Genomic DNA, 922,746 nt, shown 5'->3' with positions numbered 1-922,746 from the left:
CGAGCGAGGAGGAGCAGGCGGTGTCCACGGTCACCGCGGGGCCCTCCAGGCCGAGGGTGTAGGCGACCCGGCCGGAGACGACGCTCGCCAGGCCGCCGTTGCCCAGGTACCCGGCGACGTCCTCGGGCACGTCGCCCATCCGGGCCGCCCAGTCGTGGTACATGACGCCGGCGAAGACCCCGGTCGGCGTGCCGTGCGCGGCGTGCGGGTCGATGCCGGCCCGCTCGAACGCCTCCCAGGACAGCTCCAGCAGCAGCCGCTGCTGCGGGTCCATCGCCTGCGCCTCGCGCGGGCTGACGCCGAAGAAGTCCGGGTCGAAGTCGGCGGCGTCGTAGAGGAACCCGCCCTCGCGGGTGGAGGTCCTGCCGGGCTTGCCCGGCTCGGGGTCGTAGAGCGCGTCGACGTCCCAGCCGCGGTCGTCGGGGAAGGACGACACGGCGTCGGCCCCGTCGGCCACCAGCCGCCACAGGTCCTCCGGGGAGCGGACGCCGCCGGGGTAGCGGCAGCTCATGGCGATGATGGCGATCGGCTCTTCGGGGTCGGCGGGGGCGCCGGGCAGGACGGTGGCCGCGGTGGCGGCGCCGTCGAAGAGCTTGGCCACCATGTGCTCGGCGACGGCCCGCGGTGTCGGGTGGTCGAAGACGAGCGTGGCGGTCAGCCGCAGCCCGGTCGCCGCGTTGAGCCGGTTGCGCAGTTCGACCGCGGCCAGCGAGTCGAAGCCGATCTCGTTGAAGGCCCGCTTGGCGTCGATGTCCTGCGGCCCGCTGTGCCCCAGGACGTCGGCCGCCTGGGCGCGCACCAGGTCCAGCAGGGCGGCGACCCGGTCGGCCTCGGGCAGGGCGGCGATCTGGCGGGCCAGTGACCGCTCGGCGGCGACCGCCCCGCCCTCGCCCGTCCCGCTCTCGCCCGCCGCGGTGCGCCGGGCCGGTGCCCGTACCAGGCCGCGCAGCACGTGCGGCACGCCGTCCGGCCGCTCGCGCAGCGCGCGGGAGTTCACCCGCAGCGGCACGGCGTACGGCTCGCCGGTGCGGACCGCGGTGTCGAGCCGGGCCAGGTTCTCCGCCACCGTCAGGGGTTCGACGCCGAGCCGGGCGATGCGCCGCAGGGCGGCGGCGTCCAGCGCGGCGCCCATGCCGGCGTCGCCGGGCCACAGGCCCCAGGCGATGGCGGTGGCGGGCAGGCCGGCTGCCTGGCGGTGGGCGGCCAGGGCGTCGAGGAAGACGTTGGCGGCCGCGTAGTTGGCCTGTCCGGCGCCGTCGAGGAAACCGGCCGCCGAGGAGTAGAGCACGAAGGCGGACAGGTCGAGGTCACGGGTGAGTTCGTGCAGGTGCCAGGCCGCGTCCGCTTTGGGGTGCAGCACGGTGTCGACGCGCTCGGGGGTCATGGCGGCGAACAGGCCGTCGTCGATGACGCCCGCGGTGTGCAGCACGGCCTTGAGCGGACGGTCCGCCGGGATGGCGGCCAGCAGGTCGGCGAGGGCCTGCCGGTCGCCCACGTCGCAGGCGCGGATCGTGACGGTCGCGCCGGCCGCGGTCAGTTCCTCGCGCAACTCCCGGGCACCGGGGGCCTGTTCGCCGCGGCGGCCGGCGAGCAGCAGGTGGTGCACGCCGTGCTCGGTGACCAGGCTGCGGGCGGCCAGCGCGCCGAGCCCGCCGGTGCCGCCGGTGATGAGCACGGTGCCGTCGGCCGGCCAGGGCGAGGGTGCGTCCGGGTCGGGCCGCGGCCCGGCGGCGAGCCGCGGCGCCAGCAGGAGGTCGCCGCGCAGGGCGAGTTCGGGTTCGCCGGTGGCGACGGCGCCGGGTAGGGCCTCGGGACCGGTGTCCTCGCCGAGGTCGAGCAGCACGATCCGGCCGGGGTGTTCGGCCTGCGCGGAGCGCAGCAGCCCCCACAGCGACGCCTGGGCGAGGTCGGCCTCCTCCCCCGGGATGGCGGCGGTCGCGCCGCGGGTGACCACCACCAGGCGGGACGCGGCGGGGTGATCGGCCGCCAGCCACGGGCCGATCCGCTCCAACGCCCAGGAGGTGACCGCCCGTACGGCCTGCGGGACCGGGCCCTGCGGCGTCGCGGGGGCCGCGAACACCACCGCCCCGGGCACCGCCCCGGCCGCCTCACCGGACAGCACGTCCGGGCCGTCGGCGGGTCGCGCGCCGAGCGCGGCGGCCAGCCCGAGCGGGTCGGGCCCGGCGCACACCCACCCGGTGGTCGCCTGCGACGGGCCGGCGGGCACGGCGGTCCACTCGACGCGCAGCGGCACGTCGGCGCCCGCCCCGGCCAACTGCGCGGAGTCGGCGGACCGTTGGGCGAAGCCCTCGACGGTGGCGACGGGCCGCCCCTGCGCGTCGGAGAGCCGCAGCGACAGCGTGTCGGTGCCGGCGGGCGTGATCCGCACCCGCAGGAAGGACGCGCCAGCGGCGTGCAGCGTCACGCCGGACCAGGCGAACGGCAGCCGGAGCCGCGCCTTCTCCTCCTCCGGCGCGAGCAGGTCGGCGGTGTGCAGGGCCGCGTCGAGCAGGGCCGGGTGCAGCCCGAACACCGCCGCGTCGCCTGCGGCTTCGGGGAGTACTACCTCGGCGAGGATCTCCGCGCCGTGCTGCCAGGCGGCGCGCACCGCCTGGAACGCGGGCCCGTAGGCGTACCCGTGGTCGGCCAGGTCGTCGTAGAGGCCGCTCACGTCGAGCGGTCGCGCGCCCTCGGGGGGCCATGGCGCCGCGGCAGGTGCTCCGGCGGGCGATGCTCCGGCGGGTGCCGGGGAGTTGGGTGCCGGGGAGTCGTTCGCCGGGGAGTCGTTCGCCGACGACCCGGGGGCCAGGACGCCTTCGGCGTGCCGGACCCATGGGGCGTCCGGCGGGGCCTGCTCCGGGCGCGAGTGGACCGCGACCGCGCGGCGGCCGGCCGCGTCGGGTTCGCCGACCACGACCTGCAGCGCGGCGGCGCCGCTGTCGGGCAGCACCAGCGGGCTGTGCAGCGTCAGTTCCTCGACCGTCCCGCAGCCGGCCTCGTCGCCGGCCCGGACGGCGAGCTCCACGAAGGCCGTGCCGGGGACGAGGCGGACACCGCCGATCACGTGGTCGGCGAGCCAGGGGTGGGAGTGCGGGGACACCCGTCCGGTCAGCACGGTGCCCGTGCCGCCGGCCAGCCGCAGCACCGCGCCGAGCAGCGGGTGCCCGGCGGGGATCTGGCCGAGGCCCGAGGCGTCGGTGCCGTGCCGGGCGGCATCGGTCAGCCAGTACGGGCGGGTCTGGAACGGGTAGGTCGGCAGGTCCACCCGCCGCGCCTCGCGCCCGGCGTAGCAGGCGGCCCAGTCCACCGGGACGCCGCGGGTGTGGGCCAGCGCGACCGCCGACAGCACCTCGCGCGCCTCGTCGCGGTCGCGCCGCAGCACCGGCGCGAAGACCGGCGCGCCACCGTCGCCGTCGGCGTCGTCGTCGGCGTCCGCCGCGCGGTCCCGTGCCATCGCCGACAGCACGCCGTCCGGGCCGAGTTCGAGGCAGGTGCGCACCCCGGCACCGTCGAGGGAGCCGAGCACGTCGTCGAAGCGGACCGTGCGCCGGACGTGCTCGACCCAGTACTCCGGGTCGCACAGCTCCTCAGGAGTGGCCAGGCGGCCGTGGACCGCGGAGACGACGGGCGTGGCCGGCGGGTGGTAGGACAGGACGCCGGCGACGCGCCGGAACTCCGCGAGCACGGGCGCCATGAGCGGCGAGTGGAAGGCGTGGCTGACCCGCAGCCGCCGGGTGCGCCGGCCCTGGTCGGCGAGTTGCCGCACGAGGGCCTGGACGGTGTCCTCCTCGCCGGAAACCACCACCGCCCGCGGGCCGTTGACGGCGGCCACGCCCACCCGGTCGGCGGCGCCGGGCAGTTCGGCGATCAGCCGCAGCGCCTCCTCCTCGGTGGCCTCCACCGCGGCCATCGCGCCGCCCGCGGGCAGCGCGCCCATCAGCCGTCCACGCGCGGCCACCAGGGTGGCGGCGTCCTCCAGCGACAGCACGCCCGCCACGTGGGCGGCGGCCAGTTCGCCGACGGAGTGCCCGGCCAGGTAGTCCGGGCGCACTCCCCAGGACTCCAGCAGCCGGAAGAGCGCCACCTCGACGGCGAACAGGGCCGCCTGGGCGTAGGAGGTGTGGTCGAGGAGCGCGGCGTGCGCGGAGTCCGGCGCGGCGAACAGGACGTCCCACAGCGAGTGTTCGAGCTGGAGGTCGAGGTGGCCGATGGCGTCGGCCAGCGCGTCGGCGAAGACCGGGTACTCCTCGTAGAGCGTGCGGCCCATGGCCGGCCGCTGGCTGCCCTGTCCGGTGAACAGGAAGGCGAGCCGTCCGTGTTGCGGCTGCGCGCGCACCGTGCCGGGCGCGTCCTCGCCGGCGGCGAGCGCCCGCAGGGCGTCGGCCAGGGCGTCGCGGTCCTCGGCGACGACGACCGACCGGTGGGAGAGCGCGGCGCGGCCGGCGGCGAGGGAGAGCCCGATGTCGGCGAGGGTGTCCGCGGGTTGCCGCGCGAGGTGCTCCAGCAGCCGGCCGGCGTGCTCCCGCAGGGCCGGCGTGCTCTTGGCGGACAGCACCACCGGCAGCGGCGGCCGCACCGCGGCGGGCGGTACGAGCGGCGCGTCCGCGCGGGCGCTGTCGGACCCGGTCCGCCCGGGGGCGGTGGGCCGTTCCTCCTCCGTGCCGGAGGTCCCGGCGGGCGGCTGCTCGAGGATGACGTGGGCGTTGGTGCCGCTGACGCCGAACGCGGAGACCGCGGCCCGGCGCGGGGCGTCGCCGGTGTCCCACGGCCGGGCCTCGGTGAGCAGGCGGACGCCTCCGGCGGACCAGTCGACGTGCGGGCTGGGCCGGTCCACGTGCAGGGTGGCGGGCAGCCGCCCGTGCCGCATGGCCATCACCATCTTGATGACGCCGGCGGTGCCCGCGGCCGCCTGGGTGTGGCCGAAGTTGGACTTGATCGAGCCGAGCCACGCCGGGCGGTCGGCGGCGCGGTCCCGGCCGTAGGCGGCCAGCAGCGCGTGCGCCTCGATGGGGTCGCCGAGCGTGGTGCCGGTGCCGTGCGCCTCCACGGCGTCGACCTGGCCGGCGTCGAGCCCGGCGGCGGCCAGCGCCTGCCGGATGACGCGCTGCTGCGCCAGGCCGTTGGGGGCGGTCAGGCCGTTGCTCGCGCCGTCCTGGTTGACGGCCGAGCCGCGGATCACGGCACGGACCGGGTGGCCGAGGCGGACGGCGTCGGAAAGCCGCTCCAGCACCAGGATGCCGACGCCCTCGGCCCAGGCGGTGCCGTCGGCCGCGGCGGCGAAGGGCTTGCACACGCCGTCGGGCGCCAGGCCGCGCTGCCGGCTGAAGGCGGTGAAGACGCCGGGGCTGCCCATGACGGCCACCCCGCCGCTCAGCGCCATCGAGCACTCGCCGCGTTGCAGCGCGGACAGTGCGAGGTGGAGGGCGACCAGGGAGCCGGAGCAGGCGGTGTCGACGGTGAGGGTGGGCCCTTGCAGGCCGAGCGCGTAGGCGACCCGGCCGGACACGACGCTGGGCGAGTTGCCGGTCAGCAGGTATCCGTCGAGCCCGTCGGGCGCTTCGTGCAGCCGCGTGCCGTACTCCTGCGGTTCGGCCGCGACGAAGACGCCGCAGTCGTCGCCGCGCAGTCCCAGCGCGTCGATGCCGGCGTGCTCCAGCGCCTCCCACGCGGTCTGGAGCACCAGCCGCTGCTGCGGGTCCATCGCCGACGCCTCGCGCGGCCCGATCCCGAAGAACTCCGCGTCGAAGTGGGCGGCGTCGGTGAGGAATCCGCCGTGCCGGACGTAGGTGGTGCCGGGGGCGTCGGGGTCCGGGTCGTACAGGGCCGCCAGGTCCCAGCCGCGGTCCTCGGGGAACGGGGTCAGCACGTGCCGGCCGTCGTCCACCAGCCGCCACAGGTCCTCCGGGGAGCGCACCCCGCCCGGGAAGCGGCAGCCGATGCCGACGATGGCGACGGCCTCCTCCGGCCCCGACGTGACCGGCCCGGTCGCGGCCGAACGGGCCGCAGCCGACGGGCTCGTGGCGGCGGCCGGGTCGTCGCCGAGCCCGAGGAGTTCGCGGCGCAGGTGCGCGGCGAGGGCGTCCGGCGTCGGATGGTCGAAGACGGCGGTCGGCGGCAGGGAGAGACCGGTGGCCGTGTTGACCAGCAGATGGAGTGCGACCAGGCCGAGCGAGTCCAGGCCCTGCTCGCGGAACGGGCGTTGCGCCGCCACGGTGGCCGGCGCCTCGGCGTCGGACCGCCGCAGCACCGTCAGCATCTGCTCGGACACCACGTCGAGCAGCATCCTGGTCTGCTCCGTCGCGGGCAGCCCCTCCAGCGCGCGGGCGAACGCCATTCGTTTCCCCTCACCCAATATGTGCAATGCGGCCGTATTCATGAGCACGGTGGGACCCAAAACGCGCTTGAGCGTACTGCGCCGACCATTGCCGTCCCCACCCCTATTCGGTCCCCCTAGCCGCCCGCCGGGTTCGGCGGACCGCCCGGACGCACCCCTAGCTTTCCGCCGGGCCGGGACGGCTCGGAACCGCCCTGGCCTACGCTGCGGCAATGCTGCTTCATGAATTCATGTTGAGCGCCGCGCGGTCGACTCCGGACCGACCCGCCGTCATGGAATTCGACGGGCCGGACGGCGCGGTTACCACCTCATTTCGCCGACTGGAGTCCCTGGTAAGGGAATACGCGAATTCCCTGGCTGATCTGTCCATCGGTGTCGGGGACCGGGTGGTGCTGGAGTCCGACACCTCCGCCGCGGCCATCGCGGCCTTCCTCGCCTGCTCGACGGTGGGCGCCGCGTTCATCCCGGTGAGCCCGCAGACCCCGCCGGCGCGGCTCGCCGCCATCATCGACACCGCGCGGCCCGCCCTGCACCTGCGGGCGGCGCCGGCTCCGCGGGAGGGGCTGCCGGCCGATCTCGGCACCGCCAGGTTCGGGCCGGGCGGGCTGGTCGTCGAGCGGATGCCGGCCCGGCGCCCGCGCCGGCGCCAGGTGGCGGTGGAGACCGACACCGCGTACATGATCTTCACGTCGGGCACCACCGGGCGCCCGAAGGGCGTGGTGATGAGCCACCGCGGCGTCACCTCCTTCTACCGCGGCATGCTGGCGGAGCGGCTGATCACCGCTGACGACCGCGTGGCCACCACCTCGCCGCTGCAGTTCGACTTCTCGCTGCTGGACATCGGTCTGGCGCTCGGCACCGGGGCGACCCTGGTGCCGGTGCCGCGGGCGGTGCTGCACTTCCCCCGGCGGTTCCTGGGGCTGCTGCGGGAGGCCGAGGTCACCCACGTCGACGGCGTGCCGTCGATCTGGCGGCCCGTGCTCACCCACGAGCCCGAGGAACTGGCCGCGTTGGAGCACCTGGCGAGCATCCTGTTCTGCGGTGAGATGTTCCCGCTGCCCGAGCTGCGCGCGCTCCAGCGGCTGCGGCCCACCATCCGGATCATCAACTGCTACGGCGCCACCGAGTCGATGGCGTCGTCCTTCGCCGACGTGCCCAACCCGCTCCCGGAGGACATGCGGGAGCTGTCGATCGGATTCGCCCACCCCGGTGCCGAGATGCTCGTCCTCGACGAGTCGGGGCAGCCGGTGGACGGGCCCGGCGTGCTGGGCGAGATCCACCTCTACAGCCCGGCGCTGTTCACCGGCTACTGGGATGATCCGCAGGCCACCCGCGCCGCGCTCGTGCCCGACCCGCTCGAACCGGCCTCCGGCAGGCTCGTGTTGCGCACCGGCGACCTGGGCTATCTCGGGCCCGGGGGCGAGGTGCACTTCTGCGGGCGCAAGGACTCGCAGGTGCAGATCCGCGGCAACCGGGTCGAGCTGGACGAGGTCGAGCGCCGGATTCTGGAGTTCCCCGGCATCACCGCGGCCACGGTGCTGGCGCGTCCGCTGGACGGCGGGGAACTCGCGCTGCACGCGTTCGTGGTCGCCGCCTCGGACGCGGCGCCGTTCGGCGAGACGGAGGTGGCGGTCTTCTGCAAGCAGGCCCTGCCCGCCTACATGGCCCCCGCGCGCATCCGGATCGTGGACCGGCTGCCGGTCACCGCCAACGGCAAGGTCGACAAGGCGGCGCTGGCCGAGCGGTACGCGGCGGCGCCGGTCCGCTGAGGAGAAGACACAGCAACGCGCCCGGCCCGCCCGATGCGAACATCGGGCGGGCCGGGCTTGTCGGCGAGGGTGTGGGCGGGCCTGTCAGGGGGCCTGTCGGGGCCTGCCGGCCGGGGCCCCGCGGGGCGTCAGACCGGGCGTACGGCCTGACCCGCCAGGTGCCTGCGGTCGATCTTCCGGTTGGCGTTGAGCGGGAACTCCGCCAGGTGGTGGTACTCCCGGGGCAGCATCCCCTTCGGCAGCACCTCCCGCATCCGGCGCGCCAACGCGGCCGGCGCGGTGGGCACTCCGGTGTAGAAAACGACCAGTTCGGTGCCGTCCTCGGTGCTCCTCGGCACCACGACCGCGTCCTCCACGCCGTCGCAGGTGCGCGCCGCGGCCTCCACCTCGGCCAGCTCCACCCGCCAGCCCTGCACCTGCACCTGGGCGTCCAGCCTGCCGAGGTACGCCAGTTCGCCGCCGGCCAGCCGCCGTACCCGGTCGCCGGTGCGGTACCAGACGGCTCCGGCGCGTTCCAGGAACCGCCCCTCGCCGTCCCGCGGATCGAGGTAGCCGGGGGTGGTCTGCGGCCCGGAGACGCACAGTTCGCCCTCGGTCGGGTCGACGCCGCCGTCGGACCCGAGCAGCAGGTGGTCGTGGCCGGCGTGCACCGCTCCGATCGGCACCAGGCCGTTGACGCAGCGGGCCGGCGAGCGCTCGGGGTCCCAGCGGTGGCCGGCGATGGTGATGGTCAGTTCGGTCGGTCCGTAGATGTTCTCCAGCGTCGAACGGGAGGCGGCCCGCTGCCACTCCTCGGCGTCCGCCTGGCGCAGGGCCTCGCCCGCGAACAGGCTCCAGCGCAGCGTCGGCATCGAGTCCGCGACGAGGCCGCTCAGCCGCCGGCTGAGGGCGACCACGCTCGGTGTGGAGAACCAGACGGTCATCCCGCACTCCGTGAAGAAGTCCGGCAGGTCGCGGTAGGCGAGCGGCGGGATGGCCTGCACCCGGGCCCCGGCTCCCCAGGCGCAGAACAGGTCGAACATCGCGCAGTCGAAGTTGAGGTCGAAGGTCTGCGAGAAGACGTCGGTCTCGGTGAAGTCGTAGCGATGGTCCATCAGCCCGAAGTAGTGGGCGGTGTTGGCGTGGGTGATCGGCACGCCCTTGGGCCGGCCCGTCGACCCCGAGGTGAACAGCACGTACGCGGTGTCGTCCGGGGCGACCGGGCGCGGCGCGTCCAGGCCCGCCGCGCGGCCGGCCGGCCCGCGGGCCGCGGCGGCCGGCACCGCCGGCAGGTCCAGGCCGGTGGCGGCCAGGGTCGCCAGGCCCTGCTCGTCGGCCAGGACCACCGACACCCCGGCGGCGCGCAGCATCTCGCGGGTGCGCTCCACCGGGAACTCCGCGTGCAGCGGTACGACCGCGGCGCCGGTGTAGAGCGCGGCCAGGACGGCGAGGTAGGCGTCGGTGCTGCGGCCGGTCAGCACGCCGACGGCGCGCGGCGGCCGCGCGGCGGCGGCCAGCGCGGCGCCGGACCACCGCAGCGCCGTCTCGTGGGCCTCCTCGTAGCTGACGGTCCGGGTGCCGACCCGCAGCGCGGGGCGCCGCGGAAATGCGCGCAGCCCGCGGAGGAATCGCGCGTACAGGGCGTGCTCGGCGATGGAGTCCATTCTCGCTCCCGGTCACAGGGAATAGGGGGTGGCAAGGGTTGCCCGCAGTCGTCCCGGGCTTTGCATCATGGAACAGGAGAGCCATCGCCCGGTGGCTCGGGTCCACGACAATTCGGAGTCGTCATGTGGGACGATCGGTTCGAGAAAATTCTGCGCACCTATCTTCCGTTCCTCTCGCCGGAGCAGCCGATCGAGAAGAACAGCGATCTGCGCGACCTCGGTCTCGACTCGTTGAGTATGGTCGGCCTGATGGCCGCACTGGAGAACACGTATAACGTGCGGTTCGTGAACGACATGATGCGGGTCGAGACCTTCGCCACGCCGGACGTCCTGTGGTCCGGGCTCTGCGAGCTGACCCGGTCCACCGCCGGCTGACCTCTCCGACCCCGGCGGCCACCGCCGACGACCGACGTCCGTCCCCGCCGCCCGGCTCACCGGGGGGCGGGGACGGACCGTCGTACCGGCCACTGCCATCAGGCGGCCGGCCGTCCTCCGCGCGGCCGCATGACGTTCCTCGGCAGCACGTTGACCACCTCGAAGGCGGCGACGGTGCAGCCGACCCGGCCGAAGAGCGCGTCCGGGCCGCACACGTGCAGCCGGCCCACCCCCAGCCCGCGCAGGCCCTCGATGACGGCCGGCCAGCGCACCGGCCGCACGTAGCCGTCCAGCAGGGTCGCGCGCACCTGCGCGGCCGTGGTCAGCACCGAGCCGTCCTGGTCGGCGACGAAAGGCAGTTCGGGGTCGCGGAACTCCAGTCGCCCGACGACCTCCTCCTCGACCCGGTCGCGCAGCGGGGCGAACACGGCGCAGTGCATGGGCGGGCGCATGGTGTAGATGGGCAGCCCGGAGGCGGCGCGCAGCCGCTCCTCCAGCCAGGCGACCTTCTCCTCGCGCAGCGAGACCATGTAGAAGTCGGCGTCGATGTAGCAGGAGATGTCGTACCACTCCCCCTGCTCCGCCAGGTCCCGCAGGATCGGATCGAGCGTCTCCCACGGGGTGCGGGCGAAGGAGTGGGTGACCACGTCCTGGTGGTGCTCGGCGAAGTACTCGGTCTCGCACCGGGCCATGCGGGCGGTCATCCACACCGCGTCCTCGAAGGCGAGGGCGCCCGCGTGGACGGCGGCGGCCTTCCCGCCGAAGCTCGCCCCGGCGCAGGCGACGGGCGGCGCGTCCATGGTCCGCTCCGACCACTGGGCCAGCGCGAGGCAGTTGACGAGGAAGGCGACCTGGGCGTACTCGGAGTAGTCGTCGTCGGCGTCGCGGTAGCGCTGGAGCAGGTCGTAGTCGAGGACCTTCTCCGCGCGCCCGAGCAGGTCCCTGGCGCAGGGGTTGACCAGCATGAACTTCGCCACGTCGGCGTAGCGCGAGGGCCCCATGCCGGGGAACGCCACGGCGTTCGCGGTCCGTTCGTCGGTTCCCGACACGGCTCGTCCTCCTGACGGTTGGGGGTGTCTGCCGGGGTGTGCGGGCGGGTGCCGGCGTGCGGTTCACGCGGTGAGTTTCGCGAAGCTCTCGGCCAGCCGGGTCAGTACCGAGTCCACGTGGGGCAGCCGCAGCGGGTCTTCCGCGTCGAGGGCCGCCTGCTGCTCCTCGCGGGTCGGCCCGTACAGCAGGCTGGTCGCCGCCTTGAAACGCAACGCCCCTTCGTCGTCGCCGAGTTGGTGACCGGCCAGCACGGCGATGCCGTACTCGTCGAGCAGGTGCGCGAAGAGCGAGGGCGAGTCGGTCACGCCCCGCCGGGCCAGTGCGTCCCGGACCGGCTCGAAGTCGGGGTAGACGTAGAACGCGCCGGTCGGCGGCCGGCAGGAGGCGCCGGCGTCGGTGAGCAGGGCGTGCACCGCCCGGGCCACCGTCCCGTGCAGACGGGCGGCGCGGCCCAGCCAGGCCCGCAGCTCCGGCGGTTCGGAGAAGGCGTACTCGGCGACCTCCTGCATGGGGGCGGCCAGCGTCGACCACACCTCGCTGCCGACGGCGACCACGTCGTCGCGCAGCCGCCGGCCGAGCGGGTTGTCCGGGAAGCGGGCGCAGCCGATCCGCCACCCGCCCAGGGCGAGGCTCTTGCTCAGGCCGGTGGTCACCACGGTCCGGTGCGGCACCACGTCGGCGGGGCTGAGGAACTCGGTGGCCGGGTCGTGGATCACGTCGCGGTAGACCTCGTCGGAGACCACGAGCAGGTCGTACTCCTCCGCCAGGGCGCACACCTCCCGGACCAGCCGGGCGGGGGCGATGGTCCCCGTGGGGTTGTCGGGCAGCGTGAGGATCACCATCCCGGGCGTCGCGCCGCGCGTGCGGGCGGCGCGCAACTCCTCCCGCAGGACGGCCGGGTCCGGTACGCCGCCGCTCTCCGGCGGGATGGGGACCCCGATCGCCCGCTTGCCGGCGAGCGCGGCCTGCGGGGCGTAGGTGTTCCAGGCCGGCTTGGGGAGGTACACCTCGCCGCCGGTCACGTGCTGCAGGCCCATCAGCAGCGGCTTGCTGCCGGGGGCCACCAGTACCTGGTCCGGCCCGGTGGGCAGGCGGCGCCGGGTGAAGTAGCCCGCCACCGCCTCCCGTACCGGCAGGCCGCCCGCCACCGGGCCGTACGCGTTGTACGCCGCCCCGGCGGCGAGCTGCCGCGCGAGGGGGGCGAAGACGGGCAGGCGGGCCTCTCCGAACCCCAGGTGCACGAGTGACTCGCCGACGGCACGGCGCTCGTCCACGATGCGGTTGAGCTCCAGGTTGGGCGAGACTTTCCGACCGGCCATGCTCCGGGCTCCTTAGTCTGTTCGGGGCGGGCCGCCCGCGGCCCGTCGGGGCTCGCGCCTAGCGGCGCACCCGGCCCGCGACGGCGGCGACGATGTCTTCCGGGGTCGAGGGGTCGCACTCCAACTCGTCGATCCAGCAGGCGGTCGGCGAGTACAGGGCCCGGAACGGCCGCCCGACCAGCTGGGGATCGCGGGCCTGCACCAGGCGCAGGGCGAAGTACCGCCCCTCGGGGGTGTCCTGGACGCCGTCGACGAGGACCTTCCCCGGGGTCGCCGACATCACCGGGCCGCGCACGGTGCGGGCGAGGCCGGGCAGGGTCCGGTACGCCTCGCGGAAGATGGTGGCGGCACGGGCCAGCGGGACCTTGAAGTAGTCGTGCGGGCCGGTGTCGCGCTCGACGAACATGTAGTACGGCACCGCGTCGGCGGCCAGTTCCCGGCGCCACAGCTCCGCCCAGGTCCGCGGGTCGTCGTTGACGTGCGCGATGAGCGGTGCCTGGCAGTACACCAGGGCCCCGGTGGACCGGATGCGCGACACCGCGCGCCGCGCGATGTCGGTCTCCAGCTCGCGGGGGTGGCTGAAGTGCGCCATCACCGCGAGGTTGCGGCCCGAGGCGACGACCTGCTCGAAGAGCCGGAGCAGGTCGTCCGCGTCCTGGTCGGTGACGAAGCGCTGCGGCCAGTAGGCCACGGCCTTGGTGCCGATCCGGATGGTGCGCAGCGTGTCCACCGTCAGCAGCGGTTCGAGGTGGCTGCGCAGCCGGTCGGTGGACATGATCGCGGGGTCGCCGCCGGTGACCAGCACGTCGCTGACGTCCGGGTGGTCGCCGAGGTACGCCAGCAGGTGCCCGGGGTCGGGCGCGGCGAAGCGCAGGTCGCTCTCGCCGACGAACTGCGCCCAGCGGAAGCAGTACGTGCAGTAGGCGTGGCAGCTCTGGCCGTGGCCGGGGAAGTACAGCACGGTCTCGCGGTACTTGTGCTGCATGCCCTTGAGTTCGACGCCGTCCTGCCGTGGCACGTTGAGCTGCATCTGCCCCGACGGGTGCGGGTTGAGCCGCGCGCGGATCGAGTTCACCGTCTCGGTCAGCTCGCGGCGCGAGACGGTGTCGTCGGCGTCCAGCAGCACCGACAGCCGTTTCTCGTCCTCGCTGGAGAGCATCCCCTGCTGGGGAAAGACGAGCTGGTAGATCGGGTCGTCCGGGAGGTTCTGCCAGTCGATGAGGTTCGACAGGACGTACTCGTTCACCCGGAAGGGGAGCACCTGGGAGACCAGCCGCACCGTCTTCCTGAGCTCGTCGGGCAGGCCGTACCGCGCCGCGATCGTGTCGATCTGGCGCGGGCCGTACGCACGGAATCGGGACACCCCCGCGTCCGGCAAGGCCGCGGACACGGTCACCGGCCCTGCTTGACCAGCGCGCCGGCGTCGATCCGCAGATGCAGCCCGGTCACGTACCGCGACTCGTCCGAGGCGAGGTACACCACGGCGTTGGAGACGTCCTCGGCGTGCACGTACGGGACCGGCATGGCCTGGATGGTGGTGAAGATCGGCTCGGCGTCGGCCCGGCCGGGGTTCTCCATGTCGGGCCGGAACGCCTGGTAGACGGCGTCGTTGAGGAGCATGGAGGTGTCCACGTTGGTCGGGTGGACGGCGTTGACCCGGCGGCCGGAGGCGGCGAGCTGGTTGGCGAGCGCGTTCGCGTAGTCCACCATGACGTGCTTGGCGAACTTGTAGCCGCCCATGCCGGGGCCGGCCATGGCGTCCTCGGGGCCGGGCGGCAGGAAGCCCATGATGGAGCCGACGAGGATGATCGAGCCGCCCTCTCCCAGGTGCGGGAGCGCGGCGTGCACGGTGTTGATGGAGCCGACGAGGTTGACGTCGATGGTGCCGGTGAACGACCCGACCGGAAGCTGGGCGCCCATCGGCAGGATGCCCGCGTTGGGGACGACCACGTCGAGCCGGCCGAGTTCGGCCACTCCCGCGTCGATCGCGGCGCGCAGCGCGGCCGCGTCCCGCACGTCGGCGCGCCTGGCGAAGACGCGGCGGCCGGCCTTCTCGACCAGCCGCGCGGTCTCGTCCAAGTCGGCCTGCGTGGCCATTGGATACGTCGCCGCGTCGTTGTCCTCGCACGCGTCGATCGCGATGATGTCCGCGCCCTCCTCGGCCAGTCGCACTGCGTGACTGCGCCCCTGCCCGCGCGCGGCGCCCGTCACCACGGCGACTTTGCCTTCCACCCGGCCCATCGAGGCCCTCCTTGATGCGTTGTGGACGTGCTTCAACTCCTGGACGTACCAGGGAAGTCGAACCGCGCCCGCCGGCAGGCGGGGCGGCAGCGGCGATCCCGCAGCTTTTCTACCGCCCGGGCCCGGGCGGAACGGCCGGCGATGACCCCTAGCCCACGCCGTCACCGCACCTCAGGGGTCCCCCTATCCTCCGTGGATCGCGGGAAGGGACGGTTTTAGGGGGGTGAGCCGACCGGCACCGGTCCGGCTCCCCTGACGGCGGCCGGCCGCCGCGCCCGCACGCCGCTCCCGGCCCTGGTCCGGTGCCCTGCGGGCGGCCGCGGGGGGCTCGCGCGGTGTTCGCGGGAGGTGGCCCCAGGCGCTGCCGGCCCGGGTCCGGCGGGCCCTGGCGCCTCTTCCGCCCCAGCCGGACCGCGCCATATCATCCGTGCGTCCGGTGCCCACGACGTGGTGCCGTCGGCGCCGGTTCGCGGCTCCCTCCGCGCTCCCGGCGATCCTTCCGCGCACCGCCTGTGCCCCATGAAGGAGCGTCATATGAGCGATCTCGCCACCACCGATCCCGCCACCGCCGATTCGACCGCCGCTTCCACCGCCGCTTCCACCGCCGCCGATTCCACGGCGCCCGGCGGCGCCGAGCAGCCGGTCGAGGAGGACCTGCTCGTCGAGGACGTGTCGATCGACGGCATGTGCGGCGTGTACTGACCGGCGACGAGGAGTGAGGACCGTATGCCCGTGGAGTTCGACATCGAGCGCGCCTGGACGCTGCATCCGCAGGTCTCGGTACGCCCCGAGCCGTTCGGCGCGCTGCTGTACCACTTCGGCACGCGGCGGCTGTCATTCCTCAAGGACCCCGAACTTCTGAGCGTGGTGCGGGAGTTGGATGCGCAGCCCAGTGCCCGCCGGGCGTGCGAGGCGGTCGCGGGCGAGCGGCTGCCCGCCTTCACGGCCGCGCTGTCCACGCTCGCCCGCACCCGGATGATCGTCGAGCGGCACGCCGCGAGCACCGAAACCACCGGAGACGCGCCGAGGGTGCCCCCCGCCGCGCCCGGCCGAGAGGACAGGAGGCTTCCGTGACCCGCCTGGTGGAACACTTCCAGCGGGGGCTGGACGCCCCCATCTGCCTGACGTGGGAGCTGACGTACGCCTGCAATCTCGCCTGCGTGCACTGCCTGTCCAGCTCCGGCCGGCGCGACCCGCGCGAGCTGTCCACCGCCGAATGCCGTTCGGTCATCGACGAGTTGCAGCGCATGCAGGTCTTCTACGTGAACATCGGCGGCGGCGAGCCCACCGTGCGCCCGGACTTCTGGGAACTCGTCGACTACGCCACCGCGCACCAGGTCGGCGTCAAGTTCTCGACCAACGGGGTACGCATCACCGAGGAGGTCGCGGCCCGGCTCGCCGGGAGCGACTACGTGGACGTGCAGATCTCGCTGGACGGCGCCACCGCCGAGGTCAACGACCGGGTGCGCGGGCCGGGTTCGTACGACACGGCGGTCCGGGCGATGCGCAACCTGGCGGCGGCCGGGTTCCGCGGCTTCAAACTCTCGGTCGTCGCGACCCGGCACAACATCGGCCAGCTCGACGACTTCGCGGCGCTCGCCGACCGCTACGGCGCCCAACTGCGGCTGACCCGGCTGCGCCCCTCCGGGCGCGGAGCCGACACCTGGGACGAGCTGCACCCGCGGCCCGAACAGCAACGCGAGCTGTACGACTGGCTGGTGGCGCACGGGGAGAAGGTGCTCACCGGCGACTCGTTCTTCCACCTGTCGGCCTTCGGGCAGTCGATGCCGGGGCTCAACCTGTGCGGAGCGGGCAGGGTGGTGTGCCTGATCGACCCGGTCGGCGACGTCTACGCGTGCCCGTTCGCGATCCACGACGCCTTCCGGGCCGGGAACGTCCGCGAGCCGGGCGGCTTCACCTCGGTGTGGCGGTCCTCCGAGCTGTTCGAGCAGTTGCGTGAACCGCAGTCCGCGGGCGCCTGCGCGTCCTGCGGCCACTTCGACGCCTGCCAGGGCGGTTGCATGGCGGCCAAGTTCTTCACCGGGCTGCCGCTCGACGGCCCCGATCCCGAGTGCGTGCGGGGGTTCGGCGAACGCGCCTTGGAGGGGGTGGCGGCGGGACACGCGCCGCGCCCCTCGCAGGACCACTCGCGGCCCGTACGCGCGGGCGTCGGGCCGGTCCCGGTGACCATCGGGCGGCGGATGCCGGCCAAGCCCTGCGACGAGAGCCCGTTGTGAACCCGGAGGGCGCCGGCGTCCGTTCGGGCGCCGGCGCCCTCGGATCTCGGGTGGCCCGGGGGGATCGCGGCGGGCGTCGCGGTCCCCTCGGGGCGTTCACGGTGCGGGGCGCGGGAACGGCCGGTCGCCCCGGGTCCCCGCCCCAGCCCGCGCAGCAGCAGCGGCCGAAGCACCCGCAGCACCCGCAGCACCCGCAGCACCCGCAGCCGAACGCGCACGCGCACCCGCCCCCGCCCCCGCCCCCGCCCCTGAGCGGCGGATCTCGGGAAGCAGGCAGCGGATCGACCGCCCCCTGACCGCCCCCGCCCACAGCCCCGAGCCGTAGGCGAGGTCGTCCAGCCGGCGGGCCAGCGCGAAACGCACCGGGTCCAGGTCCGGGGAGCGCAGGCGGTACTCCAGCAACCCGTCGGCCACCGCGGCCAGCGCCACCGCCCGGCGGGCCCGGGACGACACCACGCAGCCGGCGAGGCTCAGCGGCCACCAGTGCCGCAGCAGCAGCGCGGCCGCCTGCTCGGCGGTGGCCGCCACCCCGAGGCCGGTCAGGGAAACGGCGATCCGGTGCCGTCCGGCGCTCCCGGCCGGCACCTTGCGCAGGTTCCGGCGGGTCACCGCGGTGAGCACCACCGCGGCCGCCGGCAGCGACCAGCGCCGCTGCGCCAGCGCCGCTACGCCGACGGCCGCGGCCCACGGCGTGAGGACCGCCGGGGCCACCGCCGGCCCGTGCCGCGCGGAGAGCGTGTGCGCCCCCGTGCCGTAGTACGCCTTGCGGCCCAGCCAGTCGGCGAGGCCGCTGCGGTGGTCGTGCCGGACCGCGACGGACGGCTCGTAGCGGACCCGGTGCCCCTCGGCGGCCAGCCGCCAGACCAGGTCGACGTCCTCGCCGACCCGCATGGACTCGGTGAACCCCGGCCCGAGCGCGTCGACGCGCGCCACCAGGCAGGCGCTGGGCACCCACGACACGCGCGAGCGCGGATGGACCAGGGCCGGGTGCGCCTGCAGGTCGAGCGAGGAGCGGGCCCCCTCGTAGCGGACGATCCAGTTGCCCCGCTCCCGCGTGCCCGGCCCGTGCAGGCCCAGGACCCGGGGCGCGACGACGGCGAGTTCAGGGTCGTGGAAGTGGCGCAGCAGCATCGGCAGGGTGTCGGGCTCGACGGTGATGTCGCTGTCGATGAACGCCACGAAGGGGGTGCGGACCTGCCGCAGCCCGGTGTTGCGGGCGGCGGCCGGCCCGCGGTTGCCGGGGTGGCGGATCAGGCGAGCGCCGTGCCGGTGAGCGACGCGGGCCACCGGGTCCGGGTCGGGGGAGGCGTCGTCCACGACGATCACCTCGACCCGTCCGGCCACGCCGGCCAGCAGCCGCTCCAGCGCGTCGGGCCGGCCGTGGGCCGGCACGACCACGGTGAGCTGTGCGAGGTCGGCCGGCGGGAGCGCGGCGACGACCGGGTGCGCCATCCCCAGCGCCACCAGCCGGGTCGCGAGCCGGAGCGAGGCCGGACCGCCGATCCGTATCCGCCGGCCCGCCAGGAGCGCCACGGCGGGCGCGGACAGGCGCAGCAGGCGGGGCGGCGCTCCCCCGACGAGGACGCGTCCGCGGTCGTACTGCCTGACCCTGGAGCCGAGTTCCACCACGGAACCGACCGGAAGCGTCATCCGCGGAACCCGCCCTCGGCGCTGACGACCGTCCCGTTGGCGACGCCGCCGGGCCGGGAGCAGCAGAAGGCGACGACGTCCGCGACCTCCTCGGGCTCGATCAGCCGGCCGTCGAGCTGCGAGCCGGCGAACGTCTCGGTGCCGACGTCGTAGAGCGCGGCGGTGGCGTCCAGCATGGCGGTCCGGGTCGAGCCGGGGGAGACCGCGACGGCGGTCACCCCGGTGTTCACGAGGTCGGCGGCCAGCCCGCGGACCAGGCCGACGACGGCGTGCTTGGCGGCGCCGTACCCGGCCAGGTGGAACAGGCCGCGGGTGCCCGCGGCGGAGGCCACGGCGACGAACCGGCAGCCGGCCGGGTCGGGCCCGCTCAGCATGTGCGGCACGCAGGCCGCCGCGGTGTTCCACACCCCCATGACGTCGACCTCCCACAGGGTCCGCACCTGCTCCGGCGGGGTCTCCCACACCGGCAGGCCGCCGCAGATGACGGCCGCGGCCGCCACCGCCGCATCGAGCCGGCCGAACTCCTCGACCGCGGCGGCCGCGGCGGCCCGCAGCGCGTCGGCGTCGCGGACGTCGGCGACCCGGGTGACGACCTGGCCGGGGTACCGCGCGCCGAGCGCCTCCAACTCCGCACGGCTCGCCAGCGGGTAGTCCACGCCGGGGCCGCGCCCGGGACCGTCGCCCGCGCAGCCGTCGAGGGCGACGACCGCGTACCCGTCCGCGCACAGCGCCCGTACGGTCGCGGCGCCGATGCCGCGCGCGGCGCCGGTGACCAGCGCGACCCGCCGGGTGCCGGTCATGCCCGGGCCCCGGCGCGGCTCAGCCGGCCGCGGGCGTCAGGGCTGCCGCCGATCCGCTCGGCCGCGTCCGCCACCAGGGCGTCGAGGAGGCGGGCACCCTCCTGGGCGGTCGCGCCGGTCGGGTCGCCGAGCACGCCGGACGGCGAGACCGCGGCCACGCCCCCGGCGATGATCGTCGGCAGCAACTCCGCGAGCGGCGCGGGGTTTCCGGGCTCGGCCCGGAGCATGTCGACCCGCTCCGGGGCCAGATGGAGCATCAGCGAGGTCTCGCAGCGGCCGGCGTGCGCGTCGCCGCCTTCCGGTACGCAGGCCACCCAGCCCACGTCATGCCCCTCGTCGACCAGCTGGCCGACCGCGCCGGTCAGGCAGGCGAGGTTGCCGCCGTGGCCGTTGACGAACACGACCCGGCCGGACCACAGGGACAGGGAGCGGACGAGTTCGACGAGCATGAACCGCAGCGCCTCGTTGCCGATCGACATCGTGCCCGGGAAGGACTGGTGCTCGCCGCTGGCCGCGTACACGATCGGCGGCGCCAGCAGTATCCGGTCCGCGGGACCGGTGCCGGCCAGGCGCCGGGCCGCACCCTCGGCCACGGCGGTGGCGACCGTGGTGTCGGTGTCGAGCGGCAGGTGCGGGCCGTGCTGCTCGATCGAGCCGAGCGGCACCAGGACCACCGGGCGGTGCGGCAGCGAGGTCCAGGTGCGGTGGGCCAGGTTCGCGGGCTGCGCGCCCGGCTTCACTTCCGCCCCGCGCGGTCGGTGTCGCCGAGCGTGCGGGTGAAGCCGGCCGGCACGATCACGTCGTCGGGCACCAACTCGCCGACGCCGGCCCGGCCGAGGCCGAGCAGCGCGGAGCGGATGCCGCCGGCCATGACGTCCAGGACGTTCTCCACGCCGCCCTGTCCCGCGGCGGCGAGCCCCCACAGGTAGGCGCGGCCGATCATCACGGCGCGCGCGCCGAGGGCGAGGGCCTTGACGACGTCGCTGCCGCGCCGGATGCCCCCGTCCATCAGCACCTCCACCTCGCCTCCCACCGCCTCGGCCACCGCGGGCAGCATGCGGATGGGGGCGGGGGTGCCGTCGAGGTTGTTGCCGCCGTGGTTGGAGACGGAGATCGCGGTGACACCGCAGTCCACGGCCCGGCGGGCGTCGTCCAGCCGCGAGACTCCCTTGAGCATGAAGGGGCCGCGCCATTCGTCCCGCAGCCAGCGGATGTCGTCCCAACTGGGCGGCGGGGTCTGCATCCACGCGCCGTAGGCGCCGAAGAACGTCGGCGTGACGCCGTCCGGGCCGGTGAGGTTGGGAGTCGTGAGGTCGGGGAGCTTGCCGGAGCGGGCGTAGTCCAGCAGCCAGGAGGGCCGGGTCAGCGCCTGCGGGGCGAGCTTCGCCATGGCCCGCAGGTCCAGCCGCTCCGGTATCCAGGGGCTGCCCCAGTCGCGGCCGTGCGAGAAGGACCAGTCGAGGGTGACGATCAGGCCCACCGCCCCGGCGGTACGGGCCCGGTCCATCATGCGGACCATCGCGTCCTTCGACCCCATCCAGTACATCTGGAAGAAAGTCTTCGGGTTGGCCGCCACCACCTCCTCGACCGGCTTGCTCGCGAAGGAGCTGAGCCCCATCGCGGTGCCCCGCGCCGCGGCGGCGCGGGCGACGGCCACCTCGCCGTCGGGGTGGACGGCCTGGACCCCGGTCGGGGAGATGACCACCGGCAGCTCGATCGGCTGCCCCATGACCGTGGTCGCCAGGTCCTGTTCCGGGGGCTGGCCGGCCACGTGCGGGGCCATTCCCAACTCCTGGAACGCCGCGGTGTTGTCCCGGTAGGACACCCCCGCCTCGGACCCGGCGAGCAGCGCGCCGTAGACGGATTTCGGAAGGCGCTTCTCGGCTCGTCGCTGGGCGTGTGCGACGGTCTCGAACCAATTGCTGCCCACGACATACCCCTTCACTCGGTGGAGGCCGCGCTCGCCGCCGATGGGGACTCGGGCACGGGAGCTCACGGCGTGTGGCCCATGAGAGGCTGCCCCCACGGCTCCGGGGGGAGGCGGTCGTCCGCCGTGCATCTGGACGATAGTGGCGCCGGGTGGGGAAAAGAAGGGCACATGCCGAAGTCGCCGATCACTGCCCCGGCTCGCCGGGCCGGCCCAACTCCCTTGCCTGCGGCCGCACTCAGCTCGTACGGCCGGGCCGGCGCGGTTCGGAGCCGACACGGCTCCGCCGGGGCCGCGGCTCCGTGGGGGCCGCGGATTCGTCGGGCCCCCGGCTGCGTCCGGACCGCGGCCTCGTCCGGACCGCGGTTCGCTCAGCCCAGGAAGCTCAGGCGGACCTGGCGGTCGGTGTTGGAGACGTTGGTGTCCACCAGCACGACGGACTGCCAGGTGCCCAGCGCCAGCCGGCCGCCGATCACCGGAAGCGTCGCGTGCGGCGGCACCAGCGCGGGCAGCACGTGGTCGCGGCCGTGGCCGCGCGGGCCGTGCCGGTGCCGCCACCGGTCGTCGGCCGGCAGCAGATCGCCGAGCAGGGCGAGCAGGTCCTCGTCGCTGCCCGCGCCGGTCTCGATGACCGCGATGCCCGCGGTGGCGTGCGGTACGAAGACGTTGAGCAGCCCGTCCCGCCCCTGCGCCGTCCCCCGCAGGAAGCCGGTGCAGGCATCGGTCAGGTCGTGGACGATCTCACGGTCGCCGGTGCGGATGTCGAGGACACGGGTTCCAAAACGTTCGGCCATGCCTTCCATGGTGGCGCATGGTGGCCCGCCCGTCCGGGTGCCGCGTCCGGCGTCAGGAGCGACCGGCGGTCCGCGGCCCGGGGCGGAACGTCGCGGGTGAACGTCGCGGGTGAACGTCGCGGGTGAGTGTCATGGGTAAACGTCGCGGGTGATGGGGATCATTGCCCCGGCCACAGATTGGTCTGTACCATTCGGGGGGTTCGCCGACTGCCGCGCCCCGAAGGGGGACCCCAGACGTGAAGACGCTGCACCGGCTCGCCGTGCTGGTCGACTCCTGCCTGCTGCCGTCCGTGAACGGCGGCGGCTCCCCTCTGCCGGAGTGGATTCTGCGCGGGCTGGAACGGGGCACGCCGGGCGCCGCCGTCCACGCGTACGAGCCCGCCGCCGCCCGGGCCGCCGCCGACGCGGTACGGGCCGCCCTGCCGGACGCACTGACCGCCCACTGCGGGCCGGTCGGCGCCGCCGCGGGAGGTGGCGCCGCCGCCGCGGCGTCGATGGCCGCCGGGGCGAATCTCCACCTCGGGGTGCGGCCGGGCGCGCGGCCCGGCGAGACCCGAACGTTCGTGACGGACCTTCAGTCCCACGGCGTGGCGGCGGCGTTGGGGCCCTTCACCGGCGCCGGGAACCTGCTTCCCTTCGCGGAGGGCACGGCCGCGGGGGTACGCGCGATCTCGGCCGCCGTGCCCGCGGCGCTCCACAGCCACGCGATCACCGGGGTGCTGCGCGGCGAACTCGGCTACACCGGCGTCGTACTGAGCGACACCCTCGACGCGCCGACCATCGTCGACGGGTGGGGGGTGCCGGGCGCCGCCGTCCTCGCCTGGATCGCCGGGGTCGACCTCATCCGGCTCGGCCCGGCCAGCGGGCCCGGGGTGCGCGACGCGATCCACGCGGCCACAGCCCGCGCGGTCTCCGACGGCGACCTCCCGCTTTCCCGCCTGGAAGAAGCGGCGGAACGCGTCGCCCGCTTGCGGCGGTGGGCCTCCAACCCGCTCCCCCAGCCCTGCGGGGCCTGAGCAACCCCCGCCGACCCGGCCGACACGACCCAGGGCCCAGGGCACCCCGCATCCGCCGCCGGCCTCTACGCGTGCCGTCACGGCGGCCCCGCCCCTTCGCCGCCGGGCGCGACGGGGGAAACGAGGGCGGCGGGGGAAGCAATGGGCGGCGGCGCTGGTTGGCAGAGGCATGAAGGACACGGGTGCGGGGCGACGGCCGGAAGCAGGTGAGTCCGCGGTGGTGGACGCGGACGTCGCCGTGGTGGGTGCGGGGCAGGCGGGGCTGTCGGCGGCGTATTTCCTGGGCCGGGCGGGGCTGCGGGCCGGCACGGACTTCGTGGTGCTCGACCACTCCCCCGGACCCGGGGGCGCCTGGCAGTTCAGGTGGCCCTCGCTGACGTACGGGAAGGCGCACCGGGTGCACGCGCTGCCGGGGATGGAGCTGGAGGGCGGCGACCCGGAGCAGCCGTCGTCGCAGGTCGTCGGGGAGTACTTCCGCCGGTACGAGGAGGCGTTCGACCTGCGGGTGCTGCGCCCGGTGGACGTGTCGGCGGTACGCGAGGGGGCCGGCGGGCGGCTGCGGGTGGAGACGGACCGGGGCACGTGGTCGGTGCGGGCGCTGCTGAACGCGACGGGCACGTGGGACCGGCCGTTCCTGCCGTACTACCCGGGCCAGGAGAGCTTCCTGGGGCGGCAACTGCACACCGCGGGCTACCGGGGGGCGGCGGAGTTCGCGGGGCTGCACGTCGTGGTGGTGGGCGGTGGTACGTCGGCGGTGCAGTTGCTGATGGAGCTGCACGAGGCGGGCGGCGCGGCGCGCACCACGTGGGTGACCCGGCGGCCGCCGGTCTTCCGCGACATGGCGTTCGACGAGGAGTGGGGCCGTTCGGTGGTGGCCCGGGTGGAGGACAGGGTACGGCGGGGGCTGCCGCCGCAGAGCGTGGTGAGCGTGACCGGTCTCGCGGCGACCGAGGCGGTCCGGGACGCGCGGGCCCGCGGCATCCTGCGGCGCGAGCCGATGTTCGACCGGATCACTCCGCACGGCGTCGCCTGGGCTGACGGCCGCACGCTGGACGCCGACGTCATCCTGTGGGCGACCGGTTTCCGGGCGGCCCTGGACCACCTCGCCCCGCTGCGGCTGCGCGAACCGGGCGGCGGGGTCCGGCTGGAGGGCACCCGCGTGGTGAAGGACCCGCGGGTGCACCTGCTCGGCTACGGGCCCTCGGCGAGCACGATCGGCGCGAACCGGGCCGGGCGCAGCGCGGTCCGCGAGATCCGCGCGCTGCTCGCGGGCACCGGCGCCGCGCCCGACGCCGAGTCCTCCGACGGCACGCCATCCGGAGCCGAGTCCTCCGACGCCAGGTCGCCCGGAGCTACCTCGCCCGCCCCCGCGCGGATGCCCGTAGCCGCCCGCTGACGCGACCCGTCGGCGTCACCCTCAACCGCGTCCGGGCGCAGCTCACAGGCCAGTTCGGCGCCAACTCGCCCAACAGACATCGGATGTATACTTCCCCTGCTGTGCACGCTTGGGGCAGTATGAGCGCATGCGTGATCGACAGCCGAGCGGCGGCGGGGTGCGGCACGAAGGCGCCCTGCGGGTCGCCCTCTTCGTGACCTGTGTCAACGACCTCCTTTACCCGGACACCGGCCGGGCCGTGGTGACCCTGCTGGAGCGGTTGGGCGTGGAGGTGGACTTCCCCGCGGCCCAGACCTGTTGCGGGCAGCCCCAGTTCAACACCGGCTACCGCCACGAGACCGAACCCCTGGTCCGCCGGTACGCCGACGCCTTCGACGGCTACGACTACGTGGTCACCCCCTCGGGCTCGTGCGCGGCGATGGTCCGCGACAACTACCCGCGGATCGCGGAGCGGGCCGCCGCCGAGGGCCGGGACGACGGGCTGGCCGCCGCGGCGGCCGCGGCCGTGCCGAAGACCTACGAACTGACCGAGTTCCTGGTGGACGTGCTCGAAGTGACCGACGTGGGCGCCTACTTCCCCCACACCGTCACCTACCACCCCTCCTGCCACGGCCTGCGCATGCTCGGCCTCGGCGAACGCCCCCGCAAACTCCTCCAAGCCGTCAAAGGCCTGGAACTCCGCGAGTTGGACGGCGCCGAGGAATGCTGCGGCTTCGGCGGCACCTTCGCCGTCAAAAACCCCGACGTCTCCCTCGCCATGGGCCACGACAAAGTCCGCCACGCCCTCGACACCGGCGCCACCATCCTCTGCGGCGCCGACAACTCCTGCCTCGTCCACCTCGACGGCATCCTCCGCCGCAACCACGCCCCCCTCCACACCCTCCACCTCGCCGAAATCCTCGCCTCCACCGAACAACACCCCTACCAACCCACCACCACAGGAGCCACCCGATGAGCGGCACCTACCTAGGACTCCCCTCCTTCCCCGACGCCGCCCACACCTCCACCCACGACACCCAACTCCGCGCCAACCTCACCCACGCCACCCACACCATCCGCACCAAACGCGCCACCGCCATCAACGAACTCCCCGACTGGCCCCAACTCCGCACCGCCGGCGCCGCCATCAAAGACCACACCCTCCACCACCTCGACCACTACCTCCTCCAACTCGAAACCGCCGTCACCAACGCCGGCGGCACCGTCCACTGGGCCACCGACGCCGACGAAGCCAACCGCATCACCACCCACATCATCCACACCACCGGCGAAACCGAAGTCGTCAAAGTCAAATCCATGGCCACCCAGGAAACCGGCCTCAACGAAGCCCTCCACACCGCCGGCATCCACGCCTACGAAACCGACCTCGCCGAACTCATCGTCCAACTCGCCCACGACAAGCCCTCCCACATCCTCGTCCCCGCCATCCACAAAAACCGCACCGAAATCCGCGACATCTTCCACAACGAAATGGCCCACTGGGGCCGCCCCGCCCCCGACCACCTCACCGACAACCCCACCGACCTCGCCGAAGCCGCCCGCCTCCACCTCCGCGAAAAATTCCTCCGCACCAAAATCGGCATCTCCGGCGCCAACTTCATGATCGCCGAAACCGGCACCCTCGTCGTCGTCGAATCCGAAGGCAACGGCCGCATGTGCCTCACCCTCCCCGACACCCTCATCTCCATCGTCGGCATCGAAAAAATCATCCCCACCTTCCAAGACCTCGAAGTCTTCCTCCAAACACTCCCCCGCTCCTCCACCGCCGAACGCATGAACCCCTACACCACCATGTGGACCGGCACCACCACCCACGACGGCCCCAAAAACTTCCACCTCATCCTCCTCGACAACGGCCGCACCGACACCCTCGCCGACACCACCGGCCGCCAAGCCCTCCGCTGCATCCGCTGCTCCGCCTGCCTCAACGTCTGCCCCGTCTACGAACGCGCCGGCGGCCACGCCTACGGCTCCCCCTACCCCGGCCCCATCGGCGCCATCCTCACCCCCCAACTCCGCGGCACCACCACCCCCCTCGACGCCTCCCTCCCCTACGCCTCCACCCTCTGCGGCGCCTGCTACGACGTCTGCCCCGTCGCCATCAACATCCCCGAAATCCTCGTCCACCTCCGCGAACGCGTCGTCCAAGGCGGCCCGGTCACCGTGCGCGGCACCCGCACCACCATCAAACCCGCCAAGGGCCACGCCGCCGAGCGAGCCGCGATGCGCGCCGGCCGATGGACGCTGGACCACCCCACGGCATGGAGCGCGACCCAGCGGATGGCCGGCGCCACCCGGCGCCTGCACCCCAGGCGCCTCCCCCTGCCCGGCCCCGCGAAGGCATGGAGCGACGCCCGCGACCTGCCCGAAGTGCCCGCGCAGGGGTTCCGCGCGTGGTGGCAGCAGCGGGAGAAGGACACGCAACGCGGAAAGGGCGAGCAGAAGTGACCGAGGACAACAGCAGCCGTACCGAGATCCTGCGCCGTATCCGCGCCGCGCTGACCGACGTGCCCGACGCTCCCGACGAGCGGCCGATCCTCCGGGACTACGCCGTCGTCCACGCCGAGCGCACCCCGGAGCAGAGCACCGACCTGCTCGCCGAGCACCTGTCGGACTACCGCGCCCACGTTCACCGCTGCACCGCCGCCGACCTGCCCCGTACGATCGCGGAGCTGCTCACCGCACACGGCAGCCGCAGCGCCGTGGTGCCACCCGCGCTGCCCAACGGATGGCTGCGGGACGCCGCGGACATCGAGATCACCGTCGGCGGTGACGACCTCGGCACGCACGAACTCGACCGCATCGACAGCGTCGTCACCGGCTGCGCGCTCGCCATCGCCGAGACAGGCACCATCGTCCTGGACGCGAGCCCCGACCAGGGCCGGCGCCGGATCACGCTGGTGCCGGACCACCACGTGTGCGTCGTACGGGTACCGGAGCAGGTGGTGGACTCGGTGCCGCAGGCACTGCCCAGGCTCGACCCGGTCCGCCCGCTGACCTGGATCTCCGGCCCCTCGGCCACCAGCGACATCGAACTCGACCGCGTGGAAGGCGTACACGGCCCGCGCACCCTGGACGTCGTCCTGGTGTCGGGGGCCGAACCGCCGGTGTCCGGGTCCGCGCCGGACTCGGTGCCGGACTCAGTGCCGGGTTCCGTGTGAGCCGGACGCCGCCGAGCGGCTGACCTTCACGGCCCATATGACCAGCGGCACTTGGAGCGGCAGCCGGGCGTAGGCGGCGGCCCTGAGCGGGGCGGGGCGGTGCCGCCAGTCGTAGGCCATCTTGACGTTGGCCGGGAAGACCGCGGCGAAGAGGCCGGCGGCGAGCAGGCCGCCGGTCCTGCGGGTGGCCGGCAGCGCGACGGCGGCCGCGAGCGCGACCTCGGCGACGCCGCTGGCCCGGGTCCAGTCGCGGGGGCTGCCCGGCAGGGCGGTGGGCACGATGGCGTCGAAGGGCTCGGGCCGCAGGAAGTGCAGGGCGCCGGCGGTCGCGAGCAGTCCGGCGAGCAGCGGTGCGGGGCGTATGAGCACGTGGACGGCCTCCTCGAACGGGCGGGCGATTCCCGCCGGAAGCCCACCTTACCCACGGGTAATGTCGTGTCGGCAAGCCCGCGCACCGGATTCTCAGGGCGCGATGACCGCCGGTTCGAGCGCGGCCGGGGCTCCGGCGGACTCGTCGGCGTGCTGCTCGCCGCGCCGGCTGAGGGCCGCGTACCGTCCGTCGAGGGCGAGGAGTTCGTCGTGGGTGCCGCGTTCGACGATGCGTCCGGCGTCGAGGACGGCGATCTGGTCCGCGTCGCGGATCGTGGACAGCCGGTGGGCGATCGTGATGGTGGTGCGGCCCGCCGAGAGGGCGTCGATCGCGTCCTGGACGGCGGCCTCGGTGCGGGTGTCGAGCGCGCTGGTGGCCTCGTCCAGGATCAGCACCGGCGGGTCCCGCAGGATCGTGCGGGCGATGGCCAGGCGCTGCTTCTCGCCGCCGGAGAAGCGGTAGCCGCGCTCGCCGACGAGGGTGTCGTAGCCGTCGGGCAGGCCCGCGATGTGGTCGTGGATCTGCGCGGCTCTGGCGGCGGCCTCGATCTCGGCGTCGGTGGCCTCGGGCTTGGCGAAGCGCAGGTTGTCGGCGACGGAGGCGTGGAAGAGGTAGGTCTCCTGGGAGACGACGCCGACGGCTGCCGCGAGCGTGTCGAAGCTGAGGTCGCGCACGTCGGTGCCGTCGAGGGTGACCCGGCCGCCGGTCACGTCGTACAGGCGCGGCACGAGGTAGCTGAGGGTGCTCTTGCCGGAGCCGGTCGCGCCGACCACGGCCAGGCTGCCGCCCGCGGGCAGGGTGAGGTCGATGCCGCGCAGGGTGGGCGCGGCGTGCTCGCCGCCCTCCGCCTCGTAGGCGAAGTCGACGTCCTCGAAGCGGATGTCGCCGCGGACCCGGTCGATGCGCACCGGGTCGGGGCGCTCGGTGATGTCCACCGGCAGGTCGAGGTACTCGAAGATGCGCTGGAAGAGCGCGAGCGAGGTCTGCACCTCCACGCCGGTGGCGAGCAACTGGACGGTCGGCCGGAACAGGCCCTGCTGGAGGGTGACGAACGCGACCAGGGTGCCGATGGAGATCGCCGAGCCGCGACCGCCGCCGCCGGTGAGGCCGGCCGCCCAGTACAGCAGCGCGGGCATCGCGGACATCACGATGCCGATCACGGCCATCCGCCAGCGGCCCTGCATGTTCGAGCGGACTTCGAGGTCGACCAGGCTCTCGGACTCGGCCGAGAAGTCGCGGGTCAGGGAGTCGGCCCGGCCCATGGTGCGGCCGAGCAGGATGCCGCTGACCGACAGCGACTCGGTGACGATCGCGGACAGCGTGGCCATCTGCTTCTGCCGCTTGGTGGCGATCTTCTTGCGCTCGCGGCCGACCTTGCGGGCGATCCAGACGAACACCGGCAGCAGGAGGAGCGAGACGATGGTCAACTCCCAGTCCAGGGCGACCATGGCCACCACCGCGGCGACCACCGAGGTGAGGTTCGAGACCAGGGAGGTGGCGGTGGACGTGACGGTGGCCTGCATGCCGCCGATGTCGTTGGCGATCCTGGACTGCACCTCGCCGGTGCGGGTGCGGGTGAAGAAGGCGAGCGACATCCGCTGGAGCCGCTCGTAGACGGACGTGCGCAGGTCGTGCATGACGCGCTGGCCGACGGTGGTGGAGATCAGGGTCTGCATCACGCCGAACACGCCGTTGGCGACGGCGGTGGCGATCATGCCCAGGGCCAGCACGGCGAGCAGGCCGGTGCGGCCCTGCGGGATGGCGGTGTCGAGGATCGCGCGCAGCAGGAACGGCGAGGCGACCGACACCAGCGAGGACAGGGCGACCAGCAGGCCGACGAAGACCAGCCGGGCGCGGTAGGGGCGGAACAGGCGCATGATGCGGCGGACGTCGACGTCCGCACGGGTGCCGGGTGCGCTCTTCGGTGGCGTCCACCGGCTGACGAGGTCGTTCTCGGGGCGCAAAAGGCTCCTCCGGGTTCGGGTACGGATACGGGCCGGGGTCCGCGTTGAGGACTGCGGACATAGGGAGTATAGGTCATTGTTACCTATACTCACAATGGAGTGTGTCCTGATAGCCTGAGGGCATGGACCCCCGCACCACCGCGACCGCCGAGGAGAGCGCGGCCGGACAGGCTTCGCGTCCGGCGGACAGCGAGGCAGCAGCTCCGGATTCCGGCCCGGTCGCCGCGGCCGGCCAGGCACGCGACGAAGCCGCCGCCCAGGCGCTCGCGTCCGGCGCCGACGAGGTCACCGGCCGGCTCGCCGACCAGTTGCTGACGCTGAGCCGGCGGCTGCACCGCTCGCAGCGCCGGCTGATGGAGCCGCTGGGCATCACACCCGCCCAGTCCCGGCTGCTGCGCACCCTCGCGCACTGCGAGGCGCCGCCGCGGATGGCCGACCTCGCACAGCGCCTCGACGTGGTGCCGCGCGCTGTCACCACGCTCGTGGACGCGCTGGAGGAGCTGGAACTGGTCCGCAGGGTCCCCGATCCGCACAACCGGCGGGTGATCAGGATCGAGCTGCGGGAGGACGGCGCGCGGGCGCTGTCCGCGCTGCGCGGGGCACGCCGGGCCGCCGCGGCCGAACTGCTGGCGCCGCTGGACGGCGAGCAGCGCGCCGCGCTGTCGGCGCTGCTGGACGTGCTCGGCGAGGGCGAGCCGTCAGGACACGGACGCGGGCACGGACACGGGCACGGTCGCTAGCAGGGAGAAGCGGGGGACGGCGAACGGCGCGCCGCGGTGGAGACGGCGCGCCGTTTCGTCGGCAGCGCGTGGCTGCCCGTGCCGCTACTTCGTGATGTCGACCCCGGCGGCGTCGCTCACGCCGGCGCCGTCCTTCTCACCACCCTGGGCCGGCACCGTCGGCGTGAGCACCGCGGTGCAGGCGCTGCACCGCTTGGCCGCGGCGGGGATCGCGCTCAGGCACTCCGGGCACTCGCGGGTCGGGGTGCTCGCGGCCTTCGGGAAGAACTTCTCCTGCATGCGGTTCATCGGCAGCACAACCAGGAAGTAGATCACCGCCGCCACGATGACGAAGCTGATCGCCGCGTTGATGAACACGCCGTACGGGAAGGTGACACCCGAGGCGTGGAAGTTCCGGTGGCTGAAATCTCCGGTGGCACCGCTCACCAGGCCGACGATCGGTGTCAGGAACGCCCCGACGAAACCGTTCACCAGCGCGGTGAAGGCCGCACCGACGACGATGCCGACCGCGAGGTCGACGACGTTGCCGCGCAGCAGAAATGCCCGAAAGCCCTTCATGTGGGGGGTCTCCTCTGGTGACCATGATGTGGAGCCACACAGTGTGCCGTTTCCGGCCGCGGACCTGCAAAGTCGGTGTGGTTCAGGTCACTCGCACGAGTGGCCACGAAGTTCGAAAACCGTTTGACCCGACGGCCGGGGCGCGGCGAGTCTTGCACGGCTCACGGTTGTTTCCGGCCCGATTGCGGGGGATCGCCCGGAAGACCCGGAGCGCCGTACCTCGTCCGCCGCCGCCCGGGCCGCAGTTCCGTCCGGGCTCCGACTCCTGCCCGCACGCACGCATCCACCTCAGGACATCATGCCGTCCCTCAGCAGCATCCCCTTCGCCGACCCGGGTCGGCCCGACACCCGTTCCGGCCGACGGCTCCTGATCTGGCTGGAGTTGGGCCAGTGGCGCGGTCAGGTGGCCGCGGCCGCGTGGGGCACCCTCCACATGGCCTCGCTGGCGTGTTTCCCCGCGGTGGTCGGGGTGGCCGTGCAGGCCGTCGTGGACCGCTCGGGCACCCGGTTGGTGCTGGCCGGTGTCGTGCTGCTCGTGCTCGGCCTGCTCACCGCGCTCGGCGACACCATGCTGCACCGCACCGCGGTCACCAACTGGATCAGCGCCGCCACCAGGGTGCAGCAGCTCCTCGCCGCCAAGGCGGTCGAGCTGGGCGCGATCCTGACCCGGCGGGTGGCGGCAGGAGAAGTCGTGGCGGTGAGTACCGGCGACGTCGAGAAGATCGGCTGGTTCGTCGAGGCGCTGGCCCGCTTCACCTCGGCGCTGCTGGCCACCTTGGGCGTGGCCGTGGCGCTGCTGGTGTACGAACCGAAGCTCGGTGTCATGGTCGCCGCGGCCGTACCGGTGCTGGCGCTGTCCGTGCTGCCGCTGCTGCCCGCGGCCACCCGCCGCGCCGACCTCCAGCGGGAGAAGGGCGGCCGGGCCACGGAGCTGGCCGCCGACACGGTGGCGGGGCTGCGGGTGCTGCGCGGGATCGGCGGCGAGCAGCTCTTCCTCGACCGCTACCGCCGCGTGTCGCAGGAGGTGCGCCGGGCCGCCGTGCACAGCGCCCGGATGTGGGCCACCATCGCGGCCGTCCAGGTCGCGCTGCCGGGCCTGCTGCTGGTCGGCGTGGCCTGGTACGGGGCGCGGCTGGCGCTGGACGGGCAGATCTCGGTCGGCCAACTGGTCACGGTCTACGGCTCGGTGTCGTTCCTGATGTTCCCGCTGCAGAACTTCGAGGAGATCGCCATGGCCTGGTCGTTCTCCAGGCCGTCGGCGAAGCGGGCAGCGCGGGTGCTGGCGCTGCGGCGGAGCGACGTCGACGGGGCGGCCGGCGAGGTGGGCGGAGAGGTGGCCGACGGGGCGCTCGACGGCGCCGCCGGCGACTCGCTCGTGCTCACCGGCGAGCTGTACGACCCCGCGACGGGGCTGCGCGCGCCGTCCGGGCTGCTCACGGCCGTGGTGTGCGGGGACCCGGACGCCGCGGGCCGGCTCGCCGACCGGCTGGGCGGGCACAGCCCGGTCGCCGTCGAGGGCGAGCCGTCGGCGCTGCTCGGCGGCAGGGCGCTGGACACCGTACCCCTGGCGGTGGCCCGCTCCGCCGTACTCGTGCACGACAAGGACCCGGTGCTGCTGTCCGGCACCCTGGCCGACCTGCTCGACGTGCCCGCGTCCGGGCGCGTCACCGCCCCGGCGGCGCTGGCCGCCGCGCAGTGCACCGACGTGCTCGACGCGCTGGTGCGGTCCCTGGAAGGTGCTGACGCGGACTCCGGCGACGCGATGCGGGCCCGGATCATCGAGCGCGGCCGGTCGCTGTCCGGCGGGCAGCGGCAGCGGCTCGCGCTGGCCCGTTCGCTGGTGGCCGACCCCGAGGTGCTGGTGCTCGACGAGCCGACGTCGGCGGTCGACGCCCACACCGAGGCGCGGATCGCGCACGGTCTGCGGGAGATCCGCGCCGGCCGTACCACCGTGGTGTTCACGTCGAGCCCGCTGGTGCTCGACCGCGCCGACCGGGTGGTGTTCGTCCACGACGGCACCGCGGTGGCCGCCGGTGTCCACCACGAACTGCTGCGCGGCACCCCGCTGTACCGGGCCGTGGTCACCCGTGAGGACGAGGCGCAGGGGGACGGCGCGACCGCGACCGTAGCTGCGGCACGCGCGGCGAGCGGAACCGGAACAGACGGAACAGCCGGAACAGCCGATGTCCGTGACGACGACATGTCGATGGAGGAGTCCGCATGATCGGCGTACGACCGCCGGAGCACGACCCCTCGATGCCGACCCGGAACAGCACCACGCTGCCGGTCGGTTCGTCCGCCACGGTGCGCGGTTACGTCCGCGAACTGGCCCGGCGGCACCGGGGCGCGTTCGCCGTGCTGCTCGGTGTCAACACGGTCGCGGTCGTCGCGTCGATGGTCGGGCCGTTCCTGCTGGGCGACCTGGTGCAGGACCTGGCCGACGGCCACCGCGACATCCACCTGACCCGTACCGTCTGCCTGTTCCTGGCCGCGCTGGCGGTGCAGGCGTGCTTCGTGCGGATGGTCCGGCTGCGCGGGGCGGTACTGGGCGAGCGCATGCTCGCCGACCTGCGCGAGGACTTCCTGGTGCGCTCGGTCTCGCTGCCGCCGGGCGTACTGGAGCGGGCCGGCACCGGTGACCTGCTGTCGCGGATCACCACCGACATCGACCGGCTGTCGGAGGCGATGCGGGAGGCGGTGCCGCAACTCGCGATCGCCGTGGTGTGGGCGCTGCTGCTGCTCGGGGCCCTCGCGGTGACCGCGCCGCCGCTGGCGCTGGCCGTGCTGGTGGGGCTGCCGCTGCTGATCGTCGGCTGCCGCTGGTACTTCCGGCGGGCACCGGCCGCCTACCGCGCGGAGGTGGCGAGTTACGCGGCCGTCGCCGCCGCGCTCGCCGAGACCGTCGACGCCGGCCGCACCATCGAGGCGCACGGCCTGGGCGAGCGCCGGGAGGAGCTGTCCCGGACCCGGCTGCGGAACTGGGTCGGCTGGAGCCGCTACACGCTGTGGCTGCGCAGCGTGCTCTTCCCCGCGATCACCATGACCCACGTGCTGATCCTGACCTCGGTGCTGATGATCGGCGGTGGCTTCGCGCTGCACGGCTGGCTGGCCGTGGGCGCGCTGACCACGGGCGCGATGTACGCGCAGATGCTGGTCGACCCGATCGGCCTGATGCTGCGCTGGTACGACGAGTTGCAGACGGCGCAGGCGTCGCTGGCCCGGCTGGTCGGGGTGCGCGAGGTCGCGGTCGACGAGGGCGACGGCGCGCTGACGCCGGACGGCCGGACCATGACCGCGGACCGGGTGCGGTTCGGCTATGTCGAGGGCACCGATGTCCTGCACGACGTGTCGCTGAACGTGCCGCCCGGCACCCGGCTGGCGCTGGTCGGGCCGTCGGGCGCGGGCAAGTCCACGCTCGGGCGGCTGCTGGCCGGGCTGTACGCGCCGCGGACCGGCGAGGTCACCCTCGGCGGGGCCGCGCTGGCCCGGATGCCCGCCGAGCGCGTGCGGGAGCACGTCGCCCTGGTCAACCAGGAGCACCACGTCTTCGTCGGCACCCTCCGCGACAACCTGCGGCTGGCCCGTCCGACGGCCGGCGACGGCGAACTGTGGGAGGCGCTGGCCGCCGTCGACGCGCAGGAGTGGGCGCGCGCGCTGGACGACGGCCTGGACACCGAGGTCGGCTCCGGTGGCTCCGCCCTGACCCCGGCGCAGGCACAGCAACTCGCGCTCGCCCGGCTGGTGCTGGCCGACCCGCACACCCTGGTGCTCGACGAGGCGACCTCGCTGCTCGACCCGCGCGCCGCCCGCCACCTCGAACGGTCCCTGTCCCGGGTGCTGGACGGCCGTACCGTGGTGGCCATCGCCCACCGCCTGCACACCGCGCACGACGCCGATGTGATCGCCGTGGTCGAGGACGGCCGGATCAGCGAGTTGGGCAGCCACCACCAACTGGTCGAGGCGGAGGGCGCGTACGCGGCGCTGTGGCGCTCCTGGCACGGGTGAGCCTTCCACGGCGGGACGGGTGAGCCTCCCGCGGCGGGCGGAAGGTGAATGTCGGCAGTGCGCAGCGCCGATGTCGCAGCGTCACGTGTCGCGATCCGTGGAGCCAGGAGGAGGTCGGTCCCCGCGGTCGTAGGCTTCCTGCGAGGCTGATATGTCGCCGAGGTGCGCGATCGACCATTCCTCCAGCGCGCGCAGCGGGCCGCGCAGGGTGCGGCCCGCCTCGGTGAGCGCGTACTCGACGCGGACCGGGACTTCGGGGTGGACGGTGCGGCGCACCAGCCCGTCCCGTTCGAGCCCGCGGAGGGTCTGGGTGAGCATCTTCTGCGAGATGCCCTCGATGCGCCGGCGCAACTCCGAGAAGCGGGCGCTGCCGTCCCAGAGGGCGCCCACGATGAGCACCGTCCAACGGTCGCCGATCCGATCCAGGATGCGGCGCGTCGGGCAGTCCGCGCGGTAGGGGCTGTCGCGGAGCATCGACTCGGCCTGGGTGGTTACCACAAAGTGCCTTCTTCCCATGGGAGAGCTGCTTTCTTACGGTAATCGCATCGCGTCGCCCGACGTCACCCGTCCGGGAGAAGGGCACGTCGTGTGTCGGCGCCGTATCCGCGCCCGGCCCGCTCCGCGCGGGACGGATCGAGAACCGCTTCCTCGTGCCGGGCGGCGTCCGCGCTGCCCGCCGAGCAAAGGAGAGACATGTCGCGCCCAGCACGCCGGGAGGACTTCCCCCTGCCGGCCACCCGAAGCGACCTGCCGATCGTCGACTCCCACCTCTTCGACGACCTGATCCCGCCGGAGGCGGCCTTCGAGCTGACCGCACCCTTACGCCGGCATCGCGAGCCCTACGTCGGCATCACCGAGAACGGCACCCCGCGCCAGGGCCTCTACCGTCTCCGCCACCCGGCGGCATCCCCGAAGACCGCCGTCACGGCCGCCCGGGCCTACCTCGACGGGCTGGCGCCCCACCAGAGGGTGGTCGCCGCGCTGCCGATGGACGCCCCGGAATGGCGGTTGTGGACGAACGCGATCCCGACCTGGCACCCGAAGGGCATGCGCCTGGAGCGTCTCACCGACCGTGACCGCGATCGCGCGCTCGCCGTCGTCGAGGCGAGCCTCAGCCCTGCCGGCTACGCCCAGGTACGAGCCGCGATGGCACTCAACGAGCACCTGGGCGAGCTCATCGACGACTACCGGGACACCCTCACGGAGTTCGCCTACTGGTTCACCGTCTTCGGGGCTCCTTCGGGCGACTCCCCGTGGGGGTGGCAGCTGATGGGGCATCACGTGGACCTGCACTGCGTCTTCGTCGGAGGGCAGGTGGTTCTCGCCCCCGTGTTCCTCGGTGCCGAGCCGACGTCCGGGACGGGACGGTTCGCGGGCATCACGGCTTTCGGCGACGAGACCGAGGTCGCCCTTTCCTTCCGCCGCGCCCTGGACCCCGACCGGGAGGGCGAGTTCCTGATGGGTTCCTCGCTACGCGCGGAGGACCTTCCGCCCGAACTCGCCGGCCCGTGGAAGGGCCGGCATCTCGCCGGCGCGGGCAGTGACAACCTCGTCCTGCCTCCCGAGGGGATCGTCGCGGCAAGCCTGCCCGCCGACCAGCGTGACGCTCTGGTGGAGCTGATCCGGGTCTACCTCGACCGTCTCCCGCAGCCCCAGGCCGAGCGCACCCTGGCGCTTGTCCGTGAGCACTTCGACGAGACGCGGTTCGCCTGGCGCGGCGGCCACGACGACGAGTGCGCCTTCTACTACCGGATTCACTCACCCGTGCTCCTGGTCGAGTACGACAACCATCCCGGTGTCTTCCTCGCCAATCCCGAGCCCGCCCGCTTCCACGTCCACACCATCGTGCGAGCCCCCAACGGCAACGACTACGGACGTGATCTCCTCGCCCAGCACTACCGGCTCCACCACGGCGGTTGACCGAGGTGGAACGGAGACCAGTCCCAGGGCTGGGCTATCGCCGCTCTCCGGCCGCCAGCCGGTGAAGCGTCCACCCGCGCCCCCGCGGATCGAGCGGCCGGGTGGCGGCGGTGAAGACCTCCGCGGCGCGGCGGTAGGACAACCGGCCCCGGCCGGTCGTGAACAGCGGTCCGTCCACGCGCCCGAGAGTGAGCAGCGGGAGCAGGCCGGCCGATCCGTCGCCCCAGCGCAGGGCGCCGCGCCCGCGGGTGCGCCGGCCGGGCAGGTCCAGGTCGTCGACGTCGAGTGCGAGGACGCGCTCGATCGTCGCCCCGGTCTCGTGCAGCAGGTGCCAGAAGGTCGTCTCCCGCAGCGGGACCGGCAGGTCGAGAACGGCTCCGACCTGGGCCGCGTCCAGCCGGATTCCGGCCGCCGGCGCGGCCGGCACGGGCAGGCGCCGCACGCCGGTGAGGGGGTCGCCCGTCAACCAGCCCTGCGCGCGCCACCAGTTGACCGCGGCGGCCAGCACCGACAACTCGCGGTTGGCCGTACGGGCACCGACCGCCGCGGCTCGCGCGGCGAAGGCGTCCCGCAGCCGCCCCGGGGTGTGCGGGGCGTCCAGCAGGGCCAACGGCACTGCCGGCGGCAGGGCGTTGCGCCTCCCCTCCCCCACCGGCGGAACCTTGTCCACCAGCGCCCAGGCCCATGTGGTGAGAGCGATCCGGTAGACCCGGCGCGAGCCCGCTCCCAACGCGGCGGCGGCAACGAACCCGTCCACGGCCACGGCGTACTCGACGGGTCGACTCATACCTCCCCTTCATCAACTCACCGCAGTAAACGCACCCTTGAATGCCCCGTACACGAGCTTAACTTGATTCGATCCGACTCACGTTTTCTCGACCGCGAATCTGGCGTGTCGTCAACCGCTCCTTGCACGCTGCGCTCATGCCCCTCCCCAACGGCCTGGCGGTACTGCGCGAGCGCGACTTCCGCCGCTTCTTCATCGGCTACGTCACCTCGCTGCTCGGCTCCTCCATGGCCTCCGTCGCGGTCGCCTTCGCGATCCTCGACACCGGTGGGGGTGGGACCGAACTGGGCTGCGTCCTCGCCGCCCGGACCCTGCCGCTCGTCCTCGTCCTGCTCGCCGGCGGCGTCGTCACCTACCGGCTCGGCAGCCGGCGGGTGATGCCGGCCGCCGACACGGTGCGCTGCCTCACCCAGGGCGCCCTCGCCCTGGTCCTGCTCGGGTCGCGTCCCGGGCTGTGGGCGCTGGTCTCCCTCGTCGCCCTCTGGGGCGCGGCCGAAGCCCTGTTCAACCCGGCTCTCAACGCCCTGGTCCCGCACCTCACCCGCGGTGCGGCGCTGTCCGACGCCAACGCCCTGCTCGGCATGGCCGCGTCCGCGACGTCCATCGCGGGCCCGATGCTCGCCGGCGTCCTGACCGCGGTCAGCGGCCCGTCGTGCGTACTCGCCCTGGACGCGGCCGGCTACGCCGTCAGCGTCGTCGTGCTCCTCCTGCTGCCGCGTGCGGCCCCGCTCCCCGCACGCGCCGCGTCCTTCACGGCGGACCTGAAAGGAGGCTGGACCGCGTTCCGCTCCCGCACCTGGCTGTGGGTGACCACGGCGCACATCGGCCTGATGAACCTCTTCGTCTGGGGGCCGTTCCTCGTCCTCGGTCCCGTCGTCTCCCAGCGGCGGCTCGGCGGGGCGTCGTCGTGGGGCCTGGTGATGGCCGTCGACGGGGCGGGCGCGGTGGCCGGCGGCATCGCGATGCTCGTCCGGCGACCCCGACGGCCGCTGTTCGCGGCGATCGCGGCCTCGCTGGGCTGGTCGCTGCCCTCCGCCGCACTCGCCACCGGCCTGCCGCTGGCGGGGGTCTGCGCCGCCGCCTTCCTGGCAGGCATCGGCTCGGCGGTCTGCGGCACCCTCTATGCGGCCACCGTGCAGCGTCATGTGCCGCGTGAGGTGCTGGCCCGGGTGAGCGCCTACAGCTCCTTCGGGGCCTTCGTCCTCGGCCCCGTCGGACTGGCCGCCGCCGGGCCGGTCGCCCTGCTCGTCGGCACATCAGGGGTGCTCGGCTTCGGGGTGCTGTGGCAGACCTCCGCGGTGATCGCGGTGATCGCCCTTCCCGCGATCCGCGCCGTCCCCCCGCCGCACCCCCTCCACGGCGGCCCCGCGGAGCCGCCGTGGAGGGGGTGCGGCGGGGAGCCGAACTAGCCGAACAGCCCGAGGGCGCCGACGGCGCAGGCGCCGCCCGCCACGAAGAACACCGGGGTGAGGATCTTGATCTCCACCCAGCTTCCGGCCCGGAAGCGCATGAACTTCGGCGGACCCAGCGGGTGCCAGCGCCTGCGGCCGACGGGTATCGGCCACAGGATCGGGCAGCCGGAGACGGTCAGCGCGTCGCCGAGGCAGTGCACCAGTGCACCGAGCACGATCGGCATGCCGATCCACATGTAGTGCTGGCCGGGCTCGGTGAACAGCCACGCCTTGCCGTTGCCCGGGTCGTCCAGCACGTCGGCGAGCATCCACGCGCTCGTCGCACCGAGCAGCCACACCAGGACGTGGCTGGAGGCGCGTGCCTGCCGCCACAGCAGGCCGTCCACCGCGAGCACCACGTGCACGAAGAGGATCGCCAGCACCGCCCACCGGCCGCCGTAGACGGCCAGCGCCGAGAAACCGACGCCGAGCAGCGCCGCCCACAGCCAGGTGTGGGTCAAGGTCCGGTGGCCGCCCGCCCGGCGGGGGTCGCCACTCATCCGGGTCGCCTTGTAGGTGACGTGGGAGAGCGAGTCGATGAACTTGCAGGCCAGGTGGGACAGCGGACCGAAGGCCCGGGAGATGGTCGCCGCCTGGTGGTCCAGGTCGGGCGCGAGGGCCGCACCCGCACAGATCAGCGCACCCACCACGAGAGTCGGCCACGGCATCGGATCGCCGAGGCCGGCCGCGATGGCGCCGACGCCCAACCAGGCCGTCGCTCCCGACAGCGAGTGTGCTGGTCCCATCATGGTCTGGCGATACCCCCGATTCGGCCGCCCACAGGCGGAGTTGACACGTGGTCGACGCCACACCCTACCCGTGGTGATCATCGGCTTCACCGCCGGTTCCGCCCTTGGGCGTCCGGACGGGCAAGATGGAGGGGTGACCCTTATCGATCAGCTCCCTTCCGAAGCCGACCCCGATGCCCTCTTCGAAGCGTTCTCGACGTGGGCCGAGGGCCAGGGCATCGCCCTCTACCCGGCCCAGGAGGAGGCGCTGATCGAGGTGGTCTCGGGGGCGAACGTGATCCTCTCCACCCCCACCGGCTCCGGAAAGAGCCTGGTGGCGGCGGGTGCGCACTTCGCCGCGCTGGCCCGCGACGAGGTCACCTTCTACACCGCGCCGATCAAGGCGCTGGTCTCCGAGAAGTTCTTCGACCTGTGCAAGATGTTCGGCACCGAGAACGTCGGCATGCTCACCGGCGACGCCTCGGTCAACCCGGACGCCCCGGTGATCTGCTGCACCGCCGAGGTGCTCGCCTCGATCGCGCTGCGCGACGGGCGGACCGCCGACGTCGGCCAGGTCGTCATGGACGAGTTCCACTTCTACGCCGAACCGGACCGCGGCTGGGCGTGGCAGATCCCGCTGCTGGAGCTGCCGCAGGCGCAGTTCGTGCTGATGTCGGCGACGCTCGGCGACGTGGCCCGGTTCGAGGAGGACCTGACCCGGCGCACCGGGCGGCCCACCGCGGTGGTCAGGTCCGCGACGCGGCCGGTGCCGCTGAGCTACGAGTACCGCACCACGCCGCTGACCGAGACCCTCACCGAGCTGCTGGAGACCCGCCAGTCGCCGGTGTACATCGTGCACTTCACGCAGGCCGCCGCGGTGGAACGGGCGCAGGCGCTGATGAGCATCAACATGTGCACGCGCGCCGAGAAGGACGCCATCGCCGAGCTGATCGGCAACTTCCGCTTCACCACCGCCTTCGGCCGCAACCTCTCCCGCTACGTCCGGCACGGCATCGGGGTGCACCACGCGGGGATGCTGCCGAAGTACCGCCGGCTGGTGGAGAAGCTGGCGCAGGCCGGGCTGCTGAAGGTGATCTGCGGCACCGACACCCTCGGCGTCGGCGTCAACGTGCCGATCCGCACGGTGCTGTTCACCGCGCTGACGAAGTACGACGGGCAGCGGGTGCGGGTGCTGCGGGCCCGGGAGTTCCACCAGATCGCCGGGCGGGCCGGGCGGGCCGGCTTCGACACCGCCGGGTTCGTGGTGGCGCAGGCTCCCGAGTACGTGATCGAGAACGAGAAGGCGCTGGCCAAGGCCGGCGACGACCCGAAGAAGCGCCGCAAGGTGGTGCGCAAGAAGGCTCCGGAGGGGTTCGTCGGCTGGGGGCAGAACACCTTCGAGAAGCTGATCGCCTCCGAGCCTGAGGCGCTGACCTCCCGCTTCCGGGTCACCCACGCGATGCTGCTGTCGGTGATCGCCCGGCCGGGCAACGCCTTCGACGCGATGCGGCACCTGCTGGAGGACAACCACGAGGACCGCAGGTCCCAGCTCCGGCACATCCGGCGGGCCATCGCGATCTACCGCTCGCTGCTCGACGGCGGTGTGGTGGAACGCCTCGACGAGCCGGACGCCGAGGGCAGGATCGTCCGGCTCACCGTCGACCTCCAGCAGGACTTCGCGCTCAACCAGCCGCTGTCCACCTTCGCGCTCGCCTCCTTCGAGCTCTTCGACCCCGACTCCCCCTCCTACGCCCTGGACATGGTCTCCGTGGTGGAGTCCACCCTCGACGACCCCCGCCAGATCCTCGCCGCCCAGCAGAACAAGGCGCGCGGCGAGGCGATCGCGGAGATGAAGGCCGACGGGGTGGAGTACGAGGAGCGGATGGAGCGGATTCAGGACGTCTCCTACCCCAAGCCGCTGGAGGAGCTGCTCCTGCACGCCTACGGCGTGTACCGCAAGAGCCACCCGTGGGTCGGCGACCACCCGCTGTCGCCGAAGTCCGTCATCCGCGACATGTACGAGCGGGCCATGACGTTCTCGGAGTTCGTCTCCAACTACGAGCTGGCCAGGACCGAGGGCATCGTGCTGCGCTACCTGGCCGGCGCCTACAAGGCGCTGGAGCACACCGTGCCCGACGACCTGAAGTCGGAGGACTTCCAGGACCTCACGGCCTGGCTCGGCGAGCTGGTGCGGCAGGTCGACTCCAGCCTGCTCGACGAGTGGGAGCAACTGGCCAACCCCGAGGTGGAGAGCGCCGAGGAGGCCGCCGAGCGCGCCGACCAGGTCAAGCCGGTGACCGCCAATGCGCGTGCCTTCCGTGTGCTGGTCCGCAACGCCCTCTTCCGCCGGGTCGAGCTGGCGGCGCTGGAGAAGTACCACCAGCTCGGCGAGCTGGACGCCGAGTCCGGGTGGGACGCCGACGCCTGGGCCGACGCCATGGACGCCTACTGGGACGAGTACGACGACCTCGGTACCGGGCCGGACGCCCGTGGGCCGAAGCTGCTGCTCATCGAGGAACAGCCGGAGCACGGCCTGTGGCGGGTCCGGCAGACCTTCGCCGACCCCAACGGCGATCATGGCTGGGGCATTTCGGCGGAGGTGGACCTGGCGGCCTCCGACGAGGAGAGCCGCGCCGTGCTCCGGGTCACCGACGTCGGCGAACTGTGAGGGCCGCCGCGCACCCCACCACCAGCCGTACCCGCAGCACCTGCACCCGCTGACCGGTTTCTGCGCCCCAGCAGCCGCAGCAGCCCCCGCAGGCCCGGCCGGCCGTCGTCGCCGGAACCGTCCGGCCGGGCCGGGCCGGCGGCGCCGTCGACGGCTCCGCCGGATTCTGCTCCTCCCGCGCCTTCCCCGACCTCAGCGGCAAGCTCGTCCGAAAGCGGAAGCGGGCGCGGAAGCAGCGGCGCCGTGGCGGACAGTGGCATGTCCCATGACACAGGCTCCGCAGCGAGTTCCGCGGCGGCACCGACGGCCCGGCCCGGTGCCGGCCGCAGTTCCCTTGCCCGGCCGAGCGCGTCGGCCAGGGCCACGAGGGCCAGGGCGATCTCGTCCGGATGGTCGGCGGTGCTGATCGCCTTGATCTGCTCGGGCGTGGCCAGACCAGGACGGCCAGGTGGCAGGGCCGCCCGCAGTTTGCGCAGATGCGCGCGTTCGTATGGGTCGGGCAGCGCGCTGTCGACGAGCTCCGGCCCGAGCAGCGCCGACCACACGGCGGCTTCGTCCCACGCGTCGTAGGCGTCGCGCACGAGTTGGGCGACACGGCGGGACCGCCAACCGCGGGCCCGCTCGTCCTCGCCGTCGGCCACCGCCGCCCGCAGCCCCTCGGGCAGGGGGCCGCGCAACAGCGCCGGGCAGTGCTCGGCGAGCACCGTAAGGTCCCGGGCGAGGTACATCCACACCAGCGCGTGATAACGGTTCACATACCAGCGGACCGGGCGGATGTGCCCCGCCCTGGCCAGCCGGACGAACCGCTCCCGGCCCACACCGAGTTCCTTCGCCGCCTCGGCGCTGCCGACCAGCCTGATCCGGTCGAGCAGGGGGAGCGGGTGGCTGTCCTCGGCGACGAGCCGGTCCACCTCGTCCGATCCGACCTTCCAACTGCGCGAGCCGCAGGCGACCGTGGGGACCTCCCCGATCTGCACGGCGAGGTCGAACTCGTCGTAGTCGAGGCCGAGCGCGTCCCGGGCCCGGGCGAGCGTCATCAGGGGGCCGTCCGGCACCGCCGGGGGCGGGCCGTCCGCCACGAGCCGGTCCTGCCGCACCCGCTCCGGCCCACCGCGGTCCGGCCCGACGCTCTCCGGCCCCGCCCCGCCCGGTCCACCCGGTCCACCGCGAACCGGACCACCGTGGCCCGGAAGTCCACGGTCCACACGGCGCCGATCCTGCTTCGACCGCGCGACCCGCGCCCGGTCCGCGCCCGCCCGTCCGACCCGCTCCTGCCGCTGCTGCGTCGCACCCATGTCCATCACCTTCCGCGAAGCTCGATCACTGACAGTGACCAAAACTAGCGTGAAAGGCCGATATCCCGCGGAGAGCCTGTGGATAACTCCGAAATCAGGACGAATCCGCAGGTCAGGCGCGTGTCGTACCGGACTGCCGCGGTGCGACACCGAGATGTTCGCCGACCCGCCGCACCAGCCGGGTCATCTCGTACGCGACCTGGCCGATGTCCGCGTCCATCCCGCTGAGCACCGACAGGCAACTGCCGTCGCCCGCCGCCGTGACGAAGAGGTAACCCTCCTCGAACTCGATCATGGTCTGCCGCACCCCGCCGGTGCCGAACTGCCGGCCGGCGCCCTTGGCGAGGCTGTGGAAACCCGATGACACAGCGGCCAGGTGCTCGGCGGTCGGCCGGTCGAGGTCACCGCTGGCACCCGTGACCAGGCCGTCGTTGGACAGCACGAGCGCGTGCTGCACGTGCGGCACCCGCTTGGTCAGGTCATCGAGCAGCCATGCGAGCCCGTTGCCCACCGTCATGGCCTACCTCCCGTCTCCGCTGCGGTACGCAGCCTGGTACGCCGGGCGCGCGAGGGCAAGCCCCTCCCGGTGGCGAGCACGACCGGACGGGAGTTCGCCCGGCCTCGGACGGACGGAATCAGCCACCGCGCGGGGCGTACATGATCACGCCGACCCCGACGAGGCAGACCACCGCGCCGATCACGTCGAAGCGGTCCGGCCGGTAGCCGTCGAGGATCATGCCCCACACCAGCGATCCCGCGACGAACACCCCGCCGTACGCCGCCAGGATGCGCCCGAAGTCCCCGCTCGGCTGGAGCGTCGCGACGAATCCGTAGCAGCCGAGGGAGACGACACCCGCGGCGATCCAGCCGATTCCGCGGTGCTCGCGCAAGCCCTGCCAGATCAGCCACGCACCGCCGATCTCCAGAACGGCTGCCAGCAGGAACAATGCGACGGAGCGCAGCGTGATCATGCAACCATGATGCATGGCCGGAATGGAGCGCGGAAACGAGCAGGTGCGGGAGTTCTTCGCGGCACGGGCCGCCGGCTGGGAAGGTCGTTTTCCCGACGACAGCCCGGCGTTCGCGGCCGTGGTCGCCGAGTTGGAACCGCGGCAGGGCGACACGGTGCTCGACGCGGGATGCGGTACGGCGCGCGCGCTACCGCAGTTGCGGACCGCGGTCGGCCCCGACGGCGTCGTCGTCGGCGTGGACCTGACCTCCGAGATGCTGCGCGAGGCCGTGGCGCTCGGCCGCCGGGCGCATGGCGTGCTGGTCGAAGCCGACTGCGGGCGCCTGCCGTTGGCGTCGGGCACGTTCGACGCCGTGCTCGCCTCGGGGCTGGTGCACCATCTCCCCGACCCCGCCGCCGGCCTGCGTGAACTCGCCCGTGTGACCAAGCCGGGCGGCCGTCTCGCGCTCTTCCACCCGCTCGGCCGCGCCGCCCTCGCCGCCCGCCACGGCCGCCCGCTCTCGCCCGACGACATGCGCGCCCAGCCCCGACTCGGCCGGCTGCTCGGCAGCACCGGGTGGGAACTGCTGCTCCTCGACGACTCCGACGCGCGCTATCTGGCGCTGGCGGTCAGGAAGCCCTGAACGACCGGGCGGAACCTGCCGTGGCGAAGCCGCTGTTCACCGCCGCCGCACGCCGCGACCGCACCGCATGCCCCGACCGCGCGGCACGCCCCGACCCCGGCGCCCGGCGGACATCAGCGTGGGTGGGGTCCTCGCAGGCGAGCGCCCTCTCGACCGGGACGCCCGTGGCCGCCGCGTGTGCGAGCCGTTCCCGGACCTCGCGCGGGGGTGCGCGGACGGTAACCGGGCCCGTCCAGGCAGCACATGCAGGTGGGGGTGAACCGGAGCCCCGCGGCCAGCACGGCGGCCAGAGCGCGCCAACCGGCGGTGTCCCGCCTGCGCGGCACGGCGAGTTGCGCGCCCGCGTCCACGAGCGCACCGCCGCAGCGCGGACAGACGTCCCCGCGAACGCCGTTGCCCTGCTTCTTCCACGAAGCGCGACACGGCACGCAGACGAAGTGGGAGCGCATGATCCGGGCCATGGCCGCGATCGTAGGCGGCAACTCCCCCCTGCTGCCAACGATTTGCGCCGAGCACGCGCCTTCCTGCGCGGCACCGGAGCACCGCACGCACGTTTTCCTCACGTCCAGGCCCCTCGACGCGGAGGTTACCCGCTGGTTAGGGTGCGGCGGACCGGGCGGTGACAGGGAGGCAGGGATGGACGGCAACGCGCAGGACACGCCGGAGGAGGACGCGCTGCTCGTGCTGACCGCGGCGATGCTGACGCCGGGCGGCTTCCCTGGGGTGCTGGGCGACGACTACCCCGCGGCGTGCTCGCGGTTGGGGCTCGAACCGCTGGCGGGCGGCTACGGGCTGGTGTTCGGTCAGGACTCCGCCGGGGCGCGCTGGACCGTGGCCACGACCGACGCCGCGATGGTCGCCTGCGCGCTCGCCGCGTGGGACTGCGGACTCGAGTACGACCTGTCGCCGGACGAGAGCACCATGGTCGCGTCCCTCCCGGGTTGGCCGCTGCCGGTCGCCGTCGCGGCGCCGGGCGTCCCCGCGCCGCACGACCCCGACGAGACGGCCGGCGCGGGTCCCGCTCTCGCCCCGCCCGACACATCGGTGTGGGGGCCGCAGCAACGGCGGTTGGGCGCCGACGAGATAGCGATCCGTTGGCGCGAATGGCGCGACCAGATCGGCCCAGCCGCCGAGGACACCGCAGACGCGGACACCAGCGACGACGCCCCCGCCACGAAGGCACCCGACGCACCCGAGAGCAGCCACGCACCCGGCCCGCGTACCGGCGCCGGCACCGCCACCGACGCCGACGTGGAGACCCCCGTCCCCGCCCTCTCCCACGACGGGGTCCGCCGCGCCCTGGAAAGCGCCGAGGCGTACACCCGCGAGCCCCCTCCGCCCGGCCGGGTCCGCACCACGTACGGGGCGGTGCGCGCCGACGGGCCCGGCTGGAGCCTGGTGGCCAGGACGGACGACATGGCGTTCGTGCTGCTGGACGACGCGCCCGGCGAGGTCCTGCCGGTGGGGCGCGGCCCGGCCCTGCCGCCGCTGCTCGAAGCCCTCGGCCGGCTCGCCACCCCCGAGGTCAGGTCGGGCTGACGCCCCGGGTGTCGGCGCCGCCCGCCGTGCGCGCGATGTCGGCGGCCACCGTGTCCGCCGCCTTGCGCGCGGCGACCAGCACGGGGTCCCATACCGGCGAGAACGGCGGGGCGTAGCCGAGGTCGAGATCGACCATCCGCCCGACGGTCATCCCCGCGGTGAGCGCGACCGCACCGACGTCCACGCGCTTGGCAGCGCCCTCCCCGCCGACGATCTGGAGGCCGAGCAGCCGTCCTGTGCCGCGCTCGGCGAGCATCTTGACGGTCATCAAGGCCGCCTGGGGGTAGTACCCGGCACGGCTGGTGGACTCGATGACCGCGCTGACGAAGTCGAGGCCCGCGGCCCTGGCCTGGGACTCCTTGAGGCCGGTCCTGGCGATCTCCACGTCGCACACCTTGCTGACGGCGGTGCCGACCACACCGGGGAACGTGGCGTAGCCACCGCCGATGTTGGTGCCGATGATCCGGCCGTGCTTGTTGGCGTGGGTGCCCAGCGCGATGTGCTGCCAGGCGCCGGAGACGAGGTTGAGCACTTCGACGCAGTCCCCGCCGGCCCAGATCCGCTCGGTGTCGCGTACCCGCATCGAACGGTCGGTGAGCAGCCCGCCATGCGTTCCCAGCGGGAGTCCTGCGTCGCGGGCGAGCGCGGTGTTCGGCCGGACGCCGAGGCCGAGGACGACCAGGTCGGCGGGGTACTCCGCGTCGTCGGTGGCGACGGCGCGGGCCCGCCCGTCGGCGTCGGTGAGCACCTCGCGGGCGGCGGCGCCGGAGACGACGGTGACGCCGAGTCCTTCGAGGGCCTTGCGCACCAGGCGCCCCATGTCGGGGTCCAGGGTGGTCATCGGCTGCGGGTTGCGGTCGACGAGGGTGACGTCGAGGCCGTGCCGCAGCATCGCCTCGGCCATCTCGACGCCGATGTAGCCGCCGCCGACCACCACGGCCCGCCGCACCCCGTCGCGGTCCAGGCCGCGCAGTACGGCCTCGCCGTCGTCCAGGGTCTGCACCCCGAAGACACCGGGCGCGTCGATGCCCGGGATCGGCGGCCGTACGGGCAGCGCACCGGTGGCGATCACCAGATGGTCGTAGCCCGTCCACCGCTCGCGGCCGTCGGCGTCGCGCGCCAGGACGCGGGCGCCGTCGCGGTCGATCTCCGTTACCTCGGTGCCCAGGCGTACGTCGATGCCGCGGTCGCGGTGCTCGGCGGCGGTGCGGGCGACCAGCGCGTCGGGGCCGGTGGTGTCGCCGGCGATCCAGTACGGGATGCCGCAGGCGCTGTAGGAGACGTGCCGGCCGCGCTCGAAGGCGACGATCTCCAGGTCGTCGGCGGGCCTGCGGCGGCGGCCCTGGGAGGCGGCGGACATGCCGGTGGCGTCGCCACCGACGACCACGAGGCGTTCGGTCATGGGGCGAAGGGTGCCTCTCGTCCGAGAGCCTGCTCGTCGGGGGCCTGTCCGTCGAGGCCCTGTCCTCCGAGGACCGGCCCGTCGAGAGTCCGCACTCCGGGCGCCTGACCCTCCAGGGCGGCCCCTTGGGGGGCGGCGAGCTCGTCCCTGGCCGCCATGAGGGCGAAGCCGAGCAGGTTCAGGCCGCGCCAGGCGTCGGGGCGCTCGGCGCGGTCGTCGTCGGCGGCCAGGCCGATACCCCAGACCCGGTCCAGCGGGCTGGCCTCGACCAGCACCCGGCGGGCCGTACCGACCAGGTAGGCCCGCAGGTCGGGGTGCTGGCCGAACTTGTGCACGCTGCCCGCGACGACCAGGGCGAAGCGCTCCCGCTCCCACACCGCCTCGTCGAAGCCGCGGACACTTCGGCCCACGGACTTCGCGGCCTTCGGGTGGCCGGCGGCGACCGCGCGGCGCGCCGCGTCCTCGTCGCCGAACAGCCGGGCCTTGCCCGCCATCATCCAGTGCTCGGCGGTGGCATAGGTGACGCCGTCCACCGTGAAGGGGGCCGGCCACCACTGGCTGAGGCAGCCCGGGCCGACGCTGCCGTCGCGCTGCGGGCGGTGGCCCCAGAAGTGCAGGTATTTCACCCGGGTGCCGGAGGCCACAAGGGCGGCCAGTTCGGGGACGGAGCGCACGGCGCCGGCCTTGGACACCGGGGTGCGCCCCGGAGCGGCTGTGGGGGTGTCGGCCGTCATGGGCGGCTTCAGACCTTTTCCAGTGGGCGGTGCGGTGCGGCGGGCAGCTCGACGGCGATCGGATCGCCTGGGTGTACGACGCCGCCCTCGAGGACGACGCTCATCACACCGCCCTTGCGGATGATCGCCCCTGCCTCGTCACGGCCGACGACCTGCTTGAGCAGGCCGCTGCGGAACGTTTCGATCTGACGGCAGGGATTGCGCAGGCCGGTCACCTCGATCACCGCGGCGGACCCGAGCCGAAGCCGGGTGCCCGCGGGCAGGTCGAGGATCGCGAGGCCGCTGGTGGTGATGTTCTCGCCGAGTTCGCCGGGCCCTACGTGGTACCCGGCCGCGCGCAGTTCGTCGAACAGTTCGGCGTGGATGAGATGCACCTGCCGAAGGTTCGGCTGGGTGGGGTCCCGGGCCACCCGCGACAGGTGCTGGACGGTGACACCGAGGTGCGCGTCACCCTCGACACCGAGCCCGGCGAGCAGCCGGACGCTGTCCTGGTTTGCCTTGCTGAACCGGTGCGTGGCGTCACGGCTGACCGCGACGACGGAACCGCTGAGCATGAGGTTTTTCCCCTCGATCGGATTCCCTGACCCGAAGCTTCACCCTATCGAGGGGACCGCGAGGTCAGCGACCGATTTGCCGGCGGCTCACCCGGCGCAGCCGACGGCGCTGGGAGGAGTCGAGCGTGAAGTACGCGACGGCCGGCACGCCGATCACGACCAGGAAGAACACCCACCAGGGAATCCAGGCGAGCAGGATCAGCCCCACCACCACGCCGCCGATGGCGACCTTCGTACGATTCGTCATGCTCCCCAGCCTCCGTCTCACGGCGGCCCGCGCCGCGCGCTCACCGTACCTACCCAGTGGAACGCGCCGCGAGCCCTCCTGGTTCCCCGGGCCCCGCGACGCAAGACCCGGCGGGTAAAAACCGGGCAAGGCATCACGGGTGTCGCCCGGGATGTACGGGGTGCCCCTCCTGGGTCGTGGGGCCTACTTGCCGCCGGTCAGGCCGGCCCGGCGCAGGGCGTCGGCCATCGCACCGCTCGGCGCGGGCTGACCGGAGCCACCGCGCCGCCCGCCGCCCTGGCCGCCGTTGCCACCCCGCCCGGCGCCCTGACCGCCATTGCCGCCGTTGCCACCTCGGCCGCCGCCCTGACCGCCGCGACCGCCCTGGCGCGGCGGCCCGCCGCGCCGCTCGCCGCCCTGCCGTTCACCACCGCGCTGATCACCGCCGCGCGGACGCGCCTCGTCCTGGAGCCGCAGCGTCAGCGAGATCCGCTTGCGCGGCAGGTCCACGTCGAGGACCTTGACGCGCACGATGTCACCGGGCTTGACGACGTCGCGCGGGTCGGACACGTAGGAGTCGGACAGCGCGGAGACGTGCACCAGGCCGTCCTGGTGGACGCCGACGTCGACGAACGCGCCGAACGCCGCCACGTTGGTGACCACGCCCTCCAGCAGCATCCCCGGCCGCAGGTCCTTCATCTCCTCCACGCCCTCCTTGAAGGTCGCGGTCTTGAAGGCGGGGCGGGGGTCGCGGCCGGGCTTCTCCAGCTCGGCGAGGATGTCCGTGACGGTCGGCAGGCCGAACGAGTCGTCCACGAACTCCTGCGGCCGAAGGGCCCGCAGCACCGTGCCGTTGCCGATCAGCGCCGGGATCTCGGTCTGCGCGCTCGCGCTGATCCGCCGCACCACCGGATACGACTCCGGGTGCACGCTGGAGGCGTCCAGCGGGTCGTCACCGCCCTGGATGCGCAGGAAGCCCGCGCACTGCTCGTACGCCTTCGGGCCGAGCCTGGCGACGTCCTTGAGGTCCTTGCGGGTACGGAACGGGCCGTTGCTGTCACGGTGCGCGACGATGTTGCCGGCCAGGCCCTCGGTGATGCCCGACACCCGGCGCAGCAGCGGCACGGACGCGGTGTTCACATCGACGCCGACGCCGTTGACGCAGTCCTCGACGACCGCGTCCAGGGAGCGCGACAGCTTCACCTCGGACAGGTCGTGCTGGTACTGGCCGACGCCGATGGAGCGTGGGTCGATCTTGACCAGTTCGGCGAGCGGGTCCTGGAGGCGGCGGGCGATGGAGACCGCGCCGCGCAACGAGACGTCCATCTCGGGGAGTTCGGCCGAGGCGTACGCCGAGGCGGAGTAGACCGAGGCGCCGGCCTCGGAGACGACCGCCTTGGTGAGCTTCAGGTCCGGGTGCGCCTTGATCAGGTCGGCGGCGAGCTTGTCGGTCTCGCGGGAGGCGGTGCCGTTGCCGATCGCGATCAGATCCACCCGGTGGGCGGCGGCGAGCCGGGCGAGTGCGGCCAGGGACTCGTCCCAGCGGTTGCGGGGGGCGTGCGGATAGATCGTGTCGGTGGCGACGACCTTGCCGGTGCCGTCGACCACCGCGACCTTGACGCCGGTGCGCAGTCCCGGGTCGAGACCCATGGTGGCGCGGGTGCCGGCGGGGGCGGCGAGCAGCAGGTCGCGCAGGTTGGCGGCGAAGACCCGAACGGCCTCGTCCTCGGCCTGCTGCCGGAGCTGGACCCGCAGGTCGATGCCGAGCCGGACCAGGAAGCGGGTGCGCCACGCCCATCGGACGGTGTCGGCGAGCCACTGGTCGGCGGGCCGACCGCGGTCGGTGATCCCGAACTGCTGGGAGATGCGCCGCTCGAAACTGGTCGGGCCCTCGGCGGGCTCCTCGGGTTCCAGGGTGAGGTCGAGGACCTCCTCCTTCTCGCCGCGCAGCATCGCCAGCACCCGGTGGGAGGGCAGCTTGGTGAACGGCTCGCCGAAGTCGAAGTAGTCGGCGAACTTCGCGCCGGACTCCTCCTTGCCGTCGCGCACCTTGGCGACCAGCCGGCCGCGGTTCCACATCCGGGTGCGCAGCTCTCCGACGAGGTCGGCGTCCTCCGAGAAACGCTCGGTCAGCACGGCCCGGGCGCCCTCCAGTGCCGCCGCCGCGTCCTCGACGCCCTTGTCGGCGGACACGTATCCGGCCGCCTCGGCCTGCGGGTCGAGGCCGGGGTCGGCAAGCAGCGCGTCGGCAAGCGGTTCGAGACCGGCCTCGCGGGCGATCTGGGCCTTGGTGCGCCGCTTGGGCTTGTAGGGCAGGTAGATGTCCTCGAGACGCGCCTTGGAGTCGGCGGCCATGATCTGGGCGCGCAGCGCGTCGTCGAGCTTGCCCTGAGCGTCGATGGACTCCAGGACGGCGGTGCGGCGCTCGTCCAACTCCCGCAGGTAGCGCAGCCGCTCCTCCAGGGTGCGCAACTGCGCGTCGTCCAGGGTGCCGGTCGCCTCCTTGCGGTAGCGGGCGATGAACGGCACGGTCGCACCGCCGTCCAGCAGGTCGACCGCCGACCGGACCTGTCCTTCGCGTACGCCAAGCTCCTCGGCGATCCTGGCTTCCACCGACACGTTGCCGCTGATGATCTCGCTCCTAAGCTCGCCTGCCGGGCGGCGCTTCCCGCGCACCGCCCCGCGTGTGTCTTGCATCGTAGACGCCGGGCGGCGGTGGACGTCGTTGGCCGCACCAGGAGCGGTAGGTGCACCCGAACGCCCGCGCGGTCCGGCCGCGCCGCGGCACCCGGGCCGGCCGGTGCGGGCGGGACGCGCGGCTCAGGTCAGCTTCTTCCCGAACCAGTGGTCCGCGTAAGGGCTTTCGTTGTACGCCTCGATCTCGCGGTAGCCGAGCCGGGCGTACAACGCGCGGGCCTCGACCAGGTCCTCGCGGGTGTCCAGGAGGATGCGCGCGGCGACGGGATGGGGGCCCGCGGTACGGCTCCGGTCGGGGTGGTCGGGTGAGGTCACGGCGCCATCCTGGCAGTAGCGGGGTGGGGTTATCCCCCGGTTCTCCGTGGGGCCGCCCCAGGGGAAGCCGGGTGATGGCGCCATGGCCGCGGGCCGCGCCGGTTCCTAGCGTCAGGAGTGCGGCCGACGAAGGCCGCCCACCGACTTTCCCGGCCCGCGGCACACGCGGTGCGGGACCATGCCCGAGGAGCGCCCATGCCGCCTGCCAGCCGCACTCTCGCCGTAGCGCCGCCCGTGCCGCCGCCTGTCGCGCCTGCCGCAGCGCCGACCGCCACGCAAGCCGTCCCACGCGCGCAGGAACGGGCCCCGGGCAGCGAGTTCGCCCCGCTGCTGCGGCAGATCAAGGACGCCGGCCTGCTGCGGCGCAGGCGCGGGCACTACGCGATGTCGCTGGCGGTGAACCTGCTGGCCTTCGCCGCGGTGTGGGCGGCGGTCTTCCTGGTCGGCGACACCGGGTCGTGGTGGGTGCTCGCGCTGGCGCTGCCGGCGGCGGTGCTGTCGGCCCGCACCGGCTTCGTCGGGCATGACGCCGGGCACCAGCAGATCGCGGCGGGCCGGCGGGCGAACCGGGTGCTCGCGCTGCTGCACGGGAACCTGCTGCTGGGGATGGGCGCCGCCTGGTGGTCCGACAAGCACAACAAGCACCACGCCAACCCCAATCACGTCGGCAAGGACCCGGACGTCGAGGTGGGCGCCTTGGTGTGGACGCGGGCGCAGGCGATCGAACGGAAGGGCTTCGCGCGGTTCCTGACGAAGTACCAGGCGTGGCTGTTCTTCCCGATGCTGCTGCTCGAAGGGCTGGCGCTGAAGGTCGCCAGCTTCCAGGACCTGCGCCGGCTGGACCGCCGGGAGCGGCTGGTGGAGGGCGGCCTGCTGGTCGCGCACCTGGTGGGATACGCGGCACTGCTGCTGACCGCGCTGTCTCCGGCGCAGGCGATCGCGTTCGCGGCCCTGCACCACGCGCTGTTCGGGGTGCACCTGGGGTGCGCGTTCGCGCCCAACCACAAGGGGATGGCGATGCCCGAGGAGGGCTCGCGCTGGGGCCACCTGCGCCGCCAGGTGCTCACCTCGCGCAACGTACGCGGCAACCCGGTGACCGACTTCTTCCTCGGCGGCCTCAACTACCAGGTGGAGCACCACCTCGTGCCGAGCCTGCCGCGCCCGCACCTGCGGCTGGCGCAGCCCCTGGTCCGCGCGCACTGCGCCCGCCTCGGCATCCCGTACACCGAGACCGGGCTGATCGACTCCTACCGGCAGGCGCTGAGCCACATGCACGCGGTCGGCGAGCCGCTTCGCTGAGCGGGCCGGGACCGCGCCGGGAGCCGGGCCCGAGCCGGTCGTCGGTGGCCGGGCCGGTTGTCGGTGGCCGGGGCTAGCGTGGAGGCATGGGGGAGATCGTGTATGTGCGGGGGGACGCCACCGCACCGCAGGGCAAGGGCGTCAAGGTGATCGCGCACGTCTGCAACGACCTGGGCGGCTGGGGCAAGGGGTTCGTGCTGGCGGTCTCGCGCCGCTGGCCGGAGCCCGAGACGGCCTACCGGCGCTGGCACCGCGAGCGGGCGCGCAACGACTTCGGTCTGGGCGGGGTCCAGCTCGTCCGGGTCGGCACGTACACATGGGTGGCCAACATGGTCGGCCAGCGCGGCATACGCACCGGCAGCAAGGGCGTGCCGGTGCGGTACGAGGCGATCGGCACCGCGCTCGGGTCCCTGGCCGACCGGGCCCTGGAGCTGGGCGCGTCGGTGCACATGCCGCGGATCGGGTGCGGCCTGGCCGGCGGGAAGTGGGAGCGGGTCGAGCCACTGGTCACCGCCCGGCTGGTGGAGCGCGGGGTCTCCGTCACGGTCTACGACCACGACTGACGGGCCGGCCGTGGATCGCCCCTTGCCGGCGGGGCAGGGAGGCGCGCCTCACAGGTGCGAGGGCCGTTCCGCGCCGTACAGCCAGGTGGCGAAGAGCGGTCGCAGGTCCTGGGAGGTGAAACGTGCGCAGAACGCGGTGAATTCGGCGGTGGACGCGTTGCCGTGGCGGTGCGCGGCCGGCCACGCCTTGAGCAGCCGGTCGAAGGCGGACGCCCCGAGCGTGCGGCGCAGTTCGTACAGCACCAGGGCGCCGCGGCCGTAGACGGGGGCGGCGGAGACCGCGGCCGCGTCGGGCGGGGAGGCGGGCGGGAAGGCCCAGTTGGCGCTGTCGGCGAAGGCGTCCGCGGCGCTCGCGTCGAGGGACGGGCCGCCCTCGTGCTCCTTCCACAGCCACTCGGTGAGGGTGGCGAAGCCTTCGTTGAGCCACATGTCCTGCCAGGCGGCGGGGGTGACGGAGTCGCCGAACCACTGGTGCGACAGCTCGTGCACGAGCGTGACGGGATCGACCGCGGGCGGCGGGCCGTCGCCGGGGAAGACCGGGCGGTTCTGCGCCTCCAGCGCGTAGCCGACCCGCCCGCGCGGCAGGTGGTCGACGATCGCGCCCGCCGACGCGAAGGGGTAGGGCCCGAACAGGCCCTCCTCCCAGCGCAGCATCTCGGGGATACGGGCCAGCGTCGCGGCGGTCTCGGTGTCGTCGGAGCGCGGGTCGACCGCGACGTACAGCGGCAGCCCGTCCGGTGTCGTCGAACGGGTGACGTCGAAGTGCCCGATGGCGACGGTCGCGAGGTAGGTGGCCATCGGCGCGGCGCTGCGCCAGTGGTAGGCGGTGCGGCCGCCGGAGGCCGGCCGGGTGGTGAGGAGTTCGCCGTTGGAGACCGCGGTGAGGCCGTGCGGGACCGTGACGGTGATGTCGTAGGCGGCCTTGTCGGAGGGGTGGTCGTCGCCGGGGAACCAGGCCATGGAGCCGACGGGTTCGCCCAGCGCGAGGGCGCCGTCGTCGGTGCGGAACCAGCCCTCGTGGGAGCCGTCCGGGTCGGTCAGCAGCCGCGGCACGCCCTGGTACTCGACGGTCGTGGTGAAATGCGCGCCGCGCCGCGGGGGGTGGGCGGGGCTGATCCGGAGTTCGGTGCCGGCGCGGGAGGTGCGGGTCTTCGTGCCGTCGACGGTGACGCGCCGGACGTCGAGCCCGGCCAGGTCGAGGTCGAAGCGGGACAGGTCCTGGTCGGCGGTGGCGGTGAGGGTGGCGGTGCCGCGCAGCCGGCCGGAGGCGGGGGCGTAGTCGAGGTCGAGCGTGTAGTGGCCGACGTGGTAGCCGCCGTTGCCCGCGTCGGGGAAGAGCCGGTCGCCGACCCCCGGCGCGCCGGTGTCGGGGCCGCCCGCCCGGTCGCCGCCGGTGCAGGACAGGCAACAGGCGAGCAGGCAGCCCGCGAGCAGCGGCAGCGGGACCGCGCGCGGCGGCGGGCGTAGGCGCACGCCGGCCAGCGTACGAGGTGTCCGGCCGGTAGCCGCGCCCAGGCGGCCGGTGGCGCGCCGCGGGCCTGACGGACCTGGGTCCAGACCGTAAGGCCCGTGCACCAGGAGAGCGGGGCTTACCGCGACCCTCCCGGTGCCATGGGTGCCGCCCAGTGTCCCGGGACACCGGGCGCTCGTGGACGCGTCAGTCCGCGAACCGCTCGCCGCGCTCGGCCTTGGCCACCAGCAGCGCGGGCGGCTCGAACTGCTCCCCGTACGCGGCGGCCAACTCCCGGGCGCGGGCGGTGAACCCGGCGACGCCGCCTTCGTACCCGTTGATGTACTGGAGCACTCCCCCGGTCCACGCCGGGAAGCCGATGCCCAGCACCGAGCCGATGTTGGCGTCGGCGACGGAGGTCAGGACGCCCTCCTCGAGCAGCCGCACGGTGTCCAGGGACTCTGCGAAGAGCATGCGCTCCTGCATGTCGCGCAGCGACGACCCGGCCGCCGTCGCGGGCTCCGCCGCCCCGAAGTGCTCGGCGAGGCCCGGCCACAGCCGTGTCCTGCGGCCGTCCTCGTAGTCGTAGAAGCCCGCGCCGCCGGCGCGCCCGGTGCGGTCGAACTCGTCGACCATGCGGTCGATCACCTGCTCCGCCGGGTGCACGCGCCAGGTGCCGCCGGCCGCCTCGACCGCCGCGCGGGCCTCGGCCCGGATCTTGCGCGGCAGCGTCAGGGTCAGCTCGTCCACCAGGGAGAGCACCTTCGCGGGGTAGCCGGCCTGCGCGGCGGCCTGCTCCACGGAGGCGGCCGGGATGCCCTCGCCGACCATGGCGACGCCCTCGTTGAGGAAGTGGCCGATCACCCGGGAGGTGAAGAAGCCGCGCGAGTCGTTGACGACGATCGGCGTCTTGCGGATCTGCCGGACCAGGTCGAACGCGCGGGCCAGCGCCTCGTCGCCGGTGTCCCGGCCGCGGATGATCTCGACCAGCGGCATCTTGTCGACCGGGGAGAAGAAGTGCAGTCCGACGAAGTCGGACTGCCGCCGGACTCCTTCGGCGAGCGCGGTGATCGGCAGGGTGGAGGTGTTGGAGCACAGCAGCGCGTCCGGGGCGACCACGTCCTGGATCTCCTGGAACACCTTGTGCTTCAAGGCGGCGTCCTCGAAGACCGCCTCGATGACGGCGTCGCAGCCCGCGAGGTCGGCCGGGTCGGCGGTCGGGGTGATCCGGGTGAGCAGCGCCGCCCGCTTCTCCGGCGTGGTGCGGCCCTTGGCGAGCGCCTTGTCCAGCAGCCCGGCGGAGTACGCCTTGCCGCGCTCGGCGGCCTCCTGGGTGACGTCCTTGAGGACGACGTCGATGCCGGCGCGCGCGCAGGAGTAGGCGATGCCGGCGCCCATCATGCCGGCGCCCAGCACCGCGACCTTGGCGACCTGGCGGGCAGGCACGTCCTTGGGGCGGCTGGCACCGGAGTTGACGGCCTGCATGTCGAAGAAGAACGCCTGGATCATGTTCTTCGAGACGGGCCCGCAGGCGAGTTCGGTGAAGTAGCGCGCCTCGATGGTGAAGGCCGTGTCGATGTCGACCTGGGAGCTCTCGACGGCGGCCGCCAGGATGGCGCGCGGCGCCGGGAACGGGGCGCCGGCGAGCTGCTTGCTCAGGTTCGCCGGGAACGCGGGCAGGTTCGCGGCGAACGCGGGGCTCTTGGGGGTGCCGCCGGGGATCTTGTAGCCGGGCGCGTCCCAGGGCTGCCGGGCCTCGGGGTTGGCGTGGATGAAGGCGCGGGCGCGGGCGAGCAGGTCGTCGCGGTCGGTGGCCACCTCGTGGATCAGACCGGCCGCCAGGGCGCGCTCCGGGGTGTACTGGCGGCCCTGGAGCAGCACCTTGAGCAGGGCGTCGGCGATGCCGAGCAGCCGGACGGTGCGCACCACGCCGCCGCCGCCGGGCAGCAGCCCGAGGGTGACCTCCGGGCAGCCGATCTTGCTGCCGGGCGCGTCCAGGGCGACCCGGTGGTGGCAGGCGAGCGCGATCTCGTAACCGCCGCCGAGCGCCGCGCCGTTGATCGCGGCGACGACGGGCTTGCCGAGGGTCTCCAGGCGGCGCAGGCGGCGCTTGATGCGCAGGGACCCGGCGAAGACGTTCTCGGCGGTCTCGGGGGTGGCGCGGATGAGGTCGCGCAGGTCGCCGCCGGCGAAGAAGGTCTTCTTGGCGGAGGTGACGATCACGCCGCGGATGCCGTCGAGTTCGGCCTCCAGGCGGTCGAGGGTGGCGTCGAGGGAGTCGGCGAAGGCCGCGTTCATGGTGTTCGCGGACTGCGCCGGGTCGTCGAGGACGAGGGTGACGACGCCCTCGGCGTCCTGCTCCCAGCGGATGGTGGTGGTCTCGCTCATGGTCTTCGAAGCTCCGTTGGTCCGGTTGGTCCGGCGAGGTGCGGGCGAGGGGTGGAACGGCGGGGCGCGGTGGTGCGGGACTCGGGCGGCCGCGGGGCGCGGGGGCGCGGCCGGATCAGAGGCGTTCGACGACGGTGGCGACGCCCATGCCGCCGCCCACGCACAAGGTGGCGAGGCCGTAGCGCTGGTCGCGGCGCTCCAGTTCGTCGATGAGGGTGCCCAGGATCATCGCGCCGGTCGCGCCGAGCGGGTGGCCGAGCGCGATGGCGCCACCGTTGACGTTGACCTTGTCGATGCTGACGCCGAGGTCGGCGGCGAAGCGCAGCACGACCGCCGCGAACGCCTCGTTCATCTCGATCAGGTCGATGTCGCCGACGCTCAGCCCGGCCTTGGCCAGCGCCTTGCGGGAGGCGGGCGCGGGGCCGGTGAGCATGATGGTCGGCTCGGAACCGGAGACGGCCGCGGACAGGATGCGGGCGCGCGGGGTGAGGCCGTAGCGCTCGCCGACCTCACGGTTCCCGATGGCGACCAGCGCCGCGCCGTCCACGATGCCGGAGGAGTTGCCGGCGTGGTGGACGTGGTCGATCCGCTCCACCCAGTGGTACTTCTGGAGCGCGACCGCGTCGAAGCCGCCGGCGTCGCCGATGGTGGCGAAGGACGGCTTGAGGGCGGCCAGCGACTCGGGGGTGGTGCCCGGCCGCATGTGCTCGTCGCGGTCCAGGACGGTCAGGCCCGCGCGGTCCACGACCGGGACGACGGAGCGGTCGAAGCGGCCCTCCTTCCACGCCTCGGCGGCCCGCTCCTGCGACAAGGACGCGTACGTGTCGACATCGTGCCTGCTCCAGCCGCCGATGGTGGCGATCAGGTCGGCGCCGATGCCCTGGGGCACGAAGCCGGTCTCGAACGACGTCATCGGGTCCATGGCCCAGGCGCCGCCGTCGGAGCCCATGGCGACGCGGGACATCGACTCCACGCCGCCGGCCAGCACCAGGTCCTCCCAGCCCGAACGGACCTTGGCCGCCGCGAGGTTGACCGCTTCGAGGCCGGAGGCGCAGAAGCGGTTCTCCTGCACGCCGGCGACGGTGTCGGGCAGGCCCGCGGCAATGGCGGCGATCCGGGCGATGTCGGAACCCTGGTCGCCGATCGGGCTGACCACGCCGAGCACGATGTCGTCGATGGCCGCGGGGTCCAGGTTCGGGAAGCGGCGGCGCAGTTCGTGGATGAGGCCGACGACGAGGTCGATCGGCTTGGTGCCGTGCAGGGAGCCGTTGGCCTTTCCGCGCCCGCGCGGGGTGCGTACGGCGTCGTAGACGTAGGCGTCGGTGCTCAACGTCGTGCCTTTCGGTGAGGGTTCGCGGGTGGGGTGGCGCTGGGTGCGTCGGACCCGGTCAGCCGGAGGGACCGCCGGCTGGTCCGGAGTCGTCGGAAGCGGGCGCGGGGTCGTCGGCGGGTACGGAGCCGGCGGCAGGTACGGAGCCGGCGGCGGGCGCGGGGTCGGCGCGTATCAGGGCGGGGGTGTCCCAGTCCCGGGCCACCTCCGCGGTGTGCGCGCCCGGCAGCGCGGGCGGGCGGCGCAGCGCGGCCGGGGTGGCGGAGAAGCGCGGCGCGGGAGCGGGTTGCATCACGCCCTCGTACGCCGCCAGGGTGCCCCGGGCCGCGAGGTGCGGGTGGTCGTGGGCCTCGCCGAGCGGCAGTACGGGTGCGACGCAGGCGTCGGTGCCGTCGAAGACGCCGGCCCATTGCTCGCGGGTGCGGGTACGGAACCGGGCGGCGACGGCCTCGCGCAGTTCCGGCCAGCGGGCGGGGTCGGTGCGCAGGGCCGCGGCATCGGCGGGCAGGCCGAGCAGCGCGGTGAACTCGTCGTAGAAGCGCTGCTCCAGGGCGCCGACCGCCATGTGGCCGCCGTCCGCCGTGGCGTACACGCCGTAGAAGGGGGCGCTGCCGTCCAGCAGGTTGGAGCCGCGCCGGTCCTGCCAGGCGCCGGCGGAGCGCATGCCGTGGAGCATCGCGGTCAGGTGCGCGGTGCCGTCCACGATGGCCGCGTCCACGACCTGGCCGCGGCCGTGGGCGCGGGCGTGGTGGAGGGCGGCGAGCACCCCGGTGACGAGGTAGAGGGAGCCGCCCGCGTAGTCGCCGAGGAGGTTGGCGGTGGGGGCGGGCGGTCGGTCGGGGGCGCCGGCCAGGTCGAGGGCTCCGGTCACCGCGATGTAGGCGATGTCGTGGCCCGCGGTGTGCGCGAGCGGGCCCTCCTGGCCCCAGCCGGTCATCCGGCCGTAGACCAGACGGGGGTTGCGGGCCAGGCAGGGCTCCGGGCCGACGCCCAGTCGCTCGGCGACGCCGGGGCGGTAGCCCTCGATGAGGATGTCGGCCCGGGCGACGAGGTCGAGGACGGCGGGCGGGCCGGTGGCGGCCTTGAGGTCCACCAGGACGGAGCGCTTGTTGCGGTTGGTGACGTCGTGGGCGGGGTCGACGCCCAGGCCCTGGCCGCCGGGGCGGTCGACGCGCACGACGTCGGCGCCCAGGTCGGCGAGGAGCATGGCGGCGAACGGACCGGGCCCGATGCCGGCGAGTTCGACGACGCGCACTCCCGCCAGCGGGCCGGGTGGGGAGCCGGCGGCCGGGTTCGACGGTTCTCGTGTCACTTCCGCGATGGTAGGAACGTGTTCCAGTTTTGGCAAGGGCTGACTGAGCGCTCGCTCAGCGGGTCGCGTGGCGACCCGGTGGGCAGGTGTACCTACGCTTGAACGTCACTTCCACGACCCTTTGCGATGGAGCGTTGCCAATGAGCGCGTACGACCCGAACAACGTGAAGATCAGCCCGTCGACGTGGGTGGCCGAACAGGCCGAGCGGTACGAGTCCTCCAACGGCACGGAGGGCACCGACATGAACGGCTCGCCCTGCCTGCTCATCGACTACCTCGGGCGCCGCAGCGGCGTCTGGCACCGGACGGTGCTGATCTACGGGCGGGACGGGGAGGACTATCTGATCGTCGCGTCGAAGGGCGGCGCTGACGAGCACCCGGTGTGGTTCCTGAGCGTGCGGGACAATCCCGAGGTGCACTTGCGGGTGGGCACCGAACGCTTCGCCGCGCGGGCCGAGGTGCTCTCGCCGCAGGAGAAGGCGCGGGTGTGGCCGCATCTGGTCGAGGTCTACCCGCCGTACGAGGAGTACCAGGAGAAGACCGAGCGGGACATCCCGGTGGTCCGCCTGCGCCGGGTCTGAGCGAGCCGCCTCCGCGCGACAAGTAACGCGCTGAGTAGGACGAGTAGGACGAGTAAGGGGCACCCTCCCTGGAGGATGCCCCTTACTCCTTTGCTCCCCGACCCCGTACGGCCGGCCCGGCCCCGCGAGGCCCGGCGGCTACTTCCCGTGCTTCCTGCCGCGGGCGGCGAGCGTCGCGGTCAGTGCCGCGAGCACCACTTCGAGCGCCAGCAGGAACATCAGGCCGACCCCGAAGGCGTGCGGGTAGCGGGCCGGAGCCCCGTCGCCGGTCGCGCCGTAGAAGATGATGCCGATCAGCGCGATGCCGAGGGCACCGCCGATCTGCTGGATGGTCGCCACCACTCCGGACGCCGACCCGACCAGGTCCGCCCGGACCGTGCCCAGCGCCGTGTGGGTGAGCGGCGCGATCACCAGGCCCATCCCGATACCGTCCACGGCCAGGCCCGGCACCAGCTCCCACAGGCTGCCGGTGGTGCCCGAGGCGTGCACCGCGGCCCACAGTCCGCCCAGCCCGACGGCCATCAGCAGCGCGCCGACCGGAACCGTGGCGGCGCCCATGCGGGCCGCGATGCGGTGCGCGGTGGTGGAGGTGATCAGATAACCGCCGCCTATGGACAGGAACACGGTGCCGGACTCCAGCGCGCCGAGGCCGCGGCCGGCCTGGAGGTAGAGGGCGAGGACGAGGAAGAACGAGCCCTGCCCGGTCCAGAAGACCAACTGCGCCAGGGCGCCCCACGCGAACCCCCGCTCCCGGAACAGCGCGGTGTTCAGTACCGGGTCGCCGCCCGCCCGGCCCAGCCGGCTCTGGTGCGCGACGAACGCGGCGCCGAGTATCGCCGAGCCGGCCAGGCTGAGCCAGGTCCACAGCGGCCAGCCCTGCGCGCGGCCCTGGATCAGCGGCAGGACCAGGGCGACCACGGCCGCGGTCGACAGCGCCACACCGGTGTTGTCCAGCCGCGGCCGGCGCGGAGCGCGCGACTCGGCCAGCGCCCTGGGCGCGAGCACCAGGGCGGCCAGCCCGACCGGCACGTTGATCAGGAAGCAGGCGCGCCAGCCCAGGCCGAGGATGTCCGCCTTGATCAGCAGACCGCCGATGAGCTGCCCGAAGACGGCGCCGACGCCCATCGTCATGCCGTACATGCCGAACGCGCGGGCCTGCGCCTTGCCGGTGTAGGCGGACTGGAGGATCGCGAGCACCTGGGGACCCATCAGCGCCGCCGACAGGCCCTGCAGGACGCGGGCGGTGATCAGGGTGTCGGCGGTCGGCGCCACTCCGCACGCCGCCGAGGTGACGGTGAACAGGGCCAGCCCGACCGCGAACACCCGGCGGCGGCCGAAGATGTCGCCCAGGCGGCCGGCCGTGATCAGGCCGGTCGCGACGGCCAGACCGAAGCCCGCGACCACCCACTGGATCGAGGCGGCTCCGGCGTGCAGGTCGCTCTGCATCGCGGGGATCGCCACGTTGACGATGAAGATGTCCAGGGCCGCCATGAAGGTCGCGGCCAGCAGGACCATGAGGCCCAGCCCGGACCGGCCCGAGGCCGCGGCGGGGCGGTGGGGCACGGAAGGGCTGAGGGTGGAGGAGGCCGAGGCCATGACGGTGCTCCTGTTCTTGTCTGCGGGACCGCCGGACCGTGGTGGACCACGGTCCGGCCGGATCGCGGGACGCGTCCCCGGCTCCTGGGAGCCGGGCCGCTTGCGCGTTGTCCTTGCAGGTCAAGACGGTACGGAGCGAGCCGGCCGGCCGAATCAGTCACGGTTAGGTACTTGCGGCGGCCGGTATCGGACACGCCGTCATGGCCCGCGCGGCACGACCGGGGCGACGCGACCGAGGCGACGCGGCCGGGCGACGTCGGGAGCGGGCCGTACGCGGGCACGACGGGGCCGCGCCACGCCCGATGGGGAACCCGCACCTCGACCGCCCGGCCATGACGCGGCCGGTCGCACCGTCAGCGAGCCGGCCGCACCGTCAGCGGGGTGGACGCACCGTCAGTGCGGACTGGTGAGCAGGGGCGTGAGCGCGTCGAGCGCCTGCGTGAGCCTCGCGGTCGTGCAGTGGCGGGCGAGCCGGGCCGCGTCGCGGGCGAGGGAGCGCGCGGCGTCGTGGTCACCGGTCAGGGCGCGGGCCTGGGCGGTGCGCGCCGAGTACAGCGCGCGGTCGCGGACGAAGCAGGGGTCCTGCATCGCCAGGGCCTGTTCCAGCAGCGGGCGGGCCTCGTAGGGCAGGCCGAGGTCGAGCAGCGCCAGGCCCTGCTGGGCGGCGAGTTCGGCGGTGTCGAACCCGTACAGCCAGGGCGGGGCGGACTCGCTCTCGGCGGCGTCCAGGCGGCGTTCGGCCTCGGCGGCGGCCCGCCGGAAGGCGCCCTCGGCGCCGAGCGCGGCGTGCGCGCGGGCCAGCCGGATCGCGGCCAGCGCGCGGACCGCCGAAGGGGTGCCGCCCGCGGCGCGGACCGCCGCCTCGGACGCGGCGACGGCGTCCTGCGGATGTCCGGTGGTGACGGCCTGGAGCGCGAGGCCGCCCCACAGGGCGACCGCGAGCGGGCGGTCCCCTGCGGCGTGGGCGAGCCGCAGCCCGGTCAGGTAGTGGCGCTGGGCGGCGCCGTACCGGCCCCCGTCGGTGGCCGCCCAGCCGCCGAGCTGGGCGAGGTCGGCGGCGACCCGCAGCAGGCGCCGCTCGATGGCGGGGCTCTGCGGCTGCCGCTCCAACAGCCCGCGGACCAGCCGCAGATCGGCCTCGACCCGATGCCGTACGGCCGAGCCGCCGAGCCGGTCGTCCAGCCGCCGCAGCCCGAGCGCACCGGCTTCCAGCCAGTCCAGCACCCCGCTGTCGACGGTCCCGGGGGCTCCCACCTGCTCGGGCACCCGCGTGCGCCGGGCAGATCCGGGCGCCGGGCCCGGGGGCGCCGGCTGAGCGCCGTGTCCCGGCCCGACCGGCCATACGGCCACCCGGCTCGCGGGGCCGGCGGAGCGAGGACCCGTCCGCGCACCGGGAACGGCCCGTACGTCGGGACCGGGCCACGCACCGGGAACCGCCCGTGTGTCAGGGCCTGTTCGTCCCCCGCGAAGGGCGGAGCCGCGCGGCCCCGCGCTCCGCACGGGCGCGCCCGGCCCGCCGGCAGCGGGAAGTGCCTCGTCCGGGACGGGAACTGACGGTGGTGAAGAAGGTACGCAGGGCGCGGCGACGGCCGTGTCCCAGTCGGCGATCGCGTTCCGCAGCCCGATGCCCTCCGCGATCGGGAAGCCGCGGGAGTCGTCCGCCGCGTCGTCCAGGAGCGCGTCGAGGGCGGCGCAACTGCCGTCCACGTCCCACGGCAGGCCGTCCGGCATCCCGGTGTGCGCGGGCAACCAGCGCGGCCACGGGTGCAGTTCGAGCTCGCGCGGGGCGATGCCCAGCGCGCGGGCGAGGGCGCGCTGGCTGTCGGCCTCGGGCACCACACCCCAGTGCTCCCACCGCCACACCTTCTCGCGCCGCGCGGCCATCGGTACGCCGAGCACCCGCGCGTGGTCCGCGATCACCCGCGCCAGGTCCTGGTAGCTCCAGCCGTGCCGGCGTCGCACATGGGCCAGTGGATGCGTGGACGCGGCGGGCGTACCCTCTCTTGCCACGTTACTTTCGTCCATTCACCTGGTCCCCACTGGACTCACCCGTCTCATCGCGCGGCGCCCGCGCGCGACGATCAGGTTTTCGAATGTCAACTATGCCGTGTCTCACACCTGTCGGCGACCGGCCTACCCGGACGTCCCGGGTCCGAATCCGGTTCCCAAACCCCGGCAACAATACGGGACTACACCGAGACAACAGGTCCGGTCTTGTCCTGAACCGGCGCATACCGATTGGCTGTTCGCGATCACTGGACGTCACGTGCGCCGTGGAGGGCTGCCCGCGGATGACCCCACCGCCCCCACCCTTCCGCTTCACGCGAGGCAAGGACGACGTCACCTTCGATCCCGCTCTCGGCGACCAGGACCTGGTCGCCGCCCGCGCCGCTCTCACCCAGGGCCGCTGGACGGACGTCCGCGCGCTGCTGGCTTCCACCGGTGACGACTGGGACTCCCGCGGGCACCGCCTGATGGTCCTCGGCGAGGGCAAGTCCTCCGCCGCGTGGGCCGAGGAGTGGCGGCTCGCCGAGCCGGAGAGCGCGGACGCCGCGGCACTGGCCGCCGCCGCGGGCGTCTTCCGGGCCATCAGAGGCAAGCAGAAGCCCGAGGACGCACGGGAGTTGTGCCTGCGCGTGGCACGGATGGCGCCGACCGACCCGACGCCCTGGCTGTTCCTGCTGGTCCTGGCCCGGCGCACCGGCAGCGACGACGAGCAGGTGCGCGCCTTCGACCAGGTGCGCGGCCGGCACCGCGGCCACCACCACGCGCACCACCTGATGACGCAGTGCCTCTCCGAGCGCCAGAAGACCGACGGGGACGACCCGTTCCACGAGGTGTACGAGTTCGCGGAGTGGGCGGCCGGCGAGGCCGGGCGCACCTCGCCGCTGGCCGCGCTGCCGCTGGTCGCGCTCGTGGAGCGGTACCGCGCGCTGGCGGCGTCCGGCGCGCTGCCGTCCGACCCGGCCCGGCTGCCGTACTGGACCAGCGCGCGGGCCCGCAACAGCGTGCGGGCGGGCTTCGACTGGTGGCTGGACTGGGACCGGGTGCCGTACCCGCGGCTGCCCGTCGACCTCAACCACCTGGCGTACGGCAAGTTCCACTCCGGCGACACGGTGGCCGCGGCCGCGCTGTTCAACCGGATCGGCGCCGACGCGACCCGCGTGCCCTGGTCGTACCCGGACCGCGACCCGAAGAAGGCGTTCCGCGCCGCGCGCAACTACGCGCTCGGTTTCGGTTCCTCGTGACTCCCCCCGAACTCCCCCCGACAGACCCTGCTCCACCCGTACCTCCCGTACCTCCCACCTTGCACCGGAAGGAACCGCGGCCATGCTGACGGGTAGTACCAACGAGATCAGCACGTTCAAGGGCGAGCAACGCGCGTTGCGCGCGGACCGGATCGGCGCACCCGCACTGCTGCTGTCGGTGCTCGCCGCGACCGCGCCGCTGATGGTGGTGGCGGGTGTCATTCCGACCACCTTCGGCACCATGGGCATCATCGGGGTGCCGCTGCTGTTCGTGATCGTCGGTGTCGTGCTGGCCCTGTTCAGCTTCGGCTACGCGGAGATGAGCCGCCACGTGCACAACGCGGGCGCCCTGTACGCGTACATCTCGCGCGGCCTGGGCAGCACCATGGGCGCGGGTGCCTCCTACGTGGCGCTGTTCGCGTACAGCATCATGCAGGTCGGCACCTACGGGATCTTCGGCTTCGAGATATCCGGGCAGATCTTCCAGCACTGGCACCACAACGTGTCCTGGTGGATACCGGCGTTGTGCGGCGTGGTGATCACCGCGGTCTTCGGCGCGCTGAAGATCGACCTGAACGCCAGGACGCTGGGCGTGCTGCTGATCGTGGAGACCCTGCTGACGCTGGTCTTCGACTTCAGCTTTCTGGGCGACCCGGGGCCGCAGGGCGTGTCGATGCACGCGTTCAACCCCAGCACGCTGAGCGGGGCCGGGCTCGGCACCGCGCTGTGCTTCGTGATCGCCGGCTTCGTCGGCTTCGAGCAGGCGCCGGTCTACGCCGAGGAGACCAGCGAGCCGCAGCGCGTGGTGTCGAAGGTGATGTTCCTGGCGATCGGCTTCGCCACCCTCTTCTTCGCGTTCAGCTCGTGGGCGATCACCGTGGCGACCGGCCCCTCGCACGTGGTCGGGCAGTCGCAGGAGCAGTCGGCGAACCTGATCTTCGCGCTCAACCAGGGCCGGCTCGGCGGGGCGTTCACCGACACGCTGAACGTCTTCTTCATCACCGGCATCTTCGCGTCGATGCTGAGCTTCCACAACGTGGTCGCCCGCTACGCGTTCGCGATGGGCCGCGACGGCCTGCTGCCCCCGGCGGTCGGGCGGACCTCGAAGTCCAGCGGCGCGCCCGCGGTCGGGTCGTTCCTCCAGTCGGTGGTGGCGCTGGTCGTCGTGGTGCTCTTCGCGGTGACCGACCACGGCAAGTTCGGGCCGCAGGGCCCTGACCCGACGGCGCCGGTGCTGCGGCTGTTCACCTGGGCGGGCAACGTCGGCGCGCTGGGCGTGGTGCTGCTGATGGCGACGGCGGCCGTCGCCGTGATCGTCTTCTTCGTGAAGCGCGGCGCGGCCGCGGTGCAGGGCTGGCGGCTGGTGACCTCGGGCCTCGCCGCGATCGGGCTGCTGGTCATCTTCGTCTACTCGGTGAAGGACTTCGCGGTGCTGCTCGGCGCCAACCCGGGCCACGGGCTGCGCTGGATTCTGCCGGGCATCATCGCGCTGGCCGCAGTGATCGGCCTGGTCTACGGCACGGTGCTGCGGGCCCGGCGGCCGGAGGTACACGCCAGGATCGGCAAGGGCAACGAGGCGTTCCAGCTGGAGAAGGCGGCCGCGGCCGCGGGTTCGGCGGAAGGCACCGCCTGACCCTTCCCCGGCGCTGGTCCTCCCCGGGTCCTGGTTCGCCACGGCCTCGGCCCGGTTCCGCCCGGCGGCACGCGCCGGGGCTCAGTCCGCGAGCCCCGGCGCGCCCCATACCGGGAACCAGCGCGACAGGTCCTCCTCCAGCCGCAGGTCGTTCGCCACGAGCGCCTTGACCTGGAGTTCCAGGGCACTGTCGCGCTTCTCGCCGGGAAGCGGGCAGAACGGGTAGAAGCTGCCGCGCTTGTAGAGGTACACCAGCGCGAGGGTGCGGCCGGCCGGGTCCTTGAAGCTGACCAGCGAGCACAGCAACTGGGGTCCGAAGCCCTGCTGTTCGAGCGCCGAGTTGATGGCGTGCAGGTCGGTGACGAGGTCGGTGGTCTCCTCCGGACCGTGCCGCGACAGCAGCCAGGTGTAGCCGTAGCCGTCCTGGCTGGTCTCGACCGTCGGCAGCAGGGCGCGCAGGTCCTGCTGGATCTCGGCGAACGCGCCGCCCTCGACGGCGGCGAAGCACACCGCACCCATGCCGGTGGGGCGCAGGTCGCTCGCCGCCTGGAGGGTGATCGCGGCGGAGGTGAGGCCGAAGAGCTGGTCGAGGTCGGGGCGGACCGGCTTGCTGCGGCCGAGCAGCACATCGAGCAGGCCCATCAGCGGCGGTCCAGTTCGCGGGTGATCTGGCTGAGCTGCTCCAGCCGCCGCTCCAGCGTCGGGTGGGTGGCGAGCAGCTTGGAGGCCGTGGAGCCGGCGCTCAGCGCGGGGGCGAAGAAGAACGCGTTGAACGGCTGGGACCTGCGCAGGTCCTCGGTGGGGATGGCGGCGATCTGGCCGCTGACCTTGGTGAGCGCGGAGGCCAGCGAGGAGGGGCGGCCGGTGAGCAGCGCGGCGCTGCGGTCGGCGGACATCTCGCGGTAGCGCGACAGCATCCGGGTGAGCAGGAAGCTGATCGCGTAGACGACGGCGCTGACCAGCGGGATGAGGATGATGAGCGCGCTGCTGTTGGGATCGCGGCTGCGCCGGAAACCGCCGAAGAGGGCGACACGGGTCATCATGCCGGCCAGCACCCCGAGGAACGACGCGATCGTCATGACGGCGACGTCCTTGTGGGCGACGTGCGACATCTCGTGCGCGATGACGCCTTCCAGCTCGTCGGGCTCCAGGCGGCGCAGCAGGCCGGTGGTGGCGCACACCATCGTGTTCTTCTTGTTCCGCCCGGTGGCGAACGCGTTCGGCACGTCGGAGTCGGCGATGGCGACCTTGGGCTTGGGCATGTCGCCCAGGGCGCAGATGCGGTCGACGACGCCGTGCAGCTCGGGGGCCTGCTCGGGGGTGACCTCACGGGCGCCCATGCTGAAGGCGGCGATCTTGTCGCTGAACCAGAACTGCGCGATGAACAGTCCGCCCGCGATGAGGAGGATCATCGGCCAGGCGCCGCGCAGCAGAGCGAGCAGCACGCCGACGAAGACGACGTAGAGCAGTCCGATCAGGAACATCGTGACGACCATGCGGGTCGTCAGTCCCCGGTCGGGGGCGAAGCGGTTACGTGGCATGGCCCCTCCCGAGTCGTGCGGGGCGCGCGGGTCGCTAGGCCGCGGCCCGACGTACTCCCTAGGTTGGTGAACAGGTGCGCCTGTCGGCTACCTACCCAACGATGCAACGTTTCGGACGTCCCGCCCGGTTCCACTTCCACCACGGCATTCGGGTGGTCTTGCCCACAGCGGCGCCCCGGCCGGGCTACGACCCACGCCCTAGGGGTCAGGCGCGCACGTCGAGGACGAGCTTGCCGGTGGTGCGGCGGGCCCGCAGGTCCTCGTGGGCGCGGGCGGCGTCGGCCAGCGGGTGGACCGCGCCGATCAGGGGGCGCAGCCGGCCCTCGGCGGTCATGGCGAGCAGCTCGCCGAGCGGCTCGTGGTACATGCCGGGGCGGCCGAGGCAGTGCGCGAGCCAGAAGCCGATGACGGCCCGCGAGCGGCCCATCAGCCGGGCGGGCTCGATCGGGGTCGGCGGGACGCGCGAGGCCATGCCGTAGGTCACCAGGCGGCCGAAGGGGGCGAGCGCCGCCAGCGAGGCGTCGAAGACCGGGCCGCCGGTCATCTCCAGGACGGCGTCGACCTTGTGGCCGCCGTTCGCCTCGACCAGGCGCTCCTTGAGGTCCTGCGGGTCGGCGTCGACGGCCGTGTCGGCGCCCAGTTCCAGGGCGAGCTCCCGCTTCTCCTCGGTGGACGCGGTGGCGATCACCCGGCCGGCGCCGAACTCCTTGGCGAGCTGCACCGCCAGCGACCCGGTGCCGCCGGCCGCCGCGTGCACCACGACGCTCTCGCCGGGGGCGAGCCGCGCGCAGGTGCGCAGCAGGTGCCAGGCGGTCACGCCCTGGATGACCAGGGCGAGGGCCTGCCCGTCGCCGACGCCGTCGGGCACGTCGTGGGCGAGGCGGTCGGCCACGAGCGCCTTCTCCGCGTAGCCGCCGTTGTCGGTGAGGGCGACGACCCGCCGGCCGTCGGCGGTACGGCCGACCACCTCCGCGCCGGGCACCATCGGCAGCGAAGAGGCCGCCAGGTAGCTGTTCTCGACGGTGTGGGTGTCGGCGTAGTTGACGCCCGCGGAGTCGACCTCGATCAGGAGCTGTCCGGGTTGCGGGACGGGGTCGGGCAGTTCGGTGAGGCGCAGCACCTCGGGGCCGCCGAACTCGGTGATCTGGATCGCGCGCACGGTCGCCACTCCTCCGGGTGGGGCGGTCCCCGCCGGGTGACGGGAACCTCGACCCCAGAGACTACCGACTGGTCGGTATGTACCGCACCCGGGGCGCCCGGGTGTCGCCCAGGTGTCGCCCGGCCCCGTGATCCGGGCGACCCGGGCGCCCCGGGCTGATCGGCGGATGGTCGGCTCGGCCGATCGGCGGATGAGCAGCTCGACGGACCGCTCAGGCGGCCGGCACCGGGCGCGCGGGCGGCGGACCCACATAGCGGGCCAGCGGGCGGATGATCTTGCTGTCCTCCGCCTGCTCCAGCACGTTGGCGCTCCAGCCGACCATCCGGGCGGCCGCGAAGGTCGGGGTGAACATCTCCCGGGGCAGGCCGCACAGCTCCATGACCACACCGGCGTAGAACTCGACGTTGATGTGCAGGTCGCGGCCCGGCTTCAGCTCGGCGAGTATCGCCTCGGCCCGCTCCTCCACCTGGAGGGCGAAGTCGACCAGGTCGCCGCCGAATTCGCGCGCGATGGCCTTGAGCATCCGCGAACGCGGGTCCTCGGTGGTGTACACGGGGTGGCCGAAGCCCATGATCCGGTCGCCGGCGAGCACCCGCTCGCGCAGCCAGTCGTCGATCCGGTCCGGGGTGCCGATCGCGTCCAGGGTGTCGAGCGCCCTGCTCGGCGCGCCGCCGTGCAGCGGCCCCGACAGCGCGCCCAGGGCGCCGACCAGGCAGGCGGCCAGGTCCGCACCGGTGGAGGCGATCACCCGCGCGGTGAACGTGGACGCGTTGAAGCCGTGGTCGACCGTGGAGATCAGATAGCTCTCCACCGCCCGCGCCTGGGCCGCCTCCGGCTCCCGCCCGGTCAGCATGTACAGGTAGTTCGCCGCGTACGGCAGGTCGTCGCGCGGCTCGACCGGCGCCAGGCCCTGCCCGAGCCGGTGCAGCGCCGTCACGAGCGTGGGTACGGCGGCGCACGCGGCCAGCGCGTCGGCCCGGCGGCGCTCGGGGTCGATGTCGTACACCGGGCGGAACCCGGCGGACGCCCCCGCCAGCGACAGCGCGGTGCGCAGTCCCGCGAGCGGCCCGGACAGCGCCGTGGAGCGGGCGATCGCGGGCAGCGCGTCCGCGACGTCGGCGGGCAGGTGCCGCAGCTCCGCCGTGCGGGCCCGGAACGCGGCCAGCTCCGCCGCGTCCGGGAGCGCGCCGTGGAACATCAGGTGCCACACGTCCTCGAAGGTGCGGGTGCGCGCCAGCTCCACCGCCGAGTACTCGCGGTAGTGGTAGAAGCCTTCGGCCCCTCGCACGTCGCCGATGGATGTCTCGGTGACGACGACGCCCTTGAGACCGCGGGGTACGTCGATCGGGGCGCTGGGCTCGGTGGTCGGCATGGTCTTCCTCCTTGGGTATGTACGTGACTGTCCATGATTGATTCAGGCGTGTCAATGTTGATTGAATCAATGCATGGGTGGTCGAGTACAGATACGGTGGGGTCCATGACGAGGGAGCAGCCGGAGCAGGCAGGACGGCCGGGACCGCGGGACGCGGGCACGGACAGCGCGGAGAGCGTCGACAGGACGGGCGGGGGCACCGCCCCGGGTACGGTCGGCGCGCCGGCCGACGCAGCGAGCGGCATCCTGGGCGGTCCGGCCACGGAGGAGCGGATCGGCACCCGGGAGGCGGCACGGCGGCTCGGGGTGAAGCCGGAGACGCTGTACGCGTACGTCAGCCGCGGGCTGCTGGACAGCCGCCGCGCGCAGGGCGGCCGGGGCAGCACCTTCGACCCGGAGCAGGTCGCGGCGCTGGCCCGGCGCGGGCGACCCGCGGCGCAGCCGGACCCGGCGGCGGGATCGGGCCCCGGCGCGGCTCCGGGCGGCGGCATCACCGAAGGCTGGGGCCGGCTGCGCACCGGGATCACCCTGATCGACTCCGACCGGTACTTCTTCCGGGGCGTCGACGCGGTCGGCCTCGCCGGGGCGTACGGCTACGAGGAGGTCGCGGAGTGGCTGTGGACGGGGGTGCTGCGGCCCGGCACACGCTTCACCGCCGCCCCGGCGCCGCTCGCCGCGGCCCGTACGGTGGCCGCCGCGCTGCCCGCCGGGAGCGGTCCGATGGACCGGCTGCGGGTCGCCGTCGCGGCGGCGGCGAGCGCGGACCCGTTGCGCTTCGACCTGTCCGGGCCGGCCGTCCTGGGCACCGCGCGCAGCCTGATCGCGACGCTGGTGGACGCGCTGCCGCCGGTCGGCCGGCCCCACGAAGGCGACGGCCCGCTGGCCCTGCGGCTGTGGCCGAAGCTGACCGCGGCCCCCGCCGGCGAGGCGGCGCTGCGCGTCCTGGACACCGCGCTCTCGCTGCTCATCGACCACGACCTGGCCGCATCCACCCTCGCGGCACGGGTCGCCGCCTCGGCGCGCGCGCACCCGTACGCCGTCGTCTCGGCGGGGCTCGGCGCCCTCGACGGGCCGCTGCACGGGCAGGCCAGCGCGCTCGCCCACCGGATGCTCGCCGAGGTCGCGGCGCAAGGCGGCGCGGGTCCGGTCGTCGCGGAGTACCTGCGGGCCGGGCAGCGCGTTCCCGGCCTCGGCCACCGGCTCTACCGGGGCGAGGACCCCCGGGCCCGTACCCTGTTCGCGGTCCTCGACGAGGTGCCCGCCGCCGCGTCCGCGCTCGGCGCGGCCCGCGACGTGGTTGCGACGACCGCGGCCCGCCATCGCGACCTGCACGCCAACGTGGATCTGGCGTTGGGCGTGCTCTCCGTCTCCCACGGGATGCCGGCGCAGGCGGGCGAGACCGTGTTCTCGGTCGCCCGTACCGCCGGATGGATCGCCCACGCCTTGGAGGAGTACGCCGAGCCCCCGCTGCGCATGCGCCTGATCGGCGCCTACACCGGCCCGCGGCCCGGACGCCCCCTCCCCCGGGCCGGCCAGGACTGACCGGGCCGGGAGGACGTGAGGGTCGGCCGTGTCGCCCGGTTCAGACGCCGGTGAGGCGGGGGACGCGGCCGACGAGTTCGGCCCACTCCGAGTCCGTCTGGCCGGGCACCATGCGGCCGGCGGACTGCCATTGGGCGACCAAGGCGGCGAAGAGGGGCGCGTCGCGCGCCTGCAGAACCGTTACGCCACCGGGGGCGGGAGCGTTCCCCGACCGCCAGGCCGCCGGCGCCCCGGTGGGCGGGGCCGCGGCGGTGCCACTGACCGTGAGATCCTGGCGAATCCACTTCGTTGCTGCCATACGCCGATCAACGAGGACAAGTCAGGTGCGCCACTGCGACGGCGGACGCGGCACACGAACGAGTGACAACGGCACCGCGCGGACCCGGAATTTCCGGCGGGCACCGCCCGTTCTCCTGCCATGAGCACTGTGGAGCTGACCAAGGAGAACTTCGACGAGGTCGTGTCCGACAACGACTTCGTCCTCATCGACTTCTGGGCCGCCTGGTGCGGACCGTGCCGGATGTTCGCGCCTGTGTACGACAAGGCGTCGGACAAGCACGGCGACCTGATCTTCGCGAAGGTCGACACGGAGGCGCAGCCGGAGCTGGCCGCCGCCTTCCAGATCCAGTCGATCCCCACGCTGATGATCGTGCGCGACAAGGTGGCGGTCTTCGCCCAGCCCGGCGCGCTGCCCGAGCCGGCGCTCGAGGACGTCATCGCGCAGGCCCGCGCGCTGGACATGGGCGAGGTGCACAAGGCGGTCGCCGACGCGCAGGCCGGCGAGGCCGGCGACGCGGCGGGCGGCGCTTCCGCGTAGCCCGCGGCCGTGGCGGAAGCCGTCGGCGTGGCCGGACCGGTCGGCAGGGTGCCGAGCTGGTGCCGACGGGATGACGCCGACCAGGACGGCGCTTCGGCGTCTTCGCCGCCCTGCCCGAGCCGTGCTCCCATCGACCCCGGGTGCCCCTCCCCCGTCCGCGGGAGAGGGGCACCGTTCGCTGTCCGGCCGCGGCGGCCGGAGCCGCCGCCCGCGCGGGCGGCGGGAATTGTCAGAGGTCGCACCTAGGGTCGGGGTATGGAAAGCGTGGTGGCCGTGGTGCCGGACCCGGTGGGGTCCGGTGGTCGGCTGTGCCCGCTCGGCCCGGACGGGCGGCCGATCGGAGCCGGCGAGACGGTCTCCGATCTGGCCGCCGCGGTGGCGCGGCGCGAGGCGGCCGAGCGGCCGCGCTGGGTGTGGGCGGCCACCGACGAGATGTATCCGCGGCTACTGGAGCGCGCCGCGGTGCGGCCGGCGCGGTGCCATGACGTGAAGCTCGTCGAGTCGCTGCTGCTGGGGATGGCGGGGCGGCACGGCCGGCCGCGGTCGCTCGGCGCCGCGTGGGCGCGGCTGCGGGACCTGCCCGAGCCGCCGGACGCGCCCGAGCCGGGCGCCGACGACCAGCCGGTGCTGTTCGCGGCCGACCGGCACCATCTGCCGCAGGACACCGACCCGTTGACGGCCCTGGTCGCCGTCTACGCCGACCAGCGGCGCCGGATCGCGGCGAGCGAGCACCCGGACCGCACCCTGCTGCTGTGCGCCGCGGAGTCCGCGGGCGCGCTGGCCGCGGTGGAGATGGGCCAGGACGGCCTGCCGTGGAGCGCGGCCGTCCACGACGAACTCCTCACCGGCCTGCTCGGCCCGCGCCCGGCCGGCGGCGCCCGCCCCGCGATCCTGGGCGACCTCGCACTGCGCATCCAGCAGGAGCTGGGCCGCCCGGTCAACCCCGACTCCCCCGCCCAGGTGCTGCCCGCCTTCGCCCGGGTGGGCGTCCAGTTGCGCACCACCCGCTCGCACGAACTGCGCGAGGTCGGCCACCCCGCCGCCGCCCTGCTGCTGCGCTACAAGGAGCTGTCCCGTATCCACGCCGCGCACGGCTGGGCGTGGCGCGAGGCGTGGGTGCGGGCGGGCAGGTTCCGGGCGGAGTACGTGGTCGGCGGGGTGGTGTCGGGGCGGTGGGCGACACGCGGCGGCGGCGCGCTGCAGATCCCGCGGCTGCTGCGGGGCGCGGTGGTCGCCGACCCGGGGTACCGGCTGATCGTGGCGGACGCCGGCCAGCTCGAACCGCGGGTGCTGGCCGCGATGTCCGGCGACCCTGGGCTCGCCAAGGCCTCCGCCGCCGGTGACCTCTACGCGGCGCTTGCCCTGGACGCCTTCGCCGGTGACCGGCCGCGCGCCAAGATCGCCCTGCTCGCGGCGATGTACGGGCAGACCAGTGGCGAGGCCGGGCAGCTCCTCGCGGTGATGCGGCGCCGTTTCCCCGCCGCGCTCGCCCTGGTAGAGGCCGCCGCCCGCACCGGCGAGGCGGGCGGCGTCGTGCGCTCCCAGCTCGGCCGTACCTCGCCCACGCCCTCGGCAAGTCGCTTCATCGACACGGAAGGCGGCTTCGCCGGGGACGCCGCCGACGCGGGTGACGCCTCCGCCCTCGATCAGCGCGCCGCCCGCTCCTGGGGGCGCTTCACCCGCAACTTCGTGATCCAGGCCAGCGCTTCGGACTGGGCGCTGGCCATGCTCGCCGCGCTCCGCCGCCGGCTCACCGCGATCGGCCCCGAGCCGCGCCTGGTCTTCTTCCAGCACGACGAGGTCATCGTCCACGCCCCCACCGCGCTCGCCCCCGCCGTCGAGTCGGCCGTCGCCGCGGCCGGCGACGAGGCCCGCCGCCTGGTGTTCGGCCCGACCCCGGTGCCGTTCCCGCTGGAGACCCACGCGGTCGAGTGCTACGCGGACGCGAAGTAGCGCCCCGGAGCAGCGGGTTCGCGTCCCGCCAACCCCACCACCTGACCCGGACGTCAGGAGTCAGGCGGCGGGAGCGGCGGGGACCGTGCGGACGGTCACGCCGGCGGCGGTCAGGGCCGACAGTTCGTCCTGCGGGGCGCGTTCGTCGGTGACGACGGTGTGCAGCGCGGTGACCGGTACGACGAAGGCGAGGGCGGTACGGGAGAACTTGGCGGCGTCGGCGACCGCGATCACCCGGCGGGCGGAGGCAACCGCGGCACGCTTCACGGCGGCCTCGGCGAGGTCGTAGGCGGTGAGCCCGTCGGTGGCGCTCAGCCCGCAGCAGCCGAGCACGGCGGTGTCGAACCGGAGTGCGGCCAGGGCCGACTCGGTGAGCGGGCCGGTCAGGGCGAGTTCGCCGGGGCGGGGCTCGCCCCCGGGGATGATCAGCCGGAGCCGCGCCGCGCCGGTCAGCGCGTTGGCCGCGTGCAGGGACAGGGGCATCACGGTGAGCCGCCGCTGCTGCAGGACCCGCGCCACCTCCAGGCAGGTGGTGCCGCTGTCGAGCACGACGGTCTCGCCGTCGGCGACGAGGGCGGCGACCTCGGCCGCGATCCGCTGCTTGACCGCGCGGCTCTCGGTCTCCCGGAGCGCGAACGGCGGTTCCTCGCCGCGCAGCAGCAGGCTGCGGGCACCTCCCCGGTAGCGCTCCAGGACGCCCTGCCCCGCGAGGATCTCCAGATCCCGGCGGACGGTCATCTCCGAGGCGCCGGTCAGGGCGGCCAGTTCGGCGACGCCCAGCCGGCCCTCCGCTCGTACCGCCTCGACGATCTGCTGGTGTCGCTCGCTGCTTGCCATGCCCCCATTGAACACCACGAACAAAATTGGTGTGCGATATCGGCAGTGACGAACACCAAGAATGTTTGTTAGGTTCGCGGCCATGCAGCGAACCCTTCGTGCCGCCCGGGCGGCCACCTTCGCGTACTTCGCCCTGAACGGGTTCGTCCTGGGGATGTGGGTCGTCCACATCCCGGCGATCGAGCAGCGTGCGGGCATCAGCCACGCCGTGCTCGGCTCACTGCTGCTCCTGCTGGGCGCGGGGGCGTTCGCCGGGATGCAGCTGGTCGGCCCGCTCGCCGACCGGTTCGGCGCGCGCCGGGTCGTCCCGGTCAGCGCGGCGCTGTGCGCGGCTGCGGTCGCCCTGCCGGGAACGGCCACCAGCGGATGGGCGCTCGGCGCGGCGCTGCTCGTCCTCGGCTTCGGCAACGGCTGCCTGGACGTCGGCATGAACGCGCACGCCGTCCAGGTGGAGCGCGGCTACGGGCGGCCGGTGATGTCCTCGTTCCACGCGGTGTTCTCGCTCGGCGGGGTGGCCGCGTCGCTGGTCGGCGCCCGCACGCTCGGCTGGGGCTGGAGCGCGCCGGCCACGCTGAGCGGTACCGCCGGGGTGTGCCTGGTCGCCGCCCTGATGGTCGCGCCCGCGCTGCTGCCCCGGCAGCAGGGGGCGACTCCGGAAGCGCAGGCACCCGGCGCGGATACGGCTGCGCAGGCCCCGGACGCTGCCGGGCCCGACACGGTTGCCGCCGCGAAGCGGACCCGGCGCCGGGTGCCCGGGCGGATCTGGCTGCTGGCCGCGCTCGCCTTGATGGTCATGCTCTCCGAGGGCGCCGCCAACGACTGGAGCGTGCTGGCCACCCGCGACGTCCTGCACGCGTCGCCGGCCACCGCCGCCTTCGCCTATGGCTGCTTCGCCACGGCCATGACGGCCGGACGGTTGCTCACCGACCGGGTGGCGGGGCGGTTCGGCCCGGTCGCGGTGGTCCGGTGGGGTGCGGGCACGGCGGCGGTCGGGATGGTCGCGGTCGTCTGCTCGCCCTGGATCGCACTGGCGCTCGTCGGCTGGACGGTGTTCGGCATCGGCCTGTCGGGGTGCGTGCCCCAGCTCTTCAGCGTGGCGGGCCACGCGGACCACGAAGCGGCGGGCGCCAACGTCTCCCGGGTGGCCGGGCTCGGCTACCTCGGCATGCTCGCCGGCCCGGCGGCCATCGGCGCGCTGACCCGGATCGTCCCCCTCAACGTGGCGTTCCTGCTGCCCTTGGTGCTGTGCGCGGTGGCCGCGGCCGCGGCCGGCTCGCTGCGCACCCCGCCCGAGGCGGCCACCCCGGACGAGCCCGCCCAGGCGCCGGCCGCCCCGGCTGCGCGAACGGCGGCCTCATAGCACCACGCGGCTCACACCCGCGCAGCTCACCTCCGCCCGGCTCAGCTCCGCCCGACTCAGCTCCGGACGCCGCGCGGGCCGGCATCGGGAACTCCGCTCGCAGGTGGGCGCCTTGGGCGTGGCGAAGACCACGGTCAAGTCGGTGGACGGCAAGGTCTACGTCAACGGGAAGGAAGTGCCCGGCGCCAGGCTGAACAAGGACTGCCCGAAGCCGCCCGCGCTTCCCCGGGGCACGGCCGGGAAGGGCGGGGCGAGCAGCATGAGCAGCTCGGGCGGCGTCCTCAGCGTCGAACGCCAGGGCAGCGGAGTGGCGGTCAAGGGCGAGCCCGGCGGTGACGAGGCGGGTCTGACCACGAGTTCCGTGGCCGGCTGAGCACCCGAGGCGACCGGCGACCCGGCGACCCGGCGAGGCAGCGATCCGGCGAGGCAGGCGGCCTGACCTCCCGCCGGCTCGGCCGCTCGGCTCCGTCCGGGCCGGCTCCGTGCGGGCCCGGGTCCGTGCGGGCCCGGCTCCGTGCGGGCCCGGCTCCGTGCGGGCCCGGCTTCAGGCGGGCCGGTAGGTCGCGATGATCACCCCGCTGCCGGTCGTCTCCGTACGGGCCGTACGGAAGGCGGACGTCTCCGGGGCCGGGCCGTAGCCCGCCTCTGCGAACAGGCGGCGGCCCGAGCGGAGTACCACCGGGTGGATCAGGAGTACCAGGGTGTCTACCAGGCTGCTGCGCAGGAGCGAGCGGACCAGCACGCCGCTGCCGAAGACCACCAGGTTCTCCGGCAGTTCGGCCTTCAGGCGGCGCACGGCGCCGGGGACGTCCCCGGTCAGCAGCGTGGAGTTCCGCCAGCCGAGCGGCTCGGTGAGGGTGGTGGAGGCCACGTACTTCCGGACCCGGTCGAGCGCCACGCTCATCGGGTTCAGCGCCTGCCCGGGCCAGTAGCCGGCGAACTGCTCGTAGGTCGTCCGGCCGGCCAGCAGGGACCAGGCGCTCGACATGTACGCGGCCATGGCCTGCTGCTGGGCGGGGTCCTGGTGCAGGTTCGCCCAGCCGCCGTGCCGGAAGCCGTCCCGCCGGTCCTCCTCCGCACGCCCCGGGGCCTGCATCACCCCGTCGAGTGTCAGGTGCTCGATCACGATGACCTCGCCCACACCGCCCGTCCTTTCCCGACGTCGTCCGCCATGCCCTCGGCCTTATCCGGCCCGGCCCCACGGAAGGCAGACCGCCGGACCGGCGGAAACTCATCGGGGATCTCGTCGCCGGGGCGGATCGAGGGTGCTCCGCGGCCGGGCAGCGACGGAGGCCGGCAACTGGTGGGTTGCCGGCCGGGCCGTCAGTTGTCGCCGGCCGCGTCCTTCTCGGCGGCCGAGGCCGCGGCGTCCGCACCGTCCACGAGCTTGCGCATGTGGGCCAGTTCGGACGCGGACGGCGCGGGCGGGGCCGATGCCGTGCCGGACGCGCCGGGGGCGGCCGCGTGGTCGTGCTGCCCGCACCCCGCCAGCAGAGCCGCTCCCAGAACGACCGCGGGCAGTACCGCCAACGCCCCTTTGCGAGCGGTCACTTCGCTGCCGGCTTCGAGGTGTACCCCTGTGCGCCGCACCAGGTCCGCACGGCGTCGAGGTCGCTGCTGCGCTGGGTCAGGGTCGGCACCAGCGACTTGCGGAACGTCAGCCTGTCGTTGAGATAGGTCTCCACGGCCGTCTGGCCCTTGCTCTGCGCGGCACTCACCCGCTTCTGCAAGCGGGCGATCGAACCGCGCTTCGTGGCCGGGCCGTTGAGGCGGGCCAGCGCGCGGTCGATCCGGGCGTCGATGGCCGGCACGCGCTTGCAGAGGCGCACCGCCCCGTCCCTGGAGCCGCCCGCGCCCTTGGTGTCTCCCGTCCCGGCCGAAGTGCTCGACGTGGCACCGGGCGTCGCTCCGCTCCCGGTGTCCGCCGCCGCGCTTCCCGCCGCCCCGAGCACCGCCGCCATCGCCGCGGTCGCCGTGACCGCGCTGCGGAACCTGCGCATCGTCCTGCTCCCTTCGCTCCGCGGGCCCTTCGCCCGCCGGCGCGGTCACCGTAGGAAGGCTTTTTGTGGAAACCATGTGGCCGTCCGGCGCCCGCTCCCGCGGGGACGTCAGGCGGGCGGCGGGCCGGAGAGCCAGTCCCGGCGGCGGGGCAGGACGAGGGTGTCCGCGTCACCTGCGGCACCGGCGGGCAGGTCGAGGACGATGGCGATGCCCGGGCGCCCGTCGGGGCGGCCCGCCGCGGCCACGGTGCCGCTGTGCAGCGCCGCCTGCTGGCCGACCAGCGCCAGACCGAGGCCGGAGCCGGGGCTGCCGGGGCGGCGGTGGAAGCGGCGGAAGACGTCGGCACGGGCCGCCGGGGGTATGCCGGGACCGTGGTCGGCGACGGTGAGGCGGACCGTGGCCCGGTCGGCGGACGGCCGCAGCAGGACCTCGACGGCCGCGGTGCCGTCACCTCCGCGGCCGTGCACGGCCGCGTTGGTGAGCAGGTTGTCGACCGCGGAGCGCAGTCCCTGCGGCCAGCCGTACACCGCGCAGCCGGGCGCGAGGTCGAGGGTGACCCGCGCGGCGGGGTGGGTACGGCGCAGGTCGGCGACGGCGGCGCCGACCACCTCGGCGAGGTCGACGCAGCTGAAGGACCCGGCCTCGACCAGGTCGCCCTCCGCGAGGGCACGCAACATGACGAGCAGCCCGAGCAGCCGTTCGTGCTCGGCACGCAGATCGGCGACGATCTCGGCGCGCTCGGCCGCACCCGGCGCGGGCGTGCCGTCGAGCACGTCCAGGTTGATGCGCATGCTCATCAGCGGCGTGCGCAACTCGTGCGAGGCGTTGGCGGCGAACGTACGGGCGGTGGCGAGGGCTTCGCTGCTGCGGGCGGCCTGCTCGTCGTACCGGGCCAGCACGGTCGTGAGGGTGCGGGCGAGGTCGTCGATCTCGGGCACCCGGGTGGGGGTGTGGTCGAGCCGCGCGGTGCGGGCCCGGGGGTCGATACCGGCGGCACGGCGCTGGAGGAGCAGCAGCGGGCGGGCGAGCCGGGTGGCGGCGAACCAGGCCGCGGCGCCGGCGACGGGTGCGGTCAGCAGCGCCACGGTGAGGACACGGCGTCGCACCTGACCGATCTGTGCCTGGCCCGCGGTGTCGCTGCCGAAGACCCACAGCGTGCCGGAGGCGGCGGCGCGCACACCGCGCACGGGCACGGCGAGCACCCGCCAACTCTGGCCGCCGGCCCGTACGGTGACCGGGCCGGCGGCGCTCGCGGCGGACGGCAGCGGTGCGGAGCCGGCCGGCTGCGGGCCACCGGAGACGGTGCCGCCGGAGCCGGTGACCCGGATGCCGACGTCGAGCGCGGAGCTGAACAGCTTGCGGCTGCGGGCCTCCTCGACATCGGGCGGGCGGTCGTTGGCCATCGCCCGCAGCAGGTCGCGGGCCTGCGGTTCGACGTCGGCGGCACGCTGCCGCAGGTGCGCGTCGGCCTGCCGGTGGATGTCGCCCGCCACCAGCCGCACCATGATCCAGCCGGAGGAGATCACCAGCACCGGGACGAGGACGCCGACCGCCACGGCGATCCTCGTGGACAGCCTCACCGGCCGGCGTCCCGCCCGGCACCGGCGACGTCCCCGCCGTGCCCGCCCCCCGGTTCGTCCGGGCCCGCCGCGTCAGCGCGCAGCACGAAGCCGACCCCGCGGACCGTGTGCAGGATGCGCGGCCGCCCGCCGGCCTCCAGCTTGCGCCGCAGATAGCTGACGAAGGTGTCGACGGCGTCGGAGCGGACCGCGAAGTCGTATCCCCAGACCCGGTCGAGGAGTTGGTCGCGGGTGAGCACCAGGCCGTGGTTGCGGGCAAGCACTTCGAGGAGCTCGAACTCGCGGCGGGTCAGGTCGAGCGCGGTACCGTCGCGGCTGGCGGTGCGGGCGGCGGGGTCCAGGACGAGGCCGCAGGCACACACCTGGTCGTCGGGGCGAGGCGGGCGGCGGCGCAGCAACGCGTGCAGCCGCAGCACCAGTTCCTCCAGCGCGAACGGCTTGACCAGGTAGTCGTCGGCGCCGGCCTGGAGTCCGGCGACGCGGTCGGCGACCTCGTCGAGGGCGGACAGCACCAGCACCGGCAGGTCGTTGCCGGCACCGCGCAGCGTGCGGCAGACCTGGATGCCGTCCACGTCGGGCATGGAGATGTCCAGCACCAGCAGGTCCGGTGGCGTGCGTGCGAGCAGTTCGATCGCCTCCGCTCCGCCGCCCGCCTCGGCGACGGTGAAACCGCGCAGCCGCAGCGCGCGGCCGAGGGAGCGGCGGATCGCCGCGTCGTCGTCCACCACCAGTACCCGCCCGGTCGGTGCCCCGCCCTCACCGCCACCCGGGCCCGTCCCGCCGCGGCCCGTTCCGTGCGCATCCGCCCCGGACGCGTCCGTGCCGCTTCCGTCTGCCGCTGTCCCGCTCATCCGAACGACCCTCCGCTATCCGGCAGCGGTCATGGTCGCATCGCACGGGCCGGGACCGCACGCCGGGGAGCGGGAAGCCGCGTACCGGGCGTCCGCCGTCGGAGCCCGGTACGCGGGGCCTCACCCCGCGTACTGCGCGAGGATGCGGGTGAAGTCCCAGGCCTGCTGGGAGACTCCGGAGCAGGTGTCGTCGTTGGGGTACGCGCCGGGGCACGGCCGGTCGCGGTTGGCGGACCAGAAGGTCAGCCGGGCCAGGTGGTGGGCCTGGGCGTAGCCGAGGATGGTGCGGAAGTCGTCCAGGGTGACGGTCTCGTTGTTGTCGGTGATGCCGTTCATCGACGAGATGCCGCTGTGCCGGTACGCCACGTCGTCGCTGTAGCCGTAGGCGCTCTTCAGGGCGTTCTTCAGCCCGTCCGCGGCCTGTTCGGTGAGGGTGCCCATGTTCTGTCCGGCGCCGCCGAAGTCGAACGGCATGATGGTCCACGCGTCGACGGTCAGGCCGGAGGCGGCGGCCTTGTCGATCAGTCCGGTGTCGGGGCCCGACTGGCCGGTGCCGATGGTGACGTAGACGGTCAGCCCCGGGTTGTCCGCCTTGACGGTCTTGAGCGCGTCGACCACCCGCTGCTGGACGGTGCCGTTGCTGTAGGCGTCGGCCTCGATGTCGATGTCGATCGCCTTCAGGCCGTAGGCGCTGATCACCTTCTGGTAGGCCCCGGCGAGCGCGCTCGCGCTGGTGCAGGACTGCTCCAGCTTGTTGCCGCTGTAGCCGCCGAAGGACGGGACCACGTCGCCGCCGGCCGCGCGCACCTTGTCGATGGTGCTCTGGTCGACCCCGCCGGTGAGTGAACGGCTGCCGTCCCACTGGGGGTTGCAGGTGCCGTTGCTGAGCACGAAGGCGAGGGTGAACCACTTCACGCCGGTGGCGTTCATGATCGTGGTCGGGTCGGGCGGGTTGCCCCAGCCGTTGTACAGGTAGGGGGCGACCGCCTGGACGCTCGCGGGCGGTGGGGTGGTGCCGCCGCCGGTGGGCAGCGTCCACTGCTGGTTGGCGGACCCGGCGCAGGTCCAGATCTGCAGCCGGGTGCCGTTGGCGGAGCTCGGGCCGGTGGCGTCCAGGCACTTGCCGGAGCCGGTGTTGACGAGTGCGCCGTTGCTCGCGGTCCACTGCTGGGCGGCGGAGCCGTTGCAGTCGTAGAGCTGCACCGGCGTGCCGTCGGCGGTGCCCGCGGCGGTGACGTCCATACACTTGCCCAGCGCCTGGAGGGAGTTGTCGGAGCCGACGGTCCAACTCTGCGCGGTGGTGCCGTTGCAGTCGTAGAGCTGCACCGCGGTGCCGTTGGCCGAACTCGCCGAGGCGACGTCCACGCACTTGCCGCCGTAGCCGGTGATGGCGCCGGTGGCCGCGAACGCGCTCTGGGCCGGGCCGAGGGTGCTCAGCACGCCGGCGGCGAGCGCCGCGCCGGCGAGGATTCCGGTGGTCTTCCGCATCAGCCCGTGTACGTCCACTTCTGGTTGGCGGCGCCGGTGCAGGTCCAGATCTGCAGCCTGGTGCCGTTGGCGGAGCTGTTCCCGGTGGCGTCCAGGCACTTGTTCGCCGCCGGGTTGACGATGTCGTGGGCGCTGTTGACCACCCATTGCTGGGCCGCGGAGCCGTTGCAGTCGTAGAGCTGCACGGGTGTGCCGTCGGCGGTGCCGGCCGCGGTCACGTCCAGGCACTTGCCGAGCGCCTGGAGGGTGCCGCCGGTGGAGGTCCACTGCTGGGCGCCGGTGCCGTTGCAGTCGTAGAGCTCGACGGGCGTGCCGTTGGCGTTGTTCGCGCCGGTCACGTCGACGCACTTGCCGCCGATGCCGGTGATGGTGCCGCCGGTGCCGCCGCCGGAGGAGCCGCTGGTGGTGACGTGGACGTAGTCCACGACGAGTTGCTGCGGGAAGGAGGTGCTGCCGTCGGGGTCGCCGGGCCAGTACCCGCCGACCGCGAGGTTGAGGATGATGTAGAACGGGTGGTCGAAGACCCAGCGGTTGCCGCCGAGGTCGGCGGGGGTGCGGGTCTCGTAGACCTGGCCGTCCACCGACCAGGAGATCGAGTTCGGCGCCCAGTCGACGGCGAAGGTGTGGAAGGCGTCGGAGAAGCTCTGGCCGCCGGGCAGGGTGTAGCCGGCGCCGATGCCGTTGGAGCCGGAGTAGCCGGGGCCGTGGATGGTGCCGTGCACGGAGCCGGGCTCGAAGCCGACGTTCTCCATGATGTCGATCTCACCGCTGTTCGGCCAGCCGACCGACCCGATGTCGTCGCCGAGCAGCCAGAACGCGGGCCACATGCCCTGTCCGCGGGGCAGCTTCATCCGGGTCTCGAAGTGGCCGTACGCCTGGGTGAACTTCTGCGGGGTGGACAGCCGCGCCGAGGTGTACTGGCAGGTGCCGTACCAGCACTGGTAGTTGGCCGGGTTCTCCTTGCGGGCGGTGATCACCAGGTCGCCCTGCCCGTCGAGCGCCGCGTTCTGGGTGCCGCTGGTGTAGTACTCGCGCTCGTGGTTGTCGACGTTGTCGCCGGTCTCGTAGCCCCACTTGGAGCTGTCGACGGCGCTTCCGGCCGGGCCGTTGAAGTCGTCGGTGAAGGTGGCCGCGGCGGGGGACGCCGCCGCGGGCGCCGCCGAACCGCTCGCGCTCGTCGCGGCGGCGGCCTGCTGGAGCCAGCCGAACAGCAGCAGCGCGGCCACGGCGAGCAGCGCGAAGGGACGGATACGCCGGGTGCGGGGTGGTGCCGACATGCCGGACTCCTCGGTCGGTGGGGGGCGGGGCAGCGATCGAGCGGGCAGATTCGGTCATGCCCCTGACACGCGGTCGGCCGGGAACGGGACCGGGCGCGAGGCGAGGGACAGACCCGCGTGCTGGGCGAAACGCTGTGGGGGGAACATGGGGGAACGCTCGGGGAGAACGGGGCCACCGCGACCCCGGCAAGACTTACGCCACGTCTTAGTTCAGGACGTGATTTAAATGGCGAACCTGTGAGTCGTCAAGAGAAACGGCAAAGGTCCGTACCTTAAAGTTCCCCGCGGCGTACCAGCACCGCGAGCACGGCGGCGCCGGGAATGAGCGGCAGCCACGTGGTGAGCAGGCGGTATCCCAGCACGGCCGAGGTCGCGGCGACCGCGGAGGCGCCCGCGGTGACCAGCGCCAGCGCGAGAGCCGCGTCCAGCGAACCGATCCCGGCCGGCGTCGGCAGCCAGCCGGCAGCGGTGCTCGCGCACAGGTACGCCACCATCACCCCGCTGACCGGCACCGGCGCGTGCACCGCGCGGATCACGGCGGCCACCACCGCGCCGTGCATCATCGGAAAGGCGAGCGAACCGCCCCACAGGGCCGCCACCCTGGACCGGTCGCGGTGCACCGCCCGCACGTCGTGCGCGACCGAGGCGACGAAGCCGCGCAGCCGCGCGCCGAGCCTGCGGGCGTACCGCAGCAGCAGCACGATCCCGGCCAGCGCGGCGCCGCCGCCGACCGCGAGCAGCAGCGGGTGGTCCGGCAGCGCGGGCCGCCCGGAGACCACCCGCCGGATGTGCAGCGCGTCGGGGAAGACCAGCAGCGCCACCAGCAGCAGCACGATCCGCCCGGCCACGGCCGCCGCCGCGCGCACCGCGAGGGCGGCCAGCGCGGCGGTGGGGGTCATCCCGCGCCGGACCAGGAACCGCAGGTTCACCGCGTTGCCGCCGACGCCGGCCGGCAGCACGTGGTTGGCGGCCGAGGCGGCGAACTGCGCGGCCAGCAACCGCCCGGGCGGGACCGGACGAAGCACCGCGCCCTGGAGCGCGACGGCGGAGAAGACCCAGGTCATGACCGCGGCCAGGCAGGCCACCGCGAGCCACTCGCCGTCGGCGGAACCGAGCTGCCCCGCCCCGGAGTTGATGAGCGTCCACTTGCTGGCCAGCAGCACGGCGACGGCGGCGAGCGGCAGCACCATCGCCGTCGAACGCACGGAAGCGCGCTGCCACAAGGCTCCATCGGTGCGTGCGACGGACACGGCGGCTCCTCGGCGCGTGGGGACGGCCCGTCCAGGCTAGGACGTAACGGACCCGCTCTCCTACCCGCGCAGGGCCACTTGGGTCAACGCACCGGGGAACATCAGTCGACGGGACGACTTCGCTGCCCCGCAATGGACGACTACGCCGCCCCCGAACGGCCCGGACACGGGGTGCGGATACGGACACGGGCGCGCGCCGGCCGCCGGTCCGCGGGACGCGCGGACCGGCGGCTCTTCCCTCAGCGCGACCGGGCGGTGGTGAGAGGTCCACCACCCGGCCGTTCCGGGCAGCGGATCAGGCGGCGGGCGCCGTCCACTGCTGATTGGCGGCACCGGTGCAGGTCCAGATCTGCAATCGGGTGCCGTTGTCCGAACTCGGCCCGGTGGCGTCCAGGCACTTGCCCGAGCCGGCGTTCACCAGCTCGTTGTCCGGGCCTCTGGTCCACTGCTGGGCCGCGGTGCCGTTGCAGTCGTACAACTGCGTCTGGCTGCCGTCGGCGGTGCCGGCCGAGGTGACGTCCAGGCACTTGCCCAGCGCCTGCAGGGTGTCGCCCGAGGCGGTCCACTGCTGGGCGGCGGAGCCGTTGCAGTCGTAGAGCTGCACCGCGGTGCCGTTGGCGGAGCTGCCGCCGGCCACGTCGGCGCACTTGCCGCCGTAGCCGGTGATCGCGCCGGTGTGGCCGGGGCTGGTGCCGCCGCCGCTGCCCTGGGTGCCGGACCAGGTGAACGTCGCCGAGGCGCCCGCGGGCATGGTGTAAGTGAAGTGCTCGTTGCCCCAGTTGACCGTGACCGGCTGCGCGGAGGTCGACTCGTTGTAGGCGATCAGGGCCTTGGAGCCGTCCGGGTTCTTCCACGCGACGTTGCGGATCGTGGAGTTGTCGTCGGAGCTGATCCGGTGCGCGCCGGGCCGCACGAACTTCGTCAACTGGCCCATCGTGTAGTACTCGATGGTGTAGTCGACCTGCCCGCTGCGGCTGTCGCCGTTGTGCACGGTGACCAGGCCGGTGCAGGTACCGCAACCGCCGTTGTGCGGGCCCATGTTCTGATCGACCGCCAGGCTCCACTTGACCCAGCTCTGGCCCCAGTTGCGGGTGTAGTCGATCAGGTTCTCCATGTCCTCCTTCTGCTGGTTGCCGATCCAGGTGCCGCCGGAGTGCTCGGTGTCGAAGTCCGGCACGTTCGGGTACTGGTTGTGGATCGTGGTCTGCTCGCTGGTGCTGCCCTCGTAGCCGTGCCAGGCGATCCCGCCGAAGTTGGGGTCGTCGCGGATGGATTCGTCGTCCACGGTGGGCGCGGCGAAGCTGTCGTACGAGTCGGGGTTCCAGTCCAGCGCGAGCACCTTCGTGGACAGGCCGGCGGTGTGCAGCGCGGGCAGCAGGTCGTTCTTGGTGAAGTACGCCAGCCCGGAGCCGTTCCAGTTCGCGCCCGGGTAGTCGCCGCCGACCGTCGGCTCGTTCTGCACCGACACGTAGTCGATCGGCACGCCCGCGGCCTGGTATGCCTGGATGTACTTCACGAAGTACTGCGCGTAGGCCGCGTAGTACTGCGACTGGAGCCAGCCCTGCACGTAGCTGCCGTTGTCCTTCATCCACGGCGGCGGGGTCCACGGGGTGGCCATCACCGTGACGTCCGGGTTGATCTGCTCGGCCTGCTTGGTCAGCGGCAGGACGTCCGTCTGGTCGTGGGCGATGGAGAAGTGGGCGAGCGTCGGGTCGGTCTGGCCGGCCGGCATGTCGTCGTACGTGTAGTTGTTGCGGGCCAGGTCGGAGGCGCCCATCGGGTTGCGCAGGAAGTCCAGGCCGATCCCGTTGACCGGGTCGAAGAGCTTCTGCATCACCGAGTCGCGGGTCGAGGCCGACAGGGCGCCGCTGGAGTTGAGCAGATAGGCGGCGGTGTCGGTGAACGACGCGCCACCGCCGGTGAACTGCTGGTACTGCGTGCCCTCGTCCACCGCGACCTGCTGGCCGGAGCCGCCGGTCCCGGCAGCGAAGGTCAGCGGGGCCTGCTGCTCCAGGCCCTTCGTGACGTTGCGGCCACCGGAGTCGTTGGTGGTGGTGAGGTACACCTGGACGCTCTCACCGGCCGCGTGCGCGGTGGCCGGCATCGCGAGCATGGGGGCGACGGCCGCCGCGGCCGCCGTCACCACCCCGACGAGGGTGCGCCGCATACGGGTTCTGCCCGCGCGGGGGCGCGTTGCTGCGCTCATGGTTCGTTGCCTTTCTCGGCAATGATGGCATGGGCCTGACATTTCGTCCTACGGGCCGTGCACCGTCCGGGGCAACCGTGCAGCGAGGGGGCCCACACGCTTGTTCCCGTACTTGTTTCACGGCTTATATCGCGACGTGATTTAACTCGCGCTCCACAAGGCCGTCAAGGTGTCGAACGCGGTTCAGACGTCTGAAACACGGTGAAACAAAAGTGCGTCGACCCGGTGCAGGGCGATGACCTGCGGGACGTTGGTCTGGACCGCGGAAAACGCGCGGAGTGCGCCAAGCGGCGTGTCCGGGCCGGGCGGAGAGACTGGGCCGGGCGGAGAGACCGGGCCGGGCGGAGAGACCGGGCCGGGCGGCGTCTATGCCGGGCGGCGCGCCCGCAGCGGGCGTTCGGCGGGGCGGGCCGGGGCGGTGCTCCCGCGCGGGACCAGCACCGGCGGTTCGAGCAGGACGTCCGCCACCCGCTCCCCCCGTACGTGTGCGAGCAGGACCTGCGCGGCGCGGTGGCCGTACTCCGGCACGCGGCGGCTCACCGCGGTCAGCGCGGGGTGCACCAGGCGGCACAACTCGCTGTCGTCCCAGGCGACGAGGGACAGCTCGCCCGGCACCGACACTCCCATCTCCTGGGTGACGCCGAGCGCGGCGACGGCCATCACGTCGTTGTCGTAGACGATGGCGGTGGGCCGTTCCGCGGCCGACAGCAGCCGCCGGGTCGCCCGCGCGCCGTCCTCCCCGGAGTAGTCGGTGTAGACGCAGGTGATGCCGCCGAGTCCCAGTTCCTCCGCGGCGGCCTCGAACGCCTCGCCGCGCTCGCGGGTGTGCACGAAGTGCGGTGGGCCGGCCACCCGGGCGATCTCGCGGTGCCCCAGCGCCGCGAGGTAGGCGAGGGTCTCCCGGACGGCGACGGCGTCGTCGATCCAGACCGACGGCACCCCCGGCACCCGGCCCGCGTGGCCCACCGCCAGGGCGGGCAGGCCGAGTTCGGCGAGCAGCGCGGGGCGCGGATCGGGTTCGCGCAGGTCCACCAGGAGCACGCCGTCCACCCGCCGCTCGCCCCACCAGCGCCGGTACGCCTCCTCCTCGGCGCCGGCGTCCTCGGTGACCTGGAGCAGCAGCGCCGTGCCGGTGGCGGCGAGCCCGGCCTCGACACCGGAGATCAGCCGCATGAAGAACGGTTCGATGCCCAGCACCCACGCGGGCCGGTCCACCACCAGGCCGATCGCGCCGGCCCGGCCGTCGGACAGCGCGCGGGCGGCGCTGCTGGGGTGCCAGCCCATCCGGGCGGCGATCTCCAGGATGCGCGCGCGGGTTCCCTCCGACACGCCCGGTTTGCCGTTGAGCGCGTAGGACACCGCGCCCTTCGAAACACCTGCCGCCTCGGCGATGTCGGCGATGGTGGGGCGCTTCTTGGGGGACACGGGGGACATGCGGCCTCGGGTGGTGCGGGGCCCGCGGGCGGGCCGTGTGCGGCGATACGGCCCGCCCACCTTAACAACGCTGAACCGGGGCAGCGGCGTTGGCACCGTGGCCGCGGGATCTCCGCGACGGCGCCGCCGGCTCAACCGGTTGAGCGCCGCGGTCCCGCCCCGGTTCAACCGCGTACGGCCGAGATCTCCAACCGGACGTAGTCCGCGACGGGTTCTTCCAGCCGCGCGGCGACCGCCTGGACGAAGGGCTCGTGGTCGGCGTCGGCCATGGCGTCGAGCCGGGGGCCGAGGATGACGGTCGCGAGGAAGGACTCCAACTGCTCGCCGCGCTCGAACCTGGCCGGGTCGGGGCGCAGCCGGACGTCGATGTCGGTGAACCCGGCGGCGGCCAGCCGTTCGCGGGTGTCGTCCACGCCCGCGAACTCCCAGGTGTCGGAGACGGTGCCGGTGACGTCGGCGACAGCCGCGTTCACCGCGGCGATGTTGCCGCGGCCGCCGCAGTCGCTGACCAGGCGGGCGCCGGGCCGCATCCGCTCGGCGAGCGACGCGAAGAGCGCGGAGTGGTCCTCGACCCAGTGGAAGGTCGCGACGCTGAAGACCGCGTCCACCTCGCCGTCGAAGGGCAGCGGCTTCGTCAGGTCGGCGAGCACGACCTCCACCCGGTCCAGCCGTCCGGCCAGCCGCTCGCGCAACTGGTCCAGCATGCGGACGGAACCGTCCATGGCGACCACCCGGCCGTCCGGCAGCCGGTCCAGCAGCCCTTCCGTGTCGCGCCCGGTACCGCACCCCGCGTCCAGCACCCGCTCGTCGCCGCGCAGCGGCAGCCGGGCGAGCGTGCGCCGCCCCCAGCCGAGGTGCGGCAGCGGCAAGGAGTCGTACGTCCTGGCATCCCATTCCCGGGGCATGGCGCTCCAATCATCGCGCGACCACGGCCGGCCGCCCGACGGCGGCGGTCCGGTGATCACCGACCGCCACAGTACGCCGCGCTGACCGCATGGTGATACCGGCGTCTCATATAATGGTCAGCTCTCGGGGCGCGCCGACCCCCGGGACGGCGTGCGGGCGGGGTGCGGGATACGGGCGCAGGACGCCGGGTGCGGGCGCAGGACGCCTGGTCCCGGGTGCCGTTTGTGCGGGATACCGGGCGCAGGTTCTGCCCGGCTACGGGCGCGGCGCCCAGACGGGGTTGCGGTCCTTGTCCACCAGCGCGGCACGCACCCCTTCGTGGAAGTCGGGCTCGCGGGCGGTGCGGCAGGCGCTCTCCAACTCCAGGGCCAGGCACTCCGCCAGGCTCGCGCCGGCGCCCGCGCGCAGCAGCCCGAAGGTCAGCTCCAGGCTCATCGGGCTGGCCCGGTCCAGCACCGCGAGGGTGTCCTCGGCCCACGCCCGGTCCGCGGCGTCCCCGGCACCGGTCTGCGCGGTGAGCCGGTCCCGCAGTTCCGCCAGGTCCGGGGCGGAGAAGCAGCGCTCGATCGCCGCGCGGTGCCCGGCGAGTTCGGAGGGCGGCGCGGCCACGGCGAACCGTTCCAGCACCGCGTCCGGGGCGCCGCCGTCCGCCCCCGTCAGCGCCTCCTCCAGCGCGGGCAGGTCCGCGGCGGGAACGTAGTGCGTGGCCAGGCCGCACTCGACCGCGGCGGCGCCCGAGATCCGTACGCCCGTCAACCCGAGGTACCAGCCGACGGCGCCCGGCAGCCGGGGCAGGAAGTAGGTCGCGCCGATGTCCGGGAAGAACCCGATCGCCGTCTCCGGCATCGCCAGCACCGCCCGCTCGGTGACCACCATCGCCGAGCCGTGCACCGAGATGCCCAGCCCGCCGCCCATCGCGTACCCGTCGACCAGCGAGGTGTACGGCTTCGGGAACTGGGCGACCAGCGCGTTCAGGGTGTACTCCGTACTGAAGTACGTGCGGACCGCCGCGTCGTCGCCGCGCAGGCCCGCGGCGCGCATCGCCAGGATGTCACCGCCGGCGCAGAACGCCTTCGGGGAGGTGCTGCGCACCAGCACCGAACGGACCGCAGGGTCCTCCCGCCATTCGCGCAGCGTCGTGTCGATCGCGCGGGCCATCTCCAGGTCCAGCGCGTTCAGCGCACCCGGGCGGTCCAGTTCCAGGACGCCCGCACCTGAGGCGGTGACCGCGCCGCGCACCGTAGCCGAGGTCTCTGCCCTGCCCATGTACCGCTCCCAACGTCGTGCCTACGGAGCCCCTGGCCGGCGCGGGCTCCCCGCGCGGCTCCCCGCGGGAGGACCGGCAGGTACCCGGGCCCGGCCGGCGGGTGATCCCGGAACCGACAGTACGCGGCGGGTCGGGCGGGTTGATACGCTGCCCGGGAGCCGTGACTGGCGTGCTGGGATGGGTGCAACCATCGGGAAGCGGCTCGCGCGAAACAGAAGTGCCGTGCGCCTGGGCCACCCCGTTGCCGAATCTCCGGAGGACCCGCCATGGCCGAACCGTCTGTCACCCAGCAGTCCCCGCACACTCCCCAGTCCCGCCAGTCCGTCGAGTCCACCGCGTTCCGCAGCGCCCTTGAGGTGATCCGGGGCGTCGAGCCGCGGGTCGCGGACGCGATCGCCGCGGAGGTCGCCGACCAGCGCGAGATGCTCAAGCTGATCGCGAGCGAGAACTACGCCTCGCCCGCGGTGCTGCTGGCGATGGGCAACTGGTTCAGCGACAAGTACGCGGAGGGCACCGTCGGCCGCCGCTTCTACGCGGGCTGCCGCAACGTGGACACCGTCGAGGCGCTCGCCGCCGAGCACGCCCGCAACGTCTTCGGCGCCGCGCACGCGTACGTGCAGCCGCACTCCGGGATCGACGCGAACCTCGTCGCGTTCTGGGCGGTGCTCTCGCAGCGGGTGGAGCGCCCGGCGCTGGACAAGGCCGGCGTCCGCCAGGTCAACGACCTGACCGAGCAGGACTGGGCCCGGCTGCGCGCCGACTTCGGCAACCAGCGGATGCTCGGCATGTCCCTGGACGCGGGCGGCCACCTCACGCACGGCTTCCGCCCGAACATCTCGGGCAAGATGTTCGAGCAGCGCAGCTACGGCACCGACCCGCAGACCGGCCTGGTGGACTACGACGCGCTGCGCGCCGCGGCCCGCGAGTTCCGGCCGCTGATCCTGGTCGCGGGCTACTCCGCCTATCCGCGGCTGGTCAACTTCCGCATCATGCGCGAGATCGCCGACGAGGTCGGCGCCACGCTGATGGTGGACATGGCGCACTTCGCCGGCCTGGTCGCGGGCAAGGTGCTGACCGGCGACTTCGACCCGGTGCCGCACGCGAACATCGTCACCACCACCACCCACAAGTCGCTGCGCGGCCCGCGCGGCGGCATGGTGCTGTGCGACGACGCGCTCGCCGAGCACGTGGACCGGGGCTGCCCGATGGTGCTCGGCGGCCCGCTGCCGCACGTGATGGCGGCCAAGGCGGTGGCGCTGGCGGAGGCGGCCCGGCCGGAGTTCGGCACGTACGCGCACGCCGTGGTGGACAACGCCCGCTCCCTCGCCGAGGGCCTGATGCGGCGCGGCGCGACGCTGGTCACCGGCGGCACCGACAATCACCTGGCCCTGATCGACGTCTCCTCCTACGGCCTGACGGGCCGCCAGGCGGAGGCGGCACTGCTGGACGCGGGCATCGTCACCAACCGCAACTCGGTGCCGCAGGACCCGAACGGCGCCTGGTACACCTCCGGCATCCGCATCGGCACCCCCGCGCTGACCACCCGGGGCCTGGGCGCGCCGGAGATGGACGAGATCGCCGGCCTCATCGACACGGTGCTGGCGGCCACGACGCCCGCCGCGGCGGCGAAGGGCGGGACGTCGAAGGCCAACTACGTGCTGGACCCGGCCGTCGCCGAGCAGGTCGCCACCCGCTCCGCCGACCTGCTCGCCGGTTTCCCGCTCTACCCGGGCATCGACCTGAGCTGACCGGCCCGCCGGACCGGAACGGCCCGCCCCTCGTACGCGCGACGACGTACGAGGGGCGGGCCGATCCATGTCCCCGGGCAGATCGGGCGAACCCGAGCGCCGGACTGCCCGGGTGCCCGGGTGCCCGGGTGCCCGGGTGAAGGATCAGGTGAAGGACCAGATCACGCCGTGGTTGGCGATGGTGACCGCGACCATGACGGCCAAGTCGGCCACGCCGAGCGCCAGGCCGAGGGCCGCGCGGCCGCGGCGGCGGGTGCCGCGGGCGAACGCGACGAGCGCGAGGACGGCGGCGGCCGGGCCGAGCACGACGTTCATCACCAGCAGGCCGGGCAGGCCGAGCAGGAAGGACGCGACGGCCATCCCGTCGGCGTCACGGACGTTGCGGGAGACGGCGGAGGCCGCCGGGGCGGTGCGGATCGCGGCGGTCGTGCGCGCGGCCGAGGAGCCGGCGTCGACCGGGTGCGCTGCGGTGTTCACGGTGTTCCTCTCGGAAATGGTGGGTTCTTCCGGTCCGCCGATCGGGCGGCGCCGGACGGGCGGCCCGCTCAGCGGTGGCGGCGGGCGACACCCTCGCGGACGGCGAAACCGAGCAGCCAGGCCGCGATGGCGGCGGCGAGGACGGTGAAGACCGTGAGCGAGGTGTGGGCGGCGGCACCCATCAGGATGCCCATCCCCAGCAGGAGGACGACGAGGCTCATGTCTGCTGCACCTCCAGCGAGTTGAGATTTCAGATGACAGTTGTTCACTGACTTCTCCAGTGTACGGTGGCCAAAGTCGGAGAACGGTTGTTTACTGAATGACATGAGTCACACTTCCGACGCCCCCGGGACCGGGGCGGCCCGGGCAACTCGCGCGGAGCAGGCTGGCGTTGCCGCGCAGCCGTCCGCCGAGGGGCACCAACCGGGCATCCGCCAGGCCCAGAAGCAGCAGACCCGGCAGGCGCTGCTCGACGCGGGCCTGCGCCTGCTGGAGCACCAGAACCTCAGCAGCCTCGGACTGCGCGAGCTGACCCGGGAGGTGGGCGTCTCCCCCGCCGCGTTCTACCGCCACTTCCCCGACATGGCCGGCCTCGGGGTCGCCCTGGTCGACGAGGCGCTGGGCAGCCTGCACGACATGGTCCGCGCGGTGCTCGCCGACGGCGCCGACGGTTCGGTGCCCGACGTCCTGATCGAGCGCACCGTCGCGATCACCGCGGCCTACGTCGACGAGCACCGCCCGCACATCCGCTTCATCGCGCGCGAGCGGCACGGCGGCGTGCGGACCGTACGGGAGGCCATCGCGGCCGAACTCGGCCGGTTCACCGACGAGGTGGCCGCCGGCCTGGCCGCGCAGCCCTCGTCGGCCGGCTGGTCCCGCGCCGAACTGCACGTGCTCGCCGGGCTCTACGTCGACCACATGGTGATGACGGCCGCGGAACTCCTGGAGGCGCCGCGCGACGACACCGCCGTGCGGCGGCGGATCATGCACGCGGCCCGGCTGCGGATGCGGATCATCAGCGTGGGCCGGCGGCACTGGCTCGACCCGGAACCGGGCTGACCCGGGGGGGCGGCGTCGCGAGCGGACGCGGGGAGGCCGGCGGGCCCCTCGGTGGAGTACGGGACCGTGCGACAGGACAGCACGGCCCCGAGCCTCACGGGGCGGGCGCGAGGGGGGGCGGACAGGGCCTTTTGGAGTCGGTACGGACACGGTCCGCGCCCGCACCGGCTCTCCCCCGCGGGCCTGCGCCCCCCTCGGGCACACACGGCATCCCGGGACGCCGTCCACCGATCATGGGTCGGACCCCCGTCCCGGCGGGAGGACGGAACGCGCCACCTGATGGTCGAAACGCGCCAGATCGCGCGTAGGCTGCTGGCACGTCCCCGGCGGACCGCCGCGGGACGCCCAGGACGACCGCCGACCGCCGGAGTTCCGGTATGCCGCCAGCAGCGCCCATAACCGACCTGCCCACCTCGCACCCGCACCCGCACCCCGGCGTGACCCCGTGCCCGTGCCCGCCCGTACACCAGGGGCCCGCGCACCAGAAGTACGACGGACGCGGCGGGCAGGGCGAAGGCGGTGGGGACAACGCGCAGGGCCCGTACGGCGGTACGGCTCGCACGTCCGTCCCCGCCTCGCTGGCGGGGGCCCCGCTCACCGACTCCGTCGTGGTGCCCCGCCTGATCGCGACCGCCACCGCGAACGACCCTCGCGAGGCGGAACAGTTGGTACGCGCCGCCGGGCTGCCGCACGTACTCGGCCAGCCGGAGACCACGCGCACCCCGTCCACGCGCACCTACCGGCTGTGGGGCGCGGTGCTGGCGCGCACCGGGCGGGTCGACGCCGGGCTGCTGGCCGCGGCCGGCTACCGGCCCGGCCTGCTCGACGTGTTCGACTACCTGATGACCTCCGCGCCGACCGTCGGCGAGGGCCTGGCCCGCGGCGCGGCCCACATCCATCTGATCAGCAGCAACTCCCTGCTGACCATCGACGAGTCCGACGACGAGGTGACCATCGGCTACGCCGCACGGCACGGCGACGACGAACTGCGCTGGGTGGTCGCGGAGTTCGCGCTCGCGGTGCTGGCCAGGCAACTGCGGCACTCGACCGGGCGGGAACTCTCCCCGGTCCGGGTGGAGTTCGCCCATCGGGCACCCCTCAGGCAAGCCCCGCACCAGGAGGCTTTCGGGAACGCCCGGTTGGAGTTCGGCGCGACGGCCGACGCGATCACACTGCACCGGCAGGACCTGGAACGGCGGTTGGACACCGCCGATCCCGCGCTGGCCGCGATCATGCTGCGCGCCGCGGCCGAGATGCCGGCACCGCGGATACCGCGATCGGTCGCCGTACCCGGACTGCGCGAGGTGATCGCCGAGCAACTGCCCAACGGGCGGCCCTCGTTGGCGGAGGCCGCGCGGCGCCTCGCGATCAGCACGCGTACCCTGCAACGCAGGCTCGGCGACTCCGGCACCACCTGGCGGGCCGAACTGGACGCGGTACGGCGCGAGCAGTCACTCCGGCACGGGAGCGCGGGCTCGGCGCAGCGCGCGGTGCGGCTGGGCTTCGCCGAGTCGCGCTCGCTCCGGCGCGCGATGAACCGCTGGGACGCCGACAACCGCGGCGAGGGCGCACGCACCGACGGCGGCGCCGACCGCAGCGGCGACCACGACATCGGCGACCACAGCACCGACGGCGACGGGACCGGTGAGCGGTCCGGCACACCACAGGAGGCGGGCACGGCGTGACCGACGGAACCGAGCGAGCCCAGTACAGCGAAGGCGGCGACCCGGTCTGCTGGTCGGACCGGGTGTGCGAGGAGTGCGGGGCCTTCCGGGAGACCGCGGACCCGACGTGCGCGCGCTGCGGCCGCCCGTACCCCGGCGCCGGCCCGTCAAGTCCGGCGGGACCGCGCCCGCTCCCCTCGGAACACGTCCCGTCCGACCGGGAGAACGCGCCTCGACCACCGTCAGCGCTCCGACCGCACGGCCGGCGAGCCGACCAGTGACCGTCGGCACCGGCGCCGTACTGGTCTTCAGTGCGACCGCCGGATACCGGCACGCCTCGATCACGGCGGGGGCCGCCGCGCTCGCGGAACTCGCCGGCCGGCACGGCATGCCCGCCCGCCACACCGAGGACCCGGACGACCTGCGGCCCGACGCGCTCGCGGGCTGCGCGGCCGTGGTGTTCCTCTCCCCCACCGGCGAGGTCCTGCACGACCGGGCCCGGGCGGCGCTGCGCGACTTCGTGACGGGCGGCGGAGGCTTCCTCGGCGTCCACGCGGCGACCTGCGCGGAGTACGACTGGCCGTACTACGGCGAGTTGCTGGGCGCGCGCTTCGACGGGCATCCGCGGGTCCAGCCGGCCGACGTGCTCGTGCACGACCGTACGCACCCCGCGACCGCGCACCTCCCGGCCACCTGGCGCTGGACCGACGAGTGGTACAACTTCCGCGCGGGACCGGCCGGTCGGGGCGTGCGGGTGCTCGCGTCCGCCGACGAGGACAGCTACGAGGGCGGCTCGATGGGCGCCGGCCATCCGCTGGTGTGGTGCCACCGGGTGGGCGAGGGAAGGGTGTTCTACACCGCGCTCGGCCACCTCGAATCCGCCTACGCCGACCCGGACTTCCGCCGCCATCTCGACGGCGCGCTGCTGTGGTGCGCGGGAACGGCGGAGTGAGTCTCATCCCGATCGCCCACCGGGGGCGCGCGTTCTGGCGTACACGCCCGTAGTTACGGCCTTTCGTATCCGCCACGGGCGACGGCGCTACTACGCTGAGTGGTGGCAGGAGAGTGACGGCGCCGGGGAGTCGGGAGGGCCGTATGGACGCTGAACCTGCGAGGGCGGTGGAGACGGACATCGAACGGGTGGGCGGCCGGCCCACCGAGCAGCTCGCGCGGTTACTGGCCCGCGCCGAGAACGGCGCGCAGGCCGCGCGGCACCTGGCCGAGGTGCACAGCGCGCTGATGCACTACTGCGGTCTCCAGTCGTGCCGCCACGCCAAGGGGCCGCCGCGGCCGATCGACCGGCGCACCTACCGGCACAGCTTCCTGCTGCCGGACGGCGGGGTGCGGCTGGTGTGGGAACTGGAGCACAACACCGGGCCGGGCGGCGAACTCCGGTACGCGGTCTTCACCGACCGGGGCGAACTCGCGCTCGCCGAGTGGGAGGCCGACACGGCGTTCGGCCGGCCGCCGCCGTGGACCGGCCCGGACGGCGGCAGCGATCCGGCAGGGGCCGACCTCAGCGGCGTCGGCGGAATCGGCGGGCTCGCGGACCTGGACGGTGAGGCCGGCGCGGGCGGCGCGGCGGGTCCGGGCGGGCTCGACGACGTGGACGTCCTGGGCGGCCTGGCACGGTCGGCGCCGCTCCCCCTGCCGCCGTCACCCGAGCCGCACGGCTGCCACCGCGCCTACACCGAGGCCGACTCACCCGAGCACGCCCGCCGCCTGCTGCGCCGCGCGTCGAACGCCAACCCGCCGGGCGAGGAGGTCCATCGGCGGCTGCACGCGGCCATCGCCCACACCATCGGCATCGTGACCCGCCGCAGCACGCTCGTCGCCGGCCGCACGGTGACCTGGTCGCTGTACGAGCACGCGTTCCTCCTGCTCGACGGCACCGAGTTGAGCCTGTGGGAGATCGACCACACCCGCACCCCGAACGGGAGCCCGGTGTGCGAGGTCTACGCCTCGCGCGACGCGGCACTGGACACGGCGGTCCGCCGGATCGAGGCGGGCTGACCGGTTCGGCCGGGTGGCAGGAGCCGTACGCCTCCTGCCGCCCGCCGTGGCGGCCGTGCCTGCCTCAGCCGTCGCCACCGTGCTCGGGGCGGCTGTCCGGTTCGGGGTGGGCGGCGGCCGCCGGGGACGTGTGGTCGTGGCCGTACTCGCAGATCCGGCCGTGCTCGTCCTCGGTGGCGAACCTGACCAGGGTCAGCCGGGAGAGCGGAGGCACGTTGCCGGTGCGGCCGGCCCGGCGCCAGGCGACGAGCACGGTCAGCCGGATCATCTTCCGGGCGACGTACACCAGCAGGGCGGCGAGCGGGAGTTCGGCGACCACCGCCGTGATGATCGCGCCGGTCAGCTCGTCGCTGTTCCAGTCCAGCACGATGTCGAACCAGGCGTCGCAGCACAGCAGCGCGGCGGTCACCAGCGCCCACGGGATGAAGATCTGCAGCCGCCGCCAGGCGCACAGCGCGGTGATGCCGATCGCCACGATCAGCGCGCCGTCGAAGCCGACCCAGGCGAAGCGCCACTGGTCGACCTCGTGGTGGGTGGGCAGGCTGGCCGAGAGGTAGCCGATCCACGGGATCAGGAAGAGGAAGCTGCCGGTGACGACGGCGAGGAACATCCGGCGCAGGTGACGCACGTGGTGGTCGTGCAGGGACGGGACCTCGTGAACCATGTCGTCCACTGTGCCCGACGCGTGTGCCCGACGTGGCCGCGCCGCGAACGGCGACGAGCGGATCACGGGCAGGACGGAACCGCGGGTGATCCGTTCGGCGGCGTGCCCGGCGCCGTACCGAACGGGTCGAGGGAGCCCACGGCCTCCGACAGCGCGTGGAAGACGTCCTCGCCGAGCGGCGCGACGACCCGGGCCCGCAGGGTCCGCGCGAGCGAGCGGGAGGCGGCGAGCACGGACTCGGCGCCGGCCGAGGTCAGCGCGGTGTAGACCACCCGGCGGTCGGCGTCGGAGGGGCGGCGCTCGACGAGTCCGGCGTCGGCGAGCCGGTCGACGAGCTTGGTGGTGCCGGCGGTGGAGAAGCCGAGCGCCGCGGAGAGCTGGTTCATGGGCGCGGCCTGACCGGGCGCGGTGACCAGGAACATCAGCGCCTGGAAGGAGCTAGGCGCCAGCCCCTGCTCGGCCTCGACGTCGGCCAGCATGTCGTCGGTGAGCCGCCGCACGCCCGACTGGAGGGCGTGCCACCGCTTCAGCAGGGCCAGTTCGTCGGCGTCGGGGCAGGCTTGCGCCGCGTTGCTCCGTACGGGTTCCACCACCATGACTCCAGGATAGCCTTCGAGCTATCATCTCGCTGGTTAGCTAATTACTGGTAACGTATTGAGCGTTCCATCAGCCCGAGGGGCCGATCCGGCCCGCCCGTGCCCGGAGAGGACGACATCCATGTCGCAGACCACCGCCGAAGCCGGACGCTGGGTGCTGGACCCCGCACGCTCCTCCGTCGGCTTCCGCAGCAAGACGTTCTGGGGGCTGCTGACGGTGAAGGGCACCTTCGGCACCGTCAGCGGCGAGGGCGAGGTCGCGCCCGACGGCACCGGGCGCGGCACCCTCACCATCGACGCCGCCTCCCTCGACACCGGCAACGGCAAGCGCGACACCCACCTGCGCTCAGCCGACTTCTTCGCCGTCGACGAGCACCCGTCGATCGTCTTCACCGCGAACTCCGTCACCGCCCCCGCGGACGGCTCCGGCGAGGTCCAGGTCACCGGCGACCTCGCGGTCCGCGGCGTCTCCCGCCCGATCGCCTTCCCCGCCCGGGTCACCCTCGCCTCGCCCCAGGAGGCCACCCTGGAAGCCGATGTCCCCGTGGACCGGGCGGAGTTCGGCATCACGTGGAACCAACTGGGCATGCTGCTCAGCCCGTCCACGGTCGTCGTCACCGCGCACTACCGCCGCGAGAGCTGAGCGCGCGCCCTCGGGCGGCTCCCCGTACGGTGCACCCGATCCGCCCGGCGGGCTCTCGCGTGCGCCCTCGGGTCAACTCCCGCCGGCGGTGAGGAGTTCGTGCACCGGGAGGGTGGCCGCGCCGAGGGCGACCGCCTCCTGACCGAGCCGGCCGAGTTCGACCACGGTCCCACCGGCGAGGTAGCCGAGCACGTGACGGTCCATCACCTCCCGCACCGCGGGCAGCATCACGGGGCCCATCGCGGCGCTCACCCAGCCGGAGAGGATCACCCGGTCCGGACCGAGCAGGTTCACCAGGTTGGCGATGCCCACGCCGAGGTACTCCGCGGCCCGGCGCACCGTGTCCGCGGCGGCACCGGGCGTGCGGGCGGCGGCGATCAGCGCGGCCAGCCGCCGCTCGGTGTCGCCCCCTCCCAACTCCACCGCCCCGGGTTGCTGTTCGTAGTACGCGAGGATCGCCTCGGCGCCGACGTACGCCTCCAGACAGCCGCGCGACCCGCACCGGCAGGCCGCGCCGTCCTTCTCCACCACGGTGTGGCCCCACTCGCTGGTCACGCTGGTGACGCCACCGGGTGAACCCGTCGCCACCGCGGCACCGACGCCGACCGCGAGCAGCGCGACGATCGCCCGCTCCGCGCCCCGGCCCGCGCCGCGCCACATCTCGGCCTGGCCGAGGGTGCGGGCGCAGTTGTCCAGGTGCAGCGGGGCGGCGAGGTGCGGCCCGAGCAGGTCGCCGAAGGGCACGCCGGACCAGCCGAGGGTCGGCGCGTGCACGAGCCCGCCGGGCAGCACCGCGCCGGGCACGCCGACGCCGACACCGAGCAGCCCGGCCGGGTCGACCCCTGCCTCGGCGGTGACCTCCGCGACGCCCGCGAGCACCGACGCGGCGAGCAGCACGGGGTCCGAACGGCCGCCGTCCATCGGGTGGGTGGCGGTCGCCAGCGTGTCGAGGGTCCAGTCGAAGAGGCCGACCTCGACATGTGTCTCGCCGATGTCCACGCCGACCACCTGCGCGTATCCCGGCTCGACCGCCAGCAGAGCGGCCGGGCGGCCGCCGTCGGAGTCCAGCAGCCCCGCCTCCGCCACCAGGCCGTCGCCGACCAGGTCGGTGACCACGTTGCTCACCGTCGCCGCGCTGAGCCCGGTGACCCGCGCCAGGTCGAACCGGCTGGCCGGGCCGTTCAGGTAGAGCCTGGTCAGGACGGACGTGCGGTTGTGCCGGCGCAGATCCCTCGTCGTCCGCCCCACGTCGTGCCTCACCGGGCTCCCCCTGTCGCCGTACCCGGCACATCGTGCCAGATCGGGGGTCGGCCGCCACCAGGGGGGAAGCGCTCTCCCGGTCCCCCGGTGAGCGCTCTCCACCGGGCCGGCGGGGAGCGGCCGGCAGCCGTCACCGCGCCTGCCGCCCGGCAGACATCGGATGCCTCACCCCCGCCCGGGCGGCAGGCGGCAGGCGGCGAACCCGAGGTTCAGTCCCGGCCGGTCCCCCGGTACAGGTCGAGCTCCCCGTCCAACTCCAGCGCCAGCACCGTCGCGTACGGGTCGACGTCGCCCGGCGCGGGAGCGTCGATCCACAGCACGCCGGGCACGTCGTGCAGCCCGCCGGTGACGTGGTGCCCCAGCTCACTCCCGGTGCCCAGCACGGTGGCCCGGCGCACCGCGTTGCGCAGACCGCGCACCGACACCGTCTCGCGCGGCGGGTCGAAACAGGTCAGGTAGAGGGTCCGGCGGTCGGCGGAAAGGGTGCTGGGGCCGTAGTGGTGGCCCGGCGGCAGTCCGGCCACCGTGCCGTACACCGCGTCCGCGTGCCGCGAGACCCACTCGCCCAGGCCCTCCAGGCGGGCGATCTGCTCGGGGGTGATCGTGCCGTCCTCACGCGGGCCGACGTCGAGCAGCAGGTTGCCGCCGGCACCGACCGTCTCGGCGAGGTAGCGCACGAGCTGGCCGACCGACTTCTGCCGGTGGTCGTGCGGCTGGTAGCCCCAGGAGTCGTTGACCGTCAGGCACAACTCCCAGGGGCCCTCCGGCGCTTGCAGCGGGACGCCCTGCTCGGGCGTGGCGTAGTCGCCGCGGTGCAGCATGCGGGAGTTGAGCACCACCTCCGGGGTGGCCGCGAGGATCTCGTCGGCGAGCGCGTCGATGCCCCACTGCTCGGCGGACCGCTCCCACTCGCCGTCGAACCAGAGCAGGTCGGGGCGGTAGCGGGTGGTCAACTCCGCTACCTGCGCGTTGCGGTAGGCCAGGTAGCGGCGCCACGCGGCGGGGTCCTCCGCGCCCGGCGCGGGGGCGCTGAAGCGGTTGTCGTTGACCGGGATCTCGGCCGGCGGCGACGGGTGGCGGACGGTCGGGTAGTCCGGGTGCGACCAGTCCGAGTGCGAGTAGTAGAGCCCGACGCGCAGGCCGTGCGCGCGCAGCGCGTCGGCGTATCCGCCGATCAGGTCGCGGCCGGCCGGGGTGTCGCGCGCCACCGACAGGCCCCGCTGCTCGGTGTCCCACAGCGCGACACCGTCGTGGTGGCGGGCGGTGAGCACCGCGTACCGCGCGCCCGCGCGGGCGAACAGCCGCGCCCAGGTATCCGGTTCGTACCGCGACGCGGTGAACCCGCCGAGCTGGCCCAGGTACTGCTCGTGGCTGACCCGGCCGTCGTAGAACGCCCATGACTCGGGGACGCCGTCGACCGCGTAGACGCCGTAGTGCACGAAGATGCCGAGCTTGGCGTCGGGGAACCAGGGCTGCATGGGCATGAGCCGCAACCGCTCCAATACATCGGAGGTGTGACCGGACGGCCTCGACCCTAAGTCCGCCGGCGCCGCCGATCAATCCCCGCCGACGCGAAGGCCGCAGGAAGGCGGCAGGAAGGAGGCATCGAAGGCCGCAGAAAGGCAGCAGGAAGGAGGCGAAAAGGAGGCAGGAATGCCGCAAGAACGCGGCACGACAGCAGCACGAAAGCGGCACCGCAGGCCCCGGGCCCGCGGCGCGGAGCGGGGCTCAGCAGTCGGCGGGGGGCCGCCGCACCCCGCCCCATCTGCGGGTTGTCGTCGCCCAGGGCCAACGGGAGAGCGCTCTCCCGTCGTGGTATAAAGGCAGTTATGACCACCAGCCGTCCGGGCCGTCCGCGCCTGCCCACCCTCGAAGACGTCGCACGGTCCGCGGGGGTGTCGCGGGCGACGGTGTCCCGGGTGGTCAACGGCACGCGGAACGTCGACCCGGAGATCCAGAAGGTGGTCCAGGAGGCGGTGGCCCAGACCGGCTACGTGCCGAACCGGGCGGCCCGCACCCTGGTGACCCGTCGCACCGACTCGGTCGCGCTGGTCTTCTCGGTGCCCGAGCACCCGGCCGACGACCCTTTCATGGCACGGGTGTTCAGCGACGCGTTCTTCGGCCGGATCGTCGGCGGCCTGCTGACGGTGCTGCGGCCGCGGGGCGTGCACCCGGTGCTGATGCTCGCCGACTCCGACGACGTGCGGCGCGAACTCGTCGACAACCTCCGCCAGCAGCACATCGACGGCGTGGTGCTGGTGTCGATAGCGCCCGAGGACCCGCTGCCGCTCCTGCTCACCGAGGCGGGGCTGCCGACGGTGCTGTTCGCCCGCCCCACCACCCGGGTGCCGATCAGCTTCGTGGACATCGCGCAGCAGGCGGGCGTCAAACTGGCCGTCGAGCACCTGGTGTCCCTGGGCCGCACCCGGATCGCCACCATCGCCGGCCCGTACGACTCACCGGCCGGCCGGGACCGGCTGGCCGGGTTCCGCGACGCGATGGCCGAGCACGGCCACCCGTACGCGCCCGACATCGAGGGCGACTTCACGCAGGAGGGCGGCGAGGCGGCGATGCGCGCGCTGCTGTCCGAACACCCCGACACCGACGGTGTGTTCGTCGCCAACGACCTGATGGCGCAGGGCGCGCTGCTCGCGCTGCGCGAGCTGGGCCGCCGGGTGCCGGAGGACATCGCCGTCGTCGGCTTCGACGACAGCAGCGCGGCGACCGCCTCCCGCCCGCTGCTGACCACCGTGCGGCAGCCGGTGGAGGACATGGCCGCGGAGATGGCCCGGTTGCTGCTCGCACTGATCGACGACCCGGCCCAGCAGCTCCGTTCGGTGATCTTCAAGACCACCCTGGTCCGCCGCCACTCCGCCTGACCGTCTGCCCCCGCCCCTCCGTCCGACCGTTCGCGCCGGCGCCGCTCAGCTCTCCGAGGGGGCCGGGATCGCGATGACGGTGGCGACGAGGCCGGCGTGGGCGATCCAGCGGCCGGTGAAGAGGGCCGGGCCGACCCCGTCGGCGAGGAGCGGGCCGGGCACGAGAACACGGGCGGTGAAGGTGCCGCGGGCCGGACCGGACGCGGACTGGTCGTGGGCCAGCAGGAGTTCGGCCTCCTCGAAGCCGAGCATGCGGTGGTGGTACGGGTACCACGCCTTGTAGACGGTCTCCTTGGCGCTGAACAGCAGCCGCCCCCAGTGCATTTCGGGCTTCGCGGCGGTCAACTCCGCGAGCGCCGCGCGCTCTTCGGGGGTGGAGTGGATGACGTCGAGGACACCGTCGGGCAGCGGGCCGTCGGGCTCGGCGTCGATGCCGAGCGCGAGGATGTCGGCGGCGCGGGCCACGGCGGCGGCCCGGTATCCCTCGCAGTGCGTGATGCTGCCGACGACGCCCTTGGGCCAGACGGGGGCGCCGCGGTCGGCGTTGTCGCGCGGGATCGGGCCGGCGGGCAGGCCGAGCGCGGCGAGCGCCTCCCGCGCGCAGGCGCGCCCGGCGGCGTGTTCGGCCCGGCGTTTGGGCACGGCCCGGGCGACGGCGGGCTCCTCCTCGGGGTGGAGCGGGACGCGGTCGAGTTCGTCGCCGTAGGCGGCCCGGGTGCGGACCGCGGCGGGGAGCAGGTGCTCGATCATCGCCCGGCCCCGGGGCGGCCGGCGAGAATGCGGCGCGGGCCGAGCGGGCCGGCGTCGCGCGCGCCCCATTCGCGCGGGTACCCGAGCGACGCCTCGGTGAAGCGGATGCCGTCGCGGTAGGTGATGCGCGGGATGTGCAGGTGGCCGTAGACGACCTCGGTGGCGCGGAAGCGGACGTGCCAGTCCTCGGTGAGTTCGGTGCCGCACCACAGCGCGAACGACGGGTAGCGCAGCACTCTGGTGGGATCGCGGTGCAGCGGCCAGTGGTTGGCGAGGACCGTGGGCAGTCCGGGGTCGAGGGCCGACAGGCGGTCGGCGGTCGCGGCGACGCGGGCACGGCACCAGTCGTCGATGCCGGGCAGCGGGTCGGGGTGCAGCAGCATCTCGTCGGTGCAGACCACGCCCAGCTCGCTGGAGTGGTCGAGCGCGGCCTTCTTGGTGGTGGCGCCGGGGGTGCCGTCGCGCCAGGTGTAGTCGTAGAGCAGGAACATCGGGCAGACCGCGACGGGGCCCGTGGCGCTCTCCCAGATCGGGTACGGGTCTTCGGGCGTGACGATGCCCAGCCGGCGGATCTCCTCGACCAGGTGCCGGTAGCGGGCCTCGCCGCGCAGGGTCACCGGGTCCTTGGGCGGGGTCCACAACTCGTGGTTGCCGGGCAGCCAGATGACGGTGCCGAAGTTCTCCTTGAGGGTGCGCAGCGCCCACAGGATGTCCTCGACCTGCTCGGCGACGTCGCCGGCCACGATCAGCCAGTCGTCCTCGCCGCCGGGCCGCATCTTCTCCACGATGTCGCGGTTGGCTTCGTAGCCGACGTGCAGGTCGCTGATCGCGAGGAGGTGCGGGGCGCCGGCGGTCGATGTCTGCACGGTTCCGATCCTCCCAGACGGTTCCCGCCCGCGGGCCGACTTCGCCCGTGTGCCGGTGTTTTCCGGTCCGCGCCGCCGCGGTGGTGACGGCCGGCCCGTGCCCGTACGGGTGACGGACCGCCACCTCCGCGCGCTCGCTCGCTCACACGCCGTACAGCATGATCGGTCACCAGGTCGAAACTTTCGGCACTGTCGACCCGCGAACCGGACCACATATTTCGGAGCACATCGGATCGCGGCCGAACAAGCCTCGCCCACAAGGGCAATTGACCTGGGATGAACTGCCCCCGAGGCAGACCTGGTTGACGGCGACTCTTTCGCCATTCATGCCGAAAGTGTTGACAGCCCGACCGGCCCGACCAACACTGTTCGCCGTCGACAGGTCTCCACCGTCGTCGACCCGGGCCACCCCCACGGCCCGGTCCTCCGGTCGCCGTCCGTACGACGGCGACCGGTCGGTCCCGGCCGCGTCGTACGAGCCGACGCGCGGTCGCCGTCACGCCCGAACACCGACAGCCCGCAGGGTCGTTCCACGCTGCCCGGCCCCCCACCCGCCTTCACCAGGAGGAAGCACGCACATGAACGACACACCCGTACGCCCCGCGAGCCGCGCCCGCGCGCGGCTCGACCTGCCCGGCCGCCTCAGACTGCTCATCGGCGGTGCCTGCGCCGTCGTCCTGGTCGCCGTGGCGGCGCTGATCCTGCCGGGCACCGCCAACGCCGACACGATCATCACGACCAGCCAGACCGGCACCGACAACGGCTACTACTACTCGTTCTGGACCGACGGCGGCGGGTCGGTCTCGATGGACCTGGGCTCCGGCGGCAACTACAGCACCTCGTGGAGCAACGTCGGGAACTTCGTCGCCGGCAAGGGCTGGAGCACCGGCTCCCGGCAGAACGTGAGCTACTCGGGCAGCTTCAACCCGTCCGGCAACGCCTACCTGTCGCTGTACGGCTGGACCACGAACCCGCTCGTCGAGTACTACATCGTGGACAACTGGGGCACCTACCGGCCCACCGGCACCTACAAGGGCACGGTCACCAGCGACGGCGGCACGTACGACATCTACGAGACGACGCGCACCAACGCCCCCTCCATCGAGGGCACCGCGACCTTCAACCAGTACTGGAGCGTCCGGCAGGCCAAGCGGACCGGCGGCACCATCACCGCGGGCAACCACTTCGACGCGTGGGCCCGCGACGGCATGAACCTCGGCACCTTCAACTACCAGATCCTCGCGACCGAGGGCTACCAGAGCAGCGGGAACTCCAACATCACGGTGGGCGGCAGCGGCGGCGGCACCACGGGCAGCACCACCGGCGGCTCCACGACTGGCGGTTCGACCACCGGCGGCACCACGGGCGGCGGCGGGGGCACCGGTTGCACCGCGACCCTGTCCGCGGGCGAGCAGTGGAGCGACCGGTACAACCTCGATGTCACGGTGAGCGGCGCCGCCAACTGGACGGTCACCATGAACGTCCCCTCCCCCGAGAAGATCATCGCGACCTGGAACATCTCGGCCGCCTACCCCAGCAGCCAGGTACTCACCGCCACCCCCAACGGCAACGGGAACAACTGGGGCGTCACGATCCAGACCAACGGGACATGGACCTGGCCGTCCGTCTCGTGCAGCGCGTCCTGACCGTCCCGACCCGAACTCCCCAGCAGCGCACCGCGCCACACCCCTGTGGCGCGGTGCGCCCGCTCGCGGGTGGCGCGCTTCAGGCCCGGTCGACGAGGACGGCGGAGCCCTGGCCGACGCCCACACACATCGTGGCCAGACCGCGCGCCGCGCCGGTGCGGCGCATCCGGTGCAGGAGGGTGGTGAGGATACGGGCGCCGGAACAGCCGAGCGGGTGGCCGAGCGCGATCGCGCCGCCGGTGGGGTTGACCAGGTCGGGGTCGATGCCGAGTTGCCGTACCGAGGCGAGCGCCTGGGCGGCGAACGCCTCGTTGAACTCGGCCTCTTCGACGGAGTCGATACCGCGGCCGAGCCGGTCCAGCGCGCGCCGGGTGGCCGGGACGGGGCCGATCCCCATGACGTCGGGGTGCACTCCGGTGCTCGCGCCCGCGGCGTAGCGGCCCAGGGACTCCACTCCGAGGTCGGCGAGCGCGTCCTCGCTGACCAGCAGGAGCGCGGCGGCGCCGTCGTTCATCGGCGAGGCGTTGCCCGCGGTGACGGTGCCGCCGGCGCGGAAGACGGGCTTGAGGGCGGCGAGGCGTTCGGCCGTGGTGTCCTCGCGGATGCTCTCGTCCTGGCTGACGACCACGCCGTCGGGGCGGGCGACGGGCAGGATCTCCGCGTCGAACAGGCCGTTCTTACGGGCCTCGGCCGCGTTGCGGTGGCTGCGCAGCGCGAAGGCGTCCTGGTCGGCGCGGCTGACGCCGTACCGCTCCGCGACCTCCTCGGCGGTCTCGCCCATGGCCAGCACGCCGTGCAGTTCCGGCATCCGCGGGTTGGTCAGGCGCCAGCCGAGGCGGGTGTCGTGGGTCTGGAGGGCGCGGGGCAGGGCCTCGTCGGGGCGGGCCAGGACGAAGGGCGCGCGGCTCATGGACTCCGAGCCGCCGGCCAGCACGATGTCGGCCTCGCCGGCGGCGATCATGCGGGCGGCGGAGGTGACGGCCTCCATGCCGGAGGCGCACAGCCGGTTGACGGTCGCGCCGGGCACGGTGTCGGGCAGGCCGGCGAGCAGCACGGCCATCCGGGCCACGTTGCGGTTGTCCTCGCCGGCCTGGTTGGCGGCGCCCCAGTACACGTCGTCGATCCGGGCCGGGTCGAGCGCGGGAACCCCGTCCAGCAGGCCGCGGATCGCGGTGGCCGCGAGGTCGTCCGGCCGGACCGTGGCGAGCGCACCGCGGAGCCGTCCGATCGGGGTGCGGCGGGCGGCGGCGAAGTGGACTGGGCGCATCGCGGACTCCTCGGACGAGAAACTAGCAGTGTGAGTTTATGCCGAGTCGAGCCCGTCGTACACCCGGCTGAGCAGCGCGTGCAGCTGATCGCACTCGTCGCCGTCCAGCGGGGCGAGGATCTCGTCCTGCACGACACCGGCCTTCAGGCGGAGCCGCTTCAGGGCGGTGCGGCCTTTGGGGGTGATGGCGACATTCACCCGGCGGCGGTCGACGGAGTCGCGGGCCCGCTCCGCGTAGCCGGCCTCGGCCAGGTCGTCGACGACCTTCACGATGTCGCTGGCGTCGATGGCCACGCGCGCGGCGAGGTCGCGCTGGGCGTGCGGGCCGAAGTCGGCGAGGGCGGCGAGGACCGCCATGTGCCACAGCCGCAGCCCTTCCTCGGCGAGGCGTTCGGCGAGGCGGGAGCGGGCCTCCTTGCCGGCTTTCGACAGGAGGTAGGTGGTGAGTTCGCTGAGGCTGGGGGGTGTGCGGGGGTCCATTCCGGCAGTGTAGGCGGTGACCCATGATGGGTGGGGCCATTGATGGGGGGAAGCCCTTGGTGGGTGCGCACCCATGAAAGGGCGGCCCCACAATGGGTGGTGCCCCTTCACCTGCGCTAGGCTCGCCCCATCATGGGTGCACACCCACTAATTGGCTCGCACCGCCCGTCACCCGTCACCCGTCACCCGTCACCCCGGAGCCCACCATGGACGCCCTCCACCCGCGCCTGCTCGTCGGCGACTTCGGAGCCACGTTCCGCTTCTACGACCACGTGCTGCCCGCCTTGCTCGGCGCCACCCTCACCCGGGGTGGTCCGGACGGGCCGTACGCGAGCTGGGACATCGGCACCGAGGGGCTGCTGATGCTCTTCGACCGCGCCGCCATGGCCGAGGTCGCCGGCACCGGTTCCCTGCCCGCCTCACCCCCCGCCGCCCAGGACCGGGCGATGCTGGTAAGCCGCGTGTCCGATGTGACGGCCGCGTACGACTTGGCGCTGCGCCACGGCGGCACCCCGGTCGCTCCCCCGACCGCCCGCCCCGAATGGGGCCCCACCACGCGCACCGCCCACCTGCGCGACCCGGACGGCAACCTGCTGGAGTTCCAGTCCTACTGACCCGACCCCTCGACGGAGGTCGCCGCCGTCCGGGCCGTCGATGCGTGGGGACGGTCAGTCGCGGGGGCCGCGGCCGTGCAGGCGTTCCAGTTCGCGGCGGTCGCGCTTGGTGGGGCGGCCGGCGCCGCGGTCGCGTACGCCGAGGGCGAGCGCGTCGGTGCGCGGCGGCGGGGGCGGGCTGTTGTCGACGTACGCCTCGACGGCGACGGGGGCGCCGACCCGCTTGGCGAGCAGGCGGGAGATGACCACGACGCGCTCGCGGCCGGCGTGCACCAGCCGCACCTCGTCGCCGACCTTGACCGCCTGCGCGGGTTTGACCCGCTCGCCGTTGACCTTGACGTGGCCGGCCCGGCAGGCGGTCGCCGCCTGCGACCGGCTCTTGGTGAGCCGTACGCACCAGATCCAGGCATCGACGCGGACGGTGCCGCCGAGCTGCTCGTGTTCTGCCGCCATGGGATGAAGCCTACGGCGGGCGTCCAGCGGTTTTCACGGCATCGGCCGGATGGGTGGCGACGTTGCGCCAGGTGGGCGCGGTCCGGCCGGCGCCGGGCGGGGCGTGTGAGGGTGGCCGGATGAGTGCGGACGCGGTGGGGCCGGTGGACGCGGCGGACGACCCGGCGGGCGAGGGGGCAGCGGGCCGGGGAGCAGCGGGCCCGGGCCCGGGCCCGCGGGGATCGGGCACACCAGGTGCGGGGACACCCGGTGCCGGTGGGCCCGGGCCGGGCTCGGGCGCACCGGTGCTGCCGGTGCGGCAGCGCAACGTCGTGTTCGGCACGATCGTGCTCGGAATGCTGCTGGCCGCGCTCGACCAGACGATCGTGGGCACCGCGCTCCCGACCATCGTGGCGGATCTGGGCGGGGCCTCGCACATGTCGTGGGTGGTGACGTCGTACCTGCTGGCGGAGACCGTCGCGACCGCGCTGGTGGGCAAGTTCGGCGACCTGTTCGGCCGGAAGCTGGTCTTCCAGGTGTCCGCGGTGGTGTTCGTCGCGGGGTCGTTCCTGTGCGGGCTGGCGACGAACATGACGCTGCTGATCGTGTGGCGCGCGGTGCAGGGGGTGGGCGCGGGCGGGCTGATGGTGACCGCGATGGCGCTGATCGCCGATGTGATCCCGTTGCGCGAGCGCGGCAAGTACCAGGGCGCGATCGGCGCGGTGTTCGGGGTGGCGACGGTGATCGGGCCGCTGCTGGGCGGGCTGTTCACGGATCACCTGACCTGGCGGTGGGCGTTCTACGTCAACGTGCCGATCGCCGTCGTCGTGGTGCTGGCGGCGGCGCGGACCATCCCGTCGGTGCGGGCGGCGGGCCGGCCGGTGATCGACTACCTGGGCATCGGGCTGGTCGCGGTGGGCGCGAGCGCGCTGATCCTGGCCACCAGCCTGGGCGGCAACGCGTACGGGTGGGGCTCGCCGGTCATCCTGGGGCTGTTCGTGGCGGGGGTCGTGGGGCTGGCGCTGTTCTGCGTGGCGGAGACGCGGGCGGTCGAACCGATGCTGCCGATGCGGCTGTTCCGCACCCCGGTGTTCGCGGTCTGCTCGGTGCTGAGCTTCGTGGTGGGGTTCGCGATGCTGGGCGCGATGACGTTCCTGCCGACGTATCTGCAGTACGTGGACGGGGACTCGGCGACCCTGTCGGGGGTGCGGACGCTGCCGATGGTGGTGGGGCTGCTGATCGCGTCGGTGGCGAGCGGGAACGTGATCAGCAAGACCGGCAGGTACCGGTGGTTCCCGGTGGCGGGGTCGCTGGTGATGGGGGTGGGGCTGTTCCTGATGTCGCGGATGGGGGCCGGCTCGGGGGCGGCGGCGGAGTCGGTCGACATGTTCGTGCTGGGGGTCGGCATCGGGCTGTGCATGCAGGTGCTGACGATCGCGGTGCAGAACACGGTGGAGTACGCGGATCTGGGTACGGCGACGTCGGGGGTGACGTTCTTCCGGACGCTGGGCAGCGCGTTCGGCACCGCGGTGTTCGGCACGATCTACGCCAACGCGCTGGGGCCGAACCTGGCGCGGGGCGTGGCCCGCGCGGCGCGGGAGACGGGGGCGTCGCCGGCGGTGCTGGCGCGGGCGGCGGGCAGCCCGGAGGGGTTGCACCGGTTGCCGGCCGCGCAGGCCGCGCCGCTGGTGCGGGCGTACCAGGACTCGCTGCACACGGTGTTCCTGTGGACGGTGCCGGTCGCGGCGGTGGGTTTCGTGGTGGCGCTGTTCCTGAAGCAGGTGCCGCTGCGGGACTCGGCGCGGGCGGCCTCGACGGACATGGGCGAGGGTTTCGCGCAGCCGAGCACCGGCGACTCCGAGAAGCTGCTGGAGTCGGCGGTGGCGAAGATCATGCACGGGTCGGGTCCGGCGGCCGCGCGGCAGATCCTCAGCGGGGCCGACACCCGGCTGGACGTGCTGGGCGCGTGGACGGTGATGCAGGTGGTGGTGCTGACGCGGGTGGTGGGGCACGCGAACGTGAACATGATCGCGGCGCGGCGCCGGCTGCCGCCGGAGGTGCTGCTGCCCGCGTTCGAACGGGCCGCCGCGGACGGGTGGTTGACGCTCGACGGGACGTTCGTGTCCACGACGGCGGCCGGGGAGCGGGAGGCGTCGGCGCTGACGGAGGCATGGGCGCGGTGGCTGAACGAGCGGCTGGAGAGCGACTGGGGCCGGCCGTCGACGGCGGACCTGCGGGCGGCGTCCGACGCGATCGCGAAGCGGCTGCTCGCCGAGGACCTGGGCGGGGACCGTCCGGAGCTGGGCGAGGACCGCCCGGCGCCGGCCCTGGGCTGAGCGGCCCACCCTGCAACGCACGGATCAGCCGAAGACGGCGCCCGGGTCGCCGCTGTACCAGATGTTGTCGATCCGAAGGGTGCGGATCAGCCAGCGCCCGGCCCCGAACCCGCCCGCGGACCCGTCCCCGGCAGGGACGAGCGTGACCGCGTAGAGGTTCTTCAGCAGCGCGTACGTCGTAGGGTCGGCGGTGAGGAGGTGCTGTGCCTCGACCAGCGCGGTGAGTTCGGCGCTGCCGCGGTCGGCCGCGACGGCGACGCGCGGGTTGCTGACGGTGTGACTGGTGCCGACGCGGCCGTCGAAGCCGGTGAGGATCGTCTCCACGATGGTGTCGGCGCCGGTCATCACGGGGCTGTGGCCGCCCCATGCCGCCGCGGCCGGGCCGAAGTCGAGCGTGGCGTCGTCGGCGAACGCGGAGCGGAACAGGGCGCGGTCGTGCAGGTCCTGGCCGAGGCCGAAGCGGTACAGGGCGTCGGTGATCTCGGCGCGGTCGGCGAGTTCGCGGACCGCGTCCTCGGTGCGGCGCGCGTCGAGGGTGTACGGCCGGGTGCGGGTGGCGGCCGCGGCGTCGGTGCCGAGCGGGGTGCGGGAGAGGTGCATGCGTCCAGGCTGCGGGCCCGGACCCGGCCGATCAATCGCCGTTGGCTCAACGATCGTTAAGTGGGATTTAATACTTGTCGGTGGATCAAGGGCATCCCCGCGGCGCGGTTGTGGCCGGGGGCGGTCGGAGTCGGGGGCAGGGCCGGCAGGGGGGAACGGAGGCCAGGCGTGGAGCGGTACGAGATCGAGGCGTTCCTGACGCTGGCCGAGGAGTTGCACTTCGGGCGGACCGCGGTCCGGCTGCGGGTGACGACGGCCCGGGTCAGCCAGGTGATCGGAAAGCTGGAACGGCGGGTGGGCGCGCCGCTGTTCGAGCGGACCAGCCGCAGCGTGGCGCTGACCCCGGTCGGGCGGCGGCTCCACGACGACCTGCGCCCGGCGTTCGAGCGGCTGGAGGCGGCGCTGGCCACGGCGGTCGCGGCCGGGCGCGGGGTGAGCGGTCGGCTGGGGGTCGGCTTCGTGGGGGCGGCGGCCGGGCAGTTGATGATCCGCGCCACGGAGGCGTTCCGGACCCGGTACCCGGAGTGCGAGGTGGAGATCCGCGAGGTGCAGATGGGCGAGGCGCTGGAGCGGCTGCGGGCCGACGGGCTGGACGTGCTGATCGCGTGCCTGCCGCTGACCGGTCCCGATCTGGCCAACGGCCCGGTGCTGCTGTCGGAGCCGCGGATGCTGGCGGTGCCGGCCGGGCACGCGCTCGCCCAGCGCGGCTCGGTGTCGGTGGAGGACCTGGCCCGGGTGGAGGTGCTCCAGGCGCCGTGCTCGCTGCCGGATCACTGGCGGGAGCCGGGTTCGCCGCGGTTGACGCCGGGCGGCCGAGCGATCACGGCGGGGCGTTCGGCGGCGACCTTCCAGGAGATCCTCACGCTGGTGGGTGCGGGTCTCGGGGTCTTCCCGGTCGGGGCGCACGCCACGCGCTTCCACGCCCGGCCCGACGTCGCCTACGTGCCGTTCCACGACACGCCGTCCCTGGAGTGGGGTCCGGTCTGGCGCACGTCGCGCGTCAACGCGCGTATCCGGGCATTTGTCGCGGCTGCTGGCTAGCCGTGTCCCCCCGGGGTGGCCGGTTCTGTCGGTTCCGGGATCACCTGCCGGTGGAGGGTTACGCGCGCCGTTCCCCACGCCCCTTGGTGGTTGCGGCTCCTTCCGCGGAAGGAGCCGCACCTACCAGGGGGCGGGGAACCGCGGGGACGGGACCGGCCACCCCGGAGGGTCCGCTCGGCTAGCGCGCGTACACCGCCACGAAGTCGCGGGTGGCCTGGACGTAGTAGCGGTCCGGCGGGTCCTCGAAGTCGAGAATGTTGGTGGGCTTGGGGTTCGCCGGGTCGTGGCTGCTGTCGTAGGACATGAAGGAGGGCCACGCGCGGTTCATGTCCAGCGGCATGGCGCGGACGGCGCCGGCGCGCTGCATGAGGTCGGCGAGGCTCTGCGCGTTCAGCGCCTGGCCGACGACCATGATGATGTCCCCCTGGGCGGTGACGCCGACGCCGGAGCGGGGCACGAACATGCCGCCCTGGTCGCTGACGCCCCAGTTGGAGTCGTCGTCGATGTCGGGAACGACCTTGCCGCCGTCGACCATGAGTTGCAGGCACTGGCGTACGCCGACCACGTCGGGGGTCATGCGCACATCCCGGCCCCAGACGCCGACCTTGATGGAGCCGTCCTTGTAGAAGACCTCGGAGGCGGCGCCGTCGCGCAGTTCGCCGTCGGTCTTGCCGTCGAGGTAGAAGCCGCCGCGGGAGCCGCCGTCGGTGATCCGGAACCCGCCGTTCCAGGTGGCGACGAGGCCGGTGCGCCGGCCCTTGGGGATGGTGGGCGGCACGTCGAAGGTGCCGCCGGGTTCCATGAAGCCGGGGTGGAGCTGGAAGCGGGCGTACTTGCCGCTGATCCAGGCGACGGCGGCCTCGTAGGAGGTGTGGTCGCCGTCGGGGCGGACATAGGTGCCCTGGACGATGGGCTCGCCGTGGGCGCTGCTGAGCGTGCGGTAGACGCCCTCGCCGGGCAGGGCCGGGCTGACCGGCGGCTTCATGGGGGCGCGCAGCGCGACCAGGGGCTGACCGTGGACGGCGCCCTTGCTCCCGGGCACCGCGCCCGAAGCCGCGCCTGCCGCGGCGGTGGCGCCCGCGGTGGCCTTCATCCGGGCCAGCGCGTCGGCGGACAGGGTGCCGCCGACCTTCGGCGGGTGCATCCGGTACTGGACGTTCTCCAGCTTGTCGACCACGAAGCCGAGTTCGTGGTCGCGGGCCCACTCCGCCAGGCGGGCCTCGGTGCTGTCGCTGCCGGGGTAGGTCAGCGCCCTGCCGACCGACCAGCCGATGGTGCCGGCGCACACCAGGCAGACGCCGAGCGCGCCGCGGGTGACGATGCGGCGGCGGCGCAGTTGCGCGGGGGTCAGGTCGCGGCGGTGCTTCCAGGGCAGCAGCCGCCTGCGCGGTCTGCGTCCGGGGCCGCCGCCCGCCGGGTCGGCGGTGTCACCGTCGGGCTGCTGTTCCGCGATCGTCATGCCGCTCCTTCCGTGTGCCCGCGCGCACATCGATCCGCTTTTCATACGTAATGACCCTTGTGGGTGCCGGTGTATCGCGCGGGCGCCCAGAAACACCCACCCGCCGCACGCCGCCCGGGCGCGGCGGCGCCGTAGGGTGGCCGGGCCTCGCACGGGGCGCTGACGACGAGGGGGCCGCGGGGATGGCAGCACACGACGAGGTGGCGGCGGTGATGGCGCGGGCCGGGGTGCCCGCCGACCGGATCGCCGCCGCCACCGCGCTGACCGGCGGCACGTACAACGCGCTGCACGCGGTGGACCTCACCGACGGCACCCGCCTGGTGCTGAAGGTCCCGCCGCCCGCGCACCTGCCGCGGCTGCGTTACGAGGCCGGGCTGCTGCACGGCGAGGAGCGGTTCTACGTGGGCGCCGAGGCGGCGGACGTGCCCGCGCCGCGGGTGGTGCGGGCCGAACCGGACGAGGGCACCGGGCAGCCGCCGTACCTGCTGATGACGCACAGCCCGGGCCGGCCCTGGCACCTGGTGGCGGCGGAGGACGGCATGGACGAGGACGAGAACGCCCGGCTGCGGGGCGAGTTGGGCACCTTGATGGCGCGGCTGCACGCGGTGCGCGGCCCGGCCTTCGGCTACCCGTCCGGCAGCACCGGCCCGCTCACCGACTGGTGGGCGCCGGCCTTCGCCGCGATGACCGACGCCATCCTCGACGACGCCGAGCGGTACGGCGCGTGGCTGCCGGTCACGGTGGCCGAGGCGCGCGCGGCGTTCGCGGCGGCCGGCCCGCTGCTGGAGCGGGTGGAGACGCCGGCGCTGGTGCACTTCGACCTGTGGCCGGGGAACGTGCTGCTGGTCGGAGCGCCCGGTGCCCGGAGCGTCGGCGGGCTGATCGACGGGGAGCGGATGTTCTGGGGCGACCCGCTGGCCGACTTCGCGTCGCTGGAGCTGACCGACAGCATCCCGGAGGACGACCCGGCCTTCCGCGCCGGATACGCGGCCGGTGGCGGTGGCACCACGTGGGACGACGGGGCCCGGCGGCGGATCGCGCTGTACCGCGCGTATCTGCACCTGATCATGCTGGTCGAGGTGGTGCCGCGCGGGTACGGCGGGGAGCACCTGGCCTGGGCGCGGGAGTTCGCCGGGTCCCGGCTGCCCGGGGAACTGGCCGCCGCGGCCGGCTGAGGTGGGCGGGGAACGCAGTGGGGAACACGGCGCGCGGCCGGCGACGGCTGTGACAGAAGTGGCCGAATCCTTTCGGAGGACCGGGGTGCTCTGAGAGGATGCCCCTGCGGCTCGCGGCCGCCCTGACACGGCCGTAGGCTGCGCATTTCGCTCAGGCGGGGTGCCGGACGAGGAGGCGGTGATCCACGGATCACCGCCTCCTCGTGCTGCGGCGCGCCGTCGACCGCTGGCCGGTACGGCGCTCTTGACGCCGTTACGGCAGGGTCGCGACCACGGCCGCGTACGACAGGCCGGAGCCGTAGCCGAGCAGCAGAGCGGTGTCCCCTGAGGCGGCGTCGCCGGCCGCCAGCACCGCGTCCATCGCCATCGGGATCGACGCCCCCGAGGTGTTGCCGCTGGTCACGATGTCCTTCGCGACGGTCACCCGGGCGGGCAGCCCCATGGACTTGGTCATGCTGTCGATGATCCGCTCGTTGGCCTGGTGCGGGATGAACGCGTCGAGGTCCTCGGGCCGGAGCCCGGCCGCCTCGACCGCCTGCACGGCGACCTTCGCCATCTCGTACACCGCCCAGCGGAAGACCCGCTGGCCGTCCTGGCGCAGCGAGGGGAAGGGGTGCTGCGGGTCGTCCCTGAGCGTGTTCCACGGCACGCTCTGCCGGATCGCGTCGGCCTGCGAGCCGTCCGCGCCCCACACCGCGGGGCCGATGCCGGGGGTCTGCGACGGGCCGACCACGACCGCGCCCGCTCCGTCGCCGAAGATGAAAGCGGTCGAACGGTCCGTCAGATCTATGATGTCCGACATCCGTTCGACCCCGACCACCAGGACGTGGCCGCCACGGGCCCGCACCGCGTCCGAGGCGAGCACCACGCCGTGCACGAACCCGGCGCAGCCCGCGGAGATGTCGAAGCCGGCCGCGCGGTCGGCGCCCACCCGGTGGGCGATCTCGGTGGCGATCGCCGGCGTCTGCATCAGGTGGGTGAAGGTCGCGGCGATCACGCAGGTCACGTCGCTCGGGGTGATTCCCGCGGCGGCGATCGCCTTGAGGGCGGCGGCCTCGGCCATCACGCCGAGCGTCTCGTCCGGGTCGGCCCAGCGGCGGGTCACGATACCGGTCCGCGCGCGAATCCACTCGTCGGAGGAGTCGATATGGCGGCACGCCTCCGCGTTGTCCACGATCCGCCGGGGGCGGTACGCGCCCACTCCGAGAATTCGGCTGTGCGGTGCCCCCATGGGCACAGCGATCTCAGCTTTCATGGGAGCCTTTCAGGCCATCGACCGGCCGGGAGGTCCACACCCCCGGCCGCGGCACCCCCGATGGGTGCCTCTCCGATTCTCCCGCGCACGCCGGGGCCCGGCGCACAGCCACCCCGGTACCCGCGCCCGCGTCGCCCGGCCCCGGTGCCCGGGCGCGCGGCACGGCGGCGGCACGGGACGGCCGTACGGCGGCTTCCCGCTGCCCCGGGGGGCCGCTCCCGCTGCTCACCTGGTCCGCACGAACCACCGTACGGCCCAGTCGCCTCGCACGGGTGATCTAGCTCACAGGCATGGTCGGGGAGGCGGCGCCGGACGCGTAGGCCCGCGCGTAGCGGGTGTCGCCGAGGGCGCCGCGGGCGGTGCGCTCGTACTCCTCGCGGACGGCGCGCAGTTCGGGCGTGCCGCGCTGCGGGTGGCCGACGCTGCGCCAGAAGGCCTCGCCGTGGCCGTACACCCGGGCGGCGTGCTCGACCGCCCCGTCGGCGGCCAGCGCCGCGGCCAGCACGTCGAGGCCGAGCGCGGTGCCGAAGGCGTCGCCGAGCTGCCGCTTGGCGTCGAGCATGGCGTGGGCGCGGTCGGCCGCCTCGTCCGGGTGGCCCTGGAACAGGGCGATCAGGGAGAGCTGGTAGTCGAGGTAGGAGCGGGTCCAGCGCTCGCCGATCTCCTCGCAGTGGGCGCGCAGTTCGATCGCGTCGCGGCGGGCCCGGTCCAGGTCGCCGAGGCCGGTGTGGGCGAAGATCTCCACCAGGTGGCAGCGCAGGCGCGCCGGTGAGTCGAAGGCGAAGCCGGGAGCCGCCGCGAGGACGTCGCGGACCGTGCGGCGGGCGTCCTCGCCGCGGCCGGTGAGCAGGGCCAGTAACCCGGCGAGGTAGGCGGCGCCGAAGATGCCCTCGTTGTCGCCGTCGGCGTCGGCGGCGCGCACCGCCTCGTCGCTGACGCGTAACGCCTCGTCGTACTCGCCCTGGAGGGTGAGCGTGACGCCGAGTCCGGCCAGCGCGCGGGTCCGGGCCGGGCCGGGCGGGACCGGGCCGGCCAGCGCGCCCTCCAGGGCCGCGCGGGCCTCCTTCAGCCGGCCGCAGCAGGTCCAGAAGAAGACCAGCAGCCCGGCGAGTTCGGCGCCGCGCTCCGGGTCGTTGCCGGACAGGTGGTCCAGCGCGGTGCGCAGGTCGGTGTGGGCGTCCTCCACGATGCGGTAGCAGCGGATCTGGTCGCTGCCCGGCCAGCTGTGCTCCGCCCAGCGGGCCAGCGCGACGAAGTGGTCGGCGTGGCGGGCGGTCAGCGACTCCTCCTCGCCGAGTTCGCGCAGCCACTCGCGGCCGTACTCGCGGATGGTGTCGAGCATGCGGTAGCGCTCCCCGTCGCGGCGCACCACGCTCTGGGCGACCAGCCGCTCCACGCCGGCCGCGACCGCGTCGGCGTCCAGCGGGGCGCCGGCGGTGACCGCGCGGGCGGAGGCGAGGTCGAAGGAGCCGCGGAAGACCGTCAGCCGCGCCCACAGCAGGCGCTCCGGCGGTTCGCACAGCTCGTGGCTCCAGCCGATGGCGGTGCGCAGCGTCAGGTGGCGGCGCGGCCAGACGAAGCCGGTGCGGCGGGCGAGCACGTCGAAGCGGGAGCCGAGGCGGGCCGCGACATCGGCGACGGACACAGTCGGGCCGACCTGCGCGGCGGCCAACTCCACGGCCAGCGGGATGCCTTCGAGCCGCCGGCAGATCGACTCGGCTGCCTCGGCGGCTCCTTCGGCGGACAGCGCGCGCGGGTCCTGGTCGGCGACGCGCTGGGTGAACAGCTCCAGCGCGTCGGGGCCGGCCGGCAACGGGGCCACCTCGATGACCTGTTCGGCCGCGCACTCCAACGGGCGGCGGCTGGTGGCCAGTACACTCAGCCCCGGGACGGCGTCCAGCACCTCGCCGACCAGGCGCGCGACCGGGTCGACCAGGTGCTCGCAGGAGTCGAGCACCAGCAACAGCCGCTTGTCGTCGAGCCATTCGCACAGCGCGTCGACCGGCATCCGCGGCGAGTGGTCGGACAGGTCGACCGCGTCGCTGACGGTGGCGAGCAGCAGGTCGTCGCCGTCGAGCGTGGCCAGATCCGCCCACCACACGCCGTCGGGGAAGAGTTCGGGCGCATACACGGCCAGCCGGGTGGCCGCGCGCTGCGCCAGCCGGGTCTTGCCGACCCCGCCCGCGCCGGTGAGGGTGAGCAGCCGACGTGACGCCAGCAGGCCGTCCAACCTGGCCAGTTCGGGCCCGCGGCCCACGAAACTCGTTGTCTCCTGCGGAATGAAGCCCTTCATGACGACAGCGTGGCATCGAACAAGCGCCGAAGGCAGCCGGTAGGCGCGATCAGGCCGAACAGCGCGTTACGGGCAGACCGCATCCGCCCTCGGCGGGCGGCCGGCCGCGGCCTGACGCACCCGCGCGCACGGCCGGTTCGGCCTACCCCGTTATCGAGTTGACGGAAGCGAACACGATTAAACACGGTGTGCGCATCACGGTCCGGCAACGCATCGACAGCAGGGCGTTGACGGTCTTCTGCATGTGGCGTAGAACTACCCTGCGATTGCGATGGCGTTTCATCTTGGTGACTTCTGTTGGAAACGGATCGGCGGGAAGCGTCGCCGAGAGGTTCCGACACCCGGGTTTTCGCCAGCTGTTCCACCAGATACGCCCACACACACATGGAGGCACCATGTCGGAGGTCGAGTCGTCGGGTACCACGGGCAGCCCGCTGTCCGCGACCCGCAGGAACCTGCTCAAGGGCGTCGGGGTCGCCGGCCTCACCGCCGCCGGCGGCGGCCTGCTCGCGGCGTGCGGTGGTTCCGGCGACAAGAAGAAGGACTCGGGCAGCAAGAAGCCCGTCGCGGGGAGCACGGTGACCTTCGGGTCGAACTACTCCGACGCGGCGCCCAAGGCCGCCTTCGCCGCGCTGACGACCGCCGCGACGGCGTCCAGCAAGGTGAAGGTGAAGATCAACACGGTCGACCACAACACCTTCCAGAACAACATCACCAGCTACCTGCAGGGCACCCCGGACGACCTGTTCACCTGGTTCGCCGGATACCGCATGCAGTACTTCGCCGCGCAGGGCCTGGTCGAGCCGATCGACGATGTGTGGGAGAAGATAGGCGGCAGCTTCAGCCCCGCGGCGAAGAAGCTTTCCACCGGTCTTGACGGCCACCAGTACCTGGTGCCGATCTACAACTACCCGTGGGTGGTCTTCTACAACAAGAGCGAGTTCGCCAAGCGGCACTACACCATTCCCACCACATGGGACGAATACATCGCGCTGGCGAAGCAGATGAAGAAGGACGGGCTGATCCCGATCGCCTTCGCCGACAAGGACGGCTGGCCCGCGCTCGGCACCTTCGACATCCTCAACATGCGGATCAACGGGTACGACTACCACAACAAGTTGATGACCCACAAGATCCCGTGGACCGACCAGGGCGTGCACACGGTCTTCCAGCACTGGGCCGAGCTCATGCCCTACATGCAGACCGGCGCCAACGGCCGGCTGTGGCAGGACGCCGCCAAGTCCCTGGAGGCCAAGCAGGCCGGGATGATGTTCCAGGGCACCAACCAGGTCGCCGCGCAGTACGTGACGGACAAGGCCGATCTGGCCGACCTGGACTTCTTCACCTTCCCCGCGGTCAACCCGCAGTGGGGACAGGACTACATGGACGCGCCCACCGACGGGTTCATGCTCAGCAAGAAGGCCAAGAACACCGACGCCGCCAAGGCGATCCTGGAGTACATCGGCACCGGCCCGGCCGAGTCGACGTACCTCAAGACCGACCAGTGGGACGTCGGCCTGGTCAGCGGCCTCCAGGTGCCGACGTACAACGCGATCCAGAAGAAGTCGGTGGAAGAGATCGCCAAGTGCAAGGCGGTCGCGCAGTTCATGGACCGCGACTCCGACCCGGCGATGGCCAACGCGATGATCGCGATCTGCCAGAAGTTCATCGACGACCCGAGCACCTCCAACATCACCAAGCTCCAGCAGAGCGCGGAGAAGCAGGCGAAGGCGATCTACTCCTGATGAGCGCTACGTCCCAGGGGCGTACCCCGGCGGCGGTGTCGGACAAGCCCGAGGACCTCAAGTCCCCGGTCCGGCGCCGCCGTCGGCGGTTGCGCACGATGACCGCCCGCGACCGTATCGTGGTCGCGCTGCTGCTCGGCATACCTCTGCTGCTCGACCTGGCCTTCGTGTGGTTCCCGGCGATCGGCACGATCCTGCTGTCGTTCACCAAGTGGAACGGCGTGGGCAGCCTGCACGAGAAGACGTGCAAGCCGAACATGCCGTCGATCCTCAACAACGGCTGCTGGTACGGCGTCCAGAACTACCACCAGGCCGCCACCATCTACCCCGAGTTCTGGCCCGCGGTCCGCCACAACCTGATCTGGCTGGCGGTCTTCGTGGTGATCGCCACTCCGCTGGGCATGCTCTTCGCGGTGCTGCTCGACCGCGGCCTGCGCGGCACCCGGATCTACCAGAGCCTGCTCTTCCTGCCGGTGATGCTGTCGCTGGCGCTGATCGGCATCATCTGGGAGTTCGTCTACTCCCAGAACTACGGCCTGATCAACACGGTGATCGGCAGGAACGGGAACGACAACGCGATCGACTGGCTCGGCAATCCCCATCTGAACCTGTGGGCGGTGCTGCTGGAGGCGACCTGGCGGCAGGCCGGGTACGTGATGATCCTCTACCTGGCCGGGCTCAAGGCCGTCGACCCGACGCTGCGGGAGGCCGCGCTGATGGACGGCGCGAACCCCTGGCAGACCTTCTGGCGGGTGATCTTCCCGGTGATGAAGCCGATCAACATCGTCATCATGGTGGTCACCGTCATCGAGAGCCTGCGCGCCTTCGACCTGGTCTACATCACCAACAAGGGCATCAACGGCCTCGAACTGCTGTCGGTGCTGGTGACCTCCAACATCGTCGGCGAGACCCAGCGGGTCGGCTTCGGCTCCGCACTGGGCGTGGTGCTCCTGGTGATCTCCCTCGTGCCGATCACGATCTTCCTTTATCAGACGTTCCGCCGGGAGGACACCCCGTGAGCGACGCATGCGAGGCAGGCGACGTGCAGGAAAGCGACCGCCCGCGGCTTCGCCGAGCAGGCGGAGAAGCGAACAAGGAGGACGCGTGAGCTCCGAGACCCTTACCCGGCCGCGGACCGAGGCGCCGCGGGTCGGCGGCCCCGGTGCCAAGCCGCGGCTGCGCGGGCAGATCGCCTCGCAGGCGTTCCTGATCGTCGCGTCGGTGCTGTGGATCCTGCCGATCCTCTTCGCCCTCTACGTGGCGGTACGCCCCTACTCCGACACCAGCAAGTACGGCTACGTGTCGATGCCGCACCACCTGACGTTCCAGAACTTCCGGGACGCCTGGTCACAGTCGGACATGCCGCACTTCTTCTGGAACTCGGTGCTGATCACGGTGCCGGCGGTGGTGATCGTGCTGGCGCTGGCCGCCGGCGTCGCCTTCGTCCTGGTCCGGGTCAACGTGAAGATCAACGTGGCGCTGCTGATCGTCTTCACCGCCGGCAACCTGCTGCCGCAGCAGGTCATCATCACCCCGCTCTACCGGATCTACCTGAAGATCCCGCTGCCGCACTTCCTCGCGGACAGCGGCCTGATGTACAACTCGATCTTCGGTCTGATCGTCATCAACGTCTCCTTCCAGCTCGGCTTCTGCGTGTTCGTGCTGAGCAACTACATGAAGTCGATCCCCGGTGAGATGTACGAGGCCGCGCTCGTGGACGGCGCCAGCCTGTGGACCCGGTTCTGGCGGCTGACCGTGCCGCTGTGCCGCCCGGCGCTGGCCGCGCTCGCGACGCTGCTGACCACCTGGATCTACAACGACTTCTTCTGGGCGATCACCCTGATGTCGTCGGGCGACAAACGGCCGGTGACCTCGGCGCTCGCCAACCTCCAAGGGCAGTTCGTGAGCAACCAGAACCTCATCGCCGCGGCCGCGATGATCGCCGCGATCCCGACGCTGGTGGTGTACCTGTGCCTCCAGCGGCAGTTCATCGCGGGTCTTTCCCTCGGGTCGAGCAAGGGCTGAGTCCCGCGCTTCACGCGCCGTACGCCGCCAGCGCGGCCTGGAGCCTGGGCAGGTCCGGGCCGTGCGCGGCGTTCAGCCCGGTCAGCGCGCTGGTCCGGCGCAGCCGGTAGTCCACCGTGTTCGGGTGGATGTGCAACCGCTCGGCGGTGCGCCGCCGGTCCAACCCGCAGGCCAGGAACGTACGCAACGTCTCCAGCAGGTCCGCGCGGCCCTCCAGCGGGCGCAGCAGCGAGGCGAGCCGGTCACGGGCCGGGCTGGGCAGGGTGAGCTGGTACTCCAGCAGCACGTCGTCCAGCCGGTACAGGCCCGGGCCGCGCCCGCAGCTCTCGGCGACCTGCCGTATCCGGGCGGCCAGCCGGGCCGCCCCGGCGACGTCCTGCGGGGGCGCCACGACCGCCGCCGCGGTCAGCTCCGCGCCGCAGGCCCGCGCCATGTCCCGCAGGAGTCCGGCCAGCCGGTCGAAGTCGGCGGCGCAGTCAGCGGCGTGGGCGTGGGGGCCGGCGCTCGTGGGGGCGTGGACGCCGGTGGTGTCGGGGGTGGCCCCGGGGGGCGGGGCCGTGTCGCGGGCCGTGTCGTGTGCCGGGGCGGCCGGGATCAGCGCCACTCCGCCGTCGGGCGACAGCGCCGACAGCGCCTCGCCGTGCGCCCAGCGGTCCAGTTCCGCCCGCATCCGGCGCAGTTTGCGGCCCGCGGCGATGCCCGGGTCGACGCCGGGCGTGTGCTCGTCCGGGTGCGGGGCGGCCGCCACGCTCACCACCCAGTAGCGCTCCGGCAGCCGCATCCCGGCGCGCTCGGCCGCCTGCCGCGCCGCCCCTCCGTCCAGCAGGGCCGACAGCAGCGCCTGACGCGCGCTCTGCCGCTCGCCGAGCGCGGCCTGGTTCTCGGCGATGTACCCGGCGAACACCGACGCGGTGACCGCGTCGAGGTAGCGCAGCAGCAGCTTCTGCGCGGCCAGCACGTCCGCCAGGTCCTCCGGGCCGGCCTCCGCCAGCACCTCGTCCAGGCACTCGTACGCACCCAGGAAGTACGCCCCGACCACCGCGTCCAGCGGGATGTGCTCCTGCGCGCGGCGCGCCGCCGAACGGTGCGTCAGCGCCAACTGGGCGGCGGTGGGCGGCTGCCCGGTCCGCAGCACCTGCGCGAAGGAGCGGATGCCGCGGACCACCACCGCGGTGATGTCGCCCCGCAGCTGCTCGGCGGGCAGCGACGCGTACACCGGAATCCGCTCGGTCAGCCGGGTGACCACGCGCGCGGCCAGCTCGTGCACGGCGGTGACCAGGCGCTTGTCCAGCGGGGTGCCGCCGATGGTGATCGGGGCGGCGGGGCGTGGCACCGCCGCGGGCTGCGTCGTCACAGGGCACCTCGCGGGTTGCGGGCGCGCGCGGGTCGGATCGCGGGGCCCTACGCGCCCGGATACGGGACCTTCCACTATTACCTACGGGTAACCCCGGTGTGAAGTGCCGCTCCCGGCTTTGTGCCCGGTCACAACCGGGCGGGTGAAAGTCTGCGCCACCACCCCAGGCTCATCGCGTACCGGCCCGGCACATGATGGCGTGGCCCCGTGAGACCCGCTGAGCCCGTTGATCCCGTCGTTCCCGTCGTTCCCGTACGGCTGATCCGTCCCACGCACCCCGCGTGCGCCGTGTCACCCGTCCGGCCTGCCGCCGCCGCGGGCACCCGCCCGCCCCACCACCACTCCCCCACCCCCGAGGACTCGAGGAGAGCCGTGCGCAAGCCCTACGCCCTGGCCGTGACCGCCGCTCTGGCCTGCACCTGCATGTTCCTGCCCGCCGCCGCGAGCGCGTCGGCCGCGGCACCGTCCGCCACCACCGCACCCGGTTCCACCGTGCCGGACCAGGACCCCTTCTACGCGGCCCCGGCCGACATCGCCTCGTACGCACCCGGCGCCGTCGTCGACAGCCGCCCGGTGCCGGGCGTCAACCTCTTCGGCATCTCCGTCCCGGTGAACGCCTGGCAGATCTCCTACCGCACCAACGACTCGCACGGGCAGGCCGAGCTGGCCGTGACCACCCTCGTGGTGCCCAAGGCCGCCTGGACCGGGTCCGGGCCGCGGCCGGTGGTCTCGCTCCAGACTCCCGAGGACAGCGTCGGCACCAGTTGCGCCCCCTCGTACCAGATCGCCACCGGCAAGGACGTGCAGGACGCCGCGCTGGGCGCCCAACTCCTCGCGGCCAACTGGGCGGTGGCGGTCCCCGACTTCGAGGGGCCCAAGTCGGTGTTCCTCGCCGGGCCGCAGGCCGGGCACGCCGTGCTCGACGGCATCCGCGCGGTGAAGGCGTTCGACACCGCGGGCATCGGTCCTTCCAACCCCTGGGCGCTGGACGGCTATTCGGGCGGCGCCGAGGCGACCGGCTGGGCCGCGCAGCTCCAGCCGTCCTACGCGCCCGAGGTGAAGCTGGCCGGTGCCGCGATCGGCGGGCTGCCTTCCGACCCGTCCTCGGTCGCGAGCTACATCGACGGCACCGCCTTCGCCGGCTTCGAGTTCGCCGCCGCGTACGGCCTCGCCACCGAGTTCCCGGAGTCCGGCATCAACGGACTGCTCAACTCCCGCGGGCAGCAGGACTTCGCGTCCATCAAGGGCACCTGCGAGCTGAACATCCTGCCGGCCTACGCCTTCCGGAAGCTCAACGAGGACACCACCGTGTCCGACCCGCTCGCCGTCCCCTCGGTCGCGGCCGTCCTGCGCGCCAACACCCTCGGCTCCGCCGCCCCCGCCACTCCCGTCTACGACTACCACGCCAACACCGACGAGATCGTGCCCGTCGGCCAGGACAACACCGCCGTCAGCGGCTGGTGCGCGGCCGGCGGCACCGTCGAGAAGGTCCGCGACCTGCTCGGCGAGCACGCCGAGGAGGCCGCCGCCCGCGCCCTGTCGGTCGAGGTCTTCCTGGCGAACCGCTTCGCGAACAAGCCGCCGAACAGCTCCTGCTGACGGCACGTCAAGCGCCACATCGACCGACACCTCGACCGACACCTCGCGCCGGCCTGATCCGGCCGAGCCCTCCAGGCGCCTGCCCGGCAGCACCGGGCAGGCACCACCTTGGGCAGGCACCCGGGCATTGCGCCTCGGGCGGCGAACAGCCCCTGCGCACAGGCGGGTTCAGGGAGTGATCAGCACCGCCCCGACGCTGGCGCGGCCCTCGACGGCGGCGTGGGCGTCGGCGGCGCGCTCCAGCGGGAAGGAGGCGTGCACCCGGGGCACCAGCCGGCCCGCCGCGGCCTCGGTGAGGGCGAGGGCGACATCGGCGCGCTGCTCCGCGGCGGGCTTGGCGAAGACGATGCCGAGCACACCGATCACGGCCAGGCCGCGCCCCGCGATCGCGAGGGAGTCCAGCTCGGCCCAGCGCCCGGACGTGAACCCGTACAGGCCGAACCGGCCGCCGCCGTCGGCGGTCGCGGCGAGCGCCTGCACGGCGGTGTCACCGCCGACCGCGTCGAGGACGACGTCCGCGCCGCGCCCGGCGGTCGCCTCGCGGACCCGCGCGGCCCAGTCGGCGTCGGTGTAGTCCACGACCACGTCGGCGCCGAACCCGCGTGCGGCGGCGGCCTTTTCACCACCGCCGACCGCACCGATCACCGTGCCCGCGCCCAGCGCCCCGGCCCGCTGCACCAGCAGCGAGCCGATCCGGCCCGCGGCGGCCGTGACCAGCACGCTCTCGCCCGGCCGCGGCGCGATCGCGGCGAGCATCCCGATCGCGAGGGCGCCGGACTGGGCGACGGCGACGGCCGTGTCCAGCCCCAGCGACTCGGGCACACGATGGGCGTTGACGGCCTCGGCGACGGCGAACTCGGCGTACCCGCCGCTCATTTTGACGGTGGCGGCCACCACCCGGGCACCGACCAGCGCCGGATCGGCACCCGGACCCGCCGCCACGACCCGGCCGCCGACCTCCAGGCCGGGCACGTACGGCAGCGGGAACGGGTAGCGGCCGGACCTGACGATCACATCGCCGTACGACAGGCCCGCCACCTCCACGGCGACGAGCACTTCGCCCTCGGCGGGGGCGGGGGTCTCGACGTCCTCGACGCGCAGGACGTCCGGCGGGCCGAACTCGCGGACTCGGATGGCTTTCACGGGTGGCTCCTCGGGAGGCGGACGGGCGGACGGGCGGACGGAGCGTGCGCGGACGAGGTACGTGAACGGAGAGTGCGCGTACCGGCGTTGCGTTGACAGTCGCTCCCGATCGAGACAGCATGTCCCGATCCGGGCAGCGAATGTCCGACCGGTCGGCACGTCTCGTTCGGGGCAGCGGTTCCGTGACCAGCCTCGCGTTCCGCCGGCGGCAGCGGCAAGCAACAGATCGACCGACGTGTCCCGTTGTGGACAAGGAGCGCGAAGTGTCCCAGCCCACCGAGAACGTCCGGGTCCGCCGCACCCGCAAACTGCTGCGGGACGCGCTGATCGAGCTGATCGACGAGCGGGGCTTCGACCGCGTCACCGTCGGCGAGATCACCGAGCGGGCGATGGTCAGCCGGGCCGCCTTCTACCGGAACTACCGCGACAAGTTCCACCTGGTCGAGCAGATCTTCGACGACGCGATGGCCGACCTGCACGGCTCCATGGCCGATGCCCCGCCCGGCGCCTCCGCCACCGCCCCGCCCGACCACGGCACCCCGCCCGACCGCGCCGCCGCGCCCGCCGGCACCCGGACCGACGCCGAGCGGTGGGTCTCGTTCTTCGAGCACATCGCCCAGTACCACCGCTTCTACGGCGCGTTGCTCGGCAAGCGCGGCAGCACGTGGTTCGCGGCGAGGATGCAGGCGTCGCTGGCGGACATGACCCGGCCGCACCTTCCGGCCACGGGCGCCGCCGACGGCCTCGCGGCCTCCGTGCTCGGCGCCCTGTTCACCCAGTCGATCACCTGGTGGCTGGACCAGGGGATGCCCTCGCCCCCGCAGGAGATCGCCCGCCGGTCCGCCCAACTCGCCGGCGCCGTCATCTCCGTGGCCAACGGCTGGTCCGCGCCCGCCCCGAAGTGAGCCCGCCCGGAGCCGCGGAGGGCCCCACCGGTCGGTTCCTCCACACTGGGGACCGTGCACCGCCACCGGATCGACACCCCGCACCCCGACGAGGCCGCCGCCCTCGCGGACGTCCACCTGCGGACCTGGCTGGAGACGTACCCGAACGCCGACGCGGGCATCGACGCGGCCTGGATCACCGAGCACATCGGCCCGGTGACGGCCCCGCCGGGTGTCGCCCGCTGGCGGGCGGTGATCGCGGACGCGCGGGACCGCCCGGATCGGACGTTCTGCCGGGCGGTACGACCGGTGGACGGCGACGGCGTGGCGGGCTTCCTGTGCGGGCTGCGCGAGCCGGCCGCGGAAGGGACGCCAGGCGGCACGCGGCGTCCGGCGCCCGGCTCGCACGTGGTCACCCTCGGCCCGATGTATCTGCTGCCCGAGGCGCGCGACCACGGTGTCGGCGGCCGCCTGATGACCGACTTCCTCGGCTGGACCGGCGCCGACCCCGCCCGGCTGTGGGTGACGTCGTACAACGAGGCCGCGGTCCGCTTCTACGCCCGCCACGGCTTCCGGCCCACCGGCGAGCGCGAGTGGTGGCACGGGCGCCTCCCGAACCTGCGGATGGCACGGGCGCCGCGCGTCCCGACCGTAGGACCCGCGGGGCCGTAAACCGGTTGCCGGGAGGGTCGGGGGTGGCCGAGGATCGCGGACCGTGACGACTTCCGCCGACAGCTCTCGTAACGTCTCCGCGTCCCGCCCGCTCGCGCTGGTCACCGGTGTGGGGCGGACGGTCGGGATCGGCGCGGGGATCGCCGCGCAACTGGCCGACTCCGGCTGGGACATCGCGTTCAGCTACTGGAACCCGTACGACGCGCGGATGGCGTGGGGGGTGGAAGACGGCGCGGTCGAGGCGGTCTCGGCCGACCTGGCCGGGCGCGGCGCGGCCACTGCCGCGATCGAGGCCGACCTCTCCGAAGTGGACGCGGCGGCACAGGTGTTCGACGCGGCCGAGCGGCGGCTCGGGCCCGTGAGCGCGCTGGTGATGTGCCACTGCGAGTCGGTCGACTCGGGCCTGCTGGACACGAGCGTCGAGAGCTTCGACCGCCACTTCGCGGTCAACGCCCGCGCGAGCTGGCTGCTGGTACGGGAGTTCGGCCGCCGGTTCGCCGGGGCCCACGGCACCGGGCGGATCATCGCGCTGACCAGCGACCACACCGTCGGCAACCTGCCCTACGGCGCCAGCAAGGGCGCGCTGGACCGGATCACCCAGGCCGCGGCCAGGGAGCTCGCCCACCTGGGCGTCACCGCCAACGTCGTCAACCCCGGCCCGGTGGACACCGGTTGGATGACGGACGGACTCCGCGACGACCTCGTGGCGCAGACCCCGCTCGGCCGCCTCGGCACCCCGCGCGACACCGCGCACCTGGTGGACTTCCTCTGCTCGCCGCGCGGCCAGTGGATCAACGGGCAGCTCCTGTACAGCAACGGCGGCCTCGCGTAGGGCGCGTCGCGCCCACCCGCCCGGTTCAGGACGGGTAGGTGCTCAACTCCACGAGGTTGCCGTCCGGGTCGCGGACATACACGCTCGTGATCGCTCCGGTCGCCCCGGTCCGCTCGACCGGCCCCTCCTCCACCGCGACACCGTGCCCGGCGAGTTCGGCGACGACCTCGTCCAGCGGCTGCTCCACCACCAGGCACAGGTCGGCGCTGCCCGGTGTCGGCCGCGCGGCCTTCGGCTCGAACTCGTGGCCCGCCCGGTGCAGGTTGATCTTGCTGTGCCCGAAGGTGAGCGCCTTGCGCCCGCCCCGGAAGGTCGCCTCGGTCATCCCCAGCACCCCCGCGTAGAAGGCGATGGCGGCGTCGATGTCCCGGACGGTCAGGACGAGGTGGTCGAGGCGGTCGACACGCATGGCGGCTGCACGGTTCCTTCCGGCACGGGGGTACGGGGTACGGAGGTTCGGGCGTACCAGGTACGGGCCTACCTGCTACCCGGCGAGCGTACCGAGCGGGTCGGGCGGACCGGGCCGGCGCCACGTACGTCGGGCGTCCGGCGTGCGCCATGCCCGCTCGCTACGGCCGAATGGTGGGAATTGCCGCGCATTCCGGCTAACCGTGGTGCGAGGAGCGCCGACGGCGGGCAGGAGCTAGCCGATCCCTCCGACCGCACCGACCCCACCGCACATCTCCAGCCCATCGAGATCCAGATGACCGTCACCACCGTCGCCAATCCGCGCGGCCGCCCCGGCTACGAGGCGACGCTGCCCTGCGCGCCGCAGAGCGCGCGGTCCGCGCGGAACCTCGTCACGATCGTGCTGAGCGTGTGGGCGCTGGACGACCTGGCCGAGGACACCGCCGCGGTGGTCGGTGAGCTGGTCGCCAACGCGGCCCGGCACACCACCGGTTCGCGGTTGCGGGTGTCGATCACCCGGCCGAGCGGGCAGCTCGTCCGGGTCGCCGTGACCGACCACTCCCCCGAACTCCCGGTGCTGCGCGTCCCCGACCCCCAGGACGAGCGCGGCCGCGGCCTCGTCCTGGTCACGGCCCTCGCCGAGACCTGGGGCGCCACCCCGCTGCGCCGCGGCAAGCGGGTGTGGGCCGAGTTGCGCAGCACCCGCGCCTGACGGCCGAGTTCGGGCCGGGCCGGCGCCCGGACGAACCCGTACGCGCACCCCCGCGCGTCTCCCACCCGCGCACCGCTCCGCGCATCTGGCACGCTGGCCGTCGTGGACCTGAGAACGTACGACATGGAAGGTGCGGCGTCGGTGACGGCCGACGAACTGGGCGACCGGATCGACCTGCGGGACCGGGCCGTTCACGCGTTCGTCGCCGGGTCGGAGACAAGTGCCGCCCGGCGGGCGCGCGTTCACCAGGAGCTGGCGGCGGTGCACGCGCGCCGGACGGTGGACGGGGCGCGGCCGCCGCTGTTCGGTGTGCCGGTCGCGGTCAAGGACATCGTGCGCGTGGACGGGCTGCCGACGCGCGCCGGGTCACGGCTGCCCGCCGAGGTGTTCGAGGGCGCGCAGGCGTCCGTCGTGGACCGGCTCCGCGCGGCCGGGGCCGTGGTCGCGGGGAAGACCGTGACGGCCGAGTTCGCGATGTCCGCACCGGGGCCCACCCGCAATCCGCACGCACTCGACCACACGCCCGGCGGCTCCAGCAGCGGGTCGGCGGCAGCGGTCGCGGCCGGCATGGTCCCGCTGGCGATCGGCACGCAGACGGGCGGGTCGCTGATCCGCCCTGCGGCGTTCTGCGGTGTCGTCGGGTTCAAGCCGACCGTCTCCCGCATACCGATCGACGGCGTCGTCCCCAACGCGCCGACCTTCGACACCCTCGGGGTCTTCGCCGTGACGCCCGCCGCGGTGGAGGTGGCGGCCGCCGCGCTGTGCGACGGCTGGCAGCCGGTGGTACGCGACGCCGGGCAGCGCCCGCCGGTGTTCGGCGTGCCCGACGGGCCCTACCTGGACCGGGCCGGGGCGCAGGCGCGTACGGCGCTCGAACGGCAGGTGGCGGCCCTCACGCGGGCCGGGTACGCGGTGCGCAGGGTGCCGATGTTCGCGGACTTCGCCCGCACCGCCGACGACGTGTTCGCCGTGAACCGCCACGAGGCCGCGCGCAGCCACGCCGAGTGGTTCCCCCGCCACGGCGACCGCTACCGGGAGCAGTCCGCGGCCACCGTCCGCCAGGGGCTCGCGATCTCCCGCACCCGGTACGAGGAGGCGCTGTCGGCGCGCGACGCCTTCCGCGCCGGCCTGCTCGCGGCGACCGACCGGGCCGGGGTCGACCTCTGGATCTGCCCGGCCGCCACCGGCCCCGCGCCCCACGGCCTGTCCGACACGGGCGACCCCGTCATGTGTATGCCCTGGAGCTACGCGGGCTGGCCGTCGCTCGCCCTGCCCGCCGACCGGACCCCCGACGGGCTCCCGCTCGGCTCCCAGTGGGTCGCCCGCGCGGGAGCCGACGAGCAGCTCCTCTCCTGGGCCCGCGCCGTCGCCCCGCTGCTCCTTCCGCCGGCTCAGCCGAACGCTCGGCCGAACGCTCAGCCGACCGTTCAGCCGCCGACGTAATCCGCCAGGTGCTCGCCGGTGAGGGTGGAGCGGGCGGCGACCAGGTCGGCGGGGGTGCCCTCGAAGACGATCCGCCCGCCGTCGTGGCCGGCGCCGGGGCCGAGGTCGATGATCCAGTCGGCGTGCGCCATGACCGCCTGGTGGTGCTCGACCACGATCACCGACTTGCCGGCGTCGACGAGTCGGTCGAGCAGGCCGAGCAGTTGCTCGACGTCGGCGAGGTGGAGGCCGGTGGTCGGCTCGTCGAGGACGTAGACGCCGCCCTTGTCGGCCATGTGCGTGGCCAGCTTGAGCCGCTGCCGCTCGCCGCCGGACAGCGTGGTGAGCGGCTGGCCGAGGCTGAGGTAGCCGAGGCCGACGTCGGCGAGCCGGCCGAGGACGGCGTGCGCGGCCGGGGTCCGCGCGTCCCCCGCACCGAAGAACTCCGCCGCCTCCGCCACCGGCATCGCCAGCACCTCGCTGATGTCGCGCCCGCCCAGGTGGTAGTCGAGCACGGACGCCTCGAACCGCTTCCCCTCGCACACCTCGCACACGCTCGCGACGCCCGCCATCATGGCCAGGTCGGTGTAGATGACGCCGGTGCCGTTGCAATGCGGGCAGGCGCCCTCGGAGTTGGCGCTGAACAGCGCCGGCTTCACACCGTTCGCCTTCGCGAACGCCTTCCGGATCGGGTCCAGCAGGCCGCTGTACGTCGCCGGGTTGCTGCGCCGCGAGCCGCGGATCGGGCTCTGGTCGATCGACACCACCCCCGCGTCGGCGCCGGCCCGGCCGCTCCCGAGCGATCCGTGCACGAGCGAGCTCTTGCCCGAGCCGGCGACGCCGGTGACCACGACCAGCACCCCGAGCGGGATGTCGACGTCCACGTCCCGCAGGTTGTGCGTCGTCGCCCCGCGGATCTGCAGCACGCCGGTGGGCTCGCGCACGGTCTCCTTCAGCACGGCCCGGTCGTCGAAGTGCCGGCCGGTCACGGTGTCGGCGGCCCGCAGCCCCTCGACGGTGCCCTCGAAGCAGACGGAGCCGCCGCCCGGGCCGGCGCCGGGGCCGAGGTCCACCACGTGGTCGGCGATCCGGATCGTCTCCGGCTTGTGCTCCACCACCAGCAGCGTGTTGCCCTTGTCGCGCAGCCGCAGCAGCAGGTCGTTCATCCGCTGGATGTCGTGGGGGTGCAGGCCGACGGTCGGCTCGTCGAAGACGTAGGTCACGTCGGTGAGCGAGGAGCCGAGCTGGCGGATCATCTTCACCCGCTGCGCCTCGCCGCCCGACAGCGTGCCCGACGGCCGGTCGAGCGAGAGGTAGCCGAGGCCGATCTCGGAGAATGAGTCGAGGGTGTCCCCGAGCGCGGTGAGCAGCGGCGCCACCGAAGGCTCGGCCAGGCCGCGCACCCAGTCGGCCAGGTCGCTGATCTGCATCGCGCAGGCGTCGGCGATGCTGATCCGGCCGATCCGCGACGAGCGCGCCCCCTCGCTGAGCCGGGTCCCCTCGCACTCGGGACAGGCGGTGAACGTGACCGCCCGGTCCACGAACTCCCGCACGTGCGGCTGGAGGGAGTCCCGGTCCTTGGAGAGCATCGACTTCTCGACGCGCGGGATCAGACCCTCGTAGGTCATGTTGATGCCCGCGATCTTCATCCGGACCGGCTCGTGGTGCAGGAAGTCGTGCAGTTCCTTCTTGCTGAACCGGCCGACCGGCTTGTCCGGGTCGTAGAAACCCGACTCGATGTAGAGCCGCGAGTTCCAGCCGCCGCCCTTGTAGCCGGGCACGGTGATCGCGCCGTCGTTGAGGGACCTGGACTCGTCGTAGAGCTGTTCGAGGTCGATGTCGGAGACGGTGCCGCGGCCCTCGCAGCGCGCGCACATGCCGCCGGTGCGCTGGTACGTCACCTTCTGCGCCTTCTTGGCGCCGCGCTCGACGGTCATCGCGCCGCTGGCCCGGACCGAGGGGACGTTGAAGGCGTAGGCGCTCGGCGGGCCGATGTGCGGGGTGCCGAGCCGGCTGAACAGGATGCGCAGCATCGCGTTGGCGTCGGTGGCGGTGCCGACCGTGGAGCGCGCGTCGGTGCCCATCCGCTGCTGGTCGACGATGATCGCGGTGGTCAGCCCCTCCAGCACGTCGACCTCGGGCCGGGACAGCGTCGGCATGAAGCCCTGGACGAAGGCGCTGTACGTCTCGTTGATCAGCCGCTGCGACTCCGCGGCGATGGTGCCGAAGACCAGGGAGCTCTTGCCCGAGCCGGACACGCCGGTGAACACCGTCAGCCGGCGCTTCGGGATCTCGACGCTGACGTCCTTGAGGTTGTTCACCCGGGCGCCGTGCACCCGGATCAGGTCGTGGTCGTCGGCGAGCCGCGGCTCGGGCGCGCGGCCGGCGGCCTTGGCGTCGCTCTTCGCGGCGGTCTTCCTGGCCGTGCTCATGCTCTCTCCATCTGCTCCGCGGGACCACCCGCACGGGTCCGGTCCCCGGTCGGCGTCTCCTGCACCCGATCCAACCAGCTCGGCGCGGTATGTCCACAGATCACCGGGTGCCCGGGATCACCGCTGGACGGGATCACTGCTTGCTGGGCTGGTGGAAGCGCAGCATGTTGCCGGCCGGGTCGCGGAAGGCGCAGTCGCGCACCCCGTACGGCTGGTCGATCGGCTCCTGGAGCACCTCGGCGCCCGCGACGCGGATGCGCTCGAAGGTGGCGTCGCAGTCGTCGGTGGCGAAGATCACGGCGCGCAGCATGCCCTTGGCGAGCAGTTCGGCCATGGCCTCCTTGTCGGCGGGCGAGGCGTTCGGGTTCGCGAGCGGCGGTTCGAGCACGATGTCGACGCCGGGCTGCGACGGCGAGCCGACGGTGACCCACCGCATGCCCTCGAACCCGACGTCGTTGCGCACCTCGAGACCGAGCACGTCGCGGTAGAAGGCGAGCGCCTTGTCGTGGTCGTCGACGGCGATGAAGCACTGGGAGAGTGTGAGGTCCATGCGCTTCACGCTACGGGCGGGGCCGCGCGGCCCGCTTCTCCATTCCTGACCGGTCCGCGCCGACCGTGCCGCGGGCGACATGGCGGGTGTCCCCCCAGGTCGCGCGGGGGGCAGGAGGACAATGGCGGGAACGTACAGCGATCGTAGGGAACGGAGTGGTCTCCCCATGTCCCCTGTTTCACCCGCCGCCACGGCACCGGTGCGCGAGCTCAACGACGGCACGCGGCTGCCGGGGCTCGGCCTGGGCACGTATCCGATGGACGACACCGAGGCGGAGCGGGCGGTCGCCGAGGCGGTCCGGCTCGGCTACCGGCTGGTCGACACCGCGGTGAACTACGGCAACGAGACCGGCACCGGCCGCGGCGTGCGGCACAGCGGGCTGCCGCGCGAGCAGATCGTGGTCACCACCAAGCTGCCCGGCCGCCACCACGGCTACGACGAGACGCTCGCGTCGTTCGAGGAGTCCCGCAAGCGGCTCGGCCTGGAGTACGTCGACCTCTACCTGATCCACTGGCCGCTGCCGAGGGTGGACAAGTACGTCGACTCCTGGCGGGCGATGGTCAAGCTGCGCGAGGAGGGCGCGGTGCGGTCGATCGGGGTCTCGAACTTCACCGCCGCGCACATCGACCGGCTGGAGCGCGAGACGGGCGTGCTGCCGTCGGTGAACCAGATCGAGATGCACCCGCTGTTCCCGCAGGAGGAGTTGCGCGGGCAGCTCGCCGGCAAGGGGGTGGCGGTGGAGAGTTGGAGCCCGCTCGGCCGTGGCAGCGACCTGCTGGCCGACCCCGCGGTCAAGGCGGTCGCCGAGGCGCACGGCTGCACGCCCGGCCAGGCGGTGCTGCGCTGGCACACCCAGCTCGGCGCGGTGCCGATCCCCAAGTCGGGCGACCCGCAGCGGCAGCGCGACAACCTGGACATCTTCGGGTTCGAGCTGTCCGAGGAGGAGTTGGCGGCGATCACGGCCGGCGAGCGGCGGCGGCTGGGCGGCGACCCGGAGCAGCACGAGGAGTTCTGAGCGGCGGACCGCGCGCGACGGGTGCTCGACACGTGGGGTGCCTGACCACGTGGGGCACCGGCCGCGTGGGGGCTCGACGTGTGCGCTTACGGTCCGGGGCCGGCCGGCTGGGGGGGCGCTACTGGGGTGCGCGGCGGCAGCCGAGGCGGGCGTGGCGGGCGGCCCGCGACGCGCGGATCGCCGTCCCAGCACGGCCGGGAGCACGACACACCCGGTTCGAAATGTCGCATTTGCGGACGATTGCGCCGAATGCCATCCTGAAGGTCCAAGCCGATCAAGAGGAGATGGTCCCATGGCTTCGGAGCTGACAGCCCCGGTCGAGACGGCAGCCCTTGCCGCTGAGGTCGAAGGACTGCTGGATTCCGCAGAACCGGAAGGCATCTACCGCGACACTCGCGAGTGCGGCGCAGGACTCCTGCTCGCGGGCCTGCTTCTGATCTCACCGCCCACCCCGCGTCCGAAGACGGACGCCCGCTGACGCGGAAGGCGACACGTTGGCCGAGCAGCCGCAGGGGAACACCTCACTGAGCGCTGTGGTCGCCGACATCGCCACGGGAGTCGCGCTCGCCCTCGACGGCGAGCGCGACTCCTACGCGCTGTCGGATGTCCTCGCGCAGGACGACCCGGTCGCACTCGCCGCGATCAGGGTCCTGGGGGCGGATGTGCTGGCGCCGTACGCGCCGGCAGCCGACACGACGAGCGGCCGGACCGCGGGGCGCGGCGACGCGACGCGCCCGGGCGGAGCCGGCCTCGCGGACGAGGCGATCGTGCGGAAGGCGCTCGCCGCCTATCCGCCGGGTGCCGACGCCTCCGACGTGTCCGTGTGGAGCTACCGCGGGCTGGTGGAGGCGTCCCGCGCCTTCCTGCCCGGGAGTTCCGGCGCGGGCGGATACGGCGCGGGTCACAGCGTGGGCGGTTCCGGCGACGGCGGACAGGACGGCCGGCCGGCCGAGCCGCAGGCGGGCACCGACTGGCTGTACTCCGACCCGTGGCCCAAGCTCGCCCACCGGGCCTCCCAGCTCGGAGCCCTGTCGCTGCCCGGCCTGGCACCCGCCATCGCCGACGGGCTGACCGCGCGCACCGAGGACCTGGCCCGCGGCTTCGTCCGGGCGATCCGCCGGCGCGACTGGCTCCAGGCCGCGGGCATCGGGCGCTGGCTGGCCCGGGTACCGGACGTGCCGGACTCCCTCGGGCTGGACACGGGGCTGGTCTACGTCCTGCGGATGAGCGGCGGCGACCCCCGGGTGGCCCTGCATGCCGCGGTCGCCCGGCGCTTCCACGGGCGCGGGGCGCGGTGAGCGCGGGCGGGGCCACGGGACCGGGCGCGGGTGCGGCCGCGTCCGGTCCGGCGCGGCCGGGGGCGGGGGCGGCGGAAGCGCCGGGCGTGTCGGACCGGGTCGGCGCCACGCGGGCCGCGCCGGGCCGAGACCGCCAAGTCCCCGCGGGCTCACCGGACTTCCCCGCCCGACCCGGCTCGCAGGGCGAAGTACCCCACCCGGACGCCGAGTTGCTGGACCGGATCGCGGCCGGCGCGCTCGCCCGGATCGACGCGATGCGGCCGTCCTTCCGGCTGCCGGCCGACGTGGCCACCGACGCCGACCCGAACCTCACGCTCAAACCGCTGGGCGAGCTGGCCGAGTTGACCGACGTGGTGCGCGGCTGCCACCCCCAGCCGGGGGTACGCGCCCTGGCCGACGACCTGTTCGGGTACGCCTGGAAGGAGACCCGCGGCGGCGAGCTCTTCGCCGACCTGATCCGCGGCGAACCGCAGGCGACCTACCCGGTCGAGTTGTACGGGGTGTTCGCGCGGGCCGGCCTGCGCAACCCGGCCGCCGAGGAGCTGATCGCGGCCACCACCGGGCTGCGGCTGTGGCAGCTCGCCCGCGAGGACCACACCCGCACGCTCAACGTCCTCAACGCCGAGCGGCGGATCGGCCTGCCGCCGCACGCCGACTTCGCCGCCGTGCTCGCCCGGACCGGCCTGGGCTGCCGGCCCGAGCCGTGGGCGCTGGACCTGCGCACCGCGTACGGCGTCACCCACGACGTCTTCCACGTCACCGACTGGGGCCGCTCCCCGCACCGGATGGCCGAACCCGTTGCCGACTACCTGCGGTTGTGGCTGCCGGCGTGGACCACGAGCTGGCTGGAGGAGCGGCAGTGGGACCTGGCCGGCGAACTCCTCGCCGTCGCCGCGTGCACGCCGGGCGCGCCGTACGACCCGGCGGCCTGGCGGGTGCTGGCGGCGGCGCAGCGCCCGGACGGCGCCGTGCCCGAGACCGGTGACGGGCCGCCCGAAGGCGCCCCGCCCGAAGAGGAGTTCACCGGCTGCTACCACTCCACGCTGGTGATCGCCTTCGCCGCGACCCTGGCGCGTACCGCTCCTGCCGCGTTCGCGGAGAACGCCGCCCCCGCCGCGTCCGCCGCACCCGCGTCCCCGTCCGCACCCCCACCCGCCGAGAGCGAGGTCCTGCCGTGACCGCCGCATCCCCCGCGCTCCTGCACCGTGTCGGCGACCAGGCACTCGCCTGGCTGCACGCCAACCGCGAGTACTTCCGGCTCACCGACGACGACCGCGAGACCGGCCGCGGTCTGGTCGAACGCCTCAAGCCCATCGGCGAGTTGGCGATCAACATGCGGGTCCTGGCCCGCGAGGGCATCGCCGGCTCGCGGCAGCGCGACATCTCCGTGCGGCTGCTCGACTACGCCTGGCGGGACCTGCTCGACGGCGGCAACGTGCTGGCCGAACTCCAGGCCCAGGAGCCGCTCTCCCCGGTGCCGCTGGAGATCTACGGCAGCCTGCACGAACTCGGCCACCGGCACCCGGGGTTGGAGGCGGCGATCGACCTGGCCCGCACCACCGCGAGCTGGCAGGCGATCGAGATGCTGCCGAACCGGCGGCTCGGCCTGCTCAACGCGGAGCGCAAGCTCGGCCTGGTCCCCAGCGGCGACCTCGAACAGGCCGTCGCCGCGACCTGGTTGGGCCGCACACCGGAGCCGTGGACGTCGCAGCTCCACATCGCCTACGACGTCACGCACACCGTCTTCCACCTCACCGACTGGGGCGCGGAGCCGGACCGGCTGCCGCCGCGGATCGCCTCCTACCTGGCGCTGTACCTGCCCGCATGGGCCACGGACTGGGCCGAGTTGGAGCACTGGGACCTGCTGGGCGAGCTGCTCGTGGTCGACGCGTGCCTGCCCCGGCCGACGCTCGACGCGCAGCTGTGGGAGCGGTACGCGGCCGCGCAGTCCGCCGACGGCGCGATGCCCGTACAGCACGAGATGCCCACCGGGAGCCCGGCCACGGTCTTCGACATCGTCCACCACCCCACGCTGGTGGCGGCGTTCGCCTCCGCGATGGCCACCTCCCGGGCGCTGTCGTCGGACGTCGCCGCGTGAGCGGGTCCGCGGCAAGGCGGCCCGCGTCCGTCCCGCACCCGGCCGCCCCCGGCTCCCGTCCCGGCCATGGAACCGACACGGATGCCGGCACCGGCAACGACGGATCGCGTACCGAAACCGGTCCCGCAACCGGGGCCGAGCCCGAAGCCGACGTCGCCGCCCGGCTGGAGGAGGCGCTGACGCAGGTCCGCGCGCCCGACCTGGTGCTGGCCGTCAGCCGCGCCGGCCGCCGGACCGTCGCCACCGGCGGCACCGCCGACCCCCGGCTGCCGCGCACGTCGCTCAGTTACGAACTGGGCTCGCTCTCCAAGACGTTCACGGTCCTGCTGCTGGCCGAACTGGCCCGGGAGGGGGCGCTCGGCCTGGACGACCCGCTCGCCGCACACCTGCCGGGGCTGGAACTTCCGTACCCCAACTCCCGCGCCATCACCCTGCGGCACCTGGCCACCCACACCTCCGGGCTGCCCCGGGTGCCGCGCGACCTGATCCCCGGCGCGCTGCTGCGGCCGTACACCAACGGCTACGCCGGCTACGACCGCGAGCGGCTGCTGCGCACCTTCGCCCGCACCCGTACCCGGCACGCCCCCGGCAGCCACTGGCACTACTCCAACCTCGGACTCGCCCTGCTCGGCCCGGCCCTGGAGGGCGCCCTGGGCAGCGACTACGCCACCCTCCTGACCGAGCGCGTGCTGCGCCCGCTCGGTCTGGCCCGGACCACCATCGGCCCTGCCGCCGCGGGCAGCCCCGCCGCCACCGCCGCGATCGGCCACCGCCCCGACGGCCGTACCCCGCTGCCATCCACCGACATGGCGGCGTTCACCTCGGCCGGTGCGATCCGCGCCACCCCCGGCGACCTGCTGCGCTACGCCGAAGCCCTCCTCTCCCCCGACGAGGCCGGCGCCCCCGCGCCGCTGCGCGACGCCCTGCGCGACGTCCAAGTCCCCCAGCTCCGGCGCGGCCTGGGCCACCGCCACACCCACACCCTCACCTGGTACCTGCACCCGGCCCCCGGCGGCCCGATCCTCTTCCACGCCGGCGCGACCTTCGGCCACCAGTCCTTCCTCGGCTTCCATCCGGCCACCGCGACCGCCGTCATCGGCACCGCCACCCGCCACGACCGCACCTGCGCCCTGATCAACACCTGCTACACCCTCCTCCACTCCCTCACCACGCCCACCTAGAGCGCGGGGCCGCACCCGGGCCGGGCGAACGGCGAGGACCCGGGAGGTGGGCCGACGCGTCGTGCCCTAGAGTCCCGACAAAAGGGAAGAAAACCGACAGAACCTCCTCATTCACCCGTGCAGAGATCAGGAAGGTCCGGCGATGGCGGAGACCCGAGCGGCGAGGGCGAAAGGCGGGCGCGCGGCGGACCGGACCGGCTCCCGGTCGGGGTCCGGGCGGGCCGAGATCGTCACCGTGAGCGGCACCCACATGCCCTCCCCCGAGGAACGGGCCCGGTTGGGCAAGGCGGCGCGAGCGCACGCGCCGCGCTCCGCGCACGCGGAGTTCGCCCCGCCCCGGGATCGCACCGACCCGGTGGACACCGTCGAACGGCAGTCGGCGACCCGGCTGCCGGAGCTGGTGCCGCTCCGCTACGGCCGGATGCTCGAGTCGCCGTTCCGCTTCTACCGCGGCGCGGCCGCCATCATGGCCGAGGACCTCTCCCGCACCCCCGTGTCCGGTTTCCGCACCCAACTGTGCGGCGACGCGCACCTGATGAACTTCCGGCTGCTCGCCTCCGCCGAGCGCAACCTGCTCTTCGACCTCAACGACTTCGACGAGACGCTGCCGGGCCCGTGGGAGTGGGATGTCAAGCGGCTGGCCGCCAGCATGGTGATCGCCGCGCGCGAGAACGGCTTCGACGACGCGGAGCGCCGTACGATCGTGCGCGCCACCGTCAGGTCGTACCGCGAGCAGATGTGGCGCTTCGCCGGGATGCGCGACCTGGACGTCTGGTACGCCAGGGCCGACGCCGACATGCTCAAGGAGCTGGCCGGGGGCCGGCTGCAGGCGCGCGGGCGCAGGAAGCTCTCCGCCGAACTCGCCAAGGCGCGCGGCCGCGACAGCCTCCAGGCCGCCCGCAAGCTCACCGAGGTCGTCGGGGGCAGGCAGCGGATCATCTCCGACCCGCCCATGCTCTCCCGCCTCGACGACCTGATGCCCGGCGCGGAGGGCGTCCAGATCGAGGAGTTGCTGCGCGGCCTGCTCACCGGCTACCAGCGGTCCCTGGAACCCGATCGGCAGCATCTGCTGGAGCAGTTCGGGGTGGTGGACATGGCGCGCAAGGTGGTCGGCGTCGGCAGCGTCGGCACCCGCTGCTGGGTCGTGCTCCTGCTCGGCCGCGACAGCGGGGACCCCCTGTTCCTCCAGGCCAAGGAGGCATCCGAGTCCGTGCTCGCACCCTACGCGGGCGCGAGCCGCTACGGCATCCAGGGCAAGCGGGTGGTGGCCGGCCAGCGGCTGATGCAGTCGGCGGGCGACATCTTCCTCGGCTGGGAGCGGGCGCAGGGAATGGACGGGGTCCAACGCGACTTCTATGTACGCCAGTTGCGCGACTGGAAGGGCGTCATCGACCCCTCCCAGATGGTGCCCCTCGGCATGCGCGTCTTCGGGGAGCTGTGCGGGGCCACTCTTGCCCGCGCCCATGCCCGGTCCGGCGACCGGATCGCGATCTCCGCATATCTCGGCCGCGGCGACGTCTTCGACCGCGCGATCTCCACGTTCGCGGAAGCGTATGCCGACCAGAACGAACGGGACCACGCCGCGCTGGCGAAAGCCGCCAGGTCCGGCCGGGTCAAGGCCACGCGGGAGTAAGGAAGCCCGCCGGTCCGGTCACCGATATGCCCAGGTCAGGGCAGTGGAGGGACCTCCCGGCGGCGCGAAGGACCGGTTCGGGGGCGGGCCGTGGTCGGTGGCAGCCGGATGCCGGCCTCCCTGCCGGGTAGTACGGGTGCCCCCTGGGGGCATCGGGTCGGGGGCGCGGGTGTGCTTATGCTCGGACAATGACGACGCGTGAACCTGAAGAGCCCGCCGCCGCGGGGACGGAGAGCCGGCCGACGGCGAACGCGATGCGCCGTGCGCTGCACCGCGCGGAGGAAGGGGTAGCGCTGGACGCCGCGGAGGCGGCCGTGCTGCTCCAGGCGCGAGGCGCGGACCTGGAACGGCTGTCGGCGGTGGCCGGGCGGGTGCGGGACGCCGGACTGGCCGCGGCGGGCCGGCCGGGCGTGATCACGTACTCGCGGAAGGTCTTCATCCCGCTGACCCGGCTGTGCCGGGACAAGTGCCACTACTGCACCTTCGTCACGGTGCCCGGGAAGCTGCGGCGGGCCGGCGAGGGGATGTTCCTCTCGCCGGACGAGGTGCTGGACATCGCCCGGCGCGGCGCCGAAATGGGCTGCAAGGAAGCGCTGTTCACGCTCGGCGACCGCCCGGAGGACCGCTGGCCGGAGGCCCGGGAGTGGTTGGACGCGCACGGCTACGACGACACGCTCGCGTATGTGCGGGCGATGGCGGTGCGGGTGCTGGAGGAGACCGGGCTGCTGCCGCACCTGAACCCGGGGGTGCTCGGCTGGACCGACCTCCAGCGGCTGAAGCCGGTCGCGCCGTCGATGGGCATGATGCTGGAGACGACCGCCACCCGGCTGTGGTCGCAGCCCGGCGGCCCGCACCACGGCTCGCCGGACAAGGAGCCCGCGGTCCGGCTGCGGGTGCTGGAGGACGCCGGCCGCTCCAACGTGCCGTTCACCACCGGCATCCTGATCGGGATCGGGGAGACGTACACCGAGCGGGCCGAGTCGCTCTTCGCGATCCGCCGCACCTCCCGGCAGTACCACGGCATCCAGGAAGTCATCGTGCAGAACTTCCGGGCCAAGCCGGACACCGCGATGCGCGGCATGCCCGACGCGGAACTCGGCGAGCTGGCCGCGGCCATCGCGGTGGCCCGGATCGTGCTCGGCCCGGCGGCCCGCATCCAGGCGCCGCCGAACCTGGTCGACGGCGAGTACGGCAGCTTCGTCGCCGCCGGCATCGACGACTGGGGCGGGGTGTCGCCGCTGACCCCCGACCACGTCAACCCCGAACGCCCGTGGCCGCAGATCGAGGAGCTGGCCGCGCGCACCGCGGACGCCGGCTTCACGCTCAAGGAGCGGCTGACGATCTACCCCGAGTACGTACGCCGTGGCGAGCCCTGGCTCGACCCGCGGCTGCTGCCCCACGTCACCGCGCTCGCCGACCCCGACACCGGCCTGGCCCGCGAGGGCGTACGGCCGCGGGGGCTGCCCTGGCAGGAGCCGGAGGACGCGTTCCCGGCGGCGGGCGGGCGCACCGACCTGCACCGGACCATCGACACGCAGGGGCGCAGCGCCGACCGGCGCGACGACTTCGACGACGTGTACGGCGACTGGGCGGAGTTGCGCGAGCAGGCCGCGCCCGGACTGGTGCCCGACAAGGTGGACGCCGACGTCAAGCAGGCGCTGTCGGTGGCCGCCGACGACCCGACCCGGCTCACCGACGCGCAGGCGCTGGCGCTGCTGCACGCCGACGGCCCGGCCCTGGACGCGCTGTGCCGGATCGCGGACGACGTGCGCAGGGACACGGTCGGCGACGAGGTGACGTACATCGTCACGCGGAACATCAACTTCACCAACGTCTGCTACACCGGCTGCCGCTTCTGCGCCTTCGCCCAGCGCCGTACCGACGCCGACGCGTACACGCTCTCCCTCGACCAGGTCGCCGACCGGGCCGAACAGGCGTGGCAGGTGGGGGCGGTGGAGGTGTGCATGCAGGGCGGCATCCACCCGGACCTGCCCGGCTCGGCGTACTTCGACATCGCCCGCGCGGTCAAGGCCCGGGTGCCGGGTATGCACGTCCACGCCTTCTCCCCGATGGAGGTGGTCAACGGCGCGACCAGGACCGGCATGTCGATCCGGGACTGGCTGTCGGCGGCGAAGGAGGCGGGCCTGGACACCATCCCGGGCACGGCGGCCGAGATCCTGGACGACGAGGTCCGCTGGGTGCTCACCAAGGGCAAGCTGCCCGCCGCGACCTGGGTCGAAGTGGTCTCCACCGCCCACGAGTTGGGCATCCGCTCGTCGTCCACGATGATGTACGGCCACGTGGACCAGCCGCACCACTGGCTCGGGCACCTGCGGTTGCTCGCGGAGATCCAGCAACGCACCGGCGGTTTCACGGAGTTCGTGACGCTGCCGTTCATCCACACCAACGCGCCGGTCTACCTCGCGGGCATCGCGCGGCCCGGCCCCACGATGCGGGACAACCGGGCGGTCACCGCGATGGCGCGGCTGCTGCTGCACCCGCACATCCCCAACATCCAGACCAGCTGGGTGAAGCTCGGCGCGGAGGGCGCGGCGGAGATGCTGCGCTCGGGCGCGAACGACCTCGGCGGCACCCTGATGGAGGAGACCATCTCCCGGATGGCGGGCTCGCGTTACGGGTCGTACCGCTCGGTGCGCGACCTCGTCGCGATCGCCGACGCGGCCGGCCGGCCCTCCCGCCCGCGCACCACCCTGTACGGGGAGGTGCCGGAGGAGCGGACCGCCGCGGCGCTCGCCTCTGACGGGCACCTGCCGGAGCTGCTGCCGGTGCTCGGCGACTGAGCCTGCGGTCACCGGTCGACCGGCCGGCGCGGGTACGGACGGGCGGGCGCCCAGGAGCGGCGCCCGCCCGCTCAGTCGAGGCCGGTCGGGGTCGGGCCGATCTCGGTCGAGCCGGTCGCGGTCGGGCCGGTCAGTTGAGCCGGTCGCGCCAGTCGGTCGGCACGCGTTCGGCCGGGCCGGGCACCGGCTGGTCGGCCGGGTGGCTCTGCGGCGCGGCGAGTCGGGGGCCGTCCTCGACGTACTGCTCCTTGGCGTAGTTCCAGAACCACTCCTCGCCCGGCTCGAAGCTGCGGATCACCTGGTGGCCGGTGGCGGCCGCGTGGGCGCCGGCGTGCTGCGCGGGTGAGGAGTCGCAGCAGCCGATGTGGCCGCAGGCCGCGCAGCGGCGCAGGTGGAACCACCAACCGCCGCCGGCGTCGCACTCCGCGCAGCCGGTACCGCTGGGCGGCACCGAGGGGTCGATGGTCCCGGAGGTCCCGGGCGTGCCCTGGTCGTCGGACGGGGTCATACGGCTTCCTCCTCGCTGTCCTGACCGGTCTCGGATGTGGTCAGCGGCAGGCAGACCCGGAAGCGGGTGTCGCCCGGCTCGGACTCGACCGTCAGGTCGCCGTGGTGCTTGTTGACCACGATCCGCCAGGAGATGTCGAGGCCGAGGCCGGTGCCCTGGCCGACCGGTTTGGTGGTGAAGAACGGCTCGAAGATCCGCTGCCGGATCTCCGGCGGAATCCCCGGACCGGTGTCGCGGAACTCCACTACCAGGTTGCCGTGCTCCCGCCAGGTCCGCACGGTGAGCGTGCCCTCGCCGTCCATCGCGGCGACCGCGTTGTCGACGAGGTTCGTCCACACCTGGTTCAGCTCGCCCGGGTAGGCGGGGATGGGCGGCAGGGCGGGGTCGAACTCCTTGACCACCCGCACCTTGGCGCCGATCTTCCCGGCGAGCATCTGCAGGGTGCTGTCGAGGAGTTCGTGCACGTCGACCACCTGGTAGGGGGCGCGGTCGAGCTGGGAGTACTGCCGGGCGGCGTCGACCAGGCCGGAGATGCGGGTGGTGGAGTCCTCGATCTCGTTCATCAGCAGCTCGGTCTCGACGGTGTAGTTCAGCCACCGCACCGCGCTCTCCAGCACCGCGCCGTCGACGGCCGCGGCGACCTGGTCCAGCCACTCCTCGTCGAGCCCGGCCTGTACGAAGGCCGGCGCCAGGTCCCAGCCGCCCGCGATGTCGTGCGCGTCCATCCAGTCCGCGATCGCGTCCTCCCGGTCGGAGGCGTCCATCGGGCTGAGCTGCTCGGCTTTCGCGACCCGCTCGGCGGCCCGCTCCTGGACGCTGACGAGGGTGTCCAGGTCGGCTTGCCGGTAGGGGCCGCCGGCGAGGATCTTCAGCTTGTGCCGCATCCCGGCCACCCGTTCGCGCAGCGAGGCGGTGGCCCGCAGCGCCGCGGCGGCCGGGTTGTTCAACTCGTGGGTCAGACCGGCCGACAGGGAGCCCAGCGCGAGCAGCCGCTCCCGCTGGCTGACCACCTGCTGGAACGACTTGTTGCCGAAGAACAGGCCCTCCAGCAGGTGCACGGCCATCGGGAACCACTCGGTGACGATCCGCGAGAAGTCGTCGGCCGCCAGCACGAAGAAGCGCGAAGGCGCGGTCACCCGCATGGAGTTGGTGTACCGCTGGGGCACCCGGTCGCCCAGGTACGCCTGGAAGGCGCCGGAGTACACGCCGCGCTGCGAGGTCCTGGTCACCTCCACGTCGTCGTCGCCGACCCGCCGGGACGTCACCAGGGCGCCGTCCAGCAGCACGTAGAAGCAGGTCGCCGGGTCGCCCTCGGCGAAGACCGGGCCCGGCTCGATCGTCTCCACCCGGCCGATCCGGCACAGCTCGGCGAGCTGCTCGGGCGCGAGCTTCTCGAACAGGAAGAGCGTGCGCAGCTCGGCCGGGTCGCAGGGGTCCAGCGGGCACTGCGGGGGCTGCGGGGAGCTCTTCGGCGGGTTCTGCGGCGAGTTCTGCGCCGGGTTCTCGGTCACAGCCCCTCCAGGTAGCGGTGTACGAGCATGACGGCCATCGCGCCCTCACCGACCGCGGACGCCACCCGCTTCGCGGACTCGGCCCGTACGTCGCCGGCCGCGAAGACGCCCGGCACGCTGGTCTCCAGGTGGTACGGCAGCCGGTCCGGCTGCCAGCCGGGCGGCCGGCGGCCGTCCTCGGTGACGAGGTCGGGGCCGGTCAACACGAAGCCGTGCCGGTCGCGGTGGACGGTGCCGTCCAGCCAGTCGGTGCGCGGCGCGGCGCCGATGAAGACGAACATCCGCTGCGCGTCGACCAGTTCGGTGCCGCCGGTGTCCGCGTCGCGCAGCGCCAGCCCCTCCAGGTGGCCCTCGCCGTGCACGGCGGTGACCGAAGTCCGGGTGCGTACCCGGATGGTGGGGATGTCGGCGATCTGCTGGATCAGGTAGTGCGACATGGACGCTTCCAGGGACGCGCCGCGCACCAGCAGCGTCACCGACTTGGCGTGCCGGGACAGGTAGACCGCGGCCTGGCCGGCGGAGTTGGCGCCGCCGACGATGTACACGTCCTGGCCCTCGCAGCCGGCCGCCTCGGTCAGCGCGGAGCCGTAGTACACGCCGCGGCCGGTGAGTTCGGCCAGGCCCGGCACGTCGAGCTGCCGGTAGGCGACGCCGGTGGTGAGGATCACGCTCTGCGCGGCGATCGCCGAGCCGTCGGAGAACCGAACGGTGCGGGCCGGGCCGCTGGTCTCAAGTGCGTTGACCTCGCAGGCGGTCAGCAGCTCCGCGCCGAAGCGGGTGGCCTGACGGCGGGCGCGGTCGGTGAGTTGGGCGCCGGAGATCCCGTCGGGGAACCCGAGGTAGTTCTCGATCCGCGCGCTCTGCCCGGCCTGCCCGCCGGTCGCGGTCCGCTCCACCAGGACCGTGCGCAGCCCCTCGGAGGCGCCGTAGACCGCGGCGCCGAGCCCGGCCGGGCCGCCGCCGATCACCACCAGGTCGTAGAACTCCTCGGCCGGTGAGGTGGACAGGCCGACCTGCGCGGCCAGGTCCTGGTCGGACGGCTCCAGCAGCGCCTCGCCGCCCGGCGCGATCACCAGGGGCAGCCGCAGCCCGTCCTGCCCGGCGGCCTCCAGCAGCCGCCGGCCCTCGGCCTGGTCGGACTGATACCAGCGGTAGGGCACCTGGTTGCGGGCCAGGAACTCCCGCACGTCGGAGGAGCGCGCCGACCAGCGGTGCCCGACCACCTTCGTCTCGGGCACCGGGCGGTGGTCGGAGCACAGCCAGCTCTCCAGCAGGTCGTCGACCACCGGGTAGAGCTTCTCCTCCGGCGGGTCCCACGGCTTGAGCAGGTAGTGGTCGAGGTCCACCACGTTGATCGCGTCGATCGCGGCGCCGGTGTCCGCGTAGGCGGTGAGCAGCACCCGGCGGGCGCCGGGGTAGACGTCCATCGCCTGTTCGAGGAACTCGATACCGGTCATGTTCGGCATCCGGTAGTCGGCCAGGATCACCGCGACCAGGTCGCCGCGCAGCTTCATCTGCCGCAGCGCGTCCAGCCCGTCCTGCCCGGACTCCGCCCGCACCACGCGGTACCGCTCGCCGTAGCGGCGCCGCAGGTCGCGTGCGACCGCCCGGGACACCCCGGGATCGTCGTCAACGGTGAGGAGCGCGGCGCGGCGCGTGCCGGCGTCCGGCTCAGTCATGGGCATCCCGTCCCCGTGTTGTCGTCCATGTGTTCGGCCGTCTCTGCCGTTCAGCGTAGTGGCACCGCCGGTCCGGCGCGCGAGGGAAATCGGCGGGCGGACCGGGGACGACCGTGGGCGAGCGGCAGGCGGTACGGCGGAGTGCGGGGGTACGGGGCGGTACCGCGCGGTACGGCGCGGCGCGGGCGGATGCGCCGGTGGTGGGGCGGGCCGCCGTAGGCTGGCGGTATGCAGTCCTACACGATCGGGCAGGCGGCCCGGCTGCTGGGCGTCAGCCCGGACACCGCGCGCCGCTGGGCCGACGCGGGCCGGGTCACCACGCACCGCGACGACGCCGGCCGCCGGCTCATCGACGGCCGCGACCTCGCCGCGTTCTCCGTCGAACTGGCCCAGAACCCCGACACGGAGTCGGACACCTCGCACACGTCGGTCCGGAACGCCTTCCCGGGCATCGTCACGGCCGTCAAGATCGGCGACGTGGCGGCGCAGGTGGAGATCCAGGCGGGCCCGCACCGACTGGTCTCCCTGGTCACGCGCGAGGCGGTGGAGGAGCTGGGCCTGGAGGTCGGCGCGGAGGCGGTGGCCCGGGTGAAGTCGACAAACGTCCATATCGATCGCCCGTAAGGGCCAGGAACCGCAGGTCAGGCCCCGGGACAGGACGGGGTGCCGCCACAGGTGAGGCCCCGGGGTCGCGGGCGGGATGCCGCCCCGGCTCAGGCCACCGCGCGGTCCGGCACCGCCCGGATCAGCACCAGCGACCCGTCCAGATACGGGCGGCGGCGCAGCTCCCCGTGCTTCGCGTCCCACGCGCCCGATCCGATCGCCGTGCGCAGCGCGCCGGTGTACTCCTCGCACACCTCCGGCGGCACGAAGCTCCACGCCGAGCACGCCTGCCGGGCGCCGGGGTCGAGCAGGCGCTCCGGGCGGGCGTAGTACGCCTCGTTGAACCCGTCGGTGCAGTCGGCCGGGATCGGCACCGAGGTCACCGTGCAACTCCCGCCCAGCGCGGCCGTGATGGCCTCGACCGCCGGGTAGCGGCGCGCCTCGGTGTCGAGCACCAGCGGCGCGTACTCGTAGAGCCAGAAGTCCCGTACCAGCGCGGGGTCGCAGGTCACGACGACGACCGAGCCGCGCGCCACCCGCCGCATCTCGCGCAGCCCGGCGACGGTGTCGCTCCACTGGTGCACGCTGAACGTGGTCATCGCGGCGTCGAACCGGTCGTCGGCGAAGGGCAGTTGCTCCGCGGTGCCGGCCACCGCGGGCGACAGGTGGGCGGGCCGCTGGGCACGCATCGCCGCCGACGGCTCCACCGCGACCACCTCGGCACCGGCCGGCTCGTACGACCCCGCGCCGGCACCGACGTTGACCACGGTGCGGGCACCGCCCAACGCGTCCGCCACCACGCGCGCGATCCGCGGGTCGGGCTGCCGGTACGCGCTGTAGCCGCCGCCGATCACCCCGTAGTCCGCGTCTCCCGCGCTTCCGTCCGTCACGTCTTCCCGCACGTCTCCCATGCCTCCGAACCTACCCGCCCGCACCGCCAGGGTGGCCGAGCCCCCTCCGGGCGGGGCGGGCGCGCGGGGTTGGCCGGTTCTCCCCCGTCGCACCGGGCTCCGGGCGGCTCTCACGCCCCGCCGCGGCGCCGCACCGTCGGCTTCGGGACAGATTCCGCTCAGCGCCCGAGGCGCCCTTCCCTCCGCACGGAGCGTGAACTAACGTGACGTTTGGGTTAGTTGCCCCAAGCATCTAGTGGTATGGGCAACTACCCCGCGCGCCACAGCAGTTGCACCCCGCATCAGACATCTCACCCTCACCCCCGGAGGAGAGAGCCCGCCATGGCCGCAGCAGGACCGCACCCCGCCGCCCGTACCAGCCCGCCCACGACCACGCACCCGAGCCCCTCGACGACCCTGGACGCCGGGAGCGGCGCATGCCCCGTCACCGGCGCCGGACCGTACACCGCGCTCCCCGACCCCTTCGACGCCCCGGCGCCGCACGGGGCCTGCCCCTTCGACCCGCCGCCCGCCTACCAGCAGGCCCGGCGCGAGCGCCCGGTCGCCCGTACCACGCTGTGGGACGGCTCGTCCTGCTGGATGATCACCCGCCACGAGGACGTCCGCCGCACGCTGCGCGACGACCGCTTCAGCGCCGAGGCGCACCGTCCCGGCTTCCCGTTCCAGAACCCCGGCCGCAGGGCGCTCGCCACCGGCCGACCGACCTTCATCCGGATGGACGACCCCGACCACGCGCGGCTGCGCCGGATGCTCACCGCGGACTTCATGATCCGCAAGGTCGAGTCGTTACGGCCGCAGGTCCAGGAACTGGCCGACGAGTTGCTGGACTCGATGACCAAGGGCCGCCACGAGGCCGACTTCGTCTCCGACTTCGCGCTGCCGCTGCCGTCGGTGGTGATCTGCCTGCTGCTCGGCGTGCCGTACTCCGAGCACGCCTTCTTCCAGCGGTGCAGCAGCACCATGCTCCGCGCCGATGCCACCGAGGCCGAGGTGACCACCGCGCAGGACGAACTGCTCGGCTACCTCGCCGAGTTGACCCGCACCAAGCGGCACTCCCCGGACGACGGCATCCTCAGCCGGCTCGCCGAGCAGGGCGAGCTGTCCGACGACGAGATCGCCCGGATGGGGCGGCTGCTGCTGGTCGCCGGTCACGAGACGACCGCGAACATGACCTCGCTGTCCACCCTCGCGATGCTGCGCAACCCGCGCGAACTGGAGCGGATGCGCGCCGCCGGACCCGACGAAGTCAAGTCGGCCGTCGAGGAGTTGCTGCGCTACCTGACCGTCATCCAGGGCGGGGTGACCCGGGTCGCCACCGAGGACGTCGCCATCGGGGACACCGTGATACGCGCCGGCGAGGGCGTGTTGTGCATGATCAGCGCCGCCAACCGTGACGAGGACGTCTTCGCCGACGCCGACCGGCTCGACCTGGCCCGCCCGGGCAGCCGCCGCCACATCGCCTTCGGGTTCGGCGTGCACCAGTGCCTCGGCCAGCCGCTGGCGCGGCTCGAACTCCAGGTCGCGCTGCCCACCGTGCTGCGCCGGCTGCCCGACCTGCGGCTGGCGATCCCCTTCGAGGACGTCCGCTTCCGCCACGACATGCTCGTCTACGGCGTGCACTCCCTCCCCGTGGCCTGGTGACCGCGCCCCCGATCCCCCAGCCACCGCCCCGCCCCACGGGAAGGACCCCGCCCATGCGCATCCACGTCGACCAGGACAAGTGCTGCGGTTCCGGCATGTGCGTGCTGGCCGCGCCCGAGGTGTTCGACCAGCGCGACGCCGACGGCATCGTCGAACTGCTCGACCCCAAGCCCCCGCAGACGATGTGGCCCGACATCCGCGACGCCGCCGCCGGCTGCCCCTCCTGGGCCATCGAGGTCGACGAGAGCTGAGATTCCTCCCACGGGAACCCGCGGGAGAGCGCTCTTCTGGTAGGACGAACGGCCAGGAGAGCGCTCTCCCATGCCGGCTCCCCCGCGACACCGCCGCCTCGCCGTAGAAATTCTCGTGGGCGCGCTCCCACGCCCCCGCCCCGCTGCCAGCGGGTTCGCCCCGCCGGCGACCGTCCGATCGATGCGCCGCTGGTCCGGACCATTGACACCCGCTTCCTGGATCTGCCTTCATGGCTGGCGGTACGGCAAGCGCCCCCACGCGCGAGACCGGCAGCCGGCGAACGGTCGGCCGCCGCCCGGCCGCACCGTTCGATACGGACTCAAGCCCTCCTTCCGCTGCGCGGGGCGGGTGCGGCGCCCGCGCCATGGGAGCGCTCTCACCACCCTCGCGGAGCCGAACCCCCACCCGAAAGGATCGGCTCATGACGCGACCAACAGGCCGGATACGGGCCGCCGCGGTGATCGCGGCCGTCTGTGCGGCGCTGTTCGTACCCGCCGCCGGCGCCCACGCGACGGGCACGGCCGCCCCGGCGGACACCACCAACTGCCAGCCGCAGGGCTCGGTGAGCCTGGCCGGCGGCGAGTACACGTTGCAGAACAACGAGTGGAACTCCTCCGCGCCCCAGTGCGTGACCGCCACCACCGGCACCGCCTGGTCGGTGAGCACCGCGAACTTCGACCTCTCCGGCGGCGCGCCGGCCACGTATCCGTCGATCTACAAGGGCTGCCACTGGGGTGCGTGCACCACCGGCAGCAACCTGCCGATCCAGGTGAGCAAGCTGGCGAGCGCGACCTCGTCCTGGTCGACGATCCAGCCCGCGACGGGCGCGTACGACGTGGCGTACGACCTGTGGACCAACTCCGCGGCCACCACCGGCGGCCAGCCGGACGACAGCGAGATCATGATCTGGCTCAACAGCCGTGGCGGGGTCTCCCCGTTCGGCAGCAAGACCGCCACCGCGACCGTCGGCGGCCTGAACTGGGACGTGTACACCGGCCGCCAGACGTCATGGAACATCGTGTCGTACGTGCTCGAGGGCGGCGGAACGTCGGTCGACGGCCTGGACGTCAAGGCGCTGATCGACGACTCGGTGAGCCGGGGCACGACCGGCGCCGACTCCTATCTCATCGACGCGGAGGCCGGGTTCGAGATCTGGCAGGGCGGTCAGGGCCTGGGGACGAACTCGTTCTCGTTCGACGCGACGCAGGGCACCGGCACCGGGACCGGCGGCGGTACGACCGGGGCGATCCAGGGGTACGGCGGCAAGTGTGTGGACGTCGCGGGGGCGAATCCCGCCGACGGCACGGCAGTTCAGCTCTACGACTGCAACGGCACCGCCGCGCAGCAGTGGACGGTGGGCGCCGACTCCACGCTGCGGGCGCTCGGCAAGTGCCTCGACGTCAAGGCGGCGGGCACCGCGAACGGCACTCCGGTGCAGCTCTACGACTGCAACGGCACCGGTTCGCAGGTGTGGCGAGCGGGAACCGGCGGCACCCTGGTCAACCCGCAGTCGGGCCGCTGCCTCGACGCCACCGGCCCGAGTTCCGCCAACGGCACGCCCCTCCAGATCTGGGACTGCGGGGGCGCCGCCAACCAGCAGTGGACGCTGCCGAGTTGACCGGGCGCGGTTGAACGGGCCAGGGCGCGGCTACTCCGTCGCGCCGCGCTCTGGCCCACCGTCCACCGGCCGGGCCGCCACCATGGCCAGCAGCGCCTTCTTGTCCGGCTTGCCGCTGGGCGCGACCGGGACGGCGGCGAGCACGGTGAGCGTGGCGGGGACGGCGCCGTCGCCGAGTACGGCCCGTACGGTGGCGCGCAGTTCCGCGGGGTCGGGGACCCGGTCGGTTGAGGCCGGCACGACGAAGGCGTGGGCCGCCTCGCCGGTCGACTCGTCGGGGGCGGCGACGACGTAGGACTGGTCGACGTCCGGGTGGGTGGTCAGGGCGGACTCGATGGCGGCGGTGTAGTGGAGGATCGCGTTGACGAAGACGACGTCGCGGGCGCGGCCGGCCAGCCGCAGGAAGCCGTCGTCGCCCAGGGTGCCGAGGTCGCGGGTCCTGATCCAGCCGTCGTGGACGACCTCGCGGGTCTGCTCCTGGTCGTTCCAGTAGCCGGACATGGCCCCGCCGGCCTGGACCCAGACCTCGCCGGCGGCTCCGGTGGGCACGGGCTGCCCGGCGGGGTCGCGGACGGATATGCCGACGCCGGGCATCGGGCGGCCGACGGAGTCCCGTACCCGGTCGCCGTACCGGTCCTGGTCGGCGGGGGTGAGCAGCGCGAGCATGCCGGTCTCGGTCTGGCCGTAGCCCTGGTAGACGACCGGGCCCAGCCGGTCGGCCGCCTCGGCGAGGCGGTGCGGGGGCAGCGGCGAACCGGCGACGAGCAGGGCGCGCATGCTGCTGGTGTCGACGTCCTCGGTGCGCAGCGTGTCGAGCACCTGGTACAGGCGCGGGACCGTGCACAGGCACGCGGTGACGCGGTGGCGCTGCCAGGTGTGCGGGAAGGAGACCGGGGGTTCGGGGATGATCGCGGTGCCGCCGCTGAGCAGGCACAGCGCGAGGTGTTCGAGCATCACCGCGCTGGTGAGAGTGCCGAAGACGAGGAACCTGCGGTAGCCGTCGGCGAGTTGGCGGGTGGTGGCGCTCCAGCGCGTCGGCTGCCAGGACCAGTGGTCGCCGAGCGCGCGGTAGGTCTGGGCGCAGCCCTTGGGGTTGCCGGTGCTGCCGCTGGTGAGGGCGATCAGGGCGATGTCGTCGGGGCGGCCGCGCGCGGTCAGTCCGGCGCGGGGCGCCGTGTCGCCGGTCGCGGCGCTGCGGGGGCCGTCGCCGGTCTCAGCGTTGCGGGGGCCGATGCCGCGGTCGCCGCCGCTGCCGCCGAGCAGGTCGCGTTCGACGTCCAGCACGGCGCTGCCCGCCGCCTTGGCCGCGTCGGTGAGCGCGTCGGTGCGGGTGGTGTCGTCGGTGAGGACGGTGTCGACGTCCTGGGCCAGCACGTGGCGGAGTTGAGCGGGCGTCAGGCCGGGCCGCAGTCCGACGACGCGGCAGCCGAGCAGGTGGGCGGCGATCTGGGCGGCGAATCCGGCGGGGGTCACATCGGTGGTGAGGGCGACCGCGCGGCCGGGTCCGAGGCCGGCGGCGGCGAGCCCGGCGGCGCAGTCGCGGACCAGGTCGAGGACCCGGCCGCGGCTGACCGGCCGGGCCCGGAACTCGAAGGCGGCGGTGTCCGGGTCGCGGGCGAACGCGTCGATCAGGGGTTGCGGAAACACCGATTCGGCCGGATTGCTCATCTTTCCCTCCGATCCACGCGATCGGCCGCGGGCGCGTTTCGACCGCGGCAAACCGCCTCGGGCGGCGTCCGGACATAGCGGAGGCGCGGGCCGGCAAGCGCTCCGAGTCGAGGGCGAAGTTATCCGGCCGAGGCCATTTCCAATCACCGAAAGATATGTGACATGGATCACATTACGCACCCTGGATGGCTCCTTGAACCCTCAACTAGGGTGTTGCATCTCCATCGGGGGAACGATCGGGAGGGCATATGTCGGGAGAAGAGCGGATCGACTACCTGGTGGTAGGCGCCGGACCCGCTGGAATCCAGGCCGGGTATTTCCTGGAACGCGCCGGCCGCGACTATCTGGTGGTGGAGGAGGGAGCGGCACCGGGGACGTTCTTCACGAGATTTCCCCGGCATCGCACGCTGATCTCGATCAACAAGGTGCACACCGGCTGGGACGACCCGGAGTTGCGGCTGCGCACCGACTGGAACTCGCTGCTGTCCGACGAGCGCGGCCCGCTCTTCACCGCGGTCACCCCCCGTTATTTCCCCTCCGCCGACGACATGGTCGGCTACCTCGCGGACTTCGCCGCCACCCACCGGCTGCGCATCCGGTACAACACCCGCATCGCCCACATCAGCCGTCCCGCGCACCTGCACGGGGACTTCCTGGCCCAGGCCGCCGACGGCACCACGCTGCGGGCGAAGCGCCTGATCGTGGCCACCGGCGTGACCCGCCCGCACATCCCGCCGATCGACGGCGTGGAGCTCGCCGAGCCGTACGGCGAGGTGTCGGTCGACCCGGCCGAATTCACCGGCAAGCGGGTGCTGATCATCGGCCGCGGGAATTCCGCCTTCGAGACCGCGGACAATCTCGTGGAGACCGCGTCGGTGATTCACATGGTGGGCCCCGGATCGCTGCGGCTGGCCTGGCAGACACATTTCGTCGGCCATCTCAGGGCGGTGAACAACAACTTCCTCGACACTTATCAGCTCAAGTCGCAGAACGCCCTGCTGGACGGCGAGGTCGTCTCGATCAGGCGATCGGACGAGGACGGCGGCTATCGGGTCGCGGTGAAATTCGTCCGGGTCGCGGAAGTGGTCAAGGAGATATCCTACGACCGGGTGATCCTGGCCACCGGATTCAGATTCGACGCGTCCTTGTTCGCCGAGGAGTGCCGTCCCGAGCTGACGATCAAGGACCGGTTCCCGGCGCAGACCGACGCGTGGGAGTCTCCCAACGTGCCCGACCTGTATTTCGCCGGCACGATCACCCAGGTCCGCGACTTCAAGAAGTCCACCAGCGGCTTCATCCACGGCTTCCGCTACGGCGTGCGCGCCCTGCACCGCATCCTGGCCCGGCGCTACCACGGCGAGGCATGGCCGCACACGGAGCTGCCGGCCACCCCGGAGGCGGTCGCGGACGCCGTGCTGACCCGGGTCAACCGCACCTCGGCGCTGTGGCAGCTGTTCGGCTTCCTCGGTGACGCGATCCTCGTCGGCGCCGGATCGGTCGGCCACTACGAGGAGGTGCCGGTCGACCACCTCCACCGTTCGCTCGCCGACGGCGAGTTCGGCCCGGTCGACCGCTACCTGACGGTCACCCTCGAATACGGCGCCGACCACGACAAGGTGAACCCGTTCGACATCTCGGTGAACCGGCTCTCGCAGCAGGACACCGGCGGCCTCGACAGCCGCTACCTGCATCCGGTGGTCCGGCTGTGGCAGGACGGGAAGGTGCTGGCCGACCACCACATCACGGAGAACCTGGAGAACGAGTGGGACAGCGAGGAGGTACACCGCACCCCCCTCGTCCGCTTCCTCGCCACGCACCTCTTCCCGGCCGGGCGGCCCGCACCGGACCCCGCTTCGCCGGCGGCCACCCCGGAACCGTCGTGACCGCCCTGTCCACCGGAGCCCTCGACCCGCCCAGCGGTGCCCCCGCCCTGCCGTTCGACGTCCTCGACGAGCTGCGCGACCAGGCCCGGGCCCGACTCGACCCCGTGCACTGGGACTTCTACGAGGGCGGCGCCGGCCGGGAGACCGCCGTGGCCGAGAACGTCAGGGCTTTCGGCCGTCTCGCCCTGCTGCCCCGGATACTGCGCGGCGCCGGCCCGCCGGACACCGCGGTCGAGCTGCCCGGGGCCCGCGCGGCGGCACCCGTCCTGGTCGCGCCGACCGCCTTCCACCGCCTCGCCCACCCCGACGGTGAGCGGGCCACGGCCCGTGCCGCGGCGGCGGCCGGCACCGTACTGATCACCTCGATGGCGGCGACCACCGCCGTCGCCGACGTCGTGGCGGCCGCCCGGGAGGTGCGCGCGGACGCGGCCGTGTGGTTCCAGCTCTACCTCCAGCCGCGGGCCGACGTCACCGACGCGCTGGTGCGGCGGGCCGAGGACGCGGGCTGCACCGCGCTGGTGGTGACCGCGGACTCCCCCGTCTTCGGCCGCCGCGCCCGCGACGACCGCAACGGCTTCCACGACCTGCCGCCCGGCTACGCGGCGGAGAACATGCGCGGCCTGCCCGGCGGCCCCCCGGACGCGCCGCTCGACATCGCGATGAGCCCCGCGCTGTCCTGGGACGACCTGCGCAGGCTGCGGGAGCGCACCGAACTGCCCGTGCTGGTCAAGGGAGTTCTGTACCCGGACGACGCCCGCCACGCGATCGGCGACGGCGCGGACGGGCTGATCGTCTCCAACCACGGCGGCCGGCAGCTCGACGCCGCGCCCGCCACCATCGAGGCGCTGCCCCGGATCGCCGAGGCCGTCGCCGGCCGCGTCCCGCTGCTGCTCGACGGCGGGATACGGTCCGGGGCCGACGTGGTGGCCGCGCTGGCGCTCGGCGCCACGGCGGTCGGCATCGGCCGGCCCGTGCTGTGGGGGCTGGCCGCCGAGGGCGAGCCCGGGGTGGCGCGGGTGCTGGCGGAGCTGGCCGAGCAGACCGCGCACGTGCTGACGCTGTGCGGCGCCCGGGACTGCGCCGACCTCAACCGCGACCAGGTGGTCGTCCGCGGCGGGCAGGGGGTGGCGGGCGCATGACGCCGAATGCCGCCCGGAGTCTGTCCCGGGGCGCAGCCGTGGCCGCGGTCGCGCTGTCCAGTCCGTACTGGCTGCCGAAGGCCCTGGTCGCCCTGCGGGTCAAGGTGTTCGCGAAGGTCAACGGGCCCGAGGGGGTGATCGTCCCGAACGAGGTGGTCGGCCCGGAGCGGTTCGCCGAGTTGTACGCGCACCCCGCCGCGAGCGGCCGCAGCAAGGGCGCGGGGCTGTCGGACCTGTTCTGGTACTGGCTGTCGCCGGGGCCCGAGGTGCACCAGGAGCACCTGGAGCCGGGGCCGCGCTACGACGCGGTGGCGCGGACCACCAGCTCGATCCTCGCCGGGACCAGCGCCGAGTTGTCCGCCGCCGCGGGCCGGTGCGCGGCACGCGTGCTGGACGAGCGGATACCCGGCCGGGCGGCGGGCCGGGCAGCCGGTCAGACGTCCGGCCAGGCGTCCGGCCGGGCCGCGCTGGTGCGGCTGCGCGACCTGATGATGCCGATCTGGGCGGAGTTCTTCCACGAGTTGGTGTTCCGCGAGCCGTGCCCGCCGGACGTGCGGCGGCTGATCGTGGACAACGCCGAAGACGTGGTCAACTCGCTGAAGAACACCCGGCTGCGGCACATGGACCGGCGGGCCCGGCTGACCCGCTACCTGCTGCGCCGGCTGGCCGCGAACGAGGTGCCGCACGACCTGCCCGCGGAGCTGGCCACCCCGCGCGACCGCGCCCACTACCTCCAGGGCACCTTCTTCAACACCGCCGTGGTGCAGATGTCGGAGGCGATGGCACACCTGCTGCTGGTGCTCGCCCAGCACCAGGACGTCCAGCGCCGGCTTGTCGAACACCCCGACGACGACCACGACTTGGGCAACGTCATGAACGAGACGCTGCGCATGTACCCGCTGTTCGGCATCGCGCACCGGATCACCGGCGCCGACATCGACCTCGGCCCGGGCGCCGCCTACCCGGCCGGCACAGTGCTGTGCTTCGACTACGCCGCCTACCACTCCACCGGTTACCCGGACCCGGAGGTCTTCGACCCGGGCCGCTGGGACCGGCTGTCGGCGAAGGACGCGCACCACATCCCGTTCGGGGTCGCGGCGAACCGGCCGTGCCCGGCGTGGCGGCTGTCGCCGCTGGTGATGCGGGCCGTCACCCGCGAGGTGCTGAGCCGTTTCACCCTGCACTCGTCGGTGTCCCACACCCGCTCCATCCCGCACCGCGCGCCCTGCCTGCTGGTCGCCCGCGACCGGCCGCTGCCCCGCTACCGGATCGGCGCCGTGCTGGCCGCACTGAGGGTCCGGGACCGCTGGGAGGACCTGGGGCGCAGCGTGCTCCAGGCGGTGTTCGGCACCTGGATGGTGGTGGACGCGCGGCGGCTGCGCCTCACGGAGACGTGGTTCGCCGCGCACGACACGCAGGGCCGCCCGCTGCCGTCCGCCGCGTCGACAGACACCGCTCCACCGGCCACCGCGCCGCCGCCCGATGCCCCGCCGACCGATGCCCCGCCGACCTGCCCGTACCACCGCGACTGAGCCGCACGCCTTTCCCTCACGCCGAACCCGCCGAAGGGCTGCTCCCCATGTCCTCCACCGAACTGGGCACCGCTTTCCTGCTGGCCGTCGTCGTCATCCTGCTGCTGTGCCGGCTGGTCGCGCTGCTGCTGCGACCACTCGGGCAGCCGCCCGTCGTCGCCGAGATGATCGCCGGGGTGCTGCTCGGCCCGTCGGTGCTCGGGCTGGTGCTGCCGTCCGTCGAGCACCACCTGTTCCCGGCCGCCTTGCACCCTATGCTCTACGTCGCCGGCCAACTCGGCCTGGTGTTCTTCATGTTCCAGTCGGGGTACGACTTCCGGCTGGAGCGGATCAAGCCGGTGGCGAGGTCGGCGGCGCTGATCTCGGCGGCCGGCAGCGCCACGCCGCTGCTGCTGGGCGCCGGGCTGACCTGGGCCGTGCACGGCTCGGTGGACACCTCGCCGCCCGGGGTGCCGCTGCACGTGACGGCGCTGTTCGTCGGCGTCACGCTGGCGATCACCGCGTTCCCGATGCTGGCCCGGATCATCACCGAGAACGGGCTGGCCGGCACCGCGTTCGGCACCATCTCGCTGGCGGCCGGCGCGATGGACGACGTCGCCGCGTGGATCATGCTCGCGGGCGTGGTCAGCCTGGCGCGCGGCAGCGCGCACACGGTGGTGCTCGCCGCCGCCGGCGCGGCCGGGCTGGTCGTGCTGCTGACCGCGCTGATCCGGCTGCGCGAGCCGGCGCTGCGGGTCACCGAGCGGCTCAGCGACGAGCAACTGCTGCTCGCCACCGTGCTGTTGCTGTGCGCGGCCGCCTGGTACACCGACCGGATCGGCCTGTACGCGGTGTTCGGCGCGTTCAGCCTGGGCGCCGCGTTCCCGCGCTCGCCGCGCATCGGCCGCACGATCGAGGCGACCGCGCCGCTCAGCCGGATCTTGCTGCTGCCGCTGTTCTTCACCTACTCCGGGCTGAACACCGACGCGGGGCTGCTCAGCGACCCGAAACTGCTCCTGTTCGCGGTGGGGTGCACGGTCGCGGCCGTGGTCGGCAAGTTCGGCGCGTGCTGGGCCGCGGCGCGGCTGGGCGGGCAGCCGCCCGCGGTGGCGCTGCGGATCGGCACCCTGATGAACGCGCGCGGCCTGATGCAGCTCATCGCGATCAACGTCGGCCTGTCCGAGGGGATCGTGTCGCCGTCGATGTTCACGGTGCTGGTGGTGGTCGCGGTGGTCACCACGGTGATGGCGACGCCGTTGCTGCGGCTGTGGGACCGGCTGGACGGCGGGGTGCCGGCCGAGCCGGACGTGACCGGTGCGGCCGGCGCCTCGACGCCCCTGCCCGCGCCGAGGTCGCCCCTCGCCGCGTCCACCGTGCCGGAGGGTCGTGGCGGGTCGCGCAGTTCCTCCCCCTGAGTTTCGCCAGGGTGGTGCCCCCAGCGCCTCCGAGTAGGTGCGGCTCCTCCGCGAAGGAACGACGGCTTTGCCTCAGAGGCAAAGCTTTTGCCTCTGAGGCACACCATGTTGTTCCATGGGGTCATGGACGACGCGACCGCCACCCCGGACACCGCCGACGCGGTCGGCGCCGATGCCTCGGCCCTGCCCCCGCGGCTGCGGGACCGGCGGCGCGCGAGCGGCCTCACCCTGGAGGCCGCGGCCCGCCGCGCGGACCTCTCGGCCGCGCACCTGTCCCGGCTGGAGTCCGGCCTGCGCCAGCCGTCCCTGCCGGTGCTCCTCGGCCTCGCCCGCCTGTACGGCACCACCGTCTCCGATCTGCTGGGCGAGACGGCGGCCGAGCCCGATCCCATCGTACGCGGCGCCTCGATGGCCGCGGTGCCCGCCGGCGGCTGGACGTACCGGCGGGCCGGCGGCACCGGGCGGGCCATGCAGGCGCTGCGCGTGCACGTGCCCGCCCGGGCCCAGGGCGGCCTGGTCCGGGTGCACCCCGGCGAGGAGTGGCTCTACGTCACCGCCGGGGTGCTCGAACTCTCACTCGGCGACCGTTCCCACACCCTGGCCGCCGGGGACTCCGCGCACTTCGACTCGCTCGTGCCCCACCGGCTGGCGGCCGGCGGCCAGGACGGGGTCGACCTGCTCTTCGTCCACACCCTCATGCAGAGCGAGACGTCGGCACTGTGCGTCGTGCCGCGCGAGCCCGCCGACCCCCGAGGAGGCCGTTCATGACCACGAACCCCGCCGAGCCGCGCGCCCACCCCGCGCTCGAGCCCACCGCAAAGCCCGCGCCGACCCCGCAGCCCGGTCCCGGCCCGGCCGGTCCCGAGGCGGAGTCCGTGCCCGTCGTCGTGGTCGTGCCGGCCCTCGACAGCACCGAGAAGCACAAGGAGCGCGCGGTGATCCTGCGCGTCCTGGTGTACGTCGCGGTGGCACACTTCATGGCGTTCTTCCTGTGGCTGATGTTCGCGGTGATCGGCAAGAGCTGAGCCGTACGGCTCGGGCGCCCGGAACCTGAGCCGTACGGCTCGGGCGCCCGGAACCGGCTCGGGCGCTCAGAACCGCAGGGTGACGCTGCGGCCCGGCGCCGTCCGCACCGTGTGGACCGTGCCGCCCGCCACCACTTCGGTGCTGTGGCCGCCCACACTGCGGATCACGGCCTGCCGCACCCGCCCGTCGCGCCAGGTCAGGTCCACGGTGAAGCCGCCGCGGGCACCGACGCCGGTGATGTGGCCGCTGTCCGCCCACGCCTTCGGCAGCGCGGGCAGCAACTCGATCCGGCCCGGCCGGGAGTACACCAGCATCTCCACCATCGCCGACGGCGTGCCGAAGTTGGCGTCGATCTGGAAGACGCTGCTGTCCTGCCCGAGCTGGTAGATGTCGAAGAAGTTCAGCGCGGAGCCGTTGCTGTCCGCGGTGGAGGGCCGCAGGTTGGTGGTGACCAGCTGGTACGCCTTCTCCGCGTCGTGCAGCCGGGCCCAGCACAGAGCGCGCCAGGCGTTGGCCCAGCCGTAGCTGTCCATGCCGCGGGCGGTGAGCAGCGCGCGGACGGCGGCGACGAGGTCGGCCGGCGAGGAGTCGAGGGTGATGCGGTCACCGGGGAAGAACCCGATCAGCGGGGAGAGGTGGCGGTGCTGGTCCTCGCCGAGGTTGTCCGGCGACATCCACTCCTCCAGCCAGCCGTTGGCCGGGCTGATCCGCGGCAGGTAGAGCCGGTCGCGCAGGCCGCCGATGGTCCGGGCGAAGCCGGCGTCCTTGCCGAGGAGCTGGGCGGCGGTGCGGTAGTTGCCGAACAGCGCCCAGACCAGTTCCTGGGAGTAGGTGTTGCCGATGCCGTCCTGCGGGCCCTGCTCGGGCGACCAGTCCTTGTCGTCGACGAGGACCTCGCGGTCCTCGCCGGTGGCGGGGTCGGTGACGGTCATGGACACCAGCCGGGCCTGCCAGAACTCGCAGGCGCCCTTGAGCAGCGGGTAGATCCGGGCCAGGGTGCGGGCGTCCTGGGTGTACTCGTAGTGGTCGAAGAGGGAGTTGGCGATCCAGGCGTTGGCCGCGGGGTGCCACCACCAGCCGGAGCCGCCGTGGATGTTGGTGGAGAACGCGACCGTCCAACCCGCCACCGTGCCAGAGGAGTTGCGGAAGCGGTTGCGGGGGTCGTTGAAGAGCTTGCCGGTGTTCTGCGTCCAGGAGGGGAGTTGGGCGAGGCAGTAGTCGGTGAAGGCGTCGAAGCAGCCGGGCAGCGCGGTGCGGTCGGCCATCCAGTAGTTCATCTGGACGTTGATGTCGGTGTGGTAGTCGCCCATCCAGGCCGGGTCGTTGACGTCCAGCCACAGCGCCTGCAGGCCCATCGGGACGCTGTCGCGGGAGCCGCAGATCATCAGGTAGCGGCCGAACTGGAGGTAGGACGCTTCGAGTTCCGGGTCGGGCGCGGCGCCGTCCGCGGCGCGGGCCTGCAGCCGGGTCCAGGTGTCGGCCTGCTTCTGCTGGCCGGTGGAGGTGCCCAGCGACAGCGTCATCGCGTCGAACAGGCGGCGGTAGTCGGCGACATGGGTGCCACGCAGGACGGCGGGGCTGTGCCGGAGCGCGGCGCGGGCCTTGGTACGGGCGAGGGCGCGCGGGTCGAGGCCGGGGGCGCGGTAGCCGCGGGCGGCGTCGGGGGCGTAGTCGGTGCCGCCGCTGAACACCACGGTGAGGTCGGCGCAGCCGGTGAACTCGATGGCGGTGGCGGTGACCTCGACGGTGCCGGTGTCGCTGGAGGCGGTGACGGCGGCGGCGTAGCGCAGGTCGTTGTCGAAGGCGGCGGCGAAGGACAGGGTGCGGTCGCCGGAGTCGCCGGCCGGGGTCTCGCCGTGGGTGCCGGCCAGGGCGATCCGGCCGGTGTGGCTGCCGCCCGCGGTGCTGGACAGGTGGAGCACGATCACGTCGTCGGGGTGGCTGGCGTAGACCTCGCGGGTGTAGGTGGCGCCGCCCTGCCGGTAGGTGGCGGTGACCAGGCCGTTGCTCAGGTCCAGGGTGCGGCGGTAGTCCGTGACGGAGTCCGCGGTGTGGGCGGGTATCTGCACGGAGAGGTGGGCGAGTTGGGTGAGGGAGCCGAACTCGACCTGCTCGTAGGGGAACTGGCCGTCGTCGTCGAGGACGTCGTTGCGGGTGCCGGTCCACAGGGTGCTGTCGGTGATGTAGAGCGCCTCGTCGGCGGGGTCGCCGCCGACGAGCGCGCCGATCCGCCCGTTGCCGACCGGCAGGCCCTGCTGGATCATCGCGTCGGCCGACGCCGGGGCGGTGTACCACAGGCGTACGGCGGCCGCGTCGTCCGTGCGGGGGTCGGCGGTCGGCCGCTGGGGCTCCGCGGCGGCCGCGGTGAAGGCCGGCAGCCCGGCGAACGCGGCCAGCGAGCCGGCGGTCCCGGCACCGGCCAGGGCGAGAAAGCTCCGACGACTGGGCCGCTGAGCAGGTGCGGGCTGAGGGGCGGTCATGAAGGGTGTTCCTCCTGTGATGTTCTGCGGCACGCGGGGGTTCTGGCAGAAACGCAGGAGCAACATAAAACTGCTCATTAACGGATTCAAGGGTTCTGACGGCAGTCCTTCGGGCGGCCTCCCCGGCGGGACATCCGATGTATGAGGGAGCATGCCCGTCGCCGAGTGGAGTGATGCGTGCGGCGGGAGGGTCTCTCGGACCGCCGGCACGTCGCCGAAACGTGCACGCGCCACAACGTGGTCGCCCCCGGCCGGGTACCGACTCGGCCCCGGCCGGGGGCAGTCCGGGCGGCCGCGCGGGGAAGGGTCGGCGACCGCCCGGACGGCTCGATCGGTTCAGCTCGCGAAGACCTGGACCTCGGAGAGCTGCGCGGCCGGCCAGCCGGTGTTCGCGGTGAAGTTCAGCCGCACGTAGCGTGTGGTGACCGAGGCCGGCAGGGTGACGGTCGCGGCGTTGCCGGTGGCCGGGTCGAACGTGTAGCCGGCGGAGGCGGCGAGCTGGGTGAAGCTGCTGCCGTCGGCGCTGCCCTGCACGGAGAGCGTCTGGGTGCGGGTGGCCCAGGCGGTGGCCGGCGGCAGGTCGAGCACGAGCCGCTTGACCGGGGTGGCGGCGCCCAGGTCGACCTGGAGCCACTGCGGGAAGGCGTTGTTGGCCGACTCCCAGTAGGAGTTGGCGTCACCGTCGGTGGCGTTGCCGGAGCCGTAGGACTGGGTGTGGCTGCTCTCCGACGTGGAACGGTGCAGGGCGAGGTTCCCGGTGGGCGGGGGCGTGGTGCTCCCGCCCACCGGCTGGGTGGGGCGGGTGGCGGTGAGGGCGATCTGGCCCTTGAGCATGCGGCCGCCGTCGCCGGTCAGCCGCAGGTAGTAGTCCGACGAGCAGGCCGTGCCATCCTCGTCGAGCGCCAGGAACCCGGAGTTCGTCGGCACCTGCGCCTGGGTCTCGGCGGTCTTGGCGATCTGGTTGCCCTCGTTGAACTCGTCGAACATCGAGATGTAGACGCTCTGCACGCCGGCCCGGACCATGTTGTAGAACTGCCGCCACATGAAGTCGCCGTGCGCGCGCTGACGGAGCGTCACCGCACCGGGCAGCACGCACGGTTGGTAGTCGATGCCGTAGGTGGCGCACTCCGCCAGGTCCGGCACCGTCGCCACGTTGCAGAAGTTGTCGGCGTCCGAGACGTTGCCGATCCGGCCCACCATCCACGGCGAGAGCATGTCGAACGCGTGGTACACGTCCGAGAAGCCCGCACGCGAGTCGCGGTCCCCGGTACGCCACCAGGTCGGCACCCCGCCGATCACGTAACAGCCCTGGCTCTTGAACCAGTTGACGACGTCCAGGCACGCGTCGGCGGCGAACGGCCGCTGGTTGTCGGCGAAACCGAAGCCCCACACGCACACCACCGGCTTGCCGTTCTGCACCGCGTACGCCGAACTCGCGGTGTGGGCGTGCATCTTGCTGGTCCAGTCGGTCTTGATCTCGGACTGCATGTTCGTCCAGTCGGAGACGTCGTACATGATGTAGAACTTCCGCCCGTACTTCTCGGCGGAGCTGCGCACCTTCGCCGCCATGTCGTCGCGGGTCGGGCCCTCGCTGCCGTTGGGGTTGAAGCGCTGCAGCGCCGCGACGTCGATGCCGTTCTCCTGCAGCCACAGGAAGTGCGTGTCGACGGTCTGCTGGTCGTACGACGAGAACAGCGTGGCCGGCCGGCCGTTGCCGAGCGCCGCGTAGCCGGTCTGGTACGTGTGCGTGTAGTCGCTGACGTCGGGCCACGCCACGATCCCGGTGTTCGACGGCGAGGGCGCCGTCGCGTCGTTCGCGCTCCAGTGCCACCAGGCGTTGATCGGCGCGCCGTCGCCGATACAGGCGAACCAGCCCTGGTAGCCGACGGTCACCTTCCCGACCACGTCGCCGGGACCGCTGGCCGCGAACGCGGACCCCGCGGCCGCGGTCTGCGTGAGGACGGCGGTTCCTGTCGCGGTGGCGGCCACCGCGGCCTGCAGGAAGACCCTGCGTGTGACACCCATCTGGACTCCTCCGATCGGTCGTCAACTCCGGCAACCGCAGGGCTGTTGGGCGGACATGGACCGGCCCGGCGGCTGGTGCGGGGATCGTAACGACGCGAACACACAGACGCAATAGATCGCGCATCAGGCGAAATATTTGACAGAAGACGTGCAAGAAAGTCGATGTCAATCTCTCTCCTGTATCCCGCATCCCTGCGGGCACAGCCGTGACCGCCATGCGGGTGCGACCGGCGCGGAACCCAGGCCCCCGGTTGCCCGTCCCAGGTCAGCGGGTGCAAGACTGCGCCCGCGAACACGGATCAGGAGGACACGTGGCGGAAGCGACGATCATCGGCAGCGAACGCAGCGAGGCGGGTCTGGCGACCGGGATGGAGGTGCTGCGCCGCGGCGGTTCGGCGCTGGACGCCGTGGAGGCCGCGATGCGGCGCTGCGAGGACAACCCCGCCGACCACTACGTCGGCACCGCGGGCCTGCCCAATGCCCGCGGCGAGGTCGAACTGGACGCCTCCTTGATGCTCGGCTCCGGCCGCCGGTTCGGCGCGGTGGGCGCGCTGAAGGGCTACCCGAACCCGATCTCGGTGGCCCGCGCGGTCCTGGAGAAGCTGCCCCAGCACAGCCTGCTGGTCGGCGAGGGCGCCGCGCTCTTCGCCGAGGAGTGCGGGTTCACCACCGCCGACCTGATCACCGACGAGTCCCGCGAGCTGTGGCGCAAGCAGGTCGCCGACTCCCGCGAGTCGGTCGAGGGCGAGAACACCGCCGCCACCGACGGCGACGCCCGCTACCGGGAGAGCGCCCTCGCGCTGATCCGCCGGCTCGCCCCGCACGACGGCCCCTGGGGCACCATCAACATCATCGCCCTCGACGCCACCGGCGAGATGTGCGTGGGCGTGTCCACCTCCGGCTACCCCTACAAGTACCCCGGCCGGGTGGGCGACTCGGCACTGCCCGGCGCCGGCAACTGGTGCGACCTGCGGGCCGGCGGCGCCGCCTGCACCGGCCGCGGCGAGCTGAGCATGCGCGGCGGCACCGCCCGCACCATCGTGGAACTGCTCTCCGACGGGCAGGAGCCGGCCGACGCGTGCCGGGCCGCGCTCGCCGACGCCGCCACCTTGCCGGACGACTTCCGCGCGGAGTTGCGCGCCCTGGCGATGACCCCCGACGGGCGCCACGGCGGCGCGGCCGGCCAGCAGGGCAGCGTCTACGGTCTGATGACCGACGCGTCCACCGAGCCGGAGTTCCGCCCGAGAATCGTGCTGTGAGTGCCGTGAGAGCCGTACGCACCGTGAGCGCGGTGAGTGCCGTGAGTGCCGTGAGTGCCGTGAGGAGCCTGCTGTGAAGATCTTCCTGTCCTCCGACATGGAGGGCACCGCCGGAGTCGTCGACTGGTCGCAGTGCCGGCACGGCCAGCCCGAGTACGCGTACTACCGCACCCTCCTGCAGGAGGAGGTCAACGCCGCGATCGAGGGCGCCGCGGCCGGCGGCGCGACCGCGTTCCTCGTCAACGACTCGCACTCCACGATGTCCAACCTGCGCCCCGACGCGCTGGCCGGCCGGGCCCGTTACCTGTCCGGTCGGCACAAGCCGCTCTACATGATGCAGGGCCTGGACGACTCGTTCGACGCGGTCTTCTTCGTCTCGTACCACGGCTCCATGTCCAGCGCGCCCGCCACTTTGTCGCACACCTACAACCCGGCCGCGATCGCCGAGGTCCGGCTCAACGGCGTGGTCGCCGGCGAGAGCGGCATCAACGCGCTGGTCGCCCTCGGCCACGGCGTCCCGGTGGTCCTGATCACCGGCGACGACACCACCGCGGCCGAGCTGCGCCCCTTCTGCCCGGACGCGGTCGGCGCCGTCGTGAAGTCGTCCGTGTCCCGGTTCGCCGCCGACAGCATGCACCCCGAAGAGGCCCGCGAGGTGATCCGCTCGGCGGCCCGCCGCGCCGTGCAGACCCTCCCCTCGGCGTCCCTCCCGGCGATCGAACTACCCGCCACGCTCACCGTCCGCATGCGCAACCCCGACCTCGCGGAGATGGCCACCTGGATCACCGGCGTCGAACCGGACCCGGCCGACCCGCTCACGGTCACCCTCACCGACCAGGACCCGGTGCGGCTGTACCGGACGTTCGTGACGGTCGTGCTGCTGACCCGGGGCATCGCGGAGTGACGGCGTAGCCGATCCGCGGCCTTCATACGATTCGCGGGCGTTCGTGAACATTCGCGAAGGTTCGCGCCGTTCACGGCATACACGGCTTCCGTCGCGTTGTCGGTGGGATGCGTCATGCTGGCGGGAGAGGAAGCGGGCAGGCGCGGCAGCGGAGGTGGCGGCATGGGAGCGGAGCACCAGGACACGGGTGCCGGAGTGGGCGTGCTGGACCGGCGGTTCAGCGAACCGGCGGCGGAGCCGAGCACCTGGGCGGAGGTCGGCGAGGTGCTCTCCGCCGCGGGCACGTACTGGCTGACGACCGTACGGGTCGACGGCCGCCCGCATCTCACGCCGCTGATCGCGGTCTGGCACCGTGAGGCGCTGTACTTCTGCACGGGCGAGGGCGAGCAGAAGGCACGCAACCTCGCGGCGCACCCCGAGGTGGTCCTCGCCACCGGCGGCAGCGCGCTCAAGGACGGGCTCGACGTGGCGGTGGAGGGCACCGCCGTGCGCGTCACCGGGCAGCGGCGCCTGGCGGATCTGGCGGCGGCATGGGTGGCGAAGTACGGCGAGGAGTGGCGGTTCGAGCCGCTGGACGACGGCTTCCGGCACGCGGGGCCGAACGGCGGGGCGCAGGGCACGGTGCCGGTGTTCGAGGTGGCGCCGACCACGGTCTTCGCCTTCCGCAAGGGCGGGACCTACGCCCAGACCCGCTTCCGGCCCCAGCGCTAGCGCGGCCCGTCGCTCCGGACGCCGCCCGCGCGCTTCCACTCCGCCCCGCGCCCCGCACCCGGCCTCGTCCGAGTAGGTTGGAGGGCCGCCGACCTGCACGGTCGGCCGAAAGGGGTGCGCAGGTGCTGGAGGGGGCGGAGCCGGGCGACGCGTGGATACGCGTCCCCGTCGGCGAGGAGGCGGCCCGCTGGGCGACCCGCGGTAGCTGCCACCGGGTGCTGCTCGTCGTGCACAACGTCACCGCGGCGACCCGGCTGCTCGACGTGCTCCCGCTCTTCCGCGACGACCTGCGGGTCCAACTCCTCGCCACCTGTACGGGTTCCTCGCCGTTCGGCGCGGGGGTGCGCGAACTCCTCGACGCGGTGGGCGTCCCGGTGCTGCCCTGGGACCAGGCGCTCCGCACCCCGGTGGACCTGGCGGTGTCGGCGAGCTTCGGCGGCGAACTGGAGCACCTTGAGGGCAAATTGGTCATACTTTCACATGGAATCGGCTACAATAAGACCCTTTCCGGAAAGCCGGAAAGCCGGAAAGCCGGAAAGCCGGAAAGCCGGAAAGCCGGAAAGCCGGAATCGGTCTTCGGGCTGTCGCGGGAGTGGCTGCTCGTCCGCGGCCAACCGATCGCGGACGCGATGGTGCTGTCCCACCCCGAGCAGGTGGACCGCCTCACCGCCGCCTGCCCCGAGGCCGTCCCGACCGCGGTGCTCGGCGGGGACCCCTGCTACGACCGGATGCTCGCCGCCGAGCACCACCGGCCGCGCTACCGGAGGGCGCTGGGCGTGCGCCCCGGCCAGCGGCTGGTCCTGCTCAACTCCACCTGGAACCCGACCTCCCTGTTCGGCGACGGCGGCCCGGATGACGTACTGCCGCTGCTGCTGCCGCGGTTGACCTCGGAGCTGCCCGCGGACGAGTACCGGGTGGCCGCCGTGCTGCACCCGAACATCTGGGCCGGGCACGGCCCCGGGCAGGTGCGGCTGTGGCTCGACCGGGCCCGCCGCGCGGGCCTGACGCTGATCGACCCGCTCGCCGGCTGGCGGCAGGCGCTGATCGCCGCGGACCTGGTGATCGGCGACTTCGGGTCGGTGAGCTACTACGCCGCCGCCCGCGGCACACCCGTGCTGCTCGGCTCCGCCTCTCTCGCCGCACTCGGGCCCGGCACTCCGGTGGCCGCCTTCGTCCGCGCCGCGCCCCGCCTGGACCCGTACGCGGCGCTCCTTCCGCAACTGGAGCGGGCGATCGCCGAACACCGACCGCTGCGCGGCCCGGCCGAGTTGACGACCTCCTCGCCCGGCGGGTCGGCGCGGCTGCTGCGCGAGCTGTTCTACCGGCTGATCGGCATCCCCGAGCCCGCCGCCCCCGCGCGACTCGACCCGCTGCCGCTGCCGCCGTACGAACCGGCCGAACCCACCGCGCCGCTCCGGGTGATCGTCCACCGCGACGCCGACGGCGTCCTCGCGGTACGCCGCCACGCCGACCCTCGGCACGAACCCGACGGTCCGGGCGACGGGCATCTGGCCGTCCACGAGGACACCCTCGACCCCGGCGTGCTCGACCTCGCCGACCTGATCCTGCGCTACGCCGACCCGGACGACCCGCGGCTCGGCCCGCCGCAGCGCTGGACCGCGGAGGTGCTGGCGCGGTACCCGTCCTGCTCGCTCGCCGCGTACGTCACCGGCCGACACGCGTGCGTCGTACGCCACCGCGGCGGGTTGCTGGCCGAACTCACCGCCCGGCCACGTCCCGAAGCGCCGGGCGAGACTCCGGCGGAGGGCCCGGCGGAGGGACCGGACCCGGCGCTCTACGCGTCCGCGCTGCTCGCCCTGCTCGGGCCGCACGGCGAAGGCGCCGAGCCGCTGCTCACCCGCGGGTTCGCGGTGCGGACCGGGACGACCGAGCACGCGGTGGCGTCACGGCTGCTCGGGCCGGCAGCGCAGCCGCAGGGCGGCGAGGTAGTCGAGGTGGACGGTGGCGTGCTGCGCGCCGAGGAGAGCGGCGGCGCGGTCGATCAGGGGTAGCGCGGCCGGGGCGTCGCCGGCCATGAGGTCGGTCTCGGCGAGGTCGGTCAGGACCCGGGCCGCGTTGTAGGGCTCGTCGGTGGTCTGCTCGAAGTAGGCGAGCGCGGTGTCCAGGCGCTGCCTCGCCTCCTCGAAGCGGCCGAGGCCGCGCAGGGCCCTGCCCTGGTGGCGTTCGACCAGCGCCGTGGCGCGCGGCACGTCCTCGCGGCCGTCGTCGTCCGGGCCGATCCGGGCGAGCAGCAGCCCGGCCTGTTCGAAGCAGCTCAGCGCCTCGGCGAAGCGCCACTCCCGCAGCCGGAGCAGGCCCAGCGTCTCGACGGCGGTGGCCCGGCCGCGCAGATGCCCGGCGGTCTCCTCCGCTCGTGCGGCGGCGGCCAGTTCGCGGCCCGCCTCCTCGTATCCGGCCGACTCGATGAGCGCGAGGGCCAGTTGGGTGTGCATGCGGCCCGCCATCCGCGGGTCGCCGCGGTAGGCGGGAGCGGCGCGGACGCCCGCGCGCAGGGCGGGCAGCACCGTGTCGTAGCAGCCCGCCTTGAGTTGGAGGGCCCACAGCGCCTCGGCGCCCTCGCAGACGGCGGCGGGGTCGTCGAACTCCTCGGCGGCCAGGACGGCTTCCACGATGTTGTCGGCCTCGGCGGTCAACGCGGCGATGGCGGCGCCCTCGTCGTCGTACCGGCCCGCCAATGCCCCGCCGTCCGCGCCGTCCCCGCCATCCGCGCCACTCACACCGTCCGCGCCGAGCCGGTCGTAGCGGGGGCCGACGTGCCAGCGCTGCGGCAGCGCCGCGTGGTCCGCGCGGACCGCGAACGACACGTACCACTCGATGGCGCGGCGCAGGGCGGCCGCGCACGCGGCGACGCCGTCCTCGCGGGCGGCGGCATCGGCGGCGTGCGCGCGGACCGCGGGGCGGAAGCGGTACCGGCCGTCGGGGGCCGGCTCCAGCAGGCCGTGCTGGGCGAGTTCGGCGAGCAGGTCGCGCGCCTCCGGCTCGCCGATCCCGGCCGCGGCGGCCACCGGTCCCGGGTCCAGCGCCGGCCAGGCCCGCAGCGCGGCGAGCCGGTACACCCGGGCGGCCGGCGCCGCGAGCCGGCGGTAGAGGCCGTCGACCACGGTCCGCACCGGGTCCCCGCCGGCGGCCGGTGGCGCGGTGGCGGCCCCGGCCAGGTCGGTCGCTGCGGCTCGCAGCGCGAACGGCGAACCGGCGCAACGCTCCAGCACCGAGGGCAGCGTGGCGCGGGCCGCCGCCACGGTCTGCTTGCCGACGAGGTCGACCAGCAGCCGTTTGGCGTCCTTGTCCCCCAGCGGGTCGACGAGCACCGGCCGCGCGTCCAGGCCGGTGAGCGGGCGACGCGCGACGACCACCGTGAACACGCCGGGCGCGGCGGTGACCAGGGGCACGACCTGGGCGGCGGTCCGCGCGTGGTCCAGCACGACCAGCAGGCGGCGGTCGGCGAGCAGCGCGCGGAACAGTTCGGCGCGGTCCTGGGCGGCGGGCGGAACGCGCTCCTGCGGGACGTGCAGCTTGAGCAGGAAGTGCCGCAGCAGCGCGGTGGCCGTGGGGGCGGTGCTGGTGGAGCCGGCCCGCAGGTCGGCGTAGAGGGTGCCGTCGGGGTAGCGGTGTGCCTGGAGACCGCCCCAGTGCAGGGCCAGCGCGCTGGTGCCGACGCCCTCCGGACCGTAGAGCACGGCGATCCGCGGACGGCCGTCGGCCTTGCGGAACGCCTCCCGGTCCAGTGCGGCCAGCGGGCCCTTGCGGTCGGTGAAGAAGCGTACGGAGGCGGGCAGCGTGTGCGGCACGTGCCGGCGGTCGGGGCGCGGGTCGGTGGGGGCGCCGCTCATCCAGGTGCCGAGGGCACGGGCCCGTTCAGGGTCGCTGCGGGCCTGGTCGACCAGGACCGCCGCCAGTGCTTCGCGTGCGGCGGCGTCGGCGGGAGCGGTGACCTCGCGGCCGGCGACGCGCGCCACGACACCGCCGACCGCCTCGCACAGCCGGCGGCCCGACTCGCCGGCCGCACCGGCGCCGACCGAACCGAGGAACGTGGTGACCGCCGACACCGACAGCGGATCAAGCACGGCACAACCCCCCGGAGCCCAGGCGTAGTCACGCGGGGTGCGCCGCTACGCCTACGTTACGTCTCGGGACCCACGGTAGTGCCTGCGGGGCTCGGGGCGGCACGGTTCCGGCGTGTTCAGGAGGTGCCGCCCGGCGGGGGCCGGCGGGTGCCGCCGGTCCTCGATCAGTCCTCGATCAGTCCTCGACCCAGCCGTGGCTCTTGCCGAAGCGGAGCAGCTGCTGGCGGATCTGGATGATCTGCTCGCCGGTCATCCAGGGTGCCGTCTTGAGCAGGAGTTCGGTGCACTCGCGGGTGTATTCGTACTCGCTCAGCACGTCGCACATGGGGTCGTCGAGGTCGATGCCACCCGAGGAGCGGGGGGCGGAGGAGACCGCGGAACCGCGCGAGGCGGTGACACCGGCGGGCGCACCGTCCGCACCGTGGGCGAGGCGGACGGAGGACGCCTTGAGCCCCCGGTCACCGTCCTCGACCTCGAACTCGACCGCGACACCGGAGCGCACGAACGACTCCGGGATCAACAGGTCGTTGACGTGCAGGAACACGTCCTCACCACCGGTCTCCGGCGCAATGAACCCATATCCGCGAGCACCGTCGAACCTGACAACCCGACCGGCAACCATGCCAAACCCCCAGCAACCACTCCCGGGCCCCTTGCCCGAATGACCTGCGACGCATCGTAGCGCTCCGTCGGCGGGATCGGGTACAGGCCGTTCCCGGCGCGTCCGGCGGGTGATCCGCGTGCCTCGGCCGGCGATCCGCGTGCTCGCGCCGGCGATCCGCGTGCTCGCGCCGGTGATCCGGGTGCTCGCGCCGGTCCTCGCGGCCGGTGGTACGGCGGTTGACACCGCTGACGGCCTGACGTGGCTGACGCCGCTGACACGGAGGCACCTTTCCGCACCGGGTGTGTCGAAGCAGTCGGTACCGATCGCGAATGAACAATGCCCATCTGGTAATGCATGGCAGGCTGCGTAACCGAACCCGTCCAGGCCAGAAGGGACCAAGATGAGTCAGTCTGCGCAACCTGTGGGTGTCGTAGGGGTCGTGTCGGAGTCGCAACCCGGGGAGACGAGGGTGGCCGCCACCCCCGCGACCGTGAAGCAACTCCGCGGGCTCGGCTACGAGGTCGTCGTGACGGCCGGGGCGGGACACGGCGCGAGCCTGTCGGACGAGGCGTACGAGGAGGCCGGTGCGACGATCGGCGACCGGGCCCGCGCGTGGGGCGCCGACGTGGTGCTGGCGGTGAACGCGCCCTCGACGGAGGAGATCGGGCTGCTCCGCGACGGTGCCGTGCTGGTCGCGCTGCTCGCCCCGGCCACCCACCCCGACCTGGTCGACGCGCTCGCCGAACGGCCGGTCACCGCGCTGTCCATGGACGCGGTGCCGCGCATCTCCCGGGCCCAGTCGCTCGACGTGCTCAGCTCGATGGCGAACATCGCCGGGTACCGGGCCGTGGTGGAGGCGGCCCACCTCTTCGGACGGTTCTTCACCGGCCAGGTCACCGCGGCCGGCAAGGTGCCGCCGGCGAAGGTGCTCATCGCGGGCGCGGGCGTGGCCGGTCTCGCGGCGATCGGCGCCGCCGGCAGCCTGGGCGCGGTGGTGCGCGCCACCGACCCGCGGCCGGAGGTCGCCGACCAGGTCAAGTCGCTGGGCGGCGAGTACCTTTCGGTCGAGTCGGCGGAGGCCGAGGTGAGCGCCACCGGCTATGCGAAGCAGATGTCGGACGACTACAACACCCGCGCGGCCGCGCTCTACGCCCAGCAGGCCGCGGACGTCGACATCATCATCACCACCGCGCTGATCCCCGGCCGCCCGGCGCCGCTGCTGATCACCGAGGAGATGGTGGCGAGTATGCGGCCGGGCAGCGTCGTGGTCGACATGGCGGCCGCGCAGGGCGGCAACGTGGCGGGCACGGTGGCCGGGGAGGTGGTCGTCACCCCCAACCAGGTGTCGATCGTCGGCTACACCGACCTGGCCGGTCGGCTGCCCACCCAGGCGTCGCAGCTGTACGGCACCAACCTGGTGAACCTGCTGAAGCTGCTCACCCCCGGCAAGGACGGGCGGGTCGTGGTCGACTTCGACGACGTGGTGCAGCGCTCGGTGACGGTGGTGCGCGACGGCGAGAAGACCTGGCCGCCACCGCCGGTGCAGGTCTCGGCGGCGCCCGCGCCGGCGGCCGGCGGCGCGCCACCGCCGACGCCGCCCGCGGCCAAGGCGGCGAAGCGGCCGGCCACCGCGAGCCGCCGCTACACCGTGGTCGGCGCCGCCGCGGCCGTGCTGTTCGTGCTCGCCGGCTTCGCCCCCGCCCAACTCATCGGCAACCTCACGGTGTTCGTGCTGGCCATCGTGATCGGCTACTACGTGATCGGGCATGTGCACCACGCCCTGCACACCCCGCTGATGTCGGTGACCAACGCGATCTCCGGCATCATCGTGGTCGGCGCGCTGCTCCAGATCGGGCACGCGCACACGGCCGTCACGGTGCTGTCGTTCGTGGCGATCCTGCTGGCGTCCATCAACATCTTCGGCGGATTCGCCGTGACCCGCCGCATGCTCGGCATGTTCTCCAAGGACTGAGGCCGCGATGACTGCATCGACCGCCGCGCAGGCGGCCTACATCGTCGCGGCCCTGTTGTTCATCCTCAGCCTGGCCGGACTGTCCAAGCACGAGACCTCCCGTTCCGGCGTGGTGTTCGGCATCTCCGGCATGGCGATCGCGCTGGCCGCGACCATCGGCCTGGCCTCCCGCAGCATCGCCGCCACCGGGATCGGCCTGCTGGTCGTCGCGATGGTGATCGGCGCGGGGATCGGCCTGTGGCGGGCCCGCCGGGTCGAGATGACCGGGATGCCGGAACTCATCGCGATACTGCACAGCTTCGTCGGCCTGGCGGCGGTCCTCGTCGGCTGGGACGGCTATCTCGAAGTGGAGGCCAAGGGCAGCGGCCAGACCACCATCGCGCACGACCTGCTGGGCATCCACCACGCCGAGGTGTTCATCGGCATCTTCATCGGAGCGGTCACCTTCACCGGGTCGATCATCGCGTTCCTGAAGCTGTCCGCGCGGATCAAGTCGAGCCCGCTGATGCTGCCGGGCCGCAACTACCTCAACATCGGCGCCCTCGTGGCGTTCGTCGGGCTGACCGCCGCGTTCGTGGCGTCGCCGAACATCGGCCTGCTGATCGCGGTCACCGTCGTGGCCCTCGCGCTCGGGCTGCACCTGGTCGCGTCCATCGGCGGCGGTGACATGCCGGTGGTGGTCTCCATGCTCAACAGCTACTCCGGTTGGGCCGCGGCCGCGTCCGGCTTCCTCCTCGACAACAACCTGCTGATCGTCACCGGCGCGCTGGTCGGCTCCTCCGGTGCGTACCTGTCGTACATCATGTGCACCGCGATGAACCGGTCCTTCCTGTCGGTGATCGCCGGCGGCTTCGGCATGGAGGCGGCCCCCTCGGACGACAGGGAGTACGGCGAGCACCGCGAGATCAACGCCGAGGAGACCGCGGAACTGCTGCGCTCCGCCTCGTCGGTGGTGATCACCCCGGGGTACGGCATGGCGGTCGCGCAGGCGCAGTACCCGGTCGCCGACCTCACCCGGCGGCTGCGCGAGCGCGGGGTGGAGGTCCGCTTCGGCATCCACCCGGTGGCGGGGCGACTGCCCGGGCATATGAACGTCCTGCTCGCCGAGGCCAAGGTGCCGTACGACATCGTGCTGGAGATGGACGAGATCAACGACGATCTCGCGGCGACCACCGTGGTGCTGGTGATCGGCGCGAACGACACCGTCAACCCGGCCGCGGCCGAGGACCCGGCCAGCCCGATCGCGGGCATGCCGGTGCTGCGGGTGTGGGAGGCGGAGAACGTGGTGGTCTTCAAGCGCTCGATGAACACCGGCTACGCGGGCGTGCAGAACCCGCTGTTCTTCCGGGAGAACACCCAGATGCTGTTCGGCGACGCGAAGGAGCGGGTGGAGGACATCCTCAAGGTGCTGTGAACCCCACGGGCACCGTGCCGGCCGGTTTCTACGCCACGGACCCGCGCCCCGGCGGTACGAACCGGGGTGCGGGATGCGTCCGCCGGGATGCGTCCGCCGGGCGCGGGCCGAACCGATAGGGTCCGTGCAGCGGACGCAACCGGGGGGATGCATGCGGATCACGTGGTCCACCGCGCTGTGCACGGCGGCCGTCTTCGTCCTGCTGCTGTCGGGCGACGAACCCGGCAACGGGGTGCCGGCCGGGCCGCACCTGAGCAAGTCCGTGGTGGAGGCCGACCTCTCGGGCGTGGTGACGGCGGTGCGGGCGCCGCAGGTCACCGGGCTCATCACCGTCGAACTCAAGGTCTCCGTCAAGCGCACGGGCAAGCCGCTGCCAGCGGAGTGCTTCGCGGGCAGCGGCTACAGCACGGTCACCAACACTCCCGGCAACTACACCGCGGTCGTGCGCGCCCTCGTGGGCGACGGCTGGCACATCTACCGGCGCACCACCGCGCACGGCCTGGTCGACACGGGTCTGTCCAAGGGCGGCTGGGACCTGTCGGTGTCCCGCTCCCTCGTTCGCGGCATCCTCGATGCGATCGTCCTCTACGCCACCGACACCACCTGCTAGCCCCGCCGGCTTGATCGCCTACGCTCGGTCACTGAACGGGAATCGCGAGGCGGAGGAGTTGCCGGGCATGGCCGACGAGGACGCGAGCAAGGCCGCTGGGACGGAGGGCCGGGCCACCGTGTTCGGTTCGATCGCCGCGGAGTACGGGCGGTTGCGGCCGGCGCCGTGTGACGCGGCCGTGGACTGGCTGGTGCCCGAGGGCGCCGCGCGGGTCCTCGACCTGGCTGCCGGGGCCGGCACGTTGACCGGGCTGCTCACCGCGCGGGGGCCCGAGGTGGTCGCGGTCGAACCGGACGGCCGGATGCGGGCGGTGCTCGCGGAGCGGAACCCGGGTGTGACCGTGCTCGAGGGCACCGCGGAGGCCATTCCGCTGCCGGACGGCACACTCGACGCGGTCGTGGTCTCCTCGGCGTGGCACTGGTTCGACACCGAGCGGGCGGTGCCGGAGATCGCCCGGGTGCTGCGGCCCGGCGGGCGGCTGAGCGTCGTGTGGAACGGGCTCGACGACACCGTGCCCTGGGTGCACGAGTGGCGCACCGGGTTGCGCGCCGCCCGTACGGCCGAACGTGACCGCCCGCCACGGGAGCACTTCCGGCGCGGCGAGCGGTTGCGGGAGACCCTCGCCGGCCCCGGCTCCCCCTTCGCGGAGCCCGAGCACGCCACCTTCACCTGCGCCCGCCGTACCACCCCCGCCGACGCGGCCGCCCTCCTCGGCACCTACAGCCGCCTCCTCATCCTCCCCGCCGACCAGCGCGCCGCCCTCATCTCCCAGGCCGAGCAGGCCCTTCGCGCCCGCCCCGGCCTCCTCGACCCCGACGGCACGATCGACCTCCCCTTCCGCTCCATGTGCTGGCGGACCGACCGCGTCTCCTCGGACCGCCCGTCCGCGTGAGCCCGTCCGCATGAGCCCGCCCGTCCGCGTCACGCCGGGACCCAACTTCCGTGGAAGCCGAGGGGGACCGGCCCGGGCAGATGGATACGGGCCAGCGGCGCCCCGCTGAAGTCCTGCGCGGCGAGGATCACCAGATCCGCGGCGCCCCGCACGGGATCGTGGACGTAGGCGAGGGCATAGCCGTCGTCCTCGGCGCGGGCGCCGCCGCCGGTGGCCGGCACGAACACCGCCTCGCTCGCGGGTGAGTCCTTCGGGAAGCGGTGCACCTCGGTGCTCCCCCGCAACAGGTCGTGCTTGAGCAGCGCGTTGCCGAAGACGCGGTCGGGCGCCACCCCGTCCACCGTCTCGTAGGCCCGCCACATCTCTCCGGCCGTGGCCGCGTAGCCGTACCGGTGGCGGCGGGAGACCAGCGACTCGCGGACCCGGGGGAACTCCTGCGGCCGGTCGTCGATCCGCCGGGAGCGCAACCGCCCGTGCGCCAGGTCGATCGTCCAGCGGTCCAGGCGGGGCGTGCCGAGCGCCGAGGGCCCGTCGCAGCCGCGCCCGGCCGCGAAGAACGGCGTCGGGAAGCTGGTGAAGTCGACGGTGACGGTGGTCCCGTCGTCGTAGGCGTTGAGCGTGTGCGAGTAGTACGCCGACGGGTCGGTCTCGAACCAGCGGATCGGCCCGCCGGCCCGCGGCAGCACCCCGACCCGGGCCGGATGCCTGTCGTTCCAGGTGTACGGCACCAGCGCGCCGGCCTGAGCGGCGGCGGCGTCGAACGTCACCGGGGTGTCGAACACCACCACATAGCGCTCGGTCAGGGCGAAGTCGTGCATCATCGGGCTGTCCGCGACCGGGATGCGGGTGGTGCGCGCCACCCGCCCGGTGCGGTCGACGACCAGGTGCCGTACGTGGTCCCAGGTCGGGTAGTACGTGATCGCGTGCAGTTCGTCGGCCTGTTCGTCGTACTTGGTGTGCGCGGTGAACGCACCGCTGAGCGTCCCGCCGAAGTCGTACGGCCCGAGGGTGTCCAGTTCCTCGCCGAGTTCGTACGGCGTCGGGCCGCTCTCCTGGAGGGCCAGCACCCGGCCCTTGTACGGGATGACGTGGGTGTTGTTGGCGAAGTCGTCGGCGGGGGCCTGCCACGGGTAGGGCTCGCCGAGCTTCGCGGCGACGGCCGCGGACCTGACCCAGCGGTTGCGGTACCACTCGGCGCGGCCGTCGCGCAGCCGCACGCCGTGCACCATGCCCTCGCCGAGCATCCAGTGGTGGGCGCGCGGGTCCTCAAGCCCCAGCACATTGGGGCCCGTTCGCAGATAGCGGCCGTCCAGCTCGCGCGGGATGCGGCCGGTGACCGGCAGGTCGAAGGCGGTCACCTCCTCGGTGGCCGGGGCGAACGCGCCGTGCAGGAAGGGGTAGGGGTCGCGGCGCGCGGTGGGCGCCGCCGCCTGTGCCCGCGGGGCGCCGGGCAGACCGGGCAGACCCGGTGCGCCGAGCGCGGTGAACCCGCCGAGCGCCGCCGCGCCCGAGCCCCGCAGCACATTCCGTCGTGTGAGATCCGTCATGATCCGAACTCCCCGTCGCAGCCGTTCCGAAAGGGGTACCGCACCGCGCGGTGCCCTCTACGACTGTGCCGTCCACGGGCCTCTGACCTCACTACTGTTGCCTTGCCGACCGTGGTGGGGCCAGCATGCCCAAGCTTTCCCCCGTCCCGCACCGGCGGCACCGTCCGTGAGGACGGCGGCCATCTCGTCACGTTCCGGGGTCGGTTCGAAAGCTTGGCATCCGCTTTACCGGCCACCGGAACCGCACTGATCGCCGGGGAGTCTTAAGTTTGGTAGTCGCAGCCGATGCAGTGATATGAGCGGAGTACAGGTACATGGGTCGGGTCAGGACCAGCATGGGGATCGCACTGGTGGCAGGTGCGGTGCTCGCGGGCACGAGCGCGTGCGGTGGGAATTCGTCCGCTTCGACGCCGCCGAAGGACGACGCGAAGGCGTCGTCGTCAGGCTCGGCGGTGACCGCGAGCCCGAAGCCGACCACGCCGAAGCCGCTGGGTCCGCCGATGCTTCTCGACACGATAGCGCCGCAGACGGGCACCACCGTCGGCGTGGCGATGCCGATCTCCGTGGTCTTCACCAACCCGGTGGCGACCTCGGCGCGGGCCGGCGTCGAGAAGGCGATGAAGATATCGACGTCGGTGCCCACCACCGGCGCCTGGCACTGGTTCAGCAGCACCCGGGCGGACTTCCGCCCGCAGGACTACTGGAAGCCGGGCACCAAGGTCACCATCGACGCGGACCTGAAGAACGTGCCGAACGGCAACGGGCGTTACGGCACCCACAGCTACACGCACACCTTCACCATCGGCGACGACAACCGCGCCAGCGTGTCGGTCACCGGCCACAGCATGAAGGTGACGCACGACGGCACCGTGGTGAAGACGATGCCGATCGACGCCGGCAGCCCGTCGTTCCCGTCGTGGGACGGCACGATGGCCGTCATCGACAAGCAGAAGGAGGTCCGGATGACCTCCTGCAGCGTGGGCATCAGCTGCAACAAGTCCAGCCCGGACTACTACGACCTGACCCTGCCGTGGGACGTGCACCTGACCACCTCGGGCACCTACGTGCACTACTCCACCGGCGACCCGTACCCCGGGCACAGCTACGGCTCGCACGGCTGCGTGCACCTGTCGCTCGCGAACGCGAAGTGGTTCTACGACTTCATCAAGCCGGGCGACCCGATCACCATCACCGGTTCGCCGCGCGGCAAGGCCCAGGGTGACAACGGCTACGCGGACTTCAACCTGAGCTGGTCGACCTGGCTGGCGCAGAGCGGCGAGGGCCAGATCACGACCAACCCGGCCGCCTGACACCGCCGGGTTCCTGGGAGGGGCGGGCTCACCGGATCGTCAGGTGAGCCCGCCCCCGTGTGTGCCCCCGTCTCCGCCGCCGCGCGCGGGCCGTCCGCGCCCGGACGTCAGTCGGGCAGCACGGGCAGCCGGCAGCGGACCAGGTGATGGACCTGCTCCGCGGTCCGCAGCACCAGCGCCTCGGCCGCGGCCTCCCGGCAGGAGGTGTGGTCGAGCCGGCGGACCGCGGCCCGGACCTCGTCGAGCGCGGACGGGGCCACCGACAGGGTGTCGCAGCCGAGCCCGACCAGCAGCGGCAGCACCAGCGGGTGCGCGGCGGCGTCGCCGCAGACGGACACCGGCCGCCGGTGGGCCCGTGCGGCCGCGACCACCGCGGCGATCGCGCGCAGCACCGCGGGGTGAGCGGTGGACGCCGGTCCCGCGGCCGGGTCCCGGCGGTCCAGTTCGAGCAGTTGGCAGGTCAGGTCGTTGGTGCCCAGCGACAGGAACGCGGCCTCGCGGGCGAGTTCGTCGATCCGCCGGACGGCTTCCGGCAGTTCCACCATGATCCCCAACGGGGGTGCGGGCAGGTCGAGTTCCGCCGCCGCCCGGTCCAGCAGGGCACGGCAGGCCCGCAGTTCGCCGACGTCCGCGACCATCGGGATCATGATCCGCAGTTCGGCGCGCGCACCGGCCGCCGCCGCCAGCAGCGCGGTGAACTGCTCGCCGAACGCGTGCGGTCGGGCCAGCATCAGCGGCAGCCCGCGCCCGATCCTGCGGCCGGCGGGCCGGTCCGCGGACAGGAACGGCGGCAGCTTGTCGTCGGCGAAGTCCAGCGTCCTGACGGTGGCGATCCGCCCGGCCAGCGGGGCGAGCACCGGCCCGAGCGCGATGGTGTGCCGGGCCCGGGAGGGCCAGCGCACCGCGTCGAGGAAGGGCAGTTCGGTACGGAGCAGGCCGACGCCGTCGGCACCCGCCAGCAGACCGGCCCGCACGTCGGCCGGCGTGGCCACGTTGGCCCGCAGGGTGACCGGGTGGCCGTCGACGGTCCGGGCCGGTAGGTGCCGCTCGGCGGCGAGCCGGGCCCGCCGCTCCCGCACGGCCGCGATCGCGGCGAGCGCGCTCTCGCGTTCCCCGGCCGCGGGGTGGACGACGGCCGCGGCCCCGTCGACCAGGGTCTCCACTCCGTCGGGCAGGTCGAGCACCAGCGGGTCGACGCCGAGCAGCAGCGGGATGCCCAACGAGCGGGCCACGATGGCGGCATGCGAGTTCGGCCCGCCCGTCACCGACAGCGCGGCCGTCACCGTACGGCCGGGCTCCAGCAGGTCGGCGGCGCCGATCTCGCGGGCGGCCAGCACCACCGGCCGGTCGGGCGGGGGCTCCTGGACGCCGTGCAGCACCGCCAGCACCCGGCGGCCCACCTGCCGGACGTCCGCGGCCCGTTCGGCGAGCACCGGGTCGCCGAGCGCGGCGATGGCCCGGGCCTGCGCGTCCACGGCCTCATGCACCGCGTCCGCCGGGTCCGCTCCCCCGGCGACCAACCGGAGGGCGTGCTGCCGCAGATCGGGATCGCGCGCGATGAGCCCGCCGATCTCGATGATGTCGGCCTGCTCCTCGTCCCCTCGCGCCCGCAGCCCGGCGGCCACGGCGTGCAGGCGGTCGGCGGCCGTGTCGAAGGCGTCGGCGACCAGCCCGCCGACCTCGGGTGCGTCGGCCGTCTCGCCGGCGTCGGCGGGCGCGGGCAGCGCGGCGAGCCGGCGCGGACCGGACGGGCCGGCGGGGGCGGAAGCGGAGGCGAGGGTACCCGAACTCGCTTCGGCGCAGCCGGAGTTGGCGGGTTCGCCGGCCGTGCCGCCGGAGGCGGCCTTCGCGCGCACGCCTTCTGCGGCGCCCGCGCCACAATGTCCGCACGCGCCGTGGTCGGCCGGACCGCGTGCGACGCTCCCCTCGGCGGCCGAGCCCGCGGAACCGGGCCCGCCGTGAGAACCACGCGATGCGCCGCCCAGGCCGGACCCGGCCGGATCGCCGGACGGGGACGCGGATTCAGACGCGCACGCGCACTCCGTACCCTCGGCGGCTGTATCCGCAGCCGTTCCGCCGGGGCCGGAACTTCCGTGCGCCTCCTCCGATCCGCGACAGGAGGCCGACTCGGCCCCCGCACCAGCAGACGTGCTGCCGGGGCCGCGCCCGCCGCGCGGACCACCCGGCGCGCCGCCGGGGCCGTACGCCCTGCCCGCGCCCGTGCTCGCGTCGGCGGGTTGGCGGGGAACGCGGGTGGGGGTCGGGGTGGGCGCGGGGAAGGGGCGGTCGGTGCGGTGGAGTTCACCGAGTGCGGTGCCGGGCGAGGCGGGCTGTCCCGGATAGCGGAGGCGGGTGCTCATGCCGCCGCCTTGGCCGCGGCGGCGGTGTCGGCGAGGGCGCGGAAGATCAGCGCGGTGGAGGTGGCGCCCGGGTCCTGGTGGCCGACGCTGCGCGGGCCGAGGTAGGAGGCCCGCCCCTTCCTGGCCTGCATGGGGGTGGTGGCCCGCATGCCCTCCTCGGCGGCGTCGGCCGCGGCTGCGGCCGCTTCCGCCAGGTCACCGCCGGCCGCGGCGGACGCGCGGAACGCCGCGAGCGCGGGTGCGTACGCGTCGATCATCGTCTTGTCGCCCTCGGTGGCGGCGCCGAGCCGCCGTACCCCGGCCAGTCCCGCGGCGAGCGCGTCGGCCACCCGCTCGGGACCGGCCGTGCCCGCGTCAGGCCCGGACCCGTCCGGATCGACGGGCGTTTCCGGCTCTTCGGGCGCGTCCGGCGCGTCCAGCGCCTTGCCGACGGAGCGGAAGGCACTTCCGTACAGCGGCCCGGACGCGCCGCCGACCACGGAGATCAGCAGCGAACCGGTCTTGACGAGTATCAGCCCGGGGGTCGCCGCGTCGTACTCCGGCAGGGCGGCGGCGACCGCCGCGAAGCCCCGGTGCATGTTGGCGCCGTGGTCGGCGTCGCCGATGGCGGAATCCAGTTGGGTCAGCCGGTCCTTGTGCGTGTCCATGGCCGCGGCGATGGCCTGCACCCAAGTGCGGGCGAGGGCGGTGTCCACGGGATCTCCGTTCGTCAGTGCGGTGATGTGCGTGCGGTGCGGGCGGTCGGGTGGGGCGATCGGATGGCGTACGGTGCGCGCGGGCACGGCACACGCGGGCGGCAAGCGATGCGCGTGCGGTGCGGGCGGTCGGGTAGGGCGAACGGATGGCGTACGGTGCGCGCGGGCACGGCACACGCGGCCGGCAAGCGATGCGCGTGCGGTGCGGGCGGTCGGGTAGGGCGAACGGATGGCGTACGGTGCGCGCGGGCACGGCACACGCGGGCGGCGGGCCGGGTCAGACGCCCCAGCGCAGCGCCGCCGTGTGCACCGGCGCGCGCCACAGGTCGAGCAGTTCGGGCGTGACCCTGCAGACGGTGACCGACGCGCCGGCCATGTCGAGGCTGGTGACGTAGTTCCCGACCAGGTTCCCGGCGATCCGCACGCCGCGTGCGGCCAGCAGCGCGGCGACCTCGCCGTAGACGACGTACAGCTCCATCAGCGGGGTACCGCCGAGGCCGTTGACCATGACGAGCACCTCGTCGCCGGTCGCGAGCGGCTGGTCGGTGAGGACGGCGGCCAGCATGTCGGCGACGATCTCCCGTGCCGGGCGCAGCTTCTCGCGGCGGCGACCGGGCTCGCCGTGGATGCCGACGCCGACCTCGATCTCGTCGTCGGGCAGCTCGAACCCGGGCTTGCCGGCGGCCGGCGCGGTGCAGGCGGTGAGGGCGACGGCGAAGGAGCGGGTGGCGGCGTTGACCCGGCGGGCGGTGTCGGCGACCTCGGCGAGCGGGGCGCCGCGTTCGGCGAGCGCGCCGGCGATCTTCTCCACGAAGACGGTGCCGCCGGTGCCGCGGCGGCCGGCGGTCCAGGTGGAGTCCTGGACGGCTACGTCGTCGTCGACCAGCACCGAGGCGACGGACAGGCCGTCCTCCGCGGCGAGTTCGGCGGCCATCTCGAAGTTCAGCACGTCGCCGGTGTAGTTCTTCACCACGAACAGGGTGCCCGCGCCGGCGTCGACGGCCTTCGCGGCGGCGACCATCTGGCCGGGCACGGGCGAGGTGAACACCTCGCCCGGGCAGGCCGCGTCGAGCATGCCGGCGCCCACGAACCCGCCGTGCAGCGGCTCGTGGCCGGAGCCGCCGCCGGAGACCAGCGCGACCTTGCCGGGTCTGGGGCCGGCGGCCCGGGTGATGACGCGCTGGACGGTGTCGACGGTCAGGAGGTCGGGGTGGGCGGCCGCGATACCGGCGAGAGCGTCGTCGAGCACGGTCTCGGGCGCGTTGATCAGCTTCTTCACTGTGTTCCTCGCTTGGAAGTCCGGTCGTTCATGGTCGGGAGGAGAAGCGTCCCTGAGCCCGAGGCGCGCAGCGACGCGTTGTCGCTGTGACCGGGACACCTTCCGCTGTCGTCGGTGCGGCCTTGCTGGGCCTTCCGACGTTGTCGCCGGGGTCAACGTGCGCAACCGCGCCCGCTCGGCGTGGGTTCTCGTCAACGGACCCGCATCGCATGGGACCTGAACACCTCCTTTGTGGTGGATGCGACCTGTGACCGTCCTGTCGTAGGGGACAGTCAGGAGCGCGACAAGGTGTAAGGGACCGAGTCAACAAGCTCGGTCGTTTACGGCCGAGAAGCTGACGACAGGGCTCCTTCGGGGGCGGCGGCCGGCGCCGGCCGGCCGGCGGTGCCCGCGGTACGGGCGCCGGGGGTACGGCGGGTGGCGAACGCGGTGTGCACCAGGCCGGCGAGCAGCGCGCCGACCACCTCGGCGCCGACGTAGACCGGCAGTTGGCCCCAGTGCACGGTGCCGTCGTAGAGCGCGCCGATGACCATCGGGCCGAACGCGCGGGCGGGGTTGACGGCCGCGCCGGTGGCCGGGCCGATCGGGATGATCACCGCGAACACCGCGAGGCCGATGGCGAGTCCGGCGAAGCCGCCGGGCGCGCGGCGGTCGATCGCGCCGAAGATCACGAAGACCAGGATGAACGTGCCGATCGCCTCGGCGGCGAAGGCGTGTCCCGCGCCGGTCGGTGCGGCGTAGGAGGCGATGCCCAGTCCGGCGCCGACGGCTCTGCGGCCGAGTACGGCGACGATGGCGAGCGCGCCGAGCAGCGCGCCGGCCGCCTGCGCGGCGAGGTAGCCGGGGACGTCGCGCCAGGGCATCCGGCGGGTGGCGGCCAGCGCGAGGGTGACCGCGGGGTTGATGTGGCAGCCGGATATGTGGCCGATCGCGTACACCATCGCGATCACGACCATCGCGAACGCGAAGGCGATCATGCCGAGTTCGGCCATCGTGAAGGGCGCGGCGCCGCCGAGCAGGGTCGTGGCGGGCACGGAGCCGACGCCGACGAACACCAGCATCGCGGTGCCCAGCAGCTCGGCGAGAAGTTTCTGCGGGTAGGTCGGGAGTGCGGTGTCTTCCATCCTGAGCGCCCGGCCGCCGGTGGCGGTCGCGGGCTCTCACCTCCTGCGCGTGCGGGGCGGGTGGTGTGGGCGTTGCGGGGAGAGGCGTGCCGGGGAGAGCGGACGGGTGGCCGCCAGGCAGGTCAGGGCAGGGTCCATGCCTGGCGGCCGGTCGGGCAACGGGAGAGGGGAGCCAATCCTCCCTATTACCGAATGACGTTCATTAATGATGAACGTAGTGGGAAGTTAAGCGGGCGTTTCGCCGGTGTCAAGGGGTTCGGCGCCATGTGGGAGCCCAACTCCCTACGGCCCAGCGTGTGTTGCCGGAGCCCGTGGGGCGGACGGAAGCACGGCCCGGCGCATGGCGGCATACGGGGGCATGCGGGGGCGTGACCCGGCATGCCCCCGCATGCTCACGCATGCGGAAGGGCCGGCGCTTCACGCGCTCGGCCCCGGTACGGCGCCGCGCCCGCCGCCCAAGGCGCGTGGGCGCGGGGAGAGTTCAGCCGGCCGCACCCCGCGCCGTACCCCGTGCCGCCCCGCGCGGCGCGCCGAGGTCCCGGGACAGGTTGCGGGCGGTCTCCCGTACCGCGACGGCGAGTTCCTGCCGGGCGGGCTCCGCGAGCAGCCGCTCGACCGGCCCGACCACGCCGATCGCGCCCACCACGGCGCCGGAGCGGTCGAAGACGGGCGCCGCGACCCCCGCGTCGCCGATCGCCGACTCCTGGTCCTCCAGCGCGTATCCCTGCGCCCTGACCTGCGCCAACTGGGCGGCGAGCGGCTCGCGTCCGGTGATGCTCGCGCCGGTGAGCACGGTCAGCTCGCCCGCCAGCAGCCGCTCGCGCTCCTCGTCGGGGGCGAAGGCCGCCACGGCCTTTCCGAGCGCGCAGGTGTTCCACGGGATGGACGCGCCGACTTCCAGGATCTGGACGGCCCCCTCGGGACGGAAGGCGTGGTGCACCACCAGCATGTGGTCGCCGGTCGGCACCGCGACCCACACCGCCTCGCCGGCCCGGCGGGCCAGCAGGTCCGCCCAGGTGAGCGAGCGGGACCGCAACTCCTGGGTGTCCAGGTAGGAGTTGCCCAGGTGCACCAGATAGGGGCCGAGCTGGTACTTCGAGCTGTCCCGGTCCTGCACCACCATGCCCTCGGCCTCCAGGGTGCGCAGCAGCGCGTGCACGGTCGGCTTGGCCACGCCGAGCCGCTCGGCCAGCTCGGTGACCCCCAGCCGGGGGCCGGTGACGGCCAGCTCCCGGAGGATCTGGACGGCACGCTGCACCGCTTGCACCATGGGAAAACCTCTTCGTTCGGTATTGCTGAATGCTGTTCCGAGATCTAGCATCGCTGTTCATGACTGAACTTGTCGGCATCGTACTCGTGTCCCACAGCTCCGAAGTGGCCGCAGGGCTGCGCCGGCTGCTCGGCCAGATCGGCTCCGACGCCGTTCCGGTGGCCGTCGCGGGCGGCACGGACGACGGCCGGATCGGCACCAGCTACGCGCGTGTCGCCGCCGCGGTCAAGGAGGCCGACCGCGGCGCCGGCGTGCTCATCCTGCCGGACCTGGGCAGTTCCGTGCTCACCGCCCGGGCCGTCCTGGAAGACCAGCCCTGCGACGGCGCAGTGATCGCCGACGCCCCCTTCGTCGAGGGCGCCGTGGCCGCCGCGGTCACCGCCGCGGCCGGGGCGGACCTCGCCGCCGTACTCACCGCCGCCACGGAGGCACGCCATGTCAGCAAACTCTGAACCGTCCGTCCGCACCGCGCCCGAGCCCACCGCGGAGATCTCCGTGGTGCTGCCGGCCGACCTGCACGCCCGCCCGGCCGGCCGGATCGCCCAGGCCGCCGCGCGGTTCACCAGCGACCTGTTGCTCCAGTACGGGGAACGCAGCGCCAACGCGGCCGGCGTGCTGGCCGTCATGGGCCTGGGCGCGACCGCCGGGCGTACGGTGACCGTGCGGGCGCAGGGGCCGGACGCGCAGGCGGCGGCCGCCGCGCTCGCGGAGATCCTGGCGACGGCGACGTAGCGGCCGGCCCGGGCGCCGGCGTCCCCGCGGGCGTCGGCGCCCCCACGGGTGCCGGCATCGGTACGGCCGCAGGTCCGCCGGGGTCTTCGCGGCCGCCCGCGCCCGCCGTCCGTACGTACCCGCACCACCGCAGGAGCCGCCCCCGTGGCCACACCGCCGCACTCCCCCGCCGACCCGCCCGCGTCCACACCCGCGCCCGAGCCCACGGCCCGGATCGGGTTCGGCCTGGCCGCGGTCGGCCGCCCCGGCTACATCAACCTCGGCCGCGACCGGGACCTGCCGCCCGACCGCACCGTGGACGCGATGCGCCGCCGCACCCACGAACTGCTCGACCTCGCCTACGCGGACGGCGTGCGCGACTTCGACGCGGCCCGGTCGTACGGCCGTTCCGAGGAGTTCCTGGCGCAGTGGCTCGACCTGCGGGAGCCGCCCGGGGTGGTGGTGTCCAGCAAGTGGGGCTACACCTACACCGCGGGCTGGCGGGTGGACGCGGAGGCGCACGAGATCAAGGACCACAGCCTGGCCACGTATGAGCGGCAGCTCGCCGAGACCCGCGCGCTGCTCGGCGACCGGCTCGACGTCTACCAGGTGCACTCCGTCACCCCGGACAGCCCCGCGCTCACCGACCCCGCGCTGCACCGCGCGCTGGCCGAACTGGCCGCGCGGGGCGTCCTCGTGGGCCTGAGCACCAGCGGCCCGGCGCAGGCCGACGCGATCCGCGCGGCGCTGGCGGTCACCGTCGACGGCGCGCCCCTCTTCCGCAGCGTGCAGTCCACCTGGAACCCGCTCGAACCCTCCGCGGGACCGGCCCTCGCCGAGGCACACGCCGCCGGCTGCCGAGTGATGGTCAAGGAGGCCCTCGCCAACGGTCGGCTCGCCGCGCCGGATTCCCGCCTCGCCCCCGTACTCGGCCCGCTCGCCGCGGCCCTGGGCACCACGCCGGACGCGGTCGCCCTCGCCGCCGCCCTCCACCAGCCGTGGGCCGACGTGGTCCTGTCCGGCGCCGCGACCGCCGCCCAGCTCACCTCCAACCTCCGTGCCCGGCAGGTCGTGTTCACCCCGACCCAGCTCGCCACGCTCGCGGAACTGGCCGAACCGCCGTCCGCCTACTGGCGGCACCGCGCCGGACTGCCCTGGAACTAGCGCGTGGCGTGAAGCGGCGCGTCCCCGGCGGAGGAGATCGGACTCCCCCGCCGGGGACGCGTGACCGCCGTGCGGCGCTTGCTCCTTGGTGAGGCCTGCCCCTTGTGAGGACGTGCTACTTGACGGACATCGCGAAGACGTGGATCGCGGCCTGGTTCGGCAGGGTCACCGACTGCACCGTCTTGCCCGCGTCGAGGCTCACGGTGTTGGAGAACACCTGGTAGCTGGTGCCGAAGTTGGCCGGCCCGGACGGGGTGTCCCGGTGGTCGGTGGTCAAAGCGACCTGGGAGCCGTAGTCGTTCGTGGTCGAGCAGCACCAGTTGGGGAAGCCGAGGGTGCCCGTGCTGGTGGTGCCGTCGGTGTAGGTGACCGTGACGGTCCCGGAGGTGAAGCCCGCTTCGGCGCCGAGGAAGGCCAGTTGGCTGCCGGAACCGGCGAGGGTGATCTCCTGCCCGGCGGCCGTGGCGTTGTCCGGGGTGCCGGGCGCGGACGCGGGCCAGGTGAAGGTCTGCCCGTTGGCCTGGATCGTGGCACCGGGGGTGGCGCCCACCTTCGCGAGGGCGTCGGCGGAGTAGCTGTCACCGGACCCGTCGAAGTCGCCCTTGGAGGTGTCGCTCTCCGGCGTCGTGCCGATGTTGTTGAACGCGGCGGCCAGCGACGGGTAGGGCACCACCGAGGTGATGGTCAGCGGCCCGCTCACCGTGCCGCTGCCGGCGAGGCCCGCACGGTAGCTCGCGGTCGCGGTGACCGTGGAGACCGTGGTGCCCGGCTGGGCGGTGGGCGCGGTGACCTGGACGGTCGCCGAGGCGGTCCGGCCCGGGTTCACCACCAGCCCGAGCAGCGCCTTCGACGGCGAGACCTTCCAGCCGGACGGGGCGCTCAGCGCGACCGTGGCGCCCAGCAGCGGGCTCGCGCCGTGGTTGGTGAGGCTGACCTGGTACCGGTCCGGGTGCGCGGTGGTGCTGACGTCCTTCCAGCTCACCGCGGTGGCGGGCTGCTGGAGCGGGCTGCCGCCCGGGGCGACCCGGTACAGCACGGTGCCGTGCGGGGGCACGTCCGCGGAGATGGTGCCGGTGGTGACCGTGGTCTTCTTCGTCACCAGGTCCTTGAGCGTGAACGACGAGCCGTGCGCGAAGCCCGCCTTGGCCGCGGTCGTGGTGATCGTCTGCGCGGTGTCGGAGCTGTTGAACAGCGCCACCGCCCGCTGCCCGCCCGCGAGTTGCTTGGAGAGCACGTCATAGCCGTCGCCCTGCTGGACGATCCGGCCCTGCAGCCCGGTGCGGTCCTGGTCGACCGCGATGACGTCCTTGTTGCCGAGCACCGCCAGCGCGTCGGCGGACAGGTGGGTGAGGTCGGTGCTGGAGATCAGCGGCGCGGCCATCATCGACCACAGCGACATCTGGCTCTGGATCTCGTCCCGGCTCAGCCCGGAGTCGCCGGCCAGCAGGAAGTCGGGGTCGTTCCAGCGCCCGGGGCTCTGCAGGTCGGCCAGGCCCACGTTGTACTCGTAGTTGTAGAGCAGCGAGGACCACTTGGCCGCGCCGCTCTCCTGGCCGAGCGCGATGTCCGCGCCCTCCCGCCACAGGTTGCCGACCTGCGCCGACCAGCCGATGACCTTGTCCCAGTCGGCCCCGCCCTGGAAGTACGCGGGCGCGGAGACCGAGAAGACCATCGGGCGACCGGTGTTGAGCATCGCCTGGCTCCACGCGGAGTACGTGTCGTGGTAGCTCTGCTCGTCCGTCTCGCCGGGCTTCGTCGGCACGTTGCAGCCGTCGAGCTTGACGTAGTCGACCTTCCACTTCGCGAACAGGTCGGCGTCCTGCTGCCAGTGGTCGAGCGAGCCGGGGTAGCCGCCGCAGGTGGCCGTGCCGGCGTCCTCGTAGATGCCGAACTTCAGTCCCAGCTTGTGCAGTTGGTCGCCCACGTAGGCCATGCCGTCGGGGAACTTCACCGGGTCGGGCACCAACGCACCTGAGCTGTCACGGGACTTGGCCATCCAGCAGTCATCGGTGGTGACCGTGTCGTACCCCTTGGCGGCGAGTCCGCTGCTGACCAGGGCCTTGGCGTTGTCGAGGATGGTCTGCTCGTCCATGTTGCACTGGTAGTACGACCAGTCGTTCCAGCCCATGGGCGGGGTGGGGGCGTAGTTCGGGTACGGCGCCGACGACGCGTCCGCGGGGGTGCCCGCCGACGCGCCGGGAGCGGTGAACAGGAGTCCGGTGAACGCCAGCGCGAGACAGCCGCTGCCGGCCAGGGCGGCGCGCGTGCGCCGGGCGAGAGGTGATGTCACAGGGGCAACCTCACTGATCGGTCGGGCCGCCGCGGGGCGGCCGCTCCAGAACCATGCGAGGACTATCTAGGCAGGCCTGCGCGAAATTGACAAGAGCATGCCCCTTATGAACATCTCGAATCAGCTTCACGCAGGGGGACCTGCGCGGGCGGGGCGAACCGGGCGGGCTCCTTCAGGGACCCCACGGGTGCGGGCGCCACGAGGACGGCCCGGCGCGGACTCCCGTGCACGGGCCGGCCGTTCAGACGCAGGACACCTCGACGCCCTGGGCCACGAACTGCTCCACCAGTTCCTCCGGCGCGCCCTTGTCCGTGATCAGCACGGAGATCGCCGACACGTCGCAGACCTGGGCGAAGGCCCGCTTGCCCAGCTTGGTGGAGTCGGCGACCACGACCACCTTCTGGGCCCGCTCGGCCATCGCGCGGTTCGCGCTGGCCTCGCCCTCGTCGTGGGTGGCCGCGCCGAACCGCGGATCGACCGTGTTCACCCCGAGGATCGCGTAGTCCAGCGAGATCGCCTGGAGCACCATCGTGGCCAGCGGCCCGGTCAGCTCGTACGAACTCGGCCGCGCCACCCCGCCGGTGACGACCGTCTTCACATACGGCCGCACCGCCAGCTCGTTGGCGATGTTGATCGCGTTGGTCACGATGGTCAGCGCGGTGGCGTTGCCGCGCTCGGCCAGGTCCGCCCGCATCGCCAGTTCCCTGGCCACGTCGGAGGTGGTCGTGCCGCCGTTGACGCCGACCACCGCGCCCGGCGGGATCAGCGCGGCCGCGGCCTTGGCGATGCGCTGCTTCTCGTCGGCCTGGCGCCCGGCCTTGTAGCGCAGCGGCAGGTCGTACGCGACGCCGCTGAGCACGGCGCCGCCCCTGGTCCGGGTCAGCAGCTGCTGCCTGGCCAGTTCCTCCATGTCCCGGCGCACCGTGGCGGCGGAGACGTCCAGCAGTTCGGCCGCCTCGGCCACGCTGATCCGGCCCCGGTCGCCCAGGACCTCCAGCAGCCGCGTCCAGCGCTCGTGCGTCCCCATCGACTCCGCCCTCCGTTTCGGCCGATCGGAGAGCGAGCGTATCGCGCCGCGATCGGCCCCGACCTGCGCAAGGCGCTCTGCGCGGTTCTGGCGTTTACGGCGTGAACCGATCACATCCACGCAGCGCGCGGGGCTGCGGCAACCCTCCCTCACGGTACCGGCCGCATTCCCGGCGCCCGCCCGGCGGGTGGTGCTCCCGCGGTTCCCCGCGCCGCCAGGAGGATGCGGCTCCTTCCGCCGAGGGGCGCCAAGTCGGGGGCGGGGAACGGCGGATACGCGGGCTGGGGGCAGGCTCGCGGCCCCGCGGGGAAGGCTCCCACGGGGCCGCGAGGTCAAGGGGCGGGGAGGACGCGGCATGCCCTCCCCGCGGGCGCCCGCCGACCGCGGAACCGTCAGCGGTGGCACGGCTGTCGGCGGCTGAACCGCCAACCGCGCCGAGACCGTCAGCCGGACTCGTCAGCCGAGGCTCGACCGTCAGCCGCGGCCTCGGATGTCGCGGCCACGCTGGTTGACGCCGGGAACGCCGTAGGGGTAATCCGCGGCGCCCGGGTCACTCGCGGTGTCCAGCCGCTCGACCTGCTCGGCGGTGAGGCGCAGGTCCACCGAGCCGAGGTTGTCCTCCAGCTGCTCCAGGGTGCGGGCGCCGAGGATCACGGAGGTGACGGCGGGGCGGCCGAGCAGCCAGGCGAGGGCGACCTGGGCCATCGTGGCGCTCTGCTCGTCGGCGACGGCGCGGACCGCGTCCACCACGTCCCAGGTCCGGGCGATCGCGCTGCGCCGGTGGTACGACTCGACACCGCGATCGGGGTTCTCACCGAGCCGGGTGGCGCCGGTGGGCAGTTCGTCACGGCGGTACTTGCCGGTCAGCCAGCCGCCGCCGAGCGGGCTCCACGGCAGCAGGCCGAGGCCCTCGGACTCGCAGGCGGGGGTGATCTCCCACTCGATCTCCCGGGCCAGCAGGCTGTACTGCGGCTGGAGGGTGACCGGGCGGGTCAGCCCGCGGAAGTCCGCGACGTCCACGGCCTTCTGCAACTGCCAGCCGGTGAAGTTGGACAGGCCCACGTAGTGGATACGGCCCTGCCGCACCGCGTCGTCGAGGAAGCGCAGGGTCTCCTCCACGGGGGTGTACGGGTCCCAGGCGTGCACCTGGTAGAGGTCGATGCAGTCGACGCCGAGCCGGCGCAGCGACGCGTTGAGCGCGCGGTCGAGGTGGCGCCGGGACAGCCCGGCGTCGTTGGGGCCGTCGCCCATCGGGAAGCGGCCCTTGCTGGCGATCTCCACCCGGCCGGTGATGTCGGCGGGGCGGGCGGCCAGCCAGCGGCCGATGATCTCCTCCGAGACGCCGGAGCTGTAGACGTCCGCGGTGTCGATGAGGGTCCCGCCGGCGGCCACGAACCGGTCGAGCTGCGCGAACGCGCCCTTCTCGTCGGTCTCGGCGCCGAACGTCATGGTGCCGAGCGCCAGCGTCGAAACGCTGGCCCCGCTGCTGCCGAGGGTGCGGTACTCCATGCGGGTTCTCCGGTTCTGCCGGCGGTCCGCCGGCGACGGGTGATGCGGGTGGTGCGGCCCGCGACGGGGTGCGGGGCCACGTGCACCATGCTGTCCCCGACCCGGAAGACTCGTCCAATAGAAGAAAGAGAACGGATTCATCGACTAGATTTCTCAATCGTGGAACTGCGTCAGCTGGAGTACTTCGTCGCCGTCGCCGAGGAACGGCACTTCACCAAGGCCGCACACCGGCTGCTGGTCTCGCAGTCGGGACTGTCGGCGTCGGTGCGCGCGCTGGAGCGGGAACTCGGCTCCCCGCTGTTCATCCGGACCACCCGCAGCGTCGAACTCACCGGCGCGGGAAGGGCGTTGCTCGGCGAGGCGACCCGCACGCTGGCCGGCGCCCGCGCCGCGAAGGAGGCGGTGGCGGCGGTGCAGGGCCTGCTGCGCGGCAGCCTCGCGGTCGGCACCGAGCAGTGCGTGACGGTCGACGTCGGCGCGCTGCTGGCCCGGTTCCGGGCCCGGCACGGAAGCGTCGAGGTGCGGATGCGGCAGGCGGGTTCCGCCGTGCTCGCCCAGGACGTGGCGGACGGCCGGCTGGACCTGGCGTTCGTCTCGCTGCCGGGGCCGCCGCCGGAGGGCGTACGGCTGCTGCCGCTGACCCGCGAGCCGATGGTGCTGCTGTGCGATCCGCGACACCCGCTGGCGGGCGAGCCGCGGGTGGAGTGGGCGCGGCTGGCGGGTGAGACCTTCGTGGACTGGCACCAGGACTGGGGCGCGCGGCAGTTGACCGACCAGGCGTTCGCGGCGAGCGGCGCGGTACGGCGGGTGGCGCTGGAGGTGTACGACGTCCACACGCTGATCGACCTGGTCCGGCACGGGCTGGGCGTCGCGGTGGTGCCCCGGCCGATCTCCCGCAAGGAGCAGGCCGCGACGCTGGCGGTGGTGCCGCTGGCCGGCCCGGGCGGATCGGACTGGGAGGTGTCGGTCGCGCTGCCGAAGGGCGACCGCCCGAGCCCGGCCGCCCGCGAACTGCTGTCGTATCTGGACCTGGCGCAGGTGAAAGGCCCGCGCCGCGCACCGGACACCGAGGAAGGGACCCGCCGGTGAACCCCGAACCGACGCCGAACACGGCGCCCCCGCCCCCGCCCGGGTCCGACGCCGCACCCGCACCCGCACCCCAGGCCGACGCCGCACCCGAATCCGGCTCCGCACCCGAATCCGGCTCCGCACCCGATGCCGCGTACGGGCCCGCGCTCGGGCTGGACCTCGAAACGGCCCGCAAGACGCTCGACAGCCAGCCGTTCAGCCGGCTGGTCGGCGCCGAGCTGACCGCGTTCGGCGCCGGCGGCGCGGTCCTGGAGGTGGCCGTCCGCGAGGAGTTGCGGCAGCAGAACGGCTTCCTGCACGGCGGCGTGCTGGCGTACGCCGCCGACAACGCGATCACCTTCGCCGCCGGTTCGGTGCTGGGCGCGTCGGTGCTGACCGGCGGGTTCACCATCCAGTACGTCCGGCCGGGCACCGGGGTGAGGCTGGTGGCCCGGGCGCAGACCGTGCAGGCCGGGCGGCGTCAGGCGGTGTGCCGGTGCGACCTGTACGCGGTCGCGGCCGACGGCGCCGAGACGCTGTGCGCGGTGGCGCAGGGCACGGTGCTGCGGGTGAGCGGGCAGGCCGGCCCGCGGGCCGACTGAGCGGCGACGGCGACAGCGACGGCCGGTGCGGCGACCGCTCGCCGCACCGCCCGTTTCAGCGTCCGGAGTGCGCGGGCTCGCCCTCGCGGCGCCCGGCGTGGTGGGCGATCAGCCGGCCGAGCAGCGCGGTCAGCTCGGCGCGCTCCTTCGCGGTGAGCGGCGCGAGCAGGTCCTCCTGGGCGGTGTCGAGGATCGCGTCGAGGCGGCGCAGGTGGGCGCGGCCGGCGGAGGTGAGCGTGATGACGTTGCGCCGCCGGTCGTCGGGGTCGGGTGCGCGCTTGACCGCGCCCTGGGCCTCCAGTTCGTTGATCACGGCCACCAGGTCGCTGCGGTAGATGCCGGTGCGCCGGCTCAACGTGGCCTGGCTGGCGGGGCCGTACTCCTCCAGGGCGGCGAGGGCCGCGTAGTGCCACTTGCGGGCGTCGACCGCGGCCAACCGGCCGCTGATCATGCGCTCGCCCTGGGCCGCGGCGAGGTTGAGCAGGCGGCTGGGCAGGGCCGCGAGCCGCTGCGGGGTGCCCGCCTGATCGTCCGGGAGCGGCATGTCGTGCGCGGTGTCCATGGCCGCATCGTACTCCGTTGTGTTTGTCGCACTAACGATGTACTTTCGTTAGTGCGATGAACGTTAGCCACACCAACGGAAGGTGTTTCTCATGCCCACCCTCGACGTACTCGACTCGTTCCTGCACTACGAGCAGGCCGGGCCCGGCGCGGCGGAGGCCGTCGGCGCGCCGCTGGTCTTCCTGCACGGCAACCCCACCTCCTCGCACCTGTGGCGGCACGTCCTGCCGAAGGCCGCGGCGGCCGGGCGACGCTGCCTGGCTCCCGACCTGATCGGCATGGGCCGCTCCGGCAAGCCCGACATCCCCTACGCGTTCGACGACCACGCCCGCTATCTGGACGCCTGGTTCGACGCGCTCGGCCTGGAGCGGGCGGTGCTGGTCGGGCAGGACTGGGGCGGCGCGCTCGCCTTCGACCGCGCCGCCCGCAACCCCGCCTCGGTCGCCGGGCTGGCCGTCATGGAGACGATCATCCGGCCGATGACCTGGGAGGACTACCCGGCCGCCGCCCGCTCCCGGTTCAAGGCGTTCCGCACCCCCGGCACCGGCGAGGAACTGGTCCTGGACAAGAACGTCTTCATCGAGGACAGCTTCGAGCAGACCGTGCTCGGCGACCTGCCGGCCGCCGACCACGACGTCTACCGGGCCCCGTACCCGACCCGCGAGTCCCGCCGGCCGCTGCTGCGCTGGGCCCGCTCGATGCCGCTGGAGGGCGAACCCGCCGACGTGGTCGCCCGGGTCTCCGCATACGACGAGTGGCTCGCGGCCAGCCCCGGCACCCCGAAACTGCTGCTGACCTTCGACTCCTCGCCCACCTTGGGCATCGGCGAGGCGATGACCGCCTGGTGCGCCGAGCACATCTCCGCGCTGGAGATCGAGCCCTGCGGTCCGGCCGGCCACCTCGCCCCCGAGGACCAGCCGGACGCGATCGCCGCGGCGGTCACCTCGTGGGCAGAGTGGCACAGCCTGTAGCCTGCGGTCCTACGAGAGGACCCCAAGCGCCATGCCGTTGCAGATCAGGGCCACCGACGCCGGCCACCCCGCCGACCTCCTCGACCTGCCGTGGGGCCTGCCGCTGGAGCAGTGGCCCGACGAGACGCTGGTCGCGCTGCCACGCGGCATCTCCCGGCACGTGGTGCGCTTCGCCCGCGCCGGCGACGAGGTCGTGGCGGTCAAGGAGGTCAGCGAGTGGGCGGCGGCCCGCGAGTACGAACTCCTGCGCGACCTGGACCGGTTGGCGATCCCCGCGGTCGACCCGATCGCGGTGGTCACCGGCCGGGTGGCGGCCGACGGCACCGCGCTGGAGCCCGCGCTGATCACCCGGCACCTGGGCGGCTCGCTGCCGTACCGGTCGATGTTCGAGACCACGATGCGGCCCGGCACCGTCAGCCGGCTGCTCGACGCGCTGGCGGTGCTGCTGGTCCGGCTGCACCTGGTCGGCTTCGCGTGGGGCGACTGCTCGCTGTCCAACACCCTCTTTCGCCGCGACGCCGGAGCGTACGCCGCCTACCTGGTCGACGCCGAGACCGGCCAGATCCAGCCCAGGCTCAGCGCCGGCCAGCGCGACTACGACATCGAGCTGGCCCGGGTGAACATCGCCGGGGAGCTGATGGACCTGGAGGCGGGCGGCTCGCTGCACCCGTCGGTGGACCCGGTCACCTTCGCGGAGGCCATCTGCTCCCGCTACGGCGACCTGTGGCACGAGCTGACCCGCGAGTCCGTCTACCCGGCGGGCAAGCGGCACTACATCGACCGCCGAATACGCCGGCTCAACGGCCTCGGCTTCGATGTCGCCGAGATGCAGATCCAGCGCTCGCCGGGCGGCGACACCGTCACCTTCCTGCCGAAGGTCGTGGACGCCGGCCACCACCAGCGCCAGTTGCTGCGGCTGACCGGCCTGGACACCGAGGAGAACCAGGCCCGCAGCCTGCTCAACGACCTCGAACAGTGGATGACCACGCAGGACGACTACGCCCCCGGCGATCCCCTGGGCGCCCGGCCCGAGGTGCTGGCGCACCGCTGGGTCCGCCAGGTCTTCCGCCCCACCGTCCGCATGGTGCCGCGCGACCAGCGCGGGAAGATGGACCCCGCGCAGCTCTACCACGAGCTCCTCGAACACCGCTGGTACCTGTCGGAGCAGGCCGAGGGCGACGTCGGCCTGGAGGCCACCGTGGCGAGCTACCTCGCGGACGTGCTGCCGCACGTGCCCGACCCGTCGGCGGTCACGTCCGGCGAGGAGTGACGCGAGGCCGCCGGAGGTGTTTGCCGACGGCGCTGCGCCGGCGGACGCCGCTCGGTGCGGACCTTCCCCTGCTCTTGGCCCGGCCGTGCGAAGATCCCCGATGCCCTCACCTCTGGACGTCGCCCTCCCCACATCCGCCGAGATCAAGGCACCGCTCACAGCCTCCACCGGCACCCGGACCACCTCGCACCATGCCTGCATGCCGCCTCAGCGGACTCCCGCCTGCTCGTGCTGGAGGACCTGTACCCGCGCACCGAACTGGCCGACCTGCCGCACCGTTATCGGGGCCGGGCCAGGTCGAGGACTTCCGCCGGGCCCTGGGCCTGGACAGTCGGCGGCCCTGCGGCGCCGCCGCCGGCCCGACACCGACACCGACACCGCCGCCGCCACCCCCCTACACCTGGCGTGAACGGTAGGGCGGACCGGCCGGGTCGAGCTGTCCAGCAGATGGAACCCCGGATCGCCCTTTGCGACGCCCGCTTCTGGGGGTGCTACGGCCGGGTGTGCGTGGTGTGTTCGGCCAGTACGGTACGCAGGAAGGCCAGTGAGTCCGTCGGCGTGAGGGCGGTGTCGCGGAGCAGGTCGTAGGCCAGGCGCAGCGGTTCGACGTCTTCGGGTTCCTCGACGAGGTGGCCGCTCCAACTGCTCCGCGTGTACGCCACGACGTGGCCGTCCTGGAAGAAGATCAGCTCCAGGCAGCTGCGGATGTGGTGCGGGCCGGTCCCGAACGGCACCACGTGCAGCGACACGTCGGGCTGCTGGGCGACGTCGATGAGGTGTTCCAACTGGCCGGTCCACGTCTGGGGGTTGCGCGCCCCGCGCCGTAGGACGGCCTCGTCGATCAGCGCGCGGTAGTGCACCGGGTGGGGTCCGGTGAGGCGGTCCTGGCGCTTGAGCCGCTCGGTGACTTGCGCGCTCAACTGCTTGATGCTGTGCGGGCGGGCAGTACGGAGCTGCTCTTCGGCGTAGGCGCGGGTCTGGAGCAGGTACGGCACCGCGCTGACCGCGTACTCCTGGACGCTCACCGCGTCCGCCTCCAACGGGGCAAGACCCAGGAACGGCTTGTCCTTCGCCTCGCGTTTGGCCAGGTGCCACAGCTTCACCAGCAGGGTCCCGGTGCCGTACACCTTGTCCAGCGCCGTGGCCGCCTCCACGGTGCCCAACCGTTGTCCCCGCTCCAGCCGGTGCAGGTACGACTGCTCGTACATGCACAGTCCCGCGAGTTCCATCAACGTCATCCCCGCCTGCTGGCGCCGATAGGCCAACTCACTGGCGTACAACTCCCGCGCGGACAACCACTCCCAGTCGATGAGCATCCTGGTGGTGCCCTTCTCGCCGCTGGTGCCGGCCATACGGATGTCCTCTCTACGGTGTCGTTCGTGCTCGCCAAGTCCCCTTGTCCGGACTCGAACCGGAGTCATCGGGCCGACCCGCACGCATGAACGGAGGCAGTGCGGGGGCCCGGGCTCTTCCTGACTGAGCTACAAGGGGAAGTACGTCAACGGTGGTCGGGCGGCGTGGCCGGACCGGTGCACTCGCTCTGCCGACAGCGCTTGCAGCCGCACGGCCTCAGAGCGCTGCTCAACGGTGTCGGCAGGGTTGCCGGCTGCACGTCGTAACGGTCCCGGACGGTGGTGCGCTCCCCGGACATCGGATTGACCCGATACACGGCGATGGTCATACCCATGGCCCGTTCCTCTCCGTAGTGGGTCCACTACCAAGGAGAGTCAGCGTGTCCTAGACTTCAGGGGTCTTCAACCTGCACGATCTGACGGGGGAGTTAGGTGACTCGCCGTTGAACCGCAAAGAGCTGAAGCCCGAGAGTTCGCCAGTCGCAGCGTTCGGTGAGCGGCTGCGCAGGTTACGGGACGAGCGCGGGTGGACGCAGGACGAGTTGGCCGAGCGCATGGGGTACTCGGGTACGCATATATCTGCCGTGGAAACTGGTCGTCGGTCTCCAACTCCCCGGTTTTCGACCATTGCTGACAAGGTGCTCGGGACGGGCGACCAGCTCGAACGCCAGGGCAGGGCCGTGCGCTCGGACGCCTTGCTGGAAGGGTTTCCGGAGTTCGTCGCGCACGAGGCCAAAGCGGCGGAGATCAGGCTGTACGAGGTCGGCGTCATACCGGGGTTGCTCCAGACCCCGGACTACGCGGCGGCGCTCACGGCAGGAACCGTCAAACGTGGTGCGATCACCCCCGAGCAAGGAGACGAACGCAACGCACTCATCGCACAACGCCAAGCGACTCTGGACCGGATACCGCTTCCTCTGGTCTTCGTGGTGCTCGACGAGAGCTGCCTCAGGCGACCGATCGGGGACAGTGCGGTCATGGAAGCCCAGTTCACGCGGCTGCTTGAGTTCGCCGACCTGCCGAACACGGTCGTTCAGGTGGCGCCGTTCACCATGGGCGCGCGCCGATCGCTCAGCCTGCCCTTGTACCTCTTGACACTGTCGGATCGCTCGCTCATCTCGTACGCCGAGTCCGCCCATCAGGGCCACCTGGAACGGGAAACCCCATTCGTGCTTCCCGTGTTGACGGCCTACCATCAACTCCAGGCCGAAGCGCTGTCGCAGGCGGCGTCGGTGGCCATGATCAACCGGCTACGAAAGGGCAGTCTGTGACGACCGAGACTCCGCGTTGGTTCACGTCCTCGTACAGTGAGAACGGTGGCGCCTGCATCGAGGTCGCCGCCAACCTTGCCGCCTCGCGTGGCGTCGTCCCCGTCCGAGACTCCAAGGACCCGAGCGGCCCGGCGTTGGACTTCTCCGCCGACGCGTTCGCCTCCTTCGTGGCGGGCGTCAAGGCCGGCGAGTTCCCCCTCGTCTGACCCGTTCCCGCTCCCGCACCACGCATCAACGGCCCTGCTACCCCTCACAGGTAGCAGGGCCGTACGCACTGGGGCCACGTACGCCAAGCGACGGGAACAGAGGCAAATCCAGCGTGAAATCGTCTCCGCTGCAACCGTTTTGGGGGCCTACCATCGGCTGCGTGATGACCGAGACTCCGCGTTGGTTCACGTCTTCCTACAGCGACAACGGCGGCCAGTGCATCAAGGTCGCCGCCAACCTCGCCGCCTCCCATGGCCTGGTCCCCGTCCGAGACTCCAAGGACCCGAACGGCCCGGCGCTGGCCTTCCCGGCCGACGCGTTCGCCTCCTTCGTGGCAGGCGTCAAGGCCGGCGACTTCCCCCTCGCCTGAACCCACTCACGCGACGCTCCCCAATCGAAAGGGTGCCCCGTGACGACCGAAACCCCCCTTTGGTTCACATCCTCGTACAGCAACAACGGCGGCCAGTGCATCGAGGTCGCCGCCAACCTCGCCGCCTCCCATGGCCTGGTCCCCGTCCGAGACTCCAAGGACCCGAACGGCCCGGCGCTGGCCTTCCCGGCCGACGCGTTCGCCTCCTTCGTGGCAGGCGTCAAGGCCGGCGACTTCCCCCTCGCCTGACCCGCACCCGTACCACCCACCAACGGCCCCGCTATCTCCACGGCGGGTTCTCGTGATCCCCGCAACACCCTGGCTTCCAGGAGTTGCGGGGATCGTGGATTTTGAGGGGTTGAAGGCGAGGTTCTTCGAGGCGTTGGATCGGGAGGACGGCAGTGCCGCGGGTGCGGCGGCGGGACGCTGCGGCACAGCCCGGGGAAATGAGGGCTATGGCGACTCCTCAGCGCTGGACTCCACCTGGCGGTAGCGATACGAGAACAGGTCCGACACGGGAAACCGGGAGGCCGAGGCGGAGACTGCGCCGTCTCCGGCGGAGGGACGCGAGACGTCACGGGGGAACAAGCGGCGGGCGGCGGTGATTGACGCTGGGGCACAGCGACACCGCCCAGCGACACCGCAGGGACCGAAGGGGACGCACCGTGGATCTCGAACTGACCGGCCGTCGGGCCGTCGTCACCGGCGGCAGCCGGGGCATCGGGCTGGCCACCGCCAAGGCGCTGGCCGCCGAAGGCGCCGACGTGGCACTCGTCGCGCGCGGCGCCGACGCGCTCGCCGCCGCCGTCGAGGCGGTCCGCGCGCACGCCGGCCCGGACCGCACGGTGGTCGGCCTGCCCGCCGACACCGGCGACGACGCCTCGGTGGCGGCGCTCGCCGCGGAGGCGGTCCGCGCGCTCGGCGGCGTGGACATCCTCGTCAACGCCGCCGCCACGCCCAGCCCGGGCAGCTTCCCCGAGGACACGCTGGAGGAGGAGTTCAACGTGAAGGTGCGCGGCTATCTGCGCACCGCGCGGGCCTTCGCGCCGGCCATGGCCGAGCGCGGCTGGGGCCGGATCATCAACGTCAGCGGGCTGGCGGCGCGTCAGACCGGTTCGGTGGTCGGCTCGGTACGCAACGTGGCGGTGGCCGCGCTGAGCAAGAACCTCGCGGACGAACTCGGCCCGCAGGGCGTGAACGTGGTCGTGGTCCACCCCGGTCTGACCCGCACCGAGAAGACCCCGCAGACCCTCGCCACCATGGCGGCGAACCGGGGCGTGAGCGTCGAGGACGTGGAGCGCGCCGCCGCCGCGGGCATCTCGATCGGCCGGCTCGTGACGGCGGAGGAGGTCGCGGACGTCATCACGTTCCTGGCGAGCCCGAAGAGCGTCGCGCTCAACGGCGACCCGGTGGTGGCCGGCGGCGGGGCGCTCGGCCCGATCTTCTACTGACCCTTCGCACGTTCGGGTGATGATCTGATGATCTGTTAGTTCTGATGGTCGATCAGCACGCGCGGGGCCGGCGGGGCCGTTCCTACGGTGGAGCGTGCCTTCGTCTGCCCCGCTGCCCGAGTCCCGTCCCCCCGCCGCCTCCCCCCTGCACGGACCGGCGGACCCACCCGCGCCCCGCAAGGACATCGGCCCGGGGCCCCGTAAGGACAGCAGCCCGGAAACCGGCCAGGTGGCTGACCGGAACGCCGACCGGAACGCCTCCCGGAGATCCGGGCCACCGGCCCGAGGTCAGCGACTCGCCGGCCTGGACGGGCTGCGCGCGCTCGCCGTCGCGGCCGTCGTCGCGTACCACGTGGACCCGGACTGGCTGCCCGGCGGCTACCTCGGCGTGGACGTCTTCTTCGGTATCAGCGGCTTCCTGATCACCCATCTGCTCCTGGCCGAGCACCGGCGGGACGGCCGGATCGGGCTCGGCGGGTTCTGGCGGCGCCGCGCGGTCCGGCTCCTGCCCGAACTGCTGCTGGTGCTGACCGCCTGCGCGGTGGCCGCGCGGCTCACCGCGGGACGCGGCACCGGCATCGGCGACGGCCTGCGCGGCGACACCCTGGCCTCGCTGGCGTTCGTCAACAACTGGTGGCAGATCCACCAGGGCGCCGACTACTTCCACCACTTCGGCAGCCCGCCGCTGCTCCAGCACCTGTGGTCGCTGAGCGTGGAGGAGCAGTTCTACCTGGTCTGGCCGCTGCTGCTGGCCGTCCTCCTGCCGCTCGCGCGCGGCCGCCGCCGGCCGCTGCTGACCGGGACCCTCGCGGTACTCGCCGCCGGCGGCGCGGCGACGTCGCTGTGGCGGATGCACGCGCTCGGCCCCGGCGCCGCCGGCGGCTCCCGGGCGTACTTCGGCACCGACTCGCACTGCGGCGCGCTCCTCGCGGGCTGCGCCGCCGCGCTGGCCCTGCCCGCGCTGACCCGCTACGCCGCCCGGCTGCCGCACCGCGGCCGGGCCGCGGTGCGCACCGCGCTCGCGGCGCTGGCCGGCTTCGCCGTACTCGGCCCGGGCAACGGCGTGATGTACGGGTGGGGCTTCGCGGTGGTCGCGCTGGCCACCACGGTGGTGTGCGCGGGCTGCGCGCTCGACGCGCAGCCGCGGCTGCTGGACACCGCACCGCTGCGGCTGCTCGGCCGGCACTCCTACGGGCTCTACCTGTGGCACTGGCCGGTCGTCGTGACCGCGAACGCCCTGTGGCCCGACACCTCCACGGCCGTACGCGCGGTGGAACTCCTCGCGCCGCTGCTCCTCGCCGTCGCCGGCCAGCGGCTGGTGCAGCGGCCGATCGCCGCGGCCCTGCGCCGGCAGCCGGACCGTAGGGCGACGCGCGGCGGAACGGCGGGGCACGGCGGGACAGCGACGCACGGCGGAACGGCGGGGCACGGCGGGACGGCCGGGCGGGACACGACGATTCCGCGGGCCGGCGGGGCACTTCCGCCGGACGAGAAGGCGCGGCAAGGGCAGGCAGCGGCCGGACTGCTCCCGGCACCGGCGGCCTTGCTGCGACTCGCGCACCGTACGGCTCCGCGGGCCCGGGTGGTCAGGCGGCACCCGGCACTGGCGGTGGTGGTCGGCGCGGTCGCGCTCGCGGCGGCCGCGGTGCTGGTCAGTCCGGCGTCGGCGCCCAGCGCCCTGCAGAGCCAGTTGCAGGCCGGGGCGAAGTACGAGGCGACGCTCGCCGGGAAGGGCGGCGGGGACGCCCACTTCGCCGCGCCCCACGGCTCGTCCGGTACGGCGGCGGACCCGGCGTCTCCCCCGGCCCCGGTGCCCGCGCCTCCCGCCGACCCGGGCGCGTCGGCGCCGCCCGAGCGGTCCCCCTCCGCGGCGCCTTCCCTCGCGCCCGGCACGGTCGACGGCAGCGACATCACGATGATCGGCGACTCGATCACGCTGGGCTCCGCGCAGGATCTGCACCGGGTGCTGCCCGGCATCCAGCTCTACGCCCAGGTCGGGCGGATGATGGAGGACGCCCCCGACATCTGCGCGCAGCTCCTGGCCCAGCACCGGCTGCGCGGCACCGTCGTGCTGGCGCTCGGCACCAACGCGACGTTCAGCACGGAGGACGTGGACCACGTCCGCGCCGTGGTCGGCGACCGCCGGATCGTACTGACCACCGTACGCGGGCCGTTCCCGTGGCAGGACAGCGTCAACAGCGCGGTGCGCGACTACCACGCCGACCACCCCGAAGTGCTCCTGGACGACTGGTACTCCACCGTCGCCACCCATCTGGGCCTGCTGTGGATCGACCACGTCCATCCGCGCGGCGGCGCCGGCACCACGCTGTTCGCGACCAGCCTCGCCGACACCCTGACCGCCGGCGACTCCTGACGGCGACGTGCTGGGGCGGGTGCGGGCGCGGGTCAGTGCAGGCAGATGCCCAGCACGCAGGGCGGCTTGCCTGACGGGGTGGTGGGGGGTGCGGAGGTCGGGGTGCCGGTGGGCGACGCGGACTGCGGTGCGGACGTACCGGTGCTGGGGGTGGTGACGCTGCCGGAGGCCGTGGTGCCCGCTGCCCGGGGTGTGGCGGGGGCGGAGGAGGCGGCTTTGCCGGAGCCTGCGGCGGGCGGGCGTCCGGCCGAGGTGCGGGGGTGCCCGGTGAAGGGGCTGCGGGGCGGCGCGCTGGAGGCGGGGGCGGCGGCGGCCGGCGCCGAAGTGCCATGCGGCGAGGGGTCGTCCGGGACGGACGCGGCGGGCGGGGTCGAGGAGGAGCCGGCGGATATGACCGCCGCGGCTACGCCGCCCCCGACCAGTGCGAACGCGGCGACGACCGCGGCGCGGCGGCGGTTCCTGCGGCGCCGCTCGTCGAGCGGTTCCGGGCCGGTGCCCGGGGTCGGCTGCGGGCCGGCGCCGGGCGTGCGGGAGGCTGAGGTCGCGGAGACCTCGGGCGCTCCGGCCGGGTCGGGCCGCTCCGGGGGCAGCGCCACCTTGGCCGAGGGCGGGCCGGCCGGGGAGGCGTCGGCGGAAGGCGCGTCCGGGCGCGGCGCCGTCGGCTCTGCGGTGGCGGACCCGCGTGGCGCCGGGAGCCGTTCGCGGTCGCGGTCGTACGGCGTCTCGGGCGCCGCGGGGACGGCCGGGATGGACACCGTCGGCGCCTCGGGGGCGGGCGCGCCGTCCGGCTCCGCCGCGAGGTCGTCCACGGGGTCGCCGTCCACGGGCGGCAGGTCGGCCGGTGCCCGCCCGGCCGGGCCGCGCGGGTCGATGTCGGGCGCGTAGGCACCGCAACCCGGGCACATGAAGGCGCCGTTGAGGGTACGACGGCAGGTCGAGCAGTAGTCCATCCGCGGGTCGTCCGCGTCGCCCGCCGCACGACCCGGACGAGTCGCCGGTGTGCTCATTGGCCCCGCTCCTCTCTCCGGGCTCCCGTTTCCCATGGGCCGCAAGGCTAGTTCACCGCGAGCCGTGCTCCGGGGGCGGGGCGGAGGCCCGCCCCCGGCGCTTCCCGTCCGGTGGGGCGGCGCGGCCCGAACATCGTGCGGGGTGAGGAGAGTTGGCGCCGTCGCCGCGCGGTCACGGGGAGGCGTCGCCGGCCCGCGCCGGGCTCGTCCGGTCGCCGGTCTCCGCCGTACGGAGGGCGTCCGGCGCCTGGTCCGGGAGGTCCGGCTCGTCCTGGTCGTCCGGCGGGTCCGGGAGGTTCCGGCCGAGGCGGGCGAGCGGGGAGCAGGCGAGGTACAGCGGGGAGAGGGTCATAGCGGCGGCGGTCGCCAGCAGCGCGGCGCGCAGCCCGTAGCGGGCGGCGAGACCGCCACCGGTCAGGGAGCCGAACGGGCCCAGACCCATGCCGACGACGTTGATGGTCGCGACCACGCGGCCCTGGAGCCGTAGCGGTGTGACGGCCTGCCGGACGGCGGTGGTGGTCACGTTGACGAGCTGGCTGAAGGCGCCGTAGACGAAGTTGATCGCCATGAGGGCGCCGAGGGTGGCGGCGCCGGAGCCGTGGAGCGCGGGCACGCACAGCATCGCGCCGTCGGCGAGCGCGGCCGCGCCGACGAGCACCACGCCGTATCCGATCCTGGCCGGCAGCCGGGCGGACAGCGCGGAGCCCACCAGCGCGCCCGGGCCGGTCGCCGCGAGCACCAGGCCGACCGCGCCGCCCGACAGGTGCAGCGCGCGCGGCAGGAACAGCAGGTACACGGTCATCAGGGCGGCGAAGGAGAACTGGAAGAGGCCCGACGCCGTGCCCACGGCCCGCAGCGCGGGGTCGCCGGCGACGAGCCGCAGTCCGTCGCGGATCTGCCACCACAGGCCGGCCGCGGGCTCGGGCGTCGGCTCGGGCGTCGGCTCGGACGCGGGTACGGGCACGGACGCGGGTACGGGCTCGGTCCGCGCTGGTCGCGGCTCGGGGCGCCGGATGCGGCGGATCGACAGGGCGGACAGCGCGAAGAAGAACACGCAGCCCGCGACCGCGACCGGAGCGGACAGCAGCGACACCAGCCCGCCGCCGAGCGCGGGGCCGCCGATCTGGGCGGCGGACCGGCTGCCCTCCAGCGCGCTGTTGCCCTCGGTGAGCCGATCGCGCGGCACCAGCCGTACGAGCGTGGCCTGGTACGCCACGTCGAAGCACACCGACAGGGACCCGGTGAGGAACGCGACGACGAGCAGCAGCGGAAGGCCGAGGCCGCCGAAGAGGTACGCCAGCGGGACCGCGGCCAGCACCGCGGCGCGGCCGAGGTCGGCGAGGACCATGAACCGGCGGGACCGCCGGCGGTCCACCCACACGCCGATCAGCAGCGAGAAGAGCAGGATCGGCGCCTGCTCGACGGCACGCAGGGCGCCGAGCCGGCCGGGGCCCGAGTGGAGTGCCACCACCGCGAGGAGCGGCAGGATCGTCCGGCCGGCCTGCTCGCCGAGTTGGGAGGCGGTCTCGCCCGCCCAGAACCTGCGGAAGTCGGCGTCCCGCCAGAGGGAGGAACGGGAAGAGCGGGAGGAACGGGGAGAGGGAGTCCCAACTGCGGTCGGCACGAGTGCCCCTTGGGTCGCGGAGAGCGGCGCCGGCTCCGGGGCGCGCGGGTGCGGCCCGCCGGGAACCGGGCAGGGAAAGGCTCGCTGTGCCGCTCTTCGACTTCAGGGGCAGCACGCGATGACGGGTCGGATACGACCTACGGCGTCAGCGCGTGCTTCGGTGACCGAGCACCTCAACTCTCCTTCATGGACGACCGCCTCATCGTAGCGGCGGGTCTTCGCCCGGCGCGGGCATTTTTTGCTCCACCCGGGCAGGTCCGCTCGGCGCGGGCTTTTTCCGCCTCGGGCGGGTCGGTCCGCCGCGGCCGGGCACGGCGGACCGAGGATGCGCCCCATGGTCACCAAGAACTTCGCCGCCGCGTTCATCACGTTCTTCTCCGTCGTGGGGCCGCCCAAGGTGCTGCTGTCGTTCGCGCACCTGGCGCGGGTGCACGACCGGAGGCGGCTGCGGCTGATCGCGCTGCTGTCGTCGGCGGTGGCGGTCGCGGTGGGCGCGCTCGCCGGGTTCACCGCGCCCTGGCTGCTGGAGCTGTTCCACATCTCCGCGCCCGCGCTCCAGTTGGCCGGCGGCGCGATCTTCTTCATCTACGCGATCAGCCTCGTGCTCGGCGTGCAACTCGGCCCCGACGGGCCGCAGGAGGACCACCCCGACGTGGTGAGCGGGCTCAGGGCGCTGCTGATGCCGTTCGTGGTGAGCCCGCTGGCGCTCACCGCGATCCTCATCGAGGCGTCCGAACGCGACTCGTGGACCTGGCGCGGCACCGTCGTCGGCGCGTACGACACCGTGATCGTGCTCGACCTCGCCTGCGTGATCGTGCTCGCGCCGCTCCTGCGCCGGACCCACCACACCATCACCGAACTCCTCAGCCGCCTGCTCGGCCTGCTGCTCGCCGCGGTCGGCGTCGACGTGATGCTCGACGGCCTGTCGGCGCTCGGCGTCCCCGGGTTGGGCCGCGGCGGGCACTGATCCCGGGGGTCTGCGGGGGTCCGTCGGCGTCGGCGGGGACCCCGCCCAGCCGCTCGACGGCGCCTGGCCTCACTCGATGGAGTCCAGCGCCGGGACGATGGTGGCGAACGCCCGGGCGGTCAGTTCGGCGGGGTCCTGAGCGCCGTCGCTGTCGCTCCACCGCCGCAGCACGGTGTCGAAGGCGGTGAGCGCCATCCCGGCAGCCAGCTGCGGGTACGGATCGGTGTCGGGATCGAGCCCAAGGCGCTGCGCCAACTCCGCCGCCAAGTCGTCGCGCCACTGGTCCTGGCGCTCCAGGAAGCGTGCGCGCAGGGCGGGGGTGCGCAGAATCAGCTGAACCACGCGCAGTGCCCGGTCGAAATGGTCGGCGCAGGCGGCCACGGGGACCCGGACCGTGTGCCGCAGGGCCACGGAAGGCTGCTCCTCGATGGGGCGAGACGCCAGCGCCGCGCGCATGCCACTGCCCATGTCGGCCAGGAAGGTGCTGTTCGGCCACATCCTCGCCCCGCTCCCCCAGCCCCCGGAACAGGGGGCGCTGCCCCAGCTGTACGCGGCCACCCCGGACGTGAAAGGCGGCGAGTTCATCGGGCCGGACGGCTTCGCCGACTTGCGCGGCGGCCCGACACGCGTGCAGTTGTCCACCGCGGCAGCCGATCCCCGGACCGGCCGCCGTCTGCGCTCGTATGGGGTGACGGCTCCCCCCTTGCTCCCGCTGCCGCTCGTGCTACTCCTGCTGCTCCCGCTGCTCCTGCTGTTCCTGGGCGAGCAGGTCGAAGGCGAGCGCGCCGTCGAGGGATTCGCGGATGAGGTCGGCGTGGCCGGCGTGGCGGGCCTGCTCCTCGATCAGGTGGAGCAGAATCCAACGGGCGCTGCGCTTGCCGTCCTGGGGGAACCAGGGGGCCTCGGGCAGCGCGACGAGCACGTCGAGGGTGGGGAGTTCGGCGATGGCCGCGCGGGTCGCGCGGCCCACCACTTCGAGCTCGGCGAGGACGCCGGCCAGGGTCTCGCCCGGCAGCAACTGGAACTCCGCCTGCCAGTCGGCGGCCGGGCCGGGGCCGGCCTGCGGGCGGCCCATCAGGATGACCTGGACCCAGTTGTGCTCGCAGTGTGCCGCGTGTTTGACCAGGCCGCCGAGCGCCATCGCGCTCGCGCTGGGGTGCGCGGCGGCCTGCTCGTCGGTCAGCCCGCGCACCGCGCGGCGCAGCCCGCCGCGCTGCGCGTCCAGGAAGGCCAGCAGCGCGTCCCGCTCGTCGGTCTCCGCGTTCACCAAACTCGGCATGGGAATCCCTTCGGTCCGTTTCCGGTGCCGTTCGTCTTGACACGCTCGACCCTAGGAGCCGATGCGGTCAGGTACGGTCCGCGATCGGGCGCGGGTCAGCGGGGGCGGCGCGGGCGGGGGAAGTCGCCGTTGAGGACGCGGGGGGCGATGCCGCCGGGGCCCGTATCCCGGTCGGCGGACCGGTCGGAGTCGCCGGCGTCAGCCGCATCGGCTGCGGCCTGGGCTACGGGAGCCGGTGGCGGGACGAGTGAGCCGTAACCGGTGGCGGCCCAGACGCTCTCGCCCGCGGGTATCTCGAAGTACGGGACGCGGCGGCCGTCGGTGGCGGTGTCGGTGAGCACCTCCGGGGCGCGGTGCTGCTCGACGGCCGTGGCGCACTCCGCGCAGGCGGCGACCCGCAGCGTGTCGCGGCGGCCGAGCGGCCGCCAGACGAGGCGGCGGGCGGCCCGGCCGTGCAGCGGGTCGAAGAAGCAGAGCGGAAGTGCGTCGAAGCGGCCGTCGAAGGCGTCGCGGCCCTCGGCGACCAGCGCGAGCACGCCCGCGAGGTCGGGGATGCCACGGGCACCGTCCAGCACCTTGCCGGCGGCCGCGTAGGCGTCGAGCGCGCGGCCGAGGCCGGGCCGGGAACCGGCGTCGGAGTCCTCGACCGCCTCGCCCAGCGCGATCACCTCGGCCTCGGCGCGGCGCCGGAGCGCGGACTCGTCGGCGACCTCCTCGGCCGCGAACACCTCCTGCGGGAAGGCGAACGGCGAGGCGCGGCGGGCTATCGAGCGGCGCCGCAGCAGCCAACCGGCTCCGCCGCCCAGCAGCACGACGGCGGCCACGACGAGCAGCCACACCACCGTGCCCGGTCCGGAACCGGCCGAACCGCCCTTGCCGTGCTCGGCCTTCGCCGTGGTCGGGGGGCCACCGATGTCGGCGGTGGCCTGGTCGTACGCCTTCTTGCCGTCGCCGCTCGCGATCAGGTCGATCGCCTTCGCGACACGGTCGGCGAGGCCCGCGCTCTTCATGTCGTCCATCAGGCCGACCGCACTGGCCGCGTCCATGGCCTGATGCGTGTCGTCGGGCCACTCCTGGCCGGTCAGCGTGTCGCCGAACTCGCCGTCCATGGTGATCAGGATGAGGTCGCCCATCCCCAGCCGGTCGTGCAGCACCCCTTGGAGCACCGTGGAGTCGCCGTCGAACGCGTCGCCCTTCACCAGGGGTACCAGCGCCACCTTGATCGGCAGGTGCGTCCTGCCGATCCGCGCGACCAGTTGCTTCTGCCGCGCGGGCGGCACCGCGCCCGCGTACGCCGGGTCGACGTACACCGGGGAGGCTTTCAGCGCGTCCGCGATCCGCTGCCCCGCCGTGCCCCCGGTGGCGGGCGCGCCGAGCCGGACCGGCGCGTGGACCTGTGATCGCGCCTGTCCCTGCGACTGCGCCCGTGTCCGGGCCTGCGCCCGCGCGGCACCGGCGGGTGCCGCGGCCACGAACAGCCCGCATAGGGTCAACAGCCCTGCCAGCAAGGCGAGTACGGCGCCCCGAGCCGTCCCGTGGAGTGCGGGCGACGGCAGCGCGGGAGGGGTGTGGCTACTGGACATTGGTGTACTCCCTCGTGCCGGCGATCAGCCGGGCGATCCCGTCGCGTGCGGTGGGCAACGGGCCCGGGGCTTCCTCGTACGGCCGCCAACTCCCGTGCGGGCCGGGCAGGAAGAGCCGTCGGCGGTCGAGCGTGTCCGGGCCGCGGGCCGCGGCGGCGCGGCAGCCGTCGCAGCGGTGGCCGGCGCGGGCGGCGGCGCGCCGGGCGGACGGGACGCGGTCGCTCGACCCGGCGGCGTCGGTGACCGCGCCGTCGGTGGCCGCGGCGCCGTGCAGCGGGTTGACGGTGCAGCAGTGCGGGTACGGCCGTCCGGCGAGCGCCGCGCGGCCCGCCTGCGCGAGCACGGTGGCGGCTGCCAACTCCGCGGCCCGCGCGCCCGCGTCGCGTCCGTCGCCGCCATGTCCGCTGCCGTCACCGTCGTGGTCGCCGAGGAGCAGCATCGCCGTGTCGAGGCAGTCCCAGGCGGTGTCGCGGTGCGGGTCGTCCGGGGCGGCGGCCGCGAACTGCGTTGCCAGGGCGTCCGTTTCGCGCCGGGCGGCCTGCGCGAGGTAGGCGGTCGAGGCCCGCGAGGGCGGCTCGGCGACCGCCGCACGACGGGGTCCGCGCCGCGCGCGCCGTCGCAGCGCGGCGCCCGTGCCGGTGCCCGCGGCGGTGAGGCCGACCAGGACGGCCGCGCCGAACGCGCCGACGAACAGCCCCGGGACGAAGTCGCCGTGGAAGAGCCCCGGCAGCTTGTGGGCGGAGACCGCCTCGGGGGGCTGGTCCGGGCCGGAGGACGGATCGGCGGCGGCGTGCGGGACCTTGGCGATGTACGCCATGAGCTGGTCCAGGCGGTCGCCGAGATGGTTGTCGTCGGAGGCGTCGTCCGAGCGGTCGTAGGCGATGGCCATCGGCAGGTCGAAGGTGAGGCGGAGGTCGTCGAGCGGGAGGCCGTAGTCGTAGACGTCGATGTCGCCGCTGAGCGGGTCCGCGACGACGTAGAGTCCGCCGCTGCCCTTGCCGGCGTCGGTGCCGGGGGCGCCGCCGCCGTCGGCGGCGAGACGGGCGTGCACCGCGGTCACGAACGCCTCGGAGTCGCCGGCCGACTCGTCGTCGGGCAGTTGGGGCACCACGGCGAGCCGGATCGGCCCGGTGCGGAACGCGGCGATCTTGCGGCGGAGTTCGGCGAGCCGGGCCGCGTCGAGCACCTGCGGGCTCTCCGGGTCGGTGTAGACGGCGCCCTGCCGCAGGCCGGCCGCGACCCGGTCCACCCGGGCGGTGAGGTCGGCGCGGGTGGGCGGCGGGGCGGCGCTGTCGGTGGTCTGGTCGAAGAGCTGGGGCGCCAGGAGCACGATGCCGAGGGCCAGCAGCAGCGCCGCGGCCAGCTCAGGCAGCGGCGCCCGGACGCGCCCGCCGCGCACCGTACGGTCCTCGGCGCCGCGGCCGTCCTTGGTGACCTTGGCGCCCTTGCGGGTGGACCGGCCGGCGGGCTTGCCGGGGGGATGGCCGCCCTTGGCGAGGGTGACGCCCGCGCCCGCGCCACCACCCGTGGCACCGCCACCGCCCGCTCCCCTGGCACGTGTACGACGCCGGCGGGCCCGTACGTACCAGCCGATCAGCAGCACGGCCAGCGGGACGCAGGTCAGCGCGATGCCGGTGAGGAAGGACTGGTTGGCGCGGTCGGTGCTGTCGATGTGGTCGGGGGCGACCTCGCGGCCGGTGTTGCCGTACTTCTTCTCCAACTGGTCGGCGCGGTGCGCGGCCTGCGCCGGGCCGGAGGCGATCGCCTCGGTGAACACGCGGAAGGAGCGCAGCGGCCCCGCGTCGTACGGCAGCGCGTACAGCGCGATGGTCCGTGCGTCGTCGGCGGGGGCGCGGACGCCGAACGCCTTGGCGGCGGCGACGCCCATGTCGTCCACCTCGACGTAGAGCCCGTCGCGGCCGAGCCGGTCGTGGACGGTGCCCAGCAGGGCGTCGCCGGAGCCGCCGTGGTCGGGCAGGACCAGGACGTACGTCGGCACGCCGGTCGTCTTCGCCAGCGCCGCGAAGGCGGGGGCGGTGGACCGCGGGACGACGCGCGGCAGTTGGTCGGTGACGTACACCGGGTCGGTGCGCAGCGCGGCGGCGAGCCGGACGGACTGCGACACGGGCGGCGCCGCGCTGCCCTCGTCCGATCCCGTGCCGGACCCGGAACCGCTGTCCGGTGCCGCGCTCGCGCCGCCGGCACCGCACACGAGCAGCAGCATGCCGAGGACGGCCAGGATCGGCGCGGTTGTCCGCGTCGGCGCACCCCCGCGCGGTGATCGGCGCGCGCCCGCTCCGCTCGTGTCCCCCATGGCTGTCTCCCCGTCGTGCCTGTACCCACCCACGACTGTAGTTCCCGGCGCTGACAACGCCCCGCCGGGCCGTGCGACCGCCCCGCCCCGCCCTCGCCGCCCCGGCCCGCGCACTCGCCATGCACCCGCCAATCCTCCGACGTTCAGGGCGAGTTGGCCGACGCGTGCTGGTGCGGGTGATACCGGTGGGGCTAGGGTCATGGCTGCCCGAGCCCGCCACAGGACTGCGCACGTGGCCGGGGTCGGTCCGCCGAGCCGCGCTCCGACCACCTTGGGGGTTCCTGTGACCGCAACCGCACTGCGCCGCCGCGCGACCGCGCTGCTGATCGCCACCGCCGCAGCCACCGCGCTGGGTTCCGCGACCGCGCACGCCGACGACTCGCCCGGCGGGTGGGTGGCGGCGGGCAGTTCGACGGTGAACTCGCTCACCGGCGGCGAGGGCATCGCCAGCCGGGCGGACGGCTCGCTGCTCACCCGGGGCCTGGGCTCGGTGCCGCTGCGGCTGCGGGTCCAGGGCTGGAACCACGTCGGCGACCCGGACATCGCGAACGGCTACGTCTTCGACGCCTACCAGGGCGGCGACGACGCCACCTCCAAGCTCTTCGAGGTCACCACGCCGGGCGGCCAGTCGTACGACTACACCCACCCGCTGGACTCCGGCGAGGCGCTCAACAACTCCTTCGCCGCGGTCTCCCCCGACGCCCAGTGGCTGGTGGAGGGCGAGTGGAACACCGAGACCCGGTTGCAGGTCTTCCCCGCGCCGCTGACCAACCCGTCCACGCCGAGCACCGGCGGCACCCTCGCCCAGGCCGGGCAGATCACCCTCGACCACAGCGTCTCGGACATCCAGGGCTGCGACTTCGTCTCCGCGACCCGGCTGGTCTGCGCCTCCGACGACGCCACGAAGGACGTCCTCCAGGTCGACCTGCCGCACGCGCTGGACGGCACCCCGGTCACCGGGCAGGTCAGCACGCTCTTCCAGATCCCGCAGAGCAGCATCTGCTCGGGCACCTTCGAGGCCGAGGGTGTCGACTACGACCCGTCCGCCAAGCTGCTGCGGGTGGAGATCGTACCGCCGAGCGTGTGCGAGGTCGCCACCACGATCTACGCCTACCGGCCGACGACCGGCTGATCAGCTGACCGGCGGGCGATCCGGCTGACCTGTGGGCCGTTCGCCCCTACCCGAGCCGCAGGTGCCGGGCCGGGTCGAGGAGTACGCGGCCGCCGATCTCGATGGTGCCGTCGGCGCCGGGCGCGCAGAGGATCTGGGCGCCCGGCGCCTCGCTGACGTTCAGGGCCCGTTGCAGGTGGTGGGCGAGCAGGAGGGCGCCGGCGCCGGTGGGACCCGGGCGGGGGGACGCGGTGCCGTGGTGTTCGGCGCCGACGACCCGACCGGCCGCCTCGTCGGACCACGCCCAGGCGTAGTGGCGTTCCTCGGCGTCGCCGGCCGGCAGCGCCTCGACCAGCGCCGGAGCGGCGTACTGCCGCAGGGCGCACGGCGCCGCCCAGCCGGCCAGCGCGGTGACCCAGCCGAACTCCCCGTCGTGCCGGGCGAACACGTCGCCGAGCGAGGGGATCTCCAGGATCTCCAGGTCGAGCAGCCAGGCCGCGCCGATCAGCGCGTGCGGGGCCAACTCGCAGCCCGGTACGGAGCCCGGCTCCGCGCCCGGCGCGGCGGGCCGGCCGGGCCGGTGCACCTCGACGGCGCCGCGCTCCGGGTCGTCCACGAACACGGTGTGCGGGCAGCCCAGCCGCGCGGCCAGTTCCCGGCGCGAGCGGTGGTCGGGATACGGCCGCCCGTCGCGTACGACCGCGACCTCGCTGCCGTGGCGGCGGTCGGGGCCGCACAGCACGGTCAGCACGTCGACACTGGTACGGGTGGCTGGCACGGGAGCATTCAACCAGCCCGGGCCGTACCGCGGTCACCGGTCGTGTCGCGTTGCGGGCGGCGGGCCGGGCCGGGACAGTGGGCCCATGACACGGACGGCGGCAACGGACCCGGCGGCCATGCTCGCGGTGGCCCTCCAGGAGGCGCGGGCGGGGCTGGCCGAGGGCGGGGTCCCGATCGGCGCGGCCCTGTTCGGCCCGGACGGCGACCAGCTCGGCCGCGGCCGCAACCGCCGGGTGCAGGACGGCGATCCGTCGGCGCACGCCGAGACCTCGGCGTTCCGGGCGGCGGGGCGGCTGCGCGGCTACCGCCACACCACCATGGTCACCACCTTGTCGCCGTGCTGGTACTGCTCCGGCCTGGTACGGCAGTTCGGCATCGGCCGGGTGCTGATCGGCGAGGCGCGCACCTTCCACGGCGGCCACGACTGGCTCGCCGAGCACGGCGTGCGGGTGACGGTGCTGGACGACGACGCGTGCGTCACGCTGATGCGGGACTTCATCGTAGCGCGGCCGGAGTTGTGGGCCGAGGACATCGGGGAGTAGCCCCCGCGGGAGGTCCTCGGCGGCACGGGCGCCGGACCGCCCGGATAGGTCGCGGGGCGGTCCGGCGGTCCAACCGCTCTATCAGCGGCGGCAGATGACCATCCGTCAGGTGCGACGCACCCGTCAGTCGAAGGCGTTCACGCCGGTGAGTTCGGCCGACAGGGTCCACAGCCGGGCCGCCTGCTCGGGGTCGATGGCGTACTCCTTGACGCCGGTGCGGGGGCCGTCGGGCACCGCGACGTCCGCGATGTCGCAGTCCTCCAGGTAGACCCCGCCCTTGCCGTCGAGTTGGGGCGAGGTGGCGGCGAAGACCTGGGTGGCGGCGCCCTGTTCGGGCGTCTTGAAACCCTCCGGGTTCAGCGGGTTGCCGTCCTCGTCGATCCAGCCGCGGTCCACCATCTCCTGCTGGGGAAGGTGGCGTTGGAGCGGGGTGAGGATACCGCCGGGGTGCAGCGCGAAGGCCCGCACGCCGCGGTCGCGGGCGAGGGCGTCGAGCTGGACGGCGAACAGCACGTTGGCGGTCTTGGCCTGGCCGTACGCCTCCCACTTGTCGTAGTCGCCCTGCTCGAACCCGAGGTCGTCCCAGCGGATCGCGGAGTAGTGGTGACCGGCGGAGGAGACCGCGACGACCCGGCCGCGGCCCCGCTCGATCGCCGGCCACAGCCGGTTGACCAGGGCGTAGTGGCCGAGGTGGTTGGTGGCGAACTGCGCCTCCCAGCCCGGGCCGACCCGGGTCTCCGGGCAGGCCATGACGGCAGCGCTGTTGATGACGAGGTGGATGTCGCGGCCGGTGGCGAGGAAGCGCTCGGCGAACTTCTCGACGCTGCCGAGGTCGGCCAGATCCAGTTCCTCCAGCTCGACGCCGTCGATGCCGGCCAGCGCCTCCCGCGCGGTGTCGGGGCGGCGGGCCGGCACGACGACGTGCGCGCCGGCCGCGGCCAGCGCGCGGGTGGTCTCCAGGCCGAGCCCGGAGTAGCCGCCGGTGACGACCGCGAGCTTCCCCGTCAGGTCGATTCCGCGCAGGACCTCGGCCGCGGTGCTCTCGGCGCCGAATCCGGATGCGATGGGCTGCTGTGGTGTGGTCATGGCTTCGAGGCTAGGAGCTGGAGTGCTCTCCAAGGCAAATGGCTGCGCGGCATTCGAGCCGAACGGCGGCGGGTTTCACCTCTTCCGCCGCGTTCAGCCGCTGCCGGCCCCGGTGTCGGGCGCGGCTCCTGAAGCGGGCGCGGTTCCGTGCCCGGGTGCGGTTCCGGTGTCGGGCGCGGCTCCGTGCCCGGGTGCGGTTCCGGTGTCGGGCGCGGTTCCGTGCCCGGGCGCGGCGCCCGGACCAGGTGCGGCGCCCGGACCAGGTGCGGCTCCGGGATCAGGCTCCGCGCCGGCAGGGGGCCGGGACAGCACGGCCGTGGCCACGTACGACACCACGACCGCCACGATCACCAGCGGCATCACGGTCAGGCCGTCCTTGCCGAGCAGGAGGGTGGCCAGCAGCACCGACGTGAGCGGCAGCCGCAGCATGGCCACGCTCATCGCCCCCATCCCGGTGGCGAAGGCGGCGACCAGTGGCAGGCCGGGCAGGTGCGACATGAGCACGCCGCCGGCCGCGCCGACGAACAGGGCCGGGAAGATCGGGCCGCCGCGGAAGGCGCTCAACGACGCGGAGTACGCCAGGACCTTGCACACGATCAGCAGCGCGAGCGTGCCGATCGAGAACGTGGCGGCGTCGCTGAGCAGCGGACCCATCGCGGTCTGCCCGGAGTAGAGCACATCGGTGGCGGACTTGCCCGAGCCCTCCGCGTAGGCGACGGCCAGGCCCGCGACGACCAGGCCGAGCAGCACGGTGAGCGGCAGCCGGTGGCCCTCGACGTGCCGGCGCAGCCGCCGCGCGAGCCACCGGAGCCCGGCCGCGAGCAGTGCCGCGGCCAGCCCGATCAGCAGCGCCCAGCCGAACTCGGCCGCGGTGGGGTCGGCCGCCTTCGGCACGTGCGGCAGCTTCAGGGAGTACGTCCCGAGGCCCGTCCACGAGCCCATGCCGACGAAGATGAGCGCGCCGATCCCGGACGCGAGCAGGCCGGGCACCAGCACCGGGCCGAGCATCGGACCGCCCAGCCCGGCCGCCTCCATCAGCAGGAACGCGCCCAGCAGCGGCGAGCCGAGCAGCGAACTGACCGCGGCGAAGCTGCCGGTGGCGCCGACCACCGCGTACGTCCGCTCGGGCAGGCCGGGCCGCAGCAGCCGGATCGACCCGGCGGCCAGCCCGCCGCCCAGCGCGAGCAGCGGCGCCTCCGGGCCGAGCACCGCGCCGAAGGAGAGGGTGGCGAGGGCGGCGAGGAAGACGCCGGGCAGCGCGCTCAGCCCGAACGTGCCGGTGGCGGAGAACCCGTCGGTCGGCTCGTGGCCGCCTCCGCCGGGCAGGAAGCGTACGCACAGCGCGGTCAGCACCCCGCCGACCGCGAGCATCGGCACCGGCCACCACGGCGGGGTCCCGTCGAAGCCGAGCGAGCGGGGCAGGTCGTGGTAGATCAGCGGTTCGAGCTTCGCGGTCAGCGCGAGGAAGCCGAACGCCGCCGCGGAGATCGGGACGCCGAGCAGGACCGCGAATCCCAGCAGGCCGAGGTAGCCGCGGCTGCGCAGCAGCGCGTCCGCCTCGGCCGCCACGCCTTTTCCGCCCGAACCGGCCCCGGGCGCGCCGCCCGTGCCCGGCCCGCCACCCGTTCCACCGCCCGATCCGCCGGGTGCGCCCGCCGCCCCTTCCGCCCCGGCTGCCCCGCCCGCCATGACCCACCGCCTCACCGCCGACCGCGTTCGCGTACCCCGACCCGCCGACCCAAGCACCAGGCGCCGCCCGCCCGGCCGCCGACACCGGTCAGGTCACCCGGCGGAGCGGCGGGAGCGGGCCGAATGCCGCAAGGAACGCGCCGCGCCCCGCGGTTCACGGGGCCTGCCGCGACGGACCCGGCACCGGACCCGCCCCGCGGTCATCCACGCGCCCGCCCGCTCCCCGACCACCCCGCCACGCGTACGCTCGGTGACGGCTCCGGCACATCCCGTCCGCTACGGTGAGGCGTGTGACAGCTCAGCCCGGACCCCGGTGCCTGGTGACCGGGGCGACCGGGTACATCGGCGGCCGGCTCGTCCCGCAACTCCTCGACGCCGGACACGAGGTGCGGTGCCTGGCCCGCACCCCGCTGAAACTGCGCGACCACCCGTGGGTGGGCCGGGTCGAGGTCGCGGCCGGCGACGTGCTGGACCGCGAGGCGGTGGGCGCGGCGCTGCGGGACGTCGAGGTGGCGTACTACCTGGTGCACGCGCTCGGCACCGGCGCCGAGTTCGAGCAGACCGACCGCAAGGCGGCGCGGATCTTCGCCGAGCAGGCCAGGGCCGCAGGCGTGCGGCGGATCGTCTACCTCGGCGGGCTCACCCCGCGGGACGTGCCGACCGGCCGGCTCTCGCCGCACCTGCGCTCGCGCACCGAGGTCGGCGAGATCCTGCTGGCGTCGGGCGTGCCGACCACGGTGCTGCGGGCCGCGGTGATCATCGGTTCGGGCTCCGCGTCGTTCGAGATGCTGCGCTACCTCACCGAGCGGCTGCCGGCGATGGTGACGCCGAGTTGGGTACGCACCCGGATGCAGCCGATCGCCGTCCGCGACGTGCTGCGCTACCTGGTGGGCAGCGCCGCCATGCCGTCCGACGTGAACCGTGCGTTCGACATCGGCGGCACCGGCGTGGTCACGTACCGGGACATGATGCGGCGGTACGCGGCGGTGGCCGGGCTGCCGCGGCGGGTGATCGTGCCGGTGCCGGTGCTCACGCCCCGGCTGTCCAGCCACTGGGTCGGGCTGGTCACGCCGGTCCCGGCGAGTGTGGCGCGCCCGCTCGCCGAGTCGCTGAGGCACGAAGTGGTCTGCCACGAGCACGACATCGCCGACCACGTGCCCGACCCGCCCGGCGGTCCGCTCGACGTGGACACCGCGCTGCGGCTGGCGCTGCAACGGGTGCGGGACGCGCAGGTCACCACCCGCTGGTCGTCGGCGTCGGTGCCCGGCGCGCCGAGCGACCCGCTGCCGACCGACCCCGACTGGACCGGCGGCAGCCTCTACACCGACGAGCGGGAGGCGGCGGTCGACGCCTCACCGGCCGATCTGTGGCGGGTGATCGAGGGCATCGGCGGTGAACACGGCTGGTACTCCTTCCCGTTGGCGTGGGCGGTGCGCGGCTGGCTGGACCGGCTGGTGGGCGGGGTCGGGCTGCGGCGCGGCCGGCGCGACGCGGAACGGCTGCGGATCGGCGACTCGTTGGACTTCTGGCGGGTGGAGGAGATCGAACGGGGCCGGCTGCTGCGGTTGCGCGCCGAGATGCGGCTGCCCGGCCCGGCGTGGCTGGAGATGCGCGCGGGCACCGACGGTTCCGGCCGCACCCGCTACCGCCAGCGCGCCGTCTTCCAGCCCCGCGGTCTGCTCGGGCACGCCTACTGGTGGGCCATCTCCCCTTTCCACGCTGCCGTGTTCGGCGGGATGGCGCGCAACATCGCGCGGGCGGCGAGCCGTATGGACGCCTCCGGGGGACGCTCCTCCGCCGCGGGCGCGTCGGGCCGGCTCACGAAAGGCGGCCGCACGGGATGAGCGGGTCCGCCACGTCCGCCGACTCCGCTATGGGCGGGGCACGTTCGGCCACGACGCGGCGTGCGGTCGTGCTGTTCACCTCCGACCTGCGGGTGCACGACCATCCGCCGCTGCGGGCCGCGCTGGCCGGCGCGGACGAGGTGGTGCCGCTGTTCGTCCGCGATCCCGCGGTGGACGGCGCCGGGTTCGCCGCGCCCAACCGGCGGGCGTTCCTGGCCGACTGCCTGGGCGCGCTGGACGCCGGGCTGCGCGAGCGCGGCGGGCGGCTGGTGCTGCGGGCCGGGGAGACGGTCGCGGAGGTGTGCGCGGTCGCGCGGGAGGCGGACGCGGCCGAGGTGCATGTGGCCGCCGGGTGCAGCGGGTTCGCGCAGCGCCGTGAGGAGCGGCTGCGGCGCGCCCTCACCGCGGACGGGCGGCGGCTGCACGTCCACGACGCGGTGGTCACGGCGGTGCCGCCGGGCCGGGTCACCCCGCAGAACTCCGAACACTTCGCGGTGTTCACCCCGTACTTCCGGCGCTGGCGGCAGGAGGGGCTGCGCGATCCGCTGCCCGCACCGAGAGCCGTGCGAGTGCCGGAGTCGGTGCGGTCGGTCGCGATCGAGCCGCGCGCGGCGGTCGGCGCGGTGTCACCCGAACTGGCCGCGGGCGGTGAGGACGTGGCCCGGCGGCTGCTCACCGCGTGGCTGCGGCGCGGTGTCGGGGAGTACGACGCGCGCCATGACGACATGCCGGGGGACGCGACGTCGCGGCTCTCCCCGCACCTGCACTTCGGCACGCTCTCGCCGGTCGAGGCGGTACGGCGGGCGGTGGCGAAGGGCGGGCCGGGCGCGGAGGCGTTCGCCCGGCAGGTGTGCTGGCGCGACTTCAACCACCAGTTGCTCGCCGCCCGTCCGGCGGTGTCAGCGGCCGACTACCGTACCCGGCACGACCGTTGGCGTACCGGGGCTTCGGCGGAGGCCGACGCGGAGGCGTGGCGGCGGGGCCGGACCGGCTACCCGGTGGTCGACGCGGCGATGCGGCAACTGCGTACGGAGGGCTGGATGCACAACCGGGGCCGGCTGCTGACCGCGAGCTTCCTGACCAAGACCCTCTACCTGGACTGGCGGGTGGGCGCCCGGCACTTCCTGGAGCTGCTGGTCGACGGCGACATCGCCAACAACCAGCTCAACTGGCAGTGGGTGGCGGGCACCGGCACCGACTCCCGTCCCAACCGGGTGCTCAATCCGCTGCTCCAGGCGAAGCGGTACGACCCGGACGGCAGTTACGTGCGCCGCTGGGTGCCGGAGCTGGCCGGTGTGGCGGGTGCGGCGGTGCACGAGCCGTGGAAGCTGCCGGCGCGGGAGCGCGCGGGGTGCGGCGACTATCCCGAGCCGATCGTCGAACTGGCCGAGGGGCTGGCCCGGTTCAGGCAGGCGCGGGGGCTCGGGTAGCGAAGCGGCCGGACGTGGACCGTGGCCGCATGGCGGTGCCGCCGGACGGGATGCGTCCGGCGGCACCGTGGAGCGGTGGAGCGTTCAGAGCGGTGGAGCCGTGGTGCGGTGGTGCGGTGACGCCGTGGTGCGTTCAGAGCCGTGGAACGTTCAGAGCAGTGGAGCCGCGGGTCAGATGTTCCAGACCTGGAACTCCGAGAGCTGCCCGGCCGGCCAGCCGGTGTTCGCCGTGATGTTCAGCCGGAAGTAGCGCTGGCTGGTCGCGGGGAACGACAGGGTGACGGCGTTGGACGAGGTCGGGCTGAAGCTGTAACTCGCCGACGCCTTCAGGGTGGTGAAGGTGGAGCCGTCGGTGCTCGCGGACAGCGCCAGCGTCTCGTTGCGGGCACCCCAGCTCGCGGGGAGCTGGAGCACGACCCGGCTGGCGCTCTGCGCGGAGCCGAGGTCCACCTGGACCCACTGCGGGAAGGCGCTGTTGGCGCTCTCCCAGTAGCTGTCCTGGTTGCCGTCCGTCACGTTGGACGAGGGGTAGACGTCGGTGTGGCTGGACTCGCTGGTGGCCGCGTGCAGGGCCAGGTTGGCGCTCACCGTGCCGGTGCCGGTGCCGGTCAGCGGGACCGTGGTCGGGCTGTTCGACGCGTTGCCGGTGACGGTGAGGGTGCCGGTGCGGGCGCCGGTCGCGGTGGGCTTGAAGGTGACGCTCACCGTGCAGGTGCCGCCCGCCGCGATCGAGCTGCCGCAGGTGTTGGTCTCCGCGAAGTCACCGGAGGCCGCGATCGAGGAGACCGACGCGGCCGCGGAGCCGCTGTTGGTGAGGGTGACGGTCTTCGGGTCGCTGCTGATGCCCGGTGCCACGCTGCCGAAGCTCAGCGACGACGGGCTGGCCGCGAGGGTCGCCGAGGACGGCGGAGTGCCGCCGCCGCTCCCGCTCGGGAAGACCTCCAGGTCCGACAACTGGGCTTGCGTCCAGCCGGAGTTGGCGGTGATGTTCACCCGGACGTACCGCGCGTCGGCGGCGTTGAAGGTGATGGTGACGGTGTTGCCGGTGGACGGGTCGAAGGTGCGGTCGGCGGAGGCCGCCAGCGTGGAGAAGCTGGAGCCGTCCGTGGAGCCCTGCACCGACAGGGTCTGGGTGCGGGTGGACCACGCCGTGGCCGGCGGGAGCTTGAGCACGACCTTGCCGACGCTGTAGCTCGCGCCGAGGTCGACCTGCGCCCACTGCGGGAACGCGCCGGAGCTCTCCCAGTACGTCGACGCGTCCGGGTCGGTGATGTTCGTCGCCGGGTAGAGGCTGTTGCTGCTGCTCGCGGTGGCGGGCTTGCCGGCCGCGATGTCGGTGCCGCTGTCGATGCCGCTGCCGGTCAGGCCGACCGTGGTCGGGCTGTTGTTGGCGTTGCTGGTGACGGTGAGGGTGCCGCTGCGGGCGCCGCCGGTGGTCGGCTTGAAGGTGACGTTGACGGTGCAGGAGGCGCCGACCGCGACGGTGGAGCAGTTGTTGGTCTGGGCGAAATCACCGGTCACCGCGACGCCGGAGACGGTCGCGGAGGTGGTGCCGGAGTTGGTGACGGTCACCGCCTGCGCGGCGGTGGTGTCGCCGACCACGGTGCCGGCGAAGGACAGGCCGCCCGGGTTGGTGTTGAGAATCGGGCCGGGTGCGGTGCCGGTGCCGGACAGGGTGACGGTGTTGGTGACGCCGCCGGCGTTGACGGTCAGCGAACCGGTGCGCGCACCGGTCGCGGTCGGGCTGAACTTGACGCTGACCGTGCACGACCCGTTCGCCGCGATGGAGCTGCCGCAGGTGTTGGTCTGCGCGAAGTCACCGGAGGCGGCGATCGAGGAGACCGACGCGGCCGCGTTGGTCGGGTTGGAGACGGTCACGCTCTGCGCGGCGCTGGTGGTGCCGGTGGCGACCGAACCGAAGGACAGCGCGCTGGGGCTGGCGGTGACGCCGGACGGCGGGTACGGCGGGAAGACCGGGGTCGGCCACGGCCCGCAGACCGGGGTGCCGTCGATCCCGGAGTTGCCGCCGCCGTCGGTGACCGCGAAGTTGCCGCCCTCGCAGCTGTAGACCGGGGAGGGGGCGCCCACGCCGGTGGCGGTGACGTTGGTGAACTTCGCGGCGCCGCCGGTCTGTTCCTGGAGCGCGAAGGTGCCGGTGCCGGCGATGGTGACGTTGCTGAGGTTGACCCCGCTGACCGTGCCCTCCACCCACTGCACGGCCTCGTACGGGCTCTGCTCGATCAGGGCGTTGGAGACGTTGATCGGGCCGGTGATGGCGCCCTGGCTGCCGTCGAACCACAGCGCGCCTACGCCGAACTGCCAGTTCGGGTCGAGGCTGCCGTCGCGGATCATGGTGTTGTTGCTGATGGTGGTGGTGCCGACCGGCGTGGAGGTGAAGCGCTGGCCGACCTGGATGCCGCCGCCCTGCGCGAGGCCGGTGTCCTGGACCAGGTTGCCGGTCACGGTGTTGTCGTGGCCGCCGTAGATCGCGATGCCGTTGGCGAGGGTCTGCACCGAGACGGTGTTGTTCGAGATGGTGTCGTTGGCGTCGGCGCCGAGCGAGGAGTCCGCCCAGGTGGCGATGCCGTCGTCACCGGTGTTGCGGATGTCGCTGTTGGTGACCGTCGAATTGGTCACCCCGCCGTGGAAGTTGATGCCGTCGGCGGTGGTGTCGCGGATGCGCATCCCGCTGAAGGTCAACTTGTCCATCGGGCCGTCCATCCAGGCCCCGACCTTCATGTGGTCGATCCACAGGTTGGAGACGGACGAGTTGCTCATCGCGCCGCCGATCCCGTTCACCTGCGCGTTGTCGTCGCGCTCCTGGACGTTGCCGAAGATCGCGAAGTTCTGCAGGTGGACGTTGGTGCTCGCCGGGCCGCCGGTGCCGTAGGTCCCGTAGAAGCCGGGGGCGGTGCCGGTGACGGTCGAGTACCACATGCCGGCGCCCGCGACCGTGACGTTGTTGACGCTGATGTGGCCGGGGATGTTGTACGTGCCCGGCGGAATCCACACGGTGCCGCCCGACCCGGCCGCGCTGATCGCGGCGTTGAACGCGGCGGTGGAGTCGGCCGCGCCGCTGGAGTCGGCGCCCTCGCTGGTCACCGAGACCGAGCCGGCCGGCTGCGGGAGCGCGGCGCCGACCTGTTCGAAGTCGGCGAAGTCGAGGGTGTAGGAGGACGCGCTGTCGCCCGCGTCGACCTGGAACTTGAAGGTGGTGCCGGCCGGGTAGGTCGTGTCGAAGAGCCGGTGCGCCTCGTCGTAGAAGTGATGCGGGTTGCTGCCCGGCGAGTTGGTGAACGGATAGCTGCCGTAGTACCAGGAGTACGCGTTCGTCAGCGTGAAGTCCGGCTGCTTGGTGCCGTTGACGTACAGCGACAGCGGCGCCGTGTACACCGAGCCGCCTGCGGTGTCCGGGATGCTGTACCGGAAGTCGATCGAGTTCGTGGCGACCGGCGTGGTGAACGTGACGTACTTGCCCGAGCCCTGCAGCGTCACCGCCTTGCGGTAGGACGCCTCGTCGGCGAGGTTGCCGGCCGCGTAACTCGGGCCGATCACGGTGCCGTTGGTGGCGGAGTTCTCCGCTTGCACCTCGACGTAGGGAAGGTTCGCGCCGCTGCCGCCGGTGGCGACCGCCGCCGTGGCCGCGACCGCGGGCTGGAACGCGAGGCCGAGCACGCCGCCCGCGGCGAGCACCGCGGTGGTGCCTCCGACCGCGACCGCACGTCTGAGACTTCGCAGGTGTCTGAACACGTCTTGCTCCTTTCGACACGAACAGCCGGACCGGCACCGCGGCGCCGAGCGCGACCGGGTGCGGGCCGAGGAGTGCACGAGCTGGGAGGAGGGGTGGGGAGAGGGGGGAAACGCCGGTGCACCACCGGGGTTCGGGTGGCGACGCAGGGGGACCGTAACCCCTCCGACACATCGCTGCAATATCCAGATCCGTTTTCGTTGAATCTCGACTTTTACTTGCAAGATTGAGTGTGATCACTTGAGTAACTGGCCGCCGTGACACGGGAGTCGGCGGGGTTCGCACCGACCGCGCGGCAGGGGCGCGGGGCGGAGGCGGGCGGCCGGCGGACACCACTCCGCACACCGCCACGCACACCGCGACGGCATCGGACGTGCCGGGGCCGTTTCCTCCGCTTGCGCGAGGTCACAATCACGTGAAAACGGCCTGGCCGGAGCGTCTCGCGCCATTGACAGGCGGCTTTGCAGTGATTGTCATGGACATCAATCGAGACCGTGCCCGAGTGGCCCGTTCCGCGCGGTCCCGGACGAGGAGGTCAGCCCGCACCGTGGCACACGAAGCCGCCCGCGCAGCACCGGCCTACCGGCCGTACGCACCCCTGCCCGCGCCCGCGCGCACGGGCGGCGGCGCCGTGCGGCGCCCGCGCACCGCCCCGACCGGACGCGAGGCGCTGCTGGAGGCGGGGTGGGAACACCTCGCGCGCAGCGGCGGGTTGCTGCTGCACGGCCCGGCCGGGATCGGCAAGTCCGTGGTGCTCGACGCGCTCGCCGCGCGCGCCGCCGACGAGGGCGCAACGGTGCTGTGCTGCTCCCCCACCGCCGCGGACACCCCGCTGCCGTACCTGGGGGTGATCGACCTCTTCGCCCGGGTGCCCGAGGACGTGGTGCGGGCGCTGCCGTCCGGGCCGCGTACCGCGCTGCGCACCGCGCTGCTGCGCGGGCACGGACCGGTCGGGCCGTACGGCGGGCTGGCGGTGCGGCTGGCCGTGCTGGAGGCGCTGCGGCTGCTGGCCGCGCGGGCACCGGTCGTGCTGGTGGTGGACGGCCTGCAGTGGCTGGACGAACCGAGCGCGGAGGTACTGGCGTTCGTCGCGCGCCGGCTGGAGAGCACCGACGTGCGGATGGCCGCGACCGAGCAGGTGGCCGAGGACGGCCGGCCCGCCCGCGCCCGCTGCTGCCCGGCCGGCAGCGCCGAAGTCACCGTGCCCGCACTGGGGGACGACGACATCGCGCTGCTGCTGCTCGCCTCCGGCGTCACCCTGCCGCCGTCCGCGCTGCGCGCGGTGCTGCACGCCGCGGCCGGAAACCCGCTGTACGCGCTGGCGTTGGGCCGGGACGCGCTGCGGGCCGGCACGCCCTCGCTCCCCGACGGCCACCAGCCGGTGCCGCCGGAGCTGCGCGCGCTCGTGCTGGACCGGGTCCGCACGCTGCCCGGGCCGGTCCAGGAGGTGCTGCTGCTGGCCGCGGCCGCCACCCGGCCGACCCTCACCCTCCTTCGATCGGCGGCCGGCACCGAGCCCACCGCGGCCGCGCTGGACGCCGCGGAGCGGCTCGGGGTGGCGGCCTGCGACGCGTCGGGCGCGGTGCGTTTCAGCCATCCGCTGCTGCCCGTCGCGCTGAGCGCGGACGCCTCGGGACCGGCCCGCCGCCGCGCGCACGCGCTGCTGGCCGCCGCGGTCGGCGAACCCGTCGACGCGGCACGGCACCTGGCGCTGGCACACCCACAGGAGGACGAGGCGACCGCCGGTACGGTGATGGCCGCCGCGCAGCTGGCCCGGCAGCGCGGCGAGGCCGCCACCGCGGCCGAGCTGGCCGCGCTCGCCGCCGGCCGGACCCCCGCCGACCGCACCGAGCTGCACGACCAACGCCTGCTGGCCGCCGCCGGGTTCGCCTGCGACGCCGGCCACCGCGAGGAGTCCGAGCGGATCGCGCAGAGCGTGCTGGACGGCTCCGCGTCGGCGCCCGGCCGGGTCGCCGCCCGGCTGGTGCTGCTGCGCAACGCCGGGCAGGCGCTGCGCGACAAGGCCGCGCTGATCACGGACGGGCTGCGGGAGGCGGCCGGGGACCAGGCGCTGGAAGCGAAGTTGTACGACTGGGCGGCGCTGCGCGGCCTGCTGTGCGGCGAGTTGGCGCAGGCGGCCGAGCACGCGCTGCGCGCCGCCCGCCGCGCCGCGGCCGTCGGGGACACCGGCACGGAGGTGGACGCGCTGTCCACGCTCGCCCGGGTGCGCTCGCTGGCCGGCGAACCGGCCGCCGCCGAGGCCGCGTTGGACCAGGCGCTGGCCCGGGCCGACCACGGACCGCGCAGTTGGGGCATCCAGCGGATGCGGGCGATCCTCACCCTCGACTCCGACCGGGTCGGGTCCGCGCGGGCCCAGGTGCTCGCGCTGCTGGGCGCCACCGGCGCGGCGGCCGACGTCGAGCAGGACGTGGCGTCGCTGGTGGCGCTCACCCGGGTCCAGGTGCGGGCCGGCGAGTGCCGGGAGGCGCTGCGGACCGCGGCGCACTGCGCCCGCGTGGTCGCCGACGCCGGCCTGACCTCCGCGCCCGCGCTCTACGCGGCGGCCCTGGCGCGGACGTTCGGCGGCGACACGGACGAGGCGTGCCGGCTCGCGGTGGAGGCGGTGGCCGCCTCGGAGGCCGACGGCGACCAGCTCTTCCTGCTGCGCGCGCTCGCGGCGCTGGGGCAGGCCGCGCTCTTCGCGGGCGACCGGCGGCGCGCGGCCCAGTCCGTCGAGTCGCTGCGCCGCGCGCTGGAGATCGGTGCCGCGATGGGCGCCGCCGACCCGCCGCTGCTGTGCTGGCACGCCGACCTCGCCGAGGCGCTGGTGACCGCGGGCGAGACGGACGCGGCCGCCACGGTGCTCGGCCTGGCCCGCGCCCGGGCCACGGGGCCGGTGCCTGGCAGCGTGCTGGCGGCGCTGGAGCGCACCGAGGGGCTGCGGGAGGCGGCGGCCGGGCGGGCGAAGGAGGGCGCGGTGCTCCTGCGCTCGTCGGCGCAGCGACTGCGCCCGCTGGAGTTGCCGGTGGAGCTGGTCCGTACGCTCACCGCGCTCGGCGCGGTGGAGCGCCGGGCCCGGCACCGTACAGCGGCGCGGGCCGCGCTCACCGAGGCGCTGGAACTGGCCGAGCGGACCGGCGCGGCGCCGCTCGCCGCGCGGGCCCGGGACGAACTCGCCCGGGTGGACGCGGTGGTGCGCGGCACGGCGAGCGCGGCGCACCTGACGCCGGCGGAGACGCGGGTCGCCGATCTCGTCCGCGGCGGGGCCACCAACCGGGAGGTGGCCGCGGAGCTGTTCATCAGCGTCAAGACGGTCGAGGGGACGCTGTCGCGGCTGTACCGGAAGTTCGGTGTGCGGTCCAGGACGGAACTGGCCCATGTGATGGCGTCCGCGGGGCTCCGGCCGGCGTAGGGGCAACGGCACCGGCACCCGCCCCCGCACCCCGCGCACGTACCCGCACCCTGCGCACGTACCGGCACCCGCGCTCCGCACCCTGCGCACGCACCCGGACCGCGAGCGCCCCGGCCCGCCGCCCCACCCCCGCATCCCCGGCGAGCCCGCGCCCGCCGCCCGCCGCTCCTCCCCTCGGACTCCCCTGGACCTGCGCGCACACCATTCCCCCACATACGGCCCACCAACTCCCCACACCTGCCACGGGAAACACATCGTTAACAGTCGTCGCAAGGGTTCCCACGCTTATGTCCGGCCCCAACCGTCCCTAGCGTGGTGGTCGTCCCGATCCGGGCACCATCCCCTCATGGAGGACCTTCGTGACGCTCCGTCTGAAACTGCTGGTCGCCGCCGCGACTCCAGCGTTGCTGGCCGCGGCCATCCCCGCCGCGTACGCCGCCGCCCCCCACGCGGACTCGGCCCGTACCTCCCTGTCCGGCGACGTCGTGCCGGGCCTCACCTCGCACGCCGTCCGCACCGGTGACGTCGCGGCCGGAAAGCAGATATCCGTCGCGGTGAGCCTCACGGCCCGGAACGAGGGCGCGCTGGACACCTTCATCGCCAACGTCAGCGACCCCCACTCCTCCTCCTACGGCCACTACCTGACGAAGGCGCAGTACGCCGCCAAGTTCGGCCGCAGCGACGCCGACGTCAAGAAGGTCACCGACTACCTGCGCTCCCAGGGGCTCAAGGTCGGCAAGGTGCACTCCGGCAACCAGCTGATCGACGCCACCGGCACCGCCACGCAGCTGAAGAAGGCGTTCGGCACCACGCTGGCGAACTACAAGGACGGCGCCACCGGCCGCACCTTCTACGCCAACACCGCCGCGCCGTCGGTGCCCTCCTCGATCGCCTCGATCGTCGGCAGCGTCTCCGGCCTCAACAACCGCTCGCTGCTGCACCACACGGACGCGAAGGTCACCCCGCACAACGGCCCGGGCGGCGGCTACACCCCGGCGCAGATCAAGGGCGGCTACAACGTCTCCGGCGCCACCGGCAGCGGCCAGAAGGTCGCGCTGCTGGAGTTCGACGGCTTCCAGCAGTCCAACATCACCAAGTACGACAGCAACTACGGCCTCAGCTCCACCGCGCCCACCGTCAGCAAGGTGGACGGCGGCTCCGGCTCGCTCGGCGACGGGCAGGTCGAGGTCGAGCTGGACATCGAGGTGCTGAACGCGGTCGCGCCGGCCGCGCAGATCACGGTCTTCGAGGGCCCCAACTCCGACGCCGGCGAGGTCGACACCTACCAGGCGATCGTGGACAGCGGCATCCCCGTCACCTCGATCAGCTGGGGCGCCGCCGAGTCGGAGCGCACCAGCGCCAACATCACCGCCGTGGACGCCGTCTTCAAGCAGGGCGCGGCCGAGGGCCTGGGCTTCTTCGCGGCCTCCGGTGACGACGGCTCCGACGACGCCGGCAACGGCGGCAAGTCGGTCGACTACCCGGCGAGCGACCCGTACGTCACGGGCGTCGGCGGCACCACGCTGACGGTCACCTCGGGGAACGCCTGGAGCAAGGAGACCGCCTGGTCCGGCGGCGGCGGTGGCGTGTCCACCCAGTTCGCCATCCCGAGCTGGCAGACCTCGGTCCAGAAGAGCGCGGGCGGCGGCAAGCGCCAGGTGCCGGACGTCTCGGCGCTGGCCAACCCGAGCCCGGGTGTGTCCATCTACTCGCAGGGCAGTTGGGGCCAGGTCGGCGGCACCAGCGCCGCGGCGCCCGAGTGGGCCGCCTTCGCCGCCCTCTACAACCAGCAGGCCACCGCGGCCGGCAAGGCCAAGCTCGGCTTCGCCAACCCGGCGCTGTACACGGCGGCCGGCACCGGCTTCCACGACATCACCAGTGGCAACAACGGCGCCTACTCGGCCGCCAAGGGCTGGGACTTCGTGACGGGTTGGGGCTCGTACAACGCCGCCACCCTCTCGTCCACGCTGCTCGGCCAGTGAGGTGACGGCCTTCGGGCCGTGAGCACGACCCGGCCCGGACGGGGTGTCCCCGTCCGGGCCGCGGGCTGTTCGGACGTACGGCTCACCACTGACGGTTCAGCGCTGCCGACTTGCCGCCTTGCGGTTTGCGGTTTGCGGTTTGCGGTTTGCGATTTGCGGTTTGCCCGCCTTACGGCTTACGGCCGATGGCCGCGTAGACCGGGGTGCGGTCGCCGCCCTCGGGTTCGGGCCAGGGCATCGGCACCGCGAGCTCCGGATGCCACCGGGGCGCGACGACCAGCCCGGGCTCGACGAGTTCGAAGCCGTCGAAGAACCGCGCCACCTCCGCGTGCGAGCGGACCTGCGCCGGGGTGCCGCCGGCCCGGTAGACCTTCGCCACCCCTTCGCCGGCCTCCGCGTCGAAGTCGCCGGTGACCTGGCTGATGGCGAGGTAACTGCCGGGCACCAGCTGGTCGGTGAGCGTCTTCACGATGCCGTGCGGGTCGAACTCGTCGGAGATGAAGTGCAGCAGCGCGACCATCGTCATCGCGACCGGACGGCTCAGGTCGAGGTGGGCCCGGGCCGCCTCCAGGATCTTCTCCGGCTCCCGGACGTCCGCGTGCACGTAGGAGATCCGGCCCTCGGGGTCCTGCTCGGACAGGCTCTCGGTGTAGCCCAGCACCGTCTTGCTGAAGTCCGTGCACAGGATGCGGGCTTCGGGCCGGGCGGCACGGATGACCTGGTGGTAGTTGGGCTCGGTGGGGATGCCGGTGCCCACGTCGATGAACTGGTCGACCTCCGTCGCCTCGCCGAAGTAGCGGGCCATCCGCAGCAGCAGCATCCGGTTGATCCGGGCCGCGTCCTTGATGCCCGGGTAGGCGCGCTCGGCCGCGTCCACCCGCTCCCGGTCGATCGCGTAGTTGTCCTTTCCACCGAGGATGTAGTCGTACATACGCGCCGAACTCGGCACGTTCTCGGCGTCGTCCACGGTGTTGCCGCCGGTCGCCGGATCGTTCACTGCTGTCTCCCGGGTGGGTGTCGGTACGGACGGGGTCAGGTCAGGGGAGGTCAGGGGAGGTCGGGGCGGGCCAGGAAGTCCGCCCGGCCGTCCTTGGCGGCGGCCACGAACATCGCCATCGCCTCCGCGGGGAAGATCAGCGCGGGACCGCCGGGGTCGGTCGACTGCCGGACCGCGACCCGGCCGCCGACGAGCACCTTGACCTCCACGCACGCTTCGCCGTTGGTGCCGCTCCACGGGCGGGACCAGCCCTCGGCACCGAGGGCGGCGGGGGCATGCGGAACGTGCGGGGCGTACAGCGCGGGCGGCGGATTCATCGCAGGTACTCCTTGCGCAGGCCGTCCAGAAAGCCCTTGGTGCGTCGCCTCGCCAGCGCTCCGGTCATCAGATGCTCGAACGTCTGCCGGTAGAGCTCGACTTCGGCGCTCTCGTCCCGGTACGCGGTGCCCAGGAGGCTGTCGACGCACGCGATGTCCGGGAAGTCCGGGATCGGGAAGCGGAAGAGCGTGAACGGCCCGAACGCGCCCCGGTGCAGGCCGGCTTCGAACGGATGCAGCTGGAGCGCCACGTTCGGCAGGTCGGCGGTCTCCATCAGCCGCTCGATCTGCTCGGCCATCACCGCGCGGTCGCCGGCCGGCCGCCGGATCGCGGTCTCGTCGATCACCGCCCACAGGAACGGCGGGCTGTCGGCGCGGGTCAGCACGTTCTGCCGCTGGAGCCGCAGCGCGACCCTGCGGCGCACCTCGTCGTCGGACTCCCGGGGGAAGCCGAGCCGGATGACCGCCTCGCAGTAGGCCGGGGTCTGGAGCAGCCCGGGCACCACCTGGGGTTCGTAGCTGCGGATCTGGGAGGCGGCGCTCTCCAGGCTGACGTACACCCCGAACCTGCCCGGCAGCACGTCGCGGTAACTCTGCCACCAGCCGGACTCGTTGGCCTTGTCGACCAGGGTCAGGAAGTCAGCGGCCTCGGGCCCGGTGACGCCGTACAGCTCCAACAGGGCTTTGACGGTCGCGTAGTTGAGCGATGTCCTGGCGCCTTCGAGCCGGGTGACGGTGGACTGCGCCACGCGAATGCGCTCACCTGCCTGCGCCGCCGATAACCCCACCGACTCGCGCAGGTCCCGCAGCCGCCGGCCGAGCGAGATCTGCAACACCGTGGGAGCAGCACGCCGTTCACTCACGCCGATGCGCCTTCCTCTTCGCACGTGCGCCGACCGTGGTGGCAGTCTGCCACGCGTTCGGGCATCAAGCACCCTGCATCATGCACATTGCCCCTTGCGTAGTGATCGGATGCCCGCGCATAGTGAAGCCGTGACACCTGCTGTGACGCCCACTCAGATCGCCTCGCGCGGCCGCTCGTACGACCCGCGCGGCATGCGGCGTCCGCACGACTCGTGTATCGGGACCGGCGTCCGCGGCCGGGGCGGTGCGGCCGCAGGAGGTGCGGCGACAGCGGGGCACCACTCCCCCAGCGATCCGGAGACACCATGATCCCCACCGTCCACCCCGAAGTGCAGAAGACCGTCGAGGAGTACCTCGCACCGGTCGCGGGGGTGCGCGGCGCCCTGGTGGTCGCGGCGGACGGGCTGCCGCTGTGCGGGTACGAACTGGACGACGAACGCGTCGAGCACTGGGCGGCGTTGGGCGCCACCATGATGGGCGTCGCGCGGCGGGCCGCGGAGCGGGCCGAGGGCGGCGGCATCCGGACGCTGGTGGTCGACATGCACGACGGGCGGATCGTGCTCTCCGAGGCGGGCTCGGACAGCGTGCTGGTGGTGATAGCCGCGGCGGACGCGGAACTCGACCCGGCCGGACCCGAACTCGCCGCGCTCGGAGCGCAGTTGGTCGGCATCCTCGGTGCGGGTGTGCCGGGCGCCGAGGGGGACGGCCCGTCATGACGGACCCGCGCCCGGCGCGCGTCCCGAGCCCACGGTCCCTGCGCGCCTCAGCCGAAGGGTGCGACGCGCACGTCCGCCCCGCCGCACCCGACCCGTACGGCCCGCACGACCGGTTCGGCCCGCACCCCGCACGCCCCCGGCCCGAGCCGTCACCCCTGCCGCCCGGCCGCCCCGCTCCCGCCCAACCCCCGGTCGGCGCGGTCGTGTTCGGGCTGGCCCTCCAGTCGCTGCGCCGCGGCTCCGCCTCCGGCGCGAACCCGGTACGCGGCCGGGCCGACGCGGCCCGGTCCATCGGCGCCGGCACCCGGGCGATCACCCGCCTGGAAGGCGCGCTCGGCGGCCACGGCATCGGCCCGGATGCCCGCCACGCCCTGCTCGCGCGCTACGGCATGACCGACCCCGAAACCCGCGACGCGACCGCCCGGCTCCTCCACGCGCCCGATCCGGCGGCACTGCACGACAGCGGCCCCGGCTGGCCGCAGCGGCTCGCGGCCTGCGTCGGCCGGGCAGGCAGGGTCCGCACCTACGCCCTGACGGTCTTCCCGCGCGTGCTGTGGACGGCCGGCTACGCCCACGCGCTGTGCACCGCCCACCGGATGCCGCCCGGCCGGTTCACGCCACCGGCCCGGGTGCCCGAGGGGGTGCCGATCACCGCGCTCCTGGACGAGATGGTCCTGTGCCACCTGTGGAACGTCGACCTCGACCCGGCCGTGACCGCCGCCCAACTCGACCATGTGCTCGGCCTCGTGGCCGACGGCACCCTCACCGTCCGGGTGATCGGGATGCACGCCCAGCCCACCGGCGCCGCCATGATCACCGAACTCGCCCGCGCCGGCGGCCGCCACCACCTCTTCGCCGAGGAGTACGACGACTTCTCCGGCGTCCACTACCGCACCGCCCCCTCCCCCGGCCCCTACCCCGGCCTCCTCGACACCGCGGAGAGCCGCGCCATGTCCCCCACCGACAGCCTCGCCGTCCTCCAGGCGGCCCGCCACCACGCCACCCCCTCACCCAGCGGCGGCCGTTGACCCCTGCTGCGTTGCCGATCCCGGGTGCCGCGCGGCCCGCCGTGGCCCGCGAGCGCGCTCAGGACCGGCGCGAGCGTCGCCGTACGCGTCCACCGGACATCGTCGCGGGGCAACGCTCAGAGCAGCGGCTTGCGTTCGGGCCACCACCGCTGGACGGCCTCGGCGGTGGTGAACGGGCTCACGTTGAAACAGAGCTTCGCACCGGGTGCCAGCTCATGGGTGGTGTTGACCAGCACCTCCAGCAGCGGGGTGAGCGCCGGGTCCAGCCGGACGCCCGCGCCGATCATCACGATGTCGTAGTCCTTCGCGGCCAGCGCGGCGCGGTACACCGCCTCGGCCGTGCGACCGTAGTCCAGCAGGCAGAGGTCGACGGTGAAGCCGAGTTCCTCCAGCCGGGCCCGGCCGGCGGCCACACCGGCCCGGACCGTTTCGGCGTCGATCTCGGGGAACGCCGCCCGTGACGAGGGCGCGTCGTCCACCAGCGCGGGGTCCAGTCCGACGGTGAGCATGGACGGGGACATGCCTCGATACCTCCTGTGCCTCGGGATTTCCGGCTCAAGGCTAGGCAGCGGGGCCGCCCCACGGCCCTCCCCCACTTCTGGGATACCGTTCGGCCGGTGAGTTCCCCGGTGGCCCGGCGCGAGGCCGTGCGTGACATCGAGGCGATCTGCCGTCTCGACCTCGGCTCCCGGGAGCTGCGACGCCGGATCGCCGACCGGCTGACGCGGCTCGTCCCGGCCGACTCCTACTGTTTCGGCACGATCGACCCGACGACGTTGCTGATCACCGACGACGTGAGCGTCGGCCTCACGTCAGCCGTGGCCGCGGCGGCCGTGCACAACGAGTACCTGGTGGACGACGTCCTGAAGTTCTCGGTGCTCGCCCACTCCAAGGTGCCCGCGGGCACGCTCAGCGCGGCCACCGGCGGCGACCCGGAGTCCAGCCACCGGTACCGGTCCGTGCTGCCGATGATCGACGCGCGGCACGAGCTGCGGGCGAGCTTCGTGCGCGACCACCGGTGCTGGGGCGCCATCGCCCTGTTCCGCGGCGGTGGCCGGCCCGACTTCACCCCGGCCGATGTCGACGTGCTGCGGCGGCTGTCCGCGCCGGTGGCCACGGCCCTGCGCCGGACCGTCCACCGGGCACCGGGCGGCGACCCTGCTCCGGGCCCGGCCGAGGCGGGGGTGTTCCTGCTCGACCAGGACCTGCGGCTGCTCTCGGAGAATCCGGCCGCGAAACTCTGGCGGGACGAGTTGGTCTCGTCGGGGACGGAGCTGCCCGTCGCGGTCCTGGAGGTCGCCGCGCTGGGGAAGCGCACGACGCTGCCGGCGCACGGGCGGCTCCGCGGCGGTTCGGGCCGGTGGCTGTCGGTCCATGCCTCGCCGCTGAGCGGCGGCCCGCACCCGGCAGTCCTCGCCGTCACGATGCACCCGGCACCGGCCGCCGACGTGGCCGAGGTGCTGCTGCTCGCGTACGGGCTCACCCCGCGCGAGCGGGACGTCCTGGCGCGGGTCGTCGCCGGCCTGCCGTCGCGGGTCATCGCCGCGGAACTGCACATCACCGCGGCCACCGTGCAGGACCACCTGAAGAGCGTCTTCGCGAAGACCGGTGTCCGCAGCCGCCGCGAACTGGTGGCGACGATCCTGGACTTGTGAGCGCGCACTTCCCTCACCTGTTCCACAAGCGCTGACGGTTCCGCCCGGCCGAGCGGCATCATGTCGCCATGACCCTCGCGACGCGCGCGACCGCCGCGCACCCGTCCGCCGCCACGCCCGGCGCCGACCCGGCCGCGTACGCGCACGAGTTGCTGGTGGAGCGGCTCAACCGCGCGCTGCGCCGTCCCGCGGACTTCGGTGGCCTGCCCGCCGTACGTTCCCTGCTCGACCGGCTCGCCGCGGACGCCGCGGCCGGCACCGTGTGGATGGCCGACACGAACGCGCGGCTGAGCGGCGCGGCCCTGCTGCGCCACTGCCTGACGGACCCCGAGGTGCACGTGGCCGCCGCGCAGTACGCCGAGGACGCGCACCACCTCAGCTGGCTGCGGCCGGACCGTACGCTGCCGGCCGCCGGGCACGCCGCGCTGGTCGAGGGCGTCCTGGAGTGGGCGCGGGCCGACCGGGACGGGGCGGACGTGGTCGCGGCGTACGGGCCGCCCTCGGTGACCTTCGGGGACCCGGACCCGCGACGGCCGAAGACCCTCGGCTACGTCGGCGCGGACGGGCGCGGCCCGCTCGTCTCCTTCCACCTCGGGCACGCGCCCGGCCGGTCGGGCCCGGTGCTGCTCGCGGCCAGGATCGGCGAGCCGGGCGATTCCTTCTTCTGCTCGGACGGCGGCAGCGAGTTCACCCCGAGCGGGGACGCGCTGCTGAACGCCGAGGGGCAGTGAGGACGGCCGGGCGCGGGGGCGGGGGTGCGGGTCAGGTCGGGGTCCACTCGCGGAGAGTGCGGGCCAGGGCGGCGGGCTGGTCGAGCGGGAGGAGGGTGTAGCTGTCCGGGATGGTCACGAGGGTGGCGCGGGGCAGGAGTTCGGCCAGGCGGCGGCCGTGCTCCGGCGGCATGACCTTGTCCTGCTCGGCCCAGACCACCAGGGCGGGCCGGTCGTAGCCGGCCAGTTCGGCCGCGGCCTCGGTGAGCGCGCCGCGGTGGGCGGAGATGCCGCGCAGTATCCGTACGGTGTCGCGCCGGATGGCGGGCCGGGCGAGCAGCGGCTTGATCCAGCGGGCGGTGGCGGCGTCACCGCGCTTGGTCAGCCATCCGAACGAGACCGGCAGCCGGCGCAGCGGCTTGATCCGTATCTGCCGCATGAACAGGCCGAAGAGGGCGGGCGGCAGCTTCCCGGTGGCGACGACGGTCCGGCCGGTGAGGCCGGGCGGGAAGTTGTCGAACGCGTCGCAGGAGGCGAGCACCACCCGGCCCACCCGCGGCGCGCCCGCGACGAGCAGGAGCTGGACCAGCGCGCCGCCGGTGTCGTTGCCGACGAGGGTGACGTCGTCGAGTTCCAGCCGTTCCAGGAACTCGCCGAGCAGCCGAGCGAGGCCCCGCGGCGACAGGTCGGCGTCCTCGCGCATCGGCAGCGTGTGCGCGCCCAGCGGCAGCGTCGGCACCACGCAGCGGTGGTCCGTCCGCAGGTCGGCCACGACGTCGTCCCAGAGCGAACCGTCCATCAGCAGCCCGTGCACCAGCACCACGACAGGGCCGTCCCCGCCGGTGTCCTCGTACGCGACGGGTCCGGCCGAAAGGTCGAGCTGTTCCATGGTGGGCCTCCACGTCGAACTCCGGGTTGACCGCGATGGGTTCAGCCCAGGGCGGTGCCGGGACGCGCGGCGGCGACACGGCCTGCCGGGGCCCGGGCCGTGCTCGTGGCGTGCCCGCCGGTACGGCGCGCGGCGGTCCGATGCGTCCGGTGGGCGACGTCCGGGTCCGGTCGGGCTCTGGCCTCCCAATGTCCCTCCTCCGTCAGTCAGTTGGTGGTCCGGCGGGACGGCCCGCGGCGCCGCTGCGCCGGCAGGGCTGCCGCGCCCCTGCCACCCGGGAGCGCCCGCAGCGCCGCGAGTCCCGCGAGGCTCGCGTAGCGGCTCGGGCGGGCGGCGCGCAGCCACAGGGCGTAGCCGCTGCCGCCCGCGCCCGCCACGACCAGCAGCCAGGGCAAGGACGTCACGAGCGGGTTCGAAGTACCGGTCAGAACGCGGAAGTTGCACACGACCAGCACGGTGGCGGCGAGCAGCCCGGCGGCGCCCAGCGCGGGGGCGAGCCGGGTCCGCCACCAGTGGCCGGGCCGCCTCCGGTAGTAGCCGAGCACCGCGATCGAGGCGAGGGCCTGGAGCGCGATGACCCCGAGGGTGCCCAGGCCGAGCAGGGTGGTGGACATGTTCAGGTACGGGTCGAGGCCGGCCACGGCGAACACCGCCGCCACGGCGGCGGCCAGCGCGGTCTGCACGGCGCTCGCCCGGTGCGGAGCGTGGTGCCGCGGGTGCACCGCGTCGAGCCGGCCGGGCAGCAGCCGGTCCCGCCCGAGCACCAGCAGGTAGCGGTTGGCGGCGTTGTGCAGGGCCAGCCAGCTCGCGAACAGGCTGGTGCAGAGCAGGAGTTGCATGGCGGTGGAGGCGGCGCCGCCCAGGTAGCGGTCGCCGAGGACGAAGAAGAGGTCGCCGAGGTGCGCGGCGGCGGTGGTACGGACCCGGTCCGGCCCGACCGCGCCCACCGCGACCCAGCTGGTGAGCGCGTAGAACGAGGCGACCAGCAGCACCGCGACGAGCGTCGCGCGCGGCACGCTCCGGCCCGGGTCGCGCGCCTCCTCGCCGTAGAGCGCGGCGGACTCGAAGCCGATGAACGACGCGAAGGCGAACATCACGGAGACCCCGGCGCCCGGGACCAGGACCTGGTGCGGGGCGAACGACACGGCGGGCAGCGCGGCCGGGCCGTGCTCGACCAGCACCGCGATGTCCAGCGCGAGCAGGATCGCGATCTCCCCGACCATGCACGCCGCCAGCGCTCGGGCGCTCAACTCGACGTGGCGGTAGCCGAGTACGCCGACCGCCGTGAGCCCCAGCGCGGCCCACACCTCCCACGCGAGGTGCAACCCGTGGGAAGCGGCGACGCCTTGGGCGAAGTACCCGAACGCGCCCAGCAGCGACACCGCGACCGCGTTGTACGCCACGACCGCGACCATCCCGGCGCCGACCGCGACCGGCCGGCCCAGGCCGCGCGCGATGTACCCGTAGAAGCCGCCGCCTTGGCCGATGTCGCGGCTGATCGCTGCGTACCCGCAGGAGAAGCAGAGCAGGGTCAGCCCGGCGAGGAGCAGGAGCGCCGGGACCCCGGGGCCGGCGCCCAGCGCGAAGGAGAGCGGCACCGTGAAGACCATCGCGGCCAGCGGGGCCGCGGCGGCGACGACGATGAAGACGATCTTCGGAGTGGTGAGGGTGCGGGTCAACCGCCCCTGGCGCGCGGCGAGTCGGCCGGGAAGGTCAGCGGCGGCGGATACGGCGTCGGGTGGCGGCAACGGCGACATACCCGGATCTTCCCGGCCCGCCCCACCGCCCGCCGCCCCTTCGCCCCGCCGTCCCACGACGGAGTGACCCCCGACCACCCCAACGCCACACCACCCGGGGCAACTCCGCGCACGCACGGCGCCGTTCGGCCCCGCGCGGCAGCCCGCTCAGTGGCCCGCTCAGTGGCCCGCCACGGCGACCAGCACGGCAGAGGCCGTGAACAGGCCCCCCAGTCGATCAGGAACCACGGCACGACCCCGGCCTGGACCCGCCGCCCGAACCGCGGCTCATGCCATACGGTCCCCCGGCTCGACGGCGCGGGCGCGGGCGGCGGCTTCCGGCCGCGGCGCCACAGGTACACGCCGACCGCGATCGCTCCCAGTCCGAGGAGGAGCACGACGACGCTCATGTACACGGTCGTGGCGCTGTCCGTCCGGCAGGCGCCGTCCCGCCAGACCTCGCCCCCGGTGCACGCGGCCATCCGACCTCCCCGCTCGGGCGGCGGCCCGTCGCCCCACCGTAAACCCGGGGCGGGACACCGGAGGAGGGCGTTAGCGTGAGGGGCATGGCACATGTTCCCGCGCTTCTTGTCATCGACATGCAGAACGACACGGTGGCGATCGCTCATCGGGCCGCGGAGACCGTCGCCGTGATCGCCGGGCTGCGCGAGCGCGCCGGGGTCGCCGGGGTTCCGGTCGTGACGATCCAGGACCAGGGCGGCGGGATGACGGCCGGGACGGAGGGCTGGCGGGTGGTGGCCCGACTAGCTCCGGGCGAGGGCGAGTCGGTGGTGCACAAGACGAGCCCCGACGGCTTTCTCGGCACGGATCTCGACCGGGTGCTGAAGGAGCGGGGCGTCACGGAGGTGGTCGTCACCGGGTTCGCCACCGAGATCTGCGTGGACACCACGGCGCGGCAGGCGCTCAGCCACGGCTACGACCTGGTGGTGGTCGCCGACGGGCACACGACGTCGGTACGGCCCGACGGCGGCACGTTCGCCTCGCCTGCGCGGTCGATCGCGCACCACAACGAGATCTTCCGGCACCTCGGGTTCCCCGGACGGAGCATCCGGGTGCTGCCCGCGTCCGAAGTGGACTTCGCCCAGCCCCGATAGGCCGCCCTGCTGCCTGCGGGGGGCGGACGCCGGCACGGATTGTCGGTGGCTGCTGGCAGCATCAGCGCATGAGTATGGAGACGGTGGAGAAGGAAGACGGCGAGAAGACGTCGTTGCTGGGGTTCCTCGCGGCGCAGCGCGCCTGCGTGCTCGCGGTGGTCGACGGCCTCGACGCCGCGGCCCTGACCGCATCGGTGCTGCCCTCCGGGTGGACACCGCTCGGTCTCGTGGAGCACCTGGGGTACGCGGAGCGGCACTGGTTCCAGGAGGTCGCCACCGGCGCGGCCGAGCCGCTGGACTGGCCCGACGACCCCGTTCCGTTGACGACACCCCGACCGCCGGACGTGGTCTTCGCCTTCTACCGTGACCAGTGCCGGCGCTCCGACGCGATTCTCGCCGCCACGCCGCTGTCGACACCTCCGCGCGGCCGTCACTCCGAGCCCCTGGAGGACGAGGTCACCGACCTGCGCTGGATCGTGCTGCACATGATCGAGGAGACCGCGCGCCACGCCGGCCATCTCGACGTCGTCCGCGAACTGCTCGACGGGCGGACGGGGCTCGGACCCCGGTAGCCGCCGCACCCGGGCGGAGGGCGGCGGGCGGAAGGCGGAAGGCGGCAAGCAGCGGGGTCAGGCGACCCAGTGCGGGCGGCGGGTCGCGGCGGAGGGCGGGAGCCCGTCGGCGAGCGCGGTCGCCATCCGCTGCACCGCTTCCCGCAGGGTGTCGGGCTCCGCGGTGTAGGGAATCCGCAGCCGCTGCTCGAAGATGCCGGGGTCGGTGGCGAAGTACGCGCCGCCCTCGATCCGTACGCCGTAGTCGAGGACGCGTTCGGCCAGGGCGGAGGCGACGGGTTCGCCGAGGTCGACCCACAACGACAGCCCGCCGGGCGGCAGGTGCCAGGTCCACCGCGGCAGGTGCGCGGCCAGGGCGGCGGTGAGGGCGGCGCGCTGCCCGCGCAGCCGGGTCAGCCGGTCCGGCAGCGGTCCGCCGTCCGCGCCGGACAGCAGGTCGAGCGCGAGGAGCTGGTCGAGCACCGAGCCACCCATGTCGGAGGCGACGCGCTGCGCGGCGAGTTCGGTGACCAGCCGCGAGGGCGCGCGCAGCCAGCCGACCCGCAGCCCGGCCCAGTGCGTCTTGCTCATCGACCCGACGGTGATGACCTGCCCGGTGCCGCCGGGCGGCGCGTGCGAGGCGAACGGCGCGGGCGCGGGGACGTCCAGGGCGAGTTCGGTGAGCGTCTCGTCGACGACCAGCCAGGTACCGGCGTGCTGGGCGGCGCGCAGGATACCGGCCCGCTCGCCGTCGGGCATGAGGCATCCGGTCGGGTTGTGGAAGTCGGGGATCAGGTAGGCCAGTTGGGGCACCGACTGGCGCAGCGTGGACTCCACGATGCCGGCGTCCCAGCCGGTGTCGGCCACCGGCACGGGGACGGTGCGCAGCCGGGCGCGGCGCATCGCCTCCAGGGCGTTGGGGTAGGAGGGGTTCTCGACCGCGATCCGGTCGCCGGGCGCGGACAGCAGGCCGAGCACCAGGGTGAGGGCGTGCTGGGCGCCGGAGGTCACCAGGATCTGGTCCGGCACGGTCGCCAGGCCCCGCCGGGTGAAGCGTTCGGCGACGGCGGCGCGCAACTCCGGCAGGCCGTAGGGGTGGTAGCCGGGGGTACGGGCGTGCTCGGCCACCCGCGGGGCGACCCGGGCGAGGGCGTCCGCGAGGGTCCGCTCGGGCAGTCCGAGGGAGGCCCTGGCCAGGTCGATCGCGGTGTCGGGGAGCCCGAGCGCGCGGGTGACGCCGCGGGGGGTGCGGCCCTCGGGCAGCGCGGTCCAGGTGCCCGCGCCCTGCCGGCTGTGCGCGTGGCCGCTCGCGCGCAGCAGGTCGTACACGGCGGTGACGGTGGCGCGGCTGGTGCCGAGGGCGGCGGCCAGTTCGCGCTCGGCCGGGAGCCTGACGTGCAGGGCGATCCGCCCGTCGAGGATCAACGTGCCGATGGCGCGGGCGAGGTGGCGGTAGGCGGGCCGGGCGCCGGACGGGTCGGGCAGCATCGCGGCGAGTTGCCGGCTGCCCAGGGTCCGGCCGCCGTGCGGCGCGCCCTCCACGGACCGGGACGGCTGCGGGCCGGCCATACCATTTCCTCCCGATTGGCCATGTCATCCAGGCCAATCACTGTACAGACTCGCCTTCGGTGGCCTCGCCGGCGGATCGGGCGGGGCCCGCGAGGTCCGGCGCTCTCCCGCAGCCACCGTCCGGCGAGGGCGAGGCCGCCTCGTGGCGGGTCCACGCGGACGGACCCGACCCCGCTCGACCCGACCCGACCCCCAGGAGGCGACCGCATGCAGGACCCCGACGACCTCGGCACGGCACAGGACGCCGTCCCCGCCACCGCGAAGGTGACGTCGACCGCGACCACGACCACGACCACTGCGACGGCAACCGCGACCAACGGGCCCCCGCCCGAAGGGCGTACGGCCGCCTGCCGCACCCCGGCGCCCGCGCCCGCGCCCGCGCCCGCGGACCGAGCCGACCACACCGACCGCGCCGACCGCCCGGTGCGGATCGCCCTCATGGACGCCGGGATCGGGCTGCTCGCCGCCGCGGCCGCCATGCGCCGGCTGCGTCCCGACGCCGACCTCGTGCTGGCCTCGGACCCCGACGGCATGCCGTGGGGGCCGCGTACCCCCGCCGACCTCGCGGAGCGCGCGCTGGCCGTCGCCGGGGCCGCGGCCGCGTACGGCCCGGACGCGCTGATCGTGGCCTGCAACACCGCCACCGTGCACGCCCTGCCCGCGCTGCGCGCCCGGTTCGAGCCCCGGCTACCGGTGATCGGCACCGTCCCCGCGGTCAAGCCGGCCGCCGCGGGCGGCGGGCCGGTCGCGGTGTGGGCCACCCCCGCGACCACCGGCAGCCGCTACCAGCGCGCGCTGATCGACGAGTTCGCGGCCGGGGTGCGCGTCACCGAAGTGCCGTGCGCCGGGCTGTCCGACGCGGTGGAACGGGCGGACGGGGAAGCCGTCGAGCGGGCGATCGCCGCTGCCGCCGCGCGCACCCCGACCGATGTAAGGGCTGTCGTCCTGGGCTGCACCCATTACGAACTGGTCGCCGAACAGGTTCGTGCGGCCCTGCGGCACCCCGGCCGGCCGCCCGTCGTCCTGTACGGCACCGCGGACGCGGTCGCCGCCCAGGCACTGCGCAGGATCGGCGCCCGCCCCGCGCCCGGCTCCCCCGCCGTCGGCACCCTGCGGGTCGTCCACAGCGGCCGCCCGGCCGCCCTCCCCGCCGCCGCGCTCTCCTACTCCGAGGGCCGCCTGCTGCACGCGGCTCCCAGCGGACCCGCGCCCGTACCCGACCGGTGGTCCGCTCGTGCACGGTGACGCCCCGGGCCCCGGCGTCGGCACCCCGCGCCACCCCGCCACGCCGGCCCCCGTACCCGCGACCGCGACCGCACCGGCAGCGGCACCCGCGCCCCGGACCCGCGCCCCGCTGCCGCCGCTCAGCTACCTCCCCCTCCGCCTGGCCCCCCGCCGCCGCCTGCCCCAACTGCTGGTCGGCCTGGCCCTGTACGGGTTCGGGCTGTCCGCCATGGTCCGGGCCTCGCTCGGCGTCAATCCGTGGAGCGTGCTCTACGAGGGGGTGCAGCGGCACACCTCGCTGAGCTTCGGCACGGTCAACGGGCTGGTCGGGGCGTTCGTGCTGCTGCTGTGGATTCCGCTGCGGCAGCGGCCGACGTTCGGCACGGTCGCGAACATCGTGGTCCTGTCGTTCTCCTCCGACCTCGGCCTCGCGCTCCTGCCCCCGCACCCCGGGCTGCCGGCCCGGGTCGGCCTGCTGCTCGGGGGCGTGCTGCTCAACGGGCTCTCCGTCGCGATCTACGTCGGCGCGCGGCTCGGGCCGGGCCCGCGGGACGGGCTGATGACCGGCGCCTCGGCCGCCACCAGCCGCTCGATCCGCTTCGTCCGCACCCTGATGGAGGTCACCGTCCTCGCCGTGGGTGTGCTGCTCGGCGGGAGCGTCGGGCCGGGCACCGTGCTGTACGCGGTGGCGATCGGCCCGACCGCCCAGTTGCTGCTGCCGCGCTTCGCCTACCGGACGGCGGCGGACCGCCGCCGGGGCGAGGAGGACGCGCGGGGCGCCCCGGTCAGCTCCGGGTGGCGGCTTCGGACCCGGCGTCGGCCGTGACGTCCGCCTCGGCCTTGACGTCCGTGCCGGCCGTGCCCTCGGGCCCGCGCGGCGCGGGGGGCGCCGCCGCGGTCGCGGCGGCGGCCTTCTTGCGCCGCTCCTTCAGCTCCTGGCGCAGCAGAATCCACCAGCCGACCGGCACCATGAGGGCGAACAGCCACCACTGGATCGCGTAGGGCAGGTGGACGCCCTGACCGACGACCGCCATGTCGGTGCCCGAGCTGTCGCTGCCCGGCGCGCCGATCTGCTCGGCGGACTGGCCCTTGGTGAGCGGCGGGCTGGTCTTCACGAGTTCCAGGTAGCCGCTGAGCACCGGCTTGGACAGCTTCTTCGTCTGCTCGGTGCTGTTGATCAGCATGAACTGGCGGGGCGGCAGGCCGCCGACGTTCCGAATACCACTGATACGGGTGGTTTCGTCCAGTTGGAGCCGCCCGGTGAGGGTGACCGTCCCGGCGGGCGTCTTCGGCACCGCGGGGAACGCCGCGGTGTCGTCGGCGGGCGCTACCCAGCCCCGGTTGACCAGCACCGCGTCTCCGTTGGAGATGATCAGCGGGGTGATGAGGAAGAAGCCCTGGTCACCGTCGGCGTTGGTGCGGCGCCGGACCACGAACTGGTGCGCGGGGTCGTACTGCCCGGTGGCGGTCACCGGCCGGTAGCGCTCGCTGCCGGGCAGGTTCGCGCCCGGACCGGACAGCGACTGGATCGGGACCGGCTCGGCGTGCTGGGCCAGCGAGATCTTGTGGTTGCTGCGCTTGGTCTGCTCGTAGCGGTGGTACTGCCACAGGCCCAACCGGCCCATGACCAGTATCAGGGCCACGAACAGGATGGTCAGCAGAATCCAGCGGCGGGTGAACACGACGCGAAGCACGAAACGACGTTACCTCCCGCCCTGCGACCACCCGCACACCGGGTGTGCCCCGCGCGGTGCCCGGGCGGGCGAGCCGAGACCGCGGCGGTCGGGGACAGGGACGGTCGGGGCCGCGGCGGTCGGCGACAGGGAAAGGGACGGGGACGGGAAACGAGGAACGGGGGTCACCACTCCGCCTCGTCCGCGTCGTCCACGGCCACCTCCGGGCGGCGCGCGGTGTCGCTGATCCGGATCAGGATGCCGACCAGCGCCCAGTTCGCGGTCACGGACGACCCGCCGTACGCGACGAACGGCAGCGTCATGCCGGTCAGCGGGATGAGGCCCATGACGCCGCCCGCCACGACGAAGACCTGGAGCGCGAACGCGGCCGAGAGCCCGCCGGCGAGCAGCTTGCCGAACGGGTCGCGGGTGGCGAGCGCGGTCCGCATGCCGCGCTCGACGATCAGCGCGTAGAGCAGCAGCAGCGCCACCACGCCGGCCAGGCCCAGTTCCTCGCCCACGGTGGCCAGGATGAAGTCGGAGTTCGCGGCGAAGCCGATCAGGTCGGAGTTGCCCTGCCCCAGGCCGGTGCCGATCAGGCCGCCGGAGCCGAACGCCCACAGCGCCTGCATGGACTGCTCGGAGTGGCCGGCCAGGCCCTGCCGGCTCTTCAGGTACTCGCCCATGGGGTGCAGCCACGCCTGCACCCGCTGCTGGACGTGCGGCTCGAAGGAGTCGACGCCCACCGCGCCGCCCGCCGCCATCAGCAGGCCGAAGACGATCCAGCTGGTGCGCTCGGTGGCGATGTAGAGCATCACCACGAACATGCCGAAGAACAGCAGCGAGGTGCCCAGGTCCGTCTCGAAGACCAGGATCAGGATCGACACCGCCCACACCGCGAGGATCGGCCCCAGGTCCCGGCCGCGCGGCAGCGCCAGTCCGGCGAAGCGGCGGCCCGCCAGCGCCAGCGCGTCCCGTTTCAGCACCAGGTAGCCGGCGAAGAAGACCGCGATCACGATCTTCGCGAACTCCGCGGGCTGGAAGCTGAACCCGGCCACCGCGACCCAGATCCGCGCCCCGTACACGTCGACCCCGAGCCCGGGCACCAGCGGCAGGAGCAGCAGCGCCAGCGCGCCCGCCATCGAGATGTACGTGTACCGCTGGAGCTTGCGGTGGTCTCTCAGGACCACCACCACCGCGCCGAACAGCGCCAGCCCCATCGCGGAGTAGAGCAGTTGACGGGGCGTGTCCGCCACGAAACCGGGGTCGGCCCGCAGCCGCTTCGACTGGTCGAGCCGCCAGATGACCACCAGGCCGAGGCCGTTGAGCAGCGTCGCGATCGGCAGCAGCAACGGGTCCGCGTACCGGGCGAACCTGCGCACCACCAGATGCCCGAGGCCCGCCAGCAGTCCGAGGCCGAGACCGTAGCTCAGCAGCCCGGAGGGCACCTCGCCGTGCAGGGCCAGGCCGGTGTCGACGTAGGCGAAGACGGGGATCGCGACGGCGAGGAGCAGCAGCGCCAGCTCGGTGTTGCGGCGATCGGGCACGCCCGAGGCGTAGTTCGTCACCATGTGTCCCCCGCGGTCTTCCGTCCCCCGGGCGCCGCCCGCGCGCGACCCGCGCCCGGCGTCCCGCCGCCCCTCCATGATCACGGACTCCGCGGGGCCGTACACAGTTCCCCGGGTACGTCCCCGGGCCGTCAGCCGGGGTCGGCCTCCACGAGTGCGGCGAGGTTCGCCAGCGCCATCCGCGTGCCGGTCTCGTTGTCGGCGGCGGGCACACCGTCGGGGATGCCCTCGTGCACGACCAGCACCTCGGTGCCGCCGCGCCCGTCCGCACCCGCACCCGCGTCGGTCAGCGTGGTCGTCATCCTCATCACGCCGTGGAAGCGGGCCTCGCCCGTCTCGAACTCGAACTCCTCCACCACTTCCTCGCCGGGCACGAGCCGCACGAACCGGCCGTGGTACGTGTCCGTGCGCGCCTCGGACTTGCCGCTCGCGGCCGGCGCGTCATAGGTGAGCGAGATCCGGAACGCGCCTCCCTCGCGGGCGTCGAACGCGTGCACCTCGCCGCGCATGCCGTCCGGCACCCGCCACTTCGCCAGCGCCTCCGCGTCGACCAGCGCCGCGTAGACGTCCGCGCGCGGCGCGTTCACATGACCGGCCACCCGAGTGGTGTACATGCCCGCACTCTACGGCCGCGCGCGCTGCCGACGGCAGTACGCGCCCCGCGTGCCGCGCCGCGGACCGGACGGCGGCGCGGCCACCGGCGGGACCACGACAGGACCGCATCAGGACCGGCGCCCCGGCTCCTCAGCGCACCTTGAGCTTCTTCATGAACCGGGCGTCCACCGCGCCGGCATGGCGGCGGAACGCCGGGAGCGGGACGTCCCGCAGCTCGCCGGTCTCCAAGTAGCTCTGCCGGCCCGCCGCGTCGTCCACCGTGCCCGCGGGCAGCGCCAGCACGCCGGGGAGTTCGCCGTGCCGCTTCGTGGTGATCTTGGCGACCCGCGCGGAGGTCCCCCGCACCGTCAGCACCAGGCAGGGCCGGTCCTTGGACCCGGGCCCGTCCTCGAAGGGCACCTCCGCCCACCACACCTCGCCCCTGCGCGGCACCCGGTCGCCGCCCCGACTCCCTTGCCCGGCACGCGACTTGGGGCCCGTACCGGCGCGCGGCTGCGGGCCCCGCGGCGGGCGCTGCCGGGAGCGCCGCGGCGGACGCCGCGACCTCGCCCGGCCGTCGATCAGCGCGGCGACCAGCGCCAGCGCCGCCACCGCGGCCACAGCCGCCCACATCCCGCCGCTCATCCCTCGCCCGCCTTCTGTTCACCCGGATCTGTTCACCCGGTTCTCCGCACCCGAACCCGCCGACGAGTCTGCCCCACCCCCGCCGCACGCCCCGAACCCGCACCCGGGAGCCCTCCGCTCGCCCCCTCCGTCGAGGCCGTTTCCCGGACACGGCGGCCCCCACGATGCCACGATCGCCCGTATGCGGCCCTCTTCGGCGAACGACTCGCACGGTCCGGAGCGCTACGGTCCGGAGCGCTCGGAGCACCAGGACGGCTCCTGGCAGACCCTGCTCCGGGAAGGAACCGGCCCCGTGCAGGAGAGCTTCCTCGACCTGGTCAGGAACACCCGGGACTACGTCGGGTACTCCCCCGACGTCGTCTGGGGGAACCTCCAGACGCCCGCCTACGCCGCCGCGATGCTCCGGTTGGTCGTCGACTTCCACGAGATCCCCGACGACATCGCGGCCGGGGTCGCCGCACGGACCGCCCGCGCGGCGTACATCGGACGCGGCGGCCGCACCTTCCATGTCCTGCTCGGCGAGCAGGCGCTGCTGACGAACATCGGCGGAGCCGGCGTGATGCGCGAGCAGTTGGAACACCTCGCGGGAGCCACCGTGCTTCCCGGGCTCACGCTCGGGGTCATCCCGGCCCGCGCCCGCAGACACATCTACCCCGGTGACGGCTTCGCCCTCTTCGACGACCGCCGCGCGGAGGTGGAGGGTTTCCGGGGCGCCGAGACGATCACCGATCCGGCCCGGCTCGCGGTGTTCCGCAAGGCGTTCGGCCTGCTGCGGCGGTCGACGGTCTACGGGGCGGAGGCACGCGACCTGATCGCGCAGGCGGCGGAGGCGTTCGACCGCGACGGGTACGGCCCGACCGACAGCTGACCGTTCCTCCGGCGGCGGCTCACGCCGACGAGGCAGGGCCCACCCGGCAAGGCTCAGGCCGACAGCGCCGACCGGGCCGCCGTCAGGGCCTGTTCGCCGTAGCCGCGGCCGAAGAGCACCGTGTGGACCAGGAGCGGGAAGAGCTGGTGGAGGGGGACGCGGGAGCGCCAGCCGGCGGACAGCGGCGCGGCCTCGTCGTAGGCGGCCAGCACGCGTTCCAGGTGCGGGCAGCCGAAGAGCCGCAGCATCGCCAGGTCCGTCTCGCGGTGGCCGCCGTGCGCGGCGGGATCGATCAGCCAGGTGTCGCCGTCGGCGCCCCACAGGACGTTGCCGCTCCACAGGTCGCCGTGCAGCCGGGCGGGCGGCTCTGCGGGTCCCGCGAGGTCGGGCAGCCGGTCGCAGACGCGTTCCACGACGGCCGCTTCGGCGGGCCGCAGCGTGCCGCGGTCGACGGCGAGCCGCAGATACGGCAGCACGCGGTGCTCGGCGTACCAGCGCGGCCAGTCCGGGCCGGTCGCGTTGCGCATCGGCGCGGTGCCGATGTACGCGTCCTCGGGGCCGCCGGGCGGCGGGGCGCCGAACGCGGGGGCGCCGGCGGCGTGCAGGGCCGCGAGGTCGCGGCCGAACCGGTCCGCGGCACCGGCACCGGGCGGGCCGGTCGGGACCAGGTCGATGACCAGCCACGCGTCGTCGGCGCCCCGGACGGCCGGCACGCGCACCGTGCCCGCGTCGGCCAGCCAGCGCAGCCCGGCCGCTTCCGCGCGGGCCGCCCCGGGGCCGTCACCGCGTTTGACCAGCACCACGGTGCCGTCGCCGAGCAGCAGTTCGGTGAGCGCGCCGGAACTGCGGCGCCCGCCGGTCACCGGCTGCCCGGTCAGCCGCGCCGCCGCGGCCCGCGCGGACTCGGGGTCCCGGCTCACGCGCCGCGCCTCACGCCGGCCCTCACTGATGACGCCTCACGCATCGGCCCTCGCGCGTCGGCCCTCACGCGTCGAGGCGCTCGCGCACCCACGCGAGCAGGCCGGGGGTCGACGCCTCGATCATGTCCAGCACCTCTTCGAAGCCGTCGGGGCCGCCGTAGTACGGGTCCGGCACGTCCAGCCCGTCCGGGCCACCGGTCGCCGCCGGGTCGAACGACCGCAGCATCCGCACCCGCGACGGGTCGTCGACCAGCTTGCGCAGCGCCTTCTCGTGGCCGCGGTCCATCGCCAGGAACAGGTCCGCGTCCAGGTGTTCGGCGCCCACCTGCGCGGCGACGTGGTCCACGGGGTAGCCGTGCCGCTCCAGCACCTCCCCGGCGCGCGGGTCGATCGGGTCGCCGGCGTGCCAGGGCCCGATGCCCGCGCTCGTGACCCGGACCCGGTCCTCCAGGCCCTCCCGGCGCAGGTGTTCGGCGACCACCAGCGCGGCGGACGGCGACCGGCAGATGTTCCCGCTGCAGACGAAGCACAGATGCACGGCACCAGCGTACGGCCCCGCCCTTCCTCGTCCGGGCCCGGAACCGGGCCCGGAACCGGCTCCGGAACTGGCCGGATCTGGACGGTTGTTTCATATGGCGGTCACAGGACGGCTTTCTAGCCTCGCGCAATGACCAATCGAAGCCACGACGAACCCGACAACGCCGTCGTCTCCCAGGCACTGACCCGCCGCCGTGCGCTCGCTCTCGGTGGCGCGGGTGCCGTCGCGCTCACCGGCCTCGGTGCCACCGCGTACGCCGCCGACCGGACCACGTCCGGCGGTTCGGCGGCCGTGGCGGCCGCGAAGGCGAAAGCGCTGGCCACCACCGCGTGCATGCGGTTGACCAGCGAGCAGATCGAGGGGCCGTACTACCTCGACTACGAACTCTTCCGGAAGAACGTCGTCGAGGACCGCACCGGCATCCCCCTGCTGCTGGTCCTGCGCGCGGTGGACGCGTCGACCTGCGAGCCGCTGCGCGACTCGGCCGTGGAGATCTGGCACTGCGACGCCTCCGGCGTCTACTCCGGCTACACCCAGACCGGCAACGGCGGGGGTGGTGGCGGCGGCACGCCTCCGACCGACCCGCCGCCCACCGGCACGCCGCCCACCGGCACGCCTCCGCCCGGCGGTGGTGGTGGCGGTGGCCACGCCACCCCGACGGACGACCTCACCTGGCTGCGCGGCATCCAGATGACCGACCACCAGGGCTTCGTCACTTTCCGGACGGTCTTCCCGGGCTGGTACTCCGGTCGCGCCGTCCACGTCCACACCAAGGTGCACACCGGCGGCACCCGCACGTCCACCGCGTACACCGGTGGCCGCACCTGCCACACCGGGCAGTTCTACTTCGCCGAGACCGCGGTCACCGCGACCACGGGTGTGACCCCCTACTCGGCGAACACCGTCACGCGGGTCACTCTCGACCAGGACAGCATCTACCCGGGCACCGGCACCGAGGGCGGACTGCTCAAGCTCGTCTACGACCCCCGGCACATCCAGCGCGGCGTCGTCGGCTACCTCACCATGGCCGTGGACCCCGCCGCCACCAACGACGGCGAGGGCGCTCCCGGCGGCGGCCCCACCCCCACCGCCTCCCCCACCGACAGCGCCTGACAGTCCCGCCCGCCCGACGGCCCCGCCGCACGTACCCGCGACGGGCGGCGGGGCCGTCGGTGCGCCGGTGCGTCGGGATCGATGTCGAGAACGGGGGATCAGTACCGTCCCCGGTACGAGCGTGGCGAGTGGCGCCGCGTCCGACCGGAAGGACGGCCGTGACGGATCAGCACGCCGTGGCCACCGAACTGGTCGACGCGGCAGAACTGCTCGACGCGGCCTCCTCGGGCCACCTCGCCTACACCGCGAAGGACGGCACGCCCCGGGTGGTCCTGGTCGGCATCTACTGGACCGGCGAGCAGTTCGTGATCTCCACGGCCGCCACGGCGCCCAAGGTCGCGGCGCTGCGGGCCCATCCGACCGTCGCCCTGGCCGTCGACGCGGGCGGCACCCCGGACCAGGACCGGGCTTTGTCGGTACGCGGACGGGTGGACGTCCGCATCGTCGACGGCGTGGTCGAGGAGTACCTCGCCGCGGCCCGCAAGAGCATGGACGCCGAGGCCGCCGCGCGGTTCGAGCGGAACTGCCGTGACCTGTACGACCGGATGGCGCGCATCGCGATCACCCCGACCTGGGCCCGCTCCTAGGACTTCGGCGCCGGCCGGGTGCCGAAGTTCCTCCAGGACCTCGCCGAGCGCGGCGGACAGTAGGCCCGCGTTGCGGCGCGGGCCGGGAGGGCACGCCCAGTGCTCAGCGTTGTCACCGCCGACGGCACCATCGAGTCCGGCTCCCTGATCGACGAGATCGTGCGCGAGGGTGCCCGCCGGATGCCGACTGCCGCGCCGGAAGCGGAAGTCAACCAGTACCTCGCCGAGTTGGCGGCCGACCCGCCGAGGTGCCGAGGCGTCGCGACGTCGCCGATGGCGACAGCCTGGTGATTCACCCCGCAATTGACTAGGTTGCCCTCACCTCGTCGGATTCTCACAGGGGAGCGGCAGCCGTGCGGCAGCAGCACAAGACGTTCCAGGCGATAGCGGTCGGCGACGGCGGCGACGGGCGGTGGGCCGCCCACGCCCGGCCCCTGTGGCAGGAGATGGCGGGCCTGCTGACCGCGGAGGGCCGGACTCCGCAGGGCGCGGACCGCGTGCGGACGCTCTTCCGTGCGCACATGCCGGAACTGGTCCCGGTGCTGGACCGCCTGGCCGGCCAACTCGACCGGCCCGACGCGGAAGCCTTCCTCACCCACGCGGCACTGCGGCCGTTCACCCAGTCCTGCACCCAGATCGGCCGCAACGGCACTCTGCTGCGCAATTACGACCTGCCGCCCGACCAGTGCGAGGGGACCATCGTCTCCTCCTGCTTCCTGCGCCCCGTGATCGGGATGCAGGACGTGCTGTGGGGCTTGCTGGACGGGATGAACGACGCCGGTCTCGCGGTCTCGCTCACCTGGGGCGGACGTTCCGTCTACGGACGCGGCTTCGCCGTTCTCATCGTGGTGCGCTACCTGCTGGAGACGTGCGACACCGTCGATGAGGCGGTCGACAGGCTGCGGTCCCTGCCGGTCGCCGTCCCGCAGAACCTCACCCTTCTCGATCCCGTGAAGGCGGTGACGGTGTTCGTGGGGCCGGATATGTCACCGATAGTGGCGCCCGACGCCTGCGCCGCCAATCACCAGCACCTGCCGGTGACCGACGAGCAGGAGCGGGCCCTGCAGACGCAGGAGCGGCTGCGCGCCATTCGCGCCGCGGGTGCGGACGTGGCCGCGATGCTGAAGCCGCCGCTGTACCGATCCGTCGACGACCAGGGGTCCAGAACCCTCTACACGGCCCGCTACCGGCCCGTCGAGGGCCGCGTGACGTACTACTGGCCCGGTGAGTCCTGGCAGCAGTCCTTCGACGACTTCACACCCGGCTCCCGCACCGTGACCTTGGGCCGATCCGACTGAGAGCCTTTCCCCCCCGCTCACCCTTCCAGCCTTTCCAGCGCACCCAGCAGAGCGCCTTGGGACAAGGTCAACTCCGGGTGGGGCGGGGCATCGCCGCTGTCTCGGGCCGGGTCGATGCCGGCGCGCGGGCGGGGGTCAGGGGCACCCGGCCGCGATTCCGGCTCGCTGCCCTTGAGGACGGAAACTGACCTGGTTCGCCCCTACGGTCGCTGCCGGCAGCAACCGTCAGCGAGAGGACCGCGATGCCCGAGCAGACCAGCGACGCCCCGGAGGGCTACACCACCGTCGCGCCTTGGGTCGTCACCGACGACACGGGGGCCTTCCTCGACTTCGTGACCCGGGCGTTCGGGGGCGAGGAGCTGGGGCGGGTGTCGACCGAGGACGGATTGATCGGTCACGCCGAGATCCGGGTCGGCGACACCGTCGTCCTGGCCTTCGACCGGCACGCGGACTGGCCCGCCATGCCGAGCCTGTTGCGCGTGTGCGTCGCCGACGCGGACCAGGCGTTCTCACGAGCCCTCGCGGCCGGCGGCCAGGTCGTCACTTCCCTGGCCGACGACGCCTTCGGCCGGCGCGGCGGGCGGATCAAGGACCCGTTCGGCAACATCTGGTGGGTGGTCGGCCTCGTCGAGGACGTCGCGGAGAGCGAGATGTGGGAGCGACTGGCGGACCCCGTGTACGCCGAGGTGATGCGCGTGGCCCAGGAGACGCTCGACGCGGAACTCGGTGGCCGGCGCCAGGGAAGCAGCAGTGCGCCCGTCAGGTCGACCGACTGACCATTGCGACCGGCTCGTTCGGCTCGTTCAGCGGGCGAACCCGTAGCCGAAGGTGTTCGACTGGCTTGCCGGTCGGCCGATGTCGTCCGCGGTGATCGTTTGCGGGTGGGCGGTCTGCACGCCGCGTGCGCTGCCGCGCAGTACCGTCACGACCTGCTCGACGACGGTGGAAGCGGGCCGGCCGATGACGAGGTCGCCGTGGCCGTCGTGGTTCAGGTCGATGATGCGGAGGGCGGTGGCGTGTCCGGGGATGGTCTGGGCGTGGCTGACGGTGAGGCCGTTCGGGCCGCCGTAGAGCACGACGATGGCCGGCTGCGCCTGACCGGACTCGCCGGACTGACCGGACTGACCTGACTCGCCGGAACCGCCCGGAGTGATGGTGAAGGCGAGGTCGGCGTACCGGTCGTCGTTGATGTCGCCGACGGCCGCCGCGCGGCCCAGCTCGGCGTCCGGGCCGGTGCCGGCCTCGGGCAGACCGCGGGTGCTGACGTCGAACGCCTGCGGTGCCCGCGCGGGGATGCCGTGGGGGCCGCCGTAGTTGACGGTGACGCGGGAGCGGGGCGGGGTTCTGCCGGTGTCCCCCAGGGTTTCGGGGAGCACGCAGTCGACGACGTCGGCGTAGCCGTCGCCGTCGAGGTCGGCGGTGTAGGTGGTGAGCGAGCCGTAGGTGCTGTGCACGTCCTTGCCGTCGGGCCCGGTCAGACGCGGGCCGCGGACGAGGCCGGACGCGGAGCCGTAGGAGATCACGGTGGCCTTCGGGAGGACGTCGTCGCCGTCGTCCTCCAACCACTGGGTGACGACGTCGTCGCGGCCGTCGCCGTTGAAGTCGCCGACCGCCAGCGGGGTGCCGAGGTTGGGGTAGCTGGGTGGGCGCTTCGGTAGTCGGGGGGTGAAGGACACGGCCGCGGTACGGGCGGGCTTGCCGGTGCGGGAGAACGGGCCGTAGTCGATGGTGCCCCCGGCCGGGCCGTCGTCGGCCAGGAGCAGGTCGGGGTGGCCGTCGCCGTCGAAGTCCCCGGTGAGGGGTGCGCGGCCGTTCAGCCGGGCGGCCGGCGCGGAGGCGGTGGCGCCGCCCCGGACGACGAAGACGGTGGAGCGGCCGGCCTGGGCGATGAGGTCGGCGCGACCGTCGCCGTCGAGGTCGGCCGAGACGGTCACCGCGCCGAATTCGCCGCCCGTCCCGGCGGGCCCCTGACCGATGCCGTTCTGCGTGAACACGGTGGCGTGGGCGGGGTCGGCGCCGGTGGCGGAGCCGGGGACGACGGCGAGGTATCCGGCGGAGGCGACACCGTCGATGGTGGCGTCGGCGGCGGCCACGACCAGGTCGGGACGTCCGTCGCCGGTGAAGTCCTCCGGCACGCCCGGGCCCTTGGTCGGGGGCTTGGCCGGTGACTTGGCGATGGTCGCGGTCGGGGACGCCGCCGAGTGGGGCTGGCCCGTGCAGCCGAACAGACTCAGCATGGCGGCTGCGGTGCCTGCGACCGCCGCGGTGAACGCTGCTCTGCTTCTTCCCATGCCCCTCAGACCTCCGGCACGACGGGAAGGTTGCCTCCGGTGCGGGCGCACCGCAGGCGACGCCCGCCCGCGCTCCGGGCGACCTCCGTCCCGGCCCGTCCGATCTCTCCCGCGAGAGCGGCCACGCGCGCGGATACGGCTCGGATGCGTCCCACCCGTCAACACCCGGGATCGGGCGGCTCCTTCTGCCGCCCAGGGTCCGAACTCACCTGCTGGCGGCCGACATAGTGCGACTTGCTCAGAGGTCGCCGACGAACCTCCAGCCGGTTGTCGCCCACCCTCTTGACCCTTCAGAGGCGTCCCACTAGCGTCCTCCGCTAGCCGATACATCCGATGTATCAGCCGGGTTGCCGCAAGGCCGCTCCCACGCGATCACCGTATCGACCGAGACACCGGCCGACCTCTTCGGCCCACCGCACGCGCCTCTATCCAAGGAGCCGCACATGTTGCCTCGCACGTTACGCACCCATGCCCGGAGCAGCAGGACCGCGGGGGTCCTGGGCCTGACCGCCGCCCTCCTGCTCGGCGGCGGGCTGGTCCCGGCCGCGGTGGCGGCGTCGCCGACGAAGTCCCTCACGCTGTACGCCGCACCGTCGGGGCAGGGGTCAGGGTCGGGATCGGGCTCGGGGCCGGGTACGACCTGCGAGAAGGCGTCCGCGCCCTGCTCGCTGACCGCGGCGCAAGCGGCCGTCCGCAAGGAAGTGGCCGAGCCGCACCCGGCGGACATCACCGTCGTCCTGGCCGACGGCACCTACCGCCTGGCGCACGGCCTCGACTTCGGCCCGGCCGATTCGGGCAAGCCCGGTCACCCGGTCACCTGGCGGGCGGCCCCCGGGGCCCACCCGGTGATCTCCGGCGGCACCCAGGTCACGCGATGGACGCACGCCAAGGGTTCCGACGTATGGTCGGCCCCGGTGCCGGCCGGGACCCGTACGCGGCAGCTGTACGTCGACGGGGTGGAGGCGCCGGTCGCCCAGAAGACCCCGGCGCAGCTCGGCCTGAGCCTGACCTCGTGGGACAGGACGGCGTTCACGACGACCGGGTCCACCGCCACCTGGTTCTCGGATCTGGCCGCGCGGCTCGACGCGACGCAGCTAAAGGAGCTGCAGTTCGTCTACACGCCCGCACCGCCGATGGACTGGGCGACCGTGGAGTGCCCGGTGGCGTCGGTCAGCGCGGGCGCGACGTCGGGCACGACCACGGTCGGCATGGCTCAGCCGTGCTGGAACAACGTCACGAACAAGCAGACCACCGTGTGGGGCGGCAACTCCTCGAACATCACCCCGTACAGCCTCGCCGCCAAAACTCCGCCCACGATGATCGAGAACGCCTACGCGCTGCTGAGCCCCGGGCAGTGGTACCTGGACAACTCCGCGGACCGGTTGTACTTCCAGCCCGCGTCCGGGCAGCGCATGTCCGACCTCGACGTGGAGATCCCGCGGCTCGAATCGCTCGTGAACGTCGCCGGGTCGCTGGCCCACCCCGTGCACGACCTCACGTTCCGCGGCATCACGTTCAGCACGGCGACCTGGAACCAGCCCTCGACCCCGACCGGGTTCGCCCAGGTGCAGGACAACCTCATGGTCACCCAGCCGCTCGCCAGGGACGCCGGCGGCGACGTGCTGCCGGCGAGCCAGGGCGAATGCCACTTCGCCGCACCGGCGGAGGGCAGTTGCCCGTGGGCCGCGTTCGATCAGCCGCTCGCGAACGTGCAGTTGACCGCTGCCCGGCACGTGACCTTCGACGGCGACCGGTTCAGCGACCTCGGGGGCATCGGGCTGGGAGTGAGGTACGGCAGCGACGACAACCTCGTGCGCGGCAGCGAGTTCAGCCAGATCGCGTCGAGCGCGATCTGGCTCGGCTGCTCCGGGGACCCGACTCCCGGCTCGACCGACGATCCGGCCGCCACGGTGATCGCGGACTGCTCCGGCAACCCGAGCGCGTCGGCCCACGACGCCATCGGCGACCACGGCGTCAACGAGATCATGACCGGGAACGTGGTCGACGACAACGTCATCCACGACGCGGGCCTGGACTACATCGGTGCCGCGGGCGTGACGATGCTGTTCACCCGGCACACCACCATCTCCCACAACGACATCTTCGACATGCCCTACGACGGCATCACCTCCGGCGCGTGGCAGGGCCACCCGGACGCGGAGTCCCTGCCGAGCGCCAACCCGCCCGAGACCCTCGACCAGTACTGGAACCACACCACCAACATCAACGCCCACAACGCGATCACCGCGAACTGGTTCCACCAGAACATGCAGATGTTCGGCGACGGCGGCGACGTCTACACCGAAGGCCAGCAGGGCCCGACCGTCTACCGCGCGGACGGCTCGATCGACCAGCCGGCGTCGTACGCGCAGGGCCTGACGATCAGCGGCAACGTCGGTGACACCGACACCGGCCACAGTTCGTACTTCATCGCGCCCGACGTCGGCTCGCAGTGGATCACGGTCACCGGCAACGTCGAGTGGAACTCGCACTACTCCATGTCGAGTCACTGGCCCACGAACAGCGCGTGCCGCAACGCGACCGTGGGCAACTGGCAGGCGGACCCGGACGACAGCCCCGACGCGGTGTGCATCGGCGCGAACACGGCGTTCCCCAGCCGGCCCGGCCCCGCCGACCTGGCGAGCACCATCAGCGGTCGCAGCGCCCGGGCCGTGCTCGGCGCGGCCGGGCCGCAGGGCGCCTACCAGGCCGTGGACGCCGGACTGCCGGCCCGCATCACCTACTCCGGCACCTCCCCCGCGACGGCCGGCACCCCCGAGCAGGTGCTCGTCGCCGGCTCCGGGTTCTCGCCGTCCAAGGCGGTCTACATCGGCGGGGTCCGGGTCTCGGGGACCGATCTGACCGTGCTCTCCAGCGGCTTCATCATCGCGAACGTGCCCGCCGGAGCGGACCCGACGGACATCTCGATCGGCCGCCCGCCGGCACCGGTCATCACCGACCCCGCACCGTTCGCCGCCCTCCCGAACTCGCCGACCCGCATCGGCGGTACGGGGCTGGCCGGAGCCACCGTCACGGTCACCGATCCGGACGCTGGGCGCCAGGTGTGCACCGCCACCGTGGCGCCGAACGGCACGTGGGCGTGCGCTCCGGCGACCGCGTTCGGCAACGGCGTGCGGACCATCTCGGCGGTACAGGCCGACCGGACCGGTACCTCGGCGCCGAGGACCGTCTCGGTGATCATCGGGCCGCGCACGCTGAGCCTGACCGCCAAGGTCGGCTTCGGCGGCTCGTTCACGAACCACGCCTACGCTCCCGGCGCCGACGAGGTCGCCCTCGGCACCATCGACCGCCGGGCCGGCACGGAGACGGTCCAGCCCGGTCAGGGCGTCGTGCTCAAGGGCGGCGACAACGCCGTGGGCTTCGCACCGGCCACCTCCTGGGGCGACGCCCGGCTGATCCAGAACTTCGTCGCCGACGTGAAGTTCACCCCGGTCGCCGGGACCGAACAGCCCTCGCTGGCCACCCTGTTCGCCGTGGGCGGCAACCTCTGGGTCCGCTACGGCGGCGGCCGACTGACCTACGGCTTCGCTCCCGCCGGCGAGAGCAACCACACCGCGACCGCTCCGCTGCCGGCGACCGGGCAGCAGCACGACCTCCGGATCGGCTGGGACAGCTTCGGCACCGTCGCGACCCTGCACATCGCTCTCGACGGCGTCGAACTGCCGGCGGTCACCGGAGACGCCCCGCCCTCGACCCAGGTCCTCGACGACACGGTGGGCATCGGCAACGACGTCCACCCCGCGGCGCAGAGTCGCGGATTCATCGGAACGATCGCCGGCTTCCGCATCGGAACCTACGACGGCCCGTTCGACCCGACCCTGCTCACCGAACTGGGAGGTTAGGCCGTGGGTCGGCCGCCGCCGTGTCCACCTCGAACAGGAGGCGGCGGCGGCCTCAACCGCCTGATCGACCGGCCATGTCCGCGGCCAGGGCCGCGTAGACGTACTCGCTGCCCCAGCGATCCCCGTCGAGGTCGTTCTCGACCAGGTGCGCCTCCCGACGCATCCCGAGGCGCTCGCAGACCCCCACGGACCCGGCGTTCTCCACATCCAGCCGTGCGTAGAGCCGGTGCACGCCCAGCCTGTCGAAGGCGAACCCGGCCAGTGCCGCGGCCGCCTCGGTCGCATAGCCGTGCCCCTCGTGACGTGGGTCGAGGGTCCAGCCGATCTCGGCCTGGGCGGCGCGGGCATCGGCCAGGGTGAGCGTCACCTCGCCAAGAACGCCGGGCTCGTCGTGTCGGCACACGGCAAGCGCCAGCTTGTCCCCGTCGGCGCGCCAAACCGAGTGCGCCGCGCGCTCGGCCACGACCTGCTCGCTGCGCTCCCGCGTGTGCGCCGGCCGGTACAGGTAACGCGCCACGCTCGGCAGGCTCTGGTAGGCGTACAGGTCGTCCACGTCGCCGGGAGTGAACAGACGCAGCGACAACCGGGGCGTGGTCATCGGCAGCAGCGAGGCGATGTCCATGCGGACCTCCGGAACGCGGATGTGGATCAAGATGCGGGCTGATTGTCGCATCACGACCGACGGCCAGCCACGCCTTTTCAACGCAGCGCCCGACACCCCCACATGGATCGCGGCGGCCACCGGACCTGTCGGGGGGCCTCTGCGTGGGGGCACAGTAGGAACATGGAATTACGCGGCGACATACAACGGGCCCTGCGGCTGCGGGAGAACCTCTACCGCCGGATCGAAAGCGAATTCAACGCCGGCCGGCTCTCGGTCCACATGCTCGCCGAACCAGTGCCCGCACCAGGCCGGCTCGCGGCGTTTCACCTGATAGCGGAGTCGTACTACTCCGTCGAGATCCTCTACAGCCCGTCGGCGCCCGGCGAGAACCCGTTGCGAGTGATCACGTGGTACGACATCCCGGGGCAGCAGGAGATCACACCGGAGAACTACCTCGGCCTCCGGACCGCGGAGGCCACCGCGGCGGATGCCGAGGTGGACGGCCGGAGTGTCACCGGCACCCTGGGCACCGCCGGTGAGTCCTGGGTCTGGTCGGCCACCCTGCGGACGTCCCACCTCCTCGTCACCGGCCGCGGCGAAATGGGGCACCTCTCCCTCACCTCGACAGGCGACTTCGCCGAAGCGGTGGCCAACGGAAAAGCCTTCACAGAACGGAAATTCCGCTGACCCTGTGCCCCACCGAACGCGAACGGTTCGCGGGGCGGTCGCGGTCCGACCTGGACCCCGGGGCATGGCCGCGCCCCGGCCGGCCGGGGCCGGACACGGGGCGCAGCGCTTAGGTGCGGGGGTCGGTCAGTCCGTCGGTTCAGGTCCAGATGTCCCAGCCCTGGAAACCGTTGTCCTGAGAGGTGCCGTTGCAGGTGTAACCCCGCAGGAGGTCACCGTTGTTGGGTCCCGCGTCGGAGTCGTCCAGGCAGCGGCCGGTGGCCGCGTTCTGGAGCACCTGCTCGTAGTAACCCTTCGCGGTCGTGCGGTTGACGATCCGCCAGCCCTGCCAGCCGCCACTGAAGCTCTGCGTGAGGCAGGGGAAGCCGCGCAGGTAGTCCTTGCCGTCCGAATGGCTGGAGTCGTCCAGGCACAGTCCGGTGGCGCCGTTCTGGAGCTGGGCGTAGCCGTTGGACAGGGCGATCACCTTCCATTTCTGCCAGCCCCCGTCGTAGTTGCTCTGAGCGCAGGGGAAGCCGCGCAGCAGGTTGCCGTCCGCGACGTTGGCGTCGGACGAGTCGTCCACGCAGCGGTGGGTGGCGGGCGTCCCACAGCCGGTCCTCAAAACTGGTCGACTCGTTCATGCTCTGCTCCTGGAGAGGTCGATCGACGCGGCCGAGGCGTCGAGTACGGCGGCCGTGCTACGGGTGAGCGGGGCGGCGGACGCGCTCTCGTCCGACGGGGCCCCGGCGGCCTTGCGCAGGTGCGCGCGGGCGCGGTGCAGGGTGACGCGCGCGCTGACCGAGCGGATGCCGAGCGCGCGGGCGGCCTCGGCCACGGTGAGCTGGTCGACGGCGACGAGCTCCAGCACGGCCCGTTGCTGCTCCGGCAGCCCTTCCATGGCCTCGACCATCGCGCGCCCCTCCTTCTCGGCGACGATCCGGTCCTCGACCCGCGCTATGTCGTCCGCGCCCAGCAACCGCCGCCCCGCGACACGGGAGTTGAGCACGTCCAGCCGGTTCTTGCGGCGGTACTCCGCGGAGACGACGTGCCGCGCGACCCCGTACAGCCACGCCCGCTCGTTGCGCGCGGCCGACCGGTAGGCGCTTCCCCCTCTCGACGGCAGCCCTTCCGGCTCCCTCACCCCCTAGGTGCGCATCCGGCCCGGAAGCGTTACAGCGGCACGAACCGGGGCTTCTCCCGCCGACGTACAGGCACGCGTAGATCCGCGGACACCCGCGTGACGGACCACCCTCCACCGGCCGCTCCGGCGACCGGGCATCGCCGCCCCTCAGGTGTCCCCGAGTGGCGGGGGCCGTCATCCCGACTGGACGCCGTTCCTTGGGCTTCGGCTGCCCGGGCGGTGTGTCGGTGCGACGCCGCCCGGGGCCGTTCGACTTCTTACAGGCCGCCGCGCTTGCTGGGGAACGTCTTCAGGACCGCCTCGACGTTGTCCGGGTGCTCGGGGTCGACCAGGTCGACGGGCTTCTCCAGGCGGTACAGGTCACCCCTGGACGGGTACTGGGTGAGGTCTGCGGTGAGGACCATCGGGGCCTTGGTCTCCAGGACGAGAGGCTCGCCGCCGCCCTTGGGCTCGAAGATCGCCGCGAACGACAGTTCGTCACGCTCCACGTACTTCGGGGGGAACTGTTGCGTGACGGTGAGGGTGCTCCTCGCGTCGACATCGACGTCGTTCTGCTCGAACGATACCGAGCTGTACTTCTCGCCGTCGATCTCCGCGCTGACCTTGAAGCCGACCGTGCGCAGCCGGACGCTGTTGAAGGGGTCGTTCGGGTTGACGTCGACGCGCTGTTTGATACCGCCGCGGAAGTCCACGTGGTAGGTCGTGCCCTTGACCTCCAGTTCGCTGTTGACCGCGAGCATGGAGGACGGGATCTCCGCACCGATGGGCGGCAGCAGTACGCCGGCGCGGGTGGAGGCGGGGGCGGTGGCCGCCGTGGCGGACGCGCCGGCCAGCATCGGGCAGGCGGCGAGGGCGAGCACGGCAGCCACAGCGGCGAGGGCCGGGCGTTGGCGTGGGGGCATGAGGTTCGCTCCAAGATCCACTGGATGGGTCGCGAGTAGTGGACCCCAAGTGGCACGTCCAGGACGAGGATTCGTCCGCCGGTGGGCGAGTCCGGCACCGCAACCGCGGCCGGAGCCAGGCCCCGAACCGCCGCGCCCGCCGTCACCACGCCGCGTAGGTTCACGTCGCGTCACAACGCCGAGAAGCACCGGTGCGCGCAGGGGCTCAGGACCGGGGGGAGGCTGAAGTGTCGGACTGGGCGCGGTTGGCGCGGATCTCGTCGTGGTGGTCGGCGACCCAGCCGATCAGCTGCTTGACGATCTCGTGCAGACCGCGGCCGAGCGGGGCGAGCGCGTACTCCACCCGCGGCGGCACCTCCGCGTAGGCGGTACGCGTGATCAGGCCGTCGTCCCGGAGCTGGCGCAGCGTGTGGGTGAGCATGCGCTGGGAGATGCCGGGGATCTGGCGTTGCAGGTCGGTGTAGCGCAGGGGGCCGTCCTCCAGGACGGCGGTGATCAGCATGCTCCATTTGTCGCCGACCCGGTCGAGGACCTGCCGGATGAAGGGCATGTGGTCGGCGGGAATGCTCGCGCACGGCCCGATCGCAGCGGCCATCTCCTGATCAGTGCTGTCCTGCATGGCGCCCATTCCTCTCCGTCGCGCACACCGGTGTGCCTTTTGTAGCGGCTTCCATACTGGCGCATCATGGCGCTACGAACAAATGAGAGGAATTGGAGGTCGGGCCGTGAAGGTGGAGATCGAGCCAGAGATCCGGGCCGAGGTCACCCGCCCCTGGTACGGGCTGGGCGGCCACCGTGTCCCCCGGCTGTGTCCCCCGGCCCGCCCCTGACCGCCCTCCGATCCGGACATCTCGCTGAAAGGCGCCCACGCCATGTCGTACCTGCTGCACATCGACTCCTCCTCGCTCGGCGAGGCTTCCGTCTCCCGCCAGGTCGCCCGGTCCTTCCGCGACCAGTGGCAGGGTCCGGTCGTCCACCGCGACCTCGCCGCCTCGCCGGTGCCGCACCTGACCGCCGCGGGAATCACCGCCGGCACCACCGACCCGGCCCGGCGCACTCCCGAGCAGGCCGAGGCCGCCGCGCTCCAGGACGAGCTGATCGAGGAGTTCCTCGGCGCCGACGCCTACCTGTTCACCGTGCCGATGTACAACCTCTCGATGCCGTCGGTGTTCAAGGCGTGGCTGGACCAGGTCATCGTCCTGGACCGCACCATGAGCCACACCGGCACCTCCCCGGCGGCGGGCCGTCCGGCCGTGCTGATCTCCGCGCGGGGCGGCGGCTACGGCCCCGGCAGCCCCAAGGAGGGCCTCGACTACGTGGTGCCCACGCTGGAGGCCGTCCTGGGGCACGACGACCTGCTCGGCCTGGACGTCACCACGGTGATACCCGAGCTGACCATGGCCCCGGTGGCGCCGGCCCTCGCCCCGCTGCTTCCGCTGCACGAGGCGTCCATGGCCGCCGCCCACGAGCAGGCCCGCCGCCTCGCCACGACCATCGGCACGACCATCAGCACGGCGCGTGCCGCATGACGTAACCGGCCCGCCTCAACCCGACGATGACCAGAACCCCCTGGCGTGGAACTCCCCGGGTTGACCCGCCCCCTCTCCCCCGTCATTCACCCTCATTCACCGCCGCTACCTACCGCAGTAGTTGGAGGAACACCCCCATGTCCAAAGTGATCGCGATCTTCGGCGCCGGCCCCGGTCTCGGCGCCTCCCTCGCCCGACGCTTCTCCGCCGAGGGCTTCCGCGTCGCCCTGGTGGCGCGTCGCAAGGACCGCCTCGACGCCCTCGTCGACCAGCTCAGCGCCGAGGGCGTCGACGCGACCGGCTTCACCGCCGACCTCTCCGAACCCAAGGAGATCCCCGCCCTGATCGAGGCCATCCGCGAACGGTTCGGCCGGATCGACGTGGTCGAGTACGGCCCGATCCCCAGCGTCCACTTCACCCCCGCCGCCGAACTCGACCCGGACACCCTCGTCCAGGGCATCCCACTGCTCCTGCTCACACCGCTGGCCGTCGTCCAGGCCGTGCTGCCGGAGTGGCAGGAACGCGGCGACGGCGCGTTCCTGATGACCACCGGCGCCACCGCGGTCCACCCCATGCCGAACGCGAGCGGGGTCGGCCCGCTGATGGCCGCCGCCCGCAACTGGCTCTACTCCCTCCACGGGGAACTCACCGAGGCGGGCATCTACGCGGGCACCCTCTCGGTCGCCGCGTTCATCGGAGGCAGCGAGGCGGCAGAGGCCGCCGGCGCGTCGGAATTGGCGGCCTCGTTCCCGGTCGTCGACCCGGCCGAACTCGCCGCGCTCTACTGGGACATGTACACCAAGCGCGACCGCGTCGAAGAGGTCCACCCCGCGCTCAAGGCGGGCTGACGGGCCGGCTGACCGGCCGGCCTTCTCGGCGGTGTGGACCGCGCGTACGGTCCGCACCGCCGATCCGCCGGATACGCCGGAGGCGCTGGGTCAGACGAGGGGAAACTCCCCGGCCTTCACACCCGCCACGAACAAAGCGAACGCGCCAGCCGGGAAGGCCAGCACCGGGCCGCCCGGGTCCTTGGAATCACGGACGGGGACCAGGCCACGGGAGGCGACGAGGTTGGCGGCAACCTCGACACACTCACCGCCGTTGCCGCTGTACGAGGACGTGAACCAACGCGGAGTTTCGGTCGTCACGGGGCACCCTTTCGTAGCTGCTTGATCATGGCCACCGACGCCGCCTGCCACAGCGGTTCGGCCTGTAGACGATTGGTACGCGTCGCGGGAGCGGGTCAGACGAGGGGGAACTCGCCGGCCTTCACACCCGCCACGAAGGAGGCGAACGCCTCGGCCGGGAAGGCCAGCACCGGGCCACCCGGGTCCTTGGAATCACGGACAGGGACGATGCCACGGGAGGCGGCAAGGTTGGCGGCGACCTCGACGCACTGGCCGCCGTTGGCGCTGTACGAGGACGTGAACCAACGGGGGGATTCGGTCGTCACGGGGCACCCTTTCGTAGCTGCTTGATCATGGCCACCGGCACCGCCTGCCAAGGCGGTTCGGCGAACAATCGATGGGTATGGGGTGCGGGAACAGGTCACACGAGGGGGAACTCGCCAGCTTTCACACCCGCCACGAACGAAGCAAACGCATCAGCCGGGAAGGCCAACACCGGTCCACCCGGGTCCTTGGAATCACGGACGGGGACCACACCACGCGAGGCGGCAAGGTTGGCGGCAACCTCGACGCAGTTGCCGCCGTTGCTGCTGTACGAGGACTTGAACCAACGCGGGGTCTCGGTCATCACGCAGCCGATGGTAGGCCCCCAACATCGGCTCAACAGAGACGATTTCACGCTGGATTCGCTCCCCGTTCCCGCCGCTCGGCGTACGTGGCCCCAGCGCATACGGCCCTGCTACCCGTGAGGGGTAGCAGGGCCGTTGGTGCGTGGTGCGGGAACGGGTCAGACGAGGGGGAACTCGCCGGCCTTCACACCCGCCACGAAGGAGGCGAACGCGTCGGCGGAGAAGGCCAACGCCGGGCCGCTCGGGTCCTTGGAGTCACGGACGGGGACCACGCCACGCGAGGCGGCGAGGTTGGCGGCGACCTCGACGCAGGCGCCACCGTTGCCACTGTACGAGGACTTGAACCAACGGGGGGTTTCGGTCGTCACGACGTGCCCTTTCGTAGCTGGTTGATCATGGCCACCGACGCCGCCTGCGACAGCGATTCGGCCTGTAGCTGATGGTAGGCCCCCAACAGGGGCAGTACGGAAGTGGTTTCGCGGTCAAGGTGCCCCTGTGCTTGTGATTCGGCATACAAAGCAACGGACCGGTCGGCAAGGGTGAGCAGGTAGACCGGGAGCTTAAACGCGCGACGCGCTCCAATGCTGAAAGGCGCCACCTGGACGATCCAGTTGGGGAGGGCCGCCGCCTCGACCAGCCGTTGGAGTTGGGCGCCCATGACCTCGGCGCCGCCGACAGCCTGAAGGAGGCAGCTCTCGTCCATCACCACCAGCACCATGGGCGGGCGAGTCCTCACCAGCGCGGCCTGTCGGTCCATGAGCACGGAGACTCGCTCGGCGGCCTGCTCGGCGGTGATAGTGCCGCGCTGTACATCACCGTCCGCCAACGCCTCCGCGTACTCACGCGTCTGCAACAGGCCCGGGACGACACCGATCTCGAACAGCCGGATCTCCGTGGCCCGGCCCTCGTACCTGACGTACTCCGGGAAACCGGCCAGCATCGAGCCGCGCCGCATCTCGTGCCATTCGCGTTCGAACGAATCTGCGGATTCAGCGGTTCCGAAGGCAACATCGGCCTTGCGTGAGAACGAGCGGGTTGGCGGCTTGCGACCAGTTTCAACCGCGGAAACGTGCTGGCTGGAATATGCCAATTCCTCTGCGAGATCGTCCTGGTTCCAGCCGCGGGCTTCCCGCAGCCTGCGCAAGCGAGCACCAAAGGCCGCTCGTGGGCTGCTCTCGGGGTTCAGCTCTTTGCGGTTGACCATGGGACACCCCAAACCTTCCTTCGTTTCTGCTTACTTGAAGGAATTCTGACTGTACGTCACTCTGACCAAGTTCGGTAGTGGACCCACTACGGAGAGGAACGGGCCATGGGTATGACCATCGCCGTGTATCGGGTCAATCCGATGTCCGGAGAGCGCACCACCGTCCGGGACCGTTACGACGTGCAGCCGGCAACCCTGCCGACACCGTTGAGCAGCGCCCTGCCGCCGTGCGGCTGCAAGCGCTGTCGGCAGCGCGAGTACTCCGGTCCGGCCACCCCACCCGACCACCGTTGAAGCACCTCCCCTTGTAGCTCAGTCAGGAAGAGCCCGGGCCCCCGCACTGCCTCCGTTCATGCGTGCGGGTCGGCCCGATGACTCCGGTTCGAGTCCGGACAAGGGGACTTGGCGAGCACGAACGACACCGTAGAGAGGACATCCGTATGGCCGGCACCAGCGGCGAGAAGGGCACCACCAGGATGCTCATCGACTGGGAGTGGTTGTCCGCGCGGGAGTTGTACGCCAGTGAACTGGCCTATCGGCGCCAGCAGGCGGGGCTGACGCTGATGGAACTCGCGGGACTGTGCATGTACGAGCAGTCGTACCTGCACCGGCTGGAGCGGGGACAGCGCCTCGGCACCCTGGAGTCGGCCACCGCGCTGGACAAGGTCTACGGCACCGGAACCCTGCTGGTGAAGCTGTGGCACCTGGCCAAACGCGAAGCGAAGGACAAGCCGTTCCTGGGACTTGCCCCGCTGGAGGCGGACGCGGTGAGCGTCCAGGAGTACGCGGTCAGCGCCGTGCCGTACCTCCTCCAGACCCGCGCCTACGCCGAAGAGCAGCTCCGCACCGCCCGCCCGCACAGCATCAAGCAGTTGAGCACGCAAGTCACCGAGCGGCTCAAGCGGCAAGACCGCCTCACCGGACCCCACCCGGTGCACTACCGCGCCCTGATCGACGAGGCCGTCCTACGGCGCGGGGCGCGCAACCCCCAGACCTGGACAGGCCAGTTGGAACACCTCATCGACGTCGCCCAGCAACCCGACGTCTCCCTGCACGTGGTGCCGTTCGGGACCGGCCCGCACCACATCCGCAGCTGCCTGGAACTCATCTTCTTCCAGGACGGCCACATCGTCGCCTACACCCAGAGCAGTTGGAGCGGCCACCTCGTCGAGGAACCCGAAGACGTCGAACCGCTGCGCCTGGCCTACGACTTGCTCCGCGACACCGCTCTCACGCCGACGGACTCGCTGGCTTTCCTGCGTACCGTACTGGCCGAACACACCGCGCACACCCGGTCGTAGCGGCAACCCGAGTCCGTATAGTGGACGGGTTGACCAGTATACGGACGCCGCCGCCGTCGCGAACTCCCTGCGGGCACTATGCCTGGCATGACGACCACCGAGATCCGCACCGCGTACCTGCTGGCCGCCGAGCGGGCCACGCGACTCCTGGCGGAAGGGGAGGTGGCGCTCCGCTGGCAGCAGGAGTCCGTGCTGCCGGGGATGTCCGTGGGCGGACTGGCCGGCCACCTTGCCCGCAGCGTCCTCCAGGTCGAGTGGTTCCTCGACGGTCCGGTGTTCGGCGCGGAACCGGTGACGCCTGTGCACTACTACGCCAGGCTGGAGGGCACCTCGACTCCCGGCTCCGCGCTCAACGTCGGCGTGCGTGCGAGGAGCGAGGAGACCGCCGCGGCCGGTCCCGCCGCCGTGGCCGAGCAGGCGCGGGCCGCGTGGCAGCGGCTGGCCGAGCGGCTGCCAGGGGAGCCGGCCGACCGGCGGGTGTCCGTCCTCCACCGACCCGGGGAGGAAATGCTCCTCGACGGTTACCTCCAGACCCGATGCGTCGAACTGACCGTCCATCTTGAGGACTTGGCGCTGAGCGTGGGCGCGCCCAACCCCGCCCCCGAAGCCGCGCTCGCCCTCGCGATCGACGTACTCACCGCCGCCGCCCGCGAACGCCACGGCGACCAGGCCGTGTTGCATGCCCTGACCCGACGCGAACGCGACACCCACGACGCCTTGCGCGTGCTGTAGTCGGTCTCCGTCCGGCTGGGCACGGGCCGGGGCGAGGGGACTTCGCGGGCTCAACTGACTCAGCGGGCTCAGCGGGCTGATCAGGCGGGAGCCGGCTCGGACGACGGCTGCCACTCCCGCCTGATCAGCCCGTAGACCCACGAGTCGGAGACCTCGCCGTTGACGACGCAGTCCTCCCGCAACGTCCCTTCACGCACGAACCCGAGCTTCTCCAGCACGCGGCCACAGGCCACGTTGCGCGTGTCGGCCTCGGCTTGCACGCGATTGAGGTCCAGGGTGTCGAAGGCCCACCGCAGCAGAGCGCGCGCGGCCTCGGTCGCGTAGCCGTGGCCCCACGCCGTATCGACGAAGCAGTAGCCCAGCGACGCGCTGCGGTAGTCCGGATTCCACCTGGTCAGGCCGCACCATCCGATGAACGCCCCGTCGGAGACCCGATCGACGGCCAGCCTCGCCCCGGTGCCCTCCCGAGCCATCTGCCCGCAAGCCGCGATGAACCGCTCGGCGCGCGCGCGTTCGGTCCACGGTGGCGAGTCCCAGTAGCGCAGCACGTAGGCGCTGCTGTGCAGCGCGAAGAGGTCGTCCGCGTCCGCGTCCTCGAAGGCACGCAGGCGGAGGCGAGCGGTGGGCAACGAGGGGGCCGGCAGCGACATGCTCATGTTCCATCCCGTGATCGGTGGCCGATCAATCAGACATCCGCTGCCGGGCACCCGCAAGGGGTTTTCCCGGCGGGCCCCCACAACGACGTGAGTTGGCCCGTCGACCGGCGGGCGTCTCCCCCGCCACCCGATCAGGGTCCGTCCGCGCGGGCGCTGTCGGCGGCGTTGTCGGCCGCGTTGTTGGCGGCGAGCCACCCGGTCGGGTTGCCGCAGTCGAAGTACCGGCCGGTGACCGGGTGGACGAGGACGTCGTGGTCGCGGGCGAACGCCTCGATGGCGTCGGTCGCCTGGTACTCGCCGGTGGCCGACGACGGCGTGAGCTTCTCGAAGTACGCGGTCGCGTGCCCGGGCAGGAGAGCGCGGGAGATGTTGACGTGCGCGGTCGGCCCCGGGTGGTCGGCGGGCTTCTCGTCGAACCCGTCCAGCAGGAGGTGGGGGGTGCCGGTGCGGGTGCGCAGGACGCCGTAGCGGTGGGCGTCGCGGCCGGGGACGGTGGCGGCGGCGATCGCGCCGCCGGTACCGGCCGTGGCGCGGGCGAGGGCGAGGTCGGCCAGGTCGTGGCCGCCGTCGGTGCGCAGGAGGAGGTCGTCGCCGGCCACCACGAGGAAGTCCTGGCCGTCGATCCACTCGGCGGCGAGCATGACCGGCAGCGCGGTGCCGTAGCGACCGGAGCGGGGCTGCTCGACGAAGTGGAAGCGGGCTCGGGTGTGGAGGCCCGCGATCGGCGTGTACTTGTGCTGCCAGCCGCGGCCGGTGAAGAAGGCTTCGAGGTCCTGGTCGTGACTGAGGTAGTGCCGCACCTGGGCTCCGGTGGGACCGGGTGCCGTGACGATCGCGATGTCCTGGGCGCCCGCGGCGACGCAGTCGGCGACCGCGTAGTCCAGGACGGGGCGATCGAGGACGGGGAGCATGCACTTGTTGATCGACTTGGCGAGGGGGAAGAAACGGGTCCCCGTGCCGGCGACGGCGATGACAGCTTTGATCGTGCGCACCTTTCGGTCGGCACCCGGGCGGGATGCCGCGGCCTGGTCAGCTGCGAGTTTACCGAGGCGGGGCCGGGCGATCCGGGCGAGCCGTCGTGTCGTCAGCTTCGCCGCGGCACGGGGAGCAGGGCGTGGTGAGAACCGCGGAGGAGCCCGCAGATCCAGGTGTCCCTTTCCGGGCCGCCCCGGTAGCGTGCGCCGGCATGGCATCGGAACTGGAACGCCCCCCACTCCAAGCGGACGAACGCACCGCGCTCATCGGCTGGTTGGACCTGCAGCGGCAGATCCTGCGCTGGAAGTGTGCGGGGCTGAGCGACGAGGACGCGCACCGCTCGGTCATCCCGACCTCACCGGCCATGACCATGGCCGGCCTCATCTCCCATATGCGCTGGACCGAGCACATGTGGCTGGAGGTGGTGTTCCTCGGCGGCGACAAGCAGCCGAACCCGGCGTTCGACGAGTCGAGCGAGGACGCCGACTGGCACACCGACGGCCGCCCCCTCACCGAACTCCTCGCCGAATACGGGACTCAGTGCGCCCGCAGCAACGAGATCGTCGCCGCGGCCTCCCTGGACGACGTCGGCCGCCACCCCGACTTCCGCGACGCCGGCGCCAACCTCCGCTGGATGCTGATCCACCTCGTCGAGGAGACGGGCCGGCACGCGGGCCACGCGGACATCGTCCGAGAACTGCTCGACGGAACGAAGGGCTACTACTAGGGCGCGTATCGGGTCGTCATCAGCGGAGCCGTGACGAACCGCTATGACGCAACGGCGGCTCGCGGCCGGGCACGGCCAAGAAACGATGTTGCCCCCGCCATTGATGGTCACTAAGGTCAATCGGGTGACTGCCGGGTCGGCCATGGGCCACGCACGAGTGAGGTTCCCGGCCTCGGCGTGAGCCCGAGGCGGGCAAGAGGCCCGCCCACTTCTCCGCGTCCTAGCTCCCGGCGCCCGCATACGGCGCCGCATTCCAGCGGAAGATCCCTAGGCCGGAGACACACCACTGATGTCCTATGACCAGCATTACCCGCATGAATCCGCGCTGCCGACGGCCGGCGTCCAGCTCAACCACACTGCCGTCTACGCAAGCGACCGGCACCTGTCTGCCGAGTTCCTCGCCGCGGTCCTGGGCCTGAAGGTCGGCACCCCGTTTGGACCGTTCCTCCCCGTCGACCTCGGCAACGGCGTGACGCTCGACTACTACGAGAAACGGGACGAGCCGATCCAGTCGCAGCACTACGCCTTCCTTGTCCCTGACGAACAGTTCGACGCCGCTATCACCCGTCTGGAGGTGGTCGGGGTCACCTACTACGCCGACCCCAGCCACATCGAACCCGGCCAGATCAACCGTCTATTCGGTGGTCGCGGCGCCTACTTCGACGACCCGGACGGTCACAACATGGAGGTCATGACTCGGCCTTACGTCCGCCCTTAGGGCGCGACAGGACTGCCTTGATGTGGCGTTTGCGCAGGTAGGCTCGGTTGCCGCGGGACGAGTAGGCCTTGTCCCCGGCGACCGCGTCCGGCTTTGGTGCGGGGGCGGCCGACGGGACCGCGGACGTGGACCCTTCCCAGCACCGGGATGAACTGCGGGTTGTCAGCGGCTTGTCCAGCGGTCAGGACGAACGCCGGCGGGCGGCACGTGCGGTCGGGGCGAGGTGGACCTTGCTGCTCTGCCCGCCCCTGGACGTCCGAGGAGGGCGGCCTTCAGTCGGAGCTTTTACCGAAGCCGGATGCGTCGTCGGTCGTCCCGCTCGGGATCGGGTTCGGTGCGGCCCCGTACTCGCCGATCGGCAGGTATGGGCCGATGAACTCCCACTCCGGATCTGTCAGTTGCTCTCGCGCCACGCAACACCATCTACGGATCGGGCCCCGCCGCGAAGGCAGATCCCGCAGATTGATCACGACCCGATACGCGCCCTGGCACGGCCCCCGCACAGCGGTCCCCATTGTCCCAGGCGCCAGGCCGGCACGACGCCTCACGACCCATCGCGGGAGGGCCCGTGACCCTTCACCCGAGCCAGCACGCCGTAGGTGTGGATGAGATTCGCCGGGGGTGACGCGGGGTCCGTCGCCGGCTCCGGGCGCCACTCGCCGATGCCGACGATCCCGGGGTCGATGATCTCCATGCCGGCAACGAAGCGGGCGATTCCCTCCCTGGTACGCGGCGTCAGAGGCGCGGTGGTGTTGCCGTAGAGCGCGGCCATCTCTTCTACGGCCGCGCGGTCGTAGTCGTAGGTCAGATGCGTCATTCCCCATCCCTGGAGCCGGGACCATGCTGGTCCGGCTCGACCGAGTTCCGCGGCCCCACCTCAGCACCCGCGCAACCACAGCCGTCGCGCCCGGCCTTCGGCATCCGACGGTGGTCGCGGTCGCCGGTCCGCGTCCCGATCCGGGGGCGCCCCCGGCCTGGCGGCGTGCGCGCGCTCACCGCAGTGTCAGTAGCAACCTGCACAATGCCTGCCATGAGCGAGCACTACGAGATCGTCTTCTCCTGCTTCCTTCGGCACGACACTCCCAAGGCTGTCCTTTCGGCTTGGCGCTGGCATCTGGGTATCGACCCGGAATGCCCCGACGACCTCAGCGAGGAAGAGCACCCCTGGCCGCTGTTCCGGCAGTATCCCGGCAGCCGCCTCCCCGGGGGAGACTCCGGCACCCTGCGACGCTCGAAATCGATGAGCGACCTCGACGGCAACGATGTGTGGGAACTTTACGCACGCAACTACTGGGTCAACGACAATCTCCCGCTGCTCGACCCCCTGCTCAGGATGCTCGCTCCACATGTCGCGCTCCCCGGATACGGAGGCCATCTGCGTCACGTAGGTGCCACCGAGCTGAGCGTCTTCGAGTTCCGCGACGGACGCCACGGACCCATCAGCATCTGACCGCCAACAAGCCGAGGTCGCGACCGTGTTCGTAGCCACGTCCGGATCGCCATGAACGCCGGATTCGGGCGCGCGAACGTGCGCGAACGCTCAGCTCGTTCTTCGAGGTTGGTCGGGCCAGTGTGCGACGTGCACCGGGCCGTCAACCGCCCTGAGCAAATCTGTTTGCACCGACTGCCGTCAGACGACGAGGCTGAACTGGTGAACGCCTTGCCCCCGTTGCCCGGAACGCTCGCTCCGCCCGTATCAGACCCGCGTGCCCGCGACGTCGTTCTCGACTACGCGGGCATGGACGCCTTGGTGGCCGACCTGGTTCTGCCCTCCGACGCGTCGATGTACGTCATGAGCGCGATGGAAACGTCCCGCGAGCTCATCCGGCACTCCTACTACCGGTACGAGTTCGCCACCGTCGCCGTCACGCATTCCCTGTTCGCCCTGGAGCACGTCCTTGTCGAGCGTCTGGCCATCGACGAACCGCTCCAGGACCTCATCGAGCGGGCCGCCGACGCAGGGCTCGTTCCGGCCGAACTCGCTGCCGAACTCGACCGCAGCCGACTACTACGCGACAAACTCACGCAGGGCACCGTGACAAGTGCCGCCCTCGGCCCGCTCAGTGCCATCGCCATGGTGCGTGCCGTCTTCGATGCTGTTTCCCTCCTTCTTCGCCCGGCATCTGTGGCAGAAGCCCCAGCTGTTGACATGAGCGAAGCTCAGCCCGAGGACCGGCTCGCCCGGCTGTGGGAGGAACACCGGCGTGCCCTCTACCCCGACAGCTTCCGTGGCATCGATGTGGAAGGCGTGGAGTTGACCCTGCTGGACGCCGACGTCGCCGGCCTCGTCCAGAGAGAGCTGAACGGTGGGCTCGACGACAGCGGCATTGCCGTCCTTTGGGCGTGTATCGCCGACCTTGACAAGGTCGTGACCCTGATCAACTCGGAGTACTGCGTCTTCTACTTCGCGAGACTTCGGACGATGGCCAAGCTCGTATCAGCACGCTACCTCCCCACCGCCACCTGACTCGTGGGGGGAAGGGGAATCTCCTCCACACTCGTCAGGGTCTGGCCAGGCCGCGTGTTCAATCGCAGGAGCTGCCGGCGTTGACACAACTCCTGCCTGCGACGATGCGCCTGTGAGCTATGACCTTGCCGTATGGGACGGCGACCGTCCGTTCGACAACCGCGCTGCGAGCTCGACCTACGACGACCTCTACGAGCGCTTCCTGGAGTCGGACGATGTCGTCGCGCCTCCGATGCCGCGCATCGTGGCGTACGTGGAAGCCCTCGTCGCGCGGTACCCGGACGACGACCACAGCGTCGTGTGGGCCTCACCGCCTGTCATCGAGGAGGCATCGGGCCCGATCGTGTACCTGCTCATGTCATACGGCAAGGCCGAGGAAGTCTCCGGGTACGCCGCTGAACTGGCCAGCGAGCACGGTCTCGTCTGCTTCGACCCGCAGGGGGAATGCCTCCGACCGTGAGCCGCCCGTTCAGCGGCCAGGCGAGATGGTCCGGCGCTGCTCGGTGGGCCGCCGGCGGGCAGCCGGTGGGGCGGGTCAGCGGAGGGTGACCTCCAGGGTGGCGCCGTAGGTGTGGCGGGTGGTGGCCTCGACGCGGGTGGCGCCGTGGGAGCGGGTGACGCGGATGCCGTCGGCGGCGGAGAGCGCCCGCAGCCGGCGCCCGCGCAGCAGCACCGTGACGGTGTCGCGCGTGGTCGTGGGGTCGGCGACGGAGACCGTGGTGGTGCCGTCGCGCCGCTCGCGGACGAGTACGGAAGCGGGGCCGTCGACCTCCAACTCCCCCGCGCGGTGCGGCCCGGCCGCGAAGGCGTTGGCGGCGGTGATGCCCAGACCCGCGTGGCGTACGGCCTGGAAGGCGGTGGAGTTGGCGAGCACCGACAGCGGACCGGGCCGCCCATGCGCACCGTGCGCACCGTGACCGCCGTGGGCACCGCCAGATCCGTACGCCCGCAGCGCGCTCTCCGTCGCGCCCGGCACCAGCGCGTACGCGAACGAGGTCGGCGCCGTGCCGGCCGGTTGGTCGCGGCCGACCGAGAAGACCTGCTTGGTGACGGCGGTGTCGGGGTTGGACGTGCGGATCGCCCGCCGGCTGCGGGTCACGGTCTCCAGGCCCACCCGCACCCGCGCGTGCGGGTCCTGGCCGGGGCCGTCGAGCAGGACGTAGCCGATCGCGGTGCCCTGCCCGCCGTCGGCGTAGCGCAGCCACGCCAGCGGGGCCGTGCCGGGGCCGGTGAACGGCGTGCCGTCGCGCAGTCGGCCGGTGACGCTCACCGGGTCCGCGGGTGCGGCGATGCGGGTGTCGAAGGTCGTCGTCACCGCGCGGCCCGCGCCGGCGCCCGTACCGTCGCCGACCCCCGCCGCGAGCACCACCACCTCGTCGTCGAAGAGGTACCAGGACTTGGTGGCCCGCGCGTCGCGGTAGGCGAAGAAGTCGGCGGGGAGCAGGCCGGCTTGGGCCGCGGCGTACGCCGCGTCGTCGGACAGCACCAGGCCGCAGGTGCCGTACGTACCCGAACGCGCGCCCCCGGAATGGGAGTTGGTGGACAGCGGGAAGTAGACGTAGGTGTTCTGCGACTCCGACGAGGAGGTGAACCCGGCCGCCGGGTTGTCGTACCACGCGGTGCCGTACAACTCCGGTACGGTCTCGCGGGTTTCGACGGGCGCGGTCACCCCGCCGAGCGCGTAGGGCGAGACGGCGGTGAAGTAGTCGACGCCGAACGCCTGCGTCTGGTCCTGGCCGGACAGGTAGAGGTAGTGCGCGCCCGCGCCCTGGAACCAGGGCATCAGGTTCTCGCCGCTCATGTACTCGTAGCCGCTGATCCGGGTGGAGCTGCGGGCGAGGGTGAACGCCCAGCCGGGGCGGCGGTGCACGACGCGGTCCATCGCGTTGAACGCCGAGTGCTGCGCGGGTGAGTTGAGGTCGGCGGCGGGTACGGAGGTGTCCGCGAGGATGTCGGCGTAGCGGGCCACGCTGACCGGGGAGACGAACGACGCCGGGTTGACCGGTGTGCGCGACTCCTGCCGGACGAACTTGGCGTACCCGGCGAGTGCGGTCGCGTCCGCGCCGGTGGCGTACGCCGACAGGTCCACCACGGACTCCACGACGGTGCCGACGTCGGCGTAACCGGTGCCGGTGCGCGACACCGCGCGGCCCTTGACCGCCTCCATCATCCAGCCCTCGAAGATCAGCGGCGCGAAGCTGTTCGCGACCCAGCCGCGCCCCGCCCCCACCAGGTCGGCGCCCGCCAAGTAGCCGGTGCCGTCGAGGAGTTTGACGGTCTGCACGATCCGGGTGAGCAGCCCGGTGCCGTACGAGCCGGTGTAGGCGACGGACGCGTGCTGGAGGTAGGACCCGTCGGCGTAGAACCCGTCGGTGACGCCGTGCTGGAGGGCGTACGGGTCGATCGTGGCGAGCACCGTCTCCTGGTCCGCGACGGCCTTGGTGATCCGGGCGTCGTCGTCGAGCAGCGCGCCCTGCATGATCCGGTCGGTGGTGATGTCGGCGAGGTTGGCGCCGGTGTGGAAGCGGGAGTCGAGGTCGACGTCGCCGTCCTTGCCGTTGCGCAGGTAGGCGTCCATCGCGGCGACGTAGGTCGCGGGGAGGTCCGGCCGGGAGGCGGCGACGGTGTCCTTGAGCAGGATCAGGGTCTTGGTGGCGTACTGCGAGATGCCGATCTCCCAGTTGAACCAGTTGCCGTAGTAACCGGTCGCCTGGTCGCCGTAGTAGTGGTCGTAGAGCCACTGCAACCCGTCGACCACGCGCTGCTGTACGGCCGCGTCGCCCGCGAGGTCGGCGGCGCCGCCCGGCACGCGGGTGGCCAGCGCGATCTCGTACAGGTACTGGAAGGAGGAGGTGAGGTTGGTGTCGCTGGTGCCGAGGGCGAGCCCGCCGAACAGCTGGTCGTCGCCCGCCGCCGCGTCCATCGCGGTCAGCCGGGTGCGGGCGGTCGCCGCGATCGCGGCGAGCTTGGCGGCGACGTCCGGCCGGGCGTTGGACTGGGCGGTGCCCGCGAACACGTCCACGGTGTTGGCCAGGATCTGCGCGCGGGCGGCGGAGGTGCCCGCGGCGGCCTTGGCGGCGGCGGTGCGGGGGGCGGTGCCGGTGGCGTCGGCCCACGCGCGGGACGGCTGCGCCGCGGCCAGCAGGGCGGTCGCGGGCACCGCGGCGATCAGGGCACGGCGGGAGATCTGCACGGCGGGACCCTCCAAGGGCGGACGACAGAAAGCGCTTGCCGCATTCAAGCAACACCCTTTCCGCGTGTCACTAGGTTTCACACGATCACGGGAGCGCGGCATCTTCCGCCAGGCGGGGGCCGCCTGCGACGGGGCCACGCGGGCTACGCGGACCACGGGGGCCACGCGGGTTACGGGGACTACGGTGGGGCCACGTCCACCGAGCGGGTGCGGGGGCGCGCGTCCACCCGGGTGGGCGCGGGGCGGGTCCGGAACCGGCGATCGCGGCCCAACGTGCCCTGCGCACCGGCGCCGTGAGAGAGGGGCAGCAATGGATCGAGGTACCCGCGGCGAACTCATGGGCCAACTGGCCGGGGCGATCGGGGCCGTCACGACCGCGCACCCGGTGCGGGTCGCCGTCGACGGGCCGCCCGCCGCCGGCAAGACCACGCTGGCCGACGAACTCGCCGTCGTCCTGCGGGCGCAGGGCCGCGAGGTCATCCGCGCGACCGTCGACGACTTCCTCTTCCCCCGCGCACAGCGCTACCGACGCGGCCGGTACTCGGCCGAAGCCTGCTACTTCGACGCCCACGACCACGTAGCGCTGCGCCGGGTCCTGCTCGACCCGCTGGGCCCGGGCGGGCACCGGAGGTTCCAGCACTCCGTCTACGACAAGGACACCGACCGCGCGCTGTCGCTGCCGCCCACGACCGCCCCCGCGGACGCCGTACTCCTCTTCGACGGCGTCTTCCTCCTGCGCCCGGAACTCGTCGACCGGTGGGAGCTGCGCATCCTCGTATCCGTCCCCTTCGAGCAGACGGTGGGCCGCGCCCGGGACCGGGACACGGCCCAGGCCGGGCCCTCCGCCGATGCCGCCGACGTCGAACGGTCCTGGCGCGAGCGCTACATCCCCGCCCAGCGGCTCTACGCCGCCACGGCCCACCCGGCCGACCACGCCGACTTCATCGTGGACAACGCCCAACTCCAGCGCCCGGCCTGGGAAGCCCGACCACGCTGACCGGCACGGCAGGAGACGACGACGGCTCGCCGGCGATTCAGCGTCGCGCGGAGTCGAGAGGGGAGGACTCTCCGAGAGGGCGGCCCTCGTCGAGAGGGCAGGTCTCGCCGAGGCTGACGACCTGGCGGTTGTGGTAGAAGTCGTCCTCGCGCAGCGTGGTGATGCTGCCGGAGGGGGCCCGGAAGCCGACGTAACCGGCCGACTCGATCGGCATCCTGATCCAGGACGCCACGACGAAGGTCAGCGAGCCGCCGTGCGTCACGACGATCTGGTGTGCGCACGGACGTCGCAGGATGTCGTCCATGGCCGCGTAGACGCGCCGCGCCAACTCCGCCCTCGTCTCGGCGCCTTCCACGCCCTCGTCGTGGTCCATCCGTTCCCCGACCGCCGGCGGCGGGACGAAGCGCCGGTCCAGCCACTCCTGCGGCCTTCCCCCCGCCTGACCGTAGGACTTCTCCCGCAGCCTGCGGTCGAGGACCGGCCGCACGCCGAACACGTCGGCCACCTCCTCGGCGGTCCGCCGGGTGCGCCGCAGATCCGAGGAGAACAGCTCCACCTCGGCGCCGTCCGGCACCCGGGCCCGGAGTGTTCGGGCGATGGAGACCGCCGCGCGGACTCCGGCGGGCGTCAGGCGCGAGTCGTGCCACCCGCCGACGACTCCCTCGACGTGGTGCGTCGCCTCGGGATGCGTGACGACGTGGACTGTGCGCACGAGAGTCCGCCCTTCGGGTCGATGACGTCCTGCTGACCGGCACCCACCCTGGCACGCGCGACCGGCCCTTCTCAGGGTGTCAGTAGGCGCGGCGATACTGCGGCGGGATGCGTACCTCGGCTCCCAGCGCCTTGGCGGCGTCGAGGGGCCAGGTCGGGTGGCGCAGGAGTTCGCGGCCGATCAGGATCGCGTCGGCCTCGGAGTTGGCGAGGATCTTGGCGGCCTGGTCGGGCTCGGTGATCATGCCGACGGCGGCGACCGGCACTCCGGTCTCCGCCTTCACCCGCGCGGCGAAGGGCACCTGGTAGCCCGGCCCGACCGTGATCCTCGCGTCGGGGACGATGCCGCCGCTCGACACGTTCAGCAGGTCAACGCCGTGGTCGGCCAGCAGTGTCGCGAGGCGGACGGTGTCGTCCACGGTCCAGCCCTCGCGGTCGTCCGAAGGGTTCTCGGTGAGCCAGTCCGTCGCGGAGACGCGGGCGAAGAGCGGCAGGTCGTCGGGCCAGACGGCACGCACGGCGTCCACGACACGGAGGGCGAACCGGGTCCGGCTCTCGAAGGAGCCGCCGTAGGCATCCGTGCGGTGGTTGGTGACCGGCGACAGGAACTGGTGGATCAGATACCCGTGTCCGGCGAGCAGTTCGACCACCTGGTACCCGGCCGCGGCCGCCCGACGCGCCGCCGCCGCGAACTCCTCGACGATCCGGTCGATGTCGGCGAGGGTCAGTTCGCCGGGGCCGGCCGGCCGCCAGCCGCCCTGCTCCGGACCGAGCCGCTTGCCGCCCAGCCACTGACGGTCGGTCGACCCCTTGCTGCCGGAGTGCGACAGCTGGATGCCGGGCACGGCGCCCAGCGAGGTGACCAGAGCGGTGATCCGCTGGAACCCGGGAAGCTGCGCGTCGGTCCAGATGCCCAGGTCGTACGGGGTGGTCCGGCCGGTGGGGCTCACCCCCGTGCCCTCGGTCAGGATCAGGCCGGCGCCACCGGCCGCGCGGGCGCCCTGGTGCGCGAGGTGCCAGTCGGTGGGGACTCCGACGGCCGGCCCCTCCGACCCCGCGCTGTACTGGCCCATCGGCGGCATCCACACGCGGTTGGGGATGGTCAACGCTCGCAAGCGGAAGGGCTCGAACAACTGGCTCATGGAGATGTCTCCTCAGGGCACGGCCGGGGCGGCACGCCTTAGTTCGACGATTACCGTATTACGATATCCATCGAACATCAAGGTTCGACATTTGTCGAACTACGAGATCCGTCGCAGTAGACTTGCCGTATGCCTCCTCACAGCGCCGGCGCGGCAACTCCGAGCCGGCAACTGGACCATCCCGAGCCCGCCGACATCCGGCTGGAGGCGGTGCTGCACGCCTGCGCCGACCCGATGCGGCTCCGCATCATCCAGGCGCTGGCCGCCGACGCCGCGTCGGCTTGCGGGGAGATCGGGCTCGTGTGCAGCAAGTCCACCGCCACCTACCACTTCCGCGTGCTGCGCGAAGCGGGCGTGATCACCCAGCGCTACCAGGGCACCGCGAAGATCAACGAACTGCGCCGCGCCGATCTGGACGCGGTCTTCCCCGGGCTGCTGGACACGCTGCTCGCGTCGGCGGCCGCGCAGTCCGGCAGGAACAGCGAGACCTGAGGGACGGAGCGCGGTCCACCGGGTCTGGCGGAGGTGTGAGTCCGGTACGGGGGCGGGGGCGGCGCTGGGGAAGCGGGGGTCAGGTCAGGATGATCGGGTTGGTGAGTGCGGCGGCGGCTCCGTCGGGGTGGCGGACCTCGATGCGGACGAACGCCGAGTCCTCCGCCGTCGTGTCCCACCGCACAGCGCCTGGCCCGTCATCGGGGAGCGACGCACGGTGCACCTTTCCCCGGTCGGTGTGGAAGCTGACGGTCGCCGTCGGCACACCGCGTACGGCTGCCCGCACTTCGACCGGCCCGCCCTGAGTGGCGAGCCGTTCGCCCACCCCGGCGACGCGGCCATCGGCGCCGGCGGTGAAGGACACGTCCACGTCCGCCGACTCGGCGATCCAGCTGCGACCCGCGCGGATTGCGGCCAGGACCGCCTCCGTACTCAGCTCCTCGGCGAAGACCACGGTGTGGGGGATGCCGATCTGCCCCTCCAGGTGCGTGTCGCTGTTGCCCATCGCCGGCCGCCACGAGCCCGTCCGCAGGTCCGCCGCCAGGCCGCGTCCCCACTCCGCCAGGGCGGCCTCGTTGTCGGCGTTCCAGGGCTGGTCCGAAGCCCACAGCCCGTTCCACACCTCCACGACGTCGAAGCCCCGGAAGGGGAACGTGAAGTCGCCCGACGGATAGGGCGCGTGCGGGTGCGCGGCCACACACAGGCCCCCGACTCGATGGACCTGGTCCAGGCACCGGTCGACCACTCCGTCCCTGACCTGGTGGTTCCAGTCGACGACCTGGCCGGGTTCGATGCCGAGCGCGAGCCAGTGCCCGGTCTTCGTGAGCACTTCCTCACCGAGCACGACCAGGAAGTCATCGGCGGCCAGATGCCCCCACGCCCCGGGCGCGGCAGCCGAGTTGTGCTCCGTCGTCGCGACGAAGTCGAGCCCGGCGGCGCGTGCCCGGACGGCCAGCTCCTCGGGCGTGAGTTCCCCGCCGCCCGACCGGACGGAGTGGACATGGCAGTCCCCGCGGTACCAGGCCGCCCCGCGCCCGACCGCCCGCGCCGGCGGGAAGCTCGCACTGGACAAGGTTCTCCCTCCGAAGTCCTGCCGAGCCAACGCGCGAGCAGACCAACCGGTTCCGGCCGCCGCCACGCCACGGCACGCCACGGCACGGCCGGTTCATTCCCCCGTCCTCCCTGTCCGCCCTGTCCTCCCCGTCCTCCCCGGCGCGCGGCCACACCGTGGGACCGCGCACTCCGTGATCCGATGTCCGGGTCCCGCGGTGCGGCAGAAGCCGCGCCGGGTCATTGACGGTGCGCGCACCTTCCTTGGCCCTCCGCGCAGGAACGACGACCAGAGACCCGGACACGTTCATCCCCCTGGCCGGCCGGCGCTCCGTGCCTCCGCACCCCCGCTCGGGCCGGCCGGAACGCGAAAGCGGGAGGTCAGACGTGCGGGGTCCGGGCGACGGCGTGCGCGGCCGTCCACCGGTCGACGCGTTCCCACTGGGTGAGCAGCCAGTCGCTGCGGGCCTCCTCGCCCGGCGGAATCGCGGCGGCCGGTATCCGCCACCAGTGGGCCCGCACCCCGCGTGCGAACGGGAGGGCGGACCAGGCGGTCCGGACGGAGTCGATGACGTCGAGCCCGGCATGGGTGACGAAGACGACGTCCGCGGTGGGCGCGGCGGCCAGCGCGGCCAACGCCCCGCCGTCGCGCGGCGGCAGCACGTAATGCAGCCGGGACGCGCGGGCGGCGCGCCGGTAGAGGCCGCGGCGGCGCAGCATGGCGATCACGCGGCGGTGGCGGCGCGGGGTGAAGTTGCCGCCCTCGGGGAAGAGCACGAGCGCGTCGCCGGGGCGCAGTCCTGCCGCGAGATCGGCGATGCCGTCGACGGCGGTGCCCGAGGCGGGCGGCACGAAGCAGTGCGGCACCCGGCCGAGGAGCACGTCCAGGCAGGGGTCGGCGCGCAGCGCGCCCTTGAGCACGGTGTGCGGGCGCAACCCGGCCTCGGTGAGCAGGATCTGGAGCAGCAGGAAGGAGTCGCCGAGGCCGGCGTGCCGGACGAGTACGAGCAGGGGCGCCCGACGCGGACCGCTCCCGGGCGCGGCGCGTTCGTACGGTCGGCCGCCCCCCGGGGCGCTTCCCCGCGGGACGCTTCCACCGGAGACGTCTCCACCCGAGCCGTCACCATGCGAGCCGTCTCCACCCGAGCCGCTTCCCCGCGGGACGGCCGGAGTGACCTCGACCCCGAGCCGGAAGACGTGTTCCGCGGCCCGGCGCAGGACAGCCAGCAGCCGGGCGAGCGTACGGAACGCGGTGTCCTCCCGCCGGCGTCGGGCGGCAGGGCCCGGGGACGGGTCGCGCAGGAACACCACGGTCGCCGTCACCAGCCCGGCCAGGTCCGCCAGCAGGTAGAGCAGCGCGAACCCGGCCACCCGGGTCTGCCGCCACGGCCCCCGGGTGGCGAGGGAGACAGGCGCGCCGAGCACGGTCACGGCCACCAACAGGGCTGCCGTCAACGGGATCAGGGCGAGGAGCAGCGCGGTGGTGACCGCCCGCCGGCCGAGCGTCACCGCGAGGGACACGGCCACGGACACGGAGACGGAGGCGGCGGACGCGGCCACGGCGGCGGACCCGTCCGACGGCACGGACGCGGCCGCGGACGTGGACGGGTCGGGCGGGAGTGTCGTCATGCGGGGGCGCCGCCTTTCGGGGCGAGGGCGGTGTCGAGGTAGCGCGAGGACGCCGCGTAGGCGCGCTCGATGCGTTCCGCGGTCTGCCCGAACGCGGCGCGCCGGCGGAGTTGGCGCAGCGTCCCGCCGGTCTCGTCACGGGTGGAGGCGCTGGGCAGCACGTGCACGGTGACGTCCGGCGGCAGGTCGGCCATGTCCCGGGCGAAACGGTGCCTGCGGGCGATCTCGAAGGCGACGGTGGCGACTTCCCACGGCAGCCGGGGCGGGGTGAGCGCGTGCTCGACCCGGCCGACCTGGAGCACGTAGATCTCGCGGGCGCCGAGCGCCACCGCCCGGCCGACCGGGATGCTGTTGACCAGCCCGCCGTCCACGAAGTGCGCGTCGCCCAGCCGGACCGGCGGCAGCAGCCCCGGCACCGAGCAGGACGCGAGCACCGCGTCGGCCAACGGTCCGCCGTCGAACCAGTGCTCGGCCGCGTCCTCGATCCGTGCCGCGACGCACTGGAACGGTACGGCCAGGTCCTCGATCCGGGTGACCGGCAGATGGGTGCGCAGCAACGTACGCAGGGGCGCCGCCGCGTAGAGGTGGGTGCCGCTGCGCAGCGCCGTGGACAACCGGCCCACCAGCGAACCGGTGAAGACCCCGGCTCGGCCGAGCCCGGTCCACAGCTCCTCCAGCCGGGCCACCGCGGACTGCGACGGGTCCGCCGCGACCGCCGCGCCGTTGATCGCCCCCACCGACGTGCCCAGCACCAGGCCGGGCCGCACCCCCGCGGCGAACAGCGCCTTCAGCATCCCCACTTCGTGCGCCCCCAGCGCCCCGCCGCCGCCGAGTACGAACGCCCGCCCGCCCTCGTCTCCCGCGCCGCTGTCCATGCCACCCCGCGTGCCCCGCCCCACCGGCCGCAATCCCGCCGGGCACCCGGCCCCTCCCGACACCCGGGCACCGAACCACCCACGCACCCGGGCTCCGCCGGACACCCGGCTACCGAACAGGCCCCCACCTGACGCGGCGTCAGGCCTGGTCGCCGCGCACCCGCCCGTGCAGGTGCATGTCGTGCCAGCCGTCCGCGTGCCGCGCCGCCCCGCGGCGTACGCCCTCCGGCGCGAAGCCGGTCGCGACGGCCACCCGGCAGGACGCCGGATTGGCCGCGGAGTGCGCCAGTTCGAGCCGGTGGAAGCCGCCGTCGCCCAGCGCCCAGGCCGCGAGCGCGCGGACCGCGCCGGAGCAGACGCCAATGCCGCGCGCCTCCGGTACCGTCCAGTAAGCGACCTCGGCCTGACCGTCGGCGAGGTCGAACGACTTCAGCGCCACCCGGCCGAGCAGCGCGTCGGTCGCCGCGTCCGCCACCGCCCAGTGCCCGCCGGTCTCGGCGGTCCAGGCGCCGCGCCACTGCTCGATCCACTCCCCCGCCTCCGCGACGGAGTCGGCGCGGCGCACGTGCCAGCGCTGGATCTGCGGGTCCTGGTAGGCGGCGTGGACGGCGCCGGCGTCGTCCGGCCGCCAAGGCCGCAACTGCCGCCCGCCCTCGGCCGGGAGGACCGGCTGCCGGGTCGAACGAAGCGCGCCGGCGGGTATCGCGGGAGTGGCCAGAGAGGGCATGCTCGTATTGTCTCCACCCGGCCGGGCCGCCGCGGGCCCTCCCGGACGGGCTCCTCCCGGACGAGCCGCGGGCCGGACCGCTCCCCCGGGCCACCCGGGTGTCGCGCACCGGCAACTCCGGGTCCCCAGATCGCCCTTGAGGACCTGAGACGTTTCAAAAGTGCATAGAATAACCGCGCCGAGCAGGCTCCGCAATGGGGCGTACCGGCACGATTCGGAGACGATGCCCACCGCTCGGCTCCACCCGCCACCGAACCCCCGCGGACGATGATCGTATCCGCGACCGTCGACAAGGCCCGGCACCGGTAGCCGACGCCCGCCGCGACCAGGGCGGTTGGCCGTCCGGAGGGAACCCGTCAGGTCCGGGCGTACGCGCCGGCACCCCGGCCGGACGCCCCCGCCGCGCCCGCCGGCGGGCGCCCCGGGAGCCCGCGTCGCCGGCCCGTACGGCGGCCCCCGCGGGCCGACGCGCCCACCAGCGCTCTTCCCCGCCAACGGATATTACGTGCGGGACCCTAGACGTCACGTGACGCAGGACATAGTCTCGCGTCCGTCAACTTTTGTGAAACGTTCCAATTTACCGGTGGCCCGACGTTCGGACGGAGGGCACGACGAGTCCCGGGACGACGTTCCGGGGAGGGGGTGGGCACACATGTGGCGAGCCCGCCGCGCAAGCGCACCACACCAAGACGAGGACCTGGCACGATGAAAGATCCCGTAGGCAAGGACCCGCTCCTCGTCCTGGAGCAGGCGGCGAAGCGCTTCGGCGCGGTGCGCGCGCTCGAGGACGGGTCGGTCACCCTGTACCCAGGCGAGGCACACGCCCTGTTGGGCGAGAACGGCGCGGGCAAGTCCACGCTGGTGAAGATCCTCGCCGGCGTGCACCAGCCCGACAGCGGCCGGCTGCTGATCGGCGGCACCCCGGTCGTGCTGTCCGGGCCCGCGGCCTCCCGCGCCGCCGGGGTGTCGATCATCTACCAGGAGCCCACCCTCTTCCCCGACCTCACCGTCGCGGAGAACATCTTCATGGGCCGCCAGCCGCGCCGCGCCGGCCGCCGGATCGACCGGACCGCGATGAACAAGGCGGCCGTCGCCGTGTTCGAGCGGCTGGGCGTCCAGTTGGACCCGCAGCGCCAGGCCCGCGGCCTGTCCGTCGCCGACCAGCAGATCGTCGAGATCGCCAAGGCGCTGTCCCTGGACGCCAAGGTGCTGGTGATGGACGAGCCGACCGCAGCGCTGACCTCGGTGGAGGTGGAACGCCTCTTCGACGTGATGCGCACGCTGCGCGAGCAGGGCGCCGCGGTGCTGTTCATCTCGCACCGGATCGAGGAGGTGCTGGCGAGCTGCCAGCGCGTCACCATCATGCGCGACGGGCGCTTCGTGAGCACCGCGCCGATCGAGGACGTGACCGCCGACTCGATCATCCGCTCGATGGTCGGCCGCGAGCTGGGCACGCTCTTCCCGAAGACGCAGACCGACCCGGGCGCCACCGTGCTGGAGGTCGAACACCTCACCCGGGAGGGCGTCTTCCACGACATCAGCTTCACCGTGCGCAGGGGCGAGATCGTCGGCCTGGCCGGGCTGGTCGGGGCCGGCCGCAGCGAGGTCGCCCGCGCCGTCTTCGGCATCGACCGGTGGACGTCGGGCACGGTCAAGGTGGGTGGCAGGAAGCTGCGCAACGGCAACCCGGCCGACGCGATGGCCGCCGGCGTGGCGCTGGTCCCCGAGGACCGCCGCCAGCAGGGCCTGGTGATGGACATGGGCATCGACCGCAACGTCGCGCTCGCCTCGCTGGAGCGGCTGGGCCAGTTCGGGCTGATCCGGCGCGGCTCGGAGCGCGAGCTGGCACTGACCTGGGCGGAGCGCCTGCAGTTGAAGTTCGGCCGGATGAGGAGCCCGGTCGCCACCCTGTCGGGCGGCAACCAGCAGAAGGTCGTGCTCGGCAAGTGGCTGGCCCGCGGCCCCTCCCTGCTGATCATCGACGAACCGACCCGAGGTATCGACGTCGGGACCAAGGCCGAGGTGCACCGCATCCTCGACGGACTGGTGGCCGACGGGATGGCGGTGCTGATGATCTCCTCCGAACTGCCCGAAGTGCTGGGCATGGCCGACCGGGTGCTGGTCCTGCACGAGGGCCGGATCACCGCCGAACTCAGCCGCGCCGAGGCCGACGAGGACTCGATCATGCGCGCCGCCACCGGATACGCGGCGGTGGCGTCATGACCGCACAGCTCACCGCGCCGGCCCCGGCGCCCGACACCCAGCGCTTCGCCCGCGGCGCCGCCCTGCTGCGGGCCCGGGAACTGGGCATCGGCGTCGTCATCGTGCTGGTCTTCGTCGCCACCACGATCAGCAACCACGCCTTCGCCAACCCGCACAGCATCCAGCAACTGCTCACCGGCGCCTCGCTGATCGCGCTGCTCGGCGTCGGCGAGACGATGGTCATCGTCACCCGCAACGTGGACCTGTCGGTCGGCTCGGTGGTCGGCCTGTCCGCGTACGTCGTCGGTGACGTCTTCAAGCACCACTCCGGCTTCCCGGTGCTGCTGGGCTACGTCCTCGGCATCCTGGTCGGCGCCCTGGTCGGCTCGATCAACGGCCTGATCACGGTCGTGACCCGGGTGCCGAGCCTGGTGGTGACGCTCGCGATGCTCTACATCGTCCGCGGGGTGGACGGGGTGATCGTCGACGGCAAGACCATCGACCCGGGGGCGATCCCCAAGTCCTTCACCGAGGTGGGATACCGGACCTTCCTCGGCGTGCCGTGGCTGGCCATCATCGTGGCGGTCGTGGTCGCGGTCGTCGGGTACGCGATGCGCTCCTTCCGGGCCAGCCGCGACCTGTACGCGATCGGCTCCAACCCGGAGGCCGCCGCACTGGCCGGCATCCCCGCCGGGCGACGGGTGTTCACCGCCTTCCTGATCAGCGGCGCGCTCGCCGGCCTGGCCGGGTCGCTGTTCCTCGCGCTGCACGCCCAGATCGACGTCACCGGCGGCAACGGCTACGAGCTGACGGTCGTCGCCGCGGTGGTCGTCGGCGGGGTGGCCATCTTCGGCGGCAGCGGCACCGTGCTGGGCGCCGCCCTCGGCGCTCTGCTGCTCAACACGATCAACCAGGCGCTGGTCGCCGCGAAGATCTCGTCCTTCTGGAACGAGGCGATCGCCGGCGGGCTGCTGCTGGCGGCCATCGCCTTCGACCGCTGGCTGGGCCTGCGGGTGGCCCGCAGCCTCCAGTCCGCACAGGGAGCCCACCGTGACGCCTGACATCACCACCACGAAACCGGCCACCCCCTCCTACCAGGGTGCCGACGACGCCGGGCAGCCGTTCTGGCGCGGGCTGGTGCGCTGGGAGACCGCGCTGGTGTTCGTCCTGATCGCGGTGCTGATCTTCGGGTCGGCGCAGTCGTCGGACTTCCTGGACGGCACCAACTTCTTCTACATCAGCCTGAACATGGGCGAGATCGCCATCATGGCGCTGCCGCTGACGCTGATCGTGATGACCGGCGAGATGGACCTGTCGGTAGCCTCGATGCTGGGGCTGTCGGGCACCGTGATGGGCTCGCTCTTCCACGACGGCTGGTCGGTGTGGGCCGCGATGGCGGCGGCGCTGGCGGTCGGCGCGGCCGGCGGCGCGCTCAACGGCCTGCTGGTCTCGAAGATGGGGCTGCCGTCGATCGCGGTGACGATCGGCACGCTGACGCTCTTCCGCGGCCTCTCCGAGATCGTGCTGGCGCCGCGCACCATCACCGGGTTCCCGATGTCGCTCACCAAGATCGGCGTGATGCCGGTGCAGGGCACGAAGATCGCCTGGTCCGCGCTGATCTTCCTGGTGCTGGCGGTGATCTTCGGCGTGATCCTGCACGCGACCTCGCTGGGCCGCTCCATCGTGGCGATCGGCCTGCAACCGGAGGCCGCCCGCTTCTCCGGGGTGCGGGTCGACCGGGTCAAGTTCGGGCTCTACGTGGCCTCCGGCCTCTTCTGCGCGCTCGCCGGCATCCTGTTCACCCTGAAGAACTCCTCGGTCAGCTACGACGCCGGCACCGGGCTCGAACTCAACGTGGTGGCGATCGTGCTGCTCGGCGGGGTGTCGATCTTCGGCGGCCGGGGCACCGTGATCGGCGTGGTGCTCGCGGTGATCATCGTCGGCTGCCTCCAGCAGGCGCTGACCCAGATGGGCGTCCAGCCGGAGGTGCAGAACATCGTCACCGGCGCGCTGCTGCTGGTGAGCGTCGTCGTGCCCAACGGCGGCGAGCTGGTGCGCCGGATCAGAGCCCGCGCCAAGCGGGGCCCGCTGCCCGCCGCCTGACCCTCCGCCACCCGGAGCCCGCGGCTCCACCCCGCCACCTCGTCCGGAGCCGCGGCTCCCCGCCGCTTCCTCACCGGCCGGCACCCGGCGGCGCCGGCCGTTCCGTCCAACCCTCTGCAGAAAGACAGTCACGTGACCATCAGCAGAACCGTGCGCCGCAGGGCGACCGCACTCCTCTCCCTCTCCGTTGCCGGCCTCATGCTCGCGGCCTGCGGCTCCTCCTCCAACGCCGGCGCCGACCCGACCGGCAAGCCGACCGCGACCGGCGTCAAGAAGGGTCTGACGGTCTACTTCATCCCCAAGGACACCCAGAACCCGTACGAGGTGCTGGCCGACGCCGGCGGCAAGAAGGCGCTGGAGGAGCTCGGCGGCAAGGTCGTGGTCTCCAGCGGCACCGCCGACACCGCGGCCGCGCAGATCCCGTCGATCCAGACCGCGATCCAGAAGCACGCCGACGCCATAGTGATCGCCGGCAACGACCCGTCGGCGCTGTGCCCGTCGCTCAACCAGGCCGCTGCCGCCGGGATCAAGATCGTCTCGTTCGACTCGGACATCTCCTGCGGCACCACCCCGAACCACCTGTTCATCAACCAGGCGGACACCGAGACCATCGGCACCTCCGAGGTCGACCTGCTCGCCAAGCAGATCGGCAGCAGCGGGCAGGTCGCGATCCTGTCCGCGGCGGCCAGCGCGACCAACCAGAACGCCTGGATCAAGTACATGAAGCAGCAGCTGACCAAGTACCCGAACATGAAGCTGGTCAGCACGGTGTACGGCAACGACGACCCGGCCACGTCGCTGACCGTGCTGCAGGGCCTGCTGTCGGCGTACCCGAACCTCAAGGGCATCATCTCGCCGACCACCGTGGGCATCTCGACCGCGGCGCAGTACCTGTCCAACCACAAGGACGTGGCGAAGAAGGTCACGCTCACCGGACTCGGGCTGCCCTCGCAGATGAAGTCCTACGTCAAGGACGGCACCGTGAAGTCCTTCGAGCTGTGGGACCCCAACCAGCTGGGCTACCTGGCCGGTTACGCGGCCGCGTCGCTCGCGTCCGGCAGCGCCAGCCTGCAGACCGGGTCCAGCTTCAAGGCGGGCACGCTCGGCACGTACAAGGTGCTCGCCCCGACCAGCGGGGTCGGCCCGTCGGTGGTGCTCGGCCCGCCGACCGTCTTCGACGCCTCCAACGTCGACAAGTTCGACTTCTGATGCCGCGGGGCGCCCGGCCGGTCCCGTCATGGGGCCGGCCGGCGCCGGCGGCACCCGGGACGCCCCGGCGCCCCGGAGAGCACAAGGGAACGACGATCGGATGAACCGCTACTGCTTCCTGCTACGGGTCAGGCCCGACCGGCTCGACGAGTACCGCGAGCGGCACGCGCAGGTCTGGCCGGACATGCTGCGCGCGCTCGACGCGGCGGGCTGGCGCAACTACTCGATCTTCGCCGCCGATGACGGGCTGATCGTCGGATACGTCGAGGCCGACGACCTCGCCGCCGCGCAGGCCGCGATGGCCCGCACCGACGTCAACGCCCGCTGGCAGGCCGAGATGGCCCCCTTCTTCACCGGCCTGGACGGGCAGCCGCCGGACGAGGGGTTCGTGCTGCTGCGGCAGATCTTCAACCTCGACGACCAACTGCACGCCAGTGGAGAAGGACCCGGCCGATGACCACGACTTTCGACTCCTCCCAGCCCGACGGCCCCGCGCGGCAGCCGGGTTCCGCGCCGCCTTCCGCCTCGCCGCCGTCCGCCCTGCCGACCGGGCTGCGACGCATCACCGCCCGGCGCACCAAGGTCGGCCTGGTGGCCGGCGGACTCGGCGCCTACTGGCCGCAGTTCCCCGACCTGCTGCCCCAACTCCAGCGCTCCGCGGACCGGGTGGCGGAACGGATGCGGGCGCTGGACTGCGACGTGGTGGACGCCGGATTCGTCTCCGACGCCTCCGACGCCGCGCGCGCCGCCGAGACGCTGCGGGTGGCCGGCTGCGACATCATCGTCGGCTTCCTCACCACCTACATGACCGCGTCGATGCTGGTGCCGATCGCGCAGCGCAGCGGCGCCCCGGTGCTGCTGATCAACCTCCAGCCCACCGAGGCGATGGACCACGCGACCTTCGACACCGGTCAGTGGCTGGCGTACTGCGGCGCCTGCCCGCTGCCGGAGATGGCCAACGCCTTCCTGCGCTGCGGCATCGACTTCCGCTCGGTGTCGGGGTACCTGGAGGACGAGCGGGCCTGGGACCGGATCGGCCGCTGGATCAAGGCGGCCGGGGTGCGCGGCGCGCTGCGGCACGGCCGGCACGGCCTGATGGGGCACCTCTATCCGGGCATGCTCGACGTGTCGACCGACCTCACACTGGTCCCGGCGAACTTCGGCGGCCACATGGAGGTGCTGGAGTTCGACGACCTGCGGGTGCGGGTCGCCGCGGTCACCGACGCGCAGGTCGAGGAGCGGATCGCGCTGGCCCGGGAGGTGTTCGACCTGGACCCGACGGTCCAGGAGGAGGACTTCCGCTGGGCGGCGAAGGTGTCGGTGGGGCTGGACCGGCTGGCGGACGACTTCGCGCTGGACAGCCTCGCCTACTACCACCGCGGCCTGGAGGGCGAGCAGCACGAACGGCTCGGTGCCGGCATGATCCTCGGCGCGTCCCTGCTCACCGCGCGCGGCGTGCCGACCACCGGCGAGTACGAACTGCGCACCTCGCTGGCCATGCTCATCGTGGACCGGCTCGGCGGCGGCGGCTCGTTCACCGAACTCCAGGCGCTGAACTTCCGCGACAACGTGGTGGAGATGGGCCACGACGGCCCGGCCCACCTGGCGATCAGTCAACGGCGGCCGCTGCTGCGCGGCCTGGGCGTCTACCACGGCAAGCGCGGCTGGGGCGTGTCCGTGGAGTTCGACGTGGCGCACGGCCCGGTCACCACCTTCGGGATCGCCCAACAGCGCGACGGCGCCTTCACGTTCGTCGCCTCCACCGGCGAGGTGGTCCCGGGACCGCTGCTGGAGATCGGCAACACCACCTCGCGGGTCGACTTCGGCTGCGACCCGGGCGAGTGGACCGACGCGTGGAGCGCCACCGGCATCTCGCACCACTGGGCGCTGGGCGTCGGCGACCTGCTGCCCCAACTGCGGTCGACCGCCGACCTGCTGGGCGTGAACCTGGTGGAGGTCGCCTTGTGAGCACCGATCCGAACTGTCAGCAAGAACCGTCCGCACTGGAAAGCAGGTCCGCCCATGGCCGGTCGTGAGGCAGCCAAGAACGTACTGCGCGCGCAGCGCATCGAGTTGCCGTCGTGGGCGTTCGGCAACTCCGGCACCAGGTTCAAGGTCTTCGCCCAACAGGGCGTGCCCCGGGACCCGTTCGAGAAGATCGCCGACGCGGCCCAGGTGCACGCCTTCACCGGGGTCGCGCCGACCGTCGCCCTGCACATCCCCTGGGACGAGGTCGCGGACTACGCCGAGCTGGGCCGCGCCGCGGCGGACGCCGGCATCACGCTGGGCACCGTCAACGCCAACGTCTTCCAGGACGACGACTACCGGCTCGGCAGCGTCACCAACCCCGACCCGGCCGTCCGGCGCAAGGCGCTCGACCACCTCTTCGCGTGCGTGGACGTGATGGACAGGACCGGCTCGCGGGATCTGAAGCTGTGGTTCTCCGACGGCACCAACTACCCCGGCCAGGACGACATCAGGGCCCGGCAGGACCGGCTGGCCGAGGCGCTCGACGCGGTGTACGCGCGGCTGTCGGCCGACCAGCGGCTGATCCTGGAGTACAAGCTCTTCGAACCGGCCTTCTACACCACCGACGTGCCGGACTGGGGCACCGCCTACGCGCACTGCCTGCGGCTGGGCGAGCGGGCGCAGGTGTGCGTCGACACCGGGCACCACGCGCCGGGCACCAACATCGAGTTCATCGTGGCGTTCCTGCTGCGCGAGGGGAAGCTCGGCGCGTTCGACTTCAACTCCCGCTTCTACGCCGACGACGACCTCATGGTCGGTGCCGCCGACCCCTTTCAGCTCTTCCGCATCCTCTTCGAGGTCAAGCAGGCGGGCGGGCTGGCGGAGGACTCCGGGATCGCGTTCATGCTCGACCAGTGCCACAACATCGAGCCCAAGATCCCCGGCCAGATCCGTTCGGTGATGAACGTGCAGGAGGCCACCGCGAAGGCGCTGCTGGTCGACACCGAGGCGCTCGCCGCGGCGCAGGCGGCCGGTGACGTGCTGGGCGCCAACGGCGTCCTGATGGACGCCTTCAACACCGATGTGCGCCCGCTGCTGGCCGAGTTGCGCGCGGAGTCGGGGATCGACCCGGACCCGATGGCGGCGTACGCGCGGTCCGGCTACGCCGAGCGGATCGTCGCCGACCGGGTCGGCGGCACCCAGGCCGGCTGGGGCGCCTGAGCGCGCGTCCGTCCCCGCGTCGGCGGTACGGCCCGGGGCGGGTCCGGCGGTTCGCCGGACCCGCCCCGGGCCGTTGACCGTCACCTGTCCCGGGATCTCAGTGGACGGTGACGGTGGTGGCGCTGTGCACGCTGCGGGCCGGGAGGGTGACGGTCAGGGTGTGGTCCGCCGCGCTGTAGTGCCAGGCCGTCCTGGGCAGCCGGACGCCGGTGGCGGCCACCGCGCCGGGCGCGGAGATCCCGCGGAAGGTCACCGTCCACTGGCGGCTGGTGACCTGGCCGGGGAAGGAACCGTCGGCCGCGCCGATCCGCAGGGTGTGCACTCCCTTGTGCTCGCTGTAGTGGACGGCCGTGGTCGCGGAGCGGGCCGGCACCGCGGAGGTGCCGTCGTCCTCGTAGAGCGAGAACGAGCCCGACGCGCCGCCGGCGACGGTGAGCGTGACCTTCTTCAGCGGGCTCTTCGCGTCGCTGCTGACGTGGTCGGTCCTGGTCGGCACGACCGCGCCGGCCCGGACGAACACCGGCATCGTGTCGAGCCCGGTGGTGACGGTCTGCGTGGTGCCGCCGGGGTAGGTCTGGCCGGTGAAGTAGTCGGTCCAGGTGGTGCCCGGCGGCAGCCACACCGAGGTGGTGGCGGTGGTACCGGGCGTGGTGACCGGCGCGACCAGCACGTCGGGCCCGTACATGTACTCGCTGCCCGCCGTGGTGTAGGCGCTGTCCTCCTCCGGGTACTGGAGGTACATCGGCCGGACCACCGGGACGCCGGTGGCGTTCGCCTGCTGGGCGAGGGTGTAGGTGTACGGCAGCAGGTCCTCGCGCAGGTTGAGGAACTTGTCCGCGGAGGCGCGCGCGTCCGTGCCGTACTGCCAGGGCAGCCGGTCGCTGTGGTTGCCGTGCAGCCGGTCCACCGGCTGGAAGGTGCCGAGTTGGACCCAGCGGGCGTACAGGTCGTCGGGGAGCTTGGTGGTGGACTTCTGCTGCCCGCCGTCGGAGTACGTCTCGGAGCCGGTCAGCCCGGTCGCGTCGTTGAAGCCGCCGATGTCGTGGCTGACCGCGGACAGACCGGTGGCGGCTGACTCGCCCGGGGTGTAGCCGACCTCGAACTTCAGGGTGCCCCAGGTGGAGGAGGTGTCCCCGGTGAAGTGGACGGTGGTGCGCTTGTCCGCCCACGGTCCGGTCGGCAGGCCGGTCGGGCTGCTGTAGCCGCCGGACTGGAGCGACCCGAAGGCCCGGGAGAGCACGAACCCGCGCCCGACGGTCTTGTCCGCGTCGGTGGCGTACTGCTGGTTGATCCAGGCGTCGGGGGTGACGCCGGCCAGCGTGGACTGCGAGTTGTCGCAGCACCAGTCCAGCCACCAGAAGTCCGCGCCGGCCTGCTCCATCGTCTGGTGCAGCCCCAGGTACGCCTTGAGCTGGTCCGGGTCGCCGAAGTCGAAGGTGTACGTGCACACGTCGCCGTCGCAGCCGCTCTTGGCGAGCTTGTTCTTCGCGGTGGACTCGGCCTGCGCGAACTGCGGGTCGGTGCTGACGATGCTCGGGTGGATGTTGAGCGTGTTGTGCAGCCCCTGGCCCGCCGCCCAGTCGAAGAACGCCTTCGGGTCGGGGAACTTGGCCGGGTCCATCTCCCAACCGTCCCAGGTCGCCGGTGACTTGAAGTCGGTGTCGGTGACCAGGACGTCCAGCGGGTCGCCCTCGGAACGGAACGCGGGCAGGATGGTGTTCTCGTAGTCGGCCGCGGTGCGGTCCATGTACTCCGAGTACCAGACCCCGTAGGCCCATTCGGGCAGCAGCTCGGAGGGGCCGGTGAGGGTGGCCAGGTCCGTCAGCGCCTGCTGGTAGTCGTGCCCGTAGCCGAAGAGGTAGCCGTCCTGGTAGGGCGCGCCGCCGTGGCCGGGCCGCGCGGAGGCCGTCCCGGTCGCGGTGGAGTACAGCGCCGAGGAGGTGTCGTCCAGCAGGTACCAGCCGTCCCGGTAGAGCAGGCCGGGCGTGATGGACGGGTCGCCGTTGTCGCCGTTGACCCCGTCCAGGCCGCGGCGGTAGCCGCCCAGGGCGATGTGCGGCGCGGGCGCGGGCGCGCTCTGGTCGCTGACGGACACCGTGTCGGCGTTGACGTGGCAGCTGGTCGCGTCCGGGCAGCCCAGGGTGATGTCGTCGGTGCCCGCGGTCAGGGTGACCGGGACGGACGCGGTGCCCCAGGTGTCCCAGTCGGCGGTGGCCGGCAGGCTGAGCGTCGTGTCGTCGCCGCCGGCCGTGACCGTCATGGTGCGGGTCTGGTGCAGGCCGTCGCCGCCGACGCCGTTGGCGTAGCGCAGCCGCAGCAGGTACGTGCCGTCGGCCGGCACCCCGACGATCCGGTGGGTCAGCCCGGCGCCCTGGTTCAGTTCCGCGACGAAGCCGGCCCCGGAGTAGCTCTGGTGGTTCGTGGCGACCACCGCGGAGCCCGTGGCGCGGCCCGCCTCGGACTCGCAGCTCACCCCGAACCGGCAGTCCGTGATCGCGGTGGCCGACGTCCCCGGGTAGGACGCGCCGGGCGTGACCACCGCGACGCTGTCGAGGTTGACGTTGCCGGAGTCCGCGGCGGCGTGCGCCAGCGTCACCGTGTGGTGGCCCGCGGTCAGGTCGACCGGCACCCGCGCGACGGCCCAGGTGTCCCAGTCCGCGGTCACCGGCAGGCTCACCGTCCGCGCCGTGCCGCCGTCCACCGTCAGCGACAGCGTGCGGGTGGTGTTCTTGCCGTCGCCGCCCAGCGCGTTGGCGTACCGGGCGTCGAACTCGTAGGAGCCCGCCGTCGTGGCGTCCACGTCGGCGGAGACCGAGTCGCCCTGCGCGGTGAAGCCGGCCAGGAAGCCGGTGCCGGTGGCCCCGGTGTGGTCCGAGGCGGTGCTGACGCCCGCGGCCGAGAGGTCCTCCGCCTCGCACAGCGCGCCGACCGTGCAGGTCAGCCCGTTCCACGGGGTGGCGGTGACCGGGGTGCTGCCCGCGTTCTGGTCCACCGTGAGGTTCTGCGCGGTGAAGGCCCCCGAGTCCACCTTGTACCGCAGGGTCACCTTGCTGGTGGTGAGGGTGAGCCAGCCGTCGGAGGTGCTGGAGGTGTACGGCGTGCTGGTGAAGGAGTCCCGGCCGATGGCGTTGAAGGTCGGGCTGTCGGTGAACTGCCCGTCGCCGGCGTACTCGGTACGGATCAGCGTCGGCGACAGCACCTCGAACCGGGCGTCGCCGGACGTCACGGTGGGGATGCGGGGGTGGGCCGTGCCGTGCGCGGACGCCGCCTGTCCGGTGCCGGTGAGCACCGTGGCGGCGGCCGCCGCCGCGGCCACGACCGCGATCCGCCGCCGTACGCCGATCGCCCGGCGGCGCGACCTCGCCGCGCTCATCGGGTCACGCTCAGCAGGGCGAAGACGCCGCCGATCACCGGGCGCGCCTGGAAGCCGCCGGCCGGCCGGTCGTTGACCGTGTCGTACCAGTCGGTGAACGGCACCCGGGACGGCGTGGTGTGCGCGAACTCGTAGTACGAGTCGACCAGATAGCCGCTCACGGGGTGGTCACGCAGCCAGGCGGCGGTCCACATCTCCCAGTCTCCCTTGGTGTAGGCGTGCCGGACGTCCAGCGGGATGCCGTAGGGGTTGACCTGGGTGAGGTACCACGCCGCCTCCTCGGCGGCGACCGAGGCCGGCACCAGGCCGAGGCCGAGCAGCGCGTCCGGGTAGCCGTTGTACTTCAGGCTCCAGGTGCCCGGCTGGTCGTAGGCGAGCTTGAGGTGGTCGGGGGTGGTGTCCTGCGCCTTGCCGGTCCACTGCCCGATGTAGTCCTTGGCGACGCCGAGGTAGCGGGTGCGGTCGGCGGCGTTGCCGGCCGCGGCGGCCACCTGGCTCATCGCGCCCAGGCCGAGGATGCCCTTCAGGGCGAGGTTGGCGCTGTGCCCGATGAAGCCGGTGAAGTCGTCGGTCTGGTTCTGGAAGCCCGGGTCGAGGGCGTTGTCGACCAGGTAGTCCGCCCACTGCTTGAGGATCGCGTAGTGCCCGGTGGCGAAGGCCCGCCCGGCCGAGGCGGACGCCCCCTTCAGGTAGGCCGCCGACATCAGCAGCATGTTCGCGGACTCCTCGACGGGCATGTCCTCCTCGTTGCCGTCGTTGTGGCCGGCGGCGTTCGGGTAGGAGGAGCCCAGGTCGTGCTCGGCGAACTCCTTGGGCCAGCCGCCGTGTTCGGCGTACTCCAGCACCGGCGCCAGCAGCAGCCCGAGGTAGGCCGGGTCCGCCCAGGCGAAGACCGGCATCGCCGGGTAGAGCAGGTCCACGGTGGAGACGTTGCCGGAGGAGGAGATCTCCTTCAGCATCGCCCACGGCGTGCCGTCCTTGCTGACCAGTTCGGTGCCGCCGTACGCCTGCCGCAGCGCCAGCGCGCACAGCGCCGCGTACTTCGGGCCGCCGACCGCCGTCGCCTCCTGGCGCACCTTGCGGTCGAGCGCGGCCGTACGGCTGCCGGCGGTGGCGAGGTCGCCGTGGAAGAAGGCCGCCATCTGCTGCCAGGTCGGCCAGTACGACTTCCACAGCGGCGGCAGCGGCGTGCCGAGGTAGCTCACCGCGGGCTCACGCACATGGCCGACGGACAGCACCGCCTGCTGCGCGGTGCGGTGGACGCTGCCGAGGTCGAAGTGGAAGGCGAAGACCGGCCAGGCGTCGTTGATCGCGCGCGGCTGGCGGGTGTCGGCGCTGCCGGCGAGCTTGCCGTCGGTCAGGGCGGCCGGGCGTACCACCGTGTCGGCGCCGATCTGCCAGGTCAGCCCGGGGCGGTTGGTGGCGCTCCACACCACGGTGCCCCAGGTCGCCATGTCCCCGTTCTCCGCGAGGGACTTGGTGCCGTCCGGGGTGAACGACAGCGAGGTGAGCGAGCCGCCGCCGGCGCCGGCCACCTGCTCCCCCGACCAGCCGATCTTCGTGCCGGAGTCGCCGTGCGCCCACTCGCCGGAGATGTCGACGTACAGCTTCACGTCGTGTGCCGCGCCGTCACCGCTGCGCACCTCCGCCGTCAGGTACGACAGCGGCACCGACTGCCGGCGCAGGTCGCCCGGCTCCACCGGGGACAGGAAGGTCAGCGTCAACTCCACGCCGGCCGCCTCGTACTGGAACACCGAACGGGTCGCGGTGGTGGTCAGCGAGCGCTGCGCCATGCCGCGCAGTACCTGCCCGTCGATGTTCGGCGCGCCCAGGAACAGGTAGGGCACGCCGTCGATCTGCGCGATGCCGGTCATCGCAGTGGTGCGGCCGGTCCAGAACGTCGGCCAGGTGCCGGCGGTGTTGCTCGCCGGCAGCCAGGCGCTCAGATACGGCGAGCGCACCGCCAGCGGCACCGCCGGCGGCCGGATCGGGTCGAAGACGGTGTCCACCGCGCTGGTCCCGCCCGGCTTCCCGGACGCGCCGCTCCGCGCGGCGGCGAAGGAGGCGGCGGAAGCGGAGGAGGAGGGGGCCGCCGTGTCCGCGGCCTGCGCGCTGCCCGCGACACCCGGCAGCAGTCCGGTGCCCGCCGCGCCGAGCCCGACGACGCCGGCCGCTCCCGTCCAGCGGATCAGGCCGCGCCGGCTCATCCCCTGCCCCGGCCCGGCGTCGGCGGCGTCGGCGGCGGTGGCGTCGGCGGCTTCCACGGGCGGCGGGCCGTCCGGCGGCCCGGTGACGGGTGGGGCCACGTCGTTGCTTCTGTATGTCATCGGTTTCCTCCAGGAACCGCTCCCGTGCGGAGCGGAATGGCAGGGGCGCGCGCTCCGGCCCGGGTGGGGCAGACCGAAGCGGCGGCTTGGGGCGTGCCCGTCGGAAGAGATTCCTACAACGATGTAAAGCGAGGCGAGATGATGACAGCACAGCCCAGATGTCATGTCCATCCCCTGTACCGGACAGATTTCCGCCGCGTTTCGCGATGTCCGGCCACGGCGCACCGCGCCCCACGAATATCCGAACACCCATGCCCATCAGCAGGTTTGAAGCCCGCTCCAGGAGAAGCGGGCCGGTCGGGAAGAGCGTCGCCGGCGCCTCGCGCAGCCGCGCACGAAGGAGCCCGCACGCCTGGCGCGCGCCAGGAGAGCGTCGCGGCGACCGCACAGGTTCGATGTCGTGGCGACCGGGTTTCTCCATCGTTGTAAAGGCGTCCGCCGGACCCGGCGCACCGGCCGCGACCTGCGGTCGGCGACCGCGAAAGCCGTGCCGCACCCCTTGACCCGCGACAGTGCGGCGATGCGAGAATCCGTGAGTTCCTGGTTGGTTCTGTTCAATGCTGGTCAGTTATGACGCCTCTTCAGGGCGCCATCGGTGCACGCGTCGACGAGAAGGGTCCCACCATGCCGGTCGACCGCAGGTCTTTTCTGATCGCAGGAGCGGCCGGAGCCGCGGCCCCCGCACTGCCCGGGCTCGCCGCGACCGCGAGCGCCCACACCGACCCGGCGCGGCCGGCCGGCTCGCCCTCCGCCCTCCCCCGCACCGTCGACCTCGCGGACGGCTGGCGCTTCGCGCTGGTGAACCCGGCCGGCATCACCGACCCCACCGGCTCCTACGCCGACGCCGCCGACCCCGGCTACGACGACTCCCGCTGGCGGGCCGTCCGCGTCCCGCACGACTGGAGCATCGAGCAGACCCCCACCACCGCCGACAACACCTCCGGCGGCACCGGCTTCCTGCCCGGCGGACTCGGCTGGTACCGCAGGTCGTTCACCCTGCCGGCCGCCGTCAAGGGCCGCCGCGTCTCGGTCGAGTTCGACGGCGTCTACATGGACAGCTCCGTCTACTGCAACGGCACTCTGGTCGGCACCCACCCCTACGGCTACACCGGGTTCGCCTACGACCTCACCGACCTGCTGCACACCGACGGCCGCACGGCCAACGTGATCGCGGTCCAGGTCCGCAACCAACTGCCCAGCAGCCGCTGGTATTCGGGCAGCGGCATCTACCGCAACGCCCGGCTGGTCCTCACCGACCCGGTGCACGTCGCCCGGCACGGCACCTACGTCACCACGCCCGACCTCGCCGACACGCTGAACCCGCGGCAGGGAAGCGGCTACGCCACCGTGCGCGCCCAGGTCGGTGTCGTCAACGAGACCGGCGGCGCCGTCGCCGCCACCGTGGTCAACACCGTCCGGGACCGCCAGGGCCGCCAGGTCGCGCGGGCCAGCTCGCCGCTGACGCTGGCGGCGGCGACCGGCGCGCAGGACGTCACCACGCAACTGCGCGTGGAGCGGCCGCAGTTGTGGTCGTACGCCACTCCGGAGAACCGGTACACCCTGGAGACGGACGTCCAGGTGCACGGCGAGACGGTGGACACCGTCACCACCACCTTCGGCCTGCGCCACTTCACCCTCGACCCGGACCACGGCCTGTCCGTCAACGGCGAGCCCACCAAGATCCGCGGCGTGGACCTCCACCACGACCAGGGCGCGCTCGGCGCCGCGATCCACTACGACGCGGTGCTGCGCCAGATGACGATCATGAAGTCCATGGGCGTCAACGCCTTCCGCACCTCCCACAACCCGCCGTCGCCGGAGATGATCCGGGTCTGCGAGGAGCTGGGCATCGTGATGATGGTCGAGGCGTTCGACTGCTGGCGCACCGGCAAGAACACCTACGACTACGGCCGGTTCTTCGACGCCGACAGCGCCGCCGACATCGCGGAGATGGTGTCCGCCGCCCGCAACTCGCCCGCGGTGATGATGTGGTCGATCGGCAACGAGATCCCCGACTCCACCTCCACCGCGGGCCTGGCCATGGCCGACGGGCTGATCGCCGCGATCCGCGCGCTCGACACCACCCGCCCGATCGTCATCGGCTCCGACAAGTACCGCGGCATGCCGGCGGCCGGCTCCCCCGCCGACCTGATGCTCGCCAAGCTCGACGGCCTCGGCCTCAACTACAACACCGCCGCCTCCGTGGACGCGCTGCACGCCCGCTATCCGCACCTGTTCCTCTTCGAGTCCGAGTCGTCCTCGGAGACCTCGACCCGCGGCACCTACCAGGAGCCGCAGCACCTCAACACCGGCGAGAACCACACCCCCGGCCGGCGGGCCACCTCCTCGTTCGACAACAACCTCGCGTCGTGGACCATGAGCGGCGAGTACGGCCTGAAGAAGGACCGCGACCGGGCCTTCTTCGCCGGCGAGTTCCTCTGGTCCGGCACCGACTACATCGGCGAGCCGACGCCGTACGGCGTCTTCCCGGTGAAGGCGTCGTTCTTCGGCGCGGTCGACACGGCCGGCTTCCCGAAGGACATGTACCACCTCTTCCGCAGCCAGTGGACGTCCGAGCCGATGGTGCACCTGCTGCCGATGGACTGGACGGACCACCGGCCGGGCGAGACCGTCGAGGTGTGGGCGTACTCCACCGTGGACACCGTCGAGCTCTACCTCAACGGCCGCTCGCTCGGGGTGCGCCGCTTCGACACCAAGAAGACGGTGGACGGGCGTACCTACCTGGAGACCACCGAGCCGACCGGAGACGACAAGACCGTCACCACCGGCGCCTACCCGGGCAGTTACACCAGCCCGAACGGCAGCGCGGGCAAGCTCCACCTGACCTGGCAGGTGCCGTTCGCCGCCGGCGAGCTGAAGGCGGTCGCCCGCAGGAACGGCAAGGTGGTGGCCACCGACGTGCTGCGCACCGCGGGCGAGCCGCACGCCGTCCGGCTCACCCCGGACCGCGCCTCCGCGGTGGCCGACGGCGACTCGCTGGTCTACGTCACCGCCGAAGTGATCGACTCCCACGGCGTGGTGGTGCCCGGCGCCGACCACCTGCTCACCTTCACCGTCTCCGGCGGCTCCCTGGCCGGCCTGGACAACGGGCAGCAGGAGAGCGCCGAGCGCTACCAGGCCACCACCCGCACCGCCTTCCACGGCAAGGCCCTCGCCATCGTGCGCTCCGGCACGAGCGCGGGACACCTCGACGTGACCGCGAGCGCCCCCGGCCTGCACCGCGGCACCACCTCGGTGCGCAGCACGCGCGCGCCCGGCGCGGTGGCCGGCACTCCCCCGGCGCGCTTCGTCCCGGACCCCGGCCCCGGCACGCCGTCCTACCCGCTGGCCGACGCGAGCTACTCCGGCTCGCCCTCCTCGCTGCCGGCCGCGATGCTCGACGGCGACCCGGCCACCGGCTGGTCCAACGCCTTCGCCAAGAGCGCCACCGCGCTGCTGCCCGCGTTCAACGGTGCCCGCCCCGCGGACTGGGTCTCGGTCACCTGGGCCACCGCCCGCCGCGTCGACACCGTCTCCGTCTCCTTCACCGTGGACGCGACGCACACGCTGCCGGCCACGGTCACGGTGTCGTACTGGGACGGCGACCGCTGGGCCCCGGTGCAGCACCCGGCCGTCTCCTGGGCGAGCGCGAGCGACAGCCCCACGGTCGTCTCCTTCACCGCCGTCGACAGCGCGCGGCTGCGGCTGGACCTGACCAGCGCGGCCCCCGGCACGCCCGCCGGCGCGCAGCGCATCAGCGCGCTGACCGCCACGGCGGCGGCCGGATGAGCAGATGAACGGATGACCCGGTGGAGCGGCGCTGCTCGGAGTACCCCACGTCATAGTGGAGAGCGCGCCGCTCCACGTACGATCACGCAATGGCTGACATGACCGACACCACGCCCGGCTGGCTGGCTCCCGAGGAACTGGAGCTGGCCCGCGCTCGTATGCCGATCCTCTACGTCGACGCCGTGCCGGTGCGGGTCGACGACAACGGAGAAGTCACCCACATCGGGCTGCTGCTGCGCATCGGACCGGACGGGACGGTCAGCCGCAGCCTCGTCTCCGGGCGGGTGCTGCACCACGAACGGGTGCGGGACGCGCTCGTGCGGCACCTGGAGAAGGACCTCGGGCCGGTCGCGCTGCCGCGGGTGCCCGCCTCGCTCCAGCCGTTCACCGTCGCGGAGTTCTTCCCGACCGAGGGCGTCACGGCCTACCACGACCCGCGGCAGCACGCGGTCTCGCTCGCGTACGTCGTGCCGGTGGCGGGTGACTGCCGCCCGCGGCAGGACGCGCTGGACCTGGTCTGGTTCACCCCGCAGGAGGCGTCCTCGGCGCAGCTCCAGGAGGAGATGCCAGGCGGCCGCGGCATCCTGCTCAAGCAGGCACTGGCGCACGTCGGCCGCCTGGGCTGACCCGTCCGGCCGCCTGGGCCGGACGGAGCGGTCACCGGGTGGAGAAGGTCACCCGGTGAACTCGGTCACTCCGTCACTCCGTCACTCCGTCACCCGGTCACCCGGTCACCCGGTCACCCGGTGAAGGTGTTCCCGGTCACGGTGACCTGGCGGCCCTGGGGCGTGCTGGTGGACGTGGTGCTGAGGCAGCTGCCCGAGCTCGGGTCGGTGACGGCCGGGAGGCCGCCGGTGTAGTCGGTGCCGCCTTCCGAGCCGACCGGGGCGCCGTAGGTCACGGTGACCTGCTGGCCGCATCCGGCGGTCAGGTAGGGCTCGATGAAGCCGGAGTCGGCGGGCTTGAAGCGGCCCGAGTCGGACGGCAGGCTGAAGCTGCCGATGTGGGTCACGGTCGCGCCGGTCGCCTCGTCCACCACGTCCCCGGTCATGAGCTGGGTGTCACCGGTGACGCTCGCCCGCTGCAGCACCAGCGCGTACATCGTGCCCTTGGTGTAGGCGAAGCGTGCCGCGCAGCTCACGCCGGCCCCGCCGTCCGCGCCGTAGGAGCAGTTGGCGTCGGTCGTGGTGGCCGCGGCGTTGAAGGAGCTGAACACCGCCTGGAGGGTGGGGCGGCCCTCGGCGTCCACCTCCTTCGGCTGGAAGCCGGCGTACGGGCGGGTGCCGCTCTCCAGCGTCGTGTAATACGCGAAGTAGATGCCGCCGGCGTCGGGCGCGGACTCGAAGGACATCGGGAGCGTGAGCCGGCTGACCGGGGTCGGCGCGCCCGTGCTCCAGGAGGAGGTGGGCGTCGAGGCCCACGACTGCCCGGTCATGGCGACGCCGAGCAGCGCGGCCGCCCCGGCGACGGTCGCCGAGCGCAGCAGCGTACGGCGGCGCGAGCGGAGACGGGTGGGGATACCGGTGGGGGTGGAGGTGCGGGACGCGTCGGGAGCGGGGCGGGAGGAGCCGAGGGAACGCGGGTCGGGTCGCATGTCATCTCCGGTGTGGGGCGGGCCAATGGATGCGGAACGGTGGTTCGGGGTGGTTCGGGGTGGGTCAGTTGGGGGCCTGGGCGAGGGCTCACGTCGGCTCCGGGCGGGGCCGGTCGGGGTGCGCGGGGCCGGGCCGAGGTATCCGGGGAGGGTCGAGGGTGCGGCCGGGCCGGTTCGGACGTGCGGGCCGGGTCGCGGCCGCAGGTGTTCCCGAACCGGCCGCGGCCGTCGGCGAGTCGATTGGTCAGGAGTGGACGCGCACCTCGGCCAGCCCGATCCGGGCCGGGCCGGTGCCGGTCGCGGTGATCCGCACGTAGCGGCCCCGGGCGTGCAGGTGGTCCAGGATGCTGGGCCGCAGCGCCTTGCCGCCGAGGTGCACCGTGGTGGCCCGGGCGAAGTCGGGCGTGGCGCTGATCGACACGTCGACGTCGGCGGTGGCCATGGTGGCGTCGTTCCAGATTTCGATCCGGTCGATCGGGCGGACCGCGCCGAGGTCGGTCTGCCACCAGGAGCCGGCGCCGGCGAGCGTGAGCGCGTCGGTGGTGGTGTCGCCGTCGATCGCGTTCGCGGCCGTGGCCGTGCCGTCGGTGGCGGACTGGGTGGCCGTGCCGGCCCGGGCCAGGTCGGCGGGCAGCGGTTCGACGTGCGGGCCGTCGGCGCCCGCCCGGGCGGCGATCGCGGTGGCCTGGGCCGGCAGCGTGTCGAGCCGGGTGTGGTTGCCGGTCGCCACCGAGCCGGTGCCGGCCAGGGCGGGGGCGTCGGTGTCCGTCCAGTTGCCGGTGGCGGTGTTCTGGATGCCGTAGTCCGCCCAGTTGGAGATCCACTTGTAGCCGAGGCGGGTCAGGACGTTGTCCGCCACGGTGATGTGGGAGGACTGCTCGTCCAGGTAGATGCCGTTGCCGTCGCGCTCGGTGTTGCCGTACGCGGAGCGGTTGATGTAGTTGCCGGAGATCACCGTCCCCGGCTGGTCGCCTTGGGTGTAGATCGCGCCGCCGTCGTGCTGGCCGTCCTTGACCGTCATGACGTCGGTGATCCGGTTGTCCGTGATGTGGTTGTCGCGCAGCACCGACTGCTGCGCGCCGGGCTGGTTCCAGCCCCATCCGACGGAGACGCCGGAGTAGGGCAGGTGCTCCAGCGTGTTGTGGTCGACGGTCAGGCCGGCCTCGTAACCGGCCCAGATCCCGGCGGCGTCGGTGTACTCGACTCCCGCCTGGTCGATGGTGTCGTACGCCACCGTGTTGTCGGTGCCCGCGAGGCCGGGCGCCGGGTTCGGGTCGGTGTCGCCGATGTAGAGGGCGCCGGAGGACAGGTCGGTGAAGCGGGAGCGGGTGACCGAGGAGTGCTGGGTGCCGTCCTGGAGCACCGCCCCCGCGCCGCCGAGGTGGGTGAAGTCGGTGCCCTGGACGTGTACGTCGCGGCCGCCGTCGACGGTGAGCGCGCCGGACGGCTTGGTGTAGTAGCGGCCGGACTGGTCGGCGGGGCCGCTCGCTCCGGTGAGGGTGAGGCCGGCCTGGGTGCCCGCGTACCCGTCCGCGGTGTCGGGCTGGTGGTAGGCGGCGTAGGCGAAGCCGATGCCGATCAGGTCCAGGTCGTGCGCGTGGTCGAGGACCGCGAGGTGCTCGGTGGCGGGGGTGACGGCCTGGTCGCGGCCCATGTCCTGCCCGGGCAGCGGCAGGTAGGTGACCGTACGGGCCGCCGAGTTCCAGACGAACTCGCCCGGCGTGTCGAGGAGTTCGGGCGCGTTCTGGAACCAGGCGACGCCCGTGTAGCGGGTGGAGTCCACCGTGGTGGTGTCCCAGGCGGGGCCGGTGCGGCCGGTGCCGCTGGAGGAGTCGGCCCAGCACGGCTGCGCGAAGGTCAGCACGTCGCCGCTGACGCCGGTGACCCGGCACTGGTAGTTGCGCCAGCGGACCTTGATGACGGCGGTCACGTCGGTCGGGCGGGTCCACCGCGCGATGCCGGTCGCGACGGCTCCGGTCAGGCCGTCCTTCGTCGCGTGGCAGACGCTCGCGGCGCAGGCGGCGCCCCGGGCCGGTGTCGCGCGCCGGCCGCCGACGAAGAGCTGACGGGGCGTCACTCCCGCGGGCACGGCGGCGGTCCAGGTGCCGTCGTGGTTCTTCGTCCAGCCCGTCAGGGTGCGGCCGCCGGACAGCACGGGGTGCGCACCGGGCGCGGCGGCCCAGGTGACGGTGTGCCCGTCGCGGCCGGAGTCGTCCGGGCCGAGCGTCAGGGGCGCGGTCAACGGGTAGGTGCCGCCGCGCAGTTCGACCCGCACGTCACGGTCCATGCCGTCGGCGATGTCGGCGCGGACCTTGGCCCGCGCGCCGTCCAGGGAGCAGGGGCGCGCACGGTCGCAGACGTCGCCGCTGCCGCTGGGCGCGGCCTGGTAGACGGTCGGGCCGGGCCGCGCGGCCGAGGCGGACGAGGTGGCGGACGCGGCGCCGGCGGGCAGCACGGTGGCGGCCAGCGCGGCGACGGCGAGTACGGCGGTGCGGATGGTCGGCTTCACGCGCTCACGCTCCAGTCGGGGTGGCCCGGCATCGGGGGGTTGACGGCGCCGAAGAGCCAGTCACGCAGGAAGGGGTCGAGGGAGGGGTCCCCGGTGACCTGCACGGCGTGCCGGATGAAGTCCTCGCTCGACGCGTTGGAGTTCCTGAAGCGCTCCGGCCACAGCCGCATGATCCGGTCGAACCGCGCCTGGCCGGCCCGCATCCGCAGGGCGTAGAGCACGAGCGCGCCGCCGTCGTAGATGTTGGTGCCGCCGAGCGCGTTCGGCAGCCCGGGCGGTCCGTCGGCGGCGCGGACGGCGTTCAGCGAGCCGTAGGTCTTCCGCATCGCGTCCGCCAGCACCGACCAGCCGCGCTCCTCGCTGTAGAGGGCCGCGTAGTACGTCGCCGGGCCCTCGTTGAGCCATGCCTGCTGCCAGTCGCGCGGCGTGACCGAGTCGCCCCACCACTGGTGGGTCAGCTCGTGCACCATCGTGTTCTCCCACGTCGGGTTGCCGTCCGCGTTGGGCTTGAACCAGTTGGTGCCGAACAGGCTCAGCGTCTGGTTCTCCAGGGCGTCGGTGTAGCCGCCGTAGATGTGCAGGCCGTACAGCGAGAACGGGAAGCGCCCGAACTTCGCCTCCAGCCAGGCGAGATGGTCCGCCGTCCGCGCCACCACCGGGGCGTAGGTGTCCTCCTCGCCCTGCGGGACGACGTGGCGCAGCGGCAGCCCGGTGTGGCTCGCGCCGTACAGGTAGGTGCCCTTGACGACGGCGATCCCGCACAGTTCGGTGGGCATCGGCTCGCGCAGCGCGAAGTGCCAGACCGCCGAGCCGTCCGAGCGTGGCGTCCTGCGCAGCAACTCGCCGTTGGCGGTGGCGACATAGCCCTCGGGGGCGCTGATGTGGAAGGTCCACGCGGCCTTGTCGGAGGGGGTGTCGTTGCAGGGGAAGAAGGTGTCGGCGCGTGACGCCTGGGCGGCGCAGGCGAAGCCGCCGTCGGCGCCGAACACCCAGCCGCTGAGGCCGGACCGGTGGTCCTTGCCGTTGCCGTGGTAGCGGACCTCGACGGTGAACGGGGCCCCGTCGTGCAGCGGCAGGGCGGGGGTGACGGTCAGCTCCTGGCCGCTCTGACCGAGCGAGAGCGCCCATGCCGCGTCCCGCCCGTCCACGGTCACCCGGTCGATGGTGTGCCCGTCGGTGTCGAGGTTGAACGCCGACAGGTCCTGGGTGGCCAGCGCGCGCATCGCCACGACACCGGTGAAGTCGTAGCTGACCGGGGTGAAGTCGAAGGTCAGGTCGTAGTGCGTGACCCGGTAGCCGCCGTTGCCGAGCGTCGGGAAGAGCGGGTCGCCGACACCGGGCGCGCCCGGCTCGGGATCGAAGCGGTGGGTGGCGGACGCGGCCGACGCGGGGGCGGCGCCGGCCACGGCGACCGTCCCGGCGGCGACGGCGCCGACCGCGCCGGCCCGCAGGACGGTCCGGCGGCCGGGGGCGGTTCGGGTGCCGGTGGCGGCAGTGGGCTCGTCGCTCGGCAGTCTCACTTCTTCGCCCCCGTCTGCGCGGCCTCCTGGAACTCGATCCTGGCCTTCTCGCCGCCCGCGGCGAGGTAGTTCTTCGTCAGCGTTCCGTACCAGGACATCGGCTTGCGGCCGGTGATCAGGTCCGCGACACCGTCGTCGAGCAGCGTGAGCAGGCTGCCGTAGCCCTTGGAGTCCCAGGTCGGCGAGGAGTAGCCGAGGGTGGGGTCGGGCGCCATCATCGGGATGAGGGTCGCGTACGCGTCGTGGCTGTAGCGCACGCCCTGCTCGGAGGTCGCGCTGAAGACCGCGGGCACCGCCGAGCCGAAGAACTTCCACGGCACCGCGACGTCGGAGGTGCCCTTCGTGGTGAGCACGGGGTTGCCGCGGGCGTCCCTGGTGAAGTCGGTGCCCTCGACGCCGTAGTTGATGAGCGTGTACTCCACGCTGCCGAACGGCGAGGCGGCGAAGTCGGCGAAGGCCAGCAGCTGCCGCACCCGGTCGCCGGACGCCTTCTTCAGGTGCACGTTCTGCAGCGAGACGTTGTCCATCCAGGAGACCGCGGTCTTGCCGAACGGCACCATCGGACGCGGGTCGAAGCTCTTGTCGACGGCCTTCATGGCGTCGACGTAGCCGGTGCTGGGGGTGAGGTAGGAGGGCATGCCGTCGTAGACGTAGGCGGCCTTGCCGTTCATGAACATGTCGGTGTACTTGGCCTTCTGGGAGCCCGACATGCCGATCGAGCCCGGGTAGAAGCAGCCCGCCTTGTACAGCGTGCGCAGCGTCTCGACCGCTGTACGGAACTCGTCGGTCTCCAGCCGGTGGGTGAACTTCCCCGTCCCGGCGTCCATCCGCCAGTCCTTCGGCGAACCGGTGCTCATCGCCACCAGGTTGGTGGCGCCGGCCATGATGGCGTACTGGTCCTTCGAGGGGCGGGTCAGCTCCTTGCACACCTTCACGAACGCGTCCGGGTCGGCGATCTCGCGCGGGTCGGTGACGCCGACCTCGGCGAACAGGTCGTGCCGGTAGAAGCCGGCACCGCCGGTGCCCATCCGGGAGATCGGCACGCCGTACAACCGGCCGCCGAAGATGGCGCCCTGCCACGCGGCCTTGGGGATCGCCGCGAGGTTCGGGTAGGCGCTGACCTTGTCGCCGGCCAGGTACGGGGTGAGGTCCGCGCAGGTGGCGGCGAGGAAGGCGGCCTTGTCGTCCACCCCGCCGGTCTCCGGGTACTCGAAGATGTCCGGCAGGCTGCCGCCGGCCACCATGGTCGAGAACTTCGTCGGGTAGTCGTCGGTGGGCACCGCGGTGACGTCGACCTCGGCGCCGAGCAGCTTCTCGATCGCCTGCCAGGCCGCGTTCTTCCCCCGGCCGGGCGGCGGCGGCATGAACGTCTCCGAGGTGGCCCGCACCGACTTGGCGCCCGCCAGCGGGGCGCCCTTGGTGGCGCGCAGCGGGGTGGCCGGATAGCGGTAGAAGCCCTGCGGGACGCCGGCCGCGGTGCCCGGCAGGTCGGGCTTGAGGCCGATGTCGCGGACGGTGGTGGCGGGCAGCAGGTCGGCGGCCTTCGCCGACGCCTTCGCGGTGCTCCCGCCGTCACCGCACGCGCTGAGCACGGGGGACGCGGCGAGGCCCAGGCCGACGCCGATGGCGGAGCGCAGCAGCGCTCTGCGGCCGAGGGAGGGGATGGCGGAACGGGACATGGCTCTCCTTGCCAGGAGTGGGGCAGGGTGCTGCAGGACGAGGCGGGCGGGGCTCAGCCCTTGACGGCGCCGGTGAGCACGCCCTTGGTGAAGTAGCGCTGGAGGAAGGGGTAGACGAGCAGGATCGGCACCACCGCGATGACGAGCACCGCCATCTGCACGGCCTCCTGGGGTGCCACGGTCTCGCCGGCCGCGGCGCCGCTCAGGCTCTGGCCCTGGAGCACATAGCTGCGCAGCACCATCGGCAGCGGCCACTTCGTGGAGTCGTCGAGGTAGAGCAGGGCGTTGAAGAACGCGTTCCAGTACGTCACCGCGTAGAAGAGGCTGACCACCGCGATGACGGCCTTGGACAGCGGGAGCACGATGCTGACCAGGATGCGCAGGTCGCCGGCGCCGTCGATGCGGGCCGCGTCGAGCAGTTCGGCCGGCAGGTTCATGAAGAAGGCCCGCAGCACCACGAGGTTGAAGGCGCTCATCAGCGTCGGCATCACCAGCGAGGCGTAGGTGTTGTACAGCCCGAGGTTCTTCACCAGCAGGAAGTTCGGGATGATGCCGGCGTTGAACAACATCGTGACCAGCGCCGTCATCAGGATGAGCCGGGAGCCGGTCACCTCGCGCCGGGACAGGCCGTACGCCATGCCGATGGTGAAGAGCAGGCTGACGAAGGTGCCCACGACGGTGACGCCGATGCTGACGAACAGGGCGCGCAGCACCACGCCGCCGGTGAAGACGGTGCGGTAGGCGGCCAGCGTCGGGTGGGCGGGCCACAGCACCAGTCCGGAGCTCTTGATGATGTCGGACTGGGAGGCGAAGCTCGTCGCGATGATGCCGATCATCGGATAGGCGACGGCGGCCACCACCAGGACCAGGATCAGCGCCTTGCCCCAGCGCCCGACCAGGCTCGGCCGTTCCATCCACGGCGGCCGCCCCTCGGGCGCGGCGGCCCGGCGGCGGGCGTCGCGGCGGGCCTTGCGCAGCGCCTTCGCCCCGCTCCCGGCCGTGCCGGACTCCTCCCGGCCGGGGAGGGATCGCGTGACGTCGGTGGTATCAGCGGTCAGCACCGCGGTACACCCCCTCATGGCCCAGCCGGTGGGCGAACTTGTTGGCGCCGACCACCAGAACGGTGCCGACGACGGCCTTGACCAGGCCGACCGCGGCCGCGACGCCCCAGTCGTTGTCCTGGATGCCGTGGTAGTAGACGTAGGTGTCGAGCACCTCGCCCGCGTCCGGTCCCACCGCGTCGCGCTGGAGCAGGATCTGCTCGAACCCGACGGACAGCAGGTTGCCGAGGTTGAGGATCAGCAGCAGCACGATCACCGACGAGATGCCCGGCAGCGTGACGTGCCACAGCCGCCGCCAGGGCCCGGCGCCGTCGATGGCCGCCGACTCGTACAGCCCGCGGTCGATGCTGAGCAGCGCGGCGAGGATGATGATCGTGCCCCAGCCGGCGTCCTTCCAGATCGACTCCAAGGTGAGCAGCCACGGGAAGGCGTGCGGGTCGGACATCATGTCGTAGCGCGGCAGGCCCACCTTGCCGAGCAGGTGCGGCAGCAACCCCGCGCCGCCGAGCACCTGCTGGAAGATCGAGACGATGATGATCCAGCCGATGAAGTGCGGCAGGTAGACCACGCTCTGCACGAACCGGCGCACCTTGCTGCTCATCACGCTGTTGAGCAGCAGCGCGAGCGCGATCGGCACCGGGAAGAAGAACACCAGCTGGATGACCGCGATCTCCACGGTGTTGCGGGTCGCGGACCAGAACGCCGGCTGGGAGAAGGCCGTCGAGAAGTTGGCCAGCCCCGTCCAGGTGCTGTGCATGTAGCCCAGGTAGGGCTCGTAGTGCTGGAACGCCACGACGTAGCCGAGCAGCGGCACGTAGTGGAAGACCACGAAGTACAGCAGGCCCGGCAGGGTCAGCAGCAGCATCACCTTGTCCCGCTTGAGCCGTTGCCACAGGGACGGCCGGTACACCGGCGGGCCGGCGGACGCGGCGCGCTCGCGCCGTCCGCTGCGCGGTGGACCTGTTGCGGTGTCAGCCATACGACGGGGTTCCTCTTCGACGGGGTGGCGCAGGGATCGCCTCGGGCGGCGCCGGGGGTGTGATCGGATGTCTTCTGCTGCGAGAAAGTAGTAAGCGATTACGTCCAGCGTCAATAGTCTTCGTGAAAAGTCTGTGTTTCACAGCCGTGCGGCAGCCGGTTTCGCAAGCCAAGAAACCCGTGGTCAGGCCGCATGTGCGGGCGTGACCAGCGGCGTTGGGCACCAGGAGGTTTCTTGACGGCCGCCCGGCCGAGTGCCTAGCGTGCTCTCGTCCGTAGTACACGTTTACTGTCCGGAGGCAGGGTGCGTAGCATCGATGAAGCGTCGGCTGGTCCCGCAGCGGAGGCCGGCGATCCACCGAGGCGGCCGCGCGCGCTGTTGACGATGAGCCCCGGCGCGGTCGACAACGTCTTCCCGCCGGCCGTCCGGCGCCGCCTGGCGGAAGTCGCCGACCTGCGCCGCCCGCACCCGGTGGACGACTTCTCCTCCGCCGCTGTGGCGGCCGAACTGGCCGACGTCGAGGTACTGGTGACCGGCTGGGGCTGTCCCCCGGTGGACGCGGCGGTGCTGCGACGGGCGCCCCGGCTGCGCGCGGTCATCCACGCCGCCGGCACCGTGCGGACCTTCCTGTCACCCGAGGTCTTCGACCGCGACATCGTCGTCTCCTCGGCCGCGGCCGCCAACGCCGTACCGGTCGCCGAGTTCACGCTGGCGGCGATCATCCTGGGCGCCAAGCGGGTCATGCCGCTCGCCCGGCTCTTCCAGCACCGCCGCACCCACCGCACCGCGGCGGACCTCGACGGCCAGCACTGGCTCGGCACCCACGGCCTGACCATCGGGGTGATCGGCGCCTCGCGCACCGGCCGCCGGGTGATCGAACTGCTGCTGCGCACCCTGGACGCCCAAGTGCTGCTCTACGACCCGTACCTGCGCGACGGCGAGGCCGAACTGCTGGGCGCGCGGCGGACCGACCTGGACACCCTGGTAGCGGGCAGCGACGTGGTGACCGTGCACGCGCCCCAGACGCCGGCCACCCGCCACCTGCTCGACGCCCGGCGGCTGGCCCTGATGCGGCCGGGCACCCTGCTGGTGAACACCGCGCGCGGCGCGCTGGTCGACCTCGACGCGCTCACCGAACACCTGGTCAGCGGCCGGCTGGACGCGGTCCTCGACGTCACCGAGCCCGAACCGCTCCCCCCGCGGCACCCGTTGTGGACCCTGCCGAACGTCTTCCTGACGCCCCATCTGGCCGGCGCCCAGGGCAACGAGGCGGCCCGGCTCGGATCGCTGGCCGTGGACGAACTCGTCCGCTACACACGGCGCGAGCCGCTGCTGCACCAGGTGCAGCAGGCCAGTTGGGAGTATCTGGCATGACGGCGGCCGACCCGGTCGGGGAGAGGTGGCGCGACGACGCACCGCCAGACCATAGGCTCAGCGGAACGAGACGGCGGGCAGAGGGCGGCACGATGCGTCGGGCAGGTACGGCATCCCAGGACGCGCGACGGCGCGCGACAGTCACCGACGTGGCACGGCACGCAGGTGTCTCCACGGCCACGGTGTCACGGGTCATGAACCGCAACTACCCGGTGGCCGCGGCCACCCGGGAACGGGTCGAGGCGTCCATGCGCGAACTCGGCTACGTCGTCAACGCGCACGCCCGCGCGCTCGCCGGGGTCTCGGCCCGCACCGTCGGCATCGTGGTCAACGAGGTGATCGACCCGTTCTACGCCTACATCGCGCGCGGCGTGGAGCGGGAGGCGGCCAGTGGCGACCGGCTGTGCCTGGTCTGCTGCACGCAGGGCGACCCGCAGCGCGAGCTGGCCTTCATCGAACTGCTCCACCAGCGCCGCGCGGACGCGGTGATCCTGGTCGGCGGCAGCGTGCAGGACCGCGGTTACGTCGCCGAACTGGAGCGCCGGGCAAGCGCGTTGCACGCCGACGGCAGCAAGCTGGTGCTGTGCGGGCGGCCGGGCATCGGCGAGCGGGCCCCGACCGCGCAGGTGGAGTACGACAACGAGGGCGGCGCCTTCGCCATCACCGACCATCTGCTCACCCAGGGCCACCGGCGGATTCTCTACCTCGGCGGCCCACCGCGGCTGTCCACCAGCCGCGACCGGCTGGCCGGCCACCGCCGGGCGCTGAAGGCCCGGGGCGTCGAGGCCGACCCCGAGCTGGTCCAGCACGGCCCGTTCAGCCGCTCCTTCGGCCACCACCGGATGGCCGAACTGCTCGACGGCGGGCCGGACTTCACCGCCGTCTTCGCGGCCAACGACATCGTGGCGGCCGGCGCCGCGCAGGCGCTCGAAGAGGCGGGCGTGCGGGTGCCGAAGGACGTCTCGCTGGTCGGCTACGACGACATCCCGGTCGCCCAGGAGCTGCGTCCGCGGCTCACCACCGTGCACGTCCCGCTGGAGGAGATGGGCCGCCAGGCGGTCCGGCTCGCCCTCGCCGACGGCGACGACGACGACTGGCGCGAGCAGCCGAGCGGCGTCGTGAAACTCGGCACGCACATCGTGGTCCGCGACTCGGTGGCACCGCCCGGCGGCGGCAGCCGGGCCCGCCGGGTGTGAGCGTTTACTAGCCGTCTCAGCCCGCTCGCCATAGTAAAAGACAGTAACTTCCCGGGCGTTCTTGCGCTCGCATAGCAATCGCTTACATGCTGTCCGGCATCCGCTGAACGCTTCCACGCCTCATCTCAGCAGAGGAGTTCGCATGCGCTCGGACCTCCCCCCTTCGCGATCGCACGCAAGCCGGCGCACTGTCCTCGCCGGACTCGCCGGCGCCGGCGCGGCCGCGGTGCTCGGCCCGCTCACCCCCGCACCCGCCGTCGCCGCCGACGACCCCTTCGAGAGCCTGCTCGCCCGTGCCGAGACCCTGATCACCGGCGGGGACATCGACCCGGACGACCCCGACTTCGCCACCGCGCTGCGCACGCTGGACGGTTCGGCCGGCGGACTGTGGAGCACACTCGACCGCTCGGCGGACCGGACCGTGTTGTGGCCGGACTTCGCCCCCGTCACCGACCCCGACATGTTCGCGCAGTGCTACACGGCCCTGCGGACCCTCGCCGTCGCCTGGGCCACCCCGGGCACCTCGCTGAGCGGCAGCCAGGACATCGCGGACGCCCTGGTCGACGCACTGCGGTTCCTGCGCGAGCGGGCGTACGACCCGGGCCGCGCGGAGACCGGCAACTGGTACCAGTGGGAGATCGGCTCGCCGCGCGCACTGCTCGACACGTGCGTGCTGCTGCGTGCGCGACTCACCCCGGACGACCTCGCGGCCCATCTGGCGGCCGTCGACCACTTCGTCCCGAACCCCGACCGCCGCACCAACAGCCCCACGCTCTCCGAGACCGGCGCGAACCGGGCGGACAAGTCCGTCATCGTCGCGCTGAGCGGCCTGCTGAGCGGCGACGCGGACCGGCTGGTCCTCGCCCGCGACGGCCTGTCCGACGTCCGGGACGCGGGGAAGGACAGCCTGTTCCAGTACGTGGCCGCGGGCGACGGCTTCTACCAGGACGGGTCGTTCGTCCAGCACGATGTCTTCGCGTACACCGGGTCCTACGGCAGCGTGCTCCTGAACAGCGCGTCCTACCTGCTCGCCCTGCTCGGCGACTCCGACTGGCAGATCACCGACCCGGCCGTCTCGGTGCTCTACGACGCGGTGGAACGGACCTTCGCGCCGTTCGTCCTGGACGGCCTGATGATGGACCCGGTGCGCGGCCGGGCCATCTCCCGTGAGTACTCCCAGGACTTCAACGCCGGCGCCGACGCCGTGTCCGGCATCCTGCTGCTGGCCGAGCGGGCGCCCGCGGACCGCGCCGAGACCTGGCGCGCGCTGGTGAAGGGGTGGATCAGCCGCGGCCAGGACCACCCGTTCCCCCGGTCGGCGACGATCCCGGCGATCGTACGGGCCAAGGCACTGACCGCCGACCGCAGCCTCGTGCCGACCGGCCCTGCCGCCGCCCACACGGTCATGGCCGACATGGACCGCGTGGTGCACCGCCGCCCGACCTGGTCCTTCGCGCTCGCCCTGTCCTCGCGCCGGATCGCCCGCTACGAGGCGGGCAACGGCGAGAACCTGCACGGCTGGTACACCGGCGACGGCATGGCCTACCTCTACACCGACGGCGACCGCGGCCAGTTCGCGGACGGCTTCTGGCCGACCGTGAACTCCTACCGCCTGCCGGGCACCACCGTGGACACCCGGCCCCGCGCCGACCTGCAGAGCAGCGGCACCTCCGGCGACCTTCCGGCCAACGCGGTCGCGGGCGGCGCCGTCCTCGCCGGCCGTTACGGCGCCGCCGCCATGGAACTGGCCGCCGAGGGCAGCACCCTGCGGGCCAGGAAGGCGTGGTTCTGCCTCGACGACGCGGTCGTCGCGCTGGGCACCGGCATCACCGCGAGTGACGGCCGGAGGATCGAGACCGTGCTGGAGAACCGCCGGCTCCCGTCCGGCGCCGCCCGCCGACTGCTGGTCGACGGGGCGCCGCAGCCGGAACGGGACGGCTGGCAGCGTGACTTCGACCACGTCCGCTGGGCGCACCTGGACGGGGTGGGCGGCTACGTCCTGCCGTCGGGGGCGGCCCTGCGCGCGCTGCGCGAGGAACGTACCGGCACCTGGCACGACCTGGACGTCGGCGGCACCACCTACGGAAGCACCACTCCCGTCACCAACCGCTACGCCACCTTGTGGTTCGACCACGGCGTGTCGCCCGCGGGCGCGACCTACGCGTACGTGCTGCTGCCGGGGGCCGACGCCGCACGGACGGCCGCCTGGTCACTGGCCCGGCCGGTGCGGGTGCTGTCCAACCTCCCCGCGCTGCAAGCGATCGAGGATCGCACGGCCGGGCTGCTGTCGGCCCACTTCTGGTCGGCCGGCGAGGTCGCCGGGCTGGCCTGCGACGGGCCCGGCAGCGTACTGGTGCGGCGCCGGGGAACGCGGGTGTCCGTGGCGGTGGCGGACAGTGGCCGCTCTGCCGAGTCGCTGACGATCACGCTGCCGTTCCCGATCGGCGACGTGCTGAGGGCGGACGACACGGTGACCGTCACCACGGGACGGCGCCCGGTGCTCCGCGTGCGGGTGGGAGGGTCACGGGGGCACACCCACAGCGCAGAACTGACCTGAGCACCGCCGCGATGCGCCGCGCCGTGCGCGCCGAACGGCGAACACGGCGCGGCGTACGACAGGCACCACCCGGCGCAGCAGACAGAGAAGAAGAGAAGACAGGACCCCCGCATGCCCGCTCCGTTCCTCCCGCTCCCGCCGACCGACCGGGTGCTGTCGCCCCGCACCGGCTGGACCCGCGCCCACTGGGAAGCGGTCGCCGACCATCTGCTGGACTCCGTCGTGCCGTTCGCCACCCCGGGCTTCGCGCAGTACCGGCTGCCGGGGCGCAACTCCTGGTCGGGCGTGGTCTCCGACGGCCTCGAAGGGTACGCCCGGACCTTCCTGCTGGCCGCCTTCCGGATCGCCGGGGCGGGCGGCGCGGTGGACGAGCGGCTGATCGAGCGGTACGCGCGGGGACTCGCGGCCGGCACGGACCCCGCCTCCGGCGAGGCGTGGCCGGTACTGACCGACTGCTCGCAGCAGATGGTGGAGGCGGCCTCGATCGCGGTCGGCCTGCACGAGACCCGGCCCTGGATCTGGGACCGGCTGGACACCGCGGTCCAGCAGCGGGTGGTCGACTGGTTCTCCGGGTTCGTCGGCGGCCGCACCTGGGACAACAACTGGCGGCTGTTCCAGGTCGTCTCCGAGCAGTTCCTCGCCTCGGTCGGCGCGCCGTTCAGCCAGAGCGACATCGACGGCGGGCTGGACCGTATCGAGGACTGGTACCTGGGCGACGGCTGGTACACCGACGGCGACGGCCGCAACTTCGACTACTACGGCGGCTGGGCGATGCACCTGTACCCGCTGCTGTGGGCGCGCATCGCGGGCGCGGAGGACGGCGGGCGGGCCCGGGAGTACCGCGAGCGGCTGGGCCGGTTCCTCGCGGACTACCCGCACTTCTTCGGTGGCGACGGCGCCCCGGTCCACCAAGGGCGGTCCCTCGCCTACCGGTTCGCGGCGACCGCGCCGGTGTGGATGGGGGCGCTCGCGGACTGCTCGCCGCTGGCCCCCGGGCTCACCCGGCGGCTCGCGTCCGGCGCGGTGCGGCACTTCGTGGAGCGCGGCGCGCCGGACGAGCGCGGCCTGCTCACCCTCGGCTGGCACCGCACGTTCCTGCCCGCCACCCAGCCGTACTCCGGGCCCGCCTCGCCGTACTGGGCGAGCAAGGGCTTCCTCGGGCTGCTGCTGCCCGCCGACCACCCGGTGTGGACCGCGCGCGAGGCGGCGCTGCCGGTCGAGGAGTCCGACCACTGCACGGCGCTGCCGGTCCCCGGCTGGCTGCTGCACGGCACCCGGCACGACGGCATCGTCCGGCTGGTCAACCACGGCAGCGACCACAACCCGCTCACCGGCCCGGCCCAGGACGACCCGCACTACGCCAAGTTCGGCTACTCCACCGCGACCGCGCCCGAGTCGGCGCAGCACGCGTGGGAGCGCGCCGTGGACGGCCACCTGGCCCTCCTCGCGCCCGACGGCACGGCGTCCCGACGGGTGCGCATCCACCCGCTGCACTGCGACGGGCGGACCGCCGCTTCCCGCCACGACGCCCTGCTCCCCGGCAGCGACGAGGCGGTGCCGATCGAGTCGGCCAGTGTCCTGCACGGCCCGTGGGAGGTCCGCGTGCACCGCGTCGGCGGCGCGCGGCACGCGGCCGTACGGGAAGGCGGCTACGCGGTCGCCGACGCCGAGCCGCCTTACGTCGAGACCGGCCCGGGCTGGGCGCTCGCCCGCACCGCGAACGGCCTCACCAGCGCGGTGATCGCCCTGCACGGCTGGGACGAGCAGGCCGCGGTCGCCCGCGAGGTCGCCGCCAACGCGTTCGGCTCGCACTCGGCGACGCCGTATCTCTCGCGCGCGGCACGCCCCGAGGGCGCGGACGCGGATGCGGACGCGGGCGGGAACGGGAACGCGGACGCGAGCGTACCGGGAGGTCAGGGTGCGGACGCGGGTGCGGGGGTCCACGTCACCCTGGTCGTCCTCTCGCAGGACACCGTCGATCCCGGGGCACTGCGGCAGGCGATCCGCTGCGAGGTGCGGGGGGACCGGGTCCGGCTGAGCTTCCCCGGCGCCGACCCCGTCGAGGTCCCCACGCGGTCGTGACGGTCCCCCGCCGTCACGCAAGACGCGTCGGCCGCACCGGAGTTGGCGGCGGGCCGGGGTCAGGTGGCGGCCGGGGCCAGGCGGCCGGACGCGGTCAGGTGGCGGAGTGCGGTGTCCGGAGGGCCGGGGGCGGTCCTGCGGCGGTGTCGCGGTCCGCGACCCACCGCACCAGCCCGGCCGCGTCGATGCCGTAGGGCGCCCGGTCCCCGTACGGGGCGAGCCCCTTCGCGGCGCGCTCCAGGAGGGCTGCGGCGCCACGGCTGTTGCCCCGGGCGGCATGGGTGAGGCCGACCGCCAGTTGGGCCAGGGCCCGCCACAGGGCGCGCTCGTCGGTCGGCGCGGCCTTCCACATGTCCTCCAGCACCTCGTGGGCGTGGAAGGGCATGCCGTCGTCGAGAAGGCGCTGGGCCTCGTCCAGGGTCTGCCGGGGCGTGCGGAGGATTCCCTCCGGCTGGCGCTCCACGCCCTGCGCGCCGTAGGGCAGCGGGCGCCCGAGGCCGTCGCGCGGCCGGCTGTTGCGCGCCCGGCCGTCGACGTCCCGGTCACGCCCGGAACGCCCTTGCGCCGCGCCTGAGTCGGTGGCCTGCTCCCGGCGGTCGGGCCGGCCGTACGGCGCCTCGTCCACCGGCTCGGGGACCGCGCCGCAGCGCTCGCAAGGCGCGGGGGCCGGCGCGGTGCGGACGGCTCCGCACCGGTCGCAGACGCCGTGCGTCCGGTCGGCCGGGGCTCCGTCCTGCGGCGTGTCGTTCATCCGGCAATTGTGCCGCGCGGTGGCGCGCGGGTGGGTCAGCGGCCCGCCGTCCGGAGGGACCGGCTCGGTGGGTGCCGCGGAAGCGGTACGGGAGGGGCGGGTACGGGAAGGGCGGTGCCGGAGGAGGTACTGGAGAGACGGCGCCGGAGAGGCGGTGCCTCGGAAGCGGGGAGATCCGCCGACGCGTACCCCGGTCTGCGCTGCTCACCGGCCCCGTCTGTTGAGGGCCTGCACACGGGCGATGAGCCCGGCGAAGGTGAACGGCCCGTCCGCGTGGCCGTCGGTGCCGAGTCCGGGGCCGGTGCCGAAGCCCGGGCCGCCGGCGCGCTCGTCGCACGCGACTGTCGCGAGAGGTCTGTGGTCGTGTCTGTGGTCCTCCGCAGTTCTTACGCTCATGGCCACACCCTGACATCCGTCAGGTCACGATGGCATAAAGGTCCGAGCGAAGTGGCCGCCCTCCCCTTATGTGGGGCTCATCCCCGCACCCTGGCGAGGAGTTGGCCGTGCTCGGGGTAGGGGCGCTCCGCCGGCAGCAGATGCCGGGCGGCCTCCAACTCCCCGTTCCTCAGGTGGGCGTGGACCTCGTGCGCGAGCGCGGTGACGTCGGTGACGGCGACCGTCCACTCGTCGGCGTAGCGGCGCGCGGCGTCGCCCGCGAGGCCGAGTTGCAGCGAACGGTGCGGGAGCGGCCGCAGGTGCAGGTCGCGTTCGGGGTCCCACTGGACCCGGGCCGGGGCCCGCTTGAGCTCGCGCTTCCAGGCGTCGTGGTCGGGGTGGAGCGCGGGGTCGTAGTGCGCCAGGCAGGCGTGCTCCAGGGCCCATTCGAAGCCGTCGCGGGTGATCTCGACCGCGAGCACGGTCTCCTGGCCCTCCTTGGTGCCCCACCCGCAGCGGTACATCATCCACAGGAAGGACGGCTTGATCCACGTCATGCGGTCCCGCTTCCACGCCGCGGGGAATCGCCCGTGCCGGGCGGCCGGTCCGCCGATCTCCGGCGCGTACGCCTGGTAGACGGTCACCGTCGAGGCCGTGTGCACGGCGCGGATCTGCTGTCGGGGTATGTCCACGCTGCCCAGCCTCGGTGTTCGGAATCGCGGGCGCCACCCTTTTACGTACGAGGTACGGAGTTACGGACGAGGTCCGGACGAGTCGCATACGGGGTCCGCACGAGGTCCGCACGCGTCGCGTACGAGGTCCGGACGAAGCGGTCAACTCCCGCGCGCCCGCAGGCGGCGCAGCATGCGGGGGTCGTCGAAGCCGACCGCGCGGGCGGCGGCCTCGACCGTGGCGCCGTGGCCGATGAGGTGCTCGGCGCGTTCGAGGCGGAGGGCCTGCTGGTAGCGCAGCGGGGTGAGGCCGCCGGTGGCGCGGGTGAACAGGCGGGTGAGGGTGCGCTCGCTCACCCCCACGGCCCCGGCCAGGACCGGCAGCGGCAACGGCTCGGCGAACCTCGCGTCGAGCACGTCCTGGGCGCGGTGCACGGCGTCTTCGAGGTGGGAGCGGTATCTGAACATGGCGCTGGCCTGCGGTTCGTGGCCGTTGCGCCGCGTGTGCAGCACCATGTCCCGCGCCACCCGGGCGGCGACGGCGGGCCCGTGCCGGCCGGCGACCAGGTGCAGGGCCAGGTCGATGCCGCTGGCGATGCCGGCCGAGGTGACCACCCGGTCGTCGGCGGTGTAGAGGACGTCGCGGACCACCACGGCCGCGGGGTGCCGGCGGGCCAACTCGTCCTGCACCTCGTGGTGGGTGGTGCAGCGGCGCCCGTCGAGCAGCCCGGCCCGGCCGAGCGCCTCCGCGCCCACGCACACGCCGGCCACCGTCCCGCCCCCGGCGTGGTGGTCCCGCAGCGCGCGCAGGGCGGCCGCGCCGATGGCGGGGCCGTCCACCCCGACGCCGGTACGGGGCCCCGCCGCCGGGACGGACACCCGCCAGCCGGGCACCACGATCAGGTCCTCCGGGCCGAGGCGGGGCCACTCGGTGCCAGCCACCACCGGCAGCCCCTGAGCGGTCGGGACCACCGGCCGCTCGGCGACGTAGACGAGCGTGCTGGGGTGCCCGAAGTCCGCGGCCGTGGAGAAGACCTGCGCGGGTCCGGCCAGGTCGAGCAGATGGACCCCGGGCACCAGGAAGAAGACGATGCGGCTCACGATCCGTCCATCATGCCGAACGCCCGCCCGCCGCCGCACCCGCGGGTGTGTCCGCCGCCGCGCCCGAGGACGGAGCCGCACCCGCGGGTGTGCCCGCCGCCGCGCCCGAGTGCTCGGCCCCCGTGCCCGAGCGTTCGGCCGCTTCCTCCAACTGCTCGACGGTCGCGATGGTGGCGAAGCGTCCGGCGAGCGCGTACTCGGTGCGCCTGATGACCTCCTCGGCGCTCAACGTCCTCGGGTCCGCCAGCAGTTCGGCGACGCTCTGCCCCGCGGGCGCGTCGCGGTGCGGGATGGGGTTGGTGGCGGTGGCGTCGACGACGAAGGTGACCTGGTAGCCGAAGTCGCTCGCGACCCGGGTGGTGGTCTCCACGCACTGCTCGGTGCGGATGCCGCAGACGGTCAGCTCGCGCACGCCGTGTTGAGTGAGGAGCTGTTGCAGGTTGGTGGTGGTGAAGGCGTTGTGCGAGGTCTTGTGCAGTAGCGGTTCGGCGTCCAGGCGCCGCAACTCCCCCATCAGCCGGACGTGTCCCAGCGCCGGGTCGAACGTGTCGCCGGTGCCGGGCTCGGTGTGCAGCACCCACACCACCAGGTCCCCGGCCCGCCGGGCGAGCCGGACCAGCCGGTCCACCCGCTCGGCGATCCTCGGGTCGGAGATGGCCTGCCACAGCGGGCGGGCGCGGAAGGACTCCTGGACATCGATGACGATCAGTGCTCGGGTCATGCCCCGAGCCTGACGGCCGTGCCGCGGACGGCGACAGGCCCCATCGGGTCGGGATGCGGACGGATCAGGTCACCGGGCGTTCCGGGCCTCGGCGGCTTCCGGTGCACGGCCCCCAGGCCGGGCTGCGGTGCCATGCGGGTACGGTGCCGCGCGGGCGCGCTACGGTCCGCCCCGGTGCGGTCCACTTCGGTGCGGTCCACTTCGCTACGGTCCGCCGCGGTGCGGACCGCTTCGGTGCGCTACGGCCGGAGGAACCCGTCGATCCGCTCGCGCAGCCCGGCCGCGTCCAGGCCGTGCGCGGCGATGTGGTCCCGCGGGGACCCGTAGCGACGCAGCTCCTCGCGCCGCGTGCCCAGCGACAGCACCCGGTGCGGCACGTCCGCCAGCGCCCGGCTGGCGAAGTCCGCCGAGGTGCCCGCGAGGTACGGCTCGACCAGCACCAGGTCGGGCGCCGCCGCGCGCGCCACCGCCTCGCGCACCGTGGACGCGTCGAACGGCCGTACCGTCGAGGCGTACAGCACGGTCACGTCGCGGCCGCTGGTCGCTTCCAGCACGGCGTCCAGCATCGGCCCGACCGCCAGCACCACGCCGGCGCGGCCCTCGCGCATCACCTGGAACCGTCCCGGGGAGACCGGCTGCGGCGCGAGGTTCGTCTGGTCGCTGAGCCGGACGTACACGAGGTTGTCCCCGTCGGCCGCGGCGTGCCGCAGCAGCGCCTCGGCCTCGTCCGGATGCCCGGGCACGTGCACCGTCCACCCGTCGAGGGTGTCCAGCAGCGCGACGTCTCCCGGGCTCTGGTGGGTGCGCCCGCCGGCCGCGATGTCGTACGAGGCGCCCGCGCTCACCAGCACCGCGCCGACGCCCTGGTGGTTCAGGTCCAGTTTCACCTGCTCGAAGGGGCGCTCCACCAGGAAGCTCGCGAAGGTGTGCACGAGGGGGCGCAGGCCGGTCAGCGCCATGCCGCCGGCCACGCTGACCAGGAGCTGCTCCCGGATGCCGACGTCGATCACGCGGTCCGGGTGCGCCTTGGCGGCGTCCTTGAAGCGGTCGCCGGAGATCACGGCGAGCACGACCGCGAGGCGCGGGTCCTCGTCGAGAAGGCGGCCGGCGACCGTGCCGAAACGGTCACGCATGGTGTCCATGGGGTGCTCCGAGAAGTGGGGTGGGGTGGGGAAGGGGGTTGCGGCTGTCCGGCCGGCGGACCGGGTGGCGGACCGTACGGGCGGCGGACCGTACGGGCGGCGGACCGTACGGGCGGCGGACCGTACGGGCGGCGGGCTCAGTCCTTGGGCTCCACCCGGGCGACCACCGCGTGCGGGCGGCCGGGGTGGGGCGCGGTGAACGCCTCGTACAGCGCGTCGTGGTCCCGTCCGTCCACGGTCAGCGCGGACCAGCCCTCCATGGTGAAGCGGGCGGCGAGCCCGCCCGGCCAGCCGTAGGTCGCGGACTGGTTGTCCACGGCGACCACGTGCAGTTGCTCGAGGCCCACCGCCCCGGCGAACTGCAGCGCCTCGTGGTTGCTGCCCTCGTCCATCTCCGCGTCGCCGACCAGCGCCCACACCGCGGGGTCGGTCAGCCCCTGCGCCCGCAGGCCCAGCGCGCTGCCCACCGCCAGCGGCAGCCCGTGCCCGAGCGAGCCCGAGCCGATCTCCACGCCTGGCACCAGGGTCCGGTCCGGGTGGTGGCCGAGCGGCGAGTCGTATCCCCCGAAGCCGGTCAGCCACGCGCGCGGCACGAAGCCCTTCGCGGCGAGCACCGCGTAGTACGCCATCGGGCCGTGCCCCTTCGACAGCAGGAAACGGTCCCGCTCGGGGTCGTCGGCGCTCTCCGGGGAAACCCGCAGCACCCGGTCGTACAGCACCCACAGCACATCGAGGGTCGAGGTGGCCGCGGGGTCGTGCTTCTCGTCGCCGCTCATCAGCGACATCAGCGGGTAGAGGTCCTGGTAGCCGTACGGCCACCCGTCCGGGTGGCCGGCGACCGCCTGTGCGGCGGCTCTCGTCGTCGTCATACCCCGACTGTGCAACTTCAAGTCCGCTTGAAGTCAAGCGCTACCCTGGACGCCGTGAGCCTCTCCACCCGCGACCGCCTGACCATCGGCGAACTGGCCGCCCGCAGCGGCAACGCCACCTCCGCGCTGCGCTACTACGAGGAGATCGGCCTCATCCAGGCCGAGCGCACCTCCGGCGGCCAGCGCCGCTACCGCCGCGCCACCCTGCGCCGGCTGGCCTTCGTCCGCGCCGCCCAGCGGATCGGGCTGAGCCTGGAGGAGGTCCGCGACGCCCTCGCGCACCTGCCCGTCGACCACGTGCCCACCTCCGCCGACTGGAGCCGGGTGGCCCGCACCTGGCAGCGCCGGATCGACGCGCAGATCGCCGAGCTCCAGCGGCTGAAGGACCAGCTCACCGGCTGCGTCGGCTGCGGCTGCCTGTCCCTGACCCGCTGCGGGCTGTACAACCCGGACGACACGGCAGCGCACCAGGGGCCCGGCGCCCGCTATCTGCTGGGCGACAGTCCCCCGGCGCGCTGAACCCCCGCTCGCCCCGGCCCCCTCCCCCGGGGCGCGTCCTCGTATCCGCTCCCCCGGTCTCCCCGGTTCCCCCGGTCTACATCCCCTCGACCTTGTACGGGTCGTGCTCGGCGAGCAGCTTGTCCAACCGGGCCTGGTCCACCCGGCTGGTCACCTGCCCCTCCTGCTGACGGTCCCGGACCACCTTCGACAGGGTGAACGTCGCCGTCACCACATAGAGCAGCCCGACCGCCAGGAACGCCCTCACCCACGCGTCCACCGGCAGGTACGCCACCCCCACCACCATCGCCCCCAGCGCCAGCCCGAACGAGATCGCGGCCTGCGCGGCATACGCGGCAGTCGTCTGCTGCTGCGGAATCACCTTGGTCATGCCTCCACCATCCCCGCCCGTGACCCACCCCACATGAGTACGCCTACTCAACCCGCCTCCCGCCCCGCCCCCACGGTGCGAGCGACCACCTCCCCAAGTGCGGTATTGTTTCCCTGCGCGATCAACCCGGGGCCCGCCCCGGAAGATCAAGCACCGGGACGTGGCGCAGCTTGGTAGCGCACCTGACTGGGGGTCAGGGGGTCGCAGGTTCAAATCCTGTCGTCCCGACGGTGCACGAAGGGCCCGCTGAATTGGCATTACGCCAGGTCAGCGGGCCCTTCCGCGTTATCGGCAACTGCTCCCCTGTAACGGTCCACCGGGGGCCTGGGGACCAACTGGGGACCACAGCCACGGAAATGCCGTAGTTCAGGCCGTTTTCGACACCATTCACGAACTTCTTGTGCGGTGTGTGGTTGTCCGTTTCCTACAGTCCCCGCAGTCGTGCCGACGAGGTAGACGTAGGAGGGGGCGGCGGCACGTCGGGCTTGTTCGTCAGATGGGCGTTGAGGGTGTGCGCGGCGCGCGCGACGCAGTGCAGGTCGGGGTGGAGGTAGCGCTGGGTAGTGGACAGCGAGCCGTGTCCGGCGATCAACCGCAAGACGTGGAGGGGGACTCCGGCGTCGGCCATCCACGTGAGGCCGGTGTGGCGCAGGTCGTGACGGCGCAGGTGCTCGTAGCCGAGTGCGTTGACGACTTCATCCCAGTGGGTGGCGTCGCGCAGTACTGCGGTGGTGATGCGTCCGCCGCGGCCCGGTGAAAAGGCGGGCGTCGGGCCGGATGCCTGCGGCGAGAACGCGCTGGGCGATCATCGGTCGGACCTCCTCGATGAGAGGCACCCGGCGGGCGACCTTCCCCTTGGTGTTCTTGTCGGCCAGTCCTCCGGGTGACGGGGTGGTCTGGCGGCGCACCGTCCAGATCCAGTGGGTGAGATCGATGTCTTTGACGCGGACGCCGGAGACCTCGCCGACGCGGGCGGCGGTGGAGGCGGCGAAGACGACGGCGTCGCCCCAGCCGGTTTACTGATCGGCGGAGCGGGACACCAGCGCCGCGGCGAGTTCCTGCAGAGCCGGCCAGTTCGGCAACGCCAGCGCACGCGGGTTGTCGAGCTCGTCCTCGGCGTGCTGGTACTGCCGCTGCCAGCCCTTGATGCGGGCGGGGTTGGTACTGATCAAGCCGTCGCGGACGGCCTGCTCCATCACGCGGACCAGGACGGCGAGGGTGTTCTTAACCGTGGAGCGGCCCACGCCGTCGGCGATCCAGGCGTAGACGGTGCGGTCGACGGTGCCGTTGGTGACCATGGTGACGGGCAGGTGTCCCAGTGCAGGGACGACGCGTCGCCGCCAGCCGTTCATGCAGGGGTCGACCGTTTTGGGCTCCAGGCCGCGTAGAGCCAGCGTCATGTGGGCATCGCCGTACTCCGCGAGGGTCTGGGTTGCCGAGGCGGTGTTGACCCCGCGGGCGGCCGACTTGAGCAGAGAGTCGATCCACTCCTGCGCGGACTCCAGCGTCAGGTGCATCTGGGCGACCGAGCGGCGGCGCTTGCTCTGGGAGTCGGTCCAGCGGACTCGGGCCTTGTAGGGGTGAGCTGCCCCGAGTGGCGCAGAAGGGTGGGCGGCTCCGCATCAGGGTGGGGAGCCGCCCCGCCGTGTGCTCCACGCGGGGAGACTCGGGCACACTGCGGCGGGTGGGTTCAGGCACGGCGTGCGACGCTCCTGGCACGGAGCCGGTCGGCGGTGATGGCAAGTCCGAGAACGCAGCCGAGCACGATGTTGGTGTAGTTGGAGTTGATCTGCAGTGTTGTCAGGCCGTTGTTGATGAGTTCCAGCAGGACGGTGCCGGCGACGATCCCGAGGATGCGACCCTGGCCACCGACGAGGCTGACGCCTCCGATGACAGCCGCCGCGATCGCCGACAGCTCCCAGCCGACGCCGACGCCACTGGCCGAGCCCACTCCCATCCGCCCCAGCACCATGATTCCGGCGAACGCCGACAGCAGTGAACTGGTCACGTACATGGACACGACGCGCCGGTCACCGCGAATTCCGGCGAGTCGGGCCGCCTCGGGGTTGCCACCGACCGCGTAGACCTGACGGCCCGCGTAGGTGCGCTCCAGGAAGAACCAGGCCGCCAGTGCCACGACGACGAACAGGATGAGTGGCAGGGGGATCTGTGCGACGTACTGTTGTCCAACGTCGCCGAACAGCCCTGATATGCCGACGATGGATGTCCCGGAGGTGATGGCCAGGGTGACGCCCTGGGCCACGGTGTAGGTGACCAGGGTGACGACGAACGGCGGCATCTTCAGCCGGGTGACGGCCAGGCCGTGGATCAGGCCGACGGTGCCGGCGATGGCCAGGGTGATCAGGATCGCCACCGCGGGCGGCAGGCCGGCGCGGACGTTGAACCAGGACATCAGGATGACGCTGGTGCCCAGCAGCGCGCCGACCGAGAGGTCGATCCCGCCGGTGAGGATCACGAGGGACTCCCCGATCGCGATCAGACCGTACTGGGCCAGGTCGAAGCCCATGCCTTGCAGGTTGACCGCGCTGGCGAAGGTCGACTTGTCCAGTGCCAGCGCCGTGAACACGACGACGCAGGCCGCGACCACGCCGACTTCGGGAGTCTGCAACAGACGGCGCACCAACGAGGTGCGCGGCCCGTCACCGGTGTCGCCCTTGGCCCTGGCCGGTGCGGTACCGGTGGTCATCCGCTCACCTTCCCGTGTGTGCCGACGCTTGCGCCGGCCGCAAGCGGGGAGTCGCTGGTCTTCATGCGCTCGCCTTCCCCCGCGAGTCCGTCCCGGACTGAGTCCCGGCCGCCGCGGTCATGATCGCTTCCTTGCTGAACCGGTCCCGGGAGATGTCGGCCACCACCCGGCCGTGAGCCATCACCACGATGCGATGGCAGATCCACATCAGCTCCTCCAATTCGGAAGAGGCCACCAGCACCGCCAGACCCTTCTCGGCCGCCGCGTCGATGAGACCGTAGATCTCCGCCTTGGCGCCGACATCGACGCCGCGGGTCGGCTCGTCCAGCAGCAGCAGGTTGGGCTCGGCCGCCAGCCACCGGCCGAACACGGCCTTCTGCTGGTTGCCGCCGGACAGGTCGCTGATCAGTTGCTCCTGGGAGTGCAGACGTACCCCCAGCTCCTCGACGATCCGGGCGGCATGTTCCTTGTCCGCCCTGGGCCGCAACACACCACGGCTGCTGATACGCCGTAGCGTGGTCAGGGTGACGTTCCAACGTACGGAGTGCGCCGGCAGCAGCGACTGGACCTTGCGGTCCTCGGGCACCATCCCGATACCCGCCTCGACGGAGTCCGCCGGGTGCCGGGGACGGAAGTCCCGCCCGTCGAAGGCGACCGAGCCGCCGGTACGCGGCTGCGCTCCCATGATCGTGTGCAGCAGCCTGCTGCGCCCGGAGCCCATCAGTCCGGCAACCCCGACGATTTCGCCCGCCTTCACGTCCAGGTCGAGCGGGCCGAGGCCGTCAGCGGTCAGACCGCGAACCGACAGCGTCGTGGCCCGCTCGACCGACGGGGGCGGCGCGAGGTCGGCGCGGGCCAGCTCCGCGCCGACCATCTCGCGGATCATCCGCTCCTCGGTCGCCTCGCCGGGCGCCAGGTCCGCCACCAGTTTGCCGCTGCGCAGTACGACGACCCGGTCGGCGACCGCCTGCACCTCGTCCAGCCGGTGCCCGATGAAGAGCACCGCGCCCCCGGCTGCGGCGTGCTCACGGGCCAGGTCCAGGACCCGTTCGGCCTCGACCGGCCCGAGCGAGGACGTCGGCTCGTCCAGGATCAGAACGACCGGACGGTGGCCCCACGCCTTGGCGATCTCGATCATCTGCCGCACCGGCACCGGGAAGCGCTCCACGGGCCGGTCGACGTCAATGCCCGTCACCCCGACCTCGGCAAGCAGCTGTCTCGCTTCTGTCCTGATACCGCCCTTGTCGAACACCGTGCGGCTGAGCATGTTCGTGCCGGCCGTCGCGGGGCGGCGGCCCAGCAGCAGGTTCTCCGCCACGCTCAACTGCCCGACCAGGGGGAACTCCTGCGCCACCAGTGCCACGCCCAGTTCACGGGCGTGGTTCGGATGGCCGGTCTGCAGGAGCTCACCAGCGATGTCTATGGTCCCGGTGGTGGGGGCCACCGTGCCGGACAGTATGCCCATCAGGGTGGACTTGCCGGCACCGTTCTCCCCCACCACTGCCACGATCTGCCCGCGCGCCAGATCCAGACTGGGGATGTCCAGTACCTTCACCGAGCCGTAGGACTTGCTGACATCCCGCAGCGACACGGCGTGGCCTCCGGGAGCCGCACCGGCGGCTCCAGGGCGGGTGTCGGTGGATGGATCCATCAGCCGATTCCCAGATCCTTGAGCTTGGCCTGGTAGTCGGACAGGTTGTCGCCGGTCACCAGGCCGACGCCCGAGGACAGCGTGGTTCCGTCGGACTCCAGGTAGGGCTGGACGATCTTCAGCGTCGCCTCCTTACCGAGCACCTTGAAAGCGGTCAGCAAGTAGGCCCCGGTGTAGCCCTGCTGGTACGGCTGCTGGACGACAGTCGCCTGTATGGTCCCGGACTTGATGAACTTCAGGGTCTGCGGGTCGCTGTCATCAGAGATGATCTTCACTCGGCCGGACTTCCCCGCCGCCTGCACCGCCTGGCCGGCCGACGGGCCGTCATAGGAGTAGACGCCGTAGAGGCCGTTGATGTTGGGATTGGTCTGGATTGCGGTCTGCGCGTTGGTCAGCGCCTTGGAGGCGTCCATGCCGTCGCTGAGCTTCTGCACCACCTTGATGTCAGTGCCCTTCAGCGCGTCCTCGAAGCCCTGGATGCGCTCCACCGCGTTGGAAGTCGTCAGCGAGCCGACCAGTACCACGACCTGGCCCTTGTTTCCGAGAGCCTGCTTCATCGCCATGCCCGCCTTCTGGCCCGCCTGGTAGTTCGGCGTGCCGAGGTAGAGCGAGGCGCCGTCCTCCTTGGGCAACGGCGAGTCGATCGCCAGGACAGGGATACCGGCCTTGTTGGCGGATGCGATCGGGGCCTTGATCGCGGTCGGGTCGATCGCCGACACGCTCAACCCGGTGATGCCCTGACCGCGCAGCGTCTGAATGATCGACAGCTGCTGGTCCAGGCGGCCGTTGGCCGGTGCCTGGTACGTGCCCTTGACACCCAGATCCGACAGGCCCTTCTTGAACCCGACCTTGCCCGCGTTCCAGTAGTCGACGGCGACGTTGACCACCATGGCCTGGTCGAGCTTCGACAGGTCCTTGCCGGCCAGCGCGGTCTTCAGCGCCGCGTCGATCTTCGCGAGATTGGCGTCGTTGAAGGTGATGTCACCCTTGATCGCCACCGTGCCGGCCGATGTCTTCGACGGGTTCCCGTTGCCCGACGACGAATCGCCGCCTGCCCCGCTCTTGCTGCACGCGGTGGCGCCGGCGACCAGCGCCACCGCCACGGCAGCTGCGGCGAGGCGGGCTCTCCTGCTTCCAGACCGCACATCACGCATGATCAACATCCTGTTCCGAGGACTGACAGCCTCTGTTAGCGCTCACACCAAATCGCAACTTCTTGGGCCATTGGCTGGCGCACCCACACGAGTGCAGCTACCGCGAGATCCATACAAGGTCACCGGATCTTTCGGTTACCACGGCCTCCCGAAACCGGGATACCTCAAGTCGACCTCACCGTCGCAGAGTCGAAGACCCTCGCTTGGACGGTCAGAGCTTCCCCCTCACGACACGTAGCGGACATCTTCAACCCGCACTCGGCTTGGTTACTTGGCAGAGATTGTTAGCGTTCACTGACCCCGCGTCAAGGTGTTACACGGAAGAAAAGTCATCTGCGTCATGAACGCACCCACGCCGGTGCGTTCATGACGCGCGTGACCAGGGCGGGTGCCCGACGGTCCGTCACCCGGCCCGCGCGCCGGCCGTGGACGGCGGTGCGGCGCTGCGCCCTCGGTGCCGGTCCGAACCTCGGTATGGGGCGAGGCCTTGCCGCGTGAGTCGACGGGCCCCCTCTGTTCGCCGCGGCATCACCGCGGCGGCTCACCAAGAGCAGCTGGCAGGGGCTGTAACGAGAGCTGTCGGTTGCATCATCCGCTAACACTTCGACGGCCGGCCCCACGGCGGGATTGACGACGACGCCACCGATCTCCCGGCCTCATGGCGCGCCGGTCACCGGCACGAATGGGATCGCGAATCGTCCGTCCGACGGGCCATGTCGCGTGCGCGGCGTTCACCGGTGCGTGCGGAGTCCGTCGAGGACGGGCGTGAGCATGTGGGGTGCCCGGTCTTCGCGGTGGACGCCGTCCAGGCGGGTGAGCGTTCGACGACCCAGCGGCGGGGAGGATGACAGACCCGACGGCGGCCTTCAGCCGGTCGACCGTCTTCGACGTCAGCCCAGGGTTCGTCTTTGCTCAGTTCACGAGCCTTCCGGCATAGCCGGAGTCGGCCCGGACCATGGTGATCTCGGGGTGCACCAGCCGCAGCCGGAAAAAGACTTCCCCGGCCGCTCCGGGACATCGAGCGGAGGGCAGGCTCGCGCCCAGCGTCAGAGTGTCGACGGTGTCGACGCTCATTCCGCCGGCCGTGGCCGTATGCCATCGGTGGCCCGTGCGGCCGTCGGGCAGCGTACCGCCGTCGGAGCAAGGAAGCGGTGGGCCTGCGCTCCGCATCGCGTTGCTGGGCAGGGGCCCGGCTCAGGTCTCCCACGGACCGGGAACGTCCGGCGGGCGCATCCTCCGCCGGAACAGGTGGGCTCTTCAGAGACCGCCTGCCAGGCGGTGGTACGCCTGATTCCAGCGGATCTCCTTGGTGAAGTGCCGGATGTTGGTGTCGGCGTCGATGAGCAGCAGTTCGGTGCCCAGCATTTCCGCCAGGTCAGCGAGTTCCTCGCTTCCCACGGCGCTTGACAGCACGGTGTGGTGCGGGCCACCGGCGGTCAGCCACGCCTCGGTGGAGGTCCGCAGGTTCGGCGCCGGCTTCCACACGGCCCGGGCGACCGGGAGTTCGGGCAGCGGCTCGACCGGCGCAACCACCTCGATCTCGTTGGCGACCAGCCGGAAGCGGTCGCCCAGGTCGGCCAGGCCCACGACGATCGCCGGCCCCGGACTGGCGTCGAAGACGAGGCGGACCGGGTCCTCGCGGCCCCCGATACCCAGAGGGTGGATCTCGCACGACGGACGCCCCCCGGCGATCGAGGGGCAGACCTCCAGCATGTGGGCGCCCAGAATCAGTTCGCTGCCGGGGACGAGGTGGTAGGTGTAGTCCTCCATGAAGGACGTGCCGCCGGGCAGGCCCGCGCTCATGGATTTGAGGGTGTGGACCAGCGCGGAGGTCTTCCAGTCGCCCTCGCCGCCGAACCCGTATCCGTCGGCCATCAGGCGCTGCACCGCCAGGCCGGGCAGTTGCCGCAATCCGCCCAGGTCCTCGAAGTTGGTGGTGAAGGCGCCGAACCCGCCCTCGGTCAGGAAGGCGCGCAGGCCCAGTTCGATCCGGGCCGCGTAGCGGAGGGACTCGTGCCGCTCACCGCCGACGACGAGTTCGGGTGCGAGGCGGTAAGCATGCCCGTACTCCGTGACGAGTTCGCCGACCGCCGTCTCGTCTGCGGCGTTGACGATCTCGACGAGGTCGTTCACACCGTAGGTGTTGACCGACACCCCGAACCGGAGTTGGGCCTCGACCTTGTCCCCCTCGGTGACCGCCACGTCGCGCATGTTGTCGCCGAACCGGGCCAGCCGCAGGGCACGCAACGCGCCGTAGCCGAGCGCGGCACGCATCCAGGTGTGAATACGGGCCACGACTGCGGGGTCCGAGGAGTGTCCGGACACGGTCTTGCGGGCGACCCGCAACCGGGACTGGATGTACCCGAACTCGCGGTCGCCATGGGCGGCCTGGTTGAGGTTCATGAAGTCCATGTCGATGGTGGACCAGGGCAGTTCGACGTTGGCCTGGGTGTGCAGGTGCAACAGTGGCTTGCGCAGCAGGTCCAGTCCGGCGATCCACATCTTGGCCGGGGAGAACGTGTGCATCCACACGATCAGGCCGATACAGGACGGATCGGCGTTGGCGGCCAGCACCGTGGCCATGATGGCGGCGGAGTCGGTGAGCACCGGCTTCCACACCAGCGTCGCCGGCCTGCCGGGTGCCGCGTCCAGCTGTTCCTGGATCCGGCGGGACTGCTCGGCCACCTGCGACAGCGTCTCCTCCCCGTACAGACCCTGGCTCCCGGTGAGGAACCACACCTCGGGACGAGTTGACGCTGTCATCGGCTGACTCCTGTGTCGGTCGTGGCCGTGGTCTGGCCGTAGACGTTCTGGTAGCGGTGGTAGAGGCGGTCGATATCGGACCGGTCGATGGGCAGTGGATCACCGAGCTGCCGTGAAACATGCACGGTACGGGCCACGTCCTCGCACATCACCGCCGCCTTCACCGCCGCGCGGGCGTCCCGGCCGATGGTGAAGACGCCGTGGCTGCGCATCAGCACTGCGGGCGAGCGGTGTCCCTTGAGCGTGTCCACGATGCCGCGGCCGATGGAGTCGTCGCCGATGAGCGCGAAGGGTCCGACCGGTATCTCCCCGCCGAACTCGTCGGCCATGGCGGTCAGCACGCAGGGGACCGGCTCGCCGCGCGCCGCCCAGGAGGTGGCGTACGTGGAGTGGGTGTGCACGACCCCACCGACCTCGGGCAGGTGGCGGTAGACGTAGGCGTGTGCGGCGGTGTCCGAGGACGGCGACAACTCGCCTTCCACCACACGGCCGTCGAGGTCGCAGACGATCATGCTGCTCGGGCCGAGGCGCTCGTAGTCCACACCGCTGGGCTTGATGATGAACAGGTCGTGTCCGGGCACCCGGCCGGAGACGTTTCCGGCCGTCCAGACCACCAGTTGGTAGCGGACCAGTTCCTGATGCAGATCGCTGACCTGGTTCCGCAGCGACGCAACCGCGGCGGTCCGCGGCGGTGTGGGGTTGGGACTCATGGGAGGCGACCTCAATGACGAGTGAACGCTAACCCTCTGTAGTGAGCGCTAACAGTTCGAGCCGGTGTGGTGATGGAGGACGTTCACCTTTGCGCGCGTAGAGCGCGCAGACGGTGCATGACGGAGTTGCCGCCGCGGCCGAAGTGATCGTGCAGCGTGCGGTATTCGGCGTAAAGGCGGTCGTACGCAACGGCGCGGGCCGCGTCCGGAGTGTAGGTACGGCGCTCCAGGCGGCCCATCGCCGCCGAGGCAGCGTGGATGTCCGGGTAAGCACCTGCGGCGACCGCGGCGTGGATCGCGGCGCCCAGTGCCGGTCCCTGCTCGGAGGTGAGAACGTTGACCGGCCGGTTCAGCACATCGCTGTAGATCTGCATCAGGAAACGGTTCTTCAGCAGGCCGCCGGCCGCGGTGAAATCGGTGACCGGTACCCCGGCAGAGGTGAATGCCTCGACGATGGTGCGCGTGCCGAACGCGGTGGCCTCGATCAGCGCCCGGTAGATGTCCTCCGGCCGGGTGTCCAGGGTCAGGCCCACCAACAGTCCGGACAGGTGGTGGTCGACCAGGACCGAGCGGTTGCCGCTGTGCCAGTCCAGCGCCAGAAGCCCGTGCCCTCCGACCGGCTGCGCGGCTGCCTTGTCGGTGAGCAGTTCGTGCGTGGTGATGCCGAGCCGCCGCGCCTCGGCCGCGTACTCGTAGGGGGTGGCCGCGCGCACAGCCCAGGCGAGGATGTCACCGACGCCGCTCTGACCGGCCTCGTAACCCCACAGCCCCGGCACGACTCCGTCACGGACCACCCCGCACATGCCGGGGACCTCGGCCAGGACGTCGGAATTCATGATGTGACAGGTAGAGGTGCCCATGATCGCCAGCATGTGGCCGGGGTCCAGGGCCTGCGCGGCCGCGCTGGTGACATGCGCGTCGACATTGCCGACCGCGACCACCGTTCCCTCGCGCAGGCCGGTCAGTTCGGCGGCAACGGCGGTGAGCTTGCCGGCGGCGGCGCCGAGCGGGGACAGCGGGTGGTCGACCTTGCCGGTGAAATCGGCGAAGTCCGGGTGGAGGGAGGCCAGATAGCCGGTGTCGGGGTAGTGGCCGTCCTGGTGGATGCCCTTGTACCCGGCGGTGCACAGGTTGCGGTTCTCCGCCCCGGTCAGTTGCCACACGATCCAGTCGGCGGCCTCGATCCAGCGGTCGGCGGCGGCGTACACCTGCGGGTCCTCACGCAGCACCTGCAGCGCCTTGGCGTACTGCCACTCACTGGAGATTCGCCCGCCGTAGCGGCCCAGCCAACTCTGCCCCGACTCCTCGGCCCGCTCGACGATCAGATCGGCCTCGGGCTGCGCGGCATGGTGCCGCCACAGCTTGGGGTAGGCGTGCGCCCGGGTCGCGAAGGCGGCGAGTTCGCTCAGGGGGGTGCCGTCCCAGGTGGTGGGCAGGACGGTGCACGCGGTGAAGTCGATGGCGATGCCGATCACCTGCGCGGACCGCACACCTGCCGCCGCCAACGCCCGCGGCACGGCGAAGCGCAGCACGTCGCGCCAGTCCTGCGGGATCTGCAGTGCCCAGTCCGGCGGCAGGTCGATTCCGCCAGGAAGCGCCCGGTCCACCACGCCGTGGGTGTACTCGTGCACCGCGCTGCCCAGTTCCCGGCCGTCCTCGACGGCGACCACGAGGGCACGGCCGGACAGGGTCCCGAAGTCGACCCCTACGGTGACGGCGGGGGTGTCGGTCATCATGGCTGTCTCCAGATATGCCGGAGGTCCCGGCCAGTCACCGGAACCTCCTGGTACGTCGGCGGGCGCTTGTCAGGTAGGGGTGGTGCTGCTGCGCACGATCAGGCGCGGATCGATCACCACACGCTCGTCGTTGGGCAGTGTTCCGCCGGACTCCAGCCGGCCGACCAGAAGACGTATGCTGGCCTGCCCGACCGCGGTGAAGTCCTGCCGGACCGTGGTCAGCGGTGGTGTGAAGAACTCGGCCTCCGGGATGTCGTCGAACCCGCCGATGGCTACCTGGCCCGGCACGCTCAGACCGGCCTCCCGGAAGGCCCGCATGACGCCGAGCGCCATCTGGTCGTTGGCCACGAACACCGCGGAGACGTCCGAGGGACGGCGGCGCCCCGCGCTTGCCGACACCCGGCCGGCCAGTTCCTGCCCGGCCCGGTAGCCCGACAGCGGCGTCCAGTCCCCCACCAGCGGTGGCGGCACCTCGGCGCCGGCCTCCTCCAGCGCGCCGCGCCAGCCGTCCACCCGAGCCTCGGCCTCCAGCCAGTCCGGTGGCCCCGCCACGTGCCACACGGTCCGGTGCCCGGCACCAAGCAGGTGCCCCGTCACGAGTCGGGCCCCCAGTTCCTGGTCCACCGACACGCCGGGTACCGGCAGGGAGTGCCCGCCCTCGACCGTCACCACCGGGAAGGGCAGGCGCAGTTCGGCCAGCGCTGCGACCGCGGCGCGGTGCGGGACCATCACCACGATCCCCTCCACCCCCCAGTCGCTGAGGTGGTCGATGGCATCGGCGAGCGCCCTTGCGGTGTAGCGGCGCAGCGTCACCGCCGAGACCATGTAGCCCTCGTCGCGGGCCGCCTCTTCCAGCCCGAACAGCATGCTCGCCGGCCCGAACAGCGTCGGATTGCAGGCCACGACACCGAGGGTGAGCGTACGGCGGGTGACCAGCGCCCGCGCGGAGGAGTTGCGCCGGTATCCCAGCTGCTCGATCGCCCGCTGTACCTCGGCTCGCGTCGTGTCGCGTACGTTGGGGTGGTTACTGAGCACCCGGGACACCGTCTGGTGCGACACCCCGGCGAGCTGGGCAACGTCCGCCATGGTGGGGGCCCGGCGAGGCCCGGTGCTCTCCGCGGTCTGCGACATGGTTCTCCGATCCGTGATGACCTCATTGTTAGCGTTCACAGGCGTGCGCGTCAAGGCCGGCGCACAAGAGAGCAAGGCTGCAGGTTTCGGGAACCTGTCCAGCGTCCCGGCCCCGCGCCGGACGCCCGGGCAGGCTCGGCAGAACAGCGGACCGCTGCCGCGCCACCCGACAAGGGGCACGGCAGCGCGATCAGTCCTTCACGGCGCCCGCCGTGACTCCGGCCGCCACATAGCGCTGGGCCAGAACGAGCAGGACGGCGGCGGGGGCGGAGGCGACGACCGCCGTGGCCATGATCGCGTTCCACTCCTGGTTGTTGTTGCCGATATACCGGTAGATGCCGAGGGTGATCGGCTTCATGGCGCCACCGCTGTCGAGGGTGTTGGCGAAGACGAAGTCCGACCACGCCCACAGGAAGCTGAACAGGGACACAGTCACCGTTGCGTTGCGGCTGACCGGCAGGACTACCGAGGTGAAGGTGCGAAACGTGCTCGCGCCATCGATTCTCGCCGCCGCGATGAGTTCGTCGGGGATTCCGGACATGAACGCGCTGAAGATCATCGTGCCGAACGGGACGGCGATGGTGGAGTCGGCCACGACCAGTCCCCACCAGGTGTTCATGATGCCCAGGTTGAGGAAGATGCCGTAGAAGCCCATCGCCATGACGATGCCCGGGATCATCTGGGCGATCAGCAGGACCATGCCCAGCAGGCCGCCTCCGCGCGGACGCAACTTGGCCAGGGCATAGCCCGCGGGGGCGGACAGGGCCAGGGTGAGGGCCACCGTGCCCAGTCCGATGAGCAGGCTCGCCCACAGGTAGGGCAGCTGGTCGTCCAGAACGGCCCGGTAGCCGCTGAAGGTGGGGTGCAGCGGCAGAAGATCGGGCGGATCCTTGCGCATGTCCCGCTGCGGCGTCAGGGATACGTTGATCATCCAGTAGACCGGGAAGAGCATGATCGCGGTGAGCACGACTCCGATCACGGTGTTGCGGCGGGACCGCTCGGGGGCGATGCGCCGGGGACGGGCAGCGGTGGCGGTCATGCCGACTGCCTCCTTTGGACTCGGATGTAGAGCAGGCCGAAGGCCAGAGCGATGACGATGAGGAGGTTTCCGACCGCGGCTCCGGGCCCGAACTCCGGCAGCAGGGAGCCGAAGCTGAGTCGGTAGGACCATGTCGCCAGGGTCGAGGAAGAATCGCCGGGACCTCCTCTGGTCATGATCCAGATCAGGTCGAAGACCTTGAGCGTGTAGATCAGGCCGAGCAGGACGGTGATCGTCGATACGGCTCGCAGCTGGGGAAAGGTGACCCACCGGAACTGCTGCCAGCCGCTCGCACCGTCCAGCGACGCGGCCTCGTACAACTCGGCCGGAATGTTCTGCAGGCCGCTGTAGAGGATGACCAGATTGAACGGGATTCCGATCCAGATGTTGGCGATGATCACCGACGTGAGCGCCCACGAGGGCGAGGTCAGCCAGTCCACCTTCCCCACACCGATGGAGTCCAGCGCGTAGTTGACGACACCGGACTCGCTGTTGAGCATCCACGACCAGGTCGAGGACGAAACGATCAGCGGCAGCAGCCAAGGGATCAGGAACAGCGCCCGCAGGGTCGGGGCCAGCCGGAAGCGGCGGTTGAAGAACACGGCCAGGACCAGCCCGAGCCCGTACTGGAACAGGATGGACACCAAGGTGAAGACCATCGTGTTGCGCAGGGCGGTGGAGAACGTGGCATCGTGGATGACCTGGTGGAAGTTGTCCCAGCCGGAAAATGGCGCTCCGCCCTGCACGAAGGAGCGCACGGTGTAGTGCCGTACCGACAGGTCAACATTGCGGTAGAGCGGATAGGCGTAGAAGAGCCCGAGGTAGATCCCCACCGGGGCCAGGAACCCCCAGGCGACCAGCTGGGACGAAAGACGCCCGCGTCGGCCGCGGCCTGCGGTACCCCGCGTGGGGCGGATGTCCTCACGGATCACCTCGGGTGCGGTCGGCGGACGGCCGTCGGCGTGGGCGGTGGTCATTCATGCTCCTGGTTCTGTCAGCTGCGGTGGGTCGGCGCCGGGTGCACTCTCGGAGGGACCGGCTGCGTCGCGGATTCCGGGGCGCGGATTCCGGGCGCCTGGGTGCGGCGGCCGGGTCCGTCGTGCCGCCGGGACGGTCGGCGGCACGACGGGGTCGCGGTCGCCGGATGCCAGGAGTTCGGTCCGGCACCGGTGACAACTCCAGGTGGAGGGTGCGGACTCGGTCAGCCCTGGTGGTTGGCCGCTGTGGTCTGCGCTGCCTTCAGCGCCGCCTCGGTGCTCTTGCTGCCGGACAGCGCGGCCTGCACAGCCGTCCACAACTGCTCCGAGATGACGGGGTAACGGGTTCCGAGACCGCCGCTGGTGCGACCGCGGGCGGCGGCCACTGCTTCGACCCACGGCTTCAGTTCCGGGCTCTGGGCGGCCTGCTGCTTCTGCACCGTGGCCGTGGGCGCGACATACGACAAGGTCGTGTCGGTGGCAAGCAGATTGGCGTCATCGGTCAGGCAGGTGACGATCTGGGATGAGACCTTGTAGCGGCCGCTGTCCTTCTGGACCGGAACCGTCACGAACTCACCGCCGGTCGGGGCCGGCGCCGCTCCCCCGTCCCTGGCCGGGATGGAGATGACGCCGTAGGGGAAGCCGGCCTTCTTGGCGTTGCCGAGCTGCCAGGTGCCGTTCTCGCCGAAGGCGTACTTGCCGGTGGCGAACTCCTGCCAGCTGGTGGTCTGGGTGTTGTTCAGCACGTCGTTCGGCGCCAGGCCCTCGGAGACCCAGTCCTTCCACAAGGAGAGCGCGGCTTGGCCGTCGGCGTTGTCCAGGTGGGTCAGGTCGCCCTTGGCACCCCAGAACCAGGGCAGGAACTGAAAACTGCCCTCCTCGGTGCCGATCGCCGAGAAGGTGACGCCCTTCTTCCCGACCGACCTGACCTTCTTCAGCGCCGCGGTGAGCGACGCCCAATCCGTGACCGAGGCGGGGTCGACGTGGGCCGCGGCCAGGACGTTCTTGTTGTAGTACAGGGCCAGGGTGTTGGCCCCGATCGGGACGCCGTACGGCGAGCCGTCCAGGACACCGGCACCGATGATGTTGGCCTGGATCGACGCGGTGGAGATGCCGACATCGCTCATCTTGTTGAGGATCCCGGCCTGCACGAGGGTGGAGACCACAGGGTTGTCGACCAGCATGACGTCCGGCGCGTTGCCCTGCTGGGCTGCGAGCAGCGCCTTGTTGCCCAGATCGGTGGTGTCGTAGGCGGTGCGCTTGACGGTGACGCCGGCCTTGGTGCCGCAGGAGGCCACCAGCTTGCCCCAGGCGGAGGAACCGTCGAACTGCGGGTAGGGGTCCCAGAACGTGTACGTGCCCGAGGCCGCGGAGGAGGAGCCTCCGCCCGAACCGCCGCAGGCGGAAACGGCCGTGAGCATGGTGCAGGCCGCAACGGCAGCGATGGCGATGCGCGTGTGTCTCATGACGATCCTTGGTCGGTGCGTGGTGGGGTTTCGCGAGGTGCGGACGAACGTCCGTGGGAGCTGTTGCCTAACGGGTGGGAATCCACACCCGCATGGCCCCGTCCTGCCGGTTGGCCCAGGCGTAATAAGGAACAGCGGTCAAGGTCGGCGGACTGTCCCTGGGCTTTGTGGGCCGGGCAGTCCCGGGAACGGTGCCGGTGGCGGCGCGATAGGGCCACCATCCGTTGTTCGGGAACGCGTGCCGGTACCCGGCGGCGGTCACCGTGACGACGCCGTCGAGAAGATCGGGGTGGTGCTCGTCGGTGAGCGGTTCGCTGAGGTCGATGCCGATGTCATCCAGTCCGCCGCCGGGATGGTCGATGCCTTCAAGGCAGTACACGAGCGGGCCGCGCTCGATGGCGACACAGCCGCGTACGGCATCGACACGGGGATCGGCCGCCACCGGTACGGGCGCCATGGCGAGGTCGAGGGTCACCGAGTCGCCCGGCGACCACGTGCGCTCCAGGCACAGCCAGCCGGCGTGCGTGACGGTTGCCTCGGACTGCTGGCCGGCCACGGTGAGCTTGTGGTCGGTGCTCCACTGCGGGACGCGCAGCGACAGGGTCCACGGCCGGCCGGCCGGGCAGTCCTCCACGGTCAGTCGAACCGTCCCGGACCACGGATAGTCAGTGTGAACGCTAACAACAAGAGCATCGCCGTCGAGGTCCCCGGTGTAGCGCCCAGTGGCGTACTGGTGTACCTGCAGTCCCGCGTCGTCGGTGGAGACGATGTAGTGCTCCAGGCTGCTCAACAGCCGCATGACGTTCGGCGGGCAGCACGCGCAGCGGAACCAGCGGGTACGGCGGGCTGACTGGTCGCCGCCGATGTCGTTGTGACCGTCGCGGACCTGGAGCGGATTGACATACAGCCATCGCTCGCCGTCCAGCGAGACCCCGGCGAGGAATCCGTTGAACAGGGTGCGTTCGATCAGGTCGCTGTAGCGGGCGTCCCCGGTGAGCAGGGCCATCCGCCAGCTGAAGTGGATGGAGGCGACAGCCGCGCAGGTCTCGCAGTACGCCCGCTCGTTCGGCAACTCGAACGGATCTCCGAAATCCTCTTCGTCGTGGTGGGCTCCCAGGCCACCGGTGATGTGGGTCTTGGTGGCCACCATCACCGTCCACAGGCGCTCGCACGCCGCCAGCAGTTCGGCCTCACCGGTCTCGGCAGCCAGGTCCGCGGCTGCCGCCAGAAGGTAGAGCTGGCGCACCACGTGGCCCTCGACATTCGCCTGCTGCCGCACGGGGACACGATCCTGGCAGTAGGCCTCTCCGCCGAGCAGGCCGTGACCGCGCCGGTCGACGAAGTAGCCGGCCAGGTCCAGGTAGCGTCGTTCGCCGGTCTCGCGGTAGAGCTCGACGAGCGCCGTCTCGACCTCGGGGTGGCCGTCGAAGCCGTCGATCTGCTTGTCCGGGCCGAAGACCGCGTCCAGGTGATCGGCGAAACGGACCGCTACCGCCAGCAGATCCTTGCCTCCGGTGCTGCGGTGATGAGCGACTGCCGCCTGGATCAGATGGCCCGCGCAGTACAGCTCGTGACCCCACCGCAGGTCCCCGTAACGCCTGCCGCCTTTGGTGACCTGGAACCAGGTGTTCAGATAACCGTCCGGCTCCTGGGCGGCCGCCACCAGGGCGATCATCCGGTCCACTTCTTCGGCCAGGCCGTCGTCCGCTCGGGCCCCGGAGCCACCAAGTTGCCAGGCCGCCGCCTCCAACCACTTGTAGACGTCGGAGTCCATGAAGGGGTAGTCGCCACGGAAGTCGGCAGGGTCCGCGCCCCCGGTGGTTCCCGCGGCGGCCAGGCGAAGGTTGCGCAGGTTGCCGGCCGACTCCAGCAGCAGCGGTCCCTGGGGAATGCAGATGTGCGCGTTGACCTCGCGGCGCCGGTGCCAGAATCCCCCCAGGATCCGCGCCGCGACGGCAGGGCGCAGGGCGGTTCGGGCCGTGGGACCCGGCCGGACAGGACCGGCCGGAGCCGGAAGGGTCGGGTTGCTGTGGGACATGGATCTCCCCTGGAACGTACGGTCAGCGTGAGGCGGACCGCCACCACTGTGGCGCCACAGGAGGGCGCGGGTACATGGCAGCGCGGGTCATCGGCCAACGCCCTGGATGCGAAACATTTGAGCAACGCTTTTCTCCCGCAATTTTGGGTCGCTCGTCCAGGTGCGTCAAGCCTTCTGCAGCCCTCGAAATCAGTCCCGGCAATGTTTGGGCTACACGCAACATCCTGGCAGGATGAGTTCAGACATGTAGATGAGCAAAGGATTGTCCGTGACGGAGACTGACCGGCGCCCATCACCGGGGCGGGTGACGCTGACCGAGGTGGCTGCTCTGTCGGGCGTGAGCGTGGGAACGGCGTCCAAGGCACTGAGCGGCAACGGCCGCATGCGGCCGGAGACACGCGAGCGGGTGCTCGAGGCGGCACGGCGCCTGGGCTTCCAGCCGAACGAGCAGGCCCGCGCGCTGCTGGCGGGACGCACCTGGACGGTCGGCCTGATCACGACCGACGGCATCGGCCGCTTCAGCACCCCGGTGCTGCTGGGGGCCGAGGACGCCCTCGGCGCTGGGAAGATCTCCGTGCTGCTGTGCGACACCCGGGGCGACGCCATCCGCGAACGGCACTACGTGCAGACCCTGCTCGCGCGTCGTGTGGACGGCATCATCGTCACCGGTCGCCGCACCGACCCCCGAGAGCCGCTCCAGGGACTGCAGGACATCCCCACCGTCTACGCCCTGGCCCCCTCTCGGAATCCCGCGGACATGTCGGTGGCTTCCGACGACGAGGGCGGCGCCCGGCTGGCGGCGGAGCATCTGATCACCTCCGGGCGCCGGCGCATCGCCCACGTCACCGGTCCCCGCCACCACGCGGCCGCCCAGTACCGGGCGCGGCTGACTCAGGGCCTGCTCGAAGCGGCGGGCCTGGAACTGTCCGGCGGCCATGTGTACTTCGGCGACTGGAGCGAGGCGTGGGGGCGGCGGACTGCCCGGACGGTCCTGCGGGCGGCGCCGGACACCGACGCCTTCTTCTGCGGGAACGACCAGATCGCCCGCGGCGTCGCCGACACGCTGCGCGAGGAGGGCCGCCGCGTGCCGGACGACATCGCTGTCGTCGGCTACGACAACTGGGACATCATGGCGCTGGCGTCCCGCCCCCCGCTGACGACGATCGACATGAACCTCAACGAGATCGGGCGCCTCGCCGCTCTGAGGCTCCTGGACGCCATCGACGGCCGGCAGGCGGGCGGTGTGCAGACCGTGCCGTGCCGGCTGGTCATCCGCGACTCCGCCTGACCTCGCTGCGCACGCCGACCACTGTGACCGAGGGATGTCGACCGGCGTGCTCCTCACTCGATGCCGTTCCGCACAGGGGGGTGTCAGAGGGTGCCGGTGCCGCCTGCCGTGCCCACGGTGGTCAGGGCGCGGCAGCCGGCTCCGGGAGGGAAGTGGACTTACCGGCGGGTCAGTTTCCACAGGTGGTCGGCGGTGCCGTTGTCGTCCCACTGCAGGACTTGGGCGCCGCTGCTGGTGCTCATGTTCTGCACGCCCAGCACCAGATCGCTGTTGCTGTTCACGATCTTGTAGAACCCGGTACCGTCGGCTGTGAGACGCCACAGGTGGTCGGCTGTGCCGTTGTCGCCCCAGATGAGAGCGGTGCCGCCGTCCGAGGTACCGGCGTTGGTGATTCCGAGGAGTAGACCGCTGGCCTGGTTGCGGATCTTGTAGAGGCCGGAGCCGGCTGACACCAGCGTCCACGTCTGGGTGGCCGAGTTGTTCACGGCGGCCTGGTCCACCAACGTGCCCTGGGTGGTCGCCTCGTTCTTGGTGTCGAGGACCAGTGCGCTGTTCTTGTTCGCGATCTGGTAGTCGCCGTCGAGAGCGGAACTGCCGCTCGACGGTGTGATCACGAGGTGGTAGCCGTCGGTGGTGTTCGTGGTCACCGGGACGGTGATGGAGCCGTTGCTCACCGCGTAGTCGGACTCGGAGAGGGTGATCGGTCCCGAGACGGCCGTCGTGCGGCCGCGGGAGGGGGTGTACTCGACCTTGACGTGAACGGTGGATCCGAAGGCGGCAAGCGCGTTGAGTCCGTTCACGGTCACGGCGGAGTCGCCGGAGCCCCCGCCGAAGACGACGTCGATCTCGTTGCCGGCGCTGTCGCGGGACGCGGCTCCGTCGATGCCGGTCTGCGCGGGGGCGGTGGTCGTGAGCATCGAACCGCTCATGTCGGCATACCACTTGTACAGCCAGTAGGCACCGTTGGGACTTCCCCCCTGGCCGGTGAGCAGGTCACCGAGGGCACCGGACTGGTTCCAGAAGGCCAACTCGGCGTCGTGCACTCCCAGGCGCTCGAACTTCGCGATGTAACTGACCAGCGCACCGGGGATGCCGACCTCAGAGGGGGCCGCGTACTCCTCGATCGCCATGGGGCGGGGGGTGATGCCCAGGTTCTTCTCGATGTTGGTGACCGTGGTGATGTCGCCGGCGATCTTCGAGGCCCTCGTCAGCTCGTGCCAGGCGATGATGTCCGGAACGGTGTTGGTCGCCACCGCATTCTGCAGGAAGTTCTGCATGTCGCTGATGTTGTCGGAGAAGCTCGGACCTTGGATCGGCGTCGTGGCGTCCTTGGAGCGGATCTCACGATAGGTCCGCGTCCAGAAGTCCTCGAAGGTGCCGTTGGAGGACTGCCAGGTGCCATCGGGCTCGTTCCACGGCGCGTACGCGGCCAGGTTGGTGATCCCGGCGGCCTTGGTTTGCGCGATCTGGTCGTCGACCACGCTCAGCCAGTTGCTCCAGCTGAACTGGTACGGCCAGCCGGCGTAGTAGTCCGACAGCCGGTTGACGACCTTGGCGCCGGCCCGGGCGGCCTCCGGCGCCACGGTGAGGATGTCGCCGGTTCCCTGCTGGTGGCCTCCTTGCGGCTTCTGCACGAAGGTGTTCGGCTTGATCGCCTGCACCAGGTTGTCGGCCGGAGTGCTCGCGTTGGCGAGGCCGTAGAGCGAACCGGTCGCGACGTGCGTGACCGGTCGCAGGACCTGGTTGGCGTTGACCACCAGGGTGGTGGACGGGCTCGGTGCCGCCTGAGCGGGCGTACCGGTGAACGCGGCCATGGCCGCGGTGAGCACTGCGGCTCCCAGGCCGACGGCGCGGCGCAATGGCCGGCCGGGCTGGAGATGCGCGATTCCACGCATGGAAGAAAGACCCTTCTGATGTGTGTCCGAACCACTGAGGCTGGAGCGACCGGTGCGGCAGCGGATGTCCAGGCCGCCCGTCCCGCGGGTCTGGATGATCACCTGTGCCGCAATGGCGTCTGCGCAAAAGAGCAATGGGTTTCTCAGCGTGGAAGGTAGGAGTCCTGAGCACCACGGTCAACCCCTTGCTCAAAATTCGTACCTGCCGCACCCGCATCGGAGGCAACGTCGGCGCCGGGCAGGGCGCGAACGCCGTAAGCTCGCCGCCTCACGTGTCGTAGATAAGGACGAGGACCGCAGGCCGGCCGCGGTCCGACCTCGCCGGGCACGGTCCGAGAGCTGCGCCGGCGCACCCGCCTGGGAAGGGTGTGGCACCTCGGGGCCGACGCTGCTCTGACGGCACGTCATTTCGGGCACGACCGGCCGCCCCGCATCCTTCGGCGGCATCAACGAACCCCGAAGTCCGGGCGGCGCCGGTGGCGTCCGCGAGAGTCCTTTCGGCGGAGAGTGTGCCGGTGCCGCCCACGTGCGACCCCCGGCCGGCTGCCGGGGGTCGCACGTGGGCGGTCAAGTGGGCCTGCCGACGCCGCAGACAGTGTCGGCAGGCACCGTCAGCCGACGGCGATGGAGAAGATATGCATCGCGGTCTGGTTGTTGGCGGTGCCTTGGCTGATGTTCGGCAGCGTCACGTAGTCGACCGTCTTGCCCGCCTGGAGAGGCACGGTGGCGCCGTAGACGCTGACGGGCTGGTTGACCTTGCTTCCGTTCTGGTTGAGGTAGGGCAGTTTGGCAAGGGTGTCGCTACCGGCTGCCGGAGCGTTGTCCCACCAGTCCGAGAAGGCAAGTGAGAAGGTCTGGCTGGTTCCGTCGGTGTAGGTGATGGTGCCTGTTCCCGACGCGGTGCCGTTGTTCGCCGTCCCGAGGAAGCCGAGCGTGGTGCCCGACGCGCCCAGGCGGATACTCTGACCGCCGGCCACGACGTTGTCGGTGCCGCCCTTGCCCGTGGTGGGCCAGGTGAACGTCAGCCCGTCATGCGTGACACGGCCACCCGAGTTGATCCCCGCGGCTGCCAGTGCCTGTTGGGACAGGCTGCGGCCGCCGCCGTCGAGGTCGGCACCGCCGGGGTTGCTGTCGTCGCTGATCGCGACGTTCCCGAACGCGGAGGGCACGCTGTCGTACGGCAGCGACGTAGGGGCTACGGCCACGTCATCGCTCTTGGCCCCCCGGTAGGTCGCACGGGCGGACAGTTCGAAGCTGCCCTGGCCGGCGTTCGCTGGAGAGGTGACCGACCACGTCACCTTGACCGACTCGCCCGCTGCGATGCTCTTGAACGTCGAAGCAGAGGTGGCTTTCGCCGTCCACCCGCTGGGCACCGTGAGGTCGACGGAGGTGCTCGGAAGTGCCGTGGGTCCGTTGTTCGTGTACGTGGCGGTGACGGTCTGGGACTCGCCCGGGACCGTCACAGCCTTGCTGTCAAGCGTGAGCGGGTGATGCACGGAGACGACTGCGGAGCCGGTCACCCCGTCCACCGTCGCGCTGATGGTGGCCACACCGTTGCCGACAGCGGTGACCAGGCCCTTGGCGTTCACCCTCGCCACCGAGGTGTCGCTACTGCGGTACTGGACCTTCGCGTGCTTCAGGTCCACGAACGAGCCGTCGTTGTTGACCGCTTCGACGACGTTGTCGGCCTTGACCGAGAGGTTCCGGCCCGGCTCCTGGGTGGTGTCGGTGTCGTCCTTGATCCACTGGTTCTTGCCGGTGAGGTCGATGGTGTCGCCGGCGCTGTACTCGACGCTTTCCGGCTGCACCGTCACGTACTGGACGTGCGCGGACAGCGCACCATGCACCTCGACGGATGCCGCCCCCGCCGGACTGGCGGAGTCGGGGCCGACCTGGAATCGGTAAGTACCGTCGTGGACGACCTGCTTGGCCGCCGCGCCGTCCCAGAAGGCCAGGTCGGGCACGGCCACCTTCAGCTTGATGTGCTGAGTGGCCCCAGGAGAGAGGACCTTGGTCTTCTGGAAGCCCTCAAGCTGCTGCTGGGGCACTTCGCCACCCGCTACCTGCGGTGTGGCGACGTACAGCTGGGCAACCGTCGCCCCTGCTGTGGCCCCGGTGTTTCTGACGTCGAAACCGACCTGCACGGTGCCGTCCGCGGAGACCGACTTCCGGTCGACGGTCAGGTGGGAGTACCGGAAGCTGCTGTAGCTCAGTCCGTACCCGAAGGGGTAAGTCGGAGTGCCGGTGAAGTACTGGTAGGTGCGGCCCAGCCCATCGGTGCCACTCGGACTGAGGTTGTAGTTCGAGATGTCCGGCAGCTGCGAGTCGTCCTTGTACCAGGTGAAATTCAGGTGGCCGCTGGGGTTCTGCTTGCCGAAGAGGACGTCCGCCAGCGCTGTGCCCTGGCTTTCCCCGTTGTAGCCGGCGAAGACGATCGCCGAGACCTCGCTGCGGGTCTTGTCGATGCTGACCGGTCCGTCGGACTGGATGTCGAGGACCGTCCTCGGGTTGCCCAGCGCGGAGACCTGGTTGATCAGACTGTCGTAGTTGCCGGGCATCGCCAGGCCGGTGCGGTCGTGGCCCTCCCCCGCGGTGGCGTCGTCGGTGCCGACGGCGATGACGACCAGGTCGGCGTTCTTGATGTCGGCCTGCGTCTTCGCGCTGAGGGCCGCATCCGCGGTGGCGGTGGTGGAAGTGCCGGCCGCGTCGTAGACCACGTCGGCGGCAGGATTGGCAGCCTTCACCTCGCTGGTGATCCCCTGGACCGCGTCCACTCGCAGCGCGGGGTCGCCCGAGTATCCGCCGAGGCTGACCTTCCCGGCCTGGTCGCCGACGATGACCACCTTGCCGACCTTGGCCGGGTCTGCCGGCAGCAGCGGTCGACCGGTGTCAGCCACCGTGTTGTTCTGGAGCAGCACCAAGGCGTTGTCGGCCACCTTCTGCGCGAGCGCCTGGTGGGCCGGCGACTGGATGGTGTCCTTCCCGATCTTGGTGTACGGCACCTGGTCCGTGGGGTCGAACTCGCCGGTCTCCATTCGGATGGTGAACAGGTGCACCAGCGCGTTGTCGACCACACCTTCACTGAGCACTCCGGCCGAGATGGCAGCGCGGATGTTCAGCGCGGTCGCCTCGGTACCGGTGCAGTTGGCGTCGGTGCCGGCGCGCAGCGCGTATGCCTGGCCACCCGCGGCTCCGGAGACCTGCTGACCGGTGGCGGTGTTGGTCCATGTCGCGTTGCCGCCCTTGCCGTCGGTGGTCCATCCGGGCGGGGCCCAGTCGTGACCGCCGGGGAAGGTCTGGTAGGTGGTGCCGACAGCACCGCAGTCCGAGGTGATGTAGCCGTCGAACCCGTAGGTGCGCTGGGCGATCTGGTTGGTGGTGTACGTGTCGGCGACGGAGGGGGTGCCGTTGATCGCGTTGTACGAGGTCATCAGCCCGGCGACGTGGGACTTCTCGATCAGGCTCTTGAACTGGGCCGTGTAGTAGTCGTACAGGTCGTCGTCATCGACGTTGGAGCTGATGCCGGTCCGATTGTTCTCGACCTCGTTGAGCGCATAGTGCTTCGCTGTGGCCGCGACCTTGAGGTACTTGGTCGTCGGCTTGCCCTGAGGGGTTTCGCCCTGGAAACCGTCGACGAACTGCCCGGCCATCTGCGCCACCAGATAGGGGTCCTCGCCGAACGCCTCATCGGTACGGCCCCATCTGGGATCGCGGTCCATGTTGACCGTGGGCGCCCAGTACGTCAGGTCACCGTAGTCGTCAGGTGAGGGGCCGAGGTTGTTCTGTCCCTTGCCCCACAGCGACTTGTCGAGAAAACCCCGAGCCTCGTCCGAGATCGCGGTGGTCTCCTGATACATCAGGCTCTTGTCCCACGTCATCGAAGCAGCGAAGTTCGTGGGGAAGCTCGTGGCGTGTACGCCACCGGTGACGGAGCCTGGATTGGTGTCGGCGAACAGGGCGTTGACGCCGTGCTGCCCCTCACTCCAGTAGGTGTACTGCTGCACTCCCAGCCGGGGAATCGCCGGTGCGCTGTTCGTCTTGAGCTGCGCGGCCTTCTCGTCCAGAGTCATCCGGGACACCAGATCCGCTGCCCGCTCCTGGAACGTGTACGTGGTGTTGAGATAGATCGGCAGTTGCGCGCTGCTCTGAACGGGAGTTGCCTGAGCGGTTGCCGTGATGGTGGCAACCAGTCCGACCGAACACACGGTTGCCATGACAGCGTTGCGTAGCGGTGCGCTGAACCAGCGCATTGCGCCTCCTTGCCTAGAGGAATGAAGAGTCCGGCATCCCTGCGATCACGCGTGGACGCGTGCTCTCGGGGCGCGTCCTCGACCCGGCCGCGGGTGGTCATGCCACGGGGGGAACGAGGGCAGCCGGAGCGTCATCGAAGTGGGCATGCCCTGCTACGTACCGGCGTAGGGCGCCGGCGTGCGGTTGCTCCCCTTCGGGAGGTACCGGAGGGGGGTCGGGCCTGCGCGAGCGCCGGCCCGTATCCGCCCCGTCTGATTCGGCACCTGGGGGGCGGAACTCGATGGGGCCGTGCGACGGAACACCGGGCGGCGGCCCGGTCCGGGTCGCAGCCGGCACGGCGAGGTCGTTGGACCGGAGTGTGGGCGCGCGGGCGAAGGCCGAACCGTCCAGCGCCTGGAACTCATGTCCCGGGGATACCGTGCCCGCACAGCGTGTGGAGTACCGACGACTGCTGCTCCAGTCGCCTGTCGGCCTGCCCCGGCCAGGCTTCCTCCACGCGGACGCCGCGGACCTGGATGAGCATCCTGTTCCCAGGACTGCGTCAATCCATGAGCGCTCACATTGGTCACGGGGCAGCTTTCCTCTTGTCGGGCTACACACGGAACAAAGAACGCACCACATCAGCACCCCAGCACGACCTGTGGATGGACGAGTCGCCTCCCAGTCGCGTCATCTGTCAGGGCGGCCACGCGGGACGAATTGCGGCTTCGTCGAGCCGCGCCCAACGCACCTAGATTGTTAGCGTTCACTGATATGGCGTCAAGATGCTGCGCCCAACTACCTCTCCTCGACGTTCTGCCTCCGCTCGTCGCAGTCGGGGCGCTGCGCGGCTCGGGGCCGCCGGCCGTGGTCGTCGGCCAGGAGCAGGTAGGAACTCGCGGTCCAGGTGTAGGTACGGTCGCGCAGCCCCTGGCCGGTGATCGCGTCGAAGTTCTCGGCGAAGCCCGACCTCTCGCACAGGGCGCGGAATCCGCCGCTGATCTCGTCCGCCAGTTCGCTGTGCCCGGCTCGGCGCAGACCGTCCTCGATCAGAACGGTCGAAGGCGCCCAGATCGGCCCACGCCAGTAGCCATCCGCCTCGTAATGCGGGGAGTCGGTGTGCTCGGTGGCCAGTCCGTGGGGCGTGAGATGAGAGGTCACCTGCTGGGCCAGCTGCTCGCTGACGTCCTTCGGCAGCAGTTCTCCCAGCGCGATGGGCATCAGGTCGAGGAGGCTGCGGCTGCGCGAGAGGCGGCCGGTGTGCGGCGAGCGGGCGTGGAACCTTCCGTCCGCCCACAGTTGGTCGAACAGTGCGTCCATCATGGTCTTCGCCCCGCGCGTGTGCCGGGCTGCGTCCTCCGTACGGCCCAGCTCGTCGGCCATACGGGACAGTTCGTGGAGTTGAAGGATCAGGAACGACGCCAGATCAGCAGTCACCAGGACTCTGCGGGAATCGAACGTCGTGGCGTTGTCCCAGCCGCTGTCGTTGCCGTGCTGGTAATGGGGCAGCGCCTCCCCCGGTGCGCGGCGGGCGGTGAGCCAGAAGTCGGTCCACCGGCACAGACGGCGGTAGGTGTCGCCGAGATCGTCCGCCGGCACCGGGCTGGGCAGCCGCTCCCTCAGCCTGCGCAGCGCCCAACCGTGGATCGGCGGCTTGACGAAGTTGTACAGGATCTCGGAGTGGGTTACGGAGTCGGGCAGGGCGCCGCTCTCGTCCTGGTGGTCGAAGGGGAGCTGGAACTGGTGCCAGGCGAGCTGGGGAACTCCCGGGGCCACGGCGAGAGCGTTGAAGCAGTGGTCCCAGCTCCAGACCTTGTCCATCCAGTGCTTGGACATCAGCACGGCGGGCCGGCCGACGAAACCGGCCGGGCGCACCGTTGCCGACCACAGCACGTATGCGGCCAACTCCGCGGTCGGAGCCCGGTCCTCACGCCGGCCGGTGACCGCGTGCGCGAATTCATGGAAGGCGGTCTCGGCTCGGGTGACCGTGTGCGCGAAGTCGCCCGCCGGGGTGTACGTCGGTCGGGCGCTGTCGATCTCCTCAATGGCCGCCTCCCACCGGCCTGGGCCGGTGAGGGTGAGCCGACGGGGGGCGGCAGCGAGTCCTTCGCTGCCCGAGACGCGCAAGCTCGCACCGGCCAGCGGGGTGATCCGGTAGCGGCGGCCCGTCTCGTACGAGGTGAACTGGAGCGAACCGTCGACGGGATCGCGATAGAGGTAGGTGCCGCTGAACGACGTCAGGCGACTGTCCGCCGGGGTGATGCCGAGATCCAGCCCCTCGCCGCTGAGCCGAAGGGGGGGCCTCCCCCTCTCCGGCACCGGCATCCTCATCCCGATCTGGGCGCAGACCGTCGAGCGGATGATCACCGACGGCCTGCTCGACATCGACACAACCGCGACGCCCACCCATGGACAACTCCTGTCATTGACCGCGCTGGGCCAGGAAGCCCTGCGGGCCGCCGATGACGCAGCAGCCGCAACCGGTACCGGCCCCGAGGCCGACGCCCGCGGTGACGCCAACCCGGCTCAGGCGGCGGCCGGTTCGGACCTGACTGTCGATCCGCTGCCCACGCGCGAGGAGCTGCTGGCGCTGGAGGGGATCAAGCACGGCGCAGTGCTGCTGAAAGAACGCGCGTGGGGGTCGGGGCTGCGGGTGGAGACCGGCTCGGGTGCGCGGATTGCCCACACGACGGTAGAGGCGATGCAGGAGCGGGGCTGGATCGAGCGGGAAGAGAGCACGTCGCTGAACTTCGGTCAGCAGCTGTCCCTTACCAGCTCCGGGGAGGCGGCCTTCCGCGCAGGATGCGCCCAGGACCCGCGCATCACCGCCGCCCTCAGCCGCAGCACCCCGAATGTCCTCCCCTCGCCCCCGGCACAGCCACCTCCTGCCGGCCCCGCCGGTCCCACGTACCCGACCCGCTCCCGCTGACCTGAACGAAGGAAAATGCCCATGCCCACCACTGCTTTCCACACCCGCCGCCTGGTCGAACACCGCTACGGCCGCCCGCTGGAGCACCTGCAGGGCGAGGTCGCCCGCCGCCGCTCCGCCGATCCCGTCCTGCCGATCCTCGAAGTACTCGCCGGTGAAGTTGAACACCCCGCTGGTGTGCTGCAACAGCATCCGCACCGTTATCCGCCGGTCAAGGCCGAACTCGGGCAGGTAGTCGGCCGCCGCGGTGTCCAGTTCGATCTTGCCTTCGGCCACCAGTTGCAGCACCAGGGTCGCGGTGAAGGTCTTGGTGTTGCTGCCGATCCGGACGTACCCGTTGACCGGCGGCTTGGCAGCCTCGCCCAGCTCGGCCACCCCGGCACTGCCGACCCACTCGCCCCGCTCATCGTTCACGCGCAGCGAAACCCCGGCGAGACCGGAATCGACGATCTCCTGGATGGCCTTCTGCAGCTCCGGGCGATCCTGTCCCGCAGCGGAGTTCTCTGGGAGCCGGGACCGGTCCGCGAGGACCTGCACGATCCGTTGGTAGTCCACCGACAGCACCGACCGGGCAAGGCCTTCACGCCACATCGGCACCTGCGACCTCGGCTTGACCCCATCCCCGGGCGGCGACGGCAGATCCGCGTCCACCGGGACCGAGGTGACCTCCGTCCCGGTGGTGCCGGCGCCGGGGGCCAGGACAGCGTCGACCCGCCTGCGGGCAACCGTCCATTGCTGCCATTCCGACTCAGCCGCAGCCAGCTCGGCCTGGATCCGATCGGCTTCCTCCCGCAACCCGTCGACACGACGGCGAGCAGCCAACTCGTGCTGTTCCAGCAGTCCGACAACCGACGGCATCCAAGCCTCCCCAGCGAGCGACAACCCGACAGACCACACCTCCCACCGGGCCACCGTCCCTATGCCTGACCAGGCAAAACGCCGCCCTCAAGTTCGGAACGACAACAGCGACTTATGACAACCAGACCGCCAACGGAACCAAGGTCGAAACCTGGGCCTGCAACGGCGCAGCCGACCAGCAGTGGAACGTCAACTCCGACGGCACCATCAGCGGAGTCCAGTCCGGACTGTGCCTCGACGTGACGGGGGCCTCCACGGCCAACGGCGCCCTGGTCGAGCTGTGGGCCTGCAACGGCGGTTCCAACCAGCGGTGGACCGTGTGCTGATCTCGAAGACACCGATACTCTCCGGCTCGGGGAGGGCCGAGGTCGGCCCTCCCCGAGCGTCACCGTGGCACTACTGCCGGGCCCACTTCTGGTTGCTGCCGCCGTTGCAGTTCCACAGTTCCACCAACGCGCCGTTGGCCGTGGAGGCACCGGTCACGTCCAGGCACAGGCCGGACTGCACGTTGGTCACGCTGCCGTCGGCGTCGAGGCTCCACTGCTGGTTGGTGCCGCCGTTGCAGTCGTAGACGATCACCGGTGTGCCGGCGGCGCCGCCCCGGCCCGAGGCGTCCAGACACTTGTTCCCGTACACGACCAGTTCCTGGGACGAGTTGAGGGTCCACGACTGGTTGGTGCCGCCGTTGCAGTCCCAGATGTCGGCCTGCACACCATTGGCCGTGCTGGCGTTGGGGACGTCGAGGCAGCGGTTGGAACCGGTGCCACGCAGCACTCCGCTGTTGCCGCCGCCTCCTCCACCACCGTTGCCGCCCGGGTTGGTGCCGGTGCCCCACCCCCACTGAAGGCGGTCCAGGCCGGACTGGTTGGTGACGCTCACCGAGAGGTTGGTGCCGCTGCCGTTCAGGGTGGTGATGGCGCACGAGGCGTTCTCACAGGGCCCGGGGCCCTGACTCTGGGTCGCACCCTTGACGCCCGTCCACAGGACGGAGCCGATGCCCATACTGCGCACCGTGTCCGTGATGGCGTACAGGTACGACAGGTCGTTGTTGCCGTCTTTGGGTCCGTTGTAGTTGACGCCGGTGTTCATGGGGACGCCGAACTCGGTCAGCACGGCGCGGTCGGCGTGTCCGCACAGGTTGCCGGTGAAATCGCTGACCCATGCGGCCTCGGTGGTGTGCGAGTCGCCGAACATGCCGTAGATGTGGATCGACAGCAGCGTGCCCGACAGGCGTGAGTCGGCGCCGACGGCACACAGGTTTCCGTCGGAGTACAGTCCAGGCACGATCACGTGGCCGCGGGGGAGATTGGGGTAGCGCGCGAGCCAGGCCGCCTCGAAGTTGGTCAGATCGGTGGCGTTGTACCCGTACGGCTCGTTCATGATGTCGAAGTAGAAGTTGCCGTGGCCGCCGTACTTGTTGATCATCGTGTCCCACATCTGGTAGAAGGACGCGCTGTCACTGACCTTGCCGCCTTGCAACCAGGGGGCGACGATGACGTTCATGCCCAACGCGGTGGCGGCGTCCAGGGCCGCGGTGTAGGTGTTCCACCAGGTCCCGGAGGTGGTCGCCGCGTTGAATCCCATCCGGACGGTGTTGGCCCCGAGGTTCTGGAAGCCCTTGAGGATGGCCGTGGACTTCGTGTAGGCCGTCGCGTAGCTCTCCGAGGTCGAAAGGCCGACGGGCACGTTCGGGCCTGTGATGAAGTTGTCGTCCGGGTCGGCCCAGTTCACGCCGTGGAACTGGCTGGTGGACGCGGCGGCAGTCGCCGGAGCAGCGTGCGCCGCGGCTCCGCTCGCCAGCAACCCGGCCGCCATCAGGGCGCCGGTTGCCATGCCGGCGGTCATGCGCGTGGTCCTGCTGATCACTGCGGTCTCCTTGCGGTGTATGGGGGTTGACCGGCAAAGGCGTTGCTGCTTCGTGCGTGTGGGCCGGACGTCGCAGCGGCGCTTCAGCTGAGGGTCCACTGCTGGTTGCTCTGCCCGTTGCACGTCCACAGGTCCGCAAGGGCGCCGTCAGCGGTGGACGCCCCGGTGACGTCGAGGCACAGACCCGACTGGACGCTGGTGATCGTGCCGTTCGAGTTGACCCTCCACTGCTGGTTGGCCCCTCCGTTGCAGTTCCAGATCTCGACCTTGGTGCCGTTGGTGGTCTGGTTGTCGTAGGCGTCCAGGCACATCTGGACACCTCCAGTGGTTACCGTGAGCTGGTTGGCGGAGGTGTGGGTCCACTTCTGGTTGGCCTGGCCGTTGCAGTCCCAGATCTCCAGCTGAGTGCCCGCCGAGGTGGTCGAGTTCGGAACGTCCAAGCACTTGCCCGCACCCACCGCACGTATGGCGCCCGCGCTCGTCCCGCCGGCGCTTCCCCCGACGACGCGGTACATGACCGTGCCGTGGGCGGGGACCGAAGCACTGATGGCGCCCGTGGTGCTCGAGGTGGCTCCGGACCACAGATCGGTGAGGGCGTAACTCGACGCCCCGCTCTTCCCGATCACGGCCGCGGTGGTGCTGATCGTCGCGGTCGACCCCGTCTCGTTGAACAGCGCCACGGAGACGTCTCCGTTGGCCAACGGCTTGGCCATCACGTCCAGACCACCGGCGGAGGACACCAACGTGCCCTGCTTGCCCAGCGAGTCCTGATCGACCGCGATCACACGGGCGTTGGTCAGCGTGGACAGCGTGTCCGCGGTAGCGGAGACGATATTGGTGCCAGCGACCAGCGGCGCCGCCATCTCCGACCACAAGCTGAACTCCGAGCGACTCTCGGTCGAACTCATCGATCCGTTGCCGACTTCGAGCATGTCCGGGTCGTTCCAGCGGCCGGGCCCCGCGTACGGGGCCAGCTGTGCGTTGCTGTGAAAGATGGACAGCATGCTGGAGAAGCTGGCGCCGATGTCACCCGTGGTGCGCCAACTGTTGCCGATGCCGGCACCCCAGGTCCACACGTTCTCCTGGCCCCAGTTGCAGAGGCTGAACAGGATCGGCCGACCGGTCGAGGCCAGGGCGTCACGCATGGTGGTGTACCGGGTCTGCGCAGAGGTCTCGTTGCCGTTGGAGCAGGTGCTCTGCGCACAGCCCGGACCCGCGTAGCAGTTGTCGTACTTCAGGTAGTCGACTCCCCAGGACGCGAACGACCGGGCATCACCGGTCTCATGCCCGAGACTGCCGGGAAAGCCGGCGCAGGTCTGCAGGCCCGCGTCCTCGTAGATGCCCAGTTTCAAGCCCAGCGAATGGACGTAGTCGGCGGTGCCGCTGATCCCGTCGGGAAACTTCGTCGGGTCCGGAACGAGATTCCCGCTCGCGTCCCGCGAATGGGTCATCCAGCAGTCGTCGATGTTGACATACGTGTATCCCGCGGCCTGCATCCCGTCGGTGTGCATCGCGAGGGCAGTGGACTTGATCAGCGACTCGGAGACGTTGCAGCCATAGGCGTTCCAGTCGTTGAAGCCCATCTGCGGCGTCTTCGCCTGGCCGTTGTCGAGCGCGGACGCGGGCGCGGCCGTGGCGAGCGTGACCAGGGGCGCGGCCGTGGCGAGGAGCAGCGCCGACAGCGTGAACGCCACCGCCTTGCGCAGGGACGGTCGTGGAGACGACCGCCTGGTCCGGGGGTGTGCGATGCCCATGTTTCTCGACCTTCCGGGTGGAGGGATGGATTGCGCGCCTTCTCAGCGCGGGAGCCGGCCGGCTCGCCCATGGCATGCCGCCGAAGGTGCGGGGCGTTCTCGTGCTGGCCGAGCGAGTGTCGAAGCGCCTGGCGCTACGGGGCGGGATGGCCGGTCGGTGGGTGCGAAGCAGTGTCTCTGTGGACCGGTCGTCCCGATCCACAGAGACACTGCCTTCATGACCGCACAGGTGCGGGTGTTGCGCGGCGGCCCGTCGTCACGGCGGGCCGGTCACTGGCCGGGCCCTGGTCGGGTTGGGTCAGCTGAGGTTCCACTGCTGGTTGGTCTGGCCGTTGCAGGTCCACAGTTCGGCGAGGGCGCCGTTGGTGGTGGAGGCGCCGGTGACGTCGAGGCAGAGTCCGGATTGGGTGCCGGTGATCGTGCCGTTGGAGTTGAGTGTCCACTGCTGGTTGGCGCCGCCGTTGCAGGGCCAGGTCTCGACCTTGGTGCCGTTGGTGGTCTGGTTGTCGTAGGCGTCCAGGCACATCTGGGCGCCTCCGGTGGTCACCGTGAGCTGGTTGGCGGAGGTGTGGGTCCAGCTCTGGTTGGCCTGGCCGCTGCAGTCCCAGATCTGCACCTGGGTCCCCGCTGTTGTCGAGGAGTTCGGCACGTCCAGGCACTTGCCCGCACCCACCGCGTGCAACGCACCCGTAGCACCGGTACTCCCGCCCCCGTTGCCGTAGCCCTGGGCGGTGATGTTGGCCTGGACGCTGTTCTCGGTGGCGTCGGAAGGATAACCGCTGGTCATGACGCCTTCGTAGAAGGTGCCTTGGGCTCCCTTGCTGTTGTCGCCGCCGGTGCCGAGGATGATGGCGCCTTGCTTCTTCATCGGGTTGTAGCCGGAGACGTTGGGGCGTGGGCCGCTGTAGAAGGTGGACAGGTTCCCGGATTGGGCGTTGCCGCCGCGGATGGCCCACTGGTTGGCGCCGCCTTTGATGATGGCGGTGGTGTAGCGGTAGTTGATGGTGGGGTCGCCGGAGTTGAGGTGCTGGTTGACGCCGGAGAAGAGGCCGTTTTCGAGGTCGGCCATGATCCAGGGGCCGTTGCCGGAGCCGTAGCCCCAGACCTTGATGTTGCCGAAGTAGATGGCCTCCATGGTGCCGTTGCCGTCGTCGTTGCTGTTGGTCTCGGCATTGCCGTAGTCGAAGCAGCAACCGCCGTTGTAGTGGGTGCCGTCGAAGACGGCGTACATGCCCTCGGGGTTGTCGCCGGTGGCGATGCCGTTGGTGTGGTTGTTGCGGTAGCCGGTGCCGGGGGCGACGAACACGCCGTAGGCTTTGTGGCCGGCGACGGTGGTGGGTGCGGCGGTGGCGTCGGCCAGGTTGTCCGGACCGCCGGCCGCGCCGCCCGCGGGCGCCTGGGTGAGGTCGTTTCCTCGTCCGGACTGGTCGTAGACCACGGTGATGACGCAGGTGGTGCCGGCGCAGAAGGAGTCCTGCGCCGCGGCGTTGGCGTACCCGCCGGCACTGAGCAGCCCGATGTTCTGGGTCGCATTGTCCGAGGCGCGCCTGACCTGGTACAGCGAGCCGTTGTACGACGAGTACAACGCCCGGGTCGTGCTGTGCGCCGCCACGCACGGCGTACCACCACTGGCATAGATGTCGCACGGCCCGGGAGTAGCCGCCTGCGCCGTACCCGACGACATCCCGGCCCCGATCAACCCACCGACCACGAGGACAGCTGCAACTGCCGTGCGGGCCAGGAGGGTGATCCTTCGGGACGACGAGCGTTCCGGCGGACTGGCGAGCACCGGGACGTCGGCATCGAGTGGCCTGACGCGGCGGCGAACTGCGATGAGCAGTCGACCCGGCAGGCCTCTCACGGATGTAGTTCCCATGGAATCCCCTCTTCGAATGTGAGCGCTAACGTATTTCTTTCTCCCAGCAAGCCGGGATGCTCCTTTCTGGATTTCGGAGATGAACCGGCCCGTGGCATGTCCGATTCACCGAACAGTCCGGACGTTTGGGGTACGGCGCGTGCGTGAAACCGGAACCCTCCCGGAGCCTGCGCCGAAGAGGAAACGGCGGGCTCCGAAACGTGGCGACACGGGAATCGGAGCGGCACCTCCGCGAAGCCACCGGGCCGGTCCTGGCCGCGATCCGCGTCCGCATCGGCAGCATCCGGGGTTCGCGCGCCCGTCATTGACAGATCCCGGCGACGGCAGATCCGGACAATCGCCGCGCGCGAGGCGAACGCCCTCCTCGGGAGGACGCTTCGCCCCGTCCGGCCTTTCGTGCGCCCCGGGTCAGCCGCGGCCGCCGACCGTCACGGCCACCAGACGGAGGCCACCGTTCGGTGCGACGGCCGTGATCACGGACGGATGTGGGGAGGAACCCGCCGGCGCCCAGCCGAAAGGGCGGAAGGTCCGAAAAGACTACTGAGGACGATCTTTCGCCGGGCCGGCGCGCGGGCCGGGAATCTTGCCCCGCAACGGGGTCGCCTTCTACGCGTGTTCACTCATGTCTCCTGGTCGTGGGGGGCGAGGCCAAGGGTGTGAGCGTTAACAAATCTGCCGCAGATGCCGGTCTGCGGAAGCGAGCTGCCTCGAATCCGACGGCGGGAGCATCCACCTCGCCGGAACCCACTGTCAACCCTTTTCACACGGAAGCGCGTTGCGGTCGAGCCGGTCGCCTGTCCCATGGCGTGATTGCGGTCCATGTCATTGACGCCACCGACGCTTTCTGTTTACCTGACTCGTCGCGGCCCTTGTCGGCCCCTCCCGATTGCCGGATCGGGTCATTCGTGCGAGGGCGGAACATGCCCGTCGGGGATGTTCGTCGCTCCTCCACTCCGCGCGCATGAGATCGCCCCTCCTAGCGGTTGCGCGTACCTCGCAGGTAGTCGCTGTCATTTCACTGCTGGAGGTCACATGACCCTGAAATCTCGCCTGCTCCGTTTACGGCGTCCCCGGCTCGGGATCCTCGCCACGGGCCTGGCCGTCGTCGCAGCAGGTACACCCGTCCTCGCACTGGGCACCGCGGGCTCAGCACAGGCGGCCACGTCACTGCACACCCTCGCCGAGGCCCAAGGTCGCTACTACGGCACCGCTCTGACGACCTCGGACCTGGCCAACGGGAACGAGACCGCCATCGCGAACGCCCAGTTCGACGCCCTCACCCCTGGCAACGAGATGAAGTGGGACACCACGGAACCGGGCAACGGCCAGTACAACTTCGGACCCGGCGACCAGATCGCCTCGTACGCCAAGTCCCACGGCATGCGAGTCCGAGGCCACAACCTGGTGTGGCAGTCACAGCTGCCCTCCTGGGTCAGCAGTCTGCCGACCAACCAGGTGCAGAGTGCCATGGACGCCCACATCACCACCGAGGTCAACCACTACAAGGGGCAGATCTACGCCTGGGACGTGGTCAACGAGCCCTTCAACGGCGACGGTTCCTTCGTCAACGACGTCTTCTACCAGGCCATGGGCTCGAACTACTTCGCCGAGGCCCTGCGCACCGCCCACGCGGCAGACCCGAACGCCCGGCTCTACATCAACGACTACGGCATCGAAGGAGAGAACGCCAAGAGCAACGCCATGTACAACCTGGCCAAGAGCCTGCTCGCCCAAGGAGTGCCCCTGGGCGGCATCGGCTTCGAAAGCCACTTCATCGTCGGGCAGGTGCCCTCCGACTTCCAGGCCAACATGCAACGCTTCGCAAGCCTCGGCCTGGACGTCGCCGTGACCGAACTCGACGACCGCATCCAGTTGCCGGCCTCCACCGCAAACCTCCAACAGCAGGCCGCCGACTACAGCAACGTCGCCAAGGACTGCCTCGCGGTCTCGCGCTGCGTCGGCATATCGCAGTGGGGCGTGGACGACGCCAACTCCTGGATCGACGGCACCTTCCCCGGCTGGGGCGCCGCGACCATGTACGACCGCAACTTCCAGCCGAAACCGGCCTACGACTCCACGGTGACGGCACTGGGCGGATCCTCGTCCGGCGGCGGCAGCGGTGCTACGGGTGCGTTGCACGCGGTGGGTGCGGGCAAGTGCCTGGACGTGCCGAACTCCTCGACAACAGCGGGGACCCAGGTGCAGATCTGGGACTGCAGCGGCCAGGCCAACCAGAGCTGGACCCACACCTCCGCCAACCAGCTCACGGTGACCACCGGAGGCGCCCAGATGTGCCTGGACGCCTACGACAACCAGACCACCAACGGCACCAAGGTCGAGACCTGGCCCTGCAACGGCGGCGCCAACCAGCAGTGGACACTCAACTCCAACGGCACGATCACCGGCACCCAATCCGGACTCTGCCTCGACGTCACCGGCGCCTCCACCACCAACGGCGCCCTCGCCGAACTGTGGACCTGCAACGGCCAGACCAACCAGCAGTGGAACCTCAGCTGACCCAACCCGACCAGGGCCCGGCGGACCAACATCCGCCGGGCCCTCCGAGCCGAACCCGCAGAACGGCGCCCCGGCTACCGCAGCCGGCTCTCAACTGAGGCTGATGGCTGTCCACGACAGCCGTGGGCAGCTCGATGGTGAGCACGCCGCCGCCGAGCGTCGCGCTGGTGTTCGCGGACGGGGACACCCGGAACTGCTCGTACAACGTGTTCTTCGCGTACACGTCGGAGTCGGTGAGCGTGACCGCCTCGACGATGCGCGACGAGCCGAGGTCGCGCACGTCGACATCGACCTGCGCGGCCTCCGCCGGATCGCGGTTGACCAGGACGACCGCCGACCGGTCCTCGTCGGCGGTCGTCCTGGTGTCGACGACGGCCACCTCGCAGTGACGCGCGGTCCGGTACGTCGGCGCCTGGACCAGGGGGCAGATCACTCGCCCGAGTCGAGTCGGCTCGTGATCGAGAACGGCGCGTCGGCTCCGGACGCCGCCGCGGCAAGGCCGCCGACGAGCAGGGCGGTTCGAGGTCCCCATGAGGCGCCGACCGCCCCGACGAGCCGCGCGCCGCTCATCGGCCTTCCGGGACAGCAGCAGTGCGAACTGGTCGTCCAGCCACACGCGCCACGGTTCGTACTGATCCTCTACGGCAAGGTCGTACGACGGTTCCCGCCGTTCCGGAGGGCGGCGACCGCAACGATGGTTCGGATCGCGATGCGGTACCCGGCCCGCACCGCGGTCGACCGCCTCCCCGACCACGGCGACTTCACGGAACTCCAAGAGGCCTGCGAGGGCTTCATGGCCGAGTTGCGTAGACGGCCGGAACCACCGTATCTCGGCCGAGTTGCTGGCCGAGGAACGGTCGGGCTGCATTCGGTGCCCGAGCCGCCACTCACGACCGCGTTCGGCGAGATCCGCCGGGCCGACGAGGACTCCACGATCTTGTCGAATCGGTCCGCTACTCGGTCCCGCACCAGTACGTCGATGAGAGCCTTTGAGCCCGCTTCCACGCCGGCAAGCTGATCGTCACCGCGCTGACCAAAGACAGTGCGGTCGGGGTCGCCCGCCAGCCGCGCCACTCTCCCCCCTCCCCACCCCCTGCTCCCCCGACGTCGCCTTCACCGGTCTCCGGCCAGGCTCACCCGGGACGCTGATCGTCCTGCAAGTCGTGCAAGGAAGGGGCGTAGGAGATCCCGACGATTAAGCCGTCCGCCGTGAGAAGTCTGGCCACCGTCTGGCCCCATGGCTCGGTGCGGGCCTGGTGCACCAGCTCGAAGCCCGCGCGCTGAAGCTCGGCACCGGCGGCTGTGACGGCTTCCGCGTTTGCCACCTCAAACTCGATCGATGCCTGCGGGGCCACCCGATCGGTGGGCCACTGGGCCGTGCCGAAACATGCCTCGGCTGCCTGTGAGAGGGGCCACAGACCGAAGTGCTTGCTCCCGGGGACGCTCCCGCTGGAGTAGTAGACGTTGTCTTCCCCCTCCAGGGGCAGGCCAAGAGTCTCGATGAACAGCTTGCGACTCAGCGGCGGGTCGGCCACGACCACTGCCACGCTCGTGATGAACAGAACGTCCATGCCGGTGCTTTCACTCCCTGGTGCTACAGGATTGCGAAGTTTGGAGATTCGGCCCCGCAGGCACCGCCTTCAGCGGCCGGTCTCGCTCAACCTATCCGCCTACTCCCCAAAGGCCGAGACACCCGCGCCAACACCGCATTGACCCACCCGATCGGGCGGCACGTCTTCCCACCCACGATCACGACCGTGCCGTCATGGCTTCGCTCGGCGGGCGGCTCCTCAGGCCGCGATCGTCGTGCGTCCGCCGCTGTCGGTCCGACTCTTGACCGTCTGCGGGCGGGGTGCAGGAAGAGCCGGCCCCTCCCCACGACCCACCAACAACAGTCACAGTGGCCAGCGGGATGGGGCCGCCCGACAGATCAGGCCCGATACCAGCCACCTCGGGCACGCCGTATTCGGACTCCGGCGCGCTGGGCCTCAACCTCTTCGCATCCGCCCCGCAAGATCCGAAGTAGGCGCCGACCAGGACTCCGACCACACGATCACGGACGCCTATACGGCGGCGCACAACGGCTTGCCCCACGGGCCCGTCAGCCCTTACCTCCTGACCAGCGCCCCACCGGACACGGCCGCCGCGAGTGCCCCCGGTATCAATGGTGACCTGATCTGCCACGGGTCATCCCTGGAGGGGGTCGAGCCTTCGCCGAGCCGAGCCGCGGCGGGCGGGCGGCCACGTTTCCAGGCCGCGTCCTGTCACGGATCGGGGCCTGCCAAGTGCTCCTCGATGGGGCGCCGCGTCGTCAGGTGCCGGGTTGCGGCGCCGGTGACGGCTCCGGCAGCGGGCCGGGTGCCGGATGCGGATCGGGGCCCGGTGCGGGCGGCGGCGGAGGATCGGGCAGGGGCCCCGGCGGAACCGGCGGGGCGGGCGGAACCGGGTCCGGGCCGCCCGGCGGGCGGACCGGGCCTGGCAGCGGTCCGGGCTGGGGCTCCGGCCCTGGCCCCGGCGTCGGCGTGGGGGTCGGCGGCGCGGGTTCCCTGCCCTGCGTTCCCGACTCCCTGCCGGACACGTCCCAGTCGGTTGCGGCGTTCGCTCCACTCATCCCAGCCTCATCTCCTCGCGATGCTTTTCGAAGGTCCCCGCCCCACGGTGACGCCGTGCCCCGCCCCTCGAAACAAGCGGCCGCGGACCGGCGTTGGCGCGTTCGACGCCGCCTTCGGGTCCGCGCCGTAGGCGGGCGGCGGACGCATCGGGCTCAGGAGGTCGCCGCGGTGAGGCGGGGCAGGACGGTCGATTGGTAGAAGTCGAAGAAGTGGCGCTGGTCGGGACCGATCTGGTTGACGTACACCTCGTCGAAGCCCGCCCGGGCGTAGGCCGCCACAGCTTCGACGTGCTCGTCGGGATCGGCGCCGCAGACCACCGCGTCGGCGATCATGCCCTCGGTGACCAGGGTGCTCGCCTGCTCGAAGTGCTCGGGGGTCGGCAGGATCTGCGGCAGCTCACCGGGCAACTGCTCGTTGGGCCAGAGCCGGTGCACCGTCCTCACCGCGCGCCGGCGATCGGTGTCCCAACAGACCTTCAGACCGCCCACGACCGGCTTGCCCTCTCCGCCCGACTTCCGGAAGCGCTCGACCAGCGCGGCGTCCGGCTGCATCGTCACGAATCCGTCGCCGATCCGCCCGGCCAGTTCCGCCGCGCGGGGACCGAACCCGGAGATGTACAGCGGCGCGGGCTGGTCCGGGATCGTGTAGAGGCGGGCGTTCTGCACGGTGTAATGGGTGCCGCGGTGGGTGACGCGGTCGCCGCTGAAGAGTTTCCTGATCACCTCCACCGCTTCTTCCAGCATGTCCAGCCGCACGTCCGCGTCGGGCCAGCCGTCGCCCAGGATGTGTTCGTTGAGCGCTTCGCCGCTGCCCAGCCCGAACCGGAACGCTCCCCCGGTGAGCACGGCCGCGGTCGCGGCCGCCTGCGCGTTGATCACCGGGTGCATCCGCACGGTCGGGCAGGTCACCAAAGTGGTGACCGGCAGGGACGTCACCTGGGACAGCGCGCCGATCATGGACCAGACGAAGGGGCTCTCCCCCTGCTCGTCGTTCCACGGATGGAAGTGGTCGGAGATGGCAAGCCCCTCGAAGCCCGCCTCCTCCGCCATACGTGCCTGGTCGAGCAGCTCATGCGGCGTGAACTCCTCGGAGGAGAGGAAGTATCCGTAGCGGGTCATCGCGATCCTTTCGGCTGCGGGCGAGGAGTTCATCCCCGGCTGGGCGGGGCGGCGAGGGCGCTGTGGTCGAGCCGGTCGAGCAGCTCTTGCGGCGAGTCGTACACCGCTTCCATCCCGGCCCCGCCCAGTTCCTCGCGCGTCCAGCCGCCGGTGAGCAGGCCGACACAGCGCACACCGGCCTTGCGTGCGGCTTTGCCGTCCCAGGCCGCGTCACCGACGAAGACCGCTCGCCCGGCCGCAACACCGGCTTTCTCCAGCGCCTGCTGGACGAGGTCGGGGGCCGGCTTGCTGGACGACACGTCGGAGGCCGTGGTGACCGCGTCGATCACGTCCCCGACGTCGAGCGCACGGATCATCACCTGGGCTTCCTCCTCCTTGGCGGAGGAGGCGAGCACCACCCGCCAGCCGCGCGCGGCGCAGGCACGCAGCAGATCGGGCGCTCCGGGCAACGGCGCCAGCCGGGACCAGTACTGCGCGTAAAGAGTGTCGTGAGCTGCGCTGAGGGCCTCGCCGCCGTCCCGGTCGCGGTCCTCCCCCAGCAGCGCGTCCAGCAGGTGGTCGCTGCCCATGCCGATGCAGCGGTGGATGCGGGCGGTCGTCACGTGGGCACCCTTCTGCCGCAGTGCCTCCCACCACGCGACGGTGTGGAGGTAGACGGTGTCCATCAAGGTGCCGTCCACGTCGAACAGCACGGCTCCGCCGGCGTCGCCGCCGACTGTCTCGGGTGCGGTCATGCTTCATCCTCTCGGTGTCGTGGGGGCGGCGCAGCTCCGGTCCGGCCGATCGGACCAGGACCGGTTCAGGGTTTCCTGCCGTCCGCGATCCGTTGGGCCCCCGGCAGGGGCATCCGCCGGAGTGACGTGATGCGGCGGCTCGCCATCGCGACTCTCCTGTCCGCTTCGGGCGGCATCATCCTGCTGTTTGCGGGCCGACGCGAGGAAGCATCCGACGGTCCTGCCTACCGGGCGGTGTGGTCGGGATGCCCGTGGGTGCGGCGCGCCTCTTTCATCTCGGCCTCGTGGATGTGGCGCCGCCCGTCCGCCAGCTCGGCCCGGATGTCCTGCTCCATGCGGCGGAACGGTTCGTAGTACGCCTCGTCGTAGGTCTCGACCATCTGGAAGGTCCAGTAACCCGGGAGGACGTTACGGCCCACCAGTTCCCTTTCCAGCATCTCCGCGTAGGCGGGGTGGCCGGCCGCACGCAGTTTCTCCGCTGCCGCGCCGAGGCGAAGGTCCGCGCCCCCGGTGAGCTGGTGGAAGTCGTACAACCTCCCGCGCGCCCGCTCCACCGTCTCCAGCGCTTCTGAGAGGACACCGAGCGCCTCCACCAAGGAGTCGCTCATCCCGGCCGACCGCCGGTTGTGTCCGGCGGCCCCTGATTCGTCGTCATTGGTCATGCGCGACGGATTCCCCGGATCACCCGGCGGGACAACCTCGGCAAGCCAGAAGAGCCACCATCGGTACGAGCCTCGTCGGAGCGTCGCACTTCGAGAGCACGCGCACCTGCGTCGTCCTCTCCCACCCGCCGGCGTGGCCGCTCAGGTCGCGCAGGCCGTTCAGCGGCCGGTCGGCAGTGGAGTCGCCTTCCTCCCCCGTGCTCGACCATCTGGCGGCACCAGCCGTCCAGAACGACGTAGACGAGCACCGGGGGCTGGTGGTGCCGGGCAGGTCGGCGGTCGGCGGCCGCCCCCTCCGCGGCCGGCACTCCCGCCCTCGACCGGTTGGCCCCGGCGTGGTTTGCCCGCGCACGGAGTGGACAGCCGAGTCGGCGACGCAATCGCCACCAGCTGACGAAGGAGCCTGTGATGAACTATCCGACCGGAACCAGCACGGCGGTGCAGCTGCCCGAAGGCGATGTCGTGACGCTGCTGCTCGAACAGCACACGCGAATCCGCAGCCTCTTCGGCGAGGTCACCGCCGCGCGCGGGGAGGAGCGGAAGCACGCCTTCGACGAACTGCGCGCCCTGCTGGCCATCCACGAAGCAGCAGAGGAACTCGTCGTCCGCCCGGTCGCCAAGAAGACGGCCGGACAGCAAGAAGCCGATGCCCGTAACGCGGAAGAGAAGGAAGCGAGCGCGGTCCTGAAGAAACTCGAGGGGATGGATGTCTCCAGCCCCGAATTCGAGGCGACACTCGCGGAGTTCGAGCAGGCCGTCGGTGATCACGCCGCCCACGAGGAGCGGGAGGAGTTCCCGGCCATCGTGGCCGAGTGCTCCGTCGACCAGCGGCAGAGCATGGGAACCCGGTTGCGCCGGGCGGAGCGCCTGGCCCCGAGCCACCCCCATCCGGGGGCGGCTGGCAGTCCCGCCGCGCTGAAACTGACCGGCCCGTTCGCCGCGATGATGGACAAGGCCAGGGACGCCATCGGCCGCTGAGGCGGAGGCGTACCCGGTGCGGTGGTGCCCCGTCCGACGGGCACCACCGCACCTTGGTGTCCGACGGGCGCGGATTGCCGCGCCGGCGGTTCACAAACACCGCCCGGGTAAGCCCTGGGGGAACCGCTGCTCGAACCACCCGCGGCGGCAGTGACGTTCACCGGATGTTCCCACCTCGCCGGTGCGCGCCATACGAAGCCGGGTAGGCGAGCAGCACCAGGTCTCCGCCCCCATGCCTTCCGCCGGCACCGGAACCCCCGTCGGAGGTCTTCCAGACCGCGACGACGGCTCCGGCGGCAACAGCGGTACCCGCCAGGGCGAGCAGTGCGCCGCGCCGTGTCATGGGGGGTGGCGTCCCGGCGGGATACGAGTGCACCAGAGGTGCGGAGTCGGCCGGTTCGTGCGCCGGTTCGGAACGGCCGACGCCGCCCGGGGCAAGGTGGTCCGCGGTCCGGGTGGGCGCCTCGTCCATCCGCGGACCCGCAGCCGCGGGGTCGGCGCCGGCGGATGGCGTCGGCGAGGAGGGTATCCCCGGAGGTGCGGGAGGCGCGTGCACCGCCTCGGAAGTCGGCCCCGGTGGCACAGCGGGAAGGTCCGGCGGGGTCGGGGTCGGGACCGCGGGCAGGACCGGGCTCGGGGTCTGGCTCGGGGTCTGGCTCGGCGCGCGGGGCAGTGCGGTGGCGGTGCTCGCCAGGACGAGCTGGTTGACCGCGTCGGGCATCCAGTCGGGCTCGGTGAGCAACAGCGTAGCTTCGGCCGCCTCCGCGCCGGCCGGGGCGGTCATGCGGTGCAGCCGGTCGGCCGCCGGTGGGGTTCCTTGGCCAGGCAGGCCGCCACGATCTCGCGCAGTCCGGGCGGCAGGGCGTCGAGATCCGGCTGTTCGTACACCGCGCGGAAGTGCAGAGCGTGCGGAGTGCCGGTGCCGAACGGGCCGACGCCGGCGGCGGTGTAGGCCAGCACCGCGCCGAGGGCGAAGACGTCGCTGGCGGGGCCGATGGACGCGCCGGTGAGCTGTTCGGGAGACATGAAACCGGGGGTGCCGATCGTCATGCCGGTGTGGGTCAGCGCGCTGGCCTCGCTCGCGGTGGAGATCCCGAAGTCGATCGCGCGGGGCCGTCGGAAGCCAGCAGCACGTTGGAGGGCTTCAGATCGCGGTGGACGACGCCGGCGGCGTGAATCGCCTCCAGGGCCTCGGCTAGTCCCGCGCCGAGCGCCAGCACGGGCCCGGCCGCCCAGGGGCCGTGCCGGGATACCGCCTCCCCCAGCGGCACCCCGGATACGTAGACGGTCGCCAGCCAGGCCGGGGAACCCTCGGGGTCGGCATCGACGACACCGGCGGTGAAGGCACCGTTGACCTGGCGGGCCGCCGCCACCTCACGGGCGAAGCGGCGCCGGAACTCCCCGTCCCGGGCCAGCTCCGGGCGGACCACCTTCAGCGCGACCGGACGGCCACCGGGCAAAGCGTCCCCATCCTGGCCGACCTCGCCTACCAGGGCGCCGGCCCCTGGCTGACCACCGGCATCAAACGCAGGCCCCTGCAGGAACCCACCCCCACCGAGAAGACCCTCAACCGCGCCCTGGCCGCAGCACGGGCACCCGTCGAACGCGGCATCGCCCGCCTGAAGTCCTGGCGGATCTTCCGCCGATCCCGGTGCAGCCCCAACCGCATGACGTCAATCGCCAAGGCCGTCCTCACCCTGGAGCGGCAACACTGAAGAAGCTCAGTGTCTCGTGTGTCCAAGACCAGGGGGTCAAGGCCCGTCGGGCCCTTGCGGGTGGGGAGAGCAGAACTCCTCAGGCGGTGGATAGCGGGATGCGCCCGCGGACGAAGGGTTGGGCGAAGCCGTCGGCCCAGGGCCTCCGTTCGGGCAGGCGGCGGAGTGAGGCGCCGGGGCGAACGAGCCAAGCGGGCAGACGCGTTGATCAGATGGTCGCGGATCGTTCCGGTGGTGGCCTTGGCGAGGAAGGCGGGCGGCCGTTACACACCACGGAATCCCCACCGGATAGAGATCCGGTCGAGCTTCCGCATTACGTAGCGCTGGGTGGTGGTCAGCGAACCGTGTCCGGCGATCAACCGCAGGACATGCAGCGGGATTCCGGCGTCGGCCGTCCAGGTCAGACCGGTGTGGCGCAGGTCGGCCGGCGCGTGAACTCCACGACCACGGGTGCCCCGTTCTCGTCGATCCCCGGCGCATCGATCCGCCCGCCGTGGTGCCCTGGCAGTCCGTTCGTGCGCGGCGTGCGGATGCCGGCTGACGATGGTGACGCGCGTGGGCGTCAGGGCTGTTCGACGGGCAGGTTGTTGCGGTAGGCGTAGCGGACGGCTTGGGCGCGGTCGGTGACGCCGATCTTCGTGAAGATGCGGTTGATGTGGGTCTTGACGGTGGCCTGGCTGACCACGAGGCGGGCGCAGATCTGGGCGTTGGACAGGCCGTCGGCGATGAGGGTGAGGACCTCGGCCTCGCGCGGGGTCAGGCCGTCGGGGAGTTGGGCGGCCGTGCCTGGGGAACTTCCCTGGCGGACCCGGGAGTTCGCCGGTGCGGGGGCGTCGAGCTGGATCGCGGCGACCAGGCGGGCCTGGACGACGGGGTCGAGCCAGGTGCGGCCGCCGTGCACGTTGTGGATCGCGGCCTCGACCTGGTCGTCGTCCGCGTCCTTGGTCAGGTAGCCGCGTGCGCCGGCCCGCAGGGCAGGGAAGACCGAGTCGTCGTTCGCGTAGGTGGTGAGCACGAGAACCGCGGTGTTCGGCAGCCGTTCGCGCAGCAACTCGGTCGCGGCGACGCCGCCGAGTACCGGCATGTCCAGATCCATCAGCACCACGTCGGGGCGCAGCCGTCCGGCGAGTTCGACCGCATCGGCGCCGTTGCCGGCCGCGCCGACCACCTCGATACCCTCCAGCATGCCGACCAGCAGGACCAGTCCGTCGCGCACCACGCGCTGGTCGTCCGCGACGAGCACCCTGATCTTCGACCCGGGTCCGGGTTCGGCTCCGGGTCCGGGTTCGGCATTGGGCTGCGTCACGCGGGTATCTCCATCCGTACGGTCCATCCGTGGCCAGTCGGACCCGCGCTCGCCTTGCCGCCGGCCAGGGCCACCCGCTCGCGCATGCCGGTCAGGCCCAGGCCCGAGCCGCCGGGCACCGGTGCCGGGACGGGGGCGCCGCTGTCGCGCCGGTCCTCGACGGTCAGTGTCATGGACTCCGGCTCGTAGCAGAGGGTCACGACGGTGCGGGCACCGCGTGCGTACCGCGCCGCGTTGGTCAACGCCTCCTGCGCTCCCCGGTACAGCGCCACGCCCGCGTCGCCGGGCACCGGCCGCCGGGTCCCGATGACGGTCATCGTCACGTCGAGGTCCAGGTCGGTGCGGTAGCGCTCGACCAGTTCGGCCAGCCGGTCCAGGGAGGGCGGCCGGTCCCCGCGCAGCGCGCCCACCGCCCGGCGCGCGTCGCCCAGACCGTCCTTGACCAGCTTCGCGGTACGGTCCAACAGGCCGCGTAGTTCCTCGTCGGCCCGGTCGCGCCGGGCCATCCTGCGGGCGGCCTGGACCTGGATGGCCAGCCCGGACAGGGTCTGGGCCAGGACGTCGTGCAGGTCCTGCGCGATCCGGGTGCGCTCGGCCAGTGCCGCGGCCTCGGTCTCCGTCTCCCGGGCGTCCTCCAGCTGGGCCAGCAGCAGTTCGGCGCGCGCCTCGTTGCTGCCCGCCTGCCGGATGAAGACCGCCATGACGGCGAGGACCGCGCAGAACTGCATCTGGCTGACCATGTTGGTGGCGCTGCCGTCCATCCCGGCGAGGTTGGCGCCGAGCAACTCGCCGACCAGTACGCCGCTCAGGACCGTGGCCGGGACCGGCCGCAGCACCAGGAAGGAGGTCAGCACGCCCACCGACGTCGGGAGCACGGACATGGCGTGGGGTTGCAGCACGCCGAGCGCCAGCCCGAACTCGCCGACCAGCAGGCAGTACACGACGCACGGAAGCGGCGCCGTCACCTGCCATCGGCCGGAGGCGACGGCCGCGATCGGCAGCAGGCACCCGGCGAGCAGCAGGGCGACGGCGAGGTGCACCCCCTGGGAACCGGGCGCGGGATGGGCGGACAGCGACTGGACGCCGATGGTGACGAAGATGACCCACAGCAACGACAGCAGGCGCCTGATCCTGCGTTCCCGCCGGTCCTGGACGCGGGCCAGCGCCACCGCCAGCCGCGGGCTGACCGCGACGGCGGGTGGGCCGGCAGGGAAGTCCGTCATGCACTGAAGGATAGGGCGGCGGTCCAAGGGGGTTGCCACGTGCCTCAGCCCCGGACCGCGGGGTCCGGGGCCAGGTCACGGAGCGGGCCGGGCACCACCGGGGAGGTGGGTTCGGCGGGCTCAGCGGCTTGCGAATCGTCCGCTCCTCCGGCGGCTCGTACGGTTCAGGCCGTGCGCGCCGCTCCGGCGGCTTCCGTCCCTCGTACGGCTCCGGTTCCGACGGCTCGCGCCGCTGGTACGGTTCCGTGCCGCCGCCCTGGCGTTCACCGCCCCTGCGGCGGGCCGGGTCCCACGCCCACGCACTCAGCCCTCGGCCAGTGCGGACGCTGTCGCGGCACTCGCGGTGACCCGGCGCGCCCTGGTCCGTATCACGATGAGCCGGGCCAGGACCTGCGCGAAGGCCATCAGCAGGAGCGCGACGGTCCACGCGTCGGAACTGGTGATCATGTGGTCGCGGCTGAACCGCGCGATGTGTTCGGCACCGCTGTGGGCGGACCAGAACTCGAACCCGGAGCGCAGCAGCATCCCCGCGATCCACAACGCCGCCGCGGCCACCCCCGCCTTGGCGAACGCGACACCGTCCGAGCCGCGGCTCATCAGCGTGGCCGCGCCGCAGGCGAGCCCCAGCACCGCACCGACGACCGCGCCGACGACGTACAGCCTCACGTCGTGGCCCGCGGTCGGGAAGGACTTGAGGTAGTACGCGGCCGCCGCCGCGACGCACACCACCGGCAGCATCGCGGTGCGCAGGGTGACCCGGGTGCCGCGGATCTGCGGTATCACCAGGAGGATCAGTACCGCGGAGATGAGGTAATCAGTCGTCGTCACGCCCTTGAGACTGCCGTCCGCGCGGCGCCGCAACGTCAGCCGCAGGGTTGACCCCTGGGTTGATGTCCCACGTCAACCCCTGGGTTGACGCCTTCCGGTTCGGCCCGCCCGAGCTGCCCGGAACACCGCCATGATGGACGCCCTGATCGACCTACCGCCCATGATCATCGCCGGCCCGCTCGGCATCCACCCCGAGACAGCCGAGCGCTGGGCCCCGCTCGTCGGCGAGAACTGGTCCGGCCACGTGCCGTCGCCGGCGTGACGGGGCTGAGCTGCGAACTGCTCACCCCGCGGGCGGGTACTGCACCGGTCGGCGAAACGAGATCGTGCCGGTTTCGTTCAAAGGGTCCGCGTCATGAATGCGCTGTTCGGGTCGGCTCGGTACTCCCCGAATGGTGCGCAGTACTCGAACCCGAACTTCTCGTACAGCCGCCTGGCGGGAAGAAAGTTGTCGGCTGCCCCCGTCTCCAGGCTCAGCCGGGTGAAGCCGGCAGACCGGGCTTGGGCGACGATGTGCGTCAGCAGCAGGGACGCGATGCCGCTGCGGCGGCGCACCGGCTTGGTGCGCATCGACTTGAGTTCCGCGTGGCCCGCCGCCAGTTCCTTGACCGCTCCGCAGCCCACCAGGAGATCACCGTCCAGGACCGACCAGAAGGTGATCCCGGGCTTGCGCAGTGCGTCGAGATCGAGCGCGTGCACGCTCTCCTCCGGCGTGATGGACCGCATCTGCTGGAGGTGTTCTTCGAGGAACCGGGCGATCTGCGGGCCGGACAGATCGTCTTCCATGATCTTCATCTGCTCTCCGTCTCTCTGACAAGGGTCTGCGCCATCGCGGGCCGCGCAGGGCCGGGCAAGGGGAATCGGGGGCGGCCCCGCGGTGTGGCGGGCCCCTGAAGCGGTCTGTCACGCGGAGTCGGTGTTTCGGTGCCGTTCGGCGTGCCGTACGACGGCGGGCAGGGTGAGTGCCGCGGCGCCGAAGACGGCGCCCAGGGCGCACCATCCCCCGGTGCCGTGCGGGAGTACCAGGGCGGTGACCGCCAGGGGGCCGAGTGCCTGGGTGAGGGAGATACCGGTCTGGAAGACGCCCTGGTAGGCGCCCTGGGCGTGGTCGGGGGCCAGAGCGTAGCCGAGGGTCCAACTGCCTGCCTGGGAGGTGACCTCACCGAGTGTGAGGAACAGGACGGCCGTCAGCAGGATCGCGGCGGCGGCGGAGGGGGTGCGGTGCGCGGCAGCGGCGGCCGTGACGCAGGCGAGAGCGGTGAGCAGGCCGCCGGCGCGGAAGGAGCGGGCGGCCGCGGGCAGATCGGCTGCGGATCGGGCGGCGCGGACCTGGAGGACGACCCCATCGACGGCCGGCGCCTGCTGCTCACCCCCAGCTGCTTCGTCGACGGCGTCTCCACCATGCTCAGCCCCCACGCCCCGCCCCACATCGTCTACTCCGCCCGCGGCCAGGCCCTCCTCGGCGAAAACACCCGCACCTCCGATTCCCCGGTCCCTGGAAACGCTCCTGGGTCGCCCCCGCGCCCAGATCCTGGCCCTGCTCTCCGAGCCCGCCTCCACCACCGAACTCGCCCACCGGCTGAACGTCTCACCCCCGGCCGTCAGCCAGCACCTGTCCGTCCTGGCCGCCGCCCACCTCGTCGACCGCACCCGCCACGGACGCCACGTCCACTACCGCCAAAGCCCCCTCGGCGCCGCTCTCCACACCGCTCAGAACGACCCACCCCCACATCCCTGAACTCGCCCAACAGCCCGGCGCGTTCGCACCGTTGCTGTCCTGCCAGATCACCTCAGCTGCACGACTCCCCCGCATGTGCCGTCCAGGCCCGACCCGATCGGAGCGCGCCACGATGACCGCCGAACCGACCACCGTGCCACCGCCGGACGGCGGGCACACCCGGTCGGCGATCCACGCCATCTCCGAAGGCCGCTCCTACTCGGAAACGGGCTGGACATGACCCGCCGGCACCTGCACGCTACGGAGTCACCGGTTCTTGAACTCCTCGATGGCCTCGCGGAGCCCTTCGCCCGCCGTGTCACTTCCGGCATGCCCGGCGTCCTCGATGATGCGGAGCCGCGCGCCCGGCCACGCCGTCTGGAACGGGCATCCCATGTCGTGCCGGCCGTGCACGATCCCCCCCGGAATCCCCGCCGGCTTGTGCGCGTAGTTGCCGTCTCCTGTGTCGAGGAACCCGGAATCGTAGGGACTCGTCGGGGGGTGGAAATCGACCGCAGCGCCTCCGGTGCGAGCTGAGGCCTGGGCAAGGGCAGGGGGACAACGCCACGGGCGTCATCCCCCTGCCCCGGCGCTGATGCCGCCGCAGGCTCAGGACCGGGCGCGGCCCGGCGACTACAGGTGGGCTGGGTCAGTCGAGGCAGAACTCGTTGCCCTCGGGGTCGGTCATCACGAGGAAGCCCGCGCTCATCGGGGGAACGGGCTCGTGGCGACGTACCCGCGTGGCTCCCAGCGCGACGAGCCGGTCGCACTCGGCTTCCAGTGCCGCCATCCGCTCCGCTCCCTCAAGTCCGGGAGCCGCACGGACGTCGAGGTGGACGCGGTTCTTGGCGACCTTGCCCTCCGGCACCTGCTGGAAGAACAACCGTGGACCGGACCCGTCCGCGTCCTCGATGGCCGATCTCGTGGCGCGCTGCTCCTGCGGTACGCCGACCCGTGCGAGGAAGTCGTCCCATGCGGCGAGCGGGTCGGCGCCCTCGGGGAGGTCGACTCCGGGCGGGCCGGGGTGGACGTAGCCCAGTGCGTCGCGCCAGAAGCACGACAGCGCCCGCGGGTCATGGGCGTCGAAGGTGATCTGGACGTGGCGGCTCATCGGGTCGCTCCGTTCGTCGTGGGGTTCATGTGCAGGTGGAGGTCGCGCAGCAGGCAGACCTCGGACAGGTGGTGGATCAGCTCGCGGTGGATGTGCAGCACCAGATCAGCCATGGGCGCCTCGGGGAAGGGCTCCTTCGCGCCGACCGGTACCCGGAGCCCGGCGTCACCGAGGCCGCGCACCCCGGCTCGCCAGACGTCGAGCTGGGTCTCGAGCTGGTCGAGCGCGGCGGCCGCACCGCCGGCGTACTCCCAGGTCTCGTACGACGCCGCCGGCGCGCCGAAGTGCGCCGCGTTGCGCGCGGCGAGGACGCCGACGATGACGTGCCCGAGTCTCCAGGCGATCGTGGTGAAGGCCGCAGGGACCGGCTGCGGGAAGGCGAAGTCGATCGTGAAGTCCCCGGTACCGGCCTGCACGGGCGCCGTCGAGCTGCCGCGCGGCCGCACGCTCCAGGCGTCCGGCACCGGTGACCAGAAGTACTCGTCGTCGGTGAGGTCCTCAAGGCGAGCTCGGAGCTGATGTTGCCAGTGGACCTCCCACTGTTCGCGCAGCGTCCGGTTCCAGTCGAGTCGGTCTGCATCCATACCGCCCACCCTGACACCCCTGGCGGACAGGATCGGTCCGCTGTCGCCGGCGGGGTGAGCGGGGTTGCGCCGCGCGGTCAGTGCCCCGGGAGTGCCGGTGCGCTGCGCCGTGCGGTACGGGGCGATGTCCCCGACCACCGTGAAGCGGTACTCGTCGACGACATCGCCGGTGTTGCGCAGCCGCGGTTGCACGGTGCCGCTGCTCCCCGGGTCGACCGTCGCCGAGGCGGGAAGCCGCGAAGTCCGGATGGTCACCGGGGAAGATTGCCGGCCGTGCCTGAAGTCCCGTCAGGGTCTGCGGGGCAGCAGGACCGGCCGGAAGGTTCACCCGCGTCGGCGGGCAGCCTGGCGTGACCGGACGCGGGAACGGCCAGGGCCCGGTCGGATGCGGGGCGGGCGGTGGGAGCCCCCCGGGCTCATCTGCTACTTCCCGCCGCCGCGGCACATCTCCCGGTCCACCAGACGGATCATGGCCGCCTCCGTGCTCGTGTCCCCGTCGCCGGTGGCGAGCAGCACGACGGTCCGGGTCGCGTCCGGGGTGACGGCGACCCAGGTCTGGTAACCGGACACCCCGCCCGGGTGGGTGTAGTAGCTGCCGCCGCAGGACAACGGGAACGTGCCCAGCCCCAGTCCGTAGTCCGCGCCGAGCTCCGGCGCGGGCACGGTGGTCGTCATCTCGTCGAACTGCGCCGGCGCCAGCAGGCGGCCGCTGACCAGCGCCGTGAAGAAGCGGCCCAGGTCGGCCGAAGTGCTGATGATCGATCCCGAGGCGTCGAACGCGCTGGCGTTGATCCGCGTGACGTCGATGGCGGTACCGGTGCCGAAGGCGCGGTAGGCGTGGGCGTGCGGGCCCGGGACGTAGGGCGAGGCGCCCGGCGTGCTGGTGTCGGCGAGCCGGAGCGGGCGGATGATCCGGGAGTTCACCTCCGCCGCCCAACTGTGGCCGGTGGCCTTCTTGATGATCATCCCGAGGAGGATGTAGTCGGTGTCGGAGTACGCGAAGGTGCCCGGCGCGGCGGTGGAGGGGTTCCGCATCGCCAGCGCCGCCAGCTCCTCCGGGGTGTAGGTGCGCAGCCGTTCGGCCTCGTAACCGGAGGCACTGTTCAACGACGGGATGTCGCCCTCGACTTCGGGGATGCCGCTGGTGTGCTGGAGCAGTTGGCGGACGGTGATCCGGCTGCCGTCGCGGCCGTCGCCCCGGACCACTCCGGGCAGCCAGTGCTCGACGGTGTCATCGAGGGATATCCGCCCCTCGCCCACGAGTTGGAGCACGACCGTCGCGGTGAAGGTCTTCGTGGCACTGCCGATCCGGAACCTGCCGTCCCACGGTACGGGCCTTCCGGTGCCCAACTCGGCGGTTCCGGCGCGCGCGTGCTGTCGTGCGTCCGATGCCCTCACGTCGGCGAGCACCCCGACGGTCCCCGTGTCGCGGATCGCGTCCACTTCCCGCTGGAGGGGATCGCCGGCGGCGGTGGGCGCGGTGACGGTATCGGCGCCGGCGCCGGACGCCGTGGCCAGTCCGGCCGCAGTGAGCGTGAGGGCCGCGGCGAGGACGCTCGGGACGAGCAGGCGACGTCGACGGCGTCCGGTCAGGTGCATGGTGATGCCCCGTTCTGTACGAGTCCGCTGGATGACCAGGGACCGGTCGGCGGCCACGCACCGCGGTGGGTGCCGCGCCCCGGAGCCGGTGGTCCGCGTCCATCCCACCAGCGCGGGAGGGGGCGGCCCATCCGGCTCTCCCCCGGGGACACCGAGGGGCTACCGACAGGGCAACTCCTACCGCCAACCCCCTTCCGGTGCAGGGAAGTTCGCCCTAGGTCTCCGTCCCCGCCCCAAGGGTTCCGTCGTCCTCCCGCCGTAGCGGGGACCCGCCCTCGTCGTCGCGGCCGCGGTGCCGCCCCCGGCCGGGGCCGTGCACGGAGTCGCCCGAACGGCGCTGCGGGGCTCCCCGGGGGACGGGGTGACGCGGGTTATGACTTGTCCATGCGCGTGAGACAGGCCCTGCGCCGCCGCCCGGCGTTCCCTCTCGGCCACCGGAGCCTGGCCGGCGAGGTCTTCCTGCTCCAACTGATGGTGGTCACCTTGCTGGCCGCGCTGACCGCGGCGGCGTTCGTGTACGACACGCACAAGCGGGCGACCCAGGAGGCGTACAACCGTTCCCTCGCCGTCTCCGAGACCTTCGCGAACGCCCCGGGCACCCTCGCGGCCATGGAGTCCCGCGATCCGAGCGCGATCCTCCAGCCGCACGCCGAGGCCAGCCGGAAGAAAGCGCACGTCACCTACATCGTCGCCTTCAACCCCGAAGGCATCCGCTGGAGCCATCCCGACCCGTCGCTGATCGGTGGGCACGTCTCCGGGAACTTCGTGCCCGCACGGTCGGGCCGGCCGTTCCAGGAGACGTTCGACAGCGCGAAGTTCGGGCCGGCCGTCGACACGACCGTCGCCGTCTTCGACCCGCGGAGGAGGATCGCCGGGTTCGTCTCGGTAGGGATCAGGCTGGGCAGCGTCAACCAGTTGGTCTCCCAGCAGCTGCCCCTCCTGCTCGGCCTGCTCGGCCTGACCCTCGTCCTCGCGGTCGCCGGGACCGCGCTCGTCAGCCGCCGGCTGCGCGCGCAGACCCACGGTCTCGGCCCCGTCGGGATGACCCGCATGTACGAACACCACGACGCCGTGCTGCACGCCGTACGGGAAGGTGTCGTCATCGTCGGCTCGGAGGGCCGGCTGCTCCTCGTCAACGACGAGGCACGGCGGCTCCTCGACCTGCCCGCGGACGGTGCCACCGACCGCGAGGTCTCCGCGCTCGGCATGGCACCGGGCATCGCCGAACTGCTGGCCTCGGGCAGGACCGCGAACGACGAGGTGGAACTGGTCGGGGACCGACTCGTGTCCGTGAACCAGCGGCCCGTCAGCGAGGCAGGCACCCGCTCGGGCAGCGTGGCGACCCTGCGGGACACCACCGAACTCAGGGAACTCGCGTCCCGGGCCGACTTCGCCCGCAGCCGGCTGCAACTCCTGTACGACGCGGGCGTGCGTATCGGCACCACCCTGGACGTGGTCAGGACCGCCGAGGAGCTGGCCGAGGTGTCCGTACCGCGCTTCGCCGACTACGTCACCGTCGAACTGCGCGAACCCGTACTGCGCGGGGACGAGCCGACGCTCACGGCCGGCGGGGTGCGGCGCGTCGCGGTCGTGGGCATCCGGGACGACCACCCCCTCTTCCCGGTCGGCGAGGTCAGCTTCGGGCCCGGCGGACCGGTGGACGACGCCGTGGGAACCGGCCGAGCCCAGCTGCTCGGCAACCTGGCCGACGCCGAGGCGTGGCTCGCCCACGACCCGGAACGAGGCCGGCAGGTCCTGGACTTCGGCATCCACTCCCTGGTGTCGGTTCCGCTGCGGGCCCGCGCCGGATTCCTGGGCGTGGTCGAGTTCTGGCGTTCGCGGCAACCCCCGTTCGACGCCGACGACCGGTCGTTCGGCGAAGAACTGGCCGCGCGCGCCGCGGTCGCCGTGGACAACGCGCGGCGCTTCACCCGGGAGCACTCCACGGCTGTCGCCCTCCAGCGCAGCCTCCTGCCCCGGGTGGCGCCGGAGCACTCGGGCCTGGACGTGGCGCACCGCTACCTGCCCGCCGAGGCAGGGGTGGGAGGCGACTGGTTCGACGTCATCCCGCTGTCGGGGGCCCGGTTCGCCCTCGTGGTGGGCGACGTGGTGGGCCACGGCGTGCACGCCGCCGCGACCATGGGCCGCCTGCGCACCGCCGTGCACAACTTCTCCGCCCTCGACCTCGCACCCGACGAACTCCTCGCCCAACTCGACGAACTCGTCTCCCGCATGGACGCCGAGGAGGAGCAGGGGGACCAGGGGGACGAGCAGCGCGAGGAGGACCAGGAGCCGCCCGTCACCGGCGCCACCTGCCTGTACGCCGTCTACGACCAGGTCGCGGGGACCTGCGTCTTCGCCCGGGCCGGCCACCCGGGCCCGGCCCTGGTGACTCCGCGGGGAGCCGTCACCTTCCCGGACGTCCCCGGCTCCCCGCCGCTGGGGCTCGGCGGCAGCCTTCCCTTCGAGACCACGGAACTGCGGCTCCCCGCGGACACCCTCGTCGTCCTGTTCACGGACGGCCTCGTCGAGGACCGGGAGCGCGACATCGACACCGGTCTCGCGCTGCTCCACGACGCCCTCGCGCATCCGGGCCGAAGCCCGGAAGAGGCGTGCGAGGAGGTCATGACCGCACTTCGACCACGCCCGGACGACGACGTCACCCTGCTCGTCACCCGTACCCGTCTCATGGACACGGAGCGCGTGGCGGAGTGGAACGTGCCCACGGACCCGGCCGCCGTCTCCCGTATCCGGTCCGACGTCCTGGGCCGGCTGGAACGGTGGGGCCTGGACGACCTCTCCTACGCCACCGGCCTGATCGTCAGCGAACTCGTCACCAACGCCATCCGCCACGGTTCCCCTCCCGCCCGGCTGCGCCTGGTCCACGACCTCGACCGCCTCATCTGCGAGGTCCAGGACAACAGCAGCACCGCCCCGCACCTGCGCCGCGCGAAGATCAGCGACGAGGGCGGACGCGGGCTCTTCATGGTCGCCCAGCTCGCCCACCGCTGGGGCACCCGCTACCTCAACCGCGGCAAGGTCATCTGGACCGAGCAACTGGTGTCGGGCCCGGCCCTGGTGCCGGAGGCCCAGGACCACGAGGCCCTCCTGGACCAGTGGGCCGACGAGGAGATCTGACCCTCTGCCCGGTCCCGTGCACATCCGGCGTCAATTGCGGCGGCAGCGTCGCGCGGGGGCGATATCAAGCCGAAGTAGGTCATTTCATCGCGGAGGACGTGTGGCATGCCCTAGCGTCCTATCAGGGGACATCTCAGCAGCCCCCGTCACCGCAACGTGTTCTTCCGATGCGGCGCCGTGTCCGCCGGGGGCGGCGATCCGCAGCAGGACCGGGGCCGGAAGCCGGTCGTCGCAGCCGCCAGAGATGACACCTAAGGGGAGACCATCCACGCCAACGACAACGCGAGGAGCGGGGAAGCGGAGAACAGCCGGTCATCGGCCCGCACGCCTCCCAGTCGCGTGACACCGCCTTCCGCACTCCTGGCCCTCCAGCACGGCGCCGGCAACGCGGCGGTCGTCCAGATGCTCCGCGGGGCCGGACACCCCTGGGCCCAGGAAGAGCACCCGCACGATGCCGGCGGCAGCCAACCGCGGGGCGAGCAGCCCGTCCAGCGCTCGGCCGTCCCCGAGGTCCTGCGTTCCCCGGGCAGCCCCCTCGACGAGGACACGCGCTCGGAGATGGAAGCCCGGCTCGGCGCCGACTTCTCCGACGTCCGTGTGCACTCCGACAGCACCGCGCGGCACTCGGCGGCGGAGATCGGCGCGCACGCGTACACCTCCGGCAGTCACGTGGTCCTCGGTGAGGGGGGCGGTGACAAGCACACGCTCGCACACGAGTTGACCCATGTGATCCAGCAGCGGCAGGGCGCGGTGGAGGGCACCGACAACGGGTCCCGGCTGAGGATCTCCGACCCGTCCGACCGATTCGAGCGGGCTGCGGTGGAGAACGCCGAACGGGTGATGTCGCACCCCGTCCCCGTTCCCGTGCGGCGGGAAGCCGGGCCGGGTCGTTCGGCGGACTCGGGCGACCCGGCCGCGGTGCAGCGGATGGAGACGGGCGGCCCGTCGACGGTCTCGTCCGCGGCTGAGCAGGAGCCTGATGCGGGCAACGCCGGCCGGTCGCAGACGGAGGTGATCGGGAATCCCCAGCGGGTGGGGCTGGAGATCGAGCTCACCGTCGATCTCCACGACGAGCAGAAGAAGGCGGGCGAGGAGACGGCCGGGCTCAAGAACGGCGATCTGCTGGCCCGTTCCGTCGCGGAGGAGCGGGGCTGGCCCGTCGTCAAACTGGAGGTCGAGGGAAGCAAGCGCGCCAAGCTTCCGTCCATCGAGGTGATCTACGGGCCGGTGCCGCGCTCCGAGTACGTCGGCCGGATCTACTCCACGGCCAGGACGAAACTCGTCGACGCGTTCAGGAAACCGGGCAAGAAGCAGGTCGCACTCGCCGGCATCATCGACGACTACAACAACTCCCTCAAGGGGGAGGAGAAGCGATACGCGCTGCACACCTCGGCGACGGGTCGGCGGTTGAAGGCAAAGGTGACGGGCGGAGTGGTGAACCAGACCCCGCAGACCAACGTCTCCGTGCCCTATGCCAAGGTGGGCGCCGCCCCGCCGCCCGCCGAACCAGCGGGGCGCGGGCGAGGCGGTTCCGCTCGTCGGGGCACCACCTCTCGGGGCACCACCGCCGACCCGCGCGGGGGCGCGACAGGAACACGGCTTGGTTTCGCCGACCTGTTCCACAGCAAGACGCAGAAGGCCACCTTCGAAGCGTGCCGCGCCGCGGCCAACGGCATCGACGACGCGGCCGTGAGGGATCGCCCCGACGTCATCTCCCTGCTCACCCACGTGATGTTCCAAGCGGCGATGTTCGAGATCCATCTCCTCGACGAGAACAAGATCGAGGATCACAAGCAGCATTACGACGTGATCCTGAAGGTGAGCCCCCAGGATGCCGTCATGGGCATTCTCGACGACGCGCACGCGGCGGACCTGAAGGCTTGGCTGGATCGGCAGGGCGCGGAGCAGACGCTGAAGGAAGGCGCCGGGGCGGCCGCCAGCAAGGGCGGTGGAAGGCCGCGCAAGGTCAAGGACGTGGGATTCGCCGAGCTCAGGAAGGCCGCGGCGATGCGGGAGAGCCACGGCCGGCAGCAGCTGAGGAAAAGGGCCCCGGGTACGGAGGACGACCACTCCTCCCCGGTGTTCGACATGCAGGGTGACCACGCCGACGAGCTCCGCCACTTCCATCCGCGTGCCAGCAACCGTCAGCCGATCGACGTCGACGAGCACGGCGTCCACCACGTGGTGGCGGAGGCACGGCGCAAGGATCACTTGCTCAACGACCCCGCGAAGGACACTCCCGAAGGCCGCAGGGAGAGGGCGAAGTTGATCGAGGCCCTCCAGGAGAGGTGAACCGGCCGGGCCGGGACCGAAGGGCGGCCGACGGGAGAAGCGCCGAGGGGCCCCGGCGGGCCGGGCGTGAGGGCCCGCCGGGGCGACGAACGGCGTTCGCCGGTTCAGTGGCGGGCCGGCGCGGAGATGCCGGTCCCGCCCGGGAGGTCGGCGCCGAACTGTGCGATGACCGCGTCCAGGTCGAGCGGCGTGAAGGCCTCGCGGTCCACCTCGTCGACCCTTTCGGCGGGCACCAGCCAGCACACTTCGAACTCCAGGCCGTCCGGGTCGTTGACGTACAGCGACTTGGTGGTGCCGTGGTCGATCTCGTAGGCCAGCGCATCTGCCTGCAGCAGCTTGCCGCGGATCTGCCGGAGTTCGGCCAGGGTGTCCACCTCCCACGCCAGGTGCGCGAGCCCGGGGTGTCGGCCCGGGCGCTGCGGGGCAGCCGGGTCCTCTGTCTGGAGGAAGGCGAGGTCATGGTCGTTGGTCGACTCCTCGGCCTGCAGGAACGCGCCCTCGGGCACCTTGCCGCCGTCGGCGTGGAGGCGGAAGACGGTGCGGAACCTCAGCAGGTCGGAGTAGAAGGCGACGCTGCGTTCGACGTCGCGGACGTAGAGCACGGCGTGGTTGAGACGCTGGACCGGCATGTCGCTCCTCGCTTGGTTACGACTAGTGCGTAGCCCCACCATAGGGATGCAACGAGGGCCTCACAAAAGGCACATTGATGTGCGCAAAGCACACCAATGACCCTGACCGTGCCGCCGTCCCCGCCCCGTCCACGCCGAGGTGCCCCCCGCGTCGAGTGCCCAATGACGCCACTGGGCGGGCGGGTCAGGCCGCGGAGACGGCGCCGGGTCTGTGTTCGTCGCTGTCCGCCGTGAGTTGGGCGCGGAGCCCCGCGAGCCCCCTGGCAAGTGCGCGCCGATCGGCCTTCGGCATGGCGTCGATGGCGTGGTGGAGCATGCGCCGGCGCTGCTCGCGGATGTGCCGCAGGTGGGTCTCGCCCGCGCCGGTCAGCCGCAAGGTGACCTCCCGCCGGTTCTCGGGGCTCGGCAGTCGCTCCACGAAGCCCAGGGCCTGCAGGCGGTCGCAGAGGCGGCTCACGGACGGCGGCGCGGCGGCCAGCCGTCTGCACAGCGTCCGCATGCGTATCCCCTCCTCGCGGTCGACGGCGCACATCAACCGGACTTGGGACGGGGAAGCGGGGGCGATGGCGGAGGCGGTCGACTCTCCGGCCCGTTCCCACATCACGTCGAGTGCTTCCGCGATGTCGCCGGCGGACCGGGCGACCTCCTCGGAGAGGCTTCCTGAGGCGACGTCTGGTGCTGGCATGGGCTCCCCGTCGATGGGTCCTGGTTCTGTGCGCCCCGGGGCGGCCGGGGGTTCGCCGTCACGGGGTGGCGTCCGGCCCGGCGCTACGGGGCATCGTCGCCTCCCCGTTCGTCACGGGGGTCTCGCCCGCGCCGGTCTCGTCCGTGCCGGCCACAGGCGCCGTGAGGTGTTCGAGGGTACCGGTGATGTCCAGGAGGCGGTCCAGCCCCGTGCCGCGCTCGTCCAGGTGGAGGCGGACGCCGGCTTCGCCGGTGCGGCGGCGGATCATCAGCAGGGCGGACAACCCCATGGTGTCGACGGTGCCGAGTTCGGCGCAGTGCAGGTGCAGGTCGTCCAGGTGCGGGTGTTCGGCGAGCTTCGCCGTCACGGCGGCCACGAGGCGGTCGGCGTTGTCGTAGTCGAGGTCGCCGTGGAGTTCGATCCGGACGGTGTCCTCGGTGTCGACCGTGGTCAGGCGCAGATGGGCGGGGGGTGTCATCGTCATAGGGGCTTCCCGGCGATGGTGCGAGGGGCGGTGGCGAACGTGTCGAGCGCCTCTTCGAGGATGCCGGCGGCCCGCGGGAAGTCCTTGAGCTCGCGGGCCAGGATGCCCAGGGCCGGCGGCAGGCTGTGCGCGGGGACGCCGCGAGCGGTGAGTATCCCGGCGGTCCAGGTGACGAACCCGGTGAAGAGCGCCGCGTCGCCCAGGTAGAGGGCGGTGGCGAGGAACTCCACGATGTGCGCGAGGTCTTCCGCCGTACGCTCCCGCTGTGCCGCGCTGTATCCGCGCACGGCGGGGAACGGCTCCTCCAGGGAGGCGAGGACAGTGCGCACGAGCGAGGCGCCGTTGCGGGTGACCATGGTGTATTCCTGGTCGGCCAGATGCGGCAGGTCGTCGGCCGGCTGGTGGTCGGGCTGCGGGCGGGGCAGCGGGCCGCGGGCGAGCCGGTCGGCCGCGGCGCGGGCGTCGGGCGCCCAGGCGTCGGCGCCGAGCAGCTGGGCGTAGCGGCCCCCGGGTCCGAAGGCGGCTCCTCCGACCAGCACGGGTACGCCGATGGCCTGGCAGGCGGTGATCGCGGCGTGCGCGGTGGGCAACCGGACCGCGATCGAGCTGGACAGGGCGACCGCGTCGGCGTCGGTGCGGTGCAGGTGGCCGACCAGGTGCGGGGTGGGGACCTGGGCGCCGAGGTAGTCCACCTGCCAGCCGCGCAGGGTCAGGACCTCGGCGAGCAGGCGGGCGGGCAGGGCGTGCCACTCCCCGTCGACGCAGGACACCGTGATCCGGCCGTGGTCGGGCGCGGCGTCCGGGGCGGTGTGCAGCGTGAGCGCGGTGACGACCCGCTCGTTGATGGCCGTCGCGGCGTGCTCCTGGGCCACGCTGAGGCGGTTGGCGGCCCACTCCTCGCCCACCTTGCCCTGCACCGGGGCGATCACGTCCAGCAGCAGGGTCTCCGGGTGCACGCCGTCCGCGAGCGCGCGCAGCACCACGTCGGTGGCCATCCGCTCGTGGGTCGCCACGACGGCGTCCCACAGCTCGTCGACCAACCGCTCGACCACACCGCTGTCCGGAAGGCGGTCCCGTGTACTGGTTCTCATGCAACGCGCCTGCCCTGAATGCGCGCGTTCACCGCACCCCGCGGCCCGGCACACGGCCGCCGGACCCGTGCCGCCGGCTCCCGCGGGGCGCACGCGCAGCCCGGCGTTCACGAGGTGCGGTGTTCACCAGGCGCGGCGTTCACGAGGTGCGGTGTTCACCAGGCGCGGCGTTCACGAGGTGCGGTGTTCACCAGGCGCGGCGTTCACGAGGTGCGGCGTTCACCGGACGCCGTGTTCACCAGGCGCCGTGTTCACCAGGCGCGGCGTCACGCGGTGAAGCGGCCTCGGGTGTGGCCGTTCACCGCGATGAGATGGTGGTTGCGGGGCGCGGAGATCACCACGACGGCCATGTCGTCGTGGGAGCCCTTCCCCACCCACTCGGAAGCGAGCATCTGGACCCGTTCGACGACGCTCTCGGCCGGCATGCCCGCGCACTCCGACAGGGCCCGCTGGAGTCGTTCCTCGCCGAACTGCGTGCCGCCCATCGGTCCTCCCTTGGCCTCGGTGATCCCATCGGTGTACAGGACGCAGGACTCACCGGGCGCGAGGGTGATGCTCGCGGTGCGGGCGGGCGCGCTGGGCAGGGCGCCCACCAGGGTGCCCCGGGTCCTGGCCTCCTCCACCGCGCCGGTCGCGCGGACGATCAGCGGGCTCGGGTGACCGGCGCTGGTCAGCCGCAGGCCCACCCCGCTGCCCTTCCGTACCGCGGAGGCCAGCACCAGGGTGGCGAACCGGCTGTGGCGGGAGTTGAGCAGCGCGGTGTTGAGCAGGCCGATCATCCGCTGGTGGTCGTCGGCCATGGGCAGCAGCGCGTGCAGCGTGTTGCGGATCTTCCCGGTCAGCACGGCGGCTTCCAGCCCCTTGCCGCACACGTCCCCGAGCGCGACCAGCGACGGCTCGCCGTCGACGACGGCGGGGTGCACGTCGTAGAAGTCCCCGCCGATCCGCTCGTGGTCCGCCGACGGCCGGTAGCCGCCGGCGAAGTCCACGCCGGAGACCTCGTGCAGCGACGGGGGCAGCAGCTCCTGCATCAGCGTCTCGGTGATCGACGACTGCTCCGCGTACAGGCGGGCGGCCGACATCGCGACGCCCGCGCGGGCGGCGAACAGCCGGGCGAAGACCTCCTCGTTGTCGGTGAACGGCGCATCGCCCGAACGGCGCAGCAGGACGAGCGCCCCGGCGGGTACGCCGTGGCCGGGCAGCGGGGTGATCACTATCGAACCGGCCGGGCCGAACCCGTCGGGCACCAGCCAGTCGGGCGCGGCCGACGGGTCGATCCACCGCGAGGGCATCGGCGGGAAGCCGCGCAACGCCTCGCCCAGGCCGGGCACTTCGTCCGGGTCGACCGGCGCGTGGGTCCGTACGGTGTCTCCGCCGCGCAGGCAGGTCACCATCGGCAGTCGGGCCCCGCGGGCCGGCGCGACGACCAGCGCCGCGTCGGCGAGGTGCTCCGAGGCCAGGTGCGCGATCACCTCCATGCAGCGGGCCATGTTGAGCGAGGACAGCAGGATGCCCGACGCCTTGGCCAGGAACGCCGTCTGCGCACGCTCCAGCCGCAACGCCTCCCGCATCAGCCGGAGTTCGGTGTCGTCGACCAGCCACCACACCACCGTGCCGTCGCCCTGCACACGCGGGTACGCCTCGAAGCTCCGCTCGCCGATCACGCCCGAGAGCGGTTCGGCCGCCGCGGGGTCGGCCGGGCGGGGGCGGGCCACCCGCACGGCGTCGTGCGCGGCGGACAGCCAGTCCGGCGCCCAGTCCGCGAAGCGCGTCCCGGGGCGGGCCCCTGGCAACAGCGCCTCGGCGGAGTCGTTCCGCATGACGATCGTGTCCCGGCCGTCAACGACCAGGGCGGGATAGGGGGCACGGCGCCACGGAGAACCGTGTTCCGGTCCGGCGCCGGTCTGCGCTCTGGTGGAGACCATATGCTGAGGACCCGCTGTGCGAATCCCTCACCTCTTCGACTCGACGAAATCGTTGCCTCCCGGCAACCATCCTGCATGTCCCGCCCTCGTGGCAACCGGCCCCCGCCCCAACGGCGCGCCGCACCGGAGGCTTTCGGCAACGCGCGGACGCGCTCCCGGCCATGTCCGGACCACGTCCGGGTCGTGCGTGACGGCGCCGTCCGCCTGCGGGCCTGGAGCCGAAGGGACCAGGCCCGAAGGGACCAGGGCGGAGGGGCCTGGACCCGCCCCGGACCAGCCGTGCCGGCTACACCAGAGTGAGCACGACCGAGATCGTCTTGCCCGCGCGGTGGGTGACGACCGTCACCTCATGGGCCAGCCGGCACACCATCTGCCAGCCGTACCCGCCGATCCTCGGCACCCCCTCGGCCGCGTCCGGTCCGGACGGGCTCACCGGAGGCTCGGGGCTGGCGTCTCCGACGCACAACCGCAGTGCGTCCCCGTCGATCTCCACGGTGAACCGGGTCAGGCCGCCGCCGTGCCGGTCGGCGTTCGTGACCAGCTCCGACGTGACCAGCAGCACGTCCGCCACCACCACGGTCTCCCGCCAGTCGGCCGCCGGAGCGCAGAAACGCCGCTCCAGCAGAGCGAGGACCGCCGCCCGCGCATCCGCGCTGGACCGGGGAAGCGCGCTCGGCGATCCTGCGGCGCCGCCAGACCCGATGCCCGTACCCGCGCCGTGCTGATCACCCGCTGCTTCCCCACTCACTGGGGGCCTGTCTACCCAGTGCGGACAACGGCACGCCACCGCGTTCCCCGCCGTCACCGAACGCGCGCCGTCAATACGCCATCGCCTCCCGCAGGCTGCCCGCCAGGACGAACGCCGAGGCCGTGTTCGTCACGTCGAGCAGCCGGCGTACCGCCAGGCTGGGCCCCGCGATCACCAACTCGACCTCCGTGGCGGCGTATACGGCTCTGGCCTGGAGGAGGGTGTGCAGCACCGAGGAGTCCGCGAACGCCACGTCCGAGGCGTCCACCACGGTGCGCCGTCCACCGGTGTCCAGGCCCCGCCGTAGCGCGTCCGACATCGCCGCCGTGCGGGACTCGTCCAGATCGCCCGCGATCCTCACCATCCACACCCCGCCGCCGGCGGCCCAGGCGGACACCTCCGCGCCCTGCCCCGTCATACCTGCCTCCCCAACCTGTCACGGTCTCTCCGCACGGTGCCCGGACGATACCCCGGGCCGATCATCCGATGCTTCGCGGGGAACGGGTGTTTGAAAGTCCAGGGCCGGTAAAGACGGTCGCTGTCAGGGATCGTCGGAAACGGAGAAAGAGCGCGTCATGGGTATTGTTGCCTGGATCATCATCGGACTGCTGGCGGGCGCCATCGCCAAGGCGCTTATGCCGGGCCGCGACCCGGGCGGCATCATCATCACGATGGTCATCGGAATTCTCGGTGGCCTGCTCGGCGGATGGCTCGGGAAGGTCATCTTCCACGTGCACTCCATCAACGGGTTCTTCCACCTGTCCACCTGGATCGCGGCGATCGCCGGATCGATGATCCTGCTCGCGATCCACCGGGCCGTCACCAACGGCCGACGCGCCTGACCGGCGCACCCCGGCGGGTTCGGTCCGCGCCCTGACACCCGGCTCCGCCCGTGTCCGTGCGCCTGACCGGTCCGGCGCACGCCCCCCGCGTCGTCGACGTCCCGGGGACGACAGGAACCGAGGTTCCCGCCTCAGGGACTCGCGCATTACCCGACCGCCCGGTACCGAGGGCGTCGGCGTACCACTTGTCCACACCACGGGTACTGCCTCGCCTGAGTTGTCACAGGAATCCCCTGAATCGGCCGGCGACTCCCGGGCACACCAATTCTCGGAGGTTCACCATCATGGCACCGTTGCTCATTGTTCTCCTGCTGGCACTGATTCTCATCGGTGCGGGTTTCGCGGTGAAACTGCTGCTGTGGATCGGCATCGTGGTGCTGGTCCTCTGGGCGCTGGGATTCCTCGTGCGCTCGACCGGATCGGGCGGCAACCGCGGGCGCTGGTACCGCTGGTAGACGAAGCGGCACCGCGGACGCGGTGACCGAACCCGCACGCGCGTGCGCGCGAGGGTGAGGGCCGCCGCACGGGACCGGACCCGATGCCCGTCGGCGGCGCTCCGGCCGTGCCGCCGTGGCGTAAGGTCGCGACCTCCAGTCCGGTGAACCGGTGTGCCCCCACCGCAACGATGAGGAAGTAGATCCTGGGCTATGCACTTCGCCGTGCGCGGCTCGGGCGGAAGAATCGGGCCGCCTGGATTGTCTGCCATGCGACCGACTCGCGCCGCCGATTTCCCCAGCGTGAGCCGATCCGGAGATGGGACCGGCTTCGAGCTCGTCCGGATTCAGGTCGTGGTGGAGGTGGTGAGTTGGCCCAGGCCGCTGGTGCTTGGGGAGGTCCAGGCGTTCCAGTTGGTCACGTCGTAGTCGGCGTAACCGTTGTCCGGTGCCGCCGCTGCCCGGGGGGACCCGGTGATGGTGACGGGGTCTCCCTGGCGGACGAAGCCGTAGAACCACCGGGCGTCGGCCCATGACAGGTGGATGCAGCCGTGGGAGCCGCTGTTGCCCGGCTGCGGGTCGCCGTCGGAGTAGTGCACGTAGGTCCCCGAGACCGTCAACTGCACCGCGAGCGGGTAGTTCGCGTGATAGTAGTTCGGGTCGTTCTTGTCGCAGGCGATGTGGACGCTGCAGGAGTCCATGAGCACTTCGCGGGCCTTGCCCATGACCGCCATCGTCCCGGTCCAGGAGGGATACGCCGCTCTGCCGGCGTCGATGGGGAACGTCTTGACCACCGCGCCGTTGCGGGAGACCTTCATCACGTGCTGGTTCGCGTAGACGTGCACCTCGTCGTCGGAGCCGACGGTGAACGAGTGCACGTATGAGTGCGCGCCGTAGCGGCCATTGCCGTCCGCCACCCCTGCGAGTTTCGCGTCGAGGGTGACCTTCGTCCCCTGGAGCCAGTACGCCTCGGGGCGGAAGTCCACCCGCCGGGAGCCGAACCAGTGCCAGGCGCCGGTCACCGGCACGGAGGTGGTCAGTTGCAGGTGCTTCTCGACGTCCCCGCGGGCCGAAGCCGCGACCGGCTTGCTGAACACCACGGATATCGGCATCGCCACCCCGACCGTGGTACCGGTTTCCGGCTCTATGGTGTCGAGCAGCATCTGGGGCCGCTGCGGTGCTGCGGAACGGGCTGCCTGACTGGACGTCGGCGAGGTGCTGCCGCTGCCTGCGTGACCGGGCGTCGCGGAGAGGCTGCCGCTCGTCGTGGACGCGGGTGCCCCGGTGGCGTTGGGAGATGTGTCGCCGCCGCAGCCGCACAGACCCATGGCTATCGTGCCCAGCAGCGCCACTGCGCTGAGGACCTTGTGTGATTGCTTCACTCAGACGTTCCGTTCGTGTGATGACGGGGTCTTGTCCGGCGCCGCCGGTCCGGGAACCGCTCGAAGGCGGGCTCGGGCCGCTGGCTCGCCTCGGGCGGAGAGTCCCTCGACCCGGGCCGGTTCGCCGCCCTTTGGTCAAAGGTGCGATGCCTTACAAGCCGTTCTAGTGCGAGCAGCCCGAAAGCGTTACACCCGACGCCGGGCTCCCTCCGCCCACGGTCGGCGGCGGCTCCTTGCTCTCCCCCGTCGGCGGAATGGAGCGGGAAGTCGACGACGACGCAACCACCCTGTCCGTCATCGGTGCGGCCGATCCAGACGGGGTAGGCGCCGACGCCCCGGCCGGCACGGAAGGCGATGAGGTTCGGCTCGGGCTCCCTGCTGGGCAGTTCGACGGTGAATCGGCTGTCGAGAAAGCCCTTTTCCCGGCCCGTCCGGCGGCGACGGCCTCGGCTTCGACTTCCGGGTCGGCTCCGGCAGCCGGCCCTACCTGTACGAGGTGACGGCGACCGGGGGCGAAGGCAGCCGCTTCGAGCCGGGAGAGAGCGAGGTCCGCGCGGCCCGCCAGCACGCGGGCAACGACCGCTGGCGCCTCTTGGTGTTCACCCACGCACTCATCCCTCACAAGGTGGCCATCCAGATGCTCCCCACCCCCTACGGAAAGCGTGGCCGAGGTCGCCACCGCGAGGAGGGCGGGGCACTGCGCTTCTCTTACCTGCTGTGACCTGGCGGACGGTGGTGTTGAACTCCGGGGAGACCGTGCCGCCACGACCCCCGCAGCATCGGACGGGATTTCCGGGGACCGCTCCGTCCGGAACCGAAGCGCGGATGCTGTAGCGGCCCGGTACGTCGAGGTTCGCGTGCTTGAGCGGGAGGAGCCGGGCGACGTCCTCGTCCAGGACGGCGCCGGCATCGCGGGATTTCAGCCGCCGCACTTCGGCATCCGCCAAGGGAGTGGACCTCCAAAACGGCCGGGAAGCCGTGGACTTGCGCGGTCTTCGTCATTCTCGTGCAATGTTCCCTTCACGAATGTCTGCTACAAGCAGTGGGCGTTCACATTTTCCTCACCATCTCACCTCCGCCACCCTCGGCAGATCTTCTCCACTTCGCTCCGGCCGCCGCCGCGAGTCCCGATTGGCCGGAAATAAAAGGAGGCCGAAATTCGCCACGGCACAGAATCGGCCACCTCGGCGTCCCGCGGCGCGGAAGAAAGCGAAACGCCGGGCGAACCCCCTCGCGACCAGCGGATGACAACGATGCCCAGGTCCGGGAATCGGCCACCCGAAAGCGCCCCCGTCCAGCGCCCGCACCGCGCTGACGTGCGCCGGAGCCGCCGTGGCGGATACGACAGCGGGGCCGGGACTCATGGGTTCACGCACATGGCTTCCGTAGTACTGTCCCCTGTGCCCAGGCCGCCCCGCCGATTTTCTCGGAGGAGAACATGGCCACCACAGGTTCGTTTTCCCCGTGGCACCGCCAAGCCCCTGAGCTCCTGCACGAGTTCCTGCTCGGTGCGAGCGATACCGTCCCCACCAGACCGGCGGTGATCGAAAGCGCCCCCGACGGGGGTCTTCGCACGGTCACCTATCGGGAGTTGGCGGCACGCACCGCCGCCAGGACCGAAGAACTCGCCGGCCTCGGAATCGGAGTCGGGGACCGCGTGGCGCTGGAGTCGGACAGCAGTGCCGCCGTCCTCACGCTGCTGATGGCGTGTTCCGCACTCGGCGCGACCTTTCTCCCGCTGAGCCCCCAGTCGCCCGTGGGTCGCCGGCTGACGATCGTCGGCATGACCGGACCGGCGCTGTACCTGCGGTCCGGCGGCGAGGAACCGCCGGGCCTGCCGGCGTCCACCGGCAGCGGCCGCTTCGGCCCCGAGGGGCTGGTCATCGAGCGCGCGCCGGCCCGGCGCGCCCACCAGCGCACCGGCGCCGTCTCCACCGACCCCGCCTACGTCGTCTTCACCTCCGGCTCCACCGGCACCCCCAAGGGCGTGGTGATGAGCCACCGCGGGTATCTGGCCTTCTGCCGGGGGATGTTGCGGCACGACATCGTCACCGCCGAGGACCGGGTCGCCAGCACGTCGCCCTTCCAGTTCGACTTCTCCCTGCTGGACGCCGGGCTCGCGCTGGGCAACGGGGCCACGCTGGTGCCGGTACCGCGCGGACTGCTGCGCTGGCCACGGCGCTTCGCCCGCTTCCTGCGCGAGGCCGGGGCCACCCAGGTCAACGGCGTCCCCTCGATCTGGCGGCCGCTGCTGCGGCACGAGCCGGCGCGGCTGTCCGAACTCGGCGCGGTGCGGGGCATCCTCTTCTCCGGCGAGCGCTTCCCGCTGGAGGATCTGCGGCTGCTGCGCCGCGAGTTGCCCGGGGTGCGGATCGTCAACTGCTTCGGCAGCACCGAGTCCATCGCCTGCACCTTCGCCGACATCCCCGACCCGCTCCCGGCGGACCAGGCGGACATCTCCATCGGGCGGCCGCACGCGGGAGCCGAGATCCTGCTGATCGACGGCGAGGGCCGGCCCGTGGACGAGCCGGGGGCCGTCGGTGAGATCCACCTGCGCAGTCCCGCGCTGTTCACCGGCTACTGGAACGACCCGGCGGCCACCCGCGCCGTGCTGGTGGCCGATCCGCTCGAACCGCGGTCCGGCCAGTTCGTCTACCGCTCCGGTGATCTCGCCTCCCGCGGAGCCGACGGCGAACTGTACTTCCACGGCCGGGTCGACTCGATGGTGAAGATCCGTGGCAACCGTGTGGAGTTGGGGGCGGTGGAGCACCGGCTGCGCGCGTTCCCCTCGGTGGAGGCCGCCGCCGTGCTGGTGGTGCCGCGCGCCGGGGACGCGGCCGATCCCGTGCTGACCGCCTTCGTCGTACCGGAGCCCGCCGCCGGCTGGGACCCCGTTCAGCTACGGGAGTTCTGCGGGAAGGAACTGCCCGACTACATGGTCCCCGACGAGCTGAGAGCCATCGACCGCCTGCCGCTCAACCCCAACGGCAAGGTCGACCGGGCCCGGTTGCTGGCACTGGCGCTGCCCGGGAAGGAGCGGACGGTGTGACGCGGATCGAACTGGCCGGCGCGCGCGGGATATCGCCCAACCTGGCGCTGGACGAGCAGGTCCGGGAGCGTCGGCGGCGCGGCGATACCGTGGTCCACCTGGGATTCGGCGAGTCGCGGCTGCCGGTGTTCCCGCCGCTGATCGAGCGGTTGGCCGCGGGGGCGGGCCGCAACGCCTACGGCCCGGTCCGCGGCGACCTCACGGCCCGGCGGGCCGTGGCCGGGTACTTCACCCGCCGCCGCGTGCCGACCGAACCGGACCAGGTGGTGCTCGCCCCCGGCAGCAAGCCCCTGCTCGCGGCGGTGCAGATGACCGTCCGGGGCGACACCCTGCTGCCGCGCCCCTGCTGGAACACGTATCCCCCGCAGGCGCTGCTGGCCGGGAAGGCGGTCTTCCAGGTGCCGATCCCCGCCGGCTGCGGCGGGGTGCCCGAACCGTCGGCCCTGACGCGGACCATCGCGCGGGCGCGGGAGGACGGCCGGGACCCGCGCATCCTGGTGCTGGCACTGCCGGACAACCCCACCGGGACGGCGGCGCCCTCCACGCTGGTCCGCGAACTGTGCGCGATCGCCCGGGAGGAGGACCTGCTGATCGTCTCGGACGAGATCTACCGCGACCTCCTGCACGATCCGCGGCAGCGCTTCCTCAGCCCGGCCGAGGTCGCTCCGGAACGCACGGTGGTGACCACCGGGCTGAGCAAGAACCTCGCCCTGGGCGGCTGGCGGATCGGCGCGGCCCGGTTCCCCGAGAGCGCCTGGGGGACGGCGCTGCGCGACGCGGTGGCCTCCTTCGCCAGCGAGGTCTGGTCCACCCTGGCCGGTCCGATGCAGGAGGTGGCCGCCTACGCGTTCGCCGAACCCCCCGAACTGCGCGCCCACCTGGCCGAGGCCGCCCGGCTGCACGGAGCGCTGGCCGGTGCCGTCCACCGGATCGTCCGCGCGGCCGGCGCCGAGTGCCGCAGACCCGATGCCGGCTTCTACGTCTACCCGGACTTCGAACCGCGCCGGGAGGCCCTGGCCGCCCGGGGCGTCACCGACTCCGCCACCCTGCAGGACCGACTGCTCGACGCGCACGGCATCGCCGTCCTCGGCGGCCACCACCACGGCGACGAACCGGGAGCGCTCCGCTTCCGGGCGGCCACCAGCATGCTCTACGGCGAGACCCCCGAGGAGCAGTCCGCGGCCCTGCACAGCTCCGATCCGCTCGTACTGCCCCATGTCTCGCGGCTCCTGGCCGCGATCGAAGAGGGGTTCGGCAAGCTCTGCGGCTGAGCCGCCCCCGACCGGAAGGAATGACCGCACGGTGCCCCCGAGCAACGCAAGCGTTCCGCCGACCACGGACAGCCCGCCCCGGTTCCACGCCGTCACCTCCAGACACCTGGACGACCTGACCGCCCGCGCCGGCCTGAGCCCCGACCAGCGCCTGGGCGTGCGGGCGGTGGCCGAGGTGCTGCCCTTCCGGGCCAACAGCCATGTCGTGGACGAGCTGATCGACTGGTCCGCGGCCCCCGACGACCCGATCTACCGCCTGGTCTTCCCGCAGGAGGACATGCTGCCGGCCGAGGACGTGGCCAGGATCGCGGACCTGCTGCGCAGCGGGGCGCCACGCCGGCAGATCCAGACGATCGCCCACCAGGTGCGGATGCGGCTGAACCCGCACCCCGCCGGCCAGCTGGAGCTCAACCACCCGGTGGTGGACGGTCAGCAACTGGCCGGAATCCAGCACAAGTACCGCGAGACGCTGCTGTTCTTCCCCCGCCAGGGCCAGACCTGCCATGCCTACTGCACCTACTGCTTCCGCTGGGCGCAGTTCGTCGGCGAGCCGGAGCTGCGGATGGCGGCCGACAGCGACGAACTGATCCTGGTGGACTACCTGCGCGCGCACCCGCACATCACCAACGTGCTCTTCACCGGCGGCGACTCGATGATCCCCAGCGCGGCGGTGCTGAGGCGCTACGTCGAGCCGCTGCTCGCGCTGGACCAGATCGAGTCCATCCGGATGGGCACCAAGGCGCTGTCCTTCTGGCCGCGGAAGTTCCTCACCGATCCGGACGCCGAGGATCTGCTGCGGCTGTTCGAGGAGGTCGTGGCGGCGGGCAAGAACCTGGCGCTGATGGCCCACTTCTCCCACCCGCGCGAGCTGGAACCGCCGGTGGTGGCGCAGGCGGTGGCCAGGTTGCGCGGCACGGGGGCGGTGATCCGCACCCAGGCGCCGCTGATCCGCTCGATCAACGACGACCCGCGGGTGTGGGAGTCGATGTGGCGCGCCCAGGTGCGGCTCGGGATGATTCCGTACTACATGTTCGTGGAGCGGGACACCGGTCCGGTGGACTACTTCGCGGTGCCGCTGGCCCGGGCCTACGACATCTTCCGGGACGCCTACGCCTCGGTCTCCGGCCTCGCCCGGACCGTACGGGGGCCGTCCATGTCGGCCACCGCGGGCAAGGTCTGCGTGGACGGGGTGGTCGAGCTCCTCGGCCAGAAGGTCTTCGCCCTGCACATGATCCAGGCCCGCGATCCGGCCCTGGTCGGCCGGCCGTTCTACGCCGCGTACGACCCCGCGGCGATCTGGCTCGCCGACCTCAAGCCCGCCTTCGCCGACCGGTTCCCCTTCGACGTCGACGACGCGGCGGGGGAGTTGCTGTGACCGCGGCGCCGGAGATCCGAGCCGAACTGCTGGACTGCTTCCAGAGCAACCTCGCGGTGCTGGCCGACCGGTACCACGGCGCCGGGACCCACCTGCGGCTGGGCGCCGCGCTGCGCCTGCGCACCCGCCCCGGTCCGCACGGCCTGCCCACCGTCGAGCCCTCCCTGGACGCGGCGTTGGCCGACGCCGCGGACCTCCTCTGCCTCGCCCTCGCGCAGAAGTGGCCCGGCGCCGACGGCGACTGGGCGCGATCGCTACGGGAGACGGCGTGGGTGGTCGCGGACGCCTATCACCTGCCCTGGGTGCCCTACCACGGGCAGCGCCACATCGAGCACAGTTTCCTGGCCGAACCCGACGGCGACGGCGCCCTTGCGGTGACGGACGCCTACTACAACGACACTCCGTGGGGCGCGGCGCGCCCGACGCGACTGCGCCTCGAACGGGAGGAGTTGGCCGCGGTCCTGGACGCCGGACCGGGCCAGGCCTTCCAGTTAGCCCCCACGCCCCTCGGTCCCGCTCCTCTCGGTCCGCCGGGCGAGGAGGTGCGGATATCGTCCGCCGGGGCCGACGACTACCTCCGTGCGTACGCCGAGCATCCCGACCGCAAGCTGACGCTCGATCAGTTCACCATGGAGACCTGGCTGCTGGCCCGGTCACGCCGGCTGCGTGCGGCGTATCTGGCCCAGGGGGACGCGGGGACCCCGCAGCACGTCGAGGAGCACCTCGCCCGCTGGGACGGGTTGGTCGAGTACACGTATCTGACCTCCCGCCGCGTCGCCCGGGGCCGGGCGGAGCCACCAGATCTGCTGACGCGGGCGGCCGAACTCCTGCACGCCGACCCGGAAGTGCTCTCCGGTGGCGACCGGGGGGCCGGTGGCGTCGAGGCGGCCGGCGGTGATCCGCCTTCCCCCGAGCAGGTCGCCTCGACGGTGGCCGGGATCGTCGGGCGGGTCCTCGGCATACGGGACGTGCCCGCGCCCGACGCCGACCTGACCGGACTCCCCGCCTTCAACTCCCTGCGGATGCTGGAGATCGTCGACGGCCTGGAGGAGGACTTCGCCATCGAGTTCGGCCCCGGAGACCTCCTGCCCGAACGACTCCACCGCATCGTCGACCTGTGCGAACTGGTCGAGCGACGGCTCAATGGCGGCGCCGGGTGAGCCCGGCGTCCACACCGACCGAGAAGGGTGCCCGCGCCGTGATGGACGAACGCTTCACCGGGATACTCCGGCCTTTCCTCCCCCACCTGGCCGACCGGCCGATCACCCCGGACACCCGGCTGCGGGAGGCCGGGCTGACCTCCATGCAGTCGATCGAGCTGCTGCTCGCCCTGGAGGACGAGCTGGGCGTCGAACTGCCCGACGAGGCGCTGGTCGAGAAGACCTTCAGCACGGCCGGCGCGCTGTGGTCGGCGGTCGCGACACAGGACGGCGGCGCCGATGTCTGAGTCCGCGCGTCCTCGCCCGGCGGCCGGCGGTCGCTTCGCCCAGCAGACCGATCAGGCCCGCGCGGTGGCCGAGAAGTACGCCCAGCAGACCGACGCGGCGGCCGAGTTCCCGGTCGCGGTGCTCGATGAGCTGCGGGCCGGCGGGCTGCTCGGGCTGATGGTCCCCACCGAGTACGGCGGCCTGGGCGGCACCCTGGACGAACTGCTGGACGTGAGCATCGCGCTGGGCCGCACCGACCTGTCCGCGGCTCTGATCTTCGCGATGCACTGCCAGCAGGTGGCCTGCGTGGTCACCCACGCCGCCCCGCCGCTCGCCGAGGAGTTGCTGCCGGAGATCGCGGCCGGACGGATGTACCTGGCGTCGGTGACCACGGAATCGGGCAAGGGCGGCCATCTGCTCACCGCGGGCGCCCAACTCTCCGCGGACGAAGGGCGGTCCGGGCACCTGGAACTCGACCGGTTCGCGCCGATCGTGACCGGCGGGGCGTACGCCGACGGCTTCCTGATCAGCATGCGCGCCCCCGAGGCGCTCTCCGCCGACGCGGTCTCCCTGGTCTTCGCCCGCCGCGACCAGCTGGAGATCACCGCCTCCGGGGAATGGGACCCGCTCGGGATGCGGGCCAGCCACAGCGTGGCCCTGCGGCTGACCGGCAGCATCCCGGGGCACCAGGTCGTCGGCGAGCACGGCGAGTTCCGCGCGGTGGTGCTGCAGACCCTCGGCCCGCTGGCGCACCTGGGCTGGTCGGCCTGCTGGCTCGGCACGGCCGCGGGGGCGCTGTCCCGGGTGCTGCGGATGCTGCGGGAGTCCGCCCGGGGCAAGGACGGCCGACTCGAGTCGGAGCTGCTGCTGAGCCGGCTCTCCCGGGCCCGGCAGCGGCTGGACACCGTCCACGCGCTGCTCCGCCACACCGCCGCCGTGGTCACCGCCGCCGCAGAGGGCGGCACCGATGTCTCGCTGCCCCGCAACCAGTTGCTGATCAACAGCCTCAAGCTGACCGCCTCCGAGGAGTGCCATCGCGCCGTGGAGGACCTGATCGACGCCGTCGGGCTGCGGCACGGCTATCTCAGGAACTCGCCGACCCGCCTGGAGAAGGCGCTGCGCGATCTGCGCTCCGCACCGCTCAACTACAGCAACGACCGTCTCCACCAGGCGGACGGCGTCCTCGCCCTGCTCGACGCGGGGGTGTCCTTTGCCTGACGACCGCGCCGCCGCTGTTCCCCCGGGCGCCGCGCCTCCGGCCCCCGATCCCCCAACCACCCTTCCCCCAACCGCCGTTCCCCCGGCCCGCGTCCACCGGCTCCTCAAGGAGTTCGCGGACGCCGGGCAGTTCCGGCGGCTCTACCCGCACGCCGCAGCTGGCCGGCTCGACCCGCTCGTGCTCAGGGAGCTGCTGGCCGCCGCCGACGCCGAGGGGGCGCTGGGCCCGGTGCTCTCGCTCTGCGTCCACCTGGCGACGGCGGTGCCGCTGCTCGCCGCGGGCTCCCGCTCGAAGACGACCGCCGCGTGCCTGGAAGCGGCGCTGCGCGGCGAGCGGCTGGTCGCCCTGGCCGCCACGGACGAGGGCGCGGGCTCCGACCTGGCGGCGCTCACCACCACGGTCCGCACGCGGCCCGACGGGCTGGTGGTCGACGGCACCAAGCGCTGGGTGACCTCGGCGACCACCGCCGGCGACGCCCTGGTCCTGGCCCGCCGGTCGCCCGGGCGGCACTTCACCAACTTCACCTGGGTCCTGGTGCCCCTGGACACTCCGGGGGTCACGGCCGAGCCCGCGGACACCGAGGTTTTCGCCGGCTCCGGGGTCGGCCATCTCCGCTTCTCCGACGTCCGGTTGACGAATGACCACCTGGTGGGGCGGCAGGGCCGCGGCATGGCGGCGTTCGCCCAGCACATCGCGGTGGAGCGGCTGGCCTCCGCGGGCTGGGCGATCGACCTGTGCCGCAGGATCATCGCCGACACCGACCGGCGGCTGGGCAGCCGCATCGTCGAGGACACCGCGCTGCGCCGGCGGTCCGGCGTCCGCCAGCGCCTGGCCGAGTGCGCGGTCCGCGTCGCCGGGCTGCACGCCCTGTGGATGCAGCTGCGGGACCGGATCGCCGACGAGCGGGACGGCACCGCGGCCGCCCTCCTCAAGGCCGCGTCGGGGGCGACGGTGGACCATGTGCTCGCCGAGTGCGCTCGGTTGCAGGGCGCCGACGGCTTCGCACGGGGCGGGGCGCAGGCGCTGCGCACCGAGGCGGCGATCTTCGGCATCGGCGGCGGCACCACCGAGGTGACCCTGGACATCGTCGCCGAGCGTCTGGACGCCGTATTGGACGGGCTGACGCCATGACCGTACCGCCGCCGATCACGGGGCCGGGCCTGCGGCTCGAAGCCGCCCCGGGCATCTGGGTCGCCCTCCACGAGAGGCGGGGCGCCTTCCACGACGAGGAGCGGTTCGACCGCCACCAGGAGCCCGCGCCGTACGCCCCGCCGACCCGGGAGGATCTGGCCGCGGCCGAGGGCCTTCCGCCGTGGCGGACCGCCGAACTACTCGCGGGCCGAGGGCTGTTGCGTGCCCTGCTCCGGGCGCGGTACCCGGAGGCCGCCGGCGCGCCCGTCGTCTACCGGCCGGGTGGCCGCCCCGCCCTGGCCGGCCGTCCCCGGATCGGCATCAGCATCAGCCACGACCGGGGGGCCGTCGCCGTCTGCGCGGCACTGGACCGCGCGGTCGGCGTCGACGTCCAGCACGTCCCGGCGGCGGTCCGGCCCGCTTTGCTGCGCCGCTGTACCCAGGGCCGCGCCGAGGAGTGGGCCCGGCTGCCGGCCGAGCGCCGCACCACCGAGTTCGCCTGGCTGTGGACGGTCCAGGAGGCATGCGTCAAGGCCGAGGGCAGCGGCTTCGCCGGGCGGCCCTGGCGGGTCCGGGTCCGCCCGGCGGCGCGGGCCGGCAGTTGGGGCCGCTACTCCTGGGTGTCGCTGCGCAACCGGGCCTCCCTCCCCCTGAGCGTCGCCTACGGCGCACCGGCCCCGTTCCCCATCGAGCCCGCGGAGCAGCAGCCATGACCCAACAGCGCGGCATGTACGGGTGGTTCGCCGACACCGCGCGCCTCCATCCCGCCGCGGTGGCCCTGGAAGTCGGCGGCCGGCCCTGGAGTTACGCCGAACTCGACTCCCTGGCAGGCCGGTTGGCCGAAGCGCTGCACGCGGCGGACCCCGGCCGGCCGCTGCGGCGGATCGGGCTGCTGGCCTCCCGCACCCCGCACGCCTACGCGGGCTATCTGGCCGTCCAGCGGCTGGGCGCGAGCGTGGTGCCGCTCAACCCGGCATTCCCGGCGGCCCGCAACGCGGCCATCGCCAAGGCGGCCGGGCTCGATCTGGTCCTCGCCCAACCCGACCACGCCGCCGCCGAGTTGGGCGCCCGACTGCTCTCGCCCGACCTCGACTCCCTGCCGCCCGCGCGCGCGTTGCCGGCCCTCCCGGCGGGCGGCCGGGGACCGCGGGACATCGGCTACGTCCTGTTCACCTCGGGATCGACCGGCTCCCCCAAGGGCGTCCCGATCCAGCACCGTTCCGTCGACGCCTATCTGAGCCATGTCATCGACCGCTACCAACTGGACGTCGGCGCACGGCTGTCGCAGACCTTCGAGCTCACCTTCGACCTCTCGGTCTTCGATCTCTTCGCGGCCTGGGGATCGGGTGCGACGCTGGTGGTGCCGGGCCCCGACGACGTCCTGGCACCCGCCCGCTTCGTCGCCCGCGAGCGGCTGACCCACTGGTTCTCGGTGCCCTCGGTCATCTCCTTCGCCCGGCGGCTGCGGGCGCTGGCCCCGGACAGCATGCCGTCACTGCGTTGGAGCCTGTTCTGCGGCGAGACGCTCACCCTCGCCCAGGCGAGCGCGTGGCAGCGGGCCGCGCCGCGCAGCGTGCTGGAGAACCTCTACGGCCCCACCGAACTCACCCTCAGCTGCACCGAGTTCCGGATGCCCGCACCGGGCGCGCGCGTCGCCGGCACTCCCGCCGCCGGCACCGGCACTCCCGCCGCCGGCACCGGCACTCCCGCCGCCGGCACCGGCACTCCCGCCGACAGCACGCCCGCCGCCGGGCCGGGCGGCGCCGTACCGATCGGCACCCTCTACCCCGGCCTGGAACACCTGGTCGTCGACGAGGACGGCCGCGAGGCCGACGAGGGAGAGCTGTGCGTACGAGGCGTCCAGCGCTTCCCGGGCTATCTCGACCCCCAGGACAACATCGGGCGCTTCCTGCGCCGGGAGCAGGGGCGTACCACCGTGGTCGAGCGGGCCGATCCCCCCTCGGACGACCTCTGGTACCGCACCGGGGACCGGGTGCGCCGGAGCCCGGACGGGCTGGTCCACCTGGGCCGGCTCGACCACCAGATCAAGATCCGCGGCTACCGCGTCGAACTCGGCGAGATCGAGGCGGCGTTGCGCGCGGTACCGGGCGTCAACGAGGCGGTCGTGCTGTCACTCGACGGCGCCGCCGGGCAGGAGCGGCTCGCTGCCGCCTGCACCGCGCAGTCCGGCGCCCGGCTCGACCCGGACACCCTGCTGGCGGGGCTACGGGAGCGGTTGCCCGCCTATATGGTGCCGGTGGCCGTCAGCGTCCGTCGTTCCTTCCCCTACACCACCAACGGAAAGATCGACCGTACGGCGCTACGCGAGGCGCTGGCGCGGAACCTCTGATGAGCGCGATGAGGAAAGGCCCCGCCATGGACGTGGAGCCCGGCGCGACCACCCGGCGAGCCGCCGCACCGGCGGACGTGGCGGAGGGCGCCGATCGAGCGAGAGTGCCGGGGAGCGTGTCGGCCGTGGCGGGCGTGGTGGTCTTCTCGCTCACCTTCCCGGCCACCGCCTGGGCCCTGGAGGGCATGGGCCCGTGGACGGTGACCACCGTGCGCGCCGTACTGGCCGCGCTGATCGCGGGCGGCTGCCTGCTGGCCCGGCGGGTCCCCCTCCCCCGGCGCGCGCACTGGGCCGGACTGGCCACCGTGGCGGGCGGGTTGATCGTCGGATACCCGCTGATGACCACGCTGGCGCTGCAGACCACCACCTCCACCCACGCCGCGGTGATCGCCGGACTCCTGCCGCTGACCACGGCCGTCTACGGCACCGCGCGGACCGGGGTCAGGCCGCCGCCGGTGTTCTGGGCCGCCGCGCTGACCGGGGCGGCGGTGGTCGTCGGGTTCGCGTTCCAGCAGGGCGGCGGGACGTTCTCGGCGGCGGACCTGTACCTGTTCGCGTCACTGCTGGTCGCCGCGGCGGCATACACCGAGGGCGGGCTGCTGGCCCGGGCCATGCCGGGCTGGCAGGTGATCGCCTGGGCCCTGGTGATCTGCCTGCCGCTCACCGCCGCCGGCTCGGTGGCCGCCCTGCTCGTCGACCATCCGCACCCCACCGCGCGCTCGCTGATCGGCCTGATCTGGCTGGGCGCCGGGGCGCAGTTCCTCGGCCCGCTGGTCTGGTACCGCGGGATCGCGGCCATCGGCATCACCCGGGCCAGCCAGATCCTGCTGTCCCAGCCGCTGCTCACCCTGATCTGGTCGGTTCCGATGCTCGGCGAGCGCCCGCCGGTGATCGCGGCCGTCGCCGCGGTCGCGGTGCTGGTGTGCATCGCCGTCACCCAACGGGCCGGCCGATGAGCGAAGAACCCGGGCTGCTCATGACCCTGGGCCGGCGCAGCGGCCCGCTGGACAGCGTACTGATCCACCCCGCCGGCGGCGGGCTCGGCCAGTACCTCCGCCTGGCCCGGCGACTGGCCCGGCACGGCACGGTCTACGGCATCCGCGCCGCGGGGCTGCTGCCCGGCGAGCGCCCGGAGCGGAGCGTCCCACGGATGACGGCCGCCTACCGGGAACTCCTCGACGCGCTTCCCCGACCGCCCGCCCTGCTCGCCGGCTGGTCGCTGGGCGGCATCCTCGCCTGGGAGTTGGCCGCGGAGGCCGCGGCCGCAGGGACCGCAGGGGGTACGCCGCCGCCCGCCGTCGTCATGATCGACAGCCACCCCGAACTGGAACCGGACAACGCGCTGCTGCGCTCCCATCCGCTCGACAGCATCGAACACTCCGCCGGCGGACTCTCCTCGGGCTTCGAGCCGGCGCTGCTGCGCTCCACCGCCGCCGCCCATCTCACCGCCGCACGGGCCCATCGCGTCCGGCAGCCCAGCGACACCCCCACACTCCTGCTCGCCTGCGCGAGCCCCGACCGCGAGGCGCAGATCGCCCGCTGGCGCTCGCTCGCCACCCGCCTCACCGTCCGGGACCTGGACTGCGGCCACTTCGACGTCTTCACCCCACCCCACCACGGACAACTGCTGCGCCACATCCAGCCGTTCATCGACCGGCTCACCGCGGCACGCTGAGCCCGCCGACCCGCGGGGCGGCTCCCGCGCCGGACCTCCGGCAGCCGCGACAGTCCGCCGGGGAACTCGCGGGACCCGGCATCGCGGTGCGTACGCCCCGGACAGGCCCGCACCCCACTTGGTGCGCGTCCCCGTGCCAGGAGTCGTCCCCACTCCTCGCAGGCCGGGCGACGAACGCCCAAGCCCCTTCCGACGAGCGTAGGTCACAGGGTGCGCAGGGCGCCGCCATCGATGTGGATCATGGTGCCGGTGACGTAGGACGCCGCCGGCGACAGGATGACGGCGGCCAGGCGGCCGAACTCCTCAGGTGTGCCGTAGCGTCGCAGCGGGATTTCGGCGGTCCGTGCGGCGCGGGCCCGCTCCGGATCGTCGTTGGCCGACTCCAGGCTTTTGAGCCGATCGGTGGCGATCGAGCCGACAACGAAGCCGTTGACCCTGATGCCGCGCGGGCCCAGCTCGTCGGCGAGTGTTTTGGCGGCCATAGCGAGTCCTGGGCGCAAGCCGTTGGAGATGCTTATGTTCGGCCAGGGGGATTTCACGGACAAGGACAGCACGAATCCGATCGATCCGTCGAACGGGAGTACGGGTGCGGCGGCACGGGCGAGGCGCAACGCACCGAGGAATACCGACTCGAAGGAATCCCGCCACTGCTCATCGGTGATCGTGGTGATCGGGCCGGTGGGCGGACCGCCCACACTGATCAGCACGCCGTCCAACCGGCCGAAGCGGCGCAGGGCGGAGGCCACCATCCGCTCTGCCGCCAGGGCGTCCGCGTTGTCAGCGGCCAGGCCCAGGACGTTCTCCGGGCCGCCCAACGCCGCCGCGGCCTCGTCGACCGCGGTCTGACCGCGTGAGGAGACCACCACCCGAGCGCCCTCACCGACGAGGGCATGGGCGGCGGCGAGGCCAAGTCCCTTGGTCCCACCGGTGATCAGGAAGACTTTGCCGTCAATTCCCAGGTCCATATGACTCCGCCGGCTCCACTGACTCCGCTGTGTTCAGACGCGAGGAGCGCTGGTATTTCCTTCTGCTCACCACCGCAGGCCCGGCCCTGACTCTATCCGACGATCCAAGACGGCGCGTGCCACCGCTGGATGGCCCGGATCGGCGCCGTCTCGCCTTTGCCGGCTGGTCGGCTGTTCGAGTCGGCGAGCTGTTCGATTTCCTGGTCACGGTGACTGCGGAACGGAATAGCGCGCCGAGCAGGCCACCGGGTCGAGGGAGCGGTCGGCCGTATCCATGAGGCGCAGGCACCCCGCGGCGATGCGATCGGCGTCCCGGAACGCCTCCCCGACAATGCCCGACACGTCGAGGGAGGTGACCCAGGGCACGAGTTCGGTCGGCGGGCCGTAGCCGAAGCGCCGCGGGTGGGGCGTCCCGTCGGCACGGACGACCGCCACCGTCGCGGTGTCGACGTCGAGCGCTCCGGTGGCGTAGTCCCCCCGGCCGTCCGGGAGGGAGCGCTGGCGGATCTGGCCGGTAGCGGCGAGATGGCGCAGCAGCGGGTCGCTGGTGCGGCGGATGTCGGGCGCCGGCAGGTGGGCCTCGATCAGGCAGCGCGCGACGACCCGGCTGCCGCTCACCGCCGGTGAGTACGCGGCGAACCGCCCGGCGTCCTCGTCGGCCTCGATCAGCATGTGCGGGCCGACCAGGCAGACGACAGCGCTGTCCATCAGGGCCGACAGCTCCTCCAGCCAGGCGGTCTGCGGGCCCTCCGCGCCCACGTTGTCCAGGGAGGCGAAGGTCCCCAGGACGTGGTCGCGGAAGGACCTGCCGCTGATGCGGCCCTCGCGCGCGAGGTCGCGGACCTGCCGCCGCACCGCGCTCAGCGCGCGGCCGACCGCCTCGGGGCGCGCGCCCTCGGGCCGCAGGTCCGTATGCATCAACCGGGCGGCCCACTCGCGGTATTCGCCGGGGCTCCGGAAGGTCAGCCCCGAGGCCGGCTGGACCAGCGCGTCGACGTCGCGCTGGGAGGCGGAGGTGTCGTCGACCGGCACGGGGGCCGCCGGGGCGTTGCGCAGCCGTCCGATCTCGTGCAGGGCCAGCGGCCAGATGTGGCGGCGGAAGTCGATCGGGCCGCTGCCCGCGCTCTCCCGCAGGCGGGCGGCGAGGTCGACGCCCGGCGCGCAGAGCGGCTCGGAGGGCGGCTCGGAGGCCGACGAGGAGGGCTGCGGGACACCGCGGCCCGACCCCGCGAACAGCACGGGCTCGCGCCCGGAGGCCAGGTAGCGAAGCCGTCCGCTCGCCGCGCGCTCGTAGCGGCCGCCGCGTCCCGTGGTCAGCATCGCCACGTAGTCGAAGAAGTTGAGGCCGAGGCCACGGATCAGGACCGGTTCGCCGGCGGCGATGCCGTCAAGGTTCACGTCGGCCGGATTCGACGCGGGTACGTGGACCAGACCCCGGGCCCGGGCCCAGCCGGCGAACCAGTCCTCGCCGGCGTCGGGGAGCATGTCGACGTGGCCCTGGGCGAGGACGACCGCGTCCACGGTCAGCGTCAACTCCCGGCCGTCGGCCGCGGCGAGCCGGATCGCCTGGCAGCCGTTCGGGGCGTCGTCCAGCGCGCGGGCGGTGGCGCGGTGGTCGAAGATCTGCACCCGTGCGGGTGCGCTGCGGCGTACGTGGTCGAAGGCCCAGCGGAGGTAACTGCCGTGGAAGGCGCGGGTGGTGCAGGCCGCGGGGGTCAGCGAGCGGGCCTCCGCCTCCGCCTGAGGGTCGGCGGGAATGCTGCCGTCGGCCACGGCGCGGGCCCAGTTCCACAGCGTCGGCCCCGCGGTGGGCCGTGCGGCACGCTCGCCCGGCAGGGGGGATTCGCGGAACACCGTCACGCGTTCGCAGGGGCTGTTCATCAGCAGCGACCTGCTCTGGTCGCGCCGCCACACCCGCCCCGCGCCCGGCTCGTACGGGTCGATCACATGGAGGTGGACCGGCCGGTCGGACGCGGACGCGGCGACGCCCGAGCACAGCCGTTGCAGAGCGATCAGACCTCTCGGTCCCGCCCCCACCAAACCGATGCTGAACGGTTCAACCCGCGTCACGTAGGCTCCTTCGCAACGTCCTCACCCGATGGGGAAGCGTGCTCGGCCGGAGCGGTGTCCGGCAGGCCGGGCGCAGCTCCGGGCCCGGCCCCTGGGGCGGCCTCATGCCGGCCGCGAAGTGCCCCCTCGTCAATATAATTGACGCCCCGTCATCCCTCCAGCGAGCCTCGTCTCCGCGCGGGCCGGGGGCCGGGGTTTTGGCCACGTCCGGTGACGGGGAATCCGGTTCGCACTTTATAGTGAGCAGCGGTCCAGTTGGCTACGACTTCGGGGGCACCGTGGAGGGGGAGGTCTCGCGCCTTTTCGGCGACGGCGCCAAGCGCTATGACGAGGCCCGCTCGCGGCTGGTCCCCCACCTCAACGACTTCTACGGCCTGGCGATCGACGTGGCCGTGCGCGGGCACGGCCCCGCGCCGCGGGTCCTCGACCTCGGCGCCGGAACCGGCCTGTTCAGCGGGGAGCTGGCCCTCCCGCTGCCGAACGCCACCGTCGATCTGGTCGACTCCTCGGCCGCCATGCTGGCCGTCGCCGACCAGATGCTCGACCTCTACGCGGTGGAACGGACGATCTACGAGCAGGATCTGCGGGCGCCGCTGCCGCAGGGGCCGTATGACATCGTGATCTCCGCCCTGGCCATCCACCACCTTCCGCACCCCGACCAGCGCGACATCTACCGGCGGGTGCGCGAGGTGATGAGGCCGGGCGGCGTGTTCGTCAACGCGGAGCAGGTGGCCGGCGGCACCCCCGCCCTGGACGCGCTGTACGAGGAGACCTGGCACCGCGAGGTGGTCGCGCTCGGCGCGAGCCCGCGGGAGATCGACGAGGCCGTGAAGCGGATGGCCTACGACCTTCCCGCGCCCGTCGCCACGCACCTGAGCTGGCTGACGGAAGCGGGATTCAGCCAGGTGGACTGCCTCTACAAGAGGTACCGCTTCGCGGTGGTGGCCGGGTGGGTGTGAACGGGACCCGGGACCGGCCGGCGCGCGGGGCCCGACCGCGGGTGCGCTGACAGGCGGTCAGGCGGTTTCGTCGCGCGCGTCCTCGGTCTCCGTCCCGGGCGTGAGCGGGTCCCCCGGCGGGAAGTCGCCGTCCTCCCAGGAGGCGGTGAGGCAGCGGGCGGCGCGGGCGGCCTGGAGGCGCAGCCGCTCGATGTTGGGCACGATCCGCTGCATGGGGCCGCTCACCGACAGGGCGCCGAGTATCCGTTTGGGGCCGGTCATCACGGCCGCGCTGACACTGGCGACGCCGACTTCGCGTTCGGCGATGCTGTAGGCGGTGCCTTCCAGGCGGATACGGTCGAGTTCCGCCTTGTCGATGTCGCCGAACTGCTGCCAGTCGTCGGACCAGGCGAGCAGGATCTTCGCCCCGGACCCGGCGTTCAGCGCGAGGCGCTCGCCGACGGCGACGGTCTCCCGCAGCCCGGTGGGGCGGTCGACGGCTGCGACGCAGAGGCGCTCGCGGCCCTCGCGCACGTAGAACTGCACGCTCTCGCCGGTCTCCTTGTGGAGGGTGCCCAGCACGTCGCGGACCGTGGTCAGCCACGGCAGGGCGGCGACGGCCGCGGTGCCCCAGGACAGGACGCGGGTGCCGAGCAGGTACTCCCCGGCGCTGGTCCGCTGGACCACGTCGTGCGACTGGAGGGCGGCGGCGATGCGGTAGATCGTGGAACGCGCTATGCCCGTCTCCTGGGCGAGTTCGGCGGGTGAGGAGCCGCCGCCGGCCAGGGCGTCGAGAACCGCGATGACACGGTCCACCATGACGATCCCTGACTCTGTGCTTCGCTGCGTCAATCTGCTCTCCACGAGGACCGTCCGTCGCCTGTCAGTCCTCGGACGCTATCAGGCACTTTACCGGGTGCCTTCGCGGTCGTGCCAGGTCCGGTGGCCGGTGCGGCCGCCCCGGGTGGTCCGGATGGTCCGGTCCCGGGCACCGGTTCCCCCCGGGGCGGCCGCTCGCCGGCCGTGCGCGGCCTACCCCGAGACGGGGTTGCGGAGCACTCCGACTCCGGCGATCCCCACCTCCACCACGTCGCCGTCGTGGAGGGCCGCGCTGCCCTCCGGGGTGCCGGTGAGCAGAACGTCCCCCGGCAGCAGCGTCATCAGGGCGCTGAGGCCCGCGACCAGCTGGTGGACGCTTCGCACCAGGCCGGCGGTCGAACCCGACTGCCGGACTTCGCCGTTGACCCGGGTGGTGATCTCCGCGTGGAGCGGGTCGAGGTCCGTGGTGATCGACGGGCCGAGCGGGCAGAAGCTGTCGAAGCCCTTGGCCGTGGTCCACTGGCCGCCGTCGCTCCCCACGTCCCACGCCGTGACGTCGTTGGCGCAGGTGTAGCCGAAGACGGCCCCGTCGGCCTCCTCAGGGGCGATGTCCCGGCAGACCCGCCCGATGACGACGGCGAGTTCGCCCTCGAAGCGGGTGTCGCGGGAGATCCGTGGCAGGACGACCGGGTCGTTGGGCCCGATCACGGCGGTCGGCGGCTTGAGGTGGACCACGAGGCGGCCGGCCTCCTCGGCGCGGCCGCCGTAGTTCCGGCCGATGACGATGATCTTCCCCGGCTCGGCCGGGGCGAGCAGCACCTCCTCGTCGAACAGGACCAGTTGTCCCGACTCGGCCGCCACGCCTTCGTGGAGGTCGCGCACGATCTCCCCGAAGGTCTCCCCCTTCAGCAGGTGGACGGTCCCGGAGGCACGGTCCACCCGGCCGTAGGAGGCGCCCCGCTCGGTGCGCACCCGCACGATCTCCATCAGTGCACCCCCTTCGCGGCCCAGATGCCGGTCGTCGGGTTCCAGTCCAGCACCCGCACCGAGGCGACCAGGCCGGCCCGGGCGAACGGGTCGGCCGCCAGGACGTCGTCCAGATCGGACCGGTCGGCGGCGCGGTAGATCAGCAGGCCGCCGTTGACACCGACCACCGGTCCCGCCGCCAGCAGGACGCCGCGCTCGATCAGTTCCTCCAGGTACGCGCGGTGCTGCGGGACCCAGCCGGCCCGGGTGCCGCGGTCCCCCACGTAGGTGCGCTCCACGACAAAGGTTCCCATCCGGTGCTCTCCTTCCACGGTGTGTCGCCCCCCTGGTGAGGGGGGCCGGTCAGATGAGCAGTCCGCCGTTGACGTCGATGACGGTGCCGGTGGTGTATCCGGCCTCCTCGGAGCAGAGGTAGAGCACGCTGCCCACCGCCTCGGCGACCGTGCCGAGCCGCCCCACCGGGATCTTGGACAGGACCTGCTCGCGCTCGGCGGCGGGGCGCCGCTCCCACGCCGTCGCGATCCGCTCGGTGGCGATCGGGCCGTGCGCGACGGCGTTCACCGTCACCCGGAACGGCGCGAGTTCGTAGGCGACCTGCTTGGTCAACCCGACGACGGCCGCCTTCGCGGCCACGTACGCGGCGTTGCTGAAGTGGCTGTACGTACGCCCGCCGGCGGAGCTGAAGTTGACGACGCGGCCGTACCCGGCCCGCCGCATCGCGGGGACACACAGCCGGATCGCGGTGAGCACCGGGACGACGTTGCGGGCCAGGGACTCGCTCAGGAACGTCTCGTCGAGGTCGGTGACCGGAGCCACCCGGGTGTCGCCGCCCACGCCGTTGACCAGGATCTGCGGCGCCCAGCCGCCGCTGAGGGTCGCGAGCTGTTCCTCGGTGCTGCGCACGTCGGTGATGTCCACGTTCAGGGTGCGGACCTCCGTGAGCTCGGCGACCTGGCCGGCCAGCTCCTTCAAGGCCGCGCCGTCGCTGTCGAGGAGCACCAGCCGGTCGCCGCGGCGGGCGAGGGCGCGGGAGAGTTCCGCGCAGATGCCGCCCGCGGCTCCGACGACCAGGGCGGTTCGCGGGGTCGCGGTCACAGGTCTTCCGTCCTCTCCGGAGAGGTGCGCAGGTACGGCGTGAGGGCCGCGGACGGGGCGAGGCCGTGGCCGTGGCCGGCGACCGGCGGGGCCAGCCCCCGGTCACGGTCGATGGCGAAGGCGGGCTCGGTCAGCGGGGTGGGGAACCACTCGTCCTGGCGCCCGGCCTCCACGGTCACCGGGTCGTGCAGCCGGGCGGCGAGGGTCCGGCCGACCGACCACAGCGGCCCCACCTCGCCCACCTGAACGCCGAGTTGGACCCGCATGCCGTGGTCGGCCGCCCGCGCCGCGGTGCGCAGCGCGGGCAGCAGCCCGCCGCATTTGGAGATGCGCACGTTCACCAGGGACGCGGCGCCGGCGGCGGCGGCCAGGTCGACGTCCACCGGGTCCACGGCGGACTCGTCGAGCATGACCGGGACGCCGAGTTCCTGGATACGGCGCATCGTCGCCCAGTCCCGCGGGGTGGTGGGCTCCTCCAGCCAGTCCGGCCGGGCCTGGTCACGCAGCAGGCCGGCACCCTTGAGCGCGTCCTGCGGGTCCCACGCGCCGTTCGCGTCGACCGACAGGCCCACCTCGTCGCCGAGGGTCCTGCGCACCTCGACCGCCCGCCGGGCGGTCTCCTCCGGGTCGCCCAGCGCCTTGAGCTTGACGTGGGCGAGGTGGGAGCGCGCCGAGGCGCCGAGGGCGCCGAACTGCTCGGCGGGTGAGCGGCTGAGGTCCACCACCTGGCTGACCGGCCGCGGGGGCACCCGGCGTTCGGCCAGGGCGCCGTCGACGCCGGGGCAGGCGTCGATGACGGCCTCCATGGGCAGTCCGTGCCGGCGGCACAGCGCGTCGAGCAGGGCGGTCTCCAGTGCGGCGGCCGCGGCCGGTGCCCGTCGCAGGCCGCCCAGCAGCCGTGGCAGGTCCAGGTCGGCCAGTACCGCTACGGCGGGGCCGAAGTCGAGGCCGGACAGCAGCACGTCCAGCACCGCGGTGTCCAGACCGGTCAGCGCGGTGTGCGCGCTGACCAGCGTCTCGCCGGTGACGTAGGGCCGGGGTGCGCCCTCGCCCCAGCCCTGGACACCGTCCCAGCGCAGGTGGAGCAGGACGGACCGGGTGCGGCTGTGGGAGTGGGTGGCGTGGGCGAAGGGGCGGTGCAGCGGGACCTGTGCGACGCGGACGTCCAGGCCGGATATCACGCCTGGGTCCTCTCCCGGCAGACGGTGTGGAGCACCGCCGTGTCGGCCAGCCAGTCCCACAGTTGCCGGCGCACCGCCGAGAACTCCAGGTAGTGGGTGTCCGCGGCGAAGTGCACCTCGACCGCCTCCGGCTGGAGGCGGGCGAGTTCACCGCGCGCCACGTCCAGGTCGATGATCGCGTCCCGTTCGGGCGTGGCGAAGTACACCGGGCCGCGTACCGCGAACGGGCACCAGGGTCCGGCCGCGGTATAGGCGAGTTCGAGCTCGGCCATGACCGAGCGGAACCGGTCGCTGACCTGACGAAGCATCAGATGGTCGTTGGCCATGGCTGCCAGGTAGCGCGGATCGTCGGTGTAGTCGGTGTCGGACAGGGCGACCGGGGTGCGGCAGGTCCCCTCCAGCTTCAGCAGCTCCGCCATGCCGTCCCTGCCGAGCCGGGCATGCTGCTGGCCGAGGGCAGGCGCGCAGAACACGGCGGCGTCGGGGGCGATGCGCGTGGTGGACAGCAGCGCGGCGAGCAGGCTGCCGCCGAAGCTCTGGCCGACGACGGTGAGGGGCAGCCCGGGCGTGCGGTCGCGGACCACGTCGAACAGTGCCGCGTAGTCGTCCAGCACGCTCGCGGCGGAGGGGAGGTGGCCGCGCAGGCCGCCGCTGGCACCGGAGCCGCGGCGATCCGGCGCGTAGACCGCGATCCCCCTTCCGGCTAGTTCGGCGCCGGTCTCGAAGAGCCAGCCGGCGTGGCTCTGCAGGCCGTGGATGTAGAAGAGGGCCGCTTCGGGGGCTCGGTCGGTCGGGAGCCACCGGTGGAGGCTGAGCGGGGTGCCGTCCGCAGCGGGAAACTCCTCGGTGCTGCGTGCGACCGGTAACGTTGCGTCATGGTCCATGGGCATGGCGAGGCGATGACCTCTCATGGCAGAAGGGCTGGGGTGCCGGGGCCGGTGGCCCGGCGCGGTGGTCACCGGCGGACGGTCAGGCCCATCTCGGTGACGATGTCCAGCAGCGCGTCGTTGCGCTGTATCCAGTGGTGCTTGATCTGCATGGCCGCGGCTCCGCGCCGGCGCTGCTCCTCCGCGATCAGGCCGAAGCTTCCGGCGACGAGCGGCAGGACCCGCAGCGGGGTGAGCCGGTCGGTACGGCGCTTCTCCGCGTACTCGGAGTTGAGCCGTTGCAGCGCGCGCTCGGCGCCGACGGCGAGCTCGGCCTCGGCGACGGCGCCCAGGCCCTCGGGCCACTCCACGGCGATGACGTATCCGGGCGGGGTCCCCCACGAGGGGATGCAGGTGAACAGGGGCAGCGCACCCCAGGCGGGGGCGAAGGCCAGCCGCAGGGAATCGTGGATGTGGGTCTCGGTGAGCTTCTCGCCGGTGAACGAGCTGGCGAAGCCGGCCCGGCCGGAGAACTCCAGCCGGGGGACGGCGCCCACCTTGCCGACGACCTTGTAGACGTCCCCGATGTCGTACCGGTAGAGGCCGTTGGCCTGGCTCATCACCAGGCGGTAGGAGCGGCCGACCTCCACCTCGTGGAAGTCCACGGTCTCGGCGTCGGACGCGAGCGGGCCGCCGTCGTCGCCGTCCTCGTACGGGGCGAACTCGTACCACCCCTGGTCGACGGCGAGCGGGCCGGCCGACGGGTGGTCGTCGACGGGGAGGGTGACGATGCCCTCGGTGCCCGTCGTGCTGAAGGGCAGCTTCGGGATGCCGGGCGTGACGTTCTCCAGCCAGTCCCGGTACAGGCCGGCGGAGGCGGAGTTCCAGCACACCACCAGGGAGAGGTTGGGCCACAGGTCGGTGAGGCGCAGGCCCGCGTCGCCGCGGTCGAGCATCAGCTGGATGCGCCGGGCGAGTTCGGGATCGGCGGACGCGCCCTGGAAGGCGCGTCCGGCCACGGTGCCCTCGTGCACGTCCCGGACGAGTTCCGTTCCGCGCGCGGCGAGTTGCTCGGCCAGGCCGACGATCTTGGAGGGGTTGAGGGTGACCAGCAGCCGGACGTCGCCGCCCACCAGCAGCCGCAGCTTGCGGTAGAGGCTGTCGCCGTACTCCTCGTCGTCGTCACCGGTGAACCAGGGAGTGTCGTACCACGGCGGCACCCAGTCCTCGGCTCCGACCGCGCCGGGCCGGCGGGAGATGCTGTAGACGGGGAAGCCCTGGTGCTCGACGGCGACGGGGGCTCGCTCCCAGGACAGGTCGAGCAGGCCGGAGCTGAACGGGCGCGGCCGGCCGACCTTCTCGAAGTAGAGCCCCCACTGGGCATAGAGGCCGCGGCCGCGGTAGTGGTCCCGCCAGTGCCGGGTGCTGGGAACGTACTTGGGCAGCCCGGAGGAGCCGGACGTCTTGAGGAAGGCGTAGGGCGCGCTGCGGGTGAGGACCTGCGGCTCACCCGCCAACTGGCGCTCCACGTAGGGGCGGAAGCCCTCGTAGGCGCGGATCGGCAGGGCCCGCTTCCACTGGCCGGAGGTGGCGACGGAGCCCAGGTGGTGCTGGCGGCCGAAAGCGGTGCTCCTGGCCTGGTCGAGCAGGTCCTGGAGTACGTCGTCCGCCACCTGCCCGGGGTTGAGGCACAGCGCTCGCTGCCACGTGAGCGCGCTTTGCGTGCGGGCGAAGAAGTCGCCGCTGCCATGGAGTTTCGGCAGCGCGGGAGAGGATGTATGAAGATTCATTCCACTTCCCTCGGATGATGAAGCCGGAGAAATGGATCTCATTTCTCCGGCTTCAATCATGTCGCATATCCGTGCGAACGAAAAGGGAAACCGTCAGGCGTTGTTGCGGTTTTAACCTGCCCGCAACCGAGCGCTTGCGGCGGCCTTCAGACGCTCGCCGCGGACGCCGCATTGGCGCCGGCGATGCGGCCGAAAACCAGGCATTCGGTGATGTTGCTCGCCCCCTGGTAAAGGTATCCCCACACCGAGCCGAATTCTCCGGCCGAGAACAGCCGCGGAATCGGGTTCCCGTCGGTGCCGATGACCCGCCCCTGCTCGTCCCGCTTGGCGCCGCCCTGGGTGTTGAGGACCACCGGGTGCAGCGGGATCGCGTAGAACGGGGGCGCCAGCGGCTTCAGGGTGGCCGCCGAGCGGCCGAACTCGGCGTCCTGACCGTCGGCGCAGGCCGCGTTGTAGCGGGTGAGGGTGGCGGTGACCACGGACGCGTCCATGTCGAGCCGTTCGGCCAACTCTTCGACCGAGCCGGCCTCGACGATCCAGCCGCGCTCGACCTCCGCCGCGTTGTCGGGGCTCCAGCGGTACAGGTCGCGGTTGTAGCCGCTCGTGTTCCAGGTGAGCGGCCCGGCCAGCCGGGTCTGCTCGTTGAAAATCGCCCAGCTCGGTATCCGCGGGAACTCCACGTTCTCGGCGTCGAAGTGGGAGAACACCCGGTAGAACTCGTGCAGCTCGATTCCGGTCTCGTCGACGTAGCGGTTCCCGGCCCGGTCGGTGTAGATAAATCCGTCGGACGGGAAGAAGATGCCGAACGCCGCCTCGAACTCCGGTGCCTGAAAACCGACGATGGTGGAGGTGCGGGTCATGTGCCACAGGTCGGCGCCGACGCGTTGCGCCATACGTATACCGTCTCCGGTGTTGCCGGGGTTCCCGGCGAACTTCAGCGGCTTGGGCGGCGCGTAGTCCCATTTCAGTTCCGGGTCGTTCTCGAAGCCGCCGCAGGTCAGCACGACGCCCTTGCGGGCCCCGATCGTGATCTGTCGGCCGCCGGCCGTCGCCACGACGCCGACCACCCCGCCCGACGCGTCGGTGAGCAGGTCGCGCGCCGCGGTGCCCAGCCGGACCTGGACCGACCGCTCGGCCACGTTGCCGGACAGCAGGTTCCACAGCCGCAGGGACGGCGGGACGTCGGCGTCCCCGCGGATGCAGTACTTGTCGAAGTTCCCCCTGCCGCCGGGCACCTTGGGGAAGCCGGGGCCCTTGATGGTGCGCGGGTAGGTGCCGGAGACGATGAGCTGCTCGGGGATGTGCAGGTCGCCGCCGAGGTCGGCGGCCCACTTGACCAGCGAGCGCGCCTCGGTGACCAGCGCTTCGAGCACCGGGCGCGGGGTCGTCCCGAAGCAGAGCCGGTCGAGGTAGTCGGTGAAGCCCCGCACGGCCTCGTCGCTGTCCCGGGGGATCACGCAGTTGCCGCCGCTGACGCGGGAGTTGCCGCCGGGCTGGGCCATCTTCTCCAGGATCACCACCTCGGCCCCGGCGTCGTGGGCGGTGATGGCGGTGGCGGCTCCCGCGTAGCCGTAACCGATGACGACGACGTCGGTCTCCACGTCGAAGGACTGCTGCTCTGCCATCCGCATGTGTGCTCTCCTGACTGGTGAGTCTGGTGCGATGCGATTGCGTGCGCTCGACCGATCCGCCGGTCCGCGGTCAGGCGCGCGAGGGCTGCCCGATGCGCGAAGGTCTCCGCAGGACGCCCGGGTTGGCCAGGTACTGCGGCGGCCGCCCGTCGAGCAGGGCGGTGACGTTGCGGATCGCGGTGGGGGCCAGCGAGTCGAACAGCTCTCGGGTGTGCCCCACGATGTGCTCGGTGAGGATGACGTTGTCGAGCCGGCGCAGCGGGTGGTCCGCGGGCACCGGTTCCACCGCGAAGGTGTCGATCGCCGCGCCGCGCAGCCGGCCGGAGGTGAGGGCGCGGGCGAGCGCCGCCTCGTCGACCAGCCCGCCGCGCGCGGTGTTGAGCAGGACCGCGCCGGGCTTCATCCGGGCGAGCTCGTCGGCGCCGATCAGGCCGCGGGTGGTGGCGGTCAGCGGCAGGTGGAGGCTGACCACGTCGCTCCGGCCCAGCAGGGTGTCGACGTCGGTGAACTCGACGTCCGCGGCGCCCTCGGTGCCCGCGTAGTGCTCGGGACGCCGGGTGGCGACCAGTATCCGGCCGACCCGCCAGCCGCGCAGCCGGGCGACCACCTCGCGGGCGATCCGCCCGTAGCCCAGCAGGCCGACCGTGGAGCCGGCCAGCATCCGGCCGGTCTGCTCGTAGGGTGCGGGCCTGGCCAGGGAGCGCGCCAACTGAGCTTGTTTGGCGGGGAGTTCGAGCATGAGGGCGGACATCAGCATGACCGTGGACTCGGCCATGCTCTCCATGTTCTGCGGGGTGGCCCCGTTGGCGACCAGGACGCCGTGGGCGGTGGCCGCGTTCAGGTCGCAGGACGCGGTGCTGCTGGAGGCGAAGACCACGCCCCGCAGGTTCTCCGCCCAGCCCATCAGCTCCGGTCCGATCAGCGTCCGCGAGCTGATCACGGCCACGGACGCCCGGGAGAAGTAGCGCGGCCACTGGTGCGGCGGGTAGTCGGTCCTGGCCGGCGCGGGCTCGGCGGGCCCTCGAACGACCCGTACCCCTGCCCGCTCGAAGTGCTCCGCCACCTGCGCGAGTACGTCACCGAGCACGTGGTCGTCGCCGACGAATATCTCCGGAACCCGCGGCGTGGTGGTCATCGTCCCTCCCCCGTGGTGGTGCGGCGGTCCGGCCCCTTCATGTGACGCGCCGGACCGACCGGTTGTCGTTGTCCATGCCGAACGCGGCGGCCGCGGCCAGGAAACGCCCGACCGCGTCGTCGGTCATCCAGGCCATGTGCGGCGTGACCAGCACCCGCGGGTGCGCGGCCAACGGGTCCCGCGCCGGCAGCGGTTCCACGTCCAGGACGTCCAGGGCTGCACCACCCAGCAGGTCCGCCCGCAGCCGGCGGCGCAGTTCGGCCATGTCCAGCAGGGCGGCGCGGGCGGTGTTCACCAGCAGGGCGTCGGGCCGCAGCAGCGCCAGCCTGCGCGCGTCGAGAATGCCGCGGGTCTCGGGTACCGCCCGCAGGTGCAGGCTGACGACCTCCGACTCGGCCAGCAGCGTGTCGAGTTCGCGGCGCCGGACGCCGACGGCGCGCGCGGCCTCCTCCCCCAGCGACGGCGACCACGCCGCCACGTCCATGCCGATGGCCTGGGCCAGCCGGGCCAGCCGGGCGCCGATCCGGCCCCAGCCGACGATGCCGAGGGTGCGCCCGGCCAGATCCCGGCCGGCCACGGCGCGCCAGTCGCCCGGCGCGCCGACCGCCGACGGCAGGCGGTGGGCCAGAGCGAGCATCACGGTGAGCGTGAACTCGGCGACGGTGTCGGCCGCCAGGCCCGGCGTGTCGTAGACCTCGACGCCGGCCGCGCGCATCGCCGCCATGTCCACCACGGCGGCGGCCGGCCCGGCGATCACGACCCGGCGGGGCCGCTCGGCCACCAGCGCCTCGGTGTCCAGAGCGCCCGAGTCGAAGAAGTGCAGGACGCTGTCGGCGCCGCGGATACGGTCCGCCCACGCCACGGATGACTCGGGCGCGCCCGGGTGCACCTCGATCCTCAGGCCCGCCTCGGGGTGGCAGCGCCGCACCAGGTCGGCGAGGCCGGGGTAGCCGTGGCAGGCGGGCATGACGAGCGTGCCCGCCGCCGCGGCCACCACCGCGGCCGCCCTCGTGGGCCCGGCCGCTGCGCGCTCAGGCCGCGACATGCCAGTTGTGCAGGTACGGAAGGCGCTGGGCAACCGCGGAGATGGCCGCACCGGCTTCTGACAGGGTGCTCAGGGTGTCCCAGTTCCCGGCCACGAAGCGCCGGCGCTGCGACTCGTTGATGGTCACCGGCCAGCGCAGAGAGCCGGCCCGCAACTCGCTCCGCTCCAGGTCGACGACCACTTCGAGGGCCGGGTCCGCGTCCACCGCGGCCCGCGCCGCGGCGGCGTCGACGGGCGTCAGCAGCACGCACGGCAGGCCGATGGTCGCCGAGTTGCCGCTGAAGATCTCGCCGAAGCTCACTCCGGCGATCGCCCGGATGCCCCAGCGGTGGAGCGCTTGCGGGGCGTGCTCGCGCGAGGAGCCGCAGCCGAAGTTCTCCGCGGTCAGCAGGATGGACGCGGTGGCGTGCTCGGGCGCGTCGAACGGGTGCGCCCGGCCCGCCGCGGTGGCGATGCGGCGGTCGCCCTCGAAGACGTGGTCGCCGAGCGCGTCAAAGGTGAGCGACTTCAGGTGCCGGGCGGGGATGATCCGGTCCGTGTCGATGTCGTCGCCGTGCAGCGCGATGGCTGTGCCGCGCACGGAGACCAGGGGTTGAACGGGGATCGCCATGGGGGTGCCTCTCTCGGATTTTCGGTGTGGCGGGCGGGTCACGCGGCGCGGGAGCCCGATGCGTCGGCCGGGCGGGGCCGGTCGGGTCACGCGGGCCGTACGGGCTGTGCGGGCCGTGCAAGCCGTGCGGGGGTCACGCGAGCCGTGCGAGTCACACAGGCCGTGCGAGCCGTGCAAGCCGTGCGGGCCATGCAAGCCGTACGAGCCGCGCGGGCCGTTCGGGTCACGCGGGCCGGTTGGGCCGTTCAGGCCGGTCGCATCCTCTGGCCGGCCGGTTGAATCGCCCCGCGGCCGGTCGGCCGGATTCGTTCAGACCGGTCTGACCGGTCAGACCGGTCGAGCGGAGTCGGGACCGGCCGGGATCAGTCGAGACCCGTCGGCGAGGCCGAACACCTCGCGCGGGTCGGCGACCGCGCCGCGCACCGCCGCGGCGGCGACCGCCAGCGGCGACATGATCAGGGTCCGGCCGGTCGCCGCCCCCTGCCGCCCCTTGAAGTTCCGGTTGGAGGACGAGGCCGCCGTCTCCCCGTCCGCGAGCCGGTCCTGGTTCATCGCGATGCACATGGAGCAGCCCGGCTGCCGGAACTCGAAGCCGGCCCGTTCGAACACCGCGTCCAGCCCTCGCTCCACCATCTGGGCCCGCACCTCGTGGGAGCCGGGGACGGCGAGGGCCCGTACCCCCTCGGCCACCTTGGCGCCCGTGCGCACCAACTCCTCGGCCACCGCCTCGAAGTCCGACAGCCGCCCGTTCGTGCAGGAGCCGAGGAAGGCCACGTCGATGCGGATGCCGGCGACCGGTTGGCCCGGTTCGACCCCCATGAACGCGCGGGCGTCCGCCAGGGCCGCCTCCTCGTCGCCGGAGGCCCGCCCCGGCACCAGTCCGTCGACCGGGACCGACTGCGCGAGGTTGACGCCCCAGGTGATCATGTGGCCGATGGAGGCGCCGTCGAAGACGACCCGGTCGTCGTACACGGCGTCGTCGTCCGACCGCAGCGAGCGCCACCAGGCGGTGGCGCGATCCCAGTCCTCGCCCTGCGGCGCGCTGGGCCGGCCGTCGAGGTAGGCGAAGGTCGTCTCGTCGGGGTTGCAGTAGCCGACGAGCGCACCGCCCTCCACCACCATGTTGCACACGGTCATGCGCTCGTCCATCGACATGGCGTCGATCACCGGGCCGCCGAACTCGTACGCGTAGCCGACGCCGGCCTTGGAGCCGAGGTGGTGGATGACGTGGAGGATGACGTCCTTGGCGGTGATGCCGGGGGCCAGTGCGCCGGTGATCTCGATGCGCCGCACCTTGAGCCGCTTGGTGACCACGGTCTGGGTGCCGAGCACGTCGCGCACCTGGGAGGTGCCGATACCGAAGGCCAGGGCGCCGAAGGCGCCGTGTGTGGCGGTGTGCGAGTCGCCGCACACGATCGTCAACCCGGGCTGCGTCAGACCGCGTTCGGGGCCGACGACGTGCACGATGCCGTTCTCCCGGCGCTCGGGCGACAGGAAGCGCAGCCCGGCGGAGGAGGTGTTCGCCTCCAGCGCGCTGATCATCGCCTCGCTGAGCGGGTCGGCGAAGGGGCGGGGGACGTCGTCGGTGGGGATGACGTGGTCGACGGTGGCCACGTTCCGCTCCGGGTAGGCCACCTTCATCCCGCGCTCGGCCAGCATCGAGAACGCCTGCGGGCTGGTGGCCTCGTGGATCAGGTGGAGGCCGATGAACAACTGGTACTGGTCCTCACCCAGTTCACGCACCACATGCAGGTCGAAGACCTTGTCGTACAGAGTCGAGGTCATGGTCGTTCTTCTCCTTGTGCAAGGGCGTGGACTGTGGTGGTGGAAAGTCAGGAGTGGCCGGCGGTGACGCCGCCGTCGACCAGTACGGTCTGGCCGGTGACGTAGCTGCTCAGCGGGCTGGCCAGCCAGAGAGCGGCGTTGGCCACCTCTTCGGGCGCTCCGAGCCGCTTGAGGGGGGCCCGGCTGCTGCGGGTGGCGAGCGCGCCGGCGTCCGCGTAGAGGGAGCGCAGGAGTTCGGTGTCGGTGGACCCCGGGCTCACCACGTTGACCCGGACCCCGGAAGCGGCGTACTGCAGCGCGGCGGACTTGCTCAGGCCGATCACCGCGTGCTTGGTCGCCGAATACAGCGGGCTCTTGGCGTGGCCCAGGTGGCCTGCCACCGAGGCGCAGTTGACGATGGAGCCGCCGCCCGACGCCAGCATCCGGGCCACCTGGTGCTTCATGCAGCTCCACAGGCCGTGCAGATTGGTGCCGACGACGAGGTCGAAGTTCTCCTCGTCGTCCTCGTGCAGCGGACCGAATCGGCCGAAGGTGCCGGCGTTGTTGAACGCCGCGTCGAGGCCGCCGAAGTGGCCGACGGTCTGCTCGACCAGATCGGCGACCTCGTCCTCCCGCGCGACATCGGTGCGGACGGCGAGGGCGTCGTCCGGGTGCGGCAGCAGGAGGCGGGTCTCCTCCAACTGGTCGGCGCGGCGGCCCGCGACGACGACGCACGCCCCGGCCCGCGAGAAGGCGACCGCGGCCGCGCGGCCGATGCCGCTGCTCGCGCCGGTGACGAGCACCACCTTGCCGCTGAGCCCGAACGCGTCGCTGAACGCCTGGTCTTCCGAGGGTGATTCGACGATCGAGGTGGAGGGTGCCACAACTACTCCCATCAGAGCCTGCGGTCGTGCCCGGGGACTTGCCCCCCGACGCCAGCGGCGGAGTGCTGTCCACCGTACGGGAATCGATTCTTGCACGGCAAGAGAAGAAATCCGGGCGCCGCCGTGACAAAGGCAGGCAAAGCGCCTCCCCCTGGCGTGTCAAATGGCCTGATCTCGTGGCAACATGACGCGAAGTCAAGGAACGCCGACAGCTGATCAGCTTTCAGGACTGTCCATTGGGTGAGGTGCTAGTCTCATTATTCGCAGTGGAGACCCTCGACGTGAAGGAACTGTCCGATGGCAGACGAGTCGATCGCGGGCGGGTACACGGGCACCAGGCCACCCCCGACGGCGGAGCCCGCAGAGATCCCCTCAAGCACGCCGGGCGGCGACCGGCTCCGCGTGGCCATGGCCTACGCCGGCGGCGTCCTCGGTCCGCTCGGCGGCGGCGTCGTCTCGCCGATGATGCTGCAGATCGGCCTCTCGCTGCACGCGTCGACGAGCGAGGTCGCCACCTCGCTCACCACCTACTTCGTGGCCTTCGCCGCCGCCCAACTGGTCTCAGGGACACTGGGCGAGCGCTGGGGCCGCAAGCGGACCGTACGCACCGCGTACCTCGTCTACGCGGCGGGGTCGGTGGCCTGCGCCCTGGCGCCGAACCTCTCCGTCCTGCTGGTCATGCGGGCGGTGCTGGGCGTGGCGAACGCGTTCACCTCCCCGCTGCTGCTGGCGGGACTGGCGGACATCGTCCCGAAGGAGCGGCTGAGCCGTTCGGTCGGGGTCTACGCCAGCTGCCTCGCCGCCGGCCAGTCCTTCGCGCCGCTGGTCGGCGGCCTGGCGGCCGGCTCGTCCTGGCGGCTGGGCTTCGTCGTCGTCGCCGTCGCCGCGGCCGTGCTCGCCCTCTTCCCGCCCCCCGGCGAGCCCCGGCCCGGCGCGTCGGCGCCGCCGTGGCGACCACTGATCAGCCGGCGGATGGCCTGGCTTTCGGCCGCGGCCTTCGCCTCCTACATGGGCGCCTCGGCGCTGCCGTTCCTGGTCTCGGTGTACGCCGAGGAGCACTTGGGCCTGGGCTCGGGGGTCACCGGTGTGGTCGTCCTCGGCTTCGGCCTCGCCGGCCTGCTCCTCGGCGCCTCGTGGGGCTCGCTCACCGACCGCTGCGGCGCCAAGCTCTGCGGGACCGTAGCGGCGGTGGTCAGCGCGGTCTTCGTCACGCTGTGCGGCACCACCGGCTCCGGAGTCACCCTGGCGCTCGCCTGGCTGGGGGCCGGTGTGAGCGCGTCCATGGTCACCGTGGCGCTCCAGAACCTCACCGTCCGGGCGGTCCCCGGCAACCGCAGCGGCTCCCTCTCGGCGGTCTCGGCCTTCCGCTACAGCGGATCGGCCATCGCCCCGCTGTGCTGGCTGCCGATCTACAACTCCTCGCCGTCCGCGTCCTTCGTGGCCGCCGGAGCGACCGCGCTCCTCGCCGCGGTGGCCCTCCCCCTGGTCCGTACCGGCCCCGAACAGCCGGCCCGCGCGGGCGCCTGACCGCGCTCCCCCGACTCCCCCGCACCATCGGTATCCGTCAAGTCTCGGACTCGTCGAGCAATGTGACGTCGGAAAGGAACTCCTGTGAGTGATCCCTCTGGTCTCCGCATCCTGGTGCTGAACGGCCCCAACCTCAACCTCCTCGCCGAGCGCGACCCGTCCCTCTACGGGCAGACGACGCTCAAGGAGATCGAGCAGCAAGTCACCTCCCTCGGCGAGGAGCTGGGCGTCTCGGTCACCTGCGACCAGCGCAACTCCGAAGGGGAGATCGTCACCCTTCTCCAGGACAGCCGCACCGCCTACGACGGCGTGGTCCTGAATCCCGGCCCCCTGTCGCACTACAGCTACGCGCTGCGCGATGTCGTGGACGTGATCAGCACCCCGGTGGTCGAGGTGCACATCTCCAACATCCTGGCCCGAGAGGCGTTCCGCCAGACCAGCGTCACCTCACCGGCCGCGCAGGGGGTCATCTGCGGCTGCGGCGCGTTCGGTTACGAGCTGGCGCTGCGCGCGGTGCTGCACCGCATCGCACAGAACCAGGCCCCCGCCGTCCGGTAACAGGGTGCCCGACCTTCCCCCTCCGCCCTTGGGTTCTCACCTCTCACGGTCCCCGCGACCCCTGCGATCCGCGGGAGTCGCGAGGGTCGCCAGGACCGTGAGCGCTGAGCGGGATCAGCTCGTGCCGGACGTGAATGCGGTAGCGGAGCCGTCGCATTCCGTCTAGCGGACAGCAGGTCCACCGCGAACGCCCACGAGCCGTGCCGCCTCCGCCGCATAGCTCCGGACAGGCCGCACCAAAGTGCCGACCGTCAGGCTGACAGCAGCCGCACCCGCGGTAGGACGGCGGGCGTCCATCACCGCGCCATCACCTCCAGGCGGGCGGGCGCCCTGGCACAACCACCACCCATGAGATGCGGCCCTCAGACAAGGCAGGTCGCGGCTACCGGGCTGCGTCGGCGCTCACCTCAAGAACCCGGACAACAGGGACATCCAAAGCAGCAGCGACCTGCTCTGCTGCCTCAGCGCTGAACAGCCCCGCGGTCACACTGAGGAGGAATCCAGACGTAGGGGGATGTTCAGCCTCCCGCTGTAGGGCGAACTTGTCCCCATTGGGCAGCGAGAACGCGAAGCACAGCCATTCGGCCAGATCGTCAGCCGCAATATCGGGGCGCCCCCAACGGCGATACAAGGCCAAGAGGTCGACTTCCATCAGCGCCAAATACCGAGCGTCCTTCAGAACCAGCTCATCTTCAGGTATTCGCCGCAGGCCCACCAAGGTCCTCTTCACCAGGCCCTCTACCTCACTTCAGCAACAGTGACGGGCGTCGGAATTCGGGAGTCGCTGCACCGTCGGCAGGCACCCGATGATCCACCAGAGACGCTACCCGGCTCCACCCTGAAGGGCGTTGTCCAGTGTCGGAGCGAGCTCGCCGATCCGCCACCCACCGTCGGACCGGCGCAGGCCGAACCTGCAATCTGCCGAGTTCCGTGCTCACGAGAGTACCGTGAGCACGATCTTGCCTTGGATGTGGCCCTGCGCGGCCCGCGCGTGTGCCCCGGCCGCCTCGGGCAGCGGGTAGGTGCCGTCCACCCCAACCCTGAGCACACCCTCGTCGAAGAGGCTCCCGATCTCGGCACGGCGGCACCGGAACGGAACTGTCCGCACGCGTCCTACGCGACCACCTCGCCACGTTCGCACGGTTCACCGGTCAGGGGCGCTGCTTCCTGCCCGCCCCCTCGTGGTCGCCGGGTACGATCCGCGAGTGATCCGGTCCCTCGCCCGCCGACCCCACCGACCCCGCCCGCTCGTCCTCGGCGTCTGCGCCGTCGTGGCCGTCACGACGGTGGGTTGGTACGCCATGGAGTCCGTGCTCCCGCGCTGCGGTGTCGTCGTCTTCACCGGCGGGTACACCCCTCTCGGCCGGCCCGACTCGTCCAGCGACAACGGGAAGGTTCGGACGGACCAGTGGTTGGCGGATCGCGCCTACCGGCAGGCGACTGCCGCGGCGGGGTGCCGTCCCCCGCATGCCCGCCGGCACGAATGGTTCGCCTGACCGATCCTCAGGTGCCGGTCCCGCCCGTCCGTGGAGTGCCGTCGTTCGGGGGCGGGTTCGGGGGGCCCGCCGGTCGCTGGTCGTGGTCCTGCTGGGCCCGTACGAAGTCCTCGGCGACCATCGCGGAGAGGTCGAAGTACGCCTCTCGGGTCTTGGGTCGCAACCTGTCGAGGTCGACCTCGGCGCCGGTGGCGAGGTGTTCGTCGAAGGGGACGACCTGGACTCCGCGGCAACGGGTCCGGAAGTGCGCCACGATGTCGTCGACCTTGATCATCTTGCCGGTCTCGCGCACGCCGGAGATGACGGTGATGCCGCGGGCGACGAGTTCGGCGTAGCCGTGGGCGGACAGCCAGTCGAGGGTGGTGCTGGCGCTGGAGGCACCGTCCACGGACGGCGTCGAGACGATGATCAGCTGGTCGGCCAGGTCCAGCACCCCGCGCATTGCGCTGTAGAGCAGGCCGGTGCCGGAGTCGGTGAGGACGACCGGATACTGGCGGCCCAGCACGCCCATGACCCGGCGGTAGTCCTCGTCGTTCAACGCCGAGGAGACCGCCGGGTCCACGTCGTTGGCGATGACCTCCAGACCGGACGGCGCCTGCGAGGTGAACCGCCGGATGTCCATGTAGCTGTCGAGGTACGGGATCGCCCGCAGCAGGTCGCTGGTCGTCGCACCGGTCTCCCGGCGCACCCGGCGCCCCAGCGTGCCCCCGTCCGGGTTGGCGTCGAACGCCAGGACCTTGTCCTGCCGCTCACTGGCGAGCGTGGCACCAAGCCCGACGGTGGTCGTCGTCTTGCCGACCCCACCCTTCAAGCTGATGACCGCGATCCGATAACACGCCGCCACCGGCGTACGGATCAGCTCCACCTTCCGCCTCCGCTCCGCCTCCTCCTTCCTGCCACCGAGCCTGAACCGGGACGGCTGCGCGTTGGCACCGGGCTTCGGCCTCGGCTGGTCGCGCAGCAGCCGGTCGGAGGAGAGCTCCAGCGCCGCCGTACGACCCAGCGGCGCGGCGCCGCCGAGGGGGGACGGGGCCGGCTCGGATCGCGGCCACCACGCCGGCGAGGGCTGAGCCTCCAGGGATGCCGCGAAGGCGTCGGCGAGCGCGCGGGCGGTGGGCCGCTCCCTCGGGTCCTCGTGGACGCAGCGGTCCAGCATCCGGCGCAGGTCCTGGGGCAGGCTCGCCATCTCGACGAGATCGATCGCGACACGGCCCTGGAACTGGCGCAGCGCCCGGCCGGCGCACGCCTCCCTCAGCAGGAGTCCGAGCACGTAGACATCGGTCGCGGAGCCGTACACCGTGCCCAGGTCGCCGAATTCGGGGGCACGGTACCGGGGCGGCCCGCGATGCGCGGACAGCGGTCCGGGCGGCCGGCCGTCGATCTGCGTACGTGTCCAGCTGGTGATGTACGCCGTGCCCCGCGCGACCGTGATCGACCTCGGGTTCAGGCCCAGGTGCACCATGCCCTTGAGGTGGCAGATGCTCAGCGCCTCCGCCAGATGCCAGCCGAGGGTCAGGAAGCGGCGGCTGCCGCCCAAGGGGCCCTCGGCGGCGGCCAGCGCCGTGAGCGAGGGCGCGGGCTCCGCGGCGTCGTCGGTGATCAGCTCGACCGCCAGCCACGGTGGCCGCTCGTCGATCCCCTGGGCGAGGACGCGGGGGGCGTACCGCCCGTTCATCCGTCGCAGTGCCTCGGTCTCGACGGACATGAGTTCGCGGGCGAGGGCGACTTCCGGGGTGCGCGGCACGCGGACCAGGGCCGACCCGCCCCGGGCGTCCCGGCCCAGGTAGTTCACCGCGAAGCCGCCCCGGTCGTTGCGCCGCAGCAGCCGGTACGGCCCCAACTGCCGCAGATCCTGGGCCCGCGGCTCCTCCCAGTCGCCGCTCGCGGTAGGGGCCTCCGCGGTGGGGGCCGGTTCGGGCCGCGAGGGCACCGGCGCTTCCGGCCCGCCGGGGCCGGCCGCCTCTCCTTCGGGTTCCCGCACCTCCGGGAGGCTCGCGCCCATCGTCCGCAGCAGGCCCGGGCCGAGTGCGGTGAACGGGCGCGCGGCAGCGGACAGCCTCGCGCTGCCGCCGGGATGCGGCAGCCACGCGGGGAACCGGTCGGGTCGCGGGTCGAGGGCGGCGAGCTGCCCGGCCACCGCACGGCCGGTGGCGGCGAGTTCGGCGCTGGGCACGGTGTCGAGGAGGATCTGCCGGGCGGCCGGGTCGAAGCGGAAGCTCTGCCGGTGCGGTGGCTGCCCGTCGGCGACCGGGCGCATGAGCCCGCCGAGGAAGACCTCCACGAGGTGCGCCGTCTCGCACTTCCACGGCACGGCCTGCTGGATCAGCCGCATGACCGGCACCGAGACCGTACCCACCACGGCCAGGTGGGCGGCCAGGCGGTATGCCTCGGACGACGCGGCGTCCCGGAAACGGAGTACGGCCTCGGCGGGATCGGTGCTCCGGGTGGGCGCCGGGTTCCGCCGCTGCGGGGCGTACTGCGGTGCCAGCAGCGGCAGGACCGCCGTGGTGCCGCCGGAGCCGACCAGCCGTGCCCACGCGGCGACCGACGCCGGCTCGGGCCGGAGCACCGGCACCGGCACGTCGTCGAAGTCCACGGTGCCGGACGGCAGGAGCGGATCGTCGACGGTCCACGTCCCGTTGGCGGCGGCCGCCTGACGGGACGTCACCCGCCACGGGTCCGCGCGGATGCCGGAGCCCTGCCACAGGCGCGGCGGCAGCACGTGCATCACGGCTGTCGGCCCCACTCCCGCCCAATGCTCGAGGACACCGCGCATCCGGCCGTCCCGCCACGCCTCGCCGACCCCGTCGCTCAGGACCAGGACGAGGCTGCGCCCCGACGGGTCGGCGGCTACCGCGGCCGGCAGCCGGGCGCCCGGCGTGAAGGGACGGGACGACAGGTACGGCGCGTCGGCGCCCCGGCTGCCCAGGCCGTGGACGCGCACGACGCGGAACGCCCCCAGGCGCTCCAGCAGCATGCGCAGTTCGGCGCCGAGCCGACGCCACAGGAGCATCGACAGGCCGTCGTCCACCACGAGCACCAGGTCCAGCCCGCGTTCCCGCGCGGGCCGCAGCACCACGTCGGGCAGCCCGGTCTCCGCGTACGCGGCGGCCGTCGCCGGCTCGTCCAGCTCGGTGCGGCGCGCGGCCGGCCGGCTGACCCGCAGCGGCCTGAGGGCTCGTCCCAGCGGGAGCGTACCGGCGCCCAGCGCCCTCTCCCCGGGCAGTCCGACCGGCAGGGCCGGTGTCCCGGGCGCGGTCGCCCCGGTGCCCGGCCGCCGGCCGCCGGCGTGCACCGGCACGGTCGCCGGCTCCGGAAGCGGCGCCGGGGAGTCCGCCGTCTCCGGGTCCGGCGCCGCCGGCTCCGGCTCCACGGCCGGTGCCGGGACCGCGCCCACCGCCTCGGCCAGCGGGGCGCGTGCGCCGCGCGGCACCCGGCGGGCCAGCCACAGGACGTCCAGCAACTCCGCCGGGTCCAGGGTGACTCCGCAGGTGTCGAGGACGCTCAGCAGCCGCTCCACCGGGCCGTCACACCGTCCGGCCCAGCCGGTGGAGCACCGCGTCCAGGAGGCCGTCCGCGTCGGTGTCCACGCCGCCGACGCGCAGGAAGACCGCGTTCAGCAGCTGGTCGGTGGCCAGTTCGCCCGCCACCCGGCGGTTCTCGAAGACCTCCAGCAGGTCCTCGGCCTGGGCCAGTCCTTCCGCTCCGAGGTGGGCGGCGACGATGTCCCGGAGTCGGTCGCGGTCCGGCTCGGGCAGGTCCAGCCGTACGCAGCGGCGCAGGAACGCGGGCGGGAAGTCGCGCTCACCGTTGCTGGTGATGACCACCACGGGGAACTCGCGGCACAGCGCCCGTCCCCGTTCGACCCGCACGTGCTCGCCGTTGTCCTCGGTCAGCACGTCGACGGCGGACTGCTCCTCGGGCAGCCGGGCCAGTTCCGGGATCTCGAACTCGCCGTCCTCGAAGGCGGCCAGCAGGTCGTTGGGGAGGTCCACGTCGCCCTTGTCGAGCTCGTCGACGAGCAGGACGCGTGGCCGTCCCCGGTGGGCGAGCGCCGTCCCGAGCGGCCCCAGCCGGATGTACGTGCCGATGCCCGGCTCCGCCTCGCCCCGGTCGCGGCTCAGCGTGGTCTCCCTCAGCCGTCCGATCGCGTCGTACCGGTAGAGCGCGTCCTGAAGGGTGGAACGGCTGTTGATCGGCCAGCGCAGCACGCGCCCCAGGCCGAGTTCATGGGCGAGGGCGTGTGCCAGCGAGGACTTGCCGCTGCCCGGATGCCCGGTGACCAGCAGCGGGCGGCGCAGGTGGAGCGCCGCGTTGACGATGTGCGTCTCCCGCGCGCCGATCAGATACGGCCGCCCCCCCGCACCCTGCTCGCCGCTGAACCGGCGCCAGGGCGGGGCGGTCGGCAGGTCCGGCCGCCGGGCCTGCCCGTCGCCCTTGAACAGTTGCCAGTCGTGGTCATGGATGTCGGTCATCGGTCCTCACGCCTCGGTGCCTTCGGGGTCGGCGAGCCAGAGCCCGTCGGGCAGTTGCCGATCCGGGTCCTCCCAGACGAGCGCGGGTCGGGCCGGGTACTTCGCCGGGTCCGCGTAGGCGTCGACCCGGAAGCGCCGCACCCTTTCGTGCAGGCCGTCGAGCGGCCCGGCGGGGCCGACCGGATCGAGCCTCGGCGCGTGGTCGTACCCGTCCGCGTTCCGGTCCCACAGCACCACCGGCACGCCCAGCACCAGGCAGGCGCGCAGCACCGTGTCGCGGTGGCCGCGGGGGCCGTGGATCACCACCCGTCCGCAGTCCCGGTCCTGCTTCAACCGGACGATCGCCGACTTCGGGTCGGTGGCGCGCCCGTCGACCACGAGGGGTTCGGCGAGCGCGCGGTCGGCCCAACGGCGGGCGAGCGCCGAGGCGTTGCGGCGTACGGCCTTGCAGCGCAGCACCACGTGGTACTCCTCCCCCAGCGGTGCGGCCAGGCCGTCGCCGGGGTCGGCGCCGTCCCACTCGTCCACGGGCAACTGGAGCTGCGCGTCGTCCACCCAGACCTCGACCAGCGCCGTGTCGCCCTCGCCGCCGTCCGCCGCCTGCCGGATGAGCCGGGCGATCACCGCGGCGGGCAGGGCCCGGTCGGGGCCGGTCTCCACCCGCGCCGGGGTGCCGTCCGCCCGGGTCCGCCACAGCGCGCAGCGGAAGTGGTGTTCCGGGTCGCCCTCGCGCCGTTCCAGTTCCACCACGACGGTCCGCTGGTGCCCTTCGCGCTGCCGGGCCGCCCACTCGGCGGCGTCCTGCCGGCGTTCGGCCAGCGCCGCGCCGGGGATGCCCAGCCGTCGCGCGACCCGGTCGTTCCAGGCGCGCAGCGCCGGCAGGTCCGTGCCGTTCGTACGGAGCGCCGCCACGTACTCGACCACGCGCAGCAGCGCCGGGACCCGGGGCGTGTCGTACGGGACGCGGGCGCTGTCCCCGCCGAAGGACTCCAGCGCCCGGACGGCCTCGTCGAGCGCACCGGACGGCAGCCGGGAGGCGCGCAGGACCGCGGGCAGGCGCGCGTACGGCAGGGCTCCCTGCGTGGCGCGGGGCAGCAGCGTCCGATCCGCGTCGCAGCGCCCGCCGAGGTGTTCCAGCAGTTCGTGGTGCTCGCCGGCCGACAGCAGCAGGGCGGCCCCTTCGCCGTGGGCGAGGCCGACCAGTTCGTCCAGTGCGGCCCGCCCGGCCCGCGTGGTCAGGGTCGGCGCGTGGATCTCCGCGAAGTCGGCGGTGCCGCGGGGGTTCCGCAGCAGGAAGGCGGCCAGTTCCTGGTAGGCGGGCGCCGAACCGTCTCGCGGGCGGTCCAGCCCGTGGAGTTCGGCGAGTTGGCCGGCGCGGTCGGCGCGGAGCACGGGGTCGCCCAGCAGGACGGCCAGCGGCTGCGCCATGCGCGCCACCAGGTGGCCGTACGGTGCCGGCGGCGCCGCGGTCAGCGCGCTCATCACGCGGTCGGGCACTCCGGCCGCGGCCAGTTCGGCGCGTACCGCCTGCCACGGGATCGCGATGCCCCGGCGGATGACGTCGCCCGGCGAGAACGGTCCCGCGGGCGCCGGAAGGTGCGCCACCACCAGGCCGACGGCGGTCCCGTCCGGCAGGCACAGCGGGCCGCCGCTGTAGCCGGGGCCGAGGGCCGCGCCCGCCAGGGTGCCGTCCAGGTAGCCGAGCGGGCCGTCGCAGGAGCCGACGTCCACTTTGGCGTAGCTGTACTCCTGACCGGTGCCGTACCAGGCCACCAGGTGCTGCCCCGCCACCATGTTCCGCCAGGCGGGCGGCCGGGCCGCCGAGGGCGGGTCGTCCCGCAGTTCCAGCACCGCGAGGTCCGCGAGCCAGCCCAACGCGCCGGGCTCCGCGGCACGCCGCGGTATCCAGTGCCGTACCCGCGCTCGCCGCCGCCCCGTCCCGGGCAGCGCCGCGAACGCCACGTCGACCCACGCGTCCGCGGGTTCGGCCACGGACTCCAGCGGCAGACCCAGGGCTTCGTTGACCACGTGCGCGCACGTCAGCAGCCAGCGGCCCGACATCTGCACGGCGGCGCCCGCGGTCCGCCCGCTCTTCGCGGCGAGGACCGTGATCACCGCTTCCCGACCGTGCCCGCCGCCACCGTCCACGGGCGGCCCGAACCACCCCATGGGCTACCGCGCCCCCGGGCCGGGCGCCGCGGGCGGGGTCTCCGCTCCGGACGCGGCGGGTGTGGGAGCGGATGCGGGCGCGGGCACAGGTCCGGGTACGACCGCGGGCGCGGGCACAGGTCCGGGTACGGCGGCGGGGGCCGGGACCGGCCGCCACGTGGCGCACACCTTCATACTCGCCTGACCGTTCGCTCCGACGATGCCCAACTTGAGGTCCTGCCCGATCTGGACGCCGAGTTCGACGCTCACCTCCTGCGGAGGGTGGTCCAGCGCACTCAGGCTGTCCTGTACTTCCTGGAGCACCAACCCGATCGGCCGCAGCACCCCTCGCAGCGTGCCGGCGGCCAGCCTGGCGGCGCCGGCCCCCCGTCCGACCGGGACGGGAGCGCTGAAACCGTCGGGCAGGTCGTCCGGCGCCCCCTCACCCGAAGGGGGCTGCCCGACCGGGGCAAGCTCCACCCGGACCAAGGAGTCGTCCGCGAGGCGGAGTTCGGCGAAGTCAGGCACTCCCCCATTGTGCCGCTCGCCGCACCACCGCGCTCCGGAACCGGCGCGCAAGCGGGTCAGCCGCCCTGGCCGGCGCTGCCGATCGGGCCGACCTCCACGCCGTGGCCACCGCTGTCCGTGCCGGTGGGCAGCGAGGCCTGGCCCGGCCAGCGCAGGGTGACCGACTTCGTGTCGTCGGGCGCGGTCACCCGCAGCCCCGTGATCCGGGCCCCGGTGCCGCCCGTCTTGTTGAGCGGGTAGTTGACGTTGAAGTCCACCTCCTGCCCGTTCTTGAGGCTCATCGTGGTGGCCGGCGCACCGACGCGCTTCGCGGACACCGTCCCCACGTTGGTCGTCAGATCGACGCCGGCGAACCCGGCGAGCGTGCAGGTCCGGCCGCTGTCGTTCTTCAGCCCCACCGCGACGCTGCCGGCCGCGTCGCCGTCGATGAAGGTGTCCGTCGCCGTGATCTTCAGGTCGCCGGTGCGGCACTTGCCGGCCTTGCCGCTCGCGTCGGACCCGGACCCGCCGGACGTGCTCTGCCCGCCGGAGCCCGTCGTGGTCTTGCCCGAACCGCCCGAGCCCGAGCCGCCGCCCGAGGACGACGTGCCGGTGGCCGTGCTCTGCCCGCCGGAGCCCGTCGCGGTCTGGTCGGAACCGCCCGAGCCCGAGCCGTCCGAGTCCGAACCGCCGCCCGTGGACGTCACCGTGGACGAGGAGGTCGGGTCACTGTGCGCCGAACTGTCGTCGTTGTTGCAGGCGGTGAGCGAGAGTCCCGCGGCGACGATCACGGCGGCGAAGGTGAGCTTGTGGACGCGCATCTTTTCTTCCTCGGTGTCGGTTGGAGGCGCCGGTTGCCCGGTGCGAGTCGTCGCGAACCGGCGTGAGTCCGTACGAGTCGGTACGAGCGAGCGTTCCTGATCACCAGGACTCGCCCGGCCCGGCCGGCCGTTCCACCCAACTGCGCGCTAGGACACCCCTGTTACACACCCATCCCGGGCGCCACACGCACCACCACCGGCGACATCCCGCCCGCCCCGCCCCTCCCGCACCTCTCCCCCGCCCCGTCCGGCGCGGAAAACCTGTCCGCACGCTGTGTGCCGCGACGCTCCGGCGCGCGGCCGTCGACGGCCCGAGTCGGCGGTTCCCGGCCGGAGTTCCGCACCTGCCCGCGGCCGCCCCCGCTGGGACAGACCCGTGACCTGACGAATCTTGACCTCGACGACGGGGAATGCCCGCCGGGCGAAGCGCACCACCCCCGCGCCGGGCAACGAACGCCGCCCCACGCGAGGCGGCAAGCGCCGCAGCTACGACTGGCGGTCCACGCCGTGTGCCGACAGCCGCCGGGTGATCCGGTCGAACAGCTCCGTCAGCGGCTCGCCGACGTCGCGGCCGAACTCGGTGAGCCCGTAGGTGACCTGGGGCGGCGTCGTCGGCTGGACCTCCCGCCAGACCAGGCCGTCCCGGACCAGCACGCGCAGCGTCTGGGCGAGCATCTTCTCGCTGATGCCCTGGATGCTCTCGCGCAGCTCGTAGAACCGAAGGGCGTTGCTCCGCAAGGAGATCAGCACCCAGATGCCCCACCTGCTGGTCACGTGGTCGACCATGTCGCGCGCGGGGCAGTCGGTGTGAAACACGTCATACGGCTTCCCCGCCCCGGCCTGCCTGAACTGCGCGCCTCCCACCATGTATTGAGCTTACCTCAAGGTATGTCCTTACCAAAAGTTAGCCCATGCTCCTAGCGTGAAGGCCACACAGGACATCCGACAAGGAGCTCGAAATGATCGTGGTGACCGGGGCCACCGGCAACATCGGCAGGCCGTTGACGCGGGAACTGGCCCAGGCGGGCCGGCAGGTGACGGCGGTGTCACGGCACGCGGCGGCGGTGCCGAACGGCGTCCGCCACATGGTGGCCGACCTCGCCGAGCCGGCCGGCCTCAAGCCCGCGCTGGACGGCGCGAAGGCACTGTTCCTGCTGCTCTCCGGCGACCTGCACGCCGGCGGAGCCCACCCCGCCGACATCATCGGCGAAGCCGCGGCCGCCGGGGTCCGCCGGGTCGTGCTGCTCTCCACCCAGGGCGTGGTGACCAGGCCCTCCGGCCCCACCCGGATCGCGATGCGCGCCCTGGAGGACACCTTGCGGGAGTCCGGGCTGGAGTGGGCGATCCTGCGGCCGGGCGGCTTCGCCTCCAACGCCCTGTGGTGGGCCGATTCCGTCCGCACCGGGCGGGTCGTCGCCGCGCCCTTCGGCGACATCGGGGTGCCGATCATCGACCCGGCGGACATCGCCGCGGTCGCGGCGGCCTGCCTGCTGGAGGACCGGCACGCCGGCGGCGTCTACGAGTTGACCGGCCCGGAGGTGATCACTCCGCGCCGGCAGACCGAGGCCATCGCCGCCGCGCTGGGCTCGCCGGTGCGGTTCCACGAACTCACCCGCGACGAGGCCAGGACCGCCATGGCCCGGAGCATGCCGGCCGAACTCGCCGACGACACGCTGGACATCCTCGGTTCGCCGAGCCCGGCCGAGCTGCGCGTCAGCCCGGACGTCGAGCGGGTGCTCGGCCACGCCCCGCGCCCCTTCGCCGACTGGGCCGCCCGCCATGTCGACGCGTTCCGCTGAGCCCGGTCGGGGGCGCCGAACCGGCCTTCGTACGCGGCGATCCGCCCTTCGTGCACGGCGATCCGCGGCGATCCACGGCTGACGGTCCGGAACCCGGCCCGTTGGTCGGCGCCGGCAAGGCCCCCGCCGGAACGGAACCGGCGCGGTGGCCGCATCGCGCCGCGATCCGCACGTCACACGGCCGTACGCCCGGCGCCCGGGGCCAACCGGACGGGCGGCGGCCCGGGAGGCGGGCGGGCGCGGGGGCGTACAACCGTTCGCGGCGGTGGCCGGTCTGACGGGGCGGCGGGCGATCCGGGGTCTCCGGAGGCCGTCAGGCTGAAGGGGAGTGCGTATGTCCAGACCCAGACGTTTGTCCAGACCCGGACGTTTCCGTGCCGGCTCGATGACGCTGGCGGCCGCGGTCGCCGTCGTCGCCCCCGGCACCGCGGCCCACGCGTCCGCCCCGAGCACCCGGGTCCCCCCGGTGGTGGACTTCAACGGCGACGGCCACGCCGACCTGGCGGTCGGCGCCCCCGGCGGCACGGTCGGCGGGGGCGCCGGCGCCGGCTACGTCTCGGTGGTCTACGGCGCCACCGGTGGCCTCGACGCCGCCACGCACGCGAGCTTCAGCCAGAACACCGCGGGCGTGCCGGGAGGCGCCGAGGCGGGCGACCACTTCGGCGCCAAGGTCCTCCCGGTGGACCTGAATCGGGACGGATACACGGATCTGCTGGTGGGCGCCCCCGGCGAGGACGTCGGCAGCGCGGTCGACGCCGGCATGGTCACCGTGCTGTGGGGCGGCGCGAAGGGCCTGGCCGGCGGGACCGCGGTCGACACCGGCGCCGTCGCCGGCCGGCATACGGGTCAGACGCTCGCGGCCGGCGACTTCGACGGGGACGGCGGCGTCGACATCGCGTATCTCACCGGCGCCGACATCCAAGTCCTCTCCGGCGTCGGCACGGACGGGCGCCCGGACCACCAGGGCACCATCGTGACCTGGGAGGCGATGGGCAACGCCGGGATCATCACGGACGACCTGGCCGCGGGGGATGTCAACGGGGACGGCGTCAGCGACCTGGCCGTGATCGGCAGGGACGTGGAGACCCTGGACGACGGGCAGGCCCCGCTCTTCCTCGGCGGCTCGCACGCCGGCGACAACGTCGGCGGCCTCGCCTACCGGAGCAACCTCGTGGACGCCAAGGGCCACTGGCTGGAGGGCGACTCCGTGGCCATCGGCGACCTCAACGGCGACGGCTACGGCGACGTGGTCGTCGGCCACACCCACGAGGGCTACTACACCGACTCGCTGATCCCGTCCAAGGGCGGCGCGATCGGGGTGGCCTACGGCGGGCCCGACGGTGAGAGCAGCACCGTCGAGCCGGTCTGGCTCAACCAGGACAGCGCCGGCGTGCCCGGCGTCGCGGAACCCGCCGACGCGCTCGGCGCGGACGTCGCGGTCGGCGACGTCAACGGCGACGGCTACGCGGACGTGGTGGCCGGCGCGCCGGGCGAGGACCTCGACGGCGTCACCGACGCCGGCGACTTCCTCCTGTTCAAGGGCTCGGCCAAAGGTCTGACCGGCACCGGCTCGCAGGCGTTCAGCCAGGACTCCGCGGGCGTACCGGGCGCCGCGGAGGCACACGACCGGTTCGGCCGGACCGTCGCCGTCCTCGCCGCCACCGGCACCGACCGCGCCCAGGCAGCCGCCGGCGACCCGAGCGAGAACGCCGGGAACGGCGCGGTATGGGTCCTGCACGGCACCGCGGCCGGCCTGACCGGCAGTCACCCCGCCAACTTCGGCGCGGCGACCATGCACACACCCGTCACCGGGTCCGCCTTCGGCAGCTCCCTCGGCTGACCGCCCGCCCCGAGCCCGGTGCGGCGGGGGTGGGAGGGGGTGCGGGGCCCTGGCGGCAGCGCGGCCCTGGCGGCGGGCCGTCCGGCGCACGTGTCACCCCGCCGGATGCCGTGACAGTGTCGGGTGCGCGCTGGGAGAGCGTGTCGCGGGCAACCCCTCACGAGTTCGAATCTCGTATCCCCCGCACCGCCTGAACAGGCAGGACGTGGACCCCGACCGCGAAGTGGTCGGGGTCTTCGTCTTGTGCTGGTCTCATTTCTGGTCTCGTTCATTTCCGGCAAATAGTGTATTTCGATCGGCTCTCTCAAGGGTGATGCCGCCGCCCCCGTCTGATCCGGTCGGCTTGGGTGCGCCAAGCTTGAGCTGTGCCGTGCGGCAGACCCCGGCGGCATGTCATTGCTCGTGCGAGATGAGGTGTGCCGTCATCGGTAAGTCAGGTGGGTCGAGGCTGGCGTCGTGGTTGGTGGAGTTGGACCTGCCGCGTGTGGAACGGGTACTGGCGGCGCGTTCGGACACGGTGTCGCCCCCGGAGCCGAGGTCGCTGGGGGAACTGGCAGATCGCTTGCAGCGTCCGGGGTCGGTGGCCCTGGCTCTGCCCCGGCTCGCGCGGCCCGCCCTGCAGGTGGCGGAGGCTCTGGCCGCGTCGGGGACGGCCATGACGCGGGACGCGCTCGCGAGCCTGCTGGGACTGACCGACGAGGGAGACGTCGTCGGCCTCGATGCGGCCCTGGAAGTCCTGGCCGATCACGCGCTCGTCTGGCCGGACAGCGACGGGACGCTGCGTATGGTGTCACCGCTGAGGCAGGCATGGGACGCACCGTTGGGGCTGGACCCACCGCTGGAGCAGTTGCTGGCCGGAGTGACGTCCGAGGAGTTGCGCGGAATGCTGGCTTCGCTGGGCGTCAAGCCGCCCGGCAACAAGCAGCAGCGTCTCGCGGCTCTGGTGGATCATCACAGCGATGCGAAGCGCGTCGTCGCGGTGGTCGCGCAGGCCCCCGCGGATACCCGGAAGCTGCTTGAACGCATGGCGAAGTCCGGGTCCCAGGGCCCGCGGTTCCAGGAGTTCGGCTCTCCGGAGCCCGCGTCCGGGCGAGCGGCCCGTTGGGCGCTGGAGCGGGGACTGCTGGTACAGGACCGGTACCGGTACGGGCCGACCCGGATGCCCGCCCAGGTCGCGATGGCTCTGCGTGGACCCGGTTGGCATGCGCCGTTCGAACCCGTACCCCCCGTCCCGCGGACCCAGCCGGTCACCGCGGAGGAAGTGGAACGGGAGGCGGCGGCCGCGCTCACGGCGTTCGCCGCGCTCACGGCATCCGTGCTGTCGGTGTGCGCTGCCAAGCCGCCCGCCAGGCTCAAGTCCGGCGGTGTCGGTGCACGCGAACTGTCGCGCCTCGGCAAAGCGGCGCGGTGCGACGAGACCGTCGTACGCCTGGTGCTCGAGACGGCGTACGCGGCCGGGCTGCTGGCACGGGACGGGGATCTCGTGCCGTTGACCGAGGCGTACAACGCCTGGTCCGAACTGGAGCCGGGCGAGCGGGTCCCGCTGCTGCTCCAGGCCTGGTGGGCGATGACTCTCACCCCTGCCGGGGCCCGCGACGAGGAGGGCAAATCGCTGCCCGCGCTCGCCGGGACACCGCCTTGCGACGGCTGCCGGCAGGCCAGGCATGGACTGCTCACTGCTGCGGCGGACCTCCCGGCCGGGCAGGGGGTGCGGCGTACCGCCGATCTGGGGTCGCTGGTTGCGTGGCACCGCCCGCTCGCTGATCAACTTCCGCAGGACGAGACGCCGTTCGCGACCGTCATCCGGGAGGCGGAAGTGCTCGGTGTCCTCGCCCGCGGCGCCCTGTCCGGCGTCGGGGCGGCCCTGCTGGCCGGTGATGCGGCAGCCCTGTCGTCCACCGCGTGCCGGCTTCTGCCCGCCGCCACCGGGACAGTACTCATCGGCGCCGACCTCACGGCCGTCGCCGCCGGGCTCCCGACAGCCGGGCTCACCGAACTCCTCGACTCCGTAGCTGACCGTGAGACCGGCGGTACCGCATCGATGTGGCGGTTCAGCGCTGAGAGCATCCGCCGGGCCTTGGACGCCGGACGTACCGCCGACGGCATCGCCGAGGGGCTGGCCACCGCCGCTGCCGGGCCCCTGCCGCAACCGTTGTCGTACCTGATCGCGGACACCGCACGGCGCCACGGGCGGGTTCGCGTCGCTCAAGCGGCCTGCGTGATCCACAGCGAGGACGCCGCGCTCCTGGCCGAGATCGCCGTGCACCGCAAGCTCGCCAAGCTGGGCCTGCGTCGGTTGGCCCCGACCGTGTTGATCAGCCGTACCCCCCTCGCCAAGACCCTGGCGGCGCTACGGGCCGAGGGCTACTCCCCCGTCGCCGAGGCCGCCGACGGCGCCGTACGCATCGAAAAGGAAGAACGGCGTCGGGCCGCCCCGCCGGTTCCCGCTCCCCGCCGCGCGCCGAGCAGCACGGGTTCACGGTTCCCGTCCGGCGCCGTCCAGCAGGTGAGCGGGCCCGGCACTCTGCGGGACCTGGCAGCCAGGCTGCGTGCCGCCCCTCCGTCGAGCCCGGAGCCCGGCCCGCACAGCGGAGTCGCCTTCGAGACAGACACCGAGGAGATCATCGCCGGCTACGCCGATCGGCTGTCCCTCACCGACGTTCGCCAGCTCGCCCACGCCGTCGACACCGGTCAGGTGATCACCATCGAGTACGACGCCGCATCCGGCGGTCACAGCGTGCGAAGCGTCAGCGAACTCGCCCTGGACCCGCCCTGGCTCCGCGCGTGGTGCCATCTTCGGGATGACGAGCGCGTCTTCACGCTGTCCCGCATTGCGAGCGTCATGCCCGCGTCGCCCCAGTGAGCACCGGAAAGCTCCGGCTGGCCGGTAGAGCAGGTTCTCAATACCGCGAATATGGTTCCTTGTACGGCGAGTAGGAAGGTAACGGTGACCATCCCTGAGGATCTCCTCGACGAGATCCGGACGGAAGCTGCCGAGCGCGGTCTGTCGGCTTACGTTGCCGAGGCACTGCGGGTCAAGCGCGACCGGGACCGGCTCGTGGAACTCGTCGACTGGCTGGAGGAAGAGCACGGTCCGGTCACCGAGGATGAACGCGCGGCGGCCCTCGACGAGCTGAACAGCCTCGACGCCGAGCACGCGCAGCGTTGACCTGGCAGCGCCGGAGAGGCCGCGTGAAGAAGCGCGGTAGCGAGCACCGGCCTCCGCTCAGGGCCTTCGTCCTCGACTGCGAAGCCTTGTCTCTCGGCGTACGCGGCGACCGGAAGATGATCGCCTGGCTCGACCTCGCGGCCCGGGGCGAAGCCGAGGTGGTGACATCCCCGATGACGTTGGTCGACGCGTACGACGGCCGGATCACCGAGCAGCGATGGGACTGGGTGCTCTCCCGCCTCAAAGTCCGACATCGGAAAAGACGAAACCCGACAGGCCCGCCGGCTCCTGGCCGATGCCAAGTTGCACGGTCACAAGTACGCGATCGATGCGGTGCTCGCGGTCGTCGCGCGTCGGCAGCAGGGCCACCGCCCGCCCTATCGTCAATTCGACCCCCGGACCGCGGACGACCGCCTGCCCGGGGGCACTGCTTGACGTGGCGGAGGGTGAAGCGGCTGCGGAAGGCCGAGCCGCGTGCGAACAGCCCGACGCGAGGACGGCCAACGCCACTCCGGCGATTCCTGCCCCGGGGCGCCTGATGCGATTGCTCTGGCTCATCTTTGCATTATGCCAAGAGAGCCGGTGAGCGGCCCCACCGCCCCGGCGTCGACGTGGATCGAAGGCCCTCGAAGCACCCTCAACGCACACCCTGGTCCGCAGCGACGACCGCTGCCACGAGGCCGGGAAACCTGAGGTCGAGGTCATCCATGCGAAGGCGCATGTACAACTTGTTTCCCGCATCGCGCTGGTAGACCAGACCGGCTTCGCGCAGCACCCGCCAGTGGTGGGTGCGGCTCGACTTGCCGACAGGCAGGTCGAATGACGCGCAGAGCCGCTCCTCCTCCGGCCGAGCGGCGAGCTCGACCACGACTCGCCGTCGGTTCTCATCAGCGAGAGCCAGCAGCACCGCTCCCACCTCAAGGTCAGCAACGGCCGGATGTGGCAACTCCTTCGGCGCCACGCCTCCCCCTCTCGACAAGGTACGTCTCGTGCCGTACCTTCCTGAAGGTACGCCACGAGACGTACCTTACTCCCGGAGGCGTCATGGCCGGCCCCGCACCTACGTCACGCCGCTTCCTCTCGCGCATCCGCTCGTCGCTGCGGAAGCTGCTGCTCCCCGAATACACGCCATTCATCACCCTCTGACCTCTGCAACCCCGATGGACCGGCACGCACGCGCAGCACCTCGGGCCGCCCATGTGGCTGCGCTACCGCGCCACGGCATACGGTGACGGCTCGGATTCGCCGTGGACGGTCGGGGCGTTCGATCCGGCCATGTGCCGGCGGTCCAGCAGCAACCTTCAGGGCGTCGGGGTTACAGGGCGACGATGCCCTCGCCGCCGATGGCGTGCGGGACGGTGACGGTGCCGATCTTGGTGAGGGTGCCGTCCGGGTGGGTGCGGAAGGCGTCGACGCCGCCGGTCGCGCCGGTCTGGACGTAGAGGAAGCGCTGGTCGGGGGTGACGGCGGAGTCGACGGTGCCGTCGCCGGTCGCGGTGTTGCCGAGGGGTTCGAGCGTCGCCCGGCGGGTCTGCCGGAAGCCGGAGAGCGTGTTGCTGCCGGCGTTGGAGGCGTAGAAGCGGTCGCCGGCACGGACGATCCAGCAGGTGGCCTGCTCGCCGGTGGGCGCGTTGTCGAGCCGGACGGCGGTGCCGTCCCGGCGGATCGCGAAGGTCTGTACGGCGTTGGTGCCGGCGTCGGTGACCACCAGGCGGCCGCGGTCGTCGAAGGTGAACCCGAAGGGCACCGACCCGTTCGCCTCGGTGACGGTGGGCCGGGCGGACAGGGCTCCGGAGCGGCGCACTCCGAAGACGTCGATGCTGCTGCCGCCCGCCTTCGTGGTGACGACCACCTGGGAACCGTCGGGGGTGAAGGACACCTGGCCGGGGGTGTGGGTGAACTCCGGTGCCGTGGTGGTGTCGAGGCCGAGGTGACGGTTCCCTCCGGCGATGCGCTCCAGCCGCCGGCCGCCGGCGATCCGGTAGCCCTGGACGGCCCCGCCCTCACGGGCGTTGAGGACATAGACCCGGTTCTCGTGGACGGTGACGCTGACCGGGAAGGAGCCGCCGGACCCGATGACCTGCTCGCGGTGGAGCCGGTCGCCGTCGACCGAGAAGACGGTGACGGTGTCGCTGCCCGCGTTGACGGCGAGGAGCAGGTGGTGCACGCAGTCGTACGCGAGGGAGCCCTGCGAGGCGAGGTGGTCGACCACCGAGCCGTCGAGCATGCCGCCCTTGCCACCGGTGGCGAAGGTGCCCCGCCGGTGCAGGGAGCCGTCGGCGGCCCGCCGGTAGGCGACGATCTCGTTGCCCGCGGTGTTGTCCGTCTGGACGAAGACCGGACCCCCGGACGCGGCTCGGTCCGGGGCGGGCGCCGCTGCCGCGGACGCGGAGGGAAGGACGAGCGCGGCGAGGGCGGCCGCGGCCACCGCGGAGGTGCCGGCGGTGCGGGCGAGGGAGGGCAGGTGCTTCATCGTTCCCCTTCGAGCAGGAGCGGGTTCGCGCGAGCGCGGCCCTGCCCGCGGCGCGAGCAGGTTGGGTCCGCCGCCAGGATCGGGCGAACGGCGGACACGAAACCCGACCGACGGGGCCAAACTCCGCCGTTGGTGTCAGCGACCCAGCCGAACGGCCCCAGGCGCGAGGATCGTCGTGGCGATCCGGAGGTCGCCGGCGACCGATGCCTGCCGCGGTACCGCACCCGGATCAACCGCCCCGAAAGCCCTTTGTCGCTCCGGAGGCATCGGACGGTATTCGGAGCGTGGCCGCGGGCCCGGGGCGGGACGGTGTACATCGACACCGGGGGAAACCGGTGCGGCGGGCGGAGTCGGGGTGGTCGGGGCCGGTGTCCAGGTTCCGGTGGCTCTCCTGGAACCGCGCGGGCAGGACGCCGCCGAGTGGGGTCTGGCAAACGAAGATCCGGTGCGGCTGCGGGTCCGTCAGTTGTGCGTCAGGTCTCGGGAGCGGTGGTCTGGAACCCGGGCTTGCAGGAGCCGACCCGAAGTGCGGACTCGTGGGAGGCGGCAATGACGTCCTTCACGGTGTCGACGCCGCGCCAGTGGTCGGACAGGCGGTAGCCGACGAGGCATCCGCCGCGGGCGGGTTCGGGAGGAACAGTTGCACGCGCGAGACCAACCCGGTTGTCTTCCGCCATGCCCACCCTCCGCACCCTGTACCTCGTCGAGTCCGCCGCGCCCCCGTTCTCGACGTCTCCCGCGCCGTCGCCGACGCCCAGGAGCAGGGCTGGGACGTATGCCAGGGACTGACCCCCACCGCGGCCGACTGGCTGGACAACGACCTCAATCGCCCCGAAGAGAGCGCCATATGACGACGACATCGCTGAATTCACCCGGCGACTTCGCCAACCCGATCCACGATCGCTACTTCGAGGACTACGTCCCCGACTCAGTCCACACCTACGGCAGCATCACCGTCACGGAGGAGGAGATCCTCGAATTCAGTCGACGCTTCGACACGCAGAGTTTCCATACCGACCCCGTGGCCGCTGAGCGCGGACCGTTCAAGGGTCTGATCGCCAGCGGGTGGCACACCACGGCGGTGATGATGCGGCTCTTCGCGGATTGCTATCTCAGCAAGGTGGCGAGCCTGGCGTCGCCCGGTATCGACGAGTTGCGCTGGCTCCAGCCGGTCAGGCCGGGGGACGCCCTGTCGATCCGCGCCACCGTGAAGCAGGCCCGCGTCTCCAGGTCCAAACCGGACCGGGGGTTGGTGTACACATCGGTCGAGGTGCTGAACCAGCGGGATGAAGTGGTCATGACGCTGACCATCATGAACATACTGCGCCGCCGCCAGGAGTAGGCGCACTACTCGGGGCGAACGCGGATCGAGTCCCTGTGCTGTGACCGTGCCGTCCTGGAAGTCCCCGGCTTCCGCCCCGGCGAGAACGGCCGTCAGCCGGCCGGACGCGGGCGGAGTGCCCGTCATATCCTCCGGGGTCCCATCAGTGGTGCGGTAGTTAGAACCGGGAGCAGGTGCGCAGTCGCATTCCGGAGTTCAGATGAGCTGGTGTTCGGCCAGGCTGCGTCCGGTCTGCTCGATCGCGTCGGGGATCGATCGCAACGGGCGTCCGAGGAGGGTCTCGGCGGTGGTGCGGTCGAAGCGCTGTTGTTGGCCGATCAGCCATCGGTTGTCACGCAGTTGGGGCTCGAACGCGCTGGCGAGCCAGGTGAACCAGGTTGGCATCGCTCGTGCGGGCATCTTCCGGCTTGCTTCGGGAAGGCGTTCGCGGATCACTCTGGCGACCTCGATGAGCGATATCGGGTCCGTGGCGATGATCGTGCGGCGGCCGGCGGCACTCGCGGAGGTCATCGCGGCGATGTGGGCGTCGGCGATGTCCCGCACATCGACCCACGGAAGCCGAAGGTCGGGGATCATCGGGAGTGCCCCCGACATGATCTGTTGGATCGCGGTGACTGAGGTGCCGGGATCGTTCGTCAGGAGTGGCCCGATCACCGCGCCCGGGTTGATGGCTGCAAGCCGGTCCGGGACCCCACGTTGCTCCACGAGCTCTCGCGCGGCCCGCTCGGCCTTGACCTTCGAGACGGTGTACGCGTTGAGGCGCGGATCGTCCGGGTCGGTCCAGTCGGCGTCGGTGTAGATATGCCCTTCGGGTGCGCGGGCGAACTGCATCGTCGCCAATGCCGAGGTCATGACCACTCGCTCGACGCCCCCATCCAGCGCCGCTCCGACCGCTCGGGTCGCCCCCTCGACGGCGGGACGGATCAGCTCGTCCGGGTCTTTCGGTTTTGCCAGCACGAACGGGGAGGCCACGTGCAGTACGTATCGGCATCTGTCGACCGCTTCCGCCCAGCCCTGATCGGACATCAGGTCGAGCTGGCAGATCTCGAGCTTTGCGGTGTCGACGCCCGCTGCCGCCATCGCCGCATGCACCTCGCCGATACGAGAGCGCGACCTCACCGAGCCACGTACCGCGTATCCGCGGCGCAACAGCTCGGCTGTGATGTGACCACCGATGAACCCCGAGATACCCGTGACCAGCACCAGGTCCGTCATATCCACTCCATCCCACCATCTTGACAGTGAGCAGTTTACGAAAGATCTGCTCACTGTCAAGATGGTGGGATGGACACGGAACCACTCACCGGGGATCGGTACCATCACGGCAACCTGCGCGCCGCGCTGCTCGACAGCGCGCTCGTCGTGCTGACCGAGAAAGGTGTCGCCGGGTTCAGCATGCGCGAAGCCGCGCGACGGGCGGGGGTGTCGCAGTCTGCTCCCAAGCATCACTTCGGTGACGCGCGCGGGCTCCTCGGTGCGCTCGCGACCCGTGCGTACCGGCAACTCTGCGATCGGCTCGAATCACTCGAACTCGCTCGGCTCGATGCGCGAGAGCGCGTCACGTGCATCGCTGCGGAGTACGTCGCCTTCGCGGGTGAGAACCGTGCCTTGTTCGATCTGATGTGGCGGATGACGCAGTTCGACTTCACCGCACCCGAACTGGCCGAGCAGAAGCATCGCGCCCTCCGCGCCCTGGATCGGGGCCTGCGCGGCGAGGACGCGGAACCGGCGGCTTGCGACACCGACCCCGCACTGCTGCCGAGCTACGCGGTCTGGTCTCTCGTACACGGGTACACGACCCTCGCCTTGGAGGGTGCAATCGACAGCAGCAACCCGGATCCGCTGAACAGCGACCTGCTTCCCGCCATGATTGCGCTTCTTGACGTGACCGGCCCTCAGCGGACGAGCAATCCGTAGGAGATGAAGCACAGCCCTACCCCCCGATAGGAGAGCGGTCAGACGGGGACCGGAGGGTTGCAGTTCGGGCTGCATTCACGGTCGTTCGAGGGGGTCCATCTAACCGATTCGCTACCAATGAGCCGCAGGTCAGGATAGCGACGAACCCGCCTGAACCCCCGGACGAAGAGTTGGAAAGCGTGCCCAGGGCAACCCCTCACGAGTTCGAATCCCGTATCCTCCGCCAGCGCCTCACCGGGCACGACGTCGTTGGCCCCCGCTGCTCGCAGCGGGGGCCAACGACGTTGCATAGGTGCCCTGGTGGCGCTGGGCGGCTCCGGGCGGCCTGGGCAGGCGTCGTCGCCGAGCAGAACCATGCGAGCGCCGCTTCCCAGCGGAGCCCAGGCGTCGCTTGCGCCGGACCGCCTCAGCGGCCACGAGCCGGCGGCGGTCCCGCGTTCGTGCTTGCCAGGGCGCGCAGGACGTGGGCGATGAGGGTGTCGAGGTAGTCGGGGTCCGGCATGCCGAGGTGGAGGGCCATGCGGTGGTAGAGCGGGCCGTACAGCAGGTCCAGTGCCACGTCGAGGTCCGCGTCCGCCGGGAGTTCGCCTGCGTCCTGAGCGCGGCGGAGGCGTTGTTCGAACGTGGCGATGCGCGGCCGGATGAGGCGTTCGCGGAGGTCGTTGGCGAGGTCGGCATCGTGCAGTGCCTCGGCGATCAGTCCGGTGGCGGGTGAGGTGAACGGCGGGGTGAGGATGCTGATGACCTCGGCAAGCAGGGCGTGCAGGTCCGCGGCCAGGTCGCCGCTGTCCGGCGGGTCGGCTGCGACGTTCGCGGTCTGGTCGAGGAGGTCCAGGACAATGGCACCTCTGGACGGCCACCACCGGTAGATGGTCATCTTGCCCACTCCGGCACGCGTGGCGATCGCCTCGATGGTCAGCCGCCCGTAGCCGTTCTCCCGGCAGATCTCCTCAGCGGCGGCGAGGATCGCCCGGCGGCTGCGCTCGCTGCGGCGCGCCGCGTCCGGCTTCTTGGGCATGCCCTCAGTATAGACGAACGAGACGGAACGTCTCGTCTTGACACTGCGTCGGTTCCTCGGCCATGCTCTGGCGAGACGAAACGTATCGTCTCATCCGTGCATCGAGCCGGACCAAGGAGGACGGCGTGACCGCCGGAGCAGCCGCTCTCGACCAGGTCACACCAGCAGCCCTCCGTTCACACGCATGTGGCTGCGATCTTCGCTCAGGGTCCACGTCCTTGGAGGTTTCGTGCCCGTCGGCTATCTGATCACCGTGGCGCTCATCGCCTGGTGCACCTTCTTCGCCGTTGTCTCCCCGCGTCGGCCCGGCCCGGTGGCGAGCATGAGCTTCGTCTTCGGTCTGCTCCCCAACGAGTTGCCGTTCGTGGCCATATACGCCCTCGTGGCCTCCACCGCACTCGCCGCGGCCCAGGGTGACCTGGGGTCGACGGGCGCCCGGGCGGTGGCCGGGGTGGCCGCCGCCACCGTCGTCGGGCTGGCCGTCGCCGCCTGGCGCGGCGTGCGGTCGGACCGGGCCGTCGGGCAGGCCCTCCGGGAAGGGCTGGGGGCCGACTGGCGGGATCACGTGCAGGCGCCGCCGCGCCGCCACCGGGCCTGGGCCCGCATCCTGCTGCTGCCGCCACCGGGCCTCCTGCGACCGCGCGGCGTGGAGCGGATCGCCAACATCCGCTACGGGGACGCCGGGCGCCGCAATCTGCTCGACCTCTACCGCCGCCGCGACGCACCGGACGACGCTCCGGTCCTGATCTACTTCCACGGCGGCCACTACTCCAGCGGCGCGAAGAGCCGCGAGGGGCGTCCCCTGCTGCACCGGCTCGCCGGACAGGGATGGGTGTGCATCAGCGCCAACTACCGGCTGCGGCCCCAGACCGCCTTCCCCGGCCAGCAGATCGACGCCAAGAAGGTCATCGCCTGGGTCCGCGAGCACGGCTCCGGGTACGGCGCAGATCCGTCGAGGGTGTTCGTGGCGGGCGGCTCGGCCGGCGCCAACATGGCGGCTCATTGCGCGCTCACCCCGAACGACCCGGCGTTCCAGCCCGGCTTCGAGGACGCCGACACCTCGGTGAGCGCAGCGATCTGCTTCTACGGCTACTACGGCCACTTCTTCGGCGAGCAGCCCGACGAGACGCCGCCGCAGGAGCAGCCCTACCGGTACCTCAACGCCGGCGCGCCGCCGTTCCTGGTCGTCCACGGCACCAGGGACCCGCTGGGCACCGTCGAGGGCGCCCGGAGCTTCGTCGGCCGGCTGCGCGACGTATCGCACAACGCCGTGGTCCTCGCCGAACTGCCCGGCGGACAGCACGTGATGGACCTCTACCACTCGCCGCGCTCCGAGGCGATCGTGGACGGCGCCGAAGCCTTCGCCGGCTGGGTCCTGTCCTCGCCCAGGTCGCCGGGCCCCACCCCGCACACCGCCACCGCCGATGCCGCCACCGCGACCGGCCCGCACGCCCGGAAGCCGGCCTCGCCGGCCGGCTCCTCCTGAAAGGCGCACCACCCATGTATGCAGTCAGGCTCCACGAGTACGGGCCCGCCGAGAACCTCCGGTACGAGCAGATCACCCCACCGGCCCCCGGCGAGGGGCAGGTCCGCATAGACGTCCGGGCCAGCGGCGTCCACGTCATCGAGACGAGGCTGCGGTCGGGCCGCGGAATCGGACCTCATCCCGCCCCCGCGCTGCCCGTCGTGCTGGGCGGCGAGGTCGCCGGCGTCGTGGGCGCGCTGGGCCCGGGCGTAGACGAGAGCTGGCTGGGCCGCCCGGTGGTCGGCACCCTTGATGCCCACGGCGGCTACGCCGAGCAGGCGGTGGCCGCAGTCGAGGCTCTGCACCGCATCCCCGACCGGATGGCAGCGGACACCGCGGTGGCGATGATCACCACCGGCTCGACCGCGCTCGGACTTCTCGACGTCGCCGAGGCCGAGCCCGGGGACGTCGCGCTGGTCACGTCGGCGGCCGGCGGCGTCGGAGCCCTGCTCATCCAGGCGCTGCACCGCCAGGGCGTCACCGTCGTCGGCGTGGCCGGCGGCCCGGAGAAGGCGCGGCAGGCCACGTCACTTGGTGCCGACATCGCCGCCGACTACCGTGACCCGGACTGGCCGCAGGCGGTCCACGATGCCCTCAGCGACAAAGAGATCGGTATCGTGTTCGACGGCGTCGGAGGGACCACCGGCCGCCAGGCGTTCGACCTTCTCGGCTCCGGGGGGAAGTTCCTCCTGCACGGCTGGTCATCGGGCACGGCCACCCAGCTCACCACCGACGACATCATCGGGCACGCGAGCACCGTGATCTGGGCGATCGGCCCCCAGTTGCTGCGACGCGCCGGCACCATGAAGGAACTGCAGGCCCGCGCGATCCAGGCAGCCGCCGACGGCCGACTCGAACCACTGGTCAAGCGCTACCCGCTCGATCGTGCCGCTGACGCCCACGCCGATCTGGAGGGCCGCCGCGCGGTGGGCAAGATCGTCCTCGTCCCCGCCGCAACAGCCGCCGGCTCCCCGGCCGACGCGCAGGCCGGCAGCCGCCCCGGTCGCTAGAACGAGCACTGTTGGAGACGCTGCGCGCGCCGCCCCGGGCGACGGCACGCGCCGAGCCCATCCGGCGCGATCGCGGTGACGGCCGCCGAACGACCCGCACGGTGCGCGCGTCGACCGTCATCGACTGGGCCTGGACTTCCCGCACTTGGCTGAGGCCGCGCGGGTGCACCGAAGCCGGCGGGAAGGTCACCCGCGAAACCGGCTACGTGATCTCGAACCCGACATCCCGACAGGCCCCTGGATCGCCGTTCGGCAGTTGCGGTCCCAGTCGCGTTCACCGGAGTTCAGCACGGCCCGGCCCACGGCCGTGCGACCCCTCCATCGCGGGTCAGGATGCCCACGAACGCTTCTGAACCCACGGACGAAGAGTTGGAAAGCGTGTGGGGGGCAACCCCTCACGAGTTCGAATCTCGTACCCTCCGCCAGTGCCTCACCGGGCACGACGTCGATGTCTCCCGCAGCGTGCTGCGGGGGCCATCGAGGTTCTTCAGCTCCGTTGCAGAACGCGGGACCGATGCGGTTCGACCAGCTCGGCCGCGGCGTGCCCGACGTCACCCAGAAGTTGCTGACCCAGACCCTGCGCACGCTGGAACGGGACGGCCTGGTTGCCCGGAAGGTCTTCCCCACCGTGCCGCCGCGCGTGGGGTACGAGCTGACGCAGCCCGAATGCAAAGCAGGCTGCTGAGTGTGTCCGTCGGTGGGCGCTCTCGCACGTGGGCGGGATTCTCCATGCGCGAGAGGCGTTCGGTGCGCAGGCGAACACGGCCCCCGGAACCGGTCGACTGACCAAGCGTTCGGAAGGGGCGGCGACCCTGGGCGGTCACAGGGTTGCTCTGCTCCGTCGTCATCGCGAGTGGGAGTGGTGGGTGTCGCGCAGCGCGGGGACGATGCGCCAGTCGCGCTGGAAGACGAGGTTGTGCAGGTCGGCGGCGAGGATGGCGCGGAAGGTCGGCAGGAGTTCGGCGGCCTGGTCCGGGGTGGCGACGTTCAGCGGCCACTCGGCGACGGTCGCGCCCCGTAGGTGGGGGTGGTGGAAGTCGGCGCCGTAGTGGGCGTGGAGGGTGAGGGGTGGGATCTCCGTGTGGAGCTGTTCGGGCCAGGCGAGCGTCCAGGTGGCGAAGCTGCCGCCGTGCGGGTCGCGGCGCGGGCCGGTGGCGCTCATGGTGCCGGTGCCCAGCAGGAGGTGGGTGTCGAACTCGGTGAGGACCTGACGGGCGGGGGCGTCCAGGAGGCGGGTGGCCGCGAGGAAGGCGCGTTCCTTGCCGGCTCGGTCCTGGTGCCCGGCGTGGGTCCCGTCGCGCAGGTCGGTGAAGTGGCGCATGAGGGCCGCCAGCGGGGCGGGAGCGGCGGGGTGTCCGGGGGGTGGCGTTTCCGGGGTCATCGGGACCGGTCCTTGCGGTCGGAGGTGCGGGGGTCGGGGGGCAGGTTTCGCAGGGTGCGGGCGATGGGTGGGAGCAGGTGCCCGGCGGGATCGAGAAGGTCGGTGTGCCCGACCCCCGGTGGGTGGATGAGGTGGACGGGGACGTGGGCCGCGCGCAGCATCCGCGCGTAGCGCAGGGTGTCGCCGCTGACGGGGTCGAGGCGGCCGGCGGCCAGGATCGCCGGGGCGAGACCCGTGTGGTCCTCGGCCTCGAAGGGTGTGGAGTGCAGGACGACGCCGTCGGCCGCGACGGTGGTGGGCGAGGTCCCGCGGTGGGCACGCCAGGCATGGCGCAGCCGGGCCGCGGTCGGGAACGCGAGGGGGTCGCGCCGGTAGCTGGACGCCCGGCACTCGGGGTCGAGCGGCGGGTAGGCCAGGACCTGCGCGTCGAGCCGCCGGCCGCGGTCGCGGGCGGCGAGCGCGGCGCAGGCCGCCACGGTGGCGCCCGAGCTGTCGCCGCCGACAGCCAGGCCTGAGCCGGCGACATCGCTCCGGCGGTGGGCCCACTCCAGTGCGGTCAGGATGTCCTCGACGGGAGCGGAGTGCCGGTGGCCCGGGGCGAGCCGGTAGTCGACGCTGACCACGTCCCACCCGGACAGGTCAGCGAGACGCGCGGTCATCCCGTGCCACCGGACGGCCGATCCGTACTGCCAGCTGCCCCCGTGGGCCCACACCAGGCAGCCGGCGGACGGCCGGTGCGGCCGGAACACCCGGGCGCTGACGGCCGGGCGGCCGGGGATGTCGACGTCGTACCAGGTCGCCGTGCCCACGGGAGCGGTCGGTGAGCCGATGAGAGACATGGCGGACTCCTGCTGAACGAGACGGAATCGGGGGTCGGGAGGGGACGGGGTACGGTCGGCGGAGGGGCGGGAGGCTGGTGCGTCCCGCCCCTCCCGGCCCGCAGGGCCGGCGCCCGGGTGGTGCTCAAGCCCCGAGCCCCTGGCGGGCCTTGCGGGTGCGGAGGAAGGTCGCGGCGAGGATGACGCCCAGCAGGACGAGGGCGGCGTTGACGGCGATGGCGATGGTGACGCCGTGGTGGATGGCGGTGGCGGTGACCGCACCAGAACTGGCGGCGGTGACGACCGCGGACATGATCGGCGTACCCATCGTGATCCCGACCTGCTGCGACATCGAGGCCAGGCCGGTCGCCAACCCCTGCTCGGCGTCGGGCAGTCCGCTGGTGGCGGTCACCATGAAGCCGACGATGACGAGCATGTTGCCGATGCCGCCGAGGAACGTGGCGGGCAGCAGCAGGGCGAGGGACGCACCGGTGGTGGTGCCGAGCAGGAGCAGGGCCGCTGTGGCGACTGCTTGGAGCAGGCCGCCGGCGATCAGGGCGGTCAGGGTGCTGGTCCTGGCGATGGCCTTGGGGGCCAGGAGACCGCCGATGACGGTGCCTGCGCCGAGGACGCCGAAGGTGGCGCCGGCCGCGAGCGGGGAGAAGCCGAGGGTGTCCTGCAAGTAGAGGGTGAGCAGGTAGACCAATGAGGTCTCGGTGACGAAGGCGAGCAGGCCGAGAGTGTTGCCCCAGGCGACGTTGCGGCGGGCCAGGGTCGCCGGCGGCACCAGCGGCTGGGTGACGTTGCGTTCGATGACGAAGAACGCGGCGAGCAGTATCAGGCCGACGGCCAGGCCGGACAGGGCCGTGGTGGTGGTCCAGCCGTGGGCGCCGGCCTGGGTGAGGCCGTAGACGAGGGCGAGCAGGCCGCCGGTGACGGTGAGGGCGCCGGGCAGGTCGAGCCGGGGCCGTTCGGTGGGCTTGGACTCCTTGATGACGGCCGGGGCGACGACGACGACCGCGAGGGCGACGGGGACGTTGATGAAGAAGGCCCAGCGCCAGGAGAGCAGGTCGGTCAGGGCGCCGCCGAGGATGGCGCCTGCGGTGAACCCGGCGGACATCAGGGCGCCGTTGGCGCCCAGGGCCTTCTGCCGCAGGGGGCCTTCGGGGAAGGCGGTGGTCAGCAGGGACAGACCGGCCGGGGTGGCGGCGGCGGTGGCCAGGCCCTGGGCGACGCGGGCGGCCAGCAGGATGCCGGGGCTGGTGGCCAGGCCGCCGGCCAGCGAGGACAGGCCGAGCAGGGCGATGGCGCCGATGAACATCTTCTTACGGCCGAGCAGGTCGCCGATACGGCCGAAGAAGAGGGTGAATCCGGCGGCGGACAGGGCGAACGCGGTGGCGATCCACTGCAGGTTGGACAGGGAGAAGCCGAGGCCGTCGCCGATCGCGGGCAGGGCGACGTTCAGGATCGAGAAGTCGACGGCCAGCATGAACTGGGCGACCAGCAGCACGGCCAGCACCACTTTGAGCCGGCCGGTGAGGTGCTCGGGCGGTGTTTCGGGTGCCGGGCGGGCGGTAGTGGACCGCGACGCCACCTTTGTTGTGGACATGGCACATGTTCCTTTCGATGCCGCCGCGAAGGCGCGGAGGGTGCAGGAGCGGAGAGGGAGCGCATCGGAGCGGAGGAGCGGGAGGCCGCTCGGCCTAACGGCACCCGAGTTCCGTTACGACCATGAAGGTAGCACGCGATCGCCCCTAAGGGAATCGTGGTTCCGATAAGCTGGTGTGCGGCACTACCGGCCACCGTCCGAGAGAGAGCCGGTCACCGTCCGAAGAAGAGAGCCCTTTCATGTCCACTGAGCCCGACACCCCCACCGCTCCCGGCGCCCGGCGCCCGGGCGGCCGCACCGCCCGCGTCCGGGAAGCCGTCCTGCAAGCCGCCGGCGACGCCCTCGCCGACGAAGGCTTCGAAGCACTCGACCTCGCCGAGGTCGCCCGCCGCGCGCAGGTCGGCAAGACCACCGTCTACCGCCGCTGGGGCAGCCCCGGCGCCCTCGCCGCCGACCTCCTGGCCGACATGGCCGACCAGTCACTCCCCCGCACCGACACAGGCGCTCTGCGCTCAGACCTCCGCGCCAACGCCCGCCTCGTCGTCAAGACCCTCACCGACCCTCGGCAGAGCCGCCTGTTCAAAGCACTGATCGCCGCCTCCCTCTGCAACGACCAAGCCGCGCAAGCCCTCCACCACTTCTACGACGTCCGCATCGAGGAATGGGCCGGCTGCGTCCGCGACGCCGCCAGCCGGGGCGAGGTCCCTGCCGGCACCGACCCCCACGCCGTCATCGCCGCCGTCTCCGCCCCCCTCTACTACGCCCTCCTCAACAGCGGCCGGCCCCTCACCGACGCGGACGCCGACCGCGCCGCGCACGCCGCGACCACCGCCGCACAGGCGGGCGTCTGGGGCCGGCCTGAGACCACCACCGACGCGTGATCGGCAAGGTGGAGCAGATCCCAGCGCCTGCTCGTCGTGGGCAGGCGTACGGCCGCCGATGCCCTGGGGAGTCGGCCGTGATGCGAGGCCGGGCAGGTCACAGACAGTGCGGTCCAGAATCGCGCGGCAGGTGACGCCGGCTACCCGGCCGGATACCTCAGTGCCTACTGCTCGCTCGTCTCGGCGGCCCCCACGAGCAACCCAGTTGGGTCCGCCCTCAGGAGGCGGCAGGCCAACCGCCGCGGCCACGCGCCCGCCAGCCTCTTCCGAGCGTCACGGAACCTGCGGGACGGGTTGAGGCTATCCATCGAGGTAGCGGTGTCTGGCGTCGGCGGGTGACCAGACGAGTCGGCCGTCGCGGATCTGCCACTCCGTCGTTCCCTCGACTTCGTGGCTGGCAAGGAAGAGACCCCGGACGCGGTCTCCGTCGTCGTCGGACGCCGGAATCCGGGCGATCTGTGCCATCTGGTGCGAGAACCAATCCAGGGCCGACGCGCGGATGTCGGCGCCATAGAAGAGGTAGCACGTCCAGTTGACCTGCCGTTGAGGGGTGCTCCAACCGCGGGAGTAGTGATCGTCCGCGTGGGAGGAGATGATGTGCTGGGCGGCAGCGAGTTGCTTCTCGTCACACTCCAGCCAACCTCTGACCGATACGTAGACGCCCATGTGCCGCCTCCCGGTGCGGAAGGCTACTCGGGGAACGGGCCGCGGACGGAGACCCCTCCGTCCAGAACGATCTGCTGGCCGGTGACATAGCGTGCCTCGTCCGAGGCCAGATAGACGGCCGCGGCGGCCATCTCCTGCGCGGTGCCGTAGCGGCCCGCCGGGATCTCCGGGACCCACTGGCCGGAGGAGGCGGCGCTGTTGACCGCGGTGTTGATCGCTCCCCCCGCGACGACGTTCATGCGGATGCCGTCCGCCGCGTACTCGGCCGCGACGGTGCGCGCCAGGCTGGAAAGGCCGGCCTTCGCCGCGCCGTAGCCGGCCTGCTTCGGCGCGGCCATGAATCCGGTGACCGAGCCGACGCTGACGATGCTCCCGCCCCTTCCCTGTTCCAGGAACAGGCGCAGGACACTCCGTACGGCACGGACCACGTAACGCAGGTTCAGTTCGTAGACGGTGTCCCAGTCCTCGTCCTCCATCTCGTGGAGCTTGACCGCGGGCACGAACGCCACCTGCCCGCCGACCACCGTGACCAGGATGTCCAGGCCGCCGAGTCGTTCGGCCCCGCCGGCGATCATGCCGTCGAGTTGCTCGCGTGAGCGGACGTCACCGCTCACCGTGTGGGCGGTGTGCCCGGCCGTCCGCAACTCCTCCATCGCCTCGGTCGACCGCGCGACGTCGACGTCGGCGACCACGACGTGCGCCCCGGCCGCGGCGTAGGCGCGGACGATGGCGCGCCCGATCCCTGCCCCGCCACCACCTATCACCAGTGCCTTCTTGCCGTCGAGCACACCCGTCCCGGTCATACGCCCTCCACCGTCCTCGAGTTGGACCAGACTAGCCTTGCCTCATGCAGAAGACCTTGGTGTCAGTACAGGCACAACTCGTGGACCGTGATTCCTGGGTGCGGCTGGCCAGACGGGTGGAAGCGACCGGATACGACGCCCTGCTGACAGCGGACCACCCAGGGACGTCCGCCTCCCCTTTCGTTGCCCTCGCTGCGGCGGCCCTGGTGACCGAGCGCATAAAGCTGGGCTCGTACGTGTCCCACGCGGGGGTCCGCGAGCCGCTGCTGCTCGCGTCGGATGTCGCGACGCTGGATGTGCTGTCCGCCGGCCGAGCCCGGCTCGGGCTGGGCGCGGGGCACACGCCGGTGGAGTGGGAGATGGTCGGTTCGCGACGACCCGACGTCGCCGGCCGGGTCCGGCGCTTCCTTGCCGTCGCCGAGGCGTGCCGTGCGCTGCTCGCCGGAGAGCAGGTGACCACGAACTCACCGGAATTGCGGGCTCGTCACGCTCAACTCACCGGTCCACGACCCGTGCAGGAGGTCGTCCCTCTGGTCGTCGGAGGTGGCAACACCGCACTTCTCCGATGGGCGGGCAAGAATGCCGACGTGGTGGCGCTCAGCGGCCTGGGCCGCACACTGGCGGACGGGCACAGCCACGAGACCCGCTGGAGTGAGGCGGACATCGACCGCCAGGTCGAGGCGGTGACACAAGGAGCTGAGGGGCGGGTCCAGCCCCCCGACGTCGAAGCCCTCGTGCAGGTGGTCGAGGTGACCGACGACCTGGAGGGAGCCGCCGAGCGGCTCGCGGCCACCTTCGGTACAACGCCGGCCGAGGTGCTCGACTCGCCGTACGTCTGGGTGGGGACGGTGGCCGAGATCGCGGATGCCATCGCCCGCCACGATCAGCGCTGGGGCATCACCCGCTACGTCGTTCGCGAGCCCCACCTGAAGGCCGCCGACTTGGTCCTCGCCCACCTTCGCAGCAGGCAGAGCCGCTAAGGCCTGCCGCCGTGTCGTTCGAGGTCGGGTTCTCCCTCAGGGATTCGGTCGAACGACTCGATGACGACACTGCTCAGGCCCGTCCGCAAGGGGCCCGGAGCGGGCGGTCCGGGTGCCGCGGAGCGCCGCCGCGAGGTAGGTCAGCCCAGGTACGGCCGATGCCGGCAGAGTTGGGCGGTCACCCGTACCGGGGAGACCTCCAGGCGGCCCGGTCCGTGCGACAGGACGGCGATGCCGGCTGCTGATGTACCGGCGAGCGCGGCGACCAGGACGCCCGTCGCGAAGGTCTCCGGTGATCCGATGCCTCCGACGGAACCCGAGCGCCCCGCTGCCGCGCGGCTGATCGAGGGGTTCGCCAACACCGTCAACCTCGAATACGGCACCGACACGCTGTCCACTCCCGCGCTACTCACGGAGTGGCTGCAGGAAGCCGGTCTCCTCGAGCGGGGACAACCGGTGAGCGCGGAGGCCCATGCCCACAGCGTGACGCTGCGAGCCGGCATCCGCGAGACGCTCGGGGTGAACGTCGGGGATGCCGCGGCATTGGACGTCCTCGCCGCCACCGACGACGTACTGAGCCTCCTGCCGCTGCACCTCAGCGTTCACGCCGAGCCCGCGGGCGCGGCCCACCCCGCCGCCAGGACTCTTCTGCCCGACCCGGCCCTGCCACCGGACGAGCGGGCCTTGGCGCAACTCGCCGCCGCCTGGGCGCAGGTGCGCATCACCGGAGATGCGGCGCGGCTGAAACGCTGCGCCGAGCACACCTGTGAGCTGGTGTTCTGGGACGCTTCGAAGAACCGCGGCCGCCGCTGGTGCCCGATGAGGGTCTGCGGCAACCGCAGGAAGGTCCGCCGCCACGCCGCCCACACCCCCACGCCTCCGACGGCACCGCGAGGAACACGGCGTCAGCTACGGCACCTTGGTCTCGTCCCACGGGGTCGACCACTGCTCCGGCGGAGAGAGGGAGGGCCGCTCCGGAGGACGGGGGCCGGGCAGCCGGAGTGCCCGGTCATGCCCGCAGCCGGTCAGGCACACCGACGCCCAGGGGGACGTCCGTGCCCAGAAGGCGTCCGTGCTCAGGCCACGTTGGTGAGCGGCAGCAGTCCGCGGCCGCCGAAGACCTTCTTGGCGACCAGCGTGGCGTTGATCGAGCGCGGCATCCCGGCGTAGACCGCCGTGTGGAGCAGGGCTTCGGAGATCTCGATCGGGGTCAGGCCGACGTTGAGGGCGGCGTTGATGTGTACCTCCAGTTCGATCTCGCAGCCGCCGAGCGCTGCCAGCACGCCCAGCGTGACGAGTTGGCGCTCGCGAGGGGGCAGCTCGGGCCGGGCGTACATGTCGCCGAAGGCCCAGGCGACCACCTGGTGGCCCAGTTCGGGCGAGGTGTCCGCCAGCGAGTCGACGATCCGCTGCCCGGCCTCGCCGTCGACCTGCTCCAGCACCTTCATGCCGTACTGGTATCGCTCGTCGCGGTTCACGGTTCCTCCAGGTGGGGTTGTTGTTCCGATGGCTCAAGCGTGCCCGGTGATGAGGATCGGCCTGCCGTTCACGCATGGATCGGTATGCTTTCCATGCCTAGGAGGTATGGATGGAACTACGCGTGCTCGGTTATGTGATGGCGATCGCCGAGGAGGGAAGCATCAGCGGGGCGGCCCGCCGACTGGCGCTGACCCAGCCGACGCTGAGCCGCCAGCTCAGAGAACTGGAAAGGCGGCTGGGTACCGAGTTGTTCACCCGCGAGGGCCGAGGTCTGGTCCCCACGGCCGCCGGCACCGCACTGGCCCGGCGGGCCGCAAAGGTGCTGGCGGAGGCCGAGGCCGCGCTGGAGGACGTCCGGCTGGCCGCCGAGGGCCGCAGCGGACGGCTCACCGTCACCTTCGCCGGGTCCGGCATCAACGGTCCGCTGGGCGGGATGCTGGGCCGCCTGCGCCGCGAGCTGCCCCGCGTCGTGCTGCGCCTGGAGGAGAGCTTCAGCGACACCGAGATGTCGGCCGGCGTCCTTGACGGCCGCTTCGACATCGCGGTGCAGCGCCTGCCGATGCGCGACCCGCGGCTCGTCGCCCAGCCCTGGTGGCAGGAGCCGCTGACCCTCTTCAGCCCCAGCGGCCACCCCCTGGCCCACGGCCGCGGCCCCGCCCCGCTCGAAGCCCTGGGGCAGATCCCGCTGGTGCTGTGGCCGCGGGAAACCTCCCCGCAGTCGTACGACGAGATCCTCGCGCTCTGCCACCAGGCCGACGTCACCCCCCGCATCGGCGCGGAGGGGCACAGCGTGCAGACGGTGCTCGCACTGGTCGCAGCCGGCTTCGGCGCGGCCGTCATGACCGACTCCCACCGCGTGCTGCGCCGCGTCGGCGTCACCGCCCGCCCGCTGGCCGGGACGACGACGACCCTGCACCTGGTCTGGCGGACCGACGACCACAACCCCCTGATCGAACGGTTCCGCACCGTACTGGCCGACGTGTGAAGCGGAGGCAGGGCGCTGAGCATCGTGGCGACGGGCACCCGGGGCGTGCCGAGCGTCGTGGCACCCTTCCGTCACGGACACCGTCTTCGAGCAGATCTTCCAGTGGTGACAGTCGGTGTCGGAGATCCGCGCTCTCCCCGAACACCTGGAAATGGCCGAGGCGACAGCTCACCACCTGGCCCCAGAGCCCGCGTAGCGTGCGGGGGTACGGCTCCGCGCGCGCTTGGGTGGCGGGGGCACCCTGCCGGTGGCCTGGGCCCCCGCCTGATGGTGGTTACTTCTTGACGTGGACGGTGCGCTGCGGCCCGTTGGAGTCGATGTGGTGGCTGTCGGAGGTGAACCAGACGACGGCCCAACTGCCGGTGCGGGTGGCTTTGCCGCGCAGGTGGTAGGCGCCCTTGGAGTCGGTCTTCACCCGGGTGACGTAGTGCCAGGTGGAACTGCCCGAGGGGCGGAACTCCAGGTAGGCATAGGTGTGGGAGATGCCGGACCACTTACCGGAGGTGCTGCGCTGCTCCACGTGCCCGCCGAAGGTCAGGTAGGTGTTCTTGCGGACCGTGGTGTGACTGGGTGTGCCGCCGGTGATCCGGGACGGGGTCCGGTAGATCTTCACGGCGGAGCTGTAGGACGGGGAGTAGTCCGGCGTGCCACGGAAGTACGCCCGCCAGTAGCCGTTGGCCTGGCCGCCGTAGGTCGCGTAGCAGCTGAACTCGTCCCCGGCCAGCCCGGAGCGGCCGATCTTCGTGGTGCCCACGGTGTGCCAGGTCTTGTTGTCGTACGAGAACTGGATCGTCACCGACTGGGTCCCCGACGCGAACTCCACCCCGTTCAGGTTGAGCCGGCCGTCGATCTTCGCCTCGCCGTACTCGTCCTCGCTGACGTGGAACGGGGTGACCCGGCTGGGCGAGGGCACGTGCACGTAGACCGGGGTCGTGGTCTGGCTTTCGTCGAGGTAGGGGTCGTAGTTGCGGTAGTTGTCGAAGTAGTAGGCCCCGGCGGTGCCGGTGGTGATCGTGAAGATGCCGCTGGGATCGGTGGTGGCGCTGGCGTGGTAGTACGGCGGTCCGTCGGCGTTGACCGTCTGCCCCGGTGTCGGCGTCCAGACGGTGCCGACCTTCCGCTCCAACACGCCGCGAAGGGTGGTGTGCCCACCCTTGGGGAGCTTCACGTCGGTGCTGCTGAGTATCCGTATGCGAGTGGTCTCGGCCTTTGCCGGCACACTGAGGATGGTGGAATCGCTGCTGTCGAGCGCGTACGGGTAGCCGGCAGTGGCGGTGCCCTGCGCGTCGAAGGTGCGGTAGCTGGCGGAGCCCTTGACCGTGACGGGCGCCGTCATCTGGCCGTCCGCGCCGACCGTGCCGGTGGCCACCGTGCCGGGGGCCAGATCCGGGTTGTCCAACGAGACCGTGACGCCCGACGAGTCGAGTGCGGCTCCGGTGGACGGGTCGGTGACGGTCACCGGAGCACTGACGGTGTACGAGCGGTGCTCGTAGTCGACGGAGCTGCGGTCGGCCGTCAGCCGACCGATCCTCACCTTCGCCGCGTAAGTGAACTCACCGACGTCCGCGAAGTGTTCGGTCGCGCCCTCGGTGTCGGTGACGTCGAGCGAGACGTCGTACACCCCCAGGACCGGCAGCGCGGGCCGGTCGGCGGAGATCTGTCCGCCAAAAAGGGGGTCGTACCCGAACGCGGTCGTGGTGCCCGAGTCCGGTGAATCCGTGGGTGCGCCGTGAGGGCGGTAGTGCGCGGTCATACCGGCGATCTGGTCGCCGCTGAGGCTCAAGACCGACAGGGCCAGTTTCCAGTAATCCGAGTGGGCGTTGCCCACGCCGTAGACCTCGAACTGGTCTGCCGGAGTGTCCGATTCCGTCGGGTCCGGCACGGGCGTGCTGTCCGTCGGGTCCGGCACGGGCGTGGCATCCGTCGGGTCCGGCACGGGCGTGGTGACGCCGGACGACGGAGTGCCCGGCGTTGATGTGCCTGGGTCGGCTACGGCGGCCGGCAAACTCAGCGCGACGGCCAGCATCGCGCCGGCCGTCACGCCTGGTAGGGCAATACGAAGTTTCACGTGGTGGTCCCCCCTGGGATGTGTGAATTGCTCGACCGGCCAGGCGTGTTGGCGTCGGCGACAGGATCGAACCGCACCAGCGTACGGGCGACCGCAGAGCGCCTCCAGCGGGTTGGAGTACGAGCTGGTTGAGGTGCCGGCCGCCGGCGTGCCCGTGACCGTGGCAGTTCGTCGTCGTCGCCTACGAGAACAGCCCTTCTGATACCGGGCAAGGACCATCGCCGGGCGGACAGTGCCGGAGAGGACGCGTGAAGAAGGGGCCCGATGCGCACCGGCCTCCGCTCCGGGTCTTCGTGCTCGATCGCGAAGCCTCGTCCCTGGCCGTACGCGGTGATCGGAAGATCATCGCCTGGCTCGACCTCGCGGCCCGCGGCGAAGCCGTGGTGGTGACGTCCCCGATGACGTTGGTCGACGCGTACGACGGCCGAATCACCGAGCAGCGCTGGGACTGGGTGCTCTCCCGCCTCAAAGTCGCCGACATCGGAAAGGACGAAGCCCGACAGGCCCGCCGGCTCCTGGCCGATGCCAAGTTGCACGGCCACAAGTACGCGATCGATGCGGGGCTCGCCGTCGTCGCGCGCCGGCAGCAGGGCCGGGCCACCGTCTTCATCCCGGATGTCGACGACCTCGAGAAGCTGGTTCTGGACACCGTCGTCAAGAAGGTATGACGCTGTCTCCGGTCTCAGTTCTGGTCTCGTTCGTCGCCGTCCGGTCCCGTTCGCAGGGTGCTTCGCCGATGCTTCCGTCCCAGGTCAGAATGCCCTCGCCTTCCTGCGAACCGCGCCGTGACCCGTTGGAAAGCGTGTTGGGGGCAACCCCTCACGGGTTCGGGCCCGACATCGAAGGGCCCCGCACAGTTCGCCTCGTGTTCCCTGATGTGCCCTCAGCTGCCTGAGCGCCGGCCCGCAGGAGCCGCCCGCGAGGCCCGCCGGTCGATCGGAACGTCGGTCGCGTGGCCGAACGCCTTCTTCGCAGCCGGTTCCCCCGCGTCACGCGAAGCCGCCCAGCCACCTCCGCGTGAGCCGAGGCACGCCGTACCGCCCACAAGCCCCGGCCGATACCGCGACACCGTGCACTCCGGCAGGCGCTTTGGTGCCTGAGCTGGGGCCATGGGACGTATCGGTGGTCCGGCTGCCGCGGGGGAAGAAACACCGTCCAGGCGAAGCGGACCCGGTGCAGCGGGCCCGTGGGTGATGTCCAGTGCCGGTGATCGCGTTGGCCAGGCAGGTACCGACCGCAGCCCGGACACATGCTCGGCTGGGGTGATCCACGCGAAAAGGCCGACTGTATGAACGAAATAGGGCAATCATCCGTACTTTGATGCACTGTCTGCCCTGGGCGGTCGGCGTGGTGAGGGACGCCAGATGTCCGACGGCGTGGGCGAGGCCATGGCTTTCCGGGAGTTCCGGCCCTCACCGGCCCGCAACTGGGACGAGCAGCGGGTGTACGGGCGGGCGGTGGAGGCGGTGATCTGGGGGATGCCGGCGGTGAGCATGGCGTTCTTCCGGCAGGGGGCGTTCGAGGCGTACGGGATCGGCTACCACGACGTGCTCGCGTTCTCGCACGCCGCGCTGCCCCGCCACGAGCTGCTGACGTCCAACGCGCAGGTGCCCTACGTGTTCGCGTTCTTCGACCTGCGCCAGGGCCCGGTGGTCATGGAAGTGCCCCGGCCGATGACCGGTCGCTGCTGCACGGGCAGGTGGTCGATGCCTGGCAGGTCAGCATTGCCGACATCGGCCCGTCCGGCGAGGACCGGGGCCGGGGCCGGGGCCGGGGTGGAAAGTATCTGTTCGTCCCTCAGGGCTGGGACCAGCCCCTGCGCGACAGCGCCGGCGAACTTTTCAAGAGCAGCGAAACCTACCGGCTGCGGGTACCGGCCCACGTGCCCGTCGACGACTTCTGGGCCGTGGTCGCCTACGACCTGGACAGCAAGTCCTACGCCGTCCGTCATCCGCCTCAACATCCGTTCCGTCGCAGGTCAAGATGCCTCTGCCCCTCGGGTACGGCCTCGCGACCCGTCGGTGGACGACGTCAGCGGACGCGGTCCGGGGCCGCCGCGGCCGTCACCCGTGGTCGGGTCGCCTCGATCACCTGGATCGCTCCTGCCGATCACGCTCCCGAGCGGCTCGCCGAACTGGTCAGTGCGGTCAACCGTGTTGTGACGCAGACACGCGGGGCCGGCCCGCCCCGTGTCCCAGGACGCCCGCACCCCGCACGCCCGGGCACCGGCTGTGCGGATTCCGTTTATCCGCCGTACGCCTTCTCCGTGTCTGATGACTGACGTCCACGAACGCAGCGGGGTACCGTACCCCGCATATCCACTGCCATCTCGTTCCGCATGGACCGGAGTTGACGGCTGACAACGTTGTCAGCCGTCCCTTTGAGCATGGGCTCGGACCGGGACATGCGGGCGTGCCGCACCGCCGGAGAGGCGCCATGCCCGTCAGATCTCATCCCCCCTTGCCACCCGCGACGTTCACGAGAACCGAGCGCCGGCGGCGACGGCCCCTGCGCGCGGCGGTCGCCGCGCTGGTCGCCGGCACCCTCGGCCTCGCCGCACTCGCGGGTGCCGGAACCGCCGCCGCTTCGCCCGCGTCGTCCGCCACGTCGTCCGCCACGTCGTCCGCCACGTCGTCCGCCACGTCGTCCGCCACGTCGTCCGCCACGTCGTCCGCCACGTCGTCCGCCACGTCGTCCGCCACGTCGTCCGCCACGTCCTCCGGCACGTCCTCCGGCACGTCCGGCGGCACGGACTACACGAAGCTCGTCGACCCGTTCGTGTCGACGGCCGGCGACGACGGCAACGACCTGCCGGGCGCCGAGGCGCCGCACAGCCTCGCCAAGGTCAACCCGATGACCACGCCGGACCGCAACCACTCCGGTTATGACTACAACGAGGACCACATCGCGGGGTTCACCGCCACGGACCTCGACGGTGTCGGCGGCTCGGGCGGCGGCGGCGACCTGCTGGTCGTCCCGACGTCCGTGCGGTACGGCAAGCGGCCCGCGCCCGGTACGTACGCGCACCCCTACCGGCATGACGACGAGAGCGCGTCGCCCGGCTCCTACCAGGTCGGGCTCGGGTCCGTCTCGGGGACCGACGCGTCGGTGACGCAGGACGCCGGGACGATCGACGCCGAGATGACCGCGACGACGCGCACGGCGCTCGAACGGTACGACTTCCCCGCCGGGTCGGCCCCCGAACTCGTCCTCGACCTCGCGAACAACTACACCAGCCGCACGCGCGCGACGATGAAGGCGACCACCCTCGCGGACGGGACCACCCGGATCACCGGGCTCATCGCGGGTTCGTTCAACGGCGCCGCGTACCGGATGTACTACGCCGCCACCACGAACGCCCCCGTCACCTCGCTGAAGAGCTGGGGCGACGACGGCACGCTGAGCGACGCGACGGCGCAGGACGGCACCGACACCGGCGCCGTCCTCGGCTTCGACCCGTCGGCGGGCCACGACGTCGAGTTGCGCATCACGCTCTCGCCGATCAGCGAGGACCAGGCCGTCACCGACCAGCAGAACGAGGTGGGCGGCCTCACCTTCGACCAGGCGCGGGCCCGGACCAAGGCCGACTGGAACAGCACGCTCGGCGCGGTGGCCGTGCACTCCTCCGCGACGTCCGACCCCAAGTCGACGCTCACCAAGGAGTTCTACACGCACCTGTACCGGATGTACGGGCTGCCGGTGAACGCCACCAGCACCAGCGGGACGTACCGCGGTGTCGACGGCGCGGTGCACCGGACGAACGGGTTCACGTACTACGACGGCTGGTCCACCTGGGACGACTTCCGCAAGTACTCCGTCGAGGCGTACGTCGACCCGGCCACCTACCGGGACCTGGTGCAGTCGCTCATCGAGCTCTTCGCCGACGCGCACACCTCCGGCAAGAGCCTCGGCAGCCTCACCCAGTCGGTCCCGACCGTGCGCTGGGAGCGCTCGGCGGTGGTGATCGCCGACGCGCTGTCGAAGGGGTACAAGAACTTCGACCGGCTCGACGAGGCATACCCGGCGCTGCTGTCGTACGCCGGGTACTACACGGGAGCGCAGCTGCGCCAGGGGTACGTCAGCGGTGACCCCGGTACGACGGTGCAGCGCGGCTACGACCAGTGGGCGCTGTCCATCATCGCCGGCGCGCTCGGCAAGGACGCGGACGCGAAGAAGCTGCGTACCCAGTCGACCATGGCGATCGACCACCTGGTGAAGTCCGGCGCCTGGACCGCGGCCGACGGCACCCAGGTCGGCCTGCTCACCCCGCGCGCGTCCGGCGGCGACTGGCAGAGCGCGGACTACGAGAAGTTCGAGGCGGCCGGCCTCTACCAGGGCACGCTCTGGCAGTACAACTGGTACGACGCCTACGACATGGGCGGCCTGATCAAGGCCATGGGCGGCGCGAAGGCGGGGAAGGCCGCCGTGGAGCACATGTTCGGCGTGGACTCCGCCGCCGACGACGGCTCGACGATGCTGCACTCCAACGCCAACGAGATCGACCTGCAGGCCCCGTACCTGTTCAACTACGTCGGCGAGCCCAGCCAGACGCAGAAGTGGGTCCGCTCCATCTACACCGGCACCACCTGGAACCGCTACATCGCGACCGGCTCCACCAACGAGGCCCCCAGTTCGGGCGGCGAGTTCACCCCGCCGATCGACACCCAGGTCTACAAGCTCGCCCCGGACGGCTTCCTGCCGACCATGGACAACGACGCGGGCACCATGTCGACGATGTTCGTGGCCGCGGCGCTGGGCCTGTTCCCGGTGACGGCCGGCTCCAGCCAGTTCCAGATCGGCAGCCCGTTCTTCGACTCCACGACGATCACCTACGCGAACGGCAGCACGTTCACGGTGAAGGCCGACGGCGTGTCGCCGAGCAACTACTACGTGCAGAGCGCGACCCTCAACGGCGCGCGGTTCACCAACACGTGGCTCGACTACGCGCAGATCATCGCCGGCGGCACCCTGGACTTCACCATGGGCGCCAAGCCCTCCCGGTGGGGCGCCGACACGAAGCCCGCGTACTCGCTGGACACCGACACCGGCGCCACGGGAGGCGGCGGGACCGACCGGGGCACCACCGTGGTCTCCGCCCGTCCGGGCACCGTGGCCACCGCCGCGGACGGCACCGTCAAGGGCAGCGCGCAGCTCACCCTGTCCGGTCCGGCGTCGTTCGCCGCCCGCAAGGGAACCAGCCTCACCCGCAGCAAGGCGGCGACGGTGACCGGCCTGCCGGCCGGTGTCAGCGCCGACCTGAAGGTCAGCGGCGCGCACACGGCGACGCTGTCGCTCACCGGCACCACGAAGGTCGACGCGCGCTTCGGCATCACCTTCACCGACGCGGCCTTCGCCCGCGGCGCGCACGCCTCCACGGTGACCGGCACCGGGGTCTCCGCGACCGACCCGCTCGTCATCTCCGCCGCCGCGGTGTACCGCGCGTCCCTCGGCACGCTCATCGACCAGGCTTCCCTGGTCCGCAGCGCCAACTACTCCGACGGCTCCTGGACCCTGTTCCAGTCGGCACTCCAACGCGCCAGGACCGTCCTCGCGGACCCCGCGTCGGGGACCGGCACCCTCATGGCGGCGCAGGACGCGCTGGCGTCCGCGGCCGGCGCGCTCACCATCGACGAGGGCGGCTACGCCGTCCTTCAGGCCGAGAGCCCCGACCAGAAGGACGGCCCCAGCCTGGTGAGCGAGGCGTACTACTCCGACGGCGACCTCGGTGGCGTCACCGACGGGGCCTGGGAGCAGTACGGCAAGCTCGACTTCGGCGGGGTCGCGCCGCGCAGCGTGTCGGTCCGCTACGCCAACGCGCAGGCCGCGAACGCGAAGCCGAGCAGCGTCGACATCCACGCCGGCCCCGCCGACGGGCCGATCGTCGGCACCGTCACGCTGCCCGGAACCGGCGGCTGGCAGTACTACACCACGGTGCAGGCCGACATCACCGACCCCGACCTGCTGCTGAGCGCGTCGGCCGCGACGTTCGTCTTCCACGCCCCGTCCGGGCAGCAGTGGGTGTCGAACTTCGACTCGTACCAGTTCTCGCCGAACGCGGTCACGTCGTCGCCGACGACCACGCTCGCCACGCTGACCGCGCCGAGCGCCACCTCCACCGGTGCCGGCTCGCTCCCGCTCAGCCTCGGCAACGGCATCTTCGAGAACGTGACGAACGGCGCGTGGGCCGAGTGGCACGGCACCGACCTCGGCGACGGCGCCGACACCGTGACCGTCAGCTACGACAAGCCCCGATCGAGGGCCGCGTCGGACTCCCACATCGAGCTGCACCTCGGCGCGAAGGACGGCGACCGGAGCGTCGACATCCCGCTGGACTACACCGGTTCGGGCTGGGGCACCGTCTCTACCGCGTCCGTGCGACTCGACCCGAGCGTCTTCACCGGCGTCCAGGACGTGTACGCGGACTTCGTCTCCGGCAACCAGACCTCCGACCAGCCGTACGTGGCCAACGTCTACGCGCTGACCCTGACGCGGACCGCCGACGCCCCGGTGGGCTTCGACGCCACGGCGTTCACCACCAGCAGCGGCGGCACCCTCAAGAGCGAACCGGCCGGCTGGAGCGACGCGGGCTCGGCCACCGACCTCGGCGGCACCTACGACGGCGCCTGGCTCGCGTACGGGGACATCGACTTCGGTACCTCCGCGAAGACCACCGCCACGATCACTTACGCCAACAACTCCGCGCGCTGCGGCACCGGTTCGGCCGTCGAGCTCTACCTCGACGCCTTCGACCCGGCCGCCCCGGGCACGCCGTACGCGACCATCCCGCTGCCGGTCACCGGAAGCGCGTGGTCGTCAGGGGGGACGACCAGCCTCACGCTCCCCACCTCGATCACCGGCACGCACGCCGTCCACCTGCGGCTGACCACGTCCGCGGACGCCGCGCACCCCTACGTCGCGAACCTGGGCCGGGTCACCTTCAGCCACGTGGACGTGCCCGCCGCCACGGACACCTCCGCGCTGCGGAAGGCGATCGACCGGTACGCGGGACTGTCCGGCGACGCGGCACGCTACGACCCGATCGACTTCGCCGTGTTCACCCGTGAACTCGCCGCCGCCCGCGACCTGGTGGCCGCCGACGGCGCGACCCAGCTCGAAGTCGACACCCAGACCCGTACGTTGACCCTCGCCGCCGACCAACTGGTACCGCTGCCGCGGCTGACACTGGAGGACCTGGTCACGACCGCGTCGGCGCTCACCGACGCGCGCTACACCGACACGTCGTGGCAGGCGTTCGGCACGGCGCTCGCCGCGGCGAAGACCGCGGTCGCGGACACCAAGGCCACCGACGCGACACTCACCGCGCGGTACACGGACCTGCGGAAGGCCCAGGCCGCGCTCACCACGAAGCCCAGGACGGTGCCCGCCGCGCCCGCCGCGGTGTCGGCGACGTCGTCCGGCACGAGCGTGACCGTCGTCTGGTCCGCGCCCGGGGACACCGGCGGCTCGCCGGTCACCGGGTACCGGGTCAGCCTCGACGACGGGCACCAGATCGCGATCAAGGACCCGGACAGCCGGAGCACCACCTTCACCTGGCTGACGGCCGACCGCTCCTACCGGGCGCGGGTCCAGGCGGTGAACGCGGTCGGCGCCTCGGCCAAGAGCCCCGCCACGGCACCCGTGGTGACCGGCGGCGGCAAGCCGCGGCAGCCGACCGTGACGAGCGTGGTCACCGACGGCAGGCAGGTCCGGGTGACCTGGCTGCCGGCCGGCGACAGCGGGTTCCCGGTCATCGGCTACACCGTGACCCTCGACGACGGCACCACGGCGCACGTGCCCGGCACGGCGACCACGGCGCTGCTGACCGCCAGGAAGAAGGCGAAGGCGCACACGGCGACGGTGACCGCGGTCACGCTGGCCGGGACCTCGGACGACGCCACGGCGACATCGGCCGGCCCCTCCGTCACGGACGCCACGGCCACGGACACCGCGGCCACGGACGGCGACGGCTCCGACCCGTCGTCGTACACGCCCTCCCCCTTCCCCTCCGACACCCTCGACGCCGACTACTCCTCCGACGCGTGGCCGAGCACCGACGACGGGAGCGACTACTTCAACGACCTGCTCGGCGGCATCAAGGACCTGCACTCCGACATCCTCGCCGCCAACTCCAAGGTGGCCGACGGCAGTTCGCTGACCGCCGAGAACGACACGATCGCGGTGGGCATCAACAACGCCGCCACGCAGGCCCAGGTGGACCGGGCCGAGATCGACGCGAACAACAGCCCCACCGTCACGATGGCCGACGGCCTCGGGTCGCGGCTCGGCAAGATCTACAGCGACGCCCTGAGCAGCGGCAACCTGCCGAAGACCAACGCCCTGTTCGGCCGGGTCACCCAGGACATCGACACCCACGACGCGGCGAAGAACTACTACGACTACCTGCGCCCGTACGTGCGGCTCGGGTTCGTCGGCGACGGCGGGGACATCTACGAGTCGCAGGACGGTTCGTACAGCAGCCTCGCCACCAGCGGCTCCTACCCGAGCGGCCACACCTACGGCGGCTACGAGGCGGGCACCATCCTCGCCACGCTGCTGCCGGAGCTGGCACCGTCGATCCTGGCGCGCACCTCGGAGTACGGGAACAACCGCATCGTCCTCGGGTTCCACTACCCGCTCGACGTCATGGGCGGCCGCATCACCGGGCAGGCCACCGTCGCGCACCGGTGGGCGGACCCCGGCTTCGCGAAGCTGCTGACGCAGGCGCACACCGAGATCGAGAACGTGCTGCTCGCGCAGTGCGAGAAGGAGGGGTACGGCGACACGCTCGCGGCCTGCGAGGGCGACACGTACGACGGGCTGAGCACGGCGCAGGACGTCAACGTGTACACGCAGCGCCTGAGTTACGGGTTCTCGCGGACGGGCAAGGCCGGGCAGCCGCTGAAGGTGCCCTCCGACGCGGCGGCCCTGCTGGTGACGGCCTTCCCGCAGCTCGACACCGAGCAGCGCACCGAGATCCTGGAGCAGACCGCGACGGACTCCGGGAACCCGCTCGACCTCACCGCCGACGGCGGGGCGAGCTGGGAGCGGATCAACCTGGCGGCGGCGATGACGGCGCACGTCGTCGTCAACGCCGACGGGTCGGTCACGGTGACGAACATCGCGGACGCCACCAAGGCCGCCGTCGCGGACGCCGGCGCCATCACGGTGGGCGGGGTCGCGATCGACGGGTTCGACCCGGAGGCCTCCACGTACCTGGTCGACTGGCCGAAGAACGTGAAGCTCCCGTCCGTCACGGCCGTACCGGCCCAGTCCGGTGCCCGGGTGAAGGTCACCGACGGCAGCCCGGTCCTCACCTCGACCGGTTCCCGGATCACCACCCGCACCATCGAGGTCACCTCGGCCGACGGCACGGTCACCCGGACCTACACGGTCGGCTTCCAGCCGACGGCCCGGGATCACCGCCCCTCCGCCGCGGGCGGCAAGGGGTAAGGCCGGGGAGCAAGGACCACGGGGTACGGCACAGCGTCACCGCGGCCCCTCCGGGCGACCGTCACGGTCCCCGGAGGGGCCGCCCGTATTCCCGGGCGGGCGGCGGCGGTCGGGCGGGGTCGGGCGGTGCCGGGCGAGACCGGGGCGGGGTGAAGGATCTGGGGAGACAGTGTCGGTGCGACCACATATCCTGCACCGGACGATCACGCGGGACCAGGGGAGGGCGCGGCATGTTCGGCAAGCTGTGGGGTCGGGGTGGCCGGGAGAGACCGGAGGCGGACCCGTACGCCCTGCCGGTCCCGCGCCGGCAGAAGGACGGGACGTACACGCTGCGCGCGCTGGGGGACGCGCGGGTGCTCGCCCTGACCGACGCGGTGCGGACGGACGACTGGGCGGCGTTCACCACGGCGCTCGCCCCCTTCGACCTCGGTCGCGACCACCATGTCCTCAGCGAACTCGCGGAGTTGGGGGGCGTGCAGAACTGGATCGTCGAAGCCGCCGAGGGCAAGGAGGAGTACCGGGCCACGGCCCTGCTGGTGGCCGGGGCGCGCAACATCGCCTGGGGCTGGGAGGCCCGCACCCGCGCGTCGGCCAAGAACGTCACGCGGGAGCAGTGGCGGCTCTTCCACGAGCGGCTCGAAGCCGCCGAGGAGCAGCTGCTCGAAGCCGCCGAACTGCGGCCGGAATGGACCACGCCGTGGTCCCGCCTGCTCACCTCCGGGCGCGGCATGTCGCTGGGCGACACCGTCAACGAGACCCGGCTGGCCGCGGCGCTGCGCCGTGACCCGCTGGACCTGGCGGCGCACCTCGAGTGGGTGTCGTACCTCCAGCCCCGGTGGAGCGGCGAGCCGGGGCAGGCGCTGGCCTTCGCCCGTGAGAGCTTCACGCGTGCGCCGCAGGGACACCGGCTCGGCTGCGTGATCGCCTGCGCGCACATCGAGGACTGGGTCGAGTCGGACGACGGGAAGTGCCTCGAAACCCCCGGTATCCAGGCTGAGTTGAGGGCGGCGGCCGAGCACAGCATCCTCCACCCCGGCTACGTACGGGTGCCGGGCTGGCAGCACGACTTCAGCCTGTTCGCGATGGCCCTGTCCCTGGCGGGTGAACGCGGTACGGCCCGGCGCGCCTTCGGCGCGCTCGACGGCGCCTTCACCGGGCGGCCCTGGTCGTATCTCTCCCAGCCCGAGAAGCAGTTCGCCCGCTACCGCAGCCGCGGCTGAGACAGCAGCCGCGCCCGAGACAGCAGCTTTGCGGCTGAGCGCGACCGGCACCCCGCCGGGCCCGCACGCGCCGCCGGCCTTCCACGGCCCGGCCCGCGCGGGACCCCGACCCGGTCCGCCGCTCACCCGGCGCCCGACTGCCGCTCACCCGCCGCTCACCCGGCGCCCGACTGCCGCTCACCCGCCGCTCACCCGGCGCCCGACTGCCGCTCACCCGCCGCTCACCCTGCGCCCGACTGCCGTTCGCCCGGCGCCCATCCGCCGCTCCACCGCCGCCCATCCGCTTCCCTTCGCACCCCGGACTGCCCGATGACTCCGCACGACGACAACACCGCGCCCACCGCCGCGCCCGCCTCCGCCGATCGCACCTTCCAGGTGGACGTGCGCGGACTGGTCGACCTCCTCTCCCACCACCTCTACTCCAGCCCCCGCGTCTACCTGCGTGAACTCCTGCAGAACGCGGTGGACGCGCTGACCGCCCGGCAACTCCTCGAACCCGCGGCCTTCTCCGCGGACTTCGGCATCCGCCTGTACGCCGACGGCTCGTCGGTGCGCGTGGAGGACGACGGTGTCGGGCTCACCGAAGCCGACGTCCACGCCTTCCTCTCCACCATCGGCCGCAGCAGCAAGCGCGCCGAGCGGATCGCCGAGCAACGCGCCGACTTCATCGGCCAGTTCGGCATCGGCCTGCTCTCCTGCTTCCTGGTCGCCGACGAGATCCACGTCCTCAGCCGCTCCGCCCGCACCCCCGACGCGCCCGCGGTGGAATGGCGGGGACACGGCGACGGCAGCTACACCGTCCGCACCCTGCCCGCCTCCGCCCGTCCCCGGCCCGGCACCACCGTCCTGCTGACGCCGCGCGCCGACGCCGGCGAGTGGACCCGGCCGGCCCAAGTGCACGCGCTGGCACGGCACTTCGGCTCGCTGCTGCGGCACCCGGTCACCTTCGACGACGGCACCGGCGGCCCGGGCGCCCCCGTCAATCGCGAGCCCGCGCCCTGGGCGGCCACGTACCCCACGCCGGGCGCCCGTTCCCGCGCGCTCGCCGCCTACGGCGAGCAGGTCTTCGGCTTCACGCCCTTGGACACCATCGAGCTGGACCTGCCGGCCGTGGGCCTGAAGGGCATCGCGTGCGTGCTGCCCGACGCGGTGCCGGCCGGGCGCCGCCACGGCCACCGGGTGCACGTCAAGGGCATGCTGCTGTCGGACCAGGCCGAGGAGATCCTGCCCGACTGGGCGTTCTTCGTCCGCTGCGTCGTCGACGCCGAGAGCCTGCGCCCGACGGCCTCCCGCGAGTCGCTGTACGAGGACGAGACCCTCGCCGCCGTCCGCGACGCCCTCGCGGAGCGGCTGCGCGCGTGGATCGCCCGGGCCGCCGCGAGCGACCCGGACCTGCTGGCCCGCTTCCTCCAGGCGCACCACCTGGCCGTGAAGTCGCTCGCGGTGCACGACGACGAGATCCTGCGGATGCTGCTGCCGTGGCTGCCCTTCGAGACCACCGACGGGCACACCACCCTCGACGAGTTCGCCCGCACCCACCCGACCGTGCTGGTCACCTCCAGCGTGGAGGAGTTCCGGCAGGTCGCCGCGATCGCCTCGGCCGCCGGCCTCGGCGTCGTCAACGGCGGCTACACCTACGACCGCCAACTCGTCCACCGGCTGCCCGAGGTCAGGCCCGGGACCAGCGTCGCCGATCTCGACCCGGCCACGCTCACCGCCCACCTCGACCCGGTGGACCGGGAGACGGAACTGGCCGCCTCGGCCTACCTCGCGCTGGCCCGCGACGCCCTCGCCGTCTTCGACTGCGACGTCGCGCTGCGCACGTTCCAGCCCGCCTCCGCCCCCGCGCTCCTCGTCGACAGCCGGGAGGCCCGGCACGAACGCACCCGCTCCCAGCTCGCCCGCGAGCAGGAGGGCGGCCTGTGGGGCGACATCCTCGGCGCGCTGCGCCACGAGGCGCCACGGGCCCAGCTGATCCTCAACCAGCTCAACCCGCTGGTCCGCACCGCCATCGCCATCGACGAGCCGGAGCTCGCCCGCACCAGCGCCGAAGCCCTCTACGGGCAGGCCGCACTGCTCTCCCGGCGCCCGCTCAGGCCCGCCGAGTCGAGCCTGATCAACCGCTCCTTCCTCGACCTTCTCGCCCACGCCCTGCGCAAGGACAGCTGACGATGCCGACCACACCCCTGACCACCGACGAGCTGTACCAGGCGCTGAGCGACAACGAGCAACGCCCGTTCGGACGGGACCGCACCGTCGTCGCGGAGGAAATCGCCGAGGTCGCCGAGCAGTTCGACGATCCCGCCGCGCTCATCCACGCCCTGCTCGAACTCCACCGCGCGTACACCTACGGCTCGGAACCGCGGAAGTCACCCGTGGTCTTCGCCCGCCTGCTCACCCTCTTCGACGAGCAGCCCGACCTCTTCGACGAGCGGCTGCGCCACCAGTTGTTCTGGCGGTTCAAGTGGGTGGCCAACGCCCTGCTCCAGCTCCCCGAGATACCGCTGGCGAGCCTCCGGCAGTGGCTGACCGAGATGCGCGACCGGTACCAGAAGGCCGGTCTCGGCCTCCAGCCCTACTACGGGCAGGCGTACCAGCTCGGCCGCCACGTCGGCGAGGACACCGCCCCGGCCTACGAGCTGTGGGCCGCCCGCGCCCGCACCCAGCTCAGCGACTGCGAGGCGTGCGAGATCTGCGGGCGTGCCCGGTACCGCCTCACCGCGGGCGACGACGAGCAGGCACTGGACCTCTGGGAGCCGGTGCTGGCCGGCAAGGCGTCCTGCCAGGAGGAGCCGGCCCGCTCCATCTCGTACGCGCTGCTGGCCCTGGTCCGTACCGGCCGCGTCGACCGCGCCCGGGAGCTTCACCTGACCGGGTACCGGGGCTGCCGCCGCAACGCCTCGATGGCCGCGGAGGTGGGCCGGCACCTGGAGTTCTGCGCGCTGACCGGCAACGAGGCGCGCGGCCTGGAACTGCTCGCCGAGAACCGCAGGCTGTTCGACGAGGTGGAGTCGCCGCTGGAGACCTACGACTTCCTCACCGGCGTCGAGGTCCTCCTCCAGCGGGTCGAACGGCTCGGCCACGGCGACCTGCCCGCTGCCGGGTACGCGGGCCGCACCTGGTCGGTCACCGACCTGCGTGCCGAGATACGGGACCGCGCCGACGACCTCGCGAGCCGCTTCGACGCCCGTAACGGGACCACGTCGCACACCGATCGCCGTCGCGCCCGCCTGGACCGGGCGCCCCTGCTGGACGCGCTGGAGCTCACCCTGCGCAGCCGCCGCCTCGACGACGTGGTGGCCCCGGCCGCCCCGGCCACCGCCGCCCCCGCCGCGGCGGCGCCCCTCCCCGAGTCCCTGACCGAACTCATCTTGCATGCAAGGGACCTGGAGCAGCAGGGGCACCCGGACGGGACCGCCTGCTGGGCCCGGCTGCGGACGCTCGCCGCCGCCCCGGACTACGCCCACCCCGACGACCCGGCCGTGGGCCCGATCGCGCGGCTGCGCGCCGACCTTCTCGCCGACGAGGCGAGCCGGGCCCACGAGAAGGACGAGCACAGCGCCGCCGTCCCCCTCTACACGCAGGCGGCGGCCTTCTACGACGAGGCCGGGGAGCGGGGCTACGCGGTGCTCGCGCGCGGCTGCGCCCTGCTCGCCGAGGCCGAGAAGTCCGCGGACGCGGAACGCGGCGGCGGAGCCGAAGGCACTGACGCGGCGGACGGTGCGGACGACACGAGCGGCGCGGACGGCGCTGACTCGGCGGACGGAGCTGACGACGCGCGGAAGGCGGAGGCCGCCGAGGCCAAGGCGGCCGCGCTGGGCGAGGTTTACACCGCGCTGGTCCGTATGCAGGAGGACACGCCCGACCTCGCCCCGTACCTGGCGGCCCGCCTGCTGCGGCTTCGGGCCACCGCGCTGGGCCTGCGGCTCCAGGAGTCGCGGAGCCAGGAGCACGCCGAACCGGTCTTCGCCGCGACGGACCTGCTGCAGGACTTCGCCACCCGGCACGACCTGGCCGGCCAGATCTCCGGCGCCCGCCTGCTGCGGACCAGTACCCACGCCATCCGCGGCGACCTGCCGGCCGCCCTTACCGAGATCGACGGCCTCCTCGACCTCCTGGCGGAGCACGGCCCCGCCTGGCACCTGCCCCGCACGCTCGGGCTCCGCGCCCGCCTCCACCTCGGCCTGCGGGACGCGAAGGCCGCGCACGCCGACCTGACCGAGGCCCTGCGGCTGGCCGCCGGCTGGCCCGCCGGCGCGACGCCCGCCGCCCGCCTGCACGCGGACCTCGCCGAAGCGTGCATGCGGCTGGACCGCCCCGACGAGGCGCTGCGCCACCTGACCCGCTCGGCGGAGCTGGACCTGCGCGCGGGCAGCCGGGTCGACGCCTTCTGCACCTACAGCAACGCCGCCCAACTGAGCCTGGAACTGGGCCGCGTGGAGGACAGCATCGCCCTGCTCGACTCCGTCCTGGCCGAACCGGACGCCGCCGCCGGGGAACTCGACGACCGGCTGCTCGCACAACTGCGGCTGACCCGCGCCCGCGCGCTGCACGCGGGGGAAGACCTCAAGGCCGCCACGGCGGAGTTCGTCGCGCTCGCCGCCGAGTCGGCCGGATGGGACGACGACCCCGGCAGCCACGCCATGATCGCCGCGGAGACAGCCGTGCTCCTCGCCGAGGCGGCCGAGTTCGGCCCGGCCCGCCGGGCCGCGGACCAGGCGATCGCCGCCCACGCCCGAGCCCCCCGCTACGAGCAGCTCAGCAACGCCCTGCGGGAGGTCGCCCGCCTCCAGGGCGAGCAGCAGGGCCCCGACGGCCTCCAGGACGCCCTCGCCTTCCTCGCCGACGCAGGCCTGGTCGCCGACGAGGCCCGCGAGGCCGGCTTCGCGCCGCGCGGCCGCTCCCTGGACACCGCGCTCGCCTACGAGTACGGCCGGGTCAACGCGTACGCCGGTGCGTACGACGACGCCGTGGCCGCGCTGGACCGGGCGCTGGGCCTGCTCGGCGAGGCGGCGGCCCAGGACGATCGCGTCGACGAGTGGACCGAGTGCGTCCGGCTGGCGGGCGTCGTGGAGGGCATCTACCTCAAGCACACCGCCGCCGCCCTCGCCCGGCTGGACGCGGCGGTCGCCCGCCTGACCTCCCTGGACCGCCCCAAGGAGGCCGACCAGCTCGCCTCGCTGGCGTCCCGGCTGCGCGACGACAGGTAGCAGGGTGCGGGCGGTTGCCGGGGCCGCGGCCCGGACCGGGTGGCGCGGGGTCGCTCCACGCGGGCGCGTATCCAATGCGCTTGTCCAAGGCGGGTATTCAAGGCGGGTATCCAAGGGGGTCGGCCGCGGCCGGCGCCGATCGATCTGTACGGTGGGAACGGACGTGTCCGGCGGCACCACCTGATCGGTCCTGCTCGGCGTACCTGACAGTCGCCGAGCAGGACTCCCCCGAACCGGGCGGGCGACGAAGCGCCCCCCGGGCTCCCCGTTCGTCACCCGCTTTGGCCTGCCGCACCGCACTGCGGCTAGTTTGTGTGCAGGACAGGTACGCGGGCCCGTGATGGCGGAGACACACGGGGACAGGAGGACGGGAAGAGTGTCGCTGCGCGGAGGGGACCCAGCCGAGATCGGCGGCTATCCGCTTGAGGCACGCCTCGGCTCGGGTGGCATGGGCACGGTCTTCCTGGCCCGGACGAGTTCGGGGCGGGCCGTGGCGATCAAGCTGATCCACCAGCAGTTCGCCGGGGACGAGGAGTTCCGCATCCGGTTCCGGCAGGAGGTGGCGGCGGCGCGGCGGGTCAGCGGCGCGTTCACCGCCGCCGTGGTCGACGCCGACACCGAGGACGAGCAGCCGTGGATGGCGACGACCTACATCGAGGGGCACACGCTCGCCCAGCACATCGCCGCGAAGGGCCCGCTGGACGGGGCGGAGCTGAGAAGGCTCGCCATCGGGCTGGCGGAGGCGCTGCGCGACATCCACCGGGTGGGTGTCGTCCACCGTGACCTCAAGCCCTCGAACGTCGTGCTCTCCCCCGAGGGCCCGCGCGTCATCGACTTCGGCATCTCGCGCGCCGTCGACCAGCAGACGCTGACCATGACCGGGCGGGTCATCGGCACGCCGCCGTTCATGTCGCCGGAGCAACTCCAGGCGCCGCGTGGCGTGGGGCCTCGGTCCGACGTCTTCTCGCTGGGGACGCTGCTGGTGTACGCGGCGACGGGCCACGGTCCCTTCGACGCGGACAGCCCCTACATGACGGCGTACCAGGTGGTGCACGAGGAGCCGTCGCTGGATGCCGTACCGGCGGCCTTGCGCGCGGTCGTCGAGTCGTGCCTGGACAAGGAGCCCGAGGGGCGCCCCTCGGCGGACGAACTCCTCGTGCTGCTGCGGGACCTGCCGGTCGACCTCGGCGGGACCGAGCCGAGCGGGTTCGTCGCGGGCCACACCCGTGACGTGATCACCCAGCATCACCTCGCGACGCCGCCCACCCCGGCGCCGAACGCCTCGACACCGAACGAATCGGCACCGAACGCCTCGACACCGCACTCCCCGACGCCGAACTCCCCGGCCGGTTCCGGCACCGGGGACACCGAAGCCCCCACCGGCCGCCGTCTGCGCCGCCGTTGGCGTCCGGTGCTCGCGGCCGCGGTCGCGGTCGCGGCGATCGGCGGGGGGATCGCCGCGCTCCAGGCGGGCGGCCTCGGCGGGAACAGCGGCGGCGACCAGGGCAAGAACGTCGGCGACAAGGTCACCGGCGTCGCGGCGCCGGTCGGCTCGCTTCCGGACGGCTTCGCGCCGTGGCACATGACCGTGCGGGGCGGCGCGGGCGTCCCCGACGAGCTGCGGTGCGTCACGCACGGCGACGCGGTGTACTGCGGGGGCGGCGGTGTGGTCGCGACCCGGATCAGGGCCGCGGACGGCTCGCGGGTGTGGACGGTGAAGAGCCCGGGCGTGCCCTCCCAGGGCATGCACATGGTCGGCGCCACCGACGACACGGTGATCGGTTACCGCCTCGCCGCCGAGGACGCCCCGCAGGACCCGCCCACCGAGGTGGTGGCCGTCGACGCGAACAGCGGCCGGGAGCTGTGGTCCGTCGCATCGGGCGACCAGTCGGCGGCCGTCACGTCGCGGACCGAGGAGGCCCTCGTGTTCGGCTCCGCCGTCGTGACGGTCAACGCGGCCGACACCCGCCTCGAGGCCCGGGACGCGCACAGCGGTCACGTCCTGTGGAAGACCCCGTTCCCCGCGGACCGGCAGTGCTCTCCCGTCCTGGCGGGCTCGCGGCTCCTCGCGATGTGCGCGACGCGTGCGGAGGTGGACGACCTGGACGTGCGCCACCCCACCCTGTACACGGTCGACCGCGCTTCGGGGAAGCTGGGCAGGCCCCTCGCGATCGACGTGAAGGCCCCCGCCGTGCCGATAGGCGTCGCCGACGGCAAGCTCGTACTCCTCCAGGAGCACATGTCGGGACCGGCGCCGGCCGGCTACGACAGGGTGGTGCGGGTGGACCCTGTCGCGCGGACGGTCACCTACACCCCGCTGGCCAAGGTGTACGAGGGGACGCCCGGCATGGCCGGCGGCACCGTCTATGTGAGCGGGCAGACCGGTCTGGTCACCGCGCTCGACCCCCTGACCGGCCGGAAGAAGTGGTCGCGGCAGACTGCCGTGGAGGGCGCGTCGGGACCGGCCGCGGGAACCGGCGCGCTGTACTTCAGCTCGGCCACCGGCCGGGTGGTCGCGCTGTCCCCGTCCGACGGCAGGACCCTCTGGACCACGGACCCGCGGGCCGACGGTTTGACCGGCGAGCAGGGCGCGAGCCCGCGCGTGGCCCTCGCCGGGCGTGAGGTGATCGTGGCCGCGGCCGACAACACCCTCTTCGCCTTCGACGCGCAGAAGCCGCCGAAGTCGGACTGACGGTCCCGCCGACCGCCGACCGCCTCCCGCCGACCGCCGCCGCCGGCCCCGACGGGCCCGCCCGTTGCCCTGCCCGGCACCGAACGGGGGACGGAGGGGCACGATCGGCGTGACAGCCGGGCTCGGGCCACGCCCGCCGGTTACCGTTGGGGAGAGCTTCACCGAAATCGCTCGCCGTGAGCGGCGAACGTGCCCCGAGGTGAGCCGAGTTGGGGGGAAACAGGCATGCTCGCGTCCAGGGACGCCCAGGTGGTGGTGGTCGGCGCCGGGCCCGCGGGACTGGTGCTCGGCAACCTGCTGCGGGCGGCGGGCGTCACGTGCGTGATCGTGGAGCGGCAGAGCCGCGCGCACGTGGAACGGCGGGCCCGGGCGGGGTTCCTGGCGCCCCACAGCGTCCGCGTCCTGGAGGAGAACGGGCTCGCCGCGGGGTTGCGGGCCCGCGGGGAGCGCCATGACACGTGTGCCTTCCGCGGCGAGCACGGGCAGTTCGAGCTGAACTACGGAGCGCTGGGGCACCGTCAGCCGCTGACGGTCTACCCGCAGCAGGACCTGGTCGCCGACCTGATCACCGCGTTCCTGGACCGCGGCGGCGAGATCCGCTTCGACACGGCGGTGACCGGGCTGCACGGCATCGACACCGACCGGCCGTCGGTGGAGTGCGCCGGTCCCGACGGGACGGCCTTCCGGCTGTCCGGGGCGTACCTGGCCGGGTGCGACGGCCGGCACGGCGTCGCCCGGCGCGCGCTGCCCGCCGGCGCGGCCCGCGAGTACCGGCGGTATCACGGCGTGACCTGGCTGGCGATCCTGGCGCAGGCGCCGCCGAGCATGGCCGCGGTGACCTACGCCGTGCACGACCGCGGGTTCGCCGGCCACATGGCACGCAGCTCCACGGTCACCCGCTACTACCTCCAGGTGCCGCGCGGCGAGGACCCCGAGGAGTGGGGCGAGCGGCGGATCTGGGACGAACTGGCCGTCAGGATGCGCACCGCGCAGTACGAGCCCCTGCACGAGGGGCCGATCCTGGAGCGGACGACCGTGGATCTGAGTTCCGAGGTCCGTGAACCCCTCCAGCACGGGCGGCTGTTCCTGGCCGGCGACGCCGCCGCCCTGATCAGCCCGTCCGCCGCCAAGGGCGCCAACCTCGCCATCATGGCAGCGGACACGCTGGCCAGGGCGCTCGTCGACGCGCTGGTCGGGGACGACCCGCGCGGGCTCGCCCGGTACTCGCGGGACTGCCTGCCGCGCCTGTGGCACGCCCAGGAGTTCTCGCACTGGATGATCAACCTTCTGCACGGCCCTGCCGGCGACGACGACGAAGCCGTCTTCCAGCGCGCGCTGCAACGCGCGCGGCTGATGAGCCTGCGGGATCTGCGCAGCCACCAGGACTACTTCGCCGAGAACTACGTCGGCATCTGAACCTCCCGCCCCGACCGCTTCCTTCGCCAACCGGCTCCCGGCCCGCAGCAGAACCTCCAAAACCCAAGATCGGCCGTAAAATTGGCACATTCCTGAGAGACCTGGGGCGGGGGGTGGGCTGGCTGATGGAACTCGAACTCCGACACCTGCGGATGCTGTGCACGATCGCCGACACGATGAGCCTCGGCAGAACCGCCACCGTCCTGGGGTGCTCGCAGCCCGCGGTCAGCAACCAGCTGAAGCGCATCGAGCGGCTGATGGGCGAGGACCTGTTCGTCAGGGGCAGTTCCGGGGTGACACCGACGGGCTTCGGGGTCGAGGTGGTGGTGCAGGCGCGCGAGGTGGTGGCGCTGGCCGACGCGATCGGGCGGCGGTCCACCGCCGGCCGGCCCGGGGCCGACCGGGTGCTGCGGCTGGCCGCGACGAACACGCCGATCCTGCCCGGCATGCTGCAGCGGGCGCGCGCCGTCCTGCCGACCCTCGCCGCGCAGGTGAGCAGCGTGTACTCCTCGGCCGAGATCGTCGAGCTGATCGAGGACGGCAAGGTGGACGTCGGCGTCGCGGTCGACTACCCGGGACGCGAGTTGGCGCACTCCGCGGCCCTGGCCCGCCGAGGGATCGTCACCGAGCCCAGTTTCGTGGCCCTGCCCACCACGCACCCGGCCCGCGGCCGGCTGGACGTGCCGCTGATCGAACTCGCCGGTGACGCCTGGTTCCTGACCCCCGACGACGGTGCCGGCTGGCCCGGTGTCTGCTACGACGCCTTCCGGGCGGCCGGCTTCACCCCGCCGACGGTGCATGAATTCCTCGGCGACCGGGACGAGTTGCAGCGGATGATCGCGGACGGGCTGGGGATCTCCATCGTCCAGGCGACGTGCCGGCCGATTCCCGGGGTGATCGTCAAGCCCCTGGCCGGCACGCCCCTGTGGTGCCGCTACGTACTGGTGTGGCATCGCGAGCGGGTGTCCGGCGAGGTCGCGGAGACCGTCTTCCGCGCGGCCCTGGCCGCCTACGAGGAACTCATCGCCCGGGCACCGCACTTCCAGGCGTGGGCCGCCCGCCACTACCGGACCCCGCGGACGTGAGGCGGCCCCGGCGCGTGCCGGGGCCGCGTCATGCCGTCAGCTCGTGCCGCGATCGAGCCCGGCGGACGGGGCCCCCTCCGGGGCGTCGGCCCACAGGGAGCGGACGTTGCCGAGGTGGCGCCGCATGCACGCCTGCGCGCCCTCGACGTCCCCGGCGAGCATGAGGTCGAGCAGTTCGAGGTGCTCCTCGGCGGACTCCACCAGGCGGCCCTTCGCGTCCAGCGCGGTGAGCCCGTACAGCCGCGAGCGCTTGCGGAGGTCGCCCACCACCTGGACGAGGTGGGCGTTGCCGGCAAGGCCCAGCAACCCGAGGTGGAAGCGCCGGTCCGCCTCCAGATACGCGATCAGGTCATGCCGCCGGGCACCCTGGACGACCTCCTCGGCCAGCGGGCGCAGCGCCTCCAACTGCTCGGCGCCGGCCACGGCCGTGACACGTCCGATCGTCGGAACCTCGATCAGCTCGCGGATCTCGGTGTACTCGTCCAGTTCCCGCTCGGTGACCTCCGTGATCCGGAAACCCTTGTTCCGCACCGCCTCGACCAGCCCCTCCCGGGCCAGATCGAGCATCGCCTCCCGCACCGGCGTGGCCGACACCCCGAGATCGACGGCGAGGGTGGGCGCGGAATACACCACACCAGGCCGCAGCTCCCCCGCGACGAGAGCGGCACGCAGAGCGTTGGCCACCTGGTCGCGCAGGTTCTCCCGCACCGGAATGGCACTGCGAGACGACAAATGACCCATGACCGACCCTCCCACACACGTGACCGCCAGAATACAATGTCACGTTGCCCCCAGCCCACTGCCATCCCCGGCGGATACTCCCGCCGCGGGTGCCCAGGACAGGGCACGCAGGCATCCCGAGCGGATGTCGTCGAGGTGTGCGGCGAGTTCTCCCGGGTTCTCGCGGTGGAAGCCCCGGCGTACCGCCGTCAGGCCGGGGCCGAGACGCAGGTGCAGTCCCCAGGTGAGGTGGACGGTGGCGAAGCCCAGGGCGGCGGAGTGGCGCAGTTCGGTGCCGGCCAGGTCGCTGAGGGCTTGGCCGTAGTCCGCAAGGAGGGCTCGCTCGTCCAGCTCGCCGTGGCCGCCGAAGACGCGGTAGAGGGAGACGAAGGTGCCCAGGTCGAAGCCCACCGGGCCGACGCCGACGTGTTCCCAGTCGATGAGGACGAGGGCACCGTCCGTGTCCAGGCCGGCATTGCGTGGCGTGAGATCGCCGTGGACGAGAGTGCCGGGCAGCGTGGCGGCGCGCGAGTTCAGCTCCGCGGCCGCGTCCAGGCAGGTGTGCAGGGCGTGGACCTGCTTGCGGGTGAACAGCGCCTTGAGCTGCGGCTCGTGGGCAAGGGCGTCGAGGTTGTCGCGACCGGCCGGGACGTGGTGGGTGTACGCGGCATGGCCGTCGCGCTCCAGCCAGGGGGCGTCGAGGAGGCCGGGCTCCAAGGCCCCTGGGACGTACAGCTGCGCGGTGCGCAGCGCAGCCGTTGTGGCGGCGGCGGGAGTCCAGGGCCGGTGCAGGGCGGCACCGATGTCGCGCATCACCATCCACACGCGCCCGTCGTGCCGCACCACGATCGCGTCCGGCGGTGTGGCCAGGCCGCTGGGCAGCGCAGCGGGGATGCCGCTGCCGAAGAAGTGGGCTTCGCGGCGGTCCAGTTGACCATCACGCGAGTCGAGCAGGGACCGGTGGCCCCAACCGGGGATCTTGACGATCCACCGGGACGGGCGACCGTCCGGAGCCGTGGCGCTCACCCCGAGAACCGCTGCCTGTCCCAGCCCCGGCGACAGGTCCCGCACCGAGAGCACCCGCGTTCCGGCTGCCCACGCGCCCTCATGAGATGCCAGGACGGCCTCGATCGTGCCGACATCGGGCAGGCCACGGTCGGTCATCCGCTTCCTTCCTGCCGGACGACGAGTGCCGTGCGGACGACAGCCACCCGCGTCTGATCCGACGGCGGCGTCACGCACCAAGGCCGGCGGCGCTGGAAGGTGACGATCGGCCGGTCGCATCCGTCGCTCGACCGGTACCTCCTCGATCGGTTCAACGGACTGGTTCGGCTCGCATCGCCTGCGTGCCCACGACGGTCAGCAGCGCGAGCTTCTCGGCGGTGCCGGTCCCGGCGCGCGGGGTGAACCAGAGCAACCGCTGGCGGCTGTCCTCGCTGAAGAGGCTGAGGCAGTCGAGGTCGAGCAAGCCGACGGTGGGGTGGACGATCCGCTTGCGCTCGTCTCTGCGCACCTCCACGTCCTGGTCGGCCCACAGCGCCTGGAACTCCGGCGACCGCTGCAGCAGCTCGTCCACCAGGTCGGTCGCCTCGGCGTCGCCCGGGCTGCGTCGCCCGACTGCCGCGCGCAGGTCGGCGACGAACGAGCGTGACTGCGGGGCGAGGTCCTCCTGCGGGTAGATCTGCCGCGAGGCCGGGTCGGTGAACCATCGGTGGATGAAGCTCGCCGCGCGGCCGTGGTGCGCGGACAGGTCGCCGAGCATCGCGAGGGCGAGCGGGTTCTGGACCAGGACGGTGTGCAGGTCGGTGCTCACCATCGCCGGGGTCCCGTCGATTCGTGTCAGCAAATCGAGCATCGCAGGGTGGACGTGCGACGCCGTCCCGCCCTGGGGCGGGATCGGGCGGTTCGCCAACCGGTACAGGTGGTCGCGTTCGTCGCGACTGAGGCGCAGGGCGCGGGCGAGCGCGGCGAGCATCTGGTCGGAGGGCTGCGAGCCGGCACCGCGCTCGAGCTCGGTGTAGTACTCCACCGAGGCGCCGGCCAGAACGGCGACCTCGTCGCGACGCAGACCGGGGACGCGGCGCCGCGGGCCGGGCGCGAGCCCGACCTCCTCGGGGCGAATCCGCTCGCGTCGCGAACGCAGGAAGCCGCCGAGTTCGGAGTACCTCGTGTTCGACATGGGCCCAGCCTCCCTGAGCTGCGCCGCCGGCGCCAGGGGATGCCGTCCCCACCTTCGGAAGCAACTGTCGCGGGCCCGCGCCGCGCCACAGAGTGGACGCCATGAACGCCTCACTCACTGACACACCCACCGGCTCCGGCGCAGCGCCGGTCGCCGGAAAGACGGTCCTGATCACCGGTGGCACGAGCGGGATCGGCGCCGCGACCGCTCGGCTCCTGCTCGCGCGTGGCCACCGGGTCGCCGTCACCGGGCGCGACCCGGGTCGGCTCAAGGCCTTCCTCGACGAGGTCGGCCACGCGGACCGCGTCCTGGGCCTGGTAGCGGATGCCTCCGACTGGGACGCCACGAACACGGTGGTCACCAGCACGGTGGAGCGCTTCGGGTCGCTCGACGCGGCGATCGCGAACGCGGGCGGCGCGTCCGCGGATCACTTCCGGACGGGCAGTGCCGGCGTCGTCGACGACGGCGATCCGGAGCTGTGGGCTCCGATGGTGCTCGCCAACGTGCTCGGCCCGGCTCTGCTGGCCAAGGCGGCCCTGCCTCACCTCGAACGGTCCCGCGGCCGGCTGGTGCTCCTCGGCAGCGTCGCCGGGATCAAGAACAGCCCGGGGAACCTCTACTCCGCCACGAAGTGGGCAGTGGTCGGCTTCGCCGAGAACCTCCGCCTGCACGCCACGACCCGCGGCATCGGAGTCACGGTCGTGAACCCGGGCATGATCGACACCGCGTTCTGGCACGGCCAGGCTCCCCCCATCGCGATGAGCCCGGATTCCGTGGCCGAGGCGATCGGCTTCGCCCTCGACCAGCCGGCAGGCGTCGACCTCAACACGGTGACGATCCGTCCGATCGGCCAGCCCGTCTGACACCGGGCGCGCAGCGTGCCCACGGGTGCACCCTCATCGTGTCAGTGATCTTCGACGGACCGCTGACGCACCCGAGGCGCCGCCGGGCCATCGCCCTGCTCGCGCGCCCCCTCTGCCGCGTCTCCTCCCCGGGGGCCCGGCAGAGGGGGCGCGGCAGGGGGGCGCCGGTGGCCGGGACAAGATCGAGCCCGCCCGATGCCATCGATCAAGCATGGCCTTCCTCCCGAAAGTCCTCCACGCGAAGGAAGCGAAGAGCGGACGACCTGTGCGGCCCCGGACGAGGTTGCCAAAGGGCCTCGTGGCCCACACGCCATGCACGGTCGCGGGCGATGACCCACACCCGTACGAGCTTGCCGCGCCGTTCACCCCGCACGGCGCCGCGCGCACCCCCACCGGACCCGCGGCGCGGCAACACCGGTCGCACGCGCGGCCCCTCCCCCGGCTCACACACCGGGGCCCCCTCCCCCCGGCTCACCCCGCCGCGCCCCCCGCCCGCACCGCCGCCGCCGTCGCCATCGCCCCCAGCAACTCCGCACGCTGCCCCAGCAACCCGCTCCGCACGCTGACCGCCTGCGCGCTGGCGGGCTGCGCGTAGCGGTCGACGGACTCGCGGACGCCCGCCACCAACGGGGCCCCCGCCGTGCCCAGTTCACCGCCGAGCACGATCGCCGCCGGGTTGAGGCAGTTGACCAGGTCGGCCAGCACCCGCCCGATGGTGCGGCCGGCGTCCGTGACCACGCGGGCCGCCGCCGAGTTGGGAGCCAGTTCGGCCAGCGGCGGGAGCACCGTCGAGACGTCCCCCGCACCGGTCTTGAGCACGTGCGTGAGCTGGCGCCGCACCTCGGTGATGGACACCACCGTCTCCAGGCAGCCGCGGCTGCCGCACCGGCACCAACTCGTCGCACCCGGCAGCTGGGTGTGCCCGATCTCGCCCGCGATGCCCGTCGATCCCCGGTAGGTGCGGCCGGCCAGCACGATGCCGGCGCCGATGCCGTGCGACGCCTTGATGTAGAGGAAGTCGTCGAGCCCCCGGCCCGCGCCGAAGGCCCGCTCCCCCCGCGCGCCCATGTCCGCGTCGTTGCCCACGCTCACCGGATGCCCGAGCCTGCGGCCGAGTTCGTCGGCGGGATCGAGGCCCACCCAGTCCGAGAGGATCGTGGGCGCCCGGACCACCTGGGTCCGTACGTCGAGCGGCCCGGGGATGCCCGCGGCGATGCCCAGCACCAGCTCCAGCCGCTGCCCGGCGTCCTCCAGGGCCTGGTGGACCAGGCCGGCCGCGGAGTCGAGCGCGTCGTTGGGCCGCCCGTCCACGTCGAGTTCGTCGGTGCGCTCCGCCAGGATCTCCCCGGCCGCGGTGGCCACCGCGGCCGTGATGTGCGCGTGCCCGAAGTCGATGCCGACCACCACCCCCGCGGCCGGCCGCAGACTCACCAGCCCCGCCCGCCGTCCGCGTCCGGCGGCGGCCGGCGACCCGGCGCCCTCGGTGGCCAGCCCCTCCGCGAGCAGCGCGGCCACGCCCGCGCCGACCGCGCTGCGGGACAGCCCGGTCAGCCGGCTGAGTTCGGCGCGGCTGACCGTGTCGTGCTCGGCGAGGACCCCGAGGAGCAGTTCGCGCGTCCGCATCCGGCGCGCCGAGACCGGCCCGGTCGCATCTGTCATGCCGTCACCCCAGCTCAAATTTCTGCCGTTGAACGGCCGAATTGAAGCCCGACTCTACCTCTTGAAAGTCGAGTTGGGTGAGCCTAGGGTCCATCCGCACGCCACTTCCCGGGCCGGTCCCCGTATCGCCTCGGGCCAACAGAGGAGCCGTGTTGATCGTGAAACGATTCAGAACGTCCCGCAGACGGCGGGCCGCGGCCGTGGCAACCGCCGCCGCCGCCCTGGTCGCCGGGCTCGCACTCTCCCCCACCGGGGTCTCCCCCGCCGCCGCGGCCGGCACCGACGGCCCCAACCCGGCCTGCCCGTGGGTGGGTTCGACCGCGCCGGTGAACACGCGTACGGCGCAGGTGCTGTCGAAGATGACCCTCGACGACAAGATCGCGATGGTGCACGGCTCCGCCGCGGGCCCGTACACCGGGCTGGTCCCCGGCAACAGCCGGCTGTGCATCCCCGCGCTGAAGATGCAGGACGGCCCGACCGGCGTCCGGATGAGCGACACCACGCAGTTGCCGGCCGCGGCGAACGTGGCCGCGTCGTTCGACCCGTCGGTGGCGCGGTCCTACGGCTCGGTGATCGGCGCCGAGGACAAGGCCAAGGGCGTCGACGTCGACCTCGGTCCGACGATCAACATCGTCCGCGACCCGCGCTGGGGCCGGGCGTTCGAGTCGTACAGCGAGGACCCGTACCTGACCGGGCAGATGGGCGCCGCGGACATCGAGGGCATCCAGGGGCAGGACGTGATGGCCCAGGTCAAGCACTGGGCGGTGTACAACCAGGAGACCAACAGGAACACGCCGTCTGACAACGTTATCATCGACGACCGCACCGTCCGGGAGATCTACACCAGCGCGTTCGGCGCGGTGGTGGCGCAGTCCGACCCGGCGTCGGCGATGTGCTCGTACTCCACGGTCAACGGCACCGACGCGTGCGCGAGCGCCTACCTGGACTCGATCCTCAAGGACGACTTCGGCCTCAAGGGGTTCATCACCTCCGACTGGGGCGGCACGCACAGCACGGTCGCCACGGCCAACGCCGGTATGGACATGCAGATGCCGGACGCCTCGTACTTCGGCGCCGCGCTCAAGACCGCCGTGCAGAACGGCCAGGTGGCGCAGAGCCGGCTGGACGACATGGTCACCCGCATCCTGCGCGAGCAGTTCCGCTTCGGGTTCTTCGAGCACCCGTCCAAGGACACCCCGGACGCCGACGCGTCCACGGCCGCGCACGTCGACACCGCGCGGAAGGCCGCCGAGGCCGGCACCGTCCTGCTGAAGAACTCCGGCGGCGTGCTGCCGCTGAACTCCCGCACGGTGAAGTCGATCGCGGTGCTCGGCGACGGCGCCGGCGTGGACACCATGACCGCGGGCGGCGGCAGCGCGTCCGTCGGCGGCACCGGCACCGTCACCCCGTACGACGGGATCAAGGCGCGGGCCGGCGCCGGGACCACCGTGTCCTACGCCCAGGGCGGCAGCGGCCCCGGCGGTGAGCTGCCGGCCATCGACAGCTCGTACCTGACGCCGGCGTCCGGCAGCGGCCACGGGCTGCAGGGCGACTACTACACCAACACCACGCTGGCCGGGGACCCGGCGGCGACCACGACCGACCCGCAGGTCGACTTCAAGTGGAACGGCCAGGCGCCCGCCGCGGGCGTGTCCGGTGGTTCGTTCTCCGCCAAGTGGACCGGCACGATCACCCCGCCGGCCACCGGCACGTACACGCTCGGGATCACCAGTGACGACGGCAGCCGGCTGTTCATCGACGGCAAGCAGCTCATCGACAACTGGCGGGACCAGGGCAGCACCACGCAGACCGCGCAGGTGGACCTGACCGCGGGCAAGCCGGTGCAGGTCGAGATGGACTACTACCAGTCCGGCGGCGACGCCGTCGCCGAGCTGGGCTGGACGCCGCCGGGTGCGGGCAGCCCGCTGGACCAGGCGGTCGCGCTCGCGGCCAAGTCCGACGTGGCGGTCGTCTACGCCAACGACTTCGAGAGCGAGGGCAGCGACCTGAAGAACATCGACCTGCCCGCCGACCAGAACAAGCTGATCTCCGCGGTCGCGGCGGTCAACCCGAACACCGTGGTCGTGCTGAACACCGGCTCGGCCGTGACCATGCCCTGGCTGGACCAGGTCAAGGGCGTGCTGGAGGCGTGGTACCCGGGCCAGCAGGCGGGCAACGCGATCGCGTCGCTGCTCTTCGGTGACGTGAACCCGTCGGGCAAGCTGCCGGTCACCTTCCCCACGTCGCTGGACCAGGTGCCGGCCTCGACTGCGGCGCAGTTCCCGGGCGTGAACGGCACGGTGGACTACTCCGAGGGCCTGAACGTCGGCTACCGGTGGTACGACACGAACAAGCTGACGCCGCTCTTCCCGTTCGGCTACGGCCTGTCCTACACGTCGTTCGGCTTCTCGAACCTGCGGGTGGGCCACACGCTCAGCGAGAAGGGCACCGTGCCGGCGAGCGTGGAGGTGACCAACACCGGCAGCCGCGAGGGCGCCGAGGTCGCGCAGCTCTACCTGACCGACCCGTCCTCGACCGGCGAACCGGCCCGCCAGCTCAAGGGGTTCCAGAAGGTCGACCTCAAGCCGCACCAGAGCAAGCGGGTGACCTTCGAGATCAGCGCGCAGGGCGCGTCGTACTGGAGCACCGACGCGCAGGCGTGGGAGCTGGCCACCGGCAAGTACACCGTGCAGGTCGGCGACTCCTCGCGGGCCCTGCCGCTGTCGGGCGCCTTCCAGGTCACCAGGAACTCGGGGCCGCGCTTCACCAAGGTCTCGGCGCCGGCCACCGCTGACGGCGGCGGCACCCTGTCGGTGAAGACCACGTTCACCAACGACTCGACGCAGAGCGTGAGTCAGGCCGCCACCCAGCTCACCGTGCCGGCCGGCTGGACGAAGAAGGCGGCCACCGCCGCCACCTTCCGCAAGGTGCCCGCGGGCGCCTCGGCCACCACCACCTGGCAGGTCACGGTGCCGGCCGGGACCGGGGGCGGTGCGGCCACCCTCGCCGCCACCACCGCCTACAGCGGCTCCCGCGGCCTGCCGCCGGGAACCGGCAAGGCGACCGTGCAGATCGCCTACGCCGACCTCGCCGCGGCCCGCGACACGGTGGGCGTCACCGACGACGCCGACCAGGCCCCCGGCAACCTCGACGGGAAGGGCTACAGCTTCTCCACGCAGGCGCTGGCGTCGGTCGGCGTCACGCCCGGCGGCGAGGTGACCGCCGGCGGCGCGACGTTCACCTGGCCCGACGTGCCGGCCGGCCAGGCCGACGCGGTCACCACCGGCGGCCAGCTCGTCAGCCAGTCCGGCTCCGGCTCGGCGCTGTCGCTCCTGACCGTCGGCACCAACGGCACCCAGACCGGCAAGGTGACCGTCACCTACACCGACGGCACCGCCTCCACGTCGACCCTGAACGTCTCCGACTGGTACAGCAACGCCGCGGGCAGCGGCTGCACGCTGGTCGTCACCACCCCGCACTGGAACCGGCCGGCGGGCAGCACCAACCCCGCCGACCAGAAGGTCAGCCTGTACGCGGCGTCCGTGCCGCTCAGCAGCGGGAAGCAGGTGCGGTACGTGACGCTGCCGAGCAACCCCGAGTTGCACGTCTTCGCCACCGCCATCAGCTGACCTCCGGTCGGCAGCGGCGCCGTGGGCGGGCGGTCGACCGGCCGCCCACGGCGCCCGCGCAGGCGAGAACCCGCCACCGCGAACTCGGTCCCGAGGCTTGACGCGCATGTGGGAGTCCGGTGACATGTGCGGGAATTGCTTGGAAAAAGTTCGTTGTTGTTCAACTGTCGACCGCCGAGCCCATGCTGACGATCGGTCCGTGACCGGTCGTTCAGGGGCGTGCGGTGGTCCAAGGCAAAGGACATGCATGCGACCACGGCACGAAAGACTCCGGCGAACGGTGACCGGCGTGGCCCTTTCGGCACTGCTGGGCAGCGGACTGGTCGTGGCGGCAGCCGCACCGTCCACCGCCGCACCGTCCACCGCGGCCCAGCACTCCGCCCCACAGAACTCCACCACCGCACAGAACTCCAACGGCGGCTGGACGGTGGACGACCCCGGCCGCTCGACGCTCACCGCGCGACTCGACCTCGACTCCGCGGGCGAGCTGCACCTCGCGGTCGACCGCGGCAACGCGCCGGTGCTGCTGCCGGGCCGGCTCGGCATCCGCACCGACCAGCACGACCTGACGACGGGTCTGCGGCTGGTCAGGCGGCAGGACCGCACGGTCCACGAGTCCTACCGGATGACCACCGGCAAGCAACTGCGGACCACGGCCACGATGCGGGAGGCGACCTTCACCTTCCGCGGCGCCGACGGCGCCCAACTGGGCGTCGCGGTACGGGTGTCCGACGACGGCGTCGCCTACCGGTACCTGCTGGACGGCAAGGGCCCGGTGACCGTGACCGGAGAGTCCTCGACGTTCGAGCTGCCGACGGACGCCGACGCCTGGGTCCAGCCGTACTCGCCCAGCTACGAGACCGAGCGGACCCAGACCACCGCGGGCGCGGCCAACGCGGCGCAGCCCGCGTCCTGCACCGGCGACACCTGCGCGTTCGGCTACCCGACGCTCTTCGAGGTCGGGAGCACCTACGTGCTGCTGACGGAGGCGGACGTCGACGGCCGGTACTCCGGCAGCCACCTCGACCACGTGGCCGGCAGCGGGGCGTACTCCGTCGCGCTGGCGGACGACGCGCCCGTCACCTCGAACGGACCGCTGGCGACGCCGTGGCGCACCGCGATCGTGGGCAGCCTGGACACGCTGGTCGGCTCCACGCTCGTGAACGACCTCGCGCCGCCGGCGAAGTTCCAGGACACCTCCTGGATACGGCCGGGCGTGGACGACTGGTCCTGGCTGAGCAACGGGTCGAGCCCTGGTGACTTCGACCGGCAGAAGGACTTCGTGGACTACGCGGCCGCCCACGGCCTGCCGTACACGCTGGTGGACGCCGGATGGCAGGCGAGCTGGGTCCCCGAACTGGTCCGCTACGCGCGGGCCAAGGGCGTCAATGTGATCCTGTGGTTCGCCTGGACCGACCTGAAGACCCAGCAGCAGCGCGACACCTGGTTCGCGAAGCTCAAGGAGTGGGGCGTCGCGGGCGTCAAGGTCGACTACATGGACTCCGACGCGCAGTCCACCTTCCAGTGGTACGACGCGATCCTGCACGACACCGCCAAGGACAAGTTGATGATCGACTTCCACGGCGCGACGATCCCCCGCGGCCTGCAGCGCACCTGGCCGCAGGTGATGAGCGTCGAGGCGGTCCGCGGTGAGGAGAACGGGCAGAACCCGAGCCGCGACATCTTCCTCGCCTTCACCCGCAACATCGTCGGCTCGATGGACTACACCCCGACGTGGTTCTCCCGCCCGAACCGGCAGGACTCCCTGGCGCACGAACTGGCGCTGCCGGTGGTCTACGAGTCCGGCTGGACGTCGCTGGGCGACAACCCCGAGGGGTTCGCCGCCCAACCGGTGGCCGAGAGCTACCTGGAGCAACTCCCCACCACCTGGGACGAGACGCACCTGGTCTCCGGCGGTCCCGGTCCGCAGCCGGCCGGCGACCGGCAGGCCGTCATCGCCCGCCGCAGCGGCGACCGCTGGTTCGTCGGCGGCATCCTGGCCGGCGCGAGCGACACCATGAAGGCGCCGCTCGGCTTCCTCGGCAAGGGCACCTGGCTGGTCGAGACGATCGGCGACAGCAACGGCCAGTTGCAGCGCACCGTGCGGACGGCCACCGCCAAGGACACCCTCTCGGTGCCCGGCGCGGCCAACGGCGGCTTCGTCGCCCTGGCCTGCCCCGCCACCAAGGGCCGCACCGACTGCGAGAACCCGGTGGTCACCGCGCCCGCCACGTCCCTGACCCTCGCCCCGTCGACCGCCACCGCGGGCCCCGGCGCGAAGGTCGGTATCGACGCGGCGTTCGAGCTTCCGCAGGGCACGGCCCTGCGCCAGGTGCGCCTGACGGTGGACCGCGACCGGCTCCCCGCGGGCTGGAGCGCCACCGGCCGGGACGTCACCGCGGGCTCGCTGCGGGCCGGCCGGGCGCTCGACGGCCACTGGACCGTGACGGTCGGCAAGGACCAGCCGGGCGGCGAGGTCGACGTGCCCGTGGTGGCCACGTACGCCAACCCGGCCGGCGGGAAGGCCCCACCGGTCCACGTCGAGCAGGTCGTGCAGGTCTCCATCCCGCTGCACGGCACGGTCTACGCCAGCGATCAGCCGTTCCTCACCGAGACCAACGGCTACGGGCCGGTCGAGCGCGACCAGTCCAACGGCGAGGCCGGCGGGCAGGACGGCCACCCCCTGACGATCGACGGCACCGTGTACCCGAAGGGCCTGGGCATGAACGCGCCGGCCCAGGTGCAGATCGACCTCCAGGGCCGCTGCACCCGCTTCGAGGCCCACGTCGGCGTCGACGACGAGACCGGCGGGCAGGGCAGCGTCACGTTCACCGTGCTCGGCGACGACGGCAGGCAACTCGCGTCCACCGGCGTGGTGCACGGCGGCCGGAGCGCGGTCGACCTGAGCGTCGACACCACCGGCGTGCACACCCTGAGCCTGGCCGTCGGCGACGGAGGCGACGGCAAGAACTACGACCACGCGGACTGGGGGCTGGCCCGACTCACCTGCGTGAACTGACCACCGCGGCAGCACCGAGCGGACACCCGCCCGCCGCCCCCGCCGCCCGTACGAGGTGACGGGGGCGGCGGGCGGACCGGTTCCCCGCGGCGAACGCGCCGACCCTGACGGGGTCTTGACAGATCGTCGGGCGGTGCACATGGTAGTTGACAACGATGTCAGAACCCCCATCCCCCGGTCGGAGGGTCGCGTGGACGCGTCAGCTCAACCCGGCATCGGTCGCCGGCGGTTCCTCACCATCGCGGTGGTCGGGGCCGGTGCGGTCGCCGTTCCGGTCGGGGTCGCCGAAGCCCGACCGGCCGGCGCGGAACCGGCCGGCGCGGAACCGGCCGGCGCTCAGCCGGCGCGGAGCGGATCGCCGGCCGCCGGCCGGTCGGCGGCGACCGTGACCGACCTCGCCGTCGAGTCGGTGACCTCGGCGGGGATCACCCTGAGCTGGACCGCGCCGGCCGGCGCTCTCCGGTACGAACTCCGGTCGGCCGACCGCCCGATCGACGCCTCGACATGGCCCACCGCGCGACGCCTCGGCGGCCCCCGCCCGATCGGCTCCGCCGGCGCCGGCCACCAGCTGGACGTCTCAGGGCTGGACCCGGACACCCGGCACTGGTTCGCGCTGGCGACCTACGACGGCCGGCACTGGTCGGCGCCGTCCAACGCGCCGGCCACCCCGCCGAGCCGCCTCGACCAGGTCGAGGTGTGGCTCTTCGAGCAGAACGCGTCCGACGCCCGCAACCGCCGGCTCACCCGGGTCATCGCCCCGGACTTCGTGCACCGGTCGGCGTACGAGTGGGTGGGCACCGAGTACGAGGACCGCGGCTTCCCCGCGGTCCGGCAGAGCCTGGTCCGGCTCGCACAGGACGGCGCGCTGCTCGGCGCCGGCGTGTCGGCGAGCTACTGGGAACCGGACCTGGAGACGCTCGCGCCGGGGGTGGACCCCGCCGAGGCGTCCGGCGACCCGCTCGGGAACGGCCCGGTGTACCACCTGATCAGTGACACCCCGAGCGCCGTCCGGCAACTGGTCTTCAAGGCCGAGCGGCAGATCGCGGCCGGGTTCGACGGCGTCGAGTTCGACGAGTGGTACCCCACCGACACCTCCGTGATCGCCCCGGCGATGCGCGCGATCAGGCAGCGGGCGCGGCAGACGCACGGCCGTACGGTCTACCTGTCGGCCAACTCGACCTACGGCGGCGCGGACTTCCCCGCGCTCGACGGCGACACCAACACCGGCGCCGAGGCGGTCGACTACTACCTGCGCAACTACCCGTTCCGGCTCCAGGGTCTCGACGTGCCCGCCGCCGAGAGCACGGCGCCGTTCGACGGCACCGCGAACCTCATCCCGCAGCTGCGGTCCGCGATCGCCAAGGTCGCGCCCAAGCCGTTCGTGTTCTTCGTCGACTACGCGACGCCGACCATCTTCTGGGGGCCGCACGACTTCGGCTCCTGGCCGGCGTTCGTGCGGATCGCCTCCGCCCAGATCCTCGCCGCGGGCGGCTTCCCGGCGGCCGGCCGCAGCATGTACAACGTGCTCGACGGGCTGGTGCGCGGGGTGTTCACGCTGGAGTCCAATCTGGCCGCGTTCCAGCGGGACACCCACGAACTGCGGCGCGAGTTGCGGGTGATCACCCCGACCACGCTGGAGGTCAGCGCGCCGAACGTGCACCTGTCCGCGTTCGACCAGCCGGGCCGGCGGATCGTGCACGTGGTGAACGGCGACTTCGACAACGACACCGGCAGCATGCGCACGCAGACCGACCTGACCGTGACGGTGTCCACCGACCGCCGCCCGGCCGGCGTCACGCTGGTGACCCCGGACACCGTCGGTCCGTCTCGACGGCAGGCGCCGTCCTGGCAGTACGCCTCCGGCCGGGTCACCGTACGGGTGCCGCGGCTGGAGTACCACGACGTACTGGTGATCGGCCTCGACCGGCCCTACCGGCCGCACCTGACGCCGAGCCGGGTCGTGTTCCCGTTCCCCGGCCCGTCCTCCGTCCCGGCCGGCAACAGCGTGCACCTGGTGGCCGTACCGACGCAGGGCACCGGCCGGCAGGTCCGCTGGTCGGTCGACGGCCGGCCCGGCGGCGACAGCCGCGTCGGCACGGTGACGGCCGACGGCACCTACACCGCCCCGGCCCGGGTCCCGGCCGGCGGATCGGTGACGATCACCGCCGCGAGCGCCGCCGAACCCGACGTCACCGCCGCCGTCGAGGTGGCGATCAGCGATCCGGTCCGCCTGCCGTGGACGGCGCCGATCCGGGCCGGCGCGACCACCGACCTGGGCCATCGGCTGCCCGCCGGGTGGCGGATCGTCGAGGGCCGCGGGGACTGGGACGTCACCGACGGCGCCCACGGGCCGGTGATCGCCAACACCAACCTGTCCGAGGGCGAGTCCCAGGGCGACACCATCGGCGAGCCGGCCCTGCTCGTCGCGGGCGATCAGACCTGGGCCGACTACCGGTTCACGGTCACCGTCAGCCCGACGGTGGCACCGGTGGTGTGGTACTCCGATCCCTCCTACCGGCAGGACACGTTCGTCGGGGTGGTCGCGCGCTTCCAGGACGACGCGAACTACTACGAGTACCGGCTGTGCGCCGACGGCAACGCCCGGCTGTTCACCAAGCACGACGGCACCCTGACGCAGGTCGGCGCCGCGGCGCCGGCGCCCTTCCCGCAGGTCGGCGCCGCCACCACGTTCCTCGTCCACGCGGCCGCGGACGTCCTCGAGTTGTGGCTGGACGGCACGCTGGTCCGCCGGGACAGCGGCATCGCGCTGCGCCGCGGCGGCATCGGCCTGGTGTCGAGCCTGACGCAGAACACCTTCGGCTCGATCCGGGTGGACCCGGCCTGACCTGGCGGCGCTCGGCCGCCCGGTCCGGTCACCGCCGGCGGGGCGTGCCGCCGCTTCGAGTCGACCACCCCGCCGACGGGCGGCCTTCGGCACGGCCGGTCCGTCGGCCCTCCCTCGACGGGGTGGCCGGCGGCGCACCGATCGGCTCCGTGCCGGTCAGCAGCGTCGAGTGGAGCCTCCCGAGTTCCGCTCGGCGTGCCGCGGGCGCGCGGCCTGCCCGTGCCCGCCGAGCCCGGGGTGGCCAGGTCGGCGTGGAACCCGACCGGACCCGTGCCGGGCCGCCCGCTGACACGGGACCGGTTCGGGACGGGACGGCACAGCACGGCCGGACCGACGATCCGATAATCGGTAGGAACCGGCTACGCGAAGTGGCGGGTGGACAGGGCCCGTTGGAGTTCGGCGTCGGCGTCGGCCACGCAGCGTTCGAAAGTGGCGCGGGCGCCGGGCTCCATCCACTGGGTGAACGCCTGCTCGTAGACGGTCAGGGCGAGCCGCACCAGGTAGGCCGCCTGCCGCTGGGGGACGCCGCGTTCGGCGAGCAGGTCCCTGAGCACGTCCTCGAGGACCGCCACCTTGAGGACTTCCCGTTCCCGGAGTTCGGGGTTGGCGGCGATGACGCTCTGCCGCCGGTGGGCGAGGGAGCGGTCCGCCGGGAAGAGGGAGGCGGAGCCGGCGAGGGCGCCGAGGAGCACCTGCCACGGCGGCTCGCCGGCCGGGGCGTCGCCCACCCCCGCCCGTAGCTGGGTGACCAGCCCGTCGGTGCCGCCGAAGAGGACTTCCCGCTTGTCGCGGAAGTAGCGGAAGAACGACCGCTTCATCAGGCCCGCGCGCTCCGCGATGTCCGCGACGGTCGTGCCGTCGTAGCCGCGCTCGGCGAACAGCTCCAGCGCGGCTGTCTCCAGGCGCTGCCGGGCGTCCGGCTCCCATCTCGGCATGCCTTCACCCTACCCGATGACACTTGGTGTTATCGTTCTGATGACATCAAGTGTCATCATGTCGTCGGAGTGGAGTGATCATGCGAGCGGTACAGATCGACGAGTTCGGCGGACCCGAGGTGCTGCGGTTCGTGGAGACCGAGACGCCCGTCCCCGGCCCCGGCCAGGTCCAGATCGAGGTGCGCGCGTGCGGCACCAACCCCGCCGACTGGTTCGTCCGCGAGGGCGCCCTGGGCGGGTCCCTGCCGCAGGGGACCGGCTTCGAGGCCGCCGGCGTCGTCACGCGGGCCGGAGAGGGCGTCGCGGGCACCGCCGTCGGCGACCGGGTCTTCGGGAACCTGATGTTCGGCGGCGCCACCGCCGGCGCGGCGCAGTTCGCGGTGCTGGACGACTGGGCCACCATCCCGGACACCATGTCCTTCGAGCAGGCGGCGGCCATCCCGATGCTCGCCGAGACCGCGATCCGCACCCTCGACGAACTCGGCGTGGTCGAGGGGCACACCGTGTTCATCAACGGGGGCAGCGGCGCCGTCGGGCGGCTCGCCGCGCAGATCGCGGTGGGCCGCGGCGCGGAGGTCATCGTGACGTCGGGCGCCGCGAAGGCCGCGGCGATGCGCGAACTCGGCGCGAAGGTCACCGAGTACGGCGACGGCCTCGCGGACCGCGTGCGCGCCCTGGCTCCCGGTGGCGTCGACCGGGTCCTGGACATCGGCCCCGGCGGCCAGCTCCCCGAGCTGATCGCGATCGCGGGCGGCGATCCCTCGCACGTGGTGACGGTCACCGACTTCGGCAACGCCGCGGAGTTCGGCGTCCGGGCCAGCGGCCGCGAGGGCACCGTCTTCCGCCTGGACGCCCCCCAGACGGTCGCCGACGCCGTCGCCGCAGGCACGTTGACGGTTCCGGTCTGGCGCGTCGAGTCGTGGGAGAACATCGCGAAGGTGCACGAGGACATCAAGTCCGGTGCCGCGAAGGGGAAGACGGTGCTGCGCGTGGAGGCGTGAGCCGAGCCGCGGGTGGGTGGGTGTGCCGTGCGCGGGTGCTTGAGCCGTGCGCGGGTATGTCCGAGCCGCGCGTGCGTGTGTGAACCGCCCTCGCCCCGCCCGTCACTCGTGAATCCCCCGAATCCGTCCGCGTGAGCGCTGGCGCCGCCCCTCCCCGCTGGCGAAGAATCGTCGTCGCAGGCAGGTACATTCGTTCGACGGGACCATGAGGAGCCGCACCATGCACGAGGCGCCGTCCGGGCCGCTTCCGTATTACGAGGACATGGGGCCGGGAACGGGAGCGCTCCCGCCGCGGGCGTGGACGGGGGTGTCCGACGCGCGCCGGGTGAACCTGGGCGGGGCATGGCGGTTCCGGCTGTCGGCGACGGCGGACGGGTCGGACGACTCGTTCGCCCGCCCCGGCTTCGACGCCTCGCGCTGGGACGTGCTGCCGGTGCCCTCGCACTGGCCGCTCCAAGGCCACGGCCAGGACCACGACTACGGCCGGCCCGCGTACACCGACGTCCGCTACCCCTTTCCGATCGACCCGCCGCGGGTGCCCACCGAGAACCCCACCGGGGATCACCTGCGCGGCTTCGACCTGCCGGGCGACTGGCCGGGCGGCGCGGCGGTGCTGCGCTTCGACGGGGTGGACTCCTGCGCCCGGGTCTGGCTCAACGGCGAGGAGCTGGGCACCTTCAAGGGCAGCCGGCTGCCGGTGGAGTTCGAGGTCGGCGAACTGCTGCGGCCGCGCGGGAACGTCCTGGCGGTGCGGGTGCACCAGTGGTCCTCGGGCAGCTACCTGGAGGACCAGGACATGTGGTGGCTGCCGGGCATCTTCCGCGAGGTCACGCTGATCGAACGGCCCGAGGGCGCCGTCACGGACTTCTTCGTGCACTGCGACTACGACCACCTGACCGGCAACGGCTCGCTGCGGGTCGACTGCGATCCCCAGGGGACCGTGACCGTACCGGAGTTGGGCCTGGACGTCGCGACCGGCGAGACCGCGGTGGTGCCGGTGGAGCCGTGGTCGGCGGAGGTACCGCGGCTGTACGACGCGGAGTTGGCCACCGAGGGCGAACGGGTTCCGCTGCGGATCGGCTTCCGCACGGTCCGCGTCGAGGACGGCCTGCTGAAGGTGAACGGGCGGCGCGTGCTGTTCCGCGGGGTGAACCGGCACGAGTTCGACCCGGACCACGGCCGGGCGGTGGACCTGGAGACGATGCGCCGGGACCTGCTGCTGATGAAGCGGCACAACGTCAACGCGGTCCGCACCAGCCACTATCCGCCGCACCCGGCGTTCCTCGACCTGTGCGACGAGTTGGGGATGTGGGTGGTCGACGAGTGCGACCTGGAGACGCACGGCTTCTCCGAGGTCGACTGGCGCCGCAACCCGGTGGACGACGAGCGGTGGACCCCGGCCCTGCTGGACCGGGCCGCCCGGATGGTCGAGCGCGACAAGAACCACCCCGCGGTGGTGATGTGGTCGCTGGGCAACGAGTGCGGCACCGGGCGCGGGCTGTCCGCGATGGCCGACTGGATCAGGCAGCGCGACCCGGCCCGCCCGATCCACTACGAGGGCGACCAGTCCTGCGCGGACGTCGACGTCTACTCCCGAATGTACGCCAACCACGAGGAGAGCGAGTCGATCGGCCGCCGCGCCGAACCCCCGCTCCTGGACGCCGAGTCGGACCTGCGCCGGCGCGCGATGCCGTTCCTCCTGTGCGAGTACGCCCACGCCATGGGCAACGGCCCGGGCGGACTCAGCGAGTACCAGCGGATCTTCGAGACGTACGAACGCTGCCAGGGCGGCTTCGTGTGGGAGTGGATCGACCACGGGCTGCGCCGCAGGACCGCGGACGGCGGCGCGTACTTCGCCTACGGCGGGGACTTCGGCGAGGAGTTGCACGACGGCAACTTCGTCTGCGACGGGCTGGTCTTCCCCGACCGCACGCCCTCCCCCGGGCTGGTCGAGTACAAGAAGGTGGTGCAGCCGGTCGGCTTCGCCGCGGATCTGGCGCGCGGCCTGCTGACCGTCACCAACCGCCATGACTTCGCGGACGTTTCGGGACTGTCCTTCCACTGGGCGTACGAGGAGGAGGGCGAACTCGTCGCCGAGGGACGGCTTGAGGTGCCCGCGCTGGCGCCGGGAGCGAGCGCCGAGGTGGCGCTGCCGCGGGAGCCGCGGACCGCGGCGGACCGCGAGGCGTGCTGGACGGTGCGGGCGGTGCTCGCCGAGGACACCGCGTGGGCGCCGTCCGGCCACGAAGTGGCGTGGGCCCAGTTCGAGGTGGCTCGACCGGCCGTGCCGGCAGGCCCGTTGCCCGGCGCGCCGCACACCCCGCGGCGGGTCGAGGGCGGGCTGATCATGCTCGGCCCCGGCATGTTCGACGCGGCCGACGGCACCCTGCGCTACCTGGACGGCGCGGTGGTGGACGGCCCCCGGCTGGACGTGTGGCGGGCGCCGATCGACAACGACCGCGGGGCGGACTGGTATCCGGACGGACAGCTCGAACGCCGCTGGCGGGACGCCGGGTTGGACCGGATGCGGCACCGGATCGACGAAGTGGCGCCCGGCCAGGACTCGTTGACCGTCACCACCCGGGTCGCGCCGGCCGCCTCGGACCTGGCGCTGCGCACCGTCTACCGCTGGACGGCGGCCGGCGACCGGCTCGCCCTGGACGTCGAGGTCACCCCGGAGGGCCCATGGAGCCTGCCGCTGCCGCGGCTCGGCATACGGCTCGGGTTGTGCCCCACGCTCGACACCGTCGAGTGGTACGGCGGCGGGCCCGGCGAGGCGTACCCCGACACCCGCGAGGCGTCCCGGCTGGGCCGGCACCGCTCGACCGTCGACGGCCTGCAGACGCCTTACGTACGACCGCAGGAGAACGGCGCCCGCGCCGACGTGCGGTGGGCGGAGCTGCGCCGGTCCGACGGCTCGGGGCTGCGGGTGACCGGTGCGCCGCCGTTCTGGTTCACCGCCCGGCCGTGGAGCACCGAGGAACTCACGGCGGCCGAGCACACGAACGAGCTGAAGCGCGGCGACCTGATCTGGCTGCACCTTGACCACGGACTGCACGGGGTGGGCAGCGGCGCGTGCGGGCCCGAGGCGCTGCCGGAGTTCCGGCTGGCCGCCGCCCCGGCCGCGTTCTCCTTCACCTTCGGCACGCTGCGCGCCGGCCACCCGGCCGGCCCCCGGCCCCCCTTTTGACCGGCCGGCCGCCCCGACCGGGCCACCGGCCCCGCCATCCAGCCCGACCCAGACCCACACACTCACCCGACATCGACGATCCGGAGCACCCGTGACCGGCACCACCCCCTTCGTCCGCCCGTACCGCCCCGCCGACCTGCCTGCGCTGTACGACATCTGCCTGCGCACCGCCGACGCGGGTCAGGACGCCTCCGCGTCCTACGCCGAGCCCGACCGCGACCTGGTCGGCGCGATCTTCGCGGCGCCGTACGCGGTTCTCGAACCCGACCTCACCTTCGTGGTGGACGACGGCGGCGGGCAGACGGTCGGCTACATCGTCGGCACCGGCGACACCGCGCGGTTCGTCGAGCGGTTCCGCGCGGAGTGGCTGCCGTCCGTGGCCGGCCGCTGGCCCGCACCGGCGGGCGAACCCGGCACGCCCGCCGAGTCGATGGCCGTGCTGCTGCACCTCCCCGAGCGGATGGTGGTGCCCGCGCTCGCCTCCTACCCCGCCCACCTGCACATCGACCTGCTCCCCCGGGCGCAGCGGTCCGGGCACGGCCGCGCCCTGATGACCGCGTACCTGGCCGCGCTCGCGGCGAAGGGGGTCCCGGCGGTGCACCTCGGCATGCTCAGCACCAACACCTCCGCCCGCGCGTTCTACGACCGGCTCGGCTTCCACGAGATCCCGGTCCCGGACGCGGGGCCGCTGACGTACCTCGGCCGCGCCACGTCGTAACGCCTCCGGAAGCCTCCACGCCGCCGGGTACGGCCGCGGCCGATTGTCAGTGCCCGCCCCTACGCTCGGCGGCAGGAGGTACACCATGACCGACGAGTCCCCGTACGAACCCGTGACGGTGTCGCGGGTGATTCCCGCCCCGCCGGCGGCCGTCTTCCGGGTCCTGACCAACCCCACCCGGCACACCGATCTCGACGGCTCCGGCATGCTGCGCGGCGCGGTCACCGAGACGCCCGTCTCCCGCGTCGGCGACGTCTTCGTGATGCGCATGTACTACTCGGAGCACGGCCACTACGAGATGAACAACCACGTCGTCGAGTACGAACAGGACCGGCGTATCGCCTGGGAGCCCGAGGCGGGCCGCGGCCACCCCGGACACGGCCTGCCGGGCAGCCGCTGGGGCCATCGCTGGATCTACACCCTGTCCCCCGCCGGCCCACGGTCCACCCTGGTCACCGAGGCGTACGACTGCTCCCGCGCCCCGGCCGACGAGCGGGACGGGATGCAGGGCGGGCAGGTCTGGGTGAGCGGTATGGAGCGGACGCTGGAGCGGCTCGCCGACGCGGTGGACGAGCAGGAGACGGCGGACGGGTAGGAGAGGGCGGACGAGGAGGCCGGAGCGCAAGCCGGGGCAACGCAGACGCGGCCGCCGTGGGCCCGTGCCTGGCCTGGCCGCTGACGCGGCACGGGAGTTGGCGAGCCGTACGCCGGCAGCCCGCCCGGTCATCGCGCGAATTCCCGGTGCGTGAACCCGGCGGGTGGGGACAGGATGGGTCGATGGGATGGACGTTCACACCGTCGGTGGCGGAGTTCACCGCCACGGCGGGCGGTTTCCTGGACCGGCACCCGCTGGAGACGAACGTGCTGCGGACGATCTGCGGGACGCTGCGCCGGCGGGGCCCAGACGCGTACGGAGCGCAGCCGCCGGTGTTCGGCTGGTGGCGGGCCGGCGACGAGGGGGCGGTGCGGGCCGCGTTCCTGCGCACCCCGCCGTATCCGCCGCTGCTCGCGCCCGGCACCCGGCAGTCCTCCCGCGAGCTGGCCGCCGGGTGGGACGGCCCGCTGGAAGGGGCGCGCGGGGACGCGGACGCGGTCCGGGCGTTCGGTGAGGCGTGGCGGGAGCGGACCGGCGCGGCGCCCCGGGTGGTGCGCGAGCAGCGGCTGCACCGGCTCGGCACCCTGACCCCGCGCAGCCCCGCGCCGCCCGGCCGGGCCCGGGTCGCCGGGCAGCAGGACCTCGGCCTGCTGCTGCGCTGGCACCAGGAGTTCGCCCGGGACATCGGCGAGCCCACGCCCGCCGCGGAGCGGATCGTGGCCGACGCCCTCCGGTTCGGCGGCCGCGTCCTGTGGGAGGTGGACGGCGAACCCGTCGCGATGGCGGGCATGACGTCGCCGGAGGACGGCGCGATCCGGGTCGTCGCCGTCTACACCCCGGCCGCGCTGCGCGGGCGCGGCTACGCGGGAGCCGTCACCGCGGCGGTGTCGCGGGCCGCGCTGGACACCGGGGCGCGTGACGTCGTGCTCTTCACCGACCTGGCCAACCCGGTGAGCAACCACGTCTACCGGCGGCTGGGCTACGTTCCGGTTCGGGACCAACTGGCGGTCGCCTTCGGGTGATCGAGAGCTCATCGCGTTCACCGGAGCGGTTCCGCGACCGCCCCGCATAATGGAAGCGGCGGATACCCCGCCGCCCGACGATCGCCAGGAGGAGCCGTGACCGGCGCCCGCCGACAGCCGTCCCACCTCGTGAAGCTGCGGCCCGCACCCTTCGGCGCGGACCCCGCGGGCGCGCGGCTGGAGCGCATTCTCGCCTCACCCAACTACGCCGACGGGGCTTTCGTGAACCCGGTCGGCGCCCGCACCACCCCCAGCGGCGGCATGCTGAAGGCGCTGCCGGCCAACCTCCGCAAGGACGCGCGGCTGGGCCGCAAGCCGGCCCGGCCGGTCCCGCTGCACCCCACCACGCTCGCCGACCTCGCCAAGCCGCCGGCCTCGGGCCTGCGGCTGACGTGGATGGGCCACTCCTCGGTGCTCGCCGAGATCGGCGGCCGGCGGGTGCTCTTCGACCCGGTGTGGGGCGAGCGGTGCTCGCCGTTCGCGTTCGCCGGGCCCAAGCGGGTGCACCCCGCACCCGTGCCGGTCGAGTCGCTGACCGGTATCGACGCCGTGGTGATCTCCCACGACCACTACGACCACCTCGACATGCCGACGATCATCGCGCTGATCCGCGGCGGCGCGGTCTTCGTGGTGCCGCTGGGCGTCGGTTCGCACCTGGAGCACTGGGGGGTGCCGGCGGACCGGCTGCGCGAGTTGGACTGGCACGAGTCCACCCAGGTGGCCGGGCTGACCCTGACCGCCACCCCGGCGCGGCACTTCTGCGGGCGCGGCCTGCGCGGCCGGCAGCAGACCCTGTGGGCCTCCTGGGTCGTCACCGACGACATCCACCGGATCTACCACAGCGGCGACACCGGCTACTTCCCCGGTTTCGCCGACATCGCCCAGCTGCACGGCCCGTTCGACGCCACCATGATCCAGATCGGCGCGTACAGCGAGTTCTGGCCGGACATCCACATGACTCCTGCCGAGGGCGTCCGCACCCACCTCGACCTGTCCGGCGGCACCTCGCACGGCGTGATGCTGCCCATCCACTGGGGGACCTTCAACCTCGCCCCGCACGCCTGGTCCGACCCCGGCGAGGGCACCCTCGACGCCGCCCACCGCTCCGGCGTACAGGCCGTCACCCCGCTCGTCGGGCAGCCCTTCGAGCCCGTCACCGCGCCGGCCGCCTTCCCCTGGTGGCGCGAGGTCGCCGTCACCCCCGAGACCGGCTGGACCCCGTGGCCGCCGCCCGCCCCGGCGCAGCGGGACCAGGTCGCGGACGCGTAGCCGCCCGGCGATGACCGTCGACGACGAGGCGATACGGCCGCGCACGCTCGCCTGGGCCGGGCGGCACCTGCGGCCCGGCGAGAGGATCACCGGGGCCGAGAGGCTGCACGGCGGCATCAGCGCCGAGATGCGGCGGCTGACGGTCACCGGACCGGCGGGCGGGGTGCGGCACCTGGTGCTGCGGACCTTCACCCATCCGTTCTTCGTCGAGCACGCCGAGGACCTGCTCGGCCGTGAGGCCGACGCCCTCGACGTGCTCGGTGCGCCCGGTGTGCCCGCGGGCGGCGGTGTGCCGGCGCCCGTGCTGGTCGCCGCCGACCCGGCCGCCGCGTGGTGCGAGTACCCGTCGCTGCTCATGACGCATCTGCCCGGCCGGACGGTCTTCGACGACGAGGAGTTGGACGCACGCGTCCGGCTGCTGGCCCGCGCGCTCGTGGCGATCCACGCGGTGCGGCCCGCGCGGCGCCCACCCGCGTACGAGGCGTGGACGACCGCCGACACCGTCGTCCGGCCGGAGAGCGCCGACCCGGCGGCCTGGTCCGCCGCGATCGACGTGATCGGGAAACCGGCGCCGCCTTTCGCCGGACGGTTCCTGCACCGCGACTTCCACCCCGGCAACGTCCTGTTCGACCTGGCGGGCCCGCGCCCGCGGATCACCGGCGTCGTCGACTGGGTGCAGACCTCATGGGGCCCGGCGGACCTCGACGTGGCGCACTGCTCCACCAACCTGGCGCTGCTGCACGGCTCTTCGTGGGGCGGGCGGTTCGCGGCGGAGTACGAGGCGGCCGGCGGCACGCTCGCCGCCACCGCACCGGAACGGCGCTACTGGCGGTTGCTGGACGCGCTGGCCTTCGCCGGCGACCTGCGCGACACCGCACGGCCCTGGCGGCAGGCGGGCCGGGCGGAGCTGACCACGCGGGCGGCGGACGCGCGGCTGGACGCCTACGTCATCGACCTGATGAACGCCCCGAACTGACCACCCGGCGCGGCCCCCACCGCCCCGACCGCCGGCGCCCGCCCGCCGTGGGCGCCGGCAGCCCGGGGGCCGGCTACCGCAGGCCGCGGCGGGAGAGGAGCGGCTCGACCCGTGGTGCGCGGCCGCGCACCACGGCGAACGCCGCCATCGGGTCCTTGCTCCCGCCCTTCGCGAGCAACTCGCGGCGGAAGATCTCCCCGTTGGCGCGCCGCATGCCGCCGTGGGTCTCGAACCAGTCGACGGTGTCGGCGTCCAGCACCTCGCTCCAGATGTAGGAGTAGTAGCCGGCGCTGTAGTCGCTGCCGAAGATGTGCGTGAAGTAGGTGGTGCGGTAGCGCGGCGGGATCGCCGGCAGGTCGATCCCGGCCGCCGCCAGGGCGCGCGCCTCGAACTCCAGCGGGTCGCCCGGGTCGCTGCCGGCCGGCAGCGAGTGCCACGCCCAGTCCAGCAGCGCCGCCGCGAGGTACTCGACCGTCGCGAAGCCCTCGCCGAACCGTGCGGCCTCCAGCATCCGCGCCACCATGCCGTCGGGCATCGGCTCGCCGGTCTCGTGGTGGCGCGCGTACCGGGCCAGTACCTCGGGCCAGGTCGACCACATCTCGTTGACCTGCGACGGGTACTCCACGAAGTCGCGCGGCACCGCGGTCCCGGAGAAGTAGGGGTACCGCACGTCGGAGAAGAGCCCGTGCAGGGCGTGCCCGAACTCGTGGAAGAGCGTGTCGACCTGGCTGAACGTCAGCAGCGCGGGCTCGCCGGGCGCGGGCTTGGCGATGTTGTGGTTGTTGACGATCACCGGCTGCCGGCCGAGCAGCCGGGACTGCGGGACCAGCGCGTTCATCCAGGCCCCGCCGCGCTTCGTCGGCCGGGCGAAGAAGTCGATCAGGAACAGCCCGAGCCCGCTGCCGTCGGCGTCGAAGACCTCGAAGATCCGGACGTCGGGGTGGTAGCCGACCAGGTCGGGCCGCTCGGTGACGGTGATCCCGTAGACCTCGTGGGCGGCGTGGAAGACGCCGTCGCGCAGCACGGACTCCAGTTCGAGGTACGGGCGCAGCGCCGCCTGGTCGATGGAGTGACGCTCCTTGCGGACCTTCTCCGACCAGTACGCCCAGTCCCACGCCTCGATCGGCCCGCCGGCGGTCTCGGCGAGCGCGTCGGCCTCGCGGCGGGCGTTGGCCACGGCGGGCGGCACCAGGCGCTCCAGCAGGGCGGTCACGGCCTCGGTGCTGCCGGCGGTGGTGTCGGCGACGGTGTACGCGGCGTGGCTGTCGTAGCCCAGCAGTGCGGCCCGCTCGGCGCGCAGGGTGGCCAGGGTGACCGCGAGCGGGCCGTTGGTGTCCTGCGCGCGGTCCATGGCGGCGGCCAGGAGGCGGCGCCGGAGCTCGCGGTCGTCGAGAACGGCGAGTTCGAGCTGGTTGGTGAAGTTCCGCAGGCTCAGCACCCACTTGCCGTCGTGGCCCAGCTCGCGGGCGTTCGCCGCGGCGGCCGCGACCGCGTCCGGCGACAGGCCGGACAGTTGCGCGGGGTCGTCCAGCACCAGGGCGCCGTCCTTGTTGGCGGCCAGCACGTTCTGGCCGAACTCGGTGCTCGCGGCCGCGATCCGCGCGTTCAGCGCGCGCAGCCGCTCCCGGCCCTCCTGCGACAGCTCCGCCCCGGCACGGACGAAGGCGATACGGTACCGCTCCAGCAGCCGCAGCGACTCCGGGTCCAGGCCGAGGGAGTCGCGTGTCTCGTACAGCGCCTTGATCCGCGCGTAGAGCTTCGCGTTCAGGTACACCTCGTCGGTGTGCGCGGACGTCATCGCGCTGACCTCGGACTCGATCTCCCGCAGGCCGTCGGTGACGTGTGCGGACGCCTGGTTGCCGTAGACCGCGCCCACCCGTGCGAGCAGTCCGCCCGAACGCTCCATCGCCTCCAGCGTGTTGGCGAAGGTGGGGGGTTCGGGGTCCGCCGCGATCCGTTCGACCTCGGCGGTGTGCTCCGCGATGGCCTGCTGGAACGCCGGGAGGTAGTGGGCGTCGTCCAACCCGGCGAATGCGGGCAGGCCGTAGGGCAGCGGGCTCGGGCTCAGCAGCGGGTTCATGGTCACCGTCCGACCCTATACAGCCGCCCGGGCCCCCGCCGTCACGGTTTCGGTCGCATTCCGGCCACCAGGCCGGTGGCCTGCTGGGCGCGCAGTCCTCCCCCGGAGCTCCGCCTGGGTGGGGGTGCCCCCGGCGGAGCCAGGGGGAGTGCCCCCAGCGCCCCTGGTCTGGTGCGGCTCCCTCCGCACGGAAGCAGCCGCACGTACTCAGGGGCGCGAGGAACTGCGCGAGAACCCCCCACCGGCGGGTGGTCCCTCAACCGGCGGACAGGGGCACCCCGGAGGGTCAGGTCACCCCGACTTGCGGCGGAACTCGCGTGCTCCGCCCGCGCGGCCGTGGGCGCCGTGGACCTTGGACTGGTCCGGTCCGGTCCCCGCGGTGCCGCCTCCGCCGCGCCCGCCCTGCTTGCGTGCCAGCGCCTCACGGAACTTGCGCTTCACGTCGTCCTCGGCGGGTGCGGCCGGGTTCTCCCCTTCCGGTTCCGCGGAATCGGCCGGTGCGGCCGCTTCCGCATCCAGCGAACTGCTGTCGGCGGCCGTGTCGGCCGCCTGCTTTGCGTCGGTCATGCCCCAAGCCTCGCACGTCGGCCGCCCCCCGCCTACTGAATAGCGGCCTGACGGACCGCGCGTGTACGGTTCCGGTCAGCTCTCGTAGCACCGCCGCGGAAGGATCACACTCCATGACCTGGCTGTTGTACGGGGCCACCGGGTACACCGGTCGCCTGATCGCCCGCCGTGCCGTCGCGCAGGGCCAGCGCCCCGTGCTGGCCGGTCGCAACGCCGCCAAGCTGGTCCCGTTCGCCGCCGAACTCGGTCTGGAGCACCGGGTGTTCGACCTTTCCGAGCCGACCGCCATCCGCCGCGGGCTGAAGGACGTGACGGCGGTGGCGCACTGCGCGGGGCCGTTCACCCGTACCGCGCTGCCGATGGCGCACGCGTGCGTGGAGACGCGGACGCCCTACCTGGACATCACCGGCGAGATCGACGTGTTCGAGTCGCTGCGCGCGCTCGGCACCCGCGCGGAGGCGGCCGGGATCACCCTGCTGCCGGGCGCCGGCTTCGACGTGGTGCCGACCGACTGCGTGGCGGCGCTGCTCGCGGCCAGGCTGCCGGACGCCACCCAGCTCGACCTGGCGTTCCTGCTCGGCGGCGGCCCCAGCCCCGGCACCGCCCGCACCCTGGTGGAGGGCGCGCCCGACGGCGGCCGTATCCGCAGCGGTGGCGAGATCCGTTCGGTGCCGCTGGGCTCCCGCCAGGTGCGCGCCGCCTTCCCCTCGGGCGCCCGCACGGTGGTGTCGATCCCGTGGGGCGACGTGAGCACCGCCTACCACTCGACGGGCATCCCCGACATCACCACCTACACCGCGATGCCGCAGGCCGTGGTGGCCGCCTCCCGTGCGGTGCGGCTCGGGCCGCTGCGCCGCGCGGTCTCGGGTGCGGTGGGGCTGGTGGTGCGGGGGCCGGGCGAGCGGCGGCTGGCCGGCACCCGCAGCGAGGTGTGGGGGCAGGCGACCGACGCGGCGGGCAACAAGGCGACCGCCACGCTGACCGGCCCGAACCCGTACCGGATCACGAGCGACGCGGTGCTGCGGATCGTGCAGCGGCTGCCCGATCTGGCCGCGGGCTTCCAGACACCGTCCCGCGCGCTGGGCGCGGACTTCGCCGCGTCGCTGGACGACGTGACCGTCTCGATCGAGACGCCGCACTGACGCGGGCGGACATGACGGACGCGGACCGGCAGGCGGGCGGGCGCGCACGCGGGCAGGTGTGCGGGTCGGCGGGCGGGCAGGTGTGGGGCCCCGTCGGTCGGCGTCCCGGGCGCGTCCTTCCCCTGACACCGGCCGGGCGCCCCGGCAGGGCCCCTGTTCGAGAGCGGCGGTACTCAGCCGCGGTCACTCACCGCTTGCGGGCGACGGCCCCGTAGACGCCGACCGGCGGCTCGTCCTCGGGCACCTCCTGCTGCCAGTGGTTCACCTGGACCAGGCCGGGCTCGACCAGGTCGAACCCGTCGAAGAACCCCAGCACTCCGGCGTGGCTGCGCGGGGTGAGCACGGCGGTGGCGTTCTTGTACACCGCCGTCACCTCGCCGGCCTTCTCGGCGTGGAAGTCGGCGGTGGCGTGCGAGAGCACCAGGTAGCTGCCGTCCGGCAGCGCCTCGCCCAGCGTGGTCACCATGCCGCGCGGGTCCTCCTCGTCGGTGACGAAGTGCAGGACCGACACCAGCATCAGCGCGACCGGCTGGTCGAAGTCGATCAGCTCGCTGATGGTGGGGTGCCGCAGGATCGTCTGCGGGTCGCGCATGTCGGCGAGGAAGAAGCCGGTGTTGCCGGTGCCGAGCAGGCGGGCGCCGGCGTGGGTGGCGACGATCGGATCGTTGTCGATGTAGGCGATCCGTGCGTCGGGGGCGACGGAGTGGGCGATCTCGTGGGTGTTCGGCGAGGTGGGTATGCCGGTGCCGATGTCGATGAACTGGCGCACCCCGCGCTCCGCGAGGAAGCTCACCGCCCGCTGGAGGAAGTCCCGGTTCGCGCGGGCTCCCACGACCACCTCGGGGGCCGCGTCGACGATGCGGTCGGCGGCTTCCCGGTCCACCTCGTAGTTGTCCTTGCCACCGAGGTAGTAGTCGTACATCCGAGCCGGATGCGGGCGGCTGGTGTCGATCTCGCCGGCGGGAAAGCCCTGCTCGGTCACGCGGTCCTCCGCTTGGTCGTTGCCTGGTCGAGGGGTCGGGGCCGGCCGGGCCGGCGGCAGGGCCCGGTCATCCGAGCAGGAAGTCCGCGTCGCCGGACTTGGCGCCCAGGATGAACGTGGTGATCTCGTGGTTGGTGTAGATGAGCGCGGGGCCCTCGGGGTCGGTGGACTGGCGCAGCGCCACCCGGCCGTCGTTGAGTCTCTTCGCCTCCACGCAGGAGCCGCCGTTGCCGCCGCTCCACGGCTTTCGCCAGCCGTCGGCGCCGAGTTCCGTGGCGGGCATTCCGTTGTAGATGGTGTCGTTGGTGACGCGATCCATGGTTCAGATCTCCTTGCGCATGCCATCGAGGATGGCTTTGGTGCTCTGTGCCGGCGCTGCCTGCGCGCACATCCGGTCGAGGGCTTCGAGGAAGGTGGACACGTCGTCGCGGTCGTCGAAGTAGGCGCCGCCCACCAGACTCTCCGTGTAGGCGATGTCCGGGATCTCCTTGAGCTGGAACCGGAAGATGTGGAACGGCCCGTACATGGCCGGGTGCGGCCCCGCGGCGAACGGGATCACCTGCAGCCGCACGTTGGGCAGGTCGGCGGCGTCGATCAGGGCGCCCAGTTGCTCGCGCATCACGCCGCGGCCGCCGATCGGCCGGCGCAGCACCGTCTCGTCCATCACGACCCACAGCAGGGGTGCCTCGTCGCGGCTGAGCAGCGCCTGCCGCTCGACCCGCAGCGTGACCAGCCGGTCGATCTCCTCGGGGGTGGCGTTCGGCAGCCCGGCGCGCAGCACGGCCTGGGCGTAGCTGGGGACCTGGAGCAGTCCGGGGACGTAGTGGGGCTCGTAGGCGCGGATGACCGACGCCTCGCCTTCGAGGCTGACGAAGGCGCTGAACCACTCGGGCAGCACGTCGCGGAAGTTGTGCCACCAGCCCGGCCGGTTGGCTTCGCGGCACAGCGCGAGGAAGCCGCCGATCTCGTCGGGAGTGGTGACGCCGTAGGTGGTGAGCAGCTTCTCGACATACGGGATCTTCAGACCGACTTCGGCCTTTTCCATCCGCCGGATCGTGGCGTGGGTCACATCAAGGGCACGGCCGGCCTGCTCGAAACTGAGACCGGCCTTCTCGCGGAGGTCCTGGAGGCGTTTTCCGAGCACCATGCGCAGGACCGTCGGGGCACCACCCGGCCGGGGGTCCATCACGTGCCTCATCCTCCAACTCCCTTGACTGACATGCAGTGTGTCATGACGTCAGCGCCAGGAACAGCATGTTCTGTCGATTCTGTAATTTACAGTTCGGACCTTGCCATGTGTCCAGCGCGGGCCTCATAGTTACGGGGTGGTCCTTTCAACTCACGCTCTCCGGCCCGAGTGCCGGGCAGACGTCCGCGCCCCCGGGCACCAGGACGTCTTCCGGCTGCCCGCGCTGAGCGCGTCCGTGGCGGCCGCCCGCGCACGGATACGGGCCCGCCTCCGGGAGTGGGGCGCGGACGCCGAGCTGAGGGACGACGCGGGACTGGTGGTGACCGAACTGTTCACCAACGCGGTCCGGCACACCGACAGCGAGAAGATCACGTGCGCACTGCATGACGTCGGCTCGGCGGTGCGACTCGAAGTGACCGATCAGGGGCGCGGCGAGGGGGACCCGGTGCCGTGTGCGGCCACTGCCGACGAAGAGGGCGGGCGAGGACTGCTGCTGGTGAGCGTACTGGCGGCAGCCTGGGGTTCCGATCCCGCAGCGGATGGCATGGGGCGTGTGGTGTGGGCCGAACTGGCCGCACACCGCGCGCCCCATTGACGTATCGCCGACGTACCGGCCGACGTTTCGGCCGACGTACCGACGTTCACCGGCCGGCCGCCGAGCCCTGACGACGCGGCTCCCCGCCGCGCGGTTCCTAGCGGCGCGGTTCCAGCGGCAGCAGCTCCGGCCGCTTGGGCAGCACGCCGTCGCCGGAGGACGCCCCGCGCAGCCGGCGGCCGATCCACGGCACCAGGTACTCGCGGGCCCAGTGGATGTTGTCCCGGCGGACCTGCGCGGGCAGCCGGCGCGGCTCGGGCGGCCAGGGCAGGTCGGGGTCGGTCGGCGGCTCCAGGCCGAGCACCTGGGCGGCCCGCAGCGCCACCCGGACATGGCCGGCGGACGACAGGTGCAGCCGGTTGTCGCTCCAGGCCCGCCGGTCGTGGATGGCCGCCAGCGACCACAGGTCCAGCACCGGGCAGCCGTAGCGGTCGGCGACCGCGCGGACATGGGCGTTGTACGTCGCGATCTTGCCGCGCAGCAGGCCGAGCACCGGCACCCCGCGGGTGTCGAAGCCGGTGCAGACCATCACCGTGCCGACCACCGCGCGCAACTGCGCGACCGCGCCCTCGAACCGCTCGGCGAGCGCGTCGGGGTCGCTGCCCGGGCGCAGGATGTCGTTGCCGCCGGCGCAGAAGGTGACCAGGTCGGGCGCGAGCGTGACGGCCCGGGGCACCTGCTCGTCGATGATCCGGTCCAGCAGCCGGCCGCGCACCGCGAGGTTGGCGTAGCGGAAGTCGCCGGGCGGGGTCGCGCCGGCCCGGCGCTCGGCGAGCAGCTTCGCCAGCCGGTCGGCCCACCCCACGAACGCCTCGCCGGGCCCGGGGTCGCCGACGCCCTCCGTGAAGCTGTCCCCCACCGCCGCGTACGACCCGAAGCCGGCCGTGGCCGGCGCGAGCACCCGGCCCGGTCCGCCGCCCGGTCCGCCGGTCGCCGTGCCGGTCACTGTGCCGGTCGCCGTCCGCTGCGCCGGTCGTCCTTCGTCGGTCTCTCCGTTGTCATCTGTCCGCGTATCGTCAGCCACGTCGCACCATTTTTCTCCTCGGCCTGTGACCTACGCGACCGTAAGGACGGATCGACGGCACGTGATTCATCCCACCCGGCCGGCCCGGAGAAGACCGCCCGCAGACGGAATACGGCCCGACACATACCGCTCGGTACGCCTTCGCCCGCGCTGCCGTATCGTCGGCGGTGGCGCGGTGCGGCCGCGACAGGCGCAGTTCACGACATGGCAAGGACGAGGAAAAGGAGCATCGGTGACGCAGGAAGTGCGGCAGTCCGCCGCGACCGGCCCGGAACCCCAGCTGACCGGGGTGCGCAACTTCCGCGACGTGGGCGGGCTGCCCACCGCCGACGGCCGGCGGGTACGGCCGGGGGTGCTCTTCCGCAGCGGCCACCTCGCGCACGCCGACGAGCAGGACGCGGACTTCCTCGCCTCGCTCGGGCTGCACACCGTCTTCGACTTCCGCAACGGCGACGACATCGCGCTCGAAGGCCCCGACGTCACGCTGCCCGGCACCCGCAACATCAACATCCCGCTCAGCGACCCCGCGCAGAACGCGGACTTCTGGCGGACCGTCCGCGACGGCGACCTCGGCGCGCTGCACGCCGCACTCGGCGACGGCAGGGGCGCGGAGCGGATGGAGGCGTCCTACCGCAAGCTCATCCTCGAACGCACCTCCGAGCACGGCCGGATGCTCGCCCTGCTCGCCGGGCCGTCCGACGACGCGCGGGACGGCCGGCAGCCGGTGACGACCGCGGCGGCCGGGCCGTCGGACCGCGCCGCCGTGCCCGCGCTGCTGCACTGCGCCGCCGGCAAGGACCGGGCCGGCACCTCCATGGCGATCATCCTGCTCGCGCTCGGCGTGGAGCGGTCCGCGATCGAGGCGGACTACCTGGAGAGCAACGCCCGGCACCGCCGCTACAAGGTGGTCCGCGGCGACGGAAGCACCGGCACCGCGATCGACCCCGCCGTCCGCGAGCTGCTCGACCCGCTCTTCGAGGCCCGGATCGAGTACCTGCGGGCCGCGTTCGACACGATCGAGCAGCACTGGGGCTCCGTCGACCGCTATCTCGAAGAGGGTCTCGCCCTCGCCCCCGCGGCCCGCGCGCGCCTGCGGGACCGCCTCCTCACGGACTGACCGGCCTCCCGCCGGACCGCCACCCCGCGGCGCCCGACACCGGGCGGCGCGGGGTGGAAGCGGTGCGGGTCGTGACGACGCGGGTCCGTGACGACGCCGGGCCGGGGCAGCCGCCTACCGGTTGGCCACCGCCTGCTTCACCAGGGTCCGGCCGAAGTCCCACATCAGCCCGCCCCCGCCGTGCGCGTCGTCCATCACCTCGGTGAACGCCTGCACGAAGCGGTCCACGTCCGCCTCGTCGACGACGAGCGGCGGGATCAGCTTGATCACCTCGATGTGGTCCCCGGAGACCTGCGTGAGGATGCGGTGCCGCTGGAGCAGCGGCACCACCACCATCTGGGCGAACAGGCCCTTGCGTGCGGCCTGGAGCATCGTCCAACGGCTGCGCAGCTTCAGCGACTTGGGCCGGCCGAACTCGACCGCGACCATCAGCCCGCGGCCACGGACGTCCTTCAGCAGTTCGTACTCGTCGACGAGCGCGGCCAGCCGGGTGCGCAGCAGGTCGCCCATCCGCCGGGAGTTCTCGACCAGTTGCTCGTCCTCGACCACCGACAGCGTGGCCAGGCCGGCCACCATGGCCTGCGCGTTGGAGCCGTAACTGGCCGAGTGCACCAGCACCCGGTCCATCGAGGAGAAGACCTTCTTGAAGATCCAGTCCTTGCCGAGGGTCGCGCCCACCGGGACGTAGCCGCCGGAGAGCGTCTTCGCCACCGTGAGCAGGTCGGGCTCGACGCCCTCCTCGTGCTGGTAGGCGTAGAAGCGGCCGGTGCGGCCGATGCCGGTCTGCACCTCGTCGCAGATCAGCAGCGCCTTGTGCGCGCGCAGCAGCGACTGGGCGGAGCGCAGGTAGCCGGCCGGGGGGATGTGCACGCCGTGGCCCTGGATGGGCTCGACGATCATCGCCGCCACGTCGCCGCGCTTGAGTTCGCGGGCCAGCGCGTCGAGGTCGCCGACCTCGACCTCGGTGTCGGGCAGCAGGGGCGCGAAGCCGTCCTGGAAGCCCTCCTCCCCGTTGACCGACAGCGAGCCGGTGGTCAGGCCGTGGAAGGAGTGCTTGCAGTACAGCACCCGGGGCTTACCCGTGGCGTACCGGGCGAACTTCAGCGCGGTCTCCACCGCCTCGGTGCCGCTGTTGCCGAAGAACACCCGGTCCAGGTGCGGGGTGTGGGCGAGCAGCTTCTCGGCGAGCAGCCCGGGCAGCGGCTGGCAGTCGAACCGGGTCAGGTCCGGCAGCCCCGCGTCCAGCACGTCGTGCAGCGCCTTGCGGACCACCGGGTGGTGGCGGCCGACGCCCATCACGCCGAAGCCGGCGAGCATGTCCAGGTAGTCGTTGCCCTCGGCGTCCCAGAAGTGCGCGCCCTCGGCCCGCTCGTAGTACTTGTCGAAGCCGATGGTGCGCAGCATCCGCGGCAGTTGGTGGTTCAGGTGCTTGGTGTGCAGCTCGTACCGCTCACCGCCCCGCTCCGCGAGCAGGGTGCCCAGGTCGAACCCCTTCGGCTGCGCACCGGGAACCGCGCTGTCCGGGTCCGGCATCGGGTCGGACGATGTCATCGTTCACCTGCTCCTCGCGTGCGTGGGGTGCTGCCACCCGAAGTATGCGCCGGTCTCGCGGTGTCGGAACCGGCCGGGTCGGCCTGCCCGGGGACGGTCCTGCCCGCGTCCTTGGCAGTGGTTCCCGCCGCGCGCCCGGGTACGGCGCGGGGGCCTGCCGCGGTTCCGGGTACGGCGCCGGCCGCCGCTGACGCCGCCGTGCCGCTCTCCGTCACCGCCCCCGGCTCGGTGCGCGCGGCCAGCCGCAGGAACGATGCACCCACCGACCCGGCGATCTCCGCCGGGGTCAGCCCGATGTCCGCCAGCACCTCGTCCCGCTTGGCGTGCGCGAGGAACTGCGGAGGGATGCCGAAGTCGCGCAGCGGCACGTCGACGGACGCGTCGCGCAGCGCCTGGGCGATCGCCGAACCGACCCCCGCGGCACGGCCGTTGTCCTCGACGACGGCCACCATCCGGTGCCCGGCGGCGAGTTCGGCCAGGGCGGGGTCGACCGGCTTGACCCAGCGCGGATCGACCACGGTGACGCCGATGCCGCGCCCGGCGAGCAGTTCGGCGACCGACAGGCAGGTGCCGGCCAGCGCGCCGACGGAGACCAGCAGCACGTCGGGCCGCAGGCCCGCGGCCGGCCGGTGCAGGATGTCCACGCCGCCGATCCGGTCGAGCGCGGGCACCTCCTCCCCCGCGGTCTCCTTCGGGAACCGCACCACGGTGGGCGCGTCGTCCACCGCGACCGCCTCCCGCAACTGCGCGCGCAACTGGTCCGCGTCGCGCGGCGCGGCGATCCGCAGCCCGGGCACCACCTGGAGGATCGACATGTCCCACATGCCGTTGTGCGAGGCGCCGTCCACCCCGGTCACCCCGGCCCGGTCCAGCACGAAGGTGACGCCGCACTTGTGCAGCGCGACGTCCATCAGCACCTGGTCGAAGGCGCGGTTGAGGAAGGTCGCGTAGACCGCGACGACCGGGTGCAGGCCGCCGGTGGCCAGGCCCGCGGCCGAGGTCGCGGCGTGCTGCTCGGCGATCCCGACGTCGAAGACGCGGTGCGGGTAGGCCGCGGCGAACTTCGCCAGGCCCACCGGCTGGAGCATGGCCGCCGTGATGGCGACCACGTCGGGGCGCTCGGCGCCGATGGCCACCAGCTCCTCGCCGAACACCGAGGTCCACGACGGGCCCCGGGACGGGGCCAGCGGCCGGCAGGTGAGCGGGTCCATGGCGCCGACGGTGTGGAAGTGGTCCGCCTCGTCCTGCTCGGCGGCGGCGTACCCGCGGCCCTTCTCGGTGAGGCAGTGCACCAGGACCGGGCCGTGGAAGCGGCGGGCGCGGCGCAGCGCGGACTCCACCGCGGCGATGTCGTGGCCGTCGATCGGGCCGAGGTACTTCAGCCCCAGGTCCTCGAACATGCCCTGCGGCGCGAAGGCGTCCTTGAAGCCCTTCTTGGCGCCGTGCAGCGACTCGTAGAGCGGCTGGCCGATCACCGGCGTCTGCTGCAGGAGCTGCTTGCCCCAGGACAGGAAGCGCTCGTAGCCGTCGGTGGTGCGCAGGGTGGCGAGGTGGTTGGCCAGGCCGCCGATGGTGGGGCCGTAGGAGCGCTCGTTGTCGTTGACGACGATGATCAGGGGGCGGTCCCGGGCGGCGGCGACGTTGTTCAGCGCCTCCCAGGCCATGCCGCCGGTGAGCGCGCCGTCGCCGATGACCGCGACCACGCGGTCGTCGCTGCCGCGCAGCTCGTTGGCCTTGGCGAGGCCGTCGGCCCAGCCGAGCACGGTGGAGGCGTGGCTGTTCTCGATCACGTCGTGCTCGGACTCGGCACGGGACGGGTAGCCGGACAGGCCGCCCTTGGTGCGGAGTTTGGAGAAGTCCTGCCGGCCGGTGAGCAGCTTGTGCACGTAGGACTGGTGGCCGGTGTCCCACAGGATGCGGTCGGCGGGTGAGTCGAAGACGCGGTGCAGCGCGATCGTCAGCTCCACCACGCCGAGGTTGGGGCCGAGATGGCCGCCGGTCCTGGCGACCGCGTCGACGAGGAAGTGGCGGATGTCGGCGGCGAGTTCGTCCAGCCGGCCGTCGGGCAGTGCCTTCAGGTCGCGCGGGCCTTTGATGTTCTCCAGCATCGACATGTGTGGACCTCGTTCCTGCCGGGATTGCGGTGGATCGCCGGCCGCTGACCGGCCGGTGGCAGTGCGGGTACGAGCCACCGGCGCGGCCCATGCCGTCGCCGGTGGCTCGTACCCGCTTTCACCAGGAGGTCACTTCGCGCGGTTGGACGCGACGGTCTCCCGGGCGGCGCGGATGGACTCCTTCAGCGAGCCCATGGTGGCCAGCACGGCCGTGGGCTCGTAGCCGCAGTGGGCCATGCAGTTGTCGCAGCGCTCGTCCTTGCCGCGGCCGTACTTGTCCCAGTCGGTCTCGTCGATCAGCTTCTGGTACGTCGCCACGTAGCCGTCGCTCATCAGGTAGCAGGGGCGCTGCCAGCCGAAGAGCGAATAGTTGGGGATCGCCCACGCGGTGCAGGGGAAGTCCGCCTTGCCCTCCAGGAAGTCCAGGAAGAGCGGGCTGTGGTTGAGCCGCCACTTCTTGCGGTTGCCGTCGCCGAACGCCTTGCGGAACAGCTCACGGGTCTGCTCGACGCCGAGGAAGTGGTCCTGGTCGGGCGCCTTCTCGTACGCGAACGCGGGCGACAGCATCATCTCGTCGACCTGCAGGTCGTCGTTGAGGAAGTTGAGCACCTCGACGATCGTCTGCGGGGTGTCCGTGTTGAAGAAGGTGGAGTTGGTGGTCACCCGGAAGCCGCGCCGCTTGGCCTCCTTGATCGCCTCCACGGCCTCGTCGAAGGTGCCTTCCTTGGCCACCGATTCGTCGTGCCGCTCGCGCAGGCCGTCAATGTGAACGGTAAACGCGAAGTAAGGGGACGGTGTGAACTTGTCCATCTTCTTGCGCATGAGCAGGGCGTTGGTGCAGAGGAATACGTATTTCTTACGGGCGACGAGCTGGCGGACGATCTCGTCGATCTGGGGGTGCATGAGCGGCTCGCCACCCGCGATGGAGACCATCGGCGCACCCGACTCCAGCACCGCCCCGACCGCCTGGGCGACCGGCATGCGCTGCTTCAGCACCCCGGCCGGGTGTTGGATCTTGCCACAGCCCTCGCATTTGAGGTTGCAGGCGAAGAGCGGTTCGAGTTCGACGATCAGCGGGAACTTTTCGCGACGCCTAACCATTTTCTGTTCAAAGAGGTATGACGCGACGCGGACGGTCTGACGGAGCGGCATGGCCATCTAGCTCACCTCCAGGGGAGCGCGGTAGTGCGGTGCCAATCGAGAAAGGCGGGAACAAGATCTCTGAGCACTCGGAATGCGATGATCCCGGTGCGAAGCGTTCCGACACGGACGAGTTCGAACTCGGGCGTGTCGACGACGACGCGGGCCGCCGCGATGCGGTGCGCCCCCTCGGCGAGAGCGGCGCGGCGCATCGCGGCCGACTCCATGTCCACGGCGATGGCACCTGTCGCCGCGAGTGCGGCGCGCTCGGCGCCCCGCACGACATGATCGGATTCCGCCAGTGTGCCGGTGTGCACGGTGTGGCCCCGGTCCGCGAGAGCGGCCTTGAGCGCGGCGGCCAGCGTCGCGCTCTCGTGCCCGTCGTCGGAGACGACGACGTCGCCCGGCCGCATGCCGGGGGCGAGCCCCGCGCAGAAGCCGGTGGTCAGGACGGAACCTCCGTGTATCGCCGGGTCCTGCAGGGCCTGGGCGACGACCCGCTCCGCGTTCTTCGGACCCATGCCGGTGCGCAGCACGGTGACCGGGAACTCCGCGGTATTCCTGGCGGTGCCCCTGCGCAGCGCGAAGCGCTCGATCGGCAGGGCGCACACCACCGTCAGCGGGGGTCGGGGACGGCCCACGAACTAGGCCCCCTTTCCGGTGCTCGGGATAGTGGTGCTCGGGATGGTGGAACTGGGCATGCCGGTGCCGGCCGTGCCGCCGCCCGACGTGATCACGGCGGACGAGCCGGCCGAGGCCGCCGGGTGGCCGGCGCCGAAGGGCTCGGAGCGGGCGTAGCGGCCGAGCGCGGTCAGCGGGAAGACCATCCGGTACAGGTGGTAGTTGATCGAGAAGTCGCGCGGGAAGCCGGTGCCGGTGAAGTACGGCTCATCCCACGAGCCGTCCGCCAACTGGGTGTCGGCCAGCCAGCGCACCCCGCGCTCGACCGACTCGGTGTCCCGCTCGCCGGCCGACAGCAGCGCCATCAGCGCCCACGCGGTCTGCGAGGGAGTGGAGTGCCCGCGGCCGGCCCACTCCTGCTCGGAGTAGGACCGCAGGTCCTCGCCCCAGCCGCCGTCGGCGTTCTGCACCTCGTGCAGCCAGTCGACGGCCCGGCGGATCGCCGGGTGGTCCGGGGCGAGCCCGGCCGCGGCCAGCGCGGGGACGGCCGACCCGGTGCCGTAGATGTAGTTGACACCCCAGCGGCCGAACCAGGCGCCGCTGTCCTCCTGTTCCCCCAGCAGCCAGTCGATGCCGCGCCGGGTGTGCCCGTCGTGCTCCAGGCCGAGCGCGGCGAGCATCTCCACGACATGCGCGGTCACGTCGGCCGACGGCGGGTCGATCACCTCGCCGAAGTCGCAGAACGGCAGCCGGTTCGGGAAGGGGCTGGTGTTGTCGGCGTCGAAGGCGCCCCATGCGCCGTTCCTCGACTGCATGCCGACGTTCCAGCGCACCGCCTTGTCGATCGCGGAGTCCACCCGGGCCTGGTCGGGGTGGGCGATCCGGCGCAGCGCGAGCACCACCTCGGCGGTGTCGTCGATGTCCGGGTAGTTGTCGTTGTGGAACTCGAACGCCCAGCCGCCCGGCGCCAGTTGCGGGCGCTGCACGGACCAGTCGCCGGGGCGGGTGATCTGCTCGCCGAGCATCCAGTCGGCGGCCTTGACCAGCGCGGGGTGGTCGGCGGGGACGCCGGCGTCGGCGAGCGCGATGGTCGCCAGGCAGGTGTCCCAGACCGGGGACTGGCACGCCTCGATCATCCGCACGCCCTCCTCGGGCCATACGGCGAAACGATCCAGCGAGTCGAGCCCGGCCTTGACCACCGGGTGGTCCAGGTCGTACCCGAGCAGGTGGAGGGCCATCACCGAGTAGACGGCGGGCGGCTGAATGCCGCCCCAGCAGCCGTCGGCCTCCTGGCGCTCGATGATCCAGCGGGCACACGCGTTCATCGCGCTGCGGCGCAGCACCCGGGGGCTGAACCGGCGGTAGACGTGCAGCACCTGGTCGAGGCGCTGGAAGACGCCGTCCCAGCTGGTGATCGACTTCCGGCGCTTCTTGGGGTAGGGCCGGGCCGGATCGACATGCAGCTCGTCGATGCCGAACGGCGCCGGGCGCACCGGCCGGTGGGCGCCGACCACGGTGAGCGGCACGATGGTCTGCCGGGCCCAGCAGCCGAACGAGTAGATGTTCAGCGGCATCCACTTGGGCAGGAAGATGACCTCGGGCGGCATCTCCGGCAGGTCGTCCCAGCTCCACCAGCCGAACAGGGCGAGCCAGATCCGGGTGAAGACCCGGCTGGCGGCCACCCCTCCCTCGCCGCGCGACCACTTGGCGGCCAGCGCCATGTGCGCCTCGGCCGGGTCGTCCCCGGCCAGCCGCAGCGCGACGTACGCCTCGATGGTGGCCGAGACGTCGCCCGGACCACCGTGGAAGGTGGCCCAGGCGCCGTCCTCGCGCTGCTGGGAGCGAATCCAGCGGGCCGAGGCCGCGGTGACGCTGTCGTCGCGGATGCCGAGGAACTCCCGCAGCAGCAGGTCCTCGGCATCCATCGTCACGTTTGTTTCGAGGTCGCCTTTCCACCATCCGTCAGGGTGCTGCCGTGCCAGGAGATGGTCTGCGGCGCGCTGCACGGCACGCTGCGCCGCCGCCTCTGTGTCGCCGGCTGGAACAGGCTCCGGCTCCGAGGCGCTACTGGCCGAAGGTGTCCGGTGGGTTGGCGTCCCTGGACTGCCATCGGTCGTCGCTGTCATGGCTTCCCCTTTGCAGTTGAGACTTCTGCGGTGTCGGGGGCGGCCGTCCGCCGTCACAAAAGTGAGACCGGCGACGTCATACGCTCCACGTCTGTCTGTTTACTTTTCGCGGACCACCACAAAATCCGCCAGGCCCACGAGCTTACGTTGGATTTCTTCAGGCATGTCCATTTTGTCCAGTGCGGCGATGGCGGTCGTGTACTGCCTCCGGGCCTCCTGAGACGTCCATTCCCGACCACCCGCCTCCTCGATCAACGCCGCGCGCAGGGCGAACTCTTCCTCACTGAAGGCATCAGTTTCGATCAATCCGGAGTTTTTCGCGTCCGCGGCCAGGAGTTCACCCAGCCGCTCCGACGCGGGACCGTCCGCGGCGAGCGCGGCGACCACCGGCAGCGACTTCTTACGCTGCCTCAGATCGCTCCAGGTCTGCTTGCCGGTGGTGGCCGGATCGCCCCAGATGCCCAGCAGGTCGTCGATCGCCTGGAAGGCCAGCCCCAGGTGGTAGCCGTACTCCTCCAGCGCGTCCGCGTCGGACTCCGACGCGCCGCCGAGCACCGCTCCGATGGAGGAGGCGCAGGCCAGCAGGGCACCGGTCTTGTTGCCCTCCATCTCCAGGCACTCCGCCACGGTGACCCGCTCGCGGTGCTCGAAGGAGATGTCCTGCGCCTGACCGTCGATCAGTTTGCGGGTCGCGGTGGTCAGCCGGCGGGTGGCCCGGCCGGCGTCGGCGGTGCCCTGCTCCAGCAGGATCTCGTTGGCCAGCGCGAAGAGCGCGTCGCCGACCAGGATCGCCTGGGCCGGGCCGTGCACCTTCCACACCGTGTCGCGGTGCCGGCGCTGCTCGTCGCCGTCCATCAGGTCGTCGTGCAGCAGCGAGAAGTTGTGCACCAGCTCCACCGCGACCGCACCGGGCACGCCGGTCTCCGCGGGCGCCCCCGCGGCCTGCGCGGACAGCAGGGCCAGCGCGGGACGCACCGCCTTGCCGCCGTCGCCGTCCGCGGGCCGGCCGGCCTGGTCGATCCACCCGAAGTGGTACGAGGCGACGGTGTCCATCGGCGGGGCGAGCCGTGCCACCGCCGCGCGCAGCACGGGGGTGGTCAGGATGCGGCCGTTCTCCAGCAGCGCGATCACGCTGTCAGCGGTCACGTTCTCTCCTCTTGTCGCACCAATTGCACTCATGCCGCCTCCAGTACGCCGTATTCGCAGGGCAGTCCAAGGGCGGACAAAGCTTGTCGGGAGGCGTACAGGCCGCTGCGCACCGCACCCTCCATGGTCGCGGGCCAGCCGGTGGCGGTCCACGCGCCGGCCAGGTACAGGCCGGGGGCGCGCGTGGCGGGCCCGGGCCGCAGGGCGGCCACACCCGGGGTGGGCGCGAAGGTCGCGGTGCGTTCGCGGGTGACGAAGAAGTCACGGACGGCGGCGCCGCGGGACGCGGGCAGCACGCGCTCCAGTTCGGGCAGGTAGCGGCGGCGCAGCTCGGCCACCGGCAGGTCGATCTCGTCCTGCACGGCCGACTGGGAGAGCGCGACGTACTGGCCGCCGCCGGTGTGCCCGGAGCTCTTCGTGCGGTCGAAGACCCACTGGACCGGGCTGCCGAGCGCCGCCAGGAACGGCTGCTGGAGCACCTGCCGGTCGTAGATCACATGGACATTGAGGATCGGCGCGGTGCCGATGCGCAAGAGCTTTTCCGGCTCGTCCAGCGCGCCGGCCGGCAGCAGTTCGTGGGTCTCCTGCTGCGGCACGGCCAACACCACGGTGCCGGCGGTCAGTTGCTCGCCGCGGCCGGGGCCGGTCTCGACGTCCACGCGCCACCCGGCGTGTGCGACGTCACGTCCCGCGGCCCCGTCGGCGGCCGCGTCCGGGCCTTCCGGACGGGGCGTCAGACCGACCGCGCGGGTCCGCAGCAGCACCCGCACCCCCGCCGCGTCCAGCGCCGCGCGGGCCCGGCCGTCGTGCAGGTCGCCCAGGGGTGCCGCGGCCCAGCCGATGTCGGCGGCGCCCGGCTCGGACAGCAGGCCGGTCTTGAACACCATCGCGGCCAGGGCCAGCGAGGACTGCCCCGACGTGGCGTTGAGAGTGGCCACCGCGACCAGGTCCCACAGCGCCTCGATGGTGCGGGCGGACTGCCCGCGCCCGGCGAGCCAGCTGCCGAAGTCGACCCGGTCCAGCGCCGGATCGTCGAGGTCCAGGCCGCGCAGCGCGAGCGCCGCCCGCCCGACCGACGCCCGCTCGGCCACCGACAGGTGCGGGTAGCGCACCAGGCTCGGCGCGAGGTGCAGCGGAACCGGCAGCGCCACCCGGCCGATCCGGCCGAGCTTGCCGGTGTCGGCGTCGAAGACCGGGACGTCCAGCCGGTCCTGAAGCGTCACCAGGTCGCGGGCCGCGATCCGGTCCAGGAACCACTGGTAGGCGGTGCAGCAGCGCAGGAAGACGTGCTGGCCGTTGTCGACGGTCAACTCGCCGCGCTTGAAGGAGAAGGCGAGACCGCCCAGCCGGGGCCGGGCCTCGGTCAAGGTCACCTCGACCCCGGCGTCGGCCAGCGCGAGCGCGGCGGTCACCCCGGCCAGGCCGCCGCCGACCACGACGGCGGTGCGCCGCCCGCGGGCGCGCTCGGGGCGGCCGGCCTCGGTGCCGGCTGGACCGGCCTCCGGGCCGGATCGGGTGGTCGTCATGCGCGCTCTCCTCGGGCCGCACCATGCGGGGTGCGGCGGGCCGTCGCGGAAGGTGACGCAGTGCGCGTCAACGAGGTTGCTCGGTCGGACGGCGGGTGCGGGACGAACCGCGGGAACCGCACCTGCCGCGGGGACGGGGCGGGTGCGACGGGCTGAGCGGACGACGTGGCGAACGTCGTGGACGGAGCGTACTGCGCGGTGGGACCCGCTGGGTGCACGCGGGTCGGTCTCACGCGTCCCTCCGCGGGGCGGCGACGGGGGCGGGAGTACGCGCGGTACGGCGGGCGTCGAGTCCGGCCAGGCCGCGGACCGCGACATACGCCTTCTCCCGGCCGGGCAGCGAGACCCGGCCGCGCAACACCGCCTCGGGGTCGGCGGCGAACCGCTCCAGCAGCCGCCGGTAGATGCCGGCCATCGCGGCGACGCAGGCGCCGCTCCTGCGGTCGAGCATCGGCAGCAGCCGGTAGCCGGTGGCGAACAGCGCGCGGGCCCGGCGTACTTCGAACTCGACCAGCCCGGCGAAGTCGGAGCCGGCCGGCGGGGTGTCACCGTGGAATCCCTCGGCGCAGCCGAACTTCGCGAGGTCCTGCGCGGGCAGGTACGTGCGTCCGTTCCCGGCATCCTCGCGGACGTCGCGCAGGATGTTGGTGAGTTGCAGAGCGAGGCCGAGTGTGTCGGCGTATTCGGCGGCACGTGCATGATCGTGCCCATTCACGGTGCCGAAAACGCCCAATGAGACCCTACCGATAGCTCCCGCCACACAGCGGCAGTAAACGGCCAGGTCGTCCCACGTCTCGTAACTCTCGCCCCGAACGTCCATCTGGACGCCGTCGATGAGTTCGCCCAGGCCCCCCATCGGGATGGGGAAGAGCGCGGCGGCGTCGGCGAGGGCGACGGCGACCGGGTCGGTGTCGTCCTCCTCCACCTCGTGGGCCTCGACCCGGTGCAGCAGGGTGCGGGCGTCCTCCAGACGGCGCAGTTTCTCGTCGGGCGGCAGCTCGCCGTCCCCGATGTCGTCGACCCGCCGGGAGAAGGCGTAGACCGCCGACATCGCCTGCCGCTTCGCCATGGGCAGCAGGCGGATTCCGTAGGCGAAGTTGCGGGCCTCGTGGCCGGTCACGGTCTCACAGTACTTGTATGCAGCAAGCACCTGTCCGGACGTGTGCGCGGAACCGTTCACGGTCCGGGTCACCCCTCTCTTCGCAATGTCGACCCCACCTCACGCAGCAGGACGGGTTTGGTGGCCTTGGGGGAACCCGCCAACACGTCGTACCCCGCGTCCTCCACCGCCCGCAATGCCGCGCGGCCGCCGCCGACGAATCCGGCGAGCAGCAGTCTGAGCCGGCCACGGACGCTACGGACCAGGGCACCGCCCTCGCCCAGCAGGTCACGGGCCCGCCCGGCTTCGAACGCGACCAGTTCGCGCACCTTCTCCCCCGCGCTCGGTGCGGCGAGATCGGCCTCGTCCACCGAGAAGCGTTTCATGTCCTCCGCCGGGAGGTACACCCGGTCCCTGCCGAGGTCCTCCACGACGTCCTGGAGGTGCTCCACGATCTGGAGCGCGGTGCACACCGCGTCCGAGCGCCGGACCCGTTCCGGGGTGGAGGTTCCGGTGATGGAGAGCACCAGCCGGCCCACCGGATTGGCGGACAACTCGCAGTAGGCGAGCAGGTCGTCGTAGGTGGCGTACCGGCTGACCTGCTGGTCCTGCCGGTTGGCGGCGATCAGGCCGAGGAAGGGCTCGGGGGTCAGCCGGTGCCGCTGGACGGTGGGGCGCAGGGCGGTCAGCAGCGGGTGGACGGGGGTGCCGTCGAACACCCGGCGCAGATCGGCCTCGAAGGCGTCGAGCATCGCCAGCCGGTCACCGGCCGCCTCGGGGGGCAGGCCGAGCCGGACCGCGTCGGGCCGGCCGCCGTCGGCCAGGTCGCCGTCGCCGATGTCGTCCACCAGACGGGCGAACCCGTAAACGGCCATCAGATCCTGTCGCCAGGCACGCGGAAGGAACACCGGTGCCACCGGGAAGTTCTCGCGCGCGGCCTTGTCCAGGACGGCCCGGGAGGTGACGTCCCCGGTCACCGCGGGCTTCCCGGTGCACAGGCGGCGAACGTGCCCCGGAACAGGATGGTCCCGATCTTCATGGCCGCCACATCCCCCGTTCTACACTGCCCCGTCGAAACTTCCCATTTCGGACACGCCGCACTCTCGCTTGCGGACACCCGGACCCGGGTATCGATCATCGGCAGGCTCCCAGCACCGGTACAGCTTACGTCGGGGCCCTACCCGGCGTACGCCGGGGGCGCGCCCCGATCCGCGAGCGACAACACCCCACCACAACAACCGATCCCCGCCGGATCATCCGGCGGGGATCGGGATTTCCGAAAAACTTCCCGCGAAACCTCCCGCGTCCGGCCCCGACAACGCACCGAGTCGGGCAGAGCGGGACAAGGTGCGGCGGGTCAGGACGGGGCGGAGTGGGGCGGGACGGGGCAGGTCAGGGCGGACGTCAGGAGACCGGCCGGCGCGCGGCGCGGTTTCCGACGCCACGTCACTTGCCGGTCTTGGCCTCGTAGGCGGTCAGCACGTCCTCGGTCGGACCGTCCATCAGCATCACCCCGTGCTCCAACCAGATCACCCGCTCACAGGTGTCCCGGATCGACGCGTTGCTGTGACTGACCAGGAAGACCGTGCCCGCCTCCTTCCGCAACTCCCGAATACGCGACTCCGACCGCTTCTGGAACGCCCGGTCACCCGTCGCCAGCGCCTCGTCGATCATCAACACGTCGTGATCCTTCGCCGCCGCGATCGAGAACCGCAACCGCGCCGCCATACCCGACGAATACGTCCGCATCGGCAACGAGATGAAATCACCCTTCTCGTTGATCCCCGAGAAGTCCACGATCCCCTTGTACCGCGACCGCACCTCATCCCGCGACATCCCCATCGCCAACCCACCCAGGATCACATTCGTCCCCCCGGTCAGATCGTTCATCAACGCCGCGTTCACCCCCAGCAACGACGGCTGCCCATCCGTGTAGATCCGCCCCGACTCCGGCGGCAACAACCCCGCGATCGCCCGCAACAACGTCGACTTGCCCGAACCGTTCGACCCGATGATCCCGATCGCCTCACCGCGATACGCCGTGAAACTCACGTTCTTCACCGCATGCACCCGCCGCACATTCGACGACCGCCGCTTCTTCGACAGCATCCGCCCCAACGCCGCCGAAGCACTCCCCTTACCCGTCCCCGCCCCGTACACCGTGTAGACGATGTTCACGTCCTCCACGATCACCGTCGGCACCATCGGACGACTCACCTGCACCGGCGGCAGCGCCGGCTGCTCAGCCACGGCCATAGGACTCTTCCGCCTTCCAGAAGTAGATGTACCCGCCCACCCCGACGACCAGCGACCACACCACCGCCATCGCCCACACATGCCGCGGCATCTGCGCCGCCGTCACACTGTCGATCAACGCGAACCGCATCAGATCGATATAGATCGCCGCCGGATTCACATCCAGCAGAATCCGCAGAATATGCGGCGCCGTCGTCGTCAGCTTCGTGATGGAGTACATCACCCCCGACATGTACATCCACGTCCGCAACATGAACGGCATCAACTGCGACAAGTCCGTCATCTTGCTGCCCAACCGCGCCACGATCAACGCCAACCCGGTATTGAACACCCACTGGCACAACAACGCCGGGAACATCAGCAACCATGACATGTCCGGCACCTCGCCGGTCATCAACACGATCGCCAGCAACACGAACATCGACATCATCAACTGCTGCAACTGCATCAACGTGAACGCGATCGGCATCGACGCCCGCGGAAAATGCAACGCCCGGATCAGCCCCAGATTCCCCGAGATCGACTTCACCCCGCTCAGCACCGACGACTGCGTGAACGTGAAGATGAAGACACCCGTCACCAGGAACGCGATGAAGTTGTCGATACCCCGATGCGTACCGATCAGGATGCCGAAGATCAGGTAGTACACCGCCGCATTCAGCAACGGCGTCATCACCTGCCACAGCTGACCCAACCGCGCCTGCGTGTACTGCGCCGCCGTCCGCGCCTTCGCGAACTCGTTGATGAAATGTCGACGACCCCACAACTGACGGGTGTAAGCCACCAGACCGGGCCGAGCACCACTGACCGACAAGCCGTACTTGGCCGCGAGCTCCGCCGGACTGAGGCCGTCGTCAAAGGCCGAGGGCACCGGCGGGGCACCGACGGCGACCGCACCATTGTGCGTGGTATCGCTCACAGTTGACACTTTCGTCCTCAAGGTGCGCGCCGGGTGCAGGGGGTCTCCCGGACTGCGCCTGATGCTCTCAGATCCGAGCTTGTCAGATGATCGGGGGTCGACCCAGCCGGGTCAACCGCCATACCGTACGCCAGCGCATGGCCCGCCGCGGACCGCACGGTGTGGCCCAGCCCTCCCGGAAGCCGCCGAACCACGCGCGCAGCGCGGTGCCCGACGGCCTGCGCACCAAGGTGAGCGCCAGCCATACGCCGAGATACACCGGCACCAGGGGCCAGGGCAAGTTGCGCCGGGCCAGCCACACACGGTTTCTGGCCACCAGCCGGTGGTAGACCGCGTGCCGGGCGGGCGAGGTGGCCGGGTGGAGGAGCACCAGGTCGGAGCGGTAGTCGATCATCCAGCCGGCGTCAAGGGCACGCCAGGCCAGATCCGTCTCCTCGTGCGCGTAGAAGAACTGCTCGGGCAGCGCGCCGACCTGCCGGATGACCTCGGTGCGCACCGCGCAGGCGCCGCCGAGGAAGGTGGTCACCCGGGAGTTGCGCATCGGGTCGGACGCGCGCAGCCGGGGCACGTGCCGGCGCTGGGTCTCGCCGGTCTGCGGGTCGGCGATCCGGAAGCTGATGATGCCCAGTTCGGGGTCCTGCGCGAACGCCTGCCGGACCAGTTCACCGGTGTCGTCGCCGGGCAGCAGGCCGTCGTCGTCGAGGAAGAGCACGATGTCGACGTCGCGGCCGCCGGGGCCGAACAGCTCGACGCCGACGTTGCGGCCGCCGGGGATGCCCAGGTTCTCCGGCAGTTCGGCGGTGCGCACGTGCTCGCGCCGCATCACCGGCAGCGGGGAGCCGTTGCCGACCAGCGCCACCTCGATCGGCGCGCCCTGCTGCTTGGCGACGGAGTCCAGCAGGTCCTGCAACTCCGCGGGACGGGTGCCCATGGTGATGATGACGGCGCCGACCGTCAGCGGGGTGCTCACTTCAGCCTGCTCGACGCGAGGACGGAGACGAGGTGGAGCAGGGTCTGCAGCAGCGCGATGCCGGCCAGCACGGCCACGCCGAGCCGGGTGAAGAACAGGTCGCCGCGGATCTGGTCGACGATCGCCAGCAGCAGGATGAGCATCGACGCCTCGATGCCGAGCACCAGCCGGTGGAACTGCAGGGCGGCGGCGGCCCGGCGGGCCAGCGCCATCCCGGAGGAGCGCGGCTCGGACGCCGACTCCTTGACCGGGGGCAGCCCGCCCTGGTGGCGGGCCACGCCGACGAGGTCGGTCTCGGCCTTGATCAGGACCGCGCCGAGCGCGGCGAGCGTGCCCAGGAAGGCCCACAGCCAGTCGATCCGGCCGCCGCCCCAGATGTCGGCGGCGCGCATCCCGAAGCCGACCAGCACGGCGGCGTCGGTCAGGTAGGCGCCGACCCGGTCGAGGTAGACGCCGGAGAGGGAGTACTGCTTCTTCCACCGCGCGATCTCGCCGTCGACGCAGTCGAGCAGCAGGTAGAGCTGGACCGCGACCACGCCGAGCACGGCACCGGCTATGCCTGGCACCAGCAGCGCCGGGGCGGCGAGCACGCCGCAGACGGTCATCAGATAGGTCAGTTGGTTGGGCGTGACACGGGTGTTGACCAGGTGCCGGTCGATGCGCAGCGACACCTCGCGCATGTAGAGCCGACCGGCCCAGTGCTCGCCGCTGCGCCGGTCCTTGACGCCCGCCGGATGAACGACGGGGCGCAGCTCAGCTACTGATGGTTTTGGCATAGTCGGCGTATGCGTCCCTGATCTCGGTGGCGGACAGGTCGAGGTGTTCCAGAATCGTGTAACGCCCGGGGCGGGTCTGCGGCGCGTAGCGCACCACGTCGACGAACTCCTGGGCGGTGAAGCCGATCTGCTCGGGCAGCACCGGCAGTCCGTGCCGGCGCAGGGTGTCGGCGATCAGCGCGGACTGCTCGCGGGCACCGCGCAGGTGCATCGCGAAGGCGGCGCCGAGGCCGGCCCCCTCGCCGTGGGCGGGGGCCCGCTGCGGGAAGAGCAGGTCGAAGGCGTGCAGGATCTCGTGGCACGCGCCGGACGCCGGGCGGCTGTCGCCGCTGACCGACATGGCAAGGCCGGAGAGCACCAGGGCCTCGGCGAGGACGGTGAGGAACTCGTCGTCGCCGATGGTGCCGGGGTGGCGCAGCACCGCCTCGCCGGCGGTGCGGGCCATGGCCGCGGCCAGCCCGTCCACCCGCTCGCCGGTCTCGCGGTGCGACAGTTCCCAGTCGGCGAGCGCGGAGAGGTTGGAGATCGCGTCGCCGATGCCGGCCCGGACGAAGCGGGGCGGCGCCTCCCGGACCACGTCCAGGTCGATCACCAGCGCTATGGGCGTCGGAACGCCGTACGACCCGCTGCCGTTGTCGTTGTCGAGGGTGGAGACCGGCGAGCAGATGCCGTCGTGCGAGAGGTTGGTGGCGACCGACACCATCGGCAGCCCGACCCGCGCGGCGGCGTACTTCGTCGCGTCGATGATCTTGCCGCCGCCCAGGCCGACCACGGCGTCGTAGTGGCTGCCGCGCATCGCCTCGGCGAGCTTCACGGCCGCGTCGATGGTGCCGCCGGCCACCGGGAACCAGTCCGCGCCGGGCAGTTCGGGGGCCAGTCGCTCGCGCAGGCGGGCGCCCGAGCCGTCGCTGACCGCGATGGCGATCTTGCCGGCCGCGGAGATCCGCTGGTCGGCCAGGAGCCGGGAGAGGTCGGCGAGCGCGCCCCTGCGGATGTCGACGACGACCGGCGAGGGAACCAGCCGGGTCAGTACTGGCACGCGATCTCCCGTCCACGGGCGAGGTCGGCGTGGTTGTCGATCTCGACCCACGGGATGTCGCCGACCGGCGCCACGTCCAGGGTGTGGCCGCGGTCGACCAGTTCCTGGTAGCCGTCCTCGTAGTACAGGTCCGGGTCGCGCTCGTAGGTGACCTTCAGCGCGTCGGCGAGGTCGGCGGCCGCGTCGGCCTCGATCAGGGTGACGCCGATGTACTCGCCGGTGGCCGCGGCCGGGTCCATCAGCTTGGTGATCCGGCGCACCCCGCGGCCTGGCTCGGTGACGACCTTCATCTCCTCGTCGGCGAGCTTCTTGACGGTGTCCAGCGCGAGGATGATCCGGCGGCCCTCGCCGCGGGCGGCCAGCAGGGTCCGCTCGACGGAGACCGGGTGCACGGTGTCGCCGTTGGCCAGAATCACACCCTCCCGGAGCACGTCGCGCGCGCACCACAGGGAGTAGGCGTTGTTCCACTCCTCGGCCTTGTCGTTGTCGACAAGGGTCAACTCGACGCCGTAGCGGGCCTCCAGGGCCGCCTTGCGCTCGTACACCGCTTCCTTGCGGTAGCCGACCACGACGGCGGCCCGCTTGATGCCGACCGCGGCGAAGTTCCCCAGCGTGAGGTCGAGTACGGTCGGGCCGTCCGCGGCGCCGTCCGGTCCGACCGGCACCAGCGCCTTCGGCAGCGTGTCCGTGTACGGCCGCAGACGCCGTCCTGCGCCTGCCGCCAGCACCAGGCCGATCATGCGGGTTCTCCTGATTCGTCGTGTACGGCGGGCGCCCCGGAGGACACCCAGAAGCGGATGCTCTCGGTGACGACGAGCAGCGCGAGTACGGCGGCGAGCACCGTCAGCGCGACGGTGAAGCCGGTGCGGTGGGCTCCTGTGACCAGGGCCGCCGACAGGACGGCCACCAGCAGCGCCCGGCCCTCGTGTCCGCCCGCCGCCCGCACCAGCGCGCGGGGCGGCGCTCCGGTGCCGCCGCGGATGCGGTACACCGTGTCGTAGTGATGGTAGGCGACCGCGGCCACCAGCCCGAATGCGGCGGGCAACGCCCCGTTCACCTGGGAGACGGCCGCCAGTGCCAGCACCGCGCCGTACTCGCCGGCCCGGAAGAACGGCGGCACCAGCCAGTCCAGCGCGCCCTTCAGCGGCCGGGCGACGGCGATCCCGCTGGTCACGACGTAGAGCGCGGCGGCCGCGACCACCCACCAGGTGCCGCGGGCGGCCAGTGCGGCGGTCGCGGTGAGCGCGCCGGCGCCGATCGCGGCGAGCAGCGGCGGCGCGAAGGCGGGCAGCCGCCGGGCGAGCGGGGCGGTGACGCGTGCCACGGCCTCGGCCAGCGGTCCGCTGTCGGCGAGGTCGGCGAGCGCCTGGGCGGCCCGGTCGGTCCGCTTCGCCTTCCTGGTGAGCGAGCGCAGCACCCGGCCGGCGGTGGTGTAGCAGGCGGCGAGGCCGCAGCCGATCAGCAGGACCACGAAGGTGATCCGGGGCGTCGTGGCGGCGGTCAGCACCGCGATCAGGAACCAGCGCTCGCCGATCGGCAGCACGATCATCCGGCGCACCCACACGGTCCAGCCGACGCTGTCCAGCCGCCCGGACAGGGCGGCGGTGGGGCTGGTGTTGGCGGTGGCGTCGTGGTTGGCCTCGTTGAAGGAGAAGTCCACGACGTGCCGGCAGGTCTGGAGCACCATCGCGCCGAGCGCCAGCGCCCACACGTCGTCGTGGCCGCCGCGGGCCGCGCCCAGCGCCAGGCCCGCGTAGTAGGCGTACTCCTTGGCGCGGTCGAAGGTCGCGTCCAGCCAGGCGCCGAGCGTGGAGTACTGCAGGGAGTAGCGGGCGAGCTGGCCGTCGGTGCAGTCCAGGACGAACGAGGCGAGCAGCAGCACCCCGGCGGCGACGTAGCCGGCCCGGGTGCCGGTGGCCGCGCAGCCGGCGGCGATCAGCGCGACCAGCAGGGACGCGGTGGTGACCTGGTTGGGGGTCAGGCCGCGCCGGGCGCACCAGCGCGCGATGTAGCGGGAGTAGGGGCTGATGAAGTGCGTGGTGAAGAAGCCGTCGCGGGACTTCACCGCGCTGCGCAGCCGCACCGCCTCCTCGTCCACGTCGGCGATCGCGTCGGCGGCGGCGGCCTGCTCCTGCGGGCCGCGGGCCACCCGGGCCACCAGCACGCCCAGTTCCGGCCGGTACGGTTCGGCGCCCTGCCGGCCCAGTTCCCCGGCGAGCAGGTCGGCGAGCACGTCGCCGTCGGAGACGGTGGCGGTGGGCGCGCCGCCCTGCGCCGCGGCCGGGCCGGCCGCCACCGGGGCGGCGGCGCCGCCGTTCCCGGCCAGGTCGGCGAGCGCCCTGGCCAGGGCCGGGCGGGCGGCGGTCTGCACGGCCAGCGCGCCTGGCACGGCGCCGGCGTCGAAGCGGGGGTCGGTCAGCGCCAGCCGCAGGGCGTGGCGGTGGCCGCGGAAGCGGCGGTCGACGACCGCGACGCGCTCGGCGGGCGGCGCGTCGGCGACGCGCTCGGCCACCGCGCGCGGCCCGTCGGCCTCCACGACCTGGAATCCCAGGGCCCGCAGGTCGTCCGCGAGCGGCGACGGCGTCCCGGCGTCGGGCGGGCCGGTGAGAATTGCGGTCGACAGAGGAACCCACTCCCTGAATGCGTACGAAGGCGCACCGGCGAGGCCGCGGCAGGCGGCTCCGGGCCGGACACGACGGCGAGGTTATCGGATGCGGGTCGGCAGTCGTTCACTGCGTGTTCGCCTGAACTTGGCCCGTCCGGCGTGATCATCATCCTCGATTCCGGGCGCCCGTCACAACATTGGGGCATCCATGCCTCCCCACCGCCTCTCGGATCACTGTCGGCGACAACTGAGGGTCACCTCACCACTGCAGGTCACCGCACATGACAACGGTCTCCAGTATCGGCTTGCCCACGGTGGGTAACCGGTGTTGACTGGCCGCCGGGACCACGCGAGCAGACGTTCTGCGGGCGTCATCAGCATGCGGAAGGGGGCCTCGCCGATGGGCGCAGGGATCGGCCACAGCCATGGGAACGGCCATGGCCATCAGCACGGCCCGGTCGCCGCCACCGCCGGCGGCGCGCACCGCGGGCGGCTGCGGATCGCCCTGTCGATCACCCTGCTGGTGCTGGCCACCGAGGTGGCGGGCAGCCTGCTCACCGGTTCGCTCGCGCTGCTCGCCGACGCGGGCCACATGGCCACCGACGCGGCGGGCCTGGCGATGGCGCTGCTCGCGGTACACGTCGCCGCCCGGCCGCCGAGCGAGCGCCGCACCTTCGGCTTCGCCCGCGCCGAGATCCTGGCCGCGGGGCTCAACGCGCTGCTGCTGCTCGCCGTCGGCGTCTTCATCTTCTACGAGGGCGTGCGCCGCCTGATCACCCCGCACGGCATCGACGGCGGCGCCACGATCGTCTTCGGTGTGATCGGCCTGGTGGCGAACTCGGTGTCGCTGGTGGTGCTGATGGCCGGCCAGAAGGAGAGCCTGAACGTCAGGGCCGCCTTCCTGGAGGTGATGGCCGACGCGTTCGGCTCGCTCGCGGTGGTGGCGGCCGCGGTGACCTACCTCGCCAGCGGCTGGCGGCAGGCCGACGCGGTGGCCTCGCTGCTGATCGGCGTGCTGATCGTGCCGCGCATCTGGCAGCTGCTGCGCGAGGTGCTGGACGTCCTGCTGGAGGCGGCGCCCAAGGGCGTGGACATGCGGCAGGTGCGGCGGCACATCGAGACGCTGCCGGGCGTCGAGGGGCTGCACGACCTGCACGTGTGGACCATCACCTCGGGCCTGCCGGTGCTGTCCGCGCACGTGGTGGTGAGCCAGGACGTGCTCGACGCGGTGGGGTACGAAAAGATGCTGCACGACCTCCAGGGCTGCCTCGGCACGCACTTCGACGTCGAGCACTGCACGTTCCAGCTCGAACCGGCCGGGCACGCGGCCCACGAGCCCGGGCTGTGCCGCTGACGGCGCCCGGTGCCGCCGGGTGACCACCTGCGCGCCTCCTGGCGCCGGTGCGGCGAGGCGGTGCGGGCGCGGAGGAGACGCGGCGGTGAGGCAGACTAAGGGCCTGTCGTTTGGATCTCCGCGGGCGAAGGAGCGGTGCCCGGATTTCACCGCACAGATCCGAACGACGGGCCCTTAGGGCTTGTCGTCGAACGCGAAGGATGGAAATGCCAACCAGTCCTGCCACCGGCCGACCCGGCTCCCCCGCCACCGTGCCGTCCCCGAACGGGGTAGCAGAACCGATCATGCTCGAACTGGTCGACGAGAACGGCGTCACCATCGGCACGGCGGAGAAGCTGTCGGCGCATCTCGCGCCCGGCCGGCTGCACCGGGCGTTCTCGGTCTTCCTCTTCGACGACGAGGGCCGGCTGCTGCTCCAGCGCAGGGCGCTGAGCAAGTACCACTCCCCCGGCGTGTGGTCCAACACCTGCTGCGGCCACCCGTATCCCGGCGAGCAGCCGTTCGTGGCCGCGGCCCGGCGCACCGCCGAGGAGCTGGGGGTCGCGCCGGTGCTGATGCGCGAGGCGGGCACGGTCCGCTACAACCACCCGGACCCGGCCTCGGGCCTGGTCGAGCAGGAGTACAACCACCTCTACGTCGGCCTGGTCCGCGACCCGCTGCGGCCGGACCCGGAGGAGATCGGCGAGACGCTCTTCGCCACTCCCGACGAGCTGGCGAAGCTGCGCGAGGACGGCCCGTTCTCGGCGTGGTTCCAGACCGTGCTGGACGCGGCGCTGCCCGCGGTACGCGAGGTGACCGGCACCGCGGGTTGGTGACCGCAGGCTCGGGTCGGTGACCGGCCGTACGGGTCGGTGACCGGCCGTACGGGTCGGTGACCGGCCGTACGGGTCGGTGACCGGCCGCTCGGGCGGGTGTCGCGCCAGGTCGCGGCCCCGCCCGGTCAGGACGTGAGCGGGCGCAGCGGGAGCGCCGCCCAGATCACCTTGCCGCCGCCCGGGGTCTGCGCGATGTCGCAGGAGCCGCCCGCCTCGTCCGTGATCGTCTTGACCAGCACCAGGCCGCGCCCGCCGGTGCGCGCGTGGTCGGTCTCCAGCGCCTTCGGCCGGTACGGGTGGTTGTCCTCCACCGCGATCCTGATCCACTCGGGGCCCACCGCGAGCTCGACCGCGACCTCGGGCGAGAGCACCGCGGCGTGCTTCACCGCGTTGGTGACCAGCTCGGAGACGATCAGCAGCAGGCCGAAGAGCGTGTCGTCGTCGATGGGGACGCCCTGCTCGCGGACGAGCGCGCGCACGCCCTGCCGCACCTGCGGCACCGAGGCGTCGACCGTGGGAGCGGTGAACCGCCACACCCCTTCGTACGGTCGTGGAACCGGAACCGGTGTCGGGGCCTGACCGAGCGGGACACTCCCGCGGACCTCCATGACCGCACCCACCATCGCTTTCGCGTGACATCGTCCGACAGGGCCTGCCGAGGCGTCCGCCCGGGGAACCGTGGCGACCGGGAGGACCGGGAGAATCAGCCTCACCCGTCGAGTGTCCGCGTCTGCTGCACCTGCACGTGCAGGAGACCGCAACTCCACGACTTTGCGCATTTCGCGATCGGATCGGATCGGAGGCGATCGGCTACGCGTCGGATACCGACCGCCGGGTGTGTGGTCGGGGCGGTCGGGGCCGGGGCGGCACGCGTGGTTAGGATCGTCCGGCGGCACCTGGACGGTGCTCGTGCACGCACGAAGGAGCACCTGATGTCCCGGTTCGGCCCCGGTCTGCTGGTGAGCACCGAGGACGGTGCCGCGACCGTCACCCTCAGCAACTCGGCACGGCGCAACGCGATGACGCTCGGCATGTGGCGGGCGCTGCCCGGGGTGCTGGCCGGGCTGGCCGCCGATCCCGGAGTACGGCTGGTGGTGCTCACCGGCGAGGGCGAGGCGTTCAGCGCGGGTGCGGACATCGCGGAGCTGGCCGATCCCGAGGGGCGGCGGGCCGCGCAGGAGGCCGCGCTCGCGGCCGAGGAGGCGCTGGCGGCGTTCCCCAAGCCCACGGTGGCCGCGGTGCGCGGTTTCTGCGTCGGCGGCGGCTGCCAGCTCGCGGTCGCCTGCGATGTGCGGTTCGCCGCGCGGGGGGCGCGGTTCGGGGTGACCCCGGCCCGGCTCGGCATCGTCTACCCGGCTGCCTCCACCCGGCGCCTTGTCGCTCTCGCGGGGCCCGGCACCGCGAAGTACCTGCTGTTCTCCGCCGAGCTGATCGACGAGGAGCGGGCGCTGCGGACCGGTCTGATCGACGAGGTGCTCTCCGACGGGGACGAACTGGACGCGCGGGTGCGCCGGTTCGCGGAGGTCCTCACGAGTAGGTCGAGGCTCACGCAGGCCGCCGCGAAGGAGTTCGCGGCGGGGGAGCCGTCTGCTGAGCGTGTCGCCTACTGGGCCCGGCAGGCCGCGGAGAGTTCTGAGGCGACGGAAGGGGCGGAGGCGTTTCTCGCGGGGGGTTGGGCTTCGGTGACGCCCCGCCCTGCTCCGTAAGGCCGTCGCGCGACCTTCTCGCCGCTGTGGCTGGTCGCGCCGTTCCCCGCGCCCCTGAATATGCTCGGGCTCCCCCGGGGCAGGCCCCGCCCCACCCGGCCCCGTCAGGCCGTCACGCGACCTTCCCGCCCGCTGTAGCAGGCCGCGCAGTTCCCCGCGCCCCTGATATCCGCTCGGCTCCTCCGTGCCTTGGCCGTGCCCCTCCGGCCGCGGATTTCCCCGCGCCCCCGGGATTGCTCGGGCTCCCCCGGGCGGGCCCGCCCCACCCTGCCCCGTCAGCCCGTCACGCGACCTTCCCGCCCGCTGTGGCCGATCGCGCAGTTCCCCGCGCCCCTGGGATCGCTCGGCACTCCCCGGGCACAGCCGCGCCCCTCCGATCGCGCCGTTCCCCGCGCCCCTGGAATTGCTCGGGCTCCCCCGGGCGGGCCCGCCCCACCCTGCCCCGTCAGGCCATCGCGCGACCTACCGCCCGCTGTGGCTGGTCGCGGAGTTCCGCGCCGCCCTGGGATTGGTCGGCTTCGATTGTCAGGCCACGCGGGTGGCTCCGGGGCGTTCGCGTTTGGTGGGGCCCTGGGGCATCGCGGGGTGGCGGCCGAGGAGGAGGACGCCGGCGACGACGGCGGCGAGGCCGGCGGCTTGGAAGGCGAGGGCGAGGGGGGTGACGCGGATCTGGTCGCCGAGGAAGCCGATTCCGCAGGCGATGCCGGCGAGGGGCTGGGCGGCGGTGAGGGCGGGGAGGGACATGCGGAGGGGGGCGGCCTCGAAGGCGGACTGGACCAGGAGTATCCCGGTGATGCCGATGCCGAGGACCGCGTAGGGCTGCCAGCTCACGAGGAGCTGGTCGAGCCCGTCGTCCTCGACGATGGACCCGCAGATGCGGGTGAGGGCGTCCTGGAGGCCGTAGATCAGGCCGGCGGCGAGCGCGAGGAAGGTGGCCTCGGAGGACGGCTGGAGGCTCTTCGCGTAGAGGGTGACCAGGAGCGCGAGCCCGGCCACGATGCCGAACACCAGCCAGTGCCGCAGCGCGCTCGCGACGTGCCCGCCGCTGTGCGGCTGCCCGGCGACGATGAACGCGGTCACGCCGAGCGCGAGCAGCGCCACCCCACCCCAGCCGCTCCAGCCCAGCGGTTGGCGGGTGAGCCAGCGCGACAGCGCCATCGCGAACAGCAGGTTCGTGGCGGTGAGCGGCTCGACCAGGGACACCTCGCCGTGGGTGAGCGCGATCGCGCTGAGCACCTGGCCGGCGACCATGAACCCGACGCCCAGCAGCCAGTCCGGCATCCGGATGAGGTCCAGCAGCAGCCGGAACGACAGGATGTCCGCCCGCGGCGCACGGGCCGCCGCGCGCTGCTGCAGCACGAACCCCAGGCCCAGACAGCAGGCGGCACCTACGCCGAGCAGGAACACGGCCACGCCGTCACTGTAGCTCCCGGACCTGGGCACGTCCGGCGTTGGCGACCTCCGGCCCGGCGCGTGGCGCCGGTCAGGGCAGCGCGCTCGGCACGGTCTGCGCGCCCTCCCACACCGTGAGGAAGGCCAGCCGCAGGCACGCGGCGAGCGCCGGGTGCTCGATGTAGAGCGCGGTGGTCGCGTCGGTGCCGGCCACCGGGTCGGGCATGTCGCACAGGACGAGCGACGCGTCGGCCACCACCAGCTTCAGCGGCAGCTCCGCGGCGAACCGGCTCTCCTCCCCCGCCGCGCCGAACCTCCGCACGTTCTCCAGCACTTCGCCGTCGGCCAGCGCCTCGTTGGTGTAGATCGCGCGGACCGAGCCGCCGGAGCGGCGCAGCCGCCGTACGACCTTGATGCCGGTGGCGTTCAGCGGGGAGGCGACGAAGGGCGGCTTGCAGAAGCTCAGCAACTCCTGCCGGGCCTGCGCCTGGATGTCGGCGAACGCCTCGGCGATCGACTTCGGGTCGCGCAGGATCTCCACGTAGTCCATCGGCACGGTCTGGGTGCGGCCCTCGGTCCAGACCGGCAGCAGCGCGGCGGTGAGCGCGGAGGACATCCGGTCCAGCCGCTCCAGGGTCTCGCGCTGGTGCGCCATCAGCCGGGCGACGGCGAGTTCGGGCGCGACCGCGGAGAAGGTGGCCACCCGGCCCGGCCGGGTGGTGGCCAACCGCCGCCTGACCAGCGCGTCGAGCACGTCGTAGACCCGCTGCCGCGGCACGTCCGCCTCGCGGGCGACCTCGGCCGCGGTGTAGGACTCGCGGCGGACCAGAGCGAGGTAGACCCGGGCCTCGTAGCGCGCCAGACCCAGTGCGACCAGGTCGCCGACCGGCTCTTCCTCCGTCTCCATGAACGACGACCGTATACGGCGGAGATCGTCCGGCGGAAGCGACCGGGGGGACACTCGGGCACAAGTCGAGGGCAATCCTTTACCAACACCCGGTAGTTCCTTGACGATACTCCTCACTACCTTCATCTCGTCACCACTCAACGGGGTGGCAGTGAACAGAAGTTGGCATCGGCTCCACCTGTTCCACGGGCTCCACACATTCCACCGGCTCCATCAGCTCCGCCCGTTTCCCTCCGCTCCACCCCGTTCACGCGCACCCCCGTTCCGCCTCCGCCCCACCAGTGCACGTGCGCCACGCGAAGTCCAGGCGCGCCATGGCATGGCTTGTCATGCTCTTGACATATTCGGCCATGGACGCCCTCGTCAGGCTTTCCCCCCATGGAGGGCAGTTCATTGCAGCTCAGTACCGGCCCGGTCAGACGGGTCTTCCGGCGCGCGACCATCGCGGCGGTCGCCGCGGGCGCGCTCCTGACCGGCGGCATGTACGCCGCCACCGCCGCCACCGCGGCTCCCGCCACCAGCACGACCTCCGCCGCCGCCCCCGCGGCGAGCGGCAACGGCACCGCGGCCGTCGGCCCCGCCGCCGGCAAGGACGCCCAGCACCTGTGCGCGACCCCCAGCAGCGGCCAGATGGCCTGTATGGCGCTGGCCCGTACCGACGTCGCGCACCACCTCGGCATCTCCCCGAACGCGACCCCGTCCGGCTACGGCCCCACCGACCTGACGAGCGCCTACGCCCTGCCGAGCGGTGGCTCCGGCCAGACGGTCGGCATCGTGGACGCCCAGGACGACCCGAACGCCGAGGCGGACCTGGCCACTTACCGCTCGCAGTACGGCCTGCCGGCCTGCACCACGGCCAACGGCTGCTTCAAGAAGGTCAACCAGACCGGCGGCACCAGCTACCCGACCGCCGACTCCGGCTGGGCCGGGGAGATCTCGCTCGACCTGGACATGGTCAGCGCGGTCTGCCCGCAGTGCCACATCCTGCTCGTCGAGGCGACCAGCGCGAGCATGAGCGACCTGGGCACCTCGGTCAACGAGGCGGTCACCCTCGGCGCGAAGTACGTCTCCAACAGCTACGGCGGCGGCGAGTCCTCCTCCGACTCCAGCTACGACTCGTCGTACTTCAACCACCCGGGCGTCGCCATCACCGTCAGTGCCGGTGACGAGGGCTACGGCGCGGAGTACCCGGCCGCCTCGAAGTACGTCACCGCGGTCGGCGGCACCGCGCTCAACCGCGCCAGCGGCACCACCCGCGGCTGGACGGAGTCCGTCTGGAACACCTCCAGCTCCGAGGGCACCGGCTCCGGCTGCTCGTCCTACGACGCCAAGCCCACCTGGCAGACCGACACCGGCTGCTCCAAGCGCACCATCTCCGACGTCTCCGCGGTCGCCGACCCGGCCACCGGCGTGGCCGTCTACGACTCCTACGGCGCCAGCGGCTGGCAGCAGTACGGCGGCACCAGCGCCTCGTCGCCGATCATCGCCTCGGTCTACGCCCTGGCCGGCGCCCCGGCCGCCGGCACCACCCCGGCGTCCTACCCGTACGCGCACACCGGCTCGCTCAACGACGTGACCAGCGGCTCCAACGGCAGCTGCAGCGGCAGCTACCTGTGCACCGCCGGCCCCGGCTACGACGGCCCGACCGGCCTCGGCACGCCCAACGGCACCGCTGCCTTCACCAACGGCGGCTCGACCGGCGGCAACACCGTGACGGTCACCAACCCGGGCAACCAGTCCACCCAGACCGGCACCGCGGCGAGCCTCCAGATCCAGGCCAGCGACTCCGCCTCCGGCCAGACCCTCAGCTACAGCGCGTCCGGCCTGCCGGCCGGCCTGTCGATCAACGCCTCCACCGGGTTGATCTCCGGCACCCCGACCACCGCGGGCACCTCCAGCGTCACGGTCACCGCCAAGGACGGCACCAACGCGTCCGGCTCGACGTCCTTCAGCTGGACCGTGAGCACCTCCGGCGGGGGCGGCGGCTGCACGGCCTCCCAGCTCCTCACCAACCCGGGCTTCGAGTCCGGCTCCACCGGCTGGACCTCGTCCTCCGGCGTGGTCGACAACAGCACCGACGCCCCGGCGCACTCGGGCTCCTACAAGGCGTGGTTCGACGGCTACGGCACGACCCACACCGACACGCTCTCCCAGTCGGTGACGATCCCCGCCACCTGCACCAGCGCCAGCCTGTCCTTCTACCTCTACATCAGCACGGACGAGACGGGCTCGACCGCCTACGACAAGTTCACCGTCGCGGCCGGTAGCAGCACGCTCGCCACGTACTCCAACGTCAACGCGACCAGCGGGTACGTCCTGAAGACGATCAACGTCTCCTCCCAGATCGGCAAGACCTTCACCCTCAAGTTCACCGGCTCGGAGGACTCCTCGCTCGCCACGTCGTTCCTGCTGGACGACACGGCGGTCAACGTGAGCTGATCCACCGCGCTCCGGCGCACCGAGACCACGTGGTCCGGGCCGCACATGAGGCGGCCCGGGCCACGTGACCACGTCCGGGGAACTGCGTCCGGGGTGGAGTGCGCCCCGGGCTCCCTCAGGTGGCCGCCGTCAGGTGCCGGCGCAGGCGGGTGGCGTCGCGGGCGGGCGGGAGGCCGTAGTGGCGGCGGTACTCGCGGTTGAACTGGGTGGCGCTGGCGTAGCCGACCTCCTCTGCGACCAGGACCGCGGTGGTGTCGCCCGTGATGAGGCGGCGACGGGCCTCCTGGAGCCGCAGGTGCTTCTGGAAGCGCAGCGGGCTCATGCCGGTGGCGGCCTTGAAGTGCCGGTGCAGCGTGGCGGGGCTCATATGGGCGACGGCGGCGATCGCCTCGACGGTGAGCGGCTCGCGGAAGTGCGTACAGATCCAGGAGGCCGCGGCGCGCACCCGGGAGGCGGCCGTGTCGGCCGGGGTCAGCCGGCGCAGCATCGGGCCGAGCGGGCTGCCGAGCAGCCGGTAGAGGATCTCCGCCTCGATCCTGGGGGCGAGCGCGCCGATGTCGTCGGGGGTGTCGAGCAGCCGCACCCAGCGGGTGACCGCGTCCACGATCTCCGGGGTCATCGGCGCGGAGATCTGCCCGTCCTGGCTCGCGGGCGCGAGCGGGCGCCGGTCCGCGCCCTCCAGTTCGAGCAGCAGGTCGGCGAGCACCCCTCCGTCCAGCCGCATCACCGCGGCCCGGTAGGGCAACTGCTCGAAGACGGCGGTGACCGGCAGGATCAGCGAGTTGAAGAACATCTCGCCGCGCCGGGTCCCCCAGCTCCGCTCGCCCGCGGTGGAGTGCTTGGCGCCCTCGGCGATGAAGCAGATCATCGGCACGTAGAGCAGGTCCGCCGGTGGGACGGGTGCGTCGAGGGCGACCACGGTCAGTCGTGGCACCGCGCTGTCGCACCACATGCCGTCGCTGTGCCGGGCGACGGCCGCCGCGAGCTGGTCCACCGTGGCGCTCCTTGCGATCCGGTTGAGAGTATCGGGCAATGATATGCGATCAGCGCCCCATGCCCCGGAGCGGCTGTCCTCTTAGCGTGGAGGCATGGCACACAGCAACGAGACCGGCCAGGACGACACGGCCGGCCGGAACCGGATGAACGGTACGAGCAAGACGAGCGGCACGAGTGCCGACGGCGGAGGCAGCACGGACAGTACGGGCGGGATCGGCGGGACCGGCGGGACCGGCGGGACCGGCGGCGGGGCGCTGCCGCGGCGCCGGCTCGGCACCCAGGGCCTGGAGGTCGGCGCGATCGGGCTGGGCACGATGGGCATGACGATGGCGTACGGCTCGGGCGACGAACCCGGCGGTGTCGCGACCATCCACCGGGCCCGGGAACTGGGCGTCACCTTCTTCGACACCGCCGAGTTGTACGGCATGGGGACCGGCAGCAACGAGCGCCTGCTCGGCCGCGCGGTACGGGACTTCCGCGACGAGGTGGTGATCGCCACCAAGTTCGGCTTCGACCTCACCGACCCGCAGCACGTCGGCACCAGGCTCGACAGCCGGCCCGCGCACATCCGCGAGGTGGCCGAGAACAGCCTGCGGCACCTGGGCACCGACCGGATCGACGTGCTGTACCAGCACCGTGTCGACCCCGACGTCCCGATCGAGGACGTGGCCGGCACCGTCGGCGAGCTGATCGCCGAGGGCAAGGTGCGCTTCTTCGGGCTCAGCGAGGCCGGCCCGGACGTCATCCGGCGCGCGCACGCGGTGCATCCGGTGTCGGTGCTCCAGACCGAGTACTCGCTCTTCGAGCGCGCCGTGGAGGCCGATGTGCTGCCGGTGGTACGCGAGTTGGGCATCGGCTTCGTGCCGTACTCGCCGCTGGGCCGCGGGTTCCTCACCGGTGCGGGCAAGCCGGCCGCGGAGTACCCCGCGGACGACATGCGCAGTTGGGACGACCGCTGGCAGCCGGGCAACTACGAGCGGAACGTGGCCGCCGTCCGCGAGTTGACCGCGCTCGCGGAGGGCAAGGGCATCACGGTGACGCAACTGGCGCTGGCCTGGCTGCTGGCGCAGGGCGAGGGCATCGTGCCGATCCCGGGCACCCGCAGCCCGCGGCGGCTGGCCGAGAACGTCTCGGCGGCACGGGTCGCCCTGTCGCCGCAGGACCTCGCCCGGGTCCGGGAGATCCTGCCGCGCGGCGCGGCCGGGTCGCGCTATCCGGAGGAGATGATGCCGTCCTGGTGAGGCAGCCCCGATGAGCGCGGCCGGCACGATCGCTGCCCGGGAGGACCGGGTGACCCGCTCCCGCTGACGCGTTCCCGGCGCCGGACGGCTCCCCCGCCGGCCGGCGCCCGGTGGCCCGCGTCAGTGCTCGGTGATGCGCCCCTCGGCCACCTCGATACGGCGGGTGGTGTGCACCGCCTCGAGCATCCGGCGGTCGTGGGTGACGAGCAGGAGCGTGCCCTCGTACGAGGCGAGCGCGGACTCCAGTTGCTCGATCGCGGGCAGGTCGAGGTGGTTGGTGGGCTCGTCGAGGACGAGGAGGTTGACGCCGCGGGCCTGGAGCAGGGCGAGCGCGGCGCGGGTGCGCTCGCCCGGGGAGAGGGTGGCGGCGGGGCGCAGCACGTGCGCGGCCTTCAGCCCGAACTTGGCCAGCAGGGTACGGATGTCGGCGGGGTCGAGGTCGGGCGCGGGCGCCCGGAACGCGTCGAGCAGCGTGTCGTCGCCGCGGAAGAGCCCGCGGGCCTGGTCGATCTCGCCGACCACCACCCCTGGGCCGAGGGCCGCGTGCCCCTCGTCCAGGGGCAGCCGGCCGAGGAGGGCGGCGAGCAGCGTGGACTTGCCGGAGCCGTTGGCGCCGGTGATCGCCACCCGGTCCGCCCAGTCGATCTGGAGGTCGACCGGCCCGAACCGGAAGGCGCCGCGCCGCACTTCGGCCTGCCGCAGGGTGGCGACCACGGCGCCGGAGCGGGGCGCGGCGGCGATCTCCATCCGCAGCTCCCACTCCTTGCGGGGCTCCTCGACGGTGTCCAGCCGCTCGATCATCCGGTCGGTCTGGCGGGCCTTGGCGGCCTGCTTCTCGCTGCTCTCCGTCCGGGCCTTGCGGGCGATCTTGTCGTTGTCGGGCTGCTTGCGGACGGCGTTGCGCAGGCCCTTGTCCATCCAGCCGCGCTGCATCCGGGCCCGGGCCTCCAGGCCCGCCTTGGTGTCGGCGTACTCCTCGTACTCCTCCCGGGCGTGCCGCCGGGCGATCTCGCGCTCCTCCAGGTAGGCCGCGTAGCCGCCGCCGTACGTGGTCACCTGCTGCTGGGCGAGGTCGAGTTCGACCACGCGGTTGACGGTGCGGGCCAGGAACTCGCGGTCGTGGCTGACCAGGACGGTGCCGGCGCGCAGGCCCGCGACGAACTTCTCCAGCCGCTCCAGCCCGTCCAGGTCGAGGTCGTTGGTGGGTTCGTCCAGCAGGAACACGTCGTAGCGGCTGAGCAGCAGCGAGGCCAGGCCGGCGCGGGCTGCCTGGCCGCCGGACAGCGCCCGCATCTGCTCGTCGAGGCCCACCCCGAGGCCGAGCGAGCCCGCGGCCTCCTCCGCCCGCTCGTCCAGGTCGGCGCCGCCGAGGTCCAGCCAGCGGTCCAGGCTCTCCGCGTACGCGTCGTCGGCGCCGGGCGCCTCGTCCACCAGGGCCTGGGTGGCCGCGTCCAGCGCGGCCTGCGCGGCCGCCACCCCGGTACGGCGGGCCAGGAAGGCCCGTACGGTCTCGCCTTCCCTGCGGTCCGGCTCCTGCGGCAGGTACCCGACGTTCCCGGTCGACGGCGACAGCCGCACCGAGCCCTCCTCGGCGGTGCCGAGCCCGGCGAGCAGCCGCAGCAGCGTGGACTTGCCGGCTCCGTTGGCTCCCACGAGGCCGACCACGTCGCCGCCGGCGACCACCAGGTCGAGCCCGCTGAACAGTGCCCGGTCGCCGTGCCCGGCGGCGAGGTTCTTCGCTACAAGTGTCGCGCTCATCAGGCCGGGGATCTTACCGTCTCCCCCCGGGCTCCCGCCGCTCCCTTACCCCCGCCGCGCCCCCGCGCCCGGCCCGGCCCTGCCGTGGTCGGGCTCGTCGGTGTCCGCCGGCGGCATGACGGGGGTGGGCGGGTCCGGTGGTGTGCCGGTGTCGGTCACGCGGACCCGTACCGTTTCCGCGCGGGCGGTCACGGTGACCTCGGTCGTGGTCGCCGTCCCGGCGTGGGCGAGCGACTGGCCCGTCTGCTCCCAGCGGCCCTCCCGCGCGCACTACGACGTCAGGGCCGGATCAGGTGCGGAGTGCGGCCGGCAGGTCGTGGAGGGTGCGCAGGACGTGGATGCCGTCGGCGGGCGGGGTGTCCGGGGCGCCGGGGTCGCGCCGCACCCAGTACGCCCGCAGGCCGGCGTCCCGGGCGCCGAGCGCGTCCACGGGGTAGTCGTCGCCGACGTACGCGACCTGGTGGGGCGGCACGCCCAGCTCTGCGCACCCGGCGCGGAAGATGCTCGCCGCGGGCTTGGCGGCGCCGTGCTCGTCGCAGCAGACGAACGCGCCGCCGAGGTAGGAGAGCAGCCCGACGCAGGACAGTTTGTGCCGCTGGGCCTCGGCGCCCGCGTTGGAGACGACCCCGAGGCGGTAGTGCGGCGCCAGCCGGCGGAGCACCGGCGCGGCGTCGTCGAAGGCCACCCCGAGCAGGTCGCGCCGCATCGCGTACCGCCCGTACCACGCCAAGGCGTCCTGGCCTGACAGCCCGGGACGGCCCAGGAACCGCCGCACCCGGACCTGTTGCTGCTCGTAAAGGCTCAACTCGCCCGCCAGAAAACGTCCGTACTCCTCCGCCGTCACCTCCCGCCAGCGCGCGAGCGCGTCCGCGGGAGACCGGAACCCGTCGAGCGGCTCCGCCGCGAGGTGGGCGAGCAACCCGGCCTCCTCCGACGCCGCGTAGTCGAACAGCGTGCCGTCCACGTCGAACAGCACCCCTCGAATCGCCACCCCTCGCCCCCTCTTCCCGGCCCTGAGCCTCGCCGCGGTCCGCCGCTGTCGGTACCTGCCCCTGGATTCCCCTGTGCACGCCGGCCGCGCGCCGGTCTTTCCCCGGAAGTAGCCGCTCCCGAAAGATGCATGCACGCTTGAATGTTTCGGGTGCCGCTGGCACCCTCGTGGAGCACCGTCCTGTCAGTTCCGTGGGCTTCGCTCGTCGAGGAGTGGCCGTGGCCGATCCGCAGGCAGTACGCGCCGTGTTGGAGGATCTCCGCGCGGAGGGTGACGCGCTGGACGGGCTGGTCGCCGGGCTCGGGGCGCGGGGGTGGGCTGCCGGCACGCCCGCGGAGGGGTGGACCGTGGCGCATCAGATCGCGCATCTGGCCTGGACGGACGGGCGGGCGCTGCTGGCGGTGCGGGACCCGGCGCAGTTCACAGGGGAACTGGGGCGCGGCGCGGTGGAGTTGGGCACGGCGGTGGCGGAGGGCGCCGCGGCGGGTGCGGCGGAGCCGTACGGGGAACTGCTGGCACGCTGGCGGGACGGGCGGGCGCTGCTGCTGGAGGTGCTGGCCGCGGCGCCGCCTGAGGCGCGGTTCCCCTGGTACGGGCCGCCGATGAGCACCGCGTCGGTGGCGACGGGACGGCTGATGGAGACGTGGGCGCACGGCGAGGACGTGGCGGACACCCTCGGGGTGCGGCGGGAGCCGACCGCGCGGCTGCGGCACGTCGCCCGGATCGCGGTGCGGGCGCGGGACTACGCCTTCTCGGTGCACGGGCTGACGCCGCCCGCGGAGCCGTTCCGCGTCGAACTGGCCGCTCCGGAAGGCGAGTTGTGGACGTATGGACCGCCGGACGCGGAGCAGCGGGTGACCGGTCCCGCGCTGGACTTCTGCCTGCTGGCGGTGCGGCGGCGGCACCGCGACGACACGGCGGTGCGCGCGCGGGGCGCGGACGCGGACGCGTGGCTGTCGGTGGCCCAGGCGTTCGCGGGGCCGCCCGGCAAGGGGCGGGCGCCGGCGGCGGACGGCGGTGCGGCATGAACGCGTTGCGGGGCGCCGACTTCGACGAGCGGCGGACGGTGATGCTGGAACGGCTGGCGGAGGTCGCGGCGGCGCATGAGGAGGCGCTGGCCGGCGGCGGCCCGAAGTACGTCGAACGGCATCGCCAGCGGGGCAAGCTGACCGCGCGGGAGCGGATCGAACTGCTGCTCGACCCGGACACGCCGTTCCTGGAGCTGTCACCGCTGGCGGGCTGGGGCAGCGACTTCACCACCGGCGCGTCGATCGTCACCGGAATCGGCGTGGTCGAGGGCGTGGAGTGCCTGGTGACCGCGAACGACCCGACCGTGCGCGGCGGTTCGAGCAATCCGTGGACGCTGCGCAAGGCGCTGCGGGCCAACGAGATCGCCTTCGCCAACCGGCTTCCGGTGATCAGCCTGGTGGAGTCGGGCGGCGCGGACCTGCCCAGCCAGAAGGAGATCTTCATCCCCGGCGGCGCCCTCTTCCGCGACCTGACCCGGCTGTCCGCGGCCGGCATCCCCACCGTCGCGGTGGTGTTCGGCAACTCCACGGCGGGCGGGGCATACGTACCGGGCATGTCCGACCACGTGATCATGGTCAAGGAGCGCTCCAAGGTGTTCCTCGGCGGGCCGCCGCTGGTGAAGATGGCCACCGGCGAGGAGAGCGACGACGAGTCGCTGGGCGGCGCCGACATGCATGCCCGCGTCTCCGGCCTCGCCGACTACTTCGCGCTGGACGAGCCGGACGCGCTGCGCACCGCCCGCCGGGTGGTGGCCCGGCTCAACTGGCGCAAGCAGGGCCCCGATCCGCGCCCGGACCCGCGCTCGCCGCTCTTCGACGAGGAGGACCTGCTCGGCATCGTGCCGGGCGACCTGCGCACCCCGTTCGACCCGCGCGAGGTGGTGGTCCGGGTGGTGGACGGCTCGGCGTTCGACGAGTTCAAGCCGCTGTACGGGCCGAGCCTGGCGACCGGTTGGGCCGAGGTGCACGGCTATCCGGTCGGCATCCTCGCCAACACCCAGGGGGTGCTGTTCAGCGCGGAGTCGCAGAAGGCCGCGCAGTTCATCCAGTTGGCGAACCAGCGGGACATCCCGCTGCTCTTCCTGCACAACACCACCGGCTACATGGTCGGCCGCGAGTACGAGCAGGGCGGCATCATCAAGCACGGCGCGATGATGATCAACGCGGTCTCCAACTCCCGGGTGCCGCACATCTCGGTGCTGATGGGCGCGAGTTACGGCGCCGGCCACTACGGCATGTGCGGCCGCGCCTACGACCCGCGCTTCCTCTTCTCCTGGCCGAGCGCGAAGTCCGCGGTCATGGGTCCCGCGCAGCTCGCCGGGGTGCTGTCCATCGTCGCCCGCCAGTCCGCCGCCGCCAAGGGCCGGGCGTACGACGAGGACGCCGACGCCGCGCTGCGGGCCATGGTCGAGCAGCAGATCGAGGCCGAGTCCCTGCCGATGTTCCTGTCCGGCCGCCTCTACGACGACGGCGTCATCGACCCGCGCGACACCCGCACCGTCCTGGCCCTGTGCCTGTCCGCCATCCACAACGCCCCGGTCGAGGGCGCGCGGGGCGGCTTCGGCGTCTTCCGGATGTGAGGAGCTGGACCCGATGAGCAACGAGCAGGAGCAGGCGCGTACGCAGGAGGGCCCGGCGCGGAAGGACCCGGCGCAGGGCCCGGCACCCGAGGGACGCGGGCCGATCCGGGTCGTCCTCGTGGCGAACCGGGGCGAGATCGCCCGCCGGGTGCTGCGCAGTTGCCGCGTGCTGGGCATCGGCACCGTGGCAGTCCACTCCGACCCGGACGCGGACGCGGCGCACGTACGGGAGGCGGACGGGGCGGTGCGGTTGCCCGGTGAGGCGGCCGCCGAGACCTACCTGCGCGGGGACGCGGTGGTCGCGGCGGCGCTGGCGGCGGGCGCGGACGCGGTGCACCCGGGGTACGGATTCCTGTCGGAGAGCGCGGAGTTCGCGGCGGCCGTGCAGGACGCGGGGCTGACCTGGATCGGGCCGTCGCCGCGGGCCGTGGCGGCGATGGGCTCGAAGACGCGGGCGAAGCAGTTGATGGCGGCGGCCGGGGTACCGCTGTTCGCGGCGCTCGACCCGGCCCGCGTCACCGCCGCCGATCTGCCGGTGCTGGTGAAGGCCGCGGCGGGCGGCGGCGGGCGCGGCATGCGCGTGGTCCGCGAACTCGGCTCGCTGGAGGAGGAGTTGACGGCCGCCCGGGCGGAGGCAGCGGCGTCCTTCGGCGACGGCGAGGTGTTCGTCGAGCCGTACGCCGAAGGTGCCCGGCACATCGAGGTGCAGGTGCTGGCCGACGCGCACGGCACCGTTTGGGTGCTGGGCGAGCGGGACTGCTCGGTGCAGCGCAGGCACCAGAAGGTGGTCGAGGAGACCCCGGCGCCCGGCCTGCCCGCGACCGTACGCGCCGCCCTGCACGACGCGGCGGACCGCGCGGCCCGCGCGATCGGCTACGAGGGCGCCGGCACCGTGGAGTTCCTGGTCGGCGCGGACGGACGGCCGTACTTCCTGGAGATGAACACCCGCCTCCAGGTGGAGCACCCGGTCACCGAGTGCGTCTTCGGCCTGGACCTGGTGGCCTGGCAGATCCGGATCACCGAGGGCGCCGCGCTGCCTCCGCAGCCGCCGCGGCCGCGCGGACACGCCGTCGAGGCGCGGTTGTACGCCGAGGACCCGGCGCGCGGCTGGCAACCGCAGGCGGGACCGGTGCACCGGCTCGAACTGCCTGACGTGGAAGCCGAGTTCACGCTTCCTCCGGGCCGCGACGCGGGGTTGCGGCTGGACTCCGGGGTGACCGGCGGCGACACGGTCGGCGTGCACTACGACCCGATGCTCGCCAAGGTCATCGCCTGGGCGCCGACCCGCGCCGAAGCCGTCCGCCGGCTGGCGAACGCCCTCGAACGCGCCCGCATCCACGGGCCTTTGACCAATCGTCACCTGCTGCTGGGCATCCTGCGCCATCCGGACTTCGCGGCCGCCCGGCTCGACACCGGCTTCCTGGAGCGGCGGTTGGCCGAGCTGACCGGGGAGCCCGGGCAGCCGGCAGGCGATCTGGAGCGGCTCGCCGCACTGGCCGCCGCGCTCGCCGACGCGGCCGGCCGTACGGCGCCGGCGCCCCCTCCCCCGGCCCGCCCCACCCCGGTCGCCGCCCTCCTCGGCGGCTGGCGCAACCTCCCCTCGCAGCCCCAGCTCAAGCGCTTTCGCGCCGAGCCGTCCGGCACCGAGCACGAGGTCCGCTACCGCCTGACCCGCGACGGCCTGACCGCCGAGGGCCACGACGACGTCGTGCTCGTGTCGGCCGCGCCGGACCGCGTGGTGCTCGAAGTCGGCGGTGTGCGGCGGGCGTTCGAGGTGGCCGCCTACGGCGACCGGGTCTTCATCGACACGCCCGCCGGCGGCGCCGCACTCACCGCGCTGCCCCGCTTCACCGACCCCGCCGAGCAGGTCGCACCGGGCTCGCTGCGGGCGCCGATGCCCGGCACCGTGGTCCGGCTGGGCCGCTTCACGCCGGGCGACCGGGTGGAGCGCGGGCAGCCGCTGCTGTGGCTGGAGGCGATGAAGATGGAGCACGTGGTCACCGCGCCCGCCGCCGGCACGCTCACCGAACTGACCGCCGCGGTGGGCCGCCAGGTCGAACCCGGCACCGTACTGGCCGTCGTCAAGGAGGACGGCGGCGCACCGGAGCAGGCACCGTGACCCGCGCCACCACCCACGTACCGGGAGGAACAGCGACCATGAGCACCGATGCGACCCCCTTCGACCGCGCACTGCTGGAGAGCGACGAGCGGCGCGCGCTGCGCTCGGCGGTGGGCGCGCTCGGCCGCCGCTACGGCCGGACGTACTTCACCGAGACCGTCCGCGCCGGCAAGCAGCCGGACGAGCTGTGGCAGGAGGCCGGCCGGCTCGGCTACCTCGGGGTGAACCTGCCCGAGGAGTACGGCGGCGGCGGCCGGGGGCTGGCCGAACTGTCCATCGTGCTGGAGGAGTTGGGCGCGGCCGGTAGCCCGCTGCTGCTGCTCGTGGTGTCACCGGCGATCTGCGGCACCGTGATCGCCCGGTTCGGCACGCGGGCGCAGAAGGAGCGCTGGCTGCCCGGGCTGGCCGACGGCTCGCTGCGGATGGCGTTCGGCATCACCGAGCCGGACGCGGGCTCCAACTCGCACCGGATCTCCACCACCGCGCGCCGCGACCCGGACACCGGCGGCTGGCTGCTGACCGGCCGCAAGGTCTTCATCTCGGGGGTGGACATCGCCGACGCCACCCTGATCGTCGGCCGCACCGCCGACGCCCGCACCGGAAAGCTGAAGCCGTGCCTGTTCATCGTCGAACGCGGCGCCCCCGGCTTCGAGTTCAAGCAGATCGAGATGGAACTGGCCGCGCCGGAGAAGCAGTTCCAGCTCTTCCTCGACGACGTGGCGCTGCCCGCCGACGCGCTGGTCGGCGACGAGGACGCCGGGCTGCTCCAACTCTTCGCCGGGCTCAACCCGGAGCGGGTGATGACCGCCGCGTTCTCCATCGGGATGGGCCGCTACGCCCTGTCGCAGGCGGTGGAGTACGCCCGTACCCGGCAGGTCTGGCAGGCCCCGATCGGCGCGCACCAGGCGATCGCCCACCCCCTCGCACAGGCCCATATCGAGCTGGAACTGGCCCGGTTGATGATGCAGAAGGCCGCCCATCTCTACGACGCGGGCGACGACATGGGCGCCGGCGAGGCCGCCAACATGGCCAAGTACGCTGCTGCGGAAGCCGGCGCGAAAGCCGTCGACCAGGCCGTACACACCCTGGGCGGCAACGGGTTGACGGCCGAGTACGGCCTCGCCACCCTGCTCGCCGCGTCCCGGGTGGGCCGCATCGCCCCGGTCAGCCGCGAGATGATCCTCAACTTCGTCTCGCACCACACGCTGGGCCTGCCCAAGTCCTACTGACAGGAGTCCGTACGTGGCAACAGCACCGCTGGTCCACCGGCACCTCGACCGGGGCATCGCCGTCCTCACCCTCGACTCCCCGCACAACCGCAACGCCCTGTCCGCCGACCTGCTCGACGGGCTGGCCGCGGAGGTGGAGCGGGCCGGCGAGGACGACGGCGTCCGCGCGGTGCTGCTCACCCACACCGGCACCACCTTCTGCTCCGGCGCCGACCTCAAGGACCGCCGGGTCCGGCAGGGACCGCGCCAACTGGCGGACCTGATGCGGCGGATGGCGGTCCTGAAGAAGCCGGTGGTGGCCCAGGTGCGCGGGCACGTCAGAGCGGGCGGGCTCGGGCTGCTGGCCGCCTGCGACATCGCGGTGGCGACCGCCGGCGCCGACTACGCCTTCACCGAGTCCCGACTCGGGCTCGCCCCCGCGGTGGCCTCGATGCCGGTGCTGGCCGCGGGCGACCAGCGCGCCCTGGCCCGCTACTTCCTCACCGGCGAGCGCTTCGACACCGCGGAGGCGATCAGGATCGGGCTGGTCACCGCGTGGGAGGACGCTCTCGACGGCATCCTCGCCGGCCTGCGCGCCGCCTCGCCGCAGGGCCTGGCCGCGACCAAGGAGCTGACCGCGGCGGCGCTGCTGAAGCGGCTGGGCGCCGACGCCCCGACGATGGCGCACCTCAGCCACCGGCTCTTCGAGTCCGCGGACGCCGCCGAGGGCATGCGGGCGTTCCTCGAACGACGGGACCCGCCATGGGCGTTGTGAGCGACAGGGCGGCCGCCGAACGCGAACCCGGCGAACACGAACCCACCGACCGCCAACCCGCCGACCGCCAACCCGCCGACCGCCAACCCGCCGACCGCGAGCCCAAGCAGGACCGGGCCCGCGCCACCCGGCAGCGCATCCTGTCCGCCGCGGTCGCCTGCCTCGCCGAACACGGCTGGTCCGGCAGCACCGTCGCCGTGGTGTGCGCCCGGGCCGGGGTGACCCGGGGCGCCGCCCAGCACCACTTCCGCACCCGCGAGGAGCTGTTCACCGCGGCCATCGCGCACATGGCCGAGGAGTGGCTGGCGGCCGTACGCGCCCGCGCCCGCGCGCTGCCCGGCAGCGGCCAGGACCGTACCTACGCCGTGGTGGACATGCTCGTCGCCGTACACACCGGGCCGCTCTTCCGCGCGGCGCTGCACCTGTGGGTGGCGGCCACCGACGAACCGGCGCTGCGGACCCGGGTGGCCGCGCTGGAGGCCCGGATCGGCCGGGAGGCGCACCGGCTCGCGGTGGAGTTCCTGGCCGCGGACGAGTCGGTGCCCGGGGTGCGGGAGGCCGTGCAGGCCACCTTGGACATGGCCCGCGGCCTGGGCCTGGCCAACCTGCTCAGCGACGACTCGGCGCGCCGGGCCGGGATCGTCCGGCAGTGGTCGCGGACGCTGGACGCGGTGCTGCGGCCCCCGGCGGCGTGAGACGGGCCGCCCGGCCGCGGCCCACCCGCCGGACCCGTCCCGTGGGGTACGGTCCCGCCGCGTTACGGGTCCCGTCGCTCCAAGGGCCCGCGTCAGTGCAGGGACGTGTCTGCGGGGCCGGTGGCCAGGCGGGTGAAGCGCACGGTCATCCCGTCCCGCTCCGGCGCGCAGCACAGCAGCCCGGCCCGCGCCTTGGCGTCCGGGTCGAGCCACGCCACCCGGATCGTCCGCCACGGCTCGTGCTCGCAGCGGGCCCGTACCGTCACCGCGTCGCCCGACCTGCTGACCCGGATCGTCACCTCGCGGCCCGCCCACTCCGGGACCGGGGCGAGCGACCAGTCGGAGGTGCCGTGGGTGACGACCGCGCCGAGCTGCGGCAGGCCGTCGGAGATCTCCACGCCCGCCTTGATCCAGGTCGAGGCGTCGACCCTGACCAGGGCGCCCGCCTGGTCGTACAGCTCGGTGAAGTCGGCGTGGAAGCCGACCTCCATGGCGGTGCCGGGCGGGAAGTCGGTGAGCAGGGCGTGGCCGTCGTCGTGCACGAAGCCGTAGCTCGTGGTGCGCCAGAAGTCGCTGCCCGAGCGGGCGGTGACCAGCAGGTCGGTGCCGTCGACCGCGACGTCCGCGGGCGGGTTGAGCCATTCTCCTTGCGACCAGGGCAGGTCACGCGGGACGGGGAGGGGCGAGGTCACGTATGTACCGCCGTTCTGAGCCGCAGAGTTGGTAGCCGAGCCAGATGTTGATCGCGAGCATAGGCGCGTTCGCGTCGTCGTTGGCAGTGGTGGCCTCGCGATAGCCCTTCGCGCGGGCCAGGTACAGGGACTGGGCCTTGGCGGCCTTCGCCAGGCCGCGGCCGCGGAAGGGGCGGCGGATTCCGGTGCCGCCGGACGCGTAGTGCCGCGCGCCGTCGGTCTGCGCGATGACCAGCCCGGCGACCTCGCCGTCCACCACCGCGACCGTGCTCAGATCGGCGTCGAAGTCCGGCCGGTCCCAGTTCAGGGCGCGCCAGTCCGCGTAGCTGAGGCGGTCGGCGGCGACGTCGCCCGGCTCGTCGCCGAAGCACTCCACATCCGTCTGCCACAGTGGCCGCGGGTCGCGCTCCCACGCGACGGCCGGCAGCAGCAGCACGCCGCGTGGCAGCCGCGGGCGGGCCGGCAGCGGGCCGCGGGGCGACAGGTCCAGGCGCAGGAACCGTGCCTCGCGGCCGGGGCGGTAGCCGTGCGCGGTGGCGAAGTTCTCGCACGCCGGGTCGGGGTGCGCCCACGCGAAGCACGCGGTCGCGCCGATCGCGTCCAGGTGCGTCTCGGCGGCGGCCAGCAGCGCCCGGCCGGTGCCGCGGCCGCGGTCGGCGGCGGCGACGTTGATGTTCACGAAGGCCGCGCCCGCGTCCTCGGCGTCGGCGAACAGCCCCGCCCGGGCGCACCCGACGATCCGCTCGCCGTCCACCGCGACCAGCAGCCGGCAGCGCTGCCTGGCCGGCATGGCCACCGCCTGCGCGTGCACGCTCCTGGGCGTGGTGACCTGGTACGGCTCCTCGGCGCGTAAGAGCGCGCACAGAGCGTGGGCGTCGGCGGGCTCGTAGTCCCTGATCGCCACCATGCTGCCGCACCCTACGCGGCCGGTACGGCCCGCCGCCCTGGTTTTCGGCACTCTCGTCGGGCCCGTACGGCCCGGAACGGGCCCGCTGGGTGGACCCTGGAAGGAGCAGGGGGTGGCACGCGCTTCAGGAGGCGAGCACCGTGCCCAGAAGCGGATACGAACCGATGCAGGCCCGCAGCGCGCTCCGGCTGCGCCTCACGTTCGCGTTGCTCGGGGTGGTGTGGGGCGTGGGCGCGGCGGTGGGGTTCGCGCTGGCGAACTTGCAGGGCTGGGCGGGGCTGTGCGCTTTCGTCGCGCTGGTCGCGGTGGGCGACGTCTTCGTCGTCCGCTACCGGATGCGGCAGGGCGCCCGCTATCAGCCCGGCCGGGACGAGCCGCCCAATCCGCCGGTCGACCCCGAGGAGTCGCCCGATCCGCCGGTCGAGAGGCCGGTCGAGACCCGCCACTCCCACGGGGCCACGCGGCGGTGAGCTTGGGCGGCGCGGTGCCGGATGTCCGGAGGCTTGGGTGCCCGGGGGCACGACGGGGCGGGGCCGTCCACGCTCGAAGGGCCCGGCACTGAGTGCCGGGCCCTTCGATTCGTAGCGGGGACAGGATTTGAACCTGCGACCTCTGGGTTATGAGCCCAGCGAGCTACCGAGCTGCTCCACCCCGCGTCGGTGAACACCACCTTACGGGGTGGATGCCCGGGCGCCAAATCCATTCCCCCCGGCGCGGTGCGGCGGGCACATGCGGACACGGTGAGTGGTGGACCGGATGCGGTGGGTCGCGTAGGCGGGCGGGCGCTCGGAAATGCCGAAGGGATCAGGGAACGACGAGTTGTCCACAGGCCCTTCGGCAGGCGGGAGGGGCCGCGGGTTAATCTCAGGGAGTCGAAGATCAGCGGGCCCGCGGCGCGGTCGCGGGAGTTGGCGAGCGGGATGAAGGAGGGCGTGATGGCCGGGGTGAACGCGAGTGCCGTGGCGGCGACCGGACTGATCGGGGGCTACGGAGTGGCCCGGTGGACCAAGCGGCGCGAGCTGGGCGGTGTGGCGCTGGCCGCGGCCGGCGTGGTGGCGGCGCGCGAGTGGCGTCGGAGCACCGGCGCGGTGCCGGCGGCGGCCCTCACGGGGGCTTATGTGGCGGCGTTCGCGGGTGCGCACCCGCTCGCGAAGAAGGTCGGCGCCTGGCCGGCCGTGTTCGCCGTGGCCGGGGGTATAGCCGCCGCGTCCTGGGCGGTCGCGGGGCGCGGCCGGTAGCAGCCGCGGGCCCCGCACTTCCCTGGCACCTCCCTGCGGGCGCGAACTCCTTTGCGGGCGTGGCGAGTTGCTCGGCGGACCCGTCGGGTCCGGGATGCGGCGGGGCGCGTGACCCGGAATCCGGTACGGGGTGCGGCTCGGCCTTCGGCCGGGGGTGCGGCTCGGGCTTCGGCCTTCTGGAGGTCGGCGGCGCCGACACCGTACGGTGACGGTGTACGGGCAGTCGGTCACGGCTGGGCGAACGTTCCGAGGGGGCTGGGCGTGTTGGTGGAACCGGAGATCGCGAAGTTGCTGTCGGCTCTGGCCGGCAAGGTCCTGAGCGATGCCTGGGACGCGGGGGTGAAACCGCGGCTCGCGGCGCTGCTCCGGTTGCGGGGCGGTGGCCAGGACGAGCAGGTGCTCGGCGACCTGGAGCAGGCGCGCGCGGCCGCCGCGACGAGCGCGCCCGACGAGGCACTCGGGCGCGTCGAAGACCTGCTGCGCTCGACACTCGGCACCCTCGCCGCCGAGCAGACGTCGCTGGCCGCCGAGATGCGGGAGTTGCTCGCGACGGCGACCGCCGCCCGGGCGCAGCCGCTCGCCCGTATCGCGGTCTCCGCCGTGGACGACTTCGAGAACCACGAGGAAGAGCTGCGGCAGATGGACGCCGCCTGGGAGGCGGGGCGCGGCAGTCCGGGACCGACGGTGCTGTTCGTGTACGGCCCGCGCGGCATCGGTCTGACCACACTCGTGCGGCAGTGGCTGCTCAGGCACCGCGACACCTTCAGCGCCGGTCCTGAACTGTCCGCGGTGCTGGCCAGGAGCGCCACCGGAGCGCTGCCCGATCCGGCGGCGGTCTTCGACGAGTGGTTCCGGCTGCTGCACGTGCCGAAGCAGGAGGTGCCGTCGGACCTCGCGGCGAAGATGGCCAAGTTCCACCAGGTCACCGCCGAGGGGCCGGTGTTCGTTCTGCTGGAGGATGTCGCGCTGGCCTCCCTGGCCAAGCACTTCCTGCCCGCCTCCTCTGAGGCCGTGGTGGTGGTCACCGGCAGGGAGTTGATGCGCAGCCTCGTCTCCGACGTGCACGCGAAGGCGTTCAAGGTCGGGCCGCTGCTGCCGGAGTACAGCCGGCGGCTGCTGATCAGCTCCGGTCGGCTCGCACCGTACGCCGCCTCGCACCGGGCGGAGATCGACACAGCGGTGCGCGTCTGCGAGGGCAACCCGCTGCTGGTGCGGATCGCGGGTGCGCAGATGCTCTTCGACCAGCCGTACGGCATCGGCGAGTTCGCCACCGCGCTGTCGGACCACCGTCCCGAGGTCCGGCTGGGGGCTTTCGACGTGGACGAGCGCAGCGGAGCCGAGATCTTCGACGCCGGGTACCAGGAGTTGGGCCGCCGCTCCCCCGAAGCGGCGCAGGTCTACCGCCTGTTGGGCCTGCACCCGACCGCGGAGTTCGACGAGGACGTGGTGGCGGCGATGGCGCCCGGCCTCGACGGCCGCACCCGCGCCAAGGCGATCCGGACGCTGCGGGACTCCAGCCTGATCGAGCGGATCGACGGCGGGATGTACCGCGTGATCAGCGGCCTGGTGCACACCCACGCGGCCGAGTGCGCCCGGGCCGATCTGCCGGGGCCGGAGCGCGAGGCGGCGCGGCGGCGCTGGGTCCGGCACTACGTGGACCTCGCGGAGCGTGTCGACGCCGGCCTGTCGCCGCGGTACCGGCACGATCCTTCGGGCGCGTACGCCGGATACCCGCCGGCCGACGAGGACACCCAGGACATCCTGGTCGAGGAGCTGGTCCGCCGCCGGCACATCCTCAAGGCCGCGGTGCGCGCCGCCTACGACGCGGGGACGTACGACGCGTGGTACTACGACGCGACCTGGCGCCTGGCCCAGGGCCTGTGGACGTTCTACCTGCGCTGCGGGTTCCACGGTGACTGGGTCGAGGTGTACGAACTGGCGTGCGGGGCCGCCCTGGAGGACCCGGTCCGCGGAAACCTCCTGGCGCTCGCCCGGATGCGGTACGGCCTCGGGTTCGCCTTCCTCGACCGGTTCGGTCCGGGTGATCCGGCCTCCGCCCGGGAGCAGTTCGAGGAGGCGCTCGAACTCTGCGACCCGGCGCTCGCCCGCCCGGAGACGTCCGCGCCGGACGCCGAGGGGTGGCGGCGCACCCGGTCCAGCGCGCTGGAGGGCCTGGGGAAGCTGGCCGACGGGCTCGGCCGGCCCGAGCAGGCGCTCGCGCACCTGGACGAGGCGCTGGCCGCGCTGGACGGCGTCGACCACCCGCGCGGCCGCGCCCTGATCGCCCTGCACCGCGGACCGGTGCTGACGAAGCTCGGGCGGTACGACGACGCCGCCGCCGTACTGGCCACGGCGGGTGCGGAGTTCCTGGCGCTGTCGCCGCCGGACTCGTTCAACGCGGCCAAGGCGAGCGCCCGTCTGGCCGAGGCGCTGCTGGCGGCGGGGCGTCCGGACCAGGCACTCGCCGCGTTCGACGAGGCCGTGGCGGGTCTGGGCCGGCCGCGGCACGGCTACCAGCGCGCCGGGGTCCTGCTCGCCCGGGGCGACCTGCTGCTCGCGCGCGGCGAGGCGCGGCGGGCCCGCGCGGACTGGAGCGACGCGGCAGCGCTGTTGCGCGCGGCCAACAGCGACCGGGTCGAGCAGGCGCGGCGGCGCCTGGCGGAGCACCCGGACCCGGAGCCCGATCAGGACCTGGACCTGGACCAGGGCCCGGACATGGGCCCGGATCAGGTCGCGGACCCGGATCGGGCTTCCGCGGGAAGCGGTTCAGAGGGCGGTGACCACGAGTAGCGCGGGCTCGGCGTCGGCGCCGATGGTGACCCGCACCCGCAGGGGCGGGCGGCCGGCGCCGGGGCCGTACGGCGGACGCGGACCGCTCAGCAGCCGTTCGTGCACGACGGAGGCCGCGATCGCCGGGGAGACCCACCAGGGGCGCGGCCCCGACCACGTCGCGCGCACCCGCGTGCCGCTGCCCGGCAGCAGGGCCACGCACCCGTCGTCCCGTTCCTCCGTGGCGATCAGCGCGCACCCCGGATACCGCGCGACCGCTTCGGCGCCGGCGGCAGCGCGCTCCGCAGGCACCGGACCGCCGCGCGGACGCGCGGGCACCAGCAGGACGTCGGCGGATCGGGGCCACTGCGTGTCGGGGTCGTCGATGTCCGCGACGAGCTGGGCGCCCGCCAAGTGGCCTTCCTGGCTGGGGCGTTGAAGAGCAGCGTGGTAGCGGCGCACGGTGACCGCGTCGCCGTCCGTGCCGACCGTCACGTACATGGGCGCCACGACGGGGGAGCGCCGCGCCCCGGGCGGTCCGGCCGCGGGTTCGCCGGGCGCCGCCGGCACGGGCACGGCGCGGGCGGCGGCCGGCGTGGCGGGCTCGGGCAGTCCGAGCCGCTGGTAGAACAGCGCGCGCAGCAGCGCGGCGGCCTGCCCCGGACGTGAGGTGACCAGGGAGCGCAGGTGCGGCAGTTCGGGGTCCGCGGCCTGCCGGCGGGCGGCGTCGTCGAGTTGGGGCAGGAGCGGGCGGTGCGCGGAGAGCCGGGGCACCGCCCGGGCGAGCAGCGCCATCGGCGAGCCGGGCGCCGCCTTGTCCGTCGCGAAGGAGCCGAGGACGGTGGGCAGGCCGAGCGACACGCCGTACTGCGTCACCGATCCGCCGTCCCCGCACAGCGCGTCCGCGGCGACCAGCGCGGCCTTCCACGTCTGCGTGTCGGGGCGCGGCAGCATCAACCCGCAGGCGAGCAACGGGGCGAGCCAGGTGTGCAGTTGCCACGCGCCGTGCCCGTAGTACGCGTTCGGGTGGACGGCGGCGAGCACGCGGTACTCGTCGGCCGGCAGCTCCGCGAGCGCGCGCCGCAGGGCGTCACGTCCGGGGTCGGCGGCGTCCAGCACCGAGTCCCTGCCCCACGTGGACGAGACCACGACGAGCTTCTGACCGCGCCGGACGCCCAGCGCGTGGCGGTAGTCCGGCCGGAACGGAGCGCTCGCCGCCAGCTCGTCGAAGCACGGGTCGCCGGCCACCAGGCTCAGGGGCACGGCGTCGGGGCAGCTCACGGCGAGCCGCGCGCGCTGCTCCTCGTGCGACAGCACGATGGCCGACGGCACCACGCGGCCGTCGTGCATCAGCCATTCCTCGGTGAGCCCGAACGCCTCCCGGCTGCCGCCGAGCAGCTTGTTGTAGCCGGCCCCGTGCGGCGTGCCGATCAGGGGCGCGTGCAGGTTGTACAGGTCCCCACCGCGGCTGGTGGCGATCGCCAGGTCGAACTTGCGCTGCTTCGCCTCGCTCCAGGCCAGCACGAGCGCGCCGCGCGCCTGGAGCAGTTCGAGCGTTCCGTTGTCCAGGGCCGACGAGCCGGTGCAGGTGAAGACGGTCTCGACCCGGCGGTCGCCCTCGAAGAGTGTGAGCAGGTCGAGCAGGCGGGTCGCCGAGGTGACGTTGTGCGCGACGGCGAGGACGGTCCGCTCGGCGAACACGCTCCGCCAGCGCTCGGCGTCCTCGGCCAACGGCAGCGGCACCCGTCGCCCCGCACCCTGCACCGCGCTCGTCCCCTCTCGCCTTCTCGCCTCTCGACCGCCCGCCGCGCACGGCCTGCCGCGCCCGGCCGTCGTACGGTACGGCCCGCTGTCATACCGCGACCCGCCGTACCGCGCGGCCGCCCAGGCCGACGATACGCGAGCACGGGTTCGGCCAGGGCGGCGCGACGCGACATCGGCGGCGCGATCGGGCGGGGCGCGGTGGGGTGCGGTCAGGCGGCCGCGGCCCCGGTCCCGCCGGCGTGCGGGTCGACGGCTGCCGCCCACCTCATGGGCTCTCCTCCCGCGGACGACGGTGGGGAATCGGCGAGGCGGCTCAACGCGCCACCGTCCGAAGGCTGTTCGCGGCCGGCGGGCGTTCCGGCTGCTCGCCCGTCTCGGAGGTGATGATGTCCCTGCTCCTGATCAGCACGAGCGCGCAGACCGCGCCGACGCACGCCACGACCCCGGTGATGACCAGCAGGTCGTCGAGGCCGGCGGCGAAGCCGTCCCGGATCGCGGCGGCCAGCACTCCGCGTTGCTGGGGACGGGCCCCCGCGATCACCTTGCCGGTGTCGCCCTGCCGCACGCTGGCGGCGATCTGCCCGCCGTGCCCGCGCAGGCCGGGCACCCCGGCGAGCCGGTGGTCGAGGTTGCGGTGCAGCGACGAGGACAGTACGGAGGCGAGCACGGCGACGCTGGTGGCGATGCCGACCTGCCGGAAGGTCGAGTTCACCCCGGAGGCGGTGCCGGAGCGGTCGGGGGTGACCACGCCGATGGCGGTCGCCGCCAGCGGCGGGTTGACGAGCCCGGCGCCCACACCGGCGACGACGAAGCCGGGGACGAGGTGGGTCCAGGAACTGTCGCCGTGCAGGCCCGCCATGAGGAACAGGCCGATGCCGACCAGCGCGAGACCGGGTCCGATCAGCAGCCGGATCGGGACGCGTTCGCTGAGCCGCCCGGCGACCGCGGCCGCGACCAGCAGCGCTCCGGTGATGATCAGCAGCCGCAGGCCCGCGCCGAGCGAGCTGTAGCCGAGCACGTCCTGGAGGTAGATCACCAGGTACAGGAACATCGCGAACAGCGAGGCGTTCATGGTGAAGGCGGCGATCGAACCGCCGACGAACGTCGGCGTCCGGAACAGCGACAGGTCGAACATCGGGTGCGCGACACGGCTCTCCACGATCACGAAGGCGACCAGCAGCACCGCGCCGGCCGTGAGGCAGGCGACGACCGCGGTGTCGCCCCAGGAGTTCTCGCTGGCCCGGATCAGCCCGTAGACGAGACCGACCAGGCCGCCGGTGAGCAGGCCGAACCCGGTCCAGTCCGGCCGGGCCACCCGCGGCGCCCGCGACTCCTCGACCTTGCCCAGCGTGACGACCAGGGCGAGCGCGCCGACCGGGATGTTCACCAGGAAGATCCACCGCCAGCTCAGGCCGTTGGTGAGGGCGCCGCCCAGGATCGGGCCCAGCGCGACGGCGGCGCCGGTGACCGCGCCCCACACGCTGAAGGCCACGGCCCGCTCCGAGCGCGGAAAGCCGTGCGCCAGCAGCGCCAGCGAGGTGGAGTACATCATCGCCCCGCCGACGCCCTGGCCGCAGCGGGAGACGATGAGCATCAGCGGCGACTGGGCCAGGCCGCACAGCACCGAGCCGACGGTGAAGACGCCCAGCCCGAACGCGAAGAGCCGGCGGCGCCCGTAGCGATCGGCGAGCGAGCCGGTGGTGAGCAGCAGGGCGGCCAGGGTGAGCGCGTAAGCGTCCACCACCCACTGGACCTCGGCGAAGCCGGCGCCGAGCGAGCCCTGGATCTCGGGCAGCGCGACGACCACGATCGTCACGTCGAGCAGCAGCATGAACGAGCCGGCGCACACGGCCAGCAACGTCCACCATTTCCTGTCCATCACATGTCCTCTCATCGGCGGCGCACCGCGGGGAAAGCGGCTTCCGGCCGGGTGAGGACATGCTCGGCCGACGTGTTCGCGCCGACCAGGAAACCGGCCGTTCGTGACGGATCTCGACAGCGGTAGGCTCAGTTCCGTGGAAATCGCCACGCTGGACACCGTGGACCGGCAGATCCTGCACGCGCTGGTGGTGGAGCCGCGGATCGCGTTCCGGACGCTGGCCGAGCTGGTCGGGGTCTCGGACCAGACCGCGGCACGCCGCTACCGCCGGCTGCGCGAGTCGGCCGGCCTGCGCGTCCTGGGCCGGGTGAACGGCGAGCGGGTCGGCTGGACCGACTGGCTCGTCCGGCTGCGGTGCACCCCGGGCTCGACGGGGGCGATCGCCGCCGCGCTGACCCGGCGGGTGGACACCCGGTGGGTGCAACTGGCCTCGGGCGGCACCGAGGTGGTCTGCGTGGTCCAGGCGCGCACCGCCGAGCAGCGCGACGCGCTCTTCCTCGAAGGCATCCCCAACAGCCGCCGGGTGGTGCACATCTCGGCCCACTCGCTGCTGCGCACCTTCTCCTCGCCCACCTGGCCGGTGTTCACCTCGGCCCTGACCGACGCCCAACTCGACCGGCTGCCCCCGCCGATCGCGCGCGAGCAGGACGACACCGTACTGGCCCTCGACGCCGACGACGAGGAACTGCTGTCCCATCTCGCGCACGACGGGCGGACCAGCACCGCCCAACTGGCCGCGGCCACCGGCTGGCACGAGTCGTCGGTACGCCGCCGCATCAGCGGCCTGTGCGACTCCGGGGTGCTCTACTTCGACCTCGACCTCGACGAGCACGCCCTCGGCATGACCAGCAACTCGCTGCTGTGGATCTCGGCCCGGCCCGACCGGCTCGACGAGACCGCGCGGGCCGTCGCCCGCCACCCCGAGGCGCCGTTCGTCGCCGCGGTCACCGGCAGCAGCAACCTGGTGGCCAACGTCGTCTGCCGCAACGAACGCCACCTGTACGACTACCTCAGCGGCACCCTCGGCCGGCTGCCGGGCATCCGCGCGATCGAGGCCGCTCCGCTGATCCGTACGGTCAAGCGCGCCGGGTCGGTGCTCCGCCCGAACGCCACCTGACCGTAGCCGCGATCCCGGCTACGGTCACGCGAACCCGCCGGGTCACACGCGTCCGGTGGTCGTACGAACCCGGCGGCCACGCACGTCCACCGTTCACGCACGACCACCGGCCACGCACGACCACCGTTCACACGGACCCGGCGGTCACGCTCACCTCCGCGGCGACAGCGGCTTCCGGCTCGACCGGGGTCCACCGAATCCGGGTGCCGCACAGGGAGACGAGCATCGCGGCGGCGGCCACCGCCCCGAGCGCCCACACCAGCCCACTCGCGTTCGCGATGAACCCGACCACCGGCGGCCCGGCGAGCAGACCGGTCGTCCCCATGGTGGCCACGACGGTGAGCGCGTCGGAACCGTTCTTCGCGGCGGCCACGTAGACGCACGGCGTGACCGAGGCGATGCCCAGGCCGACGCAGGCGAAGCCGAGCAGCGCCGGCACCGCTCCCCCGCTGAGCAGCGCGAGCGCCAGCCCGACGGCCGCCAGCGCGCTGCCGACCCGGACGATACGGCCGTCGCCCCAGCGGCTGCGCCAGGAGTCGGCGAAGACGCGGGCGAGCACCATCATCACCGAGACGACCGCGATCCCCATCGGGGCCAGTTCCGCCGACGCCTTGGCGACGTCCTTCATGTAAAGGGCGGACCAGTCGTTCATGGCGCCCTCGGTCACGGTGCCGAAGACCATCGCGGCGCCCAGCCACAGCGTCAACCGGGACGGCAGCGTCCACCGCCCGCGGCCCTTCTCCTTCTTCTCCCGCGACTGCCGGTCCTCGCTGAGCAGGCCGCCGCGCGCGAAGCCGAGCAGCAGCAGGATCAGCCCCGCGGCGACCGCGAAGTGCACGATCAGCGTGGACGTCAGCGCGTTCATCCCCGACGCCAGCAGTGCCGCGGCCAGCGAACCGCCGCTGAAGACGGCGTGCAGCCGCGCCATCGCGTTGCGCTCGTGGACCGCCTCCAGGGCCGCGCCCTGCGCGTTCATCGCCACGTTCAGCCCGCCGACCAGGGCGCCGTCGCAGAGCATCACCAGCAGCGCGACCGGGTAGTCCGGCAGCGCGGACATCGCCAGGAGCAGCAGCGCCAGGCCGAGCGCCGAGCCGAGCGCGAGCCGCCGCGAGCCCAGCCGCCGCATCAGCACGGCCACCACCGGGAAGGTGGCCACCGCCCCGATCCCGGTGGCCATCAGCAGCAGGCCGACCTCCGCCGCGGTCAGGTCCAGGTGCGACTTGATCGCGGGGAGTCGCGACGCCCACGTGGCGTACTGGAAGCCCAGCGAGAAGAACAGCGCGGCCGTGGCCGACTGCCCTCTGCGGAAAGGATCGTGAACGCGCAGCATCGGGCTCATCCCACTTCTTCTCGTGACGGCGCCCCGATCGGCAGGCCGCCGACCGCTGTCCGGTCGCCCTCGGCCTGGCCGGACGGCAGCGCCATCGTCATGTACACAGAACCCGGCCCGTAGCCGCGCGGGGCCTCGACGCCGTCGCGCGCGGTGAACCCGCTTGCGGACCAGAAGGTGTGGCTGCCGCCGACCGCGATCAGCGAGATCTGCTCGTACCCCTGGCCCGGGGCCGCGGCGGTCAGCCGGCCGAGCAGCCGCTTCCCGAGCCCGCGGCCGCGCACGTCCTCGGCGATCACCAGGTCGTGCAGGTGCAGATTCCGCGACGGGACGGCCGCCTCCTCGCGACGGGCCAGGCCCGGGTAGGACCGTTCCGGGTACGGCAGCGCCAGCAGGTAGCCCGCCAGCCGCGCCCCGGCGCCCGGATCGGCGCCGGGCCCCGGGATCAGGTCGAGCGCGAAACACGTCGCCGGGGAGATCCGGGCCTTGGATTCCAGCGCCGCCCGTCCCTCGGACAGGCCAAGGGCGGCATAGGCGCGGGTCTCCAGGCCGACGACGTCCTCCCAGTCGTCGTCTGCCATCCGCCGGATACGCACGTTCCAGGTCATCTACCGCCCGCCTTCCGTCCTGCGCACACACGTCCACGGCAGCGGGCCGAAGCCGTTGAAGCCCTGCGTCATGTAACTGACCGCGTACGCCCCGCTGGACATCACCCAGACCGGGTCGCCCGACGCGATCGACGCGGGCACCCGGACCGGCCGGTGGCCGCCGGGGTAGGCGTCGTCGCTGTCGCAGGTGGGCCCCGCGACCGTCGCCGGGACGGACGGACCGCCGTGCCGGCCGGGAAAGACCAGCCGGTACTGCAACGCGTCCATCTCGTACAGGCCGTTGAACTTGCCGCAGCTCAGGTAGAGCCAGTGGCGCGGCTCGCCGTCCGCGTCGTGCCGCAGCGACAGCCGGACGACGTGCGCCCGGACCGCGCCGTGGTCGGCCACGAGGTAGCGGCCGGGCTCCACGATGAAGTCCAGCGCGCCGCCCGCGTCCCGGCACATCTGCATGCCCTCCCGGATCACGGCGAACATCTTGTCCAGCGGCGGGTCGAGGGGTTCGCCGCGCTCGTCGAGGTAGCCGAGCGCCGGCAGGCCGCCGCCCAGGTCGACGTACTTCAGCGCCATGCCCCGCCCGCGCAACGTGTCGAGCAGATCGGCCAGTTGCTCGAACGCCCGCCGCCACGCACCGGCGGTCATCTGCTGGGACCCGACGTGCACCGACAGTCCGGCCGGTTCCAGGCCCGCGTCCCGGGCCCGTTCCAGCACGGCCAAGGTGTCCTCGGGCGAGCAGCCGAACTTCCGGCTCAGTCCCCACAGCGCGCCGCCGCCGTCGGTCGCCAGCCTGCAGAACACCCGTGCGCCGGGCGCGTGTTCGGCGACGGCGGTGACGTCCTCCAGGCTGTCGGTGGCGAAGTCCCGGATGCCGAGCCGGTATGCCTCGGCGATGTCCGGGTCGGACTTGATGGTGTTGCCGTAGTGGATGCGCTCCGGGGGGACCCCGGCGCGCAGCGCCTGGCCGATCTCCTGCACGCTCGCCGCGTCCACCCCGCTGCCCTGCCGGGCCAGGCAGTCGAGCACCTCGTCCACCGGGCACGCCTTCAGGGCGAACCGGACGGCGACGCCGGGCAGTTCGGCCAGCAGGGACGCGTAGCGCTCCTCGATGCCGCTGAGATCGAAGACGATCCGGTCGTCGTCGGCCGCCGCCAGTGCGGCGAGCAGCGTGTCGTCATGCCTCACGGACGTCGGTCCGGCTGCCGCTGGAGCAGGCCGAGGTCCGTGGCTCTCGCGCCGCCGACCAGGGCCGGCCAGACCTCGGTGAGCACCGCGAACTCCTCGATGTCGCGCCGCGCCTCGTCGAGCAGCCGCTCCCGGCTGCCGGCCAGCAGGTCGGCGAACTCGGCGTACTTCCCGCCGAGCCGGCGGTAGGCGTCATCGAGGACGTCCAGCCGCTGCACGTTCTCGGCCTGGTCCAACCGGCTGCTCTCCCAGAGCAGTTCGACGACGGTGTCGGTCCTGACCTGGTTCCGCTCGTCCAGCAGCGACGCGCCGGCCCGCTCCATCCGGTCGTAGACGAAGTTCAGGTAGAGCATCGACAGGAAGAACTTGGCGAACCGCAGCTGGTACGCGGTGAATCCGGGGCCGGTCCTGCGCTCCGGGGTGTAGAAGTTCACGATGTTCCGGTTGTGCAGCACCCCGGGCAGCGTCGCGTCGTGCACCAGGTGGATGAGGAAGTAGTCGCTGCCGATGGTGTCGGTCGCCGGCAGCAGCGGCACCGACTCGTGCACGCCGTGGAAGGCGATGTTGCACATGTCGACCCGCATGGGGTCCACGTGCGTCAGCGTGGAGTGGTCGTAATGGAACGGTTCAGTGCCGGCGCCGCGGAAGGAGTCGTCGGCGAACTCCCGCTTCTGCTCGGCCGACCAGTCGAAGGGCGCCCACAGGCCGACCACGTCGTGGTAGGCGCCGGGGTCGAGCCGGCGCATCTCCTCGATGTCCACGGACATCTCGCCGACGAAGGAACTCCCCACCATCGAGACGGGCTTGCCCGCGTGCTCGGCGTCCAGGTCCGTCTCGGTCACGTCCGCGGCCACGTCGCCCGCGGGCCGGCCGAGCGCGAGCAGTTCGTGGTGGATCGGGAAGACGGTCCGCGCGGTGTCCCCGGCCGGGGACGTCCCCCCGACCGGTCTGTCCGCGACGGCCTGCCCTGCCGGCCCGGACGACCCGGCGGCCACGGACGACCCCGCCGGCACGGACTGCCCGGCGGCGACGGCCCGCCCGGCTTCACCCGCGACGACCTGGTACCTGCTGTCGGAGTCCCGCCGGTGCACCGACTCGCAGCCGAGCGCGGCCGCGACCAGGAACGCGCGGTTGGTGCAGGCACCGTAGGAAACGGCCTGCGGAAGCATCAGGTCGAGTACCAACTCGGCCTTCTCCACGCCCGATTCGTCGATCGCCCGGCGCAGGAAGTCCCGCTGCGCCGCCTCGTCGAGGTGGTGCGCGACGACGCCGGGCGTCGCGGGCAGCGCGCGGACGGCGGCCGCGTGCTGCTCGGACGCCGCCGGCCCGCAGGAGTCGAGGACCAGCAGGTGCACCTCGACGTCGAAGTGCGAGACGGCGTAGACCGCTTCGTCGTGCAGCGCGGAAATCGCCGGCAGGCAGGACCTGTTGGTGGGAAGTGCAAGGCAGATTCGGCGCATCGCTACTCTCCGGCCGCCGGCTGGGCGTCCTGGCGGGCCGCGGTGTCGGCGCCCTGCGGGTGCCAGGACCGCAGGCCGAGCAGCTTCTCGCCGAGTTCGGTGAGCTCGGCGGTGTCGTAGCGGAGCGACTCGTGCCTGGTCGCGTCGCCGACGAGCGTCTTGTTCCACTCCGGCGTGCCGAGCGTGCGCCAGGACTCGACGCGGGAGCGGCGCAGTTCCTCGTGCGACTCCAGCGCGGGCATCATCGACAGGTACTGCGCGGACCGCACCCAGTCGGTGGAGGTGTTGGGCGCGACGCCGTGCGCCAGCGAGCCGTTCCAGATCAGCAGGTCCCCGGCGCGCAGGTCCGGGCGGACGATCGGGAACTCGTCGGTGTCGATGGCGGGGCGGATCGGGTCACGGTCCTGCGGCTGCGTCGTCTTCCACTCCTCGAACCGGTGGAAGAGCTCGGGGCAGCACTGGAAGCCGCCCATGTCCGGCTTGGTGTCGGCGAGCGCGATGATCCCCTGGACCCGCTGCGGCAGCACGTCGAGGGTGCTGTCGATGTCCCAGTGCAGCCGGATGTCGAAGCCGCGCTCGGTGGGCGCGATCAGCGCGCGGTCGCGGTTCTTGATGTTCGGCGGGTTGAGGTTGAGCCGGTCCTGGGTGACCCACAGCTCCTCGCAGTCCCAGACGTCGACGAACGCGTCGTAGACCCGCTGCGCCTGCCGGCTGTTCCAGATGAGCTGGTGGTGGTACGCCTCGACGAAGCCGTAGATGTGCAGCTCGCGTTCGAGGTCGGTGCGGAACTCCCGCTCCTCGTACCAGGTTTCCGGCCGGGCGGGGTCGAGGCCCTGGAAGTCCCAGGCGAAGTCGAGCAGTTCCTGTGCGGCGGTCGCGGGTATCGCCTGCTCGACCACCACATAGCCGTACTTCTGCCAGAAGGCGAAGTCCTCTTCCGACAGCACGCGAAGCTTTTGCGTCTTGCGCAGGTCCCGCAGCGGTACCGGGGAGAGATAGCTCTCGCCGTCCGGGCTGTAGTACGGGAACTCCGATGCGGCCCGGTAAGGGCTCTGAGGCGCCAACAAAACAGTCGCTCCAAGGGTGGAATGTTCTTGAGCGGTCCGCCGCGCGAGGGGGGTTGGGCGTGCGGACCTGTCGACTGTGCGGGCTCAGCGGGTTGGGGGGCGGCAACGGATATCGACGCCCGCTACCGACAGATGCCTGGCCGTCGGGCTCGGGGTCCACCCGATGCACCGGGTGGTCCTGCTGGGCTCCGCCGGTCAACGTGCGCATCTGCCGTCACTCACGCCACGACTGTCGCTCGCTGAACTCGCGCTCTCCTAAGTTGGACTAGACCAACTGGCGCTGTCAAATGACCACTTGGTGAACCACCGCGTCCCACCAGCACTTTCGTCGCGTTCCGCAATTACCTCCGCACCACGAGTAGTTGCAACCGTGGGCGACAGTCGCCTTGACACCCCTGAGCAGCCTGAGTCAGTATCCGTTGGTCTGTACCAATCACCGCCGGATGCGGTCAGTGCGTCGGCCCCACGGAAAGGCCCCGTTGATGTCCGCCAGCAAGTTGGTGTCCACCAGCAAGCAGAGCAACGAGTTGCGAGCTCTCGCGCTCTCCGTCCTCCAGCCGGGATTCGTCGGCACGGAGGCACCGGACTGGGTGCTGCGGGCCATCGCTGACGGTCTGTCATCCGTCGTGCTCTTCTCCCGCAATATCGCCTCGCCCCAGCAGGTCGCCCGGTTGACCGCCCAACTACGCGCGGAGAACGCGTCGTTGATCATCGCGATCGACGAGGAGGCGGGCGACGTCACCCGGATCGAGTCGTCCACCGGCTCCACCCGGCCGGGCAGCTTCGCGCTCGGCGCGGTCGACGACGTCACGCTGACCGAGGCCGTCTCCCGCGACCTGGCCCGCGAGTTGCACGCCGCCGGGGTGAGCCTCGACTACGCGCCCAGCGTGGACGTCAACTCCAACCCGGACAACCCGATCATCGGGGTCAGGTCCTTCGGCGTCGAACCCGACCGGGTGGCCCGGCATGCCGCCGCCTGGGTCCGCGGCCTCCAGTCGGGCGGCGTCGCCGCCTGCGCCAAGCACTTCCCCGGGCACGGCGACGTCGCCGTCGACTCCCACCACGGCCTGCCCAGTTACGACGCGGACCTCGACACCATCGCCGCGCAGGCGCTGCCGCCGTTCCGGGCCGCGATCGAGGCGGGCGTGCGCGCGGTGATGAGCGGGCACCTGCTGGTGCCGGCCTACGACCCGCACGTCCCGGCCACCCTCAGCAGCCGCATCCTGGACGGCCTGCTCCGCAAGGAACTCGGCTTCGACGGCCTGATCGTCACCGACGCGATCGAGATGGGCGCGGTCACCGACCGGTACGGCATCGACGGCGCCACGGTACGGGCGATCGCGGCCGGTGCCGACGCCATCTGCGTCGGCGGGGAGCACGCCGGCGAGGACACCTTCGAGCTGCTCGCCGGTGCGCTCACCGGTGCCGTCCGCTCCGGCGGTCTGACCGAGGCCCGGCTGGCCGAAGCGTCGCGGCGGGTACGGGAGTTCGCCGACTGGTCGAGCGGACTGGCCCGCGCGGTGCCGGTCGACCCGGTCAGCGGCGACATCGGCTTCACCGCCGCCCGGCGCGCGATACGGGTCAGCGGTCCCGCGGACACGGCGCTGCCGCTGCCCGCCGCGCCGCACGTGGTGGAGCTGGTGCCGTCCACCAACCTGGCGATCGGCAAGGAGACCCCCTGGGGCGTCGCCGTACCGCTGCGCGAGCGCCTGCCCGGAACCACCTTCGTCCGGGTGCACCCGCAGCAGCTGACCGACCACCCCGCGGTCCTCGACGAGCACGCCCTCGCGCCCGCCGCCGGCCGCCCGCTGGTCGTCGTCGTCCGGGACGCGGCGCGCAACAAGTGGATGGGCAAGGCCCTGACCGACCTCACCGAGGCACGTCCGGACGCGGTCGTGGTCGAGATGGGGCTGCCGGACGACTCCGGGGCCGGTGCGGTCCGGGTCTTCACGCACGGCGCCACCGCGGCGTCCGGTGTGGCCGCGGCCGAGGTACTCGCCGGCGTCCCCACCCGGTAACCCCGCGACAGCCACCCGGGAACCGCCCGGCCGGCGAGCGCCCGGCCCGCCGGACACGGCAGGGGCCCCGACGTCCACGACGTCGCGGCCCCTTCGCGCTGCCGTCGGCGATGCCTGCGAGGTCGGCGAGGGTCGGCCCCGTCGTCTCAGAAACCGCGAACCGGACACCTCGCGGTGACCGGCTGTCACCACCCCCGGAAGGCCGCCGCGTCGCCCTCCGCCCGCACCCGATGTCCGCGGAATGCGCCCGCCAAAACCCTTCACCCACAAGGGAATTCACGCCCTCCACCGTTTCCGCCCGCATGAATTCCCGCTGAATCAGGGCTTAATGGAATACTCCGCCCCGCGGATGCCCAGCACAACACCCCAGTTCAACGGCATGTTCCCCGCCGGAGCGCGGACCCCGTCCGCATATTCCGAACCCACCCGCATACAACCAACCCCCGACACCCGGAGTCCTATGCATCCGTAAGTCCCCTACCCTTCAGTGAGGTTGTGACCATGTCCTCCCCCTTCTCCGGCCGCCGGGCCCTCCGTACCGCGTCGGCGCTGACCCTCACGCTCGGTACCGGTCTGGCCGCCCCGCTCCTCGCCGCAGGTCCGGCCGGCGCCGCCACACCGTCGGCGACCGCCGCGTACAACGCGAGTGACCAGGCGATCGACTACACGGCCGCCCCCGGCCAGACCAACAAGGTGACGATCACCAGCTCGACCACGACCCTGAGCGACATCACCTACGTGATCGACGACGCGGTCCCGATCACAGCCGGCGACGGCTGCACCTATCCCAGCGGCACGGACCACACCAAGGTCTCCTGCACGGTCACCACCTACGACACGGAGGACCCGTACCCGACCTTGAAGGTCGACCTCGGCGACGGCGCCGACACCGCCGCGTACGACAACACCACCAACCAGGCGTACTACTTCGCCTCGTTCGACCTGGGCGCCGGCAAGGACACCTACACCGAGACCGGCCGCGTGGGCGGCGACAGCGTCAACGGCGGCGCCGACGACGACAACCTGACGGTGGGCCCGGACACGGTGGTGCTCGGCGGCGACGGCAACGACACCATCCACGCCGGTGCGGGCAGCATCGCGCAGGGCGGCACGGGAAACGACACCATCTACTCCAGCGGCACCGACGCCGCCGCCGACGGCGGTACCGGCAACGATGTCATCCACGGCGGCGACGGACGGCAGAACCTGTCCGGCGGCGACGGCGACGACAGGATCTACGGCGGGAAGGGCGACGACTTCCTGTACGGCGGCAAGGGCGACGACACCCTCTACGGCAACAGCGGTGTCGACACGATCTACGGGAACAGCGGCGACGACGCGCTGTACGGCGGCCCCGGCAAGGACGTCCTCTCCGGCGGCCCCGGCAAGAACACCGTCCACCAGGACTGAGCCGCCGGCTCCGCCCGGCGCCCCCGCCGCTGCTGAACTCGCCAGGTCAGCCGGTGTCCCGGTCGCCCCGGCCGTCGCGATCCCTCCGCGGATCGACCCGAACCGCCGGGCTCGTGGCGGACGCGCCGCCGCCCGGGCGCAAGGCGGCGCCGCCGGCCTCCGCGGCCGGGGCCGGCGCGGGCACGGACGCCGCCGCGCGGGGCGTGCCCAGCGCCTGCCCCGCCGGAGCCGGCGCGCCGCGCGGCGCGCCCGCCCTGGGCGCGGTGGGGACCGCCGGGCGCCCGCAGAGGGCCGCGGCCGGCCGCGGCGCGGGACCGATCGGATGCCGCCATGACGCGCCCCGGGCCCTCAACGCCGGCCACCACCGGCCGCGCCCGTGGCACAGGCCCAGGATCATCGCGGTGGCCACGGCGATGAGGTGCTCGCGCCCGGCCAGGTTGGGATCGGCGATCGACTCCCACACCATGGACCCGCCGGTGAGCGCGAAGACGATCGGGGCGCGGCGGATGACGGAGATGTAGGTGAACAGGCCGACCACCGCGGCCGACGGCCCGGTGTCGAGCACCTGCCCGGTCTGCGGCGGCAGCCCCAGCCGCCACCAGCCCGGTCCCATCGCGATCATCACCCGGACGGTGAGCGTGCCGGCCAGCGTCGTCGCGTAGGCGATGAACAGGGTCCTGAGCCGGCCGAGCGCCAACTCGGCCAGCGCGAAGGCGAGGAAGAGCTGGGTGATGCCCGCCCACACCGGCAGGTCGAGCGCCGGGACGTACAGCGACACCGGCGTGCGCAGCAGTTCCAGCCACAGCGGGAGGCTGCCGTAGACGCCGCCCAGTATCCGTACGGCCACGGCGCCGGCCTGACGCTGCGCCAGGTCGTGGAAGAAGATGACGCCGAACGCGGCGACGCAGGCCAGCAGGAGTCCGGACGGGCCTCGCCGGGTCAGTTGCCGCACCGGATCGGCGATGACGCCCTGCCACTCGCGACGCAGCGTGCGCCACAGGAACGTTGCTGCTGCCACGCCTGCGCGGAGCGGGTACACCTGTCTGTCTCGCCGGATCAATGCCCCTCCCAGCAACCGCCGCGTCCGCGATCGTGCCCATCGGAATCTAACCCCCCGGCTACATGGCGCACACACAGGGGTTACATATAGGGGCCAGGCACGGGGGCGTTCGGGGCGGCGAGCGCCGGTTTCCGGCCAGGGTGCGCGTCCGGCCGCACCCGGCGGCCTCGCCACGCCCGGGAGTTGTCGCAGCTCGGCCGGCGACGGCCGCCCGACCTGCTCGTATCCGGGCGGAGCCTGGGCCGAACGGGTGGCTGTCATGGGCGTCGGCACGCCGTACGCTGTGCTCGTGAATGGCTCCGCGGCATCCGGCATCCGCTCCGTCGGGAACAGGATTCGGCTCTTCCGATACGACTGGGTTCCGGCGGTGGCCGGTTATCTGTGCCTGCTGGCAGGGGTGCTGGACGTCCTCGCGGCGATCTTCCCGCACATGCGCCGGGCGCGGGTGCAGACCCTGGCGGTGGCGCTGCCGGGCGTGGTGTCCACGCTGGCGACGGCGGCCTCGCTGATCGTGGGCGTGCTGATGGTGATGCTCGCGCACGCCCTGCGCCGCCGGAAGCGGCGCGCCTGGCGCGCGGTGATGGTCCTGCTGCCGACCGGCGCGGTACTGGAGGCGCTGCGCTGGCACCAGCGGGTTCCGGCCATGGTCACCGTGGTGCTGTTCGTCCTGCTGCTGATCGCGCACCGCGAGTTCCACGCACTGTCAGATCCGCGCACCCGCTGGCGCGCGGTGGTCAACTTCCTCGCGCTGACCGCGTTCAGCTTCGGGGCCGGGCTGCTGATCGTCAGCGCCCACCCCAAGACGGACATCGGCACCCCTCCCCTCACCGACCGGCTCCAGCACGTCGCCTACGGCCTGGTCGGCATCAGCGGCCCGGTCCAGTACGCGAGCACCCGCACCAGTGACCTCGTCTACTACTCGCTCGCCGGGCTCGGCCTGCTGACCGCGGCCACCACCATCTACCTCGCGCTGCGCCCCTCCTCGCCGGTGCCGCTGCTGGAGGAGACCGACGAGCGGCGGGTGCGCGCGCTGCTGGCGCGGCACGGCGGGCGGGACTCGCTCGGCTACTTCGCGCTGCGCCGCGACAAGAACGTCTGCTTCTCCCCGTCGGGGAAGGCGGTCATCGCCTACCGGGTGGTGTCCGGGGTGATGCTCGCCAGCGGCGACCCGATCGGCGACGTGGAGGCGTGGCCCGGCGCGATCAGGGAGTTCATGGACACCGCCACCCGGCACGCGTGGGTACCGGCGGCGATGGGCTGCAGCGAGACCGGCGGCGAGGTGTGGGCGCGCGAGGCGAACCTGTCCGCGTTGGAGATCGGCGACGAGGCGATCATCGACACCGGCTCCTTCAGCCTGACCGGCCGGTCGATGCGCAACGTCCGGCAGATGGTCAACCGGATCGAGCGCGCCGGGTACACCTGCCGGGTGCGCCGGGTGGGCGACCTGTCCGAGGCGGAGAAGGCGGAGATCCGCAACGCGGCCGCGGCCTGGCGCGGCACCGAGGTCGAGCGCGGCTTCTCGATGGCGCTCGGCCGCTTCGGCGGCAGCGGCGACGGCGACTGCGTGGTGGTCACCGCCCACAAGGAGCCGGAGGCCGGTGCCGCCGCGCCGGGCGGGAACATCCGGGCGATCCTGCACTTCGTGCCCTGGGGCAGGGACGGCATCTCGCTGGAACTGATGCGCCGCGACCGGGAGGCCGACCCGGGGCTCAACGAACTGCTCATCGTCAAGGCCCTCCAGCAGGTCGCCGACCTCGGCATCACCCGGGTGTCGCTGAACTTCGCGATGTTCCGCGCCGCACTGGCCCGCGGTGAACGCCTGGGCGCGGGGCCGGTGTTGCGCGCCTGGTGCGGTCTGCTGCTCTTCCTGTCCCGCTGGTTCCAGATCGAGTCGCTCTACAGGTTCAACGCCAAGTTCCAGCCGCGGTGGGAGCCGCGCTTCCTGGTCTACCCGACCGGCCGCGACCTGCTGCGGATCAGCGTCGCCGCGCTCCAGGCCGAGGCGTTCCTCAACCTGCCCCGGCCGCGCCTGCGTCGGCGCGGGAAGGCGAACCCGGACGACGCCCGGGGCGCGAGCACCACCGCCGAGGCGCGCGAGGCCACCGCCCAGCACCGGTAGTCCGCCGGATCGGCGGCCCGCCGGTCCTACGGCTCGCCGCTCGCCGCTCGCCGCCACCGTCCCGCCGGATCGGCGGATCGGCGACGGCCCCGCGGGGTGATCCCGAAGTCCTCGAAGAGCTCGGCGGCCGAGGCCGACGCGCCGAAGTCCCCCACCCCGATCGCCCGATCGCCCGGCCGTCCAGGCCCAGCAGGTCGTGCCGGCCCTGGCGGACGCCCGTCTCCACCGAGATCCGGCGGCGGACGGCCGGCGGGATGACGCTGTCCTGGTACGACGCGGGCTGCTCGTCGAACCACTCGCGGCACGGCATCGAGACCACCCGCGCCAGGACGCCCTCGCCTGCGAGGAGGCGGACCGCGGTGACCGCGACCGCGATCTCGGACCCGGTGGCGAGGACCACCACGTCCGGGTCGGCCGCGGCTCCCGGCGACGGCGCCTCGTAGCGGACGTACCCGCCGCGGACCGCGCCGGCGGCCGGGTGGAAACCCTCCCCGTCGTCGGGGAACACCGGCAGGTCCTGCCTGCTGAGGCTGAATCCGGTCGGTCCTCGGCGACGGCGTCGCCTACGCGACCGGCCTGCTCAACCCCGTCATCATCGTGCTCGGCGGCCGGCTCGGCACCGTCGGCGACCACCTGATGGCCGGCGTCCGCGAGGTCATCCACCAGCGCTCACCGCCGCCGGCCGCCCGCCAGTCGCAGATCGTGCCCACCACGTACGAGTCCCGCGCCGGGATCGCCGGAGCCCCTGCCTCGTCCGCGACCACGTGCTGGACCCGACCACCCTCGACGCCACCCTCGCGGTCGGCGCCACCCCCTTCTCGACCTTGCGGGCCGGCCCGTTCAGGGCACGGCGGGGTGCCAGCCGAGGGCGGGGCCGAGGCGGGTGGCGAGGTCGGTGAGGATCTGGACGTAGTCGGCGTGGTCGAAGGTGAAGGGCAGCGCGAAGGCGACCTCGTCGACCTCGCGGAACGCGGCGTGCGCGTGCAGTCGTTCGGCGAGTTGCGCGGACTCGCCGACCAGGTCGGGGGCGAACAGCAACCGCGCCGGTCCCTGCGGGGCGGCCGTGCGCGGCAGCCGCTTGCGGGCGAACTCCTCGTACTTCGCGCGCTGTTCGGGCGTCGCGGAGTCGGTGGGGATGACCACGAGGCCCTGGGAGACCCGGGCCCGGTCGCCCGCCGGGTGGTGCGCGCGGAACTCGCGGATCTGCGCGAGTTGCAGCGCGGCGAAGGTGGCGGTGGCCGCGGCCTCGCCGGAGTCCCCGGAGCCGCCGGGAACCCCGGAGTCCCCGGACCCGCCGGCCGCCTCTGACCCGCCGGCCGCCCCCGCCCGCTCGGCCGGCCCCGCCTTGACGACGCTGCTGGTCAGGAAGTTCATGCCCTGTTCCCCCGCCCAGCGGGCCGACCGCAGGCTCGCGCCGCCGTACCACATCCGGTCGGCCAGCCCGGCGGCGTGCGGCTGGACCCGTGGCGAGAACACCTCGAAGCCCTCGGTCGCGCCGGACGCGGTCGCCGGCTCGCCGCGGACGAAGGACAGCAGCCGCCGCACCCGTTCGTAGCCGAAGTCCTCGGCGTCGGCCGTGTCCGGGTACAGGGCGTCCTTGACCCGGTCGTACCGCATCGGCGGGCCGACGCTGACGCCGGGGTTGAGCCGGCCGCCGGAGAGGATGTCCACGGTGGCCAGGTCCTCGGCGAGCCGCAGCGGGTTCTCCCAGCCCAACGGGATGACGGCGGTGCCCAGTTCGATCCGGCTGGTGCGCTGCGTGGCCGCGGCGAGCACCGCGACCGGCGAGGAGATGCCGTACTGGAGGTGCCGCTGCCGCACCCAGGCGCTGTCGAAGCCCAGTTGCTCGCCCAGCTCGATGACGCGCAGCGTCGACTCGTGGCCCGCGCGCGGATCGGCCTCGTCGAACAGCCCGATGGTCAGGAAGCCCAGCTTCCGCAGCGGCTCCGAAGCAGGTGGCACGTGCTTCCTCCATGGTCCCGGCGGCAGGGTCCACCGCGTCGGCGGCGCCGCCCCGATTCTCGCAGAGGGCGCGGGCGGCGGCCTGCGAAGCCCTGACGGAAAGGGGCGTCGCCATACGGGCATCGGTGTACGGGCGGGCTCGCGTGGCCGCGGGCCCGCCCGCATCACGGTCCGCCCACCTACTCGCCGGCGGCGCCCGCCTCCACCAGTCCGGCCGCCCGGCCGTCTGCCCCGGCCTCCGCCTCCGCCTCCGCACGGTGAGCCCTTCCGCCGAGCACCCGGTCGAGGACCGCCGCCGCGCCGCCGGCCGGAAGCTCCGCGCCCCGCCACGCGACGTGCTGGTCCGGGCGGACCAGCACGTGCGCGGTGCCGTAGAGCGCGCGGGCCGCCGGGTCGGTCAGGTGGATGACCGTGAACGGCAGCGCCCTGGCCGCGGCCTGCTCGGCGAAGTCCCGTTCCACCGCGCGTACGTCGGTGCGCGCGTCGGTCAGGACGAGGAGCGCGAAGGACGTGCCGATCCGGTCGTAGAGGGTGCCGCCGTAGGGGTCCACGAGTCCGTCCGGTGCCCGGTGGCCCGGGCGGGGGTCGTCCTCGTAGACGTCGGGGCGCCAGGCGGGCTCGGTGTCGAGCTGGCCCGGTTCGTACCAGACCGCGGCCGAGTCGTCGTACCGCTCGTCGAAGGTGACGCCGTTCGCGCCGAGGCGGTCCCGGCGCAGGCGTTCGCCGATCTCGGCCCGGCGGGCGGCGGCCTCCGGGCCGAGGTCGGCGTCGTCGGGGATGCCGCCGGCCCGGATGTCGGCGAGGGTGGCCTGGGCCCGGCGGGCCCGCTGGAGCGCGTGGTCGGCGATCCGCCAGTTGTGCCGGCGGCGCTCCTGGTCGTACGAGTCGAGCAGCGCGGGCGGGGCCTGGCCGCCGAGCACCGCGGCGAGCTTCCAGCCGAGGTTCACCACGTCGCCGATGCCCTCGCCGAGGTTGCCGCCGGGCGTCCGTACGTGGGCCGCGTCGCCGGCCAGCAGCACCCGGCCGTGCCGGAAGGTCCGGGCGATCCGGCTGGCGTGGTAGAAGGTCGTGGCGGAGACGAGTTCCAGGTCGAGGTCGAAGCCGAAGGCGGCCCGCGCGGTGGCCAGCAACTCCTCCTCGGTGGGCTCGTGTTCGAGCGGGAACGGCCCCGCGTACACCCGCCATTCGCGGGTGCTCACGGCGGCGAGGAAGCCGGACGCGTGCGGGTTGAAGACGATGTTGGTGCCGCTGGGCGCGGCGCCGACCCGTTCGGTGATGTCTCCGGTACGCACGATGAGGCGCAGCCGCTTCTCGGTGGCGTGCTCCCCGTCCCGTTCGATGCCGGCCAGCCGGCGGGTGGTGCTGCGGCCGCCGTCGGTGCCGAGGACGTATCCGGCCCGGATCACGAGCGGTTCGCCGGAGTCGACGTCGACGACCTCGGCGTCCACGCCGTCCTCGTCCTGGCGCAGGCCGCGCAGTTCCCAGCCGCCGGCCACGCTCACCCGGCGCTCGGCGAGGTGTTCGAGGAAGACGTGCTGGAAGACGGTCTGCGGTCGGCGCAGCGCCTCGTCGGCCGAGTGGCCGCCGCCGAGCGTGCCGCGGAAGTCGGGGCGGGGCACCGGCACCAGTTCGTGCCCGGCCAGCGAGGTGACCAGCTTGATGCCCTGGTTCCACTCCGGGGGGAAGGTCCACGCGTCGCGGACCCGCTGGAGCAGCCCCCAGCGGCGCAGGTGCTCCACCACGCGCGGGGTGTGGCCCATCGCGCCGGCCCGGACCAGCGTCGCGGTGCGGGCCCGTTCGACGACGGCCACCCGCACGCCGCGGGAGGTCAGTTCGACCGCCGCGGCGAGGCCGGCCGGACCGGCGCCGACGATCAGCACGTCCACCGACCGCGGCGGCGTGCCGACCGGGAACCGGACGGTGTGCACGTCGCGCCCGCCGGTCGGGGACAAGGACGGAGACGGGAAAAGGGGGGAGGGCGAGGAGACGGGGGCGGACGGGGGCAGGGATCTGGACAGCGGTGCCACGGACGCGGTCATCGGCCGGCCTCTCAGTCGTTCACGAGCTGGCGCTCGCGGGTGTAGCGGTTGGCCGGTACCGGCAGGCCGAGGTTGCCGCGCAGGGTGTCGGCCTCGTACTCGGTGCGGAACAGCCCGCGCCGCTGGAGGATCGGCACCACTCCGTCGACGAAGGCGGCGAGTTCGGCCTCGGTGCGGAAGGCGAGGTTGATGCCGTCGAAGGTGCCGGCGTGGAACCACTCCTCGATGGTGTCGGCGACGCCCTGCGGCGTGCCGACGAACGGCGAGCGGCGGAACTCCCTTACAGAATTTGCCACTTGACGGAGCGTCAGCTTCTCGGCCCGGGCCCGCTCGATGATCCGGCCCGCGCCGGTCCTGCCGCCCCGCTCGGCCAGGTGCGCGACGTCGGGGAACGGCGCGTCCAGGTCGTGCACGCTGAAGTCGTAGGCCCCGAAGGACCGGCCGAGGAGCGCGAGGTTGCCCGCGAAGTCGTCGTCCTCCTCGAAGATCTCCCGCTCGCGGCGCCGGGCGACCTCCTCGGTGCCGGCCACGATCGGGCCGCCGTGGATGAAGATCTTGATGTGCTCGGGGTCGCGGCCGTATCCGGCGGTGCGCTTCTTGATGTCGGAGTAGTACTCCTGGGCCTGCTGGAGGCCGCCGCCGGGCGCGTAGATGCCCTCGGCGACCCGCGCGGCCAGGTCGCGGCCCTCCTCCGAGACACCGGCCTGGAAGATCACCGGCTGGCCCTGCGGGGAGCGGGAGAGGTTGAGCGGGCCGGCCACGCTGAGGTGCTCGCCGACGTGGTCGAGCGCGTGCAGCTTGGCCGGGTCGAGGAAGACGTCGCGCTCGACGTCGGCGGGGAACGCGTCGTCCTCGTAGGAGTCCCACAGGCCGCGCGCGACCTGGACGAACTCCAGGGCGCGGCCGTAGCGGGTGGCGTAGTCGAGGTGCTCCTCGAGACCGAAGTTCTTCGACGCGCCGGTGTCGAAGCTGGTCACGACGTTCCAGCCGGCGCGGCCGCCGCTGATGTGGTCGAGGGAGGCGAACCGGCGGGCCAGGTTGAACGGCGAGTTGTACGTCGAGCTGGCGGTGCCGACCAGTCCGACGTGCTTGGTGTGGGTGGCGACCGCGGACAGCAGCGTGAGCGGCTCCAGCCGGTTGAGGTAGTGCGCCGGGTAGGTGGAGTTGATGAACTGGCTGTCGACGATGAACAGGGCGTCGAACAGCGCGTGTTCGGCGGCCTGGGCCTGCCGGATGTAGTAGTTGATGTCGATGCTGGCGTTCTTCGCGACGCTCGGGTCCTTCCACAGGCCGTGCTGGCCGGGGCCGCCGACGCCGTAGGGGTGGAGCGCGAGGTGGATCGTGCGGGACATGGTTCTCCCTCTTCCGTGATGGGACGTGGGTGGCAGGGCTCGGGGCGGGCGCGGGGCGGCGGTTGAGCGGCCGGGGGGTGGCCCGTTCGGGGGTGGCCGCGGAGCGGCGCGGGTTCAGGCGTCGAGCAGCGCGCGCAGGGCGTCGCGCTCGGCCCGTTCGGCCGGGGCGGTGTGCAGGGTGGGCGCGGACCTGACCAGCAGGCGGGTATAGGGGTGTCGCGGCTCCTCGATGACGTCGCGGGCGGCGCCGACCTCCACGAGTTCGCCCTGGTAGAGCACGGCGATACGGTCGGCGATCCCGGCGACGGACCCCAGGTCGTGGGAGATCAGCACGATGGCCACGCCGGTGCCGCGCAACTCCTTGAGGATCTCCAGGATCTGCACCCGGTTCGCGGAGTCCAGGGCGCTGACCGGCTCGTCGAGGATGATCAGTTCGGGCTCGGTGACCAGCGCCCGGGCGACCGCGACGCGCTGCCGCTGGCCGCCGGAGAGTTCGCCGGGCAGCCGGTCGAGCAGGTCCTCGGGCAGGTGGACCCGGGCGAGGAAGGACCGTATCCGCGCGGTCGCCTCGACGCGGGCGACGCCCTTCAGCAGCAGCGGCTCGGCCAGCGAGTCGGCGATGGTGAGGTCCGGGTCGAGGCTGCGCAGCGGGTCCTGGAAGACGTACTGCACCACGCCGCGGCGGCGCAGGGCGCGCCACTTGCCGGCGCCGTACCCGGTCACCTCCTCGCCGCCGACGACGATCGAGCCCGCCGAGGCGCGGACCAGGCCGAGGACGGCGCGGGCGAGGGTGGACTTGCCCGACCCGGTCTCGCCGATGACGCCCAGGGTCTCGCCGGGGGCGACGCTCAGCGTGATCCCGTGCAGGGCGCGCCGCCGGCGCCGGCGCCGGCCGTAGTGGACTTCGAGCCCGTCGATGGCGAGCACCGGCCCGGCGGACGGACTGCCGGACGGCCCGGCGGACGGCCCGGCGGACGGCCCGGCGGACGTCCCTGCGAACGTCCCTGCGAACGTCCCTGCGAACGTCCCTGCGAACGTCCCTGCGAACGTCTCTGCGGCGGGCGGGAGTTGCGGGTGCGCGCCGGTCACGACGCCTCCTTCGACGTACGGAACCTGTCCAGGCCGTACTGCTCGTGCTCGGCGACGAGCAGCCGGGTGTACTCGTGTCGCGGGTGGTGCAGCACCTGGCGGGTCGGGCCGTGCTCCACGACCTCGCCCTGCCGCATGACCAGCACCTCGTCGCAGGTCTGGGCGACCACGGCCAGGTCGTGGGAGACCACCACCAGCGCCAGGCCGGTGCGTTCGCGCAGGTCGGCCAGGAGGTCGAGGATCTCGGCCTGCACGGTGACGTCGAGCGCGGTGGTGGCCTCGTCGGCGATCAGCACGCGCGGGCCGGCCGCGATCGCCGCGGCGATCAGGACCCGCTGGAGCATCCCGCCGGACAGCTCGTAGGTGTACTGGCCGTAGACCAGTTCCGGCTCGCGCAGGTGGACCGCGCGCAGCAGTTCGAGGGCGCGCTGCCGGGCCGGGCCCCGCTTCAGCCCGTTCTTGGCGCGGACCACCTCGGCGATCTGCGCGCCCACCTTGATCGACGGGTTGAGGTAGGACGCCGGGTCCTGGAAGACCGCGCTGATCGTGGCGCCGCGCAACCGCGTCCACTGCTGCGGGGTGAGGGTGGCGATGTCGGTGCCGGCGATCTCGACCGCGCCCTCGGAGATCTCGAAGTGCGCGGGGAGGATGCCGAGTACGGCACGGCAGGTGAGGGTCTTGCCGCTGCCCGACTCCCCCACCACGCCCACCGCCTTGCCGGGGGTCAGCTCGAAGTCGACGCCGTGCACGATCTCGCGGTCGGTGGCCCGGTCGGTGATGTGCAGGCCGGCGACCTTGAGCACGGTGGCGGGTTGGGGGCTCTCGGCGGGCGCGGTGCCGGGCGTGCCCGCGGTCCCGGCCGTCTTGGTGGCCTCTTGCGTCTCCACCGCCGCCTTCGTCTCCGCGGCCTCCTCCGTCTCCGCGGTCTCCGTGGACGACGGGCTCTCGGACAGGTTCTCGGACAGTGCCGTCATGACGCGCCTCCGACCGGAGTGGGTGGGGTCCGGTCGCGGCGGCCGGCGCGGACCTTGCGGTTGTTGACCAGCGCGCGGCCCGCCTCGCCCGAGACGTCCCGGATCGCGTCGGCGAGCAGGTTGCTGGCCCAGACGGTGACCATGATCAGCAGCGCGGGAGCCACCGGTGCCCACGGCTGGTAGCTGAGGTACCCCAGGTCCGAGGCGAGCAGGCCGCCCCAGGTGGGCTTGGGCGGCTGGACCCCGATCCCCAGGAAGGTCAGGCTGGAGACGATGACGAACCCGACGCCGATGGTCTGGGCGAGCGCGACCGCGATCGGCGGGAGCACCTTGGTCCAGACGTGGCGGCGGACCACCCAGCCGACGGAGGCACCGGAGATCAGCGCCGCCTCCACGTACTGCGAGCGGGCCACGGTCAAGGTGGCGGCGCGCGAGACCCGGTAGAACAGCGGCGAGACCAGCACGCCGGTGACCAGCATGGCCTGGGTGATGCCGTTGCCGAGCAGCGCGATCACCGCGACGGCGAAGAGCAGGAACGGCAGCGCGACCAGCGTGTCGACCACCCGCAGGGTGACCCACTCGAAGACCCGGCCGAGGTACACCGACAGGATGCCGGGGACCACCCCGACCACCAAGGCGGTGACCGCCACTTCGAGGGAGCCGAGCACGCTGACCCGCGAGCCGTCGAGCAGCCGGCTGAGCACGTCGCGGCCGAGGTAGTCCGTGCCCAGCCAGTGGGAGCCGGAGCCGGCCGCGAGCGTGTGGGTGCTGGTGCCCAGCGGGTTCTGCGGCGCCACCAGCGGGCCGAAGACGGCGAGCAGCGCGATGAGGGTGAGGATCGCCACGGCGATCCGGCCGGTGGGAAGCGACAGTACGCGGCGGAACATCCGTCACACCCCCCGCTGGGACGCCGGCGTCACGCGGGCCAGCACCAGGTTGACGATCAGGTTGAAGACGACGACGAGCACGATCGACACCACCAGGACGCCCTGCACCGCCGGCACGTCGCCGGACTGGGCCGAGTCGTTGGCGAACCGGCCGAACCCCTGGAGGCCGAACACCCACTCCGTCACCACGGAGGCGCCGACCAGCGCGGGGAACTTCAGCCCCAGCGTGGCGAGCGCGGGCCCGACCCCGTTGCGCAGCACATGCCCGAAGAAGATCCGCCGCGGGCTCAGTCCGCGGACGATCGCGCCGGTGACGTAGTTCTCCCGGTAGGACGCGATGAGGCTGGTGCGCAACTGCCGGGCCACGTCGGCGATCACGTCGAAGCTGAGGGCGAGCGCGGGAAGCGTGATGTGCTCCAGCCACGGGGTGAGGCCCTGCGCCGCGGGGACGTAGCCGGCCGCCGGGAACAGGTGCAGCCCGACCGCGAAGACCTCCACGAGCACGATGCCGACCACGAACGCCGGCATCACCGAGATCAGGGTGACGAACCCGGTGATCGCCCGGTCCACCCAGGTGGTGTGCCGCAGCGCCGCCGCCGTGCCCAGCAGGAAGCCGGCGCAGACGCCGATGATCAGCGCGAAGGTCGCGATCGAGAGGCTCACGCCCAGGCCGAGGCCGATGAGCGTGGAGATGTCGGCGCCGTTGGTCCAGCTGGTGCCGAGCTGTCCGTGCAGGACACCGCTGAACCAGTGCCCGTACTGGACCAGGAAGGGCTGGTTCAGGCCCCACTGGGCCTCCACCCGGTGGATCGCCGCGGGAGTCGCGTCCTCGCCCAACTGGATGCGCGCGGGGCTGAGTCCGCTCAGCGACCGCAGTGCGAACGTCACGAAGGTCGCGACCAGGAAGACCGGCACGAAGATCGCGGCGGATCGGGCGAGGGCGGCCGGCACCCGGCCCAGCGTGTGTCGGGCCCTGGCCGCGGCGACCCCGCGGTGGCGGGCGGGCCCGGCCGGTGCCGGGCGCTCCTTCACCGGTGGCGTCGTCGTGGTCGTGGTCGTCGTCATGGGGTTGCCCCCTCTCTGTGCTGGGTGGACGTCAGTGGCCGAGGGTCACGCCGGTCCAGTCGATGTGGCCGGGGTTCTTCGGCAGGTTCGACAGCGCCTTGCTCTTGGCGAAGAGGTTCGGCGCGGAGTACGTGAAGACCAGCGCCTTGCTCCGCAGGCCCGCGCGGGTCGCCGCCTGGAGGACCTGCGGGTAGTCCGGCGAGTCGATGCTGGTCTGGCGGACCTTCGCCACCGCCGCCTCGAAGCCGGCCGGCTCGTACGGCGTGCTGAGGTTCAGCGGGCCGTCGGGGCCGAAGTGCGCGGTGAGCGTCTGGACGGCCGAGTCGCGCCCGGTGGTCCCGTACAGGGAGAAGGTCAGGTCCTTGGCGAAGAACGGCGTCGCCCAGTTCTTGTCCACCTTGATGGTGACGGTGATGCCGACCTTGGCCAGTTGCGACTGGACGATCTCGGCCTGCGGGTCCGCGGCCGGGATGACCAGGGTCAGCTTGATCGCGCCGGGCTGGTAGCCCGCCTCGGCGAGCAGTTGCTTCGACTTCGCCGGGTCGTACGGGTAGAGGTCCGCGGACTTCGGGTCGTAGGCCACATAGCCCTGGGGGAACGGCTGGTCGGTGGCCGAGCCGTAGCCGAAGGTCAGCTTGTCCACGAACTCCTGCCGGTTGACGGCGTAGCGGACGGCGTCCACCACCTTGGCATCGGTGAACGGCGCCTTGTTGACGTTGAGGCTGATGTTCTCGGCGTTGAAGCCCGGCTGCACGAACACGTCGAGGCCGGCCTTCTTCGCGGCGTCGGCCTGGCTGGGCGCGATGTCGGCGAAGTTGTAGACGCCGGTCTGCAGGCCGGAGACGACGGTGGAGGCGTCCGGGGCGGAGGTCAGCTCCACGTTGTCGATGTGGATGTCCTTCGCGTCCCAGTAGTCCGGGTTCTTCTTCAGCAGCACCTTGGTGCCCGGCACGAGTTGGGTGACGGTGAACGGCCCGGCGCCGACCGGGCTCTGGTCCAGCTTCTTCGGGTTCGCGGCCGCCTTGGGGCTGGCGACCTGGAGCACACGCTCGCCGAGCAGTTGCGGGATCTGGTAGTCGACCTGGGAGAGGTGGACGACCACGTCGAGGCCGCTCGCGTCCACGGACCTGATCGACGTCAGGTCGCCGAACAGCGCGGAGTCCTTCTGCGTCTTGGCCCGCTCGATGGCGGCCTTGATCGCGCTGCCGTCCAGTGCGGTGCCGTCGCTGAACTTCAGTCCGGGCCGCAGGTGGAAGGTGACCTGGTCGCCCTTGGCGTTGTACTCCCAGGACCTGGCGAGGTCGGGCACGGCCTTGCCGGTGGCATCGGTGCGCGTCAACGAGGCGTAGACCAGGGCGAGTTCGCGGAACTGGGCGCCGCTGCCGCTGACCACCGGGTCCCAGTGGCTCGGGAAGGAGGAGGAGGCCCACTTCAGCGTGTCGCCGCCGCCCGCGGACGCGGACTGCCCGCCGCAGGCGCTGAGCGAGGCGCCCGCGGTGGTGACGAGGACGGCGGAGAGGGCGGCCAGCCGGGTACGGCCGAGCCGCGGACGGGGGCGGAGGCGGGGACCCGCCGCGGAACGGCGGGTGGCGATGCGTATGGACATCTCATACTTTCTGTCGACGCACTCCCGACCGGGGCGGGGCAGGAGCGGCAGGGCGGAGGGCGGACCCGGCGCCCGTACCGGACCGCACCGGCCCGCGGCGCGGTCGGTACGGGCATGCCGGTACGGCTCACGAGCACGCGTCGGGACACACCTCCGCCAACGCACCACGTTTCAGGGGCCGTTGGTCAGGGCGTGGGTCGGTGGCGCGTAGGGGCGAGCAGGGGCCGGGCGGGCAGGCGAAGCGGGCCGGACGGGGAAAGGGGGCACGCCGATGCGCGGCGTCGGTGACGCGGAACGGCGGGGGCGCCGCTCGGCGGCGCGAAGGGGGGGCCGGTACCGCCGGGGGCGGTCAGGCGCCGGTGAACCGTGGGTGACGGATGGTCAGCGACAGAGGGCGCTGCACGTGCGCCGCAGGTCCACGTAGCGGCACACCACACCAGGGTGCGTCGAGAGCATGCTGCACATCTTGTGGGCTACGGCGAGCGGCTGTCAATGGACACCTTTTGATGTCTCATTCGGCGGACCGGCGTCTTCCCCGCCCCGGCCGCGGATCGGCCCCGCCCGACGTGACGCACTACACCTGGGCGGCGGGATGCAGTTCGGCCTCGGCGGGGTGCAGCCACAGCGGGCCGTTGCCGGTCTCCACCCGCACCGCGTGCGGCGGTGGCCACGGCCCCTGCGCCAGCAGCAGCCGCTCCGGGTCGGTCAGGCTCCGGTAGCGCGCGAGTGCCGCCGCCGGGGAGAGCGTTCCGCCCTCCGGCAGCCGGTCGCGGGCCGGCAGCAGGCCCGGGCACAGGTCGTCGAAGGCCGCGGCGTACTCCTCGAACGTCCGCCAGCCGGGCACCACGCGATAGCCGGCGGCCGTCCGCAGCAGCAGCGTCGGCAGGGCGTAGCGGCGGCTCCCCTCGGCGGTCTCCTTGGCGACGCCGGGGTGCGGCGAGCCGCCCTTGAGGTCGAGCACCTCGGGCACCGGGCGGCGCGCCTCCGCGCGGTCGGCGCGCACCTGCCGGAGCACCCGCGGCGACGCCGCGTCGGCCGCCAGCCGGCGCAGGTCGAGGCCGGGCGCGCCGCGTACCGCGGCCAGCGCCAACTCCGCGGTGTCGGCCGGCTCGCCGAGCACGAAGACCGTCTCCCGCAGCCGGCGCAGCACCGCCTCGGCCGTGTCGCCGCCCTGCAGTTCCGCGGCCTTGGCGACGAGCGAGGACGGCCAGGAACTGGCCGCGACCCGGCTCAGCCGCACCGCGCACGGCGCCCGGGTGTGCTCGGTGATCCCCGCGACGTAGCGCGCGTACCAGGCGGTCTCCGCGGCGGGGTCGGGCGGCGGGTCGTCGTCGTGGTCGAAGAGGATGGCGTACACCCGGCGCCAGCGGACCCGGCCGGCCACCGCGACCCGCAGCCGGCGCAGCACCGGCTCGGAGCCCCAGGACCACGGGCAGAGCGGATCGGTGTACTCCACCACCTCCACCGCCGGTTCCGGCTGCCGCGCAGCTGTCACGCCGCGCGCTTCCGGGCCGGCCGCTCGCGCTTCGCCGGGGCCAGCAGCGAGTGCAGGGTCACCCCGCCCAGGACCGCCGCGGCCTCCGCCTCGACCTGCCGCCACACCGCGGTCAGCCCGGCCGCCGGGCCGGGGTAGGCCAGCGCGGCCAGCGGCTCGCCGCGCAGCGTGATCAGCTCGCCGTCGACCGCGCGGACGACATCGAGCAGGGTGATCTCGTCGGCCGCCCGGCCCAGCCAGTAACCGCCTTCGCAGCCGCGCTGGCTGCGCACCAGTCCGGCTCTTCGCAACTCGGCCACCACGGACTTCAGGAAGCGGAACGGGATCTCCTGTGCCGAGGCGATGGCCTCGCAACTGAGCGGGCGCCCGGGCTCGCTGGCGAGTTCCAGAAGGGCGCGCGTGGCGTAGTCCGCCTTCGCGGAGATATGCATGCTCCCATCATGCCCGATGCCCCTTCCGGGCGGGGTTTTCCGCTGTGTACCGACCATTGCGGGAACATTGCCGCAGGTGAAGGCTAATAGACACCTCTTGACATCCTTTTCGGCGGCGCCCTAGCGTCCCGGCCATGAGTACGCCGCCGACGCAGCCTGGTGAAGGCTTCCATCCCCACCTGCACGACACCGACACCCCGACCCCGCCGACGTCGTCCCTGCGGGCCCGCCTGCACCACATCCGCGCCGACGCGCTGGACGGCGACACCGCCCAGAGCGGCGGCATGCGCAGGTTCGCCGCCGTCAGCGGGAAGACCGTCGGTTCGGAGAAGCTGTGGATGGGCCAGACCCACGTGGCCCCCGCGACGGCCTCCTCCGACCACCACCACGGCGAGTCCGAGACCGCGATCCATGTGGTGAGCGGCCACCCGGAGTTCGTCTTCGTCGACGACTCCGGCGGCACCCCGCAGGAGGTACGGCTGCGCACCTCCCCCGGCGACTACATCTTCGTCCCGCCGTTCGTGCCGCACCGGGAGGAGAACCCGGACCCCGACGACGAGGCCGTGGTCGTCATCGCGCGCAGCACCCAGGAGGCGATCGTGGTCAACCTGCCCCGGCTCTACGCGCTGGGGTCGGAGCCGGGTCCCGGGGACGGCTGAGCGAACCGAGCGATCCGAGCAGACCGACGACGCAGAGGAGAGCCCTGGTGACCAGTACCGAATCCCGCCCGGACGTCGCGGCGGACCTGAAGTCCGCGTTCCGGGAGGCCATGGCCGGCGTGGCCACGCCCGTCGCCGTGGTCACCGCCATGGCCGGGCCGTCCCCCTACGGCACCACCGTCAGCGCCTTCACCTCGCTCTCGATGGACCCGCCGATGGTCCTGGTCTCCCTCGACCGCGGCTCGGACCTGCTGGCGGTCATCGGCGGCAGCCGCAGGTTCGGCCTCAACATCCTCGGCGCGCAGCAGCCGGACCTCGCGATGAACTTCGCCCGCAAGGGCGGCCCGGCCAAGTTCGGCGGCGTCGACTGGCGCCTCGGCTCCCAGGTGCCCAGGCTGCCCGGCGCGAGCGGCTTCCTGGCGTGCGAGGTGGCCGACCTGGTGACGGGCGGTGACCACGTGGTCGTCTTCGGCCGGGTCCTGAGCGCCGAGACCGCGCCGAGACCGCCCCTGACCTACCACGCGCGGGCGTTCGGCACCCACACCGCGCTGGACGTCGACTCCCGCGCCTGACAGCGTCCTTGCGGCCCACGCGTCAGCACGGGTCAGCACGCGTCAGCACGTCACCACGTCACCACGCGTCACTCGACGAGGACGCTGTCGACGTTGATGCTGCCGGAAGAGCGTGTAGCCCAGGCAGCCCGGCTGCCAGACCTGCGCCGCGATGACCGCCTCCACCGAGGCGGTCATCGCGGACCGCCTGGGCCGAAGCGGCGCGCGCCCGCGGGCGGTCACGCCGCGGCGTGGTGGCGCAACTCCGCGTGCGGGTCGGCGCCGTGGGCGACGTGGTCGATGTGGACGGTGGCGGCGGTCAGCCGCGGAACGGCGTGGATCAGGGCGTGTTCGGCGGCGACCGCCAACGCGTGGGCCCGCACCACCGTCAGGTGCGGGTCGACCACGATGTCCGCCTCGGCCCGCAGCGCGTGGCCGATCCACCGCATCCGCACGGCCCCGACGCCGAGCACGCCGGGCACCTGGCGCAGCGCCTCCTCCGCGGCGTCCACCGACGCGGGGTCCACGGAGTCCATCAGCCGCCGGTAGACCTGCCGGGCGGCGTCCTTGAGCACCACCAGGATCGCCGCGGTGATCAGCAGGCCCACCACGGGGTCGGCCCAGCGCCAACCGACCGCGGCGCCCCCGGCGCCCAGCAGCACCGCCAGCGACGTGAAGCCGTCGGTGCGGGCGTGCAGGCCGTCGGCGACCAGCGCCGCCGACCCGATCCGCCGGCCGGTGGTGATCCGGTGGCGCGCCACCCACTCGTTGCCGGCGAACCCGGCCAGCGCGGCGACCGCCACCGCCCACAGGTGCGTCACGTCACGCGGCTCCAGCAGCCGGCGCACCGCCTCGTAGCCGGCCAGCGCGGAGGAGCCGGCGATGGTCAGCACGATCGCGATGCCCGCAAGGTCCTCCGCCCGCCCGTACCCGTAGGTGTAACGGCGGGTCGCCGCGCGCCGGCCGAGCACGAAGGCGATCCCCAGGGGTACCGCGGTCAGCGTGTCGGCCGCGTTGTGGATCGTGTCGCCCAGCAGCGCCACCGACCCCGACACCGCGACGACCATCACCTGGATCACGGTGGTGGCACCGAGGACGCCCAACGACAGCCACAGCGCCCGCAGTCCCTCCCGCGAGGTCGCCAGCGCGGAGTCCACCTTGTCCATCGCCTCGTGGCTGTGCGGGGTGACCATGTGCGCGAGCCGGTGCCGGAACCGGGCCCACACACCGCCGTGTCCGTGTCCGTGTTCGCGGCCGTGGCCGTGGCCGTGTTCGTGGCCGCGCTCCCGCTGGCCCGCGCGCCCGTCCGCGCGCTCATGCGTGTGGCCGTGCCCGTGCTCGTGCCCGTGCCCGTGGGTGTGCTCGCCGGCGTCCATGCCCCTACGGTGACAGCTCCGGCCGATTGCAGCCATCACCCTGATACCTGCGCTGAGCTGCTGCGATGCCGTCGCAACAACTCCTTTGTCGCCACTGGCCGCCGACCCGCCCGGCGACCTGCCCGCTCACGTCACGCGGCGGCGGCAGCGGCTCTTGACAGGGGCCGCGACGAACGTCCGCGACGCGGGGGGCTCCGGGAGGCGCGGCGAGCCGGTCGGGCTGGTGTGCGGGACGCGCCGACCTCCGGGGGCGCCGATTCTCCGACGGATCGTCGGGAGTCGAATGCAGCTGCGGAGCGGACGTTCACCCGTTGGGACGAAAGATGCGATCAACGTCATGATTTGGACCGTTTGCCGGATACGGGCGGTGGGCCGTTCGGGTGAGATGGCACCCGCGAACACGCCGCCCCCGAGTTGCCCGTGAAAGGGAAACATGAACCTCGCACACAACCGGCTCGCCCAACTCGCGGCCGTCGCGGTGACCACGCTGTCCCTGGGGACCATCGTCGCCTCGGCCACGCCCGCGATGGCGCAGTCGCCCGTCTGCGGCGGCCACGAATGCCCAAGCCTGACGCCCGCGAACCTGACGGCGAGTCAGGGCACTCTGAACCTGACCTCGTTGCAACTGGAGAACATCAGCGCGAGCGCCTCGGATGCCGTGACGGGGCAGCCGCTGGTCGGTGCGCTGGTCCGCTTCTACACCTCCGGCGGCCGCCTTCTGGGCCAGGCGTACACCAACTACAACGGCACCGCCGGCCTCGTCGCTTCGGAGAACTTCGGCCCCGGCACCATCCAGGAACTGCTGAACGGCTACGAAGCCGTCCTGGTCGGTGACGGTGTCCACACCACGGCCGCGGCGCACGCGGCGATCACGGTCGGTACGGACTGCGGCATGACCACGATGGCGCCGTGACCGCCGCCTCACGCGCGCGGCCGTCCCCGTCGACCGGAACCGGTGCGTACGGCCGTCCCGGCGGTGACCGCCCGGCGGCCGGAGGGTCGCTGACGACGAGAGGGCGGCCATGACCCCGGACCGAACCCCCGGCGCGGGGGCCGACGCCCCGGAGGAGACGGGGCTGGCGGCTCTGCGCGAGCTGGTGGCCGCCACCGGTGACCGCTTCCGGCTGTGCCCGCGACCCGGCCCCGTCCAGGAGCCCCGCACCCTCACGGTGGGAATGGCGACGTACGACGACTACGACGGCGTGTACTTCACCGTCACCAGCCTGCTGCTCCATCACGCCGAGGTGATGGACCGGGTCAACGTCCTGGTGGTCGACAACCACCCCGCCGGCCCGCACGCCTGGGCGCTCAAGCGCCTGGAGCTGGAAGTCCCGCACCTGCGCTACGTCCCCTACGACCGCCGTACCGGCACCGCCGCCCGCGACCGGGTCTTCCGCGAGGCCGCCTCGGACTGGGTCATGTGCGTGGACTCCCACGTGCAGCTGGCCCCGGGGGCGCTCGCCGCGCTGCTGGACCACATCGACACCCAACCCGACAGCGGCGACCTGGTCCAGGGACCGCTGGTCTCCGCCGACCAGCGGAAGGTCTCCACCCACTGGGAGCCCGGCTGGCACCGCGGGATGTACGGCGTGTGGGGTACCGACCCACGCGGCATCGACCCCGGCGCGCCGCCCTTCGAGATCGGTATGCAGGGCCTGGGCCTGTTCGCCTGCCGCACCGCGGCCTGGCCCGGGCTCAACCCCGCCTTCGCCGGCCACGGAGGCGAGGAGGGCCACCTGCACGAGAAGTTCCGCCGCGCCGGCCACACCACCGTCTGCCTGCCCGCCCTGCGCTGGACGCACCGCTTCGACGTCCCCCGCACGAAGAGGTCCACCGGCTCGGCCTGGTACCAGAGGCTGTTCAACTACCTCATCGGATACGACGAACTCGGCCTGAGCCCGCACGAGGCCGTCGCCCACTTCTCCGCCCTCGTCGGGGAACGGGCCGTCGCCCGGGCCGTGGCCGACTTCAAGGCCGAACAGCGCAACCCCTTCGCCGCTTTCGACGGCATCACCTGCATCAACCTCGACGAGCGCCCCGAGCGCTGGAAAGCCGTGCGGGGACGGCTGAGCGCGCTGGGCCTGCGCCCCGAGCGCCTCCACCGCCTGCCCGCCGTCGCCACGCCGGCCGACCACCAGGTCGGCCGCGCGCTCTCGCACCGCCAGGCCCTCCAGCAGGCCCACACCGACGGCCTCGACTCCCTGCTCGTCCTGGAGGACGACGTCCTCTTCCTCCCCGGCGCCACCCGGGTACTGCGCGACGCCATGGCCGAACTCACCGGCCGGACCTGGTCGCTGCTCTGCCTCGGCGGGGCCGACGGGGAGCTGCCCCTCCCGCGGACCGAAGGCCGCCGCTTCCTCGAACCCGCCGACGGCATCACCACCACCCACGCCATCGCCTACCACCGCAGCGCCTTCACCCCCCTCCTCGACGAACTGCCGGACACGATCGAGGACATGACCGGCTGGGTCCGGCGGCACACCGCCATCGACCGGTACCTGGCCCGCTGGGACCGGCCGGACTCCTACCGCACCGTCCCGGCCATCGCGACCCGCACCCACCGGACCGGGCCGGCGGTGGAGGACCTGGACGAGCCGTTCGCCTCCCCCGGCACCACCGGACTCGACGCGCCGCCCGCGCCCGAAGGAGCCCCCCGATGAAGAGCCCCCGGGCCCGCCGCGAGGGACTGCGGGCCAAGCAGACCGCCGACGGCCGCCTGGCCGTCTACGACGAGCACACCGAGCAGGGCCACCTCCTCAGCCCGCTGAGCGCCACCGTCTTCCACCTCGCCGACGGCACCCGCACCCTGCCCGACCTGACCGCGGCCGTCACCCGCACCCACCCGGCGGCCGACGCCACCCACGTCCGGGTCGCCCTCACCGAACTGGACACCGCCCGCCTGCTGGACGTACCCGCCCAGGAACCCGGCACCGCCGTCTGAGCCCGCGCCCGACCGAAGCGCGTGAGCTGGTACGGGCTCAGGGGACCGGGTCGAGCAGCTCGTCGAAGGCGGCCGGGAATCGCGGCTCGGCACCGGTGTCCGCGTCCGCGTCGGCGTCGGCGGAGGTGCCTGTGCACGGTTCGTCCCCCTGGGTGCGTGCCGTTGGTACGGGCCCGGTCCCGCGAAGACCCGGCCCGCGAGGACCCGTTCCATGCACGCCCGTTCAGCGCGGACCCGTTCCGCGGACCCCTCCCGTTCAGGCCCGGGCGAGGCGCGGGCCCGGGTTCCGCCGGCGCGCCCCGACGGCGAACGCGGCCGCGTAGACCGCGGCGGCCACCGCCACGATCGCGAAGCTCGGCGGCATCTTCGGGACCGCGTAGCTGATGGTCAGGCCGCCCCACATCTCGGCGACCGCGAGCACCGTGGACAGCGCGAACGCCCGCGCGGGGTTGTCGGTCAGCCGCTGGGCGGTGCCCGCCGGGGCGGCGAGCAGGCCGAGCAGCAGCAGCGACCCGACCGCCTGACTGGCCTCGGCCGCGGTGACGCCGACCAGCGCGAGGAAGCCGAACCCCAGCAGCCGTACCGGCACGCCCCGCGCCGCGGCGACCGCCTCGTCGACGGAGGCGAAGAGCAGCAGCCGGAAGACGGCGAGCACCACCGCGCACACCCCCGCCGCCACGGCGGCGGCCGTACCGGCCTGGCCCGCCGACAGCCCGAAGATGGAGCCGAAGAGCACCCGGACGCCTGCTCCGGCGTTGTCCGCGCCGCCGGAGGTCGTGTAGAGGGTGAGGAAGAAGGCGCCCAGGCCGGTGATCCAGGCGAAGACACTGCCGATCGCGACGTCGTCGGCCCGGCCGGACCGGGACAGGGTGCCGAGCAGGACGGCGACGGCGATGGTCGCGGCGTACAACCCCAGCCGCAGGTCGACCCCGGCGGCCAGCGCGGCGAGCGAACCGGTGAACGCCATGTGGCTGAGCGCGTCGCCGGTGAAGACCTGGGCGCGCAGCACCAGGAAGTAGCCGACCATGCCGGACGCGGCGGCGATGGCCGCCCCGGCCAGGGCCGCGTGCAGGAAGAAGGGATGCCCGAGCGCGCCGGGCCACCCGGAGGCGAGGACGGTCACAGCAGGCTCCCCGAGGTCCACGCGGGCGTGCCCGCGGCAGCCACGGCCCCGCGGCCGGGCGCCCGTCCGCGGCGCTCGCGCAGCAGGCGGACTCCCCAACTGGCCGCGTAGGCGGCGAAGGCGAAGGTGGTCACCCAGAATCCGATCGGGTACGGCGAGTAGTAGGCCACGGTCAGGCTGGTCCAGGTCACGGCGAGCGCGATGCCCACCGACGCGGCGATGCCGAGGACCGGCCGGGCGGTCAGGTTCTGCGCGGTGGCGGCGGGCATCACCAGCAGCGCGAACACCAGGAGCGCGCCGGTGATCTGGCTGGTCGCCGCCGTCGCCGCGCCCAGCACGACGAGGAAGACGGTGGACAGCAGCCGGACCGGCACGCCGCGGGCGGCGGCGACCGCCGGGTCGACGGAGGCGAACAGCAGCGGCCGCCCGACGACGGCCAGCACCAGCAGCACCGCCGCGCCCACCGCGGCCAGCACCTCCACCTGGGTCGTCGTGATGCCCAGGAAGCTGCCGAACAGCAGGGCGTCGACGCCGCCGAGGAACCCCTGGTAGAGGGCGATGAAGAGGAATCCGGCGCCGAGCAGGAACGCCTGGATGGTTCCGGTCACCGCCGCCTCCTCGCCGCCGCCGGACCCGTGGCCGGACTCGTGCCCCCCGGCCCGCGGGATGGCGGCGATCACCAGCGCGGCGCCGACGCAGAACGTGAAGTAGCCGTAGACCGCGCCGACTCCCAGCAGGGTGGCACCGGCGGCGCCCGGGAAGGCCACGGTGGACAGGGTGTGGCCGGCGAAACTCTGCCGGCGCAGCACCATGTACCAGCCGATCACCCCGGCCAGCACGGCCACGATCGCGCCGGCCCGGAAGGCGTTGACCATGAAGGGGAACGCCCACATCTGCCGGAGGTCGGCGACCGGGTTCCAGGACCAGTCGGTCGCCGCGTCAGCGATCAGCACGGAACTCCTCCTCCCCCGCCGGCGGGTGGCGTTCGCTGTGCACCGCGGGCGCCTCGGGCTGCCCGACGACGACCAGCCGGCCGTCGGAGGTCCGCAGCACCTCGATCGGCGTCCGGTACAGGCGGGTCAGGGTCCGCGAGGTGATGACCTCGTCCGGGGTGCCGGCCACCGCCCCGCCCTCGGCCAGGTACACCACCCGGTCCAGGTGCGCGAGGATCGGGTTGGCGTCATGGGCGACCATCACCACGCTGACCTTCTCCTCGCGGCAGATCCGGCCGATCAGGGCGGCCACCGACGCCTGGTTGGGCAGGTCGAGGCTGTCCAGCGGCTCGTCCAGCAGCAGCAGGCGGGGCTGCCTGACCAGCGCCTGGGCGATCAGCAGCCGCTGCTGCTCGCCGCCGGAGCACTGCCCGATCGGCCGGTGCGCGTACGCCGACGCGCCGACCAGATCGATGACCTGGGCGATCCGTTCCCGGGCGGCACGCGCCGAGCCCGGCCGCCCCAGCCCCCAGCGGTCGCCGTCCCAGCCCATCCGGACGATGTCCACGCCGCGGATGCGCAGGCCGGCGTCGAAGCTGCGCCGCTGCGGCAGGTAGCCGACCTGGTGCGCGAGCCGGCCCGGCGCGCGGCCGAGGACGGTGACGCTGCCGCCGGCCGTCGGGACCAGCCCCAGGATCGCCTTGACCAGGGTCGACTTGCCGACCCCGTTGGGCCCCAGGACGGCGACGAACTCCCCCGGCGCGATGTCGAGTTCGACATGGGACCACAGGGTGCGGCCGCCGACCCGCACGGCCGCGTCCCGCAGGGACACCACCGCGGGACCGTCCGGCGGCCGCGTGCCGCCGGCGGCCGCCCGCAGCGTGTGGTCGGCGGCCGTCGCCGCGGGCGGGACGTTTCCCCGCGCAGCAGGCGGGACGATTCCTCGCCGGCCGGGCGCGGCGTCCCCCCGCGAACCGGGCGGGACGTTTCCTCGCGGGCCGGGCGGGCAGCCCTCGCACGAACCGGCGGCCTCGCCGTCACGCCGAACGGCCTCGCCGTCACGCGGACCGGGCACGCCGTCACGCGGACCGGGCACGCCCTGGCGGACGGCCTCGCGGAGTCTGGTGAGCGGACGCACGGCTATTTGCCCGTCGCTTCGGCCAGGGCCCGCTGGAGACCCTTGAGCTCGGTGACCTGCCACTGCTGGAACGACGCCCCCGCCGGGGTGAGCGTCTCGGTGACCGTGGCGACCGGGATGCCCTTCGCCCTGGCCGCCTTGACCTGCGCCTGCACGTCGGGCGTGGCGTTCTGGCTGTTGTAGACGTAGACCTCGATCTGCTTGGCGGCGATCTGGTGGTCGATGGTGTTCTTGTCCTGCGCGGTGGGGTCGGAGCCCTCGCTGATCGCGTTGAGGAACGAGTACGGCGTGAGCATCTTCAGGCCGAGGCCGTCCGCGAGCGGGCTGACGATCGACTCCGAGGCGCCGATCGGGGTGCCCGCGTACGTCGCCTTGATGCCGGCGACCAGGCTGTTGTACTCCCCGAGCGTCTTGGTCTCGAAGGTGTCCTTCCGGGCGTCGAAGTAGCCGGCGTCCGCGGGGTCGGCCTTCTTGTAGTCGGCGGTGATCCGCTCGATCACCTTGTGCACGTCGTCCGGTGAGTACCAGCGGTGCGGGTTGCCGCCGTCCTCGACCCCGACCAGGTCGCCCACGTCGAGTTCCGTGCGCTGCCCCGAGGGGTTGGACGCCAGCAGCTTGCCGGCCCACGCGTCGTAGCCGATGCCGTTGACGATCGCGTACGTGGCGGTGGCGACCGTGCGCGCGTCGCCGGCGGTCGGCTCGTAGTCGTGCGGGTCGGTGTCGGGGTTGGAGATGATGCTGGTGACCTTCACATGGCTGCCGCCGATCTGCGCGGCGATGCTGCCCCAGAAGTTCTCCGCCGCGACCACCCGGATGACCTTGCCGCCGCCCGAACCTCCGGCGGAGACACCGGACTTGCCGTCGCCGGAGGACTTCGCACTCGTGGAGCACGCACTGGTCGCCGCCAGGGCGGCGACCAGTATCCCGCCGGCGGCGAACGTGTAGCGGCGGCGGTGCGCCGTACTGCGGGCGACGGGGCTGGTCATGGCGGTTCTCCTCGTACGGTGCCGGCAAGGACCGCGGCACGATCGGCCGCGGCCCCCTCACCGTAATTGAAAACGAATCCCAATCCCACCTCAGCCAAGGCAAGATGAAAATCATTACAGAATCTTGACCTCTGGCTCTGCCGTCCGGACTCCGGAGCCCGCCGTCGGCACATCGCCGCTGGTCACAGCGGTGTGTGGCGGGAAGGGCCGGGTCGGGCGCGGCGGCCGCGGGCCGCTCCGGAGGGGCGGAAGGGCGCCCGAGTGCCACGGGTCCGCGGCCGCCGTCCGCTCCGTGGAGGCGGCGATCGGGTCCGAGACGTGGATCGGCGACCTGGGTCCGGCCCGGCCCGCCGACGCGGTCGTCTCCACCACGCCGCACCGCCCGCCCGAACCGCTGCCGCGCCGTGCCTACCGGCAGCTCGGCGAACTCCTGCGCTCGGGCGGGGCGTTGGTCGACGGCGAGCACTTCGCGCCGGAACCCGCGGGGCCGAGCGAGATCCGCGCCCGCATCGGGCGGCTGCACGCCGAACGGCGGCGGGCCTTCGACCACGAGGACTGGGACGAGTGGTGGAGCGCGGTCGCGGACGACCCGGCGTTCGCCGAACTCGTCGCGGAACGCCGCCGGCGCGCCGCGGCCGTCCCCGGCACCAAGGACAGCAATCTGCCGCCGTCCCACCATGTGCGCCTGCTGCGGGCCGCCGGGTTCGGCCAGGCCGGCTCCGTCTGGCAGTTCGACAGCAGCCACGCGCTGGTGGCGGTGCTGCTGACCGCGGGACCACGTACGGCGACGCGGGTCGCATGACGGCCCGACCTCGACGGCGGCGCGCTCGCGACCTCGATACATGCGTACATTGCCATATGTTAATGTCGCCATAAGAGCGCGATCGCGCCTGCCCGACACCGGAATCCGACCCGGATTCCGTTACCAGACGAGGAGTGGCAGCATGACCACCTCGACCGAGCACCGGCCGCACACCGATCACGAGCACGTCCACGGCACGGGATGCGGCCATGTCGCCGTACCGCACGGCGACCACACCGACTACGTGCACGACGGACATCTGCACCGGAGCCACGACGGCCACGCCGACGAGTGCGCAACCGGGCAGCACACCGAGCACAAGGGGCACACCCACGAGCACGGCCCCGGCTGCGGCCATGTCGCGGTGCCGCACGAGGGGCACACCGACTACGTGCACGACGGGCACCGGCACGCCGCCCACGAAGGGCACTGGGACGAGCACTGAGCACCGGCCCACCCAGGTCCGCCCAGGCCCCGTCCGGACCTCACCCCGGGCCCGCCCCGGCCCCGTCCGACGCCCTACATGGGACCCATTCTCATATGTTAGGTTTTGCATATGACGGTTCCCGTGCACCCGGACGACCCGACCCTGGCCCTGCGGGCGGCCAGCGAGCTGCTCCGGGCCCTGGCGTCCCCCGTACGGATGGGCATCGTGCGCGAGCTGTCCACCGGCGGCAAGCGGGTCCACGAACTCGTCGCCGCCCTCGGGGTCAACCAGCCCCTGGTCTCGCAGCACCTGCGCGTTCTGCGCACGTCACGCATCGTGGCGACCCACCGCCAGGCCCGCGAGGTCGAGTACACCCTGGTCGACGAGCACGTCGCGCACATCGTGCTCGACGCGATCCGGCATGTCGAGGAGTGAACGGCCGGCCGGCGCTTCTCCGGCCACCACCGCCACCGAACCCACCGAGCACACCCCACATCCACCGGAGGGAAGATCCGTGAGCGCAGCCGGACAGTCCGTCCGCGGCCGCTCGACCCGGCAGCGCACCGCCGTGTCCGCCGCCCTGGACGAGGTCGAGGAGTTCCGCAGCGCGCAGGACCTGCACAACATCCTGAAGCTGCGCGGCGAGTCGGTGGGCCTGACCACCGTCTACCGGACCCTGCAGTCCCTCGCCGAGGCGGGGGAAGTGGACATGCTGCGCACCGGCGACGGCGAGTCCGTCTACCGCCGGTGCTCCGAGGACGGCCACCACCACCATCTGGTCTGCCGCTCCTGCGGACGAACGGTCGAGGTCGAGGGGCCCGCGGTGGAGCGGTGGGCCGACGCGATCGCCACGGAGCACGGCTTCGTCGACATCGTGCACACGATGGAGATCTTCGGCACCTGCGCCGGGTGCGCTTCGGAGCGGCCCGCCCCGAAGTAGTGCCCACCCGCGGGACGCCGCCGACCCGCGGTTCGCCGGGCGTACCGCGGGCCCCGGGGAGCACTCGCCCGGAGCCCGCGGCGTACGGGTCGCGGCACGCCGGCCGCTCGCCCGTCCGCTCAGTCGTCACCGTCCCCGCCCGGGTGGCCCCCGCCGAAGAGGACCTCCAGGGCGTCGACCGCGCTGCCGTCGTGGTCACTGCCGGCATCGCCGTGACCGGTCTGGACGTTGGCCGTCCGGTCGACCTCAAGGATCGAGTCGGAGTGCGAGTTGTCCAGGACGGTGATCGGACTTCCGTCGGCCACCGCGGGCGCCGCGCCGCAGGCCAGCGCCGCCACGGTGAGCAGCAGCACCGCCCGCGCCCGCGAACGCGCCCGCGACCCCGGGAGAGCCGCGTTCGCACCCCGGCTCATACGCCGGCCAGCTCGACGTCGGGGTGGTGGCGGGCGATGTTCCGCTCCAGCAGCCGGGTGGACGCCGCGACGCCGATCCCCTCCACCTCGTCGACGACCGGCAGGCGTCCGTCGGCGGCCTTGAGGTCGACGAGCGCCGCACCCACCGCCGCGTGCGCCGCGAACAGGCACGGCGTGCTGTAGATCGCCACGTCCATGCCGAGCTCGGTGAGCTCGCTCAGCGACAGCCGCGGGGACTTGCCGCCGGCGATCTGGTTGAACAGCAGGGGCTTGCTGCCGACCGCCTCGCGAATCCGCCTGATCCACTCCACGCTGCGGACCCCGTCCACCAGGACGACATCGGCGTCGGTCGCCGCGAGGCGCTCGGCGCGGCGCAGGATGTCCTTCTCCTCCGTCGCGTCCGTGCGCGCCACCACGACCAGGTCCCGGCGGGTCGCCAGCACCATCTCCAGCTTCTCCAGGTACTCCTCCAACGGCAGTACCTGCTTGCCGTCGGCGTGCCCGCAGCGGCGGGGACGCTTCTGGTCCTCCAGGATCACCCCGGAGGCCCCGATCCGCTCCAGTCCCTCCACGACATGGCACGCCACCTCCGGGTCGACGTAACCGTCGTCGATGTCCACCAGCAGGTGCTGCTGGGGGAAGGCGCCGCGCAGCCGCTGCACGAAGCCCACCATGTCCGGCCAGGCGATGAACCCGATGTCGGGCAGGCCGTAGTACGACGCGGCGAACCCGAAGCCGGAGACGAACATCCCGTCGAAGTGCTCGGCGGCCAGCGACGCCGAGTACATGTCGTAGACGCCGATCAACGGCGTCGTGCCCGGCGCGGCGATCTGCGCACGCAACTTGTTTCCGTAGCTCAACGTGACTCCCTTGGATGGTGGCGCCCTCTGAACGGGCGCGGCCCGGGCCGTCCCGATATGGGGACCCTTTACCAAAAGAGGATGGTTCCGGTGCCGAGTCTTGATTCATAGATGACTGGGCCTTTAGTCACTCACGCGGACTAACCCGTTCACCGCAGAAACGTCACGGAAGCGCCGGCCGCGGGCCGTATGGCGGCACCCGCCCCCGCGCACCTCAGGGAGCCGTGTGCAGCGGGAAGTGGCAGGCTGCCGCGTGGGCGACGGCCGGCGGGTCCGGGGCGCGCAGGGGTGGTTCGTGGGTGGCGCACTCGGGGGCCGCGTGCGGGCAGCGGGTGTGGAAGCGGCAGCCCGCGGGCGGATCGAGCGGGCTCGGCACGTCGCCGTGGAGCACCACCCGGGTGGAGGTGCGGGACGGATCGGGGACCGGGTCGGGGACGGCGGACAGCAGCGCGTCGGTGTACGGGTGCCGGGGGCGGTCGTACACCTCCTCGGCCGTGCCCTCCTCGACGATCCTGCCGAGGTACATCACCGCGACCCGGTCCGCGATGTGCTCGACCACGGACAGGTCGTGGGCGATGAAGACATAGGCGATGCCCAGTTCGCGCTGGAGCGAGGTGAACAGGTTGACGATCTGGGCCTGTACGGAGACGTCGAGGGCGGAGACCGGCTCGTCGCACACCAGGATCTCCGGGCGCAGCGCCAGCGCGCGGGCGATGGCGATGCGCTGGCGCTGCCCGCCGGAGAACTGGTGCGGGTAGCGGCCGGCGTGGTCGGGGTTGAGGCCGACGAGTTCCAGCAGTTCGCGGACCAGCCGACGGTGCTCGCCGCGCGGGGCGGCGTCCCGGTGGATCAGGTACGGCTCGCGGACGATCGCCTCGACGGTCATCCGCGGGTCGAGGGACGCGAAGGGGTCCTGGAAGACCAGCTTGATGTGCCGTCGGGCGGCCCGCAGCCGACTGCCGCGCAACGCGTCGAGTCGCTCGCCCATCAGCCGGATCTCACCCGAGGACGGCCGGTCGACGGCCGTGAGCAGCCGCGCGAGGCTGGACTTGCCGCACCCGGACTCGCCGACAAGGCCCAGGGTCTCGCCGCGGCGCAGCTCCAGGTTCACCCGGTCGACGGTCCTGACCTGCCCCGTCCCGCGCCGCAGCAGTCCGCCGCCGACCGGCACCTGCTTGACCAGGTCGCGGACTTCGAGGATCAGCGGTGCGCCGGTCATCCGCCGACCACCTCCTTCCAGTGGTGGCAGGCGCTGGTGTGCAGGGGGGCGACGCCGTGGTGCGGCGGGGCGACCGCGCACGCCTCGCCCGCGTACCGGCAGCGGGCCCGGAACGCGCAGCCGTCCGGCATCGCGGCCGGGTCCGGCGGCGCGCCCTCCAGGACGGCGAGCGGGCGGCCGCGCGAGCCGCGCCGCGGGATCGCGTCCAGCAGCGCCCGGGTGTACGGGTGGGCCGGGCTGCGGTAGAGGTCGCCGGCCGGTGCCTGCTCGGCGACCCGGCCCGCGTACATCACCACCACGCGGTCGGCCGCGTTGGCGACGATGCCCATGTCGTGGCTGATCAGCACCAGGCTGATGGCGTGTTCGGCCTGGAGGTCGGCGAGCAGTTCCAGGATCTGCGCCTGCACGGTCACGTCGAGAGCGGTGGTGGGCTCGTCGGCGATCAGGACCTCGGGGGTGAGGGCGAGGGCCATGGCGATCATGACCCGTTGCCGCATGCCGCCGGAGAACTGGTGCGGGTAGTGGCCGGCGCGCCGGGCGGCGTCGGCGATGCGCACCCGGTCGAGCATGGCCACCGCCTCCCGGGCCGCCTGACGGCGGCTCAGGCCGCGGTGGGCGCGGAAGACCTCGGCGATCTGGAAGCCGACCGGCAGCACCGGGTTGAGCGCGGACAGCGCGTCCTGGAAGACCATGGCGATGTGCCGGCCGCGGATCTTCCGCAGCGCGCGCCGGTCGAGTCGCAGCAGGTCGATGCCGTGCAGCAGGATCGATCCGCCGGTGACGGCCGCGCCCGGCGGCAGGATGCCCATGACCGCGCGCGCCGTCAGGCTCTTGCCGCAGCCCGACTCGCCGACCACGGCCAGCGTCCTGCCGGGCTCGGTGCGGTAGCCGACGCCGTCGACCACGACGCTGCCGGCGCCGGGCCGCCCGGTCCGGCCGGCGAAGGCCACCCGCAGGTCGACGACTTCCAGCGGGGGCGCGGCGGGATCGTATCCGGGGAACCGGGCGAGCGGATGGGTCCGGGCGGTGGGCGGGTCTTCGATGGTGGTCATCGCAGCCTCGGGTCGAACGCGTCGCGCAGGCAGTCGCCCAGCAGGACGAAGCTGAGCACGGCCAGGGACAGGAACAGGGCGGGGAACAGCAGCAGACCCGGGTGGGTGGTGAAGTACTGCTGCGCGGTGTTGAGTTGGACGCCCCAGGAGATCGCGGGGGCGGTCAGGCCGACACCGAGGAAGGTCAGCGACGCCTCCGCGGTGATCACCCCGCCGATGTTGATGCTGGTCAGCACCGCCACCGGCATGATCGCGTTGGGAACGGCGTGCCGCAGCATGATCCGCAGCGGGCCCGCGCCCAGTTCACGGGCGGCGGTGACGTAGTCCAGGCCGCGCACGGCGAGCACCGAGGAGCGCATGATCCGGGTGAGCACCGGCCAGGAGAAGAGCGCGAGGACCAGCGAGACGCTCAGGATGCTGTGCACGCTGAAGGTCTCCAGCACCACGATCATCCCGACCAGCATGGGGAAGCCGAAGAAGACGTCCATCAGCCGGCTGACCAGCAGGTCGAGGAGGCCGCCGAAGTATCCGGCGACCGAGCCGAGGACGACGGCGACGACCAGGGTGAGCGCGGTGGTCAGCAGGCCGATGCTGAGGGAGTCGCGGGCACCGTGGATGACGTTGCTGTAGAGGTCGCAGCCCTGCACGTCGTAGCCGAACGGATGGCCCGCGGTGGGCCCTTGCCCGCTGTGCGCCAGGGAGCACTGGTGCGGATCGCCGTGCCCGAACCAGCCGGCGAAGGCCGACGGCACGGCCGCCATGGCGCACAGCAGCACGACGACGGACAGCGGGAGGAAGAAGCGCGGGCGGCGCAGCAGGCGCCGCAGGGTGCCGCGGTCGGCAGGTCCGCCGGGGGCGGGGGCGTCGGGGGAAGGGGCGGGGGCGTCGGGCCCGGTGTCGGCGGAGGTCCTCCTCCGCAGGGCGCTAGTCAAGGCGAATCCTCGGGTCGAGCACGCCGTAGAGCAGGTCCACGACCAGGTTGACGAATAGGAAGACCAGCACGAGCAGGGTGCTGATGCCCACGACGGTGGGGCCGTCGTGCTGCTGCACGCTCTGGAAGACCTGGTAGCCCAGGCCCGGCAGGTTGAAGATGCCCTCGATCAGGATCGTCCCCGACAGCAGGTAGCCCAGGTTGGTCCCGAGCATGGACACCACGGGCACCAGCGAGGTGCGCAGCACGTGCCGCAGCAGCACGCGGGTGCCGCTGAGTCCCTTGGCGGTCGCGGTGACGACGAAGTCCGCCCCGAGGTTCTCCAGGATGCTCGCCCGGGTCAGCCGGGAGATCTCCGGCACTCCGAGCAGCGCCAGGCACAGCGCGGGCACCAGGTAACTCAGCGGCCAGCCCGCGTCGGTGCCGGACACCGGGAACCAGCCGAGCTTCACCCCGAGCAGGTTCTGCGCCACGTAGGCGGTGATGAAGTACGGCACGCCGAGGATCAGGCTGGACCCGCCGAGCACCGCCAGGTCGCTGGGCCGGCCGGCCCGCAGCGCGGCCAGGCAGCCCAGCGCGATCCCGGCGACCGCCTCGATGACCCAGGTCAGGGCCGCGAGTTTGACCGTGATCGGCCAGCTCGCGGTGATCACCGCGGAGACCGGCGTGTTGTTCAGGTCGATGCCGAAGTCGCCGTGCGCCAGGCCGGTGACGTAGTGCCAGTACTGCACGAGGAACGGGTCGTCGAGGTGGTAGTGCGCCCTGATCGCCGCGGCCGTCGCGGGGGTCACCACGTGGCCGGGGCCGGCCAGCGACTGGACCGGGTCGCCGGGCAGCGCGTAGACCGCGGCGTAGATGACGAAGGTCGTGCCCACCAGCACCGGGACCATCAGCAGCACGCGGCGCAGCAGGTAGCTACCCACACCGGCCCCCTCGCGGCGCGGCGCGGCCGGCCGCGCTCATCGGACGGTGACCGAGGAGAGGTCGACGTCGCCGAGGTAGCCCAGCCGGACCCCGGAGAGCCGTTTCGCGTGCACGGCGCCGCTGACCGGGTAGTACAGCGGGGCCAGCGGCAGGTCCGCCATCGCGGTGCGGCCGGCCTGCCGGGCGAACCGCAGCCCGTCGGCGGTCGTGGTGGCGGCCGCGGCCTTGTCCATCAGGGCGTCGAAGCCGGCGCTCTTGTAGCCGGTGACGTTGGTGCCGGAGCTGCTGCCGAAGAGCTGGTCGTCCTGGGAGTAGATGTTCGGGTAGGCCGCGCCCATGTAGAGCAGGAACGGTCCGGTGGTCTTGTGCGCCAGCAGGTTGGGGTAGATCTGGTCGGTCGGCTGGACCTTCAGCGAGATGGAGGTGATGCCGAGGTTGGTACGCAGCTGGTTGACGATCGCCTCCAGGACGGTCTGGGACTCGGGTTCCTGCTTGGTCCACAGGGTCAGCGAGCCGTGCCAGCCGCCCGCGGCAGCCAGCAACTGCCGTGCCCTGGCGGGGTCGTAGCCGCAGGCGGCGCAGTCGGTGCCGCCCCCGCCGGCGATCACGTCGGGGGCGATGCCCGCGGCGGGCTGGGCATGGCCCTGGAGCAGCGAGTCGACGATCGCCTTGCGGTCGATGGCCAGCGAGAACGCCTGCCGCACCCGCAGGTCGGCGAACCGGCGGTCCCACAGCGGGAAGCCGAGGTACTCCACGGCGGCGGTGGGCGAGGTGACGAGCTGCGCGGCGTACGTCCGGCTCGCCGTCGACAGGTCGTTGCCACTGGCCGTGGCGATGTCGACGGCGCCGGAGCGGAAGCTGGTGAACGCGGTGGCGTCGGTCTGGTAGGTCTTGACGGTGATCTGCGCCGCGTGGCCCTTGGCACCCGGGTAGCCGTCGAAGCGCTTGAGGGTGATCTGCTGCCCGCCGGGGGCCAGTCCGGGCGCCGCGACCTGGTAGGGGCCGTTGCCGATCGGGAGCCGGTCGTAGCCGGCGAGGTTCTTGAAGGCGGCCTTGGGCATCGGGGCGAAGGCGGTGCCGGCCAGCACGTAGGGGAACGTCGACAGCGGCCGGGTCAGGGTCACCTCGAGGGTGTCGGTGCCGGTCACCCGCACGCCGGAGAGCTTGTCGGTGGTGGGTTTGCCGTCGGGCGGGTTGAGCGCGGCGTAGCCCTCGATGCCGGCGAACAGGTAGCCGTTGGCCATGGTGTTGGGCGCGTAGGCGGCGGCGTTCCAGGAGTCGGCGAAGGACTGCGCGGTGACCGGCTCGCCGTTCTGGAACTTCCACCCGGACTTCAGGGTGATGGTCCAGTGCCGCTGGTCGGTGGAGCGCACCGACCTGGCGACGGCGTCGACGACCTTGCCGCTGCGGTCGACCTGGGTCAGCGGGGTCCAGATGGCGTCCGCGACACCGCTGAACCCGGCCCGGCCGGGGGTGAGATGGGCGATGTACCAGGTCGGAACGCCGATCGAGTAGGAGCCGCCGTCGGCTGTCGCGCCGCCGGCCTGCGTCCCTCCCCCGCCGCAGGCGCTCACGGCGGCCAGCGCGCCGACCGCGCACAGGGCCACCGCGGTTCTGCGGCCGGCGCGTCCCGGCCGGCCGGCACGTCCTGGCCGACTGAGACGTCCTGACCGGGTGACACGTCCTGGTCGTGGCGGAGTCATCTCGGGTACCTCCAGGCGCGGTCTGGTTTTCGGGTGAGCCGAGACTGGCCCCCTTACCGAGGCGGCAGCTTTATCGGAGCGGGCAAAAACGCCGCGGCCGCTTTGTCTCGGCGCACATGCCGTACCGCCCGGGGCCGCTCCCCGGGCGATGCCTGGTGCGCCCGGCTGCCCGCCGGGTGTGCCCGGATACTCGCCGAATGCGCCCGCGGAGTGCCCCACACATCCCTCCCGTCCCCCGACGGCGACTGCGTTACGTCACCGGGGCGCGATCCGGCCGGGGCTTGCCAGGGGTGCCTATGATGTGGCGATGCCGAGCACTTCCCGTCCCTCCTCGCAGGTCACCGGCTCGACAGCGCGCGACGAGCCCGCGGGCACGACGCTGCGCCGCCTGCGCGAGCACCTGGGTCCGCTGGTGCTCCAGGTCGAGTGCGCACCGCAGAGTGAGGACGTCCTCATCGGCCGGCAGGTCGTCCACGACCTGTGCGAGCCGGTGCCGGGACAGGCCGACGGCGTGCTGCTGGTCGTGGGCGGCTCGCCGGAGCGCGAGGACTGCCTCGACGCGATCCGGCAGGCCGGCGCCGCCCGCTACAGCGCGGTCGTCGTCAAGTCCCGCGGCGGCGACCTGGCGGCGGCCACCGCGGTGGCCGGCGCCGCGGGCGTCGCCCTGCTGGTGATCCCCGACGACATGCCGTGGCGGCACTTCGACGCGCTGGTCACCGCCGCGACCAGCGCGTCCGGGCCGGCCCAGGACACGTACACCTCGATCGGCATGGGCGACCTGTTCCCGCTGGCCAACGCGATCGCCTACCAGGTCGGCGGGGCGATCACCATCGAGGACCCGCTCGGCCACGTGCTGGCCTACTCCAACCTGCCGCATCAGGAGATCGACGAGATCCGGCGGCAGGGCATCCTGGGCCGGCAGACCCCGGACCGCCCGACCAACCTCGACGAGTACCACCGGGTCATCCGCGCCGACCGGCCCGTGCGCTTCGACATCCCCGACACCAAGCACGTCGACCGGCTGGCGGTCGCGGTGCGCGCCGGGCCGCAACTGCTCGGCCTGCTGTGGGCGCTGGACGGCAACCCGCCGCTCGGCGAGGGCGCGGAGACCGCGCTGGAGGAGGCCGCGAAGGTCACCGCGCTGCATCTGCTGCGGGCCCGCAGCCACCGGGACCCGGACCGGTGGAGCCGCGGCGAGGCGCTGGCGTCGCTGCTGGACGGCGCGGTGTCGGGGCGTACGGCGGCGGCGCAGCTGGGCATCGCGGAGGACACCACCAGTACGGTGGTGGCGTTCGCGCAGGCCGCACCCGAGGAGATGCCCGGTCTCGGCGGCGCCCGGATCGTCGACCTGGTCGGTCTGTACTGCGAGGCGTGGCATCCGCAGGCGCTGTGCACGACGACCGGCGGCCTGGTCTACGCCCTGCTCCCGACCAGGACCGACCCGGGCGCCGAGCGGCGGGTGGTGAAGTTCGCCGAGAACGTGGTCAGCACGGTGCAGCGCAGCGCGGGCCTGGCCCTGCACGTCGGCATCGGGGTGCCCGCGGCCCGGCTCGGCGAGGTGCCGGCCGGCCGGCGCGTCGCGGACCGGGTGCTGCGGGCGCTGACCGGCAGCCCGCAGGCGCCCACGATCGCCACGGTCACCGACGTCCGCAGCCGGGTGACGCTGATGGAGCTGACCGAGCGCGGCGCCCCGTCGGTCGACCTGCCGCCGGGCCCCGTGCAGCGGATCATCGCGCACGACGCGCAGCACTCCACCACGTACGCCCAGTCGCTGCTGGCATATCTGGACGCCTTCGGCGAGGCGATTCCGGCGGCGGCACGGCTGGCCGTGCACGAGAACACCCTGCGCTACCGGGTCCGCCGCATCCAGGAGCTCTTCGACCTCGACCTGGACGACCCCGACACCCGGCTCGTGGTCTGGCTGCAACTGCGGCTGCACCAGATCTCCGGGTGACAGCGGCAGCGCGCCGCGCCGACGCCCCCGGCGCGCTGCCGCTGTCCGCGCCGACAACGCCCCCCGGCTCAATTGCACGGGCCGCACGATTTCCTGACCCCCTCCCCGCGCATACCGTCGCCCGGACAACGCAGCCGAGCCGATGGGGAACCCATGCTGGAACAACCGATCTACGCCCTGACCGACCCGGTACGACTACGTGAACTGGTCGCGGGCCACGGTTGGGCGACCCTGGTCAGCGCCACCGGCCGGGGCGGCCCGGTGGTCTCCCATCTGCCGGTGATCCCCGACCCGGAACCGGACGAGGGCGGGGACGGTGGCGGGGGCGATCTGACGATCGTGGGGCACCTGGCCAGGGCCGACGCCGAGCTGCACGAACTGGGCGCGCACGACGTGGTGGTGATCGTCGAGGGACCCTGCGGCTACGTCTCGCCGAGCAGCTACCGCGCCGGACCGTACGTGCCGACCTGGAACTTCGTCGTCGCGCACCTGCACGGGCGGCCCACCGTGCTGGAGGGCGCGGCGGGCTACCGGGTGCTGGAGCGCACCGTGGAGCACTTCGAGGCCGACCGGCCGGAGCCGTGGCGGCTGGACACCGTGGCGGACTACGCGCGGGAGATCGCCCCGTACACCACGGCCTTCCGGCTGCGGCCCAGCCGGGTGGTCGGCAAGCACAAGCTCAGCCAGGACAAGCCGTACGAGGTCGCGCGGCGGGTGGTCGAGGCCCTGGAGGACGGCGGCCCGCACGGCAACCCGGCCCTGGCCGCGGCGATGCGTCGGGTGCTGGTGCCCGGTGACTGAACCGCAGACCGCCACCGGGACGGCCGCGGGGCAGGCCGCCCGCGTGCTGCTGCGCGATGTCCGGCTCGGCTCCGGCGGGCCGCTCGCGCACCTGATGATCGACGGCGGCCGGATCGCCGCCCTCACCCCCGAGGCCCCCGACGCGCTGGCGCGGACCGCGGACGAGGTGGTGGACGCCGGCGGGCGTACGGTGCTGCCGGGGCTGTGGGACGCGCACGTGCACATGGTGCAGTGGGCCAGCGCGCGGCGCCGGGTCGACCTGTCGGGCGCCGGGTCCGCCGCCGAGGCGGCCCGGACGATGGCCGAAGCCGCGGGTGCCGGGCAACGGGCCCCGGACGAGCCGCTGATCGGTTTCGGCTTCCGTGACGGGTTGTGGCCCGACCGCCCGGAGCCCGCGCTGCTCGCCTGGTCCGACGGCTCGGGCCAGGCCGTCGCCCTGGTCAGCAACGACCTGCACACCGCGTGGCTCAACCAGGCCGCGCTGCACCGCCTCGGCGTGCACGGCCACCCGACCGGGGTGCTGCGCGAGGCGGACTGCCTGGACGCGGTGGCCCGGCTCAGCGCGGCCGATCCGGCGGTCGTCGACCGCTGGGTCGCCGACGCGCTCCGGGCGGCGGCGGCGCGCGGCGTGGTCGGCCTGCTGGACTTCGAGTACGCCGACAACGTCGCCGACTGGACCCGCAGGGCCGGCCGGCAGCCGCTGGACACCCGGGTCGCCTGCGCCGTCTACCCGGCCTACCTGGACCAGGCCATATCCCTGGGCCTGCGCACCGGCGACCGGCTGCCGGGCACCGGCGGCATGGTGCGGATGGGGCCGCTGAAGCTCTTCGTCGACGGCTCGCTCAACACCCGTACCGCGCTGTGCAACGAGCCCTATCCCGGGGTGACCGCAGCCGGGCAGGAGTACGGCATCCTCCAGACCGAACCGGCCGAGTTGCGGCGGCTGATGGCGTACGCGGCGCGGCACGGCATCCACAGTGCCGTGCACGCCATCGGCGACCGGGCCAACACCATCGCGCTGGACGCCTTCGAGGAGGTCGGCTGCCCCGGCCGGATCGAGCACGCCCAGTTGATCGACCGGGCCGACCTGCCCCGCTTCGCCCGGCCGGGGCTCGTGCTCGGCGTCCAGCCCGCGCACGCCGCGGACGACCGCGACATCGCCGACCGCCACTGGGCCGGCCGCACCGAGCGGTCGTTCGCCTACGCCGACCTCGCGCGGGCCGGCGCGCGGTTGCAGATCGGCTCGGACGCGCCGGTCTCGCCGCTCGACCCGTGGCCGGGCATCGCCGCGGCGGTGCACCGCACCGGCGCGGACGGGCGGCCCGAGTGGCACCCCGAGCAGGCGATCGGGGTGCCCGACGCGCTCGCCGCCGCCGCGGCGGGCCGCCGCGCGCTGCGCGTGGGCGATCCCGCCGACCTCGTGGTCACCGAGTACGACCCGGCCCTGCCGGCCCCGCACGACCTGCCCGCCATGCCGGTCTTCTGCACGCTGCTCGCTGGGCGGTTCACCTACCGGGCCGACCGGGAGCCGCTGCCGGCGCCGGCGCCGGCCGGGTAGCGACCGGGCGGGAGGGGGCGGGAACAGCGGCCGTCCGGTGGCATCCACCGGGCGGCTGTCCGCCTGTCGCGCACCGCCGGGTGTGGCGCCGGGCAGCATGACGGAGGGGCCGCGGGACATGGTCCCGCGGCCCCTGGCCCGTTCACCCGCCCGACGCGGTGGGCGGTCAGCCGAGTTGAACCTCGGCGCGGGCGGTGCCCGCACGGGGGTGCCGGGCGGTGACGGCGACGACGGTCCCCGCGGGGGCCCGGACCGTCCACTCCACCGCGGTCAGGTCGGGGGTGCCCGGGTCATGCCCCCACCAGGTGGTGGACGACAGGGTGCCGCTCCTGCCCTCCAGCTGGCCGAGGCGTTCGACGCGCTCGCCGGTGACCGGTTCCGCGCCGTCGGGCAGCGTGATCTCCGCGGACAGCTCCCCCGCCACCCCGCGCTCGAGCGCGGTCCTGGTGACGTACGTGGGCAGCCAGCCGGTGTTGCCGACGACCAGCCGGACCCGGTGCACGTCCGGCGCGAGCCGGGTCGCGGTCAGCCGGCGCACCTCGATCCGCGGCGAGGCCAGGGCCTGGAAGATCACCCACTCGGTGTGCGGGGCGACTTCGGCCTCGATTCGGTCCATCGGCGGGTTGTACCAGTAGTTGATCATGTCCCAGCCGCCCAGCTCCACCGGTCCGAGCTGCGGGTGCGTGAAGGGGTACCAGGAGACGAAGCCCTTGCCGTCGAGTTCGGCGTCGCTCCACTTGATCATCCGCAGGTCGTCCTCCACTGGGTGGTCGATCAGCCAGCGCGAGGCGTGGTACGACTCGATGCCGGCCGCCCGCTGCGGGCTCCAGAACTCCGTGATCCAGGCGAAGATGCCCAACTGGTGGTAGTACCAGCCCAGTTGGCCGCCGCGGAAGTCGGCGGCCGGGTCGTGCTTCAGGTCCTGGAAGGACATGACGTCGTACCCGGTCAGCTCGGCCGCCTTGGCGCCGAACACGTCGTAGACATGCTGGTCGGGGCCGGCCAGCCGGATGCCGGCGTTCATCGGCGGGCACAGGTGCAGGCCGCCGAAGGTGTGGCAGGTGACCCAACCGGTGATGTTCGGACGGTCGGTGACGGCGCGCAGCACCGCCTGCGTCTCGGGCTCGGAGCCGGGGAACGGCCCGGCGTTGCGCGGCAGCGCGGGCGCCGCCTCCCAGTCGGTCGGCAGGTTCTGGCCCAGGTCCAGGCCCTCGACCGGTTCCGCGACCTCGACGACGTCGCCGCGGTAGCCGGTGATGTCGCCCTCCTGGAAGAGCCGGAAGTAGTCGCCGCCGACCTCGTCGGGTTCGCGCGGCACCAGCAGCCGGGGCTCGTCGGGGTGGGTCTTCCACGGCCCGTCGGCGTCGCGCACCCGCATGAACAGCGCCCGGCCGTCGCCGTCGACGTCCCGCAGTTGCAGGCCCGGATCGGCGTCCGGGCTCGGGTGCGGGCGCACGCTGGAGCGGATGAAACGGCCCTCGGCCATGGCGTGTTCGTGCCCGTCCGGGTTGAGCCGCGGGACGACGTAGACCGCGCGGGTGTCCAGCAGCCTGGTCACCCGCTCGTCGGTCCCGTAGCCGGTCAGCAGCCGGTGCACCAGGTGCAGGGCCGCGAAGCAGGACGACCACTCGGTGCCGTGGATGCCCGCCTCGACGAAGTGGGCCGGCTTCTCGTCGGCCGGGCCGGTCGCGGTGTTGGTGAGAGTGACCAGCCAGATGTCGCGGCCCTCCCACGAGCGGCCCACGCTCTCCAGCGCCGCGAGGTCGGGACGGCCGTCGGCCCAGTCCCGCAGCAGCGCGGTCAACTCGTCGTGGACGTAGAACCTGTCGAACATCAGCGGGCGGATCATGGGGCGAGTCCTCGCAATCGCACGGCGGCAGCCTGGCAAGCGCGGCCAGTCTGCGCGCGGCCCGCGCCCGGTGCTTTGGGCGGGCGGCCAATGTTTCCCGGCCGAGTTCTCGTCCGCCGCCAATCACGGGGGACCGGCCCGGCGGCCACAGTGCTCCATGACCCGAGCACGCGAATGACCGTGGTCATTCTCCCTGTTTGCCGGCCGGGCCGGGTAGGGCACTCCCCCCGGCCGAGATTGGACCCGCGCATGACTGCGACAGCGGACCTCGGCACGGCCGAGATCCACCATCAGCACCGCGATGTGACCGGCGGCTGGCTGCGACCGGCGACCTTCGGCGTGGTGGACGGCCTGGTGTCGAACTTCGCCCTGGTCGCCGGCGTCGTCGGCGGCGGCGCCGGCACCCACACCGTCCTGCTCACCGGTCTGGCCGGCCTCACCGCCGGGGCCTGCTCGATGGCCACCGGCGAGTTCGTCTCGGTGTCGTCCCAGAACGAGCTGGCGCAGGCCGAGATCGCCCGCGAGCAGCACGAACTGGCCACCAACCCGGCCGGGGAACTGCGCGAACTGACCCTGGCCTACCAGGCGAAGGGCGTACGGCAGGAGCTGGCCGAGGAGGTCGCCCGGGCGCTGACCGCCGAGCCCGACGTCGCCTGGCGCGTGCACGTACGCGAGGAGCTGGGCGTCGACCCGGACGACCTGCCCTCCCCCTGGTCGGCGGCGGGGTCCTCGTTCGCCGCCTTCGCGCTGGGCGCCCTGGTCCCGCTGCTGCCGTTCGTGCTCGGCGCGTCCGGCCTGGTGCCCGCGCTGCTCGCCAGTTCGGCGGGGCTGGTCGTCACCGGCGCGCTGACCGCGAAACTCACCGCGCGCTCCGGGTGGTTCGGCGCGAGCCGGCAACTCGTGCTCGGCGGGCTGTCGGCCGCGGTGACCTTCGGGGTCGGGCTGCTGGTCGGCACGGGGGTGTCCTGACCGATGGCGACGACGGACAGCCCGTGGGGCGAGGCCGCGTACCACCGCCCGCTGCACGCGGTGGCGCTGGTCAAGCAGGTGCCGCTCGGCGACCACCCGGGCGACCTGGACGACAGCGGGCGCCTGCGCAGGGACGGTTTCGCGATGGAGCTCAACCCGTGGTGCCGCCGTGCGGTGACCCGCGCGGTGCAACTCGGCCGGGGCAGCGGCGGCCGCACCACGGTCGTCACGATGGGGCCGCCCGCCGCCGCCGACGTCCTGCGCGAGGCGCTGGCCTGCGGCGCGGACGAGGGCCTGCACGTGTGCGACCCGGCGCTCGCGGGCGCGGACACCCTGGTCACCGCGAAGGCCCTGGCCGCCGCCGTACGGAGCCTGGGCCCGGTGGACCTGGTGCTGACGGGGCACAGCACGCTGGACGGCGGCACCGGCGCGGTCGGGCCGATGGTCGCCGCGCTGCTCGGCCTGCCGTTCGCCGGGCCGGCGCTGTCGATCGAGGCGGTCGGCGGTGACGGGCTGCGCGCCGTACTCCAGCTCGACGCGGTCACCGAGACCGCCGAACTGGCGCTGCCCGCCGCGCTCGCGGTGGCGGAGCGCTCCTGCCGGCCGGCGAAGGCCCCGCCGGCCGCCTGGCCCGCCGCGCCGCAGATCCGCGTCCTGACGCTGGATCAGTTGACCGGCGCCCAGCCGGGGGCCGCGAGTCCCACCCGGGTGCACCGGGTGGAGCGTGTGGCGGCGACCCGCCGCCCGGTGCTCGTGTCTGGCAGCCCGGCGGAACAGGCCGCACAGGCCGTCGCGCTGATCACCGCACGGTTGGCGGCGGCCGACGGCTCCGGCGGCTCCTCGGCCGTCGAGGCCGGTACGTACGCGGGAACCGCCGGGCCGGGGCGTCCCGTTGCCGACCGGCTCGGCCCGGCGGCGGCAACCGGCCTCGCGGCAAAGGGTGTTGCGGCAACCGGCGTCGCGGTTGTCGGCGTCTCGGCACCCGATCCCGCGGCGCCGTCCGCGACCGCCGGCGGACCCGGGCGTACGGCCGTCACCCGCCGGGCGGCGGACCCGTACCCCGCCGGCCTCCCCGGGCCCGCCGTCCTCGCGGTGACCGGCAGCCCCGAGACGGGCGGGCGGGCGCTGATCGGCGAGGCCGCGAGGATCGCGCGGCGGATCGGCGGCCACGTGCTGGCCGTCACGCCGGCCGCGGACCCGGAACAACTCCGCGACTGGGGCGCCGACGCGGCACTGCGGCTCACCGGCGGCGACCCCCGCCCCGCCGCGGCGGCGCTCGCCGGCCGGCTGCGCGGCTCCCGCTCGCCCTGGGCCGTGCTGGGCGGCGCCTCCGCCTGGGACCGCGAGGTCCTGGCCCGCCTCGCGGTGCACCTGGACGCCGGGCTGCTCTCCGACCTGACCGCCACGTCGGTACACCCCGACGCCCGCGGCCGGCTCCGCCTGGTGGGCGGCAAGCCGTCGGGCAACGGCACGCTCGCCGAGGTCGGCAGCGACGGTGTCCCGCAGATCGCCACGTTGCGGACCGGCTCGCTGACCGTGCGGGCCGGGCAGGCCGGCCCCGTCGCGAGCCCCACCCGGATCACCGCCCAGATCACCGCCCCGATCCCCGTCGTGACGCTGGACGTGCCGGCCGATCCGCTGCTGCGGCGCTCGGACCGGCGCACCGAGGACGACTTCGACGCGGTCGAGCGTGCGGCCACGGTCATCGGCCTGGGCGCGGGCGTCGCTCCGGACCACTACGCGGAGGTCGAGCCGCTGCGGGCCCTGCTCGGCGCGGAGTTCGCCGCGACCCGCAAGGTGACCGACGCCGGCGCCCTGCCGCACTGCCGCCAACTGGGCGTCACCGGGCGGAACATCGCCCCGCGGCTGTACGTGGCGCTCGGCGTCTCCGGCAGCCCGCACCACCTGGCCGGTGTGGAGCGCGCGCACACCGTCCTCGCGGTCAACCGCGATCCGGACGCGGCGGTGTTCGCCCACTGCGACATCGGCATCGTGGCCGACTGGCGGGACGTCCTGCCCGCGCTGACCGCCGCGTTCACGCGGGTGCCGGCCGCCGCGTCCACGCCCGAGGCCAGCACCGTCTGAGGCCCGTCGCCTTCAGCAGCGGCCACCGGCCCGATGCCCCCTGCTCTTTCCGTCCCATCCGCCCCGTACCGGGGCCCGAACCATGGAGCCAACCGTGATGCCCTGCCCCCTCACCACCCGTGCCCACCCACGCGGAGGTGGTCGTCCATGAGCGGCCTCGTCCTCGTTCTCACCGTCTTCCTGGCGTGTGCCGTCGAAGCGGTCGAGGCGCTGACCATCGTGCTGGCCGCCGGCACCAGCCGGAACTGGCGCTCGGCGCTGCAAGGCAGCGCGGCGGCGCTGGTCACCCTCGCGATCGTGGTCGCCGCGCTCGGCCCCGCGATCGGGATGATCCCCTTCGAGGCGCTGCGACTGGTGGTGGGCGCTCTGCTGCTGGTCTTCGGGCTCCAGTGGCTCCGCAAGGCCATCCTGCGCGCCTCCGGCCACAAGGCCCTGCACGACGAGGCCGGCGCCTACGCCAAGGAGGTCGCGGCGGCCGGCGCCGCGGCGGGCGGAGGACGCGGCATCGTCACCGACTGGTACGCCTTCACCCTGTCCTTCAAGGGGGTCTTCCTCGAAGGGCTCGAAGTCGCCTTCATCGTCGTGACCTTCGGCAACAACCAGGGCAGCGTGCCGCTGGCGGCGCTCGGCGCGGCGGCCGCGGTGGTCGCGGTCACCGGTGTCGGCCTCGCGGTCCGCGCGCCGCTGGCCCGGGTGCCGGAGAACTCGATGAAGTTCGCCGTCGGCATCATGCTCACCGCCTTCGGCGTCTTCTGGTCCGCCGAGGGCGCCGGGGTCGACTGGCCCGGCGCCGACGCGGCCCTGCTGGTCCTCGTGCCGGTCATCGCGCTGCTCGGCCTCGGCACCGCCGCGCTGCTGCGCCGCACCGACACCGCGGCACCCCCTGCCGCGGCCACCACCGTTCCGCCGGCTCCGGCGGCGAAGGGAAGCATGCCGTGAAGTGGATTCGCTCGTTCGCGCTGTTCTGGTACGACTTCGTCGTCGGCGACGACTGGCGGGTCGCGGTCGGGGTGGTGGTGGCGCTGGGCGCGACCGCCGGCCTGGTGCACGGCGCCGGTGTGAACGCCTGGTGGCTGCCGCCGGTCGCGGTCGCGGTCCTGCTCGGCCTGTCCCTGCGCCGCGCGGTGGCGGCGGCCCGCTGACGCGAGGGGGCCGGGGCAGGGATGCGCGTCCCTGACCCGGCCCCCGGCACCTGAGGCCGTACGTCCGAGGTGCGGGCCGTCCCGCGTGCGGCCGTCCCGTCTGCGGGCGACCCGCGAGAGGCGGCTACTCGCCGCCGCCGACCGCGAGCAGGTACAGCTTGCCGGAGTCGGAGCCCTGGTCGTCGGGGTTCTGGACGGGGACGTTGATGGACGCGCTGACGGTCTTGGAGTGGGTCTCGTTGGGCGGCGTGATGACCATCGTGGTGAACGTGTAGCCGCTGCCGCCGCTGTTGTTGAAGGGGTAGTACAGGACGAAGTCGGTCCCCTCGCCGGGGGCCAGCTTGACGGTGGGCACGTCGCCCCCGCTGTGGCGCGGGACGCTGACGGAGTCCGAGCCGTTCTTCAGGTCGACACCCGCGAAGCCGTGCATCGTGCAGGAGCCGGAACCGGTGTTCTTGAGGTGGACCAGTTCCATGCCCTCCCCCGAGATGCCGTGCTCGGCGGAGATGGCGAGGTTCGAGGTCATGCACATGCTGCCGGACCCCGACCCCGACCCGGAGTTCGAGGAGCCGGAGCCGCCGCCCGTGCTGCTGCCGCCGGTGGAACCGCCGTTGGAGCCGCTGGAGGAACCGCCGCTGGAGGAGGTGTCCTGGCCGGGCGCGGAGCTGGGCGCCAACGTCTGGCCGGAGTCGCTGGACGACGAGGTCGCCCCGGCGGTGTCGGACGACGTCGGTCCGGAGGCGCTGGAGTCGTCGGGGCCGCAAGCCGTCAAGGACAGTCCGGCGGCCACGGCGACCAGAGCGATGACCGAGAGCCTCTTGCTGCTGCGCATTGCCACTCCGTAGATCGGATGCCGGCCCGCACGGTGCGGACCCTTCTGCGTTCATGGAGTTCCGCGGCACCCGAGCCGGTTGCCCGCGGCCATGACCGCGACAACCCCGTGACATGGAGGGATCATGATCGCGACACACGCCACGCGCCGGCCGCATCCCCCATGGGCCCTCCACCCACGGCCGGCATGCTGAGCAATCAGTTCTTCGACGCTGCCCCGTCAGGCGGCGCTGCCGTCCCTAGCTTCTGCCGTATGGGCAGCTACCACGAGATGGATCAGGTATGGCCGCGTACGGCCGGTCGGACGGACGGCGAACTGCGGGTCGGCGGCATCGGGGTCGGTGAACTCGCCGCGCGCTTCGGTACACCGGTCTACGTTCTCGACGAGGACGACTTCCGGGCCCGGTGCGCCGCATGGACGGCCGCGTTCCCGACGGGTGACGTCCACTACGGCGGCAAGGCGTTCCTGGCCCCGGCCCTCGTCGGCTGGTTGCGGGAGCTGGGCCTGTCGCTGGACGTGTGCACCGGCGGCGAGCTGGCGGTGGCCCGGCTGGGGGGCATGCCTCCCGAGCGCGTGGTCTTCCACGGCAACAACAAGTCGGTCGCCGAGCTCCGGGCCGCAGTGGAGTGGGGCATCGGCTGCATCGTCGTGGACTCCTTCCACGAACTGGAGCGCCTGGCGGACCTGGTGCGGGCCGGCGGCGCCCGGCAGCCGGTCATGATCCGGGTGAAGCCGGGGGTGGACGCGGACACGCACGCGGCGTTGGCGACGGGCGGTGAGAACACCAAGTTCGGGCTGTCCATGGCCTCGGGCGAGGCGGCCGAGGCGGTACGCCGGGTGCTGGCCACGCCGGGCCTGGAACTCGTCGGCCTGCACTCGCACATCGGCTCGCAGATCTTCGACCTCGGCTCCTTCACCACCGCGGCCGAGCGCATGGCGCGCTTCCTCAAGGAGGTCGAGGCCGAGCACGGGGTCCGCATCGCCCGGCTGGACCTCGGCGGCGGCCTCGGCGTCCCCTACCTCCCGGGCGGCGAGCCGGCCCCGACACCCGCCGAACTCGCCGACGTGCTCCGGGTGGCGGTGCCCGAGGACGTGCGGCTGGCGGTCGAGCCCGGCCGGTCGATCGCCGCGCCGACGACGGTCGCGGTCTACGAGGTCGGCACGGTGAAGGGACACTACGTCAGCGTCGACGGCGGCATGAGCGACAACCCCCGTCCGGCCACCTACGGTGCCGCGTACACCGCGGTCCTCGCCTCCCGGGCCGGTCAGGCCCCGCCGCGGACGTTCACGATCGTCGGCAAGCACTGCGAGAGCGGGGACGTGCTGGTGCACTCGGTCGAGCTGCCGGGCGACATCCGGCCGGGCGACCTGGTCGCGATCCCCTGCTCCGGCGCCTACCAGCGGTCGGCGGCCGGCAACTACAACCAGGTCCCCCGGCCGCCGGTGGTCGCCGTGCGCGACGGTGCGGCCCGGACCCTGGTCCGCCGCGAGACGCAGGAGGACCTGCTCAGCCTGTTCGTGTGACATGCGCTGCGCGCGCGACGCGAACTGTCGCTGCGATGCGCGCTGTTCGTGTGACGCGCGCTGTTCGTGTGAAGCGCGCTCGCCATCCGCGCGAAGCGGCCGGCCCGACGGGATCGACTGCCCCGTCGTACCGGCCGCTTCGGCGTGCCGTCACTCCCGCGGATCGGTCAGCGGCTGGTCGAGGAAGGTCAGGGTCCTGCCGTCGGCGTCCAACCGGGCCCGCACCCCGACCGGGTAGGTCTGCATCTGCGTGTTGTGGCCGATGTTCACCCCGGCCAGCACCGGAACGCCCAGGTCGCCGAAGCGCTCGGCCAGCATCCGGTCGATGTGCTCGGGGTCCCCGCACTCGGTGAACGTGCCGAGGATGATCCCGGCCACGCCGTCGAGGTAGCTGGTGGCGCGGCGGATCTGGGTGATGATCCGGTCCATCCGGAAGGGCAGTTCGTCGACGTCCTCCAGGAACAGGATCGCGTCCCTGGCCGGATACGACGTGTCCGTGCCGAGGCTGGCCGCGATCAAGGTGGCCGTCCCGCCCAGGGTCAGCCCCTCGGCGACGCCGGGCACCAGCGTCCGTGCTCCCGGGAAGCTCAGCTCCTTCACGTCGGCCGGCGTGTAGAGCAGCTTCATCAGCTCGGTGAAGTCGTACTCCTGCGGACCCTCCCAGAAGCCGCCGCAGGCCACCATCGGCCCGAACAGCGACACCCAGCCCAGTTTGACGGCCAGCGCCTCCAGCAGCGCGGTCACGTCCGAGTAACCGACCACGACCTTCGGGCGGTTCGGGTCGATCCGGCTCCAGTCCACCAGCTCCAGCGTGCGCTGCGAGCCGTAGCCGCCGCAGGCGAGGAACACGGCGGCGTACTCGGGGTCGGTCAGTGCGCGGGTCAGGTCGCCGGCCCGCAGCGCGTCGTCGCCCGCCAGGTAGTCGTACATGCTCCCGGCGTCGCGGGCCGATCCGAAGACCTCCGGCACCAGGCCCACGGACCGCATGGCCGCCAGCCCCGACTCCAGGTGGTCCTGGTTGTCCACGGGCGAGCTGGCGCAGATCACGGCGACGGTGTCGCCGGGCTTCAACCCGGGCGGGCGAAGCAGAGTCATATCTTCTCCAGGGATGTCGAACCGAGCAGATGGCAGGCGGCGCAGGAGGTGTCCGGCGCCAGCACCGGCAGTTCACGGCGGTCGCAGGCGGCCGTGGCGCGGTCGGCCGGCGAGGCGCCGGCCCAGCGGGTGCACCGCGGGTGGAAGCGGCAGCCGGACGGGATCGCGGTCGGGTCCGGCGGCTCACCGGTCAGCAGGGTGGGGCGCCAGTCCTCGGCACCGGTCGGCACCACCGACAGCAGCGCCTTGGTGTAGGGGTGTTGCGGCCGCAGCAGGACCTCCTCGACGGTGCCCTGCTCGACCACCCGGCCCAGGTACATCACGGCCACCCGGTCGGCGATGTTCCAGGCCAGGCCGAGGTCGTGGCTGACCACCAGGGCCGACAGGCCGAGATCGTCGCGCAGCCGCAGCGTGAGCGCCAGGATCTCCCCGCGCACCGAGGCGTCCAGCGACGCCACCGGCTCGTCCGCGACGATGACCGACGGGTTCAGCGCCAGCACGCCGGCGATGACGACGCGCTGCTGCTGCCCGCCGGACAGTTCGTGCGGGTAGCGGCCGAAGAAGTCCTCCGGCGGGCGCAGTCCGGCCCGGGCCATCGCGTCGTGCACGGTGAGCGGCAGCCCGTCGGTGAGCCCGTGCAGCCGCGGGCCCATGGCCACGGCGTCGTAGACGTTCTGCTTCGGGTTGAGGGCGCCGCCCGGGTCCTGGAGGACCAGTTGGGTGTGGCGGCGGTACGCCTTGAGGCCCTTGGCGGTGTAGTCCAGCGGCGTGCCGTCGTAGCGCACCTCGCCGCCGGTCGGCTTCACCAGGCCGACCAGCGAGCGGGCCAGGGTGGACTTGCCGCACCCGGACTCGCCGATGAGCGCGACGATCTCGCCCTTGCCGATCCGCAGGTTGACGCCGTCCACCGCGCGGGCCGGGGCGCGGCCGCGGGAGGCCGGGTAGACCACCGAGAGGTCGCGGACCTCCAGCGCGGGCGTGGACCGGTCGGGGCTGGAGCTGGGTCCCGGACTGGTGCTGGGGCTGGGGTCACGGGTCACCGCGCACCTCCGTGGTCGGGCCGGACGCGTACGCACGCGGCGGAACGGCCGGGCCCGGCCGGCCACAGCAGCATCTCCTCGGTGCGGCAGGAAGGCAGCGCCTCGGAGCAGCGCGCGGCGAAGGCACAGCCCGTGCCGGCCTCCGAGGGCCGGGGCGGGTCGCCCGCGAGGCCGACCGGCGCGCGCCGTGAGGCCGGGTCCCCGATGGTCGGGAAAGCCCGTGACAGCGCCCGGGTGTAGGGGTGTTCCGGCTGCTGGAGCACCTGCTTGGACGGGCCGAGCTCGACGATCCGGCCCGCGTACATGACCGCCAGCCGGTCGCAGGTGTGCGCCAGCAGCGACAGGTCGTGCGTGATCATGATGACGGAGATCCGCGACTCGCGGACCCGCTCGGCCAGCAGCTCCAGGATCTGCGCCTGGACCATGACGTCCAGTGCGGTGGTCGGCTCGTCGGCGATGATCAGGTCCGGGCGGCACGCCAGGGCCATGGCGACCATCACGCGCTGCCGCTGGCCGCCGGAGAACTCGTGCGGATAGCTGCGGACGCGCCGGGACGGGATGCCGACGCTGTCGAGCAGTTCGGCGGCACGGCGCTCGGCGTCCTTCACCCGGGCCCTGTCGTGCAGCACCATCGGTTCGACGATCTGGTCCAGCACGGTGCGCACCGGGTTCAGCGCGCTCATCGCGCCCTGGAACACCACCGACGCACCGGCCCAGCGCACCGCCCGCAGCCGGGCCCAGCTGGTGGTCAGCAGGTTCTCGCCGCGGAACAGCACCTCCCCGCTGACCTTCGCGGAACGGTCCTGCAGGCGCAGCAGGCTCAGCGCCATCGTGGACTTGCCGCAGCCGGACTCCCCGGCGACACCGAGGGTGTCGCCGGCGGAGAGGGTGAAGTCGACGCCCCGCACGGCGGGGACGAACCGGTTCCCCTGGCGGTAGGCGACCTGGAGGTCGCGGACCTCCAGCAGGGGTGGGTCGGCGGTGGCGGCGGCGTCGGCCGCCGCCGCGGTCTGGGCGGTCACTTGTTCTCCATCCGCGGGTCGAGCACGTGTTCCACGGCGCGGCCGGTGAGCGTGAAGCCCAGCACCACCACGAGGATCGCCAGGCCCGGGGGCAGCAGGTACCACCACGCGTCGGCGGTGAACGCGCCGTTGAAGAAGGCGTCGTTGAGCATCTCGCCCCAGGTGACGCTGGCCGGGTTGCCGAGGCCGAGGAAGGTGAGCGTGGCCTCCGACAGCAGTGATCCGGCGACCGTCAGGGTGCTGGAGACCAGGATCAGCGGCATCACGTTCGGCAGCACCTGGCGCACCATGATCTGACGGTCGCCGGCCCCCAGCGCGCGGGCCCGTTCGACGAACGGCCGCGCCTCGACGGCGAGGGTCTGCGCCCGCACCAGCCGCGCGGTGGCGGTCCAGGAGGTGGCCGCGATGGCGATGGTGATCGACGTCTCGCCCTGGCCCAGCACGGCCGCCAGCGAGATCGCCAGCGGCAGGCTGGGCAGCGCGATGAACCAGTCGGTGACGTGCATCAGCGCCCGGCCGACCACGCCCCCGTAGTGGCCGGCGACGATGCCCACCCCGGCGCCGATGACGACGGTCAGCGCGGTGGCGATGATGCCGATCCGCAGCGACTCCCGCGAGCCCCAGATCAGCAGCAGCAGGACGTTGCGGCCGGCCAGGTCGGTGCCGAGCGGGTAGTGCGCGCTGGGCGCGGCGAGCAGCGGTCCGTCCACCTTGGTGACGTCCAGCTGGTCGGGGCCGATGAACAGCGGTGCGAACAGCGCCAGCAGGGAGAACAGCAGCAGGACCGCGAGCCCGGCCACTCCGGCGGGGCGGCGGATGAAGGCTTTGCCGAAGCGGCGTGCTCCGGCGAACCTGACCGGGACGGCCGAGGCGACGTCCTGCGCGGTGACGATCTGCGCGGCCGTCACTGGGCGCGCACCCGCGGGTCGAGGAACCGGTAGGCGAGGTCCGCCAGCAGATTCATGATGATCACACTCGCACTGAAGACGATGAAGGTGCCCTGGAGCAGCGGCAGGTCGGGAATCTTGAGCGCCTCGTAGGTGAGGTCGCCGAGGCCGGGCCAGGAGAAGACCGCCTCGACCGTGACCGCGCCGCTGATCAGCGTGCCGAGGTGCATGAAGATCATGGTCACCGAGGGCAGCAGGGCGTTGGGCAGCGCGTGCCGGCGGCGTACGGCGTCGTCGGTGAGGCCCTTGGCGCGGGCGGTCAGCAGGTAGGGGCTGCCCTTCTCCTCGATGATCGAGGACCGCATGATCGTCACGTACTGGGCGTAGACGACCAGGACCATGGTCAGCGCCGGCAGGACCAGGTGCTTGGCGACGTCCACGTAGTGCGTCATCCCGGTCTGCGGCAGGGTCGGGTCGCTCATGCCGCCGACCGGCAGGAAGCCGTGGATCGGGCCGATCCCGACGCTGCACACCATCAGCAGGATCATGCCCAGCCAGAAGGTCGGCACCGACCACAGGGTGAGCGCGGTGGAGGAGGTGATCCGGTCGAACCGGCTGCCGGCCCGCCAGCCGCTGCGCTGGCCGAGCCACAGCCCGAGCAGCACCGAGATGGCGAACGACGTGCCCATCAGCAGCAGGGTCGGGCCCAGACGGTTCATCGCCAGCGACGCCACCGACTGCCGGTACTCCCAGGAGTAGCCGAGCCGCCCGTGCAGCGTGTCGTTGACGAAGTCCAGGAACCGCTGCCACATCGGCTTGTCCAGGCCCAGCTGGACCCGCAACTGGGCGAGTTGGGCCTGGCTGACCGGGCGGCCGCGGGTCATGGTGCGCACCGGGTCGGACGGCATCACGTTGAACAGCACGAAGCCGATGACCAGGGTGACCGCGAAACTGACCACCGCGGCCGCGAGCTTGCCGACGAGGTAGCCGCCCCACGCCGTCCGCAGCGAGCGCCGCGGCTTCGGGGCGGACAGCGGCACTTCGAGGGCCGGTTCGGCCACGGCGTCGGGGCTACTCACGGTCGTCGGCCCCCGCCCGGCGCCGGAGGACGACGGCACCCGCGCCGACCACGATCACGGCGGCGGCGATGCCGAGCCCGATACCCAGACCGCCCGACGACGAGGAGCCGCCGTGCTCCACCGGTGTCGCCTTCAGATACGTCCAGAAGGAGTTCTGCGCCGGGTAGAAGCCCTGGGCGTCCGGCTTGCCGACCCTCTCACCGGTGACCTTCGAGGAGGAGGCGGTCTTCTGCGTCTGGTTGTAGAGCATCACATCCACGTCGGCGTCGTAGAGGATCTGCTGCATCTGCCCGACGACCTTCACCCGCTGCGCCGGATCGAACAGGCTCTGCTGGCGTGCCTGCAGCTTGTCGTAGGCGGGATCGCAGAAGAACGCGTCGGTGTTGCCGCCGTTGCCCTGGTCGTTGGGAAGCGTGGCGCAGCTCTGGATGCCGAGGAGGTAGGTCGGGTCGGGGCCGGTGGTCCACGCGTCCATCAGCATGTCCCAGTCGCCCTTGCCCAGGTCGCTGTTGAGCGCGGACATGCTCATCGGCTCCAGCTTCACCTTGATACCGATCGCCTTGAGCCAGCCGGCCAGGTACGGGGCGATCGACGCGTCGGTGGCGTCGTCGGAGTGAATGCCCAGCCGCAGGTCCAGCGGCTTGCCGGTCTTCGGATCGATCCGGATTCCGTCCGAGCCGCGCTTGTAGCCGGCCTTGTCCAGCAGCTGGTTGGCCCGGGCCGGGTCGTAGCCCTGCCGCTCGCCGGCAGACGGCTTCCACACCCACTGGGACCAGGCCGGCGGCAGGTAGCCCTCCCCGACGGTGCCGTAGCCGTCGACGACCTTCTTGACCAGCGTCTGCTTGTCGATGCTCAGGGCGATCGCGCGGCGCAGCCGCGGGTCGCTCAGCGCCGGGTTCCCGGTGCCGATCGGCTTGCCGCTGCGGGACTTGGCGCCGGGGTTGATCTCCAGCCCGGTCCAGCCGTTGCCGACCGTCTGCGCGGTGTCGACGCCGGTGACGTGCGTCAGCGACTTGAACTCGGTGGAGTTGATGACGCCGCCGGGGATGTAGTCGAGCTGGCCCGACCGCAGCGCCGCGACGGCACTGTCACTGGTCTTGTAGAGCTGCTCTATCAGGTGGTCGTACTTCGGCGCGCCCAGCACGAAGGACTTGTTCGCGTCGAGCGTGGCGTACTGACCGGTCTTGTAACCGGTGAGCGTCCAGGGGCCGTAGCCGACCACCGGGTAGGAGTCGTTCTTGTAGTCCTTGAGATCGGCGACGTGCGACTTCCAGATGTGCTCCGGCACGATCGGGATGCCCTCGACCGGGATGCTGACGTAGTTCAGGTTGGACTGGGGCTGCTTGGTCCTGATCACCAGCGTGGTGGGGTCGGGCGCGGTCACCGACTGGAAGCCGGACACCAGCGTGCCGTTGGCGGTGCCGGCGATCTCGTCGGTCATGATCAGGTGGAACGTCCAGGCCGCGTCCTCGGCGGTGAGCGGCTGCCCGTCGCTCCACTTCAGGCCGTCGCGGATCTTGAAGGTCCAGGTGAGGTGGTCCGGCGAGACGTTCCAGGACGTGGCGAGGTAGGGGCTCGGCTTGCCGCTCTGGTCGATGGTGGTGAGCGACGGGTAGATGGCGCCGAAGAGGTCGAGCGAGCCGTTGAAGTAGGCCAGGAACGGATTGAGGGTGTCCACCCCCGAGCTGTCCATGGCGACGCTCAGCGTCGTCCCGGACTTGGTGCTCGGGGACGCGGCACCCGCGGAGGTCGTCAGGCCGGCCGGGCCGGCCAGGAGGATGCCGCTGACTGCGGCCACGGCCAGGGCCGCACGCAGTCTGCGGGGTGTGCGCAAAACCATCTCGGGTCTCCGTTGCTGGGGAGGGCAGGGGACGGTGCCGCCTCGGGCGAGTGCTCGGGACCGGTCAGAGGGTGACTGACCGGCACGCTCGCGTTGAAGCCGGGTTTCGTCGGTGCGTACGCGGTCGCCGGCGGCGGCGCCGAACACGTAATGCCGGGGGTCGAGGTCGACGCGGGTGCGGCCGACACGACATCGGACCCGAACTGCCGAGGGGTGCGGGCCTCGGCCTTGACCGCCTGGTCGGGCGGAGCGGGCGGACGGGCGTCACGCGCTGCGGGAGCGCCTGCCGCGCCGCCTTCCGTTCCCGGGGTCGCAGGGGATGCCGGGGTCGCCGGTACCGCCCGTGCTGCCGGTGCTTCCGGTGCTTCCGGTGCCGGACCTGGTCGGCCGGGAGCGCCGGGTCGTGGCGTCTGCGGCACGCACCCCGGTGTCGGCCGTCGAAAGGACGGGTGGCGCCGAAGCGGCATCCGCTGGCATGGCAGCACCTCACGTTCGCCTGGAGGTCAAGTGGTTGAAGACTGGCAAGCCCTCGCAGAACGGCAAGGACCCGTGCGCGCTTGCGTCTCTGAGCATCGAAGACTTCGATGCCCGTAGGCCGGCGTCATGACCGCGCCGTACCGTCCGCCGAACACGAAGTGGTCCGTGAGCGGCCAGATCTTCAACGCTTCGATGCCGGCGCCGTCCGCGGACCGCACGCTGGGTCCGTCCGTGCCCGCCCCCAGCACACCAGCGAGGAAGCCCATGTCCCTGCCTTCAACTGCCGTACGCAGCCGCCGGATACGTTCCGACGCCGGTACGGCCGCCCCGCGCCTCGGCGGTACCGGGCACGGTGCCGCCGGCCGGATCAGTCGCGCCGACCGGACGGGCGCCGGTGCCGTGGCCGTGGACGGTGCCGGTGCCGGTGCCGCAGCCGTGGACGGCTCCGGGGATGGCTTCGCGCCCACCGAGGTGCGGTGAACGTGTCCCACTTCGACCTCCTGGTCCGCGGCGCGGACATCGCGGACGGGACCGGCCGGCCGCTGATCGCCGGGCAGGTCGCCGTCACCGGCGGCCGGGTCCGCGTGCTGCCGCCCCGCGCTCCGGCCACCGCCGACCGGATACTCGACGTACCCGGGCATGTCGTGGCGCCCGGCTTCATCGACGCGCACACGCACTCCGACCTGACCACGCTGGACAACTCCGGGACCCTGCCGGCGCACGCCGCCGTGCTCCAGGGCGTGACCGTCGAGATCTGCGGCAACTGCGGGGACAGCGCGTTCCCGGCGCCGTACCCGGACTTCGCGGCGTTCGGCCGCGCGCACGCCGCGGCGGGCCGGGCGAACCACCTGGCCGCCCTGGTCGGCCACGGCACGCTGCGCGGCGCCGTGGTGGGCCACGCCGCCCGCGCCGCCACCCCGGACGAACTCGCCGCCATGTGCCGGGTGCTGGACGAGGCGCTCGCCTCGGGCGCGGCCGGCCTGTCGACGGGCCTGATCTACACGCCCGGCTCCTTCGCCGACACCGCCGAGGTGACCGCGCTCGCGGCGGTGGCGGCCCGCCACGGCAAGCCGTACGTGACGCATCTGCGCGACGAGATGTCCCAGGTCGAGGCCGCGCTCGACGAGGCGGTGCGGATCGCCCGCGACAGCGGCGCCGCGCTGCACGTCTCGCACCACAAGACGGCCGGCCGGCACGGCTGGGGCGGCACCGAGCGGACGCTGCCCCACCTGCGCCGGCTCCGCGCCGACGGCATGGACGTGACCTGCGACGTCTACCCCTACACCGCGGGAAGCACCGCGCTCGCGGCCATGCTGCCGCCGTGGGCACACGACGGCGGGCAGGACCGCCTGTTGGAGCGGCTGCGCGACGCCGGACAGCGCGCCCGGATGCGCGCGGCCATCGCGGACGGCGTGGCCGGCTGGGAGAACACCGTCGGCAACGGAGGCTGGGACCGGATCTCGGTGGCAGGCGCCGCGCGGCATCCGGAACTCCAGGGGCGGACGATCGCGGACATCGCCGCCGAGCGCGGTGCCGACGCCGTCGACGTGGTGGCCGAACTGCTGCTGGCCGAAGCGGGCGACGTGACGATCATCAGCCACTCGATGCGGGAGGACGACGTCCGGCGGGTGCTCGCCGTGCCGTTCTCGATGATCGGCTCGGACGGGGTGCCCAAGCCGGGGCTGCCGCATCCGCGCTGGGCCGGGACGTTCGCGAAGGTCCTCGGGCACTACGTACGCGAGTTGGGCCTGCTGACGCTGCCCGAGGCGGTGCACAAGATGACCGGCGCCACCGCGGCCCGGTTCGGCCTGGCCGGACGGGGCGTACTGCGCGACGGGGGCCACGCCGACCTGGTCGTCTTCGATCCGGCGGCGGTCGCCGACCGTGCCACCTTCGCCGAACCCCTGCTCGCGCCGAGCGGCGTCCGGCTGGTCGTGGTGGCGGGCGCGGTCGTCGCGGAGGACGGCGAGATGACCTCGGCGCGGCCGGGGCAGGTGCTGGCGTGCTGAGCGCCGTCCCACCGGAGCTGCCCGGCATCCCGCCCGGCACCGTGTCCGGCATCCCGCCCGACGCCCTGCCCGGCACCCTGTCCGTCATGGTCCCCGGCGTCCTGGAGCACCAGCCGCACCGGGTGCGGCCGCTCGCCAGCGTCGGCAAACTGCTGCTCCTGGCCGAGGTCGCGCGCGGCCTCACCGGCGGCGATCTGGACCCCGGCGAGCCGTTCGACCTGCTCGACGAGGACTACTGCGGCGGCTCCGGACTGCTGACCGCGCTGTCCGCCCGGCGCTGGACCGTCCCCGACCTGGCGCTGCTCACCGCGGCCGTGAGCGACAACACCGCGACCAACGCCCTGATCCGCCGGGTCGGCCTCGACCGGGTCAACCAGGGGGCGGACGCGCTGGGGCTCGTCCGCACCCGGGTCCTCGACCGCATCCGCGAACCCCGGTCGCCGGCCCACCCGCCGACCTTCGCGGTCGGCACCGCGGCGGAACTGGCCGGGCTCGCGCGGCGGATCGCCGCCGACGAGCCGTGGGCGCGCCTGCTGCTCGGCTGGATGGCCGGGTGCGGCGACCGCAGCATGGTGCCGGCGCTGATCCCGCACGACCCCGAGGACAGCACGGTCCGCGATGTCCCGAGCACGTCGCTGTGGGTCGCGAACAAGACCGGCACCGATGTCGGGGTCCGCTGCGACGTCGGCGTGGTGCGCGGCACCCGGCAGGTCTGCTACGCCGTGCTGGGCTCGAGCCGTCCGGGGCACGAGTTCGAGACGTTGCAGGCCATGCGGACGGTCGGGGCGCAGATCGCCGCAGCCGCGCGCTGACCCTCCGCCCGGGCCCCGCCCGGATGGCCCGCGGGCCGATCCCCCCGTCACCGATTCGGGCCGCACGGGCGGGGCGGGCCGGGCGGGGGGCAGGTCGCCGCGGACCGGCCGATACGGACCCGCGCCGGTCGGCCGTACGGTCAGCCCGCGCCCGGCGACACGGGCACGCGTGAGCCGGGGCCGTACGGTCAACGCGCGCCCGGCGAAACAGGCACGCACCAGCCAGGCCATACGGTCAGCCCGCGCCCGGCGATACGGGCACGCGTGAGCCGAGGCCGTACGGTCGACGCCAGCCGGCCGATTACGGGCACGCGTCAGCCGGGCCGTACGGTCAGCGCGAGCTGGGCCGGCCCTGGCGTCCGGCGGCCAGCAGGTTCGACGCGGCGCTGCCCAGGTAGGCGATGAAGCTGCCCAGCAGCGGGTTCGGGTTCTCCGGGCGCCAGGCGACGCCGATCTTCCGGTGCAGCCGCAGTCCGGACACCCGGGTGGTCTGCACCCCGGTGGTGTCGGTGACGCCGAGGCTCGGCACCAGCGCGATCCCCATGCCGGCCCGCACCAGGCCCACGATCACCTCGTAGTGGTCGCTGCGGCACCGGATGCGGGGGACGAAGCCCGCCAGCGCGCAGGCCCGTTCCAGCACGGACAGCACCGGCGTACCCGTACCGAACGACGTGATCCACTGCTCTCCGGACAGCTCCTCCAGCCGGACCTGGCTGCGCCGGCCGGCCGGGTGGCCGTCCGGGACCACCAGCAGCTGCGGCTCGTGGAAGAGCTCCTTCACCTCGACGCCCTCCGGCGGCGTCCACGGGTCGAGCGCGTGCTCGAAGATCACCAGCGCGTCGATCGCGCCCTGCTGGACGCTGAGGGCCAGCTCGTGCGGCTGCCCCTCGACCAGGTCCAGCCCGACCGCAGGGTGGCGGCTGGAGAACCGGGACAGCGACTGCGGCAGCAGGTGGTAGCCGGCCGACGCGAAGAAACCGATCCGCAGGTGTCCGGAGTCCGCCCGGGACTGGGCCCGCAGATCCTTCTCGGCCGAGTCGAGCAGGGCCAGGACGTCCTGCCCGCGCAGCGACAGCCGTTGCCCGGCCGAGGTGAGCCGCAGGCTCTGCGCGCTGCGCTCGACCAGGCTGACGCCGGCCTCCTTCTCCAGCTGGGCAAGCTGGTGCGACACGGCGGACGGCGACAGCTTCAGCTCGCGGGCCGCCCCGGCGATGCTCCCGGCCCGGTCGACTTCGGCCAGTATGCGCAGTCGGTGCGTGTTCAACATGGCGGCACCCTACGACGCCGCGCCCCTCCCCGGCCAAGGGGGTGTAACCGAATTCCGTTTGTCCCCGCGCCCGCGCCATGGTCCGGACCTGGGCTGGGCATCTTGACGAAGCCAGCCCCACGCGCGGGGCTCCGCTTCAGCCGTTGCGCCGCGCCGCAGGAGGTCGGCGGGCAACCGGGCGGCCCCGAGGCCGACTTGGACCGGTCCTCCGCGCTGTCCCCACGGGGTGCCCAGGACCGCGGGCGCCGACCCACGACGGGGCCGGACCACGAGGGGTCCGGCCCACCACGGGGCCGGACCCGCCCGGGCGTCACCGCTTGAGGAACTCCAGCAGGTCGGCGTTGAACTTCTCCTTGTCGCCGGGGACCAGGGCGATACCGTGCGAGCCGCCCTCGTAGACCTTGAGGGTGGCGTCGGGGATGATCTTCGCGGACTTGCGGCCGGTAGCGTCGATCGGCACGACCTGGTCGTCGTCGCCGTGCACGACCAGGGTGGGGACGTCGAACTTCTTGAGGTCGTCGGTGAAGTCGGTGTCCGCGAAGGCGTCGACGCAGGCGACGCCGCCCTGGATGGTCTCCTGCATGGCCATGGACCAGAAGGCGTCCTGGTTGCCCTGGGTGACCTTGTTGCCGGGCCGGTTGGCGCCGAAGAAGCCGACCGCGGTGTCCTTCCAGAACTGCGAGCGCTCCTTGAGGATGCCGGCCTTGATCTGGTCGAAGACCTCCTGCGGCGCGCCCTCGGGGTTGCCGGGGCCCTTGAGCATCAGCGGCGGGATGGCGGACAGCAGGACCGCGGACCTGATCCGGGAGGTGCCGTGCCGGCCGATGTAGCGGGCGAGCTCGCCGCCCCCCATGGAGTGCGCGACCAGGGTGACGTCCTGCAGGTCCAGGCCCGTGATCAGGTCGTTGAGGTCGTCGGCGAAGGTGTCCCAGTCGTAACCGTCCCAGACCGGAGTGGAGTGGCCGTGGCCGCGGCGGTCGTGGGCGATGCCGCGGAACCCGGCGTCGGCCACCGCCTTGAGCTGGTCCTGCCACGCGTCGCCGCTCAGCGGCCAGCCGTGGATGAACACCACGGGGCGTCCGCTGCCCCAGTCCTTGTAGAAGATCTCCACGCCGTCGCGGGTAGTGCAGTAAGGCATGATCGCCTCCGGTCCGGAGCCGGGCACACTGCCGCCCGGCCATTGGCGGGGCACACGGCCCCCGGGGGGAATACGGCGCGCCCGCCCGCCAGTGAGCGGAACCACGGCCGTGCCACCCACCCAAACCCACATCCGCCCCACACGACAGCCCAAACCGCCCCCACCAGGGCCACCCGGATGACCCCACCCCCACCTGCCCGCCCGCGCCCCGGACCAGCCAGGGCTTCCCAAGGCGGCACGATGAGCCCGCGCTCACCCGTACGGTGGCCGTCATCGAGCGGGCCGGACACACCGTGGACAGCGAACTGTGGGCGGCCCGACCAAGGCCCTGGTGTCGGTGGCGGCCAACTGCTCCCACCCCGAAGCCGGGCGGCTGCGGCCCGATCAATCCGGGCAAGTGCGCTTCGCACTGCTCGGGCGGTGGCGATGGCGGTGGCCAGGCTGACCGCGAGCAGACGGAAGGCGGAAGTGTGGACGCTGAGCAGGGCCGGCAAGTCGACGCTGTGCTGCGACAGTTGGGCATCCCCGGTGTGGTCGCACCGGAGGACCCGGAGAACGCGGCGGGGCCGTGGCGCGTGTACGACACAGCCGAACCCACCACGCGCCGGGACGTGACCGCCGACGCGCTGGCATCCGTGGCCGCCAAGTTCCAGGAAGAGAATCAGGGGTCAGGACCGACGCGGGGATTCGTCATTCCACCCAAGGACGAGTGACCGCCTGGCGCCGACCGGCATCGCCCACGCAGCCGGGGGCCAAGGTCATCCCCGAGGGGACGCCTGACGGGCTCCGCCGGGGTGGAAGTCGAGAATCGCGTTCCCGTCGGTCCGGCGGCACGCTCCGCCCTGGCCGGCGGCAGCCCATGGGCGGACAGGGCACCCCACTACGCCCGCGGCCGGGCGCACGAGGTGCGGGCCCGTTCGACCGGTACGTCGGGCAGGTGGGTGACGTCGACGGCGCCGACGATGTGGTCGGCCCTCGTCTCGATGGGTGTCCGCTTCGTCTTCACGTACGAGCTGCCCGAGTTGAGGTGGGAGCCGAGGGTCCGGGCGACCCCGCGCAGTGTCGACTTGTCGAGGCCGTCGGCTTCGAGCTCCACGACTGGCCACGCTGCGGCGTCCAACCCGGCTCGCCAAGCTGCCTCGGGTGCCGGCGCCCGCTTGGGTCGCTTCCGCTCGTGGTCGCCGGCTTCGCCCTGCCGTGGGGTCCGCCGGCCGCGCGTGGAACGGCACGGCGACAGCGCCCGGGGCATCTCCCCTGCCGGGGCGCCTCGTTGGAGTGAACGGCGCCCCGTTTCCCTGGTTACGCAGCGCAGTCGTCGGGCACTCTGAGTTGCCAGTATCGGCTTCGTCGAGAAGGACTTTCATGGCTGCCTTCGGGAAATCACCTGTCATCGCCGTGGCGGTTGCCGCGGCTTCCGTCCTCACCGCGGGCGCGGTCGCGGTCGCCGCCCCGGGCAAGGAACATGCCGCTGTCGCCGCCGCCGTACCGGTCGCCGTCGCCCCTTACGCACGGGCGGCAGCGGTCGTCGACCCGGCCGGTCGCCTGGTTCGGGCGAAGGGCATCGCGTCGGTCAAGCGCGTCGCGGTGGGTGAGTACTGCGTGAAGATCTCCGCCTCCGGCTTCGACATCCGGACCGCGGTGCCCCAGGTGTCGTCGAACCTGAACGCCGCCGTGGACTCGATCATCTCCGTGGCCCGTTCCGCACAGGCGCTGTGCGGGAGCAGCAACACGTCGGTACTGGTCAGGACCAGCAGGGGCGCCGCCCGCCAGAACGAGGGCTTCACCCTGACCATCGCCTGATCCCCGCGCCCCGGGCGGGCGGCGGCCTGCTTCTGCCGACCGTCGGCCTGGTCCACGTCACCAGAGCCCCGCGGCGGTGGCGCCGTCGTCCGCCACCGTCGAGGGCGCCGAGGTGTTCAGGCACCCACCACCCCGCACAAAAAACGTCCGGGTCGAAGTGGATCTCGACCCGGACGATCATGGGACTTCCGCTGGTGTCCGAGGGGGGACTTGAACCCCCACGCCCGATAAAGGGCACTAGCACCTCAAGCTAGCGCGTCTGCCATTCCGCCACCCGGACCGGTGGGCGTCGCCGGACCGGTGGGGTCGCGGTGACGAGTCCACGATACCAAGGAATCGGAGTGCTCCTCACCTGGATTCGGGCCGGTGGGAAGGGGCGGGGCGGCCGGTCAGGTCGCGACGCCGAGGGCGTGGTGGACGGTGGCCGGGTCGGTGAGGCAGCTGAGCATGAGGTGGGCGACGTCGGCCCGGGGGACGCTGAAGCCGCCCTTGAGATTGCGGTCGGCCGCCGTGCGGTAGCTGCCCGTGAAGGGCTTGTCGGTGAGGCGGGGCGGGCGCACCACGGTCCAGTCGAGGCCGCTGTCACGCAGCACGTCCTCCATCACGGCGACGTCGGCGAAGACCTTGCCGAGGAAGAACTGCCCGAGCGGCGCGGCCACGTAGCGCATGAAGGTGCCGTCGCCCGGGTCGTGCCGGGGCGGGTGCGGGCGGCCCGGCGAGGGCGTGGTGGACACGGGCGCCGCGCTGACCGCGACGATCCGCCGTACGCCGCTGGTCCGCATCGCCTCCACGATCGCGCGGGTGCCGCTCCCGGTGTGGCCGGCGTCCGCCCGCCCGCGCGGGCCGAACCCCGACAGCACCGCGTCCGCGCCCTTGACGGCGCGTGCCAGCACCTCCGGGTCGGGCGCCGACAGGTCGGCGGTGACCACGTGTACGTCCCGGCCCGCCGCGTCGTCCCGGCCCGCGTGATCGCCCAGCTTGGCGGGGTTGCGGACGACCGCGGTCACCGAGTGGCCGCCGGCCAGTGCCTGCGCCAGCAGTTGCGTGCCGATGCCGCCGGTGGCGGCGAAGATCGCCAGTCTCATGGGTGCTCCCGTGCTCGGGATACGGCCCCGCGGATCGAGGCGCGTCCTACCTATGAGTCGTGCCGCGCGACGGATATGTGACCGCGCCGAACGCAAGCCGTCCGGGTGGACCCGATCACGCCTCGCCCGCGCCGTCCGGCCGCGGCCGCGCCGCGATCGCCCGGTGGTGGCGGACCACCTCGTCGATGATGAAGTTGAGGAACTTCTCCGCGAACGCGGGGTCGAGCCGGGCGTCGGCGGCGAGCCTCCGCAGCCGGGCGATCTGGTCGGCCTCGCGCGCCGGGTCGGCCGGCGGCAGGTCGTGCGCCGCCTTCAACTCCCCCACTTCCTGGGTGCACTTGAAGCGCTCGGCGAGCAAGTGGACGAGGGCCGCGTCAAGGTTGTCGATGCTGCCGCGCAAGGTGCGCAACTTCGCGAGGGCGCGCTCGTTGTCGCCCAGGGTGTGCTCGGCGGCCGACGTCGGCTGGTCTGTCATCTCGGTCTGCCATCCTGGGAAGTCCGTGGTGGTCCGCTTTCCTGCCTGGCACACCCTATGACACGGTGCACGGGCGGCGGGGGGCACCGTGGAGGGAACCACACGACAGTGAACTGACGACGAGAACCGACGAGACCACCAGGACAGGTACGGCATGGGACGGGTCACCGAGCGGCGCCGCGTACTGCGGATCAGGGACGGCGTGGTCGGGCACCGCGCGGACACGCTGGTCGCCGAGGAGCCGCTGGAGATCCGGCTGAACGGCCGGCCGCTGGCGATCACCATGCGCACCCCGGGCGACGACTTCGCGCTGGCGGTCGGCTTCCTGGTCAGCGAAGGGGTGCTGGCCGCGGCGGACGACGTGGCCAATGTCGTGTACTGCGCGGGCGCCACCTCCGACGGCGGGAACACGTACAACGTGGTGGACGTGACCCTCTCCCCCGGCGTCCCGCTCCCCGACATCGCCCTGGAGCGGAACGTGTACACCTCGTCGTCCTGCGGCCTGTGCGGGAAGGCGAGCCTGGACGCGGTGCGCACCGCGACGCGCATGCCACCGGTCGACCCCGAACTGCCGCGGCTGACACCGGAGTTGCTCAGCGCGCTGCCGGACCGGTTGCGCGCGGCGCAGGCGGTGTTCGAACGTACCGGCGGCCTGCACGCGGCAGCGCTGTTCGACGGCGACGGCCTGCTGCTCGACGTCCGCGAGGACGTCGGACGGCACAACGCGGTGGACAAGCTGGTCGGCCGGGCGCTGCGGGAGGGGCTTCTGCCGCTGGCCGGGCGGGTGTTGATGGTGTCGGGCCGGGCCTCCTTCGAGCTGGTGCAGAAGGCGGTGATGGCCGGAATCCCGGTGCTGGCCGCGGTGTCGGCGCCGTCCTCGCTCGCGGTGGACCTCGCCGCGGAGTCGGGACTCACCCTCGTCGGGTTCCTGCGCGGCACTTCGATGAACGTCTACGCGGGGGAAAACCGTTTCGCACCGGAGTCCGAGCAGGCACACTGAGCACCGTGCCCGCGGCCGTCCCGGCTGTGCGCACCGCCCCGCCGTACGCACAGTCCTCGCTGCGCGCACCGCCCCCGCCGTACGCACCGCCCCGCCGCGCACCCCGTCTTCGCCGTACGCACCGCCCCGCCGCGCACCCCGTCTTCGCCGTACGCACCGGGGCGGCCCACACCGAGACCGGGAGCCCGCCGTGTTCGCGCTCAGCGCCGTACTGACCGCACTTCTGCTGCTCGAAGTGGTGCCCTCCGCGCTCGCCGCACTCGCCCGCTTCGGCCCGGGCGTGGAGCGCCTCGACAGCCTCACCCGGCTGGGACTGCGCGAGGGCCGGCACCGCTGGGTGCCGCCGGCCGCCGGCCTGCTCCACACCGCCTGCGCCGTCCTGCTCCTGATCGGCATCTGGCACCCCGGCTACGGCGTCCTCGGCGCCGCGCTCGAAGTCCTCTACTTCGGCTGGGTCCTCGCCCGCCAGCTCGCCGCCGGTGACCGCGGCCGGCCGCTCTTCGCCTACGCGCTCTTCACCGGCTGGTCCGCCTTGGTCCTGCTGGTCGCGGCGCTGCGCCACTGAACGGTCCCACGCCGCTGAACGGTGCTGGGCCGCCGAACCGTCCTGGGCGGCTGAACGGACCGCGCACACCGGCGAGGCCCGTCCACCCGCCGGTCCACCCGGGCGCCGTGAAGGGAGCGGCCCCCGGTCAGCGCCCCACCGAACCGTCATACAACTCGCGCAGGATGTCCGCGTGCCCGGCGTGCCGCCCGGTCTCCTCGATCATGTGCACCAGCACCCACCGCATCGACGGCGGAGCCGTCTCCCGCAGCGAGCGCGCACCGGGCCGCTCCAGGTCCGCGCAGCCGAGCACGACCGCGTCGGCCCGGCGCACCGCCTCGCGGTACGCCGCCGCGGCCGCCTCGACGGTGTCGCCGTCGTCCACGGCCGGTTCGTCGTCCAAGGGCTCGCTCCCCTGCCCCGCGTACGCCCACTCGAACCAGTTCAGCTCGACGGCGGCCATGTGCCGCAGCAGCCCGATCAGGCTGGTGCCGGACGGGACCGCGGGTGTGCGCGCCGCGCTGTCGGGGACGCCCTCGGCCTTGCGGATCAGCGCCTCGCGCAGGTAGCCGAGGAACGTCAGCAGGGTGGTCCGCTCATCGGCGTGCGCCTCCGGCGGACGCAGGTCACCGCGCGGGTCGGGGCGGTCCGCGGCCGACGGCGAACTACCCGTTTCCTGCGGGGAGCCCGGGGGCCGCGGGGAGCCCGGAGCCGGACGGGAGTCCGGGTCCTGCCGGGAGTCCGGGTCCTGCCCGGAGTTCGGTGTCTCCTCGATCATCGGGCAACCCTAGCCGCGGCTCCCCCTGCCGCGCCCACCGTTTTGCGATCACCGCGCACACCATGAGCTGCATCTGGTGGAAGAGCATCAGCGGCAGCACCGCGAGCCCGGCCCCCGCGCCGAACAGCACCGATGCCATCGGCAGCCCTGAGGCCAGGCTCTTCTTGGAGCCGGCGAACACGATGGTGATCCGGTCGGCGCGGCCGAAGCCGAGCGCGCGGGCGCCGTAGGCGGTGGCCGACAGCATCAGGGCCAGCAGCGCGGCCTCGGCCACGACGAGTTCCAGCAGCCGCGGCACGGCCACCTGGTGCCAGATCCCCTCCGCCATGCCCTCACTGAACGCGGTGTAGACGACGAGCAGGATCGAGCCGCGGTCGACGTACCCGAGCACCTTGCGGTACCGCGCGAGCAGCGGCGCCGTCCAGCGGCGCAGCAACTGCCCGGCGAGGAAGGGCGCGAGCAACTGGAGCGCGATGCCGGTGACGGCGTGCCCGCTGATGCCGGCGCTGCCCCCGACCAGCAGGGCGGCCAGCAGCGGGGTGAGCACGATCCCGGCGAGGCTGGAGAAGGAGCCGGCGCAGATCGCGGCGGCCACGTTGCCGCGGGCGATCGAGGTGAAGGCGATCGAGGACTGGATGGTGGACGGCAGCACGCACAGGAACAGGAAGCCCGGGTAGAGCTTCGGCGAGATGACGTACGGGACCAGGCCGTGGGCGGCCAGCCCGAGCAGCGGGAACATCACGAACGTCGCGGCGAGCACGGTCAGGTGCAGCCGCCAGTGCCGCAGTCCGGCCAGCGCCTCCCCGGTGGACAGCCGGCTGCCGTAGAGGAAGAAGAGCAGCCCGACGGCGGCGTCGGAGGCACCGCTCGCCACGTGGGCCCCGCCCCCGGTGGCCGGCAGCAGCGCGGCGAGCAGGACGGTGCAGAGCAGCGCGGCGATGTACGGGTCGACGGGCAGCCGCTTGAGGAGCGTGCCGACGGCACCCATGGGTTGCCTGCGGGGGGCACCGCCGGCCCCGGTCGACGCGGAACCGGTCGGCCCGGGACCACCGGGCACAGGATCAGCGGTACGTCCCGGCGCGGCATCGGCGGGCACGGCGTCGTCGCTCTCGAGAGGGGTGGGCACGGCCCCAGCCTGCCGGTTCGTCCGGTGATCGGGAACCCCGCTCACCGCTCTGACTGTCATCACGAATCGCGATGAGCGACTATGCTGGCTGCCGTGTTCGAACCGGTGCAACTGCGTACGTTCCTGGCCGTCGCCCAGACGCTGAGCTTCACGCAGGCCGCCAAGCGGCTCGACCTGCGGCAGTCCACCGTCAGCCAGCACGTGCGGCGGCTGGAGGAGGCCGCGGGCTGCCGGCTGTTCCTCCGGGACACGCACGGCGTGGACCTCACGGAGGACGGCGAGGCGATGCTCGGCTTCGCCCGCACCATCCTGGCGGCCAACGAGCGGGCGGCCGGCTTCTTCACCGGCACCCGGCTGCGCGGGCGGCTGCGGTTCGGGGTCTCCGAGGACTTCGTGCTGACCCGGCTGCCGGAGATCCTGGCCGCCTTCCGGCACGAACATCCCGAGGTGGACCTGGAGCTGACCGTCGAACTGTCCGGCATCCTGCACCGGATGCTCGACGCGGGGCAGCTGGACCTGTGCCTCGCCAAGCGGCCGGGTCCCGGCGGCCCGGGGCAACTGGTCTTCCAGGACACCCTGGTGTGGATCGGCAGCGAGCGGCTGCGGCTCGACCCGCACCGGCCGGTGCCGCTGATCGCGTTCCCGCCGCCCGGCATCACCCGCGCCCGTGCGCTGGACGTGCTGGAACGGCACGGCCGCGCCTGGCGGGTCGCCTGCACCAGCGCCTCCCTGAGCGGCCTGGTCGCGGCCGCCCGGGCCGGTCTGGGCGTGATGGCCCACGCGCAGTCGCTGGTGCCCGCCGGGCTGGTGCGGCTGCCGCCGCGTACCGCCGGACTGCCGGAACTGGGCGGCGTGGACTTCGTCCTGCTGCACGGCCGCGCGCCCCGCAGCGACCACCCGAGGACCACCGCCCAGGAGGCGGCCGCCGCGCTGTCCCAGGCGCTGCTCGCGGCCGGCGACACCCTTCACCGCCCGCTGCCCTGACCCGGGCGCGGGCACGAACACCGGCAGCGGCACAGGCGCGGGCGGACACCCGCCAGTGACGTGAAAACGCTGGCCAGGCCGCGCCCCGGCGACCTGCGGGTGGAGCGACCGTGGTCGATCCGGGCAGATTTGGTGGAGATCCGTACCGTGTGTCATCGCCGCAATCGGGCCATTCGTGGCCCAGCGGCCCTACTACGTCCGGTAACAGGCGGATGAACTGCATGAACGCCGGCGGAGTGGGTATTCGCTCACACCTCCCGCGGGTGGCGGGGATCAGGTAGCTTACGGGCTCGCAGAGGCCCCCTAGGAGAACACCAGTTGCGTCAGTTCACTGTCCCCCCACTGGTCACGACACCACAGGCGGGAGGGCTGGCCGATGCCGTCTACGGCAACGGCCAGGACCACCCGGACCAGGTGGTGCTCGGGCGCGCGGACGGACAGGGCGGATGGCGGGACGTGACGGCCGCCGAGTTCCGTGACGAGGTGCTCGCGGTGGCCAAGGGGCTGCTCGCGGAGGGCATACGGTTCGGCGACCGCGTCGCGATCATGTCCAGGACCCGCTACGAGTGGACCCTCTTCGACTTCGCGCTGTGGTCGATCGGCGCCCAGCCGGTCCCGGTGTACCCGACCTCCTCCTCCGAGCAGGTGCGCTGGATGCTGCACGACTCGGAGGCCGTCGCGGCGATCGTGGAGCACGGCGACCACGCGATGACGATCGGCGCCGCCGTCGACGAACTCCCCCAACTGACCAGGCTGTGGCAGCTCGACACCGACTGCGTGGCCGAACTGAGCCGGGCCGGACGTCACTTGGGCGACGAGGTGGTGGAGCGGCACCGGCTCGCGGTCACCCCGGACGCGGTCGCCACGATCATCTACACCTCGGGGACGGTCGGCCGCCCCAAGGGCTGCGTGATCACGCACGCCAACTTCATGGCCGAGACCGACAACGTGGTGGCCCGCTGGGAGCCGGTCTTCGCCAGCAAGCCGGGCGAGGAGCCGTCCACCCTGCTGTTCCTGCCGCTCGCCCACGTCTTCGGGCGCATGGTGGAGGTCGGCTGCATCAGGCACCGGGTCAAGCTCGGGCACCAGCCGAGCATGGCCGCCGCCGACCTCATCCCGGACCTGGCCGCCTTCCGGCCGACGTTCGTGCTCGCGGTGCCGTACGTCTTCGAGAAGGTCTTCCAGGGCGCCCGCCGCAAGGCCGAGGCGAGCGGGCGGCTCGGGCCGTTCGAGAAGGCCGTCGACATCGCGGTGCGGTACGCGGAGGCCGCGGAGGCCAAGGCGTTCGGCACCGGCCCGGGCCCCAGCGCGGGCCTGCGCATGCAGCACCAGCTCTACGACAAGCTGGTCTACAGCAAGGTCCGCGCCGCCCTCGGCGGCCGGGTACGGCACGGCATCTCCGGCGGCTCGGCGATGGAACGGCAGCTCGGCCTGTTCTTCGCCGGCGCCGGGGTGACCATCTTCGAGGGCTACGGACTGACCGAGACCACCGCCGCGGCCACCGCGAACCCGCCCGAGCAGACCCGGTTCGGCACGGTCGGGCTGCCCGTGCCCGGCACCACCGTGCTGATCGCCGACGACGGCGAGATCTGGCTCGGCGGCGGGCAGGTCTTCGCGGGCTACCTGAACGACGAGAAGGGCACTGCCGAGGTGCTGCGGGACGGCTGGCTGGCCACCGGCGACATCGGCGCCCTCGACGAAGACGGCTATCTGACCATCACCGGCCGGAAGAAGGAGATCCTGGTCACCAGCGGCGGCAAGAGCGTGTCGCCGACCCCGCTGGAGGACCGGGTGCGCGCCCACCCGCTGGTCGCGCAGTGCGTGGCGGTCGGCAACAACCGCCCCTACGTCGCCGCGTTGGTGACCATCGACCCCGAAGCGGTCGACCACTGGCTGCAGATGCGCGGCAAGCCGCTGGTGCCGCTCGGCCGGCTGGTGCGCGACCCGGACCTGGAAGCGGAGATCCGGCGGGCCGTGGTCGCGGCCAACACCCTTGTCTCACAGGCCGAGTCGATCCGCACCTTCCGCATCCTGGGCGGGCAGTTCTCCGAGGAGCGCGGCACCCTGACGCCGTCGATGAAACTGAAGCGGCGGGCGATCGAGACGGCGTACGCGGCCGAGATCGAAGCGCTGTACCGGGGTTGACGGCCGGTATACGAACCAGCGCGCCGGCAGCGGGAGTTCGGCACGAGTACGGCGACGGGTACGGCCACCGGCTTCACGCGTCACGCGTCACGCGTCACGCGTCACGCGATTCAGGCACCCGGCGCGCGGTCCTGGCCGGGCAACCCGCCCTGCTCGTGGAGTTGACGGGTGGCGGCGCTGAACTCGGCCTGCCAGGTGGACGTCTCGTGCTCGACCTGCCCGCGCACGGCCGCGGTGAGCCGTACGATCAGGGCCAACTGCCGCTCGACCTCGGCGGGTTCGACCGGCGCGTCCGGCGCGGCGGGGGTGGTGGGCCCGGCCCTCAGCACGTCGGCGGCCCACTCCAGCCGGACCTCGCCGAGTTCGAAGCGCAGCGCGTGCGCGACGGTGATGTCCCGCATCCAGCTCGCGGACAGCCCGAAGAAGTGGTCGAAGCCCTTGCAGCCGGCCGCGGCCGCGAGCAGGACGTATCCCCAGCCCTGGCCGGGGGAGCCGGTGGCGGCGGCGCCGAGCGGGATCGCGGTGCCGGCCACCGCGAAGACGATCGCCAGGCCCTGGAGCAGCCGCGACGCGGTCCGCTTGCTCCGCTTGTCGCGCTGGTACCAGTCGATGGCGTCCTCGGCGCCCTGCTCCGCCCATGCGCGCAGGTCGGCGAGGGCCCGGCGCTGGGCGGCCGGGGTGTCGGCCGCGACGGCGGGAAACGGCCGCAGCACCAGGTCCCGGCGGCCCCGCCCGCGCGGTCCGGCCGCCACGCCACCTTCCGTGCCCGCCATGGTCACCACTCCCCTCCCGCCGCACCCCCGTGCGGGTCCCGGCCGTGAGGGTACCGGCCCGCCGCGCCCGGGCGCAGGCGGGACGAAGGAAGCGTGCGGGAGGAGCGGGGACGAAGGTGGCGCGGCGGCGTGAGCGCGAGGGCGTGAGCACGATGGCAGGGGCGTCACCGAGGGGGCCGTACGACCCACGCACCCCAGCACACACGCCCGTTGCACAGCGCCCGCTTTGTAACCCGAGCGCAAGACGCGGGGTGGACCGCCGTTCATCCGGCGCCCGTAGATTCGTCGACATGCTGGACTACGACGTGGAGGCGGCGCGCTACGACGCCACCCGCGGGGGCGTCCCACGTGCGGGCTCGGCGGCCCGGGCGGTGCTCGCCCTGGTCCCGGTGCGGGCCCGCACCCTGCTGGACGTGGGGTGCGGCACCGGGCTGGTGACCGAGCGGTTGCTACGGCCGGGGCTGCGGGTGTTCGGGGTGGACGCGTCGACGGGGATGACCCGGCTCGCGGCCGAACGCCTGTGCAGCGGGCTGGTGCTGGGCGACTGCCGCAGACTGCCGTTCGCCGACGGCTGTCTGGACGCGGTGAGCGCGGTGTGGCTGCTGCACCTGCTGCCGGACGCGGCCGCGGTGGTCGCCGAGTGCGCGCGGGTGCTGCGGCCGGGCGGGGTGTTCGTGGCCACCGTCGACAAGGACGCCGGGCACGACATGGACAGCGACGTCAGCCGGCTCTTGGCGCCCTTCCGGATCACCCCCGCCCACGACACGGCGCTGCGGGTGCAGACGGTGGGCGCCGAGCACGGGTTGCGCCGCTCGGGCGAGGCTCGCTTCACCGGGCACGGCCAGGGGATGTCCCCCGCGCGGGCCGCGGGGAAGGTGGCGCGCGGCGGCTTCGCGTCGACGCTCGCCCTGGACCCGGAGCAGTCCGGGGCGCTGGTCCGGCGGCTGTCGCTGCTACCGGACCCCGAAGTGCCGCGCGCCGACCCGGTGTACCGGCTGCTGGCGCTGCGCAAGGAGGAGTGAGCCGGGGGCCGTTCGGACCGGCCCCCTCCCCGCGCCCCTTCCACCCCGGCCCGCTCGCGCGCCCCTTCCACCCCGGCCCGGTGGAGTGCCTCCCGCGCGCCGGTCAGTGCGACGACTCGCCGTCCTCGGCGTCGGGCGACCCGCCGGCCGACGCCTCCGCCGCCCTGTTCGCCTTGACGATCCTGGCGAGTTCCGCGAGCAGCCATCGCTCGGCTGCTTCGTGGCTGACCCCGAGCGCGGTCAACGCCCTTGCGGAGGGGGCCTGTTCGTCGCTGAGTACGCCGAGCAGGATGTGCTCGGTGCCGATGTAGTTGTGGCCGAGCCGCAGCGCCTCGCGCAACACCAGTTGCAGCGTGCGCTTGGTGGCCGCGCCCACCGGGACATGGCCCATGAGCGGCTGCTCCTCGGTACCCGGAGTGGCGACCGCGCCGCGGATCGCCGCCGGGGTGGTGCCGAGTTCGGCGAACGTGCGGACGGCGAGGGTGTCGGCCTGGTCGAGCAGCCCGAGCACGAGGTGTTCGGGTTCGACCGATGAGTGCCTGGCCATGCGGGCCTCCTTCTCGGCGTCCGCGACGGCCTTGCGGGCCCGCGGGGTGAAGCGGGAGAAGGGCGGCGCCTCGGCGCCCAGGAACTCCAGGTCCGCCGGGGCCTTGGGCACGAACCGCTTCTGCGCGGCCTGCTTGCTGACGCCCATGTGCTGGCCGATGTCGGTCCACGACGCGCCCGCGCGGCGGGCCTGGTCCACGAAGTGGCCGATCAGGTGGTCCGCGACGTCGCCGAGGTGCCCGGCGACGCCCACGGCGTGCTCCAGGTCCTGGAGTGGATCGGCGCCGGGGTGCTGCTGCTTGACGTAGTCGATGAGGTCGTCGAGTCGTACGGGCTGCTGTCCAATCATGCGTCAACCATAGGTTGACGACCCCATGATCGTCAACCACAGGTTGACGATTGGCTCTTTATTGACCGATCGTTCTCGATGGCACTAGGGTCGTCGTCATGGCGAGGACCAAGGAATTCGACCCGGACGCCGTGCTCGACCGGGCCCTGGACCTGTTCTGGCGGCGCGGCTACGAGGCCACCTCCATGGCCGACCTGGTCGAGGCGCTCGGCATCGCGCGGGCGAGCATCTACGGCACGTTCGGCAGCAAGCACGACCTGTACCTGGCCGCGCTCGGCCGCTACCAGCGCGCCCGCGACGACCAGGTGCTCGACGCACTCTCCCGGCCCGGCCCCGCGCTGCCCGCCGTGCGCGCCCTCGTCACCGAATTCGCCGAGCAGGCCGCCGGCGACGACCTGCGGCGCGGCTGCTTCGTCACCAACACCGCGGTGGAGCTCGCACCCCACGACACGGCGGCCGCGCGACGGGTGGAGGCGAGCTGGGACGCCCTGGAGGCGGGCCTGACCTCCGCGCTGCTACGGGCCCGCGCCCAGGGCGAGTTGGCGGCCGGACGCGACCCGCGCGGGCTGGCCCGGATGCTGCTGGTGCTCCTCCAGGGCATCCGCGTGGTGGGCAAGGCCGGGGGCGACGCGGACCGGGCGCGGGACGCGGCGGCCCAGGCGCTCACCCTGCTGGACTGAGCGGCCGGGCGACGGATCGTACGGACCCGGGCCCGCCGCGCACCACTTCCGAACCCTTGCTCTGCGCCCATGCTTCGAGGCCTTGCTTCGAGCCCTTGCGGCCATTTTCGAGAACGATCGTTCCAGATAAGAAACCATGTGGGAGGGAACCCGTCATGACCGGGGAGTCCAGGATCTTCGACGGCCGGGCGGTGCTGGTCACCGGTGGCGGCACCGGAATCGGCCGGGCCGTCGCGCGCGCCTTCGCCCGCCACGGCGCCCGGGTGGCCGTCGCGGGCCGCACCGAGCGCACCCTGAAGGAGACCGTCGCGCTCATCGAGGCCGAAGGCGGCGAGGCGGCCGCCCTCACCGCGGACGTCACCAGCGCGGCGGAGGTGAGCGCGCTGGTCGTCGGCACCGTACGGCGCTTCGGCGGGCTCGACGTCGCCGTCAACAACGTCGGGGTCTTCCCGCCGCCCGCGGCCGTCGCCGACATCACCGAGGAGCAGTGGCACCACGCGCTGGACACGAACCTCACCGGGATCTGGCTGTCGATGAAGTACGAGATCGCCTACATGCGGGAGCACGGCGGCGGCGCCGTGGTCAACATCGCCTCGAACATCGGGGCGCACCGCCGCGCGCCCGGCCTCGGCGCGTACGCCGCGAGCAAGGCGGCGGTGAGCGTGCTCACCAGGACCGCGGCGCTGGACCACCTCCGCGACGGCGTACGGATCAACGCGGTCAGCCCCGGGCCCGTGGACACCCCGATGTCCAGCCGGCCCGGCGAGACGCCCGAGCAGAAGGCGGCCCGGCTGCGCGACGAGCTGCCGCTCGGCCGCGCGTCCTCCCCCGAGGAGATCGCCGCCGCCGTGCTGCACCTGGCATCCCCCGCGGCGGCGTCCACCGTCGGCGCCGACCTGGTGCTGGACGGAGCCGCGACGGCGTAGCCGGCGGATGCCGCGCGGCCGGGGAACCGCGCGGCCCGCTCCTGGCGGTGGGCGCCGCCCCGTCCCGGCCTACCCGTTGCCGCCGTTGGCGTCGATCATCCGGCCGCCGACCGGATCGGCGGGGCGGCAGGCGGCGGCCCGGCCGGGCACCGGCGCGGAGACCGGCGGCGCTCCCCCCGTCCCCGGGGCACGCGCGGGCGGGGCGGCCTGGGCGGGCAGCCCCGGGGTGCCCGGCGCGGCGGCGAGCCAGTCGTGGAAGAGGTGGTGCAGGGCCTCCGCGCCGACCAACGGCCGTGCGGGCAGCGAAAGTTCGACCGGGTGGAGCAGGAACGGACGGGTCTGCGGGCCGCCGAGGCCGCCGTGCGAGCCGGCCTGCTCCTCGAAGGCGTGCACCGTGCCCTTCTGCTGGTCGCACGCGGAGTTGACCATCAGGTCGGCGGTGTGCGGGAAGGCGTCCGCGCGCAGCACGGCCGCGGCGGCGCCCGGCCCGAACGGCGCCAGCGGGTCGGTCCCGGTCACCCGCCCGGTGGCCAGCTCGCGCGAGCCGTCGCGGCCGAGGACGACCGGGCCGCGCGCGGCGCTGCGCACCAGGACGAAGCCGATCCCGGGGTGCCCGGTGAGCGTCGGCAGCAGGTCGGGGCAGCGCCGCTCCAACTCCTCCAGCGTGGCCCGGCCGGCGATGTCGGGGAAGGCGACCAGCCCGAGGTTCCCCGAGGCGAGCACCACCGGCTCGGACGGCGGCCCGTCGCACTCCGCCTCCTCCGCCCGCCTGCCGCGCTCGGGGCGCCGCAGCGCGGTCCGCGCCGCCGTACGCGCCTCCGCGCCGCCGCCCCGCCGCGCGCTGCGCCGCCCACCCGCCGCGGCGCTGTCCGCGAGGCCGCACCCGGCCCGTACCAGCGCGCGCAGGCCCGTTCCGTACGCGCCCTCGAAGGTCTCCCCCGCGCTCTGGCCGTGATCGGAGAGCAGCACGATCCGGTACGGGCGCGGGGCGTAGCGGGAGGAGTCGGCGATCAGCCGGACCGAGCGGTCGAGCCGGGCCAGCACCTTGCGGGCGTCGCGGCTGCGCGGCCCGGAGTGGTGGGCGACCTCGTCGTAGGCGACCAGGTCGGCGTAGACCGCGGTGCGCCCGGCGAGCATGTCGCCGATGACGGCCGCGACCGCCACGTCGCGCTCGACGACCGTCGCGAACGCCCGCAGCAGCGGGTAGAGGCCGCCGCGCTTGATCCGCGGCCGGTCGCGCCGCAGCCGGGCCGCGGTGGACTCGCCTATCTCCCGGCCGACTTCGGCGGCGAACGACCAGGCGGTGCGCACGGCGTTCGCCGGGTCGGAGAAGTAGGCGAAGTAACCGGACCGGGACCGGGTGAACTTCGCCCGCTGCGCCGCCACCGACATCACCAGCGCGGACTGCTCGGCGCCACCGGTGAAGAGGTTGCCGCGGCTGGCCCCGTCGTCGGCGAGCAGCCCGCCGCAGCCGGTGCGCCGCACCGCCCGCCGCTCCAACTCCGCGGCGCTGGAAGGGCGGTTGCAGACCATCACCTGCCCGGTCTCCTTCTCGTACCAGCGGAAGGCGGGGACGTCGTGGTTGCTGCCGTGCAGGATCGCGAGCTGGCTGGCGCCGGTCTGGCTGCTCCAGTCCGTGCGCCAGGGGGCGAGCCGGTGGGTGCTGCCGAGCCAGGAGGCGACGGTGGGCATCGCGGGCGGGGTGGAGGTGAGCGCGTCGCGCAGCACGTCGTGGCCGACGCCGTCGAGTTGGAGGAAGACGGTGCCCGGGGTGGTGGGCAGCGGCGGGTCGCCGGCGTGCCGCCGCCCGCGGCCGGCCAGCCGGGCCAGCCGGCGCCCGTAGGCGGCGTCGTCGCGTACGGCGAGCGCGGTGCTGGTCGTCGAGGACGCGGCGGACATGACGGCGGCGATCACCACGGCGGTGGCCGGCGTGACCTCGCCGCGGCCGTGCGGAGTCAGGCTCAAGGCGACCAGCAGCAGCGAGCCGTTGAGGAAGAACACCAGCGCGCCCAGCACCAGCGCGGGCACCAGCAGCAGCGCGCGGACCAGCAGCGGCCACACCAGCGCGCTGAGCACGCCGAACGCGCCCGCCCCGAGCCCCGCGGTGACCGCGATCTGGGTGGGACTGTCCCCGCCTGGCGACTCCAGCCGGAAGTCGGGCAGCACCGCGGCGAGTACGGCGAGCGTCGCGGAGGCGACCACCCACACGGCGAGAACGCGGCCGACGGTCCGCACGGCGCTGCGCCTCGCGGCCCGTCTCCGACTCTCTCCCGGCTGAGGCACCTCTCCAGACTGCCATATCCGCAGGTCTGCTCAGGTCCGACGGGTGATCGGCGGCGGAACAGGGCATACGCTCAAGGTCGGCGGCCGAACGGCGGCGCGAGCAGCCGGGCCCGCCGGGTCCGGCAGGCCGGATCGGGCGGTCGTCAGGAGTGGCCGGGAAGGGCGTGGCGGCGTGGTGGTGGAGATCACGTGGTGGGGGCACGCCACGGTGACCGTGCAGGACTCGGGCGTACGGGTGCTCACCGACCCGCTGTTCGTACGGCGGTTGGCGCACCTGCGCAGGCGGCGCGGCGCGCTGCCCACCCCGCAGGCCGTCCGGGCGGACGTGGTGCTGGTCTCGCACCTGCACGCCGATCATCTGCACGTCGGTTCGCTGGCGCGGCTCGCGCCGGGCACCACCGTGCTGCTGCCGCGCGGCGCGCAGGACGCGGTACCGGCGCTGCGGCGGGTACGGGACCGGCTGCGGCTGGTCGAGGTCGCCGCGGGGGACGTGGTGGAGTTCGGCGGGCTGGCGGTGCGGGCGGTGCCGGCCGCGCACGACGGGCGGCGGCTGCCGTACGGGCCGCAGCGGGCCGCGCCGCTCGGGTATGTACTGGCGGGCGAGGCGCGGACGTACTTCGCCGGGGACACCGGGCTCTTCGACGGGATGGCCGAGGCGGTCGGGCCGTGCGACATCGCGCTGCTGCCGGTGGGGGGTTGGGGTCCCTTCCTGGGGCCAGGGCACCTCAACGCCGAGCGGGCGGCGCGGGCGCTGGCCGAACTGGCGCCCAAGGCGGCGGTGCCGGTGCACTACGGCACGTACTGGCCGATCGGGATGGAGGCGGTCCGGCCGCACGAGTTCCACACGCCAGGCGAGGAGTTCGAACGGTTCGCCGCCGAACTGGCCCCGGGCGTGGCGGTGCACCGTCCGGCGCACGGGCACAGCGTGCGGGTCACCGACGTGGGCCGGGCCGGAAAGGGGAGCGGCGGGTGATCGGCTTCCTGGCCGCGGCGGCGGCGCACTCCGCCACGCACCCGGCGGCGTCGCAGGGCACCCAGTCGGCGATCGGCTACCCGTCGCTCTTCTTCCTGGTGGTGCTCGGCTCGCTGGTGCCGGTGATACCGACCGGCGCGCTGGTGTCCGGGGCGGCGGTGGTCGCGTTCCACCAGACCGAGCCGGTCGCGCTGGCCTTCGTCTTCGCGGTGGCGTCGGTGGCGGCGTTCATCGGCGACGTGGCGCTGTACTGGCTGGGGCTGCGCGGGGTGCGCTCGCGGAACGGCTCGCGCTGGCTGCACCGGCTCCAGGAGCGCTCGGAACAGGGCACGTTGGAGCGGGCGGAGCGGCAACTGGACCGGCACGGGGCGGCGGTGCTGGTGCTGTCCCGGCTGGTGCCGGCCGGCCGCATCCCGGTGATGGTGGCGTGCCTGCTGGCGGAGATGCCGATGCGGCGCTTCGTACGCGGCGACATTCCCGCGTGCCTGGCGTGGGCGGCGGCGTACCAGCTCATCGGGATACTCGGCGGGTCGCTCTTCGACAAGCCGTGGCAGGGGGTGGCGCTGGCGGTGGCGCTGACCCTCGTGATCGCGGTGGGGCCCGCGATCAGCGGGCGGGTACGGAAGGTGCGGCAGGCCCGCGGGGAACGCGGAGCGCACGGGGACGGGCCGGAGCAGCCGCGTACGGCGCCGTGACGGCGGGGAGTTCGGGGTGTTCGGGGCCTTGCGGGCGCAGGGTTTTTCGGGCCACACCGGTAAGGGGCGGTCGCCCTGGTGCGCGGTCCTTACCGGGTGCGTTGCGCGCTCACGCCACCAGCACCCGTGACGCGCCGATCGGCAGGTCCCACAGCGCGTCGCGCGGCAGCCCCGCGGCCCTCCACGCCGCGCGCAGCCGGATGAGCGGTTCCAGCGGCGGCTCGCCGGAGAGCAGGAACGTCGCCCAGTGCATCGGCGCCATCGCGGCCGCGCCGAGGTCGAGATACGCCTGCACCGCCTCCTCGGGGTCGGTGTGCACCGGCCGCAGCATCCAGCGCGGCGTGTACGCGCCGATGGGCAGCAGCGCGAGGTCGATGCCGGGGTGTACCCGGGCGATCTCGGCGAAGTAGGCGCCGTAGCCGGTGTCCCCGGCGAAGTAGACGCGGTGCCCGGCGCTGTCGGTGAGCACCCACCCGCCCCACAGCGTCCGGCAGGTGTCGGTGAGGGTGCGGCGGCTCCAGTGGTGCGCGGGCACGAAGTCGAACCGCACCCCGCGCAGCCACGTGCCCTCCCACCAGTCCAGTTCGGCCACCCGGGTGAAGCCGCGGCGCCGGAACCACTCGCCGAGCCCGGCCGGCACGTAGCAGGGCGTGGCGCGCGGCAGCCGTTTGATCGTGGGCGCGTCGAGGTGGTCGTAGTGGTTGTGGCTGATGACCACCGCGTCGATCGGCGGGAGGGTCCGCCAGGGCACGCCGACCGGGGTGACCCGGCGGGGCGTGCCGGGGATGCGGCGGGACCAGACCGGGTCGGTGAGCACCGTCAGCCCGCCGATCCTGACCACCCAGCTCGCGTGTCCGGCCCAGGTCACACTCACCGTGCCGGGCCCGGCGGCGGGCAGCGGCTCGGGCGCGACCGGCAGCAGCGGCAGGTCCTTGAGGGTGTGCGCGGGCGGGCGTACCGCGCACTCGCGGACCAGCCGGGCGATGTCGCGCACCCCGGGCATCGGCAGCGGGTCGGAGAGCCGGTCCACGAAGCTGGCCGGCCAGCGCCGGGGCCCGGTCGACGGATCGGGCACGTCGGTGGTGCGGGGCGCGTCGAGCCCGCGGCCGGCGGCGGCGCGGGGACCACCGGGCCGGGCATCCGCCGTGGCTGCGGATTCCGGGGCTCCGGGCGCGGCCAGGGAGTGCGCGCGCTGGTCGCTCATCTGGGCTCCCTCGCTCCCCCGCCAGGCCGGAACGTCTCCACGAACGTAAGTCAGACCCCTGTCCCCCGCGATCCGGTGTCGGCCGAACCGCTGACCGCCCCCATGCCGGTCAGCGCGGTGAACGCCGCGGTCAGCGCGGCCAGCCCAGCCGCGACGTGCGGCACCGCGACCGGGTCGGCGGCGTTCAGCGCGGCCTGCCGCTCGGCCTCGGTCGTGCCCAGCAGCACACCGGTGGCGATCCGCACCCGCGGCTCCTCCGGGTCGTCGCCGAAGCGATGGCCCCCGGGCACGTGACGGCCGAGCACGGCACCGAGCCGCTCCTCGGCCTGCCGCGCCGCGTGAGGTCCGGACGGCCCGGCGGTCGGGTAGAGCTGGAAGCCCGCCTGCGGTGGCCGGCAGGACGCCCCGGCCTCGGTGATCGCCCGGTACGCGGCCGCCGCAGTCCGCGCGTGCACCCGGTTCGCGGCGGCGCTGCGCTCGGCGACCTCCGGCGGCTCGCCCAGCACGTACGCGGTCGCGGCGGCGACGGGCGCGGGCAGCACCGCGCGCAGGGCGGCCAGCACATCGGCGGCGCGCTGCCGCCACGACGTGCCGTGCACGGTGTCGGGGAAGCGGGCCAGCGCGGCCGGCACCCCGGCGGGCACCAGGGTCGCGCCCAGGTCGGTGAGCACCACCGTGTGCTCGGGCAGCATCTCGGCCGGGCTGAGCAGGACCGTCTCGCGGTGGTGCAGCGTGTCGGAGTACGTCTCGTCGGACACGATCAGCAGGCCCGCCTCCGCCGCGGCCTCGCACGTCTCGTGCAGCAGCTCGGGCGCGGAGACGGTGCCGCTCGGGTCGTCCGCGGCCGACAGCACCAGCAGCCGCGGGTCAGCGCCCTGCGCCCGGGCCCGCCGTACCGTCTCCAGCAGCGCGACCGGATCGGGTACGCCGCCGCCCTCCGCGGGGGTCGGCACCGTGTGCACCCTTCGGCCGAGTATCCGCACCACCGGGTGCTGCCACGCCGCGGCCGGGCGGGCCAGCACCGGGTCCCCCTCGCTCGCCGTCAACACCGCGAGCAGCAGCTGCTCGGCCCCCGGCGCGGCCAGCACATGGGCCGCGCCCCCGGGCAGCGCCCTCCTCGACCAGTACCCGTCCGCCGCCTCCAGCAGTTCCCGCCCGCCCCCGGCCGACTCCGTCCCGCCCCCCGCACCCGCCATCCGCGCACCCCAGTACCCGGGCACCGGCAACCCCGGGTCGGGCCTCACCTCGAACGCCCACGGCATTGCGCACCTCCAGGTGCGAAGACAGCCCACTAGCCCCCACTTTCCCCCGTTTCCCCACCCCCCGCCCGTCGAGCGGGGGGGTGGGGACCGTCCTTACGTGTCGGCACCCGCGCAGCCCCCTTTTTTTGCCGCCCTCTCGCCTCCGGGCGCTTGGACCCGGTCCGGGGGCACCCCCACCCAGGCGGAGCCAGGGGGAGTACCCCCACCTTTCGACACCGGCGCGCCCTTAGGCTCGCCGGCTACCACGGCGAACCGTCCTGACGCGGGTATGCCCACACATGAGTACGGCTCCCACGTGACGGCGCCGGTGCGGAGCGGGGCTCCCCGACCGCCTCGCACCGCCCGTACGCGGGCGCACCCGTGCGTAAGAACGGTCCGCCGTCACGGCACCCCCGCCCCCACGGCTCGGCGTGAGCGTTTCGACAGGTGCGTGCGGGGGGAGCGGGGGTAGCTGTGCGGCATGACGTATCCGTGGAAGGAATGGGATCGGGCGCTGTTCTCGGCGGTGGCCGGGCGGAACTGGCCGGGGGCGGAGCCCGTGCTGCCGCGGCTGAGCCGGATCGCGAACCACGGGCGGTTGTGGTTCGGGATCGCCGCGGGGATGGCGGCGGTGGGCGGCCCGAACGGCCGCAAGGCCGCGCTGCGGGGCGTGGGGTCGCTGGCACTGGCCTCGTTGACGGTGAACACGCTGGGGAAGGGCGCGGTGCGCAGGGCGCGTCCGCTGCTGGACGCGGTGCCGGTGATCAGGCAGTTGCAGCGGCAGCCGGTCACGACGTCGTTCCCGTCCGGCCACGCCGCCTCCGCCGCCGCGTTCGCCGCGGGGGTGGCCGCGCAGTCGGGCGCGTGGGGCGCGGCGGTGGCGCCGGTCGCGGCGAGCGTGGCGTTCTCCCGGGTCTACACCGGTGTGCACTACCCGAGCGACGTGGTGGTGGGTGCCGCGCTGGGCGCCGGCGCGGCGCTGGCGGTACGGGCGCTGCTCCCGGTCCAGCGCCGCCCGCGGCCGGGCACGCCGGCGCGGGCGCCCCGGCTGGCCGACGGGCGCGGTCTGCACGTGGTGGCGAACACCGCGTCGGGCCCGCCGCCGCTGCTGAGCACGCCGGCCGAGCGGATCGCCGCGGCCCTGCCGGAGGCGGCCGTCGCGGAGTGCACGGAGGACGACGACCTGGTCGAGCTGCTGGAGCGGGCGGCGAGGTCGGCGGCGCGGGAGGGCGGCGCGCTGGGGGTGTGCGGCGGCGACGGCACCGTACGGGAGGCGGCCGCGGTCGCGCTGCGGCACCGGCTGCCGCTCGCGGTCTTCCCCGGTGGCACCCGCAACCACTTCGCCGCGGACCTCGGGCTGCTGTCGGTCGAGCTGACCGCGGCGGCCGTGGCGGCGGGCCAGGCGTCGCGGGTGGACGTGGCCCGCACTACCGGGGCGGGCGGGGACACCGGCGGAGCGGCGCCGTTTCTGAACACCTTCAGCATCGGCGCCTACCCGGACCTGGTCCGGGTGCGGGAGCGCTGGTCGCGGCGGGTGGGGAGCTGGCCGGCGAGCGTACTGGCGGCGGTGCACGTGCTGCGCACCTGCGAGCCGGTCGACGTGGTGGTGAACGGGCGGCCGCGCTCGGTGTGGCTGCTCTTCGCGGGAAACTGCCGCTATTCCAGCTGGGGGCCGGCGCCGGTGCGGCGGCGTGACCTGGCCGACGGGCTGCTGGACGTGCGGATGGTGGACGGCGGGCCGTTCGCCAGGACCCGGATGCTGGGCGCCGCCCTGACCGGGGCGCTCACCTCGTCGCCGGTCTACACCACGGCGGCCGTACCGAGGCTGCGGGTGCGGGTGCCGGGCGCGGGGGTGCACCTCGCGTGCGACGGGGAGGTGGCGGCCGCTCCCGGCGAGATGCTGCTCGACAAGTCGCCGGGCGGCCTGGTCGTGTACCGGGCCTGAGCCCGGCGGCCCGACAGCCCGCCAGCCCAGTGGCCCGGCGCGACCGACGGGGACGGGACCCGCACGTACCGGACGGACGTACGGCACGCGCACGTACGCGCAAGTACGGCACCCGCACGTTACGGCCCCGGCGGTTTCCCGTCGGGGCCGTACGCGGAACGTGCCGCGCGACCGTGCCGCGTGGCCGGGCGGACAGGGTGGTCAGTTGCCGCCGACCAGTCCGGCCAGTGCCCGCACCCCCTCGCCGGAGATGCTCAGCGCGTCCTCGTTGCCGGTGTCGATGGACAGGATCAGTTCGTCCGACGGCCAGGCTCCGCTGAGCACCGCGAGCTGGACCAGCCGGTAGCGGCGGGTGGCGGGCAGCGCCTCGGCCATCCGCGTCTCCGAGGTGAACACGGGGACGAGCTGGCGGCCGTCCTCCTGCTCGTAGACCGGGAGCTGGATCTCGCGCGGCGGCTCGGCGGCGGTCGGGTCGGGCTCCTGCGGGCGCTCCTCGGCGCCGGGCACCGGCAGCAGCACCTCGCTCACGGCGAGGGTGCTCAGCGCGATCACGTTCTCGCTGCCGTGGGAGATCTCGTGGAGGGCACGCTGGGCAGGGGGCAGGGCACCGTCGGGGTTGATGTCGGTCATCGTCGTGGTTTCCTCTCGCCGCGTCTGCGCTCGGTGTCTGCAAGTGGCTGAACCCGGCGCGTACCCAGCGAGTGCCGGAGCATGCCGCCCGTTTTCCGGAATCACTCCCGGGCGGCCGCCCGGCTCACTCGTACTCGGTGCCTCCCTTGCGGGTCAGGTACGCGTCACCGACCACCTTGGCGATGGCCCGGCCGCCGACGGCGGGGCTGTACTTCCCGTCGGCGGTGCGGATCACCACGCCCTCGCGGATGTGCAGCTCGCGGCCGGAGACCGTCTCGTCGCCCGCGGCGAGGGCGATTACCCGGTCCAGGTCGAACGGGCCGTGGAACAGCCTTGGTACGAGCGGCAGTTCGCCGTCGATGAGGTCGGCGGGGTCGAACCAGCGCAGTTGCCCGGCGATGTCCGCGCACACGTCGAACGCGGCGAACCCGGGCAGTCCGGTGCCCGCGTTCGTGCCGTAGTCGAGGTCCTGCACGCCCTTGCCGTAGACCTCGCCGAAGATCCCGACCCGGTCCGCGCCCAGCCGCTCGGCGAGCGCGGCGGCCACGGCGGGCAGGCCGTAGCCGTGCACCGCGCGCCAGTAGAGGTTGCCGTCGGACTCCTTCAACGCGAGCTGCCTGGCGCCCAGCCCCTTGGACGTGACGTCGACGGTGCCGGAACCGGCGTGGTAGGTGAGGCAGCAGGCGGTGCCGTGCAGCTTCTCGGTGACGGTGACCTGGTCGCCGGGCGCGAAGATGTCCGGGTAGCGCTTGAGGTTCTCGATGTCGATCCAGGGCAGCAGGTCGGGCGCGGCATCCACGTCACCGCTCATCGAGATCGGCACCGGGGGCACCCACTTGACGATCTGAAGCAGTTCGCCGAAGTCCGCGTCGTCGGCGGCGGCCCGCTCCAGGTCGACACCGTCGAGCGCGCGAGGCCGGCAGACGATGCCCTGGGAGAGCTCGCCGCGCAGCCGTACCGCCCGCACCCGGTTCTTCCTCGACCCGGCCAGCCGTCCGGTGAGGCCGAGTTCGGCGATCAGCGGCTCGGGCAGCACGGACTGCTCGGGTATGTAGACCGCGAACTCCCCGGTGCGGTAAGCCCCTTTGGCCACCACCGCGCGGTAGAGCCCGACCTGCGCCAACTCCAGCGCGTCCGCGTTCGGGTGGTCGAGGATCGTGAGCCGCTCGGCGGTGACGCGCAGCGTGGACATGGTGGTGCCCCCCTTGGTGTTCGTGTGTCCGCGGCGCCTTCCCGGCCCGCGCCCCCACTGTGCGACGTGCCCGGGGCGACGGGCCAACGGTTTTAGGGACCAACAGCGCTAGGGGCCAACGGATTTGGGGGCAACGGATTCAGGCGGACCGGGGTGCCGGCCCGGCCCGGCCCCGTTCCCGCCCGGCGCGGCGAGGTCCTTGGTCAGGAAGACACGGCTGGTGCCCGGCGGGTCGCAGGGGACCTCCCCCAGCAGTTGCCACCCCTGCTTCCGGTAGAAGTCCGGGGCCTGGAAGCTGATCGTGTAGAGCACGGCGGAGCGGCAGCCGCGGGCGCGGGCCTCGTCCTCGGCCCGGCGGAGTATCCGCGCGCCCAGGCCGCCGCCGCGCAGCTCGGGCGGCAGGAAGAAGAGGTCGACGAAGAGCAGCCCGAGCGAGGTCCGCCCGGTCAGCCCGCCGATCACCCGGTCCGTCTCGGGGTCGCGGACGAGCACGGCGAGCGGCCCGCGGTCGTCGACCCCCGACGTCTGCACGTTGAACCGGTCCAGCGCGGCCGAGACCACGGCGAGGTCGTCGGGCGTCGGCGCATCGGTGACGAAGAGTTCCGTCCGGGATGCGGGGCGTGGCGGCGCGCCCGCGGTGGTCGGGTCGGTCGCGGGCATGGTTCCTCCGGGGTGTGGACGGGGGCGGTACGGGAGCGGGGCGGTCGGCGGTCGGCGGTCGGCGGTCGGCGGTCGGCGGTCGGCGGTCGGCGGTCGGCGGTCGGCGGGCCGTACGGGAGCGTGGCGGCCGACGGCCACGGGGCCGTACGGGAGTGTGGCGGCCGGCCGCGGCGCGCACCGGCAACGCTACGGCGTGGACGTTTCGACGCGCGCCGAACCGAGGCCGCCGAGGTTCGCGCACAATCGGGGTATGAACGTTGAGCGCGCAGGTCAGGACGTGGGGGTGGACCTGGCGGCCGTGGCCAGGCTACTGGCCGACGGGACCCGGGCCGACTTCTGCCTGGCCCTGCTCGACGGCCGGGCCTGGACCGCGAGCGAGCTCGCCCGCCATGCCGGGGTCGCGCCCTCGACCGCGACATCACATCTGAACCTGCTCGTCGGCGGCGGGCTCCTCGTCGAGGAGCGGCACGGGCGGCACCGCTACCTGCGGGTGGCCGACCGCCGGGTGATCGAGCTGATCGAGAGCCTCGCCGCTCTCGCGCCGCGGCCCGTCGCGCGGCCGCGGTCGCTGTCGGCGTCCGGCCGCGGGCAGGCGCTCGCCCGCGCCCGGCTGTGCTACGACCACCTGGCCGGGGCCCTCGCGCTGGCGGTCACGGACGCGATGGTGGGGCGCGGGCTGCTGGAGTGGGGGCCGGAGCCGGGGCTCACCGGCGCGGGCTCGGCCTGGCTGGCCGAGGTCGGGGTCGCCGTGCCGAGCGGCTCGCGCCGGCCGCTGGTGCGGGCGTGCCTGGACTGGACCGAGCGCCGGCCCCACCTGGCGGGCGCGGTGGGCGCCGCCCTGTGCGACCACGCGCTCACCGCCGGATGGGTCACGCGGGTCGGCACGTCCCGCGCACTCGCCGTGACCGCCACCGGCCGCCGGGCGTGGCAGGGGCACCTGGGCGTATCGACGGACGGCCTGTGAGCCGGGGCCGGCCGCGGCGGGATCGGCGCGGGCCCCCGGACGCCGGGGCAGGTCCGGGGCAGGTCTGGTGACGGGTCCATGGCGGGTCTGTGACGGGGCCACCGGGCTTCGGCGGGGCGGAAGTTGTCATCGGGGCGGCGGCCGACGAGGGTTCGACCATGCGATACATCATCATCGGCGCGGGCGCGGTGGGCGGCGCCATCGGCGGACGGCTCTTCGACAGCGGCCACGAGGTCGTGCTCGTGGCCCGCGGGGCGCATCTGGACGCACTGCGCGAGCACGGACTGCGGCTCCGACTGGCGGACCGCGAAAGGCAGTTGAGGATTCCGGCGGTCGAGGGGCCGGCGGAACTGACGGCGCGGGACGACGACGTGCTCGTGCTCGGCGTGAAGACCCAGGACACCCCCGCCGTCCTGGACACGTGGGGTGCGTACGGCTACGGCACCGGCACGGGCTCCCGCGCGGGCGCCGGGCCCGCGGTGGTGTGCGCGCAGAACGGCGTGGAGAACGAGCGCCTGGCGCTGCGCCGGTTCGCCGACGTGTACGGGATGTGCGTATGGCTGCCGGCGTCCTTCCTCGAACCGGGCGTGGTGAGCGCGCTGTGCGCGCCGCTGACCGGGATGCTCCACCTGGGCCGCTACCCGTCGGGGTCGGACCCGACCGTGCGGGCGATCGCCGCCGATCTGGCGGACGCGGGCTTCGCCGCACCGGTCACCGAGGATGTGATGGCCTGGAAGTACGCCAAGTTGCTGGGGAACCTGGTGAACGCCGCGGACGCGGTGCTCGGCCCCGACGAGGACGCGCGGCGCGAACTGGCCGCGCGGGCAAGGGCCGAGGGCGTGGCGGCGCTGGACGCGGCCGGTATCCCGTACATCGGCGCCGAGCAGCAGGCGCGGACACGCGGGGACCGGGTGGAGTCTTCGCAGGCGAAGCACAGTTCGACCTGGCAGAGCCTGGCGCGCGGCACCGGGTCGATCGAGTCGGACTACCTCAACGGCGAAATCGTGCTGCTCGGCCGCCGGTTCGGGGTGCCGACGCCGGTCAACGAGGCGCTGCGGCACGCCGCGAACCGCGCGGCCCGCGAGCGCCGCGCCCCCGGCGAACTGACGGCCGAGGAGCGCGCAGAACTGCTGGGCGCGGGCAACTGACCAGCGCCCAGCAGCACTTCACCGCTTCACTTGTGGGCCGACGGCGGCTCCTGCGGGCGCATCCGGAAGTCGTACGCGGCGGGCAGCGGGTGCTCGCGACGGGCCCGGGCGCGCGCGTCGTCCGACGTGCCGTCGTGCGGCTTCGCGTCGCCCGCGGTCTCGGCGCCGTCGGTGAGCAGGGCCTCGGCGACGGCGTACCAGGTGTCGCTGAGCGCTTCGTCGCCCTCGGCCAGGTCGTCGACGACCACGCCCTCGTCGAGCAGCGCGCGGGCCCTGACCGGGTCGCCCTGGGCGAGCGCGGTACGGGCCCGCAGCAGCCTCGCGCGCCCGCCGTCGAGGGGTGAGGTGTCGCCGTCGGGGCCGGGCACGGGGCGGTCGAGGATGCGCGCGGCGGCGTCGGCCCGGCCGGCGGCGAGCAGCGCGGGGACGGCCTCCAGGGCGTAGGCGCGCAGCGCGGTGCGGGCGGACCGCCGTGGGGATTCGGCGGGTTGGGGGTCCGCCGGAGCGGCTGCGGGCGCGGCGGCGGACGGTTCCGCGGGCGAGTCTGTGGACGGGTCCGCCGGGGCGGCGGGGGCATCGGCCGGGGTGCCGGCGAGCGCCTCGGTCAGGGTGTCCGCGAGCGCCTCGTACCCGGCGATGTACCGCTCCGCGGCCCGTTCGGTGCGCTCGGCGGCGGTGTCGGCGACGGCCAGGGCGCGCAGCACCCACGGCGAGGGGTGGGCGGCGAGCGAGCGCTCCCAACTGCGCACCGCCTGGGCCCGGTCGCCGGCCGCCCACTGCGCGACGCCGAGGTGGTAGTCGCGGTACCACTCGTTGCCGGGGTAGGTGTCGGCGGCTTCCAGCAGTTCGCGCCACTCGGGCGAGACCAGGGTGGGCCCCGGCGCGGAGGCGGGGGTGGGGCGGGGGAACACGCCGGCCAGCAGCAGTTCGAGCCAGGGCTTCTGGGCGGCGCCGAGGGTCGCGGGCGGGAAGGGGGTGCCCGGCAGCGGGTAGCGGCCGCGCTCGACCTCCAGCGCGCCCCAGCCGGAGCCGGCGGCGAGCACGTCCGCGGGCTCGGGGTCGGCGTCGGCCCGGGTGAGCCAGGCGGTGCGGGCCGCGTCAAGGGTGGCCCGGGGCAGCGCCGCTTCCAGGCTCGCCGCGGCCTCCGCGCGGGCCGCGGCCCAGTCGGCGCCGTGCACCAGTGCGGGGTCGGCGTCGAGCGGGCCGTACGCCTCCAGCCAGCACAGCTCCGACTCGGCGGCCATCGGCAGGTGTTCGAGCTGGGTACGGGCCAGGCCGGCCTGGATCTCCAGGTACCCGCCGGTGCCGGGCTCGGTGAGCCACTCCTGCCAGCGCCGCCCGCCGCGGCCGCGGCCCCAGCGGAACAGCTTGCGGCCGCGCAGCCCGTCGGTGGAGGTCTGCACCAGGCCGCGGCCCTGCCCGTCGAGCGCGGCGATCCAGCGGCGGTCGTCGCCCTGGATGTCGAAGAAGTGGTCGGCGGCGTGCTCGAACCGCGTCGGGTACGTCACGTCGGCGTCGGCCTGCGCGTCCGGGCCGCCGGGGCCGTCCGGGATGCGCGGCACCGCGACATGGGTGAGGGTGCGGTGGTAGTCGAACTGCCAGGCGGCGTCCGCGGGTACCAGCACCCGGGTGTCGGCGGTCTCGGGGACGGCGGTGTTGGACCACCAGTACACGGGCACCGTCCGGTCGTGCGGGTTGCGGACCCGGACCCCGACGTACAGGAAGTCGGAGCCGGCCGGCAGCCACAGGTCGACCTGGAACGGCAGGTCGCGCAGCCGCTCCCACTCCCACAGCCGCAGCATCTCCCCGCCGTCGGGCGCGGTGAGCCGGGCGGCGTGCAGGGGCGCGCAGGTGTGGGCGGCGTGGCCGGTGGCGCCGAGGTTCCACTCGACGCCCCCGGAGAACCAGGCGCCGGCCAGCGCGAAGTCCGCGGGCTGGAACACCGGGTTGCGGTAGAGCAGTTCGCGGCCGGTGGGCTTGTGCAGCAGCGAGTAGAGCCGGCCGCCGAGGCCGGGCAGCACGGTGGCGCGCAGCCGGTCGTTCTCGATGACGACGGCGTCGAGTTCGGCGGGCGCGCGGTCCCGCCCGTAGCCGTCGAGCACGCGGACCGGCAGCACCGTGCGCAGCGGGGCGTAGCCGATCTGCCGGGCCATGTCCGGGGGCAGGCCCTTGCGCTCGTGCGGGTCCAGGCGGTGCTGCTCCAGGCGCTCGTGGAGCGCGGGCAGCGGGTTCTCCGGGCCCAGCGGCGCGGCGGGGATGCGCACGGTGGCGCGCCGCACGGTCGTCGCGGTCGTATCGGTCGTCGCGGTCCTGGCCAAGGCCACCTCATCCGGCACGGGCGGCCGCCTTCCGCACGGCGGCCGTGTGATCACCATGGAACATGCTTCGCGGCCCGCTGAACAGAGCCCGCACCGTACAGGGTTGGGCAAAACTGATGGAAACCGGGTAAAACGTCCCGTCCGCCCGGTCCGCCGACCCGTTGCGCCACCGCTGTCGGTGCCCGCTGCTAGAACGGTGCCCATGACGTCATTCCGCACCCCGCCCGCCGGGGCGTTCCCGGCCCTGCGCTTCCCCGACTGGCTGGAACTGGTGGAGGACCGGTCGGCCGCGCTGCGGAAGGCGGCCGAGACCGCCGACGGGCAGGCCCGGGTGCCGGGTTGCCCGGACTGGACGGTGCGCGATCTGGTGGCGCACGTCGGGCAGGTGCAGCGCTTCTGGGCGGCCGCCGTCGCCGCCGGGCCGGCCTCCCGGCCGCCCGACCCGGACGCGGTGGGCGACGTGACGCCTTCCGGTGAGCTGACGGCGTGGTCGGCCCGCTCGACCGCGCTGCTGCTGGACGCGCTGCGGGCGGCCGGCCCGGATCTGGAGTGCTGGACGTGGTGGTCGGCGTCCGGCAGCCCGGCGACGGCGGGCGCCGTCGCCCGCCACCAGGTGCAGGAGGCGGCGGTGCACGCCCGTGACGCGCAGGACGCGGTGGGCGCCCCCGAACCGCTGCTGCCGGCGCTGGCGGTGGACGCGCTCGACGAGTTCCTGCACATCGGCTTCGGCAGCATGGACGGCTGGCCGCACGCCCCCGCCCGGGTCGCCCTGGTCTGCGAGGAGGGCCCCGCCTGGACGCTGATCCTCGACGCGACCGGCGCGTCCGCGATACGCGTCGCCCCGGGCGGCGGCCCCGCCCCGGGCGCCTCGCTCACCGGCCCCGCCGAGGAGTTGCTGCTGGCGCTCTACCGGCGGGTTCCGTACGACGGCGGCACCCTGCGGGTGAGCGGGGACGCGGAGCTGGTCCGGCAATTGGTGGTCTGGTCGCCGCTGGATTGAGCACGTACCGTCCTGACTGAGGAGTGATGCTCATGTCAGGACGAGCGTTGCGAGTGGGCGGAGCCATGGGCGGAGCGCTCATGTTGCTCTCCGGCTGCTCCTTCGGCACACACTCGCATGTGACCGCGACCGCTTCGCCCACCGCGGCGTCCGCGCCCCCACCCGTCGGCAGCATCGAGCATCCCCGGCCGGTGGAGTGCGTCGACGGCCTCGTCCAGCGCGACGGCTCCCCGCCCGCGCCGCGCCGCACCACCAACCCGGCCGGCTCACCGACCGGCGCCCCCAAGGAACCGTCCTCCTCGTCGACCGGCCACCTCACCACCGGCAGCAGCCCGTCGGCGGCGCCCGCCGGCTCCGATGTCACCGTCGGCCCGCTGACCTGGCAGGGCCTGGGCGGTCTGGCCGGCGGCGACCAGACCGACCGCGGCCGGCAGAACTCCGGTGGCTGGCACTACCGCATCGACACCGTGGTCCGCCCCGACTCCACCGTCACCGTCACGGTCGGCGCCGAGCAGCGCGCCCGCGCCGGGCTGGAGTTCGGCGGCGAGTACGGCTCCGCGCCCGCGCCCGCGGTCGCCTTCCACTCCTGCCCGGGCAGCCCCACCTCCTTTCGTGGCTCCTTCTTCGTCGCCGGCGACGGCCGCGCCTGCGTCCCGCTGGACGTCAAGGTCGGTGACGCCCCGGCGCGGCACGTGGTGATCTCCTTCTTCAGCGGACGCTGCCCTGCGTAGGGTGGTGGCATGACCGAGTCCAGCCCCGACCCCGCTTCCGCTTCCGGACCCACCGGCGAGCCCGCGCACGACCCGGAGGTCCTCCAACTCGCCTCGCAGGTCTTCGATCTGGCCCGGCACGGCGACACCGACAAGCTCGCCGCGTATGTCGACGCCGGGGTGCCCGCCAACCTGACGAACGACAGTGGCGACAGCCTCGTCATGCTCGCCGCCTACCACGGCCACCCCTCGGCGGTGCACGCCCTCATCCAGCGCGGCGCCGACGTCGACCGGGTCAACGACCGCGGCCAGACCCCGCTCGCCGGCGCGGTGTTCAAGGGCGAGCAGGAGGTGATCACGGCCCTGGTGGAAGCCGGCGCCGATCCGGCCGCGGGCACCCCGTCCGCCATCGACACCGCCCGCGTGTTCGGCAGGACCGAACTGCTGGCGCTCTTCGGCGCGGAGTGACCGCGCCGGCCCCGCGCCCCTGACACCTCCGGGCTGCCCCCGCCCAACTGAGGGGCCACCTGCCGATGGGTGGCCGCTCGCGCCGTTCGCCCGCAGGGGTTCGCCAGGGGGCTCCACGCGCCCCGGATTCGTGCGGGCCCTTCCGTGGAAGGCGCGCCCTTCCTCCTCCCGTTGCCCGCCCGGGCGGTCGCTCAGCCGATCGCCTCGGCCCGCTCGGCCAGCCGCGCCGTGCCCTGCCCGGTGAGCGAGCCGTACAGCCGCAGCCGGGAGATGCCGCCGTCCGGGAAGATCTCGATCCGGGCATGCGTGGCCGGGGCGGCTTCATCGACGAGAAAGCGGTGGGCGGTGTCCGGGTGCAGCCGCACCCGGTCGAGCAGCGGCACCCACTCCCCGTCCTCGCCGTCCCGTATGGACAAGGTGGCCCAGCCGGCCGCATTGCCCTTGAGATAGGCGGTGTCGATCTCGATCGCCCGGACGGTGCCCTGTTCGACCAGCCGGTACTCGATCCAGTCGTGTCCCTGATCCCGACGGCGGCGGGTCTCCCAGCCGTCGTCCATCTTCCGGGAGCGGCCCGGCAGGATGGTGTGCTCGGGGGGCGAGTAGAAGCGGTCGGAGGCGTCCTGGACGGTGCCGCCGTGCTCCAGCGCGACCAGGTCGATGGTGCCGAGCGCTGCCAGCCAGGCAGGGTCGGGCGCCACCTGTCCATACACCCGCAGGCGCGCGACCCCGCCGTCAGGGTGCTGGCGCAGCCGCAGATGGGAGAAGCGCCGCTCGACGCGGATCGCGAAGGCGTTCTCCGCGTGGCCGCCGACCGGGGTGCGGGGCACCAGCTCGGTCCACTCGACCGACGGGTCCGCCACATCCTCGGGCCCGGCAGACGGGGAGAGAGCGGCGGCCTCCACCGAGACGGACTGCGGGTAGTTGCCGCGGAAGTGCGCGGTGTCCACCACGATGCCGCGGACCACGCCGGGCACCGCGAGCCGCACCACCGCCCAGTCGTGGTCCGCCGGCTCCGGATGCGGGGTCTGCGCCGAGCGGCCGCGGCGGCGCCGGGTCTCCCACCCGTCCATCACCTTGCCCTTGTGCCCGAACCGCTCGGGGTCGAAGACCGCGGGCCCGGGCAGCAGCAGATTCTCCCGCTCGGCGAAGAACTCGTCATTGGCCGCAATCACCCCCGCGCCGAGCCGGCGGTCGGTCAGATCCGCCAGCCCGGTGAAGGGCAACTCCGCCCGGCGGTAGTCCGCGAAGGGGTTCCCTCCTCCGTACGGCAGCGCGTCCCCGGTGAAATCGGTCAGTGCGGTGAAGGCCGCTTCCTGCTCCATGCCCGCTGTCCCCCTCGTCTCCGCGGCCCGCGCCGCATCCATGTCCGCCGCGGCCACTGTCACTGCTTCTGCTCCAGCCGTCCCTCTTCGTCCCTCGCTCCTTTTCATGCCCCCACCCTCCCCCCTCCGACACTTCAGGTCCATCGATACTTTTTGAATATTCCTTTCAGTTCAACTTCACGAATGGGTCCAACTCAGCGGCGTGCCGCAGCGCCCCCATCACCCGCCGCACCAGCGCCCCCTCCTCCGTGCCCGCGCGGACCGCCGCCACGATCCGGCGCACCGGCCGGTCCGCGTCCAGCGGCCGGACCGCGACCAGGCGCCGCCAGCCGCCCACGGTCGCCATCTGCGGCACCAGCGCGATCCCCATACCCGCCGCCACCAGTGAGAAGATGGCCGGCCAGTCCGCCGCGGCATGCGCCTGCTCCGGTACGAACCCGGCGTCGGCGCAGGCCGCGAGCGTGATGGTGCGCCACGGCCCGCGGCTGCCGAAGATCCACGACTCCTCGGCGAGCGCGGCCAGCCGCAGTCCCGGCGCGGTGGCCAGCGGGTGGCCGATCGGCAGGGCGATGTCCAGCGGGTCGGTGAGCAGCGGGAACACCGCGAACCGCGGGTCCCGGGCGGTGGGCGCGTCGACCGCGAGGGAGACCGCGACGTCCACCTCGCCCGCGGCCAGCTCCTCGAAGACCGCCGCGGCCTCGATCTCCCGCACCGACACCGTGATCGCGGGCGCGGACTGGCGCAGCAGCTCCGCGGCGGGCACGACGAGCCGGCTGATCGCGGTGGCGATGGTGCCCACCTTGACCAGGCCCGCGTCACCGCGGGCGTACCCCTCCAACTCGGCGCCCGCCCGCTCCAACTGGGCGAAGACCACCTCGGTGTGGCGCAGCAGGACCTGCGCCGCACCGGTCAGCCGCACCCCGCGGCCGCGGGCCTCGACGACCGGCGTCCCTATCTGTTTCGAGAGCGTGGCCAGTTGCTGCGACACCGCCGACGGCGTCATCCGCAGCGCGGCCGCCGCGGCGGTGACCGTACCCGCGTCGTGCAGGGCGCGAAGGATCTGGAGCTTCTTGAGGTCCCACTCTTTCATACGGCCAGACTAAACAGTCAGACCATGATTGTGCGGATGGATTGATGGGTACGACGAGTACGACACCGGTCACGACACTGCTGCCGCGCTCCCCGGCCCGCGCGTTCTGCGGTGTTCCTGCGGGCTGACCCCGCGCACGCGCTTGAACGCCGCGCTGAGGGCGAACGGGCTGCCGTACCCGACCTTGCGCGCCACCGCGGCGATGGTGGCGTCCGGTTCGCGCAGCAGGTCGGCGGCGAGGGCGAGCCGCCAGCTCGTCAGGTAGGCCATCGGCGGCTCGCCGACGAGTTCGGTGAAGCGGCGGCCGAGCGCCGCACGTGACACACCGGTCTCGGCGGCCAATGCGGCCACCGTCCAGCCGTGCGCGGGCCGTTCGTGCAGCAGCCGCAGTGCCGGGCCGACCACCGGGTCGCCCTGCGCGGCGTACCACCCCGGCGTGCCCGCCTCCGGCCGGGCGAACCACGCGCGCAGCACCGCGATGAGCAGCAGGTCCAGCAGGCGGTCGAGGACCACCTCCTGCCCCGGCTCGTCGCGCACCACCTCCGCGGACAGCAGCGCGGGCAGCGGGCTGTGCCAGGCGTCCGCCGGCAGCACCAGCACCTGCGGCAGCGCGGCCAGCAGCCGCCGGCTGACCTCGCCGTCCATCTGGTAGGTCCCGCTGATCAGCACCCCCGCGCCCGGTGTGTCCTCGGCGGTGTCGCCCCACGTGCGCACCCCGAGGTCCATCTCCTCGCACAGCTCGTCGCCGTCCGGGGTCTGCGAGACCTGGCCGGGCCGGATCACGATCTGCGGCGGCGTCGCCGGGTCGCCCGCGACGGTGTACGGCTCCGGGCCGCGCACCACCGCGATGTCCCCGGGCCCGATCCGCACCGGCGGCTCCCGGTCGGGCACCACCCACGCGTCCCCGTCGACCGGGTAGAGCAGCGTCAGCGGGGCGCGGTCGGCGATCCGGATCGCCCACGGCGGGGCCAGCACCGAGCGAAGCAGGAACGCACCGCGCGCCCGCGGCCCGTCGAGGAGGTCGGTCAGCGCGTCCATATCGTCCTCAGACGCACGTCAGGGGCGAGTACGGAAGGTGCCCGCACGGACGGCGCGCGTACGGAAGGTGCCCGCACGGAAGGTGCCCGCACGGACGGTGCGCGTACGCACCGCGTGTGTACGGGAGATGTGCGTACGGCTGCATACGTCCCAGCGTAGGCGGTGGACGCGCGCGTATGCGGGTGAGTTTCTCGGCCATGGCCGGGACCGGCCCGGGGCGGCTGTACTCGAAGGCATGACGACGACCTCCACCTCGCAGTGGCCCGCGGCGCCCGCCCCCGCCGCATCACCCGTCCCCGCCAAGGGAGTTGACATGTCCGCCGATCTCCGCAGCCTGGTGCTGCTCGCCGCCACGCTCACCACCGGGTTGATGGCCGGTCTGTACTTCGCGTTCTCGTGCGCGGTGATGCCCGGCCTCGGCCGCTCGTCGGACCGCACCTTCGTGGAGTCCATGCAGCGCATCAACGTGGCGATCCTGAACGGCTGGTTCAGCCTGGCGTTCGGCGGCGCCCTGGTGCTCGGCGGCCTCGCGATCGCGCTGCACCGGCGCGGCGCGGCCAGTGCCGCCCTGCCGTGGATCATCGCGGGCGTCGCGCTCTACGCGCTGTCGCTGCTGATCACGATGGGCCTGAACGTGCCGCTGAACGACCGGCTGGCGAACGCCGGCGACCCGGGCAAGGTCCACGACCTGGCGGCCGTGCGGGAACGGTTCGAGTCGACCTGGGTGCACTGGAACGTCGCCCGCACCCTCGCCTGTACGGCGTCGCTGGGCTGCCTGGCCTGGGCGATGCGGGTCGCGGCCCGGGCGAGCGGCCAGGCGTGAGCGGCCAGGCGTGAGCGGCCAGGCGTGAGGACCGGAACATACGCCGCGAACCCGCTCCGGCGGCGCCCGCCGGGTCACCCCGCCGCGTTCGCCGCCTCGGCCGGGTTCGTCGCCCCGGACGGGTCCGCCGCGCCCGCCACCCGCGCGGCGATCCGCCGCGCCACGTCCGCCGGCGGCGTCCCCGCCGTGTCGACGACCTCGCCCGCCTCCCGCAGCCACGGCAGGGCCGCCTCGTACGCGGAGACGTGGTCGAGCCGCCACTGCCGGGCCGGCGCCCCTTCGGTGTCCTGCTCGATCCGCCGGACCAGTTCCTCGGGATCGGCGTGCAGCACGAAGTGGTGGACGGGTACGCCGGCTTCGGCCAGGCCGCCGGACAGCTCGGTCCAGTACGCCTCGACCAGCACCGACTGCGGGAGGACCAGGGTGCCCCCGACGTAGTCGAGCAGTTGGACGGCGGTCTGCACCACCAGCGACCGCCACGGCGGGTGCTCCTGGAAGTCCCGGACCGGCTTGTCGGTCAGGAACGGCCGGAGCATGTGGCCGACGTACTCCGAGTCGAAGATCCGCGCTCCGGGCAGCATCTCGGTGAGCAGCCGCGACGTGGTCGTCTTCCCCGCGCCGAAGGTGCCGTTGAGCCATACGATCATGGGTCCGAGCCTAGTGGCGGCCCGGCACGTCCACCGGTTCGCGCCGCACCCGGCCGCCCCCGCCGCCCGGCGGCCCGCGCGTCCCCCGCACCACCCGCCGCGGTCGCGGCGCCGGTTGGGTACGATCGGCGGCGCCGCGACTGGCGAGGGTGGGCCACCACCGGGAAGCGGCACGCACACCTTCGGACGCGTCGACCGCCTGGGCGCCTCGGATCAGCGCACGCGACCGAGGAGGACCCCGGATGGAACTGCGGTACGGACTCAACCCCCAGCAGCAGCCGGCACATGCCGTACCCGTGGCACCGGGGCCCGGCCCGCTGCGGGTGCTCAACGGCGAACCGTCGTACATCAACCTGCTGGACGCGCTGGCCGGTTGGCAGCTCGTACGGGAAGCGGCGGGCGCGCTCGGGCGGCCCGCGGCGGCGTCGTTCAAGCACGTGTCGCCCGCGGGCGCGGCACTGGCCGGCCCGGTGGACGCGGACACCGCCGCCCGCTACGGGCTCGGGACGACCGCGCCCGGTCCGCTGGCCGGTGCGTATCTGCGGGCCCGGGACGCCGATCCGCGGTCGTCCTACGGTGACCTGGCCGCCGTGTCGCACCCGGTGGACGAGGAACTCGCCGAGCTGCTGGGCGGGTTGGTCTGCGACGGGATCGTGGCACCCGGTTACGCGCCCGGCGTGCTGGCCACGCTGAGCCGCAAGCGGCGCGGCCGTTTCCTGGTGCTGGCGGCCGACCCCACGTACGTGCCGCCGGCCGCCGACAGCCGCGAGGAGTACGGGCTGCGGCTGAGCCAGGCCCGCGACGACGTGCCGATCTGCGCCGGCCTGCTGACCGACGTGGTGTGCGGCGAGCTGCCGCAGGCCGCCGCCGACGACCTGCTGCTCGGCCTGGCCGTGGTCCGCCACACCCAGTCCAACTCGGTCTGCTACGTGCGGGACGGGGTGACGCTCGGCATCGGCGCGGGCCAGCAGTCCCGGCTGGACTGCACCCGCCTGGCGGGCCGCAAGACGCACACCTGGTGGATGCGCCGCCACCCCTCCGTACGGGCCATGGAGTTCAGGCCCGAGGTACGCCGGCAGGACCGGGTGAACTGGCAGGTGCGGTGCGCCGAGGGCGACTTGACGCCGTACGAGGCCGAGGCGCTGCGCGGGGTGCTGGCCGGGCCGCCGCCGAGCGCGGTACTGCTGCCGGACGGCGGTGAGCGGCAGGCGTGGCGGGAACGGCTGACGGGGGTGGCGTTCGCCTCGGACGGGGCGCTGCCCTTCGCGGACAACGTGGAGCACGCGGCACGCTACGGGGTGCGGTGGATCGCCGAGCCCGGCGGGTCGATCCGCTCGGACAAGGTCGTCGAGGCGTGCGAGCGGCAGGGAATGACCCTGGTTCGGACCGGACTTCGGCTCTTCCGGCACTGATCCGCCCCGGCGGGAGCGGAGTCGGCGACCGGGTCACGGGCCGAAGGCGCCGTGCCGTCCCTCGCCCGCGGTGAACCGGGCGGCGCCCGCGGCCATCTCGGTGAGCGAGACCTGGCCGTGGGCGAACTCGGCGGCCAGTGCCTCCGGTTCGGGCCGGCCCTCCTGCTCCAGCAGGGACAGCCGGTCCTCGCGCAGGCAGGTCTGCGGGAACGCGGCTATCTGCGCGGCCAGTTGCTCGGCCGCGGCGCGGGCGGTGCCGGTCTCGACCAGCCGGTCGGCCAGGCCGATGGCGTGCGCCTCGGCCGCGTCGACCGGACGCCCGGTGAGGACCAGGTCCATCGCCCGCCCGGCGCCGATCAACCGGGGCAGCCGTACGGTCCCGCCGTCGATCAGCGGCACTCCCCAGCGGCGGCAGAACACCCCGAACACGGCGTCCCGTTCGACCACCCGCAGGTCGCACCACAGGGCCAACTCCAGCCCGCCCGCGACCGCGTGGCCCGCGACGGCGGCGATCACCGGCTTGCCCAGCCGCATCCGGGTGGGGCCCATCGGGCCGTCGCCGTCGGGCGCGAGCCGGTTGCCGCGCTCGGTGCCGACCGCCTTGAGGTCGGCGCCCGCGCAGAACGTGCCGCCCTCGCCCCACAGCACCGCGACGGCGGCGTCCGGGTCGGCGTCGAACGCCCGGAACGCGTCCGCGAGCGCCTGCGCGGTGTCCCGGTCGACGGCGTTGCGCGCGTGCGGCCGGGACAGCACCACGGTGGTGACCGGACCGGAGCGCTCGGTGCGAACGGCCGGCCCTGGCGGCACGGGTGGCACGGGCCCTACGGGTGGTACGGGCGGCAAGGGCACGGCGCGGACTCCTCGTCTACGAGTGCGGGCTCGTTCGGCTGCGCGCGCTCGGCCGTCCCGCCCAGCCGTAACGGACAGTTGTGCTCGCTCAGTTGTGGTCGGCTCAGTTGTGCTCGGCTCAGTTGTGCTCGGACAGCAGCACGGCGACCGTGCCGGGTTCGAGCGCGCGGAAGACGTGTGGCACGTCACCGGGATAGCTGATGTAGTCGCCGGGGTACAGCTCGACCGGGTCGTCGGTGATGCCGACCATGGCACGGCCGGTGCTGAGCACCACGTGCTCGATCAGTCCGGGCATGTGCGGCTCGGACTCGCGGTCGCTGCCGGGCTGCGCGGAGACGACGTAGATGTCCCGGCGGGCGTGCGGCGGGCAGGACGCCAGGAGCGTGGCGACGTACGAGGAGTGCTCGGCGGTGAAGGTGGGGCCCTCGCCGGCGCGGATCACCTCGACCCGGGGGCGCGGCGGGTCGACCAGCTGGGCGAAGGGCACGTCGAGAGCCACGCTGAGCGCCCACAGCGTCTCCACGCTCGGGTTGCCGGTGGCGGATTCGAGCTGGGAGAGGGTGGACTTGGCGATGCCCGCACGGCGCGCGGCCTCGGCGAGGGAGAGTCCGGCGCGCCGCCGCTCCTGTTGCAGGGAGGCGGCGATGGCGGCGATCGGGGGGCCGCCGCGTGGTCTGTCCTCCGTCGGCATACCGGATGGCTCCAGATTCGTTCGATAAAAAAGTCATGTCGTTCGGCTTGACGAACGACAATCTACTATGTTCATTCTATACGGTGATCCGTTCGATTTGGCGAACCCCCGAGAAGGACCTGGCGGACCTGCTCCGCGACATCGCCCTGGTCTGCGTGGCCGACGCGCTCGTCGGAGTGTCCTTCGGCGCGATCGCGGTCGGGCTCGGCCTGCCGCTGTGGCTGCCGATGCTGATGTCGGTGGTGGTGTTCGCGGGCGCCGCGCAGTTCCTCTTCATCGGGATCGTGGGGGCCGGCGGCAATCCGGTGGCCGCGCTCGCGGCGGGCCTGCTGGTCAACGTGCGGCACGTCCCGTTCGGCTTCGCGGTCGGGGACGTGCTCACCGGCACCGGATGGCTGCGCCGGATCGCGGGCAGCCATGTGATGGTCGACGAGACGGTGGCGTTCACGCTCGCCCAGCGCACGCCGGCCCGCCGCCGTACGGCGTACTGGCTGTGCGGGGCCGGGCTGTTCACGGCCTGGAACCTCGGGGTGGTGGCCGGCGCGTTCGGCGGCCGGGCGGTCGGCGACACCGACGCCTTCGGGCTCGACGCGGCGTTCCCCGCGGTACTGCTCGCCCTGCTGCTCCCCTCCCTCGACCGGGCCGGCAACCGGCGGGCGGCGCTGGCCGGGGTGGCGGTCGCGCTCGTCACGACACCGTTCCTGCCCGCCGGGCTGCCGGTACTGCTCGCGCTCGCCGGCGTCGCGGCCGGGCTGCCGTACGACGCGAAGCCCGCCCCCGCGGCGGCCGAGGAGAAACCGGCCGTGAAACAGCCGAACGAGAAGCAGCCGAACGAGCAGAAGGCGGGCCGATGAACACCGGGCTCCTGATCGCCACGGCGGTCCTGGGCGCGGGCACCTTCGCGTTCCGCTTCGCCGGACCGGTGCTGCGCTCCCGGATCACCCTCTCGGCCCGGGTCGAGCAGTTCATGGCCACCGCCGTGGTCGTCCTGCTGGCCGCGCTCGTGGCCACGTCCGCGCTGACCGAGGGCCACGGTTTCTCCGGTACGGCGCGCACCGCCGGAGTGGCCGTCGGCGGGCTCTTCGCCTGGCGCCGCGCCCCGTTCGCGGTGGTGGTCCTGGCCGCGGCGGTCACGGCCGCGGTCCTGCGCCTGCTCGGCGCGAGTTGAGCACGGCCGAGCCGAACGCGACACGAGGCGAAGGCGGTACGAGCTGAGCGCGGCACGAGTGGAGCACAGCACGCGGCGAGCACGGCGCGAGCCGAACGCGGCCGGGGCGCGCGGGGTCAAAGCGTATGGCCGGTAGGGGAGGTGACAGAGGGACGACAGATCGTGTTACCTGTCATGTCTCCGTCGATTCATGGCCGACGGGCACCGTCTGGACGGAGCGACACCCCCACAGGAGGACACGTGACCGGTCGGTTGATCCGCCGAGCTTCCCTACGCATTCGCGCCGCGCTACTGGGCGTTCTGACGCTGTGCCTCGCCTTCACCGTCGCCGGCGCCGGAGGCGGCGCCGCGTCCGCCGCCGACACGGACTCGCTGCCGTTCTCCGGCAGCACCGGCTCCGGGCTGCACAACACCTACGACCCGGGCGCGTTCACGTACCTCGCGCAGTCCCTGGACACCGGGTCGTCGATGATCGAACTGGACGTCTGGGACGACTTCGTCACCCAGGAGTGGAAGGTCAGCCACTCCAACCCGCTGGGCAACAGCAACAACTGCGTGGACGCTTCCTCCCCCGCGGACCTGTACACCGGGGGCGCCAACAAGGACCTGGAGAGCTGCCTGGACGACGTGCGGGTGTGGCTGGGCGCCCACCCGGGCCACGGGCCGCTGATCATCAAGCTGGAGATGAAGGCCGGTTTCCAGAGCACGTTCGGGATGGGCCCGGCCAAACTGGACCAGTCGATCAGCGCGCACCTGGGCAACCTGGTCTACAAGCCGTCGGATCTGCTGGCCAAGCCGGGTGGCGGCCAGTACACGTCACTCGACGAGGCGGCCGGCGCGGGCAACTGGCCGACCCGTCAGCAACTCGCCGGCAAGGTGCTGCTGGAGGTGATCCCCGGCACCGTCGAGGAGTCCAACCCGACGGACACGCTGTGGACCGACCAGGAGTACGCCGACTACCTCCAGGGGCTGCAGAGCCAGGGCAAGCTGTCGCAGGCCAATGTCTTCCCCGCGGTGCACAACGCCCAGGCCGGCGACCCGCGTTCGCGCTACTCCGACGCCTCGATCCGCCCCTGGTTCGTGGTCTTCGACGGTGACGCCGCGACCTACCTGAACGGCAGCATCGACACGAGCTGGTACGACACCCACCACTACCTGCTCATCATGACCGACGCGCAGAACGTGCCGCCCACCCTCGACGACACCAACCCGACGTCCGCGGACGCGCAGGCCCGGGTCGCCCAACTGGCCAAGGCCCACGCGTCGATCGCGTCCAACGACTGGACCGGCCTCACCGACGTCCAGTCGACGGTGCTGCCGCGCGGCTGACCGTCAGGACTCCAACCGGCGCACGGACGAGGCGCGTTGGGAACCGCCCGGTGCACGCACAGCTCACGCGCCGGTCGGGCTGAGGTGGACGGCCGCGAGTTGCCAGCGGCCGTCCACCTCCACGATGGTCTGGGTGATACGGAACCGGGCGTCCGCGTCGCGCCCGTCGAAGACGCTCTGCTGGCCCTGGACACCCACCGCGACGGCGGTACGCCCGTACTGACGCAGCGTCACCTCGTCCCAGGTGAAGTCGTCGTGCACCAGGGCGCCCGACGCGTAGCGGTCGAGCCACTGCGCCTTGCCCAGCACGAAGCCGCGGGGGCCGACCGCGGTGAAGTCGTCGGTGAGCAGGGCGTCGAGGGCGGCCACGTCGCCCAGCCGCTCCGCCTCGGCCCAGCGGTGGCCGAAGTCGGCGAGCCCGCCGCGGCGTTCCGCCTCCGACTCCGGCTTCCGCTCCGGCTCCCGTACCTGCGGTGCCGCCGGCATCCCTGACGTCTCTGGCATTCTGGCCTCCGTTGCACGTGTGCCGCCCCCGCGGGGTCTCACCATGAAGACTCCCGCGGGCGGGGGTTCGTGACATCGGCCGGCGGTAGGCAACCGCGCTACTCCCGGCGGAACCACCGGGCACCGGCCTGCGTACTCCCGCAGGAGTAACGGCCGGAACGGGGCCGGGGCAACGGGCGCGCGGCCGTGGGACCCTCGCGCCGGGTTCCAGCGGGCGCGCGGGGCTCAGCGGGCGAGCGACTGGCCGTCGCCCATCACGATCACCGGGTGGTCGGCGGGCAGCAGGGTGCGCAGCAGCGTCACCATGTGGGGCGCGGCGACGCTGACGCAGCCGTGGGTGGGGCCGCCGTGGTCGACGTGCACCCAGATGCCGCCGCCCTTGCTCGAACCGAGCGGCTGGGTGCCGTCGAGCGGAGAGGTACCGGGGACGCGGTTGTAGTCGATCGCGATGACGTAGTCGAACGCCTCGTCCAGCGTCTCGCCGTCGAAGCCGACGCCGCCGGCGTGGAAGCTCGACGAGTGGTCGTAGGGGAGCTTGGTGCCCGGGTCGGCGTCGAAGCCGCCCGCGTCGTGCAGGGTGAACACGCCGATCGGGCTGTGCAGGTCGCCGGCGTGGTGGTCGGCGGTCCAGCCGTCCTTGGCGTTGTGTGCCGCCCAGGTCGCGCCGGGGTGCCAGTGGCCGTCGGACAGCCGGGACCACAGGGTGACCAGGGAGTTGGACGAGTCCTTGGCCCGGCCGGACGCCACCAGCACCTGCCGGCTGCTCGCCGGGATCTGCGCGCGGGTCTTGGGCCCGAGCCCGGGGATGGTGGACGGCATCGGGTCGGACGACGGCGAGGCACTCGACTTGGCGTGCGCGGGCGCGCCGGCGGCGGGGTGGCCGACGGCGGTGTCCCGGTTGTCGGCGGACTCGGTGCCGTAGTGATCGGTGGCCACGTAGCCGGCGCCGAGCAGGGCAAGGCCGACGGCCGTGACCGACACGGCGATCGCCACCCGCTTCGCGGTACGGCGCGGCCGCCGGTGCCGACGGGGGCCACGGTCGTCTTGGCTGGGACGCTGGGCAAGCGCGTCAGGAGGAGCGGCAGTCATCGGCACGATCCTCGCAAACCCGGAGTCGGAGTACATCATCCAACCCCCGCCAACGTCCGTTTCGCCCCACAAGTCACCTTCGTGGCGCACAGATGTGCGGACTTCGCGCGACCTTACTCCGGGTCACATCGGCGGCTCGCGCGGCCAGGTGGCGTCGCCAGGTCGGATCATCGGGTCAATTCACCGGAGCCGCCGCGGGTCCGCGACACCGGCCGGTCCACGTTGCCGAGCCACGTTGCCGGTCCGGCAACGTGGCTCCGCTCGACCGGCTCACGCCGACGGGGACGCGGGCGGCGAGGGCGGCGAGGGCGCCGCCCGTACGTACGCACGCACACACCCGGCAGCAGCCTCCCCCGCCGCACCCGCCGGGCGGTCAGGCCGAACGCAGCAGCGCGTCCGCCAGTTCGCGCGGGCGGCTGAGCGCGACCAGGTGGCCGCCGGGCAGCTCCTCGACGTCGATGCCGAGACGTTCGCGAGCCAGCCGGCGCTGGAACTCCAGCGGGAAGAAGCGGTCTCCGCGCCCTTGCAGGAAACGGGTCGGCACGTCCGGCCACGCGGCCAGCGGCCAGGGCTGCGCGAACACCCCGGGCGGCGGCCCGGCCGGCTCCCCGGCGAACGCCTCCTCGGTCAGCGCGTCCGGCACGTCATGGAAGAAGTCGGTGCGCGGGTCGAACTCGGCGTCGGTGCCGGTCCGGCCGAGCACCTCGGCGTACTGCTCGCGCGCCTCGGCCTGGCCGACGTTGCCCCACCACTCCCCCGCGCTCTCGCCGGGCGCCGGCACCATCGCGTTGACCAGCACCAGCCGGTCCACCGGCAGCGGCCCGCAGACCAGCGGCGCGGAGAAGCCGCCGAGCGACTGCCCCACGACCACCAGCGGCGTCTCCGGCCCGGCCGAGCCGTCGGGCACGGCGGCGTGCACGGCCGCGGTGATCGCCTCGGCGAAGTCGTCGAGGCTCGCGGTGTCGTGGGACGGCAGGTCGAGGGTGACCACCGCGTGGCCGCGCTCACTCAGCAGCGGCGCCACCAGGTGCCAGTACCAGGCGGTGCCGTCCGCACCGGGGACGAGTACGTACGTCGCCATCGATTCCTCTCCCGTGCTCCCACCGCGCGCGGCCGGTCGACCGCGAACGCCCCCGGGTCGGGCGTCGGCCGATCGGGTGCCGCCACGCTTCGAACCGGTGTCCGACCCGCGGCTCCCCACTGTGGATCAGCCAACGGGCCGGAGCAAGCACCGGCCTTCGCGGTGTGCCGCGCCGAACGGACCTGCCGCGGACGCCTATTGGATGGGTATGAGGTGGTGCTTTCCGCCCCGAACGGCCCAACTCGCGTGCCCCGCGCGCCGTTCAGCTCACCCCGAACGTGATCCGGTACCCCGCTTCCCCCTTGCTGGTGAACGTGCTCGTCGCGTCGTCGTCCACGTAGGAGTACGCGAACGGCTCGGCCTTCTTGAACAGCGCCGCGTAGTCCACCGGCCACCGGTCGGGCCGGCACCTGTCGCGCGGCGCCCACGCCCCGCGGCAGCAGTACTGGTCGGTGCCGAAGACGCCGCAGGGCGACTCGCAGCCCACGACCCGGCCGCCCGCCTTCACCCGGAGCGCGGCCGGGCAGTCGACCGGGTGGGGGCAGCCCGCGGCGGAGCACCCGGAGGCGCCGATCGGGTCCTTCGTGGAGCCGCCGACGAGGTTGATGAACATCGGCAGGTTGGAGCCGTCGACCAGGCTCACGTCGTAGAAGTCCAGACCGTCCCACGCGTTGAGGTCGAACTCCGCCAGCGAGGCGGGGATCGCGCCGTAGCCGGGGCACTGGAGGCGACCGTCGCAGTCGCCGGTCTCGCAGTGGCCGCGGCCGGCCGCGTCGAAGGAGCAGCCGGTGCGGCCCCAGAATCGGCCGTTCCAGTGGTCGGGCACGCGGACGGAGAGGCTACGGCCGGGCGGCAGCACCCAGCCGGTGGTGGCGAGCGCGGGCCGAGCGGTCTGCCGGCCCGCGCCGACCCACACGGTCTGCCGGACGTGGTTGACGAGGGTGAAGACGCGGGTGCCCGCGGTGGGGGCGAGAGCGGAAAGGGCGCCCGAGCCGCCCGACGGCGAGGACTTCGGCCGGGCGCCGCGCGGCGGCGCGGCGGGCGTCAGCCGCGCGGATGATGTCGGCTTCGACGGCGACGCGGTGGGCGGCGCCGTCGTCGGCACGGCTCCGGTCGGCGTCGAGGAGGTCGAGGAGGTCGAGGAGGCGGACGGACGCGGCGCGGCGGCCGTACGACCGTCCGCCGCCGAGGACTGCCGCCCGCCGCCGCCCGCCACGACGTACACCGCGACGCAGACGCCGACGACGGCGATCACCGCCGCCGACCACGCGGCGCCGTGCCGACGGCCACGCCTGCGCCTGCGCCCGCGCCCGCCTCTGCCCCTGCTTCCCATCGGCTTCCTCCCGCTTCACGCCTGCCGCGGCCGGTTCACTCAGGAGACGACGGGCGCGGACGGCGGATAACGGAAACCTCGGCGCGCGGGGGTGCGGGACGAGGGCGGAGGGCGCGGACGGCGTTCGGCGGAATCCGGGTGGGAAGGCGGCGGAGCGCGGGCGGGCGAAGGCCCGCGAGGCCCCGGCAGGCGCGGGACCTGCGGTCATCGACGGGGCCGCCGGATGGCAGGCCGAGCACGGCTGGGAGAATGCTGTGCACGGCACGGCGCCCGAGAGGGTGGCAGGGCCGGTACCCGCCGCATGTATACCTCATGTGTATAGTGCCTGCCGGACCCGCCCGAGCAGGTCCTCCATCACGATGAGGGGGAACTCCGACATGCGCACGACCACGGCGCGCCGAGCCCGCGCGCTGACCACGCTGCTGGCCGCCGCCACCATGGCCTTCACCCTCACCGGGTGCAACGGCTACGACAGCACGTCCCCGGCCGCCGCCCGCAAGCACATGGCGAAGAGCGGCCCCGCGGCGTTCGCGACCGACGCGAAGGGCACGGTGGACTGCCGCAAGGTCAAGTGCATCGCGATCACCTTCGACGCCGGGCCGAGCGTGCGCACGCCCCAGATACTGGGCATCCTCAGCAAGTACCACGTGCACGCGACCTTCTTCACGCTCGGCAAGAACCACGTGATGAAGCACCCGCAGATGGTCAGGGACATGGTCGCGCAGGGCCACGAGGTGGAGACCCTGACCTGGAGCCACCAGATCCTCACCAAGATCAGCTCGTCCGAGGTCCGCAAGGAGATCACCGAGGGCCGGGACGCGGTGCACAAGGTCGCCGGGGTGACGCCGACCCTGCTGCGCCCCCCGCAGGGCCGGACCAGCAACAAGGTCACCAAGATCGCCAAGGAACTCGGCATGTCGGAGGTGGTCTGGAACTCCAACGGAGCGGACTACAAGACCACCGACTCCAAGCTGATAGCTTCCCGGATACTCAAGTCGGCCAAGCCGGACGGGATAATCCTGCTGCACGACCTGGTCGACAAGACGAACAAGGGCTACAACGGCACCGTCGCGTCCATCGCCCCGATCATCTCCACGCTCCAGGCCCGCGGTTACACCTTCGTCACCGTCAAGCAGCTCCTCGCGCCGGGGACGCCGCAGGCGGGCAAGGTCTACAAGTGACCCGGTGATCCTGTGACCCGGCCGCCGTACGGCCCCGCCCGTGCGATCGACGTCCGTGCGATCGACGTCCGTGCGGCCGACCCGCGGCCGGCCGCCACCCGCCGTCAGCCGTAGACCGCGGCGAGCCAGCTCTCGGCATCGCGGGTGAGCGCGGCGGAGACGGCCTCGGAGCCGGCGCCGTGCTCCGCGCCCGGGGCGAAGTCGTGGATGGACAGGCCGACCGTCGCACCGAAGCGGTTGCGGCCGAAGACCCGGTACATCGCGTCCTGGGTGCGCAGCCCGATGAAGTACGGGTTGCGGTAGTCCAGGACCGCGGCGGCCGGAGCGGACGCGCCGGGCAACGTCACCGTCACGGTCTCCCCGACGGTCGCCCCGGGCGCCAGGCCCAGCGCGCGGGCCGCAGTGTCGAGCGCGTCGGGCGCACCGGCCGCGGCCGGACCGTCGGCGGTCGCGAAGACCGCCTGGCGGCCGGTGAAGTGCGTGACGTACTCGCGCAGGGTGTGCAGGTAGAAGTCGTTGTGCTTGTCCGCGCCGTCGTACTGGTTCGCCCAGTCGTCGACGAAGATGCCGCTGTGCACGTACCGCAGCCGGCAGCCGCCGCCCTCGAGCGGCTCGATCACGTGCTCGAGCTGGTTGAGGGTCTGCTGGGAGATCCCGGCCACGTCCTCGGTGCGCGCGGTGAGGCGGTGCGGCGGTTCCCACACGGTGACGGTGCCGCCGAAGGGGGCGGCGCCGCCTTCCTTCGGTTCGTACTCCATCGGCCACAGCCAGCCGGCGGTGCCGGTGGTGATCGCGTCCCACACCTCCTGCGGGCTCGCCGCGATCTCCAACTCCTTGACGATCTCGAACCGTTCAGACATCTTTGCCACTCTCACCCTTCTGCAGGGGCGTGCCGGCCGTGTAGACCACATGGTGCACACCCGATTCGAACATCCGTGACTCCGCCACCGTCAGCGGGATCACCGGCAGTCCCTCCTGGAACAGCCGTTTGCCGCGGCCGATGACCACGGGGTCGACCAGCAGGTCGAGTTCGTCCACCAGACCGCGGGCCAGCAGCCACCGCACGAGCGTGGCGCTGCCCATCACGCTGATCGCGGCGCCGTCACGCCGCTTCAACTCGGCGATCTCAGCGGCCAGTTCCTCCTCGTCACCGCCGCCGAGCAGGGTCGAGTTGTTCCACTCCACCGTGTCGAGGGTGCGGGACACGACGTACTTCGCGACGCCGTTCATGTGCTCCGCGCCGGGTGCGTCGGGCATCGCGGGCCAGGCCGCGGCGAAGCCCTCGTACGTCGTCCGGCCGAGCAACAGCGCGTCGGAGCGGGCCATCTGCGCGGCGACGGTACGAGCCATGTCGTCGTCGAAGTACGGCCCATGCCACTGGTCGGGGGCCTCCATCACGCCGTCGGCGGTCAGGAACTCGGTGACGATCAGCTTTCTCATCGCGACTCCTCAGGGGACTCGGGGCGCTCGGGGCGCTCGGGGCTTTCGGCCGGGGCGCTCGGGGCTTTCGGCCGGGGCGGCTGCCGGGATCTCGGCCACCGCGGCGCCCGCGCGGTCGCCCGCCGACGTGTCGGCCGGCTCGGGCACCGACTCGCCTGCCGGACGGGCCAGTTCGGCCAGCGTCTCGGGCTTGACGGTCGGATGGAGCGCGACCACGACGCGGTGCGGGCGGCCGCCCTCCGCGTCCGGGTCGTGGTACTTGGCCACCAGGGCGCTGACCCCGCGGGTCAACTCCTCCACGAACGCGGCACGTTCGGCCGCCGAGGCGAACCGCACCTCCGCGTCGAGCGCGTAGGTGGCCACCCGCTGCCGGGCCCGGCTCGCGCCGGTGATCAGCGCGCCCACGTCCCGCACCAGCCGCGCGGCCACCGCCAGCAGCCACCGCGCCGACAATTCGTCCCTGGCCCGGGCCGGGTCCGGCTGCACCGCGGCCAGCGCGCTCGGCGAGATCACGTACGAGGCCGCCGTCGCCCGCATCATCCGCTCGGTGACGTTGCCCTTCCTGCGTTCCCCCGCCAGCTCGACCAGCCCGTGCCGCTCCAGCGCCTTCAGGTGGTAGTTCACCTTCTGCCGCGGCAGGTCCACCCGCGCGGCCAGCATCGCCGCCGAGGCCGGCCCCTGCCCCAGCTCGGCCAGCAGCCGGGCCCGTATGGGGTCCAGCGAGGCGGCGGCCGCCGCCGCGTCCTCGATCACCGTCACGTCCAACATGTCCCCACCGTCTCACCGAAAACTTTTTTTGTCCAGCGCATTTTTGTTGTCGGTGAGTCGGGGGCCGAGGCGGGTGTACACGCGGGCCGGGCGAAGGCGGGGCACGGGGGTCGGCCGGACGCACGGGCCGGGCGAAGGCGGGGCGCGGGTCTGCCGGGCCGAGCAGAGGCCAGGACGTACGCGCGGGCCGGGGGGAGGCGGGGCGCGGGGGTCGGCCGGTCGGCGGCGTGATATCCAGTCGTCGGAAAGCTTCGCCGGGGGGGCGGCCGGGCGCGGCGACCGCACGAACGGAGGTGGCCGCGCATGGCGTGGTGGGAGAGGCTGCTGCGGGCGCGCCAACCCGAGGGGGCGACGTTCCTGCTGCGGCGACGGCACAGCGATCCCGGCATCGACCGGTCGTACGGCGACGCGCGGCTCGTCGCCATGCGGGCGGCGGCGCTCCAAGGCGGCGCCGAGCGGTGGCCGGACATCCGCGGCCATCTGGCGGCGGCCGAGGGCCAGGAGGATCTGACCTTCCTGGTCGAGGGGGTCCAGGACGTCGCCCAAGTCGAGCGGTGGATCGCCGAGGTGGTCGCCGCCGAACCCGACGACACACTGGCGCTGCTGGTCTCCGGCGCCCGCTACGTCGCGTCGGCCTGGCAGGCGCACAGCGGGTACGAACCCTCTTCCGTGTCGGAGGAGCAGCGGGAGGTGTCCCGGGAGCGGCTGCTGGTCGCCGAGACGCAACTGTCCGAGGTGGCCGAGCGCGAACCGTCGTGGGCGGTGCCCTGGTACTTCCTCCAGGTGAGCGGTCGTGGTCTGCGGGTCGGGCAGGAGGAAGCGGAGCGCCGGTTCGAGGCGACGTGCCACCGGTCGCCGGGCCATGTGGCCGCGCACCGGCAGCAGTTGCAGCAGTTGAGCGCGAGGTGGGGTGGCTCGCGGGACCGGATGCACGCCTTCGCGCGGCAGGCCGGGCTCACCGCGCCCGACGGCAGCGGGCTGGGTCAACTCGTCGCGCAGGCCCACCTGGAGGACTGGCAGAAGGCCGGCGGCGATCCGGACTCCACCCTGCTGCGGGCCCCGGAGGTGGTACGCGCCCTGCACGAGGCGGGCGCGCGCTCGGTGCACCATCCGGCGTTCGTCCGGCGCCGGGACTGGGCGGTCGGCGTCAACACCTTCGCGCTGGCGTTCGCGCTGGCAGGTGAGAACGAAGCGGCCCGGGCCATGTTCCGGATGGTGCGCAAACTGCCCACCGAGATGCCCTGGCGGTATCTCGACGAGCGCTCACCCGTCGCGCCCTTCCTCGCCTGGCGCGCCCGCGTCGGCGCCTGACCGGCCGCAGGCCCGTCGGGCGCGCACGCCATCGTCGGTGGTCCGTTGACCGCGGCTGTTCCCGCGCGGGTTCGTGGACCCGTCGCGCCGCGCTCAGGCCGCCGGTCCCGGGACGCCCGATGCCTCGCCGGGGACGGTCGGCGCCGGGCCGTACTCCCGCATCGCCCACTCCACGACCGCCTCCAGGTGGGCGTGGTGCGCCCCTTTCCAGTAGACGCGTTCGCAGGCGGTGCAGCGGGCGAAGACGTCGTAGGACTTCTGGGTGCCGTCGCGCAGCCGGTCGCGGACGGTGTCCTTGTCCGCGGCGGCGAGGGTGCCGTTGCAGGCCACGCACCGGGTCCAGGGCGCCAGGGGCGGCGCGAACCGGCCGAGCACGTCGCGGAGTTGCTCCTCCGGGCGGTCACTGTAGACGTACCCGCCGGCGAAGATCTCCCGGCGGCGCAGCAGTCCCCGGTCCCGGGAGAGCATCACGCGCCGCTCCTGCGCGGACCGGCGGGCGAGCGCGGGGTCGCCGATGTCCTCGTTCTCGTACGCGGTGTCGACGCCGAGCAGCCGCAACCGCCGTGCCAGCGTGCCCAGATGGACATCGAGGAGGAACCTCGGCGGCGGGTCGGGGATCTGCTGCGGCCGCCGCACCGCCTCGACGGCGACCTCCTCGCCCGCCACGGGCACGTGCCCGACGGACACCTCCCGGCCGTCCACCCGCAACCGGCCCACCTCGGTGAGCGGGATGCCGAGGGACTCCACCACGTGCCCGAGCGAGGACGCCCCGTCCGTCGCCACGTCGGCGACCGCCCCGCGTCGCTCGGCCGCCACGAACACGTGCAGTTCAGGGGCGATGCGCACGCTGATCCGCGGCAGGCCCTCGGTGTTTCGCCTCACCCCCTCAGCATCCCACCGCCGCGCTCCCGCCTGCCACGGCTTTCCGCCCCGCCGCCGGGTGCCGGTATCCAGCAGGGGACCTTTTCGGGGCTGTCGGTGGGTCCGCTTACGATGACCGGATGGAGATCAGGAAGACGCGCTTCGACCACCCGGACGCGATACGGCTGAACGACCTGGTGCAGTTGGAGTACGCGGAGCGGTACGGCGATGGGGACCTGACCCACATGGCCGCGGACCACTTCGACCCGCCGCAGGGCCTCTACCTGCTGGGGTACGACGCCGACGGGAAGCCGGTGGCCAGCGGCGGCTGGCGGGCGCAGGACGCCTCGCCGGAGGGCTTCGAGGACGGCGACGCGGAGATCAAGCGGATGTTCGTGGTGCGGGAGGCCCGCGGCCGCGGCTACGCCCGGGCGATACTGGCCGAGCTGGAGGCCACGGCCGCGGCGGCCGGCCGCAGCCGGATGGTGCTGGAGACCGGGCAGAAGCAGCCCGAGGCGATCGCGCTGTACGAGTCGTGCGGGTACCTGCCGGTGGCCAAGTTCGGCTTCTACCGGTACGTGGCGCTGAGCGTGCACCTGGGCAAGCCGCTCACCGCCTGACGCCCGGGGCCGTCGCTGGGGCCATGTGCCGTTGCCGTCGCCGTTGCCGTTGCCGGGGCATCTTCCGGCGCGCGGTCCGCTCGCCTCGTGCTGCGCGCTCGCCTCATGCCGCGCGGCACCCGCTCACCTCGTGGCGCGCCGCGCGCGCCGCCGGCCGCTCCACCGCCACAGCAGCGTGCACACGCCGCCCACCACGAACGTGATCAGCAGCGCCAGCCACAGCGGCATCTTCACCTCGGGCACGATCAGCCGGATCTTCACCCGCTGGGTGTTCTCGAAGATGAACACGAGAGCCAGCGCGCACAGCGCCAGAGCGGCGATCCGGCGCGGCGTCAGCATCTCCCGCACGCGGCCGCCGCCGGGCTTGGCGGCCTTGTCGGTACTCATCGCGCCCACCTGCTTCCGCTCCGCGGTCGCCCCCTGTCCCCATGGTCGCCGCAGTGACGGCCGCGGGGGCCGCGGGGCGAGCCGAACGGGTGATCGCGGCCCCGCCGTCAGGCCCCCGCTCGACGTCACGAACGCAGTTCCTCGTACACCGCCATCACGCTGCGGGCCTGCTGCTCCACCTGGTCGTCGACCGGCACCCAGCGCGGCCGGTAGGCGGCCTCGTACGCCTCGCACCAGGAGTCGACCAGACGGGTCACGGCGGGCAGCGCGGCGATCCGGCGCAGCATCGCGGCGGCGCGCAGCGGGATGCGCTGTGCGTAGACCTGAATGCTGGTGACGCGCGCGGTGGTCATCTCCGGCAGCGGGCCCGCGCCCGCGGGACGGACCGCCGGGTCCCATTCCGCGCTCAACTGGGGCCCTATGCCGACGAGTTCGCGTACGGTGCGGAGCATCGGGCCGTCGGCGCCGATCGTTCGGGGGTCGATACGCGCCAGCATCCTCGCCACGGTGGGCAGATCGCGGCGCAGCGCGGCCCCGGCGGTGCGCAGGGCGCGGTCGGCGTCAGGATGCGGGGTGGTGTCGGCGGCGCGGTCGCAGGCCCACATCGGCACCTCGACGATGGCGGTCACCCCGTCGTACCGCTCGGCGTGCGCCCAGGTGGAGTGGGCGCCGTCGCCGGCGGCGGGGTCGGACGCGGGCGGCATGACGTAGACCCCGGGGCCGGGGCTCGGCCACTGGAAGGCGTCGGAGGAGCCGCTCTCCAGCGGGATGTCGAGTTCGGCCGCGGACTTGCCGATCCGCTCGGCCACGCCGGGCACATCCCGGGTGAGCTGCACGAAGCTGCCGCCGACGTCGATGCCGTGCAGCGAGCACTGCAGCACCGGTCGCAGCCGGTCGAGGAGTCCGACCAGGGTGCGGGTCTCGGGCAGCGCCGCGGAGCGGACGGTGCCGTCGTGCGGCAGCCACTCGGGCTGCTCGGCGGCGCACGGCCGGAAGAAGTGCTCGTAGTGCCGGCGCAGCGTGTAAGGCCCGGGCAACCAGGGCTCGTTGAGCGCCGCGCCGTCGGGGTCGATGCACAGCAGGAAGTGCCAGGTGCTGCCGTCGCCCGCGCCGGACCTGCACGTCTCGGCGATCCGCTCGGCCAGCCGCAGGACGGTGGCGCCGCCCACCGCGGCCTCGTTGGCGTGTGGTCCGGCCACCACCAGGACGTTGCGCGGCCCTTGACCCACCGTCAGCATCAGCAGCGGACGGCCGGCTCGCGATCTGCCGACCTCCCCCAGCCGGCACAGCCCGCGGTATCTCAAAGTGAGTCGACGAGCACCATGAGTGACGTCGGCTGTCGTCGGATATTGCTCTCCCGTCACCGCAACCCCCTGCCGCGGACCCCCGAGCCCGCACCCCGCATGACGACTTCGAGTTCGGTTCCGTCAGTAGGTCACGCCCCGCGCAGAGGTGTCAACGGTGCTACCGACACCGTTCCCGAGCTGTGCTGCGTGCGCCGCCACCGCACGCGTCACGGCGCCGGGCCGACGGGCCGCGGTCCGGCGCGCGCCCCGGCGCGGCGGCGGGCGCGCCGGCGGATGCGGGAGGTCGGCGCGGGCGCCCGGCCGCGACCGCGCCACGCGCCTCGGCCGCGGACAAGGCACAGCTCAGCAGCGGTGCGTCACGATGTCCCGCCGGCACACCACCGGGTCCCTCGCCCGCGCGGCCCGGCGCCGGCGACCGCATCGGAAGCACCCACCGTGGCCCCCTTCGGGCCACCGCGGACACCCGCGCCCGCCCCCCTGACACGGTCGACCGGGCCCCCGGACCTTCCCGACCGTGACCGGACGAGATACGGCAGATACGCCGGTCCGACGACGGCGACCGCCGCAGGCACGATACGCAGCAGACCGGGAACCGGAACGGGAGGGAACGCATCAGGCGGTGGCGGGCCGGGCACGGTTCGTCCCCGAAACCCGCGGCCGGACCGGGATGCCGGACCGGAGCCGTACCAGGCGGACCGAGACCGTACCGGAAGGACCAGGAACGGACCGGAGTGGATCGGAACCGTACCGGACGGCCGTCGGTGGCCCCGGGCGGACGCGGGGCCGCCGGGGCGCCGTGGCTTCAGGCCGGTTCGGCCGATCTGGCGGCGGGGAGTGGCGAGTTGAGGAGAGCGGCGAAGCGGCGCCCGGAGGCGGACCACTCCTCCGCGACCTGCCAGCCGGCGGCGCGGGCGGCGGCGCGCAGGGCGCCGGGGCCGAGCCGGGCCCACGGGAAGTCGACGCCGTGCCGGCCGCGGCCGTCCTCGACGCGTACGGTCAGCCGCTCGTCGACCTCGTGCGGCGCGGCCTCGGCGAGCAGGCGGCCTCCCGGGGCGAGCACCCCGCGCACCCGGCGGAGGAGGGCCACCGGGTCGCCTCCGATGCCGATGTTGCCGTCGGCGAGCAGCGCGGTGTCCCAACGGCCCTCCGCCGGCAGCCGGTCGAAGACGGAACGGCGCAGCACCGCTCCCCCGGCGCCCCTGGTGCGTTCGACGGCCACCGGGTTCACGTCCAGCCCCAGCACCGGCATACCGCGGCGGGCCGCGCCCGCGACCAGGCGCCCCGGGCCGCAGCCGATGTCGAGGACCGGGCCGCGGCAGCGTGCCAGCAGCGTGCGGTCGGCCTCGTCCGGCGGCGCGCACCAGCGTTCGACCTCCAACGGCAGCAGCCAGCCGTCCGCCCGCCGCAGGAACAGCGGACCGCGTCCCTGCGCCAGCGCCCGGGCGTACGGGTCTCCGCCCCATGTGGGCGCGGGCGCCGGCGGCGCGGCGGTGCGGCTCATCGCGGGTCTCCCGTGCGGGAGTCGGCCGAGGCCGCGGTGGCCGCGGTGGCTGCGGCCGGTGCGGCGGGTGGCGTGCCGGGGGCGGCCGGGCGCGTGGCCGGCACGACGGGGGCGACAGGGGCGACGGTCAGGGCCGGCGCAGCGGGCTCCTGGAGCACGGCGGACATGTCCCGGACCGCGTGCCAGGTGCCGCGCCAGGTACCGGTGACCTTGGAGCGGCCCGACCGCGGGGTGTACGGCACGTCGGTCTCGGTGATCCGCCAGCCCGCGTCGGCCGCCCGTACGACCATCTGGAGCGGGTAGCCGCTGCGGCGGTCGGTGAGTTCCAGGTCGAGCAGCGCAGAGCGGCGGGCCACGCGCATCGGCCCGAGGTCGTGCAGGCGCAGCCCGGTGCGGCGCCGGACCAGCCGGGCGAGCTGGAGGTTGGCCAGGCGGGCGTGCGGCGGCCAGGCGCGCGGCGAGGTGGGCCGGCGGCGCCCGAGCACCAGGTCCGCGCTCCCGGCCAGCACCGGCGCGGCCAGTTCCGGCAGCAGCGCCGGGTCGAGGGAACCGTCGCAGTCGCAGAAGCAGACGAGTCCGGCGGTGGCCGCGCGCAGCCCGGCGTCGCAGGCGGAGCCGAACCCGCGCACCGGCTCGCGTACGACGAGGGCCCCCAGTTCCCCGGCGATCCGCGCGGAGCCGTCGGTGGAGCCGTTGTCGACCACGATCGCCCGCCAGCCGGGCGGGATACGGCCCAGGACCCAGGGCAGGGCGGCGGCCTCATCGAGGCACGGCAGGACGATGTCGGCGGCGGGCGCTGGCTTGGTCACCCGCTTCACCCTAGGGACGCCGAACGGACATACCGGATGCGCGGTCCTTACGAAACGCGGACGGCGGGGCCCTGCGGGCGCCCGGCCGTGGTCACTGTCAGTGGTGGGTGCCAGACTCGGGAGCATGAGCAGCGCACCCGTATCCGTATCGCCGACGCCGCCGCGTGACACGCGGCGGCGGGTCCTGGTCGTGGACGACGACCCGACCGTCGCGGAGGTCGTCGCGAGCTATCTGGACCGGGCCGGGTTCGCGGTCGAGCGGGTCGCGGACGGTCCGTCGGCGGTGGCGCGGGCGGCGGCGATCCGGCCGGATCTGGTGGTGCTCGATCTGATGCTGCCGGGCATGGACGGGCTGGAGGTGTGCCGGCGGCTGCGCGAGCCGGGGCCGCTGCCGGTGGTGATGCTCACCGCGCGTGGCGACGAGGACGACCGCATCCTCGGCCTGGAGGTCGGCGCGGACGACTATGTGACGAAGCCGTTCAGCCCCCGCGAGCTGGTGCTGCGGGTGGAGTCGGTGCTGCGGCGGGCGGGCAGCCCGCCCGCGGCCGGCCCCTGGCTGCGGGCCGGGTCACTCGCGTTGGACCCCGCGGCCCGGCGCGCGCTGCGGCAGGGCGAGGAACTGGCGCTGACCATACGCGAGTTCGACCTGCTCGCCTTCTTCCTGCGGCACCCCGGCCGCGTGCTGGGCCGCGAGGAGCTGATGCGGCGGGTGTGGGGCTGGGAGTTCGGCGACCTGTCCACGGTCACCGTGCATGTCCGGCGGCTGCGCGAGAAGGTCGAGGACGACCCGGCCCGGCCCCGGCTGATCAGCACGGTGTGGGGGGTGGGCTACCGCTTCGACCCGGCCGACGTCGGTGCCGCCGCCGACGGCACGGACCCGGCCGCGGATACGGACGAGGGCGCGGGTGCGCACCTGGCGGTCGAGGGGGGCGCGGGGCCGGGCGGGCGACCACGGGCGGACGTGGGGCGGAACCCGGGGCCGGCCTCGGGCGCGGGGCCGGCGCCGGACGGGACCGCAAGCCCCCCGAGTGAGGTGCGCGATGCGTGACGTCCTGCTGATCGCCGCCTACGCGGCGATGGGCGCCGCGGCGGCCGGGCTGCTGGGCGCGCTGGCGCTGCGGCTGCTGCGGAACCGCTCGGTCGCGCTGTCACTCGCCGTGGTCGCCGCGGTGACCGTCGCCGCGATGCTCGCGGGCACCTTGTCGGTGGCGTGGGCGATGTTCCTGTCCGAGCACGACCTCGGAGTGGTGACCACGGTGTGCGCCATAGCGGCGGTGGTCTCGCTCGCGGTCGCCCTGATCCTGGGGCGACGGGTGGTGGCGGGCAGCCGGGCGCTGACCGAGGCGGCCCGCGCCTTCGGCGACGGCGGCCCCTTCGCCGCCCCCGCCCAGGCGCCCACGTCCGAACTGGCCGATCTGGGGCGGGAGTTGGCTGCCACCAGCGCCAAGCTGGCGGCTTCCCGGGAGCGGGAGCGCGCCCTGGAGGCGTCCCGGCGCGAGCTGGTCGCGTGGATCTCGCACGACCTGCGCACCCCGCTGGCCGGGCTGCGGGCGATGACCGAGGCCCTGGAGGACGGCATAGCGGAGGACCCCGCGCGTTACCACCGGCAGATCCGCGCCGAGGTGGACCGGCTCAGCGGCATGGTCGGCGATCTCTTCGAACTCTCCCGCATCCAGGCCGGGGTGCTCGCGCTGACGCCCGCCCGCATGTCGGTGTACGACCTGGTGGGCGACGCGATCGCCGGCGCCAACCCGCTCGCCGCCGAGCACGGCGTACGGCTGGTCGGCGACCGGGTGGAGCAGGTGCCGATCGAGGTGGACGGCCGGGAGATGACCAGGGTGCTGGCGAACCTCCTGGCCAACGCGATCCACCGCACCCCCGCCGACGGCACCGTGGCGGTCTCGGCCCGGCACGACTCGGCCTCGCACTCGGTGGTGCTGTCCGTCACCGACGGCTGCGGCGGCATCCCGGCGGACGACCTGCCGCGGGTCTTCGACACCGGCTGGCGCGGCACCGGCGCGCGCACCCCTCCGGCCGGCGCCGGCCTCGGACTGGCCATCGTGCGCGGCATCGTGGAGGCCCACCACGGCCGCGCCTCGGTGCACAACGTGCCCGGCGGCTGCCGCTTCGAGGTCCTGCTCCCGGCAGCGGGATGACCCGAGCCCGCCCGGCCGATGACCGTCCCCGGTCCTCCACCGCCGGCCGTGACCACCGCCGCCCGTCACCGTTACCGCCCATGACCGCTGCCGCGCGGTCCGCGCCCAGAGCGACGGCCTTGCCGTGAGCGCGGCCGGCCCGTGATCCTGGTGCGGTGCCCGGTCAGCGGAAGCGGAGACGTCAGCGGCTCGACGCGAGCCGTCGGGCCGCCGCTCACACGGCCGCCGGCACGGGCCGCTGGGACGTGGTCTTCGAGACTCAGGACGAGCGGGAGTGGCGCGCCCGGCTGCCCGAACTGCTCGCCGGGGACGAGCCGATCGACCCCGCCATGGCCCGGATCGACACGCTCTGTGGTCGGCCGGCCCGGCCGACCACCTACCGGTTGAGCGTCTTCGTGCCCGACCCCGCCGTTGGCGGGCCTCCTACCGACCCGGCTCGCTGATCCCGAACGGCCCTTGGCCACGTCGGTCGTTCGGCCGACCCCGCGCGCCCGTTACCGACGGGCAGTACGCGGCACGCGGACCGGCCGCCCGGCGCAGGAACACCCGCGCACCCGAACACCCGCGCACCCGCATCACGCCAGCGCGGGCACCTCCATGGTGAGGACGGGCCGGGCCGCCACCGGGTCGCCGGGCGCGCCGGGCGGAGGCGCGTCGAGGACCGCCGGGACACCCAGCGGCATCGTCAGCGTGGACGCGCAGTGCCCGAAGCCGAACTCCTCGACCACCGGCACCCCGAGCGGCCCGAGCAGGTCCACCAACAGGTCGCGCACCGCGTCGTAGGGCCCGCAGTCCGCCCAGGAACCGAGCACGACCGCACCGACCCCGTCGAACCAGCCGGCCCGCAGCAGTTGGGTGAGGTAGCGGTCGAGGCGGTACGGCTCCTCGCCGACGTCCTCCAGCAGGAGGATGCCGCCGGCCGCCGACGGGCGCGCGTACGGCGTGCCGAGGTCGGCGGCGAGCAGGGACAGGCAGCCGCCGAGGGTGACGCCCTCGGCCCGGCCGGGGACGAGGGTGCGGGCACCGGCCGGGGCCAGCACCTGCACCGTCTCCGGCTCGAACAGGGTGCGCCGCAATCCGTCGCGGGTCGGGGCGTCGTCGAGGAAGGTGGCGGCCGCGGCCATCGGGCCGTGCACGGTGGCCAGGCCGAGCCGGGTGGCGACGGCCTCGTGCAGGGCGGTGATGTCGCTGTAGCCGATGAGCGCCTTCGGGGGCGCGGCCCGCATCTCGTCCCAGTCCAGCAGGTCGACCATCCGCTGCACGCCGTAGCCGCCGCGGGCGCAGAGCACCGCGGTGGTGGTGGGGTCGCACCAGGCGTCCTGGAAGTCGTCCGCCCTGGCCTGGTCGGTGCCGGCGAGGTAGCCGGAGCGGTGGATGTCCAGGACGTGCGGGGCCACTTCCGGCTCCAGGCCCCAGCCGCGCAGCACCTCGACGCCCGCCGCGAGCCGGTCGGCCGGTACTGGTCCGCTGGGGGCCACCACGGAGATCCGGTCGCCCGGGCTGAGCCGGCGCGACCGGATCAGCGCGGGCACGGGGACGCCGACGACGTCCGCGACCCGTCGCAGCCGTTCGGTCATGAGGTCGGCTCCTGCCCGGTCACGTGGTCAGCTCCAGCACCGGCACCCCGGCCGGGGTGAAGCCGAACACCTGGCCGTAGAGCGACAGTTCGGCCTCCAGGCAGGTCACCATGGTGTCGAGCAGGCGGAAGCCGTGGCTCTCGCCGGCGAAGGCGCGGTACGCGTGCGGGATGCCGCGCCCGGCGACGGCGGCGAGGAACCGCTCGCACTGCACCGGCGGGCAGATCACGTCGTCGAGCCCCTGGAGCAGCAGGAACGGCACCCCGATCCGGTCGCTGCGGTTGATCGGCGAGCGGTCGCGGTAGCGCTCGGGCACCTCGTCGACCGGTCCGACCAGCGACTCCAGGTACTGCGACTCGAAGTCGTGGGTCTCGCCGCCCTGCTTCGACCAGCCGAGCAGGTCGAGGATCGGGTAGATCACGGTGCCGCAGGCATAGGTGTCGGTGCTGGTCAGGGCCGCCGCGCTGGTCCAGCCGCCGGCGCTGCCGCCGCGGATGGCGAGCCGGTCCGGATCGGCGGCGCCCTCCGCGACCAGCCCCTGGGCGACCGCGGCGCAGTCCTCGACGTCGACCACGCCCCACTGCTCGCGCAGCCGGTTGCGATACTCGCGGCCGTGGCCGGTGGAGCCGCCGTAGTTGACCTCGGCGACGCCGATGCCGCGCGAGGTGAAGTAGGCGATCTCCAGGTCGAGCACCATCGCCGCGCGGCTGGTCGGCCCGCCGTGCACCCAGATCGCGTACGGCGCGGGGCCGTCGGCGGTGATCTCCGGGTGACGCGGCGGGTAGACGTGGGCGTGCACCTCGCGGCCGTCGGGGCCGGTGAAGGTGCGGGCGACCGGGTCGGGGAGGTACGCGGGGTCGACCGTGTCGTGGTGCGCGTTGCCGATCACGCGGGTGCGGCCGACGGCGGTGTCGAGCTCGACCACCTCGTAGGAGGTGCGGCCGCTCGCGGCGATGCCGATCACCCGGCCACCGGTGGCGGCGAGGGTCGGGTTCCACTCCGTCCACGGGCCGGGGGCGTCGATGACGTCGCCGGTGGCGGTGTCGAGCAGTCCGAGCCGGGGGGCGCCGACGCCGTGCAGCACCGCGATCAGACCGTGCTCCAGCGGCTGGAACCAGCGCTGGCCGAGCTTCCACAGCGCCCCGGCGAACTCCTCCTCGCGCGGGCACAGATTGACCGCGTCGCCGCCCACCGGGTCGACCCGGTGGATGTTCCACCAGCCGGTGCGGTCGGTGGCGGCGAGCAGGGTGCCGTCGGGCGCCCATTCGGCCTGCGAGACGGACTCCTCGGGGCCGCCGATCAGGGTGCGGGCCGGACCGAACACGCCGTCGGCGCCCACGTCGGCGATCCGCAGCTCGGTGCCGTCCCACGGCATGAGCGGGTGGTCCCAGGCGAGCCAGACCGCCCGCGCGCCGTCGGGCGACAGCCGCGGTCCGGTGACGAAGCGGTGGGCGTCGGCGGCCAGTTCGCGTACGGCGCCGCGGTCGTCGGCGGCCGAGCCGTCCAGCGGGACGGCCGCGGGCACCCGGCGCACGTCCGAGGGCCCCTCCCCGGTGAACTCCTCCAGCACGCCCCAGACCTCGCCGCGCTCCGGGCTGATCGTGAGATCGGCCCAGCGCAGACCGCCGCCGACCGTCGAGACCGGGGTGAGCGGGCGCGGCTCGCTCTCCGGCTGGTCGGGGCGGAAGGCGTACAGCCGCTGGTCGAGGTGGTGCGCGAAGACGATCAGCACCGAGCCGTCGAGGACCGCGCCCGCCCAGGGGGTGCCGCCGTACTCGATGACGCGGCTGCGGACGTTCCAGGGTGCGGGCAGCGGGCACTGCTCGGTGCCGTCGGGAAGGCGGCGGATCAGCGCGCGCCGGCCGCCCTCGGCGGGGCGGGGCGAGGTCCACCACACCTCGTCGCCGACGACGCCCACGAACTCCGGGCTGCCGTCGTGCGAGGCGGCGGTGGTGGCGTCGATCGGTGACGGCCAGGTGCCGTAGGCGACGGCCGTCCGGTCGGTGGTGGTCATCGGGTGCCCTCCCCGGTGGTGGCGGCAGCGGTGCCGGTGGTGTGCGCGGCGGGTGCGCCGGTGCGGCGCAGGAAGCGGTCCAGCACCTCGACCCCGAAGTGCAGCGCCTCGACCGGGACATGCTCGTCCACGCCGTGGAAGAGCGCGTTGTAGTCGAAGCCGGGCGGCAGCTTCAGCGGCGAGAAGCCGTAGCCGGCGATGCCGAGCCGGGAGAACTGCTTGGCGTCGGTGCCGCCGGACATGCAGAACGGCAGCACGTGGGCGCCCGGGTCGAAGTGCTCCAGGGACTCGCGCATCGCGGCGAAGGTGGGCGAGTCGACGGGCGCTTCGAGGGCGACCTCGCGGTGGTGGTACTCCCAGTCGACGTCCGGCCCGGTGAGCCGGTCCATGGTGGTGGTGAACTCCTCCTCGCCGCCGGGCAGCACGCGTCCGTCGATGTAGGCGGTGGCGGAGCCGGGGATGACGTTCACCTTGTAACCGGCCTGGAGCATGGTCGGGTTGGAGCTGTTGCGGACGGTCGAGCGGATGAAGGAGGCGGCCGGGCCGAGCTTGGTGAGCAAGGCGTCGATGCTGTTGGGGTCGGTCGCTCCGTCGCCGTCGGTGACGCGGTCGAGGTCGACGTCCACGCCCTGGAGCGCGGACAGTTCGGTGAGTGCGGCGCGCACGGTGTCGCTGAGCCGCAGCGGCCAGCGGTGGTCGCCGATCCGGGCGACGGCGGCGGCGAGCCGGCTGACGGCGTTGTCCGCGTTGACCTTCGAGCCGTGGCCGGCCCGGCCGCGCGCGGTGAGCTTGAGCCAGGCGGTGCCGCGCTCGCCGGCGGCGACCGGGTAGAGCCGCAGGCCGTCGCCCGCGTGGAAGGTGTAGGCGCCGGACTCGCTGATGCCCTCGGTGCAGCCCTCGAAGAGCTCGGGGTGCTTGTCGGCGAGGAATCCGGAGCCGTAGGAGGCGCTGTCCTCCTCGTCGGCGGTGAAGGCGAGCACGATGTCGCGGACCGGGCGGTGGCCCGCCCGGGCCCAGTTGCGGACCGTGGCGAGCACCATCGCGTCCATGTTCTTCATGTCGATGGCGCCGCGGCCCCAGACCACGCCGTCGCGGATCTCGCCGGAGAAGGGGTGCACGCTCCAGTCGGCGGCCTCGGCGGGCACCACATCGAGGTGGCCGTGCACGAGGAGCGCGTCGGCGGACGGGTCGGTGCCGGGGATGCGCGCGACCACGTTGGCCCGGCCGGGGGCGGACTCCAGGATCTGCGGCTCGATGCCGGCGTCGGCGAGTTGCCGCGCGACGTACTCGGCGGCGGGGCGTTCGTTGCCGTCGCCACCGCCGCGGTTGGTGGTGTCGATCCGGATCAGGTCGGAGGTGAAGCGGACCACCTCGTCGAGCGCCTGTGCGTCGACGGACTGCTCAGCCATACTGCTCCTCCACGGCCTGCGAAACGAGTGTGGTGACCGCCTTGAAGGCGCGGATTCCTTCGTACATCGTCGGCAGGGTGTAGGCCACCCGCCGCTCCCCGGTGCGCTCGACGCCGGGTACCACGGTGGCGGCCCCGGCCAGGTGGACCGCGTCGAACTCCAGCTCCACCGTGTACGGCCCGGCGTCGGCGGGTGCGTGCTTGACGGCGAGCGCGGCGGCCTGCTTGGCGGCGGACCGGATGTCGGCGGCGGTGCGCGCGGGCGGGCGGCACACCGCGGCGTACCGCGACACGTAGTCCTTGACGGCGACCGTGTGGGCCTCGGGGGCGTATCCCCGCGCGTCCAGCCCGGTCCGGTCGTCGCCGGTGACGAGCACCACCGGGACGCCGTACTCGGCGACGACCAGGGCGTTGAGCCGGCCCTCGCTGGCCGGCTCGCCGTTGACCCACACGCCGGTGATGGAGTTGGCGAGGTAGGTGTGGGCGAGGACGCCCTCGGTGCCGGCGCCGGTGTGGTACCCGACGAAGGCGATGCCGTCGACGTCGCCGTGCTGGACGCCCTCGACCATCGACAGGTCCTTGTGGCGGCCGGTGAGCATCTGGGCGCGCTCGTCCAGCTTCTCCAGCAGGAGGTTGCGCATGGACCAATGCGCCTCGTTGACAAGGACCTCGTCGGCGCCGCCGTCGAAGAAGCCGGCGATCGCCGCGTTGACGTCGGACGTGAACATATGGCGGCAGCGCTGCCACTGCTCGCTGCCCGGCAGGACGTCGGCCGGCCACGTCACACCGGTCGCGCCTTCCATGTCCGCCGAGATGAGGATCTTCGTCATGAGCGTCACGTTACGCGGCCCCGTGACGGCCGTGCCAGCCCCTCCTCCCAGCCTGTGGATAACTTCAATGGTCCAGACCTCTCGGGCGGGCTGGTCCGATCCCGTCGGCAGCCCCCCACCTCACCCCTTCCGGCCCGCGACCAGCCACTTCGACGGTACCTTCACCCGCTCCCCGGCCGCGTCGAACTCGACGGTCAGCAGGGGTTGTTCACCTTGCGCGAGTATGTCGAGGCCCGCGTCGGAGAAGTAGCCGGGCACCGCCGCGTCGGCCACCTCGCCCGGCGCGACGCCGTGCGAGAAGATCGCCCGGAGTTTCAGCGAAGGACCGGCCGGCGCCGCGGCGAGCGCGCCGAGCACCCCCTTCGCCGCCTCCGCCAGCTCCAGCGCGAAGACCCGGCCGCGCACGCCGGTCAGCTCGGCGATGCCCGCCACCAGTTCGGCCCGGTCCTGCGGCGCGCACTGGTGCAGCACGCCCCGCATGTACACGTTCGCGTCACCGGACTCCGCGTGCAGCCGCCACATCGCCTCGCGGTCGACGGCGTCCAGCACCTCGTAGCCCGCCGCGCCGTGCGGGTCCGCCCGCCGGGCCCTGGCCACGGCCTCCCGCGACAGGTCCGCGCCCACCACCCGGTCGTACCGGCCGGCGAGGAAGCGCGTCTGCGTGCCGTTGCCGCAGCCCAGGTCGACCACTGGCAGCCCCGGGTCGAAGTACCCCTCGAAGTGCGGCAGGTGCAGCGCCGACGCGAGCGCGGGCTCGACGTCCCAGAGCGCCCCGCCCACCTCGTCCGGCACGTCCTTCCAGAAGCTCTCCCAGACCTGCTGGTACTCGCCGGTCACCTTCATGGGTACGCACCTCCGCCGTGGAACCGCCGCATGTCCTCTGCCCGCTACCCGTGTTCACCCCGCGCACGCCCGCGCCCGCGGAGCCGCCCCGCACCTTCTCCCGCTGTGCCCCCGCACACCCCGCAGGAGCCACCCGACTCACCGGCCCCGCGGCAGGGCCAGCTCGCACCAGACCGTCTTCCCGCGGGCGGACCGGCTGGTGCCCCACTCGCGGGCCAGCCGGCTGACGATCCGCATGCCGCGCCCGCCCTCGTCCTCGGCGCCGGCGCTCAGCAGGACCGGCACCGCGTGGTCGTCGTCGCCGACCTCGCACAGCAGGGCGCCCGCCCGCACCAGCCGCAGGCTCACCCGGTCGGTGCGCGCGTGGCGCAGCGCGTTGGTGACCAGCTCGTCGACCAGCAGCTCCGCGGTCTCGCCGATCGCGTCCAGACCCCAGCCGTGCAGCGCCGCCCGGACCAGGCCGCGGGCCCGCGCGGCCTCGCGCGGGTCGTTCGCCAGCTCCCAGGCCGCCACGTCGCCGCGCGGGATGCCGTTGAGCCGCGCCATCAGCAGCGCCACGTCGTCCTTGCGGCCGCCGCGCGGGTTCAGGGCGCGGATGATCGTGTCGCAGGCGTCGTCCATCGACGCGGCCGGGTGAGCGGCGCTCTCGCACAGCGCGGCGAGCCCGGCGCCGATGTCCTGACCGCGCACCTCGACCAGGCCGTCGGTGCACAGCACCAGCCGGTCACCCGGCGCGACCGGCACCCGGACCGTCTCGAAGGCGACCCCGCCGACGCCCAACGGCGCGCCGGTTGGCACCTCCAGCAGCTCGCTGCGCCCGTCGGCGGCGCGCACCAGGACCGGCGGGATGTGTCCGGCGTTGCCGATCAGCAGGTCGGACTCGACCGGGTCGTAGACCGCGTAGAGGCAAGTGGCCAGGTACTGCTCGCCGAGCCGCTGGGCGAGGTCGTCGAGGTTGCGCAGCAGGTGCGCGGGCGGCATGTCGAGCCCGGCCATGGTCTGCACGGCGGTACGGAACTGGCCCATCATCGCGGCCGAGTTCAGGCCGTGCCCCATCACGTCGCCGACCACCAGCGCCAGCCGGGAGCCGGGCAGCTTGATGGTGTCGAACCAGTCGCCGCCGACCCGGCCGAGCCGGGTGCCCGGCAGGTAGCGGGTGGCCACGTCGCAGCCGGGCATGCGCGGCGCGATGTGCGGCAGCATGCTGTCCTGGAGGGTGTCGGCGACGTTCTCCTGGTAGGTGTACATCCGGGCGTTGTCGAGCACGAGCCCGGCGCGGGCGGCGAGTTCGGCGCCCGTGACACGGTCCATGTCGTCGAACGCGGTCCGCTCCCGGTGGCGCAGCAGGATCATGAAGCCGAGCACCACGTCGCGCGCCTTGAGCGGCACCACGAGCATCGAGCGGTGGTTGATCAGCGGGCTGATGTCGCGCTTGGGGAACTGCGCGGCGATCGCGTTGCCCATCTCCTCGCTGATCCGCGGCACCAGGACGGGCTCGCCGGTGGTCATGCAGCGGAAGAACGGGGTCTGCGCCGGGAACGGCATGGACTCGCCGACCGGCACCACGTCGTCCCAGCGGCCCGGCTCGTCGGTGTGCTCGACCGCGACGCGGTACCACATGGTGGTGACGTCGGGCGGGCCGTCCGGGAAGCCCTCGCCGGCCAGCACCTGCTCGCGCAGGTAGGTGCCCGCGACGTCGGTGAAGCGCGGCACGACCGCCGCGCTGACCTCGTCGATGGTGCGGGCCAGGTCCAGGGAGCTGCCGATCCTGCGGCTGACCTCGTTGAGGAACTCCAGGTGCTCGCGGACCGCCGCGTACTCCAGGTCGGGCGCCAGGTCGTCGTCCGCGGCCGAAGTCCGCGTGCCACCGGCCGCCCCGACGACCGCCGATGCGCCGGCGTGCGCTCTTCGCTGCCCCACACCCACACCCACACCCGCTCCCGCCCCCGCGGCGCCGGCATCCGCATCCGCGCCGGCGCGGGCGGCCTCGGCAGCCCGCCGTCTTGCCTCGCGCTCGGCCCGGCGCGGCACGCCCCAGTCCGGGGTGACCGGCACCCGGTCCTGGCGGCTGACCTCCAGCACCGGATACCCCAGCTCCAGCACCTGGGCCACGATCCGGGCGCTGTCCAGCGGGTTCATGCTGGGCAGGATCTCCGGTAACCGCTTGGCGAGCTCGTCGGAGCCCGGGAACTCGGCGAACACCGAGTGCAGCGCGAAGCCCGGCGCGATCCGCTCGAAGACCTCGGCCGGCTCGGGGGCGTCCGCCCCGGCCGCGGCGAGCGCCTCGGGGTCCACCACCCCGGCCTGCACGGCGTCCGCGGCGAGCACCAGCAGCCGCTCGGGCCCCGGGCCGACCAGCGGATACGCCCACCACAGCAGGTCCAGCGGCCGCGCGTCGTCCGCCCCGCCGCTCTCCTCGCCGAGCAGCACGTCCGCATCGCCGAGCGGCCCGCCCGCATCGCCGGCCACGCGGTGCGCCCGGTCGAAGACCCGGGCCCGCCCCGCGGTGGGATACGCGCCCTCGCCGTCTTGGACCGGCTCGGGGTCGTCCTCCACCCAGGCAGCGTCCAGAGCCCCGACCACGGGCAGCACGTCGACCGCCGGGCGGCCGACCGCCTCGTCCCTGGTGGGCCCGAACAGGCGCCTTGCCCCCGTACTCCAGTGGGAGATCTCACCCGCGACATCGACGACCACCACCGCGAGCGGCACCCGGCCGGAAATCACTGGCGGATTGCGGCGGTCCATGGTTCGTTGGGCTCCTTCCCGTGGCAGTCACGGGGGCATGCCCGGGCGCGCCTGAGCTTGTCCCCGGCACATGATCCGCGATGCCGATACCACGGTACGGCCGGACCGGACCAGCAGGGGAGGCAAAGCAGGAAACCGGCGTACGCCCGCACGGGAGCAACCGATCCGAGCGTGCTAGCGTCCAAACCCTGTGTTCGAACTCTTGTCACGGTGGAGTTCGTTCCCGCCGGACGGGACCCCGGCCGGGACACTCCGCACCCGCTACCGGAAGAGGCCACGTGACCACCTGGCAGCCCGCGCGCGTCGCTGTCGTCCGCGGACCGAGGGGCCTGCTGCGACGGGTCGATCTGCGCCACCCGGTGGTCATCGCCACACTGCTGGCCGCCGTGCTGCACGCGGTGTGGGCGCTGTACCTGGCCAAGGACTCGGGCGACATGGCCGCCCAGTACGCGTGGACGGAGTTCATAAGGGCCCACCCCGCCGCGTCGTACAACCTGTCGTGGTACGGCGGCATGCACCCGGCCTCGTACAGCATCCTGTCGCCGTACATCATGGCCGCGCTCGGGGTGCGGATGACCGGAGTGATCGCCGGCACCCTCACCGCGACGTTCTCCGCGGCGCTGCTGATGCGGGCCCGGGTGAAGCGGCCGCTGGTGCCGGTGCTGTGGACGACGTTCGCTCTTTGGGGTGATGTCGTCTCGGGCCGGGTCACCTTCGCGCTGGGCATGCTCTTCGCGGTGGTCGCCACGATGGTGCTCTACCCCGTGGAGCGGGCCGCACGCGGCCGGTCGCCGCGGCTGGTGCTCGCCACGGCCATGGCGGCGTTCGCCACGATGTGCAGCCCGGTCGCCGGGCTCTTCCTGCTCGTGGTCGCCGCCGCGCTGTTCCTGACCGGCCGGCGCAAGGACGCGTACATACTGGCCGCCGCGCCGCCGCTGGTGGTCGGCGCCACCTCGCTGCTCTTCCCCTTCTACGGGGTGCAGCCCTTCAAGTGGTACTTCGCGATAATCCCGTTCGCGGTGTCGGTGGCGATCGCGCTCGCGGTGCCCAAGGCGTGGAAGGCCATCCACCTGGGCTCGTGGGTCTACGCGGCGGGCGTGGTGCTGACCTTCGTCATCCCCTCGCCGATCGGCAGCAACGTCGAGCGGCTCGCGCTGCTGTACGGCGGCACGATACTGCTGATCGTCGCGATGGCGAGCACCTGGGGCACCAAGCGGACGCTGCTGCTGTGGCTGGCCTTCGCCGGGACCGCGTCCTGGCAGATCACGAAGCCGATAGTGGACCAGGTCACCACCTCCTCGGCGACCTCCTCCGTGCAGGCGTCCTCCCTGATCCACGAGTTGCGCACGCTGCGCGCCGACCGCGGCCGGGTCGAGGTGGTACCGCTGCGCTCGCACTGGGAGGCGTCCGGCCTGTCGCCGTACGTCAACCTCGCGCGCGGCTGGAACCGGCAGGCCGACGTGGAGCGCAACCCGCTCTTCTACGACGGGACGCTGACCCCCGACACCTACCGGGACTGGCTGCGCCGCTGGAGCGTCAACTATGTGGTGCTGCCCGCGGCCCAGCCGGACGGCGCGGGCGTCGCCGAGGCGAAGCTGGTGGCGGCGGGACAGCCCTGGATGACCGAGGTGTGGCACGACCCGGACTGGCAGGTCTATTCCGTGACGGGTGCGGACCCGATGGCGGACCCGCCGGCCGTGGTCGACCAGGCCGGTCCCGCCGATCTGACCGTCACGATGCCGAGCAGCGGGTCGGTGCTGCTGCGCATCCCGTGGTCGCCCGTGCTGGGGATCGAGGGGGCCGCCGACAACGACAGCGGGTGCCTCGCGCCCGACGGTGACTGGACGCGGCTGTACGCGCCCAAGGCCGGGACGTACAAGATCGGCGGGACCTACGCGCTGATCCGCGGGACGCAGTGCGACAAGGCGCAGATCCAGGACGGCACCGGCCGCAACCCCTCCTCCGGAGGAGGGTGACCCCTCCACCCGGGCGGCCCGTCCTGTCGGCCCAGGGACCGCCCCCGGTGGTTGATCGCTGGGGGCATCCCCTCTGAGCGCGTCTCCGCGCCCCTTGAGGGTCGGCTTCCTTCCGCGGAAGGAGCCGCACCTTTCTCAAGGGGCGCGGATGACTGCGCGCTCAGCCGCATGCTCACAGCTGGTCCCTGATCCGACAGGACACGGCGCTCGGGAGGGTCCGCCCGGGCCGCCCGCAGGGACTAGTCCGCGTGACCGAGCTGGAGGTCGCGTTCCGTGCGGCCACCCCCGGCGACCTGGAGCACCGTGGCCACCGGCGGGTACCCCGCCGCGATGACGGTGTACTCACCGGCCGCGAGGTCGACGAACCGGAAGTGGCCGTCGGGGCCGGTGGTGACGGAGTCGACGACGTTGCCGGCGGCGTCGAGGAGGGTGACGCGGGCGTCCTCCACCAGGCGGCCCCCGGGCGCGCGGACGATGCCTCGCAGGGAGGCGCCGCCGGCGAGCTCGACGTCCTGGCGGGTCTCTCGGGACGCCTGGACGGTGACGGGGAGGGCGGCCGGCCGGTAGGCGGGCGCGCTGGCCGCGAGGGTGTACTCCCCGGCGACGAGTTCGGTGAGCGCGTAGACGCCCTCGCGGCCGCTGCGGGAGGTGGCCACGACGTCGCCGCGTACGTCGGTGAGCGTGACGATCGCGTCCCGGACCGGGGTGCCGTCGGCGGTGTGGACGGTGCCGGCCAGCCGCCCGGCGCCACCGAGCACGACGTCGAGTTCGACCGGGTGGTCGCCGACGGCGACGGTGACGGCCTGCGGCTGGTGCCCGCCGGCCGCGGCGATCAGGACGTAGCTGCCGGCGCCCGGGGTGCTCAGGGCGTAGCGGCCGTCCTCCGCGGTGGCGCCGCGGCCGACCTGGCGGCCGGAGCCGTCGATGAGGGTGAGGGCGGCGCGGCCCACGGAGGTGCCGTCGGAGTGCTGGACGGTGCCACACACCGGGACGCCGCCCTGGCCGCGCCGGGCACCGGGCACCACCGAGTCGGGTGCGGGACCGCCGGGGGCGATCGTGGCGGTCACGGCGGCGGGGTTCGCGCCGTAGACGGGGTCGTGGCCGGACTCGTAGGGGGTTTCGTACCCGGGGTCGTAACCGGGTTCGTACGCCGCCTGAGCGGCGGGGCCGTGCTGGGTCACCAGGGGTTTCTCCTTGAGCAGGAAGGTGATGAGGAAGCCGAGGACGAGGACCGGCACCAGGTAGAGGAAGATCCGCGGCATGGCGTCGGCGTACGCGTGTACGTATCCGTCGCGCAGGGACGCGGGCAGGGTGCGGACCAGTTGGGGGGTGACCGACTCGGGGTCGGGCAGTTTGACGCCGCGCGGGAGGTCGGCGGCGAGCTGGTGGCTGAGGCGGTTGGCGAAGAGGGTGCCGAAGACCGCGGCGCCGACGGAGCCGCCGATCTGCCGGAAGTAGTTGTTGGCACTGGTCGCGGAGCCGATGTCGGTGGGCTTCACCGAGTTCTGCACGGCGAGCACCAGGACCGGCAGGATCATGCCGATGCCGAGGCCGAGCACCGCCATGTAGACGCTGTACTCGGGGCGCGCGGTGTGGGCGTCCAACCGGGACAGCAGGTACATCCCGATCGCGGACAGGCCGCTGCCGACCAGCGGGAAGACCTTGTAGCGGCCGGTGCGGCTGATGAGCTGCCCGCTGCCGATCGAGGCGACCACGACGCCGAGCATCATCGGGAGCATCAGCAGCCCGGAGCCGGTGGCGCTGGCGCCGTCGACCATCTGGAGAAACGTCGGCAGGTAGCTGGCGGCGCCGAAGAGGGCGACGCCGACCACCGCGCCGATCAGCGCGGTGGTGTTGAACACCCCGTCGCGGAACAGCCGCAGCGGGATGACGGGTTCGGCGGCGAACCGCTCCACGAGGACGAAGAGCAGCACGCACACGACGGTGCCCCCGGCGAGCCCGAGGATCTCCTTGGACCGCCAGCCGTAGGTGGAGCCGCCCCAGGTGGTCAGCAGCACCAGGCAGGTCGAGCCGGCCGCCAGCAGCAGGGCGCCGATCACGTCGAGCCGGGGCCGGGCGGTGGGTTTGGGCAGCTTGAGCACCAGGCTGATCACCACCAGGGTGACCAGGCCGAAGGGCACGTTGATGGAGAAGCACCAGCGCCAGGAGGCGTGGTCGGTGAAGAAGCCGCCCAGCAGCGGCCCCGCGACCGAGGCGACGCCGAACGCGGCGCCGATCAGGCCCATGTACCGGCCGCGTTCGCGGGGCGGCACGATGTCGGCCATGATCGCCTGCACGCCGATCATCAGCCCGCCGCCGCCGATGCCCTGGATCGCGCGGAAGGCGATCAGCTCGTTCATCGTCTGGGACCAGGCGGCGAGCGCCGAACCCACCACGAAGGTCAGGATCGCGAACTGGAAGACGCTCTTGCGGCCGAAGAGGTCGCCGAGCTTCCCGTAGATCGGCAGGCCGATGGTGGAGGAGAGCAGGTAGGCGGTGACGACCCAGGACATCCGGTCCAGGCCGTGCAGTTCGCCGACGATCTTGGGCAGTGCGGTCGCCACGATCATCTGGTCGAGGGCGGCCAGCAGCAGGGCGAGCATCAGCCCGAGGAAGACCAGCCGCAGCCGGCGCGGGGTGAGGGTGTCCGTCTCCCCCTCGGGGCCGGTGGCGGGCACGTCGGGGGGCGGCTGCGCCGCACCGCCCGCCGTGCCGTCCACCGGCCCGGCCTCGCCCAGGACTTCGTCCGGGTGAGGTTCCCCCAGTCGCTCGATCAGCGTGCCGCCACTCACTGCCACTCCCCTCGTCGCACCTGCTCCGCCACCGTCTCCCGCCATGAGGCGACAACGACGGACGGACCCGGCGAGTCTCAGGAAGTTGGCAAAACCACCCTTACTGGTGAATGCTCGCGAAACCGGGCGAGTATCGGGGGAGTTACTGCTCCACCTCGGCGGCGAGCTTGGCGAGCACCTCGTCGTGGATGGCGTTGAGGCCCTTGGGGGCGAACGTCCGCTCGAAGAAGCCGCCGACGCCCGTGGCACCCTGCCAGACGGTCGCGTTGACCACCTTGCTGCGGCCCTCGCCGGCCGGGGTGACGGTCCAGGTGGTCACCATCGAGGAGTTGCGGTCGGTCTCGACGAGCTGCCCGGCGGCGGGCGCGGTGACGTCGAAGAGGCACTCGCGCACACGCTTGCTGGTCGCCTGGAGCTTCCAGTGCACGACGGTGCCGGCGCCCTCCCCGCCCTCGCGGACCTCGTACTCGCTGTACTGACCGGGCAGGACCCGGCCGCGGGTGCCGGCGTAGTCGGCCAGGGCGGCGAACACCCGCTCCGGCTCCGCCGCGACGATCCGCTCCGTGGTGGCCTCGACCAGCGCCATGACTTCTCCTCGGGTCCATGCCCCTGCGGGCATCGGGGTGCTTGGTGCGCGCGCTTCCTCACGCGACACACCAGCCAACCACACTCGCTTATCGAATCTGTGTTCTATTGTGGGTGGCGGGGCGGCCATCGGACCGCCCGTGGGGGCCGGACGACGGAAGGAGGGCGCGATGCGCTGGGACGGGCTGAACGCCGAGGACTCCGCGGGTGCGCTCTTCGGGACCTCGGCGGTGACGACGCGGACCTTCGACACCCCTGGATTCCGCGGCATCACCTTCCACGAGGTGCGAGCCCGCTCGATCCTCAACCGGGTGCCCGGCACCTCCCGGATGAGGTTCGAGTGGACGCTCAACCCGTACCGCGGCTGCTCGCACGCCTGCGTCTACTGCTTCGCCCGCAAGACGCACAGCTACCTCGACCTGGACACCGGACTCGGCTTCGACTCGCAGATCGTGGTCAAGGTCAACGCGCCGGAGCTGCTGCGCCGCGAACTGGCCGCGCCGCGCTGGCAGGGCGAGCACGTCGCCATGGGCACCAACGTGGACTGCTACCAGCGGGCCGAGGGCCGCTACCAGCTGATGCCCGGCATCCTCACCGCGCTGCGCGACCGGGCGAACCCGTTCTCGATCCTCACCAAGGGTTCGCTGATCCTGCGCGACCTCGAACTGGTGCGGCAGGCCGCGAGCGTCACCGATGTGTCCATAGCACTGTCGATCGGCTTCCTGGACGGGGAGTTGTGGCGCAGCGTGGAACCGGGCACGCCTTCCCCCGAGACGCGACTGGCGGTCTGCCGCACCCTGAGCGAGAACGGCATACCCGTGGGGGTGCTGATGGCGCCGGTGCTGCCCTTCCTCAGCGACTCCCCCGCGCAGTTGCGCGCGACGGTCCGGGCGATCGCCGCGGCCGGCGCCACCTCCGTGACGCCCCTGGTGCTGCATCTGCGGCCGGGCGCGCGGGAGTGGTACACCGCGTGGCTCCGGCAGCACCACCCCCACCTGGTGCGGCGGTACGAAGCGCTCTACGCGGGCGGTGCGTACGCGCCGAAGTGGTACCAGCGGCGGATCACCCGGCAGGTGCACGAGTTCGCGGCGGAGTTCGGCTGCGGCCCGGCCCGGCCCGGGGCGATGCGCGGGCGGCCGGCGCCCGGGGACGACGCCGAGGAGACGGTGGAGCGCGCCGCCGGAGCACCCGGCGCGGGGCCGGGGCGGGAGTCGGAGGGGGAGCCGGGGTCGGGGCCGGGTCCGGAGAACACCCAGCTCACCCTGTTGTGAACTGCCTAGAATGCGGGGCATGGTGCGGATCAGGACGATGACCGAGCCGGACGTGCCGGCCGTGTCGGCGATCCGGGTCCGCGGCTGGCAGCACGCGTACGCCGGGATGGTGCCGCAGAGCCACCTCGACGCGATGGACCCGGCCGACGACGCGGCGCGGCGACGGGAGTGGTTCGTACGCTCGGCGGGGCGGGTGCACAACCTGGTGGCCGAGGAGGCCGCCGCCGACGGCACCGGGCCCGTGATCGGCTGGGCCGCCTTCGGGCCGTACCGGGGCGAGGACACCGGTGCGACGACCGGGGAGTTGTACGCGCTGTACGTACGACCGGACCGGATCGGCACCGGCGCCGGCCGCGCGCTCACCGCGGAGGTGGTCCGCCGCTCGGCCGAACTCGGCCGCACCCGGCTGGCGTTGTGGGTCCTCACCGACAACGTACGGGCCCGCCGCTTCTACGCCGCCGCCGGCTTCTCACCCGACGGCGCGACCATGACCGAGCTGTACGACGGCGTCCCGGTCGAGGAGACGCGTTACACCCGCTCGCTGCCGTAGGGCGGGCCCGAACGGGCGCCACGCGCCCTACGGTTCGCCGCGACCCGTAAGGTCGGTCGCGCACCGCCTCCTTGACGCGCCCGCCTCCTTGCCGCGGCTCGCCCGGCACGTCGCCCACAGCCGCTCATCTGTCACGCGCCGAAATCACCTGTGCAAAGGACTGGCGGCCAAGTTACCCGCGAGTTACTCTCGGAGGACGCGCCAGGCGGCCGGTGAACCGACCGCTCGGCGGATGCCGTTGTCGGTTCGGCACTGTGCGGCGTGGCCCCGGGACAGGGTCCGCCGGCTCGCGCGGGCGCGCACACGCACCGCTTCCGCGGTCAGGCCCGCGACTCCACTCATCCCTCTGCCGTGCGCCCGCGCGCTGCGCGGCGCGGCTCTTGCCACTCCTGGAGTCACGCGATGGACCGTCCCTCCGCTTCTTCCGCGACCGCATCGAACACGCCGACCGCACCGACCGCCGAATCCGCGATCGCGTCCGCGTCCGAACTGCCGCTCCTCCCCTCCGTGGTGGCCGTGGTCGGCCTGGGCACCATGGGCACCGGCATCGCCGAAGTGCTGGCCTGCGCCGGCCACGAGGTGGTCGGTGTCGACATCGACGACGCTGCCGCCCGCCGGGCCGTCACCGCCCTGGAGGCCCGCACGGCCCGCCAGGTCGAGCGCGGCCGGCTGACCCCGGCCGAGCGGGACGACGTGCTCGCACGCTTCCGTGTCTTCCCCGAACTGCGGGCGGCCGCCGCGGCCGACCTGGTGATCGAGGTCGTCTCCGAGCGGTACGACGTCAAGCGCGAGGTGTTCACCGCGCTGGACCGTATCGCCAAGCCGGAGGCGATCCTCGCCACCGGCACCAACGCGCTGTCGGTGACCCGGCTGGCGGCGGAGACCGGGCGGCCCGACCGCGTGCTCGGCCTGCACTTCTTCGCGCCCGCGCAGGCGATGAAGCTGGTCGAGGTGGTCTCCACGGTGCTGACGGCGCCCGAGGCGACCCGCACGGTGACCGCGCTGGTGCGCAGCCTGGGCAAGGAGCCGGTGCCGGTCGGCGACCGCGCGGGCTTCATCGCGGACGGCCTGCTGTTCGGATACCTGAACCAGGCGGCGGCGATGTACGAGGCGCGGTACGCCACCCGGGAGGACATCGACGCGGCGATGAGGCTCGGCTGCGGGCTGCCGATGGGCCCGCTGGCGCTGCTCGACCTGATCGGCGTGGACACCGCCACCACCGTGCTGGAGGCGATGTACGAGGCGAGCAGGGACCGGCTGCACGCACCCGCGCCGGTGCTGCGGCAGCTCACGGCGGCGGGGTTGCTGGGCCGCAAGTCGGGGCGCGGCTTCTACAGCTACGAGTCCCCCGGCTCGGGCGCGGTCGTGCCGGACGCCGAGACGCCCCGCAAGCGCGGCGGGGGCGCGCAGGGCCGTACGGTGCACACGGTCGGCGTGGCCGGCTCCGGCACCATGGCCACCGGCATCGCGGAGGTCTTCGCGAAGGCCGGGTTCGAGGTGGCGCTGGCGGCCAGGACGCCGGAGAAGGCGGCGCGGGCGCTGGCCCGGCTGACGGCCTCCCTGGACCGTTCGGTGGCCAAGGGGCGGCTCACCGCGGAGCAGCGCGACGCGGCGGTGGCGCGGGTGACGCCGGCCGGGTCGTACGACGCCTTCGCGGACGCCGACCTTGTGGTCGAGGCGGTCGCGGAGGACCTGTACGTGAAGCAGGAGTTGTTCCGGGTGTTCGACAAGGTCTGCCGGCCGGGCGCGGTGCTGGCGACCACCACGTCCTCGCTGCCGGTGGTGGCGATCGCGCGGGCCACCGGGCGCCCGCAGGACGTGGTCGGCCTGCACTTCTTCAACCCGGCGCCGGCGATGAAGCTGGTCGAGGTGGTGCGGACCGTGCTGACCTCGGACGACGTGGTGGCGACCGCGCACGAGGTGAGCGGCGCGCTGCGCAAGCACCCGGTGGACTGCGGCGACCGGGCCGGCTTCATCGTCAACGCCCTGCTCTTCCCGTACCTGAACAACGCGGTGAAGATGGTCCAGGACCACTACGCGACCGTCGACGCGATCGACGCCGCGATGAAACTGGGCGGCGGCTACCCGATGGGCCCGTTCGAACTCCTCGACGTGGTCGGCCTGGACGTGTCGCTGGCGATCGAGCAGGTCCTGCACGACGAGTTCCGCGACCCGGGCCTGGCCCCCGCCCCGCTCCTGGAACACCTGGTCTCAGCGGGCTGCCTCGGCCGCAAAACCGGCCGCGGCTTCCGTGAGTACGCCCGCTGAGCGGCACGCCCTTCGGCTCGATGGCTACACGGGCGCAGCCGTACGACGGCTCGGCGGCCGAAGGGCTCGCCGTCGATCACCGGCTGCCGCTCGTGTTACGTTCCCCGCATGCCGCAGCCTGTGAAGTCCGCCACCGACACCGCCAGCGGGCGCCGTGCGGCCGCTCAGCGCCACCGGGTACGGCAGGACCTCGCGTCGGCGGCCATGCGGCTGTTCGCGACGCAGGGGTACGAGGCCACGACCGTCGACGAGATCGCCGCGAGCGCCGGGGTGGCCCGGCGCACCTTCTTCCGGCACTTCCGGTCGAAGGAGGAGGCGATCTTCCCGGACCACGACGACACCCTGGTCCGGGTGCAGGCGGTGCTGGACTCCGCCGACCCGCACGAACACCCGCTGGACACGGTCTGCCGGGGCATCACCGAGGTGCTGCGGATGTACGCGAACGTGCCCGAGGTGTCGGTCGAGCGCTACCGGCTCACCCGCGAGGTGCCCACCCTGCGGGAGCGGGAGATCGCCTCGGTGGCCCGCTACGAGCGGCTGTTCACCCGCTACCTGCTGGGCCACTTCGACGAGGGCGCGCACCGCGACGGCGACGACGACCCGCTGCTCGCCGAGGTCGCCGCCTCCGCGGTGGTCGCCGCCCACAACCACGTGCTGCGGCGCTGGCTTCGGGCGGACGGCAAGGGCGACGTGGAGGCGCAGCTCGACCACGCCTTCGACGTGATCAAGGCGACGTTCGGCACCGGCATCGGGGCGGGGCGGATACCGTCCCGGGCCGGCACCGGCAGCGCCACGGCCGTCTCGCGGCAGGGCGAGGTGGTGGTCGCGGTGGCCCGTACGGACGCCTCCCCCGCGGAGATCCTGCGCAGCATCGAGGAGGCGCTGCGCAAGGCGTAGCGCCCGTCCGCCCCGTTCCCCCCGCTTTCCCCTCGCACATCGACCGCTGACACGGCCGCCCGGCGCCATCCGGGCGGCCGTTCGCATGCCGGGTGCCGGCGGATGCGGCGGGTGGCGTTCGCGTTGCTCGTCTGTACCGCCGGGGTGACACTTGAGAGAAAATTAGTGGCACGCAGTGTCTTTACGACTGGCACGCAGTGCCATACCGTATCCGTAGTCCGGGCACTGTCCCCCAGGCCCGGCCGGGAATCTCATCTGTTCGCCGAACCGACGACGGCACCTCCATCCCATCGACACCGCGTTCCCTGAACGAGCGTTGCCGCAGAGCGTGCGCACGCGCAGAACGCTTCGCCGGAGGCGAGTCACATGACGACGAGTTCCACGAAGGAAGTCCTGGACGCGATCCAGGCACCGGACGCCACCGCCGCCGACTTCGCGGCCCTGCCGCTGCCGGCGTCGTACCGCGCCATCACCGTGCACAAGGACGAGGCGGAGATGTTCGCCGGGCTGGAGTCCCGCGACAAGGACCCGCGCACCTCGCTGCACCTGGACGAGGTGCCGGTGCCCGAACTCGGCCCGGGCGAGGCCCTGGTCGCGGTCATGGCCAGCTCGGTCAACTACAACTCGGTGTGGACCTCGATCTTCGAGCCGGTCCCCACCTTCGCCTTCCTGGAGCGCTACGGCCGCCTGTCGCCGCTCGCCGAGCGGCACGACCTGCCGTACCACGTGATCGGCTCCGACCTGTCGGGCGTGGTGCTGCGCACCGGGCCGGGCGTGAACAAGTGGCACCCCGGCGACCGGGTGGTGGCGCACTGCCTGAGCGTGGAGTTGGAGTCCGCCGACGGGCACAACGACACGATGCTCGACCCGGAGCAGCGGATCTGGGGCTTCGAGACCAACTTCGGCGGGCTGGCGGAGATCGCGCTGGTCAAGTCGAACCAGCTGATGCCCAAGCCCGCGCACCTCACCTGGGAGGAGGCCGCCGCACCCGGGCTGGTCAACTCCACCGCCTACCGGCAGCTGGTCTCCCGCAACGGCGCCGACATGAAGCAGGGCGACAACGTGCTGATCTGGGGCGCGAGCGGCGGACTCGGGTCGTACGCCACGCAGTTCGCGCTGGCCGGCGGCGCCAACCCGGTCTGCGTGGTGAGCAGCCCGCAGAAGGCGGAGATCTGCCGGCGGATGGGGGCCGACGCGATCATCGACCGCTCGGCCGAGGGGTACCGGTTCTGGAAGGACGAGCACCACCAGGACCCGCGCGAGTGGAAACGATTCGGCGCCCGCATCCGGGAGTTGACCGGCGGCGAGGACGTGGACATCGTCTTCGAGCACCCCGGCCGCGAGACGTTCGGCGCGTCGGTCTACGTCACCCGCAAGGGCGGCACCGTCGTGACCTGCGCCTCCACCAGCGGCTACACGCACGAGTACGACAACCGCTATCTGTGGATGAGCCTCAAGCGCATCGTCGGCTCGCACTTCGCCAACTACCGTGAGGCGTGGGAGGCCAACCGCCTGGTCGCCAAGGGCAAGATCCACCCCACCCTGTCGCGCACCTACAGCCTGGAGGAGACCGGCCAGGCCGCCTACGACGTGCACCGCAACCTGCACCAGGGCAAGGTCGGCGTTCTCGCGCTCTCCCCGCGCGAGGGCCTGGGCGTCACCGACCCCGAACTGCGCGAGCGCCACCTGCCCGCCATCAACCTGTTCCGGAACGCGTGAGTGGGGGGTACCAGTGACGACCGAACAGAAGAAGCGGGACCGGGACCGGCCGTGGTTGATGCGGACGTATGCCGGGCACTCGACCGCTGAGGCGTCCAACGCGCTGTACCGGCGGAACCTGGAGAAGGGGCAGACCGGGCTGTCGGTGGCGTTCGACCTGCCGACCCAGACCGGCTACGACCCCGACCATGTGCTGGCGCTCGGCGAGGTGGGCCGGGTGGGGGTGCCGGTGTCCCATCTGGGCGACATGCGGCGGCTGTTCCAGGACATCCCGCTGGAGCGCATGAACACCTCGATGACGATCAACGCCACCGCGATGTGGATGCTCGCGCTCCTCCAGGTGGTCGCCGAGGAGCAGGGCGCCGACATCACCACGCTGCAGGGCACCACGCAGAACGACATCGTCAAGGAGTACCTGTCCCGCGGCACCCACGTCTTCCCGCCCGGCCCCTCGCTGCGGCTGACCACGGACATGATCACGTACGCGGTCAACCACATCCCGAAGTGGAACCCGATCAACATCTGCAGCTACCACCTCCAGGAGGCCGGGGCCACCCCGGTCCAGGAGATCGCGTACGCGATGTCCACCGCGATCGCCGTGCTGGACGCGGTGTTCGCCTCCGGGCAGATCCCGCGGGAGCGGCACGGCGACGTGGTCGCGCGGATCTCCTTCTTCGTCAACGCGGGCGTGCGGTTCGTCGAGGAGATGTGCAAGATGCGCGCCTTCGGCCGGATCTGGGACACCGTCACCCGCGAGCGGTACGGCGTTCAGGACCCGAAGCAGCGCAGGTTCCGCTACGGCGTGCAGGTCAACTCGCTGGGCCTGACCGAGGCGCAGCCGGAGAACAACGTCCAGCGGATAGTGCTGGAGATGCTGGCCGTCACGCTGTCGAAGGACGCCCGCGCCCGCGCGGTGCAACTCCCGGCGTGGAACGAGGCGTTGGGCCTGCCCCGTCCCTGGGACCAGCAGTGGAGCCTGCGTATCCAGCAGGTGCTGGCGCACGAGAGCGACCTGCTGGAGTACGACGACATCTTCGCCGGGAGCCATGTGATCGAGGCGAAGGTCGCCGAACTGGTCGAGCAGGCCACCGCGGAGATGGCGCACATCGCCGAACTGGGCGGGGTGATGGACGCGGTGGAGTCCGGCTACCTCAAGTCGCAGCTGGTGGCCGCGCACGCCGAGCGGCGGGCCAGGATCGAGTCCGGCGAGGAGAAGATCGTCGGCGTCAACGTCTACGAGTCCACGGAGCCCAACCCGCTCACCGCGGACCTGGACCGGGCGATCATGACGGTGGACCCGGCCGGTGAGGCCCGCGTGGTGGCCGCGCTGCACGACTGGCGGATCGCCCGCGACCAGCCGCGGACCGACAAGGCGCTCGCCGAGCTGCGGGCCGCCGCCGTCGGCGCCGAGAACCTGATGCCCGCCACCTTGGAGTGCGCGCGGGCCGGGGTGACCACCGGCGAGTGGTCGTCGGCGCTGCGCGACGTGTTCGGCGAGTTCCGCGCGCCGACCGGGGTGAGCAGCGCGCCGGTCGCGGTCACCGCCGACGCCGGTGGCGAACTGGCCGACGTACGGCGGAAGGTGGCGCGGACCGCGGCGGAGCTGGGCGACGGGCGGCTGCGGCTGCTGGTCGGCAAGCCGGGCCTGGACGGGCACTCCAACGGCGCCGAGCAGATCGCGGTACGCGCCCGCGACGCCGGCTTCGAGGTGGTCTACCAGGGGATCAGGCTGACCCCCGAGCAGATCGTCTCCGCGGCGGTCGCCGAGGACGTGCACTGCGTGGGTCTGTCGATCCTGTCCGGGTCGCACGCCGCGCTGGTGCCGGACGTGCTCGCGCGGCTGCGGCGGGCCGGGGTGGACGACGTGCCGGTGGTGGTCGGCGGCATCATCCCGGCCGCGGACGCGGAGGAACTGCGCGCGGCCGGTGTGGCGGCCGTCTTCACGCCGAAGGACTTCGGTATCACCGTGATCATCGGCCGGATCGTGGACGAGATCCGGCGAGCGAACAAGCTGGAGGTATGACTGTGCAGTTCGGGCGCACCTACGAGGAGTTCGAGATCGGTGCGATCTACAAGCACTGGCCCGGCAAGACGGTCACCGAGTACGACGACCACCTCTTCTGCCTGCTCACCATGAACCACCACCCGCTCCACATGGACGCGAACTACGCGGAGCACACCACGGACTTCGGCCGCAACGTGGTGGTCGGCAACTACGTCTACTCGCTGTTGCTGGGCATGTCCGTGCCCGACGTGTCGGGGAAGGCGATCGCCAACCTGGAGGTCGCGTCGCTGCGGCACGTGGCGCCGACCTTCCACGGCGACACGATCTACGGCGAGACCACCGTGCTCGACAAGCGGCCGTCGAAGTCGAAGGACGACCGCGGCATCGTCGAGGTGGAGACCCGCGGCTACAAGCAGGACGGCACCCTGGTCTGCGTCTTCCGCCGCAAGGTGATGGTGCCGACCGCTTCGTACGTCAAGGAGCGCGGCGGCGAGCAGCCCGGGCGCCCCGAACCCGCCGCCACCGTGACCGGCACCGCGACAGCCCCCACGACCGCCACCACGACCGGCACCGACTCCCGGGGAGGGAAGTGACATGGCCGAGCGCCTCGCGCAGACCGATGGCCTGACCGACGTCCAGCAGGAGATCCTCGCCACCGTGCGCTCCTTCGTGGACAAGGAGATCCTGCCCGTCGCCACCGAACTGGAGCACCGCGACGAGTACCCGACCGAGATCGTCGCGGGCCTGAAGGACCTCGGCATCTTCGGCCTGATGATCCCCGAGGAGTACGGCGGGCTCGGCGAGTCACTGCTGACGTACGCGCTGACCGTGGAGGAGATCGCCCGCGGCTGGATGAGCGTGTCCGGCATCATCAACACGCATTTCATCGTCGCCTACATGATCAAGCAGCACGGCACGCAGGAGCAGAAGGACTACTTCCTGCCGAAGATGGCGACCGGCGACGTGCGCGGAGCGTTCTCGATGTCGGAGCCGGGGCTCGGCTCCGACGTGTCCGCGATCCGCACCAAGGCGGTCCGCGAGGGCGACGCGTACGTCATCAACGGGCAGAAGATGTGGCTCACCAACGGCGGCTCGGCGAACCTCGTGGCCGTGCTGTGCCGCACCGACGAGGGGCAGCCGCAGGACGCGCCGGCGCACCGGTCGATGACCACCTTCCTGATCGAGAAGGAACCCGGCTTCGGCCCGAACCCGAAGGTCTCCGGGCTCACCGTGCCCGGGAAGATCGAGAAGATGGGCTACAAGGGCGTCGACACCACCGAGCTGATCCTGGAGGACGTCCGCATCCCGGCCGACCGTGTGCTCGGCGGGGACAGCGGCCGCGGCTTCTACCAGATGATGGACGGCGTCGAGGTGGGCCGGGTGAATGTCGCCGCGCGCGGCTGCGGAGTCGCCCGCCGGGCCTTTGAGCTGGGCATTTCCTATGCGCAGCAGCGGCACACCTTCGGTAAGGCGATCGCCGAGCACCAGGCGATCCAGTTCAAGCTGGCCGAGATGGCCACCAAGGTCGAGGCCGCCCACCAGCTGATGGTGAACGCCGCCCGCAAGAAGGACTCCGGCGAGCGGAACGACCTGGAGGCGGGCATGGCCAAATACCTCGCCTCCGAGTACTGCAAAGAGGTCGTGGAGGACGCCTTCCGCATCCACGGCGGTTACGGCTTCTCCAAGGAATACGAGATCGAGCGGCTGTACCGCGAGGCGCCCATGCTGCTGATCGGCGAAGGGACCGCCGAGATCCAGAAAATGATCATCGGACGGCGGCTGTTGGAGGAGTACCGTGTCCAAGGCTGAATGTCCGCGTTCGCGGTGGTTTTCCTGAGATCAGGGTCACACTGCGTGAAGACCGGGGTCGCGGGAACCAGCCATCGACTCGCCCATCAGCTTGCCGAGTTGCCGGTGTCAGCCGATACCATCAATGAAAGCCGCCGTCCCCTGAAGCATTTCGCGGCACCCTCCGCTACGAAGGTCTTCCATGCCCCACAGCCAATCCTCTGCACCTCGCCGCCGGGTCGGCCTCGCGCGCGGAGCGTCGCCGTGGCTCCTCCCGACCGCGGCCACGGCGGCGGTCAGTCTGCTGCGTGCCCGCCGCTCCGGACGCTGGGCGGCGGTGGCCGTCCCCGCCACCGTTCTCACGGCCGGCATGCTGTGGTTCTTCCGCGACCCCGAGCGGAAGATCACCGAGGGCGGGGTGGTCTCCCCCGCCGACGGCGTGGTCCAGAGCGTCATGCCGTGGAAGGACGGGCGCACCCGCGTCGCGATCTTCATGAGCCCGTTGAACGTCCACGTCAACCGCGCCCCGCTCAGCGGCACGGTCACCTCCGTCGAGCACGTCCCCGGCGGTTTCGTCCCGGCGTTCAACAAGGAGAGCGAGAACAACGAGCGGGTGGTCTGGCACTTCGACACCGAGATCGGTGACGTCGAGGTGATCCAGATCGCCGGCGCGGTGGCCCGGCGGATCGTGCCGTACGTGCCACGCGGCTGCAAGGTCGAGCAGGGCGAGCGGATCGGGCTGATCCGGTTCGGCTCCCGGGTGGACGTCTACCTGCCGGAAGGCGTGGGCTCCGCGGTCGAGGTCGGCGAGACCATGACGGCTGGGGTGACGCGCCTTGACCGTGACTGAGCACGAGACACACGGCAACTGGGTCAGCGAGATCGAGGAGCAGGACGACGACCTGCCCCTGTCGACACGGCTCTCGATCGCCGACGCGCTGACCCTCGGCAACGCGATCTGCGGCTTCATGGCCGTCTACTTCACCACCACCGGCGTGCTGGTGCCGCACCTGATGGGCAACGGCGACAGCGCGATGTCCAAGCACAGCGCGGCCAACGCGGTGACGCTGATGCTGATGGCGTCGGTCTTCGACCTCTTCGACGGGCTGGTCGCGCGCAAGCTGCGCAGCTCGGCGATGGGCGCGGAGCTGGACAACCTCTCGGACCTGATCAGCTTCGGGCTCGCGCCCGCGTACTTCGTCGTCGTGTGGGGCATCGTCTCCGACGACGCACACGGCAAGGTGGCCGCCGCCGCGGCCGTCCTCGTCGTACTCGCGGTGGTGCTGCGGCTGGCCCGTTTCTCCTGCACCACGCTGCGGGACGGGGTCTTCCAGGGCATGCCCAGCCCCTTCGGGGCGATGACCGTGGTCTCCCTGGTGCTGCTGGAGCTGCCCTTCCTGCCCACGGTGATCGCGATCGTCGGGGTGGCGTGGCTGATGGTGAGCCGGGTCGAGTACCCCAAGCCGCGCGGACGGCTCGCGCTGATCACGTTCTGCTGGACGCTGGTCAGCATGGGGTGCCTCGCCGCGTGGACCCTGAACATTCCCGGTGGGCACCAGCTTCTGCAGGCGGGCTGCGCCCTCCAGTGTGTGGCCGCGGCCACGATTCCCGGGTTCGCGACGACTCGTCGGGTCAACACCATCCGGGCGAACCGTCGTGAGCGCGCTACCGCGCGGTAAGCGGTCCCCCCGGGTTTCCCCGTCCTGTCGGTTCCGGGACCACCGGTGAGTGGTGGGTCCCCGCGCCGTTCCTCCCCCTGTCTTCGCCGGGGGCACCCCCAGCGCCCCTTCGGCTGCTCGCCGTCGGGGCCGCGGTGTTTCTCCGGCCGCGGGCCGGTGGCCTGCTGAGCACGGCTCCCTCCGCCTCAAGCACGGAGGGAGCCGCGGCTGCGCACGGGTGGTCCCTGAACCGACAGGACGGGGCAGCCCCGGGGGTTTGTCGCCCCGCTACCCCAGGAAATCCCGGGCGAGGGCGACGGCCGCCCGCTCAAGAAGCGGCCCCGCCTCAGCCATGGACCGCTGGACGTCGGGCTCCAGCTCGGCAAGTGCGTAGGCGCGGCTGATCCCCGCCTCCGCGAGCTCCGCGGGGGAAAGGGCGAGGCGGCCGCAGACCGCCACCACGGGCACGCCGGAGGCGTTCGCGGCCGCGGCGACCCCGACCGGCGCCTTGCCGTGCAGGGTCTGGGCGTCGAGGGACCCCTCCCCGGTGATGACGAGGTCGGCCCGGTCGAGGGCGGCGGCGAACCCGAGGACGTCGAGGAGGACGTCGATCCCGGGCCGGAAGGACGCGCGCAGCCCGACGAGGGCGCCGTAGCCGATCCCGCCGGCGGCACCCGCCCCCGGGGCGTCGGCAGCGCTGAGCGCGGCACCCCCGAGGGTCGCGCCGAGGACGGCCGCGTACTGCCCGAGCGCACCGTCCAGCAGGGCCACGTCGTCCTCGGAGGCGCCCTTCTGCGGCCCGTAGACGGCCGCGGCGCCCTTGGGCCCGCGCAGCGGGTTGTCGACGTCGCTGGCGAGCACGATCTCGGTGTCCGCCAGCCGCGGGTCCAGCGCGGACAGGTCGGCGGTCGCGAGCGACGCCAGCGCGGCGCCACCGGGGGCGACGGGCACCCCCTCCGCGTCCAGCAGCCGCGCGCCGAGCGCGCTGAGCATGCCGGCGCCGCCGTCGGTGGTGGCGCTGCCGCCGACCCCGAGCACGATCGTGCGGGCACCGTCGTCGAGCGCGGCCCGCAGCAGCTCACCGGTGCCGTAGGTGGTGGCGGTCAGCGGCGCGAAGACCCCGGGCGGCAGGTGCCGCAGCCCGGACGCCTCGGCCATCTCGACCACCGCGGTGCCCTCGCGCAGCGCGTACGCGGCCTCGACCGGCTCGCCGAGCGGGCCGGTCACCCGCGCGGTACGGCGCTCGAACCCGGCGGCGACCGCCGCGTCCACGGTGCCGTCGCCCCCGTCGGCCACCGGAAGCGACGTGACGGTCACCTCGGGTGCGACCTGGTGCAGGCCGGCCGTGACACGGGCGGCCACCTCGACCGCCGTGAGCGAGCCCTTGAACTTGTCCGCGGCGACGAGCACATGCCCCGTCGGCCGTCGTACTGCATCGGACACGTGAATTCTCCTGATCCGAAACGGAACGTCGCGCCGCTCCGGACCTTATCCCACGTGCGGTGCGGGCCCCGTAGGTTGGTGCGCATGACCACCGACTACGCCACGTACATCGCCTCGCTGCCCAAGATCCTGGCGAGCGCGAGCACCCTGTTCCGGTCGGCCGACGGCCGGGTCCTGCTCGTGGAGCCCAACTACCGGGACGACGGCACCTGGACGCTGCCGGGCGGCACCATCGAGTCGGACCAGGGCGAGAACCCGCGGCAGGGTGCCCGCCGGGAGACCCTGGAGGAGATCGGTCTCGACGTGCCGCCGGGCGCGCTGCTCGCGGTGGACTGGATCGGCGGGACCGCGCGGCCCCCGCTGGTGATCTACCTCTACGACGGCGGCGTGCTCGGCGAGCAGGAACTCGGCGCGATCCGGCTGCAGGAGGAGGAGTTGGACTCCTGGCGGCTGGTCGCGCCCGACGACCTGGAGCAGTATCTGTACGCGAACGGCGCGCGCCGCATCCGCGCCGGGCTGGCCGCGCTGGCGGCGGGTACCGGGCCGGTCGAACTGGTCGACGGGGACCCGGCGGACGCGGCCGGCTCGTCCGCTCCGGCCGCCTCGGCCACTCCAGACGACTCGGCCGACTCGGCTGATTCCGCGGGGCGTTGACCGCCGCGGCCGCTCACGCCTTGGGGATGTCGAAGAAGTAGGTGAGGCCGCCCGCGAGCCGGATGTCGCCCTTCAGCTTCAACTTGCGGGTGAAGAACAGGGTCGGCCCCGAGGCGTTGCCCGAGACCAGCTTCAGGAACTCCGGCGCGGCCATCGTGAGGCTCAACTGCGGTGTGCGGTCGGTGCGTTCGGTGACGACGGTGCAGGCGCCCCGGGCGATGTGCGTTTCGTAGACGTCGTCGCCGTCGCCCGGCTCGGTGCCGTTCTCGGTGATCCGCCAGCGGATCAGGGCGTCCCGGCCGCCCGCGGCCTCGGGCTTGAAGAGGGTGTGCATCCGCCCGAACACCTCGTCGAGCACCCGGCGGCGCTGCGGCCCGGCCATCAGTTCGGCGATCCGCCGGCCGGGCAGACCCTTCACGATCCGGGCGAACTCCCGGGGCTCCACCGACCCAAAGTCCAGTGCCTCCAGGTCGAGATCATCAAGTGCGGCCATGCGAACGCCTCTTCCTGTTCCTGACTTCGGAGTAACCTTACTCGCGAGTAAGGTTAATGAACCGCTCTCCACGTGGCAAGGCTTCCCCATCGAGACGGGACATCCGTGCCCCTTTCCCCTTAGGATTCCGCCCACGGGGGACTACGGCTTTCCGCTTCGCGGACGGCCCAGCTGGCATCGCTCCGACGGGAGTCGGGTCGGGCACGACCCCGGCACTCCCATTTTCGAGCGACAGAAGGCGGAAAGTCCCATGGCGGAACGGCAGTTCCTCGGACACGGCACCAACACCGGTGCGGAGAAGTTCTGGTACGTCCTCGGCTGCATCTACTTCGGTGCCTACTACATGGCCAAGGTGCCGGTGAAGAAGGCGCTGAGCGAGTACGGCCTGGTCGAGATGACCGGCGCGGAGAAGTTCTGGTACGTCATCCTCTGCATACTCTTCGGCAGCGGCTACTTCCAGAAGGTCGTCATCAAGCGGGCGCTGTCCGAGGTCCGCGACCCCAACGGCGCGTTCCCGGCCGGCGGCCAGCCGGCGCAGCTCGGCTACCAGCAGCAGCCCAACTACCAGCAGCCGGCGCCCGGTTACGGCTACCCGCAGCAGCCCGGCGGTCAGCCCGGCCAGCAGCCCGGCCAGGGCTACGGCTACCCGACCGCCTGATCACGCCGGTCACCCCGCAGGCGCGGCCCAGTGGGGGTCGCGGCCCAGCGCCGCCACGATGCGGTCCAGGGCCGCGGCCCCCTCGGGCGCCGCCACCCCGGGCGCGAACGCCGCGCCCTGCGCCGTCCGTTCGGCACCGTCCGGCACCGCCAGCGCGATCCGCAGCGTGGCGTCGAGCAGGTCCGCGCCGAACTCGGCCCGCGCACCGATGGACTTGGCCACGTCCCAGGCGTGCACGACGGTGTCCACGAGCTGGAAGCCGACCGCCACCTCGGCGCGCAGCGGCTCGGGCCGGACCTCGGGCAGCCACATCCGGCTGCCCGGCAGGTCCTCGATCGCCGCGAACGCGGCCACCACCTCGGTGCCGGACGCGGCGAAGGCCCGCCCCGGGTCCTCCCCCGCCGCCACCGGGCGGTCCGCCCAGATCCCCATGTCCTCGCGCTCGCCGCGCGCCGCCGCCGCGAACCCGTGGTTCTGCCCGGTCATGTGCGCGAGCAGTCGCCCCAGGTCCCAGGAGCCGCAGGGCGTGACCGCCCCGAGCCCGTCCGCCGGCACGGCACCGACCAGTGCCGACGCCACCTCGATCGCCGTACGGTGATACCCCCGAAGATCACTCATCCCGCCACCCTAGCCCCGTGGGAACGCCGCCGCGGGCTTTGTCAGGAGGCGGTGCGTTCGGCGGCCGGGCGGCGGCGCGGGCCCACCTGCCGGAGGGCTGACGGCACGTACGCCTGGTCGCGGGTGCGCAGGGTGTGGCGCCGCCGTCCGGTGCCCGGCCTGCGGCGGTTCGGGGCCGGCGGGAGGGACGTCCTCATCCAGGGACAGCCGGTCCCTGGCTGCGCCCGGCGTCCCGGTGCATGGTGGAGAGGTGGACAGAACCGAGCTGGCCGACTTCCTGCGCCGCTGCCGTACCCGGCTCGCCCCTGCCGACGTGGGGCTCTCCGAGGGCCCGCGCCGCCGCACCCCGGGGCTGCGCCGCGAGGAGGTGGCGCGGTTGGCGGGGATGTCCACGGACCACTACACGCGGCTGGAGCAGGCCAGGGGCTCGCACCCGTCCCGCCAGATGCTCGCCGCCGTCGCCCGCGCGCTGCGCCTGACCGGTGACGAGCGGGACCACCTCTTCCATCTGGCCGGCGAGGAGCCCCCGCGCGGCAACCGGCCCGCCACGGAGCACGTCCGCCCCGGCCTGCTCCTGCTCCTCGACCGACTGACCGACACCCCCGCCCAGGTGGTGAGCGACCGCGGCGACATCCTCGCGCAGAACCCGATGGCCAAGGCGCTGCACGGCGACGCGTCCGCCCGCCCCGAGGCCGAACGCAACATCATCTGGCGGTACTTCACCGATCCCGCCGCGCGGGACCTCATCCCGGCCGAGGACCGGGAGCGGGCCGCCCGCGTGGCGGTGGCGGACCTGCGCGCGACCTTCGCCCGCCGCCCGGACGACGCGCGGCTGGCCGGGCTCGTCCGCCGGCTGCGCGCCCGCAGCGAGGGGTTCGCGGCGCTGTGGGACGACCACCGCGTGGCGGTGCGCCGCAGCGACGTCAAACGCTTCCTGCACCCGGTGGTCGGCCTGCTGGAGCTGGACTGCGAGGTGCTGCTCAACCCGGACCACGACCAGCGGCTGATCGTCCACACGGCCCGCCCGGGCAGCGAGTCGCACGAGCGGCTGGAGCTGCTGCGCGTGGTCGGGCTCCAGGAGCTGGCCCGCGGCTGAACCGCCACCGCCCGTGGCCGAGCCCGCGGTCGAGGACGTGATCGTCACCAGGGCCGTACCGCCCCACCAGGCGCGTTGCCGTGCCCGCCGCACGCCAAACCGTTACGGTGAGTGAGTGAACGCGGCGCGGCGGGCGGGAGAAGGCAGGACCGGCGGGGGCGGCAGGCTCGACGCCGCGGAGCGGGCCCGGCGCATCCACCCGGCCAAGCGGGTGCTGCTGGGCACCGCAGGAGGCGTCCTGCTGCTCGTCGGGGTGGCGCTGCTGGTGCTGCCGGGTCCCGGGATGCTGCTGGTGCTCGCCGGGCTGGTGCTGCTCTCGCGGGCGATGCCCGCGGTGGCCCGGTTCGAGGAGCCGGTACGGGTCCGGGCGATGCAGGGCGTCGAGGCGAGCGTGGCCTCGCGATGGCGGATCGCCGGCACCGCGCTGGTCGGCCTCGGGCTGATCGGCGCCGGGGTCGTCTGGGGCGCCCGCCTGGTGTCCGGGCTGCCCTTCGGCGGCTGGTCGACCGGGTCCAGCCTGATCCTCTCCGGCCTGGTGCTGCTCGGGCTGCTGGTGTGGAGCCACCGCCGGGTGCACCGCTCCTGACCCGCACGGCTCCATGGCCTGCCCGGCTCCTGACCCGCGAGGCACCGAACCGCGACGCGCCCGCCCGCGCGCCCTACCGGCGGGCCGCCGCGCGCCGCAGGTGCCGCAGCACCGCCTTCGCCGCGTGGTGGCCGCTCATGCCGTGCACGCCCGGGCCGGGCGGGGTCGCGGCGGAGCAGAGGAAGACCCCGGGGCGGGGCGTGGCGTACGGGATCGCGGCGAGCCGGGGCCGCAACACCGTCTGCAGGCCGGAGAACGCGCCGCAGGCGATGTCGCCCTCGACGTAGTTGGCGTTGCGGGCGGCGAGCCCGGCCGGGCCGGTCACCGTGCGGGCCAGCACCAGGTCCCGGAAGCCGGGCGCGAACCGTTCGATCTGCCGCTCGACGGCGTCGGTCGCGTCACCGTGCCAGCCGCGCGGTACATGGCCGTACGCCCAGAAGACGTGCTTGCCCTCCGGCGCCCGGGACGGGTCGACCACGGTGGGCTGGGAGGTGATGAGGAACGGCGTCTGCGGCGGGCGACCGGTGACGGCGCGGTTGAGGGCGTCGCCGATCTCCGTGTACGTGGGGCCGATGTGCACGGTGCCGGCTTCCCTGGCGACCGGCGCGGTCCACGGCACGGGGCCGTCCAGCGCGTAGTCGATCTTGAAGACGGACGGCCCGTAGCGGTAGCCGCGGTAGACGTCGCCGAGCGCGGCGATCCGGGCCAGCGCGGTCGGCGAGGTGTCGAAGACGTAGGCGCGGGCGGGCGGGAGTTCGTCGAGTTTGCGTACGGTCACGCCGGTGGTGAGGACACCGCCGAGTTCGGTGAGGTGGGCGGCGAGCGCGTCGCTGATCGCCTGGGAGCCGCCGCGCGCCACCGGCCAGCCGCGTTCGTGCGCGGCGAGCGCGAACATCAGGGCCATCGCACCGGTGAGCGGCTCGCTGAGGCGGGCGATGGCGTGCCCGGCGAGACCCGCGAGCATCGCGCGGGCCTTCGCGTCGTGGAACCGGTGCGCCAGCAGCCCGACCGGCGGCAGGCCGGTGAGGCCGAACCGGGCGAAACGGTAAGGGTCCTTGGGCAGCCCGGACCACGGCGGCCGGAAGAAGTCGGCGGCCATCGTCTCCCAGTGGCCGACGTACGGGGCGAGCAGCTTGCGGTAGACGGGGGCGTCGCGCGGCCCGAGCGAGGCCGCGGTCTCACCGACCGTGCGGGCCAGCACCGCCGCGGTGCCGTCGGGGAAGGGGTGCGCCATCGGCACCCGCGGCTGGAGCCACTCCAGGCCGTGCCGGGCCAGCGGCAGCGTACGGAAGACGGGCGAGCCGACGCCGAAGGGGTGGACGGCGGAGCAGGGGTCGTGACGGAAGCCGGGAAGCGTCAACTCCTCGGTGCGGGCGCCGCCGCCGACGGTGTCGGCCGCCTCGTAGACGTGCACCGACAGGCCCGCGCGGGCGAGTTCGACCGCGGCGGTCAGCCCGTTGGGGCCGGCGCCGACCACGACCGCGTCGGCCACCACCGCCCGGCTCACCGCGCGCCGCCTTCCCGGCCGGCGTCCGCGGAGTTGGAGTTCCCCGTGTGCCCGGCGTCCGCGGAGTCCTCGGTGAAGCCGATCCCCAGGGTGCGCACCACCCGCCGCGCCGTCGCCTCGTCCCGGGCCACCGTGAACGGCAGCCGGTTGCCCCCGGCCACGCGGAACGGCTCCCCGGTCGGCGTCAGGCTCGCGCCGCCCGCCTCCGAGACCAGCAGCAGCCCCGCCGAGTGGTCCCAGGGCGCCTCCCAGAAGAACGCCACCCCGTCCGCGATCCCCCGGGCGACCTCCAGGTAGCCCAGCCCCGCGCTCGTGGTGCACGGCACCGTCTCGACGCCCGCGGCCTCCAGCCGCTCCAGCGCGGCGCGCTCCTCCTCGTCGCGGAAGACCGGGTTGGAGATCCATATCCGCAGCGGCTCGCGGGCACCGGCAGTACGAAGCCGCTCGCCGTCGAGGTACGCGCCCCGGCCGCGTCCGGCGGTGGCGAACAGGCCGAGCAGCGGGGCGTACGTCCAGGAGGCCACCGGCAGGCCGCCGCGCACCAGGCTCACCAGCGTGGAGAACCCCTTGTCGCCGCGGACGAACGCCGAGGTGCCGTCGACCGGGTCGACCACCCACACCGGGGCGTCGCCGCGCAGCAGTTCCAGCCGGGACGGGTCCGCGGCGACCGCTTCCTCGCCGACCACGACGGACCCGGGCAGCAGCGCGGGGAGCCGCTCGGTGAGGGCTTCCTCGGCGCGCCGGTCGGCCGTGGTGACCAGATCGTGCGGGCCGTGCTTCTCCACCACGTCCGCGGCCGTCAGTTGCCGCCAACGGGGAACGACTTCCGCCGCCACCACGTCCCTGACCGTCTCCTCGACAGCGGCGAGGAGCGCGTCATCGACCGCATCAGCATCGTTGGCCATGCGGCCATCCAACCAGACAACGGTGTCCCGCCGTGACGGTGCCGGTCTCGTCCCCGACTGTCGCCCGGTGATGGGTCGCGCGCGCGGTTCCCCCGCGCCCCTGAGGTACTGCGGCCCACCCTCTGCGCGGAGGGAGCCGCACCATCAGGTGCGCGGGGAACCGCGCGACAAGCCGCAGTGCGCCCCCACACGGGGACCGCGGCGAACCCCTGCGGCGGGTTACCGCAGCGCCGGAACGACGTGGGCACCGTAAGCGTCGATGACGGGCTCCTTCGCGTCGTGCATGGCGTAGAGCGCGAACTGGTCGACGCCGAGGTCACGGAGTGCGGCGAGCTTGTCGAGGTGGGCCTCGGGGGGGCCGAGCACGCAGAAGCGGTCCACGATGTCGTCGGGCACGAACGCGGTGTCGGGGTTGCCGGTCCGCCCGTGGTGCGCGTAGTCGTAGCCCTGGCGCTGCTTGACGTAGGCGGTCAACTCGTCGGGCACGAGCGCGGAGTGCTCGCCGTAGCGGGCGACGAGATCGGCGACGTGGTTGCCGACCATCCCCCCGAACCACCGGCACTGCTCGCGGGCGTGCGCCAGGCCCTCCGCCGAACCGTCGGTGACATACGCCGGGGCGGCCACGCAGATGGTGATCGCGGCCGGATCGCGGCCGGCCCGCTCCGCGGCGGCGCGCACCGCCTTGACCATCTGCTCGGCGAGGTAGACGTCGGCGAGCTGGAGGATGAACCCGTCGGCCTTCTCCCCCGCCATGGCCAGCGCCTTCGGCCCGTAGGCGGCCATCCACACCGGCAGTTCGCCGCCCTCCACCCACGGCAGCCGCAGCGCGGTGCCGTCGACGGTGGCCTCGCGGCCCTCGGCGAGGTCGCGGATCACGGTGATCGCCTCGCCGAGCCGGGCGAGCGTGTTGGGCGGGCGGCCCGCCACCCGCATCGCGGAGTCGCCGCGCCCGATGCCGCACACCGTGCGGTTGCCGTACATCGAGTTGAGGGTGGCGAACGTGGACGCGGTCACCTCCCAGGTGCGGGTGCCGGGGTTGGTGACCATGGTGCCGACGGTGAGCCGGTCGGTGTGGTCGAGGATGCGGCTGTGGATGACGAACGGCTCCTGCCACAGCACGGCGGAGTCGAAGGTCCAGCCGTGGCTGAAGCCGTTGCGCTCGGCGCGGCGCATCAGGCCGACGACGTTCGACGCGGGCGGGTCGGTCTGCAGGACGAGTCCGAAGTCCATGGCGGCACCGCTCCTTCAACGTGGGGAGGCTCGCAGGGGGTCGGCGGGGTTCGGCGGGCGCCGAACGACGTCAGCCGAGGAACTGGCAGGTGCCGCGCGGCACGTACTGCCCGTGCCCGGCCCGGCCGACGTACGCGCCGTCCTGGATCACCGGCACCCCCCGGGACAGGACGGTCTGCGCCCGCCCGGTGATCCGGCGGCCCTCGTACGCGCTGTAGTCGACGTTCATGTGGTGGGTCTGCGCGGAGAGCACCTGGCCGGCGTGCGGGTCGTAGACCACCACGTCGGCGTCGGCGCCGGGCGCGAGGGTGCCCTTGCGGGGGTAGAGCCCGAACATCCGGGCCGGGGTGGCGCAGGCGATCTCGATCCAGCGGCGCCGGGTGAGGTGGCCGTCGAGGACGGCCTGGTGCAGCAGGTCCATCCGGTTCTCCACCCCGGGCAGGCCGTTGGGGATCTTGGAGAAGTCGCCGACGCCGATGTCCTTCTGCCCGGTGAAGCAGAACGGGCAGTGGTCGGTGGAGACCACCTGGAGGTCGTCGGTGCGCAGGCCCTGCCACAGCGCGGCCTGGTGCTCGCGCGGCCGCAGCGGGGTGCTGCACACGTACTTGCTGCCCTCGAAGCCGGGTTCGGCGAGGTTGTCGGTGGACAGGAACAGGTACTGCGGGCAGGTCTCACCGAAGACCGGCAGGCCCTGGTCGCGGGCCGTGATCAGCTCGGCCACCGCCTGCTGGGCGGAGACGTGCACCACGTACAGCGGCGCGCCGGCGACCCGGGCGAGCTGGATGGCGCGGTGGGTGGCCTCGGCCTCCAGCAGCGCGTGCCGGACCTCGCCGTGGTAGCGCGGGTCGGTCTTCCCCGCGGCGAGCGCCTGCTGGACCAGGACGTCGATGGCGATGCCGTTCTCGGCGTGCGTCATGATCAGGCCGCCGTTGGCCGCCGCGCGCTGCATCGCCCGCAGAATCCGGCCGTCGTCGCTGTAGAACACGCCCGGGTACGCCATGAAGAGCTTGAAGCTGGTGACGCCCTCCTCGACGAGGAGGTCCATCTCCTTGAGCACCGGCTCGTTGACGTCGGCGACGATCATGTGGAAGCCGTAGTCGATCGCGCACCGCGCGTCGGCCTTCGCGTGCCAGGCGTCGAGGCCGGCCCGCAGGCTGCCGCCGACCTGCTGGATGGCGAAGTCCACGATGGTGGTGGTGCCGCCCCAAGCGGCGGCGCGGGTGCCGGTCTCGAAGGTGTCCGAGGCGACGGTGCCGCCGAACGGCATCTCCATGTGGGTGTGCGCGTCCACGCCGCCGGGGATGACGTACCGGTCGGTGGCGTCGATGACGGTGTCGGCGGTCCAGCCGGCCGCGGTGTCGCTGTCGTGGGCGGCGAGCGCGGCGATCCGCCCGCCCTCGATCAGCACGTCGGCGTGGACCTCGTCGGCGGCGGTGATCACCAGGCCGCCGCGGATGAGGGTGCGGGTCACTGCGCGGCTCCTTCCTGCACCGGCGGTGCGGACTTCGCGGGTGCGGACGGCTCCCGCCCTGCGGACGGCTGCTGCGCGGACTGCTGCTCCAGTTCGGCCTGCGCGGCGCTCAGGGCCGCGCTCAGGGCGTCGGCGCCCTGCTCCGCCTCGGCCACGGTGAGCGTCAGCGGCGGGGCGATCCGCAGCGCGTTGCCCGCCCGGCCGCCCTTGCCGATCAGCAGGCCGTGCTCGCGGGCCGCTTCGAGGACCAGCGAGGCGGCGGCCGGCGACGGGATGTCGGTGCCGGGTTCGACCAGTTCCACCCCGAGCATCAGGCCGCGGCCGCGCACCTCGCGGACGATGGTGCTGCGCGCGGCGACCGCGTCCAGCCGGGACTTCAGCAGGCCGCCGACCCTGCGGGCGTTGCCCTGGAGGTCGTGGTCGAGCAGGTAGGCGAGGTTGGCGAGCGCTCCCGCGGTGGTGATCGGGCTGCCGCCGAAGGTGGAGATGGAGTTGGCGTCCAGGCAGTTCATCACCTCGGCGCGGGCCACCACACCGCCCATGGACAGGCCGTTGCCGATGCCCTTGGCGAAGGTGAGGATGTCCGGCGGGCCGGTCTGGTCGTGCGCCTGCCAGCCCCAGAAGTGGTCACCGGTACGGCCCCAGCCGGTCTGCACCTCGTCGGTGATCCACAGGATGCCGTGCCGGTCCAGCACCCGCTTGAACGCGGCCAGCAGACCGTCAGGGCCGGAGGTGAACCCGCCGACGCCCTGCACCGGTTCGGCGATGAGCGCCGCGATCGTGCCGTTCGCCTGCCCGAGCAGGTCCTCCAGGTCCTCCACGCACGCGGCGGTGAACTCCGCGTCGGTCAGGTGCGCGTACGGGCCGCGGGTGCGGACCCCGCCGTGCACGTAGAGCGTCTGGAGCGGGGAGAGGCTGGTCGGGGACCAGGCGGAGTTGCCGGTGATGCCGATCGAGGTGAAGGACCGGCCGTGGTAGCTGTTGCGCAGCGCCAGCACCTGGTTGGAGCGGCGGTAGGTGGTGGCCAGCAGCAGCGCGGTGTCGTTGGCCTCGGTGCCGGAGGTGGTGAAGAACACCCGGGCGTCCGGGATGCCGGACAGGTGGGCGATCCGCTCGGCCAGTTCGACGGCCTGGCGGCTGAGGTAGAGCGTCGAGGTGTGCAGGATCTTCCCGGCCTGCTCGGTGACGGCGGCGGTCACCTCCGGCAGCGCGTGCGCGGTCATGGTGGTGAGGATGCCGCCGAAGAAGTCCAGGTAGCGGCGTCCCTCGGCGTCCCAGACGTGGCGGCCCTCGCCGTGCGTCAGCTCGATCGGCCGGGCGTAGTAGGTGGCCAGCCAGTCGGGGAGCACCGCTTGGTGGCGGGCGTGCAGCGCGGCGTGCGCGCTCTGGGTCGCGGTGGCCATCTGCTCACGCCTCCGTCAGGTCGCCGTAGGCGTCCGGCCTGCGGTCTCGGTAGAACGCCCAGGTCTGGCGGACCTCGTCGATCAGGTCGAAGTCGAGGTCGCGGACGAGCAGTTCCTCCTTGCTGTCGGAGGCGGCGCCGTCCACGAGCTGACCGCGGGGGTCCACGAAGTAGCTGGTGCCGTAGAAGTCGTTGTCCCCGTACGGCTCGGTGCCGACCCGGTTGATCGCCGCGATGAAGTACTCGTTCGCGACCGCAGCGGCGGGCTGCTCCAGCTGCCACAGGTACGCCGACAGGCCGCGGCTGGTGGCCGAGGGGTTGTAGACGAGCTGGGCGCCGGCCAGGCCCAGGGCGCGCCAGCCCTCGGGGAAGTGCCGGTCGTAGCAGATGTACACGCCGATCCGGCCGACGGCGGTGTCGAAGACCGGCCAGCCGAGGTTGCCGGGCTTGAAGTAGTACTTCTCCCAGAAGCCCTTGACCTGCGGGATGTGGTGCTTGCGGTACTTGCCGAGGTAGCTGCCGTCGGCGTCGATCACGGCGGCGGTGTTGTAGTAGAAGCCGGACTGCTCGACCTCGAAGACCGGCACCACCATGACCATCCCGGTCTCCTTGGCGAGCGCCTGCATCCGGCGCACCGTCGAGCCGTCCGGCACCGGTTCGGCCCACCGGTAGTGCTCGGCCTCCTGGACCTGGCAGAAGTAGGGGGCGTTGAACACCTCCTGGAACCCGATCACCTTCGCGCCCTGCGCGGCCGCGGCCCGCGCGTGCTCCTCGTGCTTGGCGATCATCGACTCGGTGTCACCGGTCCAGGTGGCCTGCACCAAGGCGGCCCTGACGACGTTGCTCATCCGCAGCTCCTCTGACGTGACGTCACGTCGGTTCTACGCCCGTAGATCCCAGCCGTCCGACGAACGTAAGTCCCTCGCTCCACTCTGGCAAGGCCCGTGCGGTTACCAGCCGACAACGGGCATGTTTCCTGCCCGCCCGACCCATACGGCGCATCCGGGCGGGCCTCGTGCGGGTCCCTTGCCGGGGGACTGGGCCGGGTCCGGTGGCGAAGGCCGCGCCTACGGTGCGGCGCGCTTCCCTTGCGAGCCGCGGCTTCGAGTCCGGCCACAGGCGTACGCGGGCCCGGCGCCGTACGGCAGGTTCGGCGTCTCGTCCGCGCGCCGTCCCATGTCGTGGGCGTCGTCGGCGACTTGCCGCGCCTGCTGGGCGGTCACCGCAAAGTCGAGGCCGCCGCCCCGCTTCCGCGCTCGCTCCACGTGTCAACGCGGGTGAACCCGTGATGGCGGGCCACGTCCCGCGGTGGACTTCCCCTGACGCCGGCCGGCCGGCGACCGTACGTGGCCGCGGCGGCTGGACCGGGAGGGCCGCGTGGACCGACAATCGCGTTGCCCGGCCGCCGTCCAGGAGCCGGACGTGAGCTGGGTACGGGCCGGAGACGAGTCGACTGCGAGGCGCCATGACCGAGGACGGGCCGCCGCGGGCGTTCCTGCTGCTGCACGGGTGGCAGAACCGCCGCCCCGCCGGGCACTGGCAGCACTGGCTCGCCGCCGAGTTGGGCACGCTCGGGCACACCGTGGACTATCCGCAGCTGCCCGACCCGGACCGGCCGGACCTGGGACGGTGGCTCACCGAACTGCGGATGCGGCTCGCCGGGCCCCGCACGGCGCCGCTCACCGTGATCTGCCACAGCCTGGCCTGCGCGCTGTGGCTGCACGCAGCGGTGGCACCCGAGCATCCGGAAGCCCGACCGGAATTGACCCCGGCCGCCACACCCACGCCCGCACCCGCACCCGTCGACCGTGCCCTGCTGGTCGCGCCGCCCTCGCCGGGCTTCCTGCGGCAGCACCCCGAGGTCGCCGCTTTCGCACCGCCGCCCGTGACCCGGGCCCAGCTGTCCGCCGCGGCCGGCCACACCCGCATCGTCGCCTCCGACAACGACCCCTGCTGCCCCGAAGGCGCCGTCCCTGCCTACGGCCGCCCGCTGGGCCTGCCGACCACCACGCTCCCCTCCACCGCCCACCTCAACCCGGCTGCGGGCTACGGCCCTTGGCCGTCCCTCCTGAACTGGTGCCTCGCCCCGACCGCGGACACCCCGATCGGACCGGCCCCGGCGTGACGCGGCCCCGGTCGGCGCGGTCCGTTGCCCGCCGGCGCGACCGGACCGGAAGTTCGCCGCGCCTGAGCCGGGCTCGGCCGGGCTAGAGGCGGAGTGCCGCGGAGATGTCGCGTTGGCAGGGGCCGGAGACGCGGGCGGCGGCGGCGAGGAGGGGGGTGGCGAGGGAGGGGCGGGTGCGGGTGACGGCGGCCGCGGTGGCGGCGGGGCGGGAGCGCGCGAAGGTTTCCAGGAGTTCGCCGGATTCGTCGGTGCGGCCGGCGCGGTGGAGGAGGTCGGCCACGACGGCGACGTCCTCGGGGCTGCGGGCGGCCGCCTGGTGGAGCAGGGTGCGGCAGTCGGGTCCGCGCCCGTCGGCGGCGAGCGCGGCGACGGCCTCGGCCAGCGGTTCCGGCGGGAGCGCGGCGATCTCCCAGAGCAGGGTGGCGACGTCGGCGCCGAGCCCGGTGCGCTCCAACTCCCTTACGACGTAAGGGATACGGTCGGCGGGCCCTTCGGCGGCGGCGCACAGGACGAGGTAGGCGGCGCCGCTCTCCCCGGCCCGCCGCAGCGCGCCGAGCCTGGCCGCGCCGGCCTGCGCCTCCGCGGTCCAGCGCGGGTCGCGGGCGGGCACGGCGGAGGGGGTGGCGGGTGCCCTGGGCGCTCCGGCGAAGCGCGCCCCGCTGGGCGCGGGCCCGGCGGCGGGCGCGGACGGCGCCGGGAGTACGGCCTCGCCGACCGCGTCCGCGGTGGGTGCGCCGGCGAACCGTGCTCCGCGCGGCGCGGCCGACCTCACCCGGGCGGCCGTCGCGGGGGCCGGGGTGACGGGCGACCCGCTGGGCGCCGCAGCACCGGAACCGGCGAACCGCGCCCCCGTGGGCCGCCGCACCGTCGGGGCCTCGGGCCGCACCGCCCCCACGTCGTCGGAGCCGGCCACGCCGGTACCCGCACCCGCACCCGCACCCGCACCCGCACCCGCACCCGCGGGCATACCCGCACCCTCCCGCCCCAGCCGCGCCGCCCCCACCGCACCGGCCAGCCGCCCCCGCAACTCCTCGCAGCGCGCCGCCGCCCGCGAGAGGTCGTCCCGCGCCCAGGCGAGGCCGTTCGCCAGCCGGGCGCCGGCCGGGCCCGCGGTATCGGCGCCCGCCTCCTCGTAGGCGCGCGCGGCAGCCCGTGCCCGCGCCGCCGCGCCGTCACGGGCGCGGATCGCCGCGTCCAGCCGGCCGCGCAGCGCGTGGGACGCGCCGGGCGCCGAGTCCTCGGCGGCGGCCGCGGCCCGGTGCAGCGCGTACGCCCGGCCCACCTCGGCCGGATCGGCGTCGCCCGCACCGCCGTTGGCCGCGACGTCGCGCAGCACGGTACGGACCACGTCCCACGGCGGGAGTCGGCGCCCGCTGCCGTACTCGGCCGCGGCGTCCGGCTCGCGCTCGGCGAACACCCCGTACCATCCGGGCTGCCGGCCGAGCGCCGCGAGCAACGACTGGAAGTAGTAAGTGAATTCGGCCGCCACCGCGCCCTCCACCCTCACGAGTCGGGCTCCGCTCCACCCGGCTTCCGTCCGGCATTGGACACCCGCTCCGTTACGGGGCTGCTACGGGGAGTTTTCCGCCCCGCTCCGCCCGGCCCGGGACCCGCTCCACCGGCCCCTCCTCCGGCCCGCGCCCGACCGAGCCCGACCGCACTCGACCGCTCTCGCCTGCGGCTGCCCGCTCCCGCCCCTCGGCGCCGGCCCCCGCGCCGGAGGAGCACATCCGCCACTCGACAGTCAAACTTGCAAGTCTTCCTGCTCATCTCCTACGGTGGAGGTCATGTCACAGGCCGAACGTCTCCGCACCGCGGACGAGCTGACCACGCTCGTCGCGCAGCTCTCGCGGCGCATGCGGACCGCCTCGGCCGGGGCGGAGATCACCCCGTCCCAGCAGTCGGTCATCAGCCGGCTCCACCGGGAGGGCCCGGCCACCACCGCCGCGCTGGCCCGCGGCGAACTCGTCCGGCCGCAATCGATGCGGGCGACGCTCACCGCGCTGGAGGAACGCGACCTCGTGGTGCGCGCCCCGCACCCGACCGACGGCCGCCAGGTCGTCTTCTCCCTCACCGACGAGGGCTCCCACCTGCTGCACACCGGCCGCCAGGCCCGCCGTGGCTGGCTCGCCGAAGCGATGGAGACGCACCTCAGCCCGGCCGAGGAGCGCGCGATGGCGGCGGCGATCCCGCTGCTTCGGCGCCTGGTGGAGTCGTGACCGGCGCCCTCACGCCCCGCACGGCCCCTCGAATACGCCCTGCCCTCCGCCCGGCGGTCCGCCGATGAGCCGGTCTCTGGACGAACCCGTGGGCGAACCCGTGGACGAGCCGAGCGACGCGCCGCACGGGCGCACCTCCCCCGCCGCCGACCACCGCCCCACCGACGGCGCGGCCGACAACTCGGTCGGCGCCACCGCCGGGTTCGGCCCCCGCCTGATCGTGCCGCTGATGCTCGGCGCGGTGCTCAACCCGATCAACTCCACCATGATCGCGACCACGTTGGTCGCGATCGGCGGCAGCTTCCACGTCGGCGCCGCCGACACGGCCTGGCTCGTGTCGAGCCTGTACCTGGCCAGCGCGGTGGCGCAGCCGACGATGGGACGGCTCGCGGACCGGCTCGGGCCGCGCCGGGTGTTCCTGACCGGGCTGCTGATGGTCGCGGCGGCCGGGCTGGTGGGCACCGCGGCACCGTCGCTGGCGTGGCTGATCGTGTCCCGGGTGATGCTCGGCGTCGGCACCTCGGCGGCCTATCCGGCGGCGATGGCGCTGCTGCGCGCCCACTCGCAGCGGATCGGCGTCCCGACCCCGCGCCCGGTGCTGGGGCTGCTGTCGCTGGCGGGCCTGTCCAGCGCCGCGGTCGGCCCGGTGCTGGGCGGGGTCCTCGCCGCGACCCTCGGCTGGCGCGCCGTGTTCGCGGTGAACCTCCCGCTCGCCCTGCTCGGCTTCGTCCTCGCCGCGCTCTGGCTGCCGCGCACGCCCCCGGCGAAGCCCGCGACCGCGGCCGGGTCGGCTGCCGGGAACGCGCGGCCGAGCAGCCTCGACCCGGTCGGCATCGCCCTGTTCGCCGCGCTGCTCACCTCCCTGATGCTGTTCCTGATGCGGCTGGCCGCCCCGCCGTGGCCGCTGCTGCCGGTGGCCGCCGTGCTGGGCGGCGTGCTGGCGTGGTGGGAACTGCGCCGCCCCGCCCCGTTCCTCGACCTGCGCATGCTGGCGCGCAACCGTCCGCTGTCCCTGACGTATCTGCGGCACGGCATGACGTACCTGGTCGTGTACTGCGTGATGTACGGCTACGCGCAGTGGCTGGAGGACGCGCACGGCTACTCCTCCGCCACGGCCGGGCTGCTGATGCTGCCGATGTCGGTCGCCGCGATGGCCACGTCGCTGCTGGGCGCGCGGACGAAGGGGATCAGGGCACCGCTGATCACGGCCGCTGTGCTGCTGCTCGGCGGCAGCGGGCTGCTGCTGGCGGCCGGCCACACCACCCCGGCGGTCGCGCTGGGCGCGGCGGGCGCGCTGTTCGGCCTGCCGCAGGGCCTGACCTCCACCGCCAACCAGGCCGCGGTGTACGCGCAGGCGCCGTCCGGCGAGACCGGCAGCGCGGCCGGGCTGCAGCGCACCTCGCAGTACCTGGGCGCGATCACGGCCGCGAGCCTGATCGGCCTGTTCTACGGCCGGCGGGCGACCGACGCGGGGCTGCACGAGATGGCGCTGACCTCGGCCGGGCTCGGGGTCGCGGTCCTCGTGCTCACCGTGGCCGACCGTTCGCTGCGCAGGGCCGGCCGGTGATCCCCGTCGCCCGCACGCCCCGCGCCCGCCTTCCGCACGCGACGCCCGAGACGACCGCGGCGCCCGCACCCGTACGCCCGGCCGACCCGGCCGCCGCCGTACGCCCGCGTGTACGCGTACGCCCGCCGCCGCGCGTACCGCACGGGCCGTACCGCCCTCTGACCATTCCCGTCATCGCAACACGCACCACCGACCCCCGTGAGAGAGAGCATTCAGCCATGACCGCCACCACCCTCGACGCCCGCACCGCGCTCGTCGTCATCGACCTCCAGCAGGGCATCACCGGCCTGCCGACCGTCCACCCGTCCGCCGAGGTGATCGAGCGGGCCGCCCGCCTGGCCACCGCCTTCCGGGAGCGCGAGCTGCCCGTGGTCCTGGTGAACGTGACCGGCGTGGCGCCCGGCCGCAACGACGGCGGCCCCGGCGGCTCCGTCACCTTCCCCGACGGCTGGGCCGACCTGGTCAAGGAGCTGGACCAGCAGCCGAGCGACATCACCGTCAGCAAGCAGCAGTGGGGCGCCTTCTACGGCACCGGCCTCGACATGGAGCTGCGCCGGCGCGGGGTGACCCAGATCGTGCTGGTGGGCATCTCCACCAGCATCGGTGTGGAGTCCACCGCCCGGGACGCGTACGAGGCCGGCTACCACGTCACCGTCGCCACCGACGCGGTGACCGACACCGACGCGGACGCGCACGCCAACTCCGTGCAGCGGATCTTCCCGCGGCTCGGCGAGACCGGCAGCACCGACGAGATCCTGGCGCTGCTGCCCGCCGCCGGGAACTGACCCGCACCGGGCCCTGATCCGGCCCGGAACCCGACGAGGGGGCGCCGCCCGCCGGCCCGCCTCGTCCCACGGCCGCCGCCGCGCCCGCCCGGGCCCGGCGGCGGCCGTGTGTCCGCGACCGTGTCCACGGCCGTACCCACAGTCGTATCCGCGGCCGTGTCCGCACTCGCGCCCGCGGCTCCGAGGGGGCGACGGTCCGGCTCGAACACCGCTACGATGCCGCGCCATGAGCGACGACGTGCGCACCCTCGTGCTGGCGCTGGCCGGGCTGGTCATCGGCGGCCTGCTCGGCTGGCTGGTCCGCGGCTACCTGTGGCACCGCAAACTCCACCGCAGGCAGCGCTTCTTCGGGCTGCCGAAGGACTCCGAGTGCCTGCTCGTGGTACCGCGCGACCCGGGCGCGCGCGGCTGGAGCCTGGCCCGGCACGACGCCTTCGCGCTGCTGGAGCTGGCCGCGGTGATCAAGGAGTGCGGCGCGCACGCCGAGGTGCTGGCGCACGACACCGCCTGGCAGGGCTTCGGCGCCCGCACCGAGTTCTGCATCGGTGGGCCGGCGGCGAACTACCGGCTCGCCGCGCACCTGCGCTCGATGCTGCCCGGCGTGGAGATCGACACCGATCCGGCGCAGGGCCCGGACCAGGGCGCGATCACCGTGGCCGGGGAGACGTACCGGCTGGAGAAGGGCGCGGTGGAGTACGTCCTGCTGGCCCGGCTGGCGTCCGGCCGCGACACCGGCAACGACCGCCCGGTCTTCCTCGCCTCGGGCCAGCGCGGCATAGCCAACCAGGCCGCGACCCGCTACCTCGCCCGCCACCACCTGCGGCTGACCCGCAAGTACGGCCTGGACTCGACCTTCTGCCTGCTGCTGCGGGTGGTGAACTCGCAGGCGTACGGCTCCGACGTGGTGGAACTGGTCGCGGACGTCACGAAGGCGGCGGTCACCGCGCCGAAGCCGCCGAAGACCCTGACGGCGGGCTGAGCTCGACCGAGCCCGGTCGGCCGCGCCGTGTCCACGACGTGGCGCCGCGGTCCCGGGCGGCGCTCCCCCGGCCACGGCACTAGTTGGCGAGGCCGATGACCATCCACATGATCCCGGCGCCGCCCACCGTGCAGACCAGCGTGGAGGTGGACGGGTGCGGGCTGTGCGCCTCCGGCAGGATGTCGGAGGTGGCCAGGTAGAGCAGGAACCCGGCGAAGAAGCCGAGGTAGAGGCCGAGCACCCCGGACGGGATGGTGAACGCGAGGGTGACCGCGGCGCCCACCACCGGGGCGAGCGCGTCGGCGGCCAGCAGCGTCTGGGCCCGGCGCCGGCCGTTCCCGTACAGCCGGGTGATCGTGTACGTGTTGAAGCCGTCGGCGAAGTCGTGCGCGACGACCGCGATGGCCACCACGATGCCGACGGTGTTGCCGGCCTGGAAGGCCGCGCCGATCGCGAAGCCGTCCATCACGCTGTGCCCGACCAGCGCGCCCGCCGCGGCGACGCCGATGCCCTTGACCGGGTCGTGCGCGTGGCCGTGGCCGTGGGTGTGCGAGGCGTACTCGCCTTCGTGGGCGCGGTGGATGGCGACCGAGCGCTCCACGATGTGCAGGGCCAGGAACCCGGCCACGAACATCAGCAGCCCGGCGGGTACCCCGAAGACGTGGTGCGGCTGGTTCTCCAGCGCCTCGGGCAGCAGGTCGAACCCGACGACGCCGAGCATCAGCCCCGCGGCGAGGCCGAGGACGAGGTGGCGGCGGTCCCCGATGTGCTGTGCGACGACGCCGCCGACCAGGGTCATCACGAAGGCGCACGTGGCTATCAGGACCGGCATGCCGCAATGATCCAGGACGGCGTCCGCGCAGGCGAATCCGGGTGCCCCTCGCCGGGGAGCACCGCCGTGGGCGGGCGGTCAGCCGGCCTCGCGCCGGACGGCGTCGTGCTCGGCCCGCTCAGCCTGCTCGGCCTGCTCCGCCCGCTCCGCGCGCTCGGCTCGCTCGGTACGGGCGTCGGTGATGTCCAGGAAGACCCGGTCGGCGGCCGGCCAGCGCTCCCGGATGGAGCGCCGGATGCGCATGCTGACCTCCTCGACGCGTTCGCTGTCCATCCCGCCAACCAGGTCGATCCGCGCAGCGACCAGCGTGGAGTCCAGGCCGAGCCGCATCGTCAGCAGTTCCTCGACGGTGTCGACCTCCGGCTGCCGGGCGAGCAGCGCCTCGATCTCGTCGCGCAGCCCGGGGTCGGCGGCCACGCCGATCAGCTGGCGGTGCGCGGTCCGCGCCAGACCGGTGGCCACGATCATCAGCAGCACGCCGATCGCCATCGACGCGGCCGCCTCCGCCGCGCCGTCACCGGTGGCCATGTGCACGAGCATGCCGGTGGCGGCGAGCAGCACCCCGATCACGGCAGTGCCGTCCTCCGCGAGCACCGTGCGCAGCGCCGGGTCGTCGGTGCCCTCCTCGGACCGCCGGGCCTGGCGCGCGGCGCGCAGCAGCGAGCCGCCCTCGGCCAGCAGCGACACCAGCAGCACCGCCAGGCCCGCGAGGTAGCCGTCGCGGCTCTCGTTGCGGTGGTCGCCGAGCGCGTGGATGCCCTGGTAGAAGGAGAAGCAGCCGCCGAGCACGAAGATCCCGACCGCGGCGAGCAGCGACCAGAAGTAGCGCTCCTTGCCGTAGCCGAAGGGGTGCCGGCGGTCCGGGGCACGGCGGCTGCGGCGCAGCGAGGTGAGCAGGAAGACCTCGTTCAGGCTGTCGGCCACCGAGTGCGCGGCCTCCGAAAGCAGCGCCGGGGAGGCCGCGAACAGTCCCGCGGCGGTCTTGGCGGCGGCGATCACCAGGTTCGCGCCGAGCGCGACCAGTACGGCGCCGCGGGTGCCCTCGTCGCGTGACTGCCCTGCCATCCGCTCACTCCCCATCGGTCACTCTCGGTGGTCCCTCGTACAGCGCTCCGCTTTTCCCGCTCGCCACTCGTGTTCCCCCGCTGATCGCGGGCATCCGTCCCTTGAGGAGGTGCCGAAATGTCTCTTTCCGAGCAGCACATGGTCCAGCTCGCGCTCCCGGCCGGTTCGATCGGCCCCTTGGTGATCGGAATCTGCATCGTGATCGTCCTGATCGCGGCCGTGGTGTTCGGGATGCGGCGGGTGGGCCGCGGACCCGCGGTGCCGCGGGGCAGGCGGCCCCGGTCGGGCGCGTGGGCGACCCGTCAGGAGCACGACAGTGGTGCGCCGCCGGATCACGGGCCCGGTCACCAGGGTGACGGGCACCGCAGCCACGACGAGCGGCGGATCGAGCCCGACGAGATGCCGCATGACGGGAGGCGGCGGCTCCCCCACGAGGTGCACGCCTCCGGCGTGCGCGGTGGGCGCGTCCGTACCCACACGCAGCGGCACGGCGGCCACAACGTGGATTAGTCCCTGCGGGTACCCGGGCGGGACCCGCCCGGGTGCCCTCGTCCCGCCCGTCCCGGGACCACCTGCCGGTGGGCGGGTGAGGTGCGTGGCCCTTGCGGCCGTGCCTTCGCCCGCCTGTTGGTGGGTGGGTGACATGGGTGCCCCTTGCGGTCCTGCTTCGCCCGCCTGTTGGTGGGCGGTTGCTCGCGCAGTTCCTCGCGCCCCTTGGGGGTGGTTGCTCTCCGTCGCCATAGTGCCGCTGGCACTGTGGCGACTCGCGCAGTTCCCCGCGCTCCTGATCGGTGATGCTCCTTCCGCGGAAGGAGCATCACCGATGAGGGGCGCTGGGGTACCTCCCAGGCGAAGCTCTGGGGGAGGAACGGCGCGACAAGCCACCCACCGGGCGGAAGGTCCCGCGAGGACGGGGCCGGGGCACCCGGGGGGGTTCAGTCGGCCAGGAGCTTGCGGGCGGCCGCGGTGATCGCGGGGGCACTCACCCCTGCGGCGTCGAGTTGCTCATCGGGAGTCGCCGACCCCGGCATGGAGTGAACGGCGAGCCGGGTGAGCACCGGCATGGGATGCCCGTTCCCGAAGGACTCCAGGACGGCGTCGGCGAGCCCGCCCTCGGGGTGGTGGTCCTCGACGGTGACGAACCGCCCGGTCGCCTGCGCAGCAGCCCGCAGCGTCTGCACGTCGACCGGCTTGACGGAGTAGAGATCGATCACGCGCGCGCTGATCCCTTCGGCCGCCAGCTTGTCCGCGGCGCTGAGCGCCTCGTGCACGGTCACCCCGGCACCGATGAGCGTGACCTGGTCGTCGTCGCTCGCGCGCAGCACCTTGCTGCCGCCGATCGGGAAGGCGTCGTCGGGCCCGTAGATCACCGGGAAGTCGCCGCGGCTGGCCCGCAGGTAGGTGACGCCGCGCCGCTCGGCCATGGCCGTGACGAGCTGCACGGTCTGGTTCGCGTCGCACGGGTAGAGCACGGTGCTGCCGTGGATCGCGCGCAGCATCGCGATGTCCTCCAGGCCCATCTGGGACGGGCCGTCCTCGCCGATGGCGACGCCCGCGTGGGTGCCGACCACATTGAGGTCGGAGCGGGACACCGCGGCCATCCGCAGGAAGTCGTGCGCGCGGGTCAGGAACGCCGCGAACGTGGACGCGTACGGCGTCCAGCCGCACACGCCGACGCCGACGGCCGCGCCGATCAGCTCCTGCTCGGCGATGTAGCACTCGATGTAGCGGTCGGCGTGGTCGGCGGCGAACAGCTGCGCCTTGGTGGAGTCGCCGACCTCGCCGTCGAGGGTGACGATGTCGCCGCGCCGGTCCCCGAGGGCCGCGAGCGTCTCGCCGAACGCGGTGCGGGTGGCGACGCTGCCGCCCTTGTCGTACCGCGGCAGGGCGGCGTCCGGGTCGGGCGCCGTGCGCGGCGGCCGTACGGCATCGGGGGGCCCGGCGACCTGGACCCGCAGGTCACGGCGGCCGCCGAGCTCGCGGATCGCGGCTTCGGCGTCGGGCAGCGGCTTGCCGTGCTTGCCCTCCTGGTTCTCCACGGCGGCCACGCCCCGGCCCTTGCGGGTGCGGGCGATGATCGCGGTGGGGGCGCCGCGGTTGCCGCGGGCGGTCGCCATGGCCCGGTCGACGGCGTCGACGTCATGGCCGTCGACCTCCACGGTGTGCCAGCCGAACGCCCTGATCCGCCGGGCGTACGCCTCCAAGTCCCAGCCGTGCCGGGTGGGGCCTCGCTGGCCGAGCCGGTTCACGTCGATGATCAGGGTGAGATTGTCGAGCCCTTCCATCCCGGCCTGCTCGAACGCCTCCCACACCGATCCCTCGGCCATCTCGCTGTCGCCGCACAGCACCCAGGTGCGGTACGGCAGGTGGTCCAGCCGGGCGCCCGCCAGCGCCACGCCCACGCCGATCGGCAGGCCCTGGCCGAGCGAACCGGTGGCCACGTCGACCCACGGGATCTTCGGCGTCGGGTGGCCCTCCAGCCGGCTGCCGAGCTTGCGGAAGGTGAGCAGCTCGTCGTCGCTGATGGCGCCGGCCGCCTTGTACGCGGCGTACAGCAGCGGGGAGGCGTGGCCCTTGGACAGGATCAGGTGGTCGTTGCCGGGGTGCTCCGGATGGTCGAAGTCGTAGCGCAGGTGCCGGGCGAGCAGCACCGCGAAGATGTCCGCGGCGGACATCGAGGAGGTGGGGTGCCCGGAGCCGGCGGCATCCGCGGCCCGGACCGCGTCCACTCTGAGCTGCTGCCCGAGTTCGGCGATCTGCGCGTGGCCGAGCACGGTATCCTGCGTGACGGTCGGGGGCATCAGGTTTCCCTTCTCGCGACGGTCCCCCTTCCGTGCGGCTGCCCGGGCCCCTAGCACGTAAACGGCCCCGCCGCAGTGGATGCACCTTCGCCCCGCCGCCTGCCGGCGCGCCGGGCCCACCACCGACCGGTGGACCCTGAACCGGCAGGACACACCAACCGCGGGGTCAGGGGCACCCCAGTACGCGGTGGACGAGGGTGTCGCGCTCGGTCTGGGGGATCGCGGTCCAGCGCATTCCGCGAAGCGCACCCTCGAGCGCGAGGAGGGTGTGGGTGCAGGCGTCCTCCGGAAGCTCCGGGCGGATCTTCTCGAAGGCGCGGCCCGAGCCGAGGCGGCGCAGTTCGCCCGCGTCGTCCACTCCGGCGCGGCGCAGCCGATCTGCGAGCACCGCTCCGATGTTCGGCAGTTGCTGAAGGGAGTCCACGTCGTGCCTCCGTACAAGCCGGTGGTGAAGGTGGTGTGAGGGAGCGTCAGGGACCGGTGAGGGCGTGTCCCGGGATGTCCGCTGGCGCCATCATGCACGCGCGGCGGTGCCCTTCCGGCCGATCGGCCGCTGACACGCCCGTGGTGGTCCCCCGCGCTGATGACCCCGGTCGGCCGCACGCCACACCGGGGGCTCCCTCACACCTCCAGGTCGACCACCACCGGGGCGTGGTCGGAGGCACCCTTGCCCTTGCGCTCCTCGCGGTCCACATACGCGTCGGAGACCGCCTTCGCGAACGGCTCGTTGCCGTACACGAGGTCGATCCGCATGCCGCGGTTCTTCGGGAAGGCGAGCTGGCGGTAGTCCCAGTACGTGTACGGGTGGTCGTACTTCAGCGGGCGGGGCACCACGTCGCTCAGGCCGGTGCCGCGCAGGGTGGCCAGCGCGGCGCGCTCGGCGGGCGTGACGTGGGTGGCGCCCTCGAACGCGGTGGTGTCCCACACGTCGGCGTCGGCCGGCGCCACGTTGTAGTCGCCGAGGACGGCGAAGGGGCGCTGCCCCGCCGCGTCCCCGGCGACGGCGGCGGTCAGCGCCTCGAACCAGCGCAGCTTGTAGGCGAAGTGCGGGTGGTCGACCTCCCGGCCGTTCGGCACGTAGACCGACCAGACGCGGACCGGGCCACACGTCGCGGCGAGCGCGCGGGGCTCCGCCACGTCCTCGTACCGGGGGCCGTCGGGCAGGCCGTGCACCACGTCGGCCAGGCCGACCCGGGAGATGACCGCCACGCCGTTCCACCGCCCGGTGGCCTCGACGGCGGCCTCGTAACCGATCGCGCGCAGCTCGTCGTGCGGGAACTGCTCGGCGGTGCACTTGGTCTCCTGGACGCACAGCACATCGGTGCCGCTGCTCTCCAGCCAGGCCAGCAGCCGGGGCAGCCGCGCGGTGATCGAGTTGACGTTCCAGGTCGCGATACGCATGTGCCCCAACCTAGCCGCTGGGTACGACAGCCCGCCCGCACCCTCAGACGGTGGCGGCCTCCCCCGGCGCCAGCCGCAGGTGGTCGGCCCCGCCGAGGTTGCCGATCTGCATGTCGTAGATCGGTCGGGCGAGGTCGGTGAGCAGCGCGTCGTGCACGTCGATCGACCGGCGCGGCTTCACCTCGCGGACGTAGTCGATCACCTCGGAGATCTTGTTCCACGGCGCCATCACCGGCAGCAGCAGCGTGTCCACGGCGTGGCCGGGCAGCGTCAGCGCGTCACCGGGGTGGAAGACGGCACGGTCGATCAGGAAACCGATGTTGGTGATCCGCGGGATGTCCGGGTGGATCACCGCGTGCAGCTCGCCGTGCACCTGCACGTCGAACCCGGCCGCGGTGAACGTGTCGCCGTGCCCGACGGTGTGCACCCGGCCCGGGAACGCCGCGGACACCTTCTCCGCGACGCTCGCCAGCGTCCACAGCTCCGCCGCCGGGTTCGCCTCCAGCCCGGCCCGCAGCCGGTCCTCGCTGAAGTGGTCCATGTGCTCGTGTGTCACCAGGATCGCGTCCACCCCGGCCACCGAGTCCGGCTCGCTGAACGCCCCCGGGTCGATCACCAGCGTCCGCCCGTCCTGGTCCAGCCGCACGCACGCATGAGATTTCTTGGTCAGCTCCATCCCCCCATCCTGCCTCGGAGGGATACCCCGCCGCCGACCGCCACGGGTGACACCGGACGACCCGCACTTGTTCAGGGGCGCCGGGGGTACTCCCCCTGGCTCCGCCGGGGGCACCCCCACCCAGGCGAAGCCAGGGGGAGAACTGCGCGACGAACCACCCACGAGCCGCACGGTCCGGGCACATCCGCGACCAGGCGCCCCGGGCGTCCCGTCACCCCTTGCCCGTGGAAGTCTCCTGCTCGATCACCGAGCGAGCCCTGTCCACGGCCGCCCGCGCCGCGGGCAACCCGCAGTAGACGGACGTCTGCATCAGGGTCTCCTCTATCTCGGTGGGGGTCAGCCCGCCCCGGAGAGCCGCCCGGGTGTGGTCCGCGAGCTCCTCCAGCTGGCCGAGCACCGTGAGCGCGGTGAGGGCGACGAAGTTCCGGGTGCGGCGGTCGAGCCCGGGGCGGGTCCACGTCTCGCCCCACGCCCAGCGGGTGGCGAACGTGTCGAACCCGCTCCCGAACGTCTTCGCCCGGGCGACCGCCGCGTCGACCTCGGCCTCGCCGATCATCTCCCGGCGGATGCGCATGCCCTCGGCGTACGCGTCGGGCCCGGGCGGCGCGGCGGCGGGCGCGGGGACGCGCGGCTGCACCGGCGGCGGCGCGGGCGCGTACGGGATCGTGCCGGACGTGCGGTCGGCCGCCCACGCGGTCTCGAAGTGCCGTACCAGGAGGGTGCCGACGGCGGCGGGTTCCTCGACGGGCGCGAGGTGCCCGGTGCCGGGCACGACGGCGAGCCGCGCGTCGGGGATGCCCGCGACCAGCAGCCGGGCGTCGGCCGGCGGCGTCTCGGTGTCGTCGGCGCCGGCCACCACCAGCGTGGGCACGGTGATGCTGCCGAGCTGGTCGCGGATGTCGAACCCGGCGAGCGCCTCGCAGGCGGCGATGTAGCAGGCGCTGTCGGTGGTCTTCACCATCTGCACGGCCCACTGGGTGATCGCCGGCTGGGTGGTCCGGAACGGCCCGGTGAACCAGCGTTCGGGGGTGTTGGCGGCGGTGCGGTCCAGGCCGTTGGCGCGGACCACCACGCCGCGCTGCCGCCAGGTGTCCGCGCTGCCGAACCGGGCCGCGGCCGACACCAGGGCGAGCGCGGCCAGCCGGTCGGGCCGCAGCAGGGCCAGCCGGGCCCCCACCGCCCCGCCCAGCTCGCAGCCGGCGTACCCGAAGCTGTCGACCTCCTCGTCGTCGAGGACGGCCAGCAGCCGCCGGGCGAGGTTGTCCACGGTCGAGGCGGGCTCGGCGGGCGCGCCGCCGTGCCCGGGCAGTTCGTACCGCAGGACCCGCCAGTGCGCGGTGAGTTGCGGCAGTTGCCGGTCCCACATGTGCCAGGTCGAGCCGAGCGCGGGTCCGAGGACCAGCACGGGGGCGTCGTCGGGGCCGTCGAAGCGGTACTGCAACGGGGGTTGCAGGTCGTCGCGTTCGTCGTCCGCGTCCTGGGCAGTGCCACCGTCGTCATCGGTCAGGCCGCCGACCCGGCCGCCGTACGGGGTGTACGTGGCCGCGCCGGCGTACGTGCCGAGCCGGTCGGCGGTCTCGTCGGTCACGTCGCTCATCGCCTCACGCTATCGAGTGAAGGGCAGGGCTCGGCAGGGGCCTCCCCCAAGGGCGGCACTCAGCCGCCCCCGAACCCGTGCTGGAAGTTGACGGTGGACACGACGTAGACCCGGGGGTGGTCCGGATTGGTCATGTCGACGGTGATGTTATGGTCGGGTTTGTCGCCGGGGCGGTGCAGGCTGAGGCCCGCCCAGGTGCGGGGGATGGCGAAGTTCCAGCCGGCCGCCTTGGACTGGGCGGCCGTCATGGCCACCGCGCCGTTCCGCAGTGCGGCCCGGCTGGTGCCGATCTGGGCGAGGAAGGTGTCCAGGCCGCCGGCGGTGGTGACGAACTCGGCGTACAGCTCGCTGGTGTCCCAGGAGTTGGTCTCCAGGTTGCGGACGTAGCGCGAGCCGACCGGGACGGTCACCTGGTAGATCCGCTGCTGGAGCTGGGTCGGGTACACCTGGGTGAGCCGCCGGCCGGCCTGTTCGTGTATGGCGTCCTCGCCGCTGCCGCGGCTCTGCGCGGCGGACACCGCCACGTAGCCCATCGGCACGAGGACCAGCAGCGGCACCACGGTCCAGCGCACCCAGCGCGGCGGGTTGCGCGGCAGCCGCGGCGCGGCGGCGAACTCCGCCTCCGCTTCGGCGAGGTCGTCGACGGCGGCCGGTTCCGGGCCGCGGTGCTGCGATGTGGTCACGGTTGGGCTGCCTGCCGTCCGAGGGTGCGTCCGTACCGTTCGTAGCGCTCGACCCGGCGCCGGTTGGCACGGCGGAAGCGGCGGGCGACCAGCCGCGCCAGGTCCGCGGCGCCCACCATGCCCGCCTCCGGGCCGAGTTCGGCCTTGGCGATGCGCGCCTCGGGCCGGTAGCCGCGGCCGGTCAGGGTGCGCCGGAAGGCGTCCCTGGCCGGGGCGATCAGCAGGTCGTCCGCGGCGCTGACCCCGCCGCCGATGACGAAGCAGGACGGGTCGAGGGCGGCGGCGAGGTTGGCGATGCCGACGCCGAGCCACTGCCCGATGTCCTGGAAGAGCTCCACGCACATCGGGTCGCCCTCGCGGGCCAGTTCGGTGATCAGCGGCCCGGTGATGTCGCGGATGTTGCCGCCGACCCGGTCGTTGATGCCGTACGCCACCGGGGAGTCGGCGGCGGCCATCTCGCGGGCCTCGCGGACCAGCGCGTTGCCGGAGCTGTACTGCTCCCAGCAGCCGCGGTTGCCGCAGGCGCAGCGGTGCCCGCCGGGCACCACCTGCATATGGCCGAACTCGCCGGCCACCCCGTAGCGGCCGCGCTTGACGTGGCCGTCCTCCAGGATCGCGCCGCCGATGCCTGTGCCGAGGGTGATCATCACCAGGTCGGCCTCGCCGCGGCCGGCGCCGAAGCGCCACTCCGCCCACGCCGCGGTGTTGGCGTCGTTGTCGACCATGACGGGCACCAGCAGCCGCTCGGAGAGCCGGTCGCGCAGCGGTTCGTCGCGCCAGGCCAGGTGCGGCGCGAACAGCACCCGGGAGCGCTCGGCGTCCACCCATCCGGCGGCACCGATGCCGACGGCGTGCACGTCGTGCCGCTCGGAGAGGTCGAGCACCAGTTCCACGATGGTGTCCTCGACCACCTTGGGGCTCTTGGACTTGTCGGGGGTCTCGGTGCGCAGCGTCTCCAGGATGATCCCGTCGGCGTCGACCACCCCCGCCATCACCTTGGTGCCCCCGATGTCGATGCCGACGGTGGGCACGCGGGGCGCGGTCAGGTGCGAGCGGCGCTCCCTGCGGTCGCGCATACCCACGCTCTGCCAGACCGTGGCGCGCGCTGCGCCGCCGCGGTAGACGCGTTCACGATTGGCACTCAAGCGGTGATCTCCGGGTCGGGTGGGTCGGTGTGGGGGGCGGACGGGGCGGACGGAGCAGCGGAAGCCGGTGCAGCGGAGGGGGTCGGCGCGGCGTCCTCCGCTATTGTGCCGGTTCTCCTGGACCGGCTCAGCTCGTGGGTCAGTTCGTCGAGCTCGCTGCCGCCGGCCATCTCCCGCGTCAGCTCGTCCAGCGTAATGTCCTCCTTCAGGTGGCTGCCGGACATCGCGCCACGCTTGAGAAGGACGAAACGATCACCGACCAGGTAGGCGTGGTGCGGGTTGTGCGTGATGAGCACCACACCCAGACCGGCGTCGCGGGCCGCGGCCACGTACTTCAGCACCATCCCGGACTGCTTCACGCCGAGCGCGGCGGTCGGTTCGTCCAGCACCAGCACCTTCGCGCCGAAGTGCACCGCCCGGGCGATCGCCACGCACTGGCGTTCGCCGCCCGACAGGGTGCCGATCGGCTGGTCCACGTCCCGCAGGTCGATGCCCATCCGCAGCAGCGCCTGGCGGGTGGTAGTGCGCATCAGGGCGGTGTCGAGGCGGCGCAGCGGCCCGCGGCCCCGGGTCGGCTCCGAGCCGAGGAAGAAGTTGCGCCACACCGGCATCAGCGGCACCACGGCGAGGTCCTGGTAGACCGTCGCGATACCGCGGTCCAGCGCCTGCCGCGGCGAGCTGTGCCGAACCTGCTCGCCCTCGATCGCGTACGTGCCCGCGTCGTGCGGGTGCAGGCCCGCGATGATCTTGATGAGGGTGGACTTGCCGGCGCCGTTGTCGCCGAGCACGCAGGTGATCTCCCCGGCGTGCACCTCCAGGGACACCCCGCGCAGCGCCCGTACGTTCCCGTAGGACTTGCTGACGTCGGTGAGCGCCACCAGGGCGCCGGGCGCGCCGGCGGAGGGGCCGGGGGCCTTGTCGTCGTCGACCGTGATCACTTGCTCGCCTCCGCCCGCCTGCGCACCCACACGTTGAGCAGGGTGGCGAGCAGCAGCATCGCCCCCAGGAAGAACTGGAACCAGTCCGGGTTCCACTGCGCGTACACGATGCCCTTGCTGGCCATGCCGAAGATGAACGCGCCGACCGCCGAGCCGATCGCGCTGCCGTAGCCGCCGGTCATCAGGCAGCCGCCGATCACCGCGGCGATGATGTACAGGAACTCGTTGCCGACGCCCTCGCCGGACTGCACCACGTCGAACGAGAAGAGCAGGTGCTGGCCGGAGATCCAGGCGCAGAACGCGACCGCCACGTAGAGGCCGACCTTGGTACGGGCCACCGGCACACCCACCGCGCGCGCCGCGTCCGCGTTGCCGCCGGCCGCGAAGATCCAGTTGCCCGCGCGGGTGCGCAGCAGCACCCAGGTGGCCACGGCCACCAGGCCCAGCCACCACAGGATGGTCACCTGGAGGTCGACCGAGCCGATCGTCCAGTGCGAGGCGAACAGGTCGCGGCAGGTCGGGAAGCCCTGCATGTCGCTGATCGACTTCGTCGCCACGGTGCCGCTGATCAGCTTGGTCAGGCCGAGGTTGAGGCCGGTGAGCATCAGGAACGTGCCGAGCGTGATGATGAAGCTCGGCAGCCTGGTGCGCACCAGCATGATGCCGTTGAACGCGCCCAGCGCCAGCGTGACCAGCAGGGACACCCCGACGCCGACCCAGGTGTTCGCGGTCATCTGGAAGCTGAACATCGAGGAGATCAGCGCGGAGCTGGTCACCATCACGCCCGCGGACAGGTCGAACTCGCCGCCGATCATCAGCAGCGCCACCGGCACCGCCATGATGCCGATGGTGGACGACGCGTACAGCACGGTGCCCATGCTGGAGGCGCGCAGGAACGAGTCCGCGACGAACGAGAAGAACAGGAACACCGCGGCCGCGCCGACCACCGCGCCCAACTCCGGCCGCCCGAGCAGCCGTCGGGCCACCGACCTGGGCGCCAGCCGCTCGTCGCCGGCGCCTCCGATGACATCCGGCGCGGCCGCACGGGTGCCGCTCACCTGGTCCCCCGCTTCGTGTACGCCAGCAGCGCGTCCGCGTCGTCCTTGGTGACGATCTGCGGGCCGGTGAGCACCGGTTGGCCGCCACCGAGGGTGTCCTTGTTGTAGCGGTACAGCCACAGCAGGTCCACCGCCTCGTAGCCCTGGAGGTAGGGCTGCTGGTCGACGGCGAAGCCGAGGGTGCCGTCCTTCAGCGAGGCGGCCACCTGGGCGTTGAGGTCGAACGTGTCGATCTCCGCCTTGGAGCCGGCCTGTTGCCTGGCCTTGGCGGCGGTCGCCGCGAAGGGCGCGCCCAGCGTCACCACGGAGTCGATCGACGGGTCCGCCTGGAGCTTGGCCTCGATCGCGGACTGCACGTCGGGCATGTTCGTGCCGTCCACGTAGAGTTTGTCCAGGGTGCCGTGGAAGTTCGCCTTCACCCCGGCGCAGCGCTGCTCCAGGCCGACGTTGCCCTGCTCGTGCAGCACGCACAGCGCGTGCTTGCGGCCGCGCGCGTTCAGCTCGTCGCCGACCGCGTTGCCCGCGACCGTCTCGTCCTGCCCGATGTGGGTCAGCGCGCCGAACTGCTTCGACTGCTCCGCACCGGAGTTGACGGTGATCACCGGGATGCCCGCCTTCACCGCCTTCGCGACCACCGCCTTCATCGCGTCCGGCTTGGCGAGCGTGACGATCAGGCCGTCCACGTGCTGGTCGATCGCGGCCTGCACCAACTGCGCCTGCTGGTCGCCCTGGTCGCTGTTGGAGTAGAGGAACTTGATGTTGTCCTTCTGCGCCGCCTGCTTCGCACCGCTCTGCACGATGTCCCAGAACGTGTCGCCGGCGCCGGAGTGCGTCACCATCGCGAACGTCCAGTGCGGGGTGTTCACCGCGGAGCCGTTCGCGGCGAGTTGCTTCGCCCGGTCCTCGGCGCGCTTGCCGCCGGTGGCGCTGCACCCGGCCAGGGCCGCCGCCGCCAGCGCCGCCGCGAGCAGCGCCCCGACCACCCGGCGTGTCCTTCGTTTCCCCCCGCGGTCGCCGCGGTCGCGTCCCGCCCTTGCCTCCGCCACGTGGCCCTGCCTTTCGCTACGTTCCCTGGTGCAGCCGGGATGAAAGTGCTGCGTGTGACCATCCCGGCGACCCAAGAATCCGTCAAGCCTCCGCGCACCCCGACCGCCGACGGGGCCCGGACCGGGCGCCGTTCACGCGGCACGCGACGGCGACCCCGCGGCGAGGACCAGGGCCGGTGGCACGCGGCTACGCCGGGACGCTCCGGCCGTACCACGCGAGGGTGTCGCGGAGCGTGGTCGGCAGCGGGCGGGGCCGCACCCCGAAGAACTCCTCGTAGGCCGAGGAGTCCATGATCTGCGCCTCGGTGTGCTGGTAGAACATCTCGGCGTACTCGGCCGCGAACACCTCGTCGAACGGCCCGAACGGGCGGGCTTCGGGCAGCACCACGACGTCCAGCGGGCGCCCGGTCCGCTCGGCGAGGAAGTCGTGCACCTGCCGGGTGGTCCAGGCCGGGGCGGTCGGAAGGTGCCAGACCCGCCCGTCGGTGTCGTCGCCGGCCCGCTCACCGAGGGTGGCGAGCCCGGCCGCGACCTCGCGGATGTCGGTGTAGCTGTGCGGCAGGTCGATGTCACCCATGCCGACCACGGTCCCGCCGGTGAGAGCGCCGGGGAAGACCGCCCCGCCCAGCGAGGAGTTGAGCACCCCGGGCCCGACGAAGTCGGCGGAGCGGCCGATGGCGACCCGGGCCCGGCCGGCGCGGTGCGTGTCGAGGTAGACCGCGTCGACTTCGGCCCGCATCCGGCCCTTGCGGCTGGTCGCGTTCCACGGCGTGTCCTCGGTCATCGGGATGCCGCCGGTGGGCCCGTACGGGTACAGGGTGTCGAGCACGACCAGCCGGGCGCCGACCGCCTCGACGGCGCCGAGCACGGCGCGCTGGATGCGCGGCATCACCTCGACCTGGAGGTGGTAGCCGACGTTCACGCAGTGGTAGACGACGGCCGCCCCCTGGACCGCCCGCAGGGCGCCGTCGGCCGTGGACACGTCGGCGGCCAGCCGCGTGACGCCCTGCGGGGTGTCGCCGCCGCCGGCGCGGTCGACGAGGCGTACGGAGTGGCCGCGGGCGGCGAGTTCGGTGGCGAGGGTGGTGCCGGCGGGACCGGCGCCGAGGACGACGTGCGGGCGGTGCTGCTGGTGCGCGGCCATGAGGGTTTCTCCCCTGCGATCGGGTCCGGTGGGTTCGTGACGGCGATACGCGACGCACTCCGTGATACGAACTCGCTTTCGTTAGAGACTGTAACTCTTGCGATAGGCACACGCACTCTCGTTCGCGACGCCCACTTGCTAGTGTGAGAGGCAGTAACAGACTGCCCGTCGCCGTCCCCGCGCCCCCGCCCCCTTCACGAGGAGCCCCGAACCCGATGCCACCGCAGGCCGCCACCCCCGGACCCCGCGCCCGCTACCGGGAGCAGACCCGCGCCGAGATCAAGGCGGCCGCCCTCGCCCAGCTCGCCGAGGGCGGCACCGGGGCGCTCGCGCTCGTGAAGATCGCCAAGGAGCTGGGGCTGTCCGGCCCGGCCCTCTACCGCTACTTCGCCGGCCGCGACGACCTCCTCGACGCCCTCATCTGCGACGCGTACGCCGACCTCGCCGGCGCCGTGGCCGACGCCGCCGCGACGTCCGCCGATGCCGGCTCGACCCCGCGCTCCGGGCTGCGCGACCTCGTGCGCACCTTCCGCGGCTGGGCCGTCGCGCAGCCGCATCGCTACCTGCTGATCGGCGGCACCCCCGTGCCCGGCTACGAGGCCCCGCCGGAGACCCGCGAGCACGCCCGTGCCGTGCTCGGCCCCTTCGTCGCCCTGCTGGCGGGCTGCACCCCGCACCCCGCGCTCGGCCCGGTCGTCACGGACCTGCGGGCCTGGGTCACGCGCGAACCCGGGGTCGAGCGGTGGCTGGAGACGTACCTGCCCGAGGCGTCCGCCGAGGCCGCCGCGGCCGGGCTGACCGGCGCCGTGCAGGTGTGGACCCAGGTGCACGGCACCGTCTCGCTGGAGGTCTCCGGGCTCTACAGCGGCATGGGCCACGACCCGGCGACCCTGCTCGACGCCCAGGTCGAACTCCTCGCGGACGCCCTCTCGCTGGCCTGAGCGCGCCGCCTTCGGACGTACGCCCCAGGTCCCGGGGCATCCTGTACCCGGGGAGGATGACGCCGGGGCATGCGCTACGGCATAACTGGAGCATGGACGAACAGCGGGCCGCGGCCTACCTGGAGCACATCGGCGCCGAGCGGCCGGCGCGCCCCGACCTCGACGCGCTGCGCGCGCTGCACCTGGCCCATCTGCGCACGGTGCCGTTCGAGAACCTCTCGATCCACCGCGGCGAGGACATCGTGCTGGCGCCCGGCCCGCTGGTGGCGAAGATCGTGGACCGCGGGCGCGGCGGCTTCTGCTACGAACTCAACGGCGCCTTCGCCGAGTTGCTGCGCGCGCTCGGCTACGGGGTGGAGCTGCTGACCTGCCGGTCCTTCGGCGACGGCGGCGAACTCGGCCCGCCCTTCGACCACATGGCGCTGCGGGTGCGCACGCAGGACGGCGCCGTGTGGCTGGCGGACGTCGGTTTCGGCCGGCACAGCCACTTCCCGCTGTCCTACGGCAGCCGGGCCGAACAGCCCGAACCCGGCGGCGTGTTCACGCTGCGCGAGACACCCGACGGCGACCTGGACGTGCTGCGCGACGACGAGCCGCAGTACCGCGTCGAGCGACGGCCGCGGGGACTCGGCGACTTCGCCGCCACCTGCTGGTGGCAGCGCACCTCGCCGCTGTCCCACTTCCGCACGTCCCTGGTGTGCTCCCGGCTCACCGCCGACGGGCGGGTCACCCTCAGCGGGCGCACGCTCGTACGCACCGCGGGCGGCTCCCGGCAGGAACGCGAACTGCCCGGACCCGCGGAGGTGTTGGCCGCCTACCGCGAGCACTTCGGCATCGCGCTGGACCGCGAGCCCGTGCTGGTGCCTGCGCCGGCGCCGTAGCGGTCCGGTCCGCGCTGCCGCCAGGGCTCAACGCGGGTCGTACGGCCGCCCGACCGCTCGGCCGCACGGCCCCTCTGCCGCGCGGGATCGCCTCAGACGTCCCAGGTGCCCCGCAACTCCGCGAAGAACGCGTGGAATCCGGGGAACGTCTTCTTCACGCAGCCCGGGTCGTCGAAGGTCGTGCCCGGGGTGCGCAGGGCCGCGACGGCGAAGCTCATCGCGATGCGGTGGTCGCCGTGGCAGGCGATCTCGACCGGCTTCGGGGTGCCCGGCGTGATCTCGATCCAGTCCCGGCCGGTGGCGACCTCGATGCCCTGCGCCCGCAGGTTCAGCGCGCACGCCTCCAGCCGGTCGCACTCCTTGACACGGGTGTTGTAGACGTCCTCGATCCGGACCGGGCCGTCCGCGAACGGCGCGATCGCCGCGAGGGTGGGCATCGTGTCGGAGATGTCCCGCATGTTGACGGTCAGGCCGGACAGCCGCCCGGTGCCGGTCACCGTGGTGGCGTCCGCCGTGGTCTCGACCTCCGCGCCCATCCGGCGCAGCACCTCCACGAACCGCAGGTCGCCCTGGAGCGCGTCGCTGCCGAGCCCCGGCACGGTCGCGGTACGGCCGGACAGCGCGGCCGCGGCGAACACGTAGCTCGCGGTGGAGGCGTCCGGCTCGATCGGGTAGTCCTGCGCGCGGTAGCCGCCCGCCGGCACCACGAAGGTGTCGCCCTCGCGGGCCACTTCGACGCCGAAGCGGCGCATCATCGCGAGCGTGATCTCGACGTACGGCACCGACACGATGCCGGTCACCCGGATCCGCAGGCCCTCGGCGGTGAGCGGGCCGACCATCAGCAGCGCGGTCAGGAACTGCGAGGACAGGCTCGCGTCCAGGTCGATCGCGCCACCCTTGATGCCGTCCGCTTCCACCCGCAGCGGCAGGTGACCGTCCTCCTCCTCGTGCACCAGGTCCACGCCGAGGCTGCGCAGCGCCTCGGTCAGCGGGGCGACCGGGCGGCGGCGCATCTGCGCGGAGGCGTCGAAGCGGAACGTGCCGTGGCCTGCGGCCGCCAGCGCGGGCAGGAAGCGGGAGGCGGTGGCCGCGTCACGCGTGAAGACCTCCGCGTGGTCGGCGGCGGGGCCGGCCGGGCGGCCGGTGATCCGCCACTCACGGGCGGTGCGCCGCACCTCGTAACCGAGCCGGGTCAGGCCCTCGGCGAAGCCCTCCGTGTCGTCGGAGAGCAGCGGGCCCCGGAGCACGGTGACTCCGTCGGCGGCGGCGGCGAGAAACAGCGCGCGAGCGGTCACGGACTTCGAGCCAGGAACAGCGAGAACGGTCACCCACGTGATTCTATGGGCGCCCCTGCGGCCCCCTGCGGGGTGGCCGCCTCGTCCCCGTCCGCGGGCCCGTCGTGGCTGGTCGCGCAGTTCCCCGCGCCCCTGGGTGGGTGCCCCCTGCGGCACGGCCTACCTGCCGGCCCGCTCTGGCTGGTCGCGCAGTTCCCCGCGCCCCTGGGTGGGTGCCCCTTGCGGTGCGTGTTTGCCTGCCGGCCGGGTTCACGGCTGGTCGCGCAGTTCCCCGCGCCCCCAGGTGACTGCCCCCTGCGGTGCGTGCTCGCCTACCGGCCGGTTCACGGCTGAGCGCGCAGTTCCCCGCGCCCCTGGGGATGTGCGGCTGCTCCGCAGCGCACCGGCAGCCAACGACGGCGAGCAACCCCCACCAGAGGCGCGTGGGGGTACCTCCCAGGCGAAGCTCTGGGGGAGAGCCGAGCGACAAGCCACCACGCACCCGCGGACAAGCAACGCACCGCAAGGCGCACCCACCCAGGGGCGCTTGGGGGTACCTCCCAGGCGAAGCTCTGGGGGAGAACGGAGCGACCAGCCCACCAGCGGCCGGGAGCCGGGAACGGACCGCCGCCTCGGCGGCGGGGAGCCGAAGGGGCGCGGGGAGCCGCGCGACCAGCCACGACGGGGCCGCGGACCGGGACGGGGTAGCCACCCCCCGCAGGGGGGAAACGGCTCAACCCCCGGAGGGAACCGTGTCGGCGAGCCGCTCCAGGAGTTCGGTGAGCCGCTTGGTGACCGTGGCGCGGTCGCCGTCGGTCAGGGCGGAGCCCATGCCGACCGCGACCGCGCCGGCCGCGACCCAATCGGGCGCCGCGCTGACCGTTATGCCCCCGATCGGCAGGAACGCCGCCTGCGGAATGATCGCGCGGACGTCCACCACCCAGTCCGGGGTGTAGGCGGTGGCGGGGTAGAGGGTCAGCGCGTCGGCGCCGAGTTCCATCGCGCGGACCGCCTCGGTGGGGGTCGCGACGCCCGGGAAGACCGGAATCCCGTAGCGGTGCCCGGTACGCAGCACCGCCTCGTCGAGGTTGGGCGACAGCAGGAAGCGCGCCCCGGCCTCGATCGCCATCCGCGCGGAGACCTCGTCGAGCACGGTGCCCGCGCCGACCACCGCGTCGTCGCCGACCTCGCGGACCAGCGTGGTGACGGCTTCCAGGGCGAACGGAGTGGTGAGGGAGATCTCCAACGTGGTCAGCCCGGCCGACAGCAACGTGTCCGCGGTGGCGGCGGCCTGGTCGTAGCTCTCGCTGCGGATGGTGGCGAATACCCGCTGGGCCAGTGCGGCCCGGGTGATCTCCCAGCGGTACACGGCAGTCGGTCCACCTTCCTGCGTGAGTGCCGCACGCGGATCGTGCGGCACTGCGGGATACACGTGATCCAGACGCTACCCGCCGGGCGGCGCCACGATGGGTCACGGCGGGCTACCTGTCACCGCACCGTGACATGAGAGGAGCATGAGACCCGAGATACGGGCGGTCGGACCTGGGTCCAGGGCGCCCGGGCCGGGCGCGCTCAGCCGGCGTGCGTGGAGAACAGGCCCCCGGTCGGCCCCTGCTTGTCCCCGCCCTGCGCCTTCTTCAGCGCGTTGGCCAGACCTTCGATGGTCATGGACTGGAGGATGACCTGGCCGTTGCCCTCCAGGGTCGCCAGCGACAGGCCCTCGCCGCCGAAGACCGCGTTCATGATGCCCTGGCGGTTGAGCCCGCCGATCCGCTGCACGCCGTACTGGATACCCTCCTCGAAGGCGACGATGCAGCCGGTGTCCACCTCGATCCGGCCGCCGAAGTCCGCAGGGTTGAGGTCGATGAAGTTGCCCGCGCCGGCGATGATCACGGTGCCGGTGCCGGTGAACTTCTCCAGGATGAAGCCCTCGCCGCCGCTCATGCCCTGCCGGCCGCCCGCGAAGGCGATGCCGAACCTGACGCTCTCCTCGGCCGCGACGAACGCGTCCTTCTCCGCGAACCAGGCGCGCGAGCCGTTCAGTTCGAGGGCGCGCATCTCGCCGGGGAGCACCCCGGCGAAACCGACGGTGCCCTCGCCGCCGGCGGCGGTGAAGTACTGGAAGGCCAGCGACTCGCCGGCCAGGGCGCGCTGGCCGACCTGCATCGCGGTGCCCATCGCCTGGCGCAGCATCCCGCCCATGCCGCCGCCCTGCCCGCCGGGGCCGCCGGCGCCCTGCCGGCTGCCGTTGCCGGGGCCGCCGAGGCGGGTCTCCATGCTGACGTTGGCGGTCTTGAACAGGAACTTGCCCGCCTCGCAGTACACGGTCTGACCGGGGTCGAGGGTGCAGACGGCCATCTGCATGGCGTTGCCGACGATCTGCTGTCGAAGGGTCATGGGGGGACTCCTGAAGGGCGTGCGAGGTATGTACTGCGAAAAAGGTGCGAAACGGTTGCGAATCCGGCATTCCGCCGCACCCGCGGTGCGCCGGGCACCGACCCGTCAACGTACCGCCCGCGTGGTTCGGTTCCGCACCGGATCGCCGGAGGCGGCACCGGAACGTGACCCGCGGCCCGGTCCGCGCCCCGGTCCGCCCACCGCCCCGCCACCGTCCGGTTGCCCGCCCTGCGCCGGCAGCCGCACCGGCCGCTCGCCGCCGGTTTCCAGGAAGCGGGCCAGCGGCAGCGTCGCCGCCCCCACGGTGACCGCGTCCGCGCCCAGCCGGCCCAGCTCGATCGACGTCTGCGCGCAGGGGTGGTGCAGCGAGTACTCCGCGGCCACCTCACGCACCGACGGCAGCAGCCGCGGCCCGAGCAGCAGTCCGGCCCAGCCGCCGATCACGATCCGCTGCGGGTTGAACAGGTTGATCAGGTCGGCGATGCCCGCGCCCAGGTACTCCGCGGCCTCGGCGAGCAACTCCACCACCTCCCGGTCGTGGTCGGCGGCGGCCAGCAGCGCGGCGAGCGCGGTCTCCTCGCTCGCCCCCTGCGGCGCGTTCGACCACCGGCCCAGCAGCGCCTCCGCGCCGACGTACGCCTCCAGGCAGCCGCGCGAGCCGCACCGGCAGATCCGGCCGCCGACCCGCAGCGTGGTGTGCCCCCACTCCCCCGCGCTGCTGCTCGCGCCGTGGTACGGAGTGCCGTCGGCGACCACGCAGGCGCCGACGCCGGAACCGATCAGCGCGATCACCACGTTGCCGGAGCCGCGCCCGCCGCCGAACCACATCTCGGCCTGGCCCAGGGTCTTGGCACCGTTGTCGATGAACAGCGGCAGGTCGGTGCCGGCCCGCAGCAGCCGGCCCAGCGGCACCGCGTCCCAGCCGATGGTCTGGCCGTGCACCACGATGCCGTCGCCCTCGCCGGGCGAGGTCACCCGCGGGTCGCCCTGCTCCACGATCCCGGGGACGCCGATGCCGACGCCCAGCACCTCCCGGTCGTCGATGCCGGCCTCGCGCACCACGGCCTCGATGCCCTCCAGGGCGAGCCGGACCACCAGGTCCACGTCGTGCCCGCTGTCGGACAACGGCAGGTCGGCGGAGGCGCGTTCGGTGAGCGCGAGGTCGAACAGCTCCACCCGCACCCGGGTCTCGCCGACGTCCACGCCGACCACGTAGCCGTAGCCGGGGGCGACCTGGAGCAGGATGCGCGGGCGCCCGCCGTCGGACTCGACCGCGCCCGCCTCCTCGACCATGCCGTCCGCGATCAACTCTCCAACGACGTTGCTGATCGAGCCCGCGCTCAGGCCGGTGTCCCGGCCCAGCTCCTGCCGGCTGAGGGGGCCTTCGAAATACAAATGACGCAGAAGCGATGCGCGGTTGCCGCGCCGCAGGTCACGCACCGTGCGCTTGGCCCGCTCAGCCATCTGGACTCCCTCCTGCCCCGCCCCGCTGGAACCTATCGCTGCACGGGGTCTTGACGCCACCTTTTCTCACAAGTTAAATCACGGCCTGAATTAAGGCACAGGCGCTGTTCACTTCCTGAAGCGATCCCACCCCTGAGAGGGAACCGTTATGCGCACCAACAGAGTCTTCGCGGCCACCGCCCTCGTGGCCGCGCTCGGCCTCACCGTCGCCGCGTGTGGTGGCGGCTCGGACAGCAAGGGCAGCGGCGACATCTCCGCCTCCCCCGGCAGCCTCAAGGGCCAGACGATCACGTACTGGGCGAGCAACCAGGGCACCAGCCTGGCCAACGACAAGCAGGTGCTCACCCCCGAGCTGAAGAAGTTCACCCAGCAGACCGGCATCAAGGTCAACCTCGAGGTGGTCGGCTGGGCCGACCTGCTCAACCGCATCCTGGCGGCGACCACTTCCGGCCAGGGCCCGGACGTGCTCAACATCGGCAACACCTGGTCCGCCTCGCTCCAGGCGACCGGTGCCCTGATGCCGTGGGACGCCAACGCGTTCGCCACCGTCGGCGGCAAGGACCGCTTCTCCGCCGCGGCGCTCGCCTCCGCCGGCGCCCCGGGCAAGGACCCGGCCGCCCTGCCGCTGTACTCGATGGCCTACGGCCTGTACTACAACAAGAAGGAGTTCGCCGACGCGGGCATCGCCCAACCTCCCACCACCTGGGCCGAGTTGGTCGCGGACGGCAAGAAGCTCACCAAGGACGGCCACTATGGCCTGGCCGTCGAGGGCGCCAACGGCGCGGAGAACATCCACCACGCCTTCGTGCTGGCCAAGCAGCACGGCGCCGACTGGTTCGACGCCGCCGGCAAGCCGACCTTCACCGGTGCGGGCAACGTCGCGGCGGTCAAGCAGTACGTCGACTTCATAGCCAGCGACAAGATCGCCGCCAAGGGCGACGCCGAGTACGTGCAGAACCAGACCATCACCGACTTCGCCACCGGCAAGGCCGCGATGATGATGTGGCAGTCGGCCGCGACCTCCATCAAGTCGCACGGCATGTCGCAGGACCAGTACGGCGTGGTCCCGGTCCCGACGCAGACCGCCGGAGCCACCGGTGACGCGGGCATCACCTCCATGGTGGCCGGCATCAACGTCGCGGTCTTCAACAGCACCAAGCACAAGGCCGCCGCCGTGCAGCTGGCGAAGTTCCTCACCAGCACGCCGGAGCAGAAGATCCTCAACGGCACCTACGGCACGATCCCGCCGGTCACCGAGGCGCAGAGCGACCCCGCCTTCCAGACCCCGGACCTGAAGGCCCTCGCCGGCGTGCTCAGCAAGTCGGCCGCCCCGATGCCGCAGGTGGCCAACGAGGCGCAGTTCGAGAACCTCGTCGGTCCTGCGATCAAGAGCCTGTTCGCCGACGCCGCCGCCGGCAAGGCCGTCACGGACGACACCGTCAAGGCCGCGCTGCAAAAGGCGCAGTCGCAGATGCCCACGTCATAAGGATCGACACCCCTCCATGACTGCCACCGCCCCTCCCAGGCGCGCACCCGAAGCCGGCCCCGGCAGCGGCAAGTCCGCCGCCGGGCGCCGGCTAGGGCCGCGCCTCGTCGAACGGCTCCGCCAAGGCGGACTGCCGTACCTCCTCCTGCTCCCGGCCATCCTCGCCGAACTGCTGATCCACATCGTGCCGATGGTCTTCGGCATCGTCATCAGCTTCCGGGACCTGACGCTCTTCTACATCCGCCACTGGCAGACCGCTCCGTGGGCGGCGTTCGACAACTACAAGGCCGCGGTCGAGATCCACCAGCCGATCGGCCAGGCACTGCTGCACTCCTTCTGGGTGTCGCTGTCCTACACCCTGCTGTCCGTGAGCTTCTCCTGGCTGATCGGGATCGCCGCGGCGATCCTGCTCCAGGACACCTTCCGCGGCCGGGGCATCCTGCGGGCCCTGTTCCTGGTGCCGTACGCGCTGCCGACCTACGCGGCGCTGATCACCTGGACCTTCATGTTCCAGCAGGACACCGGTCTGGTGAACCACGTCCTGCACGACCAGTTGCACATCACGTCGAGCAAGTCGTTCTGGCTGCTGGGCAACAACAGCTTCTGGGCGATGCTGATCGTCTCGGTGTGGAAGTCCTGGCCGTTCGCGTTCCTGGCGCTGATGGCCGGCCTGCAGAACATCCCGCGGGAGCTGTACGAGGCAGCGGCGATGGACGGGGCCGGTGTCTGGCAGCAGATCAGGAAGATCACCATGCCCTCGCTGCGGCCGGTGAACCAGGTGATCGTCCTGGTGCTCTTCCTGTGGACGTTCAACGACTTCAACACGCCGTACGTGATGTTCGGTCAGAGTCCGCCGAAACAGGCGGACCTGATCTCGATCCACATCTTCCAGTCCTCGTTCGTCAACTGGAACTTCGGCTCGGGCTCGGCGATGTCGGTGCTCCTGCTGCTCTTCCTGCTCGTGGTGACCGCCCTCTACCTGCTGGTCACGTCCAGGGGAAGGAGTGAATCCGATGTCTAGGTTCTCCGACCAGCCGTCCCCCATGGCGCGGCCGAAGTCCTTCCTGTGGACCCGGCGCATCGTACTGACGCTGATCACCGCCTTCGTGGCGATCCCCGTCTACGTGATGCTCAGCTCGTCCCTGAAGAGCCTCCAGGACGTGCAGGGTTCCTTCCGGTGGATTCCGCACAGCCTGACGGTCCGCCCGTACATCGACATCTGGAAGACGATCCCGCTCGCGCACTACTTCGTGAACTCGGTGATCGTCTCGGTCAGCGCGACGGTCTTCTCGGTGGCGGTGGCGATCTTCGCCGCCTACGCCGTGAGCCGCTACCGCTTCATGGGCCGCAAGGTCTTCACGGTGACGGTGCTGTCCACCCAGATGTTCCCCGGCATCCTGTTCCTGCTGCCGCTGTACCTGATCTTCGTCAACATCGGCAACGACACGGGTGTCACGCTCAACGGCAGCCGGCTCGGGCTGATCATCACCTACCTCACCTTCTCGCTGCCGTTCTCCATCTGGATGCTCGCGGGCTACTTCGACTCGATCCCGCGTGACCTGGACGAGGCGGCGAAGGTCGACGGCTGCAGTGCGCTGGGCGCGCTCTTCCGGGTCGTCGTGCCGGCCGCCGTCCCGGGCATCGTCGCGGTGGCCGTCTATGCCTTCATGACCGCCTGGGGCGAAGTGCTCTTCGCCTCGGTCATGACCAACGAGAGCACTCGCACGCTGGCCGTGGGCCTGCGCGAGTACGCAACCGAGAACGACGTGTACTGGAACCAGGTCATGGCCGCCTCGCTCGTGGTGAGTGTGCCGGTGGTCGCCGGATTCCTGCTTCTCCAGCGTTACTTGGTGGCCGGGCTGACCGCCGGCGCCGTCAAGTGACCCCACCGAAAGGTAACTCGTGAACGACCTGAGCGCTCTTCCCGCGGATTTCCTCTGGGGCGCGGCCACCGCCGCCTACCAGATCGAGGGCGCGGTGGACGAGGACGGCCGGACCCCGTCCATCTGGGACACCTTCTCCCACACCCCCGGCAAGGTCGCGGGCGGCGACACCGGCGACGTCGCCTGCGACCACTACCACCGCTGGCAGGAGGACCTGGGGCTGATGAAGTCCCTGGGCCTGGACGCCTACCGCTTCTCCGTGGCCTGGCCGCGGATCGTCCCGCAGGGCTCCGGCGCGGTCAACCAGGCCGGACTGGCCTTCTACGACCGCCTGGTGGACGCCCTGCTGGAGGCGGGCATCACCCCCAACGCGACGCTGTACCACTGGGACCTGCCGCAGGCGCAGCAGGACCGCGGCGGCTGGCCCGAGCGGGAGACCGCCGAGCGGTTCGGCGAGTACGCGGCCGTGGTCGCGCAGGCACTCGGCGACCGGGTCAAGGACTGGGCGACCCTCAACGAGCCGCTGTGCTCGGCGTGGATCGGCCACCTGGAAGGCACCATGGCGCCGGGCTGGACCGATCTGACCGCCGCGGTGCGCGCGTCCTACCACCTGCACGTCGGCCACGGGCTGGCGGTGCAGGCGCTGCGGGCCGCGCACAGCGACCTGCGGATCGGCATCGTCAACAACCTCAGCCCCTGCCTGCCGGCCACCGACCGCGAGGCGGACATCGCGGCCGCCAAGCGGGCCGACGGCCACACCAACCGCTGGTGGCTCGACCCGATCCACGGCCGCGGCTACCCGCAGGACATGGTGGACCTGTACGGCGTCGAACTGCCGGTCAAGGACGGCGACATGGAGTCGATCGCGGCTCCGCTGGACTGGCTGGGCCTGAACTACTACTTCCCGCAGTACATCACGGACGACCCGACCGGGCCGGCGCCGCACGCGAAGATGGCGTACCGGCCGGGCGTGCCGCGCACCGCGATGGACTGGGAGGTGGACGCGGACGGCCTGGAGTCGCTGCTGGTCCGGCTCTCGGAGGAGTACGGCGCCCGGAAGGTCTTCGTCACCGAGAACGGTTCCGCCTACCGCGACGTGGTCGGCCCCGACGGACAGGTCGACGACCCGGAGCGGGCGCAGTACCTGGAGGACCACCTGGCCGCCTGCGCCCGCGCCGTCAAGCGCGGGGTGCCGCTGGGCGGGTACTACGCCTGGTCGCTGCTGGACAACTTCGAGTGGGCGTACGGCTACGACAAGCGCTTCGGTCTGGTGCACGTCGACTACGCCACGCAGAAGCGCACCATCAAGGGCAGCGGGCGGCGCTACGCCGACATCGTTGCCGCACACCGCCGCAAGGCGCGCCGCGCGGCCTGACCAGCGGTACGACCCGAGGACGCGCCCGTCGGACCTCCGACCGGCGCGTCCTCGTCGTCACCTGAGCCGGTGCCGCCCCTCCGCACGGATCACCGGCACCGCCGGCACGGACCGGCTGGTGGGGACGTGCGGAGGCCCGGACAGTTCGTTCGGGGGCTTTCCGGTCGCGCGGCTCCCCCCGCCCGGGGCTGCCGCTCCGGTCAACTCCGGTCGGACGGCCGCTCGATGAGCCGGCCGGCGGGGTTCCGCATGGCTCGGGCGGGGCCGGCGGCCGGGGCGCCCGCGGCCGTTCCCTCGCCGGGACCGGCGGCGACCAGCCGGCCGCGCAGGTAGGTGGCGCGGACCACGCCGTGCAGGGTGCGGCCGGCGTACGCGGTGATCGGGTTGCGGTGGTGCAGCCGGGCCGGGTCGACGGTGAAGGTCCGCTCCGGGTCCAGCACGGTGAAGTCGGCGTCGCGGCCGACGGCGATCGCGCCCTTGACGGCGTCGAGGCCGGCCAGCCGGGCCGGTCCCGCCGACATCCAGCCGGCCACGTCGGCGAGCGAGTGCCCGCGGCGGCGGGCCTCGGTCCACACGGCGGGCAGGCCGAGTTGGAGCGAGGAGATGCCGCCCCAGGCGGTGGCGAAGTCCCCGGTGTCCTTGTGCTTGAGGTCGATGGTGGAGGGCGAGTGGTCGGACACCACGCAGTCGATGACGCCGTCGGCGAGCGCCTGCCACAGCAGGTCCTGGTTGGCGGCCTCCCTGATCGGCGGGCAGCACTTGAACTCCGTTGCCCCGTCCGGGACTTCCTCGGCGGTGAGGGTGAGGAAGTGCGGGCAGGTCTCGACCGTCAGCCGTACCCCGTCCCGCCGGGCGGCGGCGATCAGCGGCACCGCGCCCGCCGCGGACAGGTGCAGGATGTGCACCCGCGTGCCGCGCTCCGCGGCCAGTTCGATCAGCCCGGCGATGGCGCGTTCCTCGGCGGCCGGCGGCCGGGAGGCGAGGAAGTCGGCGTACTTCGGGCCGCCGCGCAGCGGGGCGCCCTCGATCAGCCGCGGGTCCTCGGCGTGCACGATCAGCAGGCCGTCGAAGCGCGCCAACTCGTCCATCGCCTCGGCGAGTCGGTCCCGGTCCAGGTGCGGGAACTCGTCCACGCCGGAGGGCAGCAGGAAGCACTTGAAGCCGAAGACGCCGGCGTCGTGCAGGGCCTTGAGGTCGGCGGTGTTGCCGGGTACCGCGCCGCCCCAGAAGCCGGTGTCGGTGTGCACCCGGCCGCGGGCGGCGGCGCGCTTGACGTCGAGGTGCGCGGCCGTGGTGGTGGGCGGCACGCTGTTGAGCGGCATGTCCACCACGGTGGTGATGCCGCCGGCCACGGCGGCCGCGGTGGCGGTGGCGAAGCCCTCCCACTCCGCGCGGCCGGGGTCGTTGATGTGCACGTGGGTGTCGACCAGACCGGGCAGCAGCACGTCGTCGCCGAGGTCGGTGCACCGGGCGCCCGGTGGCAGCGGCGCGTCGTACGGCAGCACCGCGGTGATCGTGCCGGCCGCGAGGACCACCGCCGCGGGCCGCTCGCCCTCCGGGGTCACGACGCGCGTCGAACGCAGCACCTGCTCCTCCACCACACGGCCTCCGTCATCGAGAATTTCAACGTTCTGTTGACGGCCATGGTGGGTATCGTTCCCCGGGACGTCAAGGGCGGTAGGATTCCACAGAGCGAAAATCACCTTCCGCCAGCGGCGGATGCCGGGGTGTCGCTCCGGTCCGGACCGGCCGCGCCGGAGCGTCCGGGCGGCCCGCCGCGAGGGTCCACCACGAACGAGGGGAACGTACGTGCCTGCTGACCGCACCGGAGGCGTCCAGTCGCTTGAACGCGCCTTCGACCTGCTGGAGCGGATGGCCGACGCGGGTGGCGAGGTCGGGCTGAGCGAACTGTCGGCCAGCAGCGGGCTGCCGCTGCCGACCATCCACCGCCTGATGCGCACCCTGGTGGACTGCGGCTACGTCCGCCAGCAGCCGAACCGGCGGTACGCCCTCGGGCCCCGGCTGATCAGGCTCGGCGAGAGCGCGTCCCGGCTGCTGGGCACCTGGGCCCGCCCGTACCTCGCGGAGCTCGTCGAGGCGACCGGCGAGACCGCGAACATGGCGCTGCTCGACGGCGACGAGGTGGTGTACGTCGCGCAGGTGCCCTCCCGGCACTCGATGCGGATGTTCACCGAGGTCGGGCGGCGGGTGCTGCCGCACTCCACCGGGGTCGGCAAAGCGCTGCTGGCGCAGGTCCCGCCGGAGCAGGTGCGGGCGCTGCTCGGGCGGACCGGGATGCCGGCCGCGACCGAGCACACCATCACCGACCCGGACGCGTTCCTCGCCGAACTCGACCGCATCCGGGGCCTGGGCTACGCCGTCGACGACAACGAGCAGGAGGCCGGGGTGCGTTGCCTCGCGGTCACCGTGCCCGACTCCCCCACCGCCGCGGCCATCTCCATCTCCGGCCCGGCCGGGCGGGTCACCGAAGCGGCCACCGACAAGATCGTGCCCGTACTCCAGGACGTGGCACGGCAGTTGGCGCGGGCGCTGGCGACCTGAGAGCGGACCGCGCCCGGCCGCCTGCCGGGTGGGAGCAACCGGCCGCATGCCGGGCGCGGGGGTGACGGCCGCGGAATTCCGCGGCGCCGCCTCCGTCGTCAGGGGCGCGGCGGGGCGATCCGTTCGACGGCCTCGCGCAGCGCGTCGAGCGCTTCGGTCAGCGCGCTCACCGAACCGATCGCCGCCACGACCAGAAGCAGCGAATGGCGTAACCGCTCGGAGTCCACCGAGCCGGGCGCCCGGTCCACGGCACCGGCCGCGCGGGCGAGCGCGTCGAGTTCGGCCTCGGCGACGGCCCGGTCCGGCAACATCGGCCGGTACGTGATCAGTTCGCGGCGCATACGGCCGACCGCCTCCGCCAGATCCGCGCCCGGCCCGCTGCCGACCGCGGCTCCGCGCCCGTTCTCGAGCACGTGCGACTCCCCCACCACCACGGACAACCCACCCTCGCGTCGGACTCCACCCGGGCGCTTCCCCGCCACGGCTCGCCCCGGGGCCGATCAGTTAACGCGACATCACCCTCGTCGCGCCACTCCGTCGGCGAAATTCGCGCGGATTCCGGTACCCGGCGCGGAGCGCTCCGCCACGTCGTGCCACACCGTGAGGTCCAACACCGCGACCGAGTGGGCGGCTTGACGGGTCGGAAGTTGACGGAACGTCACCAGCGCGGTGACCGTGCCGTCGACGGACCGCACGCACAGCCGCGCGCCCTCGCCGAGCGAGTCGGCGTTCACCGAGTTCACCCGGACCGCCGCGGACGACCGGCAGGCGGCGGCGGTCGCCGGGCTCGCCGCGGGGATCAGGGCGAGCGTGTCGCGGGAGCGGTCCGCGGTGAACGCGGCGGCGTCCCCGGTGAACCCGAAGTCCCCGCTGTACGTGCCGGAACTGACGGTGGGCGGGTCGCCGCGCAGTGACATTCCGTCGCCGGCCGGCAGGTGCAGCTGCTGGTACACGAGGCCGGTCTCCGGCGGCTCCCCGGTGGCGCCCCCACCGGGCGGCGGAGCCGTCGGCGAGGGCATCGTCGGCGAGGGCATCGCCGGTGCGGAGGGGGACGACGGCGAGGGTGACGGCTGCGGCGCCCCGGCCGCCGGCGGCTGGGCCCCCACGGTCGGCTTGCCGCCCCCCTCCCCCGAGGACAGCGCGACCGCGGCGGTCGCCACGACCGCGAACCCGGCGACCGCGGCCACCACGCCGACCGCCTTGCGCTTCTTCCTCGGCAGCGGCAGCGGCACATGGACGTACGGCGCCCGCGGCCACTGCTGGGGGTGCCAGAGGTATCCGCCGTGCTGCGGCGGACCGGGCGGACCCGGAGGGCCGAGCGGACCGGGCGGACCCGGCACCTGCGCGTGGGCGTGCTCCGGTGGGCGGCCGGTCGGAGCGGGCCCGGGCCACGGCTCCTCGGCGCCGGGCGCAGGGGCAGGAGCAGGTGGGGCCTCCGGCGCGGGCCGGTGCGGGGGCTGCGGCGGGTGGGGCGGCGACACGGGCGCGGCCGGGGGCCCGGCCGGGGCCGGCGGCTGCGCGAAGTGCGGCGGGGGGATGGCCGGGAGGATCGCGGCGAGCAGCGGGGCCGGCAGCCAGGAGACGGGGCGCGACTCGGGCGCGGCCTGCGCGCACATCGTGGTGATCTGCGCGAGGGAGGGCCGTAGTGCGGGGTCCTTGATGAGGCAGCGGGTGACGATCTCCCGTAGCTGTCCCGGGAGTTCGTTCAGATCGGGCTCGGCGTGCTGGACCCGGGAGCCGTCGCCGAAGGGTGCGGAGCCGATCGAGGCGTACGCCGCTATCTGGCCGAGCGCGAAGACGTCCGTGGCGGCCCGGGCCGGCTTGCCCGCGGCCTGCTCGGGCGAACGGAAGGCGGTCGCCTCACCGACCTCGGCCGGACCGGCCTCGCGTGCCGCCTCATGCGCGGAAGCGCGTCCGGCATCCCCCGACTCCCCTGCGCCGCCCGCGCCTTCGGGCCCGCCCGCGCCGGCCTCGCCCGTACCGGCGTCAGCAGAACCGGCGGCACCGGAGCCGGCGTCAGCGGAACCGGCGTCCACGCCGGCCACGTCCACGCTGCCCGCGTCGGCGTTCCCGGCCTCCTGCGCGACCCACGCCAGTCCGTGCCCCTTCACCCGGGGCCCGTCCCCCGCGAGCAGCACGTGTGCGGGCCGCAGCCCGCCGTGCACCACACCCGCGTGGTGCATCGCCTGCAACCCTTCGGCGAGCGCGGCGACCAGCCGCAGCACGACCCCGGTGGGCAGCGGTCCTGCGCCCTCGACGGCGGCGCGCAGCGACAGCGAGGGCACGTAGCCGCAGGCGATCCAGTACCGCTCGCCCTCCCGCCCGCTGCCGAGCACCGGCACCGCGCGGGGTCCGGGCACCCGGGCCGCGGCCTGCGCGTCGTGGTGGAAGCGGGCCGCGAAGCCGTCGCCGGCGGTGAGTTCGGGGTGGATCACGGTGAGCGCGACCGGCTGCCCGCCCGGCTCGTACGCGAGGTAGGTGGTGCCGGCGGCCCCGGGTCCGTCCGCGCCGAGGCGCGCGCCGATCCGGTGCCCGGAAACCGTCGCCGGATCGTCGCCGGCGAGCGGTGCGAAGACCGGGCCGCGGAAGTCCGGCCCGAGGTCCTGACCGAAGTCCGGACCGGTGTGCGCTGGCCCCATCAGTCCCCTCAGTCCCCGTTCCTCGCCTGGCAACCGCCCCACCCGCAACACGGCCCGACGATACCGGAACACGCCACGCCGAAGGCGTCCTGTTCCAGTGCCGTGACACGCGCGGTATGCAGGAAGTATGAACTCTCATGGCGAGGTGGCCGGGCTGCTGCTGGCGGCCGGCGGCGGCCGGCGGCTCGGCGGCCGGCCGAAGGCACTGCTGGCCTACCGGGGGCGGCCCCTGGTGGAGCACGCGGTCGCGGTGCTGCGGGCGGGCGGCTGCGACCAGGTGCACGTGGTGCTGGGCGCTGCGGCCGAGGAGGTGCGCGAGCGCGCCGACCTGGCCGGCTGCGTGCTGGTGGACAACCCGCACTGGGCGGACGGCATGGGCTCCTCGCTGCGCGCCGGGCTCGCCTCGCTGGCCGCCTCGGCGCGGCTGCCGACCGCGGCGGTGATCGGGCTGGTGGACCAGCCGGGGGTGCCGGGCGCGGCGGTGGGGCGGGTGATCGCGACGGCCCGGGAGGCCGACGACCTGCCGTCGGCGCTGGTCTCGGCGATGTACGGCGGGCGGCGGGCGCACCCGGTGCTGTTCGGTGCGAGCCGCTGGGCGGGGGTGGCGTGCAGCGCGGGCGAGGACCGCGGCGCCCGGACGTATCTGCGCGAGCACGCCGAGCAGACCGTGCTTGTCGAGTGCGGGGACATCGGCGATCCCGCCGACATCGACACCCCCGCCGACCTGCGGCTTCTCGACTGAGTGGGTACGGCGCCGGGCGGCGGACGCTCGGATGCGCGAGGACGGTCCGGGGCGGCCCGACGGGGGGGGCGACGGCGGGCCGGGGCAGCGGTCCGGTGCGGTCCGGCGGCGGCGCGGGCAACGGGGCACCGGGCGGACCGCGAACCGACACTGCACGGCGTGCCACAAAACGTTGAACTTCCGCACAGCGAAAACTATGCTCCACCTTGCAGAAGCGAGCGCGCTCCGGCGCGCCCCGGCACCCCGTGCCACCCTTGCTCTACGGAGGAGTGACCCGCATGTCAGCAAGCGCGCCGTCCCCGGCCGTCGTCTCCGAGGCCGCCGGGCCCGTACCCCGCTCGGAGGAGGTGCTGACCCCCGAGGTCCTCACCTTCCTCGCCGAACTCCACCGGCACTTCGCCGCCCGCCGCGACGAGTTGCTCGCCCTCCGCAAGGAGCGCCGCGCCGAGATCGCCCGCACCGCCGCCCTCGACTTCCTGCCGGAGACGGCGCACATCCGCGACGGCGACTGGCAGGTGGCGCCCGCCCCGGCCGCGTTGCAGGACCGCCGGGTGGAGATCACCGGCCCCACCGACCGCAAGATGACGATCAACGCGCTCAACTCCGGCGCCCGGATCTGGCTCGCCGACTTCGAGGACGCCTCCGCCCCCACCTGGGAGAACGTCATCGGCGGGCAGATCAACCTGATCGACGCCTACGAGCGCCGGATCGACTTCACCTCCCCGCAGGGCAAGAGCTACGCCCTGAAGGACGCGGCCCAACTGGCCACCGTCGTGGTGCGCCCGCGCGGCTGGCACCTCGGCGAGCGGCACCTGACCGTCGACGGCGAGCAGATCCCCGGCGGGCTGGTCGACTTCGGCCTGTACTTCTTCCACAACGCCCAGCGCCTGCTGGACCTCGGCAAGGGCCCGTACTTCTACCTGCCGAAGACCGAGTCGCACCTCGAAGCCCGGCTGTGGAACGACGTGTTCGTCTTCGCCCAGGACTACGTCGGCATCCCGCGCGGCACCGTCCGCGCCACCGTGCTGATCGAGACCATCACCGCCGCCTACGAGATGGAGGAGATCCTCTACGAGCTGCGCGAGCACGCCTCCGGGCTCAACGCGGGCCGCTGGGACTACCTGTTCTCGATCGTGAAGAACTTCCGGGACGGCGGCGCGCGGTTCGTGCTGCCGGACCGCAACGCGGTGACGATGACCGCCCCGTTCATGCGCGCCTACACCGAACTGCTGGTGCGCACCTGCCACAAGCGCGGCGCGCACGCGATCGGCGGCATGGCGGCGTTCATCCCGTCCCGGCGCGACCCCGAGGTCAACAAGGTGGCCTTCGAGAAGGTCAAGGCGGACAAGGACCGCGAGGCCGCCGACGGCTTCGACGGCTCCTGGGTGGCCCACCCCGACCTGGTGCCGATCGCCCGCGCCTCCTTCGACGCGGTGCTGGGCGACCGGCCGCACCAGAAGGACCGGCTGCGTGAGGACGTGCACGTCACCGCCGCCGAACTGATCGACATCGCCTCGCTCGACGCCCGCCCGACCTACGAGGGCCTGCGCAACGCGGTCCAGGTCGGCATCCGCTACATCGAGGCGTGGCTGCGCGGTTCGGGCGCGGTGGCGATCTTCAACCTGATGGAGGACGCGGCCACCGCGGAGATCTCCCGCTCGCAGATCTGGCAGTGGACCAACGCCGGGGTCGTCTTCGACAACGGCGAGAAGGCCACCCCCGAGCTGGCCCGCCAGGTCGCCGCCGACGAACTCCTCGCGATCCGGGACGAGATCGGCGAGGACGCCTTCGCCGCCGGGAAGTGGGCCGAGGCGCACGACCTGCTGATCCGCACCGCGCTGGACACGGAGTACGTCGACTTCCTGACGCTGCCCGCCTACCAGCGGCTGGTCGGGTAGGCGCATGCCGAACCCGGAGGTGCACGACACGGTGGAAGGACGCTACGCGGCGGAGATACGCGACGCGACGGCCGCGGACTGGCCGCTGATCTGGCCGTTCCTGCACGAGATCTGCGCGCGGGGCGAGACGTTCAGCTACCCGGTGGACCTCACCGAGGAGGTGGGCCGCGGCTACTGGATGCTCACGCCGCCCGGCCGTACGGTCGTGGCCGTCGCCGGGTCGGGCGCGGTCCTCGGCACCGCGAAGATGAACCCGAACCAGATGGGGAACGCGGCCCACGTCGCCAGTGCCAGCTTCATGGTCGACCCGGCGCACTCCGGGCGGGGCGTGGGGCGGGCGCTGTGCGAGGAGGCGCTGGCCTGGGCGGCGGCGGCCGGCTACCGCGGGATGCAGTTCAACGCGGTGGTGGCGTCCAACACCCCCGCGGTGCGGCTCTACCGGTCGCTGGGCTTCGAGGTCGTCGGCACCGTGCCCGAGGGCTTCCGGCACCCGCGGCTGGGCTACGTGGGGCTGCACATCATGTACAAGTCGCTGTAGCCGTAGGGAGGTTGGGCGCGTACGGAGGTTGAGCGCGTACGGCAGTCGGCCGGGCGGCTCGCACCCCCGTGCCGGCTCCTGGCACAGCGCCCCCGGGCACCGGCGATCCGGATCGGATCTCCGGGCCCGGGGGCGCTGTCGCCGGGGCCTGTTCAGGACAGGGCCCGGCCACCGGTCGGGGGCCGTCCCTCCCCGACCGGTCGTCTTCACCGGTGCCGGCCGCCATGGCGTGGCGACCCGCGCGGCGCGGCGCCGACCGGCCGCGCCACCAGGGCGGTCAGGCCAGTCCGGCGATGTGCGCGAGGCGGCGGGCCTCGCTGCGGGTCAGCTTCGCGATAGCGTCCTCGTCGACCCGGGTGAGCCGGCCGTCCTCCACCACGGGGCGGCCGCCCACCAGCGAGAGGGTGACCGGGGCCGCCGCGCCGAAGACCAGCGCCGCGACCGGGTCGGCGATGGACGCGTGCCCGATGCCGTCGAGCTTCCACAGCACCAGGTCGGCGAGCTTGCCGGCCTCCAGGGAGCCGATCTCCGCTGCCCGGCCCAGTACTTGGGCGCCGCCGTAGGTGCCGAGCCGCAGCGCCTGCCGGGCGTTGAGCGCCTTCTCGCCGCCGCCGAGCCGGTTGATCAGCAGCGCGTTGCGCAGTTCGGTGTGCAGTTCGCCGGACTCGTTGGAGGCGGTGCCGTCCACGCCGAGGCCGACCGGGACGCCCGCGGCGAGCATGTCCGGCACCCGCGCGATCCCGGCGGCCAGCCGGGCGTTGGAGGACGGGCAGTGCGCCACCCCGGTGCCGGTGCGGGCGAAGGCGGCGATGTCGGAGTCGTTCATGTGCACGCAGTGCGCCATCCACACGTCGTCGCCGAGCCAGCCGGTGGACTCGAAGTAGTCCGTCGGGTCCATGCCGAACAGCTCGTGGCAGAACTTCTCCTCCTCCACGGTCTCGCTGCCGTGGGTGTGCAGCCGCACCCCCTTGCGGCGGGCCAACTGCGCCGCCTCCCGCATCAGTTCGGTGGAGACGGAGAACGGCGAGCAGGGCGCGGCGGCGATCTGCAGCATCGAGCCGAAGGACGCGTCGTGGTGGGTGTCGATCGCGGCCTCGGTGGCCAGCAGCGCCTCCTCGGTGCTCTCCACCGCGAAGTCCGGCGGCAGCCCGCCGTCGGACGTGCCGCGGTCCATCGAGCCGCGCGCGGCGGTGAAGCGCACGCCGAGGTCGGCCGCGGCCCGGATCTCGGCGCCGAGCAGGTCGCCGGCGCCGCGCGGGAAGACGTAGTGGTGGTCCATCGCGGTGGTGACACCGCCGCGGACCATCATCGCCAGCGATCCCGACGCGGCGGTGTGCACCATGGGTTCGTCGATCCGGGCCCAGGTCGGGTACAGCTCGACCAGCCAGTTGAACAGGTTGCTGTCCTGGGCCAGGCCGCGGGTGAGCCACTGGTAGAAGTGGTGGTGGGTGTTGACCAGGCCGGGGGTGGCCAGGTGCCCGGTGCCGTCGATCCGGCGAGCGACGTCGGCGAGTCCGGCGGGCGCGGGTCCGGCGCCGACCGACTCGATGGTGCCGCCGGCCACGACGACGTGCCCGGAGTCGTACTCGGTGCCGTCGGCGTCGACGGTGGCGATCGCGCAGTTCTCGATCACCAGGCGCGGGGCCGGCTGCGCGGGGTCCTGCTCTGTCATGGTGTCCGCCTCTCTCAGTCCGTCACCGGGATCGCGGCTTCGGCGCCCTCGCGCAGCACGGTGCCCTCGATGAGGCCGTACGGGCGGTCGGCGGCGTAGTACACCTCGTTGTCGTTCTTCAGGCCGAACGGTTCGAGGTCGACCAGGAAGTGGTGCTTGTTCGGCAGCGACAGCCGTATCTCGTCCACGCCCGGCGTGTGCTCGATGACCCGCGCGCCCATGCTGTACAGGGTCTGCTGGAGCGAGAGCGAGTACGTCTCCGCGAACGCGGCCAGCAGGTGGCCGCGGACCCGGGCGTACTCCTCCTCCCAGGCCGGCGCGGGCTGGTCGTCGCCGCTCCAGGCGAACCGCCAGCGGGCGTTGACCTCGGTGGCGAGGATGCGGTCGTAGGTCTCCTTCAGGGTGGTGTAGTCGTCCTTGACGTAGCCCCAGAACTCGGAGTCGGTCGAGTTGAGCACCACCATGTCCTTCAGGCCGGAGATCACCTGCCAGCGCTCGCCGTCGTAGCCGACCTCGGTGGTGCGGGTCTCGCGGGCGTCGCGGACGAAGGAGTGGCCGCGCTCCTGCGGGCCGATCCGGTCCCAGGAGTACTCCTCGACGCGGATGCGGGCCCGGTGGATCGAGTCCTGGCTGCTGACGAAGTGCCGGGCCAGGTGGATCGCGAAGGTCTCCGCGGACTCGACACCGTGCTTCTGCGCGAAGGCGTAGACGGTGTTCTTGGTGGCGTCGGTGGTCAGCACGTTGGCGTTGGAGCCGGAGAGGTGGACGGCGTCCATGGCACCGGACAGCGCCACCGACACGCTGAGGTCCTTCAGGTGGTGGGTGTCCCCGTCGCGGACCACCCGGACCACCCGGACCTCGGCCTTGCCGTACTGGTTCTGGCCAAGGCGGGTGAGGCGGGCAGGGCTTGTCTCTGCGGTCATCGCTAGCTCCCTCGGTATACGGAGTAGCCGAACGGATTGAGCAGCAGCGGTACGTGATAGTGCTCGCCGGGCGCGACCGCGAAGACGATCGCCACCTCCGGGAAGAACACTCCGCTGTCCCTTGGACCGGCTCGGTCCGCGCGGGGGGCGTCCTGCTGGGCCTCGGCTTGGTGGGTGAGGTAGGGCTCCACGGCGAAGCGGAGCCGTACGTGCGTGGTGTGCTCGGGCGGGTCGGGCAGGTCCTTGCAGCGGCCGTCGGCGTCGGTGGCCGAGGCGCCGTGCGCGCTCCAGGGCGCGTCGGGCCCGGTCCTGACGGACAGTTCGACGCCGACGCCGGCCGCGGGGCGCCCGACGCTGGTGTCGAGGATGTGGGTGGACACCGAGACGGGGTGCCGCGGGGCGGCCGGGTCGGTCCCGTCCGCCCCCGCGTCGGGCGGGCCTGCCGGGGTCGCCGGGTCCTGCGCTGCCGTCATGCCGGGTCCTCCTCGGTGCGGCGGGTGAGCCTGATCCGGTTGATCTTTCCCAGTTCGGCCCGGACGATCTCGCGTTCGGTGTCCGGGTCGTTGCCGATCCGCTCCTTGAGGGCGGCCAGCATCTGCGCCCCGGTCAGGCCGGTGGCGCAGATCAGGAAGACATGGCCGTGGGCGTCCTGGTAGGCGAGGTTGAGCCGGAGGAGTTCGGCCCGCTCGCTGTCGCCGACCCCGCGCTGCTCGCGCGCCGACGTCGGGTCGCCCGGGGTGGGGCGGCCGATCGGCGGATGGCCGGACATCGCCTCGCCGAGGTCGGCGGCGGTGAGTGCCGCCATGGCCGCGTCGCTCGCCGCGAGCAGGTCGTCGAGGCGGGCGTACGGCCGTCCGGCGGACACCGCCGCGCCCCAGGCCCGGCTGGCGCACACGTCGTGCAGCAGGTCGGCGGCGGCGCGGTCGGGGGCCGCGTTGAACCGGGCCAGGCCCGGCGAAGCGCTGGTTGTCACCCTCGCAAGCTACGAGCCGCCACGAGCGGACGTCAACAGTTTGTTGAAAAACTTCTGGCCGCGAACACGGCTCGCAGCGCGGTCACTTCGGGTCGCGGGCCGCGTTCTCCCTGTTCAGGTAGTTGTACACGGTGAAACGGCTGACCCCGAGGGCCGACGCGACGGTCTCCACGCCGTGTCGCACCGAGAACGCGCCGCGCTCCTCCAGGATGCGCACCACGGTCTGCTTCTCCTTGCGGCCCAGCTCGGCGAGCGGGCCGTGCCGGCGGCGCAGGTCGGCGAGCAGGTGGTCGAGCGAGTCGGCCAGATGCGGCAGCCGCACCGCGACCGCCGGCTCGCCCTCCCAGCTCAGCACCACGTCGTCGCCGCGGGCCTGGTCGGGCGGCAGCGCCTGCCCGCCCATCGCGTCCACCAGTGGCTGCACGGCGGCGACGAAGGCGTGCCGCTGCGCCTCGCCGCTCACCGCGGCTCCTCGCCGAGCACGCTGACCTGGAGCGAGATACGGGTGGCACCGGCCGCCGCGGTACGGCGCAGCAGCTCCACGACCGCCTCGACCACCGCGTCCTCGGTGCCCTCGGCGGTGTTGCCGAACGGGCCGACGTCGATCGCCTCCAGCGTCCCGGCCCCCAGTACCTCACGCGCCGCCAACGCGTGCGCGGGCGGCTCCTCCAGGTCGAACGGCTCGGTGGTGAACTCCAGCCTCATTCTCACGACGGCCCCCACGGTGGCTGCGGCTTCTTCTGCCCTCCACCGCGGAGGGCGACTCGCAGGCGACCTTAACCGACCTGGGGTCCGCCGTCCGGCCCGGCGAGGTGGGCCGCCGCGGCGACCGCCATCGCCCGGATGCCGGTCGTCAGCGTCAACCGGACGTGCGGGCGGAACCGGGCGGAGTGGTTGCCCGGCACTTCCGCGAGCCGGCGCTCGGCGCTGTCGCCGGCCGCCGCCCACTGGCCGGGCCCGACGCTGCCGAGCATCCAGTAGCCGGTCGCGACCCCGGCCATGCCGTGCAGATCGACGCCCGCCGCGCCCAGCAGCGGGAAGTCCTCGGTCGCCGTCGACGGCTGCCAGCGCGTGACCCGGCCGGCGCCGAAGGCCGCCTCGTGCGCCTGCCGCAGCCGCGCGGCCACGCCGGGGTCGCTCGCGGTCACCGCCGACCCGGACAGCTCCCGGAGCTCCGGCGGCCGCTCGGCCCCCGCGGCGGCGGCCTCGGCATGCGCCATCCGGGTCACGGCCGCGAGTGCGCGATCGAGGGTGGCCGGGGCGAAGGCCCGCAGGGTGACCTCCATCGTGGCCCGGTCCGGGATGACGTTCCCGGCGCCGCCCGCGTGCAGCGCGCCCACGGTGAGCACCAGCGGCTCGCCCGGGCCGGTCTCGCGGGACACCACCGTCTGCAGCCGCCCGACCAGCGCCGCAGCGGCCACCACCGGGTCCACCGCCAGCTGGGGCGCCCCCGCGTGCCCGCCGCGTCCGTGCACGACGATCTCCACCGTGCGGCTCGCCGCCAGCAGCGGCCCGTCGCCGTGCGCCACCATCCCGGCGGGCAGCGGCACCGTGTGCTGCGCCAGCACCACGCCGGGGGCGGGGAAGCGCTCGTAGAGGCCGTCGGCGAGCATCGCGGCGGCGCCGGTCAGCGTCTCCTCCGCGGGCTGGCCGACCACCACCAGGGTGCCGCGCCACCGGTCGGCGGCCCCGGCGAGCACCGTGGCCGCGCCCGCCGCGCACGCCAGGTGCGCGTCGTGCCCGCAGGCGTGCATCGCCGGGGCCGGGTCGCCCACCGTGCTCGCGTACGGCAGCCCGGTCTCCTCGCGCAGCGGCAGCGCGTCCAGTTCGGCCCGCACCAGCACCACCGGGCCCGGGCCGTTGCGCAGCACCCCGACCACGCCGTGCCCGCCGACCCCCGGGGTGACGTCGTACCCCGCGCCGGACAGCCACCGCGCGAAGCGGCCGGCGGTGCGCCGCTCGGCGCCGGACAGCTCGGGGTGGCGGTGCACGTCGGCGTAGAACTCGGCGGCCGACCCGAGCACGTTCGCGGTGGCCTCCTCGAACGTCTTCCGCGGGCTCAAGTGGTTCTCCTTGCACGGCAGTCGGGTTCTACGGCGGAGCGGACGGCGGGCCGTGGGCCGGTGGGCGGCGGGCGGGTGGGCCTTGCGGCGGGGGCCGGTTCGGGGCGTGCCAGCGAAGTGACAGCGGTCGGCGGGCGGTTCCGCCAGTGGACGCGCGTAGAAAGGACGCTGCGGCCGCTACGTGGCCGGGCCCGCTGTCGACGAGAAGGAGTCACCATGGCTGACATCTCCAAGCTGGACACGCCGCTCGCCTCCCTTGCCCAGGAGATCCTGGAGCTGGAGTCCGAGACGTTCGAGATCACCGACTACTCCGACGCGAGCGAGGTCATGCTGGGCTCCTCCACGAGCTGCTCCAGCACCAGCACCTGCTCCAGCACCACCAGCACCACCAGCTGCACCGCCTGATCGTCGGGGCCGACACGGGGTCCGCGCGCCGGGAGCACCGGCCCGCGGGCCCTTCCGCATGACGCGGCTGCCGCGCAGTCACGTTGCGGCCCCAGCAGTCCCCGTGGCCCCAGCGCTCCCGACGGCCCTACGGGAACGGGTGCGGCACGGCGCGCACCTCCTCCGGGGCCAGGTCGTCGCCGCGCATCCCCGCCCGGCGCTGGGCGGTCCGCAGCCGCGGCATGGTCAGCGCCCGCTGCCGGGTCCAGCCGAAGTCGATCGGCAGCAGCCCGGGCGCGATCGTGCAGACCGTGTGCAGGCCCAACCGCCGCTGCTCCGCGGTGGTCTGGTCGACCACGATCACGTCGGACCCGGCCGCGGCCAGTTCGCCGGTGCACCACAGGACGTCCTCCCGCAGGTCGAGGCCGCGTGGCCGGCGCCGTTCCCAGCCGTCGTAGGTCTCGGCGAACGTCCTTGTCACCGGCGGCTCCAGGTAGCCGCGCACGTGCTCGCGCATCCGCGGCAGCCCGAACAGCGCGGCGTGGTCGGGAAGTCGGCGCACCAGCGTGAAGTCCTCGGCCATCGCGGCCAGTTCGGCCGGCCGCTCGGCGACCTGGCGGGGCAGGTGCGGCAGGTAGGTGAGGATCTCCGAGACCGCCGACTCCATTGAGGCGAGCGGGTCGAGGGCGGCCCCGGCGGCGAACGCGAACGTGCCGGGTCCGCCGTCGCGCCGCACCGCGAGCCCGGTGGCGACCGGCACCGGCAGGTCGATCCGGTTGTCGTAGACGTGCACGTCGTAGCCGCACAGGGCGGCCCGGTCGATCATCGCACGCAGCACCCGGCTGTCGCACGACGCGAGGTCGATCTCCGGCAGCGGCGCGTTGCCGTACCAGCCGAGCAGGAAGGCGTCCCGCTCGATGAGTTCGAGCAGTCCGAAGAGGATCGCCTCCTCCAGGCAGCTTCCGATCGCGCAGCCGTTGGAGCACTCGTAGACGAAGTCGTCGGCGGTGGTGCCCGCGCTGTAGTACGCCAGCCGGGCCGGCACCAGCACCGGCCGGTCGTCGCGCAGCGAGTGGCCGAACACCCACGGGATCGGCCGGCCCGGGTCGAAGGGGTGCACCATCGGGTCGTCGCGGTAGGTCCGCGGCGCGTACAGGCCGCAGTCGCGCGGGTCCAGGGCCGGTTCGCCGCGTGCGGCGAGGTCGTCGAAGGACGCGACGCGCGGCGCCGTACGGTCCCGGCGGTGGGTGCCCGCGTACCGCTCCAGGCCCTCCAGGAAGGCGAGTTCACGGCTGGCCGCGAAGGAGTTGGCCTGGCCGCTCCAGGTCACGTCGGTCAGTCCGGCGTAGCCGCGCATGAAGACCGAGCCCGCGACGGGGGCGGTGGTCGGCGAGGTCACGTCGTTCCAGGTGCCGGCGCCGAGCACCCCGCAGACCGGGTTGGCCAGCGCCTCGGTCGGCAGGGCGTACGACTCCGGGGTGCGCAGCCGGTACCGGTCGGCGGCGGGCTTCGGCCGCGGTGAGATCCCCGGACCGCCCCGCTCGCCGGGGTGGGGGGACGACGCTGGTCCGTGGTGGGCGCACAGCGGGTCGGCGAGCAGCGGCACCGTGTGCGGGCGGCCGGTCTCCAGGTCGTGCCGGGTGACCCGGGCCAGACCGTCGGCATGGGGCGGCCGGGGGGTGGCGACCGCCCACACGTACAGCGCCCACACGGCGTCGACGGTGCAGTCCGGGAGCACCGGCCAGCGGCCCGCCGCGGTCAGGCCGCTCCGCCCGGCCTCCAGCGCCTCCCGCTCGGTCCGGGTGCGCAGCCGCTGCCAGCGCACGGCGAGGCAGCAGCCGCAGGCGTCGTCACCGCCGGGCGCGGAGGGGTGCGGGGCGTCGGCGTACGGCGCGGTGGCATCCTGCCCCGCGCCCCAGGGGCCGACCAGCACCGCGTCCGGGGCCAGGTGCACCTTCGCCGCGGCCCGCCGCCGGGCCTGCTCGGGCGGTTCGGCGTCGGGCCGCAGCAGGTCGTGGCCGCCGATCACGGCCACCGCGGGCGCGGGCAGCCCGGCAGCGGCGGCGCGTGCCGCCAACTGCCGTTCCAGTTCCCGCCCGGCTGCTTCGATGCCCGGGGCTGCGGCCCACGCGGCGGCGGGGAGTGCTGCGGTCGGCGCGGTCATGTCCGGTTGCTCCAACGGAAGACGCGGGCCGCGACCAGCCCGAACAGGACGGTGAATCCGATCAGGCCCGCGCAGTCCAGGGCGTAGCGGCCGAGCCCGTCGCGGCCGGCGAGCACGTCGGTCAGCCCGTGGTCGAGGAAGCGCAGCGGCAGCACCCAGGAGAACGCCTGTATCCAGCCCGGCAGCAGGTCCGCCGGATAGAACGCGCCGGACAGGAACGCCATCGGCACCATCACGAAGTTCGCGATCGCCGCGACCGCCTCCGGGGTGTTGGCGAGGCTGCCCACCACCAGGCCGAGCGCGAGGAACGCGGCCACGCCGAGCACCAGCAGGGGCAGCGCCAGCGGCCAGTCGCCCGCCAGGTGCAGCCCGAACACCGGCAGCACCGCCACCGCCGTGAACAGCACCGCCTGGCACAGCCCCACCCCGACCGCGACCGCGAACCGCGACCCGAGCACCGTGGGAAGCGGGGTCGGGGTGCGCCACACCAGCCGCAGGATGTCGTCGCGCCGCCAGTGCATCAGCGCGAACGCGGGCCCGAACAGGGCCGCGTTGCCGACGCCCCACGACAGCACGCCCGGCGCCACGTAGTTGATGTACGGCAGTCCGCCGTCGACCTTCTGGCCGCGGAAGAGCAGCCCGAACACCGCGAGGAAGACCAGCGGGAAGGCGAAGGTGAAGAAGACCGTGGTCCGGTCGCGGACGGAGGCGAGGAACGCGGCTCTGGTCAGCGCGGCATAGGCGGTGCCGCGGGTGCCGCGCGTGCTGCCGCCGGAGGTGGGGCCCGCCGGGGTGCTCGGGTCGGCGGAGCCGGTGGGGTCGTCGAGGTCGGCGGACTCGTCCGGGTCGGTGGCGGTACTCGGGGTGCTCGGGGTACTCGGTGTGCTCGGGGTCGTGGCGGTCATCTGCCCAGCTCCGTTCCGGCTCCGGTCAGCCGCAGGTAGGCGTCTTCGAGGGTCGCGGTCCTGGTCCGGATCGTGTCCATGTCCACGAAGGCGCCGACCGCGACCAGCACCCGGTTGGCCACGCGGGTCTCGATCACCACCTCGCCGCCCTCCACCAGCACCCGGTCCACGCCCTCGATGGCGCGGGCCTGGTCCGGGGTGATCCGGTCGGCGGGCACCAGCAGCCGGGCCGGCGCCGCGAGCGAGCGGACCAGGGCGGCGGGGGTGTCCAGCGCGGCCACGCGCCCGCCCGCGATGATCGCCACGCGGTCGCACAGCGCCTCGGCCTCGTCCAGGTAGTGCGTGGTGTACACGATGGTGCGGCCCTGGCCGCGCAGTTCGCGCAGCAGCCCCCACAGCGACCTGCGGGCCTCCGGGTCCAGCGCGGCGGTCGGCTCGTCCAGGAAGATCAGCTCGGGGTCGTGCACCAGCGCGGTGGCCAGGGCGAGCCGCTGCCGCTGGCCGCCGGACAGGTCGTCGACCCGGCTGCGGGCCTTGGCCGCCAGCCCCACCGACTCGATGGCCCGGCCGGCCGCCGACCGTTCCAGGCCGTGCAGCGCGGCCACGGTCTCCAGGTGCTCGACCGCGGTCAGCCGGGTGAAGAACGCGGAGGTCTGCGTCTGTACCCCGATCCGCCGCAGCAGCGCGGTGCTACGCGGCCAGGGCGACCGGCCGAGCACCTCGACGGTGCCCGCGTCGGCCTCCCGCATGCCCTCCACGATCTCCACCAGCGTGGTCTTCCCGGCGCCGTTCGGCCCGAGAATCCCGAAGAACTCGCCGTGGCCGACCGTCAGCGACACCCCGTCCAGGGCACGCACCCCGTCGTAGCTCTTCGTCACACCGTCCAGCACCACAGCGGGTGGTGACGGGTCGTCGGCTCTGTTCATACGGCCTTTCTCTCGCGTCTGCGGGGCGGGTACGGGGCTGCTGGGTCCGCCGTCCGGGCCGGGCCGGGCGGGCGCCGCGGCGGCCGGCGCCGAAGGGCCGCCCGGGTCCGGGTCGGCAGCGGTCCGCGGCGTGGCGGACGCGCGCCTGGCGGCGGCGCGCAGGCCGAGCGGGCGGAGCAGGAGGGCCGCCGCCACGGCGGCGAGCGGCAGGTAGGGCGTCCAGGTGTCGCAGCGCGCGGGCAGGGCCACCGCGCACAGCAGGCCCGCCGCGGCGAGGGCGGCGAGGGTGAACAGGGCGCCCAGCAGAAGGTATCCGCCGAGGACGCGGCGTGACCTGGCGGGGTAGGCGGCGGTCGCCGCGCGGGCGCCCGGGCGGCGCAGCGCGGCGGAGACCGCCACCCGCAGGTAGGCGCGGCTCTCCGGGGCCAGCCGCAGGGCACCCAGCGCGTAGCCGAGCGCCTTGTAGCCGTCCAGCGGCGGCAGTGGCACGAGGTTGAGCAGTCCCATGGCGGTGCCGAGCAGCAGCAGTCCGCCGAAGAAGGGCTCTGCCTGGGCACCGCCCGGCAGCAGCGCCCACACCACCCAGAACGGCAGCAGGTAGAGCAGGTTCGCCACCACCCCGGCCATCGCCACGGCGACCTGCGGCCCGCGCCTGCCGAGGAACTGGACGTCCTCGACCTCGCAGTACAGGTACGTCATGAAGCCCGCGCGGCGCCGGAGGCCGATCTCGGCCACCTTCAGCCCGTACGCGCGGGCCACCAGACCGTGTGCCAGTTCGTGCAGCGCCAGGCTCAGCCACAGCACGCAGCCGACGGCCACCAGCGCCACCGGCTGCTGGAACAACCGGCTGGTGGCGTCGGCCAGTTCACCGAACCGGACGGCCTCCGCGACCAGCAGCGCAGCGCACAGCGCGAGCAGCGGGCCCAGCACCGCGGGCCGGCGCGCGAACGCCGTCGCCTGGTGCAGCCGGTCCATCGCCGACCCGGCGTCCGCCACCAGCCGCGTCCGCCCGCCGAGCCAACTCCTCTCCCGGGGGCGGGTGTCGGCGGCCTTCTCCCGATCTTCGGCCGCGCCCGAGGGGGCTTGGGGCGGCCGGGCGGCAGCGGCCAGCAGGCCCCGGAGCGAGAGCATCCGCAGGATCTGCGTCCACTGCGCGTCACCCAGCCGCGTGCCGTACGCGGCGGCGTACTCCGCGCCGATCTCGGTGAGCGACCTCGAGCCGTCCAGCCGGACGATCAGGAACCGCTCCTTCCCGCCGACCTCCAACCGCGCCCCGGTCAGCGAGTCCTTGACGAGGTGGACCACCTTGGGGCCGCGGGTCAGGGCCGGCCCGACCGTCACGTCGTCGCGCACGGCGGGCCGCATGTCGAGGAAGCCGCCGACGGTCGTCACGGGGTCACCGCGGGCTGGGGCTCGCGAAGCGCGCGGCCGAGCACGTAGGAGAGGTACGCCTCGTCGCGGACGCTGACCGACAGCCGGTTGTTCGTCATGTGCAGGTAGGGCGAGGCGAGCATCGGCAGGGCCTGCTCGGGGTCGTCCACCGGCAGGTCCCGGCTGCCGTCCCAGGAGCGGAAGACCAGGTCGCCGGAGCGGGCCAACTCCGAGACCCGCTCCCGCAGTTCGAGCCCGTGCTCGGCCCAGCCGCGAAGGAAGCCGGGCAGCCGGCCGAGCGCGGGCCGCGCGGTGGCCCGCCGGATCTCCTGGAAGCGGTGCGGCAGCGCGGTGCCCATGGCCTGGTAGGCGCGGTCGTAGCCGTCGCTGGCGGTGAAGTTGGTGCCGGTGAAGGCGGAGTTCCAGAACTCGTGGTAGCGGTCGAGGAAGGTGAGCAGCGCGGTCTCGCCGGGCAGCAGGCACCCGGCCATGGTCATCATCAACTGCGCGGCCGTGCCCAGCAGTACGGTCCGCACGTGCAGGTTCATGGTGGCTGCCGCGTCGACCACCAGCTCGCTGGAGCGCTGGAAGTGCCACTCGGCCAGTTCGACCCCGGCCGGACCGCCGTACTTCCCGTACTCGGGCTCGTAGGGCTCTGCGGCGAAGGAGTTGTTGGGGCGCAGCCGCATCCGGCCGGCCGCGTCGGTGAAGCGGTCCCGTTCGCCGCCGGGGTACTCCAGCTCGAAGAGGGTGTTGTACAGCTCGGCGAGGAAACCGTCCTTGACCTCGTACAGGGCGGGCCGGCGCTTGAGGAAGTCCTCGACGGCCGCGGCGGCGCGGGCGGCGACCTCGGGTCCGGCCTGCGGCGAGGAGGGGCGCAGCCGCAGCCGGATGTGCGGCCCCTCCAGCCAGTAGTTGATGAAGAACCACCCCGACAGCAGGCCGTCGCGGGTGAGTTCGGCGACCAGGGGCCGGGCGCACTGGAGCAGGAAGGGGCGGGTGCTGGCGGCGTAGAAGACGTGGTACGCCTGCCAGTCCCCCCGGGGGTCGGCGGGTCCGGCGGGGCGGGCAGGGTCGGCGGGTCCGGCGGGGTCGGCTGCCAGGGGAGTGCCGGGGGCGGGGCCGGTGCTGCCGCCGTGCGGGATCGTCGTCATACGCGCGTGCCCTGCCTTCCGTGCGGGTCGGGTGCGGGTGCGGGTGCCGGCGCCGATGCGGCTGCCGGTGTCGGGGCAGCTGCCGGGGCGGGTGCGGTCGCCGCCGGACGGGGGACGATCTCCACGGCCAGTTCGGCGACATGGCGGCCGCGTGCGGAGCGGACGTGCAGCTCGTCCGCCCCCGGCAGCATCTCCTCGAAGACCGTGCGGGCCCGGCCGCCGCCGGTGAGCGCTTCGAGAGCGATCAGGGACAGCGGGCTGTCGAAGTCGACGTAGCCGGGTTTGGCGCCACCCCCGAAGGCCGCCGCCGGCCCCCCGCCGTCGGGCAGTTCCTCCCGTACCGTCGCGAACACCCGTGCCGGCAGGCCGTGCCGGCGCCGCCAGCGCTGCCACGCGAGGTAGTACGCGGCTTCGCCCGCGCCCGGCTCGCGTACCGGCAGCGCGCCCGGCGCCGCGGTCCAGCTGCGCCGGTGCAGGACCAGACCGCGGTAGCGCACCCGGGGCCGGGCGGTGATTCCGTCGACCGCCGGGCCCTGCGGAACACCGCGCCACAGGTCGGGCCGGGCGCGGGAGGTGGGCGAGAAGAGCAGCAGCGTGCGCGGCACTTCGGGCAGCACCATGGGCACCAGGTAGCCGAGGTAGAGCGGCACGACCTCGCGGCCGAGCCGGCGCGAGCGCAGCACCAGCCGGTCGGTGGCCTCGTCGTGTTCCGCGTACAGGTCGTCCAGGTCGATCCGCGCTCCGGCGGACCCGGTGCCGCGCTCGCCCGGGCAGACGATCTCGTGGTCGGTGAGCCGCCCGTGCAGGTTGAGGTTGGTGGTCGCGGAGCCGGCGGTGACCTCGGCGAAGACCGCGCCGGGCGGCTGCCAGGCACGCAGGGTGCGGCGCAGCTCAGCGCTGAGGCCGTCGGCGGCCGGGCCGGTGGAGGGGGTTCCGGTGGCAGGGGTTCCGGCGGCGGGAGCTCCGGTGGCGGGGACCTCGGCCGGGTCCGCGCCCGTACCCTCCGCGCCGTCGAAGCAGTGGGTGAAGCGGGTGAAGGGGAAGCACAGGCCGCCGTAGGAGTTGTTGAGGACCACCAGCGGGTCGCCGTCGCGCTCGGCGAGCTGCACGAAGTGGCTGTGCGGGGTGAACCCGTAGCCGAGCGGCGCGAGTTCGGCGGCGACCGCGTCCACGGTGGCTTCGTCGAGCCGCAACTCCTCTGCGCCGAGCGGGTGGTCGTGCCACGCCTCGCGCATCCGCCGGGTGAACTCCGCCCGGGCCCGGTCCAGCGCGGTGACCTCCGGCAGGCCCAGCCAGTTCTCCTCCGGCGCGGCCGAACCGTCAGGCGCCCAGGGCGACTTGGTGGACGTGAACTGGAGGTACTGCGTGAAGATGTCCTCGTGGAAGTCGTGCACCAGCCGCAGCACGTCGTCGCAGCGCCCACCGCGGCCGTACCGGGCCAGGAAGAAGCCCTTCAGCACCAGCCGCTGCGGCAGCGCCACGTCGAAGGCGGGCAGCACCCGGGTCAGGGCGTGCAGCGGCGCCGCGGCCAGCTCGGTCCAGCGCTCCAGGTCGGCGCCCACGGGCTCGGCGCGTACGTCCTCGTAGAGCAGCGTCTGCGGGAGCGACGGCGCGTCGGCCCCCAACTCCTCCTGCACGCCGATCAGTTCGCCGCGCAGGGTACGCAGCAGGGCGCGCCGTCCGGCGAGATCGGCGGCGGCGTAGCGCTCGACACAGGAGGCGGCGCCGGCGAGGCGGGCGGCGACGTGGTCGGCCCAGGGGCGGTCCAGGGCCCGCAGCGCGGCACGGAAGGAGCGCAGCGGGTCGGGCGTGTGCACGTCGGTGTCCAGGCCGGTCATCTGGAGGATGCCGAGATCCAGCAGGGTCGCGGGGTAGCGGGCGGCCTCTTCGGGCGCGGCACCGGTCTCCGCGGCGAGCCAGTCGGCGAGGTCGCCGTACCGGGGGGTCGCGCCGTCCGCGAAGAGGCCGAGCATCCGCTCCAGAGTGCCGCTGCGGCGCAGGAAGAACAGCCGGTCGTGGGCGGCGTCGAAGCTGACCGCCGCGGTGTCGTCGCCCGTCGTCACCGAGCGGCGCACGTAGCGCAGCCGGTCGTCGTCCAGGTTCCAGCCGGCGGACACCGCGACCGGCAGGTCGGCGCGGCGGTCCGGGTCGGCGGCGACCAGCTCCGCCAGCCGGGCCAGCACCACCACGTTCAGCCGGGGATGGCTGCTCCAGCCGTCGCCCAGCTCGCCCCGCACGTCCGTCGCCCCTTCGTCCTCCTGGCCGGACGGCTCCTCGAACTCCCCCGCCGCCACTGCCGTGAACGTGCTGAACGGGCTGGTCTTGCACGCCGTGCGGTACAGGTACGAGAGCAGCGAGCGCTCCTTCTTCCGGGCCCGCTTGTCCGGTGCGGGCACCGGCCCCGCCGCGCCTTCCGCGATGAACGCGTCCAGTTGCCCGTCGAGGGTCGGCGAGGCCAGCACCAGGCCGAGTCGGAGCCGCTCCTCGGCCGCGAGCCGCCGCAACTCGGCCCGAGCAGCGGCGAGTCCCTCGTCCACCAGGCCGCCACCGGTGGCGAGGGCCCCGGCGAGTTCGCGCCGCGCGGCGAGCCAGCGCTCCAGCAGTTCGCCGGTCCCGCCGCCCGCCGCCCGCACCAACTCCCTTACGGCGTCGGGATCGCGCGGCACCCGGCCGTTGAACACCTCCCGGCGCAGGGCCAGTACGCGGCGGCGCTGCCGTTCGTCGTCGGTCGCCCCGACGAGCGCGGTCAGCGGGTCCGCCAACGCGTCCGCGAGCGCGTCGATCCGGTCCTGCGCGTCGAGCACCTGCTCGGCCCAGGCGCGTGCCCGCGGGTCGCGCAGCCGCTCCACGGCCTCCACCGGCAGGCCCGCCACGCGCAGCACGAAGCGGCGGTGCAGCAGCCAGTTCCGCGCAGCGCCGTCTCCTGCCGCGGTGCTGGTGCCGGTGCTGGTGCCGATACCGCTCGCGCGCGTGGCGCTCGCCTCACTCACGTCGTCCACATCTCCCCTCACGGGCGCTCAGGCGATCTCGTAGCGGAAGTCGGCCGGGCGGGGCCGTTCGTGGCCGATCATCATGATCAGCAGCGGGATCTCGCCGGTCGCGTCGAGCCCCAACTCCTCGGTGAAGGAGATCGCGTCGAACCCGAGCGCCACTCCGCAGGCGAGGCCGGCCGCGCTCGACGCGGTGTACACGGCCTGGGAGATACCGCCGACCACCGCGTTCACCAGGCGGTAGCCGCGGTCCCCGACGGCGTCCAGTACGGCGTGGGTGCGCGCGGCGGGCACGATCACGGCCGCGGCCTGCTCCAGGTTGTAGTTCGCCAGGAAGTAGTTGCGCTGGAGGAACTCCCCCGGCCGGCCCGCCCGCAGCAGCCGCAGCGACCCGTCGGCCCGGTCGTAGGCGTACGCACCCTGCGGCACGCCCGCCACGTGGTTCACGAACACCAGCAGCCGGGTGAGGGGTTCGGCGTCCGCGGGCTCCACGTCGCTGTCCAGCGTGCCGGCGGCGTCCGCGGCGGCGAGCACCGTCGCCAACTCCCTTGCCGCCAGCGGACGCGCCGCCTGGAACCTGCCGAAACTGCTGCGCCTGGCCCGCAGCGCCTGCCGCACCCCGCTCTCCAGCGGCTCCCGCGCGGGCAGCGCGACCCGCTCGCCGCCCGTCTCGACCGGCCGCGCCGACGCCGCCGCGAGCGCGCCGGCCGCGGGCCGCCGGGACGCGCCTTCGACCGTCGCCGCGTGCATCCGCCGCACCGTCTCGAACGTCGTGGTGAACCCCGAGCGCTCCTGGTCGGCATGCCCCACCCGCACGGATGCCGTGCCGGAGATCGCGCCGGCGCCCGCGCCGTCGGCCTCCGCGGCCCCGGTTCCGGTGCCGGCCGCCGCAGCCGCGTTTCCCGTCGCGTGCGCGGTGGAGGGCTGCCAGGTCAGCGGCACCACGGCGAAGACGCCCTCCTCGTCGTCGGTCAGGCCGAGCAGGTCGCCGAGCCGGGGCTCGTCGAACCAGAGGGCGGGGCCGACGTGCAGACCGTGGGCGCGGGCCCAGATCCGCCAAGTGGCCAGCAGGGCACCGGTGTCCATCGTGACGACGTGGTAGCTGAAGCTGTTGTACTTGAAGGCGTTCTGCCAGAAGCGCACGGTGAGCACGAGGAACTGGTCCTGGCCGAGGGCCGGTTCGCCGACCGCCGCGCGCACCTGCGGGGTGACGTCACCGGTGAGCAGGCGGCGCAGCGCGTGCTGCCGGGTGTCGTAGTAGTGCACGCCGGGGGTGAGGGGGCCGCCGGGTCCGCTGACCCAGTGGATGCCGACCGGGTACAGGCCGCCGCCGGACGCGCTGCCCCGCGACCAGTTCGCCTCGGCGTACAGCGGCAGCGTGCCCAGGTCGGAGTTGGCCTGGACGGCGAGCCGGCGGCCGGTCAGGCCGTAGGAGTCCTGCAGCATCCCGGCGAGCAGCGGCAACGTGAACGCGCCGCCGCCGCGCGGCCCGTACAGGCCCCGCTCGACGGTCGCGCCGGGCGGCGGCGCGGGGGTGGCGTGCGGCAGCGGGAAGCTCTCGGCGCCGGGGAAGTGCTTCCCCTTGCGCGGCCGGTCCGCCCAGTCGGGCACCCAGTCGGCCGGCTCCATCGGGTACCGGCCGCGCCGGACGATCGCGGTCGCGTACTCATGGGCGAATCCCACGGGCGGTCCTTTCCTCATCGGGCCTCTCGGTCCTTGCGGGTGCTGCCTGGGTGCTGCCTCGGGTCCTGCCGGGTCACGCAGAACTGCCGTACCGCCGTGCCGCCTTGCTGCCTTGCCGCCTTGCTGCTGTGCCGCCTCACCGCCGTACTGCCGTCCTGTCGCTCCGCCGTCCGTTCCGTGTCGCCTCGCCAAGGGCGTGAAGGGCGTCAAGGGAATGGATGTGGCGCCGGGTTGAGGTCATCGGCCTCCAAGTCCCTTTCGCACAGCCCCGCTTCCCGCAGCGCGCTCCGCATGCGGGGCATGTGGCGGGCCCGCTGGCGGTTCCAGCCGAAGTCGATCGGGAGCAGTCCCGGCACGATCACCCCGGCGGTGCGGAAGCCGAGCGCCCGCTGCTCCGGCCCGGTCTGGTCGACGGCGATCACGTCGAACCCGGCCCTGGCGACCTGCGCGACGCACGCCTCGACGTCGTCGCGCAGGTCGTCGCCGGGGGCGACGGTGTCGCGGGCGAGCGCGGCCGGCGTGATCCGGGGCGGCCTGCGGTTGCCGGGCCGGCCCGACGCGCCCAGCAGGAAGTCGGCGTGCCGGGCCATCTCCGGCAATCCGTACACCAGCGGGTGGTCGTGCAGCACCCGCACCTTCGTGAAGTCCTCGGCCATCGCCCGCAGTCGGGGAGCGTCGCGTTCGGTCCTGGCGCGCAGGTTGACCGCGTCGGTGGCGATCTCGCACAGCCCGGCGGCGAGCGCCGCCTCCGGGTCGAGGCTCGCGCCCGCGCCGAAGCACAGCCGGCCGGTTCCGCCGTCGACGCGCTCGGCGACGGCGGTCACCACGGGCACCGGAAAGGTGATCCGGGTGTCGAAGAACCGGGCCCGGTAGCCGTACATCGCCAACCGGTCGATCATCGAACGGGTTTCGGGGCGGCGGCTGGCCGAGCCGTCGATCTCGGTGAGCGGGGCGCGGCCGTACCAGGCGAGCAGGAAGGCGTCGCGTTCGATCACCTCCATCAGCCCGAAGTACACCGCCTCAGTCCAACTTCCGCCGGAGGCACAGCCGTTGGAACTCTCCTGCACGAAGCGGTTCGCGAGGCCGCCGGGCGCGTGGTAGTACGCCGTGATCTCCGGGACCAGCAGCGGATGGTGGTCGCGCAGCGAGTAGCCCCACACCCACGGGATCGGCCGCGCCGGATCGAACGGGCGCACCCCGGGCTCCGCGCGGTGGAAGCCGGCGTCGTACAGGCCGCACGCGCGGGGGTCGAGCACCGGTGCGGTGCGGGTGAGTTCGTCGTACGCCGCGACGACCTGGGTGCGCTTGCCGCGCGGCCGCATCCCCGCGAAGCGCTCCAGCCCTTCGAGCAGGCCGACCCGGACGCTGGAGCGGTAGCGGGGGGTGTGCCCGCCCCAGAAGCACTCGCGCAGGTAGTCGCCGGAGCGCAGCAGGAACGAGCCGACCGTGGAGGACGTCGACGCCGACACCAGGTCCGGCACCACGGACGGGCCGAGCATGCCCGCCACCGGGTTGACGAAGACCTCCAGCGGCACGTCGTACGCGTCCGCCGGCCGGCTCCTGAAGTCCGTCACGGACCGCTTGGGCGTCACCGGCAGCGCAACGGATGCGGCGGGCGCGGTGTCCGGCGGCGTGTCCCCGCACGCGGGGCACTCCGCGTCGGGTGCCACCGGGAACCGCGTCACCCCCATCGTCTCCAGGTCCAGCAGGTACGCGTACGGGAACCGCTCCCCCGCGGTGCCGGCCGCCGCCGCGGTGTGCGCCGCGAGCACCGCGGCCAACGCGTCTGCGGAGAAGGGCAGTTGCCACGGCGAGGCACCCGCCGCCCGGGTGCCCGTGCCCGACTCCAGCGCCTCCCGCAACCCCCGGCCCCGGACCGCCTGCCACCGCCGCGCCAGGCACCGGGCGCACGCCGGGCCGCCGCCCGGCGCGAACGGCCCCACCAGCGCGTGGTGCCCGTACACATGGACGGCGCCCGGTTCGTCGCCGCCCGGCACCGCCAACTCGTCCCGCAGGCCCAGCGGATGGACGGTGGGAGCGGGAATGCCGTGCGCGGCCGGACTGCCGGCAAGGGCGGCGGCCAGAGCGCCGACGACGGACGACCCGGCGGGCGTGTCGGTGACCTGCTCGGCCGGCGGCGGCGCGGCGACGGGCGACGGGCGGACGTCAGTGCGCAATACGTCAGTGCGCATCGGAGGCCCGGGGCGACGTCAGCAGGACGCGGGTCACGTGCAGGCGGCCGGCCGCGAGGTCGGGCGCGTGCACGGGGACGGCCAGCAGGTCCTGCCCGGCCGCGCGCAGCCAGGCGGCGAGGGTGGCCCAGTCGGTCCGCTCGGTGAGCGGCACGGGTCCGGGGTCCCGGGTGGCCGCGATCGTGGCGGGCGCGAGGTCCTTCATGAGCGGGTCGCCGGTGTCGACGCGGGCGGAGGCGGTGCGATCGCCGTCGCCGGCACGGCCGGCCGCTCCGGCACCGGCGCCCGACGCGGCGCCGTCGCCCGATCCGGCTTCCTCGGCGGCCAGTTGGAGAGTGCCGAGCAGGTCGCGGAGTGCTTCGAGTGCCGCGTCGCGCCAGCGCGGTGCGGTGCCCAGCGCCCAACTCCCGCCCGCGCGGGCGAGCACGGTGGGGGCGGGCCGCGCGTCCGGCGCACCGAGGTCGAGGAGGTCGAGGTCGGCGCCGAGGTTGGCGGCCGACCGCAGCAGGAAGGTGAGTTCGGCGTCGTCGCCGTCCTCGGGGCCGACGCGTTCCGCCAGTGCGGCCGTGTCGATCGCGCCGACCTCGGTCGTGCCGCGCAGGGCGGCGCGCAGGGCCGCGTGGCCGAGCGCGGTGAGCACGCCGCGGGCGGCGGCCTCGGCCGGGGTGCGGCCCGCGCCGGTGCCCGCGGAGGTCGGCTCGACCAGCCGGTCCCGGTTGTACGGGCCGAACGGGCGTACCGCGGCGGCCGGTACGAGCACGGTGCCGCCGCCGAGGAGCGAGGTGGCCGCGCACCACGCGGTGGCCGCCCCGGCGCCGTACCCGAGCCCGGCCGCGGTGGCGAGGCCGGTGGGGTCCACCGCCCGCCACTTCTCCCGGGCCGCGTCGAGCGCGGCACCCGTGAGCGGCTCCGCCGGCGGCACGACGTGTTCGGCGTAGACCTCGGCGGCCCGGTGCAGCGCGCGCAGCCGCGCCCCGGCCACGTGGTGGACGTCGAACGCGCTGATCTCCCGCCGTATTCCGTGGCCGAGGCCGAGCCGCACCGTGGCGGCCTTGAGCGGGGTCTGCGCCCAGGTCTCGTCCGCGTACGCCTGGAAGACGCCCGCGGTGGGCCCCACGAGCGCGGACCGGTCGGTGAGTTCGGCGAGCGCGGCCTGCCCGGCGTCGGCGTCCCCCACCGCGGCGGTCAGGTCCCCGGCCGGTACGGCGTCGCCGGCCGCGTCGAGCTGCTCCAGGTCGGTGACCGTGGCGGGCGGTGCCGCGAGCGGGGCGCAGGCCGGGCAGCGCGGGTGCGGGAGAAGGGGTTCGGTGACGGTGTCGAGCGAGTCGGTGTCCTGGACGATCAGCCGTCCCTCGCTCTCCGCGGGCAGCGCGCCCGTGGTGAGCCGGAAGACCTCGTAGCCGAGGAGGTTGCCGAGCATGGCGGCGAGCGGACCGCTCAGGGAGGCCGCGCCGGGCTGGTCGCGCGGGCCGCCGGGGGCCAGTCCGCTCCACAGGTCGGCGGCGTCGGCCGGGTCCCCGTTGGCGCCGAGCCGCAGCGCCGCGCAGGTCCAGCAGCCGGCCGGCGCGGCGGCCTCGGCGGAGCCACCGGCCCCGTCGGACGCCACGACGGGCGCATCCGACCCACCAGGCCCGCCGGTGAGCAGCGGCCCCACCACCGCCGACCGGCCGAACATCCAGGCGGGCAGCACCTTCTTCCCGGCCGGGACAGCGTCGGACAGCGCGGCTACCTGCCGCGGGCCGCGCTCACCGGTGACCACCACGAGGTCGTACCCGTCGAGGTCGGCCCAACCGAACTCGCCCGTCCCGCGGCCGGGTTCGAGCACGTCGAGCGCGACCGCACAGCCCTCCTCCCGGAGCGCCGCGGCCTCCTCGGACGCCGAGGGGACGACGGCGGAATCGGTCGCGGACGGGACGGCGGAGGTGGCCGCGGACGTGACGGCCGTCGACGTGACGGCCACGCGCGCGCAGCCGTTGCGGACCAGCGACAGCGCCGCCCAGCGGGCGAGCGCGTCGTCGCCGACCACGGCCACCCGGGTGTGCCGGAAGCGCAGGAACCGGGCCGCCGCGTCATCGGTGTAGTGGTCGACGTAGGCGATCTGCGCGGCGAACCGCCGCGCCACGGCCTCTTCGGGCACCGGCGCGTCGGCGGCCGGCGGGACCGCGTCCCTGGCGAAGCCACGCGCGTAGAGCGTGCCGACGAGTCGGGCCACCATGTCGCGCTGCTTGTCGCCGAGGCCCCCGCAGAGCGCGGCCACCGTGTTGTCGCCGGTCAGGTGCGGCACGATCAGGGACGCGAAGCGGTAGGCCGACGGCATCACGACGCTGAATCCGCCGCGTGCGTTGTGGAAGTGGACTCCGGTCGGCGTCTGCGTGTAGAGCACGTCCCGGCGGATGCGCGGCCGGGTCGCGGCGATCTCCTCGTACGGTGACACCATGTCGGTCACGCCTCCGTGGGGTGCAGTTCCGCGGCGCCGGGCCGGGGGGACGGGTGGGGGGTGCGCCCGTTGGCGCGGGGGGTGCGTGCGGCCCGGGCGCCGACACCGTCGGCAGCGGCGGCCCGGGTGAAGACGCGCAGCAGGTCGTGCATCCGGTAGTGGCCGCGCGGCCCTTCCTCCAGCAGCCCCGCACCGACCAGCCGGTCGAGCACGCGGGCACCGCTGAGGGCGCCGTCCAGGGAGTCCTGGGCGTCCCGAGTGCCCTGAGCATCCTGAGTGCCCTGGGGGTCCTGGCTGTCCTGGGCGTCGTCGGGGCCGTTTGTGGAACCGGCCGACGACGTCGCGGCGGCGGGCCGGGGTCCGTCGGCGTGGGCGCCGCGCAGGATGGCGAGTTCGAGCCGTTGCAGGTCGGGGCCGGGGTCCACGCCGAGTTGCTGGGCGAGGTGCTCCTTGGCCTTGCGGTACTCGGCGAGCGCCTCCGCGCGGCGGCCGGTCCGGTACAGCGCCTCCATCAGCTGCCCGGTGAAGCGCTCGTGCAGCGGGTGGGCGCGGGCGGTGGGCCAGATCTCGGCGACCGCCTCGCGGTAGCGGCCGCGGGCGAGTTCGAGGTCGAAGGCCCGCTCGATGGCGCGCAGCCACTCCTCCTCCAGCCGCGGGACCTCGTCGCGGTGCAGCAGGTCGGAGTGGACGTTCGACAGCAGCGGCGGCCGCCAGAGCGCGAGCGCGGTGCGCAGCAGCCCGAGCTCCTTTTCCGGTTCCGCCGCGGAATACGCCTGGCCGAGCAGTTCGCGGAACTCCACGAGGTCGAGTGCGGCGGCGTCCGCGGTCAGCCGGTAACCGCCGGGAACTGCCTCGATGGCGTTGTCGGCGACGCCGTATTTACCGAAGAGCCGGCGCAGCCGCAACACGCAGCTGTGTAATGCGGCCTTCGCCTGTGCGGGCGTGTCAGCGCCCCAGATAACCTGCTGCAGAAAATCAGCGGTGACCACGGAATTCGCGTGCAGAAGTAATGCGGCGAGCAGAGCGGCGGGCCGCGACGGCTGGAGGACGACGGATTCCCTGCCGTCCGCGAGGGTGAGCATGCCGAGAACGGTGAACCGGGTGTGCGTACCGCCTCGTTCGCCCGTCGGCGGCTCGGCGGAGGTCATCGGACCATGGCCGTTCGTCGTTCTTCGTGCCGCGCGCGCGTCTGCTCGGAACACACACTTCACCGTCCCCGTAGCCCCGTGACACCGACGGCCCGGCAAGTGTGCACCGAGCAGAGACAAAGGCCGGATACGGCCCAGACTATCGGCGATCTCGGATGAGGATACGGCAGCTCCGTTTATCTGTCCAGGGTCCCTGAACGCCCGTTAACCGGCGCAACCAGGACACTCCGGGACGGTATGCCGCGACAGCACAGGAGGGCAAACGGACATTCCTCACAGTATTACGAGCAGGTGAATATCTTTTTTCCGGAGGATCGGAGGCCCCGACATCACCGGACAACTCGGCCGAAGCAATGGCACGGACAAAAGAACCACAAGTCCGCGGCGATTGCCGCCGGCACCCGGCCGCACCCGCACGAGGCGACCCGCGGCCGCACCCCGCGCACGCGACCCGCGTCGGCGACCCGTGGCCGCGCCCCACGCCGGGATCGCTTGACACCACGGCCGAGCCTGCTTCACTGTTCCACAAGACAGAAACTAACTTCCGCAATGTGAAATCTCGACCTTCTGGAAGGAGCCGCTTCGTGGGTCTCGCCGACGCGCGCTTCGATGTGAACCTCTCGATCCTCTTCACCGAACTCCCGCTGCTGGAGCGGCCGGCCGCGGCCGCCGCCGCGGGCTTCGACGCCGTCGAACTGTGGTGGCCGTGGATCGACGACCCCGCGCCCGACAAGGTCCCACTCGACGAACTGCGCTCCGCCCTGGAGGCGGCCGGCACCCGCCTGGTCGGCCTCAACTTCTACGCCGGGCGGTTGCCGGGCCCCGACCGCGGCGCGCTGTCCGTACCCGGCGAGGAGTCCGACCGCTTCCGCGCCAACGTCGAGGTCGCCGCCGGGTTCGCCGCGTCCGTGGGCTGCCGCGCGCTCAACGCGCTCTACGGCAACCGCGTGGACGGCGTGGACCCGGCCGCGCAGGACGCGCTCGCGCTGGAGAACCTGGTGCGCGCCGCCCGCGCCGCGGACGAGATCGGCGCGACCCTGCTGATCGAGGCGCTCAACGCCCCCGAGTCCCCGCGCTACCCGCTGGTCTCCGCGGACGCCGCCGTCGACGTCGTCCGTCAGGTCAACGAGGCGACGGGCCTGGACAACACCCGCTTCCTGCTCGACCTCTACCACCTCGCCATGAACGGCGAGGACCTGCCCGCCGTCATCGAGCGGCACACCGCGCTCACCGGCCATGTGCAGATCGCCGACAGCCCCGGCCGCGGCGCGCCCGGCACCGGCACCCTCCCGCTCGGCGCCCTCCTCGACGCCCTGCGCGCGAAGGGCTACGACGGCTGGACCGGCCTGGAGTACAAGCCCTCACCCGCCGGTTCCGCGGTTGCCTTCGGCTGGCTCCCCCGCTGACCCGCCGAACCACCGGGTCCCCACCCCCGACTCCCCTCAACTCGCCCTCCCCATACCCGTATCCATCCCCCGTCCTCCTCCCTCTCCCTCCCCATCCCCTGAGCCGCGCCGGCGCCGCATCCGGCCCGCACCCACGGAAGGCAAGAAGATGAGCACCACACTGCCCAAGGTCGCCTGGATCGGGCTGGGCATCATGGGTTCGCCGATGTCGGAGAACCTGATCAAGGCCGGTTACGACGTGACCGGCTACACCCTGGAAGCCGAGAAGCTGGCCCGGCTGGCCGCCAACGGCGGCACCGCCGCCGACTCGATCGCCGCGGCCGTCCGCGACGCGGACGTCATCGTCACCATGGTCCCGGCCTCCCCGCAGGTCGAGGCGATCGCCTACGGCGAGGACGGCATACTCGCGCACGCCCGACGCGGCGCCCTGCTGATCGACACCTCCTCGATCACCCCGCAGACCTCGATCGACCTGGCGAAGGCGGCCGGGGACAAGGGCATCCGCGTGCTCGACGCGCCGGTGTCCGGTGGCGAGGCGGGCGCGGTCGAGGCCGTGCTGTCCATCATGGTCGGCGGCGAGGCGGCCGACTTCGACCGGGCCCGGCCGCTGCTGGAGGCGCTGGGCAGGACCGTGGTGCACTGCGGCCCGCACGGCGCCGGCCAGACCGTGAAGGCCGCCAACCAGCTCATCGTGGCGGTCAACATCCAGGCGTGCGCCGAGGCCGTGGTCTTCCTGGAGAAGTCCGGCGTGGACCTGTCCGCGGCGCTCGAAGTCCTCGGCGGCGGCCTGGCCGGCTCCACCGTGCTCGCCCGCAAGAAGGACAACTTCCTCAACCGCGACTTCGCCCCCGGCTTCCGGATCGACCTGCACCACAAGGACATGGGGATCGTCACCGACGCGGCCCGCACCGTCGGCGCGGCCCTGCCGGTCGGCGCGGTGGTCGCGAACCTGGTGGCCTCGCTGCGCGCGCAGGGCGACGGCGGCCTGGACCACTCGGCGCTGCTGCGTGGCGTGGAACGGCTCTCCGGGCTGCCGGTCAAGGGCTGAGCCCGGGTCGGCAGCCGGGCCCGCGCCGAGTACCGCCGGTGCGAAGGGCCCGCCCGGCCACCCCGAACCCCGCCCGGCGGTGCGTGCCCCGACAAGGGTCGCGCCTGGGGGTACCCGTACGGCCGCCCGGCCGCGGGAGCACCGCCGGGCGGCCACCCCCGAATCCCGCAACCTCCCTCGTACGCTTACCGGGTGCGAGGGAACGGTCACAGCGGCGCCGACTTCCTGCACTATGGGTGCACGACACCTCGGTCCGAACCGCCGGGGCCGGACGGGAGTTGCGAGCGATGGCTGAGAGCGTGCCGGTGCGCTGCCCCGCCTGCGGGCGGGAGCACGGCTACACCGCCCCGACGTTTCCGTGCGCCTGCGGCAACCCGCTCGCCCCGCCGGTGCTGACCGGCGGCCGGCCCGTACAGGTGTTGCACCACTCCTGGGACGAGTCCTGGGTACGACTGCGCTGCCCGGAGTGCGGGCGCTCCGACCAGTGGCCGCAGCCGGAGTACGACTGCGCCTGCGGCGCGCTGGTGCGGCTGCCGGTCGCGGCCTGCGCCGCCGACTCCGGTGACGGCAAGGTGCCCGCGCCGCAGGACGGCGCACCCGAGCCGACCGGTCCGGTGCCGCCGCCGACCACCCGCCGGCCGCCGTTCCGCCCGGTCACGATCCGCACCGCCCGGGACGCGCTGAGCGCGGCCGCCCACTACCTCAAGTGGCTCGGCTTCGGGAACGTACGGCTGGCCGGGGACCGTACCGCCAACGGCATCGACCTGCGCGGCGACAGGCTGGTCGCCCAGGTGGACCCGACCACGCTGCCCACTCCGCTGCGGGACGTCGAGTGCCTGTGGCTCAACTGCGTCAACGAGGACGCCATCGGCGCGTTCTTCTCGCTGGCCGGATACGCCCACGATGCGCGGCTGCGGGCCGACCGGCTCGCCGTGCCGCTGTACGTCCTCGACCTGACGGGGACGCCCCAGCCGGTCAACGAAGCCGCGGAGCAACTGACCCGGCGGGGGCCCGAGTAGGCGGTCCGCCCCGCACTGCCCCGTCCTGCGGGTTCCCGGACCTTCCGCCCGGTCGTGGGCTGATCGCGCGGTTCCTCCCCCTGGCTTCGCCGGGAGGTACCCCCAGCGCCCCTGGGTCTGCCCGGCTCCTTCCGCGAGCGACGGCACCGCACACCCTCATCCGATGCCTTGACGCCCATCCGTCGGCGACCTAGCCTCATTTCACATAACAGAATTTGCTTTCCGCATTACGGAAAACAGTACGTCGAGCACTCGGCTCGCCCCACCCCCGTTGAAGCCCCGCAGGGAGTCCTCATGACCCGTATGACCGCCGCGCGCGCGGCCGTGGAGATCCTCGAACTCGAAGGCGTGGACGTGGCCTTCGGAGTCCCGGGAGCGGCCATCAACCCCTTCTACGCGGCTCTGAAAGCCTCGGGGGGGATCACCCACACGCTCGCCCGGCACGTGGAGGGCGCCTCGCACATGGCCGAGGGGTACACCCGCACCGCGCCGGGCAACATCGGCGTGTGCATCGGGACTTCGGGCCCGGCGGGCACCGACATGATCACCGGCCTGTACTCGGCGATCGGCGACTCGATCCCGATCCTGTGCATCACCGGCCAGGCCCCCACCGCGGTGATCCACAAGGAGGACTTCCAGGCGGTCGACATCGCCTCGATCGCCGCGCCGGTCACCAAGGCCGCCACCACCGTGCTGGAGGCCGCGCAGGTCCCGGGCGTCTTCCAGCAGGCCTTCCACCTGATGCGCTCCGGGCGCCCCGGCCCCGTGCTGATCGACCTGCCGATCGACGTGCAGCTCACCGAGATCGAGTTCGACCCCGAGACGTACCAGCCGCTGCCGGTCTACCGGCCGGCCGCCTCGGCCGCGCAGATCGCCAAGGCGCTGGCGATGCTCGGCGCGGCCGAACGCCCGCTGATCGTCGCGGGCGGCGGGGTGATCAACGCCGACGCGGCCGGCCTGCTGGTGGAGTTCGCCGAGCTGACCGGGGTGCCGGTGGTGCCCACCCTGATGGGCTGGGGCGCGATCGCCGACGACCACCCGCTGAACGCCGGCATGGTCGGCCTGCAGACCTCGCACCGGTACGGCAACGCGACGTTCCTCGCCTCGGACTTCGTGCTGGGCATCGGCAACCGCTGGGCGAACCGGCACACCGGCCGGCTCGACGTCTACACCGCCGGCCGCACCTTCGTGCACGTCGACATCGAGCCGACCCAGATCGGGAAGATCTTCGCCCCGGACTACGGCATCGCCTCGGACGCGAAGGCCGCGCTGGAGCTGTTCGTCGCCGCGGCGCGGGAGGCCAGGGAGGCCGGGCGGCTGCCCGACCGCTCGGCGTGGGCCGCCTCGGCCCGGGAGCGCAAGGCGTCGCTGCACCGCCGCACCCACTTCGATGACGTCCCGATGAAGCCGCAGCGGGTCTACGAGGAGATGAACCGCGCGTTCGGCCCGGAGACCCGCTACGTGTCCACCATCGGGCTCTCCCAGATCGCCGGCGCCCAGATGCTGCACGTCTACCGCCCCCGGCACTGGATCAACTGCGGCCAGGCCGGTCCGCTCGGCTGGACCGTCCCGGCCGCGCTGGGCATCGCCACCGCCGACCCGGACGCCCAGGTGGTGGCCCTGTCCGGGGACTACGACTTCCAGTTCATGATCGAGGAGCTGGCGGTCGGCGCCCAGCACCGCATCCCCTACGTGCACGTGCTGGTGAACAACTCCTACCTCGGGCTGATCCGGCAGGCGCAGCTCGGCCTCGACATCGACTTCCAGGTGAACCTGGAGTTCGAGAACGCCAACTCGCCGGAGATCGGCTGCTACGGCGTGGACCACGTCAAGGTCGCCGAGGGCCTGGGCTGCAAGGCGATCCGGGTCACCGAGCCCGGTGAGCTGGGCGCGGCCTTCGCGCAGGCGAAGAAGCTCGCCGCCGAGCACCGGGTGCCGGTGGTGGTCGAGGCGATCCTGGAGCGGGTCACCAACATCTCGATGTCCACCACCGCCGACATCGGCAACGTGGTGGAGTTCGAGGAGGTGGCGACCGAGCCCTGGCACGCCCCGACCGCGGTCATCCCGCTGACCGCGCCCGCCCCGGCCACCGCCCCGGCCGGTGGCACCACCCCGGCCGGCGCCACCGCCTCGGCCGCCGTCACCGCGGTGCGCTGAACCGTTCGCGCAGCTCGATCTTGCGCACCTTGCCGCTGACCGTCATCGGGAAGGCGTCGAGTACGCGCAGTTGGCGCGGCACCTTGTAGTGCGCGATCCGGTCGGCGCAGAACCCGGCGACCTCGGCGAGGGTGGGCGGGTCTGCCGGGTCGCGCGGGATGACGCAGGCGAGGATCTCCTCGCCGTAGCGGGCGTCGGGCACGCCGACCACCTGCACGTCGGCGATCTTCGGGTGGGTGTAGAGGAACTCCTCGATCTCGCGCGGGTAGATGTTCTCCCCGCCCCGGATGATCATGTCCTTGATCCGGCCGACGACGGCGACGTAGCCGTCCTCCCGCATCAGTGCGAGGTCCCCGGTGTGCATCCAGCGCCCGTCGTCCACGGCTTCGGCGGTGCGCTGCGGTTCGTCCCAGTAGCCGAGCATCACCGAGTAGCCCCGGGTGCACAGTTCACCCGGGGTTCCGCGTGGCAGGGTGACACCCGAGGAAGGGTCCACGACCTTCACCTCGATGTGCGGGAGCACCCGGCCGACGGTCTCGGTGCGGTGCTCCAGGTCGTCGTCCCGGCGGGTCTGGGTGGACACCGGCGAGGTCTCGGTCATCCCGTAGCAGATCGACACCTCGGCCATGTGCATCTCCGACATGACCCGCTTCATCACCTCCGCCGGGCACGGCGAGCCGGCCATGATGCCGGTGCGCAGCGAACTGAGGTCGTAGGAGGCGAAGTCGGGCAGGCCCAGCTCGGCGATGAACATCGTGGGCACGCCGTAGAGCGAGGTGCAGCGCTCCTGCTCGACGGCGCGCAGGGTCGCGGCCGGGTCGAAGGCGGGCGCGGGGATGACGATGCAGGCGGCGTGCGAGGTGATGCCGAGGTTGCCCATCACCATGCCGAAGCAGTGGTAGAAGGGCACCGGCAGGCAGACCCGGTCCTGTTCGGTGTAGCCGACCGTGCCGCCCACGAAGTAGCCGTTGTTGAGGATGTTGTGGTGGGAGAGGGTGGCACCCTTGGGGAAGCCGGTGGTGCCGGAGGTGTACTGGATGTTGACCGGCTCGTCGCAGCTGAGCGACGCCTCCTGGACGGCGAGGTAGTCGGCCGGCAGGTCCGCCCCGGCCGCCATGAGGCGGTCCCAGTCCGGGTCGCCGATGTGCACCACCTCGCGCAACCGCGGGCAGTCGTCGCGGACTTCGGCGGCCATCGCCCGGTAGTCGCTGCTGCGGTACTCGGTGGAGGCGATCAGCACCTCGATGCCGGACTGCTTGAGCACGAACGCCAACTCGTGCAGCCGGTAGGCGGGGTTGATGTTCACCATGATCGCGCCGAGCCGGGCGGTGGCGTACTGCACGAGCACCCACTCGGGGCAGTTGACCGCCCAGATGCCGACCCGGTCGCCCTTGTGCACGCCGTGGGCGGCCAGGCCCCGGGCCAGCGCGTCCACGTCGCGGCCGAACTCGCGGTAGGTCCAGCGCCGTTCGCCGGCCACGTCGACGAGTGCTTCGCGGTCGGGGTGGGCGGCCAGCGCCCGGTCGAGGTTGCGTCCTATCGTGTCGCCGAGCAGCGGGGCGCCGCCGGTGCCGTGCGCGTAGGACGGTTCGGCCGGCGGGGTGTCGGCGACGGCCCCGGTCCCGGTCGTGTCCGTGTCCGTGCCCGTATCGCTCACCGGTAGTCCTCCTCGCGGTACTCGTGGCTGCCGTCGCGCGCGGTCGCCTCGCGCAACTCGATCCGGCGGATCTTGCCCGACACGGTCTTGGGGAGTTCGGCGAACTCCAGCCGCCGCACCCGCTTGTAGGGCGCCAGCACCGACCGGGAGTGCGCGAAGATCGCCTTGGCGGTCTCGCCGTCGGCCGCCCAGCCGGCCGCGAGCACCACGTACGCCTTCGGCACCGACAGCCGCAGGTCGTCGGGCGCGGGCACCACGGCGGCCTCGGCGACCGCCTCGTGCTCCAGCAGCGCGCTCTCCAGCTCGAACGGGGAGATCTTGTAGTCGGAGGACTTGAAGACGTCGTCGCTGCGACCGACGTAGGTGATGTAGCCGTCCGCGTCGCGGTGGCCGATGTCGCCGGTGTGGTAGTAGCCGCCGGCCATCGCCTCGGCGGTGCGCTCCGGGTCGCCGGCGTATCCGGTCATCAGGCCGACCGGGCGGGTGGACAGGTCGAGGCAGATCTCGCCGTCGTCGCCGGGCCGGCCGGTCTGCGGATCGACCAGGGCGACGGTGTAGCCGGGGGTGGGGCGGCCCATGGAGCCGGCCTTGACCAGTTGCCCGGGCGGGTTGGCGACCTGCACGGCGGTCTCGGTCTGCCCGAACCCGTCCCGGATCAGCACCCCCCACAGCCGTCTGACGTGCTCGATCACCTCGGGGTTGAGCGGCTCGCCGGCCGCGACCACCTCGCGCGGCGGATGCGCCAGCGCCCGCAGGTCGGCCTGGATGAGCATCCGCCACACCGTGGGCGGCGCGCAGAAGCTGGTCACCCCGGCCCGGTCCATCTCGGCCATCAGCCGGGCCGGGTCGAACCGGGTGTAGTTGTGCACGAAGACCGTCGCCTCGGCGTTCCACGGCGCGAACAGGCTGGACCAGGCGTGCTTGGCCCACCCGGGCGAGGAGATGTTCAGATGCACGTCGCCGGGGCGCAGCCCGATCCAGTACATGGTGGCCAAGTGCCCCACCGGGTACGACAGATGGGTGTGCTGGACCAGCTTGGGCCGGGCGGTGGTGCCGGAGGTGAAGTACAGCATCAGCGGGTCGTCGCCGCGGGTGGGCCCGTCGGGCACGAAGACCGGGTCGGCGGCGTACGCGTCCTCGTACGCCCGCCACGGCCCGGTGGCGCCGCCGACCGCGATCCGGGTGTAGTCGCCGGGCACGTCGGCGAACTTCCCGGTGTCGGCGGCCCGCACCACCGCGTGCCGGGCCCCGCCGCGGTCGATCCGGTCGCGCAGGTCGGCCGGGCCGAGCAGCGGGGTGGCCGGGATGGCCACCGCCCGCAGCTTCATCAGCGCCAGCGCGGTCTCCCACTGCTCGGTCTGGTTGCCGAGCATGAGCAGCACCCGGTCGCCGGCCCGCACGCCCAGGCCGCGCAGCCAGTTCGCGACCCTGTCGGTACGGGCGGACATCTCCCGGAAGGTGGTGCGCGCCTCGCTGCCGTCCTCCTCGACGATCCACAGCGCGGGCCGGTCGGCGCGCGCGGGATCGGCGGCGACGGCGTCGAACCAGTCCAGCGCCCAGTTGAAGTGCTCGGGCCTCGGCCACCCGAAACCGTCATACGCTGCCTGGTAGTCCTCACGGTGCCGCAGCAGGAAGTCCCTGGCGTCCCGGAACATCCCGGTCGCGTCCGATGCCGCCATGTGTCCTCCTCGTCGACGGACCCCTGAGTAGCATCGTCCGGTAGTGACGTGGGTCTCACTACCCCCGGAAGGGGGTGAGGGGGTGATGCGGGTGAACGGACACGGTGAGGCGGTCGAGGTGCGGGCGGCGCTGTTGCGGATGCGCAGGTCGGGGCTGTTGGCGGTGTCGTTCGGCGGCCTGGTGGCGGGCGGCGGCGGGCTGCCGGTCGGGTACGGGGCGCGGCAGTTCCGGATCAGCGAGCTGGCGGGCACGGCCACCGAGTCGCTGCGCGGGCTCTCGATCACCACGGGCAACGGTCTGGGCGGCAAGACGCTCGCGATGGGCCGCCCCTACGCGGTCACCGAGTACCGCGACTCCCGGGTGATCAGCCACGAGTACGACGCCGCGGTGGCGGGCGAGGGGCTGCGCTCGGTGCTGGCGGTGCCGATCGTCGTGCAGCGCCGGGTGCGGGGGGTGCTCTACGGGGCGCTGCGGCAGCCCTACTCGCTCGGTGACCGGCCGCTGAACGTGGCGCTGGACGCGGCCCGCGAGCTGGAGCAGGCGCTGGTGATAAGGGATGAGGCGCAGCGGCTGCTGTCCTTCGCGCAGGCGCCGCTGCCGGCCGATCCGCGCGCCTGGGAGGAGGTGCGCGAGGCGCACGCGGAGTTGCGGGCACTGGCCGGGCAGGTGCCCGACATGCATCTGCGGCAGGAGTTGCTCAGTGCGTGCACCCGGCTCGCGGCGGCGGGCGCGCCGCCCGCGTCCACCCGGCCCGGACGCTCCACGCGCGGCGCGCCCCAGCTCACGCCGCGCGAGCTGGACGTCCTCAGCTCCATCTCCTCCGGGGCGACCAATGCGGCGGCCGCGGCCCGGCTGCGTTTGCGGCCCGAGACGGTGAAGAGTTATCTGCGGTCCGCCATGCGGAAGTTGGGGGCGCATACCCGCCTCGAAGCGGTGGTCGCCGCGAGGCGCGCCGGTCTCCTACCGTAAGCACGGCTCCCCACCACCCCGGGTGCCGCTGCGGCTCCCCCCGGGTGGTGTACGGCTCCCCGCCGCGGGGGTTCCTCACCGCCCCCGGGTGCCGGTGCGCTCTGGCTGGTCGCGCGGTTCCCCGCGCCCCTGAGTACGTGCGGCTGCTCCGCAGCGCACAGCTCGCCGACGACGGCGAGCAACCCAAATCAGGGGCGCGAGGAACTGCGCGACAAGCCACCACGCACCCGCAAACAAACAACGCACCACAAGGGCCACCCACCCAGGGGCGCGGGGAACTGCGCGACCAGCAGGCCACCGGCCCGCGGACGGGACGGGGCAGCCACCCCGCAGGGGCCCGCGCGGCCGGACACCCGAAACTCCGGGGACGGGGCACCCTCGGGCGGCTTACGCTCACGCGGAACCCCCCTCCCGTTGAAAGGAGTTACCGTGTCGGTCGACCGTCTGCTCGGCTTCGCCGGAATATCGCTGGTGCTGGTGCTGATCCCGGGCCCCAGCGTGCTCTTCGTCCTGGGCCGGGCGCTGGCGCACGGCCGCCGGACCGCGTTGGGCAGCGTCCTGGGGAACGCGATCGGCGCGTATCTGCTGGCGGCAGCCGTCTCCCTGGGCCTCGGCGAGGTGATGGCCACCTCGGCCGCGGTGTTCACGACAGTGAAACTCGTGGGCGCGGTCTACCTGGTCTTCCTGGGCGTGAAGGCATGGCGCCACCGCGCGGACCTGTCAACGGCGACCGCCGTACCGGGAGCGGAGGAAGCCGCACAGACCGGAACCGCGCGGACCGGGCCCGCGCGGACCGATGCCGCAGCGGCGCCGCGTACCCGTAGCGACGCCCGCACCCTGTGGGAAGGCTTCGTCGTGGGCGTGACCAACCCGAAGACCTGCATCTTCTTCGCCGCCGTGCTCCCCCAGTTCGTGGACCGGAACGCGGGCGGGGTGCACCAGCAGATGCTGCTGCTCGGCCTGGTCTTCACCGTGATCGCCCTGGTCTGCGACAGCGTGTGGGCGCTGACCGCGTCGGCGGCCCGCACCTGGTTCGCCCGCTCGCCGCGCCGGATGGCGGCCATCGGCGGCACCGGCGGCCTCGCGATGATCGGACTGGGCGTGGCGGTCGCGGTGACCGGCCGCGCGGACACGTAGGCACCGCGTCGAGCACCTCCTGGGGAAGAGGGGGGCGCACTCCTGGGGCACACAGCGCGCTGACAGGCTGATGGAAGGACGCCCCCGGGCCGCACCCGGGTTGAGCCGCTGACCTGTGAGCAGTCGCACATCGCCGAGGACAGCGAAACGTTTGCGTTTCGATATGACGAGTCGTACGGTCGATCCATACGACAGAGTACGAAACGGTTTCGTTCTTCCCAGCGGTTCGCCGCCCGTCCCACTTCCAGGAGTCACGAATATGTCGACTCAGTCCGCGTCCGACGTGAACGTCGGCGATTCGGCACCGGCCGGCCCGGTCGCGCTGGACAAGCAGGCCCCTGAGGAGCATCCCTCCCACCGCTGGTGGGTGCTCGCGGTGATCGCCATCGCCCAGCTCATGGTCGTGCTCGACGCCACCGTGGTGAACATCGCACTCCCCTCCGCTCAGCACGCGCTCGGCTTCAGCGACGGCAACCGGCAGTGGATCGTCACCGCCTACTCGCTCGCGTTCGGCAGCCTGCTGCTGCTCGGCGGGCGGCTCGCCGACCTGGTCGGCCGCAAGGTGGTCTTCCTGATCGGCGTCGTCGGCTTCGCCGTCGCCTCCGCAGTGGCCGGCGCCGCCCCGAACTTCGCGGTGCTCGTCAGCGGCCGCGCCCTGCAGGGCCTGTTCGGCGCCATGCTCGCGCCGGCCGCGCTGTCCCTGCTGAACACCACGTTCACCGACGCCAAGGAACGCGCCAAGGCGTTCGGCATCTACGGCGCCATCGCCGGCGCCGGCGGCGGCATCGGCCTGCTGCTCGGCGGCGTGCTCACCGAGCACCTGAGCTGGCGCTGGACCCTGTACGTCAACCTGATCTTCGCCGTCATCGCCTTCGTCGGCGGCATGGCGTTCCTCCGCAAGGGCGCCCCGGCGGTCCGGCCCCGGCTGGACGTCCCCGGCACCATCCTGGTCACCACCGGTCTGTTCAGCGTCGTCTACGGCTTCTCGAACGCCGACAGCCACGACTGGGGCTCCCCGCTGACCTGGGGCTTCCTGCTGCTGGGCGTGGTACTGGTGGCCGCGTTCGGCTGGTGGCAGGGCCGCACCGCGCACCCGCTGCTGCCGCTGCGTGTCCTGCTCGACCGCAACCGCGGCGCGTCGTTCGCGATCCTCGGGATCTCCGGCATCGGCATGTTCGGTGTCTTCCTGTTCCTGACCTACTACCTCCAGCTGTCGCTGCTCTACAACCCGGTGAAGACCGGCCTGGCCTTCCTGCCGATGATCGCGTCGCTGATGGTCTCCGCGCAGCTCGCGACGAACAACCTGCTGCCGAGGTTCGGCCCCCGGCCGATCGTGCCGGTGGGCATGGGCATGGCCGCCGTCGGCATGGCCTGGCTGACCACGCTCGACCTGAACAGCACCTACGCGGCGAACGTGCTGCCGCCGCTGATCGTGATCGGCCTGGGCCTCGGCCTGGTGATGCCGACCGTGATGAGCGTGGCCACCGCGGGTGTGCGGGCCGACGACGCGGGTGTCGCGTCCGCGGCCGTCAACACCATGCAGCAGGTCGGCGGTTCGATCGGGACCGCGCTGCTGAACACGCTGGCCGCGAGCGCCGCGACGAGCTACATCACCCACCACGCGACCTCCAACCCGCCGAGCAAGCTGGTGGCCGCACACGCCCAACTGCACAGCTACTCCACCGCCTACTGGTGGTCCGCCGCGTTCTTCGCGGTCGGCACCGTGATCGCGGCGCTGATGTTCCGCAGCGGACGCCCGGAGCTGGCGCCCGAGGGCGAGCCGAAAGCCGTGCACATGTAGGTCCGGCTCGGTCGGAGCCGCGCGGGTAAGGGGCACGCACCCAGATACACGCCCCTTACCCGCAAGCATCGAGCCGCATCTTCCGGGGCGTCCGGAACGTCCGGCAGCACCATCTGATCACCACCGTCCGATCAGCACCTCCGACTCCCCGACGCGAACCGAGCGGAACGCGGCCGGGGCCCCAGGGGGCTGGTCACCGGGTCATCGTGGGGACGGGACACCCGGTCACCAAGCCCTCTGGACACCACCACCGCCCCGTCGGCGCGCCGCCCCCGTGCGCGCCGACGGGGCGGTGGCGTGTGCGGGCCGCCCGAAGGGCGGTTCCTCGGCGACCCTGACGAGACACCTCAACCGGCGCCGTTCCGCGCACGGACGCCACGAGAACGCCTTCGCCGACACGGATACGGCCCCGCCCCGGCCTCGCGGGGAGGCGTGGGACAGGGCCGGGTGAGCGATCCCGACGGCTCGGCGCGGAGCAGGCGCCCGCCACATCCGGGTCCGGGGCCGCCACGTACGGGGTGCGACGGCACCACGCGGCCCGGGGGACCACTCGGCCGCACTCCCGGGCGGGCCGTGCCCACGGTGCGACCATTCCACTTACGAGTCTTCACTCGTAACGGCGTTAGCGTAGGAGCGCGCCCCACCGCTGTCAATCACCTTTCGGACCATGCCTGTTGGGCCCGGCGCGTTACGCTGGCAGGGCCGCCGTGACCCGCGCGGCGGTCGGCCGGTCCGTCCCCGGGACAGCTCCCGGGCCGGCGGGCACGGACGACCGGCCGCGGTCCGCACCCGGGAGATGTGAATGCCGCGCACACCACCGGACGCCCAGGCCGCCACCACGGCAGCCGGCCGCTCCACCGCCGCCGACAGCACAGCCGGCACCGCGCCGAAGAGACGGCTGGCCCGCGGCGAGAAGCGCATCGCCCAGCTCCTGGACGCCGCGGCCGAGGAGTTCGCCGAGGTCGGCTACGAGTCCGCGACGACCAACAGCATCGCCGCCCGCGCCGGCGCCTCCCCCGGCACCCTCTACCAGTTCTTCCCCAACAAGGAGGCGATGGCGCGGGCCCTCGCGGAGCGCTGCGCCGCCCAACTCCGCGCCGTCTTCGGCTTCCTGCGGGACCCTGCGCTCGGCGGGATGCCGATCGGCGAGCTGGTGGACCGGATGGTCGACCCGATGCTCGCGTTCAGCCAGGCGAGCCCCGCCTTCCGGCCCCTCTTCGCCGGAACCGCGCCCCCGGCCAGGAGCGTCGCCTCCCTCAACACGGGCGCGCAGCAGGTCATGGAGGCGGCGGTCGCGGCCGCCGCGCCCCACCTCACCCCCGCCAACCGGCAGCGCTCCGCCACGGTCGTGGTGCACATCGCCAAGGCCATCCTGCCGGCGCTCGAAGGCGCGACCGCGTGCGAACAGGCCAGGCTGGCGCAGGAGTTCAAGACGGTGCTGCACGGATACCTGACCGGTCTCGCGGCGGTGTCGGAGACCCGCGCCTGACGCCGTCCGGACCGTTCCTCCGCCCCCGGGCCCGCCCCGAGGGGCTGCCGGGCCGTACATCGGGCAGTGACGTTCAGCACGTCCGGGCCGGCCGCCGGATCGGCGCGGGCTTCACTCGTTCGGGCGGCAGCGGCGGATCGGGTGTCCGGCGGGCGGCGGCCGTCCGGGGCGCCTGGCCTGGTCATGGGCCGTGGGCCAATCCGGCCGGCGGTACGGCCAGGACGGCCGCCGGCCCCGCCGCGGGGCGGTGCGGGATGCCAGGACCGGCGCGGACGAGGTGACGGCGGCGGGTTACCGTAAGGACATGCACGTGAGCCAGCACCAGCCGTCCGTCGCCGGTGTCGCCGATGAGTCCGACGGGGCGGCCGGCCGAGCGCTCTACGTTCCGGTGCGGCGCGGGCCCGCCGGCGACATCGTGCGGCTGTGGCGCACGCCCTTCGGCACGCGCACGGCGGTCGCCTTCACCACCGACCGGCGGCTGCGGTCCGTACTCGGGCCGACCCAGCCGTGGATTCGGCTCTCGGAGTCCGCGTTGCGGCGGCTCGCCGAGCCGCTCGGGGCGCGGCACGTGACGATCGACCCGGTGCTCACCGCCCGGCCGCCGGCCTCCTGGGGCGCGCCCGAGGCCCCCGCCCCGGCCCCCACCCGCAGCACCGAGCCGCGCGCCGCGCGCCCGTCCCGCGGCGCCCTCCCCGTTCCCCCCGCCTGACCGTTCCCGCGCCCACCTCCCGCTATCCCGGCGGCCCGGTGTACCGCCACGCGGTCGCCGAGTGGGACAGGGTCAGCCGCGAGACGATCCGGTAGCGGTCGCCGCGGTAGACGGAGTGGACGTACTCGACGGGGCGCCCCGTCTCGTCGTGGGTGAGGCGTTCGAAGAGCAGCGCGGGCGAGAGCACCGGCACGCCGATCAGACTCGCCTCCTCCTCGTTGGTGACCGTGGGCTCGATGGACTGGACCGCCTCGTGCACCCGCACCCCGTGCTGGTCGCGCAGCGTGTCGTAGAAGTCGCCGGACTCCATGTCGGCGGGGGCCAGCCCGGGCACGAGGGCGGCCGGGACATGCAGGTACTCGATGGCCATCGGCTCCCCGTCCACCAGCCGGAGCCGGGCGATGTAGACGACGTCGGCGGCGGGTGACAGGTGGAGCTTGCGACCGACGCGGGCGCCGGCCCGCACGGTGGCGAACTCCAGCACCCGGCTGGTCCAGGTGCCGGACGCCTGCGGCAGGCGCAACACGTCGTGGTCCTGGGCGAGTTCCTGGGTGATCTTCGCGCGGGCGACGAACATGCCCCGGCCGTGCTCGCGCAGCAGCAGCCCGTTGGTGACGAGTTCGTCGACGGCCGAGCGCAACGTCGGCCGGGACACGCCGAGTTGGTCGCACAGCGTGCGTTCGGAGGGGATCGGGTCGCCGGGGGCGCGGGACTCGACGAGTTCCATGAGGTAGTCACGGACACGTTCGCGTTTCAGCGCCAGGCGCGGCGGCTCGCTGGCCATGTGCGGTGCCCTTTCCCCGAAGTACTTGTCAAGGGGAGGTTATCCAGATGTTGACCAGTACGCCAGTGCGGTCGGGCCCGGAGGTATCGCGCGAGGAGGGCGAGAACACCTGATCTTCGGCCGTATACGAGCCCTCTTACGGCTTTCTCGCGACCTCTTGACGTCACCAGTGGCCTATGCCACCTTCTCCGTCAACACCAGACCAGTTGACCAGTGGTAAGTTCCACCGCTTCCTCTGAGGTGACTACTCCGTGAGATCCAGACTGCTTTCCGGCGCCGCGGCGCTCCTCATCAGCATCAGTGGCCTCACCGGTCTCACCGCGTGCGGCTCCTCCTCCGGTTCCGGCTCCGGCGACGACGCCGGACCGGCCCGGCTCACCGTGTGGATCATGCGCGACAGCGTGGCCGCCCCGGTGCTCAAGGCGTTCACCGCGGACTTCGAGAAGGCCCACCCCGGCACCACCCTCGACATCCAGATCCAGGAGTGGGACGGCATCGGCGCCAAGATCGTCAGCGCGCTGGCCGGCAACGACGCCCCCGACGTCATCGAGGTGGGCAACACCCAGGTCGCCCAGTACGCGGCCAGCGGCGGCGTGGACGACCTCACCGGCAAGGTCGCCGACCTGCACGGCTCGGACTGGATACCCGGCCTCGCCGAGCCCGGGAAGATCGACGGCAAGCAGTACGGCATCCCGTGGTACGCCGCCAACCGCGTGGTCATCTACAACAAGGACCTCTTCGCCAAGGCCGGCATCACGGCGCCGCCGAAGACCCGCGCCGAGTGGATCACCGACACCACGAAGCTCGACACCGGCGGAAACCAGGGCATCTACCTGCCGGGGCAGTCCTGGTACACGTACGCCGGCTTCCTGTGGGACGAGGGCGGCGACCTCGCCACCAAGAGCGGCGGGACCTGGAGCGGCGGTCTGGACACCCCGCAGGCGCGGGCCGCGACGGCCTTCTACCGGCAGCTCCAGGCGCTCGGTCAGGGCCCGAAGGACTCCGACGAGGCCAAGCCGCTCCAGGCGAACGCCTTCGCCAAGGGCGACGTCGCGCAGATCATCTCCACCCCCGGCGGCGCCGCCGCCATCACGGAGGCCGACCCCGCGCTCAAGGGGAAGCTCGGCTTCTTCCCGATCCCCGGCAAGACCGCCGACCGGCCCGGCGCGGTCTTCACCGGCGGCTCCGACCTGGTCATCCCGCAGGCGTCCCGGCACCAGGCGATGGCCTACCAGGTGGTCAAGGCGCTGGCGGGCACCACGTGGCAGACGCGGATCGCCAAGGCCATGAGCTACGTCCCCAACCGCACCTCGCTGGCGGGGGTGTTGAAGGGCGACCCGGGCGCCTCCGCGATGGCGGCCGGCGCGGCCGACGGGCACGCCACTCCCAACTCCCCCAACTGGGCGGCGGTCGAGGCGGACAACCCGATCAAGCAGTACCTCACCCAGGTGCTCACCGGCGCCGACCCGGCGAAGGCGGGCAGGACCGCGTCGGAGGCCATCACCAAGGCACTCAACACCTCGTCCTGACCGACCGCCCCGGATCACTCAGGAGACCGCCGTGCTCACCGCACCCACCGCCGCCGGGCAGGACTCGGCCGACCCGCGAGGCGGCCCCGGCGGCACGCCGTCCGGCCGCCCGGGCCGCCGCGGCCGCTTCGCCCGCCACCCGTCGGGGAAGACCCCCGGGAACCCCCGCCGACCGCGCTCGGGGCCGCGCCGCGTGCTCGCCGCCCTGTGGCCCTACCTCCTGGTCTCCCCCACCGTGGTGGGCGCGGCCTTCCTGCTGGTCTACCCGGTGGTCCGCAACACCGTGATGTCCTTCCAGCACTACCGGCTGGCCGAACTCATCAACGGCGGGGCCTCGTTCGTCGGCGTGGCCAACTACCGCGAGGCGCTGACCGATCCGGAGTTCTGGACGGTGGTGCGCCGCACCGTGTGGTGGACGGCGCTCAACGTCGTGCTGATCATGCTGATCGGGACGCTGGTCGCGCTGCTGCTGGTCCGGCTCGGCCGACGGCTGCGGCTGCCGGTGATGAGCTCGCTGGTGCTGGCCTGGGCCACCCCGGTGATCGCCGCCACCACGGTCTTCCAGTGGCTCTTCCAGTCCCGGTTCGGAGTGGTCAACTGGGCACTGGTAAAGCTGGGTTTCACCTCCTACCGCGACTACACCTGGTTCGCGCACGGCGGCGCCACCTTCGCGATCCTGGTCACCCTGGTGGTGTGGCAGTCGGTGCCGTTCGCCGCGCTGACCCTCTACGGCGGACTGACCACGATCCCGGCCGAGTTGTACGAATCGGCGCGGATCGACGGCGCCGGGCCCTGGCAGACCTTCCGGTTGGTCACCGTCCCGATGCTGCGGCCGCTGTTCGCCCTGGTCACCTCGCTCGAAGTGATCTGGTGCTTCAAGTGCTTCACCCAGATCTGGGTGATCGGCCAGGGCGGCCCGGACGGCGCCACCACCACCCTGCCGGTGTACGCGTTCCAGATCGCGCAGTCCTTCCACAAGTACGACCTCGGGTCGGCGGTCTCCACGCTGACCGTGCTGATCCTGCTCGCCGCGCTGGTGTTCAACCTGCGCCGGATGTTCCGCCAGGAAGGAAAGGAGGGCACCGCATGACCGCCGTCCGCCGCGGGCTGCGCCGGCTGCCGCTCAACGCCGCCGCCCTGCTGGTCCTGGTGCTGTCCGCGTTCCCCGTCTACTGGATGGCGGTCACCGCGTTCGAGCCGACCGCCGACATCGAGGGCGCCGACCCGACGTTTCTCCCGCTGCACCCCACCCTCGCGCACTTCCGCACCGCGGTACGCGCCGACGGCTTCGCCGGATACTGGCGCAACAGCCTCGTCGTCACGCTCGGCGCGGTGCTGATGGCACTGGTGGTGGCGCTGCTCGCGGCCTTCGCGGTGGCGCGGATGCGCTGGCGCGGCCGGCGGGCGTTCCTGCTGCTGGTGTTCACCGCGCAGATGGCGCCCTGGGAGGCGCTGCTGATCCCGATGTACATCATCGCGCGGGACACCGACATGCTCGACCGGCTGTCGATGCTCACCCTCGTCTACTTCATGACGACGCTGCCGTTCACGATCGTGACGCTGCGCGGCTTCCTCGCCGCGATCCCGGCGGAGTTGGAGGAGGCCGCCCAGGTCGACGGCTGCACCCGGCCGCAGGCGTTCCGCCGGGTGACCTTCCCGCTGCTGGCGCCGGGGCTGCTGTCGACGTCCCTGTTCGGATTCATCACCGCCTGGAACGAGTTCGCGTTCGCCAACACGCTGATCATCAAGAACCAGAGCGCCCGCACCCTGCCGGTGTGGCTGTCGTCCTTCAGCAACGTCTTCGGCACCGACTGGGGCGCCACGATGGCCGCGTCGTGCCTGTTCATGCTGCCGGTCCTGGCGGTGTTCCTGCTGCTCCAGAACCGGGTCACCACCGGGATGACCGCCGGAGCCGTCAAGGGCTGACCCGCCCGAAGCCGCACCGCGCGGCCCCCGTACCCCCGCCGCACCGCCGAACACCCCCGCCGCACCGCCTCGCACCGTACGGGCTCCGCCCGCCACCGTCCCGGCCCGCTCCCACCCCCGGAGGCCCCGCCGTGATCATTCCGCACCCCACCCACGCCGTCCGCATCCCCGGCCGCTTCACCTTCGACCCTGCCACCGCCGTACGCGCCGAGGGCGCCGCGCGACCCGCCGCCCGGCTGCTGCGCACCCTGCTGCGGCCCGCCACCGGACTGCCGCTGCGCGACTCGCCGAGCGGGAGCGTGGTGCTCGCCGTCGACCCGCTGCTCGGCGGCCTCGGCACCGAGGGCTACGGCCTGACCGTCGGCCCGGACGCGGTGCTGCTGCGCGCGGCGACCGGCGAGGGGCTGCTCCGCGGCGTGCAGACCATCCGCCAACTCCTGCCGCCCGAGGCGCTGTCGGAGCGCCCGGTGCCCGGCGTGGCCTGGTGGCTCCCGGGGGTCCAGATCACCGACGTGCCCCGGCACCGTTGGCGCGGCGTCCTGCTCGACGTGGCCCGCCACTACCAGCCCGTCCGCTACCTGCGTCGGTTCGTCGACCTGCTCGCGCTGCACAAGCTGAACGTGCTGCACCTGCACCTCACCGACGACCAGGGCTGGCGGATGCCGGTGCCCGGCTACCCCCTGCTGACCGAGGTCGGCGGGGTACGGTCCCGGTCGATGCGCGGCCGCGCGGGCAGCGGACGGTACGACGACGAGCCGCACGCCGGCGCGTACACCGCCGCGGAACTGCGGGAGTTGGTGACGTACGCGGCCGCGCGCGGGGTCGAGGTGATGCCCGAGATCGAGATGCCCGGGCACGCGCGGGCCGCGCTGGCGGCCTACCCCGAGTTGGGCAACGTGCCCGGGCGGGCGCTGGACGTGTGGACCGAATGGGGCGTGTCCGACGCCGTGTTCGGGGTGCACGACGAGGTGCTGGACTTCTGCCGGAGCGTGCTCGGCGCGGTGCTGGACGTCTTCCCGTCGCGTTACGTGCACATCGGCGGCGACGAGTGCCCGGTCGCGGAGTGGGCCGAAAGTCCGCGGGCGCGGGCCAGGGCCGCCGAGGCGGGGCTGACCGGCACCGCCGCGCTGCACAGCTGGTTCCTCGGCCGGATCGGCGAGTTCCTGCTGGCGGCGGGGCGGCGGCCGGTGTGCTGGGCCGACGGTTCCGGGGCCGCGGGCGCTCTGCCGCCGGAGTTCACCGTCATGCCGTGGCGGGACGCCGGCCACGGCCTCGCCGCCGCGCTGGCCGGCCAGGACGTCGTCATGGCGCCGCACCGCGCCACCTACCTGGACTACCCGCAGGCCGACGGGCCCGGCGAGCCGCTCGGCCAGGCCGGCGCGGTGGTGGACCTGCGCGCCGTGCACGCCAACGACCCGGTGCCCGCCGACTGGCCGCCCGAGGCCGCCGCCCATGTGCTCGGCACCCAGGCGCAGTTGTGGACCGAGTTCGCGCAGACGCCCGCCGACATCGAGTACCTCGCCTTCCCCCGGCTGTGCGCGCTCGCCGACCGGGCCTGGAACCCGGCCGCCGACTGGGCCACCGACTTCCTCCCCGCGGTACGCGGGCACCAGGCGCGGCTGGCCGCGCTCGGCGTACGCCACCGCCCCCTCGACCGCCCCCGGACCGCGACGGCCTGACAGCGCCGCACCGTGTCCGGCGGCTCATCCGCGCACCTCCCCCCCACCCGGGGATCACCCCCCACCACCGGAAAGGGACCACCGTGTCAGGAAGAAAGCGTCCGCTCCGCCTCCCCCTTCGGCTCCGCGCCGCGCTCGCCGTGTGCTCGGCCGCCGGCCTGGCCTGCGCCGCGCTCACCGCGCTGCCCGCCTCCGCCGCGCAGGACACGCTCACCGCCCAGTACCGTACGAGCGCGAGCGGGGCCACCGCCGACCAGGCGGAACCGTGGCTGGAGGTCACCGACAACGGGTCCGCGTCGGTACCGCTCAGCCAGGTCACGCTGCGGTACTACTTCAGCTCCGACAGCCCGACCGCGTCCTACCGCTTCGCCTGCTCCTGGGCGGTGAAGGGCTGCGCGAACGTCACCGGGACCTTCGGCACCCTCGCCCACCCCACCGCGACCGCCGACCGCTACCTGGAGATCGGCTTCACCGCGGGCGCGGGCTCCCTCGCGCCCGGCCAGTCCACCGGCGACCTCCAACTGCGCTTCTACCGCTCGGACTGGCAGCCCCTCACCCAGTCCGACGACTACTCCTTCGACGGCGCGCAGACCTCGTACGCGAACGCCCCGAAGGTCACCGTGCAGCAGGACGGCGCCCTGGTCTGGGGCACCGCGCCCGACGGCAACGACCCCACGCCCCCGACCTCGCCGCCCACCTCCCCGCCCGGTGGCGGCGGCACGCCTGACGGCCCCACGCTCTTCGACGACTTCAGCTACCCGAGCAGCTCCGACCCGGCCGTCCAGCAGCACGGCTGGACCGTGAAGTCCGGGCAGGGCGGTCCCGGCGTGGCCGGGGCCACCTGGTCGCCGGCCGACCTGACCTTCGTGCCCGACAGCTCCGGCGGCGCCGGCAACACGGTGATGGACCTGAAGCTGACCACCGACGGCACGGCGGCCGGCACCCGCGAGACCGAGATCCAGACCACCGCGCAGAAGTTCAGGAACGGCACCTACGCGGCCCGGGTGAAGTTCGACGACACGCCCACCGGCGGTCCGGACGGCGACCACGTCAACCAGACCTTCTTCAACTTCACCCCGCTCAAGGCGCCGATGGACCCGGACTACAGCGAGCAGGACTTCGAGTACCTGCCCAACGGCGGCTGGGGCGAGACGCAGAACATCATGTACGAGACGTCCTGGGAGACGTACAACCCCGACCCCTGGAACGCGGTGAACACGCACGGCCAGCAGTACGCCGGTTACGACGGCTGGCACGACCTGCAGATCACCATCGACGACACGTACATCACCTACTTCATCGACGGCCAGGTCGTGGCCCAGCACGGCGAGCCGTATCTGCCCGAGGGCGGCCAGTTCATCGACTTCAACCACTGGCTGATCGACCTCGCCGGGCAGACCGGCTCCACGCCGCGCTCCTACGACGAGCAGGTGGACTACCTGTACTTCGTCAAGGACCAGGTGCTCACCCCGGCCCAGGTGCAGTCCGCGGTGGCGGGCCTGCGCGGGGACGGCACCGCGTTCGAGGACACGGTCCCCGCGAGCTGAGCCGGAAACGGCGGTTCCCCGCGCCCCGACCTTCGAAGGGGGGCGCGGGGAACCGCCGTGAGCCGCCGGTATCCGCTAGGAGCAGGTCAGGGTCGGCGCCCCCCAGTCGCCGTGGTCGTTGCCGTTCCCGTCGCCGGCGTCGCCGACCTTGAGGTCGACCACCTGGGCGCCGGTGACGTCGACGTCGATCGGCACGGCCGCCTGCTTGCCGCGGAGGGTCTGGGTGGTGACCAGCGTCTTGCCGTCGGCGATCACCGAGAAGGTGACGGTGCCCCCGCCGCCGGTCTCGTCGTCGACCCCGACCTGCGCGGTGAGGCGGGTGCACTGGCCGGCGAGGTAGAGCTGCACGTCGCTCACCGCGTTCGTGCCCAGACCCTTGGCGTAGCCGACGCCGTCGATGCTGATCGGCCGGCCGTCGCCGGCCGCCTGCTCACCGACGCTGCTGTCGCGCTCCACCGGGCCCCAGCCGTTGGTGGACGACAGGAACGGCAGGTCGCTGACGGCGTTCTGCCCGGCCGGCGGGACCGGCGGGACCGACTCGATGACCCGTTCGTCGGAGCTGGTGGCCTTGCGGCCGCGCTGGACGTAGTGCGTCGTGGTGGCGAGCACCGCGGCGGAGGCGAGGGTGCCGCTCGGCGGCTGGACCTGCCAGCTGAAGGTGGCCGACTTCCCCGGCTGGAGACGGACCACCGTCCCGGCGCCGGCGGCCTTCGCGGTCCAGCCGTCGGGCAGGGCGAGCGAGGCGGTCAGCGCACTGGCCGCCGGCTGCCCGGCCGGCACCCGCACCGTGGACGTGGCGGTGAACGCCTGCCCGGACTTGGCGGTGTTCGGCACGTCCAGGGAGGTGGTGACCCCGGGCGCGGCGGGCATCGCGTACTTCACCGGGTTGTAGCCGGGGCTGTTGTTCTGCGCCACCTTCAGCGAGGAGGCGTAGCTGCCGTAGTCGGTCAGCGCGACCTTGCCGAGCCCGCCGGTCTTGCCGTCCAGGTTCCACACCGCGATGGCGATGGAGTTGTGGCCGTCGGGGTTCAGGATGCCGTTCGGCACCGGGAAGGTGTGCTGCGGGCCGAGGTAGTTGACGTAGTTGCCGACCTGCCAGCCGTTCACGAAGATCTCGGCGCGGTACTTGCGCGACGGGTCGTCGGTGAAGGTCAGGCCGAGTGACGTGTCCTGGCCGTGCGGCAGGTTCAGCTTGGCGTCGGTGCGGTACCACGAGACGCCGGGCCGGGTGTCGGTGGCCGGCAGGGTGGTGTTCGCCCACTTCGCGTCCGGGTAGCCCGGCAGCGACCAGCCGGCCCGCTCGCCGTAGAGTCCGCCGGTCGACAGGGTGCCGCGGACCGGGTCGATCAGGTCCTCGCCGCCCCGCACGCCCTGCAGCCGCCAGGTGACGGGGGTGAGCGGTGCGCCGATCAGGGAGGCGCTGGTCAGGCCGCGCGCGCTCTTGTTGCCGTTGGAGGAGTTGTAGTCCTCCTCGTGGCCCATGTTCACCGTCAGGACGGAGATGACGTTGTCGCCGGTCGGCTTCACTGCGCCGTCCGGGAAGGTGAAGTCGGCGCTGCCGGTGGTCGAGCTGCCGAGGAAGGTGCCGTTGAGCCAGGCGGAGAAGGCCTGCGCTCCGCCGCCGGAGTCCGAGACCAGGTGGATGCCCGTCTCACCGTCGCCGGCCCGGAAGCGCCCGCGGTACCAGGTGTTGCCGGTGTGGAAGCCGTAGTCGTCGGCGTAGAGCACCGGCAGCGAGTTGACGCCGGAGGAGCTGTTGGTGGTCGACTTGTCGGCCGTCTGCCAGCTGGAGTCGTCGAAGCCGGGGGCCGACTCCGGGGACTCCTCGGCGTGCTTCCAGTTCGTCAGCGCCGGGAGCTTCACCGGGGCGGCGACGGGGATCTGCCCGGTACGGCCCGCGGAGCCGGAGCCCGCGGCGGTGTGGCCGTCGAGCGCGCGGCCGTTCCAGGTGACGTGGTCGGCCGAGGTGAACACCTCGATGTCCTTGTCGTCACCGTTGTCGCCGGTCAGCGCCACCGTACGGCCGCCGTCCAGGCTGGTCGCCGTCCGCAGCAGGTGGCTGCCGCGCACCAGGACCGGTCCGGTCGCGGTGTCCTGCCGCCAGAAGGTCTCCGCGGTCGGCTTGTCGCCGACCAGCAGCAGGCTCGGGCGGGACCCGCCACCGCTGATGCTGATCCGGATCAGGCCCTTGTGCGTGTAGTTCAGCCGCAGGTCGCCGGTGGCCGCGTCCCAGGTCGTGGCGACCTGGCCGCCGGTGCTGGTCACGGTCGGCTTCGAGGTGTACCGCAGCACGGTCTCGCCGTCGCTGCCCGCGTCCCCGTACAGCACGGAGACGTCCCGGCCGGCGATGGTCGCGGTGGTCATGATCTCGGAGGTGGAGTACTGGAGTTGGGAGTCGCCGAGCTTGTCGTTCGCCACGATGATGTGCGAGTCGCGGCCGTCGAGCGTGATCGCGGTGCCCGGCTGCTGCGGCACGACGGGGTACGTCGGCAGGACGTCCGCGGCGGTCGGCACGTCGATGGCGTCGATGGAGACGAAGTTGTCCGTGGAGCCCGTGGCGTGGGTGCCGTCCACGACGATCTTCAGGGTGTGCGCGCCGGCGGTCAGGCCGGTCTTCTGGAAGACCACCGCCTGGTTCTCGCTGCCGGAGTCGTCCACCGTGGCGACCTTGGTGCCGTCGAGGTAGACGTCGGCGTAGCCGTGGTTGTTGGTCTTCGGCCCGATCCAGCGGACCGCGGTCCCGTCGAAGGGGACGGTGACCGAGTCACCGGTGGTGTTGGAGAACGACTCGGTGTCCTTGTAGTCACCGGTGGTGTAGCTCTGGCCCGACACGTGCGACCAGCTGCCGGAGTACTGCAGCGCGGAGTCGGGGTCGTCCCGGGTGTAGCTGGTGTCGGCGACCGGCTGCGCGTTGAAATCCAGCGCGATGTGGGTCTTGTCGGTGGCCGTGGAGGTGGAGTTCCCGTGCCGCAGCACGTGGAACTGCGTCTTCGTGTCGGGGTTCATCCGGGCGGTGTCGACCACGGCGGTGTCGTCCGGCGGCGACGCCTTGATCGGGTCGGTCTTGGTCAGCGGGGCCACCGACTGGGTGAAGTACCCGATCAGCTTGTCCTCGTCGTACTTCGGGTCGAGCTGGCGGGTCTCGCGGATCGCGGCGCCGTAGTCGTACGAGGTGTAGTTCTCCGGCTCGCCGAGCCAGCCCCAGTTGGTGCCGCCGTAGGTCATGTAGAAGCTCTGGGCGGTCGCGCCGACAGCGATGTTCTGCTTGTAGAAGACGTCGGCGAACTGGTCGTTGATCAGCTGGGCGCACTTGTCGTAGCCGGGGCCGCCCCAGGGGTCGAAGGCGCCGCCCTGGAACTCCGGGGTGTACAGCGGCTTTCCGGCCGGGTGGTCGTAGCTGAGGTCGGGGACGCCGTTCCACTGCGTGGGGTTGGAGCAGTTGAAGCCCTGCGGGTAGGAGTCGGGGCCGTCCACGTCCAGTGCGCCGTCACCGGAGTTGAAGGTGCCGTTGTTGTTGCCGGTGAGCGGCACGGTGATGCCGTCGGCGCGGGCCTTGTCCTCCAGGTGCTTCATGTAGGCGCGGGCCGACGCGGAGCCGTTGTAGTACTCGTTCTCGACCTGGTACGCGATCACCGTGCCGGTGCCGTTGGTCAGCTGGTGCCGGGCGATGATGCGGTCGATCTGGGTCAGCCACTCGTCGGAGTACTTCAGGAACTGCGGGTCGTCGGTGCGGTTCTTCTCCTCCTTGGTGGTCAGCCACCCGGGCAGACCACCGCCGTCGACCTCCGCGTTGATGTACGGCGCCGGGCGGGCGATCACGTACAGGCCGGCCTCCTGGGCCATGTCGAGCAGCTTGTCGACGTCACGTACCCCGGTGAAGTCGTACACGCCCTGCTTCGGCGAGTGGTAGCCCCAGTCGAAGTACAGGGAGGTGGAGTTGAACCCGGCGGCCTTCATCTTCTGGAAGATGTCCAGCCACAGGTCCGGGCTCGGCAGCCGGAAGTAGTGGAACTCGCCCGACCACAGGTACGTGCGCTTGCCGTCGACGAGGAAGGAGTAGCCGTCGAAGGTCACGGTGTGGGGCTTCGAACCGGCGTGTCCCTTGGCCGCGTTGTCCGTCGTGGCCGCGTCCGCCGACGTCGCGGCCGCGGTGTGCGCGGCGCCTGCCGCCATGGCGGGTGCGGTGGTGCCCGCGGACAGGGCGATCGCCATCGCCGCGGCAAGACCCGCCCACCAGCGCCCTCGGCGCCGCTCGGATCTGCCGGACACGCCACCGGTCGGATGACTTCGCACTGCGACCTCCACGTTCCCCGAAGGGCCAACTCCCAACAGAATCAATCGAAGTCGAACAATAGGAGCGGGTGCGGGGCCGCACAATAGATCGGACACAGGAAGCTGTGCGACGACCTGTTCGTTTCCGTGTGTTTGTGTTCCCCACAAGTGGGGGTGCCCGCGCCCGCCACGGAAGAGCCGCACAGACTCAGGGGCGCGGGGAACTGCGCGACCAGCAGGCCACCGGGCTGAGGCCGGTACGCGACCTCCGCCGTCGCGGCGCTCACGGCCCCCGGTCAACCCGTGCGCGGATTTTCGTTATCGGCCCGCCCGGGGCACCGTCTCCTGTTGTGTAGGCGCAGCCACTTGCGACGAGGGAACGGCGGAGCGAATGCGTGCAGGCGACCGGAGCGGCCCCGACCCGGAGATGGTGACCGCGGCGCGGGCGGGCGACGAGCAGGCGCTCGACCTGCTCGTCGCGCAGTGCCTGCCGCTGGTCTACAACATCGTCGGGCGGGCCCTGGACGGCCACGACGACGTGGACGACGTGGTGCAGGAGACCCTCCTGCGAGTGGTCCGCGGCCTCGCCGACCTGCGCGACCCGGCCGCCTTCCGGTCCTGGCTGGTGGCGATCGCGGTCCGCCAGGTCCGCGACCGCGAGCAGGCGCGGAAGGCGTCCTGGCACCATCAGACCGGCCTGGACGCGGCCGAGTTGATACCGGACCCTGCCTCGGACTTCGCGTCGGTGACCATCCTGCGGCTGGGCCTGACCGACCAGCGCCGGGAGATCGCCGAGGCGACCCGCTGGCTGGACCACCACGACCGCACGCTGCTGGCGCTGTGGTGGCTGGAGGAGACCGGCGACATCGGCCGGTCCGAACTGGCCGACGCGCTCGGGCTGTCCCGGCAGCACGCGGCGGTGAAGGTCCAGCGCATGAAGGAGCAGTTGGAGACCTCGCGGACCGTGGTACGCGCGCTCGGCGCGGCCGAAAGCTGCCCGGACCTGGCCGAGTTGACCGCCGGCTGGGACGGGGTGCCCAGCCCGCTGTGGCGCAAGCGGTTCGCCCGGCACGTCCGCGGATGCGACGCGTGCGGGCGGCTCGGCAAGGTGCTGTTGCCGATGGAACGGCTGCTCAGCGGGCTGCCGCTGCTGCCCGTACCGATCTCGCTGGCCGCGCCGCACCCTGGGCCGCCGCCCGCCCCCGGGCATCTGCCGTCCGCCGCGCACCACCCGGCCCCGCCCACTCACGCGCCAACGCCCGCACCTACGCCCTCCTCTGCGCCCGCGCCCGCGGGCCACTCCCCCATGCCCCCCACACCCCCCACCCAGCGCACCGCTCCGCATTCCCACCCCCCACAGCGGAGCGGTGCGCACCGGGGAGTCCACCGGCTTCGGCCGCGGCTGCTGCACGGGCCGTTCGCCGGGCCCGCCGCCGCGGTGAGCGCGGTCGCGGCCGTGGCGGCGGGCGCGCTGCTGGCGGTGCACCTCGCCGCCGATCCGTCCGCGCCCGCCGCCGACGCCGCGCCGTCCGCCCCGCCCAGGGCGACGGCCCCCGCTGCCGCATCCACCACCCCTGCGCCGACGACGCCCTCGAAATCGCCCTCGACCGTCACGCCCACGACCCGCAAGCCGACCCCGAAGGCGACCACGCCCACGCCGGTCAAGGCCCCGCCGCCGCCCGCCGCACCGGCGACGTCCACCCGTAAGGGCGTCGGCGTGTGGACGTTCGACGGCGTGAACACCGCGCTCCGGCAGTCCGGCGCGAGCTGGTACTACACCTGGTCCACCACCCACGCCGGGATCAGCGGCCCCGGCTTCGTACCGATGATCTGGGGTGCGGACAGCGCGAGTTCGGCCGCCCTCGCGCAGGCGAAGGCCGCGGGACCCTACCTGCTGGGCTTCAACGAGCCCGACATGTCGGCGCAGTCGAACATGACGGTCGACCAAGCGCTCACTCTGTGGCCGAAGTTGGAGTCCGCCGGAAAGGTGCTGGGCAGTCCCGCCGTCGCGTACGGCGGGGACACACCCGGCGGCTGGCTCGACCGCTTCATGACCGGCGCGCGGCAGAAGGGCTACCGCGTCGACTTCATCACGCTGCACTGGTACGGCGGCGACTTCACCACGCCCGACGCCGTCGCCCAGCTCAAGTCCTACCTCCAGGCCGTCCACGACCGCTACCACATGCCCATCTGGCTCACCGAGTTCGCGCTCACCGACTTCTCCGGCGGCACCGCCCGCTACCCCACCGACCAGCAGCAGGCCGCCTTCCTCACGGCCGCCGCGACCATGCTCGACGGCCTGCCCTACCTCCAGCGGTACGCCTGGTTCGGCCTCCCCGCGAAGGACGGCGCCCCGAGCACCGGCCTCTTCCACAGCGGCCCCGTGGTCACGGACGAGGGCCGTGCGTTCGAACGAGCCCGCTGACCCGTGAAGTGGTTCACTCACGTGATGCGGCGGGTTCCCGGTGCCACGTCCTTCACGTCGGAACGGGTGTGCCCGGCCCAGTCCTCTTGCGCGTCCACCAGGGCGGGCCGGACTTCCCGGTCGAGCCGGTTCGCCACCCACCGGAACGTCGCGGCGAGCCTTGTCAGGTCCTCCGGGCCCAGGTCGGTGAACCAACTGTCCCCGCACAGGTGCATGTTGACCAGCGGGACGCGGGGCTCGGGTCCTTCGGCGTGCGGGTTGCAGTCGAGCGTGCAGGAGAAGGCTTCCTCGGCGACGGGTCCCGGGGCCGGGCTGGTGGCGCAGTAGACGGGGACCGTGCGTCCCGGAAAGCGCCGGGTGAGATGGATGTCGGCGAGCCGGTCCTCCCATGCGTCGGGGGGCACGTTGTGCTCGCTCGGGTCGTCCCCGGCCCACGGCGGCAGGTGGCCGGTGAGGGTGCGGCCGTCGGTGTCGGTGAGGGTCCACCGCCGGGGCGAGGTGGGGGCGGTGGGTGAGGGGGCGGGTAAGGCCGAGGGGCCGGCCGTAGCGGAAGAGGTCTTACGGGTCTGCATCTCGTTCCTTGTCGATTCTTGTGGTGCGGCCGGGTTCAGGCGGACAGAGCCGATTGCCGTCGCGGCGCGTGCTCGGCCAGCGCGGCGCGGAGGAAAGTCAGCGAGTCCGCCGGCGTGAGGGCGGTGTCGCGCAGCAAGTCGTAGGCCAGGCGCAGCGGTTCGACGTCTTCCGGTTCCTCGACGAGGTGGCCGCTCCAACTGCTCTGCGTGTAGGCGACGGTGTGGCCGTCCTGGAAGAAGATCAGCTCCAGGCAGCTGCGGATGTGGTGCGGGCCGGTGCCGAACGGCACCACGTGCAGCGACACATCGGGCTGCTGGGCGACCTCGATGAGGTGTTCCAGTTGTCCGGTCCAGGTCTGGGGGTCGCGGGCTTTGCGGCGCAGCACGGCTTCGTCGATCAGGGCGCGGTAGTGCACCGGGTTCGGGCCGGTCAGGCGGTCCTGCCGCTTCATCCGTGCCGCGACCTGAGCGCTCAACTCCTTGACGCTGTGCGGGCGGGCGGTGCGCAGCTGTTCCTCGGCGTAGGCGCGGGTCTGAAGCAGATACGGCACCGCGCTCACCGCGTACTCCTGCACGCTCACCGCGTCCGCCTCCAACGGGGCCAACCCGAGGAACGGACGGTCCTTCGCCTCGCGTTTGGCCAGGTGCCACAGCTTCACCAGGAGTTCGCCGGTGCCGTACACCTTGTCCAGCGCGGCGGCCGCTTCCACGGTGCCGAGGCGCTGTCCCCGCTCCAGCCGGTGCAGGTACGACTGCTCGTAAAGGCATTTCGCCCCGAGTTCCATCAGCGTCAGCCCCGCCTGCTGCCGCCGGTAGGCCAGCTCACTGGCGTACAACTCCCGCGCGGACAGCCACTCCCAGTCGATGAGCATCTTGGTGGTGCCCTTCTCGCCACTGGCGCCGCCCATGCGGATGTCCTCTCCACGGTGTCGTTCGTGCTCGCCAAGTCCCCTTGTCCGGACTCGAACCGGACTCATCGGGCCGCCCCGCACCCATGAACGGAAAAAGGGTGCGACACGGCCCGGGCTCTTCCTGACTGAGCTACAAGGGGGAGTTCACGCATCAAGGCCGGACCCGATCAAGGGGATACGTCCACCGCCGATCCCACCCGATCCCTGCTTCCGGGCAGGCCCAGCAGCGCCCCACGGCTGTCGGCGACCCGCAACGCGTCCGACAACGCCGTGCACAAGTGCGCCACCATGCCCTGGAGTTCGCAGTCCGAGGGCGTCGACTCCGCCAGCGTCCGACGGACAAAGCCCAGCAGCTCCCGACCCATCCCGAGCTGCACCGACTCCATCTCGTCGGCCAGCCGCCACAACGCGTCACACTCACCCCACCGGAGATAGCACACACCTCCGTCCGGCCCCGGCCACGGGAGGCGTCGAAGGGTGCCGGATTCGCCGTGCGGTAAAGGGGAGTCAGGGCGCAGAGGTGCGCGGTCTCGGTGCTCAGCCGTCATGAGGACGACGCTAGGACCGATCCGCCGGTTGAAAGGGGACAAACTGTCCCCCTGCACAAGGGAACGCCTACGCCGCCAAGACGCCTACGGAAGCTGCGAGTTCGGCGGCCTCTGCCCGCAGTGGGCGGGGCACGGAGCGCACCAGGTCTGCGGCCAGCGCCCGACCTGACGGCACGTACTTGATCGCGTCGGGCGATGTCTCCACTGCCCGCTGGAGGTAGTGCAGCGCGCCGGCGGGCTCCTTGCGGGCGTGCTCCGATCGGGCGGCGTCCAGGAACAGACGAGAGCGGCGCTCCACTGACGGAATCGACTCGGGGACGGTTTCCGAGACACGGCGGAGCGCGGCGCCGGGAGTGTGCAGGTCGACGCCGATGGTGACCGCGTGAACCGCCACGTTGCCCGTGCCGAACATCGTCCAGGGGTGGGCGTAGTCCGGCATGCGCTGGGCGACCGCGTTCGCCTCGTCCCACCACCGCCAGGCGTCACCGTCGCGCCCCTCCCGCGCGGAGGTGACCGCCGCATGAAGGCACAGCGCTCCGAAGGTCCCGCGCAGGATGTCGGGCCCGTCCTCAAGGCGTGGGCGGAGGGTGGCCGCCGCCTCGGCGACCAGACGCAGTGCCTCTTCCGTGTGGCCGTTCTCCCGGAGGCCGTTGCCCACGATCCATGCGGCGGCAGCCAGAAGTACGGGGTCGTCCGCCTCCTCCGCCGCCATGCGGGCCCGGTCCACGGTCAGCCAGTACAGCTCCGGCTCCGTGGTGTGCGCGGCGAACTGCTGCGCCAGGGCGTAGGCCTCCGCCGTGACCAGGTAGGCGCGTCGGCGTTCCGCCCCCTCGGCTCCTCTGGTGGCGGCGTGGCATGCCGTCAGCAGATCAGGAAGCACTGCCCCTACTTCGGTCCGCTGCCGACGCGAGGAATGCCACGTCGACCACGCCTGCCGCACTCGTCCCGCCAGTTCCTGCACGCTGCTCGCCTCGAACGGGGAGCGACGGAAGATCGACGCATGAACCGCGTCCCTGAGCGCCGGCACCGCCGGGTGCGACAGCTTGCCCCAATGGTCGACGGGAATGGCGACATCGCCACCCGTGAGCGTGGCCACGTCGTCCAGCCGAAGTGCCTGCGCCAGCCGGAAGAGCATCGGCAGCGACCGCAGATCGCGGTCCCCGTTCTCGATCTTCTTCAACCAGTCCGACGACCGCCCGACCAACCCGGCCAGTACCGGACGCGACATTCCTCGCCGCTCACGATGATGGCGGATCAACTCACCGGTCGTCAGTTCTCCGTTGATGGACGGATCAGTCACGATGCGGCTCCCGGAACGAAGTCAAGCCCCCCGCACCAGAGTACGCGCCGCAAGCCCCCCAGCACCGGCCTCGCCACCGCCCACTCCAACGGGCAAACCACCCGAGGCCGCCCTCGGTTCGAGAGTACGGCGCACCCGGGGGCGTCACTCGGACTACGCCCGCTCGAAGCGGACCCCGCGGACCCCGGAGGCACCCTCGTACGCGGCGGCGAGGAGGCGGAGTCCCTCCGCCTCAAGGGTGTCGCGGTCGGGCGCCCGCAGGGGCGCGAACGGGGTGACGACGACCGCCGCGGCACCCTTGGCCCGTTCGAACCGCCAGGTCCCCCCGACGAACCCGTCCACGAGGATCGTGCCGCTGACGATCCCGTTGACGGAGATCACCCGGGACTTGGGCACGTCGCCGAGGATGCGGGTGCGATCGGCGTGCGAGAGCAGGAGGTTGTCGAAGTCGGCGACGAAGCGCGCGGCCACGGGGGTGTCGGGGTCGGTGAGTTCGGCGTCGGGCAGGTCGTGGAGGACCTGCCCGTCCTCGGTGGTGTACGTCCGCAGGTCGAGGCCGGCGAGGAGCCGTTTGAAACCGGTGAGGCTGGACCACTTCTGCAGGTCGGCCGGGCCGGCGGGGCCGAACGCGGCGAGGTAGCGGCGGACGAGGTCGGCCGGGTCGGGGTCGGCGGCGAGCGGCGCGCCGAGCCAGTCGTCGGCGAAGGCGTACCGGACGCCGCAGGATACGCCCCACACGCCGCGCGGCGGCACCTGCACGAGCGGCGCCCAGGTCCGTAGCGCGTTGACCAGCGAGGCCGGGTCGGCGGTGGGGAACCGCGCACCGAGCAGGGCCCGCAACTCGGGTGGCCCGAGAGGCTGTTCGGCCAGTGCCTCGCGCCCGGCGGCGAGCAGCGCGTCCCGGCCGACCCCGGCGATCCCCGCGGCCCACGCGGAGGAGCGCAGCCCCCGGTCGAGGGCGGGTTGCAGCCACGGCCGCAACCGCAGCGCGTCCGCCGCCGTCACCAGATGCACGGTGTTGCGCATCAACGCCAGTCGTACGACGCGGCGTTCGGCGAGGAGGCGGCCGAACGCGGCGAAGTCGAAGCCGGCCAGCCGGGTCCACAGCCCCGGGTAGACGGAGGTGGCGTTCTGCGACTGGAGGCCCAACAGGTGCGTGACGGCGTCCTCCGGGCCCATGTCCGCGCGCTCCAGCAGGAGTTGGCGTGACAGCAGGGTCCGGTTGAGGGTGCGCCGGGTGACGAGCTCGGTGACCATGGTTCTTACGGTACGGCGCCATGCGGACAGTTACAGTCCGCATCACGCTGCACTGGTACGGCGGGGACTTCACCACCCCCGACGCCGTCGCGCAGCTCACGTCCTCTGTCGAGGCGGTCCACAACCGCGGCCACAACCGCTGCCACAAGCCGATCGCGCCTGGTTCGGCCTCCGCCGAGGACGACGCCGCCGGGACTGCCCGTTATCGCGCGGAGCGTGAGGCGGCCCCGCCCGGGGAGGGGCGAGGCCGCCTTGGTGCGTGCCGGTGGGCCGTGAGGTCAGCCGGCGGTGAGGGAGTAGGCGTCGTAGGTGGTCTGGGTGACCGAGTCGCCCGCGGCGTCGGCGGCCTGGACCTTGACGGACACCGCGCCGCTGGTCTTCGCCAGCGACGGCACCCGGTAACCGGCGCTGTAGGCGCCGGACGCCGTACGGGAGACGGTCGACTCTGCCCAGGTGCCGCCGCCGTCCGTCGAGGTCCACACCTTGACACTGGTGAGGGCGTACGGCGCGGACGGGTCGGCCATGGTGTACGGCGTGATCTCGATCCGGTGCCGTGCGTCGGCCCGCACCGCGTTGCCCGTGTCGGCGAAGGCGTCGTAGCGCAGCTGGATCAGCGGATCGGCGCCGCAGGGACCGCTCCCGCCGAAGTAGTCACCCATGCACATGAACGCCTGTGGCAGCCCGTTGGCGCTCGGACGGCGCGAGGAGAACGTCCAGTCGCTGTGCAGGTCGCCCGCGTCGACGGTGAGGCGGTCGGTGGCCGGCTCGTCGGAGAGCTGGTAGACGGGCGTCCCGGACAGCTGCTGCTGCGGCAGTTCGGCTCCGTTCTGGTAAAGGTGGACGGTGGACGGGTCGAAGCTGTACGGCAGGTACGGACTGTCGGCCAGGGCCGGGTTCGCGCCCGAGGCCAGATAGGTCGTCGGGTAGAAGGTGTCCCCCTGCCGGCAGAACGCGCAGTAGTAGAGGCTGCCGAGCGACAGTCCGGTCTGGTAGATCGCGTTCGGCACCGCCGGTGCCCCGAGCGAGTCGGGAGCCGCGAACCACTCCTCGGTGCCCTTCGCGGGCCGGTCGAACACGTCGAGCGCCTGATGCGGTCCGGAACCGCCGTCCGCGGTGCTCAGTGCGCCGATCCGGTCCCAGGTCAGGTCGGGGGAGACCGGTCCGAAGTACTGCTGCACCGTCGAGGGTGCGGGGGCGAACACGGAGGGCGTGAGCAGCGCGAAGAAGTCGTTCGGATGGAACACCGACTCCGACTGCGTCACGCTTCCGGGCTGCGAGCTGTGGAAGGACGTCGTCCGCTGGGCAAGTTGGTCGTTGCCGATCGAGAAGCGGAGCGCGGCCGGCACCCGGCCCTCTTCGGCCAAGGCCAGGTGGTAGAAGTAGGGGCTGTACCCGTGATCGGTGATGCTCACTGTCGCCGCGCCCTTGGCGAGCAGCGCCGTCAGCGAGGCGGCGTCGTCCGGCGTGATCGTGGCGAACGGGATCTTCACCGGCTGCTCGCCGGTCCACCACCAGTAGGGCTCGACGGGAATCACCAGCGGGTTCGTCGGGTCGTCGTCACGCGGATCGATCAGCACCCCGGCCGCACCGGCCCGGAGCGCGGCGGCCAGCTGCGCGGTGGAGATGACGGAGATGCCGGTGGCCCGTCGCATCAGCACGAGCTTGCCCCGCACGTCCACCTTGGCGAAGTCGGCCGCGCTGCCGTACCCGACGTTCACCACCTGGGCCGTGGTCGTGCCGGAGAACCGCGTGAAGCTTGGTGCGTCCAGATCGGTGTACCGCGCGTAGTACGGGTGCAGGGTCAACCGGGAAGGGCCGGTGACGGCGGCGGAGACCGGCGCCCGGCCGCGCAGCCAGAAGCTGCTCAGGTGGAAGCCGCCGACGGAGACCGGCTCGGTCGGGGTGACCCAGGCCGCGTCCAGACCGCTGCTGTCGGGCTGCTGCCATGCGCTGTAGACGCCGGGCGCGGTGCGGCTGTTGCTGATGTAGTGCTCAAGGTCGACGGCCGCCCGCGGGGTGTCCACCGTGAACTTGGCCGCCTTGTCCAGATCGGTCGTGACGGTGGTGTCGCCTGCCACCACGACCTGCGGGACCGTGGTGTCCACGAGCTGCGGGATGCTGTGCAAAACGAACCCGACGCTCATGTCCTGCGCGGCGTAGACCCCGTTGGGGACGGCGAAGGTCACCGAGTACGTGGTGCACGGGTTCGTGTCGAGGCAGGCGAAGTCGGTCGGCGTGACGGTCCGTCCCGCCGCGGCCCCGGTCAGACCGATGAGGATCGGGTAGGACGGGCAGGCGATGGCGGACTGGACTCCGAGGTACCACCCGAAGATCGGGCACCAGGCCGCGTCCCCCCGCTTCTTGCTGAGGGTCCAGGTGACGGTGGAGCCGGGGGCGGCGGCGGGCACGACCGACGCCGGCGACTGATGACCCGTCAGCCAGGCTCTGGTGGCCCCGCCCGCCAACACCGGACGTGCCGTGCCGCGTGCGGCCGTTGCCTGCGGGGCGCCGCCGGTCAGGGCGGTCCAGAAGGCACCGGCCCTGGCCGCCGGCACGCTCAGCCGGACGTCCCCGCTGCTCGGGTCGGCGCCGACCACGGTGGCACCGGTCAGCCCGCCCGCCTTCGCGGTCAGGGCGGCGGCGCTGTTCCGCCCCCCGTAGTGCACGGTCAACGGGACGCGGGCCTTGGCGCCGGTGTCACCATGGCCGGCCAGCCAGGTCACGTCGAACGCCTGGGCGTCCATCAGGTGCAGTTGGATGAGGCCCGTCGCCGACTCCGGGTAGGCGGACACATGAGCCTGCTCGGCGGTCTTCCCCAGGACCGAGAAGGTGATCCGGGACGTGGTGCCGGGCGCGGCCGACATCAGATACTTCCCGGACTTCTCCCGGCTCAAGGTGACCTTGTCGCCGGTGGGCAGGGTGACGGTGTAGGAGTTCTCGGACAGGCCGGGCAGGCGCACGGGCTGAAGAGCGGGAGCGGGCGCCGGGGCGTGCGAGGTGACGCCCGGGGTCGGAGGGGTCTTCGTCGCGGTCGCGGCGGCCGAACTCGCCGTCCGGGAGACGGTGGTCGGGGGATGTGCCGGGCTCGTCGCGCTCGCCGTGCCGGGCAGCGCCGCGGCGATGCCGAGAGCCACGGCGACGAGGCCGCGCAAGGCCAGGCGTCTGCGGGCGGGGGGATGCCGTCGTGCGTTCACCGGCGCGTCCTCCAGAACGTTCGTCATCGGGTGCCTCCCGCGGCGTGCAGGTCCCAGTCCAGCCGGGTGACGCGGTCCGCGGAGACGTCGGTGGTGGCGGTGGTGGCGGTGTAGCCGGGCGTGGTCGCGCTGAGCTGCTTCCGGCCGGCGGGGAGGAACAGCGAGTAGAAGCCGGACACGGTCGGCTCCTCCGTCGTCCCCGCGACTGTGCGGTCGGCCGGCCGCGCGGTGTCCGCGACGACGCTTCCCTGGACGGGCTTGCCCGTGGCGTGGTCGGTGACCAGGCCGCTGACCAGGCCACCGGGCAGAGGGGTGCAGGTGTGCGTGCCGAGCAACAGGTCGTCGACCGACCACCACCAGCCGTGCGCACCGGTGAAGTGGAACCGGACACGGACGTCCTTCTTGCCCGCGGCCTGCGGGACCGGCAGGTCGACGGTGCCCGCGCCGTTCGCGGTGGACCGGTGCCAGACGTCGGTCCAGGAGCGGCCGCCGTCGGTGCTGAGTTCGACGTCCGCGCGCTGCCCGTTCGCACCGTAGTAGCCCGAGGTGAAGCTGAGATGCGGCGCCTTCTGGCCGGACAGGTCCACGCTCGGAGAGGTGAGCGTGCTGTCGATCCGCCCCGTGGCGGTCGCGCTGTCCGCCACGGCGAAGTGGCTGTCCAGCAGGTTCACCGCCGCGCGGTCGCCGGGGTTGTCGAACCGCCAGCCGGCCTTGGAGCCGGACACGGTCCAGCCGTCGCCCGGCGTGCCGCCCTGGGCGTTGTCGAAGCTCTCGGACAGTCCGTTCGCGCCGTATCCCGGCGCGGTGCACGCGTTCTGGTCGACCGCGAGCCGGAAGTCCCGGCTGATGTCGCTGCTGCTCACCGCGAGATCGGTGTCCTGCTGGAGGTAGCCGTCGTCCGGGCTGCCCAGGACGCCGGGGTACACCGGGACGACATGCACGTGATAGGTGGTCTGCCCGGCGAGGGTCACGTCGTAGTGCCCGGTGAACGGGTCCGTGTAGATCGGACCGCCCGGGTAGCCGTCGATGGTGATCCGCGCGTACAGCGGCCAGCCGTGCCCCGAGCCGTCGGCCACGGTTCCGGACACGGTCGCCCGCGACTTGGCCTGGAGCGCGAAGTCTGCTGTGGTGTCGGCGTTCGTGGTGACGCCGACACCGCTGCGGCTCGTCGACGCGTAGGTGTACGACGTCGCACTGACGGTGTAGGTGCCGACGTTGGCGCTGATGTCGTAGTGCCCGGTGGAGTCGGTGTGGGTGAGATACCCGCCCGGCGAGGCCGTGATCACGGCATCGGCGACGGGCTCCCCGGTGGCGGCGTCGGTCACCTGCCCTTCGATGTCGCCGTGCTCGCCGTAGGTCAGCGCGCCCACCCCGTCGGGTGTGCCGAGACCGGTGGGACCGTCCCAGCCGGGACCGGCGTTGCACAGCACGTTCCCGCACGTTCCGTTGGAGCCCTCGGTGATGTCGAACAGGTCCGTGGTCGAATGCGTGTCGTGGTACGGGTAGGTCACCGGGTAGGTGCCGGCCGCCGGTGTGCCGGCCAGCGCGTACATCGCGGTGACCAGCGGCGAGGCGAGGCTGGTGCCGCCGACCTGCAGCCAGCCGCCCTGGCCGAGCGTGTCGTAGATCGCCAGGCCGCTGGCCGGGTCCGCGTCGGCCGAGATGTCGGCGGTGGCCCGGTTCGCGCACTGCGTGTCCAGCGGCGACTGGTAGTCCGGCTGAGCCGAGATGGTCGAGCATCCGGAACCCGCTGACGTCCAGGCCGTCTCGGTCCAGCCGCGCGCCACCGAGGTGTCCTTGGCCAACTTGGTGCCGCCGACCGCGACGACGTTCTGGAACGTGGACGGGGTGCCGACCTTGTTGCCGACATCGCCGCTGGAGGCGGCGATCACCACGCCGGGATGGTCGTAGTAGTGGCTGTAGGAGAGTTCGCTCGGGTCCTCGTCGGCACCGTAGGAGTTGGAGACGAACTTCGCGCCGAGCGCCACCGCGGTGTTCTCGGCGATCCCCAGGTTGTCGAAGGACGCGTCGTCGCCCTGCACCAGCAGGATGTTGCAGGCCGGGCAGGCGGCGGACACCGCGTCGAGGTCGAGAGTGGTCTCCGTGCCCCAGTCGGGGTCGTCGGGCGGGTAGTTCGACCCGCCGCTCTGGTCCACCTTCTTGAAGCAGCCGTTCGCCGTGGTGCAGGGAGGCAGGTCGTAGTAGGCGCGGTAGGCGGCCAGGTCGGCCTCGGCGTTCGAGTCGCCGTAGGCGTCCACGATCGCCACCGTCTGGCCTCCGCCGTGTCCGGCCGGGAGCCGGTACGCGCTCTGGATGTCCGAGGGAGCCAGTGCGGTGGTGGGCGGTGCGGCGACCTGCGGGGTCAGCACGTGGTCCGCCGGTGTCCGCACGACGGACATGCAGCGCACGAATCCCTTGCGGGGTGCCTTGTTGCAGCCGGTGTTGGTGCTCGTGGTCAGAGGTACGGCCGCGGCTCTGTCCGCGGTCGGGACGGTGGCCGGCGCGGAGCGGACGGGCAGGTGCAGGCCCAGCCCGATCAGGGCCGCCACGGCCAGGGCCACCACCGGGGCGACCACCGGCCTGCGTCGGATGAGTCCGGGTATGCGCATGTGCGCGTGCCTTCCCGCCCGGTCGGCACAGGGCGCCGCTCGGGCTGGCTCAGGGGTACGGGGAATCGGGAACGGGGAACCGTGCGGTGGGCGGGTCGGTCAGGACCCCGTGCGGGGGGAGTTCACAGCGGCCGGTAGCGGTCACCGTCGCGCGCGGTCCCGCTGTCGTGTTCGGCGTCCGTCGTGGGGTCGGGCACCGCGCCGCCTGGCGTGTTCTCCCCGTCGGCGGCGGCGGTATCCGGGTCCGCGCAGGCCGGCCGGGGCTCCTCCTCACCACTGGTGAAGGGTCCCTCGGCGGTCGTCGGGCTCCCGTTGGGACGATTCATGGGCAGATCCCTCTCGGATGGCGTCGCGTACCTGCCAAGTGTCGACAGGCAGGAGCGACGGAGGATGCGTCAGATGACCCAACCTCGCCGTGTGCGTGACCCAAAGTTGCGGTGGGGCCGTCGCCCAGCCATCGCCCCCGGCTCTTCCCGCCGGGTCCCGCCAAGTCCCGCCGGGTCCCGCCGAGTCCGGCCGGAGTCGGCCGGAGCCGGCCGGAGCCGGCGGACGGTGTCGGCGGCAACGCGGTCGTCCGGCTCGGTCCGGTCGGCACCGGGCAGGGGCGAGGGCTCCCACGCCTGCCGGCGCCTCCCCCGAGCGGGGAACCGCTACTGCTCAGGTCCTGCGGGGCGCGTCCGGCCGCTCAGGAAGCAGTGCCCAGGCCGAGTTCCACCAGGCGCACGGCGAGCGCGGTGCGAGAGGAGACGCCGAGTTTGCGCATCGCGGAGTCGAGGTGCCGGCCGACCGTCCGCGGGGAGAGGAACAGCGCCTCGCCGATGTCCCGGTTCGTCCGGCCCCCGATCACCAGCCCGGCCACCTCCAGCTCGCGAGGCGAGAGCCGGTTGCCGTAACCGCGCCGGGCCGGCTGCGGCCCGGCGACCCGCACACCGTGTGTGCGCAGCACCGTCACGACCCGCAACGCGTCGCCGTCGGCGCCGAGTTCCCGGTATCCCGCGCCGACCTGCGCCAGCAACGCCAGCGCTTCCTCGCGCCGATCGCACGCCAGCAGGTGGGCGGACTGACGCTCACGTGCCGCCAGCGCCGCGTACGGACGCGGCAGGGCGTCCCACAGCAGGGAGGCCCGCGCGCACAGCGCCGCCGCCCGCTCCGGCTCGGCGCGCGCGCCGGCGAGCAGCGCCCGGCACCAGGCCAGCGCGGCCCGCGGCGCGGGCACGTCCCGCCCGCGGACCCACTCCGAGAGTCCGCGCACCAGTTGCTCCGCCCTGACGGTCCGCGGGCCACCCGAGGCGAGCAGCGCCTCGACCCGGACCGGCACGAACTGCACCGCGGACAACCACATCCCCTCGCCGTTGGCGTTGTCCGGCCGCCCCTCGGTCAGCGCCAGGGCCCCGTCGACGTCGCCGTCGGCGAGCGCCATTCCCGCCAGGGCGGCCGTCGCGTCCAGGGCGCAGTCGGGCGCGTTCCTGCTTTCGGCCAGAACCTCGCGCAGGCCCTGCTCCGCCGCAGGGCGGTCACCTCGCGCGGCGGCCAGCAGATGGCCGGTCAATCGGGCATCCAGCTGGGTCACCGCCGCCCCTTCGGTGGCCTCGACGATGCCGGCCAGCCGCTCGGCCAAGCCGTCCCACCGCCCGCTCGACCAGTCCAGGTTGGCGTCCGCCGCCAGGATCAGGGTGCGGTACCGGCTGTAGCGGTGGCGCTCCGCGAGCCCGCGGGCGACCGCCAGGCAGCGCCGCGCCTCTCCGTAGCGGCCCCACTGGTGGGCCATCGCACCGAGGTTGAGGTAGAGCCGGGTGATCTCCGTCGGGTTGGGCGAGTCCTGCGGGATCTGCGCGGCCTCGGCCCAGCCCTCCTGCTCCCCCAGGGTCAGCAGGCCGGTCACGTGGTTGACCCGCAGCCGCATCCGGTCCGCCTCCGGCATGGGCAGCGACATCACCTCGGCGGCCCGGCGCAGCCACCGCAGGTGGGTCGCCTTCGGGAGTGCCTCGCCGAACGCCCAGCCCAGCAGGATCATCGCCTGCGCGGCGGCCACCGGATCGTGACCCAGATGCGGGATCGCCCGTTCCAGCTCCCTGCGGCCCGCGCGGTGGTTCTCGGCCAGCAGCTCCAACCGGCCGAGTTGCGCTCGGACCTCGGCCTGATCCCGTTCGCCCAACTGCTGCTCGGCGAGCGCGGTGCGCAGCGAGCGGACCACGTCCTGGAGCCGGTTCATGTCCTCGGACGTGCCGAAACGCAGCTTGCCGGCCAGCCGCGCGACCGTCCCGCCCGGCAGCCGCGCCTCGGTGATCAGCTCGCCCAGCAGGCCGGCGGCGGTGGCGGTGTCACCGGAGACGAGCGCCAGATCGGCGGCCTGCTCGGCGTACCGGCGCCACTCCTCGATGTCCCGGGCGTCACGGAAATGCCTCGCGAGCTCGGCCGGCGACCGCGGCGAGGCGTCCTGGAGCGCGTGCCCGGCCCGCCGGTGCAGCAGGCGCCGCTGGGCCGCGGGAACCGACTCGTAGACCGCGCGGCTCGCCAGCACATGACGGAACGCCAGCAGACCGTGCCGGCCCTCCACCAGCAGCCCTGACCCGATCGCCTCGTCCAAGGCGGTGTGGGCACCCGCTCCGGCGAGCCCGGACACGGCGAGCAGCAGCCCCTCCGGTGCGGGATCGGTGAGCACCGCCGCCGCCTCCAGGAGCGTCCGCGCCTGCGCAGACGTCCGGCGGAAACGTTCCATCACCGCGTCCCGGATGGTCGGCGGCACGTCGATGTCCTCGATCTCCCGGCGCACCCAGGCCCCGTCACGCCGTGCCAGGTCCGCACGGTCGCCCATCAGCCGGATCGACTCCTCGACCGCGAGCGGGATACCGTCGGTGCCCCGGTGCACGAACCGGGCGAACTCCTCCGACACCTGCTCCCCCGCCAGCATGGACGACACCAGACGAGCGGTCGCGGCCACGTCCAGCGGGCCGAGCGCGATCCGCAGCCGGGTGGCGCCGGGCGCCACCGGCGAGAACAGCCGGCGCACCACCGAGTCCTCGGGCAGGTCCTCCGGCCGGTACGTCACGATCACGCTGATCCGCCGTGTGCGGCGGGCGCAGAGGAACAGCAGGAACTCCAGCGTCGCCTCGTCCGCGCAGTGCGCGTCCTCGACGGCCAGCACCGTCACGCCCATCGCGTCCAGGAGTTCGCACAGCGCGCCGAAGAGCCGGTGCCGTACCGCCGTCGCGTCCTCGGCCGGCTCGGGCGTCTCGGGCAGATCGGCGGTCCACTCGGGAAACAACGGCCGCAGCGCTCCGGCGAGCGGGCTCAAACCCAGACCGGCGATCCGGTCCAGGCTCTGACGAATCGCGTCCACCAGCGCACCGAGGGTGTGCGGTCGGCGAAACGGCGGGCAGACCGCGACGAGTGTGCGTACCGGCACCGCGCCGGCCGCCGTTCCCCCGGGCAGTTCGGCCAGTAACTCGGCGAGCAGCCGACTCTTGCCGATCCCCGCGTCGCCCTCGACGAGCACGACGGCCGGCGCCCCGGACGCCAGAGCGCTCCGCAGCGCGGCCAACTCCTCGTCCCGGCCGGTGAATCGAGGCAGACCGATGGCCGGGTGCTGAGCGCGGCCACGGTGATCACTGCTCGCAAATCCGGTCATCACGCTCCCTGTGGCCGACCGCTCCCAGGCATCGTGGCAGACCGCAACCATCGTGGGAACCCGTCCGGGAGCCGCCCCCGGCCGTCCGAACAGGGCGGATGAGGCCCCGAAACGACGAGGGCCCATCAGCGCGACCGGCCCACCACCGGCAGGTGATCCCGTGACCCGGCAGCCAGGGGCACCCCGGAGTGGAGCCCACCACAGAAGGACCCGAGCAAACCCAGGGGCGCTGGGGGTACCTCCCAGGCGAAGCTCTGGGGGAGGAACCGCGCGCGCAACCACCCACCGGCGGTTGGTCCCGGGGCCGGCGGACAGGGGCACCCTGGAGGGTCCAGTTGCCGCCGGTCAGGCCACTGCATGGATGGGGGTGTGCGCCCCCCTCAGGGGCAGACCGGTGGCGCCGTAGCGAAGTGCAACCACCTCCGCGGCAATGGAGAGTGCCGTCTCCTCGGGAGTGCGAGCGCCGAGGTCGAGCCCGATCGGGGACCGCAGCCGGTCGAGCGCGGCCTCGGGCAGGCCGGCCTCGCGGAGGCGGTCGAGCCGTTGGAGATGGGTGCGGCGTGAACCCATCGCGCCGACGTAGGCGACCGGAAGGCGCAACGCCCTCTCCAGCAGGGGCACATCGAACTTCGCGTCATGCGTGAGCACGCACAGCACGGCGCGCGGGTCGATCCGCCCGGCCGCCACTTCCGCGTCGAGATAGCGATGCGGCCACTCCACCACGACCCGGTCGGCCTCCGGGAAGCGCCCGGCCGTGGCGAACACCGGCCGCGCGTCGCAGACGGTCACGTCGTACCCGAGGAACTTCCCGGCCCGGACCAGCGCGGCCGCGAAGTCGATCGCGCCGAACACGAGCATCCGCGGCGGCGGCACGCTCGACTCGACCAGCAGCGTCAGCGGCTGCCCGCACCGGCTGCCGTCGGCGCCGATCCGCACCGTGCCGGTGCGCCCGGCCGCGAGCATCGCGTGCGCCTGCCCGGCGGCCGTACGATCCCGCGGGCCGTCGCCGAGCGAGCCGTCGTACGACCCGTCGGTGCGCACCAGCAGCGCGCGGCCGAGGAGTTCCGCGGGGCCTGCGGCGATCCGGGCGACCGTCGCCGCCTCACCGGAGGCGGCGGCGGCCAGCGCGCGGACGATCTCGGGCCGCACCCCGGGATCGATCCGCTGGACGAGGATGTCGATCACGCCGCCGCAGGTCAGACCGACCGCGAAGGCGTCCTCGTCGGAGTAGCCGAAGCGCTGCACCACGGTCGGGGGACCGTCGCCGGACAGCGCCTCGCGGCACAGTTCGTAGACGGCGCCCTCGACGCACCCGCCGGACACGCTGCCGACCGCGGTGCCGTCGCCGTCCACGGCGAGGGCGGCGCCGGGCTGCCGCGGGGCGCTGCCGCCGGTGGCGAGCACGGTCGCGACGGCGAACGGCCGGCCGTGCTCGCACCAGCGGTGCAGCTCGGTTGCGATGTCCAGCATGGCGGTTCAACTCCTTGGGCAGCTGCGGCTACTTGACGCCGAGCCAGCTCTCGATGGGGTGCAGGGCGAAGTAGACGGTGAAGACGACGGTGAGGACCCACATGAAGACCCCGGGCTCGCGCCACCTGCCCTGCGCGGCCTTGATCGCGGTGTAGGAGACGACGCCCGCGCCGACGCCGGCGGTGATGGAGTACGTGAACGGCATCAGCGCCACGGTCATGAAGACCGGGACGGCCACGGACCGGTCGGACCAGTCGACGTGCCGGGCGTTGCCCATCATCATCGCGCCGATCACCACCAGCGCGGCGGCGGCGACCTGGCCGGGCACGATCTGGGCGAGCGGGGTGAAGAACAGGCCGAGCGCGAAGAGCACGCCGGTGATCACCGAGGACAGGCCGGTGCGCGAGCCCTCGCCGACGCCGGTCGCGGACTCGATGAAGACGGTCTGCCCGGAGGCACCCGCGACACCGCCGATCGCGCCGCCGGCGCCGTCGATGAACAGCGCCTTGGACAGGCCCGGCATCCGGCCGCGCTCGTCGGCGAGCCCGGCCTCGGTGCCGACGCCGATGATGGTGGCCATCGCGTCGAAGAACCCGGCGAGCACCAGCGTGAAGACGATCACGCCGACCGTCATACCGCCGATGGAGCCCCAGCCGCCGAACTCCACGTGCCCGAAGAGCGAGAAGTCCGGCATGGACACCGCGCTGCCCTGGAGCTTGGGCGCGGTGCCGCCCCAGTCGGCCGGGGTGAGGTTGCCGGCCGCGTTGACGATGACGGCCAGCACGGTGCCGGTCACGATGCCGATCAGGATCGCGCCGGGGATGTTGCGGGCCTGGAGCATGAAGATCAGCAGCAGCGTCACGCAGAACAGCAGCACCGGCCAGCCGGAGAGCTTCCCGTCGGGGCCGCCCAGCGCGACCGGGGAGGTGCCGTGCGGGTCGCCCTTGCCGACGAACCCGGCGTTGACCAGGCCGATCAGCGCGATGAACATGCCGATGCCGATGGTGATGCCGTGCTTGAGCGGCAGCGGTATCGCGTTCATCACGATCTCGCGCAGCCCGGTGACCACCAGCAGCACGATCACCGCGCCGTAGATCACGCACATGCCCATCGCCTGCGGCCAGGTCATGTGCGGCGCGACCTGGGTGGAGATCACGCCGGCGACGCTGAGGCCCGCGGCCAGCGCCAGAGGGACCTTGCCGAAGAAGCCCATCAGCAGCGTGGAGACCGCCGCGGCCAGCGCGGTGGCGGTGATCAGGGCCGCGTGCGCGAGCTTGTGGCCGTGCGCGTCCGGGCCGGACAGCAGCAGCGGGTTGAGCAGGAGGATGTAGCACATCGCCATGAAGGTGGTGATGCCGCCGCGCACTTCGCGGGGGATCGACGACCCTCGGTCGGAGATGTGGAAGTACCGGTCGAGCCACGATCTGCCGGCGGGCACGCGTGAGCCGGGGCCCGCGTCCTCCGCCGCCGTCTGCGGCTCTACGGGTGTCTGGGTCATGTGTAGCCAACTCCCAAGGTTCACAGGGGCACCCGCCCGCGGCTCGCGGAACGGGATTTGGGATAGCGCCCCTTCAGGCGCGGCCTGCACGACCCGGGGGACGGCCCGAGGCGAACAAGAGAGGGCTCCGGGGCTCGGCCTGTCGTACGGCCGGCCCAAGGGCCCTACGATCCGGTGAGGTGTTCCGGCCGGACCGGGGTTCGGTTCAGCTCCAGACCGGTCGCCTGCCGGATGGCGGCGAGCACGGCGGGAGTCGAGGACAGGGTGGGCGCCTCGCCGACGCCTCGCAGCCCGTACGGGGCGTGGTCGTCGGCGAGTTCGAGCACGTCGACGGGGATCGTCGGGGTGTCGAGGATGGTCGGGATCAGGTAGTCGGTGAAGGACGGGTTGCGGACCTTCGCGGTCTTCGGGTCGACCACGATCTCCTCCATGACGGCGACGCCGAGGCCCTGCGTGGTGCCGCCCTGGATCTGGCCGACCACCGACAGCGGGTTGAGCGCCTTGCCGACGTCCTGCGCGCAGGCGAGTTCGACCACCTTGACCAGGCCGAGCTCGGTGTCGACCTCGACCACGGCGCGGTGCGCGGCGAAGCTGTACTGGACATGGCCGTTGCCCTGTCCGGTGCGCAGGTCGAACGCCTGGGTCGGGCGGTGCCTGAACTCCAGTTCCAGGTCGACGGACTCGCCGTCCAGGACGTCGGCGATGTCGGCCAGCGCCTCGCCGCCGTCGGTGACGACCTTGCCGTCCTCCAGCAGCAGTTCGGCGGTGGCCCACGCCGGGTGGTAGGTGCCGAACCGGCGCCGGCCGATCTCCAGCACCCGTTCCCGTACCGCCTCGCAGGTGTTCTTCACCGCGCCGCCGGTCATGTAGGTCTGCCGGGAGGCGGAGGTGGAGCCGGCCGAGCCGACCCGGGTGTCGGCGGGCTGGATGGTGACCTGGGTGACGCCGAGTTCGGAGCGGGCGATCTGCGCGTGTACGGTGACGCCGCCCTGCCCGACCTCGGCCATCGCGGTGTGCACGGTCGCCACGGGTTCGCCGTTGATGACCTCGATCCGCACCCGCGCGGTGGAGTAGTCGTCGAAGCCCTCGGAGAAGCCGACGTTCTTGATGCCGACCGCGTAGCCGATCCCGCGGACGACGCCTTCGCCGTGCGTGGTGTTGGACAGGCCGCCGGGCAGCGCGCGGACGTCGGCGCCCTCGGTGGTACGCCACTGCTGCTCGGGCGGCAGCGGCATCGCCTTGACCCGGCGCAGCAGTTCGGCGACCGGCGCGGGCGAGTCGACCGGCTGCCCGGTCGGCATGATCGTGCCCTGCTCCATGGCGTTGCGCTGCCGGAACTCGACCGGGTCGAGGCCGAGTTCGGCGGCGACCTTGTCCATCTGCGCCTCGTAGGCGAAGCACGCCTGGACCGCGCCGAAGCCGCGCATGGCGCCGCAGGGCGGGTTGTTGGTGTAGAGCGCGAGCGCTTCGATGTCCACGTCCTCGACGACGTACGGTCCGATCGACAGCGAGGCGGCGTTGCCGACGACGGCCGGCGAGGCGGAGGCGTAGGCGCCGCCGTCCAGCACGATCCGGCAGCGGACGTGGGTGAGCTTGCCGTCGCGGGTGGCGCCGTGCTCGTAGTGGAGCCTGGCGGGGTGGCGGTGGACGTGGCCGAAGAACGACTCGAAGCGGTTGTAGACGATCTTCACCGGCTTGCCGGTGCGCAGCGCCAGCAGGCAGCCGTGGATCTGCATCGACAGGTCCTCACGGCCGCCGAAGGCGCCGCCGACGCCGGAGAGCGTCATCCGGACCTTGCTCTCGGGCAGGCCGAGCACCGGGGCGATCTGCCGCAGGTCGGAGTGGAGCCACTGGGTGGCGATGTACAGGTCGACGCCGCCGTCCTCGGCCGGCACCGCCAGGCCCGACTCGGGGCCGAGGAACGCCTGGTCCTGCATGCCGAAGACGTAGTCGCCGCGCACCACCACGTCGGCGCGGGCGGCCGCGGCGTCGGCGTCGCCGCGCACGATCGGCTGGCGGTGCACCACGTTGGGGTGCGGGACGTGCCCGCTGTGGTGGTCGTCGCGGCCCTCGTGCACCAGGATCGCGTCGGGCGCGGTCGCGGACGCCTCGTCGGTGATGACGGGCAGCTCCTCGTACTCGATCCGGATCTTCGCGGCGGCCCGGCGGGCGGTCTCGGGGTGGTCGGCGGCGACCAGGGCGACGGGTTCGCCGTGGTGGCGGACCTTGCCGTGCGCGAGCACCGGGGTGTCCTGGATCTCCAGGCCGTAGTTCTTGACCTCGGTGGGCAGGTCGTCGTAGGTGAGCACCGCGTAGACGCCGGAGGTGGCCAGCGCCTCGCCGGTGTCGATGGACAGGATCGTGGCGTGGGCGACGGTGCTGCGCAGCGTGTAGCCCCACAGCATGTCCTCGTGCCACAGGTCGGAGGAGTACGCGAACTCGCCGGTGACCTTGAGGATGCCGTCGGGGCGCAGCGTGGACTCGCCGATGCCGCCCTTGGTGCCGGCGGCGCCGGTGCCCTGGGTGAGGCTGGTCGGAGCGCGCCCGGGCGCGGCGGCGGCGCGAGGCGGCCGGGCGGTGCCGGTCCCCCGGTCGGCGCGCGGGAGGTTCGCCGTACGGAACTGGTCGGCCACGGTCACACCTCCTGTTCGGTACGGGCGGCCGCCAGGCGGACCGCGTCGAGGATCTTCTCGTAGCCGGTGCAGCGGCACAGGTTGCCCGACAGCGCCTCGCGGATGTCGCCGTCGGACGGCTCCGGGTTGCGCTCCAGCAACTCGTCGGCGGCGACCAGCAGTCCGGGCGTGCAGAAGCCGCACTGCACGGCGCCCGCGTCGACGAACGCCTGCTGGACGGTGGACAGTTCGCCGTCCGGGCCGGACAGGCCCTCCACCGTGGTCACTTCGCGGTCCTGCGCCTGCCCGGCGGCGACCAGGCAGGAGCAGACCGGCACGCCGTCGAGGCGGACCGTGCACGACCCGCACTCGCCTTGCTCGCAGGCGTTCTTGGAGCCCGGCAGCCCCATCCGCTCGCGCAGGACGTACAGCAGGCTCTCGCCCTCCCACACGTCGTCCGCCTCCTGCGGGCGGCCGTTGACGGTCATCGTCACGCGCATGACGCACTCCTCTGGTCGCCGCGGTACTCCTGCCAGGTCCACCCCAGGGTGCGGCGGGCCATCACGCCCAGCGCGTGCCTGCGGTACGACGCGGTGCCGCGCACGTCGTCGATCGGGTTGGCGGCCCCGGCCACCAGGTCGGCGAACTGCCGTGCCACCGAAGGCGGTACGGGTCCGCGGCTGTCCCACAGCCCGGCCTCGTCCAGCGCGGCGGCCAGGAACTCCTCGGCGGTCCTCGCCCGGATCGGGGTCGGCGCGGCCGAGCCGATGCCGGTGCGCACGGTGCGGGTGTCGGGGTGCAGCGCGATCCCGAAGGCGCACACCGCGATCACCATGGCGTTGCGGGTGCCGACCTTGGAGAACTGCTGCGGGCCGCTCGCCCGGCGCAGGTGCACGGCCCTGATCAGCTCGTCGGGCGCCAGCGCGTTGCGCTTCACCCCGAGGTAGAAGTCGTCGATCGGGATCATCCGGGTGCCGCGGACCGACTCGGCCTCGACCTGGCCCCCGCCGGCCAGCAGCGCCGGGTGGGCGTCGCCGGCCGGGGAGGCGGTGCCGAGGTTGCCGCCGACGCCACCGCGGTTGCGGATCTGCGGGGAGGCCACGGTGTGGGAGGCGAGCGCCAGCCCCGGCAGTTCGGTGCGCAGGTGCTCCATGATCTTCGTGTAGGGGACGGACGCGCCCAGGCGCACGGTGTCCGCGCCGGTCTCCCACTCCTGGAGTTCGGTGACGCGGTTCAGGTCCAGCAGGTACTCGGGCCTGCGGTGGTCGAAGTTGATCTCGACCATCACGTCCGTGCCACCGGCGATGGGCACGGCCGCTGGGTGCTCGGCCTTAGCGGCGAGCGCCTCCTGCCAGGTGGCGGGGCGCAGGAATTCCATGGGGATTCTCTTCTCGGCTGATCCGGCTGCTCGTCCTGCTCCGGATGCTCGGCGGATGCTCGGCGGGGCTGTCCATTCGGGCTGCTCGTGCGGGGCTGCTCATGTCCTGTACACGCGGCGTGCGGCCAGTACACGGCCGCGGGGCCGTTCGGGTGCAGTCACCGAACACATGAAGCACTTGGCTGGCCAACAGGTAGGTCTTGTACATTCCTCCGAAAGGGGCTGTCGCGAAACGTCGCCGCATCCCACCGGCAACACGCGTGCAGCACACTTCGCGAGTGGTGCCGGTGATCACCGGCACCGGAGACCCCCGGGACGGCGCGGCACCGGGCGGACGCGGCGACCGGACGGCGTGACGCCGGCACGGACGTCGCGGCACCGGCACGAACGGCGGCGGACGACGGGCGACGGGCCCGCGGGGCCGGCGAGCAAGGACGAGGCGAGGACGATGCGGCTGAGCGCACTGCTGGACACCGACGCACTCGGTCTGCGGCTGCTCAGCGGCGAGGACGAGCTGGACCGGACCGTACGCGGGGTGATGACCACCGACCTGCGCGACCCGAGCCGCTATCTGACCGGTGGCGAGCTGGTGCTCACCGGGCTCGCGTGGCGGCACGGACCGGCCGACTCCGAGCCTTTCGTACGGCTGCTGTCCACCGCCGGGGTGGCCGCGCTGGCCGCGGGCAACGCCGGCATCGGCACGATCCCGCAGGACCTGGTCGACGCCTGCGCGCGGCACCGGCTGCCGCTGTTCTCGGTCGACGAGCAGGTGGCCTTCGCCACGATCACCGAGTACGTGGTCCGGCAGGTGTCCGGCGAGCGGGCCGGGGACCTCGCGGCGGTGGTGGACCGGCACCGGCGGCTGATGTCGGTGGGGGCCGGCGGCGGTGGGCCCGAGGCGGTCCTCGACCTGCTCGGCACCGACCTCGACCTGCGGGCGTGGGTGCTCTCCTCGACCGGCCGGGAGATCGCCGGCGCCGGGCAGCCGCTGCCCGCCCCGGTCCGCGCCGAACTGGCCGGCGCGCAGCAGGCCGCGAGCCGTACCGGACGGCCCGCGCCGTACCGGACCGCGGCGCAGAGCGGCCGGGTGTACTCGCTGTTCCCGGTACGGACCGGCGCGGACCCCGGCGCCGACGTGCGCGCCACCGTCCTGTCGGACTGGTTCCTCGCGGTCGAGGCGGACGCCGGGGAGTGGCCGGCCGAGCGGCTGGAGCTGCTGCGCGGGGTGACCCTGCTCATCGGGGTGGAACGGGAACGGCGGGACGCCTCACGGGCGGTGCGGCGGCGGCTGGCCACGGAGGTGTTCGAACTGGTCAGGGGCGGTGCGGCGCCGTCGGAGATCGGGGCGCGGCTGCGGGCGGCGGCGCCGGTGCTGCTGCCCGGGGGCGGGGCGCCGCCGCAGTGGCAGATCGTGGTGGCCCGGGTGGACTGGGCGGACGCGGGCGCCGAGGCGCCCCCCGGGCCGGTCGCGCGGGCACTTCTGGAGGAGTTGCTCGCGGACCCGGCGGAGCCGGGCGCGGAAGCGGCCGACCGGGTGGCGGTCGCGGTCGCGGAGGACCGGGCGATGGCACTGGTCCCGCTGGAGCCGGCGGGCCGCGGCTCCCCCGGCTCCCCCGCCGGCGCTGACGGCTCGGCCGGTTCGCCGGGTTCCCCGGGTTCCGCCGGTTCTGCCGGCGCCCCCAACTCCCTCGCCTCCCCCGGTGCCGCGGGCTCACGCGGCTCGGCGAAGCGAGCCCCGGGCCATGCCCCCGCGGCCCCCGCCTCCGGCGACAGCGGCAACCCCCCGGACGGCGAGCCGGTCGCGCTGCGGGCCGACCTCCTGCTGGCCGCCGTCCGCGGCCCCCTCGCCCGGGGCCTGGCCGAGGACGGCCGGCTGACCATCGGCGTGAGCGCGGCCGTCGACTCCCCCGAGGGGCTGCGCGGCGCGCTGGAGGAGGCCCGGCACGCCCGCCGGGTGGCCGCGGCCCGCCCCGGCCGGGTCTGCGTCGCCGGCCACGACGAACTGGCCTCCCACGTCCTGCTGCTGCCCTTCGTCCCCGACGACGTGCGCCGCGCCTTCACCGCCCGGCTGCTCGACCCGCTGCGCGCGTACGACCGCAGGCACCGCGCCGAACTGATCCCGACGCTGGAGGCGTTCCTGGAGTGCGACGGGTCCTGGACCCGGTGCGCGAGCCGGCTGCACCTGCACGTCAACACGCTCCGGTACCGGATCGGGCGGATCGAGCAGCTCACCGGACGGGACCTGGCCCGACTCGAGGACAAGCTCGACTTCTTCCTCGCGCTGCGGATGAGCTGACCCGGTCCGGAGCGAGCCGACCCGTCGCCACGGGCCGGCCGAACCGGTCCCCGCGGATGAGCCGGCCCCGCCGCCGCGGACCGGCCGAAACCGGTCGGCGCGGGCCGTCCGCCCCGCCCCGCGCCGGACCCGAACCGCTCCCCGCCGAACGAGCCGCGCGGGCACCCGATGTGACCGTGGTGTGCGCCCCGCGTGCGCCGTTCGTGCGCTCGTGAAAGTGATCCCGTTCACAAGAAGTGATCTCCGACCCCTTGGCGCGGGCCCCTTCCGCGTGCTGGACTTCCGCCACTGCGCATGCGCACGGCACACACATGCACACACGCACTTGCTCGCACTGGCTCGAAGACGCGCTTGGGGGAGATGCTGTGGCGGACACCGCCTTGTCGGAATCGGTGGTCGGGGTACCGGACGTGTGGCGGCTGCGGGCACGCGGCTGCTGGGCGGAGGCCGCGGCACTGCTCGCGCCGTTCGCCACCGACGACGCCGGAGCCGCACTGAACAGGGCGGAACTCCTGGTAGAGGCGTGTTTCTACCAGGTCGACGGATGGGCCGAGGCGGAGGACGCGCTGCGTACCGCCGAGGCGCTGGCGAGCAGCGACGAGGAGCGCGGTGCCGCCGCCTCCGAGCGCGGCTGCCTCGCCTACGGCGCCACCGTCTTCTCGGTACGCGACCGCGCCGACGAGGCCCGCTCCGCGTTCGGCCGCAGCGCCGCCCTGCTCGGGCCCGGCTCCCCCGGCCGCCCGCTGCTGGACTTCCGGCGCGGCCTCGTCGCCGAGAACATCGCGGCGAACCCGGCCGCCGCCCGCGCCGCCTACCGCCGCGCCCACGCGGGCGCCGTCGCGCACGGCGCCACCCTCCTCACCTCCTCCACCTGGCGCCACCTCGCCGGCCTCGCCGCCACCGAGGGCGACCTCGCCGAGGCCCGGCACGGCTTCACCGAGTCCCTGCGGATTCGGGTCGCGCTCGGCCACCTGGTCGGCACCGCCCCAGCGCTGCTCTCGCTGGCCACGGTCACCCCCGACCCCGACGAGTCGGCCCGCCTGCGCACCGAGGCCGCCCGGCTGCACACGCTCCTGGGCGGCGTCCCGGTCTGGCTGGCGCCCGACCTCGCCGGCTGACGGTACGGGGGCAATCCCCACCATCGGTCGGCGGGTTCGCCGGATTCCGGGGCCGCGGGGCGCCGCCGTAGCGTCGGGGCAGCGGGGAGGGTGCGGCACACGCCGGCGTCCGACCGCCTGTACCGGCCCCGGACCGAAGGACCGTCACCATGACACCGCGAGCATCCCTCCCGCCGAGCCCCGTCCCCCATCCCCGCCCCCGCCCGGCCCTGGTGTGGGGCGGAGCGGTCGGCGTGGCACTGCTTCTGACGGGATGTCACCTCGCGGGCTCGTACGACCACACCGCCACGTCGGTGTACACGGTCGGCGGGCACGTCACCTCGCTGCGGCTGGACGGTTCGGGCGGCAAGATCCTGGTGGACGCGGGGGCGGCCACGACCCAGGTCAAGGTGACCGAGACCGTGCACTACGACGGCAAGCGGCCCACCACCGCCCACACGGTCGACCGGGGCGTGCTCGACCTGGACAGCAAGGCGTGCACGCACGGCGACAAGTGCCGGGTGGACTACCACCTCCAGATGCCCGCGGCGATGGCTGCCCGACTGCTCAGCCACGGCGGCGCGACCACCGTGCACGGCGCCGCGGGGAAGCTGACCGTGGACAGCGCGGGCGGGCAGGTCACCGCGGACGGCACCGCCGCCGCCGACGTGACGGTCCGGTCGCACGGCGGCGGCGCGTCGCTCTCCTTCACCGACGCGCCCCGCCACGTGGACGTGGACTCCGCCGGCGGCGCCATCAAGGTGCGCCTGCCGTCCGAGGGCTACGCGGTGCACGCGGAGTCGGGCGGCGGCGGGAAGGAAGTGGGTGTCCGGGTCGATCCCGGCTCCGCGCGCACCGTGACGGTCGAGAGCCACGGCGGCGGCATCCACGTCCTCCCGGCCGCCTGACCGCGCCTCCGCACCCCCGTCGGCCCCGCTCCTCCGTCTCCCCCGCTCCCCCGTCGTCCCCGGGACCCGCCCAACCCAGGACAAGGAGGTCCTGGCTGCGCGCGGCGCCCTGCCGCACCCTGGACCCATGACCACCACACTGATCACCGGAGCCAACAAGGGGCTGGGCCGCGAGACCGCCCGCCGGCTCGTCGAAGCGGGCCACACCGTCTACGTCGGCAGCCGCGACCCCGAGCGCGGCCGTCGCGCCGCCGAGGAGTTGGGCGCGCGGGCCGTCGTCATCGACGTGACCGACGACGCGTCCGTCACCGCCGCCGCGAAGGCGATCGAGGCCGACGGCGGCCTCGACGTCCTGGTCAACAACGCCGGCATCGAGTCGCGGACGGCGGACAACGGCATCATCGGCGCCGCGGACCTCACCGTCGACACGATGCGGCCGCTGTTCGAGACGAACGTGTTCGGCGTGGTGCGCGTGACCCACGCGTTCCTGCCGCTGCTGCGGCGCTCGTCCGCGCCGGTCGTGGTCAACGTCAGCAGCGGCCTGGGCTCGCTGGCCCGGCTCACCGCCGAGGGCACCCCGACCCACGCGTACCCCGGCGTCGCCTACCCGGTGTCGAAGACCGCGGTCAACGCGCTCACCGTGCAGTACGCGAAGGCGTTCCCGGAGATCCGGATCAACGCGGTGGAGCCCGGCTACACCGCGACCGACCTGAACGGGCGCACCGGCGTCCAGACCGTCGAGCAGGGCGCGGAGATCATCGTGCGCATGGCCCAGGTCGGCCCCGACGGCCCGACCGGCGGGTACTTCGACGTCAACGGCCCGCTGCCCTGGTAGCCACGGCGACCGACGGCTGAGCGCGTACGGACCCGGGGCACGTACGGACCCGGGGCACCGTGCGGCCGGAAGGCCCGCGCTCAGCCCGCGACGGCCGGCTTGAGGACGTCCTCGCACCACTGGCGGAAGGTCGTCGGCGTGGTGGAGCGCGCCGTACGCGGCTCGGCGTCGTAGCACCCGGCGTCGACCTCCGCGAGCAGGTCCACGACGGACTGCGCCCACGCCCGGGGCATGCCCTGCCGCGTCAACCGGGCCCTGAACGCCTCGCCGGGGACCTGCTGGTAGCGGATCGGCCGTCCCAGCACGTCGGACATGACGCGCGCCATGTCGCGGTACGACAGGTCCTCGGCGCCGAGCACCGGCACGCCCTCCTGGCCGTCCCAGGAGCCGTCGAGCAGCAACTCGGCCGCGACGGCGGCGATGTCGCGGGTGGCGCAGGTCGGTATCCGCCGGTCCCCGGAGATCGGCAGGAAGAACACGCCCTGGTCCCGGATCGGCCCGAGCTGCTGGAGCAGGTTCTCCATGAACGCGGGCATCCGCAGCGACCGGAAGGCCACGCCGGTGCTCTCGATCAGCGCGTCCAGGGCCCGCGAGCCGAGTCCCGGACCGGCGGGCGCGTCCGGGGTGTCCGAGGCGGTGGGCGCGTCCGGGGCAGCAGGCGCGTCCGGGGCGGCGGGCGCGCCCAGGCCCGTCACCGCGACCACCCGCCGGACGCCCTGCGCGCTGATCGCCTCGCAGGCCGGCCGGGTGAAGTCCACCGCGTAGCCCGCGACTTCGGCGCCCTCGGTATACGGCGGCACCAGCCAGAAGACACTGTCCGCGCCCGCGAACGCGGTGGTGAGCACCTCGGGGTCGGTCATCGAGCCCTGGACGACCTCGACCCGCCCGCGCACGTCGGGCGCGAGCCGGGAGGGGTCGCGCGCGATCACCCGGACCGGCTCACGCTGCCCGCCCCGCTCGGGCCGCCGGGCGAGGACCTCGCCGAGAACCTGGCGGCCGATGTTGCCTGTGGGTGTGGTGACGACGATCATGTATCTCTCCCGACCGGTGACACGTGACGGAGAACGAGGAGCGAAGTAAACTCTACCGTACCGTTTACTTCGCGGCCGGAACAGCACCAAGAGAGGACGCCGCATGGCGAAGCGCGGTGACGAACTGCGGAAGCACATCCTGTGGACGGCGAAGGACGTCTTCCTGGAGATGGGCTTCGAGCGCGCGTCCATGGACGTCGTGGCCGCGCGCGCCCAGACCTCGAAGCGAAGCCTGTACGCGCACTTCGAGAGCAAGGACAACCTCTTCCTCGCCGTCGTCGACCTGGTGCGCGAGCTGTACCTCGGCAAGCTCAGGACGCCCGCCGACTACAGCGACGACACCACCGAGGCGGTCGTCCTGTTCTGCGGCCGCTTCCTCCAGATGCTGGTGTGGACGCCCACGGTGCGCACCTGCCGGCTGGGCATCTCCGAGGCCGGCCGGCTCCCCGAGGCGTCCGCCCGGTACTACGACGCGATCTTCGCCACCGCCCACGAGCGCCTGGCCGCCTACCTCACCGAGCGGCAGGGACTGACGCCCGACGCCGGCGCCGCGATCACCCGCGACCTGCTCGGCCGTACCGTCTACCCGGCCTTCACCCGCGCCCTGTTCGGCGTCGAACCGTCCCGCGACAGGGCTCCGGACGAGGCCGCGATCGGCACGGACGTGGACCTCGCGCCGATCCGCGCGGCGGTCGCCGCCTCCCTGCCGTAGCCGAGCGCCGCCAGGCGGCCCGGGCGCCGGGCCGGGCGGGGCGTTCGCCCGGCCCCACCCGGCGCCCCGGCGGTGTCAGCCCTGAGCCGTGGCCGGCCGCGGCCGGCGGACCTGCGCGGCCGTGGGCTGCTCACCCTCCTTGTCCACCACCGCCCGCTCCAGCACGGAGTCGGCGGAGAGCATCGTGCCCTTGCGGCCCTCCCCGGTGTCCTTGAGCAGATAGGTGCGCGAGCCCAGGTAGGACAGGTCGTTCGCGTCGAACACCCACTCCGTGCGCTGGCCGTAGCGGGTGTCGTCGCGGCGGACGCCGACGCCGTGCCGGCCGGTGACGTCCGTCGCGCCCGGGTCCGTGACAACGCCGGGGATGAGTGCCGCTGCCTTGTAGAGGGCCGCGGCGGTCCGCGGCGGCATCACGCTCTCGTCGATGAGCCCGCCGATCGTTCCGAACACCGCCTGGTCCCGCTCCTGCCCTGCCTTCCCGGGCGTGTGGGCGTACAGGTACGCCAACAGGGCTTTCGGGTCGGTGGGCAGCGAGGCGAGCCAGCGATACGTCGCGCGGGAGAAGCCGGGCGGTGTGCCGTCGGTGTCGCCGAGCGGCGCGTTGACCGGAAGGGTCTCGCCCTCCTCGCGGACCAGGCCCATCCGCTTGACCGGTCCCTGCGCCTGCGAGGACCAGATCTCCCGGGTGTGCAGCGTGCCGGGCACCGCCGTGCCGCTCGTCTCGTCCGCGCCCTCGGCCATGCTCTTCACGTACACGAACTGGTCGTCCCGGACCGGGGTCGCGTCTCCGGCGAGGGCGACGTCGGAGATCCGGTCGAGCAGGGTGGACGCCTGCTGGGCGGCGGGTGCCCCGGCGCGCGGGGCGACCGCGGTCCCGTGGCCGCCGCCGCGCGTCGCCAGGCCGGCGGTGAGCGCGCCGGCCAGGGCGAGGGCGGTCAGCGAGGCCAGTACGGCGGGGCGCGGCCGGCGCGTACGGCGCGGGGCCGGTGCGGCCTCGGTCGTGCGGGCACTGTCGAGGTCGTGGTCGATCTGCTGCATCAGGAGTTCCTTGTGGTGCAGGTGGCGCTCGCGCGGGAGGTCCCAATGCGCCGGCGGCGGCAGCAGCCGCGGCAGCTCGGTGGCGTCGGTCCGACCGTCGCTGGAACGCTCGGTTCCGGGGCGGGACGGGGTGTCGCTCATCGGGTCTCCTCCCGTACGGGCAGGGCCGCGAACACGGCCCTGCCTGTTCCCTCTCCGCGGCCGCGGCGCGGTTCCGTCCGCGCGGCCTCCTCCTCGCTCAGCCGGCCGAGCCGGGCCCGGGCGCGCGACAGCCGCGAGCGCACGGTGCCGACCTTGACGCCCAGCGCCTCGGCGGCCTGGCCGTAGTCCAGTCCCTCCCAGACGCACAGCACCAGCACCTCGCGCTCATGCCTGCGCAGCCTGCCGAGCGCGGCGTGCACCGCGGCGAGCCGGCGGGCGTCGTCGAGACGGCCCACGGTCTCCTGCGCGAAGTCCGCGACCGCCCGGGGCTCCGGCTGCCGGGCCAGGAAGGCCAGCCGGCGGCCCCTGCCGCGGTTGGCGTTGTGCGCCTTGTGCGTCGCGATGCCCAGCAGCCACGGCCTCAGCGACCCGCCGTCCGGCTCCACCCGCTGCCGGACCCGCCAGGCCGCCAGGAAGGTCTCCGACATGACCTCCTCGGCCGTCGCCCAGTCCCCGGTCAGCCGCAGCGCGTGGTTGTAGACCGTCCGCGCGTACCGCTCGTACAACTCGGCGAACGCGTCGCGCTCCCCCGCCCGCACCCGGCGGCGCAGGCCGTCCTCATCTTCGGTGTCCCTCACACCCGTTACCTCTCCGCGGACCGCAAGCCGTTCCCGTGACCTGCGCCACTACCCCACCACCCCGCGGTCACCGACGGTCGAGGGCGGCGGCGACCTCGTCCATGACGCGGTTCCAGTGCGCGCGCCGCCGTTCGCGCTCCTCGGCGCTCGCCAGGTGCTCCTGGTGGAAGCGCAGCACCGTCCGGTCCCCGTCGGCGGTGGGGCGGAGGGCGGCCTGGACGGTGGTGGTGCCGTGGGTGACGCGGATGCGGTCCAGCGGACGGTAGCCGCGCACCTCGCCCGTGACGCCGGCCGCCGTCCGGTAGGCGGCGCCGCGCTCCGGGGTGAGGGCCGCGCCGGGCCCGAGCCAGAGGGCGAGCCCTTCGGCGCCGCTGACGAAGTCCCAGACGACGGACGGGGGATGGGGCAGCGTGCGGGACACGCCGATCTGCCAGCCGGCGTCCTTGGTGAGTCCTGTGGGCACGGGGTCATCCTTCCTCGGAGTGGCGCAGGCGCAGCGCCCTGACCTTGTGGCGGTTGCCGCAGTGCTCCATCGAGCACCAGCGGCGGCGGCCCGGGCGGGAGGTGTCGACGTAGACGAGATGGCAGTCCTCGGCGGCGCAGGTGCGTATGCGGTCGGCGAAGGGCCCGGTCAGCAGCGCCACGGCGTCCCTGGCGACGGTGGCCGCGAGGTGGGTGCCGCCCGGGTTTCCGGCCCAACACCGTGCGCCGGCCGGGGTGATGGCGGGCGCCAGGGGCGGAAGGGCCGCGGCGGCGTTGATGACCGCGAGGTCGCCGGGCGGGAGGAGCTCCCCCTCCAGGTGGGCGAGGACCGCACGGAACAGCGCGTCGCGCAGTTCCCGTACGCCGGCCACCTCCGCCGCGGAGATCTCCAGCACGGGGGTCGGGGTCAGCCGTGAGCGCTCGGCCCAGGCGGCCAGGTCGGCGGGTTCGCGCAGCACCTCGTAGCGGCGGTAGGGGCCCGGGCCGCCGGTGGTCAGCAGCTCAAGGCACAGCGCGCCGGGGTCGAACCGGTAGGCGACACCTGTGTGGGAGCGCAGTGTCAGCCCCTTGGTTGCCGAGGATTCCATGTAACCAATATAAATGGTTACATGGCACTGCACTGGAAGTTGGTCATCGACAGCGCGAACGCGGCCGCCCTCGCGGACTTCTGGGCCGCCGCCCTGGAGTACGAGGTGGAGGACCCCAGCGCCCTCATCACGCAACTGCTGGCCGCCGGCCACATCGGCGAGGACGCGGTCACCGAGCACCGCGGCCGCAGGAACTTCCGCGGCCACGCCGCGATCCGCCACCCCGACGACCCGTTCGACGAGACCAGCGGCGTCGGCCGGGGCCGGCGGGTGCTCTTCCAGCACGTACCCGAGCCCAAGTCGGGCAAGAACCGCCTGCACCTCGACGTGCACGGCGCACCCGGCGGCCTGACCGAACTGGTGGCCCGGCTGGAAGGACTGGGAGCGACGCGCGTCCACGAGGTCGACCGGGGACCCGCCGGCCACTGGTGGGTCATGCGGGACCCGGAGGGCAACGAGTTCTGCGCGGCGTGACCCCCACCGTGAGCGGGACCCCCGCCCAGCGCGTGGCCGGGCGGGCCGTCCCGCGACCGCGGACACGCGCCGATGCCGTGCGCGGGGCCGGCCGTCGGGCCCGCCGACGTCAGATCGGCAGGTCCCACCCGGGTCCGTCCTCGGCGCCGAGCCACACCCGTTGACGGGCTGCCGAGACCGTGATGCCGAACCCTTCCTGGCGAGGTCCGCCGGCGGCCTGCCAGCGCTGCACCGCCTGTTCGACCCGGTCCCACAGACGGACGGGACCGCGCTGGACGACGGTCCACCCGCCAGGGGAATCGGGGGCCGTCCGGGCCTGCGAACCGGTGGACACATCCCAGAGGATCTGTTCCGCCCCCGCCCCCAGGCGTTCGGCCGAGGGCGCCGCGAGCTGCGCGATCCAACCGCCCGTCCAGTCGTCCAGTGTCGCGGGGTCGATCCGACTCGGCCGCTCGTCCCCGGGCAGCAGGGCCAGGGCCGGACGGGGCGGGCGGTCGTGCGGCCGGGCGATCATGAAGCTGGTGCGACCGGGGAGGAACCGGCCCGTGGCCTCCCCGGGATTGGTCACGTCCAGCAGCGCAAGGGCGTTGGCGTAGCTCCACCCGGAGAGCGTGACCAGGATCTTTCCCCCTGGCCGCACCTGGTGCAGCCAGGGCAGCGGGATGTACCGGACCGCGCACGTGGCGATCAGCCGGTCGTACCGGCCCCCGTCCGGGTCGCCGCGCAGCCCGTCACCGACGATCAGCCGGGGCGCGAACCCGGCCGCCTCGAGCGCCACCGCCGCAGCACCGCCCACCACCGGGTCGTACTCGATGCTGGTCAGGTTGGCGTCCCCGAGACGGTGCGCACCGATCGCGGTCGAGTACCCCGTTCCGGTGCCGACCTCCAGCACCTGGTGACCGGGCTCGGCGTCGAGCTGCTGCCACATGCGCAGCACCAACGACGGCAGGGTGGACGACGAAGACGGGGAGCCGGTCACTACCGCCTCGGTCACGTCGTCGGGCCTGATCCGGCCGTCCAGTTGGGTGATCAGCGTTGCGTCGGAGTACACCCCCTCCAGCCATCCGGGCTCACCCTCCCGGACCGGCCGGAAGCCGGTGGGAACGCTGCCCGTCACCGGCCTGAAGTAGGCCCCCGTGAACAACTCGCGGGCAACCGACGCGGCTGCGCCGCGCCACCCCGCTTCCGTCAGCGTGCCCTCATCGGTGAGTCTGCCCACCAGGGCTTCGCGGAGCCGAGCCGATGTGCTCACGTGTCGGGGCCTTTCTCCAACCGGTCGGCAAGAACACGGGCGATCGCCGCGGCGATCCCCGCCGGCTGCCACGCCCACTGGCCGTTCGGGTTGCACTCCAGGAAGTACCAGTCGCCCGCCGCGGTGACGGCGAAATCGAACGCGCCGTAGGTCAAACGGAGTTCGGCGAGGTAGGCAACGACCGCATGCGCGACTGGCTCGGGCGCCTCGATCGGTGTGCACGTCATCAAATCCTGCCGGTGGCGCCAGTCGAGATCGGGGCTGTCGATCCGGACCCCGAACAGCCGGTCGCCCACGGCGGTCACCCGCGCATCGAACTCCTTGTCAACCTTGGCTTGGAACATGTGCGGGCAGACGGACACAGCGTCGGTGATCTCGGGACCTTGGACGTCTCGGACCCAGACACTGCATGGCCGGCCGTCGACGCGGTACGTCGAGTTCCACACAGGCTTGTAGACCACTCCGCCAGGCTGGTGAGTGGCGAACGTCCGAGCCTCGTGCGGGTCGTTGGTGATCACCGTGCTGGGTACCAGAAACCCGCAACGTTGCGCGGTCGTGAGCTGTACGGGCTTGGACTCGGCGGCTCGGTTGTCCCAGGGGTGATTGACGTAGTGCGCGCCTGGGAGTGATGCAAGGATGCCCCCCGCGCCCCACAGCGTCTGTTCTGCGGCGAACCGACGGTCCTGGCCGCGCAGCCCGTGTGGTCCCTCGTAGGGCGAGGGCCTGCGCACCCAGACGGACCGAATCCGCGTGGTGTCGAGTCCACGGCTTGCCGTGCGCAGGGTGCCCCGCTGATCGCGCTGACGATACGTGGCGGTCAGCGAGGCACCCGAGTGCAGATCGGTGCCGGGGTCGAGACGGACCACGGAGACCCGGCGCTCGGCGAGCAGCCGCAGCACCATGTCCGCCGTCACGTCGTAGGGGTTGGTCAGCACCAGTACCGAGCTGCTGTCGCTCATCAGCCGGAACTCTGGTCCTGGTCGTACGACTCGGTACTGTCCGCGTCGGTCGCGCCTCCCGGACCGGCCCCGTCACCAGGGGTGGTCGCGGTAGGCGTCAGTCCGCTCGTACTGGTGCCGTGGTTGCCCAACTCGACCGTCCGTCCATGCTCATCGAGAATGAGAGCGGTCTGCGTCTCGGGGTCGATCACGGGCGTGTACCGCGGGACCGTGGTGGTGGCCGCGTACGGTCCCATCCGTTGCGTGCCCCACGGTGCGGGCGTCTGCCTCATCTGTGCTGTACCTCCGTCTCCGCCGGGGCGCGATCAGCCTCATCAACATGGGCCCACCCCCGAAACAGCATTCCTCACGGGGCGGTGAGATTGAGTTCCCATTCGCGCCAACGACTAAAGATCATCCCGACAGGATTCCGCCCACTCCGCCAGCAGCCCGCGCGCATCCCCGTCGAACAGCGCCCGTTCCTCGTACCTCGCGAATCTCCGGATGAGGTCAAGAATATCGCGCCCATCCCGGAACACTATTGCGCCGAGGTCCATTTCGGCTGTGGCTACGGACTCGTCATAGACCGTGAACGTGTTCAGCGCACCAGGACCCAGGTAGGCACCCATGGGGATGACGCCGATTCGAATGTTCGGCTGCCTGCTCAGGGAAACGAGATGGTCGATCTGAACAGCCAGCTCATCCCGAGATATCAGGGGATACCGCACGGCCGGCTCACACATGAGGAAGGTGAAGTGCTTTGACCGGTCGAACAACACGCGCTGTCGTTCCAGTTTCAGCGACACGGCCTTCGACCGCTGCTCCGGAGGGGCATCGTCGAGGCTTGCCCGCACATAAGCGGGCGTCGCCAACAGGCCCGTGATCATGGACAGCAGGAAATACCGGAACGTGGTGGACGACGCCTCCAGCCCCGCCAACTGAAGCTGCTTCTTGTCCAACCCCTTGCGGCGGAGGGATCTGCCGTCCTGCCACTCGGTTTGAGCGATCCGCGCGAGGGCCATGACGTCGGCCGCAACAGCGGCCGACGTGCCAAGCGCACGGAGGACCTGTTCCACATCCAGCAACGACGGCCGGACCTTGTGCCCTTCTATTCTGCTGATCTTTGACTGAGACATGTTGCAACGTGCGGCAAGCCGGGCTCCCGAGAGCCCGGCTTGCAGGCGCAGCCGCCTGAGCATGGCCGCCAGTTCGCGACCCGATCGGTCCAGTTGGTCAGGCTCGATGGCCACCGTTGACGTACTCCCCGAACGGCACCGACTCCGCAACCGCAACTCGCTGGTAGTCGATGAATCGAGCCGGGTCGCCCTCGTACAACTCGCGACTGATCTGCGTTCCGTCTTCCGCGTAGTGCATGAGCACGACTGTGGACCTGTCCAGAATCCAGAAGTCGGGCGCCCCCTCCAGCGGGTTGGGACGGTCCGTCACGTCGAGGATGCGAATGGCGTCCCCCATCCGCGAGTGCGCCTCATAGTACATGAATTCAAACCGGAGGTAGTCCGTCAACGGCCGCGTGACCACGTGCACGCGACCCTTGCGTTTACCCTCTGCGGTGAGTTTGCGCAGCCCTTCCGTGTAGGCGGAAGAGTAGGTTTCCGGGTCGATGCGTTGGCCGGCGAGAAAGTCCCGAATGTCTCCGTCCTCGCCGGGGGACCGGTAAACAGGCAGCGTTTCCAGCCGCCAAGCTTCGCTCTGGATGCTCCGCATTCGGGATTTCCAGGCGTCACCATCCAAGAGCACGCACGGCCTCCCTCAGAATGCTCTCGGGGATCTCGACAAGCCCTTCCCCGGCGGGCGGCTGGAAGACGTCGGACACATCGCCCTGAACGACGATGGAGCCGCTGGAAGTCCGGTACACGTTGGGGCAGTCGTCGTTGTTGCAGTTACCGCCCCCGTTGCCGGTGAGCCGCTGTAATTCCTTGCGCGCCATACCAAACCCCCATGCGATGAGCCCCGTTGAGCCCTACCGCCCTTGACGGTACGGGGACGCGCGTAGGGCGTCCATGCGCGAACGCGACTATGCGCGATGTTGCATAAAACCGTGAACGGTCAGGCGTACGCACCCCACACCCCGCGCACGGCGGCGCCCCGCCGGGAGCGGTCCGCGGCGGGGCGCCAACGCTTCCGGGTCAGGACAGTTTCAGGGTCGGGCGGTACATGTCGATCCACAGGGCGAGGTCGAGGGTGCGCTCCAGGCCGCGGCGCGACGCCTGCATGATCTGCGGGGTGTCGACGCGCACCAACTTCTCCAGCGCGCTGCGGCTGACGAGGTCGAACACCGGGTGGGCGGGCTGGGCGAGGACTTCCTTGACGTTCTTCTGGAGGGCGACGGCGTAGGCCGGGTCCTGGGTGGAGGGGTAGGGGCTCTTGACCCGGTCGTAGACGGACTGCGGCAGCACGTCGGCGGTCGCCTCGCGCAGCAGGCTCTTCTCGCGGCCGTCGAAGGACTTCAGCGCCCAGGGCGCGTTGTAGACGTACTCCACCAGGCGGTGGTCGCAGAACGGCACCCGCACCTCCAGGCCGACCGCCATGCTGGCGCGGTCCTTGCGGTCGAGCAGGATGCGCACGAACCGGGTCAGGTGCAGATACGAGATGGTCCGCATCCGGAACTCCAGGTCGCTCTCGCCCGCGAGCCGTTGGACCTCGGCGGAGGCCGTGGCGTAGGAGTCGCGCACGTAGCCGTCCAGGTCCAGGCCGTGACTGAACTCCTCGGTGAGGATGCTCCCCTCGTCCCCGAAGTGCTTGGCGAAGCTCGACAGCCAGGGGAAGGTCTTGCCCTTGCGGGCCTCGGGGTCGAAGAACTGGAGGTAGCCGCCGAAGACCTCGTCGGCGGACTCCCCCGACAGCGCCACCGTCGAGTGCGCGCGGATCGCCTTGAAGAGCAGGTAGAGCGACGCGTCCATGTCGCCGAAGCCCGCGGGCAGGTCCCTGGCCGCGATCACCTTGGAGCGTACGGCGAGGTCGGCGAGCTGGTCGGAGTCCAGCACGATGTCCTGGTGCTCGGTGCCCGAGGTACGGGCCACGTCGTGCACGAAGGGGGTGTCGGGGGTGCCGCGCAGCTCGTCGGCGACGAAGTTCTCGGTCTGGCCGACGAAGTCGACCGCGAAGCTCCGTACGGTCTCGCCGGTCCGGCCGAGCTGCTGCGCGGCCAGCGCGGTCATCGCCGAGGAGTCCAGGCCGCCGGAGAGCAGCGTGCAGCGCGGGACGTCGGCGACGAGCTGCCGCCGCACGATGTCGTCGAGCAGGGTGCGCACGTGCCCGATCGTCGCCTGCTTGTCGTCGGTGTGCGGCCGGGTCTCCAGCGACCAGTACGTGTGGGTGCGGATGCCGTTGCTGTCCACGGTCACCACCGTGCCGGGCTCCACCTCGCGCATGCCGTCCCAGAACCCGTGCCCCGGGGTCTTGACCATGACGAGCAGTTCGCGCAGGCCGTCGAGGGTCACCGTCCGCTCGGCGAGCGGGTTGGCCAGGATCGCCTTGGGCTCGGAGCCGAACAGCACGCCGTCGGCGGTCGGGTAGTAGTAGAAGGGCTTGATGCCCATCCGGTCCCGGATCATCACGAGCTTCTTCTCGCGGTCGTCCCAGATCGCGAAGGCGTACATCCCGTTGAGCCGCTCGGCGACCGCCGCGCCCCACTCCAGGTAGCCGTGCAGCACCACCTCGGTGTCCGAGTCGGTGGTGAACCGGTGGCCGCGGCCGGCCAGTTCGACGCGCAGCTCGGTGAAGTTGTACGCCTCGCCGGAGTAGACCATGGCGACCGTGCCGCCGGGCGCCTCGACGCTCATCGGCTGGCGGCCGCCGGGCAGGTCGATGATGGCGAGCCGGCGGTGGCCGAGCGCGGCCGGTCCGCTGATCCACGTGCCCCGGTCGTCGGGCCCCCGGCAGGACATCGTCTCGGTCATCGCGTCGACCATGGGCCGCTGCGCGGCCAGGTCACGCTGGTAGGAGATCCATCCGGTGATTCCGCACATGCGACTTCTCCGTCCACTCGGTCACACGCAACGTGTTCGCAACACGAATCATGTGTATTGAGCACCTAAACGGATGGTCGATCCGCCGCGGTCCGCCCGTCAACGGCAGCCGGAAGACCGGTGTATGTAGTAAGCAACTTTCGGTCATCATATGAGTGGCCTGCATAAATGCCCCGCCGCGTGCGCACTGATGACCCTCCGTCAAGGGTCTGGGTACGACTTTGCGAGACATTGGGGTAAGCGGGCCGAAAAAGTGGAGGAAGCAGTTCCGCGAACCCGTTCGTATACACCCGCCGTCCCGCCAACGGGTGTACGGGCCCCTGCCGCGCGGCCTCCACCCGGCCCCGCCGAACGGCCGAATACCTCCCCAACCCCTTCAGCCACAATGGCCGGTTCCCCCACCCCGGGCGCCGTGACGGAAGAGGGCGACAAAACAAGGGGCGCGGGGGCACCGTCGCGGAAGACGGCAACGAACCAACGGGCGCTGGGGGCGCCTCCCGGCGATGCCAGGGGGCGGAACTGCGCGACCAGCCGCCCACCGGCCGGGGGTCCGGGAACCTCACGGTGGGGCTGGGCCCACGGGCCCGGCACGCCACGGGCACGGCCGAGCGCGCGGTCCGCCGCACCCTCAGCCGTGAACGCCCTCCCCCACCGCACCCCCACCGAAGTGCCGCCGCACCGCATCCGCCACGGCCCCCTCCTCGCCGGCGGCGACCGCATCGAGCAGCACGCAGTGCTCCGTGGCGTCGGCGACCAGCCGATCCCGATCCCGCACGCCACCCCCCTTCCGCTGCGGCAAGGCCGCGGGCCACTGCGTACGCCGGTGCACCTCGTCCGCGACAGCGACCAGGTGGAGGTTGCCGGACAGCTGCAGCACGGCCCGGTGGAACGCGCGGTCGGCCTCGGCGTACCCCCCGAGGTCGCCGCGGACCGCCAGCACGACCGCCTCGTCCGCGAGCGGCCGCAACCGCTCCCAGCGGGCGACCGGCACCGTACGGGTGAGCCCGAGCACCACGGGCCCTTCGAGCAGCGCCCGCACCTGCGCCAGCTCGGCGAGGTCGCGCGCGGTGTGCTCGGCCACGCGGAAGCCGCGGTTGGGCAGCACCTCGACGGCGCCCTCGCGGGCGAGCAGCTGCATCGCCTCGCGGACCGGGGTCGCGGAGACGCGGTACCGCTCGGCCAGCTCGGGAGCGGAGTGCACGGAGCCGGGTGCGAGCCGCCCGGAGACGATCGCGGCGCGCAGCGCGTCGAGCACCTGGTCGCGTACGGACAGCCGCTCGGGCACCCGCGCGGGCGGCACTATGGGCGCGGCTCGCTCCACCGGGTCCCGCCCCTCTCCACCGCTGTCCGGGAATCTGTCCAGGAAATCCGTCCGACCTTACGTCCGATCATCGGACCGTACGACCATCCGCCCGCCCAGTCCCCCGGGCCGCCCGTCCACCCGCCGCACGGCCACGCATCGACCCCGAGGCCCCACCCCGCACGCCACGCCCGGGCGACCGGCACGCAACCGCCACCCGCGGCGCCACCCGCGCCCGTACCGCGCTCCGGCGCACTCACTCGTCCGGCGTACGGCCGCTGGCGTAATCCCTCGCCCGGGCCGCTAAGGTAAGCCTTACCATGCCTGCGACCAGCGCCTCCTATGCCCGGCTGTCCGCGGTCTTCCCGCAACTGCGGATCACCGCTGCCCCGCCGTCCTCCGGCGCGGGCTGGATCGGGGCGGGCGAGCTCGCCGCGGGCGGCGCCGCGCTGGACGCGTTCGTGACGAACGCCACGGCGGAGTCGACCCGGAAGCGCGAGCGCCCGCCGCGCCCGGACGTCGCGGCGACCCTCGCACTGCACCGGTACCTGTGGCCGGCGTGCCTGCTGTTCACGGTGCCGTGGTTCCTGCACGGCAGGGTGCCGCGGCTGCCGGTCGGCGACGTGGCGTTCCACCCCGCCACCGGACGGATCACGGTGCGCACCCGGTCGTTCAGCTGCCTGCCGGACGACCCGGCCGCGACACTGCCCGGCGCGCGGACGGCGCCGCACCCGGCCGCGCTGCGCGACGAGCTGCGGGCGGCGATCGCCGACCATGTCGCGCCGGTCCTCGCGGGCTTCGGCCCGCTGCTGCGACGCGGCCGACACGCCCTGTGGGGCATGGTCACCGACGAGATCACCGAAGGGCTCTGGTATGTCGGCCGGTTGTTCGACCAGGAGGAGCGCGCGGTGGCCGAACTGGCCGCTCTGCTGCCGGGCGGCACCCACCCTTTTCCGGGCTCCGCGGGGTTCCGTCCGGGTACGCGGATTGACGGACCGTCAGCCGGGACGGAGTGCGCAGCGGCGTCGCGCACCCGGCTCACCTGCTGCCTTTACTACACCATCAGCCCCACGGACACCTGCACCACCTGTCCGCGGCTGCGCGCACCGGCCCGGATCGACCGCCGTGCGTCCGCGGCCTGACCGTCCACGCTACGATCTCGCTCAACTAAGCCGTTCTGGCACGCGAGTTCGAGCACCCGGGAACCATACGCGTGCTCTTGTGCCGTAACGTCTGCACCCATCCGCGCTCTGCACGATGATGTCGGTCGTAAGCAGTCCCCACGGCCCGAGCGCGACGGAAGCGACACGAGGAATCGCATATGAGAATCACCGACATATCGCTGGACTGGATGATCTCGGCCGTCATCGGCCTGGTCGTCCTCGCGGCCTGCGTCTTCGTCTTCCGCAACCGCCGCACGTCCGGTGACAGCGCCACCCAGGGCGATTCATGGGAGCGCAGCGAGGAGCGCCGCCGCCGCAAGGAAGCGGTGTACGGCAGCGCCTCGTATGTGCTGCTGTTCTGCTGTGCCGCCGTGGCCGCCGCACTGTCGTTCCACGGCCTGGTCGGCTTCGGGCGGGAGAACCTCGGCCTGGAGAACGGCTGGGAGTACCTGGTGCCGTTCGGCCTGGACGGGGCGGCGATGTTCTGCTCCGTGCTGGCGGTCCGCGAGGCCAGCCACGGCGACGCCGCCCTCGGCTCGCGCATGCTGGTGTGGATGTTCGCCGGCGCAGCGGCCTGGTTCAACTGGGTGCACGCGCCGCGCGGGGTGGATCACGCGGGCGCGCCGCAGTTCTTCGCCGGCATGTCGCTGTCGGCCGCGGTGCTCTTCGACCGCGCGCTGAAGCAGACCCGCCGGGCGGCACTGCGCGAACAGGGCCTGGTGCCGAGGCCGTTGCCGCAGATCCGGATGGTGCGGTGGCTGCGCGCCCCGCGGGAGACGTACGGCGCCTGGTCGCTGATGCTGCTGGAGGGCGTGCGCTCGCTGGACGAGGCGGTCGAGGAGGTCCGCGAGGACAAGCGGCAGCGCGAGCAGAACGAGTTGCGGCGCCGCGACCACGACCGGATGGAGCGGGCGAAGATAAAGGCGATCACCCGACAGGGGCGGCCGTGGCCGCGAGGTGGCCGGGGCGGCCGCCAGGTCGAACTGCCCGCCGCGAATGCGGCGGGCACCGGCCAGACCGCTTCGGAGCCTGCCATATCTCCTTCGGCCGAACTGCCGTCCGGTGAACTGCCGGTGCGGGCGCGTCCGGCACTCCAGCCGGTACGCGAGGAGGCACCGGCCGTCAGCTCCGCGTCGGACCCGTTCGCTTCGCAGTCCGAGCCGTCGGCGTCGGGCCCCAAGACGATCGACCTGATCGCCGAGGACGACACGCTGACGCTGCCCCGGCTGGACTCCCTGGAGCGCAAACTCCAGGACCTGGAGCGTCAGTTCGGCTGAGCAACCGAAGCAGCGGTACACGGGCGGCGTGGCTGCCGGGTGGACACCGGTCCACCCGCGGTCACGCCGTTTCCGCGTCCAGCGCGTTCAGTGCTTCCCCGTTCGGCGCTTCGGTGTTCAGCGCCTCGGTGTTCAGCGCTTCCGCGTTCAGTTCGAACCAGACCTCCTTCCCGCCGGCCGCGCACGGCCGCACCCCCCAGTCGTCGGCGAGCGCGTCGACGAGCAGCAGGCCGCGGCCCGAAGTGCCGTAGTCCCCGACCGGATCGGGCTCCCACCGCTGAGGACGCGGGCGGGGCAGGCGGGCGACGGTGTCGCGGACCTCGATCCGCAGCCGCTGCCCCGGCTCCCCGGGCCGGAACCCTTCCGGTGAGAGCGTCGCGGTCAACACGGCGCCCCCGCAGGTGTGCTGGAGTGCGTTGGTGAGAAGTTCGGTGGCCAGTAGTTCCGTTGTGTCCACCAGTGCGGCCACGCCCCACTCCCGCAGGTTGTCCCGAAGGACCCTGCGAGTTTCGGCCACGGCGGGCAGATCCGCCCGCCGTACCGCGCGCCGCAACCGGTACCCCGTGATATTCGTCCTGCTTCCCCCGTTCCAACCGATCCTTGTTCCCCTCCCGATAGGCATGCCCACCACGGATGCGTCCACTCATCCGATGGATTGACAGGTCCCCGGCGATACGGCAGACCGGCCCCGCCGACGTCACCGAAAGGCACCGCCGACCTGGCCGCCGAACCCATGAACTCCCTTACGGGCGAGGCACGTTGCGCAGATTGGAGCGCGCGAGCTGGACCATCTTGCCGACGCCGCCGTCCAGCACGGTCCGGCCCATCGACAGCGCAAACCCACCGATCTGCTCACCGGTGATCTTCGGCGGGATGGACAGTGCGTGCGGATCGGTCACCACGTCGACCAGCGCGGGTCCCTTGTGCCGGAAGGCGTCCTTGAGCGCGCCGCGCAGGTCCTTCGGCTTCTCGACCCGCACCCCGTAGGCGCCGGAGGCCCGCGCGATGGCCGCGAAGTCCGGGTTGTGGTTGGTGGTGCCGTACGCCGGCAGCCCCTCCACCATCATCTCCAACTCCACCATGCCGAGCGAGGAGTTGTTGAACAGCACCACCTTCACCGGCAGGTCGTACTGCACCAGGGTGAGGAAGTCGCCCATCAGCATGCTGAAGCCGCCGTCGCCGGACATCGACACGACCTGCCGTTTCAGGTCCAGGAACTGCGCGCCGATCGCCTGCGGCAGCGCGTTCGCCATCGACCCGTGCGAGAACGAACCGATCACCCGCCGCCGTCCGTTGGGCGTCAGGTAGCGCGCCGCCCAGACGTTGCACATCCCGGTGTCGACGGTGAACACCGCGTCGTCGGCGGCCACTTCGTCCAGCACCGACGCGACGTACTCCGGGTGGATCGGGACGTGCTTGTCGACCTTGCGGGTGTACGCCTTCACGACGCCCTCCAGCGCGTCGCTGTGCTTCTTCAGCATCCGGTCCAGGAACGCGCGGTCCTTCTTCTCGCGCACCTTCGGCGTCAGGCAGCGCAGCGTCTCACCGGCGTCCCCCCACACCGCGAGGTCCAACTTCGATCGCCGCCCCAGGTGTTCGGGACGCACATCGACCTGCACGATCGTCACGTCGTCCGGCAGGAAGGCGTTGTACGGGAAGTCGGTGCCCAGCAGGATCAGCAGGTCGCACTCGTGCATGGCCTCGTAGGCCGCGCCGTAGCCGAGCAGCCCGCTCATGCCGACGTCGTACGGGTTGTCGTACTGAATCCACTCCTTGCCGCGCAGCGCGTGCCCGACCGGGGACTTGACCTTCCGCGCGAAGTCCATCACCTCGTCGTGGGCGCCCGCGGTGCCGCTGCCGCAGAAGAGGGTGACCCGCTGGGCGCGGTCCACCAGCCGGGCCAGTTCGTCGATCTCGGTGTCGCCCGGGCGGATCGCGGGGCGCCGCGTGACCAGCGCGTGCTCCTCGGTGCGCTGCGGTGCCTGCTGGGCCGCGATGTCGCCGGGCAGGCTGATCACCGACACCCCGCCCTGGCCGACCGCGTGCTGGATCGCGGTCTGCAGCACCCGGGGCATCTGGGCGGCGTTGGAGACCAGTTCGCTGTAGTGGCTGCACTCCTGGAAGATCCGGTCGGGGTGGGTCTCCTGGAAGTACGTGGTGCCGATCTCGCTGCTCGGGATGTGCGAGGCGAGCGCCAGCACCGGCGCCATCGAGCGGTGCGCGTCGTACAGCCCGTTGATCAGGTGCAGGTTGCCGGGGCCGCAGGAGCCCGCACACGCGGCCAGCCGCCCGGTGAGCTGGGCCTCGGCGCCGGCCGCGAACGCCGCGGTCTCCTCGTGCCGCACATGCACCCATTCCAGGGCGCGGCTGCGGCGCACCGCGTCCACCACCGGGTTGAGGCTGTCGCCGACCACCCCGTAAAGACGTCGCACCCCCGCTCGCGCCAGGACGTCGACGAACTGCTCGGCCACCGTCTGCTTCGCCATGGTGACCATCTCCCCACGGATGGGGCGATCACGCATCCCAGACGGTCACCACCGTGCGGTCGTCGGCGTAGCCCTTCACCCGGGTCTGGGAGTCCGCCAGGTACGCCGCCAGGCCCGGCGCGCGGCCCTGGCCCCAGCGCCCGGCCAGGTGGGCGGCGAGTTCCGGCTCGCCGCGCAGCGGCTCGGCCAGGCCGGCGCTGCACATCAGCAGCGCGTCACCCGGCTGGGCGACGGTGGCCCGGAACCGGAACGGCTCGGACGCCTCGTCGGGCGCGACGTCGAGGTCCTGCCAGCCGCCGTCCCGGATGCGGAACAGGCCGCCCTCCCCCACCCCGAAGAACAGCCGGATACGGCACGCGGGGTCGGCCGGCAGCAGCAGGCAGCGCACCGACGCGGTGTACGCGCCCTCCGCAAGGCCCAGGTCCTCGCCCCGGGCCCGCAGCCGCCCGTAGCAGCGGTCGGTCAGCCGGTGCAGCCCCGACTTCAGGGAGCCCCGGCGGGCGGCCCGCAGGTCGTCGGCGAGCCGGGCCCGGCTGCGGCCCACCGCGCCCGCGATCCACCGCACCGCGTCCTGCGCGGCACGGTGCGCGTCGTCGGCCGCCCGCGCCCCGCTCGCCATCGCCACCAGCAGCAGCGCCTCGTCGCCCGTGCCGAACCGCGCGGTCAGCAGCGCGTCCCGGCGCGGCTGGCCGCGGTAACGGGCCGAGTCGCCGCGCACCGCCGCGGTCCGCAGCGTCATCACGCCGTACTCCGCCCCGTCCAGCACGGTGTCGGGGACCAGCGCGTCCAGCCCCTCGGGGTCCGCCTCCGGCCACGCGGTCGGCTCGGGGCCGTACGTCGGCGGGCCGCCGCCCACCACACCCACCTCCGTGCCGGCGTCGTCCACCACCCGCGTCACCCCGGCCGCGGGCACCCACCCGGGTGGCAACTCCGGCGCCCACCGCACCTCGCCCTCGGCGAACACCGTCTCGCCGGGCGGCTGCACCATGGGTGGGGCCGGGGCAGGGGCCGGCGGCGCAGGCAGGCGCGCCTCGTCGACCGGCTCCGCGTACGCGGGCGGCGGCGCTTCCGGCGTCGGAGCCGGAGCCGGGAGCGGGACCGGCTCGGCGGCCGGGTCGTCGACCAGGTCCGTGTACGGGGAGTCCGGCGGCTGCGGGCGGGCGGGCGCAGGGGGCGCGGGCGGCGGCCCGGCCGGGTCGTCGACCAGGTCCGTGTACGCGGAGGCCGGCGCTCGCGGGGGCGCTTGGGCCTCGGGCGCCACGGCGGTCTCGGGGCGCCCGGGCGACTCGGGGGGCGTCTCTGGAACCGCCGACGCCTCCTGCTCGGCCGGCTGCGCCGACGGCGACGGCTGTGGCGGTCGTTGCGAGAGCCGCGCCGACCAGCCCTCGGCCGCGGGCGGGGCCGTCGGCGCGGCCGGGCTGGACAGCGGCGCAGCCGCGCTGCGCGGAGTGGCCCACGCGTCCCAGGGCTTGGCGGGCGGCGGCGCGTACGTCTCCGCGGCACGCGGGTCCGGCGCGGGCGCGGCCTCCGGTTCGGCTACGGCAGCGGGTTCGGGTTCAGGTTCGGGCGCGGGTTCGGCTACGGCAGCGGGCGCGGCCTCGGCGACGGGTTCGGGCCGCTCCGGCTCCGGCGCGGGTACGTACGCGGGTTCAGGCGCGGGTTCGGCTACGGCAGCGGGCGCGGCCTCGGCGACGGGTTCGGGCCACTCCGACTCCGGCGCGGGTACGTACGCGGCCTCGGGTCCCGCCTGGACGTCCGGCGCCTGCGCGGGCAGGGGCGCCGGCGCCCGTACGGCCTCGGGTGCGCGCGGCGCGGGTGCGTACGCGCTGCCCATGCGCGGGTCCGGCACGGCGTCGGGTTCCGCCACCGGTTCCGCGGCGAGGTCGGGTTCGGGCTCGGGTTCGACCGCGGGTTCCGGCTCGGTCGCGGGCACCGCGTCGCGCACCGGTTCCGGTGCCGGTTCCGGATCTGACGCCGGGTCCGGTTCCGGCGCGGGCTCGGCGCGCGCCTCCTCGGCCGGCGGCGCGGGCGGCGCGGACCGGACGGACACCGCCTCCGCGGCGAAGGGCTCCCGGGCGGGCTCGCGTTCCGGCGCCGTCGCCGGCTCCGCGAAGGGCTCCGGCGCCAACTCCCGCTCGGGCTGCCGCTGTACCGGCATCGGTGCCGGCTCCGCGAAGGTCGGTGCCGCCGCCCACGGGTCCCACGGCGGCGGCGGAGGAGCCGTGCGCTCCTCCTGGCGCGGCGGTGGTGGCGGCGGGGGTGCCGGACGGCTCGGCCGCTGCCATGACGGCGGAGGGGGCGGCGGGGTCGGCCGCCGCAGCCGCAGCGTCTCGGTCCGGGGCGGGGGCGGCGGCGTCATCGCGTTCAGCGCCGAGTCGAAGTGCGCGTCGAGGGAGTCGTTCCCGGCGCCCGAAGCTCCGGCGGCGACCTCCTCGTCGTACAACTGCCGCCACCAGTCGTCCTCTTGGCTGCCGCGTGCGTCGCCCTGCTGGCTCATGCCCTTATTGTCCACCGCCGAGCGGACCGGGAAACGCGAAACGCCGGGTCGGCCCAGCCCCCACGGCCAGGGCCGGCCCGGCGCGCGCGGTTCGCACGTGCTCCCCGGGTATGACACCGGCTGCGATGTGGATCACAGTGGCAGAGGGCACCCGACGGAGGGGAGGATGTCCACGGCGGGAAACCGCCGCGGCTCATTCCCGCCATGCCGCCGTCGCCGTCGGTGTCGCACAGCCGCCCATCCCGAGGAGGGGCCTTCGTTGCTCGGCGCCATCGGCCTCGACGAGGCACAGGAATCGGCCTACCGCGCTCTGGTCGCGCTCGGCGCGGCCGAACTCGGCCAACTGGCCGACCGGTTGGCGCTGCCCGAGGAGGACGCCGCCCGGCTGCTGCGCCGGCTGGAGGGGCACGGCCTGGTCGCCCAGTCCTCCGCGCGGCCCGGCCGCTGGGTGGTCGCGCCGCCGGCGGTCGCGCTGTCCGCGCTGCTGACCAGCCGGCGGCACGCCCTGGAGCAGGCCGAGTTGGCCGCGGCCGTGCTCGCCGCCGAGTTCAGGGCCGAGGCGGCAGAACCCGCCGTGCACGACCTCGTCGAAGTGGTCACCGGCGCGGGCGCGGTGGCCCAGCGCTTCCTCCAACTCCAGTTCGGCGCCGAGCGGGAGGTGTGCGCCCTGGTCAGCGGCCGTCCGGTCGCGGTCGACGGCGTGGACAACGACGCGGAGGCCGACGCGGCGCGGCGCGGGGTGTCGTACCGCGTGGTGCTGGAACGGGAAGCGGTCACCGGGCAGAGCGGGCTCACCGAACTGGCCGCCGCGCTCGACCGCGACGAGCAGGTGCGGGTGGTGCAACGGGTACCGACCAAGCTCGTGGTGGTCGACCGGACGCTGGCGATGGTGCCGCTGGGCCGCCGCGCCGAGCCCGCCGCGCTGGTGGTGCACGCCAGCGGCCTGCTGGAGGCGCTGACGGAGCTCTTCGAGGGCGTGTGGCGGCAGGCCATGCCGCTGCGCCTGGAGCCGGGCGGCATACTCGCCGAGCAGCGGAACGCGCAGCCCGACAACACCGACCTGCGCATCCTGTCCCTGCTGCTGGCCGGCCTGACCGACACCTCCACCGCCAAACAGCTCGACCTCGGCCTGCGCACGGTGCAGCGCCGGGTGAAGCGGCTGATGGAGATCGCCGGCGTGAGCACCCGCCTCCAGCTCGGCTGGCACGCCTACGAACGCGGCTGGATCGCCCGCGACGAGCCCTGACCCGGAGCAGCCGCCCGGCGTGAACCGTGCGCGGGGGCGTACGCGGAGCGCGTAGGGGAGCGTACGAGAGGCTGCACAGGGCGGCTGCACAGGGCGTGATCCGTCCGAATCCGGCCCGCCGCGCCCCGCATCAGGCGTACGGTTCCCTGGCGGCATGCGGCAGGCCGGTCTCGCACCCGGCCGGGGGACGCGATCCGGTAACACCGGTGCGTCGGGCGCGTCGCCGGACAGCGAACGCGCCCGGATTCCGGCAGGGTGGCTCTCATGGGGACCGCACAGTTGTGCCTGATCGGCGCGGTGATGTTGCTGGGCATCGTCTGCGTATCGGCACCTGGGGTACCGGGGACGCTGCTGTGCTGGGCGGCCGTGCTGTGGTGGGCCACCTCGCAGCACACCACCCTGACCTGGGGCGTACTCGCCGGGGCGACGGGGCTGCTGGCGGTCGCCCAGGTGGTGCTGTGGCTGATGCCGTCCCGGCGGATTCGCGACTCCGGCGTCACCTGGCGCACGGTGATGACGGCGAGCGGGGTGGCGATCCCCGGGTTCTTCGTGCTCCCGGTGGTGGGCGCGCCGCTGGGCTTCGCCGGCACCGTGTACGTCCACGAGCGGGTCCGGCTGGGCGGGCACCGCGCCGCCTGGACGGCGACCCGCCGGGTGATGCGTACGGTCGGAGGGTCCGTCCTGGTCGAGCTGATGGCGTGCCTGATCGTGGCGGGCGCGTGGGTGGGCGCGGTCATCGCGGGGTAGCCGGCGCCGGCAGCGTCGGACCGCGCCCAGCGGCATCGTCCCGCGCCCGGCGCCGTCGGCCCGCGTCCCGCCCCCGCGTCAGATCCCGGGGCCCTCGATGCCCCAGCTGATGATCTTGTACGGGTGGATACGGATCAGCTCCGGGCTCATCCGCTCGCCGTACTCGTGCGGCCCCTCCACCTGCTCGGCGGTGCCGCGGATCTCGACGCCGCGGGCGGTACGGGGGTCGCCCGGGCGGGACATCTCGTCCACCACGAGGGACACGTTCGGATTGACGGCGACATTGCGCCACTTCTTGGTGGTACCCATCGCGAAGCCGCCGATGTCCACCGCGCCGTCCTCGCGCAGGAAGAAGCCCACCGGGTTCGCCTGCGGGCGCCCCTTCGCGTCGACGGTGGCCAGCCTGGCGAGGAACTGCCCGCGCAGATACGCCAGCTCGGCTTCGTTCAGTTCGGTCCGTGCGGTCCTGGTCGTCATACGGTCATCCTCCCGCCGCTCCCCCGCCCCGGCATCCGCCGCTCGGCTGAAAGAACCCGGACCAAGGTCCTAGGCGAAGCGCGGAAAGGCCGTTGCCACTCGGGGCCGTTCGGGCCGTTCGGGGGTGCGGGGATGCCGGGCGGGAACGGCTGCCCGGCGTCAGGCTCCGGCCTGGAAGCGGATGCCCGCCAGCGTCAGGTCCAGGCCGGCGAGGAACTGCTCCTTGTCGTCGTGCCCGTCGAACTCGTCGACGATATCGTGCAGGAACGGGTACTCCTCGGCGTCGAGCCCGCGCCACGTCGTCGCGTAGCGGCCGAGGAACTCCTCGCGGTCCACGAATCCCTCGACCACCTCCTCGGGCGGCTCCTGCCCCATGTCGGCGGCGTTGGAGACCACGACGCCCACGATCGCCGACACGGCGTGGAACCGCTGCCGTGGCGTGAGGTCGAGCCGGAGTGTCTGCTGCCCCAGCTTCTCGTAGAGGCGCAACGAGTTGCCCTGGACGTCGATGTCGCGCATGAAGTGCACACCCAGCCACGGCCGGTCCACGATCGCGTCGAACAGCGTGACGGCCATCACGCGCAGGTCGTCGATCGGGTCACTGCTGCCGGCCTGCTCCTCGACGGCGGTCAGCACCCCGCTGAGCACGTGGTCGACGGCACGTTCGAGCAGGTCGTCCTTGCCGGAGACGTACCAGTAGATGCTGCCGACGCCGGTGCCGAGCCGGGCCGCGAGCGCGCGGAGGGTCAGCGCCGGCGCGCCCGCCTCGTCGAGCAGGGCCACCGCCGCGGTGAGAACCGCCTCGATGGAGTGCGAAGCACGTCGCCGCCCTCGGGAAGGACGATCGGCGGGTCGTGGTCGCGGGCCTGTCATGGTGCACATCCTTTCACAACTTGCGCATTCATCGAACCACGTTCTATGGTCGAACGTCGTTCGATAGTCGGCGACGTTCCGAGAGGAGGCCCGCCATGACCACGACCGCCGCTTCCACCGCGCCTGCCGCATCGCGTACCTATCCGTCGCTGCGCGCGGCGTGGATTCCCCTGGCCGCGCTCTGCCTGGCCTTCTTCGTCGAGATGGTCGACAACACGCTGCTGTCGATCGCGTTGCCCACGATCGGCCGGGACCTCGACGGCAGCACGACCGCGCTGCAATGGGTCACCGGCGCGTACTCGCTGACCTTCGGCGGCCTGCTGCTGACGGCGGGATCGATGGCCGACCGGCTCGGGCGCCGACGCGTGCTGCTGGTCGGCCTGGCCGTGTTCGGCCTGCTGAGCCTGGGCGTCGTCGCGGTCACCACCGCGGGGGAACTCATCACCCTGCGGGCCGGCCTCGGCATCGCCGCGGCGGCGATGGCGCCCATCACCAACTCGCTGGTCTTCCGGCTGTTCGACGACAAGGCGCTGCGGATGCGCGCGATGACCCTGATGATCATCGTCGGCATGTCCGGCTTCGTCCTCGGCCCCCTGCTGGGCGGCACCGCCCTGGCCCACGTGCGGTGGCAGTGGCTCCTGGTCGTCAACGCCCCGATCGCGCTGATCGCGGCCGTCGGCGTCCGTCTCGGCGTCCCGGCCGACCGGCCGGAGGACCTGACCCAGGACCGGCTCGACCTGCCGGGCGCCGCGCTGAGCGTCACCACCATCGGCCTCGCCTGCTACTCGCTGACCAGCGGCGTCGAGCACGGCTGGCACTCCGCGATCACCCTCGCCGCGCTCCTCGGCGCCCTCGCCGCGGGCGTCGCGTTCGTGCGGCACGAGCGCCGCACCCCCTCGCCCATGCTGGACCTGCGCCTCTTCTCCAACGGCACCGTGCGCGGCGCCGCCATCGCGCAGATCGGCACGGCCATCGCGATGGCCGCGGTGATGTTCGGGCTGATCCTCCACTTCCAGTACGCCTACGGGTGGAGCCCGGTCCGGGCCGGCCTGGCGAACCTCCCGATCATCGTGACCATGATCGCCGCGACCCCGCTGTCCGAGTGGCTGGCGGGAAGGTTCGGCCACCGCATCGCCTGCCTGGTCGGCGCGGCCTGCCTGGCCGGCTCGCTGGCCGGCCTGTCCTGGGGAGTCGACCACGGGTACGGCGCCATCGCGGCCTGCATGGTCCTGATGACCATCGGGCTGCGCACCGTCATGACGATCTGCGCCATCGCACTCGTCGACGCGATGCCGAGCAACCGCACGTCGATCGGCACGGCACTCAACGACACCGCCCAGGAGGTCGGAACCAGCATCGGCACCGCCATGGTCGGCACCCTGATCGCCGCGCTCGTCACCACGCAACTGCCCGCAGGCACCTGGAGCGGGGCGCTGGTGGCGTCGTTCTTCCACGGCGAGCGGATCACCTACGCCGTGCTGGCGGTCGTCGTCGGCCTGGTCGCGGCAGGCGGCGCCCTCACCCTCACCGACTCCCACGCCACGGAAGAGGCCGCCGCCGAGGAACCCGCCTGACACGTCCGCCCCGGGGTCGCCGGATCACGCCGAGCCGCTTCGGCGAGCCGCCGCTGATCCGGCGCCGCTCACCGGACCCGGGACCGTACGCACCATCCGCCCGTCCGCCGGGCCGCCCGCTCACGCCCACGCGGCGGCGCGCCCGGGCGGACCGGTGCGGGTGTCGGCACCGGCAACCCTGGGGACACACCGAGAGAGCGCTCTCACGCGGTCGGCCCGACCCGATACGCTGTCCGTATCGAAATGGTCCGGAAATTTTCGTTATCCGCGTGCGAAGGAGCCCTCCGTTGTCCGACCCGAGCTTCGTGCCCCGCCCCACGCTGGAGGCCGTGGCCGCACGGGCCGGGGTGTCCAGGGCGACCGCTTCCCGCGTGGTCAACGGCAGCGAGGGGGTGCGCGCGCCGCTGGCCGAGCGGGTCCGGCGGGCCGTCGACGAGCTGGGTTACGTGCCCAACCAGGCCGCGCGCGCCCTGGTGACGCGGCGGAACGACGCCATCGCGGTGGTCGTGGCCGAGCCGGAGACGCGGTTCTTCGCGGACCCGTTCTTCGCCCAGCAGGTACGCGGCATCAGCAAGGAACTGACCGCGCACGACAACCAGTTGGTGCTGCTGCTCACCGAGGGCGCCGGCGACTACGAGCGGGTGGGCCGCTATCTGGGCGGCGGCCACGTGGACGGCGCGCTGATCTTCTCGCTGCACGACGACGACACGCTGCCCGCGCTCGCCCGCCGGGCCGGGGTGCCGACGGTGATAGGCGGCCGCCCCGACTGGTCCGACAGCGAGACGCTCTACGTCGACTGCGACAACCGCGGCGGCGCCCGCGACGCGGTCCAGCACCTGCTGAACCTGGGCCGCCGCCGGATCGGCCACATCGCCGGCCCGCTGGACCAGACCGCGTCCGTGGACCGGCTGGACGGCTTCCGCGACGCGCTGCCGGACATCGACCCGCGGCTGATCGCCGAGGGCGACTTCACCCCCGACGGCGGCTCCCAGGCGATGGCCCGGCTGCTGGACGACTTCCCCGACCTGGACGGGGTGTTCGCGGCGTCCGACGTGATGGCCTCGGGGGCGCTGCGGCTGCTGCGCACGCGGGGGCGGCGGGTGCCGGAGGACGTGGCGGTGATCGGCTTCGACGACATCGTGTCGGTCTCCGACTGGACCGACCCGCCGCTGACCACGATCCGGCAGGACATCGAGGAGATGGGCCGGATGATGGCGCGGTTGCTGCTGCGCCGGATCGAGGCGGGCGCGGCCGAGTCGGGCGGGCCCGCGCTGTCGTCGATCGTGACGCGGACGCAGCTGGTGGTGCGCGCGTCGGCGTGAGGGTCGGCGGGATGGGCGGCGTGAGGATCTGCGGGACGGACGGCGCCGGGATCGGGGTGGAAGCCGAACCAGCACGTCAACCGTTCATCCGGTTTACGCATCACGCGACTTACTTACCGTCATATTTTCGCCAACGCTCAACAGGTCTACGGAGAAGCCGTGTTGAGAAGTGGATTGAGACCCTCATGCAACGGGAAGGTCACGATCAGGCAGCGAAAGTGACGGTGCGGTGAAGGCCGCGCGGATGTGAGGAGGTCATGGCATGGCCTACAGCGTCATCTTGGGAATCGTGATCGTGGCGCTCGTCATCGCCGGGATCATCGGTTCCTTCTGGAGCGAGGGAAGCCCGATCGGGGTCCGGCGCCGCCACGGACGTCGTGGCGGCACCGGATGAGGAGCGCGGAGGGCGGGCCGCGCTGAGCCGGCCGCCGGTCAGCGGACCTGGCCGTGGCGGTGGCCGCCGCCCCCGCCGCGCTTGCGCTCGTACATCTCCCGGCCGGCCGCCGACCGCTGCTTCCACTCACGGCGCAGTTCGGCGCGCAGTCGCTGGTCGGTGCGGGAGGCGATCCAGGCGTTCTCGCGCAGCAGCTTGCGGTAGCTGTCGAGGCGGCGCTGCGGCAGGGTGCCGTCGTCCAGCGCGGCGAGCACCGCGCACCCCGGCTCGGCCTGGTGCGAGCAGTCCGGGAAGCGGCAGTCCGCGGCCAGTTGCTCGATCTCGGCGAAGACCTGGCCGAGTCCGGTCTCGGCGTCCCACAGCCCGACGCCGCGCAGCCCGGGGGTGTCGATGAGCACTCCCCCGTCCGGCAGCGGCACCATGTCCCGGGTGGTCGTGGTGTGCCGGCCCTTGCCGTCGGCGTCCCGGGTGGCCTGCACCTCCTGGACGGACACCCCGGCCAGGGCGTTGGTCAGCGTCGACTTGCCGGCGCCGGACTGCCCGAGCAGCACCGTGCTGCCCTCGGCGAGCAACTCGCCCAGCTCGTCGAGCCCTTCACCGCTCTCGGCGCTCGCCACCACCACCCGCACCCCGGGCGCGGCGGCTTCCGCGTCGGCGAGCAGATGGGTGGTGTCGGGCACCAGGTCGGCCTTGGTGAGCACCACGACCGGCTGCGCTCCGCTCTCCCAGGCCAGCGAGACGAACCGTTCCAGCCGTCCCAGGTCCAGTTCGAGGGCGAGCGAGACGCACACCGCCACGTGGTCCAGGTTCGCCGCCAGCACCTGGCCCTCCGACCGCTTCGACGACGTGGACCGGACGAACCGGGAGCGCCGGGGCAGCAGTTCCCGCACGAAACGGGGGTCGTGGCCGGCCGGATCGAGCGCGGCCCAGTCCCCGGTGCACACCACGCGCATCGGGTCCTTCGGCACGACGTACTCGGTGTCGGCGCGCGCCACGCCCTCGGCCGTGAACACATCACACCGTCCACGGTCCACCCGCACCACCCGCCCGGGCACCAGCCCACGCTCGGCGTACGGCACGAACTCCGCCTCCCACACGTCGTCCCAGCCGTAGGGCACGAGAGCATGTGAGGAGACATCACGAAAAGAGAAAGACAAGGGAAACCCTTCGAACAGGGCCCCGACCCGCGCGCCCACAGGCGCGACGAACAGCAGAAGAGGTCAGCCGGAGACCACAGAGGTGAACCGCACGATCAGCTGAATGTGGGCAACGCCCGTCACGGAAACAGCCATCGGGTCACACCTCCCAGGTCACACACACGACCGACACGGCCACCCAACCGGGCACCGCGCTGCGAACACCCGCACCGTAGCGGTTCCCCCACCACCCCCGCCACCCAATTACGTGCCCTGCTTACGCAGCGAGGACCAAGCCCTCCGCCCGCGCGCCTCCTCCCCCCACCAGCACCTCGATCCGGGGCCCCCGGTAACTCGTGCCCGCACCCGAGCACGTCCTGAACCGCACCAACTCCAACCGCAGCGCACACCGCACCTCTGCCACCAGCGGCTCCGAAGAACCCACCAGGGCTTCGAGCTGCTCACCGAACTCCCACGAGGACGACCGCACCTCGAACCAGCCCAGCCCCGGTGCCCCTGCCAGCCGAAACCGAACCCGAACATCCAGCCTCCCGAGACCCTCCACCCCAGCACGCCGAAACTCACTCAACCGCCCACCGGCAGCTTCACGCCGAACAGACGCGGCTCCCCCGCCCCAGACGAACCCGATGTCCACACCAGCGTTGAAGTTCACCAGCACATGCACCGACGCGCTACCGGACAGCACCTCGTAGCCAGCCAGCTCTTCCCGACCTGGCGCCGTCTCCGCCACCGTCCCGCCAAGCGCCGCACCGACCGCCTGGGCCAAGGACATGTCCTCACCCGTCACCCGCCACACCGTCCGCACGACCGGCCGTCCGCCTACCTGATAACCGACGTGAAACACCCCCACAGTCGGATCACCCGGCGAAACCTCGCAACCCTCGTTCCATCGCCCACTTGCACCTACCACCATCACAGCCTCCAACCGAGACACTGGGGGAAGGCGATAGTGGGTCAGATGCACCAGCTTGGCTCCGCCGAGATCACGTTGTATAAAGGCGGGTCACGGCAGCCTGAAGGCCGTCCTGCTCGGCCTGTCCGGCCACTCGCCGCACACCGTCGACGTGGAGACGACCGACGACGAGGTCGCCCGGATCCGCGCCGAGCGCCGGCTTACTGATCGTTTCAGAATGGGTCTTGCGCCGGACGATCTTGGTTGACACAGTGCCCGAGTGCGTGTTGATCTTGTTGCAGATGACCTGTGGGAGCGAGTGGCTCCGTTGCTGCCTCCCGCTCCCGAGCGGCGTCACCGCCATCCAGGGCGGCTGCGGGTTCCGGACCGGGTGGCTCTCGCCGGCATCGTCTACGTGTTGCGGACCGGTGTCGCATGGCGCGATGTGCCGACAGCAGTCGTCGGCTGCTCGGGCGTCACGGCCTGGCGGCGACTGCGGGACTGGACCGAAGCGGCGTCTGGCCCCGCCTGCACGCCTCGCTGCTGACCGAGTTGCGCCGTGCGGACCTGCTGGACCTGGACGACTGCGCCGTGGACGGCTCCCACATCCGGGCCCTAAAAGGGGGGATCACGTCGGCCCCTCGCCCGTCGACCGCGCCCGCCCCGGCTCCAAGCACCATGTGATCGTGGACCGGTACGGCACGCCGCTCGCCGTGACGCTCACCGGGGGCAACCGCCACGACGTCACCCAACTGCTGCCCCTCCTGGACGCGATACCGCCGATCCGAGGAGCGCGAGGACGTCCCCGGCGCAAGCCCCGGCGATTGTTCGCCGACCGGGGCTACGACTACGACAAGTACCGCCGCCTGCTCTGGAAGCGCGGAATCAGGCCGATGATCGCCCGACGCGGCGTCGCCCACGGCTCCGGACTCGGCAAGGTGCGCTGGGTCGTCGAGCGCACCTTCGCCTGGCTCCACCAGTTCAAGCGGCTGCGCACCCGCTACGAACGACGTGCCGACCTCCACCAGGGACTGCTCGACCTCGCCAGCAGCCTCATCTGCTTGCGACGCCTGCGAAACGATCTCAGGGCAAGTGCCGATCGCTGAAGATGAGCCGCTTGCGGCCAGCAGCGGGTCCGGAGCGCTCAGTCTCTTCGCGGACGAGCACCATCCCTGCCCGTTCGACGACCCGACGTGATGCTGTGTTCTCCGACAGGACGCGGGCCACCACGGGGCGACCGGGCGCCACGGCGCGGGCGCAAGCGAGTGCCTCGCGGACGATCTCTCCGGCTAGGCCACGGCCCCAGACTCCCGGCGTGAGCCTGTAGCCGAGGTTCCATACATCCCCGTCTACGACTGAGACCCCGCCCGTGCCGATGATCTCGCCAGGTCGCAGAGAGCACCCTGGAAGGGGAGCCTTGAGCAGCACGGACCAATAGCCCAGTCCGTACTCGTGCCAGCTCGGCTGGGCCTTGGCAATCATGGCGGCAGTGACTTGGGGTGTGGCGTGTCGCCCCTGCGGCAGATGCGACCACGTTGCTGGATCTCCGTACACGTCGTGTACTGCTTCCACGTGCTCCATGACCAGAGCATGCAACTCCAGACGTTCGGTTCGGTGCGACCGGAATCCGTCAGCCGCAGGCGTCTCCAGCTCCGACATCATCATGTAACGCCACCCCTGTCGTAAGACTCTCTACCCGATTTTGAGTATTACACACGCAACGAAGAGGCGCGCCAGCAGGGAGGGAAGCTACAAATGAAGCGGCGAGCACACAGCCGCCAGACGGGCATTCTGAAACGATCAGTTAGCTGCTGGCACCCACGAGATCGCCTTCGACGCCGACCTGGTGCTGCACCGGCGCCACTCGCTGCCGTACCACGCCAACGGGACGACGCTGCGGCCTACGACGACGCTGGCGAGGTGCTGCTGGCGAAGACCTACTACCTGGGCGGGCGGCCGGGTGGTCACCATCCCGACCAACGGCGCCGCCAGGATCATCCCGGCCGTCCTGCAGTACTACCTCGCCTTCGTCTGCGCGCCCACCACCTCCGCCACAGACGGGGACGACGCCGCAGTCCGCTGCTTGCTGCGGCCGAGATCGACATAGAGCACACAACCTCAGCCTCACCTGCGACCCCATCGGCGGCCTCGTCCAGACCCCCCGCCTCGAACGCAACGACATGGCCGCGGTCAAGGCCGTCACCGCCGCCCGCATGGCCATGCGCGGCGACGGCCGCCACCACGTCTCCCCCGACAAGGTCATCAAGACCATGAAGCAGACCGGCGCCGACATGAAGGTCAAGTACAAGGAGACCGCCCGCGGCGGCCTCGCCGTCAACGTCATCGAGTGCTGACCGCGTAGGGCCTGACCTGCGGGTTCCAACCTTTCAGCTCTGTCGGAGCCTTCCGTGCTTGTACGTAGAAAAGTCCCTCGGAAGTCCTCCGACAGAGCTGAAAGTCCCTGAAAAGTCCCTGGGGATCAGGGCCTGGGGAGGCGGCGTCAGCAGGTCGGTGCAGCGCACCGAGGCCGGCACCCGACCGTCGGCGTACCCATCCGCCTGGCAAGGCCACGTGGGCAGCAGCTCCGTCACCGCCGATCACGGACCCAGGGTCTATGAGTCGCCCGGGATCCCGTGCCGGAGAAATCACGCATAGTCCTCCCTTATCCAGTCCGTGCAGTTCAGCAAGATGGTGCGTCCGCTTCGTGGTAAACCATTACGCCTCTTCCAAAGGCGTCCGGGCTCACCGCGGGGAGCAATGCTCAAGACCTGTGGATCAGCCCCGGGCCGGGACGCGAAGGCGTCTTCCCGAATGATCCTTTGATGGTCACCGAGTAGGCCCGCGTTCGCAGCGCGGGTCGGGAAGGCACGCCCGTGCTCAGCGTAGTGAATGCCGAGGGTTCCACCGAGTCCGGTTCCCTGATCGACGAGATCGTCCGCGAGGGCGCCCGCCGGATGCTGGCCGCCGCGCTGGAGGCGGAAGTCAACCAGTACATAACCGAGTTGGCTGCCGAGCGGGACGGGCACGGGCACCGCCCGGTGGTCCGCAACGGCCACCACCGGCCCCGCACCGTGACCACCGCGGCAGGTGCTGTCGAGGTCACCGCCCCCCGGGTCAACGACCGCCGCGTCGATGAGGAGACAGGCGAGCGCAAGCGGTTCTCCTCAAGATCCTGGCCCCGTGGTGCCGCAAGTCCCCGAAGTCTCCGAGGTGCTGCCGCTGCTCTACCTGCACGGACGGTCCTCGGGGGACTTCGTGCCCGCGCTGGAGCAGTTCCTCGGCTCGGCGGCCGGGTTGTCGCCGGCGACGGTGACGCGGCTGACGAAGCAGTGGGGCGACGACCACGCCGCCTTCCAGGACCGGGACCTGTCGGACCGCGACTTCGTCTACGTGTGGGCCGACGGCGTGCATCCCAAGGTCCGGCTCTGGGCAGGCCCACTCCTGCGTGCTGGTGCTGCTCGGGGTCCGTCTGGACGGCACCAAGGAGTTGGTCGCGCGCTGGCGGAGGGGCTGCGCGAGTCGACGGAGTCGTGGGCCGACCTGCTGCGCGACTGCCGCCGCCGGGGCATGCGCGACCCCGAGCTGGTTGTCGGCGACGGCGCGATGGGGTTGTGGAAGGCTCTGGACGGTCGTCGTCCCGGCTCAGGAACCCGTGCGCCACCAGCTCCCCCACCAGGCGGGAGGTCGTGGACACGTGCAGACCGGTGCGGCGAGCGATCTCGGAGACGGTCAGCGACAGCTCGTCCTGGCTGAACGCCTCCAGGATGCGCGCGGCACGGGAAAGGACCGACTCGTGGTGCGGTGGCTTCATCGCGCGGGCAGTCTGACCCCGACGCGCGCGGCGGTCTCGCGCAGCCAGATATGAGCCGCATCGTGCGTGTGCACCGGATGCCACCACAGGGCCTCCCGCAAGGAGACCGCCTCGTAGGGAGGCTCCACGATCCGCACGGGGGCGATCGGCGCGAGCAGTCGGGCGAGCCGGGCCTGGACCATGGCGATGCGCCGGGTGCCGCCCACCAGCTGCGGTAGCAGCTGGAAGCTATCGACGGAGACCTCCACGCGTGGCTCCACGCCGAGCATTCCGAGCTGGCGCACGGCCGGTGCGTCGTACGTGCGCTGGTAGGTGACCCACGGCAGTTCCTCGAGGTCCTGCCGGGTGAGCTGGTCGGTGACGGATGGGTGGTCGTCGGCGACCACGAAGACCCATCGGTCGTGGTAGAGGTCGGTGGCGGGGAAATCGCTGATGACGCCGTGCGGCATGAGCAGTCCGTCGACGGTGCTGAGCAGGGTGGCGGTGTCGTCGACCACGGTGGGCGGGGTCTGTGCGAAGCGCAGCCGGATTCCGGGGGCCTCCTCGTGGACGGCGCGGGCGAGTTCGGCGCCGAAGACGGCGACGGCGTAGTCGGAGGCCACCAGCTTGAACTCACGGCTTTCCTTGGCCGGGTCGAAGTCGGCCTGGCTGGAGAAGAGCCGTTCGAGGACGTCGTAGGCGGTGGAGGTGCGGTCGAGGAGTACCTGTCCGAGGGCGGTGAGTTCGTAGTGGCCGCCGACGCGGGAGAGCAGGTCGTCGTCAAAGTGGCGGCGCAGCCGGGACAGGGCGGCGCTCATGGCGGGCTGGCTTAGTCCGACGCGCTGTCCGGCACGGGTGACGTTGCGCTCCTCCAGTAGCGCGCGCAGGGCCACGACGAGGTTGAGGTCCAGGCGGGCCAGATTCACGTTCTTTCCCTTGCTGTACGGCGTCAGTCGGCGCCGACCAGGGGAAATCTGCCTAACGGATGGCTTCCATCCATGCAATCTATTTCCCTGATCATTGGTGGCGGGTCCAGATTAGTCCCACCGCAATCAGGAGGACATGTCCGTGAAACCCGCTCCCGCTTCCGCACCCTTCGCCGGCCCCTTCGCCCTCGCGACGCTCTCGGCCCCGGACGGTCCCGCGTTCCCCGCGCTGGTCACACCCGAGGAGCACGTGCTGGACCTGCGCGCCGGCCTGGACAACGACCGGCTGACGGTACGTCGGCTCCTAGAGGACTGGGCTGCGGTACTGCCGCGACTGCGCGACCTGGCCGATGACGGCTCTGTGGAGCGCAGGCCGCTGGCGCAGTTCCGGGTGCACGCCCCCGTCGAACCGCGGCAGGTCTTCCAGTCCGGCGCCAACTACCGCCAGCACGTCATCGATCTGCACGTGGCGCACCGCACGCCCGGTGACGACCGCCCGGAGGACGAGCGGCGCGCGGAGGCCGCGGAGATCATGGACCGGCGGACGAAGGCCGATCTGCCGTATGTCTTCATCGGCCTGCCGAGCGCCATCACCGGGCCCTACGACGACGTCGTACTCCCCGCATGGGCCGAAAAGCCGGACTGGGAGCTGGAGTTGACGGCCGTGATCGGCCGCCCGGCGTACCGGATCTCCGCCGACGAGGCGCTGGAGTACGTCGCCGGGTACACGATCGCCAACGATCTCACCGACCGCGCGACCGTCTTCCGCCGGGACATGCCGCAGATCGGCACCGACTGGCTGCGCAGCAAGAACGCGCCGGGGTTCACCCCGCTCGGCCCGTGGATCGTGCCCGCCGAGTCGATCGCCAGCCCCGACGACCTGCGGCTGGTGCTGAAGCTGAACGGCGAGACCATGCAGGACGAGTCCACCAAGGACATGATCTTCAATGTGGCGCGGATGGTCTCCTACGCGTCGCAGGCCGCTCAGCTCCTCCCCGGAGACCTGGTGCTGACGGGTTCACCGGCCGGGAACGGCATGCACTGGGGCCGCCTGCTGCGCGACGGAGACGTGATGGACGGCTCCATCACCGGGCTCGGCGCGCAGCGCACCCGATGTGCGGCGGAGGTGGCGTCGTGACGGCTCCGCACCGGGCCGACCCGGAGGGCGCGATCGCCGAGGCAGCCAAGGCGTACTCGAACTGGGGGCGTTGGGGCGAGGACGACCGGATCGGCACGCTCAACTTCCTCGACGAGGCCAAGCGCCGCGAGGGCGCCACGCTGGTACGGCGAGGCGTCAGCTTCTCCCTCGCACAGCGCTTCGACATGGACGGCCCGCAGAAGGGCTGGCGGCGCCGGACCAACCCCGTCCACACAATGCTCGACACCGGTACCGACGCCGCCCTCGGCAACCAGGGCTTCCCGCACGGGATCGGCGGCGCCGACGACGTGATCGCCATGCCGCTGCAGTGCTCCACACAGTGGGACGGGCTCGGCCACATCTTCGACCACGGCAAGGCGTGGAACGGCCGCCCGGCGGAACAGGTCGTCACCTCCGACGGCGACCTGGTCACCGGCATCGAGCACATGGCCCCCTACCTCGCCGGGCGCGGCATCCTTCTCGACGTGGGCCACGTAATCGGCGAGGACGGCGAATTGCCGGACGGTTTCGCGATCACCGAGGAGCATTTGAGCACGACCGCGAAGGCGCACGGCGTGACCGTCGGCCGCGGCGACATCGCGCTGGTGCGCACCGGGCGCCTCGCGCGCGCCCGGCGCGAGGGCTGGGGCGAGTACGCCGGCGGCCCGGCACCCGGCCTCTCGTTCACCACAGCCGGCTGGCTGCACCGCACCGAGATCGCCGCGATCGCCACCGACACCTGGGGCTTCGAGGTCCGGCCCAACGAGTTCGACCACGCCTTCCAACCGCTGCATCAGGTCGCCATCCCCAACATGGGCCTGCTCATCGGCGAGATGTGGGACCTGGACGCGCTCGCCGACGACTGCGCACACGACGGTGCGTACGACTTCTGGCTGACCGCCGCCCCGCTGCCGATCACCGGCGCGGTCGGCTCCCCGGTCAACCCGGTCGCCGTCAAGTAGCACGCCCTCAGCCCGCAAGTCACCAGCGGAACGAAGGAGTTCCCCCATGAGCACACCCCGCACGGTCCTCGTCATCGGCGGTGGCGCGGCCGGAAACGCCGCGACGATCCTGCTGCGCCGCGCCGGGATCGCCGTCGACCTGATCGAGGCCAAGGACGACTGGAACGCCACCGCGGGCTCCGGCATCACCCTCCAGGGCAACGCCCTGCGCGTGCTGCGCGAACTCGGCGTGTGGGACCAGGTGGAGAGATCTGGCTACGGCTTCGGCGCGGTCGGCATCACCGCCCCCGACGGCACCGTCCTGCACGTCGCGGAAGACCTGCGTACCGGGGGTGACGACCTGCCCGCCACCGTCGGCATGCAGCGCCCCCAGTTGCAGAACATCCTGATCGACGCGGTCCGCGCCAGTGGCGCCACCGTCCGCCTCGGCCTCCGGGCGACGTCGCTGGACCTGTCCGCAGACGACGGCGTCACCGTCGGCTTCAGCGACGACACCGCATCCCGCTACGACCTGGTCATCGCCGCCGACGGAATGGGCTCCACCACCCGCGCCGCGATCGGCATCACGGACCGGCCCGAACCCACCGGCATGGCCATCTGGCGCGTCGCGGCGCCCCGCCCGGCAGGCATGACCCGTACCGACCTCGCCTACGGCGGCCCCGCCTACATCGCTGGCTACTGCCCCACCAGCGAGAGCACGCTCTACGCGTACGTCGTCGAGGCCAACCGAGACCGCGCCTCCATCCCGCCGACCACGTACGCCGACGAGATGCGGTCCCTGGCCCGGCATTACGGCGGCCACTGGCCCGAGATCACCGCGCAGATCACCGACCCGACGCAGGTCAACTACACCTGGTTCGACCGGATGCTGGTCGAGGGGTCCTGGCACCGCGGCCGCGTCGTCCTCGTCGGCGACGCCGCCCACTGCTGTCCGCCCACCCTCGCCCAGGGCGCGGCCCTGTCCCTGGAGGACGCCTGGGTCCTCGCACAGTTGCTGACCGGAGACGACGCCTGGGACGACGTGCTGTTCCAGGCGTACTACGAGCGGCGGATCGCCCGCGTACGGCCCGTCGTGGACGCGTCCGTGCAGCTGGGCCAGTGGCAGCTCGACGGGGTCCGTGACGCCGACGTGCCCGGCCTGATGGGCCGCACCATGACCATGCTGCGGGAGCTGCCGTGACGACGACACCGCCCACGGTCGACGTGCACGCCCACGTCCTGCTGCCCGAGATAGAGGCACTGGTGGATGGCCTGCCCGGGCTCGCCGAGGCAAAGGCCCTGGACGCGCGGCGCAACGGACCGGCCGCCCTTCAGGTCAATGGCCCGATGATCGGCGAACGCATCGCCCGTCTCACCGATCCGGCCGTCCGCCTCGCGGCGATGGACGCCCAGGGTGTGGACGTCCAACTGGTCAGTCCGTCCCCCTCGCACTACCACTACTGGGCCAACGAGGAGACGGCCGAGAAGGTGTACCGGCTCGCCAACGAGGCAACCGCGGCGCACTGTTCGGCCGCACCGGATCGGCTGCACGGCCTCGGTCTCGTACCGCTGCAGCATCCCGAAGAGGCAGTGCGCGCGCTCGAACACGCCTTGGCGCAGGGCCTGTCCGGGGTGGAGATCTCCAGCCACGCCCCGGGGTGCGAACTGTCCGACCCTGCCTACGAACCCTTCTGGTCACGCGCCGAGGAGACCGGCGCGATCGTCTTCCTGCACCCCTTCGGCTGCACCCTCGACGAGCGCCTCGACCAGTGGTACCTGTCCAACTCCGTCGGCCAGCCCACCGAGAACGCCGTCGCCCTCTCCCACCTCATCTTCTCCGGCGTCCTGGACCGTCACCCCGGCTTGAAGGTCATCGCGGCGCACGGCGGCGGATACCTCCCCACCCACATCGGCCGCGCCGACCACGCCTGGACGACCCGCACCGACGCCGGTTCCGGCTGTGTGAACCTGCCCAGCAGCTACCTCAAGCGTCTCTACCTCGATTCCCTGGTACACGACCCGTACGTACTGAGGGAGTTGGTGCGTGCCGCGGGCGCCGATCGGGTGCTGCTCGGCTCCGACTTCCCCTTCGACATGGGCACCGAGGACCCGCTCAGCGCGCTGCGCGCCGCACGTCTACCCGACGCCGCATTCCACGCCGTCCGCGGCGGCAACGCGGCCGCCCTCCTCCATCTCCGGAAGGACTGACCCCATGAGCGGACGTCTGCTCACCCACCTGCGGCACGTCGACCTGGCGGTGCCGGATTACGACAAGCAGCTCGACTTCTACGCCGGCGTCTGGGGTCTGACCAAGGTCGCCGAGGACTCCGGGATCTCCTTCCTGGCCGCCGAGGGCTCCCCCGAGCAGTACGTCGTACGGCTGCGCAAGGCCAGCGAGAAGCGCCTCGACCTCGTCTCGTACGGGGCGGCGTCGACGGCCGACGTGGACACCCTCGCCGAGCAACTCCTCGCCGGAGACGTGCAGTTGATATCGCATCCGGGCGAGGTCGACACCCCTGGCGGCGGCTACGGCTTCCGCTTCTTCGACGTCGACGGCCGCACCATCGAGGTCTCCGCCGACGTCGAGGTCCGACAGCACCGCAGGATCGAGGAGAAGGAGGCCATCCCGGTCAAGCTCTCCCACGTCGTCCTCAACTCCCCCGACCTGAACCGCACACGGGAGTGGTACGAGCGCCACCTCGGCTTCGCCCTGTCCGACACGCTTTCCTCGCCGCACATGGGCGAGGTCATGCACTTCATGCGGATCTCCAACCAGCACCACTCGATGGCCATCGCCCAGGGCCCGCACACCGCCCTGCACCACGTCTCCTTCGAGATGCGCGGCATCGACGAGTACATGCGCGGCTCCGGCCGGGTCATGCGGGCCGGGTTCAAGAAGGTCTGGGGCCCGGGCCGGCACATGGCAGGCGACAACACCTTCACGTACTTCCTCGACCCGCACGGCAACACCGTCGAGTACACGACAGAGTTGGAGAACCTCGACGAGGACACCTGGCACCCGCACGTCTACGACTTCTCCCAGCCCGAGGTCACCGACCAGTGGGGCACCGCCAACGCGATGAACGAGATCGTCGCCAAGGAGTCCTTCAACGACCCGGACCGTGGCGTGTTCGTCGCCCCGCCGGTCTGACCCCCCCCCGAGCTCCGGGGGCGCGGCGGCCCTGTCCATGCCCTGACTCCGCTCCGCGCCCCCGGCCCCTGCCCGCGCCAGGAGCCCCCATGCGATTCGCCACCTACACACACCAGCACCGCACCCGCGTCGCCGTCGTCGAGGCGGACGGCACTCTCTACCCGCTGCCCGGCATCGCGTCACTCACCGAGCTGCTGCGCTCCGGCGGCGGTCTGCCCGCCCTCCTCGACGCGGGCGCAGCCGCGCTCGACGTACCGCCGGGACCGCACGTCTCCCAGGTACGGCTGCTGCCCCCGCTCCAGCCCTCCTCCGTACGCGACTTCGTCACCTTCGAGGAACACGTCGAAGGCGTACGCAAGGCCGTCGACGGCGTCGCCGGAGTGCCCGAGCAGTGGTACGCGGCGCCCACCTTCTACTTCACCAACCCGCACGCCGTGTTCGGCCCGCAAGACGACATCCCGGTTCCCCCGGGCTCGGCCGCCCTCGACTACGAACTCGAAGTCGCCGCCGTCATCGGCCGCGAGGGCAGCGACCTCACGCCCGAGCAGGCCCGCGACCACATCATCGGCTACACCGTCTTCAACGACTGGTCCGCACGTGACCTCCAGTCCGCCGAGATGAAAGTCGGCCTCGGCCCCTGCAAGGGCAAGGACACCGCCACCACGCTGGGCCCCTAGCTGGTCACGGCCGACGAGCTGGAGCCGTACCGCGACGCCGACGGCTTCCTGCGCCTCGCGCTGACCGCCGAGGTCAACGGCCAGGTCGTCGGCAAGGACCTGCTCTCCAACATGAGCTGGACCTTCGAGGAGATGGCCGCCTACGCCTCGCGCGGCACCCGCGTCGTCCCCGGCGACGTCCTGGGCTCCGGCACCTGCGGCAACGGCGGCTGCCTCGCAGAACTCTGGGGCCTGCACGGCGAGCAGGCCCCGCCCCCGCTGCGGCCCGGCGACGTCGTCACCCTCACCGCCGAGGGCATCGGCACGGTCTCCAACACCGTCGTCACCGGCGCCGACCCCATCACCCTGCCCACCGGCAGGCGCCGCTCCCGGGAACGGCCGTGAGCGACCTGCACACCAAGCGGCTTCTCGGCAAGGTCGTGGTCGTCACCGGCGCGGCCCGCGGGCAGGGCGCCGCCGAGGTCGAGGCGCTCACCCGCGAGGGCGCGCGCGTCATCGCCACCGACGTCACCAAGGCCCCGGGCATCCGCCCGCTCGACGTCACCGGCGAAACGCAGTGGGCCCAACTGGCCTCGGAACTGCGGGAGTCATACGGGCAGATTCACGGCCTGGTCAACAACGCGGGCGTCACCTGGCGGGCCCGTCTGGACGAAATACGCGCCGACGACTTCGCCCGCGTCCACGCTGTCAACGTCACCGGCCCGCTGCTGGGCATCCAACACCTCACCCCACTGATGCCACCCGGCGCCTCGATCGTCAACGTCGGCTCCTCCGCCGCCCTCACCGCCCACTACCCGGTCGCGTACACGGCCAGCAAATGGGCCCTGCGCGGCCTGTCCAAGACCGCGGCACTCGAACTCGGGCCACGCGGCATCCGCGTCAACACCATCCACCCCGGCTTCATCGAGACCGGGATGACCGCGTCGGCCGCCCCCGCCTTCCGCGAGAGCAACCTTCGCGAGACCCCGCTCGGCCGCACCGGCACCGTCGACGAGATCACCCCGCTCGTCACGTTCCTGCTGTCGGACGACGCCTCCTTCATCACCGGGGCCGAGATCCCGGTCGACGGCGGCTACACCGCCCACGGCGGCGCCAAGTCGATCTCCGACGCCCTGCGCACGGAAGCCGGATCGTAAGGCGCGCGGAAGGCGAATCCGTCCTGCCCTGATCACCCCACCCGCTCCCCTGAAAGGACCGCGTACCACCGTGGACAAAGTCATCGGCAGCGCCGCAGAGGCGGTCGCCGACATCCCCGACGGCGCCTCCCTCGCCGTCGGCGGCTTCGGCCTCTCCGGTATCCCTGGCACCCTCATCGACGCTCTCCATGCCCAGGGCGCACACGGGTTGAAGGTCGTCTCGAACAACTGCGGCGTCGACGACCACGGCCTGGGCGTGCTGCTCTCCGCCAGGCGCATCGCCCGCGTCACCGGCTCCTACGTCGGAGAGAACAAGGAGTTCGCCCGCCAGTACCTCTCCGGAGAACTCGAGGTGGAACTCACCCCGCAGGGCACCCTCGCCGAACGCCTGCGCGCGGGCGGGGCCGGCATCCCGGCCTTCTACACCCCGGCCGGCGTCGGCACCCAGGTCGCGGACGGCGGCCTGCCCTGGCTCTATGCCCCGGACGGCACCGTTGCTGTGGCCTCCCCGCCCAAGGAAACCCGCACTTTCCGCGGCCGCCCGCACGTCCTGGAGCACGGCATCACCACCGACTACGCCCTGGTGCGCGCCTGGCGCGGGGACCGCCACGGCAACCTCGTCTTCCGCCGTGCCGCCGCCAACTTCAACCCCCTGGCCGCCATGGCCGGCGGTGTCACCCTCGCCGAGGTGGAAGAACTCGTGGAACCAGGCGAGCTGTCCCCCGACGCCATCCACCTCCCCGGGATCTTCGTCCAGCGGATGGTGCGTCTCACCCCGGAACAGGCCGCTGCCAAGCGGGTCGAGCGCCGGACGACTTCCACTCCTTCGACACGAGAGCCGGTACGTTCCTGATGCCCTGGACCCGCGACCAGATGGCCGCCCGCGCCGCCGCCGAACTCACCGACGGCTCGTACGTCAATCTCGGCATCGGCCTGCCGACCCTGATCCCCGGACACCTCCCGCCCGGCGTCCATGTCGTCCTGCACTCGGAGAACGGCATCCTGGGCACCGGCCCGTACCCCACGGACTCGGAAGTCGACCCCGACCTGATCAACGCCGGCAAGGAGACGGTGACCGTCCGGCCGGGGGCCGCCTTCTTCGACTCCGCCCTCTCCTTCGGCATGATCCGCGGCGGTCACATCGACACCGCGGTCCTCGGCGCCATGCAGGTCTCCTCCCGCGGCGACCTCGCCAACTGGATGATCCCCGGCAAGATGGTCAAGGGCATGGGCGGCGCCATGGACCTCGTCCACGGTGCCCGTCGCGTCATAGTCCTCATGGACCACACCGCGAAGGACGGCACTCCTAAGATCCTCGACGAGTGCACCCTGCCCCTGACCGGCGAACGCTGCGTCCATCGCATCATCACCGACTTCGGTGTCCTCGACGTCTCCCCCGACGGCCTCACCCTGATCGAGACCGCCCCCGGCGCTAGCGTCGACGACATCACACGCCGAACGGCGGCGCCACTCAAAGTGCACGGCCTCGTAGCTGACTGACAGTCCCCAGCCCCAGGACCGGTCCGCAACGCCGTCGCCGGCAACTCGCCGCCGGGGGCGCCCTTGCCCACCTCACTGACAACACTGACCGTGAGGTCTCATCAACGTGGTCTCGCTGACGCGCCAGCGGGAAGCGGCCTGGGCGGTGCCGTAGCGGTCGGTGACCTTCGCCGTTTCCGCGTCGGGCTCGCCCCAGATCCGGCCTGGCGAAGCGGAACTCCTTGCCGTGCTAAGGCGGTCGCCCGCCCCGGGGATAGGACAGGGAGTACTCCTTGAGCGAGGGTGTCGGCCGTCGCATCATCCGGTCCGCACGCATGCGCCCCAGGGCCTCAACGGGGAGGCCGTCGAGGAGGTGGGCTATGCGCTGGGCGTCGAAGACGACCAGGCTGTCGGCGTCACAGGCATCCCACTGCCCCTAGGCGATCAGGTCGGTGACCACGCGGCGAACCTGGGTCTCAGTGGCTTCGGCGACATCGTCGTCGGGGCCGAGCCGTTGCGCGTCGAGTAGCTGGCACTACGACGTCCGCACGGTTTCCAGGGCTACGACGAACGAGTACGGCCAGCCGGGAATGAACTGGTCACTGAACAGGCGGTCCGGGCTGGTCGGCGCGTCGGGCCGCAGTCAAGCGCCGGCCAGACCTCACTCGGAATTCGGTGGACGTTGGTCGAACTGGAGAGCCCGGTCAGTCGCCTGACCAACCCCGGCAACAAGCGGGCGACAGCTACCCTGCGGCACGCGGTCGACCAGATCGAGGAGTGGCGCAGGTGGTTGTCCGCCGACCTGCATTACGCCCGCTCCGCGCGCGACGCCGACGGACTAGGTCTGCAGGCACCACGGCCGAAGTCCCAGGTTTGATCATCATGGCTCGCGAGACTTATGACGACGCAGCCTCCGAAATCCGGTGTGGTGCTGATGCGACAGTCACGTTGACGTCTGAGGGGGGATGGTGGGTGGGTCGGGTGCGCATCAGCCCTTCTCGGCCCCGGGCCCCAGGCGCCAGGCATGGGGCCTGGCATGGGCGAGGGCGGGTCGCGGGTGCGGGTGTGCTCAGGCGGACGTGTTGACGCCGAGACTGAAGTCGAAGGTTCCTGCGCCGTGGCGGCCCAGGCCCATCATCAGCAGGCCTGTTCCCTCCAGCCAGCGCGCCATTTCCAGGGAGCCGGTGTCCAGCGGCCGCAGTCCGAGGCTCTTGATGAATGCCGCCACAATCGCCTTGGCCTGGGCGTCGTCTCCGGCGATGAGCACGTCCAGCGGGCGGCCCTGGGCCAGGACGTGGCCGAAGACGGTGTTGAACGCCTTCACGACGTGCGCGCCGGCGGGGGCGACCTTGGCGATCTCCTGCGCAATGGAGGTGCCGACAGCGGTGGTCAGCCCGGTGGCGTCGGAGTTGAAGGCGTTGGTGATGTCGACGATGACCTTGCCGGCCAGCATGTCGCCGTACTGGGCGACGACCGGCGCCGCGTTGTCGTGCGGCACGGCGAGGATGACGATGTCGCCGGCCGGTGCGGTGCCGAACATCCCGGCCGTGGTGCCGCTGCCGAGGGCTTCGGCCAGGTTCTTGGCCCTGGCCGCGTCGCGGCCGATGACCTCGACGGCGTTGCCGCCTGCGACCGCCCGGGCGCCTATGGCGCGGGCCATGTTTCCCAGGCCGATGATGCTGATGTCGCTCATGACGTATCTCGTTCCTCAGTCGTGACAGATGGGGTGGGGACGCGACCTGCTTGTCGCGCCTGTGCCGCTCGTCCCGGCGGTCAGGCCCAGCGCGCTCCGCCGTCGACGTGGAGGGTCTCGCCGGTGATGAAGGGGTTGGTCAGCAGCGCACGAGCGGCGGCCGAGACGTCGGAGGGCTCCCCGACACGGCGCGCCGGCACGGAAGCCGCGACGCGCTGGAACAGCTCGTGCTTGTCGGCTACCGCGGTGTTCCACGCGCTGGTGGTGATCACCCCGGGCGAGATGGCGTTGACGCGGATAGGCGCCAGTTCAACCGCGAGGGCGGATGCGAGCACGCTGACGCTGCCGTTGGTGGCTGCCATCACGACGCCTCCCGATGACGGCCGCCACGCCCCCAGGCCGGAGAAGAACAGCAGCGATCCCTCTTCGGCGATCATCGGGGCGAAGTGCTTGGCCAGCAGGATGGGTCCGAGGACCTTGGCATCGAAGGCCGCGAGCAGCGCGCGGCGCTCGAGGGAAGCGACCGGCCCGCCGGCCCGCTCCGTGGCGACGCTGACAAGGTGGTCGAGCGCGCCGACCGCCCTGAGCTGATCCGCGGCCGCCTGGACCGACCCCTCGTCCGACAGGTCGAGAGCGACAGACCGGACCGCGTCCCCGATGGCCTTCGCCGCGACAGCCGTCCTCTCGATGTCCCGGCCCGCGAGGGTGACCCGCGCACCCTCGCGCAGGAGATCGGAAGCCAGGGCGGCAGCGATGTCCGAACTGCCCCCCACGATCAGAACATGTTTGTGCTTCAGCGAGTACGCCATGGAATGCTCCTCGAAGTTGCGCAGGACGAGCGGTGAGCCCGCCCTCTGTCCGCTGTGCAACTGTCGGCGGGGAGCCATCCTTCCCGTCGGACTATCGATAGAAAGACGGGTTGCGATAGATATTGCTCATATCTGCGGATGGAATGCGTGCCTGACCACCACGTCCGACACCTTCTCCATATCCGCCAACCGGCGATCTTGCATCAGTTCTGAGGACGAAGCCGTGATCGCGCTACTGGCCTGCGGACCGCCACCGTGCGCGCCTGGTTGCCGCCGGCCGTGCGAGCTGCCCAGTCGCGCCGCGTCGTGGGACAGCGATGCCACACGGCTCGTCTGCGTCGTCGGGCAGGGCGCCCGCGCGCCCTCCGGGCGGTCGCCGCAGCAACGCCGGCCCGTGCGGGCGTCGATGCGTCCAGGTCCGGCCTTCGCCGAGTCGATGGGTGCTGACGCCGCCCCGCTGTTGGTCGCCGGCGAACGACCTGGTTGCCTACCGCCTCGGCGGTTCGATCCTCAGGAGGACGGTCGCACCTTCGCGGGAGTCGAGTTGTCCCCTCCGAGTTGAGTTCGCACGTCGCGGGGCACGTGCACGCCGTGCCTGCGCATGTTGGCGATGAACCGCGCGGCGAGCGGGTCGGGTGTGGTGGAGGTGACCGCCACGAGTTGCCTGACCCAGTGTGGTGAGAACGATCGGACCGCGCCCGGGAAACCGGTGCTGATCGCGCTCACCGGGCATACCGCGACCCCCAGGCCGGCGGCCGCAAGTTGCGGGGCTGCGACAGTCACCGATGTCCTCATCACAGGCTCCGGGCGGACTCCGGCCTTGGTGAGGGACCGGTCAAGCCACGTGCTGAGGCCGTTGTCCGGAGCGAAGTGGACAAGGCGCACTCCATCGAGATCCTTTACGTGGACGACGGACTGCCGGGTGATGGGATGGTCCGTTGGCGCCGCCAGCACAATCTCCTCCTCAGCGACCACGGTGGCCGTGAAGCGGTCGGGCACCGGAGCGGGCATCAACACCACGTCCGCTTCGTCGGCGTCGACGAAGCCGTGAAGCTCTTCCGCCGACGTGGACTCACGCAATGTGATCGTCACCTTGGGGTGACGGCGGTGCCACTCGCGAACGACCGGGGCGAGTACCGAGACGAGGCTCTGCGCGCAGGCCAACCGCAGCGATCCCCCGGTCGCCTCGCCGACGGCGCGGGCCGACCGGACCGCGGAGGCAGCCGCCTCGACCGCTCGTCTGGCATCCGCGACGGCGGCGCGCCCAGCAGGAGTGAGCTTGACTCCCCTGGGTTCGCGGCGGAGCAGCACCGTTCCTACCTCGCGTTCCAGCGCCGCGAGCTGATGAGAGACCGCCGGCTGCGACGAATGAAGCAGCCGGGCCGCATGGGTGACCGACCCGGAGTCCGCGACCGCGACAAGGCACTCCAGCGCCCGGAAAGAAGGCATGCGAAAATATTATCGCACTCCCTCCATCTATGAATCTTTTCGAGGGAATGGCTCGTGACAGGAGACCGCTCTACCCCGTGAGTCCTTCTCGCCCCGAAGCAGGCGAGGAGGCCGATCTCGACGGAGGAGAGTTTCATGGCACGAGCATTCGTCACAGGCGGCTCGGGGTTCATCGGCAAGGTACTGGTACGCAGGCTCCTGCAGGAGGGGCACTCGGTAGCTGTTCTGGTCCGTAGTGAGGCATCGGCCGCGAAGGTGTCGGCACTGGGCGCCGAGCCCGTGCGGGGCGAGTTGACCGACCCGACCACGTGGCGCAACGGTGTGACGGGCAGTGATGTGGTGTTCCACCTCGCTGCGGAGACGGACATCACCGCTGATCGTGAGCGCCACGAGCTTGTGACGGTCCACGGTACCCAAGCAGCCGTCGATGCGGCCCGCCACGCGCAGGTTTCCCGGTTCGTCCACTGCGGGAGCGAAGCCGCGCTCCTCGCCGGTGACCCGCTCGTGGACGTCGACGAGACCGCGCCGCTGCGACCCGACTCCGAAGCCGCCTACTGTGCGGTGAAGGCCGTGGCCGAGCAGATCGTGCTCGACGCGAACACCGCGGACTTCGCCACGGTGTCGATTCGCCCGAGGTTCGTCTGGGGTCCCGGCAGCTTCCTCGTCGAAGGCTTGGCGGCGGCGGCGAAGGCCGGGCAGTTCGCCTGGATCGGCGGAGGCCGGCACACAACCGACGTCACGTTCGTCGAGAACGCCGTCGAGGGACTCATGCTCGGATGGCGGCGCGGCCGACCGGGTCAGGCCTACTTCGTCACCGACCGGCACCCTGTCTCCCTTCGCGAGTTCCTGGAGACCCAGTTCGAGATCCATGGCGTCGGTGTCCCGATCCCCGACCTGGACGCCGAGACAGCCGCCCGCGAAGTCCCCGTCCCCGCCCGGTGGTTCCTCGGGCAGCAGTGCACCCTGCGGACGGACAAGGCCGTGGCCGAACTCGGATACGAGCCCGTTGCCTCCCACGCCACCGGCCTGGAGGCCGTCAGGAACTCGGTGGCCGTCAGCCGCGCGTGAAGCGCCGCCCACGTTCAACCGGCATACGTCAAGAGCCATCTGGAGACTTCTGTGTTTGAAGCGATAAATTGGCCGGAGGCCATGGCCCCCAGTCGCTCCCCGATCCACTTCACCAACGAGCTCGAGGTCGAAGCTTCTCCCGAAACGATCTGGTCCCTGCTCGTGGACCCCCGAACCTGGCCCGCCTTCTACCCGGGCGTCGAACATGTCCAGCTACTTGACGGCCATGAATCGCTGCACCTCGGAACCCGATTCGAAACGAACCTGGCCGGCCAGGACGTCTTCGCATCCGTACAGGAATTCCAACCTGTGACACGTATCGCCTGGGGAGGTCGCCCCAAGGCGTCGGAAGCATCCAAGGCCTACCACGCCTGGATCATCACACCCACGCCGAGGGGAAGCCACCTCTGGACCGAGGAGACCATGCAGGGCCCGCTCTGGATCGAATTGGCGAAGCAGGATCCTGAAGTCTTCTGGCGCACACACGAGAACCTTCTCGCGGCGCTCGCCAAGGTAGCGGCCGAGCGTGACAACCGCGCCGGCTGACACTCTCCCACACGTTTGGACAGGAACCGCGAATGTACGACAAGGTGAATTGGCCCCGACGGTACGACCCGAAAACTTCGGCTCTCTACGCGCTCAACGACATCGACGTGAAGGCGCCGCCTGAAGTGGTATGGAAGCTGCTCGTCGATGCCGAGAACTGGTCGAGCTACTTTCCTCCCGAAGATCAGGTCAAGATCCTGGGCGATGAGACACTACTGGAGCTCGGAACCACGTACAGCCGGGTGACGGTGGGTTTTCCCATGACTCTCAACGTGACGGAGCATGAGCCCTTCACCAGGCTCTCGTGGGAGACGACAGTCGACGGCGACCAAACCGGTTCAAGCGCGTACCACGGCTGGGTGATCACGCCCACGAAAAATGGTTGCCACGTGCTGACCGAGGAAACGCAGCAGGGCCCATTCTTCCTCGAGGAACTCGGCCACAAGCACCCCGGTGCGCTCTACCGCTATCACCAGGACTGGGTCGAACGTCTCGCCCGTGCCGCAGAAGCAGAGGTCGCGAAACCCGCGGCCTGACACGCATACACACGCGGGCGTGGGCAAGTCCCCTGACCTCGGGCTTTCACGGAGGGGGCTGCCTGATCGGTGGTCAGGCAAGCGAAAGGTGCCTCTGACCGGCAAAAATGAGGACTGTCGAAGTCCTTCTTCCTGCCACCGTCGGAGGCACTTTGAGCTGCCCCGAGTTTCGTAGAGTCCGGTGATCTTGTTTCAGGCAGACTGTGGGACTGGTTCCTGGCGTCGCCAGTAGCCCTGTTCGTGCTCGGCGGGCGGCACGTAGTCGAGTGCGGAGTGGAGCCGTTCCTCGTTGTACCAGGTGATCCACTGGAAGATCGCCCGTTCGACCTGGTCGATGTCCTTCCAGGGGCCTTGCATCTCGATCAACTCGGCCTTGAACGTGCCGTTCAGGGCCTCGGCCATGGCGTTGTCGCAGCTGTCAGCGACGGACCCGACGGAGGCGGAAGCGCCGAGGTCGGCGAGTCGGCCGGTGTACCGAATTGATACGTATCGGGCGAGTTCAACCGGTCGCTGCAACACCGGGCTGCTGTAGTGAGCGTAGCTGCTCCTCGAAGACCTCGGCCGGGGTCTTCCAGCCGACGATCATCCGGGAGTACCCGTCCAGGACGAACGCCACATACGCCCAGCCCGACCAGGTGCGGACATACGTGATGTCGGCGACCCACAGCTGGTCCGGCCGGCTCGCGGTGAAGTCCCGGTCGACCAGGTCCGGCGGGCGCGGCGCCGACGGCTCCGGAACTGTCGTGCGACGCCGCCGTGCTCTTGGAGGCGACCTGCCACTGGGCCAGGACCACGCTGTGGTGGTCCTGGCCGCCCGCAGCCGCCGACCGCGATCACCCGCCGCACGGTGATAGGGCTCTTTGAAATTCCCCACCCCCTGCTCAGGGTCTCCCCAGACCCGCTCACTGCAGTTCCCCACCCGCGCCGCGCTGATCTGCGGTCGGGCGACACAGCGGAGGGGCCGGCCGATAGCCAGCCAGTTCCAGGGGCGGGTCGAGCTGTCCAGGGTGGGCGGAGCCCAGCGCAACGCGCCGCCGAAGGCGCCCTTGACCGATCGGCACGGCCCGCACACTCAACGAGCGGGCGGCCCCGACCCCTCGTTGAGTGTGCAACCAAGTGGGGAACTTGAGCGCGCCTGGGGAATTTCGGAGATCCCCATCACCGGCCCCGTCTTCGTCTTCGACTCGTCCGGGACTGGTGTTCTAGCCTGGAGAAACGCGGTGATCGCCGTGTCCAGGGCGTCACCGTATCCAGTGCTGGCCATGGGCCCGACCACGGGCAGTTGGACATGCGCGTTGAGACGGCTCCCGGCCAATAGAGTTGAGGGGCGGGCGGCACGCTCGATGGCGCTGACGGTCTCCGCGCCCGGCTTCAAGCGTGGCAGCGACCCCGACTTTGGCTCCGAGGCCAATGCCGAACACGGCTTCGCGTCACGACTCCGGCACAATCCCAGGCGCGGAGGGATTGTCAAGGCTCGTTGATTTTGTGGGTGGGTGCTCTCGTTGATTTACTGAAGCGGGGGCCCGACATGCTCGGTATCGTACTTGACCGCAAGCACCTCGATGCGCGAGTCATTGTCATTGATGGTCCCGCCATTTTCCTGAGCGAGCGCGGCGATCTCGTAGAACAGCCCGTCCGGGCCGGCGGGCGCGAACATGACCAGGAACCTCGCCCGCTCGCGTCCGACCACCCGGGGCGCGTGGACCGTTCCGCGCGGCACCATGACGAGCGTGCCAGGCCTGGCGCTTACCCGCTGGTCGCCGATCTGGAAGTCCATCTGGCCCTGAAGGACATAGAAAAGCTCCTCGCTGCTGTGATGGATATGAAGAGGGGGCCCGAAGCCGGGCTCCGCCGTCCCCTCCATCACAGCGATGGAGCCGGAGCCCTGGTCGGCGGCGACCTTGCCAACCAAGTTGGGTATCAGCAGGCCGTCGCCGGGGATCGGCCGGCCCTCGCCGGCCGGTAGGACGATCGCCCCATTTGGCAGGTAGCTCACGAGGTTCCCTTCTGAACGGAAGCGGAATTTACGTGCAACACAAACGCCTTGGCCTGCAACCGGTTTACGAATACGAATGCCGACATGGCTGACTCCTTGGTGACTTGCCTTTCATAGGCGGGTCTCTCCGTAGCCGCTTCGGGGGGCTGCGGAAAGACTCCATTTCCAGTTCAGCATCAGGGTTCGCTTCCACGAGTCGATGCAGTCGCGGATTCTGCTTGATCAGGACATTCACGCTGGAGAAGGTGCGTATGGTCAGTCGCGGACGGCGAGGCCGATGGAGAAGCTGCTGCTGTGGACGGCTTTGCCGAACATGGCGCGCATCAACAGCACGCTCGTTCCTTCGAGCCAACGGGCGCTCGTCAGGTCGCCGACGTCGAGCGGGCGCAGCGCGAGGCTCTCGACGAACAACGACACGCGCGCCTTGGCCTCGGCGTCGTCGCCAGCGATGAACACGTCCAGCGGGCGGGGATCCTCCGGCGTGTGGGCGGCCAGCACGTGGCCGAAGACGGTGTTGAACGCCTTGACGACGTGCGCTCCCTTGGGAGCGCGCTTGGCGATCTCCTGCGCGGCGGAACTGCCCTCTGGCGTAATCAATCCCGTGAGGTCGGGATTGAACGGGTTGGTGATGTCGACGATCACCTTGCCCGCCAGCGCGTTGCCGAACTGGCGCACGAGCGGTACGGCGTGGGCGTAGGGCACGGCGAGGATGACGATGTCGCCGGCCGGGGCCGCGCCGATCGTCCCCGCCGTAGCGCCGCCGATCGCCGTGGCCAGAGCGTCGACCTTGGAAGCATCGCGGCCGATGACCTCGACCGCGTTGCCGCCCGCGAGTGCGCGGCTGCCCAGGGCGCGGGCCATGTTCCCCGTCCCAATGATGCTGATCCTGCTCATGAGGTGTGCTCTCCTTCTTCTTCTCGATCTTTCGGTTTTCCTCGCCGGCGCCGGGTCAGGCGCACGGTCGAGGGCGTGGGCCGCGCGGTTGACGCCGACGAGGGCGTTGCGCTCGGTCGCGGTCAACTCGGCTTCCCAGAGGTCGGCGAGGGATCCGCCCCAGGCACGCGAGCGGTCTCCGTTGTTGTGCGGGATCCCGGTGCCGTCGGCTCGGTTCAGATGGTGGCGATGCCGGTGCCGACCTTGTCGGCTTCCTCGAGCGCCCTGGTGCGCAGCTCGGCGGCCAGATCGCGCAGGCTTTCCATGCCGGGGGTGGTGGCTGCGAGGGTGAGTTCGCGCTCGATGACGGTCAGGTCGGCCTCCCAGACGTCGGCGAGGATGCGCCTGAGGTAGGGGGTGGAGTGGTCCCAGCCCTCGCGCGGGGTGCCCGGGCCGTAGCCGCCGCCGCGCACGGTGACCAGCACGGTCGGCTTGCCCTTCAGGACGGGCGTGGTCGGTCCGGCGGCGGCGATCACCAGGTCGACCCACGTCTTGAAGTGCTGGGAGACGCCGAAGTTGTAGAACGGCACGGCCATGATGACGACATCGGCCGACGCCAGCTCCTCGACGAGGTCCCTGGCGTTCGCGAGCGCCTCACGCTGGGCGGGGGTGCGCTCCGATTCCGGGGTGAAGCCGGCGACGGTGGCGCTCGCCCAGATGTGGGCCGGCAGCGGGTCGGCGCCCAGATGACGGCGCACCACCTTCTCGCCGGGATGCGCTGCCGTCCACTTCGCCTCGACTACGTCGGCGATCTCGGCGCTGGCGGAGGCCGCGGGCAGGATGCTGGCATCGAGTCGGAACAGAGTCATGGTGGAACTCCTTGGTCGGTCTTGCCTGCGCCTGGGGCGGCGCAGGTCGCGAAGCGGTCTTGGCGCCTCGCACCATCACAAGCGGACTTTACCCCAAACGGACTTCACCCCGGATAATATTCCGCTCGGGTAGGGTGTGTGACCGTGAACGCCTTCCGCCTGCCCATCGGTCCTCCGGGTGCCGAGCGTGCCGACGCCGCCCGCAACCGCGAACACCTGCTGATGGTCGCCCGCGAGATGATCTCCGAAAGCGGCGTGAGACGGCTCACCATGGACGCACTGGCCGAGCGGGCCCAACTGGGCAAGGGAACCGTCTTCCGGCGTTTCGGCAGCCGAGCCGGGATCTTCGCCGCGTTGCTCGACGACGCCGACCGCACATTCCAGCAGCAGGTGCTCTACGGGCCGCCGCCACTGGGTCCCGGCGCCGACGTGATCGCCCGGCTGGTCGCCTACGGCCGCGCGCGCATCGAATTCCTGCTCGAGCATCATGCGATCGAGCGCGCCGCACTCGATCGCAACCAGCAGGTGACCATCGCCGCCGGAGGGATGTCGACCACCCACATCCGGATGCTCCTCGGGCAAGCCCGGCGCGAAGGCCTCCTGGACACCGCCGATATCGACAGCCTGGCAATGCAGCTCGCCGCAGCCCTCGAGGGCCCCTTCGTGATGTACCTGGCGCCCGCGGAGAACGCCACCGCAGGTTCGGCTCGCCGAGCAGTCGCGCTGGCCGACAGCTGGGAGTCACTTGTCGAACAAGTCTTGAAGGTTCAATGAGCGACTCAGGGAACTTGTAAGGGCTCGCCGAGCGCGGTACCTTAGGGGCGCCGGTCGCGTCCTGAGTTCCTTGACCTGCAAGGTTGTCCAGCAACTGGCCGCCCCCATCGCGGACCTCGCCTCGCGAAGGAAATGCCGACGGGCTCTCACGCTGGATCGTCCAGGTCCGCGCAGTAGGTCTGCCTCATCTGCACTCCTTCGCCCGGGGCCTGGACCGCGACGCCGTGATCGCCGCGCTCACGCTTCCGTACGGCGACGGCCCCACCGAAGGCGTCAATACGAAGACCGAGCGGATCGCGCGCCAGATGCACAGACGGGCGGACTTCACCCTTCTTCACCACCGCATCCTCCCCGGATAGCGGCACGTTCCGTCACCACCGAAAGTGGGACAGGGCCGTTAACTGGACACACCCCGACTAGCCTCGATCTTTCGTGACGGTCCGTCGGTTTCTTCGGCGGGCCGTTTCGGTTGTTCGGGCTGGTGGTGGGCACGTTGATGGCCCGGCTGTCGCGTCGGGTGGCGCCGGGTTCCACGGCTCCGGTCGGGGTGGTGCTGCTCGCAGGGGCGGGAGCAGTCTGGTCAGCCGGGGTTCGGGAGAGCTTCGAGCCGGGCGATGGCTTCGGTTATCACCTCGGTCCAGGGCCAGTGGCGTGCGAATCTCAGGTGCCGGCGACGGGCGGTCGTGACGAGTTGGGCGGCGGCGGAGAAGAGGCGGAGCCGGAGCCGGCGGGGCTCCCACCTGCGGGTTTTTCCGGTCAGGGCGAGCATGGGCAGCCAGGCCAGCAGGTCGAGGGCGATCTGGACGATCTCCAGCCAGATCTGGTTCTGCGCGGTGTCGTGCAGGGGCAGGTTGCGCAGGCCGGTGGCGCGGGCGGCACGGATACGGTCCTCGGCCCGTGCGCGTTGGCGGTGCCGCAGTTCGAGTGCGGCAATGGGGATGTCGGTGGTGCTGGTGGCGAACGCGGTGAGCCGGAGGCCGTCAGCGTCGGTGAACCGCAACTGGGCCCCGGGGTGGGTGAGTCGGCCCGCAGCGCGGTGCCGGTGTTGCCACCGGTCCGTTTCTGCGGACCGCTCGCCGAACCCGGCGTGCGCGTTTCCACGCACCGGGCTCTCCACGGTCTCTGCCGTCAGGCGTGGTTGGCCAGGATCCAGGGGTTCGGGATCTTATTGCCGCGGTACCGGTACCTTTCGGTTGGCACCCGGCCGAGGTTGAACAATTCGATCCCGTCCGATGAGGGCATCAGCCACCGGCCGGTGTGGTCGGTGAGATGCCTTCGCAGGTCGGTCCAGCTCCAGCGGTGCAGCCGCATCCACCACCGGGCAATCCGCCGCCAGACGAAAATGGCGAGAGTCTGCAAGGTGCTCTTCGCGACTGCATATCTGAAGTAGTTGGACCAGCCGCGCATGATCCGGTTGAGCCGTCTCAGCACGTCCCTGGGTGGCTGTTGCGACAACCTGTGTGTCAGGGCACGAATCTTGTCCTTCAAGGACCGGATGGGCCGGTCAGCTATGAAGGTATAGACGTACCACTTGTCCGTACCTCGCTTGCGTTTCCACTGGAGGCGGAACCCAAGGAAGTCGAACCCTTCGCTCATGTGCACGACGCGGGTCTTGGCTTCGGAGAAACGAAGTCCCAGCGGCGCGAGCACATCAGCAATTTCCTCGCGCAGGACTTCCGCATCGTCACGGCTGCCGAACACGAGCACGACGAAATCATCCGCATAGCGGATGATCCGCCAGTTCGGCAATCCCCTCCGGCGACGGAGGGCGCGACTTACGGGGCTGGCCATCGTCCCGCCCGGCCGCCATGGGCCATGGGCATGCTCATCGAGCACGCTCAGGGCGATGTTGGCTAGCAGGGGGGACAGGATGCCTCCCTGCGGCGTGCCGGTCGGGTTGTCCTCGAAGTGACCGGTTTCAGTCATCACCCCGGCCTTGAGGAACGCCTTGACCAGCAGCAGCACGCGCTTGTCCTTCACCCGGGTCCGCACTCGGTCCATGAGGGCCGTGTGGTCGATCGAGTCAAAGCACGCCTCGATATCCGCATCCAGCACCCAGCGGTAGCCTTTGGTGCCGAAATACTGAATCTCCGCGACCGCGTCGTGTGCCCTTCGCTTCGGCCGGAATCCGTACGAGACCGGCAGAAAGCCGGCCTCGAAGATCGGCTCCAGCACGAGCTTCAGCGCCGCCTGAACGACCCGATCCGCAATGGTCGGAATCCCCAGCTTCCGGACTTTGCCGCTGCCGCCCGGCTTGGGGATCTTACGCTCCCGCACCGGAAGCGGACGAAACGATCCGTCTTTCAGCTGGGTTTGCAGGTCGTCCAGGAATCCGGACACACCGACGCCCTCCTCGATATCGGCGGCGGTCAGGCCGTCGACTCCAGGAGTTTTCGCGCCGGTGTTGCCCGCGACCCGATCGAACGCCGCCAGCAGCGTCGCCGGGTCGTGCACGAAGTTGAACAGGTCGTCGAACCTGCGGCCGGAGTCGGCCGCCGCCCAACGGTGAAGCTTGGCCTGCATCCTCGATACCCGGGCGCGCGGCCCCACCGGGTCCATCGCATTCGCGGCGCCGATGTTCACCGACGCGTCTTTCGACATTGCAGCCTCCTTCCCTTCTCGAAACCGTTGCCGTCCTTCCCCATGTGCCGGGCTTTCCCCGGCTCGGAGTACTACGACGGCTCCGCCCCATCCCGGCCCGATCTGCGGTCGGTGCGCTCAGCCGCCCGGTCGGGTTGGCGGCCCGGCCGGGTGGCAGGACCCGGATGGTTCCCGTGTTCACTGTGATTCGCTCGACGGAGGAGGAGCCCGACTCTGTCCCTGCGGCATCACCACGGCTACCCCGCAGCACTTCACCGTGGTCTCCCGGCCAGCCGTCCTATCCGGCCCAGGAGTTACCCGCCGATATCCGACGGGTTGCGCACCGCCCCCGGCCCATATCCACCAGATTCGAGCCGGTGCAAGATGAAGGGACGTAAACGCCGGTTCCTCTCGTACTCCTTTCCGTCCCGCTCGCCGGACCCGCACCATCTGGCAGTGCTGACACGTCCCGGCTTTGTCAGGGCTGCTTCCCGCCCTCACCGGCACCACCCGGATCAGACTGCCCTCAGCTCCACCGTCCTGCTGCGACAGGATCAGCGACGAAGGTCTCCCACCTCCGTTCGAATCAACAGCGCCTCACGGCGCACGGGTCGTTCCTTGCGGACGATCAGTCGCATTCCCCTCGGCCAGCCCTTGAGGACGTCGCCGGCCAGTTCGGCGACCCAGGCGCCGTCGCGGATCTCACCTTTCGGTTCGACGGCGGGTGTCCACGCGGCGGCCGGGACGTTGAGGACGGCTTGGTGGATGGCGTCGGTGATGGTCATGCCGACCGAGTACGACAGCCACCTGCCCCGCTGGGCGAGCCAGGCGACGAACTCGTGGGTACCGCCTGCGGAGTCGGTACGGATCAGCGTCTGGCGTCCACGCCGGTACTTCTTCGGCAGCTGGCCCAGGGCGAGTTGGGCGGTGGTGATGTGGTCGGCGGCGGTATTGCTGCCCGCGTTCCCCGGCCGCAGCAGCGCGGCCACCGGCTCTCCGGTGCCGCCGCTTCCGTGATCGACGAAGCCCATCAGCGGGTGGTGTCCGTAAGTCTTCTTCCAGGTCGCGGTGGCGTCCTGCTTGTCGGAGTGGGCCAGCACCAGCACCCCGTCCAGGTCCACGATCACCTGTCCGGTGGTGTCCGGCGACGAGGCTCCGGCCAACTTCCAGACGCGCTCGCGTGCTTCGGCTCGTGCTGACCGGATCGCGGTCAGGGCCTTCGAGCCGGCCGCGGCGAGGGTGTCGATGAGGCGGGAGACGGTCGGGTCGGAGGCCACAGGGCCGAACACGGCCGGCTCGGCCCGCATCATCCCGACATCCGCGAGGCAGTCCCCGCCCAGCGCGACCGCGAGAGCGACATCCAGCACGGTCTTGCCCGGATCGTGCACCGCCCGAGCCTTCCGCCACGGCGCCAGCGCCGTTGATATCGCGGTGTCCAAGCCGGACTTGCGGACGGTCTCGACCAGCAGCACGCCCCCGGCCTGGGAGACCACCGCCCGACCGCCGCCCTCGATGCGGACACGCGGGTACGACCCGATACGCTTCTTCACCTGAGAAGTGCTTCTTTCCACGGCACGATCTGGACCCTCGACAAGTCCTATCGTTACAGGTCAGGAGCACTTCTCGCGTTTTCGATCACGCTTCGGACAGCCCACCTCCTGAAAGCCCGAGGCTAGGGGATGAGTGCGATCTTGCCGTGGGTGTGGCGCTGCTCCAGGGCGGTGAAGGCGTTGCGGACGCGGTGGAGGGGGTAGGTGGCGGCAATGGGAATCTCGATGCGGCCGCTCGCGGCGTGGGCGGCCATCTCGGTGAGAACCTCGCGGGTGGAGCCGTCTGCACTGCCCGCGTTCCTGGTGCCGTACTGGGCGGCCTTCTCGAAGGAGATGATCGTTTCGATACGCTCGGGCGGGATGCCTAGGTCGACGGCGAGTTGGACGTACTGGGGTCCGAATAGGTCGATGAAGGCGTCGATGCCGTGTGGGGCGTTGGCGGCCAGGTTCGCGGCGAGGTGGTCGCCGTAGGGGATCGGCACGGCACCGTGGGATGTCAGCCAGGGTGCTCGGCCGGGCGAGGCGATGGCCAGGACGCGGACGCCGCGCAGGGCGAGGAGTTGGACGACGATGCTGCCGACTCCGCCGGCGGCGGCGGAGACGGCGACTGCCTCGCCCGGCCTGGGGTCTCGACCGCGTCGACGGCCGCCCATGCGGTGCAGGCAGCGACGTAGAGGCTGCCGGCGACGGGCCAGCTGAGCTCCCCGGGCTTGCAGATCAGCTGGGCGGCCGGAACCACGGCGTGCGTGGCATGGCTGGAGCGCTGCCAGGAGTAGCCGAGGACCTCGTCGCCGGGCGCGAATTCGCTGACATCTCTGCCTGTTTCGAGGACCGTGCCTGCTAGGTCACTGCCCTGCCCCGAGGGGAAGGCGGCGGGGAACCGCTCGTGCAGGGCGCCGCTGCGGATGGCGGTCTCGCCGGGGTTGATGCCCGCGGCCCTGACCTCGACCAGGACTTCGTCGGGGGCGGGGCGAGGGACGGGGATGTCGGCGATGTAGAGGACGTTGCGATCCCCGTAGCGGTCGAAGCGGACGGCGCGGGCGTGTCCGGGTGCGGCAGTCATGAGTGTTCCTCCTGGCGGGTCAGGGTTTGCGCATGGTGTCGGCCCGGTGGGGCGTGGCGGTACGCAGTGTGGTGAGCGCCGTTGCCAGGTGGCCCAGTTGCACGGCGGTGAGCGGGGCGGCGATGCGGTCGGCGAGTTCCTCGTCGAATATCCGGCCGGCGTCACGGGTCAGCGTGCTGCCGGGTTCGGTGAGCTGGATGATCGAGGAGCGGCGGTCGGCAGGGTTGGGCCGGCGTGCGCACAGGCCGTTCTTCTCCAGCCGGTCGACGGCCTGGCTTGCGCCGCCGATCGTGATCGACAAGGCCGCGGCGATGTCGTTGACCCGGCAGTTGTCGGTGCGCTCGACGACCAGCATCACATTGAAGTTGCCCAGCGAGAGGTCTGCCTCGCGACGGAGCCGGGCGTCGATCTCGTTCCACAGGTCGGTCTCGAAGCGCACCAGGTCGTCGAACACCTGTCGCAGATCCATACTGCCTCCACTTGCCATATGCATTAGCTCTGATTAGATTAGCACTAATGCACTTCATGCTCCCGCTCCACGGCCCGCTTCGCGGCCGTCCCGGAAGGAAACGCCCATGAGCCAGCAGCAGCGCGAGGACGTCGCCCAGATCCTGCGCAACGCCCCCGTCGACCTCGGCGGCGAGGTGACCGAGCAGCGGGAGCTGTTCGCCAAGATGGTCGCCGCCAACCCCGTCCCGGACGGAGTCCGCATCGAATCCCTCTCCCTGGACGGCATACCCGCCCTGAGCATCGAACCCCACGCCACCACGCCGGACAGCACCGTCCTGTACTTCCACGGCGGCTGCTTCGTGGTCGGCTCGGCGCGGGCCTCGGCGGGCTTGGCGGCCAACCTGGCCCGCAAGACCGGAGCCCGGGTGATCTCCGTCGACTACCGCCTCGCCCCCGAGCACCCCTACCCCGCGGCCCTGGACGACGCCCTGACCGCCTACCACGCGCTCGTCAAGGGCGAACACGGCATCGCGCCCATCGCCGTGGCCGGCGAGTCGGCCGGCGCCAACCTGGCCGTCGCCCTGATGCTCGCCGCACGCGGCCTGGGCGACCTGCCCCAGCCCGCCTGCGCAATCCTCCTGTCTCCCTGGGCCGACCTCACCGTGCCTCACGTCCCCCAGGACGCAGGACTCGACCCCGTGATCAACGCCGGCGCGCTGCGCACCCGTGCGGCCGACTACCTCGCCGGTGCCGACCCCCGCG

Annotated in this window: 781 protein-coding genes, 6 tRNA genes, 23 pseudogenes and 2 riboswitches (2 of these 812 cut by a window edge); of the genes and pseudogenes, 353 read left to right on the top strand and 457 right to left on the bottom strand. The window is 72.8% G+C overall.

The window, feature by feature from the left end; genetic code table 11:
* On the bottom strand, positions 1–6,268 hold the 5' portion of the coding sequence (locus tag OG370_RS37000; protein WP_443060924.1) for a type I polyketide synthase. It extends 10,520 nt beyond the left edge of the window; the window shows 6,268 of its 16,788 coding nt (coding positions 1–6,268); the start codon lies at positions 6,266–6,268; its stop codon lies beyond the left edge, outside the window.
* 278 nt (positions 6,269–6,546) lie between these two features.
* On the opposite strand from OG370_RS37000, the gene OG370_RS36995 reads away from it, so the two are divergent.
* Positions 6,547–8,103, top strand: a complete 1,557-nt coding sequence (locus OG370_RS36995) for an AMP-binding protein (RefSeq protein ID WP_328472143.1) — start codon at positions 6,547–6,549, stop codon at positions 8,101–8,103.
* 128 nt (positions 8,104–8,231) lie between these two features.
* Here OG370_RS36995 and OG370_RS36990 read toward each other — a convergent pair whose 3' ends face one another.
* Entirely contained in the window at positions 8,232–9,746 is a 1,515-nt protein-coding gene (locus OG370_RS36990) for an AMP-binding protein (protein WP_328472141.1), read from the bottom strand.
* Between the two features lie 123 nt (positions 9,747–9,869).
* Between OG370_RS36990 and OG370_RS36985 the strand changes: the two genes are divergently transcribed.
* Positions 9,870–10,121 carry a phosphopantetheine-binding protein gene (locus OG370_RS36985; protein WP_328472139.1) on the top strand — a complete coding sequence of 84 codons (252 nt, stop codon included), beginning with the start codon at positions 9,870–9,872 and terminating at the stop codon, positions 10,119–10,121.
* Between the two features lie 98 nt (positions 10,122–10,219).
* Here OG370_RS36985 and OG370_RS36980 read toward each other — a convergent pair whose 3' ends face one another.
* From OG370_RS36980 to OG370_RS36965, 4 genes are all read right to left on the bottom strand, one after another.
* Positions 10,220–11,086 (bottom strand): ACP S-malonyltransferase, encoded by an 867-nt coding sequence (locus OG370_RS36980; RefSeq protein WP_328474771.1) that lies wholly within the window; start codon positions 11,084–11,086, stop codon positions 10,220–10,222.
* Between the two features lie 147 nt (positions 11,087–11,233).
* On the bottom strand, positions 11,234–12,490 hold the full coding sequence (locus OG370_RS36975) for a pyridoxal phosphate-dependent aminotransferase (RefSeq protein WP_328472137.1): 1,257 nt from the start codon (positions 12,488–12,490) through the stop codon (positions 11,234–11,236).
* 58 nt (positions 12,491–12,548) lie between these two features.
* Entirely contained in the window at positions 12,549–13,853 is a 1,305-nt protein-coding gene (locus tag OG370_RS36970) for a KamA family radical SAM protein (RefSeq protein WP_443060812.1), read from the bottom strand.
* A gap of 29 nt (positions 13,854–13,882) precedes the next feature.
* Entirely contained in the window at positions 13,883–14,731 is an 849-nt protein-coding gene (locus OG370_RS36965) for a mycofactocin-coupled SDR family oxidoreductase (protein WP_328472135.1), read from the bottom strand.
* 534 nt (positions 14,732–15,265) lie between these two features.
* Here OG370_RS36965 and mftA point away from each other — a divergent pair.
* From mftA to mftC, 3 genes are read left to right on the top strand one after another with little or no spacing between them, the layout of a single operon-like run.
* The gene (gene mftA, locus OG370_RS36960; RefSeq protein WP_328472133.1) at positions 15,266–15,433 is read left to right on the top strand and encodes a mycofactocin precursor MftA; all 168 of its coding nucleotides are present in this window, start codon (positions 15,266–15,268) and stop codon (positions 15,431–15,433) included.
* 24 nt (positions 15,434–15,457) lie between these two features.
* The gene (gene mftB / locus OG370_RS36955; protein WP_328472131.1) at positions 15,458–15,805 is read left to right on the top strand and encodes a mycofactocin biosynthesis chaperone MftB; all 348 of its coding nucleotides are present in this window, start codon (positions 15,458–15,460) and stop codon (positions 15,803–15,805) included.
* Entirely contained in the window at positions 15,802–16,968 is a 1,167-nt protein-coding gene (mftC, locus tag OG370_RS36950) for a mycofactocin radical SAM maturase (protein WP_328472129.1), read from the top strand. Before mftB ends, mftC begins: the two co-directional genes overlap by 4 nt.
* Positions 16,969–17,064: 96 nt before the next feature.
* Here the strand turns inward: mftC and mftF are convergent, their stop codons facing one another.
* From mftF to OG370_RS36925, 5 genes are all read right to left on the bottom strand, one after another.
* Positions 17,065–18,618, bottom strand: coding sequence for a mycofactocin biosynthesis glycosyltransferase MftF (mftF, locus tag OG370_RS36945; RefSeq protein ID WP_328472127.1), 1,554 nt, complete (start codon positions 18,616–18,618; stop codon positions 17,065–17,067).
* The gene (locus OG370_RS36940) at positions 18,615–19,418 is read right to left on the bottom strand and encodes a mycofactocin-coupled SDR family oxidoreductase (RefSeq protein ID WP_328472125.1); all 804 of its coding nucleotides are present in this window, start codon (positions 19,416–19,418) and stop codon (positions 18,615–18,617) included. The genes mftF and OG370_RS36940 overlap by 4 nt, the downstream gene beginning before the upstream one ends.
* Positions 19,415–20,158 carry a mycofactocin biosynthesis peptidyl-dipeptidase MftE gene (gene mftE, locus OG370_RS36935; RefSeq protein ID WP_328472123.1) on the bottom strand — a complete coding sequence of 248 codons (744 nt, stop codon included), beginning with the start codon at positions 20,156–20,158 and terminating at the stop codon, positions 19,415–19,417. The genes OG370_RS36940 and mftE overlap by 4 nt, the downstream gene beginning before the upstream one ends.
* The gene (gene mftD / locus OG370_RS36930; RefSeq protein ID WP_328472121.1) at positions 20,155–21,348 is read right to left on the bottom strand and encodes a pre-mycofactocin synthase MftD; all 1,194 of its coding nucleotides are present in this window, start codon (positions 21,346–21,348) and stop codon (positions 20,155–20,157) included. The genes mftE and mftD overlap by 4 nt, the downstream gene beginning before the upstream one ends.
* Positions 21,349–21,716: 368 nt before the next feature.
* The gene (locus tag OG370_RS36925; RefSeq protein WP_328472119.1) at positions 21,717–22,139 is read right to left on the bottom strand and encodes a secondary thiamine-phosphate synthase enzyme YjbQ; all 423 of its coding nucleotides are present in this window, start codon (positions 22,137–22,139) and stop codon (positions 21,717–21,719) included.
* Between the two features lie 236 nt (positions 22,140–22,375).
* Here OG370_RS36925 and OG370_RS36920 point away from each other — a divergent pair, with 236 nt between their 5' ends.
* The 5 genes from OG370_RS36920 to OG370_RS36900 all read left to right on the top strand — a co-directional run bounded on the left by OG370_RS36920 (position 22,376) and on the right by OG370_RS36900 (position 27,712).
* Complete coding sequence (locus tag OG370_RS36920) at positions 22,376–23,155, top strand: glycoside hydrolase family 3 N-terminal domain-containing protein (protein ID WP_328472117.1); 780 nt, start codon at positions 22,376–22,378, stop codon at positions 23,153–23,155.
* A 169-nt stretch (positions 23,156–23,324) separates the two neighbouring features.
* Positions 23,325–24,551 carry an NAD(P)-binding domain-containing protein gene (locus tag OG370_RS36915; RefSeq protein WP_443060811.1) on the top strand — a complete coding sequence of 409 codons (1,227 nt, stop codon included), beginning with the start codon at positions 23,325–23,327 and terminating at the stop codon, positions 24,549–24,551.
* A 175-nt stretch (positions 24,552–24,726) separates the two neighbouring features.
* Entirely contained in the window at positions 24,727–25,506 is a 780-nt protein-coding gene (locus OG370_RS36910) for a (Fe-S)-binding protein (RefSeq protein ID WP_328474767.1), read from the top strand.
* A complete protein-coding gene (locus tag OG370_RS36905; protein WP_328472113.1) occupies positions 25,503–26,999 on the top strand; it encodes a lactate utilization protein B in 1,497 nt (498 codons plus the stop codon). The genes OG370_RS36910 and OG370_RS36905 overlap by 4 nt, the downstream gene beginning before the upstream one ends.
* On the top strand, positions 26,996–27,712 hold the full coding sequence (locus OG370_RS36900) for a LutC/YkgG family protein (protein ID WP_328472111.1): 717 nt from the start codon (positions 26,996–26,998) through the stop codon (positions 27,710–27,712). The genes OG370_RS36905 and OG370_RS36900 overlap by 4 nt, the downstream gene beginning before the upstream one ends.
* Here the strand turns inward: OG370_RS36900 and OG370_RS36895 are convergent.
* Positions 27,692–28,081, bottom strand: a complete 390-nt coding sequence (locus tag OG370_RS36895; protein WP_328472109.1) for a DoxX family protein — start codon at positions 28,079–28,081, stop codon at positions 27,692–27,694. The genes OG370_RS36900 and OG370_RS36895 overlap by 21 nt on opposite strands.
* A 93-nt stretch (positions 28,082–28,174) precedes the next feature.
* The gene (locus tag OG370_RS36890) at positions 28,175–29,959 is read right to left on the bottom strand and encodes an ABC transporter ATP-binding protein (protein WP_328474765.1); all 1,785 of its coding nucleotides are present in this window, start codon (positions 29,957–29,959) and stop codon (positions 28,175–28,177) included.
* Between the two features lie 209 nt (positions 29,960–30,168).
* Here OG370_RS36890 and OG370_RS36885 point away from each other — a divergent pair, with 209 nt between their 5' ends.
* Positions 30,169–30,786, top strand: a complete 618-nt coding sequence (locus OG370_RS36885) for a MarR family winged helix-turn-helix transcriptional regulator (protein WP_443060810.1) — start codon at positions 30,169–30,171, stop codon at positions 30,784–30,786.
* Positions 30,787–30,870: 84 nt separating this feature from the next.
* Here the strand turns inward: OG370_RS36885 and mscL are convergent, their stop codons facing one another.
* Entirely contained in the window at positions 30,871–31,344 is a 474-nt protein-coding gene (gene mscL, locus OG370_RS36880) for a large conductance mechanosensitive channel protein MscL (protein WP_328472107.1), read from the bottom strand.
* A gap of 298 nt (positions 31,345–31,642) precedes the next feature.
* Here mscL and OG370_RS36875 point away from each other — a divergent pair, with 298 nt between their 5' ends.
* Both OG370_RS36875 and OG370_RS36870 read left to right on the top strand, forming a co-directional pair.
* On the top strand, positions 31,643–33,568 hold the full coding sequence (locus tag OG370_RS36875) for an ABC transporter ATP-binding protein (protein WP_328472105.1): 1,926 nt from the start codon (positions 31,643–31,645) through the stop codon (positions 33,566–33,568).
* Complete coding sequence (locus OG370_RS36870) at positions 33,565–35,349, top strand: ABC transporter ATP-binding protein (RefSeq protein WP_328472103.1); 1,785 nt, start codon at positions 33,565–33,567, stop codon at positions 35,347–35,349. The genes OG370_RS36875 and OG370_RS36870 overlap by 4 nt, the downstream gene beginning before the upstream one ends.
* 81 nt (positions 35,350–35,430) lie before the next feature.
* Here the strand turns inward: OG370_RS36870 and OG370_RS36865 are convergent, their stop codons facing one another.
* Positions 35,431–35,847 carry a winged helix-turn-helix transcriptional regulator gene (locus OG370_RS36865; protein WP_328472101.1) on the bottom strand — a complete coding sequence of 139 codons (417 nt, stop codon included), beginning with the start codon at positions 35,845–35,847 and terminating at the stop codon, positions 35,431–35,433.
* Positions 35,848–36,042: 195 nt separating this feature from the next.
* Between OG370_RS36865 and OG370_RS36860 the strand changes: the two genes are divergently transcribed.
* Positions 36,043–37,269: a DUF3500 domain-containing protein gene (locus tag OG370_RS36860; RefSeq protein WP_328472099.1), complete on the top strand. Its 1,227-nt coding sequence runs from the start codon at positions 36,043–36,045 to the stop codon at positions 37,267–37,269.
* Between the two features lie 34 nt (positions 37,270–37,303).
* Here the strand turns inward: OG370_RS36860 and OG370_RS36855 are convergent, their stop codons facing one another.
* A complete protein-coding gene (locus OG370_RS36855; protein ID WP_328472097.1) occupies positions 37,304–38,056 on the bottom strand; it encodes a hypothetical protein in 753 nt (250 codons plus the stop codon).
* Between the two features lie 137 nt (positions 38,057–38,193).
* Between OG370_RS36855 and OG370_RS36850 the strand changes: the two genes are divergently transcribed.
* Positions 38,194–39,465 (top strand): MFS transporter, encoded by a 1,272-nt coding sequence (locus OG370_RS36850; protein WP_328472095.1) that lies wholly within the window; start codon positions 38,194–38,196, stop codon positions 39,463–39,465.
* On the opposite strand, the gene OG370_RS36845 is transcribed toward OG370_RS36850, so the two are convergent.
* Positions 39,462–40,256 carry a metal-dependent hydrolase gene (locus OG370_RS36845; protein ID WP_328472093.1) on the bottom strand — a complete coding sequence of 265 codons (795 nt, stop codon included), beginning with the start codon at positions 40,254–40,256 and terminating at the stop codon, positions 39,462–39,464. The genes OG370_RS36850 and OG370_RS36845 overlap by 4 nt on opposite strands.
* A gap of 133 nt (positions 40,257–40,389) precedes the next feature.
* On the opposite strand from OG370_RS36845, the gene OG370_RS36840 reads away from it, so the two are divergent.
* On the top strand, positions 40,390–42,903 hold the full coding sequence (locus tag OG370_RS36840) for a DEAD/DEAH box helicase (protein WP_328472091.1): 2,514 nt from the start codon (positions 40,390–40,392) through the stop codon (positions 42,901–42,903).
* Here the strand turns inward: OG370_RS36840 and OG370_RS36835 are convergent.
* The 3 genes from OG370_RS36835 to OG370_RS36825 all read right to left on the bottom strand — a co-directional run bounded on the left by OG370_RS36835 (position 42,810) and on the right by OG370_RS36825 (position 45,169).
* Positions 42,810–43,982: a DUF6397 family protein gene (locus OG370_RS36835; protein WP_328472089.1), complete on the bottom strand. Its 1,173-nt coding sequence runs from the start codon at positions 43,980–43,982 to the stop codon at positions 42,810–42,812. The two genes, OG370_RS36840 and OG370_RS36835, sit on opposite strands and share 94 nt — an antisense overlap.
* 328 nt (positions 43,983–44,310) lie before the next feature.
* Positions 44,311–44,715 (bottom strand): roadblock/LC7 domain-containing protein, encoded by a 405-nt coding sequence (locus tag OG370_RS36830; protein WP_328472087.1) that lies wholly within the window; start codon positions 44,713–44,715, stop codon positions 44,311–44,313.
* A gap of 118 nt (positions 44,716–44,833) precedes the next feature.
* A complete protein-coding gene (locus OG370_RS36825) occupies positions 44,834–45,169 on the bottom strand; it encodes a YnfA family protein (protein WP_328472085.1) in 336 nt (111 codons plus the stop codon).
* Positions 45,170–45,182: 13 nt separating this feature from the next.
* On the opposite strand from OG370_RS36825, the gene OG370_RS36820 reads away from it, so the two are divergent.
* Positions 45,183–45,791 carry a class I SAM-dependent methyltransferase gene (locus OG370_RS36820; protein ID WP_328472083.1) on the top strand — a complete coding sequence of 203 codons (609 nt, stop codon included), beginning with the start codon at positions 45,183–45,185 and terminating at the stop codon, positions 45,789–45,791.
* A 636-nt stretch (positions 45,792–46,427) separates the two neighbouring features.
* Positions 46,428–47,330: a hypothetical protein gene (locus OG370_RS36815; RefSeq protein WP_328472081.1), complete on the top strand. Its 903-nt coding sequence runs from the start codon at positions 46,428–46,430 to the stop codon at positions 47,328–47,330.
* Here OG370_RS36815 and OG370_RS36810 read toward each other — a convergent pair.
* From OG370_RS36810 to OG370_RS36785, 6 genes and pseudogenes are all read right to left on the bottom strand, one after another.
* Positions 47,317–48,732, bottom strand: coding sequence for an FAD-dependent oxidoreductase (locus OG370_RS36810; protein ID WP_328472079.1), 1,416 nt, complete (start codon positions 48,730–48,732; stop codon positions 47,317–47,319). The genes OG370_RS36815 and OG370_RS36810 overlap by 14 nt on opposite strands.
* 131 nt (positions 48,733–48,863) lie before the next feature.
* Positions 48,864–49,466: pseudogene (locus OG370_RS36805) on the bottom strand (NADAR family protein); the annotation flags it as partial.
* An 8-nt stretch (positions 49,467–49,474) separates the two neighbouring features.
* The gene (locus OG370_RS36800) at positions 49,475–50,020 is read right to left on the bottom strand and encodes an MOSC domain-containing protein (protein WP_328472077.1); all 546 of its coding nucleotides are present in this window, start codon (positions 50,018–50,020) and stop codon (positions 49,475–49,477) included.
* Between the two features lie 64 nt (positions 50,021–50,084).
* Positions 50,085–50,267: a hypothetical protein gene (locus OG370_RS36795; RefSeq protein ID WP_328472075.1), complete on the bottom strand. Its 183-nt coding sequence runs from the start codon at positions 50,265–50,267 to the stop codon at positions 50,085–50,087.
* A 183-nt stretch (positions 50,268–50,450) separates the two neighbouring features.
* Positions 50,451–52,943 carry a Tex family protein gene (locus tag OG370_RS36790; RefSeq protein WP_328472073.1) on the bottom strand — a complete coding sequence of 831 codons (2,493 nt, stop codon included), beginning with the start codon at positions 52,941–52,943 and terminating at the stop codon, positions 50,451–50,453.
* Between the two features lie 123 nt (positions 52,944–53,066).
* Positions 53,067–53,204 (bottom strand): annotated as a pseudogene (locus tag OG370_RS36785) (GNAT family N-acetyltransferase); the annotation flags it as partial.
* Between the two features lie 288 nt (positions 53,205–53,492).
* Between OG370_RS36785 and OG370_RS36780 the strand changes: the two are divergent.
* Together OG370_RS36780 and OG370_RS36775 are read left to right on the top strand one after the other, a co-directional pair.
* Entirely contained in the window at positions 53,493–54,557 is a 1,065-nt protein-coding gene (locus OG370_RS36780) for a fatty acid desaturase family protein (RefSeq protein WP_443060923.1), read from the top strand.
* An 86-nt stretch (positions 54,558–54,643) separates the two neighbouring features.
* Positions 54,644–55,120, top strand: a complete 477-nt coding sequence (locus OG370_RS36775) for a macro domain-containing protein (protein WP_328472069.1) — start codon at positions 54,644–54,646, stop codon at positions 55,118–55,120.
* Positions 55,121–55,168: 48 nt separating this feature from the next.
* Here OG370_RS36775 and OG370_RS36770 read toward each other — a convergent pair whose 3' ends face one another.
* The 4 genes from OG370_RS36770 to OG370_RS36755 form a co-directional block, all read right to left on the bottom strand.
* A complete protein-coding gene (locus OG370_RS36770; RefSeq protein WP_328472067.1) occupies positions 55,169–56,593 on the bottom strand; it encodes a M1 family metallopeptidase in 1,425 nt (474 codons plus the stop codon).
* Between the two features lie 184 nt (positions 56,594–56,777).
* Entirely contained in the window at positions 56,778–58,958 is a 2,181-nt protein-coding gene (locus tag OG370_RS36765) for a 3-hydroxyacyl-CoA dehydrogenase NAD-binding domain-containing protein (protein ID WP_328472065.1), read from the bottom strand.
* A 115-nt stretch (positions 58,959–59,073) separates the two neighbouring features.
* Complete coding sequence (locus OG370_RS36760) at positions 59,074–60,288, bottom strand: acetyl-CoA C-acetyltransferase (RefSeq protein ID WP_328472063.1); 1,215 nt, start codon at positions 60,286–60,288, stop codon at positions 59,074–59,076.
* Between the two features lie 58 nt (positions 60,289–60,346).
* Complete coding sequence (locus OG370_RS36755) at positions 60,347–61,543, bottom strand: CoA transferase (protein ID WP_443060922.1); 1,197 nt, start codon at positions 61,541–61,543, stop codon at positions 60,347–60,349.
* Between the two features lie 197 nt (positions 61,544–61,740).
* On the opposite strand from OG370_RS36755, the gene OG370_RS36750 reads away from it, so the two are divergent.
* Complete coding sequence (locus OG370_RS36750; RefSeq protein ID WP_328472059.1) at positions 61,741–62,181, top strand: nitroreductase family deazaflavin-dependent oxidoreductase; 441 nt, start codon at positions 61,741–61,743, stop codon at positions 62,179–62,181.
* 138 nt (positions 62,182–62,319) lie between these two features.
* On the opposite strand, the gene OG370_RS36745 is transcribed toward OG370_RS36750, so the two are convergent.
* Positions 62,320–63,777, bottom strand: coding sequence for an MFS transporter (locus OG370_RS36745; RefSeq protein ID WP_328472057.1), 1,458 nt, complete (start codon positions 63,775–63,777; stop codon positions 62,320–62,322).
* A 393-nt stretch (positions 63,778–64,170) separates the two neighbouring features.
* Positions 64,171–65,787 carry a tetratricopeptide repeat protein gene (locus tag OG370_RS36740; protein WP_328472055.1) on the bottom strand — a complete coding sequence of 539 codons (1,617 nt, stop codon included), beginning with the start codon at positions 65,785–65,787 and terminating at the stop codon, positions 64,171–64,173.
* A 281-nt stretch (positions 65,788–66,068) separates the two neighbouring features.
* On the opposite strand from OG370_RS36740, the gene OG370_RS36735 reads away from it, so the two are divergent.
* Both OG370_RS36735 and OG370_RS36730 read left to right on the top strand, forming a co-directional pair.
* The gene (locus tag OG370_RS36735) at positions 66,069–67,025 is read left to right on the top strand and encodes a hypothetical protein (protein ID WP_328472053.1); all 957 of its coding nucleotides are present in this window, start codon (positions 66,069–66,071) and stop codon (positions 67,023–67,025) included.
* 82 nt (positions 67,026–67,107) lie between these two features.
* Positions 67,108–68,658 carry an APC family permease gene (locus OG370_RS36730; protein WP_328472051.1) on the top strand — a complete coding sequence of 517 codons (1,551 nt, stop codon included), beginning with the start codon at positions 67,108–67,110 and terminating at the stop codon, positions 68,656–68,658.
* Positions 68,659–68,739: 81 nt separating this feature from the next.
* Here the strand turns inward: OG370_RS36730 and pspAB are convergent, their stop codons facing one another.
* From pspAB to OG370_RS36710, 4 genes are all read right to left on the bottom strand, one after another.
* A complete protein-coding gene (gene pspAB, locus OG370_RS36725) occupies positions 68,740–69,300 on the bottom strand; it encodes a PspA-associated protein PspAB (RefSeq protein ID WP_328472049.1) in 561 nt (186 codons plus the stop codon).
* Positions 69,300–70,199, bottom strand: a complete 900-nt coding sequence (gene htpX, locus OG370_RS36720) for a zinc metalloprotease HtpX (protein WP_328472047.1) — start codon at positions 70,197–70,199, stop codon at positions 69,300–69,302. The genes pspAB and htpX overlap by 1 nt, the downstream gene beginning before the upstream one ends.
* A 205-nt stretch (positions 70,200–70,404) precedes the next feature.
* Entirely contained in the window at positions 70,405–71,358 is a 954-nt protein-coding gene (locus OG370_RS36715) for a quinone oxidoreductase family protein (protein WP_328472045.1), read from the bottom strand.
* Positions 71,359–71,569: 211 nt separating this feature from the next.
* Positions 71,570–72,730, bottom strand: coding sequence for a citrate synthase/methylcitrate synthase (locus OG370_RS36710; RefSeq protein WP_328472043.1), 1,161 nt, complete (start codon positions 72,728–72,730; stop codon positions 71,570–71,572).
* A 105-nt stretch (positions 72,731–72,835) separates the two neighbouring features.
* On the opposite strand from OG370_RS36710, the gene OG370_RS36705 reads away from it, so the two are divergent.
* Positions 72,836–74,272: a citrate/2-methylcitrate synthase gene (locus OG370_RS36705; RefSeq protein WP_328472041.1), complete on the top strand. Its 1,437-nt coding sequence runs from the start codon at positions 72,836–72,838 to the stop codon at positions 74,270–74,272.
* Between the two features lie 40 nt (positions 74,273–74,312).
* Here the strand turns inward: OG370_RS36705 and OG370_RS36700 are convergent, their stop codons facing one another.
* Positions 74,313–74,570, bottom strand: coding sequence for a hypothetical protein (locus OG370_RS36700; RefSeq protein WP_328472039.1), 258 nt, complete (start codon positions 74,568–74,570; stop codon positions 74,313–74,315).
* Between the two features lie 120 nt (positions 74,571–74,690).
* Between OG370_RS36700 and trxA the strand changes: the two genes are divergently transcribed.
* Positions 74,691–75,089 (top strand): thioredoxin, encoded by a 399-nt coding sequence (gene trxA, locus OG370_RS36695; RefSeq protein ID WP_328472037.1) that lies wholly within the window; start codon positions 74,691–74,693, stop codon positions 75,087–75,089.
* A 255-nt stretch (positions 75,090–75,344) separates the two neighbouring features.
* Positions 75,345–77,042 (top strand): bifunctional 3'-5' exonuclease/DNA polymerase, encoded by a 1,698-nt coding sequence (locus tag OG370_RS36690; protein WP_328472035.1) that lies wholly within the window; start codon positions 75,345–75,347, stop codon positions 77,040–77,042.
* Positions 77,043–77,102: 60 nt separating this feature from the next.
* On the opposite strand, the gene OG370_RS36685 is transcribed toward OG370_RS36690, so the two are convergent.
* On the bottom strand, positions 77,103–77,879 hold the full coding sequence (locus OG370_RS36685; RefSeq protein ID WP_328472034.1) for a DeoR/GlpR family DNA-binding transcription regulator: 777 nt from the start codon (positions 77,877–77,879) through the stop codon (positions 77,103–77,105).
* 82 nt (positions 77,880–77,961) lie between these two features.
* Between OG370_RS36685 and OG370_RS36680 the strand changes: the two genes are divergently transcribed.
* Together OG370_RS36680 and OG370_RS36675 are read left to right on the top strand one after the other, a co-directional pair.
* On the top strand, positions 77,962–79,239 hold the full coding sequence (locus tag OG370_RS36680) for an MFS transporter (RefSeq protein WP_328472032.1): 1,278 nt from the start codon (positions 77,962–77,964) through the stop codon (positions 79,237–79,239).
* Positions 79,240–79,357: 118 nt separating this feature from the next.
* On the top strand, positions 79,358–79,612 hold the full coding sequence (locus tag OG370_RS36675) for a hypothetical protein (RefSeq protein ID WP_328472030.1): 255 nt from the start codon (positions 79,358–79,360) through the stop codon (positions 79,610–79,612).
* A 171-nt stretch (positions 79,613–79,783) separates the two neighbouring features.
* Here OG370_RS36675 and OG370_RS36670 read toward each other — a convergent pair whose 3' ends face one another.
* The 12 genes from OG370_RS36670 to OG370_RS36615 all read right to left on the bottom strand — a co-directional run bounded on the left by OG370_RS36670 (position 79,784) and on the right by OG370_RS36615 (position 93,498).
* A complete protein-coding gene (locus OG370_RS36670) occupies positions 79,784–80,380 on the bottom strand; it encodes a dihydrofolate reductase family protein (protein WP_328472028.1) in 597 nt (198 codons plus the stop codon).
* A gap of 182 nt (positions 80,381–80,562) precedes the next feature.
* On the bottom strand, positions 80,563–80,769 hold the full coding sequence (locus tag OG370_RS36665; RefSeq protein WP_328472026.1) for a hypothetical protein: 207 nt from the start codon (positions 80,767–80,769) through the stop codon (positions 80,563–80,565).
* 17 nt (positions 80,770–80,786) lie between these two features.
* Positions 80,787–81,239 (bottom strand): hypothetical protein, encoded by a 453-nt coding sequence (locus OG370_RS36660; RefSeq protein ID WP_328472024.1) that lies wholly within the window; start codon positions 81,237–81,239, stop codon positions 80,787–80,789.
* A 108-nt stretch (positions 81,240–81,347) separates the two neighbouring features.
* Positions 81,348–82,820, bottom strand: a complete 1,473-nt coding sequence (locus tag OG370_RS36655) for a sensor histidine kinase (protein WP_328472022.1) — start codon at positions 82,818–82,820, stop codon at positions 81,348–81,350.
* Positions 82,817–83,671 carry a response regulator transcription factor gene (locus OG370_RS36650; protein ID WP_328472020.1) on the bottom strand — a complete coding sequence of 285 codons (855 nt, stop codon included), beginning with the start codon at positions 83,669–83,671 and terminating at the stop codon, positions 82,817–82,819. Before OG370_RS36650 ends, OG370_RS36655 begins: the two co-directional genes overlap by 4 nt.
* Before the next feature lie 120 nt (positions 83,672–83,791).
* Positions 83,792–85,159: a ricin-type beta-trefoil lectin domain protein gene (locus OG370_RS36645; protein ID WP_328472018.1), complete on the bottom strand. Its 1,368-nt coding sequence runs from the start codon at positions 85,157–85,159 to the stop codon at positions 83,792–83,794.
* The gene (locus tag OG370_RS36640; protein WP_328472016.1) at positions 85,159–86,436 is read right to left on the bottom strand and encodes an RICIN domain-containing protein; all 1,278 of its coding nucleotides are present in this window, start codon (positions 86,434–86,436) and stop codon (positions 85,159–85,161) included. The genes OG370_RS36645 and OG370_RS36640 overlap by 1 nt, the downstream gene beginning before the upstream one ends.
* A 272-nt stretch (positions 86,437–86,708) precedes the next feature.
* Positions 86,709–87,686: a lysylphosphatidylglycerol synthase domain-containing protein gene (locus tag OG370_RS36635; protein WP_328472014.1), complete on the bottom strand. Its 978-nt coding sequence runs from the start codon at positions 87,684–87,686 to the stop codon at positions 86,709–86,711.
* A gap of 295 nt (positions 87,687–87,981) precedes the next feature.
* Complete coding sequence (locus OG370_RS36630) at positions 87,982–89,892, bottom strand: ricin-type beta-trefoil lectin domain protein (RefSeq protein WP_328472012.1); 1,911 nt, start codon at positions 89,890–89,892, stop codon at positions 87,982–87,984.
* A gap of 366 nt (positions 89,893–90,258) precedes the next feature.
* The gene (locus OG370_RS36625; protein WP_328472010.1) at positions 90,259–91,326 is read right to left on the bottom strand and encodes a LacI family DNA-binding transcriptional regulator; all 1,068 of its coding nucleotides are present in this window, start codon (positions 91,324–91,326) and stop codon (positions 90,259–90,261) included.
* 164 nt (positions 91,327–91,490) lie between these two features.
* Entirely contained in the window at positions 91,491–92,231 is a 741-nt protein-coding gene (locus tag OG370_RS36620; RefSeq protein ID WP_328472008.1) for a class I SAM-dependent methyltransferase, read from the bottom strand.
* 256 nt (positions 92,232–92,487) lie between these two features.
* Complete coding sequence (locus OG370_RS36615) at positions 92,488–93,498, bottom strand: enoyl-CoA hydratase/isomerase family protein (protein WP_328472006.1); 1,011 nt, start codon at positions 93,496–93,498, stop codon at positions 92,488–92,490.
* A 151-nt stretch (positions 93,499–93,649) separates the two neighbouring features.
* Positions 93,650–93,740: riboswitch (ZMP/ZTP riboswitch) on the top strand.
* A 25-nt stretch (positions 93,741–93,765) separates the two neighbouring features.
* Here OG370_RS36615 and OG370_RS36610 point away from each other — a divergent pair.
* Positions 93,766–95,247 (top strand): glycine hydroxymethyltransferase, encoded by a 1,482-nt coding sequence (locus tag OG370_RS36610; protein ID WP_328472004.1) that lies wholly within the window; start codon positions 93,766–93,768, stop codon positions 95,245–95,247.
* A 144-nt stretch (positions 95,248–95,391) separates the two neighbouring features.
* Here the strand turns inward: OG370_RS36610 and OG370_RS36605 are convergent, their stop codons facing one another.
* Both OG370_RS36605 and OG370_RS36600 read right to left on the bottom strand, forming a co-directional pair.
* Positions 95,392–95,664: a DUF4190 domain-containing protein gene (locus OG370_RS36605; RefSeq protein ID WP_328474761.1), complete on the bottom strand. Its 273-nt coding sequence runs from the start codon at positions 95,662–95,664 to the stop codon at positions 95,392–95,394.
* A 128-nt stretch (positions 95,665–95,792) separates the two neighbouring features.
* Positions 95,793–95,945 (bottom strand): hypothetical protein, encoded by a 153-nt coding sequence (locus OG370_RS36600; protein ID WP_328472002.1) that lies wholly within the window; start codon positions 95,943–95,945, stop codon positions 95,793–95,795.
* 103 nt (positions 95,946–96,048) lie between these two features.
* On the opposite strand from OG370_RS36600, the gene OG370_RS36595 reads away from it, so the two are divergent.
* From OG370_RS36595 to OG370_RS36580, 4 genes are all read left to right on the top strand, one after another.
* Entirely contained in the window at positions 96,049–96,783 is a 735-nt protein-coding gene (locus OG370_RS36595; RefSeq protein ID WP_328472000.1) for a TetR family transcriptional regulator, read from the top strand.
* 377 nt (positions 96,784–97,160) lie between these two features.
* Entirely contained in the window at positions 97,161–98,468 is a 1,308-nt protein-coding gene (locus OG370_RS36590) for an AraC family transcriptional regulator ligand-binding domain-containing protein (RefSeq protein ID WP_328471998.1), read from the top strand.
* Between the two features lie 256 nt (positions 98,469–98,724).
* Positions 98,725–99,399, top strand: coding sequence for a ThuA domain-containing protein (locus OG370_RS36585; RefSeq protein ID WP_328471996.1), 675 nt, complete (start codon positions 98,725–98,727; stop codon positions 99,397–99,399).
* Between the two features lie 143 nt (positions 99,400–99,542).
* Entirely contained in the window at positions 99,543–100,460 is a 918-nt protein-coding gene (locus OG370_RS36580; RefSeq protein ID WP_328471994.1) for a DUF6227 family protein, read from the top strand.
* A 64-nt stretch (positions 100,461–100,524) separates the two neighbouring features.
* On the opposite strand, the gene OG370_RS36575 is transcribed toward OG370_RS36580, so the two are convergent.
* Together OG370_RS36575 and OG370_RS36570 are read right to left on the bottom strand one after the other, a co-directional pair.
* Complete coding sequence (locus OG370_RS36575; protein ID WP_328471992.1) at positions 100,525–101,124, bottom strand: hypothetical protein; 600 nt, start codon at positions 101,122–101,124, stop codon at positions 100,525–100,527.
* Positions 101,125–101,186: 62 nt separating this feature from the next.
* Positions 101,187–101,720, bottom strand: coding sequence for a MarR family winged helix-turn-helix transcriptional regulator (locus tag OG370_RS36570; protein WP_328471990.1), 534 nt, complete (start codon positions 101,718–101,720; stop codon positions 101,187–101,189).
* 121 nt (positions 101,721–101,841) lie between these two features.
* On the opposite strand from OG370_RS36570, the gene OG370_RS36565 reads away from it, so the two are divergent.
* The gene (locus OG370_RS36565) at positions 101,842–102,363 is read left to right on the top strand and encodes a YceI family protein (RefSeq protein WP_328471988.1); all 522 of its coding nucleotides are present in this window, start codon (positions 101,842–101,844) and stop codon (positions 102,361–102,363) included.
* A gap of 72 nt (positions 102,364–102,435) precedes the next feature.
* On the opposite strand, the gene OG370_RS36560 is transcribed toward OG370_RS36565, so the two are convergent.
* Both OG370_RS36560 and OG370_RS36555 read right to left on the bottom strand, forming a co-directional pair.
* Positions 102,436–103,623: an ROK family transcriptional regulator gene (locus tag OG370_RS36560; RefSeq protein ID WP_328471986.1), complete on the bottom strand. Its 1,188-nt coding sequence runs from the start codon at positions 103,621–103,623 to the stop codon at positions 102,436–102,438.
* Between the two features lie 209 nt (positions 103,624–103,832).
* On the bottom strand, positions 103,833–105,125 hold the full coding sequence (locus OG370_RS36555; RefSeq protein ID WP_328471984.1) for an alpha-L-fucosidase: 1,293 nt from the start codon (positions 105,123–105,125) through the stop codon (positions 103,833–103,835).
* Between the two features lie 327 nt (positions 105,126–105,452).
* On the opposite strand from OG370_RS36555, the gene OG370_RS36550 reads away from it, so the two are divergent.
* Entirely contained in the window at positions 105,453–106,502 is a 1,050-nt protein-coding gene (locus tag OG370_RS36550) for a LacI family DNA-binding transcriptional regulator (RefSeq protein WP_328471982.1), read from the top strand.
* Positions 106,503–106,547: 45 nt separating this feature from the next.
* Here the strand turns inward: OG370_RS36550 and OG370_RS36545 are convergent, their stop codons facing one another.
* Complete coding sequence (locus tag OG370_RS36545) at positions 106,548–107,252, bottom strand: 4'-phosphopantetheinyl transferase family protein (RefSeq protein WP_328471980.1); 705 nt, start codon at positions 107,250–107,252, stop codon at positions 106,548–106,550.
* Positions 107,249–108,118 (bottom strand): metallophosphoesterase family protein, encoded by an 870-nt coding sequence (locus OG370_RS36540; RefSeq protein WP_328471978.1) that lies wholly within the window; start codon positions 108,116–108,118, stop codon positions 107,249–107,251. The genes OG370_RS36545 and OG370_RS36540 overlap by 4 nt, the downstream gene beginning before the upstream one ends.
* Before the next feature lie 578 nt (positions 108,119–108,696).
* Between OG370_RS36540 and OG370_RS36535 the strand changes: the two genes are divergently transcribed.
* Entirely contained in the window at positions 108,697–109,764 is a 1,068-nt protein-coding gene (locus OG370_RS36535) for a glycoside hydrolase family 11 protein (RefSeq protein WP_328471976.1), read from the top strand.
* 79 nt (positions 109,765–109,843) lie between these two features.
* Here OG370_RS36535 and OG370_RS36530 read toward each other — a convergent pair whose 3' ends face one another.
* Positions 109,844–111,031, bottom strand: a complete 1,188-nt coding sequence (locus OG370_RS36530) for a thiolase family protein (protein ID WP_328471974.1) — start codon at positions 111,029–111,031, stop codon at positions 109,844–109,846.
* 36 nt (positions 111,032–111,067) lie between these two features.
* Entirely contained in the window at positions 111,068–111,511 is a 444-nt protein-coding gene (locus OG370_RS36525; RefSeq protein WP_328471972.1) for a MarR family winged helix-turn-helix transcriptional regulator, read from the bottom strand.
* Positions 111,512–111,717: 206 nt separating this feature from the next.
* On the opposite strand from OG370_RS36525, the gene OG370_RS36520 reads away from it, so the two are divergent.
* Positions 111,718–112,125, top strand: a complete 408-nt coding sequence (locus OG370_RS36520; protein ID WP_328471970.1) for a VOC family protein — start codon at positions 111,718–111,720, stop codon at positions 112,123–112,125.
* A 54-nt stretch (positions 112,126–112,179) separates the two neighbouring features.
* Here OG370_RS36520 and OG370_RS36515 read toward each other — a convergent pair whose 3' ends face one another.
* A complete protein-coding gene (locus OG370_RS36515; protein WP_328471968.1) occupies positions 112,180–112,578 on the bottom strand; it encodes an RNA-binding S4 domain-containing protein in 399 nt (132 codons plus the stop codon).
* A gap of 119 nt (positions 112,579–112,697) precedes the next feature.
* On the opposite strand from OG370_RS36515, the gene OG370_RS36510 reads away from it, so the two are divergent.
* Complete coding sequence (locus tag OG370_RS36510) at positions 112,698–114,893, top strand: MDR family MFS transporter (protein WP_328471966.1); 2,196 nt, start codon at positions 112,698–112,700, stop codon at positions 114,891–114,893.
* 24 nt (positions 114,894–114,917) lie between these two features.
* Here OG370_RS36510 and OG370_RS36505 read toward each other — a convergent pair whose 3' ends face one another.
* Complete coding sequence (locus OG370_RS36505; protein ID WP_328471964.1) at positions 114,918–115,493, bottom strand: nuclear transport factor 2 family protein; 576 nt, start codon at positions 115,491–115,493, stop codon at positions 114,918–114,920.
* A gap of 168 nt (positions 115,494–115,661) precedes the next feature.
* Here OG370_RS36505 and OG370_RS36500 point away from each other — a divergent pair, with 168 nt between their 5' ends.
* The gene (locus tag OG370_RS36500) at positions 115,662–116,534 is read left to right on the top strand and encodes a LysR family transcriptional regulator (RefSeq protein ID WP_328471962.1); all 873 of its coding nucleotides are present in this window, start codon (positions 115,662–115,664) and stop codon (positions 116,532–116,534) included.
* Positions 116,535–116,712: 178 nt separating this feature from the next.
* On the opposite strand, the gene OG370_RS36495 is transcribed toward OG370_RS36500, so the two are convergent.
* Complete coding sequence (locus OG370_RS36495; protein ID WP_328471960.1) at positions 116,713–117,993, bottom strand: phosphodiester glycosidase family protein; 1,281 nt, start codon at positions 117,991–117,993, stop codon at positions 116,713–116,715.
* 182 nt (positions 117,994–118,175) lie between these two features.
* Between OG370_RS36495 and OG370_RS36490 the strand changes: the two genes are divergently transcribed.
* Positions 118,176–119,168 carry a phosphotransferase family protein gene (locus OG370_RS36490; protein WP_328471958.1) on the top strand — a complete coding sequence of 331 codons (993 nt, stop codon included), beginning with the start codon at positions 118,176–118,178 and terminating at the stop codon, positions 119,166–119,168.
* Between the two features lie 253 nt (positions 119,169–119,421).
* Here OG370_RS36490 and OG370_RS36485 read toward each other — a convergent pair whose 3' ends face one another.
* Positions 119,422–120,423 carry a beta-ketoacyl-ACP synthase III gene (locus OG370_RS36485; RefSeq protein WP_328471956.1) on the bottom strand — a complete coding sequence of 334 codons (1,002 nt, stop codon included), beginning with the start codon at positions 120,421–120,423 and terminating at the stop codon, positions 119,422–119,424.
* Positions 120,424–120,700: 277 nt separating this feature from the next.
* Positions 120,701–122,716, bottom strand: coding sequence for an ATP-binding protein (locus OG370_RS36480; RefSeq protein WP_328471954.1), 2,016 nt, complete (start codon positions 122,714–122,716; stop codon positions 120,701–120,703).
* 395 nt (positions 122,717–123,111) lie between these two features.
* Here OG370_RS36480 and OG370_RS36475 point away from each other — a divergent pair, with 395 nt between their 5' ends.
* The 3 genes from OG370_RS36475 (at position 123,112) to OG370_RS36465 (ending at position 126,486) form a co-directional block, all read left to right on the top strand.
* A complete protein-coding gene (locus OG370_RS36475) occupies positions 123,112–124,461 on the top strand; it encodes an ABC transporter substrate-binding protein (protein ID WP_328471951.1) in 1,350 nt (449 codons plus the stop codon).
* Complete coding sequence (locus OG370_RS36470; RefSeq protein ID WP_443060809.1) at positions 124,461–125,480, top strand: carbohydrate ABC transporter permease; 1,020 nt, start codon at positions 124,461–124,463, stop codon at positions 125,478–125,480. The genes OG370_RS36475 and OG370_RS36470 overlap by 1 nt, the downstream gene beginning before the upstream one ends.
* A 157-nt stretch (positions 125,481–125,637) precedes the next feature.
* A complete protein-coding gene (locus OG370_RS36465) occupies positions 125,638–126,486 on the top strand; it encodes a carbohydrate ABC transporter permease (RefSeq protein ID WP_328474757.1) in 849 nt (282 codons plus the stop codon).
* 10 nt (positions 126,487–126,496) lie between these two features.
* On the opposite strand, the gene OG370_RS36460 is transcribed toward OG370_RS36465, so the two are convergent.
* Positions 126,497–127,840, bottom strand: a complete 1,344-nt coding sequence (locus OG370_RS36460; protein WP_328471949.1) for a PucR family transcriptional regulator — start codon at positions 127,838–127,840, stop codon at positions 126,497–126,499.
* 372 nt (positions 127,841–128,212) lie between these two features.
* Between OG370_RS36460 and OG370_RS36455 the strand changes: the two genes are divergently transcribed.
* A complete protein-coding gene (locus OG370_RS36455) occupies positions 128,213–129,439 on the top strand; it encodes a lipase family protein (protein WP_328471947.1) in 1,227 nt (408 codons plus the stop codon).
* A gap of 168 nt (positions 129,440–129,607) precedes the next feature.
* Here the strand turns inward: OG370_RS36455 and OG370_RS36450 are convergent, their stop codons facing one another.
* A complete protein-coding gene (locus OG370_RS36450; protein ID WP_328471945.1) occupies positions 129,608–130,582 on the bottom strand; it encodes a zinc-binding dehydrogenase in 975 nt (324 codons plus the stop codon).
* Positions 130,583–130,845: 263 nt separating this feature from the next.
* On the opposite strand from OG370_RS36450, the gene OG370_RS36445 reads away from it, so the two are divergent.
* Genes OG370_RS36445 through OG370_RS36435 form a run of 3 tightly spaced genes read left to right on the top strand, consistent with a single transcriptional unit; the run spans position 130,846 to position 132,970 of the window.
* Positions 130,846–131,487 carry a TetR/AcrR family transcriptional regulator gene (locus OG370_RS36445; protein WP_328471943.1) on the top strand — a complete coding sequence of 214 codons (642 nt, stop codon included), beginning with the start codon at positions 130,846–130,848 and terminating at the stop codon, positions 131,485–131,487.
* Between the two features lie 54 nt (positions 131,488–131,541).
* Positions 131,542–132,138 carry a GNAT family N-acetyltransferase gene (locus tag OG370_RS36440; protein WP_328471941.1) on the top strand — a complete coding sequence of 199 codons (597 nt, stop codon included), beginning with the start codon at positions 131,542–131,544 and terminating at the stop codon, positions 132,136–132,138.
* A gap of 43 nt (positions 132,139–132,181) precedes the next feature.
* The gene (locus OG370_RS36435; protein WP_328471939.1) at positions 132,182–132,970 is read left to right on the top strand and encodes an SDR family oxidoreductase; all 789 of its coding nucleotides are present in this window, start codon (positions 132,182–132,184) and stop codon (positions 132,968–132,970) included.
* A 25-nt stretch (positions 132,971–132,995) separates the two neighbouring features.
* On the opposite strand, the gene OG370_RS36430 is transcribed toward OG370_RS36435, so the two are convergent.
* Positions 132,996–133,379 carry a VOC family protein gene (locus tag OG370_RS36430; RefSeq protein WP_328471937.1) on the bottom strand — a complete coding sequence of 128 codons (384 nt, stop codon included), beginning with the start codon at positions 133,377–133,379 and terminating at the stop codon, positions 132,996–132,998.
* Between the two features lie 294 nt (positions 133,380–133,673).
* Here OG370_RS36430 and OG370_RS36425 point away from each other — a divergent pair, with 294 nt between their 5' ends.
* Both OG370_RS36425 and OG370_RS36420 read left to right on the top strand, forming a co-directional pair.
* A complete protein-coding gene (locus tag OG370_RS36425; RefSeq protein ID WP_328471935.1) occupies positions 133,674–134,090 on the top strand; it encodes an ATP-binding protein in 417 nt (138 codons plus the stop codon).
* A gap of 102 nt (positions 134,091–134,192) precedes the next feature.
* Positions 134,193–135,533 (top strand): amidase, encoded by a 1,341-nt coding sequence (locus OG370_RS36420; RefSeq protein ID WP_328471933.1) that lies wholly within the window; start codon positions 134,193–134,195, stop codon positions 135,531–135,533.
* On the opposite strand, the gene OG370_RS36415 is transcribed toward OG370_RS36420, so the two are convergent.
* Both OG370_RS36415 and OG370_RS36410 read right to left on the bottom strand, forming a co-directional pair.
* Entirely contained in the window at positions 135,518–137,944 is a 2,427-nt protein-coding gene (locus OG370_RS36415; RefSeq protein WP_328471931.1) for an excinuclease ABC subunit UvrA, read from the bottom strand. The two genes, OG370_RS36420 and OG370_RS36415, sit on opposite strands and share 16 nt — an antisense overlap.
* Before the next feature lie 133 nt (positions 137,945–138,077).
* Positions 138,078–138,494 carry a VOC family protein gene (locus OG370_RS36410; protein WP_328471929.1) on the bottom strand — a complete coding sequence of 139 codons (417 nt, stop codon included), beginning with the start codon at positions 138,492–138,494 and terminating at the stop codon, positions 138,078–138,080.
* A gap of 166 nt (positions 138,495–138,660) precedes the next feature.
* On the opposite strand from OG370_RS36410, the gene OG370_RS36405 reads away from it, so the two are divergent.
* The 8 genes from OG370_RS36405 (at position 138,661) to OG370_RS36370 (ending at position 148,520) form a co-directional block, all read left to right on the top strand.
* Positions 138,661–139,509: an aldo/keto reductase gene (locus OG370_RS36405; protein ID WP_328471927.1), complete on the top strand. Its 849-nt coding sequence runs from the start codon at positions 138,661–138,663 to the stop codon at positions 139,507–139,509.
* A gap of 292 nt (positions 139,510–139,801) precedes the next feature.
* Positions 139,802–139,987: a hypothetical protein gene (locus OG370_RS36400; RefSeq protein ID WP_202237490.1), complete on the top strand. Its 186-nt coding sequence runs from the start codon at positions 139,802–139,804 to the stop codon at positions 139,985–139,987.
* Positions 139,988–140,042: 55 nt separating this feature from the next.
* On the top strand, positions 140,043–140,807 hold the full coding sequence (locus OG370_RS36395; RefSeq protein WP_443060921.1) for a hypothetical protein: 765 nt from the start codon (positions 140,043–140,045) through the stop codon (positions 140,805–140,807).
* An 86-nt stretch (positions 140,808–140,893) separates the two neighbouring features.
* On the top strand, positions 140,894–141,985 hold the full coding sequence (locus OG370_RS36390) for a DUF6895 family protein (RefSeq protein WP_328471919.1): 1,092 nt from the start codon (positions 140,894–140,896) through the stop codon (positions 141,983–141,985).
* Positions 141,982–142,905 (top strand): DUF6895 family protein, encoded by a 924-nt coding sequence (locus OG370_RS36385; RefSeq protein WP_328471917.1) that lies wholly within the window; start codon positions 141,982–141,984, stop codon positions 142,903–142,905. Before OG370_RS36390 ends, OG370_RS36385 begins: the two co-directional genes overlap by 4 nt.
* Complete coding sequence (locus tag OG370_RS36380) at positions 142,902–144,086, top strand: serine hydrolase domain-containing protein (protein WP_328471915.1); 1,185 nt, start codon at positions 142,902–142,904, stop codon at positions 144,084–144,086. Before OG370_RS36385 ends, OG370_RS36380 begins: the two co-directional genes overlap by 4 nt.
* Before the next feature lie 250 nt (positions 144,087–144,336).
* A complete protein-coding gene (locus OG370_RS36375) occupies positions 144,337–145,719 on the top strand; it encodes a DUF2252 domain-containing protein (RefSeq protein WP_328474755.1) in 1,383 nt (460 codons plus the stop codon).
* A 188-nt stretch (positions 145,720–145,907) separates the two neighbouring features.
* Positions 145,908–148,520 carry a bifunctional FO biosynthesis protein CofGH gene (locus OG370_RS36370; RefSeq protein ID WP_328471913.1) on the top strand — a complete coding sequence of 871 codons (2,613 nt, stop codon included), beginning with the start codon at positions 145,908–145,910 and terminating at the stop codon, positions 148,518–148,520.
* A gap of 130 nt (positions 148,521–148,650) precedes the next feature.
* Here OG370_RS36370 and OG370_RS36365 read toward each other — a convergent pair whose 3' ends face one another.
* From OG370_RS36365 to OG370_RS36355, 3 genes are all read right to left on the bottom strand, one after another.
* A complete protein-coding gene (locus OG370_RS36365) occupies positions 148,651–149,028 on the bottom strand; it encodes a UBP-type zinc finger domain-containing protein (RefSeq protein ID WP_328471911.1) in 378 nt (125 codons plus the stop codon).
* Positions 149,025–150,467 (bottom strand): ATP-binding protein, encoded by a 1,443-nt coding sequence (locus OG370_RS36360; RefSeq protein ID WP_328474753.1) that lies wholly within the window; start codon positions 150,465–150,467, stop codon positions 149,025–149,027. Before OG370_RS36360 ends, OG370_RS36365 begins: the two co-directional genes overlap by 4 nt.
* 68 nt (positions 150,468–150,535) lie before the next feature.
* Positions 150,536–152,218: an FAD-dependent oxidoreductase gene (locus OG370_RS36355; RefSeq protein WP_328471909.1), complete on the bottom strand. Its 1,683-nt coding sequence runs from the start codon at positions 152,216–152,218 to the stop codon at positions 150,536–150,538.
* A 228-nt stretch (positions 152,219–152,446) separates the two neighbouring features.
* Between OG370_RS36355 and OG370_RS36350 the strand changes: the two genes are divergently transcribed.
* Complete coding sequence (locus OG370_RS36350) at positions 152,447–152,842, top strand: TOBE domain-containing protein (protein ID WP_328471907.1); 396 nt, start codon at positions 152,447–152,449, stop codon at positions 152,840–152,842.
* An 89-nt stretch (positions 152,843–152,931) separates the two neighbouring features.
* Here OG370_RS36350 and OG370_RS36345 read toward each other — a convergent pair whose 3' ends face one another.
* Positions 152,932–153,732, bottom strand: coding sequence for a class I SAM-dependent methyltransferase (locus OG370_RS36345; RefSeq protein ID WP_328471905.1), 801 nt, complete (start codon positions 153,730–153,732; stop codon positions 152,932–152,934).
* A 321-nt stretch (positions 153,733–154,053) separates the two neighbouring features.
* On the opposite strand from OG370_RS36345, the gene OG370_RS36340 reads away from it, so the two are divergent.
* The 3 genes from OG370_RS36340 to OG370_RS36330 all read left to right on the top strand — a co-directional run bounded on the left by OG370_RS36340 (position 154,054) and on the right by OG370_RS36330 (position 157,243).
* Positions 154,054–155,373 (top strand): cytochrome P450, encoded by a 1,320-nt coding sequence (locus OG370_RS36340; RefSeq protein ID WP_328471903.1) that lies wholly within the window; start codon positions 154,054–154,056, stop codon positions 155,371–155,373.
* Positions 155,374–155,426: 53 nt separating this feature from the next.
* Positions 155,427–155,624, top strand: a complete 198-nt coding sequence (locus tag OG370_RS36335) for a ferredoxin (protein WP_328471901.1) — start codon at positions 155,427–155,429, stop codon at positions 155,622–155,624.
* A gap of 422 nt (positions 155,625–156,046) precedes the next feature.
* Positions 156,047–157,243: an RICIN domain-containing protein gene (locus tag OG370_RS36330; RefSeq protein ID WP_328471900.1), complete on the top strand. Its 1,197-nt coding sequence runs from the start codon at positions 156,047–156,049 to the stop codon at positions 157,241–157,243.
* A gap of 30 nt (positions 157,244–157,273) precedes the next feature.
* Here OG370_RS36330 and OG370_RS36325 read toward each other — a convergent pair whose 3' ends face one another.
* On the bottom strand, positions 157,274–158,911 hold the full coding sequence (locus tag OG370_RS36325) for a class I adenylate-forming enzyme family protein (RefSeq protein ID WP_328471898.1): 1,638 nt from the start codon (positions 158,909–158,911) through the stop codon (positions 157,274–157,276).
* Between the two features lie 248 nt (positions 158,912–159,159).
* Between OG370_RS36325 and OG370_RS36320 the strand changes: the two genes are divergently transcribed.
* From OG370_RS36320 to OG370_RS36295, 6 genes are all read left to right on the top strand, one after another.
* Positions 159,160–160,794 (top strand): NAD(P)-binding domain-containing protein, encoded by a 1,635-nt coding sequence (locus OG370_RS36320; RefSeq protein WP_328471896.1) that lies wholly within the window; start codon positions 159,160–159,162, stop codon positions 160,792–160,794.
* A 5-nt stretch (positions 160,795–160,799) separates the two neighbouring features.
* On the top strand, positions 160,800–161,933 hold the full coding sequence (locus OG370_RS36315; protein ID WP_443060920.1) for an alpha-hydroxy acid oxidase: 1,134 nt from the start codon (positions 160,800–160,802) through the stop codon (positions 161,931–161,933).
* Positions 161,930–163,465 carry a cytochrome P450 gene (locus OG370_RS36310; RefSeq protein ID WP_328471894.1) on the top strand — a complete coding sequence of 512 codons (1,536 nt, stop codon included), beginning with the start codon at positions 161,930–161,932 and terminating at the stop codon, positions 163,463–163,465. The genes OG370_RS36315 and OG370_RS36310 overlap by 4 nt, the downstream gene beginning before the upstream one ends.
* A 47-nt stretch (positions 163,466–163,512) precedes the next feature.
* Complete coding sequence (locus tag OG370_RS36305; protein WP_328471892.1) at positions 163,513–164,859, top strand: cation:proton antiporter; 1,347 nt, start codon at positions 163,513–163,515, stop codon at positions 164,857–164,859.
* A 123-nt stretch (positions 164,860–164,982) separates the two neighbouring features.
* Entirely contained in the window at positions 164,983–165,627 is a 645-nt protein-coding gene (locus tag OG370_RS36300) for a helix-turn-helix domain-containing protein (protein WP_328471890.1), read from the top strand.
* Entirely contained in the window at positions 165,624–165,884 is a 261-nt protein-coding gene (locus tag OG370_RS36295; protein ID WP_328471888.1) for a DUF6126 family protein, read from the top strand. The genes OG370_RS36300 and OG370_RS36295 overlap by 4 nt, the downstream gene beginning before the upstream one ends.
* 66 nt (positions 165,885–165,950) lie before the next feature.
* Here OG370_RS36295 and OG370_RS36290 read toward each other — a convergent pair whose 3' ends face one another.
* Together OG370_RS36290 and OG370_RS36285 are read right to left on the bottom strand one after the other, a co-directional pair.
* The gene (locus tag OG370_RS36290) at positions 165,951–168,365 is read right to left on the bottom strand and encodes a glycoside hydrolase family 95 protein (protein WP_328471886.1); all 2,415 of its coding nucleotides are present in this window, start codon (positions 168,363–168,365) and stop codon (positions 165,951–165,953) included.
* 336 nt (positions 168,366–168,701) lie between these two features.
* Positions 168,702–170,390, bottom strand: coding sequence for a discoidin domain-containing protein (locus OG370_RS36285; RefSeq protein WP_328471884.1), 1,689 nt, complete (start codon positions 170,388–170,390; stop codon positions 168,702–168,704).
* 311 nt (positions 170,391–170,701) lie between these two features.
* Here OG370_RS36285 and OG370_RS36280 point away from each other — a divergent pair, with 311 nt between their 5' ends.
* The 4 genes from OG370_RS36280 to OG370_RS36265 all read left to right on the top strand — a co-directional run bounded on the left by OG370_RS36280 (position 170,702) and on the right by OG370_RS36265 (position 175,276).
* Complete coding sequence (locus OG370_RS36280; protein WP_328471882.1) at positions 170,702–171,649, top strand: N(4)-(beta-N-acetylglucosaminyl)-L-asparaginase; 948 nt, start codon at positions 170,702–170,704, stop codon at positions 171,647–171,649.
* 73 nt (positions 171,650–171,722) lie between these two features.
* Positions 171,723–172,553, top strand: coding sequence for a M55 family metallopeptidase (locus OG370_RS36275; protein WP_328471880.1), 831 nt, complete (start codon positions 171,723–171,725; stop codon positions 172,551–172,553).
* Positions 172,554–172,715: 162 nt separating this feature from the next.
* Entirely contained in the window at positions 172,716–173,264 is a 549-nt protein-coding gene (locus tag OG370_RS36270; protein ID WP_328471878.1) for a pyridoxamine 5'-phosphate oxidase family protein, read from the top strand.
* Positions 173,265–173,386: 122 nt separating this feature from the next.
* The gene (locus OG370_RS36265) at positions 173,387–175,276 is read left to right on the top strand and encodes a hypothetical protein (protein ID WP_328471876.1); all 1,890 of its coding nucleotides are present in this window, start codon (positions 173,387–173,389) and stop codon (positions 175,274–175,276) included.
* Here the strand turns inward: OG370_RS36265 and OG370_RS36260 are convergent.
* Positions 175,169–177,349: a tetratricopeptide repeat protein gene (locus tag OG370_RS36260; RefSeq protein WP_328471874.1), complete on the bottom strand. Its 2,181-nt coding sequence runs from the start codon at positions 177,347–177,349 to the stop codon at positions 175,169–175,171. The two genes, OG370_RS36265 and OG370_RS36260, sit on opposite strands and share 108 nt — an antisense overlap.
* Before the next feature lie 175 nt (positions 177,350–177,524).
* Positions 177,525–177,971, bottom strand: a complete 447-nt coding sequence (locus OG370_RS36255) for a cold-shock protein (RefSeq protein WP_328471872.1) — start codon at positions 177,969–177,971, stop codon at positions 177,525–177,527.
* Positions 177,972–178,353: 382 nt separating this feature from the next.
* On the opposite strand from OG370_RS36255, the gene OG370_RS36250 reads away from it, so the two are divergent.
* The 4 genes from OG370_RS36250 to OG370_RS36235 all read left to right on the top strand — a co-directional run bounded on the left by OG370_RS36250 (position 178,354) and on the right by OG370_RS36235 (position 182,841).
* Positions 178,354–179,925 (top strand): Re/Si-specific NAD(P)(+) transhydrogenase subunit alpha, encoded by a 1,572-nt coding sequence (locus tag OG370_RS36250; protein ID WP_328471870.1) that lies wholly within the window; start codon positions 178,354–178,356, stop codon positions 179,923–179,925.
* Between the two features lie 7 nt (positions 179,926–179,932).
* Positions 179,933–181,339 carry a Re/Si-specific NAD(P)(+) transhydrogenase subunit beta gene (gene pntB / locus OG370_RS36245; protein ID WP_328471868.1) on the top strand — a complete coding sequence of 469 codons (1,407 nt, stop codon included), beginning with the start codon at positions 179,933–179,935 and terminating at the stop codon, positions 181,337–181,339.
* 151 nt (positions 181,340–181,490) lie between these two features.
* Positions 181,491–181,949, top strand: coding sequence for a hypothetical protein (locus OG370_RS36240; protein WP_328471866.1), 459 nt, complete (start codon positions 181,491–181,493; stop codon positions 181,947–181,949).
* Positions 181,950–182,016: 67 nt separating this feature from the next.
* A complete protein-coding gene (locus OG370_RS36235) occupies positions 182,017–182,841 on the top strand; it encodes a class I SAM-dependent methyltransferase (RefSeq protein WP_328471864.1) in 825 nt (274 codons plus the stop codon).
* Between the two features lie 29 nt (positions 182,842–182,870).
* Here OG370_RS36235 and OG370_RS36230 read toward each other — a convergent pair whose 3' ends face one another.
* Entirely contained in the window at positions 182,871–184,388 is a 1,518-nt protein-coding gene (locus OG370_RS36230) for a carotenoid oxygenase family protein (RefSeq protein ID WP_328471862.1), read from the bottom strand.
* A 314-nt stretch (positions 184,389–184,702) separates the two neighbouring features.
* On the opposite strand from OG370_RS36230, the gene OG370_RS36225 reads away from it, so the two are divergent.
* Entirely contained in the window at positions 184,703–185,698 is a 996-nt protein-coding gene (locus OG370_RS36225) for a L,D-transpeptidase (RefSeq protein ID WP_328471860.1), read from the top strand.
* Between the two features lie 107 nt (positions 185,699–185,805).
* Here the strand turns inward: OG370_RS36225 and OG370_RS36220 are convergent, their stop codons facing one another.
* The 5 genes from OG370_RS36220 to OG370_RS36200 all read right to left on the bottom strand — a co-directional run bounded on the left by OG370_RS36220 (position 185,806) and on the right by OG370_RS36200 (position 192,426).
* Positions 185,806–187,554, bottom strand: coding sequence for a putative PEP-binding protein (locus OG370_RS36220; RefSeq protein WP_328471858.1), 1,749 nt, complete (start codon positions 187,552–187,554; stop codon positions 185,806–185,808).
* A gap of 500 nt (positions 187,555–188,054) precedes the next feature.
* Positions 188,055–188,753 (bottom strand): DAK2 domain-containing protein, encoded by a 699-nt coding sequence (locus OG370_RS36215; protein WP_443060808.1) that lies wholly within the window; start codon positions 188,751–188,753, stop codon positions 188,055–188,057.
* A 277-nt stretch (positions 188,754–189,030) separates the two neighbouring features.
* Positions 189,031–190,032 (bottom strand): dihydroxyacetone kinase subunit DhaK, encoded by a 1,002-nt coding sequence (gene dhaK, locus OG370_RS36210; RefSeq protein WP_328471857.1) that lies wholly within the window; start codon positions 190,030–190,032, stop codon positions 189,031–189,033.
* 320 nt (positions 190,033–190,352) lie between these two features.
* Positions 190,353–191,156, bottom strand: a complete 804-nt coding sequence (locus OG370_RS36205; RefSeq protein ID WP_328471855.1) for an MIP/aquaporin family protein — start codon at positions 191,154–191,156, stop codon at positions 190,353–190,355.
* Between the two features lie 481 nt (positions 191,157–191,637).
* Positions 191,638–192,426 (bottom strand): IclR family transcriptional regulator, encoded by a 789-nt coding sequence (locus tag OG370_RS36200; protein ID WP_328471853.1) that lies wholly within the window; start codon positions 192,424–192,426, stop codon positions 191,638–191,640.
* A 59-nt stretch (positions 192,427–192,485) separates the two neighbouring features.
* Between OG370_RS36200 and dhaM the strand changes: the two genes are divergently transcribed.
* The 3 genes from dhaM to OG370_RS36185 all read left to right on the top strand — a co-directional run bounded on the left by dhaM (position 192,486) and on the right by OG370_RS36185 (position 194,301).
* Positions 192,486–192,878 carry a dihydroxyacetone kinase phosphoryl donor subunit DhaM gene (dhaM, locus tag OG370_RS36195; protein ID WP_328471851.1) on the top strand — a complete coding sequence of 131 codons (393 nt, stop codon included), beginning with the start codon at positions 192,486–192,488 and terminating at the stop codon, positions 192,876–192,878.
* Positions 192,862–193,158, top strand: coding sequence for an HPr family phosphocarrier protein (locus OG370_RS36190; protein ID WP_328471849.1), 297 nt, complete (start codon positions 192,862–192,864; stop codon positions 193,156–193,158). Before dhaM ends, OG370_RS36190 begins: the two co-directional genes overlap by 17 nt.
* Before the next feature lie 144 nt (positions 193,159–193,302).
* Complete coding sequence (locus OG370_RS36185) at positions 193,303–194,301, top strand: aldo/keto reductase (RefSeq protein ID WP_328471847.1); 999 nt, start codon at positions 193,303–193,305, stop codon at positions 194,299–194,301.
* 115 nt (positions 194,302–194,416) lie between these two features.
* Here OG370_RS36185 and OG370_RS36180 read toward each other — a convergent pair whose 3' ends face one another.
* From OG370_RS36180 to OG370_RS36170, 3 genes are all read right to left on the bottom strand, one after another.
* The gene (locus OG370_RS36180) at positions 194,417–196,591 is read right to left on the bottom strand and encodes an NEW3 domain-containing protein (RefSeq protein ID WP_328471845.1); all 2,175 of its coding nucleotides are present in this window, start codon (positions 196,589–196,591) and stop codon (positions 194,417–194,419) included.
* 241 nt (positions 196,592–196,832) lie between these two features.
* Positions 196,833–197,618 carry a DeoR/GlpR family DNA-binding transcription regulator gene (locus OG370_RS36175; protein ID WP_328471843.1) on the bottom strand — a complete coding sequence of 262 codons (786 nt, stop codon included), beginning with the start codon at positions 197,616–197,618 and terminating at the stop codon, positions 196,833–196,835.
* 474 nt (positions 197,619–198,092) lie between these two features.
* Positions 198,093–199,127 (bottom strand): aldo/keto reductase, encoded by a 1,035-nt coding sequence (locus OG370_RS36170; RefSeq protein ID WP_328471841.1) that lies wholly within the window; start codon positions 199,125–199,127, stop codon positions 198,093–198,095.
* 159 nt (positions 199,128–199,286) lie between these two features.
* Between OG370_RS36170 and OG370_RS36165 the strand changes: the two genes are divergently transcribed.
* Together OG370_RS36165 and OG370_RS36160 are read left to right on the top strand one after the other, a co-directional pair.
* Entirely contained in the window at positions 199,287–200,216 is a 930-nt protein-coding gene (locus OG370_RS36165) for a LysR family transcriptional regulator (RefSeq protein WP_328471839.1), read from the top strand.
* Positions 200,217–200,368: 152 nt separating this feature from the next.
* Entirely contained in the window at positions 200,369–200,797 is a 429-nt protein-coding gene (locus OG370_RS36160) for a PaaI family thioesterase (RefSeq protein WP_328474747.1), read from the top strand.
* 55 nt (positions 200,798–200,852) lie between these two features.
* On the opposite strand, the gene OG370_RS36155 is transcribed toward OG370_RS36160, so the two are convergent.
* Positions 200,853–201,359 carry a MarR family winged helix-turn-helix transcriptional regulator gene (locus tag OG370_RS36155; RefSeq protein WP_328471837.1) on the bottom strand — a complete coding sequence of 169 codons (507 nt, stop codon included), beginning with the start codon at positions 201,357–201,359 and terminating at the stop codon, positions 200,853–200,855.
* 91 nt (positions 201,360–201,450) lie between these two features.
* On the opposite strand from OG370_RS36155, the gene OG370_RS36150 reads away from it, so the two are divergent.
* Positions 201,451–202,329, top strand: a complete 879-nt coding sequence (locus tag OG370_RS36150) for a haloalkane dehalogenase (RefSeq protein WP_328471835.1) — start codon at positions 201,451–201,453, stop codon at positions 202,327–202,329.
* 31 nt (positions 202,330–202,360) lie between these two features.
* Positions 202,361–203,599: a DUF4032 domain-containing protein gene (locus tag OG370_RS36145; RefSeq protein WP_328471833.1), complete on the top strand. Its 1,239-nt coding sequence runs from the start codon at positions 202,361–202,363 to the stop codon at positions 203,597–203,599.
* Positions 203,600–204,090: 491 nt separating this feature from the next.
* Here OG370_RS36145 and OG370_RS36140 read toward each other — a convergent pair whose 3' ends face one another.
* The 3 genes from OG370_RS36140 to OG370_RS36130 all read right to left on the bottom strand — a co-directional run bounded on the left by OG370_RS36140 (position 204,091) and on the right by OG370_RS36130 (position 205,286).
* Entirely contained in the window at positions 204,091–204,951 is an 861-nt protein-coding gene (locus OG370_RS36140) for a helix-turn-helix domain-containing protein (RefSeq protein WP_328471831.1), read from the bottom strand.
* Positions 204,952–204,990: 39 nt separating this feature from the next.
* Positions 204,991–205,090, bottom strand: a tRNA-OTHER gene (locus tag OG370_RS36135).
* A gap of 7 nt (positions 205,091–205,097) precedes the next feature.
* Positions 205,098–205,286, bottom strand: a complete 189-nt coding sequence (locus tag OG370_RS36130) for a hypothetical protein (protein ID WP_328471829.1) — start codon at positions 205,284–205,286, stop codon at positions 205,098–205,100.
* Positions 205,287–205,394: 108 nt separating this feature from the next.
* Here OG370_RS36130 and OG370_RS36125 point away from each other — a divergent pair, with 108 nt between their 5' ends.
* The 6 genes from OG370_RS36125 (at position 205,395) to OG370_RS36100 (ending at position 210,624) form a co-directional block, all read left to right on the top strand.
* Positions 205,395–206,222, top strand: coding sequence for a helix-turn-helix domain-containing protein (locus OG370_RS36125; protein ID WP_328471827.1), 828 nt, complete (start codon positions 205,395–205,397; stop codon positions 206,220–206,222).
* On the top strand, positions 206,219–206,428 hold the full coding sequence (locus tag OG370_RS36120) for a DUF397 domain-containing protein (RefSeq protein WP_328471825.1): 210 nt from the start codon (positions 206,219–206,221) through the stop codon (positions 206,426–206,428). The genes OG370_RS36125 and OG370_RS36120 overlap by 4 nt, the downstream gene beginning before the upstream one ends.
* Before the next feature lie 164 nt (positions 206,429–206,592).
* Positions 206,593–206,799 (top strand): DUF397 domain-containing protein, encoded by a 207-nt coding sequence (locus tag OG370_RS36115; protein ID WP_443060919.1) that lies wholly within the window; start codon positions 206,593–206,595, stop codon positions 206,797–206,799.
* A gap of 39 nt (positions 206,800–206,838) precedes the next feature.
* Positions 206,839–207,048, top strand: coding sequence for a DUF397 domain-containing protein (locus OG370_RS36110; protein WP_328471821.1), 210 nt, complete (start codon positions 206,839–206,841; stop codon positions 207,046–207,048).
* Between the two features lie 416 nt (positions 207,049–207,464).
* The gene (locus OG370_RS36105) at positions 207,465–208,250 is read left to right on the top strand and encodes an SDR family NAD(P)-dependent oxidoreductase (protein ID WP_328471819.1); all 786 of its coding nucleotides are present in this window, start codon (positions 207,465–207,467) and stop codon (positions 208,248–208,250) included.
* Between the two features lie 229 nt (positions 208,251–208,479).
* Complete coding sequence (locus OG370_RS36100; protein ID WP_328471817.1) at positions 208,480–210,624, top strand: acyltransferase family protein; 2,145 nt, start codon at positions 208,480–208,482, stop codon at positions 210,622–210,624.
* 32 nt (positions 210,625–210,656) lie between these two features.
* On the opposite strand, the gene OG370_RS36095 is transcribed toward OG370_RS36100, so the two are convergent.
* Positions 210,657–211,631 carry an SCO2400 family protein gene (locus OG370_RS36095; RefSeq protein ID WP_328471815.1) on the bottom strand — a complete coding sequence of 325 codons (975 nt, stop codon included), beginning with the start codon at positions 211,629–211,631 and terminating at the stop codon, positions 210,657–210,659.
* Positions 211,632–211,803: 172 nt separating this feature from the next.
* On the bottom strand, positions 211,804–213,255 hold the full coding sequence (locus OG370_RS36090; RefSeq protein WP_328471813.1) for an MFS transporter: 1,452 nt from the start codon (positions 213,253–213,255) through the stop codon (positions 211,804–211,806).
* Positions 213,256–213,589: 334 nt separating this feature from the next.
* Between OG370_RS36090 and OG370_RS36085 the strand changes: the two genes are divergently transcribed.
* A complete protein-coding gene (locus tag OG370_RS36085; protein WP_328471811.1) occupies positions 213,590–214,222 on the top strand; it encodes a MarC family protein in 633 nt (210 codons plus the stop codon).
* Positions 214,223–214,291: 69 nt separating this feature from the next.
* On the opposite strand, the pseudogene OG370_RS36080 reads toward OG370_RS36085, so the two are convergent.
* Positions 214,292–214,702, bottom strand: a pseudogene (locus tag OG370_RS36080) (acyl-CoA-like ligand-binding transcription factor); the annotation flags it as partial.
* Here OG370_RS36080 and OG370_RS41615 point away from each other — a divergent pair.
* Positions 214,701–214,898: pseudogene (locus tag OG370_RS41615) on the top strand (short-chain dehydrogenase); the annotation flags it as partial. The pseudogenes OG370_RS36080 and OG370_RS41615 overlap by 2 nt on opposite strands.
* Before the next feature lie 48 nt (positions 214,899–214,946).
* Here the strand turns inward: OG370_RS41615 and OG370_RS36075 are convergent.
* From OG370_RS36075 to OG370_RS36065, 3 genes are all read right to left on the bottom strand, one after another.
* Positions 214,947–215,501 carry a DinB family protein gene (locus OG370_RS36075; RefSeq protein WP_328471809.1) on the bottom strand — a complete coding sequence of 185 codons (555 nt, stop codon included), beginning with the start codon at positions 215,499–215,501 and terminating at the stop codon, positions 214,947–214,949.
* A gap of 95 nt (positions 215,502–215,596) precedes the next feature.
* On the bottom strand, positions 215,597–217,084 hold the full coding sequence (locus OG370_RS36070) for a hypothetical protein (protein WP_328471807.1): 1,488 nt from the start codon (positions 217,082–217,084) through the stop codon (positions 215,597–215,599).
* On the bottom strand, positions 217,074–219,398 hold the full coding sequence (locus OG370_RS36065) for a hypothetical protein (RefSeq protein ID WP_328471805.1): 2,325 nt from the start codon (positions 219,396–219,398) through the stop codon (positions 217,074–217,076). Before OG370_RS36065 ends, OG370_RS36070 begins: the two co-directional genes overlap by 11 nt.
* Positions 219,399–219,681: 283 nt before the next feature.
* Here OG370_RS36065 and OG370_RS36060 point away from each other — a divergent pair, with 283 nt between their 5' ends.
* Positions 219,682–220,530: a hypothetical protein gene (locus OG370_RS36060; protein ID WP_443060807.1), complete on the top strand. Its 849-nt coding sequence runs from the start codon at positions 219,682–219,684 to the stop codon at positions 220,528–220,530.
* A 46-nt stretch (positions 220,531–220,576) separates the two neighbouring features.
* Here the strand turns inward: OG370_RS36060 and OG370_RS36055 are convergent, their stop codons facing one another.
* Positions 220,577–221,287: a PhzF family phenazine biosynthesis protein gene (locus OG370_RS36055; RefSeq protein ID WP_328471803.1), complete on the bottom strand. Its 711-nt coding sequence runs from the start codon at positions 221,285–221,287 to the stop codon at positions 220,577–220,579.
* A gap of 85 nt (positions 221,288–221,372) precedes the next feature.
* On the opposite strand from OG370_RS36055, the gene OG370_RS36050 reads away from it, so the two are divergent.
* On the top strand, positions 221,373–221,831 hold the full coding sequence (locus tag OG370_RS36050; RefSeq protein WP_328471801.1) for a nucleoside deaminase: 459 nt from the start codon (positions 221,373–221,375) through the stop codon (positions 221,829–221,831).
* Between the two features lie 123 nt (positions 221,832–221,954).
* Here OG370_RS36050 and OG370_RS36045 read toward each other — a convergent pair whose 3' ends face one another.
* Both OG370_RS36045 and OG370_RS36040 read right to left on the bottom strand, forming a co-directional pair.
* Positions 221,955–222,917 (bottom strand): SDR family NAD(P)-dependent oxidoreductase, encoded by a 963-nt coding sequence (locus tag OG370_RS36045; RefSeq protein WP_328471799.1) that lies wholly within the window; start codon positions 222,915–222,917, stop codon positions 221,955–221,957.
* A gap of 93 nt (positions 222,918–223,010) precedes the next feature.
* Positions 223,011–224,486, bottom strand: coding sequence for a chloride channel protein (locus OG370_RS36040; protein ID WP_328471797.1), 1,476 nt, complete (start codon positions 224,484–224,486; stop codon positions 223,011–223,013).
* A 410-nt stretch (positions 224,487–224,896) separates the two neighbouring features.
* Between OG370_RS36040 and OG370_RS36035 the strand changes: the two genes are divergently transcribed.
* Together OG370_RS36035 and OG370_RS36030 are read left to right on the top strand one after the other, a co-directional pair.
* Complete coding sequence (locus OG370_RS36035; protein ID WP_328471795.1) at positions 224,897–226,450, top strand: SDR family oxidoreductase; 1,554 nt, start codon at positions 224,897–224,899, stop codon at positions 226,448–226,450.
* 29 nt (positions 226,451–226,479) lie between these two features.
* The gene (locus OG370_RS36030; protein WP_328474743.1) at positions 226,480–227,880 is read left to right on the top strand and encodes a cryptochrome/photolyase family protein; all 1,401 of its coding nucleotides are present in this window, start codon (positions 226,480–226,482) and stop codon (positions 227,878–227,880) included.
* A 171-nt stretch (positions 227,881–228,051) separates the two neighbouring features.
* Here OG370_RS36030 and OG370_RS36025 read toward each other — a convergent pair whose 3' ends face one another.
* Positions 228,052–231,630, bottom strand: coding sequence for a choice-of-anchor D domain-containing protein (locus OG370_RS36025; protein WP_328471793.1), 3,579 nt, complete (start codon positions 231,628–231,630; stop codon positions 228,052–228,054).
* Positions 231,631–232,175: 545 nt separating this feature from the next.
* On the opposite strand from OG370_RS36025, the gene OG370_RS36020 reads away from it, so the two are divergent.
* Positions 232,176–235,040, top strand: a complete 2,865-nt coding sequence (locus OG370_RS36020) for an AAA family ATPase (protein ID WP_328471791.1) — start codon at positions 232,176–232,178, stop codon at positions 235,038–235,040.
* 359 nt (positions 235,041–235,399) lie between these two features.
* On the top strand, positions 235,400–237,022 hold the full coding sequence (locus OG370_RS36015) for a S53 family peptidase (RefSeq protein ID WP_328471789.1): 1,623 nt from the start codon (positions 235,400–235,402) through the stop codon (positions 237,020–237,022).
* A gap of 169 nt (positions 237,023–237,191) precedes the next feature.
* Here OG370_RS36015 and OG370_RS36010 read toward each other — a convergent pair whose 3' ends face one another.
* Genes OG370_RS36010 through OG370_RS36000 form a run of 3 tightly spaced genes read right to left on the bottom strand, consistent with a single transcriptional unit; the run spans position 237,192 to position 239,199 of the window.
* On the bottom strand, positions 237,192–238,019 hold the full coding sequence (locus tag OG370_RS36010; protein ID WP_328471787.1) for an SAM-dependent methyltransferase: 828 nt from the start codon (positions 238,017–238,019) through the stop codon (positions 237,192–237,194).
* Positions 238,020–238,069: 50 nt separating this feature from the next.
* On the bottom strand, positions 238,070–238,336 hold the full coding sequence (locus OG370_RS36005) for a DUF397 domain-containing protein (protein ID WP_328471785.1): 267 nt from the start codon (positions 238,334–238,336) through the stop codon (positions 238,070–238,072).
* Positions 238,333–239,199, bottom strand: coding sequence for a helix-turn-helix domain-containing protein (locus tag OG370_RS36000; protein ID WP_328471783.1), 867 nt, complete (start codon positions 239,197–239,199; stop codon positions 238,333–238,335). Before OG370_RS36000 ends, OG370_RS36005 begins: the two co-directional genes overlap by 4 nt.
* Before the next feature lie 306 nt (positions 239,200–239,505).
* Here OG370_RS36000 and OG370_RS35995 point away from each other — a divergent pair, with 306 nt between their 5' ends.
* Positions 239,506–239,916 carry a roadblock/LC7 domain-containing protein gene (locus OG370_RS35995; protein WP_328471781.1) on the top strand — a complete coding sequence of 137 codons (411 nt, stop codon included), beginning with the start codon at positions 239,506–239,508 and terminating at the stop codon, positions 239,914–239,916.
* Positions 239,913–240,944: a Scr1 family TA system antitoxin-like transcriptional regulator gene (locus OG370_RS35990; RefSeq protein ID WP_328471779.1), complete on the top strand. Its 1,032-nt coding sequence runs from the start codon at positions 239,913–239,915 to the stop codon at positions 240,942–240,944. The genes OG370_RS35995 and OG370_RS35990 overlap by 4 nt, the downstream gene beginning before the upstream one ends.
* Before the next feature lie 116 nt (positions 240,945–241,060).
* On the opposite strand, the gene OG370_RS35985 is transcribed toward OG370_RS35990, so the two are convergent.
* Positions 241,061–241,465, bottom strand: coding sequence for a hypothetical protein (locus tag OG370_RS35985; protein WP_328471777.1), 405 nt, complete (start codon positions 241,463–241,465; stop codon positions 241,061–241,063).
* A 96-nt stretch (positions 241,466–241,561) separates the two neighbouring features.
* Between OG370_RS35985 and OG370_RS35980 the strand changes: the two genes are divergently transcribed.
* The gene (locus tag OG370_RS35980; protein WP_328471775.1) at positions 241,562–242,599 is read left to right on the top strand and encodes a helix-turn-helix transcriptional regulator; all 1,038 of its coding nucleotides are present in this window, start codon (positions 241,562–241,564) and stop codon (positions 242,597–242,599) included.
* A gap of 68 nt (positions 242,600–242,667) precedes the next feature.
* On the top strand, positions 242,668–243,330 hold the full coding sequence (locus OG370_RS35975; RefSeq protein WP_328471773.1) for a hypothetical protein: 663 nt from the start codon (positions 242,668–242,670) through the stop codon (positions 243,328–243,330).
* Between the two features lie 31 nt (positions 243,331–243,361).
* Here the strand turns inward: OG370_RS35975 and OG370_RS35970 are convergent, their stop codons facing one another.
* Positions 243,362–244,198 carry an alpha/beta fold hydrolase gene (locus OG370_RS35970; RefSeq protein WP_328471771.1) on the bottom strand — a complete coding sequence of 279 codons (837 nt, stop codon included), beginning with the start codon at positions 244,196–244,198 and terminating at the stop codon, positions 243,362–243,364.
* 206 nt (positions 244,199–244,404) lie between these two features.
* On the bottom strand, positions 244,405–245,955 hold the full coding sequence (locus OG370_RS35965) for an APC family permease (RefSeq protein ID WP_328471769.1): 1,551 nt from the start codon (positions 245,953–245,955) through the stop codon (positions 244,405–244,407).
* Between the two features lie 545 nt (positions 245,956–246,500).
* Here OG370_RS35965 and OG370_RS35960 point away from each other — a divergent pair.
* Together OG370_RS35960 and OG370_RS35955 are read left to right on the top strand one after the other, a co-directional pair.
* Positions 246,501–247,049, top strand: coding sequence for a cysteine hydrolase family protein (locus OG370_RS35960; protein ID WP_328471767.1), 549 nt, complete (start codon positions 246,501–246,503; stop codon positions 247,047–247,049).
* Between the two features lie 68 nt (positions 247,050–247,117).
* Complete coding sequence (locus OG370_RS35955) at positions 247,118–247,621, top strand: DinB family protein (protein WP_328471765.1); 504 nt, start codon at positions 247,118–247,120, stop codon at positions 247,619–247,621.
* A 57-nt stretch (positions 247,622–247,678) separates the two neighbouring features.
* On the opposite strand, the gene yczR is transcribed toward OG370_RS35955, so the two are convergent.
* Complete coding sequence (yczR, locus tag OG370_RS35950; RefSeq protein WP_328471763.1) at positions 247,679–249,169, bottom strand: MocR-like transcription factor YczR; 1,491 nt, start codon at positions 249,167–249,169, stop codon at positions 247,679–247,681.
* Between the two features lie 423 nt (positions 249,170–249,592).
* Between yczR and OG370_RS35945 the strand changes: the two genes are divergently transcribed.
* Together OG370_RS35945 and yczE are read left to right on the top strand one after the other, a co-directional pair.
* Positions 249,593–250,414 (top strand): glutamate racemase, encoded by an 822-nt coding sequence (locus OG370_RS35945; protein ID WP_328474741.1) that lies wholly within the window; start codon positions 249,593–249,595, stop codon positions 250,412–250,414.
* Positions 250,404–251,219, top strand: a complete 816-nt coding sequence (yczE, locus tag OG370_RS35940; protein ID WP_328471761.1) for a membrane protein YczE — start codon at positions 250,404–250,406, stop codon at positions 251,217–251,219. Before OG370_RS35945 ends, yczE begins: the two co-directional genes overlap by 11 nt.
* On the opposite strand, the gene OG370_RS35935 is transcribed toward yczE, so the two are convergent.
* From OG370_RS35935 to OG370_RS35920, 4 genes are all read right to left on the bottom strand, one after another.
* Positions 251,179–252,087 carry an SURF1 family cytochrome oxidase biogenesis protein gene (locus OG370_RS35935; RefSeq protein ID WP_328471759.1) on the bottom strand — a complete coding sequence of 303 codons (909 nt, stop codon included), beginning with the start codon at positions 252,085–252,087 and terminating at the stop codon, positions 251,179–251,181. The genes yczE and OG370_RS35935 overlap by 41 nt on opposite strands.
* A gap of 164 nt (positions 252,088–252,251) precedes the next feature.
* Positions 252,252–253,637 (bottom strand): FtsW/RodA/SpoVE family cell cycle protein, encoded by a 1,386-nt coding sequence (locus OG370_RS35930; protein WP_328471757.1) that lies wholly within the window; start codon positions 253,635–253,637, stop codon positions 252,252–252,254.
* 128 nt (positions 253,638–253,765) lie between these two features.
* The gene (locus tag OG370_RS35925; protein WP_328471755.1) at positions 253,766–254,248 is read right to left on the bottom strand and encodes an SRPBCC domain-containing protein; all 483 of its coding nucleotides are present in this window, start codon (positions 254,246–254,248) and stop codon (positions 253,766–253,768) included.
* Positions 254,249–254,378: 130 nt separating this feature from the next.
* Positions 254,379–254,873, bottom strand: coding sequence for a type II toxin-antitoxin system PemK/MazF family toxin (locus OG370_RS35920; RefSeq protein ID WP_328471753.1), 495 nt, complete (start codon positions 254,871–254,873; stop codon positions 254,379–254,381).
* Between the two features lie 181 nt (positions 254,874–255,054).
* On the opposite strand from OG370_RS35920, the gene OG370_RS35915 reads away from it, so the two are divergent.
* Complete coding sequence (locus OG370_RS35915; protein ID WP_328471751.1) at positions 255,055–255,741, top strand: DUF5753 domain-containing protein; 687 nt, start codon at positions 255,055–255,057, stop codon at positions 255,739–255,741.
* A gap of 53 nt (positions 255,742–255,794) precedes the next feature.
* Here the strand turns inward: OG370_RS35915 and OG370_RS35910 are convergent, their stop codons facing one another.
* Positions 255,795–256,661 carry a fructosamine kinase family protein gene (locus tag OG370_RS35910; RefSeq protein ID WP_328471749.1) on the bottom strand — a complete coding sequence of 289 codons (867 nt, stop codon included), beginning with the start codon at positions 256,659–256,661 and terminating at the stop codon, positions 255,795–255,797.
* Positions 256,662–256,725: 64 nt separating this feature from the next.
* On the bottom strand, positions 256,726–257,199 hold the full coding sequence (locus OG370_RS35905; RefSeq protein ID WP_328471747.1) for a low molecular weight protein-tyrosine-phosphatase: 474 nt from the start codon (positions 257,197–257,199) through the stop codon (positions 256,726–256,728).
* Positions 257,200–257,328: 129 nt separating this feature from the next.
* Between OG370_RS35905 and OG370_RS35900 the strand changes: the two genes are divergently transcribed.
* The 5 genes and pseudogenes from OG370_RS35900 (at position 257,329) to OG370_RS35880 (ending at position 260,973) form a co-directional block, all read left to right on the top strand.
* The gene (locus OG370_RS35900; RefSeq protein ID WP_328471745.1) at positions 257,329–258,312 is read left to right on the top strand and encodes an intradiol ring-cleavage dioxygenase; all 984 of its coding nucleotides are present in this window, start codon (positions 257,329–257,331) and stop codon (positions 258,310–258,312) included.
* 158 nt (positions 258,313–258,470) lie between these two features.
* Positions 258,471–258,899 (top strand): pyridoxamine 5'-phosphate oxidase family protein, encoded by a 429-nt coding sequence (locus OG370_RS35895; protein ID WP_328471743.1) that lies wholly within the window; start codon positions 258,471–258,473, stop codon positions 258,897–258,899.
* Positions 258,900–258,998: 99 nt separating this feature from the next.
* Positions 258,999–259,139, top strand: a pseudogene (locus OG370_RS35890) (IS256 family transposase); the annotation flags it as partial.
* Between the two features lie 113 nt (positions 259,140–259,252).
* Positions 259,253–260,197 carry a C45 family peptidase gene (locus OG370_RS35885; protein ID WP_328471739.1) on the top strand — a complete coding sequence of 315 codons (945 nt, stop codon included), beginning with the start codon at positions 259,253–259,255 and terminating at the stop codon, positions 260,195–260,197.
* Positions 260,198–260,439: 242 nt separating this feature from the next.
* The gene (locus tag OG370_RS35880; RefSeq protein ID WP_328471737.1) at positions 260,440–260,973 is read left to right on the top strand and encodes a VOC family protein; all 534 of its coding nucleotides are present in this window, start codon (positions 260,440–260,442) and stop codon (positions 260,971–260,973) included.
* Positions 260,974–261,000: 27 nt separating this feature from the next.
* Here the strand turns inward: OG370_RS35880 and OG370_RS35875 are convergent, their stop codons facing one another.
* Entirely contained in the window at positions 261,001–262,434 is a 1,434-nt protein-coding gene (locus OG370_RS35875) for an FG-GAP repeat domain-containing protein (RefSeq protein WP_328471735.1), read from the bottom strand.
* A 497-nt stretch (positions 262,435–262,931) separates the two neighbouring features.
* Here OG370_RS35875 and OG370_RS35870 point away from each other — a divergent pair, with 497 nt between their 5' ends.
* The gene (locus OG370_RS35870) at positions 262,932–266,351 is read left to right on the top strand and encodes an Ig-like domain-containing protein (RefSeq protein ID WP_328471733.1); all 3,420 of its coding nucleotides are present in this window, start codon (positions 262,932–262,934) and stop codon (positions 266,349–266,351) included.
* 52 nt (positions 266,352–266,403) lie between these two features.
* Here the strand turns inward: OG370_RS35870 and OG370_RS35865 are convergent, their stop codons facing one another.
* Positions 266,404–266,973: a GNAT family N-acetyltransferase gene (locus tag OG370_RS35865; RefSeq protein WP_328474739.1), complete on the bottom strand. Its 570-nt coding sequence runs from the start codon at positions 266,971–266,973 to the stop codon at positions 266,404–266,406.
* 162 nt (positions 266,974–267,135) lie between these two features.
* On the opposite strand from OG370_RS35865, the gene OG370_RS35860 reads away from it, so the two are divergent.
* The gene (locus OG370_RS35860) at positions 267,136–267,642 is read left to right on the top strand and encodes a hypothetical protein (RefSeq protein WP_328471731.1); all 507 of its coding nucleotides are present in this window, start codon (positions 267,136–267,138) and stop codon (positions 267,640–267,642) included.
* Positions 267,643–267,781: 139 nt separating this feature from the next.
* On the opposite strand, the gene OG370_RS35855 is transcribed toward OG370_RS35860, so the two are convergent.
* The 4 genes from OG370_RS35855 to OG370_RS35840 form a co-directional block, all read right to left on the bottom strand.
* Positions 267,782–268,207 carry an RICIN domain-containing protein gene (locus tag OG370_RS35855; RefSeq protein ID WP_328471729.1) on the bottom strand — a complete coding sequence of 142 codons (426 nt, stop codon included), beginning with the start codon at positions 268,205–268,207 and terminating at the stop codon, positions 267,782–267,784.
* A 54-nt stretch (positions 268,208–268,261) separates the two neighbouring features.
* Positions 268,262–268,765, bottom strand: a complete 504-nt coding sequence (locus OG370_RS35850) for an RNA polymerase sigma factor (RefSeq protein ID WP_328471727.1) — start codon at positions 268,763–268,765, stop codon at positions 268,262–268,264.
* Positions 268,766–269,022: 257 nt separating this feature from the next.
* On the bottom strand, positions 269,023–269,667 hold the full coding sequence (locus tag OG370_RS35845) for a hypothetical protein (RefSeq protein ID WP_328471725.1): 645 nt from the start codon (positions 269,665–269,667) through the stop codon (positions 269,023–269,025).
* A gap of 205 nt (positions 269,668–269,872) precedes the next feature.
* Positions 269,873–270,295: a winged helix-turn-helix transcriptional regulator gene (locus OG370_RS35840; RefSeq protein WP_328471723.1), complete on the bottom strand. Its 423-nt coding sequence runs from the start codon at positions 270,293–270,295 to the stop codon at positions 269,873–269,875.
* Positions 270,296–270,539: 244 nt separating this feature from the next.
* Between OG370_RS35840 and OG370_RS35835 the strand changes: the two genes are divergently transcribed.
* Positions 270,540–271,196: an FMN-dependent NADH-azoreductase gene (locus OG370_RS35835; protein ID WP_328471721.1), complete on the top strand. Its 657-nt coding sequence runs from the start codon at positions 270,540–270,542 to the stop codon at positions 271,194–271,196.
* 137 nt (positions 271,197–271,333) lie between these two features.
* A complete protein-coding gene (locus OG370_RS35830; RefSeq protein WP_328471719.1) occupies positions 271,334–272,044 on the top strand; it encodes an SDR family NAD(P)-dependent oxidoreductase in 711 nt (236 codons plus the stop codon).
* 90 nt (positions 272,045–272,134) lie between these two features.
* On the opposite strand, the gene OG370_RS35825 is transcribed toward OG370_RS35830, so the two are convergent.
* The 5 genes from OG370_RS35825 to OG370_RS35805 all read right to left on the bottom strand — a co-directional run bounded on the left by OG370_RS35825 (position 272,135) and on the right by OG370_RS35805 (position 274,156).
* A complete protein-coding gene (locus OG370_RS35825) occupies positions 272,135–272,344 on the bottom strand; it encodes a DUF397 domain-containing protein (protein ID WP_328471717.1) in 210 nt (69 codons plus the stop codon).
* Between the two features lie 95 nt (positions 272,345–272,439).
* Positions 272,440–272,649: a DUF397 domain-containing protein gene (locus OG370_RS35820; protein WP_328471715.1), complete on the bottom strand. Its 210-nt coding sequence runs from the start codon at positions 272,647–272,649 to the stop codon at positions 272,440–272,442.
* Between the two features lie 95 nt (positions 272,650–272,744).
* On the bottom strand, positions 272,745–272,954 hold the full coding sequence (locus OG370_RS35815) for a DUF397 domain-containing protein (protein WP_328471713.1): 210 nt from the start codon (positions 272,952–272,954) through the stop codon (positions 272,745–272,747).
* A gap of 156 nt (positions 272,955–273,110) precedes the next feature.
* Complete coding sequence (locus OG370_RS35810) at positions 273,111–273,320, bottom strand: DUF397 domain-containing protein (protein ID WP_328471711.1); 210 nt, start codon at positions 273,318–273,320, stop codon at positions 273,111–273,113.
* Complete coding sequence (locus tag OG370_RS35805) at positions 273,317–274,156, bottom strand: helix-turn-helix transcriptional regulator (RefSeq protein ID WP_328471709.1); 840 nt, start codon at positions 274,154–274,156, stop codon at positions 273,317–273,319. Before OG370_RS35805 ends, OG370_RS35810 begins: the two co-directional genes overlap by 4 nt.
* A 105-nt stretch (positions 274,157–274,261) precedes the next feature.
* On the opposite strand from OG370_RS35805, the gene OG370_RS35800 reads away from it, so the two are divergent.
* From OG370_RS35800 to OG370_RS35785, 4 genes are all read left to right on the top strand, one after another.
* Positions 274,262–274,450, top strand: a complete 189-nt coding sequence (locus OG370_RS35800) for a hypothetical protein (protein WP_328471707.1) — start codon at positions 274,262–274,264, stop codon at positions 274,448–274,450.
* Positions 274,451–274,457: 7 nt separating this feature from the next.
* A tRNA-OTHER gene (locus OG370_RS35795) sits at positions 274,458–274,557 on the top strand.
* A 39-nt stretch (positions 274,558–274,596) separates the two neighbouring features.
* Positions 274,597–275,457, top strand: a complete 861-nt coding sequence (locus tag OG370_RS35790) for a helix-turn-helix domain-containing protein (RefSeq protein ID WP_328471705.1) — start codon at positions 274,597–274,599, stop codon at positions 275,455–275,457.
* Positions 275,458–275,544: 87 nt separating this feature from the next.
* Positions 275,545–276,189, top strand: coding sequence for a maleylpyruvate isomerase N-terminal domain-containing protein (locus OG370_RS35785; protein WP_328471703.1), 645 nt, complete (start codon positions 275,545–275,547; stop codon positions 276,187–276,189).
* Positions 276,190–276,269: 80 nt separating this feature from the next.
* Here OG370_RS35785 and OG370_RS35780 read toward each other — a convergent pair whose 3' ends face one another.
* Both OG370_RS35780 and OG370_RS35775 read right to left on the bottom strand, forming a co-directional pair.
* Positions 276,270–276,839, bottom strand: coding sequence for a GNAT family N-acetyltransferase (locus OG370_RS35780; protein ID WP_328474737.1), 570 nt, complete (start codon positions 276,837–276,839; stop codon positions 276,270–276,272).
* A 137-nt stretch (positions 276,840–276,976) separates the two neighbouring features.
* On the bottom strand, positions 276,977–277,837 hold the full coding sequence (locus OG370_RS35775; protein WP_328471702.1) for a sugar phosphate nucleotidyltransferase: 861 nt from the start codon (positions 277,835–277,837) through the stop codon (positions 276,977–276,979).
* Between the two features lie 194 nt (positions 277,838–278,031).
* Here OG370_RS35775 and OG370_RS35770 point away from each other — a divergent pair, with 194 nt between their 5' ends.
* Positions 278,032–278,547, top strand: coding sequence for a DinB family protein (locus OG370_RS35770; RefSeq protein ID WP_328471700.1), 516 nt, complete (start codon positions 278,032–278,034; stop codon positions 278,545–278,547).
* Positions 278,548–278,836: 289 nt separating this feature from the next.
* Entirely contained in the window at positions 278,837–279,265 is a 429-nt protein-coding gene (locus OG370_RS35765; RefSeq protein ID WP_328471698.1) for a VOC family protein, read from the top strand.
* Here OG370_RS35765 and OG370_RS35760 read toward each other — a convergent pair.
* Positions 279,261–279,619: pseudogene (locus OG370_RS35760) on the bottom strand (transposase); the annotation flags it as partial. The gene OG370_RS35765 and the pseudogene OG370_RS35760 sit on opposite strands and share 5 nt — an antisense overlap.
* A 190-nt stretch (positions 279,620–279,809) precedes the next feature.
* Complete coding sequence (locus OG370_RS35755; protein WP_328471696.1) at positions 279,810–280,082, bottom strand: SAM-dependent methyltransferase; 273 nt, start codon at positions 280,080–280,082, stop codon at positions 279,810–279,812.
* 213 nt (positions 280,083–280,295) lie between these two features.
* Between OG370_RS35755 and OG370_RS35750 the strand changes: the two genes are divergently transcribed.
* From OG370_RS35750 to OG370_RS35740, 3 genes are all read left to right on the top strand, one after another.
* Positions 280,296–280,715, top strand: a complete 420-nt coding sequence (locus OG370_RS35750; protein ID WP_328471694.1) for a hypothetical protein — start codon at positions 280,296–280,298, stop codon at positions 280,713–280,715.
* Between the two features lie 201 nt (positions 280,716–280,916).
* Positions 280,917–281,732 (top strand): hypothetical protein, encoded by an 816-nt coding sequence (locus OG370_RS35745; protein WP_328471692.1) that lies wholly within the window; start codon positions 280,917–280,919, stop codon positions 281,730–281,732.
* Between the two features lie 112 nt (positions 281,733–281,844).
* Positions 281,845–282,192 (top strand): hypothetical protein, encoded by a 348-nt coding sequence (locus OG370_RS35740; protein WP_328471690.1) that lies wholly within the window; start codon positions 281,845–281,847, stop codon positions 282,190–282,192.
* A 75-nt stretch (positions 282,193–282,267) separates the two neighbouring features.
* Here OG370_RS35740 and OG370_RS35735 read toward each other — a convergent pair whose 3' ends face one another.
* Positions 282,268–284,925: a polysaccharide lyase family 8 super-sandwich domain-containing protein gene (locus OG370_RS35735; protein ID WP_328471688.1), complete on the bottom strand. Its 2,658-nt coding sequence runs from the start codon at positions 284,923–284,925 to the stop codon at positions 282,268–282,270.
* Between the two features lie 310 nt (positions 284,926–285,235).
* Here OG370_RS35735 and OG370_RS35730 point away from each other — a divergent pair, with 310 nt between their 5' ends.
* Positions 285,236–285,922: a cytidylate kinase family protein gene (locus OG370_RS35730; protein WP_328471686.1), complete on the top strand. Its 687-nt coding sequence runs from the start codon at positions 285,236–285,238 to the stop codon at positions 285,920–285,922.
* A gap of 37 nt (positions 285,923–285,959) precedes the next feature.
* On the opposite strand, the gene OG370_RS35725 is transcribed toward OG370_RS35730, so the two are convergent.
* Together OG370_RS35725 and OG370_RS35720 are read right to left on the bottom strand one after the other, a co-directional pair.
* On the bottom strand, positions 285,960–286,634 hold the full coding sequence (locus tag OG370_RS35725) for a histidine phosphatase family protein (RefSeq protein WP_328471684.1): 675 nt from the start codon (positions 286,632–286,634) through the stop codon (positions 285,960–285,962).
* A gap of 79 nt (positions 286,635–286,713) precedes the next feature.
* Complete coding sequence (locus tag OG370_RS35720; protein WP_328471682.1) at positions 286,714–287,775, bottom strand: NADH:flavin oxidoreductase/NADH oxidase; 1,062 nt, start codon at positions 287,773–287,775, stop codon at positions 286,714–286,716.
* A gap of 129 nt (positions 287,776–287,904) precedes the next feature.
* On the opposite strand from OG370_RS35720, the gene OG370_RS35715 reads away from it, so the two are divergent.
* Complete coding sequence (locus OG370_RS35715; protein WP_328471680.1) at positions 287,905–288,267, top strand: ArsR/SmtB family transcription factor; 363 nt, start codon at positions 287,905–287,907, stop codon at positions 288,265–288,267.
* Positions 288,268–288,346: 79 nt separating this feature from the next.
* Here OG370_RS35715 and OG370_RS35710 read toward each other — a convergent pair whose 3' ends face one another.
* The 4 genes from OG370_RS35710 to OG370_RS35695 all read right to left on the bottom strand — a co-directional run bounded on the left by OG370_RS35710 (position 288,347) and on the right by OG370_RS35695 (position 292,548).
* Positions 288,347–289,339, bottom strand: coding sequence for a CehA/McbA family metallohydrolase (locus tag OG370_RS35710; RefSeq protein WP_328471678.1), 993 nt, complete (start codon positions 289,337–289,339; stop codon positions 288,347–288,349).
* A 359-nt stretch (positions 289,340–289,698) separates the two neighbouring features.
* Positions 289,699–290,946 carry a 1-acyl-sn-glycerol-3-phosphate acyltransferase gene (locus OG370_RS35705; RefSeq protein WP_328471676.1) on the bottom strand — a complete coding sequence of 416 codons (1,248 nt, stop codon included), beginning with the start codon at positions 290,944–290,946 and terminating at the stop codon, positions 289,699–289,701.
* Positions 290,943–291,821 (bottom strand): patatin-like phospholipase family protein, encoded by an 879-nt coding sequence (locus OG370_RS35700; RefSeq protein WP_328471674.1) that lies wholly within the window; start codon positions 291,819–291,821, stop codon positions 290,943–290,945. The genes OG370_RS35705 and OG370_RS35700 overlap by 4 nt, the downstream gene beginning before the upstream one ends.
* 139 nt (positions 291,822–291,960) lie before the next feature.
* The gene (locus tag OG370_RS35695) at positions 291,961–292,548 is read right to left on the bottom strand and encodes a GNAT family N-acetyltransferase (protein ID WP_328471672.1); all 588 of its coding nucleotides are present in this window, start codon (positions 292,546–292,548) and stop codon (positions 291,961–291,963) included.
* Between the two features lie 705 nt (positions 292,549–293,253).
* On the opposite strand from OG370_RS35695, the gene OG370_RS35690 reads away from it, so the two are divergent.
* The 7 genes from OG370_RS35690 (at position 293,254) to rhaI (ending at position 301,251) form a co-directional block, all read left to right on the top strand.
* Entirely contained in the window at positions 293,254–294,771 is a 1,518-nt protein-coding gene (locus tag OG370_RS35690) for a sugar ABC transporter ATP-binding protein (RefSeq protein ID WP_328471670.1), read from the top strand.
* Complete coding sequence (locus OG370_RS35685; RefSeq protein ID WP_328471668.1) at positions 294,768–295,811, top strand: ABC transporter permease; 1,044 nt, start codon at positions 294,768–294,770, stop codon at positions 295,809–295,811. Before OG370_RS35690 ends, OG370_RS35685 begins: the two co-directional genes overlap by 4 nt.
* Positions 295,801–296,853: an ABC transporter permease gene (locus OG370_RS35680; protein ID WP_328471666.1), complete on the top strand. Its 1,053-nt coding sequence runs from the start codon at positions 295,801–295,803 to the stop codon at positions 296,851–296,853. Before OG370_RS35685 ends, OG370_RS35680 begins: the two co-directional genes overlap by 11 nt.
* 198 nt (positions 296,854–297,051) lie before the next feature.
* On the top strand, positions 297,052–298,062 hold the full coding sequence (locus OG370_RS35675) for a substrate-binding domain-containing protein (protein WP_402445048.1): 1,011 nt from the start codon (positions 297,052–297,054) through the stop codon (positions 298,060–298,062).
* A 100-nt stretch (positions 298,063–298,162) separates the two neighbouring features.
* Positions 298,163–298,519, top strand: a complete 357-nt coding sequence (locus OG370_RS35670) for an L-rhamnose mutarotase (RefSeq protein ID WP_328471662.1) — start codon at positions 298,163–298,165, stop codon at positions 298,517–298,519.
* The gene (locus OG370_RS35665) at positions 298,516–300,030 is read left to right on the top strand and encodes an L-fucose/L-arabinose isomerase family protein (RefSeq protein WP_328471660.1); all 1,515 of its coding nucleotides are present in this window, start codon (positions 298,516–298,518) and stop codon (positions 300,028–300,030) included. Before OG370_RS35670 ends, OG370_RS35665 begins: the two co-directional genes overlap by 4 nt.
* 54 nt (positions 300,031–300,084) lie before the next feature.
* Positions 300,085–301,251 carry an L-rhamnose isomerase gene (rhaI, locus tag OG370_RS35660; RefSeq protein ID WP_328471658.1) on the top strand — a complete coding sequence of 389 codons (1,167 nt, stop codon included), beginning with the start codon at positions 300,085–300,087 and terminating at the stop codon, positions 301,249–301,251.
* A 97-nt stretch (positions 301,252–301,348) separates the two neighbouring features.
* On the opposite strand, the gene OG370_RS35655 is transcribed toward rhaI, so the two are convergent.
* Together OG370_RS35655 and OG370_RS35650 are read right to left on the bottom strand one after the other, a co-directional pair.
* Positions 301,349–304,624: a TIM-barrel domain-containing protein gene (locus OG370_RS35655; protein ID WP_328471656.1), complete on the bottom strand. Its 3,276-nt coding sequence runs from the start codon at positions 304,622–304,624 to the stop codon at positions 301,349–301,351.
* Positions 304,621–306,951: a glutaminase family protein gene (locus OG370_RS35650; protein WP_328471654.1), complete on the bottom strand. Its 2,331-nt coding sequence runs from the start codon at positions 306,949–306,951 to the stop codon at positions 304,621–304,623. Before OG370_RS35650 ends, OG370_RS35655 begins: the two co-directional genes overlap by 4 nt.
* Positions 306,952–307,575: 624 nt before the next feature.
* On the opposite strand from OG370_RS35650, the gene OG370_RS35645 reads away from it, so the two are divergent.
* Together OG370_RS35645 and OG370_RS35640 are read left to right on the top strand one after the other, a co-directional pair.
* Positions 307,576–310,740, top strand: a complete 3,165-nt coding sequence (locus tag OG370_RS35645) for a glycoside hydrolase family 2 TIM barrel-domain containing protein (protein ID WP_328474735.1) — start codon at positions 307,576–307,578, stop codon at positions 310,738–310,740.
* A gap of 98 nt (positions 310,741–310,838) precedes the next feature.
* Positions 310,839–311,366, top strand: coding sequence for an NUDIX hydrolase family protein (locus OG370_RS35640; RefSeq protein ID WP_328474733.1), 528 nt, complete (start codon positions 310,839–310,841; stop codon positions 311,364–311,366).
* A gap of 113 nt (positions 311,367–311,479) precedes the next feature.
* On the opposite strand, the gene OG370_RS35635 is transcribed toward OG370_RS35640, so the two are convergent.
* The 6 genes from OG370_RS35635 to OG370_RS35610 all read right to left on the bottom strand — a co-directional run bounded on the left by OG370_RS35635 (position 311,480) and on the right by OG370_RS35610 (position 320,082).
* Positions 311,480–312,334: a hypothetical protein gene (locus OG370_RS35635; protein WP_328471652.1), complete on the bottom strand. Its 855-nt coding sequence runs from the start codon at positions 312,332–312,334 to the stop codon at positions 311,480–311,482.
* A gap of 244 nt (positions 312,335–312,578) precedes the next feature.
* Positions 312,579–314,843, bottom strand: a complete 2,265-nt coding sequence (locus OG370_RS35630) for a right-handed parallel beta-helix repeat-containing protein (RefSeq protein ID WP_328471650.1) — start codon at positions 314,841–314,843, stop codon at positions 312,579–312,581.
* A complete protein-coding gene (locus OG370_RS35625; RefSeq protein WP_328471648.1) occupies positions 314,840–316,363 on the bottom strand; it encodes a M1 family metallopeptidase in 1,524 nt (507 codons plus the stop codon). The genes OG370_RS35630 and OG370_RS35625 overlap by 4 nt, the downstream gene beginning before the upstream one ends.
* Positions 316,360–318,042: an extracellular solute-binding protein gene (locus tag OG370_RS35620; protein WP_328471646.1), complete on the bottom strand. Its 1,683-nt coding sequence runs from the start codon at positions 318,040–318,042 to the stop codon at positions 316,360–316,362. The genes OG370_RS35625 and OG370_RS35620 overlap by 4 nt, the downstream gene beginning before the upstream one ends.
* 53 nt (positions 318,043–318,095) lie before the next feature.
* The gene (locus OG370_RS35615) at positions 318,096–318,956 is read right to left on the bottom strand and encodes a carbohydrate ABC transporter permease (RefSeq protein WP_328474731.1); all 861 of its coding nucleotides are present in this window, start codon (positions 318,954–318,956) and stop codon (positions 318,096–318,098) included.
* Positions 318,957–319,089: 133 nt separating this feature from the next.
* Positions 319,090–320,082, bottom strand: a complete 993-nt coding sequence (locus tag OG370_RS35610) for an ABC transporter permease (RefSeq protein WP_328471644.1) — start codon at positions 320,080–320,082, stop codon at positions 319,090–319,092.
* Positions 320,083–320,466: 384 nt separating this feature from the next.
* On the opposite strand from OG370_RS35610, the gene OG370_RS35605 reads away from it, so the two are divergent.
* The 4 genes from OG370_RS35605 to OG370_RS35590 all read left to right on the top strand — a co-directional run bounded on the left by OG370_RS35605 (position 320,467) and on the right by OG370_RS35590 (position 327,291).
* Positions 320,467–321,456, top strand: a complete 990-nt coding sequence (locus OG370_RS35605; protein ID WP_328471642.1) for a hydroxyacid dehydrogenase — start codon at positions 320,467–320,469, stop codon at positions 321,454–321,456.
* A 92-nt stretch (positions 321,457–321,548) separates the two neighbouring features.
* The gene (locus OG370_RS35600; RefSeq protein ID WP_328471640.1) at positions 321,549–322,652 is read left to right on the top strand and encodes a LacI family DNA-binding transcriptional regulator; all 1,104 of its coding nucleotides are present in this window, start codon (positions 321,549–321,551) and stop codon (positions 322,650–322,652) included.
* Between the two features lie 142 nt (positions 322,653–322,794).
* The gene (locus tag OG370_RS35595) at positions 322,795–325,209 is read left to right on the top strand and encodes a polysaccharide lyase 8 family protein (RefSeq protein WP_328471638.1); all 2,415 of its coding nucleotides are present in this window, start codon (positions 322,795–322,797) and stop codon (positions 325,207–325,209) included.
* A gap of 111 nt (positions 325,210–325,320) precedes the next feature.
* Positions 325,321–327,291, top strand: a complete 1,971-nt coding sequence (locus OG370_RS35590; protein ID WP_328471636.1) for a DUF2264 domain-containing protein — start codon at positions 325,321–325,323, stop codon at positions 327,289–327,291.
* Between the two features lie 94 nt (positions 327,292–327,385).
* On the opposite strand, the gene OG370_RS35585 is transcribed toward OG370_RS35590, so the two are convergent.
* From OG370_RS35585 to OG370_RS35555, 7 genes and pseudogenes are all read right to left on the bottom strand, one after another.
* Positions 327,386–328,042, bottom strand: coding sequence for a DUF309 domain-containing protein (locus tag OG370_RS35585; protein WP_328471634.1), 657 nt, complete (start codon positions 328,040–328,042; stop codon positions 327,386–327,388).
* Positions 328,043–328,246: 204 nt separating this feature from the next.
* Complete coding sequence (locus OG370_RS35580; protein ID WP_328471632.1) at positions 328,247–328,438, bottom strand: hypothetical protein; 192 nt, start codon at positions 328,436–328,438, stop codon at positions 328,247–328,249.
* Between the two features lie 77 nt (positions 328,439–328,515).
* On the bottom strand, positions 328,516–329,109 hold the full coding sequence (locus tag OG370_RS35575) for a DUF4291 domain-containing protein (protein ID WP_328471630.1): 594 nt from the start codon (positions 329,107–329,109) through the stop codon (positions 328,516–328,518).
* Between the two features lie 141 nt (positions 329,110–329,250).
* Positions 329,251–330,189, bottom strand: coding sequence for a GlxA family transcriptional regulator (locus tag OG370_RS35570; protein ID WP_328471628.1), 939 nt, complete (start codon positions 330,187–330,189; stop codon positions 329,251–329,253).
* Between the two features lie 133 nt (positions 330,190–330,322).
* A pseudogene (locus OG370_RS35565) lies at positions 330,323–330,910 on the bottom strand (cysteine hydrolase family protein); the annotation flags it as partial.
* Positions 330,911–331,149: 239 nt separating this feature from the next.
* Positions 331,150–332,052: a transketolase family protein gene (locus OG370_RS35560; RefSeq protein WP_328471624.1), complete on the bottom strand. Its 903-nt coding sequence runs from the start codon at positions 332,050–332,052 to the stop codon at positions 331,150–331,152.
* Between the two features lie 137 nt (positions 332,053–332,189).
* A complete protein-coding gene (locus OG370_RS35555; RefSeq protein ID WP_328471622.1) occupies positions 332,190–332,921 on the bottom strand; it encodes a transketolase in 732 nt (243 codons plus the stop codon).
* Positions 332,922–332,975: 54 nt separating this feature from the next.
* Here OG370_RS35555 and soxR point away from each other — a divergent pair, with 54 nt between their 5' ends.
* The gene (gene soxR / locus OG370_RS35550) at positions 332,976–333,440 is read left to right on the top strand and encodes a redox-sensitive transcriptional activator SoxR (protein ID WP_328471620.1); all 465 of its coding nucleotides are present in this window, start codon (positions 332,976–332,978) and stop codon (positions 333,438–333,440) included.
* Positions 333,441–333,516: 76 nt separating this feature from the next.
* Here soxR and OG370_RS35545 read toward each other — a convergent pair whose 3' ends face one another.
* Complete coding sequence (locus OG370_RS35545) at positions 333,517–333,810, bottom strand: YiaA/YiaB family inner membrane protein (protein ID WP_328471618.1); 294 nt, start codon at positions 333,808–333,810, stop codon at positions 333,517–333,519.
* 154 nt (positions 333,811–333,964) lie between these two features.
* Here OG370_RS35545 and OG370_RS35540 point away from each other — a divergent pair.
* Positions 333,965–334,038, top strand: a tRNA-Pro gene (locus tag OG370_RS35540).
* A 196-nt stretch (positions 334,039–334,234) separates the two neighbouring features.
* Here the strand turns inward: OG370_RS35540 and OG370_RS35535 are convergent.
* From OG370_RS35535 to OG370_RS35465, 14 genes and pseudogenes are all read right to left on the bottom strand, one after another.
* Positions 334,235–334,462, bottom strand: a complete 228-nt coding sequence (locus tag OG370_RS35535) for a tyrosine-type recombinase/integrase (protein ID WP_328474729.1) — start codon at positions 334,460–334,462, stop codon at positions 334,235–334,237.
* Between the two features lie 364 nt (positions 334,463–334,826).
* Positions 334,827–335,327: a hypothetical protein gene (locus tag OG370_RS35525; protein ID WP_328471616.1), complete on the bottom strand. Its 501-nt coding sequence runs from the start codon at positions 335,325–335,327 to the stop codon at positions 334,827–334,829.
* 173 nt (positions 335,328–335,500) lie between these two features.
* The gene (locus OG370_RS35520) at positions 335,501–336,517 is read right to left on the bottom strand and encodes an ABC transporter permease (RefSeq protein ID WP_328471614.1); all 1,017 of its coding nucleotides are present in this window, start codon (positions 336,515–336,517) and stop codon (positions 335,501–335,503) included.
* 61 nt (positions 336,518–336,578) lie between these two features.
* The gene (locus OG370_RS35515; protein ID WP_328471612.1) at positions 336,579–338,168 is read right to left on the bottom strand and encodes a sugar ABC transporter ATP-binding protein; all 1,590 of its coding nucleotides are present in this window, start codon (positions 338,166–338,168) and stop codon (positions 336,579–336,581) included.
* Complete coding sequence (locus OG370_RS35510) at positions 338,168–339,322, bottom strand: substrate-binding domain-containing protein (RefSeq protein ID WP_328471610.1); 1,155 nt, start codon at positions 339,320–339,322, stop codon at positions 338,168–338,170. Before OG370_RS35510 ends, OG370_RS35515 begins: the two co-directional genes overlap by 1 nt.
* Before the next feature lie 805 nt (positions 339,323–340,127).
* A pseudogene (locus OG370_RS35505) lies at positions 340,128–340,327 on the bottom strand (IS5-like element IS4811 family transposase); the annotation flags it as partial.
* A gap of 252 nt (positions 340,328–340,579) precedes the next feature.
* On the bottom strand, positions 340,580–342,085 hold the full coding sequence (gene araA, locus OG370_RS35500) for an L-arabinose isomerase (protein ID WP_328471608.1): 1,506 nt from the start codon (positions 342,083–342,085) through the stop codon (positions 340,580–340,582).
* A complete protein-coding gene (locus OG370_RS35495; RefSeq protein WP_328471606.1) occupies positions 342,082–342,795 on the bottom strand; it encodes an L-ribulose-5-phosphate 4-epimerase in 714 nt (237 codons plus the stop codon). Before OG370_RS35495 ends, araA begins: the two co-directional genes overlap by 4 nt.
* Positions 342,796–342,878: 83 nt before the next feature.
* Positions 342,879–344,531: a ribulokinase gene (araB, locus tag OG370_RS35490; protein ID WP_328471604.1), complete on the bottom strand. Its 1,653-nt coding sequence runs from the start codon at positions 344,529–344,531 to the stop codon at positions 342,879–342,881.
* Between the two features lie 69 nt (positions 344,532–344,600).
* Entirely contained in the window at positions 344,601–345,662 is a 1,062-nt protein-coding gene (locus tag OG370_RS35485; protein ID WP_328471602.1) for a LacI family DNA-binding transcriptional regulator, read from the bottom strand.
* A gap of 190 nt (positions 345,663–345,852) precedes the next feature.
* The gene (locus tag OG370_RS35480; RefSeq protein ID WP_328471600.1) at positions 345,853–346,701 is read right to left on the bottom strand and encodes a carbohydrate ABC transporter permease; all 849 of its coding nucleotides are present in this window, start codon (positions 346,699–346,701) and stop codon (positions 345,853–345,855) included.
* On the bottom strand, positions 346,698–347,678 hold the full coding sequence (locus OG370_RS35475) for a carbohydrate ABC transporter permease (protein ID WP_328471598.1): 981 nt from the start codon (positions 347,676–347,678) through the stop codon (positions 346,698–346,700). Before OG370_RS35475 ends, OG370_RS35480 begins: the two co-directional genes overlap by 4 nt.
* Before the next feature lie 224 nt (positions 347,679–347,902).
* Positions 347,903–349,144 carry a sugar ABC transporter substrate-binding protein gene (locus tag OG370_RS35470; RefSeq protein ID WP_328471596.1) on the bottom strand — a complete coding sequence of 414 codons (1,242 nt, stop codon included), beginning with the start codon at positions 349,142–349,144 and terminating at the stop codon, positions 347,903–347,905.
* Positions 349,145–349,211: 67 nt separating this feature from the next.
* On the bottom strand, positions 349,212–351,182 hold the full coding sequence (locus OG370_RS35465; protein ID WP_328471594.1) for a glycoside hydrolase family 127 protein: 1,971 nt from the start codon (positions 351,180–351,182) through the stop codon (positions 349,212–349,214).
* A 268-nt stretch (positions 351,183–351,450) separates the two neighbouring features.
* On the opposite strand from OG370_RS35465, the gene OG370_RS35460 reads away from it, so the two are divergent.
* Positions 351,451–352,470, top strand: a complete 1,020-nt coding sequence (locus tag OG370_RS35460) for a LacI family DNA-binding transcriptional regulator (protein WP_328471592.1) — start codon at positions 351,451–351,453, stop codon at positions 352,468–352,470.
* A gap of 158 nt (positions 352,471–352,628) precedes the next feature.
* On the opposite strand, the gene OG370_RS35455 is transcribed toward OG370_RS35460, so the two are convergent.
* From OG370_RS35455 to OG370_RS35440, 4 genes are all read right to left on the bottom strand, one after another.
* Positions 352,629–354,365 carry an RICIN domain-containing protein gene (locus OG370_RS35455; RefSeq protein WP_328471590.1) on the bottom strand — a complete coding sequence of 579 codons (1,737 nt, stop codon included), beginning with the start codon at positions 354,363–354,365 and terminating at the stop codon, positions 352,629–352,631.
* A 611-nt stretch (positions 354,366–354,976) separates the two neighbouring features.
* Positions 354,977–358,579 (bottom strand): glycoside hydrolase family 3 C-terminal domain-containing protein, encoded by a 3,603-nt coding sequence (locus tag OG370_RS35450; RefSeq protein ID WP_328471588.1) that lies wholly within the window; start codon positions 358,577–358,579, stop codon positions 354,977–354,979.
* 814 nt (positions 358,580–359,393) lie between these two features.
* On the bottom strand, positions 359,394–360,980 hold the full coding sequence (locus OG370_RS35445) for an amylo-alpha-1,6-glucosidase (RefSeq protein WP_443060918.1): 1,587 nt from the start codon (positions 360,978–360,980) through the stop codon (positions 359,394–359,396).
* Positions 360,981–361,017: 37 nt separating this feature from the next.
* Entirely contained in the window at positions 361,018–362,382 is a 1,365-nt protein-coding gene (locus tag OG370_RS35440; RefSeq protein WP_328471584.1) for a serine hydrolase domain-containing protein, read from the bottom strand.
* A 113-nt stretch (positions 362,383–362,495) separates the two neighbouring features.
* Here OG370_RS35440 and OG370_RS35435 point away from each other — a divergent pair.
* Positions 362,496–362,708, top strand: a pseudogene (locus OG370_RS35435) (ricin-type beta-trefoil lectin domain protein); the annotation flags it as partial.
* A 70-nt stretch (positions 362,709–362,778) separates the two neighbouring features.
* Here OG370_RS35435 and OG370_RS35430 read toward each other — a convergent pair.
* The 3 genes from OG370_RS35430 to OG370_RS35420 form a co-directional block, all read right to left on the bottom strand.
* On the bottom strand, positions 362,779–364,248 hold the full coding sequence (locus OG370_RS35430; RefSeq protein ID WP_328471582.1) for a ricin-type beta-trefoil lectin domain protein: 1,470 nt from the start codon (positions 364,246–364,248) through the stop codon (positions 362,779–362,781).
* 83 nt (positions 364,249–364,331) lie between these two features.
* Positions 364,332–366,002, bottom strand: coding sequence for a glycoside hydrolase family 27 protein (locus OG370_RS35425; protein ID WP_328471580.1), 1,671 nt, complete (start codon positions 366,000–366,002; stop codon positions 364,332–364,334).
* Positions 366,003–366,300: 298 nt separating this feature from the next.
* Positions 366,301–367,686, bottom strand: coding sequence for an arabinofuranosidase catalytic domain-containing protein (locus tag OG370_RS35420; protein WP_328471578.1), 1,386 nt, complete (start codon positions 367,684–367,686; stop codon positions 366,301–366,303).
* 1,224 nt (positions 367,687–368,910) lie between these two features.
* On the opposite strand from OG370_RS35420, the gene OG370_RS35415 reads away from it, so the two are divergent.
* Positions 368,911–370,395 (top strand): endo-1,4-beta-xylanase, encoded by a 1,485-nt coding sequence (locus OG370_RS35415; protein ID WP_328471576.1) that lies wholly within the window; start codon positions 368,911–368,913, stop codon positions 370,393–370,395.
* On the opposite strand, the gene OG370_RS35410 is transcribed toward OG370_RS35415, so the two are convergent.
* Positions 370,388–370,828, bottom strand: coding sequence for an alpha-L-arabinofuranosidase C-terminal domain-containing protein (locus OG370_RS35410; protein WP_328471574.1), 441 nt, complete (start codon positions 370,826–370,828; stop codon positions 370,388–370,390). The genes OG370_RS35415 and OG370_RS35410 overlap by 8 nt on opposite strands.
* Positions 370,829–370,849: 21 nt before the next feature.
* Between OG370_RS35410 and OG370_RS35405 the strand changes: the two genes are divergently transcribed.
* Positions 370,850–371,413, top strand: a complete 564-nt coding sequence (locus OG370_RS35405) for a hypothetical protein (protein WP_328471573.1) — start codon at positions 370,850–370,852, stop codon at positions 371,411–371,413.
* Between the two features lie 115 nt (positions 371,414–371,528).
* Here the strand turns inward: OG370_RS35405 and OG370_RS35400 are convergent, their stop codons facing one another.
* The 4 genes from OG370_RS35400 to OG370_RS35385 all read right to left on the bottom strand — a co-directional run bounded on the left by OG370_RS35400 (position 371,529) and on the right by OG370_RS35385 (position 375,521).
* Positions 371,529–371,966 (bottom strand): VOC family protein, encoded by a 438-nt coding sequence (locus tag OG370_RS35400; RefSeq protein ID WP_328471571.1) that lies wholly within the window; start codon positions 371,964–371,966, stop codon positions 371,529–371,531.
* A 1,193-nt stretch (positions 371,967–373,159) separates the two neighbouring features.
* Entirely contained in the window at positions 373,160–374,125 is a 966-nt protein-coding gene (locus OG370_RS35395) for a TIGR03557 family F420-dependent LLM class oxidoreductase (RefSeq protein ID WP_328471569.1), read from the bottom strand.
* A gap of 29 nt (positions 374,126–374,154) precedes the next feature.
* A complete protein-coding gene (locus OG370_RS35390; protein ID WP_328471567.1) occupies positions 374,155–374,859 on the bottom strand; it encodes an HAD family hydrolase in 705 nt (234 codons plus the stop codon).
* A gap of 224 nt (positions 374,860–375,083) precedes the next feature.
* On the bottom strand, positions 375,084–375,521 hold the full coding sequence (locus OG370_RS35385; protein WP_328471565.1) for a hypothetical protein: 438 nt from the start codon (positions 375,519–375,521) through the stop codon (positions 375,084–375,086).
* 408 nt (positions 375,522–375,929) lie between these two features.
* On the opposite strand from OG370_RS35385, the gene OG370_RS35380 reads away from it, so the two are divergent.
* Positions 375,930–376,499, top strand: a complete 570-nt coding sequence (locus tag OG370_RS35380) for a hemerythrin domain-containing protein (RefSeq protein ID WP_328471563.1) — start codon at positions 375,930–375,932, stop codon at positions 376,497–376,499.
* 157 nt (positions 376,500–376,656) lie between these two features.
* On the opposite strand, the gene OG370_RS35375 is transcribed toward OG370_RS35380, so the two are convergent.
* From OG370_RS35375 to OG370_RS35365, 3 genes are read right to left on the bottom strand one after another with little or no spacing between them, the layout of a single operon-like run.
* Positions 376,657–377,283 carry a hypothetical protein gene (locus tag OG370_RS35375; protein WP_328471561.1) on the bottom strand — a complete coding sequence of 209 codons (627 nt, stop codon included), beginning with the start codon at positions 377,281–377,283 and terminating at the stop codon, positions 376,657–376,659.
* The gene (locus OG370_RS35370) at positions 377,280–377,549 is read right to left on the bottom strand and encodes a protein kinase domain-containing protein (protein ID WP_328471559.1); all 270 of its coding nucleotides are present in this window, start codon (positions 377,547–377,549) and stop codon (positions 377,280–377,282) included. Before OG370_RS35370 ends, OG370_RS35375 begins: the two co-directional genes overlap by 4 nt.
* An 11-nt stretch (positions 377,550–377,560) precedes the next feature.
* Positions 377,561–377,929 (bottom strand): protein kinase domain-containing protein, encoded by a 369-nt coding sequence (locus OG370_RS35365; RefSeq protein WP_443060917.1) that lies wholly within the window; start codon positions 377,927–377,929, stop codon positions 377,561–377,563.
* A 27-nt stretch (positions 377,930–377,956) separates the two neighbouring features.
* On the opposite strand from OG370_RS35365, the pseudogene OG370_RS35360 reads away from it, so the two are divergent.
* Positions 377,957–378,214: pseudogene (locus tag OG370_RS35360) on the top strand (transposase family protein); the annotation flags it as partial.
* Between the two features lie 562 nt (positions 378,215–378,776).
* On the opposite strand, the gene OG370_RS35355 reads toward OG370_RS35360, so the two are convergent.
* The 3 genes from OG370_RS35355 to OG370_RS35345 form a co-directional block, all read right to left on the bottom strand.
* Entirely contained in the window at positions 378,777–379,520 is a 744-nt protein-coding gene (locus OG370_RS35355; RefSeq protein ID WP_328471555.1) for a response regulator transcription factor, read from the bottom strand.
* Positions 379,517–380,743 carry a sensor histidine kinase gene (locus OG370_RS35350; RefSeq protein WP_328471553.1) on the bottom strand — a complete coding sequence of 409 codons (1,227 nt, stop codon included), beginning with the start codon at positions 380,741–380,743 and terminating at the stop codon, positions 379,517–379,519. Before OG370_RS35350 ends, OG370_RS35355 begins: the two co-directional genes overlap by 4 nt.
* Positions 380,744–381,046: 303 nt before the next feature.
* The gene (locus tag OG370_RS35345; protein WP_328471551.1) at positions 381,047–381,571 is read right to left on the bottom strand and encodes a hypothetical protein; all 525 of its coding nucleotides are present in this window, start codon (positions 381,569–381,571) and stop codon (positions 381,047–381,049) included.
* Positions 381,572–381,701: 130 nt separating this feature from the next.
* Here OG370_RS35345 and OG370_RS35340 point away from each other — a divergent pair, with 130 nt between their 5' ends.
* The gene (locus tag OG370_RS35340) at positions 381,702–381,833 is read left to right on the top strand and encodes a hypothetical protein (RefSeq protein ID WP_328471549.1); all 132 of its coding nucleotides are present in this window, start codon (positions 381,702–381,704) and stop codon (positions 381,831–381,833) included.
* 77 nt (positions 381,834–381,910) lie between these two features.
* Here the strand turns inward: OG370_RS35340 and OG370_RS35335 are convergent, their stop codons facing one another.
* Positions 381,911–382,366 carry a GNAT family N-acetyltransferase gene (locus OG370_RS35335; RefSeq protein ID WP_328471547.1) on the bottom strand — a complete coding sequence of 152 codons (456 nt, stop codon included), beginning with the start codon at positions 382,364–382,366 and terminating at the stop codon, positions 381,911–381,913.
* A gap of 108 nt (positions 382,367–382,474) precedes the next feature.
* The gene (locus OG370_RS35330; protein WP_328474916.1) at positions 382,475–382,987 is read right to left on the bottom strand and encodes a hypothetical protein; all 513 of its coding nucleotides are present in this window, start codon (positions 382,985–382,987) and stop codon (positions 382,475–382,477) included.
* Between the two features lie 67 nt (positions 382,988–383,054).
* On the opposite strand from OG370_RS35330, the gene OG370_RS35325 reads away from it, so the two are divergent.
* Positions 383,055–383,309 carry an ArsR/SmtB family transcription factor gene (locus tag OG370_RS35325; protein WP_328474725.1) on the top strand — a complete coding sequence of 85 codons (255 nt, stop codon included), beginning with the start codon at positions 383,055–383,057 and terminating at the stop codon, positions 383,307–383,309.
* Between the two features lie 628 nt (positions 383,310–383,937).
* Here the strand turns inward: OG370_RS35325 and OG370_RS35320 are convergent.
* The 3 genes from OG370_RS35320 to OG370_RS35310 form a co-directional block, all read right to left on the bottom strand.
* Positions 383,938–384,399 carry a VOC family protein gene (locus tag OG370_RS35320; protein ID WP_328471545.1) on the bottom strand — a complete coding sequence of 154 codons (462 nt, stop codon included), beginning with the start codon at positions 384,397–384,399 and terminating at the stop codon, positions 383,938–383,940.
* Positions 384,396–385,238 (bottom strand): DinB family protein, encoded by an 843-nt coding sequence (locus tag OG370_RS35315; protein WP_328471543.1) that lies wholly within the window; start codon positions 385,236–385,238, stop codon positions 384,396–384,398. Before OG370_RS35315 ends, OG370_RS35320 begins: the two co-directional genes overlap by 4 nt.
* Positions 385,239–385,406: 168 nt before the next feature.
* Positions 385,407–386,582 carry a serine hydrolase domain-containing protein gene (locus OG370_RS35310; RefSeq protein WP_328471541.1) on the bottom strand — a complete coding sequence of 392 codons (1,176 nt, stop codon included), beginning with the start codon at positions 386,580–386,582 and terminating at the stop codon, positions 385,407–385,409.
* Between the two features lie 384 nt (positions 386,583–386,966).
* On the opposite strand from OG370_RS35310, the gene OG370_RS35305 reads away from it, so the two are divergent.
* Positions 386,967–389,720, top strand: coding sequence for a SpoIIE family protein phosphatase (locus OG370_RS35305; RefSeq protein ID WP_328471539.1), 2,754 nt, complete (start codon positions 386,967–386,969; stop codon positions 389,718–389,720).
* 339 nt (positions 389,721–390,059) lie between these two features.
* Positions 390,060–392,012 (top strand): eCIS core domain-containing protein, encoded by a 1,953-nt coding sequence (locus tag OG370_RS35300; RefSeq protein WP_328471537.1) that lies wholly within the window; start codon positions 390,060–390,062, stop codon positions 392,010–392,012.
* 104 nt (positions 392,013–392,116) lie between these two features.
* On the opposite strand, the gene OG370_RS35295 is transcribed toward OG370_RS35300, so the two are convergent.
* The 7 genes from OG370_RS35295 to OG370_RS35265 all read right to left on the bottom strand — a co-directional run bounded on the left by OG370_RS35295 (position 392,117) and on the right by OG370_RS35265 (position 397,992).
* Positions 392,117–392,641, bottom strand: a complete 525-nt coding sequence (locus tag OG370_RS35295; protein WP_328471535.1) for a VOC family protein — start codon at positions 392,639–392,641, stop codon at positions 392,117–392,119.
* Between the two features lie 184 nt (positions 392,642–392,825).
* Positions 392,826–393,326: a MarR family winged helix-turn-helix transcriptional regulator gene (locus OG370_RS35290; RefSeq protein ID WP_328471533.1), complete on the bottom strand. Its 501-nt coding sequence runs from the start codon at positions 393,324–393,326 to the stop codon at positions 392,826–392,828.
* Between the two features lie 58 nt (positions 393,327–393,384).
* Positions 393,385–393,810 (bottom strand): STAS domain-containing protein, encoded by a 426-nt coding sequence (locus tag OG370_RS35285; protein WP_328471531.1) that lies wholly within the window; start codon positions 393,808–393,810, stop codon positions 393,385–393,387.
* Entirely contained in the window at positions 393,807–394,901 is a 1,095-nt protein-coding gene (locus OG370_RS35280; protein WP_328471529.1) for a cobalamin B12-binding domain-containing protein, read from the bottom strand. Before OG370_RS35280 ends, OG370_RS35285 begins: the two co-directional genes overlap by 4 nt.
* Positions 394,902–395,167: 266 nt before the next feature.
* Positions 395,168–396,826 (bottom strand): SpoIIE family protein phosphatase, encoded by a 1,659-nt coding sequence (locus tag OG370_RS35275; protein ID WP_443060806.1) that lies wholly within the window; start codon positions 396,824–396,826, stop codon positions 395,168–395,170.
* Positions 396,827–397,112: 286 nt separating this feature from the next.
* Positions 397,113–397,574 carry an ATP-binding protein gene (locus OG370_RS35270; protein ID WP_328471525.1) on the bottom strand — a complete coding sequence of 154 codons (462 nt, stop codon included), beginning with the start codon at positions 397,572–397,574 and terminating at the stop codon, positions 397,113–397,115.
* 70 nt (positions 397,575–397,644) lie between these two features.
* Positions 397,645–397,992, bottom strand: coding sequence for an STAS domain-containing protein (locus OG370_RS35265; protein WP_328471523.1), 348 nt, complete (start codon positions 397,990–397,992; stop codon positions 397,645–397,647).
* Positions 397,993–398,149: 157 nt separating this feature from the next.
* Between OG370_RS35265 and OG370_RS35260 the strand changes: the two genes are divergently transcribed.
* Positions 398,150–398,416 (top strand): GlsB/YeaQ/YmgE family stress response membrane protein, encoded by a 267-nt coding sequence (locus OG370_RS35260; RefSeq protein ID WP_328471521.1) that lies wholly within the window; start codon positions 398,150–398,152, stop codon positions 398,414–398,416.
* A gap of 284 nt (positions 398,417–398,700) precedes the next feature.
* Positions 398,701–398,871, top strand: coding sequence for a hydrophobic protein (locus OG370_RS35255; protein WP_328471519.1), 171 nt, complete (start codon positions 398,701–398,703; stop codon positions 398,869–398,871).
* A gap of 326 nt (positions 398,872–399,197) precedes the next feature.
* On the opposite strand, the gene OG370_RS35250 is transcribed toward OG370_RS35255, so the two are convergent.
* A complete protein-coding gene (locus OG370_RS35250; protein ID WP_328471517.1) occupies positions 399,198–400,232 on the bottom strand; it encodes a L,D-transpeptidase in 1,035 nt (344 codons plus the stop codon).
* 1,438 nt (positions 400,233–401,670) lie between these two features.
* On the opposite strand from OG370_RS35250, the gene OG370_RS35245 reads away from it, so the two are divergent.
* The 11 genes from OG370_RS35245 to OG370_RS35195 are packed head-to-tail and all read left to right on the top strand — an operon-like array spanning position 401,671 to position 413,729.
* The gene (locus OG370_RS35245; RefSeq protein WP_328471514.1) at positions 401,671–403,281 is read left to right on the top strand and encodes an AMP-binding protein; all 1,611 of its coding nucleotides are present in this window, start codon (positions 401,671–401,673) and stop codon (positions 403,279–403,281) included.
* Complete coding sequence (locus OG370_RS35240; protein WP_328471512.1) at positions 403,278–404,552, top strand: pyridoxal phosphate-dependent aminotransferase; 1,275 nt, start codon at positions 403,278–403,280, stop codon at positions 404,550–404,552. The genes OG370_RS35245 and OG370_RS35240 overlap by 4 nt, the downstream gene beginning before the upstream one ends.
* Positions 404,553–404,583: 31 nt before the next feature.
* Complete coding sequence (locus OG370_RS35235; RefSeq protein ID WP_328471510.1) at positions 404,584–405,927, top strand: KamA family radical SAM protein; 1,344 nt, start codon at positions 404,584–404,586, stop codon at positions 405,925–405,927.
* Positions 405,924–407,087, top strand: coding sequence for an acyl carrier protein (locus OG370_RS35230; protein ID WP_328471508.1), 1,164 nt, complete (start codon positions 405,924–405,926; stop codon positions 407,085–407,087). The genes OG370_RS35235 and OG370_RS35230 overlap by 4 nt, the downstream gene beginning before the upstream one ends.
* Positions 407,088–407,128: 41 nt before the next feature.
* Entirely contained in the window at positions 407,129–407,374 is a 246-nt protein-coding gene (locus OG370_RS35225) for a phosphopantetheine-binding protein (RefSeq protein ID WP_328474723.1), read from the top strand.
* A complete protein-coding gene (locus OG370_RS35220) occupies positions 407,367–408,572 on the top strand; it encodes an acyl-CoA dehydrogenase family protein (protein ID WP_328471506.1) in 1,206 nt (401 codons plus the stop codon). The genes OG370_RS35225 and OG370_RS35220 overlap by 8 nt, the downstream gene beginning before the upstream one ends.
* The gene (locus tag OG370_RS35215; RefSeq protein ID WP_328471504.1) at positions 408,565–409,704 is read left to right on the top strand and encodes an acyl-CoA dehydrogenase family protein; all 1,140 of its coding nucleotides are present in this window, start codon (positions 408,565–408,567) and stop codon (positions 409,702–409,704) included. Before OG370_RS35220 ends, OG370_RS35215 begins: the two co-directional genes overlap by 8 nt.
* A complete protein-coding gene (locus OG370_RS35210) occupies positions 409,701–410,417 on the top strand; it encodes a 4'-phosphopantetheinyl transferase family protein (protein ID WP_328471502.1) in 717 nt (238 codons plus the stop codon). The genes OG370_RS35215 and OG370_RS35210 overlap by 4 nt, the downstream gene beginning before the upstream one ends.
* Positions 410,414–412,054 carry an AMP-binding protein gene (locus OG370_RS35205; RefSeq protein WP_328471500.1) on the top strand — a complete coding sequence of 547 codons (1,641 nt, stop codon included), beginning with the start codon at positions 410,414–410,416 and terminating at the stop codon, positions 412,052–412,054. The genes OG370_RS35210 and OG370_RS35205 overlap by 4 nt, the downstream gene beginning before the upstream one ends.
* 26 nt (positions 412,055–412,080) lie before the next feature.
* Entirely contained in the window at positions 412,081–413,010 is a 930-nt protein-coding gene (locus tag OG370_RS35200; protein WP_328471498.1) for a DMT family transporter, read from the top strand.
* Entirely contained in the window at positions 413,007–413,729 is a 723-nt protein-coding gene (locus OG370_RS35195) for an alpha/beta fold hydrolase (protein ID WP_328471496.1), read from the top strand. The genes OG370_RS35200 and OG370_RS35195 overlap by 4 nt, the downstream gene beginning before the upstream one ends.
* A 203-nt stretch (positions 413,730–413,932) precedes the next feature.
* Here the strand turns inward: OG370_RS35195 and OG370_RS35190 are convergent, their stop codons facing one another.
* Positions 413,933–414,694 carry an SDR family oxidoreductase gene (locus tag OG370_RS35190; RefSeq protein ID WP_328471494.1) on the bottom strand — a complete coding sequence of 254 codons (762 nt, stop codon included), beginning with the start codon at positions 414,692–414,694 and terminating at the stop codon, positions 413,933–413,935.
* A 204-nt stretch (positions 414,695–414,898) separates the two neighbouring features.
* Positions 414,899–416,764: an FAD/NAD(P)-binding protein gene (locus OG370_RS35185; RefSeq protein ID WP_328471492.1), complete on the bottom strand. Its 1,866-nt coding sequence runs from the start codon at positions 416,762–416,764 to the stop codon at positions 414,899–414,901.
* A 239-nt stretch (positions 416,765–417,003) separates the two neighbouring features.
* Here OG370_RS35185 and OG370_RS35180 point away from each other — a divergent pair, with 239 nt between their 5' ends.
* Positions 417,004–417,723, top strand: a complete 720-nt coding sequence (locus OG370_RS35180; protein WP_328471490.1) for a class I SAM-dependent methyltransferase — start codon at positions 417,004–417,006, stop codon at positions 417,721–417,723.
* A 57-nt stretch (positions 417,724–417,780) separates the two neighbouring features.
* Here the strand turns inward: OG370_RS35180 and OG370_RS35175 are convergent, their stop codons facing one another.
* The 13 genes from OG370_RS35175 to OG370_RS35115 all read right to left on the bottom strand — a co-directional run bounded on the left by OG370_RS35175 (position 417,781) and on the right by OG370_RS35115 (position 431,509).
* A complete protein-coding gene (locus OG370_RS35175) occupies positions 417,781–418,521 on the bottom strand; it encodes an IclR family transcriptional regulator (protein ID WP_328471488.1) in 741 nt (246 codons plus the stop codon).
* 213 nt (positions 418,522–418,734) lie between these two features.
* Positions 418,735–419,508, bottom strand: coding sequence for a fumarylacetoacetate hydrolase family protein (locus OG370_RS35170; protein ID WP_328471486.1), 774 nt, complete (start codon positions 419,506–419,508; stop codon positions 418,735–418,737).
* Positions 419,508–419,801 (bottom strand): YciI family protein, encoded by a 294-nt coding sequence (locus tag OG370_RS35165; protein ID WP_328471484.1) that lies wholly within the window; start codon positions 419,799–419,801, stop codon positions 419,508–419,510. The genes OG370_RS35170 and OG370_RS35165 overlap by 1 nt, the downstream gene beginning before the upstream one ends.
* A 49-nt stretch (positions 419,802–419,850) precedes the next feature.
* A complete protein-coding gene (locus OG370_RS35160) occupies positions 419,851–420,603 on the bottom strand; it encodes an SDR family NAD(P)-dependent oxidoreductase (protein WP_328471482.1) in 753 nt (250 codons plus the stop codon).
* Positions 420,600–421,784: an enolase C-terminal domain-like protein gene (locus tag OG370_RS35155; RefSeq protein ID WP_328471480.1), complete on the bottom strand. Its 1,185-nt coding sequence runs from the start codon at positions 421,782–421,784 to the stop codon at positions 420,600–420,602. Before OG370_RS35155 ends, OG370_RS35160 begins: the two co-directional genes overlap by 4 nt.
* Positions 421,781–422,668 (bottom strand): alpha/beta fold hydrolase, encoded by an 888-nt coding sequence (locus OG370_RS35150; RefSeq protein WP_328471478.1) that lies wholly within the window; start codon positions 422,666–422,668, stop codon positions 421,781–421,783. The genes OG370_RS35155 and OG370_RS35150 overlap by 4 nt, the downstream gene beginning before the upstream one ends.
* Before the next feature lie 71 nt (positions 422,669–422,739).
* Positions 422,740–424,440, bottom strand: coding sequence for a GH3 auxin-responsive promoter family protein (locus OG370_RS35145; RefSeq protein ID WP_328471476.1), 1,701 nt, complete (start codon positions 424,438–424,440; stop codon positions 422,740–422,742).
* 146 nt (positions 424,441–424,586) lie between these two features.
* A complete protein-coding gene (locus tag OG370_RS35140; protein ID WP_328471474.1) occupies positions 424,587–426,071 on the bottom strand; it encodes an FAD-dependent oxidoreductase in 1,485 nt (494 codons plus the stop codon).
* Between the two features lie 70 nt (positions 426,072–426,141).
* Positions 426,142–427,206 carry a 2-hydroxyacid dehydrogenase gene (locus OG370_RS35135; protein ID WP_328471472.1) on the bottom strand — a complete coding sequence of 355 codons (1,065 nt, stop codon included), beginning with the start codon at positions 427,204–427,206 and terminating at the stop codon, positions 426,142–426,144.
* Between the two features lie 37 nt (positions 427,207–427,243).
* Complete coding sequence (locus tag OG370_RS35130; RefSeq protein ID WP_328471470.1) at positions 427,244–428,251, bottom strand: NAD(P)-dependent oxidoreductase; 1,008 nt, start codon at positions 428,249–428,251, stop codon at positions 427,244–427,246.
* The gene (locus OG370_RS35125) at positions 428,238–428,861 is read right to left on the bottom strand and encodes a 3-isopropylmalate dehydratase small subunit (RefSeq protein WP_328471468.1); all 624 of its coding nucleotides are present in this window, start codon (positions 428,859–428,861) and stop codon (positions 428,238–428,240) included. Before OG370_RS35125 ends, OG370_RS35130 begins: the two co-directional genes overlap by 14 nt.
* A 327-nt stretch (positions 428,862–429,188) precedes the next feature.
* Entirely contained in the window at positions 429,189–430,646 is a 1,458-nt protein-coding gene (locus OG370_RS35120; RefSeq protein ID WP_328471466.1) for a 3-isopropylmalate dehydratase large subunit, read from the bottom strand.
* 47 nt (positions 430,647–430,693) lie between these two features.
* A complete protein-coding gene (locus OG370_RS35115; protein WP_328471464.1) occupies positions 430,694–431,509 on the bottom strand; it encodes a glucose 1-dehydrogenase in 816 nt (271 codons plus the stop codon).
* 297 nt (positions 431,510–431,806) lie between these two features.
* On the opposite strand from OG370_RS35115, the gene OG370_RS35110 reads away from it, so the two are divergent.
* Positions 431,807–433,036, top strand: a complete 1,230-nt coding sequence (locus OG370_RS35110) for an MFS transporter (RefSeq protein WP_328471463.1) — start codon at positions 431,807–431,809, stop codon at positions 433,034–433,036.
* A gap of 84 nt (positions 433,037–433,120) precedes the next feature.
* Positions 433,121–433,594, top strand: a complete 474-nt coding sequence (gene aroQ, locus OG370_RS35105) for a type II 3-dehydroquinate dehydratase (RefSeq protein WP_328471461.1) — start codon at positions 433,121–433,123, stop codon at positions 433,592–433,594.
* 382 nt (positions 433,595–433,976) lie between these two features.
* On the opposite strand, the gene OG370_RS35100 is transcribed toward aroQ, so the two are convergent.
* Together OG370_RS35100 and OG370_RS35095 are read right to left on the bottom strand one after the other, a co-directional pair.
* Positions 433,977–434,324 carry a hypothetical protein gene (locus tag OG370_RS35100; protein ID WP_328471459.1) on the bottom strand — a complete coding sequence of 116 codons (348 nt, stop codon included), beginning with the start codon at positions 434,322–434,324 and terminating at the stop codon, positions 433,977–433,979.
* 204 nt (positions 434,325–434,528) lie between these two features.
* Positions 434,529–434,672, bottom strand: a pseudogene (locus OG370_RS35095) (zinc-binding dehydrogenase); the annotation flags it as partial.
* A 127-nt stretch (positions 434,673–434,799) separates the two neighbouring features.
* On the opposite strand from OG370_RS35095, the gene OG370_RS35090 reads away from it, so the two are divergent.
* Positions 434,800–435,090 carry a hypothetical protein gene (locus OG370_RS35090; RefSeq protein WP_328471457.1) on the top strand — a complete coding sequence of 97 codons (291 nt, stop codon included), beginning with the start codon at positions 434,800–434,802 and terminating at the stop codon, positions 435,088–435,090.
* Positions 435,091–435,097: 7 nt separating this feature from the next.
* Here the strand turns inward: OG370_RS35090 and OG370_RS35085 are convergent, their stop codons facing one another.
* From OG370_RS35085 to OG370_RS35060, 6 genes are all read right to left on the bottom strand, one after another.
* Entirely contained in the window at positions 435,098–438,610 is a 3,513-nt protein-coding gene (locus OG370_RS35085) for an SAV_2336 N-terminal domain-related protein (protein ID WP_328471455.1), read from the bottom strand.
* Between the two features lie 7 nt (positions 438,611–438,617).
* A complete protein-coding gene (locus OG370_RS35080) occupies positions 438,618–439,565 on the bottom strand; it encodes an AAA family ATPase (RefSeq protein ID WP_328471453.1) in 948 nt (315 codons plus the stop codon).
* A 6-nt stretch (positions 439,566–439,571) separates the two neighbouring features.
* On the bottom strand, positions 439,572–441,680 hold the full coding sequence (locus OG370_RS35075; protein ID WP_328471451.1) for a VMAP-C domain-containing protein: 2,109 nt from the start codon (positions 441,678–441,680) through the stop codon (positions 439,572–439,574).
* Between the two features lie 57 nt (positions 441,681–441,737).
* Positions 441,738–442,241, bottom strand: a complete 504-nt coding sequence (locus OG370_RS35070) for a CU044_2847 family protein (RefSeq protein ID WP_328471448.1) — start codon at positions 442,239–442,241, stop codon at positions 441,738–441,740.
* Between the two features lie 56 nt (positions 442,242–442,297).
* Positions 442,298–443,041 (bottom strand): DUF4232 domain-containing protein, encoded by a 744-nt coding sequence (locus tag OG370_RS35065; protein WP_328471446.1) that lies wholly within the window; start codon positions 443,039–443,041, stop codon positions 442,298–442,300.
* 486 nt (positions 443,042–443,527) lie between these two features.
* Positions 443,528–443,908, bottom strand: coding sequence for a winged helix-turn-helix transcriptional regulator (locus OG370_RS35060; protein WP_328471444.1), 381 nt, complete (start codon positions 443,906–443,908; stop codon positions 443,528–443,530).
* A gap of 92 nt (positions 443,909–444,000) precedes the next feature.
* Here OG370_RS35060 and OG370_RS35055 point away from each other — a divergent pair, with 92 nt between their 5' ends.
* The 4 genes from OG370_RS35055 (at position 444,001) to OG370_RS35040 (ending at position 449,849) form a co-directional block, all read left to right on the top strand.
* Positions 444,001–444,840, top strand: coding sequence for an SDR family oxidoreductase (locus OG370_RS35055; RefSeq protein ID WP_328471442.1), 840 nt, complete (start codon positions 444,001–444,003; stop codon positions 444,838–444,840).
* A gap of 352 nt (positions 444,841–445,192) precedes the next feature.
* Complete coding sequence (locus tag OG370_RS35050) at positions 445,193–446,680, top strand: FG-GAP repeat protein (protein ID WP_328471440.1); 1,488 nt, start codon at positions 445,193–445,195, stop codon at positions 446,678–446,680.
* Between the two features lie 580 nt (positions 446,681–447,260).
* Positions 447,261–449,543, top strand: coding sequence for a helicase-associated domain-containing protein (locus OG370_RS35045; protein WP_328471438.1), 2,283 nt, complete (start codon positions 447,261–447,263; stop codon positions 449,541–449,543).
* Positions 449,544–449,594: 51 nt separating this feature from the next.
* Entirely contained in the window at positions 449,595–449,849 is a 255-nt protein-coding gene (locus OG370_RS35040; RefSeq protein WP_328471436.1) for a CopG family transcriptional regulator, read from the top strand.
* Between the two features lie 240 nt (positions 449,850–450,089).
* On the opposite strand, the gene OG370_RS35035 is transcribed toward OG370_RS35040, so the two are convergent.
* The 4 genes from OG370_RS35035 to OG370_RS35020 all read right to left on the bottom strand — a co-directional run bounded on the left by OG370_RS35035 (position 450,090) and on the right by OG370_RS35020 (position 452,999).
* Entirely contained in the window at positions 450,090–450,218 is a 129-nt protein-coding gene (locus OG370_RS35035; protein ID WP_328471434.1) for a hypothetical protein, read from the bottom strand.
* A gap of 268 nt (positions 450,219–450,486) precedes the next feature.
* Positions 450,487–450,810: an ArsR/SmtB family transcription factor gene (locus OG370_RS35030; protein WP_328471432.1), complete on the bottom strand. Its 324-nt coding sequence runs from the start codon at positions 450,808–450,810 to the stop codon at positions 450,487–450,489.
* A 354-nt stretch (positions 450,811–451,164) separates the two neighbouring features.
* Positions 451,165–452,322 (bottom strand): lactonase family protein, encoded by a 1,158-nt coding sequence (locus OG370_RS35025; RefSeq protein WP_328471430.1) that lies wholly within the window; start codon positions 452,320–452,322, stop codon positions 451,165–451,167.
* 473 nt (positions 452,323–452,795) lie between these two features.
* On the bottom strand, positions 452,796–452,999 hold the full coding sequence (locus tag OG370_RS35020) for a hypothetical protein (protein ID WP_328471428.1): 204 nt from the start codon (positions 452,997–452,999) through the stop codon (positions 452,796–452,798).
* A gap of 170 nt (positions 453,000–453,169) precedes the next feature.
* Here OG370_RS35020 and OG370_RS35015 point away from each other — a divergent pair, with 170 nt between their 5' ends.
* Entirely contained in the window at positions 453,170–453,664 is a 495-nt protein-coding gene (locus OG370_RS35015) for a MaoC family dehydratase (RefSeq protein ID WP_328471426.1), read from the top strand.
* 195 nt (positions 453,665–453,859) lie between these two features.
* On the opposite strand, the gene OG370_RS35010 is transcribed toward OG370_RS35015, so the two are convergent.
* Positions 453,860–454,879, bottom strand: a complete 1,020-nt coding sequence (locus tag OG370_RS35010) for an NAD-dependent epimerase/dehydratase family protein (protein WP_328471424.1) — start codon at positions 454,877–454,879, stop codon at positions 453,860–453,862.
* A gap of 69 nt (positions 454,880–454,948) precedes the next feature.
* Here OG370_RS35010 and OG370_RS35005 point away from each other — a divergent pair, with 69 nt between their 5' ends.
* Entirely contained in the window at positions 454,949–455,581 is a 633-nt protein-coding gene (locus OG370_RS35005; protein WP_328471422.1) for a TetR/AcrR family transcriptional regulator, read from the top strand.
* A 406-nt stretch (positions 455,582–455,987) separates the two neighbouring features.
* Here OG370_RS35005 and OG370_RS35000 read toward each other — a convergent pair whose 3' ends face one another.
* Complete coding sequence (locus OG370_RS35000; protein ID WP_328471420.1) at positions 455,988–456,599, bottom strand: TetR/AcrR family transcriptional regulator; 612 nt, start codon at positions 456,597–456,599, stop codon at positions 455,988–455,990.
* 229 nt (positions 456,600–456,828) lie between these two features.
* Here OG370_RS35000 and OG370_RS34995 point away from each other — a divergent pair, with 229 nt between their 5' ends.
* The 4 genes and pseudogenes from OG370_RS34995 to OG370_RS34980 form a co-directional block, all read left to right on the top strand.
* Positions 456,829–458,085: an alpha/beta hydrolase gene (locus OG370_RS34995; RefSeq protein WP_328471418.1), complete on the top strand. Its 1,257-nt coding sequence runs from the start codon at positions 456,829–456,831 to the stop codon at positions 458,083–458,085.
* A 14-nt stretch (positions 458,086–458,099) separates the two neighbouring features.
* Positions 458,100–459,134 carry a zinc-binding dehydrogenase gene (locus tag OG370_RS34990; protein ID WP_328471416.1) on the top strand — a complete coding sequence of 345 codons (1,035 nt, stop codon included), beginning with the start codon at positions 458,100–458,102 and terminating at the stop codon, positions 459,132–459,134.
* A gap of 279 nt (positions 459,135–459,413) precedes the next feature.
* Positions 459,414–459,559: transfer RNA gene (locus OG370_RS34985), tRNA-OTHER, on the top strand.
* 89 nt (positions 459,560–459,648) lie between these two features.
* Positions 459,649–459,798, top strand: a pseudogene (locus tag OG370_RS34980) (winged helix-turn-helix transcriptional regulator); the annotation flags it as partial.
* Between the two features lie 180 nt (positions 459,799–459,978).
* Here OG370_RS34980 and OG370_RS34975 read toward each other — a convergent pair.
* From OG370_RS34975 to OG370_RS34965, 3 genes are all read right to left on the bottom strand, one after another.
* Positions 459,979–460,515: a hypothetical protein gene (locus OG370_RS34975; RefSeq protein WP_328471412.1), complete on the bottom strand. Its 537-nt coding sequence runs from the start codon at positions 460,513–460,515 to the stop codon at positions 459,979–459,981.
* The gene (locus tag OG370_RS34970; protein ID WP_328471410.1) at positions 460,512–461,354 is read right to left on the bottom strand and encodes an alpha/beta hydrolase; all 843 of its coding nucleotides are present in this window, start codon (positions 461,352–461,354) and stop codon (positions 460,512–460,514) included. Before OG370_RS34970 ends, OG370_RS34975 begins: the two co-directional genes overlap by 4 nt.
* Positions 461,355–461,478: 124 nt before the next feature.
* On the bottom strand, positions 461,479–462,942 hold the full coding sequence (locus OG370_RS34965; RefSeq protein ID WP_328471408.1) for an MFS transporter: 1,464 nt from the start codon (positions 462,940–462,942) through the stop codon (positions 461,479–461,481).
* A gap of 239 nt (positions 462,943–463,181) precedes the next feature.
* Between OG370_RS34965 and OG370_RS34960 the strand changes: the two genes are divergently transcribed.
* A complete protein-coding gene (locus OG370_RS34960) occupies positions 463,182–463,823 on the top strand; it encodes a TetR/AcrR family transcriptional regulator (protein ID WP_328471406.1) in 642 nt (213 codons plus the stop codon).
* A 300-nt stretch (positions 463,824–464,123) separates the two neighbouring features.
* Here OG370_RS34960 and OG370_RS34955 read toward each other — a convergent pair whose 3' ends face one another.
* Together OG370_RS34955 and OG370_RS34950 are read right to left on the bottom strand one after the other, a co-directional pair.
* Positions 464,124–464,489, bottom strand: a complete 366-nt coding sequence (locus OG370_RS34955) for a hypothetical protein (RefSeq protein WP_328471404.1) — start codon at positions 464,487–464,489, stop codon at positions 464,124–464,126.
* A gap of 23 nt (positions 464,490–464,512) precedes the next feature.
* Positions 464,513–465,292: an SDR family NAD(P)-dependent oxidoreductase gene (locus OG370_RS34950; RefSeq protein ID WP_328471402.1), complete on the bottom strand. Its 780-nt coding sequence runs from the start codon at positions 465,290–465,292 to the stop codon at positions 464,513–464,515.
* Between the two features lie 44 nt (positions 465,293–465,336).
* Between OG370_RS34950 and OG370_RS34945 the strand changes: the two genes are divergently transcribed.
* A complete protein-coding gene (locus tag OG370_RS34945) occupies positions 465,337–466,272 on the top strand; it encodes an LLM class flavin-dependent oxidoreductase (RefSeq protein ID WP_328471400.1) in 936 nt (311 codons plus the stop codon).
* 140 nt (positions 466,273–466,412) lie between these two features.
* Here OG370_RS34945 and OG370_RS34940 read toward each other — a convergent pair whose 3' ends face one another.
* Complete coding sequence (locus OG370_RS34940; protein WP_328474914.1) at positions 466,413–466,685, bottom strand: hypothetical protein; 273 nt, start codon at positions 466,683–466,685, stop codon at positions 466,413–466,415.
* Between OG370_RS34940 and OG370_RS34935 the strand changes: the two genes are divergently transcribed.
* Positions 466,573–467,442 (top strand): CGNR zinc finger domain-containing protein, encoded by an 870-nt coding sequence (locus tag OG370_RS34935; protein WP_328471398.1) that lies wholly within the window; start codon positions 466,573–466,575, stop codon positions 467,440–467,442. The two genes, OG370_RS34940 and OG370_RS34935, sit on opposite strands and share 113 nt — an antisense overlap.
* On the opposite strand, the gene OG370_RS34930 is transcribed toward OG370_RS34935, so the two are convergent.
* Positions 467,349–467,720, bottom strand: a complete 372-nt coding sequence (locus OG370_RS34930; protein ID WP_328474721.1) for a carboxymuconolactone decarboxylase family protein — start codon at positions 467,718–467,720, stop codon at positions 467,349–467,351. The two genes, OG370_RS34935 and OG370_RS34930, sit on opposite strands and share 94 nt — an antisense overlap.
* 140 nt (positions 467,721–467,860) lie before the next feature.
* Here OG370_RS34930 and OG370_RS34925 point away from each other — a divergent pair, with 140 nt between their 5' ends.
* A complete protein-coding gene (locus OG370_RS34925) occupies positions 467,861–468,736 on the top strand; it encodes a LysR family transcriptional regulator (protein ID WP_328471396.1) in 876 nt (291 codons plus the stop codon).
* A 274-nt stretch (positions 468,737–469,010) separates the two neighbouring features.
* Here OG370_RS34925 and OG370_RS34920 read toward each other — a convergent pair whose 3' ends face one another.
* A complete protein-coding gene (locus OG370_RS34920; protein ID WP_328471394.1) occupies positions 469,011–470,645 on the bottom strand; it encodes a hypothetical protein in 1,635 nt (544 codons plus the stop codon).
* 407 nt (positions 470,646–471,052) lie between these two features.
* Between OG370_RS34920 and OG370_RS34915 the strand changes: the two genes are divergently transcribed.
* The 10 genes and pseudogenes from OG370_RS34915 to OG370_RS34875 all read left to right on the top strand — a co-directional run bounded on the left by OG370_RS34915 (position 471,053) and on the right by OG370_RS34875 (position 491,877).
* Positions 471,053–471,472 (top strand): hypothetical protein, encoded by a 420-nt coding sequence (locus OG370_RS34915; RefSeq protein ID WP_328471392.1) that lies wholly within the window; start codon positions 471,053–471,055, stop codon positions 471,470–471,472.
* A gap of 696 nt (positions 471,473–472,168) precedes the next feature.
* Positions 472,169–472,486, top strand: a pseudogene (locus tag OG370_RS41610) (DUF1254 domain-containing protein); the annotation flags it as partial.
* Between the two features lie 17 nt (positions 472,487–472,503).
* Complete coding sequence (locus OG370_RS34910; protein WP_328471390.1) at positions 472,504–473,085, top strand: DUF1214 domain-containing protein; 582 nt, start codon at positions 472,504–472,506, stop codon at positions 473,083–473,085.
* 155 nt (positions 473,086–473,240) lie between these two features.
* The gene (locus OG370_RS34905; protein WP_443060805.1) at positions 473,241–480,254 is read left to right on the top strand and encodes a glycoside hydrolase domain-containing protein; all 7,014 of its coding nucleotides are present in this window, start codon (positions 473,241–473,243) and stop codon (positions 480,252–480,254) included.
* Between the two features lie 230 nt (positions 480,255–480,484).
* Positions 480,485–481,474, top strand: coding sequence for a hypothetical protein (locus tag OG370_RS34900; RefSeq protein WP_328471386.1), 990 nt, complete (start codon positions 480,485–480,487; stop codon positions 481,472–481,474).
* A 309-nt stretch (positions 481,475–481,783) separates the two neighbouring features.
* Entirely contained in the window at positions 481,784–483,643 is a 1,860-nt protein-coding gene (locus OG370_RS34895; RefSeq protein ID WP_328471383.1) for an HSP90 family protein, read from the top strand.
* A gap of 2 nt (positions 483,644–483,645) precedes the next feature.
* A complete protein-coding gene (locus OG370_RS34890) occupies positions 483,646–486,684 on the top strand; it encodes a hypothetical protein (RefSeq protein ID WP_328471381.1) in 3,039 nt (1,012 codons plus the stop codon).
* Between the two features lie 376 nt (positions 486,685–487,060).
* Positions 487,061–489,376: a serine/threonine-protein kinase gene (locus tag OG370_RS34885; protein WP_328471378.1), complete on the top strand. Its 2,316-nt coding sequence runs from the start codon at positions 487,061–487,063 to the stop codon at positions 489,374–489,376.
* Between the two features lie 225 nt (positions 489,377–489,601).
* Entirely contained in the window at positions 489,602–490,792 is a 1,191-nt protein-coding gene (locus tag OG370_RS34880; RefSeq protein ID WP_328471376.1) for a 4-hydroxybenzoate 3-monooxygenase, read from the top strand.
* Between the two features lie 125 nt (positions 490,793–490,917).
* Positions 490,918–491,877, top strand: coding sequence for a LysR family transcriptional regulator (locus tag OG370_RS34875; protein WP_328471374.1), 960 nt, complete (start codon positions 490,918–490,920; stop codon positions 491,875–491,877).
* Between the two features lie 36 nt (positions 491,878–491,913).
* On the opposite strand, the gene OG370_RS34870 is transcribed toward OG370_RS34875, so the two are convergent.
* The 3 genes from OG370_RS34870 to OG370_RS34860 all read right to left on the bottom strand — a co-directional run bounded on the left by OG370_RS34870 (position 491,914) and on the right by OG370_RS34860 (position 494,776).
* Positions 491,914–492,618 (bottom strand): GntR family transcriptional regulator, encoded by a 705-nt coding sequence (locus OG370_RS34870; RefSeq protein ID WP_328471372.1) that lies wholly within the window; start codon positions 492,616–492,618, stop codon positions 491,914–491,916.
* A gap of 39 nt (positions 492,619–492,657) precedes the next feature.
* A complete protein-coding gene (locus tag OG370_RS34865; RefSeq protein WP_328471370.1) occupies positions 492,658–493,761 on the bottom strand; it encodes a phosphotransferase in 1,104 nt (367 codons plus the stop codon).
* Between the two features lie 151 nt (positions 493,762–493,912).
* Positions 493,913–494,776 (bottom strand): helix-turn-helix transcriptional regulator, encoded by an 864-nt coding sequence (locus tag OG370_RS34860; RefSeq protein ID WP_328471368.1) that lies wholly within the window; start codon positions 494,774–494,776, stop codon positions 493,913–493,915.
* A 101-nt stretch (positions 494,777–494,877) separates the two neighbouring features.
* Here OG370_RS34860 and OG370_RS34855 point away from each other — a divergent pair, with 101 nt between their 5' ends.
* Complete coding sequence (locus tag OG370_RS34855) at positions 494,878–495,639, top strand: SDR family oxidoreductase (protein WP_328471366.1); 762 nt, start codon at positions 494,878–494,880, stop codon at positions 495,637–495,639.
* 471 nt (positions 495,640–496,110) lie between these two features.
* On the opposite strand, the gene OG370_RS34850 is transcribed toward OG370_RS34855, so the two are convergent.
* Positions 496,111–497,298, bottom strand: a complete 1,188-nt coding sequence (locus OG370_RS34850; protein ID WP_328471364.1) for an ROK family transcriptional regulator — start codon at positions 497,296–497,298, stop codon at positions 496,111–496,113.
* Positions 497,299–497,456: 158 nt separating this feature from the next.
* Here OG370_RS34850 and OG370_RS34845 point away from each other — a divergent pair, with 158 nt between their 5' ends.
* From OG370_RS34845 to OG370_RS34835, 3 genes are all read left to right on the top strand, one after another.
* The gene (locus OG370_RS34845; RefSeq protein ID WP_328471362.1) at positions 497,457–500,927 is read left to right on the top strand and encodes a glycoside hydrolase family 3 C-terminal domain-containing protein; all 3,471 of its coding nucleotides are present in this window, start codon (positions 497,457–497,459) and stop codon (positions 500,925–500,927) included.
* Between the two features lie 289 nt (positions 500,928–501,216).
* Positions 501,217–503,946 (top strand): glycoside hydrolase family 97 catalytic domain-containing protein, encoded by a 2,730-nt coding sequence (locus tag OG370_RS34840; RefSeq protein ID WP_328471360.1) that lies wholly within the window; start codon positions 501,217–501,219, stop codon positions 503,944–503,946.
* Between the two features lie 190 nt (positions 503,947–504,136).
* Positions 504,137–506,791, top strand: coding sequence for a hypothetical protein (locus OG370_RS34835; RefSeq protein WP_328471358.1), 2,655 nt, complete (start codon positions 504,137–504,139; stop codon positions 506,789–506,791).
* 359 nt (positions 506,792–507,150) lie between these two features.
* On the opposite strand, the gene OG370_RS34830 is transcribed toward OG370_RS34835, so the two are convergent.
* Positions 507,151–507,726: a TetR/AcrR family transcriptional regulator gene (locus OG370_RS34830; RefSeq protein WP_328471356.1), complete on the bottom strand. Its 576-nt coding sequence runs from the start codon at positions 507,724–507,726 to the stop codon at positions 507,151–507,153.
* Between the two features lie 80 nt (positions 507,727–507,806).
* Between OG370_RS34830 and OG370_RS34825 the strand changes: the two genes are divergently transcribed.
* The 7 genes from OG370_RS34825 (at position 507,807) to OG370_RS34795 (ending at position 516,497) form a co-directional block, all read left to right on the top strand.
* Positions 507,807–508,727, top strand: a complete 921-nt coding sequence (locus OG370_RS34825) for an NADP-dependent oxidoreductase (RefSeq protein ID WP_328471354.1) — start codon at positions 507,807–507,809, stop codon at positions 508,725–508,727.
* Positions 508,728–508,947: 220 nt separating this feature from the next.
* Positions 508,948–511,917, top strand: a complete 2,970-nt coding sequence (locus OG370_RS34820; protein ID WP_328471352.1) for a glycoside hydrolase family 2 TIM barrel-domain containing protein — start codon at positions 508,948–508,950, stop codon at positions 511,915–511,917.
* Between the two features lie 91 nt (positions 511,918–512,008).
* Positions 512,009–512,635, top strand: coding sequence for a GNAT family N-acetyltransferase (locus OG370_RS34815; protein WP_328471350.1), 627 nt, complete (start codon positions 512,009–512,011; stop codon positions 512,633–512,635).
* A gap of 85 nt (positions 512,636–512,720) precedes the next feature.
* Positions 512,721–513,230, top strand: a complete 510-nt coding sequence (locus OG370_RS34810; protein ID WP_328471348.1) for an SRPBCC family protein — start codon at positions 512,721–512,723, stop codon at positions 513,228–513,230.
* A gap of 182 nt (positions 513,231–513,412) precedes the next feature.
* Entirely contained in the window at positions 513,413–514,252 is an 840-nt protein-coding gene (locus OG370_RS34805) for a GNAT family N-acetyltransferase (RefSeq protein WP_328471346.1), read from the top strand.
* Positions 514,253–514,348: 96 nt separating this feature from the next.
* Positions 514,349–515,521 carry an MBL fold metallo-hydrolase gene (locus OG370_RS34800; RefSeq protein WP_328471344.1) on the top strand — a complete coding sequence of 391 codons (1,173 nt, stop codon included), beginning with the start codon at positions 514,349–514,351 and terminating at the stop codon, positions 515,519–515,521.
* Between the two features lie 10 nt (positions 515,522–515,531).
* The gene (locus OG370_RS34795) at positions 515,532–516,497 is read left to right on the top strand and encodes a phosphotransferase family protein (RefSeq protein WP_328471342.1); all 966 of its coding nucleotides are present in this window, start codon (positions 515,532–515,534) and stop codon (positions 516,495–516,497) included.
* Between the two features lie 73 nt (positions 516,498–516,570).
* Here the strand turns inward: OG370_RS34795 and OG370_RS34790 are convergent, their stop codons facing one another.
* Both OG370_RS34790 and OG370_RS34785 read right to left on the bottom strand, forming a co-directional pair.
* A complete protein-coding gene (locus OG370_RS34790) occupies positions 516,571–518,577 on the bottom strand; it encodes a M3 family metallopeptidase (RefSeq protein WP_328474719.1) in 2,007 nt (668 codons plus the stop codon).
* Positions 518,578–518,868: 291 nt separating this feature from the next.
* A complete protein-coding gene (locus tag OG370_RS34785; RefSeq protein ID WP_328471340.1) occupies positions 518,869–519,144 on the bottom strand; it encodes a DUF5302 domain-containing protein in 276 nt (91 codons plus the stop codon).
* A gap of 113 nt (positions 519,145–519,257) precedes the next feature.
* On the opposite strand from OG370_RS34785, the gene OG370_RS34780 reads away from it, so the two are divergent.
* The gene (locus tag OG370_RS34780) at positions 519,258–520,286 is read left to right on the top strand and encodes a saccharopine dehydrogenase family protein (protein ID WP_328471338.1); all 1,029 of its coding nucleotides are present in this window, start codon (positions 519,258–519,260) and stop codon (positions 520,284–520,286) included.
* 187 nt (positions 520,287–520,473) lie between these two features.
* On the opposite strand, the gene OG370_RS34775 is transcribed toward OG370_RS34780, so the two are convergent.
* The 3 genes from OG370_RS34775 to OG370_RS34765 all read right to left on the bottom strand — a co-directional run bounded on the left by OG370_RS34775 (position 520,474) and on the right by OG370_RS34765 (position 522,415).
* Positions 520,474–521,268, bottom strand: a complete 795-nt coding sequence (locus OG370_RS34775; RefSeq protein WP_328471336.1) for an SAM-dependent methyltransferase — start codon at positions 521,266–521,268, stop codon at positions 520,474–520,476.
* A gap of 67 nt (positions 521,269–521,335) precedes the next feature.
* The gene (locus tag OG370_RS34770) at positions 521,336–521,587 is read right to left on the bottom strand and encodes a DUF397 domain-containing protein (RefSeq protein WP_328471334.1); all 252 of its coding nucleotides are present in this window, start codon (positions 521,585–521,587) and stop codon (positions 521,336–521,338) included.
* 3 nt (positions 521,588–521,590) lie between these two features.
* Positions 521,591–522,415 carry a helix-turn-helix domain-containing protein gene (locus OG370_RS34765; RefSeq protein ID WP_328474717.1) on the bottom strand — a complete coding sequence of 275 codons (825 nt, stop codon included), beginning with the start codon at positions 522,413–522,415 and terminating at the stop codon, positions 521,591–521,593.
* A 178-nt stretch (positions 522,416–522,593) separates the two neighbouring features.
* On the opposite strand from OG370_RS34765, the gene OG370_RS34760 reads away from it, so the two are divergent.
* The gene (locus OG370_RS34760; RefSeq protein WP_328471332.1) at positions 522,594–523,052 is read left to right on the top strand and encodes an ATP-binding protein; all 459 of its coding nucleotides are present in this window, start codon (positions 522,594–522,596) and stop codon (positions 523,050–523,052) included.
* 97 nt (positions 523,053–523,149) lie between these two features.
* On the opposite strand, the gene OG370_RS34755 is transcribed toward OG370_RS34760, so the two are convergent.
* Positions 523,150–523,953: an SGNH/GDSL hydrolase family protein gene (locus OG370_RS34755; RefSeq protein ID WP_328474715.1), complete on the bottom strand. Its 804-nt coding sequence runs from the start codon at positions 523,951–523,953 to the stop codon at positions 523,150–523,152.
* A 355-nt stretch (positions 523,954–524,308) separates the two neighbouring features.
* Between OG370_RS34755 and OG370_RS34750 the strand changes: the two genes are divergently transcribed.
* Entirely contained in the window at positions 524,309–525,193 is an 885-nt protein-coding gene (locus OG370_RS34750; RefSeq protein ID WP_328471330.1) for a tyrosine-protein phosphatase, read from the top strand.
* Between the two features lie 114 nt (positions 525,194–525,307).
* On the opposite strand, the gene OG370_RS34745 is transcribed toward OG370_RS34750, so the two are convergent.
* From OG370_RS34745 to OG370_RS34670, 16 genes are all read right to left on the bottom strand, one after another.
* The gene (locus OG370_RS34745; RefSeq protein ID WP_328474713.1) at positions 525,308–526,726 is read right to left on the bottom strand and encodes an aspartate aminotransferase family protein; all 1,419 of its coding nucleotides are present in this window, start codon (positions 526,724–526,726) and stop codon (positions 525,308–525,310) included.
* Positions 526,727–526,740: 14 nt separating this feature from the next.
* A complete protein-coding gene (gene dxs / locus OG370_RS34740; RefSeq protein ID WP_443060804.1) occupies positions 526,741–528,858 on the bottom strand; it encodes a 1-deoxy-D-xylulose-5-phosphate synthase in 2,118 nt (705 codons plus the stop codon).
* Positions 528,859–528,987: 129 nt separating this feature from the next.
* Complete coding sequence (gene hpnH, locus OG370_RS34735) at positions 528,988–530,016, bottom strand: adenosyl-hopene transferase HpnH (protein ID WP_328471328.1); 1,029 nt, start codon at positions 530,014–530,016, stop codon at positions 528,988–528,990.
* Positions 530,017–530,021: 5 nt separating this feature from the next.
* Positions 530,022–530,639: a phosphorylase family protein gene (locus tag OG370_RS34730; protein WP_328471326.1), complete on the bottom strand. Its 618-nt coding sequence runs from the start codon at positions 530,637–530,639 to the stop codon at positions 530,022–530,024.
* Positions 530,640–530,642: 3 nt separating this feature from the next.
* Positions 530,643–532,745, bottom strand: a complete 2,103-nt coding sequence (gene shc, locus OG370_RS34725) for a squalene--hopene cyclase (RefSeq protein WP_328471324.1) — start codon at positions 532,743–532,745, stop codon at positions 530,643–530,645.
* A gap of 99 nt (positions 532,746–532,844) precedes the next feature.
* Positions 532,845–533,924, bottom strand: coding sequence for a polyprenyl synthetase family protein (locus OG370_RS34720; RefSeq protein WP_328471322.1), 1,080 nt, complete (start codon positions 533,922–533,924; stop codon positions 532,845–532,847).
* The gene (gene hpnE / locus OG370_RS34715) at positions 533,921–535,417 is read right to left on the bottom strand and encodes a hydroxysqualene dehydroxylase HpnE (RefSeq protein ID WP_328471320.1); all 1,497 of its coding nucleotides are present in this window, start codon (positions 535,415–535,417) and stop codon (positions 533,921–533,923) included. The genes OG370_RS34720 and hpnE overlap by 4 nt, the downstream gene beginning before the upstream one ends.
* 229 nt (positions 535,418–535,646) lie before the next feature.
* On the bottom strand, positions 535,647–536,609 hold the full coding sequence (gene hpnD, locus OG370_RS34710; protein ID WP_328471318.1) for a presqualene diphosphate synthase HpnD: 963 nt from the start codon (positions 536,607–536,609) through the stop codon (positions 535,647–535,649).
* On the bottom strand, positions 536,606–537,493 hold the full coding sequence (hpnC, locus tag OG370_RS34705) for a squalene synthase HpnC (protein WP_328471316.1): 888 nt from the start codon (positions 537,491–537,493) through the stop codon (positions 536,606–536,608). Before hpnC ends, hpnD begins: the two co-directional genes overlap by 4 nt.
* Before the next feature lie 469 nt (positions 537,494–537,962).
* A complete protein-coding gene (locus OG370_RS34700; protein WP_328463468.1) occupies positions 537,963–538,772 on the bottom strand; it encodes an ABC transporter ATP-binding protein in 810 nt (269 codons plus the stop codon).
* Entirely contained in the window at positions 538,759–539,691 is a 933-nt protein-coding gene (locus OG370_RS34695) for an ABC transporter permease (RefSeq protein WP_328471314.1), read from the bottom strand. Before OG370_RS34695 ends, OG370_RS34700 begins: the two co-directional genes overlap by 14 nt.
* Positions 539,692–539,773: 82 nt before the next feature.
* Positions 539,774–540,649 (bottom strand): glycosyltransferase family 2 protein, encoded by an 876-nt coding sequence (locus OG370_RS34690; RefSeq protein ID WP_328474711.1) that lies wholly within the window; start codon positions 540,647–540,649, stop codon positions 539,774–539,776.
* Between the two features lie 8 nt (positions 540,650–540,657).
* A complete protein-coding gene (locus tag OG370_RS34685) occupies positions 540,658–541,437 on the bottom strand; it encodes a CDP-alcohol phosphatidyltransferase family protein (protein WP_328471312.1) in 780 nt (259 codons plus the stop codon).
* Positions 541,415–542,476, bottom strand: coding sequence for an iron-containing alcohol dehydrogenase family protein (locus OG370_RS34680; RefSeq protein WP_328471310.1), 1,062 nt, complete (start codon positions 542,474–542,476; stop codon positions 541,415–541,417). Before OG370_RS34680 ends, OG370_RS34685 begins: the two co-directional genes overlap by 23 nt.
* Complete coding sequence (locus OG370_RS34675; protein ID WP_328471308.1) at positions 542,464–543,216, bottom strand: phosphocholine cytidylyltransferase family protein; 753 nt, start codon at positions 543,214–543,216, stop codon at positions 542,464–542,466. The genes OG370_RS34680 and OG370_RS34675 overlap by 13 nt, the downstream gene beginning before the upstream one ends.
* On the bottom strand, positions 543,213–545,099 hold the full coding sequence (locus OG370_RS34670; protein ID WP_328474709.1) for a DUF5941 domain-containing protein: 1,887 nt from the start codon (positions 545,097–545,099) through the stop codon (positions 543,213–543,215). Before OG370_RS34670 ends, OG370_RS34675 begins: the two co-directional genes overlap by 4 nt.
* 382 nt (positions 545,100–545,481) lie before the next feature.
* Here OG370_RS34670 and OG370_RS34665 point away from each other — a divergent pair, with 382 nt between their 5' ends.
* Complete coding sequence (locus tag OG370_RS34665) at positions 545,482–546,435, top strand: cation diffusion facilitator family transporter (RefSeq protein ID WP_328471306.1); 954 nt, start codon at positions 545,482–545,484, stop codon at positions 546,433–546,435.
* A 206-nt stretch (positions 546,436–546,641) separates the two neighbouring features.
* Positions 546,642–547,250, top strand: coding sequence for an isopentenyl-diphosphate Delta-isomerase (gene idi / locus OG370_RS34660; RefSeq protein ID WP_328471304.1), 609 nt, complete (start codon positions 546,642–546,644; stop codon positions 547,248–547,250).
* 125 nt (positions 547,251–547,375) lie between these two features.
* Here idi and OG370_RS34655 read toward each other — a convergent pair whose 3' ends face one another.
* Positions 547,376–547,858 (bottom strand): ATP-binding protein, encoded by a 483-nt coding sequence (locus tag OG370_RS34655; RefSeq protein WP_328471302.1) that lies wholly within the window; start codon positions 547,856–547,858, stop codon positions 547,376–547,378.
* A gap of 324 nt (positions 547,859–548,182) precedes the next feature.
* Between OG370_RS34655 and OG370_RS34650 the strand changes: the two genes are divergently transcribed.
* Positions 548,183–548,956: an enoyl-CoA hydratase/isomerase family protein gene (locus tag OG370_RS34650; protein WP_328471300.1), complete on the top strand. Its 774-nt coding sequence runs from the start codon at positions 548,183–548,185 to the stop codon at positions 548,954–548,956.
* Positions 548,957–549,481: 525 nt separating this feature from the next.
* Here OG370_RS34650 and OG370_RS34645 read toward each other — a convergent pair.
* On the bottom strand, positions 549,482–550,369 hold the full coding sequence (locus OG370_RS34645; RefSeq protein WP_328471298.1) for a DMT family transporter: 888 nt from the start codon (positions 550,367–550,369) through the stop codon (positions 549,482–549,484).
* A gap of 70 nt (positions 550,370–550,439) precedes the next feature.
* Positions 550,440–551,255: a TrmB family transcriptional regulator gene (locus OG370_RS34640; protein WP_328471296.1), complete on the bottom strand. Its 816-nt coding sequence runs from the start codon at positions 551,253–551,255 to the stop codon at positions 550,440–550,442.
* A 378-nt stretch (positions 551,256–551,633) separates the two neighbouring features.
* On the opposite strand from OG370_RS34640, the gene OG370_RS34635 reads away from it, so the two are divergent.
* A complete protein-coding gene (locus tag OG370_RS34635) occupies positions 551,634–553,694 on the top strand; it encodes a putative Ig domain-containing protein (protein ID WP_443060803.1) in 2,061 nt (686 codons plus the stop codon).
* Positions 553,695–553,809: 115 nt separating this feature from the next.
* Here the strand turns inward: OG370_RS34635 and OG370_RS34630 are convergent, their stop codons facing one another.
* Positions 553,810–554,688, bottom strand: coding sequence for an AraC family transcriptional regulator (locus OG370_RS34630; protein ID WP_328471294.1), 879 nt, complete (start codon positions 554,686–554,688; stop codon positions 553,810–553,812).
* Between the two features lie 256 nt (positions 554,689–554,944).
* Between OG370_RS34630 and OG370_RS34625 the strand changes: the two genes are divergently transcribed.
* The gene (locus OG370_RS34625; RefSeq protein WP_328474705.1) at positions 554,945–555,931 is read left to right on the top strand and encodes an aldo/keto reductase; all 987 of its coding nucleotides are present in this window, start codon (positions 554,945–554,947) and stop codon (positions 555,929–555,931) included.
* A 120-nt stretch (positions 555,932–556,051) separates the two neighbouring features.
* On the opposite strand, the gene OG370_RS34620 is transcribed toward OG370_RS34625, so the two are convergent.
* Positions 556,052–557,689, bottom strand: coding sequence for an ABC-F family ATP-binding cassette domain-containing protein (locus OG370_RS34620; protein ID WP_328471292.1), 1,638 nt, complete (start codon positions 557,687–557,689; stop codon positions 556,052–556,054).
* Between the two features lie 289 nt (positions 557,690–557,978).
* Complete coding sequence (locus OG370_RS34615) at positions 557,979–558,680, bottom strand: HAD family hydrolase (RefSeq protein WP_328471290.1); 702 nt, start codon at positions 558,678–558,680, stop codon at positions 557,979–557,981.
* A 218-nt stretch (positions 558,681–558,898) separates the two neighbouring features.
* On the opposite strand from OG370_RS34615, the gene OG370_RS34610 reads away from it, so the two are divergent.
* From OG370_RS34610 to OG370_RS34585, 6 genes are read left to right on the top strand one after another with little or no spacing between them, the layout of a single operon-like run.
* Positions 558,899–559,708: a TIGR03084 family metal-binding protein gene (locus tag OG370_RS34610; protein WP_328471288.1), complete on the top strand. Its 810-nt coding sequence runs from the start codon at positions 558,899–558,901 to the stop codon at positions 559,706–559,708.
* Positions 559,705–561,288, top strand: coding sequence for an acyl-CoA carboxylase subunit beta (locus OG370_RS34605; RefSeq protein WP_328471286.1), 1,584 nt, complete (start codon positions 559,705–559,707; stop codon positions 561,286–561,288). Before OG370_RS34610 ends, OG370_RS34605 begins: the two co-directional genes overlap by 4 nt.
* Positions 561,289–561,301: 13 nt before the next feature.
* Positions 561,302–563,407, top strand: a complete 2,106-nt coding sequence (locus OG370_RS34600) for an acetyl/propionyl/methylcrotonyl-CoA carboxylase subunit alpha (RefSeq protein WP_328471284.1) — start codon at positions 561,302–561,304, stop codon at positions 563,405–563,407.
* A 38-nt stretch (positions 563,408–563,445) separates the two neighbouring features.
* Complete coding sequence (locus OG370_RS34595) at positions 563,446–564,636, top strand: acyl-CoA dehydrogenase family protein (RefSeq protein WP_328471281.1); 1,191 nt, start codon at positions 563,446–563,448, stop codon at positions 564,634–564,636.
* Positions 564,637–564,649: 13 nt separating this feature from the next.
* A complete protein-coding gene (locus tag OG370_RS34590; RefSeq protein WP_328471279.1) occupies positions 564,650–565,390 on the top strand; it encodes an enoyl-CoA hydratase family protein in 741 nt (246 codons plus the stop codon).
* Positions 565,387–566,085 (top strand): TetR/AcrR family transcriptional regulator, encoded by a 699-nt coding sequence (locus OG370_RS34585; RefSeq protein ID WP_328471277.1) that lies wholly within the window; start codon positions 565,387–565,389, stop codon positions 566,083–566,085. The genes OG370_RS34590 and OG370_RS34585 overlap by 4 nt, the downstream gene beginning before the upstream one ends.
* 92 nt (positions 566,086–566,177) lie before the next feature.
* Here OG370_RS34585 and OG370_RS34580 read toward each other — a convergent pair whose 3' ends face one another.
* Positions 566,178–566,777, bottom strand: coding sequence for a DUF1349 domain-containing protein (locus OG370_RS34580; RefSeq protein WP_443060802.1), 600 nt, complete (start codon positions 566,775–566,777; stop codon positions 566,178–566,180).
* The gene (locus OG370_RS34575) at positions 566,749–567,684 is read right to left on the bottom strand and encodes a GNAT family N-acetyltransferase (RefSeq protein WP_328471275.1); all 936 of its coding nucleotides are present in this window, start codon (positions 567,682–567,684) and stop codon (positions 566,749–566,751) included. Before OG370_RS34575 ends, OG370_RS34580 begins: the two co-directional genes overlap by 29 nt.
* 140 nt (positions 567,685–567,824) lie before the next feature.
* Here OG370_RS34575 and OG370_RS34570 point away from each other — a divergent pair, with 140 nt between their 5' ends.
* Positions 567,825–568,154, top strand: a complete 330-nt coding sequence (locus tag OG370_RS34570; protein ID WP_328471273.1) for a DUF6343 family protein — start codon at positions 567,825–567,827, stop codon at positions 568,152–568,154.
* Positions 568,155–568,266: 112 nt separating this feature from the next.
* Here OG370_RS34570 and OG370_RS34565 read toward each other — a convergent pair.
* Positions 568,267–568,340 (bottom strand) — tRNA-Met (locus tag OG370_RS34565).
* Positions 568,341–568,619: 279 nt separating this feature from the next.
* On the opposite strand from OG370_RS34565, the gene OG370_RS34560 reads away from it, so the two are divergent.
* Together OG370_RS34560 and OG370_RS34555 are read left to right on the top strand one after the other, a co-directional pair.
* Entirely contained in the window at positions 568,620–568,922 is a 303-nt protein-coding gene (locus OG370_RS34560) for a hypothetical protein (RefSeq protein ID WP_328471271.1), read from the top strand.
* A gap of 261 nt (positions 568,923–569,183) precedes the next feature.
* On the top strand, positions 569,184–571,712 hold the full coding sequence (locus OG370_RS34555) for a hypothetical protein (protein ID WP_328471269.1): 2,529 nt from the start codon (positions 569,184–569,186) through the stop codon (positions 571,710–571,712).
* Here OG370_RS34555 and OG370_RS34550 read toward each other — a convergent pair.
* Positions 571,689–573,434, bottom strand: a complete 1,746-nt coding sequence (locus OG370_RS34550) for a hypothetical protein (protein WP_328471267.1) — start codon at positions 573,432–573,434, stop codon at positions 571,689–571,691. The genes OG370_RS34555 and OG370_RS34550 overlap by 24 nt on opposite strands.
* 334 nt (positions 573,435–573,768) lie before the next feature.
* Positions 573,769–575,334 (bottom strand): MFS transporter, encoded by a 1,566-nt coding sequence (locus OG370_RS34545; RefSeq protein WP_328471265.1) that lies wholly within the window; start codon positions 575,332–575,334, stop codon positions 573,769–573,771.
* 136 nt (positions 575,335–575,470) lie between these two features.
* Between OG370_RS34545 and OG370_RS34540 the strand changes: the two genes are divergently transcribed.
* Complete coding sequence (locus OG370_RS34540) at positions 575,471–576,451, top strand: Lrp/AsnC family transcriptional regulator (protein ID WP_328471263.1); 981 nt, start codon at positions 575,471–575,473, stop codon at positions 576,449–576,451.
* 127 nt (positions 576,452–576,578) lie between these two features.
* Here the strand turns inward: OG370_RS34540 and OG370_RS34535 are convergent, their stop codons facing one another.
* From OG370_RS34535 to OG370_RS34515, 5 genes are read right to left on the bottom strand one after another with little or no spacing between them, the layout of a single operon-like run.
* Positions 576,579–577,781 (bottom strand): MFS transporter, encoded by a 1,203-nt coding sequence (locus OG370_RS34535; RefSeq protein ID WP_328474701.1) that lies wholly within the window; start codon positions 577,779–577,781, stop codon positions 576,579–576,581.
* Between the two features lie 5 nt (positions 577,782–577,786).
* Entirely contained in the window at positions 577,787–578,389 is a 603-nt protein-coding gene (locus tag OG370_RS34530; protein WP_328471261.1) for a GNAT family N-acetyltransferase, read from the bottom strand.
* Positions 578,390–579,568: a type III PLP-dependent enzyme gene (locus OG370_RS34525; protein WP_328471259.1), complete on the bottom strand. Its 1,179-nt coding sequence runs from the start codon at positions 579,566–579,568 to the stop codon at positions 578,390–578,392.
* Positions 579,565–581,028 (bottom strand): DUF6271 family protein, encoded by a 1,464-nt coding sequence (locus OG370_RS34520; protein ID WP_328471257.1) that lies wholly within the window; start codon positions 581,026–581,028, stop codon positions 579,565–579,567. Before OG370_RS34520 ends, OG370_RS34525 begins: the two co-directional genes overlap by 4 nt.
* A gap of 2 nt (positions 581,029–581,030) precedes the next feature.
* A complete protein-coding gene (locus OG370_RS34515) occupies positions 581,031–582,092 on the bottom strand; it encodes a phytanoyl-CoA dioxygenase family protein (RefSeq protein WP_328471255.1) in 1,062 nt (353 codons plus the stop codon).
* A gap of 503 nt (positions 582,093–582,595) precedes the next feature.
* Between OG370_RS34515 and OG370_RS34510 the strand changes: the two genes are divergently transcribed.
* Both OG370_RS34510 and OG370_RS34505 read left to right on the top strand, forming a co-directional pair.
* Positions 582,596–584,113, top strand: a complete 1,518-nt coding sequence (locus OG370_RS34510) for a glycoside hydrolase family 3 protein (RefSeq protein ID WP_328474699.1) — start codon at positions 582,596–582,598, stop codon at positions 584,111–584,113.
* Positions 584,114–584,614: 501 nt separating this feature from the next.
* Positions 584,615–585,523, top strand: coding sequence for a calcium-binding protein (locus tag OG370_RS34505; RefSeq protein ID WP_328471253.1), 909 nt, complete (start codon positions 584,615–584,617; stop codon positions 585,521–585,523).
* A gap of 46 nt (positions 585,524–585,569) precedes the next feature.
* Here the strand turns inward: OG370_RS34505 and OG370_RS34500 are convergent, their stop codons facing one another.
* Positions 585,570–586,541 carry a hypothetical protein gene (locus OG370_RS34500; RefSeq protein WP_328471251.1) on the bottom strand — a complete coding sequence of 324 codons (972 nt, stop codon included), beginning with the start codon at positions 586,539–586,541 and terminating at the stop codon, positions 585,570–585,572.
* 301 nt (positions 586,542–586,842) lie between these two features.
* Here OG370_RS34500 and OG370_RS34495 point away from each other — a divergent pair, with 301 nt between their 5' ends.
* Complete coding sequence (locus OG370_RS34495) at positions 586,843–588,702, top strand: phosphatidylglycerol lysyltransferase domain-containing protein (protein ID WP_443060801.1); 1,860 nt, start codon at positions 586,843–586,845, stop codon at positions 588,700–588,702.
* Here OG370_RS34495 and OG370_RS41605 read toward each other — a convergent pair.
* From OG370_RS41605 to OG370_RS34435, 12 genes are all read right to left on the bottom strand, one after another.
* Positions 588,593–589,102: a transketolase-like TK C-terminal-containing protein gene (locus OG370_RS41605; protein ID WP_443060916.1), complete on the bottom strand. Its 510-nt coding sequence runs from the start codon at positions 589,100–589,102 to the stop codon at positions 588,593–588,595. The genes OG370_RS34495 and OG370_RS41605 overlap by 110 nt on opposite strands.
* Positions 589,103–589,265: 163 nt before the next feature.
* On the bottom strand, positions 589,266–589,466 hold the full coding sequence (locus tag OG370_RS34485; protein WP_328471247.1) for a hypothetical protein: 201 nt from the start codon (positions 589,464–589,466) through the stop codon (positions 589,266–589,268).
* A gap of 76 nt (positions 589,467–589,542) precedes the next feature.
* Positions 589,543–590,664, bottom strand: a complete 1,122-nt coding sequence (locus OG370_RS34480) for an LLM class flavin-dependent oxidoreductase (protein WP_328471245.1) — start codon at positions 590,662–590,664, stop codon at positions 589,543–589,545.
* A 179-nt stretch (positions 590,665–590,843) separates the two neighbouring features.
* A complete protein-coding gene (locus tag OG370_RS34475) occupies positions 590,844–592,616 on the bottom strand; it encodes an FAD-dependent monooxygenase (protein ID WP_328471243.1) in 1,773 nt (590 codons plus the stop codon).
* 98 nt (positions 592,617–592,714) lie between these two features.
* Positions 592,715–594,055, bottom strand: a complete 1,341-nt coding sequence (locus tag OG370_RS34470; RefSeq protein ID WP_328471241.1) for an NtaA/DmoA family FMN-dependent monooxygenase — start codon at positions 594,053–594,055, stop codon at positions 592,715–592,717.
* 114 nt (positions 594,056–594,169) lie between these two features.
* On the bottom strand, positions 594,170–594,982 hold the full coding sequence (locus tag OG370_RS34465) for an ABC transporter ATP-binding protein (RefSeq protein WP_328474694.1): 813 nt from the start codon (positions 594,980–594,982) through the stop codon (positions 594,170–594,172).
* Between the two features lie 158 nt (positions 594,983–595,140).
* Positions 595,141–596,118 carry an ABC transporter ATP-binding protein gene (locus OG370_RS34460; RefSeq protein ID WP_328471239.1) on the bottom strand — a complete coding sequence of 326 codons (978 nt, stop codon included), beginning with the start codon at positions 596,116–596,118 and terminating at the stop codon, positions 595,141–595,143.
* Entirely contained in the window at positions 596,115–597,005 is an 891-nt protein-coding gene (locus tag OG370_RS34455) for an ABC transporter permease (RefSeq protein ID WP_328471237.1), read from the bottom strand. Before OG370_RS34455 ends, OG370_RS34460 begins: the two co-directional genes overlap by 4 nt.
* Positions 597,006–597,008: 3 nt before the next feature.
* The gene (locus tag OG370_RS34450; protein ID WP_328471235.1) at positions 597,009–598,070 is read right to left on the bottom strand and encodes an ABC transporter permease; all 1,062 of its coding nucleotides are present in this window, start codon (positions 598,068–598,070) and stop codon (positions 597,009–597,011) included.
* A gap of 31 nt (positions 598,071–598,101) precedes the next feature.
* The gene (locus tag OG370_RS34445; protein WP_328471233.1) at positions 598,102–599,676 is read right to left on the bottom strand and encodes an ABC transporter substrate-binding protein; all 1,575 of its coding nucleotides are present in this window, start codon (positions 599,674–599,676) and stop codon (positions 598,102–598,104) included.
* Between the two features lie 574 nt (positions 599,677–600,250).
* Positions 600,251–601,171, bottom strand: coding sequence for a DsbA family oxidoreductase (locus tag OG370_RS34440; protein ID WP_328471232.1), 921 nt, complete (start codon positions 601,169–601,171; stop codon positions 600,251–600,253).
* Positions 601,168–601,602 carry an RrF2 family transcriptional regulator gene (locus OG370_RS34435; protein WP_328471231.1) on the bottom strand — a complete coding sequence of 145 codons (435 nt, stop codon included), beginning with the start codon at positions 601,600–601,602 and terminating at the stop codon, positions 601,168–601,170. The genes OG370_RS34440 and OG370_RS34435 overlap by 4 nt, the downstream gene beginning before the upstream one ends.
* Positions 601,603–601,736: 134 nt before the next feature.
* On the opposite strand from OG370_RS34435, the gene OG370_RS34430 reads away from it, so the two are divergent.
* Both OG370_RS34430 and OG370_RS34425 read left to right on the top strand, forming a co-directional pair.
* Entirely contained in the window at positions 601,737–602,261 is a 525-nt protein-coding gene (locus OG370_RS34430) for a cupin domain-containing protein (protein WP_328471229.1), read from the top strand.
* A 47-nt stretch (positions 602,262–602,308) separates the two neighbouring features.
* Entirely contained in the window at positions 602,309–602,833 is a 525-nt protein-coding gene (locus OG370_RS34425; protein ID WP_328471227.1) for a flavin reductase family protein, read from the top strand.
* Positions 602,834–603,051: 218 nt separating this feature from the next.
* Here OG370_RS34425 and OG370_RS34420 read toward each other — a convergent pair whose 3' ends face one another.
* Complete coding sequence (locus OG370_RS34420; RefSeq protein WP_328471225.1) at positions 603,052–604,188, bottom strand: cation diffusion facilitator family transporter; 1,137 nt, start codon at positions 604,186–604,188, stop codon at positions 603,052–603,054.
* Between the two features lie 433 nt (positions 604,189–604,621).
* Between OG370_RS34420 and OG370_RS34415 the strand changes: the two genes are divergently transcribed.
* From OG370_RS34415 to OG370_RS34405, 3 genes are all read left to right on the top strand, one after another.
* Entirely contained in the window at positions 604,622–605,101 is a 480-nt protein-coding gene (locus tag OG370_RS34415; RefSeq protein ID WP_328471223.1) for a hypothetical protein, read from the top strand.
* A gap of 109 nt (positions 605,102–605,210) precedes the next feature.
* Positions 605,211–606,848 (top strand): glycosyltransferase, encoded by a 1,638-nt coding sequence (locus OG370_RS34410; RefSeq protein ID WP_328471221.1) that lies wholly within the window; start codon positions 605,211–605,213, stop codon positions 606,846–606,848.
* On the top strand, positions 606,845–607,129 hold the full coding sequence (locus tag OG370_RS34405; RefSeq protein ID WP_328471219.1) for a hypothetical protein: 285 nt from the start codon (positions 606,845–606,847) through the stop codon (positions 607,127–607,129). Before OG370_RS34410 ends, OG370_RS34405 begins: the two co-directional genes overlap by 4 nt.
* 256 nt (positions 607,130–607,385) lie before the next feature.
* Here OG370_RS34405 and OG370_RS34400 read toward each other — a convergent pair whose 3' ends face one another.
* From OG370_RS34400 to OG370_RS34385, 4 genes are all read right to left on the bottom strand, one after another.
* The gene (locus OG370_RS34400) at positions 607,386–608,252 is read right to left on the bottom strand and encodes a metal ABC transporter permease (protein ID WP_328471217.1); all 867 of its coding nucleotides are present in this window, start codon (positions 608,250–608,252) and stop codon (positions 607,386–607,388) included.
* Positions 608,249–609,205 carry a metal ABC transporter permease gene (locus OG370_RS34395; protein WP_328471215.1) on the bottom strand — a complete coding sequence of 319 codons (957 nt, stop codon included), beginning with the start codon at positions 609,203–609,205 and terminating at the stop codon, positions 608,249–608,251. The genes OG370_RS34400 and OG370_RS34395 overlap by 4 nt, the downstream gene beginning before the upstream one ends.
* Complete coding sequence (locus OG370_RS34390) at positions 609,192–610,019, bottom strand: metal ABC transporter ATP-binding protein (protein ID WP_328471213.1); 828 nt, start codon at positions 610,017–610,019, stop codon at positions 609,192–609,194. The genes OG370_RS34395 and OG370_RS34390 overlap by 14 nt, the downstream gene beginning before the upstream one ends.
* Positions 610,020–610,324: 305 nt before the next feature.
* The gene (locus tag OG370_RS34385; protein WP_328471211.1) at positions 610,325–611,308 is read right to left on the bottom strand and encodes a metal ABC transporter solute-binding protein, Zn/Mn family; all 984 of its coding nucleotides are present in this window, start codon (positions 611,306–611,308) and stop codon (positions 610,325–610,327) included.
* A 292-nt stretch (positions 611,309–611,600) separates the two neighbouring features.
* On the opposite strand from OG370_RS34385, the gene OG370_RS34380 reads away from it, so the two are divergent.
* From OG370_RS34380 to OG370_RS34365, 4 genes are all read left to right on the top strand, one after another.
* Positions 611,601–612,110, top strand: a complete 510-nt coding sequence (locus OG370_RS34380) for a hypothetical protein (protein ID WP_328471209.1) — start codon at positions 611,601–611,603, stop codon at positions 612,108–612,110.
* A gap of 142 nt (positions 612,111–612,252) precedes the next feature.
* The gene (locus OG370_RS34375) at positions 612,253–612,555 is read left to right on the top strand and encodes a hypothetical protein (protein ID WP_328471207.1); all 303 of its coding nucleotides are present in this window, start codon (positions 612,253–612,255) and stop codon (positions 612,553–612,555) included.
* 111 nt (positions 612,556–612,666) lie between these two features.
* Positions 612,667–612,972, top strand: a complete 306-nt coding sequence (locus OG370_RS34370; protein ID WP_328471205.1) for an ArsR/SmtB family transcription factor — start codon at positions 612,667–612,669, stop codon at positions 612,970–612,972.
* 79 nt (positions 612,973–613,051) lie between these two features.
* Positions 613,052–613,477, top strand: coding sequence for a Fur family transcriptional regulator (locus OG370_RS34365; protein ID WP_328471203.1), 426 nt, complete (start codon positions 613,052–613,054; stop codon positions 613,475–613,477).
* Between the two features lie 119 nt (positions 613,478–613,596).
* Here OG370_RS34365 and OG370_RS34360 read toward each other — a convergent pair whose 3' ends face one another.
* From OG370_RS34360 to OG370_RS34330, 7 genes are all read right to left on the bottom strand, one after another.
* Positions 613,597–613,890 (bottom strand): hypothetical protein, encoded by a 294-nt coding sequence (locus tag OG370_RS34360; protein ID WP_328471201.1) that lies wholly within the window; start codon positions 613,888–613,890, stop codon positions 613,597–613,599.
* Positions 613,887–614,750, bottom strand: coding sequence for an isocitrate lyase/PEP mutase family protein (locus OG370_RS34355; protein ID WP_328471198.1), 864 nt, complete (start codon positions 614,748–614,750; stop codon positions 613,887–613,889). The genes OG370_RS34360 and OG370_RS34355 overlap by 4 nt, the downstream gene beginning before the upstream one ends.
* A gap of 214 nt (positions 614,751–614,964) precedes the next feature.
* Positions 614,965–615,969: an ABC transporter ATP-binding protein gene (locus OG370_RS34350; protein WP_328471196.1), complete on the bottom strand. Its 1,005-nt coding sequence runs from the start codon at positions 615,967–615,969 to the stop codon at positions 614,965–614,967.
* Positions 615,966–617,021 (bottom strand): ABC transporter ATP-binding protein, encoded by a 1,056-nt coding sequence (locus OG370_RS34345; RefSeq protein ID WP_328471194.1) that lies wholly within the window; start codon positions 617,019–617,021, stop codon positions 615,966–615,968. The genes OG370_RS34350 and OG370_RS34345 overlap by 4 nt, the downstream gene beginning before the upstream one ends.
* A complete protein-coding gene (locus tag OG370_RS34340; protein WP_328471192.1) occupies positions 617,018–617,953 on the bottom strand; it encodes an ABC transporter permease in 936 nt (311 codons plus the stop codon). Before OG370_RS34340 ends, OG370_RS34345 begins: the two co-directional genes overlap by 4 nt.
* Complete coding sequence (locus tag OG370_RS34335; RefSeq protein WP_328471190.1) at positions 617,946–618,875, bottom strand: ABC transporter permease; 930 nt, start codon at positions 618,873–618,875, stop codon at positions 617,946–617,948. The genes OG370_RS34340 and OG370_RS34335 overlap by 8 nt, the downstream gene beginning before the upstream one ends.
* Positions 618,876–618,911: 36 nt before the next feature.
* A complete protein-coding gene (locus OG370_RS34330) occupies positions 618,912–620,483 on the bottom strand; it encodes a peptide ABC transporter substrate-binding protein (RefSeq protein WP_328471188.1) in 1,572 nt (523 codons plus the stop codon).
* Positions 620,484–620,886: 403 nt separating this feature from the next.
* Here OG370_RS34330 and OG370_RS34325 point away from each other — a divergent pair, with 403 nt between their 5' ends.
* The 3 genes from OG370_RS34325 to OG370_RS34315 all read left to right on the top strand — a co-directional run bounded on the left by OG370_RS34325 (position 620,887) and on the right by OG370_RS34315 (position 624,892).
* Entirely contained in the window at positions 620,887–622,533 is a 1,647-nt protein-coding gene (locus OG370_RS34325) for a PucR family transcriptional regulator (protein ID WP_328471186.1), read from the top strand.
* 153 nt (positions 622,534–622,686) lie between these two features.
* Complete coding sequence (locus tag OG370_RS34320) at positions 622,687–623,334, top strand: FMN-binding negative transcriptional regulator (RefSeq protein ID WP_328471185.1); 648 nt, start codon at positions 622,687–622,689, stop codon at positions 623,332–623,334.
* Positions 623,327–624,892, top strand: a complete 1,566-nt coding sequence (locus OG370_RS34315) for an amidohydrolase (RefSeq protein WP_328471183.1) — start codon at positions 623,327–623,329, stop codon at positions 624,890–624,892. Before OG370_RS34320 ends, OG370_RS34315 begins: the two co-directional genes overlap by 8 nt.
* A gap of 166 nt (positions 624,893–625,058) precedes the next feature.
* Here OG370_RS34315 and OG370_RS34310 read toward each other — a convergent pair whose 3' ends face one another.
* Complete coding sequence (locus OG370_RS34310; protein ID WP_328471181.1) at positions 625,059–626,741, bottom strand: M14 family metallopeptidase; 1,683 nt, start codon at positions 626,739–626,741, stop codon at positions 625,059–625,061.
* Positions 626,742–626,990: 249 nt separating this feature from the next.
* Here OG370_RS34310 and OG370_RS34305 point away from each other — a divergent pair, with 249 nt between their 5' ends.
* The 4 genes from OG370_RS34305 (at position 626,991) to OG370_RS34290 (ending at position 630,937) form a co-directional block, all read left to right on the top strand.
* Positions 626,991–627,710, top strand: a complete 720-nt coding sequence (locus tag OG370_RS34305; protein ID WP_328471179.1) for a VIT1/CCC1 transporter family protein — start codon at positions 626,991–626,993, stop codon at positions 627,708–627,710.
* 3 nt (positions 627,711–627,713) lie between these two features.
* Positions 627,714–629,795: an FAD-binding protein gene (locus OG370_RS34300; protein ID WP_328471177.1), complete on the top strand. Its 2,082-nt coding sequence runs from the start codon at positions 627,714–627,716 to the stop codon at positions 629,793–629,795.
* Positions 629,796–629,942: 147 nt separating this feature from the next.
* Positions 629,943–630,734, top strand: coding sequence for a COG4280 domain-containing protein (locus OG370_RS34295; RefSeq protein ID WP_328471175.1), 792 nt, complete (start codon positions 629,943–629,945; stop codon positions 630,732–630,734).
* A complete protein-coding gene (locus OG370_RS34290; protein WP_328471173.1) occupies positions 630,731–630,937 on the top strand; it encodes a hypothetical protein in 207 nt (68 codons plus the stop codon). Before OG370_RS34295 ends, OG370_RS34290 begins: the two co-directional genes overlap by 4 nt.
* A gap of 124 nt (positions 630,938–631,061) precedes the next feature.
* Here the strand turns inward: OG370_RS34290 and OG370_RS34285 are convergent, their stop codons facing one another.
* Positions 631,062–631,463 (bottom strand): DUF4232 domain-containing protein, encoded by a 402-nt coding sequence (locus OG370_RS34285; protein WP_328471171.1) that lies wholly within the window; start codon positions 631,461–631,463, stop codon positions 631,062–631,064.
* Between OG370_RS34285 and OG370_RS34280 the strand changes: the two genes are divergently transcribed.
* Together OG370_RS34280 and lysA are read left to right on the top strand one after the other, a co-directional pair.
* On the top strand, positions 631,462–631,782 hold the full coding sequence (locus OG370_RS34280) for a hypothetical protein (protein ID WP_328471169.1): 321 nt from the start codon (positions 631,462–631,464) through the stop codon (positions 631,780–631,782). The genes OG370_RS34285 and OG370_RS34280 overlap by 2 nt on opposite strands.
* Positions 631,783–631,931: 149 nt before the next feature.
* Entirely contained in the window at positions 631,932–633,293 is a 1,362-nt protein-coding gene (gene lysA, locus OG370_RS34275; protein WP_443060800.1) for a diaminopimelate decarboxylase, read from the top strand.
* A 150-nt stretch (positions 633,294–633,443) separates the two neighbouring features.
* Here lysA and OG370_RS34270 read toward each other — a convergent pair whose 3' ends face one another.
* The 6 genes from OG370_RS34270 to OG370_RS34245 are packed head-to-tail and all read right to left on the bottom strand — an operon-like array spanning position 633,444 to position 640,256.
* A complete protein-coding gene (locus tag OG370_RS34270; protein WP_328471165.1) occupies positions 633,444–634,388 on the bottom strand; it encodes a S66 peptidase family protein in 945 nt (314 codons plus the stop codon).
* Entirely contained in the window at positions 634,385–635,428 is a 1,044-nt protein-coding gene (locus tag OG370_RS34265; protein ID WP_443060799.1) for an ABC transporter ATP-binding protein, read from the bottom strand. Before OG370_RS34265 ends, OG370_RS34270 begins: the two co-directional genes overlap by 4 nt.
* A complete protein-coding gene (locus tag OG370_RS34260) occupies positions 635,425–636,450 on the bottom strand; it encodes an ABC transporter ATP-binding protein (protein ID WP_328471163.1) in 1,026 nt (341 codons plus the stop codon). The genes OG370_RS34265 and OG370_RS34260 overlap by 4 nt, the downstream gene beginning before the upstream one ends.
* Positions 636,447–637,358, bottom strand: a complete 912-nt coding sequence (locus tag OG370_RS34255) for an ABC transporter permease (protein WP_328471161.1) — start codon at positions 637,356–637,358, stop codon at positions 636,447–636,449. Before OG370_RS34255 ends, OG370_RS34260 begins: the two co-directional genes overlap by 4 nt.
* Positions 637,355–638,416, bottom strand: a complete 1,062-nt coding sequence (locus OG370_RS34250; RefSeq protein WP_328471160.1) for an ABC transporter permease — start codon at positions 638,414–638,416, stop codon at positions 637,355–637,357. Before OG370_RS34250 ends, OG370_RS34255 begins: the two co-directional genes overlap by 4 nt.
* Positions 638,409–640,256 (bottom strand): ABC transporter substrate-binding protein, encoded by a 1,848-nt coding sequence (locus tag OG370_RS34245; RefSeq protein WP_328471158.1) that lies wholly within the window; start codon positions 640,254–640,256, stop codon positions 638,409–638,411. Before OG370_RS34245 ends, OG370_RS34250 begins: the two co-directional genes overlap by 8 nt.
* Positions 640,257–640,997: 741 nt before the next feature.
* Here OG370_RS34245 and OG370_RS34240 point away from each other — a divergent pair.
* Genes OG370_RS34240 through OG370_RS34230 form a run of 3 tightly spaced genes read left to right on the top strand, consistent with a single transcriptional unit; the run spans position 640,998 to position 643,554 of the window.
* Positions 640,998–641,213, top strand: a complete 216-nt coding sequence (locus tag OG370_RS34240) for a hypothetical protein (protein WP_328471156.1) — start codon at positions 640,998–641,000, stop codon at positions 641,211–641,213.
* A gap of 2 nt (positions 641,214–641,215) precedes the next feature.
* Positions 641,216–642,742 carry an N-acyl-D-amino-acid deacylase family protein gene (locus OG370_RS34235; RefSeq protein ID WP_328471154.1) on the top strand — a complete coding sequence of 509 codons (1,527 nt, stop codon included), beginning with the start codon at positions 641,216–641,218 and terminating at the stop codon, positions 642,740–642,742.
* On the top strand, positions 642,736–643,554 hold the full coding sequence (locus tag OG370_RS34230) for a serine hydrolase (protein ID WP_328471152.1): 819 nt from the start codon (positions 642,736–642,738) through the stop codon (positions 643,552–643,554). Before OG370_RS34235 ends, OG370_RS34230 begins: the two co-directional genes overlap by 7 nt.
* Positions 643,555–643,885: 331 nt before the next feature.
* Here the strand turns inward: OG370_RS34230 and OG370_RS34225 are convergent, their stop codons facing one another.
* Together OG370_RS34225 and OG370_RS34220 are read right to left on the bottom strand one after the other, a co-directional pair.
* Positions 643,886–644,821: a LysR family transcriptional regulator gene (locus OG370_RS34225; protein WP_328471150.1), complete on the bottom strand. Its 936-nt coding sequence runs from the start codon at positions 644,819–644,821 to the stop codon at positions 643,886–643,888.
* A 310-nt stretch (positions 644,822–645,131) separates the two neighbouring features.
* Positions 645,132–645,959, bottom strand: a complete 828-nt coding sequence (locus OG370_RS34220; RefSeq protein ID WP_328471148.1) for an alpha/beta fold hydrolase — start codon at positions 645,957–645,959, stop codon at positions 645,132–645,134.
* Positions 645,960–646,429: 470 nt separating this feature from the next.
* On the opposite strand from OG370_RS34220, the gene OG370_RS34215 reads away from it, so the two are divergent.
* Positions 646,430–646,672 (top strand): hypothetical protein, encoded by a 243-nt coding sequence (locus OG370_RS34215; protein WP_328471146.1) that lies wholly within the window; start codon positions 646,430–646,432, stop codon positions 646,670–646,672.
* Between the two features lie 167 nt (positions 646,673–646,839).
* Here the strand turns inward: OG370_RS34215 and OG370_RS34210 are convergent, their stop codons facing one another.
* Positions 646,840–647,055: a hypothetical protein gene (locus OG370_RS34210; protein WP_328471144.1), complete on the bottom strand. Its 216-nt coding sequence runs from the start codon at positions 647,053–647,055 to the stop codon at positions 646,840–646,842.
* A gap of 266 nt (positions 647,056–647,321) precedes the next feature.
* Between OG370_RS34210 and OG370_RS34205 the strand changes: the two genes are divergently transcribed.
* On the top strand, positions 647,322–647,759 hold the full coding sequence (locus OG370_RS34205; RefSeq protein WP_328471142.1) for a hypothetical protein: 438 nt from the start codon (positions 647,322–647,324) through the stop codon (positions 647,757–647,759).
* Between the two features lie 192 nt (positions 647,760–647,951).
* On the opposite strand, the gene OG370_RS34200 is transcribed toward OG370_RS34205, so the two are convergent.
* From OG370_RS34200 to OG370_RS34190, 3 genes are all read right to left on the bottom strand, one after another.
* Positions 647,952–648,039 (bottom strand) — tRNA-Leu (locus OG370_RS34200).
* A gap of 109 nt (positions 648,040–648,148) precedes the next feature.
* On the bottom strand, positions 648,149–648,844 hold the full coding sequence (locus OG370_RS34195; RefSeq protein ID WP_328471140.1) for an NAD(P)-dependent oxidoreductase: 696 nt from the start codon (positions 648,842–648,844) through the stop codon (positions 648,149–648,151).
* 115 nt (positions 648,845–648,959) lie between these two features.
* Positions 648,960–649,319: a chorismate mutase gene (locus tag OG370_RS34190; protein WP_328471138.1), complete on the bottom strand. Its 360-nt coding sequence runs from the start codon at positions 649,317–649,319 to the stop codon at positions 648,960–648,962.
* A gap of 154 nt (positions 649,320–649,473) precedes the next feature.
* Between OG370_RS34190 and fdhD the strand changes: the two genes are divergently transcribed.
* Complete coding sequence (gene fdhD / locus OG370_RS34185; protein WP_328471136.1) at positions 649,474–650,319, top strand: formate dehydrogenase accessory sulfurtransferase FdhD; 846 nt, start codon at positions 649,474–649,476, stop codon at positions 650,317–650,319.
* Between the two features lie 190 nt (positions 650,320–650,509).
* Entirely contained in the window at positions 650,510–650,884 is a 375-nt protein-coding gene (locus OG370_RS34180) for a DoxX family protein (RefSeq protein ID WP_328471134.1), read from the top strand.
* Positions 650,885–651,011: 127 nt separating this feature from the next.
* Here OG370_RS34180 and OG370_RS34175 read toward each other — a convergent pair whose 3' ends face one another.
* Together OG370_RS34175 and OG370_RS34170 are read right to left on the bottom strand one after the other, a co-directional pair.
* The gene (locus tag OG370_RS34175; protein WP_328471132.1) at positions 651,012–651,641 is read right to left on the bottom strand and encodes a DinB family protein; all 630 of its coding nucleotides are present in this window, start codon (positions 651,639–651,641) and stop codon (positions 651,012–651,014) included.
* Positions 651,529–652,629, bottom strand: coding sequence for a bile acid:sodium symporter family protein (locus tag OG370_RS34170; protein WP_328474690.1), 1,101 nt, complete (start codon positions 652,627–652,629; stop codon positions 651,529–651,531). The genes OG370_RS34175 and OG370_RS34170 overlap by 113 nt, the downstream gene beginning before the upstream one ends.
* A gap of 219 nt (positions 652,630–652,848) precedes the next feature.
* Here OG370_RS34170 and OG370_RS34165 point away from each other — a divergent pair, with 219 nt between their 5' ends.
* Both OG370_RS34165 and OG370_RS34160 read left to right on the top strand, forming a co-directional pair.
* Entirely contained in the window at positions 652,849–653,751 is a 903-nt protein-coding gene (locus OG370_RS34165) for a LysR substrate-binding domain-containing protein (RefSeq protein ID WP_443060798.1), read from the top strand.
* Between the two features lie 318 nt (positions 653,752–654,069).
* Positions 654,070–655,896 (top strand): AMP-dependent synthetase/ligase, encoded by a 1,827-nt coding sequence (locus OG370_RS34160; RefSeq protein WP_328471130.1) that lies wholly within the window; start codon positions 654,070–654,072, stop codon positions 655,894–655,896.
* A 110-nt stretch (positions 655,897–656,006) separates the two neighbouring features.
* Here OG370_RS34160 and OG370_RS34155 read toward each other — a convergent pair whose 3' ends face one another.
* Positions 656,007–656,669 carry an SLATT domain-containing protein gene (locus OG370_RS34155; protein WP_328471128.1) on the bottom strand — a complete coding sequence of 221 codons (663 nt, stop codon included), beginning with the start codon at positions 656,667–656,669 and terminating at the stop codon, positions 656,007–656,009.
* 290 nt (positions 656,670–656,959) lie between these two features.
* Here OG370_RS34155 and OG370_RS34150 point away from each other — a divergent pair, with 290 nt between their 5' ends.
* The gene (locus tag OG370_RS34150; RefSeq protein ID WP_328471126.1) at positions 656,960–657,691 is read left to right on the top strand and encodes a class I SAM-dependent methyltransferase; all 732 of its coding nucleotides are present in this window, start codon (positions 656,960–656,962) and stop codon (positions 657,689–657,691) included.
* A gap of 103 nt (positions 657,692–657,794) precedes the next feature.
* Here the strand turns inward: OG370_RS34150 and OG370_RS34145 are convergent, their stop codons facing one another.
* Positions 657,795–658,586, bottom strand: coding sequence for a Clp protease N-terminal domain-containing protein (locus OG370_RS34145; protein WP_328471124.1), 792 nt, complete (start codon positions 658,584–658,586; stop codon positions 657,795–657,797).
* Positions 658,587–658,684: 98 nt separating this feature from the next.
* Here OG370_RS34145 and OG370_RS34140 point away from each other — a divergent pair, with 98 nt between their 5' ends.
* Both OG370_RS34140 and OG370_RS34135 read left to right on the top strand, forming a co-directional pair.
* Positions 658,685–659,266: a TetR/AcrR family transcriptional regulator gene (locus tag OG370_RS34140; RefSeq protein WP_328471122.1), complete on the top strand. Its 582-nt coding sequence runs from the start codon at positions 658,685–658,687 to the stop codon at positions 659,264–659,266.
* Between the two features lie 155 nt (positions 659,267–659,421).
* On the top strand, positions 659,422–660,192 hold the full coding sequence (locus tag OG370_RS34135) for an SDR family NAD(P)-dependent oxidoreductase (protein WP_328471120.1): 771 nt from the start codon (positions 659,422–659,424) through the stop codon (positions 660,190–660,192).
* A 69-nt stretch (positions 660,193–660,261) separates the two neighbouring features.
* Here OG370_RS34135 and OG370_RS34130 read toward each other — a convergent pair whose 3' ends face one another.
* Complete coding sequence (locus tag OG370_RS34130) at positions 660,262–662,427, bottom strand: phage holin family protein (protein ID WP_328471118.1); 2,166 nt, start codon at positions 662,425–662,427, stop codon at positions 660,262–660,264.
* 220 nt (positions 662,428–662,647) lie between these two features.
* Here OG370_RS34130 and OG370_RS34125 point away from each other — a divergent pair, with 220 nt between their 5' ends.
* Positions 662,648–663,448 (top strand): MBL fold metallo-hydrolase, encoded by an 801-nt coding sequence (locus OG370_RS34125; RefSeq protein ID WP_328471116.1) that lies wholly within the window; start codon positions 662,648–662,650, stop codon positions 663,446–663,448.
* The gene (locus OG370_RS34120) at positions 663,448–664,143 is read left to right on the top strand and encodes a DedA family protein (RefSeq protein WP_328474686.1); all 696 of its coding nucleotides are present in this window, start codon (positions 663,448–663,450) and stop codon (positions 664,141–664,143) included. The genes OG370_RS34125 and OG370_RS34120 overlap by 1 nt, the downstream gene beginning before the upstream one ends.
* Before the next feature lie 109 nt (positions 664,144–664,252).
* Here the strand turns inward: OG370_RS34120 and OG370_RS34115 are convergent, their stop codons facing one another.
* Together OG370_RS34115 and OG370_RS34110 are read right to left on the bottom strand one after the other, a co-directional pair.
* Positions 664,253–665,347 carry an MBL fold metallo-hydrolase gene (locus tag OG370_RS34115; RefSeq protein ID WP_328471114.1) on the bottom strand — a complete coding sequence of 365 codons (1,095 nt, stop codon included), beginning with the start codon at positions 665,345–665,347 and terminating at the stop codon, positions 664,253–664,255.
* Between the two features lie 50 nt (positions 665,348–665,397).
* Positions 665,398–666,609, bottom strand: coding sequence for an aminotransferase class I/II-fold pyridoxal phosphate-dependent enzyme (locus OG370_RS34110; RefSeq protein ID WP_328471112.1), 1,212 nt, complete (start codon positions 666,607–666,609; stop codon positions 665,398–665,400).
* A 460-nt stretch (positions 666,610–667,069) separates the two neighbouring features.
* Here OG370_RS34110 and OG370_RS34105 point away from each other — a divergent pair, with 460 nt between their 5' ends.
* Entirely contained in the window at positions 667,070–668,533 is a 1,464-nt protein-coding gene (locus tag OG370_RS34105; protein WP_328471110.1) for a phosphatase PAP2 family protein, read from the top strand.
* A 201-nt stretch (positions 668,534–668,734) separates the two neighbouring features.
* Here OG370_RS34105 and OG370_RS34100 read toward each other — a convergent pair whose 3' ends face one another.
* The 3 genes from OG370_RS34100 to OG370_RS34090 form a co-directional block, all read right to left on the bottom strand.
* Positions 668,735–669,163, bottom strand: a complete 429-nt coding sequence (locus OG370_RS34100) for an SseB family protein (RefSeq protein ID WP_328471108.1) — start codon at positions 669,161–669,163, stop codon at positions 668,735–668,737.
* A 124-nt stretch (positions 669,164–669,287) separates the two neighbouring features.
* Entirely contained in the window at positions 669,288–670,355 is a 1,068-nt protein-coding gene (locus tag OG370_RS34095) for an RNA ligase (ATP) (RefSeq protein ID WP_328471106.1), read from the bottom strand.
* Positions 670,356–670,463: 108 nt separating this feature from the next.
* Entirely contained in the window at positions 670,464–671,015 is a 552-nt protein-coding gene (locus OG370_RS34090) for a GNAT family N-acetyltransferase (RefSeq protein ID WP_328471104.1), read from the bottom strand.
* 250 nt (positions 671,016–671,265) lie between these two features.
* On the opposite strand from OG370_RS34090, the gene OG370_RS34085 reads away from it, so the two are divergent.
* A complete protein-coding gene (locus tag OG370_RS34085) occupies positions 671,266–671,979 on the top strand; it encodes an ArsR/SmtB family transcription factor (RefSeq protein WP_328471102.1) in 714 nt (237 codons plus the stop codon).
* Between the two features lie 158 nt (positions 671,980–672,137).
* The gene (locus OG370_RS34080) at positions 672,138–673,127 is read left to right on the top strand and encodes a ketopantoate reductase family protein (RefSeq protein ID WP_328471100.1); all 990 of its coding nucleotides are present in this window, start codon (positions 672,138–672,140) and stop codon (positions 673,125–673,127) included.
* 26 nt (positions 673,128–673,153) lie between these two features.
* Here the strand turns inward: OG370_RS34080 and OG370_RS34075 are convergent, their stop codons facing one another.
* Entirely contained in the window at positions 673,154–675,463 is a 2,310-nt protein-coding gene (locus OG370_RS34075; protein ID WP_328471098.1) for a DUF5107 domain-containing protein, read from the bottom strand.
* Between the two features lie 184 nt (positions 675,464–675,647).
* Between OG370_RS34075 and OG370_RS34070 the strand changes: the two genes are divergently transcribed.
* From OG370_RS34070 to OG370_RS34060, 3 genes are all read left to right on the top strand, one after another.
* Entirely contained in the window at positions 675,648–676,445 is a 798-nt protein-coding gene (locus tag OG370_RS34070) for a maleylpyruvate isomerase family mycothiol-dependent enzyme (protein ID WP_328471096.1), read from the top strand.
* 119 nt (positions 676,446–676,564) lie between these two features.
* Positions 676,565–677,176 carry a hypothetical protein gene (locus OG370_RS34065; protein WP_328471094.1) on the top strand — a complete coding sequence of 204 codons (612 nt, stop codon included), beginning with the start codon at positions 676,565–676,567 and terminating at the stop codon, positions 677,174–677,176.
* A gap of 9 nt (positions 677,177–677,185) precedes the next feature.
* A complete protein-coding gene (locus OG370_RS34060) occupies positions 677,186–677,623 on the top strand; it encodes an ankyrin repeat domain-containing protein (RefSeq protein ID WP_328471092.1) in 438 nt (145 codons plus the stop codon).
* A gap of 191 nt (positions 677,624–677,814) precedes the next feature.
* Here OG370_RS34060 and alc read toward each other — a convergent pair whose 3' ends face one another.
* From alc to OG370_RS34045, 3 genes are all read right to left on the bottom strand, one after another.
* On the bottom strand, positions 677,815–678,945 hold the full coding sequence (gene alc / locus OG370_RS34055) for an allantoicase (RefSeq protein WP_328471090.1): 1,131 nt from the start codon (positions 678,943–678,945) through the stop codon (positions 677,815–677,817).
* A gap of 166 nt (positions 678,946–679,111) precedes the next feature.
* Positions 679,112–680,035 (bottom strand): LysR family transcriptional regulator, encoded by a 924-nt coding sequence (locus OG370_RS34050; protein ID WP_328471088.1) that lies wholly within the window; start codon positions 680,033–680,035, stop codon positions 679,112–679,114.
* A gap of 69 nt (positions 680,036–680,104) precedes the next feature.
* A complete protein-coding gene (locus tag OG370_RS34045; RefSeq protein WP_328471086.1) occupies positions 680,105–681,073 on the bottom strand; it encodes an AraC family transcriptional regulator in 969 nt (322 codons plus the stop codon).
* 313 nt (positions 681,074–681,386) lie between these two features.
* Here OG370_RS34045 and OG370_RS34040 point away from each other — a divergent pair, with 313 nt between their 5' ends.
* On the top strand, positions 681,387–681,896 hold the full coding sequence (locus OG370_RS34040) for an anthrone oxygenase family protein (protein ID WP_328471084.1): 510 nt from the start codon (positions 681,387–681,389) through the stop codon (positions 681,894–681,896).
* Between the two features lie 74 nt (positions 681,897–681,970).
* On the opposite strand, the gene OG370_RS34035 is transcribed toward OG370_RS34040, so the two are convergent.
* The gene (locus OG370_RS34035; protein ID WP_328471082.1) at positions 681,971–682,543 is read right to left on the bottom strand and encodes an AAA family ATPase; all 573 of its coding nucleotides are present in this window, start codon (positions 682,541–682,543) and stop codon (positions 681,971–681,973) included.
* A gap of 126 nt (positions 682,544–682,669) precedes the next feature.
* Positions 682,670–682,755, top strand: a riboswitch (ZMP/ZTP riboswitch).
* Positions 682,756–682,785: 30 nt separating this feature from the next.
* Between OG370_RS34035 and OG370_RS34030 the strand changes: the two genes are divergently transcribed.
* Complete coding sequence (locus tag OG370_RS34030; RefSeq protein ID WP_328471080.1) at positions 682,786–683,955, top strand: phosphoribosylaminoimidazolecarboxamide formyltransferase; 1,170 nt, start codon at positions 682,786–682,788, stop codon at positions 683,953–683,955.
* 33 nt (positions 683,956–683,988) lie between these two features.
* Here OG370_RS34030 and OG370_RS34025 read toward each other — a convergent pair whose 3' ends face one another.
* Together OG370_RS34025 and OG370_RS34020 are read right to left on the bottom strand one after the other, a co-directional pair.
* Positions 683,989–684,762 (bottom strand): crotonase/enoyl-CoA hydratase family protein, encoded by a 774-nt coding sequence (locus OG370_RS34025; RefSeq protein WP_328471078.1) that lies wholly within the window; start codon positions 684,760–684,762, stop codon positions 683,989–683,991.
* Positions 684,763–684,922: 160 nt separating this feature from the next.
* A complete protein-coding gene (locus OG370_RS34020; protein ID WP_328471076.1) occupies positions 684,923–685,495 on the bottom strand; it encodes a helix-turn-helix domain-containing protein in 573 nt (190 codons plus the stop codon).
* 83 nt (positions 685,496–685,578) lie between these two features.
* Between OG370_RS34020 and OG370_RS34015 the strand changes: the two genes are divergently transcribed.
* From OG370_RS34015 to OG370_RS34005, 3 genes are all read left to right on the top strand, one after another.
* A complete protein-coding gene (locus OG370_RS34015; RefSeq protein ID WP_443060797.1) occupies positions 685,579–686,349 on the top strand; it encodes an AzlC family ABC transporter permease in 771 nt (256 codons plus the stop codon).
* Positions 686,346–686,663 carry an AzlD domain-containing protein gene (locus OG370_RS34010; RefSeq protein ID WP_328471074.1) on the top strand — a complete coding sequence of 106 codons (318 nt, stop codon included), beginning with the start codon at positions 686,346–686,348 and terminating at the stop codon, positions 686,661–686,663. The genes OG370_RS34015 and OG370_RS34010 overlap by 4 nt, the downstream gene beginning before the upstream one ends.
* A gap of 240 nt (positions 686,664–686,903) precedes the next feature.
* Complete coding sequence (locus OG370_RS34005) at positions 686,904–687,992, top strand: phosphatidylinositol-specific phospholipase C domain-containing protein (RefSeq protein WP_328471073.1); 1,089 nt, start codon at positions 686,904–686,906, stop codon at positions 687,990–687,992.
* Between the two features lie 63 nt (positions 687,993–688,055).
* Here OG370_RS34005 and OG370_RS34000 read toward each other — a convergent pair whose 3' ends face one another.
* The 4 genes from OG370_RS34000 to OG370_RS33985 form a co-directional block, all read right to left on the bottom strand.
* Positions 688,056–688,496: a nuclear transport factor 2 family protein gene (locus tag OG370_RS34000; protein ID WP_328471071.1), complete on the bottom strand. Its 441-nt coding sequence runs from the start codon at positions 688,494–688,496 to the stop codon at positions 688,056–688,058.
* Between the two features lie 225 nt (positions 688,497–688,721).
* Complete coding sequence (locus tag OG370_RS33995; protein ID WP_328471069.1) at positions 688,722–689,489, bottom strand: L,D-transpeptidase family protein; 768 nt, start codon at positions 689,487–689,489, stop codon at positions 688,722–688,724.
* A 469-nt stretch (positions 689,490–689,958) separates the two neighbouring features.
* Entirely contained in the window at positions 689,959–690,666 is a 708-nt protein-coding gene (locus OG370_RS33990; protein WP_328471067.1) for an alpha/beta fold hydrolase, read from the bottom strand.
* Positions 690,667–690,928: 262 nt separating this feature from the next.
* Positions 690,929–691,921: a thaumatin family protein gene (locus OG370_RS33985; RefSeq protein WP_328471065.1), complete on the bottom strand. Its 993-nt coding sequence runs from the start codon at positions 691,919–691,921 to the stop codon at positions 690,929–690,931.
* Positions 691,922–692,376: 455 nt separating this feature from the next.
* On the opposite strand from OG370_RS33985, the gene OG370_RS33980 reads away from it, so the two are divergent.
* Positions 692,377–693,180: a polysaccharide deacetylase family protein gene (locus tag OG370_RS33980; RefSeq protein ID WP_328471063.1), complete on the top strand. Its 804-nt coding sequence runs from the start codon at positions 692,377–692,379 to the stop codon at positions 693,178–693,180.
* A gap of 104 nt (positions 693,181–693,284) precedes the next feature.
* On the opposite strand, the gene OG370_RS33975 is transcribed toward OG370_RS33980, so the two are convergent.
* Genes OG370_RS33975 through OG370_RS33965 form a run of 3 tightly spaced genes read right to left on the bottom strand, consistent with a single transcriptional unit; the run spans position 693,285 to position 695,388 of the window.
* Positions 693,285–694,040: an SRPBCC family protein gene (locus tag OG370_RS33975; protein ID WP_328471061.1), complete on the bottom strand. Its 756-nt coding sequence runs from the start codon at positions 694,038–694,040 to the stop codon at positions 693,285–693,287.
* Positions 694,033–694,620 (bottom strand): dihydrofolate reductase family protein, encoded by a 588-nt coding sequence (locus OG370_RS33970; RefSeq protein WP_328471059.1) that lies wholly within the window; start codon positions 694,618–694,620, stop codon positions 694,033–694,035. Before OG370_RS33970 ends, OG370_RS33975 begins: the two co-directional genes overlap by 8 nt.
* A gap of 9 nt (positions 694,621–694,629) precedes the next feature.
* Complete coding sequence (locus OG370_RS33965) at positions 694,630–695,388, bottom strand: ArsR/SmtB family transcription factor (RefSeq protein ID WP_328471057.1); 759 nt, start codon at positions 695,386–695,388, stop codon at positions 694,630–694,632.
* Positions 695,389–695,691: 303 nt separating this feature from the next.
* On the opposite strand from OG370_RS33965, the gene OG370_RS33960 reads away from it, so the two are divergent.
* A complete protein-coding gene (locus tag OG370_RS33960) occupies positions 695,692–696,699 on the top strand; it encodes a hypothetical protein (RefSeq protein ID WP_328471055.1) in 1,008 nt (335 codons plus the stop codon).
* A 93-nt stretch (positions 696,700–696,792) separates the two neighbouring features.
* Here the strand turns inward: OG370_RS33960 and OG370_RS33955 are convergent, their stop codons facing one another.
* Entirely contained in the window at positions 696,793–697,581 is a 789-nt protein-coding gene (locus OG370_RS33955; protein WP_328471053.1) for a Mut7-C RNAse domain-containing protein, read from the bottom strand.
* A 119-nt stretch (positions 697,582–697,700) separates the two neighbouring features.
* On the opposite strand from OG370_RS33955, the gene OG370_RS33950 reads away from it, so the two are divergent.
* Positions 697,701–698,180, top strand: a complete 480-nt coding sequence (locus OG370_RS33950; protein ID WP_328471051.1) for a GNAT family N-acetyltransferase — start codon at positions 697,701–697,703, stop codon at positions 698,178–698,180.
* 123 nt (positions 698,181–698,303) lie between these two features.
* On the opposite strand, the gene OG370_RS33945 is transcribed toward OG370_RS33950, so the two are convergent.
* The 4 genes from OG370_RS33945 to OG370_RS33930 all read right to left on the bottom strand — a co-directional run bounded on the left by OG370_RS33945 (position 698,304) and on the right by OG370_RS33930 (position 702,184).
* Positions 698,304–698,567, bottom strand: a complete 264-nt coding sequence (locus OG370_RS33945; RefSeq protein WP_328471049.1) for a LapA family protein — start codon at positions 698,565–698,567, stop codon at positions 698,304–698,306.
* A gap of 125 nt (positions 698,568–698,692) precedes the next feature.
* Positions 698,693–699,931, bottom strand: coding sequence for a M14 family zinc carboxypeptidase (locus OG370_RS33940; RefSeq protein WP_328471047.1), 1,239 nt, complete (start codon positions 699,929–699,931; stop codon positions 698,693–698,695).
* A 745-nt stretch (positions 699,932–700,676) separates the two neighbouring features.
* Entirely contained in the window at positions 700,677–701,375 is a 699-nt protein-coding gene (locus tag OG370_RS33935) for a class I SAM-dependent methyltransferase (protein ID WP_328471045.1), read from the bottom strand.
* Positions 701,372–702,184, bottom strand: a complete 813-nt coding sequence (locus OG370_RS33930; RefSeq protein ID WP_328471043.1) for a glycosyltransferase family 2 protein — start codon at positions 702,182–702,184, stop codon at positions 701,372–701,374. The genes OG370_RS33935 and OG370_RS33930 overlap by 4 nt, the downstream gene beginning before the upstream one ends.
* A gap of 124 nt (positions 702,185–702,308) precedes the next feature.
* On the opposite strand from OG370_RS33930, the gene OG370_RS33925 reads away from it, so the two are divergent.
* From OG370_RS33925 to OG370_RS33915, 3 genes are all read left to right on the top strand, one after another.
* Complete coding sequence (locus OG370_RS33925; protein ID WP_328471041.1) at positions 702,309–703,232, top strand: response regulator transcription factor; 924 nt, start codon at positions 702,309–702,311, stop codon at positions 703,230–703,232.
* Entirely contained in the window at positions 703,225–704,340 is a 1,116-nt protein-coding gene (locus OG370_RS33920; RefSeq protein ID WP_328471039.1) for a sensor histidine kinase, read from the top strand. The genes OG370_RS33925 and OG370_RS33920 overlap by 8 nt, the downstream gene beginning before the upstream one ends.
* A 155-nt stretch (positions 704,341–704,495) precedes the next feature.
* On the top strand, positions 704,496–704,783 hold the full coding sequence (locus OG370_RS33915) for a hypothetical protein (protein WP_328471037.1): 288 nt from the start codon (positions 704,496–704,498) through the stop codon (positions 704,781–704,783).
* A 132-nt stretch (positions 704,784–704,915) separates the two neighbouring features.
* On the opposite strand, the gene OG370_RS33910 is transcribed toward OG370_RS33915, so the two are convergent.
* The 6 genes from OG370_RS33910 to OG370_RS33885 all read right to left on the bottom strand — a co-directional run bounded on the left by OG370_RS33910 (position 704,916) and on the right by OG370_RS33885 (position 713,757).
* The gene (locus OG370_RS33910; RefSeq protein WP_328471035.1) at positions 704,916–705,917 is read right to left on the bottom strand and encodes a S66 peptidase family protein; all 1,002 of its coding nucleotides are present in this window, start codon (positions 705,915–705,917) and stop codon (positions 704,916–704,918) included.
* Positions 705,918–705,936: 19 nt separating this feature from the next.
* A complete protein-coding gene (locus OG370_RS33905) occupies positions 705,937–707,931 on the bottom strand; it encodes a prolyl oligopeptidase family serine peptidase (protein WP_328471033.1) in 1,995 nt (664 codons plus the stop codon).
* Entirely contained in the window at positions 707,928–709,340 is a 1,413-nt protein-coding gene (locus OG370_RS33900; RefSeq protein WP_328471031.1) for a M20/M25/M40 family metallo-hydrolase, read from the bottom strand. The genes OG370_RS33905 and OG370_RS33900 overlap by 4 nt, the downstream gene beginning before the upstream one ends.
* On the bottom strand, positions 709,333–710,169 hold the full coding sequence (locus OG370_RS33895; RefSeq protein ID WP_328471029.1) for a M55 family metallopeptidase: 837 nt from the start codon (positions 710,167–710,169) through the stop codon (positions 709,333–709,335). The genes OG370_RS33900 and OG370_RS33895 overlap by 8 nt, the downstream gene beginning before the upstream one ends.
* 120 nt (positions 710,170–710,289) lie before the next feature.
* A complete protein-coding gene (locus OG370_RS33890) occupies positions 710,290–711,012 on the bottom strand; it encodes a methyltransferase domain-containing protein (protein ID WP_328471027.1) in 723 nt (240 codons plus the stop codon).
* Positions 711,013–711,150: 138 nt separating this feature from the next.
* Positions 711,151–713,757, bottom strand: coding sequence for an ATP-binding SpoIIE family protein phosphatase (locus tag OG370_RS33885; protein ID WP_328471025.1), 2,607 nt, complete (start codon positions 713,755–713,757; stop codon positions 711,151–711,153).
* Positions 713,758–714,035: 278 nt separating this feature from the next.
* Between OG370_RS33885 and OG370_RS33880 the strand changes: the two genes are divergently transcribed.
* Positions 714,036–715,733 carry an MFS transporter gene (locus OG370_RS33880; protein WP_328471023.1) on the top strand — a complete coding sequence of 566 codons (1,698 nt, stop codon included), beginning with the start codon at positions 714,036–714,038 and terminating at the stop codon, positions 715,731–715,733.
* 239 nt (positions 715,734–715,972) lie between these two features.
* Here the strand turns inward: OG370_RS33880 and OG370_RS33875 are convergent, their stop codons facing one another.
* On the bottom strand, positions 715,973–718,570 hold the full coding sequence (locus tag OG370_RS33875) for an MFS transporter (protein WP_443060796.1): 2,598 nt from the start codon (positions 718,568–718,570) through the stop codon (positions 715,973–715,975).
* A gap of 97 nt (positions 718,571–718,667) precedes the next feature.
* Positions 718,668–719,111, bottom strand: a complete 444-nt coding sequence (locus OG370_RS33870) for an SRPBCC family protein (protein WP_328471021.1) — start codon at positions 719,109–719,111, stop codon at positions 718,668–718,670.
* A 169-nt stretch (positions 719,112–719,280) separates the two neighbouring features.
* Here OG370_RS33870 and OG370_RS33865 point away from each other — a divergent pair, with 169 nt between their 5' ends.
* The 10 genes from OG370_RS33865 to pssA all read left to right on the top strand — a co-directional run bounded on the left by OG370_RS33865 (position 719,281) and on the right by pssA (position 731,287).
* Positions 719,281–720,381: an Rv2578c family radical SAM protein gene (locus tag OG370_RS33865; RefSeq protein ID WP_328471019.1), complete on the top strand. Its 1,101-nt coding sequence runs from the start codon at positions 719,281–719,283 to the stop codon at positions 720,379–720,381.
* Positions 720,382–720,400: 19 nt separating this feature from the next.
* On the top strand, positions 720,401–720,931 hold the full coding sequence (locus tag OG370_RS33860) for a GNAT family N-acetyltransferase (RefSeq protein WP_328471017.1): 531 nt from the start codon (positions 720,401–720,403) through the stop codon (positions 720,929–720,931).
* A gap of 534 nt (positions 720,932–721,465) precedes the next feature.
* Positions 721,466–723,199, top strand: a complete 1,734-nt coding sequence (locus OG370_RS33855) for a 3-hydroxyacyl-CoA dehydrogenase family protein (protein ID WP_443060915.1) — start codon at positions 721,466–721,468, stop codon at positions 723,197–723,199.
* Between the two features lie 108 nt (positions 723,200–723,307).
* Entirely contained in the window at positions 723,308–724,096 is a 789-nt protein-coding gene (locus OG370_RS33850) for a TetR family transcriptional regulator (RefSeq protein WP_328471013.1), read from the top strand.
* A 366-nt stretch (positions 724,097–724,462) separates the two neighbouring features.
* Positions 724,463–725,815, top strand: a complete 1,353-nt coding sequence (ccrA, locus tag OG370_RS33845; RefSeq protein WP_328471011.1) for a crotonyl-CoA carboxylase/reductase — start codon at positions 724,463–724,465, stop codon at positions 725,813–725,815.
* A gap of 13 nt (positions 725,816–725,828) precedes the next feature.
* Positions 725,829–727,838: a protein meaA gene (locus tag OG370_RS33840; protein ID WP_328471009.1), complete on the top strand. Its 2,010-nt coding sequence runs from the start codon at positions 725,829–725,831 to the stop codon at positions 727,836–727,838.
* A gap of 2 nt (positions 727,839–727,840) precedes the next feature.
* Positions 727,841–728,413: a MaoC family dehydratase gene (locus tag OG370_RS33835; protein ID WP_328474680.1), complete on the top strand. Its 573-nt coding sequence runs from the start codon at positions 727,841–727,843 to the stop codon at positions 728,411–728,413.
* Position 728,414: 1 nt separating this feature from the next.
* The gene (locus OG370_RS33830; protein ID WP_328471007.1) at positions 728,415–729,629 is read left to right on the top strand and encodes an acyl-CoA dehydrogenase family protein; all 1,215 of its coding nucleotides are present in this window, start codon (positions 728,415–728,417) and stop codon (positions 729,627–729,629) included.
* A 181-nt stretch (positions 729,630–729,810) separates the two neighbouring features.
* Entirely contained in the window at positions 729,811–730,458 is a 648-nt protein-coding gene (locus tag OG370_RS33825) for a phosphatidylserine decarboxylase (RefSeq protein ID WP_328471005.1), read from the top strand.
* Positions 730,445–731,287 carry a CDP-diacylglycerol--serine O-phosphatidyltransferase gene (gene pssA, locus OG370_RS33820; protein WP_328471003.1) on the top strand — a complete coding sequence of 281 codons (843 nt, stop codon included), beginning with the start codon at positions 730,445–730,447 and terminating at the stop codon, positions 731,285–731,287. Before OG370_RS33825 ends, pssA begins: the two co-directional genes overlap by 14 nt.
* Before the next feature lie 267 nt (positions 731,288–731,554).
* Here pssA and OG370_RS33815 read toward each other — a convergent pair whose 3' ends face one another.
* Complete coding sequence (locus OG370_RS33815) at positions 731,555–732,709, bottom strand: glycerate kinase (protein WP_328471001.1); 1,155 nt, start codon at positions 732,707–732,709, stop codon at positions 731,555–731,557.
* A gap of 84 nt (positions 732,710–732,793) precedes the next feature.
* Here OG370_RS33815 and OG370_RS33810 point away from each other — a divergent pair, with 84 nt between their 5' ends.
* Positions 732,794–733,363 carry an NUDIX hydrolase gene (locus OG370_RS33810; RefSeq protein ID WP_328470999.1) on the top strand — a complete coding sequence of 190 codons (570 nt, stop codon included), beginning with the start codon at positions 732,794–732,796 and terminating at the stop codon, positions 733,361–733,363.
* Between the two features lie 13 nt (positions 733,364–733,376).
* Here the strand turns inward: OG370_RS33810 and OG370_RS33805 are convergent, their stop codons facing one another.
* The gene (locus tag OG370_RS33805; protein ID WP_328470997.1) at positions 733,377–733,856 is read right to left on the bottom strand and encodes an SCP2 sterol-binding domain-containing protein; all 480 of its coding nucleotides are present in this window, start codon (positions 733,854–733,856) and stop codon (positions 733,377–733,379) included.
* 250 nt (positions 733,857–734,106) lie between these two features.
* On the opposite strand from OG370_RS33805, the gene OG370_RS33800 reads away from it, so the two are divergent.
* A complete protein-coding gene (locus tag OG370_RS33800; protein ID WP_328470995.1) occupies positions 734,107–734,514 on the top strand; it encodes a hypothetical protein in 408 nt (135 codons plus the stop codon).
* A gap of 9 nt (positions 734,515–734,523) precedes the next feature.
* On the opposite strand, the gene OG370_RS33795 is transcribed toward OG370_RS33800, so the two are convergent.
* A complete protein-coding gene (locus OG370_RS33795) occupies positions 734,524–735,132 on the bottom strand; it encodes a TIGR03086 family metal-binding protein (RefSeq protein WP_328470993.1) in 609 nt (202 codons plus the stop codon).
* A gap of 41 nt (positions 735,133–735,173) precedes the next feature.
* Entirely contained in the window at positions 735,174–735,329 is a 156-nt protein-coding gene (locus OG370_RS33790) for a hypothetical protein (RefSeq protein WP_328470991.1), read from the bottom strand.
* Between the two features lie 53 nt (positions 735,330–735,382).
* On the opposite strand from OG370_RS33790, the gene OG370_RS33785 reads away from it, so the two are divergent.
* Positions 735,383–736,228 carry a helix-turn-helix transcriptional regulator gene (locus tag OG370_RS33785; RefSeq protein WP_328470989.1) on the top strand — a complete coding sequence of 282 codons (846 nt, stop codon included), beginning with the start codon at positions 735,383–735,385 and terminating at the stop codon, positions 736,226–736,228.
* Between the two features lie 115 nt (positions 736,229–736,343).
* On the top strand, positions 736,344–736,814 hold the full coding sequence (locus tag OG370_RS33780; protein ID WP_443060795.1) for a PGPGW domain-containing protein: 471 nt from the start codon (positions 736,344–736,346) through the stop codon (positions 736,812–736,814).
* Positions 736,815–736,887: 73 nt separating this feature from the next.
* Here OG370_RS33780 and OG370_RS33775 read toward each other — a convergent pair whose 3' ends face one another.
* The 6 genes from OG370_RS33775 to OG370_RS33750 all read right to left on the bottom strand — a co-directional run bounded on the left by OG370_RS33775 (position 736,888) and on the right by OG370_RS33750 (position 744,177).
* On the bottom strand, positions 736,888–738,306 hold the full coding sequence (locus tag OG370_RS33775) for a phytoene desaturase family protein (protein WP_328474676.1): 1,419 nt from the start codon (positions 738,304–738,306) through the stop codon (positions 736,888–736,890).
* Between the two features lie 11 nt (positions 738,307–738,317).
* On the bottom strand, positions 738,318–739,226 hold the full coding sequence (locus OG370_RS33770; protein ID WP_328470987.1) for an inositol monophosphatase family protein: 909 nt from the start codon (positions 739,224–739,226) through the stop codon (positions 738,318–738,320).
* Positions 739,227–739,445: 219 nt separating this feature from the next.
* Positions 739,446–740,456: a TIGR03842 family LLM class F420-dependent oxidoreductase gene (locus OG370_RS33765; protein WP_328470985.1), complete on the bottom strand. Its 1,011-nt coding sequence runs from the start codon at positions 740,454–740,456 to the stop codon at positions 739,446–739,448.
* 70 nt (positions 740,457–740,526) lie between these two features.
* Positions 740,527–741,927 (bottom strand): dihydropyrimidinase, encoded by a 1,401-nt coding sequence (gene hydA, locus OG370_RS33760; RefSeq protein WP_328470983.1) that lies wholly within the window; start codon positions 741,925–741,927, stop codon positions 740,527–740,529.
* On the bottom strand, positions 741,924–743,330 hold the full coding sequence (locus tag OG370_RS33755) for an aspartate aminotransferase family protein (RefSeq protein WP_328470981.1): 1,407 nt from the start codon (positions 743,328–743,330) through the stop codon (positions 741,924–741,926). The genes hydA and OG370_RS33755 overlap by 4 nt, the downstream gene beginning before the upstream one ends.
* A 4-nt stretch (positions 743,331–743,334) precedes the next feature.
* Positions 743,335–744,177: a nitrilase-related carbon-nitrogen hydrolase gene (locus OG370_RS33750; protein WP_328470979.1), complete on the bottom strand. Its 843-nt coding sequence runs from the start codon at positions 744,175–744,177 to the stop codon at positions 743,335–743,337.
* A gap of 617 nt (positions 744,178–744,794) precedes the next feature.
* On the opposite strand from OG370_RS33750, the gene OG370_RS33745 reads away from it, so the two are divergent.
* A complete protein-coding gene (locus OG370_RS33745; RefSeq protein ID WP_328470977.1) occupies positions 744,795–745,454 on the top strand; it encodes an RBBP9/YdeN family alpha/beta hydrolase in 660 nt (219 codons plus the stop codon).
* 82 nt (positions 745,455–745,536) lie between these two features.
* Here the strand turns inward: OG370_RS33745 and OG370_RS33740 are convergent, their stop codons facing one another.
* On the bottom strand, positions 745,537–746,943 hold the full coding sequence (locus OG370_RS33740) for a hypothetical protein (RefSeq protein ID WP_328470975.1): 1,407 nt from the start codon (positions 746,941–746,943) through the stop codon (positions 745,537–745,539).
* A gap of 298 nt (positions 746,944–747,241) precedes the next feature.
* Here OG370_RS33740 and OG370_RS33735 point away from each other — a divergent pair, with 298 nt between their 5' ends.
* From OG370_RS33735 to OG370_RS33720, 4 genes are all read left to right on the top strand, one after another.
* Positions 747,242–747,673, top strand: coding sequence for a MarR family winged helix-turn-helix transcriptional regulator (locus OG370_RS33735; protein WP_328470973.1), 432 nt, complete (start codon positions 747,242–747,244; stop codon positions 747,671–747,673).
* Positions 747,674–747,737: 64 nt separating this feature from the next.
* Positions 747,738–749,240 (top strand): MFS transporter, encoded by a 1,503-nt coding sequence (locus OG370_RS33730; protein WP_328470971.1) that lies wholly within the window; start codon positions 747,738–747,740, stop codon positions 749,238–749,240.
* Positions 749,241–749,458: 218 nt separating this feature from the next.
* Positions 749,459–750,025, top strand: coding sequence for an isochorismatase family protein (locus tag OG370_RS33725; protein WP_328470969.1), 567 nt, complete (start codon positions 749,459–749,461; stop codon positions 750,023–750,025).
* Between the two features lie 226 nt (positions 750,026–750,251).
* A complete protein-coding gene (locus OG370_RS33720) occupies positions 750,252–751,004 on the top strand; it encodes a hypothetical protein (protein WP_328470967.1) in 753 nt (250 codons plus the stop codon).
* 79 nt (positions 751,005–751,083) lie between these two features.
* Here the strand turns inward: OG370_RS33720 and OG370_RS33715 are convergent, their stop codons facing one another.
* Positions 751,084–751,836 carry a ZIP family metal transporter gene (locus tag OG370_RS33715; protein WP_328470965.1) on the bottom strand — a complete coding sequence of 251 codons (753 nt, stop codon included), beginning with the start codon at positions 751,834–751,836 and terminating at the stop codon, positions 751,084–751,086.
* Positions 751,837–751,914: 78 nt separating this feature from the next.
* Positions 751,915–752,901 (bottom strand): cation diffusion facilitator family transporter, encoded by a 987-nt coding sequence (locus tag OG370_RS33710; protein WP_328470963.1) that lies wholly within the window; start codon positions 752,899–752,901, stop codon positions 751,915–751,917.
* A gap of 117 nt (positions 752,902–753,018) precedes the next feature.
* Between OG370_RS33710 and OG370_RS33705 the strand changes: the two genes are divergently transcribed.
* Positions 753,019–753,411, top strand: coding sequence for a DUF6479 family protein (locus OG370_RS33705; protein WP_328470961.1), 393 nt, complete (start codon positions 753,019–753,021; stop codon positions 753,409–753,411).
* A 425-nt stretch (positions 753,412–753,836) separates the two neighbouring features.
* On the opposite strand, the gene OG370_RS33700 is transcribed toward OG370_RS33705, so the two are convergent.
* The 11 genes from OG370_RS33700 to OG370_RS33650 all read right to left on the bottom strand — a co-directional run bounded on the left by OG370_RS33700 (position 753,837) and on the right by OG370_RS33650 (position 765,390).
* Positions 753,837–755,702, bottom strand: coding sequence for a transketolase (locus OG370_RS33700; RefSeq protein ID WP_328470959.1), 1,866 nt, complete (start codon positions 755,700–755,702; stop codon positions 753,837–753,839).
* A gap of 166 nt (positions 755,703–755,868) precedes the next feature.
* Entirely contained in the window at positions 755,869–756,126 is a 258-nt protein-coding gene (locus OG370_RS33695) for a TfoX/Sxy family DNA transformation protein (RefSeq protein WP_328470957.1), read from the bottom strand.
* A 197-nt stretch (positions 756,127–756,323) separates the two neighbouring features.
* Positions 756,324–757,103, bottom strand: coding sequence for an exodeoxyribonuclease III (locus OG370_RS33690; protein ID WP_328470955.1), 780 nt, complete (start codon positions 757,101–757,103; stop codon positions 756,324–756,326).
* A 43-nt stretch (positions 757,104–757,146) separates the two neighbouring features.
* A complete protein-coding gene (locus OG370_RS33685) occupies positions 757,147–757,779 on the bottom strand; it encodes an MBL fold metallo-hydrolase (RefSeq protein WP_328470953.1) in 633 nt (210 codons plus the stop codon).
* 211 nt (positions 757,780–757,990) lie between these two features.
* A complete protein-coding gene (gene pcaDC, locus OG370_RS33680) occupies positions 757,991–759,376 on the bottom strand; it encodes a bifunctional 3-oxoadipate enol-lactonase/4-carboxymuconolactone decarboxylase PcaDC (RefSeq protein ID WP_328470951.1) in 1,386 nt (461 codons plus the stop codon).
* A 59-nt stretch (positions 759,377–759,435) separates the two neighbouring features.
* Positions 759,436–760,059, bottom strand: a complete 624-nt coding sequence (locus tag OG370_RS33675) for a hypothetical protein (protein ID WP_328470949.1) — start codon at positions 760,057–760,059, stop codon at positions 759,436–759,438.
* Complete coding sequence (locus tag OG370_RS33670) at positions 760,056–761,204, bottom strand: ROK family glucokinase (protein ID WP_328470947.1); 1,149 nt, start codon at positions 761,202–761,204, stop codon at positions 760,056–760,058. The genes OG370_RS33675 and OG370_RS33670 overlap by 4 nt, the downstream gene beginning before the upstream one ends.
* On the bottom strand, positions 761,201–762,139 hold the full coding sequence (locus tag OG370_RS33665; RefSeq protein ID WP_443060914.1) for an ATP-binding cassette domain-containing protein: 939 nt from the start codon (positions 762,137–762,139) through the stop codon (positions 761,201–761,203). Before OG370_RS33665 ends, OG370_RS33670 begins: the two co-directional genes overlap by 4 nt.
* The gene (locus tag OG370_RS33660) at positions 762,139–763,200 is read right to left on the bottom strand and encodes an ABC transporter permease (RefSeq protein WP_443060794.1); all 1,062 of its coding nucleotides are present in this window, start codon (positions 763,198–763,200) and stop codon (positions 762,139–762,141) included. Before OG370_RS33660 ends, OG370_RS33665 begins: the two co-directional genes overlap by 1 nt.
* Entirely contained in the window at positions 763,197–764,183 is a 987-nt protein-coding gene (locus tag OG370_RS33655; RefSeq protein ID WP_328470943.1) for a sugar ABC transporter substrate-binding protein, read from the bottom strand. The genes OG370_RS33660 and OG370_RS33655 overlap by 4 nt, the downstream gene beginning before the upstream one ends.
* Before the next feature lie 250 nt (positions 764,184–764,433).
* Positions 764,434–765,390: an NAD-dependent epimerase/dehydratase family protein gene (locus tag OG370_RS33650; RefSeq protein WP_328470941.1), complete on the bottom strand. Its 957-nt coding sequence runs from the start codon at positions 765,388–765,390 to the stop codon at positions 764,434–764,436.
* Positions 765,391–765,605: 215 nt separating this feature from the next.
* Here OG370_RS33650 and OG370_RS33645 point away from each other — a divergent pair, with 215 nt between their 5' ends.
* Together OG370_RS33645 and OG370_RS33640 are read left to right on the top strand one after the other, a co-directional pair.
* Positions 765,606–766,331, top strand: a complete 726-nt coding sequence (locus tag OG370_RS33645; RefSeq protein WP_328470939.1) for a TetR/AcrR family transcriptional regulator — start codon at positions 765,606–765,608, stop codon at positions 766,329–766,331.
* A gap of 92 nt (positions 766,332–766,423) precedes the next feature.
* A complete protein-coding gene (locus OG370_RS33640) occupies positions 766,424–767,212 on the top strand; it encodes an arylamine N-acetyltransferase family protein (RefSeq protein ID WP_328470937.1) in 789 nt (262 codons plus the stop codon).
* Between the two features lie 92 nt (positions 767,213–767,304).
* Here the strand turns inward: OG370_RS33640 and aroA are convergent, their stop codons facing one another.
* The 4 genes from aroA to OG370_RS33620 all read right to left on the bottom strand — a co-directional run bounded on the left by aroA (position 767,305) and on the right by OG370_RS33620 (position 772,347).
* Positions 767,305–768,540, bottom strand: coding sequence for a 3-phosphoshikimate 1-carboxyvinyltransferase (gene aroA / locus OG370_RS33635; RefSeq protein ID WP_328470935.1), 1,236 nt, complete (start codon positions 768,538–768,540; stop codon positions 767,305–767,307).
* 679 nt (positions 768,541–769,219) lie between these two features.
* Positions 769,220–769,855 (bottom strand): bifunctional 4-hydroxy-2-oxoglutarate aldolase/2-dehydro-3-deoxy-phosphogluconate aldolase, encoded by a 636-nt coding sequence (locus tag OG370_RS33630; RefSeq protein ID WP_328470933.1) that lies wholly within the window; start codon positions 769,853–769,855, stop codon positions 769,220–769,222.
* 203 nt (positions 769,856–770,058) lie between these two features.
* On the bottom strand, positions 770,059–770,883 hold the full coding sequence (locus OG370_RS33625) for an AIM24 family protein (RefSeq protein ID WP_328470931.1): 825 nt from the start codon (positions 770,881–770,883) through the stop codon (positions 770,059–770,061).
* A 105-nt stretch (positions 770,884–770,988) separates the two neighbouring features.
* Positions 770,989–772,347, bottom strand: coding sequence for an ROK family transcriptional regulator (locus OG370_RS33620; protein ID WP_328470929.1), 1,359 nt, complete (start codon positions 772,345–772,347; stop codon positions 770,989–770,991).
* Positions 772,348–772,495: 148 nt separating this feature from the next.
* Here OG370_RS33620 and OG370_RS33615 point away from each other — a divergent pair, with 148 nt between their 5' ends.
* Genes OG370_RS33615 through OG370_RS33600 form a run of 4 tightly spaced genes read left to right on the top strand, consistent with a single transcriptional unit; the run spans position 772,496 to position 777,091 of the window.
* A complete protein-coding gene (locus tag OG370_RS33615; RefSeq protein ID WP_328470927.1) occupies positions 772,496–773,833 on the top strand; it encodes an ABC transporter substrate-binding protein in 1,338 nt (445 codons plus the stop codon).
* A gap of 16 nt (positions 773,834–773,849) precedes the next feature.
* Positions 773,850–774,854, top strand: a complete 1,005-nt coding sequence (locus OG370_RS33610; protein WP_328470925.1) for a carbohydrate ABC transporter permease — start codon at positions 773,850–773,852, stop codon at positions 774,852–774,854.
* Positions 774,847–775,716 (top strand): carbohydrate ABC transporter permease, encoded by an 870-nt coding sequence (locus tag OG370_RS33605; protein WP_328470923.1) that lies wholly within the window; start codon positions 774,847–774,849, stop codon positions 775,714–775,716. The genes OG370_RS33610 and OG370_RS33605 overlap by 8 nt, the downstream gene beginning before the upstream one ends.
* A 19-nt stretch (positions 775,717–775,735) precedes the next feature.
* Positions 775,736–777,091: a GH1 family beta-glucosidase gene (locus OG370_RS33600; RefSeq protein WP_328470921.1), complete on the top strand. Its 1,356-nt coding sequence runs from the start codon at positions 775,736–775,738 to the stop codon at positions 777,089–777,091.
* 200 nt (positions 777,092–777,291) lie between these two features.
* On the opposite strand, the gene allB is transcribed toward OG370_RS33600, so the two are convergent.
* Positions 777,292–778,692, bottom strand: a complete 1,401-nt coding sequence (allB, locus tag OG370_RS33595) for an allantoinase AllB (protein ID WP_328470919.1) — start codon at positions 778,690–778,692, stop codon at positions 777,292–777,294.
* Positions 778,693–778,900: 208 nt separating this feature from the next.
* Between allB and OG370_RS33590 the strand changes: the two genes are divergently transcribed.
* Complete coding sequence (locus OG370_RS33590) at positions 778,901–779,653, top strand: IclR family transcriptional regulator (RefSeq protein WP_328470917.1); 753 nt, start codon at positions 778,901–778,903, stop codon at positions 779,651–779,653.
* Positions 779,654–779,751: 98 nt separating this feature from the next.
* On the opposite strand, the gene OG370_RS33585 is transcribed toward OG370_RS33590, so the two are convergent.
* Both OG370_RS33585 and OG370_RS33580 read right to left on the bottom strand, forming a co-directional pair.
* Positions 779,752–780,066, bottom strand: a complete 315-nt coding sequence (locus tag OG370_RS33585; protein WP_328470915.1) for a DUF5955 family protein — start codon at positions 780,064–780,066, stop codon at positions 779,752–779,754.
* 102 nt (positions 780,067–780,168) lie between these two features.
* Complete coding sequence (locus OG370_RS33580; protein WP_328470913.1) at positions 780,169–782,292, bottom strand: hypothetical protein; 2,124 nt, start codon at positions 782,290–782,292, stop codon at positions 780,169–780,171.
* A 127-nt stretch (positions 782,293–782,419) separates the two neighbouring features.
* On the opposite strand from OG370_RS33580, the gene OG370_RS33575 reads away from it, so the two are divergent.
* From OG370_RS33575 to OG370_RS33565, 3 genes are all read left to right on the top strand, one after another.
* Positions 782,420–783,034 (top strand): nucleotidyltransferase family protein, encoded by a 615-nt coding sequence (locus OG370_RS33575; RefSeq protein ID WP_328470911.1) that lies wholly within the window; start codon positions 782,420–782,422, stop codon positions 783,032–783,034.
* Positions 783,035–783,312: 278 nt separating this feature from the next.
* Positions 783,313–784,932, top strand: a complete 1,620-nt coding sequence (gene aceB, locus OG370_RS33570; RefSeq protein WP_328470909.1) for a malate synthase A — start codon at positions 783,313–783,315, stop codon at positions 784,930–784,932.
* A 4-nt stretch (positions 784,933–784,936) separates the two neighbouring features.
* Positions 784,937–785,470: a GNAT family N-acetyltransferase gene (locus OG370_RS33565; protein WP_328470907.1), complete on the top strand. Its 534-nt coding sequence runs from the start codon at positions 784,937–784,939 to the stop codon at positions 785,468–785,470.
* A gap of 277 nt (positions 785,471–785,747) precedes the next feature.
* Here the strand turns inward: OG370_RS33565 and OG370_RS33560 are convergent, their stop codons facing one another.
* The 7 genes from OG370_RS33560 to OG370_RS33530 all read right to left on the bottom strand — a co-directional run bounded on the left by OG370_RS33560 (position 785,748) and on the right by OG370_RS33530 (position 791,101).
* The gene (locus OG370_RS33560) at positions 785,748–787,142 is read right to left on the bottom strand and encodes an 8-oxoguanine deaminase (protein ID WP_328470905.1); all 1,395 of its coding nucleotides are present in this window, start codon (positions 787,140–787,142) and stop codon (positions 785,748–785,750) included.
* 14 nt (positions 787,143–787,156) lie between these two features.
* Positions 787,157–788,065, bottom strand: coding sequence for a factor-independent urate hydroxylase (gene pucL / locus OG370_RS33555; protein ID WP_328470903.1), 909 nt, complete (start codon positions 788,063–788,065; stop codon positions 787,157–787,159).
* A gap of 2 nt (positions 788,066–788,067) precedes the next feature.
* Entirely contained in the window at positions 788,068–788,538 is a 471-nt protein-coding gene (uraH, locus tag OG370_RS33550; protein ID WP_328470901.1) for a hydroxyisourate hydrolase, read from the bottom strand.
* Positions 788,535–789,038 carry a 2-oxo-4-hydroxy-4-carboxy-5-ureidoimidazoline decarboxylase gene (uraD, locus tag OG370_RS33545; RefSeq protein WP_328470899.1) on the bottom strand — a complete coding sequence of 168 codons (504 nt, stop codon included), beginning with the start codon at positions 789,036–789,038 and terminating at the stop codon, positions 788,535–788,537. Before uraD ends, uraH begins: the two co-directional genes overlap by 4 nt.
* Positions 789,039–789,120: 82 nt before the next feature.
* Positions 789,121–789,441 carry a helix-turn-helix domain-containing protein gene (locus OG370_RS33540; protein ID WP_328474672.1) on the bottom strand — a complete coding sequence of 107 codons (321 nt, stop codon included), beginning with the start codon at positions 789,439–789,441 and terminating at the stop codon, positions 789,121–789,123.
* 56 nt (positions 789,442–789,497) lie between these two features.
* Entirely contained in the window at positions 789,498–789,749 is a 252-nt protein-coding gene (locus OG370_RS33535) for a hypothetical protein (protein WP_328470897.1), read from the bottom strand.
* A 65-nt stretch (positions 789,750–789,814) separates the two neighbouring features.
* Positions 789,815–791,101, bottom strand: coding sequence for an amidohydrolase (locus tag OG370_RS33530; RefSeq protein WP_328470895.1), 1,287 nt, complete (start codon positions 791,099–791,101; stop codon positions 789,815–789,817).
* Between the two features lie 216 nt (positions 791,102–791,317).
* Here OG370_RS33530 and OG370_RS33525 point away from each other — a divergent pair, with 216 nt between their 5' ends.
* Positions 791,318–791,506, top strand: coding sequence for a thiazolylpeptide-type bacteriocin (locus tag OG370_RS33525; protein ID WP_093711265.1), 189 nt, complete (start codon positions 791,318–791,320; stop codon positions 791,504–791,506).
* 127 nt (positions 791,507–791,633) lie between these two features.
* Here OG370_RS33525 and OG370_RS33520 read toward each other — a convergent pair whose 3' ends face one another.
* The 9 genes from OG370_RS33520 to OG370_RS33480 form a co-directional block, all read right to left on the bottom strand.
* The gene (locus OG370_RS33520; protein WP_328470890.1) at positions 791,634–793,649 is read right to left on the bottom strand and encodes a TOMM precursor leader peptide-binding protein; all 2,016 of its coding nucleotides are present in this window, start codon (positions 793,647–793,649) and stop codon (positions 791,634–791,636) included.
* On the bottom strand, positions 793,646–794,554 hold the full coding sequence (locus OG370_RS33515; RefSeq protein ID WP_328470888.1) for an ABC transporter permease: 909 nt from the start codon (positions 794,552–794,554) through the stop codon (positions 793,646–793,648). Before OG370_RS33515 ends, OG370_RS33520 begins: the two co-directional genes overlap by 4 nt.
* Positions 794,551–795,480 carry an ABC transporter ATP-binding protein gene (locus tag OG370_RS33510; RefSeq protein WP_328474670.1) on the bottom strand — a complete coding sequence of 310 codons (930 nt, stop codon included), beginning with the start codon at positions 795,478–795,480 and terminating at the stop codon, positions 794,551–794,553. Before OG370_RS33510 ends, OG370_RS33515 begins: the two co-directional genes overlap by 4 nt.
* 1,388 nt (positions 795,481–796,868) lie before the next feature.
* Entirely contained in the window at positions 796,869–798,005 is a 1,137-nt protein-coding gene (locus OG370_RS33505) for a lantibiotic dehydratase C-terminal domain-containing protein (protein WP_328470886.1), read from the bottom strand.
* On the bottom strand, positions 798,002–800,995 hold the full coding sequence (locus tag OG370_RS33500) for a lantibiotic dehydratase (RefSeq protein WP_328470884.1): 2,994 nt from the start codon (positions 800,993–800,995) through the stop codon (positions 798,002–798,004). The genes OG370_RS33505 and OG370_RS33500 overlap by 4 nt, the downstream gene beginning before the upstream one ends.
* Before the next feature lie 27 nt (positions 800,996–801,022).
* Positions 801,023–802,678, bottom strand: coding sequence for a nitroreductase family protein (locus tag OG370_RS33495; protein WP_328470882.1), 1,656 nt, complete (start codon positions 802,676–802,678; stop codon positions 801,023–801,025).
* A 206-nt stretch (positions 802,679–802,884) separates the two neighbouring features.
* Positions 802,885–804,870, bottom strand: a complete 1,986-nt coding sequence (locus tag OG370_RS33490) for a TOMM precursor leader peptide-binding protein (RefSeq protein ID WP_443060793.1) — start codon at positions 804,868–804,870, stop codon at positions 802,885–802,887.
* Positions 804,860–807,307, bottom strand: coding sequence for a TOMM precursor leader peptide-binding protein (locus OG370_RS33485; protein WP_328474666.1), 2,448 nt, complete (start codon positions 807,305–807,307; stop codon positions 804,860–804,862). Before OG370_RS33485 ends, OG370_RS33490 begins: the two co-directional genes overlap by 11 nt.
* Positions 807,308–807,312: 5 nt before the next feature.
* Positions 807,313–808,455, bottom strand: a complete 1,143-nt coding sequence (locus tag OG370_RS33480; protein WP_443060792.1) for an AfsR/SARP family transcriptional regulator — start codon at positions 808,453–808,455, stop codon at positions 807,313–807,315.
* Positions 808,456–809,039: 584 nt separating this feature from the next.
* On the opposite strand from OG370_RS33480, the gene OG370_RS33475 reads away from it, so the two are divergent.
* From OG370_RS33475 to gcl, 4 genes and pseudogenes are all read left to right on the top strand, one after another.
* Positions 809,040–809,861 (top strand): TIM barrel protein, encoded by an 822-nt coding sequence (locus tag OG370_RS33475; RefSeq protein ID WP_328470880.1) that lies wholly within the window; start codon positions 809,040–809,042, stop codon positions 809,859–809,861.
* Positions 809,862–810,009: 148 nt separating this feature from the next.
* Positions 810,010–810,909 (top strand): 2-hydroxy-3-oxopropionate reductase, encoded by a 900-nt coding sequence (locus tag OG370_RS33470; RefSeq protein ID WP_328470878.1) that lies wholly within the window; start codon positions 810,010–810,012, stop codon positions 810,907–810,909.
* A gap of 287 nt (positions 810,910–811,196) precedes the next feature.
* Entirely contained in the window at positions 811,197–811,928 is a 732-nt protein-coding gene (locus OG370_RS33465; protein WP_328470876.1) for a hypothetical protein, read from the top strand.
* A gap of 294 nt (positions 811,929–812,222) precedes the next feature.
* Positions 812,223–813,989 (top strand): annotated as a pseudogene (gene gcl, locus OG370_RS33460) (glyoxylate carboligase); the annotation flags it as partial.
* A gap of 79 nt (positions 813,990–814,068) precedes the next feature.
* Here gcl and OG370_RS33455 read toward each other — a convergent pair.
* Both OG370_RS33455 and OG370_RS33450 read right to left on the bottom strand, forming a co-directional pair.
* Positions 814,069–815,640 (bottom strand): AMP-binding protein, encoded by a 1,572-nt coding sequence (locus tag OG370_RS33455; RefSeq protein WP_328474664.1) that lies wholly within the window; start codon positions 815,638–815,640, stop codon positions 814,069–814,071.
* A 98-nt stretch (positions 815,641–815,738) separates the two neighbouring features.
* Positions 815,739–817,421 (bottom strand): AMP-binding protein, encoded by a 1,683-nt coding sequence (locus tag OG370_RS33450; protein ID WP_328470874.1) that lies wholly within the window; start codon positions 817,419–817,421, stop codon positions 815,739–815,741.
* 85 nt (positions 817,422–817,506) lie between these two features.
* Between OG370_RS33450 and OG370_RS33445 the strand changes: the two genes are divergently transcribed.
* The 5 genes from OG370_RS33445 (at position 817,507) to OG370_RS33425 (ending at position 823,527) form a co-directional block, all read left to right on the top strand.
* Positions 817,507–818,391, top strand: a complete 885-nt coding sequence (locus OG370_RS33445; RefSeq protein ID WP_328470872.1) for a helix-turn-helix transcriptional regulator — start codon at positions 817,507–817,509, stop codon at positions 818,389–818,391.
* 429 nt (positions 818,392–818,820) lie between these two features.
* Positions 818,821–819,528, top strand: coding sequence for a LysE family translocator (locus OG370_RS33440; RefSeq protein ID WP_328470870.1), 708 nt, complete (start codon positions 818,821–818,823; stop codon positions 819,526–819,528).
* A 259-nt stretch (positions 819,529–819,787) separates the two neighbouring features.
* Positions 819,788–821,329 (top strand): MFS transporter, encoded by a 1,542-nt coding sequence (locus tag OG370_RS33435; RefSeq protein WP_328470868.1) that lies wholly within the window; start codon positions 819,788–819,790, stop codon positions 821,327–821,329.
* 802 nt (positions 821,330–822,131) lie between these two features.
* Entirely contained in the window at positions 822,132–822,818 is a 687-nt protein-coding gene (locus OG370_RS33430) for a TetR/AcrR family transcriptional regulator (RefSeq protein ID WP_328470866.1), read from the top strand.
* Positions 822,819–823,122: 304 nt separating this feature from the next.
* Positions 823,123–823,527, top strand: a complete 405-nt coding sequence (locus OG370_RS33425) for an SAV_915 family protein (RefSeq protein WP_328470864.1) — start codon at positions 823,123–823,125, stop codon at positions 823,525–823,527.
* A 22-nt stretch (positions 823,528–823,549) separates the two neighbouring features.
* Here the strand turns inward: OG370_RS33425 and OG370_RS33420 are convergent, their stop codons facing one another.
* Positions 823,550–824,311: a GntR family transcriptional regulator gene (locus OG370_RS33420; protein ID WP_328470862.1), complete on the bottom strand. Its 762-nt coding sequence runs from the start codon at positions 824,309–824,311 to the stop codon at positions 823,550–823,552.
* 251 nt (positions 824,312–824,562) lie between these two features.
* Here OG370_RS33420 and OG370_RS33415 point away from each other — a divergent pair, with 251 nt between their 5' ends.
* From OG370_RS33415 to OG370_RS33395, 5 genes are all read left to right on the top strand, one after another.
* Complete coding sequence (locus tag OG370_RS33415; protein ID WP_328470860.1) at positions 824,563–825,840, top strand: extracellular solute-binding protein; 1,278 nt, start codon at positions 824,563–824,565, stop codon at positions 825,838–825,840.
* Between the two features lie 205 nt (positions 825,841–826,045).
* Positions 826,046–826,930: a carbohydrate ABC transporter permease gene (locus tag OG370_RS33410; protein ID WP_328474662.1), complete on the top strand. Its 885-nt coding sequence runs from the start codon at positions 826,046–826,048 to the stop codon at positions 826,928–826,930.
* Positions 826,927–827,766, top strand: a complete 840-nt coding sequence (locus tag OG370_RS33405; RefSeq protein WP_328470857.1) for a carbohydrate ABC transporter permease — start codon at positions 826,927–826,929, stop codon at positions 827,764–827,766. The genes OG370_RS33410 and OG370_RS33405 overlap by 4 nt, the downstream gene beginning before the upstream one ends.
* A gap of 131 nt (positions 827,767–827,897) precedes the next feature.
* Positions 827,898–829,445, top strand: a complete 1,548-nt coding sequence (locus tag OG370_RS33400) for a beta-N-acetylhexosaminidase (protein WP_328470855.1) — start codon at positions 827,898–827,900, stop codon at positions 829,443–829,445.
* Between the two features lie 83 nt (positions 829,446–829,528).
* The gene (locus OG370_RS33395) at positions 829,529–830,992 is read left to right on the top strand and encodes a cellulose binding domain-containing protein (protein ID WP_443060791.1); all 1,464 of its coding nucleotides are present in this window, start codon (positions 829,529–829,531) and stop codon (positions 830,990–830,992) included.
* Positions 830,993–831,067: 75 nt separating this feature from the next.
* Here the strand turns inward: OG370_RS33395 and OG370_RS33390 are convergent, their stop codons facing one another.
* Positions 831,068–835,204 carry a beta-galactosidase gene (locus OG370_RS33390; RefSeq protein WP_328474658.1) on the bottom strand — a complete coding sequence of 1,379 codons (4,137 nt, stop codon included), beginning with the start codon at positions 835,202–835,204 and terminating at the stop codon, positions 831,068–831,070.
* Between the two features lie 451 nt (positions 835,205–835,655).
* Between OG370_RS33390 and OG370_RS33385 the strand changes: the two genes are divergently transcribed.
* Entirely contained in the window at positions 835,656–837,689 is a 2,034-nt protein-coding gene (locus OG370_RS33385; protein ID WP_328470853.1) for a sigma-70 family RNA polymerase sigma factor, read from the top strand.
* Between the two features lie 17 nt (positions 837,690–837,706).
* Here the strand turns inward: OG370_RS33385 and OG370_RS33380 are convergent, their stop codons facing one another.
* The 14 genes from OG370_RS33380 to OG370_RS33315 all read right to left on the bottom strand — a co-directional run bounded on the left by OG370_RS33380 (position 837,707) and on the right by OG370_RS33315 (position 858,666).
* Entirely contained in the window at positions 837,707–838,261 is a 555-nt protein-coding gene (locus OG370_RS33380) for a DUF6907 domain-containing protein (RefSeq protein WP_328470851.1), read from the bottom strand.
* Positions 838,262–838,296: 35 nt separating this feature from the next.
* Positions 838,297–839,169 (bottom strand): helix-turn-helix domain-containing protein, encoded by an 873-nt coding sequence (locus OG370_RS33375; protein WP_328470849.1) that lies wholly within the window; start codon positions 839,167–839,169, stop codon positions 838,297–838,299.
* 170 nt (positions 839,170–839,339) lie between these two features.
* Positions 839,340–839,612, bottom strand: a complete 273-nt coding sequence (locus tag OG370_RS33370; RefSeq protein ID WP_328470847.1) for a hypothetical protein — start codon at positions 839,610–839,612, stop codon at positions 839,340–839,342.
* 175 nt (positions 839,613–839,787) lie between these two features.
* Entirely contained in the window at positions 839,788–841,020 is a 1,233-nt protein-coding gene (locus tag OG370_RS33365) for a helix-turn-helix domain-containing protein (protein WP_328470845.1), read from the bottom strand.
* Positions 841,021–841,173: 153 nt separating this feature from the next.
* Positions 841,174–842,277, bottom strand: a complete 1,104-nt coding sequence (locus tag OG370_RS33360) for a winged helix DNA-binding domain-containing protein (protein ID WP_328470843.1) — start codon at positions 842,275–842,277, stop codon at positions 841,174–841,176.
* Positions 842,278–842,555: 278 nt separating this feature from the next.
* Positions 842,556–845,498 carry a PA domain-containing protein gene (locus tag OG370_RS33355; protein WP_328470841.1) on the bottom strand — a complete coding sequence of 981 codons (2,943 nt, stop codon included), beginning with the start codon at positions 845,496–845,498 and terminating at the stop codon, positions 842,556–842,558.
* Positions 845,495–848,080 carry a carboxypeptidase regulatory-like domain-containing protein gene (locus tag OG370_RS33350; RefSeq protein WP_328470839.1) on the bottom strand — a complete coding sequence of 862 codons (2,586 nt, stop codon included), beginning with the start codon at positions 848,078–848,080 and terminating at the stop codon, positions 845,495–845,497. The genes OG370_RS33355 and OG370_RS33350 overlap by 4 nt, the downstream gene beginning before the upstream one ends.
* Positions 848,081–848,202: 122 nt before the next feature.
* The gene (locus tag OG370_RS33345) at positions 848,203–848,406 is read right to left on the bottom strand and encodes a hypothetical protein (RefSeq protein WP_328470837.1); all 204 of its coding nucleotides are present in this window, start codon (positions 848,404–848,406) and stop codon (positions 848,203–848,205) included.
* 359 nt (positions 848,407–848,765) lie between these two features.
* Positions 848,766–851,708 carry an ATP-binding protein gene (locus tag OG370_RS33340; RefSeq protein WP_328470835.1) on the bottom strand — a complete coding sequence of 981 codons (2,943 nt, stop codon included), beginning with the start codon at positions 851,706–851,708 and terminating at the stop codon, positions 848,766–848,768.
* A gap of 345 nt (positions 851,709–852,053) precedes the next feature.
* The gene (locus OG370_RS33335) at positions 852,054–853,178 is read right to left on the bottom strand and encodes an XdhC family protein (protein WP_328470833.1); all 1,125 of its coding nucleotides are present in this window, start codon (positions 853,176–853,178) and stop codon (positions 852,054–852,056) included.
* A 28-nt stretch (positions 853,179–853,206) separates the two neighbouring features.
* Entirely contained in the window at positions 853,207–854,676 is a 1,470-nt protein-coding gene (locus OG370_RS33330; protein WP_328470831.1) for an NCS2 family permease, read from the bottom strand.
* 164 nt (positions 854,677–854,840) lie between these two features.
* Entirely contained in the window at positions 854,841–857,309 is a 2,469-nt protein-coding gene (locus OG370_RS33325; RefSeq protein ID WP_328470829.1) for a xanthine dehydrogenase family protein molybdopterin-binding subunit, read from the bottom strand.
* Positions 857,310–857,311: 2 nt separating this feature from the next.
* Complete coding sequence (locus OG370_RS33320; RefSeq protein WP_328470827.1) at positions 857,312–857,788, bottom strand: (2Fe-2S)-binding protein; 477 nt, start codon at positions 857,786–857,788, stop codon at positions 857,312–857,314.
* On the bottom strand, positions 857,779–858,666 hold the full coding sequence (locus tag OG370_RS33315) for an FAD binding domain-containing protein (RefSeq protein WP_328470825.1): 888 nt from the start codon (positions 858,664–858,666) through the stop codon (positions 857,779–857,781). Before OG370_RS33315 ends, OG370_RS33320 begins: the two co-directional genes overlap by 10 nt.
* Positions 858,667–859,114: 448 nt before the next feature.
* Between OG370_RS33315 and OG370_RS33310 the strand changes: the two genes are divergently transcribed.
* The 4 genes from OG370_RS33310 (at position 859,115) to OG370_RS33295 (ending at position 863,802) form a co-directional block, all read left to right on the top strand.
* Complete coding sequence (locus OG370_RS33310; protein WP_328470823.1) at positions 859,115–860,962, top strand: PucR family transcriptional regulator ligand-binding domain-containing protein; 1,848 nt, start codon at positions 859,115–859,117, stop codon at positions 860,960–860,962.
* Positions 860,963–861,327: 365 nt separating this feature from the next.
* On the top strand, positions 861,328–862,080 hold the full coding sequence (locus OG370_RS33305; RefSeq protein WP_328470821.1) for a hypothetical protein: 753 nt from the start codon (positions 861,328–861,330) through the stop codon (positions 862,078–862,080).
* A 233-nt stretch (positions 862,081–862,313) separates the two neighbouring features.
* Positions 862,314–862,967, top strand: a complete 654-nt coding sequence (locus OG370_RS33300; protein WP_328470819.1) for a hypothetical protein — start codon at positions 862,314–862,316, stop codon at positions 862,965–862,967.
* Between the two features lie 127 nt (positions 862,968–863,094).
* The gene (locus OG370_RS33295; RefSeq protein WP_328470817.1) at positions 863,095–863,802 is read left to right on the top strand and encodes an SDR family oxidoreductase; all 708 of its coding nucleotides are present in this window, start codon (positions 863,095–863,097) and stop codon (positions 863,800–863,802) included.
* Between the two features lie 80 nt (positions 863,803–863,882).
* Here OG370_RS33295 and OG370_RS33290 read toward each other — a convergent pair whose 3' ends face one another.
* The gene (locus tag OG370_RS33290) at positions 863,883–864,833 is read right to left on the bottom strand and encodes an NmrA family NAD(P)-binding protein (RefSeq protein ID WP_328470815.1); all 951 of its coding nucleotides are present in this window, start codon (positions 864,831–864,833) and stop codon (positions 863,883–863,885) included.
* A gap of 103 nt (positions 864,834–864,936) precedes the next feature.
* On the opposite strand from OG370_RS33290, the gene OG370_RS33285 reads away from it, so the two are divergent.
* Positions 864,937–865,545: a TetR/AcrR family transcriptional regulator gene (locus OG370_RS33285; protein ID WP_328470813.1), complete on the top strand. Its 609-nt coding sequence runs from the start codon at positions 864,937–864,939 to the stop codon at positions 865,543–865,545.
* Positions 865,546–865,620: 75 nt separating this feature from the next.
* On the opposite strand, the gene OG370_RS33280 is transcribed toward OG370_RS33285, so the two are convergent.
* The 4 genes from OG370_RS33280 to OG370_RS33265 all read right to left on the bottom strand — a co-directional run bounded on the left by OG370_RS33280 (position 865,621) and on the right by OG370_RS33265 (position 868,432).
* On the bottom strand, positions 865,621–866,724 hold the full coding sequence (locus OG370_RS33280) for a CU044_5270 family protein (RefSeq protein WP_328470811.1): 1,104 nt from the start codon (positions 866,722–866,724) through the stop codon (positions 865,621–865,623).
* Positions 866,721–867,362: an RNA polymerase sigma factor gene (locus OG370_RS33275; protein WP_328470809.1), complete on the bottom strand. Its 642-nt coding sequence runs from the start codon at positions 867,360–867,362 to the stop codon at positions 866,721–866,723. Before OG370_RS33275 ends, OG370_RS33280 begins: the two co-directional genes overlap by 4 nt.
* Before the next feature lie 67 nt (positions 867,363–867,429).
* Positions 867,430–867,825, bottom strand: a complete 396-nt coding sequence (locus tag OG370_RS33270) for an SRPBCC family protein (RefSeq protein WP_328470807.1) — start codon at positions 867,823–867,825, stop codon at positions 867,430–867,432.
* A gap of 4 nt (positions 867,826–867,829) precedes the next feature.
* Complete coding sequence (locus OG370_RS33265) at positions 867,830–868,432, bottom strand: CGNR zinc finger domain-containing protein (protein ID WP_328470805.1); 603 nt, start codon at positions 868,430–868,432, stop codon at positions 867,830–867,832.
* 21 nt (positions 868,433–868,453) lie between these two features.
* Here OG370_RS33265 and OG370_RS33260 point away from each other — a divergent pair, with 21 nt between their 5' ends.
* On the top strand, positions 868,454–868,906 hold the full coding sequence (locus OG370_RS33260; protein ID WP_328470803.1) for a VOC family protein: 453 nt from the start codon (positions 868,454–868,456) through the stop codon (positions 868,904–868,906).
* 109 nt (positions 868,907–869,015) lie between these two features.
* On the opposite strand, the gene tgmC is transcribed toward OG370_RS33260, so the two are convergent.
* The 8 genes from tgmC to OG370_RS33220 form a co-directional block, all read right to left on the bottom strand.
* Positions 869,016–870,158, bottom strand: a complete 1,143-nt coding sequence (gene tgmC, locus OG370_RS33255; protein WP_328470801.1) for an ATP-grasp peptide maturase system methyltransferase — start codon at positions 870,156–870,158, stop codon at positions 869,016–869,018.
* Positions 870,155–871,117, bottom strand: a complete 963-nt coding sequence (gene tgmB, locus OG370_RS33250) for an ATP-grasp ribosomal peptide maturase (RefSeq protein ID WP_328470799.1) — start codon at positions 871,115–871,117, stop codon at positions 870,155–870,157. Before tgmB ends, tgmC begins: the two co-directional genes overlap by 4 nt.
* Positions 871,117–871,389, bottom strand: a complete 273-nt coding sequence (tgmA, locus tag OG370_RS33245) for a putative ATP-grasp-modified RiPP (RefSeq protein ID WP_328470797.1) — start codon at positions 871,387–871,389, stop codon at positions 871,117–871,119. The genes tgmB and tgmA overlap by 1 nt, the downstream gene beginning before the upstream one ends.
* A 114-nt stretch (positions 871,390–871,503) precedes the next feature.
* Positions 871,504–872,346: a helix-turn-helix domain-containing protein gene (locus OG370_RS33240; RefSeq protein ID WP_328470795.1), complete on the bottom strand. Its 843-nt coding sequence runs from the start codon at positions 872,344–872,346 to the stop codon at positions 871,504–871,506.
* A complete protein-coding gene (locus tag OG370_RS33235; protein WP_328470793.1) occupies positions 872,330–872,854 on the bottom strand; it encodes a DUF6879 family protein in 525 nt (174 codons plus the stop codon). The genes OG370_RS33240 and OG370_RS33235 overlap by 17 nt, the downstream gene beginning before the upstream one ends.
* Positions 872,838–873,044 carry a hypothetical protein gene (locus OG370_RS33230; protein WP_328470791.1) on the bottom strand — a complete coding sequence of 69 codons (207 nt, stop codon included), beginning with the start codon at positions 873,042–873,044 and terminating at the stop codon, positions 872,838–872,840. The genes OG370_RS33235 and OG370_RS33230 overlap by 17 nt, the downstream gene beginning before the upstream one ends.
* Before the next feature lie 199 nt (positions 873,045–873,243).
* A complete protein-coding gene (asnB, locus tag OG370_RS33225; RefSeq protein WP_328470789.1) occupies positions 873,244–875,085 on the bottom strand; it encodes an asparagine synthase (glutamine-hydrolyzing) in 1,842 nt (613 codons plus the stop codon).
* 628 nt (positions 875,086–875,713) lie between these two features.
* The gene (locus tag OG370_RS33220; RefSeq protein ID WP_328470787.1) at positions 875,714–876,406 is read right to left on the bottom strand and encodes a GntR family transcriptional regulator; all 693 of its coding nucleotides are present in this window, start codon (positions 876,404–876,406) and stop codon (positions 875,714–875,716) included.
* Between the two features lie 299 nt (positions 876,407–876,705).
* On the opposite strand from OG370_RS33220, the gene OG370_RS33215 reads away from it, so the two are divergent.
* A complete protein-coding gene (locus OG370_RS33215; RefSeq protein ID WP_328470785.1) occupies positions 876,706–877,527 on the top strand; it encodes a (2Fe-2S)-binding protein in 822 nt (273 codons plus the stop codon).
* A 179-nt stretch (positions 877,528–877,706) separates the two neighbouring features.
* The gene (locus OG370_RS33210) at positions 877,707–878,825 is read left to right on the top strand and encodes a DUF2637 domain-containing protein (RefSeq protein ID WP_328470783.1); all 1,119 of its coding nucleotides are present in this window, start codon (positions 877,707–877,709) and stop codon (positions 878,823–878,825) included.
* A gap of 61 nt (positions 878,826–878,886) precedes the next feature.
* Here OG370_RS33210 and OG370_RS33205 read toward each other — a convergent pair whose 3' ends face one another.
* From OG370_RS33205 to OG370_RS33195, 3 genes are all read right to left on the bottom strand, one after another.
* Positions 878,887–879,447: an ATP-binding protein gene (locus OG370_RS33205; RefSeq protein ID WP_443060790.1), complete on the bottom strand. Its 561-nt coding sequence runs from the start codon at positions 879,445–879,447 to the stop codon at positions 878,887–878,889.
* A 121-nt stretch (positions 879,448–879,568) separates the two neighbouring features.
* Positions 879,569–881,311 carry a pyruvate dehydrogenase gene (locus OG370_RS33200; protein WP_328470779.1) on the bottom strand — a complete coding sequence of 581 codons (1,743 nt, stop codon included), beginning with the start codon at positions 881,309–881,311 and terminating at the stop codon, positions 879,569–879,571.
* Positions 881,312–881,339: 28 nt separating this feature from the next.
* Positions 881,340–883,808, bottom strand: a complete 2,469-nt coding sequence (locus OG370_RS33195; RefSeq protein WP_328470777.1) for a protein phosphatase 2C domain-containing protein — start codon at positions 883,806–883,808, stop codon at positions 881,340–881,342.
* 259 nt (positions 883,809–884,067) lie between these two features.
* Here OG370_RS33195 and OG370_RS33190 point away from each other — a divergent pair, with 259 nt between their 5' ends.
* Together OG370_RS33190 and OG370_RS33185 are read left to right on the top strand one after the other, a co-directional pair.
* Entirely contained in the window at positions 884,068–885,054 is a 987-nt protein-coding gene (locus OG370_RS33190; RefSeq protein WP_328470775.1) for a helix-turn-helix domain-containing protein, read from the top strand.
* Positions 885,055–885,318: 264 nt separating this feature from the next.
* Complete coding sequence (locus OG370_RS33185) at positions 885,319–885,801, top strand: DUF456 domain-containing protein (RefSeq protein WP_328470773.1); 483 nt, start codon at positions 885,319–885,321, stop codon at positions 885,799–885,801.
* 78 nt (positions 885,802–885,879) lie between these two features.
* Here OG370_RS33185 and OG370_RS33180 read toward each other — a convergent pair whose 3' ends face one another.
* Together OG370_RS33180 and OG370_RS33175 are read right to left on the bottom strand one after the other, a co-directional pair.
* Positions 885,880–886,278, bottom strand: a complete 399-nt coding sequence (locus OG370_RS33180; RefSeq protein ID WP_328470771.1) for a PPOX class F420-dependent oxidoreductase — start codon at positions 886,276–886,278, stop codon at positions 885,880–885,882.
* 159 nt (positions 886,279–886,437) lie between these two features.
* Positions 886,438–887,085, bottom strand: coding sequence for a TetR/AcrR family transcriptional regulator (locus OG370_RS33175; RefSeq protein WP_328474656.1), 648 nt, complete (start codon positions 887,083–887,085; stop codon positions 886,438–886,440).
* Positions 887,086–887,246: 161 nt separating this feature from the next.
* Between OG370_RS33175 and OG370_RS33170 the strand changes: the two genes are divergently transcribed.
* The 3 genes from OG370_RS33170 to OG370_RS33160 all read left to right on the top strand — a co-directional run bounded on the left by OG370_RS33170 (position 887,247) and on the right by OG370_RS33160 (position 890,441).
* Positions 887,247–888,725: an MFS transporter gene (locus OG370_RS33170; RefSeq protein ID WP_328470769.1), complete on the top strand. Its 1,479-nt coding sequence runs from the start codon at positions 887,247–887,249 to the stop codon at positions 888,723–888,725.
* Positions 888,726–889,012: 287 nt separating this feature from the next.
* Positions 889,013–890,047 carry a LacI family DNA-binding transcriptional regulator gene (locus OG370_RS33165; protein WP_328470767.1) on the top strand — a complete coding sequence of 345 codons (1,035 nt, stop codon included), beginning with the start codon at positions 889,013–889,015 and terminating at the stop codon, positions 890,045–890,047.
* A 262-nt stretch (positions 890,048–890,309) separates the two neighbouring features.
* Positions 890,310–890,441, top strand: coding sequence for a hypothetical protein (locus OG370_RS33160; protein WP_328470765.1), 132 nt, complete (start codon positions 890,310–890,312; stop codon positions 890,439–890,441).
* A 38-nt stretch (positions 890,442–890,479) separates the two neighbouring features.
* Here OG370_RS33160 and rsgA read toward each other — a convergent pair whose 3' ends face one another.
* A complete protein-coding gene (gene rsgA, locus OG370_RS33155; RefSeq protein WP_328470763.1) occupies positions 890,480–891,559 on the bottom strand; it encodes a ribosome small subunit-dependent GTPase A in 1,080 nt (359 codons plus the stop codon).
* Between the two features lie 295 nt (positions 891,560–891,854).
* Positions 891,855–892,385, bottom strand: coding sequence for a hypothetical protein (locus OG370_RS33150; RefSeq protein WP_328470761.1), 531 nt, complete (start codon positions 892,383–892,385; stop codon positions 891,855–891,857).
* Between the two features lie 214 nt (positions 892,386–892,599).
* Between OG370_RS33150 and OG370_RS41600 the strand changes: the two are divergent.
* Together OG370_RS41600 and OG370_RS33140 are read left to right on the top strand one after the other, a co-directional pair.
* Positions 892,600–892,713, top strand: a pseudogene (locus OG370_RS41600) (serine dehydratase beta chain); the annotation flags it as partial.
* A 57-nt stretch (positions 892,714–892,770) separates the two neighbouring features.
* A pseudogene (locus OG370_RS33140) lies at positions 892,771–893,596 on the top strand (IS5 family transposase).
* Here the strand turns inward: OG370_RS33140 and OG370_RS41595 are convergent.
* Positions 893,574–894,149 (bottom strand): GNAT family N-acetyltransferase, encoded by a 576-nt coding sequence (locus tag OG370_RS41595; RefSeq protein ID WP_443060913.1) that lies wholly within the window; start codon positions 894,147–894,149, stop codon positions 893,574–893,576. The pseudogene OG370_RS33140 and the gene OG370_RS41595 sit on opposite strands and share 23 nt — an antisense overlap.
* A 452-nt stretch (positions 894,150–894,601) precedes the next feature.
* Here OG370_RS41595 and OG370_RS41590 point away from each other — a divergent pair.
* From OG370_RS41590 to OG370_RS33125, 3 pseudogenes are all read left to right on the top strand, one after another.
* Positions 894,602–894,844, top strand: a pseudogene (locus OG370_RS41590) (L-serine ammonia-lyase, iron-sulfur-dependent, subunit alpha); the annotation flags it as partial.
* A gap of 600 nt (positions 894,845–895,444) precedes the next feature.
* A pseudogene (locus OG370_RS33130) lies at positions 895,445–895,546 on the top strand (hypothetical protein); the annotation flags it as partial.
* Positions 895,547–895,622: 76 nt separating this feature from the next.
* Positions 895,623–896,057: pseudogene (locus OG370_RS33125) on the top strand (transposase); the annotation flags it as partial.
* Between the two features lie 124 nt (positions 896,058–896,181).
* Here the strand turns inward: OG370_RS33125 and OG370_RS33120 are convergent.
* Together OG370_RS33120 and OG370_RS33115 are read right to left on the bottom strand one after the other, a co-directional pair.
* Positions 896,182–896,301 (bottom strand): annotated as a pseudogene (locus OG370_RS33120) (helix-turn-helix domain-containing protein); the annotation flags it as partial.
* Positions 896,298–897,206 (bottom strand): LysR family transcriptional regulator, encoded by a 909-nt coding sequence (locus OG370_RS33115; RefSeq protein WP_328470757.1) that lies wholly within the window; start codon positions 897,204–897,206, stop codon positions 896,298–896,300. The pseudogene OG370_RS33120 and the gene OG370_RS33115, both read right to left, overlap by 4 nt.
* 136 nt (positions 897,207–897,342) lie before the next feature.
* Here OG370_RS33115 and OG370_RS33110 point away from each other — a divergent pair, with 136 nt between their 5' ends.
* From OG370_RS33110 to OG370_RS33070, 9 genes and pseudogenes are all read left to right on the top strand, one after another.
* A complete protein-coding gene (locus OG370_RS33110; RefSeq protein ID WP_328470755.1) occupies positions 897,343–898,344 on the top strand; it encodes a fumarylacetoacetate hydrolase family protein in 1,002 nt (333 codons plus the stop codon).
* Positions 898,341–899,306 (top strand): cyclase family protein, encoded by a 966-nt coding sequence (locus OG370_RS33105; RefSeq protein WP_328470753.1) that lies wholly within the window; start codon positions 898,341–898,343, stop codon positions 899,304–899,306. The genes OG370_RS33110 and OG370_RS33105 overlap by 4 nt, the downstream gene beginning before the upstream one ends.
* A 46-nt stretch (positions 899,307–899,352) precedes the next feature.
* Positions 899,353–900,486: an FAD-dependent oxidoreductase gene (locus OG370_RS33100; RefSeq protein ID WP_328470751.1), complete on the top strand. Its 1,134-nt coding sequence runs from the start codon at positions 899,353–899,355 to the stop codon at positions 900,484–900,486.
* Positions 900,483–901,493 carry an amidohydrolase family protein gene (locus OG370_RS33095; RefSeq protein ID WP_328470749.1) on the top strand — a complete coding sequence of 337 codons (1,011 nt, stop codon included), beginning with the start codon at positions 900,483–900,485 and terminating at the stop codon, positions 901,491–901,493. Before OG370_RS33100 ends, OG370_RS33095 begins: the two co-directional genes overlap by 4 nt.
* Before the next feature lie 4 nt (positions 901,494–901,497).
* Positions 901,498–902,436 carry a VOC family protein gene (locus OG370_RS33090; RefSeq protein ID WP_328470747.1) on the top strand — a complete coding sequence of 313 codons (939 nt, stop codon included), beginning with the start codon at positions 901,498–901,500 and terminating at the stop codon, positions 902,434–902,436.
* Between the two features lie 89 nt (positions 902,437–902,525).
* Positions 902,526–903,497, top strand: a pseudogene (locus OG370_RS33085) (fumarylacetoacetate hydrolase family protein).
* On the top strand, positions 903,494–904,249 hold the full coding sequence (locus tag OG370_RS33080; RefSeq protein WP_328470745.1) for an SDR family NAD(P)-dependent oxidoreductase: 756 nt from the start codon (positions 903,494–903,496) through the stop codon (positions 904,247–904,249). Before OG370_RS33085 ends, OG370_RS33080 begins: the two are co-directional and overlap by 4 nt.
* A 70-nt stretch (positions 904,250–904,319) precedes the next feature.
* Positions 904,320–905,102, top strand: coding sequence for a CoA transferase subunit A (locus OG370_RS33075; RefSeq protein ID WP_328470743.1), 783 nt, complete (start codon positions 904,320–904,322; stop codon positions 905,100–905,102).
* Positions 905,102–905,749: a CoA transferase subunit B gene (locus OG370_RS33070; protein WP_328470741.1), complete on the top strand. Its 648-nt coding sequence runs from the start codon at positions 905,102–905,104 to the stop codon at positions 905,747–905,749. The genes OG370_RS33075 and OG370_RS33070 overlap by 1 nt, the downstream gene beginning before the upstream one ends.
* Positions 905,750–905,866: 117 nt before the next feature.
* Here OG370_RS33070 and OG370_RS33065 read toward each other — a convergent pair.
* The 4 genes and pseudogenes from OG370_RS33065 to OG370_RS33050 all read right to left on the bottom strand — a co-directional run.
* Positions 905,867–906,371: pseudogene (locus OG370_RS33065) on the bottom strand (transposase); the annotation flags it as partial.
* Positions 906,372–906,797: 426 nt separating this feature from the next.
* On the bottom strand, positions 906,798–907,421 hold the full coding sequence (locus tag OG370_RS33060; RefSeq protein WP_328470739.1) for an NADPH-dependent F420 reductase: 624 nt from the start codon (positions 907,419–907,421) through the stop codon (positions 906,798–906,800).
* 80 nt (positions 907,422–907,501) lie between these two features.
* The gene (locus OG370_RS33055; protein ID WP_328470737.1) at positions 907,502–908,230 is read right to left on the bottom strand and encodes an SDR family oxidoreductase; all 729 of its coding nucleotides are present in this window, start codon (positions 908,228–908,230) and stop codon (positions 907,502–907,504) included.
* A gap of 510 nt (positions 908,231–908,740) precedes the next feature.
* The gene (locus tag OG370_RS33050; RefSeq protein ID WP_328470735.1) at positions 908,741–909,679 is read right to left on the bottom strand and encodes a LysR family transcriptional regulator; all 939 of its coding nucleotides are present in this window, start codon (positions 909,677–909,679) and stop codon (positions 908,741–908,743) included.
* A 135-nt stretch (positions 909,680–909,814) separates the two neighbouring features.
* Here OG370_RS33050 and OG370_RS33045 point away from each other — a divergent pair, with 135 nt between their 5' ends.
* The 3 genes from OG370_RS33045 to OG370_RS33035 are packed head-to-tail and all read left to right on the top strand — an operon-like array spanning position 909,815 to position 911,829.
* Positions 909,815–910,747 (top strand): NAD-dependent epimerase/dehydratase family protein, encoded by a 933-nt coding sequence (locus tag OG370_RS33045; protein ID WP_328470733.1) that lies wholly within the window; start codon positions 909,815–909,817, stop codon positions 910,745–910,747.
* A gap of 51 nt (positions 910,748–910,798) precedes the next feature.
* Complete coding sequence (locus tag OG370_RS33040) at positions 910,799–911,293, top strand: SRPBCC domain-containing protein (RefSeq protein ID WP_328470731.1); 495 nt, start codon at positions 910,799–910,801, stop codon at positions 911,291–911,293.
* Positions 911,294–911,325: 32 nt separating this feature from the next.
* Positions 911,326–911,829 (top strand): SRPBCC domain-containing protein, encoded by a 504-nt coding sequence (locus OG370_RS33035; protein WP_328470729.1) that lies wholly within the window; start codon positions 911,326–911,328, stop codon positions 911,827–911,829.
* A gap of 192 nt (positions 911,830–912,021) precedes the next feature.
* Here the strand turns inward: OG370_RS33035 and OG370_RS33030 are convergent, their stop codons facing one another.
* The 5 genes from OG370_RS33030 to OG370_RS33010 all read right to left on the bottom strand — a co-directional run bounded on the left by OG370_RS33030 (position 912,022) and on the right by OG370_RS33010 (position 915,567).
* A complete protein-coding gene (locus OG370_RS33030; RefSeq protein ID WP_328470658.1) occupies positions 912,022–912,231 on the bottom strand; it encodes an integrase core domain-containing protein in 210 nt (69 codons plus the stop codon).
* A 97-nt stretch (positions 912,232–912,328) separates the two neighbouring features.
* Complete coding sequence (locus OG370_RS33025) at positions 912,329–912,703, bottom strand: DDE-type integrase/transposase/recombinase (RefSeq protein WP_328470727.1); 375 nt, start codon at positions 912,701–912,703, stop codon at positions 912,329–912,331.
* A 633-nt stretch (positions 912,704–913,336) separates the two neighbouring features.
* Positions 913,337–913,825 carry a cupin domain-containing protein gene (locus tag OG370_RS33020; RefSeq protein ID WP_328470725.1) on the bottom strand — a complete coding sequence of 163 codons (489 nt, stop codon included), beginning with the start codon at positions 913,823–913,825 and terminating at the stop codon, positions 913,337–913,339.
* A 255-nt stretch (positions 913,826–914,080) separates the two neighbouring features.
* Positions 914,081–914,719 carry an NADPH-dependent F420 reductase gene (locus tag OG370_RS33015; protein WP_328470723.1) on the bottom strand — a complete coding sequence of 213 codons (639 nt, stop codon included), beginning with the start codon at positions 914,717–914,719 and terminating at the stop codon, positions 914,081–914,083.
* 215 nt (positions 914,720–914,934) lie between these two features.
* Complete coding sequence (locus OG370_RS33010) at positions 914,935–915,567, bottom strand: FMN-dependent NADH-azoreductase (RefSeq protein WP_328470721.1); 633 nt, start codon at positions 915,565–915,567, stop codon at positions 914,935–914,937.
* A gap of 144 nt (positions 915,568–915,711) precedes the next feature.
* On the opposite strand from OG370_RS33010, the gene OG370_RS33005 reads away from it, so the two are divergent.
* Together OG370_RS33005 and OG370_RS33000 are read left to right on the top strand one after the other, a co-directional pair.
* Positions 915,712–916,341: a TetR/AcrR family transcriptional regulator gene (locus OG370_RS33005; RefSeq protein ID WP_328470719.1), complete on the top strand. Its 630-nt coding sequence runs from the start codon at positions 915,712–915,714 to the stop codon at positions 916,339–916,341.
* A 119-nt stretch (positions 916,342–916,460) separates the two neighbouring features.
* Positions 916,461–916,700: pseudogene (locus tag OG370_RS33000) on the top strand (ISL3 family transposase); the annotation flags it as partial.
* A gap of 221 nt (positions 916,701–916,921) precedes the next feature.
* On the opposite strand, the gene OG370_RS32995 reads toward OG370_RS33000, so the two are convergent.
* The 6 genes from OG370_RS32995 to OG370_RS32970 form a co-directional block, all read right to left on the bottom strand.
* Positions 916,922–917,446, bottom strand: a complete 525-nt coding sequence (locus OG370_RS32995; protein ID WP_328470717.1) for a transposase — start codon at positions 917,444–917,446, stop codon at positions 916,922–916,924.
* 23 nt (positions 917,447–917,469) lie between these two features.
* The gene (ltrA, locus tag OG370_RS32990; RefSeq protein ID WP_328460845.1) at positions 917,470–918,942 is read right to left on the bottom strand and encodes a group II intron reverse transcriptase/maturase; all 1,473 of its coding nucleotides are present in this window, start codon (positions 918,940–918,942) and stop codon (positions 917,470–917,472) included.
* Between the two features lie 533 nt (positions 918,943–919,475).
* A complete protein-coding gene (locus tag OG370_RS32985; protein ID WP_328470715.1) occupies positions 919,476–920,471 on the bottom strand; it encodes an IS1380 family transposase in 996 nt (331 codons plus the stop codon).
* 122 nt (positions 920,472–920,593) lie between these two features.
* Positions 920,594–920,953, bottom strand: a complete 360-nt coding sequence (locus OG370_RS32980; RefSeq protein WP_328470713.1) for a zinc-binding dehydrogenase — start codon at positions 920,951–920,953, stop codon at positions 920,594–920,596.
* A gap of 14 nt (positions 920,954–920,967) precedes the next feature.
* Positions 920,968–921,534: an alcohol dehydrogenase catalytic domain-containing protein gene (locus OG370_RS32975; RefSeq protein ID WP_328470711.1), complete on the bottom strand. Its 567-nt coding sequence runs from the start codon at positions 921,532–921,534 to the stop codon at positions 920,968–920,970.
* Between the two features lie 19 nt (positions 921,535–921,553).
* Positions 921,554–922,003 carry a MarR family winged helix-turn-helix transcriptional regulator gene (locus OG370_RS32970; RefSeq protein ID WP_328470709.1) on the bottom strand — a complete coding sequence of 150 codons (450 nt, stop codon included), beginning with the start codon at positions 922,001–922,003 and terminating at the stop codon, positions 921,554–921,556.
* Between the two features lie 106 nt (positions 922,004–922,109).
* On the opposite strand from OG370_RS32970, the gene OG370_RS32965 reads away from it, so the two are divergent.
* On the top strand, positions 922,110–922,746 hold the 5' portion of the coding sequence (locus OG370_RS32965) for an alpha/beta hydrolase (protein ID WP_328470707.1). The gene runs 251 nt beyond the window's last position; the window shows 637 of its 888 coding nt (coding positions 1–637); its start codon is at positions 922,110–922,112; its stop codon lies beyond the right edge, outside the window.

It is taken from the genome of Streptomyces sp. NBC_00448, from assembly GCF_036014115.1.
In the GTDB taxonomy this organism is placed as follows: Bacteria; Actinomycetota; Actinomycetes; order Streptomycetales; family Streptomycetaceae; genus Actinacidiphila.
Note: the sequence above shows the minus strand (reverse complement) of the source record. Positions and strands in the feature narration are given on the sequence as shown.

Excerpts from the sequence above, each read along its gene's own strand:
- OG370_RS36995 (WP_328472143.1), top strand. The coding sequence starts at position 6,547 with ATGCTGCTTCATGAATTCATGTTGAGCGCCGCGCGGTCGACTCCGGAC.
- OG370_RS36990 (WP_328472141.1), bottom strand. The coding sequence starts at position 9,746 with ATGGACTCCATCGCCGAGCACGCCCTGTACGCGCGATTCCTCCGCGGG.
- OG370_RS36985 (WP_328472139.1), top strand. The coding sequence starts at position 9,870 with ATGTGGGACGATCGGTTCGAGAAAATTCTGCGCACCTATCTTCCGTTC.
- OG370_RS36980 (WP_328474771.1), bottom strand. The coding sequence starts at position 11,086 with ATGCTGGTCAACCCCTGCGCCAGGGACCTGCTCGGGCGCGCGGAGAAG.
- OG370_RS36975 (WP_328472137.1), bottom strand. The coding sequence starts at position 12,490 with ATGGCCGGTCGGAAAGTCTCGCCCAACCTGGAGCTCAACCGCATCGTG.
- OG370_RS36965 (WP_328472135.1), bottom strand. The coding sequence starts at position 14,731 with ATGGGCCGGGTGGAAGGCAAAGTCGCCGTGGTGACGGGCGCCGCGCGC.
- mftA (WP_328472133.1), top strand. The coding sequence starts at position 15,266 with ATGAGCGATCTCGCCACCACCGATCCCGCCACCGCCGATTCGACCGCC.
- mftB (WP_328472131.1), top strand. The coding sequence starts at position 15,458 with ATGCCCGTGGAGTTCGACATCGAGCGCGCCTGGACGCTGCATCCGCAG.
- mftF (WP_328472127.1), bottom strand. The coding sequence starts at position 18,618 with ATGACGCTTCCGGTCGGTTCCGTGGTGGAACTCGGCTCCAGGGTCAGG.
- OG370_RS36940 (WP_328472125.1), bottom strand. The coding sequence starts at position 19,418 with ATGACCGGCACCCGGCGGGTCGCGCTGGTCACCGGCGCCGCGCGCGGC.
- OG370_RS36925 (WP_328472119.1), bottom strand. The coding sequence starts at position 22,139 with ATGGCCGAACGTTTTGGAACCCGTGTCCTCGACATCCGCACCGGCGAC.
- OG370_RS36915 (WP_443060811.1), top strand. The coding sequence starts at position 23,325 with ATGAAGGACACGGGTGCGGGGCGACGGCCGGAAGCAGGTGAGTCCGCG.
- OG370_RS36905 (WP_328472113.1), top strand. The coding sequence starts at position 25,503 with ATGAGCGGCACCTACCTAGGACTCCCCTCCTTCCCCGACGCCGCCCAC.
- OG370_RS36890 (WP_328474765.1), bottom strand. The coding sequence starts at position 29,959 with ATGCGCCTGTTCCGCCCCTACCGCGCCCGGCTGGTCTTCGTCGGCCTG.
- OG370_RS36885 (WP_443060810.1), top strand. The coding sequence starts at position 30,169 with ATGGACCCCCGCACCACCGCGACCGCCGAGGAGAGCGCGGCCGGACAG.
- mscL (WP_328472107.1), bottom strand. The coding sequence starts at position 31,344 with ATGAAGGGCTTTCGGGCATTTCTGCTGCGCGGCAACGTCGTCGACCTC.
- OG370_RS36875 (WP_328472105.1), top strand. The coding sequence starts at position 31,643 with ATGCCGTCCCTCAGCAGCATCCCCTTCGCCGACCCGGGTCGGCCCGAC.
- OG370_RS36870 (WP_328472103.1), top strand. The coding sequence starts at position 33,565 with ATGATCGGCGTACGACCGCCGGAGCACGACCCCTCGATGCCGACCCGG.
- OG370_RS36860 (WP_328472099.1), top strand. The coding sequence starts at position 36,043 with ATGTCGCGCCCAGCACGCCGGGAGGACTTCCCCCTGCCGGCCACCCGA.
- OG370_RS36855 (WP_328472097.1), bottom strand. The coding sequence starts at position 38,056 with ATGAGTCGACCCGTCGAGTACGCCGTGGCCGTGGACGGGTTCGTTGCC.
- OG370_RS36850 (WP_328472095.1), top strand. The coding sequence starts at position 38,194 with ATGCCCCTCCCCAACGGCCTGGCGGTACTGCGCGAGCGCGACTTCCGC.
- OG370_RS36845 (WP_328472093.1), bottom strand. The coding sequence starts at position 40,256 with ATGATGGGACCAGCACACTCGCTGTCGGGAGCGACGGCCTGGTTGGGC.
- OG370_RS36830 (WP_328472087.1), bottom strand. The coding sequence starts at position 44,715 with ATGACGGTGGGCAACGGGCTCGCATGGCTGCTCGATGACCTGACCAAG.
- OG370_RS36825 (WP_328472085.1), bottom strand. The coding sequence starts at position 45,169 with ATGATCACGCTGCGCTCCGTCGCATTGTTCCTGCTGGCAGCCGTTCTG.
- OG370_RS36820 (WP_328472083.1), top strand. The coding sequence starts at position 45,183 with ATGGCCGGAATGGAGCGCGGAAACGAGCAGGTGCGGGAGTTCTTCGCG.
- OG370_RS36815 (WP_328472081.1), top strand. The coding sequence starts at position 46,428 with ATGGACGGCAACGCGCAGGACACGCCGGAGGAGGACGCGCTGCTCGTG.
- OG370_RS36810 (WP_328472079.1), bottom strand. The coding sequence starts at position 48,732 with ATGACCGAACGCCTCGTGGTCGTCGGTGGCGACGCCACCGGCATGTCC.
- OG370_RS36800 (WP_328472077.1), bottom strand. The coding sequence starts at position 50,020 with ATGCTCAGCGGTTCCGTCGTCGCGGTCAGCCGTGACGCCACGCACCGG.
- OG370_RS36795 (WP_328472075.1), bottom strand. The coding sequence starts at position 50,267 with ATGACGAATCGTACGAAGGTCGCCATCGGCGGCGTGGTGGTGGGGCTG.
- OG370_RS36790 (WP_328472073.1), bottom strand. The coding sequence starts at position 52,943 with ATGCAAGACACACGCGGGGCGGTGCGCGGGAAGCGCCGCCCGGCAGGC.
- OG370_RS36775 (WP_328472069.1), top strand. The coding sequence starts at position 54,644 with ATGGGGGAGATCGTGTATGTGCGGGGGGACGCCACCGCACCGCAGGGC.
- OG370_RS36765 (WP_328472065.1), bottom strand. The coding sequence starts at position 58,958 with ATGAGCGAGACCACCACCATCCGCTGGGAGCAGGACGCCGAGGGCGTC.
- OG370_RS36750 (WP_328472059.1), top strand. The coding sequence starts at position 61,741 with ATGAGCGCGTACGACCCGAACAACGTGAAGATCAGCCCGTCGACGTGG.
- OG370_RS36745 (WP_328472057.1), bottom strand. The coding sequence starts at position 63,777 with ATGGCCTCGGCCTCCTCCACCCTCAGCCCTTCCGTGCCCCACCGCCCC.
- OG370_RS36735 (WP_328472053.1), top strand. The coding sequence starts at position 66,069 with ATGACCCCACCGCCCCCACCCTTCCGCTTCACGCGAGGCAAGGACGAC.
- OG370_RS36730 (WP_328472051.1), top strand. The coding sequence starts at position 67,108 with ATGCTGACGGGTAGTACCAACGAGATCAGCACGTTCAAGGGCGAGCAA.
- pspAB (WP_328472049.1), bottom strand. The coding sequence starts at position 69,300 with ATGGGCCTGCTCGATGTGCTGCTCGGCCGCAGCAAGCCGGTCCGCCCC.
- htpX (WP_328472047.1), bottom strand. The coding sequence starts at position 70,199 with ATGCCACGTAACCGCTTCGCCCCCGACCGGGGACTGACGACCCGCATG.
- OG370_RS36710 (WP_328472043.1), bottom strand. The coding sequence starts at position 72,730 with ATGCCGACCACCGAGCCCAGCGCCCCGATCGACGTACCCCGCGGTCTC.
- OG370_RS36705 (WP_328472041.1), top strand. The coding sequence starts at position 72,836 with ATGACGAGGGAGCAGCCGGAGCAGGCAGGACGGCCGGGACCGCGGGAC.
- OG370_RS36700 (WP_328472039.1), bottom strand. The coding sequence starts at position 74,570 with ATGGCAGCAACGAAGTGGATTCGCCAGGATCTCACGGTCAGTGGCACC.
- trxA (WP_328472037.1), top strand. The coding sequence starts at position 74,691 with ATGAGCACTGTGGAGCTGACCAAGGAGAACTTCGACGAGGTCGTGTCC.
- OG370_RS36690 (WP_328472035.1), top strand. The coding sequence starts at position 75,345 with ATGGAAAGCGTGGTGGCCGTGGTGCCGGACCCGGTGGGGTCCGGTGGT.
- OG370_RS36685 (WP_328472034.1), bottom strand. The coding sequence starts at position 77,879 with ATGGCAAGCAGCGAGCGACACCAGCAGATCGTCGAGGCGGTACGAGCG.
- OG370_RS36680 (WP_328472032.1), top strand. The coding sequence starts at position 77,962 with ATGCAGCGAACCCTTCGTGCCGCCCGGGCGGCCACCTTCGCGTACTTC.
- OG370_RS36660 (WP_328472024.1), bottom strand. The coding sequence starts at position 81,239 with ATGCGCAGGTTCCGCAGCGCGGTCACGGCGACCGCGGCGATGGCGGCG.
- OG370_RS36650 (WP_328472020.1), bottom strand. The coding sequence starts at position 83,671 with ATGAGCGGGACAGCGGCAGACGGAAGCGGCACGGACGCGTCCGGGGCG.
- OG370_RS36645 (WP_328472018.1), bottom strand. The coding sequence starts at position 85,159 with ATGCGGAAGACCACCGGAATCCTCGCCGGCGCGGCGCTCGCCGCCGGC.
- OG370_RS36640 (WP_328472016.1), bottom strand. The coding sequence starts at position 86,436 with ATGTCGGCACCACCCCGCACCCGGCGTATCCGTCCCTTCGCGCTGCTC.
- OG370_RS36630 (WP_328472012.1), bottom strand. The coding sequence starts at position 89,892 with ATGAGCGCAGCAACGCGCCCCCGCGCGGGCAGAACCCGTATGCGGCGC.
- OG370_RS36625 (WP_328472010.1), bottom strand. The coding sequence starts at position 91,326 with ATGTCCCCCGTGTCCCCCAAGAAGCGCCCCACCATCGCCGACATCGCC.
- OG370_RS36620 (WP_328472008.1), bottom strand. The coding sequence starts at position 92,231 with ATGCCCCGGGAATGGGATGCCAGGACGTACGACTCCTTGCCGCTGCCG.
- OG370_RS36615 (WP_328472006.1), bottom strand. The coding sequence starts at position 93,498 with ATGGGCAGGGCAGAGACCTCGGCTACGGTGCGCGGCGCGGTCACCGCC.
- OG370_RS36610 (WP_328472004.1), top strand. The coding sequence starts at position 93,766 with ATGGCCGAACCGTCTGTCACCCAGCAGTCCCCGCACACTCCCCAGTCC.
- OG370_RS36600 (WP_328472002.1), bottom strand. The coding sequence starts at position 95,945 with ATGAGCCTCGTCGTCCTCCTGCTGGGGATGGGCATCCTGATGGGTGCC.
- OG370_RS36595 (WP_328472000.1), top strand. The coding sequence starts at position 96,049 with ATGAGTCACACTTCCGACGCCCCCGGGACCGGGGCGGCCCGGGCAACT.
- OG370_RS36590 (WP_328471998.1), top strand. The coding sequence starts at position 97,161 with ATGCCGCCAGCAGCGCCCATAACCGACCTGCCCACCTCGCACCCGCAC.
- OG370_RS36580 (WP_328471994.1), top strand. The coding sequence starts at position 99,543 with ATGGACGCTGAACCTGCGAGGGCGGTGGAGACGGACATCGAACGGGTG.
- OG370_RS36575 (WP_328471992.1), bottom strand. The coding sequence starts at position 101,124 with ATGGTTCACGAGGTCCCGTCCCTGCACGACCACCACGTGCGTCACCTG.
- OG370_RS36570 (WP_328471990.1), bottom strand. The coding sequence starts at position 101,720 with ATGGTGGTGGAACCCGTACGGAGCAACGCGGCGCAAGCCTGCCCCGAC.
- OG370_RS36565 (WP_328471988.1), top strand. The coding sequence starts at position 101,842 with ATGTCGCAGACCACCGCCGAAGCCGGACGCTGGGTGCTGGACCCCGCA.
- OG370_RS36550 (WP_328471982.1), top strand. The coding sequence starts at position 105,453 with ATGACCACCAGCCGTCCGGGCCGTCCGCGCCTGCCCACCCTCGAAGAC.
- OG370_RS36545 (WP_328471980.1), bottom strand. The coding sequence starts at position 107,252 with ATGATCGAGCACCTGCTCCCCGCCGCGGTCCGCACCCGGGCCGCCTAC.
- OG370_RS36535 (WP_328471976.1), top strand. The coding sequence starts at position 108,697 with ATGAACGACACACCCGTACGCCCCGCGAGCCGCGCCCGCGCGCGGCTC.
- OG370_RS36530 (WP_328471974.1), bottom strand. The coding sequence starts at position 111,031 with ATGCGCCCAGTCCACTTCGCCGCCGCCCGCCGCACCCCGATCGGACGG.
- OG370_RS36525 (WP_328471972.1), bottom strand. The coding sequence starts at position 111,511 with ATGGACCCCCGCACACCCCCCAGCCTCAGCGAACTCACCACCTACCTC.
- OG370_RS36520 (WP_328471970.1), top strand. The coding sequence starts at position 111,718 with ATGGACGCCCTCCACCCGCGCCTGCTCGTCGGCGACTTCGGAGCCACG.
- OG370_RS36515 (WP_328471968.1), bottom strand. The coding sequence starts at position 112,578 with ATGGCGGCAGAACACGAGCAGCTCGGCGGCACCGTCCGCGTCGATGCC.
- OG370_RS36510 (WP_328471966.1), top strand. The coding sequence starts at position 112,698 with ATGAGTGCGGACGCGGTGGGGCCGGTGGACGCGGCGGACGACCCGGCG.
- OG370_RS36505 (WP_328471964.1), bottom strand. The coding sequence starts at position 115,493 with ATGCACCTCTCCCGCACCCCGCTCGGCACCGACGCCGCGGCCGCCACC.
- OG370_RS36495 (WP_328471960.1), bottom strand. The coding sequence starts at position 117,993 with ATGACGATCGCGGAACAGCAGCCCGACGGTGACACCGCCGACCCGGCG.
- OG370_RS36490 (WP_328471958.1), top strand. The coding sequence starts at position 118,176 with ATGGCAGCACACGACGAGGTGGCGGCGGTGATGGCGCGGGCCGGGGTG.
- OG370_RS36485 (WP_328471956.1), bottom strand. The coding sequence starts at position 120,423 with ATGAAAGCTGAGATCGCTGTGCCCATGGGGGCACCGCACAGCCGAATT.
- OG370_RS36480 (WP_328471954.1), bottom strand. The coding sequence starts at position 122,716 with ATGAAGGGCTTCATTCCGCAGGAGACAACGAGTTTCGTGGGCCGCGGG.
- OG370_RS36475 (WP_328471951.1), top strand. The coding sequence starts at position 123,112 with ATGTCGGAGGTCGAGTCGTCGGGTACCACGGGCAGCCCGCTGTCCGCG.
- OG370_RS36470 (WP_443060809.1), top strand. The coding sequence starts at position 124,461 with ATGAGCGCTACGTCCCAGGGGCGTACCCCGGCGGCGGTGTCGGACAAG.
- OG370_RS36430 (WP_328471937.1), bottom strand. The coding sequence starts at position 133,379 with ATGCGTGTCGACCGCCTCGACCACCTCGTCCTGACCGTCCGGGACATC.
- OG370_RS36425 (WP_328471935.1), top strand. The coding sequence starts at position 133,674 with ATGACCGTCACCACCGTCGCCAATCCGCGCGGCCGCCCCGGCTACGAG.
- OG370_RS36415 (WP_328471931.1), bottom strand. The coding sequence starts at position 137,944 with ATGAGCACGGCCAGGAAGACCGCCGCGAAGAGCGACGCCAAGGCCGCC.
- OG370_RS36410 (WP_328471929.1), bottom strand. The coding sequence starts at position 138,494 with ATGGACCTCACACTCTCCCAGTGCTTCATCGCCGTCGACGACCACGAC.
- OG370_RS36405 (WP_328471927.1), top strand. The coding sequence starts at position 138,661 with ATGTCCCCTGTTTCACCCGCCGCCACGGCACCGGTGCGCGAGCTCAAC.
- OG370_RS36400 (WP_202237490.1), top strand. The coding sequence starts at position 139,802 with ATGGCTTCGGAGCTGACAGCCCCGGTCGAGACGGCAGCCCTTGCCGCT.
- OG370_RS36375 (WP_328474755.1), top strand. The coding sequence starts at position 144,337 with ATGCCCTCCCCCGAGGAACGGGCCCGGTTGGGCAAGGCGGCGCGAGCG.
- OG370_RS36370 (WP_328471913.1), top strand. The coding sequence starts at position 145,908 with ATGACGACGCGTGAACCTGAAGAGCCCGCCGCCGCGGGGACGGAGAGC.
- OG370_RS36365 (WP_328471911.1), bottom strand. The coding sequence starts at position 149,028 with ATGACCCCGTCCGACGACCAGGGCACGCCCGGGACCTCCGGGACCATC.
- OG370_RS36355 (WP_328471909.1), bottom strand. The coding sequence starts at position 152,218 with ATGACTGAGCCGGACGCCGGCACGCGCCGCGCCGCGCTCCTCACCGTT.
- OG370_RS36350 (WP_328471907.1), top strand. The coding sequence starts at position 152,447 with ATGCAGTCCTACACGATCGGGCAGGCGGCCCGGCTGCTGGGCGTCAGC.
- OG370_RS36345 (WP_328471905.1), bottom strand. The coding sequence starts at position 153,732 with ATGGGAGACGTGCGGGAAGACGTGACGGACGGAAGCGCGGGAGACGCG.
- OG370_RS36340 (WP_328471903.1), top strand. The coding sequence starts at position 154,054 with ATGGCCGCAGCAGGACCGCACCCCGCCGCCCGTACCAGCCCGCCCACG.
- OG370_RS36335 (WP_328471901.1), top strand. The coding sequence starts at position 155,427 with ATGCGCATCCACGTCGACCAGGACAAGTGCTGCGGTTCCGGCATGTGC.
- OG370_RS36330 (WP_328471900.1), top strand. The coding sequence starts at position 156,047 with ATGACGCGACCAACAGGCCGGATACGGGCCGCCGCGGTGATCGCGGCC.
- OG370_RS36325 (WP_328471898.1), bottom strand. The coding sequence starts at position 158,911 with ATGAGCAATCCGGCCGAATCGGTGTTTCCGCAACCCCTGATCGACGCG.
- OG370_RS36320 (WP_328471896.1), top strand. The coding sequence starts at position 159,160 with ATGTCGGGAGAAGAGCGGATCGACTACCTGGTGGTAGGCGCCGGACCC.
- OG370_RS36310 (WP_328471894.1), top strand. The coding sequence starts at position 161,930 with ATGACGCCGAATGCCGCCCGGAGTCTGTCCCGGGGCGCAGCCGTGGCC.
- OG370_RS36305 (WP_328471892.1), top strand. The coding sequence starts at position 163,513 with ATGTCCTCCACCGAACTGGGCACCGCTTTCCTGCTGGCCGTCGTCGTC.
- OG370_RS36300 (WP_328471890.1), top strand. The coding sequence starts at position 164,983 with ATGGACGACGCGACCGCCACCCCGGACACCGCCGACGCGGTCGGCGCC.
- OG370_RS36295 (WP_328471888.1), top strand. The coding sequence starts at position 165,624 with ATGACCACGAACCCCGCCGAGCCGCGCGCCCACCCCGCGCTCGAGCCC.
- OG370_RS36290 (WP_328471886.1), bottom strand. The coding sequence starts at position 168,365 with ATGACCGCCCCTCAGCCCGCACCTGCTCAGCGGCCCAGTCGTCGGAGC.
- OG370_RS36285 (WP_328471884.1), bottom strand. The coding sequence starts at position 170,390 with ATGGGTGTCACACGCAGGGTCTTCCTGCAGGCCGCGGTGGCCGCCACC.
- OG370_RS36270 (WP_328471878.1), top strand. The coding sequence starts at position 172,716 with ATGGGAGCGGAGCACCAGGACACGGGTGCCGGAGTGGGCGTGCTGGAC.
- OG370_RS36255 (WP_328471872.1), bottom strand. The coding sequence starts at position 177,971 with ATGGTTGCCGGTCGGGTTGTCAGGTTCGACGGTGCTCGCGGATATGGG.
- OG370_RS36250 (WP_328471870.1), top strand. The coding sequence starts at position 178,354 with ATGAGTCAGTCTGCGCAACCTGTGGGTGTCGTAGGGGTCGTGTCGGAG.
- pntB (WP_328471868.1), top strand. The coding sequence starts at position 179,933 with ATGACTGCATCGACCGCCGCGCAGGCGGCCTACATCGTCGCGGCCCTG.
- OG370_RS36240 (WP_328471866.1), top strand. The coding sequence starts at position 181,491 with ATGCGGATCACGTGGTCCACCGCGCTGTGCACGGCGGCCGTCTTCGTC.
- OG370_RS36235 (WP_328471864.1), top strand. The coding sequence starts at position 182,017 with ATGGCCGACGAGGACGCGAGCAAGGCCGCTGGGACGGAGGGCCGGGCC.
- OG370_RS36230 (WP_328471862.1), bottom strand. The coding sequence starts at position 184,388 with ATGACGGATCTCACACGACGGAATGTGCTGCGGGGCTCGGGCGCGGCG.
- OG370_RS36225 (WP_328471860.1), top strand. The coding sequence starts at position 184,703 with ATGGGTCGGGTCAGGACCAGCATGGGGATCGCACTGGTGGCAGGTGCG.
- OG370_RS36205 (WP_328471855.1), bottom strand. The coding sequence starts at position 191,156 with ATGGAAGACACCGCACTCCCGACCTACCCGCAGAAACTTCTCGCCGAG.
- OG370_RS36200 (WP_328471853.1), bottom strand. The coding sequence starts at position 192,426 with ATGGTGCAAGCGGTGCAGCGTGCCGTCCAGATCCTCCGGGAGCTGGCC.
- dhaM (WP_328471851.1), top strand. The coding sequence starts at position 192,486 with ATGACTGAACTTGTCGGCATCGTACTCGTGTCCCACAGCTCCGAAGTG.
- OG370_RS36190 (WP_328471849.1), top strand. The coding sequence starts at position 192,862 with ATGTCAGCAAACTCTGAACCGTCCGTCCGCACCGCGCCCGAGCCCACC.
- OG370_RS36175 (WP_328471843.1), bottom strand. The coding sequence starts at position 197,618 with ATGGGGACGCACGAGCGCTGGACGCGGCTGCTGGAGGTCCTGGGCGAC.
- OG370_RS36170 (WP_328471841.1), bottom strand. The coding sequence starts at position 199,127 with ATGGAGTACCGCACCCTCGGCAGCAGCGGGGCCAGCGTTTCGACGCTG.
- OG370_RS36155 (WP_328471837.1), bottom strand. The coding sequence starts at position 201,359 with ATGGACACCGCGCACGACATGCCGCTCCCGGACGATCAGGCGGGCACC.
- OG370_RS36150 (WP_328471835.1), top strand. The coding sequence starts at position 201,451 with ATGCCCACCCTCGACGTACTCGACTCGTTCCTGCACTACGAGCAGGCC.
- OG370_RS36145 (WP_328471833.1), top strand. The coding sequence starts at position 202,361 with ATGCCGTTGCAGATCAGGGCCACCGACGCCGGCCACCCCGCCGACCTC.
- OG370_RS36140 (WP_328471831.1), bottom strand. The coding sequence starts at position 204,951 with ATGGCCGGCACCAGCGGCGAGAAGGGCACCACCAGGATGCTCATCGAC.
- OG370_RS36130 (WP_328471829.1), bottom strand. The coding sequence starts at position 205,286 with ATGGGTATGACCATCGCCGTGTATCGGGTCAATCCGATGTCCGGGGAG.
- OG370_RS36115 (WP_443060919.1), top strand. The coding sequence starts at position 206,593 with ATGACCGAGACTCCGCGTTGGTTCACGTCTTCCTACAGCGACAACGGC.
- OG370_RS36095 (WP_328471815.1), bottom strand. The coding sequence starts at position 211,631 with ATGAGCACACCGGCGACTCGTCCGGGTCGTGCGGCGGGCGACGCGGAC.
- OG370_RS36085 (WP_328471811.1), top strand. The coding sequence starts at position 213,590 with ATGGTCACCAAGAACTTCGCCGCCGCGTTCATCACGTTCTTCTCCGTC.
- OG370_RS36075 (WP_328471809.1), bottom strand. The coding sequence starts at position 215,501 with ATGCCGAGTTTGGTGAACGCGGAGACCGACGAGCGGGACGCGCTGCTG.
- OG370_RS36070 (WP_328471807.1), bottom strand. The coding sequence starts at position 217,084 with ATGTCCAGTAGCCACACCCCTCCCGCGCTGCCGTCGCCCGCACTCCAC.
- OG370_RS36065 (WP_328471805.1), bottom strand. The coding sequence starts at position 219,398 with ATGGGGGACACGAGCGGAGCGGGCGCGCGCCGATCACCGCGCGGGGGT.
- OG370_RS36050 (WP_328471801.1), top strand. The coding sequence starts at position 221,373 with ATGACACGGACGGCGGCAACGGACCCGGCGGCCATGCTCGCGGTGGCC.
- OG370_RS36045 (WP_328471799.1), bottom strand. The coding sequence starts at position 222,917 with ATGACCACACCACAGCAGCCCATCGCATCCGGATTCGGCGCCGAGAGC.
- OG370_RS36030 (WP_328474743.1), top strand. The coding sequence starts at position 226,480 with ATGGGCGGGGCACGTTCGGCCACGACGCGGCGTGCGGTCGTGCTGTTC.
- OG370_RS36005 (WP_328471785.1), bottom strand. The coding sequence starts at position 238,336 with ATGAATCCGCCGCCCGCGCTGTACGCCCCGCACGTTCCGCATGCCCCC.
- OG370_RS35995 (WP_328471781.1), top strand. The coding sequence starts at position 239,506 with ATGATCCCCACCGTCCACCCCGAAGTGCAGAAGACCGTCGAGGAGTAC.
- OG370_RS35990 (WP_328471779.1), top strand. The coding sequence starts at position 239,913 with ATGACGGACCCGCGCCCGGCGCGCGTCCCGAGCCCACGGTCCCTGCGC.
- OG370_RS35985 (WP_328471777.1), bottom strand. The coding sequence starts at position 241,465 with ATGTCCCCGTCCATGCTCACCGTCGGACTGGACCCCGCGCTGGTGGAC.
- OG370_RS35975 (WP_328471773.1), top strand. The coding sequence starts at position 242,668 with ATGACCCTCGCGACGCGCGCGACCGCCGCGCACCCGTCCGCCGCCACG.
- OG370_RS35970 (WP_328471771.1), bottom strand. The coding sequence starts at position 244,198 with ATGGAACAGCTCGACCTTTCGGCCGGACCCGTCGCGTACGAGGACACC.
- OG370_RS35965 (WP_328471769.1), bottom strand. The coding sequence starts at position 245,955 with ATGTCGCCGTTGCCGCCACCCGACGCCGTATCCGCCGCCGCTGACCTT.
- OG370_RS35960 (WP_328471767.1), top strand. The coding sequence starts at position 246,501 with ATGGCACATGTTCCCGCGCTTCTTGTCATCGACATGCAGAACGACACG.
- OG370_RS35955 (WP_328471765.1), top strand. The coding sequence starts at position 247,118 with ATGAGTATGGAGACGGTGGAGAAGGAAGACGGCGAGAAGACGTCGTTG.
- yczR (WP_328471763.1), bottom strand. The coding sequence starts at position 249,169 with ATGGCCGGCCCGCAGCCGTCCCGGTCCGTGGAGGGCGCGCCGCACGGC.
- OG370_RS35930 (WP_328471757.1), bottom strand. The coding sequence starts at position 253,637 with ATGGTGACGAACTACGCCTCGGGCGTGCCCGATCGCCGCAACACCGAG.
- OG370_RS35925 (WP_328471755.1), bottom strand. The coding sequence starts at position 254,248 with ATGTACACCACTCGGGTGGCCGGTCATGTGAACGCGCCGCGCGCGGAC.
- OG370_RS35920 (WP_328471753.1), bottom strand. The coding sequence starts at position 254,873 with ATGAGCGGCGGGATGTGGGCGGCTGTGGCCGCGGTGGCGGCGCTGGCG.
- OG370_RS35915 (WP_328471751.1), top strand. The coding sequence starts at position 255,055 with ATGCGGCCCTCTTCGGCGAACGACTCGCACGGTCCGGAGCGCTACGGT.
- OG370_RS35900 (WP_328471745.1), top strand. The coding sequence starts at position 257,329 with ATGACCAATCGAAGCCACGACGAACCCGACAACGCCGTCGTCTCCCAG.
- OG370_RS35880 (WP_328471737.1), top strand. The coding sequence starts at position 260,440 with ATGCCCGAGCAGACCAGCGACGCCCCGGAGGGCTACACCACCGTCGCG.
- OG370_RS35875 (WP_328471735.1), bottom strand. The coding sequence starts at position 262,434 with ATGCTGAGTCTGTTCGGCTGCACGGGCCAGCCCCACTCGGCGGCGTCC.
- OG370_RS35870 (WP_328471733.1), top strand. The coding sequence starts at position 262,932 with ATGTTGCCTCGCACGTTACGCACCCATGCCCGGAGCAGCAGGACCGCG.
- OG370_RS35865 (WP_328474739.1), bottom strand. The coding sequence starts at position 266,973 with ATGGACATCGCCTCGCTGCTGCCGATGACCACGCCCCGGTTGTCGCTG.
- OG370_RS35860 (WP_328471731.1), top strand. The coding sequence starts at position 267,136 with ATGGAATTACGCGGCGACATACAACGGGCCCTGCGGCTGCGGGAGAAC.
- OG370_RS35845 (WP_328471725.1), bottom strand. The coding sequence starts at position 269,667 with ATGCCCCCACGCCAACGCCCGGCCCTCGCCGCTGTGGCTGCCGTGCTC.
- OG370_RS35840 (WP_328471723.1), bottom strand. The coding sequence starts at position 270,295 with ATGGGCGCCATGCAGGACAGCACTGATCAGGAGATGGCCGCTGCGATC.
- OG370_RS35835 (WP_328471721.1), top strand. The coding sequence starts at position 270,540 with ATGTCGTACCTGCTGCACATCGACTCCTCCTCGCTCGGCGAGGCTTCC.
- OG370_RS35830 (WP_328471719.1), top strand. The coding sequence starts at position 271,334 with ATGTCCAAAGTGATCGCGATCTTCGGCGCCGGCCCCGGTCTCGGCGCC.
- OG370_RS35805 (WP_328471709.1), bottom strand. The coding sequence starts at position 274,156 with ATGGTCAACCGCAAAGAGCTGAACCCCGAGAGCAGCCCACGAGCGGCC.
- OG370_RS35800 (WP_328471707.1), top strand. The coding sequence starts at position 274,262 with ATGGGTATGACCATCGCCGTGTATCGGGTCAATCCGATGTCCGGAGAG.
- OG370_RS35790 (WP_328471705.1), top strand. The coding sequence starts at position 274,597 with ATGGCCGGCACCAGCGGCGAGAAGGGCACCACCAGGATGCTCATCGAC.
- OG370_RS35785 (WP_328471703.1), top strand. The coding sequence starts at position 275,545 with ATGACGACCACCGAGATCCGCACCGCGTACCTGCTGGCCGCCGAGCGG.
- OG370_RS35780 (WP_328474737.1), bottom strand. The coding sequence starts at position 276,839 with ATGTCGCTGCCGGCCCCCTCGTTGCCCACCGCTCGCCTCCGCCTGCGT.
- OG370_RS35770 (WP_328471700.1), top strand. The coding sequence starts at position 278,032 with ATGGCATCGGAACTGGAACGCCCCCCACTCCAAGCGGACGAACGCACC.
- OG370_RS35765 (WP_328471698.1), top strand. The coding sequence starts at position 278,837 with ATGTCCTATGACCAGCATTACCCGCATGAATCCGCGCTGCCGACGGCC.
- OG370_RS35755 (WP_328471696.1), bottom strand. The coding sequence starts at position 280,082 with ATGACGCATCTGACCTACGACTACGACCGCGCGGCCGTAGAAGAGATG.
- OG370_RS35750 (WP_328471694.1), top strand. The coding sequence starts at position 280,296 with ATGAGCGAGCACTACGAGATCGTCTTCTCCTGCTTCCTTCGGCACGAC.
- OG370_RS35730 (WP_328471686.1), top strand. The coding sequence starts at position 285,236 with ATGGATCGAGGTACCCGCGGCGAACTCATGGGCCAACTGGCCGGGGCG.
- OG370_RS35720 (WP_328471682.1), bottom strand. The coding sequence starts at position 287,775 with ATGAGCCAGTTGTTCGAGCCCTTCCGCTTGCGAGCGTTGACCATCCCC.
- OG370_RS35715 (WP_328471680.1), top strand. The coding sequence starts at position 287,905 with ATGCCTCCTCACAGCGCCGGCGCGGCAACTCCGAGCCGGCAACTGGAC.
- OG370_RS35705 (WP_328471676.1), bottom strand. The coding sequence starts at position 290,946 with ATGACGACACTCCCGCCCGACCCGTCCACGTCCGCGGCCGCGTCCGTG.
- OG370_RS35700 (WP_328471674.1), bottom strand. The coding sequence starts at position 291,821 with ATGGACAGCGGCGCGGGAGACGAGGGCGGGCGGGCGTTCGTACTCGGC.
- OG370_RS35695 (WP_328471672.1), bottom strand. The coding sequence starts at position 292,548 with ATGCCCTCTCTGGCCACTCCCGCGATACCCGCCGGCGCGCTTCGTTCG.
- OG370_RS35690 (WP_328471670.1), top strand. The coding sequence starts at position 293,254 with ATGAAAGATCCCGTAGGCAAGGACCCGCTCCTCGTCCTGGAGCAGGCG.
- OG370_RS35685 (WP_328471668.1), top strand. The coding sequence starts at position 294,768 with ATGACCGCACAGCTCACCGCGCCGGCCCCGGCGCCCGACACCCAGCGC.
- OG370_RS35675 (WP_402445048.1), top strand. The coding sequence starts at position 297,052 with ATGCTCGCGGCCTGCGGCTCCTCCTCCAACGCCGGCGCCGACCCGACC.
- OG370_RS35670 (WP_328471662.1), top strand. The coding sequence starts at position 298,163 with ATGAACCGCTACTGCTTCCTGCTACGGGTCAGGCCCGACCGGCTCGAC.
- OG370_RS35665 (WP_328471660.1), top strand. The coding sequence starts at position 298,516 with ATGACCACGACTTTCGACTCCTCCCAGCCCGACGGCCCCGCGCGGCAG.
- rhaI (WP_328471658.1), top strand. The coding sequence starts at position 300,085 with ATGGCCGGTCGTGAGGCAGCCAAGAACGTACTGCGCGCGCAGCGCATC.
- OG370_RS35655 (WP_328471656.1), bottom strand. The coding sequence starts at position 304,624 with ATGAGCGCGGCGAGGTCGCGCCGCCGGGCGATCGGCGTACGGCGGCGG.
- OG370_RS35650 (WP_328471654.1), bottom strand. The coding sequence starts at position 306,951 with ATGACATACAGAAGCAACGACGTGGCCCCACCCGTCACCGGGCCGCCG.
- OG370_RS35645 (WP_328474735.1), top strand. The coding sequence starts at position 307,576 with ATGCCGGTCGACCGCAGGTCTTTTCTGATCGCAGGAGCGGCCGGAGCC.
- OG370_RS35640 (WP_328474733.1), top strand. The coding sequence starts at position 310,839 with ATGACCGACACCACGCCCGGCTGGCTGGCTCCCGAGGAACTGGAGCTG.
- OG370_RS35635 (WP_328471652.1), bottom strand. The coding sequence starts at position 312,334 with ATGCGACCCGACCCGCGTTCCCTCGGCTCCTCCCGCCCCGCTCCCGAC.
- OG370_RS35620 (WP_328471646.1), bottom strand. The coding sequence starts at position 318,042 with ATGTCCCGTTCCGCCATCCCCTCCCTCGGCCGCAGAGCGCTGCTGCGC.
- OG370_RS35615 (WP_328474731.1), bottom strand. The coding sequence starts at position 318,956 with ATGGAACGGCCGAGCCTGGTCGGGCGCTGGGGCAAGGCGCTGATCCTG.
- OG370_RS35610 (WP_328471644.1), bottom strand. The coding sequence starts at position 320,082 with ATGGCTGACACCGCAACAGGTCCACCGCGCAGCGGACGGCGCGAGCGC.
- OG370_RS35605 (WP_328471642.1), top strand. The coding sequence starts at position 320,467 with ATGAGCCCCGGCGCGGTCGACAACGTCTTCCCGCCGGCCGTCCGGCGC.
- OG370_RS35600 (WP_328471640.1), top strand. The coding sequence starts at position 321,549 with ATGCGTCGGGCAGGTACGGCATCCCAGGACGCGCGACGGCGCGCGACA.
- OG370_RS35595 (WP_328471638.1), top strand. The coding sequence starts at position 322,795 with ATGCGCTCGGACCTCCCCCCTTCGCGATCGCACGCAAGCCGGCGCACT.
- OG370_RS35590 (WP_328471636.1), top strand. The coding sequence starts at position 325,321 with ATGCCCGCTCCGTTCCTCCCGCTCCCGCCGACCGACCGGGTGCTGTCG.
- OG370_RS35585 (WP_328471634.1), bottom strand. The coding sequence starts at position 328,042 with ATGAACGACACGCCGCAGGACGGAGCCCCGGCCGACCGGACGCACGGC.
- OG370_RS35580 (WP_328471632.1), bottom strand. The coding sequence starts at position 328,438 with ATGAGCGTAAGAACTGCGGAGGACCACAGACACGACCACAGACCTCTC.
- OG370_RS35560 (WP_328471624.1), bottom strand. The coding sequence starts at position 332,052 with ATGGACACCATGCGTGACCGTTTCGGCACGGTCGCCGGCCGCCTTCTC.
- OG370_RS35555 (WP_328471622.1), bottom strand. The coding sequence starts at position 332,921 with ATGACGACGACGAGAGCCGCCGCACAGGCGGTCGCCGGCCACCCGGAC.
- OG370_RS35545 (WP_328471618.1), bottom strand. The coding sequence starts at position 333,810 with ATGACCAAGGTGATTCCGCAGCAGCAGACGACTGCCGCGTATGCCGCG.
- OG370_RS35525 (WP_328471616.1), bottom strand. The coding sequence starts at position 335,327 with ATGCACCTGACGCTGGAGTCCGCGCAGGAGTGGATCGACTCTCTGCTC.
- OG370_RS35520 (WP_328471614.1), bottom strand. The coding sequence starts at position 336,517 with ATGACCACCGGTACCGCACCGGCCAGGGCCAAGGGCGACACCGGTGAC.
- OG370_RS35515 (WP_328471612.1), bottom strand. The coding sequence starts at position 338,168 with ATGGATCCATCCACCGACACCCGCCCTGGAGCCGCCGGTGCGGCTCCC.
- OG370_RS35510 (WP_328471610.1), bottom strand. The coding sequence starts at position 339,322 with ATGCGTGATGTGCGGTCTGGAAGCAGGAGAGCCCGCCTCGCCGCAGCT.
- araA (WP_328471608.1), bottom strand. The coding sequence starts at position 342,085 with ATGACAGCGTCAACTCGTCCCGAGGTGTGGTTCCTCACCGGGAGCCAG.
- OG370_RS35495 (WP_328471606.1), bottom strand. The coding sequence starts at position 342,795 with ATGAGTCCCAACCCCACACCGCCGCGGACCGCCGCGGTTGCGTCGCTG.
- araB (WP_328471604.1), bottom strand. The coding sequence starts at position 344,531 with ATGATGACCGACACCCCCGCCGTCACCGTAGGGGTCGACTTCGGGACC.
- OG370_RS35485 (WP_328471602.1), bottom strand. The coding sequence starts at position 345,662 with ATGTCGCAGACCGCGGAGAGCACCGGGCCTCGCCGGGCCCCCACCATG.
- OG370_RS35480 (WP_328471600.1), bottom strand. The coding sequence starts at position 346,701 with ATGACCGCCACCGCTGCCCGTCCCCGGCGCATCGCCCCCGAGCGGTCC.
- OG370_RS35475 (WP_328471598.1), bottom strand. The coding sequence starts at position 347,678 with ATGACCACCGCCCACGCCGACGGCCGTCCGCCGACCGCACCCGAGGTG.
- OG370_RS35470 (WP_328471596.1), bottom strand. The coding sequence starts at position 349,144 with ATGAGACACACGCGCATCGCCATCGCTGCCGTTGCGGCCTGCACCATG.
- OG370_RS35465 (WP_328471594.1), bottom strand. The coding sequence starts at position 351,182 with ATGTCCCACAGCAACCCGACCCTTCCGGCTCCGGCCGGTCCTGTCCGG.
- OG370_RS35455 (WP_328471590.1), bottom strand. The coding sequence starts at position 354,365 with ATGCGTGGAATCGCGCATCTCCAGCCCGGCCGGCCATTGCGCCGCGCC.
- OG370_RS35450 (WP_328471588.1), bottom strand. The coding sequence starts at position 358,579 with ATGGCAACCGTGTGTTCGGTCGGACTGGTTGCCACCATCACGGCAACC.
- OG370_RS35445 (WP_443060918.1), bottom strand. The coding sequence starts at position 360,980 with ATGTCGAGCAGGCCGTCGGTGATCATCCGCTCGACGGTCTGCGCCCAG.
- OG370_RS35440 (WP_328471584.1), bottom strand. The coding sequence starts at position 362,382 with ATGCCGTCGGTTGTCGGACTGCTGGAACAGCACGAGTTGGCTGCTCGC.
- OG370_RS35425 (WP_328471580.1), bottom strand. The coding sequence starts at position 366,002 with ATGGGCATCGCACACCCCCGGACCAGGCGGTCGTCTCCACGACCGTCC.
- OG370_RS35420 (WP_328471578.1), bottom strand. The coding sequence starts at position 367,686 with ATGTCGTCGGGTACGGCGCAGGCGGCTACTCCCGGGCCGTGCGACATC.
- OG370_RS35415 (WP_328471576.1), top strand. The coding sequence starts at position 368,911 with ATGACCCTGAAATCTCGCCTGCTCCGTTTACGGCGTCCCCGGCTCGGG.
- OG370_RS35400 (WP_328471571.1), bottom strand. The coding sequence starts at position 371,966 with ATGGACGTTCTGTTCATCACGAGCGTGGCAGTGGTCGTGGCCGACCCG.
- OG370_RS35395 (WP_328471569.1), bottom strand. The coding sequence starts at position 374,125 with ATGACCCGCTACGGATACTTCCTCTCCTCCGAGGAGTTCACGCCGCAT.
- OG370_RS35390 (WP_328471567.1), bottom strand. The coding sequence starts at position 374,859 with ATGACCGCACCCGAGACAGTCGGCGGCGACGCCGGCGGAGCCGTGCTG.
- OG370_RS35385 (WP_328471565.1), bottom strand. The coding sequence starts at position 375,521 with ATGACCAATGACGACGAATCAGGGGCCGCCGGACACAACCGGCGGTCG.
- OG370_RS35380 (WP_328471563.1), top strand. The coding sequence starts at position 375,930 with ATGAACTATCCGACCGGAACCAGCACGGCGGTGCAGCTGCCCGAAGGC.
- OG370_RS35375 (WP_328471561.1), bottom strand. The coding sequence starts at position 377,283 with ATGACCGCCCCGGCCGGCGCGGAGGCGGCCGAAGCTACGCTGTTGCTC.
- OG370_RS35370 (WP_328471559.1), bottom strand. The coding sequence starts at position 377,549 with ATGACGATCGGCACCCCCGGTTTCATGTCTCCCGAACAGCTCACCGGC.
- OG370_RS35350 (WP_328471553.1), bottom strand. The coding sequence starts at position 380,743 with ATGACGGACTTCCCTGCCGGCCCACCCGCCGTCGCGGTCAGCCCGCGG.
- OG370_RS35340 (WP_328471549.1), top strand. The coding sequence starts at position 381,702 with ATGATGGACGCCCTGATCGACCTACCGCCCATGATCATCGCCGGCCCG.
- OG370_RS35335 (WP_328471547.1), bottom strand. The coding sequence starts at position 382,366 with ATGAAGATCATGGAAGACGATCTGTCCGGCCCGCAGATCGCCCGGTTC.
- OG370_RS35320 (WP_328471545.1), bottom strand. The coding sequence starts at position 384,399 with ATGAGCCGCCACGTCCAGATCACCTTCGACGCCCATGACCCGCGGGCG.
- OG370_RS35310 (WP_328471541.1), bottom strand. The coding sequence starts at position 386,582 with ATGCACCTGACCGGACGCCGTCGACGTCGCCTGCTCGTCCCGAGCGTC.
- OG370_RS35305 (WP_328471539.1), top strand. The coding sequence starts at position 386,967 with ATGCGCGTGAGACAGGCCCTGCGCCGCCGCCCGGCGTTCCCTCTCGGC.
- OG370_RS35295 (WP_328471535.1), bottom strand. The coding sequence starts at position 392,641 with ATGCCGGTCCAGCGTCTCAACCACGCCGTGCTCTACGTCCGCGACGTC.
- OG370_RS35290 (WP_328471533.1), bottom strand. The coding sequence starts at position 393,326 with ATGCCAGCACCAGACGTCGCCTCAGGAAGCCTCTCCGAGGAGGTCGCC.
- OG370_RS35285 (WP_328471531.1), bottom strand. The coding sequence starts at position 393,810 with ATGACGATGACACCCCCCGCCCATCTGCGCCTGACCACGGTCGACACC.
- OG370_RS35280 (WP_328471529.1), bottom strand. The coding sequence starts at position 394,901 with ATGAGAACCAGTACACGGGACCGCCTTCCGGACAGCGGTGTGGTCGAG.
- OG370_RS35275 (WP_443060806.1), bottom strand. The coding sequence starts at position 396,826 with ATGGTCTCCACCAGAGCGCAGACCGGCGCCGGACCGGAACACGGTTCT.
- OG370_RS35265 (WP_328471523.1), bottom strand. The coding sequence starts at position 397,992 with ATGACGGGGCAGGGCGCGGAGGTGTCCGCCTGGGCCGCCGGCGGCGGG.
- OG370_RS35260 (WP_328471521.1), top strand. The coding sequence starts at position 398,150 with ATGGGTATTGTTGCCTGGATCATCATCGGACTGCTGGCGGGCGCCATC.
- OG370_RS35255 (WP_328471519.1), top strand. The coding sequence starts at position 398,701 with ATGGCACCGTTGCTCATTGTTCTCCTGCTGGCACTGATTCTCATCGGT.
- OG370_RS35245 (WP_328471514.1), top strand. The coding sequence starts at position 401,671 with ATGGCCACCACAGGTTCGTTTTCCCCGTGGCACCGCCAAGCCCCTGAG.
- OG370_RS35225 (WP_328474723.1), top strand. The coding sequence starts at position 407,129 with ATGGACGAACGCTTCACCGGGATACTCCGGCCTTTCCTCCCCCACCTG.
- OG370_RS35220 (WP_328471506.1), top strand. The coding sequence starts at position 407,367 with ATGTCTGAGTCCGCGCGTCCTCGCCCGGCGGCCGGCGGTCGCTTCGCC.
- OG370_RS35210 (WP_328471502.1), top strand. The coding sequence starts at position 409,701 with ATGACCGTACCGCCGCCGATCACGGGGCCGGGCCTGCGGCTCGAAGCC.
- OG370_RS35205 (WP_328471500.1), top strand. The coding sequence starts at position 410,414 with ATGACCCAACAGCGCGGCATGTACGGGTGGTTCGCCGACACCGCGCGC.
- OG370_RS35200 (WP_328471498.1), top strand. The coding sequence starts at position 412,081 with ATGGACGTGGAGCCCGGCGCGACCACCCGGCGAGCCGCCGCACCGGCG.
- OG370_RS35195 (WP_328471496.1), top strand. The coding sequence starts at position 413,007 with ATGAGCGAAGAACCCGGGCTGCTCATGACCCTGGGCCGGCGCAGCGGC.
- OG370_RS35190 (WP_328471494.1), bottom strand. The coding sequence starts at position 414,694 with ATGGACCTGGGAATTGACGGCAAAGTCTTCCTGATCACCGGTGGGACC.
- OG370_RS35175 (WP_328471488.1), bottom strand. The coding sequence starts at position 418,521 with ATGGTGGACCGTGTCATCGCGGTTCTCGACGCCCTGGCCGGCGGCGGC.
- OG370_RS35170 (WP_328471486.1), bottom strand. The coding sequence starts at position 419,508 with ATGGAGATCGTGCGGGTGCGCACCGAGCGGGGCGCCTCCTACGGCCGG.
- OG370_RS35165 (WP_328471484.1), bottom strand. The coding sequence starts at position 419,801 with ATGGGAACCTTTGTCGTGGAGCGCACCTACGTGGGGGACCGCGGCACC.
- OG370_RS35150 (WP_328471478.1), bottom strand. The coding sequence starts at position 422,668 with ATGGACCATGACGCAACGTTACCGGTCGCACGCAGCACCGAGGAGTTT.
- OG370_RS35145 (WP_328471476.1), bottom strand. The coding sequence starts at position 424,440 with ATGAATCTTCATACATCCTCTCCCGCGCTGCCGAAACTCCATGGCAGC.
- OG370_RS35140 (WP_328471474.1), bottom strand. The coding sequence starts at position 426,071 with ATGCGGATGGCAGAGCAGCAGTCCTTCGACGTGGAGACCGACGTCGTC.
- OG370_RS35135 (WP_328471472.1), bottom strand. The coding sequence starts at position 427,206 with ATGACCACCACGCCGCGGGTTCCGGAGATATTCGTCGGCGACGACCAC.
- OG370_RS35130 (WP_328471470.1), bottom strand. The coding sequence starts at position 428,251 with ATGTCGCGGCCTGAGCGCGCAGCGGCCGGGCCCACGAGGGCGGCCGCG.
- OG370_RS35125 (WP_328471468.1), bottom strand. The coding sequence starts at position 428,861 with ATGGCGATCCCCGTTCAACCCCTGGTCTCCGTGCGCGGCACAGCCATC.
- OG370_RS35120 (WP_328471466.1), bottom strand. The coding sequence starts at position 430,646 with ATGACCTCGACTCTGTACGACAAGGTCTTCGACCTGCATGTGGTGCGT.
- OG370_RS35110 (WP_328471463.1), top strand. The coding sequence starts at position 431,807 with ATGGCAGACGAGTCGATCGCGGGCGGGTACACGGGCACCAGGCCACCC.
- OG370_RS35080 (WP_328471453.1), bottom strand. The coding sequence starts at position 439,565 with ATGACCGACATCCATGACCACGACTGGCAACTGTTCAAGGGCGACGGG.
- OG370_RS35065 (WP_328471446.1), bottom strand. The coding sequence starts at position 443,041 with ATGCGCGTCCACAAGCTCACCTTCGCCGCCGTGATCGTCGCCGCGGGA.
- OG370_RS35060 (WP_328471444.1), bottom strand. The coding sequence starts at position 443,908 with ATGGTGGGAGGCGCGCAGTTCAGGCAGGCCGGGGCGGGGAAGCCGTAT.
- OG370_RS35055 (WP_328471442.1), top strand. The coding sequence starts at position 444,001 with ATGATCGTGGTGACCGGGGCCACCGGCAACATCGGCAGGCCGTTGACG.
- OG370_RS35040 (WP_328471436.1), top strand. The coding sequence starts at position 449,595 with ATGGTTCCTTGTACGGCGAGTAGGAAGGTAACGGTGACCATCCCTGAG.
- OG370_RS35025 (WP_328471430.1), bottom strand. The coding sequence starts at position 452,322 with ATGAAGCACCTGCCCTCCCTCGCCCGCACCGCCGGCACCTCCGCGGTG.
- OG370_RS35020 (WP_328471428.1), bottom strand. The coding sequence starts at position 452,999 with ATGGCGGAAGACAACCGGGTTGGTCTCGCGCGTGCAACTGTTCCTCCC.
- OG370_RS35015 (WP_328471426.1), top strand. The coding sequence starts at position 453,170 with ATGACGACGACATCGCTGAATTCACCCGGCGACTTCGCCAACCCGATC.
- OG370_RS35010 (WP_328471424.1), bottom strand. The coding sequence starts at position 454,879 with ATGACGGACCTGGTGCTGGTCACGGGTATCTCGGGGTTCATCGGTGGT.
- OG370_RS35005 (WP_328471422.1), top strand. The coding sequence starts at position 454,949 with ATGGACACGGAACCACTCACCGGGGATCGGTACCATCACGGCAACCTG.
- OG370_RS35000 (WP_328471420.1), bottom strand. The coding sequence starts at position 456,599 with ATGCCCAAGAAGCCGGACGCGGCGCGCCGCAGCGAGCGCAGCCGCCGG.
- OG370_RS34990 (WP_328471416.1), top strand. The coding sequence starts at position 458,100 with ATGTATGCAGTCAGGCTCCACGAGTACGGGCCCGCCGAGAACCTCCGG.
- OG370_RS34975 (WP_328471412.1), bottom strand. The coding sequence starts at position 460,515 with ATGACCCCGGAAACGCCACCCCCCGGACACCCCGCCGCTCCCGCCCCG.
- OG370_RS34970 (WP_328471410.1), bottom strand. The coding sequence starts at position 461,354 with ATGTCTCTCATCGGCTCACCGACCGCTCCCGTGGGCACGGCGACCTGG.
- OG370_RS34965 (WP_328471408.1), bottom strand. The coding sequence starts at position 462,942 with ATGTCCACAACAAAGGTGGCGTCGCGGTCCACTACCGCCCGCCCGGCA.
- OG370_RS34960 (WP_328471406.1), top strand. The coding sequence starts at position 463,182 with ATGTCCACTGAGCCCGACACCCCCACCGCTCCCGGCGCCCGGCGCCCG.
- OG370_RS34955 (WP_328471404.1), bottom strand. The coding sequence starts at position 464,489 with ATGGGCGTCTACGTATCGGTCAGAGGTTGGCTGGAGTGTGACGAGAAG.
- OG370_RS34950 (WP_328471402.1), bottom strand. The coding sequence starts at position 465,292 with ATGACCGGGACGGGTGTGCTCGACGGCAAGAAGGCACTGGTGATAGGT.
- OG370_RS34945 (WP_328471400.1), top strand. The coding sequence starts at position 465,337 with ATGCAGAAGACCTTGGTGTCAGTACAGGCACAACTCGTGGACCGTGAT.
- OG370_RS34935 (WP_328471398.1), top strand. The coding sequence starts at position 466,573 with ATGCCTCCGACGGAACCCGAGCGCCCCGCTGCCGCGCGGCTGATCGAG.
- OG370_RS34930 (WP_328474721.1), bottom strand. The coding sequence starts at position 467,720 with ATGAAGGTGCTGGAGCAGGTCGACGGCGAGGCCGGGCAGCGGATCGTC.
- OG370_RS34925 (WP_328471396.1), top strand. The coding sequence starts at position 467,861 with ATGGAACTACGCGTGCTCGGTTATGTGATGGCGATCGCCGAGGAGGGA.
- OG370_RS34905 (WP_443060805.1), top strand. The coding sequence starts at position 473,241 with ATGCCCGTCAGATCTCATCCCCCCTTGCCACCCGCGACGTTCACGAGA.
- OG370_RS34900 (WP_328471386.1), top strand. The coding sequence starts at position 480,485 with ATGTTCGGCAAGCTGTGGGGTCGGGGTGGCCGGGAGAGACCGGAGGCG.
- OG370_RS34895 (WP_328471383.1), top strand. The coding sequence starts at position 481,784 with ATGACTCCGCACGACGACAACACCGCGCCCACCGCCGCGCCCGCCTCC.
- OG370_RS34890 (WP_328471381.1), top strand. The coding sequence starts at position 483,646 with ATGCCGACCACACCCCTGACCACCGACGAGCTGTACCAGGCGCTGAGC.
- OG370_RS34880 (WP_328471376.1), top strand. The coding sequence starts at position 489,602 with ATGCTCGCGTCCAGGGACGCCCAGGTGGTGGTGGTCGGCGCCGGGCCC.
- OG370_RS34875 (WP_328471374.1), top strand. The coding sequence starts at position 490,918 with ATGGAACTCGAACTCCGACACCTGCGGATGCTGTGCACGATCGCCGAC.
- OG370_RS34870 (WP_328471372.1), bottom strand. The coding sequence starts at position 492,618 with ATGGGTCATTTGTCGTCTCGCAGTGCCATTCCGGTGCGGGAGAACCTG.
- OG370_RS34865 (WP_328471370.1), bottom strand. The coding sequence starts at position 493,761 with ATGACCGACCGTGGCCTGCCCGATGTCGGCACGATCGAGGCCGTCCTG.
- OG370_RS34860 (WP_328471368.1), bottom strand. The coding sequence starts at position 494,776 with ATGTCGAACACGAGGTACTCCGAACTCGGCGGCTTCCTGCGTTCGCGA.
- OG370_RS34855 (WP_328471366.1), top strand. The coding sequence starts at position 494,878 with ATGAACGCCTCACTCACTGACACACCCACCGGCTCCGGCGCAGCGCCG.
- OG370_RS34850 (WP_328471364.1), bottom strand. The coding sequence starts at position 497,298 with ATGACAGATGCGACCGGGCCGGTCTCGGCGCGCCGGATGCGGACGCGC.
- OG370_RS34830 (WP_328471356.1), bottom strand. The coding sequence starts at position 507,726 with ATGCCGAGATGGGAGCCGGACGCCCGGCAGCGCCTGGAGACAGCCGCG.
- OG370_RS34825 (WP_328471354.1), top strand. The coding sequence starts at position 507,807 with ATGCGAGCGGTACAGATCGACGAGTTCGGCGGACCCGAGGTGCTGCGG.
- OG370_RS34820 (WP_328471352.1), top strand. The coding sequence starts at position 508,948 with ATGCACGAGGCGCCGTCCGGGCCGCTTCCGTATTACGAGGACATGGGG.
- OG370_RS34810 (WP_328471348.1), top strand. The coding sequence starts at position 512,721 with ATGACCGACGAGTCCCCGTACGAACCCGTGACGGTGTCGCGGGTGATT.
- OG370_RS34805 (WP_328471346.1), top strand. The coding sequence starts at position 513,413 with ATGGGATGGACGTTCACACCGTCGGTGGCGGAGTTCACCGCCACGGCG.
- OG370_RS34795 (WP_328471342.1), top strand. The coding sequence starts at position 515,532 with ATGACCGTCGACGACGAGGCGATACGGCCGCGCACGCTCGCCTGGGCC.
- OG370_RS34790 (WP_328474719.1), bottom strand. The coding sequence starts at position 518,577 with ATGAACCCGCTGCTGAGCCCGAGCCCGCTGCCCTACGGCCTGCCCGCA.
- OG370_RS34785 (WP_328471340.1), bottom strand. The coding sequence starts at position 519,144 with ATGACCGACGCAAAGCAGGCGGCCGACACGGCCGCCGACAGCAGTTCG.
- OG370_RS34780 (WP_328471338.1), top strand. The coding sequence starts at position 519,258 with ATGACCTGGCTGTTGTACGGGGCCACCGGGTACACCGGTCGCCTGATC.
- OG370_RS34770 (WP_328471334.1), bottom strand. The coding sequence starts at position 521,587 with ATGGATCGCGTCACCAACGACACCATCTACAACGGAATGCCCGCCACG.
- OG370_RS34765 (WP_328474717.1), bottom strand. The coding sequence starts at position 522,415 with ATGGTGCTCGGAAAACGCCTCCAGGACCTCCGCGAGAAGGCCGGTCTC.
- OG370_RS34745 (WP_328474713.1), bottom strand. The coding sequence starts at position 526,726 with ATGCCGGACCCGGACAGCGCGGTTCCCGGTGCGCAGCCGAAGGGGTTC.
- dxs (WP_443060804.1), bottom strand. The coding sequence starts at position 528,858 with ATGTCGATGCTGGAGAACATCAAAGGCCCGCGCGACCTGAAGGCACTG.
- hpnH (WP_328471328.1), bottom strand. The coding sequence starts at position 530,016 with ATGGCCATGCCGCTCCGTCAGACCGTCCGCGTCGCGTCATACCTCTTT.
- shc (WP_328471324.1), bottom strand. The coding sequence starts at position 532,745 with ATGACAGCGACGACCGATGGCAGTCCAGGGACGCCAACCCACCGGACA.
- OG370_RS34720 (WP_328471322.1), bottom strand. The coding sequence starts at position 533,924 with ATGAGTGCAATTGGTGCGACAAGAGGAGAGAACGTGACCGCTGACAGC.
- hpnE (WP_328471320.1), bottom strand. The coding sequence starts at position 535,417 with ATGACGACCACCCGATCCGGCCCGGAGGCCGGTCCAGCCGGCACCGAG.
- OG370_RS34700 (WP_328463468.1), bottom strand. The coding sequence starts at position 538,772 with ATGGCCGTGGCTGAGCAGCCGGCGCTGCCGCCGGTGCAGGTGAGTCGT.
- OG370_RS34685 (WP_328471312.1), bottom strand. The coding sequence starts at position 541,437 with ATGCCAAAACCATCAGTAGCTGAGCTGCGCCCCGTCGTTCATCCGGCG.
- OG370_RS34675 (WP_328471308.1), bottom strand. The coding sequence starts at position 543,216 with ATGATCGGCCTGGTGCTGGCGGCAGGCGCAGGACGGCGTCTGCGGCCG.
- OG370_RS34665 (WP_328471306.1), top strand. The coding sequence starts at position 545,482 with ATGGGCGCAGGGATCGGCCACAGCCATGGGAACGGCCATGGCCATCAG.
- idi (WP_328471304.1), top strand. The coding sequence starts at position 546,642 with ATGCCAACCAGTCCTGCCACCGGCCGACCCGGCTCCCCCGCCACCGTG.
- OG370_RS34655 (WP_328471302.1), bottom strand. The coding sequence starts at position 547,858 with ATGGAGGTCCGCGGGAGTGTCCCGCTCGGTCAGGCCCCGACACCGGTT.
- OG370_RS34650 (WP_328471300.1), top strand. The coding sequence starts at position 548,183 with ATGTCCCGGTTCGGCCCCGGTCTGCTGGTGAGCACCGAGGACGGTGCC.
- OG370_RS34640 (WP_328471296.1), bottom strand. The coding sequence starts at position 551,255 with ATGGAGACGGAGGAAGAGCCGGTCGGCGACCTGGTCGCACTGGGTCTG.
- OG370_RS34635 (WP_443060803.1), top strand. The coding sequence starts at position 551,634 with ATGGAGGGCAGTTCATTGCAGCTCAGTACCGGCCCGGTCAGACGGGTC.
- OG370_RS34620 (WP_328471292.1), bottom strand. The coding sequence starts at position 557,689 with ATGAGCGCGACACTTGTAGCGAAGAACCTCGCCGCCGGGCACGGCGAC.
- OG370_RS34605 (WP_328471286.1), top strand. The coding sequence starts at position 559,705 with ATGAACGCGTTGCGGGGCGCCGACTTCGACGAGCGGCGGACGGTGATG.
- OG370_RS34600 (WP_328471284.1), top strand. The coding sequence starts at position 561,302 with ATGAGCAACGAGCAGGAGCAGGCGCGTACGCAGGAGGGCCCGGCGCGG.
- OG370_RS34595 (WP_328471281.1), top strand. The coding sequence starts at position 563,446 with ATGAGCACCGATGCGACCCCCTTCGACCGCGCACTGCTGGAGAGCGAC.
- OG370_RS34575 (WP_328471275.1), bottom strand. The coding sequence starts at position 567,684 with ATGGTGGCGATCAGGGACTACGAGCCCGCCGACGCCCACGCTCTGTGC.
- OG370_RS34560 (WP_328471271.1), top strand. The coding sequence starts at position 568,620 with ATGGCCGGGGTGAACGCGAGTGCCGTGGCGGCGACCGGACTGATCGGG.
- OG370_RS34545 (WP_328471265.1), bottom strand. The coding sequence starts at position 575,334 with ATGGACAGGAAATGGTGGACGTTGCTGGCCGTGTGCGCCGGCTCGTTC.
- OG370_RS34535 (WP_328474701.1), bottom strand. The coding sequence starts at position 577,781 with ATGCTGCGCGTTCACGATCCTTTCCGCAGAGGGCAGTCGGCCACGGCC.
- OG370_RS34530 (WP_328471261.1), bottom strand. The coding sequence starts at position 578,389 with ATGACCTGGAACGTGCGTATCCGGCGGATGGCAGACGACGACTGGGAG.
- OG370_RS34520 (WP_328471257.1), bottom strand. The coding sequence starts at position 581,028 with ATGCGCCGAATCTGCCTTGCACTTCCCACCAACAGGTCCTGCCTGCCG.
- OG370_RS34505 (WP_328471253.1), top strand. The coding sequence starts at position 584,615 with ATGTCCTCCCCCTTCTCCGGCCGCCGGGCCCTCCGTACCGCGTCGGCG.
- OG370_RS34495 (WP_443060801.1), top strand. The coding sequence starts at position 586,843 with ATGGGCGTCGGCACGCCGTACGCTGTGCTCGTGAATGGCTCCGCGGCA.
- OG370_RS34470 (WP_328471241.1), bottom strand. The coding sequence starts at position 594,055 with ATGTCCCGCACGATCCACCTCGCGCTCCACCCCTACGGCGTCGGCGGC.
- OG370_RS34460 (WP_328471239.1), bottom strand. The coding sequence starts at position 596,118 with ATGACGGCACTGTCCGAGAACCTGTCCGAGAGCCCGTCGTCCACGGAG.
- OG370_RS34455 (WP_328471237.1), bottom strand. The coding sequence starts at position 597,005 with ATGTTCCGCCGCGTACTGTCGCTTCCCACCGGCCGGATCGCCGTGGCG.
- OG370_RS34450 (WP_328471235.1), bottom strand. The coding sequence starts at position 598,070 with ATGACGACGACCACGACCACGACGACGCCACCGGTGAAGGAGCGCCCG.
- OG370_RS34445 (WP_328471233.1), bottom strand. The coding sequence starts at position 599,676 with ATGTCCATACGCATCGCCACCCGCCGTTCCGCGGCGGGTCCCCGCCTC.
- OG370_RS34435 (WP_328471231.1), bottom strand. The coding sequence starts at position 601,602 with ATGCATATCTCCGCGAAGGCGGACTACGCCACGCGCGCCCTTCTGGAA.
- OG370_RS34430 (WP_328471229.1), top strand. The coding sequence starts at position 601,737 with ATGAGTACGCCGCCGACGCAGCCTGGTGAAGGCTTCCATCCCCACCTG.
- OG370_RS34420 (WP_328471225.1), bottom strand. The coding sequence starts at position 604,188 with ATGGACGCCGGCGAGCACACCCACGGGCACGGGCACGAGCACGGGCAC.
- OG370_RS34415 (WP_328471223.1), top strand. The coding sequence starts at position 604,622 with ATGAACCTCGCACACAACCGGCTCGCCCAACTCGCGGCCGTCGCGGTG.
- OG370_RS34410 (WP_328471221.1), top strand. The coding sequence starts at position 605,211 with ATGACCCCGGACCGAACCCCCGGCGCGGGGGCCGACGCCCCGGAGGAG.
- OG370_RS34405 (WP_328471219.1), top strand. The coding sequence starts at position 606,845 with ATGAAGAGCCCCCGGGCCCGCCGCGAGGGACTGCGGGCCAAGCAGACC.
- OG370_RS34385 (WP_328471211.1), bottom strand. The coding sequence starts at position 611,308 with ATGACCAGCCCCGTCGCCCGCAGTACGGCGCACCGCCGCCGCTACACG.
- OG370_RS34375 (WP_328471207.1), top strand. The coding sequence starts at position 612,253 with ATGACCACCTCGACCGAGCACCGGCCGCACACCGATCACGAGCACGTC.
- OG370_RS34370 (WP_328471205.1), top strand. The coding sequence starts at position 612,667 with ATGACGGTTCCCGTGCACCCGGACGACCCGACCCTGGCCCTGCGGGCG.
- OG370_RS34360 (WP_328471201.1), bottom strand. The coding sequence starts at position 613,890 with ATGAGCCGGGGTGCGAACGCGGCTCTCCCGGGGTCGCGGGCGCGTTCG.
- OG370_RS34350 (WP_328471196.1), bottom strand. The coding sequence starts at position 615,969 with ATGACCGGCGCACCGCTGATCCTCGAAGTCCGCGACCTGGTCAAGCAG.
- OG370_RS34345 (WP_328471194.1), bottom strand. The coding sequence starts at position 617,021 with ATGACCACCATCGAAGACCCGCCCACCGCCCGGACCCATCCGCTCGCC.
- OG370_RS34325 (WP_328471186.1), top strand. The coding sequence starts at position 620,887 with ATGCCGAGCACTTCCCGTCCCTCCTCGCAGGTCACCGGCTCGACAGCG.
- OG370_RS34320 (WP_328471185.1), top strand. The coding sequence starts at position 622,687 with ATGCTGGAACAACCGATCTACGCCCTGACCGACCCGGTACGACTACGT.
- OG370_RS34310 (WP_328471181.1), bottom strand. The coding sequence starts at position 626,741 with ATGATCCGCCCGCTGATGTTCGACAGGTTCTACGTCCACGACGAGTTG.
- OG370_RS34305 (WP_328471179.1), top strand. The coding sequence starts at position 626,991 with ATGACTGCGACAGCGGACCTCGGCACGGCCGAGATCCACCATCAGCAC.
- OG370_RS34300 (WP_328471177.1), top strand. The coding sequence starts at position 627,714 with ATGGCGACGACGGACAGCCCGTGGGGCGAGGCCGCGTACCACCGCCCG.
- OG370_RS34295 (WP_328471175.1), top strand. The coding sequence starts at position 629,943 with ATGAGCGGCCTCGTCCTCGTTCTCACCGTCTTCCTGGCGTGTGCCGTC.
- OG370_RS34280 (WP_328471169.1), top strand. The coding sequence starts at position 631,462 with ATGCACATGCTGCCGGACCCCGACCCCGACCCGGAGTTCGAGGAGCCG.
- OG370_RS34285 (WP_328471171.1), bottom strand. The coding sequence starts at position 631,463 with ATGACCTCGAACCTCGCCATCTCCGCCGAGCACGGCATCTCGGGGGAG.
- lysA (WP_443060800.1), top strand. The coding sequence starts at position 631,932 with ATGGGCCCTCCACCCACGGCCGGCATGCTGAGCAATCAGTTCTTCGAC.
- OG370_RS34270 (WP_328471165.1), bottom strand. The coding sequence starts at position 634,388 with ATGACTCTGCTTCGCCCGCCCGGGTTGAAGCCCGGCGACACCGTCGCC.
- OG370_RS34245 (WP_328471158.1), bottom strand. The coding sequence starts at position 640,256 with ATGGTTTTGCGCACACCCCGCAGACTGCGTGCGGCCCTGGCCGTGGCC.
- OG370_RS34240 (WP_328471156.1), top strand. The coding sequence starts at position 640,998 with ATGTCCCTGCCTTCAACTGCCGTACGCAGCCGCCGGATACGTTCCGAC.
- OG370_RS34225 (WP_328471150.1), bottom strand. The coding sequence starts at position 644,821 with ATGTTGAACACGCACCGACTGCGCATACTGGCCGAAGTCGACCGGGCC.
- OG370_RS34220 (WP_328471148.1), bottom strand. The coding sequence starts at position 645,959 with ATGCCTTACTGCACTACCCGCGACGGCGTGGAGATCTTCTACAAGGAC.
- OG370_RS34205 (WP_328471142.1), top strand. The coding sequence starts at position 647,322 with ATGGCTGCCTTCGGGAAATCACCTGTCATCGCCGTGGCGGTTGCCGCG.
- OG370_RS34195 (WP_328471140.1), bottom strand. The coding sequence starts at position 648,844 with ATGAGACTGGCGATCTTCGCCGCCACCGGCGGCATCGGCACGCAACTG.
- OG370_RS34190 (WP_328471138.1), bottom strand. The coding sequence starts at position 649,319 with ATGACAGACCAGCCGACGTCGGCCGCCGAGCACACCCTGGGCGACAAC.
- fdhD (WP_328471136.1), top strand. The coding sequence starts at position 649,474 with ATGGGACGGGTCACCGAGCGGCGCCGCGTACTGCGGATCAGGGACGGC.
- OG370_RS34175 (WP_328471132.1), bottom strand. The coding sequence starts at position 651,641 with ATGATCGAGGAGACACCGAACTCCGGGCAGGACCCGGACTCCCGGCAG.
- OG370_RS34170 (WP_328474690.1), bottom strand. The coding sequence starts at position 652,629 with ATGGGTGCCGTCGGCACGCTCCTCAAGCGGCTGCCCGTCGACCCGTAC.
- OG370_RS34165 (WP_443060798.1), top strand. The coding sequence starts at position 652,849 with ATGCTGGCTGCCGTGTTCGAACCGGTGCAACTGCGTACGTTCCTGGCC.
- OG370_RS34155 (WP_328471128.1), bottom strand. The coding sequence starts at position 656,669 with ATGGCGGGCACGGAAGGTGGCGTGGCGGCCGGACCGCGCGGGCGGGGC.
- OG370_RS34150 (WP_328471126.1), top strand. The coding sequence starts at position 656,960 with ATGCTGGACTACGACGTGGAGGCGGCGCGCTACGACGCCACCCGCGGG.
- OG370_RS34145 (WP_328471124.1), bottom strand. The coding sequence starts at position 658,586 with ATGATTGGACAGCAGCCCGTACGACTCGACGACCTCATCGACTACGTC.
- OG370_RS34140 (WP_328471122.1), top strand. The coding sequence starts at position 658,685 with ATGGCGAGGACCAAGGAATTCGACCCGGACGCCGTGCTCGACCGGGCC.
- OG370_RS34135 (WP_328471120.1), top strand. The coding sequence starts at position 659,422 with ATGACCGGGGAGTCCAGGATCTTCGACGGCCGGGCGGTGCTGGTCACC.
- OG370_RS34115 (WP_328471114.1), bottom strand. The coding sequence starts at position 665,347 with ATGAGCGACCAGCGCGCGCACTCCCTGGCCGCGCCCGGAGCCCCGGAA.
- OG370_RS34110 (WP_328471112.1), bottom strand. The coding sequence starts at position 666,609 with ATGCCGTGGGCGTTCGAGGTGAGGCCCGACCCGGGGTTGCCGGTGCCC.
- OG370_RS34105 (WP_328471110.1), top strand. The coding sequence starts at position 667,070 with ATGACGTATCCGTGGAAGGAATGGGATCGGGCGCTGTTCTCGGCGGTG.
- OG370_RS34100 (WP_328471108.1), bottom strand. The coding sequence starts at position 669,163 with ATGACCGACATCAACCCCGACGGTGCCCTGCCCCCTGCCCAGCGTGCC.
- OG370_RS34095 (WP_328471106.1), bottom strand. The coding sequence starts at position 670,355 with ATGTCCACGCTGCGCGTCACCGCCGAGCGGCTCACGATCCTCGACCAC.
- OG370_RS34090 (WP_328471104.1), bottom strand. The coding sequence starts at position 671,015 with ATGCCCGCGACCGACCCGACCACCGCGGGCGCGCCGCCACGCCCCGCA.
- OG370_RS34085 (WP_328471102.1), top strand. The coding sequence starts at position 671,266 with ATGAACGTTGAGCGCGCAGGTCAGGACGTGGGGGTGGACCTGGCGGCC.
- OG370_RS34080 (WP_328471100.1), top strand. The coding sequence starts at position 672,138 with ATGCGATACATCATCATCGGCGCGGGCGCGGTGGGCGGCGCCATCGGC.
- OG370_RS34070 (WP_328471096.1), top strand. The coding sequence starts at position 675,648 with ATGACGTCATTCCGCACCCCGCCCGCCGGGGCGTTCCCGGCCCTGCGC.
- OG370_RS34060 (WP_328471092.1), top strand. The coding sequence starts at position 677,186 with ATGACCGAGTCCAGCCCCGACCCCGCTTCCGCTTCCGGACCCACCGGC.
- alc (WP_328471090.1), bottom strand. The coding sequence starts at position 678,945 with ATGGAGCAGGAAGCGGCCTTCACCGCACTGACCGATTTCACCGGGGAC.
- OG370_RS34050 (WP_328471088.1), bottom strand. The coding sequence starts at position 680,035 with ATGAAAGAGTGGGACCTCAAGAAGCTCCAGATCCTTCGCGCCCTGCAC.
- OG370_RS34045 (WP_328471086.1), bottom strand. The coding sequence starts at position 681,073 with ATGGACGCGCTGACCGACCTCCTCGACGGGCCGCGGGCGCGCGGTGCG.
- OG370_RS34040 (WP_328471084.1), top strand. The coding sequence starts at position 681,387 with ATGTCCGCCGATCTCCGCAGCCTGGTGCTGCTCGCCGCCACGCTCACC.
- OG370_RS34035 (WP_328471082.1), bottom strand. The coding sequence starts at position 682,543 with ATGATCGTATGGCTCAACGGCACCTTCGGCGCGGGGAAGACGACCACG.
- OG370_RS34030 (WP_328471080.1), top strand. The coding sequence starts at position 682,786 with ATGGAACTGCGGTACGGACTCAACCCCCAGCAGCAGCCGGCACATGCC.
- OG370_RS34020 (WP_328471076.1), bottom strand. The coding sequence starts at position 685,495 with ATGCCGACGGAGGACAGACCACGCGGCGGCCCCCCGATCGCCGCCATC.
- OG370_RS34010 (WP_328471074.1), top strand. The coding sequence starts at position 686,346 with ATGAACACCGGGCTCCTGATCGCCACGGCGGTCCTGGGCGCGGGCACC.
- OG370_RS34000 (WP_328471071.1), bottom strand. The coding sequence starts at position 688,496 with ATGCCAGAGACGTCAGGGATGCCGGCGGCACCGCAGGTACGGGAGCCG.
- OG370_RS33990 (WP_328471067.1), bottom strand. The coding sequence starts at position 690,666 with ATGGCGACGTACGTACTCGTCCCCGGTGCGGACGGCACCGCCTGGTAC.
- OG370_RS33980 (WP_328471063.1), top strand. The coding sequence starts at position 692,377 with ATGCGCACGACCACGGCGCGCCGAGCCCGCGCGCTGACCACGCTGCTG.
- OG370_RS33975 (WP_328471061.1), bottom strand. The coding sequence starts at position 694,040 with ATGTCTGAACGGTTCGAGATCGTCAAGGAGTTGGAGATCGCGGCGAGC.
- OG370_RS33970 (WP_328471059.1), bottom strand. The coding sequence starts at position 694,620 with ATGAGAAAGCTGATCGTCACCGAGTTCCTGACCGCCGACGGCGTGATG.
- OG370_RS33965 (WP_328471057.1), bottom strand. The coding sequence starts at position 695,388 with ATGTTGGACGTGACGGTGATCGAGGACGCGGCGGCGGCCGCCGCCTCG.
- OG370_RS33960 (WP_328471055.1), top strand. The coding sequence starts at position 695,692 with ATGGCGTGGTGGGAGAGGCTGCTGCGGGCGCGCCAACCCGAGGGGGCG.
- OG370_RS33950 (WP_328471051.1), top strand. The coding sequence starts at position 697,701 with ATGGAGATCAGGAAGACGCGCTTCGACCACCCGGACGCGATACGGCTG.
- OG370_RS33945 (WP_328471049.1), bottom strand. The coding sequence starts at position 698,567 with ATGAGTACCGACAAGGCCGCCAAGCCCGGCGGCGGCCGCGTGCGGGAG.
- OG370_RS33935 (WP_328471045.1), bottom strand. The coding sequence starts at position 701,375 with ATGAGCCGCACCGCCGCGCCGCCGGCGCCCGCGCCCACATGGGGCGGA.
- OG370_RS33925 (WP_328471041.1), top strand. The coding sequence starts at position 702,309 with ATGAGCAGCGCACCCGTATCCGTATCGCCGACGCCGCCGCGTGACACG.
- OG370_RS33920 (WP_328471039.1), top strand. The coding sequence starts at position 703,225 with ATGCGTGACGTCCTGCTGATCGCCGCCTACGCGGCGATGGGCGCCGCG.
- OG370_RS33910 (WP_328471035.1), bottom strand. The coding sequence starts at position 705,917 with ATGACCGAACGGCTGCGACGGGTCGCGGACGTCGTCGGCGTCCCCGTG.
- OG370_RS33905 (WP_328471033.1), bottom strand. The coding sequence starts at position 707,931 with ATGACCACCACCGACCGGACGGCCGTCGCCTACGGCACCTGGCCGTCA.
- OG370_RS33900 (WP_328471031.1), bottom strand. The coding sequence starts at position 709,340 with ATGGCTGAGCAGTCCGTCGACGCACAGGCGCTCGACGAGGTGGTCCGC.
- OG370_RS33895 (WP_328471029.1), bottom strand. The coding sequence starts at position 710,169 with ATGACGAAGATCCTCATCTCGGCGGACATGGAAGGCGCGACCGGTGTG.
- OG370_RS33890 (WP_328471027.1), bottom strand. The coding sequence starts at position 711,012 with ATGAAGGTGACCGGCGAGTACCAGCAGGTCTGGGAGAGCTTCTGGAAG.
- OG370_RS33885 (WP_328471025.1), bottom strand. The coding sequence starts at position 713,757 with ATGGACCGCCGCAATCCGCCAGTGATTTCCGGCCGGGTGCCGCTCGCG.
- OG370_RS33875 (WP_443060796.1), bottom strand. The coding sequence starts at position 718,570 with ATGGCGGGAGACGGTGGCGGAGCAGGTGCGACGAGGGGAGTGGCAGTG.
- OG370_RS33870 (WP_328471021.1), bottom strand. The coding sequence starts at position 719,111 with ATGGCGCTGGTCGAGGCCACCACGGAGCGGATCGTCGCGGCGGAGCCG.
- OG370_RS33865 (WP_328471019.1), top strand. The coding sequence starts at position 719,281 with ATGCGCTGGGACGGGCTGAACGCCGAGGACTCCGCGGGTGCGCTCTTC.
- OG370_RS33860 (WP_328471017.1), top strand. The coding sequence starts at position 720,401 with ATGGTGCGGATCAGGACGATGACCGAGCCGGACGTGCCGGCCGTGTCG.
- OG370_RS33855 (WP_443060915.1), top strand. The coding sequence starts at position 721,466 with ATGGGCACCGGCATCGCCGAAGTGCTGGCCTGCGCCGGCCACGAGGTG.
- OG370_RS33850 (WP_328471013.1), top strand. The coding sequence starts at position 723,308 with ATGCCGCAGCCTGTGAAGTCCGCCACCGACACCGCCAGCGGGCGCCGT.
- ccrA (WP_328471011.1), top strand. The coding sequence starts at position 724,463 with ATGACGACGAGTTCCACGAAGGAAGTCCTGGACGCGATCCAGGCACCG.
- OG370_RS33830 (WP_328471007.1), top strand. The coding sequence starts at position 728,415 with ATGGCCGAGCGCCTCGCGCAGACCGATGGCCTGACCGACGTCCAGCAG.
- OG370_RS33825 (WP_328471005.1), top strand. The coding sequence starts at position 729,811 with ATGCCCCACAGCCAATCCTCTGCACCTCGCCGCCGGGTCGGCCTCGCG.
- OG370_RS33810 (WP_328470999.1), top strand. The coding sequence starts at position 732,794 with ATGACCACCGACTACGCCACGTACATCGCCTCGCTGCCCAAGATCCTG.
- OG370_RS33805 (WP_328470997.1), bottom strand. The coding sequence starts at position 733,856 with ATGGCCGCACTTGATGATCTCGACCTGGAGGCACTGGACTTTGGGTCG.
- OG370_RS33800 (WP_328470995.1), top strand. The coding sequence starts at position 734,107 with ATGGCGGAACGGCAGTTCCTCGGACACGGCACCAACACCGGTGCGGAG.
- OG370_RS33795 (WP_328470993.1), bottom strand. The coding sequence starts at position 735,132 with ATGAGTGATCTTCGGGGGTATCACCGTACGGCGATCGAGGTGGCGTCG.
- OG370_RS33790 (WP_328470991.1), bottom strand. The coding sequence starts at position 735,329 with ATGAGGACGTCCCTCCCGCCGGCCCCGAACCGCCGCAGGCCGGGCACC.
- OG370_RS33770 (WP_328470987.1), bottom strand. The coding sequence starts at position 739,226 with ATGGCCAACGATGCTGATGCGGTCGATGACGCGCTCCTCGCCGCTGTC.
- OG370_RS33765 (WP_328470985.1), bottom strand. The coding sequence starts at position 740,456 with ATGGACTTCGGACTCGTCCTGCAGACCGACCCGCCCGCGTCGAACGTC.
- OG370_RS33755 (WP_328470981.1), bottom strand. The coding sequence starts at position 743,330 with ATGGCCACCGCGACCCAGAGCGCGCACGCCGCGCTGCACGCCCGCCAC.
- OG370_RS33750 (WP_328470979.1), bottom strand. The coding sequence starts at position 744,177 with ATGAGCAACGTCGTCAGGGCCGCCTTGGTGCAGGCCACCTGGACCGGT.
- OG370_RS33745 (WP_328470977.1), top strand. The coding sequence starts at position 744,795 with ATGACCGAGGACGGGCCGCCGCGGGCGTTCCTGCTGCTGCACGGGTGG.
- OG370_RS33735 (WP_328470973.1), top strand. The coding sequence starts at position 747,242 with ATGTCACAGGCCGAACGTCTCCGCACCGCGGACGAGCTGACCACGCTC.
- OG370_RS33730 (WP_328470971.1), top strand. The coding sequence starts at position 747,738 with ATGAGCCGGTCTCTGGACGAACCCGTGGGCGAACCCGTGGACGAGCCG.
- OG370_RS33725 (WP_328470969.1), top strand. The coding sequence starts at position 749,459 with ATGACCGCCACCACCCTCGACGCCCGCACCGCGCTCGTCGTCATCGAC.
- OG370_RS33720 (WP_328470967.1), top strand. The coding sequence starts at position 750,252 with ATGAGCGACGACGTGCGCACCCTCGTGCTGGCGCTGGCCGGGCTGGTC.
- OG370_RS33715 (WP_328470965.1), bottom strand. The coding sequence starts at position 751,836 with ATGCCGGTCCTGATAGCCACGTGCGCCTTCGTGATGACCCTGGTCGGC.
- OG370_RS33710 (WP_328470963.1), bottom strand. The coding sequence starts at position 752,901 with ATGGCAGGGCAGTCACGCGACGAGGGCACCCGCGGCGCCGTACTGGTC.
- OG370_RS33705 (WP_328470961.1), top strand. The coding sequence starts at position 753,019 with ATGTCTCTTTCCGAGCAGCACATGGTCCAGCTCGCGCTCCCGGCCGGT.
- OG370_RS33700 (WP_328470959.1), bottom strand. The coding sequence starts at position 755,702 with ATGCCCCCGACCGTCACGCAGGATACCGTGCTCGGCCACGCGCAGATC.
- OG370_RS33690 (WP_328470955.1), bottom strand. The coding sequence starts at position 757,103 with ATGCGTATCGCGACCTGGAACGTCAACTCGATCACCGCGCGGCTGCCC.
- OG370_RS33685 (WP_328470953.1), bottom strand. The coding sequence starts at position 757,779 with ATGGAGCTGACCAAGAAATCTCATGCGTGCGTGCGGCTGGACCAGGAC.
- pcaDC (WP_328470951.1), bottom strand. The coding sequence starts at position 759,376 with ATGAGCGACGTGACCGACGAGACCGCCGACCGGCTCGGCACGTACGCC.
- OG370_RS33650 (WP_328470941.1), bottom strand. The coding sequence starts at position 765,390 with ATGGCCGCGCACCAGCAGCACCGCCCGCACGTCGTCCTCGGCGCCGGT.
- OG370_RS33645 (WP_328470939.1), top strand. The coding sequence starts at position 765,606 with ATGCCACCGCAGGCCGCCACCCCCGGACCCCGCGCCCGCTACCGGGAG.
- OG370_RS33640 (WP_328470937.1), top strand. The coding sequence starts at position 766,424 with ATGGACGAACAGCGGGCCGCGGCCTACCTGGAGCACATCGGCGCCGAG.
- OG370_RS33625 (WP_328470931.1), bottom strand. The coding sequence starts at position 770,883 with ATGACCCTTCGACAGCAGATCGTCGGCAACGCCATGCAGATGGCCGTC.
- OG370_RS33620 (WP_328470929.1), bottom strand. The coding sequence starts at position 772,347 with ATGGCTGAGCGGGCCAAGCGCACGGTGCGTGACCTGCGGCGCGGCAAC.
- OG370_RS33615 (WP_328470927.1), top strand. The coding sequence starts at position 772,496 with ATGCGCACCAACAGAGTCTTCGCGGCCACCGCCCTCGTGGCCGCGCTC.
- OG370_RS33610 (WP_328470925.1), top strand. The coding sequence starts at position 773,850 with ATGACTGCCACCGCCCCTCCCAGGCGCGCACCCGAAGCCGGCCCCGGC.
- OG370_RS33605 (WP_328470923.1), top strand. The coding sequence starts at position 774,847 with ATGTCTAGGTTCTCCGACCAGCCGTCCCCCATGGCGCGGCCGAAGTCC.
- OG370_RS33580 (WP_328470913.1), bottom strand. The coding sequence starts at position 782,292 with ATGGGGCCAGCGCACACCGGTCCGGACTTCGGTCAGGACCTCGGGCCG.
- OG370_RS33575 (WP_328470911.1), top strand. The coding sequence starts at position 782,420 with ATGAACTCTCATGGCGAGGTGGCCGGGCTGCTGCTGGCGGCCGGCGGC.
- aceB (WP_328470909.1), top strand. The coding sequence starts at position 783,313 with ATGTCAGCAAGCGCGCCGTCCCCGGCCGTCGTCTCCGAGGCCGCCGGG.
- OG370_RS33565 (WP_328470907.1), top strand. The coding sequence starts at position 784,937 with ATGCCGAACCCGGAGGTGCACGACACGGTGGAAGGACGCTACGCGGCG.
- OG370_RS33560 (WP_328470905.1), bottom strand. The coding sequence starts at position 787,142 with ATGACAGAGCAGGACCCCGCGCAGCCGGCCCCGCGCCTGGTGATCGAG.
- pucL (WP_328470903.1), bottom strand. The coding sequence starts at position 788,065 with ATGACCGCAGAGACAAGCCCTGCCCGCCTCACCCGCCTTGGCCAGAAC.
- uraH (WP_328470901.1), bottom strand. The coding sequence starts at position 788,538 with ATGACGGCAGCGCAGGACCCGGCGACCCCGGCAGGCCCGCCCGACGCG.
- OG370_RS33540 (WP_328474672.1), bottom strand. The coding sequence starts at position 789,441 with ATGGGCGGGCAGGCGCTGCCGCCCGACCAGGCCCGCGGCGACGACGTG.
- OG370_RS33525 (WP_093711265.1), top strand. The coding sequence starts at position 791,318 with ATGGCTGACATCTCCAAGCTGGACACGCCGCTCGCCTCCCTTGCCCAG.
- OG370_RS33520 (WP_328470890.1), bottom strand. The coding sequence starts at position 793,649 with ATGACCGCGCCGACCGCAGCACTCCCCGCCGCCGCGTGGGCCGCAGCC.
- OG370_RS33515 (WP_328470888.1), bottom strand. The coding sequence starts at position 794,554 with ATGACCGCCACGACCCCGAGCACACCGAGTACCCCGAGCACCCCGAGT.
- OG370_RS33510 (WP_328474670.1), bottom strand. The coding sequence starts at position 795,480 with ATGAACAGAGCCGACGACCCGTCACCACCCGCTGTGGTGCTGGACGGT.
- OG370_RS33505 (WP_328470886.1), bottom strand. The coding sequence starts at position 798,005 with ATGACGACGATCCCGCACGGCGGCAGCACCGGCCCCGCCCCCGGCACT.
- OG370_RS33490 (WP_443060793.1), bottom strand. The coding sequence starts at position 804,870 with ATGCGCACTGACGTATTGCGCACTGACGTCCGCCCGTCGCCCGTCGCC.
- OG370_RS33485 (WP_328474666.1), bottom strand. The coding sequence starts at position 807,307 with ATGGTGTCACCGTACGAGGAGATCGCCGCGACCCGGCCGCGCATCCGC.
- OG370_RS33480 (WP_443060792.1), bottom strand. The coding sequence starts at position 808,455 with ATGACCTCCGCCGAGCCGCCGACGGGCGAACGAGGCGGTACGCACACC.
- OG370_RS33470 (WP_328470878.1), top strand. The coding sequence starts at position 810,010 with ATGAGCACCACACTGCCCAAGGTCGCCTGGATCGGGCTGGGCATCATG.
- OG370_RS33465 (WP_328470876.1), top strand. The coding sequence starts at position 811,197 with ATGGCTGAGAGCGTGCCGGTGCGCTGCCCCGCCTGCGGGCGGGAGCAC.
- OG370_RS33450 (WP_328470874.1), bottom strand. The coding sequence starts at position 817,421 with ATGGCGGCATCGGACGCGACCGGGATGTTCCGGGACGCCAGGGACTTC.
- OG370_RS33445 (WP_328470872.1), top strand. The coding sequence starts at position 817,507 with ATGCGGGTGAACGGACACGGTGAGGCGGTCGAGGTGCGGGCGGCGCTG.
- OG370_RS33435 (WP_328470868.1), top strand. The coding sequence starts at position 819,788 with ATGTCGACTCAGTCCGCGTCCGACGTGAACGTCGGCGATTCGGCACCG.
- OG370_RS33430 (WP_328470866.1), top strand. The coding sequence starts at position 822,132 with ATGCCGCGCACACCACCGGACGCCCAGGCCGCCACCACGGCAGCCGGC.
- OG370_RS33425 (WP_328470864.1), top strand. The coding sequence starts at position 823,123 with ATGCACGTGAGCCAGCACCAGCCGTCCGTCGCCGGTGTCGCCGATGAG.
- OG370_RS33420 (WP_328470862.1), bottom strand. The coding sequence starts at position 824,311 with ATGGCCAGCGAGCCGCCGCGCCTGGCGCTGAAACGCGAACGTGTCCGT.
- OG370_RS33405 (WP_328470857.1), top strand. The coding sequence starts at position 826,927 with ATGACCGCCGTCCGCCGCGGGCTGCGCCGGCTGCCGCTCAACGCCGCC.
- OG370_RS33390 (WP_328474658.1), bottom strand. The coding sequence starts at position 835,204 with ATGGCGATCGCCCTGTCCGCGGGCACCACCGCACCCGCCATGGCGGCA.
- OG370_RS33385 (WP_328470853.1), top strand. The coding sequence starts at position 835,656 with ATGCGTGCAGGCGACCGGAGCGGCCCCGACCCGGAGATGGTGACCGCG.
- OG370_RS33380 (WP_328470851.1), bottom strand. The coding sequence starts at position 838,261 with ATGCAGACCCGTAAGACCTCTTCCGCTACGGCCGGCCCCTCGGCCTTA.
- OG370_RS33375 (WP_328470849.1), bottom strand. The coding sequence starts at position 839,169 with ATGGGCGGCGCCAGTGGCGAGAAGGGCACCACCAAGATGCTCATCGAC.
- OG370_RS33360 (WP_328470843.1), bottom strand. The coding sequence starts at position 842,277 with ATGGTCACCGAGCTCGTCACCCGGCGCACCCTCAACCGGACCCTGCTG.
- OG370_RS33355 (WP_328470841.1), bottom strand. The coding sequence starts at position 845,498 with ATGACGAACGTTCTGGAGGACGCGCCGGTGAACGCACGACGGCATCCC.
- OG370_RS33350 (WP_328470839.1), bottom strand. The coding sequence starts at position 848,080 with ATGCGCATACCCGGACTCATCCGACGCAGGCCGGTGGTCGCCCCGGTG.
- OG370_RS33345 (WP_328470837.1), bottom strand. The coding sequence starts at position 848,406 with ATGAATCGTCCCAACGGGAGCCCGACGACCGCCGAGGGACCCTTCACC.
- OG370_RS33340 (WP_328470835.1), bottom strand. The coding sequence starts at position 851,708 with ATGACCGGATTTGCGAGCAGTGATCACCGTGGCCGCGCTCAGCACCCG.
- OG370_RS33335 (WP_328470833.1), bottom strand. The coding sequence starts at position 853,178 with ATGCTGGACATCGCAACCGAGCTGCACCGCTGGTGCGAGCACGGCCGG.
- OG370_RS33330 (WP_328470831.1), bottom strand. The coding sequence starts at position 854,676 with ATGACCCAGACACCCGTAGAGCCGCAGACGGCGGCGGAGGACGCGGGC.
- OG370_RS33320 (WP_328470827.1), bottom strand. The coding sequence starts at position 857,788 with ATGCGCGTGACGATGACCGTCAACGGCCGCCCGCAGGAGGCGGACGAC.
- OG370_RS33315 (WP_328470825.1), bottom strand. The coding sequence starts at position 858,666 with ATGGAATTCCTGCGCCCCGCCACCTGGCAGGAGGCGCTCGCCGCTAAG.
- OG370_RS33310 (WP_328470823.1), top strand. The coding sequence starts at position 859,115 with ATGCGGCTGAGCGCACTGCTGGACACCGACGCACTCGGTCTGCGGCTG.
- OG370_RS33295 (WP_328470817.1), top strand. The coding sequence starts at position 863,095 with ATGACCACCACACTGATCACCGGAGCCAACAAGGGGCTGGGCCGCGAG.
- OG370_RS33290 (WP_328470815.1), bottom strand. The coding sequence starts at position 864,833 with ATGATCGTCGTCACCACACCCACAGGCAACATCGGCCGCCAGGTTCTC.
- OG370_RS33285 (WP_328470813.1), top strand. The coding sequence starts at position 864,937 with ATGGCGAAGCGCGGTGACGAACTGCGGAAGCACATCCTGTGGACGGCG.
- OG370_RS33280 (WP_328470811.1), bottom strand. The coding sequence starts at position 866,724 with ATGAGCGACACCCCGTCCCGCCCCGGAACCGAGCGTTCCAGCGACGGT.
- OG370_RS33265 (WP_328470805.1), bottom strand. The coding sequence starts at position 868,432 with ATGGAATCCTCGGCAACCAAGGGGCTGACACTGCGCTCCCACACAGGT.
- OG370_RS33260 (WP_328470803.1), top strand. The coding sequence starts at position 868,454 with ATGGCACTGCACTGGAAGTTGGTCATCGACAGCGCGAACGCGGCCGCC.
- tgmB (WP_328470799.1), bottom strand. The coding sequence starts at position 871,117 with ATGAGCGACAGCAGCTCGGTACTGGTGCTGACCAACCCCTACGACGTG.
- tgmA (WP_328470797.1), bottom strand. The coding sequence starts at position 871,389 with ATGAGGCAGACGCCCGCACCGTGGGGCACGCAACGGATGGGACCGTAC.
- OG370_RS33230 (WP_328470791.1), bottom strand. The coding sequence starts at position 873,044 with ATGGCGCGCAAGGAATTACAGCGGCTCACCGGCAACGGGGGCGGTAAC.
- asnB (WP_328470789.1), bottom strand. The coding sequence starts at position 875,085 with ATGTGCGGAATCACCGGATGGATCTCCTACCAGCGTGACCTGGCCGCG.
- OG370_RS33215 (WP_328470785.1), top strand. The coding sequence starts at position 876,706 with ATGCCTGCGACCAGCGCCTCCTATGCCCGGCTGTCCGCGGTCTTCCCG.
- OG370_RS33210 (WP_328470783.1), top strand. The coding sequence starts at position 877,707 with ATGAGAATCACCGACATATCGCTGGACTGGATGATCTCGGCCGTCATC.
- OG370_RS33205 (WP_443060790.1), bottom strand. The coding sequence starts at position 879,447 with ATGCCTATCGGGAGGGGAACAAGGATCGGTTGGAACGGGGGAAGCAGG.
- OG370_RS33200 (WP_328470779.1), bottom strand. The coding sequence starts at position 881,311 with ATGGCGAAGCAGACGGTGGCCGAGCAGTTCGTCGACGTCCTGGCGCGA.
- OG370_RS33195 (WP_328470777.1), bottom strand. The coding sequence starts at position 883,808 with ATGAGCCAGCAGGGCGACGCACGCGGCAGCCAAGAGGACGACTGGTGG.
- OG370_RS33185 (WP_328470773.1), top strand. The coding sequence starts at position 885,319 with ATGGGGACCGCACAGTTGTGCCTGATCGGCGCGGTGATGTTGCTGGGC.
- OG370_RS33180 (WP_328470771.1), bottom strand. The coding sequence starts at position 886,278 with ATGACGACCAGGACCGCACGGACCGAACTGAACGAAGCCGAGCTGGCG.
- OG370_RS33170 (WP_328470769.1), top strand. The coding sequence starts at position 887,247 with ATGACCACGACCGCCGCTTCCACCGCGCCTGCCGCATCGCGTACCTAT.
- OG370_RS33160 (WP_328470765.1), top strand. The coding sequence starts at position 890,310 with ATGGCCTACAGCGTCATCTTGGGAATCGTGATCGTGGCGCTCGTCATC.
- OG370_RS41595 (WP_443060913.1), bottom strand. The coding sequence starts at position 894,149 with ATGTCGGAGCTGGAGACGCCTGCGGCTGACGGATTCCGGTCGCACCGA.
- OG370_RS33110 (WP_328470755.1), top strand. The coding sequence starts at position 897,343 with ATGTCCGTGAAACCCGCTCCCGCTTCCGCACCCTTCGCCGGCCCCTTC.
- OG370_RS33100 (WP_328470751.1), top strand. The coding sequence starts at position 899,353 with ATGAGCACACCCCGCACGGTCCTCGTCATCGGCGGTGGCGCGGCCGGA.
- OG370_RS33090 (WP_328470747.1), top strand. The coding sequence starts at position 901,498 with ATGAGCGGACGTCTGCTCACCCACCTGCGGCACGTCGACCTGGCGGTG.
- OG370_RS33070 (WP_328470741.1), top strand. The coding sequence starts at position 905,102 with ATGCCCTGGACCCGCGACCAGATGGCCGCCCGCGCCGCCGCCGAACTC.
- OG370_RS33060 (WP_328470739.1), bottom strand. The coding sequence starts at position 907,421 with ATGAGCGACATCAGCATCATCGGCCTGGGAAACATGGCCCGCGCCATA.
- OG370_RS33055 (WP_328470737.1), bottom strand. The coding sequence starts at position 908,230 with ATGGCGTACTCGCTGAAGCACAAACATGTTCTGATCGTGGGGGGCAGT.
- OG370_RS33050 (WP_328470735.1), bottom strand. The coding sequence starts at position 909,679 with ATGCCTTCTTTCCGGGCGCTGGAGTGCCTTGTCGCGGTCGCGGACTCC.
- OG370_RS33045 (WP_328470733.1), top strand. The coding sequence starts at position 909,815 with ATGGCACGAGCATTCGTCACAGGCGGCTCGGGGTTCATCGGCAAGGTA.
- OG370_RS33035 (WP_328470729.1), top strand. The coding sequence starts at position 911,326 with ATGTACGACAAGGTGAATTGGCCCCGACGGTACGACCCGAAAACTTCG.
- OG370_RS33030 (WP_328470658.1), bottom strand. The coding sequence starts at position 912,231 with ATGGCCGAGGCCCTGAACGGCACGTTCAAGGCCGAGTTGATCGAGATG.
- OG370_RS33015 (WP_328470723.1), bottom strand. The coding sequence starts at position 914,719 with ATGAGCAGGATCAGCATCATTGGGACGGGGAACATGGCCCGCGCCCTG.
- OG370_RS33010 (WP_328470721.1), bottom strand. The coding sequence starts at position 915,567 with ATGACTCTGTTCCGACTCGATGCCAGCATCCTGCCCGCGGCCTCCGCC.
- ltrA (WP_328460845.1), bottom strand. The coding sequence starts at position 918,942 with ATGTCGAAAGACGCGTCGGTGAACATCGGCGCCGCGAATGCGATGGAC.
- OG370_RS32975 (WP_328470711.1), bottom strand. The coding sequence starts at position 921,534 with ATGACTGCCGCACCCGGACACGCCCGCGCCGTCCGCTTCGACCGCTAC.
- OG370_RS32970 (WP_328470709.1), bottom strand. The coding sequence starts at position 922,003 with ATGGATCTGCGACAGGTGTTCGACGACCTGGTGCGCTTCGAGACCGAC.